The 907,740-nt window shown below is 68.6% G+C and carries 795 protein-coding genes, 13 tRNA genes, 2 other RNA genes, 31 pseudogenes and 3 riboswitches (2 of these 844 running past the window's edge); of the genes and pseudogenes, 465 read left to right on the top strand and 376 right to left on the bottom strand.

Annotation, left to right across the window (positions count from 1 at the left end; translation table 11 throughout):
* Positions 1-366, bottom strand: the start of a protein-coding gene (locus tag ACQ859_RS25810) for a TonB-dependent receptor plug domain-containing protein (RefSeq protein ID WP_431263357.1). Its footprint begins 2,019 nt before the window's first position; only the first 366 of its 2,385 coding nucleotides appear in the window; the start codon lies at positions 364-366; its stop codon lies beyond the left edge, outside the window.
* Between the two features lie 488 nt (positions 367-854).
* On the bottom strand, positions 855-1,904 hold the full coding sequence (locus ACQ859_RS25805; protein WP_431263356.1) for a LacI family DNA-binding transcriptional regulator: 1,050 nt from the start codon (positions 1,902-1,904) through the stop codon (positions 855-857).
* A 124-nt stretch (positions 1,905-2,028) separates the two neighbouring features.
* Between ACQ859_RS25805 and ACQ859_RS25800 the strand changes: the two genes are divergently transcribed.
* The 5 genes from ACQ859_RS25800 to ACQ859_RS25780 all read left to right on the top strand — a co-directional run bounded on the left by ACQ859_RS25800 (position 2,029) and on the right by ACQ859_RS25780 (position 5,333).
* A complete protein-coding gene (locus ACQ859_RS25800) occupies positions 2,029-2,775 on the top strand; it encodes a sulfite exporter TauE/SafE family protein (protein ID WP_431263355.1) in 747 nt (248 codons plus the stop codon).
* A 48-nt stretch (positions 2,776-2,823) separates the two neighbouring features.
* A complete protein-coding gene (locus ACQ859_RS25795) occupies positions 2,824-3,216 on the top strand; it encodes a response regulator (protein ID WP_431263354.1) in 393 nt (130 codons plus the stop codon).
* A gap of 72 nt (positions 3,217-3,288) precedes the next feature.
* Entirely contained in the window at positions 3,289-3,810 is a 522-nt protein-coding gene (locus ACQ859_RS25790) for a hypothetical protein (RefSeq protein WP_431263353.1), read from the top strand.
* A 79-nt stretch (positions 3,811-3,889) separates the two neighbouring features.
* Positions 3,890-4,651, top strand: coding sequence for a YoaK family protein (locus ACQ859_RS25785; RefSeq protein ID WP_431263352.1), 762 nt, complete (start codon positions 3,890-3,892; stop codon positions 4,649-4,651).
* 52 nt (positions 4,652-4,703) lie between these two features.
* A complete protein-coding gene (locus ACQ859_RS25780; protein WP_431263351.1) occupies positions 4,704-5,333 on the top strand; it encodes a hypothetical protein in 630 nt (209 codons plus the stop codon).
* A 20-nt stretch (positions 5,334-5,353) separates the two neighbouring features.
* Here ACQ859_RS25780 and ACQ859_RS25775 read toward each other — a convergent pair whose 3' ends face one another.
* Genes ACQ859_RS25775 through ACQ859_RS25765 form a run of 3 tightly spaced genes read right to left on the bottom strand, consistent with a single transcriptional unit; the run spans position 5,354 to position 6,872 of the window.
* Complete coding sequence (locus tag ACQ859_RS25775) at positions 5,354-5,476, bottom strand: hypothetical protein (protein WP_431263350.1); 123 nt, start codon at positions 5,474-5,476, stop codon at positions 5,354-5,356.
* Complete coding sequence (locus ACQ859_RS25770; RefSeq protein WP_431263349.1) at positions 5,477-6,172, bottom strand: class I SAM-dependent methyltransferase; 696 nt, start codon at positions 6,170-6,172, stop codon at positions 5,477-5,479.
* A gap of 52 nt (positions 6,173-6,224) precedes the next feature.
* Positions 6,225-6,872 (bottom strand): DUF4124 domain-containing protein, encoded by a 648-nt coding sequence (locus tag ACQ859_RS25765; RefSeq protein ID WP_431263348.1) that lies wholly within the window; start codon positions 6,870-6,872, stop codon positions 6,225-6,227.
* 297 nt (positions 6,873-7,169) lie between these two features.
* Here ACQ859_RS25765 and ACQ859_RS25760 point away from each other — a divergent pair, with 297 nt between their 5' ends.
* Positions 7,170-8,111, top strand: a complete 942-nt coding sequence (locus ACQ859_RS25760) for an alpha/beta fold hydrolase (RefSeq protein WP_431263347.1) — start codon at positions 7,170-7,172, stop codon at positions 8,109-8,111.
* Between the two features lie 30 nt (positions 8,112-8,141).
* Here the strand turns inward: ACQ859_RS25760 and ACQ859_RS25755 are convergent, their stop codons facing one another.
* The 3 genes and pseudogenes from ACQ859_RS25755 to ACQ859_RS25745 all read right to left on the bottom strand — a co-directional run.
* The gene (locus tag ACQ859_RS25755; RefSeq protein ID WP_431263346.1) at positions 8,142-8,603 is read right to left on the bottom strand and encodes a hypothetical protein; all 462 of its coding nucleotides are present in this window, start codon (positions 8,601-8,603) and stop codon (positions 8,142-8,144) included.
* 585 nt (positions 8,604-9,188) lie between these two features.
* Entirely contained in the window at positions 9,189-10,349 is a 1,161-nt protein-coding gene (locus ACQ859_RS25750) for an IS30 family transposase (protein ID WP_431261628.1), read from the bottom strand.
* 124 nt (positions 10,350-10,473) lie between these two features.
* Positions 10,474-11,469, bottom strand: a pseudogene (locus tag ACQ859_RS25745) (type I restriction-modification system subunit M); the annotation flags it as partial.
* 104 nt (positions 11,470-11,573) lie between these two features.
* On the opposite strand from ACQ859_RS25745, the pseudogene istA reads away from it, so the two are divergent.
* Both istA and istB read left to right on the top strand, forming a co-directional pair.
* A pseudogene (istA, locus tag ACQ859_RS25740) lies at positions 11,574-13,105 on the top strand (IS21 family transposase).
* Positions 13,098-13,886, top strand: a complete 789-nt coding sequence (gene istB, locus ACQ859_RS25735; protein ID WP_431263345.1) for an IS21-like element helper ATPase IstB — start codon at positions 13,098-13,100, stop codon at positions 13,884-13,886. The pseudogene istA and the gene istB overlap by 8 nt, the downstream one beginning before the upstream one ends.
* A 67-nt stretch (positions 13,887-13,953) precedes the next feature.
* Here istB and ACQ859_RS25730 read toward each other — a convergent pair whose 3' ends face one another.
* From ACQ859_RS25730 to ACQ859_RS25710, 5 genes are all read right to left on the bottom strand, one after another.
* A complete protein-coding gene (locus tag ACQ859_RS25730) occupies positions 13,954-14,202 on the bottom strand; it encodes a hypothetical protein (RefSeq protein WP_431263344.1) in 249 nt (82 codons plus the stop codon).
* Between the two features lie 96 nt (positions 14,203-14,298).
* Positions 14,299-14,374: transfer RNA gene (locus ACQ859_RS25725), tRNA-Asn, on the bottom strand.
* A gap of 103 nt (positions 14,375-14,477) precedes the next feature.
* Positions 14,478-14,553 (bottom strand) — tRNA-Asn (locus ACQ859_RS25720).
* Positions 14,554-14,589: 36 nt separating this feature from the next.
* On the bottom strand, positions 14,590-15,168 hold the full coding sequence (locus ACQ859_RS25715) for a TonB-dependent receptor domain-containing protein (RefSeq protein ID WP_431266656.1): 579 nt from the start codon (positions 15,166-15,168) through the stop codon (positions 14,590-14,592).
* Positions 15,165-16,799, bottom strand: a complete 1,635-nt coding sequence (locus tag ACQ859_RS25710) for a TonB-dependent siderophore receptor (RefSeq protein ID WP_431263343.1) — start codon at positions 16,797-16,799, stop codon at positions 15,165-15,167. The genes ACQ859_RS25715 and ACQ859_RS25710 overlap by 4 nt, the downstream gene beginning before the upstream one ends.
* Positions 16,800-16,879: 80 nt before the next feature.
* Positions 16,880-16,988, bottom strand: a riboswitch (TPP riboswitch).
* A 215-nt stretch (positions 16,989-17,203) separates the two neighbouring features.
* On the opposite strand from ACQ859_RS25710, the gene ACQ859_RS25705 reads away from it, so the two are divergent.
* From ACQ859_RS25705 to ACQ859_RS25695, 3 genes are all read left to right on the top strand, one after another.
* Complete coding sequence (locus ACQ859_RS25705) at positions 17,204-17,455, top strand: hypothetical protein (protein WP_431263342.1); 252 nt, start codon at positions 17,204-17,206, stop codon at positions 17,453-17,455.
* A gap of 255 nt (positions 17,456-17,710) precedes the next feature.
* Positions 17,711-18,040: a DUF4148 domain-containing protein gene (locus ACQ859_RS25700; protein WP_431263341.1), complete on the top strand. Its 330-nt coding sequence runs from the start codon at positions 17,711-17,713 to the stop codon at positions 18,038-18,040.
* Between the two features lie 205 nt (positions 18,041-18,245).
* Complete coding sequence (locus ACQ859_RS25695) at positions 18,246-18,497, top strand: hypothetical protein (protein WP_431263340.1); 252 nt, start codon at positions 18,246-18,248, stop codon at positions 18,495-18,497.
* A 116-nt stretch (positions 18,498-18,613) separates the two neighbouring features.
* On the opposite strand, the gene ACQ859_RS25690 is transcribed toward ACQ859_RS25695, so the two are convergent.
* The 3 genes from ACQ859_RS25690 to ACQ859_RS25680 all read right to left on the bottom strand — a co-directional run bounded on the left by ACQ859_RS25690 (position 18,614) and on the right by ACQ859_RS25680 (position 20,121).
* On the bottom strand, positions 18,614-19,015 hold the full coding sequence (locus ACQ859_RS25690) for a HEAT repeat domain-containing protein (protein ID WP_431263339.1): 402 nt from the start codon (positions 19,013-19,015) through the stop codon (positions 18,614-18,616).
* Positions 19,016-19,114: 99 nt separating this feature from the next.
* Positions 19,115-19,441 (bottom strand): hypothetical protein, encoded by a 327-nt coding sequence (locus ACQ859_RS25685; RefSeq protein ID WP_431263338.1) that lies wholly within the window; start codon positions 19,439-19,441, stop codon positions 19,115-19,117.
* 92 nt (positions 19,442-19,533) lie between these two features.
* Positions 19,534-20,121, bottom strand: a complete 588-nt coding sequence (locus ACQ859_RS25680) for a hypothetical protein (protein ID WP_431263337.1) — start codon at positions 20,119-20,121, stop codon at positions 19,534-19,536.
* Positions 20,122-20,294: 173 nt separating this feature from the next.
* On the opposite strand from ACQ859_RS25680, the gene ACQ859_RS25675 reads away from it, so the two are divergent.
* The 8 genes and pseudogenes from ACQ859_RS25675 to ACQ859_RS25640 all read left to right on the top strand — a co-directional run bounded on the left by ACQ859_RS25675 (position 20,295) and on the right by ACQ859_RS25640 (position 28,970).
* Positions 20,295-20,627, top strand: a complete 333-nt coding sequence (locus tag ACQ859_RS25675) for a DUF4148 domain-containing protein (RefSeq protein WP_431263336.1) — start codon at positions 20,295-20,297, stop codon at positions 20,625-20,627.
* A gap of 206 nt (positions 20,628-20,833) precedes the next feature.
* Positions 20,834-21,085, top strand: a complete 252-nt coding sequence (locus ACQ859_RS25670) for a hypothetical protein (RefSeq protein ID WP_431263335.1) — start codon at positions 20,834-20,836, stop codon at positions 21,083-21,085.
* A 200-nt stretch (positions 21,086-21,285) separates the two neighbouring features.
* Positions 21,286-21,534: pseudogene (locus ACQ859_RS25665) on the top strand (winged helix-turn-helix domain-containing protein); the annotation flags it as partial.
* Positions 21,468-24,236, top strand: a complete 2,769-nt coding sequence (locus ACQ859_RS25660; protein WP_431263334.1) for an ATP-binding protein — start codon at positions 21,468-21,470, stop codon at positions 24,234-24,236. The pseudogene ACQ859_RS25665 and the gene ACQ859_RS25660, both read left to right, overlap by 67 nt.
* Positions 24,237-24,362: 126 nt before the next feature.
* Positions 24,363-25,802, top strand: coding sequence for an efflux transporter outer membrane subunit (locus ACQ859_RS25655; protein WP_431263333.1), 1,440 nt, complete (start codon positions 24,363-24,365; stop codon positions 25,800-25,802).
* A 126-nt stretch (positions 25,803-25,928) separates the two neighbouring features.
* Complete coding sequence (locus ACQ859_RS25650; RefSeq protein ID WP_431263332.1) at positions 25,929-27,122, top strand: HlyD family efflux transporter periplasmic adaptor subunit; 1,194 nt, start codon at positions 25,929-25,931, stop codon at positions 27,120-27,122.
* Between the two features lie 70 nt (positions 27,123-27,192).
* Positions 27,193-28,718, top strand: a pseudogene (locus ACQ859_RS25645) (DHA2 family efflux MFS transporter permease subunit).
* A 15-nt stretch (positions 28,719-28,733) separates the two neighbouring features.
* Positions 28,734-28,970, top strand: coding sequence for a hypothetical protein (locus ACQ859_RS25640; protein ID WP_431263331.1), 237 nt, complete (start codon positions 28,734-28,736; stop codon positions 28,968-28,970).
* Between the two features lie 95 nt (positions 28,971-29,065).
* On the opposite strand, the gene ACQ859_RS25635 is transcribed toward ACQ859_RS25640, so the two are convergent.
* Together ACQ859_RS25635 and ACQ859_RS25630 are read right to left on the bottom strand one after the other, a co-directional pair.
* Positions 29,066-29,359: a barstar family protein gene (locus tag ACQ859_RS25635; RefSeq protein ID WP_431263330.1), complete on the bottom strand. Its 294-nt coding sequence runs from the start codon at positions 29,357-29,359 to the stop codon at positions 29,066-29,068.
* 26 nt (positions 29,360-29,385) lie between these two features.
* Positions 29,386-29,925, bottom strand: coding sequence for a DUF2199 domain-containing protein (locus ACQ859_RS25630; RefSeq protein ID WP_431263329.1), 540 nt, complete (start codon positions 29,923-29,925; stop codon positions 29,386-29,388).
* Positions 29,926-30,206: 281 nt separating this feature from the next.
* Between ACQ859_RS25630 and ACQ859_RS25625 the strand changes: the two genes are divergently transcribed.
* From ACQ859_RS25625 to ACQ859_RS25615, 3 genes are all read left to right on the top strand, one after another.
* The gene (locus tag ACQ859_RS25625; RefSeq protein WP_431263328.1) at positions 30,207-31,370 is read left to right on the top strand and encodes a PspA/IM30 family protein; all 1,164 of its coding nucleotides are present in this window, start codon (positions 30,207-30,209) and stop codon (positions 31,368-31,370) included.
* Positions 31,367-31,993, top strand: coding sequence for a YqiJ family protein (locus tag ACQ859_RS25620; protein ID WP_431263327.1), 627 nt, complete (start codon positions 31,367-31,369; stop codon positions 31,991-31,993). The genes ACQ859_RS25625 and ACQ859_RS25620 overlap by 4 nt, the downstream gene beginning before the upstream one ends.
* A gap of 104 nt (positions 31,994-32,097) precedes the next feature.
* Entirely contained in the window at positions 32,098-33,840 is a 1,743-nt protein-coding gene (locus ACQ859_RS25615; protein WP_431263326.1) for a flotillin family protein, read from the top strand.
* A gap of 115 nt (positions 33,841-33,955) precedes the next feature.
* Here ACQ859_RS25615 and ACQ859_RS25610 read toward each other — a convergent pair whose 3' ends face one another.
* The 10 genes and pseudogenes from ACQ859_RS25610 to ACQ859_RS25565 form a co-directional block, all read right to left on the bottom strand.
* Positions 33,956-35,047 (bottom strand): NAD(P)/FAD-dependent oxidoreductase, encoded by a 1,092-nt coding sequence (locus tag ACQ859_RS25610; protein ID WP_431263325.1) that lies wholly within the window; start codon positions 35,045-35,047, stop codon positions 33,956-33,958.
* Positions 35,048-35,113: 66 nt separating this feature from the next.
* A complete protein-coding gene (gene fdxA / locus ACQ859_RS25605; protein ID WP_416757927.1) occupies positions 35,114-35,437 on the bottom strand; it encodes a ferredoxin FdxA in 324 nt (107 codons plus the stop codon).
* Positions 35,434-36,384 (bottom strand): uroporphyrinogen-III C-methyltransferase, encoded by a 951-nt coding sequence (gene cobA, locus ACQ859_RS25600; protein WP_431263324.1) that lies wholly within the window; start codon positions 36,382-36,384, stop codon positions 35,434-35,436. Before cobA ends, fdxA begins: the two co-directional genes overlap by 4 nt.
* Positions 36,385-36,429: 45 nt before the next feature.
* Complete coding sequence (locus tag ACQ859_RS25595; RefSeq protein WP_431263323.1) at positions 36,430-37,788, bottom strand: sulfate adenylyltransferase subunit 1; 1,359 nt, start codon at positions 37,786-37,788, stop codon at positions 36,430-36,432.
* On the bottom strand, positions 37,788-38,747 hold the full coding sequence (gene cysD / locus ACQ859_RS25590) for a sulfate adenylyltransferase subunit CysD (protein WP_431099745.1): 960 nt from the start codon (positions 38,745-38,747) through the stop codon (positions 37,788-37,790). Before cysD ends, ACQ859_RS25595 begins: the two co-directional genes overlap by 1 nt.
* Positions 38,744-39,649, bottom strand: coding sequence for a phosphoadenylyl-sulfate reductase (locus ACQ859_RS25585; RefSeq protein WP_431263322.1), 906 nt, complete (start codon positions 39,647-39,649; stop codon positions 38,744-38,746). The genes cysD and ACQ859_RS25585 overlap by 4 nt, the downstream gene beginning before the upstream one ends.
* Before the next feature lie 2 nt (positions 39,650-39,651).
* Positions 39,652-40,191, bottom strand: coding sequence for a DUF934 domain-containing protein (locus tag ACQ859_RS25580; RefSeq protein WP_431263321.1), 540 nt, complete (start codon positions 40,189-40,191; stop codon positions 39,652-39,654).
* Entirely contained in the window at positions 40,188-41,876 is a 1,689-nt protein-coding gene (locus ACQ859_RS25575; RefSeq protein ID WP_431263320.1) for a nitrite/sulfite reductase, read from the bottom strand. The genes ACQ859_RS25580 and ACQ859_RS25575 overlap by 4 nt, the downstream gene beginning before the upstream one ends.
* Before the next feature lie 322 nt (positions 41,877-42,198).
* Entirely contained in the window at positions 42,199-43,212 is a 1,014-nt protein-coding gene (gene ybiB / locus ACQ859_RS25570) for a DNA-binding protein YbiB (protein ID WP_431266655.1), read from the bottom strand.
* Between the two features lie 12 nt (positions 43,213-43,224).
* A pseudogene (locus tag ACQ859_RS25565) lies at positions 43,225-44,235 on the bottom strand (ornithine cyclodeaminase); the annotation flags it as partial.
* Between the two features lie 181 nt (positions 44,236-44,416).
* On the opposite strand from ACQ859_RS25565, the gene ACQ859_RS25560 reads away from it, so the two are divergent.
* Positions 44,417-44,842, top strand: coding sequence for an Lrp/AsnC family transcriptional regulator (locus ACQ859_RS25560; protein WP_431261078.1), 426 nt, complete (start codon positions 44,417-44,419; stop codon positions 44,840-44,842).
* A gap of 47 nt (positions 44,843-44,889) precedes the next feature.
* On the opposite strand, the gene ACQ859_RS25555 is transcribed toward ACQ859_RS25560, so the two are convergent.
* Positions 44,890-45,723, bottom strand: a complete 834-nt coding sequence (locus tag ACQ859_RS25555) for a hypothetical protein (protein WP_431263319.1) — start codon at positions 45,721-45,723, stop codon at positions 44,890-44,892.
* Positions 45,724-45,797: 74 nt separating this feature from the next.
* On the opposite strand from ACQ859_RS25555, the gene pncB reads away from it, so the two are divergent.
* Positions 45,798-47,012, top strand: a complete 1,215-nt coding sequence (gene pncB, locus ACQ859_RS25550; RefSeq protein ID WP_431263318.1) for a nicotinate phosphoribosyltransferase — start codon at positions 45,798-45,800, stop codon at positions 47,010-47,012.
* Between the two features lie 40 nt (positions 47,013-47,052).
* Here pncB and ACQ859_RS25545 read toward each other — a convergent pair whose 3' ends face one another.
* Positions 47,053-49,434, bottom strand: a complete 2,382-nt coding sequence (locus tag ACQ859_RS25545; protein ID WP_431263317.1) for a penicillin acylase family protein — start codon at positions 49,432-49,434, stop codon at positions 47,053-47,055.
* A gap of 184 nt (positions 49,435-49,618) precedes the next feature.
* Here ACQ859_RS25545 and ACQ859_RS25540 point away from each other — a divergent pair, with 184 nt between their 5' ends.
* Positions 49,619-50,572: a patatin-like phospholipase family protein gene (locus ACQ859_RS25540; RefSeq protein WP_431266654.1), complete on the top strand. Its 954-nt coding sequence runs from the start codon at positions 49,619-49,621 to the stop codon at positions 50,570-50,572.
* 59 nt (positions 50,573-50,631) lie between these two features.
* Here the strand turns inward: ACQ859_RS25540 and ACQ859_RS25535 are convergent, their stop codons facing one another.
* Both ACQ859_RS25535 and ACQ859_RS25530 read right to left on the bottom strand, forming a co-directional pair.
* A complete protein-coding gene (locus tag ACQ859_RS25535) occupies positions 50,632-51,201 on the bottom strand; it encodes a YdeI/OmpD-associated family protein (RefSeq protein ID WP_431263316.1) in 570 nt (189 codons plus the stop codon).
* Positions 51,202-51,282: 81 nt separating this feature from the next.
* Positions 51,283-52,821 carry a methyl-accepting chemotaxis protein gene (locus ACQ859_RS25530; RefSeq protein WP_431263315.1) on the bottom strand — a complete coding sequence of 513 codons (1,539 nt, stop codon included), beginning with the start codon at positions 52,819-52,821 and terminating at the stop codon, positions 51,283-51,285.
* A 180-nt stretch (positions 52,822-53,001) separates the two neighbouring features.
* On the opposite strand from ACQ859_RS25530, the gene ACQ859_RS25525 reads away from it, so the two are divergent.
* Positions 53,002-53,730 (top strand): TetR/AcrR family transcriptional regulator, encoded by a 729-nt coding sequence (locus tag ACQ859_RS25525; protein ID WP_431263314.1) that lies wholly within the window; start codon positions 53,002-53,004, stop codon positions 53,728-53,730.
* A 191-nt stretch (positions 53,731-53,921) separates the two neighbouring features.
* Here ACQ859_RS25525 and ACQ859_RS25520 read toward each other — a convergent pair whose 3' ends face one another.
* Positions 53,922-54,479 (bottom strand): phasin family protein, encoded by a 558-nt coding sequence (locus ACQ859_RS25520; RefSeq protein ID WP_431263313.1) that lies wholly within the window; start codon positions 54,477-54,479, stop codon positions 53,922-53,924.
* A 219-nt stretch (positions 54,480-54,698) separates the two neighbouring features.
* Here ACQ859_RS25520 and ACQ859_RS25515 point away from each other — a divergent pair, with 219 nt between their 5' ends.
* The 6 genes from ACQ859_RS25515 to ACQ859_RS25490 all read left to right on the top strand — a co-directional run bounded on the left by ACQ859_RS25515 (position 54,699) and on the right by ACQ859_RS25490 (position 60,618).
* Entirely contained in the window at positions 54,699-55,637 is a 939-nt protein-coding gene (locus tag ACQ859_RS25515) for a histone deacetylase family protein (RefSeq protein WP_431263312.1), read from the top strand.
* 97 nt (positions 55,638-55,734) lie between these two features.
* Positions 55,735-56,205 (top strand): acyl-CoA thioesterase, encoded by a 471-nt coding sequence (locus ACQ859_RS25510; protein WP_431263311.1) that lies wholly within the window; start codon positions 55,735-55,737, stop codon positions 56,203-56,205.
* Positions 56,202-56,921, top strand: coding sequence for a nitroreductase (locus ACQ859_RS25505; RefSeq protein WP_431263310.1), 720 nt, complete (start codon positions 56,202-56,204; stop codon positions 56,919-56,921). Before ACQ859_RS25510 ends, ACQ859_RS25505 begins: the two co-directional genes overlap by 4 nt.
* 109 nt (positions 56,922-57,030) lie before the next feature.
* Positions 57,031-58,014, top strand: a complete 984-nt coding sequence (locus ACQ859_RS25500) for a 2-hydroxyacid dehydrogenase (RefSeq protein WP_431263309.1) — start codon at positions 57,031-57,033, stop codon at positions 58,012-58,014.
* 13 nt (positions 58,015-58,027) lie between these two features.
* Complete coding sequence (locus ACQ859_RS25495; RefSeq protein WP_431263308.1) at positions 58,028-59,422, top strand: DNA recombination protein RmuC; 1,395 nt, start codon at positions 58,028-58,030, stop codon at positions 59,420-59,422.
* Positions 59,419-60,618 (top strand): MFS transporter, encoded by a 1,200-nt coding sequence (locus ACQ859_RS25490; RefSeq protein WP_431263307.1) that lies wholly within the window; start codon positions 59,419-59,421, stop codon positions 60,616-60,618. Before ACQ859_RS25495 ends, ACQ859_RS25490 begins: the two co-directional genes overlap by 4 nt.
* Before the next feature lie 40 nt (positions 60,619-60,658).
* Here the strand turns inward: ACQ859_RS25490 and ACQ859_RS25485 are convergent, their stop codons facing one another.
* Positions 60,659-61,627 carry a hypothetical protein gene (locus ACQ859_RS25485; protein ID WP_431263306.1) on the bottom strand — a complete coding sequence of 323 codons (969 nt, stop codon included), beginning with the start codon at positions 61,625-61,627 and terminating at the stop codon, positions 60,659-60,661.
* A gap of 434 nt (positions 61,628-62,061) precedes the next feature.
* Between ACQ859_RS25485 and ACQ859_RS25480 the strand changes: the two genes are divergently transcribed.
* From ACQ859_RS25480 to ACQ859_RS25470, 3 genes are read left to right on the top strand one after another with little or no spacing between them, the layout of a single operon-like run.
* Positions 62,062-65,106, top strand: coding sequence for a CHAT domain-containing protein (locus ACQ859_RS25480; RefSeq protein WP_431263305.1), 3,045 nt, complete (start codon positions 62,062-62,064; stop codon positions 65,104-65,106).
* 34 nt (positions 65,107-65,140) lie between these two features.
* Positions 65,141-65,827, top strand: a complete 687-nt coding sequence (locus tag ACQ859_RS25475) for a FecR family protein (protein ID WP_431263304.1) — start codon at positions 65,141-65,143, stop codon at positions 65,825-65,827.
* Positions 65,827-68,979, top strand: a complete 3,153-nt coding sequence (locus tag ACQ859_RS25470) for an EAL domain-containing protein (protein ID WP_431263303.1) — start codon at positions 65,827-65,829, stop codon at positions 68,977-68,979. The genes ACQ859_RS25475 and ACQ859_RS25470 overlap by 1 nt, the downstream gene beginning before the upstream one ends.
* A gap of 3 nt (positions 68,980-68,982) precedes the next feature.
* Here the strand turns inward: ACQ859_RS25470 and ACQ859_RS25465 are convergent, their stop codons facing one another.
* From ACQ859_RS25465 to ACQ859_RS25435, 7 genes are all read right to left on the bottom strand, one after another.
* A complete protein-coding gene (locus tag ACQ859_RS25465) occupies positions 68,983-71,058 on the bottom strand; it encodes a M3 family metallopeptidase (RefSeq protein WP_431263302.1) in 2,076 nt (691 codons plus the stop codon).
* 139 nt (positions 71,059-71,197) lie between these two features.
* Positions 71,198-73,318: a methyl-accepting chemotaxis protein gene (locus ACQ859_RS25460; RefSeq protein WP_431263301.1), complete on the bottom strand. Its 2,121-nt coding sequence runs from the start codon at positions 73,316-73,318 to the stop codon at positions 71,198-71,200.
* A 160-nt stretch (positions 73,319-73,478) separates the two neighbouring features.
* Positions 73,479-74,024 carry a chemotaxis protein CheW gene (locus ACQ859_RS25455; protein WP_088403372.1) on the bottom strand — a complete coding sequence of 182 codons (546 nt, stop codon included), beginning with the start codon at positions 74,022-74,024 and terminating at the stop codon, positions 73,479-73,481.
* 21 nt (positions 74,025-74,045) lie between these two features.
* Positions 74,046-75,947 (bottom strand): methyl-accepting chemotaxis protein, encoded by a 1,902-nt coding sequence (locus ACQ859_RS25450; RefSeq protein ID WP_431263300.1) that lies wholly within the window; start codon positions 75,945-75,947, stop codon positions 74,046-74,048.
* Between the two features lie 71 nt (positions 75,948-76,018).
* Complete coding sequence (locus ACQ859_RS25445; RefSeq protein ID WP_431263299.1) at positions 76,019-78,154, bottom strand: chemotaxis protein CheA; 2,136 nt, start codon at positions 78,152-78,154, stop codon at positions 76,019-76,021.
* A 19-nt stretch (positions 78,155-78,173) separates the two neighbouring features.
* The gene (locus ACQ859_RS25440; protein ID WP_067068294.1) at positions 78,174-78,536 is read right to left on the bottom strand and encodes a response regulator; all 363 of its coding nucleotides are present in this window, start codon (positions 78,534-78,536) and stop codon (positions 78,174-78,176) included.
* Between the two features lie 121 nt (positions 78,537-78,657).
* Positions 78,658-79,116: a hypothetical protein gene (locus tag ACQ859_RS25435; protein ID WP_067276237.1), complete on the bottom strand. Its 459-nt coding sequence runs from the start codon at positions 79,114-79,116 to the stop codon at positions 78,658-78,660.
* Between the two features lie 283 nt (positions 79,117-79,399).
* Here ACQ859_RS25435 and ACQ859_RS25430 point away from each other — a divergent pair, with 283 nt between their 5' ends.
* From ACQ859_RS25430 to ACQ859_RS25405, 6 genes are all read left to right on the top strand, one after another.
* Complete coding sequence (locus tag ACQ859_RS25430; protein WP_431263298.1) at positions 79,400-80,560, top strand: histidine kinase; 1,161 nt, start codon at positions 79,400-79,402, stop codon at positions 80,558-80,560.
* Positions 80,557-81,204: a response regulator gene (locus ACQ859_RS25425; protein ID WP_088403375.1), complete on the top strand. Its 648-nt coding sequence runs from the start codon at positions 80,557-80,559 to the stop codon at positions 81,202-81,204. The genes ACQ859_RS25430 and ACQ859_RS25425 overlap by 4 nt, the downstream gene beginning before the upstream one ends.
* A gap of 301 nt (positions 81,205-81,505) precedes the next feature.
* The gene (locus ACQ859_RS25420; protein ID WP_431263297.1) at positions 81,506-82,723 is read left to right on the top strand and encodes an efflux RND transporter periplasmic adaptor subunit; all 1,218 of its coding nucleotides are present in this window, start codon (positions 81,506-81,508) and stop codon (positions 82,721-82,723) included.
* Between the two features lie 64 nt (positions 82,724-82,787).
* The gene (locus tag ACQ859_RS25415) at positions 82,788-83,483 is read left to right on the top strand and encodes an ABC transporter ATP-binding protein (protein ID WP_431263296.1); all 696 of its coding nucleotides are present in this window, start codon (positions 82,788-82,790) and stop codon (positions 83,481-83,483) included.
* A 40-nt stretch (positions 83,484-83,523) separates the two neighbouring features.
* Complete coding sequence (locus ACQ859_RS25410; protein WP_431263295.1) at positions 83,524-84,693, top strand: ABC transporter permease; 1,170 nt, start codon at positions 83,524-83,526, stop codon at positions 84,691-84,693.
* A 2-nt stretch (positions 84,694-84,695) separates the two neighbouring features.
* Positions 84,696-86,012: an ABC transporter permease gene (locus ACQ859_RS25405; protein WP_431263294.1), complete on the top strand. Its 1,317-nt coding sequence runs from the start codon at positions 84,696-84,698 to the stop codon at positions 86,010-86,012.
* Positions 86,013-86,066: 54 nt separating this feature from the next.
* Here ACQ859_RS25405 and fliR read toward each other — a convergent pair whose 3' ends face one another.
* The 13 genes from fliR to fliF form a co-directional block, all read right to left on the bottom strand.
* Positions 86,067-86,831 carry a flagellar biosynthetic protein FliR gene (gene fliR, locus ACQ859_RS25400; protein WP_431263293.1) on the bottom strand — a complete coding sequence of 255 codons (765 nt, stop codon included), beginning with the start codon at positions 86,829-86,831 and terminating at the stop codon, positions 86,067-86,069.
* A gap of 49 nt (positions 86,832-86,880) precedes the next feature.
* Complete coding sequence (gene fliQ, locus ACQ859_RS25395) at positions 86,881-87,150, bottom strand: flagellar biosynthesis protein FliQ (protein ID WP_088403381.1); 270 nt, start codon at positions 87,148-87,150, stop codon at positions 86,881-86,883.
* 35 nt (positions 87,151-87,185) lie between these two features.
* On the bottom strand, positions 87,186-87,998 hold the full coding sequence (fliP, locus tag ACQ859_RS25390; protein ID WP_431263292.1) for a flagellar type III secretion system pore protein FliP: 813 nt from the start codon (positions 87,996-87,998) through the stop codon (positions 87,186-87,188).
* A gap of 13 nt (positions 87,999-88,011) precedes the next feature.
* Entirely contained in the window at positions 88,012-88,377 is a 366-nt protein-coding gene (locus ACQ859_RS25385; RefSeq protein WP_431263291.1) for a FliO/MopB family protein, read from the bottom strand.
* A gap of 65 nt (positions 88,378-88,442) precedes the next feature.
* The gene (fliN, locus tag ACQ859_RS25380) at positions 88,443-88,883 is read right to left on the bottom strand and encodes a flagellar motor switch protein FliN (protein ID WP_088403384.1); all 441 of its coding nucleotides are present in this window, start codon (positions 88,881-88,883) and stop codon (positions 88,443-88,445) included.
* Positions 88,876-89,877, bottom strand: a complete 1,002-nt coding sequence (gene fliM / locus ACQ859_RS25375; protein ID WP_067276207.1) for a flagellar motor switch protein FliM — start codon at positions 89,875-89,877, stop codon at positions 88,876-88,878. The genes fliN and fliM overlap by 8 nt, the downstream gene beginning before the upstream one ends.
* Positions 89,878-89,902: 25 nt before the next feature.
* Entirely contained in the window at positions 89,903-90,484 is a 582-nt protein-coding gene (locus ACQ859_RS25370) for a flagellar basal body-associated FliL family protein (RefSeq protein ID WP_088403385.1), read from the bottom strand.
* 136 nt (positions 90,485-90,620) lie between these two features.
* Positions 90,621-91,646 carry a flagellar hook-length control protein FliK gene (locus ACQ859_RS25365; RefSeq protein WP_431263290.1) on the bottom strand — a complete coding sequence of 342 codons (1,026 nt, stop codon included), beginning with the start codon at positions 91,644-91,646 and terminating at the stop codon, positions 90,621-90,623.
* Between the two features lie 488 nt (positions 91,647-92,134).
* Positions 92,135-92,605 carry a flagellar export protein FliJ gene (gene fliJ, locus ACQ859_RS25360; protein ID WP_431263289.1) on the bottom strand — a complete coding sequence of 157 codons (471 nt, stop codon included), beginning with the start codon at positions 92,603-92,605 and terminating at the stop codon, positions 92,135-92,137.
* Positions 92,606-92,639: 34 nt separating this feature from the next.
* Positions 92,640-94,064 (bottom strand): flagellar protein export ATPase FliI, encoded by a 1,425-nt coding sequence (gene fliI / locus ACQ859_RS25355; protein ID WP_431051036.1) that lies wholly within the window; start codon positions 94,062-94,064, stop codon positions 92,640-92,642.
* Entirely contained in the window at positions 94,061-94,924 is an 864-nt protein-coding gene (locus ACQ859_RS25350; RefSeq protein WP_431263288.1) for a FliH/SctL family protein, read from the bottom strand. Before ACQ859_RS25350 ends, fliI begins: the two co-directional genes overlap by 4 nt.
* A gap of 39 nt (positions 94,925-94,963) precedes the next feature.
* The gene (gene fliG / locus ACQ859_RS25345; RefSeq protein ID WP_088403390.1) at positions 94,964-95,959 is read right to left on the bottom strand and encodes a flagellar motor switch protein FliG; all 996 of its coding nucleotides are present in this window, start codon (positions 95,957-95,959) and stop codon (positions 94,964-94,966) included.
* 47 nt (positions 95,960-96,006) lie between these two features.
* Complete coding sequence (gene fliF / locus ACQ859_RS25340; protein WP_431263287.1) at positions 96,007-97,740, bottom strand: flagellar basal-body MS-ring/collar protein FliF; 1,734 nt, start codon at positions 97,738-97,740, stop codon at positions 96,007-96,009.
* Between the two features lie 238 nt (positions 97,741-97,978).
* On the opposite strand from fliF, the gene fliE reads away from it, so the two are divergent.
* Positions 97,979-98,224 carry a flagellar hook-basal body complex protein FliE gene (fliE, locus tag ACQ859_RS25335; RefSeq protein WP_431263286.1) on the top strand — a complete coding sequence of 82 codons (246 nt, stop codon included), beginning with the start codon at positions 97,979-97,981 and terminating at the stop codon, positions 98,222-98,224.
* A 105-nt stretch (positions 98,225-98,329) separates the two neighbouring features.
* Here fliE and ACQ859_RS25330 read toward each other — a convergent pair whose 3' ends face one another.
* The 7 genes from ACQ859_RS25330 to ACQ859_RS25300 form a co-directional block, all read right to left on the bottom strand.
* Positions 98,330-99,010: a flagellar brake protein gene (locus tag ACQ859_RS25330; protein ID WP_431263285.1), complete on the bottom strand. Its 681-nt coding sequence runs from the start codon at positions 99,008-99,010 to the stop codon at positions 98,330-98,332.
* A 232-nt stretch (positions 99,011-99,242) separates the two neighbouring features.
* On the bottom strand, positions 99,243-99,542 hold the full coding sequence (locus tag ACQ859_RS25325) for a flagellar protein FliT (RefSeq protein WP_067282807.1): 300 nt from the start codon (positions 99,540-99,542) through the stop codon (positions 99,243-99,245).
* A 108-nt stretch (positions 99,543-99,650) separates the two neighbouring features.
* Positions 99,651-100,085 carry a flagellar export chaperone FliS gene (fliS, locus tag ACQ859_RS25320; RefSeq protein ID WP_431263284.1) on the bottom strand — a complete coding sequence of 145 codons (435 nt, stop codon included), beginning with the start codon at positions 100,083-100,085 and terminating at the stop codon, positions 99,651-99,653.
* A gap of 211 nt (positions 100,086-100,296) precedes the next feature.
* Complete coding sequence (gene fliD, locus ACQ859_RS25315) at positions 100,297-101,766, bottom strand: flagellar filament capping protein FliD (RefSeq protein ID WP_431263283.1); 1,470 nt, start codon at positions 101,764-101,766, stop codon at positions 100,297-100,299.
* Between the two features lie 163 nt (positions 101,767-101,929).
* Positions 101,930-102,799: a flagellin gene (locus ACQ859_RS25310; RefSeq protein ID WP_431263282.1), complete on the bottom strand. Its 870-nt coding sequence runs from the start codon at positions 102,797-102,799 to the stop codon at positions 101,930-101,932.
* A gap of 326 nt (positions 102,800-103,125) precedes the next feature.
* Positions 103,126-103,971: a flagellin gene (locus ACQ859_RS25305; protein WP_431261118.1), complete on the bottom strand. Its 846-nt coding sequence runs from the start codon at positions 103,969-103,971 to the stop codon at positions 103,126-103,128.
* A gap of 499 nt (positions 103,972-104,470) precedes the next feature.
* Positions 104,471-105,310, bottom strand: a complete 840-nt coding sequence (locus ACQ859_RS25300; RefSeq protein ID WP_421033184.1) for a flagellin — start codon at positions 105,308-105,310, stop codon at positions 104,471-104,473.
* A 707-nt stretch (positions 105,311-106,017) separates the two neighbouring features.
* Between ACQ859_RS25300 and ACQ859_RS25295 the strand changes: the two genes are divergently transcribed.
* The 24 genes and pseudogenes from ACQ859_RS25295 to ACQ859_RS25180 all read left to right on the top strand — a co-directional run bounded on the left by ACQ859_RS25295 (position 106,018) and on the right by ACQ859_RS25180 (position 128,766).
* Positions 106,018-106,467 (top strand): tetratricopeptide repeat protein, encoded by a 450-nt coding sequence (locus ACQ859_RS25295; protein WP_431266653.1) that lies wholly within the window; start codon positions 106,018-106,020, stop codon positions 106,465-106,467.
* 249 nt (positions 106,468-106,716) lie between these two features.
* Positions 106,717-107,043 carry a flagellar transcriptional regulator FlhD gene (gene flhD / locus ACQ859_RS25290; RefSeq protein WP_431263281.1) on the top strand — a complete coding sequence of 109 codons (327 nt, stop codon included), beginning with the start codon at positions 106,717-106,719 and terminating at the stop codon, positions 107,041-107,043.
* A 76-nt stretch (positions 107,044-107,119) separates the two neighbouring features.
* Entirely contained in the window at positions 107,120-107,656 is a 537-nt protein-coding gene (gene flhC / locus ACQ859_RS25285) for a flagellar transcriptional regulator FlhC (RefSeq protein WP_088403400.1), read from the top strand.
* Positions 107,657-107,684: 28 nt separating this feature from the next.
* Entirely contained in the window at positions 107,685-108,725 is a 1,041-nt protein-coding gene (locus ACQ859_RS25280; protein WP_431263280.1) for a glycosyltransferase, read from the top strand.
* A 189-nt stretch (positions 108,726-108,914) separates the two neighbouring features.
* Entirely contained in the window at positions 108,915-109,238 is a 324-nt protein-coding gene (flhD, locus tag ACQ859_RS25275; protein ID WP_088403402.1) for a flagellar transcriptional regulator FlhD, read from the top strand.
* A 66-nt stretch (positions 109,239-109,304) separates the two neighbouring features.
* A pseudogene (flhC, locus tag ACQ859_RS25270) lies at positions 109,305-109,840 on the top strand (flagellar transcriptional regulator FlhC).
* Between the two features lie 10 nt (positions 109,841-109,850).
* Positions 109,851-110,609: a class I SAM-dependent methyltransferase gene (locus ACQ859_RS25265; RefSeq protein ID WP_431263279.1), complete on the top strand. Its 759-nt coding sequence runs from the start codon at positions 109,851-109,853 to the stop codon at positions 110,607-110,609.
* Between the two features lie 12 nt (positions 110,610-110,621).
* Positions 110,622-111,479, top strand: a complete 858-nt coding sequence (motA, locus tag ACQ859_RS25260; RefSeq protein ID WP_088403404.1) for a flagellar motor stator protein MotA — start codon at positions 110,622-110,624, stop codon at positions 111,477-111,479.
* A 15-nt stretch (positions 111,480-111,494) separates the two neighbouring features.
* Complete coding sequence (gene motB, locus ACQ859_RS25255; RefSeq protein ID WP_431263278.1) at positions 111,495-112,442, top strand: flagellar motor protein MotB; 948 nt, start codon at positions 111,495-111,497, stop codon at positions 112,440-112,442.
* 45 nt (positions 112,443-112,487) lie between these two features.
* Positions 112,488-112,880, top strand: a complete 393-nt coding sequence (gene cheY / locus ACQ859_RS25250; protein WP_067276146.1) for a chemotaxis response regulator CheY — start codon at positions 112,488-112,490, stop codon at positions 112,878-112,880.
* Positions 112,881-112,896: 16 nt separating this feature from the next.
* Positions 112,897-113,535 carry a protein phosphatase CheZ gene (locus ACQ859_RS25245; protein ID WP_082938636.1) on the top strand — a complete coding sequence of 213 codons (639 nt, stop codon included), beginning with the start codon at positions 112,897-112,899 and terminating at the stop codon, positions 113,533-113,535.
* A 166-nt stretch (positions 113,536-113,701) separates the two neighbouring features.
* Entirely contained in the window at positions 113,702-114,283 is a 582-nt protein-coding gene (locus ACQ859_RS25240; RefSeq protein WP_431263277.1) for an EscU/YscU/HrcU family type III secretion system export apparatus switch protein, read from the top strand.
* Complete coding sequence (locus ACQ859_RS25235) at positions 114,283-114,897, top strand: EscU/YscU/HrcU family type III secretion system export apparatus switch protein (protein WP_431263276.1); 615 nt, start codon at positions 114,283-114,285, stop codon at positions 114,895-114,897. Before ACQ859_RS25240 ends, ACQ859_RS25235 begins: the two co-directional genes overlap by 1 nt.
* 159 nt (positions 114,898-115,056) lie before the next feature.
* Positions 115,057-117,158 (top strand): annotated as a pseudogene (flhA, locus tag ACQ859_RS25230) (flagellar biosynthesis protein FlhA).
* Positions 117,155-118,861 carry a flagellar biosynthesis protein FlhF gene (gene flhF / locus ACQ859_RS25225; protein ID WP_431263275.1) on the top strand — a complete coding sequence of 569 codons (1,707 nt, stop codon included), beginning with the start codon at positions 117,155-117,157 and terminating at the stop codon, positions 118,859-118,861. The pseudogene flhA and the gene flhF overlap by 4 nt, the downstream one beginning before the upstream one ends.
* A gap of 319 nt (positions 118,862-119,180) precedes the next feature.
* On the top strand, positions 119,181-120,002 hold the full coding sequence (locus tag ACQ859_RS25220; RefSeq protein WP_431263274.1) for a MinD/ParA family ATP-binding protein: 822 nt from the start codon (positions 119,181-119,183) through the stop codon (positions 120,000-120,002).
* A 21-nt stretch (positions 120,003-120,023) separates the two neighbouring features.
* Positions 120,024-120,737: an RNA polymerase sigma factor FliA gene (locus tag ACQ859_RS25215; protein ID WP_431263273.1), complete on the top strand. Its 714-nt coding sequence runs from the start codon at positions 120,024-120,026 to the stop codon at positions 120,735-120,737.
* A gap of 253 nt (positions 120,738-120,990) precedes the next feature.
* Positions 120,991-122,172 (top strand): methyl-accepting chemotaxis protein, encoded by a 1,182-nt coding sequence (locus ACQ859_RS25210; protein ID WP_431263272.1) that lies wholly within the window; start codon positions 120,991-120,993, stop codon positions 122,170-122,172.
* Positions 122,173-122,189: 17 nt separating this feature from the next.
* A complete protein-coding gene (locus ACQ859_RS25205) occupies positions 122,190-123,644 on the top strand; it encodes a PIN-like domain-containing protein (protein WP_431263271.1) in 1,455 nt (484 codons plus the stop codon).
* 312 nt (positions 123,645-123,956) lie between these two features.
* Positions 123,957-124,430, top strand: a complete 474-nt coding sequence (locus tag ACQ859_RS25200) for a hypothetical protein (protein ID WP_431263270.1) — start codon at positions 123,957-123,959, stop codon at positions 124,428-124,430.
* Between the two features lie 214 nt (positions 124,431-124,644).
* A complete protein-coding gene (locus ACQ859_RS25195; protein WP_431263269.1) occupies positions 124,645-125,109 on the top strand; it encodes a hypothetical protein in 465 nt (154 codons plus the stop codon).
* On the top strand, positions 125,106-125,330 hold the full coding sequence (locus ACQ859_RS25190) for a hypothetical protein (RefSeq protein ID WP_431263268.1): 225 nt from the start codon (positions 125,106-125,108) through the stop codon (positions 125,328-125,330). The genes ACQ859_RS25195 and ACQ859_RS25190 overlap by 4 nt, the downstream gene beginning before the upstream one ends.
* A gap of 1,309 nt (positions 125,331-126,639) precedes the next feature.
* Complete coding sequence (locus tag ACQ859_RS25185) at positions 126,640-128,235, top strand: chitinase (protein WP_431263267.1); 1,596 nt, start codon at positions 126,640-126,642, stop codon at positions 128,233-128,235.
* A gap of 132 nt (positions 128,236-128,367) precedes the next feature.
* On the top strand, positions 128,368-128,766 hold the full coding sequence (locus ACQ859_RS25180) for a hypothetical protein (protein ID WP_431263266.1): 399 nt from the start codon (positions 128,368-128,370) through the stop codon (positions 128,764-128,766).
* A 12-nt stretch (positions 128,767-128,778) separates the two neighbouring features.
* Here the strand turns inward: ACQ859_RS25180 and ACQ859_RS25175 are convergent, their stop codons facing one another.
* Genes ACQ859_RS25175 through ACQ859_RS25165 form a run of 3 tightly spaced genes read right to left on the bottom strand, consistent with a single transcriptional unit; the run spans position 128,779 to position 131,265 of the window.
* Positions 128,779-129,285, bottom strand: a complete 507-nt coding sequence (locus tag ACQ859_RS25175) for a nuclear transport factor 2 family protein (RefSeq protein WP_431263265.1) — start codon at positions 129,283-129,285, stop codon at positions 128,779-128,781.
* 18 nt (positions 129,286-129,303) lie between these two features.
* Positions 129,304-129,606, bottom strand: coding sequence for a hypothetical protein (locus ACQ859_RS25170; protein ID WP_431263264.1), 303 nt, complete (start codon positions 129,604-129,606; stop codon positions 129,304-129,306).
* A gap of 30 nt (positions 129,607-129,636) precedes the next feature.
* Positions 129,637-131,265 carry a HEAT repeat domain-containing protein gene (locus tag ACQ859_RS25165; RefSeq protein WP_431263263.1) on the bottom strand — a complete coding sequence of 543 codons (1,629 nt, stop codon included), beginning with the start codon at positions 131,263-131,265 and terminating at the stop codon, positions 129,637-129,639.
* 35 nt (positions 131,266-131,300) lie between these two features.
* Between ACQ859_RS25165 and ACQ859_RS25160 the strand changes: the two genes are divergently transcribed.
* Positions 131,301-131,903: a TlpA family protein disulfide reductase gene (locus ACQ859_RS25160; RefSeq protein ID WP_431263262.1), complete on the top strand. Its 603-nt coding sequence runs from the start codon at positions 131,301-131,303 to the stop codon at positions 131,901-131,903.
* Between the two features lie 18 nt (positions 131,904-131,921).
* Entirely contained in the window at positions 131,922-132,245 is a 324-nt protein-coding gene (locus ACQ859_RS25155; protein ID WP_431263261.1) for a hypothetical protein, read from the top strand.
* A 174-nt stretch (positions 132,246-132,419) separates the two neighbouring features.
* On the opposite strand, the gene ACQ859_RS25150 is transcribed toward ACQ859_RS25155, so the two are convergent.
* Entirely contained in the window at positions 132,420-132,908 is a 489-nt protein-coding gene (locus tag ACQ859_RS25150) for a hypothetical protein (protein ID WP_431263260.1), read from the bottom strand.
* Between the two features lie 82 nt (positions 132,909-132,990).
* On the opposite strand from ACQ859_RS25150, the gene ACQ859_RS25145 reads away from it, so the two are divergent.
* Positions 132,991-133,428 (top strand): hypothetical protein, encoded by a 438-nt coding sequence (locus ACQ859_RS25145; protein ID WP_431263259.1) that lies wholly within the window; start codon positions 132,991-132,993, stop codon positions 133,426-133,428.
* A gap of 126 nt (positions 133,429-133,554) precedes the next feature.
* Complete coding sequence (locus tag ACQ859_RS25140) at positions 133,555-134,058, top strand: hypothetical protein (RefSeq protein WP_431263258.1); 504 nt, start codon at positions 133,555-133,557, stop codon at positions 134,056-134,058.
* A gap of 99 nt (positions 134,059-134,157) precedes the next feature.
* On the opposite strand, the gene ACQ859_RS25135 is transcribed toward ACQ859_RS25140, so the two are convergent.
* Genes ACQ859_RS25135 through ACQ859_RS25120 form a run of 4 tightly spaced genes read right to left on the bottom strand, consistent with a single transcriptional unit; the run spans position 134,158 to position 137,671 of the window.
* A complete protein-coding gene (locus ACQ859_RS25135) occupies positions 134,158-134,508 on the bottom strand; it encodes a hypothetical protein (RefSeq protein WP_431263257.1) in 351 nt (116 codons plus the stop codon).
* A gap of 52 nt (positions 134,509-134,560) precedes the next feature.
* Positions 134,561-135,229: a 3-keto-disaccharide hydrolase gene (locus ACQ859_RS25130; protein WP_431263256.1), complete on the bottom strand. Its 669-nt coding sequence runs from the start codon at positions 135,227-135,229 to the stop codon at positions 134,561-134,563.
* Positions 135,229-135,855, bottom strand: coding sequence for a gluconate 2-dehydrogenase subunit 3 family protein (locus ACQ859_RS25125; protein WP_431263255.1), 627 nt, complete (start codon positions 135,853-135,855; stop codon positions 135,229-135,231). The genes ACQ859_RS25130 and ACQ859_RS25125 overlap by 1 nt, the downstream gene beginning before the upstream one ends.
* 1 nt (position 135,856) lies before the next feature.
* Positions 135,857-137,671, bottom strand: a complete 1,815-nt coding sequence (locus tag ACQ859_RS25120) for a GMC family oxidoreductase (protein ID WP_431263254.1) — start codon at positions 137,669-137,671, stop codon at positions 135,857-135,859.
* A 377-nt stretch (positions 137,672-138,048) separates the two neighbouring features.
* Here ACQ859_RS25120 and ACQ859_RS25115 point away from each other — a divergent pair, with 377 nt between their 5' ends.
* Positions 138,049-138,306 carry a hypothetical protein gene (locus ACQ859_RS25115; RefSeq protein ID WP_431263253.1) on the top strand — a complete coding sequence of 86 codons (258 nt, stop codon included), beginning with the start codon at positions 138,049-138,051 and terminating at the stop codon, positions 138,304-138,306.
* A 24-nt stretch (positions 138,307-138,330) separates the two neighbouring features.
* Here the strand turns inward: ACQ859_RS25115 and ACQ859_RS25110 are convergent, their stop codons facing one another.
* On the bottom strand, positions 138,331-139,122 hold the full coding sequence (locus ACQ859_RS25110) for a hypothetical protein (protein ID WP_431263252.1): 792 nt from the start codon (positions 139,120-139,122) through the stop codon (positions 138,331-138,333).
* Positions 139,123-139,279: 157 nt separating this feature from the next.
* On the opposite strand from ACQ859_RS25110, the gene ACQ859_RS25105 reads away from it, so the two are divergent.
* Positions 139,280-141,421 carry an acyl-CoA dehydrogenase gene (locus ACQ859_RS25105; protein ID WP_431263251.1) on the top strand — a complete coding sequence of 714 codons (2,142 nt, stop codon included), beginning with the start codon at positions 139,280-139,282 and terminating at the stop codon, positions 141,419-141,421.
* 18 nt (positions 141,422-141,439) lie between these two features.
* On the opposite strand, the gene ACQ859_RS25100 is transcribed toward ACQ859_RS25105, so the two are convergent.
* Complete coding sequence (locus ACQ859_RS25100) at positions 141,440-141,949, bottom strand: OmpH family outer membrane protein (protein WP_431263250.1); 510 nt, start codon at positions 141,947-141,949, stop codon at positions 141,440-141,442.
* A gap of 123 nt (positions 141,950-142,072) precedes the next feature.
* Positions 142,073-143,524, bottom strand: a complete 1,452-nt coding sequence (locus tag ACQ859_RS25095; protein WP_431263249.1) for a SulP family inorganic anion transporter — start codon at positions 143,522-143,524, stop codon at positions 142,073-142,075.
* A gap of 365 nt (positions 143,525-143,889) precedes the next feature.
* On the opposite strand from ACQ859_RS25095, the gene ACQ859_RS25090 reads away from it, so the two are divergent.
* The 4 genes from ACQ859_RS25090 to ACQ859_RS25075 all read left to right on the top strand — a co-directional run bounded on the left by ACQ859_RS25090 (position 143,890) and on the right by ACQ859_RS25075 (position 146,905).
* Positions 143,890-145,191 carry a DUF445 domain-containing protein gene (locus tag ACQ859_RS25090; protein WP_431263248.1) on the top strand — a complete coding sequence of 434 codons (1,302 nt, stop codon included), beginning with the start codon at positions 143,890-143,892 and terminating at the stop codon, positions 145,189-145,191.
* A gap of 145 nt (positions 145,192-145,336) precedes the next feature.
* The gene (locus tag ACQ859_RS25085) at positions 145,337-145,906 is read left to right on the top strand and encodes a nucleotidyltransferase domain-containing protein (RefSeq protein ID WP_431263247.1); all 570 of its coding nucleotides are present in this window, start codon (positions 145,337-145,339) and stop codon (positions 145,904-145,906) included.
* Positions 145,896-146,330 (top strand): hypothetical protein, encoded by a 435-nt coding sequence (locus tag ACQ859_RS25080; RefSeq protein ID WP_431263246.1) that lies wholly within the window; start codon positions 145,896-145,898, stop codon positions 146,328-146,330. Before ACQ859_RS25085 ends, ACQ859_RS25080 begins: the two co-directional genes overlap by 11 nt.
* Positions 146,331-146,389: 59 nt before the next feature.
* The gene (locus tag ACQ859_RS25075; RefSeq protein WP_431263245.1) at positions 146,390-146,905 is read left to right on the top strand and encodes a DUF1697 domain-containing protein; all 516 of its coding nucleotides are present in this window, start codon (positions 146,390-146,392) and stop codon (positions 146,903-146,905) included.
* A 66-nt stretch (positions 146,906-146,971) separates the two neighbouring features.
* Here ACQ859_RS25075 and ACQ859_RS25070 read toward each other — a convergent pair whose 3' ends face one another.
* The 4 genes and pseudogenes from ACQ859_RS25070 to ACQ859_RS25055 all read right to left on the bottom strand — a co-directional run bounded on the left by ACQ859_RS25070 (position 146,972) and on the right by ACQ859_RS25055 (position 152,303).
* Complete coding sequence (locus ACQ859_RS25070) at positions 146,972-147,562, bottom strand: hypothetical protein (protein WP_431263244.1); 591 nt, start codon at positions 147,560-147,562, stop codon at positions 146,972-146,974.
* Positions 147,563-147,689: 127 nt separating this feature from the next.
* Positions 147,690-149,606: a diguanylate cyclase domain-containing protein gene (locus ACQ859_RS25065; RefSeq protein ID WP_431266652.1), complete on the bottom strand. Its 1,917-nt coding sequence runs from the start codon at positions 149,604-149,606 to the stop codon at positions 147,690-147,692.
* 229 nt (positions 149,607-149,835) lie between these two features.
* Positions 149,836-151,923, bottom strand: a pseudogene (locus ACQ859_RS25060) (putative bifunctional diguanylate cyclase/phosphodiesterase); the annotation flags it as partial.
* Positions 151,920-152,303, bottom strand: coding sequence for an Hpt domain-containing protein (locus ACQ859_RS25055; RefSeq protein WP_431263243.1), 384 nt, complete (start codon positions 152,301-152,303; stop codon positions 151,920-151,922). The gene ACQ859_RS25055 and the pseudogene ACQ859_RS25060, both read right to left, overlap by 4 nt.
* A gap of 254 nt (positions 152,304-152,557) precedes the next feature.
* Here ACQ859_RS25055 and ACQ859_RS25050 point away from each other — a divergent pair, with 254 nt between their 5' ends.
* Positions 152,558-154,255, top strand: coding sequence for a sensor histidine kinase (locus ACQ859_RS25050; protein WP_431263242.1), 1,698 nt, complete (start codon positions 152,558-152,560; stop codon positions 154,253-154,255).
* Between the two features lie 73 nt (positions 154,256-154,328).
* On the opposite strand, the gene ACQ859_RS25045 is transcribed toward ACQ859_RS25050, so the two are convergent.
* Positions 154,329-154,955 (bottom strand): response regulator, encoded by a 627-nt coding sequence (locus ACQ859_RS25045; RefSeq protein ID WP_431261161.1) that lies wholly within the window; start codon positions 154,953-154,955, stop codon positions 154,329-154,331.
* 299 nt (positions 154,956-155,254) lie between these two features.
* On the opposite strand from ACQ859_RS25045, the gene ACQ859_RS25040 reads away from it, so the two are divergent.
* Together ACQ859_RS25040 and ACQ859_RS25035 are read left to right on the top strand one after the other, a co-directional pair.
* Positions 155,255-155,932, top strand: coding sequence for a response regulator (locus ACQ859_RS25040; RefSeq protein ID WP_431263241.1), 678 nt, complete (start codon positions 155,255-155,257; stop codon positions 155,930-155,932).
* A complete protein-coding gene (locus ACQ859_RS25035; RefSeq protein ID WP_431263240.1) occupies positions 155,929-157,290 on the top strand; it encodes a sensor histidine kinase in 1,362 nt (453 codons plus the stop codon). The genes ACQ859_RS25040 and ACQ859_RS25035 overlap by 4 nt, the downstream gene beginning before the upstream one ends.
* Positions 157,291-157,357: 67 nt before the next feature.
* Here ACQ859_RS25035 and ACQ859_RS25030 read toward each other — a convergent pair whose 3' ends face one another.
* From ACQ859_RS25030 to flgB, 14 genes and pseudogenes are all read right to left on the bottom strand, one after another.
* Positions 157,358-158,131, bottom strand: a complete 774-nt coding sequence (locus tag ACQ859_RS25030; protein WP_431263239.1) for a hypothetical protein — start codon at positions 158,129-158,131, stop codon at positions 157,358-157,360.
* A gap of 197 nt (positions 158,132-158,328) precedes the next feature.
* The gene (locus ACQ859_RS25025; RefSeq protein WP_431263238.1) at positions 158,329-160,854 is read right to left on the bottom strand and encodes a sensor histidine kinase; all 2,526 of its coding nucleotides are present in this window, start codon (positions 160,852-160,854) and stop codon (positions 158,329-158,331) included.
* A gap of 214 nt (positions 160,855-161,068) precedes the next feature.
* Positions 161,069-162,214, bottom strand: a complete 1,146-nt coding sequence (locus ACQ859_RS25020) for an EAL and HDOD domain-containing protein (protein ID WP_431263237.1) — start codon at positions 162,212-162,214, stop codon at positions 161,069-161,071.
* Between the two features lie 13 nt (positions 162,215-162,227).
* Positions 162,228-163,475: a flagellar hook-associated protein FlgL gene (gene flgL / locus ACQ859_RS25015; protein ID WP_431263236.1), complete on the bottom strand. Its 1,248-nt coding sequence runs from the start codon at positions 163,473-163,475 to the stop codon at positions 162,228-162,230.
* Between the two features lie 36 nt (positions 163,476-163,511).
* Positions 163,512-165,488, bottom strand: a complete 1,977-nt coding sequence (gene flgK, locus ACQ859_RS25010; protein ID WP_431263235.1) for a flagellar hook-associated protein FlgK — start codon at positions 165,486-165,488, stop codon at positions 163,512-163,514.
* A gap of 62 nt (positions 165,489-165,550) precedes the next feature.
* Positions 165,551-166,438: a flagellar assembly peptidoglycan hydrolase FlgJ gene (flgJ, locus tag ACQ859_RS25005; RefSeq protein ID WP_431263234.1), complete on the bottom strand. Its 888-nt coding sequence runs from the start codon at positions 166,436-166,438 to the stop codon at positions 165,551-165,553.
* Position 166,439: 1 nt separating this feature from the next.
* Positions 166,440-167,512, bottom strand: a pseudogene (locus ACQ859_RS25000) (flagellar basal body P-ring protein FlgI).
* A 117-nt stretch (positions 167,513-167,629) separates the two neighbouring features.
* A complete protein-coding gene (locus tag ACQ859_RS24995) occupies positions 167,630-168,346 on the bottom strand; it encodes a flagellar basal body L-ring protein FlgH (RefSeq protein WP_431263233.1) in 717 nt (238 codons plus the stop codon).
* 94 nt (positions 168,347-168,440) lie between these two features.
* The gene (gene flgG, locus ACQ859_RS24990; protein ID WP_088403440.1) at positions 168,441-169,223 is read right to left on the bottom strand and encodes a flagellar basal-body rod protein FlgG; all 783 of its coding nucleotides are present in this window, start codon (positions 169,221-169,223) and stop codon (positions 168,441-168,443) included.
* 59 nt (positions 169,224-169,282) lie between these two features.
* Positions 169,283-170,011, bottom strand: a complete 729-nt coding sequence (gene flgF / locus ACQ859_RS24985; RefSeq protein ID WP_431263232.1) for a flagellar basal-body rod protein FlgF — start codon at positions 170,009-170,011, stop codon at positions 169,283-169,285.
* A 58-nt stretch (positions 170,012-170,069) separates the two neighbouring features.
* Positions 170,070-171,473: a flagellar hook protein FlgE gene (flgE, locus tag ACQ859_RS24980; protein ID WP_431263231.1), complete on the bottom strand. Its 1,404-nt coding sequence runs from the start codon at positions 171,471-171,473 to the stop codon at positions 170,070-170,072.
* Between the two features lie 75 nt (positions 171,474-171,548).
* Positions 171,549-172,208 (bottom strand): flagellar hook assembly protein FlgD, encoded by a 660-nt coding sequence (locus ACQ859_RS24975; RefSeq protein WP_431263230.1) that lies wholly within the window; start codon positions 172,206-172,208, stop codon positions 171,549-171,551.
* A gap of 39 nt (positions 172,209-172,247) precedes the next feature.
* The gene (gene flgC / locus ACQ859_RS24970; protein ID WP_297526474.1) at positions 172,248-172,664 is read right to left on the bottom strand and encodes a flagellar basal body rod protein FlgC; all 417 of its coding nucleotides are present in this window, start codon (positions 172,662-172,664) and stop codon (positions 172,248-172,250) included.
* A gap of 26 nt (positions 172,665-172,690) precedes the next feature.
* Positions 172,691-173,080 (bottom strand): flagellar basal body rod protein FlgB, encoded by a 390-nt coding sequence (gene flgB, locus ACQ859_RS24965; protein ID WP_431263229.1) that lies wholly within the window; start codon positions 173,078-173,080, stop codon positions 172,691-172,693.
* A gap of 149 nt (positions 173,081-173,229) precedes the next feature.
* On the opposite strand from flgB, the gene flgA reads away from it, so the two are divergent.
* The 3 genes from flgA (at position 173,230) to ACQ859_RS24950 (ending at position 174,923) form a co-directional block, all read left to right on the top strand.
* Entirely contained in the window at positions 173,230-174,054 is an 825-nt protein-coding gene (gene flgA, locus ACQ859_RS24960; protein ID WP_431261173.1) for a flagellar basal body P-ring formation chaperone FlgA, read from the top strand.
* Between the two features lie 120 nt (positions 174,055-174,174).
* Positions 174,175-174,498, top strand: coding sequence for a flagellar biosynthesis anti-sigma factor FlgM (flgM, locus tag ACQ859_RS24955; protein ID WP_431261174.1), 324 nt, complete (start codon positions 174,175-174,177; stop codon positions 174,496-174,498).
* A 35-nt stretch (positions 174,499-174,533) separates the two neighbouring features.
* A complete protein-coding gene (locus tag ACQ859_RS24950) occupies positions 174,534-174,923 on the top strand; it encodes a hypothetical protein (RefSeq protein WP_431261175.1) in 390 nt (129 codons plus the stop codon).
* Positions 174,924-175,132: 209 nt separating this feature from the next.
* Here the strand turns inward: ACQ859_RS24950 and ACQ859_RS24945 are convergent, their stop codons facing one another.
* The 3 genes from ACQ859_RS24945 to ACQ859_RS24935 are packed head-to-tail and all read right to left on the bottom strand — an operon-like array spanning position 175,133 to position 178,168.
* Positions 175,133-175,573, bottom strand: coding sequence for a DUF1841 family protein (locus ACQ859_RS24945; protein ID WP_331614954.1), 441 nt, complete (start codon positions 175,571-175,573; stop codon positions 175,133-175,135).
* A gap of 25 nt (positions 175,574-175,598) precedes the next feature.
* Entirely contained in the window at positions 175,599-177,548 is a 1,950-nt protein-coding gene (gene kefC, locus ACQ859_RS24940; protein WP_431263228.1) for a glutathione-regulated potassium-efflux system protein KefC, read from the bottom strand.
* The gene (locus ACQ859_RS24935) at positions 177,548-178,168 is read right to left on the bottom strand and encodes an NAD(P)H-dependent oxidoreductase (RefSeq protein ID WP_431263227.1); all 621 of its coding nucleotides are present in this window, start codon (positions 178,166-178,168) and stop codon (positions 177,548-177,550) included. Before ACQ859_RS24935 ends, kefC begins: the two co-directional genes overlap by 1 nt.
* Positions 178,169-178,229: 61 nt before the next feature.
* Between ACQ859_RS24935 and ACQ859_RS24930 the strand changes: the two genes are divergently transcribed.
* The 3 genes from ACQ859_RS24930 (at position 178,230) to ACQ859_RS24920 (ending at position 180,455) form a co-directional block, all read left to right on the top strand.
* The gene (locus ACQ859_RS24930) at positions 178,230-178,880 is read left to right on the top strand and encodes a ParA family protein (RefSeq protein ID WP_431263226.1); all 651 of its coding nucleotides are present in this window, start codon (positions 178,230-178,232) and stop codon (positions 178,878-178,880) included.
* Positions 178,881-178,943: 63 nt separating this feature from the next.
* Complete coding sequence (locus ACQ859_RS24925) at positions 178,944-179,396, top strand: MaoC family dehydratase (protein ID WP_431263225.1); 453 nt, start codon at positions 178,944-178,946, stop codon at positions 179,394-179,396.
* A gap of 318 nt (positions 179,397-179,714) precedes the next feature.
* Entirely contained in the window at positions 179,715-180,455 is a 741-nt protein-coding gene (locus ACQ859_RS24920) for a response regulator (protein WP_431261183.1), read from the top strand.
* A 127-nt stretch (positions 180,456-180,582) separates the two neighbouring features.
* On the opposite strand, the gene ACQ859_RS24915 is transcribed toward ACQ859_RS24920, so the two are convergent.
* The 4 genes from ACQ859_RS24915 to ACQ859_RS24900 all read right to left on the bottom strand — a co-directional run bounded on the left by ACQ859_RS24915 (position 180,583) and on the right by ACQ859_RS24900 (position 184,930).
* On the bottom strand, positions 180,583-181,425 hold the full coding sequence (locus tag ACQ859_RS24915; RefSeq protein ID WP_431266651.1) for a segregation and condensation protein A: 843 nt from the start codon (positions 181,423-181,425) through the stop codon (positions 180,583-180,585).
* 83 nt (positions 181,426-181,508) lie between these two features.
* Positions 181,509-181,712, bottom strand: coding sequence for a DUF3460 family protein (locus ACQ859_RS24910; protein WP_331614960.1), 204 nt, complete (start codon positions 181,710-181,712; stop codon positions 181,509-181,511).
* A 125-nt stretch (positions 181,713-181,837) separates the two neighbouring features.
* A complete protein-coding gene (gene metG, locus ACQ859_RS24905; protein ID WP_431263224.1) occupies positions 181,838-183,883 on the bottom strand; it encodes a methionine--tRNA ligase in 2,046 nt (681 codons plus the stop codon).
* Positions 183,884-183,937: 54 nt separating this feature from the next.
* The gene (locus ACQ859_RS24900; protein WP_431263223.1) at positions 183,938-184,930 is read right to left on the bottom strand and encodes a bile acid:sodium symporter family protein; all 993 of its coding nucleotides are present in this window, start codon (positions 184,928-184,930) and stop codon (positions 183,938-183,940) included.
* Positions 184,931-185,867: 937 nt separating this feature from the next.
* Here ACQ859_RS24900 and ACQ859_RS24895 point away from each other — a divergent pair.
* From ACQ859_RS24895 to minE, 4 genes and pseudogenes are all read left to right on the top strand, one after another.
* A pseudogene (locus ACQ859_RS24895) lies at positions 185,868-186,026 on the top strand (hypothetical protein); the annotation flags it as partial.
* A gap of 206 nt (positions 186,027-186,232) precedes the next feature.
* Positions 186,233-186,814, top strand: coding sequence for a septum site-determining protein MinC (minC, locus tag ACQ859_RS24890; RefSeq protein ID WP_431263222.1), 582 nt, complete (start codon positions 186,233-186,235; stop codon positions 186,812-186,814).
* 49 nt (positions 186,815-186,863) lie between these two features.
* Positions 186,864-187,676, top strand: coding sequence for a septum site-determining protein MinD (minD, locus tag ACQ859_RS24885; RefSeq protein WP_431263221.1), 813 nt, complete (start codon positions 186,864-186,866; stop codon positions 187,674-187,676).
* Positions 187,677-187,693: 17 nt separating this feature from the next.
* Complete coding sequence (gene minE / locus ACQ859_RS24880; protein ID WP_088403459.1) at positions 187,694-187,957, top strand: cell division topological specificity factor MinE; 264 nt, start codon at positions 187,694-187,696, stop codon at positions 187,955-187,957.
* A gap of 166 nt (positions 187,958-188,123) precedes the next feature.
* On the opposite strand, the pseudogene ACQ859_RS24875 reads toward minE, so the two are convergent.
* Both ACQ859_RS24875 and ACQ859_RS24870 read right to left on the bottom strand, forming a co-directional pair.
* A pseudogene (locus tag ACQ859_RS24875) lies at positions 188,124-188,678 on the bottom strand (methyl-accepting chemotaxis protein); the annotation flags it as partial.
* Between the two features lie 41 nt (positions 188,679-188,719).
* Positions 188,720-189,043, bottom strand: coding sequence for a hypothetical protein (locus ACQ859_RS24870; RefSeq protein ID WP_431263220.1), 324 nt, complete (start codon positions 189,041-189,043; stop codon positions 188,720-188,722).
* A gap of 278 nt (positions 189,044-189,321) precedes the next feature.
* Here ACQ859_RS24870 and ACQ859_RS24865 point away from each other — a divergent pair, with 278 nt between their 5' ends.
* The 18 genes from ACQ859_RS24865 (at position 189,322) to ACQ859_RS24780 (ending at position 210,331) form a co-directional block, all read left to right on the top strand.
* A complete protein-coding gene (locus tag ACQ859_RS24865) occupies positions 189,322-190,992 on the top strand; it encodes a 3-(methylthio)propionyl-CoA ligase (RefSeq protein ID WP_431263219.1) in 1,671 nt (556 codons plus the stop codon).
* Positions 190,993-191,086: 94 nt separating this feature from the next.
* Positions 191,087-192,355 (top strand): branched-chain amino acid ABC transporter substrate-binding protein, encoded by a 1,269-nt coding sequence (locus tag ACQ859_RS24860; protein ID WP_431263218.1) that lies wholly within the window; start codon positions 191,087-191,089, stop codon positions 192,353-192,355.
* Positions 192,356-192,506: 151 nt separating this feature from the next.
* Positions 192,507-193,451 (top strand): branched-chain amino acid ABC transporter permease, encoded by a 945-nt coding sequence (locus ACQ859_RS24855; protein ID WP_431266650.1) that lies wholly within the window; start codon positions 192,507-192,509, stop codon positions 193,449-193,451.
* 3 nt (positions 193,452-193,454) lie between these two features.
* Positions 193,455-194,861, top strand: a complete 1,407-nt coding sequence (locus ACQ859_RS24850) for a branched-chain amino acid ABC transporter permease (RefSeq protein ID WP_431263217.1) — start codon at positions 193,455-193,457, stop codon at positions 194,859-194,861.
* Entirely contained in the window at positions 194,858-195,649 is a 792-nt protein-coding gene (locus ACQ859_RS24845; protein ID WP_421035957.1) for an ABC transporter ATP-binding protein, read from the top strand. The genes ACQ859_RS24850 and ACQ859_RS24845 overlap by 4 nt, the downstream gene beginning before the upstream one ends.
* Positions 195,650-195,681: 32 nt before the next feature.
* A complete protein-coding gene (locus tag ACQ859_RS24840) occupies positions 195,682-196,428 on the top strand; it encodes an ABC transporter ATP-binding protein (RefSeq protein WP_431266649.1) in 747 nt (248 codons plus the stop codon).
* A gap of 233 nt (positions 196,429-196,661) precedes the next feature.
* The gene (locus tag ACQ859_RS24835; RefSeq protein WP_431263216.1) at positions 196,662-197,222 is read left to right on the top strand and encodes a hypothetical protein; all 561 of its coding nucleotides are present in this window, start codon (positions 196,662-196,664) and stop codon (positions 197,220-197,222) included.
* A gap of 221 nt (positions 197,223-197,443) precedes the next feature.
* Positions 197,444-199,540 (top strand): 3-hydroxyacyl-CoA dehydrogenase NAD-binding domain-containing protein, encoded by a 2,097-nt coding sequence (locus ACQ859_RS24830; RefSeq protein WP_431263215.1) that lies wholly within the window; start codon positions 197,444-197,446, stop codon positions 199,538-199,540.
* 28 nt (positions 199,541-199,568) lie between these two features.
* Positions 199,569-200,744 (top strand): acetyl-CoA C-acyltransferase, encoded by a 1,176-nt coding sequence (locus ACQ859_RS24825; RefSeq protein ID WP_431263214.1) that lies wholly within the window; start codon positions 199,569-199,571, stop codon positions 200,742-200,744.
* A 62-nt stretch (positions 200,745-200,806) separates the two neighbouring features.
* Positions 200,807-201,637 carry a hypothetical protein gene (locus tag ACQ859_RS24820; RefSeq protein WP_431263213.1) on the top strand — a complete coding sequence of 277 codons (831 nt, stop codon included), beginning with the start codon at positions 200,807-200,809 and terminating at the stop codon, positions 201,635-201,637.
* Positions 201,638-201,679: 42 nt separating this feature from the next.
* Positions 201,680-203,500 (top strand): acyl-CoA dehydrogenase, encoded by a 1,821-nt coding sequence (locus ACQ859_RS24815; protein ID WP_431263212.1) that lies wholly within the window; start codon positions 201,680-201,682, stop codon positions 203,498-203,500.
* A gap of 20 nt (positions 203,501-203,520) precedes the next feature.
* Positions 203,521-204,312: an SDR family oxidoreductase gene (locus ACQ859_RS24810; RefSeq protein ID WP_431263211.1), complete on the top strand. Its 792-nt coding sequence runs from the start codon at positions 203,521-203,523 to the stop codon at positions 204,310-204,312.
* 24 nt (positions 204,313-204,336) lie between these two features.
* Positions 204,337-204,789, top strand: a complete 453-nt coding sequence (locus tag ACQ859_RS24805; RefSeq protein WP_431263210.1) for a PaaI family thioesterase — start codon at positions 204,337-204,339, stop codon at positions 204,787-204,789.
* A gap of 230 nt (positions 204,790-205,019) precedes the next feature.
* Complete coding sequence (locus ACQ859_RS24800; RefSeq protein WP_431263209.1) at positions 205,020-206,039, top strand: NADP-dependent oxidoreductase; 1,020 nt, start codon at positions 205,020-205,022, stop codon at positions 206,037-206,039.
* Positions 206,039-206,512 (top strand): GNAT family N-acetyltransferase, encoded by a 474-nt coding sequence (locus ACQ859_RS24795; RefSeq protein ID WP_431263208.1) that lies wholly within the window; start codon positions 206,039-206,041, stop codon positions 206,510-206,512. Before ACQ859_RS24800 ends, ACQ859_RS24795 begins: the two co-directional genes overlap by 1 nt.
* Positions 206,509-207,495 (top strand): glutathione S-transferase family protein, encoded by a 987-nt coding sequence (locus ACQ859_RS24790; RefSeq protein WP_431263207.1) that lies wholly within the window; start codon positions 206,509-206,511, stop codon positions 207,493-207,495. The genes ACQ859_RS24795 and ACQ859_RS24790 overlap by 4 nt, the downstream gene beginning before the upstream one ends.
* Positions 207,496-207,573: 78 nt before the next feature.
* Positions 207,574-208,479 (top strand): SDR family oxidoreductase, encoded by a 906-nt coding sequence (locus tag ACQ859_RS24785; protein WP_431263206.1) that lies wholly within the window; start codon positions 207,574-207,576, stop codon positions 208,477-208,479.
* Positions 208,480-208,666: 187 nt separating this feature from the next.
* Positions 208,667-210,331, top strand: coding sequence for an ATP-binding protein (locus tag ACQ859_RS24780; protein WP_431263205.1), 1,665 nt, complete (start codon positions 208,667-208,669; stop codon positions 210,329-210,331).
* A 76-nt stretch (positions 210,332-210,407) separates the two neighbouring features.
* On the opposite strand, the gene kduD is transcribed toward ACQ859_RS24780, so the two are convergent.
* From kduD to ACQ859_RS24765, 3 genes are all read right to left on the bottom strand, one after another.
* A complete protein-coding gene (kduD, locus tag ACQ859_RS24775; protein WP_431263204.1) occupies positions 210,408-211,109 on the bottom strand; it encodes a 2-dehydro-3-deoxy-D-gluconate 5-dehydrogenase KduD in 702 nt (233 codons plus the stop codon).
* Between the two features lie 79 nt (positions 211,110-211,188).
* Positions 211,189-213,696, bottom strand: a complete 2,508-nt coding sequence (locus ACQ859_RS24770) for a TonB-dependent receptor (protein WP_431263203.1) — start codon at positions 213,694-213,696, stop codon at positions 211,189-211,191.
* Between the two features lie 38 nt (positions 213,697-213,734).
* Positions 213,735-215,561, bottom strand: a complete 1,827-nt coding sequence (locus ACQ859_RS24765; protein WP_431263202.1) for a hypothetical protein — start codon at positions 215,559-215,561, stop codon at positions 213,735-213,737.
* Between the two features lie 64 nt (positions 215,562-215,625).
* Between ACQ859_RS24765 and ACQ859_RS24760 the strand changes: the two genes are divergently transcribed.
* Positions 215,626-216,621, top strand: coding sequence for a LacI family DNA-binding transcriptional regulator (locus ACQ859_RS24760; protein WP_431263201.1), 996 nt, complete (start codon positions 215,626-215,628; stop codon positions 216,619-216,621).
* Between the two features lie 26 nt (positions 216,622-216,647).
* Here the strand turns inward: ACQ859_RS24760 and ACQ859_RS24755 are convergent, their stop codons facing one another.
* Together ACQ859_RS24755 and ACQ859_RS24750 are read right to left on the bottom strand one after the other, a co-directional pair.
* Positions 216,648-216,932: a substrate-binding domain-containing protein gene (locus ACQ859_RS24755; protein ID WP_431266648.1), complete on the bottom strand. Its 285-nt coding sequence runs from the start codon at positions 216,930-216,932 to the stop codon at positions 216,648-216,650.
* On the bottom strand, positions 216,911-217,648 hold the full coding sequence (locus ACQ859_RS24750) for a LacI family DNA-binding transcriptional regulator (protein WP_431263200.1): 738 nt from the start codon (positions 217,646-217,648) through the stop codon (positions 216,911-216,913). The genes ACQ859_RS24755 and ACQ859_RS24750 overlap by 22 nt, the downstream gene beginning before the upstream one ends.
* 194 nt (positions 217,649-217,842) lie before the next feature.
* On the opposite strand from ACQ859_RS24750, the gene ACQ859_RS24745 reads away from it, so the two are divergent.
* The 6 genes from ACQ859_RS24745 (at position 217,843) to ACQ859_RS24720 (ending at position 224,519) form a co-directional block, all read left to right on the top strand.
* On the top strand, positions 217,843-219,153 hold the full coding sequence (locus tag ACQ859_RS24745; RefSeq protein WP_431263199.1) for an ABC transporter substrate-binding protein: 1,311 nt from the start codon (positions 217,843-217,845) through the stop codon (positions 219,151-219,153).
* Positions 219,150-220,019 carry a carbohydrate ABC transporter permease gene (locus ACQ859_RS24740; RefSeq protein WP_431263198.1) on the top strand — a complete coding sequence of 290 codons (870 nt, stop codon included), beginning with the start codon at positions 219,150-219,152 and terminating at the stop codon, positions 220,017-220,019. The genes ACQ859_RS24745 and ACQ859_RS24740 overlap by 4 nt, the downstream gene beginning before the upstream one ends.
* A gap of 8 nt (positions 220,020-220,027) precedes the next feature.
* Complete coding sequence (locus ACQ859_RS24735; protein WP_431263197.1) at positions 220,028-220,873, top strand: carbohydrate ABC transporter permease; 846 nt, start codon at positions 220,028-220,030, stop codon at positions 220,871-220,873.
* A gap of 5 nt (positions 220,874-220,878) precedes the next feature.
* Positions 220,879-221,907, top strand: a complete 1,029-nt coding sequence (locus tag ACQ859_RS24730) for an ABC transporter ATP-binding protein (RefSeq protein ID WP_431263196.1) — start codon at positions 220,879-220,881, stop codon at positions 221,905-221,907.
* Complete coding sequence (locus ACQ859_RS24725) at positions 221,904-223,187, top strand: alginate lyase family protein (RefSeq protein ID WP_431263195.1); 1,284 nt, start codon at positions 221,904-221,906, stop codon at positions 223,185-223,187. The genes ACQ859_RS24730 and ACQ859_RS24725 overlap by 4 nt, the downstream gene beginning before the upstream one ends.
* A 69-nt stretch (positions 223,188-223,256) precedes the next feature.
* Entirely contained in the window at positions 223,257-224,519 is a 1,263-nt protein-coding gene (locus tag ACQ859_RS24720) for an NAD(P)/FAD-dependent oxidoreductase (RefSeq protein ID WP_431263194.1), read from the top strand.
* Between the two features lie 78 nt (positions 224,520-224,597).
* Here ACQ859_RS24720 and ACQ859_RS24715 read toward each other — a convergent pair whose 3' ends face one another.
* Both ACQ859_RS24715 and ACQ859_RS24710 read right to left on the bottom strand, forming a co-directional pair.
* Positions 224,598-225,260, bottom strand: a complete 663-nt coding sequence (locus tag ACQ859_RS24715; RefSeq protein WP_431263193.1) for an NADPH-dependent F420 reductase — start codon at positions 225,258-225,260, stop codon at positions 224,598-224,600.
* The gene (locus ACQ859_RS24710; protein WP_431263192.1) at positions 225,257-226,117 is read right to left on the bottom strand and encodes an inositol monophosphatase family protein; all 861 of its coding nucleotides are present in this window, start codon (positions 226,115-226,117) and stop codon (positions 225,257-225,259) included. The genes ACQ859_RS24715 and ACQ859_RS24710 overlap by 4 nt, the downstream gene beginning before the upstream one ends.
* Before the next feature lie 90 nt (positions 226,118-226,207).
* On the opposite strand from ACQ859_RS24710, the gene ACQ859_RS24705 reads away from it, so the two are divergent.
* A complete protein-coding gene (locus ACQ859_RS24705) occupies positions 226,208-227,119 on the top strand; it encodes a LysR family transcriptional regulator (RefSeq protein WP_431263191.1) in 912 nt (303 codons plus the stop codon).
* A 30-nt stretch (positions 227,120-227,149) separates the two neighbouring features.
* Here the strand turns inward: ACQ859_RS24705 and ACQ859_RS24700 are convergent, their stop codons facing one another.
* On the bottom strand, positions 227,150-227,368 hold the full coding sequence (locus tag ACQ859_RS24700; RefSeq protein WP_431263190.1) for a tautomerase family protein: 219 nt from the start codon (positions 227,366-227,368) through the stop codon (positions 227,150-227,152).
* A gap of 263 nt (positions 227,369-227,631) precedes the next feature.
* Between ACQ859_RS24700 and ACQ859_RS24695 the strand changes: the two genes are divergently transcribed.
* From ACQ859_RS24695 to ACQ859_RS24685, 3 genes are all read left to right on the top strand, one after another.
* The gene (locus ACQ859_RS24695) at positions 227,632-228,207 is read left to right on the top strand and encodes a hypothetical protein (RefSeq protein WP_431263189.1); all 576 of its coding nucleotides are present in this window, start codon (positions 227,632-227,634) and stop codon (positions 228,205-228,207) included.
* Positions 228,208-228,380: 173 nt separating this feature from the next.
* Positions 228,381-228,701 (top strand): hypothetical protein, encoded by a 321-nt coding sequence (locus tag ACQ859_RS24690; RefSeq protein WP_431263188.1) that lies wholly within the window; start codon positions 228,381-228,383, stop codon positions 228,699-228,701.
* 161 nt (positions 228,702-228,862) lie between these two features.
* On the top strand, positions 228,863-229,045 hold the full coding sequence (locus ACQ859_RS24685) for a CsbD family protein (RefSeq protein WP_067275857.1): 183 nt from the start codon (positions 228,863-228,865) through the stop codon (positions 229,043-229,045).
* Between the two features lie 78 nt (positions 229,046-229,123).
* Here ACQ859_RS24685 and ACQ859_RS24680 read toward each other — a convergent pair whose 3' ends face one another.
* Both ACQ859_RS24680 and ACQ859_RS24675 read right to left on the bottom strand, forming a co-directional pair.
* Entirely contained in the window at positions 229,124-229,276 is a 153-nt protein-coding gene (locus tag ACQ859_RS24680) for a hypothetical protein (RefSeq protein ID WP_421035939.1), read from the bottom strand.
* 67 nt (positions 229,277-229,343) lie between these two features.
* Positions 229,344-230,723 carry an alpha/beta hydrolase family protein gene (locus tag ACQ859_RS24675; protein WP_431263187.1) on the bottom strand — a complete coding sequence of 460 codons (1,380 nt, stop codon included), beginning with the start codon at positions 230,721-230,723 and terminating at the stop codon, positions 229,344-229,346.
* Between the two features lie 338 nt (positions 230,724-231,061).
* Between ACQ859_RS24675 and ACQ859_RS24670 the strand changes: the two genes are divergently transcribed.
* Positions 231,062-232,606 (top strand): methyl-accepting chemotaxis protein, encoded by a 1,545-nt coding sequence (locus ACQ859_RS24670; RefSeq protein ID WP_431263186.1) that lies wholly within the window; start codon positions 231,062-231,064, stop codon positions 232,604-232,606.
* On the opposite strand, the gene ACQ859_RS24665 is transcribed toward ACQ859_RS24670, so the two are convergent.
* The gene (locus ACQ859_RS24665; protein WP_431263185.1) at positions 232,593-233,918 is read right to left on the bottom strand and encodes an MBL fold metallo-hydrolase; all 1,326 of its coding nucleotides are present in this window, start codon (positions 233,916-233,918) and stop codon (positions 232,593-232,595) included. The genes ACQ859_RS24670 and ACQ859_RS24665 overlap by 14 nt on opposite strands.
* Positions 233,919-233,931: 13 nt before the next feature.
* A complete protein-coding gene (locus ACQ859_RS24660; protein ID WP_431263184.1) occupies positions 233,932-236,367 on the bottom strand; it encodes a TonB-dependent receptor domain-containing protein in 2,436 nt (811 codons plus the stop codon).
* Between the two features lie 245 nt (positions 236,368-236,612).
* On the opposite strand from ACQ859_RS24660, the gene ACQ859_RS24655 reads away from it, so the two are divergent.
* The 3 genes from ACQ859_RS24655 to ACQ859_RS24645 all read left to right on the top strand — a co-directional run bounded on the left by ACQ859_RS24655 (position 236,613) and on the right by ACQ859_RS24645 (position 238,748).
* Positions 236,613-237,200, top strand: coding sequence for an RNA polymerase sigma factor (locus ACQ859_RS24655; RefSeq protein ID WP_431263183.1), 588 nt, complete (start codon positions 236,613-236,615; stop codon positions 237,198-237,200).
* A 2-nt stretch (positions 237,201-237,202) separates the two neighbouring features.
* Positions 237,203-238,234, top strand: coding sequence for a FecR family protein (locus ACQ859_RS24650; RefSeq protein ID WP_431263182.1), 1,032 nt, complete (start codon positions 237,203-237,205; stop codon positions 238,232-238,234).
* A 79-nt stretch (positions 238,235-238,313) separates the two neighbouring features.
* Positions 238,314-238,748, top strand: a complete 435-nt coding sequence (locus ACQ859_RS24645) for a hypothetical protein (protein ID WP_431263181.1) — start codon at positions 238,314-238,316, stop codon at positions 238,746-238,748.
* A 21-nt stretch (positions 238,749-238,769) separates the two neighbouring features.
* Here the strand turns inward: ACQ859_RS24645 and ACQ859_RS24640 are convergent, their stop codons facing one another.
* Together ACQ859_RS24640 and ACQ859_RS24635 are read right to left on the bottom strand one after the other, a co-directional pair.
* A complete protein-coding gene (locus tag ACQ859_RS24640) occupies positions 238,770-239,015 on the bottom strand; it encodes a helix-turn-helix domain-containing protein (protein ID WP_431263180.1) in 246 nt (81 codons plus the stop codon).
* A gap of 60 nt (positions 239,016-239,075) precedes the next feature.
* Positions 239,076-240,668 (bottom strand): PLP-dependent aminotransferase family protein, encoded by a 1,593-nt coding sequence (locus ACQ859_RS24635; protein WP_431263179.1) that lies wholly within the window; start codon positions 240,666-240,668, stop codon positions 239,076-239,078.
* Positions 240,669-240,722: 54 nt separating this feature from the next.
* On the opposite strand from ACQ859_RS24635, the gene ACQ859_RS24630 reads away from it, so the two are divergent.
* Positions 240,723-242,501 (top strand): M24 family metallopeptidase, encoded by a 1,779-nt coding sequence (locus ACQ859_RS24630; protein ID WP_431263178.1) that lies wholly within the window; start codon positions 240,723-240,725, stop codon positions 242,499-242,501.
* Here ACQ859_RS24630 and ACQ859_RS24625 read toward each other — a convergent pair.
* The 4 genes from ACQ859_RS24625 to ACQ859_RS24610 all read right to left on the bottom strand — a co-directional run bounded on the left by ACQ859_RS24625 (position 242,398) and on the right by ACQ859_RS24610 (position 250,231).
* A complete protein-coding gene (locus tag ACQ859_RS24625; RefSeq protein WP_431266647.1) occupies positions 242,398-243,861 on the bottom strand; it encodes a M81 family metallopeptidase in 1,464 nt (487 codons plus the stop codon). The genes ACQ859_RS24630 and ACQ859_RS24625 overlap by 104 nt on opposite strands.
* Before the next feature lie 51 nt (positions 243,862-243,912).
* Positions 243,913-245,943 (bottom strand): serine hydrolase, encoded by a 2,031-nt coding sequence (locus tag ACQ859_RS24620; RefSeq protein ID WP_431263177.1) that lies wholly within the window; start codon positions 245,941-245,943, stop codon positions 243,913-243,915.
* Positions 245,944-246,012: 69 nt separating this feature from the next.
* Positions 246,013-248,040, bottom strand: coding sequence for a serine hydrolase domain-containing protein (locus ACQ859_RS24615; protein ID WP_431263176.1), 2,028 nt, complete (start codon positions 248,038-248,040; stop codon positions 246,013-246,015).
* 10 nt (positions 248,041-248,050) lie between these two features.
* A complete protein-coding gene (locus ACQ859_RS24610; RefSeq protein WP_431263175.1) occupies positions 248,051-250,231 on the bottom strand; it encodes a TonB-dependent receptor in 2,181 nt (726 codons plus the stop codon).
* Positions 250,232-250,536: 305 nt separating this feature from the next.
* Here ACQ859_RS24610 and ACQ859_RS24605 point away from each other — a divergent pair, with 305 nt between their 5' ends.
* The gene (locus ACQ859_RS24605) at positions 250,537-251,268 is read left to right on the top strand and encodes a helix-turn-helix domain-containing protein (protein ID WP_431263174.1); all 732 of its coding nucleotides are present in this window, start codon (positions 250,537-250,539) and stop codon (positions 251,266-251,268) included.
* 7 nt (positions 251,269-251,275) lie between these two features.
* Here the strand turns inward: ACQ859_RS24605 and ACQ859_RS24600 are convergent, their stop codons facing one another.
* Positions 251,276-252,715, bottom strand: a complete 1,440-nt coding sequence (locus ACQ859_RS24600; RefSeq protein WP_431263173.1) for a peptide MFS transporter — start codon at positions 252,713-252,715, stop codon at positions 251,276-251,278.
* 113 nt (positions 252,716-252,828) lie between these two features.
* Between ACQ859_RS24600 and ACQ859_RS24595 the strand changes: the two genes are divergently transcribed.
* Positions 252,829-254,994: an FAD-dependent oxidoreductase gene (locus tag ACQ859_RS24595; RefSeq protein ID WP_431263172.1), complete on the top strand. Its 2,166-nt coding sequence runs from the start codon at positions 252,829-252,831 to the stop codon at positions 254,992-254,994.
* A gap of 45 nt (positions 254,995-255,039) precedes the next feature.
* Here ACQ859_RS24595 and ACQ859_RS24590 read toward each other — a convergent pair whose 3' ends face one another.
* Both ACQ859_RS24590 and ACQ859_RS24585 read right to left on the bottom strand, forming a co-directional pair.
* Positions 255,040-255,534 (bottom strand): DUF1579 domain-containing protein, encoded by a 495-nt coding sequence (locus tag ACQ859_RS24590; RefSeq protein WP_431263171.1) that lies wholly within the window; start codon positions 255,532-255,534, stop codon positions 255,040-255,042.
* A 112-nt stretch (positions 255,535-255,646) separates the two neighbouring features.
* Entirely contained in the window at positions 255,647-256,570 is a 924-nt protein-coding gene (locus ACQ859_RS24585) for a M14 family metallopeptidase (protein ID WP_431263170.1), read from the bottom strand.
* 135 nt (positions 256,571-256,705) lie between these two features.
* Between ACQ859_RS24585 and ACQ859_RS24580 the strand changes: the two genes are divergently transcribed.
* From ACQ859_RS24580 to ACQ859_RS24560, 5 genes are all read left to right on the top strand, one after another.
* Complete coding sequence (locus tag ACQ859_RS24580) at positions 256,706-257,287, top strand: DUF6891 domain-containing protein (RefSeq protein WP_431263169.1); 582 nt, start codon at positions 256,706-256,708, stop codon at positions 257,285-257,287.
* Positions 257,288-257,343: 56 nt separating this feature from the next.
* Positions 257,344-258,333 (top strand): aldo/keto reductase, encoded by a 990-nt coding sequence (locus ACQ859_RS24575; protein ID WP_431263168.1) that lies wholly within the window; start codon positions 257,344-257,346, stop codon positions 258,331-258,333.
* A 99-nt stretch (positions 258,334-258,432) separates the two neighbouring features.
* Positions 258,433-259,575, top strand: coding sequence for a hybrid sensor histidine kinase/response regulator (locus tag ACQ859_RS24570; RefSeq protein ID WP_431263167.1), 1,143 nt, complete (start codon positions 258,433-258,435; stop codon positions 259,573-259,575).
* A 228-nt stretch (positions 259,576-259,803) separates the two neighbouring features.
* Positions 259,804-260,001, top strand: coding sequence for a hypothetical protein (locus ACQ859_RS24565; RefSeq protein ID WP_431263166.1), 198 nt, complete (start codon positions 259,804-259,806; stop codon positions 259,999-260,001).
* 19 nt (positions 260,002-260,020) lie between these two features.
* Entirely contained in the window at positions 260,021-260,254 is a 234-nt protein-coding gene (locus ACQ859_RS24560; RefSeq protein ID WP_431263165.1) for a hypothetical protein, read from the top strand.
* A gap of 64 nt (positions 260,255-260,318) precedes the next feature.
* Here ACQ859_RS24560 and ACQ859_RS24555 read toward each other — a convergent pair whose 3' ends face one another.
* The 3 genes from ACQ859_RS24555 to ACQ859_RS24545 all read right to left on the bottom strand — a co-directional run bounded on the left by ACQ859_RS24555 (position 260,319) and on the right by ACQ859_RS24545 (position 262,494).
* Positions 260,319-260,531: a cold-shock protein gene (locus ACQ859_RS24555; RefSeq protein ID WP_331615178.1), complete on the bottom strand. Its 213-nt coding sequence runs from the start codon at positions 260,529-260,531 to the stop codon at positions 260,319-260,321.
* 225 nt (positions 260,532-260,756) lie between these two features.
* On the bottom strand, positions 260,757-261,743 hold the full coding sequence (locus ACQ859_RS24550; protein WP_431263164.1) for an MBL fold metallo-hydrolase: 987 nt from the start codon (positions 261,741-261,743) through the stop codon (positions 260,757-260,759).
* Between the two features lie 52 nt (positions 261,744-261,795).
* Complete coding sequence (locus ACQ859_RS24545; RefSeq protein WP_431263163.1) at positions 261,796-262,494, bottom strand: glutathione S-transferase family protein; 699 nt, start codon at positions 262,492-262,494, stop codon at positions 261,796-261,798.
* A gap of 104 nt (positions 262,495-262,598) precedes the next feature.
* Here ACQ859_RS24545 and ACQ859_RS24540 point away from each other — a divergent pair, with 104 nt between their 5' ends.
* On the top strand, positions 262,599-263,501 hold the full coding sequence (locus ACQ859_RS24540) for a LysR family transcriptional regulator (protein WP_431263162.1): 903 nt from the start codon (positions 262,599-262,601) through the stop codon (positions 263,499-263,501).
* Here the strand turns inward: ACQ859_RS24540 and ACQ859_RS24535 are convergent.
* Together ACQ859_RS24535 and ACQ859_RS24530 are read right to left on the bottom strand one after the other, a co-directional pair.
* Complete coding sequence (locus ACQ859_RS24535; protein ID WP_431263161.1) at positions 263,476-265,062, bottom strand: M20/M25/M40 family metallo-hydrolase; 1,587 nt, start codon at positions 265,060-265,062, stop codon at positions 263,476-263,478. The genes ACQ859_RS24540 and ACQ859_RS24535 overlap by 26 nt on opposite strands.
* Positions 265,063-265,178: 116 nt before the next feature.
* Positions 265,179-267,011 (bottom strand): M4 family metallopeptidase, encoded by a 1,833-nt coding sequence (locus ACQ859_RS24530; RefSeq protein ID WP_431263160.1) that lies wholly within the window; start codon positions 267,009-267,011, stop codon positions 265,179-265,181.
* 418 nt (positions 267,012-267,429) lie between these two features.
* On the opposite strand from ACQ859_RS24530, the gene ACQ859_RS24525 reads away from it, so the two are divergent.
* The 14 genes from ACQ859_RS24525 to ACQ859_RS24460 all read left to right on the top strand — a co-directional run bounded on the left by ACQ859_RS24525 (position 267,430) and on the right by ACQ859_RS24460 (position 283,368).
* Positions 267,430-269,124 (top strand): acyl-CoA dehydrogenase family protein, encoded by a 1,695-nt coding sequence (locus ACQ859_RS24525; protein WP_431266646.1) that lies wholly within the window; start codon positions 267,430-267,432, stop codon positions 269,122-269,124.
* Between the two features lie 167 nt (positions 269,125-269,291).
* Positions 269,292-271,631 (top strand): Tex family protein, encoded by a 2,340-nt coding sequence (locus ACQ859_RS24520; RefSeq protein ID WP_431263159.1) that lies wholly within the window; start codon positions 269,292-269,294, stop codon positions 271,629-271,631.
* A gap of 302 nt (positions 271,632-271,933) precedes the next feature.
* Complete coding sequence (locus tag ACQ859_RS24515) at positions 271,934-272,308, top strand: TonB-dependent receptor plug domain-containing protein (RefSeq protein ID WP_431263158.1); 375 nt, start codon at positions 271,934-271,936, stop codon at positions 272,306-272,308.
* A gap of 14 nt (positions 272,309-272,322) precedes the next feature.
* Entirely contained in the window at positions 272,323-274,041 is a 1,719-nt protein-coding gene (locus tag ACQ859_RS24510) for a TonB-dependent receptor plug domain-containing protein (RefSeq protein WP_431263157.1), read from the top strand.
* A gap of 76 nt (positions 274,042-274,117) precedes the next feature.
* Entirely contained in the window at positions 274,118-275,200 is a 1,083-nt protein-coding gene (locus ACQ859_RS24505; RefSeq protein ID WP_431263156.1) for a phospholipase, read from the top strand.
* Between the two features lie 203 nt (positions 275,201-275,403).
* The gene (thrS, locus tag ACQ859_RS24500; RefSeq protein ID WP_431263155.1) at positions 275,404-277,329 is read left to right on the top strand and encodes a threonine--tRNA ligase; all 1,926 of its coding nucleotides are present in this window, start codon (positions 275,404-275,406) and stop codon (positions 277,327-277,329) included.
* Between the two features lie 69 nt (positions 277,330-277,398).
* Entirely contained in the window at positions 277,399-277,944 is a 546-nt protein-coding gene (gene infC / locus ACQ859_RS24495) for a translation initiation factor IF-3 (protein WP_082938615.1), read from the top strand.
* A gap of 153 nt (positions 277,945-278,097) precedes the next feature.
* On the top strand, positions 278,098-278,301 hold the full coding sequence (gene rpmI, locus ACQ859_RS24490; RefSeq protein WP_088403518.1) for a 50S ribosomal protein L35: 204 nt from the start codon (positions 278,098-278,100) through the stop codon (positions 278,299-278,301).
* 26 nt (positions 278,302-278,327) lie between these two features.
* Positions 278,328-278,684 (top strand): 50S ribosomal protein L20, encoded by a 357-nt coding sequence (rplT, locus tag ACQ859_RS24485; RefSeq protein WP_067275752.1) that lies wholly within the window; start codon positions 278,328-278,330, stop codon positions 278,682-278,684.
* 196 nt (positions 278,685-278,880) lie between these two features.
* Positions 278,881-279,918: a phenylalanine--tRNA ligase subunit alpha gene (gene pheS, locus ACQ859_RS24480; RefSeq protein WP_431263154.1), complete on the top strand. Its 1,038-nt coding sequence runs from the start codon at positions 278,881-278,883 to the stop codon at positions 279,916-279,918.
* Positions 279,919-279,957: 39 nt separating this feature from the next.
* Complete coding sequence (gene pheT, locus ACQ859_RS24475) at positions 279,958-282,372, top strand: phenylalanine--tRNA ligase subunit beta (protein ID WP_431263153.1); 2,415 nt, start codon at positions 279,958-279,960, stop codon at positions 282,370-282,372.
* A gap of 17 nt (positions 282,373-282,389) precedes the next feature.
* Entirely contained in the window at positions 282,390-282,755 is a 366-nt protein-coding gene (locus ACQ859_RS24470) for an integration host factor subunit alpha (protein WP_431263152.1), read from the top strand.
* Positions 282,756-282,795: 40 nt separating this feature from the next.
* Positions 282,796-283,257, top strand: a complete 462-nt coding sequence (locus ACQ859_RS24465) for a MerR family transcriptional regulator (RefSeq protein ID WP_431261244.1) — start codon at positions 282,796-282,798, stop codon at positions 283,255-283,257.
* A gap of 34 nt (positions 283,258-283,291) precedes the next feature.
* Positions 283,292-283,368 (top strand) — tRNA-Pro (locus ACQ859_RS24460).
* 109 nt (positions 283,369-283,477) lie between these two features.
* Here ACQ859_RS24460 and ACQ859_RS24455 read toward each other — a convergent pair.
* Both ACQ859_RS24455 and ACQ859_RS24450 read right to left on the bottom strand, forming a co-directional pair.
* Complete coding sequence (locus ACQ859_RS24455) at positions 283,478-284,665, bottom strand: choice-of-anchor tandem repeat GloVer-containing protein (protein ID WP_431263151.1); 1,188 nt, start codon at positions 284,663-284,665, stop codon at positions 283,478-283,480.
* A gap of 148 nt (positions 284,666-284,813) precedes the next feature.
* Positions 284,814-286,037, bottom strand: a complete 1,224-nt coding sequence (locus ACQ859_RS24450) for an acyltransferase family protein (RefSeq protein WP_431263150.1) — start codon at positions 286,035-286,037, stop codon at positions 284,814-284,816.
* A 135-nt stretch (positions 286,038-286,172) separates the two neighbouring features.
* Here ACQ859_RS24450 and ACQ859_RS24445 point away from each other — a divergent pair, with 135 nt between their 5' ends.
* From ACQ859_RS24445 to ACQ859_RS24425, 5 genes are all read left to right on the top strand, one after another.
* Positions 286,173-287,099 carry a LytTR family DNA-binding domain-containing protein gene (locus ACQ859_RS24445; protein ID WP_431263149.1) on the top strand — a complete coding sequence of 309 codons (927 nt, stop codon included), beginning with the start codon at positions 286,173-286,175 and terminating at the stop codon, positions 287,097-287,099.
* 63 nt (positions 287,100-287,162) lie between these two features.
* Positions 287,163-288,320 (top strand): ABC transporter permease, encoded by a 1,158-nt coding sequence (locus ACQ859_RS24440; RefSeq protein WP_431263148.1) that lies wholly within the window; start codon positions 287,163-287,165, stop codon positions 288,318-288,320.
* Positions 288,317-289,183: an ABC transporter ATP-binding protein gene (locus ACQ859_RS24435; RefSeq protein WP_431263147.1), complete on the top strand. Its 867-nt coding sequence runs from the start codon at positions 288,317-288,319 to the stop codon at positions 289,181-289,183. Before ACQ859_RS24440 ends, ACQ859_RS24435 begins: the two co-directional genes overlap by 4 nt.
* 65 nt (positions 289,184-289,248) lie before the next feature.
* On the top strand, positions 289,249-290,211 hold the full coding sequence (locus tag ACQ859_RS24430; protein WP_431263146.1) for an MlaD family protein: 963 nt from the start codon (positions 289,249-289,251) through the stop codon (positions 290,209-290,211).
* Complete coding sequence (locus ACQ859_RS24425; protein WP_431263145.1) at positions 290,208-290,837, top strand: ABC-type transport auxiliary lipoprotein family protein; 630 nt, start codon at positions 290,208-290,210, stop codon at positions 290,835-290,837. The genes ACQ859_RS24430 and ACQ859_RS24425 overlap by 4 nt, the downstream gene beginning before the upstream one ends.
* A gap of 12 nt (positions 290,838-290,849) precedes the next feature.
* Here the strand turns inward: ACQ859_RS24425 and ACQ859_RS24420 are convergent, their stop codons facing one another.
* The 5 genes from ACQ859_RS24420 to ACQ859_RS24400 form a co-directional block, all read right to left on the bottom strand.
* Positions 290,850-291,347 (bottom strand): J domain-containing protein, encoded by a 498-nt coding sequence (locus tag ACQ859_RS24420; protein ID WP_431263144.1) that lies wholly within the window; start codon positions 291,345-291,347, stop codon positions 290,850-290,852.
* The gene (locus tag ACQ859_RS24415; protein WP_431263143.1) at positions 291,344-291,706 is read right to left on the bottom strand and encodes a hypothetical protein; all 363 of its coding nucleotides are present in this window, start codon (positions 291,704-291,706) and stop codon (positions 291,344-291,346) included. Before ACQ859_RS24415 ends, ACQ859_RS24420 begins: the two co-directional genes overlap by 4 nt.
* Before the next feature lie 180 nt (positions 291,707-291,886).
* Complete coding sequence (locus ACQ859_RS24410) at positions 291,887-294,094, bottom strand: sodium-translocating pyrophosphatase (RefSeq protein WP_431263142.1); 2,208 nt, start codon at positions 294,092-294,094, stop codon at positions 291,887-291,889.
* Positions 294,095-294,489: 395 nt separating this feature from the next.
* Positions 294,490-295,707: a citrate synthase family protein gene (locus tag ACQ859_RS24405; RefSeq protein WP_431263141.1), complete on the bottom strand. Its 1,218-nt coding sequence runs from the start codon at positions 295,705-295,707 to the stop codon at positions 294,490-294,492.
* Positions 295,692-295,925 (bottom strand): hypothetical protein, encoded by a 234-nt coding sequence (locus ACQ859_RS24400; protein WP_431263140.1) that lies wholly within the window; start codon positions 295,923-295,925, stop codon positions 295,692-295,694. The genes ACQ859_RS24405 and ACQ859_RS24400 overlap by 16 nt, the downstream gene beginning before the upstream one ends.
* 22 nt (positions 295,926-295,947) lie before the next feature.
* Here ACQ859_RS24400 and ACQ859_RS24395 point away from each other — a divergent pair, with 22 nt between their 5' ends.
* The 4 genes from ACQ859_RS24395 to ACQ859_RS24380 all read left to right on the top strand — a co-directional run bounded on the left by ACQ859_RS24395 (position 295,948) and on the right by ACQ859_RS24380 (position 300,105).
* Complete coding sequence (locus ACQ859_RS24395) at positions 295,948-296,937, top strand: Bug family tripartite tricarboxylate transporter substrate binding protein (protein ID WP_431263139.1); 990 nt, start codon at positions 295,948-295,950, stop codon at positions 296,935-296,937.
* 34 nt (positions 296,938-296,971) lie between these two features.
* Complete coding sequence (locus ACQ859_RS24390) at positions 296,972-297,925, top strand: 2-hydroxyacid dehydrogenase (protein WP_431263138.1); 954 nt, start codon at positions 296,972-296,974, stop codon at positions 297,923-297,925.
* Between the two features lie 158 nt (positions 297,926-298,083).
* On the top strand, positions 298,084-298,632 hold the full coding sequence (ppa, locus tag ACQ859_RS24385) for an inorganic diphosphatase (protein WP_067275699.1): 549 nt from the start codon (positions 298,084-298,086) through the stop codon (positions 298,630-298,632).
* Positions 298,633-298,860: 228 nt separating this feature from the next.
* Positions 298,861-300,105 carry a glycosyltransferase gene (locus ACQ859_RS24380; protein ID WP_431263137.1) on the top strand — a complete coding sequence of 415 codons (1,245 nt, stop codon included), beginning with the start codon at positions 298,861-298,863 and terminating at the stop codon, positions 300,103-300,105.
* A gap of 78 nt (positions 300,106-300,183) precedes the next feature.
* On the opposite strand, the gene ACQ859_RS24375 is transcribed toward ACQ859_RS24380, so the two are convergent.
* On the bottom strand, positions 300,184-301,398 hold the full coding sequence (locus ACQ859_RS24375) for a GNAT family N-acetyltransferase (protein ID WP_431263136.1): 1,215 nt from the start codon (positions 301,396-301,398) through the stop codon (positions 300,184-300,186).
* 58 nt (positions 301,399-301,456) lie between these two features.
* On the opposite strand from ACQ859_RS24375, the gene ACQ859_RS24370 reads away from it, so the two are divergent.
* Positions 301,457-303,562, top strand: coding sequence for an NAD(+) synthase (locus ACQ859_RS24370; protein WP_431263135.1), 2,106 nt, complete (start codon positions 301,457-301,459; stop codon positions 303,560-303,562).
* 153 nt (positions 303,563-303,715) lie between these two features.
* Positions 303,716-304,054 carry a P-II family nitrogen regulator gene (locus ACQ859_RS24365; RefSeq protein ID WP_067275693.1) on the top strand — a complete coding sequence of 113 codons (339 nt, stop codon included), beginning with the start codon at positions 303,716-303,718 and terminating at the stop codon, positions 304,052-304,054.
* Between the two features lie 84 nt (positions 304,055-304,138).
* Here ACQ859_RS24365 and ACQ859_RS24360 read toward each other — a convergent pair whose 3' ends face one another.
* The 5 genes from ACQ859_RS24360 to ACQ859_RS24340 all read right to left on the bottom strand — a co-directional run bounded on the left by ACQ859_RS24360 (position 304,139) and on the right by ACQ859_RS24340 (position 307,052).
* On the bottom strand, positions 304,139-304,516 hold the full coding sequence (locus tag ACQ859_RS24360) for a diacylglycerol kinase (RefSeq protein WP_088403538.1): 378 nt from the start codon (positions 304,514-304,516) through the stop codon (positions 304,139-304,141).
* A gap of 27 nt (positions 304,517-304,543) precedes the next feature.
* Entirely contained in the window at positions 304,544-305,095 is a 552-nt protein-coding gene (locus ACQ859_RS24355; RefSeq protein WP_431263134.1) for an RDD family protein, read from the bottom strand.
* Between the two features lie 9 nt (positions 305,096-305,104).
* Positions 305,105-305,881 carry a DUF3106 domain-containing protein gene (locus ACQ859_RS24350; protein WP_431263133.1) on the bottom strand — a complete coding sequence of 259 codons (777 nt, stop codon included), beginning with the start codon at positions 305,879-305,881 and terminating at the stop codon, positions 305,105-305,107.
* Positions 305,882-305,970: 89 nt separating this feature from the next.
* A complete protein-coding gene (locus ACQ859_RS24345) occupies positions 305,971-306,489 on the bottom strand; it encodes a DUF3619 family protein (RefSeq protein WP_431263132.1) in 519 nt (172 codons plus the stop codon).
* Positions 306,486-307,052 (bottom strand): RNA polymerase sigma factor, encoded by a 567-nt coding sequence (locus tag ACQ859_RS24340; protein WP_067275679.1) that lies wholly within the window; start codon positions 307,050-307,052, stop codon positions 306,486-306,488. Before ACQ859_RS24340 ends, ACQ859_RS24345 begins: the two co-directional genes overlap by 4 nt.
* Positions 307,053-307,343: 291 nt before the next feature.
* On the opposite strand from ACQ859_RS24340, the gene ACQ859_RS24335 reads away from it, so the two are divergent.
* The 7 genes from ACQ859_RS24335 (at position 307,344) to pbpG (ending at position 316,565) form a co-directional block, all read left to right on the top strand.
* A complete protein-coding gene (locus ACQ859_RS24335) occupies positions 307,344-309,140 on the top strand; it encodes an acetolactate synthase 3 catalytic subunit (protein WP_431263131.1) in 1,797 nt (598 codons plus the stop codon).
* A 176-nt stretch (positions 309,141-309,316) separates the two neighbouring features.
* Entirely contained in the window at positions 309,317-309,808 is a 492-nt protein-coding gene (gene ilvN, locus ACQ859_RS24330) for an acetolactate synthase small subunit (protein ID WP_431261263.1), read from the top strand.
* A 66-nt stretch (positions 309,809-309,874) separates the two neighbouring features.
* Positions 309,875-310,891: a ketol-acid reductoisomerase gene (ilvC, locus tag ACQ859_RS24325; RefSeq protein ID WP_331614336.1), complete on the top strand. Its 1,017-nt coding sequence runs from the start codon at positions 309,875-309,877 to the stop codon at positions 310,889-310,891.
* Positions 310,892-310,983: 92 nt separating this feature from the next.
* Positions 310,984-311,832: a CDP-diacylglycerol--serine O-phosphatidyltransferase gene (gene pssA / locus ACQ859_RS24320; protein WP_431263130.1), complete on the top strand. Its 849-nt coding sequence runs from the start codon at positions 310,984-310,986 to the stop codon at positions 311,830-311,832.
* Positions 311,833-312,087: 255 nt separating this feature from the next.
* Positions 312,088-313,773, top strand: a complete 1,686-nt coding sequence (gene leuA, locus ACQ859_RS24315) for a 2-isopropylmalate synthase (protein WP_431263129.1) — start codon at positions 312,088-312,090, stop codon at positions 313,771-313,773.
* Between the two features lie 31 nt (positions 313,774-313,804).
* Positions 313,805-315,346 (top strand): 2-isopropylmalate synthase, encoded by a 1,542-nt coding sequence (locus ACQ859_RS24310; protein WP_431263128.1) that lies wholly within the window; start codon positions 313,805-313,807, stop codon positions 315,344-315,346.
* A gap of 184 nt (positions 315,347-315,530) precedes the next feature.
* Positions 315,531-316,565 (top strand): D-alanyl-D-alanine endopeptidase, encoded by a 1,035-nt coding sequence (gene pbpG / locus ACQ859_RS24305; protein WP_431266645.1) that lies wholly within the window; start codon positions 315,531-315,533, stop codon positions 316,563-316,565.
* Positions 316,566-316,664: 99 nt separating this feature from the next.
* Here the strand turns inward: pbpG and ACQ859_RS24300 are convergent, their stop codons facing one another.
* The 5 genes and pseudogenes from ACQ859_RS24300 to hpnC form a co-directional block, all read right to left on the bottom strand.
* Positions 316,665-317,432: an IclR family transcriptional regulator gene (locus tag ACQ859_RS24300; protein ID WP_431263127.1), complete on the bottom strand. Its 768-nt coding sequence runs from the start codon at positions 317,430-317,432 to the stop codon at positions 316,665-316,667.
* 120 nt (positions 317,433-317,552) lie between these two features.
* Complete coding sequence (locus tag ACQ859_RS24295) at positions 317,553-318,593, bottom strand: hydroxysqualene dehydroxylase (RefSeq protein WP_431263126.1); 1,041 nt, start codon at positions 318,591-318,593, stop codon at positions 317,553-317,555.
* 5 nt (positions 318,594-318,598) lie between these two features.
* Positions 318,599-318,826 (bottom strand): annotated as a pseudogene (locus ACQ859_RS24290) (NAD(P)-binding protein); the annotation flags it as partial.
* 10 nt (positions 318,827-318,836) lie between these two features.
* Positions 318,837-319,748, bottom strand: a complete 912-nt coding sequence (hpnD, locus tag ACQ859_RS24285) for a presqualene diphosphate synthase HpnD (protein WP_431263125.1) — start codon at positions 319,746-319,748, stop codon at positions 318,837-318,839.
* Positions 319,745-320,616: pseudogene (gene hpnC / locus ACQ859_RS24280) on the bottom strand (squalene synthase HpnC). The gene hpnD and the pseudogene hpnC overlap by 4 nt, the downstream one beginning before the upstream one ends.
* 215 nt (positions 320,617-320,831) lie before the next feature.
* Here hpnC and ACQ859_RS24275 point away from each other — a divergent pair.
* The 13 genes and pseudogenes from ACQ859_RS24275 (at position 320,832) to ACQ859_RS24215 (ending at position 333,982) form a co-directional block, all read left to right on the top strand.
* The gene (locus ACQ859_RS24275; protein ID WP_431263124.1) at positions 320,832-322,055 is read left to right on the top strand and encodes an efflux RND transporter periplasmic adaptor subunit; all 1,224 of its coding nucleotides are present in this window, start codon (positions 320,832-320,834) and stop codon (positions 322,053-322,055) included.
* A gap of 17 nt (positions 322,056-322,072) precedes the next feature.
* Positions 322,073-325,212 (top strand): annotated as a pseudogene (locus ACQ859_RS24270) (efflux RND transporter permease subunit).
* A 196-nt stretch (positions 325,213-325,408) separates the two neighbouring features.
* Positions 325,409-325,495: transfer RNA gene (locus tag ACQ859_RS24265), tRNA-Leu, on the top strand.
* Between the two features lie 26 nt (positions 325,496-325,521).
* Complete coding sequence (gene tig, locus ACQ859_RS24260; RefSeq protein WP_431263123.1) at positions 325,522-326,832, top strand: trigger factor; 1,311 nt, start codon at positions 325,522-325,524, stop codon at positions 326,830-326,832.
* Positions 326,833-327,052: 220 nt separating this feature from the next.
* Complete coding sequence (gene clpP, locus ACQ859_RS24255) at positions 327,053-327,658, top strand: ATP-dependent Clp endopeptidase proteolytic subunit ClpP (RefSeq protein WP_431263122.1); 606 nt, start codon at positions 327,053-327,055, stop codon at positions 327,656-327,658.
* Positions 327,659-327,947: 289 nt separating this feature from the next.
* A pseudogene (clpX, locus tag ACQ859_RS24250) lies at positions 327,948-329,215 on the top strand (ATP-dependent Clp protease ATP-binding subunit ClpX).
* 130 nt (positions 329,216-329,345) lie between these two features.
* Positions 329,346-331,775 (top strand): endopeptidase La, encoded by a 2,430-nt coding sequence (gene lon, locus ACQ859_RS24245; RefSeq protein ID WP_431263121.1) that lies wholly within the window; start codon positions 329,346-329,348, stop codon positions 331,773-331,775.
* Between the two features lie 243 nt (positions 331,776-332,018).
* Positions 332,019-332,094 (top strand) — tRNA-Gly (locus tag ACQ859_RS24240).
* 90 nt (positions 332,095-332,184) lie between these two features.
* Positions 332,185-332,258 (top strand) — tRNA-Cys (locus ACQ859_RS24235).
* 13 nt (positions 332,259-332,271) lie between these two features.
* Positions 332,272-332,347 (top strand) — tRNA-Gly (locus tag ACQ859_RS24230).
* 51 nt (positions 332,348-332,398) lie between these two features.
* Positions 332,399-332,474: transfer RNA gene (locus tag ACQ859_RS24225), tRNA-Gly, on the top strand.
* A gap of 99 nt (positions 332,475-332,573) precedes the next feature.
* A tRNA-Leu gene (locus ACQ859_RS24220) sits at positions 332,574-332,661 on the top strand.
* Positions 332,662-332,689: 28 nt separating this feature from the next.
* Positions 332,690-333,982 (top strand): MFS transporter, encoded by a 1,293-nt coding sequence (locus ACQ859_RS24215; protein ID WP_431263120.1) that lies wholly within the window; start codon positions 332,690-332,692, stop codon positions 333,980-333,982.
* Between the two features lie 44 nt (positions 333,983-334,026).
* On the opposite strand, the gene murI is transcribed toward ACQ859_RS24215, so the two are convergent.
* The gene (gene murI / locus ACQ859_RS24210; RefSeq protein ID WP_431266644.1) at positions 334,027-334,803 is read right to left on the bottom strand and encodes a glutamate racemase; all 777 of its coding nucleotides are present in this window, start codon (positions 334,801-334,803) and stop codon (positions 334,027-334,029) included.
* A 370-nt stretch (positions 334,804-335,173) separates the two neighbouring features.
* Here murI and ACQ859_RS24205 point away from each other — a divergent pair, with 370 nt between their 5' ends.
* From ACQ859_RS24205 to ACQ859_RS24175, 7 genes and pseudogenes are all read left to right on the top strand, one after another.
* A complete protein-coding gene (locus ACQ859_RS24205; protein ID WP_431263119.1) occupies positions 335,174-335,929 on the top strand; it encodes an electron transfer flavoprotein subunit beta/FixA family protein in 756 nt (251 codons plus the stop codon).
* A gap of 28 nt (positions 335,930-335,957) precedes the next feature.
* Positions 335,958-336,887, top strand: coding sequence for an electron transfer flavoprotein subunit alpha/FixB family protein (locus ACQ859_RS24200; protein ID WP_088403558.1), 930 nt, complete (start codon positions 335,958-335,960; stop codon positions 336,885-336,887).
* A gap of 99 nt (positions 336,888-336,986) precedes the next feature.
* Positions 336,987-338,780: an acyl-CoA dehydrogenase gene (locus ACQ859_RS24195; protein WP_431263118.1), complete on the top strand. Its 1,794-nt coding sequence runs from the start codon at positions 336,987-336,989 to the stop codon at positions 338,778-338,780.
* 88 nt (positions 338,781-338,868) lie between these two features.
* Positions 338,869-339,822 carry an NAD(P)H-dependent flavin oxidoreductase gene (locus ACQ859_RS24190; RefSeq protein ID WP_088403560.1) on the top strand — a complete coding sequence of 318 codons (954 nt, stop codon included), beginning with the start codon at positions 338,869-338,871 and terminating at the stop codon, positions 339,820-339,822.
* Positions 339,823-340,212: 390 nt separating this feature from the next.
* On the top strand, positions 340,213-341,754 hold the full coding sequence (locus ACQ859_RS24185) for a methyl-accepting chemotaxis protein (RefSeq protein ID WP_431263117.1): 1,542 nt from the start codon (positions 340,213-340,215) through the stop codon (positions 341,752-341,754).
* Positions 341,755-342,029: 275 nt separating this feature from the next.
* Positions 342,030-343,379: pseudogene (locus tag ACQ859_RS24180) on the top strand (thiamine pyrophosphate-dependent enzyme); the annotation flags it as partial.
* A 236-nt stretch (positions 343,380-343,615) separates the two neighbouring features.
* Positions 343,616-344,767 (top strand): hypothetical protein, encoded by a 1,152-nt coding sequence (locus tag ACQ859_RS24175; protein WP_431263116.1) that lies wholly within the window; start codon positions 343,616-343,618, stop codon positions 344,765-344,767.
* Here the strand turns inward: ACQ859_RS24175 and ACQ859_RS24170 are convergent.
* From ACQ859_RS24170 to ACQ859_RS24160, 3 genes are all read right to left on the bottom strand, one after another.
* Positions 344,760-346,376: an ABC transporter substrate-binding protein gene (locus ACQ859_RS24170; protein ID WP_431263115.1), complete on the bottom strand. Its 1,617-nt coding sequence runs from the start codon at positions 346,374-346,376 to the stop codon at positions 344,760-344,762. The genes ACQ859_RS24175 and ACQ859_RS24170 overlap by 8 nt on opposite strands.
* 177 nt (positions 346,377-346,553) lie before the next feature.
* Positions 346,554-348,161: an ABC transporter substrate-binding protein gene (locus ACQ859_RS24165; RefSeq protein WP_431263114.1), complete on the bottom strand. Its 1,608-nt coding sequence runs from the start codon at positions 348,159-348,161 to the stop codon at positions 346,554-346,556.
* 70 nt (positions 348,162-348,231) lie between these two features.
* Complete coding sequence (locus ACQ859_RS24160) at positions 348,232-348,660, bottom strand: hypothetical protein (protein ID WP_431263113.1); 429 nt, start codon at positions 348,658-348,660, stop codon at positions 348,232-348,234.
* Positions 348,661-348,755: 95 nt separating this feature from the next.
* Between ACQ859_RS24160 and ACQ859_RS24155 the strand changes: the two genes are divergently transcribed.
* Positions 348,756-349,883, top strand: a complete 1,128-nt coding sequence (locus ACQ859_RS24155) for a branched-chain amino acid ABC transporter substrate-binding protein (protein WP_431263112.1) — start codon at positions 348,756-348,758, stop codon at positions 349,881-349,883.
* 180 nt (positions 349,884-350,063) lie between these two features.
* Here ACQ859_RS24155 and ACQ859_RS24150 read toward each other — a convergent pair whose 3' ends face one another.
* Complete coding sequence (locus tag ACQ859_RS24150) at positions 350,064-350,906, bottom strand: isopenicillin N synthase family dioxygenase (RefSeq protein WP_431263111.1); 843 nt, start codon at positions 350,904-350,906, stop codon at positions 350,064-350,066.
* Between the two features lie 364 nt (positions 350,907-351,270).
* Between ACQ859_RS24150 and ACQ859_RS24145 the strand changes: the two genes are divergently transcribed.
* The 5 genes from ACQ859_RS24145 to ACQ859_RS24125 all read left to right on the top strand — a co-directional run bounded on the left by ACQ859_RS24145 (position 351,271) and on the right by ACQ859_RS24125 (position 359,115).
* Positions 351,271-354,123, top strand: coding sequence for a 2-oxoglutarate dehydrogenase E1 component (locus ACQ859_RS24145; RefSeq protein WP_431263110.1), 2,853 nt, complete (start codon positions 351,271-351,273; stop codon positions 354,121-354,123).
* 115 nt (positions 354,124-354,238) lie between these two features.
* A complete protein-coding gene (gene odhB, locus ACQ859_RS24140) occupies positions 354,239-355,504 on the top strand; it encodes a 2-oxoglutarate dehydrogenase complex dihydrolipoyllysine-residue succinyltransferase (protein ID WP_431263109.1) in 1,266 nt (421 codons plus the stop codon).
* A 154-nt stretch (positions 355,505-355,658) separates the two neighbouring features.
* A complete protein-coding gene (gene lpdA, locus ACQ859_RS24135; protein ID WP_331616804.1) occupies positions 355,659-357,086 on the top strand; it encodes a dihydrolipoyl dehydrogenase in 1,428 nt (475 codons plus the stop codon).
* Between the two features lie 111 nt (positions 357,087-357,197).
* Positions 357,198-358,298, top strand: coding sequence for a cell division protein ZapE (gene zapE, locus ACQ859_RS24130; protein WP_431263108.1), 1,101 nt, complete (start codon positions 357,198-357,200; stop codon positions 358,296-358,298).
* A gap of 148 nt (positions 358,299-358,446) precedes the next feature.
* Positions 358,447-359,115 carry a hypothetical protein gene (locus ACQ859_RS24125; protein ID WP_431263107.1) on the top strand — a complete coding sequence of 223 codons (669 nt, stop codon included), beginning with the start codon at positions 358,447-358,449 and terminating at the stop codon, positions 359,113-359,115.
* Between the two features lie 121 nt (positions 359,116-359,236).
* Here the strand turns inward: ACQ859_RS24125 and ACQ859_RS24120 are convergent, their stop codons facing one another.
* Positions 359,237-360,004, bottom strand: a complete 768-nt coding sequence (locus tag ACQ859_RS24120) for a PP2C family protein-serine/threonine phosphatase (RefSeq protein WP_431263106.1) — start codon at positions 360,002-360,004, stop codon at positions 359,237-359,239.
* Positions 360,005-360,143: 139 nt separating this feature from the next.
* Between ACQ859_RS24120 and ACQ859_RS24115 the strand changes: the two genes are divergently transcribed.
* Genes ACQ859_RS24115 through ACQ859_RS24105 form a run of 3 tightly spaced genes read left to right on the top strand, consistent with a single transcriptional unit; the run spans position 360,144 to position 362,468 of the window.
* Positions 360,144-360,272 (top strand): hypothetical protein, encoded by a 129-nt coding sequence (locus ACQ859_RS24115; protein WP_431263105.1) that lies wholly within the window; start codon positions 360,144-360,146, stop codon positions 360,270-360,272.
* Complete coding sequence (locus ACQ859_RS24110; protein WP_431263104.1) at positions 360,269-360,361, top strand: DUF465 domain-containing protein; 93 nt, start codon at positions 360,269-360,271, stop codon at positions 360,359-360,361. Before ACQ859_RS24115 ends, ACQ859_RS24110 begins: the two co-directional genes overlap by 4 nt.
* Positions 360,348-362,468, top strand: coding sequence for an ATP-dependent DNA helicase (locus ACQ859_RS24105; RefSeq protein WP_431263103.1), 2,121 nt, complete (start codon positions 360,348-360,350; stop codon positions 362,466-362,468). The genes ACQ859_RS24110 and ACQ859_RS24105 overlap by 14 nt, the downstream gene beginning before the upstream one ends.
* 146 nt (positions 362,469-362,614) lie before the next feature.
* Here ACQ859_RS24105 and ACQ859_RS24100 read toward each other — a convergent pair whose 3' ends face one another.
* Positions 362,615-363,397, bottom strand: coding sequence for an outer membrane protein assembly factor BamD (locus tag ACQ859_RS24100; RefSeq protein WP_431266643.1), 783 nt, complete (start codon positions 363,395-363,397; stop codon positions 362,615-362,617).
* A gap of 142 nt (positions 363,398-363,539) precedes the next feature.
* On the opposite strand from ACQ859_RS24100, the gene ACQ859_RS24095 reads away from it, so the two are divergent.
* The 20 genes from ACQ859_RS24095 to ACQ859_RS24000 all read left to right on the top strand — a co-directional run bounded on the left by ACQ859_RS24095 (position 363,540) and on the right by ACQ859_RS24000 (position 385,182).
* Positions 363,540-364,622, top strand: coding sequence for an RluA family pseudouridine synthase (locus ACQ859_RS24095; RefSeq protein WP_431263102.1), 1,083 nt, complete (start codon positions 363,540-363,542; stop codon positions 364,620-364,622).
* A 331-nt stretch (positions 364,623-364,953) separates the two neighbouring features.
* Positions 364,954-365,829, top strand: a complete 876-nt coding sequence (gene scpB, locus ACQ859_RS24090) for an SMC-Scp complex subunit ScpB (RefSeq protein WP_431263101.1) — start codon at positions 364,954-364,956, stop codon at positions 365,827-365,829.
* A gap of 50 nt (positions 365,830-365,879) precedes the next feature.
* Complete coding sequence (locus ACQ859_RS24085) at positions 365,880-368,030, top strand: pseudouridine synthase (RefSeq protein ID WP_431263100.1); 2,151 nt, start codon at positions 365,880-365,882, stop codon at positions 368,028-368,030.
* Between the two features lie 190 nt (positions 368,031-368,220).
* On the top strand, positions 368,221-368,646 hold the full coding sequence (gene ndk / locus ACQ859_RS24080; protein ID WP_067275554.1) for a nucleoside-diphosphate kinase: 426 nt from the start codon (positions 368,221-368,223) through the stop codon (positions 368,644-368,646).
* Positions 368,647-368,706: 60 nt separating this feature from the next.
* On the top strand, positions 368,707-369,888 hold the full coding sequence (gene rlmN, locus ACQ859_RS24075; protein ID WP_431266642.1) for a 23S rRNA (adenine(2503)-C(2))-methyltransferase RlmN: 1,182 nt from the start codon (positions 368,707-368,709) through the stop codon (positions 369,886-369,888).
* Positions 369,885-370,709, top strand: a complete 825-nt coding sequence (pilW, locus tag ACQ859_RS24070) for a type IV pilus biogenesis/stability protein PilW (protein WP_431263099.1) — start codon at positions 369,885-369,887, stop codon at positions 370,707-370,709. Before rlmN ends, pilW begins: the two co-directional genes overlap by 4 nt.
* Positions 370,710-370,719: 10 nt before the next feature.
* Positions 370,720-371,772: a RodZ domain-containing protein gene (locus ACQ859_RS24065; RefSeq protein ID WP_431263098.1), complete on the top strand. Its 1,053-nt coding sequence runs from the start codon at positions 370,720-370,722 to the stop codon at positions 371,770-371,772.
* 74 nt (positions 371,773-371,846) lie between these two features.
* A complete protein-coding gene (ispG, locus tag ACQ859_RS24060) occupies positions 371,847-373,148 on the top strand; it encodes a flavodoxin-dependent (E)-4-hydroxy-3-methylbut-2-enyl-diphosphate synthase (RefSeq protein WP_431263097.1) in 1,302 nt (433 codons plus the stop codon).
* Positions 373,145-374,452, top strand: a complete 1,308-nt coding sequence (gene hisS / locus ACQ859_RS24055; RefSeq protein WP_431263096.1) for a histidine--tRNA ligase — start codon at positions 373,145-373,147, stop codon at positions 374,450-374,452. The genes ispG and hisS overlap by 4 nt, the downstream gene beginning before the upstream one ends.
* Positions 374,453-374,490: 38 nt before the next feature.
* On the top strand, positions 374,491-375,165 hold the full coding sequence (locus ACQ859_RS24050; RefSeq protein WP_431263095.1) for a YfgM family protein: 675 nt from the start codon (positions 374,491-374,493) through the stop codon (positions 375,163-375,165).
* Positions 375,162-376,307, top strand: a complete 1,146-nt coding sequence (gene bamB, locus ACQ859_RS24045; RefSeq protein WP_431263094.1) for an outer membrane protein assembly factor BamB — start codon at positions 375,162-375,164, stop codon at positions 376,305-376,307. The genes ACQ859_RS24050 and bamB overlap by 4 nt, the downstream gene beginning before the upstream one ends.
* Position 376,308: 1 nt before the next feature.
* Positions 376,309-377,655: a ribosome biogenesis GTPase Der gene (gene der, locus ACQ859_RS24040; protein WP_431263093.1), complete on the top strand. Its 1,347-nt coding sequence runs from the start codon at positions 376,309-376,311 to the stop codon at positions 377,653-377,655.
* 79 nt (positions 377,656-377,734) lie between these two features.
* Positions 377,735-377,977 (top strand): RNA chaperone Hfq, encoded by a 243-nt coding sequence (gene hfq, locus ACQ859_RS24035; protein ID WP_067275532.1) that lies wholly within the window; start codon positions 377,735-377,737, stop codon positions 377,975-377,977.
* Between the two features lie 65 nt (positions 377,978-378,042).
* Positions 378,043-379,329: a GTPase HflX gene (gene hflX / locus ACQ859_RS24030; protein ID WP_431263092.1), complete on the top strand. Its 1,287-nt coding sequence runs from the start codon at positions 378,043-378,045 to the stop codon at positions 379,327-379,329.
* A gap of 53 nt (positions 379,330-379,382) precedes the next feature.
* Positions 379,383-380,660: an FtsH protease activity modulator HflK gene (gene hflK, locus ACQ859_RS24025; protein WP_431263091.1), complete on the top strand. Its 1,278-nt coding sequence runs from the start codon at positions 379,383-379,385 to the stop codon at positions 380,658-380,660.
* 19 nt (positions 380,661-380,679) lie between these two features.
* Entirely contained in the window at positions 380,680-381,579 is a 900-nt protein-coding gene (gene hflC / locus ACQ859_RS24020; RefSeq protein WP_431263090.1) for a protease modulator HflC, read from the top strand.
* Positions 381,580-381,668: 89 nt separating this feature from the next.
* Entirely contained in the window at positions 381,669-381,854 is a 186-nt protein-coding gene (locus ACQ859_RS24015) for a DUF2065 domain-containing protein (protein ID WP_431261303.1), read from the top strand.
* A 180-nt stretch (positions 381,855-382,034) separates the two neighbouring features.
* The gene (locus ACQ859_RS24010; RefSeq protein ID WP_431263089.1) at positions 382,035-383,198 is read left to right on the top strand and encodes an ATP phosphoribosyltransferase regulatory subunit; all 1,164 of its coding nucleotides are present in this window, start codon (positions 382,035-382,037) and stop codon (positions 383,196-383,198) included.
* A gap of 52 nt (positions 383,199-383,250) precedes the next feature.
* A complete protein-coding gene (locus tag ACQ859_RS24005) occupies positions 383,251-384,588 on the top strand; it encodes an adenylosuccinate synthase (protein WP_431266641.1) in 1,338 nt (445 codons plus the stop codon).
* 72 nt (positions 384,589-384,660) lie between these two features.
* Complete coding sequence (locus tag ACQ859_RS24000) at positions 384,661-385,182, top strand: phosphoribosyltransferase (RefSeq protein WP_067275520.1); 522 nt, start codon at positions 384,661-384,663, stop codon at positions 385,180-385,182.
* A 206-nt stretch (positions 385,183-385,388) separates the two neighbouring features.
* Here the strand turns inward: ACQ859_RS24000 and ACQ859_RS23995 are convergent.
* Positions 385,389-385,473 (bottom strand) — tRNA-Leu (locus ACQ859_RS23995).
* A 171-nt stretch (positions 385,474-385,644) separates the two neighbouring features.
* On the opposite strand from ACQ859_RS23995, the gene rnr reads away from it, so the two are divergent.
* Positions 385,645-388,074, top strand: a complete 2,430-nt coding sequence (rnr, locus tag ACQ859_RS23990; RefSeq protein ID WP_431263088.1) for a ribonuclease R — start codon at positions 385,645-385,647, stop codon at positions 388,072-388,074.
* Between the two features lie 104 nt (positions 388,075-388,178).
* Here the strand turns inward: rnr and ACQ859_RS23985 are convergent, their stop codons facing one another.
* Genes ACQ859_RS23985 through ACQ859_RS23975 form a run of 3 tightly spaced genes read right to left on the bottom strand, consistent with a single transcriptional unit; the run spans position 388,179 to position 392,357 of the window.
* Positions 388,179-389,726, bottom strand: coding sequence for an NAD(P)H-hydrate dehydratase (locus ACQ859_RS23985; protein WP_431263087.1), 1,548 nt, complete (start codon positions 389,724-389,726; stop codon positions 388,179-388,181).
* A gap of 41 nt (positions 389,727-389,767) precedes the next feature.
* A complete protein-coding gene (locus ACQ859_RS23980) occupies positions 389,768-390,973 on the bottom strand; it encodes an FAD-dependent oxidoreductase (RefSeq protein WP_431263086.1) in 1,206 nt (401 codons plus the stop codon).
* Between the two features lies 1 nt (position 390,974).
* On the bottom strand, positions 390,975-392,357 hold the full coding sequence (locus ACQ859_RS23975) for an amidase (RefSeq protein ID WP_431263085.1): 1,383 nt from the start codon (positions 392,355-392,357) through the stop codon (positions 390,975-390,977).
* 199 nt (positions 392,358-392,556) lie between these two features.
* Here ACQ859_RS23975 and rpsB point away from each other — a divergent pair, with 199 nt between their 5' ends.
* The 16 genes from rpsB (at position 392,557) to ACQ859_RS23895 (ending at position 407,751) form a co-directional block, all read left to right on the top strand.
* Complete coding sequence (gene rpsB / locus ACQ859_RS23970; RefSeq protein ID WP_331614126.1) at positions 392,557-393,303, top strand: 30S ribosomal protein S2; 747 nt, start codon at positions 392,557-392,559, stop codon at positions 393,301-393,303.
* Between the two features lie 130 nt (positions 393,304-393,433).
* Positions 393,434-394,330 carry a translation elongation factor Ts gene (gene tsf, locus ACQ859_RS23965; RefSeq protein WP_088403596.1) on the top strand — a complete coding sequence of 299 codons (897 nt, stop codon included), beginning with the start codon at positions 393,434-393,436 and terminating at the stop codon, positions 394,328-394,330.
* 107 nt (positions 394,331-394,437) lie between these two features.
* Positions 394,438-395,148, top strand: coding sequence for a UMP kinase (pyrH, locus tag ACQ859_RS23960; RefSeq protein WP_431263084.1), 711 nt, complete (start codon positions 394,438-394,440; stop codon positions 395,146-395,148).
* Positions 395,149-395,198: 50 nt separating this feature from the next.
* Positions 395,199-395,759, top strand: a complete 561-nt coding sequence (gene frr, locus ACQ859_RS23955; protein ID WP_421037958.1) for a ribosome recycling factor — start codon at positions 395,199-395,201, stop codon at positions 395,757-395,759.
* A 13-nt stretch (positions 395,760-395,772) separates the two neighbouring features.
* Positions 395,773-396,504, top strand: a complete 732-nt coding sequence (uppS, locus tag ACQ859_RS23950) for a polyprenyl diphosphate synthase (protein WP_431263083.1) — start codon at positions 395,773-395,775, stop codon at positions 396,502-396,504.
* Position 396,505: 1 nt separating this feature from the next.
* The gene (locus ACQ859_RS23945; RefSeq protein ID WP_431263082.1) at positions 396,506-397,339 is read left to right on the top strand and encodes a phosphatidate cytidylyltransferase; all 834 of its coding nucleotides are present in this window, start codon (positions 396,506-396,508) and stop codon (positions 397,337-397,339) included.
* 30 nt (positions 397,340-397,369) lie between these two features.
* The gene (gene ispC, locus ACQ859_RS23940; protein WP_431263081.1) at positions 397,370-398,578 is read left to right on the top strand and encodes a 1-deoxy-D-xylulose-5-phosphate reductoisomerase; all 1,209 of its coding nucleotides are present in this window, start codon (positions 397,370-397,372) and stop codon (positions 398,576-398,578) included.
* A gap of 54 nt (positions 398,579-398,632) precedes the next feature.
* Positions 398,633-400,003: an RIP metalloprotease RseP gene (rseP, locus tag ACQ859_RS23935; RefSeq protein WP_431263080.1), complete on the top strand. Its 1,371-nt coding sequence runs from the start codon at positions 398,633-398,635 to the stop codon at positions 400,001-400,003.
* A gap of 33 nt (positions 400,004-400,036) precedes the next feature.
* Positions 400,037-402,316, top strand: coding sequence for an outer membrane protein assembly factor BamA (gene bamA / locus ACQ859_RS23930; RefSeq protein ID WP_431266640.1), 2,280 nt, complete (start codon positions 400,037-400,039; stop codon positions 402,314-402,316).
* Positions 402,316-402,825 carry an OmpH family outer membrane protein gene (locus tag ACQ859_RS23925; protein ID WP_431263079.1) on the top strand — a complete coding sequence of 170 codons (510 nt, stop codon included), beginning with the start codon at positions 402,316-402,318 and terminating at the stop codon, positions 402,823-402,825. The genes bamA and ACQ859_RS23925 overlap by 1 nt, the downstream gene beginning before the upstream one ends.
* An 8-nt stretch (positions 402,826-402,833) precedes the next feature.
* Positions 402,834-403,910, top strand: coding sequence for a UDP-3-O-(3-hydroxymyristoyl)glucosamine N-acyltransferase (gene lpxD, locus ACQ859_RS23920; protein WP_431263078.1), 1,077 nt, complete (start codon positions 402,834-402,836; stop codon positions 403,908-403,910).
* Entirely contained in the window at positions 403,907-404,365 is a 459-nt protein-coding gene (gene fabZ / locus ACQ859_RS23915) for a 3-hydroxyacyl-ACP dehydratase FabZ (RefSeq protein ID WP_431051460.1), read from the top strand. The genes lpxD and fabZ overlap by 4 nt, the downstream gene beginning before the upstream one ends.
* A 44-nt stretch (positions 404,366-404,409) precedes the next feature.
* On the top strand, positions 404,410-405,201 hold the full coding sequence (lpxA, locus tag ACQ859_RS23910) for an acyl-ACP--UDP-N-acetylglucosamine O-acyltransferase (protein ID WP_431263077.1): 792 nt from the start codon (positions 404,410-404,412) through the stop codon (positions 405,199-405,201).
* A gap of 18 nt (positions 405,202-405,219) precedes the next feature.
* On the top strand, positions 405,220-406,365 hold the full coding sequence (gene lpxB / locus ACQ859_RS23905; protein WP_431263076.1) for a lipid-A-disaccharide synthase: 1,146 nt from the start codon (positions 405,220-405,222) through the stop codon (positions 406,363-406,365).
* A complete protein-coding gene (gene rnhB, locus ACQ859_RS23900; protein WP_431263075.1) occupies positions 406,337-406,981 on the top strand; it encodes a ribonuclease HII in 645 nt (214 codons plus the stop codon). The genes lpxB and rnhB overlap by 29 nt, the downstream gene beginning before the upstream one ends.
* Positions 406,978-407,751, top strand: coding sequence for a TrmH family RNA methyltransferase (locus ACQ859_RS23895; protein ID WP_431263074.1), 774 nt, complete (start codon positions 406,978-406,980; stop codon positions 407,749-407,751). The genes rnhB and ACQ859_RS23895 overlap by 4 nt, the downstream gene beginning before the upstream one ends.
* Before the next feature lie 45 nt (positions 407,752-407,796).
* Here ACQ859_RS23895 and ACQ859_RS23890 read toward each other — a convergent pair whose 3' ends face one another.
* Together ACQ859_RS23890 and ppsR are read right to left on the bottom strand one after the other, a co-directional pair.
* On the bottom strand, positions 407,797-408,687 hold the full coding sequence (locus tag ACQ859_RS23890; RefSeq protein WP_431263073.1) for an EamA family transporter: 891 nt from the start codon (positions 408,685-408,687) through the stop codon (positions 407,797-407,799).
* Between the two features lie 14 nt (positions 408,688-408,701).
* A complete protein-coding gene (gene ppsR, locus ACQ859_RS23885; RefSeq protein WP_431263072.1) occupies positions 408,702-409,523 on the bottom strand; it encodes a posphoenolpyruvate synthetase regulatory kinase/phosphorylase PpsR in 822 nt (273 codons plus the stop codon).
* 355 nt (positions 409,524-409,878) lie between these two features.
* Here ppsR and ppsA point away from each other — a divergent pair, with 355 nt between their 5' ends.
* Entirely contained in the window at positions 409,879-412,290 is a 2,412-nt protein-coding gene (gene ppsA / locus ACQ859_RS23880) for a phosphoenolpyruvate synthase (RefSeq protein ID WP_431263071.1), read from the top strand.
* 245 nt (positions 412,291-412,535) lie between these two features.
* Positions 412,536-414,611: a sodium:solute symporter family protein gene (locus ACQ859_RS23875; RefSeq protein WP_431263070.1), complete on the top strand. Its 2,076-nt coding sequence runs from the start codon at positions 412,536-412,538 to the stop codon at positions 414,609-414,611.
* A 97-nt stretch (positions 414,612-414,708) separates the two neighbouring features.
* On the opposite strand, the gene ACQ859_RS23870 is transcribed toward ACQ859_RS23875, so the two are convergent.
* A complete protein-coding gene (locus ACQ859_RS23870) occupies positions 414,709-415,137 on the bottom strand; it encodes a hypothetical protein (RefSeq protein WP_431263069.1) in 429 nt (142 codons plus the stop codon).
* Positions 415,138-415,178: 41 nt separating this feature from the next.
* Between ACQ859_RS23870 and ACQ859_RS23865 the strand changes: the two genes are divergently transcribed.
* From ACQ859_RS23865 to dnaB, 6 genes are all read left to right on the top strand, one after another.
* Positions 415,179-415,571: a hypothetical protein gene (locus tag ACQ859_RS23865; RefSeq protein ID WP_431263068.1), complete on the top strand. Its 393-nt coding sequence runs from the start codon at positions 415,179-415,181 to the stop codon at positions 415,569-415,571.
* Between the two features lie 160 nt (positions 415,572-415,731).
* Positions 415,732-416,094, top strand: coding sequence for a 30S ribosomal protein S6 (gene rpsF / locus ACQ859_RS23860; RefSeq protein WP_067275442.1), 363 nt, complete (start codon positions 415,732-415,734; stop codon positions 416,092-416,094).
* A gap of 68 nt (positions 416,095-416,162) precedes the next feature.
* Positions 416,163-416,447 carry a primosomal replication protein N gene (priB, locus tag ACQ859_RS23855; protein WP_067275440.1) on the top strand — a complete coding sequence of 95 codons (285 nt, stop codon included), beginning with the start codon at positions 416,163-416,165 and terminating at the stop codon, positions 416,445-416,447.
* 57 nt (positions 416,448-416,504) lie between these two features.
* Positions 416,505-416,795: a 30S ribosomal protein S18 gene (rpsR, locus tag ACQ859_RS23850; protein WP_088403615.1), complete on the top strand. Its 291-nt coding sequence runs from the start codon at positions 416,505-416,507 to the stop codon at positions 416,793-416,795.
* Between the two features lie 12 nt (positions 416,796-416,807).
* Positions 416,808-417,260, top strand: coding sequence for a 50S ribosomal protein L9 (gene rplI, locus ACQ859_RS23845; RefSeq protein ID WP_431256175.1), 453 nt, complete (start codon positions 416,808-416,810; stop codon positions 417,258-417,260).
* A gap of 196 nt (positions 417,261-417,456) precedes the next feature.
* Positions 417,457-418,878 carry a replicative DNA helicase gene (dnaB, locus tag ACQ859_RS23840; RefSeq protein ID WP_431263067.1) on the top strand — a complete coding sequence of 474 codons (1,422 nt, stop codon included), beginning with the start codon at positions 417,457-417,459 and terminating at the stop codon, positions 418,876-418,878.
* Positions 418,879-418,884: 6 nt separating this feature from the next.
* Here the strand turns inward: dnaB and ACQ859_RS23835 are convergent, their stop codons facing one another.
* A complete protein-coding gene (locus ACQ859_RS23835; RefSeq protein ID WP_431263066.1) occupies positions 418,885-419,640 on the bottom strand; it encodes an SDR family NAD(P)-dependent oxidoreductase in 756 nt (251 codons plus the stop codon).
* Between the two features lie 85 nt (positions 419,641-419,725).
* Complete coding sequence (locus ACQ859_RS23830; RefSeq protein WP_431263065.1) at positions 419,726-420,562, bottom strand: type 1 glutamine amidotransferase domain-containing protein; 837 nt, start codon at positions 420,560-420,562, stop codon at positions 419,726-419,728.
* A gap of 248 nt (positions 420,563-420,810) precedes the next feature.
* Here ACQ859_RS23830 and ACQ859_RS23825 point away from each other — a divergent pair, with 248 nt between their 5' ends.
* Positions 420,811-421,701 (top strand): AraC family transcriptional regulator N-terminal domain-containing protein, encoded by an 891-nt coding sequence (locus ACQ859_RS23825; RefSeq protein ID WP_431263064.1) that lies wholly within the window; start codon positions 420,811-420,813, stop codon positions 421,699-421,701.
* Between the two features lie 4 nt (positions 421,702-421,705).
* On the opposite strand, the gene ACQ859_RS23820 is transcribed toward ACQ859_RS23825, so the two are convergent.
* From ACQ859_RS23820 to ACQ859_RS23795, 6 genes and pseudogenes are all read right to left on the bottom strand, one after another.
* Positions 421,706-422,329: a DUF3299 domain-containing protein gene (locus ACQ859_RS23820; protein ID WP_431263063.1), complete on the bottom strand. Its 624-nt coding sequence runs from the start codon at positions 422,327-422,329 to the stop codon at positions 421,706-421,708.
* Positions 422,326-423,012 carry a DUF3299 domain-containing protein gene (locus ACQ859_RS23815; RefSeq protein WP_431263062.1) on the bottom strand — a complete coding sequence of 229 codons (687 nt, stop codon included), beginning with the start codon at positions 423,010-423,012 and terminating at the stop codon, positions 422,326-422,328. Before ACQ859_RS23815 ends, ACQ859_RS23820 begins: the two co-directional genes overlap by 4 nt.
* A gap of 1 nt (position 423,013) precedes the next feature.
* Positions 423,014-424,371 (bottom strand): annotated as a pseudogene (locus tag ACQ859_RS23810) (ABC transporter permease).
* On the bottom strand, positions 424,368-425,087 hold the full coding sequence (locus tag ACQ859_RS23805; RefSeq protein ID WP_431263061.1) for an ABC transporter ATP-binding protein: 720 nt from the start codon (positions 425,085-425,087) through the stop codon (positions 424,368-424,370). The pseudogene ACQ859_RS23810 and the gene ACQ859_RS23805 overlap by 4 nt, the downstream one beginning before the upstream one ends.
* 2 nt (positions 425,088-425,089) lie before the next feature.
* A complete protein-coding gene (locus tag ACQ859_RS23800; protein ID WP_431263060.1) occupies positions 425,090-425,641 on the bottom strand; it encodes a DUF2796 domain-containing protein in 552 nt (183 codons plus the stop codon).
* A 1-nt stretch (position 425,642) separates the two neighbouring features.
* A complete protein-coding gene (locus ACQ859_RS23795; RefSeq protein WP_431263059.1) occupies positions 425,643-426,851 on the bottom strand; it encodes a GTP-binding protein in 1,209 nt (402 codons plus the stop codon).
* A 141-nt stretch (positions 426,852-426,992) separates the two neighbouring features.
* On the opposite strand from ACQ859_RS23795, the gene ACQ859_RS23790 reads away from it, so the two are divergent.
* The 5 genes from ACQ859_RS23790 to ACQ859_RS23770 all read left to right on the top strand — a co-directional run bounded on the left by ACQ859_RS23790 (position 426,993) and on the right by ACQ859_RS23770 (position 430,510).
* A complete protein-coding gene (locus tag ACQ859_RS23790; RefSeq protein WP_431263058.1) occupies positions 426,993-427,403 on the top strand; it encodes a Fur family transcriptional regulator in 411 nt (136 codons plus the stop codon).
* Between the two features lie 332 nt (positions 427,404-427,735).
* A complete protein-coding gene (locus tag ACQ859_RS23785; RefSeq protein WP_431263057.1) occupies positions 427,736-428,257 on the top strand; it encodes a hypothetical protein in 522 nt (173 codons plus the stop codon).
* 49 nt (positions 428,258-428,306) lie between these two features.
* Entirely contained in the window at positions 428,307-429,137 is an 831-nt protein-coding gene (locus ACQ859_RS23780; RefSeq protein WP_431263056.1) for a cytochrome b/b6 domain-containing protein, read from the top strand.
* A complete protein-coding gene (locus ACQ859_RS23775; RefSeq protein WP_431263055.1) occupies positions 429,134-429,907 on the top strand; it encodes a molybdopterin-binding protein in 774 nt (257 codons plus the stop codon). Before ACQ859_RS23780 ends, ACQ859_RS23775 begins: the two co-directional genes overlap by 4 nt.
* Positions 429,908-429,931: 24 nt before the next feature.
* Positions 429,932-430,510 carry a DUF308 domain-containing protein gene (locus tag ACQ859_RS23770; RefSeq protein ID WP_431263054.1) on the top strand — a complete coding sequence of 193 codons (579 nt, stop codon included), beginning with the start codon at positions 429,932-429,934 and terminating at the stop codon, positions 430,508-430,510.
* A gap of 18 nt (positions 430,511-430,528) precedes the next feature.
* Here ACQ859_RS23770 and ACQ859_RS23765 read toward each other — a convergent pair whose 3' ends face one another.
* Entirely contained in the window at positions 430,529-434,338 is a 3,810-nt protein-coding gene (locus ACQ859_RS23765; protein ID WP_431263053.1) for a hypothetical protein, read from the bottom strand.
* 204 nt (positions 434,339-434,542) lie between these two features.
* Between ACQ859_RS23765 and ACQ859_RS23760 the strand changes: the two genes are divergently transcribed.
* The gene (locus tag ACQ859_RS23760; protein ID WP_431263052.1) at positions 434,543-434,815 is read left to right on the top strand and encodes a hypothetical protein; all 273 of its coding nucleotides are present in this window, start codon (positions 434,543-434,545) and stop codon (positions 434,813-434,815) included.
* Between the two features lie 103 nt (positions 434,816-434,918).
* Here ACQ859_RS23760 and ACQ859_RS23755 read toward each other — a convergent pair whose 3' ends face one another.
* The gene (locus ACQ859_RS23755; RefSeq protein ID WP_431256188.1) at positions 434,919-435,827 is read right to left on the bottom strand and encodes a class II glutamine amidotransferase; all 909 of its coding nucleotides are present in this window, start codon (positions 435,825-435,827) and stop codon (positions 434,919-434,921) included.
* A 172-nt stretch (positions 435,828-435,999) separates the two neighbouring features.
* On the opposite strand from ACQ859_RS23755, the gene ACQ859_RS23750 reads away from it, so the two are divergent.
* From ACQ859_RS23750 to ACQ859_RS23735, 4 genes are read left to right on the top strand one after another with little or no spacing between them, the layout of a single operon-like run.
* Complete coding sequence (locus tag ACQ859_RS23750; RefSeq protein WP_431263051.1) at positions 436,000-436,479, top strand: DUF305 domain-containing protein; 480 nt, start codon at positions 436,000-436,002, stop codon at positions 436,477-436,479.
* Between the two features lie 8 nt (positions 436,480-436,487).
* The gene (locus ACQ859_RS23745; protein WP_431263050.1) at positions 436,488-437,981 is read left to right on the top strand and encodes a YncE family protein; all 1,494 of its coding nucleotides are present in this window, start codon (positions 436,488-436,490) and stop codon (positions 437,979-437,981) included.
* The gene (locus ACQ859_RS23740) at positions 437,978-438,550 is read left to right on the top strand and encodes an RNA polymerase sigma factor (RefSeq protein ID WP_431263049.1); all 573 of its coding nucleotides are present in this window, start codon (positions 437,978-437,980) and stop codon (positions 438,548-438,550) included. Before ACQ859_RS23745 ends, ACQ859_RS23740 begins: the two co-directional genes overlap by 4 nt.
* Positions 438,550-439,350 carry an anti-sigma factor family protein gene (locus tag ACQ859_RS23735; protein WP_431263048.1) on the top strand — a complete coding sequence of 267 codons (801 nt, stop codon included), beginning with the start codon at positions 438,550-438,552 and terminating at the stop codon, positions 439,348-439,350. The genes ACQ859_RS23740 and ACQ859_RS23735 overlap by 1 nt, the downstream gene beginning before the upstream one ends.
* 58 nt (positions 439,351-439,408) lie before the next feature.
* On the opposite strand, the gene ACQ859_RS23730 is transcribed toward ACQ859_RS23735, so the two are convergent.
* Positions 439,409-440,320: a LysR family transcriptional regulator gene (locus tag ACQ859_RS23730; RefSeq protein ID WP_431263047.1), complete on the bottom strand. Its 912-nt coding sequence runs from the start codon at positions 440,318-440,320 to the stop codon at positions 439,409-439,411.
* A 136-nt stretch (positions 440,321-440,456) separates the two neighbouring features.
* On the opposite strand from ACQ859_RS23730, the gene ACQ859_RS23725 reads away from it, so the two are divergent.
* The gene (locus ACQ859_RS23725) at positions 440,457-441,170 is read left to right on the top strand and encodes a type 1 glutamine amidotransferase domain-containing protein (protein ID WP_431263046.1); all 714 of its coding nucleotides are present in this window, start codon (positions 440,457-440,459) and stop codon (positions 441,168-441,170) included.
* A 10-nt stretch (positions 441,171-441,180) separates the two neighbouring features.
* On the opposite strand, the gene ACQ859_RS23720 is transcribed toward ACQ859_RS23725, so the two are convergent.
* Both ACQ859_RS23720 and ACQ859_RS23715 read right to left on the bottom strand, forming a co-directional pair.
* Positions 441,181-442,878: a UDP-N-acetylglucosamine-peptide N-acetylglucosaminyltransferase gene (locus tag ACQ859_RS23720; protein WP_431263045.1), complete on the bottom strand. Its 1,698-nt coding sequence runs from the start codon at positions 442,876-442,878 to the stop codon at positions 441,181-441,183.
* 19 nt (positions 442,879-442,897) lie between these two features.
* Positions 442,898-443,827, bottom strand: coding sequence for a LysR family transcriptional regulator (locus ACQ859_RS23715; RefSeq protein WP_431263044.1), 930 nt, complete (start codon positions 443,825-443,827; stop codon positions 442,898-442,900).
* Positions 443,828-444,017: 190 nt separating this feature from the next.
* Here ACQ859_RS23715 and ACQ859_RS23710 point away from each other — a divergent pair, with 190 nt between their 5' ends.
* The 5 genes from ACQ859_RS23710 to ACQ859_RS23690 all read left to right on the top strand — a co-directional run bounded on the left by ACQ859_RS23710 (position 444,018) and on the right by ACQ859_RS23690 (position 448,860).
* Positions 444,018-445,343 carry an amidohydrolase family protein gene (locus tag ACQ859_RS23710; protein ID WP_431263043.1) on the top strand — a complete coding sequence of 442 codons (1,326 nt, stop codon included), beginning with the start codon at positions 444,018-444,020 and terminating at the stop codon, positions 445,341-445,343.
* Positions 445,344-445,368: 25 nt separating this feature from the next.
* On the top strand, positions 445,369-446,547 hold the full coding sequence (locus ACQ859_RS23705; RefSeq protein ID WP_431263042.1) for an arabinose transporter: 1,179 nt from the start codon (positions 445,369-445,371) through the stop codon (positions 446,545-446,547).
* Positions 446,548-446,605: 58 nt separating this feature from the next.
* Entirely contained in the window at positions 446,606-447,724 is a 1,119-nt protein-coding gene (locus tag ACQ859_RS23700; RefSeq protein ID WP_431263041.1) for a PA0069 family radical SAM protein, read from the top strand.
* A 197-nt stretch (positions 447,725-447,921) separates the two neighbouring features.
* The gene (locus ACQ859_RS23695) at positions 447,922-448,419 is read left to right on the top strand and encodes a hypothetical protein (RefSeq protein WP_431263040.1); all 498 of its coding nucleotides are present in this window, start codon (positions 447,922-447,924) and stop codon (positions 448,417-448,419) included.
* Between the two features lie 18 nt (positions 448,420-448,437).
* Complete coding sequence (locus ACQ859_RS23690) at positions 448,438-448,860, top strand: hypothetical protein (protein ID WP_431263039.1); 423 nt, start codon at positions 448,438-448,440, stop codon at positions 448,858-448,860.
* Here the strand turns inward: ACQ859_RS23690 and ACQ859_RS23685 are convergent, their stop codons facing one another.
* The 8 genes from ACQ859_RS23685 to ACQ859_RS23650 form a co-directional block, all read right to left on the bottom strand.
* Positions 448,861-450,561 carry a phosphoethanolamine transferase gene (locus ACQ859_RS23685; protein ID WP_431263038.1) on the bottom strand — a complete coding sequence of 567 codons (1,701 nt, stop codon included), beginning with the start codon at positions 450,559-450,561 and terminating at the stop codon, positions 448,861-448,863.
* A gap of 107 nt (positions 450,562-450,668) precedes the next feature.
* Entirely contained in the window at positions 450,669-452,312 is a 1,644-nt protein-coding gene (locus ACQ859_RS23680; protein WP_431263037.1) for a response regulator, read from the bottom strand.
* A 176-nt stretch (positions 452,313-452,488) separates the two neighbouring features.
* Positions 452,489-453,637, bottom strand: coding sequence for a molecular chaperone DnaJ (gene dnaJ, locus ACQ859_RS23675; RefSeq protein WP_431263036.1), 1,149 nt, complete (start codon positions 453,635-453,637; stop codon positions 452,489-452,491).
* A gap of 128 nt (positions 453,638-453,765) precedes the next feature.
* A complete protein-coding gene (gene dnaK, locus ACQ859_RS23670; RefSeq protein WP_431263035.1) occupies positions 453,766-455,745 on the bottom strand; it encodes a molecular chaperone DnaK in 1,980 nt (659 codons plus the stop codon).
* 172 nt (positions 455,746-455,917) lie between these two features.
* Positions 455,918-456,460, bottom strand: coding sequence for a nucleotide exchange factor GrpE (gene grpE / locus ACQ859_RS23665; RefSeq protein WP_431263034.1), 543 nt, complete (start codon positions 456,458-456,460; stop codon positions 455,918-455,920).
* Positions 456,461-456,741: 281 nt separating this feature from the next.
* A complete protein-coding gene (locus ACQ859_RS23660) occupies positions 456,742-457,185 on the bottom strand; it encodes an RNA-binding S4 domain-containing protein (protein WP_431263033.1) in 444 nt (147 codons plus the stop codon).
* 27 nt (positions 457,186-457,212) lie between these two features.
* Positions 457,213-458,652, bottom strand: coding sequence for a sensor histidine kinase (locus tag ACQ859_RS23655; protein ID WP_431266639.1), 1,440 nt, complete (start codon positions 458,650-458,652; stop codon positions 457,213-457,215).
* A 36-nt stretch (positions 458,653-458,688) separates the two neighbouring features.
* Positions 458,689-459,381, bottom strand: a complete 693-nt coding sequence (locus ACQ859_RS23650) for a response regulator transcription factor (RefSeq protein ID WP_431263032.1) — start codon at positions 459,379-459,381, stop codon at positions 458,689-458,691.
* A gap of 157 nt (positions 459,382-459,538) precedes the next feature.
* Between ACQ859_RS23650 and ACQ859_RS23645 the strand changes: the two genes are divergently transcribed.
* The 3 genes from ACQ859_RS23645 to ACQ859_RS23635 are packed head-to-tail and all read left to right on the top strand — an operon-like array spanning position 459,539 to position 462,665.
* Positions 459,539-460,507: a Bug family tripartite tricarboxylate transporter substrate binding protein gene (locus ACQ859_RS23645; protein WP_431263031.1), complete on the top strand. Its 969-nt coding sequence runs from the start codon at positions 459,539-459,541 to the stop codon at positions 460,505-460,507.
* Positions 460,508-460,522: 15 nt separating this feature from the next.
* Complete coding sequence (locus tag ACQ859_RS23640) at positions 460,523-461,125, top strand: tripartite tricarboxylate transporter TctB family protein (RefSeq protein ID WP_431263030.1); 603 nt, start codon at positions 460,523-460,525, stop codon at positions 461,123-461,125.
* A gap of 19 nt (positions 461,126-461,144) precedes the next feature.
* The gene (locus tag ACQ859_RS23635) at positions 461,145-462,665 is read left to right on the top strand and encodes a tripartite tricarboxylate transporter permease (RefSeq protein ID WP_431256210.1); all 1,521 of its coding nucleotides are present in this window, start codon (positions 461,145-461,147) and stop codon (positions 462,663-462,665) included.
* Between the two features lie 127 nt (positions 462,666-462,792).
* Here ACQ859_RS23635 and hemH read toward each other — a convergent pair whose 3' ends face one another.
* From hemH to argA, 8 genes are all read right to left on the bottom strand, one after another.
* Positions 462,793-463,893: a ferrochelatase gene (gene hemH, locus ACQ859_RS23630; RefSeq protein WP_431263029.1), complete on the bottom strand. Its 1,101-nt coding sequence runs from the start codon at positions 463,891-463,893 to the stop codon at positions 462,793-462,795.
* A gap of 59 nt (positions 463,894-463,952) precedes the next feature.
* The gene (locus tag ACQ859_RS23625; protein ID WP_431256212.1) at positions 463,953-464,891 is read right to left on the bottom strand and encodes an adenylate/guanylate cyclase domain-containing protein; all 939 of its coding nucleotides are present in this window, start codon (positions 464,889-464,891) and stop codon (positions 463,953-463,955) included.
* 265 nt (positions 464,892-465,156) lie between these two features.
* Positions 465,157-467,397: an RNA polymerase sigma factor RpoD gene (rpoD, locus tag ACQ859_RS23620; protein WP_431263028.1), complete on the bottom strand. Its 2,241-nt coding sequence runs from the start codon at positions 467,395-467,397 to the stop codon at positions 465,157-465,159.
* Positions 467,398-467,785: 388 nt separating this feature from the next.
* Positions 467,786-469,855 carry a DNA primase gene (gene dnaG, locus ACQ859_RS23615; RefSeq protein WP_431263027.1) on the bottom strand — a complete coding sequence of 690 codons (2,070 nt, stop codon included), beginning with the start codon at positions 469,853-469,855 and terminating at the stop codon, positions 467,786-467,788.
* Between the two features lie 9 nt (positions 469,856-469,864).
* The gene (locus tag ACQ859_RS23610) at positions 469,865-472,438 is read right to left on the bottom strand and encodes a putative bifunctional diguanylate cyclase/phosphodiesterase (protein WP_431263026.1); all 2,574 of its coding nucleotides are present in this window, start codon (positions 472,436-472,438) and stop codon (positions 469,865-469,867) included.
* Positions 472,439-472,763: 325 nt separating this feature from the next.
* Positions 472,764-473,066: an H-NS family nucleoid-associated regulatory protein gene (locus ACQ859_RS23605; protein ID WP_067275254.1), complete on the bottom strand. Its 303-nt coding sequence runs from the start codon at positions 473,064-473,066 to the stop codon at positions 472,764-472,766.
* A gap of 209 nt (positions 473,067-473,275) precedes the next feature.
* A complete protein-coding gene (locus ACQ859_RS23600; RefSeq protein ID WP_088403658.1) occupies positions 473,276-473,548 on the bottom strand; it encodes an oxidative damage protection protein in 273 nt (90 codons plus the stop codon).
* A 102-nt stretch (positions 473,549-473,650) separates the two neighbouring features.
* Positions 473,651-474,991 carry an amino-acid N-acetyltransferase gene (gene argA / locus ACQ859_RS23595; RefSeq protein WP_431266638.1) on the bottom strand — a complete coding sequence of 447 codons (1,341 nt, stop codon included), beginning with the start codon at positions 474,989-474,991 and terminating at the stop codon, positions 473,651-473,653.
* 109 nt (positions 474,992-475,100) lie between these two features.
* On the opposite strand from argA, the gene ACQ859_RS23590 reads away from it, so the two are divergent.
* The 5 genes from ACQ859_RS23590 (at position 475,101) to ACQ859_RS23570 (ending at position 484,023) form a co-directional block, all read left to right on the top strand.
* Complete coding sequence (locus ACQ859_RS23590; protein WP_431263025.1) at positions 475,101-475,514, top strand: VOC family protein; 414 nt, start codon at positions 475,101-475,103, stop codon at positions 475,512-475,514.
* 237 nt (positions 475,515-475,751) lie between these two features.
* Positions 475,752-479,570: an ATP-dependent RNA helicase HrpA gene (gene hrpA, locus ACQ859_RS23585; RefSeq protein ID WP_431263024.1), complete on the top strand. Its 3,819-nt coding sequence runs from the start codon at positions 475,752-475,754 to the stop codon at positions 479,568-479,570.
* Positions 479,571-479,711: 141 nt separating this feature from the next.
* Positions 479,712-481,619, top strand: coding sequence for a serine/threonine protein kinase (locus ACQ859_RS23580; RefSeq protein WP_431263023.1), 1,908 nt, complete (start codon positions 479,712-479,714; stop codon positions 481,617-481,619).
* Complete coding sequence (locus tag ACQ859_RS23575) at positions 481,616-483,586, top strand: protein kinase domain-containing protein (RefSeq protein WP_431263022.1); 1,971 nt, start codon at positions 481,616-481,618, stop codon at positions 483,584-483,586. The genes ACQ859_RS23580 and ACQ859_RS23575 overlap by 4 nt, the downstream gene beginning before the upstream one ends.
* Positions 483,547-484,023 (top strand): GAF domain-containing protein, encoded by a 477-nt coding sequence (locus ACQ859_RS23570; RefSeq protein WP_431263021.1) that lies wholly within the window; start codon positions 483,547-483,549, stop codon positions 484,021-484,023. The genes ACQ859_RS23575 and ACQ859_RS23570 overlap by 40 nt, the downstream gene beginning before the upstream one ends.
* Positions 484,024-484,101: 78 nt before the next feature.
* On the opposite strand, the gene ACQ859_RS23565 is transcribed toward ACQ859_RS23570, so the two are convergent.
* Together ACQ859_RS23565 and ACQ859_RS23560 are read right to left on the bottom strand one after the other, a co-directional pair.
* Positions 484,102-484,347, bottom strand: coding sequence for a hypothetical protein (locus ACQ859_RS23565; RefSeq protein ID WP_431263020.1), 246 nt, complete (start codon positions 484,345-484,347; stop codon positions 484,102-484,104).
* A 172-nt stretch (positions 484,348-484,519) separates the two neighbouring features.
* A complete protein-coding gene (locus ACQ859_RS23560) occupies positions 484,520-485,122 on the bottom strand; it encodes a 2-hydroxychromene-2-carboxylate isomerase (protein WP_431263019.1) in 603 nt (200 codons plus the stop codon).
* Positions 485,123-485,333: 211 nt separating this feature from the next.
* A riboswitch (cyclic di-GMP riboswitch) is annotated at positions 485,334-485,435 on the top strand.
* 86 nt (positions 485,436-485,521) lie between these two features.
* Between ACQ859_RS23560 and ACQ859_RS23555 the strand changes: the two genes are divergently transcribed.
* From ACQ859_RS23555 to ACQ859_RS23470, 18 genes and pseudogenes are all read left to right on the top strand, one after another.
* Positions 485,522-487,348, top strand: a complete 1,827-nt coding sequence (locus tag ACQ859_RS23555; RefSeq protein WP_431263018.1) for a ShlB/FhaC/HecB family hemolysin secretion/activation protein — start codon at positions 485,522-485,524, stop codon at positions 487,346-487,348.
* 99 nt (positions 487,349-487,447) lie between these two features.
* The gene (locus tag ACQ859_RS23550) at positions 487,448-488,818 is read left to right on the top strand and encodes a filamentous hemagglutinin N-terminal domain-containing protein (RefSeq protein WP_431263017.1); all 1,371 of its coding nucleotides are present in this window, start codon (positions 487,448-487,450) and stop codon (positions 488,816-488,818) included.
* Positions 488,763-495,311, top strand: a pseudogene (locus ACQ859_RS23545) (hypothetical protein); the annotation flags it as partial. The gene ACQ859_RS23550 and the pseudogene ACQ859_RS23545, both read left to right, overlap by 56 nt.
* Before the next feature lie 217 nt (positions 495,312-495,528).
* Positions 495,529-495,657, top strand: a pseudogene (locus ACQ859_RS23540) (hypothetical protein); the annotation flags it as partial.
* Between the two features lie 24 nt (positions 495,658-495,681).
* Positions 495,682-498,603 carry a hypothetical protein gene (locus tag ACQ859_RS23535; RefSeq protein ID WP_431266637.1) on the top strand — a complete coding sequence of 974 codons (2,922 nt, stop codon included), beginning with the start codon at positions 495,682-495,684 and terminating at the stop codon, positions 498,601-498,603.
* On the top strand, positions 498,600-502,349 hold the full coding sequence (locus ACQ859_RS23530) for a hemagglutinin repeat-containing protein (protein WP_431263016.1): 3,750 nt from the start codon (positions 498,600-498,602) through the stop codon (positions 502,347-502,349). Before ACQ859_RS23535 ends, ACQ859_RS23530 begins: the two co-directional genes overlap by 4 nt.
* Complete coding sequence (locus ACQ859_RS23525; RefSeq protein WP_431263015.1) at positions 502,349-502,795, top strand: hypothetical protein; 447 nt, start codon at positions 502,349-502,351, stop codon at positions 502,793-502,795. Before ACQ859_RS23530 ends, ACQ859_RS23525 begins: the two co-directional genes overlap by 1 nt.
* A 2,334-nt stretch (positions 502,796-505,129) precedes the next feature.
* Complete coding sequence (locus tag ACQ859_RS23520; protein WP_431263014.1) at positions 505,130-505,561, top strand: hypothetical protein; 432 nt, start codon at positions 505,130-505,132, stop codon at positions 505,559-505,561.
* A gap of 21 nt (positions 505,562-505,582) precedes the next feature.
* Positions 505,583-505,972, top strand: coding sequence for a hypothetical protein (locus ACQ859_RS23515; protein ID WP_431263013.1), 390 nt, complete (start codon positions 505,583-505,585; stop codon positions 505,970-505,972).
* Positions 505,973-506,236: 264 nt separating this feature from the next.
* Positions 506,237-506,683 carry a hypothetical protein gene (locus ACQ859_RS23510; protein WP_431263012.1) on the top strand — a complete coding sequence of 149 codons (447 nt, stop codon included), beginning with the start codon at positions 506,237-506,239 and terminating at the stop codon, positions 506,681-506,683.
* A gap of 61 nt (positions 506,684-506,744) precedes the next feature.
* A complete protein-coding gene (locus ACQ859_RS23505; RefSeq protein WP_431263011.1) occupies positions 506,745-507,170 on the top strand; it encodes an Imm6 family immunity protein in 426 nt (141 codons plus the stop codon).
* Positions 507,167-507,619 carry a hypothetical protein gene (locus ACQ859_RS23500; protein ID WP_431263010.1) on the top strand — a complete coding sequence of 151 codons (453 nt, stop codon included), beginning with the start codon at positions 507,167-507,169 and terminating at the stop codon, positions 507,617-507,619. The genes ACQ859_RS23505 and ACQ859_RS23500 overlap by 4 nt, the downstream gene beginning before the upstream one ends.
* 64 nt (positions 507,620-507,683) lie before the next feature.
* The gene (locus ACQ859_RS23495) at positions 507,684-508,067 is read left to right on the top strand and encodes a DUF596 domain-containing protein (RefSeq protein WP_431263009.1); all 384 of its coding nucleotides are present in this window, start codon (positions 507,684-507,686) and stop codon (positions 508,065-508,067) included.
* Positions 508,064-508,681 (top strand): hypothetical protein, encoded by a 618-nt coding sequence (locus ACQ859_RS23490; RefSeq protein WP_431263008.1) that lies wholly within the window; start codon positions 508,064-508,066, stop codon positions 508,679-508,681. The genes ACQ859_RS23495 and ACQ859_RS23490 overlap by 4 nt, the downstream gene beginning before the upstream one ends.
* Complete coding sequence (locus ACQ859_RS23485; RefSeq protein WP_431263007.1) at positions 508,672-508,959, top strand: hypothetical protein; 288 nt, start codon at positions 508,672-508,674, stop codon at positions 508,957-508,959. The genes ACQ859_RS23490 and ACQ859_RS23485 overlap by 10 nt, the downstream gene beginning before the upstream one ends.
* 47 nt (positions 508,960-509,006) lie before the next feature.
* On the top strand, positions 509,007-509,285 hold the full coding sequence (locus tag ACQ859_RS23480; RefSeq protein ID WP_431263006.1) for a hypothetical protein: 279 nt from the start codon (positions 509,007-509,009) through the stop codon (positions 509,283-509,285).
* Positions 509,286-509,409: 124 nt separating this feature from the next.
* Entirely contained in the window at positions 509,410-509,946 is a 537-nt protein-coding gene (locus tag ACQ859_RS23475) for a hypothetical protein (RefSeq protein ID WP_431263005.1), read from the top strand.
* A 36-nt stretch (positions 509,947-509,982) separates the two neighbouring features.
* Positions 509,983-510,660, top strand: coding sequence for a glutathione S-transferase family protein (locus ACQ859_RS23470; RefSeq protein WP_431263004.1), 678 nt, complete (start codon positions 509,983-509,985; stop codon positions 510,658-510,660).
* 6 nt (positions 510,661-510,666) lie between these two features.
* Here ACQ859_RS23470 and ACQ859_RS23465 read toward each other — a convergent pair whose 3' ends face one another.
* The 4 genes from ACQ859_RS23465 to ACQ859_RS23450 all read right to left on the bottom strand — a co-directional run bounded on the left by ACQ859_RS23465 (position 510,667) and on the right by ACQ859_RS23450 (position 513,568).
* A complete protein-coding gene (locus ACQ859_RS23465; RefSeq protein WP_431263003.1) occupies positions 510,667-510,879 on the bottom strand; it encodes a hypothetical protein in 213 nt (70 codons plus the stop codon).
* A gap of 92 nt (positions 510,880-510,971) precedes the next feature.
* Positions 510,972-511,184, bottom strand: a complete 213-nt coding sequence (locus ACQ859_RS23460; RefSeq protein WP_431263002.1) for a DUF4287 domain-containing protein — start codon at positions 511,182-511,184, stop codon at positions 510,972-510,974.
* Between the two features lie 95 nt (positions 511,185-511,279).
* Complete coding sequence (locus ACQ859_RS23455; protein ID WP_431263001.1) at positions 511,280-512,596, bottom strand: Nramp family divalent metal transporter; 1,317 nt, start codon at positions 512,594-512,596, stop codon at positions 511,280-511,282.
* A 54-nt stretch (positions 512,597-512,650) separates the two neighbouring features.
* A complete protein-coding gene (locus ACQ859_RS23450) occupies positions 512,651-513,568 on the bottom strand; it encodes a hypothetical protein (protein WP_431263000.1) in 918 nt (305 codons plus the stop codon).
* Positions 513,569-513,683: 115 nt separating this feature from the next.
* Here ACQ859_RS23450 and ACQ859_RS23445 point away from each other — a divergent pair, with 115 nt between their 5' ends.
* Positions 513,684-514,448 (top strand): AAA domain-containing protein, encoded by a 765-nt coding sequence (locus ACQ859_RS23445; protein ID WP_431262999.1) that lies wholly within the window; start codon positions 513,684-513,686, stop codon positions 514,446-514,448.
* Here ACQ859_RS23445 and ACQ859_RS23440 read toward each other — a convergent pair.
* Positions 514,426-514,719 (bottom strand): hypothetical protein, encoded by a 294-nt coding sequence (locus tag ACQ859_RS23440; protein ID WP_431262998.1) that lies wholly within the window; start codon positions 514,717-514,719, stop codon positions 514,426-514,428. The genes ACQ859_RS23445 and ACQ859_RS23440 overlap by 23 nt on opposite strands.
* A gap of 89 nt (positions 514,720-514,808) precedes the next feature.
* On the opposite strand from ACQ859_RS23440, the gene ACQ859_RS23435 reads away from it, so the two are divergent.
* A complete protein-coding gene (locus ACQ859_RS23435) occupies positions 514,809-515,633 on the top strand; it encodes an AAA domain-containing protein (RefSeq protein WP_431262997.1) in 825 nt (274 codons plus the stop codon).
* Between the two features lie 31 nt (positions 515,634-515,664).
* Positions 515,665-516,690, top strand: a complete 1,026-nt coding sequence (locus ACQ859_RS23430; protein WP_431262996.1) for a DUF4253 domain-containing protein — start codon at positions 515,665-515,667, stop codon at positions 516,688-516,690.
* Between the two features lie 82 nt (positions 516,691-516,772).
* Here the strand turns inward: ACQ859_RS23430 and rpoZ are convergent, their stop codons facing one another.
* The gene (gene rpoZ, locus ACQ859_RS23425; RefSeq protein WP_058936171.1) at positions 516,773-516,976 is read right to left on the bottom strand and encodes a DNA-directed RNA polymerase subunit omega; all 204 of its coding nucleotides are present in this window, start codon (positions 516,974-516,976) and stop codon (positions 516,773-516,775) included.
* Positions 516,977-516,998: 22 nt separating this feature from the next.
* Positions 516,999-517,634: a guanylate kinase gene (gmk, locus tag ACQ859_RS23420; protein ID WP_431262995.1), complete on the bottom strand. Its 636-nt coding sequence runs from the start codon at positions 517,632-517,634 to the stop codon at positions 516,999-517,001.
* A gap of 89 nt (positions 517,635-517,723) precedes the next feature.
* Between gmk and ACQ859_RS23415 the strand changes: the two genes are divergently transcribed.
* The 3 genes from ACQ859_RS23415 to ACQ859_RS23405 all read left to right on the top strand — a co-directional run bounded on the left by ACQ859_RS23415 (position 517,724) and on the right by ACQ859_RS23405 (position 519,825).
* Positions 517,724-518,392 (top strand): DUF7146 domain-containing protein, encoded by a 669-nt coding sequence (locus tag ACQ859_RS23415; protein ID WP_431262994.1) that lies wholly within the window; start codon positions 517,724-517,726, stop codon positions 518,390-518,392.
* A complete protein-coding gene (locus tag ACQ859_RS23410; RefSeq protein WP_431262993.1) occupies positions 518,389-518,958 on the top strand; it encodes a 3'-5' exoribonuclease domain-containing protein in 570 nt (189 codons plus the stop codon). Before ACQ859_RS23415 ends, ACQ859_RS23410 begins: the two co-directional genes overlap by 4 nt.
* Before the next feature lie 78 nt (positions 518,959-519,036).
* Complete coding sequence (locus ACQ859_RS23405; protein ID WP_431262992.1) at positions 519,037-519,825, top strand: radical SAM protein; 789 nt, start codon at positions 519,037-519,039, stop codon at positions 519,823-519,825.
* Between the two features lie 26 nt (positions 519,826-519,851).
* Here ACQ859_RS23405 and ACQ859_RS23400 read toward each other — a convergent pair whose 3' ends face one another.
* Positions 519,852-520,769 carry a YicC/YloC family endoribonuclease gene (locus ACQ859_RS23400; protein ID WP_431262991.1) on the bottom strand — a complete coding sequence of 306 codons (918 nt, stop codon included), beginning with the start codon at positions 520,767-520,769 and terminating at the stop codon, positions 519,852-519,854.
* A gap of 31 nt (positions 520,770-520,800) precedes the next feature.
* On the opposite strand from ACQ859_RS23400, the gene ACQ859_RS23395 reads away from it, so the two are divergent.
* Genes ACQ859_RS23395 through hemW form a run of 5 tightly spaced genes read left to right on the top strand, consistent with a single transcriptional unit; the run spans position 520,801 to position 525,279 of the window.
* Positions 520,801-521,769, top strand: a complete 969-nt coding sequence (locus ACQ859_RS23395; protein WP_058936168.1) for a serine/threonine protein kinase — start codon at positions 520,801-520,803, stop codon at positions 521,767-521,769.
* The gene (locus tag ACQ859_RS23390) at positions 521,766-522,665 is read left to right on the top strand and encodes a PP2C family protein-serine/threonine phosphatase (RefSeq protein WP_067275106.1); all 900 of its coding nucleotides are present in this window, start codon (positions 521,766-521,768) and stop codon (positions 522,663-522,665) included. Before ACQ859_RS23395 ends, ACQ859_RS23390 begins: the two co-directional genes overlap by 4 nt.
* A 20-nt stretch (positions 522,666-522,685) precedes the next feature.
* Positions 522,686-523,420 (top strand): ribonuclease PH, encoded by a 735-nt coding sequence (rph, locus tag ACQ859_RS23385; RefSeq protein ID WP_331614045.1) that lies wholly within the window; start codon positions 522,686-522,688, stop codon positions 523,418-523,420.
* A 58-nt stretch (positions 523,421-523,478) separates the two neighbouring features.
* Positions 523,479-524,084, top strand: a complete 606-nt coding sequence (rdgB, locus tag ACQ859_RS23380; protein ID WP_431262990.1) for an RdgB/HAM1 family non-canonical purine NTP pyrophosphatase — start codon at positions 523,479-523,481, stop codon at positions 524,082-524,084.
* Positions 524,085-524,094: 10 nt separating this feature from the next.
* Positions 524,095-525,279 (top strand): radical SAM family heme chaperone HemW, encoded by a 1,185-nt coding sequence (gene hemW, locus ACQ859_RS23375; protein WP_431266636.1) that lies wholly within the window; start codon positions 524,095-524,097, stop codon positions 525,277-525,279.
* Positions 525,280-525,306: 27 nt separating this feature from the next.
* Here hemW and ACQ859_RS23370 read toward each other — a convergent pair whose 3' ends face one another.
* Positions 525,307-526,269 carry a LysR substrate-binding domain-containing protein gene (locus tag ACQ859_RS23370; RefSeq protein ID WP_431262989.1) on the bottom strand — a complete coding sequence of 321 codons (963 nt, stop codon included), beginning with the start codon at positions 526,267-526,269 and terminating at the stop codon, positions 525,307-525,309.
* Positions 526,270-526,422: 153 nt separating this feature from the next.
* On the opposite strand from ACQ859_RS23370, the gene ACQ859_RS23365 reads away from it, so the two are divergent.
* Both ACQ859_RS23365 and ACQ859_RS23360 read left to right on the top strand, forming a co-directional pair.
* Positions 526,423-526,812, top strand: coding sequence for a hypothetical protein (locus ACQ859_RS23365; RefSeq protein WP_431262988.1), 390 nt, complete (start codon positions 526,423-526,425; stop codon positions 526,810-526,812).
* Positions 526,809-527,249, top strand: coding sequence for a nuclear transport factor 2 family protein (locus ACQ859_RS23360; RefSeq protein WP_431262987.1), 441 nt, complete (start codon positions 526,809-526,811; stop codon positions 527,247-527,249). The genes ACQ859_RS23365 and ACQ859_RS23360 overlap by 4 nt, the downstream gene beginning before the upstream one ends.
* 36 nt (positions 527,250-527,285) lie before the next feature.
* Here ACQ859_RS23360 and ACQ859_RS23355 read toward each other — a convergent pair whose 3' ends face one another.
* The 3 genes from ACQ859_RS23355 to ACQ859_RS23345 form a co-directional block, all read right to left on the bottom strand.
* Entirely contained in the window at positions 527,286-528,401 is a 1,116-nt protein-coding gene (locus tag ACQ859_RS23355; protein ID WP_431262986.1) for a protein-glutamate methylesterase/protein-glutamine glutaminase, read from the bottom strand.
* A gap of 86 nt (positions 528,402-528,487) precedes the next feature.
* Entirely contained in the window at positions 528,488-529,159 is a 672-nt protein-coding gene (gene cheD, locus ACQ859_RS23350; protein ID WP_088403685.1) for a chemoreceptor glutamine deamidase CheD, read from the bottom strand.
* Positions 529,160-529,217: 58 nt separating this feature from the next.
* The gene (locus tag ACQ859_RS23345) at positions 529,218-530,087 is read right to left on the bottom strand and encodes a CheR family methyltransferase (RefSeq protein ID WP_431262985.1); all 870 of its coding nucleotides are present in this window, start codon (positions 530,085-530,087) and stop codon (positions 529,218-529,220) included.
* A gap of 185 nt (positions 530,088-530,272) precedes the next feature.
* On the opposite strand from ACQ859_RS23345, the gene ACQ859_RS23340 reads away from it, so the two are divergent.
* The 4 genes from ACQ859_RS23340 to ACQ859_RS23325 all read left to right on the top strand — a co-directional run bounded on the left by ACQ859_RS23340 (position 530,273) and on the right by ACQ859_RS23325 (position 532,850).
* Positions 530,273-530,992 carry a GGDEF domain-containing protein gene (locus ACQ859_RS23340; RefSeq protein WP_431256261.1) on the top strand — a complete coding sequence of 240 codons (720 nt, stop codon included), beginning with the start codon at positions 530,273-530,275 and terminating at the stop codon, positions 530,990-530,992.
* A complete protein-coding gene (locus ACQ859_RS23335) occupies positions 530,989-531,801 on the top strand; it encodes a MinD/ParA family protein (RefSeq protein ID WP_431262984.1) in 813 nt (270 codons plus the stop codon). The genes ACQ859_RS23340 and ACQ859_RS23335 overlap by 4 nt, the downstream gene beginning before the upstream one ends.
* 66 nt (positions 531,802-531,867) lie before the next feature.
* Positions 531,868-532,314 (top strand): group II truncated hemoglobin, encoded by a 447-nt coding sequence (locus ACQ859_RS23330; RefSeq protein ID WP_431262983.1) that lies wholly within the window; start codon positions 531,868-531,870, stop codon positions 532,312-532,314.
* A 152-nt stretch (positions 532,315-532,466) separates the two neighbouring features.
* Positions 532,467-532,850, top strand: a complete 384-nt coding sequence (locus tag ACQ859_RS23325; protein WP_431262982.1) for a hypothetical protein — start codon at positions 532,467-532,469, stop codon at positions 532,848-532,850.
* Between the two features lie 119 nt (positions 532,851-532,969).
* Here ACQ859_RS23325 and ACQ859_RS23320 read toward each other — a convergent pair whose 3' ends face one another.
* From ACQ859_RS23320 to radC, 3 genes are all read right to left on the bottom strand, one after another.
* Positions 532,970-533,608 (bottom strand): hypothetical protein, encoded by a 639-nt coding sequence (locus ACQ859_RS23320; protein ID WP_431262981.1) that lies wholly within the window; start codon positions 533,606-533,608, stop codon positions 532,970-532,972.
* Positions 533,609-533,803: 195 nt separating this feature from the next.
* Positions 533,804-534,442: a Smr/MutS family protein gene (locus tag ACQ859_RS23315; protein WP_431262980.1), complete on the bottom strand. Its 639-nt coding sequence runs from the start codon at positions 534,440-534,442 to the stop codon at positions 533,804-533,806.
* Positions 534,439-535,161, bottom strand: a complete 723-nt coding sequence (radC, locus tag ACQ859_RS23310; protein ID WP_431262979.1) for a RadC family protein — start codon at positions 535,159-535,161, stop codon at positions 534,439-534,441. The genes ACQ859_RS23315 and radC overlap by 4 nt, the downstream gene beginning before the upstream one ends.
* 73 nt (positions 535,162-535,234) lie before the next feature.
* Here radC and ACQ859_RS23305 point away from each other — a divergent pair, with 73 nt between their 5' ends.
* The 4 genes from ACQ859_RS23305 to ACQ859_RS23290 all read left to right on the top strand — a co-directional run bounded on the left by ACQ859_RS23305 (position 535,235) and on the right by ACQ859_RS23290 (position 538,304).
* The gene (locus tag ACQ859_RS23305) at positions 535,235-535,681 is read left to right on the top strand and encodes an FKBP-type peptidyl-prolyl cis-trans isomerase (protein WP_067275053.1); all 447 of its coding nucleotides are present in this window, start codon (positions 535,235-535,237) and stop codon (positions 535,679-535,681) included.
* Positions 535,681-536,661, top strand: coding sequence for a 4-hydroxy-3-methylbut-2-enyl diphosphate reductase (gene ispH / locus ACQ859_RS23300; protein ID WP_088403698.1), 981 nt, complete (start codon positions 535,681-535,683; stop codon positions 536,659-536,661). Before ACQ859_RS23305 ends, ispH begins: the two co-directional genes overlap by 1 nt.
* A 142-nt stretch (positions 536,662-536,803) precedes the next feature.
* Positions 536,804-538,099 (top strand): serine--tRNA ligase, encoded by a 1,296-nt coding sequence (gene serS / locus ACQ859_RS23295; RefSeq protein ID WP_431262978.1) that lies wholly within the window; start codon positions 536,804-536,806, stop codon positions 538,097-538,099.
* A gap of 118 nt (positions 538,100-538,217) precedes the next feature.
* Positions 538,218-538,304 (top strand) — tRNA-Ser (locus ACQ859_RS23290).
* 147 nt (positions 538,305-538,451) lie between these two features.
* On the opposite strand, the gene ACQ859_RS23285 is transcribed toward ACQ859_RS23290, so the two are convergent.
* Entirely contained in the window at positions 538,452-538,865 is a 414-nt protein-coding gene (locus tag ACQ859_RS23285; RefSeq protein ID WP_431256267.1) for a response regulator, read from the bottom strand.
* A 320-nt stretch (positions 538,866-539,185) separates the two neighbouring features.
* Between ACQ859_RS23285 and ACQ859_RS23280 the strand changes: the two genes are divergently transcribed.
* A complete protein-coding gene (locus tag ACQ859_RS23280; RefSeq protein ID WP_431262977.1) occupies positions 539,186-539,878 on the top strand; it encodes a substrate-binding periplasmic protein in 693 nt (230 codons plus the stop codon).
* A 55-nt stretch (positions 539,879-539,933) separates the two neighbouring features.
* Here ACQ859_RS23280 and ACQ859_RS23275 read toward each other — a convergent pair whose 3' ends face one another.
* Entirely contained in the window at positions 539,934-540,746 is an 813-nt protein-coding gene (locus tag ACQ859_RS23275; protein WP_431262976.1) for an AraC family transcriptional regulator, read from the bottom strand.
* 87 nt (positions 540,747-540,833) lie between these two features.
* Here ACQ859_RS23275 and ACQ859_RS23270 point away from each other — a divergent pair, with 87 nt between their 5' ends.
* The 4 genes from ACQ859_RS23270 to ACQ859_RS23255 all read left to right on the top strand — a co-directional run bounded on the left by ACQ859_RS23270 (position 540,834) and on the right by ACQ859_RS23255 (position 544,029).
* Positions 540,834-541,085 carry a hypothetical protein gene (locus ACQ859_RS23270; protein ID WP_431262975.1) on the top strand — a complete coding sequence of 84 codons (252 nt, stop codon included), beginning with the start codon at positions 540,834-540,836 and terminating at the stop codon, positions 541,083-541,085.
* A 62-nt stretch (positions 541,086-541,147) separates the two neighbouring features.
* Positions 541,148-542,536 (top strand): FAD-containing oxidoreductase, encoded by a 1,389-nt coding sequence (locus ACQ859_RS23265; RefSeq protein WP_431266635.1) that lies wholly within the window; start codon positions 541,148-541,150, stop codon positions 542,534-542,536.
* A 142-nt stretch (positions 542,537-542,678) separates the two neighbouring features.
* Positions 542,679-543,443: a hypothetical protein gene (locus ACQ859_RS23260; RefSeq protein WP_431262974.1), complete on the top strand. Its 765-nt coding sequence runs from the start codon at positions 542,679-542,681 to the stop codon at positions 543,441-543,443.
* Positions 543,444-543,606: 163 nt separating this feature from the next.
* Entirely contained in the window at positions 543,607-544,029 is a 423-nt protein-coding gene (locus ACQ859_RS23255) for a hypothetical protein (protein WP_431262973.1), read from the top strand.
* Between the two features lie 102 nt (positions 544,030-544,131).
* On the opposite strand, the gene ACQ859_RS23250 is transcribed toward ACQ859_RS23255, so the two are convergent.
* The 4 genes and pseudogenes from ACQ859_RS23250 to ACQ859_RS23235 form a co-directional block, all read right to left on the bottom strand.
* Complete coding sequence (locus ACQ859_RS23250; RefSeq protein WP_431262972.1) at positions 544,132-545,046, bottom strand: DMT family transporter; 915 nt, start codon at positions 545,044-545,046, stop codon at positions 544,132-544,134.
* Between the two features lie 226 nt (positions 545,047-545,272).
* Positions 545,273-546,610, bottom strand: a pseudogene (locus tag ACQ859_RS23245) (efflux transporter outer membrane subunit); the annotation flags it as partial.
* Positions 546,611-546,752: 142 nt separating this feature from the next.
* Complete coding sequence (locus tag ACQ859_RS23240; protein ID WP_431262971.1) at positions 546,753-548,408, bottom strand: DHA2 family efflux MFS transporter permease subunit; 1,656 nt, start codon at positions 548,406-548,408, stop codon at positions 546,753-546,755.
* Complete coding sequence (locus ACQ859_RS23235; RefSeq protein ID WP_431262970.1) at positions 548,405-549,472, bottom strand: HlyD family secretion protein; 1,068 nt, start codon at positions 549,470-549,472, stop codon at positions 548,405-548,407. Before ACQ859_RS23235 ends, ACQ859_RS23240 begins: the two co-directional genes overlap by 4 nt.
* Positions 549,473-549,814: 342 nt before the next feature.
* On the opposite strand from ACQ859_RS23235, the gene ACQ859_RS23230 reads away from it, so the two are divergent.
* The gene (locus ACQ859_RS23230; protein WP_431262969.1) at positions 549,815-550,318 is read left to right on the top strand and encodes a winged helix-turn-helix transcriptional regulator; all 504 of its coding nucleotides are present in this window, start codon (positions 549,815-549,817) and stop codon (positions 550,316-550,318) included.
* A gap of 19 nt (positions 550,319-550,337) precedes the next feature.
* On the opposite strand, the gene ACQ859_RS23225 is transcribed toward ACQ859_RS23230, so the two are convergent.
* The 7 genes from ACQ859_RS23225 to ffs form a co-directional block, all read right to left on the bottom strand.
* Entirely contained in the window at positions 550,338-550,967 is a 630-nt protein-coding gene (locus ACQ859_RS23225) for a LysE family translocator (RefSeq protein WP_431262968.1), read from the bottom strand.
* A 117-nt stretch (positions 550,968-551,084) separates the two neighbouring features.
* On the bottom strand, positions 551,085-551,891 hold the full coding sequence (locus ACQ859_RS23220; RefSeq protein WP_431262967.1) for an AraC family transcriptional regulator: 807 nt from the start codon (positions 551,889-551,891) through the stop codon (positions 551,085-551,087).
* A 50-nt stretch (positions 551,892-551,941) separates the two neighbouring features.
* Positions 551,942-552,619 carry a hypothetical protein gene (locus tag ACQ859_RS23215; RefSeq protein WP_431262966.1) on the bottom strand — a complete coding sequence of 226 codons (678 nt, stop codon included), beginning with the start codon at positions 552,617-552,619 and terminating at the stop codon, positions 551,942-551,944.
* A 46-nt stretch (positions 552,620-552,665) separates the two neighbouring features.
* Positions 552,666-553,115, bottom strand: coding sequence for a DUF1810 domain-containing protein (locus ACQ859_RS23210; protein WP_431262965.1), 450 nt, complete (start codon positions 553,113-553,115; stop codon positions 552,666-552,668).
* A gap of 44 nt (positions 553,116-553,159) precedes the next feature.
* On the bottom strand, positions 553,160-553,453 hold the full coding sequence (locus ACQ859_RS23205) for a YHYH domain-containing protein (RefSeq protein ID WP_431266634.1): 294 nt from the start codon (positions 553,451-553,453) through the stop codon (positions 553,160-553,162).
* A gap of 179 nt (positions 553,454-553,632) precedes the next feature.
* Entirely contained in the window at positions 553,633-554,409 is a 777-nt protein-coding gene (locus tag ACQ859_RS23200) for a suppressor of fused domain protein (RefSeq protein ID WP_431262964.1), read from the bottom strand.
* Between the two features lie 207 nt (positions 554,410-554,616).
* Positions 554,617-554,714, bottom strand: an RNA gene (gene ffs, locus ACQ859_RS23195) — signal recognition particle sRNA small type.
* Between the two features lie 292 nt (positions 554,715-555,006).
* Between ffs and ACQ859_RS23190 the strand changes: the two genes are divergently transcribed.
* Complete coding sequence (locus tag ACQ859_RS23190) at positions 555,007-555,435, top strand: hypothetical protein (RefSeq protein WP_431262963.1); 429 nt, start codon at positions 555,007-555,009, stop codon at positions 555,433-555,435.
* 36 nt (positions 555,436-555,471) lie between these two features.
* Here the strand turns inward: ACQ859_RS23190 and ACQ859_RS23185 are convergent, their stop codons facing one another.
* The gene (locus ACQ859_RS23185) at positions 555,472-556,257 is read right to left on the bottom strand and encodes a methyltransferase domain-containing protein (RefSeq protein ID WP_431262962.1); all 786 of its coding nucleotides are present in this window, start codon (positions 556,255-556,257) and stop codon (positions 555,472-555,474) included.
* 57 nt (positions 556,258-556,314) lie between these two features.
* A complete protein-coding gene (locus ACQ859_RS23180; RefSeq protein ID WP_431262961.1) occupies positions 556,315-556,692 on the bottom strand; it encodes a SirB2 family protein in 378 nt (125 codons plus the stop codon).
* Positions 556,693-556,836: 144 nt separating this feature from the next.
* On the opposite strand from ACQ859_RS23180, the gene ACQ859_RS23175 reads away from it, so the two are divergent.
* Genes ACQ859_RS23175 through ACQ859_RS23165 form a run of 3 tightly spaced genes read left to right on the top strand, consistent with a single transcriptional unit; the run spans position 556,837 to position 557,796 of the window.
* Entirely contained in the window at positions 556,837-557,253 is a 417-nt protein-coding gene (locus ACQ859_RS23175) for a hypothetical protein (protein WP_431262960.1), read from the top strand.
* Complete coding sequence (locus tag ACQ859_RS23170; RefSeq protein ID WP_431262959.1) at positions 557,244-557,417, top strand: hypothetical protein; 174 nt, start codon at positions 557,244-557,246, stop codon at positions 557,415-557,417. The genes ACQ859_RS23175 and ACQ859_RS23170 overlap by 10 nt, the downstream gene beginning before the upstream one ends.
* 10 nt (positions 557,418-557,427) lie before the next feature.
* Entirely contained in the window at positions 557,428-557,796 is a 369-nt protein-coding gene (locus tag ACQ859_RS23165) for a hypothetical protein (protein ID WP_431262958.1), read from the top strand.
* 84 nt (positions 557,797-557,880) lie between these two features.
* On the opposite strand, the gene ACQ859_RS23160 is transcribed toward ACQ859_RS23165, so the two are convergent.
* Positions 557,881-559,005 carry an AIR synthase-related protein gene (locus ACQ859_RS23160; protein WP_431262957.1) on the bottom strand — a complete coding sequence of 375 codons (1,125 nt, stop codon included), beginning with the start codon at positions 559,003-559,005 and terminating at the stop codon, positions 557,881-557,883.
* Positions 559,006-559,124: 119 nt separating this feature from the next.
* Between ACQ859_RS23160 and dnaX the strand changes: the two genes are divergently transcribed.
* The 4 genes from dnaX to ACQ859_RS23140 all read left to right on the top strand — a co-directional run bounded on the left by dnaX (position 559,125) and on the right by ACQ859_RS23140 (position 562,936).
* Entirely contained in the window at positions 559,125-561,365 is a 2,241-nt protein-coding gene (gene dnaX, locus ACQ859_RS23155) for a DNA polymerase III subunit gamma/tau (protein ID WP_431262956.1), read from the top strand.
* A 166-nt stretch (positions 561,366-561,531) separates the two neighbouring features.
* Complete coding sequence (locus ACQ859_RS23150) at positions 561,532-561,858, top strand: YbaB/EbfC family nucleoid-associated protein (protein WP_431051755.1); 327 nt, start codon at positions 561,532-561,534, stop codon at positions 561,856-561,858.
* A gap of 34 nt (positions 561,859-561,892) precedes the next feature.
* Complete coding sequence (gene recR, locus ACQ859_RS23145) at positions 561,893-562,480, top strand: recombination mediator RecR (protein WP_431262955.1); 588 nt, start codon at positions 561,893-561,895, stop codon at positions 562,478-562,480.
* Positions 562,481-562,546: 66 nt separating this feature from the next.
* A complete protein-coding gene (locus ACQ859_RS23140) occupies positions 562,547-562,936 on the top strand; it encodes an MAPEG family protein (RefSeq protein WP_431262954.1) in 390 nt (129 codons plus the stop codon).
* 131 nt (positions 562,937-563,067) lie between these two features.
* Here the strand turns inward: ACQ859_RS23140 and ACQ859_RS23135 are convergent, their stop codons facing one another.
* Positions 563,068-564,687 carry a transglycosylase SLT domain-containing protein gene (locus ACQ859_RS23135; protein ID WP_431262953.1) on the bottom strand — a complete coding sequence of 540 codons (1,620 nt, stop codon included), beginning with the start codon at positions 564,685-564,687 and terminating at the stop codon, positions 563,068-563,070.
* Between the two features lie 144 nt (positions 564,688-564,831).
* Positions 564,832-565,617, bottom strand: coding sequence for a hydroxyacylglutathione hydrolase (gene gloB, locus ACQ859_RS23130; RefSeq protein ID WP_431262952.1), 786 nt, complete (start codon positions 565,615-565,617; stop codon positions 564,832-564,834).
* Positions 565,618-565,643: 26 nt separating this feature from the next.
* Here gloB and ACQ859_RS23125 point away from each other — a divergent pair, with 26 nt between their 5' ends.
* Positions 565,644-566,594, top strand: a complete 951-nt coding sequence (locus ACQ859_RS23125) for a class I SAM-dependent methyltransferase (RefSeq protein ID WP_431262951.1) — start codon at positions 565,644-565,646, stop codon at positions 566,592-566,594.
* Between the two features lie 31 nt (positions 566,595-566,625).
* On the top strand, positions 566,626-567,108 hold the full coding sequence (rnhA, locus tag ACQ859_RS23120; RefSeq protein ID WP_431262950.1) for a ribonuclease HI: 483 nt from the start codon (positions 566,626-566,628) through the stop codon (positions 567,106-567,108).
* A gap of 18 nt (positions 567,109-567,126) precedes the next feature.
* On the opposite strand, the gene ACQ859_RS23115 is transcribed toward rnhA, so the two are convergent.
* Positions 567,127-567,969, bottom strand: a complete 843-nt coding sequence (locus tag ACQ859_RS23115) for a nucleotidyl transferase AbiEii/AbiGii toxin family protein (protein ID WP_431262949.1) — start codon at positions 567,967-567,969, stop codon at positions 567,127-567,129.
* A complete protein-coding gene (locus ACQ859_RS23110) occupies positions 567,966-568,592 on the bottom strand; it encodes a type IV toxin-antitoxin system AbiEi family antitoxin domain-containing protein (protein ID WP_431262948.1) in 627 nt (208 codons plus the stop codon). Before ACQ859_RS23110 ends, ACQ859_RS23115 begins: the two co-directional genes overlap by 4 nt.
* A gap of 285 nt (positions 568,593-568,877) precedes the next feature.
* Here ACQ859_RS23110 and ACQ859_RS23105 point away from each other — a divergent pair, with 285 nt between their 5' ends.
* The 5 genes from ACQ859_RS23105 to ACQ859_RS23085 all read left to right on the top strand — a co-directional run bounded on the left by ACQ859_RS23105 (position 568,878) and on the right by ACQ859_RS23085 (position 571,263).
* Positions 568,878-569,399: a deoxycytidylate deaminase gene (locus ACQ859_RS23105; RefSeq protein WP_431262947.1), complete on the top strand. Its 522-nt coding sequence runs from the start codon at positions 568,878-568,880 to the stop codon at positions 569,397-569,399.
* Between the two features lie 99 nt (positions 569,400-569,498).
* Positions 569,499-569,825, top strand: coding sequence for a hypothetical protein (locus tag ACQ859_RS23100; protein ID WP_431262946.1), 327 nt, complete (start codon positions 569,499-569,501; stop codon positions 569,823-569,825).
* 116 nt (positions 569,826-569,941) lie between these two features.
* The gene (locus ACQ859_RS23095; RefSeq protein ID WP_431262945.1) at positions 569,942-570,133 is read left to right on the top strand and encodes a hypothetical protein; all 192 of its coding nucleotides are present in this window, start codon (positions 569,942-569,944) and stop codon (positions 570,131-570,133) included.
* 145 nt (positions 570,134-570,278) lie between these two features.
* Positions 570,279-571,022, top strand: a complete 744-nt coding sequence (locus ACQ859_RS23090) for a tetratricopeptide repeat protein (RefSeq protein ID WP_431262944.1) — start codon at positions 570,279-570,281, stop codon at positions 571,020-571,022.
* Between the two features lie 16 nt (positions 571,023-571,038).
* Positions 571,039-571,263 (top strand): hypothetical protein, encoded by a 225-nt coding sequence (locus tag ACQ859_RS23085; RefSeq protein ID WP_431262943.1) that lies wholly within the window; start codon positions 571,039-571,041, stop codon positions 571,261-571,263.
* A gap of 104 nt (positions 571,264-571,367) precedes the next feature.
* On the opposite strand, the gene ACQ859_RS23080 is transcribed toward ACQ859_RS23085, so the two are convergent.
* On the bottom strand, positions 571,368-571,781 hold the full coding sequence (locus ACQ859_RS23080; RefSeq protein ID WP_431262942.1) for a hypothetical protein: 414 nt from the start codon (positions 571,779-571,781) through the stop codon (positions 571,368-571,370).
* A gap of 49 nt (positions 571,782-571,830) precedes the next feature.
* On the opposite strand from ACQ859_RS23080, the gene ACQ859_RS23075 reads away from it, so the two are divergent.
* Positions 571,831-572,256: an ankyrin repeat domain-containing protein gene (locus tag ACQ859_RS23075; RefSeq protein WP_431262941.1), complete on the top strand. Its 426-nt coding sequence runs from the start codon at positions 571,831-571,833 to the stop codon at positions 572,254-572,256.
* Positions 572,253-572,504 (top strand): hypothetical protein, encoded by a 252-nt coding sequence (locus ACQ859_RS23070; protein ID WP_431262940.1) that lies wholly within the window; start codon positions 572,253-572,255, stop codon positions 572,502-572,504. Before ACQ859_RS23075 ends, ACQ859_RS23070 begins: the two co-directional genes overlap by 4 nt.
* Positions 572,505-572,520: 16 nt before the next feature.
* Here ACQ859_RS23070 and ACQ859_RS23065 read toward each other — a convergent pair whose 3' ends face one another.
* The 8 genes from ACQ859_RS23065 to ACQ859_RS23030 form a co-directional block, all read right to left on the bottom strand.
* The gene (locus ACQ859_RS23065) at positions 572,521-573,426 is read right to left on the bottom strand and encodes a 2OG-Fe(II) oxygenase (RefSeq protein ID WP_431262939.1); all 906 of its coding nucleotides are present in this window, start codon (positions 573,424-573,426) and stop codon (positions 572,521-572,523) included.
* 13 nt (positions 573,427-573,439) lie between these two features.
* Positions 573,440-574,099, bottom strand: a complete 660-nt coding sequence (locus ACQ859_RS23060; protein ID WP_431262938.1) for a hypothetical protein — start codon at positions 574,097-574,099, stop codon at positions 573,440-573,442.
* A 101-nt stretch (positions 574,100-574,200) separates the two neighbouring features.
* Positions 574,201-575,622, bottom strand: coding sequence for a cytochrome-c peroxidase (locus ACQ859_RS23055; RefSeq protein ID WP_431262937.1), 1,422 nt, complete (start codon positions 575,620-575,622; stop codon positions 574,201-574,203).
* Between the two features lie 96 nt (positions 575,623-575,718).
* Positions 575,719-578,010: an alkaline phosphatase family protein gene (locus ACQ859_RS23050; RefSeq protein WP_431262936.1), complete on the bottom strand. Its 2,292-nt coding sequence runs from the start codon at positions 578,008-578,010 to the stop codon at positions 575,719-575,721.
* 276 nt (positions 578,011-578,286) lie between these two features.
* Positions 578,287-579,177 (bottom strand): maltose ABC transporter permease MalG, encoded by an 891-nt coding sequence (malG, locus tag ACQ859_RS23045; RefSeq protein WP_431262935.1) that lies wholly within the window; start codon positions 579,175-579,177, stop codon positions 578,287-578,289.
* A 31-nt stretch (positions 579,178-579,208) separates the two neighbouring features.
* Positions 579,209-580,897 carry a maltose ABC transporter permease MalF gene (gene malF, locus ACQ859_RS23040; RefSeq protein ID WP_431262934.1) on the bottom strand — a complete coding sequence of 563 codons (1,689 nt, stop codon included), beginning with the start codon at positions 580,895-580,897 and terminating at the stop codon, positions 579,209-579,211.
* Positions 580,894-582,081, bottom strand: a complete 1,188-nt coding sequence (malE, locus tag ACQ859_RS23035) for a maltose/maltodextrin ABC transporter substrate-binding protein MalE (RefSeq protein ID WP_431262933.1) — start codon at positions 582,079-582,081, stop codon at positions 580,894-580,896. The genes malF and malE overlap by 4 nt, the downstream gene beginning before the upstream one ends.
* Before the next feature lie 62 nt (positions 582,082-582,143).
* Positions 582,144-583,244 carry an ABC transporter ATP-binding protein gene (locus tag ACQ859_RS23030; RefSeq protein WP_431262932.1) on the bottom strand — a complete coding sequence of 367 codons (1,101 nt, stop codon included), beginning with the start codon at positions 583,242-583,244 and terminating at the stop codon, positions 582,144-582,146.
* A gap of 173 nt (positions 583,245-583,417) precedes the next feature.
* On the opposite strand from ACQ859_RS23030, the gene glgX reads away from it, so the two are divergent.
* The 3 genes from glgX to ACQ859_RS23015 all read left to right on the top strand — a co-directional run bounded on the left by glgX (position 583,418) and on the right by ACQ859_RS23015 (position 588,489).
* A complete protein-coding gene (gene glgX / locus ACQ859_RS23025) occupies positions 583,418-585,577 on the top strand; it encodes a glycogen debranching protein GlgX (protein ID WP_431262931.1) in 2,160 nt (719 codons plus the stop codon).
* A 29-nt stretch (positions 585,578-585,606) separates the two neighbouring features.
* Positions 585,607-587,130 carry a 4-alpha-glucanotransferase gene (gene malQ / locus ACQ859_RS23020; protein ID WP_431262930.1) on the top strand — a complete coding sequence of 508 codons (1,524 nt, stop codon included), beginning with the start codon at positions 585,607-585,609 and terminating at the stop codon, positions 587,128-587,130.
* A 156-nt stretch (positions 587,131-587,286) separates the two neighbouring features.
* Complete coding sequence (locus ACQ859_RS23015) at positions 587,287-588,489, top strand: cation:proton antiporter (RefSeq protein ID WP_431262929.1); 1,203 nt, start codon at positions 587,287-587,289, stop codon at positions 588,487-588,489.
* A 48-nt stretch (positions 588,490-588,537) separates the two neighbouring features.
* Here ACQ859_RS23015 and ACQ859_RS23010 read toward each other — a convergent pair whose 3' ends face one another.
* The 8 genes and pseudogenes from ACQ859_RS23010 to aat all read right to left on the bottom strand — a co-directional run bounded on the left by ACQ859_RS23010 (position 588,538) and on the right by aat (position 602,654).
* Positions 588,538-589,014 carry a hypothetical protein gene (locus ACQ859_RS23010; RefSeq protein ID WP_431262928.1) on the bottom strand — a complete coding sequence of 159 codons (477 nt, stop codon included), beginning with the start codon at positions 589,012-589,014 and terminating at the stop codon, positions 588,538-588,540.
* A gap of 185 nt (positions 589,015-589,199) precedes the next feature.
* Positions 589,200-590,009: an autotransporter outer membrane beta-barrel domain-containing protein gene (locus tag ACQ859_RS23005; RefSeq protein ID WP_431262927.1), complete on the bottom strand. Its 810-nt coding sequence runs from the start codon at positions 590,007-590,009 to the stop codon at positions 589,200-589,202.
* Positions 590,010-590,917: 908 nt separating this feature from the next.
* Positions 590,918-592,630, bottom strand: a pseudogene (locus ACQ859_RS23000) (autotransporter-associated beta strand repeat-containing protein); the annotation flags it as partial.
* A gap of 26 nt (positions 592,631-592,656) precedes the next feature.
* Positions 592,657-595,533 (bottom strand): autotransporter-associated beta strand repeat-containing protein, encoded by a 2,877-nt coding sequence (locus ACQ859_RS22995; protein ID WP_431262926.1) that lies wholly within the window; start codon positions 595,531-595,533, stop codon positions 592,657-592,659.
* A 219-nt stretch (positions 595,534-595,752) separates the two neighbouring features.
* Positions 595,753-597,795: a glycosyl hydrolase family 18 protein gene (locus ACQ859_RS22990; protein ID WP_431262925.1), complete on the bottom strand. Its 2,043-nt coding sequence runs from the start codon at positions 597,793-597,795 to the stop codon at positions 595,753-595,755.
* A gap of 57 nt (positions 597,796-597,852) precedes the next feature.
* A complete protein-coding gene (locus ACQ859_RS22985) occupies positions 597,853-600,474 on the bottom strand; it encodes a chitinase C-terminal domain-containing protein (RefSeq protein ID WP_431262924.1) in 2,622 nt (873 codons plus the stop codon).
* 664 nt (positions 600,475-601,138) lie between these two features.
* Positions 601,139-601,864 carry an arginyltransferase gene (locus ACQ859_RS22980; RefSeq protein WP_431262923.1) on the bottom strand — a complete coding sequence of 242 codons (726 nt, stop codon included), beginning with the start codon at positions 601,862-601,864 and terminating at the stop codon, positions 601,139-601,141.
* Positions 601,865-601,883: 19 nt separating this feature from the next.
* Positions 601,884-602,654, bottom strand: a complete 771-nt coding sequence (gene aat / locus ACQ859_RS22975; protein WP_431266633.1) for a leucyl/phenylalanyl-tRNA--protein transferase — start codon at positions 602,652-602,654, stop codon at positions 601,884-601,886.
* Positions 602,655-602,712: 58 nt separating this feature from the next.
* Here aat and ACQ859_RS22970 point away from each other — a divergent pair, with 58 nt between their 5' ends.
* The 4 genes from ACQ859_RS22970 (at position 602,713) to ACQ859_RS22955 (ending at position 605,750) form a co-directional block, all read left to right on the top strand.
* Positions 602,713-603,066, top strand: a complete 354-nt coding sequence (locus ACQ859_RS22970) for an ArsC family reductase (protein ID WP_431262922.1) — start codon at positions 602,713-602,715, stop codon at positions 603,064-603,066.
* A gap of 13 nt (positions 603,067-603,079) precedes the next feature.
* Positions 603,080-603,775: a riboflavin synthase subunit alpha gene (locus ACQ859_RS22965; protein ID WP_431262921.1), complete on the top strand. Its 696-nt coding sequence runs from the start codon at positions 603,080-603,082 to the stop codon at positions 603,773-603,775.
* A gap of 496 nt (positions 603,776-604,271) precedes the next feature.
* Positions 604,272-604,658 (top strand): hypothetical protein, encoded by a 387-nt coding sequence (locus ACQ859_RS22960; RefSeq protein ID WP_431256323.1) that lies wholly within the window; start codon positions 604,272-604,274, stop codon positions 604,656-604,658.
* A 141-nt stretch (positions 604,659-604,799) separates the two neighbouring features.
* Entirely contained in the window at positions 604,800-605,750 is a 951-nt protein-coding gene (locus ACQ859_RS22955) for a CsgG/HfaB family protein (protein WP_431262920.1), read from the top strand.
* Positions 605,751-605,939: 189 nt separating this feature from the next.
* On the opposite strand, the gene ACQ859_RS22950 is transcribed toward ACQ859_RS22955, so the two are convergent.
* Together ACQ859_RS22950 and acnA are read right to left on the bottom strand one after the other, a co-directional pair.
* Complete coding sequence (locus ACQ859_RS22950; protein ID WP_431262919.1) at positions 605,940-606,362, bottom strand: YciI family protein; 423 nt, start codon at positions 606,360-606,362, stop codon at positions 605,940-605,942.
* A 173-nt stretch (positions 606,363-606,535) separates the two neighbouring features.
* Entirely contained in the window at positions 606,536-609,262 is a 2,727-nt protein-coding gene (gene acnA / locus ACQ859_RS22945) for an aconitate hydratase AcnA (protein WP_431262918.1), read from the bottom strand.
* A 375-nt stretch (positions 609,263-609,637) separates the two neighbouring features.
* Here acnA and ACQ859_RS22940 point away from each other — a divergent pair, with 375 nt between their 5' ends.
* Both ACQ859_RS22940 and ACQ859_RS22935 read left to right on the top strand, forming a co-directional pair.
* Positions 609,638-610,981: a class I SAM-dependent methyltransferase gene (locus ACQ859_RS22940; protein ID WP_431262917.1), complete on the top strand. Its 1,344-nt coding sequence runs from the start codon at positions 609,638-609,640 to the stop codon at positions 610,979-610,981.
* 134 nt (positions 610,982-611,115) lie between these two features.
* Entirely contained in the window at positions 611,116-611,661 is a 546-nt protein-coding gene (locus ACQ859_RS22935) for a PAS domain-containing protein (RefSeq protein WP_431262916.1), read from the top strand.
* Between the two features lie 93 nt (positions 611,662-611,754).
* Here ACQ859_RS22935 and garD read toward each other — a convergent pair whose 3' ends face one another.
* The 4 genes from garD to kdgD form a co-directional block, all read right to left on the bottom strand.
* Positions 611,755-613,323, bottom strand: coding sequence for a galactarate dehydratase (gene garD, locus ACQ859_RS22930; RefSeq protein WP_431262915.1), 1,569 nt, complete (start codon positions 613,321-613,323; stop codon positions 611,755-611,757).
* A gap of 79 nt (positions 613,324-613,402) precedes the next feature.
* The gene (locus ACQ859_RS22925; protein ID WP_431262914.1) at positions 613,403-614,758 is read right to left on the bottom strand and encodes an MFS transporter; all 1,356 of its coding nucleotides are present in this window, start codon (positions 614,756-614,758) and stop codon (positions 613,403-613,405) included.
* Positions 614,759-614,855: 97 nt separating this feature from the next.
* Positions 614,856-616,295, bottom strand: coding sequence for an aldehyde dehydrogenase family protein (locus ACQ859_RS22920; RefSeq protein ID WP_431262913.1), 1,440 nt, complete (start codon positions 616,293-616,295; stop codon positions 614,856-614,858).
* Between the two features lie 108 nt (positions 616,296-616,403).
* Positions 616,404-617,318: a 5-dehydro-4-deoxyglucarate dehydratase gene (gene kdgD, locus ACQ859_RS22915; RefSeq protein ID WP_431262912.1), complete on the bottom strand. Its 915-nt coding sequence runs from the start codon at positions 617,316-617,318 to the stop codon at positions 616,404-616,406.
* A 388-nt stretch (positions 617,319-617,706) separates the two neighbouring features.
* Between kdgD and ACQ859_RS22910 the strand changes: the two genes are divergently transcribed.
* Entirely contained in the window at positions 617,707-617,937 is a 231-nt protein-coding gene (locus ACQ859_RS22910) for a hypothetical protein (protein WP_377153175.1), read from the top strand.
* Positions 617,938-617,941: 4 nt separating this feature from the next.
* Entirely contained in the window at positions 617,942-619,288 is a 1,347-nt protein-coding gene (locus tag ACQ859_RS22905; RefSeq protein ID WP_431262911.1) for a DUF6895 family protein, read from the top strand.
* A gap of 244 nt (positions 619,289-619,532) precedes the next feature.
* Here ACQ859_RS22905 and ACQ859_RS22900 read toward each other — a convergent pair whose 3' ends face one another.
* On the bottom strand, positions 619,533-621,170 hold the full coding sequence (locus tag ACQ859_RS22900) for a DUF4832 domain-containing protein (RefSeq protein WP_431262910.1): 1,638 nt from the start codon (positions 621,168-621,170) through the stop codon (positions 619,533-619,535).
* Between the two features lie 148 nt (positions 621,171-621,318).
* Positions 621,319-621,789, bottom strand: coding sequence for a nuclear transport factor 2 family protein (locus ACQ859_RS22895; RefSeq protein WP_431262909.1), 471 nt, complete (start codon positions 621,787-621,789; stop codon positions 621,319-621,321).
* A gap of 239 nt (positions 621,790-622,028) precedes the next feature.
* Between ACQ859_RS22895 and ACQ859_RS22890 the strand changes: the two genes are divergently transcribed.
* Positions 622,029-622,967, top strand: coding sequence for a LysR substrate-binding domain-containing protein (locus tag ACQ859_RS22890; protein ID WP_431262908.1), 939 nt, complete (start codon positions 622,029-622,031; stop codon positions 622,965-622,967).
* Here the strand turns inward: ACQ859_RS22890 and ACQ859_RS22885 are convergent.
* The gene (locus ACQ859_RS22885; RefSeq protein ID WP_431262907.1) at positions 622,945-625,242 is read right to left on the bottom strand and encodes a TonB-dependent receptor; all 2,298 of its coding nucleotides are present in this window, start codon (positions 625,240-625,242) and stop codon (positions 622,945-622,947) included. The genes ACQ859_RS22890 and ACQ859_RS22885 overlap by 23 nt on opposite strands.
* Before the next feature lie 72 nt (positions 625,243-625,314).
* Positions 625,315-626,853: a choline-sulfatase gene (gene betC / locus ACQ859_RS22880; protein ID WP_431266632.1), complete on the bottom strand. Its 1,539-nt coding sequence runs from the start codon at positions 626,851-626,853 to the stop codon at positions 625,315-625,317.
* 361 nt (positions 626,854-627,214) lie between these two features.
* Between betC and ACQ859_RS22875 the strand changes: the two genes are divergently transcribed.
* The 6 genes from ACQ859_RS22875 (at position 627,215) to upp (ending at position 632,355) form a co-directional block, all read left to right on the top strand.
* On the top strand, positions 627,215-628,237 hold the full coding sequence (locus ACQ859_RS22875; protein WP_431262906.1) for an ABC transporter substrate-binding protein: 1,023 nt from the start codon (positions 627,215-627,217) through the stop codon (positions 628,235-628,237).
* 17 nt (positions 628,238-628,254) lie between these two features.
* Positions 628,255-629,055 carry a taurine ABC transporter ATP-binding protein gene (locus ACQ859_RS22870; protein WP_431262905.1) on the top strand — a complete coding sequence of 267 codons (801 nt, stop codon included), beginning with the start codon at positions 628,255-628,257 and terminating at the stop codon, positions 629,053-629,055.
* The gene (locus tag ACQ859_RS22865; RefSeq protein WP_431262904.1) at positions 629,030-629,902 is read left to right on the top strand and encodes an ABC transporter permease subunit; all 873 of its coding nucleotides are present in this window, start codon (positions 629,030-629,032) and stop codon (positions 629,900-629,902) included. The genes ACQ859_RS22870 and ACQ859_RS22865 overlap by 26 nt, the downstream gene beginning before the upstream one ends.
* A gap of 140 nt (positions 629,903-630,042) precedes the next feature.
* The gene (locus ACQ859_RS22860; RefSeq protein ID WP_431262903.1) at positions 630,043-630,828 is read left to right on the top strand and encodes a DUF1624 domain-containing protein; all 786 of its coding nucleotides are present in this window, start codon (positions 630,043-630,045) and stop codon (positions 630,826-630,828) included.
* A 46-nt stretch (positions 630,829-630,874) separates the two neighbouring features.
* Positions 630,875-631,630: a 23S rRNA (guanosine(2251)-2'-O)-methyltransferase RlmB gene (gene rlmB / locus ACQ859_RS22855; protein ID WP_431262902.1), complete on the top strand. Its 756-nt coding sequence runs from the start codon at positions 630,875-630,877 to the stop codon at positions 631,628-631,630.
* Between the two features lie 92 nt (positions 631,631-631,722).
* On the top strand, positions 631,723-632,355 hold the full coding sequence (gene upp / locus ACQ859_RS22850; protein ID WP_431262901.1) for a uracil phosphoribosyltransferase: 633 nt from the start codon (positions 631,723-631,725) through the stop codon (positions 632,353-632,355).
* Positions 632,356-632,408: 53 nt separating this feature from the next.
* Here upp and ACQ859_RS22845 read toward each other — a convergent pair whose 3' ends face one another.
* Genes ACQ859_RS22845 through ACQ859_RS22835 form a run of 3 tightly spaced genes read right to left on the bottom strand, consistent with a single transcriptional unit; the run spans position 632,409 to position 634,671 of the window.
* Entirely contained in the window at positions 632,409-632,963 is a 555-nt protein-coding gene (locus tag ACQ859_RS22845) for a chromate transporter (protein WP_431266631.1), read from the bottom strand.
* 53 nt (positions 632,964-633,016) lie between these two features.
* A complete protein-coding gene (locus ACQ859_RS22840) occupies positions 633,017-633,667 on the bottom strand; it encodes a chromate transporter (RefSeq protein ID WP_431262900.1) in 651 nt (216 codons plus the stop codon).
* Entirely contained in the window at positions 633,664-634,671 is a 1,008-nt protein-coding gene (locus tag ACQ859_RS22835; protein WP_431262899.1) for a D-2-hydroxyacid dehydrogenase family protein, read from the bottom strand. The genes ACQ859_RS22840 and ACQ859_RS22835 overlap by 4 nt, the downstream gene beginning before the upstream one ends.
* A gap of 133 nt (positions 634,672-634,804) precedes the next feature.
* Here ACQ859_RS22835 and ACQ859_RS22830 point away from each other — a divergent pair, with 133 nt between their 5' ends.
* Positions 634,805-635,311: a DUF1993 domain-containing protein gene (locus ACQ859_RS22830; RefSeq protein WP_431262898.1), complete on the top strand. Its 507-nt coding sequence runs from the start codon at positions 634,805-634,807 to the stop codon at positions 635,309-635,311.
* 152 nt (positions 635,312-635,463) lie between these two features.
* Here ACQ859_RS22830 and ACQ859_RS22825 read toward each other — a convergent pair whose 3' ends face one another.
* Positions 635,464-635,985, bottom strand: coding sequence for a hypothetical protein (locus ACQ859_RS22825; RefSeq protein WP_431262897.1), 522 nt, complete (start codon positions 635,983-635,985; stop codon positions 635,464-635,466).
* A gap of 438 nt (positions 635,986-636,423) precedes the next feature.
* Here ACQ859_RS22825 and ACQ859_RS22820 point away from each other — a divergent pair, with 438 nt between their 5' ends.
* The 5 genes from ACQ859_RS22820 (at position 636,424) to ACQ859_RS22800 (ending at position 644,645) form a co-directional block, all read left to right on the top strand.
* Positions 636,424-638,280 (top strand): tetratricopeptide repeat protein, encoded by a 1,857-nt coding sequence (locus tag ACQ859_RS22820; protein WP_431262896.1) that lies wholly within the window; start codon positions 636,424-636,426, stop codon positions 638,278-638,280.
* Between the two features lie 19 nt (positions 638,281-638,299).
* Complete coding sequence (locus ACQ859_RS22815; protein ID WP_431262895.1) at positions 638,300-640,687, top strand: type I secretion system permease/ATPase; 2,388 nt, start codon at positions 638,300-638,302, stop codon at positions 640,685-640,687.
* Positions 640,688-640,720: 33 nt separating this feature from the next.
* Positions 640,721-641,929: an HlyD family type I secretion periplasmic adaptor subunit gene (locus tag ACQ859_RS22810; RefSeq protein ID WP_431262894.1), complete on the top strand. Its 1,209-nt coding sequence runs from the start codon at positions 640,721-640,723 to the stop codon at positions 641,927-641,929.
* 165 nt (positions 641,930-642,094) lie between these two features.
* Positions 642,095-643,513 carry a TolC family protein gene (locus ACQ859_RS22805; protein WP_431262893.1) on the top strand — a complete coding sequence of 473 codons (1,419 nt, stop codon included), beginning with the start codon at positions 642,095-642,097 and terminating at the stop codon, positions 643,511-643,513.
* Positions 643,514-643,772: 259 nt separating this feature from the next.
* The gene (locus tag ACQ859_RS22800) at positions 643,773-644,645 is read left to right on the top strand and encodes a PEP-CTERM sorting domain-containing protein (RefSeq protein ID WP_431262892.1); all 873 of its coding nucleotides are present in this window, start codon (positions 643,773-643,775) and stop codon (positions 644,643-644,645) included.
* A 95-nt stretch (positions 644,646-644,740) separates the two neighbouring features.
* On the opposite strand, the gene ACQ859_RS22795 is transcribed toward ACQ859_RS22800, so the two are convergent.
* Complete coding sequence (locus ACQ859_RS22795; protein WP_431262891.1) at positions 644,741-645,805, bottom strand: ThiF family adenylyltransferase; 1,065 nt, start codon at positions 645,803-645,805, stop codon at positions 644,741-644,743.
* Positions 645,806-645,977: 172 nt separating this feature from the next.
* On the opposite strand from ACQ859_RS22795, the gene ACQ859_RS22790 reads away from it, so the two are divergent.
* The 17 genes from ACQ859_RS22790 to ACQ859_RS22710 all read left to right on the top strand — a co-directional run bounded on the left by ACQ859_RS22790 (position 645,978) and on the right by ACQ859_RS22710 (position 666,318).
* Positions 645,978-646,616 (top strand): XrtA/PEP-CTERM system exopolysaccharide export protein, encoded by a 639-nt coding sequence (locus ACQ859_RS22790; protein ID WP_431262890.1) that lies wholly within the window; start codon positions 645,978-645,980, stop codon positions 646,614-646,616.
* Between the two features lie 159 nt (positions 646,617-646,775).
* Positions 646,776-648,368 (top strand): XrtA system polysaccharide chain length determinant, encoded by a 1,593-nt coding sequence (locus ACQ859_RS22785; RefSeq protein ID WP_431262889.1) that lies wholly within the window; start codon positions 646,776-646,778, stop codon positions 648,366-648,368.
* Between the two features lie 12 nt (positions 648,369-648,380).
* Positions 648,381-649,382 (top strand): XrtA-associated tyrosine autokinase, encoded by a 1,002-nt coding sequence (locus ACQ859_RS22780; RefSeq protein ID WP_431262888.1) that lies wholly within the window; start codon positions 648,381-648,383, stop codon positions 649,380-649,382.
* Positions 649,383-649,428: 46 nt separating this feature from the next.
* On the top strand, positions 649,429-650,862 hold the full coding sequence (locus ACQ859_RS22775; RefSeq protein WP_431262887.1) for a TIGR03016 family PEP-CTERM system-associated outer membrane protein: 1,434 nt from the start codon (positions 649,429-649,431) through the stop codon (positions 650,860-650,862).
* The gene (locus tag ACQ859_RS22770; RefSeq protein ID WP_431262886.1) at positions 650,850-651,002 is read left to right on the top strand and encodes a hypothetical protein; all 153 of its coding nucleotides are present in this window, start codon (positions 650,850-650,852) and stop codon (positions 651,000-651,002) included. Before ACQ859_RS22775 ends, ACQ859_RS22770 begins: the two co-directional genes overlap by 13 nt.
* A 12-nt stretch (positions 651,003-651,014) precedes the next feature.
* Positions 651,015-652,106 (top strand): XrtA/PEP-CTERM system-associated ATPase, encoded by a 1,092-nt coding sequence (locus tag ACQ859_RS22765; protein WP_431262885.1) that lies wholly within the window; start codon positions 651,015-651,017, stop codon positions 652,104-652,106.
* On the top strand, positions 652,103-652,975 hold the full coding sequence (locus tag ACQ859_RS22760; RefSeq protein ID WP_431262884.1) for an XrtA system polysaccharide deacetylase: 873 nt from the start codon (positions 652,103-652,105) through the stop codon (positions 652,973-652,975). Before ACQ859_RS22765 ends, ACQ859_RS22760 begins: the two co-directional genes overlap by 4 nt.
* The gene (locus tag ACQ859_RS22755; protein WP_431262883.1) at positions 652,972-654,030 is read left to right on the top strand and encodes a FemAB family XrtA/PEP-CTERM system-associated protein; all 1,059 of its coding nucleotides are present in this window, start codon (positions 652,972-652,974) and stop codon (positions 654,028-654,030) included. Before ACQ859_RS22760 ends, ACQ859_RS22755 begins: the two co-directional genes overlap by 4 nt.
* Before the next feature lie 10 nt (positions 654,031-654,040).
* Complete coding sequence (locus ACQ859_RS22750) at positions 654,041-655,312, top strand: TIGR03087 family PEP-CTERM/XrtA system glycosyltransferase (protein ID WP_431262882.1); 1,272 nt, start codon at positions 654,041-654,043, stop codon at positions 655,310-655,312.
* A complete protein-coding gene (gene xrtA, locus ACQ859_RS22745) occupies positions 655,309-656,952 on the top strand; it encodes an exosortase A (protein ID WP_431262881.1) in 1,644 nt (547 codons plus the stop codon). Before ACQ859_RS22750 ends, xrtA begins: the two co-directional genes overlap by 4 nt.
* On the top strand, positions 656,949-658,142 hold the full coding sequence (locus tag ACQ859_RS22740; RefSeq protein ID WP_431262880.1) for a TIGR03088 family PEP-CTERM/XrtA system glycosyltransferase: 1,194 nt from the start codon (positions 656,949-656,951) through the stop codon (positions 658,140-658,142). The genes xrtA and ACQ859_RS22740 overlap by 4 nt, the downstream gene beginning before the upstream one ends.
* A 14-nt stretch (positions 658,143-658,156) precedes the next feature.
* On the top strand, positions 658,157-660,073 hold the full coding sequence (locus tag ACQ859_RS22735; protein WP_431262879.1) for an XrtA/PEP-CTERM system amidotransferase: 1,917 nt from the start codon (positions 658,157-658,159) through the stop codon (positions 660,071-660,073).
* Positions 660,070-661,350 carry a glycosyltransferase family 4 protein gene (locus ACQ859_RS22730; protein ID WP_431262878.1) on the top strand — a complete coding sequence of 427 codons (1,281 nt, stop codon included), beginning with the start codon at positions 660,070-660,072 and terminating at the stop codon, positions 661,348-661,350. The genes ACQ859_RS22735 and ACQ859_RS22730 overlap by 4 nt, the downstream gene beginning before the upstream one ends.
* A 6-nt stretch (positions 661,351-661,356) precedes the next feature.
* Positions 661,357-662,559 (top strand): glycosyltransferase family 4 protein, encoded by a 1,203-nt coding sequence (locus ACQ859_RS22725; protein WP_431266630.1) that lies wholly within the window; start codon positions 661,357-661,359, stop codon positions 662,557-662,559.
* Positions 662,552-663,868, top strand: coding sequence for a putative O-glycosylation ligase, exosortase A system-associated (locus ACQ859_RS22720; RefSeq protein ID WP_431262877.1), 1,317 nt, complete (start codon positions 662,552-662,554; stop codon positions 663,866-663,868). Before ACQ859_RS22725 ends, ACQ859_RS22720 begins: the two co-directional genes overlap by 8 nt.
* The gene (locus ACQ859_RS22715; protein ID WP_431262876.1) at positions 663,868-664,830 is read left to right on the top strand and encodes a polysaccharide deacetylase family protein; all 963 of its coding nucleotides are present in this window, start codon (positions 663,868-663,870) and stop codon (positions 664,828-664,830) included. The genes ACQ859_RS22720 and ACQ859_RS22715 overlap by 1 nt, the downstream gene beginning before the upstream one ends.
* 222 nt (positions 664,831-665,052) lie before the next feature.
* Positions 665,053-666,318 (top strand): ATP-binding protein, encoded by a 1,266-nt coding sequence (locus ACQ859_RS22710; RefSeq protein ID WP_431262875.1) that lies wholly within the window; start codon positions 665,053-665,055, stop codon positions 666,316-666,318.
* A 61-nt stretch (positions 666,319-666,379) separates the two neighbouring features.
* On the opposite strand, the gene ACQ859_RS22705 is transcribed toward ACQ859_RS22710, so the two are convergent.
* Positions 666,380-668,044 (bottom strand): asparagine synthetase B family protein, encoded by a 1,665-nt coding sequence (locus ACQ859_RS22705; RefSeq protein WP_431262874.1) that lies wholly within the window; start codon positions 668,042-668,044, stop codon positions 666,380-666,382.
* Positions 668,045-668,267: 223 nt separating this feature from the next.
* Here ACQ859_RS22705 and ACQ859_RS22700 point away from each other — a divergent pair, with 223 nt between their 5' ends.
* Entirely contained in the window at positions 668,268-669,359 is a 1,092-nt protein-coding gene (locus tag ACQ859_RS22700) for a hypothetical protein (protein WP_431262873.1), read from the top strand.
* A gap of 17 nt (positions 669,360-669,376) precedes the next feature.
* A complete protein-coding gene (locus ACQ859_RS22695) occupies positions 669,377-670,555 on the top strand; it encodes a glycosyltransferase WbsX family protein (RefSeq protein ID WP_431262872.1) in 1,179 nt (392 codons plus the stop codon).
* A 130-nt stretch (positions 670,556-670,685) separates the two neighbouring features.
* Here the strand turns inward: ACQ859_RS22695 and ACQ859_RS22690 are convergent, their stop codons facing one another.
* From ACQ859_RS22690 to ACQ859_RS22650, 9 genes are read right to left on the bottom strand one after another with little or no spacing between them, the layout of a single operon-like run.
* Positions 670,686-672,029: a 3-deoxy-D-manno-octulosonic acid transferase gene (locus ACQ859_RS22690; RefSeq protein ID WP_431262871.1), complete on the bottom strand. Its 1,344-nt coding sequence runs from the start codon at positions 672,027-672,029 to the stop codon at positions 670,686-670,688.
* Positions 672,022-673,476 (bottom strand): lipopolysaccharide biosynthesis protein, encoded by a 1,455-nt coding sequence (locus ACQ859_RS22685; protein ID WP_431262870.1) that lies wholly within the window; start codon positions 673,474-673,476, stop codon positions 672,022-672,024. The genes ACQ859_RS22690 and ACQ859_RS22685 overlap by 8 nt, the downstream gene beginning before the upstream one ends.
* Positions 673,473-674,597: a GNAT family N-acetyltransferase gene (locus ACQ859_RS22680; RefSeq protein ID WP_431262869.1), complete on the bottom strand. Its 1,125-nt coding sequence runs from the start codon at positions 674,595-674,597 to the stop codon at positions 673,473-673,475. Before ACQ859_RS22680 ends, ACQ859_RS22685 begins: the two co-directional genes overlap by 4 nt.
* The gene (locus ACQ859_RS22675) at positions 674,594-675,922 is read right to left on the bottom strand and encodes a glycosyltransferase (RefSeq protein WP_431262868.1); all 1,329 of its coding nucleotides are present in this window, start codon (positions 675,920-675,922) and stop codon (positions 674,594-674,596) included. The genes ACQ859_RS22680 and ACQ859_RS22675 overlap by 4 nt, the downstream gene beginning before the upstream one ends.
* 10 nt (positions 675,923-675,932) lie before the next feature.
* Positions 675,933-677,153, bottom strand: coding sequence for a DegT/DnrJ/EryC1/StrS family aminotransferase (locus ACQ859_RS22670; protein ID WP_431262867.1), 1,221 nt, complete (start codon positions 677,151-677,153; stop codon positions 675,933-675,935).
* A 16-nt stretch (positions 677,154-677,169) separates the two neighbouring features.
* Positions 677,170-677,982, bottom strand: a complete 813-nt coding sequence (locus ACQ859_RS22665; protein ID WP_431262866.1) for a hypothetical protein — start codon at positions 677,980-677,982, stop codon at positions 677,170-677,172.
* A gap of 40 nt (positions 677,983-678,022) precedes the next feature.
* Entirely contained in the window at positions 678,023-678,907 is an 885-nt protein-coding gene (locus ACQ859_RS22660) for a hydrolase 1, exosortase A system-associated (protein WP_431262865.1), read from the bottom strand.
* Positions 678,904-679,824 carry a hydrolase 2, exosortase A system-associated gene (locus tag ACQ859_RS22655; protein WP_431262864.1) on the bottom strand — a complete coding sequence of 307 codons (921 nt, stop codon included), beginning with the start codon at positions 679,822-679,824 and terminating at the stop codon, positions 678,904-678,906. The genes ACQ859_RS22660 and ACQ859_RS22655 overlap by 4 nt, the downstream gene beginning before the upstream one ends.
* A gap of 27 nt (positions 679,825-679,851) precedes the next feature.
* Positions 679,852-680,103: an acyl carrier protein gene (locus tag ACQ859_RS22650; RefSeq protein WP_431256399.1), complete on the bottom strand. Its 252-nt coding sequence runs from the start codon at positions 680,101-680,103 to the stop codon at positions 679,852-679,854.
* 118 nt (positions 680,104-680,221) lie between these two features.
* Here ACQ859_RS22650 and ACQ859_RS22645 point away from each other — a divergent pair, with 118 nt between their 5' ends.
* From ACQ859_RS22645 to ACQ859_RS22625, 5 genes are all read left to right on the top strand, one after another.
* Positions 680,222-681,826 (top strand): acyl-CoA ligase (AMP-forming), exosortase A system-associated, encoded by a 1,605-nt coding sequence (locus ACQ859_RS22645; protein WP_431262863.1) that lies wholly within the window; start codon positions 680,222-680,224, stop codon positions 681,824-681,826.
* 132 nt (positions 681,827-681,958) lie between these two features.
* The gene (locus tag ACQ859_RS22640) at positions 681,959-683,164 is read left to right on the top strand and encodes a pyridoxal-dependent decarboxylase, exosortase A system-associated (protein ID WP_431266629.1); all 1,206 of its coding nucleotides are present in this window, start codon (positions 681,959-681,961) and stop codon (positions 683,162-683,164) included.
* Positions 683,161-684,195: an acyltransferase family protein gene (locus ACQ859_RS22635; protein ID WP_431262862.1), complete on the top strand. Its 1,035-nt coding sequence runs from the start codon at positions 683,161-683,163 to the stop codon at positions 684,193-684,195. Before ACQ859_RS22640 ends, ACQ859_RS22635 begins: the two co-directional genes overlap by 4 nt.
* Positions 684,196-684,306: 111 nt before the next feature.
* A complete protein-coding gene (locus tag ACQ859_RS22630) occupies positions 684,307-685,194 on the top strand; it encodes a sialate O-acetylesterase (protein ID WP_431262861.1) in 888 nt (295 codons plus the stop codon).
* A gap of 224 nt (positions 685,195-685,418) precedes the next feature.
* Positions 685,419-687,263, top strand: a complete 1,845-nt coding sequence (locus ACQ859_RS22625) for an aspartyl protease family protein (protein ID WP_431262860.1) — start codon at positions 685,419-685,421, stop codon at positions 687,261-687,263.
* 207 nt (positions 687,264-687,470) lie between these two features.
* Here ACQ859_RS22625 and ACQ859_RS22620 read toward each other — a convergent pair whose 3' ends face one another.
* The 3 genes from ACQ859_RS22620 to ACQ859_RS22610 all read right to left on the bottom strand — a co-directional run bounded on the left by ACQ859_RS22620 (position 687,471) and on the right by ACQ859_RS22610 (position 697,341).
* Positions 687,471-688,049: a nucleotidyltransferase family protein gene (locus tag ACQ859_RS22620; RefSeq protein ID WP_431262859.1), complete on the bottom strand. Its 579-nt coding sequence runs from the start codon at positions 688,047-688,049 to the stop codon at positions 687,471-687,473.
* A 178-nt stretch (positions 688,050-688,227) separates the two neighbouring features.
* Entirely contained in the window at positions 688,228-696,984 is an 8,757-nt protein-coding gene (locus ACQ859_RS22615; RefSeq protein WP_431262858.1) for a GH36-type glycosyl hydrolase domain-containing protein, read from the bottom strand.
* A gap of 117 nt (positions 696,985-697,101) precedes the next feature.
* A complete protein-coding gene (locus ACQ859_RS22610; protein WP_431262857.1) occupies positions 697,102-697,341 on the bottom strand; it encodes a hypothetical protein in 240 nt (79 codons plus the stop codon).
* Positions 697,342-697,822: 481 nt separating this feature from the next.
* On the opposite strand from ACQ859_RS22610, the gene ACQ859_RS22605 reads away from it, so the two are divergent.
* The 4 genes from ACQ859_RS22605 (at position 697,823) to ACQ859_RS22590 (ending at position 701,574) form a co-directional block, all read left to right on the top strand.
* A complete protein-coding gene (locus ACQ859_RS22605) occupies positions 697,823-698,425 on the top strand; it encodes a hypothetical protein (protein WP_431262856.1) in 603 nt (200 codons plus the stop codon).
* Between the two features lie 138 nt (positions 698,426-698,563).
* Positions 698,564-699,307, top strand: coding sequence for a hypothetical protein (locus ACQ859_RS22600; protein WP_431262855.1), 744 nt, complete (start codon positions 698,564-698,566; stop codon positions 699,305-699,307).
* Positions 699,308-699,330: 23 nt separating this feature from the next.
* Positions 699,331-700,398: a hypothetical protein gene (locus tag ACQ859_RS22595; RefSeq protein ID WP_431262854.1), complete on the top strand. Its 1,068-nt coding sequence runs from the start codon at positions 699,331-699,333 to the stop codon at positions 700,396-700,398.
* 90 nt (positions 700,399-700,488) lie between these two features.
* Positions 700,489-701,574, top strand: a complete 1,086-nt coding sequence (locus ACQ859_RS22590; protein ID WP_431262853.1) for a MauE/DoxX family redox-associated membrane protein — start codon at positions 700,489-700,491, stop codon at positions 701,572-701,574.
* Positions 701,575-701,654: 80 nt separating this feature from the next.
* On the opposite strand, the pseudogene sodC reads toward ACQ859_RS22590, so the two are convergent.
* Both sodC and ACQ859_RS22580 read right to left on the bottom strand, forming a co-directional pair.
* Positions 701,655-702,180, bottom strand: a pseudogene (sodC, locus tag ACQ859_RS22585) (superoxide dismutase [Cu-Zn] SodC).
* 65 nt (positions 702,181-702,245) lie between these two features.
* On the bottom strand, positions 702,246-702,872 hold the full coding sequence (locus tag ACQ859_RS22580; protein WP_431262852.1) for a LysE family translocator: 627 nt from the start codon (positions 702,870-702,872) through the stop codon (positions 702,246-702,248).
* Between the two features lie 292 nt (positions 702,873-703,164).
* On the opposite strand from ACQ859_RS22580, the gene ACQ859_RS22575 reads away from it, so the two are divergent.
* The gene (locus tag ACQ859_RS22575) at positions 703,165-704,994 is read left to right on the top strand and encodes a hypothetical protein (RefSeq protein ID WP_431262851.1); all 1,830 of its coding nucleotides are present in this window, start codon (positions 703,165-703,167) and stop codon (positions 704,992-704,994) included.
* Between the two features lie 70 nt (positions 704,995-705,064).
* Here ACQ859_RS22575 and ACQ859_RS22570 read toward each other — a convergent pair.
* From ACQ859_RS22570 to ACQ859_RS22560, 3 genes are all read right to left on the bottom strand, one after another.
* Positions 705,065-705,155 (bottom strand) — tRNA-Ser (locus ACQ859_RS22570).
* A 119-nt stretch (positions 705,156-705,274) separates the two neighbouring features.
* Positions 705,275-706,201: an SPFH domain-containing protein gene (locus ACQ859_RS22565; protein WP_067274606.1), complete on the bottom strand. Its 927-nt coding sequence runs from the start codon at positions 706,199-706,201 to the stop codon at positions 705,275-705,277.
* A 52-nt stretch (positions 706,202-706,253) separates the two neighbouring features.
* Positions 706,254-706,685 carry an NfeD family protein gene (locus ACQ859_RS22560; RefSeq protein WP_431262850.1) on the bottom strand — a complete coding sequence of 144 codons (432 nt, stop codon included), beginning with the start codon at positions 706,683-706,685 and terminating at the stop codon, positions 706,254-706,256.
* Between the two features lie 278 nt (positions 706,686-706,963).
* On the opposite strand from ACQ859_RS22560, the gene ACQ859_RS22555 reads away from it, so the two are divergent.
* The gene (locus ACQ859_RS22555) at positions 706,964-709,243 is read left to right on the top strand and encodes an Orn/Lys/Arg decarboxylase N-terminal domain-containing protein (RefSeq protein WP_431262849.1); all 2,280 of its coding nucleotides are present in this window, start codon (positions 706,964-706,966) and stop codon (positions 709,241-709,243) included.
* Between the two features lie 163 nt (positions 709,244-709,406).
* Here ACQ859_RS22555 and fabI read toward each other — a convergent pair whose 3' ends face one another.
* The gene (fabI, locus tag ACQ859_RS22550) at positions 709,407-710,189 is read right to left on the bottom strand and encodes an enoyl-ACP reductase FabI (protein WP_431262848.1); all 783 of its coding nucleotides are present in this window, start codon (positions 710,187-710,189) and stop codon (positions 709,407-709,409) included.
* A gap of 209 nt (positions 710,190-710,398) precedes the next feature.
* Between fabI and rimP the strand changes: the two genes are divergently transcribed.
* The 6 genes from rimP to typA all read left to right on the top strand — a co-directional run bounded on the left by rimP (position 710,399) and on the right by typA (position 718,977).
* On the top strand, positions 710,399-711,091 hold the full coding sequence (gene rimP, locus ACQ859_RS22545; RefSeq protein WP_431262847.1) for a ribosome maturation factor RimP: 693 nt from the start codon (positions 710,399-710,401) through the stop codon (positions 711,089-711,091).
* Positions 711,088-712,566, top strand: coding sequence for a transcription termination factor NusA (nusA, locus tag ACQ859_RS22540; RefSeq protein WP_431262846.1), 1,479 nt, complete (start codon positions 711,088-711,090; stop codon positions 712,564-712,566). Before rimP ends, nusA begins: the two co-directional genes overlap by 4 nt.
* 81 nt (positions 712,567-712,647) lie before the next feature.
* The gene (infB, locus tag ACQ859_RS22535) at positions 712,648-715,605 is read left to right on the top strand and encodes a translation initiation factor IF-2 (RefSeq protein WP_431262845.1); all 2,958 of its coding nucleotides are present in this window, start codon (positions 712,648-712,650) and stop codon (positions 715,603-715,605) included.
* 75 nt (positions 715,606-715,680) lie between these two features.
* A complete protein-coding gene (gene rbfA, locus ACQ859_RS22530; RefSeq protein ID WP_331616714.1) occupies positions 715,681-716,061 on the top strand; it encodes a 30S ribosome-binding factor RbfA in 381 nt (126 codons plus the stop codon).
* Positions 716,062-716,166: 105 nt separating this feature from the next.
* The gene (truB, locus tag ACQ859_RS22525) at positions 716,167-717,069 is read left to right on the top strand and encodes a tRNA pseudouridine(55) synthase TruB (RefSeq protein WP_431266628.1); all 903 of its coding nucleotides are present in this window, start codon (positions 716,167-716,169) and stop codon (positions 717,067-717,069) included.
* A gap of 84 nt (positions 717,070-717,153) precedes the next feature.
* A complete protein-coding gene (gene typA / locus ACQ859_RS22520) occupies positions 717,154-718,977 on the top strand; it encodes a translational GTPase TypA (protein ID WP_431052016.1) in 1,824 nt (607 codons plus the stop codon).
* 254 nt (positions 718,978-719,231) lie between these two features.
* Here the strand turns inward: typA and xdp1 are convergent, their stop codons facing one another.
* The 3 genes from xdp1 to ACQ859_RS22505 all read right to left on the bottom strand — a co-directional run bounded on the left by xdp1 (position 719,232) and on the right by ACQ859_RS22505 (position 723,694).
* Positions 719,232-720,035, bottom strand: a complete 804-nt coding sequence (gene xdp1, locus ACQ859_RS22515; protein ID WP_431262844.1) for an exosortase-dependent surface protein XDP1 — start codon at positions 720,033-720,035, stop codon at positions 719,232-719,234.
* Between the two features lie 220 nt (positions 720,036-720,255).
* On the bottom strand, positions 720,256-723,078 hold the full coding sequence (gene prsT / locus ACQ859_RS22510; RefSeq protein WP_431262843.1) for an XrtA/PEP-CTERM system TPR-repeat protein PrsT: 2,823 nt from the start codon (positions 723,076-723,078) through the stop codon (positions 720,256-720,258).
* A gap of 121 nt (positions 723,079-723,199) precedes the next feature.
* Positions 723,200-723,694 (bottom strand): YajQ family cyclic di-GMP-binding protein, encoded by a 495-nt coding sequence (locus ACQ859_RS22505; protein WP_297528740.1) that lies wholly within the window; start codon positions 723,692-723,694, stop codon positions 723,200-723,202.
* Between the two features lie 136 nt (positions 723,695-723,830).
* Here ACQ859_RS22505 and murB point away from each other — a divergent pair.
* Positions 723,831-724,856: pseudogene (gene murB / locus ACQ859_RS22500) on the top strand (UDP-N-acetylmuramate dehydrogenase); the annotation flags it as partial.
* On the opposite strand, the gene ACQ859_RS22495 reads toward murB, so the two are convergent.
* The 5 genes from ACQ859_RS22495 to ACQ859_RS22475 all read right to left on the bottom strand — a co-directional run bounded on the left by ACQ859_RS22495 (position 724,857) and on the right by ACQ859_RS22475 (position 730,242).
* Positions 724,857-725,189, bottom strand: coding sequence for a hypothetical protein (locus ACQ859_RS22495; protein ID WP_431256422.1), 333 nt, complete (start codon positions 725,187-725,189; stop codon positions 724,857-724,859).
* 129 nt (positions 725,190-725,318) lie between these two features.
* Complete coding sequence (locus ACQ859_RS22490) at positions 725,319-726,158, bottom strand: hypothetical protein (RefSeq protein ID WP_431262842.1); 840 nt, start codon at positions 726,156-726,158, stop codon at positions 725,319-725,321.
* A complete protein-coding gene (locus ACQ859_RS22485; protein ID WP_431262841.1) occupies positions 726,155-727,612 on the bottom strand; it encodes an AAA family ATPase in 1,458 nt (485 codons plus the stop codon). The genes ACQ859_RS22490 and ACQ859_RS22485 overlap by 4 nt, the downstream gene beginning before the upstream one ends.
* Positions 727,613-727,750: 138 nt before the next feature.
* Positions 727,751-729,706, bottom strand: coding sequence for an ATP-binding protein (locus ACQ859_RS22480; protein WP_431262840.1), 1,956 nt, complete (start codon positions 729,704-729,706; stop codon positions 727,751-727,753).
* A 2-nt stretch (positions 729,707-729,708) separates the two neighbouring features.
* The gene (locus ACQ859_RS22475; protein ID WP_431262839.1) at positions 729,709-730,242 is read right to left on the bottom strand and encodes a hypothetical protein; all 534 of its coding nucleotides are present in this window, start codon (positions 730,240-730,242) and stop codon (positions 729,709-729,711) included.
* 295 nt (positions 730,243-730,537) lie between these two features.
* Here ACQ859_RS22475 and ACQ859_RS22470 point away from each other — a divergent pair, with 295 nt between their 5' ends.
* Positions 730,538-732,211, top strand: coding sequence for a long-chain fatty acid--CoA ligase (locus ACQ859_RS22470; protein WP_431262838.1), 1,674 nt, complete (start codon positions 730,538-730,540; stop codon positions 732,209-732,211).
* A 168-nt stretch (positions 732,212-732,379) separates the two neighbouring features.
* Here the strand turns inward: ACQ859_RS22470 and ACQ859_RS22465 are convergent, their stop codons facing one another.
* From ACQ859_RS22465 to ACQ859_RS22455, 3 genes are read right to left on the bottom strand one after another with little or no spacing between them, the layout of a single operon-like run.
* Positions 732,380-733,228 (bottom strand): DUF924 family protein, encoded by an 849-nt coding sequence (locus tag ACQ859_RS22465; RefSeq protein WP_431262837.1) that lies wholly within the window; start codon positions 733,226-733,228, stop codon positions 732,380-732,382.
* The gene (locus ACQ859_RS22460) at positions 733,225-735,363 is read right to left on the bottom strand and encodes a prolyl oligopeptidase family serine peptidase (RefSeq protein WP_431262836.1); all 2,139 of its coding nucleotides are present in this window, start codon (positions 735,361-735,363) and stop codon (positions 733,225-733,227) included. Before ACQ859_RS22460 ends, ACQ859_RS22465 begins: the two co-directional genes overlap by 4 nt.
* Positions 735,364-735,418: 55 nt before the next feature.
* Entirely contained in the window at positions 735,419-735,979 is a 561-nt protein-coding gene (locus ACQ859_RS22455) for a YaeQ family protein (RefSeq protein WP_431262835.1), read from the bottom strand.
* Positions 735,980-736,187: 208 nt separating this feature from the next.
* Between ACQ859_RS22455 and ACQ859_RS22450 the strand changes: the two genes are divergently transcribed.
* The 5 genes from ACQ859_RS22450 to ACQ859_RS22430 all read left to right on the top strand — a co-directional run bounded on the left by ACQ859_RS22450 (position 736,188) and on the right by ACQ859_RS22430 (position 740,769).
* Positions 736,188-736,856 carry a hypothetical protein gene (locus ACQ859_RS22450; RefSeq protein WP_431262834.1) on the top strand — a complete coding sequence of 223 codons (669 nt, stop codon included), beginning with the start codon at positions 736,188-736,190 and terminating at the stop codon, positions 736,854-736,856.
* A 19-nt stretch (positions 736,857-736,875) separates the two neighbouring features.
* Positions 736,876-738,939, top strand: coding sequence for a M3 family metallopeptidase (locus ACQ859_RS22445; protein ID WP_431262833.1), 2,064 nt, complete (start codon positions 736,876-736,878; stop codon positions 738,937-738,939).
* 203 nt (positions 738,940-739,142) lie between these two features.
* The gene (locus ACQ859_RS22440; RefSeq protein WP_431262832.1) at positions 739,143-739,418 is read left to right on the top strand and encodes a hypothetical protein; all 276 of its coding nucleotides are present in this window, start codon (positions 739,143-739,145) and stop codon (positions 739,416-739,418) included.
* A 151-nt stretch (positions 739,419-739,569) separates the two neighbouring features.
* The gene (locus ACQ859_RS22435) at positions 739,570-740,400 is read left to right on the top strand and encodes an SDR family oxidoreductase (RefSeq protein ID WP_431262831.1); all 831 of its coding nucleotides are present in this window, start codon (positions 739,570-739,572) and stop codon (positions 740,398-740,400) included.
* A 60-nt stretch (positions 740,401-740,460) separates the two neighbouring features.
* The gene (locus ACQ859_RS22430; protein ID WP_431262830.1) at positions 740,461-740,769 is read left to right on the top strand and encodes a hypothetical protein; all 309 of its coding nucleotides are present in this window, start codon (positions 740,461-740,463) and stop codon (positions 740,767-740,769) included.
* Between the two features lie 253 nt (positions 740,770-741,022).
* Here the strand turns inward: ACQ859_RS22430 and rsgA are convergent, their stop codons facing one another.
* Positions 741,023-741,928 carry a ribosome small subunit-dependent GTPase A gene (gene rsgA / locus ACQ859_RS22425; RefSeq protein WP_431262829.1) on the bottom strand — a complete coding sequence of 302 codons (906 nt, stop codon included), beginning with the start codon at positions 741,926-741,928 and terminating at the stop codon, positions 741,023-741,025.
* Positions 741,925-743,292: a M48 family metallopeptidase gene (locus tag ACQ859_RS22420; RefSeq protein ID WP_431262828.1), complete on the bottom strand. Its 1,368-nt coding sequence runs from the start codon at positions 743,290-743,292 to the stop codon at positions 741,925-741,927. Before ACQ859_RS22420 ends, rsgA begins: the two co-directional genes overlap by 4 nt.
* A gap of 61 nt (positions 743,293-743,353) precedes the next feature.
* On the opposite strand from ACQ859_RS22420, the gene orn reads away from it, so the two are divergent.
* The 13 genes and pseudogenes from orn (at position 743,354) to ACQ859_RS22355 (ending at position 758,815) form a co-directional block, all read left to right on the top strand.
* On the top strand, positions 743,354-743,956 hold the full coding sequence (gene orn / locus ACQ859_RS22415; protein ID WP_431262827.1) for an oligoribonuclease: 603 nt from the start codon (positions 743,354-743,356) through the stop codon (positions 743,954-743,956).
* Positions 743,957-744,041: 85 nt separating this feature from the next.
* Positions 744,042-746,051 (top strand): chorismate-binding protein, encoded by a 2,010-nt coding sequence (locus tag ACQ859_RS22410; RefSeq protein ID WP_431262826.1) that lies wholly within the window; start codon positions 744,042-744,044, stop codon positions 746,049-746,051.
* The gene (locus ACQ859_RS22405) at positions 745,993-748,368 is read left to right on the top strand and encodes a hypothetical protein (RefSeq protein ID WP_431262825.1); all 2,376 of its coding nucleotides are present in this window, start codon (positions 745,993-745,995) and stop codon (positions 748,366-748,368) included. Before ACQ859_RS22410 ends, ACQ859_RS22405 begins: the two co-directional genes overlap by 59 nt.
* 499 nt (positions 748,369-748,867) lie before the next feature.
* Positions 748,868-750,826: a DEAD/DEAH box helicase gene (locus ACQ859_RS22400; RefSeq protein ID WP_431262824.1), complete on the top strand. Its 1,959-nt coding sequence runs from the start codon at positions 748,868-748,870 to the stop codon at positions 750,824-750,826.
* 34 nt (positions 750,827-750,860) lie between these two features.
* Positions 750,861-751,571 (top strand): DUF1294 domain-containing protein, encoded by a 711-nt coding sequence (locus ACQ859_RS22395; RefSeq protein WP_431262823.1) that lies wholly within the window; start codon positions 750,861-750,863, stop codon positions 751,569-751,571.
* Complete coding sequence (locus ACQ859_RS22390; protein WP_431262822.1) at positions 751,571-752,089, top strand: GNAT family N-acetyltransferase; 519 nt, start codon at positions 751,571-751,573, stop codon at positions 752,087-752,089. Before ACQ859_RS22395 ends, ACQ859_RS22390 begins: the two co-directional genes overlap by 1 nt.
* A gap of 44 nt (positions 752,090-752,133) precedes the next feature.
* Positions 752,134-753,714 carry a hypothetical protein gene (locus tag ACQ859_RS22385; protein ID WP_431262821.1) on the top strand — a complete coding sequence of 527 codons (1,581 nt, stop codon included), beginning with the start codon at positions 752,134-752,136 and terminating at the stop codon, positions 753,712-753,714.
* Positions 753,711-754,424 (top strand): hypothetical protein, encoded by a 714-nt coding sequence (locus ACQ859_RS22380; RefSeq protein ID WP_431052065.1) that lies wholly within the window; start codon positions 753,711-753,713, stop codon positions 754,422-754,424. The genes ACQ859_RS22385 and ACQ859_RS22380 overlap by 4 nt, the downstream gene beginning before the upstream one ends.
* The gene (locus tag ACQ859_RS22375) at positions 754,424-757,243 is read left to right on the top strand and encodes an ATP-binding protein (protein ID WP_431262820.1); all 2,820 of its coding nucleotides are present in this window, start codon (positions 754,424-754,426) and stop codon (positions 757,241-757,243) included. The genes ACQ859_RS22380 and ACQ859_RS22375 overlap by 1 nt, the downstream gene beginning before the upstream one ends.
* A 232-nt stretch (positions 757,244-757,475) precedes the next feature.
* Positions 757,476-757,799: pseudogene (locus ACQ859_RS22370) on the top strand (type II toxin-antitoxin system RelE/ParE family toxin); the annotation flags it as partial.
* Complete coding sequence (locus ACQ859_RS22365) at positions 757,792-758,124, top strand: helix-turn-helix domain-containing protein (RefSeq protein ID WP_431262819.1); 333 nt, start codon at positions 757,792-757,794, stop codon at positions 758,122-758,124. The pseudogene ACQ859_RS22370 and the gene ACQ859_RS22365, both read left to right, overlap by 8 nt.
* A 9-nt stretch (positions 758,125-758,133) precedes the next feature.
* The gene (locus ACQ859_RS22360; protein ID WP_431262818.1) at positions 758,134-758,508 is read left to right on the top strand and encodes a type II toxin-antitoxin system RelE/ParE family toxin; all 375 of its coding nucleotides are present in this window, start codon (positions 758,134-758,136) and stop codon (positions 758,506-758,508) included.
* Between the two features lie 25 nt (positions 758,509-758,533).
* Positions 758,534-758,815 carry a helix-turn-helix domain-containing protein gene (locus ACQ859_RS22355; protein WP_431262817.1) on the top strand — a complete coding sequence of 94 codons (282 nt, stop codon included), beginning with the start codon at positions 758,534-758,536 and terminating at the stop codon, positions 758,813-758,815.
* A gap of 72 nt (positions 758,816-758,887) precedes the next feature.
* Here ACQ859_RS22355 and ACQ859_RS22350 read toward each other — a convergent pair whose 3' ends face one another.
* The 8 genes from ACQ859_RS22350 to ACQ859_RS22315 form a co-directional block, all read right to left on the bottom strand.
* Entirely contained in the window at positions 758,888-759,658 is a 771-nt protein-coding gene (locus ACQ859_RS22350; RefSeq protein WP_431262816.1) for an ABC transporter ATP-binding protein, read from the bottom strand.
* On the bottom strand, positions 759,658-760,794 hold the full coding sequence (locus tag ACQ859_RS22345) for a succinylglutamate desuccinylase (protein WP_431262815.1): 1,137 nt from the start codon (positions 760,792-760,794) through the stop codon (positions 759,658-759,660). Before ACQ859_RS22345 ends, ACQ859_RS22350 begins: the two co-directional genes overlap by 1 nt.
* 57 nt (positions 760,795-760,851) lie before the next feature.
* The gene (locus ACQ859_RS22340) at positions 760,852-761,538 is read right to left on the bottom strand and encodes an ABC transporter permease (RefSeq protein ID WP_431262814.1); all 687 of its coding nucleotides are present in this window, start codon (positions 761,536-761,538) and stop codon (positions 760,852-760,854) included.
* A gap of 12 nt (positions 761,539-761,550) precedes the next feature.
* The gene (locus ACQ859_RS22335) at positions 761,551-762,243 is read right to left on the bottom strand and encodes an ABC transporter permease (protein WP_431262813.1); all 693 of its coding nucleotides are present in this window, start codon (positions 762,241-762,243) and stop codon (positions 761,551-761,553) included.
* Positions 762,244-762,334: 91 nt separating this feature from the next.
* Positions 762,335-763,051, bottom strand: a complete 717-nt coding sequence (locus ACQ859_RS22330; protein WP_431262812.1) for a transporter substrate-binding domain-containing protein — start codon at positions 763,049-763,051, stop codon at positions 762,335-762,337.
* 228 nt (positions 763,052-763,279) lie between these two features.
* Entirely contained in the window at positions 763,280-764,254 is a 975-nt protein-coding gene (locus ACQ859_RS22325; protein ID WP_431262811.1) for an alpha/beta fold hydrolase, read from the bottom strand.
* An 8-nt stretch (positions 764,255-764,262) separates the two neighbouring features.
* Positions 764,263-765,069: a sulfurtransferase gene (locus ACQ859_RS22320; RefSeq protein ID WP_431262810.1), complete on the bottom strand. Its 807-nt coding sequence runs from the start codon at positions 765,067-765,069 to the stop codon at positions 764,263-764,265.
* A 38-nt stretch (positions 765,070-765,107) separates the two neighbouring features.
* On the bottom strand, positions 765,108-766,190 hold the full coding sequence (locus tag ACQ859_RS22315; RefSeq protein ID WP_431262809.1) for a peptidylprolyl isomerase: 1,083 nt from the start codon (positions 766,188-766,190) through the stop codon (positions 765,108-765,110).
* Between the two features lie 59 nt (positions 766,191-766,249).
* On the opposite strand from ACQ859_RS22315, the gene dnaE reads away from it, so the two are divergent.
* From dnaE to ACQ859_RS22295, 4 genes are all read left to right on the top strand, one after another.
* Positions 766,250-769,813, top strand: a complete 3,564-nt coding sequence (gene dnaE, locus ACQ859_RS22310) for a DNA polymerase III subunit alpha (RefSeq protein WP_431262808.1) — start codon at positions 766,250-766,252, stop codon at positions 769,811-769,813.
* Between the two features lie 104 nt (positions 769,814-769,917).
* Positions 769,918-770,220: a hypothetical protein gene (locus ACQ859_RS22305; protein ID WP_431262807.1), complete on the top strand. Its 303-nt coding sequence runs from the start codon at positions 769,918-769,920 to the stop codon at positions 770,218-770,220.
* Positions 770,217-771,551 carry a type II toxin-antitoxin system HipA family toxin gene (locus ACQ859_RS22300; RefSeq protein ID WP_431262806.1) on the top strand — a complete coding sequence of 445 codons (1,335 nt, stop codon included), beginning with the start codon at positions 770,217-770,219 and terminating at the stop codon, positions 771,549-771,551. The genes ACQ859_RS22305 and ACQ859_RS22300 overlap by 4 nt, the downstream gene beginning before the upstream one ends.
* 9 nt (positions 771,552-771,560) lie before the next feature.
* The gene (locus ACQ859_RS22295; protein ID WP_431262805.1) at positions 771,561-772,871 is read left to right on the top strand and encodes a patatin-like phospholipase family protein; all 1,311 of its coding nucleotides are present in this window, start codon (positions 771,561-771,563) and stop codon (positions 772,869-772,871) included.
* 17 nt (positions 772,872-772,888) lie between these two features.
* On the opposite strand, the gene ACQ859_RS22290 is transcribed toward ACQ859_RS22295, so the two are convergent.
* The 6 genes from ACQ859_RS22290 to glf all read right to left on the bottom strand — a co-directional run bounded on the left by ACQ859_RS22290 (position 772,889) and on the right by glf (position 780,049).
* Complete coding sequence (locus ACQ859_RS22290) at positions 772,889-774,229, bottom strand: sensor histidine kinase (protein ID WP_431262804.1); 1,341 nt, start codon at positions 774,227-774,229, stop codon at positions 772,889-772,891.
* A 38-nt stretch (positions 774,230-774,267) separates the two neighbouring features.
* Positions 774,268-775,002, bottom strand: a complete 735-nt coding sequence (locus ACQ859_RS22285; protein WP_431262803.1) for a response regulator — start codon at positions 775,000-775,002, stop codon at positions 774,268-774,270.
* Between the two features lie 91 nt (positions 775,003-775,093).
* Positions 775,094-775,993, bottom strand: coding sequence for an intradiol ring-cleavage dioxygenase (locus tag ACQ859_RS22280; protein WP_431262802.1), 900 nt, complete (start codon positions 775,991-775,993; stop codon positions 775,094-775,096).
* Positions 775,994-776,082: 89 nt separating this feature from the next.
* Positions 776,083-777,981 (bottom strand): ATP-binding cassette domain-containing protein, encoded by a 1,899-nt coding sequence (locus ACQ859_RS22275; protein ID WP_431262801.1) that lies wholly within the window; start codon positions 777,979-777,981, stop codon positions 776,083-776,085.
* An 84-nt stretch (positions 777,982-778,065) separates the two neighbouring features.
* Entirely contained in the window at positions 778,066-778,938 is an 873-nt protein-coding gene (locus ACQ859_RS22270) for a hypothetical protein (protein ID WP_431262800.1), read from the bottom strand.
* A gap of 7 nt (positions 778,939-778,945) precedes the next feature.
* Positions 778,946-780,049: a UDP-galactopyranose mutase gene (gene glf / locus ACQ859_RS22265; protein WP_431262799.1), complete on the bottom strand. Its 1,104-nt coding sequence runs from the start codon at positions 780,047-780,049 to the stop codon at positions 778,946-778,948.
* A 189-nt stretch (positions 780,050-780,238) separates the two neighbouring features.
* Here glf and ACQ859_RS22260 point away from each other — a divergent pair, with 189 nt between their 5' ends.
* Positions 780,239-781,372: a glycosyltransferase gene (locus ACQ859_RS22260; RefSeq protein WP_431262798.1), complete on the top strand. Its 1,134-nt coding sequence runs from the start codon at positions 780,239-780,241 to the stop codon at positions 781,370-781,372.
* Between the two features lie 40 nt (positions 781,373-781,412).
* On the opposite strand, the gene ACQ859_RS22255 is transcribed toward ACQ859_RS22260, so the two are convergent.
* The 12 genes and pseudogenes from ACQ859_RS22255 to gyrA form a co-directional block, all read right to left on the bottom strand.
* Entirely contained in the window at positions 781,413-782,483 is a 1,071-nt protein-coding gene (locus ACQ859_RS22255; RefSeq protein WP_431262797.1) for a glycosyltransferase family 2 protein, read from the bottom strand.
* 10 nt (positions 782,484-782,493) lie between these two features.
* Positions 782,494-783,207: a glycosyltransferase gene (locus tag ACQ859_RS22250; RefSeq protein WP_431266627.1), complete on the bottom strand. Its 714-nt coding sequence runs from the start codon at positions 783,205-783,207 to the stop codon at positions 782,494-782,496.
* 108 nt (positions 783,208-783,315) lie between these two features.
* Positions 783,316-784,471: pseudogene (lapB, locus tag ACQ859_RS22245) on the bottom strand (lipopolysaccharide assembly protein LapB).
* Positions 784,461-784,760, bottom strand: a complete 300-nt coding sequence (locus tag ACQ859_RS22240; protein ID WP_088403851.1) for a LapA family protein — start codon at positions 784,758-784,760, stop codon at positions 784,461-784,463. Before ACQ859_RS22240 ends, lapB begins: the two are co-directional and overlap by 11 nt.
* Before the next feature lie 199 nt (positions 784,761-784,959).
* Positions 784,960-785,274 (bottom strand): integration host factor subunit beta, encoded by a 315-nt coding sequence (locus ACQ859_RS22235; RefSeq protein ID WP_431262796.1) that lies wholly within the window; start codon positions 785,272-785,274, stop codon positions 784,960-784,962.
* Positions 785,275-785,448: 174 nt separating this feature from the next.
* On the bottom strand, positions 785,449-787,134 hold the full coding sequence (gene rpsA / locus ACQ859_RS22230; RefSeq protein WP_431261431.1) for a 30S ribosomal protein S1: 1,686 nt from the start codon (positions 787,132-787,134) through the stop codon (positions 785,449-785,451).
* A gap of 209 nt (positions 787,135-787,343) precedes the next feature.
* On the bottom strand, positions 787,344-789,365 hold the full coding sequence (locus ACQ859_RS22225; RefSeq protein WP_431262795.1) for a bifunctional 3-phosphoshikimate 1-carboxyvinyltransferase/cytidylate kinase: 2,022 nt from the start codon (positions 789,363-789,365) through the stop codon (positions 787,344-787,346).
* Between the two features lie 73 nt (positions 789,366-789,438).
* Positions 789,439-790,332 (bottom strand): prephenate dehydrogenase, encoded by an 894-nt coding sequence (locus tag ACQ859_RS22220; protein WP_431262794.1) that lies wholly within the window; start codon positions 790,330-790,332, stop codon positions 789,439-789,441.
* 33 nt (positions 790,333-790,365) lie between these two features.
* A pseudogene (gene pheA, locus ACQ859_RS22215) lies at positions 790,366-791,464 on the bottom strand (prephenate dehydratase).
* A 43-nt stretch (positions 791,465-791,507) separates the two neighbouring features.
* Positions 791,508-792,634: pseudogene (gene serC / locus ACQ859_RS22210) on the bottom strand (3-phosphoserine/phosphohydroxythreonine transaminase).
* A 150-nt stretch (positions 792,635-792,784) separates the two neighbouring features.
* On the bottom strand, positions 792,785-793,408 hold the full coding sequence (locus tag ACQ859_RS22205) for a DUF2059 domain-containing protein (RefSeq protein WP_431262793.1): 624 nt from the start codon (positions 793,406-793,408) through the stop codon (positions 792,785-792,787).
* A gap of 5 nt (positions 793,409-793,413) precedes the next feature.
* Positions 793,414-796,101 carry a DNA gyrase subunit A gene (gene gyrA, locus ACQ859_RS22200; RefSeq protein WP_431262792.1) on the bottom strand — a complete coding sequence of 896 codons (2,688 nt, stop codon included), beginning with the start codon at positions 796,099-796,101 and terminating at the stop codon, positions 793,414-793,416.
* A 259-nt stretch (positions 796,102-796,360) separates the two neighbouring features.
* Between gyrA and ompA the strand changes: the two genes are divergently transcribed.
* From ompA to ACQ859_RS22160, 8 genes are all read left to right on the top strand, one after another.
* Entirely contained in the window at positions 796,361-797,011 is a 651-nt protein-coding gene (gene ompA / locus ACQ859_RS22195; RefSeq protein WP_431256469.1) for an outer membrane protein OmpA, read from the top strand.
* A gap of 175 nt (positions 797,012-797,186) precedes the next feature.
* A complete protein-coding gene (gene ubiG / locus ACQ859_RS22190) occupies positions 797,187-797,888 on the top strand; it encodes a bifunctional 2-polyprenyl-6-hydroxyphenol methylase/3-demethylubiquinol 3-O-methyltransferase UbiG (protein WP_431256470.1) in 702 nt (233 codons plus the stop codon).
* Positions 797,885-798,592, top strand: a complete 708-nt coding sequence (gph, locus tag ACQ859_RS22185; RefSeq protein ID WP_431262791.1) for a phosphoglycolate phosphatase — start codon at positions 797,885-797,887, stop codon at positions 798,590-798,592. The genes ubiG and gph overlap by 4 nt, the downstream gene beginning before the upstream one ends.
* 87 nt (positions 798,593-798,679) lie before the next feature.
* Positions 798,680-799,053, top strand: a transfer-messenger RNA (tmRNA) gene (ssrA, locus tag ACQ859_RS22180).
* Between the two features lie 70 nt (positions 799,054-799,123).
* Positions 799,124-799,606, top strand: coding sequence for a hypothetical protein (locus ACQ859_RS22175; RefSeq protein ID WP_431262790.1), 483 nt, complete (start codon positions 799,124-799,126; stop codon positions 799,604-799,606).
* Between the two features lie 3 nt (positions 799,607-799,609).
* Entirely contained in the window at positions 799,610-800,683 is a 1,074-nt protein-coding gene (locus ACQ859_RS22170) for a hypothetical protein (protein WP_431262789.1), read from the top strand.
* Between the two features lie 155 nt (positions 800,684-800,838).
* Positions 800,839-801,723 carry a PIG-L deacetylase family protein gene (locus tag ACQ859_RS22165; protein ID WP_431262788.1) on the top strand — a complete coding sequence of 295 codons (885 nt, stop codon included), beginning with the start codon at positions 800,839-800,841 and terminating at the stop codon, positions 801,721-801,723.
* Between the two features lie 90 nt (positions 801,724-801,813).
* Positions 801,814-802,224: a hypothetical protein gene (locus ACQ859_RS22160; RefSeq protein ID WP_431262787.1), complete on the top strand. Its 411-nt coding sequence runs from the start codon at positions 801,814-801,816 to the stop codon at positions 802,222-802,224.
* A gap of 9 nt (positions 802,225-802,233) precedes the next feature.
* Here ACQ859_RS22160 and ACQ859_RS22155 read toward each other — a convergent pair whose 3' ends face one another.
* Positions 802,234-804,774 carry an excinuclease ABC subunit A gene (locus ACQ859_RS22155; RefSeq protein WP_431266626.1) on the bottom strand — a complete coding sequence of 847 codons (2,541 nt, stop codon included), beginning with the start codon at positions 804,772-804,774 and terminating at the stop codon, positions 802,234-802,236.
* Between the two features lie 204 nt (positions 804,775-804,978).
* Between ACQ859_RS22155 and ACQ859_RS22150 the strand changes: the two genes are divergently transcribed.
* From ACQ859_RS22150 to ACQ859_RS22135, 4 genes are all read left to right on the top strand, one after another.
* The gene (locus tag ACQ859_RS22150; protein WP_431262786.1) at positions 804,979-806,085 is read left to right on the top strand and encodes a catalase family protein; all 1,107 of its coding nucleotides are present in this window, start codon (positions 804,979-804,981) and stop codon (positions 806,083-806,085) included.
* A gap of 89 nt (positions 806,086-806,174) precedes the next feature.
* Complete coding sequence (locus tag ACQ859_RS22145) at positions 806,175-806,396, top strand: pyridoxamine 5'-phosphate oxidase family protein (protein ID WP_431262785.1); 222 nt, start codon at positions 806,175-806,177, stop codon at positions 806,394-806,396.
* A complete protein-coding gene (locus tag ACQ859_RS22140) occupies positions 806,345-806,689 on the top strand; it encodes a pyridoxamine 5'-phosphate oxidase family protein (protein ID WP_431262784.1) in 345 nt (114 codons plus the stop codon). Before ACQ859_RS22145 ends, ACQ859_RS22140 begins: the two co-directional genes overlap by 52 nt.
* Positions 806,690-806,767: 78 nt before the next feature.
* Positions 806,768-807,088, top strand: coding sequence for a plasmid stabilization protein (locus tag ACQ859_RS22135; protein ID WP_431262783.1), 321 nt, complete (start codon positions 806,768-806,770; stop codon positions 807,086-807,088).
* 113 nt (positions 807,089-807,201) lie between these two features.
* Here the strand turns inward: ACQ859_RS22135 and ACQ859_RS22130 are convergent, their stop codons facing one another.
* The 3 genes from ACQ859_RS22130 to ACQ859_RS22120 all read right to left on the bottom strand — a co-directional run bounded on the left by ACQ859_RS22130 (position 807,202) and on the right by ACQ859_RS22120 (position 808,575).
* On the bottom strand, positions 807,202-807,453 hold the full coding sequence (locus tag ACQ859_RS22130) for a hypothetical protein (RefSeq protein WP_431262782.1): 252 nt from the start codon (positions 807,451-807,453) through the stop codon (positions 807,202-807,204).
* A 227-nt stretch (positions 807,454-807,680) separates the two neighbouring features.
* Positions 807,681-808,013, bottom strand: a complete 333-nt coding sequence (locus ACQ859_RS22125) for a DUF4148 domain-containing protein (RefSeq protein WP_431262781.1) — start codon at positions 808,011-808,013, stop codon at positions 807,681-807,683.
* 307 nt (positions 808,014-808,320) lie between these two features.
* Positions 808,321-808,575, bottom strand: coding sequence for a hypothetical protein (locus ACQ859_RS22120; RefSeq protein ID WP_431262780.1), 255 nt, complete (start codon positions 808,573-808,575; stop codon positions 808,321-808,323).
* Positions 808,576-808,814: 239 nt separating this feature from the next.
* Between ACQ859_RS22120 and ACQ859_RS22115 the strand changes: the two genes are divergently transcribed.
* The gene (locus ACQ859_RS22115) at positions 808,815-809,504 is read left to right on the top strand and encodes a tetratricopeptide repeat protein (RefSeq protein ID WP_431262779.1); all 690 of its coding nucleotides are present in this window, start codon (positions 808,815-808,817) and stop codon (positions 809,502-809,504) included.
* A 125-nt stretch (positions 809,505-809,629) separates the two neighbouring features.
* Here ACQ859_RS22115 and ACQ859_RS22110 read toward each other — a convergent pair whose 3' ends face one another.
* The 3 genes from ACQ859_RS22110 to ACQ859_RS22100 all read right to left on the bottom strand — a co-directional run bounded on the left by ACQ859_RS22110 (position 809,630) and on the right by ACQ859_RS22100 (position 811,375).
* Positions 809,630-809,878, bottom strand: a complete 249-nt coding sequence (locus tag ACQ859_RS22110) for a hypothetical protein (protein WP_431262778.1) — start codon at positions 809,876-809,878, stop codon at positions 809,630-809,632.
* A 280-nt stretch (positions 809,879-810,158) separates the two neighbouring features.
* Positions 810,159-810,536, bottom strand: coding sequence for a VOC family protein (locus ACQ859_RS22105; RefSeq protein ID WP_431262777.1), 378 nt, complete (start codon positions 810,534-810,536; stop codon positions 810,159-810,161).
* Positions 810,537-810,562: 26 nt separating this feature from the next.
* Positions 810,563-811,375, bottom strand: a complete 813-nt coding sequence (locus ACQ859_RS22100) for an AraC family transcriptional regulator (RefSeq protein WP_431262776.1) — start codon at positions 811,373-811,375, stop codon at positions 810,563-810,565.
* Between the two features lie 139 nt (positions 811,376-811,514).
* Between ACQ859_RS22100 and ACQ859_RS22095 the strand changes: the two genes are divergently transcribed.
* Positions 811,515-812,738, top strand: a complete 1,224-nt coding sequence (locus tag ACQ859_RS22095; protein WP_431262775.1) for an MFS transporter — start codon at positions 811,515-811,517, stop codon at positions 812,736-812,738.
* A 61-nt stretch (positions 812,739-812,799) separates the two neighbouring features.
* Here ACQ859_RS22095 and ACQ859_RS22090 read toward each other — a convergent pair whose 3' ends face one another.
* The gene (locus ACQ859_RS22090; RefSeq protein WP_431262774.1) at positions 812,800-813,795 is read right to left on the bottom strand and encodes a Bug family tripartite tricarboxylate transporter substrate binding protein; all 996 of its coding nucleotides are present in this window, start codon (positions 813,793-813,795) and stop codon (positions 812,800-812,802) included.
* Between the two features lie 50 nt (positions 813,796-813,845).
* On the bottom strand, positions 813,846-814,988 hold the full coding sequence (locus ACQ859_RS22085; RefSeq protein WP_431262773.1) for an L-talarate/galactarate dehydratase: 1,143 nt from the start codon (positions 814,986-814,988) through the stop codon (positions 813,846-813,848).
* Positions 814,989-815,190: 202 nt separating this feature from the next.
* Between ACQ859_RS22085 and ACQ859_RS22080 the strand changes: the two genes are divergently transcribed.
* From ACQ859_RS22080 to ACQ859_RS22050, 7 genes and pseudogenes are all read left to right on the top strand, one after another.
* Positions 815,191-816,201 carry a LacI family DNA-binding transcriptional regulator gene (locus ACQ859_RS22080; RefSeq protein ID WP_431262772.1) on the top strand — a complete coding sequence of 337 codons (1,011 nt, stop codon included), beginning with the start codon at positions 815,191-815,193 and terminating at the stop codon, positions 816,199-816,201.
* A gap of 207 nt (positions 816,202-816,408) precedes the next feature.
* Positions 816,409-818,610: a TonB-dependent receptor gene (locus ACQ859_RS22075; RefSeq protein ID WP_431262771.1), complete on the top strand. Its 2,202-nt coding sequence runs from the start codon at positions 816,409-816,411 to the stop codon at positions 818,608-818,610.
* Positions 818,611-818,657: 47 nt separating this feature from the next.
* Positions 818,658-819,422: a DUF4198 domain-containing protein gene (locus ACQ859_RS22070; RefSeq protein WP_431262770.1), complete on the top strand. Its 765-nt coding sequence runs from the start codon at positions 818,658-818,660 to the stop codon at positions 819,420-819,422.
* A gap of 19 nt (positions 819,423-819,441) precedes the next feature.
* Positions 819,442-819,789 carry a DUF3649 domain-containing protein gene (locus tag ACQ859_RS22065; RefSeq protein WP_431262769.1) on the top strand — a complete coding sequence of 116 codons (348 nt, stop codon included), beginning with the start codon at positions 819,442-819,444 and terminating at the stop codon, positions 819,787-819,789.
* Positions 819,786-821,536: pseudogene (locus ACQ859_RS22060) on the top strand (PepSY-associated TM helix domain-containing protein). The gene ACQ859_RS22065 and the pseudogene ACQ859_RS22060 overlap by 4 nt, the downstream one beginning before the upstream one ends.
* A complete protein-coding gene (locus ACQ859_RS22055) occupies positions 821,533-821,826 on the top strand; it encodes a DUF3325 domain-containing protein (RefSeq protein ID WP_431262768.1) in 294 nt (97 codons plus the stop codon). Before ACQ859_RS22060 ends, ACQ859_RS22055 begins: the two are co-directional and overlap by 4 nt.
* A 182-nt stretch (positions 821,827-822,008) precedes the next feature.
* Positions 822,009-822,386 carry a response regulator gene (locus tag ACQ859_RS22050; RefSeq protein ID WP_067274360.1) on the top strand — a complete coding sequence of 126 codons (378 nt, stop codon included), beginning with the start codon at positions 822,009-822,011 and terminating at the stop codon, positions 822,384-822,386.
* Between the two features lie 30 nt (positions 822,387-822,416).
* Here ACQ859_RS22050 and ACQ859_RS22045 read toward each other — a convergent pair whose 3' ends face one another.
* The 13 genes and pseudogenes from ACQ859_RS22045 to ACQ859_RS21985 all read right to left on the bottom strand — a co-directional run bounded on the left by ACQ859_RS22045 (position 822,417) and on the right by ACQ859_RS21985 (position 833,673).
* A complete protein-coding gene (locus ACQ859_RS22045; protein ID WP_431262767.1) occupies positions 822,417-823,844 on the bottom strand; it encodes a PepSY-associated TM helix domain-containing protein in 1,428 nt (475 codons plus the stop codon).
* 33 nt (positions 823,845-823,877) lie between these two features.
* Positions 823,878-824,366, bottom strand: coding sequence for a copper chaperone PCu(A)C (locus ACQ859_RS22040; RefSeq protein WP_431262766.1), 489 nt, complete (start codon positions 824,364-824,366; stop codon positions 823,878-823,880).
* A gap of 61 nt (positions 824,367-824,427) precedes the next feature.
* The gene (locus ACQ859_RS22035) at positions 824,428-825,066 is read right to left on the bottom strand and encodes an SCO family protein (RefSeq protein ID WP_431262765.1); all 639 of its coding nucleotides are present in this window, start codon (positions 825,064-825,066) and stop codon (positions 824,428-824,430) included.
* A 149-nt stretch (positions 825,067-825,215) separates the two neighbouring features.
* The gene (locus tag ACQ859_RS22030) at positions 825,216-825,569 is read right to left on the bottom strand and encodes a DUF2946 domain-containing protein (protein WP_431262764.1); all 354 of its coding nucleotides are present in this window, start codon (positions 825,567-825,569) and stop codon (positions 825,216-825,218) included.
* A 65-nt stretch (positions 825,570-825,634) separates the two neighbouring features.
* Positions 825,635-826,354 (bottom strand): hypothetical protein, encoded by a 720-nt coding sequence (locus ACQ859_RS22025; RefSeq protein ID WP_431262763.1) that lies wholly within the window; start codon positions 826,352-826,354, stop codon positions 825,635-825,637.
* A 5-nt stretch (positions 826,355-826,359) separates the two neighbouring features.
* Entirely contained in the window at positions 826,360-827,097 is a 738-nt protein-coding gene (locus tag ACQ859_RS22020) for a hypothetical protein (protein WP_431262762.1), read from the bottom strand.
* A gap of 143 nt (positions 827,098-827,240) precedes the next feature.
* Positions 827,241-827,684: a cyanase gene (gene cynS, locus ACQ859_RS22015; protein WP_431262761.1), complete on the bottom strand. Its 444-nt coding sequence runs from the start codon at positions 827,682-827,684 to the stop codon at positions 827,241-827,243.
* Positions 827,681-828,505: an ABC transporter ATP-binding protein gene (locus tag ACQ859_RS22010; RefSeq protein ID WP_431262760.1), complete on the bottom strand. Its 825-nt coding sequence runs from the start codon at positions 828,503-828,505 to the stop codon at positions 827,681-827,683. The genes cynS and ACQ859_RS22010 overlap by 4 nt, the downstream gene beginning before the upstream one ends.
* Before the next feature lie 4 nt (positions 828,506-828,509).
* Positions 828,510-829,408 (bottom strand): annotated as a pseudogene (ntrB, locus tag ACQ859_RS22005) (nitrate ABC transporter permease).
* 13 nt (positions 829,409-829,421) lie between these two features.
* Positions 829,422-830,834, bottom strand: coding sequence for a CmpA/NrtA family ABC transporter substrate-binding protein (locus tag ACQ859_RS22000; RefSeq protein ID WP_431262759.1), 1,413 nt, complete (start codon positions 830,832-830,834; stop codon positions 829,422-829,424).
* 285 nt (positions 830,835-831,119) lie between these two features.
* A pseudogene (locus ACQ859_RS21995) lies at positions 831,120-831,776 on the bottom strand (response regulator); the annotation flags it as partial.
* Positions 831,773-833,029 carry a PAS domain-containing sensor histidine kinase gene (locus ACQ859_RS21990; RefSeq protein ID WP_431262758.1) on the bottom strand — a complete coding sequence of 419 codons (1,257 nt, stop codon included), beginning with the start codon at positions 833,027-833,029 and terminating at the stop codon, positions 831,773-831,775. The pseudogene ACQ859_RS21995 and the gene ACQ859_RS21990, both read right to left, overlap by 4 nt.
* 92 nt (positions 833,030-833,121) lie before the next feature.
* Positions 833,122-833,673: a carboxymuconolactone decarboxylase family protein gene (locus tag ACQ859_RS21985; protein WP_431052204.1), complete on the bottom strand. Its 552-nt coding sequence runs from the start codon at positions 833,671-833,673 to the stop codon at positions 833,122-833,124.
* A gap of 253 nt (positions 833,674-833,926) precedes the next feature.
* Between ACQ859_RS21985 and ACQ859_RS21980 the strand changes: the two genes are divergently transcribed.
* The 3 genes from ACQ859_RS21980 to ACQ859_RS21970 are packed head-to-tail and all read left to right on the top strand — an operon-like array spanning position 833,927 to position 835,561.
* Positions 833,927-834,802, top strand: coding sequence for a cupin domain-containing protein (locus tag ACQ859_RS21980; RefSeq protein ID WP_431266625.1), 876 nt, complete (start codon positions 833,927-833,929; stop codon positions 834,800-834,802).
* 19 nt (positions 834,803-834,821) lie between these two features.
* Positions 834,822-835,214: a hypothetical protein gene (locus ACQ859_RS21975; protein ID WP_431262757.1), complete on the top strand. Its 393-nt coding sequence runs from the start codon at positions 834,822-834,824 to the stop codon at positions 835,212-835,214.
* Complete coding sequence (locus ACQ859_RS21970) at positions 835,214-835,561, top strand: DUF2024 family protein (protein ID WP_431262756.1); 348 nt, start codon at positions 835,214-835,216, stop codon at positions 835,559-835,561. Before ACQ859_RS21975 ends, ACQ859_RS21970 begins: the two co-directional genes overlap by 1 nt.
* Positions 835,562-835,618: 57 nt before the next feature.
* Here the strand turns inward: ACQ859_RS21970 and ACQ859_RS21965 are convergent, their stop codons facing one another.
* The gene (locus tag ACQ859_RS21965; protein WP_431262755.1) at positions 835,619-837,031 is read right to left on the bottom strand and encodes a PLP-dependent aminotransferase family protein; all 1,413 of its coding nucleotides are present in this window, start codon (positions 837,029-837,031) and stop codon (positions 835,619-835,621) included.
* Positions 837,032-837,249: 218 nt separating this feature from the next.
* On the opposite strand from ACQ859_RS21965, the gene ACQ859_RS21960 reads away from it, so the two are divergent.
* On the top strand, positions 837,250-837,486 hold the full coding sequence (locus tag ACQ859_RS21960; RefSeq protein WP_431262754.1) for a hypothetical protein: 237 nt from the start codon (positions 837,250-837,252) through the stop codon (positions 837,484-837,486).
* A 70-nt stretch (positions 837,487-837,556) separates the two neighbouring features.
* Here ACQ859_RS21960 and ACQ859_RS21955 read toward each other — a convergent pair whose 3' ends face one another.
* Positions 837,557-838,066: an RrF2 family transcriptional regulator gene (locus tag ACQ859_RS21955; RefSeq protein ID WP_431262753.1), complete on the bottom strand. Its 510-nt coding sequence runs from the start codon at positions 838,064-838,066 to the stop codon at positions 837,557-837,559.
* Positions 838,067-838,133: 67 nt separating this feature from the next.
* Between ACQ859_RS21955 and ACQ859_RS21950 the strand changes: the two genes are divergently transcribed.
* Both ACQ859_RS21950 and ACQ859_RS21945 read left to right on the top strand, forming a co-directional pair.
* Entirely contained in the window at positions 838,134-839,111 is a 978-nt protein-coding gene (locus tag ACQ859_RS21950) for an alpha/beta fold hydrolase (protein ID WP_431262752.1), read from the top strand.
* Between the two features lie 146 nt (positions 839,112-839,257).
* Positions 839,258-839,824 (top strand): hypothetical protein, encoded by a 567-nt coding sequence (locus ACQ859_RS21945; protein WP_431262751.1) that lies wholly within the window; start codon positions 839,258-839,260, stop codon positions 839,822-839,824.
* A 65-nt stretch (positions 839,825-839,889) separates the two neighbouring features.
* Here the strand turns inward: ACQ859_RS21945 and ACQ859_RS21940 are convergent, their stop codons facing one another.
* Entirely contained in the window at positions 839,890-840,354 is a 465-nt protein-coding gene (locus tag ACQ859_RS21940) for a hypothetical protein (protein WP_431262750.1), read from the bottom strand.
* A 146-nt stretch (positions 840,355-840,500) separates the two neighbouring features.
* On the opposite strand from ACQ859_RS21940, the gene ACQ859_RS21935 reads away from it, so the two are divergent.
* Positions 840,501-841,397 carry a DUF3667 domain-containing protein gene (locus ACQ859_RS21935; protein ID WP_431262749.1) on the top strand — a complete coding sequence of 299 codons (897 nt, stop codon included), beginning with the start codon at positions 840,501-840,503 and terminating at the stop codon, positions 841,395-841,397.
* Between the two features lie 78 nt (positions 841,398-841,475).
* Here ACQ859_RS21935 and ACQ859_RS21930 read toward each other — a convergent pair whose 3' ends face one another.
* The 5 genes from ACQ859_RS21930 to ACQ859_RS21910 all read right to left on the bottom strand — a co-directional run bounded on the left by ACQ859_RS21930 (position 841,476) and on the right by ACQ859_RS21910 (position 847,855).
* Complete coding sequence (locus tag ACQ859_RS21930; protein WP_431262748.1) at positions 841,476-843,701, bottom strand: hybrid sensor histidine kinase/response regulator; 2,226 nt, start codon at positions 843,699-843,701, stop codon at positions 841,476-841,478.
* A gap of 189 nt (positions 843,702-843,890) precedes the next feature.
* Positions 843,891-844,520 (bottom strand): CHRD domain-containing protein, encoded by a 630-nt coding sequence (locus ACQ859_RS21925; RefSeq protein ID WP_431262747.1) that lies wholly within the window; start codon positions 844,518-844,520, stop codon positions 843,891-843,893.
* A gap of 245 nt (positions 844,521-844,765) precedes the next feature.
* Positions 844,766-845,872, bottom strand: coding sequence for a Glu/Leu/Phe/Val family dehydrogenase (locus ACQ859_RS21920; protein WP_431262746.1), 1,107 nt, complete (start codon positions 845,870-845,872; stop codon positions 844,766-844,768).
* Between the two features lie 116 nt (positions 845,873-845,988).
* Entirely contained in the window at positions 845,989-846,735 is a 747-nt protein-coding gene (locus ACQ859_RS21915; protein ID WP_431262745.1) for a 2OG-Fe dioxygenase family protein, read from the bottom strand.
* Between the two features lie 82 nt (positions 846,736-846,817).
* On the bottom strand, positions 846,818-847,855 hold the full coding sequence (locus tag ACQ859_RS21910; RefSeq protein WP_431262744.1) for a CDP-6-deoxy-delta-3,4-glucoseen reductase: 1,038 nt from the start codon (positions 847,853-847,855) through the stop codon (positions 846,818-846,820).
* 56 nt (positions 847,856-847,911) lie between these two features.
* On the opposite strand from ACQ859_RS21910, the gene ACQ859_RS21905 reads away from it, so the two are divergent.
* Positions 847,912-848,835: an NAD-dependent epimerase/dehydratase family protein gene (locus ACQ859_RS21905; protein ID WP_431262743.1), complete on the top strand. Its 924-nt coding sequence runs from the start codon at positions 847,912-847,914 to the stop codon at positions 848,833-848,835.
* A gap of 74 nt (positions 848,836-848,909) precedes the next feature.
* Here the strand turns inward: ACQ859_RS21905 and ACQ859_RS21900 are convergent, their stop codons facing one another.
* From ACQ859_RS21900 to ACQ859_RS21870, 7 genes are all read right to left on the bottom strand, one after another.
* Positions 848,910-849,497: a rhomboid family intramembrane serine protease gene (locus ACQ859_RS21900; protein ID WP_431262742.1), complete on the bottom strand. Its 588-nt coding sequence runs from the start codon at positions 849,495-849,497 to the stop codon at positions 848,910-848,912.
* A 147-nt stretch (positions 849,498-849,644) separates the two neighbouring features.
* Positions 849,645-851,393 (bottom strand): hypothetical protein, encoded by a 1,749-nt coding sequence (locus ACQ859_RS21895; RefSeq protein WP_431262741.1) that lies wholly within the window; start codon positions 851,391-851,393, stop codon positions 849,645-849,647.
* A 126-nt stretch (positions 851,394-851,519) separates the two neighbouring features.
* Positions 851,520-853,628: a C2 family cysteine protease gene (locus ACQ859_RS21890; protein ID WP_431262740.1), complete on the bottom strand. Its 2,109-nt coding sequence runs from the start codon at positions 853,626-853,628 to the stop codon at positions 851,520-851,522.
* A gap of 107 nt (positions 853,629-853,735) precedes the next feature.
* A complete protein-coding gene (locus tag ACQ859_RS21885) occupies positions 853,736-855,079 on the bottom strand; it encodes an HlyD family type I secretion periplasmic adaptor subunit (protein ID WP_431262739.1) in 1,344 nt (447 codons plus the stop codon).
* Positions 855,076-857,244, bottom strand: a complete 2,169-nt coding sequence (locus tag ACQ859_RS21880; protein ID WP_431262738.1) for a type I secretion system permease/ATPase — start codon at positions 857,242-857,244, stop codon at positions 855,076-855,078. The genes ACQ859_RS21885 and ACQ859_RS21880 overlap by 4 nt, the downstream gene beginning before the upstream one ends.
* A gap of 88 nt (positions 857,245-857,332) precedes the next feature.
* Entirely contained in the window at positions 857,333-858,712 is a 1,380-nt protein-coding gene (locus ACQ859_RS21875; protein WP_431262737.1) for a TolC family protein, read from the bottom strand.
* Positions 858,713-859,241: 529 nt separating this feature from the next.
* Positions 859,242-859,326 (bottom strand) — tRNA-Leu (locus ACQ859_RS21870).
* A gap of 143 nt (positions 859,327-859,469) precedes the next feature.
* Between ACQ859_RS21870 and cysM the strand changes: the two genes are divergently transcribed.
* The 3 genes from cysM (at position 859,470) to ACQ859_RS21855 (ending at position 861,301) form a co-directional block, all read left to right on the top strand.
* The gene (gene cysM, locus ACQ859_RS21865) at positions 859,470-860,399 is read left to right on the top strand and encodes a cysteine synthase CysM (protein ID WP_431262736.1); all 930 of its coding nucleotides are present in this window, start codon (positions 859,470-859,472) and stop codon (positions 860,397-860,399) included.
* A 66-nt stretch (positions 860,400-860,465) separates the two neighbouring features.
* Complete coding sequence (locus ACQ859_RS21860) at positions 860,466-860,993, top strand: NUDIX domain-containing protein (protein WP_431262735.1); 528 nt, start codon at positions 860,466-860,468, stop codon at positions 860,991-860,993.
* Positions 860,994-861,073: 80 nt separating this feature from the next.
* Entirely contained in the window at positions 861,074-861,301 is a 228-nt protein-coding gene (locus ACQ859_RS21855) for a sulfurtransferase TusA family protein (protein ID WP_431262734.1), read from the top strand.
* 103 nt (positions 861,302-861,404) lie between these two features.
* Here ACQ859_RS21855 and galU read toward each other — a convergent pair whose 3' ends face one another.
* The gene (gene galU, locus ACQ859_RS21850) at positions 861,405-862,274 is read right to left on the bottom strand and encodes a UTP--glucose-1-phosphate uridylyltransferase GalU (protein WP_067274262.1); all 870 of its coding nucleotides are present in this window, start codon (positions 862,272-862,274) and stop codon (positions 861,405-861,407) included.
* An 84-nt stretch (positions 862,275-862,358) separates the two neighbouring features.
* On the opposite strand from galU, the gene ACQ859_RS21845 reads away from it, so the two are divergent.
* A complete protein-coding gene (locus ACQ859_RS21845; protein WP_431262733.1) occupies positions 862,359-863,333 on the top strand; it encodes an NAD(P)-dependent oxidoreductase in 975 nt (324 codons plus the stop codon).
* On the opposite strand, the gene ACQ859_RS21840 is transcribed toward ACQ859_RS21845, so the two are convergent.
* Positions 863,275-866,133 carry a valine--tRNA ligase gene (locus ACQ859_RS21840; protein WP_431262732.1) on the bottom strand — a complete coding sequence of 953 codons (2,859 nt, stop codon included), beginning with the start codon at positions 866,131-866,133 and terminating at the stop codon, positions 863,275-863,277. The two genes, ACQ859_RS21845 and ACQ859_RS21840, sit on opposite strands and share 59 nt — an antisense overlap.
* Positions 866,134-866,807: 674 nt before the next feature.
* On the opposite strand from ACQ859_RS21840, the gene ACQ859_RS21835 reads away from it, so the two are divergent.
* The 8 genes from ACQ859_RS21835 to ACQ859_RS21800 all read left to right on the top strand — a co-directional run bounded on the left by ACQ859_RS21835 (position 866,808) and on the right by ACQ859_RS21800 (position 873,492).
* Positions 866,808-867,260 carry a hypothetical protein gene (locus ACQ859_RS21835; RefSeq protein ID WP_431262731.1) on the top strand — a complete coding sequence of 151 codons (453 nt, stop codon included), beginning with the start codon at positions 866,808-866,810 and terminating at the stop codon, positions 867,258-867,260.
* Positions 867,260-867,583 (top strand): 4Fe-4S binding protein, encoded by a 324-nt coding sequence (locus ACQ859_RS21830; protein WP_431262730.1) that lies wholly within the window; start codon positions 867,260-867,262, stop codon positions 867,581-867,583. Before ACQ859_RS21835 ends, ACQ859_RS21830 begins: the two co-directional genes overlap by 1 nt.
* Positions 867,561-868,268 (top strand): response regulator transcription factor, encoded by a 708-nt coding sequence (locus tag ACQ859_RS21825; RefSeq protein WP_431262729.1) that lies wholly within the window; start codon positions 867,561-867,563, stop codon positions 868,266-868,268. Before ACQ859_RS21830 ends, ACQ859_RS21825 begins: the two co-directional genes overlap by 23 nt.
* Positions 868,265-869,431: a HAMP domain-containing sensor histidine kinase gene (locus tag ACQ859_RS21820; protein WP_431262728.1), complete on the top strand. Its 1,167-nt coding sequence runs from the start codon at positions 868,265-868,267 to the stop codon at positions 869,429-869,431. The genes ACQ859_RS21825 and ACQ859_RS21820 overlap by 4 nt, the downstream gene beginning before the upstream one ends.
* Before the next feature lie 245 nt (positions 869,432-869,676).
* Positions 869,677-870,321 carry a hypothetical protein gene (locus ACQ859_RS21815; protein ID WP_431262727.1) on the top strand — a complete coding sequence of 215 codons (645 nt, stop codon included), beginning with the start codon at positions 869,677-869,679 and terminating at the stop codon, positions 870,319-870,321.
* Positions 870,322-870,442: 121 nt separating this feature from the next.
* Positions 870,443-871,126, top strand: coding sequence for a response regulator transcription factor (locus ACQ859_RS21810; protein ID WP_431262726.1), 684 nt, complete (start codon positions 870,443-870,445; stop codon positions 871,124-871,126).
* Complete coding sequence (locus ACQ859_RS21805; RefSeq protein WP_431262725.1) at positions 871,110-872,618, top strand: sensor histidine kinase; 1,509 nt, start codon at positions 871,110-871,112, stop codon at positions 872,616-872,618. The genes ACQ859_RS21810 and ACQ859_RS21805 overlap by 17 nt, the downstream gene beginning before the upstream one ends.
* A gap of 67 nt (positions 872,619-872,685) precedes the next feature.
* Entirely contained in the window at positions 872,686-873,492 is an 807-nt protein-coding gene (locus tag ACQ859_RS21800) for an N-acyl homoserine lactonase family protein (protein WP_431262724.1), read from the top strand.
* Between the two features lie 19 nt (positions 873,493-873,511).
* On the opposite strand, the gene ACQ859_RS21795 is transcribed toward ACQ859_RS21800, so the two are convergent.
* The 4 genes from ACQ859_RS21795 to ACQ859_RS21780 all read right to left on the bottom strand — a co-directional run bounded on the left by ACQ859_RS21795 (position 873,512) and on the right by ACQ859_RS21780 (position 878,390).
* Complete coding sequence (locus ACQ859_RS21795) at positions 873,512-874,336, bottom strand: helix-turn-helix domain-containing protein (protein WP_431262723.1); 825 nt, start codon at positions 874,334-874,336, stop codon at positions 873,512-873,514.
* A gap of 32 nt (positions 874,337-874,368) precedes the next feature.
* Entirely contained in the window at positions 874,369-875,124 is a 756-nt protein-coding gene (locus tag ACQ859_RS21790; RefSeq protein ID WP_431262722.1) for a hypothetical protein, read from the bottom strand.
* 17 nt (positions 875,125-875,141) lie between these two features.
* Complete coding sequence (locus ACQ859_RS21785) at positions 875,142-876,005, bottom strand: alpha/beta hydrolase family protein (protein ID WP_431262721.1); 864 nt, start codon at positions 876,003-876,005, stop codon at positions 875,142-875,144.
* 180 nt (positions 876,006-876,185) lie between these two features.
* Entirely contained in the window at positions 876,186-878,390 is a 2,205-nt protein-coding gene (locus ACQ859_RS21780) for an OsmC domain/YcaO domain-containing protein (RefSeq protein WP_431262720.1), read from the bottom strand.
* A gap of 87 nt (positions 878,391-878,477) precedes the next feature.
* Between ACQ859_RS21780 and ACQ859_RS21775 the strand changes: the two genes are divergently transcribed.
* The 3 genes from ACQ859_RS21775 (at position 878,478) to ACQ859_RS21765 (ending at position 880,009) form a co-directional block, all read left to right on the top strand.
* On the top strand, positions 878,478-878,930 hold the full coding sequence (locus tag ACQ859_RS21775) for a helix-turn-helix transcriptional regulator (RefSeq protein WP_431262719.1): 453 nt from the start codon (positions 878,478-878,480) through the stop codon (positions 878,928-878,930).
* A gap of 102 nt (positions 878,931-879,032) precedes the next feature.
* Positions 879,033-879,446, top strand: a complete 414-nt coding sequence (locus ACQ859_RS21770) for a VOC family protein (protein WP_431262718.1) — start codon at positions 879,033-879,035, stop codon at positions 879,444-879,446.
* A 185-nt stretch (positions 879,447-879,631) separates the two neighbouring features.
* Entirely contained in the window at positions 879,632-880,009 is a 378-nt protein-coding gene (locus ACQ859_RS21765; RefSeq protein WP_431266624.1) for a DUF1801 domain-containing protein, read from the top strand.
* 61 nt (positions 880,010-880,070) lie between these two features.
* On the opposite strand, the gene ACQ859_RS21760 is transcribed toward ACQ859_RS21765, so the two are convergent.
* The 3 genes from ACQ859_RS21760 to ACQ859_RS21750 all read right to left on the bottom strand — a co-directional run bounded on the left by ACQ859_RS21760 (position 880,071) and on the right by ACQ859_RS21750 (position 881,864).
* Positions 880,071-880,490: a VOC family protein gene (locus ACQ859_RS21760; protein WP_431262717.1), complete on the bottom strand. Its 420-nt coding sequence runs from the start codon at positions 880,488-880,490 to the stop codon at positions 880,071-880,073.
* Between the two features lie 222 nt (positions 880,491-880,712).
* Positions 880,713-881,315, bottom strand: a complete 603-nt coding sequence (locus ACQ859_RS21755; RefSeq protein WP_431262716.1) for an alpha-ketoglutarate-dependent dioxygenase AlkB — start codon at positions 881,313-881,315, stop codon at positions 880,713-880,715.
* An 18-nt stretch (positions 881,316-881,333) separates the two neighbouring features.
* Positions 881,334-881,864, bottom strand: a complete 531-nt coding sequence (locus tag ACQ859_RS21750; RefSeq protein WP_431262715.1) for a gamma carbonic anhydrase family protein — start codon at positions 881,862-881,864, stop codon at positions 881,334-881,336.
* Between the two features lie 175 nt (positions 881,865-882,039).
* On the opposite strand from ACQ859_RS21750, the pseudogene ACQ859_RS21745 reads away from it, so the two are divergent.
* The 5 genes and pseudogenes from ACQ859_RS21745 to ACQ859_RS21725 all read left to right on the top strand — a co-directional run.
* A pseudogene (locus ACQ859_RS21745) lies at positions 882,040-882,360 on the top strand (hypothetical protein); the annotation flags it as partial.
* Positions 882,361-882,477: 117 nt separating this feature from the next.
* Positions 882,478-883,482, top strand: coding sequence for a threo-3-hydroxy-L-aspartate ammonia-lyase (locus ACQ859_RS21740; RefSeq protein ID WP_431262714.1), 1,005 nt, complete (start codon positions 882,478-882,480; stop codon positions 883,480-883,482).
* A gap of 190 nt (positions 883,483-883,672) precedes the next feature.
* The gene (locus ACQ859_RS21735) at positions 883,673-884,632 is read left to right on the top strand and encodes a M15 family metallopeptidase (RefSeq protein ID WP_431262713.1); all 960 of its coding nucleotides are present in this window, start codon (positions 883,673-883,675) and stop codon (positions 884,630-884,632) included.
* A 109-nt stretch (positions 884,633-884,741) separates the two neighbouring features.
* Complete coding sequence (locus ACQ859_RS21730; protein WP_431256560.1) at positions 884,742-885,209, top strand: hypothetical protein; 468 nt, start codon at positions 884,742-884,744, stop codon at positions 885,207-885,209.
* Positions 885,210-885,284: 75 nt separating this feature from the next.
* A complete protein-coding gene (locus tag ACQ859_RS21725; protein ID WP_431262712.1) occupies positions 885,285-885,908 on the top strand; it encodes a phosphohydrolase in 624 nt (207 codons plus the stop codon).
* Between the two features lie 72 nt (positions 885,909-885,980).
* Here the strand turns inward: ACQ859_RS21725 and ACQ859_RS21720 are convergent, their stop codons facing one another.
* Positions 885,981-886,628, bottom strand: coding sequence for a TetR/AcrR family transcriptional regulator (locus ACQ859_RS21720; protein WP_431262711.1), 648 nt, complete (start codon positions 886,626-886,628; stop codon positions 885,981-885,983).
* A 130-nt stretch (positions 886,629-886,758) separates the two neighbouring features.
* Between ACQ859_RS21720 and ACQ859_RS21715 the strand changes: the two genes are divergently transcribed.
* Genes ACQ859_RS21715 through ACQ859_RS21705 form a run of 3 tightly spaced genes read left to right on the top strand, consistent with a single transcriptional unit; the run spans position 886,759 to position 890,334 of the window.
* Entirely contained in the window at positions 886,759-887,841 is a 1,083-nt protein-coding gene (locus ACQ859_RS21715) for a dipeptidase (protein ID WP_431262710.1), read from the top strand.
* Positions 887,838-889,919, top strand: coding sequence for an amidohydrolase family protein (locus ACQ859_RS21710; RefSeq protein ID WP_431262709.1), 2,082 nt, complete (start codon positions 887,838-887,840; stop codon positions 889,917-889,919). The genes ACQ859_RS21715 and ACQ859_RS21710 overlap by 4 nt, the downstream gene beginning before the upstream one ends.
* Before the next feature lie 10 nt (positions 889,920-889,929).
* Positions 889,930-890,334, top strand: a complete 405-nt coding sequence (locus ACQ859_RS21705; protein WP_431262708.1) for a RidA family protein — start codon at positions 889,930-889,932, stop codon at positions 890,332-890,334.
* Between the two features lie 76 nt (positions 890,335-890,410).
* Here the strand turns inward: ACQ859_RS21705 and ACQ859_RS21700 are convergent, their stop codons facing one another.
* Both ACQ859_RS21700 and ACQ859_RS21695 read right to left on the bottom strand, forming a co-directional pair.
* On the bottom strand, positions 890,411-892,315 hold the full coding sequence (locus ACQ859_RS21700; RefSeq protein WP_431262707.1) for a TonB-dependent receptor domain-containing protein: 1,905 nt from the start codon (positions 892,313-892,315) through the stop codon (positions 890,411-890,413).
* Positions 892,316-892,398: 83 nt separating this feature from the next.
* A riboswitch (cobalamin riboswitch) is annotated at positions 892,399-892,637 on the bottom strand.
* 146 nt (positions 892,638-892,783) lie between these two features.
* Positions 892,784-893,761 (bottom strand): GMP reductase, encoded by a 978-nt coding sequence (locus ACQ859_RS21695; protein ID WP_431262706.1) that lies wholly within the window; start codon positions 893,759-893,761, stop codon positions 892,784-892,786.
* A gap of 243 nt (positions 893,762-894,004) precedes the next feature.
* On the opposite strand from ACQ859_RS21695, the gene ACQ859_RS21690 reads away from it, so the two are divergent.
* Both ACQ859_RS21690 and ACQ859_RS21685 read left to right on the top strand, forming a co-directional pair.
* Positions 894,005-895,126, top strand: coding sequence for a beta-ketoacyl-ACP synthase III (locus ACQ859_RS21690; protein WP_431262705.1), 1,122 nt, complete (start codon positions 894,005-894,007; stop codon positions 895,124-895,126).
* Between the two features lie 82 nt (positions 895,127-895,208).
* Positions 895,209-895,571, top strand: coding sequence for a hypothetical protein (locus ACQ859_RS21685; RefSeq protein ID WP_431262704.1), 363 nt, complete (start codon positions 895,209-895,211; stop codon positions 895,569-895,571).
* Positions 895,572-895,761: 190 nt separating this feature from the next.
* Here ACQ859_RS21685 and ACQ859_RS21680 read toward each other — a convergent pair whose 3' ends face one another.
* The 12 genes from ACQ859_RS21680 to ACQ859_RS21625 form a co-directional block, all read right to left on the bottom strand.
* Positions 895,762-896,316 carry a hypothetical protein gene (locus ACQ859_RS21680; RefSeq protein ID WP_431262703.1) on the bottom strand — a complete coding sequence of 185 codons (555 nt, stop codon included), beginning with the start codon at positions 896,314-896,316 and terminating at the stop codon, positions 895,762-895,764.
* Between the two features lie 234 nt (positions 896,317-896,550).
* Positions 896,551-896,850: a hypothetical protein gene (locus tag ACQ859_RS21675; protein WP_431262702.1), complete on the bottom strand. Its 300-nt coding sequence runs from the start codon at positions 896,848-896,850 to the stop codon at positions 896,551-896,553.
* Between the two features lie 31 nt (positions 896,851-896,881).
* A complete protein-coding gene (locus ACQ859_RS21670) occupies positions 896,882-897,520 on the bottom strand; it encodes a glutathione S-transferase family protein (protein WP_431262701.1) in 639 nt (212 codons plus the stop codon).
* A gap of 20 nt (positions 897,521-897,540) precedes the next feature.
* On the bottom strand, positions 897,541-897,861 hold the full coding sequence (locus ACQ859_RS21665; protein WP_431262700.1) for a helix-turn-helix transcriptional regulator: 321 nt from the start codon (positions 897,859-897,861) through the stop codon (positions 897,541-897,543).
* A 50-nt stretch (positions 897,862-897,911) separates the two neighbouring features.
* Positions 897,912-898,412 carry a hypothetical protein gene (locus ACQ859_RS21660; RefSeq protein ID WP_431262699.1) on the bottom strand — a complete coding sequence of 167 codons (501 nt, stop codon included), beginning with the start codon at positions 898,410-898,412 and terminating at the stop codon, positions 897,912-897,914.
* A gap of 88 nt (positions 898,413-898,500) precedes the next feature.
* On the bottom strand, positions 898,501-899,067 hold the full coding sequence (locus ACQ859_RS21655) for an SMI1/KNR4 family protein (RefSeq protein WP_431262698.1): 567 nt from the start codon (positions 899,065-899,067) through the stop codon (positions 898,501-898,503).
* Positions 899,068-899,149: 82 nt separating this feature from the next.
* Positions 899,150-899,698, bottom strand: coding sequence for a ribonuclease T2 family protein (locus ACQ859_RS21650; RefSeq protein WP_431262697.1), 549 nt, complete (start codon positions 899,696-899,698; stop codon positions 899,150-899,152).
* On the bottom strand, positions 899,674-900,177 hold the full coding sequence (locus ACQ859_RS21645; RefSeq protein WP_431262696.1) for a hypothetical protein: 504 nt from the start codon (positions 900,175-900,177) through the stop codon (positions 899,674-899,676). Before ACQ859_RS21645 ends, ACQ859_RS21650 begins: the two co-directional genes overlap by 25 nt.
* Before the next feature lie 94 nt (positions 900,178-900,271).
* Positions 900,272-901,072 carry a transporter gene (locus ACQ859_RS21640; protein WP_431262695.1) on the bottom strand — a complete coding sequence of 267 codons (801 nt, stop codon included), beginning with the start codon at positions 901,070-901,072 and terminating at the stop codon, positions 900,272-900,274.
* A gap of 12 nt (positions 901,073-901,084) precedes the next feature.
* Complete coding sequence (locus tag ACQ859_RS21635) at positions 901,085-903,556, bottom strand: penicillin-binding protein 1A (RefSeq protein WP_431262694.1); 2,472 nt, start codon at positions 903,554-903,556, stop codon at positions 901,085-901,087.
* A gap of 135 nt (positions 903,557-903,691) precedes the next feature.
* Complete coding sequence (locus ACQ859_RS21630; protein WP_431262693.1) at positions 903,692-904,060, bottom strand: lysostaphin resistance A-like protein; 369 nt, start codon at positions 904,058-904,060, stop codon at positions 903,692-903,694.
* Complete coding sequence (locus ACQ859_RS21625) at positions 904,057-904,569, bottom strand: hypothetical protein (protein WP_431262692.1); 513 nt, start codon at positions 904,567-904,569, stop codon at positions 904,057-904,059. Before ACQ859_RS21625 ends, ACQ859_RS21630 begins: the two co-directional genes overlap by 4 nt.
* Positions 904,570-904,696: 127 nt before the next feature.
* Here ACQ859_RS21625 and sbcB point away from each other — a divergent pair, with 127 nt between their 5' ends.
* On the top strand, positions 904,697-906,154 hold the full coding sequence (sbcB, locus tag ACQ859_RS21620; RefSeq protein WP_431262691.1) for an exodeoxyribonuclease I: 1,458 nt from the start codon (positions 904,697-904,699) through the stop codon (positions 906,152-906,154).
* Positions 906,155-906,255: 101 nt separating this feature from the next.
* Complete coding sequence (locus tag ACQ859_RS21615) at positions 906,256-907,185, top strand: GGDEF domain-containing protein (RefSeq protein WP_431262690.1); 930 nt, start codon at positions 906,256-906,258, stop codon at positions 907,183-907,185.
* A 139-nt stretch (positions 907,186-907,324) separates the two neighbouring features.
* Here ACQ859_RS21615 and ACQ859_RS21610 read toward each other — a convergent pair whose 3' ends face one another.
* A protein-coding gene (locus tag ACQ859_RS21610) for a TonB-dependent receptor (protein WP_431262689.1) crosses the window boundary here: on the bottom strand, positions 907,325-907,740 show its final stretch. The gene runs 1,858 nt beyond the window's last position; the window shows 416 of its 2,274 coding nt (coding positions 1,859-2,274); its start codon lies off the right edge, out of view — the gene reads right to left on this strand; it ends in the stop codon at positions 907,325-907,327.

Genomic DNA, 907,740 nt, shown 5'->3' with positions numbered 1-907,740 from the left:
GCCGCGGCCAGGGCGGCCGCCGGTGGTGACGCCGGGCAGGCGCTTGAGCACCTCGCCGATGGTCGAGTCGCCATAACGCTCGATCTCCTCGCGGCCGATGATGATCTTCGACGCGGTGGAGGCGCGGCGCTGGTCGTCGTCGCGCGAGGTGCCCTGGATCTCGACGCGGTCGAGCTGGGTGGGGTTGTCGGCTTCCTTGTTGGACGGCGGCGCTGCGGGGCGCGAGCGCTCAGGTGTCGGTGTGGGCGCCTTCGCGGGCGCCGTGGCGGGGGCGGGCGGCGTGGTCTGGGACCAGGCGGAGGCGCTCAGGCCCAGCAGGAGGGCGAAGGAGAGCGGATGCAGGGCTGGTCGGCGGGTGCTTGTCATCGGAAGGCAATGGCAGGAGCAAGCGCGGCCCGATCTGGCGATGGCTGGGACGGAAGCGCGAAACAGGTTTTTGGGGGAGCCGCGGACGATGGCGAGGGCGATGCGTCGTGGATCGGTCGCGGAGTGGACGAAAGGATCGCACGCTGTACGTTTCGCAACGGAGGCGAGCGCGGACTTTCAAAGTTCTTTACCCAAGGTGATGGGCGGGCGCGACGCAGGGCCGGGGAAACCCGGGGTTGGCTCCCTGCGCCTGGGGGGTTGCGGGGGACAGGTGGGGCTGGCCGGCCTCCCTGGCCGAGCTCGGAGCCCCAATGAAAGAAGCCACCTCTCGGGTGGCTTCGTTTCGGAAAAGGGTATCCGTGACGCTGGTGACGGGTTCCAGCTTTCTGCCCAGTAGTGCAGCCGGTTGTTGTCTCGGATGCCTTGCATTCTGCCGAGGATTTGTGACGGGCAGTTGACGAAAAGCAAGGCGAGAGCGGGTCAGTTCATCAGCGGGCGCCCGCCGCCGGAGGCTGCAGGCGCCGGGTCGACTCCCGCACGATCAGCTGCGGCATCGGCGGCTGGATCGCCGAGCCGCCCGTCCGCAGCAGATCCAGCATCGCCGAGGCCGCGCGGCGGCCGAGCTCGGCGATGTGGACGTCGACGGTGGTGCGCGGCGGGCTCGCATGCGCGGTGTTCAGGAGATCGTCGTAGCCGACCAGCGAGACGTCCTCCGGCACGCGGAAGCCTCGGCTGTGGAGCACGCGCGCCGCGCCTGCCGCCATCTGGTCGTTGGCGGCGAAGACCGCCGTGAACTGCAGGCCGAGATCGAGCATCCGCGTCATCGCCGCGGCGCCGCCGATCTCGCAATAGTTGCCGCCGCCGATCAGGGCCTCGTCGACGGCGAGGCCCGCTTCTGCGAACGCCGCGCGGTAGCCGCGCTCGCGCTCGGACGAGTCCGCATGTGCGGGATCGCCGCTGATGAAGGCAATGCGTGTGTGTCCGCGCTCGATCAGGTGCCGCGTCGCCACGCGCGCGCCTTCGAGGTCGTCCGTCTTCAATGCATGAAGCCCGTCCGCCTGCAGCGCGCGACCGGTCACGACGACGGGCAGTTCGCGCGCGAGCGCCGCGAGGAACGCATCGCTCAGTCCGCCGGTCAGCACGATGATCCCGTCCACGCGCCGTGACCGCAGCGAGGCGATGCAGCGCTGCTCCTCTTCCGGCTGCCAGTGGCCGCTCGCCACGACCAGGCCGTAACCCGCGGGCGTCAGCACTTCCTCGATGCCGCGCAGCATCAGCGCGTAGAACGGACTCTCGAAGTACTGCGCCAGCAGCCCGACGTTGAAGGTCCGGCCGTCGGCCAGTGCGCGGGCGATGGTGTTGGGCACGAACCCCAGTTCGTCGATCGCGCGACGGACGCGCTCGGCCTTGTCCGAACTCACCTGCGCGGCGCCGCTGAGCACGCGCGAAACGGTGCTCGGCGAGACGCCGCTGGCGGTGGCCACCATGCCCAGCGTGACCTCGCTGGACGTCGACAGGAGGGGCTTCTTTCTCTTCATGGGAAAGCGCTTTCAAGAACCTCGCGATCCTACTCCCGCAGGTGTCTCATCCGCGCGTCTCCTGGGCGTCCCGTGGGCGTCCCGCGTGCCTCCCGTGCGCGCTTCCGATGGAAGAATGCGCCGCATGGACTCTCTAGGCATCGTGATCGTGGGCGCCGTCTGCGCCGGCTTCGTCCAGGGCCTGTCGGGCTTCGGATTCGGGCTGACCGCCATGTCCTTCTGGGCCTGGACGCTGGACCCGCGCCTGGCGGCCGCGCTGGCGGTCTTCGGCTCGCTCACCGGCCAGATCATCGCGGCGGTGACGGTGCGCCGCGGTTTCGACTGGCGGCGGCTGGCGCCGTTCCTGGTCGGCGGACTCGTCGGCGTGCCGATCGGCACGGCGCTGCTGCCGCTGCTCGACCTCCAGATGTTCAAGGCCATCCTCGGCGGGCTGCTCGTGGTCTGGTGTCCGGCGATGCTGATGGCGGCCCGGCTGCCGCGTGTCCGGTTCGGAGGGCGCGTGGCGGACGGCGTGGTCGGCGCCGTCGGCGGGGTGATGGGCGGTCTCGGCGGATTCACCGGAACGGTGCCCACGCTCTGGTGCACGCTGCGCGGGCTCCCCAAGGACGAGCAGCGCTCGATCATCCAGAACTTCAACCTCTCGGCGCTGGCCGTGACGATGGCGGTCTACCTGTCCACCGGGGTGGTGACGCGCGACATGCTGCCGCTGTTCGGCGTCGTCGCGCCGGCGATGCTGGTGCCGACGCTGCTCGGCGGTCGGCTGTACCACGGCCTCTCCGACCAGCGCTTCCGCCAGATCGTGCTGGGCCTGCTGACGGGATCGGGCGTCGCGCTGCTGTCGTCCTCGCTGCCCGCGCTGCTGTCCCGCTGAGCGGGTCCGCCGATTGCTACCCCCGCCCAAACTGTCATCCTTACGCCCATGTCGGAACGCCTAAAGGTCCTGGTCGCCGATGACCAGCCGGATTCGCTGGATCTCCTGCGCGAGCTGCTCACGGTCTACAACTTCGAGTTGCGGGTCGCGCGCAACGGGCTGGAGGCGATCGGCATCGGGCTGAAGTGGGAGCCCGACCTCCTGATCACCGACATCGACATGCCCGACGCCGACGGCCGGCACCTGGCGAAGCGGCTGAAGCTCAGCCTGCCGGCGCTGATTGCGATCGCGGTCAGCGGCACGCCCTTGAACACGGACTTCGAGTCGGCCGAGGACCTGATCTTCGACGACTACTTCGTCAAGCCGATCGACTTCAAGCGCATGCATGCGACGCTGACGAAGTACGGCGCGAAGGTGGACGGGCAGCCGGCGATGCCCTGACGGTCGGCCCCGTGACGCGCGATAGACTCCCCGCGCGAAGAATCCATCAGAACGTCTCCAGGGAGGAACCACATGCGAATCGCCACTGCGCTGTTGTGTGCGCTCGTCGTCACGCTGACCGGCTGCGCCGCCAGTTTCGACAGGCATACCGAGAAGCTCGAGAAAGTTACGTCGGACGAGTACGTGAGATTCGACGAGGATGTCGAGTACGTGGAGCAGCGTGGAGCCTTCGGTGGCGTCGCCTGGCGGGAAGGCCTGGCCAAGGGGATCTACCGTCTCGAGGCCCGTAATGAGAAGGGGTCGTTCTATCGAGGGCCCGGCGCGTGCGTCCGGCAATACGTGCAGAACACCGCCATGGGGCCATTCGAGGGCGGCATTTGGGTGCCGCGTGACCGGATCAACGACCGGCCGATGATCTATTACTACTTCAACTACAACGCCGGCACGGCGGGCGCTGCGGGCGGGGCACTGCTCATCGGGATACTCGAGGCCGGCAAGGGCTCGCTGTCGTTCATGCCGACTTCGAAGCCGGGGACGTTCCTCGATAAGGTGCAGGTGACCAACCTTCCGCTGGAACCACAGGCTTTGCGCTGAGGCGGACTGAGTCCTTCAGACGTCAAGCCTGACGCGGCCCGTATCATCGTCCGCACTGTCACCGACCTCGGGAGACGCCGTGAGGCGACTGCTGCACCTGACGAGCCGCCATCGCGCGCCGTCGACGAACCAGGCGCTGGGGCTGCTGCTCGCGTTCAACGCGGGCGCGGTGAACGCGGGCGGGTTCTTGATCTTGCAGCGCTACACCTCCCACATGACCGGCTTCGCCTCGCAGCTGGCCGACGGCGCGGTGATGGGGCAGGGGACGCTGGTGCTGAACGCGCTGGGGGCGATCCTGGCCTTTCTGGCCGGCGCGGCGGTGTGCGCGGTGCTGGTGAACTGGGCGAGGCAGCACGGCCTGCGCAGCGTCTACGCGCTGCCGCTGATGCTGGAGGCGGCGCTGCTGTTCCCCTTCGGCCTGATGGGTGCGATCACGCTGACCTGGCACACGCCGTTCGCGGTGCCGCTGACGGTGCTGCTGCTGGCCTTCATCATGGGGCTGCAGAACGCGGTGGGGTCCAAGACCTCGGGCGGGAGCATCCGCACCACCCACATGACGGGGAACATCACCGACCTCGGGATGGAGCTCGGGAAGATGCTCTATTGGAACCGGCAGCCGTCGGCGAAGCGCGCCGCGGTGCGCCACGACCGGCGGCGGGCGATGCGCGCGGGCGGGCTGCTGGCGGCCTTCGTGCTGGGCGGCGTGGCGGGCGCGCTGGGGTTCCAGCACCTCGGGTTCGTGTGCGTGGTGCCGCTCGCCGCGGTGCTGTTCGTGCTGGCCTTGCCGCCGGTGACGAAGGATTGGGGCCGATGGCGGGGGCTGCTCACGCGAGGGCGCTGAGCGGGCGGCGACGTCCCGGACGGACGCACAATCGGGCGCATTGGAGCCCCGCATGCAAGACCACCTCGACGTCGACCTCGACCCTCAGAAGATCAACGCTTTCTGGGCCTGGCTGGCATCGCGCCAGTCGGACCTGAACGCCATGGAAACGCCGGACAACCCGTTCTGGGACGAGTTGCTCGAGCACCTTCAGGCGTTGAATGAAGGCCTGTGGTTCGAGGTCTCGGCGCCCGGCGAGGGCGAGCGGGAACTGGTGATCACCGCGCAAGGCGAGTGGGAGCTGTTCCCGCTGGTCGAGGCCATGGTGTCGGTGGCGCCGGAGCTGCCGGGATGGATCCCGGTGGCGCTGAAGCCGCCGATGGGCTTCGACTTCGGCATCCGCTATCAAGGCCTGGAACTGGCCGCCGACGGCATCTGGTTCGAGCCGCTGGTCGATCCCGACGCGCCGGAGGTGCTGGGTCTTCGGATCGCCGTTCAAGGCTTCAACGAGGACCAGGAAAACGAGTTCGCCAACGGCCTGCTGATCATGCTGGACACGGCGCTCGGCGAGAAGTCGGCCGCGACGGAGGTCGACCTGGTGGAAGTCTGCGAAGTGCCCGCGGACCCCGATGACGAGGGCTTCCTGCCGTTCACGGAACTGGGCAGCTATCTGGCCTGGCGGAAGAGCCGGCTGACGCATTGAAGCGGGCCGGAAGGCGCTCCTCAGTCTTCCGCCTCGTCCTCCGTGCCCTCGATCTTGGCCAGCGAGGCCAGGATCACTTCGTCCCAGCTGTAGCGGGCGCCGCTCTCCTCGAGCAGGAAACGCCCGACGTGCTGCGGCCGCATTCACGCCTTTCGCGCGACCCATCCCCTGAACGTCAGTGCCGCATAGAAAAGCTCGACCTGGGTGAATCCAGCCGCCTGCAACAGGGCGACTTCCTGCTCCGGCGACAGCAGCGGCAGGCGCTCGCCGATGGCGATCGCGCTGGCGCGTGCCTGGGCGATCGGTACGCCAGTTTGTGCGTTGTAGTCGGCATACCGCATGAGCCAGGTGCTCCGCTCCTCCGGTGAGGCCGGCAGGCTGTGGTGGGCGACGACCAGCGGCGCGCCAGGCGTGAGGCGGCGTGCCATGGCCTTCAGCGTCGCCAGTCGTTCGTCTTCGGACAGGAAGTGCAGCGTCAACAGGCAGGTGGCGCCATCGAACCGATCTTCTGGCGCGCTGTCGATGTAGCCGTGATGCAGCGTGGTCCGTTGCAGGTGCTTGCCCAGGCTCGATCGCGCGAGGTCCAGCATCTGCTCGGACGGATCGACACCGAGGAAAGTCCATGAAGGGTGGGTCTCGGCAAGGGCCTTGAGTTCCATGCCACCGCCGGCGCCCAGCACAAGGATGTGGGCATCGACAGGCGCGCGCTCGGCCAGCAGTACCCCCGTCATCGCATGCAGCGATGCCAGGCCGGGAACGAGCCGCGAGGTGCGCTCAGCGTAGCTGGCCACGGCAGCGGAATCGGTGAAGGGGAATTCATGCAACTGATGATGTTGCATGAGATGAAAGGCGTCAAGGCCGGCGTTTCGGCGGCGGACCAGAGAATGCCCTTCAGCGATCGCGCCCCGGTTGTTGCTGGCTCTGCCGGCGCTGGGCGTTGCGCTCGTCAATCTCGCGCTGGCGCTGCGCATTGCGTTCCTCGACTTCGCGCTGCCGTGCGATGCGATCACCTTCGCTGGCATTGGCGGCGCTGTGCATCGCCTCCGCGCGACGGCGAGCGTCGGCGCCGCCGGTCAGGCTGCTCTGCGCATCCACCGCCTGTTTGCTCACGTTCCAGTCGGAAGCGTTGTAGTTGCCCTGGCCCTTCTGGCATTGGCGCGCACGACGGATCTCGTCCTGGACGAAACGCTTGGCGTCCGCGCTCAGCGAGATGGAGTTGGCCTTGGTCTCCATCGCGGTGATGTCGCGATCGGAGGGGCAGGTGTTGCTGGGCGCGGCCGGCGCCGGGGCGGGCGCGGCGCCTGCCTGCTGCTCGGCCGCCGCGGCCCGGGAGCGCTCGGCAGCGGCTCTGTCCGCCGAGGTGTCGATCACGTTGCTCTGCAAGGACTGCGGCTTCATCTGCTCGCCCTTGGCCGTGCAGGGCTGGTCCGAGTAGTGGGTCTTGCCGTCCGTCGTGCATTTCCAGACCTGGGCCTGGACGCTGGTCGTGACGACCGCGCCGAGCAGCAGTCCGACGGCGAATGGAATGATCTGCTTCATTGGAGTTCTCCCTGGATCTTGCTGAACGCGCCGGCCTCACGCCGTGTTGACAGCCGGCATGCAACGGGACGCAACGGCGCGCGCGGGTCGGGCACGCCCTCGGGGCGGCGTCGCCGCATCGGACGATACAGTGCGCCCATGCTGAAACGCTCATGGTCCCCTGTCCTGGCACCCCTCGCATTTTTCGTCGCTGCCTGTCTCGCGTTCGGTCCCGCGACGACTTCCGCGCAACCCGACCCCGGGACGCTCAGTCCTGCCTGCGCGAGTGCCGGCGCATCGGTCCAGGAGATTGGCTATGTGCCCATCGGCGGCATTCCCCAGTGGCTCACGATCCGCGGAGACGATTGCGCCAATCCGGTGGTGCTGATCGTGCACGGCGGCCCGGGCAATCCCAACACGCCGTTTGCCGATCGACTCTTCGGCGCCTGGTCCAGGACGGTCACCGTGGTCCAGTGGGACCAGCGAGGAGCGGGCAAGACCTTCGCCGCCACCCGGCCGGCCGAGGGCGAGGCGCTCACGATGGCGCAACTGAGCCAGGACGGCGTCGAGGTCGCGCGGTACGCCGCGCAGCGGCTGGGCAAGCGCAAGGTCATCCTGATGGGCGGATCGTGGGGCTCGGCGCTGGCGGTTCACATGGCGATGGCGGCGCCCGAACTGTTCCAGGCGTACGTCGGTACGGCGCAGCTGGTGGACTATTACGCCGACACGGCGGCCAGCTATGCCAGCACCATCGCCTTGGCGAAGGCCGCAGACGATGCGGACAGCGTCGGCAAGCTCCAGAAGATCGGACCGCCGCCGTGGAAGGATCCCCGCGCCTTCGGTGTCCTGCGACGCGTGACGCGCAAGTACGAGGCCCAGGGCAGCGACGCCGCGCCGAAGGGCTGGTTCACCTTTGGACCGGGGTACGACACGCCCGACTACGAGGCCGCCTACGAGGCCGGCGAGGACTACTCGTTCCTGAACTTCGTCGGACTGGCCGGCGACGGCATGGGGCCCCGCATCGACCTGCGCAAGCTCGGCGTCCGTTTCGCCATGCCGGTCTACCTGCTGCAGGGCGAGCAGGATCTGGTGACGCCGCCGCAGATCAGCCGCGCCTATTTCGACGAGATCGTCGCGCCGAAGAAGGTGTTCATCCCACTGGCCCGCACCGGACACGATCCGAACCGGACGATGGTCGACGCGCAATACGAAGTGCTGCAGCGTGTGAGGGCGGAAGCGACAGAGGGTGGCAGCCGCTGACCCTGACGGGCGTCCGCCTTGGCGTCATGCTCAGGACGATCCTGGCGAGACGCTGATCAACGCCATCCAGGGCATGGACCTGCCGAGGGCAAAGAGGTCGTTATGCCGTTTGGCCGACTTCAGCGATCCCTCGCTGTGCGTGCGCGGCGCCTGGTTGGCGCTGATGACCGCGGCTGAGAACTCCTCGAAGGCGGCGTCCCAGGCGTCGGTGCGTTGCGGATGCTGACGGTAGATCGCCTCATGCGCGCGTTCCCAGAACGCCGTGCACGCGGATCCAAAGGGCGTGTTCTTCGCGAAGCGTTTGGGGATTCTCGCGAGGCCGTCGGCGGCGAACGCCAGGGCCCATGACGCCGATTGATCGACGGCGTCGGGATGCTTCAGAAGAATCTCCAGCGCCGTCTCCAGAAGGTTCAGCCGCTTGTGGACGTAGATCTGATCAGGCACGTAGGCTGCTTCGATGTCGTCGAACGCCTTCAGGATCGATCGCGCCACGTCGATCTGCTGCTGCGGCGATGAGGCCTCACGCAAGAGGCGGTCGAATCGATCGGCGAGCGCCCAGAGTTGCTGCTCGACCTGCGGTGTGGGCTGTTTTCTGTCGTCCATCGTGCGGCTGTCCCGAGATGACGGCGATTCTCTTCATCGGCGGGCGCCGGGAAGGTGACGAAGGTCAGCAGACGCCGACGGTGCCGCAAAGAAAAAGCCCCAATCGCTTGCGCGAATGGGGCTTCAATTTTGGCTCCTCGACCTGGGCTCGAACCAGGGACCTACGGATTAACAGTCCAGGGCTGCCGAGGACACGAGCTTCCGTAAGTCCAAGATCTGTAAGGCTACCTTTGCCGCTGTATCTGTGCCCAATGGCGAAGCCGAGCCAAAGCCGAGACCGCCATAGATGCAGCAGCTTCAGTCATGGGAATTCTTCAATGCGATCAACGGGTTAGCCACCTATGAGGCGAGCGGAAACCGGCAATGGCTTCGGTCGGCCTTCTCGTCGGGCCGCCATGGGAGCTGTGATGCCGGCTATGCAGCGGAAGCGGACATCGCTATTGGCGACTCGACGGACTGCTCCCGGCGGCGGATTCAACCGGTCATCGCAACACATTCGCTGAATCGCTCAGCGGGCGTTTGGAAGCCGAGCGTCTTGCGCGGTCTCTCGTTCAGTTGTCTGGCGATCGCGTTGAGCTGGTGTTGTGAGTAGCCCGAGATGTCGATGCCCTTGGGCAGGTACTGCCTGAGCAGCCCATTGGTGTTCTCGTTGCTGCCCCGCTGCCAGGGGCTTTGCGGGTCACAGAAGTAGACCTGGATGTCGGTGGCCATGGTGAACCGCTTGTGCCCGTGCATCTCAGTCCCCCGGTCCCAGGTGAGAGATTTGTAGAGCTCCTGCGGCAGCTTGCGGGCATGCTTGATGAGCGCATTGACGACCGTCTGCGAGTCTTTGCCGTCCAGTTTCACCAGCATCACATATCGTGTCTGACGCTCAACCAGCGTCGCGATCTGGCTGTTGCCGCTGCCGAAGACCAAGTCCCCTTCCCAATGACCAGGTACGGCCCGGTCCTCGGCTGAGGCTGGCCGCTCGCTGATCGACACCGCGTCGACGATCTGGCCATGGATGACCGTCTTCTGCGTGTAAGAGCGAGAGCGGCGCATGCCGCGCGTGCGCCGTAGGTGCTCCAGCAGCTCTTTCTTCAAGGCGCCGCGCGCTTGAATGAACAGGCTGCGATAGATCGTCTCGTGTGACACGTGAAGGCTCTGGTCGTTCGGATAAGTATGCTTGAGCCAGCCAGCAATTTGCTCTGGCGACCACAGCATCCGAAGCAGGTCCGCCACGATGCCCGCCAGCGCTCGGTTCTTGGCTAACTTGCAGAGCTTCGGGCGTAGGGCGCGCGCCCAGGTGGCCTGGTCTGCCGAGGTTGCCCGATAGTCCTCCTGGCCGCCGTTGCGATGAATCTCACGGCTGATGGTCGACGGCGCTCTCCCGAGGCTGGCGGCAATTGAACGCATCGACTGGCCGACCGTCAGCGCACGCGAGATTTCTTCTCGTTCTGCGAGCGTCAGCGCGGTGGCACCGCGGCGACGCTCGGGCGGTCGAATGCCACCCGTCTTCGACAGGATGTTGTGGATCGACGTGTGCGGCCGATCAAACAGCTTGCCGATCTCATGGAGCGTCCATCCGTCCTTCCAGCGCTCCCACATCAATGCCTTTTGAGCGGCGGTGTAGTACGTCCGTGTCCGGTACTTCATCTGCAACACTCCTGCTGCCTGAGCAGTGGTTAGTGTGTTGCGTCGACCGGTTGAATCCGCCGCCAGGAGCGGACGGTGACGACCAGCTGCTTTCTGGAAGCTCAATTCGTCATCAGCACGAGGCCTACGGCAACAGCTTCAACCCCAGCTCTTTCAAGAAGCGGTTGTGCGTGTCCTTCGCAGCCGCTATCGCCTTCTCGAGATCCAGCAGCGCCCGGTGCGTGTCATCCAGATCGATTTCCGCCTCACCCACCGCCGTGCTGATGTAGCGCGAGATGTTCAGGTTGAAATCGTTCTTCTCGATTTCGGCCATGTCTACCCGGCGTGAGTAGCGCGCCTCTTCCTCACGGAACTGGTAGGTCTTGATGATCTTGGCGATGTGCGCAGGGTTCAGCTGGTTCTGGCGCTTGACCTTGTCGAAGTTCTCAGGACCACTCGCGTTGATGAACAGCACGTCGTCCGGCTTCTTGCACTTCTTCAGCACCAGGATGCAGACCGGAATGCCCGTGGAATAGAACAGGTTAGACGGCAGACCGATGACGGTATCAATGTGCCCGTCCTTCAGCAGCTTGGTGCGAATGCGCTCCTCTGCCCCGCCCCGGAACAGCACCCCGTGCGGCAGGATGATGGCCATCACCCCTTCGTCCTTCAGGAAGTGAAAGCCGTGCAGCAGAAAGGCTAAGTCCGCCGCCGATTTGGGCGCCAGGCCGTGGTTCTTGAATCGCACGTCGTCGGCCATTGCCTCGCCCGGCTCCCAACGCAGGCTGAAGGGCGGGTTGGCCACGACGGCGTCGAACTTCGGCTGCTTGGCCGGGTTCAGCTCGCGCAGCTTGTCCCACTCGTTGGCCAGGGTGTCGCCATGGAAGATCTCAAACTCGGTGTCCTTCACCCCGTGCAGCAGCATGTTCATGCGCGCCAGGTTGTAGGTGGTCACGTTCTTTTCCTGGCCGTAGATCTTGCCAATCGTGCCCCCCGCCTTTTGCATGCGGCGGCGCACGTTCATCAACAGCGAGCCCGAGCCACAGGCAAAGTCCATCACGCTGTCCAGCCGTGGCTTCACCCCCGTCTTGGGCTCCTGGCTGTCCAGCGTGACGATGGCCGACAGTACGTCTGACACCTTGTTGATTGCCGCCGAATCCTGACCCACCGACCGCACTGATTTCCGTTCAAACCTGACCCACGTATGAACCCTAGCCTGCCGCAACTTGCGGCAGGAGCATTGGAGTGATTGACGTGGCGACACTAAGTGTCATCAGGCGATGGGCCCTGCGTGAGCAGTTGTCCATCCGAGAGATAGCCCGACGCACCGGCCTGTCTCGCAACACCATCCGGAAGTACCTGCGCAGCGACGACAAGGAGCCGTCGTACGCCAAGCGCGAGAGCCGCAGCCGGCTCGATCCGTTCGCGGAGAAGCTGGCCCAGTGGCTCAAGACCGAGTCCGGCAAGAACCGCAAGCAGCGGCGCACCTTGAAGCAGATGCACGCCGAGCTCATGGAGCTCGGCTACGACGGCTCCTACAACCGCGTGGCCGCCTTCGCGCGGGACTGGGCGCTCAAGCGCCAGGAGGCCCAGAAGACGACCGGCCGCGGCACCTTCGTACCGCTGGTCTTCGAGCCCGGCGAGGCCTTCCAGTTCGACTGGAGCGAGGACTGGGCCGTGCTCGGCGGCGAGCGCACCAAGCTGCAGGTGGCGCACTTCAAGCTCAGCCACAGCCGGGCCTTCTACATCCGGGCCTACCTGCTGCAGACCCACGAGATGCTGTTCGACGCTCACAACCACGCCTTCCGCGTGTTTGGCGGTGTGCCCAAGCGCGGCATCTACGACAACATGAAGACCGCCGTGGACAAGGTCCTGAGCGGCAAGGCGCGCGACGTCAATGCGCGCTTCGCCGCGATGGTCAGCCACTACCTCTTCGAGGTCGAGTTCTGCAACCCGGCCTCGGGCTGGGAGAAGGGCCAAATTGAGAAGAACGTGCGCGACGCCCGGCACCGGCTCTGGCAACCCGTGCCCGCCTTCCCGTCGCTGGACGCGCTCAACGCCTGGCTGGAGGAGCGCTGCAAGGCGCTGTGGACCGAGATCTCGCATGGCAAGCTGCCCGGTACCGTGCATGACGTCTGGCAGGACGAGCGACCGCTGCTGATGCAGCTGCCGCGCCCTTCGACGGCTTCATCGAGCACACCAAGCGCGTCTCGCCGACTTGCTTGGTCACCTTCGAGCGCACCCGGTACAGCGTGCCGGCGTCGTACGCCAACCGGCCGGTGAGCCTGCGCGTGTACGCAGACCGGCTCGTCGTCGCGGCCGAGGGCAACATCATCTGCGAGCACCAGCGGTTCATCGACCGCCGGCACGACACGCTCGGCAAGACGATCTTCGACTGGCGTCACTACCTGGCGGTGCTGCAGCGCAAGCCCGGCGCGTTGCGCAACGGCGCGCCGTTTGTCGAGCTGCCGAAGGCCTTCAAACGGTTGCAGGCGGAACTGCTCAAGAAGCCTGGCGGTGACCGGGAGATGGTCGACGTCCTGGCGCTGGTCCTGCACCACGAGGAGCAGGCGGTGCTGGCGGCTGTCGAGCTGGCTCTGGAGGTCGGCGTGCCGACCAAGATGTACGTGCTCAACGTGCTGCACCGGCTGGTGGACGGGAAGGCCGCGCCACCGCCCGTGGACGCCCCGCACGCGCTGCGCTTGACCAACGAGCCGCAGGCCAACGTGAACCGCTATGACGCCTTGCGCGAAGAAAGGAAGGTCCGCAATGCGTGACTCAGCAACCAACGGGCTCATGACCGCACTGCGGGAGCTCAAGATGTTTGGCATGGCGCAGGCCGTGGGAGACCTGGCCGAGCAAGGCGCGCCGGCGTTTGAAGCCGCGCAGCCCTTCCTGGCTCAGTTGCTCAAGGCCGAGTCCGCCGAGCGGGAGGTGCGTGCCGTCGCGTACCAGCTCAAGCAGGCCAAGTTCCCGGTTTACCGAGATCTGGCGGGCTTCGAGTTTGCGCACAGCGAGGTGAACGAGGCGCTGGTGAAGCAGTTGCACCGCGGTGAGTTCATGGACCGGGCCGAGAACGTCGTGCTGGTCGGCGGGCCAGGAACGGGCAAGACCCACCTGGCCACGGCCATCGGCGTGCAGGCCTTGGAGCATCACCGGCGACGGGTGCGCTTCTTCTCCACGGTGGAGCTCGTGAACCTGCTGGAGCAGGAGAAGCTGAACAACAAGACCGGCCAGATGGCGCACCGGCTGGCTCACATGGACCTGGTGATCCTCGACGAGCTCGGTTACCTGCCGTTTAGCTCCTCCGGCGGGGCGCTGCTCTTCCACCTGCTGAGCAAGCTCTACGAGCGCACCAGCGTCGTCATCACGACGAACCTGAGCTTCAGTGAATGGGCCAGCGTCTTCGGCGACGCCAAGATGACCACCGCCCTGCTGGACCGCCTCACCCACCACTGCCATATCCTTGAAACCGGCAACGAGAGCTACCGGTTCAAGAACAGCTCTGCACAACCCACCCCCAAGGAGTCCAAGACCAAGAAGTTACCCACAGCCTGAGCCTCAAAGGCTTGAACAAGGGTGGGTCAAGATTGGATGGAAACGGTGGGTCAGGATCGCGCGGGAATCAACACACAGCGCCCTCAATGCCACTCAGGTGATCGACCAGCGCTCGGGCGGTGAGCGATTCAGCGTTCCTTCTTTCGAGGTCAGTAGCTAGTCTACTTTGGCGTTGAACCTGCCAGGCTATTCCGATGGACCCGGCGGCGATCGCTGCGATCGAGCCGATGGCCTGAACCCACCCAGACCACTCAGCCTTGGTCATGCACATCGCCCAGTGGTCAATCGCCAGCAGGCAGAACTGCGGATCAGCCATCGCTCCCTTTCTTGTTTGGCGTGAAGTATGACGATCATCAAGCCGACGGCCAAAGAAAAAGCCCCCGACACCTTGCGATGTTGGGGGCTTCAATTTTGGCTCCTCGACCTGGGCTCGAACCAGGGACCTACGGATTAACAGTCCGGCGCTCTACCGACTGAGCTATCGAGGAAAAGTCTGCTCAGATCCAATCGATCTGAATTCTTGGGCCAGCATCTTCGGTAGGACACTGGCTGAAAAAGAACGAAGGTCCGAAGACCTTCGTTATCTGATCTTGGCTCCCCGACCTGGGCTCGAACCAGGGACCTACGGATTAACAGTCCGGCGCTCTACCGACTGAGCTATCGGGGATCAGAGCCTAAGAGTATACACAGAAAAATCAGAGCTTCACAAGACCCACTCCACCGACGCACGCCACGTGCGATTGGCGAGCGGATACAGGTACACGTGCCCGTACTGGTAGGGCGACTCGTGCCACGCCCGACGGTCCGTCACGTTGTCCACGCCGACGCGCCAGATCAGCAGCTGCCGTCCGATGTTCTGCTCGTAGCGCGCGCCCAGGTCCAGGCGCGTCCAGCTGGGGATCGCCACCGAGTTGTCCGGCACCACCATCCGCTTGCCTTCGTAGACGACCCCGGCCTGCAGCTCCAGGCCGGGAAGGCCGGCACCCTGCCGCGCCTGCAGCTTCAGCACCGTCTCCGGCACGTTCGTCGGCTTCAGGCCGTTGAGCGTCGCGTCCTCGCTGCCGTCGCGACGCGCATGCAGCTTCATCGCGCTCGCCATCAGGCCGCCGCCCGACCACTTCAGATCGGCCTGCGCTTCCACGCCGCGATGGTTCTGCTTGCCGTCGATGCGGCTCTCGAGCATGTTCTGCCCGTCCACGACGACCGGCACGTCGTTCGTCGCCGGCTTGCTGATGTCGAAGTAATTGATCGACCAGTCCACCGTGCGGCTGCCCGACTTCAGACCGATCTCCCATTGCTTGCTGCGGATCGCCGCCAGCGGCCGGCCGGCATTCGCGTAGATCGGCAGGTTGGGGGCGACCGCGGATTCGACGCCTTCCCCCAGCTCGCATACGCCAGCAGTTGCGGGTCGATCGCGTAGCTCACGCCCAGCCACGGCGTCGTGACCGACTGGCGATAGCTCGTCGCTTCGTTGCTCTCGCCGTCAGGCACGTTGACCTTGAACGAGTCGCGGTCCAGCCGCGTGTGGCGCACGCCCAGCCAGCCTTGCCACTGGGCGCTGAACTGCATTGCGTCGCGGAAGTAGAACTCCGTGCTGTGTTCGGTGCGGTCGGTGTTGGTCGCCCCCAGCGTCGGGTCGGCCACCGTCGGCAAGGTGCCCCAGATGTTGCCGGTGCCCGCCCAGTTGTAGGCCTGGCCCTGCAGCCGGCTCTTGTAGCGCGAGAACAGCACGCCCGTCGACACCTGATGCTCGATGCCCAGCAGGCTCAGCTTGCCCTGCGCCGACAGATCGAGCGCATCGCTGTTGCGATGCTCGTTGTCGCTGCGGAAGTCGTACTGGTCGAAGGTACCGTCGGGGCAGTAGGTGCTCGGGTAGTACGTGCCGTCGCCGGCCGTGCAACCGAACGGATAAGCGAGGCGGTCATCGGTCACCAGGCGCTGGATCGCCGCGTGCGCCTGCAGCTTCCAGTCGGCGTTCAGCTGATGCTGCACGCGCAGCGAGGCGGTGCGGCCTTCGAAGACCACCGGCTGGCTCCACGACTGGTTGTTCAGGTTGATGCGCGGATCGATGGCCTTCGCGTCGGGCAGCTTGTCGCCGAGCAGGCTGAAGCCGGGCTGGCTCGGCTGCGCGTGGCGGCTGATCTCGACCTCCGCCTCGACCAGCGTGTCGCGCGTGACGCGCCAGTCGCCGGCGACGGCCATCAGCCAGCGGCTGCCTTCGGCGTCTCGCAGTTCAGGGCGCAGCTTGGCGGCCTCGAGGTTGACCCGCAGGCCGAAGGCCTTGTCGTTGCCGTGACCGTCGCTGAAGCGGTGGCTCCAGTCCATCGCGGACTCGACGGTGCCGCGGCCGCTGACGCCCAGGCGCACGCTGGTGAGCTCCACCGTCGGGCGTTTCACGACGAGGTTGACCAGGCCGCCCGGGGCGCTGGTGCCGGCCTGGATGCCGGTCGTGCCCTTGATGACTTCGAGGCTGCTCTTGTTGGCGAGCGACAGGATGGTCTCGGCGTTGATCGGCAGGCCGTCGCGGCGGAAGTTGAAGCGGTTGTCGAGGTCGTAGCCGCGGATCTTCAGATAGGAGACGTAGCCCGCCGAGTTGTACGAGTCGCCCACGCTCGCGTCGAGCAGCGTCAGCCCGGCGAGGCTGAGCAGGCCGCGATCGGTGAGTTGTTCCGCGCTGACGATGCTCGTCTGGATCGGGAGCTTCGCGGCCGGCGTGTCGCCGAAGCCGCCGACCATGACGGACGCTTCGGACGCGCCCTTGACGACGACGCTGGGCAGGGCAGGGGAGGTCGCCTGCGTGTTGGCATTCGCCGCGGTCGATTGCGCGGCGGCATGGACCGAGACGCCGCCGGCGATCAGCGCGATCGCGAGCCGGTGCAGCGGGAAGGAATTCAGAGCGGACGAAGTTGCCATCGATGTGCCGAAGCCAGAAATGCGATGGCAGGTCGGCAAACCGGGCACGCCGATGAGAAGGCGGCGTGCGGGACACGAGGCGTGTCGAAGGCATGCTTCCCTGCGCGAGGATTACCTCAATCAGGTTCAAAGGGACTTTCTCAGCCGCGCCGTCGATGGATCGATGGCGCAGCACCCCTAGCGAAACTCGCCGGGCGGGCCGGCGAGTTGGGGGTGATTCTAGTCGAGCATCGGTGGCGGCAGCTCCGGCCAGGCCTGCGGCGCGCCGATGGCCGTTCCCGTTTGTCCGCTGCACATGCAGTTCACGCCGTCGCCGCGCAGCTTCGTCTCCTGAGGCTCGCAAGCGGCCGGGTCGATGACGACACTGACTCCATCGACACAGCCAACGCCTTCAGGAGATCGACATGAACGCCACCCGCCTCAGCTTCACTTCCGCCACCAGCACCACCGTCAAGGCTGTCGCCTTCGGTGCCGTCGCGGCGCTGGCGCTGGGCCTCGGGATCGCTCATGCACAAGGTCAGCGCGAGGTGCGTGCCTCGATCGTTACGCTGGATCCGGTGGTGATCACCGTGAAGCGCGCGCAACTGCCGACCGTCTACATCACCGGCCGCCGCAGCGCCGACGCTGCCGACACGCAAGTCGCCCTCGCCGAGTGAACGCCTCAGGTCGCGCTGTTTCGGTGGAGCGATCCACGGACTGACGCCCTCGGTTCGCTCCCACGCAAGACGCCCGGCAATGCCGGGCGTCTTGCTTTGTGCTGAGCGCGGGCGATTGTTGCGGCGATCACAACGGCCCATTGCGACGCAGGCCGTTTATCCAAACAAGGCCCGCACCTAACCTTCAGTCATCGGCAAACGAAGCCGGCCAAGACCCCAGACACCTGATCCAACGCTCTCTCAAAGGACACCATCATGACCGCCAAGACCCTGATCGCTACCGCCCTGATCGCCCTGTCCGCCGTCGCCGTGCCGGCCTTCGCGCAGAGCTACAGCCACCTGGACCCGATCACGCAAGGCCAGAAGAGCCGCGCCGAAGTGCTGGCCGACCTGGAGATCTACCGCGAGTCCGGCCTGGCCGCCGTCGACCGCACGGAGGACAGCTCGCTGGAACTGAACCAGCGCGTCAAGGCAGAAGCGCGCTACGCGGAACTGAAGGCCTCGCCGAAGTACGCGGCGCTGGTGCAGCGCTTCGCCGCCAAGGAAGGCAAGGGCGCCGTCACCGAAGGCGTGTCCGCCCGCTGAGCCCCGATCCAGCCCCCGCAGCGCCGCCCGGACGCAGGCCCTTGCGGCGTTTCTCATTGAAGGCGCCTGAAGGCGCTTTCCGTTTGTCCGCCGCTGATGCAGTTCACGCCGCCGCGGCGCAGCTTCGTCTCCTGACGCTCGCAAGCTAGCGGGTCCATGACGACACTGACTCCATCGACACAGCAAACCGCCTCAGGAGAACGACATGACCACCAGCCGCTTCCACATCGCTTCCGCCACTGAAACCACCGTCAAGGCCGTCCTCTTCGGCGCCGTGACCGCGGTGGTGCTGGGCCTGGGCATCGCACACGCCGAAGGTCAGCGCGAGATGCGCGCCTCGATCGTGACGCTGGATCCGGTGGTCATCACCGTCAAGCGCGAGCAGCTGCCGACTGTCTACATCACCGGTCGTCGCGACACGTCGGCCGACGCCGTCCAGATCGCTTCGGCCCAGTAAGCCCTGACGGTTGCGCTGTATCGATGGAGCGAGCCTCCGGCTGACACCGCCTCTGCTGCTCCCAGAAAACGCCCGGCCCGTGCCGGGCGTTTTGCTTTCTGAAGACCGAAGCTCGCCTACTCGGGCTGGAGAAGCGCCAGCAGGGCTTCAAGGGCTTCTGCGTGGTGCTCTTGAGTGAGGTGCTCGGCGGGATGTAGCGCTAGCTGCGCGCGTATGCGTTCCAGCGATTCGGGGGCACGGGTGCAGTCCTCAAGAATTGTAAAAGCCCCCATGGAGACTTCAAAGTTCCCCGTGAGGGCAAGCGACACCAGCGACTCCAGATGCTCCGACTGATCGAAGGCCGACAGCGCATAGACCAGCGTGCCGCGATGGTTGGCGTTTTCCGGCCGGTTGATGGCGTTCCACAGGGCGGCGACCGCGCGCTCGTCGCCGCGGTTCATCAGTTCGAGCGCTGCCGCATGGCGAATGCCGGGGTCCGAGCTTTCAACGTCCTGGAGCAAGGCCTCGATGGATTTCACGGGCATCACTTAGTGACGCCGCTCGCAGGTGTCAGCGCGCGCATGGCCGCGAGTTCCTCGTCGGAGAGAGCGTCCCAAGGGTGCTGATCGTCGTCCAGGTCAGATGCCATGGTGAAGATTGTCGACGAGAAGGGTAGACGCCCAGATCGGCACCACGCCCCAGCACCAGCGATTCGCCGGCCACCGGCCCCTGCAAAGACGCCGCATGCAACACCAGGCCGCGAAGCTTGCATCGAAGAGCCATGCGAGCGCTGCCACGGGTATCGCCTGCACCGCCCAGATGAACGCAGCACCGCCATTGGCGCCGGGCACGTCCGCCAGCTCAGGTTCGATCCAGCAGCAGTTGGCAGACAGCAGGATGAAGAACCCCGCCGATGCCAGGTTGACGGCAATCAAGGTCGTCGTGGGCGCGCTTTCGGGGCTCATTCAGGCTCTCAATACGTGGAGCCAGCACTGTCGCGCGGGTCGGTGAGGAGAGTGCGAGGTCCGCTGCCCAGCGTCAAGGGGCTGTCCGCGCCTCAGGCGGAAATCCGCAGATTGACGGTGCATGGTGCTTGCAGGTACTCGCGCACCATGTCCCTGAGCGGCGCCCGACTTTCCAGTTCATCGAGCGTGTATGCCCGCAATGAAAGATGGGCGCGATCGGGCCGGTACATGTTCCATGCGACGTGAAGCGCGAAAGCGTGATCGTCCTCCCCGGTCCTGCCTTCGAAAGCGACGCCGTCGGAGCTGCTGAATGCCAGTCCGTACCCCGCGCGATGAAGCGGCTTCGCACGGATTTTCTCGAACGCGGATGCTTCCGAAGTCTCATCGTCCGGCTCTTCGTCGCCAGGCTCATCGGGGAACAGTTCCTCGATCGTCTTGCCCGGTGGCGCCGTTTCGCCCACCTCCATGAACCGCACCTCGACTTGCTGACCCGGCTGCAGCGTCAGGCTGCCGATCCAGATCAGGAAGGTCGACTGTTCCAACGTGGTGCCGTGCAGGTCCACGCTCGCGAATGCCTCGTCGCTTCGCGCTCCCTGCACGTGGGCCGACAGGACGCTCAGGCCTTCGGTATTGGCTGTGGCGATCGGTTCGCCATCCACAAGGATGCTGATTGCGGGCATGTCGTGAGGTAGGGGAGAGCGGGTCTTGGATCGGATTGTTGCTTCCCTTGCATCCGTCCATTGCTTCCCTCCGTATTTATGGAGAGCGGGCCGGCTTCTATTGTTCAGTCAACGGCAGACGAAGCCGGCCTCGATACCAGACACCCCCTTCTACCGCTCTCAAAGGAACCGCCATGACCACCACCAAGACCCTGATCGCCTCCGCCCTGATCGCCCTGTCGGCCGCCGCCTCGCCGGTCTTCGCGCAGAGCTACAGCCACCTCGACCCGATCACGCAAGGCCAGAAGACCCGTGCCGAAGTCCTGGCCGATCTGCAGATCTACCGCGAGTCCGGTCTGGCCGCCGTCGACCGCACCGAAGACTTCGCGCTGAACGCCACGCAGCGCGCCAAGGCCGAGGCTCGCTACGCCGAGCTGAAGTCTTCGCCGAAGTACGCCGAGCTGGTCCAGCGCTTCGCCGCCAAGGAAGGCAAGGGCGCCGTCACCGAAGGCGTGTCCGCCCGCTGAGCCCCGATCCAGCGCCCCGCAGCGCCGCCCGGACGTAGGTCCCGGCGGCGCTTTTTATTGGAAGAGCCCGATGGCGCTTTCCGTTTGTCCGCCGCTGATGCAGTTCACGCCGCCGCGGCGCAGCTTCGTCTCCTGACGCTCGCAAGCGGTCGGGTCGATGACGACACTGACTCCATCGACACAGCCAACCGACTCAGGAGAACGACATGAACGCCACCCGCCTCGACATCACTTCCGCCACCAACACCACCGTCAAGGCCGTTCTCTTCGGCGCCGTGGCCGCCGTGGTGCTGGGCCTGGGCATCGCCCACGCCGAAGGCCAGCGCGAGATGCGCGCCTCGATCGTCACGCTGGAGCCGGTGGTCATCACCGCCAAGCGCGAACAGCTGCCGACGGTGTACATCACCGGTCGCCGCGACACCTCGGCTGACGCCGTCCAGATCGCTTCGGCCCAATAAGCCCTGACGGTTGCGCTGTATCGATGGAGCGCGTCTCCGGCTGACACCGTCCCCGACGCTCCGACCGAACGCCCGGCCTCTGCCGGGCGTTCCGCTTTCCGGCCCCGGCCACCACCGTGGCTGGACCGGTGACGCCTCCCCGCCGTGCGGGCCGCGCCGGTCCTGCAGCCGACCTGGGGCCGGCCGATAATTCCGCCGCCATGGACGATTCCCGAGTTCCCCTGTCATTGCGCTTCGGCCCCTTCGCCTTCGACGAGGCGGATGCGCGGTTGCTGGCCGACGGGCGGGTGGTCGCGCTGGCGCCCAAGGCCTTCGGCGTGCTCGCGGCGCTGCTGCGCAACGCCGGCCAGTTGGTGACCAAGGACGCGCTGCTCGATACGGTGTGGGGCCATCGGCATGTCAGCGAATCGGTCCTCAAGACCACCATCAGCGAGCTGCGCGCCGCCCTCGGCGACGACGCGAAGCGCCCCCGCTGGGTCGAGACCGCGTCGCGTCGCGGCTACCGGTTCATCGGCGTGATCGAAGGCCGGGGCGTCGAGACGGACCTGACGACGGCCCCGACCTCCGGGCCCGCTGCTTCCTCCACGTCTGCCTCGATCCCGCCTTCGGCCGGAGCCTCGACCTCGGCATCCTCCGCCCTCATCGGCCGCGACGGGGGCTCTTCCGCCTTCACGAGGCCTGGACACGCGCCTCGGGCGGGCAGCGCCAGCTGTTCTGTGTCGCCGGCGAGGCCGGCATCGGCAAGACCGCGATGGTCGACGCCTTCGTCACCTCGCTCGGCGACGTCGCCGCCGCGCACGGCCAGTGCATCGAGCAGGTCGGCGAGGGTGAGCCCTACCTGCCGGTGCTGGACGCGCTCGCGGGCCTGGCCCGCCAGGACGCGGCGCTGGTCCCGCTGCTGCGCCGCGTCGCGCCGACCTGGCTGCTGCAGCTGCCCTGGCTGATCGAGCAGGAAGAGCAGGAGCGCCTGCGGGCCGGCCTCGCGAGCTCGACCCAGGACCGCATGCTGCGCGAGTTCTCCGAGCTGGTGGAGCAGCTCACTGCCGCGCGTCCGCTGCTGCTGGTCACCGAAGACCTGCACTGGTGCGACGAGGCCACCGTCCGGCTGATCGACCACGTCGCGCGCCGCCGTCCGCCGGCGCGGTTGATGTGGATCGCCACCTACCGGACGCCGGAGCTCGTCGCCAACGACCATCCGCTCAACGGCCTGCGCCACGACCTGCGCGCCCGCCGCCTCTGCGAAGAGCTGCTGCTGGAGCCGTTCAGCGAGGCGGAACTCGCCGCCTATCTCGCCCGCCATCGGCCCGGCCTCGTGGCCGACGAGGCGCATGTGCGCCGCCTGCACCGGCGGACCGACGGCCTGCCGCTGTTCGTCGCCCATGCGATCGACGAGCTCACCGTCTCGCCCGGGCCGGCGGCCGCGCCCGACGAGTGGGCCGTGCCGGACTCGCTGGCCGGCGTCATCGAGCGCCAGCGCGCCCGGCTCGCGCCCGGCGCGGTCGCGCTGCTGGAGGCCGCCGCCGTCTGCGGCGTCGAGTTCGAGTGCTCCATCGTCGCCGGCATGCTGGAGCGCGACGCGGCGGAGGTCGCCGCGCAGTGCGACGAACTCGCCCGCCGCCAGGCCTGGCTCGCGCCGTCCGCGCTGGAAACACGGCCCGACGGCACGCTCGAGGCGCGCTTCGCGTTCCGCCACGCGCTGTATCGCCAGGCGCTCTACCAGCGCATCGCGCCATCCGTGCGCGTCGGACTGCACCGGCGCGCCGCGGCCGCCCTCGGCCAGGGACACGCCGATCGGATCGAGACCGTCGCCGCCGTGCTCGCGCTGCATCACGAACGCGGCCTGGAGGCGCTCGCCGCGATGGGCGCCTACGCCGCCGCGGGCGAGCGGGCCCTCGGACGCTTCGCGCCGCGCGAGGCGCTGCTGCTCGCGACCCGGGGGCTGGCGCTGCTCGACCGCTGCCCCGATGGTGAGCCGCGCCGGGTGGCAGAACTGGCGCTGCAGCAGTTGCGCGGCGCCTCGCTCGCCCAGTCGACCGGCGTGACCACGCCGGAGGGCCGTGACGCCTACCACCGCTGCGCGGCGCTGTGCGAACTGCTTCCGCCGACCAGGCCTCGTGCCTGGGTCATGACGGGCCTGGTCTGGATGTTCATTGCCAGCGGCGAGTATCTGCAAGCCGAGGCGATCGCGTTGCGGCTGCGCGCGGCGGCGGATGCCTTCGACGACGACCTGCTGCGCGCCGCGGGCGCCGTGTCGCTGGCCGTCACGCTGCTGCAGCGCGGCCGGCTCGCCGAGGTGCTGCCGCTGGTGAAGGAAGGCCGGCGGCTGACCGAGGCGCTCGGGCACCCACGCCTGCCGCCGATGGTGCTGCACGATCCGTCCGCGCTGGCGCTCGGCATCGGTGCCGTCGTCCATGCCTGCCTCGGCGAAGGCGAGATCGCCGGACAGTGGGCCGAAGCCGCCGTCGCGCACGCCACGAAGGTCGGCCTGCCGGTGATGCGGGGCTTCACCGCGCGTTGCGCCAGCATCGTCGACGTCCGCTTCGACCGGGCCGAGGCCGTGCTCGCCCGCACGCTGCGCATGCGCGAACTGGTACGGGAACACCAGCTGGGGCAGGGCGAGGGGCCGAGCCTGGCGATGCTGGGATGGGCGCGCGCCTGTACCGGCGATGCCGCCACGGGCTTGCGCGAGGTCGAGGCCGGCTGCGCCACCCACGCGGCGACGGGCGCCTGGTTCGAGGCTTCGGGGCTGCGGCGGATGGCCGTCGAGGCGGCGCTCGCGGCGGGGGATCTGGCCGCGGCGCGGCGCCATCTGACGGATGGCTTCGAGATGGCCGAACGCCTGGGCGAGACGCTCCATCTGCCGGACCTGTGGGTGTCGGCGGCCGCGCTGGCCGCGCGCGAGGGCGACGCCGCCGCGGCGCGAGCGGCCGCCGAGACCTCGGCGTGCCTCGCCCGGGAGCAGGGCGCCCTCACGGCGGAACTCGTCGCCCGGCTGGCGCTGTGCGAGCAGCCCGGCGCAACGGAGGCGGACCTCGACGCCCTGCGGGCGCTGCGCGCGCGATGGCATGACAGGACGCCGTGGCCCACGCTCGCGCGCGCCGACGCGCGGCTCGCAGCGGAGGCCCAGGCTCCCCGGCTCGCCCGCACCTGAGGTGGCCTGACCGTTTCCGGACCATTCCCCGACCGTTCCCGAACGACTTCCCCGACCGTCGTCCCTACGCTTCAGTCCATGGTCGATGCGCCTTCGCGCCGACCGCGACGACCTGGAGAAAAGACGATGTCCCCGACCTTTCGACGCCTCGCTGGCCCCGCGCTGGCCTCGGCCGTGGCGCTCGCGCTGAGCGCCTGCGCCGCCTTGCCCGACGTGTCGCCGCTGGCTACCCCGCGCCCGGTCGACGCCTACGCCACGACCCGCTCGCTCGACGCCGCCCGGGCCGACTGGCCGGCCGAGACCTGGTGGCGCGCCTACGGCGACGCGCAGCTCGACCAGCTCATCGACGAGGCCCTGGCCGGTTCGCCGTCGATCGCGACGGCCCAGGCCCGTCTGGCGCGCGCGGAGTCCGTCGTCCAGACCTCGCGCGCCGCGACGCGTCCGCAATTGCGCGGCAATGCATCGATCTCGGAGCAGAAGCAGAGCTATGACTACCTGACCCCGCGTGCCGCCGTGCCGGAGGGCTGGAAGGACTACGGCCGCGCGACGCTGGACTTCTCCTGGGACCTCGATTTCTGGGGCCGCAACCGCGCCGCGCTGGCCGCGGCGCTGTCCGACGCGGAGGCGGCCAAGGCGGACGCGGCCCAGGCGCGCCTGATGCTCGCCGCCTCGATGGCTTCCGGTTATGCCGAGTTCGCCCGGCTATGGGCGCTGCAGGACACCGCCGAGGCCGCGTTGACCGTGCGCGAGAAGACGGTCGCGCTGTTCCGCATGCGCCGCGAGAACGGCCTGGAGACGCTGGGCAGCGTCCGGCAGGTCGAGGCCCGCCGCGCGATGGCCGAGGCCGACCTGCTGTCGGCGCGCGAGCAGCTGGTGCTGCAGCGGCATCGCCTCGCGGCGCTCGCGGGCGCGGGTCCCGATCGCGGACTGACGCTCGAGCGTCCCCGGCTGGACGTCGAGCGCGACTTCGGTCTGCCGGAGCAACTGCCCGCCCAACTGCTGGGCCGCCGTCCCGACATCGTCGCCGCGCGCCTGCGCGTCGAGGCCGCGCTGGGTCGGGTCGACTCGGCCAAGGCGGCCTTCTATCCGGACGTCAACCTCACCGCCTTCGCCGGCATGCAGTCGCTGGGCCTGTCCAAGCTCACCGACAGTGGCGCCTTCATCGGCAGCATCGGCCCGGCGATCTCGCTGCCGATCTTCGACGGCGGCCGGCTGCGCGGCCAGTTCCGCGGCGCCCGCGCCGACGCCGATGCCGCCGTCGCGAGCTACGACCAGGCGGTCGTGCAGGCGTTGCAGGAAGTGGCCGACATTGCCGCCAGCACGCGGTCGCTCGGCGGCGAGATCGCCAGCACCGATGCCGGCGTCGACGCCGCGCGCGAGGCCTGGGAGATCCAGCAGCGCCGTTACACCGGCGGCCTGTCCACCTACCTCGAGGTGCTCAACGCCGAGGACGCGTGGCTGTCCAACCGCCGCGCCCAGACCGACCTGCGTTCGCGTGCGTTCACGCTCGACGTGTCGTTGAAGCGCTCCCTGGGCGGCGGCTACGCGCCGACGCCCAAGTCCTGAATCCGAAGCCGCGTACTAGTCGGCCGCCCTGATCCGGCTTGAGCCTGCCCGAGCCCGAGCCCGAACCAGAGCCCGAGCTCAGTTCCCCGACAAGAAGCCCGAGAGAGAGAGAAAGCGAGTTCCATCATGTCCGAAGCCGTCCACGAATCCCCGTCGCATCCCGCCTCCCAGTCGCAGCATCTGCACGCCGTCGATGCGCCGGTCCACGCACCCGCCGCGGCGCCCGCGCGGCCGGAAGCCCGCAAGAAGCTGTTCACCCTGCTCGCGCTGACCGTCGTCGCGGGCGCGGTCGGCGTCTTCGCCTACGAGCACTTCATCGCCTCGCACTACGTCAGCACCGACAACGCCTACACCGCGGCCGAGACCGCGCAGGTCACGCCCTTCGTCGGCGGCATCGTGCGCGAGGTGCGCGTCGCCGACACGCAGGCCGTGAAGCGCGGCGACGTGCTGGTCGTGCTCGACGAGACCGATGCGCGGCTCGCGCTGGAACAGGCCGAGGCCGAACTCGGCCGCGCGCAACGCCGGGTGCGCGGCTATGTCGCCAACGACGCCAGCCTGGCCGCGCAGATCGTCGCGCGCGATGCCGACCGTGTCCGCGCCGAAGCGCAACTCGCGTCCGCCGCCGCGGACCTCGAACGTGCCCGCGTCGACCTGCAGCGCCGCGAGGCGCTGGCCGATACCGGCTCGGTCTCGGCTGACGAGATCACCCGCGCCCGCAACGCGTTCCAGACCGCCAGCGCCGCGCTCGCGGCCGCGAAGGCCGCCTCCGCGCAGAGCACCGCCAACCGCGTCGCCGCGGCCGGCCAGCGCGAGGCGAATGCCACGCTGATCGCCGGCGTCGACGAAGAGGCCAATCCCGAGGTCGCGCTCGCCCGCGCGCGCCGCGACCAGGCGCGCGTCAACCTGGAGCGCATGGTCGTGCGCGCGCCGGTGGACGGCGTCGTCGCGCGGCGGGCGGTGCAGCTCGGACAGCAGGTCGCCGCCGGCTCGCCGCTGCTGAGCATCGTGCCGACCGGTCAGGTGCACGTCGATGCCAACTTCAAGGAAGGCCAGCTCGACAAGGTCCGCATCGGCCAGCCGGTCGAGATCGAGTCCGACCTCTACGGCAGCCGGGTGGTCTATCACGGCACGGTGCAGGGGCTGTCGGGCGGCACCGGCTCTGCCTTCGCCGCGATCCCGGCGCAGAACGCGACCGGCAACTGGATCAAGGTCGTGCAGCGCGTGCCGGTGCGCATCGCGCTGGACCCGCGCGAGCTCGCCGAGCGTCCGCTGCAGGTCGGCCTGTCGATGACCGCCACCGTCGACACGCGCGCCCAGTGAGCGCCGGACCAGGAGCCGCCCCATGACTGCCGCCCACTCCGCCGCACCCTCCGCCGCACTCTCCGCCGTCATGCCGACCGGCGACCGCCCGCTGGAGGGCGGGCAGTTGTGGCTCGCCGCCATCGTCCTGGCCGCCGCGAACTTCATCGCGGTGCTGGACATGACGATCGCCAACGTCTCCGTGCCCGACATCGCCGGCAGCCTGGGCATCAGCTCGAGCCAGGGCACCTGGGTGATCACCTCCTATGCCGTCGCCGAGGCCTGCATCGTGCCGCTCACCGGCTGGATCGCCGGCCGCTTCGGCGCGGTGCGGGTGTTCTCGACCGCGATGGTGCTCTTCGGCCTGTGCTCGGCGCTGTGCGGGCTTTCGCCCACGCTGGGCCTGCTGGTCACCGGCCGAGTGCTGCAGGGCCTGTCGGGCGGCTCGCTGATGCCGCTGTCGCAGACGTTGCTGCTGCGCGTGTTCCCTAAGGAGAAGGCCGGCAGCGCGATGGCGCTGTGGGCGATGACGACGCTGGTCGCGCCCATCCTGGGCCCGATCCTGGGCGGCTGGCTGTGCGACGCGTTCTCCTGGCCGCTGATCTTCTTCATCAACGTGCCGATCGCGCTGGCCGTCGCTCCGGTCGCGGCGCGCCTGCTGCGCCGCTACGAGACGCCGCTCGAGCGCAAGCCGATCGACCGCGTCGGGCTGCTGCTGCTGATCGTCTTCGTCGGCGCGCTGCAGCTGATGCTGGACCTGGGCAAGGAGCACGACTGGTTCGAGTCCCGCCTGATCATCGCGCTCGCGGTGGTCGCCGCGGTCGGCTTCGCCGCCTTCCTGATCTGGGAGCTGACCGAACCGTATCCGATCGTCGACCTGCGGGTGTTCCACCACCGCGGCTTCGCGGTGGGCGTGCTCACGATCGCGCTGGGCTTCGGCGCGATGTTCGGCGCCAACGTGCTGACGCCGCTGTGGCTGCAGAGTTTCATGGGCTACACCTCGACCTGGGCGGGTCTGGCGACCGCCTGGTCCGGCGTGCTGGCGGTGGCCGCGGCGCCGATCGCCGGCAAGCTCGCGGGCAAGGTGGATCCGCGGCCGCTGGTGTTCTTCGGGCTGGCCTGGCTGGGCGGCGTGATGATGCTGCGCACGGTCGGCACCACGCAGATGGGCTATTGGCAGATCGCCATCCCGCTGCTGCTGATGGGCGTGGGCATGCCCTTCTTCTTCGTGCCGCTCACGGCGCTCTCGCTGGGCAGCGTCGAGCCGCACGAGACCGCCTCGGCCGCCGGCCTGCAGAACTTCATCCGCACGCTGGCCGGCGCGGTGGCGACCTCGCTGGTCACGACGAGCTGGGAGAACCGAACGACGGCGATCCATGCGGACATGGTCGGGACGCTGGACCGCTCGGGGAGGTGGCGCGCTCATTGACGGGCCTGGGGCTGGCGCCGGATGCGCGCAACGCGATGCTGGACAGCCTGCTCACCGGCCAGAGCGTGATGCTCGCGACCAACCAGATCCTGTGGATCGTGGCGGCCCTGTTCATGGTGTCCGCCTTCGCCATCTGGCTCGCGCCCAAGCCGACGCGCAAGGTGGAGATGAGCGAGGCCGGCCACTGAGTGGCGGAGGGCGGCATGAGCCTGACCAGCGACGCCTTGCATCCAGCCCGCCGGATCTACGTTCTCAAGCTGGACCGGCAGGCCGACCCGGCGCTCGGCATGGTGAGCGGCCGGGTCGAGAACCTCGCCACCGGGCGGGTGTTCGATTTCGACGATGCGGCGTCGTTGATGGCGGGACTGGCGCGGGAGTTGGACGAGGCGGGAGATCCCGCGACAGCTCCCTCGGCCCCAGGGGGCGCGCCCGCGCGTTGAAAACGGCTCGGGGAACCCGGCCCGTGTCCGGAGATCGCAGGGACCGCGGGCTGCGTCCTTTGCCCATCAGTCTCGCGCCGACGACACCGGGAGAGTCAAACGCTGAACGACAGCACCAGGATCGGCGGCTCGCCGTTCTCGATGCGTCGCCAGTTGACGAAAGCCGAGCACTCCACGAGAGCCAGGTATTGCTCAGGGCAAGCGGCCTTGAAGATGTCCGCTGCATCGAGCGCGAGGCAGACCAGTTCGCCGGGCGCCACCTGTACCTCGCTCATCGTGACGTCGAGGGACGTCATGCAATCGATCCAGGCATTCAGGTTCCGGCCGAAGAAGTCGGGGAAGCCGAATGCCTCTGCGAAGACGTCGAAGAAGGACGGCCAGTCGACCATCCTTGTGCCGTCGACATGGATCGTCCTCATCGCTCGCGTCGACGGCTGATGCCGTGCATGGCCCGTTCCGCCAGTTCCTGCGCGCGCTGGATCGAGATGCCGTCCCGTTGATCGATGACCAGGGAATCGGTCTCCTCCTCCGCGCTGTGCAGCACGACCTTGGGGCGATCCCCATCCAGCTGCAGGTTCACGTCCGCCGGTCGATTCTCGTCGTAGGGATAGAGACTGATCCGGTTGGCGACCCAGCCGAAGAACCCTTCGCCTTCGACGGGCGCGTCGAGGGTCCCGCGATAGCGGTCGAAGCTCTTCTCGCTCACCGAGACCCAGACGCCCCACAGGAAAGGATCCTCCACACCGTGGATCGGCACTTCCAGGACCGCGCGGATGAACCGGTCCACGCCTTCCTCACGGGTGATGACGCACAAGTCTTCATCGATCGATCCCATGCGGGCCTTGTCTTCCGCGGACAGCGAGGCGTAGGCATCGGGGGCGCGGAAGGCGAAGGACGGCGAGCCCTCATGGATTTCGTCGCAGGAGCGGCACTTGAACGCGAAGATGGCAGCCATGGTGGTGGGGGGAGTTCCGGAGCGGGCGAAAGTATCTCTCGACGAGGTCGGTGGAAGCGCGACGCCGGGCTCTCCCACCAATGGGGGAGGGTGATTGACTGCCGCCCCCTCGCCCGGTCCACTCCGCTCTCGCAGCGGCAAGAGGGCTTCGGAAAAATCTGTGGGGTCGCCAGGAAATGTGATTGAACCCAACCGTTGACGAGTGAATTCAGATGAATACACTGGACTCGTCCCAACGCTTTCCAGCCCCCGACATGACCCCGAGCAGTTCGCCCCCCACCATGGAGCCCCTGTCGGCCCGCGTCCCGAGCGACCTCTACTTCTGGCTGTCGCAGCTGCAGGTCGAAGGCGCGGCCACCAACAGCGACAAGCTCCGCGTGCTGCTCGGCCAGCTCAAGCGGCAGCACGACGGCGCCTTCGACTACGTGACCGCCCATGCCTGGACCCGCGACCTGACGTCGCGGCTCCGTGAGTCGCTGGTCCGGGTCGAGAACGACTCCGGCCAGCATTCCGAAGTCGTCAGCCTGCTGCTCGACCACTTCGTGGGCGCGCTCGCGCTGGCCATCAGCCAGGCGCCCGCCGACGCCGACGAGGCCCGCAAGTTCGAGGAGGCGCTGGTGCGCCGCGCCACCGCGCTGAGCGAAACACTGCTCAGACAGGGCACGCCGCTCACCGCCTCCGCCTACGACCCGCAGGTCGTGCGCCGTCACCTGGGCAGCACGCTGGCACTCGCCCACCCCTGCAATCCGCTCCGCTCTCGAAAGGCAACTGAGATGACCGACTCCCTGAAGACCCGCGTCGGCCGCGTGATCGCCGGCGGCGTCCATGCCCTCCTCGATCGCCTCGAGGACCAGGCCCCCGAAGCCACGATGGAGCAGTCGATTCGCGAGGCCGATGCCGTCATCGACGACGTGCGCCACGAGTTGGGCACCGTCTCCGCCAACCGGCACCTGTCCCAGCGCCAGCATGCCAACCTCAACCAGCTGCACGCGTCGCTGTCGTCGCAGATCGACGAGGCGATGACCGCCGGCCGCGAAGACCTCGCCCGCGCCGCGGTGGCCCGGCAGCTCGACATCGAGGCGCAGTTGCCCGTGCTGGAGACCACGCTCGCCGAGCACGCCCGCCAGGAAAACGAGCTGACCGGCTTCGTCGCCGCCTTGCTGGCGAAGAAGCGCGAGATGCAGGACGCGCTCGCCGAGTTCCGCAGGAGCCGTGCCGCCGCTGCCGCCACCGTGGCGGCGCCTGCGGGTGCCGCCAGCGCGGCCCATCGCATCGGCAAGGTCACCGACGCCTTCGACCGTGTCTACGAACGCCAGACCGGCCTGGCCGGCACCGCGCGCCAGAACAGCCTGCAGCAGGCCGCCCAGCTCAAGGAGCTGGACGACCTCGTCCGTGACAACAAGATCGCCGAGCGCATGGCGCAACTGAAGGCCACGAAGTCATGAGCCTGTTCACCGCGCCGCAGAACCTGCCGTTCGGCATCGGGTTCGCGTTGATCGTCGGTGTCGCGCTGGTCGAAGGCGCGGGCATGCTGATCTCGTTCAGCCCGAGCAACCTGATCGACGACTGGCTGCCCGACGTCCATGGCGACTCCGGCCTCGACCGCGTGCTCGGCTGGCTGCATCTGGGCAAGGTGCCGGCGCTCGTGCTGCTGCTGCTGTTCCTGACCGGCTACACGGTCTTCGGCTACAGCCTGCAGGTCGTGATGAACGGGCTCTTCGGCGGCTACCTGCCGGCCGTGGCGGCCGGCATCGCTGCCGTGCCCGCCGGACTGGCCACCGTCCGCGGCCTGGGCGCGCTGGTCGCGCACATCATCCCGCAGGACGAGACCAGCGCCATCAGCGAGCAGAGCCTCGTCGGCCGGGTCGGTGTCGTCGTGACCGGGGCCGCCCGCCGCGGCCTTGCCGCGCAGGCCCGGGTCAAGGACGTGCACGGCCGTTCGCACTACCTGATGGTCGAGCCCGACGTCGACGACGAGGTCTTCGAGGAAGGCGTGCAGGTGCTCATCGTCAGCAAGGTCGGCGCCTTCTACCGCTGCATCCACAACCCGCATCCGACGCTGATGTAGACCGCCGCCCGCCACAACGAACGCCCGGCGCGTTCGTCCGTTCCAGAACGCCGGATCCACCGGCCCATCCGAATTTCAAGTTTCATCGAGGGAGCAAACAGTCCATGGACAACCTGATCGAGCTGCTGGTCATCTCCGGCATCGCCCTGCTGGCGCTGCTCACGATCGGCATCATCTTCGCGCGTCTCTACAAGCGCTCGACGAAGGAAACCGCCTTCGTCCGTACGGGGCTCGGCGGCCAGAAAGTGATCATGGACGGCGGCGCGATCGTGCTGCCGGTCTTCCACGAGCGCGTGCTGGTCAACATGAACACGCTCAAGCTCGAGGTCGTGCGCCGCGAGCGCGAGAGCCTGATCACCCGTGACCGCATGCGCGTCGACGTGACCGCCGCCTTCTTCGTCCGCGTCAAGCAGACGGAGGAGGCCGTGAGCATCGCCGCCCAGACGCTGGGCGCCCGCACGCTGAGCCCGAACGAGCTCAAGGCGCTGGTCGAGGACAAGTTCGTCGACTCGCTGCGGGCGACCGCCGCGACGATGTCCATCCAGGAGCTGCAGGACAAGCGCCGCGACTTCGTGCAGGCCGTGCAGAACGCCGTCGCCGAAGACCTGGAGAAGAACGGCCTGGAGCTGGAGTCGGTCTCGCTGACCAGCCTGGACCAGACGGACAAGCAGTTCTTCAACCCGAACAACGCCTTCGATGCGGAGGGCCTGACGCGGCTGACCGAGCAGACCGAGGCGCGCCGCAAGCAGCGCAACGACGTCGAGCAGGACACCGAGGTGCAGGTCCGGACCAAGAACCTGGATGCCACGCGCCAGAAGCTGACGATCGACAAGGACCAGGAGTTCGCGAGCCTGGCGCAGCACCGCGAGATCGAGATCACCCGCGCCGAGCAGGTCGCGTTGATCGCGTCGCAGCAGGCCGAGCGCACCCGCCAGGCCGAAGCCGCCAAGATCGAGGCCGAACGTCAGGTGAGCCAGAAGCGCATCGAGGCCGATCGCGAGATCAAGGCGGCCGAGATCGAGAAGAACCTGGCCATCCAGACACGCGAGATCGAGCTCGAGCGCAAGACCGAGATGCAGCGCGCCGAGCAGCGCAAGCAGGTCGAGATGGCGCGTCAGGACACGCAGATCGCGATCGCGACGAAGTCGCGCGAGCAGTCCGACGCGGACGCGGCCGCGAACCTGGCGCGCTCCGAGGCGGTGAAGGCCGAGGAACTCGTGAACACGGCGCGTCAGGTCGCGGTGGCGGAGCGGGAGAAGAGCATCCAGCTGATCGAGGCCTCGAAGGATGCCGAGCAGCTGGCCATCGCGGTCCGGGTGTCGGCCTCGGCCGAGAAGGCGGCCGCGCTGGACCGCGCCGAGGCGCTGACCATCGAAGCAACGGCCAAGCAGGCGGCGGCGCTGGCGGAGGCCGAAGGCCGCCGCGCGATCAACGAGGCGCTGAACACGCTGTCCGCCGCCCAGATCGACCTGCAGGTCCGCACGATGCTGCTGCAGCAGCTGCCCCACATCCTGGAGCAGGCCGTGCGTCCGATGGAGAAGATCGACTCGATCCGCATCTTCCAGGTCAACGGCATGCCGGGCGCGGGCGGCGACGGCACGGGTGCGGCCAATGGCCAGGGCGGCCACGGCGCGGCCGGCGGCGCGACCTTCCCCGAACAGGTGATGAACTCGGCGCTGCAGTACCAGATCGCCAAGCCCATCGTCGACGCGGTGATGAAGGACGCGGGACTGTCCAACGAAGGCATCACCGGCGTGGCGCAGACGCTGGCCGGGATGCTGTCGCCGGGCCACGGCGCGGCGCTGCCGCACGCCGCCAAGCCGGCGATCGAAGGCCCGCACGCCTGATCGAGCGCGGCGCGCCTTCCCGGCGCGCCCGCGCACTGTCGAGCAACAAAAAAAGCCCGCTGGCATCGCCAAGCGGGCTTTTTCCGTTGGGACCTGCGGTCCCGCGAGCCGGGTCTCAGTCGAAGTTCGGCGTCTCGACGCCCAGCACCTTGTGCAGCTTCGGGCTGGTGGTCGTGTACTGCAGGTGGACGCGCTTTTCCGGGTTGATGATCGGCATCGCGCCGAAGGCCGCCAGCGCGGCTTCGTGGAAGCCCGACAGGATCAGCTTCTTCTTGCCCGGGTAGGTGTTGATGTCACCGACCGCGAAGATGCCCGGCACGTTGGTCTGGAACTTCTCGGTGTCGACCTGGATCTGCTTCTTCTCCAGCGACAGGCCCCACTCGGCGATCGGCCCCAGCTTCGGCGACAGGCCGAAGAACACCAGCACCTGATCCGCCGGCACCACGCGTGTGACGCCGTCGCCGCCGGTGATCTTCAGGCCCTTCAGCGAATCCTCGCCCTCGTCCAGGTCGGCGACCTGGCCGACGATGAATTGCATCTCGTAGGCGTCGCACAGCTCGCGCATCTTGGCCACCGAGGCCGGCGCGGCACGGAAGCCGTCGCGGCGGTGCACCAGGATCACGCTCTCCGCCTTGTGCGGGTTGCCGTCGGCGTTGCCGCCGCAGAAGTTCAGCGCCCAGTCCAGCGCCGAGTCGCCGCCGCCGATGATCACCAGGTTCTTGCCGGCGAACTGCGACGGGTTGCGGACCCGGTAATGGACCTGCGAGCCCTCGTACTTGTCGATGCCCTCGACCTTCAGCGTGCGCGGCTGGAACGAACCCACGCCGCCCGCGATGAAGATGGTCTTGGTCAGGAACTGCGTGCCCTTGCTCGTCGCGACGAAGAATCGACCGTCTTCCTGCTTCTCGACCGTCGTGACTTCCTGGCCCAGATGGAAGGTCGCGCCGAAGGGCTCGATCTGCTTCATCAGGTTGTCGGTCAGCTCCTTGCCCGTCACCACCGGCAGCGCCGGGATGTCGTAGATCGGCTTGTCCGGGTACAGCTCGATGCATTGACCGCCGGGATAGGCCAGCGAGTCGATGATGTGGGCCTTGATCTCGAGCAGGCCCAGTTCGAACACCTGGAACAGGCCCACCGGGCCCGCGCCGACGATGACGGCGTCGGTTTCGATCACGCCCGCGTGCGGGGCGGAGGTCGATTCAGTCACTTGCGTTTCCATTCTTGTAGGGGGCGGCCGCCGTCAGGGTCCGGCGCCGCGGGATGAGGGGATCGGTCAGCGGACCAGCTGATCGATCTTGCCCGTCTTGTCCTTCCACTCCTCGGCGTCCGGGAGGGCGGCCTTGCGCTTGGTGATGCTGGGCCACTTCTTCGCCAGGTCGGCATTCAGCTTGATCATGATCTGCTGATCGCCGGGCACGTCTTCCTCCGGCATGATCGCGTTCACCGGGCACTCCGGGATGCAGACCGCGCAGTCGATGCACTCATCGGGGTCGATGGTCAGGAAGTTCGGACCTTCGCGGAAGCAGTCGACGGGACAGACATCGACGCAGTCGGTGTATTTGCAGCGAATGCAGGCTTCGGTGACGACGTGGGTCATAGCGGCTCTTCTAGTGACGGAGACCGGCGTGCGGCCCCTCTGAAATCAGCGATCCCCTGGCGGTCCGTGGACGGTGGGCTCGGTCGCGCTGACGGAAAACGGGAGATTTTAAACGTTCGGGCTTTGGGGCAGGGATTCCAGCCCCTGCGGCTCAAGGTCTTGCCGTGAGGACGGCGTCGCGTAATCGCCCAAATCCGGTCCGGCATCCCCCGCGTCCCGGCGGTGGCGCCGGTGGTCGAGGGTGTCGGAGCTCCCGCCAGCGGGGCCGCGCCCGCGCCGACGATCACCACCGTTGGCCGCCCCTTGTGCAGCATCGAGGCCGCGCCCAGCGACGCCACGTCGTGCTCGCTGGACAGCGCATCGGCGCAGCCGGCACGCGACACGACGCTCACCGGGGTTCCGGCGTCCCAGCCCGCGGCGAGCAGCCGGCGGGCGAGGGCGGCCAGTTGCTGGCCCGCCATGTAGAACACCTCGGTGTCGGCGGACTTGCCGGCCTGGAGGTCGCCCTCGCGCGTCATCGCGGTCGTCAGCGCGACGCTGCGGCCCGCGCCACGCCGCGTGAGGGGGCGCCCGGTCTGCGCGGCGGCCGCGATCGCGGCGGTCACGCCCGGAACGATCTCGTAGGGGATGTCCGCCTCGGCCAGCGCCAGCAGTTCTTCCTCGAGGCGGCCGAAGACGTTGGCGTCGCCGCCCTTGAGGCGCACGACGACCTCGTGCGCCTTCGCCTCACGCACCAGCGCAGCGTTGATCGCCGTCTGCTTCGTGGAATGGCAGAAGCCGCGCTTGCCGACATCGAGCCACTTCGCCTGCGGCGCGAGCTCGCGCAGCGCCGGGTCGGTCAGCGCGTCGAACAGCACGACGTCCGCCAGGGCGAGCGCCCGCGCGCCTCGCAGCGTGATCAGGTCGGCGGCGCCGGGTCCGGCGCTGACGAAGAGGACACGTCCCATGGCGATGGCTCCTGGCGGTCGTTCGGTTGGACGGGAGGCGAGAGATCAGCGGACCAGCAGCGCGCCGCTGGTGCGGTTGCTGGTGGGATCCACGACGATCAGCGCGCCGCCGACGCGGTTGTCCGCGTACGGCTGCAGCGGCAGCTCGGCCTGCAGCTCGATGGTGACGTGGCCGATCTCGTTGACCGACAGCTCGTGGGCCTCGGTCTCGGCCAGCGTCTGGATGTCCAGCCGGTGATCGATCGCGGCGATGCGGGCCTGGACCCAGCGGTTGCCGTGGCGCACCCAGTACTTGCGGCCGAGCACGGCCGGCTCGGTGTCGATCCACGCCAGCGTGGCTTCGAAGGTGCGGCGGGGCGTGGCCGTGCCCGGCGCGACGATCCAGTCACCGCGCGAGACGTCGACCTGGCGGTCCAGCAGCAGCCCGGCGGATTCGCCGGCGACCGAGGTCGCCACCGGTTCACCGGCGCGGCGCAGCTCGCCGACGATGGCGGTCTGGCCGCTCGGCAGGATCTGCACTTCGTCGCCGACCTGCACCTGGCCCTGTGCGATCCGGCCCCACAGCACGCGCGGGTTGTTGCCGGTGCCGTCGCCGTCCTTGGCCACGTACTGCACCGGCAGCGCCAGCGGCGCCTCGACCGTTTCCTGCACGGTCGGCAGCGACTCCAGCACCTGCAGCAGCGACGGGCCGTCGTACCAGTCGGCTTCCAGCGGCTGCGTCACGTTGTCGCCGCGCAGCGCGGAGACGGGCACGACCGCGGTCACGCGGATGCCAGCCGCCGAGGCGAACTTCTCCAGCGCCAGCGAGACCTTACGGAAAGCGTCGCCCGGATTCGCGGCGGCGTCGATCTTGTTGATCGCGAAGACGATGCTGGGCACGCGCAGCAGGTGCGCGAGCAGGCTGTGACGGCGCGTCTGCGCCAGCAGCGGGACGTCATCGACCGACAGGTCCAGCTTGGTCACGTCGACCAGCACGACGGCGGCATCGCTGCCGGCGGCGGCGGTGACCATGTTCCGCGTGTACTGCTCATGGCCCGGCGCGTCGGCAATGATGAACTTGCGCTGCTTGGTCGCGAAGTAGCGGTAGGCGACGTCGATCGTGATGCCCTGTTCGCGTTCGGCTTCGAGGCCGTCGGTCAGCAGGCTCAGGTCGATCGGCTGGCCGGCGGCGCGCTTGGCCAGCGTGTCGAGCTGGTCGGCGAGGATCGCGCGGCTGTCGAAGAGCAGACGCCCGATCAGCGTGCTCTTGCCGTCGTCGACGCTGCCGGCGGTCAGGAAGCGCAGCGCGCGGTGCGTCGTGTCGAGGTCGGATTGATGGATCTTGGTCACGGCGGGGGAGGGGCTCACGGGGCTCGGGGCGCTCGCATTGCTCGCGTCGTTCGGTGCGTTCAGGACGGCGGACATCAGAAGTAGCCCTCCTTCTTCCGACGTTCCATCGAAGCGTCGGATGTGCGGTCGTCCATGCGCGTGGCGCCACGCTCGGAAACGGTGACCGTCAGCGTCTCGGCGACGATGTCCGCGGCGTTGGCGGCCGGGCTTTCCACCGGGCAGGTGCAGGTCATGTCGCCGACGGTGCGGAAGCGCACCTGCGCGGTCTCGACGGTCTCGCCGGCTTCCGGCGGGGTCACGTCGGTCAGCGGCACCAGCAGGCCCTTGCGGCGGATCACCTGGCGGTCGTGCGCGAAGTACAGCGACGGCAGCGGGATGTTCTCGCGGGCGATGTAGAGCCACACGTCCAGCTCGGTCCAGTTGCTGATCGGGAACGCGCGGAAGTGCTCGCCCGGACGGATGCGGGTGTTGAAGAGGTTCCACAGCTCCGGCCGCTGTTCCTTCGGCTGCCATTGGCCGAAGCTGTCGCGGTGGCTGAAGATGCGCTCCTTCGCACGCGCCTTCTCCTCGTCGCGGCGGGCGCCGCCGATCAGCACATCGAATCGATGCTCCTCGATGGTCTCCAGCAGCGTCACCGTCTGGTGGCCGTTGCGCGATTCCAGCGGATGCGCCAGGCGGATCGTGCCCTTCTTGATGGAGTCTTCCAGATGGCCGACGACCAGGCGCTCGCCCATCTCCTCGACGCGGCGGTCGCGGAACTCGATCACCTCGGGGAAGTTGTGGCCGGTGTCGACGTGGACCAGCGGGAAGGGCAGCTTGCCGGCGAACTCGTTGCCGGCGATGCGGCGCTTGAAGGCCTTCTCGGCCAGGCGCAGGACCACGCACGAGTCCTTTCCGCCCGAGAACAGCAGGGCGGGGCGCTCGAAGGCCGCGGCGACCTCGCGCAGGATGAAGATGGCCTCCTCTTCGAGGTGGTCCAGGTGGCGGTGGTCCGCCAGCGGCAGCAGTTGTTCGAGGTTCACGGGGGCGTTCATGCCGGGGCTCCGGAGGTCACGTTCGACGTCGGGGGGGACGCTTCGGGTTCAGATTCGGTGGATGCGCTGTCGGGCTCGGTGTGGGTGGCGTGCAGCCCGCATTCCTTCGCGCTGTCTTCCCACCACCAGCGGCCGGCGCGGAAGTCCTCGCCGACGGCGATCGCGCGGGTGCAGGGCGCGCAGCCGATGCTGGGCATGAACTGGTCATGCAGCGGGTTGTAGGGAACGACGTGCTGCTGCACGTAGTGCCAGACGTCGGCCCAGCTCCACTCGGCCAGCGGGTTGACCTTGGTGCGGCCCTGGCCGTCGTCCTCGCGGAACGGGACCTCGGCGCGGTTGGCGCTCTGCTCGCGGCGCAGGCCGGTGATCCAGGCCGTGCGGCCGGCCAGCATGCGCGACAGCGGTTCGAGCTTGCGCACGCCGCAGCAGGCCTTGCGCAGCTCGACGCTGCGGTACATCGGCTCTTCGCCGTTGGCGCGGACGAAGTGGACGACCTGCTCGTTCACCGGCGCGAAGATGTCCACCTCGATGCCGTAGCGGTCGTGGATGCGCGGGATCAGCGCCAGCGTCTCCGCGTGCAGCTTGCCGGTGTCCAGCGTCGCCAGTGCGATCGGCAGGCCGTGGCGCGCAATGAGGTCGGTGATGACCATGTCTTCGACGCCCAGCGAGGTCGACTGCAGCGCGCCGGGACCGAAGTCGGCGGCGGCCTGCTTCAGGACCTCGACGGTGCGCGCGACGCGCTCGTCGAAGCCGGCGGTCTTGCGGGCGTAGAGGCCGATGGCCGAACCGACACCGGCATCCGCGCCCGGCAATGCGGACACACCCGCCGATGCGCTTCCGGATGCGCCATCCGACGCGCCGCCGATCGGCGCGAAGTCCAGCGAAGACACCTCGCCGCTCATGCTCAGGCCTCGGACTTCTGCCCCGGTCGGGCGAACAGCGGGCGCGTCTCGTTGACGTCCGCCTGGTAGTGGCCGGGGAAGAAGCTCAATGCGCGCTCGGCGGCTTCCTGGTTCTGGTCGCCGCGCATCTGCACGGCGTCGACGCCGCAGCGCTGCAGCAGCGGCAGCATGTCGACGAGGACTTCGCCGGTCGCGCGCACTTCGCCGGCGAAACGCAGCCGCGAGCGCAGCACGTGCGCCTGGCTGTAGGCGCGGCCGTCGACCCACTTCGGGAACTGCAGCACGATCAGCGCCAGACGCGGCAGATCGGCCTTCAGGTCGAGCACGTCGATGTCGTTGGGCAGGATCACGCCGGTGGCCAGGCCTTCGGGCCAGGTGTCGCGCACGGCGTGCCACTGCTCCAGCGTCAGCAGCTTGTGGTCGGCGGCGGCGGGATGCGGTTGCGGGCCGTCCTCGCCGGCGCAGGTGTGCCAGGGGTCTTGGGCCTTGGAGACGAACTTCATGGTGCGGGGGCGTTCCATGTCCGGGGTGCTCGGGGTCATTGCTTGGCGGTCGTGCGGCGGATCTCGTTGGTCGCCTGCTTGAAGGCGTCCAGGCCGATGCGGCGGACCGTCTGGAGGAATCGTTCGCCGGCCTCGCGCTCGCGGCGGTAGGTCGCGATCACGGCCTCGACCGCATCGGCGGCCTCGTCGGCGGCGAAGGACGGGCCGATCACCTTGCCCGGCACCGCGGCGCCCGACAGCGTCGAGCCGTCCGAGCCGCCCAGGGTGATCTGGTACCACTCGCTCCCGTCCTTGTCGACGCCGAGCACGCCGATGTGGCCGCTGTGGTGGTGGCCGCAGCTGTTGATGCAGCCGCTGATGTGCAGGTCGATGTCGCCGATGTCCCAGAGCTCGTCCAGGTCCTGGAAGCGGTCGGTGATCTCGGACGCCACGGGGATCGAGCGGGCGTTGGCCAGCGCGCAGAAGTCGCCGCCGGGGCAGACGATCATGTCGGTCAGCAGGCCGATGTTGGGCGTGGCGAAGCCGTGCTCCTTCGCGGCTTCGAAGAGCGCGGGCAGGTCGCTCTCGCGCACCCAGGGCAGCAGCAGGTTCTGGTCGTGCGACACGCGCAGTTCACCGTGGCTGTAGGCGTCGGAGAGCGCGGCGGCCGCGTCCATCTGCGCGTCGGTGATGTCGCCCGGCGGCAGGCCGACGCGCTTGAGCGACAGCGTCACCGAGCGGTAGCCGCTGACGCGGTGCGCGTGGACGTTGCGTTCCAGCCAGCGGCGGTAGGCCGGCGAGGCGCCTTCGAAGATGTCCACACCCGGCACCGGGGTCACGCCTTGCGGCTCGACGAAGCTCGCGGCGACGCGGGCCAGTTCCGCCTCGGGGATGAGCTGCTCGTGGCTGCCGGCGTCGTCGTTCAGGATGGACTGGTACTCGGCGTTGACCGCGTCGAAGTAGGCCTGGCCTTCGGCCTTGACCAGGATCTTGATGCGCGCCTTGTACATGTTGTCGCGGCGCCCGAAACGGTTGTACGTGCGCACGATCGCTTCGAGGTACAGCACGATGTTCTGCCACGGCACGAAGGGGCTGATCTCCTGGCCGATGATCGGCGTGCGGCCCATGCCGCCGCCGACGAAGACCTGGAAACCGATCTCGCCGGCGTCGTTCCTGCGCAGTTGCAGGCCGATGTCGTGCCAGGCGATCGCGGCGCGGTCTTCCTTCGCGCCGGAGATCGCGATCTTGAACTTGCGCGGCAGGAAGGCGAATTCGGGATGCAGCGTCGACCACTGGCGCAGCACTTCGGCGTAGGGGCGCGGGTCGATCAGCTCGTCCGCCGCCACGCCGGCGGTGACGTCGCTGGTGATGTTGCGGATGCAGTTGCCGCTGGTCTGGATGCCGTGCATGTCGACATCGGCCAGCAGGTCCATCACGTCCGCCGACTGCGTCAGCGGGATCCAGTTGAACTGCAGGTTCTGGCGCGTGGTGAAGTGGCCGTAGCCGCGGTCGTGCTCGCGGGCGATGCGCGCCAGCTGGCGCAGCTGGCGGCTGTCGAGCACGCCGTAGGGCACGGCGACGCGCAGCATCGGCGCATGGCGCTGGATGTACCAGCCGTTCTGCAGGCGCAGCGCGCGGAAGTCGTCGTCGGGGAGCTGACCGGCCAGATGGCGTTCGAGCTGGTCGCGGTACTGGGCCGCGCGGGCGTGGACGAACTGGCGGTCGAAATCGGTATAGGCGTACATGGCGTCGGCTGGACCCGGCCGGGTTTCTCAGGGGGCCCGCCGCGCGTCAGAGACACCGCGGCTGGCCCAGGGCTGGCCGGGAGTCTGCACTCTATGAACGCTTTATATATATGAGAACTACAAAATCGTAGATTGCTTATGGCCAGATAAGCATATGAAGATTCCTGCAAAGGCCGTTGGCCCTCACCCCCACCCTCTCCCGCGGTGCGGGAGAGGGAGTGTTCGGGACACCAGTACGCTGCTATTGGCGCCCTGACTCCCCCTCTCCCGCAGGGGCGGGAGAGGGCGGGGTGAGGGAGGGTTTGGCGGCCGCAGGCCGCGCTCAGGCCGTTGCCAGGCGGCGTAACGCCGAAATCTGATCGGCGATCCGCGGCGGCAGCGGCTCGGCGCCGGCCAGGATCGCGCGGATGAAGTCGGCGTTGGCCGCCGGCTCACAGGCGGGCGACAGCGGCCAGTCCAGGTCCTCGTTGCTTGCCGGGTTGAGATCCAGGCCTTGCCCGTTCGCGAAGCCTTGCAGGTGGGCCTTGCGCCGGAGGTGGAGGTAAGCCTCGCCTTCGCTGGCGCGCATGAGGAGCGCACGGCCATCGTCGGCGCTGAGCTGGGGCAGCGCCTCGCCCATGCTGTCGACGTATTCCGGATGGGTCACCGCAACCACACGCACGCTGCGACTCGGCAGCGGGTCCAGCAGCTTCGCGACGCTGTGGCTGCTGTTGCGCAGTCCCATGCGGGGGCGCAGCGCCATCATCGCGTCCAGTCCGGGATGGATGACTTCAGTCGGCAGGATGGCGAGGCGGTCCGAAGCCAGGCGCTGGCCGGCGTCGTCCACGTTCCGGGCGACGGGGAGTTCCAACGCGTCGAACAGCTCGAACGGGCTGATGCGGCTGTCGAAGTCATGGCGGCCGTGGATCAGCACCGGAATGCCTTCGCGAGCCAGCAGCATCGCCACCAGCGGCATCAGGTTGGCCTGCTTGCGCGCGCCGTTGAAGGTCGGCAGCACGACGGTCCGGGGACCGGTGGGCGCCGCCACGCGGGCGGCTCCCTCTTGCATCGCCTCGACGAACCCGAGCAGTTCATCGAGGCTCTCCCCTTGATGCGCATCGCGATCAGGATGGCGCCGCGCTCCAGGTCGGGCACGGTGCCGGCGAGCAGCGCGGCGAAGAGGCCACGCGCCTGCTCGCGCGTCAGGTCGCGGGCGCCGCGAGCGCCTCGGCCGATTTCCTTGAGGAGGGGGCGTAGTCCATGCGTCCTTCCGTTGAGGGACGCAGTTTAAGAGGGCGGCCCGGAGGCCCGCCGGGATGCCCGCAGCCGTGTCGCCCTCGGATTCGGATTCGGCCACGGGCGTCAGGTCCAGTTCGCCGAACAGGTCCTTCGGATCGTCCATCGCCGGCACCAGGGCCAGTTCGCGGCCCAGGCCGAGCGCTGCGGCGCGGTCGCCGAGCCAGCGCAGCGTCGCGAAATCCTCCAGCGCGAAACCGACGGAGTCGAACACGGTGACCTCTTCCGCGCTGCGCCGGCCGGCGGCCTCGCCGCGCAGCACGCGCCAGAACTCGGTGACCGGGAAGTCCGCCGGCATCTGCTGCACGTCGCCCTCGATGCGCGACTGCGGCTCGTATTCGACAAACACATGGGCGCGCGCCAGCACGTCGTGGTGCAGTTCCGTCTTGCCCGGGCAGTCGCCGCCGACGCCGTTGATGTGCATGCCGGGCTCGATCATGTCGGGCGTCACGATGGTCGCGTTGCGCTTGTCGGCGGTGACCGTCGTGACGATGTCGGCGCCGCGCGCCGCTTCGGCGGCGTCGCGGCAGCGGACCAGGGTCAGGCCCTCGACGCGCGACAGGTGGCGCACCAGCTTGTCGGTCGCGGCCGGATCGACGTCGAAGAGACGGATCTCGGCGATGCCCAGCAGATGATGGAAGGCCAGGGCCTGGAACTCGCTCTGCGCGCCGTTGCCGATCAAGGCCATCTTGCGCGAGCCGGGACGTGCCAGGTGTTGCGCGACCAGCGCGGAGGTGGCCGCGGTGCGCAGCGCCGTGCTGAGGGTCAGCTCCGACAGCAGCCGCGGCGTGCCGGTGTCGACGTCGGCGAGCACGCCGAAAGCCATCACGGTGGGCAGGCCCACGAGGTGGTTTTTGGGGTGGCCGTTGACGTACTTGAAGCTGTAGAGCGAGGCGTCCGAGATCGGCATCAGCTCGATCACGCCGTCGTCCGAGTGGTTGGCGACGCGGGCGCTCTTGTCGAAGGCGCTCCATCGGACGTAGTCCTCGGCGATGTAGCGGGCGAGGGTCTGGAAGCTCTGGGCGATGCCGTCGTGCCGGACGACGCGGGCGACATCGGGCGTGAGGAGGAGGCGGGTCGTCATCGGCGGACTCTTGGAAGTGGGAATGTCTCCATTCTTCGGATCGGCGTGTCAGCAGGAAGCCAGAGAACTGATCAATAATCGAAGCGTCTTGCGCATTTCGTCAGGGAACTCTGACGTTTTGACGTGAAGTTCGGGTTAACCCTGGGCGATCCGCGCGCAATGCGGCCACCGGTGCACCAACATGGACACACTCGACCATCAACTCATCGCGCTGCTCCGGCAGGACGCCCGCGCGAGCATCGCGACGCTGGCGCACAAGCTGAAGGTGTCGCGCGGGACGGTGACCAACCGGCTCACCCGGCTGGAGGACAGCGGGCAGATCGTCGGCTACACGGTCAAGCTGCGGGCCGATGTGGCGCAGCCGCACATCACGGCCTGGATGAGCATCGCGGTCGAGGGCAACCGCACGCGCGAGGTCGTCGGCATCCTGCTCGGCGAGCCCGGCGTGGCGGGGCTGTTCGACACCAACGGGCGTTGGGACCTGCTCGCCGAACTGCGGGCGGACAACCTCAACGAACTGGCCGAGATCCTGGAGCGCGTGCGCCTGATCAAGGGCATCGGCGCGACCGAGACCAGCATCCACCTGCAGACCTACAAGCTGGCGTGAGCCCGTGCCGGCCCTCGGGCACATGAGCGTCGCGGCGGCGAGGCGCCTCAGCGTTTCGGGGCGGATGACGGCACGTCGTCGTCGTCCGGCTCGGGCGCATCCGGTTCGAGCTGGAAGCGGCCGTCGCGCAGCTCCATGCGCGTGCGCTGCACCACCGCGCGCAGCGCGTTGCAGGCGTCCTCGTTGAAGCGCAGCACGATCTCGACGCGCGGGCCGCGGCCGGGGCTCAGGACGCTGACGCCGGAGGTCTGCGGCGACGCGGTCGCGCCGCAGGCCAGCGGCCCGGGCTTCTCGTCGAAGCCGAGTTCCGCGCCCAGCTGCATCTCGCCGTCGCGCTCCAGCACCAGCCGTTCGGTGCGGCTTTCGCGACCCCGGTCGATGTCGTAGCGGCGGCTGCGCAGGATCCAGCGCTCGTCGGCGATCTGCAGCAGCTGCAGGTCCTCGTCACCGGATCCCGGCGTGCCCGGCATCAGCAGCAGCCCCTTGGCGCGCAGCTTCCAGCGGCCCGCCTCGTCCGCGGCGAGCACGGCGGCGCCCAGCGCCGGCACGCAGGCCGCGCAGCGGAACTGGTCGCGCGGGCCGGGCGTGAGCTGGTAGACCAGCATCAGCTTGTCGACGTTCGATTCGACGTAACGCCCGCGGAAGACCTCGCGGATCTCCGCGCGCAGCGTCGGCGAACGACCGCCGAAGAAGGCGGCCGCGCGCTCGTGGCGCCAGGTGTTGCCCCCGTAAACCATCTTCATCGCCGTGGCGGCGTCGGGCGGCTTCTCGATCGCGACGGGGACCTGCGCCTGCGCTGCCGCGGCCAGCAGCAGCGACGCCGCGACGCCCAGGCGGCGAAGGAGGTCGAGGCAACGGCGGTGGGCGAGGGGCTCGTGCACGAAGGGCGGGCTCGGTGTGTGGCGAAGCCGCGATCATCGCCGAGCCGGGCGGCCCCCGGGTACAGTCCCCCGCCATGAGCCGTCCCGACGCCCCGCCTCCGGTGATCCGCAGCCTGCTGGAGACCGATCTCTACAAGTTCACCATGTGGCAGGCGATGCTGCATCGCTACCCGCAGGCGCAGGCCGAGTACCGCTTCGCGTGCCGCAACACGCCGCAGTACCCGCTGGCGGAGCTGGTCGCGGACCTGGAGCGCGAGATCGACCATCTCTGCGCGCTGACCTTCCGCGCCGATGAGCTCGAGTACCTCAGCGGCCTGCGCTTCATGAAGCCAGACTTCATCGACCTGCTGCGCATCTTCCGTTTCCAGCGCGCGTTCATCACGGTGCGGGCGGACGGCGAGAAGCTCGAGATCGTCGTGCGCGGCCCGCAGGTGCACGTGATGGCCTTCGAGATCTTCGTGCTGGCGATGGTCAACGAGCTGTACTTCCGCCGCTTCGATCCAGGTGCCGCGATCGAGGAGGGCCGCCGTCGCCTCGCGCAGAAGATCGACCTGATCCGGACCTTCACGCGGGACGAGGCGCCGCGCCGGCATCCGTTCCAGTTCTTCGACTTCGGCCTGCGCCGCCGCTTCTCCGGCGCGTGGCATGAGGAAGTGCTGCGCACGCTGCGCGACGAACTGCCGGAGACCTTCCGCGGCACGTCCAACGTGCTGCTGGCCAAGGAGCTCGGCCTGGTGCCGATCGGCACGATGGCGCACGAGTACCTGCAGGCCTACCAGGCCACCGGCGTGCGGCTGCGCGACCACCAGAAGGCCGCGCTCGAGGACTGGGTGCAGGAGTACCGCGGCGACCTCGGCATCGCGCTGACCGACGTGATCGGCATGGACGCGTTCCTGGCCGATTTCGACCTCTACTTCGCCAAGCTCTTCGACGGCCTGCGCCACGATTCGGGCGATCCGGTCGAGTGGGGCGAGAAGGCGCTCGCCCACTACGATCACCTGCGCATCGACGCCAACACCAAGCGGCTGGTGTTCTCCGATGCGCTCGACATGCCGAAGGCGCTGGCGCTGTACCGCCACTTCGCGGACCGCGTCCAGCTGGGCTTCGGCATCGGCACCAAGCTCAGCAACGACGTGGGCCTGCCGACGCTGAACATCGTCATCAAGCTCACCCACGTCAACGGCCAGCCGGTGGCCAAGCTCTCGGACAGCCCCGGCAAGACGATGTGCGAGGACCAGACCTTCCTGGCCTACCTGAGGCAGGTGTTCAAGGTGCCGGCACCGGCGTGATCGCCGGCCCGCCTCGCGAGGCGGGCTCGGGCCGGGAGACTCAGTCCCGATGCGCCGTGATGCGGTGGATCACCGGCCCCGCCAGCAACGGCGTCGGCTTGCCCTCGACCCAGTCCTGATGCCCCGCGCCGTAGAACGGCGACATCGGGTGGCCGCTCTGGCCGCCCGGCATCGACAGCCAGCCCTGCTCCTCGCGGCCCGGTGAGACCACCATCCGCTCGGACTGGCCGAACGCGGGTCCGGCGACATGGGGCAGGTTGCTGTCGCCGCTCTGCGGCACCGACGGCATGTCCAGCCAGCGCGACAGCGCCGGGATCGCCTTGGCCAGCGGGTGCTGGATGCGGCTCGCGTTCTGCGCGCCCCAGGTCGCACCACCGAGGTTGCCGTCCGGCGCGATCTCGCGCGCGGCGCCGTCGAGCTGCGCCAGCAGCAGCGCGTCCCAGCTCGTGAACGCTGCCGGCAGCAGATGCGGCGGACGCTCGTCCACGGCGCGCGCGGCGCTGTACTCGAACTGGTTGCGCCAGCGCATGCGGCGCTGCGGATCGAGCTGCCGGTCGCCGAGCGACGGCAGCGTCCACGCGTCCCACAGCGTGTCCAGCACGCGCAGCCGCGCCTGGCGGACCAGGCGGTAGGCGGCGGAGTCCGCGTCGGCGCGCCCGTTCCAGTTCTCCAGCAGCTGCACGAAGGCCTTGTGCGTCGGGTTCGCACCGGCGTCGGTGCGCGCCACCGCCAGCAGTCGGGCCGCCCAGGTCTTCATGAAGCGCGCGTCGTCGTCCTGGTGGATGGCGCCGATCGAGGCCTCGTCGTGCTTGTCGGTGGCCGACAGCCGGTCGCGGATCTGCTGCGCGCGGGCGCCCAGGTCGAAGCCGCCGTCGCCGAGCAGTTCGCCCGGCGCGCCGTCGAGCTGGCGGTTGTTGGCGGTCCACAGCTGGCCCTGCGCCGGCGACAACACCTGCGGCGCGCGGTCGGGATCGAGCCAGTCACGCCGCATCGCCGACGGCGCGACGAACCGGCCGTACACGTCGGGCAGCCCCGGCTGCGCCCACAGGCGGCCGGCGACGGTCCAGCCGATCTGGCCGTTGCGGTCGGCGGCGAGGAGGTTCTGGTGCGGCATGCCGGCGCGCTGGGCCAGGGCCAGCGCGTCGTTGACATGGCGCACCTGCAGCATGCGGTCGAGTTCGAGGTTGTAGGCCGCCCCCTGGTGCGCGATCCAGTGCAGCGCGAAACGGCGCCCGCCGTCGACGGTCACGATCGGTGCGTCGCCGATCTCGTTCACCGTCATCGTCACCGCCGGGCCGCCGTGGACCTCCAGCGTTTCGGTGCGCGTCGAGACCTTCGCATCGGGCGGGACATCGACCCAGTCGAACCACTGCCCGTAGGCATTGGTGAATCCCCAGGCGACCGAACCGTTGGATCCCACCACCATCGCCGGCAGGCCCGGCAGCGTCACGCCGGCCGCGCGCAGGGCGCCGGCGCCGGTGCCGATCTGGAACTGCGCGCGGTACCAGATGGACGGCACGCCGAGCCCCAGGTGCATGTCGTCGGCCAGGATGGCGCCGCCATGCGTCGATCGCGTGCCCGCGACCGCCCAGTTGTTGCTGCCCAGGACCGGGGCCTCGTCGTCCGCGCGCGCGCTGGCCGGCGTGCGGGCGGGCCCGCTGTCTGGCGTGGCGGGTGCGGCCGGGGCTTGGGGCCGGCTGACGTCGAGCTGCGCCGGCGTCGGCATCGGCGGCGGCGGCAGCTGGCTGCCGTCGAGCGCCGCATCCCAGCGGCCGCCGCGCGGGCTGAGCCAGTCGAACAGCGCGTCGCCGGCGCGCTCGCGCAGCACGGCGCGGTCGAATCCCGCCTCGAAGCTGCCGGACTGCAGCATGAAGTACATCTCCGAGATCACCAGCAGCGAGTCGACCGGCGTCCAGTCCTGCGGCTTGGCACGCAGGGCCAGGTATTGCCAGGGACGCATCGGCAGCGCCTGGAGACCGGCGTTGACGCCGTCCGCGTAGGCCAGCAGCAGCAGGCGGTCCTCGCCCGAGAGCCCTTCGAAGCGTTCGGTCAGCCGCGCGCGCAGGCGGTGGACGCGGCGCGTGCGGTCGCGCTCCAGCGCCTTGGCGCCGAACAGCGCCGACAGCTCGCCGGCCGCCGAGCGGCGCGTCAGGTCCATCTCGAAAAAGCGTTCCTGCGCGTGGGCGAAGCCCAGGCCGCGGGCGACGTCGAGTCGCGTGCGGCCCTCGACGACCAGCGTGCCGCGCGCATCGCGGCCCAGGCTCACCGGCGCGCTCAGGCCGGGGATCTCGGCATCGCCGTCCAGCTGCGGCAGGCTCGCGCGCACGCAGGCCCAGGCCGCGATCGCCAGCGCGATCACCAGGAACGGCAGCCCCACCAGGCCCCGCACCGTCCAGCGCCGCAGCGCGCTCTTTCCACTCATGTGCTCTCCTGATCCGGGACGCGATCGCCGGGTCGATCTCCGCATCGATCGTCCGATCGACAGCGGTCCCCGATTTCCGGGCCGCGATTGTGCGTGCGCGCTGCAACGGGATTGCTACAGAGCTTCCCTAGAATCCCGCGCCATGCCCCGAGACGATCGCGACCATACCAAGCCTGACACCGCCATGCCGGCGTCTTCCTCTTCCTTCGCCGCCCGCCGCCGCTGGCTGACCGCCGCCGGCGCGCTGGGCCTGAGCGTGTTGGGCGGCTGCTCGACCCTCATGCCGGCATCGGCGCCGCCGCCGGTCGTGACCACGCCCGACCCCGAGCTGCCGACGCCCGTCACGCCCAAGCCGATCCCCAAGCCGCCGCGCCTGGGCCTGGCCCTGGGTGGCGGCGCGGCACGCGGCTTCGCGCACATCGGCGTGATCCAGGTGCTGGAGGAGAACGGCATCAAGGTCGACCTCGTCTGCGGCACCTCGGCCGGCAGCCTGGTCGGCGCGCTGTATGCGGCGGGCCGGACCGGGAAGGAACTGCAGACGGTCGCCGAGGCGATGGACGAGGGCGCCATCACCGACTGGACCTTCCCGATGCGCGGCCTGATTCGCGGCGAGGCGCTGGCGCGCTACGTCCGCCAGATGACGGGCGGACGCGGGCTGGAGCAGCTGCCGCTGCCGCTGGGCATCGTCGCGACGGACCTGGGCGACGGGTCGCCGATCCTGTTCCGGCAGGGCGACGTGGGCACCGCGGTGCGCGCTTCGAGCGCGGTCCCGGCGGTGTTCCAGCCGGTCAAGATCGGCAACCGCGAGTACGTCGACGGCGGCCTGGTCGCTCCGGTGCCGGTGCGCTTCGCCAAGCAGATGGGCGCCGAGCTGGTGATCGCCGTCGACATCGGCGAACCGCCGGATCCCAAGATCCCCGGCGATGCGATGCGCATGCTGCTGCAGACCTTCTCGATCATGGGCAAGTCGATCAACCAGTACGAGCTGCAGGGCGCGGACGTCGTGCTGCGGCCCAAGCTGGACGGCTTCAGCGGCTCGGACTTCACGACGCGCCGCCGCGCCATCGCGCTGGGACGCGAGGTGGCGACGGCGATGCTGCCGGAGATCCGGAAGAAGATCGCGGCGAAGACCCGCTGACCCGCTGACCCGCTGACGGGGCGCGGGCCGGCCGCGCCTTCCGCGTCGGCGCGCCCGGCTCAGAGCCGCTCGCCGCGCGCGCTCGCCTCGATCAGCTTGTCCAGGCGCGCGAGCTGCGTCTCGGGCTTCTTGGCGCTGAGGATGTGCCAGATGCTGGTGCGGCGGTAGCCGTCCGGCTGTGCCTGGAAGAACGCCCAGGCCTGGGCGTCGCGCATGAAGATCACCTCGTGCGACGGCGAGAGTTCGACGAGTTCCTTGGGCTGCTCGAACGCGTAGACGCGCGAGCGCTCTTCCTGCCGCCGTTCGAAGGCCGCCAGGCCGGCGGGCTTCATCCGGCCTTCCTGGATCAGCGCCTCGGCGCGGCCGATGTTGACGGCGCTCCAGATCGACACCGCCTTGCGCGGCGTGAAGCGGATCTTGTAGCGCTTGTCGTCGATGCGGGTGCGCACGCCGTCGATCCAGCCGTGGCACAGGGCCTCGTCGACGGACTCGGGCCAGGCGAGGCTGGGCTCGCCGGTGGCGCGCTTGTGGAAGCCGACCAGGACCTCGGTGGCCGTGGCGGCATGCTCGTCGAGCCAGGCGCGGAATGCCTCGGCGCTGGCGAAGAAGATCGGGGTGCGGGTGGCCATGAGGCCGCAGTATGCCCGGCGCTTTCTTGCGCCCGCTCCCGCTTGCGGGCGAGGGCGGGGAGGGGCCCGCGGCGTCTGCGGTCAGCTCACCTTGAACACCGACACCACCTCCGACAGCCGCTGCGCCTGCTCCCGCAGCGAGCCCGAGGCGGCGCTCGATTCCTCGACCAGCGCCGCGTTCTGCTGCGTCATCTGATCCAGGTTGGCGACGGCCTGGTTGACCTGCGAGATGCCGTCGCGCTGCTCGGTGGCGGCGGCGGCGATCTCGCCCATCAGGTCGGTCACGCGACGCACGCCGTGGACGATCTCGTCCATCGTGCGGCCCGCCTCGGCGACGTCCGACGAGCCGGCCTCGACCGTCTCCACCGAGCGGTTGATCAGCGTCTTGATCTCCTTGGCTGCCTCGGCGCTGCGCTGGGCCAGCGAGCGGACTTCGCTCGCCACGACCGCGAAGCCCCGACCCTGTTCGCCGGCCCGCGCCGCTTCCACCGCGGCGTTCAGCGCGAGGATGTTGGTCTGGAACGCGATGCCGTCGATGGTGCCGATGATGTCGGCGATGCGGGTCGAGGACGCGCTGATCTCCTGCATGCGGGCCACCACCTGTCCGACGACCTTGCCGCCGCGCGCGGCTGTCTCGGCGGCGCTGCCGGCCAGCTGGTTGGCCTGGCGGGCGGTGTCGGCGGACTGGCCGACCGCGCTGGTCAGCTGCTCCATGCTGGACGCGGTCTCCTCGAGGTTGGCCGCGGTCTGCTCGGTCCGCGCCGACAGGTCCTGGTTGCCCACCGCGATCTGCGACGAGGCGCTCGACACCGACTCGACCCCGTTGCGCACCTGCGCCACCACGGTCTGCAGCTGGCCGACCATGCGCATCAGCGCGGTCTGCAGCTGCGCGACCTCGTCGCGGCCCTGCACGTGCAGGCTGCGGGTGAGGTCGCCCGCCGCCACCGCCTCGGCGATCGCGACCGAGGCCGCCAGCGGCCGCGTGATCTTGCGGGTGATCACGAAGCCCAGCACCGCGCCGATGACGACGGCCAGCAGCGTCATGCCGACGATCATCCAGCGGCTGCGGTCATAGATCTGGTCGCCCAGCGTGTCGGCCGCGGCGGCGCCGACGGTGTTGATCTCGACCAACTCGTCCACCGCCTTGCCCAGTGCCTCGTACGTCGGCAGGCTGTCGACGGCGACCAGGCGCTTGCCGGCCTCGTCGTCGCCCCGGACGGCGGCTTCGACGAGCTTGATGCTGCTCGCTTCGTACGTCGCCCACAGATCGCGGATCTGGCGCAGCTTCTCGCCCTCCGCAGGTGAGGAGACCATCGGCTCATAGGCCTTGATCCGTTGCTCGATGCCCTGGCGGCCTTGCGCCAGCTTTTCGGCATAGCTGGCGCGCGCATTGCCCTCGGTCAGCAGCAGCCGGTACTCGCGGGTGCGCAGCCGCGCGACCTCCTGGTTGATCGATTGCGCCGCGCGGGAGGAGGGCAGCCAGTTCGACGCCATGTCGGTGGCGGTGTCGTTGACGCGACCCAGCTGGAACAGCGCCAGCACGCCCAGCAGGGCGGTGATCAGGAGAACGCAGAAAAAGGCCAAGCTGAGCTTGGCGCCCACGGAGAGGCGGTCGAGCATGGGGAGCGCTTTGCAGGTGAAGAAACCCGCAGGAGAGGCGCGGGCATGCCGTTTGCACCTATTTTCGTACTTGTACGGAACTGGTAATCATGCATCTCATCGAGGGTTCGTGACTATTTAACGTGGGCCCCGGTATGAGATAACGTACACCGACAATAACCTTTTGATGTAGGGAACGCCGTGCGAAACACCGATCAGGACTCCGACCGCGAACGGCCCCGGCTGCGGCGCGGTCCGGCCGAAATGGCCGCGCTCAAGCGCGAGATGCTGGAGCGCGCACGCAAGATCTACCGCGACGAAGGCGTGGAGGCGCTCAGCATGCGCCGGCTGGCGCAGGAACTCGGCATCTCGACGATGGCGATCTACAGCTACTTCGAGAGCAAGAAGGCGCTGCTGGACGGCCTGTGGATCGAGGTGTTCGAGTCGCTGGTCGACGAACTGCTGGACGCGTCCAAGGACCAGCGCGGGCCGCGCAAGGTGCTGGAGGCGCATACGCGCTGCCTGCTCGACTTCTGGGAGCGGCATCCGGAGCAGTTCCGCATGATCTACATGTCGCTGACGCAGACCGGCACGCTGGACGAGATCGGCCAGTCTCAGCAGCCGGTCTACAACCGGCTGCTCGGCTTGATGCGGGAGCGGGTCGCCGCCTGTGCGCCGGCCGGTTTCGAGCCCGGAGAGACGGCGATCCGGTCGATGTGCGACCAGATGTCGGTGCGGACCATGGGCTTCATGATGATGACCATCGGGCTGCCCCGGTACCCGCTCTACGACCGCGAGGCCTTGCGCGAGTTCACCGTGCAGGGCGTGCTGCGCGACGTGGCGGACCAGTACGCGCAGTTTGCGGCCGGGACGCGTCCCGCGACTGCGGACATCGTGTCATCCGACGCGTCACCGACGTCGGCGGACTGAATCGCCGGACGGCGATGCCCGGCGCCCGGGCATCCGTGCGGTTGCCGGAGCACCGCGCCGGTGCCGGCGCTTCGGAAATGGGGCGACCGTACAGGCGAAAAAAGCCCAGCATGCGCTGGGCTTTGAAGGGCACTTGGGAAGCTTGACTTCCTTGGGTACCGAGGAGACAACCGATACGGCAACTCGTTCGCTCAGGCCGCGGCGCGCTTGGCGCTGCGGGCGGCGGTCTGGGTCGCCTTCACCGCCGTGCTGGTCACGGCGTTGAAATTGGATTCCGCGATGTCGGTGGCTTGCTTGGCGGCCTTGTGCAGGCTTTCGTAAGCGTTGTTGGCCGCGGCCACCGCCGACTTCACCAAAGCAACAGCATTTTCCGTGCCAGCCGGAGCGTTCTTGGTCGCGTTGTCGACGACGGCGCCGAACTTGACCTGCGCGTCGGCGACTTGCGACTCGGCCAGCTTGACGAATTCCGACGAGGTCGAGGTGGCGATGTCGTACAGGTGGCGGCTGTAGGCGACGGCCTTTTCAGCCGACGGTTGCAGCAGCGCGGTCTGCAGGGCCCACAGTTCCTGCGGATCCTTGACCGTGATGGCTTGCTGGGCGGTTTCGGCGGCTTCGCCGAGCGCGGTCTTGGCGACTTGCAGGTTCAGCTCGACGAGCTTTTCATAGCCTTCGAAGGCCTTGGCGGTCAGGCCGAACCACGAGGCTTGCAGGTTCTTCTGTTGGTCGAGCACTTGGTCAGCAGTCAGCATGCGAAATCTCCTTGAGGAATGAGGTCAGCCGGGGACAACGCGGCGGGCTGAGCGCCGTCGCCACACGTTTGTTGCGGTGCAGCATGGAATCAGTATAGGACTGCCGCCGATGATTGCAAGCACTTTTTGTGCAATGCAGCAAAGTCCGGGCGAAGCCGCCCGGCACGGCCCTGGAGGCCCGCCGCTGCGGGGTTGCGGGCGCTCTGCTAGGGTCGGACCATGCTCGCCTTCCATTACGACCATTTGACGTTGGCGCTTCCGCCGGGCCACCGTTTTCCGCAGTCCAAGTACCAGATGCTGCGTGAGCGGGTGGAGCGGGCGCCGGGCGTGATGCGGCCCCAGGTGGCCGAAGCGGCCGGTCCCGAAGCGTTGGCACTGGTCCACACCCCGGACTACATCGACGCCGTCCTGCACGGCACGCTCGGCGCGGCCGAGCAGCGCGAGATCGGTTTCCCGTGGGCGCCGGGCCTGCCGCGGCGCTCCCTGTGCTCGGTCGGGGCGACCATCGCCGCCGCGCGGGCCGCCCTGGAAGAGGGCGTCGCCGCCAGCCTGGCGGGCGGCACGCACCATGCGTATGCGGACAAGGGCAGCGGCTTCTGCGTCTTCAACGATGTCGCGGTCGCGGCGCGGCTGATGCAGGCCGAATGGCACCGGCGACATCCGGAGCGCCCGGGGTTGCGCGTGCTGGTCGTCGACCTGGACGTCCATCAGGGCAACGGCACGGCGAGCATCTTCCGCGACGACGACAGCGTGTTCACGCTCTCGATCCATGGGGAGAAGAACTTCCCGTTCCGCAAGGAGGCGAGCGACCTGGACGTCGGCCTGCCCGACGCCTGCGGCGACGCGGTCTACCTCGACGCGCTGGAGGCGGCGCTCGCCGAGGTCTGGCGGCGGATGGCGGATCGTCCGCCCGGGCTGGTCTTCTACCTGGCCGGCGCCGACCCGCATGAAGGGGATCGGCTCGGGCGGCTGAAGCTCAGCGCCGAGGGCCTGCTGCGCCGCGACCGGATCGTGCTGGAGGCGCTGCTCGAGCGCCGCATCCCGGTCGCGCTCAGCATGGCCGGCGGGTACGGCGAGGACCTGAACGTGACGGTCGATGTGCAGATGCGGACGCTGGACGCCGCCGCGCAGACCTGGGCGCGCTGGCGGAACGGCTGACGGTGCGGACGGCCGGCGTTGCGTGACGCCGGCCGTCCGCTGCCGCCAGTAGCCCACGCGACACCTGACCCCTCGCCGCGGTGGAAGAATCGGCGCCATGACCGCCGACCCTTCCGCCTCGACCGTCGAGACACGCCCGGCCCCCGAGCCGCGCGAGGCCTTTGCCCGCTTCCTTCCGGTGCCGACGCGCTGGATGGACAACGACCTCTACGGCCACCTGAACAACGTCGTCTACTACAGCCTGTTCGACACGGCGGTGAACCGCTACCTGATCGAGCAGGGCGCGCTGGACCTCCACCACGGCGAGGTCATCGGCCTGGTCATCGAGACGCACTGCAACTTCTTCGCGTCGCTGGCCTTCCCGCAGCAGGTCGAGGCCGGCCTGCGCGTCGCGAAGCGCGGCCGGTCCAGCGTCCGCTACGAGATCGGCCTGTTCGCCGAGGGCGAGCCGCTGTGCGCGGCACGCGGCCATTTCGTCCATGTGTATGTCGATCGCGCGTCGCGGCGCCCGGTGGCGCAATTGCCCGAGTCCTACGTGAAAGCGCTCAGCGCGCTGGAGATGCCATGACCTTCCCCGATCCCTTCGTCACGCCGACGCCCGAGCAGTCCGCCGCGGTCGACGCCGCGATCGTCACGCGGCATTCGATGCGCGCCTTCCTGCCGACGCCGGTGCCGCGCGCACTGATCGAGGAACTGCTGGCCGTCGCCGCCCGCGCGCCGTCGGGCACGAACACGCAGCCCTGGCAGGTCCACGTGCTGACCGGCGCCGCGAAGGACCGGCTGGTCGCCCGCATCCAGTCGGCCTACGACGATCCCGAGGAACTGGCCACGCACGGCGAGGAGTACGCCTACTACCCGCGCGAATGGGTCTCGCCCTACATCGACCGCCGCCGCAAGGTCGGCTGGGACCTGTACGGGCTGCTGGGCATCACCAAGGGCGACAAGCTGCGCATGCACGAGCAGCACGGCCGCAACTACCGCTTCTTCGACGCGCCGGTGGGCCTGATGTTCACCATCGACCGCGTGATGCAGCAGGGCAGCTGGCTGGACTACGGCATGTTCCTGCAGAACCTGATGGTCGCCGCCCGCGGCCGCGGACTGCACACCTGCCCGCAGGCCGCGTTCACGCAGTTCCATCGCGTGATCGCGGAGGAACTCGGTCTCACGCCCCAACAGCAGCTGGTCTGCGGCATGTCGCTGGGCTACGCGGATCCGGACGCGGTCGAGAACACGCTGGTCACCGAGCGCGACGCGGTCGCGTCCTTCACCCGATTTTTGGAGTGACACGCCGGGGCTGATCCGCGGCAGCCGTGGGCGATCCATGGGCGATTTGCGAGCGGGCCACTGGAGCGGCCGGCCTACAGTCGGTGCTTCCCTGCAAGGAGATGCGCCCATGAGCAAGCCCAGCGTCCTGGTGGCCCGCAAGACCTTCGACGACATCGTCGACCGGCTGCGTCCGCACTTCGAAGTCGAGACCAACGACAGCGACACCGGCTGGTCGCAGGACGAGCTGATCCGCCGCCTGCAGGGCAAGGCTGGCGCGTACATCGCCGGCGGCGACAAGATCGACGCCAGGCTGCTCGACGCCTGTCCCGACCTGAAGGCCATCTGCACGATGGCCGTCGGCTACAACAACATCGACGTGCCGGCCTGCACCTCGCGCGGTGTTGTGGTGACGAACGCGCCGGATGTGCTGACCGAGACCACCGCCGACTTCGGCTTCGCGCTGATGATGGCCACCGCGCGCCGCATCACCGAGAGCGAACACTTCCTGCGCCGCGGCGAATGGAAGCAGTGGTCGGTGACGATGTTCGCCGGCGCCGACATCCACGGCGCGACGCTGGGCGTGCTCGGCATGGGCCGCATCGGCGCGGCGATCGCCAGGCGCGGCCACCTCGGCTTCGGCATGCCGGTGATCTATCACAACCGCTCGAAGCTGCCGGCCGACCAGGAAGGCCCGCTGGGCGCGCAATGGGTGGAGAAGGACGAGCTGCTGCGGCGCGCCGACCACCTGGTCATCGTCGTGCCGTACAGCGCGTCCTCGCACCACCTGATCGGCCAGCGCGAGCTGCGCCTGATGAAGAAGACCGCGACGCTGACCAACATCGCGCGCGGCGGGGTCGTCGACGACGCGGCGCTGGCCGCGGAGCTGCGGGCCGGCACCATCGCCGCCGCGGGCCTGGACGTGTTCGAGGGCGAACCGACGGTGCACCCGGATCTGCTCGCCTGCACGAACGTCGTGCTGACGCCCCACATCGCCAGCGCCACGATCGCGACGCGTCGTGCGATGAGCGATCTGGCGGTCGACAACCTGATCGCCGCGCTGACCGGCGGCATTCCCCCGACGGCGCTGAATCCCGAGGTGCTCGAGCGCTGAGAGAATCGGACGCATGTCCCTTCCCGACCTGCTGCAGCTGAGCCTCTCCGGGCTGATCCTGATCCTTCTCGTCGTGGTGCTGTTCACCCGGCGACGGTCTTCGGACGGCGACACGGCGACGGCGCTGGCGCCGCTGATGCAGCAGTCGGGCGAACGCCTCGAGCGCCTGGAGCGCGCGCTGCGCGACGAACTCAGCCGCGGCAACGCCGGGCTCCGTCAGGAGACGCTGGCGACGCTGACGCAGTTCCAGCAGGCGCTGGCCCAGCAGGCGGCGCGTGCGCGCGAGGCGCAGGACGCCGCCGCGTCGCGCATGACGACGGCGATGACCGAGCAGCTGCAGGCGCTCGGTCAGCGCAACGAGGCCGGCCTGGCCGAGACGCGCCGCACCGTCGAGGCGCGCCTGGAGGCCATCCAGCAGGACAACGAGAAGAAGCTCGAGCAGATGCGGGCGACCGTCGACGAGAAGCTGCACGCCACGCTGGAACAGCGCCTGGGCGAGAGCTTCAAGCAGGTCGCCGAGCGGCTGGAGCAGGTCTACCGCGGCCTGGGAGAGATGCAGACGCTGGCGCGTGACGTCGGCTCGCTGAACCGCGTGCTGACCAACGTCAAGACGCGCGGCATCTTCGGCGAGGTGCAACTGGCCGCGCTGCTGGAGCAGGTCTTCACGCCGGAGCAGTTCGCCTCGAACGTCGAGACGGTCCCGGGCACCGGCGCGCGTGTCGAGTTCGCCTTGAAGCTGCCCGGCCAGCGCGACGATGGCCAGCCGATCTGGCTGCCGATCGACGCCAAGTTCCCGCGCGAGGACTACGAGCGCCTGCTCGATGCCCAGGAGCGGGCCGACGCGCCGGCGGCGGAACAGGCCGGCCGCGCGATCGAGACGCGGCTGCGGCTGGAGGCAAAATCCATCCGCGAGAAATACCTCGGCCCGCCGCACACCACCGACTTCGCGCTGCTGTTCGTGCCCACCGAGGGTCTGTACGCCGAGGCGCTGCGCCGTCCCGGCCTGAGCGAGGCGCTGCAGCGCGAGCACAAGGTGATGCTGGTCGGCCCGACGACGTTGCTCGCGACGCTGTCCAGCCTGCAGATGGGCTTCCGCACGCTGGCGCTGGAGAAACGCTCCGCGGAGGTCTGGGACGTGCTGCGCGCGGTCAAGACCGAGTTCGGCAAGTTCGGCGACGTGCTCGCCAAGACGAAGAAGAAGCTCGACGAGGCCAGCAATAACATCGAACTCGCCGAGCGGCGCACGCGCGTCATGACGCGGGAGCTGAAGTCCGTCGAGGCGCTGCCCGAGGACCAGGCCGCGCGTGTGCTGAAGCTCGGGGCCGGTGCCGCGAACGCTGCCGGGGGCGGCGCGGGAGCCGGTGCCGACGGCGAGGTGGACCTCGAGGACGAAGGCGCCGCGGGATGAACGGCGACGCACCAGCGGCGAAGGGCTACACCGGTCTGAGTGCCGGCTTCGTGGCCGTCATCGCGTCGTTGGTCGCGGTGCACGCCTGCATGGCGACGACGCGCGTCGCCGCCACGCTGTGGGTGCTGCACCAGGGCTACGGCGGCGGCTTCGTCGGCGTGCTGCTCAGCCTGTTCGCCGTCGCGCCGCTGGGGCTGTCCCTGTGGGCCGGGCGGCTGGCCGACCGTCACGGTTTCCATCGCCCGGTGGGCATCGGCGTCGCGATGGCCTTCGCCGGCGCGGTGCTGGCGCTGTGCGCGCAGGTCCTGGGGTGGGTCTGGCTGCTCGCGCTGGGCTGCCTGCTGTGCGGCGGTGCGGTCGCGATCGCGGCGGTGGCGATCCAGCGCGAGGCGGGCCTGATGGCGCACGACGCGTCGCAGCTCAAGCGCGTGTTCAGCTGGGTGGCGCTCGGTCCGGCGCTGTCCAACGCGTTCGCGCCGGTCATCACCGGCATCGTCATCGACACGGCGGGATTCACCGCCGCGCTGGTGCTGTCGACGCTGCTGCCGCTCGCGGCCTGGGCGATCGCGCGGCGTGTGCCGCGCCACGTCCCCGCGCCCGCCGCCACCGGCGTCAAGCCGCGTCCCGCCTGGGACCTGTTGAAGGACCGCGGCCTGCGCAACCTGCTGATCGTCAACGTCGCGATGTCCTCGTGCTGGGACGCCCACAGCTTCGTGGTGCCCGTCGTGGGCCATGCGAAGGGCCTGTCGGCCTCGAGCATCGGCCTGGTGCTGGGCAGCTTCGCCGCGGCGGCGACGCTGGTCCGTCTGGCCATCGTCCGCTGGGCCCATCGCATCGACGACGTCAAGGCGCTGCGCGCCGCGATGGCGATCGCGACCGTCACGCTGCTGGTCTATGCCTGGCTGCCGGGCACGCTCGGCCTGATGCTCGGCTCGGCGGTGCTGGGACTGGCGCTGGGCGCGGTGCAACCGATGGTGCTCGCGACGATGCATCAGGTCACGCCGCCGGACCGCCACGGCCAGGCGCTCGGACTGCGGATGCTGGCCGCCAACGGCGCGACCGTCGCGATGCCGCTGGGCTTCGGCGTGCTGGCCGCCGCGAGCGTCGCGGCCGCGCCTTTGTGGCTGATGGCGTCGATCCTGGTCGGCGCGCAATGGGCGGCCCGTCAGATCGAATCGCCGGCGCGCGCGCCCTGATTCGCCGGTCGCGTCACGGACCTCGGTCGCCTCGTCCGACTCATTCGCCGGGGGCGATGGCGACCTGCCGGCGCGCTTCCTTGTGCTTCATGGCGACGTACTCCTCGAGCGACTGCTCGTGGAGTTGGCGCGCATAACGCTCGGTGGCCGCGAACCAGTCGCGCAGCCGCCGGTCGAGCCGCTGGTCGGCGGGCGTCGGCAGCGTGTCGAGGTAGGACTCGATCGCCAGGAAGTAGCGCATCGTGTTGCGCTCGGCGATGCCCTGGATGCCGCCCACGTAGCGCGGCCGGCCGTCGTCGTCGCGCCCGACCACGGTGAAGCCGACCTTGTCGCGGCCCGAGGTGGACAGGTAGGCGCTGGTCGCGACGCGCGCGGCGAAGTTGTTCACGTAGGCGTAGCGCAGCCGCACGAACGAGCGCTTCGCATCGATCGGCACCGCCTCCAGCGTCAGGCGGTAGTTGCTGGTGCCCATCGGTCCCTTGTTCGCGCTCATCTCGACGAGCAGGTACTGCGGCTGTGCCGCCAGGACCTGGAAGCGGAAGTCGAGGGCGTAGGCGTCCTCGATGGGCTGGTCGAACTTGCGGCCGACGGCCATGTGCAGCGTCGCGCCCGGCGCCTGATCGTCCTCGACAGCGCAGCGCTTGACGTTGGCCGGCAGCGTCAGCAGGTCGCACCAGGCGTCGGCATCGCGCAGCGCGCCGGACAGCGTCCCGAACGGATGGTCGACGACCGCATGCATCTCGCCGGTGGGGTGTTCGGTGTCATCCGCCGAGCTCAGCACGATGGGCTTCTGGAACGGGCTCTTCGACAGTTGCGGCGCGAGCTGGTCGTACTGCGCGCGCAGCCCGGCACCTTGCTGTGCCGACACCTCGGTGGCAATCAGGAGCAGGCCCAGCAGGACCGCGGCGTGCGCGACCCAGAACATCACGCCGTGATGCGGCGACGGGGGCTTCGAGTGCCGGAACATCCGTCCGAACGACGGGTGGGGACAGTGCGGGAAGGAACGCATGGCGAACTCCATCGCGGGCCAGAGAGCCGTTGATTCACCTTAAGAGATGCGAGCGGGGTGGTCTGTCGGACAAGGCCGCGTCGCCCCGTGCGGATGCGCTGTCGGCGGTCGTCCGCGGAGATCGGCGCCGGTTGGCGGGCCGTCGACGAGACCTTCGGCAACGCCGTCGCGGTGTCGGGTCGGGCCCCGCGTTCAACACCGCACTCGCGGTGTTGGGCGCCCGCGGACCTTCGCCTAGGATGGCCGTCAGCCCGGCGCAGGCCGGGCAGGAGCCGCACAAGATGTTGGGAACGCGCCGGACACCGACGCGGCGTCGATGCGCGCCGGACTGTCAGGGGATGAGGAGGTTCCGCGTCGTCAGGTCGTGGTCCGCCGGCGCGCGGGCTTTTGCGCTCGTGATCCTCGTGGGGGGCGCGTCGTCGGTGGGACCGGCGATGGCCCAGGAAGACCCCGCCGGCGCCTCCGCCGCCGAGGAAGTGGACCCGCAGGAGCCGCAGGGCGCGTTGAGCGTCGACGAGGCCCGCCGCCTGCTCGCCGAGCCGCTGTCCGACGCACCGGACGCGCGTTACGCGCAGCTTCAACGTCAGTGGCCGGCCGCGCGACGGATCGAGGACCGCGCCCGCCAGATCGAGATCGCCAAGGCGTTGATGACGCTGGGCCGCGGCCGGCCCGATGGCGAGGGCTGGATCCGGCTCTACCTGATCGCCGAGTACACCTGGGGCAGCTCCGGCGCCGCGCTGGCGGCGTGCGAGCCGCTGCTGGCCGACAGGCAGCTCAGCCCTGCCGCGCGCGCGGGCGTCGCGCTGCGCCAGACTTACTTCCTGGCCAACGGCGGTCAGGATCGCCTCGTGATGCTGCGGGCCTGGAGCCGGGCCGACGCGCTGGCGGCCGAGGCGCTCAAGCTGCAGCCCGGACTGCCGTTGACGATCGACCGGCTGCAGGTGCGCTCCGAGGTCGAGCGCCTGACCGGCGATGGCGCGGCGGCGGTCGCCACCTTGCGTCAGGCGGTCGCCCGCTCACGGGAACTGCTGCGTTCCGGCAACGGGCCAGGTGTCGCCGCGGACACGCTGCGGCAGTGGCAGGGTTGGCTGGACGGCTCGCAGGGGATGCTGGTCTACGCGTTGGTCGCGCAGGGGCGCACGCGCGAGGCCGCCGACATCGCGCAGGACAACCTGGCGCTGTGGCGGGCGGGGCAGCTCGAGGAAGGCCCCGGCGCGCGCTGGCACTACCGCGCCGCGACGGCGCTCAACGCGTCGCAGCAGCACGAGGAGGCGCTGGCCGCCGCACGGCAGTCCGAGGCGATGCTCGCGAAGGCGAACGCCTCGGCGGCGAGCCAGACGCGCTGGCTCGCCCGTCAGGAGATCGTGCGGGCGTTGCTCGGCCTCAAGCGCTGGACCGAGGCCGATCAGGCCTATCGCCAGTTCCTCGACGAGCTCGGTGCCGACGGCGTGGCGCGCAGCCGCGCGCAGGACAACCGGTTGAGCGCGCTGCTCGCGGCCAAGGCCGGGCGGCTGGATGAGGCCCTGGAGATCGCCGAGCGCACGCTGCGCTATCGCACGCGGATCTACGGGCCGGACCATCCGCAGACGCGCGAGAGCGCCGGCGTGCGCGCCGTCGTGCGGCTGCTGCGCGGGGACACGGGCGGCGCGATGGGCGACTACGAGCAGCTCTTCGCCGCGACGCTGGACCGCAGCGACGGCTGGGTGGACCTGGACGCGCGCGGCTTCCGCGGTTTCGTGCTCGGGCTGGCCTTCGACGAGTTCCTCGCGCATGCGGCCCGGCGCGCGGTGACGGGCGAGGCGCTGCCTCCGGCGGTCGTCGATCGCGCGCTGCAGATCGCCGACCGGCGCAAGCTCGGCAGCACGCAGCGCGCGCTGGCCGACAGCACGGCGCGGATGCTGGCGGCGACGCCGGAACTGCGCGGTCTGATCGATCGGGAGCAGACCTTGCGCAAGGCCGCGTCGGGGCAGTATGCGCAGGTGGCCGCGCTGATCGCGGACGAGGACAGGCTGCGCAAGGAAGTGTCGGGGGAAGCCTTCAAGGCCCTGCCGAAGGAGCAGCGCAAGCCGCGCGAGGACGCGCTGAAGGCGCTGCGCCAGCAGCTGCAGGCCCAGCAAGGGGTGGCCGCCAGCGCGCGCGAGACGCTCGCGGTGCAACGGCAGCAACTGGCCGCGGCCTATCCCGCCTATGCCGATCTGATCACGCCGGCGACGCCGGGTGCCGTCGCGCTCAGTGGCAGGCTGCGGGCCGGCGAGGGACTGCTGATCGTGCATGCGCTCGATGAACAGACGCTGGTCTGGCTGCTGCGCGCCGACGCGACACCGCAGTTCCGCGCGGTGCCCGAAGGCGCGGTCGCGCTGGCCCGACGGGTGAAGGCGCTGCGTCAGCGGCTCGACCTCAGCGCGATGCCGGCGGGGCGCGAGGTTCCGCTTGCACAGGCGCTGCCGGAGCTGCACGCGCTGTATCGCGATCTGCTCGCGCCGCTGAACCGGCAGGGCCTGAACACGCTGATCGTTGCGGGCGACGGGCCGCTGGCCGGGCTGCCGCTGGCAGCCCTCGTGACTGAAGCGCCCGCCGCCGGCCGTCCCGTGGCCTGGTTGCTGCGCCAGCAGGCGGTGGTGCAGCTGCCGTCGGGCGCCTCGCTGCAGGCCCTGCGCCGTGCCGGTCCGCCGGCGGCGGCGCCCCAGGCATTGCTCGGATTCGGGGATCCGGTGTTTGATCGGAGCGCGGGCGCGGCCACCACCATCCCGACTTCGACTTCGACTTCGACTTCGACTTCGACTTCGACCCAGGCCCAGGCGCCGAAGTCGAGCGCCCGCTCGCTGCACCTGCTCGCGCCGATGCCCACGCGTGCGGCCAGCCGCTACGACGCGCAACTCGGCTTCCGTTATGCCGACATCCCGCCGCTGCCGGAGACGCGCGCGGAGCTGCTGTCGATCGCACGTGCGCTCGGCGCCGATCCAGCCGCCGATCTGCGACTGGGCACTGCGGCGACACGCAGCGCCGTGCTGGCGACGCCGCTGGCGGACCGTCGCGTGCTCGCCTTCGCGACCCACGGACTGATGCCGGGCGAACTGCCCGGCATCTCCAAGCCGGCGCTGGCGCTGGCGGCCGAGGCCGACGACGCCGCCTCGCCCTTGCTGGAACTTGACGACGTGCTGACCCTGCGCCTGAACGCGCAGTGGGTGCTGCTCTCCGCCTGCAACACGGCGGCCGGCGAGCAGGGCGGCGCGGCGATGTCAGGCCTGGTGCGCGGCTTCTTCTTCGCCGGCGCGCGCTCGGTGCTGGCGACGCATTGGGCGGTGGAGTCCGCGTCCGCCGCGGCGTTGAGCGGCGCCGCGCTGCAGCCGGCCGACACGCGCGCCGGCGGCCTGCGTCGGGCGCAGCTGCAACTCGCCGACGGCCAGGAGGGGCAGGGCCGCTGGACGCATCCTTACTACTGGGCGGCCTACGCGCTGTTCGGGGACCCGGCGCAGTGATGATGTCGACCGCCGCACCTGGGATGAGCACACCATGACGACAACGATGAAACATGCGATGAGGGACGCCGCGCTGATCGCGGCGATGACGATGGTCTCGCTGGCTGCGCGGGCGCAGGCCTGCGAGGTCGCCGCGCTGGCGGGCGACGCGACACGCGTCGTCGCGGGCCAGGCGCAGCCCTTGAGGCTCGGCGACAGGGTGGGCGAGGGCGCCCAGCTGCGCACCGGCGACAACGGCCGCGTGCGGCTGCGCTGCCCCGACGGATCCAGCCTGGTCGTCGGCGATCGCAGCCAACTCACCTTGACCCGGCTGAACCTCGGCATCGACGCCGGCACGGGCGTCATGCCCGGTTATGCGGAGGGCGCCCGTGACGTGTCCCTGCTGCTGGAGCGCGGCCTGCTGGGCCAGAAGGTCACGCCGTCGGGCTCGGGCAAGTGGGAAGTGCGCACGCCGTCGGCGGTGACGGCGGTGCGCGGCACCGAGTTCCTCGTGGAGGTCGGCGACAACGAGCAGACCTCGGTGCACGTGCAGTCCGGCCAGGTGGCCGTGCTGCCGGGGCCGCGCGCCGCCGGACGGACCCGCGGACTGGGCGCGCAACTGCCGGTCGTCGTCGACCGCGCCGGCTGCACGGACTGCGAGGTGTCGCAGGGCTGCAGCGCCGCGACGCAATGGCCGGCGGACCGGGTCCGCGCGGCGCTGGACCGCTTGTCGGGGGTCTGATGAGGGTCCCGTCGCGCTGGACCTGGGCTCAACTGATCGTCGCGCTGCTGGTGACGGCGGCGGTGGGGATGCTATGGCTCTCGCGCTTCCAGGCCGGGCCGCTGGCTCGCCTGGACGGTGTGGTGCAGGACGCGCAGGCGCAATGGCGCGGCCGGCTCGCGCCGGGCACGACCTATCCGATCACGCTGGTGCGTTTCGACGACGCCAGTGCCGCGCGGTTCGGCGGCATGGCACCGGGGCGTCCGCTGCTCGCCGAGGTAATCACGCGACTGCAGGCCGCGAAGCCGCGCCTGATCGCCGTCGACATGCTGCTGCTCGACGCGAAGCCGGACAGCGACGCGGCACTGGCGGCCGCGATGCGCGGCGGCGTGCCGGTGCTGTTGCCGCTCGCGTTGCCGCCTGCAGCCAACGTCAGCGGCAACGGCAACGACGCGGCGGCTGCAGCTGCAGCAGCGCGCGCCGCCTCCGCGCCCGCCGGAAACGCCTCGCCCGTCCTGCTGTCGCAGGCCTTCATGCGTGCCGAAGGGGCGCCGCGCAGCGCGCTGCTGCCCGAGCGTGCCGACGCACCGCCGGAGCCGCTCCTGTCGGCGGCGAAGTCGCTCGGCCACGTCCAGGCGGAGCGCGAGATGGACGGCGCGCTGCGTCACGACCTGCCGGCGTTGCCGCTGGGCGGCGAGGTCTATCCGTCGCTGGCCGTGCGCATCGCCGGCGACGCGATGCGCCAGCCGTGGTCCGAGGCCACGCTGCGCTGGAGCCGCGACATCCGCTGGGGCACGCTGCACGTGCCGCTGGATCTGCTGTCGAGGCAGGGCGTCAACTATTACGGCCCGGCCGGTACCTTCCCATCGGTGTCGATGGCGGACCTCGTCGACGGCAAGGTCCCCGAAGACCTGCTGCGCCACCGCATCGTCATCCTCGGCGTGTCGGCGCTCGGCGCCGGCGACCACTTCCCGAGTCCCTTCGACGCCGGCCTGCCCGGCATGGAGCGGCTCGCGACCGTCGTCGACAACCTCCTGACCGGACGCACGCTGACGCGGCCGCCGTGGGCACCGCTCGCGGAGTCGGGCGCGCTGCTGGTGCTGCCGCTGCTGTGCGCGCTGCTGCTCGCGCGAGGATCGCTCTGGCGCGGTCTGCCCGTCGTGGCCTTGCTGGTCGGTGGCGGCGTCTACGGCGCGCAGTGGGCCTTCGAGGAGGCGCACCTCGTGCTGTCGCTGGCCTACCCGCTGCTGGCGGTGGCGGCGGCAAGCCTGGCCGCGCTGACGCTGCGCGCGCTGGCCGACCAGTCACGCCGGCGAGAGGCGTTGCGGCGGCTGACGGTGAGCGAGGAACGCTATGCACTGGCCGCGCAGGGCGCCAACGACGGTCTGTGGGATTGGGACATCCCGTCGGACCGGCTCGATGTCTCGGCGCGCTGGCTGGCGCTGATGGGCGACGCGCGGGCGCCCGACGAGGCCCCTGCCGGCGCGAAGCGCGCCTTCTGGCGCCGCGGCAGGCGGGGCGCGTCTGCGGACGCCGCGCGAGGCATCGGACGTTTCACGCGCCCGCTCGACGAGCCGGCGGCGGGACTCTTCCGTGCCGATCTCGACGCGCATCTGCAAGGCCGCAGTTTCCAGTTCCACCATGTGCTCCGTTTCACGCAGGGCGGTCAGACGCGGGCGCTGCTGGCGCGCGGCGTGGCGGTGCGACAGGGTGGCAAGCCGGTGCGCATGGCCGGCTCGCTGACCGACATCAGCGAGAACGAACGGCTGCAGGCGCAGGTGGCGCACGAGGCGATGCACGACCGGCTCACCGGACTCCCGAATCGCGCGCTGTTCGTCGAACTGGTCGCCCAGCGCCTGGCGAATCCGACGCCCGGCGTGCCGGTCGCCGTGGTGCTGGTGGGCCTGGACGATTTCCGCGCTTTCAACGAGCGTCACGGTCTGCTGGCCGGCGACGCGGTGCTGGTCGAGAGCGCGCGACGCCTGGCCGGGGGAACGGGCCGGACATCGCGGGCCGGGCGCGTCGTCGCGCGGCTGGGGGCGGACCAGTTCGGCGTGCTCTTCGAGGCCCGCATCGAAGCCGGCGCGCTCGTCGATCGCGTGCCCGAATGGGCCCTGGCGCGCATCGAGGAGCCATTCCTGGTCGATGCCGCCGACCACGTGGCGGCAGCGGAGGCGGACGCGGTCCCGGCCGCGCCGTCGACGACCGCGCGCACCGGGGCGCATCGCCTCACCGCCTGCGCCGGCTGGGCCTACACGGGACAAGGCAACTTTAGCCCCGACGACCTGATGTCCGCCGCGGAGAGCGCGCTGGCCCGCGCCAAGGCCGCCGGCGCCGGCCACGCGAAGCTGTTCGATCCGGCGCAGCAACTGGTCGAGCAGTCGCGGCGCTGGGTGAAGGAGAACATCGCGCGCGGCCTGGCGGCCGGGGAGTTCCAGCTCCACTACCAGCCTTTCGTGAGGTTGTCGGACCGCGCGCTGCTCGGCTTCGAGGCGTTGATCCGCTGGCAGCATCCGAGCCGGGGCCTGGTCATGCCGGGCGACTTCATCCCCGTGGCGGAGGAGAGCGGCCAGATCGTCGAGATCGGCCGCTGGACGTTGATCGAGGCGGCGCTGCAGCTGCGCCGCTGGCGCGAGATCGGCTTCAAGGGCGAGATCGCGGTGAACGTGTCGGGCGTGCAGCTGGCGCGGGACGACGAGCTGCTCAACGACGCGCGCGAGACGCTCAAGGCGTTGGGCGACGTGCCGGCCTCGCAGCTCAAGCTCGAGGTCACCGAGAGCATGGCGATGGCCAATCCGCAGCGCAGCGCCGAAGTGCTGCAGGAACTGGCGCGGATGGGCTTCAAGCTGTCGATCGACGATTTCGGGACGGGTTACTCGTCCCTCGCCTACCTGCACCGTTTCCCGTTCGACACGCTCAAGATCGACCGCAGCTTCGTGATGCGGCTGGGCGCCGGTCGCGAGTCGCGCGAGATCGTGCGCACCATCGTCGGCCTCGCCGACGCGCTCGGCAAGCAGACCCTGGCCGAGGGCGTCGAGGAGGAGGCACAGGCCGCGCTGCTGGAGACGCTCGGCGTGCAGGTCGCGCAGGGCTGGCTGTTCGCCAAGGCCCTGCCGCCCGAGGAGGCGAAGCGGCTCATCCAGACGGTGCCGTGGAGGAAGCCGCCGGCCTAGGCCTCAGGCCATGCCCTGGTGCCTCAGCAGCGCGTCGATCTGCGGTTCGCGGCCGCGGAAGGCCTTGAAGTTGTCCATCGCGTCGCGGACGCTGCCCATGGACAGGATCTCGTCGAGGTAGCGGCGGCCCGTCGCCGGGTTGAACACGCCTTCCTCCTCGAAGGCGCTCCAGCAGTCGGCGGACAGGACTTCCGCCCACTTGTAGCTGTAGTAACCCGCCGCGTATCCGCCGGCGAAGATGTGCGAGAAGCTGTGCTGGAAACGGTTGAACGCCGGCGCCGGCAGGACCGACACCTCCGCCCGCACCTCGTCCAGCAGTTCCTGCACGCGCGTCTCCGCGCCGGGCTCCGCATGCAGCCGCATGTCGAAGAGCGCGAACTCGATCTGGCGCAGCGTCTGCAGTCCGGCCTGGAAGTTCTTCGCCGCCAGCATCTTGTCGAACAGCGCGCGCGGCAGCGGTTCGCCGGTGTCCACGTGCGCGGACAGCTGCTGGATCACTTCCCATTCCCAGCAGAAGTTCTCCATGAACTGGCTCGGCAGCTCGACGGCATCCCATTCGACGCCCGAGATGCCGGACACGCCCAGCTCCGCCACGCGCGTCAGCAGGTGGTGCAGGCCGTGGCCGCATTCGTGGAAGAGGGTGGTGACGTCGTCGTGCGTCAGCAGCGCCGGCTTGCCGTCCGCGCCCTGCGGGAAGTTGCACACCAGGTGCGCGACGGGGATCTGTTCCGCGCCGCTGGCGCTCAAGTCCGGGCGGGCCCAGCGGCTGCGGACCTCGTCCATCCACGCGCCCGGCCGCTTGCCGTTGCGCGCGTACAGGTCCAGGTAGACCTGTCCGATCAGCCGGCCATCGCGGCGCAACTCGCAGAACTGCACCGAGTCGTGCCACACCGACGCCGTCGCCGGGATCAGTTGCACGCCGAACAGCCGGTCGACGATGCGGAACAGCCCCTCCAGCACGCGAGGCAGGGTCAGGTATTGCCGCACCTCCTGGTCGGAGAAGGCGTACCGGGCTTCCTTCAGCTTCTCGGACACGAAGGGCGTGTCCCAGGCCTGCAGGTCTTCCATGCGCAGCGCCGCCTTGGCGAAGTCGCGCAGTTCGTCGAGGTCGCGTTGCGCATACGGACGGGCGCGGCCCGCCAGGTCACGCAGGAACTCCAGCACCTGCGCGGGCGAGGTGGCCATCTTCGGCACCAGCGAGGCCTCGGCGAAGTTGGCGAAGCCCAGCAGACGGGCTTCTTCCTGGCGCAGCATCAGCAGTTCCTGCATCAGCGGGCCGTTGTCCCAGTCCGGCTTGTCGCCGAGTTCGCTGGCGCGCGTCACGTAGGCGCGGTACAGCCGCTCGCGCAGCGCGCGGTCCTCGGCGTACTGCATCACCGGCATGTAGACGGGGAAGTGCAGCGTGAGCTTGTGCGTGTCGGGATCGGTGTTGCCGTCCTTTTCGGCCGCGGCGCGCGCGTTGGCGATCACGTCCGGCGGCACGCCCTTCAACTCGGAGGCCTTCGCGAGATAGCTCCAGCCGTCGGTCGCGTCCATCACGTGTTCCGAGAAGGCCTGGCCGAGCTCGGCGCCGCGCTCCTGGATCTTCGCGAAGCGCTCCTTGGCTTCGCCCTGGAGCTCGGCGCCGGACAGGACGAAATCGCGGATGGCGTGCTTCAGCAACTGGGCGCGCTCGGGCGTCAGACCGGGCAGGGCGGCGATCGCCTTGTACTTGGCGTAGAGCGCCTCGTTGGCGCCGAGCGCCGTGTAGAACTCGGTGACTGCCGGCAGCATCGCGTTGTAGGCCTCGCGCAGCGCCGGCGTGTTGGCGACCGCGTTCAGGTGGCCGACGGCGCCCCAGGCCGTGCCCAGACGCTCCGAGGCGACGTTCAAGGTGCGGGACAGGAATTCGTAGTCGGCGGGGGCGTCGGACGCCGTCACCTGGTCGAGCGCCTTCTGGGCTTCGGCCAGCAGCTCGGCGATGGCGGGCTGGATGTGCGACGGGTCGATCGCGGCGAAATCGGGCAGCGGCGCGGTCGAGAGCAGCGGGTTCGCGGCGGAGGATGCGGCGGCTGGCGCGGCGGCGGTGGAATCGGTCATGCAGGCCTCGTGAGTCTGACGAAATGCCGGGACAGTGTCTCAGCCTTTCGCGCGCGGATGCGCGGGAGGTTTCTATCGTGAGGGCGGCGTCCCGGCTATCAAGCCGGGTCCGCCGCTCACGAGACCTGCATTCTCTGCCTCAGAACGTCTCCCAGTCGCCGTCGTCGGCCGCCGGCGCGGGCCGGGGCGGCGGCGGGGCGGACGTCGTCGGCGCGGGGCGGGGGGCGGTCTTCGCGGCGGGCGCCGGCGACTTCGGGCGGTTGGCCGCGGCGCCGTTCGAGGCGGTAGTCGCGGCTTGCGCGGCCTTGGGGGCGGATGAGGGCTTGTGCACCGCGGCCGACGTGGCGGGGGCCAGCGAGGCCTTCGCCGTGCCCGCCGGAGCAGCGTTCGCGGGCGGCCGCGCCGACGACGTCGGGGCCGGTTTTGCGCTGCGGACGACCGCCGGCGGCATGCCGTCCGCGCCCAGGCGGAAGACCGACACGACCTCGGTCAGACGGTGCGCCTGGTCCTTGAGGCTTTCGGCCGCGGCCGCCGATTCCTCGACCAGCGCCGCGTTCTGCTGCGTCATCCGGTCCAGTTGAACGACCGCATCGTTGACCTGCGCGATGCCGCTGCTCTGCTCGGTCGACGCCGCGGTGATCTCGCCGATGATGTCGGTCACGCGCTGCACGCTGCCCACGATGTCGCTCATCGACGCGCCCGCCGCCTGCACCAGCCGGGAACCGGCCTCGACGCTGGTCACGCTCGCGCCGATCAACGTCTTGATCTCCTTGGCCGCCTCGGCGCTGCGCTGCGCCAGCGAGCGCACTTCGCTCGCGACGACCGCGAAGCCCCGGCCCTGCTCGCCGGCACGGGCCGCCTCGACGGCGGCATTCAGCGCCAGGATGTTGGTCTGGAACGCGATGCCGTCGATCGTGCCGATGATGTCGTTGATCTTCCGGGAGCTGGCGGTGATCTCGTCCATCGTCGAGACCACCTGGCCGACCACCTCGCCGCCGCGCGCGGCCGCGCTGGAGGCGCTCGACGCCAGCTGGTTGGCCGTCTGCGCCGCGTCGGCGGTCTGGCGCACCGTCGCCGTCAATTCCTCCATCGAGGACGCGGCCTGCTGCAGGTTGGACGCCGTTTCCTCAGTGCGCTGCGACAGGTCCTGCGAGCCGATCGCGATCTCGCTGGATGCCGTCGTGATCGAGTTGCTGGCCGCGCGCACGTCCAGCAGGATGCGCTGGATCTTCTCGGCGAACAGGTTGAACGATGCCGCGATCCGGCCGACCTCGTCGCGGCCGCCGGCGGGCAGGCGCTGCGTCAGATCGCCGTCGCCGGCGCTGATGTCGTCGAGCGCGGCGCGCACGCGGTCCACGCCGCTGAGCATCGCGCTGATCGTGCCCGTCATCGCGAGTGCCGCGACCGCCATCATGACCAAGGCCGTGATCACCGCGGTGCGCAGCAGCGCGCTCAGCGAGGCCAGCGCCTCGTCCTTCTTCGCGGCGACGAAGAGCTGCCAGTCGGTGTCCGCGATCGGCGTGCCGCTGACCAGGAAGGCGTCGCCGCCCACGCTCGCTTCCACCCAGCCCGCGGCCGGATCGAGCGCCGTGGCCAGCGCCTGTGGCGTCAGCTGTTCGGAGATGGCGGTGGCGTCCTTCAATGCCAGCTTGGCGTCGGGGTGCGCGACGATCTTGCCGTCCTTGGACATCAGGAACGCGAAGCCGCCCGGCGTCGGCTTGATCGCCTGGACCGTGGCGACGACATCGTCCAGGAACACATCCGTCGCGATGACGGCCTTGGTGCCGCCGCCGCTCTTGTCCGCCGCGGCGAAGGTCACCACCAGCCGGCCCTTGGAAGCGTCCATGTAGGGCGCGGTCAGCACGGTGCCCGACGCGGAGGCCGCGCCGGTGTACCAGGGGCGCGCCGTGGGGTCGTAGTCGGCCGGCAGGTTCTGCGGCGTGTTGAAGACGATCTTCTTGTCGGCGAAGCCGACGTAGGCGGCCTCGAGCCGCCCCGATTTGGCGGCCTGCTGCAGCAGCGGCACCGGATCGGCCGCCGCGATGGCCGGCTGCAACGCCGCGACGATGTCGCGCTGCGAGCGGACCCACTGGCGGATCGCGTCGGAACGCGCCGCGGCCAGTTCATCGAGGGATTCGGAGACCTGCTGGCGGGTATGGCCCCGCACGGTCACGTAGTTGGCGACGGTGATCGCCAGCAGCGTCAGGGCGACGATGCCGACGCCCAGCGCGATCAGCCGGGTCTTGATCGAGTCGAACATGAACGGGCTCCTTGGCTGTTGCCTATTGCCTGTCTGCCGACGCCGGGCTTTCCGCTCTCAGGCGTCGCCTCCACGATCCACTCTCTGTGCGTCGTGCGCGGCCATGGCACGCGCACCGACCAAGAAAACGCCCGGGCGTGCCGGGCGTCTTGTCGTTCGGTCAGGCGACCGTCATCGCATCCATCAGTCCCATGTCCGCGCTGGACATCAGGCCCTCGATGTCGATCAGGATCAGCATGCGCTCGGCGACGGCGCCGATGCCCATGATGAAGCTGGTGTTGACGGTGCTGGCGCTGAGTTCCGGGGCCGGACGGATCACGTCGCGGTTCAGTTCCAGCACGTCGGACACCGAGTCCACCACCGCGCCGACGACGCGGTTCTTGACGTTCAGCACGATCACGACGGTGAAGCTGTTGTACTCGGCCGTCGCGCAGCCCAGCTTCAGACGCAGGTCGACGATCGGGACGATCACGCCGCGCAGATTCACGACGCCCTTGATGAAGTCGGGCGCGTTGGCGATGCGGGTCGGCTGCTCGTAGGAACGGATCTCCTGGACCTTCAGGATGTCGATGCCGTATTCCTCCTGACCCAGGCGGAAGGTCAGGTACTCGCCGCTGGCGGGCGCGGCATTCGCGGCGCCGTGCGGGACCAGCGCGCTGGAGTTCGCTTGCACGACTTGCGTGCCGGTTTGTTGGACGATTTCCATGTGTTGACCTCGTGCGGCTGATTAGAAGGTTTCCCAGTCGCCGTCATCGGCGGTGGTGGCCGGGACGACCGGCTTGGGAGTGAGCGGTGCGGGCGCGGCCTTGGGCGAGACCGCGGGCTTGACGACGGCCGGCTTGGCCGCCGTCGTGGCGGTGGACTTGATGGTGGCCGAGGAGGCCGCCTTTGCCGGCGTGGCCTTGAACGCGGCCTTCACGGCGGCAGGCTTGGCCGGCGCGGCCTTGCTCTCGAACTTCGCGGCAGGCTTGACCGGCGCCATCGCCGTCGTGGCGCCGTGCGTTGCCGGCGTCGCGGTGTCGGACTTGGCCGTGAATGCCGTCGCCGACAGCGCCGGCGCATGGCCCGACACGCGGAAGCGGTCGACCACGCCGCCCAGGCGTTCGGCCTGGTCCTTCAGGCTTTCCGCGGCGGCGGCGGACTGCTCGACCAGCGCGGCGTTCTGCTGCGTCATCTGGTCCAGGTTGCTCACGCCCTGGTTGACCTGGCTGATGCCGTCGCTCTGCTCGCTGGACGCGGCGGTGATCTCGCCGATGATGTCCGTCACGCGCTGCACGCTGGAGACGATGTCGCTCATCGTGCTGCCGGCTTCCTGCACCAGGCGCGAGCCGGTCTCGACGCGTTCGACGCTGGCGCCGATCAGGGTCTTGATCTCGCGGGCGGCCTCGGCACTGCGCTGTGCCAGCGAACGGACCTCGCCGGCCACGACCGCGAAGCCGCGGCCCTGTTCGCCGGCGCGCGCCGCTTCCACGGCCGCGTTCAGCGCCAGGATGTTGGTCTGGAAGGCAATGCCGTCGATCGTGCCGATGATGTCGCTGATGCGCTTGGAGCTGGCGTTGATCTCGTCCATCGTCGAGACCACCTGGCTCACCACCTCGCCGCCCTTGGCCGCCGCGCCGGAGGCGGAGGAGGCCAACTGGTTGGCGGTGCGCGCCGAGTCGGCGGTCTGCTTGACGGTGCCGGTCAGCTGGACCAGCGAGGACGCGGCTTCCTGCAGGTTGGATGCGGTCTGTTCGGTGCGGCTGGACAGGTCCTGGTTGCCGGTGGCGATCTCGACCGAGGCGGTACGGATCGAATCGGCGGCCGTGCGCAGCTGGCCGACCATCGACTGCAGCGCTTCCTGCATGTGGTGCAACGAACGCATCAGCTTGGACGCCTCGTCGACGCCTTCGACCGGCTTCATCGTGCGCGACAGGTCGCCTTCGGCGATCGCGGCGGCGAGGGCCTCGGCGTCGGCCAGCGGCGCGCAGATGGTCTGCATGTTCAGCAGCGTCAGCGGCACCACGACGATGGCTGCGAACACCAGCACCAGGCCGAAGGTCCACAGCACGCCGCCCTGGGTGCTTTCCATGCCCTTGCGCATCGCTTCCGATTGCGCTTCGAGTCGCGTGCTCAGTTCGTCGAGCTGCTTCTCGGCTTCGACCACCTGATCCTTGGCCGGTTGCAGCAGCCGGTCGGCGACCGCGGCGTGATCGTAGGCGCCAGCCTCCAGCTGTGTCACGACGTTCGTGGACTTCGCGGCGTAGGTTTCCAGCGCGGTCTGCAGCTTCTTGATCGCGTCCTGGTCGTCGGCACCGCTGAGCTTGGCGAGTTCGGTCAACTGCTCCGAAGCCTTCTTGCGGGCGGCGTCCCACTTGGCGTGGCGATCCTTCACCACGTCCGGCTTCTCGTAGTTGATGATCATGTCCTTCTCATGGACACGGAGCTTGCCCATCGTGCCCGTGAGATCGCCGAGCAGATTGCCGCGCGCGGTCGATTTCTCGAGGAACTCCTGCGTCTGGCCGCGCATCGACTGCATGCCGAACAGGCCGACGCTGCCGACCACCATCAGCAGCGCCAGCACGATGCCGATCGCGCCGATCATGCGGGTCCGGATGCTGAATTGACGCATCAACGCGCTGAAATTCATGTCTACCTCTTATGCGTTGGGCGCCGGCCTGCCGGCCGACGTCCGCCCTGATTCAAAAACGCCCGGGGATCTCAATGACGCGAGCGGCGCACCAGGCTGCCTACGTCCAGGATCAGCGCCACACGACCGTCGCCCATGATGGTCGCGCCCGAGACGTCCGTCACCTTGCGGTAGTTCGCCTCCAGGTTCTTGACCACGACCTGCTGCTGGCCGAGCAGCTCGTCCACCAGCATCGCGACGCGGCCGCCCTCGGCCTCGACGACGACCATGATCGAGCTGACATGCTCGAAATCGAAGCGGGGCACGTTGAACACCTGTTCGAGTTCGACGACCGGCATGTACTCGTCGCGCACCTCGACCACGCGGCCGGAGCCGCCGACGGTCTTGATGGTGTCGGACTGGACCTGGAAGGACTCGACCACCGACGACAGCGGGAGGATGTAGACCTCTTCGCCGACGCCCACGCTCATGCCATCCATGATGGCCAGCGTCAGCGGCAGGCGGACCGAGACCTTCATGCCGTAGCCCTCGGCGGAGTCGATCTCCACCGTGCCGCCCAGCGAGGTGATGTTCTTCTTCACCACGTCCATGCCGACGCCGCGGCCGGAGACGTCGGTGACCTGGTCCGCGGTCGAGAAGCCCGGTGCGAAGATCAGCCCCCAGACTTCCTGGTCGGTCATCGTGTCCGGCGCGTCGATGCCCTTTTCGCGGGCCTTCTTGATCAGCTTCTCGCGGTTCAGGCCGCGGCCGTCGTCGCGCACCTCGATGACGATGGAGCCGCCCTGGTGGGAGGCGACCAGCGTGATCGTGCCCTGTTCGGGCTTGCCCTTGGCGGCGCGGTCGGCGGGAGACTCGATGCCGTGGTCGCAGCTGTTGCGCACCAGGTGGGTCAGCGGGTCGGTGATCTTCTCGACCAGGCCCTTGTCCAGCTCGGTGGCTTCACCCTGCGTGACCAGCTCGACCTTCTTGCCGAGCTTGGCCGCCAGGTCGCGCAGCATGCGCGGGAAGCGGTTGAACACGACCGACATCGGGATCATGCGGATCGACATGACCGATTCCTGGAGGTCGCGCGTGTTCCGCTCCAGGTCGGCCAGGCCGGACGCCAGCTGCTGGTACAGACCGGGGTCCAGGTTGCGGCTGTTCTGCGCCAGCATCGCCTGCGTGATGACGAGCTCGCCGACCAGGTTGATCAGCTGGTCGACCTTCTCGACGGACACGCGCAGCGTGGACTGGTCCGGGCTCGCGCCGCCGGCACGCGGAGCGACCTCGGTGCGCGCGGGCGCGGCAGGCTTGGCGGCCGGCACGGGCACGCTGGCCTTGGGGGCCTCGGCCTTGACTTCGGCGGCGGTCGCTTCGGGAATGCCGGGCGCGTCGTCGAAGAAGCCGTAGCCAGGGTCCTCGTCCTTCTTGGTTTCCACCGGCGCGCCGGGGGCGCCCTCATGGAAGCCGAAGCCTTCGCTCAGCGGCAGCAGCTTGACCTGCTCGCGCGAGACGTGGAAGGTGAACAGGTCCAGCAGGTCGTTGTCGGTACTGCTGGTCAGCACCTTGAAGCGGCGCATGCCGTCGGCGGAGATGCCGCCGTCCAGCGGCTCGATCGTGCCGAGGTCGGTGATTTCCTTGAACAGCTCGACCAGGTTGTCCGCCTGCGCGGCGTCGGTCAGCGGACCGACCAGCAGCTCGAGCTGACGGACGTTGGACTTCAGCGGCGCCGGTGCCGGGGCCGCGGGGGCCGGTGCGGGCGCGGCAGAGGCCGACGGCGCCGGCGCCCGGGTGCCGTCCAGCGTGCCGCCTTCCACCAGCGTGCGGATGCTGCTCAGCAGGGCGGAGGTGTCCACCGCGTCGGCGCCCGAGCCCTGATGCCGGGCCAACTGCGCCTTCAGCGCGTCGCCGGACTGCAGCAGCACGTCCACCATCGGCGAGGTCGGCGCCAGTTCGTGGCGACGCAGCTTGTCCAGCAGCGTTTCCATCTGGTGCGTCAGTTCGGCCACGTCGTTGAAGCCGAACGTCGCCGCGCCGCCCTTGATCGAGTGGGCACAACGGAAGATGGCATTCATCTGCTCGTCGTCCGGGTTCTCGATGTCCAGGTTCAGCAGCAGCTGTTCCATGTTGTCGAGGTTCTCCCCGGCTTCCTCGAAGAAGACCTGGTAGAACTGGCTCAGGTCGATGCCTGCGCCCAGGTTTGCGCCCTCGGAGGTCATATCTCCCATGAATCTCTCCAGCTAGCCTTCAGCGGATCACCTTGCCGATCACTTCGATCAGCTTGGCCGGGTCGAAAGGCTTCACCAGCCATCCGGTGGCGCCGGCCGCGCGGCCCGCCTGCTTCATCTGATCGCTGGACTCGGTGGTCAGGATCAGGATCGGCGTGGTCTTGAACTTGGGGTTGTCGCGCAGCTTCTTGGTGAGGCTGATGCCGTCCATCCGGGGCATGTTCTGGTCGGTCAGCACCAGGTCGAAATCGCGTTGCGACGACTTCTCCCAGGCATCTTGCCCGTCCACCGCCTCCACGACGTTGAAACCCGCATTCTTGAGGGTGAACGAGACCATCTGGCGCATGGAGGCCGAATCGTCTACGGCGAGGATCGAGGGCATTTTGAGTTCTCCGGATGACAAGCGGTTTTCGGGTGGACCTGAAGATTCTTGAGGACCTTGAGGGCGGTCTGGTGACGGTGCCCGGTGATTTCGTGACCTAACGGACGGATCGGGTGAACATTCAGAACAGTTCCACCGAACCGGCGTCCATCTCGTCCTGCGTGACGGGATTGGGACGCAGCGGGGCGGTCTCGACGACGGCCATGCCGTCCTCGTCGTCCCCGAAGGTGTCCCGGGCGAGCTGGTCCGAGCAGTTGCGCAGGCGCTGGCTGGTATGCGCGATCAACTGCGTGGACATGTCCTGGAACTGCAGCGCGGTGATCGCCCCGGCCAGATGCAGCATCAACTGCTGCAGCGCGTCCTGGTCCTTCGCTTCCGGCAGACGCTCGCGCATCTGGTCCACCAGGCTCGACGCGCCGAAGAAATGCGTCGACAACGCTTCGCAGGCGTCGTCGAGCAGGCGCTGCAGGCGCTCGAGATCGTTGTTGACCGTCATCAGATGGTCCTGCAGCTCGGCAGCGGCGAGCAGCGGCATCAGTCCTGTGCCTTCCGGCTCGACCGACGTCTCATCGATTTGCATCTTGGCTCCACTTAGGGGTGTCCTGGTGCGTCTTCATGTCTGCCCAACTCAAACATGCGCCCGGACTTGTCGGCTGGCAAGAATCTTCGGCTTTTGCCACGCATCTGTCGACGGGACTAACCGTGCAAAGTCATCCCAATAGCTCAGATCGGTAGTTCATCGACGGAACCGTGACAAATCTCGATAAGGGTAAACCCAAGACTCTACGGTTTCCAGATGAATAAAGCGTGGGGGTTCCCTGCATAGATGAGGGATGCGCGACAAACTTGGCATACTCCCGGCCATGCCGACTCTCCCCCTGGCCGAGCGCTCTCTGCGCCTGCTTCATATCGAGGATTCCGACCTGGATCACCAACTGATCCTGGCCCAGTTGCAACGGGCCGGATTGCGATTCGAGATCACGCGGCTGGACACGCTGCCCGATATCGAGGCAGCCCTCGACCGGCCCTGGGATGCGGTGATTTCCGATTACAACCTGCCGGGGTTTTCGGGCCTGGTCGTGCTGGACATGATCAAGCAGCGGCAACTGGTGCTCCCGTTCGTGCTGGTATCGGGTGAGATCGGCGAAGACACGGCGGTCGCGGCGATGCGCACCGGGGCGTCGGACTATCTGCTCAAGAACAATCTGGCGCGGCTCGCGCCGGCCCTGCTGCATGCGATCGAGTCCTTCGAGGCCCAGCTCGCCCGGCAGGAGGCCGACCGCGAACTGCTCAAGTCCAAGCAGCAGCTGCACGAGCTGGCGGGACATCTGCAGACCAGCGTCGAGATGGAGCGGGCGGCGATCGCCCGCGAGATCCATGACGACGTGGGCGGCTCGCTGACGGCGCTGAAGTTCGACCTGGCCTGGATCGCGCGGCACAGCAAGGACGAGGACGTGCAGCAGCGCGTGCAATCGGCGCTGGAGACGGTGACCAGCGCCATCGAATCGAGCCAGCGCATCATGCACAACCTGCGTCCGGCAATCCTGGAACAGGGATTGCTGGCAGCAGTGCAGTGGCTGGCCGCGCGCTTCGAGCGCCGGACCGGCATCGCGACCGCGGTGCGGCACGTCGGCGAGCAGTTCCAGCTGCCGGCGGGTGTCCCGCTCGTGGCCTACCGCTGCGCGCAGGAGGCGCTGACCAATGTGTCCAAACATGCCGGGGCGACCAAGGTCGACGTGGAGTTGAGCATGGAGGGCGGCGTGCTGACGCTGGAGATCAAGGACAACGGTCACGGCGTCGCGCCGGGCGACCTCAGCAAGGCGCGCAGCTTCGGCATCCGTGGCCTGCGCGAGCGCGCGGCGACGGTGGGCGGCTGGGTCGACCTGAGCAGCGGACTGCAGGGCACGGCGCTGATCCTGTCGGTGCCGCTGCGGGGCGTGTTCGGTGAGTTCGAGTTCGATGACGACGGCGAGCCGATCCCGGCCGGCGGCGGCCATGATCCCTCCTCGTGGGGCGCCCTATGATCAAAGTCATCCTCTGCGACGACCACGCGCTGATCCGCCGCGGGATCCGCGACACGCTGTCCGATGCGCCCGACATCGAGGTCGTCGGCGAGGCCGGCGACTACGGCGAGCTGCGCAGCCTCATGCGCACGCTGCCGGTCGACAAGCAGTGCGACGTGCTGGTGCTGGACATCAACATGCCGGGCCGCAGCGGTCTGGACGTGCTGCATGTGCTCAAGGACGAGGGCACGACGACGCGGGTGCTGATCGTGTCGATGTATCCGGAAGACCAGTACGCGATCCGCGCGCTGCGCGCCGGCGCCTTCGGCTACGTGAACAAGGGCGGCGATCCGCAACTGCTGGTGCAGGCGGTGCGCACGGTGGCGCAGGGCCGCAAGTACGTGACGCCGGAGATCGCGCAGATGCTGGTCGAGAGCCTGACCGCGCCGGCGCCGGAGCAGGCGCACCAGAAGCTGTCCGACCGCGAACTGCAGACGCTGGTGATGATCGCGTCCGGCAAGCGCCTGTCGGACATCGCCGAGGAGCTGATGCTCAGCCCGAAGACGGTGAGCGTGTACCGGGCTCGTGTCCTGGAGAAGCTGGCGCTGTCCAACAACTCCGAACTGACCGTCTACGCCATCCGCAACGGGCTGGTCGAGAGCTGATCGAAGGGGCCCGAACGCCCGTCCCCGACGTTCCGATCGCGTGAAGTCAGCGAGCGGAGCTGGGGCCGGAATGGGGCTTGGGGTCCCTGGAGGGGCGCCCCATGCCCCGTGGAGCGCCCGCGCTTGGCCTCCCGAAGGCCTCCGAAGACCTGTCGAAAACCGCCCCTGCCGTTCGTCGTCCTCGGGGGACATTCACGCCAGCCAGCCGCCATTCATCGCAAGTCCGCCTTGACGAGGAGGGGGCGCCTCGGAGAATGCGCCCCGTACTGACACACAGGGGGCCGTCATCGATACCGCACTGTTGAAAGAGCTGCGCATCCAGGGGAGCGAGCGCGAGGACCACGGCGGAGGACCGCCGAGGTGGGTCTGGGGCCTGCTGGCGGCGTTGGTCGTGCTGGCGCTGCTGGCCGCGGGCGGCTGGTGGTGGTGGCGCCAGTCGCAGGTGCCGGAGGTCGAGACGGCCTCGGCGCAGGCGCGCGGCGGCGCGGGCGGCAATGCCGTGCTGCAGGCCACCGGCTACGTGACGGCACGTCGCGCCGCGACGGTGTCGACGCAGATCACCGGCACGCTGACCGAGGTGTTGTTCGAGGAGGGCGACAAGATCCAGAAGGGTCAGGTCTTGGCCCGCCTGGAGGACCATGCCTTGCGCGCCGCGCTGGACATGGCCCGGGCCAATGTGAAGAGCGCGCAGGCCAACATCGAGGCGACGCGTGCGCAGTGGCTGCAGGCGCAGTCGGACCTGAAGCGCCAGGATGAACTGGCGCTCAGCGGCATGACGACGAAGCAGTCCGCCGAGCAGGCCCGGACCGCTGTGAACGCGTACGCGGCACAGTTGGAAGCGCGTCGGCGCGAGGCTGATGCCGCCACGGCCCAGGCAGCGCAGGCGCAGGTCAATTTCGACTACACGGTCGTGAAGGCGCCGTTCTCGGGCGTGATCACCGCGAAGGCGGCGCAGGTCGGCGAGATCGTGTCGCCGCTCTCTGCCGGCGGCGGTTTCACGCGGACCGGTGTGGGCACGATCGTCGACATGGACTCGCTGGAGGTGGATGTCGACGTCAACGAGGCCTACATCGGCCAGGTCAAGGCCGACATGCCGGCGCAGGCGGTGCTGGATGCCTATCCCGACTGGCGCATCCCGGCGCATGTGATCGCGGTCGTGCCCTCGGCCGACCGCGGCAAGGCGACCGTGAAAGTGCGGGTCGCGCTCGAGCAGAAGGACCAGCGCGTCGTGCCCGACATGGGCGTGCGCGTGTCCTTCCTCGCCGCCAAGGAGAGCGCCCAGACCGCGCCGCCGCCCGGCGTGCTGGTGCCGAAATCGGCCGTCGTGCCGCGCGACGGCGCCGACGTCGTGTTCGTCGTGAACGGCCAGACCGTCGCCCAGCGCAAGGTGCGCCAGGGCACGCCGGTCGGCGAGCAGGCGGTGGTGCTCGACGGCGTGAAGGCCGGCGACACCGTCGTCCTCAATCCGCCCGACGCCTTGCGCGACGGCGGCGAGATCAAGCCGGCGGCCGGCAAGTGAAGCCGACAGCGCGGGGACGCGAGGTCCCCGCCGGAAGTCCAGGAAACCGAAGCGAGGAGTCATCGTGAGCAATCTGATCGAGATCCGTGACCTGTCCAAGGTCTACACCCGCGGCAAGCAGAAGGTGGAAGTGCTGCACCACATCGACCTGGATGTGCGCGAGGGTGAGTTCCTCGCCCTGATGGGGCCCTCCGGCTCCGGCAAGACGACGCTGCTGAACCTCATCGGCGGACTGGACCAGCCCAGCGGCGGCAGCATCGCCATCGGCGGCGAGCGCATCGACCAGCTCAGCTCCGCGGCGCTGGCGAAGTGGCGCGCGGCCCGGGTGGGCTTCGTGTTCCAGTTCTACAACCTGATGCCGACGCTCTCGGCGCAGCGCAACGTGGAGCTGCCGCTGCTGCTGACCAAGCTGTCCGCGGCCGAGCGCAGGAAGCGCGCCGCGATCGCGCTGCAACTGGTGGGCCTGTCGGACCGCGCCAGCCACAAGCCGACGGAGCTCTCCGGCGGTCAGCAGCAGCGGGTGTCGATCGCGCGGGCGATCGTCTCCGACCCGACCCTGCTGGTCTGCGACGAACCCACCGGCGACCTGGATCGTCAATCGGCCGAGGACGTGCTGGCGCTGCTCCAGGCGCTGAACCGCGACCATGGCAAGACCATCGTGATGGTCACGCACGATCCGAAGGCCGCCGAGCGCGCCCGCCAGACGCTGCACCTGGACAAGGGCACGCTGGTCGAGCAGACCGTCTCCGCGACCGCCTGACGCTGCAGCGTCCGGGTCAAGTCCCAAGAAAGGGCTCGCCATGAAATACCTTCACCTCATCTGGGCGGCGCTGTTCCGGCGCAAGCTCCGGACGGTGCTGACGCTGGTGTCCATCATCACCGCGTTCCTGCTGTTCGGGCTGCTGGACGCGGTCCGCACCTCCTTCGACCAGGCCGGCCAGTCCGCCAATGGCGCGTCGCGGCTGCAGACCGGCTCGCGCCTGTCCTTCATCCAGACGCTCCCGATGGCGCTGACGCAGCGCATCCAGGCCGTCGACGGCGCCAAGACCGTGACCTTCGCGAACTGGTTCGGCGGGGCCTATCAGGATCCGCACAACCAGGTCGTGAGCTTCGCGGTCGCGCCGAACTACCTGGACGCGTATCCCGAGATGGTGGTGAGCGCGCAGGCGCGCCAGGCCTTCGCATCGACGCGCATCGGGGTGCTGGTCGGCGAGCGGCTGGCCAAGCGTTTCAATTGGAAGGTCGGGGACAAGATCCCCCTGCAGTCGACCATCTTCCCTGACCGCAACGGCAGCAAGAACTGGCAGTTCGAGATCGTCGGCCTGATCGGTTCCGCGGACAAGAAGGCCGGCGGCTGGTACGACCAGCTGTTCCTGCTGAACTGGAAGTACTTCGACGACACGACGCCCTACAACCAGGGCCAGGTCGGCTGGTACGTGACACGCGTCGCCGACGCCAACCAGGCGGACCGCGTGGCCAAGGCGATCGACGCGATCTCCGCCAACTCCGACCATGAGACCCGCACGCAGACCGAGCAGGCGGCGATGGCCTCCTGGATGAAGCAGATCGCGGACATCGGACTGATCGTCAGTTCGATCATGGGCGCGGTGTTCTTCACGCTGCTGCTGCTGTCGGGCAACACGATGATGCAGGCGGTGCGCGAGCGCACCAGCGAGATCGCGGTGCTGAAGACGATCGGATTCTCCGGGCACAGCGTGCTGGCGATGGTGCTGGCGGAGTCGGTGCTGCTGCTGGTGATCGGCGGCGTGATCGGGCTGGGTTTGGCGAGCGTGATCGGCCCCGTCGTCAGCGCCGGCAGCGGCGGCGCGCTGAATCTGCCGGCGGCCGGCCTGCGCAGCTGGACGATGGGAGTCGGCTTCATGGTGCTCTTCGGCGTGATCGTCGGCGCATTGCCGGCGCTGAACGCGATGCGGCTCAACATCACCGACGCGCTGGCGGGGAGGGCGTGATCATGAAATTCCTGAAGAACCTGGGACTGGTCGTGCTGCTGGCGCTCGTGCTGGTGGGCTGGGTGATGCTGCCGTGGTTCGGCGCCGTCGGGGTGGCGGTCCTGCTGGCGCTGTGGATGCTGCTGACGCGGCGCGGCGCGCAGGCGCGCTCGGTGACCGGTGTCGGCGTGAGCACGCTGTCGCAGCGGATCGGCTCGTCGGCCGTGATCGTCGTGGGCATCGCGGGCGTCGTCGGCGTGCTGGTGGCGCTGCTCGCGATGGCCGAGGGCTACGCGGAGACGCTGCGCAAGTCCGGCAGCGAGGACACCGCCATCGTCCTGCGCGGCGGCTCGGCGGCGGAGGTGGCCTCCGTGATGACCCGCGACGACATCGTGCAGATCGCGCAGGCGCCGGGCGTGGCGAAGAGCGCCAAGGGCGAACCGCTGGCCTCGGCGGAGACCGTGGTCGCGGCCAACCTGCCTGTGAAGGGCACGAAGACCGATGAAGAGGGCAGCGTCCAGGTGCGCGGCGTGGGCGATGAAGCCTTCGCGGTGCGTCCGCAGGTCAAGATCGTCGCGGGCCGGAAGTTCCAGCCGGGGCTGAAGGAGATGATCGTCGGCCAAGGCGCCGCGCGTCAGTTCGAAGGCCTGGAACCCGGCAAGCAGATCCGCCTGGGCAGCCAGATGTGGACGGTGACGGGCGTGTTCGCGTCCGGCGATTCGATGGACTCGGAGTTGTGGGCCGATGCGCCCGTGGTCGCCGAGACCTACCGTCGCGGCGCAAGCCGGAACTCGGTGACGGTGAAGCTGACCGATGCGAAGGCCTTCAAGGACTTCAAGGCCGCCCTCGACGGCAATCCGCAGCTGAAGGTCGACACGTCGACGACGCTCGCGTTCTTCTCGAAGCAATCCGAGCAGATGACCAAGATCCTGCGGATCATCGGCATCGTGGTCGGGACGATCATGGCAATCGGCGCGATCTTCGGCGCGCTGAACACCATGTTCGCGGCGGTGGCGACGCGGGCGCGCGAGATCGCGACCTTGCGGGCGATCGGCTTCCCCGGACTGCCGGTGGTGGTGGCGGTGATGCTGGAGACGATGCTGCTGGCCGCGCTCGGGGGCGTCATCGGCGGTGCGGTGGCCTACCTGCTGTTCAACGGCCATGCGGCGTCGACGATGAGCGCCGGCGCCGTGGGCAAGCTGAGCTTCGAGTTGCGCGTTTCGGGACAACTGCTGTGGGAGGGCCTGAAGTGGGCCTTGGCCATCGGCTTCATCGGTGGCCTGTTCCCCGCGGTGCGGGCGGCGAGCCTGCCGGTCACGACCGCGCTGCGCGAGCTCTGACGCAGTAAACCGGCCGGCGCTGGGAAGCATCGGCCGATGTGGATGCCGCAGCGGTCAGTTGAACGCCGCCAGCATCCGTTCCAGCGCGATCATGAACGGTTGATGCATCAGCGGCAGTGTCGCGACCAGCCCCACCAGGCCGATGCTGACGGTCAGCGGGAAACCGACCGAGAACACGTTCAGCTGCGGCGCCACGCGCGAGATGATGCCGAGCACGAGGTTCACGAACATCAGCATCGTGATCAGCGGCAGCGCGATCCACAGCCCCATGCGGAAGATCTCCGCGCCCCACACCTGGGGCTGCGCGATGCGCAGGAATCGGAACGGCTCCTCGCCGACCGGGAAGGCCTGGAAGCTCTCGACCAGCGAGTTGATCAGCATCAGGTGCCCGTTGATCGCGACGAACAGGAAAGCCACCATCGAGCCGAGGAAACGCGACGTCGACGTGCCCTGCGAACCGGTCGACGGATCGAAGAAGCCGGCGAAGTTCAGCCCCATCTGAAGACCGATCAGCTCACCGGCGAACTCGAGCGCGGCGAACACTACCCGCACCGCGAAACCCATCGCCAGCCCGATCAGCAACTGCTGCCCCGTCACGGCGAGCAGCTGCGGCAGCGAGTCGAGCGGGATCACCGGCATCGCCGGCAGCGACGGTTGCGCGGCGACCGCAATGAACAGCGCCAAGCCGATGCGCACGCGCGCGGGCACCTGACGCTGACTGAACACCGGCATCCCGGCGAACAGGGCCAGCGTGCGGATGAACGGCCAGAGGATCGGATTGATCCAGGCGAGCAACTGCGCTTCGCTGAAGGAAATCATCGGGATCGGAGACCGTCGGATCGAACAGGGCCGCGCGTTGGCGCCCGCCTCAGCCCAGCGCCTGCGGAATGCTCTGCAGCGTGCGTTGGATGTACTCGACCAGCGTCGTGATCATCCAGGGGCCGGCGACCGCCAGCACCAGCACCGCGGCGACGATCTTGGGCACGAACGACAGCGTCGATTCGTTGATCTGCGTCGCGGCCTGGAACACCGACACCAGCACGCCGACGGCCAGCACCGTCAGCAGGATCGGCGCCGCGACCATCAGCAGCACGTACAGGCCCTGCTGACCGACCGAGAAGACCTGTTGTGCATCCATGACTTGTCCTTGGTATCGGTGCGGATGTCGCGCCGCTACTGCGCGAACGACGCCGCCAGCGAGCCCAGCAGCAGGTTCCAGCCGTCCGCCAGCACGAACAGCATCAGCTTGAACGGCAACGACACCAGCACCGGCGACAGCATCATCATCCCCAGGCTCATCAGCACGCTGGAGACGATCATGTCGATCACCAGGAACGGGATGAAGATGAGGAACGCGATCTGGAACGCGGATTTCAGTTCGCTGGTGACGAAGGCGGGCACCAGCACACGGAAGGGCACATTCTCCGGTGCGACGTTGGGTTCGAGCTTGGCGAGCTTGGCGAACAGCGCGACGTCCGACTGGCGCGTCTGCTTGAGCATGAAGGCGCGCATCGGCACCTGCGCACGGTCGAGCGCGACCTCGAAGCCGATCTGTCCGGCCTGATAGGGCTGGTAAGCGTCGGCGTAGACGCGGTCCAGCGTCGGGCTCATCACGAAGAAGGTCAGGAACAGCGACAGGCCGACGATCACCTGGTTCGGCGGCGCCGCCTGGGTGCCCAGCGCCTGGCGCAGCAGCGACAGCACGATCACGATCCGGGTGAAGCCGGTCATCATCAGCAGCACCGCCGGCAGGAAGCCCAGCGCGGTGAAGAACAGCAGGGTCTGGATCGGCACCGAGTAGCTGTTGCCCCCCGCACCCTGGCCGATGATCAGCGGCACGCTGGCGGGTGCGCCGCCTTGCTGGGCCCAGGCCGCAGCACCGAAGCCGCCGAGCGCGAGCACGCCCGCGATGCCCAGAGCGCGCCGCGACAGCCGCCAGCGGCGGGGCTCATGCGGAGTGGGGGCGTTCGAGGTCGAAGCGGTCATGCGCCGTTCCCGATCAGACCGAGGTAGTGGACCCGGGGCCATCGGCGTGCCTGCCGCCCAGGCTGCGCTTGAGCATCGAGGAGAACGACGGTTGCGCCGCCTGCAGGGCTGCGCCGGCGTCGGCCTGCGGCGGCATCACGTGCAGCGTGCGGATCTGCTGGCCAGTGATGCCGAGAACCAGCCATTGACGGTCCTCGTCCTGGCCGACCTCGACGATCACGATGCGCTGGCTCGGCGCGATCACCAGCTGCGCGACGGTGCGCAGCTGTCCGCCCATCGCGCTCCCGCCCAAGGGCGTGCGCTTGAGGAGCCACAACACGACTGGAATCAAGGCCAGGATGGCCAGGAACCAGAGCAGGGGGACGAGGCTGTTGTTCATGGCTTTGAATTATGCGTCCCTGAAACGCATCAGCCCCACCGGGGTGGGGCTGATCAGGGGTCAGGTTATGCCTTGCTCAGGCGCCGCATCCGTTCGGACGGGGTCACGATGTCGGTGAGGCGGATACCGAACTTGTCGTTCACGACCACGACTTCGCCCTGGGCGATCAGGTAGCCGTTGACCAGCACGTCCATCGGCTCGCCGGCCAGCGCGTCCAGTTCGACGACGGAGCCCTGCGCCAGTTGCAGGATGTTCTTGATCGGGATGCGCGTGCGGCCGAGTTCAACCGTGAGCTGGACGGGGATGTCCAGGATCATGTTGATGTCGCTGCCGGGCAGGTTGCCCGGCGTCGGCGAGAAGTTGGTGAAGGCCGCCGGCGCGACCTGCTCGGTCACCTGCTGCACTTCGGCCGCGACCTCGCTGCCGCCGCCGCCGGCTTCCGCCAGCGCCGCCGCCCATTCGGCGGCCATCGCGTCCTGTTCGTCCATCGGGGTGTTGTCAGCCATTGCGGGCTCCCAGCCAGCCGGCATCCGGGCCGGTCAGCATCTTTTCAATCTTGATCGAATACTTGCCGTTCGAGGTGCCGTAATGGCAGTCGAACACCGGCACGCCGTCCACCTTGGCCTGGATGATCTGCTCCAGGTCCAGCTCGATGAAGTCGCCCGGCTTGAAGGCCAGCAGTTGCTCCACGGTCGCGGGGGCCTTGGCCAGCTCCGCCACCAGTTCGACCTCGGCCGACTGGATCTGGTGCTTGAGCAGGTTGACCCAGCGGCGGTCGGGTTCGCTCGAATCGCCCTGCGTGGTGCTGTACAGCACGTCGCGGATCGGCTCCAGCGTCGAATACGGGATGCAGAAATACACCGTGCCGCTGGTCTCGCCAATCTCCAGCGTGAACGAGGTCGACACGATGATCTCGCTCGGCGTGGCGATGTTGGCGAACTGCGGCTGCATCTCCGAGCGCTGGTACTCCAGCTCCAGCGGATAGATGCCCTTCCACGCCTTGGTGTACTCCTGAATGATCACCTCGACCAGACGCAGGATCACGCGCTGCTCGGTGGCGGAGAAGTCCCGGCCCTCGATGCGGGTGTGGAACTTGCCGATGCCGCCGAACAGCGAGTCGATCACCGCGAACACCAGCGTCGGGTCGCAGACGATCAGGCCGCTGCCGCGCAGCGGCTTCACCGACACGATGTTGAAGTTGGTCGGGACGACGATCTCGCGCAGGAAGGCGCTGTACTTCTGCACCTTGATGCCGCCGATGGCGACTTCCGGGCTCTTGCGGATGAAGTTGAACAGCCCGATGCGGATGTTGCGCGCGAAGCGTTCGTTGATGATCTCCATCGTGGGCATGCGCCCACGGACGATCCGTTCCTGGCTGGCGAGGTTGTACTCGCGGATGCCGCCGGTCTGGACCTCTTCGGCCTCGAGCTTCTGGCTCTCGCCGGTGATGCCCTGCAGCAGGGCATCGACTTCGTCTTGCGACAGGATTTGCTGATTCATCGCGCGCTCCTTGCTGTGCGGCTCGTCACTGCACGATGAAGGTGGAGAACAGGACCTGCGTCACCGGGCTCTCGACCTGGCGCTTCTTCTTTTTCTTCTTCTTCGGCGCGGCGTCCGAGTCCTCATCCTCGTCGTCGAGCTCGATGCCCATCGGACGCACGGCCTCTCGGCGGATTTCCTTGGCCAGCTGTTCCTTGCCTTCGGCGCTCAGCAGTTCGGCCGAGGTCTTGTGCGACAGCACCAGCAGCACGTTGTTGCGGATCGCCGGCATGTAGGCCTTGAGCTGGTCGGCGAAATGCGCGTCGGCGACTTCCAGCGTGATGCCGACCTGCGCGAAGCGGTCGACCTCCTTGTCGGCCAGGTTCACCGTGAACGGGTCCAGCGGGACGAAGGTCGGGGGCGTGCCCGGCTTGGCGTGGGCGGCCGCCGCGGGCTTCTCCTCGGCGGCGGCGCCTTCCTCGTCATCGGCATGCGACTTCTTCTTCATCATCAGCAACGCGGCGACGCCCACCAGCACCACCACCAGGACGATGGCGACGATGATGATCAGCTTCTTCTTGCCGCCACCCTTGACGGCGGCGTCGTTGCCTGCGGCGGCTGTGGCCATGGGCGCTCCGGTGATGAAATGAGGGACGTTGGCGGGGAACCGGATCTGGTGACCCGGCAATGTCTCCCATTGTGAAGCGCCGCCACGGCGCTCAACGCGCGAAAAGGCGGCGGATTCCGGTCAGACTCGGGGATCTTCAGGCGTACAGGTCGACCAGCCCGCGCGGTGCAGAGCGGCGCTCCGACCGGCCGCTGGCGGCGATCGCGCCGTCGTCGTCCGAGCCCTGGCCGCGTCCACCCCGGCGGCCGTTGCCGTTGCCGTTGGACGTGCCGTCGGCGGAACCGTCGCCACGATTCTGGCCGCCGCTGGACTGCGACTGGGCGAACACCCCGCCGCCGCTCAGGGTCAAGCCCTGCGCCTGCAGGGCGGCCGCCAGATCCGGCAGGCTGCGTTCCAGCACCTCGCGGGTCGCGGCGTGCTGGGCATGGAAGTTCACCTGCGCCTGCTGGCCGTCGAGCTGGATGTTGATCGACACCGGACCCATCTCGGTCGGATTGAGCTGAAGTTGGGCTTCGTGCACGCCGTCCTGGATCAGGAGGCTGACGCTGGCGGAGAGTTCCGGCGCGAAGTCGGGGCTGTCCAGCGGATGGCTGAGCGGAACGCTGGGTGCCTGGGTCGCAGACGTCGCGTCGGCGCCGGAGGTGCCGGACGCCGAACCGGTTTGCTGCGCTGCGGCCAGCAGTGCCTCGAAACTCGGCTGCGGGCCCTTGGCGGAGTCGCCCATGGCGATCTCGTGCGCGCCGCTGGAGGCGGCTTGCAGCGCGTCGGTCTGGGCGGTCTTGTCCGCGCCTTCGGTCGCGCCGGCAGTGCCTGCGGCGGCCTGGCTCAGTTCTCGCTGAAGCTGCTGGCGCTCGCGCAGGACGTCGCCGGTGGTCGCTTGCTTGCCGTGAGCCTGTGCGCCGCCGGGCAGGGCGTCGGTGCCCGCCTCGTCGCCCTCGGCCGTACCGGCGCGTGCCTGGGTCTTGGTTTCCACGGGCGCGTCGCCGCGCAGCATCGCCAGGATCTGCTCGGCAGCGGTCGCACCGGTGTCCTTCGCGTCCTTGGCGGCCTTTTTGTCCTTGCCCTCGTCGTCCTTGGCCACGACGCGCTCGGCGTCCTTGCCGCTGGCGGCATCGGCCCGGGCGGCATCCGCCGGATCGGTGGCCTCGGCCGCGTCAGCCACGTCCGTGGCTTCTCCGGCAGTGGCCGGATCCGACTTCGTGGAACGGGCCGGGGTCTTGGCGTCTTCGGCCTTGCTGGCGCTGTTGCGGGCGGCGGCATTGCGCGCGGCGAGCTTGTTCTCGTCCTTCGCGGCGGTGTTCTCGGGTGAGCGTGTGGGCGGCGACGCGGGCTTGGCGGCTGCGCCGACTCCTGGCGCTGCGCCTGCTGCTGGGCTTCCAGCTGCCGGGACTGCTGCTGCGACTGCATCTGCTGGCTCGCCAACTGCTGCGATTGCAGCTTCGCCATGGCGGTCTTGGCCGATTGCGCCGACTGGTCCTGCAACTGCTGGTTGCTCTGGTTCAGCAAACGGGAGAAGTCCGTCGACGCGCCGTCCTTGCGGCCGGTGTAGGCGGGGTTGTTCGCACCGAGGCCGCCGAGGGCGCCCGGCATCGGATTCGTGTTCTGGATCTGCGTCATGGCGAGGAAGGTTCCGGGTGGACCGGGCCGCGATCAGGCGACCAGCCGGGACATCGGGTTGCCGCCGCGCGAAGCAGCGCGGGCGGCTTGTTCATCGGTGGCGCGCTGTTCCTGGCGCAGCTGGGTACGCAGCGTCTCGGCGCGGCGGCGCTCGATCAGCTTGCGCACCGAGGCGACGCGCAGTTCGCGCTCCCGGACCAGGTCGCGGGCGGCGGACAGGCGCTGGTCGGCGTAGTCGGCGATGCCGCCCTGCTGACCGATGGCCTGGTCCAGACGCTGGCCGAAGTTCTGATAGCAGCCCAGCAGTTGCACGGTCGTCCGCTGGGCGAATTCCTGCGACCAGCGGGTGCGGTAGTCCGTGCGGTACTGCGACAACTGGTCATGCTGGTTGCGCGCCGCGTTCGCACGCGACTGCGCGTCCTGCAGATGACGCAGCGCTTCATCGCGCTCGGCCTCCGCGCGTTCGAGGAGAACGGTCAGGGCCTGCAGATTGGAACTACTCATGTCGATGACCTCGCTTTACGGATGTCGGCAGCTATCACGCAAAGTTAAGTGTGGCGGTCAACTGATTGAGGCAATCGTTCAAAGAAGCGGGGGAATGCATGTCTTGTTGGAGCAATCGGTCCATGTCGCCATGCAGGCGAACCGCCATGTCCAACTCGGGGTCGTGGCCGGGCTGATAGGCGCCCAACTGGATCAGGTCACGCGCCTTGTTGTACTTCGCGAGGAGCTGCCGGAAACGGCGCGCCAGTTCGACGTGGCGCTTGTCGGCCACGCTGGTCATGACGCGCGAGATGGACCGTTCCACGTCGATCGCCGGGTAGTGCCCACTCTCCGCCAACTCGCGGCTGAGCACGATGTGGCCGTCGAGGATGCCTCGGGCGGCGTCCGCAATCGGATCCTGCTGGTCGTCGCCTTCGGACAGCACGGTGTAGAAGGCGGTGATCGATCCTTCGCCGGCCAGGCCGTTGCCGCTGCGTTCCACCAATTGCGGAAGCTTCGCGAAGCAGGAAGGCGGATAGCCTTTGGTCGCCGGTGGTTCGCCGATCGCGAGGGCGATCTCGCGCTGCGCCATCGCGTAACGGGTGAGCGAATCCATCAGCAGCAGCACATGCTGGCCGCGGTCGCGGAAGTGCTCGGCGATCGCGGTGGCGTAGGTGGCGCCCTGCATGCGCAGCAGCGGCGGCGCGTCGGCCGGCGCGGCCACGACGACGCTGCGGCGCAGGCCTTCCTCGCCGAGGATGTCCTCGATGAATTCCTTCACTTCGCGGCCGCGTTCGCCGATCAGGCCGACGACGATGACGTCCGCCTGCGTGTAGCGGGCCATCATGCCCAGCAGCACCGACTTGCCGACGCCGGTTCCGGCGAACAGGCCCAGGCGCTGGCCTCGGCCGACGGTCAGCAGCGAATTGATGGCGCGCACGCCGGTGTCCAGCGGACGGCGGACCGGGTCGCGGTCCATCGCGTTGATCGGGCGGCGGACCATGGGTTCGTCGCGGATGTCGGCCAGCGGGCCGCGGCGGTCGATCGGATGGCCCTGCGGATCGACGACGCGACCCAGCAGGCCGTCGCCCATGGGCAGGTGAAGGCCGCGGTCCTCGTCGCGGCGCCAGGGGTGGCGTTCTTCGCCCAGCGCGGGACCGTGCAGCGCGGCGGGGCGGGGCAGCACCATCGCGCCGCTGGCCAGGCCCTGGATCTCGTCGGTCGGCATCAGGTAGGCGCGGTCGCCGGAGAATCCGACGACCTCGGCTGTGACCGGACGCTGCCCGCGACGCGGCGAGGCGGCGGTCGAAGGCATGTGGATCTCGCAGACCGACCCGACCGGCACCTTCACGCCGGTGGCTTCCAGCACCAGACCGGCGACGCGCACCAGCTTGCCCTGCGGCTCGATCGGCGGCGCATTGCCGGCGAAGGCCTGCAGGTCGTCGAAGTACTGGCGCCAGCGGTCGGTGCGGGCGCTCATGGTTCGCGGTCCTCGGACGCGCCTTGATTGGCGCCGTGCGGCAGGCCGCCGTACTGGCTGGGTGTGGGATCGAGGCGGAAGTCCAGCCGGGCATCCCGCTGTTCATCGGCGGCGCTGCGGCGGTTTTCCCAGACCGAGGTCTGACCGAGCGCGCCGACCGCCGACTGCCAGCGGGCCGGCAGCGAGGCGTCGACGCTGCAGATGTCGGCATCGACCTTGACGCCGCCCCGGGCGATCGAGGGATCGGGGATGACCTGCGCCTCGCGGGCGCGCAGTTCCTGGCCGGCGCCGTCCAGCACCAGCGGCAGGTCGTCGGGGTGCACGCGCACGCGGACGTGGCGGGCGTTGATCAGCAGGGCCTCGACGGCATCGTGCGCCACCTTGGCCACGAGTTCCGGCGCTGTCTCCAGTTCGTTGCGGACGACCTGACGGGCCAGTTCGACGGCGGTGCGCGCCAGCGCGTCGGCCATGTCCTGTTCCATCGCGGACAGGTCCTGGTCGAAGCTGGCGACCAGTTGCCCCACCTGGGCGCTGATCTGCTTGGCGAAGCTCTGCTTGAAGGCGTCCAGCGCGGCCATGCCATCGCGGTAGCCGTCCTGGTAACCGGCCTGTCGCGCCTGCTGCACCAGTTCTTCGACGCTGGGACCCGGCGGAGGCGGCGGAGGCGGTGGTTCGACCGGGGCGGGCGCGGTGACCGCGGGACGGCGCGGGGCGGCGCCGCCATCGAGCGCGCCCGGATTCCACGCGGCGAAGCCCGACAGCTCCTCGCGCGGAATGATGCGGCCATAGGTGCTGCCGCGCTGCTGATCGCCATCGGCGCGCGGCGGGGGTGGCACTTGGCGGGGAGGGCGGGTGACCATCGTGGCGGGTGTCCGTCGGCGGAAGAGGCGACCAGCGTATTACAGGAACTGGTCGTCGCCGCCGCCGGCGAGCACGATCTGGCCTTCGTCGACGAGGCGACGCACGACCTTGAGGATTTCCTTCTGCTCGGCCTCGACCTCGGACAGGCGCACCGGACCGCGCGAATCCAGGTCCTCGCGCAGCGTCTCGGCGGCGCGGGAGGACATGTTGCGGAAGATCTTCTCGCGCAGTTCCGGGCCGGCGCCCTTGAGCGCGACGATGAGCGATTCGGACTGCACTTCCTTGAGGATGGCCTGGATGCCGCGGTCGTCGATCTTGTCCACGTCGTCGAACGTGAACATGTTGTCCATGATCTTCTGCGCCAGGTCGGAGTCGGCTTCGCGGATGTAGTCCAGCACCGAGGCCTCGACGCTGGTGCCCATCATGTTGATGATCTCGGCCGCGGTCTTGACGCCGCCGAGGTTGGACTTCTTCATGCGCTCGCCGCCGGCCAGGATCTGGCCCATGACCTCGTTGAGGTCCTTCAGCGCCATCGGCTGGATGCCGTCCAGCGTGGCGATGCGGATCAGCACTTCATTGCGCTGGCGCTCGGTGAAGACGCGCAGCACCGAGCTGCTCTGGTCGAAGTCCAGGTGGGACAGGATGGCGGCGACGATCTGCGGGTGCTCGTTGCGCAGCAGTTCCGCGACCGAGCCCGGGTCCATCCACTTCAGCGATTCGATCGAGGAGACATCCGAGCCCTGCAGGATCCGGTCCAGCAGCAGGTTGGCCTTGTCCTCGCCCAGCGCCTTGCGCAGCACCGAGCGGACGTACTCGTCGGTGTCGCTGACGAGCGTGCTCTGGGTCTCGGCGACCAGGTCGAACTTGTCGAGCACGCGCTCGACGCGCTCGCGCGGCACGACCTTCATCTTGGCGATGGTCTCGCCCAGCTTCTGCACTTCCTTGGGCGCGAGGTGCTTGAAGACCTCGGAGGCTTCCTCCTCGCCCAGCGACATCAGCAGGATGGCTGCGTCTTCTACGCCTTTGTCGTCCATGGTGGTGTCTCGCTATCGATCCGGGTGGGCGTGCTTGTCGTCGGGGTTCAGCGGCGGCCGCCGGCGGGCGCGGCCGTTTCCAGCTCCTCGCCGTTGACCCAGGCGCGCATGATGTTGGCCACGGCGATCGGGTTCTCCTTGGCCAGCAGGCGGGCGCGTTCGAGCTTGTCGTTCGAGATCGGCGCTTCCAGGGCCGGCAGACCGCCAGGACCGCGCGGGCCGCCGAGTGCCAGCTGTTCGTCCTCGACCACGCTGAGCGCGTTGTTGCTGGCAGTGTCGTCCTTCTGTTCGGCCGGCGGCGGGAAAGCCGCCTTGAGAGCAGGGCGAACCAGTCCGAACACGGCGATCAGCGCGACCAGCACCAGGGCGGCGGGCACGGCGAAGTCGCGGGCGACATCGCGCAGCCACGGTTGCTGCCACAGCGGCACGTCGGCGTTCTCGATCTTGTCGGAGACGAACGGGGTGCTGATGACCTTGATCGAATCGCCGCGCTCCTGCGAGAAGCCCAGCGCTTCCTTGACCAGCGAGTCCAGCTTCTGGATCTCGGCGTCGGACAGGGGCTGGCTGGACGTCTTGCCGTTCTTGTCGGTGACGGTCTTCTGGTTGACGACGACGGCGGCGTTCAGGCGACGGATCTGGCCGATCGCATTGCGGGTGACGCGCACGGTGCGGTCGAGCTCGAATTGCGTGTCGTTGTTGCGGCGCAGGTTCTGCGTGCCGCCGGACTGGCCGGCCGGTTGCAGCTGCTGGGCCTGGCCGTTGATCGGCGCGGCGGCCTGCGGCGGGACCTGGTTGCTGGTCGCGCCGGGCACGCCGGTGGGCACGCCGGCGGAACCGCCGGATTGTTCTTCCGAGGTCAGGCGACGCACGCTGCTCTGCGTGTTCGGACCCTGGTTGGGCTTGTATTCCTCGGCGGTGGATTCGACCTGGCTGAAGTCGACGTCGGCGGTGACCGTCGAGCGCAGGTTGTCACGGCCGACGACCGGCTCCAGCAGTTCGGCCACCCGCTTGTTCAGGTTGGCTTCGATCTGCTGCTTGTACTGCAGCTGCTGGCTGTCCAGGCCGATGGCGTTGCCGTCCGGGTTCTGGGAGAGCAGGGCACCGGTGCTGTCGAGCACGCTGACAGCCTTGGGGTTCAGCTCCGGCACCGACGAGGACACCAGGTGGACGATGCCGGCGATCTGGGCGCGGTCCAGCGTGCGGCCACCGCGCAGCGTCAGCATGACGGAGGCGCTGGGCTTCTGCTGTTCGCGGAAGAAGCCGTTCTGTTGCGGCATGGCCAGATGGACGCGCGCATCGGCGACGTCGGCCATGGCGGTGATGGTGCGGGTCAGTTCGCCTTCCAGCGCGCGCTGGAAGTTCAGCCGCTCGTTGAAGGCGGTCTGGCCGATGGACTGCTTGTCCATCAGCTCGAAGCCGACGACGCCGCCCTTGGGCAGTCCGGCCGACGCCAGCTTCATGCGCAGGTCGTAGACCTGGTTGGCGGGGACCATGATGACGCCGCCCGGGTCGTTGCGGTAGGGCACGTTCATCTGCGACAGCTGCGCGATGACGGCGCCGCCGTCCTTGTCGGACAGGCCGGAGAACAGCGGCCGGTAGTCCGGCTTGGCCGTCATCATCGACATCGCCACGATGACCGCCAGGAGCGCGGCCACGCCGCCGCCCAGCATCATCTTGCTCTTCGTGGGCATCGCCGCCAGGCGGGCGGGCAGGCCGACCGGTTTGGCGGTCTGCTGCACCTCGGGGAGTCCGGCGGCGGGGCTGCTCAGGGCGTTGTCCATGGGGTGGTCGGTGGTCGGCTGGTGTCGAACGGAGTGCCCAGGCGGACGCCTCGACACAGGACTGGATTATTTCGATGCAGGCCCTCAAGAATGGTGGGAACAGGCCGAAGAAGGCCCCCCAGTTCGGAGCTATGGACGGCAGGCGGATCCGTACGATGCGTTCCGTGGACCTGAAACTCAAACCCTTCGACTTCGCCAACGCGGTGGCACGCGCCGGCCTGACCCCCAAGGTCAGCCGGTGGCCAAGGCCGCGTCGGGCGGTGCGAGCTTCGCGGATGCGATGAGCTCGGCGTTGAAGTCCGTGAGCACGCAGCAGAACGAGGCCTCGCGGCTGCAGCGGGAAGTCCAGCTGGACAATCCGACCGTCAGCCTGGAAGAGACCATGGTGGCCATGCAGAAGGCGCAGATCGGCTTCCAGGCGACGCTGCAGGTGCGCAACCGGCTGGTGTCCGCTTACTCGGAAATCATGAACATGCAGGTCTGAACAAGGCCGCGGCGTGCGCGACGGGCGTCGATCTCCATAGAGGATCCGCATTGCGAACGAAAAAGCCGCCTATCGGGCGGCTTTGTTCATTCTGAGATCCGTGGATCAGATGCTGCGTCGCATCAACCGCTCCCGCTTCTGCGCCTGGTCGATGAAGATCTGCAGCGCGCGGGCTGCCGTGGGCGCCAGCGAGACGAAGGCGCAGCCGGCATGGTGGGGCGCCCCTTGATCGCTCTCCGACATGTGCTGGATTCTCAGCAGCGTCGTGAAGCTGACTTCGCGTTCCAGTTCCAGCGTCCCGCTGATCTCTTCGCCCGCCTGCGGGACCGGGACCACGTCCGCCGGCCACTGCAGCGCGACGCCGCCAGCGCTCACGTTCATGACCCGGATGCGCGGCAGGGCTGGATCAGCCAGTTTCAGCGCCGGGTAGAGCTGCCCGGCCGAGGCCACCCGGTAGGCCTGACGCCGCTGGAAGCGGTACAGGCGCAGCGGGACTGGAGAACGCAGCACTTCCGCACCGTCGCCGCGGATGGCTACCAGCCCCGAGACGTCGAACTGCAGCTTGATCTTGTCCAGGAAGGCCGTCGCCACCAGTTCGTCGCTGGCCAGCACCGGCGCGAGGGTGTCGCCGACCTGCGGCGCTTCCATCGTCAGCATGCCGTGCGGCGTGTCCAGCGCTCGCAGCACCGTGTGGATGGCTTCGCCATCCGGGGTCGACAGCTGGATGCGCGCCTGCGACTGCAGCAGCTCGCGCAGCCAGTTCATGATTTCACCGGGCGCGTCCATCCGGAAATCGGTGTCCGCGGCGTCGGGGGGCTAGGGGATAGCTTCAGGTCGCTCAAGGCCAGCATCCGGCAGGATTCGTTGGGAAAATTCTCTCGCATCCCCAAGGCAAACGCCGCGCCAACCCCATCCGTTCAAGGGGCCGGTCGCGGCGCTGTCGTGAGTCCCGAGCCCGGTCGCGTGACCGATGTCTCGGATCGCCCAGGCGGTCGGAGGAAGCCGATCCGCCGGCTGATCAGTGGACCGTCTTGGACTTGCCCTTCATCAGCTGGTCCAGGTCTTCCAGCCACGGCTCGGCCAGGTGGCGGATTTCCGCGTCGTTGACCAGGATGCGCTGCATGATGCGCGTCTTCAGCTGCGCCTCGTCCGGGCCCAGGTTCTGGCTGGAGGCCGCATGCTTGAGCTGCGAGATCAGCAGCACGCAGGCGCCTTCGAGCTTCACCACTTCGTCCCAGTTGCCCGAGCGGGCGGCGCTCAGCATGTCGGCGCTGGCTTGTTCGATGGCTTCGTAGTAGCTCAACAGTTGGGTGCTCATGAGGCGGTCCGGGGTCGGGGCGGCGTGGGCGGCGGAGGTCTGGGGCTTGGCGGTGTACTTGGACATGGAACTTCTCAAGTCGTCAGGCTGAAGGGCGGGGTCCGGGGCTCAGGCCGCGGCGCGTTGGTCGGCGGTGGCCGGGGCGATGGAGGCCCAGGCTTCCTTGATCGGTTGCAGCAGCTTCACGCATTCCTCGATCGCGGCGTCGTCGCTGCGCAGGTTGGCGTAGGTCAGCCGGGTGCAGATGTAGGCATACAGGTCGCGCAGGTCCAGGGCCAGTTCGCCCGATTCCAGGTTGAGGGCCGCCTTCAGGCCTTCGTCCAGGATGCGGACCGCGCGGCTCAGGCTGCGGTTCTTCACTTCGACATTGCCGGAGCGGATCGCGCCGATGGCTTGCGTCATCGAATCGAAGGCGCCGTCCAGCAGCAGGCTCACGAGGCGATGCGGCGAGGCCGTCATCACGTCCGTTTCCACGCCGACGCGGTTGTACATGCTGCTGGCGCGCTGACCGTGGGAGGCGAAGGGGGAGGAGTTGCCGTACATGATTGATTGCTGCGGTGTGCTGAAGTGCTTGAATCAGTTTTCGGCCCCCGCCGGTCCAACTTGAGCCTCCCCGTGTCGAATTTGTCGCGAAATTCTGCCTGTGTGAAGAAAAGGAAAAGCCTCCGTGAGGAGGCTTGTCGGTGCTCTTTTCGAAGCGCCGGAGAAGGGCGGTGACGACGGCCCTGTTCCGTCCTCGACCGCGGCCGTCGCGTCAGCTGCTGCTGAGCATGCTGGTGATCTTGCTGACGTAGCTCTGCATGTCGTTGAGCTTGGCCATCTGCGTGTCCAGCGCCGTGTATTGCGCGCGCAGGCGTTTCTCGTAGGCGTCGGCGCGGTCGTTGAGCTCGTCGACGCGCTTGCCGTTGGCCGTCACGCGCGATTGCAGGCCGGTCGTCCGGGTCGTGATCGAGCCGTCGAAGCCGGTGACCTGGTCCGCGAAGCCGCGCCAGCGCGTGGCCATGCCGTTGTTGTTCGCATCGCTGCTGTCCACCCCCATGAACAGGTTCTTCAGGTCGCCCATGCTGCCCAGTGCGCTGGTCAGCTTGGTGTCGTTGACCTTCATCGTGCCGTCGGCGTTGATGTCGATGCCGATGTCCGACAGCCGGCCGAACTGGCCGCCGAGGGTGCTGCCCGACGCGGTGATGTTGCGCAGCTGGCTCTGCAGGCCGACCGCGGTGCTGTCGCCCTGGAGCGCGCCGGCGGTCTTGTTGGTGTCGTCGTACTTGGTGTCGTTGCGCATCAGCGTCATCAGGCTGTTGTACGACGTGACGAAGTCGGTGATCGCCTTCTTGACGCTGTCCTTGTCCTGGCCGACGGTGATGGTCGACTGCGCGGGAATGATCGTCTTGCCCGTGGCGTCCGCGGGATCCTTGGTGCCGCCCTTGAGCAGGTTGATCGTCAGGCCGTCGACGGCGCCTTCGATGTTGTTGGAGGCGGAACTGATCGCCAGGCCGTTGACCGTGAGGTTGGCGTTCATGGCCGCGGTGTTCTGCGTCATCGACTTGATCGAGGACGTCGGGTCGTAGGCCAGCGCGGACAGGCCGTTGGCGTCGGACCCGTTGCCGTCGTCGTCGGCCGTGGTGATGCGGAAGCCGTTCGCCTCGCCGGTGTCCTTGGACCGGATCACCAGACGCTGACCGTTGGCATCGGTCACGACCGAGGCGAGCACCCCCGCGCCGGAACCGTTGATCTTGTCGCGGATGCTGGACAGCGTGTCGGTCGCCGAGATGGAGACGCTCACCGGCGACGAACCGTTCTTGCCGGTGAAGGTCTTGTCGTCCGAGCTCCACTGACCCAGCTCGATGGTCATCGACCCCGAGCCGATCGTCGCGTTCGTCGCGAAGGCCTTGCTCGACAGCGATTGCGGCGACGCGAGGTTGGTCACGCTGAGCGCGTAGGAGCCCGCGCCCGAGCCGGCGCCGGCGATGACCGTGGCCATCGAGGTGTCGGAGGACGTGGCGGTCAGCGCCGCCCAGGTGCTCGGATTGGCCAGCTTGGCGGCCGCGTCGCGCATCGTGCTGAAAGCGCTCTTGATCTTCCCGTATTCGGAGATCTGCGTCTTGATCGTGTCGGTGCGCGTCTGGAGATCCGTGATCGGCTGCTTCTCGAGCGAGACCAGCTTCGTGACGATGCTCTCGACGTCCAGGCCGCTGCCCAGACCGGCGGAAGTAATGGATGCCATCGTTCTTGCTCCCTGTGACCCTGACCACCGTGGCCCGGCTCCCTCGTGGAAGTCCCAAGCGCGACAGGGCCCCGCGTGTGTTGCGTGAGGCCCTGTCCTGCTTATCGGCGCCCGTGGCACCGACTTTAGGACGGTGACCCGGGGGATTGATTGCGTTTTTCTATCAGCCCTTGAGCAGCGACAGCACCTGCTGCGGCAGCTGGTTCGCTTGCGCGACCATCGCGTTGCCCGCCTGCTGCAGGATCTGCGCGCGGCTCAGGTTGGACGTTTCGACCGCGAAGTCGGCGTCCATGATCCGGCTGCGGGCGGCGGTCTGGTTCTCGAACGCCACCTGCAGGTTGGAGATCACGGCGTCGAAGCGGTTCTGCGTCGCACCCAGCGTCGCGCGCTGGCTGTTGACGGTGTCCAGCGCCGCGTCGATGTTGGCGACGACCTCGGCGATCTTGGCCGGGTCGGCATCACGGTTGATGCTGCCCCGGTCGGTGCCGTTGGCATCGGTCCCGGCGACCCTGACGATCGACTCATCGGCGGACATGTTCGGCGTGGTGACCGAGATCTCGTCGTTGGATGTCGTGTTCGGACCGACCTGGAAGACCTGGGGGAGGGCGGCATCGGCGCCGAGGATGTATTTCCCGTTGAAGGTCGTCCCCGCGGTGACGCGCTGGATTTCCTTGGCGAGCTCGCCGAATTCCTTGTCCAGCGAATCCTTGTCGCTGTCCGCGTTGGTCGCGTTGCGGGCCTGGATGGCCAGTTCACGCATCCGCTGCAGCGAATCGGCGACCTTGCCCAGCGCGCCTTCCGCGGTCTGCGACAGCGAGATGCCGTCGTTGGCATTGCGCATCGCCACCGTCATGCCGCGTGCTTGCGAGTTCATGCGTTCGGCGATCGCCAGGCCGGCGGCGTCGTCCTTCGCGGAGTTCACCCGCAGGCCCGACGACAGGCGCTGCATCGAGGTCGCCAGCGACGACTGCGACGAGTTCAGATTGCGTTGCGCGTTCAGCGAGGCAATGTTGGTGTTGATGGTCTGTGGCATTGATGCACTCCTGCGGAGATCCTGTCCTGGCTGCGATCCCGGTTAGGTGGGTCGGTTCCCGACCGCACCTGCGGATCCTCGCTGCGCCATCGCAGTCATTGTTTGGATCTGCCGGTTGGACCGGTGGTCGAGCGGTGCTACCTGCTCGATGGTTCCCATTGTGCGAAACGTGCTTCAACGCCGATTGGCCGATTAGCGGGCGGAAAACCGGCCATTAACAACCAATAAAAGAAGGCCCCGCATCGTTCCCGGAGGGGCGATGCGGAGCCTTTGGAGGCCCGGCCGCGAAGGCCGGTGCTTGAGGAGTCGACCGTTGGAAGAGGGGATCAGCCGCCGCGCAGCAGCGACAGCACCTGCTGCGGGAGCTGGTTGGCCTGCGCCACCATCGTGTTGCCGGCCTGCTGCAGGATCTGCGCGCGGCTCAGGTTGGCGGTTTCCGCGGCGAAGTCGGCATCCATGATGCGGCTGCGGGCGGCGGTCTGGTTTTCCACCGAGACCGACAGGTTGGAGATGATCGCGTCGAAGCGGTTCTGCGAGGCGCCCAGGATGGCGCGCTGGCCGCTGACCGTGGTGATGGCCGCGTCGATGTTGTCGATGACGGTCTTGAGCGAGTCGGGCGTCGAGGCGTTGTCGATCACGCCACCGGTCACGTTGGTGATCGACGTGTCGTTGGTCATGTTGTTGGTGATCACGTCGACCGAGTCGTTCGCGCTGGTGTTGGCGCCGATCTGGAAGGTCTGCGTGCCGGCGTCGTCGCCCAGGATGGACTTGCCGTTGAAGGTCGTGCCACCGATGACGCGGCCGATTTCCTGACCCAGCTGCGCGTATTCCTTGCCGATCGAATCCAGGTCGGACGTGGTGTTGGTTGCGTTGCGGGCCTGCACCGCCAGTTCACGCATGCGCTGCAGGGAATCGCCCACCTTGGACAGCGCGCCTTCGGCGGTCTGCGCCAGGGAGATGCCGTCGTTGGCGTTGCGCATCGCGACGTTCATGCCGCGGACCTGGGCGTTCATGCGCTCGGCGATCGCCAGGCCGGCCGCGTCATCCTTGGCGGAGTTGACGCGCAGACCCGAAGACAGGCGCTGCATCGACACCGACAGCGACGACTGCGAAGACGACAGGTTGCGCTGGGCGTTGAGCGATTGCAGGTTGGTGTTGATGATCTGAGCCATGATTCATTCCTTCAAGTTTCAAAGACCTCTGGCGGTCTCGGCGGACGGTTGATTAATCGTCCGACTGAGCCGGACCACGTGGCCCTTGCTGTTGAATTGCGGACCCGTTGATGCAGTTATCGGGACGCGTGGGAATGGACTTGAGGCCTTCTTGAAAAGAAAGCGTGCAACGCCCCGTGGCGGGCGTGAAGAAGTGGCGGGGAGCCACTGTGGACGGGCGCTTGCGGCCCGCCGGTGTCGGAAGCCCGCCGTGCCGGCTTCTAGGCCGGCGCGGAGGACGTCTGGTACCAAGCCTTCGGGCGGCCTGGCGCGGGCTCTCCACGGGGCATGGGGTCTCGCATCCGCGAACCCCAAGCCCCATTCCGGCCCCACCCTCGCTCGTTGACTTCTCTTTCACCACCACCGCAGGTCGATGGGGAAAGAGAAGGGGACCGAGTCCCCTTCGAGGGTCCTGGCACCCGCGGACGTCTGGACGTCTGCGGGTGGCCTCTTCCTTCTATTAGCGCAGCAGGGCCAGCACTTGCTGGGGAGCCTGGTTGGCCTGGGCGATCATCGCGTTGCCGGCCTGTTGCAGGATCTGCGCGCGGCTCAGGTTGGCGGTTTCCGAAGCGAAGTCGGCGTCCATGATCCGGCTGCGGGCAGCGGTCTGGTTCTCGACCGAGATCTGCAGGTTCGACACGATCGCGTCGAAGCGGTTCTGCGAGGCACCCAGCTTGGAGCGCTCGGTCGACACCGAGGTGATCGCCTTGTCGATGTTGTCGATGATCGTCTTCAGGTCGTCGGTCGACGAGCCGTTGGTGATCGCGCCGCCGGTGACGTCCGTGATCGCGGCCTGGCCGGTCATGTCGGTCGTGACGACGTCCACCGAGTCGTTCGTGGTCGTGTTGGCGCCGATCTGGAAGGTCTGCGTGCCTGCGTCGCCGGCCAGGATGGCGCGGCCGTTGAAGGTCGTGCCGCCCAGGACGCGGGTGATTTCCGAGCCCAGCTGGCTGTATTCCTGACCGATCGAGTCCAGGTCGGACGTCGTGTTGGTCGCGTTGCGGGCCTGCACCGCCAGTTCACGCATACGCTGCAGCGAGTCACCCACCTTGGACAGCGCGCCTTCAGCCGTCTGCGACAGCGAGATGCCGTCGTTCGCATTGCGCTGGGCGACGTTCATGCCGCGGACTTGCGAGTTCATGCGGTCCGCGATCGCCAGGCCGGCGGCATCGTCCTTGGCGGAGTTCACACGCAGGCCCGACGACAGGCGCTGCATCGAGATCGCCAGCGACGATTGGCTGGTCGAGGTGTTGCGCTGAGCGTTTTGCGACAGCAGGTTGGTGTTGATGATCTGGGCCATGATTGCTCCTAACAGCTATACGTAAATACCGGCAAAAGCGCCGAACCACACATGAGCGCCTGAGTCCTCCGATCCTCCGACCCGCCGTGAGGCGAACCGGCCGAGGATCTCGGATGCTCCTGCTGAACCGCCCGGGCCATTTCCCGGTTCGGTCCCAGTCCGACGCTAGTCAACCGTTGCCGTCCCACCCCTCATCGGAAGCCAAGAACGTCAGGCCTTCTAACCGGACCACGTGCCGCCTGCCTGCTTCGACCTGCTAGCAAGACTGCTTGTCTTTGCTGGCCTGTCGCTGCGTTCAGCAGCCCCGTTGAGTTGGTTATCGGGACCCTCGACATAGAACTTGAGGGCAATTTGTCAAGACTTGTGATCTGTTGATAAGCAGGTCTTGCAACGTGTTGTTTGTCGTTTGACGTCGACCCGGACTTGTGGCCGGGCGTCGGCCTGGCGACGGACATGGGGGTATCTACGGCCTGAATGGCTCGGGATTGAGGGGGAATGCCGGTGCTTTTCGTGTGCTCGATCACGGGGGTGCCACCCTACAGTGCTTCCTGGCGATGCCGACAAGCGGAATCGCCGCATTCGCCGCATTCGCCACCTTCGCCGGGATCGGTCTCGGCTTCGAGACCGGACTCGATCGACGAGTCCCAACGACCATGGAGAGATCTATGCCACTGCAAGCGCAAACCGAGGCACGGTCCGCCGTGTCGATGATCGACGCGTCGATCGATGAACAATTTCACGGAACGGTCCGGCCGGGATCCAGCGAGGCTCGTCTCCTGCTGGCCCAGGCGCGCAACGCCGCCTATGCGCAAGCCGCGCAAGGTCGCATCGGAGACGGTGTCGAGCTGCTCTACAACGCGCTGGAAATGGCGCCGATGAGCGTCGACCTGCTGTCCGATGTCGGCGCGCTGATGCTGGCCGCGGGCCAACTGAGCGATGCCGCGCTGTATGCGCATCGCGCGGTCGAGTTGTCGCCGCAACACGCGCCTTCCCTCTACACCCTCGGCTTCGCGCTGTCGGGCCTGGGAGAGGTGAAGGCGGCGATCGAGGTGTTGACCACCCTCAATCAAGGCCAGGCGCTCGAGATGCTGCGTCGCGATTCGCCGGAATTGATGGCGATCGTCGACTCCGAATTGCTACGCCTGCAAGCCGCCTGATCGGTCGACGATCCGTCGACCCGGAGACCGCCTGACAGGCTGTCTCCCTGAAAAACCGCCGCCGAGCCCGCAACCACGGGCCTCGTCCGGCGGTTTTCTCATGGGGGCCTGTCAACGTGTAGGAATCAGGCTGACAAGGCGGTCGTCCCGCTCCCTAGCCTGTATCTGGCGTCCACCTGATGTTGCGTGAACGAGTGTTTCTTCAGAATTCATTCCATCGCAGCAACGCAACCCACCAGGAGCCACCCGATGAACAGCGACCAGATCCTTGCCGAGATCCGCGAAGCCAACCTGTCGTACCTGATGCTGGCGCAGAGCCTGATCCGTACCGACCGCGAACAGGCGCTGTACCGCCTGGGCATCTCGGAAGAGACCGCGACGCTGTTGAACACGCTGAGCCCGGCGCAGATGCTGAAGATGGCCTCCGGCAACACGCTGCTGTGCCGCTTCCGCATGGACGACGACCTGGTGTGGGGCCTGCTGACCTCGCACGGCAAGCCGGCCGCGAACGACAGCGTGTCGCGCCTGCACGCTTCCATCCTGATGGCCGGTCGCCATCAGGAAGCTGCGGCCTGATCCAGTCGATCCAGGCAACTGCCCCCAGGCAGAGAAATTGCCGCCCGAGAACATCCGAAAGACACCGGAGCACCCCATGCGCACCAAGTCCATCCTGACCGAAGCCAAGCAGATCGATCGCGCCGTGACGCTGATCAAGCTGGGTGCGCGCCTGCAAGTGCTGGAATCGGAAACTGACCTGAGCTACGAGCGTTTGCTGCGCCTGTACAAGGAAGTCTCGGGCAAGAGCCCCAGCAAGGGCCAGCTGCCGTTCTCGACGGACTGGTTCATGACCTGGCAGCCCAACATCCACGCCAGCCTGTTCCTCAACATCCACGAGTACCTGAACAAGGTCGCCGAGATGGACGAGATCGACGTCGTCATCAAGGCCTACCAGCTGTACCAGGAACAGACCGCGGCCCAGAACCTGGAGCAGCTGCTGTCGGTGACCCGCGCGTGGCGCCTGGTGAAGTTCGTGGACAACGGCATGCTGACGATGACCAAGTGCAGCAAGTGCGGTGGCCACTTCGTGACCCATCCGCACGAGGTCGCCAAGCATTACGTCTGCGGCCTGTGCAACCCGCCGGCCCGCGCCGGCAAGGGCAAGGCCGCCGGCGGCATCCAGATGCACTGAGCGCATCGATCCCGGACCACGCATTCGAATGTCCACCCGCTGGCGCAACTGCCTGGTCGTCATCGCCCGCAATGAGGCGGCGACGATCTCCAGGCTGTTGACCAGCGTTCGTCCGTTCGTGGACGACATGTTGGTGATGGATACCGGTTCCACCGACGGCACCGTTCAGTTGGCAGAAGCCGCTGGCGCTCGGGTTGTCCATTTCCCCTGGATCGATGACTTCGCCGCTGCGCGCAACGCCGCGCTCGACGCGGCCGGCGTTGACTGGCACATCGTGCTCGATGCCGATGAATGGCTGATCGGGGAGGGCAGTGGCGTCGCGCTCACGGCGTTGCGCACCACATCGCCCGACTTCGTGGGCACGATTGCGCTGCAGGACCACTTCGACGGCGGCACCGCGCAGTCGCGCCTAAGCCGCGTGCTGCCGGGACATGTTCGATACGCCGGCCGTATCCACGAACAGCCGCTGCACGACTTGTCCGTTCGCGCGCTCAACATCCAGGTCGGCCACGACGGCTACTTGCCGGAGCGGCTTCACGTGAAGCAGGGGCGCAACGAGCAATTGCTGCGCGCCGCCATAGATGACGATCCGACCAATCCGTATCTCTGGTACCAGCTCGGCAAGGACTTTTCGGTCTATGACCGCTTCGCCGATGCCGAAGCAGCGTTCGCGAACGCCTGCGATCGCTTGAGTTCGTTGCCCTTGCCTCCTGCATGGTGGAACGACCTTGTCGCCAGAAGGCTCTTCGGGCTGAAGTCGCTCAAGCGTCATGCCGATGGCATGGTCTTTGCCGAAACGCAATTGCAAAGATGTGCGGACTCGCCGGACTTCTTCTTTGCGCTTGGCGATCTGCTGCTGGACTGGGCTGCGGATCAGCCGCAGCAGGCCGATGCCTTGGTCCCAATGATCGAGGACGCCTGGCGTCGCTGCCTGGAGATCGGCGAACGGCCGGACCAACCGGGCGCCATCGAGGGACGCGGCAGTCGCCTGGCCGCTTACAACCTGGCGCTGATCCTCGAGGCGACGGGTCGCCCAGAGGAGGCGAGGGCACTGCGCGAGGCGCGGTGATCCTCAAAAAGCAGCGCCGGGATGGCGCTGATCTGGCATCTTGTAGGAATTAGGCTGACAAGCGCGTCGGCGCGCTCCCTAACCTGGAGATGGAAGCGACCTGATGTTGCTTGCGTGTCGGGATCTCTACAGTTCGTCTCACGCTGAAACGAAACGACATCAGCACCCAACACCCCCAGGAGCCGAACGATGAACGCCGACCAAATCCTCGCCGAGATCCGCGAAGCCAACCTGTCGTACCTGATGCTGGCTCAGAGCCTGATCCGTGCCGATCGCGAGCAGGCGCTGTATCGTCTGGGCATCTCGGAAGAAACCGCGACGCTGCTGACCACGCTGAGCGCCGCCCAGATGCTGAAGATGGCCTCCGGCAACACGCTGCTGTGCCGCTTCCGCATGGACGACGACCTGGTGTGGGGCCTGCTGACCTCGCATGGCAAGCCGGCCGCCAACGAAAGCGTGTCCCGCCTGCATGCCTCCATCCTGATGGCCGGCCGCCATCAGGAAGCCGCCTGAGTTTTATCGACGCCCCTCGCGTCAACTGAAGCTGAATCCAAGCTGAACTGAGCCGGAGACACCGACATGCGCACCAAGTCCATCCTGACCGAAGCCAAGCAGATCGATCGCGCCGTGACGCTGATCCACCTGGGCGCCCGTCTGCAGGTGCTGGAGTCGGAAACCGACCTGAGCTACGAGCGTCTGCTGCGCCTCTACAAGGAAGTCTCGGGCAAGAGCCCCAGCAAGGGCCAACTGCCGTTCTCGACGGACTGGTTCATGACCTGGCAGCCCAATATCCACGCCAGCCTGTTCCTCAACATTCACGAGTACCTGAACAAGGTCGCCGAGATGGACGAGATCGACGTTGTCATCAAGGCCTACCAGCTGTACCAGGAACAGACCGCGGCCCAGAACCTGGAGCAGCTGCTGTCGGTGACCCGCGCGTGGCGTCTGGTGAAGTTCGTGGACAACGGCATGCTGACGATGACCAAGTGCAGCAAGTGTGGCGGCCACTTCGTGACCCACCCGCACGAGGTCGCCAAGCATTACGTCTGCGGCCTGTGCAACCCCCGGCGCGCGCCGGCAAGGGCAAGGCGGCCGGCGGCATCCAGATGCATTGAGGGCGCCGTCATGGCTGCCCGACTTCCCCGCGCCGCTTCAGGAGACGCACCCTCCGCGCTGCGCTGGCCGACGCTGGCACTGCTGAGCTGGGGCGCCTGTTTCATCGTCTGGCGCCTCTTCGGCCCGGACTGGCCGGCGGCGATCGTCGCTTCGGGCCTCGGCCTGATCCTCGCGGGACTCCATCGCCAGACCTGGCGCCGGATGATCGTCGCGGCGGGCTTCCCCATGGCCTTGCTCTTCACCGGCACCGACCTGCCGGCCTGGATCTGGCTGATCCCGCTGGCCGTGCTGGTGCTGGCCTACCCCCGCCACGGCTGGAGCGACGCGCCGCTGTTCCCGACGCCCCACGACGCGCTGCGCGCGCTCCCCGAGCGTGTGAAGCTGCACGAAGGCGCCCGCGTACTCGACGCCGGCTGCGGTCTAGGCGATGGATTGGTGGCCCTTCGCCGCGCTTATCCGAGCGTGCGCTTCGCGGGCATTGAATACAGTGGCTTCCTGTGGCTGCTGGCCCGCCTGCGCTGCCCCTGGGCCGACATCGCCCGGGGCGACCTGTGGGCTCAGTCGTGGCGCGAGACGGACCTGGTCTACCTGTTCCAGCGGCCCGAGTCGATGCCGCGCGCGCTGGACAAGGCGCGCAGCGAGATGCGGCCGGGCAACTGGCTGGTCAGCCTGGACTTTCCGCTGCCGGGACAACCCGTCTTTGCGCAACTGGACACCGGCACCCGGCATCAGCTGTATGTCTACCGGGTGCGCGAACTCAAGGCCTGAGGAACCCATTTCATGTTTGTCATCATCGGTTGGCTGCTGGCCCTGGCCTGCATCTTCGGCGTGTTCATCGCGCACGGAGGCAACATCAGCGTGGTGCTGCACGCACTGCCGTTCGAGATGACCACCATCTTCGGCGCGGCGATCGGCGGCATGCTCGCCACGAACCCGCCCAAGGTCATGAAGGCCACCATGAAGGGCCTGGGCGACTGCTTCAAGGGCAGCAAGTACACGAAGGCGCGCTACATGGAGTTGCTGGCGCTGCTGTACGACATCCTGCAGAAGGCGCGCAAGGAAGGCCTGATGTCCATCGAAAAGGACGTCGAGGATCCGCACAGCTCGCCGCTGTTCCAGAAATACCCGACGGTGGGTAACGACCACCACGTCACCGAGTTCATCACCGACTATCTTCGGATGATGGTCTCCGGCAACCTGAACGCGCACGAGATCGAGTCCCTGATGGACGCCGAGATCGACACCCACCACCACGAGGCCTTCCTCGCCGTGATCGCGCTGCAGCGGCTGGCGGGCGGCCTCCCGGCCTTCGGCATCGTGGCCGCGGTGCTGGGCGTGGTGAACACCATGGGCTCGGTCGGTCAGCCGCCGGCGGTGCTGGGCGGGATGATCGGTTCGGCGCTGGTCGGTACCTTCCTGGGGATTCTGCTGGCCTACGCCTTCGCCGAGCCGCTGGCCGGCGCGCTGGAAGCCAAGGTCGACGAGGCCGGCAAGGAACTCCAGTGCATCAAGACCACGCTGCTGGCCTCGATGCAGGGCTACGCGCCGCAGGTGGCGATCGAATTCGGCCGCAAGGTGCTGTACTCGACGGAACGCCCGACCTTCGCCGAGCTCGAAGGCCACGTGAAGAAGAAGTGAACGGAGTGAATCACCATGGCCGGTGACGCCAAGAAGCTCCAGCCCATCATCATCAAGCGCGTCAAGAAGGGCGGCCATGCCGCCCACGGCGGCGCGTGGAAGATCGCGTACGCCGACTTCGTGACGGCGATGATGGCCTTCTTCCTGCTGATGTGGCTGCTCGGCTCGACGACCGAAGGCGACAAGAAGGGCATCGCGGACTATTTCGCCTCGCCGCTGAAGGTGGCGATGTTCGGCGGATCGGGGTCGGGCGACGCCTCGCACATCATCAAGGGCGGCGGTCAGGACCTGACGCGCCAGACCGGCCAGGTCAAGGCCGGCGACGTCGAATCCCCTCGGAAAACCATCAACCTGAAGGCCCTCAAGGAAGAGCAGCGCCGGGCGGAACGCGTCCGTCTGCAGCAGTTGAAGGACAAGGTCGAGAAAATCATCGCCGAGAACCCCAAAATTGCGGCATTAGGTGGACAAATCCGACTCGATATGACACGCGAGGGCTTGCGGATTCAAATCGTGGACGAGAATAATCGTCCGATGTTTGACAGCGGCAGCGCGGTGGTGAAACCGTATATGCGCGAGTTGCTGCAGGAACTCGGCAACGTGTTGACCGAGGTGCCCAACCGGCTCACGCTGGAGGGTCATACGGATGCACAGCCGTTTTCTGCGGGCGAGCGTGGATACAGCAACTGGGAACTGTCGGCGGACCGGGCCAATGCCTCGCGGCGCGAGCTGGTGGCGGGCGGTTTGCCGGATGCCCGGGTCCTTCGCGTGCAGGGGTTGGCGTCGAGCAAGTTGCTCGACACGAAAGACCCCAAGGCCCAAGTCAATCGCCGCATCAGCATCATCGTGATGAATCGCGATGCCGAAGATGCGGTGCTGAAGAACCTGCCCGATGAGGACGAGGACGCTTCAGACCCCGCGGCCAGCGCGCCGCAGGCCTCAAGTTCCGCGCCCGCGAGCCGATAACGTTCCGAATCGAACAAAGCCCTCCAGTCCCCTCAGAGGAACGCCATGAGCACTGACATGAAATTCTTGATCGTCGACGACTTCTCGACCATGCGCCGGATCGTGCGCGGTCTGCTGAAGGAGATCGGCTACAACAACGCCGAAGAGGCGGAAGATGGCGTCGAGGCCCTGAGCATGCTGAAACAGGCGAAATACGATTTCGTCGTCAGCGACATCAACATGCCCAACATGAACGGCTTCGAGCTGCTCAAGGCCATCAAGGAAGATGCCACGCTGAAGCACCTGCCGGTGCTGATGGTGACGGCGGAAGCCCGCAAGGAAGACATCGTCCTGGCCGCGCAAAGCGGTGCGGCGGGCTACATCGTGAAGCCATTCACGAAGGCCACGCTGGAGGAAAAGGTCCTGAAGATCATGCAGAAGCTGGCCGCTGCGGCCTGACGCTGGGAGTCCCACCATGCAGATGGAAGAGCTGGCCAAACTGACCTCGCAATCCAACGAGCCCTTGACGGTCTCGCCCGAGGTGTTCCAACAGATCGGCACGATCACCCGCGTGCTGCACGACACGATGCAGCAGCTGGGCGTCATGCCCAAGCTGCAGGTCGCGACCGACGGGCTGCCCGACGCGCGCAGCCGCCTGACCTACATCGCCAACAAGACCGCCGACGCCGCCAACAAGGTGTTGAACTCGGTCGACCAGGCCAAGGCCGAGCACGCCAAGATCACCGAGGCCGCCAACGCGATGGCCCAGGCGATCACCGCGGACCCGGTCCGTGCGGTGGCCTCGGGCGCGGTGCTGAACTTCGTCAAGGAGGTCGAGTCCTCGACGTCGAAGATCGACACCCACCTGACCGACATCATGCTGTCGCAGGACTTCCATGACCTGACCGGCCAGGTGGTCGCCAAGGTCGTGACCCTGGCCAACGACCTGGAAGACTCGCTGGTCAAGCTGCTGGTCTCGGTGGTTCCTCCGGAACAGCGCGAGAAGGTGGATCCGAGCATCCTGCAAGGTCCGGTCGTGAATCCGGAAGGCCGCGCCGACGTGGTCGCCAACCAGTCCGAAGTGGACGATCTGCTGGCCTCGCTGGGCTTCTGATCTCCCGAAGCCGGCATCGCCGCAACGAAGCCCGCGCCCCGGCGCGGGTTTCTGCTTTCTGGGCCTGTGTCCTGAAGTCCGGCTGATTTCCGTCCCTTATCCGGCTAAAGCGAAACCCCCTCCGGCCGAACAATGGCGGGGCCACGGCATAGGGCCGTGACCACCCATGGCCGATCAAGACGCACAAGACCGCAACTTACCCGCCTCGCAGAAGAAGATCGAAAGATCTCGCAAGGAGGGTCAACTGCCGCGCTCCCGGGACCTGCCGCATTTCGCGGTGATGGCCACGGGCGGCGCCTTGTTCGCGAGCTCGACGCCGTACGCCGTCGAGACGCTGCAGCGCATGCTGGAAGGCGCGCTGCGTTTCGATGCCGAACAGCTGCGCACCGCCGGCATGATGACCGAGCGCCTGTCGACGCTTACCTGGCAGGGTTTCATGCTGGGCCTGCCGGCGCTGATCATCCTGGCGATGGCCGCGATCGTGGCGCACATCGCGTCGGGCGGCTGGAACTTCACGATGAAGCCGCTGGCGCCGAAGTTCTCCAACCTGAATCCCATCACCGGCATCGGCAAGCTGTTCCAGATGCAGAACCTGACCACGGCGCTGAAGGCCGTGCTGCTGTCGCTGGTGCTGGGCGTCGTCGGCGCGATGGCGCTGAAGGACCGCATCGCCGGTTTCATCGGGATCATGTCGGTGCCGCTGCCGTCGGCGCTGGCCTTCGCGGGCAAGCAGCTGATGGGGGGCTGATGCTGCTGGGTCTGTGCCTGGCGCTGTTCGCCGTCATCGACGTGCCGCTGCAGCGCTTCCAGTACCTCAAGCGCCTGAAGATGTCCCGCGAGGAAGCCAAGAACGAGCTCAAGGAAGCCGAAGGCAACCTCGAGATGAAGCACAAGATGCGCGCCAAGGCCCGGGAGCTGGTGAAGCGCCGGATGCTGCAGGCGGTGCCGAAGGCGGACCTGGTCGTGATGAACCCGACCCACTATGCGGTCGCGATCGCCTACGACGAGACCAAGTTCGGCGCGCCGCGCGTGGTGGCCAAGGGCCTGGACCTGCTGGCGTTCAAGATCCGCGACATCGCCAAGGAAAACAAGGTCCCCGTGCTGCAGGCGCCGGCGCTGGCCCGTGCCCTGTACGCCCACGCCGAGCTGGACCGGGAGATCCCCGGTGCGCTCTTCGGCGCCGTGGCGCAGGTGCTGGCGTACGTGTACCAGCTGAAGGCCGCGCTGAAGGGGCAGGGCGCCTCGCCGCAGGCCGTGCCGAACCCGCCGGTGCCGGACGAGCTCGACCCGCACAAGAAGCCGGGCTGGACGCCGCCGGAAGAAGAGCTGGACGACCAGTTCCCCGAGGGCAACCCCGCCTGACGGTCCGACCTCGCCCGAAGGGGCGAGGCCCGATTTCGGGGGAGATTCCCCCTTTATCCGGCTAAAGGAAACGAGGCTCCCGCCGAACAATGGCGGGGCTCGACGGCAGTGTCGGGCACGTGATCTCCCCCGGCACCCAACAGGTTGAAGGCAGCACCGATGAACGAGCTGATGGCCCGTTTGCAGAACCTCCTCGGACCCCGCGCCGCCATCGTGCAGGCGCTCGGGGCGCCGATCGCCATCATGATCATCCTGTCGATGATGGTGCTGCCGCTGCCGGCCTTCGCGCTCGACCTGTTCTTCACCTTCAACATCGCCATGTCCATCATGGTGATGCTGGTGGCCTCGCAGATGATCCGGCCGCTGGACTTCGCGGCCTTCCCGACCGTCCTGCTGATCACGACGCTGCTGCGCCTGTCGCTGAACGTCGCCTCCACCCGCGTGGTGCTGCTGGAAGGCCATACCGGCGCCGGCGCCGCGGGCAAGGTCATCGAATCCTTCGGCCACTTCCTGATCGGCGGCAACTTCGCCGTCGGCCTGATCGTGTTCGCGATCCTGGTGGTCATCAACTTCATCGTGGTCACCAAGGGTGCCGAGCGGATCGCCGAAGTCGGCGCGCGCTTCACCCTGGACGCCATGCCCGGCAAGCAGATGGCGATCGACGCCGACCTGTCCGCCGGCCTGATCGACGAGAAGGAAGCCAAGCGCCGCCGCGCCGAACTGGGCGACGAAGCGGACTTCTTCGGCTCCATGGACGGTGCCTCGAAGTTCGTCCGCGGCGACGCGATCGCCGGCATCCTGATCCTCTTCATCAACATCGTCGGCGGCTTCGTCATCGGCGTGGTCCAGCACGGGCTGTCCGCCGGCCAGGCCGCCGACAGCTACATCCTGCTGGCCGTCGGCGACGCGCTGGTGGCGCAGATCCCGGCGCTGCTGATCTCCGTCTCCTCCGCCCTGGTCGTGTCGCGCGTCGGCAAGGACAAGGACGTCGGCCAGATGATCGGCTCGCAGGTGTTCGGCTCGATCAAGGCCGTCGCCATCACCGCGGGCGTGGTGTTCATCCTGGGCCTGATCCCGGGCATGCCGCACCTGGTGTTCATGATCATCGCCGGCGCCCTGGGCTACCTGGCGTACTGGCTGCGCACCAAGGAACAGGCCACCAAGGCCGCCGAGGCCCGCAGCAAGACCGCCGCCCCGTGCCGGGCGCGCCGAACCCGGATGCCGAAGCTTCCTGGGACGACGTCGTCGCCGTGGACACGCTGGGTCTGGAAGTCGGCTACCGCCTGATCACGCTGGTCGACAAGACCCGCGAAGGCGACCTGCTGAGCCGCATCAAGGGCGTACGCCGCAAGTTTGCGCAGGACATCGGTTTCCTGCCCCCGTCGGTGCACATCCGGGACAACCTGGAACTGCGCCCCAGCCAGTACCGCGTGACGCTGCGCGGCGCGGTGATCGGCGAGGCGGAGGCCTACCCGGGCATGTGGCTCGCCATCAACCCCGGTCACGCGACGCAGAAGCTGATCGGGACGCCGACAACGGACCCCGCCTTCGGACTCCCGGCGGTCTGGGTCGAGGAGCGGCAACGGGATATGGCGCAAATGGCGGGCTTTACGGTCGTTGATTGCGCGACCGTGGTGGCCACTCATCTTTCACACTTGCTGCAAGTTCACGCGGCCCGGTTGTTGGGTCGAGTGGAAACCCAGCAGCTGGTGGATCACCTCACCAAGCAAGCGCCCCAACTCATCGAAGACGTGATTCCCAAGATGGTCAATGTCGCCGCCCTGCAACGAGTCCTCCAGTTCCTGCTGGAAGAGGGCGTGCATATCCGCGACATGCGTTCCATCGTGGAAAGCCTGGCCGAAAACGCCACGCAGACGACCGATCCCGCCGAGCTGGCCCGTCGCATCCGCATCCACATCGCTCCGGCGATCGTGCAGCAGATCTACGGACCGGCCAAGGAGCTCGACGTCATCGCCCTCGATCCCGAGCTGGAACGTCTGGTCTCGCAGGCCCTGCACTCGCCTCACGGCGCGGCGCTGGATCCCGGTGTGGCCGACACGCTTGCAAGAAGTGCCGCGCAGACCGCGCAATCCCAAGAGGATCGCGGTTTGCCCGCCTGCCTGCTGGTGCCCGACCTGATTCGCGCTCCCCTGGCCCGACTGCTCAAGCGCGCTGCGCCGCGGCTGAAGGTGCTGGGACACAGCGAGATTCCTGAAACGCACACGATCCGCATCGGCTCCATCATCGGAGGCACGGCATGAACGTCAAACGCTTTACCGCCCGCAATTCCCGCGAAGCCATGGCCCTGGTCCGCCAGGCCTTCGGCGACGAAGCGGTCGTGCTATCGAACAAGCCCTGCCCCGAAGGGGTGGAGGTGCTGGCGATGGCGCCGGAAGGCATGTCGCAGATCGAGCGCGTCGCCGCTTCGACGCCGCGTGCCGCCGCCGCAGCGCCGCGCGCCGCCGCGCCGCGCCAGCCGGCTGCCCAGCCGCAGCGCCAGCAGCAACGGGAAGAAGTGCAACCGCGTCAGGCGCTCAAGCAGCGCCTGGCCGCGTCGCCGGCCCCGCAGCGCGCCGAACCCGCCTTCGGCGGCTCGGTGGGCGAGGACGTCAACGCGATGGCGATGAGCACGCTGTCCTTCCAGGACTATGTCCGGGAACGCATGCTCAAGCGCCGTTCGGCCGAGATGAACGGCCTGCCCGATCCGATGATGGACGAGCCGGCGCCGGCCTTCTCGCAATCGCAGATGAATGAATCGGTCGCCTCGATGGCCGCGCAGCGCGACCAGCGCGCGCGTTCCGCGATGCAGACCCTGGGCGCCCGTCGCGTCGACGAGCGTGCCTACGAACCCGCGCCGGCTCCCGCGCCGCGCGTCGTGCCGCCGGTGCTGCGCGACGAGATCCGCGTGCAGCAGCAGGCCATGCAGGACCTGGGCGGCATCGGCCACGGCTTCGGCGGCATGGGCAACCATCCGCTGAACGACATGCCGGCGTCCTCGCGTCGCGAGCAGGAGATGATGACCGAGCTCCGCGCGATGAAGGGCATGATCGAAGAGCGCTTCGGCGCGCTGGCCTTCATGGAGAAGCTCCAGCGCCAGCCGGCGCAGGCGCGCCTGACGCAGAAGCTGCTGGACTCCGGTTTCTCGCCGGCCCTGGTGCGCAAGCTGGTCGAAGGCCTGCCGGCGCAGACGACCGAGGAAGCCGATTCCCAGGCGTGGGCCGCCAACGTGCTGTCGCGCAACGTGCAGACCGCCGAGCAGCAACCGGCCCTGGAAGATCAGGGCGGCGTGTTCGCGATGATCGGCTCGACCGGCGTCGGCAAGACGACGACGACGGCCAAGATCGCCGCGGCCTTCGCGACCAAGTACGGCGCGAGCCAGCTCGGCCTGATCACGCTGGACGCCTACCGGATCGGTGCTCACGAGCAGCTGCGCGCCTACGGCCGCATCCTCGGCGTGCCGGTGCACACGGCGCATGACCGCGCGTCGCTGGAAGACCTGCTGGACCTGCTGTCGTCCAAGAAGATGGTGCTGATCGACACGGCCGGCACGGCCCAGCGCGACAGCCGGACCGCCGAGCTGCTGGACATGCTGGCGCACAAGAGCATCAAGCGCATCCTGGTCGTCAACGCCGCCCAGCAGGGCGAGACGATCGAGGACGTGGTCGGCGCCTGGCGCGGCGCGGAAGCGCAAGGCGTCATCCTGTCGAAGCTGGACGAAGCGGTGAAACTGGCCCCGGCGCTGGACACCGTGATCCGCCACAAGCTGCGCGTCCTCGGCGTGACCAACGGCCAGCGCGTGCCGGAAGACTGGCATCGCCTGTCGTCGCAAGCGCTGGTGCAGCGCGCGCTGCGCAGCCACGGCCAGTCGGCCTGGCGCGTCGACGCCTCCGACGTCAACCTGATCTTCACCGCCGGCACGATGGCGGGAGGCGCAGGCGCCGCATCGCCGATGGGCATGAATTGATCAAGCGCTGACCGCTCGATCGGAGGGGGTTTCCCGGGGACGGGAGTTGCCAAAGCCGGTCACAAGTTCTAGAAAGGGGGAAGGGCTCGGGCTCTTCCCCCTTTTTCCATTGGAGCGGGGGACGACCCGAAGTCGTTGTGTGAGAGGTCCACGAGGTGAGGGTGACGGGAGAGAAAAGCGGGGTGTTTCCCCCTTTCAATTCCCGGTCAGAGGGTGGCCCCGGGAGCGAAACTTCCGGTAACGGCTCCAGCATTGGCCGGTTCCTCTCGAGGGGGACAGGGCGCTGGGGCGGAACACGCAAGAGACACAGAGCAGCCCAATGCGCGACTTCAGCAATGCTCCGAAAGACCAGGCCGACGGCCTGCGCCGACTGTTCGCCACGGCGCGCGTGCGCGTGGTGCCGGTGGTGAGCAACCCGCATGTCGTCGGCAGCGGCGCGCTGCTGGAAGGCATGTGCGCGGCGTTCGGGGAACTCGGCCTGCACACGCTGGTCGTGGACGCGGGCGAGCACGCCTCGGCGGCGTCGGAACTCGCGGCGGTGGACCTCGCGGCCTGCGTGGAACCGCTGTCGGCGAAGGTCTCCTTCCTGGCCGCGCGCGGACTGCCGATGCGCTACGTCAATGCCAACGGCTCGGCCGCCCAATTCCTGGAAGCAGTGACCGACGCGGCGCCGTACGCCGACGTCGTCCTGCTGCACGCCAGCGCCGCGGAACTCAGCCGCGTGCTGGTCTCGCGCGAAGTGCGTCCGGTGCTGCTGGCCGACACCGACGTGCAGAGCGTGACCTACGCCTACGCCGGCATGAAGTGGCTGACGCAGCGCGCGGGCCTGATGGTCTACAGCCTGCTGCTGGCCTGCAACCCGCAGCTGCGCCTGGCCGAACGGATCGCCCAGCAGCTCTCGAGCTGCGGCGACGGCTTCCTCGGCGCAGTGCTGCGCGAGTGGGCCTGCCTGGATCCCCGCCAGCCGGTGACGGCGCCGCTGACGCACGAGATGCGTCACATGGCGCGCGAACTGCTGCTGGCCTCGGTGCCCGGAGCGGCGCTCGACAGCGCCGCCGACGCGATGCCGCTGCGCCCGCGGCCGATGTGGCAGCCCAAGGCTGGCCGCGCCCCGCAAGGCGTGACCCTCGCTGCGCACTGACGCCGGATTGGAGACGAGACGATGTACACCGCCAAGGGTCAACTCGACAACAACTCGCTGATCCGCCAGTACAGCCCGCTGGTGCGCCGTCTGGCGCATCAGATGATCGCGAAACTGCCGGCCAACGTCGAACTGGACGACCTGATCCAGGTCGGCCTGATCGGCCTGACGGACGCGCTGTCGCGCTTCGACACGGCGCAGGGCGTGCAGTTCGAGACCTTCGCGACGCAGCGCATCCGCGGCGCGATGCTCGATGAGCTGCGCGGCAGCGACTGGATGAGCCGCGGCAACCGCCGCCAGCAGCGCTCGATCGAGAGCGCGGTGCACAAGCTCGAACAGAAGCTCGGCCGCCCGCCGCAGGAGTCCGAGATCGCCGCCGAGATGGGCATCTCGCTGACCGAGTACCAGGAGATGCTGGGCAAGGTGCGCGGGACGCAGCTGGTCTATCTGGAGGACATCTCCGGAGGCGAGGACAACGACGACTACCTGGACCGGCACGTCGGGGACAACTCGGCGGATCCGATGTCGATGCTGGGCGACCACCGCATGCGCGAGGCGCTGGTGGAGGCGATCAAGAACCTGCCGGAGCGCGAGGCCTACGTCATGTCCATGTACTACGAACATGACATGAACCTGAAAGAGATCGCCGCGGTGCTGAAGGTGACCGAATCGCGGGTGTGCCAGCTGCACAGTCAAGCGATTGCCCGATTGCGCGTCAAGCTGCGCGACTGGTAAAACGAGCCGCATAGGCGGCCGCAATCCTTGTGGTCCATAAACCATGAGGGGAGCGTCCGATGTGGGACTCATGGCGCAGGCGCGCCGGGAAGGATGCGCCTGACGCGTCGGTGGGGGAGCCGAGGTTGGCTTTCGTGAGCCGGCGCTGCAAGGCAACACCACCAAGGTCGTTCGGGAGCTCTCGAGCGGCGTCTCCAAACTGGGCCGCGACGCGGCCGAAGTCCGCGGACTGCTGGAGGACACGCAGAAGGTCGTGACCTCGCAGGCGCAGGCGATGCAGGCGCTGGGCTCCGAGCTCGAGCAGGTCCGGCATGCGCAGGACGGCATCAACCAATCCACGAACCAGACCCGCGAAGCCGTCGAGCGCGCGCGCACGGCGCTGTCCGGCGTGGGCGACGAAGTGGGCGGAATCGTGTCCACCTTGCGTCAGGTGTCGGACGCGGCGTCCGAGATCACGAAGATCGCGTTGCAGACGCGGCTGGTGGCGTTCAACGCGTCGGTGGAGGCCAAGCGCGCCGGCGAGGCGGGCCGCGGCTTCGGCGTGGTGGCGGATGCGGTGAAGGACCTCGCGGCGCAAGTCGAGGCGTCCTCGAAGGCCATCATGGGCACGGTGGGGACGCTGGATGCGCGGATCGAGACCTTCAGCCGGGAGCTGAGGGCGGACGGCTCGGGAGGAGCCGGTCAGAGCAAGATCCTGCAGGCGTTCGCGGATGTGGAGATCGACGTCGACCTCATCGCGAAGTCGGCGCAGGAAAGCCAGGCGACGACGCAGCAACTGGCGGAGCGCTCGGGAGAGCTCGGGGTGGAGATCCAGCAGGCGATGCGCAAGCTGGAGTCGGCGTTCGCGTGCAGCGACCGTTTCCTGCGGCTGTCGGAGCAGATGATCGAGCAGATCGCGTCGAGCGGCGTCGAGGTCGAGGACTCCCCGTACATCCAGGCGGTGCAGGGGGCGGCGGCGGAGATTGCCGGCTTGCTCGAACGCGCGGTGAAGGAGAAGCGGATCGACGTCTCGGCGCTCTTCGACGAGCAGTACCAGGCGATCGCGGGGACCGACCCGCAGCAGTTCACGACGAGATTCACGCAGATCGCGGATCAGCTGTTCCCGGAGGTCCAGGAGCGGATGCTGAAGCTCTCGGACAAGGTGGTGTTCTGCATCGCGGTGGACCGCAACGGGTACGTGGCAACGCATAACAAGCGGTACTGCCAGCCCCAGCGCGCGGGCGACACGGCCTGGAATACAGCCAACAGCCGCTATCGGCGGATCTTCAACGACCGGACAGGGCTGGCGTCAGCCCGGAATCAACGACCGTTCCTCCTGCAAACCTACCGCCGGGATATGGGCGGCGGGAACTTCGTGCTGCTCAAGGAGGCTTCGGCACCCGTCACCGTTGCTGGGAGGCATTGGGGTGGGGTGAGGTTGGCGTTTGGGTTCTAAATACCTACAAAATCACTATGCGCGAAAAATTCAGTGCTTTCTATGCACCTAGCGCCGATCAATATAAACGTCTGTGGGCCGAAGCGGTAATCGTTCTTGATGCCAACGTGCTTTTAAATGTGTATCGGCTTCCGGAAGTTGCTAGAAATGAATTCTTGGGGATTCTTGAAAGGCTAAAAAGTCGCGTGTGGATTCCATATCACGCGGCCTTAGAATTCCAGAGAAACAGAATCGGCGTCATCGCCGCGCAGCGCAAGTTGACCGAGGGCGCCTTGACTGCAGTGCAGAGCGTGATCGGAGACTTGAAGGTGAAGCTTTCCACCCTCGAGATCGAAAAACGGGGTCTTGGAATCGACGTTGGCCCAATTTTGAATGATCTTGAAAAATCCCATAAGAAGCTGGCGGAAGCCGTGGGGAAGATTCACTTGGCTCAATTGGATGTGACGTCAATCGATCCGCTTCGCACACAACTGGATGGAATAATCGGCCAACATGTCGGTGATGGCCCAAAAGACCAAAAGGACTTGGATGAAATCTTGTCCGATGCCGAAAATCGGTTCACGTTGGCAATTCCACCTGGGTTTTCTGATGGCAAGAAAGAAAAGGGCGGAGTTGCGCTGACTTACGTTAATGGTGGAGTTCGATATGAGGCAAAATTTGGGGATCTGATCTTCTGGAAGCAATTACTTGCGTATGCAACGAAGTCCTCGCTTCGGACTGTGTTGCTTGTTACCGACGATCAAAAAGAAGATTGGTGGTGGCGAGAGCAAGGAAAAACAATGGGGCCGCATCCAGAGCTGGTGGGCGAGATATCAAGAACTGCGGGTGTTGAACTCTTTTGGATGTATACCTCAGCAAGTTTTCTTGAGCACGCGAAAGAATATTTCGAGCCGAAAATATCCGATCGAGCGGTCAAAGAGATTCAGTCTGTTGCGGCGCCTGCAGAAGGAGTTATCCCAACGGAAGTTTGGCGTCGGGTTCTTCGCCGGGACGTAGGTGGTGAGGCAGAAGAGCCGCGTGTGTCCAACAAGAACCTCGCAAGGGTTTTTGCGATATGGTTCTCTGAGAGTTACTCAGGAACGCGTGTTTCGTACAATCGTTCCAACAGGGTGAGGGTCACTTGGCCGACTGGAGAGGAGCAAACCTTCCTAGTCGTTGCCGTGGAGAGTGATAGTATCGGAGAGATTAAGAATAATATCGATTTGGCTGTTCGAGTGGCGTATCCTTTATTAAACGACTTGCCCTCTTCTTTCGGAATAGCCGTCCTCGTGCGGGACGCAGTGGGAGAGATCGAGGAAAATGCAGCTAATAAGGTTGGATTGGGAGAGTTGGGAAACTATGCGCGCAAGCGGTATAAAGCGCGCACTGTTACGGTAATGGATGAATGGTTGGGGACACTGACCCCTCGATTCTGGCTGCAAATGGGGGACGAAGGCTCCATGGGTAGTGCGACGTTCTTGGCTTCGCCGTGATGTCGCGGATTGAGGGTTGATACATGGTTGAGTCGTTGAGACTACTTGATGAAGTAGTTGCGACTGAATTTATTACCGACTTTTGTAATTGCTGAATTGGAGCTATTGGCTAATGATGTCAACAGGTGCTCAAAACACCTCTCATCTGACGGTCGCATGTGCGGCCTCTCTAGTTTCCCGATTTGCGGGCGAGATGGACCTATCCGCGAGGACGGTCGCACGTTGGATGAGCGTGTTTTGACATCTCGCCCACCCTCCGCATTCAACAGGTCAGGTGGTCGTCCCTCAACTTCCGTTTAGTTAAGGACTTCCATGCTTACTACCAGCTTCATCTTCAACGTCGCCGACAGCAATTCCCGTCTCTCTGAATCTCTCGCCCTCGAACATATCGAGTTGGATCCTGGTCCCGCCGCGCGCGAGGTCCCGTTCCTCGATCGTCAGCCCCTTGTGATGAATTCCGACCGCACGTTGGAACAGCTCAATGTCGCCGCCGGTAATCCCTATCACTATGGGATGGCGGAAGACGGCGGCTTTTACAAGCATCCGCTCGTGTTCGATCAGAACATCACCGTCCGCACCGCTATCGCCAGCTTGCGCGACCGCCTCACGCAAGCGACTTCGTTTCTCCAGGAAGTCGACGTTTCGATGAGCAGTCGCGAGCGCGGTAATCCCCGTCATATTGCCGTCGGACTCCTTCACGACGCCGCCAGCTTTTTCGCTGTGATCGAGATCGCTGCCATCGAAGAGCATGGCCGCCAAGTGAGGAACTCCATCGAGGCGGGCTGACGGTGTCGGTGCTTAGACCGCGTCCTTACCTCCAGACCGCCAAAAGAAAACGAGTGCCCACGCGGGAGCGTGTGGCACTCGTTTTGCATTGGTGATGCGCGCCGGACGAAGCTTCAGCCTTGCAACCGAGCGTGAACAGCGCGACCTTGGTCACTTCCCAACTCGACCCCTTCGTTCTTACCGTGCCGGATCGTGGAAAACATGTGAGGCAAGCGTGACCGACACCGTATTGAAGGACGTCTATATCTCGAAGGGGCAAGTGGATCGGTACTTCGAAGGACGTGTGCCAGTGCACTTGTGGCGGGCGCTGAACGCTCGCCGTGGCGGCGCGCTATTCGATTTCGTTGAGCAGCCCACCACCTTGTCCAATGGTCGCTTGAGGCCGCCCGACATCACGATCGTAGATCGCAAGGGCACCAAGTGGGTCTCGGTTCGAAGCGCGCCCCGCGGCATCAGTACCTTCGACAAGCCTGGCGTGCCCCCCGGCAAGGATTGGTCGTACTATCGAATCGGCGCTGGCACCGTGCTTCCCCATGGTCTGGCTATCGTGCGCGACGCTCTCAACGAGCATTACGGCGCGACCCACTACACCATTGCTCCCGCATTCGATATGCCGTTGGAGCAGTTCAAGCACCTTCTCCTTGAGTTGGCGAAGAATGCGATAAAGGAAGCCGCATGATCACTATTCCCAACGCTTTTGCGCCCATGCTGCTGCAAGCTGTGCGCGACGCAGCCCTTTATCACGAAGGGCTGCTTCGCAGCGAGACGATTCGCGATCACGAGCGCGCTGACTACGAGGAATATCACCTTCACCTGACGCAGTTTCTTTCCTACCTAAAGGAGCAATACCTAGAGGTTGAGAAGGAAGCAGGCGTGCCGTTGAGCGATCTTCACGTGTAAAGCTCGCGACGTAATCTGTCGATGAAAACGAGTGCCCGCGCGGGAGCGTGTGGCACTCGTTTTTCCTTGCTGCGTGCGCTAGATGGCACGCTGGTATCGCGACGGTTGCGTACGTCGTGTGGCATGCCTTGCAGCAGTAGAAGCAGCCGTTGATCCGATCGTTTGGCCACTGCCTTTTAGCGGCGGCTACAGCCCCCGAACACGAAGAATGTTCACCGAGATCGATCTGGTTCTGCGGAAGCGGCATGTACGCGCAACCTGCCGTTAGGTTGTGAACCTCGTAGTCCCCATTAGCCTGCACATTCTTGTTGATGATGAACTGAGCCATGTTCATTCCTCCTTGATGGTCGCTGGATCATTGGTGGCTGTCATCTAGCGCGGCAGCGGCGTGAACGCTATCAACACTGTCGTATTCCAGCCTCCTCAAGCCTTGCGATGACTGGCAACCCCGTTTCGGCTAACCGATGCGTTGGGCTGCATGTTCGAAAGCCGGATGGCCTTCGAAATACTTCGCGGAAGTGAACCGCCTTTCGGCGATATGTTGAATCGCGCGCCAGAAGTCCTTTGGCGACAACGACTTGGCTTGCAGCGCCAAATTCCATAAGTTGAATCGGCGTTTTCGGTATGTTGAAAGTTCGCCTATGAGGTGGGCAGGGCGCCGACCTCGGATCGGATGAGCGTGCTCGCCGTCTTGATGGAGTCCAAGTTTGAGCGTCTTCGCGGAACGACTTCATGGAGGCTCGCCATACCCTCAGTCCGTGTCTCGAAGCATCCACCACACACGAAATCCGTCTTCCATCTCAAGTGAAGGACCGACGTGGAGGCGATGTGGGATCCGAAGGCGCCGCATCCGGACGTGGCTGAGCTCTTGAAGAAGAGGGCGGTCAAGAGGGCGTCGATTCTGAGTCGAGAGGTCGCAGCCGTGGCTGCCTCAGAGCAGGTGAATTCCGAAGGCAAGGACTGACCCCCGCTTGCCTCTCGCCCGCTCGTCAGGGCGTCCCGCCGGATGTGCCTGAGCTCGTCGAGTTCGGGCGCGCGCTGCCAATGTGTGACCAGCCCCTTCCCATTCCCCACGCCCGCGCGCCTCCCCAAACGCTTTGTCACCATGACTCCGGGTTTACCCGCTGCGCCGGACTGAGCATATTTCGGAAAGTGGTACTCAAGCGGTGACAAGAAATCTGAACTTGGAAGATACCAATTCAGATCCACCGCCCATGCGATCCGCCGACTGGCCCGACCACACCTGGCCTCCGGCGGCTTTGGTGCGGGCTCGGGACCCGCTTCGGTCTTACCCCTTGGAACCACTGCCATGACCGTCACCGTCCGACGTCCGTCCAAATCCACCTCGGCCCCGCTGCGACTGCTCGTCGCCCTCGGCGCCGCCGCCTTCACGCTGCATGCGGTCGCGCAGACCGCCGCGGCCTGGAAGCCCGACACCTACTACACCGCCGGCACCGTCGTCAGCTACAACGGCCAGCTCTACCGCGCCACCGTCAACCAGACCGACTACGCCAGCACCGGCTGGAACCCGACCAACGCGTCGTTGTGGACGCTGGTCGGCCCCGCGAGCGGCCCGGCGCCTTCGCCCGCGCCGTCGCCGGCCCCCACGCCGAGCCCGTCGCCCAGTCCCGCTCCGGCGCCCACCCCGGCACCGTCTCCGGCCCCCGCGCCGCAGGGCGCCTGGAACGCCGCCACCCCCTACTCGGGCGGCGCGATCGTGAGCTACCAGGGCGTGATCTACCGCGCCAACTGGTGGACGCAAGGCGACAACCCCGCCTCGCAGAGCGGCCCCGTCGGCACCGGCAAGCCGTGGACGGTCTACGGCGGCACGACGCCGCCCGCCCCGTCGCCGGCCCCGACGCCCACGCCCGCCCCCTCGCCGGGACCCGCTCCCGCGCCTGGCCCCGCGCCCACGCCGGCCCCGTCGCCCGGCCCGGCGCCCGCGCCCGGCAAGCACCAGCTGATCGGCTACTGGCATAACTTCACCAACCCGGCCGGCCCGACCTTCCCGATCAGCGAGGTCTCCGCCGACTACGACGTGATCGTCGTCGCCTTCGCGGATGACGCGGGCAACGGCAGCATCGCCTTCAACCTCGACCCGAGCGCCGGCGGCGAGTCCCGCTTCATCGCGGACGTGGCGGCCGCGCGGGCCAAGGGCAAGAAGGTCGTGCTGTCCTTCGGCGGCCAGAACGGCACCGTGACGCTCAACAACGCGACGCAGGTGACCAACTTCGTCAACAGCGTCGAGGCCATCATGCGGCGCTACGGCTTCGACGGCATCGACATCGACCTGGAGAGCGGTGCCGGCGTGACCTCGGGCGCGCCGGTGCAGACCAACCTGGTCACCGCGGTGAAGCAGCTGAAGCAGCGCATCGGCAGCGGCTTCTACCTGTCGATGGCGCCAGAGCATCCGTACGTCCAGGGCGGCTTCGTCGCGTTCAGCGGCATCTGGGGCGCCTACCTGCCGATCATCGACGGCCTGCGCGACGAGCTGAACGTGCTCCACGTCCAGTACTACAACAACGGCGCCGTCTACACGCCGTATGCAACGCAGGGCCTGGCCGAGGGCAGCGCCGACATGCTCGTGGCCACCAGCCGCATGCTGATCGAGGGCTTCACGACCAACAACGGCACCGGGTCGTACGTGTTCCGCGGTCTGCGTCCGGACCAGGTCGCGTTCGGCCTGCCGTCGGGCCCGTCGTCGGCCAACAGCGGCCTGGCGAGCACCGCCACCATCACGGCGGCGCTGAACTGCCTGACGCGACTGCAGCAATGCGGCGCGATCAAGCCGGTGCAGGCCTATCCGACGTTCCGGGGCGTGATGACGTGGTCGATCAACTGGGATCGCCATGACGGGAAGACGTTCTCGACCGACGTGAGGAAGTCGCTCAACACGCTGCCCTGATCGCGACTGACCGGGTGCGCCGCGTGATGTTCACGCGACCCACCCGGTCCGGCCGCGCCCGCCAGATCGCTCGGCAGGGCCAGGACTTGCCCGCTATCCGCATCGGCGCGGGGATGGCAGGATGCGGCCGCCATGACAGACACCAATCCCTACGCGCCGCCGGGCGCCATCGTCACCGATACGGCCGCTCAAGCGTCATCGAACGCATCAAGACGTCAGCGCGTGAAGACAGGCCGGCGGCTGCTCGTCGCCTCCATCGTCGGATTCATTGCCTGCGCGGTGATGCGCCGGACCGGACCGGGCGGCCTCGCGTTGCTGGTCGGCGCTGCGACCATGGCCGCGGCCATCACGGGCATCGTGAAGGTCTGTCGGGCCCTCGAGCTCGGATTCGCCCTGACGGCGCTTGCCGTCGTCGGGCTCTTCGTCCCGTTCGCCAACATCGCCGTCTACGGCGTGCTGATCACGCGAGCGACGCAGGAACTCCGCTCGCCGCGCAGCAGGACGCCCTGGTATCAAGTGGACGAGTCCTGAATCCGCAGGGCTTCAACGCCCGCCGATCAACGCGCCCGCCTCCTGCTCCTTGATGGGCCGGTGGTCATAGCTGAACACCTTCCCGATCTGCCAGGTCGTGCCGTCGAAGCGCCAGAGAATGGTGTAGCGACCTTGCTGAATGCAGTCCGGCTTGTCCGCCAGGGCAAAGCAGTGTTGGCCCATCTGGAGGGCTCCGATCTTTGCCATCGGATAGACCTCCATCGTCCCCGGAATGACGCGTCGCTGGACCTTCCCGCAGATGTTCTTCCTGACCGCCTGGATGAACTGCTCGCGATTCAGGATGCGGCCGTTGAGATCGTGGAAGAACTCGACGTCCGGCGCGTAGAGCTCCTCCAGCGTCTGCGTATCGCAGCTGTTGAACGCGTCGAAATGCTTCTGGTCCAGCCCGGCGATGAGCGCCGGCAACGCCGCATCCGGAATGCTTGGATGAACGGTCTGCGCAGGTGCCTCGCCACAGAACGCGATGGCAAGGGCGAGTGCGCGGATCAGTCTGGTCATGGTGAGTCTCCGGTGCAATCAGAACCCGAGCTGCGAGAGTACATGTCGGAGTTCGAATTGGTTGTAGCCCGGCGAGGCGATCGCTCCCTCGGGCGACAGCGCCGACAACTCGAAGCCGTCCTCGACGTCCTCGTAGTACAGGACCTTGCCCTGCAGATGAGCGATGACGAACACCGACTCCGTCGCATCGCCTCGTGGAATCGGCACCTGGTAGAAGGGCACTCGATGATTTGAGAAAGCCTCTGCCTGCGCAGGCGTGCATTGCCGCAGTTCGGCCTGAACCAGGTCCGCCAGTTCCTCGGCGCTAATCGGTGTCCACATGTCGAGTCGCTCCTCCTGCATCGGTCTTGCTCACTGCGGCGATCCGCGAATCACGATGAGCGCCTGTGCGGCCTCGTCGGCCACTTCATAGTCCTCGTCATCGACGAGTGCCTCCAGGACGCCGGCGGCGGCCATCGCCATCGGCCCCAGTTCACCGAGCGCCTTGATCGCGGCCTGACGCGGCGCCGACTGATCACCGCGGCGCAGCATCGCGATCAGGGACGACACCGCTTCGGCGTCCGCGGCAATGCGGACCATCGCGATCGCGCAGCAGCTGGCGCGCGGCTCGGCGCCCGCGCGCATCCCCGGGCGCAGGTCGTCCATCGCCGCTACCGCTGCAGGACCCATCTCGCCGAGCGCATAGGCGGCCCAGACGCCGTGAGGCGCCGAGGTGTCATTGAGCAGCGCGCGCAGCGGCTCGATCGCCGCCGCGCCGATGGCGGCCAGGGCGCGGGCCGACGCGGACCGCACGATGGGGCTCGGATGGCTCAGCGCCTGCATCAGCGGCGGCATCACCATCGGATCGGACGACGCCATCGCCCGCAACGCGTCCGCGGCGGCCCATTGGAGGTCCCAGTTCTCCTCGCCCAGCGCCTTGATCACGTCGGGAATCAGCGGCGAGGCAGCCGGTCCGATCTCGCAGATCAGGTCGCAGATGCTCTCGCCGTCCTCGTCGAACACGCGTCGCATCGCGGGGATGAGCGCCTCGGCCTGCCGCTCGATGCGCCACAGGGCCTGCCCGGCCGGACGCACGAGGTCATCGTTCATCAAGGCCTCGCGCAGGGCAGGAACGGCTGCTGCAGGCCGGGGGCGCATCTCCCCGAGGACCTCGCACGAGCGCGACGCCTCCTGCCCGGGCTCCGCGAGTCGCGCGATCAGCGCCGGCACCGCGGCGGACAGATCGACCGACGGCGCGAGTTCCTTGAGGGTCGACAGGGCCTCGAGGCGCACCTCGCTCGCGTCGTCCCGCCGCAGGATGTCGACCAGGACATCCGCCCAGGCCTGCGACTCGAGGCCCACCCATTCGGCCGCATACAGCGCCCATCGGCGGACGTTGGGCGTCGGCCGGTCCAGCGCCGCCAGCACCAGCGATCGATGGGACGAGAGCGCGGCGGCACCGGCCGACTTGCCGATGTTGCCCAGGGCATGAAGCGCGGCGCCGGCGTCGGCGGGCGATTCCTTGCCGGCCATGTCGGCGAGGAGCGCCACCGTCCGGTCACTCGTGTCGTGCATCAGGCCCAGGGCCCACGCGGCGCGTTGGCGCACGGCGTCCTCGGTGTCGGCGAGCAGCGACCGGAGGCGGGAGGATGCCGCGTGGCAGGCGTCCTCCCCGATGTCGCCCAGCGCGTGTGCGGCCCGTTCCCGGACGAAAGGACGCGGGTGGGCGAGGCACTCCACCAGCGGACCGATGCTGTCCGGTGCGCAGTAGCGGAGCGCCCACTTGGCGTTCTCGCCGATCTCAGTGTCGGGATCCAGCAAGCCGTCGATCAAGGCCGGTACGGCTGCCGAGGCCTTCTCCTGGACCTTGTAGGCGAGTTCATACAGCTGCTCGAAGACGTCCCGCCGGGTGCCGAGGTCGACGCTGGCGGCCTTGGCGATCAGGCCGGCGAGGATCCCCGGCAGCTCGGCGTCATCGGGCGGTGGCTCGTTGTAATTCATGGCCGGGATTCTGCCGCCGAAGATGTCGGCCTCTGATGGCTGCGAACCCATGTGCGCTCCGCCGTACAGTTGGCGGCATGATGAAAAGACATATCGCCGCGATTGCCGCTGTCATGTTCATTGTCGGCGCGACTATCCTCGCGTCCGCCGCCGAGTCGCGGCCGACATACAAGCCGCTCCCGAATTTCGGACTCGTCGCGGGCGCCCCGTTCCCGCTCGACGGGCTCATCGACGCCGACGGCAAGGCCATTGCCGGCAAGCGTCTGCTCGGCAAGCGCGTGCTGATCAACTTCTACACGAAGCACTGCGCGCCCTGCATCCGGGAGGTGCCCAAGCTCAATGACATCAGCAGACGCCGCGGCGACATCAACGTGTTGGCCATCACTGCGGATTCGGTGGCCGAGGCCGCCGGGTATGTGAAGCAGTACGGACTGCGATGGCCCGTGGCCGCGAACGCGGGACCTCTGCTTTTCAAGCAGCTGGATGTCCAGGCGTTTCCGTCCTTCGCGCTGCTCGACGAGACAGGGCGATTGATCGCGACGGTCCAGGCGAATCAATTGGGCGGCGAGGATGGCAACGCCACGGTGGAAGGCATCGAGGCATGGCTCGAGGCGCAGCGGGCATCGGCGACGAACTGAGCGGATACCAATACCGCCATGTCGCGCAATCAAGTCATCGTCCAATTCCCGCTTACTGGCCAGTGGGACCTCGAAACGCTGTTGGAGATCGAGCAAGCGCTTGTCGGGGTTTTCGCGCAGCGCCACCCCTTTGCCGTGGTGGACGGTCACGACATCGGGCAGGAGCGTTTCAACATCTACATCATTCCCAAGGGCTCCTGGAGACCCGCCATCGACAGGGTGCACGCGCTACTGACGCATCGTCGCGCGCTGGACGCGGCAAAGATCGTCAAGCAGCTCAAGGGGAGCGGGAAGTTCGTGGTGGTCTGGCCGGAGCAGTTTTCCGGCGCGTTCGAGATCTAAAGTGGAACCATTTGGCCGATCGCTTCTCGCTCACTGGACGCAGCTGGACGAAATATCGCATGGCTGAAATCACGCGGGCACTGCAGATACGAAACACCCGAGAAGGTCACCAGGGGCGTCGCGTACGCAGACTGGGGCGGCTCGCTGCCATGAGGGCCGTTTCCAGTCGGCCTCTCAGCCGTTCCGAGGCTCCCATCTGACGGGTTGAACGTACGGCACGACTCCGGTCCCGTCATTGACGGATAAGACCTTGTTTCCCAGACATTCAAGCAGAGCGACCAGGCAGCCGGTCCCACCGAAAGGGTAGCTCTGAGGCTCGAACGTCAGGTAGAAGCTGTCTCGTTCCGTGCGTACGCCTGTGATGTCGAACTCGGCGTCCGCTATGGCCTCCACCATCGAGGCGAAGTCCCAGCCGGGACTGGGCATGGTTGGGGAATGACGTTGCGGCAGGGGCGTGGAGAACCAGAATTCGTTCCACTCGTGCCATTCTTCTGGAGTGAGTACTCGAAAGAACGCACGATCCGCGTCGCTCAGTTCCAGGGCCATGGATGCCTCGTCGAGCACGCCGTTTCGCTTGAGCATCGCCACGTGGTTCATGACGTCGATGGCGCGCTCTGCTCGCGCATCGTCCAGCGGATCGAATTCGACAAAACATCCTTCCATCAAGCGTCCTTGAAGTCCTGGGGCCGTGAACTCTAGCTTCCATGTTTAGACTGGTGGGCATTGACCACGCACATCGCCGCATATGGTGCTCTCCGACGTTCTGTTGCATCCCAGCGAATACGATGACGCCGCCGTCATGGCGCCGTGGACGCCGCTTCTGGGCGACGAGTTCGAGTTGTTGCACACAACGATCTTCGGGAGCCTCTTTCTCGTTGATCGGCTTGGCCGGGTGTTCTTGCTGGATAGCTGGTCGGGCCAGTTGCTGGGCGTGAGCGTTGATTTCGAGAGCTACAAGGCGAGCGTCGCTGGAGCCCCGGAGTTCTTCCGTTCATGGTTCATGACCGACCTCGCGGAACTGCTGGCAGCCAACGGCGTGAACCGCATGGCCGGTCAGGTATATGCACCGCTGGTGTCGCCGGCGTTGGGCGGCAGCTTGGAAGTCAGGAATTTCTCGCTGGCGCCTGCGCGCGCGTATGTGGCGACCAGCGCTGCCGAAGTCCTGGCGCTGCCGCGTCGCTAGGTCGTCTCGTGAGCAGCCATTCTCCGGTGGTGAATTCGGCAGCGAGGACGGCCCCGCCACGGTGGAAGGCATCGAGGCGAGGCTAGAGGCGCAGCGCACAACGAAGACAAACTGAGCGCACCGTTCGTGATGACATCCATCGTTTCTCGCCCGCTCGTCTTGCTCGGCTTGCTCGCCATGCAAGGCTGCACGCAGCCAATCGTTCGATCCCAAGACCGTGTTCCTGCGAGTCCGATGACGGCCGATTCGGCCCTTGCGTGCGGTGTGCTGCGTCATGACGACGTCAGCAGAATCGCCGGCGCGAAGGTCTTGTCCTCAGCCCCGTCATCGTCTGGCAACGGATGGTGCCGATTCAATCTGGAGAATGGCGAATGGTTCAGCCTGAGCCTGATGCGATGGCCTGACACCAGGATGTATACGAGCGCCGTCTGCGACGACTACCAGAATGGTCCGACCTGGGGAGCCAAGATCTACCATCCGTCCTGCTCGGCGCAAGCGGGGCCGTTGCTGGCCAACGTCCAGTCATCGCAGTACTTCGGCATGTCGAAGGACAAGATGAAGCTGCTGCTGGATGCCGCGGTGGCGCAACTCGCGCAAAGCGCCGGTTCCAAGGTCCTCGGCAAACAATAGGAAAAGGCGCGTGTGCGGAGCGACTGATCCGCTGGAATAAGGCAACCCGCTTTTCTGTCGGAGCTGGGGACCGCAGCCAATGACCGCGCCACCGCCATGCTAGGTGGCACTGGCCTGTTGACCACATACGGGGCAAAGGATGCGCTTGGCATAGCTGACGAGGGTGAACCCGCAGCAACTGCCTTCTTCGCTTGGGCCACTACCCTCCGTGACGAACTCGCCGAGAGTTTGCGGTCTCGCGAGGACAAGAAGTTCCCAGGGTGACGGCGTTCCAGACGTCTCATTGAATCGATGAGCCTCGGCAAGCACGAGTTTGGCCTCCTGCCATTCAGGGCGAGCGACCTCAGCCTTGCGCAGTTCCAGCGACAACGCGACAACCTCCACCAGCCGGTGCTGAGGGAGCGACACCAGAAGGTCGACAAGCTCGCGATCTGTGAGCGGGTTCGTCATGCCGGATCGAGATGAAGCCTCGCGGCTTGGTTGAAGCGTGCCTCCACCAAGCTCAAGGCAGCACCTTCACCTTGATGTTCCTGAAATGCGCCTCGCTCTCCGGGTCATGCCCCTGCAGCGCGAACGTGCCGCTGGCGATGTAGCGCTTCTCCAGGCCCTTCTTGCGGACGATCGGCGACTCCTCGGTGTAGTCGGCCGTCTTCTCGCTGTTGACGAAGGTCGTCACGTGCTTGCCTTCGACGCGCACCGTCAGCGTGAACCACTGGTGGTCCGGCGACACGACCTTCATGTAGTCCTGGACACCCCACAGTCCGCCGGTGCGGCTGGGGTCGCTGTGCGAGTTGTTGACCTGCACCTCATAGCCCAGCTCGGGCCAGCCGACCTCCTGCCACTTCGTGTGGAAGTAGACCCCGGAGTTGGCCTTGGGGAAGGTCATCACGTCGACCTTCAGCTCGAAGTTCCTGAAGTCGTGCTGCTGCACCGGCCCCGTGTAGAACAGGTGCGAGCGCGGGCCGCGGACGACGATGGCGCCGTCCTTCACGCTGAAGGTGCCGGGCTGGTCGCTGGCGCGCCAGTGGTCGAGGCTCTTGCCGTCGAACAGCAGTTGCCAGCCGGCGGTGGTCTCTTCGGCGGTGAGGGTGTTGGGCATGTCGGCGGCGTGGGCAGTGGCGGACAGGGCGAGGGCGGCCGAGGCCGCGGCGACAACAGGGGCAAGGCGCATCAGGCGACTCCAACGATCTGCAGGACCTTGAGGGGCGGGCCGTCGAAGGTGACGGAGGGGATGTTGCCGACGAAGCCGACGTCCTTCATGCCGTCGGGCGTCGTGTAGAAACCGCCGGCGGTCAGGTCGCGGAAGCGCTTGAAGAAGCGCGCGGCGGTGGCGAACTCGGGCTTGGCGGACTCGGTCCAGCAGATGTCGTCGGCGATCTGCGATTGCTGTGCGACGTCGAGCTGGTCGAATCGCCTGCCGCCGAATCGCTTCGCGCTCTCGGCCTCCAGCCAGGCGAGGCCGTCCACGATGACGGGCTTGTCCTTGGCCTGGTTGGGGTAGGGCGCGCTGATCCATTCATCGATGAAGCGGTGCACCTGCAGCTGCGCGGCGCTGGGCGACTGGTCGTCGGCTGGGATGATCAGGCCGCACAGCGCCTGCGCGGTGCGGTTCTGCGCGGCGTTGAAGGTCAGCGGCCACAGCTCGCCGCTCTTGTAGCTCTTCGTCAGCAACGGGTCGGTGCCGTAGCCCTTGGGCTTGCCGCCCTTCTTTCCGGCGGGCGTCGCACCGGCCGACACGTCGACGCTGAGCGCCGCGGCGGCGGCCAGCATCCATTGCAGGGTCGTTCTGCGGTCCATGTCAGAGCTCCTTCTTGCGGAAGCGGTCGACGATGTGGTCGGCCTGGCGCCAGGCCAGCGCCATGATGGTCAGCGTCGGGTTCTTGTCGGCATTGGAGGCGAAGGGCGCCCCGTCGGACAGGAACAGGTTGGGCACGTCCCAGGTCTGGCCCCAGCGGTTGGTGACGGAGGTCCGGGCGTCGGCGCCCATGATGGCGCCGCCGACCTCGTGGATGATGTAGCCGCCCGGGGCGATGGCCTTGCGGCCGTCCAGTTCCGGCCCGCCGTCCAGCACCTTGCCGCCCATGGCTTCGACGATCGCCGCGAAGGTCTTCTGCATGTGCGCGGCCTGGCGGGACTCGTGCTCGGACCACTGCCAGTGGAAGCGCAGCACGGGAATGCCGAAGCGGTCCTTGGTCGTCGGGTCGATCTCGCAGAACGACTGCTCGTTGGGGATCATCTCGCCGCGGCCGGCGAAGTAGACGAAGGAACCGAAGGTGCGGCGCACGTCCTGCTTGAACTTCGCGCCGTAGCTGCCCTTCGTCAGCCACTCCAGGCCCGCGCCGGTGCCGCTGCCGGGCATGCGGCGGCCGGTGCCCAGCTCGATGTGATAACCGCGGGCGAAGCCCAGGCCCTTCGTCGCCCAGTCCTTGCCCTGCTGGCCGTACAGCCACCAGGGCGCGTACATGTGGGAGCCGCCGGCGCCGTCCTCGTTGTGCGGCGGCAGGTTCTCCAGCAGCGGCACCTGGCCGGACAGGTCGCTGCCGACGGTGTCCATCACGTACTTGCCGACCTTGCCGCTGCTGTTGGCCAGGCCCTGCGGGTAGGCGCTGGTCCTGCTGTTCAGCAGGATGCGCGCCGACTCGCAGGCGCTGGCGGAGAGCACCACCGCACGCGCCTTGGCCTCGATGTGCTTGCCGGTCTTGCGGTCGACGAAGCGCACGCCGCTGGCCTTGCCGTCCTTCGTCGTGACCTCGTAGACCATCGCGTCGCACAGCACGTCGAGATGGCCGCTGGCGAGCGCCGGCGGCAGATGCACCGCGGGGCTCTGGTAGGTCGCGCCGATGGAGCAGCCGCGCGAGCACGGCGTGGCCCAGAAGCAGGCGGCGCGCTCGCGCATGGACTGCGCGACCAGCGCCTGCGCGCGCGGGTTGCCGGGATGCAGCAGCGCGGGGATGCGGGCGTCGTCGAGCTTGGCGGTCAGCACCGCGCGGTGGATGGGCACCACCGGGATACCCAGCTTGCCGGCGCGCTGCGCGACCAGGCGTTCCCCCACGCGGGCGGCGGGCGCGGGCAGCAGGCAGCCCTCGGGCGAGTCGGGCGTGTTCTCCAGGCCCTCGTTGGTGCCGTAGATGCCCACCAGCATCTCGACCTTGTCGTAGTAGGGCGCCAGCTCCGCATAGTCGATCGGCCAGTCGAAGCCCAGGCCGTCGCGGGTGTGCGGCTTGAAGTCGTAGGGCCCGTTGCGCAGCGAGATGCGGCCCCAGTGGTTGGTGCGGCCGCCCAGCATGCGGGCGCGCCACCACTCGAAGCGCTGTTCCTCGTTGTCGGAGGCCTGCGTGTAGGGCTCGCCCGGCACCTGCCAGCCGCCGTCCACGGTCGCGTCGTAGAAGCCGAAGGCCTTGTCCGGCGTGCCGGCGCCGCGCAGCGGCGCGTCGTGCGAGGCCTGGAACATCGGCGTCTCGGTGCGGAAGTCGTAGTACCGGCCGGCCTCCAGCATCAGCACCTTCACGCCTTCCAGCGCGAGTGTGTAGGCCGTCTGGCCGCCGCCGGCGCCCGAGCCGACGACGATGACGTCGTAGTCGCGCGCCATGGTGCGCGTCGTTACAAAACCCATGCGCCCTCCTTGGGGAAGTCGGCGCAGTTTGCCACCGCGGGCGAGGACCTTCCGGGGAGTCGGAGGACGGCCCGGCAGCGGCGTGCGATTACGATTCCCGTCGAGGCCGGAGATGCCGGAAGCCCCGATTGCAAGGACTGACCCTTTCGCGCAGAGGATGGCGACACCTCCCCAAGCTTCCGAAGGGCCGGTGTGTGAGGCGGGAGTCGAGCAACGTGGCTATGCTTGCCCGGTGTTTTGGAAGGTCAGCCGTGGCTGCAGAGTCATTTCCAGAGTTCAGCGCAAGCGGCGCTTCCACAGACAGCGACAACGCCCCGTCACGCGGGCGCGGCGGGACCCGTGGGATCTGGCTCCCTCTGCTGGCCGCACTGCCGTGGTTGCTGATGGCCGTCGCCGGCCTGCTGTGGGTACTGACCTCGCAGCGAGGCGTGCCGCACGCGCAGGGCGTTGTGATGGCGCAGCCGATCCAGGTCGCCGCGGCCTTGGTCCTGGCGGCCCTGATGGCGGGCGCGCTGAACATCCTGGTGGGAACGCTCTCGCTGCTGTGGAAGCCGACGTCCGCTGGCGCGCTGGTCCTGGCTTCGGGGGTGATCGTCGACGCGGGCATGTGGATCCTGTGGCACGCCCCAGCCTGATGTGTCGGCTGCCCTGATCCGGCGTCAGAGGATCTGCGCTTTCCAGAGCTGCACCATCTCCTCGGGCCAGAACGCTTCGGGCAGGATCATGACGGCCGGCGTCGACGGGTGGGTGAGCAGCGGCAGCAGGCCGTGCAGGAGGACGCCCGTGGGCAGGTGCCGGCGGAAGACGACGATGGTCGAGTCCCGCAGCGGCCGGTGCGAGAACACGCCGTCGGCGACCGTTCCCATCTGCCGGGTCCGCTCGTCGGTGACGCGGCGTGCCATCTCCTTCAGCGCCGGATCGGTGGGCTCGGTGTTCTTGAACGAGTAGTAGGTCTGGGCGATGCGGTGCATCTCCAGCGGGTGGTCATCGAAGTAGGGGTCGTCCGAATGCACGATGCCCGCGGCGCTGTCGACGTCGCCCGGCGAGAACAGGATCCGGTTGGCCTGGACCAGCCCGGCCCAGACGATGCGCCCCTTCGTCAGCAGCAGTTCCTGCTGCACCAGCACCTGATGGAGCGCGTCGGAGGACTGCATCCACGGCGGCGAGGTGCCCTTGAGCGCCTCCAGCGCGACTGCGTCCATGCGCTGGACGAGCGCGGCGTGCTGGGCGCGGGTCTCGTCGAGGAGCCGTCCGCGGTCCACCTGCGGCGGACCCGGCTCGACGAGCGGATCCATCGGCGCGGCGGCGGCCGCGCCGTCGTCCGCGTCCGGCGCGCTGCCGGCGGCGGCGTTGGACGAGAGGCCGAACAGTGCGCCGATGCGCTGCAGCCAGCCGCGTCGGCGCGTGGTGTCGGACCCGGTGCCGTCGTCGTGGGATTGCCTGGTTGTCATGGTCGTTGCCGTCTGGTCGTCGTCGATCCGGGATTGTCGGATGGGCCGTCGCCGCGTTCGGAGGATGCGGCGTGAAAGGTGTCATGGCCTGGCGTCCTACGCGCACCTGCGTCGCAGGCCGACGCCGCCGGCAGGCGCGCGGACCTAGGCTCATCCCATGGGATTTCATCGACTCCTCGGGCGTCTGGCGATGACGCCGTTCTCCAAGGCCCTGCCCGCGATGGGCGACACCGAACGGGCGGCCCTCGAGGCCGGCACGGTCGGTTTCGAGGGCCAGCTCTTCGCCGGCCGGCCCGACTTCGACGCGCTGATCGCGCAGGGCCCGAACCGCCTCACCGACGAGGAGCGCCGCTTCCTCGACCACGAGGTGACCACGCTCATCGGCATGCTCGACGACCATGCCATCGACCAGGCCGGCGACCTGCCGCCCGAGGTCTGGCAGTACCTGCGCGAGCACCGCTTCTTCGGGATGATCATCCCGAAGGAACATGGCGGCCTGGGCTTCGGCCACTACGCGCATGCCGAGGTGGTGACCCGCATCGCGACCGTCAACACCGCCTGCGCGGTGACGGTGATGGTGCCCAACTCGCTGGGCCCGGCCGAACTGCTGCTGCGCTACGGTACGCCGGCCCAGCAACAGCATTACCTGCCGCGCCTGGCCGACGGCCGCGAGCTGCCGTGCTTCGGGCTCACCTCGCCGTACGCCGGGTCGGACGCCGCGTCCATCCCCGACCGCGGCGTGCTCACCGAACGCGTCATCGACGGGAAGACGGTGCGCGGCTTCAGCGTGCGCTTCGACAAGCGCTACATCACCCTCGCGCCTGTGGCGAGCGTGGTGGGCCTGGCCTTCCAGGCGGTCGACCCGTCGCGCCCCGAGGGCCAGCAGGCGCTCGGCATCACCTGCGCGCTGCTGCCGGTGCCCACGCCGGGCATGGAGATCGGCCACCGCCATCGTCCGATGGACTCGGCCTTCATGAACGGACCGATCCGCGGCGAGGACGTCTTCGTGCCGATGGACTGGGTGATCGGCGGCGAGGAGCGCGTCGGCCAGGGCTGGCGCATGCTGATGGAATGCCTGGCCGCCGGCCGCGCCATCTCGCTGCCGGCGCTGGGCGCGGCGATGCAGCAGACCGCCCTGTTCGTCGTCAACGGCTACGGCCAGGTGCGCGAGCAGTTCGGCCTGCCCATCGGACGTTTCCACGCGATCGCGGGCATCACCGCGCAGATGGCCGCGCGGCTCTACGCCAGCGACGCCGCGCGCCGCTACACCGCCGCGGCGCTCGACGCCGGCGAGCAGCCCAGCGTCGCCAGCGCGATCCTCAAGGTGCAGCTCACCGAGGCCGGCCGCCGCGCGGTCAACGACGGCATGGACGTGCTCGGGGGCAAGGGGATCATCTCCGGACCCCGCAACCTGCTGGGCGTGGCCTACCGCCACGCGCCCATCGCCATCACGGTGGAAGGCGCCAACCTGCTGTCGCGAGCGCTGATCATCTTCGGCCAGGGGGCGACCCGCTGCCATCCCTTCGTACTGGAGGAAATGCAGGCCGTGCAGGCGCAGGACCCGGAGCGGCTGGGACGCGCACTCGCCGGGCATGTGGGCCATGTGATGCGCAACCTCTGGCGCAGTCTTGCGGGGGCGCCGCTGCGCGGGAATCCCCCGGACGACCTGCGGGCGGAAGCCAAGCTCATCGCGTCGCTGTCGGCCCGTTACGCGCTCACGGCCGACCTTGCCATGGGACTGCTGGGCGGCAAGCTCAAGCGCATGGAGCTGCTCTCGGCACGCCTGGGCGACGTGCTCGCCGCGCTTTACCTCGCAGCCGCCTGCGTGTGGCGCTATCAGGTCGAGAACGACCCGGCGATGCGGCCGGTGGCGCGCGCGGCGATCCGCCTGCAGCTGCACGAGGCCGCGACGCTGCTGCGTGATCTCTACGCCAACCTGCCGTCGGGCTTCCTGCGCGCGATGGCGCCGATGCTGCTGCACGGCACCAGCCATCTCGCCCCGCTGCGCGACCGCGAGGCCATCGCGCTGGCCGATGCGCTGCGCACGCAGCCGGCGCTGGTGAGCCGCCTGTGTCCCGACGTCTCGCGCCCGAAGCTCGGCGGATTGCTCGACCTGATGAACGCGCTCGACGCGGCGCGCGCATTGGGTGACGAGGTGCCGGAGCTCAACAAGGCGCTGCGCCGTTCAGGCTCGCTGGAGGAGGTCGCGCGCGGCTCACGCGATCCCGCCGCGGCGCTGACCTACCTGCGGGCGGCGGAACAGGTGATCCGCGTCGACGAGGACCGGCCGGAACCCTGAACGCGGCGCGCCTCGCGATCAGCGCTGCGCGTTCACCGCGTCGATGACGAGCGCCGAGAGGTCGGTGCTCTCCTTGGCGAAGGCCACGTGCTCCACGAAGATCAGGTCGATCTTGCGCTCCTGCGCGACGGCCTTGATCGCGCGCTCCACGCGCTCCTTCAAGGTCGCGTATTCCTGGGCCTTGCGGTACTCGAGATCGCCGTCGAATTCCCGCTTCGCGCGGTCCAGCGCGCGCCCCTGGTCCGCGACGTCCCTGCCGCGGCGGACGCGGTCCAGTTCGGACAGCGTGGGGGCGTCCTTCTCCAGTTGCGCGGTGGCGGCGTTCCAGCTGCTCTCGAGATCCTGGAGATTCTTCTGGCGCCTGCTGAACTCTTCCTGCAGCTGGACCTGGGCCGCCTTGCCGGGCGCGCTGTCGTTGATGACCTTCTGCACGTCGACGTACCCGACCTTGAGCTGCTGGGCCTGGACGCCGCACACGCTCCCCCACAGGAGCACGGCGCCGGCAAGCGACCGTCCGAGTCTGTTCATCATCATCTCCCTGCGTCGACCGGTACCGGGAACCGGCGTCCTGGCATGCGGCGTGCAGGGTAGCGGATGGCGCGTTAAGAAGCCATGGGGCGCAGGATGGCGACGGTCCGCGGCGGCCGTCGGCTACTCGATCCCCAGGTCCAGCTTAGAGATCAGCGCGCGGCTGTGCGCATTCATGCCGACGACCTCCACCGTGCTGCCGTGCCGGCGCAAGCGCTGGCAGACCTTGTCCAGCGCGTTCACCGCGGTGATGTCCCACAAGTGCGCGCCGCCCAGATCGATGCGGACGGGCTTGCCCTCGATGTCGCGCACGTCGAAGGCATCGACCAGCAGGTCGGCGGAGGCGAAGAACACCTGGCCGTTGACGCGATAGGTCAGCACCTCGTCGCCGGACTTCGTCACGTCCAGCAGGCGCGCGACCTTGGCGGTGAAGAACACGCCGCTGAGCAGCACGCCCACCGCGACGCCGGCAGCCAGGTTGTCCGTCGACACGGTCACCGCGACGGTGGCGACCATCACCGCGCTGGACAGCTTCGGATGCTTCAGCAGCGCGCGGGCCGATCCCCAGTCGAAGGTCGACGCGGAGACCATCACCATGATGGCCACCAGCGCCGCCACCGGTACCTGCGACACCCACGGCTTGAGCAGCACCATCAGCACGAGCAGGAAGGCGCCGGCGAACAGCGTCGAGAGCCGCCCTCGGCCGCCGTAGCGGACGTTGCTGACGGTCTGGCCGATCATGCCGCAGCCGGCGATGCCACCGAAGAGGCCGGCCCCGATGTTGGCCGCGCCGAGGCCGGCGCACTCGCGGTTCTTCGAGCTCGGCGTGTCGGTGAGGTCGTCGACGACGCTGGCCGTCATCATCGACTCCAGCAGGCCCACCATGGCGATCGCGAGGGCGGGGAGCGCGATCAGCCGCAGGGTCTCGAGCGAGAACGGCACCTGCGGCCATCCGAAACTCGGCAGGCCGTCCGGCAGGTGGCCGAGGTCCGCGACCGTCTTCAGCGGCAGCTGGAGCCAGTTCGCCGCGAGCGTGAGCACCACGATGCAGATCAGCGGGGAAGGGACGGCGGTGGTCAGCCGGGGCAGCCCGTAGATGATCACGAGACCGGCGCCGACCATGGCCCAGGTGGCCGCGTTCGCGCCGATCAGGTGGGGCATCTGGGCCGAGAAGATCAGGATGGCCAGGGCGTTGACGAAGCCTGTCCGCACCGAGCCGGAGACATAGCGCATCAGCACGCCGAGCCGGAGCCAGCCGAACAGGATCTGCACCACACCCGCCAGGAGACCGGCGGCGAAGAGGTACTGCACGCCGTGGGTGTGGACCAGCGGGGCGGCGACGAGCGCGACGGAGCCCGCCGCGGCGGACACCATGGCGGGCCGCCCGCCGGTGAAGGCGATGACGAGGCTGATGACGAAGGATGCGAACAGGCCGACCGCGGGATCGACGCCGGCGACGAACGAGAAGGCGATGACCTCGGGGATCAGGGCGAAGGTCGCGACCGCGCCGGCCATGAGCTCGCGCGGAATGCTGGGCGCCCACTCGGCGCGGAAGGGGTGGGGATGTCGGGACATGGCGGTATGGATCCCGCGTGCGGGATCTGGAACAAGCGTGGACCTCCGAGGTCGAAGCGGCGACGCTTCGAACCCGGGACTGCGGGGGCAGGGCTTGCTACGGCGGCGTCAGGCGCGAGCAACCGGATTGGCGGCTCTGGGAGATCCGGGCGGCGCGATGGCGGGTGAAGCTGCGCAGGCGCGCGACATCCGGGCAGCTCCCCTCGAGGGAGCTGGGGCGGCGACGCGGGACGCAAGAAAACATCGTCGGATTCTAGAGGTCGGAGGGCGCGCGGAGGGGCGCCCCGCTCCGGCGTGGAAGCCGACGTGCGCTTTGATAGAGTTCCCCGAGCTCGTTCAGGCACCGAATCTGCCGCCCTTCGCCGATGCCCTTGACCCGCCCGCCAGAAACTTCCGATCCCCGTGCCGCCGACCTGCGCCGCATGAAGCGGGTGGCGCTGGGTTGCCTGCTGGCGTCGCTCGCCGGCCTGATCGTCAGCCTCGTCATGGGCGCCCAGGGCTTGTGGGCCTGGCTCAAGGCCTTCTGCGAGGCCGCCGCCATCGGCGGCCTGGCCGACTGGTTCGCCGTCGTCGCGCTGTTCCGCCATCCGCTGGGTCTGCCGATCCCGCACACCGCGCTCATCCCGCAGGGCAAGCACCGCATCGCCGACAGCCTCGCCGAGTTCGTCCGCGACAACTTCCTCCATCCCGAGGTCCTGCTCGAGAAGCTGCAGGTCCTCAACCCCGCCGAGCGCCTCGGCCAGTGGCTGCGCGAGCCGGTCAACCTCGCGCAGGTGACCGGCTCCGTCCGCACGATGGCCGTCGAGGCGCTCTCGCTGCTCAACGAGCAGGCCGTGCGCCGCGCCATCGGCGAGTTCCTCGTCGCCCGCGCGCTGTCCTGGAACGCCACCGGCACGGCCGCGTCCGTGCTGGACGTGCTGACCAAGTCGGGCCGCCATCAGGACGTGCTCGACGGCGCGCTGTCCAAGCTGCGCGACTACCTGGCCACGCCGGAGGTGAGGGCGCTCGTCGCCGCGCGGCTGGTGAAGTTCGCGAGCACCCAGTGGCCGAAGGCGATCAAGCTGGTCGACACCATCGCCAACGTCGACAAGATGGCCGACAGCTTGTCCGACAAGCTCGCGCTGCAGCTGGTCGAGGAGGTGCAGACCGCGCTCTCTCAGCCCGACCACTCGGTGCGCCGGCAGTTCGATGCCTGGATCCTCGAATTCATCGAGCGCCTGCGCCAGGACCCCGAGTTCGCGCGCGAGGTCAACGCGATGAAGGACCGCGTCGTGCAGAGCGACGACGTGCGCGCCTACCTCGACGGCGTGTGGACGGAGGTCCGCGCGACCCTCGAGCAGGACCTGCGCCGCGAGGACTCGGTGCTGATGCGGCATCTGGACCAGTCGCTGGCGGCGCTCGGCGACCGGCTGAGCCGCGATCCCTCGCTCGTGCAGGCGATCAACGAGCACGTGCTGTCCGCCGCGGGCCGCATGGTCGGCAGCATGCGCGAAGGCATCACGCGCCACATCGCGTCGACGGTCAAGGCCTGGGACGACCGCAGCCTCGTGCGGCAGATCGAGCTCAGCGTCGGGCGCGACCTCCAGTTCATCCGCCTGAACGGAACGCTGGTGGGCGGGGTCATCGGCCTGCTGCTCTACGCGGTGACGATCCTGGCGCAGCGCTGAAGGACGCCACATGTTTGGCGTCGGCTGTGGCCGAATCGGCAACAGATGTTGCTCAATAGGCATCATTCGTTGTTGATCACGCATCGCTTGTGGCCTAATCGGCAACATCGGTTGCCACGGGTTTTCAGCTGTGAACACGTCATTGATGAACGAATTGGTCGGCGGCGCGGCGCGTTACCGCGCGCTTCGTTGTCTCTATGAGCAGTCCGAACGCGAGTTCGGCACGCGTGAATTGGCCGCCGCCGCGGAGATCGACCCGAGCAACGCCTCGCGTTGGCTTCGTCGATGGGCCGAGGTTGGTTTGGTCGATCGCAAGGCTGTTCGGGGCCTGCCTGTCTTCCAGGCCTCCTCCGATCCGGCGCTTGCGCCGTTGCGCGCGCTGGTGATGCAGGACAGCGAGCTTGTCCGCGTGATGCGCGACCATCTCGCGACGATCAAAGGCCAGGTGGAGGTCGCTGCCTTGTTCGGGTCAGCGGCACGCGCAGACATGCATTCCGACAGCGATATTGATCTTCTCGTGTTAACCCCCGATCTCTCGCGCCTTCAAGCTCAGGCTCACTTCAAACCAGCCGGGCGCGCGTTGAAACGGGCGGTCAATGTGCTGGTCTACACGCCCGAGGATTGGCGCCAAGCACGCGACGATCGCAACCCCTTTGTGCTCGACATCCTCGGTCATCCGACCATCGAGCTCAAAGGATCGCTGCATGCTCCGTAAGCCAGAGGATTTCTACAAGGAAGGCAGCAAGGTCTTCCGCAAGGCACCGTTCAACGTCAGTTCCATCAAGGGCTGGATCACGATCTCCGAGGGCAAGGTGGCCGACTCGCTCCGTGCGGAGAACTCCAACACGACGCGGCTCGGCGCCGCTTACGACGCGATCCTCAACCTGAGTTTTGCGTTGCTGTGCTCGAAGGGATGGCGCTGCACCTCCGCGGACGGTCATCATGTCCAGGCGCTGGAAGCGGCCTGCGCCTATGCCGAGCTGTCCGCAAGCGTCTTCGACCAACTCGATGCGATCCGTGATCTGAGGAACGATCAATACCAAGGCGTCCCCGCGACATCCCAGGATGTCGATGAGGCGCTCGCGCTGATGGCGCGTGTCATCCCGGCGCTGTTGTCACTCCTTCCCGCGCGGACGTAGCAGTGGCGCCTCGCGGCCCCGTAGACTCCGGCGATCCTCAGCTCATCCCGGACCTCGCCATGCCCCGTTACGTCGCCTTCCTCCGCGGTGTCAGTCCGATGAACGCCCGGATGCCGGACCTGATCCGTGCGTTCGAGGCCGCCGGCTTCACGCGGGTGAAGACGGTGATCTCCAGTGGCAACGTCGTCTTCGACCATCCCGGCGCGCCGGTCGACGAGCTCGAGCGCGTCGCCGAGCAGGCGATGACCGATACGCTGGGCAAGACCTTCGGGACCACGGTGCGGCCGGTCGAGCACCTTGCAAGAATCGTCGACGCCGACCACCACGCCGCGTTCCATCCGCCGGCCGCGGCCAAGCAGCTGATCACCTTCCTCAAGAGACCGCACGAGGGTCAGGTCGTGCTGCCGTTCGAAAGCGAGGGCGCCGCCATCTGCAAGCTCGAGGGCGTCGAGGTCTACAGCCACTACCTGCCCAACGAGACGGGCCCGCTGTTCATGACCATGCTGGAGAAGACCTTCGGCAAGCAGATCACGACGCGCACCGTGGACACGGTGCGCAAGTGCATCAAGGCCTGAAGCCGAGCCCAGTCAGCGCGCGGCGAAAGCTGGTGGCGGCGCGCGACGGCGGCGCTCGACGAGGGTTCACGACAGCACGTTGTAGAGCCGCAGGATCCACCACTGCTGCACGGCCAGCGCGACCAGCACCAGCGCCCACTGGACGCGCCGGCTGGTGACCAGCGCGGCGACGCCGCAGAGCACGATCGCGCCCGCGGTCTTCACGCCGTAGGCGGTGCCCAGGTCCTGCAGGTGCGCCGTGCCCTTGAGCGCGCTGTCCGCGACGTCCAGCAGCAGCGTGAACGCCAGGATGCCGAAGAACCAGCGCCGCCGCGACTGGAAGTAGTCGCGGTAGCCGGCGTACTCGGCGATGTCGTCGGGGAAGAGGATCGCGCACAGCAGGTACAGCACCGCGCTGTAGCCGACCACGAAGACGAACTGCAGGAAGTGCCACGGCCCCACGCGGCTCAGCGCGAACTCCCACCACCAGAAGTGGATGAGCGTCACCATCATGTAGAGCGCCCACAGCAGGTGGACGCCGTCGACCTTCAGCCGGCCCGGGTGCTGCACGAACTTCGCCAGCCCCGACAGCAGCCGCGCGATCGACAGGCTGACCACCATGCTCAGCACCATCCGGATGTGGATGAACTGGGTCGGATCGATCGCGGCGTGGTCCATCGGTCGGGCTCCTCAAGGGGCGCCGCCTCGCGGTGCGATCGACGGCGAACGGCTGAAGCACAACGGCGGGCCTCAGGCCCGCCGTGTCAACGGTTCCGGGCGTCCCACCCCGGACGCATCATGCGCCTCAGGCGACGCACGCCCGGTTCTTGCCGGTGCGCTTGGCCTCGTAGAGCGCCTCGTCGGCGCGGTCCAGCGCCTGCTCCATCGTCTCGCCCGAGCGGAACAGCGTCACGCCCGCCGAGAAGGTGACGAACACGTCGCGCCCCTCGTGCATGAACAGGCTGGCCGACAGCGAACGCTGCAGCCGCAGCAGCACCGCCTGCGCCTCCTCGAGCGGCGCCTCGGGCAGGATCAGCACGAACTCCTCGCCGCCCCAGCGGCCGACCTTGTCGCCGGGACGCAGCAGCCCCGACACCCGCGACGCCAGCGCCTTCAGCGCCTCGTCGCCGGCCGCGTGGCCGAGGTTGTCGTTGAGCTTCTTGAAGTTGTCGATGTCCAGCAGCGCCAGCGCCAGCGGCTTGGGGTCGCGCTCGAGCTTGGCGCGTTCGGTCTCGAAGGTCGCGATCAGGCCGCGCCGGTTGGCCACCTGCGTCAGCTGGTCGGTCTGGACCTCGCTGGACAGCCGGCGCAATTCGCCTTCCAGCTCCTCGACGCGTCCGGCGAGCTGCGTCGCGCGGTCGTGCTCGTCGCGCAGCCGCCCCTGCGTGTTCTGCACCAGCGACTGCACGCTGCGGCTTTCCTCGACCATCTCGCGCACCACGCCCGCCAGGCTCTCCAGCGAGTCCGCCTGCTCGATCACGGTGGCGTACTTGCCGACGCTGTCGCTGAAGCGGTCGGTGTGCTGGCCGAGCTCGCCGAGCTCCTGCAGCATCCGGTTGATCAGGCCCTTGAGCGCGTCGCGGGCCCGGCCGCGCTCCTCGCGCAGGCTGTGCTGGCGCTCGCGCGTGCTGTGCAGCAGCTCGCTGACCGAGCGCACGCTGCGCGCCGTCAGCCCCTGCGCCAGCGTCTGGCTCATCGCCTCGCACTGGCCCTGCGCCCAGGAGTCGTCCTCGGCCAGGTCGGTGAGGCTGCCGGTCAGCTCGCCGCAGAGCTTGCCCAGCTCGGTGAACGCGTGGTTGCGGTGGTCCAGCCAGCGCCGCGCGCGGATGCACAGCGCATCCATCTGCGCCGCGCGCTCGGGCGTCGCGCCGTCGCGGACGAGTTCCGCGTGAGCCACGCCCAGTTCGTCGATCAGTTCCTGCGCGCGCGCGTCGTCCGAGCGCAGCGCGTGCCGCACGGTGCCGTTCAGGTGCGTGCCGACCTCGGGCCAGGAGAGCAGGCCGGGGCCGGCGGGCTCCGCGGCCGCATCGGCAGCGGTGGCCGGGCCGCCCATCAGCGTGTCCAGCGAGCCGTAGCGGCCGCCTTCGGCATTGGGCGCCGCCGCCGCGCCGGCCTCGGCGGGCGGCTGGGCGATCTCCTCGTCGGTGAAGAACTGCGTCGGCGTGCCGGAGCGCTCGTCGTCCTCATCGTCCTCGTCCTGCGCGGCCGCCGCGCCGCGCGCGGCACCGGTGCCGACGGTCGACGGCAGTTCATCCAGCGGTGCCGGCTGCGTCTCGACGCGCGAATCGCCGACGTCGCTGTCCCAGCTCGCCACCAGCTGCTTCAAGCGCAGGGTCAGTCGTTGCGGGTCGCTGCGGTTGCTCTGCAGCACGCGCAGCACGCCGTCCTTCTTGCGCGCCAGCGTCCATTGCCGGCCGCCGCGTTCCAGGCCGCGCATCATCCGTTCGATCAGCTGCGCCAACTGCTCCGCCTGGGCGCCGGGGCCGTGCGTCTGCTGCAGCGCCTCCAGCGCGCGCTGGAGCTCGTCCCACTTGCCGTCGCGCACCTGCATCGCGAAGCCCTGCCGCTGCTGCGGATCGGGCACCGCCAGGCCGAGCAGCCGGGCGACGGAGCCCTGCGCGCGCTCGGGCAGCTGCGTGCCCGCGCCGCCGCGGGCGGGCTCGCCGGACTCCTGCGCGTAGGCGCGGGCGTAGTTCTCGGGGGTGGGTTCCAGCTTGTCCAGCGCCAGCCGGCGCAGGGCCGCTTTTGCCAGGAGAGCGGGGGCTGCTGCGGCATCGGTCGGGACTCGGTGAATGCGGGGGAGGGCGCTGACGCTCGCGGCCGGGACCGGGCTCAGCGTGTCGGAAGGTCTTCGCCGGCGTCGGACGTCGGCAGGATCCAGGGGCCTTGCGCGGCAGCACGGTCTGCGCGAGCCAGCGCTCCAGGTCGTCCGGCGGCAGCGGCTTGCTGAACAGGAAGCCCTGCATCAGGCTGCAGTCCAGCCGTCTCAGGACTTCCATCTGCCGCAGCGTCTCGACGCCTTCGGCGATGACCTGCAGGCCCAGCGAGCGGGCCAGCGCGATGATCGCGGTGACCACCGCCGAGCTCTGCGGCGTGATGCCCAGGTCGCGCACGAAGCTGCGGTCGATCTTCACTTCGGAGATCGGCAGCGTCGTCAGGTAGGCCAGCGACGAGTAGCCGGTGCCGAAGTCGTCGATCGAGATCTCGACGCCGACCTCGTTGAGCCGGTGCAGCGACGGGATCACGCTCTGCAGGTCCTTCATCAGGCCGGTCTCGGTGATCTCGAGCTGGATCGCGCGGTGCGGCACGCCCCACTGGCTGACGAACTGGTGGATGTGCTCGACCAGGTCCGAACGCTCGAACAGCCGGTTCGGCAGGTTCACCGCGATCGACTCGCTGAAGCCGAAATTCAGCTGCCAGACCTTGGCCTGGCGCGCGGCCTCGCGCAGCGCCCATTCGGACAGCGGCACGATCAGGCCGGTTTCCTCGGCCAGCGGGATGAACTCGCCCGGCGGCACCAGCGTGTTGCCGCGGCGCCAGCGCATCAGCGCCTCGGCGCCGACCATGCGGGCGGTGCGGACGTCGATCTTGGGCTGGTAGTGCAGCACCAGCTCGTCGCGCTCGATCGCCTTGTGCAGCGCCGATTCGAGCTCGAGCTTCTCGCGCCCGCGGCCCGCCAGCATCGGCGAATACAGCGCCGACGCGTTGCGGCCCTGGTTCTTGACCGCGTACATCGCCACGTCGGCGTTGCGCAGCAGGTCGGCCATCGTCAGGCCGTCGCGCGGGTAGAGCGAGATGCCCACCGACGCGGTCACGAAGCATTCCTGGCCGGCGATGAAGATCGGCTCGCGCAGCGCTTCCAGCACGCGTTCGGCGACGCGTTCGGCATCGCTCTCGTCGCCGACCTCGGGCAGCAGCGCGACGAACTCGTCGCCGCCCAGGCGGCCCACGGCCTCCAGCGTGCGGTGCGAGCGCGTGCCCACCGACTCCAGCATCCCTTCCATCACCTGGTCGCTGTGGCGCACGCAAGAGCGCAGGCGGCGGCCGACTTCCATCAGCAGGTCGTCGCCGGCGGCGTGGCCCAGGGTGTCGTTGATCACCTTGAAGCGGTCCAGGTCGATCAGCAGCAGGCCGACCTCGTGGCCCATGCGGCGGCCGGCCTCGATCGCGCGCTCGGCGCGCCACATCAGCTGGCGACGGTTGGGCAGCCCGGTCAGCGCGTCGAAGTTGGCCAGCTCGCGGATGCGGTCCTCGGCCATGCGGCGGTCGGTCACGTCCTGGATGACGCCGGTGTAGCCGCAGGCGTTGCCGTGCTCGTTGAACTCGGGCTCGGCCTCGATGTGGATGACGCGCTTGCGGCCGTCCAGCAGCGTGAACGGCAGGTCGGTCACCAGCACCGAGTTGTGGGCGACGACGTCGCGCAGCAGGCGCATGAAGAGCAGGCGCTCCTCGCGCGGCACCATGCGCATCACGCCGATGAAGTCCAGCGGATCGATCGGCCCGCGGCCGAAGACGCGCAGCGCCTCGTTGGCCAGCTTGAAGCCGTGGCCGGTCTGCCACTCGAAGCTGCCCATGCGGGCCAGGTCTTGCGCGCGGGCCAGCTTGGACTTGCTGCGCTCGAGTTCCTGGCGCGTGCGCGAGCTGCGCAGCATGTAGCGCAGCCGGCCGGCCAGCAGCCGCCACTGGGTGGACTTGACGAAGAAGTCGGTCGCGCCGGCCTGGTAGGCGCGGTTGATCGAGGCCTCGTCGTCGAGGCCGGTCAGCATCAGGATCGGGGCGTTCTCGAAACCCGGCATGGCGCGCAGCCGCTCGCAGGTCTCGAAGCCGTCGAGCTCCGGCATCAGCGCGTCCAGCACGATGAGTTCCGGCGTCCATTGCGTCACCAGCTGCAGCGCCTGCAGCCCGCCGCTCAGCGCGGTGACCTCGAAGCCGTGCTCCTGCAGCGCGGCCTCGCTCAGCATCAGGTTGACCGGGTCGTCGTCCACCAGCAGGACGCGCGGCCGTTCGATCAGTTCACCTTCCTTCACGACGCGGCTCATCGTGCGGGTCGCACCAGTTGCTGCATGGCGAGACGGGCGGCGGCGATGTCGTCCTGCACGGTCCCGATCAGGTCGGCCAGGCCGTCCTCGCGGCCGGCGCGGGCCAGGCCCTCGATCTCGGCGCAGCGCTGCGACAGCGCCGTGGCGCCCAGGCTGGCCGCGGCCGACTTCAAGGTATGCGCCACGTGGCGCAGCGCGTTCAGGTCGCGCGGCGCGTCGCGGCCCGCCGCGAGCACCTGCTCCTGCTGGTCCAGCGATTTCAGGAAGGCGGCCACGACACGCTCCAGCAGATGGTTCACACCCTCCGGGTCCAGCTCGCGCAGACGGGCGAGGGCCTGGTCGTCCAGCACGGCGGGTTCGGGCTGCGTCCGGGAGGGCATGGTCGTGGCGTAGTCTGGTGACATCTTCTGATCATGGCGCCGCGGGTGGTTCCACGCGGAGTTGCAGACCATTGTCGTTCACCGCAAGGATGCGAGCGTGCGAAAAAGCAGTCAATTCTGGTGTTCTTGGAGACGCCGCTCGGGGTAAGTCCTGGGGTGGGTGTCGCATCCATGCCGCCTGAGGCGAAGCGCAGGGTCTCCCCACCCGTGTTCGAGGTCCGGGGGCCAGCAGTTGCCTGCCTACAATGGTCCGCATGAACAGGTTGGGGGAAGCCGCCGCGCGCCGTCGGCCATGGAAGGGAGCCGCGCTGGCCTTGGGGCTGGCGGTCGTGGTCCTGCTCCTGCTGCTGGCGCTCAACCTCGAGCCCAGCGGACCCGGCCTGGTGCTGACCGCCGTGATGGCGGGCGCCGCGCTGATGATCTTCGTGGCCGCGCTGACCTGGCACCTGGCGGTGCGGCTGGCGCGGGCGCAGTTCGGCGAGCTGCTGCGCGAGAGCCGCCAGCAGGCGCAATCGCTGACGCAGCTGCAGCCGGACTGGCTCTGGCAGACCGACGCCCAGCACCACCTGATCCGCTGGCAGGCGCCCCAGGGCGCGCCCGCGTCGAGCTGGGCCGGCACGGCGATGAACGGCGCGGTGACGCAACGGTTGTGGGAGCGCTTCCAGCCGGTGTCCGACGCGAACGGGGTGTCGGCGGAGGCGCCGGTTCCGGACCTGCGCGGGCAGGTCGAGCCCGGGCAGAGCTTCGACCGCCTGCGCGTGGTCGACGGCCAGGGCCGGCGCTGGGAGTTGCGCGGGCAGGCGACGACGGACGCGGCGGGCCGCTTCGCCGGGTACCTCGGCGCGGCGCGCGTGCTCGACGAGACGCCGGCGACGGACGCCACGGCGCTGGCGGATGCCGCCCCTGCCGCCACCGACTGGCTGCAGGCGCTGCCCGGCCCGGCCTGGTTGCTGAGCAATGGCGCCGGCCAGGGGACGGCCGCCGGAGCAGTCGGCAGCACGGGCGCCGCCACGCGCCTGATCGATTTCAACGATGCCGCCGCGCAGATGATGGGCGGCTCGGAAGCGCGGGGCCAGCTCTGGCGCGCCTGCGAGGAGCGCCTGCCCGAGGAGCTCCGCCAGGCCCTGGCGCAGCCCGACCTTCAGTCCGGCAGCGCCTGCGGCGCCTGGTGGCTGTGCCTGACGGCGCTGCCGCACGGCGGCGCCACGCTGCTGAGCCTGTGGCCGCAGGGCGCAGTCGAGACGGTGCCGGCCGCGCTGGCCATGCAGGCGGCGGAACAGGCACGGGCGGACCAGGCCTCGTTCAGCTACACCGTGTCGCACGACCTGCGCGCGCCGCTGCGCGTGGTCGAAGGCTTCACCCGCATCCTCAAGGAAGACTACGGCCGGCTGCTGGACCGCGCCGGCAACGACCACCTGGATCGGGTGCTCGGCGCGTCGGCGCGGATGCACAGCATGATCGACTCGCTGCTGGCGTTGTCCCACCTGTCGTCGCAGGCGCTGCGGCACGAGACGGTCGACCTGTCGCTGCTGGCCTCGCAGGTCGTCGACGAGCTCCGCCGCGGCGCGCCGACCCGGGCGGTCGATGCCCAGGTGCAGTCGGGCCTGCGCGTGCAGGGCGATCCGACGCTGCTGCGCATGGTGCTGGAGAACCTGCTCGGCAACGCGTGGAAGTACAGCGGCAAGCGTGACCACGCCGAGATCCGCTTCGAGTCCGAGCAGCGCCAGGGCGAACGCGTGTTCGTCGTCACCGACAACGGCGCGGGCTTCGACATGCGTTTCGCGGACCGCCTCTTCGGCGTGTTCCAGCGGCTGCACAGCGCGAGCGATTTCCAGGGCACCGGCGTGGGACTGGCCTCGGCGCGGCGCATCGTGCGCCGGCACGGTGGCGACATCTGGGCCGAGTCCGAAGTCGGGCAGGGCGCCCGCTTCTACTTCACGCTGCCGAACTGAAGCCGGATGGCCGGCGCTGTTGTCGGCGTGCCTGCCGGCATCGTGTCCGCGGCGGCGGGGACCGCCGGCGGGATCAGCTGCCGAGCGCCAGCTGTTCGACGGCCTCGACGATGCGCCGGGCCTGCTCCCCGGTCTCGATCGACTGCTCCGCGGCCATGCGCTCCAGACGCGACAGCGCCTGCGCGCGGGTCAGCGAATAGCGGTGCATCAGCACGCCCAGGGCCATCGCCTCGACGACTTCGAGCGACGAGGTCGAATCGACGGCCGGCGCGGGCGGCGCCGCGACGGTGCGGGCGGGCCGGTTGGCGAAGGCGGCCTCGACGGCGGGGACGATCTGGTGGATGTCCAGCGGCTTGACCAGGTAGGCGAGCGCGCCCAGTTCCTTGACCTTGGCCACGGTGGCCTCGTCGGCGAAGGCCGACAGGAACATGAAGGGCAGCTGCAGGTAGTCGCGCAGGTAGCCGGCGACGTCGAAGCCGGTCATGCCTTCCATGCGGATGTCGAGCAGCGCCAGATCGGGCCGGTGCTGGCGGGCGATGAGGATCGCGTCGTCGCCGTTGTCGGCGTCGAGCACCTCGTACCCGGCCTGCGCGAGGCCGTGCGTCAGGGTGGCGAGCACCAGCCGGTCGTCGTCCACGACCAGGATGCGGCCCTTGCCGCTCGCGCCCACGTCCTTGCTCACGCCATCCAAGCTGCTCACGCTGCTCCCGAATCCAAGGCCATCAAGGCCATCAAGGCCATCAAGGCCATCAAGACCATCCAGGCCACCTCGACCACCAAGGCCAACCCCAATCGATGGGGGACCCAGGATTGTCACCGAAATGCCGAGGCCGGGTCTGCCGGGGCCGGACCCCGGTTTCGGGTGGTCACAAGTGACCCCGTGGGGCGCGAGGAAGAAGGATTGTCCGAACATTAACTCCCTGCACCACGGCGGGGCGATCCCTCGGATCGCGGCCGGAGGCCTAGCATGACGGCCCCTTCACGCCGGTGCGAGCGTTCATGCGAGTCTTGCTTGTCGAGGATGACCTCCCCCTGTCCCAGGCCCTGCGCACCGCGCTGGAGCGCCATGGTCTGGTCATCGACGCCGTCCATTCCCTCGCGACGGCGGACAGCGCCCTGCGCCTGGGCGTGCACGACGCCTTGCTGCTGGACCGGGCGTTGCCCGATGGCGACGGGGTCGACTTCATCGCCGCCGCGAGGGCGATCACGCCGGGGCTGCCCATCATCCTGCTGACCGCGCGCGGGGAAGTGCTCGACCGGGTCGAGGGACTGAACGTCGGCGCGGACGACTATGTCGTCAAGCCGGTGGCCGTCGACGAACTGCTGGCCCGGCTGCGCGCCGTCGCGCGACGTCCGGCGACGCCGGCCTTGACCCAGGCCACGATCGGGCGGCTGAGCTTCGACTTCAACACGCAGGAAGTGCGCGTGGCGGGCGGCGAGCCGCTCCGGCTGCAGCGTCGCCAGCTGCTGATCCTGGAGGCGCTCATCTACCGCCAGGGGCGCACCGTGCGCCGCGAGGCGCTGCGTGAAGCCGTCTACGGCATCGACGATGACATCCAGTCCAACGCCCTGGACGCGCACATCTCCAAGATGCGCAAGGCGTTGGAGGAAGCCCGGGCCGACGTGGAGATCGCCGTGGTGCGCGGCGTGGGCTACCTGCTGCGGGCGCTGGGATGAAAAGGCTGTTCCGCAAGGGCCCATCCCTGACGATCCGGCTGCTGGTCTCGCTGGCCATCACGCAGTGTCTGGCGATGGTGCTGGGTGCGACGGGGCTGGTCTTCCTGATCACCGACAGGACCGCCGGCTTCGTGAACAAGATGATCGCCGACGATCTGGCCGCATCGATCGCCGTCGGCGCCGAGGGGCCGGTGGTCACCGACCGCGCCAAGGTCGCGGCCCTCGTCGCCGAGAACCCCAAGCTGTGGTGGATCGTCCGGGACGATGCGGGACGGAGCCTGTCCCATGGTGCGCCGCCGCCCGAGCTGGGGAGCCTGGTGACGGCGATGCGGGCCTTCGACCCCGCGGAGCTGACGGCCGGTCCCGCGCGGCCCGAGCTGTCGATGCGCGTCGAGACCCTCGACATCGGCGGCAGGCGCGTGCTGCTGATGGCCGGCGGCGGCGCGCCCGCGACGTTCCAGCGCACGACGGGGCTGCTCGCGCTGTTCTTCACCTCGTGGTTCGCGCTGCCCTTGATCGCGCTGTCCGCCGTCGCGATCCCCTGGTCCATCTGGCGGGCCACGCGGGGGCTGCACGAGGTCGTGCGCCAGGCGGCGTCGCTGGAACTCACCGATCACACGGCGCATCTGGCCGAGGACACCGTGCCGCGCGAGATCCGGCCGCTGATCCGCGCGTTCAACGAGGCGCTCGACCGGATCAAGGTCGAGCATCAGGCGCGAGGGCGTTTCCTGCGCGACGCCGCGCATGAGATCCGCATCCCGATCGCCGTGCTGATGGCCCGGGTGGAAGGCATGCCGCCGCATCCGATCAAGACGACGCTGCTGACCGACCTGAGCCGTCTGACGACGCTGGCGGAGCAGTTGCTGGACCTGCAGCGCCTGCGCGGAGAGACGCCGGACACGACCGCGGTGGACCTGTGCGAGGTGGCGCGCGAGGTGGTGTCCGACATGGCGCCGCTGGCGCTGACGCGTGGCAATGACCTGGTGCTGGAAGCGCCCGGGCGCGCCGTCTGCGTGAAAGGCCAGGCCGCGTCCCTGACGAGGGCGCTGACCAACCTGGTCCAGAACGCCCTCGTTCACGGCGGCAGCCCGGGCACCGTCGTCGTGACCGTCCGCAGCGACGGGCGTCACGGCTTCATGGAGGTGTCCGACGAGGGCGACGGGGTGGCCGCCGCGGAGCGCGGAGAGATCTTCCGCCCCTTCGTCCGCGGCGACGCCAGCGCCCCGGGCCACGGGCTGGGCCTGCATCTGGTGGAGGAGATCGTCACCTGGCACGGCGGGCGCGTCGTGGTGGGCCAGAGCCCGGCCGGTGGGGCGTCCTTCGTGGTCCAGCTGGAGCTGCAGGCCGGGGCCGCATGACCTGCCCCACATAGCCTGCCCCACATGACCTGCCCCATACGGCCCGGTCCCGCAGGACCCGGGTCGCTCAGAACCTCAGCTTCACGGCGATCGACGTGCCCGAGATCCGCAGGTTAAGGAAAGTGCCGACGTCGTCGCGGTGCTTCATCTTGAAGTCGCTGAAGTTGTACGCCGCGGTCACGCCCACGTTCTGGAGCGGGAACCACTCGGCGCCGATGGCGGCATTCAGGATGCTGTCCCGACGGCCCCCCGTGTTCCTCCAGGCGCCCGAGGCGTCGGCGAAGAGGCGGGCGTCCGGCCCGAACGCATAGCGCAGACCTACTTCCCCGAACGGTGCCAGCTTTCCCTGGCTGCCCTGGACGTCCAGCGAGGTGCCGCTGCCGTCCTGCGCATTGAACGTGGCGCGCGTCCGCGTGCTCGCCTTGTAGTAGCTCGCGCCGGCGCCGACGCCCATGGCCACGTCACCCGATCCGAACCACCAGCGGTAGGACGCCTTGCCGAATTCCAGCTTCGAGCTCAGCGCGCCATCGGCGTCGAAGCCGGTGAACCGGTCCGAACGACCATAGCGGTAGTAGTCGAAGGACAGCCCCTGCCGTTCGAACAGTCGGAGGTCGAGCTGGAGGCGCGGCAGATTGACACTGTTGCCGGAGAAGGACGAGATGCTCGCCTTGCCATCGGACGATGCACCGCGTGCGCTGAGCGTGGGGCGCATGTGATAGACCCCCGCGGCCAGGCTGATGCGGTCGACGGCGTTGAACTCCTGGGCGTGCGCGGGGCCTGTCAATGCGGGAGCGAGTGCGAGTGCGGGGGCGATTACGGGGGCGAGGGCGTGGGCGAGCATCCCTGCGGATCGTGGGAATCGATCGGTTCGCTTCATCGTGTGTCCGAGGCAGTGGAAAAGCCGCGCAGGCTATCGACGCGACATTGCGTCAACGTTGCCTCGCGCGGGATGCCCCCGGCCCGGGGTTCGACATCGATCCGGATGCGGCGCAGGCAATGTTGGGACAACCTGCGCGCCGTAGATTGGCAGGCCCCGCGCTAGAGCGCTTCCAGCAATTGCACCCCGGGCGGCCAGAGGCTGAGTTCGCAGACGACCTGATCGTCTTCCTGCGTGAGCCCGAGCAGCGCGCTGCGGCGCGGCAGCAGCGCGCGCACCAGGCCCAGGCCCGACACGCCGCCGCGCACCTGCGCGAGGTCGAAGCCCGCCGGCAACTGCCCCTGGTTGATGATGCGCAGCACCACCTGCTCGGGGTCGAAGCGCAGTTCGCAGCGCACCGGCGTCTCGCCGCCGTGCTTCACCGCATTGGTGAACAGCTCGTTGAGTGTCAGCGCGATCGGGATCGCCTCGGCTTCCGGCAGGCCCCAGCGGTGCGACTGCTCGGCCATCGTGCCGTCGATGTCGACCAGGATCTCGCGCCCGAACATGCGCTGCACCGAACCCATGACCGCCTCGACCACCTTGCGCAGCCGCAGCGGCCCCGACATGCCCACCTGCAGCCCGTAGACCTGCGCGATCGCCTGGACCTGGCCGACGGCCTCGTTGATCACCGTGCGCACCTCCGGCCGTCGCGCCGCGATCTGCTGCAACAGCCCGGCCACGCCCTGGAGGTTGTTCTTGATGCGGTGGTGGACCTCGCGCACCAGCAGCTCGCGCTGCGCGATCGCCGCTTCCAGCCGCGCGGCTTCCTGCGCGCGCTGCTGCGTGACGTCGGTGGCGACGAGCAGCAGCTGTTCCGGCTCCAGTTCGCCGCTGGCGTCGTTGACGCCCGCCAGATGCAGCAGCCGGGCGTCCCAGATCCGCGCCTGTCCTCTCACCGTCAGCCGGTACTCGCGCTGCAGCACCTCGCTGCTCTGCAGCGCGAACTCCATGTCCGAGCGGATCGTCTCCGCCTCGTCGCCGCTGCCGAAGAGCGCCTCCAGGCTCGCGCCGAGAAGCTCTTCCTCCGGCCGGCCGGCCAGCGCCGCGGCGGCCTGGTTGATCTGCCGGACCTGCAGCGTGCGCGCGTCGTGCAGGCTGATGGCGATGGGGGCGGCCTCGATGATCCGGTGCAGCGAGGCCTGCGCCTGCTGGCTCTGCGCCTCGGCCTGGCGGCGGCGTTCGATGTCGAGCAGCGCATAGGTCAGCTGGCGCGAGCTGTCCGGCCCCACCGTCGCCACCGCGTTGCCCACGACCCAGAACTCCCGTCCGTCGCGGGCGACGACGCGGCATTCGAAGGTCTCGGCCTGGCCCTCGGGCAGGTCGTCCAGGTAATGCGTCTGGCGGAACGGGTGGTCCGGCGACTCGGTCGCGACACTGCTGATGGGCTGACCGGCGAATTCAGGCAGGTCCCCGCCGAACATCCGTCGCGCCGAGCGGTTCATCCATTCGATGCCCTGCCGGCCCACCGTCACGATGCCGACCAGCACCGAATCGAGCACCGCGCGTTCACGCTCGGTCTGCAGGTTCAGCGAATGCTGCAGCAGCTCGTTGCGCTCCTGCGCCTGATGGTGGTCGGTGATGTCGACGGTCAGCACCGAGGTCGTCTTCTGGCCCGAGGCCAGCTGGCCGATCTCGACCCGCGTCATCAGCCAGCGCAGGCCATGCTCGGGATGGCGGACCGCGTAACGCGCGACCGTCGACGTCGCCTGCTTCAGCGCCTGCTGGAGCTTCTCGTATTCGGCGCGAGACTCGGGCTCGACCATGTCGCGGTTGACGCCTTGCAGCGCCGGCGCGGGGCGCATGCCGTCGTCGCCGGGGATGGGCGGAGGTGCCGGCACGCCGGTGCCCGGTCGAGACCAGCCGGCTTCCGCCTGGAAGGTCGCCAGCCCCACGCCGGCCGTGTCCATCAGCGTCTGCAACTGCTGCTGCGCGAGTTCCAGGTCCTGCTCCGCGCTGCGGTCCTCCAGCATCACCAGCGTGCGCGGCCGGGACCACGGGCCGCTCAGCCGGCGCGCGCGCACGCGGATCCAGCGCCGGCGGTCGCCCGGCGGGGCGAGCAGCGCGTTGCGGTGCGTTTCCTGGCCCGACTCGGGCGCCTTCGCATGCAGCAGGTCGCGCCACTCGGGCGGCAACTCGTGCAGGCTGATGGGCATCTGCGGGCTCAGCCGCCGGCACAGCGCCGCGAACGCGCCGTTGAAGCGCAGCAGCAGGCCCTGGTCGTCGTGCATCAGCGCAGGCAGCGGACTGAGGTCGAGCCACTGGTCGATCTCCGACTGCATCCGGTCCGCGCGTTCCCGGGCAGCGAGTTCGGTGCTGTGGTCCTGCAGCAGGGCCAGGCCCAGCCCACCCTCCAGCGGATGCACCCAGGCCTGCAGCAGGTGGTCGCGGCCCTGGTCGTCGACCAGGCGCAACTCCTGCGCCTTGCCGCTGGGCAGCAGGCGCTCACCTTTGAGCGAGATCCCGCCCATCAGCCCCTGCAGCCGCGCATTGGTCAGCAAGACCTGGCCCTTGGCGTCCAGCACGAAAGCCGGCCAGGGGCCTTCCCACAATCCAGCCAGCAGGTCGGCCAGCGCCAGTCCACGCGCCGTCAGCAGCGCGCGCAAGGCGTCGAGGTCAGGGGAGGCGAGCGGGAGTTGGGCGGACACGCGCCGAGTTTATGCCGGGTGAGGGCGCCGACCTGCGACGGTCGGTGCGTTGGCCGCCAGGTCGCAGGGCCTTGGCCGCAAGGGCCAAAACCCCGCGACCTGCCGTCCCCCATCGCCGTCCTACTTCTGCGGTTCTGCTACCGAGGACTGCAATGGAAAAAGGCCTCGCGGCGGTGCCGCGAGGCCTCTCGTTGCTGTGGGCCGAAGGCCCGCATCACTCGAGTTGCGCGGCCTTGTTCAGCGCGCGCAGGACGGCGCCGTTCACTTCGTCCGGGCCCAGCATCAGCGTGTCGAGCGCGGCACGGACGTCGAAGACCGATTCGTTCTCGATGGCCTGCACCAGGTCCAGGTAACCCTTGTACGGGCCGGTCTGGTCGACCAGCGCCTGGCGCACGCGTTCGGGCACCGGGATGGACTGCAGCAGCTTTTCGAAGGGCTGCTTCAGCATGTGGTCCAGCAGCGAGAACAGGCCGCAGATGAACATCTCGTCGCGGACTTCGGAGTCCGTCATGCTCTTGGCCAGCTCTTCCATCACCAGGCCGCGGCGCAGCGCGCCGAACATGACCGGGCGCATCGCGTGGTCCTTGCTGGCCGTGGCCAGCAGCAGCGCCAGCCAGCGGCGCAGGCGGGCGTAACCCAGCAGCATGATGGCGTGACGGAAGGAGGACACCTCGACCGACAGGCCGAAGGCCGCGGAATTCATGTAACGCAGCAGCTTGAAGGCCAGGCTGGGGTCGCGCTTGAGCGTCTGCTCCAGGCGCTCGACGTCCTCGCCCTGGTCGACGCGCGACATCAGTTCGACGATGACCTGCAGGTCTGCCTGCGCGTCGTTGCGGGCCGCCGGGGCGGCGGGCGCCTCGAACTCGCCGTGCACGGTCCAGCCCAGCACGCCGGCCGCGCCGGCATCCAGCGCCTGCTTGAAGTCGCCGCCGTTGCGGGCGCCGGAGACCAGCACCGACTTGCCGGCGGGCAGCGGGCCGCCGCTGAGCTCCTGCAGGTCCAGCACGATCTGCTTGAAGCCGGCCGCGTCGGAGCGGCCCTTCAGCAGCGCGCCGCGCGCCTGCGCCTGGGCGGCGAGGTCCGCGTCGGACAGCAGGAAGGCGGGGACTTCGATCTTGAAGTTGCCCGGCAGCGCGGCGGCGAGCAAGCCCTTGAGCAGGCCTTCATGCGCCACGTTCAGCAGCACGGGTTTGGTCGGGAAGGCCTCGGCGAGCGCGGCCAGCAGCTCGCCGGCGTCGGGCGTGCCCTCGGGGCGAAGCGCGAACACCGTGACGCGGGTGGCCTCGATGTCGAGGGACTTGGAAACCAGGGGCGCGTACCCCAGGGCCACTTGGCCCAGCACGGCGTGTGTCGAGTTCATGCAGATCGGCGCATCAGGTGTTGATGTACTGGAACAGCGACATGCGCTGCACCATCGAGTAGGTCTTCAGCGCCGCATCGTAGCCCGTCTGCTGATTCTGGAAGTCGGAAATGCCCTGGGTCATGTCCAGATCCTCTGCGGCAGATTGCTCAGCCTTGTTGTAAACCTTGAGCGTCTGCAGGCGGGACTCCGAACCGTCGAGGTTGTTCATCTGCTCGCCCACCTGGCTGCGCACGTTGGCGAGGTTGCCCATCACCGCGTCCAGGTCGCGCAGGTTCATCAGGTTGTTCTGCGTGATCTCGGGGCCGGTGCGGCCGCTGACCTTGAGGGATTCGATGGTGCGGTCCAGGACTTCGAAGAGCTTGAGGTCGGCCGTCGACGGCTTGACGCTGAAGGTGTCGCCGTCGGACGGCGCGCCGGCGAGCGTCATCGCCATGCCGTCGAACTTGACGGTCTGTCCTGCGGCGTAGTTGTCGCTGGCGACCGGCACGTGGCCCTGGGACTCGTTGAAGACGGTGTAGGTCTGGGAGGGGGCCGTGCCGCTGACGACGATGCTGTAGCTGTCGCCCGTGATCAGCGCCGGGTCGGTGACGCGGCCGGAGTCGATGTAGCCGGTCGAGGCCTTGCCGGTCAGGGCGTTGGGCGCGGGACCGGTCTCGAAGGTGCCGTTGCCGCTGCGCGCCTGCTCCCAGGCCTGGCGGCCGTCGACGCTGAGCGGGTAGTTCTCGAGGTTGCCGGTCGTAACGCTGCCCGAGACGCCCTCGAAGCCGACGCCGCCGCCGGTGCGGTTGCCCGACGCGTCGCGCTGCACCGGGTTGTCGAGGAAGGGCGTGCCGGAGGTGCCCTGGCCGGAGAACAGGTAGCCGCCCGCGCCGTCGGTGCGGTTGGCGATGGACAGCAGCTGGTCGCGCAGGCCCTGGACCTTGTTGGCCAGGCCCTGGCGTTCCGGATCGCTGTAGCTGGCGTTGCCGGCGGCGACCAGCGCCTCGCGGATCTGCTGCATCAGTTCGTTGGCGTCGCCCAGCGCGCTTTCGGCCAGCGTCATGCTGTTGCGGCTGGCGTCCAGCGCGCGCTGGCTGGCGTCGACCTGTCCGATCGAGGTGCGCGCGCGCTCGGCGCGGGCCGCGCCGGTCGGGTCGTCGCTGGCCTTCTCGACGCGCTTGCCGCTGGTCAGGCGCTGCTGCGCTTCCTGCATCTCCTGCTGGCGGCGCTGCAAGGTCGCGATGCTGGAGTCGAACATGTTGTTGGTCGAGAGTCGCATGGCTGCGTCCTTCAGGGTTCAGTCGATCGGGCCGCGTCAGCGGCCGACCACGCTCAGCAATTGATCGAACAGGCTCTGCGCGGCCTGCAGCATCTTGGCGGCCGCCTGGTAGCCCTGCTGGAACTGCATCAGCTTGGCGGCCTCCTCGTCGAGGTTGACGCCGGCCTGGCTGGAGCGGGTCTGCTCGGTGTCCGAGGCCACGGTCGTGGAGACCTGCGCCAGGTAGTCCGCGCCCTGCACGCGCGAGCCGATGTCGGCCATCGCGGCGGCGTAGGCCTCGTTGACGGTCTGGCCGCGCGACAAGGTGCCGTCGACCTGCAGCTGCTTGCCCAGGAAGGGCTCCTTCTGCATCGCGAGGAAGGCCTTGGCGTTGCCGTTGTTGGTGGACACCACCTGGTCCGACACCTGCATGGCGATCTTGTCGCCCTCGCGCGGCACGCCGTTGATGCTCAGCTCGAAGCCGAGGTCCACGCCGTTGGCCGGGTCGTTGCCGATCTTGCCGCCGGCCTTCCAGGTGCCGCTGACCTGCGTGTTGTCCGACAGCGTGATCGTGTAGTTGATGCTGTTGTCGGCGTTGACGGTGCCGAATTCGACGGTCGCGGGCTGCTTGCTCTTGTCGAACTTGTCGTTGATCGCGTAGAGCGTGTCGACGGTCGCCGTGCCCTTGTTGTTGACGTTGGTCGTGCCGATGATCGGCGACGCCGCCGCCAGGCCCGCCGGATCGTCCAGCGCGCGCTTGAAGCTGCCGGCCGCGTTGGCCACCGGTTCCAGCAGGAAGCTGTCGCCCTGCTGCATGGTGCCGGTCGTCGACAGGCTGATGCCGTAGGCCGCCTTGATCTGGTCGTTGTTCATGATCGTCGGCTGGCCGCCCGGGCGCACCGCGATCTGGTAGCTGTCGGGCGTGCCGGTCGGATCGGGCGTGACCGTGAAGGACAGCGCCGGGACCAGCGAACCGTCGGTGACGGTCGCGCTGAGCTTGGCGTCGCCGCGGTTGGTGGCCGCCGGCAGCACGGTCGGATTGGCGATCGTGAACAGCGGACCGCCGGCCTGCGCCTTCAGGTCGATGCCGAGCTTCTGCTGCTCGTTCACGCGCGTCGAGATCGCGGTCGCCATCTGGCCGAGCAGGTTGCGGGCGTCCTGCAGGTGGGTGTTCTGGTAGCGCAGCATCGCCGTCAGCGTGCCGCCGGTCAGCGTGCTGTCGTCCAGCGCGCGGGTGCCGCTGGTATCGGTGATGGAGAGCTGCGCGCGCGCGCCGTCGTACGGATCGGGCGTGACCGAGAGCTGCTGCGCCTGGCCGCCGAGCACCAGCACCTGGCCGCCGCCGATGAAGACGCCGGTCGTGCCGTCGCGGGCGTTGGGGACGGTGCTGACCTGCACGTACTGGCTGAGCTGCGAGATCAGCTGGTCGCGCTTGTCGAGCAGGTCGTTCGGGGTGTGGCTGGTGCCGGCCGAGCGGGCGATCTGGTCGTTGGCCGCGGCGATCTGCTTGGCGAGTTCGTTGACCTGCTTGACGTCGGCGTTCATGTCGCTGACGACGCCCGACTGCAGGTCGGCGAGCTGCTGGCCGGCGCTCTGGAAGCGCGCGGCCAGCGCCTGGGCCTTGCCCAGCACGACCTGGCGCGCCGACGGATCGTTCGGACGGCTGGCCACGTCGACCAGCGCGTTCAGGAAGTCGTTGGCGGACTGGCCGATGCTGTCGTCGCCGGTGGGGAAGAGCTTCTCCAGCTGCGCCAGCTGGGACTGCATGGTCGTGTCGGCGAAGGCCTGCGACTTGGCGGCCGCGGCCTCGCGGGTCAGGAACTCGTTGTGCGAGCGGGTCACCGTCTGCACGTTGACGCCCTTGCCGAAGTAGCCCGCGCCGGTGAACTGGCCCTCGGGCGTGGTCAGCACCACTTCCTGGCGGGAGTAGCCCTGCGTGTTCGCGTTGGCGATGTTCTGGCCGATCGTCTGCAGCGCCGCCTGGTTGGCGAACATGGCGCGCATGCCGAGCGAGAGCAGCGGAGAGGTACTCATGTCGGTGTCCTCGGTCTTCCCTGGGCGTTCTAGGCGTTCAGGACGTGCTCAGCGGCGCGCGATCAGGCCAGCGCGCGCTGCACGCGCATCGTGGTGTTGATCGTGCGCGCGAGCTTGGTCGCGTACTCGGGGTCGGTGGCGTAGCCGGCCTTCTGCAGGCCCTTGGCGAAGCCCTCGGCGCTGCCGGTGTTGGCCTTGGCGACGACGTCGCGGTAGCGGTCGTTGTTGCCGATCAGCTTGGCGTAGTCCTTGAAGGCCTCTTCATGGCTGGCGTACGCGCGGAACTTGGCCGTCACCTTGACGGCCTTGCCGTCGATGTATTCGGTGGTCTGCACCTCGGCGACCTTGCCGGTCCAGTTGGCGCCGGCCTTGATGCCGAAGATGTTGTTGCTGCTGGTGCCGTCCTTGTTCAGGATCTCGCGCTTGCCCCAGCCGGACTCGTGCGCGGCCTGCGCGATCATGAAGCTCGCCGGGATGCCGGTCGCCGCCTGCGCCGACTTGGCGGCGGCGTCGTGCTTGAGGATGAACTCCTGCACGTGCGGCTGCACGTTCTTGACGGCCAGCGCCGGCAGTTGCGGGACCTTGGTCGCGTCCTTGGCCGTCGGCAGTTCGCCGTCCTTGACGCCCAGCTGGCGCTGCAGGTGGCGCTCGATGGCCTGCGACAGGCCGCCGGGCAGGCCGGTCATCTTCGCGGCGTACTGCTGGTCCAGCATCTCGCCGCCCATCTGGGTCGCCGAGTTCTCCATCATCCCGCTGTTCATCGTGGCCTGGCGCATGCTCTTCATCACTTCCTGCATGAAGAGGGCCTCGAACTGGCGCGCGGTCTCCTTGACGGCGGCCTTGGGGTCGCGCGACGCGGTGCCCTTGAGCTGCTCGACGGAACGCGTGTCCGACGACAGGCCGTTCACGCCCATGCCGAGCGCATTGCTGAGGGGAGTGGAGAGGGCCATGTCAGATCACCTCGAGTTCGGCGTTCAGCGCGCCGGCGCTCTTCATCGCCTGGAGGATCGCCAGCAGGTCCTGCGGCGTGGCGCCCAGCGTGTTGAGCGCCTTGACGACGTCGTTCAGGCGCGCGCCGGCCGGCAGCTGGATCAGCGAGCCGGGGTCCTGCTTGATCGAGATGTCGGTCTTCTGCGTGACCGTGGTCTGGCCGCCAGAGAGCGCGTTGGGCTGGCTGACCTGCGGCGTGCTGGAGATGGTCACCGCCAGGTTGCCGTGCGCGACCGCGCAGGGCTGCAGCGTGACGGCCTGGTTCATGACGACCGAGCCGGTGCGGGCGTTGATGACGATGCGGGCGGCCGGGGTCTCCTGGTCGAAGCTCAGGTTCTCCATGTCGGCCAGGAAGGCGACGCGGGCGTCCGGCGCCAGCGGGGCGCGGACCTTCACGACGCGGCCGTCCAGCGCCATCGCGGTGCCTTCGCCCTTGGACTTGTTGATGGCCTTGGCGACGGCGCGCGCGGTGCCGAAGTCGGAGGCGTTCAGGTCCAGCTGCAGCCACTCGTTCTGCTGCAGCGGCGTGGGCACGCTGCGCTCAACCAGCGCGCCGCCGGGGATGCGGCCGGCGCTCAGGTGGTTGATCTGGACCTTGGAACCGCCCGCGGACGCGCCGGCGCCGCCGACGATCATGTTGCCCTGGGCGATGGCGTAGACCTGGCCGTCGGCGCCGCGCAGCGGCGTGGCGATCAGCGTGCCGCCGCGCAGGCTTTTGGCGTTGCCCATGGACGAGACGACGACGTCCAGCGGCTGGCCGGGTTGCGCGAACGGGGGAGGGAGGTGGTGATCATGACCGCCGCGACGTTGCGCGGCTGCATGGTCACGCCGGGCGGGAGCAGCACGCCGAACTGCTGCAGCATCGCCGTCATGCTCTGGCCCGTGAACGGGGCCTGCGTGGTCTGGTCGCCGGTGCCGTCCAGGCCCACCACCAGGCCGTAGCCGGTCAAGGGGTTGGAACGGACGCCCTGCACCGCGGCGACTTCCTTGATGCGCGTCGCCTCGGCCGGCGTCGCGATCGCGAGCAGGGCCATCAGCGCGAGCAGGCCGGAGGCCAGCAGGCGAGGGGAGCGGGAGAAGAAGCGGGGGAGGGTGTTGGGGTACATCTCGGTCACACGGTTGCAGACTCGTGTGACCGATTGTGGGGAAACTTAAACGGGCGAAAGGTTCAAGAAGAAGCGGGATAGCCAGCCAATTCCGTGCGCGTCGGCGACGGCGCCGCGACCGCGCTGCTCGACCCGGACGTTGGCGATCGCCGTGGAGGCGACGATGTTCCCCTGGCGGATCGACTGCGGGTCGACCTGGCCGTAGAAGCGCAGCACGTCCACGTTGGCGTTGACGCCGACCTGCTTCTCGCCCGAGATCAGCAGGTGGCCGTTGGGCAGCACGCCGGTGACGACCGCGGTGATGGTGCCGGAGAAGTCGTTGGTGTTCTCGTTCGTGCCCTTGCCGGTGCTCTTGCTCGACGAGGAACCGGCCACGTCGGCGCGGCCGGCGCCGAAGGAGTTCGCGGCGATGCCCGGGATGGCGGTCACGCCGGCGGCCAGGGCGCCGCTCTTGTCCAGTTCGCTGGTCGACTTCTGGGTCGCGCTGACCTTCTCGGTGATCGTCACGGTGACGATGTCGCCGACCAGGCGGGCGCGGTGATCCTCGAACAGCGGCCGGTAGTTCGCGTTCTGGTAGATCGCGCCGTTGTTGGCGGAAGCCGGGATGGGCTCGGGCATCTTCACGACCGGCGCGGGCTGCATGTCCACGCGCGGCTGCGGGTACATGGTCGAGCACGCGGTCAGCGCGAGGGCGGCCGGCACGACGGCCAGCAGGACGACGGCACGGGGAAGGGCGCGGGGCAGGGACGGGAACGAAGGCATGACAACTCCTAGGATCGCGGACAGGTACGAAGGCCCCCGCATCGTCGCGCGGGCGTTCAGCGCCCGATCGGTCGAAAAGCGGGGCGAGCGCCCGTCAGAGCTGCGAGAGCTTCTGGAGCATCTGGTCCGTGGTCGTGATCGCCTTCGAATTCATTTCGTAGGCGCGCTGCGTCTGGATCATCTGCACCAGTTCCTCGACGACGTTGACGTTCGAGGTTTCGACGAAGCCCTGCTGCACCGTGCCCAGGCTGTTCTGGCCCGGGGCGCCGGTCTGCGGCGTGCCGGAGGCGACGGTCTCGGCGTACAGGTTGCCGCCCAGCGATTCCAGCCCCGGCGGGTTGATGAAGTTCGCCAGCTGGAGCTGGCCCAGCGTCGTCGGCGTGGCGCTGGCGGCGGTGGTGACGCTCACCGTGCCGTCGGCGCCGATGGTCAGGGTCTTCGCGTCGGCCGGGACGATGATCCCCGGCAGCACCGTGTTGCCGTTGTTGGTGACGACCTGGCCGTTGGCGTCCAGCTGGAAGCTGCCGTCGCGGGTGTAGGCGGTGGTGCCGTCGGGCATCTGGACCTGGAAGAAGCCGTTGCCCTTGACGGCCACGTCCAGGTAGTTGGACGTCTGCGTCAGGCTGCCCTGCGAGTGGCTGCGCGAGGTCGCGACCGCGCGCGAGCCCAGGCCGACCTGCATGCCGGTGGGCAGCGTGGTCTGCTCGGTGTTGTTGGCACCCGGCTGGCGCAGCGTCTGGTACATCAGGTCTTCGAAGACCGCGTGCGACTTCTTGAAGCCGTTGGTCGAGACGTTGGCGAGGTTGTGGGAAATCACGTCCAGCTGGGTCTGCTGGGTTTCCATGCCGGTCTTGGCGGTCCAGAGCGAGCGAAGCATCGAAGTCTCCTAATCCTGTGGCGAATGCGGTTCCGTACTGCGAACTGTCGGCAGGCGGATCAGCTGTCGGACAGCAGCTTGGAGGCTGCCTGGCCGTGGGTCTGGGCGATCGAGAGCAACTTCATCTGCTGCTCGAACTGGCGGGCGGCGGCGATCATGCCGACCATGGTCTCGACCGGGCTCACGTTGGAGCCCTCGAGGGCGCCCGACTGCAGCCGGGCGGCGGGATCGGCGGGCAGCGGGTCGCCGCCGTCCGCGATGAACAGGCCGTCGTCGCGGCGGGTGAAGCGGCCGTCCTCGGTCACCAGCTTGATGCGGCCGATGTTCACGGGACGCTGGCCGTCGGCCTTCGCCACGACGGTGCCGTCGTCGCCGATCGAGATCGTCGAGTTGGGCGGCACGGTGATCGGACCGCCGTCGCCCAGCACCTGCAGGCCGTTGCGCATGCGCAGCACGCCCTCCTGGTCGACGTCCATCGAGCCGGCGCGGGTGTAGGCCTCGGTGCCGTCCAGCGCCTGCACGGCCATCCAGGACTTGCCCTTCATGGCGACGTCCAGGTTGCGGTCGGTCGTGGTGATCGGGCCGGCGGTGAGGTCGTGGCCGGTGGTCGTCTCCAGCGCGAAGGCGCGGGTGGAGGCGCCGTCGCCGCGGATCGGCACTGCGCGGAACGCCTGCAGCTCGGCCCGGAAGCCGTTGCTGTTGGCGTTGGCGAGGTTGTTGGAAAGCACGTCCTGGCGCGACATCGCCGCCTGGGCGCCGCTCATCGACAGGTAGATCATGCGGTCCATCGGTACTCCTCAGCGATCGGCAGTCAGGGGGCTCGGAACGTCGGCGGCTGCGCGGGGCTCAGCGCAGGTTGACCAGCGTCTGCAGGACCTGGTCCTGCGTCTTGATGGTCTGCGAGTTGGCCTGGTAGACGCGCTGCGCGGTCATCATGTTCACCAGCTCGGAGGTCAGGTCGACGTTGGATTCCTCCAGCGCGCCGGGGGTCAGCACGCCCAGGTTGCCGTCGCCGGGCACGCCGACGACCGGATCGCCCGACGCGTTGGTGCGCGCCCAGACGTTGCCGCCCAGCGGCTGCAGGCCTTGCGGGTTGCGGAAGTTCGCCAGCTCGACCTGGCCGGCCGGCTTGGATTCGCCGTTCGAATAGCGGGCGGTGACGATGCCGTTGTCTTCCAGCTTGATGCCGACCAGCTGACCCGGCGCGTAGCCGTTCTGGTTCAGGTCGGTCACGGCGAAGTTGGAGCCGTTCTCGGTCGCCGAACGCAGGTCGAACTTGATGCCCTGCACCGACGGGTCGGACGGATCGGCCGGCGGCGCCGGGATCGGCAGCGTCGGGGCGCCCTGCGAGTTCGTGCCGGCGGGGATCTTCAGGTTCAGGAATTCGCTCGGGCCGGGCGAGACCGGCTTGCCGCCGGTGGGCAGGAAGGTCATCTGCGTGAACGGCGTCAGCGGGTTGCCCTTGGCGGTGCCGTCGTCGGTCTCGATCGGGTTGCCCTGCGAGTCGAACTGCACGGCGCTGCCGTTGGCCGTCAGGTAGACGTTCCAGACGGTGTTGCCGTTGGCGTCGTCGTTGTTGGCGCGCTGGAAGTACATGGTCAGCGCGGTCGGCTGGCCCTTGGCGTCGTACACCGTCATCGACGTCGCGTTGTTGTACGAGGTCGGGTCGTTCAGCGTGATGCCGGTCTTGTCGATCTTGGCCGAGTTCGGGTCGGCGGGGTCGGTCAGGTCGTAGGCGGCGGTCGGGCCGGCGCGGGAGTCCAGGTTGAACTCCATCTTGATGTCGCTGGTGACCTTGGGGTCGATGCCGCCGGTGGGCAGCTTCAGGCCCTGCGCCAGGCCCGGCTGGATCACGCCGTTGGCGTCGGCGGGGTAGCCCATCAGCTTGAGCTGGTCGTTGTTGACGATGTTGCCGTCCTTGTCGACCTTGAACTGGCCGTTGCGGGTGTACACCGTCGGGCTCTTGCCGTCGGAGACCTGGAAGAAGCCCGCGCCGTTGATCGCCAGGTCCATCGGGTTCTCGGTGATCGAGATGTTGCCCTGCGTGAACTGCTGGGCCACCGTCTGGATCTGCACGCCGATGCCCACGTCGTTGGAGCCGGCGCCGTTGAGCGAGGCGGCATACATGTCGGCGAACTCGGCCCGCGACGACTTGGCGCCGTAGGTCTGGGAGTTGGCGATGTTGTTGCCGATGACTTCCAGGTTCTTGCTGGAAGCGTTCAGTCCGGAGAGGCCTTGTTGGAAGCTCATGGTCGTGTCCTTGGGCGATTCAGGCGGGAATCTGCGGGGTAAAGCTGGGGGCTGGGCTGGGCGGAAGTGCTGGGATCAGCCCAGCGACCGGACCTTGTCGTAATCGACCAGGCCGGAATTCTTGAGTTCGAGCTGCAGCGTGGCGCCGCTCGTGTTCACCGCGCGCACCGTGTCGCGGGTGAGGGTGGTCGCGGTGACCGGGGCGCTGGCGTTGGTCGCCGTGACGCGGAAGCTCAGGTTGGTGGTCTCGGTGGCCTTGGACGCATCCCAGGTGTAGGACTGCATGCCGGCCTTCATCTTGCCGAGGTCCTGCGTGGAGATCACCTCGCCGGCACCGTTGAGGATCTCCAGCTTGACGGCGTCGGCGGCGCCGCCGAGGTCGAAGCTCATCGTGGATTTCCCGTCGGCGACGCTGATCTTGTTGCCGGGGACGGTGACGTCGCGGCCGACCAGGCTGACGCTCTGCAGCGCCTGCATCTGGCCGAACTGGCTGCCCAGCGCCTGGATGCTGCTGTTGAGCGTGCTGACGCCGGTGACGGTCTGGATCTGCGCCATCTGCGTGGTGACCGCGGCGTTGTCCATCGGGTTCATCGGGTCCTGGTTCTGCAGCTGCGCGACCAGCAGTTTCAGGAAACGGTCGGAGGTTTCCTGCGCGCTCGTGCCGGTCGCGCTCGCGGCGCCCGTGTTCGAGGTGGCGCCGGTCTTCGTGTTCGTGTTCAGGGCGGTGAAGTCCATGATGGGCGTTCCGGTCGGTTATTCAGGAAGGTCGGGCGATCAGCCCTGGCCCATCTGCAGGGTCTTGAGCAGCAGCGACTTGGCGGTGCCCATGACCTCGAGGTTGTTCTGGTACGAGCGGGAGGCGGAGATCATGTTGACCATCTCCTCGACGCTGTTCACGTTGCTGTACGTCACGTAGCCGTCGGCGTCGGCCAGCTGGTGGCTGGGGTCGTGGATGCGGCGGCCGGGGGTCTGGTTCTCCTGGACGCCCACCACCTGCACGCCGACGTCGGTCTGGTCCATGCCGTTCTGGGCCAGCACGCTCTGGAACACGACCTGGCGTGCCTTGTACGCCTGGCCGTCCGGGCCGGCGACGGTGTCCGCGTTGGCCATGTTGCTGGCGACCGCGTTCAGGCGCTGGCTCTGCGCGCTGACCGCGCTGCCGCTGATGTGGAAGATGCTGAACATCGACATGACGGGCTCCTTCTTCTAGCGCGCGATCAGGAGGCGTTCGGCGACTTCATCGCGTCCAGCATCGTGCGGATCGAGCCGTTCAGGAATCGCAGCGAAGCCTCGTACTTCACCGTGTTGTCGGCGAAGCTGGCGCGCTCGCGGTCCATGTCGACGGTGTTGCTGTCCATGCTGGTCATCGCGCTCAGGCTGCTCTGCAGCGCGTTCTGGGTGCGCTGCGTCAGGGTCTGGTTGGACTCCGAAGGGTTGGCCGCCGGGGAGGTCGCCATGCGCAATGCCTTGGCGAAGTCCATGTCCTTGGACTGGTAGCCCGGGGTGTCGGCGTTGGCGATGTTGCTGGCCAGCAGACGCTGACGCTCCGCCCGCAGGGTCAGCGCCTGGGACTGGAAGCTCATCGCGTCGGTCAGTTTGTTCAGCATCACGTTTCTCCTTCGGACGACCTGTCACCCGTTTCTGTCACGTTCGAGCATTGTGTTCAGCAGGTCCGAAAACATGAGCGCGATAAGACGGGTGATCTCGGCGCATTTCGAAGCCACCGGCGAGCCCCGGATCCGTACAGTTCCGACCCATGCCGCAAAGCTGCCACTCCACCCATGCCCGCCACGCGCAGGCGCTGCCCGCCCTGCTGGCGGGGGCGCTGATGTCCGTGTGGCTGATGTTCGGGCTGGTGGACGAGGCCGACGCGCAGACCGCGGCGCCGGTGCAGGTCGCCGTGGCGCCCAACATTTCCGTTAGCGAACCCGGCGGCTCGGGCCTGAACGCGCTGGACGCGACGCTGGAAGACCGTCTGCAGACGCTGGCGATGGCCGGCGCCCGCCAGGTGGCACCGAATCAGGCCCGCGTGGAGATCGAGATCGGCAAGCTGGACCCGCGCCTGCGCCTGGCGCCCTGCGCGCAGATCCAGCCCTACCTCCCGCCCGGCACCAAGATGTGGGGCCGCAGCCGGCTGGGACTGCGCTGCGTGGCCGGCGTGACCAAGTGGAATGTGACGCTGCCGCTGACGATCAAGGTCTACGGCCAGGCGTTCGTGGCCGCCGCCGACCTGCCGACGGGCACGATCCTGACTCAAGAACACTTCCGGCTGGCCGAAGTAGATATTGCGGGCGAGGCCGGCGCCATCTATACCCAAGCGGATGGCTGGCTCGGACGTCACCTCGCCAAACCGGTCGCGGCCGGTCAGGCCCTGCGGTCCGTCGACCTCAAGCTGCGCCAGTGGGTGCAGCCGGGCGACCGGGTGCAGGTGATGGCGACCGGCGACGGGTATGCGATCGCCGGCGAAGGCCAGGCGATGGGCGTCGGGCTGGAAGGCCAGGATGTCCGGGTACGTTTCGACAATGGCCGCATGGCCACCGGGCGTACGATCGGTGAACGACGGGTGGAGGTGGTACTGTGATGGCCTTCACCGAGAGATCTGTCTATTTTGTGAAGCCCGGCCCTCAAGTTCCGTCCAGGCAGGTCGATAAACCCGCTAATGGAAGGGATCCGGAAGTTCTCGGGCCCATGGAGAAACGCCATGAAGATCGGTAACAACGCTGACATCAACGCCTACTCGAAAGTCGGCGGCACCGCTGCCGGCGCGACCGAGGGCGGAGCCAAGACCGCCAAGGGCGGCGCCGCGGCCCCCTCGAACGAGGGGTCCAAGGTCGAACTGTCGAGCACGGCGAGCAGCCTGATCTCGGGCACCGGCCCGGACGACGGCAGCTTCGACGCGGAGAAGGTCGCCCGCATCGCCAGCGCGATCGAGAAGGGCGAGTTCAAGATCAACGCCGACGCGATCGCCGACAAGCTGATCGCCAACGCGTCCGAGATGCTGGGCCGCACCCAGCAGTCGCACTGAAGCGCCCCACGACCCCAGCTTTTCCGGTGACGCCCATGACCGCCACGCCTCTGACCACGACCGCCGTCGACCTGGAGCAACCGCTCCAGGACGTCGAAAGCTGCCTGAACCTGCTGGGCGACGCGCTGCATCGACGCGACTCGCAGGCGATCGAGCTGCACGCGGCGTCGTTGCATGCGGCGCTGGCCCGGGCGATCGAGCAGTTCAGCGCGGCTGCCCGGACAGGAACCGTGCCGCAAGGCCTGCGCACCCGCCTGATGCAGGCCGGCGGCCGCGTTGCCGCCCAGCGCGAGTCGCTGGCCCGCGCGACCGCGGCGCTGGACCGCGCCATCGACGTGCTGATGCCCGGCGAGCCGAGCGGCCTGTACGGCGCTTCCGGCAAGAACGAGCGCAAGTCGGGTCTGGGTGGAGCGATCCAGGCCTGAGCCTCGGTTTCCCTCTCCAATGAAGAAGGCCACGCAGTGCGTGGCCTTTTGCTTTGCGGAGAGCCCCCGGGCGGAGGTCGGCGCGTCGGCCGCCAGTGCAGGGGCCTTGCCGGCGAGCGGCAAAACCCCCAGCACAGCCGTCCCCAACCACTGTCTCACTCCCTCGGTTTTGCTACCGAGGACCTCGGGAGAGGTCCGGTGCGTGGAGGTCAGGTCGGCGTACGGGTCGCCTTGCGGCGCAGGCAATCCAGATAGACGTGGCCGTCCGGCGGCAGCCCGCTGCGCTGAGAGGTCCAGATCATCTCGCCCAGGCACTCCATGGCCTCGTGGTGGGCTTCATGGAGCGACTGGCGGCGGGCCGCCAGCAGGTCCAGCGCCTGACGCACGCCGGTCGGCTGATCGATCTGGTGCTGCTCCATCAGGCTCAGGTGCATGGACAGGTGCAGGAACGGATTCGTGCGGCCGTCCTCGACCGTGTAGACCGCCGCGAGCGCGGCGTCCTCGTCGGCGAGTTCGTCGTGGTACTCCGGGTGCTGCTCGATCCAGTCCGAGGCGATCGCCTCCATCGGCGTCAGCGGCAGCTTGTCGCGGTACTTGCGGAAGGTCTGGCAGAAGAAGCGCCGGACCTCGAGTTGGGAAGGGGCAAACATAAGCGTCGGATTGTCGCCGTCCTCGTCAGGCCTTGTCAGGCTGGGGATGCTCGGCGGTCGCCGGCGCCGCGCCGGGCGCCAGATGCGGTTCCTGCCACGGGTTGCGGACCTTGCCTTCCGCCAGCGCCTTGCGTTCGGCCGCCAGGCGCTCCTCCAGCTGCTCGCGGCCGCGCTTGGACATCGCGATCAGCGTGTCCAGGTCGCCGCGGTGCGGGCGCAGTTCCTCGGTCTGCTCGACGGTGTGCCGCCGGAAGCGCCACGCCATCTGCCGCGCCGCGTGCGGCTCCCAGCCCAGTTGCTGCAGCACGCTGCGCGCGCTCATCAGCGCGGAGTCCAGCGTCTCGCGTTCGATCAGTTCGACGCCCAGCTCGCGCAGCGCGTAGTAGTGCTGGACGTTGCGCGCCCGCGCGACGATCGTCAGGTGCGGGAAGTGCTGCCGCGCGATCTCGGCGATCTTGACGCTGTGGTTGAAGTCGTCGACCGCCAGCACCAGCACCTGCGCATGCTGCGCGCCGGCGGTGCGCAGCAGTTCCAGCCGCGTCGCGTCGCCCCAGAACACCCGCCAGCCGAAGCGCCGCAGCGATTCGACGGTGTCGGCATCGTGGTCCAGCACCGTCGCCGGAATGCCGTTGGCGAAGAGCATCCGCCCGATGATCTGCCCGTAGCGCCCGAAGCCCGCGATGATCACGGTCGATTCCTGCTGTTCGGTGAGTTCATGCGGGGACTTGCGCTCGATCTGGCCGGCGCGCCGCTGCGCCCAGGCCAGCAGCGCCGGCGTCAGTGCCAGCGACAGCGCGACCGCCGCCACCAGGACCGAGCGCTGCGAGGCGTCGAGCAGCGTCGCCTGCTCGGCGAGCTGGAAGACGACGAAGCCGAATTCGCCGCCCTGCGCCAGCAGGATGACGAAGACCGCGCGCTCCGGCCGGGGAAGACCCATTGCCCGGCCCAGCACCGCCAGCACCAGGCCCTTGCACAGCCACAGCGCGGCCAGCAGGCCGAGTACGGCGAGCGGCTTGTGCCAGAGCACCGTCAGGTCCAGGCCCATGCCCACGGCGATGAAGAACATGCCGAGCAGCAGCCCCTTGAACGGCTCCAGGTCGGCCTCGAGCGCGCGGCGGTACTCGCTCTCGGCGAGCAGCACGCCGGCCGCGAACGCGCCCAGCGCCATCGAGAGCCCGACCTTCTGCATCAGCATCGCCGCCGCCAGCACCAGCAGCAGCGAGGCGGCGGTGAAGATCTCCGGCGTGCCGCTGCGCGCGATCCAGCGCAGCAGCGGACGCAGCAGCAGCCGGCCGCCGAGCACGATCAGCACCAGCGCGCCGAGCGCCAGCCAGATCCGGTATCCGGAGTGTCCCGCCGCGGGCCGGCCCTGGCTCGCGAGGATGGGCACGAGCGCCAGCACCGGGATCGCGGCGATGTCCTGCAGCAGCGCCACGCTGATGACGCTCTGGCCGGCGCGCGTGTTGCCGAGGTTCTTCTCGCTGAGCGTGGCCAGCGCCACGGCCGTCGACGACATCGCCAGGCCCAGCGCCGCGATGACGGCGGCATGCCAGTCGGCATCGAGGAAGAAGGACGGGATCAGCAGCAGCGCCGCGCAGCCCAGCATCTGCCCCGAGCCCCAGCCGAAGATGGGCCGGCGCATCGCCCACAGCCGCTTGGGCTCGAGCTCCAGGCCGACCAGGAACATCATCAGCACGACGCCGAATTCGCCGACCTCCAGCACCGTCGCCGGCTGGCTGATCAGCCCCAGCACCTGCGGCCCGAGCAGCACGCCCGCCACCAGGTAACCCAGGATCGAGCCCAGCTTCAGCCCGCGCGCCAGCGGCACCGCGAGCACCGCGGCGGCCAGCAGGACGAGCGGGGTCAGCAGCCAGTTGCCATGCGCGCCGTGCGCGGCGGCTTCGGTCGCCGTCACCGCGGCGGAGGCGGCGGCCATCGCGGCGGACGCGGCGTTCATCGGAGTGGAGACATCCATCAGACCGGCGCTCCTTCCTCGCGCACCGGGCGCTCGTCGTCGGGCACGGTCTCCTGCGCGGGATCGGGCTGGTGCTCGCACCACTCGGGCAGGACGCGCAGCCCCTCGACGAAGGCCTGCGCATGGGCCTGGACCTGCTCGGCCGGCGCCTTCTGCGCGCCGTGCAGGATCAGCGGCGGCAGGAAACGCATGCCGCACAGCGCGGCCGTCTGCGCATAGGGCAGCAGGAAGTCGCCGACCGGATGGCGGTTGTAGCCCTCGGCGCTGTAGGAGTGTTCGCTGCCGCCGGCGGAGGTCACCAGCCACAGGTCCTTGCCGTGCAGCGCGTGGCCGGTCTGGCCGTAGGCGAAGCCGACGCTGAGCACTTCGTCCACCCACAGCTTCATCAGCGCGGGCATGCCGTACCAGTGCATCGGATGCAGCCAGACCAGCATCTCGGCGTCGCGCAGCGCCTCCTGCTCGGCGTGGGTGTCGATCGAGTAGTCCGGATACAGCGCGTAGAGGTCGCGCACGCGGACGTTGGGCAGGCCGTGGGCGGCGGACAGCATCGCCCGCGTGACGCGGGAATGGGCCAGGTCCGGATGCGCGGCCAGGATGAGGATGGAGGAGGGGGCGCTCATGGCGGCCGATTTTGCGGCATCGCATAACATCCGACGCACCTCATCGAGGAGAGGAGAGGCCATGCCGGTGATCCTGGTCGCCAACCCCAAGGGCGGGGTCGGCAAGAGCACGCTCGCGAGCAACGTCGCGGGATTCCTGGCCCATAGCGGGCATGCGGTGATGCTGGGCGACATCGACCGCCAGCAATCCTCGGCGCGCTGGCTCGCGCAGCGGCCCGCGGCGCTGCCGGCGATCCGTGGGTGGGAGCTGGCCTCGACCGAGCAGCTGCGCACCCCGAAGGGCGTGTCGCACGCGGTGCTCGACACCCCCGCCGGCCTGCACGGCAAGAAGCTGGCGCAGGCGCTCAAGGTGGCGGACCGCGTGGTCGTGCCGCTGCAGCCCAGCCTCTTTGACATCCAGGCGACATACGACTTCGTGCGCGAGCTGCAAGATGCGGCCCAGGATCGCGGCAAGTCGGGCGGACTCGACATCGGCCTGGTGGCGATGCGGGTGCGCGAAGGCACGCTGTCGCAGCAGCAGCTCCACCAGTTCATCGAGCAGCTCGGGCTGCCGCTGCTGGCCGAACTGCGCGACACCCAGAACTACGTGCAGCTCGCCGCGCGCGGGCTGACGCTCTGGGACATCGCCCCGGGCCGCGTGGCCCGCGATCTGGAACAGTGGCAACGACTCTGCGCCTGGCTGGACCGGCCGGGGAAGGCGGGCAAGGACTGACCCCTTGCCGCGCGCTCCCGGGACCTGCCGGCGCTGACGACCTCAGAACGACAGGAGACCGGGATGCGGATGTTCGAGAAGCTGGAAGACCTGACGCCCCTGGTGGGCCAGGAGATCGGCGTGTCCGAGTGGATCGCGGCGGACCAGCCGCGGATCCAGGCCTTCGCCGACGCGACCGAGGACCAGCAGTGGATCCACACCGACCCGGCACGCGCCGCGGAAGGTCCCTTCGGCACGACCATCGCGCATGGTTTCCTGACGCTCAGCCTGCTGCCACGCTTCTACGAGACCGCCTTCCGGGTGCGGGAGGTCCGCATGGGGATCAACTACGGGCTGGACCGGGTGCGGTTCCCGGCGCCGGTGCCCGTCGGCAGCCGGCTGCGCGGGCGCTTCGTGCTGAAGCGCCTGGAACCGGTCGAGGGTGGGGTGCAGATGATGGTCGAGGTGACCGTCGAGCGGGAGGCCGGCGGGAAGCCGGTCTGCATCGCCGAATCGCTGACGCGGCAGTACCGCTGAGCCACATCCGCCAGATGGTGGAAGACGTCGGACAGGGGTGGGCGGCAAGCGCCCGCCGGTGGCGTTTCCATCATTTCCGAAGCCTCATTGAACCGCCGACACACTCGACGGACAGCCCTCACACGTCGATACCATGATGTGCGAATACAAAATTCTCAGTTTGCCAATAGAACTTTCTACTGTTTCTGATGCCACCGTAAGGGGGAGTGCCTGCCCGGAAGCGCCCGCCTATGATCTCGGCTTCGTTCGAAAGTTATTCGGTATGGCCGGTGGGGAGGCTCCCCTCGTCGCAGTCCGACCATCCAAGGAGAGACGCCCGTGAGGGTTTTGCTGATCGACGACCACCCGCTGATCCTGGCCGCGCTGCAGACCGTGATTCAAGGTCTGGGAGAAGACGTGCAGGTGCTGGGCGCCGACAGCGCGGCTCAGGCGCGAGACACGCTGAAGTCGCGCCAGGACTTCGACCTGGTGCTGTTGGATCTGAATCTGGGCGATGCCAGCGGGTTCGACGTGCTGGAGGAATTCCGCGCGCAATACCCGTCGCTGCCGGTGGTGGTGATCTCCGCTTCCGACCGCGCCAGCGACGTGATCCGCGCGATCGACCAGGGCGCGATGGGATTCATCCCCAAACGCACCGGCAACGACGTGCTGGCCCAGGCGCTGAAACTGGTGATGTCGGGCGGGATCTACGTGCCGCCGATGTCGCTGGGCTCCGATGTGGCGCCGGAGCCGGAGCCGGTGGCCGTCGCCGAGGCAGCCCCTGGCAACGCCAAGCTGAACCAGGTCCAGGCGCTCGCCAGTCAGGCCGGCTACCAGACCACGGCCGGGCTTGAAAGCCTGCAGCTGACGCCGCGCCAGACCGATGTGCTGGCGCTGTTGCTCCAAGGCAAGCCGAACAAGATCATTGCGCGCGAACTCGGCGTCTCGGTCGAGACGATCAAGGATCACGTCGCGGCAGTGCTGAAGGCGCTGGGCGTCAGTTCGCGCACGCAGGCGGTGCTGGCGGTGGGACAGATGGTCCAGCGGCAGCCGAACGCCGCCTTCACCACATTCCGCTGACCACATTCCGCTGACCACCTTCCGCTGAGACCACGTTCTGCAGAGGCTGGCGCCCACCCGCGCAGCCCTCGCCGAAACGACAACGCCGGGCTTGCCCCGGCGTTTTTCATGGCGGCGGCGGGCGGTCTCAGCTCGGCGCGTAGGCCAGGCGCACGTAGATCGGCGCGAAGGCTTCCGCCTGGGTGATCTCGACGAGGCGCTCCCGCGCCAGCTCGAGCATCGCGATGAAGGACACGACCAGCACCTGGGAGCCCTTGTCCAGCTCGAACAGGTCTTCGAACTCCACGAAGCGCGCGCCTTGCAGCCGGCGCAGCAGGTGCGACATGTACTCGCGCACCGACAGCTGTTCCCGCGAGATCTTGTGATGCTGGTTGAGCTTGGCGCGCCGCATCAGGTCCGCCCAGGCCGAGCGCAGGTCGTCGACGTGGACGTCCGGCAGCCGCGGCGCGAGCGACTGCTCGATGTGGATCTGCGCCCGCAGGAAGTCGCGGCCCAGCACCGGCATCTGGTCGAGCCGCATTGCCGCCTGCTTCATCTGCTCGTATTCGAGCAGCCGGCGGACCAGCTCCGCGCGGGGATCCTCGGGCTCGCCGCCGTCGTCCGTCTTCTTGGGCGGCAGCAGCATCCGCGACTTGATCTCGATCAACATCGCGGCCATCAGCAGGTACTCGCTGGCCAGTTCCAGGTTGTGCTTGCGCAGCTGCTCGACGTAGCTGAGGTACTGTCGCGTCACCTCGGCCAGCGGGATGTCGAGGATGTTGAAGTTCTGCTTGCGGATCAGGTACAGCAGCAGGTCCAGCGGCCCCTGGAAGGCCTCCAGGAACACCTCCAGCGCATCCGGCGGGATGTAGAGGTCCTGCGGCATGGCGAACAGCGGTTCGCCGTACAGCCGGGCCACGGCGACATGGTCGACCGCGTCGGGCGTGGAAGCGTCGCCGCCCTGATCCGCCGGAGGATCCGGCAGCGTCAGGGCGGTGTCGCGATGGTCGTCAGCGTTGCTCACGCAGGAAACGACAGGCGGGCGGCGAGGTCGGCAGGACCGGCGGCGTCAGGTCACTCGGACTTGGTCTGGTAGACGTAGGCCTGCTGCGACACGCGGGCGTCGTTGTAGCCGGCCTGGGCCTGGCGGTCCTGCTCGCGGTCCCACAGCAGGGCGCGACCGGCGCGTTGCTCGGCTTCCAGCGTCGGCTTCTTGGCCTTCAGTTCGTTGATGAACTGCGTGGCTTCGGATTCGTATTTCTTCCAGAACAGCGGCATGGCGACTTCTCGTGTGTGAGCGGTGAATCTTAAAGTATTGACCAAGCGGAGTCCGAGGCGCCGGCTCCGCCGGGCCTTCGGGCTCGCCCCTTGAGGGGGCCGGCGTCAGCCGGTAGGGGGTGGGCTTATCGAACACGCATGCCGGGTTGAGCGCCGGGGAAGGGCTCGAGCACGAAGATGCCGGGATTCGCCTTTTCATCCGCGTGGCTGGCGGCCAGCACCATGCCCTCGGACACGCCGAACTTCATCTTGCGCGGCGCCAGGTTGGCGACCATCACCGTGAGCTTGCCTTCGAGCTGCTCCGGCTGATACGCGCTGCGGATGCCGCTGAACACGTTGCGCAGGCGGCCCTCGCCGACGTCCAGCGTCAGGCGCAGCAGCTTGTCCGAACCGTCGACCAGCTCGGCCTTCACGATCCTGGCGATGCGCAGGTCGACCTTGGCGAAGTCGTCAATCTTGATCTCGGGCGCGAGCTCCTCGCCGCCGGGCACGACCTTGGGCGGCGCGGGCGGCTCGAACAGCGCTTCCAGCAGCTTCGGATCGACGCGCTGCATCAGGTGCTCGTAGCCGCCGATCTTGTGCGCGCCCAGCGCGCGGTCGGCGTCGACGAAGGTCATGGGCGCGACCTGCAGGAAGGCCTCGACCTTCGCCACCAGCGCCGGCAGCACCGGCTTCAGGTAGATCGACAGCAGGCGGAAGGCCTCGATGCAGACGGTGCAGACGTCCTGCAGCACCTGGTCCTTGCCTTCGAGCTTGGCGAGGTCCCAGGGCTTGTTCTGGTCCACGTATTCATTCACGCGATCGGCCAGCAGCATGATCTCGCGCAGCGCCTTGCCGAACTCGCGGGTCTCGTACAGCTCGACGATGGTGCCCTTGTGCGCGCGCAGGCCGTCCAGCAGCGCGCGGCCCTCGACGCCGACGTCGGCCGACAGCTGCCCGCCGAAGCGCTTGGACAGGAAGCCCGCCGCGCGGCTGGCGATGTTGATGTACTTGCCGACCAGGTCCGAGTTGACGCGGGCGACGAAGTCCTCGGGGTTGAAGTCGACGTCCTCGACCTTGCTGTTGAGCTTGGCGGCCAGGTAGTAGCGCAGCCACTCCGGGTTCATGCCCAGCGACAGGTACTTCAGCGGATCCAGGCCGGTGCCGCGGCTCTTGGACATCTTCTCGCCGCCGTTGACGGTCAGGAAGCCGTGCACGAACACGTGGTTGGGTGTCTTGCGGCCGCTGAAGTGCAGCATCGCCGGCCAGAACAGCGTGTGGAAGTAGGTGATGTCCTTGCCGATGAAGTGGATCTGCTCGGTGGACTCGTCCTTCACGAACGCGTCGAAGTCGCGGCCCGTCTTGCCGAAGTAGTTCTTCAGCGAGGCCAGGTAGCCGATCGGCGCGTCCAGCCAGACGTAGAAGTACTTGCCCGGCGCGTCGGGGATCTCGATGCCGAAGTAGGGCGCGTCGCGGCTGATGTCCCAGTCGCCCAGGCCGCCGTTGCCGTCCTCGTCCTTGGTGAACCACTCCTTGATCTTGTTGAGCACCTCCGGCTGCAGGCGGCCGGGCGCCTGCGTCCACTGCTCCAGGAACTCGACGCAGCGCGGGTCGGACAGCTTGAAGAAGTAGTGCTCCGAGCTCTTCATCACCGGCGTCGCGCCGGTCAGCACCGAGAACGGGTTCTTCAGCTCGGTCGGCGTGTAGACCGCGCCGCACACCTCGCAGGAATCACCGTACTGGTCCTTCGCGCCGCACTTCGGGCACTCGCCCTTGATGAAGCGGTCGGGCAGGAACATCGACTTCTGCGGGTCGAAGAACTGCTCGATGGTCTTCACCGAGATCAGCTCGTTGGCGCGCAGCGAGCGGTAGATCTCCTTGGACAGCTCGTGGTTCTCCTGGCCGTCGGTGGAGTGCCAGTTGTCGAAGCTGATGTGGAAGCCGTCCAGGTACTGCTTGCGGCCCGAGGCGATGTCGGCGACGAACTGCTGCGGGCTTTTCCCGGCCTTCTCGGCCGCGATCATGATCGGCGCGCCGTGCGCGTCGTCGGCGCAGACGAAGTGCACCTCGCTGCCCTGCATCCGCTGGAAACGCACCCAGATGTCGGCCTGGGTGTACTCCATGATGTGGCCAATGTGGAAATTCGCATTGGCGTACGGGAGGGCGGTGGTGACGAAGAGCTTGCGGGTCATGGCGCTTTTCAGGGCTGCGGGGGCCCCCGGGGGACTCCCGGGGAACCGACCATTTTAGGCGCCGGAAACAGGAGTCGGGCGCGCCGCGTAACGCTGGGCGAGCCACGAGCACAGGATCAGCTGCAGCTGGTGGTAGAACATGATCGGCAGGACGATCACGCCGACCGCCGGATGGGCGCCGAACAGCAGCTTGGCCATCGGCACGCCGGAGGCCAGCGTCTTCTTGGAGCCGCAGAACACGGCGGCGATCTCGTCCTCGACCGACAGCCCCATCGCGCGCGACGCCAGCCGGCTCAGCACGATCACCGCGGCCAGGAACAGCGCCGCGCCCAGGGCGGCCTTGACCAGCAGCTCCGCGCCGTGGTCGCGCCACAGGCCCGAGGCCACCGAGTCGCTGAAGGCCGACAGCACCAGCAGGATGATCACCCAGCGGTCGATCAGCGTGATCCGCGACTTGTAGCGCGTGTAGAAGCCCAGCAGCAGCGGGCGCAGCAGCTGGCCGGCGACGAGCGGCAGCAGCAGCAGCTGGGTCAGTTTCCAGACCGCCTCGCCGAAGGGCAGGGTGGCGCCGCTGGTGCCCGCCATCAGCGCGACCAGCAGCGGCGTCAGCACGATGCCCAGCAGGCTGGAGACGCTGGCGTTGAAGATCGCGGCCGGCACGTTGCCCTTGGCCAGCACCGTCATCGCGACGGACGACGAGATCGTCGACGGCAGCGCGCAGAGGTAGGCGAAGCCCAGGGCCAGGTCTTGCGGCAGCCAGCGGCCGAACAGGGCGCTGAAGCCCCACCACAGCAGCGGGAACAGCGCATAGGTGCTGAGCTGCACCAGCACGTGGACCTTCCACTTGAGGGCGCCGTCGCGCAGCGCCGCCGCCGACAGGCCCAGCCCGGTCAGGAAGAACACCAGGGCCACGCCCCAGTTGCTGACGACCTCCAGCCGCAGCAGGCCGCCGCTGCGGCCCAGTTCGGGCCAGAAGCTGGCCAGCGCCACCGCGCCGACGAGCGCCAGCAGAAACCATTCCTTGCGGAACCAGGACCGGATGCCCATCGCCAACCTTTCGCCAGCGCGGGGCCGGCACGTCACAACCATCGGGAGAAACAGGGACAAGGCCGGCACTCTAGCGGGCCCGGGACTTGCCCACCTGTCATTGGCCTTGCCGCCCGCCGATTTCGCCGCCTGCCGGAACGCTGGCCGCCCGGGATGTCGGATTCGTGACGCGGCCTGGTGCATTCGTGACGGCCCTCGCACAGTCGGGCGGGCCGGCGGTCGGCAGATTCGGCCGGACTTGTAACGGAAAACCGGCTTGTCGCACGGCCCAGACACCCTCCGGCATCCCGCCGAAGAGGTAGTCGACCTCGTCCTGCGGTTCAAGGAGTCACGCTAAATGCTTGATTTCAAAGACCCTGGAAAGCTATCCACCGAGACTGTGGATAACTGTGTGGGAAACCTGCCGGGGATTGCTCTAAACCCTTGATCGACGGTCCCCCGAGGTTCCGTGCCTCATTTCCGGGCAAGCGAAATCGCGCTATATGAATCAATGGGTTAGCGATGTCCCTGGAGAGCGGACCGCGGCGCTGCGGCGGCTGCGTTCGCGGGACCGGTGGAGCGGCTGAATGGGGATAAGTCAAGCCCCGCATCCTCGATTTTTGGGTTGACAACCCGCCGATGACGCCGGAAGAGGCGACCTGACGGTAGCGCTGTCTTCCCTCCGAACGGCGGATCTATCCCCCGCCCCTGTGGACAAGCATGTGTGTCATTTGGCGATGACGCTTGCAAGTGCTTGTCACGAGCCGTATTCCGATGGTTTGCTCGGAAATGAGGCAGTCGTCCTGCGGTTCATGACGACCCACGGACCGGACATGACAGGTCGGCGACGGTGGGCCGGCGTGCGGTCGGGGCCGCACGGGCTGGGCAGGCCCCTAAAGAGAGGCCCTCGCGCACCGCTAAAATCCGCGACTTTGCAAACGCATTCCTCATTTCTTACATGACGCAGGCAGTGGCGGGCAATTCATCGGGGCGGTCGGCCGCTGGCAAGTCCCCGGAACTTTTTGAACTGAAGAGCGCCTCGCTGAGCCTGCTCGCCCTCGTCCTGAAGACGGCCGATCCGGCCGCGCTCGACGCGGAACTCCAGGCCAAGCTGGGCGAAACGCCCGACGCGTTCCACCACGATCCGCTGCTGCTCGACCTGAGCCAGCTGCCGGTCGCGTCGGTGGAGGGGGCCGTGGAGACGGCGGAACCGGGCGCCGCGGTGGCGCCGTCGACCGACGGCCAGGGGCAGTTGAGCCTCGAGGCCGAGACGCCGGCCGTCGCCGTTGCCGAAGCCGTCGAGGCCACCGAGCCCGCCCCCGCGTGGACATCGCCGCCCTGCTGCCGCTGCTGCGCCGTCACCGGCTGCAGCCGGTGGGCGTGGTCGGCGCCAACGCCGCGGAACTGGCGCAGGCCGCTGAACTGGGGCTGGCCGAGGCGCCCGACCTGCCGGTGCGCGCCGAGCGCGAGCCGCGTGAACCGCGTGAACCCCGCGTCGAGAAGGTCGTGCAACAGGTCATCAAGGAAGTCATCGTCGAGCGTCCGGTGGAAGTGCCGGTGCCGACCGAGGTCAAGACCGTCTACGTCGACAAGCCGCTGCGCTCCGGCCAGCAGGTCTACGCCAAGGGCGCCGACCTGGTCGTGCTGGCGGCGGTGAACCACGGCGCCGAGGTGATCGCCGACGGCAGCATCCACGTCTACGCGCCGCTGCGCGGCAAGGCGATCGCCGGCGCGCGCGGCAACACGGACGCGCGCATCTTCGCGCAGCAGCTCGAGGCCGAACTGATCGCCATCGCCGGCATCTACCGCACCAGCGAGAACCCGCTGCCCGACAACGTCCGGGGCAAGGCCGCGCAGGTCCGCCTCGACGGCGAAAAGCTGCTGATGGAGCCGCTGGGTGCCTGAGCCCGCGGATCCCTCCCAACCAGACACTCTGAAAAAAGGACCTAGCCCCATGACCAAGATCGTTGTGGTGACTTCCGGCAAAGGCGGCGTGGGCAAGACCACCACCAGTGCCAGCTTTGCCACCGGCCTCGCGATGCGCGGCTACAAGACCGCCGTCATCGACTTCGACGTCGGCCTGCGCAACCTCGACCTGATCATGGGCTGCGAGCGCCGCGTCGTGTACGACCTGATCAACGTCATCAACGACGAGATCAAGCTGAGCCAGGCGCTGATCAAGGACAAGCAGCTGGACAAGCTCTTCATCCTGGCGGCCTCGCAGACGCGCGACAAGGACGCGCTGAAGCAGGAAGGCGTCGAGCGCGTGCTGGACGAGCTCAAGGCGATGGAGTTCGACTTCATCGTCTGCGACTCGCCGGCCGGCATCGAGACCGGCGCGCTGATGGCCATGCACTACGCCGACGAGGCGCTGGTGGTGACCAACCCCGAGGTCTCCTCGGTGCGCGACAGCGACCGCATCCTGGGCATGCTCAACAGCAAGACCAAACGCGCGATCGAAGGCAAGGAGCCCGTCAAGGAGCACCTGCTGATCACGCGCTACAACCCCAACCGGGTCGAGGGTGGGCAGATGCTCTCGCTCGAGGACATCCACGAGATCCTGCGCACGCCGCTGATCGGTGTGATCCCGGAAAGCGAAGTGGTGCTGCAGGCGTCCAACCAGGGCCTGCCGGCGCTCCACATGAAGGGAACGGATGTTGCCGAGGCCTACGCCGACGTCATCGCCCGTTTCCTGGGCGAGGACAAGCCGATGCGTTTCGTCGAGGCCGTCAAGCCGGGCTTCTTCAAGCGTCTGTTCAGCCGCTGACACCCAAGGGAGAGACCATGGGATTCATGTCCTTCTTCCTGGGCGAAAAGAAAAGCACCGCCAGCGTCGCCAAGGAGCGCCTGCAGCTGATCCTCGCCCATGAACGCAACGGTCGCGGCGCGAGCCCCGACTACCTGCCGCAACTGCAGCGCGAGCTGCTCGCGGTCATCTCGAAGTACGTCTCCATCAACCCGGACGACATCAAGGTCCACATGGAGCGCCAGGACGACCTCGAAGTCCTGGAGGTCAAGATCGAGCTGCCGGAAGGCCGCAAGCTCTGACCCCACGCCGCCGACCCCGCAGCCGGAGCGACCGCCCAACTGCTGGGGTCGGTGCGTTGGTCGCCAGTGCAGGGGCCTTGCCGGCAAGCGGCAAAACCCCCAGCACAGCCGTCCCCCACCACGGTCTCACTGCCCCGGTTTTGCCACCGAGGACTTCGGGTGATCACAGTCTGAAGACGGCGACGGCCTGGTTCAGTTGCGCGGCCTGGTGCTTCAGGCTCTCGGCCGCCGCGGCGGCCTCCTCGACGAGCGCGGCGTTCTGCTGCGTGACCTGGTCCAGCTGCGTGATGGCGTCGCCGACCTGGCCGATGCCCTGGCTCTGCTCGACGCTGGCGTGGCTGATCTCCGCGATCAGGTCGGAGACCCGCTTCACCTGTTCGACGATCTGGCCCATGGTCTCGCCGGCCGAGCCCGCGAGGCGCGTGCCGGCCTCGACCTTGGCGCCGCTGTCGACGATCAGCGTCTTGATCTCCTTGGCCGCCGCCGCGCTGCGTTGCGCCAGCGCGCGCACCTCGCTGGCGACGACCGCGAAGCCCCGTCCCTGCTCGCCGGCGCGCGCCGCTTCGACGGCCGCATTCAGCGCGAGGATGTTGGTCTGGAAAGCGATGCCGTCGATCGTGCCGATGATGTCGGTGATGCGGCGCGAGCTCTCGTCGATCTGCCGCATCACCGCCACGACCTGCTGCACCGCCTGGCCACCTTCGGCCGCGACGGCCTCGGCGACCTTCACCGCCTGCGCCATCGGCGTCACGATCGCGCGGCTCAGCAGCCACGCGGTGAACAGTCCCACCGCCGCGATGACGAGCGCACCCAACCCCGCCTGCCAGCGCAGCGCCGCGCGCGCGTCGGCCGCCGTCTGGCGCGCCTCCTGCGCGTGGCCCTCCTGGCCACCGCCGTCTGCGTCATGCCCTGCCACTGGAAGGACTTGCGGATGATGTCCTGCGCCTCGTTGATGGCCGTGCCGGACTCGCTGGTGATGCGATCGCTGCGCCACAACGTAAAGGTGCCCACCACGAGCATCGCCACGATCAACAGCACGATCGCGCCGTTGAGCTTGCTGGTCAGGGGAAGGTCGTTGAGCCGCATCGTCGTCTCCTGGAGGTTCTGGTTTTTCGATGAGAGGGCCTGGACGCACTGAATCTGAGCACCGCCGCGTGCCGCTGCCAAGAGAGCTTGCGCCCGCCGCGGTCCCGTGTAATCCCCTATGCCTGAAACGCCGCCGCGTCACTAGGGTGACGCGAGGCGCCCGGGGCGGTCGATAGACTGACTCGAACAGCCGACATCAAGGCGCCCGTGCGCTGCCGGATCGCGTCCTTCGCGACACGGCAGCCGAGAGGCTCCGGCAACAGAATCCAGGAGACGACATGGCACTGATGGGCCAGATGATGGCTATGCCCTTGCTGATCTCATCGTTGATCCAGCATGCGGCGCGCCATTCCGGGGATACCGAGATCGTCAGCAAGCGGGTCGAGGGCGACCTGCATCGCACCACCTGGGGCGCGGTCGAGTTCCGCGCCCGGCAGCTCGCGCAGGCCTTCGCGCGGCTCGGGCTGAAAGCCGGCGAGCGCGTCGGCACGCTGGCCTGGAACGGCCACCGCCACCTGGAGATCTACTACGGCACCTCGGGCTCCGGCCTGGTCTGCCACACGATCAATCCGCGCCTGTTCCCCGAGCAGATCGCCTGGATCGCCGGCGACGCCGATGACCGCGCGCTGTGCTTCGACCTGACCTTCCTGCCGCTGGTCGAGAAGATCGCGCCGCAGCTCGGCCAGGTGCGTCACTTCATCCTGATGACGGACCGCGCCCACATGCCGGCCGAGTCCTCGATCCCCAACCTGCGCTGCTACGAGCAGCTCGTCGACGCGGAGGACGGGCACTACGTCTGGCCCGAGTTCGACGAGAACACCGCGTCCAGCATCTGCTACACGAGCGGCACGACCGGCCATCCGAAGGGCGCCGTGTACAGCCATCGCAGTTCGGTGCTGCATGCCTACGGCGCGGCGTTGCCGGACGCGATGGCGTCCTCGCGCCGCGACGTGATCCTGCCGGTGGTGCCGATGTTCCACGTCAACGCGTGGGGCCTGCCCTACAGCACCGCGCTGGTCGGCTGCAAGCTGGTGCTGCCTGGACCGCACCTGGACGGCAAGTCGCTCTACGAGCTGTTCGAAACCGAGAAGGTCACCTTCAGCGCCGGCGTGCCCACCGTGTGGCTGGGACTGCTGAACTACGTCGGCGCCAACGGCCTGAAGTTCTCGACCTTCAAGCGCACGGTGATCGGCGGCTCCGCCTGCCCGCCGGCGATGCTGCGCACGCTGATGGACGATTACGGCGTCGACGTGATCCATGCCTGGGGCATGACGGAGATGTCGCCGCTGGGCACGCTGTCTCGGCTCAGCAGCCGCCAGCTGGAACTGCCCAAGGAGCAGCAGCGCCACCTTCTCGAGAAGCAGGGCAAGGCGATCTACGGCGTGGACATGGCCGTCGTCGACGACGGCGGCCAGGCGCTGCCGTGGGACGGCAAGAGCTCGGGCAACCTGGTCGTGCGCGGCCCGTGGGTCATCGACAGCTACTTCGGCCACGACGGCTCGCCGCTGATCCGCGTCACCGGTGAGGACGGCCGCGACGCCGGCCTGTGGTTCCCGACCGGCGACGTCGCCGCGATCGACGCCGACGGCTTCATGCAGATCACCGACCGCAGCAAGGACGTGATCAAGTCCGGCGGCGAATGGATCAGCTCCATCGACGTCGAGAACATCGCGATGGCGCATCCCGCGATCCATGAAGCCGCCGTCATCGCCGTCGCGCATCCGAAGTGGGACGAACGCCCGCTGCTGGTCGTCGTGCGCAAGCCCACCGACGCCGGCGCGGCGCTGACCCGCGAGGCGGTGATCGGTTTCTACGAGGGCAAGATCGCCAAGTGGCAGGTGCCCGACGACGTCGTGTTCGTCGACGAGATCCCGCACACCGCCACCGGCAAGATGCTCAAGCTCAAGTTGCGCGAGCAGTTCAAGGGCCACAAGCTGCCGGGCTGCTGAGCCCCCGCCTTCCCGCGACCCCGCGCGTCATCGGGATCTCTGCGATTTCCTTGCTGTTCAGCGTCCTACATCAACAACATCTCCGGAGACAGACATGAACCAGATCCGCAAGTCCTCGACCGCCGTCACGCCCCGCCGCACGGTGCTCGCCGCCGTCGCCCTGAGCGCGCTGTCCGCCGCCTCCGGCGCCTATGCGCAGAAGGGCGAGACGGTGAAGATCGCCTGGATCGATCCGCTGTCGGGCCTGATGGCGCCGGTGGGGCAGAACCAGGTGAAGTCCTTCCAGTTCTTCGCCGAGAAGTTCAACGCGACGAACCCGGCCGGCGTGAAGTTCGAGATCATCCCGATCGACAACAAGCTCAGCCCGGCCGAATCGCTCAACGCGCTGAAGTCGGCCATCGACCAGGGCGTGCGCTACGTGACGCAGGGCAACGGCTCGGGCGCGGCGCTGGCGATCATCGACGCCGTCAACAAGCACAACGAGCGCAATCCCGGCAAGGAGGTCGTGTACCTCAACCACTCGGCCGTGGACCCGGACCTGACCAACAGCAAGTGCAGCTACTGGCACTTCCGCTTCGACGCCGACACGTCGATGAAGATGGAGGCGATCACCACCTTCCTGAAGGACCAGCCCGACGTCAAGAAGGTCTACCTGCTCAACCAGAACTACGCGCACGGCCACCAGGTCGCGAAGTACGCCAAGGAAGGGCTGGCCAAGAAGCGGCCCGACGTCCAGATCGTCGGCGAGGACCTGCACCCGCTGGCCCAGGTGCGCGACTTCGCGCCCTACGTGGCCAAGATCAAGGCCGCCGGCGCGGACACCGTGATCACCGGCAACTGGGGCTCGGACCTGGCGCTGCTGGTGAAGGCCGCCTCCGAGGCCGGCTACAACGGCAAGTTCTACACCTACTACGCCGGCGTCACCGGCACGCCGACGGCCATGGGCGCGGCCGGCGCGGGACGCGTCTACCAGGCGGCCTACAACTACAACAACATGGGCGGCCAGATGGACACCTGGGCCAACGAGTTCAAGGCCAAGTTCAACGACGACTTCTACACCGGCAGCGTCATCCACATCTACTCGGCGCTGGGCGCGGCGATGGCCAAGGCCAAGAGCACCGACCCGGTGAAGGTGGCCGCGGCGCTGGAAGGCCTGAAGTTCAAGTCCTTCAACGGCGACGTCGAGATCCGCAAGGGCGACCACCAGCTGCAGCAGCCGATCTACATCTCGCGCTGGGAGAAGGTCGACGCCAAGCATCCGTACAACGTCGAGAACACCGGCTTCAACTTCGCGCCGGTGAAGACCTATGACGCGTATGTGAGCTCGACGCCGACGTCTTGCCAGATGAAGCGCCCGAGCTGACGCACGTCCGCGCACCGCGAGCCGGTCCGTCGGACCGCTCGCGGCGGCGCCGCGCGATGCGGCGCCCTTGAGAGGATGTTGAGAGGATGAACTCTTGGAACAGATCCTGATCAACCTGCTGAACGGCCTGTCCTCCGGACTGCTGCTGTTCATGCTCAGCTCCGGCCTGACGCTGATCTTCAGCATGATGGGCGTGCTGAACTTCGCGCATGCGAGCTTCTACATGCTGGGCGCGTACGTCGCGTACTCCATCGCCGGGTGGGTCGGGTTCTGGCCCGCGCTGTTCCTCGCGCCGCTGGTGGTGGGCGGCCTCGGGGCCGTGTTCGAGCGGGGCGCGCTGCGGCGCGTCCACAAGTTCGGCCACGTCCCGGAGCTGCTGATCACCTTCGGCCTGTCGTATGTGGTGCTGGAACTGGTCCAGCTCGTCTGGGGCCGCACGGCGGTCCCGTTCCCGCCGCCGCCCTCGCTGCAGGGCGCGGCCTTCACGCTGATCCACGCGCCCGGCCAGGCCTTGCAGATGGCCTGGGGCGATGCGCCGGCCGCCGTGTGCACGGTGGCGAGCTGCTCCAAGTTCCCGCTGACGCGCGCCTTCATGATGCTGGTCGCGCTGTTCATGCTGCTGTCGCTGTGGCTGCTGCTGACGCGCACCCGCATCGGTCTCGTCATCCAGGCCGCGCTGACGCATCCGGAGATGGTCGAGTCGCTGGGCCACAACGTGCCGCGCGTGTTCATGCTGGTGTTCGGCAGCGGCTGCGCGCTTGCGGCGCTGGCCGGCGTCATCGGCGGCGTCACCTTCGTCACGGAGCCGTCGATGGCGGTGCTGGTCGGCTCCATCATCTTCGTGGTGGTCGTCATCGGCGGCATCGGCTCGCTCGCCGGCGCCTTCGTCGCCTCCATCGTCATCGGGCTGCTGCAGACCCTGCCGCTGACCGTCGACGCGTCCCTGGCGCAGGTCTTCAAGCTCGGCCCCGACACCTTCGGCTATCCGCTGCTCAAGCTCTCGCTGGCGCAGGTCGCGCCCATCCTGCCCTACCTGCTGATGGTGCTCATCCTGATCTTCCGGCCCAAGGGCCTGCTCGGCACGCGGGAGGGCTGATCGATGTCCGTCGTCATGTCTTCCTCCTCCACGCCCGTCGCTTCCGCCGGTGCTGCGTCGGGTCCGCCCGCCGCCGGTCCGGCACACGGCGGCGCGCATCGCGTCCATGCCCGGGCCAGACGCGGCGAGACCTATCACTTCAAGCCGCACAACGTCGGCCGCTGGCTGATCTGGGGCTTCTACGCGCTGGCGCTGATCGTGGCGCCGCTGATGTGGACCAGCAGCCTGGCGCAGACGATGCTCTCGCAGATGGGCATCGCCATCATCGCGTGCCTGTCCTACAACCTGCTGCTGGGGCAGGGCGGCATGCTGAGCTTCGGCCACGCCGTCTACACCGGCCTGGGCGCCTACCTGGCGATCCACACGCTCAACGTCGTCGGCGCGGGCCAGCTCGCGCTGCCGGTCGGGCTGGTGCCCGTCGTCGGCGGCCTCGCGGGCCTGTTCTTCGCGGCGCTGTTCGGCTACGTGTCGACGAAGAAGTCCGGCACGCCCTTCGCGATGATCACGCTGGGCCTGGGCGAGCTGATCTGGTCGATGTCGCTGATGCTGCCGGAGTTCTTCGGCGGAGAGGGCGGCGTCTCCTCCAACCGCGTCGTCGGCAAGGCGGTCTGGGGCATCAGCTTCGGGCCGCAGATCCAGGTGTACTACCTGATCGCGATCTATGCCTTCGTCTGCACGGCGCTGCTGTTCGCGTTCACGCGCACGCCGCTGGGCCGCATGCTCAACGCGGTGCGCGACAACCCCGAACGCGTCGAGTTCATCGGCTACGACACGCAGTGGGTGCGTTTCCTGGCGTTCCTGATCGCGGGCTTCTTCGCCGGCGTGTCGGGCGGGCTGTCGGCGCTGAACTTCGAGATCGTCAACGCCGAGGTCGTCGGCGCGGCGCGCTCGGGCGCCTACCTGCTGTTCACCTTCCTCGGCGGCGCGACCTTCTTCTTCGGCCCCATCATCGGCGCCGTGCTGATGGTCGTGGCCACCGTGCTGCTGTCGGAACTGACCAAGGCCTGGCTGCTCTACCTCGGCCTGATCTTCCTGTTCATGGTGATGTACGCGCCGGGCGGCATCGCCTCGCTGATCATGATGAACCTGAGGCTGGCGGCCTTCGGCAAGCTGCGGTCGCTGTGGCCGTCGTATCTCGGCCTGGCCGGCGCGGCGCTGACCATGCTGGTCGGCGGCTCGGCGATGGTGGAGATGCTCTACCACCTGCAGCTCAACGAGGCGCTCGGCCCGAAGATGACCTACCTGGGCGTGGCGCTCGATGCGAAGAGCGTCGAGTCCTGGTTCGGCGCCGGCTTCGTGCTGCTGACCGGGCTGGGCCTGTTCGAGCTGGTGCGCCGCGAGTTCCGCGCCGAGTGGGACCGGGCCCAGGAAGAGATCGAGAAAGAGATCAAGCGGAGGGAGAGCCTGTGAGCGCGCACCACGCCCCGTATGCCCTGGAACTGAAGTCGGTCCGCAAGAGCTTCGGCAAGAGCGAGATCATCCGCGGCGCGGAGCTGGCGGTGAAGCCCGGCGAGCGCGTCGCGATCATCGGCCCGAACGGCGCCGGCAAGTCCACGCTGTTCAACCTGATCAGCGGCCGCTTCGCGCCCACCAGCGGCGAGATCCGGCTCTTCGGCGAGCGCATCGACCAGCTGCCGCCCTACCAGATCAACCGCCGCGGGCTGTCGCGCAGCTTCCAGGTCTCCAACCTGTTCACGCGGCTGTCGGTGTTCGAGAACATCCGCTGCGCGCTGCTCTGGTCCATGGGCCACAAGTACGCGTTCTGGAAGTTCCTCGCCGGCATGGACGACGTCAACGACCGCGTCGAGGAACTGCTGGAGATGCTGCACCTCGACAAGAAGCGCGACGTGCCGGCGGTGAACCTGACCTATGCCGAGGCGCGCGTGCTGGAGATCGGCATCACCATCGCCGGCGGCGCGCAGGTGATCCTGCTGGACGAGCCGACGGCGGGCATGAGCAAGAGCGAGACCAAGCGCTTCATCCAGCTGATCCGCCAGGTCACCGAGGGCCGCACCCTGCTGACGGTGGAACACGACATGGGCGTGGTCTTCGGCCTGGCCGACAAGATCGCGGTGCTGGTCTACGGCGAGGTGATCGCCTTCGACACGCCCGACGCGGTGCGCGCGAATCCGCGCGTGCAGGAGGCCTACCTCGGCTCGGTGCTGGCCGAATCGCAGACCGCGGGAGCCCACGCATGACCGTCGCGATGAACGACACCAACATCGGCGCGATGCGCGCCGCCTCGTCGGGGTCCGCGGCCGTGGCGGGCTCGCGCGCGCTGCAGCTCGACAACGTCCACGCCTTCTACGGCAAGAGCCACGTGCTGCACGGCGTGACGATGGAGGTCCGCCCGGGCGAGATCGTCAGCCTGCTGGGCCGCAACGGCTCGGGCCGCTCGACGACGGTGAAGACCATCATGGGCCAGGTCGACGGCACCGGCTCGATCGCGTGGGGCGGCGAGGCGCTGCTGGGCCGCAAGGCCTACGAGATCGCGCATCGCGGCATCGGCTACGTGCCGGAGAACCGGGACATCTTCCCCAAGCTCACCGTGCACCAGAACCTGATGCTCGGAGAGAAGGGCGGCCGCAAGGGCGCCAAGCCGCGCTGGGCCTTCGACGACATGTACGCGATGTTCCCGCGCCTGAAGGAGCGCCAGCACACCGAGGCCGGCGTGCTGTCCGGCGGCGAGCAGCAGATGCTGACGCTGTGCCGCACGCTGATGGGCGATCCCGACCTGATCATGATCGACGAGCCGACCGAAGGCCTGGCGCCCAAGATCGTCGAGCTGGTCGCGGAGTACCTCAAGGAGCTCAAGCGGCGCGGCGTGTCGGTGCTGCTGGTCGAGCAGAAGCTGGCGATCGCGCTGGAGATCTCCGAGCGCTGCTATGTGATGGGCCACGGACGCATCGTCTTCGAAGGCACGCCCGCCGACCTGCGTGCCAACGCCTACGTGCGCAAGGAGTGGCTGGAAGTCTGAACGGCGACCGCCGTTCCCGTCCTTTGCTCCGCCCCTCGAACGGCTTCTTGCTCCGCCTTTCGCACCGTCCTGTCGCCGCCGTGACGCGGCGGCGCCTCCCGACATCCCCACCCCCCACGTTCGTGGTCCCCCGCACGCGTTGTATCGTCCCCTGATCGGGGTGGCTCGCCGCTCCCCTTCGCGCGGCCCCGGCACTACATTGGCCGGCAGGCAACAAGAACAGGGAGCCCCCCATGAATTCGGTGCAGCCATGGATGGTGGCCGTCGGGACGCTGGCCGGATTGGCGGTCGGTGGCGCCGCCATGAGCGCGTGGTGGTGGCCCAAGCTCAAGCGCGCGCGCCGGCTGATCGACCGGATCGAGTCCTCGCGCCTGCTGCTCAACGAACAGACCACGCAGGCGCGCCGCCAGATCGAGCGCATGCAGATGGAACACGGCGAGCTGCGTCTCACCGTCGAGCGGCTGCGCCGCAAGCTGGCGGCCGCCGCGCCGCATGAGTCGGGCTACGGCAGCACCGACTCCCTGCTGCCGCTGGATTCCGTCTCGCCGGTGAGCGCGCCCACGCCGCTGCCGGCCTTCCGCCCGATGGAGAAGCCGCGTGGCGCCTCGCCTGCGGCCCCGGCTCCGGCCCCCGCACCGACGATCGCGAGCATCGACGCCGCGCTCGCGCGCAACGACCGCGCCCACGGACGCGTCGACGGCGGCTTCGCCCGCACCGAGATCCAGGACGAGGATCCGAACGACGATCCCCACTCGCGCGGCTTCCTGCCGACGCAGCTGGACAAGCCGTTCTGAGCCCGGCCCGGTCAGGCGTTCCTGACCGGCCCACCTGAGGTCCTCGCCCCCCCGCGCGTCGCGTCGCGATGCCCCCCGCACTTCCCCCGTAGCGCCCTGTCACAGCAGAGACAAGCGGCGCGGCTCGGCGCTGCCTAGAATCGAACGATCGTTCTTTTCGCCGCCGGTCCCTCGGAGACACTCGGCCGCGGCGAGACTCTTCAGCATCGGAAGGAAGAAGCATGGGTGCCAGCTACGAAGTCCGCGGTCAGGTCGCGGTGATCACGCTCAACAATCCGCCGGTCAACGGCCTGGGCTATGCCACGCGCCTGGCCGTCGCCGAGGGCGTCGAGAAGGCGGAGAGCGATCCCGCCATCAAGGCCCTCGTGATCACCGGCGCCGGCAAGGCGTTCTCCGGCGGCGCCGACATCCGCGAGTTCGGCTCGCCCAAGGCGCTCGCCGAACCCAACCTGGGGTCGCTGATCACCCGCGTCGAGTCCTGCACCAAGCCGGTCGTCGCCGCGATCCACAGCGTCGCCATGGGCGGCGGCCTGGAGCTGGCGCTGGGCTGCCACTACCGCGTCACCGCGCCGGGCGCCAAGATCGCGCTGCCCGAAGTGAAGCTGGGCCTGCTGCCCGGCGCCGGCGGCACGCAGCGCTTGCCGCGCGCGCTGGGCGTGGAGCCCGCGCTCAACATGATCGTCAGCGGCGAGCCGGTCGCCAGCGAGCAACTCGCGCAGGTCCCCGGCCAGGTGCTGTTCCAGAAGGTCATCGACGGCGACCTGATCGACGGCGCCGTCCAGTTCGCGATGGGCATCGCCGACAAGCGCCCGCTGCCGCGCGTGCGCGACATCAAGGCCCTGCATCCCGAAGCCCAGGCCTACTTCCAGTTCGCGCGCAACACCGTCGGCGCGATGTCCAAGAATTTCCCCGCGCCGCTGCAGTGCGTGGAGACCGTCGCCAACGCGGTGTCCATGAAGTTCGAGGACGGCATGCGCGCCGAGCGCGACGCCTTCCAGCAGCTGATGCTGACGCCCGAGTCCGCGGCGCTGCGCCATGCCTTCTTCGCCGAGCGCGATGCCGCCAAGATCCCCGACGTGCCCGCGGACACGCCGCTGCGCAAGGTCGAGCAGGTCGCCATCATCGGCGCCGGCACGATGGGCGGCGGCATCGCGATGAACTTCCTCAACGCCGGCATCCCGGTGACGATCCTCGAGATGAAGCAGGAGGCGCTGGACCGCGGCGTCGCCACCATCCGCAAGAACTACGAGGCGCAGGTCAGGAAGGGCAAGCTCAAGGAAGACCGCTACGCCCAGCGCATGAGCCTGCTGGGCACCACGCTGAGCTATGCCGAGATCGGCAATGCGGACCTGGTCATCGAGGCCGTGTTCGAGGACATCGACGTCAAGGAAAAGGTCTTCAAGCAGCTCGACGCGGTGATGAAGCCCGGCGCGATCCTGGCCAGCAACACCTCGACGCTGGACGTCGACAAGATCGCCGCCTTCACCAAGCGCCCGCAGGACGTCATCGGCACCCACTTCTTCAGCCCGGCCAACGTGATGAAGCTGCTGGAGGTCGTGCGCGGCGCGGCCACCGCCAAGGACGTGCTCGCCACGGTGATGGCGCTGGGCAAGAAGATCCGCAAGACCTGCGTCGTCTCCGGCGTCTGCGACGGCTTCATCGGCAACCGCATGATCGAGCAGTACAGCCGCCAGGCCGGCTTCCTGCTGGAGGAGGGCTGCACGCCGCAGCAGGTGGACAAGGCGCTCGAGCGCTTCGGCTTCGCGATGGGCCCGTTCCGCATGGGCGATCTGGCCGGCAACGACGTGGGCTGGTACATCCGCAAGCGCCGCTACCTGGAGAAGCCGGACCTGCGCTACTCCAAGACCGCCGACCTGCTGTGCGAGATGGGCCGCTTCGGCCAGAAGACCGGCGCCGGCTGGTACGACTACCTGCCGGGCAAGCGCGACGCGATCCCGTCGAAGACCGTGCTGGAGATGATCGACATGCACCGCTCGGCGCTGGGCATCACGCCGCGCCGGATCAGCGACGAGGAGATCGTGCAGCGCCTGGTCTTCGCCCTGGTCAACGAGGGCGCCAGGATCCTGGAGGAGGGCATCGCCCTGCGCGCCTCCGACATCGACATGGTCTACCTGACCGGCTACGGCTTCCCGCTGCACCGCGGCGGCCCGATGTGCTACGCCGACACGGTCGGCCTCTACAACGTGGTGCAGGCGATGAAGCGCTTCGCCAAGAACCCGCTGGACGACGGGAAGTTCTGGGAGCCCGCGCCGCTGCTGCAGCGCCTGGCCGACCAGGGCAAGGGCTTCAACGGCTGATCCCCGCGCACCGCATCAGGAGAAAAGAATGAGCAAGGCATTGATCGTTTCCACGGCCCGCACCCCGCTCGCGAAGAGCTGGAAGGGCTCGTTCAACATGACCCACGGCGCGACGCTGGGCGGCCACGTGGTGCGCGCGGCGCTGGAGCGCGCCGGCATCGAGGGCGGCGAGGTCGAGGACGTCCTCATGGGCTGCGCCACGCCCGAAGGCGCGACCGGAAGCAACATCGCGCGCCAGATCGCGCTGCGCGCCGGGCTGCCGGTGAGCGTCGCGGGGCAGACCATCAACCGGTTCTGCTCCAGCGGCCTGCAGACCATCGCCACGGCCGCGCAGCGCATCATCGCGGGCGAGGCGGAGGTGTTCGTCGCGGGCGGCGTGGAGAGCATCTCCTGCGTCCAGAACGAGGCCAACCGCCACATGATCCACGAGAGCTGGCTGTCGGCGCACAAGCCCGAGATCTACTGGTCCATGCTGCAGACGGCCGAGAACGTCGCGCAGCGCTACAAGATCCCGAAGGAGCGCATGGACCGCTACGGCGCGGCCAGCCAGCAGCGCGCCTGCGCCGCGCAGGCCGAAGGCCTGTTCAACGCCGAGATCGTGCCCATCACCGTGATGGCCGGCGTGGCCGACAAGGTGCGCGGCATGATGACCCGCGAGGTCACCGTGAGCGTCGACGAAGGCCTGCGCGTGGGCACCACCTACGAGAGCATCAAGGACATCCGCACGGCGACGCCCGGCGGCGTGGTCACCGCCGGCAACGCCAGCCAGTTCAGCGACGGCGCCGGCGCCTGCGCGATCGTCAGCGAGTTCTACGCCGAGAAGAAGGGCCTCAAGCCGCTGGGCCGCTTCCTCGGCTTCGCCGTGGCCGGCTGCGAGCCCGACGAGATGGGCATCGGCCCGGTCTTCGCCGTGCCCAAGGTGCTCAAGCGCCTGGGCCTGAAGGTCTCGGACATCGACCTGTGGGAGCTGAACGAGGCCTTCGCCGTGCAGGTGCTGTACTGCGCGGACAAGCTCGGCATCCCGATGGACAAGTTGAACGTCAACGGCGGCGCGATCGCGCTCGGCCATCCGTATGGCGTGTCGGGCCAGCGCCTGACCGGCCATGCGCTGATCGAGGGCAAGCGCCGCGGCGCCAAGCGCGTCTGCGTCACGATGTGCATCGGCGGCGGCATGGGCGCCGCCGGCGTGTTCGAGATCCTGTGAGCCGGCGCAGGTCGAAGGTCGCCGCGTCGCGGGCGGCGGCTGATGCATTGCCGGTGCCTGCGGTGTTCAGGGCGTCCGCGGCGGCTGCCGCGATGGGCGTGCTGTTCGCGCTGGCCGCGGCGCCCGCCGGTGCCGCGGGTCGCAAGGAGCCGCCGAGCGAGGTCGAGGAGCAGGCGGTCGCCGGCATCCATGACGCGCTGCGCGCCAGCGACTGCGCGCTGGTGGCCAGCCGGCTCAACGACGGGCTCAAGCGCAAGTACCCCTCGGTCTATCTGCTGGCCGGGACCCTGTACGAGCAGGGCCTCTGCCTGAAGCGGGACTGGGACCGCGCCGCGCGCCTGTTCGAGCAGGCCAACGACGCGGGCGAGCCGCAAGGCCGGCAGCGGATGATCGCGGGCTTGGCCGAGGGCGGCCGGGACCGCGCGGCGGCGATGTACTGGGCCCTCGAGGATCCGTCGGGACTGCCCGAGGAATGCCAGGCCGGCCGCGATCTGCGCAACGAGCCCGAGGCCTACGTCGCGCAGCTGCGCCGCTGGCCCGCGGGCCGCCTCGACGCCTGCGTGTACCTCGTGGGCGTCGTGAACGCGATCGCCGGAGAGATCGAGTATCCCAGCGTCGGCACCGCCTACGCGGTCTACGGCCGCTACCGGATGGACTTCAATCCGGCGACGGCCACCGTCGAGTGGGAGGAGCTGGAACTGCGCCTGGGCACCATGACGGGCGCGATGAGCGGCGACGACGTGCGCGACCGCGACAGCGTCCGCGTCAAGCAGACGCTGCGCGCCGCGCTCCAGGAGACCAGCCACCGTGCGCTGAAGCGTTTCGCCAAGCCGGCGAGCGTGCCGGCGGGGTGGCGCCTCCAACGCGATTTCGCGTTCAACCTCCACGGCTGAGCGCGCCACGCGCCAGGCCTTGACGCCATCCAGGAGGGCGCGATGCGCCAGACCCTCGACTTCCTGCTCTACGACTGGCTGAAGGTGCAGGACCTCGGCCGGCGCGAGCGCTTCTCGGAGCACGCGCGGGAGACCTTCGACGCGGTGCTCGACACCTGCGAGAAGATCGCCCGCGAGAAGTTCGCGCCGTTCAACCGCCTGGCCGACACCGAGGAGCCGCGCTTCGACGGCGAGCGGGTGCATCTGCCGAAGGCGACGCACGAGGCGCTCGCCGCCTACGTCGGCTCCGGCATGCTGGCCGCCGCGCAGGACTACGCGCACGGCGGCATGCAGCTGCCCTGCGTCGTCGAGATGGCCGCCAACTGCTTCTTCAGCAAGGCCAGCGTGTCCCTGGGCGGCTACGCGATGCTGACCAACGGCAACGCCAACCTGCTGATGGCGCACGGCACGGACACGCAGCGCGAGGTCTTCGCGATGAACGAGCTGTCCGGGCGCTGGTTCGGCACGATGTGCCTGTCGGAGCCGCAGGCCGGGTCGTCGCTGTCCGACGTCGCCACGCGCGCGGATGCCGATGGCGCGGACTTCGAGGCCGATCCGCTCGGCCCGCGCTACCGGCTCACCGGGAACAAGATGTGGATCTCCGGCGGCGAGCACGAGATCACCGAGAACATCGTCCACCTCGTGCTGGCGAAGATCCCCGGCCCCGACGGCAAACCGCTGCCGGGCACCAAGGGCATCTCGCTGTTCATCGTGCCCAAGCACCTGGTGGACACGGACGGACAGCTCACCGGCGAGCGCAACGACGTGGCGCTCGCGGGCCTGAACCACAAGCTCGGTTACCGCGGCACGACCAACTGCCTGCTCAACTTCGGCGAAGGGCGTCAGACGCCGCGCGGGAAGAAGGGCGCGATCGGCTACCTCGTCGGCAAGCCCGGCGACGGCCTGCGGCAGATGTTCCACATGATGAACGAGGCCCGCATCGGCGTCGGCCTCGGCGCCGTGATGCTGGGCTACGCCGGCTACGAGGCCAGCCTGGAGTACGCGCGGCAACGTCCCCAAGGTCGACCGGTCACGACCGCCGGCGTCAAGGATGCGGCGCGGCCTCAGGCGCTGATCATCGAGCACGCCGACGTCAAGCGCATGCTGCTGGCGCAGAAGAGCTACGTCGAGGGCGGACTCGCCCTGGAGCTGTTCTGCGCGCGGCTCGTCGACGAGCAGCACACGGGGTCGGAAGACGAGGTGGCCGCCGCCAAGCGGTTGCTGGAGGTGCTCATCCCCATCGCCAAGAGCTGGCCCAGCGAGTGGTGCCTGGAGGCGAACTCGCTGGCGATCCAGGTGCTGGGCGGCTACGGCTACACGCGCGATTTCCCGGTCGAGCAGTACTGGCGCGACAACCGCCTGAACATGATCCACGAGGGCACGCACGGCATCCAGGCGTTGGACCTGCTGGGCCGCAAGGTCGTGATGGACGGCGGTCAGGCGCTGATGGCGCTGGCCGCGCGCATCAGCGACACCGCGCAGCGCGCCGGTCAGGTGCCAGGTCTTGCCGAAGCGGCCAACGAGCTCGGCGCGGCGCTGGCCGCCGTCGGCGGCGCCACGAAGAAGGCCTGGTCCACCGGCGAGCCGGAAGCGGCGCTCGCCAACGCGACGCCCTACCTGCAGGCCTTCGGGCACACGGTGCTGGCGTGGATCTGGCTGGACGTGGCGCTCGCGCTCGACGGCCGGGACGATGACTTCGCCCATGGCAAGCGCGCCGCGCAGCGCTACTTCTTCGCCTACGAGCTGCCGAAGATCCACGCCTGGCTGGGCGTGGTCGCGCGGCGCGAGGCGCTCACGCGCGAGATGCGCGACGCGTGGTTCTGAACAACATCAAGGAGACGACGATGAGCAGCAAGGTGCAAGACCTCTTCGACCTGACCGGCCAGGTGGCGCTGGTGACCGGCGGATCGCGCGGCCTCGGGCTGCAGATCGCCGAGGCGCTGGGCGAGGCCGGCGCGACGCTGATGCTGAGCTCGCGCAAGGCGGCCGACCTGGAGGAGGCCGTGGCGCATCTGAAGGCGCGCGGCATCGAGGCGCAGTTCGTGGCCGCCGACGCGTCTGACGAGACGCAGGCGCGCGGCATCGTCGAGCAGACGCTCGCGAAGCTCGGCAAGATCGACATCCTCGTCAACAACGCCGGCGCGACCTGGGGCGCGCCCGCCGAAGACCATCCGGTCGAGGCCTGGGACAAGGTGATGGACCTCAACATCCGCAGCCTGTTCGTGATGAGTCAGGAAGTCGCGAAGCGCAGCATGATCCCGCGCAAGTCGGGCCGCATCATCAACGTCGCCTCGATCGCCGGCCTGGGCGGCAACAGCGGCATGATGAAGACCATCGCCTACAACACCAGCAAGGGCGCGGCGGTGAACTTCACCCGCGCGCTGGCCGGCGAATGGGGCGTGCACGGCATCACCGTCAACGCGCTGGCGCCCGGCTTCTTCCCCAGCAAGATGACCAAGGGCCTGATGGCCGCGATCGGCGAGGAGAAGCTCGCCGAGCACGCCCCGCTCAAGCGCATCGGCGATGATGAGGACCTCAAGGGCGCCGCCCTGCTGTTCGCGAGCCGCGCCGGGAAACACATCACCGGGCAGATCCTCGCGGTCGACGGTGGCGTGTCTGCAGTCCACGGCAGCTGATCCCGCCGCACTCCTTTCCGTCCCATGTCCGAGCCGCTGAAGTTCCCCGTCCACATCCCCTTCGTCCAGCAACTGGGCTTCGAGCTGACCCGCATCGACGACGGCGAGGCCGAGTTGCGGGTCGACATCCGCGAGCTGCACCTGAACTCGTGGGAAGTGGCGCACGGCGGCGTGCTGATGACGCTGCTGGACGTGGCGATGGCGCATGCGGCGCGCAGCGCGCACCGCGACCAGCCGGACTTCGGTCCCGGCGTGGTCACGGTGGAGATGAAGACCAGCTTCATGCGCCCCGGCGAGGGCGCCTTGCGCGCGGTCGGCCGGCTGCTGCACCGCTCGACGACGATGGCCTTCTGCGACGGCTCGGTCTATGGCGAGGACGGCAAGCTCTGCGCCCATGCGACCGGCACCTTCAAGTACCTGAAGGCGCTGCCCGGGAAGGGCCGCAGCCTCAAGACGCTGCAGCGCAGCGAGGACTGAGCGCGCGGACGACGCTGAAGGCGAAGGCGTTGAAGGCGCTGGGCGCCTGAAGCGTCGATGGCCCCAGGAAAAGCACGCTCGTTCTTTTCTGTCGCGCGAGGGACGCGACGGGCATGGTCCGCGTGGTTCAATCGTCGGCATTCCGTCACGGATCGAGGGGCGCCCGCGCCGCGCGATCCCGTTCCACGCGCCATGTCCTGACGTGGCCGACATCGACCGAGGAGCCTTCCATGAGCCCAGTGAACCGCCAGATCCATCTGGCTTCCCGCCCGACCGGTGAGCCCGGTACCGACAACTTCAAGCTGGTCGAGCAGGCGATCCCTGACCTGACCGACGGACAGGTGCTGGTCCGCAACCACTACCTGAGCCTGGACCCCTACATGCGCGGCCGCATGAACGACAGCAAGAGCTACGCCGCGCCGCAGCCGCTGGATGCCGTGATGATCGGCGGCACCGTGGGCGAGGTGGTCGCGTCGAAGAACGCGCACTTCTCCGTCGGCGACAAGGTCGTCGGCATGGGCGGCTGGCAGGAGTACCAGCTCGTCGACGCGAACCAGCGCGGCGTGCTGCAGAAGGTCGACACGACGCATGTGCCGCTCTCCGCGTATCTCGGCGCGGTCGGCATGCCGGGCGTGACGGCCTGGTACGGCCTGGTGAAGATCATCGATCCGAAGCCCGGCCAGACGGTCGTGGTCAGCGCCGCCAGCGGCGCCGTGGGCGGCGCGGTGGGCCAACTGGCCAAGGTGCGCGGCGCGCGCGCCGTGGGCATCGCCGGCGGCGCCGACAAGTGCCGCTACGTCGTCGAGGAACTCGGCTTCGACGCCTGCATCGACTACAAGCAGCACGGCGACCTGAAGTCGCTCAGCGGCGCGCTGAAGGCCGCCTGCCCGGACGGCATCGACGGCCACTTCGAGAACGTCGGCGGCATGATCCTCGACGCGGTGATGCTGCGCTCGAACGCGTTCAGCCGCATCGCCATGTGCGGGATGATCGCCGGCTACAACGGCGAGCCGATCCCGCTGACGCTGCCGCAGCTGATCCTCACGAACCGGATGAAGATCGAGGGCTTCATCGTCTCCGAGCACATGGAGGTGTGGCCCGAGGCGCTGAAGGAACTGGGCACGCTGGTCGCTACGGCCAAGCTGAAGTTCCGCGAGAGCGTCGCGCAAGGCCTGGAGAACGCGCCCGAGGCCTTCCTCGGCCTGCTCAAGGGCCGCAACTTCGGCAAGCAGCTGGTGAAGCTGGTCTGATGGCCGGCCCGCGCTGGATCAGCCAGCCTTTCGACGAACTCGGTGTCCGAGGCCTCTACCGCGCGCTGCGTCTGCGCGCCGAGGTCTTCGTCATCGAGCAGCGCTGCATCTACCTGGATCCCGACGGGCTCGACGAGCACGCCTGGCATCTGCAGGGCATGGGGCAGGGCGCCGATGGCGGCGAGGCCCTCTTCGCCTACGCGCGGCTGCTGCCGCCCTCGATCGGCGACGGCGCGGCCCGCATCGGCCGCGTGATCACGGCGCCGACGGCCCGCGGCGGCGGCCTGGGCCGCGCGCTGATGAGCCAGGCGCTGCGCGAGTGCGAGAAGCTCTGGCCGGGGCAGCCGATCGAACTCGGCGCACAGGCCCATCTGCGCGAGTTCTACGGCAGCTTCGGCTTCCTGCCGATCTCGGACGTCTACGACGAGGATGGCATCCCCCACATCGACATGCGCAAGGAGGCGACGCCATGAGCGGACCCACCCCCGAGTCCTCGTCTTCTTCCTCCTCCGCTTCGGCCGGTCTGCCGTCGGCCGACGACCTCGTCCTGCACCACTACAGCAGCTCGCCCTTCGCCGAGAAGGCGCGGCTGATGCTCGGTCTCAAGGGTCTGGCCTGGCACTCGGTGACGGTGCCGATGGTGCTGCCCAAGCCCGACGTCGTGGCGCTGACCGGCGGCTACCGCCGCACGCCGTTCCTGCAGCTCGGAGCCGACATCTACTGCGACACCGCGCTGATCGCCGAGGTGCTCGAAGGCCGGCGTCCGACGCCCGGCCTGTTCCCCGCGGCCGTCGCCGGCCACGCGCGCACGCTGGCGCAGTGGGCCGACACCGACCTGTTCTGGACGGCGCTGCCCTACGCGATGCAGCCGGCGGGCGCGACCGCGCTGTTCGCCGGCGCGCCGCCGGACATGCTGAAGATCTTCGTCGCCGACCGCAAGGCGATGAGCGAGGGCATGCCGCAGGTGCGCGGCGTCGACGCCGGCGCGGCGCTGACGCAGTACCTCGACTGGCTGTCGGCCATGCTGTCCGACGGCCGGCCGTGGCTGCTCGGCGACCAGACCAGCATCGCCGACCTCAGCGTCTACCACCCGCTGTGGTTCGTGACCCGGACCGGGCCGCTGGCCGAGATCTTCCAGCCGCACGAGGCGCTGCGGGCCTGGATGGCACGTGTCGCCGCGATCGGGCACGGCGAACGCGCGGGCAAGCTCGACGGCGCCGGGGCGATCGCGCTGGCGAAGGCGTCGACGCCGCGACCCGCGCTGGTCGAGGAGGGGCTCGGCTTCGCCGCCGGCGACGCCGTGACCGTCACGCCGTACGACTACGCGCGCGACGCGGTCGCCGGGGAACTCGTGGGACTCACCTGCCGCACCGTGACGGTGGCGCGCGAGGACGACCGCGCCGGCCGCGTGCACGTGCACTTCCCGCGCATCCGCTACACGCTGAAGGCGGCGTAGTCCGTCCGGCCCGCCGACGACACGACGGGCCCACCGGACATCGAAGAACAAGACATCGACGATCAAGGAGACAGGCGCATGAAGGACTATCAAGGCAAGACGGCGGTCATCACCGGTGCGGGCTCGGGCTTCGGGCTCGAGGTGGCGCGCATCGCCGCTGCGCGCGGCATGAACCTGGTGCTGTGCGACGTGCAGCAGGACGCGCTCGACAAGGCGGCCGCGGAATTCGCCGCGCACCCGGTGCTGGCGCGCCGCGTCGACGTGTCCAAGGCCGACCAGATGGAGGCGCTGGCCGCTGCGGTGCTCGAGCGCTTCGGCGCGCCGAACGTCGTGTTCAACAACGCCGGCGTGGGCTCGGGCGGACTGATCTGGGAGAACTCGCTCGCCGACTGGGACTGGGTGCTGGGCGTCAACCTGATGGGCGTGGTGCACGGCGTGCGGCTGTTCACGCCGATGATGCTGGAGGCTGCCGGCAAGGATCCGGCGTGGCAGGGCCACATCGTCAACACCGCCTCGATGGCCGGCATGCTGAACCCGCCCAACATGGGCGTCTACAACGTGTCCAAGCACGCGGTGGTGTCGCTGAGCGAGACGCTGTACCAGGACCTGGCGCTGGTGACGGAGCAGGTGCGCGCGTCGGTGCTGTGCCCGTTCTTCGTCCCGACCGGCATCACGCAGAGCCACCGCAACCGGCCCGGGGAACTCGGTGCCGGCAAGCCGACCAAGAGCCAGCTGATCTCGCAGGCGATGACCGACAAGGCGGTCAGCTCCGGCAAGCTGACCGCGGCGGATGTCGCGCGCCTGGTGTTCGAGGCGATGGACGAGGACCGCTTCTACATCTTCAGCCACCCGCAGGCGCTCAAGGGCGTGCAGACGCGGCTGGAGGACGTGATGCAGCTGCGCAACCCGACCGATCCGTTCGAGGACAAGCCGGAGATCGGCCAGAAGCTGAAGGAATCGCTGCGGGCCTCGCTGCGCGGCTGACCCCGGGCGGGACGCTCCCGGACGGCGCACGGGCGTGCGTCGTCGGCACCTGACACTTCTGACAGGGACCACCCTGGATGCGGGAGAGCCCTTCCCCTCCAAAGGGGGTGTGGGCTCACAATGGTCCCGTGGTCCCGTTCGAACTCCCCGAATCTTCCGCATCCTGCCGCGGCTGCTGCCGATCCTGGTGGTGGCCCTGGCGGCGTGGCTCGCCTTGGCGGGACAGGGACATGCGGACCCGCGGGACTGGCTGACGGCCGAGGAACGCGCCTGGGTGGCGCAGCATCCGGTGCTGCGGGTCGGCGGCTCGGCCAGCTACGGCCCGTTCACCTACGTCGACGAGGAAGGCCGTCTCACCGGCCTGTCGATGGACTACACGCGGCGCCTGACGGAGCTCACCGGGCTGCACTTCGAATTCCAGCCGCCGCGGCCCTTCGCCGACAACCTGGACGCGCTGGCTGCCGGCACGCTCGACGTGCAGATGTCCTTGCGCGAGACGCCGGACCGCGCGCAGCGCTTCGGCTTCACGCGGCCCTACATCACGGTGCCGGCGGTGCTGCTGCGCCGCGCCGGCGCGGGCGACGATCCGCTGCGGCCGGGCGAGGCGGTGGCGGTGGCGCGGGGCTACGCGGTGACGGAGTTCCTGCGCGACCGCTACGCGACCAACCCGCTGCAGGTCGAGATCGACGACCGCACCGTGCTGCGCCGGCTGGCCGGCGGCGAGGTCGGCGCGGCGGTGATGGACCTGGCCGGCGCGACCTACCTGATGCGGCGCGACGGCATCGGCAACCTGCGCGTGGTGGACGACATCGGCTTCGCGTACGGCCTGGGCATCGGCTACCGCCGCGACTGGCCGATGCTGGGCCGCATCCTGGACAAGGCGCTGACGCGCATCGGCGACAGCGAGCGCCAGGCCATCGCCGACCGCTGGATCACGCAGGACACGGCGGCGATGCGCTGGCAGCGGCGGACCTTGTGGGGCGTGGGCATCGCCCTGGCGCTGGTGGCCGCGGGGCTCGGGGTGACGCTGCTCTGGAACCGCGCCTTGCAGCGCCAGGTGCGCCTGCGCGGCGAGCTGCTGCAGCGCGAGCTCGTCGAGCGCATGCGGCTGCAGGACGTGGACCGGGCGCGCGAGCTGGCCGAGGTCACCAGCAAGACCAAGAGCGAGTTCCTGTCCCAGGCCAGCCACGAGCTGCGCACGCCGCTGAATGCGGTGCTGGGCTTCGGCCAACTGCTCGCCCACGATCCGAAGCGTCCGCTGGACGAGGTGCAGCAATCGCGGCTCCGGCACATCGACGAGGCGGCCAAGCACCTGCTGGTGCTGATCGAGGACATGATGACGCTGTCGCGCGTCGAGTCGAACACCTTGACCGTGCAGTCGCTGCCGCTGCAGGCGGGGCCGCTGCTGCGCCGGGTGGTGGAGCTCGCGCAGCCGGCGGCCGAGGCGGCCGGCGTCGACCTGCAGGTCGGCATGACGCCCGAGGAGGACAGCACCCTGCCGCTGGTGCAGGCCGATCCCATCCGGCTGGAGCAGGTGCTGCACAACCTCATCTCCAACGCCATCAAGTACAACCGGCGCGGCGGCTGGGTGAAGGTCCGCGCCTGCGCGGAGCCGCGCGGCTTCCGCATCGAGGTGGCCGACAACGGCATCGGGCTGAGCCCCGAGCAGCGCTCCCAGCTGTTCCAGCCGTTCAACCGGCTGGGGCGTGTGGAGCAGCCGGGGCACGGCATCGGGCTCGTCATCTGCAAGCAGCTGATGGAGCGCATGGGCGGCCGCATCCTCGTCGACAGCGAGAGCGGGCAGGGGTCCCGGTTCACGCTGGAGCTGCCCGCCGTGCCGGCCGCGGCCTAGCCGGCAGCACGCGCGCGCCGCGCAGGGCGCTCGCCCCTTGCCCCTTGCCCCCTTAACGCCCTTGGCGCCAGGTCCGCTAGCGCGCCAGCCAGCCGCCATCCACCGCCAGCGTGTGCCCATGCACGTATCGCGCGGCGTCCGAGGCCAGGAACACGATCGCTCCCGTCAGGTCCTGCGGATCTCCCCAGCGTCCCGCCGGGATGCGCGCCAGGATGGCCTCGTTGCGTTGGGCGTCCTCGCGCAGCGCCGCGGTGTTGCTGGTGCTCATGTAGCCTGGCGCGATCGCGTTGACGTTGATGCCGAGCGGCGCCCATTCGTTGGCCAGCGCGCGGGTCAGCCCGAGCACGCCGCTCTTGCTGGCCGTGTACGACGGGACGCGGACGCCGCCCTGGAAGGACAGCATGGACGCGACATTGACGATCCGCCCGCCCGATCCCTGCGTCACGAAGCGCTGCGCCGCCGCCTGCGACAGCCGGAAGACGGCGCCGAGGTTGACCGCCATCACCTCGTCCCAGTCGGCCTCGCTGAAGTCGATCGCCGCCTGGCGCCGGATGATGCCGGCGTTGTTGACCAGCACGTCGATGCGTCCGTTCACCGCGGCTGCGGCGGCATCGATGAGACCGGCCGCGTCGCTGCGGTCCGACAGGTCGGCGCCGAGGTCCGCGTTCAGGTCCACGTAGCGCCGGCCGAAGGCGCTCACTGCCGCCGCCAGGTCGCCGGGATCGGAGCGGTTGATGCCGACGATGTCGGCCCCGGCCTGGGCCAGGCCCAGCGCCATCGCGCGGCCCAGGCCCGTGTTGCAGCCGGTGACGACGGCCGTGCGGCCGGCGAGGTCGAAGAGGGGAGGGTGCTCATGGTCAGAACTTCACGTCCAGGCGGAGTGCCGTGTAGCGGAAGGCGTCGCGCGCCGGGGTCCACGTGGTGTGGGGCTGGGAAGGGCCGCTGTTGGTGGGATTCACGCGCCAGGTGCCCAGGCCGCTGAAGCCGGTGTTGGCGTAGTGGCGGTCGAACAGGTTGTTGATGAAGAACCCGAGCTGGTAGCGCCCGCCCTTGGCCTTCAGGCCGAAGCCGACGTTGACCACGGTCACCGCCGGCGACATCAGCGACGGATCCTGGTTGATGTTGGTCTGCACCTCGCCGCGGTGGCGCAGGTTGCCGCTGAAGAACAGGTTGAACGGGGCGTCGGTCAACGCGAGGTCGTAGCGCCCCGACAGCCCCAGCTTCCATCGCGGCGCGTTGGGCATCACGCCCCCGGCCAGGTCCTGGGTGTTCTGTCCGCCGTAGACGGGGTTGTTGCGGACGCACTCGGGGTTGAAGCCGCCGTTGGCCGTGCCGCCCACGTTGTAGCAGGGCGCGTTGGGCCAGTCGGAGACCGTCGCGCGGGTGTAGGCCACGTCGGCGTTGACGATGAAGTCGGGCGTGACCAGCGCCGCCACGTCCATCTCCAGGCCGCGCGTCTGGACCCCGCCGATGCTGCTCAGGCGGGTCACGTAGGTCGAGGTGCCCGGCAGGTAGCCGCCCGAGTTCTGCTGGTAGTCCTTGAACCGCGTGTCGAAGGCCGCGAGGTTGACCGTCAGCCGGTTGGCGAAGAAGTTCCCCTTCATCCCCAGCTCCCAGTGCCGGGCCGACTCCGACGGCACCGGCTGCTGCGCGGCGGTCTGCGCGGTCAGCCCGCTGGTGATGTCGTAGGCCTTGCCCTTGTAGCCGGTCGAGGTCATCACGTAGGCCATCACGCCCGGCGTGAACTGGTGCTGCAGGCTGAGCTTGCCGGTCGTCGAGTCCTCCTTGTTGTGGCGGCTCGAGTAGGACGCCGTCGGCGTGAAGTCAGCCGGCGGCGGATTGCCCAGGGTCAGGCCGTAACCCGAGACCTGGTGGTTCTGGCGCAGGCCCGCCACCAGCGTCGTGCCGGGCCGGAACTCCCAGGACGCCTGGCCGTAGATCGCGGTGTTGCGGTTGGAGGTGTCGCCGAAGTACGCGATCGGGGTGGACAGCGCGATGCCGTCGAAGCCGCGCACGAAGCTGCGGTCGATCTCCGTGCTGGCCCACCAGAGTCCGGCCACGTAGCGCAGGTTGCCGGTGTCCGACGAGGTCAGGCGCAACTCCTGCGTCTTGGAGTCGATCACGTAGGTGCCGGACTGCACGTAGCCTGCGTCGCGGCCGACGGTGGACTTGCCCGCGGCGATCGGGAAGTACAGCAGCGTGTGGACGTCGGTGAAGTCCTGGTCGCGGTAGTCGTTGGCCGTGTAGCGCTGCGTCGACGTGATCGAGGTCAGCGTCATGCCGTTGGGTGCGGCGTAGTTGATCCGCAGCGAAGCGCCCTTGGTCTCCGACTCGATGCCGGTCGGCGAGTCCATGCGCACGTCGCGGTTGGCCGGTCCGGGCGTGATGCCGGCCAGCAGCAGCGAGGCGGGCAACGCCGCGACGCCGCTCAGGTAGCCGCTCTGCAGGTTCCCGAAGCTGGTCAGCGCATAGGTGCAGCAGTCGTTGCGGGTCTTGTTGTAGGTCGGCGTGAACTCGACGTCGATCTCGTCCGTCGGATGCCACGCCAGCTTCATCATCAGGGTGCGGTCCCGGCTGCCGTTGACCTTCTTCCCGGTGGCGAGGTTGTTGAGGTTGCCGTCGAACTCGCTGCCGGCTGCCGCGATGCGCAGGCCGAGCCGGGGCGCGATCTCGCCGCCCATCGAGACCCGCAGCCGCTTCTCCCCGTCGTCGGTGATGAAGGCGCTCGCGTCGCCGCGCAGCGCGCCGCCGATCGGCTTGGTCGTGATCAGCATCGCGCCGGCGATGGCGCTCTTGCCGAACAGCGTGCTCTGTGGACCCTTCAGCACCTCGACCCGCTGCACGTCGGCCAGGTCGCGGAAGGCCATGAACTGCGCGCTCATGGGGACGTCGTCGATGATGACCGACACGTCGGACTCGACGCCGATGCCGATCGACGAGGTGCCGATGCCGCGCATGTTCAGGCCGTTGTTGGCCGGCGTGGAGCCGTAGGTGACCGTCAGCGCGGGCGTCAGCTCGATGACGTCCTCCAGCGAGCGGACGTTGCTGCGCTCCAGCCGCTCGCTGGTGAAGACCGAGATCGCCAGCGGCACGCTCTCCAGCCGCTCGACGCGCTTGCTGGCGGTGACCTCGACGCGCTCCAGCTGCGGTCGCTCCGCAGGCGGATCGTCCTTGGGTCTGGCGTCCTCCTTGGGCTTGGCCGCCTGCGGCGCCTCAGCCTTGGTATCCGCCTGGGCCTTGGCGGCTGCTTCCGCCGTCTGTGCCGCCTGCGGCGATGGCTGGGCCTGCTGCGCCTGCGCCGACTGCGCGGCCAGGGTCAGCAGTGCGACGGCGATCGGCGTCCTTCCGGGTACGAACCTCTTCATTGCCTGTCTCCATTTTTTTTGGTGCCTGTCGGCTCTGGCTACCGGTAGCTCAGCGTCCACCGGACTTGAAGCGGGGCGACCTTCTGCGAGGTCGTTCCTGAAAACTGCAGATGCGTGCGCGAGGGCCCGCTGGTCAGTCCTTCCAGACCGCGAGGAGGCGGCGCCTGGATCTCGAGGACGTCGTAGCCCTGCGCCTCGAAGCGGGCGATGCCGCCTTCGTTGAAATCGACGCCGAAGCCGCCGGCGCGCGCGCCCGACGAGAAGCAGGCGAACGCCAGACTCAGCGACGCGATCTCCAGCGACGGATCGGGATGCAGCACGTCGAGGCGGCTGATGCGTCCGGGGCCGAAGCGGTACTCGGTCGTCAGCGTCACGCGCGTGTCGAGCACGGGCCCGCGCTCGCCCGTCCGGTTCAGTCCGGGCTGGCGGTAGCTGATCACCTGCTCGTCGCCCTCGTGCCAGGTCTTGATCTCCTGGATGAAGGACGTCGGGAGCAGCACGCTGCCGTCGGCCAGCACGAGGCGCGGCAGCAGCTGCGGATGGTCCGCGCCGCTCTCGGGCAGTCCTTCGATGAGGCGCGGCGAGAACGGGATCGGGTAGTACGGCGCGTTGTCGTGCTGGCCCTCGCCGCCGTTGATCAGGGGCAGCGTGAAGACCCGTCCGCGGTCGCGTCGCGTGACCAGCGCGCGCTCGTAGAGCCCGCGCGCGAACCAGTTGAGCTGGAAGGCCGGCTGGCGCCGCGTGAGCCAGTCGCCGAGGTCGTCCGGCGGCAGGTCGTCAGCCTGGCCGGCCTCGGCCCACAGCTCGGTGGTGGAGAGCAACTGGTGGATCAGGGAGAAGTTCTCCCCCAGCATGCGATGCGTGCCGCGGTAGCCGTCGGTGCGGCGGCCGTCCCGCCACAGGTTGACCGAGTTCATGCCGCGGTCGACCCAGAAGTCCACGTACTTGGCCGCCGCCCGCACGCAGAAGGCGTAGGCGTAGCGCCGCTCCTCGTCGTCGAGCACGCCCAGGCGCGCCGCGGTGGCCAGGATCTCGACGATGCCGGTGTCGCCGTAGGGACCGATGCTGCGCCCGAATCCGAAGCCGTCGCCGTCCGCGCTCGCGCACTGCAGCGCGAGTTGCGCGGACTGGGCCAGCAGGGTCGTGAGCCTCGGCGTGACCGGCAGCTCGGTCTCGATGAAGCGCTCGCAGAACTCGGCCGCGAGCAGGATGCTGTAGCGGTCGAAGCGGCCTTCGCCCTCGGTCTCGTCGGAGAAGCCGAACTCGCCCGAATAGCGTTCGTAGTGGTCCAGCGTCTTCGCCAGCAGCGCGTCGCCGGCGCTGGCGTCCTCCCATCCCATCAGCATGCGCAGCCGCGCGATGCCGAAGGCGACGCCGTAGTAGTTGGTCGGCAGGGCCATGAGCCGCAGCGAGTCGGCCTCGACGAAATGACGCCAGTCCAGCGTGACCTTCAGGCGCGCGAGGCATTCGGGCTCGACCGCGGCTTCCAGCAGGCCCGCCTTGCGCAACCGGTTCAGCCCCATCAGCGCGTAGTAGATGCCCCAGCTTTCGATCGGCAGCGTGCCGATGAGCGTCATCAGCCGCCGCGTGCCGCTCAGGTAGCCGGCGAAGGGCGCGGCGTCGCGCGGCGTCAGCGTCAGCAGGTGCGCCAGGCCGATGGCGATCTTGCCGGGCAGGAAGACGTCGCCCTGGCCGAACACCGGCGCGCCGTTGAAGCGCGCATCGAGGCCGTCGGCGGCTAGCAGCGCGAAGTAGTCGGCCAGCTGGGGCAGGACCTCGGCCCGGATCAGCGCGTTCAGCGACCGCCCCTGATGGGACGTGGCATGAGGCGTGGCATGAGAGGTGTGGCGATCAGTGCGCATCATGGCTCCGCTCCGCGTGGTCCTGTACGAGAATCCGCATCCATCGCCTGCCGCTCATAGACCTCCCATGCCTCCGATCAAATCCCCCGCCACCCTGCGCGACGTCGCCGAGCTGGCCGGGGTATCGACGGCGGCGGTCTCCAAGTACGTCAACGGCAAGCAGCGCTTCACGGCGGCCGTCGAGCGGCGCATCGCCGAGGCCATCGACCAGGTGGGCTACCGCTCCAACCTGGCGGCGCGCAGCATGGTCACGGGGCGCTCCGGCGCCATCGCGGCGCTGGTCTACGGCGTGGAGAACCCGTACACCGCCGCCGTCATCAAGGGCGCGAGCCGCGCGGCCACGGCGCTCGGCTACGACCTGCTCTTCGTCGACCTGCTGCAGAGCGAATCGCCCGACCGCGAGCTGGCCCGCGTGACCGGCATGCAGGTGGACGGCATCGTGCTGGCCGCCGCGCTGCCCGCCGAGGCGCGTCAGCTGCTGTCCAGCTACGGCCGGCCCTTCGTCGACCTGAACCGCGCGAGCGAGCCCTCGCAGGCGCCCGGCGGCGAGGAGCAGGCCGCGGCCATGCTGGGCCGCTACCTGCTGAGCCTGGGCCACCGCGACATTGCCTACATCGCCTGCGAGGCTCAGCCCGGCAACGCCGAGCGGTTGCTGGGCATGCAGCGCGCGCTGCAGGCGGCGGGCGTCGCGCTGACGGTGCACCTGGTGACCAGCCCGACGGCCGAGGAGGGCGCCCGGGTGGCTTCCAGCCTGCTGCTCGGCCAGAAGCGGCCGCAGGCGATCGCCACCTGCAACGACCTCATCGCCATGGGCCTGATGTCGGAGGCCCGGCACCTGGGGCTGTCCGTGCCGGAGGATGTGTCGGTCGCCGGCATCGAGAACATGCCCTTCGGCCGCTTCCTGAGTCCGCCGCTGACCAGCGTCGACCTGCATGCCGACGCGCTCGGCGAGTGGGCCATGCGCGATTTGATCGCCACCATCGCCGGCGAGGACGCGCCCGTGCGCGGGCATGACCTGACCCCGCGACTGGTCGTGCGGGGCTCGACGCGAGCCGCCGACTGACGCACCCCATGGCCTCTGCCGCGGGCTCATGACGCCCGCCGCGCGGTGGATTCGCGCACGACCAGTCGCGGCGCGAGCACCTCGTCGAAAGGGCGTTCCAGGTCGTTGTGGATCAACTGCAGCAGGCGCTGCATCGCCAGCTCGCCCATGCGCTCGCTGTTCATCGCGACCGAGGTCAGCGTCGGGCTGGTGTAGCGGCCGTAGGCGATGTCGTCGAAGCTGGCGATGGACAGGTCGCGCGGGATGCTGACGCCCAGGGCCCGGGCCTCGTTCATCAGGCCGAGCGCGATCAGGTCGTTGTAGGTGACGATCGCGTCGGGACGCGCGCCGCCGTGCAGCAGCCGGGACGCGGCCGATTCGCCGGCCTCGGGGAGGGCGCATCGACGTCCAGCATGTCCAGCGTGCGGCCGGCCTCGGCCAGCGCTTCACGCAGGCCGCGGATGCGTTCCGCGTTCCAGCGTGAGTTCGGGAACCCCACGTAGGTCACGCGCCGGTGCTGCAGCGACATCAGGTGGCGGCCGATCATCAGCCCCGCCTGATAGCCATCGGCGCCGACGCTGTGCACGCCGGCGTGGCCGTAGCGGCCGAAGAAGACGACTGGCTTGCCCAGCGCGTTCAGCCACTCGATGGATTCGTCCGCCAGGCGTGAGCTGACCACCAGGCCGTCCACCCGCCGCGACAGCGTCTCGACGAGGTGGCGCTCCGGCGCCTGGCTTTCCGACGTGTCGACGAAGGCCAGGCTGTAGTCGCCGGCCTGCGCGGCGCGGCTCGCGCCCTTGACGATGCCGGTGAAGTGCGGGTTGCCGAGGTCCAGCACCACCAGTCCGACCGCGCCGCTGCGCCCGGTCGCGATCGAGCGGGCCATGTGGTTGGTGCGGTAGCCCAGATGCTCGATGGCGGCCTGGATGCTGGCCTCGACGGCGGGCGAGAAACGTCCGCTGCCGCTGCAGTACTTCGACACGGTGGCCGTGGAGACGTTCGCCGCAGCGGCGACGTCGCGAAGGGTGGGGAGTCGTTTGTTAATCATTTTGGTCAAGCGTTTAACTTCAATGATAGTGAGCGCGGCAGGAAATGGAAGGCCCTTTGTTGGCCTTTGTTGCCAGGGTTTTCGCTAGATGCGTCGACGTTTACAGCGGGCCTTGTCCTCATCACAATGAGTGCATGGTTAACCGCTATACCTCTTTCAGGAAATCGTCGGCGCTCCCGCAGGGGATGCGGGGGGTGAGGCCGTTGACGGCGCTGACGGCGCTGCTGGCCGTGCCGTTGCTGCTCCTGACGCTGGCAGGTCCGGCTCAGTCCGCGCCCGCCGACGAACCCTTGAGGGTGTGGACGCGCTCCTCCAAGGACGGCCGCAAGACCTACGACGCGATCGCCGCGGCCTTCACGAAGCAGACCGGCATCCGGGTCGAGTACTTCAATGCGATGACCGATTTCGAGCCGCGCCTGGCGCGCGCTGCGGTCGGCGGTCGCATGCCCGACGTCATCGTCAACGAGATCGGGGCCGCGGGTCAGCTGGTCAACATGGGCGTGGCCGCCGAGATCGACCGCACCCGCATCGCGGGCGGCGACCGGTTGCTGGACAGCGCGTGGCGCGCGGCGACGCTGCCCGACGGCAAGACCTACGGCGTGCCGGTGTCGGTGCAGACCCATGTGCTTTTCATCCGGCGCGACTGGCGCGAGAAGCTGGGCCTGCCGGTGCCGCGCACCTGGGACGAACTGGCCGCGCTGTCGCGCGCCTTCACCGAGCGCGACCCCGACGGCAACGGCCGCCGCGACACCTTCGGCCTGGCCGTCGCCGGCACCGCCGCGCGCGGTTATGCGGCCGCCTCGCTGAGCTCCTTCCTCTTCCAGGCCGGCGGCGAGTTCCAGCGCCGAGGCGCGGACGGTCGCGCCCGCGGCGCGCTGGACGAGCCGGCCGCGATCGCGACGCTGACCTTCTTCCGCCGCCTCGTCTGCGAGGACCGCAGCGTCCAGCCCAACGCCATCAACGCCGCGACGCAGGACACCAACAAGGCCTTCAGCTCGGGCCAGGCGGGCCTCTACCTGTCGGGGCCGTATCACATCGCGCTGTTCGACAAGGAGCCGGGCCGCGCCCGCTACGAGGTCGTGCCCCTGCCGGCCGGACCCACCGGGCAGCGCGCGAGCATGGCCGGCGGCGAGCTGGCCTACATCACCACGCGCGGCCGGCATCCCGATGAGGCGCGTCGCTTCGTCGAGTTCCTGATCTCGCCGCAGGGGCAGACGTTGGGCATGCAGGCGGCCGATGGCGGGTTGCCCGTCGTCCGGCTGCCGGTGGACCACGACCTGGACGCCGGCGCCGTCCACGGCGATGCGCGCTGGGCGATGGTGGCGGACGAGTACCGGCAGCACGGCCACCCGATGCCGCAGGCGCGCAACTGGTCCCGGCTGCAGCAGCTCGCGGCGGACGGCTTCAACGCCATCCTCGCGCACTGCAGCCAGGACATTCCCGGCGAGCTGCGCGCGCTCAACCAGCGCTTCAACGCCGAGCTCGCCCGTCAGGAGGCGCAATGAGTCCCGGTCGCTTGCGTTCGGGCTGGGCGCCCTGGCTCTTCCTCGCGCCGGCGCTGCTCGTCTTCACGTGGTTCAAGTTCATCCCCATGGTCAAGGGCCTGGTGATGAGCGTCCACAAGGTCAACTTCGGCGGCGCGGACACCTACGTCGGCTGGCACAACTTCGAGCGCGTCCTCGGCGACGCCGCGCTGCGCGACGCGGCCGGCCGCACGCTGCTCTACGTCGTCGTCACCGTGCTGCTGTCGGCCTCCATCGCGCTGCTGCTGGCGCAGGCGCTGCAGGGGACGGCACGGCACATGCGCTTCATCCGCACGGCGATGTTCCTGCCGGCGGTCACCAGCGCGGCCGTCGCCGCCGAGGTGTGGCGCATCCTCTATGCGCCGACGCCGGACGGCGTCGTCAACACCGTGATCGGGCTGGCCGGCGTGGGCCCGCAGGGCTTCTGGGCCGATCCGTCCCAGGCGCTGGCGGCCCTGGTCGGCATGCATGTCTGGAAGCACGTGCCCTACGACACCGTGATCTTCGTGGCCGGTCTGGCCGGCATCAACAGCGAGCTCTACGACGCCGCGGCGGTCGACGGCGCCAATGCCTGGCAGCGCTTCACCAGCGTGACGCTGCCCGGCCTAGCGCCCGCCGTCACGGTGATCTGCACGCTGGGCTTCATCCGCGGCTTCCGCGTCTTCACCGAGGTCTACGCGACCACCGGCGGCGGCCCGGCGGGCAGCACCGAAGTCGTCATGACGCAGATCTACAAGCAGGGCTTCCAGGAGCTGGACTACGGCTTCGCCGCCGCGGCCTCCACGCTGCTGTTCCTCGTCACCGCGGCGCTCACCGCCGTCTACCTCGCCTGGCGCCGCCGCCGATGAGCTCGTCCATGTCCCCGTTCTCCAGATCCCCGCTCGCCGCGCCGCTGCGCGTGCTGTTCTACGGCCTGGTGCTGGTCGTGTTCGCCGGCCCCTTCTGGGCCTTCCTGATGACGGCGCTCTCCGGCGTCACCATCGCGCCGGGCCGGCTGCTGTGGTGGCCGGAGCAGCCGACCTGGGAGAACTTCCGCTACGCCTGGGTGGAGGCCAAGGTCTGGCGCTACCTGCTGAACTCGATGATCGTCGTGCTGGTGGGCACGGTGCTGCAGCTCGCGGTCAGCGCGCTGGCCGCCTATGCGCTGGCGCGCAAGCGCTTCCGCGGCCTGGCCCTGGTCAGCTTCCTGATCCTGTCGACCATGATGCTGCCGGACGAGGTCATCGCGATCCCGTTGTTCCTCGTGCTGGGTCAGTTGCCGCTGGTGGGCGTCAGTCTGCATGACACCCACCTCGGGATGATCCTGCCGGTGGTCGGCTGGGGCTTCTCCATCTTCATGCTCAGCGAGTTCATGCGCGCCATCCCGATCGACCTCGAGGAGGCCGCGCGCGTCGACGGCGCCAGCGACTGGCAGATCTTCCGGCACGTCGTCCTGCCGCTGTGCCGGCCGGCGCTGGGCAGCGCGGCGGTCTTCGGCTTCATCATGATCTGGGACCAGTACCTGCTGCCGCTGCTCGTGACCAACGACGAGTCGCTCTACACGCTGCCGGTGGCGCTGGCCACCGTGCGCGCGGACGAGACGATGAAACCCGCCGTGTTCATCGCGATCAGCGTGATCGCCATGCTGCCCAGCATCCTCGTCTATCTGGGTCTGCAGAAATCCTTCAACCGCGGCCTGCTGGCCGGTGCCGTGAAAGGCTAGTGAGCGTGGCCACCATCGAACTCAAAGGCGTGGGCAAGCGTTTCGCCCATGTCGACGTCATCAAGGATGTCTCGCTGTCCATCGCGGACGGGGAGTTCTGCGTGCTCGTGGGGCCCAGCGGCTCCGGGAAGTCGACGCTGCTGCGCACGATCGCGGGGCTGGAGGAGGCGACCAGCGGCCAGCTCTTCATCGGCGGGCGCGACGTGACGCGCGAGCCGCCCAAGGCGCGCGACATCGCGATGGTCTTCCAGAGCTACGCGCTCTATCCGCAGATGACGGTGCGGGAGAACATGGGCTTCGGCCTCAAGCTGATGAAGCGGCCGGCCGAGGAGATCCGCCGCCGCGTCGACGAGGTCGCCCGCATGCTGAGCCTGGAACCGCTGATGGAGCGCCGGCCGGCCGCGCTCTCCGGCGGCCAGCGGCAGCGCGTGGCCATGGGCCGCGCGATGGTGCGGGAGCCGGCGGCCTTCCTGTTCGACGAGCCGCTGTCCAACCTCGACGCGGCGCTGCGCAGCGCGGTGCGACAGGAGATCCGTGCGCTGCATGCGCGCCTGCGCACGACCTCGGTGTACGTGACCCACGACCAGGTCGAGGCCATGACCATGGGCGACACCATCGTCGTGCTGCGCGACGGCCGCGTCGAGCAGAGCGGCAGTCCCACCGAGCTCTACGACCGTCCGGCGAACCGGTTCGTCGCCGGTTTCATCGGGTCTCCGGCGATGAACTTCTGTCCCTTGCCGGGCGAGCTGGGCACCGCGCTGGACACGACGCGCCTGCAGCTCGGCGTGCGGCCGGAGCATCTGCAGCTGGGCCGCGTTCCCGATGCGGCGGTCGCCTTCGACTGCCGGGTCGAGTCCATCGAGTTCATGGGCGCGCAGTCGCAGCTCAACCTGCAGAGCGCCGCCGGCCCGCTGGTCGTCAACGTGCCCGACCGGCCGGACCTCCGCAACGGCAGCACCGTCAGCGTCTCGGCCCTGCGCAGGCATCTGCATTTCTTCGATGCGCAGAGCGGCCTGCGGCAGGAGGCGGTATGAGCGTGCGGCGCCGTGACGTGGTGCTGGGCCTGCCACTGGGATTGCGGATGGGAGTGTTCGTGGGCGTTCCGCTTGGCCTGTCGACGAACCGTGCTCAGGCGACGTCGGCGGACCCGCCGTCGGTGACGCTGGTGACCTTGGACCACGGCGCCCTCGACGAGACGCGCCGTCGTCTGCGCGCGGGGGACGACAGTCTGGCCGCAGCCCATGCGGCGCTGCGGACCCGGGCCGCCAAGGCGCTGAAGACGCCGCTGCGCAGCGTCGCCGACAAGACGATGCTGCCGCCGTCGGGCTCGCGCAACGACTACCTGAGCATGGGGCCCTACTGGTGGCCCAACCCCGCGACGCCGGACGGACTGCCGTACATCCGCCGCGACGGCCAGCGCAATCCGAAGGTCGCCGGGGACGCGCTGGACTCCGACCGCATGGTCGCGTTCTGCCGCGATGTCTTCGACCTCACGCTCGCGCATCATCTCGGCGCGCCGGACGATCATGCGGAGAAAGCGGCCGAGGCGCTGCGCCACTGGTTCCTCGCGCCCCGCACGCGGATGCGGCCCCACCTGCGCTACGGGCAGGCGATCCCCGGCGTCGTCGAGGGCAGGGCGGAAGGCCTCATCGACACCCGCCATCTCTGGATGGTCATCGACGCCGCCCTGTTGCTGAACGCGCGCGGCGTCTTGTCCGATGCCGATCTCGCCGCGTTGCGCCAGTGGTTCGTCGAATTCACGCAGTGGATGCAGACCAGCCCGATCGCCCGCGACGAGGATGCCGCGGACAATAACCACGGCATGTTCTTCGACGCGCAGCTGGTGAACTACCTGCGCTTCACCGGCGAAGCGGCGAAGGCGAAGGAGCGCTTGGCGACCGTGGCGGCGCGGCGCTTCAAGCCGCAGATCGAGGACGATGGCCGCATGCCGCTCGAACTCGCGCGCACGCGGCCCTTCCACTACAGCGCGTTCAATCTGGAAGCTGCCACGCGCCTGGCGCGCTACGGGCAGGGCAGCGAGGTGGACCTCTGGCGCGAGCCGCGTCTGCTGCGCGCCATCGCGCTCCTGCAGAGCGCGGCGCTCTCGCCGGAGCGCTGGCGCCACGCCACGAGCACGGAACCGGCGATCGAGCCCGCCAAGCTGGCGCCGATCCTGCTGCTGACGCGTTTCTCCACGGGCGTGGATCAGCCACTGCTGACCGCTACCGTCCCGGCGCGCAGGGAGGCGGTCGACTGGCTGCTGTGGAGCGTGCCGCCGGGCACCCCGGACGAGGCTCGTCCATCGCAGGGGTGAGCGTCGGCGTCGAGGCGCCCCGGGCCGCCTCTGGCACACTGCGCGGCCTTGCGCGGTACCCTCCATCCCATGCCTACCTCCGAATCCTCCCGCCACGTCGTCGTCATCGGCGGCGGCCCCGCCGGCCTCATGGCCGCCGAGCGTCTCGCCCATGCCGGGCTCTCCGTCGACCTCTACGATGCCATGGCCTCGGTCGGCCGCAAGTTCCTCCTCGCGGGCAAGGGCGGCCTCAACCTGACGCACTCGGAGTCGCGTCCCGATTTCGACTCGCGCTACTTCGAGCGCCAGGCCGCGGTCGGTACCTGGCTCGACCGCTTCGACGGCGAAGCGCTGCGCGCCTGGGCCCAGGGCCTCGGCGTCGAGACCTTCGTCGGCACGTCCGGGCGCGTCTTCCCCAAGGACCTCAAGGCCGCGCCGATGCTGCGGGCCTGGCTGTCCCGCCTGCGCACGCAGGGCGTGCGTTTCCACATGCGCCATCGCTGGCTCGGCTGGGACGCGGACGGCGCGCTGCGTTTCAGCTCCCCCGAGGGCGAGACGACCGTGAGCGCGGACGCCGTCGTGCTCGCGCTGGGCGGCGCCTCGTGGCCGCAACTGGGCTCGGACGGCGCCTGGGCGCCGCTGCTCGCCGACGTCGGCGCGACCGTGTCGCCGCTGCGGGCCGCCAATTGCGGCTTCGATCTCGGGACCACCCGCGACGGCGCGGCGCCTGGCTGGTCGCCGTTCTTCGCCGACAAGTTCGCCGGACAGCCGCTCAAGCCGGTGGCGCTGAGCGCCGAAGGCGTCGACGGCCGGCAGTTCTCGCGCCAGGGCGAATTCGTCGTGACCGCGACCGGCATCGAAGGCTCGCTGGTCTACGCCGCTTCCGCGCTGCTGCGCGAGAAGATCGAGCGCGACGGCGAGGCGCTGGTCCACCTGGACCTGCTGCCGGGCCGCGACGCGGCCTGGGTGCTGGAGCAGGTGGCCCATCCGCGCGGCTCGCGCTCGCTGTCCTCGCACTTGAAGAGCCGCCTGAACATCGAAGGCCTGAAGGCCGGCCTGCTGCACGAGGTGCTCACGAAGGACGAGTACGCCGACACGGCGACGCTGGCCCGCACGTTGAAAGCACTGCCGCTGCGCCTGCGCGCCGCGCGGCCTGTGGCAGAAGCCATCAGCACCGCGGGCGGCGTGACGATCGAGTCGCTGGACGAGCGTCTGATGCTGACGGCGCGTCCCGGTGTGTTCGTCGCCGGCGAGATGCTGGACTGGGAGGCGCCGACGGGCGGTTATCTGCTGACGGCGTCCCTGGCCAGCGGCCTGGTCGCCGGGGACGGCGCGGCGGCCTACCTGGGCTGAATCGGGCGCGTGAGCCGCATTTGACGAAATGCGGCTCAAATAATGAGCCGCAAATGCCGGCGCAGATTCGTGCCGAGATCAGGCGCCAGCCGTCGACGCGACCGTCAACGCGAACGGCTTGAACCCCTTGGCCGCCACGATGTGCGGTGCCATCAGGATCATGGCCTCGGTGGCGCGCGCGCTGGCGATGCCGCTGAGGTCGAGGATCCACTCGTCCGGCCAGCCCAGCGAGGCCAGCAGCGCCCGCACCTGCGCCTTGGCGGCGGGATCCTCCGCGCTGAGGAAGGCCTGCGCCGGCGTGGCCAGGCTGCGCGGCGCGGTCATGACGCTGAAGAACATCGTGTTCAGCGCCTTCACCACGCGGGTCTCCGGCAGCGCCGCCTGGAGGCGCTGGGCCAGGCTGCCGTCCGGATACAGCAGGTCGCCCGGCGCGCCGTTGGGCTGACGCACGGTGGCGTTGGAGACGTCCACCAGCACCTTGTCCCGCAACGGGACGCGCAGGCTGGTGAGCAGGTCCAGCGCAGTGTGGCCCGGCGTCGCATGGAAGACGACCGGCGAAGCCGCGGCGGCCTCGGCCAGCGTGGCGTGGCGGACCGGCGGTCCCTGCCAGGCCAGGGCGCCCGTGGACGGCGTGCGATGCCCGACGGTCACGGCGTGACCCCGTTCGGCGAAGGCGCGCGCCAGGTTGGCGCCGACACGTCCGGCGCCGAGGATGCTGACGGGTGGCAGGTCGGTGCTCATGCCAGGGCTCCCAGGACGGTCAGCGCCTCGCGCCGGATGCCCGGCGCGCAGGCGAGGAAGTCCTTGCTGGCGAACGTCCAGGGCCGGCCCTGCAGGTCGGTCACCGAGCCGCCGGCCTCGGACACCAGCAGCGCGCCGGCCGCGAGGCCGGACCGCACATCGCTGTGCTGCCAGAAGGCGTCCGTCTGCCCACCGGCGACCTGTCCGAGCTGGAAGGTGGCCGGCACCGTCATCCGCACCACCAGCGCGGCGTTCAGCATCGCCGTCACCGACGCGCCGATCCGTTGGTAGGTCTGCGCGGATTCTCCGGGCTTGGCCTGACCGGTGGTCACGATGGCCGCCTTCAGTTCGGTCTTGGTCGACGGTCGCAAGGGGTCGCCGTTGACCGCCGCGAGGCCGCTGCCGCGCACCGCCGTGTAGAGCCGGTCGGCCACGGGCTCGTACACGGCCGTGAGTTGCGGTGCGCCGTCGCGCACGAGCGTCGCGCTGATGCCCCATTCGGACAGGCCGTGCACATGGTTCACGTTGCCCTCCACGGCGTCGAAGATCCACCAGTCCCCGTGGGGAAGTTCGCCGCCTTCGAGTTCGTCGTCCACCCAGCCCGCCGCCGGAACGGCGCGTTCCAGCAGCCGGCGGGCGATGGTGAGCGACGCGTCGTCGTTGGCGTGGATGGCGTGGATCAAGCGCTCGAGGTCGTCGGGCGTCCGGGTCCGTTCGCTGAATGTCGCCAGCAGATGCCGGCCGGTGAGCCGGACGGCCGCGACGGCGGCGGCCAGCACGGCGCCGTCCTGCGGAGCGGCGGCGGCGATGTCGGCGAGCCGCTCGGCGGCGCGGAGGTCAGTGTCGAAGGAGGTCATGGGGTAGGCCAGGGGGTGTCGATGGGATCGATTGTTGGCAGCCGGCCGATTAACATCAAATCAATTGATCTAACCGGTGAGTTAACCATCATGCAACTGGACATGAACCTGCTCGTGGCGCTGGATGCGCTGCTGGACGAAGGCAGCGTGGGCGGCGCGGCGGCGCGCATGCATGTGAGTTCGCCGGCGATGAGCCGCACGCTGGACCGGATCCGCCACATGACCGGCGACGCGATCCTGGTGCGCAACGGCCGCGCCATGACGCCCACGCCCTATGCGCTGTCCATCCAGACGGATGTGCATGACGTGGTGCTGCGGGCACGGACGGTGCTGGCGCGGCAGAGCCGGTTCGACATCGCCGAGGTGGCGCGGACCTTCACGATCCAGTGCCACGATGCGCTGGCCGCGGCCCTCGGTCCGCCGCTGCTGGCCGCGCTGCGCAAGGACGCGCCGCTGGCGGTGCTGCGCATGCCGGCGGAGGGCGCGTCCGACGCGCAGGAACTGCGGCAGGGGCAGGTCGACCTGCAGATCGGCGCGGCCATCCCGACGCAGGCGGAGCTGCTGCACGAGGTCCTCGGCGAGGACCGGCCGATGGTGGTGATGCGCGCCCGTCATCCGCTGGCGGGCCGCAAGCTGACCTTGCGCGACTACGCGCAGGCGGACCACGTCACGGTCTCGCGACGCGGCCGGTTGCGCGACGCGGTGGACGATGCGCTGGCCGCCCAAGGGCTGGCGCGGCGCGTGGTGGCCGCCGCTCCCACGGCTGCAACGGCATTGGTGTGGGTCGCTGGCGCCGATCTGTTGACGCTGGTGCCCGAACGGATCGGCGTGGGCGCCGCGCGGGCACTGAAGCTCAAGGTGGTGCCGATGCCGCTGCGCACGCCGGCATTGCCCGTCGTGGCCACCTGGCATCGGCGCCATGAGGGCGACCAGGCCCATGCCTGGCTGCGCGGGCAGGTCCGCCGCCTCGTGGCGATGCTGCTCGCGCCAGGCGACGCCTGAACGACGTCCTGATGACGCCTACGCCTACGCCTACGCCTGCTTCGGCTTGAGCCCCATCTTCTCGAGCGTCAGCGTCTCGTCGGCGCGGCCCCAGCCGCCGTCGGCGACCTCGTCGACCAGGACCATCGTGTAGGGACGCGCCGCTTCGCCGAAGTACTCGACGAACATGGCCGTGACGCGGTGGATGATTTCCTCCTTGCGGGCGGCGTCGGCGACGCCTTCGGGAAGCTTGATGTTGGCGAAGGGCATGCGGGCCTCGTTCAGATGAAGTGATGACGGGGTGGATTCTTCGCAATCGACGCGGGTCGACAAAGGGGCGCCCGCCGGCTTCACATGCCAACGGACGTCAACAATGCGATCCGACCGCGAAATCCGAGGCCCCCACCGGGAACGCCGGCCAAGGGGCGGCCAGGAGCGCTTCCCGGGGAGGGCGCCCCGAGAATCCGGGACGCCGTGCGCCCCCTGGTGCCCGGTCATGCGGTTGACACGAAGCTCGGCGACCCTGCGTCGCGATGCGCTCAGCGACCGGATCCCTCGCCCGCACCTTCGCCGGCTGGCTCCGCCGGGCGCGAGGCGTGCTGCTGTTGCTGCTGTGCGCCGCGGTCCCGCTGTACGGCGCCGCGGGCGCGCGGCTGACGACGCTCGGCCCGGCGCATCACCACCGCACCGCGACCGATCATGAGCACGAGGGACGATCGCTGGCGCAGGCCTGGCGAGATCTGGTCCATCAAGGGCTGCAGGCGCTCGCGGGTCAGGAGGCCTCGCAGGTCCTCGACACCGCGCGGGCACGGCAGCAGCAGGTCCAGGCGCAGTTCCAACGTGGCGCGAAGCCGGCGCACGTCCATGCCCATGGCCTCTTCGAACGGCACCATCACCTGGCCGACGATCCCACCGTCGTGCTGGACGACCACGACGGGCTGTCCTTGAGCGATGCGGCGGCGCTGGGTGGCTATGTCCTGCCCATGGCGAACGTGGACATGCCGCGGGTTCCCCTGCCCGCGAGTGCGAACGGCGATTGGCCGATGACCGGGCCGCCGTCCTGGCGGAGCGTCGGTGCCACGCCGCTGGAGCGACCGCCCCGGCATTGAACGGCCTTCACGGCGCGCAAACGTCCCTGCTCCGGCGCGGACGTCGCGCGTTCCGCCGTTCCGCATCGTCCGGGCGCCGTCGCCGCGCCCGCCCGATGAGGTCACGCCGCCGTCGCCCGCAGGACGACGCGGCGCCATCGGTTGTCGCTGAAGCGGCAGCAGGATCCTTCGTCATGGAAACTCTTGGAACCCTCTTTGTGGGCGCCTTCGCGGGCGTTCGCGACATCGACGCGGCGACGCCGTCGTCGACCTGGCAAGGCGCCGTCGACCGCGCCGTGCGTCTGTGCGGCAGCCAGGCCGCGTTGGCCCGCCACCTGAAAGTCCCCCGCCAGCACGTCAGCGAGGCCCGCACCGGCGGCCGCACGATCCCGACGGACCGGTTGCCGGCGCTCGGCGAACTGGTCCACATGACGCCCGCCGAGCTGTGGACCTTGCAGGAGATCGCCAACATGCCGCGGCGCAACCCGTTCGCGCGGGAGTGCGACGGGCTGTAGACGCGCTGTGGACAGCCTGCAGACGGCGCGTTAACGGCCTGTAGGACCACACCGACGGCAGGACGCGCCGCCCGCCGTCACGCCGCAGCCGGGGCCGAGCCTAGGATCAAGTCCGTGCCATCGCACCCTGCGAGATACGCAGTAACTTTCTGGAGTAGACGATGAACAAGGACCAAGTGAAGGGCGCCGTCAAGGACGCAGCAGGCAAGGTGCAGCAGAAGACCGGTGAGGTCATCGGCAGCACCGAACAGCAGGCCAAGGGCCTGGCCAAGCAGGTCGACGGCAAGGCCCAGAAGGCCTACGGCGACGTGAAGGAAGCGGCCAAGGACGCAGGCAAGCACTGACCCCTGCGCCAATGACAACGCCGGCGGGACTCGCGTCCCGCCGGCGTTTTTCATGTTCCGGATCGGACGGTTCCCGGATCAGGCCGGCTTGTTCTTCAGCTTGCCCTTGGGCATCACGGCCGTCATCGGCGCGACGGGCCGGGTGGAGACGGAGGACGACTCCTTGGGCGTGCTGGTGTCCTTCTTCGGCTTCTTGTTGGCCTTGTCGTTGCGTTGCTCGCCTTTTGCCATGGCTCGGTTTCCTTCAGGTGGTTCAGGGTCGTGATGGCGGCACTCTACTACTGCCGACGCCCTCCAGTCACTTCGCCAGTGGCAACGCCACGACGGCCTTCCCGTAACGACCGTCGGCGGCCTCGACACGGCCGTCCCGGATGAAGTCCCGCATCATCGCGAAGTAGCCTTCGGCGTAACGCGTCGAGACGCGCCGGCCGTCCGGCGCGGTCTCGAACTCGGTCATCCCGTGATCGGCCCCGGGATAGATCGCCAGCGTGTAGCGCTTGCCCGCGGCGATCAGCGACCGGACATCGGCTGCGGCGCCGGCGCTCGGCGCCACGCGGTCGTCCGCGCCGAGCACCCACAGCTGCGGCGTGCGTGAGGCACGCAGCGTCGGCATCGGGTCGTAGCGGAAGGACACGTCGAACTTGTAGGTCGTGTTCAGTCCCTCGACGATCTGCGTCTTGTCGAGCGGCAGCACCAGATGCAGGAAGTTGCCGCGCACGTCCTTGAACCACGGCTGCGACCTGTATGCCGAGCGCAAGGCGTCGAACGCCTCGTAGCCTTCCTTGCCGCGCGTTTCGATGACCTTCTGGCCGGCGCGCGTCAGCGCGAGCGCCTTCTCGGTGTCCTGCGCGGAATACCGGTTGGCGCGCATCTCGAGCGCGACGCTCTGCAAGTCCTGTTCGAGCATGGAGACCGTCAACCCGAAGCTCACGATCGCGAAGTCCAACGGCGCGCGGTCGGCCGCCAGCGGCGCGACCCAGCCGCCCTGGCTGCCGCCCTGATAACCGACGCGACCGGCGCGCGGTCCCGCCAGGCGGCGCGCCTCCCGCATGGCCTGGACCGCGTCGTCGGCCAGCCGGCTGATGTCCTGCGTGTACGCGCCGCCGGAGGCGCCGGTCCCCCGCTTGTCGAAGACGAAGGCGCCGATACCTTCCGCCGGAAGCATGCGCTGAAGCGCGTTGCCGTCAAGCGCGGAGTCCGTCTCGGAGCCGTGCAGGAGCACGACGACGGGCACCGGTCCCTGGCCGCGCGGCATCACGAGACGACCGGCCAGCGGGACGCCGCCGGCATCGAACCGGGTCTCGGTGACATCGAAGGCGAGGCGCTTGCCGCGCTGTGCGCCGAAGGTGATCTCGCCGGTGGCGCAGTCGGTCGATGACAAGGTGTCCTTCGTCGGCTGGTCGGACCAACCGAAGGTGCTGGTCCACACCCCGTGGGATGACGGACGCAACCGGCCTGTCTCGCCGTTGAAGGCCGTCCACCGCAAGGTATCGCCTCGGGCTGGCGCCAGGTCCAGGGTCTGGCCGTCCTCCAATCGGTAGGCCCCGACCAGACAGGCGGTCGCCGCCGGGACGGCCGCAGTCGGCGGGGCCGTCTGCACGGGCTCGGCCACGGTCGCGGCAGCGGCAGGCGTCGCCGCCAGTGCCGCCCAAAGCGGCAGCAGGACCAGTGATGTCATTCTTCTCCCTCGAGGCTCGGTCATCGGAGCCCGGAGTCTCGGTGCCGGCCTGGCTCAAGGCGACGGCCAGACGACGCCCTGTCGGCGTACCAGGACGAACTGCAATCCCCGCCGACGAGCGGCGTCGCCGGTCCGGCTGTCATCGAGCCGTCACCGACGGTTCCATCGATCCGCGCGTAACGGACCGGCTTTCGTCAAGCTGTTCACGCCCCCGCATCGCTCGCATCCGCATCCGCACTGTTCGCGGATGAAACAAGCGCATAGGCTCGCGCACCAAACCGGTGGGGCCTTCCCCAGCCCGCCGGCCGCATCACTCCCCTGTCCTGGATGAGGTCCTCATGACTCTGAACAACCTGCGCGTCGGAACCCGGCTTGGTGCCGGCTTTGCCCTCATCCTGCTGCTGCTGGCGCTGATGCTGGTGCTCAGCGTGCAGCGACTGAGCAGTGCCTCGGTTGCCGTCCAGGGCATGATGGCCTCGCCACTGGCCAAGGAGCGGCTGCTGGAAGAACAGCTCCGCAACGTCGTCGCCGGCGTCACCCGCGGCAAGGCGATCGCGAAGAATGCGGACGGCACGCTGGAGGCGATCTTCCGCGACGAGGCGAAGGCCTCGACCGCGCGCGGCAATGAGATCGTCAAGGCCCTGGCGGACCTGCCGACCGCCGACAGCGAGAAGCCGCTGCTGGAGAAGTTCAACACCGCGCGCAAGGCCTACCTCGACGCGCGGGACCGCATGATGACGGCCAAGCGCGCCGACAAGGCCGACGAGGCCAACCGCATCTACGACAGCGAGTTCAGCGTCGTCGCGCCGGCCTACGTGGCCGCGTTGACGGCCGTGCTGGACTACCAGCGCAAGGTCATCGACGAGATGAACCAGACCATCGCCGCCGACACGGCACGGGCGCAGTTCGAGCTGGAGGTGCTGGGCGTCATCGCGATCGCGCTGGGCATCACGCTGGCCGTGATGCTGACGCGATCGATCACCCGCCCGATGGCGCAGGCCGTGGAGCTGGTCGACGCGGTCGCGCAGGGCGATCTGTCCCGGCGCCTGCAGGTCGAGGGGCGCGACGAGATCGCGTACCTGATCGGCTCGCTGGGCAAGATGAGCCACGGCCTTACCGACCTCGTGCGCCAGGTGCGCCAGGCGTCGGAAGGCATCCAGACCGCCAGCGACGAGATGGCCGTGGGCAACATGGACCTGAGCGCGCGCACAGAGCAGCAGGCCAGCTCGCTGGAGGAGACCGCGTCCTCGATGGAGCAGCTGAGCGCCGCCGTGCGGCACAACGCCGACAGCGCGCACCAGGCCAACCAGCTGGCGCAGAACGCGTCCGACGTGGCGATCCAGGGCGGCGAGGTGGTCGGCCGCGTCGTCGAGACGATGAAGGGCATCAACGACTCGTCGCGTCAGATCGGCGACATCATCGGCGTCATCGACGGCATCGCCTTCCAGACCAACATCCTGGCGTTGAACGCGGCCGTCGAGGCGGCGCGCGCGGGCGAGCAGGGCCGCGGCTTCGCCGTGGTGGCGTCGGAAGTGCGCTCGCTGGCCGGGCGTTCCGCCGAGGCGGCCAAGGAGATCAAGCGCCTGATCACCGCCAGCGTCGAGCGCGTCGAGCACGGCACGAAGATGGTGGACCGGGCCGGCGAGACGATGACCGAGGTTGTCGGCAGCATCCGCCGCGTCAACGACATCATCGGTGAGATCAGTTCCGCCAGCAGCGAGCAGTCCAGCGGCGTCGCCCAGGTCGGCGAGGCCGTCACCCACATCGACCAGGCCACGCAGCAGAACGCGGCACTGGTCGAGCAGATGGCCGCGGCCGCGAGCGGCCTGAAGTCCCAGGCCGAGCAGCTCGTCAAGGTCGTGGCGACCTTCAAGCTGGCTTGATCGCTCCGCTGCGGATTGGCGCGGACTCGTAGATCACCCGATCCGCTTCGTCGGCGTTGTCCGTCACCAGCATCCTGAAGCGCTCGCCGCCGGCCTCCACGCGCACGATCACATGGCCGCGCGTGCTGCGCAGCTTCTGCATCAGCCGGCGGTGCATCAGCGCGTTCTCGTGCATCACCTCGGTGGCGAAGACCTCGCGCGGTCCGGCGTAGAGGCGCTCGTTGAACATGTGCTCGAGCTGCTGCAGGCTGGGGTGCGAGATGTGCCAGGTCGGGATGACCCAGGCGCTCGGGCGCAAGGTCCGTGCGACGTCGGCGCTGACACCGTCGTACAAGCCGTGATGGTCCGCCGTGGCGACGTCCACCGGTCCCGCCGCGCGCGCGGCGGCGCCGAGGATGTCCCGCCACGGCAGGTCGCCGTTGAAGGTGTCGCTGGTCAGGTCCGCGCCGGTGAAGTAGCGAAACGGCCCTGACTCGATGCGCACCGCCGCGCAGCACATGTTCTCGCTGGGGCGGTCGCGATCGGCCAGCGTGGCGGGATCGGGGAAGGTCGCTCGCCGCTCGTCGCCGCGACCGGTCCAGACCTCGCCGTTGACCGCGATGTTGCGCACGGCGAAACGTCCGAAGCGTTCATCGACGGGACGATGGCCTCGCGGCAGGAACTGCCGATCGGTGCCCGCCTCGAAGCGCTGTACCGCGCCGCCGCCGGCCTGGCGCGCGGTCACGTATGCACGGTAGTTCGCCGCGAACGGCGCCCGCTCGATGCCGGCGCCCGGATACCGGTAGTCCGGAAAGCCGCGATCGACGAGCGTGCCGATGTCGAGCCGCTCGGCGACGTCCATGACGCCGGTCAGGCGGTAGTTGCCGTGCCGGGACTGCGGCAGCCCCGGCGCGACATCGCCGAGGTGATCGGGATGCAGATGGCTGACGAGCAGGTAGTCCAGGCCGCGCGCGCCGGTCGGCGCCAGGTGCCGTTGCGCGTAACGCGCGATCCACTCGCCGGCGCGACGCTGCGGGCCCGGTCGCGTGGCGACGCTCACGTCGGTGGCGTTGGCCGAGGCGCCCGCGTCGATCAGCAGGCTCGTGCCGTCGGGCAGGATCACCAGCGTCGCGCTGCCGCGGCCGATGGCGAGGTGGTGGATGTCGAGCTGGCCCGGTTGCCAGGGAGCGAGCGTAGGGCCAGCAGAAGTGGAGCCAGCAGAAGTGGGGACGGAAGAGGTGGGGACGGCAGAAGTGGGAACGGCGGCGCAGCCCGAGAGCCCGAGCAGACCCATGGCGCCGACGAGGCGCCGGCGTTGTTCGTTGACGTTCATGAGGACCTCCGACTCAGAAGCGGAACGCCGCGGTGACGCCGAAGGTGCGCGGATCACCGAGGTACTCCGCGCGCACGACCTGCGTGGATCGCGTCAGGATGTAGGCGCGGTTGGTCGCGTTCTTCACCCACGCCACGACGCGCCAGCGCCGGTCCGCGGCTTCGAAGCCCGCGTTGAAGTTCAACAGCCCGTAGCCCGGGATCTGGAGGTTGGGATCGTTGGCCGCGCCGGTGTTGTAGTCGGACTGCCAGCCGTAGTTGACCGCGCCGACGGCGAAGCCGTCGCGCACGGGAATGCGCCAGTCCGCGGCGACGGAGGCCTTGTTCTTCGGCGACGAGGCGAGCGGGTTGCCCGTGTAGTTGATGTTGCCGATCTCGAAGCGGTCGTAGCTGCCGTCGAGGTAGCCGTAGGTCGCCGACAGGCCCAGCCACTTCACCGGCTTCCACGCCACTTCCATCTCGGCGCCGCGCACGGTGGCGCGACTCGCGTTGATGATGCTCAGGATGCCGGTCACCGTGTTGTTCACGAACTCCTGCTTGTCGCGGTAGGCCATGTCGAACACGGAGAGGTTCACGCGCAGCCGGTTGTCCAGCCACTGGGACTTGAGACCGACTTCGCGGTTGGTGACCGTCTCCGGATTGAAGGGCGTGGCCAGCGCGGCCAGCGAGCTCGCGTCCGTGTTGAAACCGCCGGCGGTGAAGCCGCGTGTGACGCTGGCGTAGAGCAGCATCTGCCGCGACGGCTGCCAGTTCAGCGCGACGCGCGGGGTCCACTCGCTCCACGAGGCGCGCAGGTCGTGCGCGGAGAAACCCGCCGTCGGACGCACGAGGTCCGCGCGGTCGAGGGACGCCGTCTTGTGGTCGTAGGTGTAGCGCGCGCCGGCCGTCAGGTCCACGGTCGAGGTCCAGTGCCAGGTACCGTCGGCGAAGACCGAGGCGCTGCGCGTGCGCACCTGCTGGTCCGCGAGCGTCGACGCGGTGAGCGCGCCGGTCCTCGCGGCGAAGGACTGTTGACCGAGGCGGCGTGAGCCGTCCTCGTCGAGGAAGAACACGCCGGCCTGCAGATGGCCCGCGTCCCAGCGCGGGCTGGCATAGCGCAGCTCCTGCGACCAGGTGCCGACGCGCTCCGCATCGCGGGTGACGGCTTGCGCGCCGGTCGTGAGCAGGGCGTAGTTGGCGCCGACGCCCGAGTAGTCTTCGCGCGACTTCGAATGGCGGAAGGCGGTGATGGACGTGATCTCGCCCCAGGGGCGCGTCCATTCGAGCTTGGCGGAAGTGCCCCACAGCGTGCGGTCGAAGCCTTGCGGGACGCCGACTTCGGACGTGCGCCGGTCGCCGTCGTCGCCGAGCGTCACGGACGACAGCGTGCGTCCGCCGCTGCTGTCCTCGCCGTAGTCCACGCTGACGAGCGCGTCGACGTCGGCGCCGAGGGCGGCGCGCCACTGACCGCGGACGTTGCGGCTCTGAAGGTCGTCCTGATCGCGCCCGGTGAGCCGGTCGCGGCCCGTGCCGTCGCGATCACGCGTCGCGACGGACAGCTTGATCGCCTGGTCGTCGCCGACCGGCAGGTTGGCCAGCGCGTCCACGTTGACCGCGCCGAAGTTGCCGAGCGTCAGTTGCGTCTTGGCGCTGCGCTCGTTGAAGACGGGCTTGCGCGTGTTCATGACGATCGCGCCGCCGGTGACGTTGCGGCCGAACAGCGTGCCCTGCGGGCCCTTGAGGACGGTGAGGCTTTCCAGGTCGAAGAGCTCGAAGCTGGCCGCGCCGTTGCGGGGCACGAAGACGTCGTCGACGACGACCGCCACCGGCTTGCTCACGCCCATCTGCGAGAAGGTGTTGTTGGCGCCGCGGATCGCGATGGTCGGATTGGAGACGCTGAACGCGGAGACGAGCAGACCCGGCGTCAGTCGCGACACGTCCTGCAGGCTGGAGACGCGGTAGGTGTCCAGCGTCGCGCCGGAGAAGCTGGTCAGCGCGATGGGCACGCTCTGCGCGGCCTCCGGCCGACGCTGCGCGGTGACGGTCACGGTGTCGAGGGCGCTGATCGCGTCGTCGGCGCGCGCGGAGCCGGCGTCTCCTGCGCTCGCGAGGGTCGCGGCGGCGGTGGCAGTCCCGTTCCCGGCGTCGGCACCGGGACGAAAGATGACCAGCGCGCGCGTGCCGTCGCGCTTGAAGGTCAGCGTGGATCCGTCGAGCAGCTCGCGCAAGGCCTCGTCTTCCGCGCGACGACCGCGCACGCCCTTGGTGGCGAGCCCCTGCACGTCATCGGCCTTGTAGAAGATCTGGGCGCCGGTCTCGCGGGCGAAGCGGTCGATGGCGGGCTTGAGGTCGCCGGCGGGGATGTCGAAGTCGAACGCGCGCGTCTGGGCCAGGGCCTGGACCTGGGCGCCGGCGGCGCACAGGACCGCGACGGCCAGCACGGCGGGGCGGAAGGGGAAGGGACTGAACATGACGGGATCCTTGGCGGAAGGGGAGGGAGGTCTCCCTTCCTTAGACGCGCCGGCTGCGGAGATCCGGCATACATTTTCCGGACTATTTTTCTGCGGCCGCCGTACCGGATCCGCGCCCGCCGTTCGTCCTAGTAGAGGGGGTGATTGGATGAATGACGAACGGATGACGGAATGATGAAGATCACGATGAACGCTGCGATCTGCGGCGATGTCGAACGCGAGGGCGGGATGTGTCGCTCGATGAGTTGAAACGCTGGTTCGTGGAGGAGGTGCTTCCCCACGAGCCGCAGCTGATGCGCTTCCTGCGCAGGAACTGGCGCGACGTCGACGAGATCGACGATCTCCGGCAGGAGGTCTACGCGCGCGTGTTCGACGCCGCGGCGCAGCGGCGGCCCGATTCGGCGCCGGCCTTCGTGCTGTCGGTGGCGCGACATCTGCTGATCGACCGGGCGCGTCGCACGCAGGTCGTCTCCATCGAGGCCTACGCGGACATGGAGGCCGTGATGCCGACGGCCGATGAACTCAGCCCGGAGCGGCACCTCGCGGGACGCAGCGAGCTGCGCTTGCTCGAGGCGGCGCTCGCGGCCCTGCCGCCGCGCTGCGGCGAGGTGGTGCGGCTGCGCAAGGTGGAGGGCCTCTCGCAGCGCGAGGTGGCGGAGCGCATGGGCATCACCGAGGACACGGTCGAGCGGCAGGTGTCCAAGGGCATCCGGGCGCTGGCGCAGGCGATGGGCCGCGACGACCGCGGCGCAAGGACGCAGACGCGCGACCGGCGCGCGCAGGACGATCACGAGGCGGCGCAGGGCCAGGACCTGCCGACGCGGAAGCATTGACGATGAACAGCAATTACAGGACCCCTGCGGAGGGCGAAGCCACCGGAGCCAGGGCAGTGGACGCGATGGCGGCGGACTGGCTTGCCGCGCGCGACGGCGAGGGATGGAACCCGGACCGCCAACGCGCGCTCGACGACTGGCTGGCGCAGTCGACGACGCATCTGGTCGCTTTCCTGCGCCTGGAGTCCGCGTGGACGCGCGCGGATCGACTGCAGGCCTTGCAGGGGTCGCAAGGCTCGCAGGGCGTGGAATATGAGTCCGACGTCCCGGTACCGTCCCGCACGTTCGCGCGACCGGCATTCTGGACTCGCCGCGTGACACGTTGGGGCGCGGGCGCGACGGCCGCGTTGGGCCTCGCGTTGAGCATCGGCCTGAGCGAGCCTGGCGGCGTGTGGCCGTGGCGCGCGGGCGAGTCGCATGTCACCGCGGTCGGTGAACGCGCGGTGGTGGCGCTGACCGACGGCTCGTCGCTGACCTTGAACACCGACACGCGGCTGCGCACCGAGGTCGACGCGCGCGAGCGCCGCGTGTGGCTGGACAGCGGCGAGGCCTACTTCGACATCGCTCACGACGCGCGGCGGCCGTTCGTGATCCATGCCGGTGCGCAGCGGGTGACGGTGATCGGCACGCGGTTCTCGCTGCGGCGCGACGGCGATCGGCTGCGCGTGCGGGTCGTCGAAGGGCGCGTGCAGGTGGACGGCCAGTCCGGTGCCTCGGCGGTGCTGGCGGCGGCCGACGTGGGCGAGGCGACGCGGGCCTCTCTCAAGCTCGCACATGAAACGCCGCAGGCGGTGGCCGGCGGATTGGCGTGGATGCAGGGCCAGCTGCAGCTGGACGGCATGACGCTCGCGCAGGCGGCGGCGGAATTCAACCGCTACAACCGGCGGACCTTGCGCATCGAGAACGAGCGCGCGGCGCAGACCCGCATCGACGGCACCTTCGACGTGAACAACGTCGACGGCTTCGCGCGCCTGCTGCGCGCGGGGTTCGGGCTCAAGGTCGAGGAGCGCGGGGACGAGATCGTGATCCGGTGATCCGGTGATCATCTGCCGTGGCGGCTATCCTCGGCGATCCGATCATCTGTCGTGCCTGCGGGACGGGCACTCGCGCTCCATGAAGATTCCGGATCATCGCGACGCAGCGCTTCTGGGCTCCTACGCCGATCGGGATGAATATCAGGTCGGTAGCATCCTGGTCTGGGTGCGCTTTCATGCGCAGGAGACCAGGGCGGCTTGTACAGACTTTGCCCTTCAGCAGTTGCCAGAAGTGCTGGCGGCCCTTCCCGACGCGATCGCAATGGCACGCGCCTTTGCGCGCGAACAGGAACCGGAGTTCTGGCGCCAGCATGAGGAAGCGGGCACGGCCGGCGAGTTGCTTTCCGTGTGGGGCCTCTGGATCGATCCCGTCCGGGGACTTACGACCTATGGTGTGCAGGAGAACCTCGACTTCGAAGTCCCTCAGGACAGCGTCCTTCCGGCGCTGCCCGTGGACTGGTACGTGGCGATCGAGCGAGACAAGGCAGGCGCCCTGATGGTCAAGCGCAGCTGACGCCAAGAGGACGAGGAGGGCTCAGCCCGGCAGTCCTGGCCTGATCCCGTAGAGCGCCAGCATGCCGAACACATGCCCGATCGCGACGCCGGGCTCGCCGGACTCGATCCGGGCGATGGTCTGGACATGCACGCCCAGGCGCGTGCCCGCCGCGCCCTGACTCTCGCCGGCGGCCGTGCGCGCGGCCTTCGCCGCGGCGCCCAGCGCCTTGATCGCCTCGAGGGCGCCGTCGTCGATGTCCACGGAGATGCGTTTGCCTTGTGCCATGGGACGGCATTCTCGCCGGACGGCGAGTCGATCGGTGCGCGGTCGCGACCTCGACGCTGCCTAACGACCGGTCCGTCGCGCCGAGGTGATCGCGGCCTGGAGCTTGGGCAGCGCCTCGGCGAGGGACTCATCGCCCAGCGCGCTGTCGCCCAGCAGGACGCCTGGCGCTGTCTGCACACGCCGGCAGCAGTCGGCCACGAGTTCAAGTCGCAACCCGCGCGCCGTCGACTCCTTCACTAGGGCGTCGGCGGGCACGTCCTCCGGCAGCCACCAGGTGAAGTGGAACCCGCCGTGTTCACCGCTGGTCCGCAGCGGCGCCGGCGCGACCGCCTGGCGCAGCGTTTCCAGCACGCGTTCCCGCCGCCGCGCATACACGGCGCGCGTGCGCCGGATGTGGCGCGCCAGTCCACCGTCGGCGATGAACGCGGCAAGCGCGCGTTGCTCGATCAGACCGACCGACGGCCCCATCGCGCGACAGGCCGCGGCGAAGGCGGGCACCAGCGCCCGCGGCACCACGGCGTAGCCGATGCGCAGGTCGGCGAACATCGTCTTGTTGAAGCTGCCGCAGTGGATGACGCGGTCGTCCTTGTCCAGGCTCTTGAGCGCGGGCAGCGGCGCGCTGCGGTAGTTGAACTCGCTGTCGTAGTCGTCCTCCAGCAGCCACACCGAGCGCTCCCGCGCCCAGCTCAGCAGCTCCAGGCGGCGCGAGACGGGCATGGTCACCCCCGTCGGTGACTGGTGCGCCGGCGTGACGTGGGCGAGCCGCACACCGGCGTGCCGGCGCGCCCGCGCGACCGAGAAGCCTGCGTCGTCGATCGCCACGGCGGCCAGGCGTCGCGCGAAGGGCGCGAAGATGTCGGCGGCGAGCGAGTACCCCGGGTCCTCGATCAGCACCTTGTCCGTCGCGCGCAGCAGCACGCGCGCCGCGAGGTTCAGGCCTTGGCGGATGCCCGCGACAACGATGACCTGGGCCGGATCGCAGGACATTCCCCGTGCGGCGCCGAGGTACCGCGCGACCTCTGTCCGGAGTTCCCACGCGCCGAAGGCATCGTCCTCGGCGCTTGCCTGCAGCTGCGTGCCGCGAGCCGCCGCCTGCAGATGGCTGCGCCACTCGGCGAGCGGGAACAACGCCGCGTCGGCCACCCGCGCGACGAAGGTCGCATCGTGGCGGGTCGGACGCGCGGTGGCGGAGCGAGGCACCCCTGACGACATCGACAGAGGCATCGGTGCAGACATCGGCGTCGACGATGACATCGGCATCGGCATCGGCATCGGCATCGGCATCGGCACCGGGGTCGGCATCGCCTTCGCCGCTCGCGCCGATCGCTCGGGGCTCAGGAACTGGTCGGGCAGCGTGGCGCTCACGTAGGTTCCGGAGCCGACCACGCCGGCCACGTAACCCTCCGCGCGCAATTGATCGAAGGCGACCTCGACCGTCGAGCGCGCCACCGACAGCCGCTGCGCGAGCGCGCGCGACGACGGCACGCGCATGCACGCCTTGAGCGTCCCCTGCAGGATGGCCTCCCGCAGCAGGCGATACACCCACGCCTGACGCGTCTCGCCATCGACAAGGGGCAGGGCGGGCAGGTCGAAAGGCGCGCTGGCGGCCGTCGAGCCGCGCGGCAATCCGCCGCGTGGAAGTGGCTTGCTCAAAAGGTTGGAAGTGGCTGTTCCGGGGAGGCCACAGTGTAGGCAGGATCGCTCTCCATGCAAGTCCTCGACGCCTCCTCCGACACGTTCACCCTCATGCCCCATGGTGTGCGCGTGCCCATGGCCGCTCATCCGAGCGTGCTCGATGCCGCGCTGGCGGCCGGGCTTTCGGTGCCGTTCTCCTGCCAGCGGGGCGCGTGCGGATCCTGCGCTGCGGACTGCGTCTCAGGCGATGTCGAACACGCCTCGACCGCTTCGGCGACCGCGATCGATCCCGGCCCGGGGCGCGTGCTGATGTGCCAGGTGCGCGCGCGCGGGGAGGTTGTCCTGCAGGTCCCGGACTGGATCCCTCAAGCGCCGCCGCAGCGACTCGAGATGCGCGTGCTCGCGCGCCGACCGTTGAGTCCGGATGTCGTGGAACTCGTGCTCGATCCAGGCCGCGAAGTGGAGACACACGCAGGTCAGCACCTGCGCATCCGGCTGCCCGACGGCGACCACCGCTGCTTCTCCATCGCCAACCGTCGCGAGGATCCGCGCGATCCCCTCGAGCTGCAGATCCGTCGCGTGCCGGGCGGCCGCTTCTCCGACGCGCTGCTGGGCGGGTTGATGCCCGGAGCGGTGCTGGACGCCGAGGCGCCGTTCGGCGCGCCCGCGATGCCCGCACCGGACACTCCGCTGGTGCTGCTGGCCACCGGCACGGGCTACGCCGGCGTGCGGGCGTTGCTGCAGGCGGCGCTGGCCGATCCCGCGACGCCTGCCGTCACCTTGTACTGGGGCGGACGCCATGCGGCCGACCACTACGCCGGTGATGAGCTGGACGCCTGGGCGGCGGCCGATGGCCGGCTGCGCTGGCAGGCGGTGTCGCCGGAAGCGACGAAGGGCCACGCGGGGGAGGACGGCGCCCTGCAACGCCATGTGCAGGACCATGCGCTGGCGGATGGGCACGACTGGTCGAGCGTGCGCGTGCACGCCTGCGGTCATCCGGGGATGCTGCGTGATGCGCGTCTGGCGTTGCAGGCCGCCGGGTTGCCCGCCGCACGCTGGCATGCCGACGCGTTCGTTCCCAGTGGTCGGGACGATGCGCCGCACGACTGGGAACGCAGCGGGCCGCAGTTCGACCTCGCCGGCATCGTGGCGGCGCGTGAGCGTTCGATCGTCGCCGTGCAGGACATCGCCGCCTTGCTGCGACCGGGCATGTCCGGGGAGGAGGCGCGTCTCCTGGCCGATGAGCGGCTGCGCGCGATGGGCTCGCAGCGCAACTGGCATCCGACGATCGTGCGCTTCGGCGAGGACACGACCTGCACCTCGCGCGAGCCGGGCGATCCCTCGCGACGCCTGCGCGTGGACGACATCGTCTTCATCGACATCGGCCCGGTGTGGGACGGCTACGAAGGCGACTACGGCGACACCTTCGTCTTCGGCGCCGACGAGGCGCATCGGCGTTGCGCCGAGGCCGCGCGCGCGGTGTTCGCGGAAGCCCGCGCGGCGTGGGTGGCCGGCGCGAGCGGCGTGGACCTCTACGCGCTGGCGGAGACGGCGGCGCAACGCCACGGCTGCACGCTGGTCCGCGAGATGGCCGGGCACCGCGTGTCCGACTTCCCACACGCGCTCTACGGCCGGCACAAGCTGGCGCAGGCCGGCTTCGCGCCGGGGAGGGCCTCTGGGTGCTGGAGATCCAGGTCCGCGATCAGGTGCGGCCGATCGGCGCCTTCTTCGAGGACGTGCTCATGCGTCAACCGAACCCGTGCGGATCCGCCACCCTCGGCCAGTAGTCCAGCGACCTCAACCGATACGGCGTGCTCGCGAAGTCGCAGTTCATCGCGCCGGGCGTGGTGACGTAGAGCACCGCCTTGGCGATGGGCGCGAATTCCGCGTGGAAGTGCTGCGTCGACTTCACCACGATCAGCGCCTTGTTCTCCAGCGTCAGGCCCAGGCCGGTGAACGCGTCCGTGCCGTAGGTCTGCGTGCGGATCGAGCAGAGCACGATGTGCACGCCGTTCGCCGCCTCGACCCGCACGCAGGTGCCGAGCCGCTCGCGCGTGCCGAGCGCCGATTGCGTGTGATCCTCGACCACCGCGCGCACCACCACGCGCAGGTCCAGCGGATCGCCCGAGGCCGGTCCGCACTTGCCGCCGATGCGCAGGTCCAGCTCCGCGCCCACGCCCGCGTCGCGGCAGATGTGCACCGCGCCGAGATCCCACAGCGCGCCCACGACCACGTTGCCGATGCCGCGCTGCACGATGCGGCGCAGGAGGAAGGTGCTGTCGCACGGCGCGCCGCCGCCGGGGTTGTCGGCGATGTCGGCCAGCACGACCGGACCTTCGCCCAGCGCCAGCGCGCGGTCGAGCGCGCCGTCGACATCGATCAGCTCCGGTGCGATCGCGTCGCGCAACTCCCAGAACTCGCGGCCCAACTGCTCAGCGAGTGAGCGCGCGAGCGCGGGGGCGTTGTCGGTCACGACCCAGAGCTTCGCGCCCGCTTCGGGCACGTCGCCCCACGGGAAGCCGTGGCCGAGCGACACGGAGAGCACGCCCGGCGCGCGTTCCAGCGCCTGCATGCGCGCGACGAAGGACCGCATCGGCTCGCGCGTCGTGTGCCAGAGGCCGACCATCTTGCAATCGAAGGTCGACGTCACCGGCCGCACGCGACCCGCCGCCGTGTCGACGAGGATCCGGTAGAGCTCGCGCCCGCGCGGCTCCGCGTCGATGTGCGGGTACTCCTTGAACGCCACGATCGCATCCGCCGAGCGCTGCATCAGCGCCGTGAGATGGCAGTGCAGGTCGAGTTCCAGTCCGATGGCGACGCCCGGTCCGACGATCTCGCGGATGTGCGCCGCGAGATCGCCTTCGCAGTCGTCGTAGCCCTCGGCGGCCATCGCGCCGTGCAGCAGCAACTGCACCGCATCGACCGGCATCGCCGCGCGCAGGTCGGCGAGGATCTCGTCGCGCAAGGCCTCGTAGACATGCCGCACCGTGCGGCCCGACGGCTGCGCGATGGCGCACAGGCTCTCGGCGACCTCGTGACCGTCCGCCTCGATCAGCTCGCGCAGGAAGCGCATGAACGCGCCCGTGCCCTCGGGATCGCGGCGGCTCGCGTCGCCGTGGAAGATCCCGTATTCCTCGAAGCCGCCCAGCCCCGTCGGCGCCGGCGCGAAGGTGTTGGTCTCGGTGGCGACGTGGGCGATGAAGAACTTCATGGACCGCCCGGTGCTGGCGGCGCTCGTGCCGTTGGTGATGCTCATGAACGCTCAATAGTTGAGGTTGAAGGCCATCAACTGGCCGACCACGCCGATCCAGACGATGCCTGCGAGCGCGAGCGCGACCAGCACACCCCAGACGCGCGTCAGGCGCGTCGCGTCGACGCGGCACAGCTTCCAGGCGACCCACACGCCGACGAGCGCCGCCGCGACCGCGAACACGCCACTCAGCTGCATCAGGCCGAACAGCCAGTCGTTGCCGCCGTTGTAGAGCGCCAGATCGGTGCTGAGCACCGGCATGATCAGGACCAGCCAGGCGGTCACCCAGACGAGGTCGATGACGACGGCGATGCGCTGCCAGCGGCGCAGGCGGTGCAGCGCCGCAGACGCGCCGCTGGTGGCCCGATCCGCCCGGCGCAGCAGCGCGCCCACCGGCCAGGCGACGAGCGCGCCAGCGAGCACCAGCAGCGACAGGCCGAGGATGCTCAGCGTCAACGGCGCGGAGCGCAGGAAGGGCGCTTCCTGCAGCACGGAGACGGGGTTCTCGCTGTCGATCACCGTCTTCACGCCGTCGACGTCGGCCAGGGCGAGTTCCTGCAGCCCACCCTGCTTGCGCCACAGCTGCGGTGCGACTTCGCGGAAGGTCGCCATCTCGCCGGTCGGCCCCGAGGGCGCCAGGATCGTGCCGTCAGGATTGGCGGCGATCACCGTCTGGTTCATCAGGTAGAGCGCGCTGAGGAAGCCGTGCTCGACGCGGCGCGAGGTCTGGTAACGGCCCGCGATCAGCTGCGCATCCTTGGTCGCCGACGCCAGCGCCGGCGCATCGACGACCGGCTTGCCGGGGAAGTAGCGGTCGAGGAAACCTTCCATCAGCGCCTTGCGCGCGAGGTAGACCGCCGAGTCCTTCCCCCGGCTGTTGAAGGACACGAAGATGCCGACGCCTTCGTCCGGCAGCAGGCTCAGGTCGGAATGGAACACGATGGTGTCGCCACCGTGGCCCAGCAGCGTGCGGCCGTTGCGGAACTCGCGGAAGAAGCCGTGCGCCATCACGTTGAAGCCGGGCCGCGCCGGCGCGGACGGGCTGTGCATCAGCGCGGTGGTGGCGGGGCTCAGGATCTCGACGCCGTTGAACTTGCCCTGCTGCAGATGCGCGAGCATGAAGCGCGCCATGTCCGCGGCCGTCGCGCTGCCGCTGCCCGCGGGCGCGGTGACGACCAGCTCGAACGGGGAGGGCGCCGGATCGCTCGCCTGCCGGTAGCCCTTGGCGATGAAGGGCTCGAACTTCGCCGGCAACGGCTGCGCCGTCGTCGAGTGCAGCATGCCCAGCGGCTGGAAGATGTGGCGGTCGACGTAGGTGTCGAAGGGCTCGCCGGAGACGCGCTGCACGATGTAGCCGGCCAGCGCGACGCCGTAGTTGGAGTAGCCCGGCGCCTGGCCCGGCGCGAACAGCATCGGGCGCGGGTGCTGCTTGAGGTAGTCCTCGTTGGAAGGCGCGAGCTTCGGGTCGTAGGCGAGCAGGTCCTTCAGGCCCTCCTCGAAGCCGGCCGTGTGGTTCATCAGATGCCGCAGCGTGACCGGTTTGCCGAAGGTCTGCGGGATCTTGAAGTCGAGGTAGTCGTTGACGTCGCGATCCAGATTCAGCTTGCCCGCCTGGACCTGCTGCATCACCGCCGTCCAGGTGAACAGCTTGGACGTCGAGCCCGGCCGAACCATCGAGGTCTCGGCGCTCATCGGCACCTTGGCCTTGACGTCGGCGTAGCCGTAGCCCTTCTGGAACAGGACCTGCCCGTCCTTCACGACGGACACGACCGCGCCGGCGATGTCACCGGCCTCGAGCGAGTAGGCGACGCGGCCGTCCAGCCAGGCCTCGAGGTCGGCGGCGGTCAGCGCGACGGCGGCGCGAGGCGCCGAGGCGGAGGGCGCCGGCGGCTCCGGCGTGGCGGCGACCTTGGGCGCGAGCGGCTTCTCCGGCGGGATCGCCGCAGGCTGCCCGCTGGGCTGCGAATGGGACAGCGACGCCGCGGACAACGCCAGCGCCAAGGTCACGAAGCCGGCGAGTCCGGCCCTCTTCATCGGGTTCATCGAGCATCCTTCAAGCGAAACAGGCGCGCCTTGTGGGCGCGCCTCGACTCCATCCCGGGAGCCTCGGGTTCAGAAGTTCTGGTTGAAGCTCATCAGGTGGTGCGCCCCGCCGATCACGATGAGCACTGCAAAGGCCAGCACCCAGATCACGGCCAGCGCCTTCGCCGCCTTGCCGACGGCCGTGCCGCCCTTGAAGGCGAGCCGCGCCTGCCACAGCGCCACGAGCAGTCCGCCGATGAACGCGACCAGGGTCAGGACTTGCGCGAGCGGCAGGACGACGCTCAGATCGCCGTCGCCTTCGAGGCGCGTGAACACCAGCGTCCACAGCGCGACCGCGAGCAGTACCAGCACGCTGGCCACGCGGACCGCCAGCAACGACCGGCCCGGCGCCGCGACGCCATGCTTGCGACGCAGCACGGCGGCGACCGGCCACAGCAGCGTCGTGAGCAGCATCGTCACCAGCGAGAGCCCGGCCAGCAGCAGCGCCAGACCGCTCGACAGCGCCGGCACCGGCTCGAAGACGAAGGCGAAGACGTAGGGCTCCAGGCCCCATCGCACGACGCGGCCGTTCTCGACGACGGCCTGCAGGCGGCGCTTGCCGTGTTCCTCTTCCCACAGATAGGGCTTCACCTCGTGGAACACGCTGCGCGAGCCGGCCAGTTCCAGCGCGACGCGGCCGTCGTCCAGCGCCTGCACCTTCAACGGGCTGAGCAGTGGCAGGAGCGAGAAGAAGGTCGAGTCCTCGCGGCGCGTGCTCTGGTACGAACCGGCGAGCTGCTGCGCATGCTGTTTCGCGGTGGCGTCGTCGACCTGACGCGGCGTCGCGGGGCGGGTGTCCGGCAGGTAGCGGTCGGCGAAGGACTCCAGCACCGTGTCCCGCAGCCACTTGCCCTGGCCGTCCTTGCCCGGCGAGTTGACCGAGATGTACAGCCCGATGCCGTCGTCGACGAACAGCAGCAGGTCGGTATGGAAGAGGATGGTGTCGCCGCCGTGGCCGACGACGCGATGGCCGTTGATGTCGTGCTGGTAGAAGCCCAGCCCGATGCCGAGCAGCTCCGACATCGGCTTCGTCAGCTGGCCATGCATCTGCTTCACGGTCTCCGGCTTGAGGATGCGCGATTCACCCAGCTGCCCCTGCTGCAGGAAGGCCTGCATGAAGCGGCCCATGTCCGCGCCCGTCGCCGACAGGCTGCCGGCCGGTGCCAGGCTGACGATCTCGAAGCCCTTGCCGGGCTCGCCCTGCTTCTCGTAACCCTGCGACATCAGCGGTGCCAGCGCCGGCGGCAGCGGCTGGCGGAAGCTCGCGTGGCGCATGCCCAGCGGCGCGAAGATCTTCTGCTCGACGTAGTCGTCGAAGGGCAGGCCGCTGACGCGCTGCACGATGTAGCCGGCCAGCGCCGTCGCGTAGTTCGAATAACCCGGCCGCGCGCCCGGCTCGTAGAGCGCGGGCGGGATGTAGTCCTTCAGCACCTTCCCCAGGTCGGGCGACTTGGACGTGTAGGTGATCAGGTCGCGCGCCGTCTCCTCGAAGCCCGTCGTGTGCGTGAGCACGTGGCGCAGCGTCATCGGCTTGCCGTTGAACGGCGGGATCTTGAAGTCGAGGTACTGGTTGAGGTCGGCGTCCAGGTTGAGCTTGCCCTGCTCGACCAGCTGCATCACCGCCGTCCAGGTGAACAGCTTGGACACCGAGCCCGGACGGAAGAGGGTGCGCTCCGCATCGACGGGCACGCGCCGGTCCCAGTCGGCGTAGCCGTAGCCCTTCTGGATCAGCGGCTGGCCGTCCTTCACGATCACGACGACGGCGCCGGGCACCTGCGCCATCTTCAGCGCGGCGGGCATCAGGCCGTCGAGCCAGGCTTGTGTGTCGGCCAATGTCATCGGCTGGGCGGCGGCCTTCGCCGCCGGGGCCGGCGCGGCCGCCATTGCGGAGGATGCCGCCGAGGCGGGCGCCGTCGCGGAGAGCGGTGCGATCGGCACAGACTTGGGGCCGGTGGCCGGCGTCTGGGCCGATGCGATCGGCGTCGCCGCGCCGAACGTCGTCAACGCGACGAGCGCGGCCAGCATCAGGGCGCCGAAGCGCGGGGTCAGTGGCTTCATGAGGCGTCGTTCAGAAGTTGTAGTTGACCGAGGCGCCGATCGTGCGCGGCTGCGCCGGCGTCGCGCGCAGCGGGCCGCCGAAGGCGGTGAGCGCGGTGTCGGCGCCGAGGATCGCGCGCTTGTCGGTCAGGTTGCGGACGAAGGCCGACAGCTGCCACGCGCCGAAGTCCATGCCCCACTGCGCATCGACCAGCGTGTAGGCCGGCATCACGAAGTTGGGGATGGAGGTGGTGTCGCTGTCGTAGCCCGCGTTGCGCTTGCCGACGTGCCGCACCTGCAGGCTGGCGTAGGACGGCTTGCCGGCCAGCGCGAAGTTGTAGCGCGCGCCGAGCGACACGGACAGCTTCGCCGAGTTCGGAAGCCTCGCGCCGGAAGGGCCGAGGGCCGGCGCGTCTTCCTTGAGCTTGCCGTCGGTCCAGGCCAGGCTTCCCTCCAGGCGCCAGTCGTCGTTGATCGCGTAACGCGACGCCAGCTCCAGCCCCTTGACCTCGGCCTTGCCGGCGTTGCCCATCACCGTCGTCGCGCCGAAGGCGAGCGGCTGCTGCAGCTTGCTCCAGCGGATGTCGAAGAGCGCGACCTCCAGCGACAGGCGCCGGTCCAGCAGGTCGGCCTTGTAGCCGGCCTCGTAGCTCCAGAGCGTGTCGGCCTCGAAGGAGGTCGGCGCGCCGGGGATGACCTGGCCGTTCTCGTCGATCGCCTGCGGGTTGGGGCCGCCGGGACGGTAGCCGCTGGCGGCGCGGACGTACACGCTGCTCTGCTTGTCGAGCGAATAGCGACCCGTCAGCAGGTAGGTGTTCGACCGGTCCTTGGACGTGGCCGGCTCCGGGAAGTCCGGGGTGTCGTTGGTGAAGGTCTCGTACGCCTGCTTGTTGCGCGCCACGCGGGCGCCCAGCGTGAAGGAGAGCGCCGAGGTCGGATTCCAGGTCACGTCGCCGTAGACGGCGTTCTCCTCGTAGCTCGCGGGCTGGCCCACGCGCACCAGCTCCATGTCGGCGTCCGCGCCGGTGGGCAGTCCCCACAGGCGCTGGTTGTAGTTGTTGCGTTCCTTGTTGTGATACAGGCCGACCAGCCATTCGACGGTGCCGCGCGCCGACGTCAGGCGCAGTTCCTGCGTTTCCTTGCGCAGCTTGGTGCGGTTGTCCAGTTGAACGAAGTCGAAGGCGCCGCCGCCGAGGATCTCGGTGGCGTCCAGCAGCGTGTCGCCGTTGAAGCGCTGGCTCGACACGATGGCGTTCAGGCGCGCCCAGCCGAAGTCGTAGTCGACGTCCGCCGACAGCAGCCGCGTGCGGATGCTGTAGGGCTCGGAGATCGACAGGTCGTGGGTCAGGTCGCCGTGGATCGGCTTGCCGGTCGCGACGTCGTACTGGACCACGCCGGTGCCGTCGCGCTCGATCTTCTGGTCGACCGCAGAAAGGCGGACCTTCATCTTCGACATCGGCTCCAGCAGCAGCGAGACCCGTCCGCCGCGCGTGTCGCCGTCGTTGACGTGCTTGCCCGGCGCTAGGCCGGAGGCCTTGATGTAGCCGCCGTCGTGGTCGTTGAAGGCGGCCACGCGCAGCGCGGCGACGCCGGCGCTCAGCGGCACGTTCACCACCGCGTTCTCCGTGTGTCCGAGCGCGCCGCCCTTGATGCCGCGCAGGCCGAAGCCGACCTTGCCGGAGAACTCCAGCGTGTCGGGTTCGTTGGTGACGTACTTGAGCAGGCCGCCCATCGCGCCCGCGCCGTAGAGCGTGCCCTGCGGGCCGCGCAGCAGCTCGATGTGATGCAGGTCCAGCAGCGACATGTCGAGCGCCGCCACCGCCGCGCCGCCGAAGGCGGTGCTGGAGCCGTAGGCCACTTCGTCGACATAGGTGCCGACCGTCGCCGTGCCCGCGCTGCCCACGTTGATGCCGCGGATGCTGACCTGGCCGCGGCCGGGGCCGCCGTCGCTGCTGACGTCCACGCCGGGCAGGCTGCCCACGTAGTCCACCAGCGAGCCCGCGCCGGATCGCTCCAGGCCTTCGGTGCTGATGGTCTCGACGCGCAGCGGCACGTCCCGCAGCGGCTCGCGGCGGCGCGTCGCGGTGACGGTCACGACCTCCAGCTTCTCTGCCTTGGCCGCGGTGCGGTCGCCGTCCTTCTCGACGACGCCGGCGGACGACGCCGCAGCCGCCGATGCAGGGGCGCCGCGGGCGCGGCCGCCTGACTCCATGCCGACGTGGCGTGCAGCGCCGCGAGGCAGGGCAGCAGCAGCGGCGCGAAGGCGAATCGACGCGTGGGCCGCATGGACCGTGACGATCGTGCAGTAGGCGCTGGTCGGCGGGAACGGGGGAGGCGTTCATTCGGTGGACTCCTGGCGAGGCGGGCGAAGTTGAACCACAAGTTTCCAATTTGGAAAAAGCTTTCACATTGGTGGAAACCTTAGCTGCTATGACGCGAAGCTTCAACTCAGGGTGATCGCGGTGGTCCGCCGGGGCCGCCTTGCTAAGATCGCTTCACTGTTTGCTTCCCTCGACCATGGCCATCGATTCGAACCTTCCTGGTGACCACATCCGCAGCGTGCGACGCCGTCTGGGCCTGACGCTCAGCGACGTGAGCGGGCGGACCGGCCTGGCGGTGTCGACGCTTTCCAAACTGGAAAAGGGCAACATGTCCCTGTCCTACGACAAGCTGATGCTGCTGAGCAAGGGCCTGGGCGTGGACATGGCGGAGCTGCTGGCCGACGTGCCCGGCTCGCGCGCCGCGCCGGGCGGCGGCGGACGCCGCATCGTCGAGCGCGCCGGGGAAGGGCAGCAGGTCGTGACCGAGAGCTACCAGCAGCTCTACCTCGCGACGGAGCTGTTGAACAAGCGCGTCACGCCGCTGATCGCCGAGGTCAATGCGCGCACGCTCGAGGAGTTCAAGGCGGAGTTCGGCGACCTCATCCGCCATCCCGGCGAGGAGTTCGCGTATGTGCTGGAGGGCGAGATCGCCTTCCACTGCGAGCTGTATGCGCCGGTGGTGCTGAAGACCGGCGACTCGATCTACTTCGACAGCGAGATGGGGCACGCCTACCTGAAGGCGTCCGACGAGCGCTGCCGCGTGCTCGCGACCTGCGCGCCGCGCAGCAGCGGCACGCCGGACGGGTTCAGCCAGCATTTCATCGATGTGTCCAAGCGTCTGCAGGAGCCGGCACCGGCGCCCGCACCGACCACCTCGGGCAAGGGCACGAAGGCCGCAGCCACGAAGTCGCGCGGCTCAAAGCGCTGAGCCCTTCTTACTCCCTCTCCCGCTTGCGGGAGAGGGCAGGGGTGAGGGCCAGCGGCCGCGGCAGTGATCCATCCTCCAGCTTCCTGAGCATCGGCGTGAGCGCCAATAGCGCGATCGCCGAAGCCGCAGCGAGCGCTGCGAGCAGCACGAAGAACCCTGCGGGCCCGAGCCACTCCCAGGCGCGTCCCACGACCCCCGACAACAGGTTGCCCGCAAACGCCGCGAGGAACCACGCCGCGATGACCGTCGCGCCCATGCCTGACGGCGCGAGTCGCGCGAACAGGCCCAGCCCGACCGGCAGGATGTAGAGCTCGCCGATCGTGTAGACCGCGAAGAACACCACCAGCCACAGCCCGCTGACCGGCTTGCCATCGGACATCGCGGCCATCGCCGCCAGCAGCAGGTAGGCCGCGGCGACGCCGGCCGCGCCGATCGCCATCTTCCGTGCCGGCGCGGGTTCACGGCCCTTCACGGCGGCGCGCCGCCAGGCGCGGATCAGCAGCGGCGTGAAGAGGAAGACGAACAGCGGATTGAGCGACTGCACCCAGGTCACCGGGATCGCGAAGCCGAACGCATGCAGGTCGACGCTCGTGTCCGCCCACAACGCCAGCGTGTTGCCGCTGTGCGCGTAGGCGCTGCGGAACACCATCACCGACAGGGCCACCAGCAGCAGCGGCACGACGATCGCGGCGGCGCCGGGTTTGCGTCTCGCAGCTCCGGCGGATGCGTCCGCGGATCCTGCCGATCCCGCTGATCCCGCCGCGTCGGGACTGGCGGCGTTGGCCGCCCGTGTGGACACGTCGCGCGGCCGGTCCTGCGGCAGATGCCGGCCGCCGAGCAGATAGATCGCCAGACCCACGCACATGCCGACGCCCGCGGCGCCGAAGCCCCAGTGCCATCCGTAGACCTCGCCCAGCGTGCCGCAGGCCAGCGGCGCGAGCAGGCCGCCGAGGTTCACGCCGACGTAGTAGACGTTGTAGGCGCCGCCGCGGCGCGGATCGTCCTCGGCATACAGGTCGCCGACCTGGCTCGGCAGGTTGGGCAGGAACAGGCCGTTGCCCAGCGCGATGAGCACGAGGCTCGGATAGAACAGCGCCTCCCAGCTGAGCGCGAAGTGCCCGACCGCCATCAGGCTGCCGCCGATCACGATGGCGAGACGCCGTCCCAGCCAGCGGTCCGCGAGGTACCCGCCGGCGATCGGCGTCAGGAAGACGCCACCCGTGTACAGCCCGTAGATCAGCGAGGCGTCGGCCTGCGTGAAGTGCAGCTGCTTGGTCATGTAATAGACCAGCAGCGCGCTCATCCCGTAGAAGGAGAAGCGCTCCCACATCTCGGTCAGGAACAGCACGGTGAGCCCGCGCGGCTGGCCGAACCAGGTGGCGCGGGGGCCCGTCGTGGCGGCGGCGGTGTCGAGGACAGTGCTGGGCGTGGTCATGGTGGCGCTCATCGTCGCGGTCCCTCCGGCGGAAGTTCTGCGGGTCTTCCCGCGACAAACAAGGTTGTGCATAGAGTTGTCCGGATGGTAGAGTTATTTTCCAAATTGGAAAGTAGCTAAAAACCATGAGTGAGACGACCGCCCGCAGCGTGGATTGCCTGGTGATCGGGGCTGGCATCGCCGGGGCGTCGATCGCGGCGAACCTCGCGCCGCACATGACGGTGGCCGTGCTCGAAGCGGAGGCGCACGCCGGGTATCACACCACCGGCCGCTCCGCGGCGCTGTATTCGGCGCTCTACGGGAATGCGCCGGTCCGTGCGCTGACGCGGGCGAGCCGGCCGTTCTTCGACCGGCCGACGGCCGGCTTCGCCGAGGTGCCGCTGCTGCGCGCGCGGGACACGCTCTACCTGATCGGCACCGGTCAGCAGGCGATCGCCGACCGTTTCGCCACGGACGAGGACGTGCGGACGCACACGAGGCGCCTGGATGCGGACGAAGTGATCCGGCGCCTCGCGATCCTGCAGCGCGACTTGATCGAGGGCGCCTTGCTCGACGACACCTCGGCGGACATCGATGTCGACGCGCTGCATCAAGGCTTCCTGAGGCAGGCGCGGGCGGGCGGGGTGCGGCTGCACCTCGGCGCGCCGCTGCGTGAGCTGGCGCGAGAGAAGAAGGGCTGGCTCGCCCGCACCGACAGCTTCAGCGTGCGCGCACCGCTGGTGGTCAACGCCGCCGGCGCCTGGGCGGATGCGGTGGCGCAACTGGCCGGCGTCGCGCCGCTGTCGCTGCAGCCGCTGCGGCGGACCGCCGCGCTGATCGACGTGCCGACAGGCGTCGCCGCCGCCGAAGCGGCGGACTGGCCGGCGGTCATCGCCATCGACGAGAGCCACTACTTCAAGCCCGATGCCGGGCTGCTGCTGATCTCCCCGGCGGACGAGACGCCGAGCCCGCCCTGCGACGCGCAGCCCGAGGAACTGGACGTGGCCATCGCCGTCGACCGCTTCGAGACGCTCAGCGGGCAGCGCGTGGCGCGCGTGCGGCACCGCTGGGCGGGGCTGCGCGTGTTCAGCCCCGACCGCACGCCGGTGGTGGGCATGGATCCGACGGTGCCCGGCTTCTTCTGGTGCGCGGGGCAGGGCGGCTACGGCATCCAGACTGCGCCCGCACTGGGCCGCGCCGCCGCGGCGCTCGCGCTCGGCGAGGACCTGCCCGCTGACATCGCCGCCGCCGGCGTCCACGCCCGAGACCTTTCCCCCGGCGTTTCCGCAACGCCTGACCCTCCTCGTCCAGTGCCTGACCTCATGCCCCGCTTTCAACTGTCCACCCACCTCGAGCAGCTCGTGCTGCGCGAACCCTTCGTCATCTCCGGCTACCGCTTCACCGAGATGCCTGCGATGCGCATCGTCCTGCGGGACGGACCCGACGAGGGGCGCGGCGAGGCCGCCGGCGTCTACTACCTGAACGACCGTCCGGCGGACATGCCGGCGCAGATCGAGGCGGTGCGCGACGCGATCGAAGGCGGCATCGGCCGCGAGGCGCTGCGACGTCTGATGCCCCCAGGCGGCGCGCGCAACGCGGTCGACTGCGCGCTGTGGGAGCTCGAAGCCCGGCGTGCCGGCAGGGCCGTCTGGCAACTGGCCGGACTCACCGAGCCGCGTCCGCTGACCACGACGATCACGCTGGGCGCCGATGAACCGGGCGCGATGGCGACGAGGGCGCTCGCGCTGCGCGACATGCGGGCGCTCAAGCTGAAGCTCACCGGCGACACGGATGCCGACATCGCCCGGGTGCGCGCGGTGCGCGGCGCGCGGCCGGACGTGTGGCTCAGTGTCGACGCCAACCAGGGTTTCACGCCGACCACGATCGAGGCGCTGCTGCCGGTGCTGGTCGCCTGCGATGTCAGCCTCGTCGAGCAGCCTTTCGCGCGTGGCCGCGAGGCCGACATGGCGCTCGTCGATTTCTCGATGCCGACCGCGGCGGACGAAAGCTGCCTGACGCTCGACGAGCTCGAGGCGCTGCCGGGGCGCTTCGACGTGCTCAACATCAAGCTCGACAAGTGCGGCGGGCTGACCGAGGCGCTGCTGATGGCGCACCGCGCGCGGGTGCTCAAGCTCGGCGTGATGGTCGGCAACATGGGCGGCACCAGCCTGGCGATGGCGCCGGCGATGCTGGTCGGCCAGCTGTGCGACATCGTCGACCTCGACGGGCCGACGATCCTGGTGCAGGACGTCGTGCCGGGCGTGCGCTACGGCGAGGGGAAGGTGGACTGCCCGGTGGCGGTGTGGGGCTAGACGGCCTGCGCGCGGGAGCGCGGCGGCCCGGAGGCGTCGGGCGTCTCAGGTCGCGTCCGCCACCCGCGTGAACCGCATCACCCAGTTGGTCTCCCACGTGGTCCCGCCGTCGGCGGAGAACGCCTGCTCCCAGCGCGGCTCTTCCAGGTTGCGCTTGTCCCAGGTGAAGCGGACCTTGATGTCTCGTCCATCCAGCACGTCGTCGGCGAAGAACAGCCCGATCGGACCGTCGAAACGGCCCTTCACCGGCACGTCCAGCGCATGCGGCGCACGGCCGTCCAGCCACCAGATCGCCCACAGCCCGCTCGCCGGATCGAAGGAGCGCAGCGCCACCGCGCGATAGCGGCCGTCGGGCAGGTCCAGCGTGTTGTCCTCGATGTTGCCGAGGCCGCCGAGGATGGGCCGCGTGGTGCAGCGGCCTTCGAACGTGGTCCAGTCCTCGCAGCCGCTCAGGCGCCGGTTGAGCCGGCGGTGATGGATGGCGTAGGTGCCGAATTCGAAGTCGAAGTCATCGGCGCCAGGATGTGCGGGCGTGTGCATGGGAGGCCTCGGGTCTGGTGATCGACCGGCCAAGTTTCTGCGCAGGCTCGTCCAGTTCTGGCAGCAGACCAGGCGCCGCGCGGCGCCTGGTGACGGCGCGAGCGGCCAGCCGTCAGGGCTGGTGCGTGAGGGCGAAGTCCAGCGCCGCGCGCACGGCCACGACCTGCGCCTCGATGCACTCCTCCGGATTCGTGCGCGGACTGTCGGGATACACCTCGGTGGTCGTCGTGAACGGCGCCCGCGTCACGCAGGCGCACAAGCCCGAGTTGCGCACGGGGAACTCGATGACACCACGTGCGCTCAAGGGCGCGCCGATGATGTGGCCGTCCGCGTCCGGCGGCGCGATGTGGGTGACCTTTTCCACCGCCTGGATGATGGCTTCCTGGAAGTCGAGTCGGGTCGTCTCGCTGTCGCCGACCAGGTAGAAGCCGTCGGGCACTTCCTCGGCTTCCAGCGGCTTGCCGTCGCGCGCCGCCAGGGCCAGACGGAACTCCGTGATGTCGGTGTCCGTCGTTTCGTGCAGGTCGATGTGCAGCAGGAACTGGCCCGCGTAGGGCGCCAGCAGTTCGATCAGCGCGGACGACTCCGCGGCCTCGCGGCGCGCGCCGAAGTTCCGGTTGGGATCGACCGCGTGGTAGTTCCAGCGGCAGATGCGTTCGTAGGCCCACGGGCTCACGCAGGGCACGACGATCACGTTCACGCGATCGCTGAAGGCTTCGGCGTGTTCCTCGGCGAAGCGCAGCGCGCCCAGCACGCCGCTGGTCTCGTACCCGTGCACGCCGCCGGTGACCAGCGCCACCGGGCGCGACGCGTCCCACGCGCGGCTCTTCAGCGCGAGCAGCGGATAGGCATCGGCGCCGTACGTCAGTTGGCCGTAGCGCACGATCTCGAAGCGGCCGGCCAGGGCCTCGACGCGCGTGACGACGTCGTCCTGGTAACGCCGCGACACGACCTGACGCTCGCGCCAGGCGATGCGTTCCGCGTCGCCCCACGGGACGCCGGGTGTGCCGATCGGATAGAAGTGCGTGGCGGTCATGCGTGCTCCGGATCAGGGATTCGTTGTCACCGAAGGCAGAGGTGACATGGGATCGCCAGTGTCTCCGATTCACGACCTTCGTCTATGCTGCCCTGCCGGAAGCGCAATGGTGCGCGCCGCCATCGGGAGCGATGCATGGAATTGGATCCGGACGTGCTGTACAGCATCGACGTCGACGTTCGGGGCGGCTTCGCCGATCGCCCGGACATCATCGCGGACACCCTGGAGCGGATGCAGGGGGATGAACTCATCGAGGACGGCCAGGAAGAGGCGGCCGAAGCCGCGATCGAGGCTGCGGTCGATGCGGCGCTCCATGCGCGCAGCCTGGACCAGGCGAGCTGGCCGGCGGTGACCGACTGCGATCGGCTGGATGCCGTGTTCGATGCGCTGACCGCCGAGGGAGTGATCGCGCTCCAGAACGCCGGCTATACGCAGAGCGACGGCTGGGGCGACATCGTCGAGGCGCGCGCGGAGGCGGACGATCCCGGCGCCTTCCACGGGTACTGCTTCTTCCATGGGCAAGACCTGGAACGTGCCGTGCACGGGCAGGGTCTGTTCCTCGCCTTCGGCTCCATCGACGGCGACGATGACACGGAAGGCGTCAAGGTGGGCGAACGGGTCGTTGAGCTGTTGAAGGGCGCGGGCTTCCGCGTGGAATGGGGCGGGACCTTCAAGACCCGGATCTTCATCCCCGACTTCGATTGGAAGCGCCGCTAGCGGCGCGGCGCAGTGCGCCCTCGACTTTGGAACGGATTCAACCAGGAGCTGCAGGCATGAAGTACACCAAGCTGGGCAACACGGGACTCGACGTCTCGCGGCTGTGCCTGGGATGCATGACCTTCGGGGCGGCGGACGTCGGCAACCACAGCTGGACGCTGGACCTCGACGCCTCCCGCCTGATCTTCCGCCGGGCGGTCGAGCGCGGGATCACCTTCTTCGACACCGCCAACAGCTACTCCGGAGGCACGTCGGAGCAGATGGTGGGCGTGCTGCTCAAGGAGATGACGCGGCGTGAGGAGGTCGTGCTCGCGACCAAGATGTATTTCCCGTATGAGACGCCGGAAGGCGTCAAGCATCGCCGCGGCCTGTCGCGCAAGCAGGTGCTCGCCGAGATCGACGCGAGCCTGGCGCGCCTGGGCACCGACTACGTCGACCTGCTGCAGATCCACCGCTGGGACGCCGACACGCCGATCGAGGAAACCATGTGCGCGTTGAACGACGTGGTCCGCTCGGGGCGGGCGCGGTACCTCGGGGCTTCGTCGATGTATGCGTGGCAGTTCGCGAAGGCGCAGGAGGTCGCGCGCCGCAACGGCTGGACGCCCTTCGTGAGCATGCAGAACCACCTCAACCTGCTGTACCGCGAGGAGGAGCGCGAGATGATCCCGCTGTGCGCGGACCAGGGCGTGGGGCTGATCCCGTGGAGCCCCATGGCGCGGGGCCGTCTGACCCGGCCGGCGGACGAAGCCACGCAGCGGCTGCAGACCGACGACGTCGGCAAGCGGCTCTACGACAAGTCGGGCGACCAGGACCGGCCGGCCATCCAGGCGGTGCAGGACCTCGCGGCCAAGCGCGGCGCGAAGATGGCGCAGGTCGCGCTGGCCTGGGTGCTCGCGAAGCCGCAGGTGACGGCCCCCATCATCGGCGCCTCGAAGATCGAACAGCTGGACGACGCCGTGGGCGCGCTGGAGGTGGTGCTCGATGACGCCGAGATGGCCGCGCTGGAGGCGCCCTACGTGACGCACGCGATCAGCGGACACGAGTAACTCCGGGCCGCGCAGCGGCAGGGTTGCGCTACGCTTCGCGTTCGGACCACGGCGCCCTCATCGGTGGCGGCGCGAGGGAGTCCTTCAAGGAAAACAGGGATGGAAGCCGCACATCAGGCGCAGGGGAGGCGCACGATCCTGCTCGTCGACGACGAGGCAGCGCACCGCTACGCGCTCCGGCGCCGCCTCGAGCTCGCCGGCTTCGCGGTCGTCGAGGCGGCGGACGGCGCGGAAGCGCTGCGGCAGGCCGTGGTCGATGTCGGCGATGCGGGCATCGACGCGATCATCCTCGACGTCATGCTCCCCGACATCGACGGCTTCGAGGTCTGCCGCCAGCTGCGCGCGTCGAAGTCGGCCGCGTCCGTCCCCATCATCCATGTCTCCGGCATCCATGTCGCGGACCGGGACCTGGTCCACGGGCTCGAGAGCGGCGCGGACGCCTACCTCACGCGGCCGGTCGACGAGGACGTGCTGATCGCCAACCTGCATGCGCTGCTGCGGCGGCGCGACGTGCTGCGGGCGCTCTCCGACGAACTCGACCAGAAGCGCCTCGACGAGGAGCGCGCGCGGGATCTGTTCCTCGCGATCCTCGGACACGACCTGCGCAATCCGCTGGACGCGATCTCGATGAGCAGCCAGCTGCTGGCCAAGGGGCCGCTCACGGCCGACATGACGCAGAAGATGGCGTCCCGCATCACGGCGGCGTCGCGGCGCATGACGCACATGCTCGACGACATCCAGGACTACGCCCGCAGCCGGCTCGGCGCCGACCTGATCCTGCGCCGCACGCCGCAGCGCCTCGGCGCGCTGGCATCCGCGGCGATCGACGAGGCGCGGGGCGCCTATCCGGGTCTCGTCATCGAGCTGATGCAGGAGTCGCCCGATGACGGCTGGTGGGACGGCGACCGGTTGTCTCGCGTCATCGCCAATCTCCTGCGCAACGCGGTCGAGCACGGGGCCGAGGGGCGGCCGATCGTCGTGCGCGCGGGCGGTCGTGCGGACTCGCGGCAGTTGTCGGTGCGCAATGAAGGCCGTCCGATTCCGGACGACGTGCGGGGCCGGCTCTTCGAGCCGATGGTCCATCGGACCACGGACGCGCCCGCCGCCAGCAACATGGGACTGGGGCTCTTCGTGTGCCGAACGATCGTGGAAGCGCACGGTGGACGCATCGCCGTCGAGACCGGTGCGTCGGGCACCGAATTCCGGATCGAGCTGCCCGCCGGTCCGTCGGCAGGCCCTTGAGGCCCTTGATGCCCTTGAGGCCGCTGAGGCCGCTGAGGCCCGAGGGCCCGGAAGGCCCATCAAGCCTGGGAGGCGGCTGAGCTACTATCGGCGCATAGACCGTGAGGTTGTCATCCCGAAGTCCTTGCTTCGTTCGAGGCTCTCGAACGCGCCGCAAGTCCTCGCCTTGATCGCTTGGCGCTTCTGTTCGCGCCGCATGTCGTGGCGCGAAACGCGAGGAGTAGGGCAATGGCAACATCGCAGGACCTGGACGTGCTCCGGGAGTCTTTGCGCACCTGCGTGGACGCACTCCACCGGCGTCGCGCGAGCGAGATCCCTGAACCGCTGATCGACCGGCTCGTCAGCCAGCGCTGGCTCGAATGGCGAGGCGGTGCCTTGTGCCTCACCGAGGACGGCCAACGCATCTACTGGCAGGAACTGGCGTGACCGCCGCGCAGGGGGCGTCATGCTGATCCGGACGCGGCTGTCCAACATCGGCGGACTGCGGATCGATTCGTTTGATCTGGTGTTTGTCACGGCACCCGCGACGGACGTCGGGGCGGTGATCTTTCAGCGGCCGGGGCTGCCGACGCGGAGGGTGCTCCACGTGGAGGGCGTCGCCGATGATCGCGAGGCGGCTGCGCAGGCGATCAGGAGAGAGCTCGACCCGTCGCTGCTCAGCGACGGGTGGAAGCTGTGAGCCTCCGGTGAGTCCTGAGGCGCGCCTCGGGAGAGGCTCGCCGGCGGGCTCACTCAGTCTGCGTTCAGATGACGCGGATGCTGGAAGCTTGCGGACCCTTCGGGCCGTCCTTGGTCTCGAACTCGACCTTGGCGCCTTCGGCCAGGGTGCGGAAGCCGCCCGAGCTCTGGATTTCGCTGTGGTGGGCGAACAGGTCCTTGGAGCCGTCGGTCGGGGTGATGAAGCCGAAGCCCTTGTCGTCGCTGAACCACTTCACGGTGCCGGTCTTGGTCGTCATGTTGTTTCCTTTGGAATGAATGACAGGAAAAACCCGGCGCACGGATGCGTGCCGGGACAGAGACACTCAAGAGCTTGCAGCGGGGGGTGTTGCTGAAGCAGTCCGCTCGCACGAGGGGCCCGGGGAGGGCCGGCGGCGGCTGCAGAGAAGACCTCAGAAGAAAGGTCTTGTGCGAATCTATCCGGCTAATGTAGCACGGATGAGCCCCTCCCGGGGCCCTCCTCCTTACTTCGTTTCGTAGTGGTCGTTGACGTAGGGCATCGGGATCCAGCGATAGCCCTTGCCGTCGGCCTGCAGGTGTCCCACGCCGGGGAAGGCGACGTGGTCCCCGGCGACCCAGTAGCGGCCCTTGATCGCCTCGGCGAACGCCTGCTTGCGCGTCGCCGCGGCGGCTTTCGGGTCGACGTCGAAGGCGACGGTCACGTCCGGCCGGGGCAGCTGCACATCGGCCACGTGGAGCAGGTCGCCCCAGAAGACCAGCTTCTCGCCCTGGCTCTCCAGCACGTAGAAGCTGTGGCCCGGCGTGTGTCCCGGCGCGGGCAGCGAGCGGATGCCCGGGAAGAGCGTGGCCTCGCCATGGAAGGTCTTCACCCGTCCCGCGTCGACATAGGGCTGGACCTTGGCCGCGGCCTGGTCGAAGTAGACCTTCAGCGCCTCCGGCGCCCGGTCGCGCTGGCCGGCGCCCAGCCAGTAGTCGAGCTCCTTGCGCTCGAGATGGAGCGTCGCGTTCGGGAACACCAGGCGCGAACCGTCCATCAGTCCGCCGGTGTGGTCCGTGTGGATGTGCGTGATGAGGATGTCGGTGATCTGCTCCGGCGCGTAGCCGGCAGCCTTCAGGCTCGCGCCGATCTTGTTGAGCTTGGGACCGTAGAGCTCGCCGGTGCCCGCGTCCACCATCACCAGCCGATCGCCGGCCTTGATCAGGAAGGCGTTGATCGAGGCCTCGACCTCGGTGCCCTGGTAGGTCTGGGCGAGGCGCGAGGCGACCTCGTCCGCGCTGATGCCCTTCAGCACCTGCTGGGCGGGGATGGGCAGCGTGCCGTCCGACAGCGCGATCACTTCGAACGCGCCGATCTTGAAGTGCTGGTAGCCCGCCTGGAGGTGGCTGAGCTTGGGCGCCGCCGCAGCGCCCTCCGCGTGGACTGCGGGTGCCACGGTGGCGAAGGCGGCGGCGATGGCCAGGGTCAGGGTGAGGAATGAACGATTGATCATGGTCTGGTGGAGGTCGAGGTCGACATCGGAATGGGAGGTGGTGGCGGGGCGGTCAGGCGGCGGCGGTGGGCAGCCCGTGCGTGAACAGGCTGGCGCGCGTCTGTGCGTCGGTGTCCTGCTTGAAGTCGAAGCGGGCGGCCAGCGCGGCGACGCGTTGCGCGGCGGGACGCTCGTTGATCTCGTTGAACAGCCGCGCGACGTTGGGATAGCGCACCCAGGCATCGGCCCCGAGCAGGTACTGCAACCCGCGGCACCAGCCCCACAGCGCCATGTCGACGATCGAGTACGCGTCGCCGAGCAGGTAGCGGCGGGTGGCGAGATGGGCCTCCACGATCGCCCAGTGGCGGTCTGCCTCGAAGCGGTAGCGATGCGCGCCGTAGGCCTCGCCGGCGGGGGCGTAATGGGTGAAATGGATGGCTTGGCCGGTGAACGGCCCGACGCCGGAGGCGATGAACATCAGCCACGACAGCAGCTGCGCCTGACCGGCGTCGGAGGGGTCGCCGTTGAAGCGTCCCGCCTTGCGGGCGAGGTGGAGCAGGATCGCCGAGCTATCAAAGATGGCGATACCATCGTCGACGATCGCCGGGACCTTGCCGTTCGGGTTGATGGCGCGGAAGGCCTCGCCGTGCTGCTCGCCCTTGGCGATGTCGATGGGACGAATCTGGTAGGCAAGGCCGCTTTCCTCCAGGAATAATGCGACCTTCGACGGGTTCGGTGTCGGGTGGTAGTAGAAATCGATGCTGGACGACATGGGCGCTCCGGGGTGGTGCTGGCTTCTGAGGGATCGAAGCGTAGGACCGGAGCGCCGACGGGTGTGAGTCGTCAGATTCGATGGGAGGTATCGGAATAATGGATATGAGACGTTCGGATCTGCACCTGCTGATCTCGCTGGACACGCTGCTCGACGAGCTCAACGTCACGCGCGCCGCGCAGCGCATGCACATCAGCCAGCCCACGTTGTCGGGGCATCTGGCCAAGCTGCGCGAGCTGTTCCAGGACCCGTTGCTGGTGCCCTCGGAGACGGGTCGCGGCATGGTCGCGACGGAACGTGCCCTGGCGTTGCGCCCGGCGCTCGCGCAGGCGCTCTCGCAATTGCGCGAGGCGGTGGCGCAGCCGCACGACTTCGATCCGGCGACGTCGGCGCGGACCTTCACCGTCGCGGCCAACGACAGCGTGTTCACGATCCTGGCGCTCGACGTGATGGCCGAGGTGATGCGCCATGGCAATCCGGAACTGAAGATGGCCGTCGTGCCGCCCTACGACGTCGGCATCGTCGAGCGCATGGCGCGCGGCGAGGTGGACCTCTATCTCGGCGACATCGACAAGATGCCGGAAACGCTGAAGGCGCGGTTCCTGATGAGCGCCGACTTCGCGCTGGCCCAGCGGCGCGATCACCCGCGCGGCAACCGGCCGCCGAAGCTCGATGAATACTGCGATCTCGCCCATGTCATCGTGTCATCGAGGGGCGAGTTCTCGTCCTCCGTCGACGACGTGCTGGCCCGGCTGGGCCGGCACCGCCGCGTCACCGCGGCGGTGCCCAGCTACAACCAGGTCGCGCTGGTGCTGTCGCAGACGGACCTGGTGACGACCCTGCCGCGCCAGCTGCTGCAGCGCTACGAGTCCTTCGTCGACCTGCTCGAACTCCCGTTCGAGCTGGCGCCGTTCCGTCTCGCGATGGCGTGGCATCCCCGCTCGCAGAACGACGCCGCCGGACGCTGGCTGCGGGACCGCTTCACTGCGGCCGGTACGTCACCTTGAGCTGGTAGCTGCCGGCCGAGTAGGCGTAGACCAGCACGTACACATCGCCGTTGGCGGTCATCGTGACGCTGCAGCCCTCGGTGGCGGTCGAGCCGTCCGACTTGCAGGTGTAGGTGGACGTCGTCGGCACGGCGCTCTTGCGGACATAGAGGTCCATGTCCCCGGTGCCCGTCGTGCTCGCCGCGAGGCTGCCGCCCGACTTGACCTTGAACGGGCCGAAGCTCTTGCTCTGGCCGCGCGTCAGGCTGCCGCTGAAGTTCTCCGTCTTGTCGGCCGGCGGCGGCGTGCCCGGACCATCGCTGCCCAGCTCCACCGCGTATGCCGCGGCCATGCGCGCGAACTTCAGCGCGTGGTCCGCCTGGCTGCCCATGTTGGCGTAGGTGTCGTTGGCCGTGTGGATGTTGGGGTTGTCCGCGCTGAAGCTCGACTCGAAGGGCATGCTCGCGAAGAAGCCCTTGGCGTTCCAGGACGCGTGGTCCGAGCAGGCGTAGCCGCAACGGTCCGTCCCCACGCGCAAGGTCGGCAGGTAGGTCGAGATCACGTTCGTCAGGAAGGTGTTCTGCGCGCTGTCGGTGTAGTCGGTGAAGATGTAGATGTCGTTGGCGGCGCCCTTGTAGTTGGTCATGTCGAGCTGCAGCACGCCCACCACGTTGGTGTTGGCCGCGGCGAAGCTGTTGGCGATCTCCTGCGAGCCGCGCAGGCCGACTTCCTCGGCCGCATAGGCCATCAGCTTGATCGTGCGGCGCGGCTTGTAGTTCGCCTGCACCAGCGCGCGCAGCACCTCGGTCAGGCTGGCGACGCCGGAAGCGTCGTCGTCGGCGCCCGGCGCGCGCATCGTCTCGCCCGAACCGCCGGACTGGTTGATCGAGTCCAGGTGCGCGCCCATCACGATCACTTCGCTGCCGTTGTCGCTGCCCTGGATCGTCGCGATCACCGACTTCTGCGCCCATCCCGCGTGGGTGAACTGCTCGACGGTGATGTCGCTGCGGCCGCCGCCCAGCGTCGTCCACTTCTGCTTGAGCCAGTTCGACGCCGCGACGCCGCTGCTGCTCGTGTAGTAGCGGTTGATGTTGGCCGACAGGTCGACGATGGTCTGCCCGATGTTGCTGGCCTGCATCTGCGACAGGATCGGCGTGACGACGGCCTGCTGGTCGATCACGTAGCTGGGCCGCGTCGCGACCAGCGCGGCGGCGAGCTGCTGCGAGGCGGCCGGCGTGCTGTGACGCTTCAGCGCGGCCAGGCCGGCCTCCTGGCTCGGGTGGTACATGTAGCCGCCGCAGCGGCGCAGCTCCTCGTGGATCGAGTGGCTGAGCGAGGCGAGCGCGTCCTCGTCGACTTCGACCAGATGGATGCCTTCGTTTCTGGCCGCGAAGGACGACGCCGACGCATCCTGCGCGGCATCGGCCTTGACGCTGGCCACGGCGCGCGCGGCCGGGCGGTGCTTCTGCAACTGGGCCAGCGCGGCGTCGCCGAGGCTGATCCAGACCTTGTCGCCCGCGTACGCGGGGGTGAGCGCGGACAGGCCGACGCACACCGCGGTGATGGTGAGGAATGAACGCATGGGGTGTTGTCTCCGGAATCGTTCCAGGAATGGCGAAGCCGGCGCGCCGCGCAGGGCAGCGCGCCGGCATCCTCGGCGCCGCGCGGGGCGGCGCGTCGGGCTCGATCAGGCGGGGATCAGTAGGTCCCGACCAGCGTGGTGCTGGTCACCGTCGAGTACGCGCTCAGCAGCACGTAGTACACGCCGGCCGTCGGCGCCGAGAAGCTGATCGTCTCGGCGTTGGTCGACCCGATCGAGCGCTTGTCGTAGCTCGTCGTCGTCGGCGCGGAGCCGCGCTTGACGTAGAGGTCGCCGTCGCCGGAACCGCCGGACAGCTTGATCGTCAGCGTGGTGCGGCCCGCCGGAACGGTGATGCTGTACAGCTTGGTCGCGCCCTTGGCCAGCGAGATGCCGGTCACCGGGACGCCGCTGGTCAGCACCGTCGTGGTCGGCGGCGGCGTGGTGCCGGAGCAGCTCACGCCGACGCTGGCGAAGGCGGCGGTCACGTCGGCCTTGGCATAGCCGCGGTTGGTCGCGGCCGTTTCCACGCCGCAGGCGCCCTGGTTGAAGGTGCTGTTGGCGGTCCAGTACAGGCGGTTGGCGTCGACCATCACCTCGAAGGCCTTGCGCGTGTTCCAGCCCGGCTTGGTCGCCAGCAGGTAGAAGGCCTTGTTGTAGACGCCGCTCGAGTAGTGCACGTCCATGCCGCTGCGGTAGTCGGCCGCATTGCCGATGGAGCTGCCGTCGCGGGTCGGATCGTCGAAGTAGCGCAGCGCGCCCGAGCCCTTGAAGATCTGCGCGCCCACCAGCCAGTCGTTGCTGCCGTTGTTGCGGTAGTACTCGGCGGCCTCGCCGGCCATGTCGGAGAAGGCCTCGTTCATGCCGCCCGACTGGCCGGAGTAGGTCAGGCCGGAGTTCTGCTCGGTGAAGCCGTGGCTCACCTCATGCGCCGACACGTCCAGCGAGACCAGCGGATAGAAGGTGGTGCGGCCGTCGCCGAAGCTCATCGCCGTGCCGTCCCAGAACGCGTTCTCATAGTTGCTGCCGTAGTGCACGCGCATGTAGAGCGTGCCGGTCAGCGGGCGGATGTTGAACCAGTCCCCGTACATCTTGAAGATGATCTCGCCGAAGTAGTGCGCGTCGTTCAGCGGCGAGTAGGCGCCGTTGATCTGCTTGTACTCGTTGCGCGAGCAGGTGAACTGGAAGGGCGTGTTGCTGGCGCCGGTGCTGCCGTTGAGGTTGACGGTGACGACGTTGCCGGAGTTCATCTGGCAGGTGTCGGTCACCTTCAGGGCCGGGTAGTCGGTGCCGTACTCGTAGCGGCCGGTCTTGGCGTTGCCGCCGGGGCCGGTGGCGTCCTTGTGGGCCAGGCCTTCCCAGCGCTCCAGCACGGCGCCGGTGGTGGCGTCGATCATGAAGTGCGGGCGGCTCGGCTGCTTCGCGTCGTGGCGCACGAAGGACACCAGGTAGAACAGCTGCGCCTTGTTGTTCTGGTTCAGCCGGACGTAGAGCTTGACCTGCTCGTTCTCGGTGATCGCGGCATTGATGGCGCCCTTGGCCTGCGCGAGCGCGCCTTGCGACGTCAGGCTGGCCTGCGCGCTGGGCAGGTCCTGCTGGATGTTGGCCAGCATGCTGCCGGAGAAGCGCGAGGCGCCCGCGTCGCTGCTTTCGACCACCCCTTCGCCCCACACCGGGACGCCCTGGTAGTACTGCTGGTGACGGGTGACGACCTTGCCGCCGGCGTAGGCCTGGCTGCGCACGGCCTGCAGGTCGCTGGCCCCGAGGCCGAGCGCCGTGGCGGCGGACTGGGGTGCGGCGCTCGAGGCGCGCATCTGCGTGTTCACCGGGGACGCGTCGTCGAGCAGGACGCGGTCCGCGGCGATCGCCTGGCAGGCGGCGGTGGCCGCGGCGGCGAACAAGGTGGCGCGCAGGACGCGCTGGATGGATGCCTGTGTGGAAACCTTAGACATAAGCCTCTTTCTTTCGTGATGGATCGATCAGATCTCCCGAAGAAACGGCCGTGCGCGCTCAGGTAGGAACGGGACGGCCCCCTCTGTGCGCGACCCAGTGGTGGAGTCGTGTCAGATGTTCTTGGAGGTGCGTGCGGCTGGCGCCGCGTCCCGAGGTGTCGCCGGGTGCCTCGGAGGACCCGAGGTCGGTTGTGGTGGTCCGGACGACTGGGCGAATGTAGGGGCATCGCGGGCCGGTTCGGACTGTCAGGCCTTACAGCCGGTGTAACCCTTGCAACCAGTTTTTCGGGCACGGCCATGGCTGGCGTGCGCGCGATAGGCGACGATCCGGATTGCCGCGCCCCCGATCCAGAGGACATGCTGGAAACGGGTGACGTATCGGCAGACGCACACCATGACGACGATGGAGACGAACCCCATGCATACCGCCGCCGATGTCGATCCGGACCGTGCCGACCCGGCCGCCGGGTGGCACACCCACGAGGTTGCGAACCAGGTCGACGAGCTCATCGGCTACTCGCTGCTCGCGACCGATCCGGCGCTGAAGGAGGCGCTCGCGCGTGCCGGCGCCGAGGCCTTCGTGCCGGGTCTGGACGAGTACGCGACCGAGTTGGGGCGTCCCGAGACCTCCGCGATCGCCGAGCGCATCAACCGCGTCACGCCGACGCTGGACAGCTTCGACAAGCGCGGCCGCCGCATCGATCGCGTCGAGTTCGACGCCGGCTGGCACGAGCTGCTCGCGATGTACCGGCGCGCCGACCTGGTGGCGATGCCGTTCCGCGACGAGCGCCCCGGCCGCTGGGCGGCCTGGGCCGCCGGCTTCTATCTTCACGGGCAGGTCGAGGCCGGCACGCTGTGTCCCGCGACGATGACGCAGGCGAGCATCCCGGTGCTGCGCCGCGAGCCGCCGCTGTGGGAGGCCTTGCGCGATCAGCTCTTCAGCACCGGGTACGACGGGCGGGACCTGCCCCTCGCGCAGAAGCGCTCGATCTGGATCGGCATGGGCATGACCGAGAAGCAGGGCGGGTCCGACGTGCGCGCCAACACGACACGCGCCGAGCCGGTCGGCCCGGGCGGCCGCGGCGGCGAGTACCGGCTCACGGGACACAAGTGGTTCTTCTCCGCGCCGATGTGCGACGCGCACCTGGTCGTCGCCAAGACGCCCGACGGCTCGCCGGGCTGCTTCTTCGTGCCGCGCTGGCGGCCCGACGGGACGAAGAACGCCGTCCACGTGCAGCGCCTCAAGGACAAGGTCGGCAACCGCAGCAACAGCAGTTCCGAGGTCGAGTTCCAGGACGCCTACGGCGTGCTGATGGGCGAGGAGGGCCGCGGCATCCCGACCATCATCGAGATGGCCACCTACACGCGGCTGAACTGCGTCGTCGGCAGCGCGGCGATGTTGCGGCAGGCGCTGGTGCAGGCCTTGCACTACGCGCGGCATCGCCGCGCCTTCGGCAAGCGGCTCGCGGAGCAGCCGCTGATGCGCGCGGTGCTCGCCGACCTCGCGCTGGAGAGCGAGGCCGCGATGCAACTGAGCCTGCGTCTGGCGCACGCCTTCGAGCATCAGGAAGATCCGGGCGAGCGTACCTGGATGCGGCTGGTCACGCCGGCCGCGAAGTTCTGGGTCTGCAAGCGCGCGGTCGAACTCACCGGCGAGGCGATGGAAGTCCTCGGCGGCAACGGCTACATCGACGACGGCATCATGGGCCGGCTGTATCGAGAGGCACCGGTGAATTCGATCTGGGAAGGCTCGGGCAACGTGATGTGCCTGGATGTGATGCGCGCCGTGGCGCGCGATCCGCAAGCCTTCCTGGCGTTGCTCGACGAGATCGAGGCGGACGTCGGCGACGACCGCGTGCTGCGCGACGAACTCGAGGCGTTGCGCGGATTGCTGGCAACGCCGCCGGATCAGCTGGAAGCGCTCGGCCGACGCTTTGCGTCGCGGCTGGTGCTGCTCGCGCAGGCGGCGCTCCTGCGCCGGCACTCGCCCGCGTTCGTCGCCGATGCGTTCATCGCCAGCCGCTTCGATCCGCAATGGGGCCCGATCACCGGAGCGCTCGATACGCGCCCCCTCGATGTCGATGCGCTCCTGCTGCGGGCCTTCCCCGCGTGAAACCGAGCCCGTCGGCAGGCGCCGGTATCCCCCCTCGCTCCTACGACTCGCAGGCTCCCCAAGTCGCTCGGGGGACACCGGCGCCTGCCGACCCGCCAGCGCCGTTGTCCCAGTGCCCTAAACTTGTCCGCTTTCGTTGCTCTCTGGGCCGTAGGCCCGTCGCTGTTTTGGACAAGATCCTGCTTCAGATTGCCGCCGAACTGAAGGTTCGCCCGGCTCAGGTCAACGCGGCCGTGGAACTGCTCGACGGCGGGGCCACCGTCCCGTTCATCGCCCGCTACCGCAAGGAGGCCACCGACGGCCTCGATGACATCCAGCTGCGCGAACTCGAGGCCCGCCTGAGCTATCTGCGCGAGCTCGAGGACCGCCGAGAGGCCGTGCTCAAGAGCATCGAGGAACAAGGCAAGCTCACGCCCGAACTCGCCGCCGCCATCGCCGCCGCGCCGACCAAGCAGGAGCTGGAAGACCTCTACCTGCCGTACAAGCAGAAGCGCCGCACCAAGGGCCTCATCGCCCGCGAAGCCGGCCTGGAACCGCTCGCCGACAAGCTGTTCGCCGATCCGTCGCTCGACCCGATGAGCGAAGCCGGCGCCTTCCTCAACCCCGACGCCGGCTTCGCCGACGCCTTCGCGGTGCTGGACGGCGTGCGGGACCTGCTCTCCGAACGCTGGGCCGAGGACGCCCTGCTGATCGGCAAGCTGCGCGAATGGCTGTGGGAGGAGGGCCTCTTCAAGTCCAAGCTGATGGACGGCAAGGACGAGAACAACCCCGACATCTCCAAGTTCCGCGACTACTTCGACTACGCCGAGCCGATCCGCACCGTGCCGTCGCACCGCGCGCTGGCCGTCTTCCGCGGTCGCACGCAGGAGTTCCTCGACGCCAAGCTGGCGCTCGACGAAGAGGTCGTCCTCGGCCAGCCGTCGCTCGCCGAAGGCCGCATCGCGCGCCATCTCGGCTGGAGCCACGGCAAGCGCGCCGGCGACGAACTGATCCGCAAGACCGTCGCCTGGACCTGGAAGGTCAAGCTTTCGCTGAGCCTGGAGCGCGATCTCTTCGGCCGCCTGCGTGAAGAGGCCGAGAAGGTCGCCACCAAGGTGTTCGCCGAGAACCTGCGCGACCTGCTGCTGGCCGCGCCGGCCGGCAAGCGCGTCGTCATGGGCCTGGACCCCGGCATCCGCACCGGCGTGAAGGTGGCGGTCGTCAGCGACACCGGCCGCGTGCTGGACACCTCCACCGTCTACCCGCATGAGCCCAAGCGCGACTGGGAAGGCTCGATCCACGTGCTGGGGCGCCTGTGCGCCACGCACGGCGTCAACCTGATCGCCATCGGCAACGGCACTGCCTCGCGCGAGACCGACAAGCTCGCCGCCGACCTGATCAAGCGCATCCAGTCGATGGCGCCGGACACCGTCATCGAAAAGGTCGTCGTCAGCGAAGCCGGCGCCTCGGTGTACTCGGCGTCGGAATTCGCCTCCAAGGAACTGCCCGACCTGGACGTGTCGCTGCGCGGTGCCGTGTCCATCGCGCGTCGCCTGCAGGATCCGCTGGCGGAGCTGGTGAAGATCGATCCGAAGTCGATCGGCGTCGGCCAGTACCAGCACGACGTCAACCAGAGCGAGCTCGCGCGCACGCTGGACACCATCGTCGAGGATTGCGTGAACTCGGTCGGCGTCGACCTGAACACCGCCTCCGCGCCGCTGCTCTCGCGCGTGTCGGGCCTGTCGGCCAGCGTCGCCAATTCGATCGTGCGTTGGCGCGACGCCAACGGCGCGTTCCGCAATCGCCAGCAGCTGCTGGACGTCACCGGCCTCGGTCCGAAGACCTTCGAGCAGGCGGCGGGTTTCCTGCGCATCCGCGACGGCGACAACCCGCTGGACGTCAGCGGCGTGCACCCGGAAACCTATCCCGTCATCGAGCGCATCCTGGCGCAGGTCCAGCGTCCGATCGCCGACGTCATGGGCAAGTCCGACGTGATCCGCGCGCTGAAGCCGGAAGCCTTCGCCGATGAGCGTTTCGGCGCGATCACGGTCAAGGACATCTTCGGCGAGCTGGAGAAGCCGGGTCGCGATCCGCGTCCGGACTTCAAGGTCGCGCGCTTCAACGACGGCGTCGAGGACCTCAAGGACCTGAAGGAGGGCATGGTGCTGGAAGGCACGGTGTCCAACGTCGCGCAGTTCGGCGCCTTCGTCGACCTGGGCGTGCACCAGGACGGCCTGGTCCACGTCAGCCAGCTGGCCAACAAGTTCGTCAACGATGCGCGCGAGGTCGTCAAGACCGGCGACATCGTCAAGGTGAAGGTGCTGGAGGTCGACCTGGCCCGCAAGCGCATCTCGCTGACGATGAAGCTGGACGCGCAGGCGCCGCGCGGCGGTTCGAAGCCGGACAACAGCTTCCGTCCGGCCGGCCGCAACGAGCGCCCGGGCGGTGCTCGCCCGTCCGGCGCGCGGGACGCCCAGCCGACTGGCGGCAACGCGATGGCGGCCGCGTTCGCAAAGCTCAAGCGCTGAGCGCGAACGGGGCGATCAGCGCCCCGGTGGTCCGTGATCGGCGCCGTCTGCGGCGCCGATCCGCGTTTGATCCCCCATTTTTCGCGGCTGGTCGCACCTGAGGTGTCGGAGCGCGCGGTGTACGGCTACGCTGCGCGCCGTTTACCGTCAAAGACAAAAGTCGACAGACCTCACACGGTGTCGACACCAAATCCTCGGGAGCCCGTTTTGAAGACCCACGCCATCGCCAGGGCCTGCGCCCTTGTCTGCCTGTCCGCGCTCGCGCCCGCGGCCCCCGTCCTCGCGCAGGACGCGCCCCTGGATTGGGGAACGAGCCGACGTCGGGCAAGCGGCTGGATCGCGTGGAGATCACCGGCCGCAACACCGATTCCGAGCTGCGCCGCCGCTCGCCGGTCGCCAAGCAGATCTACGGCCGCGATGAGCTCGACAAGTACGGCGACACGAGCGTCGCCGACGTGCTCAAGCGCCTGCCCGGCGTCAACGTGTCCGACGGCGCGCCGCGCATGCGCGGCCTGGGCTCCGGCTACACGCTGATCCTGATCAACGGCGATCCCGCGCCCCCGGCTTCAAGCTGGACCAGCTGGATCCCGCGCAGGTCGAGCGCATCGAGCTCACCAAGGGCCCGAGCGCCGACCAGAGCGCCCAGGCCGTCGCCGGTGCGATCAACATCATCCTGAAGGAAGCGCCGAAGGTGTCGCAGCGCGACCTGCGCGTCGGCGCCGGCTACAACATCAACCATCCGGTGCCGTCGGGCACCTTCACCTACGGCGAGCGCTTCGGGCCGGTGTCGGTGTCGGTGCCGATCTCCGCGTTCCAGTGGCTGCAGGAGATGACCTCCAAGATCGAGCGCAACGGCACCGCGCCGGATGGCCAGCCGGTGGTCGCATCGCAGCACGGGAAGATGCGCAACTGGGGCCACGGCTTCAACTCGGCGCCGCGCGCGAACTGGAAGGTCAGTGACGACGAGACGGTCTCGCTGGTCGGCTTCGCGCAGAAGGGGTTCTGGAACAACTCGGTCCGGCTCACGCCAGACGCTGCCTACAGCAACGCCACGCGTCTGGACGACGACGCCGACAACCAGGGCACGTGGCAGATGCTCCGCGCCAACCTGACGTGGAACAACCGGTTCAGCGAGACCCAGAAGTGGGAGCTGAAGGCCGGCGTCCAGGACGCCAAGAACCACATCGAGAACCATACGCTGACGCAGCGGCCGGTCGACGCGCTGCTCGACAGCCGCGACCGCAGCCTGACCCAGGCCGGCAAGTACAGCCACATCCTCGGCGACGAGCACACGCTGACCGTCGGCTGGGACTTCGAGTTCCGCCAGCGCGACGAGATCCGCAACACCCTTGTCGGCGGCCAGGCGCAGGACCCGAGGCTCAACGGCGAGAACTTCGGCGCCCGGATCCGTCGTCAGGCCTTCTTCGTCCAGGACGAGTGGGAGATCAATCCGCAATGGTCGACCTACTTCGGCCTGCGTCACGAGCGCATCGTCACCACCAGCCGTGGCATCGACGTCGACGAACGCAACAGCTCCAGCGTGCTGTCGCCGCTGTGGCACCTGACCTACAAGCTGGATCCGAAGGGGCGCGACATGATCCGCGCCAGCATCACCCGCAGCTACAAGGCGCCGGAACTGACCCAGATGCTGGGCCGCTACACGCCGAGCAGCAAGTTCCCCGATCCCCGCACCGGCGAGCAGAACGAGGAGATCAGTCCGGACCGCATCGGCAATCCGGCGCTGAAACCGGAGCTGGCCACCGGCTTCGATTTGGCGTACGAGAAATATCTGTCCGGCGGCAGTCTCTTCAGCGTGGGCCTGTTCCACCGCAACATCAGCCAGCTGATCCGCAACGTCGTGACGCTCGATCCTGCCAATCCGCCGTTCTGGACGGCGCCGCGCTACGTGAACCGGCCGATGAATTTCTCCAGCGCGACCACCAGCGGCATCGAGCTGGAACTCAAGGGGCGGGCCGGGGAGCTGTTCCCGTCGCTGTTCGATCCCAAGCTGCCGTTGAACCTGCGCAGCTCCGTGAGTGTCTATCGCTCGCGGGTGAAGGCCGTGGACGGTCCGGACAACCGGCTCGACCAGCAACAGCCCTGGACGGCCAACCTGGGGCTGGACTACCGGTTCAGTACCGTGCCGATGACCGCCGGCGCCAACCTGAACTACACGCCGGTCTACACGGTGCGCCAGACCGACACCCAGAGCGCCGAGTACTCGCGCAACCGCGGCCTGGATGTCTTCGCCCAGTGGATGGTCAGTCCGAAGACCTCGGTGCGTTTCTCGGCCAATAATCTGTTCCCGCTCGACTCGCGGGCCGAGACCACGTTCGCCAGCGGCGACTTCTACGCCTCCGGCCGTGGCATGAAGCCCTGGTTCCAGCTGAACCTGGAAATGAAGCTCTGATTCCCCCGGTCGGAATCGGCTTCGGCTGAGGGGCTGCCGCGTCGGGCGCCTCCGTTTTGAAAGGACGATCCGCCCGATGCAGGCCTTGCAGATCCTCGCCGGACCCCGTGCGCGCCAGCGGCTGCGCGACCATGGCCTGCGCGCCGCCGACGTGCGCGTCGTGCCCGGCGCCGCCGGCGGCCCGAAGGGGCTGGTGCTCAGCGCGCTCGACGCGCATCTCTTCGGCGAGTTCCTGCCGTCGGGCGGCCAGGAGGTCCATCTGCTCGGTGCCTCCATCGGCGCCTGGCGCATGGCCACCGCCTGTCTGACCCGCGACGCCGCGCAGGCGAACGCGGAGTTCGGGCGCCTCGCCCACGATTACGCCCACCAGGATTACGAGTCCGCGCCCGGCAAGCGGCCGACCGCCGCGACGGTCTCGCGCGCGTTCGCCGGAAAGCTCGGCGAGATTTTCGGCGGCCGCGAGGCCGAGGTGCTGTCGCATCCGCAGTTCCGCCTGCATGTGTTCACCTCGCGCGGCAAGCATGTGCTCGGGCGGGAAGGGCGCCTGCGCACGCCGCTCGGTTACCTCGGCGCGTTCGCGGCCAACGCGATGTCGCGGCGCGCGATGGGCGCCTGGCTCGAACGGGTCGTCTTCTCCGACAAGCGCTCGCCGCTGCCGATGCCGCTGGCCGACTACCGCAGCCGGCAGGTCGCGCTCGATGCAGGGAACCTCAAGCCCAGCATCCTGGCGAGCTGCTCCATCCCGTTCTGGCTGCAGGCCGTGCACGACATCGAAGGCGCCCCCGCCGGCGCCTACTGGGACGGCGGCATCACCGACTACCACCTGCACCTGAACTACGCCGCGATGGTCGGCGACGGCATCGCGCTGTATCCGCACTTCCAGGCCAGCGTCGTGCCGGGCTGGCTGGACAAGGCGCTCAAGCACCGGCACCGGACCAGCGCCTTCCTCGACAACGTCGTGCTGCTCACGCCCAACCCCGAGTGGGTGAAGACGCTGCCCAACGGCAAGCTGCCCGATCGCAACGACTTCCAGCGTTACCTGAACGACGTCCCCGGCCGCGCCCGCGACTGGCTGCGCGCGGTCCGCGAGGGCGAGCGTCTGAGGGACGAGTTCCGCGAGGCCTGCGCCCGTCCCACCCTCGACATCCAGGCGCTCTGAGCTACACTGGATGTCTCATTTTCTTTTTCCAACAAGGACCGGGAAAGGCGACATGGTTATGACACCGCGGACTACCACCTCCACTGCGAAGGTTTGAGCGACCGCGGCTCGTCACGTCTTTCATCAGCTGTCCGGAAAAAGTCAGCACCCCAGAAAAAGCGCGGCACGTGGTCGCGCTTTTTTGTTTTCTGGAGTTCCCCCTCATGTCCAACATCTCCATCCAACTGCCCGACGGCTCCAAGCGCGAGTTCCCGCAACCGGTGACCGTCGCCGAAGTCGCGGCCTCCATCGGCACGGGCCTGGCGAAGGCGGCGCTGGCCGGCCGCGTCGGCTCGGGCGATGACGCCAAGGTCGTCGACACCAGCTTCCTCATCGACAAGGACACGCAGCTGGCCATCGTCACGGACAAGGATCCGGACGGGCTGGACGTCATCCGTCACTCGACGGCCCACTTGCTGGCCTACGCGGTCAAGGAACTGTTCCCCGACGCGCAGGTCACGATCGGCCCGGTCATCGAGAACGGCTTCTATTACGACTTCTCGTACAAGCGCCCGTTCACGCCCGACGACCTGGCGGCGATCGAGGCCAAGATGGGCGAGCTCGCGAAGAAGGACGAGAAGGTCACGCGTTCGGTGTTGCCGCGCGATGAGGCCGTCGAGTACTTCAAGGGCATCGGCGAGGCCTACAAGGCCGAGATCATCGCCAGCATCCCGGCGGACCAGGATGTCTCGCTGTACGCCGAGGGCGGCTTCACCGACCTGTGCCGCGGCCCGCACGTGCCGTCCACGGGCAAGCTGAAGTTCTTCAAGCTGATGAAGGTGGCCGGCGCCTACTGGCGCGGCGACCATCGCAACGAGCAGCTGCAGCGCATCTACGGCACGGCCTGGGCGACCAAGGACGACCTGGCGAACTACCTGCGCATGCTGGAGGAAGCGGAGAAGCGCGACCACCGCAAGCTGGGCAAGGACCTGGAGCTGTTCCACATCGACGAGCACGCGCCGGGCGTCGTGTTCTGGCATCCCAAGGGCTGGACGATCTGGCAGGAGGTCGAGCAGTACATGCGCCGCGTGTACCGCGACAACGGCTACCAGGAAGTGAAGGGCCCGCAGCTGCTGGACAAGACGCTGTGGGAGGCCACGGGCCACTGGGACAAGTACCGCGACAACATGTTCACGACGGAATCGGAGAAGCGCGACTACGCGCTCAAGCCGATGAACTGTCCCGGCCACATCCTGATCTTCAAGCACGGCATCAAGAGCTACCGCGACCTGCCGCTGCGCTTCGGCGAGTTCGGCCAGTGCCATCGCAACGAGCCGACCGGCGGCCTGCACGGGATCATGCGCGTGCGCGGCTTCACGCAGGACGACGGCCACATCTTCTGCACGGAAGACCAGATCCTGGCCGAGTGCGTGGCGTACACCGCCCTGTTGCAGAAGGTCTACAAGGACTTCGGCTTCGACAACATCATCTACAAGGTCGCGACGCGCCCCGACGCGCGCATCGGTTCGGACGAGGTCTGGGACAAGGCCGAGTTCGCGCTGATGGAGTCGCTGCGCGCCTCCGGCGTGGAGTTCATCATCGCCCCGGGCGACGGCGCCTTCTACGGTCCGAAGATCGAATACACGCTCAAGGACGCGATCGGCCGCCAATGGCAGTGCGGCACGATGCAGGTCGATTTCTCGATGCCCGCGCGCCTGGGCGCCGAGTACGTCGCCGAGGACGGCGAGCGCCACACCCCCGTGATGCTGCACCGCGCGATCGTCGGCAGCCTGGAGCGTTTCATCGGCATCCTGATCGAGCAGCACGCCGGCGCGCTGCCCGTCTGGCTGGCTCCGACGCAGGTCGTTGTCGCCAATATCACCGACGCCCAATCGGACTACGTTTCCAGCATTGTGAAATCGCTGCAAAAACAAGGGGTTAGGGTTCAGGCAGATTTGCGCAACGAGAAAATCACGTATAAAATCCGCGAGCATTCACTGCAAAAGGTGCCGTTCATCCTCGTCGTCGGCGACAAGGAAAAGGCGAACGGCGCAGTCGCAGTGCGCGCCCGAGGCAACCAGGATCTGGGCGTGATGTCGCTGGAGGACTTCGTTTCGAAGCTCTCGACCGCCATCGCGGACAAGGCCTGAGTCGGGCGCTTTTTGCGTTGTACTGATCATTAACGGACCCTTGCCAAGGCCCGCCTAAAGGTAACCACCATCGCTACTTTTGCTGACCGTCGTGCGATTCCGGAGCGCAAGCACCGCCTGAATCGCGAAATCATCGCTTCTGAAGTCCGTCTCAATGGCCCCGAGAACGAGCCGATCGGCATCGTCTCGATCCAGGAAGCGCTCCGGATGGCCGGTGACCTGGACGTCGATCTGGTCGAAATTGCCGCCACTGCAGTCCCGCCGGTCTGCCGGTTGATGGACTACGGCAAGTTCAAGTACCAGGAGCAGAAGCGCGCCGCGGAAGCCAAGTCCAAGCAGAAGGTCATCGAGGTCAAGGAAGTCAAGTTCCGTCCGGGCACGGACGAAGGCGACTACCAGATCAAGATGCGCAACCTGCGCCGCTTCATCGCGGAGGACGGCGACAAGGGCAAGGTCACGCTGCGCTACCGCGGCCGCGAGATCACCCACCAGGACATCGGCATGCGCATGCTGGAACGCATCCGCGACGAGCTGTCCGACGTGGCGGTGGTCGAGCACATGCCCAAGCTCGAAGGCCGTCAGATGATCATGGTGCTGGCGCCGAAGAAGCGCTGAGCATCTGAGACAATCCCGGCGGGGCCGATGAGGCCCCGTCTCAGTTTCAGCCCGTCGATCTGGTCGTCGGCGGGCTTATTAGTCTCCTGCAGGCCGGTCAAGTACCGCGGTCACCCGCGGTCGCCTGGAGGGACGCCCATAGAAGGAGCAGTCATGCCCAAGATGAAGACCAAGAGCAGCGCGAAAAAGCGTTTTCGCGTTCGTCCGGGTGGCACCGTCAAGCGCGGTCAGGCGTTCAAGCGCCACATCCTGACCAAGAAGACCACGAAGAACAAGCGCCAGCTTCGCGGCGCCACGACCGTGCATGAGACCAACATGGGCCACATCGCTTCGATGCTGCCCTTCGCTGGTCTGTAATCCAGCAGTAGACAAGGAGATACAACATGCCTCGCGTCAAACGTGGTGTAACCGCCCGTGCTCGTCACAAGAAGGTCCTGGCTCTGGCCAAGGGCTTCCGTGGTCGTCGCAAGAACGTCTTCCGCATCGCCAAGCAGGCGGTGATGAAGGCGGGCCAGTACGCCTACCGTGACCGCCGTGCCAAGAAGCGCGTGTTCCGCCAGCTGTGGATTGCCCGTATCAACGCGGCAAGCCGTGGCCTGGGTCTGAGCTACAGCAAGTTTGTGGCCGGTCTGAAGAAGGCCGAGATCGACATCGACCGCAAGGTCCTGGCCGACCTCGCCGTCAACGACCCTGCTGGTTTCGCCAGCATCTTCGCCAAGGTGAAGGCCGCTCTGGCTTGATAGCCATGGTCCGCCCGCCGGTGCTCGCCGGCGGGCGGACTGGCCGCTCCGGTCCTGCCGGGGCTGCCTTTTTCAAAGGCCGACACCCCGGTGTTCGGCCTTTTTTCATTCCGGCGCGGTGGTGCGATGTTCGCCATTCCACCGCCGCGCCATCCGACTTCCGCCAACGCCGCCGACGCCCCGTCGACGCCCCGCGATGAACGACCTCGATCAATTGCTGCATCAGGCGACCGGCGACTTCGCCGCCGCCACGACTCCCGCCGACCTGGAGAACGCCAAGGCGCGTTTCCTGGGCAAGACCGGCCAGGTCACCGAGCTGATGAAGGGCATGGCCAGCCTGCCCGTCGAGGAGAAGAAGACCCGCGGCGCGCAGATCAACCAGCTCAAGCAGGGCATCGAGGCGGCGCTGACCGCGCGCCGCCAGGCCCTGGCGGACGCGGAACTCGAGCTGCAGCTCAAGGCCGAGGCGTTGGACGTCACGCTGCCCGGCCGCCAGCGCGGCACCGGCGGCCTGCACCCGATCACGCGCGCGATGGAGCGCATCGAGGCGATCTTCGGCTCCATGGGCTTCGACGTCGCCGACGGCCCCGAGATCGAGAACGACTGGTTCAACTTCACCGCGCTGAACACGCCGGAAGACCATCCGGCGCGCTCGATGCATGACACCTTCTACATCGAAGGGGGTCATGTCTTGCGCACGCACACCAGCCCGATGCAGATTCGCTACGCGGTGCAGCACGTCAAGAAGCATCGCGCGCTGATCGACGCCGGCCAGCCGATGCCCGAGATCCGCGTGATCGCGCCGGGCCGCACCTACCGCGTGGACAGCGATGCGACACATTCGCCGATGTTCCACCAGGTCGAAGGGCTGTGGGTCGGCGAGAACATCAGCTTCAAGGACCTGAAGTCCGTCTACGTGAACTTCATGCAGCAGTTCTTCGAGACGACGGACATGGACATCCGTTTCCGGCCGAGCTACTTCCCGTTCACCGAGCCCAGCGCCGAGATCGACATGATGTTCGGCTCCGGTCCGCTGAAGGGCCGCTGGCTGGAAGTCTCCGGCTCCGGCCAGGTGCATCCGCAGGTGATCCGCAACATGGGCCTGGATCCCGAGCGCTACATCGGCTTCGCCTTCGGCTCGGGCATCGACCGCCTGGCCATGCTGCGCTACGGCGTCAGCGACCTGCGTCTGTTCTTCGACGGCGACCTGCGATTCCTGTCGCAGTTCAAGTAAATCGTGCCCCCGGTCGCCTAGAGAGCAAGAGAGAACCCCATGCAATTCCCTGAGTCCTGGCTGCGGGCCTTCTGCAACCCCGCGCTGAACACCCAAGAACTGGCCGAGCTGCTGACCATGTCCGGCCTGGAAGTGGAAGAACTGCGCCCGGTGGCGCCGCCGTTCCACGGCATCGTCGTGGCCGAGATCGTCGAGGCCGCACAACATCCGGACGCCGATCGCCTGCGCGTCTGCAAGGTCAATGCCGGTGGTCCGGAGCTGTTGCAGATCGTCTGCGGCGCGCCGAATGCGCGCGTCGGCATCCGCGTGCCGCTGGCCACGATCGGCGCCGAACTGCCGCCGGGCGAGGACGGCAAGCCGTTCAAGATCGGCAAGGGCAAGCTGCGCGGCGTCGAGAGCTTCGGCATGCTGTGCTCGGCCCGCGAGCTGAAGCTGGCGGAAGACCACGGCGGTCTGCTGGAGCTGGCCGCCGACGCGACCATCGGTGAGGACATCCGCAAGCACCTGAACCTGGACGACACGCTGTTCACGCTGAAGCTGACGCCGAACCTGGCGCATGCGCTGAGCGTCTACGGCGTCGCGCGTGAAGTGTCCGCGCTGACCGGCGCGCCGCTGATGGCGCCCGAGATCAAGCCGGCCGCCGTCGCCACCGACGCGAAGCTGCCGGTGCGCGTCGAAGCCGCGGACCTGTGCGGCCGTTTCTCCGGCCGCGTGATCCGCAACGTCGACACGACCGCGAAGACGCCGCAGTGGATGATCGACCGCCTGGCCCGCTGCGGCCAGCGCTCGGTGTCGCCGCTGGTGGACATCTCGAACTACGTGATGTTCGAACTGGGCCGTCCGTCCCACATCTTCGACCTCGACAAGATCCACGGCGAGCTGATCGTCCGCTGGGGCAAGCCGGGTGAGCAGCTCAAGCTGCTGAACGGCAACACGATCGACGTCGACGCGAGCGTCGGCGTGATCGCCGATCGCGAGCAGGTCGAGTCGCTGGCCGGCATCATGGGCGGCGACGCCACCGCCGTGTCCGACGACACGAAGAACATCTACGTCGAAGCCGCGTTCTGGTGGCCGAAGGCGGTGATGGGCCGATCGCGCCGCTTCAACTTCTCGACTGACGCGGGCCACCGCTTCGAGCGCGGTGTCGATCCGGCCGGCACCGTCGACCACATCGAGCGCATCACGCAGCTGATCCAGTCGATCTGCGGCGGCGACGCCGGACCGATGGACGACCAGACGACGCAACTGCCCGAGCGCAAGCCGGTCGCGCTGCGCGTGGAGCGCGCCGCCAAGGTCATCGGCATGCCGGTGACGCAGGCGGACTGTGAAGGCGTGTTCAAGCGTCTGGGCCTCGAATTCACGTCGACCCCTGGCGTGATCACGGTGACACCGCCGACCTTCCGCTTCGACATCCAGATTGAGGAAGACCTGATCGAGGAAGTCATCCGCGTGCTGGGTTATCCGAAGCTGCCGTCGACGCCGCCGCTGGCGCCGGTGGTCGGCAAGGTGGGCTCGGAATCGCGCCGCGCGACGCACGCGCTGCGTCACACGATGGCCGGCCTGGGGTACTTCGAGACGATCAACTTCAGCTTCGTCGAAGCGCGCTGGGAGCAGGAGCTCGCCGGCAACGCCAATCCGATCCAGCTGCTGAACCCGATCGCCGCGCCGCTGGCGGTGATGCGCACCTCGCTGATGGGCTCGCTGGTCCAGGCGCTGCGCAACAACCTGGCGCGCAAGTCGCCGCGCGTGCGCGTGTTCGAGATCGGCCGCGTGTTCCTGCGCGACGCGTCAGTGCAGGAAAGCGACACGACCATCGCCGGCATCGCGCAGCCGATGCGCTTGTCCGGCCTCGCCTGGGGCTCCGCGGACCAGCAGCAATGGGCGCAGAAGGACCGCGCCGTCGACTTCTTCGACGTGAAGGGCGACCTCGAGGCGCTGTTCGCGCCGCGCGTGCTGAGCTTCGAAGCCGCCGGGCATCCCGCACTGCATCCGGGCCGCAGCGCCCGCGTGCTGCTGGACGGCCAGGCCATCGGCGTGATCGGCGAGCTGCATCCCAAGTGGCGCCAAGGCTACGAACTGCCGAGTGCGCCGGTCCTGTTCGAGCTGTCGCTGGACGCCGTGCTGGCGCGCACGCTGCCGCAGGGTCAGGGCGTGCCTCGTCTGCAGGCGGTGCAACGCGATCTGGCGCTGATCGTCAATGAGCAGGTCACCTATGACTCCCTCATCCGGGCGATCGAATCCAGCGGCGAAGCCCTGGTACGCTCTGCGCGTTTGTTCGACGTCTTCAAACCGGCGCAGCCGACGGCGGAACTGAAGGCTGGCGAACGCAGCCTGGCCGTGCGCCTGTCGCTGCTCGATGACGAGAACACGCTGACCGACGAGCGCATCGAACAGGCGGTGGCGAAGGTGGTGGCGCAGCTGGGCGACAGTCTCGGCGCGCGCCTGCGAGGCTGAGGGAGGGGAGGACACCCATGAGTGATGACGATCTGAAGGAGCAGTCGCGCGTGCTGCTCGGCAGCCTGGAGACGCCCACGCTGACCAAGGCCGAGCTGGCGGAACTGCTGTTCGACAAGCTCGGCCTGAACAAGCGCGAGTCCAAGGACATGGTCGAGGCCTTCTTCGACATCATTCACCAGAGCCTCTCCAGCGGCCGCGAAGTGAAGCTCTCGGGCTTCGGCAACTTCAACATCCGGCGCAAGGCGCCGAGACCCGGCCGCAACCCGCGCACCGGCGAAGCGATCCCGATCAAGGCCCGCAACGTCGTGACGTTTCATGCCAGTCACAAATTGAAAGAAGCCGTCCAGGGCGACGCGCCTTCGGTTGGTGACTTCGAGTAGAGTCTGACCCTTCCCGCCGCTGCCGGAGCCGCTGATTCCCATGGACGTCCAGCTTCCCGCCATCCCTGCCAAGCGCTACTTCACCATCGGTGAGGTCAGCGAGCTGTGCGGCGTGAAGCCCTACGTGCTCCGCTATTGGGAACAGGAGTTCACGCAGCTCAAGCCGATGAAGCGGCGGGGCAACCGGCGCTATTACCAGCACCATGAAGTGCTGCTGATCCGCCGCATCCGCGATCTGCTCTACGACCAGGGCTTCACGATCAGCGGTGCACGCAATCAACTGATCGACGTCAGCCACACCGGCGCGAGTGCCCAGGAATTCCGCGCCGAAGCGTTGGCGGCGGCGCAGCTCGATGCCTATCGTGACCATCGCGAAGCGTCGCGGGCGTTGGCGGCGGACGTCGCGGACAGCGCGGCGCATACCACCGTGTCGCTCGAGAAGCTCACGCTGGAACAGGTCAGGGACGAGTTGCTGGCGATTCGAGAGAGTTTGCTTGCATAGCGCGTCAAAATACGTATAGAATCTTAGGCTTAGTCGGGGCGTAGCGCAGCCTGGTAGCGCACTTGCATGGGGTGCAAGGGGTCGCGAGTTCGAATCCCGCCGCCCCGACCATTTATAAGAAGAATCAGGAAGCCCGGTATCGCAAGATGCCGGGCTTTTTGCTTTCTGGCCGATGCTCGGCGCGTCGCCCGCGAAGGGGCGACGCCAGGCTCCGGACGCCTTACGGATTCGCGGTCAGGAACTGGATCTTGAAGATCGTCCCGTAGTGGCCGGACCAGGTGGATTCACCGTCCGTGGTGACGCTCCACAGGTTGCCGTCCGCGCCGACCGTCAGGCCCGCCTTGGGCCAGCTCGCATCCCCGAAGACGAACTGGTGGATGGTCGACAGGCTGTTGTTGGACGACCGGAACTGGTACAGGCGGCCGGCGTCCGATCCCCACGAGTTGGCGTAGAACACGCCGATGAACCGTTCGTTCAGCGCGGACCAGGGCGACGGGCTGCTCTGCATCGCGGTCCGCACGGTCACGGCGCCGGTCAGCGTGCTGGAGAAGATGGTGCCGGCGCCGTTGCCGCCGGCGTAGCTCGTGCCGTACAGCAGACCGTCGCGGGCCTGGATCAGGCGTGACGGGAAGCGCGGATCGGGGGTGTTGGCGGCGCCGAAGCTGTACAGGCGGCTGAAGCCGTTGTTCGCGGGGTCGATGCTGAACAGCGTGCCGCCGTTCGAGTCACCGCCGTTGTAGGCCGTGCCATACAGCTTGCCGTCGCTGGCCTGGATCACGCCGGTCATCGGTCCGGTGCCCTCCGAGCCGCAGAACGAGTGCGTGGTGGAGACGCTGCCCGGGTTGGACAGGCTGAACTGGAACACGGTGCCCACGCCGCAGGCGCCACCGTTGGTGGCGGTGCCGTAGACGTTGCCGTTGCTGGCGAGCAGCAGCGGACCGGAAGGGTTGGCCCCCTCGGTGCCGGTGCCGAAGTGGTACAGCACCTGGTAGCCGGACACGGTGCTCCACTTGTAGAGCACGCCCTTGCCGTTGGCGCCGCCGAACTGCGTGACGCCGTAGTACCCGGAGCCGGTGACGAGCACCGGTCCGTTGGGCCGGCCGCCTTGTGTGTCGCCGTTGGTGCCGAAGCTGCGCAAGGTGTTGACGAGGCCGTCGGTGCGGACGGTGTAGAGCGCACCGCCGCCGCCGGTGCCGCCGTTGGCCGTCACGCCGACGAGCAGTCCTGTCGAGCTGTCCAGCGTCAGGTCCCACATGGGCCAGCTGCCCGGGGACGTCGCCGAGGTGTCGGTCGGGGCCGGGAAGGAATACACCGGCACGAAAGTGCCGCCTGCATGCGCGGACAGCGACAGTGCCGCCGTGGCGACGAGTGCGGCCGCCTTCAGCAGCGTGAGTGACTTCGATTTCATTTTTGCGGATCTCCCTGTTGATGAATGGTGGAGACGGCGCTCGGATGGCGTGACGCCGTCTCACCGTGTTCGACTATTGGGCAGTGGCGGTGTCGGGAGAATCCCTCCGAGGGGTGGGCCCGCAAGACCTGACCCCGTCATTCGATCGTCATGTGCGATTGGCGATCCATCGTGGGCGAGCAGCCAGCCCCATCCAGGGTCGCAGCGCGTCGACACGCATCGCGAGTAGCGCGGCGATCACGCAGGCGAGGGCGGTGAACGCGACCAGCGCCGTCGCCTCGAGAGCCAACGGCCAGTGCAGCGGCACCAGCAGATGCCCCGCGATCACCGTGACCGTCTGGTGGACCAGATAGAACGGGAACACGGCCAGCGTCAGCCAGCGCAGCAGCAGCGAATCGCGATCAGCCAGCCACTGCCGGCCGAAGCCCAGCGCCGCCACGATCGGCAGCCATTGCTTGCCGGCGTTGAGCGCACGCAGCGCCATCAGCAGCCACGCCGGGAAGTCATCGCCGTGGGCGAGGCGCCACCCGTCCGTGAGTCCCTGCGAGAGCAGCTGCACCACGACGAAACCGACGAGCGCGATCCAGCGCAGGCACCGGGCGGCTTCCCAGGCGCCATGACGATCGTCGCGGCTGCCGTAGAGCGCGAAGCCGAGCAGGAACACCGCGAAGTACACGCCGTGCTGGTACCAGTCATGGACGAGGTCGTGGGTAGCGGGGAAGCGATCCAGCAGATGCTGTCGCAGCAGCGCGAACACGAGCCACGGCACCCACAGCAGTCGCCCGCCGCGCACGATGCCGTGCCAGCCGGGATGCGCGAACAGGGTGCGCACCGCGCGAAGCCGCAGCGCCAGCAGCACGACCACGGTGTAGGCCCACAGGTAGGGCAGGAACCAGAGGTGATTCCAGGTCGGCAGCTTCAGGCAGTCGTCGCCGCGGCAGAAGCCGTGATACGCCCGGAAGTAGAGCGTCAGGAAGTCGCCGTAGCTGCCGGCGTAGTGGAGCTTCTCGACCACTTCCAGATAGGCCTGCGGCGGCACGACGACGGTCATGCCGAACAGCAGCGGCAACAGCAGCCGCTTGCTGCGGGTGACGATCAACCCCTCGGTGCCGTTGGCGCGTCCTGTCATCAGCGCGGTCGCTGCGCCGGAGATGAGAAACAGCAGCGACATGCGCCACGGGTTCAACCAGAGCATCCAGGCCTCGAGCGCGGGGACGAGGCGCGGCGACTTCACGTGCCAGTCCCAGCTCACGTAGAACATGCCCGAGTGGTAGAGGATCAGCAGGCCGAAGGCGATGACCCGGAGCCAGTCGAGCTCGGTCAGGCGGGAGGCCGAAGGCGCGCCACGCGCGGGGAGGGTGGAGGTGTTCATGGGGTGCAGCTTCGTCTCCGCCGGGTCCTGCGCGCCATGTATGTGACGAGCCGCCCCCGCCCGGTGATGAGCCGCCCCGTCCCAGGGGTGGCTCGCGCGGGGCCGACGCCTCGCCCGCGCCTACACTGCGCCGCCATGACCGAGGACAAGTGGCTGGGGATCTATCTGACGCGGCGGCGGTGGGTCGAGCGCGCGCTCTGGAGCGCGCTGCTGCTCGGTTCCGCGCTCGGCAACACGATCACGACGAACCTGGACCTCCGCCGCGCCGGACTGCGGTTCGACACCTGGGAGCCGGCCGTCTGGGAGTTCTCCAGCGCGGTCGTCTGGATGGCGCTGATCCCGTGGATCGTCCGCGCGGCGGATACCAGGCCCCTGCGCTGGGGCCTGCTGAGGCGGCATCTGCCCTGGCACCTGCTGTTCGCGCTCCTCACCAGCCTGGCGCACGTGCTGGGCATGGTGGCGCTGCGCAAGTTGGCTTACGCGACGCAGGGCGCCGTCTACGACTTCGGCAACTGGCCGCTGGAGCTGTTGTATGAAGCGCAGAAGGACGTCCGCAGCTACGCCTTCATCCTGCTGATCGTCGGGGCTTACCGGCTCTTCGTATGGCGCTGGCAGGGCGAGGCGAGCCTGCTCGCGGAACCGCCGGAGCCTGCCCCCGCGCCGGTTCCGGCTGCTGCTGCTCCGCCAGAGCCCTCGCCCGGGCCCTCGCCCGCGCCGCCCGCGGGCACCCCGGCGTTGCCGGAGCGTCTGCTCGTGAAGAAACTCGGCAAGGAGTTCCTGCTCCCGATGGACGAGATCGAGTGGGTGCAGGCCTGCGGCAACTACGTCAACCTGCGGCGCCAGCAGCACGACTACCCGCTGCGCAGCAGCCTGGGCGCGTTCGAGCAACGCCTGGACCCGGCCGTGTTCGTGCGCGTGCACCGCGGCTACCTGGTGCGGCTGAGCCTGATCGACGCCATCGAGCCGACCGAGGCCGGCGACGCCCACCTGCGCCTGCGCGACGGCAGCCGCGTGCCCTGCAGCCGCACCTATCTGGAGCGCCTGCGACAGCGTCTTGTCTGACTGGGCGAACTCCTGTCCGCCGGGTTCACCGGAGCGCCCTTGCGCGGCTATGCTCTGACCCCAATGGATGCCCCTCTGGAAACCCACGACGTCGCCGATCCGTCACCGCGCCTGCTGCGCGAGTCCGGCGACGGCGGGCGCGTCCAGGTGCGCCTGGAGGGTGACTGGACGCTGCTGGCGCTGCGCGAGCGCGTCGAGGCGCTGCGCGGCGAACTCGGTGGATTGCCGACCGCCAACGTGTCCTGGGACCTGAGCGCGGTGCGCCGGCTCGACCCGACCGGCGCCTTGCTGCTGTGGCAGGCCTGGGGTCGCCGCCAGCCGGAGCAGCTGCGCTGGCCGCCGGCTCCGCTGGCGGACATGTTCCAGGCGCTGTTCGCACGGCTGGGCAGCAAGCAGGGCAAGCCAGCGAGGCCGCCGCGTGCGCAGAACGTCCGCCAGTTCGGCCAGGGCCTGCTCAACCTCGCCAGTCATCTGCTCGACGCGACGGCGCTGCTCGGCCAGGTCACGCGCGACCTGGGGACGCTGGCCCGGCATCCCAACCTGATCGCGTGGAAGGACATCTCCGCCCACATCTACCGCAGCGGCGCGCAGGCGCTGGGCATCACGGCGCTGGTCGGCGTGCTGGTCGGCATCACGCTGTCCTACCTGACCGCCAAGCAGCTGCAGAGCTACGGCGCCGACATCTACGTCATCAACATCCTCGGCATCAGCGTCTGGCGCGAACTGGGACCGCTGCTGGCCGCGATCCTGGTGGCGGGCCGCAGCGGCTCGGCGATGACGGCGCAGCTCGGCGTGATGCGGGTGACGCAGGAACTGGACGCGCTGTCGGTGATGGGGATCTCCCACACGATCCGGCTGGTGGTGCCCAAGATGGTGGCCCTGGCACTCTCGTTGCCCCTGGTCATGACGTGGACCAGCAGCATGGTGCTGCTCGGCGGCATGATCGCCGCGCGGGCCACCCTGGGCCTGGACTACGTGCAGTTCCTGCAAGGGCTCCCGGCCGCCGTGCCGGTGGCCAACCTCTGGCTGGGACTGGCCAAATCGGCGGTGTTCGGGCTCATGATCGCGTTCGTGGCCTGCCATTTCGGGCTGCGGATCAAGCCGAACAGCGAAAGCCTCGGGACCGGCACCACCGATTCGGTGGTGAGCGCGATCACCGTGGTCATCATCGTGGACGCGATCTTCGCGGTGATGTTCTCCGACGTGGGGTTGAAAGCATGAGCGGATGTACCGAACCGACCTCGGCCGACGCCGTCGAGGAACTGAACGTCCAGCCGGGCGATCCGGTGATCGAGGTGCGCCACGTCGGCACCGTGCTCGGCGGCGTGCGCATCCACAAGGACCTGAGCCTGGAGGTCACCGCCGGCGAGGTGCTGGGCATCATCGGCGGCTCCGGCAGCGGCAAGACGACGCTGCTGCGGCTGATGCTGGGCCTGGAGCGGCCCAGCGAGGGCGAGGTGCTGGTCTTCGGCCACAAGCTCGGCAAGTGCGAGGCGACCGACCTGGCGCAGGTGAGGCACCGCTGGGGCGTGCTGTTCCAGCAGGGCGCGCTGTTCTCGGCGCTGTCGGTGTTCGACAACGTCGCGCTCCCGTTGCGCGAACTCAAGAGCCTGCCCAAGGACCTGATCGCCGAGCTGGTCATGACCAAGCTGCAGCAGGTCGGCCTCAAGCCGGAGGACGGCATCAAGATGCCGGCGGAGCTCTCCGGCGGCATGATCAAGCGGGTGTCGCTGGCGCGCTCGCTGATCATGGATCCGCAGCTGCTGTTCCTGGACGAGCCGACGGCCGGGCTCGACCCGGCGAGCTCGAAGAACTTCGTGCAGCTGATCGAGAGCCTGCGGCGCGAGATGGCGCTGACGGTGGTGATGGTCACGCATGACGTGGACACGCTGTTCGCGATCGCCGACCGCGTGGCGGTGCTGGCGGACCAGCACCTGATCGCGCACGGGCCGCTGGAGCTGGTGGTGAAGCAGAAGCATCCGTTCATCCGCAACTTCTTCCTCGGCCACGCGGACCGCTGCGCCGCGGACAACCTGCGCAGCTACCGCGACGCGCTGCAGCACCGCGACGAGATGCCCGCCTGAACGGGGCGACCGGCGGCGGACCGTACTGACGACAACGAACAAGCACAAAGGACTCGGGCGAGCACATGGAAAACAAGGCACATGCATTGGCCACGGGCCTGTTCGTGCTGCTGCTCGGGGCGGCGCTGGTGGCGGTCATCCTGTGGTTCCGCGACGACCGCGGCGACACGCAGACCTTCACCGTGGTCACGAGCTCGGGCGTGCCGGGACTGAACGTCAAGGCGCCGGTGAAGCTGCGCGGCGTGCAGGTCGGCAAGGTCGACACCATCCGTTTCGACCCGGCGCAACCGAAGCAGATCCTCGTGGAGATCGAGGTCGACGCGGACGCGCCGATCGCACCGGGGACGCTGGCCAAGCTCGGCTACCAGGGCATCACGGGGCTGTCGTTCATCGACCTGTACGACGGGCAGGATCCGGCGGACCCGAAGCGGAGCGTGCTGGAGACGCGGCGCATCGCGCTCGCGCCGGGCTTCCTCGACCAGCTGCAGGACGCGGGACCGAAGCTCGCGGCCGGCGCGCTCGCGACGATGGATCGCATCCAGAAGGTGCTCAGCGACAGCAACCAGCAGCAGGTGAGCCAGACGCTGGCGCAACTGAACGAAGCCTCCGCCGGCCTCAACGAGCTGGTCAAGGAATTGCGCCCGACGGCCAAGGCGCTGCCCGGGCTGGTGAAGAACACCGACGGCCTCGTGGTCGCCGGGCGGAACACGCTGGGCAACATCGACACGCTCGCGAAGCAGGGCGGCGAACTCGCCGACGAATACAAGGGCAAGGCCGGCGCGATCGATCAACTGGGCGACGCGGCCGTGCAGATGCAGCGCACGCTGCGGCGCGTGGAGCTGTCGTTGGTCGGTTCGGCGGACAAGCCGCGTCAACGCGCGGTGCTGGACGATCTGTCTGCGGCGGCGCGCGCCCTGGAGCGTGCCGCGCAGAACATCGGTGACCAGCCGCAGAGCCTGATCCTCGGCCCGACGCCCGGCGCGCCCGGCCCCGGTGAAACGGGCTTCGAGGCGGGAGCGAAGAAATGAACGACCCCATTGAACTTCCAAGGACTGGTGGTGTGCGCCGCGTGCTGCTGCTCGGCGGACTGGCACTCGCGGCGACGCTGAGCGCCTGCGGCAGCCGGCCGCCGGCGCCGACACAGATGGACCTGGGCCCCGCGCCCGCGTGGCCGCAGCAGGCGACGCTGGCCAAGCGCGTCGAACTCCAGGCGGTCACCGCGCCCGAGACATTGCAGGGCACGGCAATCGCGTATCGCCTTGCCGATTCCGATCCTTACGCACGGCGCGCGTATCGCGACTCGCGCTGGGCCGCGCCGCTGCCGGTGCTCGTCGCTTCGCGGATGCGCCAGCAGATCGCCCGTGCGCCGGTCGCCGCCAGCGCCGACCCGCAGGTGGTCATCGGCGTGACGCTGGAGCTCGAGGAGAGCCTCCAGAACTTCTCCAGCGCCTCGCGCAGCGAGGTGCAGGTACGGGTGATGGCGACCGCCGAGGACGGCACGCAACGCGCGTTCGATCGGTCGGAGCCTGCGGGTGCGAGCGCCGAAGGCGCCGTCAAGGCGACCGCGGCGGCGGTGGATGCGCTGGGTCCTGAGATCGCGGCTTGGGCGGCGACCTTGTCGCCGCGAGTGCCTCAAGGGCGCGGGCGCCGGTGAAGCGAAGCGGCGTCAGTGCGACGCCGCGATCCCGCCGCCCAGGCGCTGCTGGCGCTGGCGCAGGAAGGCCTCGGCCATGCTGGACTCGGGCTGCAGGCGCTGTCCGATATAGAGCTCCTGGCGGCGCTCGGTGATCTGGGCGCGCAGGCGGTTGGCCATGATCCCCAGCGGATCGAGACCGCGCTTCTCGGCGCGTTCGATCGATTCGCCCAGCTCATGCATCGTGTGGCTCTTCAGCAGCGCGAGGTGGGCCTGGACGACGCGCAGCCGTCCTTGCACCGAGCGCTCGGCGCTACGCAGCCATTCCATGACCGCATCGGCGTCGCCGCCACGGACCTTCACCAGGCTCTCGCCGGCGGCCAGCAGCAAGGCCTCCAGGCGATCCCGGTCGCAGGCCTCGTAAGCCTCGTTGACCTCCGCCATCTTGCGCTCGCGGTGCACGCGCTCGACATCGTCCGGCGCGAGGTCCGGATGCAGCCGTTTCGCGGCACGGCGGTAGAGGGTCTTCAAGGGGGCGGACCGACCTGCACCAGGCCGCCTTCGGGCTCGGCGGGGAGCGGCGCACCGGCGGGCAGCACCGGCAGATGCGGCATCGCCGTGGCCCGGGGCGAATCAGGCGCGCGGGCATCGAGCCCGTTGCGGGCCAGCGCGTCGTGCAGGTAGCGCATCGCGCAGTAGAGCTGCGATTCGAGCGCGTCCAGCTCCATGTACAGCGGCCCCAGCGCGGCGACGTAGCGGTCGACGAAACGCTGCATGCGCTGGCGGCAGTCTGCGTACTCGGTTTCCTGCGACGCCAGGTAGCGCTGGAGCTCGGCCAACTGCTCGCGGCGGCGTTCGAATTCGCGCGGCGTGATGGCCTGGCTGAGCATGTTGAGCGGAATCCCTGGATGTTCTGATATTGACTGCCGATTCTGCCGTGTGCGCATGACCCTTCAAAGCGCAAACAGCCCCTCGCGGGGCTGTTTTTCTCAGCGTTTTCACCGAGGGCCGGGCGAGCGTCGCCCAGTCGGCGTGATCGCTGCCTCCCGGTCAGGACATTTCAACGCGGTTCAGGGGGCGGACGCCGCGCTGGCCGCCTCCGTCGGGCCGCTGGCCACTGCATCCGGTACGCCGATGGGCGCGGAGGCCGGCACGGACGCCTCGGGCGCCGGCGCGGTCAAGGCCGGCGGCGTGTGCGCTCCGGCCGCGGGTCCGCTGATGCCGGCCGCCGGCAGCAGCGGCACGATCAGCAGCGCGACGATGTTGATGATCTTGATCAGCGGGTTGACTGCGGGACCCGCCGTGTCCTTGTACGGATCGCCGACGGTGTCGCCGGTGACGGCGGCCTTGTGGGCCTCCGAGCCCTTGCCGCCGTGGTGGCCGTCCTCGATGTACTTCTTGGCGTTGTCCCAGGCGCCGCCGCCCGTGCACATCGAGATGGCGACGAACAGCCCGGTGACGATGGTGCCCATCAGCAGTCCGCCCAGCGCGGCCGGTCCGAGCACCAGGCCCACGACGATGGGCACGATCACCGGCAGCAGCGACGGCACGATCATCTCCTTGATCGCCGCGGCGGTGAGCATGTCCACGGCGCGGCCGTACTCGGGCTTCGCGGTGCCTTCCATGATCCCCTTGATCTCGCGGAACTGGCGCCGGACTTCCTCGACGACCGAGCCTGCCGCGCGCCCCACCGCCTCCATGGTCATCGCGCCGAAGAGGTAGGGGATCAGCCCGCCGATGAACAGCCCGACGATCACCATGTGGTTGCTCAGGTCGAAGCTGACCGTCAGGCCCTGCTGTTCGAGCGCGTGGGTGTAGTCGGCGAAGAGCACCAGCGCCGCCAGGCCCGCGGAACCGATCGCATAACCCTTGGTCACCGCCTTGGTGGTGTTGCCGACGGCGTCCAGCGGATCGGTGACGTCGCGGACGCTGGCGGGCAGGTCGGCCATCTCGGCGATGCCGCCGGCGTTGTCGGTGATCGGGCCGTAGGCGTCGAGCGCCACCACGATGCCCGCCATGCTGAGCATGGCCGTGGCCGCGATCGCAATGCCGTAGAGACCGGCCAGCTTGAAGGCCACCAGGATCGCGACGCAGACGAACAGCACCGGCCACGCGGTGGAGCGCATGGACACGCCCAGTCCCGCGATGATGTTGGTGCCGTGGCCGGTGGTCGACGCCTGTGCCACGTGCTGCACCGGCTTGTAGTTGGTGCCGGTGTAGTACTCGGTGATCCACACCATCGCCGCGGTCAGCAGCAGGCCGACCAGGCAGGACAGGAAGAGGGCGTTCCCGCCGATCGTCTGCCCGCCGGGCAGCGTCAGGTCCTGCGGGAACAGCGCCCGGGTGATGAACCAGAACGCGATGGCCGACAGCACGCCCGCGACGATCAGGCCCTTGTAGAGCGCCGGCATCACGTTCTTCATGCCCGGGCTGGCCTTGACGAAGCTGCAGCCGATGATGGACGCGATGATCGACGCCCCGCCCAGCACCAGCGGGTACACGATCGCGGCGATGGACATGCCGCCGAAGGTCAGCGCGGCCAGCGCCATCGTCGCGATCAGCGTGACCGCGTAGGTCTCGAAGAGGTCGGCCGCCATGCCGGCGCAGTCGCCGACGTTGTCGCCGACGTTGTCCGCGATCACCGCCGGGTTGCGCGGGTCGTCCTCGGGGATGCCGGCCTCGACCTTGCCGACGAGGTCGGCGCCGACGTCGGCACCCTTGGTGAAGATGCCGCCGCCCAGCCGCGCGAAGATCGAGATCAGCGACGAGCCGAAGGCCAGCCCCAGCAGCGGCTTCAGCGTCTGGCTGTCCGCGCGGGTGCCGCTGTCGCTGACCCACATGAAGAACAGGCCGACACCGAGCAGGCCCAGCCCCACCACCAGCATGCCGGTGATCGCGCCGCCCTTGAAGGCGACGTTGAGCGCAGGGCCGATGCCCTGCGTCGCCGCCTGCGCGGTGCGCACGTTGGCGCGCACCGAGACGTTCATGCCGATGAAGCCGCAGGCGCCGGACAGCACCGCGCCGATGAAGAAGCCGATGGCCGACTTCCAGTCCAGCGCGACGCCGATCAGCAGCCCCAGCACGACGCCAACGATCGCGATGGTCCGGTACTGCCGCGCCAGGTAGGCCGCGGCACCTTGCTGGATCGCGCCGGCGATCTCCTGCATGCGGGGGTTGCCGGGGTCCTGGCTCAGGATCCAGCTGCGTTGGATAAAGCCGTAAAGCACCGCCGCCAGCCCGCAGGCCAGCGCGAAGTACAGCGCCAAACTCGTCGACATAAGGTTGTCTCCTCTCGCTGATTCTTTGATCCGTGAGACGGTTCCATCCAGCGGGCGCCGGGCCTGCGCGCACGCAACAGCAACAGTCCGTCGATCGATGCTAAGCCCGTGAATAGGGCATGGCATGAGCGTTTACCAGCGGATTCACGGGCTTTGCAAGGCGGGTGTCAGGCTTTGCAGGGGCGAGCGCCAGCACCGGGGCAAGGACTGGCACCGGGCACGGCGCGTGCTCCGGGACGTAGGCTTTACAGGGGCGTCGGGGGCGCCCGAAGCCGGCAGAGCCGGTGCCCCTCGCCGCTCACAGTCTTCGCTTCGCTCAGGGTTCGCTTTGAGGGGCACCGGCTCTGCCGGCTTCTCCGGACCAGGTCCGTTGTCGAGACTGTCTGGCGTTGCGTTCAGCGTTTGCGGTGGGACTTGCGCGGATCAGGCGATCGGGCGGCGCTCGGGCCGATGTAGCGGCCGCGCGGACGGATCACCGAATCGATCGTGAGCTGCTCCATCGCGTGCGCCAGCAGACCCACGCTGCGCGCGATCGCGAAGATCGCGAATCCGGCGTCCTGCGGGAGCTTGTAACGCGCGACGAGCGCGGCCAGCGCCACGTCCATCGACGGCGGCAGGCCGGTCAGCGCGACCACGCGGTCGATGAGGCGCGAGATCGCGGCGGGAGGCTTGAAGTCCGCCATCAGCGAGGCGGCACGTGGATCGCCGTCGGGATAGATGTGATGGCCGAAGCCGGGCAGCGGCATCGCCGATGCCAGGTAGCGGTCGACGACGGCATCGGCACCCTCGCGCTCGACCTCGTCGAACAGCGCGCGCACGCGTCCCGAGGCGTCGCCGTGCAGCGGACCGGAGAAGGTCGTCAGTCCCGCGAGCAGGCACGCCGGCAATGACGCCCCGGTGGACGCGGTGATGCGCGCGGAGAACGCCGAACTGGTGATCTCATGATCGGCCGCGAGCACCAGCGTCTTGCGCAGCAGCGCTGACACCGCGCGCGGCTGGGCCCAGCCCCTGGCGAGTCGCTCGTGCAGCGGCAGCGTCTCCTCGTCCGAGGCGCCGAAGGCGACGGCCAGGCGGCCGACCAGCGCCGACGCTTCCTCGATCAGCACGCGGGGCACGCGGCCACGCGTCGAGTGCCCGGTGGCGGTCAGCGCCGCCAGCTCGGCGAATGCGCGGGCGCGGCCGGTGGGCAGCATCGACACGACCTCGAGTGCCGCGCGCGACGGCGAACCCGATGCGACCGCGGGGCGCGGGAACACGGGCGGCGTCTCGACGTTCCACAGCAGCCGCGCCGCATCCTCCAAGGTCGCGTCCGCGGCCAGCTCGACGACATCGACGCCGCGGTAGAAGGGGCGTCCGCCCGAGAACGTCGCGATCGCCGTGGGGATGCTGGGTTCCGCGCCGAACAGCGTGGTCGCCGCCAACGTCTCGCGCGTGCGCCCCGTCTCCTTTCGGCGCACCAGCGCCTTCACGTCCTCGGCGCGGTACAGGCTGCGCCGCGAATCCTGCGGATCGGGCTCCACGCCGATGCGGCCGCGGCTCACGTAGGCGTAGATCGTCTGCGCACGCACGCCGAGCGTGTCGCGTGCTTCGTCCAAGGTCATCCAGACGGCCATCGGCTTGTCGTTTCGTGTCGGTGAGCCGTCAATGTATTCGTCAACATGCCACCTGTCCATGTGTCCCGAATGTCATCGATGTTGCCTTCTGGATCAAGAGGAAGGGCTTCAGATTGATATTGATCATCAATATTGACCATGCCCGTCGCCGCTGCCAGCATGAGTCCACGCGACATCGACGGGCGCCGATCAGAAGCCTCCGCGATGCCGGCCCTCATGCCCATCCTTGGAGACAACCGCATGAACCGCATCCATCAACGCCGGTGCACCCGACGCCGTGCCGTGTCCGTCCTTGCCGGCGCCGCGTTCCTGATCCCCTTAGGCGCCGCCGCGCAAGGCGAGGCCTTTCCGTCCAAGGCGATCACCCTCGTGGTCGGCTCCAGCCCCGGCAGCACCACCGACGGTCTGGCGCGCGCCATCGGCGCGGAGATCACCGCCGCGACCAAGGTGCCGGTGATCGTCGAGAACAAGGCGGGCGCCAGCGGCGGCATCGCCGCGCAGGCGGTGGCCCGCGCCGCGGCCGACGGCTACACGCTGTTCATCACGACCAACACGACGCAGGCCGCCAATCCTCATCTGTTCCGCAAGCTCGCCTACGACCCGGTGAAGGACTTCGCGCCGGTGGGCGCGCTGGTCAAGGGCTATCTGCTGCTGGTGACGAACCCGCGCATCCCGGCGCGCAACGTGACCGAGCTCAGCGCAATCGCGAAGAAGCAGCCGCTGACCTTCGGCGCCGGCAGCTCGTCGGCGCGCGTGGCGGCGGAGCTGTTCCAGCAGATGACGCAGACGCAGTTGACCTATGTCCCGTACAAGGCCAATCCGCAGGCGATGGTCGATCTGGTCGGCGGTCAGGTCGATCTGATGATCGTGGACCTGACCACCAGCCTGCCGCAGGTGAAGGCGGGCAAGTTGAAGGCGCTGGGCGTCAGCAGTCCGAAGCGTTCACCGCTGGTGCCGGACCTGCCGACGATCGCCGAGGCCGGCCTGCCCGGCTACGAGATCAGCTACTGGAACGCGGTCTACGCGCCCGCGGGCACGCCAGCGCCCGTCGTCGAGCGCATCAATGCGCTGATGCAGAAGGCGATGGCCGCGGAGCCGGTCAAGCGCTTCGTCGAGCAGAACGGGATGGAGCCGTTCACGTCGACGCCGGCCGAACTCGCCAGCTTCCAGGCCGCCGAATACAAGCGCTGGGGCGCCGTCATCAAGACGGCTGGCATCCAGCCCGAATGACACCTTCCCGATCCTTCCTGAAGTAGAGAGCGCCATGAAGCCGAACATCCTCCAACTCAATCCCATCCTGGTGCCCGCGATCAATGCGGAGCTGGATGCGCTGTACACGATGCATCGCCTGTTCGAGCAGGCCGATCCGGACGCCTACCTCGCGACGCACGGCGCCTCGATACGCGGCGTGATCACCGGCGGGCACACCGGCATCTCGCGGTCGATGATGGAGCGGCTACCGGCGATCGAGGTCGTCGCGGTGAACGGCGTCGGCACGGATGCGGTGGACATCGAGTACGCCCGCTCGCGCCGGCTGCCGGTGACCGGCACCTTCGGCGCGCTGACCGAGGATGTCGCCGACATGGCGCTGGCGCTGCTGCTGGCGACCGCGCGCAACGTCGCTTCGGTGGACCGCTTCGTGCGCGGTGGCCTGTGGCCCAAGTTCCCGCAGCCGAACGCGATCCCGCTGGCGCGCCGCGTGAGCGGGATGCGCGTGGGCATCGTGGGTCTGGGGCGTGTCGGCCGCGCGGTCGCGGAACGCGTCGCCGCCTTCGGCTGCCCGGTGCGCTACACCGATCTGAAGGAGATTCCCGGCGTGCCGTGGGCGTTCGAGGCGGACCTCGTGCAACTGGCCCGCGACAGCGATGCGCTGATCGTCTGTGCCGCCGCCGACAAGGCGCGCGACCTGATCGACGCGCCGGTGCTCGAGGCGATCGGGCCGCGCGGCTTCCTGATCAACGTCGCGCGCGGCCGGCTGGTGAAGGAGTCCGATCTCGTGAAGGCATTGCAGGAGCGGCGCATCGCGGGCGCGGGGCTGGACGTCTTCGCCGACGAACCCAACGTGCCGCCGGCCTTGCTGGATCTGGACAACGTCGTGCTGCAGGCGCATCGCGCCAGCGCGACCGAGGAGACCCGCGCCGCGATGGGCCGGATGGTGCTGGAGAGTCTGGCGCAGGCATTGGCCGGCGAGCGGCCGGTGCACAGCCTGACGACCTGATCCTGGCGGCAGGACGTCGAACGGCGATGGCGGGCGTCCGGCGTAACGACGAGATCCCGCGATGGAAGGGGGCGTCAGGCCCGGTTCAGGCGACCCTCTAGAATCGCGGCTTCTCCGGATCGCTCCGGAATCCCTCGCATTCACCGCTGTCCACCACCATGAGCCTGCACAAAGTCACCCCCGGCGCGAAGGCGCCCGAGCAGTTCAACGTCGTCATCGAGATCCCGATGAACGCCGACCCGATCAAGTACGAGGTCGACAAGGAAAGCGGCGCGCTGTTCGTCGACCGCTTCATGACGACGGCGATGCACTACCCGTGCAACTACGGCTACGTGCCGCAGACGCTGGCCGACGACGGCGATCCGGTCGACGTGCTGGTGATCACGCCGTTCCCGCTGACCCCGGGCGTGGTGGTGACCTGCCGCGCCATCGGCGTGCTGCAGATGGACGACGAAGCCGGCGGCGACGCCAAGCTGCTGGCCGTGCCGACCACCAAGATCCTGCCGATCTACGAGCACTGGACCAAGCCCGAGGACATCAACCAGATGCGCCTGAAGGCGATCCAGCATTTCTTCGAGCACTACAAGGACCTCGAAGCCGGCAAGTGGGTGAAGGTCAAGGGCTGGGAAGGCCCGGAAGCCGCCAAGAAGGAAATCACCGACGGCATGGCCAACTACGCCAAGGCCGAGCAGGCCGCGAAGGCCTGATCATCAGGCCGGGACCCCGGCCTGAACGGGCCTGAAGTAGGCTCGCCGCCGGACGAAAAGCGCCCCTTGGGGCGCCTTTTTCGTTTCTGACCGCAAGAATGTCCGCTTGGCAAACACAATGCCATGACGGTGCGTTACAACTGAGATGTCCCCGCTTTGGGGATTGACGTTGTGTACTGGTGCGTGCGGCACCAAAATGGCGGCCTCACCACACGGAAGTCTCGTCACGTGAAAGTCGCCTACCTGCTCAATCACTATCCCAAGGTCAGCCACACCTTCATCCGCCGGGAGATCCTGGCGCTGGAGCAGCAGGGCGTGCCCGTGATGCGGCTGGCGGTCCGGGGCTGGGACGATGCCGCGCCGGACCCCACCGATCAGGACGAGAAGTCCCGCACCCATTACCTGCTGCGCGGTGGCGTCGGTCCGCTGCTGAAGGCGATGGCGCGCCAGGCGCTGAGCTCGCCGGCGAAGTTCCTGTCCGCGCTGGCCCTGACGGTCAAGCTCGGCCGTCGCGCCGACCGGCCGCTGCCCGTGCACTTCATTTACCTGGCGGAGGCCTGCCTGGCCGTGCCGCTGTTGCGCGCCGAAGGCGTGAACCACGTGCACGCGCACTTCGGGACCAATGCGACCGAGGTGGCCGCGTTGATCGAGGCGCTGGGCGGTCCAGGCTACAGCTTCACCTGCCACGGCTCCGAGGAGTTCGACCGGCCCGAGATGCTGCATCTGGGCGAGAAGATCCGCCGCTCGCGTTTCGTCGTGGCGATCTCGTCGTTCTGCCGCAGCCAGATCTACCGCTGGGTGGACCACTCGCACTGGTCCAAGGTGCCGATCGTGCCTTGCGGTGTCGAGCCCGCGTTCCATGAAACGGCCGCCGCGCCCGCGAGCGGACGTCGACTGCTGGCCGTCGGCCGGCTGTGCGAACAGAAGGGTCACCTGTTGATGCTGGAAGCGGCCGCGCTGGTGGCGGCCAAGGGCATCGACTTCGAACTGGTGCTCGCCGGCGACGGCGAACTGCGTGAGCCGGTCGAGGCGCGCATCGACGCGCTGCGTCTGCGCGACCGCGTGCGCATCACCGGCTGGATCAGCAGCGACCAGGTCCGCGAGGAGATGCTCGCGTCGCGGGCGCTGGTGGTGTCGAGCTTCGCGGAAGGCCTGCCGGTGGTGGTGATGGAGTCGATGGCCTTGAGCCGTCCGGTCATCAGCACCGCGATCGCGGCGATCCCGGAACTGGTCCGCCCCGAGAACGGCTGGCTGGTGCCGGCTGGTGATCCTCAACCGCTGGCGCAGGCCATGATCGACTGCCTGCAGCTCGACGATGCCGAACTCCAGCGCATGGGCGAAGCGGCGCGCGTGCGCGTGCTGGCGCGGCACGACATCGACGACGCGGCGACGAAGCTGGCCAAGCTCTTCCGCGAGCATGCCGGCGAGGCGGTGCGCACGCAGCCTCGCCTGGTGACGTCGACGACCGGTTGAGCCATCGGGCCTCCGCGCCCGATTCGTTCGCCGACGAGCGCGTCCTGCGCCGAATGCCCGACAAGCCCGACAAGCCCGTCAAGCGACGGGCTTGTCGCTTTTGAACGGCTGATGCTGTTCCAGTTCGTCGATGTACTCGTTCATCGCCTCGCCCTCCTGGGTCAGGAAGTCGGCGACGGCCTCGCGGAATTGCGGATGCGCGAGCCAGTGCGCCGAGTGCGTGGCGACCGGCATCAGCCCTCGGGCCATCTTGTGTTCCCCCTGCGCGCCGCCTTCGAAGCGGCGCCAGCTGTTCTCCAGGCACCAGGTCAGCGGCTGGTAATAGCACGCATCGAAATGCAGGTTGGGGATGTAGCGCGTCGAGCCCCAGTAGCGCCCGTAGGCCGCGCGCTGCGATTCGTCGATCGCCACCAGTGACGCGGCCACGCGTTCGCCCGCGGCATCCCGCGCCACGAACATCAGCCAGTGCTCAGCCATGTCCGCTGCCATCCGCGCGAAGAAGTCGCGCGTCAGGTACGGCTTGTTGCGATGCGCCAGGTAGGTCAGCGTGTAGCACTCGTAGAAGAAGTCCCAGTCCTCGGCGGTGATCGCCGCGCCACGCAGCGGCTCGAAGCGGATGCCGGCCTCGACGACCTTGCGCTGCTCCTGCTGGATCTTCTTGCGCTTCTCGCGCTGCAGCGTCGCGAGGTAGTCGGCGAACCTGCGCGGCACGCCGTCGCCGGTCCAGTGGAACTGCACCTGCTGCCGTGCGAGCCAGTCGTCGCCGGTGAGCGCGCGCTGGTCCTGGTCGTCGCCGAACAGCACGTGGACCGAGGAGAGCTCCGAGCGCGCCGTCAGCGCCCGCAACGCCTTCACCAGCCATTCGCGCGCGGCGTCGTCCCTCGCCAGCAGGCGGCTGCCGGGCACCGGCGTGAACGGCACGGCGACCAGCAGCTTGGGGTAGTACGCCAGCCCGTGCCGCTGGTAGGCATCGGCCCAGGCCCAGTCGAACACGTATTCGCCGTAGGAATGTCCTTTGAGGTAGGCCGGGCAGGCGGCGATCAGTTGGTCGCCGTCCCACACGCTGAGGAACTGCGCCTGCCAGCCTTTCTTCGGAACGGCCGAGCCCGACGCGTGCATCGCCGTCAGGTACTCGAGCTTCATGAACGGGGACGGCAGCGGCGAAGCGGCGAGCAGCGCGTTCCATTGATCGCGGGGCAGCGCGGCGGGATCGTCGTCGACGCGGATCAGCGGCTGGGCGACGTCGTGTTCAAGCGCGTCGGCGGAGGGGGAAGGCGAGGGCGGGGCAGTCATGCGCGGCAAATCTTAGGCGCAAGCTCAAACCCTTCGCTTTGATGGCAGGATGCTCCCCATGCAAGCGACGACGACTTCCTCCCTGAGTGGCTCTGCGACCTCCGGTCCGGCCGGCGTGTCCTTCGACAACCTCTACGCCCACGACTTCGCCCGCATCGCCGTCGGCATCCCGCTGTGCCGCGTGGCCGATCCGGCCTTCAACGGCGAGCAGACCGCGCAGCTGCTGCGCGAGGCCGCCGCGGACGGCGCCGCAGTCGCGGCGTTCCCCGAGCTCGGCCTGGCCGCGTACACGAGCGACGACCTCTTCCATCAGCGCCCGCTGCTGGACGGCTGCGAGGCGGCGCTGGCGCACCTGCTGACGGTGTCGCGGGACCTGCCTACCGTCGCGATCGTCGGTCTACCGCTGCGCATCGAGCACCGGCTGTTCAATTGCGCCGTCGTGTTCCAGCGCGGCCGGCTGCTTGCGGTCCTGCCCAAGACCTACCTGCCCAACTACGGCGAGTTCTACGAGGCCCGCCAGTTCAACGCCGCCGACGAGGCGATCTCCGAGGAGATCACGCTGCTGGGCCAGCGCGTGGCCTTCGGCACGCGGCTCGTGATCGCGGCGATCGACCAGCCGCTGCTCCGGCTGCACGTCGAGATCTGCGAAGACGTGTGGACGCCCATCCCGCCGTCGTCCTACGCCGCGCTGGCCGGCGCGACCGTGCTCGTGAACCTGTCGGCGTCCAACATCACGGTCGGCAAGTCGGGCTACCGCCATCAGCTCGTCGGCCAGCAGTCGGCGCGCTGCCTGGCAGCCTATGTCTACACCTCCGCCGGCGCCGGCGAGTCCAGCACCGACCTGGCCTGGGACGGTCAGGCGCTGGTCTACGAGAATGGCAGCTTCCTCGCGGAGAGCGAGCGATTCCAGCGCCGCTCGCAGCTCGTGTCGGCCGACGTGGACCTCGAGCGCCTGTCGCGCGAGCGGATGCGGCAGACGAGCTTCGGCGATTCGGTGCGGCATCACGCACCGTTGCTGAAGACCTTCCGCACGGTCGAGTTCGAACTGGGCGTCGATCGCGCCCAGGCGCTGCCGCTGCGGCGCCGAATCGAGCGCTTCCCGTACGTGCCCTCGGACCGCCAGCGCCGCGATGAACGCTGCAACGAGGTCTTCCAGATCCAGGTGCAGGCGCTGGTGCAGCGGCTGGTGTCCAGCGGTATCCACAAGCTGGTGCTGGGCATCTCGGGCGGGCTGGACTCGACGCATGCGCTGCTGGTCGCCGCGCGGGCGATGGACCAGATGGGATGGCCGCGGACGAACATCCTCGGCGTCACGATGCCAGGTTTTGCCACGGGCACCCGCACGCGCGACCAGGCCTTGCGCCTGATGCGTGAGATCGGCTGCGAGGCCCGCGAGATCGACATCCGCCCGAGCTGCGAGCAGATGCTCAAGGACCTCGGGCATCCGTATGCCGCGGGCGAGCCCGTCTACGACGTGACCTTCGAGAACGTCCAGGCCGGCGAGCGCACCAGCCACCTGTTCCGTCTGGCCAACCACACCGGCGCGCTGGTGCTCGGCACGGGCGACCTGAGCGAGCTCGCGCTCGGCTGGTGCACCTACGGCGTCGGCGACCACATGTCGCACTACAACGTGAATGCATCGGTGCCCAAGACGCTGATCCAGTACCTGGTGCGCTGGGTCGCGGAGACGGCGCAGCTCGGTCACGCGGGGCAGGAGGTGCTGTTCGACATCCTGAACACGGAGATCAGTCCCGAGCTCGTGCCGCAGGACGCGCGCGTGGAAGGCTCGGGCCTTCAAAGCACCGAAGACAAGATCGGACGCTACGAGCTGCAGGACTTCAACCTCTTCTACACGATCCGCCATGGCTACTCGCCGGCCAAGATCGCGTTCCTCGCGCGCCACGCCTGGGGCGACAAGGCGCGCGGCGACTGGCCCGACGGCGAACACGTCCATCGCAACGAATACCCGCTCGCCGAGATCAAGCGCGTGCTGCGGATCTTCGTGAGCCGTTTCTTCCGCGGCAGCCAGTTCAAGCGCAGCTGCGTGCCCAACGGGCCGAAGGTGGGGAGCGGCGGATCGCTCTCGCCGCGCGGCGACTGGCGCGCGCCCAGCGATTCCGAGCCTGCCGTGTGGCTCGCCGAGCTCGACCGCATTCCGGATTGATCGGGCGGGCTGACACGATGCGCGGACTCGATGGAACGGGCCGCGATGGATCGGGCGATGACTCCCTTCACCGATGGCGGGCGTCCACTTGAAACGATCCGTGCTTAAATCACAGCCAGTCTTGCCCGCCAATCCCCCTTTCGGAGCCCCGTGATGAAACAGATCACCGCCATCATCAAACCGTTCAAGCTCGACGAAGTCCGCGAAGCCCTGGCCGAGGTCGGCGCCTCCGGCCTGACCGTCACGGAAGTGAAGGGCTTCGGCCGCCAGAAGGGCCACACCGAGCTGTATCGCGGCGCCGAGTACGTCGTCGACTTCCTGCCGAAGGTGAAGGTCGAGGTCGTCGTGAAGGACGACGAGGTGGAGCGCTCCATCGACGCCATCCTGAAGGCCGCCAAGACCGGCAAGATCGGCGACGGCAAGATCTTCGTCACCGCCGTGGAGCAGGTCATCCGCATCCGTACCGGCGAACAGGACGAAGCCGCGGTCTGATCGCGCGGACCCGACGGGTCCAGAAACAAGGAAGGGCTGGCGCCGGTCGGCGTCCGCCCTTTGTCTTTCCGGCCCGCAGTCGCTTCAGCGCAGGTGCTGCCAGATGGCGGCCAACCAGATGCCGCCGGCCAGCACCAGCGACAGCAGCACGGCGGCGCTGGCGATGTCCTTGGCGCGCTTGCTGAGGTCGTGCAGCTCGAAGGACACGCGGTCGACGACCGCTTCGACCGCCGAGTTCAGCAGCTCGACGATCAGCACCAGGATCAGCGAGCCCGCGAGCAGCGCGACCTGCACCCAGTCCCGCCCGACCCAGAAGGCCAGCGGGATGCCGATGATCGTCAGCCAGGTCTCCTGGCGGAAGGCGCTTTCACCGCGGTAGGCGGCGCGCAGCCCGTCCCAGGAGTAGCCGGCGGCGTGCAGGATGCGATCCAGGCCGGTACGGCCCTTGTGGGGGTTGCTCATCGTCGGAATCGGCGGAAATCGGGGAATTCAGGAATCGGCCGGCAGCGCGGTCGCCTTTTTCGGGCGAGGCGGCGGCAGTTGCGTGACCAGGCGGGTGCCGCAGATCACGTCGTGCAGGAACTGCCGCTGCGGATGCAGCCGGGCCAGCAGCAGGTAGCCGGCGATGCCGGCGAACATCGTGCCGAAGATGGCGCCGGTGCTGTGGTCCAGACCGAGCGCATGCACGCTGGCCAGCGCCGGCAGGAACCAGAGCCAGGCGGCGAGGTAGCGCGCCGTGGCCCGGGCCTGCGTGAGCGGTCTGCCGTGGGTGTCGACGACGCGCAGGTGCCAGGCGCGCATGGCCACCGTCTGGCCGCCACGCGACCAGAACCAGATGAAATAGATGCCCAGCACCAGGAACAGGAAGGCCTGCAGGCCGTGCTGCCCGACCAGCGCGTTGCGCTGCTGGGTGAGGGTGGAGTACAGCCAGCCGGCGATGAAGACGACGCCGAACAGGACGACGCCTTCATAGATGAAGGCGGCGAGGCGGCGCATCAGGCCCGGCGGAGGGACGTCGCCGGCAACGGGTGCGGAGGTCATCCGGCCAGTTTAGCGGCTGGCCGGGGCGCGTCGGGGCAGCAGCGTGTCCGGGTCGAGCTTCGCGTCGTGTGGCGAGCGGATCGGCCGGCCGGGCGCCGCGCTGGCGCCGGGCAGCGGCGGTTCGGCGCGCTGGGTCATCAGCACCGTGGTCGCGCCGGGCAGGGCCTGGACGATCGTCGGACCGGTCGTGGCGGTGAGCGGGGTGCGCTGGATCGGCGCCTTTGCCCGCGTCGGGGCCGGGGCGGCGTCACGGCCGGCGGCAGACGCCTTCTCGGCGGCACGCTCCACCAGGCGTTGGCGCTTCTCCGGCGGGAGCGCCTGGTAGGCGTCCCACTTCTCGCGCATCTTCGTTTCCTGTTCGGGCAAACGGAGCTCGTTGGCGTGCTGGTAGCCGATGCGGGCGCGCTGGCGCTCCGACGGCGACATCCGCGTCCACTCGACCATGCGCTCGCGCAGGCGCTGCTGGTGTTCGGCTGGCAGCGTCGGATAACGGGCGGCGATTTCCAGCCACTTTCCCTTGCGGGCACCGTCGAGCTGGTCCCACTCCTTGGACAGAGGCGCCAGGGCTTCCTTCTGCGACGCGCTCAGCGACGCCCAGTTCTGGCTGCTGATCAAGGTGCCGGACGGGGTGGTCGGTGCGACGGATCTCGCCTGCGCCGAGGCGCGCGGCGCGGTGGTCTTCACACCGCCATCGACCGGCGCGGACGCGGCGGCATCCTGGGCCGAGGCTGTCGTGGCGCCGGACGCGAACGCGCCACAGGCGACGGCCAGACTCAGGCGACGCACCCAGCGGCGCGCGGCGGAAAGATCAGGGAAAACGCCGGGATGGCCCGCCGCGAGCGGGGGAAGTCGGAAGGAGCTGGCCACGCACCGCCTCACTGCGACGATTTGGCTTCGTCGGACTTCTCGCCGTCGGCGGCGCCGTTCGGGTTGTTGGGGTCGGTCTGGTTCTCGTTCAGGTACTCGCGGAAGCCCGGATCGCTGTACGCCGCAGGGGGCAGCGGCTTGGAGAGCATCTCGGTGTCGAGTTCGGCCGCGCTGCGGATCTGCTCGTACCACTGGCTGTGCTGGATGAGCAGCAGGCCGCCCAGCAGCAGCGCCAGCGGCAGCAGCGTCGCGGCCTTTCTCCAGCGCGGGGTCTTGTCGCCGCCGCCCAGGGCCAGGGTGCCGCCGCCCATCTGGCGGGCGTCGGAGGCGGTCTGGGCGGGCGCCGCGGCGCGCGCGGCGATGGCCTTGGCGAGCGCCTGCTCACGCGCGAAGCGCAGCCGTTCCTGGATGTCGCCGGACAGGGTCTCGCTCTGCTCGGTCAGTCCCGCGGCCACCCGAAGGCCGAAACGGGTCACGCGCGCGTCCGCCTCCAGCGGCAGCGGCGTTCCTGGCGTGTTCTTCTTCATAGCGAGATTCCCTTGGCTTTCAGCGTTTTGGCCAGCGCATGCACGGCGCGGGAGCAGTGTGTCTTCACGCTGCCCTCCGAGCAACCCATGACCGCTGCCGTTTCGGCGACGTCGAGTTCCTCCCAGTAACGCAGCAGGAAGGCTTCCCGTTGACGTGCTGGCAAAGCTGCAACTTCCTGTTCGATGGCGGCCAGGACCTGAACGCGCGACACCTCGTCCGCGGCCGACAGCGCCCCCATGGATCCTTCCCGCGTCTCCAGCGATTCCAGCAGGTCGAAGTCGTCGCCGGGATCGGCGCCCTCGAAGTCCGACAGGTTGCTGAACAGCGCGTTGCGCACCTTCTGCCGCCGGAACCAGTCCATGGTCGCGTTCGACAGGATGCGCTGGAACAGCAGCGGCAGCTCCGCCGCCGGACGGTCGAAGTACTTCTCGGCCAACCGGATCATGGCGTCCTGGACGATGTCCAGCGCGGCGTCCTCGTCTCGAACCATGTAGACCGTGCGCTTGAAGGCGCGTCGATCGGCGGTCTTGAGAAAGTCGTTGAGTTCTTTGTCTGTGGCCAAGGGCTGGCGCCGTCGAAGGGCGGATCTAGGGCGGATCTAGTCGGATCTGGAGCGGTCGATCGGGCAAAACGGCGCGGATTATCGCATCAGCGCTACAGACCGCCATCGATTCCGGACGTCTGCGGGTTTGCGTGCATAATCAAAGGCTCGCACACCGCATTTTCTGTCTCAAGTAGGCCGCCCAACCGGGGCGCCCCTGTTTTTGACGCGACGTTTCAAGTCCGCTTCACAAGAGCGAGAGGAGAGACACCGATGGTTTTTCGTCAGAGAAAAAACTCAGAGGTTCGACATATGGACATGTCTGCCGCGGACATCAAACGTGCAGCGATCACGGAAGCTCGCTCACAACCGCACCCCCATTCCGTCAGTTCCGGTCAGGAACTGAATGGCTCCGAAATCCTGGTTCAGAGTCTTCAGGCCGAAGGCGTGAAGTTCCTCTGGGGCTATCCAGGCGGCGCCGTCCTCTACATCTACGACGCGCTCTACAAGCAGGACGCCATCCAGCACGTGCTGGTCCGTCATGAGCAGGCCGCCGTGCACGCCGCCGACGGCTACGCCCGGGCGACCGGCGAAGTCGGCGTCGCGCTGGTGACCTCCGGTCCCGGCGTCACGAACGCGATCACCGGCATCGCGACGGCGTACATGGACTCGATCCCGATGGTGATCATCACCGGACAGGTCCCGACGCCCGCCATCGGCCTCGACGCCTTCCAGGAATGCGACACCGTCGGCATCACGCGCCCGATCGTCAAGCACAACTTCCTGGTCAAGGACGTGCGCGACCTCGCGACGACGCTGAAGAAGGCGTTCCACATCGCGCGCACCGGCCGCCCCGGTCCGGTCGTGGTGGACATCCCGAAGGACGTGTCGCTCAACCGCACCGCGTTCCACTACCCGGAGCGCGTCGAGATGCGCTCCTACAACCCGGTGAAGAAGGGCCACAGCGGTCAGATCCGCAAGGCGGTCCAGCTGCTGATGGGGGCCAAGCGGCCCTACATCTACACCGGCGGCGGCGTGATCCTGGGCGAGGCCACGGCGGAACTGCGCCAGCTGGTCGAGCTGCTGGGCTACCCCTGCACCAACACGCTGATGGGCCTGGGCGCGATGCCCGGCAGCGATCCGCGTTTCCTGGGCATGCTCGGCATGCATGGGACCTACGAAGCCAACATGACGATGCAGCACTGCGACGTGCTGCTGGCCGTCGGTGCGCGCTTCGACGACCGCGTGATCGGCAACCCGAAGCACTTCTCGTCGGTCGATCGCAAGATCATCCACGTCGACATCGACCCGTCGTCGATCTCCAAGCGCGTGCGAGTGGACATCCCGATCGTCGGCGACGTCAAGGACGTGCTGCAGGAACTGATCGCGCAGATCAAGGAAGCGCAGGCAAGACCTGACGCCGACGCGATCAACGCCTGGTGGAGCCAGATCAACGACTGGCGCAAACGCGACTGCCTGGCCTACAAGCAGTCCAGCGAGGTCATCAAGCCGCAGTACGTCCTCGAGACGCTGTGGAACCTGACCCGCGACCGCGACGCCTACTTCACCTCGGACGTCGGCCAGCACCAGATGTGGGCGGCCCAGTTCCTGCGCTTCAACGAGCCGCGTCGCTGGATCAATTCCGGCGGCCTGGGCACGATGGGCGTGGGCCTGCCGTACGCGATGGGCATCAAGCTGGCGAAGCCGGAGTCGGACGTGTTCTGCATCACCGGCGAAGGCAGCATCCAGATGAACATCCAGGAGCTGTCCACCTGCCAGCAGTACAAGACGCCTGTGAAGGTGGTCTCGCTGAACAACCGCTACCTGGGCATGGTGCGGCAGTGGCAGGAGCTGGACTACGGCAAGCGCTACTCGCACAGCTACATGGATGCGCTTCCCGACTTCGTCAAGCTGGCCGAGGCCTACGGGCACGTCGGCCTGCTGGTGGAGAAGCCCTCGGACGTGGAACCCGCGCTGCGGGAGGCGATGCGCTTGAAGGACCGCACCGTCTTCATCGACGTGCGCACCGACCCGACCGAGAACGTCTGGCCGATGGTGCAGGCGGGCAAGGGCATCTCCGAGATGCTGCTGGGGTCCGAGGACCTCTGAGACCGTCGACGGCCCGAAGCCGTCCGGCGTGACGCGCGTTACCGCGCGCGTCGCGACCGGCGGTGGACGGCCCGAAGCGCTCGGGGCGAACCGGCCTGATTCCTTAGATCGAAGAGCGTGGCCAAGGGCCGACCGGTTACCGCCGGCGGTCTGAAGAGCGCGAAGGACGAGATTCCATGAAACACATCATTGCTTTGCTCATCGAGAACGAGCCGGGGGCGCTGTCGCGCGTCGTCGCGCTGTTCTCCGCCCGGGGCTACAACATCGAGAGCCTGACCGTGGCGCCGACCGAAGACCCGTCGCTGTCCCGGATGACGATCGTGACCAGCGGCAGCGACGACGTGATCGAGCAGATCACCAAGCACCTGAACCGGCTGATCGAGGTCGTCAAGGTCGTCGACCTGACCGAGGGCCGCTACATCGAGCGCGAACTCATGCTGATCAAGGTGCGCGCCGTCGGCAAGGAGCGCGAGGAGCTCAAGCGCACCGCCGACATCTTCCGCGGCCACGTCATCGACGTCACCGAGAAGACCTACACGATCGAGCTGACCGGTGATGCCGGCAAGCTCGACGCCTTCATCGACGCGATCGACCGCAGCGCGATCCTCGAGACGGTGCGCACCGGCACCAGCGGCATCGGCCGTGGCGAGCGCATCCTGCGCGTCTGAGCTCCGCGACCACTGAACATCCTTCCCCGAACAACCCCCTGACCTGTTTTCCCCGGAGAGACCACCATGAACGTGTATTACGACAAGGACGCCGACCTCAGCCTGATCAAGGGCAAGAACGTCACCATCATCGGCTATGGCTCACAAGGCCATGCCCATGCCCAGAACCTGAACGAGAGCGGCGTGAAGGTCACCGTGGGTCTGCGCCGCGCGGGCGCGTCCTGGGCCAAGGCGGAAGGCGCCGGCCTGAAGGTCGCCGAGATCGCCGACGCGGTGAAGGCCGCCGACGTGGTCATGATCCTGCTGCCCGACGAGCAGATCGCCGACGTGTACAAGAAGGAAGTCGAGCCCAACATCAAGCAGGGCGCGTCGCTGGCTTTCGCCCACGGCTTCAACGTCCACTACGGCCAGGTGCAGCCGCGCGAGGACCTGGACGTGTGGATGGTCGCCCCGAAGGCCCCGGGCCACACGGTGCGCAACACCTACAAGCAGGGCGGCGGCGTGCCCCACCTGATCGCCGTCTACGCCGACAAGACCGGCAAGGCGCGTGACCTGGCCCTGAGCTACGCGGCCGCGAACGGCGGCGGCAAGGCCGGCATCATCCAGACCTCGTTCCGCGAAGAGACCGAGACCGACCTGTTCGGCGAGCAGGCCGTGCTGTGCGGCGGCGCCGTCGAGCTGATCAAGGCGGGCTTCGAGACGCTGACCGAAGCCGGTTACGCGCCCGAAATGGCCTACTTCGAGTGCCTGCACGAGCTCAAGCTGATCGTCGACCTGATCTATGAAGGCGGCATCGCCAACATGAACTACTCGATCTCCAACAACGCGGAGTACGGCGAGTACGTGACCGGCCCGCGCGTGGTGACCGCCGCGACCAAGGACGCGATGCGCCAGTGCTTGAAGGACATCCAGACCGGCGAGTACGCCAAGTCCTTCATCCTGGAGAACAAGGCCGGCGCCCCGACGCTGATCAGCCGCCGCCGCCTGACCGCCGAGCACCCGATCGAGCAGGTCGGCGAACAGCTGCGCGCGATGATGCCGTGGATCAAGGCCAACAAGCTGGTCGACAAGTCCAAGAACTGATCCACGCAGATCGCGTCAGATCAATCCAGAAGGCCGCGCGGGTCGCACCGCGCGGCCTTTTCCATTGATGCAGTGAGTTATCCTCGCGCCCCATGAATTCGACCGAAAACAAGAGCGTGGACCTGCTCGACGAGGACGAGGCGGATGCCCTCGACGCCCCGCAGCGCCCGCGCCACAAGGGCATCTACCTGCTGCCCAACCTCTTCACGCTGGCAGCGCTGTTCAGCGGCTTCTACGCGATCGTGATGGGCATCGGTGGCCGCTTCGAGCAGTCCGTCTACGGCATCTTCGCGGCGATGGTGCTCGACAGCCTGGACGGTCGCGTCGCGCGCATGACCAACACGCAGAGCACCTTCGGCGAGCAGATGGACTCGCTGTCCGACATGGTCTCCTTCGGCGCCGCGCCGGCGCTGATCATGTATTCCTGGGCACTGCAGGGACTGGGCAAGTGGGGCTGGTTCGCGGCCTTCGTCTACATCGCCGGTGCCGCGCTTCGCCTGGCGCGGTTCAACACGAACATCGGGGTCGTGGACCGGCGCTTCTTCCAAGGTGTGCCCAGCCCGGCTGCGGCGGCGCTGGTGATGAGCCTGATCTGGGCGCTCGACAGCGCCGGCTACAAGGACATCCACCGCGATCCCGCGCTCGCGTGGCTGGCCTTCGGCTTCACGCTGTACGCGGGCCTGACGATGGTGACCAACGCGCCGTTCTACAGCTTCAAGGACATCACCTTCAAGCGCTCGGTGCCCTTCATCGTCCTGGTCGTGATCATGCTGGCCATCGCGGCCATCAACATCGATCCGCCGCGGGTACTGTTCGGCGTCTTCTGCGCGTACGGCATCTCGGGCTACATCGTCTACGCCGTCCGGCGCGCCAAGGGCAAGCCGGCCAGCGTGATCGCAATGTCGACCGACGAGCCCGATGAAGCGGGCCTTCACCGATAGCGAATGCTCGGGGCACGGTCATTCGCCTACGGGCGTTGACGTTGCCCGCGCCGCACCCCTATATTCAACAGCTATGACGTCCCCGGCCCGAATTGCGCTGCTACTACTAGGTGACCTTCGGGTTCGCTAGATCGCGCACGTCCGTCCATCCAGACGCTCATCCCAGATCAACGGCCCGAATGCAACTCGCAACGGGCCGTTCCTGTTTCTGGAGAGTCTGCGAGTTGCGCCCCCTGAACCCACAGGAACGCTCTCATGCTCAAGCAACCGCAGACCAAGTACCGCGCCTTTGCCCCCATCGCCCTTCCGGACCGCCGCTGGCCCGACGTGCAGATCACGAAGGCGCCGCTGTGGCTGAGCACCGACCTGCGTGACGGCAACCAGGCCCTGATCGAGCCGATGGACCCGGAGCGCAAGCTGCGCATGTTCCAGATGCTGGTGAAGATCGGCTTCAAGGAGATCGAGGTCGGTTTCCCGTCGGCGTCGCAGACCGATTTCGACTTCGTGCGACTGCTGATCGAAGAGGGCCACATCCCCGACGACGTGACGATCCAGGTCTTGACGCAGGCGCGTCAGCCGTTGATCGAGCGCACCTTCGAGTCGCTGGTCGGCGCCAAGCGGGCGGTCGTCCACCTGTACAACGCGGTCGCGCCGGTGATGCGCCGCGTCGTGCTCGGCATGAGCGAGGACGAGATCGTCGACCTGGCCGTCACCCACACGCAGATGATCCGTGAGTTCGCCGAGAAGCAGCCGGAGACGGACTTCCGCTTCGAGTACTCGCCGGAGATGTTCTCCAGCGCCGAGTTGAGTTTCTCCAAGCGCGTCGTCGACGCGGTGACCGAAGCCTGGGGCGCGACCCCGGAGCGCAAGATCATCATCAACCTGCCGTCGACGGTCGAGCACTCCACGCCCAACCTGTTCGCCGACATGATCGAGTGGATGGGCCGCAACCTCGCACAACGCGACTGCATCGTGCTGTCGGTGCACCCGCACAACGACCGCGGTACCGGCACGGCCGCCGCCGAACTGTCGATCATGGCCGGCGCCGACCGCCTCGAAGGCTGCCTCTTCGGCAATGGCGAGCGCACCGGCAACCTGGACCTGGTGAACGTCGCGCTCAACCTGTACACGCAGGGCGTGCATCCGGAGCTGGACTTCTCCGACATCGACGAGATCCGCCGCTGTGTGGAGCACTGCAACCAGTTGCCGGTGCATCCGCGCCACCCGTACGTCGGCGAGCTGGTCTACACCTCCTTCTCGGGGTCGCACCAGGATGCGATCAAGAAGGCCTTCGCCGCGCGCAAGGAAGGCGACATCTGGGAGATCCCCTACCTGCCGGTCGACCCGAAGGATCTGGGACGCAGCTACGAGGCGGTGATCCGCGTGAACAGCCAGTCGGGCAAGGGCGGCATCTCGTATCTGCTCGAGGCTGAATATGGCATCGAACTGCCGCGTCGCCTGCAGATCGAGTTCAGCCAGATCGTCCAGGGCGTGATGGACACGAACGGCAAGGAGCTGGGCGCGGCCGACCTGTGGCGGATCTTCGACCGCGAGTACGGCGTGAAGCAGGCGCCGTCGCTGCATCCGCAGATCGACACCGCCGAGGACGGCCAGACCCGCGTCCAGGCGCAGGCCGACCTGTGCGTGCGCATGGTCAAGATCGACGGCCAGGGCAAGGGACCGATCGACGCGTTCGTCGAGGGCCTGAACAAGCTGCTGAAGACACAGGTGCGGGTGCTGGACTACCACGAGCACGCGATGGGCAGCGGCGCCGACGCGCAGGCGGTGGCCTATCTGGAACTGCGGGTGGGCGAGGCGACGCTGTTCGGCGTCGGCATGGACGGCAACATCGCGTCGGCGTCGCTGAAGGCGATCGTCTCCGGCCTGCGTCGTGCGTCGCAGCGCGGCGTGCTGAAGCTGGCCGACCGCATCGCCGCCTAAACTCACCCTGCCACCGCAAGGAAGCCCCGACATGTCCGACCACCTGATCATCTTCGACACCACCCTGCGCGACGGTGAACAATCGCCCGGCGCGTCCATGACCAAGGACGAGAAGCTGCGCATCGCGCGGCAGCTGGAGCGGTTGAAGGTGGATGTGATCGAGGCCGGCTTCGCGGCGGCGAGCCAGGGCGATTTCGAAGCGGTCAAGGCGATCGCCGACGTGATCCGCGACAGCACCATCTGCTCGCTGGCCCGCGCGAACGACCGCGACATCGCCCGTGCCGCCGAGGCGCTCAAGGGCGCGGCGCGCGCCCGCATCCACACCTTCATCGCGACCAGCGAACTCCACATGGAGAAGAAGCTGCGCATGACCCGCGATCAGGTGCTGGAGCAGGCGACCCAGGCCGTGCGTTTCGCCCGCAACCTGACCGACGACATCGAGTTCTCGCCCGAGGACGGTTATCGCTCCGACCCGGAGTTCCTCGCCCGTGTCGTCGAGGCGGTGATCCGCGAGGGCGCGCGCACGATCAACATCCCCGACACCGTCGGCTACGCGATCCCGGAGCTCTACGGCCAGTTCATCAAGACGCTGCGCGAGCGCGTGCCGAACTCCGACCAGGCGATCTGGAGCGTCCACTGCCACAACGACCTCGGCATGGCAGTGGCGAACTCGCTCGCCGGCGTGAAGATCGGGGGCGCCCGCCAGGTCGAATGCACGATCAACGGCCTGGGCGAGCGCGCCGGCAACTGCTCGCTGGAAGAGGTCGTGATGGCGGTGAAGACGCGCCGCGACTACTTCGGGCTGGACGTGCGGGTGGACCCGTCGCAGATCGTTCCGGCGTCGAAGCTGGTCTCGCAGACCACCGGTTTCGTGATCCAGCCGAACAAGGCGGTGGTGGGCGCCAACGCCTTCGCGCACGCCTCCGGCATCCACCAGGACGGCGTGCTGAAGGCGCGCGACACCTACGAGATCATGCGGGCCGAGGACGTCGGCTGGAGCGCCAACAAGATCGTCCTGGGCAAGCTGTCGGGTCGCAACGCATTCAAGCAGCGGTTGCAGGAACTGGGCGTGGTGCTGGAGTCGGAGGCCGAGATCAACGCCGCCTTCGTCCGTTTCAAGGACCTGGCCGACCGCAAGTCCGAGATCTTCGACGAGGACATCATCGCGCTGGTGATGGACGAATCGGTCACCCAGGTCCAGGAGCATTTCCGGCTGGTCGCGCTGGCGCAGCGCTCGGAAACCGGCGAACGGCCCCAGGCGCAGGTGGTCTTCGCCGAAGGCGAGACCGAACATCGCACCGAAAGCGACGGCAACGGTCCGGTCGACGCGGTGCTCAAGGCGATCGAGAGCAAGGTCCAAAGTGGGGCGGAAATGCTGCTGTATTCGGTCAGTGCGATCACCAGCGGCAGCACAGAATCGCAAGGCGAAGTCACGGTGCGCCTGCAACATGCGGGGCGCGTGGTGAACGGCGTGGGGGCAGATCCCGATATCGTGGTCGCTTCCGCCAAAGCATATTTGAGCGCTCTGAACAAGTTGCAGAGCAAGACGGAGCGGGTCGCCGCCCAAGGTTGACAGGACAGCGCACGCGGCGCCCATGGCCGCGTCGGATGGCACGGATTCAGGTACTTTAAGAGCCTGCGTTAAGTCATTGATCTTGCCGGTCTTTCAGCGATCCCCTAAACTCGCGCCCACTGACCTGGGGACTGGATTGAAGACCATTGCGACATTGCTGTCTGGTGCCGCGCTCAGCGGCGTCATGTTGCTGACGGGCTTGACCGCCAGTCTCGCGCCGATCCAATCGGCGCAGGCGGCCACCTCGTCGTCCTCCAAAGCCAAGGTGAAGAGCGTGCGGCAGGCCAAGCCGGCCCCGCGCTCGCCACGCAAGGTGGCTGCCCGCGCGGCGGCCCCGGTCCGGGAAGTCGTCCCGTCCAAACCGTCCTTCGGGACGATGTACGGCCTGCACGACACCGAAGATCCCCTCGACCTGAAATCCAGCGTTGCCTACGTCGTCGACCAGGACACCAACGAGGTCCTGTTCTCGAAGAATCCGTCGGCGGTGCTGCCGATCGCGTCCATCACCAAGCTGATGACCGCGCTGCTCGTCGTGGAGGCGAACCAGTCGCTGGACGACAAGATCGAGATCACCGACGACGACAAGGACACCGAGAAGTTCACCGGTTCCCGCCTGGCCGTCGGCACGACGCTGACGCGTGGCGAACTGCTGCACCTGGCGCTGATGTCCTCGGAGAACCGGGCGGCGCATGCGCTGGGTCGCAACTACCCGGGCGGCCTGGAAACCTTCGTCGCGGCGATGAACGCCAAGGCCCACATGCTGGGCATGATGGACACGCACTACGTCGAGCCGACCGGGCTGTCGAGCCGCAACCAGTCCAGCGCCGCCGACCTGGCCAAGCTGGTCAAGGTGGCTCATTCGTTCCCGTTGATGCGCGAGTTGTCGACCTCATCCGAATACACCGTGGCGCTGGGTCGCAAGCAGGTCCGCTTCGGCACGACCAACGGCCTGGTCCGCAAGGGTGATTGGGACATCGGTCTGCAGAAGACCGGCTTCATCAACGAGGCCGGCCAGTGCCTCGTGATGCAGGCGCAGCTCGCCGGCCGCAAGCTGATCATGGTGTTCCTGGATTCGGCCGGCAAGTACTCGCGCATCGGCGACGCCGAGCGGGTCCGCAAGTGGCTGACCGGCGCCGCGTCGCCACTCGCGGCCGTCGCGACCCCGGCCGCGACCACGGTCAGCGCAACCGCCCTGACACCGGTGATCTCGGCCAAGTAAGCGTCGGGGAATACGGGAATGAAAAAGCGGGCCTTGCGCCCGCTTCGTCGTTCCTGGCCCGTGTTTCCGATCCAGGTTCCCGGAGGGAGCCGACGGTGCTCAGCCTCGGAAGCCCAGCGACGCCGAAATCCGCGTTGCCGTTTCCTTGAGTCGAGGCAGCCAGCCTTCTTCCAGCCGGTCTGCAGGCGCCGAGATCGACAGCCCCGCCACCAGCTTGCCCTGGTCGTCGTAGATCCCGGCGGCCATGCAGCGCACGCCCAGCTCGAGTTCCTCGTCATCGCGGGCGACGCCGCGCTGGCGGACCAGCGCCATCTCGCGCTCGAGCAGGCTGATCTCGGTCAGGCTGTTGCGCGTGTGACCGGACAGACCGGTGCGCGTCGCATACGCGCGCACGCGCTGGGGATCGTCGCTGGCCAGGAAGAGCTTGCCGACCGACGTCAGGTGCAGCGGCGCCCGGCCGCCGACGGCGCGCACGACCTGCATGCCGCTGCGCTCGGAGTAGGTGCGCTCGATGTAGACGATCTCGTCGCCCTGCCGGACCGACAGGTTGACCGGTTGATGGGTCAGCTTGTGGAGCTCGCGCATCGGGCCGATCGCCGCCTCGCGCACGTCCAGGCGGGCCTTCACCAGATTGCCCAGTTCCAGCAGGCGCATGCCTAGCCGATAGCTGCCGGCTTCGGGCCGGTCCACGTAACGCCCCAGCGCGAGGTCGTTCAGGATGCGGTGGGCGGTCGACGGATGCAGGCCGGTGGTTTCGCTGATGAGCTTCAGGGACACCGGATCCTGGTGCTGGGCCAGGACGTCCAGCAGCGCGAATGTGCGCTCGAGGACCTGGATGGCGGGGGTCTGCAGCTCCTTGGACTTCATGGCGGACGATTGTGAAGGATTTCTCACGGGTTTTGCATGGCGAAACCGAGAGAGGCATCTAGTGGAAGCAAACCGTCGTTTTCGCCCGTCAGCGGTGCGTGGAACGGCCGGAGGTGAGCGTCAGCCGTACATTCCGCCGAGGGGCTGCCGCATTGCGGAACGGGCAGCGGCCAACCCGCTGCGTACGGCACCTTCCAGCGTGGCCGGGTAGGGGCCGGCGAGGTAGTCGCCGGCGGCCCAGATCCCTGGCACGACCAGCGCATCCGGACGGAGCAGGTTCGGCGTGCAGGCGAAGGTCGCGCGCTTTTCGCTGAGCACGCGGACGATGCGCGGCGGCGTCGCCCATTGGAAGTGCTGCTGAGCCTGTGCCAGTGCCGCGGCGCCGGTGATGTCGAGTCCTCGGGCCACCCAAGGCGCGGCACCGCTGACGACCAGGCTGAAAAGTCCTTCCTGCTGCCCGAGCTGTCCCAGGTCGAAGGCGAACTGCGCCGGCGCTGTCGACGATTCGCGCAGCGCCACCATCGGCGCCGGCAACGCCGAGCCGGTGCTCTCCAGGTAGACGGTGACGATCGGCTGGAACTCGAACGCGCCGGCGGCGGCGCTCCAGTGCGGCGCCAGTGCGCTCGTGAGGCGCGAGGCTTCGACGGAACTGCAGGCCACGATGACGGCGTCGAAGGGGTCGCCGTCGACGGTCCAGCGCCGGCCTGCCGCTTCGAGCTGCTGGACGCGCCGGGTGCGGATCTCGGTGCCGCGCGCATGCAGCCAGGCGCGCGCCGACGCTGGCAGCAAGGCGCTCAACCCGCGGCGCGGCAGCAGCAGATCGGCGCTGCCCGGGCCGCTGAACAGCGCGTCCTTGAGTACCCGAAGGAACACCTGGGCGCTGGCTTGACCCGCCGGCGTGTTGAGCGCGGCGACGCACAACGGGTCGATCAGGTCGTCGCGCACCGCGCGCGGCAGACTGGCGCAAAGCTCGGCGACTGTCAGTGCCGGGTCGCAGCGGAAGCCGCGCATCGTCCACAGGCTGCTCGTCATCAGGAAGCGCAGCCGGTCCCGCTTCGACCATGCGGCGCAACCCAGCACGCCGCGCAGGAAGGCGAGGGTGGGCGGCCCCGGCGGAAGTCGAAGCGTCTCCCGGTCGGGATAACGCAGCCGCAGCGGCATGCGGAGCAGGTCGGCATCGGGGTCGCCCCCACGCGCCTCATCAATGCCAGCGTCTCCGTGTAGGCGCCGATCAGGATGTGCTGGCCGTTGTCGAGCACCGGCTCGGCGCCCTCGAGGCTGCGCGCCCGTCCTCCGAGGGTCGGCGCCATCTCGAATAGCGTGACCGCGGCGCCCAGCGACGCTGCCTCCACGGCTGCGGCGAGTCCCGCCCAGCCGCCGCCGATGACGGCCACCCGCGTCACGTCAGCGCCCGCGCCAGTTCGTCTTCATCGCGATCCACAGCTTGCGCAGCGGCGTCAACGCGATGCGCTGGTGCAGGACCTGGAAGTTCTCCGCCTCGATTTCGCGCAGCAGCGTGCGGTAGATGTTGGCCATCATGAGCCCGGGCTTCTGCGCCTTGCGGTCGGTGTCGGACAGCAGGGCGATGGCCTCGTTGTAGAGCGCATGCGCGCGGTCCGCCTGGAACTTCATCAGCGCGGTGAAGCGGTCGCTGTAGCCCCAGGGCGCGTCGCGCTTGAGGATCTCGTGCGCCTTCACGTCGAACTGCTGCAGTTCGCTGACCGGCAGGTAGATGCGGCCGCGCCGCGCATCGTCACCGACGTCGCGGATGATGTTGGTGAGCTGCATCGCCTGGCCCAGCTTGTGGGCGTAGGCGATGGTGCGCGGATCGGTGCGTCCGAAGATGCCCGAGGCCACCTCGCCCACGACGCCCGCCACCAGGTGGCAGTAGCGCTGCAGGCCGGGGTAGTCGAGGTAGCGCGTCTGCTCCAGGTCCATCTGGCAGCCGTCGATGACGGCCATCAGGTGCTCGACGCGGATGTCGTAGTCCTTGACGTGCGGCATCAGCGCCTTCATCGCCGGATGCGACGGCTGGCCGTTGAAGGCGCTCATCGCTTCCTTGCGCCACCAGGCCAGCTTGGTCGCGGCGACGCCGGGATCGGACACCTCGTCGACGACGTCGTCCACCTCGCGGCAGAACGCATAGAAGGCGGTGATCGCCGCGCGGCGCGGCGGCGGCAGGAAGAGGAAGGCGTAATAGAAGCTCGAGCCGCTCGCGGCGGCTTTCTGCTGGACGTACTGCTCGGGCGTGGAAACGCCGGCGGCAGTCGTCTTCTCGGAGGCCTTTTCGGCAGTCTTGTCAGTGTTGGTGCTCATCGCGCCGTCCCTTCGCGGCGTGGGTTCATACGGTCCGCCGGCATCGTCACGGCGCGCCACAGCAGCAGCGGCGCGTCGGACGCGACGATCGTCGGCCGTCGCAGCAGGGCATCGAAACGGTTCGATGCCAGCTTGTCGAGGATGCGGAGGCCGCCTTGTACCACCAAGCGCAGCTCCCAACCGGCCCGGCCCGGAATCCGTCGGGCGAGCGGCGCGCCCTCGGCCATCAGGTCGCGCGCCCAGCCGCAGAGTTCCGCGATCAGCGCCCGGGCGGCCGGACTGTCCCGCAGGGCGAGCAGGTCCTGTCCCTCGACGCCGTGACGTCGGCGGTCTTCCAGGGGGCATAGATCCGGCCGCGCGGGCCGTCGACGGTGAAGTCCTGCCAGAAGTTGATCAACTGCAGCGCCGAGCAGATCGCGTCCGAGCGACGCAGCGACTCGGCGTCGTCGATGCCGTACAGGTGCAGCAGCAGGCGTCCGACCGGGTTGGCCGAGCGGCGGCAGTAATCCAGCAGCTCAAGGCGGGTGGCGTAGTCGGTCTTCACGAGGTCCTGCTCGAAGGCATCGAGGAGATCCTCCAGCAAGGGCAGCGGCAGCCGGTCGTCGACCAGGACACGTCCCAGCGGGGTGAACACGCGCGCCGCCCAACGCGGCGAGGGCGCTTGGCCGGCCGCGACCGCGCGCAGGTCCCGGCGATAGTCGGCCAGGTCGCTCAGGCGCACGGCGGGCGCGGCGTCGCCTTCGTCGGCCAGGTCATCGGCCGTGCGCGCGAACCGGTAGATCGCCATGATCGCGGGACGCAGCGCCGGCGGGCTCAGCCAGGAAGCGACAGGAAAGTTTTCGTAGTGCTCTATGCTCACGGGCGGCATTCTCCGCTGAGCGAGCGATGCCGTTTGCGTCAACCTGACGTCCCCCACCACCCGCGGTTCTGCGGCGGACGTCAATCTCCGCAAACCACGAGCAGTACCCCAGCGGACCGTACGCCGTCGGTTTGACACGTTCGGACACGCTGAATACATTACTGACCGGTCAGTCAGTTACTCCGATGCCCAAGGTCGGGCGTCGTGGCTTTGTCGAGGTGTTCATGCCCCAACGGTCTCTTGTGTCCTTGCTCGCCGGCGCTTCCGGCACCGTGTCCGAACCGGCCCATGCCGGATCCTGGGGACGTGCCCTGAAGTGGCTGGCGGCGACCGCCGCCGTGGCCGTGCTGGCTGCCTGCGGCAAGCAGGAACCGCCGCCCGAGCCGGAGCGCTATGTGCGCACCTTGGTGCTGACGCCGCAATCGGCAGGGCTGCAACGCGAATTCGCCGCCGAGGTGCGCGCCCGTGTCGAGTCGCGGTTGTCGTTCCGCGTCGCGGGCAAGATCCTGGAACGCAAGGTGGACCTCGGGTCGGTGGTCAAGCCGGGGCAGGTGCTGGCGCGGATCGACAGCTCGGATCTGGTGCTCGCCCAGGAAGCCGCCAAGTCCACCGTGCTGGCCGCCCGTGTCAATCGCGACCAGCTCGGCGCCGACTACCGGCGCTACATCGACCTGCACCGCCAGGGCTTCATCAGTGCCGCCGAACTCGATCGCCGCGACGCCGCCTTCAAGGCCGCGCAGGCGCAATTCGAGTCGGCCCGCGCCCAGTCCGACGTGCAACGCAACCAGGCGCAGTACTCGAGCCTGATCGCCGACGCGGCAGGGGTCGTGACCGGCATCGACGCGGAGCCCGGCATGGTCGTGGCGGCCGGCACGCCGGTCGTGCGCGTGGCCAACGACGGTCCGCGGGACATCGTGTTCTCGGTCTCCGAAGACCAGGTCGCGCTGGTGCGCGCCGCCGCGGCGCGTCCGGACGGCCTGAAGGTCCGCCTCTGGACCGACGCCAAGTCCGAGGCGCAGCCGATCAAGCTGCGCGAACTGGCCGCCGCCGCCGACCCGGTGACCCGCACCTTCCTCGTGAAGGCCGAATTGAATGACCCCAGCGTCCACCTCGGCCAGACCGCGACCGTCGTCCTCACCGGCGTGCCGTCGGACAACGCGATCAAGCTGCCGCTGAGCGCGGTGATGGAATCGCAGGGCAAGAGCGCCGTGCTGCTGCTCGACCCGAAGACGATGGCGGTGAGCCCGCGGTCGGTGACCGTCGTCGGCGCCGAGGGCAACGAACTGGTCGTGCAAGGCCTGTCACCCGGCATGGAGGTCGTGGCCGCTGGCGGGCACGTGTTGACGCCCGGGCAGAAGGTCCGGCGCTTCGTCCCGCCAGGCACGCCGACCGAGGGCGCAGCGCCCGCGCCCGCGCCCGCGCCCGCCTCGGCGACCGCTTCGCGCTGAGCCTCGGGAGCCCCTGAATGAGCAATCCGAGCCGCGCCGGTTTCAACCTCTCGCGCTGGGCGCTGGAGCATGCCCCGCTGACGCGCTACCTGATGGTGGTGCTGATGGTGCTGGGTTTCGCCGCCTACTTCCAGCTGGGCCAGGACGAGGACCCCCGTTCACCTTCCGCGCGATGGTCGTGCAGGCCTACTGGCCGGGCGCGACGCCGCAGCAGATGGCCGAGCAGGTCACCGACAAGATCGAGCGCACCCTGCAGGAGGTGCCGCACGCCGACAAGATCCGCAGCTACACCAAGCCGGGGGAGTCGCTCACCATCTTCCAGGTGAAGGACAACACCGCGCCGGGCGAGGTGCCGCAGCTCTGGTACACGGTCCGCAAGAAGATCGGCGACCTGCGCGCCACGCTGCCGCAAGGCGTGCTGGGGCCGTTCTTCAACGATGAGTTCGGAGACGTCTATGGCTCGATCTTCGCGCTGTCGTCCGACGGCGGCTTCTCCATCGAGGAGCTGCGCCAGCAGGCCGAAGCCGTGCGCTCCGAACTCCTGCGCGTGCAGGACGTGGCCAAGGTCGACCTGTTCGGCGTCCAGGCCGAGAAGCTGTTCATCGAGATCTCGCAGAAGCGGCTCGCCGAACTGGGCCTGGACTTCAACCAGGTCGTGTCGCAGCTCAACGCGCAGAACGCGGTCGAAAGCGCCGGCACGATGGATGCGGGCAGCGCCAACGTGCAGATCCGCATCGAAGGTCAGCTCAACTCCGTGCAGGCGCTGAGCGACTTCCCGATCCGCGGCACCAACACGCAGACCGGCGTGGCCAGCAGCATCCGCCTGGGCGACATCGCCAAGGTGCGCCGCGGCTACGTCGATCCGGCCACGACGATGGTCCGCTTCAACGGCAAGCAGGTCGTCGCGCTGGGCGTGTCGATGGGCAAGGGCGGCGACATCATCGCGCTGGGCAAGGCGCTGCAGACCAGCGTCAAGCGCCTGCAGCAGCAACTGCCCGCGGGCATCTCGCTGCAGCAGATCCAGGACCAGCCCACCGCCGTGAAGAGCTCGGTCGGCGAATTCGTGCATGTGCTGATCGAGGCCGTCGTCGTCGTGCTCGGCGTGAGCTTCATCGCGCTGGGTCTGCACACCAAGCCGCTGCGCATCGACGTGTGGCCGGGGCTGGTGGTCGGCATCACGATCCCGCTGGTGCTGGCGATCACCTTCGTCGTGATGCTCTACGCCGGCGTGGGACTGCACAAGATCTCGCTCGGGTCGCTGATCATCGCGCTCGGCCTGCTGGTGGACGACGCCATCATTGCCGTCGAGATGATGGTGCGCAAGCTCGAAGAGGGCTACGACAAGATGCACGCGGCGACGTATGCCTACGACGCCACCGCCAAGCCGATGCTGACCGGCACGCTGATCACCGCGGTGGGTTTCCTGCCGATCGGCCTGGCGAAGTCCACCGTCGGCGAGTACACGTACGCCATCTTCGCGGTGACCGCGGCGGCGCTGGTGATCTCCTGGCTGGTGTCGGTCTACTTCGTGCCGTATCTGGGCGCGCTGCTGCTCAAAACCCGCGCCGGCCATGAAGGCGAGGCGCACGAGGTCTTCGACACGCCGTTCTACAACCGCTTCCGCCGCTGGGTCGCGTGGTGCGTGTTCAACCGCTGGAAGACGATCGGTCTGACGATCCTGGTGTTCGTGCTCGGCCTGGCCGGCATGGGCAAGGTGCAGCAGCAGTTCTTCCCGGACTCGAGCCGGCCGGAGATCCTGGTCGACCTGTGGCTGCCCGAGGGCGCGACGATCGAGGAGAGCAACGTCATCGCCAAGCGCTTCGAGGCCCGCATGGCCAAGGAGCCGCTGGTGGGCAGCATCGCCACCTGGGTGGGCTCGGGCGTGCCGCGCTTCTACCTGCCGCTGGACCAGATCCTGCCGAACACCAACGTCAGCCAGGCCATCATCCAGCCGAAGACGCCGGCCGACCGCGAAACGCTGCGCCACAAGCTGCCGCAGATCCTCGCGCAGGAGTTCTCCGAGGTGCGCGGCCGCGTGAAGCTGCTGCCCAACGGACCGCCCGTGCCGTATCCGGTGCAGTTCCGCATCGCCGGCGACGATCCCGCGCAATTGCGGATCTATGCGGACCGCGCCAAGGAGCAGATGCGCGCGAATCCCAACATGGTCGGCGTCAACGACAACTGGAACGAGGCCATCAAGGTCCTGCGCCTGCAGGTCGACCAGGACAAGGCGCGCGCGCTGGGCGTGACCAGCCAGAGCATCGCGCAGGCGGCGCGCATCCTCGTGACCGGGACGACGGTGGCGCAGTACCGCGAGGCCGACCGGCTGATCGACATCGTGCTGCGCCAGCCGGTGCAGGAGCGCGACACGCTCTCCGAACTGGCGAACGCCTATGTGCCGACGGCCTCGGGCCGCTCGGTGCCGCTGACGCAGATCGCCAAGCCCCAGTTCACCTGGGAGCCCGGCGTGATGCACCGCGAGAGCCGCCAGTTCGCGATCACCGTCCAGGGCGACGTCATCGAGGGCCTGCAGGGCGCGACGGTGACGAACCAGCTCTGGCCCGCGCTCGACGCGATGCAGAAGGAGATGCCGCCCGGCTATTCGATCTCGATCGCCGGCGCGGTGGAAGAGAGCAGCAAGGGCACCGGCTCGATCGCGGCCGGCGTGCCGATCATGCTGTTCATCACTTTCACGCTGCTGATGCTGCAGCTGCACAGCTTCTCGCGCGCCATGCTGGCCTTCCTGACCGGCTTCCTCGGCATCGCCGGCGTGTCCGCGGCGCTGCTGCTGCTGAACCGGCCGTTCGGCTTCGTCGCGCTGCTGGGCGTCATCGCGCTGATGGGCATGATCCAGCGGAACTCCGTCATCCTGATCGATCAGATCGAACAGGACCGCAGCCGCGGCGTGCCGCCGGCACAGGCGATCGTCGAATCCGCCGTGCGCCGTCTGCGCCCGATCGCGCTGACCGCCGCGGCCGCCGTGCTGGCGATGGTGCCGCTGTCGCGCAGCGTGTTCTGGGGCCCGATGGCGGTCGCCATCATGGGCGGCCTGATCGTGGCCACCGTGCTGACGCTGCTGGCCTTGCCGGCGATGTACGCCGCCTGGTTCCGGGTCGAGCGCGACAAGGACGCCGGCATCGCGCCAACGACGCATTGATCGCGCACGGACCCCGCAGGGTTTCCCCGCCCGGGACGGGCGGGGGTGCGTCGGAAAGCGTCGATTCCTTGATTACAATCGCCGGTTTTCCGGATCGCGGAGGGCGGGGGCCTGGGCTCCTCCTTCGCATCATGAATTACCAAGGGGCCGTTGCGCAGGACTGCATGCAGCGATCGCGACGACCTCAGTTCACCCGGCGCGGGTGGCGAAATTGGTAGACGCACCAGGTTTAGGTCCTGACGCCTTCACGGGCGTGCCGGTTCGAGTCCGGCCCCGCGCACCACACTCTCAACTGATTCCGAGTCCACTATGGCTGTCACCGTCGAAACTCTCGAAAAGCTCGAACGCCGCATCACGCTCACGCTGGCGGCCACTGACATCAACTCCGAAGTCCAGTCGCGCCTGAAGAAGCTGGCCCGCACGGTCAAGGCCGACGGCTTCCGCCCCGGCAAGGTGCCGATGTCCTTCGTGGAACAGCGCTACGGCGCCCAGGTCCAGTACGAAGTCGTCAACGACAAGCTGGGCGAGGCCTTCAGCGTCGCCGCCAACGAGGCCAAGCTGCGCGTCGCCGGCATGCCCAGCATCGCCCAGAAGGACGATGCCGCCGAGGGCCAGCTGGCCTTCGACGCGACCTTCGAGGTCTATCCGGAAGTGAAGATCGCCGACCTGGCCGAAGCCGAGGTCGAGCGCGTCGCCGCTGAAGTCACCGAAGAAGCCATCGACAAGACCGTCGAGATCCTGCGCAAGCAGCGCCGTTCGTTCGCCCAGCGCGGCGCGGCGGACGTGGCCGCCGACGGCGACCGCGTCAGCATCGACTTCGAAGGCAAGATCGACGGCGAACCCTTCGCCGGCGGCAAGGCCGACGGCTTCCAGTTCCTGCTGGGCGAAGGCCAGATGCTCGAAGCCTTCGAGAAGGCGGTCCGCGGCATGAAGGCCGGCGAGTCGAAGACCTTCCCGCTCGCGTTCCCGGCCGACTATCACGGCAAGGACGTCGCCGGCAAGGAAGCCGACTTCCTGGTCACGGTCAAGAAGATCGAGGCCCAGCACCTGCCCGACGTGAACGAATCGTTCGCCAAGGCCCTGGGCATCAAGGAAGGCACGGTCGAGGCCCTGCGCGCCGACATCAAGAAGAACCTCGAGCGCGAAGTGAAGTTCCGCGTGCTGGCCAAGAACAAGGGCGCCGCGATGGACGCACTGGTCGGCAAGGCCGAACTGGACGTGCCCAAGTCGCTGATCGCCGGCGAAGCCGAGCGCATGGTGGCCAACGCCCGCGAAGACCTGAAGAAGCGCGGCATCAAGGACGCCGACAAGGCCCCGATCCCCGCCGAGCTGTTCAACGACCAGGCCGAGAAGCGCGTGCGCCTGGGCCTGGTGGTCGCCGAGCTGGTCCGTTCGCAGAACCTGCAGGCCAAGCCCGAGCAGCTGCAGGCTCACATCGAAGAGATCTCGCAGAGCTACGAGAAGCCGGCGGAAGTCGTGCGCTGGTACCTGTCGGACCGCGAGCGCATGGCCGAGGTCGAAGCCGTCGTGATCGAGAACAACGTCACCGACTTCATCCTGGGCAAGGCCAAGATCAGCGACAAGCAGCTGCCGTTCGACGAGCTGATGGCCACGGCCTGATCGTCGGCACGCAGTCCTGGCGCAGGGTTTTTCGGCGGTGCTCTTGATTCGCCGCAGACCCACCGCCAAGTAAGGCGCCAGGCCGCGAGGCCGGCGCCTTTTTCTTTCCCCGGCGCTACCGTCGTGAGCGTGCCCTCGCTGGAGGGACCCTCGCACGGTCAGGGGATGGAGCGCACGACATAATGGTTTGTCGTGATCTCGAACCACATCAGAGGATTTCATGAGCGCGCTTGAAACCAGCAACCTGGGCATGGTGCCCATCGTCATCGAACAGTCGGGCCGCGGCGAGCGCGCCTACGACATCTACAGCCGCCTGCTGCGCGAGCGCATCGTCTTCCTGGTCGGGCCGGTGAACGATGCCGTCGCCAACCTGGTCGTCGCGCAGCTGCTGTTCCTGGAGAGCGAGAACCCCGAGAAGGAGATCTCGCTGTACATCAACTCGCCGGGCGGCAGCGTCTCGGCCGGCATGTCGATCTACGACACGATGCAGTTCATCAAGCCGTCGGTGTCGACGCTGTGCATGGGCATGGCGGCGTCGATGGGGGCGTTCCTGCTTGCGGCCGGCGAGAAGGGCAAGCGCTTCGCGCTGCCGAACTCCAAGATCATGATCCACCAGCCGCTCGGTGGCGCCCAGGGCCAGGCCACGGATATCGAGATCCACGCCCGCGAGATCCTCAAGACCCGTGAGCAGCTGAACCGCATCCTGGCCGATCGCACCGGGCAGAGCCTGGAGAAGATCCAGGCGGACACCGAGCGCGACTACTTCATGTCGGCGGCCGAGTCCGCGACCTACGGCCTGATCGACAAGGTCATCGAGAAGCGCTGATCGCACTCCCGGTCTTGTGTTCATGGCGGCGCCCCTCACGGGCGCCGCTTGTCTTCTCCGGCCGCGGGTGTCACGCCTGCGCCGGAGAAGCCGCAAGATCGACAAGTCTTGTGACTGAGCGGATCGAACTGCCGGCGCCACCTGTCAACTGACCAGCCGTTGACCTGACCAACTGACCACTCTTAGGGGCTTTTATCCCCCCAAGGGTGGTGCCGGCAATTGAACTATCATCAATGCAGGCACTTGCCTGTATTCCCCGCACCCCTTCAGCAGCCCCAGCAGCACTCCCATGGCCGAGAAAAAAGGCAACTCCAGCGAAAAAGTCTTGTATTGCTCCTTCTGCGGCAAGAGCCAGCATGAGGTCAAGAAGCTGATCGCGGGTCCGTCGGTGTTCATCTGCGACGAGTGCATCGAGCTGTGCAACGACATCATCCGCGACGAGGTCCCTGCCGAGGCGGCGACCGGCGGACGTGCCAGCAAGTCGGACCTGCCCGTTCCCAGCGAGATCAAGACGACGCTCGACCAGTACGTGATCGGCCAGGACGTGGCCAAGCGCACCCTGTCCGTCGCGGTCTACAACCATTACAAGCGGCTGCGCCACGCGGCCGACACCAAGGATGGCGTCGAGCTGTCCAAGAGCAACATCCTGCTGATCGGACCGACCGGGTCGGGCAAGACGCTGCTCGCGCAGACGCTGGCGCGCGTCCTGAACGTCCCGTTCGTGATCGCCGATGCGACGACGCTGACCGAAGCCGGCTATGTCGGCGAGGACGTCGAGAACATCATTCAGAAGCTGCTCCAGAACTGCAATTACGACGTCGAACGCGCGCAGCGCGGCATCGTCTACATCGACGAGATCGACAAGATCAGCCGCAAGGCGGACAACCCCTCGATCACGCGCGACGTGTCGGGCGAGGGCGTCCAGCAGGCGCTGCTGAAGCTGGTCGAAGGCACGATGGCGTCGGTCCCCCGCAGGGCGGCCGCAAGCATCCGAACCAGGACTTCCTGCAGATCGACACGACCAACATCCTGTTCATCTGCGGCGGTGCCTTCGACGGCCTGGAGAAGCTGATCCAGAACCGCTCCGAACGCTCGGGCATCGGCTTCAGCGCCGACGTCAAGAGCAAGAGCGACAAGAAGGTCGGCGAGCTGTTCCGCGAAGTCGAGCCCGGCGACCTGATCAAGTTCGGCCTGATCCCGGAACTGGTCGGCCGTCTGCCGGTGATCGCCACGCTCGGCGAACTGACCGAGGACGCTCTGGTGCAGATCCTGACCGAGCCGCGCAACGCGCTGGTCAAGCAGTATCAGCAGCTGTTCTCGATGGACGGCGTCGAACTGGAAGTTCGCCCCTCCGCGCTGAGCGCTGTCGCGCGCAAGGCGCTGGCCCGCAAGACGGGGGCCCGCGGCCTGCGCTCGATCGTCGAGCACGCGCTGATCGACACCATGTTCGAGCTGCCGTCGCTGGAGAGCGTCGCCAAGGTCGTGCTGGACGAACACAACATCGACGAGGACACCAAGCCGTTGCTGGTCTATCGCGAAACCAAGGCCAGCGCCTGAGGTCGCGAGGACACCCCGGGCGATTCGCTTGCCATCACTTCACGTGGAAAGCAATCGCTCAAAGGCTATTGAACGGCACCTTGTAATTGGTAGCTCGGGCCCTAGATGGGCTTGAGAAAGAGAGGTTTTCATGTCCGGTCATCCGATCCTCCCCGCGGAACCCATCACGCTGCCGCTGCTCCCGCTGCGCGACGTGGTCGTGTTCCCGCACATGGTGATCCCGCTCTTCGTGGGTCGTCCCAAGTCCATCAAGGCCTTGGAAGCGGCGATGGAAGCAGGGCGCCAGATCATGCTGGTCGCGCAGAAGGCGGCCGGCAAGGACGAACCCAAGCCCGACGACATGTTCGAGATGGGTTGCGTCTCCAGCATCCTGCAGATGCTGAAGCTGCCCGACGGCACGGTGAAGGTGCTGGTCGAGGGCCTGCAACGTGCGACGACACGCAAGATCGAGGACGGTGAAGAGCACTTCACCGCCGAGGTCATGCCCATTCCGCCGGAAGCCGACGATCAGCCCGAGGTCGAAGCCCTGCGTCGCGCCGTGACGCAGCAGTTCGACCAGTACGTCAAGCTGAACAAGAAGATCCCGCCGGAGATCCTGACGTCCATCGCCGGCATCGACGATGCCGGCCGCCTGGCCGACACGATCGCCGCGCACCTGCCGCTCAAGCTCGACGCGAAGCAGTCGGTGCTGGACCTGTCGGAAGTGGGCAAGCGGCTGGAGAAGCTGCTGGACCTTCTCGAGCACGAGGTCGACATCCTCCAGGTGGAAAAGCGCATCCGCGGCCGCGTCAAGCGCCAGATGGAGAAGTCCCAGCGCGAGTACTACCTGAACGAGCAGGTCAAGGCCATCCAGAAGGAGCTGGGCGACGGCGAAGAAGGCGCCGACATGGAGGAGCTGGAGAAGAAGATCCAGGCTGCTCGCATGCCGAAGGAAGCGCGCAAGAAGGCCGAGTCCGAACTCAAGAAGCTCAAGCTGATGTCGCCGATGTCCGCGGAAGCGACCGTCGTGCGGAACTACATCGACACGCTGGTCAACCTGCCGTGGGCGAAGAAGACCAAGATCAAGCACGACCTGGCCAACGCCGAGGCGGTGCTGAACGAGGACCACTACGGCCTCGACAAGGTCAAGGAACGCATCCTCGAGTACCTCGCGGTGCAGCAGCGCGTCGACAAGGTCAAGGCGCCCATCCTGTGCCTGGTCGGACCTCCGGGCGTGGGCAAGACCTCGCTGGGGCAGTCGGTGGCGCGCGCCACGGGCCGCAAGTTCGTCCGCATGGCGCTGGGCGGCGTGCGTGACGAGGCCGAGATCCGCGGTCACCGCCGCACCTACATCGGCTCCATGCCGGGCAAGGTGATCCAGAGCCTGAGCAAGGTCGGCACGCGCAATCCGCTGTTCCTGCTCGACGAGATCGACAAGCTGGGCATGGACTTCCGCGGCGACCCGTCGTCGGCGCTGCTGGAGGTGCTGGATCCCGAGCAGAACCACACCTTCGCCGACCATTACATCGAGGTCGACTACGACCTGAGCGACGTGATGTTCGTGGCGACGTCGAACTCGCTGAACATTCCGCCGGCGCTGCTGGACCGGATGGAGGTCATCCGTCTGTCGGGTTACACCGAGGACGAGAAGGTCAACATCGCCCAGCGCTACCTGCTGCCGAAGCAACGCGGCAACAACGGCGTGAAGGACGAGGAGCTCGAGGTCACGGAAGACGCGATCCGCGGCGTGATCCGCTACTACACCCGGGAAGCCGGTGTGCGGTCGCTGGAGCGCGAGATCTCCAAGATCTGCCGCAAGGTCGTCAAGGGTCTGCAGCTCAAGGCGTACACCGGCAAGGTGGTCGTCAACGAGGACAACCTCAACGAATTCCTGGGCGTTCGCAAGTACGACTTCGGCCGTGCGGAGAAGAAGAACCAGGTCGGTCAGGTTGTCGGTCTGGCGTGGACGGAAGTGGGCGGCGATCTGCTGACCATCGAAGCCACCGCGATGCCGGGCAAGGGCACCATCATCCGCACCGGCTCGCTGGGCGACGTGATGAAGGAGTCGGTCGAGGCGGCGCGCACAGTGGTGCGTTCGCGGGCTCGACGCCTGGGCATCAAGGACGAGCTCTTCGAGAAGCGCGACATCCACGTGCATGTGCCTGACGGCGCGACGCCCAAGGATGGTCCGAGCGCGGGTATCGCGATGACGACGGCCTTCGTGTCGGCGCTGACCGGGATCCCGGTGCGGGCCGATGTGGCGATGACCGGCGAGATCACGCTGCGCGGCGAGGTCACGGCGATCGGCGGCCTGAAGGAGAAGCTCCTGGCGGCGCATCGCGGCGGCATCAAGACGGTCATGATCCCGGAAGAGAACGTCAAGGACCTGCAGGACATTCCGGAGAACGTGAAGAACCAGCTCGAGATCGTGCCGGTCCGCTGGATCGATCGCGTGCTGGAAGTGGCCCTGGAGACCTACCCGCAGGCGCTGCCTGAGGAAGAGGTCGTGGCTGCGACGACGACGCCGGCCGAGAAGGTCGCGGAGCCGAAGCCGGATGCCGGTGACTCGCTGAAGCACTGATCGCGATCCGTTCGCGGATCCCCATCACAACGGCGCCCTCGGGCGCCGTTGTTCATTTCAGCGTGATGAGCGATCGCGGATGAAGCGATGTGTTTGGGCGATCTTCATAAAGAAGTCGCCGAACTCTTGCGAGAGGGTCAAAAACCGTTCTATACTCTCGGCTTCAGCGCAAACGGTGCAGCAGCAACAAAGCAATTCGCAAGGATTGCACGGCAGTTGAGGCAGGCAGTGTGTTGAAGACCTGCGGGAATAGCTCAGTTGGTAGAGCGCAACCTTGCCAAGGTTGAGGTCGCGAGTTCGAGCCTCGTTTCCCGCTCCAGGTTTAAAGAAATGGAAGCCCCGGCTTCCATTTTTTATCGAAGTCGGACAACCAAATCCGGCTTCTACAGAATCCCGTCCAGGGTTCTGGGGCGCGATAGCAAAGCGGTTATGCCCCGGATTGCAAATCCGGTCAGTCCGGTTCGACTCCGGATCGCGCCTCCAAAGAATGGACATTGCGGGAATAGCTCAGTTGGTAGAGCGCAACCTTGCCAAGGTTGAGGTCGCGAGTTCGAGCCTCGTTTCCCGCTCCAAACGACACCAAAGGTCGGTTGGGGTGATTCATCACTCCGCTGTCCTGCGATGCGGGAATAGCTCAGTTGGTAGAGCGCAACCTTGCCAAGGTTGAGGTCGCGAGTTCGAGCCTCGTTTCCCGCTCCAAACTCTCAAAAGGGAAGCCCATGCGGCTTCCCTTTTTCTTTGTCGGTCGCCGTGATAATGCGCGCTCACTCCGACATGGAATCGATGCGGAGTCGTCGCGCCTCGATGGTGAAATTGGTAGACACAGCGGACTTAAAATCCGCCGCCCTCAACCGGCGTACGGGTTCGAGTCCCGTTCGAGGCACCACGCGACCGGCTTCCAGAGACCGCAGCGCATGGGCATGTTTGTGCAGGAACTGTTGAACCCGGGCGTTCGCAAGCGCGAAGTCTTCGGCTGGTCGATGTACGACTTCGCCAACTCGGGCTACACCACCGTCGTCCTGACCGCCGTCTACAACGCGTACTTCGTCGGCGTCATCGCCAAGGGCCAGCCGTCGGCGACGCTGCTCTGGACCGTGCTGATCGCCGTGTCCAGCTTCCTGGTGATGGTGACCATGCCGGGCCTGGGCGCCTGGGCCGATGCCCACGGGGCGAAGAAGAAGCTGCTCGGCATCTGCACGCTCGGCTGTGTGCTGTCGACCGCCGCGCTGGCGGTGTTCGGCGCCGAGCAGCTGTGGTGGGCGGCCGCGGCGGTGGTGCTCTCCAACGTGTTCTTCTCGTACGGAGAATCGCTGATCGCGGCCTTCCTGCCGGAGCTCGCGCGGCGCGATGCGCTCGGGCGGGTGTCGGGCTGGGGATGGGCCTTCGGCTACCTGGGCGGGATGCTCGCGCTCGGCCTGTGCCTGGGCTACGTGCTGAGCGCGCAGGCGCGCGGCGAGTCCGCCGATCACTTCGTTCCCGTCACGATGCTGATCACCGCCGGCCTGTACCTGCTCGCCGCGCTGCCGACCTTCCTGCTGCTGCGCGAGCGCGCGGATCCCTGCGCCACGCGCCGTGTCGCGCGCATGGGGTCAGGTCTTTCCCAGCTGTGGACCTCCTGGCAGCGGGCGCGCGCCTACCCCGACTTCCTGCGCCTGCTGGCCTGCGGGACCAGCTATCAGGCCGGCATCGCCGTCGTCATCGCGCTCGCAGCGGTCTACGCCGAACAGGCGCTCGGGTTCTCGCAGGCGCAGACGATGACCTTGGTGTTCCTCGTGAACATCGCCTCCGCCGTCGGCGCCTTCCTGTTCGGCTATTACGAGGACCGCATCGGCCACCAGCCCGCGCTCGCGATGACGCTCGTCGGATGGATGGTCATGACGTTGCTGGCCTTCCTGGCGACGAGCGCGTGGCTGTTCTGGATCGCCGCGGTGATCGCGGGGCTGTGCATGGGCTCCAGCCAGTCCTGCGGTCGCGCGCTGGCGGGCGCACTCGCGCCTCACGACCGCCTGGCGGAGTTCTTCGGCCTGTGGACCTTCGCCACGCGCCTCGCCGCCATCATCGGACCGCTGACCTACGGCGCAGTCACGGTGCTGACGGCGGGCAACCACCGGCTCGCGATCCTCGCGACCGGTGTCTTCTTCGTTCTGGGCTACTGGCTGCTGAGACGCGTCGACATGACGCGAGGTCTCGCGCGAGCGTTGATCTGAGTTCGCGTCGGGCGCGATCGGACACCGATCGCACCGCGTGATGCTCAGGTCGTGATGCGTGTCGCCGTCACGTCGCGCCAGCCGAGCGCCTCACGCGCCAGATGCTGCAGCGGCTCGGGATCGCCGGTGCTTTCGAGCGCGATCGCTGCGGGCCCCGAGGCGTCGAGGCCTAGCCCGTCCCACACGCGTTTGGCCTGACGCGCGACGGCGTCCTCGATATTGAGCAACCGCACGCCATCACCGAGTGCCGCCTGGATGCGTGCCTGCACCAACGGATAGTGGGTGCAGCCCAGCAGCACGGTGTCGACGCCACGCAGACGCAAGGGCTCGCAGAAGCGCTCGATCAGATCACCGAGCTCGGCACTGCGCAGATCGCCTTTTTCGATGAGCGTCACCAGGCCGGGACAGGGTTGACTCACCAACTCGACGTCACTGGCATGGGCCGCAACGAGCTGCTCGAAGCGACGGCTCGCGATCGTCGCCGTCGTGGCCATCACGCCGATGCGGCCGTTGCGCGTCGCGGCCACGGCCGGCTTCACGCCCGGCTCGATGCCGACGACCGGCCAGTCCGGCCAGCGCTCTCGCATCGCCTGCACCGCATGCGCCGTGGCCGTGTTGCAGGCCACCACCGCCATGCGCGCGCCGACCTCCCGCAGATGTTCCGCCACACGCAGGGTGCGCTCGACGATGTATTCGCTGCTCCGATCGCCGTAGGGGGCATGCGCGGTGTCCGCCACGTAGTGCAGCGGCACCTGCGGCAGTTGCTCGCGCAATGCCTTCAGCACCGTCAGTCCACCGACTCCGGAGTCGAAGACCCCGATCCGAGGGACGCGCTGCGCATTCGGGCTCGGGGTGGGGGAGGTGGCGGGAGCGCTCGACAGGGCGTCTGCGGGAGAGGAAGTGGTCGGCACGGCACTCGAAAGGGGTCGTCGCCGGGGGAGTCGGCGTGTCGGGAGCGCAGTCTAGAGGAATCCCTCACTCCTGCCGTGAACCACTTGGCAGCGGCGAAGCTATGGCTAGAATAGAACGATCGTTCGTTTTATTTTCGAGCCAGCGCCGAGGAGACGCTCGCGGTTTTCCGGGATGTCCGGGACGGGAGCAGGGGTGCATGACGGCTGGGAGACACGGGAGCGCCCCGGGGCTCCCATAGAATCTGATTAACGTTAACGTCAATCCGCTTGGAGTGCTTCGATGAAGGTATTGGTCCCCGTCAAACGAGTCGTCGATTACAACGTCAAGGTGCGCGTCAAGAGTGACGGGACCGGCGTGGACATCGCCAACGTGAAGATGTCCATGAACCCGTTCGACGAGATCGCCGTCGAGGAAGCCGTCCGCCTGAAGGAAAAGGGCGTGGTCACCGAGGTGATCGCCGTGTCCTGCGGCGTCACGCAGTGCCAGGAAACGCTGCGCACCGCGATGGCCATCGGCGCCGACCGCGCGATCCTGGTCGAGACCGCCGCCGACCTCGAGCTGCAGCCGCTGGCCGTGGCCAAGCTGCTGAAGGCGCTGGTCGACAAGGAACAGCCGCAGCTGGTGATCCTGGGCAAGCAGGCCATCGACGACGATTGCAACCAGACCGGCCAGATGCTGGCCGCGCTGACCGGCCTGCCGCAAGGCACGTTCGCGTCGAAGGTGGACGTCGCCGACGGCAAGGTCAACGTGACGCGTGAAGTCGACGGCGGCCTGGAGACGGTCAGCCTGACGCTGCCCGCGGTCGTGACGACCGACCTGCGCCTGAACGAGCCGCGTTACGTGACGCTGCCCAACATCATGAAGGCGAAGAAGAAGCAGCTCGACGTGGTCAAGCCCGCCGACCTGGGCGTGGACGTGTCGCCGCGCATCAAGACGCTGTCGGTGGCCGAGCCGCCCAAGCGCAGCGCCGGCATCAAGGTGCCGGACGTCGCGACCCTCGTGACGAAGCTGAAGACCGAGGCCAAGGTCATCTGAACCGCAGAACAAGATCCGGAGATAAGACATGACCATCCTCGTCATCGCTGAACACGACAACGCCTCGCTCAAGGGCGCCACGCACCACGTCGTCACCGCCGCTGCCGCCATCGGCGGCGACGTGCATGTGCTGGTCGTCGGCTCGAACGCCGGCGCTGCCGCGCAGGCCGCCGCGAAGATCTCGGGCGTCGCCAAGGTCCTGCACGCCGACGGCGCGCAGTTTGCCGACGGCCTGGCCGAGAACGTCGCCGCCCAGGTGATCGCCATCGCCAAGGACTACTCGCACCTGCTGTTCCCGGCGACCGCCGCCGGCAAGAACGTCGCGCCGCGCGTCGCCGCGCTGCTGGACGTCGGCCAGGTGAGCGACATCACCAAGGTCGTCAGCCCCGACACCTTCGAACGTCCGATCTACGCCGGCAACGCGATCGCGACCGTGCAGTCGACCGACGCCGTCAAGGTGATCACCGTGCGCACGACCGGTTTCGACTCTGCCGCCGAAGGCGGCAGTGCTGCCGTGGAATCGCTGTCCGGCGTCGCCGACAGCGGCAAGAGCAGCTTCGTCGGCCGTGAGGTCACGAAGAGCGATCGCCCCGAACTGACCGCCGCCAAGATCATCGTGTCGGGCGGCCGCGCGCTGGGCAGCAGCGACAAGTTCAACGAAGTGCTGACCCCGCTGGCCGACAAGCTGAACGCCGCGCTGGGCGCTTCGCGCGCTGCGGTAGACGCGGGCTACGCGCCCAACGACTGGCAGGTCGGACAGACCGGCAAGATCGTCGCGCCGCAGCTGTACATCGCCGCCGGCATCTCCGGCGCGATCCAGCATCTGGCCGGGATGAAGGATTCCAAGGTGATCGTCGCGATCAACAAGGATCCGGAAGCGCCGATCTTCTCCGTCGCCGACTACGGCCTCGAAGCCGACCTGTTCGTGGCAGTGCCCGAACTCGTGAAGGCCCTCTGATCGATCGCTGAGAAACGCGACGGCGAAGACCGTCGCAGACAAGACCAAGGGCGCCCGCCGACGACGCGCGGCGCCCTTTTTCATCCGGAGACAACCCCCATGACCTACCGCGCCCCGATCAAGGACATGCTGTTCGACATGCAGGCCCTGGCCGGCCTGCAGACGCTGGCCGAGCAGATCCCCGCGTTCGCCGACCACGGCCTGGACACCGCGCAGGCGGTGCTCGAGGAATCGGCCAAGCTGAACGAGGACGTGATCGCGCCGCTGAACGTCGAAGGTGACAGGAATCCCTCGTACTGGAAGAGCGGCGAAGTCTTCGCGACGCCGGGCTTCAAGGCGGCGTTCAAGCAGTACGCCGAGGGCGGCTGGCAGGGGCTGCAGCATCCGGAGGCTTACGGGGGTCAGGCCTTGCCCAAGACTATCGGCGCGGCTTGCGGCGAGATCGTGCAGGCGGCCAACGTCAGCTTCGCGCTGTGCCCGCTGCTGACCGACGGCGCGATCGAGGCGCTGCTGGTCGCGGGCTCCGAGGAGCAGAAGCAGACCTTCATCCCCAAGCTGATCTCCGGCGAGTGGACCGGCACCATGAACCTGACCGAGCCGCAGGCCGGTTCGGATCTGGCGATGGTGCGCACGCGCGCGGAGCCGCAGGGCGACGGCACCTACAAGGTCTTCGGCACGAAGATCTTCATCACCTGGGGCGAGCACGACATGGCGGACAACATCGTCCACCTCGTCCTTGCACGCGTGCCGGGCGCGCCCGAAGGCGTGAAGGGCATCAGCCTGTTCCTGGTGTCCAAGTTCCTGGTGAATGCCGACGGCTCGCTGGGCGCGCGCAACGACGCGCACTGCGTGTCGATCGAGCACAAGCTCGGCATCAAGGCGAGTCCGACGGCGGTGCTCCAGTTCGGCGATCACGGCGGCGCCGTCGGCACGCTGATCGGCGAGGAGAACCGCGGCCTCGAGTACATGTTCATCATGATGAACGCGGCCCGCTTCGGCGTCGGCGTGCAGGGCATCGCGGTGGCGGACCGCGCGTACCAGAAGGCGGTCGAATACGCGAAGGACCGCGTGCAGTCGCGTCCGGTCGACGGCTCCTCGAAGGACGCCGCGGCGATCATCCACCACCCCGACGTGCGCCGCATGCTGATGACGCAGCGGGCGCTGGTCGAAGGCTGCCGCGCGATGGCGATCGACGCCGCCGCGGCCTACGACATGGCCCACCACCACGAGGACGCCGAGACCCGCCAGCAGGCGCAGGCCTTCTACGAGTTCATGGTGCCGCTGATCAAGGGCTACAGCACCGAGATGAGCCTGGAGGTCACCTCGTTGGGCGTGCAGGTGCACGGCGGCATGGGCTTCATCGAGGAGACCGGCGCGGCGCAGTACTACCGCGACGCGCGCATCCTGCCGATCTACGAAGGCACGACGGCGATCCAGGCCAACGACCTGGTCGGCCGCAAGACGGTGCGCGACGGCGGCGCCTTCGCGCGCGGCGTGGCGGCGCAGGTCGAGGAGACCGAAGGCGCGCTGGCCGCGAACGGCAGCGCCGATGCGCTGGCGGTGCGCACGCAACTGGCGGCCGCACGCGCGGCCTTCGTCGAGGTCGTCGACTTCATCGCGGCCAACGGCAAGGCCAAGCCGAATGCGGCCTTCGCGGGATCGGTGCCTTACCTGATGGTGGGCGGCAACCTGATGGCGGGCTGGCAGCTGGCGCGCTCGCTGCTCGCCGCGCAGGAACTGAAGACGGCCGGCGAAGACGTCGCGTTCATGGACGCCAAGATCGTCACCGCGCGCTTCTACGCCGAGCACATCCTGCCCCGCTGCGCCGCGCAGCGCGACGCGATCGTCAACGGCGCGGACAGCGTGATGGCCCTGCCCATCGACGCGTTCTGATCCCGACGCAACTCGACGCATCCAGATTCATCGAATCATCGAATCATCGAATCATCGAATCATCGAATCATCGAAGAGGAGACACGAGGTGGCACTTCCCCCGCTGTTCAACAAGCTGCGCCTGCCGGTCATCGGCTCGCCGCTGTTCATCATCAGCAACCCCAAGCTGGTGATCGCGCAATGCAAGGCCGGCATCGTCGGCTCGATGCCGTCGCTGAACGCCCGTCCGGCCGAGCTGCTCGACGACTGGCTCGCCGAGATCACCGAGACGCTGGCCGCGCATGACCGCGCCCATCCGGAGTCGCCGGCCGCGCCGTTCGCGATCAACCAGATCGTGCACAAGAGCAACGACCGGCTCGACCACGACATGGCCCTGTGCGCCAAGTACAAGGTGCCCATCGTGATCACCTCGCTGGGTGCGCGCGAGGACGTCAACGCCGCCGTGCACGGCTGGGGCGGCATCGTGCTGCACGACATCATCAACAACAAGTTCGCGAAGAAGGCGATCGAGAAGGGCGCCGACGGCCTGATCGCTGTCGCGGCGGGCGCGGGCGGCCATGCCGGCGTGAAGAGCCCCTTCGCGCTGATCCAGGAGATCCGCGAGTGGTTCGACGGCCCGCTGGCGCTGTCGGGGTCCATGGCCAGCGGCGACGCGATCCTCGCGGCGCGGGCGATGGGCGCGGACCTCGCGTACATCGGCTCGGCCTTCATCGCGACCGAGGAAGCGCGTGCCTCCGACGACTACAAGCAGATGATCGTCGAGAGCAACAGCGACGACATCGTCTACAGCAACCTGTTCACCGGCGTGCACGGCAACTACCTGAAGGGCTCCATCGTCAAGGCGGGCCTGGATCCGGAGAACCTGCCCGAGAGCGATCCGACGAAGATGAACTTCGGCGGCACCGGCGCGAAGGCCTGGAAGGATGTCTGGGGCAGCGGCCAGGGCATCGGCGCGATCCGCGAGGTGCTGCCCGCCGGTGAGCTGGTGGCGCGCTTCGGGCGCGAGTACCAGGCGGCGCGTGAGCGCCTCGCGCTGGCCTGACGCCCCATCGCCTCCCGCTTCACCCCTCGACGCCCCGCCTAGCGGGGCGTTGTCGTTTCCGCCTCTTCCTGTTCGCCGCTTCCCTTTTCCATTTCACATCTCCCCCGCCGTACTCCGTCCGGTTGTGAGTCCGTTCACGCTTTGGCGGGGAATACCCCCTCGAAAAGGGGTGGACAAGCGCTGCATAGCGCCCGTTTCGCGCGACTGCCGTCTTCGGTGGGTTGCCAATCGACCGCGCGTGATACCGGTATCGCCGTTTGACTGTTGAAAATTTCACGGCCAACGGATTTCACAACGTGATTGCTACTTTCGCATTGCTGAACTCGATAGACCTGAAATGTAAGCGGTGGTTTCATGAGCGGACATTTCGTCGTCAGGGAGAGCAAACAAATGAAATTGGCCGACGTCCGGATCGGATCACGTCTTGCCGCGGCATTCGCGGTCGTCTTCGTGCTGCTGCTGGTCATCCTCGGGGTGGGGATCCGCGTGATCGACGGGGTCAACGCGACGATGGGGCGGGTGGTCGAGGACCGCTACGCGCTGATCGCGTTGACCACGCAGGTCAAGAGCGTGGGGGACCGCGGCGCGATCACCATCGGCCGCCTGCTGCTGGCGGGAACGCCCGAGGCGACCAAGAAGTACATGGACGAGTACGCCGGCATCCGCCAGGCCAACTCGGAGAACCTCGCCCGGCTCGAGAAGATGCTGGCCGACGACGAGAGCAAGCAGCTCTTCGCCGAGCAGTCGGCGGCGCGCAAGGACTACGGCGCGCTGGTGCGCAAGATCTTCGACCTGCTGGCCGCGGGCGACCGCGACGGCGCGATGGCGGTCTACCAGGACCAGATGGCCGGCCCGCAGGCGCGCTACTACGCGCTGATCGACAAGATGGTCGACTTCCAGGCCGCCCGCATGGCCGCGGACGTGGCCGAGGCCAACGAGCGCTCGCAGGGCGCCAAGCTCGACATGATCGTCGCGTCGGCGCTGGCGCTGCTGATGGGCGTGGCGACCGCGTTCTTCATCACGCGCTCGATCACGCGGCCGATCGAAGGCGCCATCGAGCTGGCCGAGCGTGTCGCGGCCGGCGACCTGACCTACCGCATCCGCGCCAGCGGCAAGGACGAGGTGGCGCGGCTGATGTCCGCGCTGCAGAACATGGTCGAGAACCTGCACCGCATCGTGACCGAGGTCCGCACCGGCGCGGACACCATCGCCAACGCGGCGCAGGAGGTCGCGCAGGGCAACGAGGACCTGGCGGCGCGCACCGAGCAGCAGGCCGCGGCGCTCGAGGAAACCGCCTCGGCGATGGAACAGCTGACGGCGTCGGTGCGCATGAGCGCCGACAACGCCGGCGAGGCCGACCGCTCCGCGTCCTCCGCGTCCGGCATCGCCACGCAGGGCGGCGAGGTCGTGGGTCAGGTCGTGCAGACGATGAACTCGATCTCCGCGGCCTCGCGCCGCATCGTCGAGATCATCGGCGTCATCGACGGCATCGCGTTCCAGACCAACATCCTCGCGCTCAACGCGGCGGTCGAGGCGGCGCGCGCCGGCGAGCAGGGCCGCGGCTTCGCGGTGGTCGCGTCGGAAGTGCGCAGCCTGGCGCAGCGCAGCGCGACGGCGGCCAAGGAGATCAAGCGGCTCATCGACGATTCGGTGTCGCAGGTCGAGGCTGGCGGCCGCATGGTCGAGCAGGCCGGTCAGACCATGCAGCAGGTCGTGGGCAGCATCCGGCACGTGAGCCACATCGTGACCGAGATCAGCGCCTCCAGCCGCGAGCAGAGCGCGGGCATCGAGCAGGTCAACGCGGCGGTCGTGCAGATGGACGACTCGACGCAGAAGAACGCCTCGATGGTCGAGCAGAGCACTGCCGCGGCGCGCGCGCTGCAGGAGCAGGCGCATCAGCTCAACGACGCGGTCCGCGCTTTCGCGCTGTGAGGCCGCGATGCGGTCGCGACGCCTGAGGGCGTCGTGATCGCGTCTTGAATCCGCGAGCGGCGGTGGAACCGTCGCTCAGGTTGGAGGGGACTGGAGACGGGACCGGCCACAGAGCCGGAGGTCACGCAGCCCGGGAGGATCCGACCGCCGAGCGATCGCCGGCCTGCGAAGGCCGCGAGGGCTCGGCACAGGTGCCGCAGAGCGCCGGGGTCGCCCGAGAGGCGTGACGAGCAGGGCTCATCCGAGCCGCGTCAGTCAACGTCAAGGGAGTCGACATGTCCGTGAACACCTCGTTCGGGCGCCACGCCTGGGCGCTCCGCTGCCGTTTCGATCGCGACACCGATCCGTCGGACGCGAGTGCATCGCCGGCCGCTTCACCCTCTTCTTCACCGCGCCTGAAGCCCGGCATCGCCGCGCTGATCGAGGCGTTCCGTCAACACGGGCATCGCCACGCGCAACTCGATCCGCTGCGTGAGGCCCCTCGCGCCTCAACCGCGACGAATCGCCTGGGCGTCGGCGAAGACGTCGACGCCTTCAGTCTCCTTCGCTTCGGTCTTGCCGCCGGGGACGCGGTGGCCGAGGACGGCGCCACGATCCTCGGCGTCGCCGAGGCGGTGGCGCTGCATCGGCGATTGGGCGCGCTGTACTGCGGGTCCTTGACGCTCGACCTGAGCGCGGTGCGCGACGGATCCCGTCGCGCCTGGTGGAACGCCCGCTTCGAGTCGGACGACGAGCCGCTGTCCGCCGACGCAGCACGGGCGCTGCTGCGCCGGCTCGCGCGCGTCGAGGGCTGGGAGCGGCATCTGGCGAAGCGCTTTCCGCACGGCAAACGCTTCTCGCTGGAGGGCAACGAGGCGTTGCTGCCGCTGCTCGACACCCTGATCGAGGCTGGCGCGGCGCAGGGCGTCGACCAGGTGATGATGGGCATGCCGCACCGCGGCCGCGTGAATGTGCTGGCCAACCTGATGGGCCATCCCGTCGACGCCTTGATCGACTACTTCGAGCCCGCGCCCGCGCATCCGGAGCGGCAGCGCGACCTCGTCTACCACCTCGGCGGGACGTCGCGCGTGCAGACCGCGCACGGGGCGGTGCGCCTGCGCCTGGCGAGCAACCCGTCGCATCTGCAGAGCGTCTATCCGGTGGTCGTCGGCATGGCGCGCGCGGCGCGGTCCGCGGCGGGCGAGCGGCCGGAGCGGTGCATGGCCGTGATGATGCACGGCGACGCCGCCTTCGCGGGGCAGGGCGTGGTGATGGAGACCTTGGCGCTCGGCCTGAAGCCGGGTTATGAGGTGGGCGGCGTGATCCACGTCGTCATCAACAACCAGCTGGGCTTCACCGAGCCGAATCCGATGGACGCGATCTCGGCGCGCTACTGCACGGATGCGACGCGCGGCGTGGACGCGCCCGTGTTGCGCGTGCATGCCGACGATCCGGAGGCGGTGCTGCGCGCCGCGCGGCTGGCGGTCGACTACCGCGTGCGCTTCGGCACCGACGTCGTGATCGATCTGGTCGGCTACCGTCGCCAGGGCCATTCGGAACACGACGTGCCGCAGCTCACCAGCCCGGCGCTGTACCGGCGCATGCCGGCGAAGGCGGGCGTGACCGCGCTGTATGCGCAACGCCTGACGGTGGCGCAGCGTCTTCGCGATGACGAGATTGCGGCCATCGCCGCGGAGGTCGATGCCTTCGATCCGGCGCGGCCGCTCGACAGCGCTGCGCCGATCGCCGACGACGCGATGCCGATGCCCGAGAAGCGCGCGCCCATCGGCGATCTGCACGATGTCCTGGAAGCGCTGGCGCAACTGCCGGGGGCTTCGAACCGCACCCGCTGCTGCGCGACCAGGCGAGCCGGTGGCGCGGGATGGCCGACGACGCGCGTCGTCCCGCCGACTGGTGCACCGCGGAGACGCTCGCCTGGGCGCAGGTCCTGCGCGCGGGCGTGGGCGTGCGGATTTCCGGCCTCGACGTGCAGCGCGGCACCTTCCTGCATCGACACGCGGTGTGGCATCACCAGGGACGGGAGGTCGATGCGGGTGGCCCGCCGATCGCAAGCGCGGACGGGCAGCGCGATGACCGTCGAATCGGCGCGCCCTCGACGTGGACGCCGCTCTCGCGCTTCGCCTCCGACGGCGCTCGGCTGGAGGTCGTCAACTCGCTGCTGGCCGAAGAAGCGGTGCTCGGATTCGAGTACGGGCACAGCGTGCAGACGCGCGACGTGATGACCGTGTGGGAGGCGCAGTTCGGCGACTTCGTCAACGGCGCGCAGGTCTACCTCGACCAGTACCTCAGCTCTGGCGAGGAGAAGTGGGGCGACACCTCCGCGCTGACCGTGCTGCTGCCGCATGGCTACGAGGGCGTGGGGCCGGAGCACTCGAACGGTTTCCTCGCGCGCATCCTGCAGCTGTGCGGCGCGGACAACCTGCGCGTGGCGATGCCGTCGACGTCGGGCCAGTACGCGGCGCTGCTGCAGCGCCAGGCGCTCGACCCGGTGCGCAAGCCGCTGATCGTGATGACGCCCAAGGCGGTGCTGCTGGCGGAGCCGCGCAGCCATACGCCGGTCGGCGTGCTCGCGGCCAGCGGCTTCGCGCCGGTGCTGGACGACGACACCGTCGACGACGCGCAGGCCCGCCTGGTGACGCGCGTCGTGCTGAGCAGCGGCAAGGTGCACTACGACCTGCTGAGCGCGAGGCAGGCGATGGCGGGCTCTCTCGCCGATCCGATGGTGGATGTGACGGCGCTGGTGCGCATCGAGCAGCTCTACCCGTTCCCGCACGAGGCACTGGCGGCGGTACTTCAACGCTACCCCCTTGTCGAGGAGATCGTGTGGACGCAGGAAGAGACGCGCAACCAGGGGCCGTGGCACTTCGTCCGCGATGAGCTCGACGGGCTCCTGCCCGCCGGAGCCCGTCTGCGCGAGGTCTCCCGCGCCGTGACCGCAGCCGGCGCCACGGCCTCACCGGTGATCCATCGATGGCAGCAGGCGGAGCTGGTCCGCCGGGCCTTCCTCACTTGATCGTCGTGAACCGCGCCTCCGGCCGGTCGTCCGAGCGGTGCGGCGTCGTGACGCTCTTCTTCATCGCCCACGGGCGCACCTGGTGGTGCAGCGGGATGAAGAAGACCTCGTCGCGGATGCGAACCAGGCCCTCCTTCAGGAGCGCGTTGCGCTTGGCCACGTCGCCTTCGACCTTCGCGGCGTCGATGATCTGGTCCAGCTTCGCGTCGCTCAGCCGGAAGTAGTTGCCGCTGCCGTCCGCGCCGCCCGCGCGCGTGCGCGCCAGCGACTGCATCGTGTACAGCGCGTCATACGTCGGCACGCCCCAGCCGTACAGGAACAGCGGGTACTCGAAGGCCTGCAGCTTCGGGCTGAAGGTGCTGAAGGACTCGGTCTGCAGCCGCGCCTTGATGCCGACCTTGCTCCACATCGACACCACCGCGAGGCAGATCTCCTCGTCGTTGACGTAGCGGTTGTTGGGGCAGTTCATCGGCACGTCGAAGCCGTTCGGGTAACCGGCCTCGGCGAGCAGCTTCTTCGCGCGTTCGGCGTCGACCTTGGCCGGCACGTCGATGTCCGGCGCGTTGCCGTTCACGCCGGGTGCGACCATGATGCCGGCCGGCACCGACAGGCCGCGCATCGTCGCGCGCTTGATCGCCTCGCGGTCGATGGCCAGCGACAGCGCCTCGCGCACGCGCTTGTCCTTGAACGGGTTCTTGCCCGTCACGCTGCTGCCCTTGAGCTGCTCGCTGCCCTGGTCCATGCCGATGAAGATGGTGCGCGTTTCGCTGCCCTCGGCGACGCTGAGCTTCGGATCGGCCTTGAGCCGGCCGACGTCCTGCGTCGGGATGTCGGACAGCAGGTCCACGTCGCCCGACAGCAGCGCCGCGACGCGCGTCGGATCCGACTTGATCGGGGTGTAGATGACCTCGTCGACATTGGTCGCGTTCTTCGCGTCCCACCACTCCTTGTTCTGGACCATGGTGATGCGCTGGTCCGGCTGCCAGCCGGTGATCCGGTAGGGCCCGGTGCCGTTGGCATTGCGCGTGGCGAAGGTCTCTTCCTTGGCCTTGAAGTCCGGCAGGTTGGTCGCCTTGTTCTTGTCCGCCCAGGTCTTGCTCATGATGCGGAAGTCGACGAACTGACGCAGCAGGATCGGATTGGGCGCGGCCAGGATCACGTCGACGGTGTGGCTGTCGACCTTCTTGATGTCGGTGACACCGGCCACGAACGGGTGCATCGTGCCCACCGGCTGCTTGATCCGGTGGAAGGAGAACACCACGTCGTCCGCGGTGAACGGCGAGCCGTCGTGGAACTTCACGCCCTTGCGCAGCTCGAAACGGACCTGCGTCGGGCTGACCTGCGTCCACTTGGTGGCCAGCGAGGGCTCGACCTGGTACTGGCGGTCGTAGCGCGTCAGGCCTTCATAGGCGTGCTGCGCGATCGCATTCGTGGTGCTGTGGTTCTGCGAGTGCGGATCCAGCGTCAGCACGTCGTTCTGCGCGGCCCAGCGCAGCGGGGCGGCGTGGGCGGTCCCGACCAGCGCCGCGAGGGCGGCGACGCACAGGGCGGTCAGAGCGGTGCGAGCGGTACGGGCGGATCGGATCGATCCGGAGTGATTCCTCGACATGAGCGGTAGCTCCCTTGGCAACGTCGTTAAGCAAACGTGAAGTCGCCTGGATGCTAGCCGCCGGGACCCCCGGCGGGAGGCCGCTCCGCCCTGGGGATTGCCCCAAGGGCGGACCGGAAAATTCAGCCGCCGAGGAAGGACATCCGGGTTCCGCGCATCAAACGGTCAAGGGTCCGGTCACTTGATCGTCGTGAAGCGCGCTTCCGGCCGGTCGTTGGAGCGGTGCAGCGTCTGCACGTTGGCGCGCATCGCCCAGGGGCGCACCTGGTGGTGCAGCGGGATGAACAGGTACTGGTCGCGCGTGCGCACCAGCGCGTCGCGCAGGATCGCGTCGCGCTTGGCGGTGTCGATCTCGCTCTTGGCGGCATCGATCAGCTTGTCCAGGGCCGGGTCGCTGACCTTGGAGAAGTTGAAGCTGCCATCCGCGCCGCCGCTGCGCGTGCGCGCCAGCGCCTGCAGCGAGTAGAGCGCATCGCGCGTGGACACGCCCCAGCCCAGCATGTAGAGCGGCGCCTCGAAGCGCTGGAACAGCTGGCTGTGCTGAGACATCGGCTGCGCGGTCAGCCGCGCGGTGATGCCGATCTTGCTCCACATCGACACGACGGCCAGGCAGATCTTCTCGTCGTTGACGTAGCGGTTGTTCGGGCAGTTCAGCGGGATTTCGAAGCCGTTCGGGTACCCGGCGTCGGCGAGCAGCTTCTTGGCGCGGACGAGGTCGGGCTTGGCGGGCTTGTCCAGCGCGGCGTCGTAGCCGTTGACGCCCGGCGGGATCATCAGCGAAGCCGGCACCGACATGCCGCGCATGATGCTGCGCTTGATCGCCTCGCGGTCGATCGCGATGGACAGCGCCTCGCGCACGCGCAGGTCCTTGAACGGGTTCTTGCCCTTCACCGAGGCGCCGCGCAGCTCGTCGCTGCCCAGGTCCATCGCGAAGAAGATGGTGCGGGTCTCCGGGCCTTCGATCGACTTGAGCTTCGCGTCGGCCTTCACCGCGGTGACGTCCTGCGTCGGCACTTCCGTCAGCAGGTCCACGTCGCCCGAGGTGAGCGCGGCGACGCGCGTCGGGTCCGACTTGATCGGGATATAGCTGACCTCGGTGATGTTGCCCTTGTTCTTGTCCCACCAGCCCTTGTTGATCGTCATCGAGATCTTCTGGTCGGGCTGCCAGGAGGTGATCTCGTACGGGCCGGTGCCGTCGGTATGGCGGCTGGCGTAGTTCTCGTCCTTGGCCTTGTAGTCGGCCATCTGGCTCGCCTTGTTCTTCTCTGCCCAGACCTTGCTCATGATCCGGAAGTCGACCAGGTTGCGCAGCAGGATGGGTTGCGGCGAGTCGAGGATCAGGTCGACGGTGAAGTCGTCGATCTTCTTGATCTCCTTGATGCCGGTGACGTAGATCTGCATCGTGCCTTGCGGCTGGCGGACGCGGTCGAAGCTGAAGATCACGTCGTCGGCGGTGAACGGCGAACCGTCGTGGAACTTCACGCCCTTGCGCAGCTCGAAGCGCACCTGCGTCGGGCTGATCTGCGTCCACTTCGTGGCCAGGCAGGGCTCGATCTCCCACTGCTCGTTGTAGCGGGTCAGGCCCTCGTAGGCGTGCTGCAGGATGGCGCTGGTGGTGGTGTGATCCTGCGAGTGCGGATCCAGCGTCAGCACGTCGTTCTGCGCGGCCCAGCGCAGCGGTACCGCCGACGCGCCGGGCGCGACGGCCGCCGCGCCGAGCGCGATCGACAGGGACAGCGCCGTGCGGGCGCGGACGAATCGGGAAGCTCTGTGGAAGCGGGACATGGGCGGACTCCGATGAAGCCTGGTCAGGCGATGCTCGGCCCATGCTATGCCCGGCGGGGGCAGGCGTTGCTTAGCGCTTCTCCGGAGATGACGGCGATGAAGCGCCTGAAATCGGCGAGGCCGGCGCGGTCGTCGGCTCGATGTCCGCGTCGCAGCCGATGCCCGCAGCGATCATGCGGCGCGCGTAGCGGCGGATCAGGCGATTGAGGATTCCCTCCGCCTTGAACGTTCGCAACCCAACATAGCGCGTGGGATGCACCAGCATGCCGCATCGGTACTGCCGGTCGTCCTCGGACCACTGCAGCGCGCGGCACGCACCTTCGCGCTTCAGGCTCACGAGCATGCCGAGTGGACAGGGCTCGGCAAGGCAGCAGACGCCGCAACCGTTGCACGGCGCGCCGACGGCGGGTTTGGGTGGCGCTTCCGGCTGGATCCAGATGACGCTGCCTGATCGGGAGGACATGCCCCACTGTAGACGGGCACGCGTCGCCTCTTTCACGGTCGTCCTTCCTCGCCGCGCCGCAGCCGCTTCCCGGCGTCATTACGTAGACTCGTGCTCTCCCTTACCGGGGAAGACCTTACCGAGGAAGACAAATGAAGAAGTTCTCTCTGAAACTGCTGGTGCTGGCCGCCGGCTTCGCCGCCCTGGGCGCCCACGCGCAGGAGCGCATCCGCATCGGCTTCATGAGCCCGGTGACCGGCCCGCAGGCCGGTTACGGCATCGACAACCGCGATGGCGCGGCGCTCGCCATCAAGGAGCTGAACGCCAAGGGCGTGAAGGTCGGCGGCAAGCCGGTGGTGTTCGAGCTCGACGTCAACGACGACGTGGCCGACCCGCGCCAGGGCGTGCAGGTGGCGCAGGCGCTGGTCGACAAGAAGATCAAGTTCGTGCTCGGGCCCTACAACTCGGGCGTGACCATGCCGGCCTCGCGGGTGTTCTCGGATGGCGGCGTGATCGTGCTGACGGTGGCGTCCAACCCGCGCATCACGCAGCAGCCCAACCAGTCCAACCTGTTCCGCATCGGCGCGACCGACAACCAGCTCGGCGCGAAGATGGCCGTGTACGCGGCGCAGGACCTGAAGGTGAAGACGGTCGCCGTCATCGACGACCGCACCGCCTACGGCCAGGGCGTCGCGCAGGAGTTCACCGCGCAGGCGACCAAGCTCGGCATCAAGGTCGTGTCCAAGGAGTTCACCAATGACAAGGCCACGGACTTCAGCAGCATCCTGACCGCGGTGAAGGCCGCCAAGCCCGACGCCGTCTTCTACGGTGGCTACTCGGCGCAGGGCGGCCCGATGCTGCGCCAGATGCGGGGCCTCGGCATCGCCGTGCCGCTGCTGGGCGGCGACGGCATCTGCTCGTCGGAGACCGCGACGCTGTCGCAGATCGCGAACGACCTGAACGCGTACTGCACGCAGGGCGGCGCGCTGATCGACCGCAGCGCCAAGGGCAAGCAGTTCCTGGACAGGTACAAGGCCGAGTTCAAGCGCGATCCGCTGACCTACGCGGCGTCCTTCTACGACGGCGCCTACCTGCTGGCCGGCGCCATCGAGGCGACGCAGTCCACCGATCCGAAGAAGGTCGGCGAGCATCTGGCGAAGTCGACCTATGCGGGCGTCGCCGGCGAATATGCCTACGACGACAAGCACGACCTGAAGTCGTCCGCCGTCACGGTGTTCACGCTCAAGGGCAAGGACGTCGTGCCGCTGAAGAGCCTCTGAATACCTGAAGACCGAGCCAGAGCCGGCAGCACCGGTGCCCCTCTGCGCTCACAGTCTTCGCTTCGCTCAGGGTTCGCTTCGAGGGGCACCGGCGCCGCCGGCTCCCGGGTGAGACCGCCCCGAAATGCAAAAGGCCCGTTCCCGGGAGGGAAGGGGCCTTGCTTCTTGTGGGGCCTGGTGTCAGGTCTTGACGCCCAGCTCCCGCAGCCGCTCTTCCAGGTACTCGTGCGCGGTGTAGCGATCCGACAGGACCACGTCCTCGCGCGGGTGCAGGAACAGCGGCAGCGACACGCGGCTCTTCTTCGCGCCTTCACCGGTCGGGTTGACCACGCGGTGCTGCGTCGACGGGTAGTAGCCCTGCGACGCTTCCTGCAGCATGTCGCCGATGTTGATGATCAGCATGCCGAAGTCGCCCGGCACATCCACCCACTCGCCGTCCTTGCCCTGCACCTGCAGCCCGGGCTCATTGGCCGCCGGCAGGATGGTCAGCAGGTTGATGTCACCGTGCGCCGCCGCCCGCAGCGAACCCGCCGGCTCGTTGCCGGTCAGCGGCGGATACCGCAGCACGCGCAGTAGCGTCAGCCGGCTGTCCTTGATCATGTTGGACAGCGGCTCGCGATAGTTCTTCGCGATGTCGGCCGGGGTGTGCTTCTCCACCCACGACAGCAGCTCCGCCGCCAGGTCGTTGGCGATGCCGTAGTAGCGCATCGCGTCGTCCTTCAACGACGCCGGCATCCTTCCCCACGGGTAGAAGTGGAAGTACTCCTTGATGTCCTTCTGCGTGTGGCCCTTGGCGGTCTCCGAGATCTCGGTGGAGAAATAGCCGTCCTGCGTCTCCTTGGAGAACGCCAGCTCGTGCTTCTCGGTCCCGTTGAAGTAGCCGAGCCAGTCGGCGTAGATCTTCTCGACCAGTTCCTGGGGCAGGGGGTGGTTCACCAGGACGCCGAAGCCTGTCTCGTGCAGGGAGCGGGTGAATTGCTCGGCCGCATCCGCGGCGCGGTAGTCGACGACTCGAACTTGCATGTGGGATCTCCTGTGTCCCGGGCAGTCCGCCATTCAATCTCGGGGCGGTACGCCAACCCGCAGTCTACTGCTTGGAGTTGTCGCCTCGCAAACGTTTGTGAGTCGATTCTGGGGGTGAGGCCGATGTGACGATCTGTTCGCTTGATCCCCGTCATGGACAGGGCGCACAAGATGTGGGCGAACCAGCAACAGCACGGGTTCCAGCGTGGTGCTACAGTCCTGCGCTTGTGACTTCAGGTCCTTCCCGTACCCCTTTTCTGGCAACAGCAAAGGCGGGTCGCAATCCGCCAACCGGTCAAGCCGTGTCGCGGAAGGTTCATAACCAGCCGATAGCTCCGGAAGCCGGGGCAGAGGTGAGCGAAAGATGATGCAGCAATACAGCTCGAACTCCTACCTGTTCGGGGGCAATGCTCCCTACGTCGAGGAGATGTACGAGCAGTACCTCGACAACCCGGGCGCCGTGCCCGACAACTGGCGTGCCTACTTCGACGCGCTGCAGCACGTCCCCGCGGTGGACGGCAGCGACAAGCGGGATGTGCCTCACGCCCCCGTCGTCGAATCCTTCGCGCAACGCGCCAAGGCCAACGCGCTCAACAACAAGGTGTCCTCCGCCGAGCTCGAAGTGGCCGGCAAGCAGGTGCACGTCCAGTCGCTGATCGCCGCGTACCGCACGCTGGGCTCGCGCTGGGCCGACCTGGACCCCTTGAAGCGCACCGAACGCGCCAAGATCGCGGAACTGGAACCCTCGTCCTACGGCCTCACCGAAGCCGACATGGACCGCACCTTCAGCGCGACCAACACCTATTTCACCAAGGCCGAGCGCATGACCCTGCGCGAGATCGTGCAGGCCTTGCGTGACACCTACTGCGGCTCCGTCGGCGCCGAGTTCATGCATGTCACCGAGCCGACCGAGAAGCGCTGGTGGCAGGAGCGCCTGGAGGCGATCCGCAGCAAGCCGACCTACACGGCCGAGAAGAAGCAGCAGATCCTGGAGCGCCTGACGGCCGCCGAAGGCCTGGAGCGCTACCTGCACACGAAGTACGTCGGCCAGAAGCGTTTCTCGCTGGAAGGCGGCGAAAGCTTCATCGTCTCGATGGACGAACTGGTGAAGTGCGCCGGCGTGCGCGGCGTCCAGGAGATCGTGATCGGCATGGCCCACCGCGGCCGCCTGAACGTGCTGGTCAACACCCTGGGCAAGATGCCCAAGGACCTGTTCGCCGAGTTCGACCACACCGCCCCTGAAGACCTGCCCTCGGGCGACGTGAAGTACCACCAGGGCTTCTCCAGCGACGTGACCACCCCCGGCGGCCCCGTCCACCTGAGCCTGGCCTTCAACCCGTCGCACCTGGAGATCGTGAACCCGGTCGTCGAGGGCTCGGTCAAGGCGCGCATGGACCGTCGCGGCGACAAGACCGGCGAGCAGGTGCTGCCCGTGCTGGTGCACGGCGACGCGGCCTTCGCCGGCCAGGGCGTCGTGATGGAGACGCTGGCGCTGGCGCAGACGCGCGGCTACTACACCGGCGGCACCGTCCACATCGTCATCAACAACCAGATCGGCTTCACCACCAGCGACCCGCGCGACACGCGCTCGACGCTGTACTGCTCCGACGTCGTCAAGATGATCGAGGCCCCGGTGCTGCACGTGAACGGCGACGATCCGGAAGCGGTCGTGCTGTGCACGCAGCTGGCGCTGGAGTACCGCCAGCAGTTCAAGAAGGACGTCGTCGTCGACATCGTCTGCTTCCGCAAGCTGGGCCACAACGAGCAGGACACGCCCGCGCTGACGCAGCCGCTGATGTACAAGACCATCGCCAAGCACCCCGGCACCCGCCGCCTGTACGGCGACAAGCTGGTGGCCCAGGGCGTGCTGGACGCCGAAGGTCCGGACGGCATGGTCAAGGCCTTCCGCGCCGCGATGGACGAAGGCCGTCACACCGTCGACCCGGTGCTGACCAACTTCAAGAGCAAGTACGCGACCGACTGGACCCCGTTCCTCGGCAAGAAGTGGACCGACAGCTGCGACACCGCGCTGCCGGTGGCTGAATGGAAGCGCCTGGCCGAGAAGGTCACGACGCTGCCGGGCGGCTTCAAGGCCCACACGCTGGTGGAGAAGGTCATCGCCGACCGCGCCGCCATGGGTCGCGGCGACGTCAACGTCGACTGGGGCATGGGCGAGCACATGGCCTTCGCCTCGCTGGTGGCGTCGGGTTACCCGATCCGCCTGTCCGGCGAAGACTGCGGCCGCGGCACGTTCACGCACCGCCACGCGGTGCTGCACGACCAGAACCGCGAACGCTTCGACGAAGGCATCTACATCCCGCTGCAGAACGTCGCGGAAGGCCAGGCCCCGTTCGTCGTGATCGACTCGATCCTGTCGGAAGAGGCGGTGCTGGGCTTCGAGTACGGCTACGCCGCCGCCGACCCGCACACGCTGACCATCTGGGAAGCGCAGTTCGGCGACTTCGTGAACGGTGCGCAGGTCGTGATCGACCAGTTCATCGCCTCGGGCGAAGTGAAGTGGGGCCGTTCCAACGGCCTGACGATGATGCTGCCGCACGGCTACGAGGGCCAGGGCCCGGAGCACAGCTCGGCCCGCCTGGAGCGCTTCATGCAGCTGGCCGCCGACAACAACATGCAGATCGTCCAGCCGACGAGCGCGTCGCAGATCTTCCATCTGCTGCGTCGCCAGATGCTGCGCATGTTCCGCAAGCCGCTGGTCATCCTGACGCCCAAGTCGCTGCTGCGCGCCAAGGACGCCACCTCGCCGGTCAGCGAATTCACCAAGGGTGAGTTCCGCACCGTCATCGGCGAGACGAGCACCGAGATCGACGCGAGCAAGGTCAAGCGCGTGATCGCCTGCTCCGGCAAGGTGGCCTACGACCTGATCAAGGCCCGCGGCGACAAGAAGGACGTCGCGATCATCCGCGTCGAACAGCTCTACCCGTTCCCGCACAAGGCGTTCGCGGCCGAGCTGAAGAAGTACCCCAACCTGGCCGAGATCGTGTGGTGCCAGGACGAGCCGCAGAACCAGGGCGCCTGGTTCTTCGTGCAGCACTACATCCACGAGAACATGGCCGACGGCCAGAAGCTCGGCTACGCGGGCCGTCCCGCCTCGGCCTCGCCGGCCGTCGGCTACGCCCACCTGCACCAGGAACAGCAGAAGGCGCTGCTGGAGCAGGCCTTCGGGAAACTGAAGGGTTTCGTGCTGACCAAGTGAGTCATTGCGGACGCCGCGCGCCGCAATGACACCGGCGCCGGGGACGGGCACACGCTCCCCGGCGACCGGCAGGCGCAAGGCTCCGGTTTACTGAAAAACCGAGAGAAAAAACATCATGGCAATCGTTGAAGTCAAAGTCCCCCAGCTGTCCGAATCGGTCGCCGAAGCGACCCTGCTCACGTGGAAGAAGAAGCCCGGCGACGCCGTGGCCATCGATGAGATCCTGATCGAGATCGAGACCGACAAGGTCGTGCTCGAAGTGCCGGCCCCGTCCGCCGGCGTGCTGTCCGAGCTGGTCGTCGCCGACGGCGGCACCGTCACCTCGGACCAGGTCATCGCCAAGATCGACTCCGAAGGCAAGGCCGGCGCCGCCGCCCCGGCCGCCGCTGCTCCGGCTCCCGCCGCCGCAGCGCCCGCACCGGCTGCTGCCGCCGCCTCGTCGGACAGCAAGGCCGGCGTCGCGATGCCCGCCGCCGCGAAGATCATGGCCGACAACAACCTGGCCGCCGGCTCCGTCCCGGGCACCGGCAAGGATGGCCGCGTGACCAAGGGCGACGTGCTGGGCGCGATCGAAGGCGGCGCCAAGCCGGCCACGATCCCGGCTCCGGTGCAGGCCCCGGCCGCTCCGGCTAAGGCGCCGCTGCAGGCTGTCGCCGCCCCCGTGTCCGCCAACCTGGGCGACCGTCCGGAACAGCGCGTGCCGATGAGCCGCCTGCGCGCCCGCATCGCCGAGCGCCTGCTGCAGTCGCAATCGACCAATGCCATCCTGACCACGTTCAACGAAGTGAACATGGCCCCGGTGATGGAGCTGCGCAAGAAGTTCCAGGACAGCTTCACCAAGGAACACGGCACGAAGCTGGGCTTCATGAGCTTCTTCGTGAAGGCCGCCGTGCACGCGCTGAAGAAGTACCCGGTGCTGAACGCCTCGGTCGACGGCAACGACATCGTCTACCACGGCTACTTCGACATCGGCATCGCCGTCGGCTCGCCGCGTGGCCTGGTCGTGCCCATCCTGCGCAATGCGGACCAGATGAGCTTCGCCGACATCGAGAAGAAGATCGCCGAGTTCGGCAAGAAGGCCCAGGAAGGCAAGCTCGGCATCGAAGAGATGACCGGCGGCACCTTCTCGATCTCCAACGGCGGCACCTTCGGCTCGATGCTGTCGACGCCGATCATCAACCCGCCGCAGTCGGCCATCCTGGGCGTGCACGCGACCAAGGACCGCGCCGTCGTCGAGAACGGCCAGATCGTGATCCGTCCGATCAACTACCTGGCGATGTCCTACGACCACCGCATCATCGACGGCCGTGAAGCCGTGCTGGGCCTGGTCGCCATGAAGGACGCGCTCGAAGATCCGGCCCGCCTCCTCTTCGACATCTAAGTCGGAGCTACTGCGCGGCGCCAGGGCGTCGTTGCGGGGCCCGCCTCGCCATCCTCACGTAGCGCTGCTACGTTCCGGTGGCTCGGCACCCGCGCCTAGCCCTGACGCCGCTCGCTACGCTCCGACAGAGCGTTGAATGAGATTGGAGAATTTGATGAGCAAGCAATTCGACGTCGTCGTCATCGGCGGCGGCCCCGGCGGCTACATCGCGGCGATCCGCGCGGCGCAGCTGGGCTTCAACACGGCCTGCATCGACGAGTGGAAGAACGACAAGGGCGGTCCCGCCCTCGGCGGCACCTGCACCAACGTCGGCTGCATCCCGTCCAAGGCCCTGCTGCAGTCCAGCGAGCACTTCGAGCACGCCGGCCACGGCTTCGCCGACCACGGCATCTCGATGAACGACCTGAAGATCGACATCGCCAAGATGGTCGGTCGCAAGGACGCCGTCGTGAAGCAGAACAACGACGGCGTGCAGTACCTGTTCAAGAAGAACAAGGTCACCTTCTTCCACGGCCGCGGCTCGTTCGTGGCGGCGAAGGACGGCGCGTATGAGCTGAAGGTCGCCGGCGCCGCCGAGGAGACCATCACGGCCAAGCACGTGATCGTCGCCACTGGCTCCAACGCCCGCCAGCTGCCGGGAGCCCCGTTCGACGAGACCAACATCCTGTCGAACGATGGCGCGCTGCGCATCCCCGCCGTGCCGAAGAAGCTGGGCGTGATCGGCTCCGGCGTCATCGGCCTGGAAATGGGCTCGGTGTGGCGCCGCCTGGGTTCGGAAGTGACGATCCTGGAAGCGCTGCCCGCCTTCCTGGGCGCCGCCGACGAGTCCGTCGCCAAGGAAGCCGCCAAGGTCTTCAAGAAGCAGGGCCTGAACATCGAGCTGGGCGTGAAGATCACGGCCGTCGAGAACGGCAAGGACGGCGTCTCCGTGAAGTACACGGACGCCAAGGGCGGCGAGCAGACGCTGGCGGTGGACAAGCTGATCGTCTCGATCGGCCGGACCGCCAACACCATCGGGCTGAACCCCGAAGCCGTCGGCCTGAAGCTCGATGAGCGCGGCGCCGTGATCGTCGACGACGAGTGCAAGACCAACCTGCCCGGCGTCTGGGCCATCGGCGACGTCGTGCGCGGCCCGATGCTGGCGCACAAGGCCGAGGAAGAAGGCGTTGCCGTGGCCGAGCGCATCGCCGGCCAGCACGGTCACGTCAACTTCAACACCATCCCGTGGGTGATCTACACCAGCCCCGAGATCGCGTGGGTCGGCAAGACCGAGCAGCAGCTGAAGGCGGACGGCGTGGCCTACAAGGCGGGCCAGTTCCCGTTCCTGGCCAACGGCCGCGCCCGCGCGCTGGGCGACACGACCGGCTTCGTCAAGTTCCTGGCCGATGCCAAGACCGACGAGATCCTGGGCGTGCACATCATCGGCCCGATGGCCTCGGAGCTGATCGCCGAGTCCGTGGTCGCGATGGAGTTCAAGGCCTCGGCCGAGGACATCGCCCGCATCTGCCACGCGCACCCGTCGCTGAGCGAAGCGACCAAGGAAGCGGCCCTGGCCATCGACAAGCGCACGCTGAACTTCTGAGCTCCGGCTCGAAGCGCATCGGATGCGTGAACAAGGGGCGGCGACGAGTCGCCCTTTTTCTTGTCCTTTCCCGTTCCCGTGTTGAGATGAACGTCGCCGCCTGATCATCGTATGACCACCGTCACCGAGCTCTATCACCAGACCCTCGCCGAGCGCGGCTACACCGCCGACGCGGCGCAGCTGCGCGCCGTCGCCTCGCTGCAGCGCTGCCAGGACGAATGGGCCGACTACAAGGCGCGGCGCTCCAATGCGGTGACCAAGTTCCTGGTGCGGCCGCCGCTGCCGCGCGGCGTGTACATGTTCGGCGGTGTCGGTCGCGGCAAGAGCTTCCTGATGGACTGCTTCTTCCAGGCCGTGCCGCTGACGCGCAAGACCCGGCTCCACTTCCACGAGTTCATGCGCGAGGTGCACCGCGAGCTGCAGGAGCTCAAGGGCATCCAGGATCCGCTGGACGAGCTCGGCAAGCGCATCGCGCGGCGCTTCCGCCTGATCTGCTTCGACGAGTTCCACGTCGCCGACGTCACCGACGCGATGATCCTGTACCGGCTGCTGGACGCGCTGTTCAAGAACCGCGTGTCGATCGTGACGACGTCCAACTTCCATCCGGACGGGCTCTACCCGAACGGGCTGCACCGCGACCGCATCCTGCCCGCGATCGAGTTGCTGAAGCAGAACCTGGAAGTCATCAACGTCGACAACGGCACCGACTACCGGCAGCGCTCGCTGGAGCATGTCGAGCTGTATCACACGCCGCTGAACGCGGAGACTGAAACGGCGCTGACGACGGCGTTCGAGTCGCTCGCCGAGGCGCGCGACGAAGACCCGGTGCTGCACATCGAGCACCGCGAGATCCGCTCGCGCCGCCGCGCCGGCGGCGTGGTGTGGTTCGACTTCTCGGAACTCTGCGGCGGACCGCGCTCGCAGAACGACTATCTCGAGCTGGCGACCCAGTTCCACACCATCATCCTGTCCAACGTGCCGGCGATGCCGCCGCGTCTGGCCAGCGAGGCGCGCCGCTTCACGCTGCTCGTCGACGTGCTCTACGACCGGCGCGTGAAGCTGATCATCTCTGCCGCCGTGCCGGCGGAGCAGCTGTACACCGAAGGCCCGCTGGCGCACGAGTTCCCGCGCACCGTCTCGCGGCTGCAGGAAATGCAGTCGAAGGAGTATCTGGAGCTGGAGCGCCGCGACGTCGACACGCGATTGACCTGAGGTCGACCCCAGGCCCGGCCTTGACGGCCCCGAGGCCGCTCCCCTCCGTTGGCGGCTGCTGTCATCCGCCCCCTCCGATTGGGGTGTAGGGAAGTCACGGGCCGGCGTGTCACCGGAACCGGTGTCGCCGGATGCGATGATCGTGGCCATGACTTTCCGCCCCGTCCTTGTTCTTCTGCCGATGGCGCTGTCGGGCGCTGCCGTCTCCACGGCCGTCTGCGCGGCGGAGATGACCCGCGCCGAGATCGGTGCCGCCCGTGCCCGCATCGAGCAGGCTTACCAGACCAAGGTGCGCGAGTGCAACCAGCGTTTCGTCGTGACCGGCTGCCTGGAAGAAGCCCGCGATGAACGCATCCGCGAACTGCGTCCGCTGGATCACGCCGAACACCAGGTGAACGCCGAGGAGCGCCTGCGGCGCAGCACCGCCGCACGTGAGCGCGTCCAGCAGAACGAGCGTGAGGCCGCGAAGGATGAGGCGCGGCGCAAGACCGAGTCGGTGCGCGAAGCCGCACAACCCGCCTCAGCGCCGGTAGTGCCGGGCGCGCGCACGCCGCGAGCCAATCCCGAATTGCATCAGCGCCGCGAGGCGAGGCTGGACGCCGAGGCGAAGGCCGAGGCCGCCAAACGCCGAGAGGCGGCCGCTGAACGCCAGCGGAAGGCGCAGGACCGCCAGAAAAAGGCCGGCGAACAGCAGCTGCGTTCGGCGGAGAAAGCCGCTTCCGCCGCCTCCGCGCCGGTCGGCAAGAACACCAAGCCGCCCGCGGCCCATCTGCCGACGCCGTCGGCGTCGGACATCCGCGCGTTGCCGAAACCGTGAGGCCGCGAAGCGCGCCGTGACGCGCAACGATCACCGCTGGGCAGGCCGTTGTGCCGCTCAAAGAAGAACGCCGGTCTCGAGACCGGCGTTTTGCATGGGGCGGGGAGAGGAGGGGAGTCGCTTACTCGAGCGGATCGACCCGCACGATCGCCAGCGACAGGTTGTCGCCAGTGCCCTTGGCGCGCTGGCGCGCCTTGTTGACCAGCAGCTCGGCGCCGTCGCGCGGCGGCAGGCTGTGCATCACGGTGCCGAGCTCGGCCGGCGAGAAGTAGTGCCACAGGCCGTCGCTGCAGCACATCAGCGTGTCGCCGTGCTCGAGGTGCTCGATGAAGGATTCGACCGGTGTCGGCTCCTGCACCGTGCCCAGGCAGGCGGTCAGCAGGTTCGACTGCGGATGGACCAGCGCCTCGTCCTCGGTGATCTGGCCCTCGTCGACCAGCCGCTGGACGTAGGACTGGTCCAGCGAGCGCGTCACCATGTTGGGACCGCGGAAGTGGTAGATCCGCGAGTCGCCGGTGTGGATCCAGTAGCAGCGCCGATCGGATGTCAGCAGGTACGCCGCGAGCGTGCTGTGAGGTTCCTCCTCGGCCGAGATCGCCGTCAGGCGGATCATCAGGTGGGCCTCGGACACGATCTGGCGCAGCAGGTCGGATTCGTCCTCCTCGCCGGGCACGAAGCGCTCGAAGAGCTGCTGGGCGGTGAGGATGACCTGGTCGGCGGCCTTGCGGCCCCCGCTCTTGCCGCCCATGCCGTCGGCGACGATGCCGAGCACGCAGCCGCTCTGTCGGGGATGCGCGATGACCTGGACCTGATCCTGCTGGTACAGACGATCGCCGCGATGGATGCCGGTGGCGGCGCTGAGGCGATAGCCTGGGATGTTGCGACTCATCCCAAAACTATAATCGTCCGGCTCGGCTTCCCGGTCGAGTGGTTCCCCGTTTATGGATGAACAACTTCACTCTCCAGCGCGCCGTCTGATTGAACTTCGCATCGCCCATGCGGAGTTGGACGGCCGTATCGACGCGTTGATGGGCGCCTCGCCTGTCGACGCCGGCGCGCATGCCGATCCGGGACCGACGCTGTCGGCGATCACCGCGATCACGGCCCTGACGACGATGGCCGGTAGTGAACCGGCCGCGCCCCCGTCGACGAATTGACGCTGCGCCGGCTCAAGAAGCAGCGCCTGGCACTGCGCGACGAGATCGCGCGGCTCGAGCGCGCCAGCGATCCCGATGAGCCTGCCTGACCCTCACGATCCTGCCATCGACGCCTCGACGGACGACGCCACCGACGATCTGATGGCGGATGCCCCGTGGGGCGCGGACGAGGCGTCGCCAGGGCTGGCGGCCTCGCGCGCCCGCTCGGCGGCCGCGGCGCTGCGTCCCGGGGAGCTGGAACAGTCGGTGATCGCCGCCTTCGACACGGGCGGGCCGCTGTCACGACATGGCCCCGGCTACGCCCCGCGCGAACCTCAGCAGCGCATGGCGCTGGCCGTTGCGCAGGCGATCGCCGGGCGCGGAACGCTGGTCGTCGAGGCCGGCACCGGCGTCGGCAAGACCTTCGCCTATCTGGTGCCGGCGCTGCTCAGCGGCGGCCGGACGCTGATCAGCACCGCGACGAAAAGCCTGCAGGACCAGCTCTTCATGCGCGACCTGCCGCGGCTGTTGGACACCTTCGCGCTGCCGCTGCGCGCCGCGTTGCTGAAGGGGCGGGGGAGTTACCTCTGCTTGCACCGGCTGCAGCAGGCGCGCCACAGTGCGGAGCTGCCCGACCGGCGCGCCGTCGCGCAGCTCGCGCGCATCGAGCGCTGGGCGCTGACGACACACACCGGCGATTTCGCCGAGATCGATGGCATGGACGAGCGCTCGCCGGTGATCCCGATCGTGAGCTCGACGCGCGACAACTGCCTGGGCACCGACTGCCCGTCCTATCGCGACTGCCACGTCGTGAAGGCGCGGCGCGAGGCGATGGAGGCGGACCTCGTCGTCGTGAACCACCATCTGTTCTTCGCCGACCTGGTGCTGCGCGACAGCGGTGTCGCGGAGCTGCTGCCCAGCGTCGAGGTCGCGATCTTCGACGAGGCGCACCAGCTGCCCGATGCGGGCCTGAACTTCCTCGGCCGCCTGCTGGGCAGTGCGCAGCTCTTCGACTTCGGGCGTGACATGCTGGCGCAAGGGCTGGCGCATGCACGCGGGCTGCAGGAGTGGCAGGCGATCGCCGGCGGCGTCGAACGCGCGGCACGCGCGCTGCGCCTGGCCTGCGCCGGCGGACGCGAGCTGCGCGGCGTGCTCAAGCTGCGCTGGAACGAATGTTCGGGCCGCGCCGATTTCGAGGAAGCGCTGATGCAGGTCACGCAGGCGATCGAGCTCAGCGTGGACGCCCTGGCGACGGTGATGGAGGTCGGCCCCGACCTAGTGCGCCTGCACGAGCGCGCCGTCGAGCTCTACAAGACGGCGCAGCTGTTCGCGCGCCCGCCGGATCCGGGTGCGGTGCGGTGGGTCGATGTCGGGACCCATCAGGTCCGGTTGATGGAGTCGCCGCTGGACATCCGCGACGCGATGCAGGAGGCGCTCGCCAGCACGCCCAAGGCCTGGGTGTTCACGTCGGCGACGCTGGGCGAGGACGAGGCGCTCACCTGGTTCACCGAACCCGCCGGGCTCGGCCAGGCGCGCACGCTGCGCGTCGGCAGCCCGTTCGATTACGCGTCGCACGCGCGGCTCTACGTGCCCAAACATTTTCCGAAACCCTCGGAACCGGACCACGGTGAATCGGTCGGCTGGCTCGGCGCGCGTCTGGCGGCGCGGCTCGGTGGGCGCACCTTCATCCTGACGACGACGCTGCGCCAGTTGCAGACGGTCGCCGATGTGCTGCGCCAGCGCTTCGAGGAGGGCGGCCATCGCATCGAGGTGCTGGTGCAGGGCACGATGCCGAAGCGGCAGCTGCTGCAGCAGTTTGTCGATCAGCCGGCGTCGGTGCTGGTCGGTTCGGCGAGCTTCTGGGAGGGTATCGACGTGCCCGGCGACGCGCTGCAATGCGTGCTGATCGACAAGCTGCCGTTCCCGCCGCCCAACGATCCGCTGGTGGAGGCCCGCGTCGCGCGGCTGGAGTCCGAAGGGCGCAACCCCTTCATGGAGTACTTCGTGGCCGAGGCCGCGATCGCGCTGAAGCAGGGCGCTGGCCGGCTGATCCGCACCGAGACCGATCGGGGCCTGCTGGTCGTCTGCGACCCGCGCCTGGCGGGCTCGCACTACGGCAAGCGCCTGCGCGAGGCGCTGCCCCCGATGACGCAGGTGCCGGACGAAACCACGGCGCAGGCGTGGCTTGCCGAGCTGAAGGCGTTGCACGACGCCTGAACGAAAAAGCCCGCACAAAGGCGGGCTGAATCTCTTCCAATTGCGCTGGGATCTGGTGGGCGGACGCTTGCCAGACTAGGCGCGAGGGGCCGCCGCATAGCAGCGCTATGCAAGGTCCCGAGCAACGACGTATGGCGAGCTTCCGCTCACCAGATCTGCCACCAGGCGCGGTCCTTGGGCTTGGCCTTGCCGGTCGTCAGATAGGAACTGTCCGGGAAACTGGCCTGCAGCACGCGACGCGAGTCGTCGCGCAGCTGTTCCAGGCCGAGCTTGTCGTAGCTCTGCACCATCAGGAACAGCGCCTCTTCCAGCGCCGGGGCGTTCTGGAATTCCATCAACGCGGCCTGGCCCCGGTTCGCCGACGCCAGGTAGGCGCCGCGGTTGTAGTAGTAGCGCGCCACATGCACCTCGTAGGCCGCGAGGCTGTTGGTGATGTAGTCGACGCGGATGCGGGCGTCCTCGGAGTACTTCGACTCCGGGAACTGCTCGACCAGCTGCTTGAAGGCCTGCATCGAGTCGCGCGCGGCCTGCTGGTCGCGTTCGCTGATGTCCTGGCGGGCGATGCGGCCGAACAGGCCGAGGTCGTCGTTGAAGTTGACCAGGCCCTTCATGTACAGCGCGTAGTCCAGCGCCGGGCTCGACGGGTTGAGCTTGATGAAGCGGTCCAGCACCGTCACGGCCTGCACGCGCTCGCCGCTCTTGTAGTTCGCCCAGGCCAGGTCCAGCTGCGCCTGCTGGCCCAGGGTCGTGCCCGCGGCGCGGCCCTCGATGCGTTCCAGCGTCTTGATCGCCCGGTCGTAGGAGCCGGAGAGCATGTCCTCCTTGGCCTCTGCGTACAATTTCTCCAGGTTGGCCTGGGAATTCGGGTCTTCCTTGGGGGCCGAGGAACAGGCCGCCAGCCCCAGCACGGCAGCCGCCGCGGCGGTCATCGCCACGCAGCGCCACGCGGCGCGCCAGGAGCCGGACGCTTCAGAGGAATCCGCGGTCCGGCGGCGCAACACCCGAGTCTCGATCATGGTCCACAGGGCGCGCGCCACGGCGGCCCTCATCTGAAATTGGAGCGGCGATTATATGGTTCAGGTCGGTCACGACCCGGCGGCGCGGGACGGGCTTTACCCGGGTGAGAAACCGGGTGAGAAATCGGACGGCCCGCAGACGCACGCAGACCTCCCCGAAGGCGTCGAGGACGCCCAGGACGTCGGGGTCGACGCCCCCGAGCGCCGCAGCGCCGAGGCCGGCCGCGACGAGCTCGCGCTGCGCCTGGACAAATGGCTGGTGCAACTCGCGCCGGAGTTCTCCCGCAGCCACCTGCAGGGGCTGATCGATCGCGGATGCGTCACGCTCGACGGGCAACTCGTCACCCACGCCTCGCGCAAGCCCCGGCTCGGGCAGACGCTGGTCGTCGAGCTGGTCCCCACCGAGGAGGCGCTCGCCTTCCGCGCGGAGCCGCTCGCGCTCGACATCGTTTTCGAGGACGAACACCTGCTCGCGGTGAACAAGCCGGCCGGGCTGGTCGTCCATCCCGCCGCCGGCAACTGGTCCGGCACCTTGATGAACGGGTTGCTGGCCCATCACGCCAAGGCGGCGACGCTGCCGCGCGCGGGCATCGTGCACCGGCTGGACAAGGACACCTCGGGGCTGATGGTCGTCGGCAAGACGCTGCAGGCGGTCACTGCCCTGGTGCGCATGATCGCGGCGCGCGAGGTCCATCGCGAGTACCTCGCGCTGGTGCACGGCCGCACGCCCGACGAGTGGATCGTCGACGCGCCCATCGGCCGCGATCCGCAGTCGCGCACGCGGATGGCCGTGGTCGGCGGCGGCAAGCCGGCGCGCACCGACTTCTTCAAGCTGGCCGAAGGCGAGTGGCAGGACGCGCGCGGCTTGAGCCGGACCGTGTCGTCGCTGCACTGTGTCCTCCACTCGGGCCGCACGCACCAGATCCGCGTGCACGCCGCGCACCGCGGGCACGCCCTGGTGTCGGACGCCCTGTACGGCGGGGCCGGGGCGCTGGGCGTGCCGCGCCAGGCGCTGCATGCGGCGCGGCTCGGTTTCGCGCACCCGGTCACCGGTGAGGCGATGCGTTTCGAAGCCGCCCTGCCGGGCGACCTGGCGTCGGGTTGGCGCGTCGCGGGTTTGCCCGATCCGGCGTTCTGAGAGGAGTCCGCGCGCTCGCGCTACAATGCGTCCCATCACTTGCGCTGAAACCCACGTGAAGAACGTGCGCAAGGCGGCGACGGGCTGGCAGTTGACCCCGTTCGCAGCGCAGGCCGCGCACCGACGCGGCGCCCACGGACCGGCCGGATCCACCCACTGAGCGGCGGTCGTTGGAGCAAAGAGCTCCCAAGCAAGCAGATCGAACCCGTCCGGCGCGGCCCGTTGCCGCTGTCGGCGCCCAAGATGGCGACACACACCGATTTGACCGGTCCCGAGGCCGGCGTCATGAATTGAGCCCATGCTGAACGCATGCTGATCCGATGCTGATCCGATGAATACGCAGGAGGCCAAGCGGGTCCTCGAAACGGCGCTGCTCTGTGCGCAGGCGCCGCTGACGCTGCGTGACATGCGTTCGCTGTTCGCGGAGGAGCTCAACGGCGACAGCGTGCGGTCGCTGCTCGACGAGCTGTTGCGCGAATGGGAGGGGCGGGGCGTCGAACTGGTGGCCTTGTCCTCCGGCTGGCGTTTCCAGAGCCGGCCCGAGATGCGCGAGCACCTCGACCGGCTGCATCCGGAGAAGCCGCCGAAGTATTCCCGGGCGGTGCTGGAGACGCTGGCGATCATCGCCTACCGTCAACCGGTGACCCGGGGCGACATCGAGGACATCCGCGGCGTGGTGGTGGCGACCCCCATCATCAAGCAGCTCGAGGACCGCGACTGGATCGAGGTCATCGGGCACCGCGAGGCGCCCGGCCGGCCGGCGCTGTATGCGACGACGAAGCATTTCCTGGACGACCTGGGGCTGCATTCGCTGGAACAGCTGCCGGCCCTGATCCAGGGCGGCGACCCGACGCCGATCGCCGGGGCGCTGCAGGCCTCGCTGCTCGAGGAGCCGCCCGGCGATGTGGTGGTCGAGATCGAGCCGCCGGAACCGGAGGTCCAGCCGGACGATCCGGTGGTGGCGGCCGAAACGGTAGAAGCCGCTGAAACGGTCGACAGCGTCGACACGGCGGAAGCGGCCGAGGCGGCGGACATCGCGGAGGCGGCAGAGGCTCCCGACGCTGCAGAGGCCGCTGAGCCTGCTGAAACGAACCCGGCGGTGCCCGACTCTTCGGACACCGCCGCTGAAGACGAATCCAAGCCGGCCGCCACACGCGATCCGGGTGAAGAACCACAGGCTGGGGCCGTCAACCCCGAGCCCACTTGAGCGCCCCGGGAAGGGGCCGTGTCCACCGCTGACAAGGTGCAAGCCGACACATGAATTCCAACGATATCGACGATTCCAAGCCCGAGACGCTGACGACCGACCCGGCCGACGCGCCCGCGAAACCCAAGCGCACCCGCAAGGCTGCCGCAGCCCCGGCGGAGGCGACCGGACCGGTCACCGCGCCGACGGCCGAGGAGACGCCCAAGCCGCGCGCACGTCGCAAGACGGCGGCCGCCGCCGAGGCGCCGGCTGACGCACCGGTCGAGGCGCCTGCCGCCGAGGCGGAGGCGCCCAAGCCCAAGCGACGCACGACGAAGAAGGTCGTCGAGGCTGCCGAAGCCGCCGCCGAGGCGGATGCCGCGCCGGTGCAGGCCGAGCGCGCGACGATCCACGTGCCGGTCGCGGCCGTCGAGGTCTCGCCCGCGCCGGTGTCGCCGGTGGCCGAGGCGGTCGGTGAGCTGGTCTCCCCCGAGTCGCGCGAAGCGGCTCCGGTGATCGGTGAAGGCGCCGAGGGGGTTGACGGTGACGCGAACGGCGAACGCGAAGGCCGCGGACGCAATCGCCGCCGCCGTGGTCGCGACCGTGACCGCGAGCCGGGCGACGGTCAGCCGGCCCAGGCGCAACGCCAGGGGCCGGATGCCGGCGAGGGCGCCGACGCGGCGCCGTCGCAGGCCGACAGCGCCCAGCTCCAGGCCGAGGCGCAGGCGCGCTTCGACGCGCTGGTGTCGGGCGCCTTCGATGCCGACGTCGAGGAGGACGGCAGCGCGTCCGGCGAAGTCGCCGATGTCGAGGCCTCGTCCGACGACGGCTCCGATGCCGCCGACCAGCCCGCCAAGCGCGTGCTCGCGCCCGATGCCGACGCGCCCAAGCTGCAGAAGGTGCTGGCGCAGGCCGGCGTCGGCTCGCGCCGTGACATCGAGGACATGATCGCCAAGGGCCAGATCACGGTGAACGACGAGGTCGCCCACGTCGGCCAGCGCATCTCCTACGGCGACCGCGTCGCCGTGGCCGGCAAGCCGATCAAGGTCCGCATCGCGCCGGTCGCGCCGCGGATCCTGGCGTACCACAAGCCGGTCGGCGAGGTCGTGACCTTCAACGATCCCGAAGGCCGTCCCACCGTCTTCCGCGGCCTGCCGCGCCTGCCGCAGGGCAAGTGGCAGTCGGTCGGTCGCCTGGACCTGAACACCGAAGGCCTGCTGCTGTTCACCAACTCCGGCGAGCTGGCCAACCTGCTGATGCATCCGCGCTTCGGCGTCGAGCGCGAGTACGCGGTCCGCGTCCTGGGCTCGCTGAGCAAGGAGCAGAAGGAGAAGCTGCTGGCCGGCGTCGACGTCGACGGTCAGCAGGCGAGCTTCAAGAGCATCGAGGACGGCGGCGGCGAAGGCGTGAACCGCTGGTACCGCGTCGTGATCACCGAAGGCCGCAACCGCGAAGTCCGCAAGCTGTTCGAGACCGTCGGCCTGGCGGTCAGCCGCCTGATCCGCATCCGCTACGGCACCGTCGTGCTGCCGCGCGGCCTGCGCCGCGGCGTGTACATCGAGCTCGGCGACGCCGACGTGCGCGTCATCCGCCAGCTGGCCGGCAACGAGCCGCGCCCGCCGCGCCAGAACGATCGCAACGACCGGGGTGACAAGCGTCGCCGCGGCAACAGCGACGGTCCGCGTCCGAGCCGGCCTGAGCCGCGCAACGAGCAACGCAGCGAGCACCGCGGCGATCGTGGCGAGCAGCGTGGCAACCGCAACGATCAGCGCGGTGACCGTGGCGATCAGCGCAACGATCCGCGCGGCGACCGCCAGGACCGCCCGCAGCGCAACAACGAGCAGCGTGCCCAGCAGAATCAGCAGCGTCCGCAGCAACAGCAGCAGGAGCGCGAGCGCGATCGCCGGCCCCGCGACGAGGACGATGACGACTTCATCCCGAAGCACATCAACCCGTTGGAGCAGACCTTCGACCGCCGCTTCGCGACCGGCAGCAAGCGCATCCCGCAGGGCTTCGGCAAGGGCGGCAGCGATTCCGGCCACAACCCGCACCAGGGCAACAAGCGCGGTCCGGGTGGCGAACACCAGCCGGACCCGATGAAGACCTCGATGGGCTACATCGGCGCCGATGCCTTCATCAATCGCGGCAACAACCGGGGTGGCGGTCGCCGTGGCGGTGGCGGTGGTGGGGGCGGTGGCGGCGGAGGCCGCGGCCGCCGCTGATCAGGTTTGAGCGTCCCGCTCCCGCCTCCCGGCGGAGCGGGGCATCACGGACCGCAAGGGGGCCGGGTTCCATCCCGGCTTTTTGCCTTCCGGTGACAGGCCGTTGATAACGGGATGTCACTTGGGGGGCTTGACTTCACGCATTACAATCCCGGGCTTTGCCAAGCCCAAGATTTTCAAGGAAAAAGACATGGCCATCGAACGCACCCTCTCCATCATCAAGCCCGATGCCGTGGCCAAGAACGTCATCGGCCAGATCTACAGCCGCTTCGAAGGCGCCGGCCTGAAGGTCATCGCGTCCAAGCAGAAGCAGCTGTCGCGCGCCGAAGCCGAAGCGTTCTACGCCGTGCACAAGGCCCGCCCGTTCTTCAACGACCTGGTGACCTTCATGATCTCCGGCCCGGTGCAGATCCAGGTGCTGGAAGGCGAAGGCGCCATCCTGAAGAACCGTGACCTGATGGGCGCGACCGATCCGAAGAAGGCCGAGAAGGGCACCATCCGCGCCGACTTCGCCGACAGCATCGACGCGAACGCCGTGCACGGTTCGGACGCCGCCGAGACGGCCGCCGTGGAAGTGGCCTTCTTCTTCTCCGGCCTGGAAATCAACGCCCGCTGAACCGGGCAAGGCCTCTGACCTCCGGGCCATGAGGCCCTGAGTGGAAACGAGGAACGCATGATGGACACGGTCAACCTGCTCGGATTCGATCTGCAAGGCCTGGCCGCGTACTGCGAGCAGCTGGGGGAGAAGCGCTTCCGCGCGACCCAGCTGTTCCGCTGGATCCATCAGAAGGGCGCGTCGGACTTCGCCCAGATGTCCGACCTGGCCAAGTCGCTGCGCGACAAGCTGGCCGGGCGCGCCCACATCACCGCACTGCCGGTGATCTCCGAACATGTCTCGGCCGACGGCACCATCAAGTGGTTGTTCGATGTCGGCCAGGGCAACGCCGTCGAGGCGGTCTACATCCCCGAGGACGACCGGGCCACGCTGTGCATCTCCAGCCAGGCCGGTTGCGCCGTGGGCTGCCGCTTCTGCTCGACCGGCCATCAAGGCTTCAGCCGCAACCTCGAGACCTGGGAGATCGTCGCCCAGCTCTGGTACGCCGAGCACTCGCTGCGGCAGCGTCTGGGCAAGGACGAGCGCATCATCTCCAACGTCGTGATGATGGGCATGGGCGAGCCGCTGCAGAACTACGGCGCGCTGATCCCCGCGCTGAAGATGATGCTGGACGACCACGGCTACGGCCTGTCGCGCCGTCGCGTGACGGTGTCGACCTCGGGCGTGGTCCCGATGATCGACCGCCTGCGCGACGACGCGCCGGTGGCGCTGGCCGTCTCGCTGCACGCGCCCAGCGACCCGCTGCGCGACCAGCTGGTGCCGCTCAACCGCAAGTACCCGATCGCGGAACTGCTGGCCAGCTGCAACGCCTACCTGGACAAGGCGCCCCGCGACTTCATCACCTTCGAGTACTGCATGCTGCAGGAGGTGAACGATTCGCCGGAGCAGGCCCGCGAGCTCATCGCGCTGCTCAAGGGCAAGGTGCCCTGCAAGATCAATCTGATCCCGTTCAATCCGTTCCCCGCGTCGGGCCTGAAGCGCAGCACCAACGAGCGCGTGAAGGCCTTCGCCGACCTGCTGATCCAGGCCGGCATCGTGACGACCGTGCGCAAGACGCGCGGCGACGACATCGACGCCGCCTGCGGCCAGCTGGCCGGCGAGGTGCAGGACCGGACCCGGGTTCACCTGCGCATGGTGCGCGCGCCCGTGGTGGTACAGCGCGGCGCGGCATCGGGTGCCAGACCGGGCGATGCGCCCGCATCGCCTTCGACTCCCGTCACTCCCACAGGCCCACGTCCATGACCTTTTCGTCGCCCGGCTCCCTCTTTCCGCGTCGTTCCGCCCGGACCCTGTCCGTCGTGCTGCTGATCGCCGCGGCCCTGGCCGGGTGTGCGGGCGGCGGCGCGCAGCAGCAACAGCAGCCGCGCACGGAGAGCGACAAGACCGACAACGACCGCCGCGCGCAGGTGCGGCTCGAGCTGGCCAGCGGCTATTTCGCCCGCGGTCAGTACGAGACGGCGCTGGACGAGGTCAAGCTCGCCATGGCCGCCAAGCCGGACCTGCCCGAGGCGATCAACCTGCGCAACCTGATCTACGCCGCCATGGGCGAATACGGTCTGGCCGAGGACGGCTTCAAGCAGCTGATCGCCCGCGATCGCAACAACGGCGACACGCTGCACAACTACGGCTGGTTCCTGTGCCAGCGCCAGCGTTACGCCGAGGCCTACCAGCAGTTCGACGCGGCCGTGGCGCTGCCGACCTACCGCACGCCGTCGCGCACGCTGCTGGCCTGGGGGGCCTGCGAAGCGCGCGAAGGCCGTCTGGTGCCGGCGCAGGCCCACCTGACCAAGGCCTTCGAGGCCGAGCCCGGCAACCCGACGATCGCGATGAACCTGGGCGAGGTGCTGTACCGCCAGGGTGAATACGAACGGGCGCGTTTCTATGCGCGCCGCGTCAACAGCAACGTGGAACAGGCGAATGCCGCCAGCCTCTGGCTGGAGCTGCGCATCGAGCGCCGCCTGGGGAACACGTCCAACATGGACGATCTCGGTCAGCAATTGCGGCGCAAGTATCCGCAGGCGGCCGAGACGCAAGCATTGAACAACGGTCGATTCGATGAATGAGGGACATCGCATGACTCCGACGGCCACCGACGAGGCGTCGCTCGCAGCCGATTTCGCTGCCTCCATGTCCGCGCCCAGCTCGGCCGGCGCCGTGCTGCGCCGCGCGCGCGAGGCCAGGGGACTGCATATCGCCGCGCTCGCCGCGACGTTGAAGGTGCCGCAGTCGAAGCTGGAGGCTTTGGAGGCCGACCGCTACCAGGACCTGCCCGATGCGACCTTCGCCCGGGCGCTGGCGCGCTCGGTGTGCCGCGTCATGAAGCTCGACGCCGCGCAGGTGCTGATCCTGCTGCCGACCAGCGGCGCCGAGGCCTCGCTGGATCGCGTGACGCCGGGCCTGAACCAGCCGTTCCGCGCGCGGTCGGTGAGTCAGGATCCTGCGCTGTCGACGGCCTTGCTCAAGCGCCCGGCGGTGCTGGGGGTCGGGGTGCTGCTGATCGCCGCGGTGGCGGTCTACGCGATCCCGTCGAGCTGGATCGAACAGCTCACGCAACGCTTCAGGCAGGGCGAGTCGTCCGCCGCGACGGCGCCCGGTCCGGGCAACGTGTTCGGCACGTCGCCCGCCACCACGGACACGCCGCCGACGACCGTCGAGGCGCCGGTGGTGAGCACCTCCGACCCGGCGCCGCAGACGAGCGTCGTCGCAGCGCCGCAGACGTCGCCCACCACGCCGGCGGTGCCGACGCCACAGGCGACGGCGTCGCCCGTCCCGTCGGGCAACGCCCCGGCCGCGACGACAGCCGCCACGCCGTCCACGACCGCGCCGCCGAATGCCGTGCCTGCCGCGCAGCCCGGTCAGCCGGTCCAGGCCGGCGCGCCCGCGCCCGGCACTTCGCCGCTGAAGGTCCGCGCCAGCGCGGAGTCCTGGGTGGAGGTCGTCGATGCCAAGGGCCAGGTGCTGCTGTCGAGACTGCTGCGTCCCGGTGATCTGGTCGACGTCAACGGTGTCGCGCCGCTGAAGCTGCGCGTGGGCAACGTCTCCGGCACGGAACTGGTGTTCCGCGGCCAGGCCGTGGACCTCGCCGCCCGGTCGCGCGACAACGTCGCCCGACTCGAACTGAACTGACCGGATCAAGCTCTGACGACCCCGACCCTCCGGGCGCCGCACCAGCCGTATTTCCCTCGCAAGAGCGCCGCATCATGGACAAGCCTGCAACTCCCGATTCCGCCGACCTCGACCTGTCCGACCTGATCGTCGCCGCCGCGCCGTCCGCGCGCCGTTCGCGCCAGGCGCAGGTCCGATGGGGCAGCCGCGTGGTCACGATCGGCGGGGATGCGCCGGTGCGCGTGCAGTCGATGACCAACACCGACACCGTCGACGTCATCGAGACGGCGATCCAGATCAAGGAGCTGGCGCAGGCCGGCTCGGAACTGGTCCGCATCACCGTCAACAACGCCGAGGCCGCCGATGCCGTCCCGCACATCCGCGAGCAGCTCGACCGCATGGGTGTCGACGTCCCGCTGGTCGGCGACTTCCACTACAACGGCCACCGGCTGCTGACCGAGCATCCGGCCATGGCCCAGGCGCTGTCGAAGTACCGGATCAATCCGGGCAACGTCGGCAAGGGCGACAAGAAGGACCGCCAGTTCGCCCAGATGATCGAGGCGGCGATGCAGTACGACAAGGTCGTGCGCATCGGCGTCAACTGGGGCAGCCTGGACCAGGAACTGCTCGCCCAGATGATGGACGACAACGCGAAGCGCGCGTCGCCCTGGGACGGCAAGCAGGTCATGTACCAGGCGCTGATCCAGTCGGCGCTGTCGTCGGCCTCGTACGCCCGCGAGCTGGGCATGAACCCGGACAACATCATCATCAGCTGCAAGGTCAGCGGCGTGCAGGACTTGATCTCGGTCTACCGCGCGCTGAGCAAGCGCTGCGACTATGCGCTGCACCTGGGCCTGACCGAGGCCGGCATGGGCACCAAGGGCACGGTGGCCTCGGCCGCGGCGCTGTCGGTGCTGCTGCAGGAAGGCATCGGCGACACGATCCGCGTCTCGCTGACGCCGCAGCCCGGCGAGTCGCGCACGCAGGAAGTGGTGGTCGCGCTGGAGATCCTGCAGTCGCTGGGCCTGCGCGCGTTCAACCCGAGCGTCACCGCCTGCCCCGGCTGCGGCCGCACGACCAGCACGACCTTCCAGGAACTGGCCAAGCAGATCGACGATTTCCTGCGCGCGCAGATGCCGGTCTGGCGCGAGAAGTACCCCGGCGTCGAGACCATGAAGGTCGCGGTGATGGGCTGCATCGTCAACGGCCCCGGCGAGAGCAAGCATGCCGACATCGGCATCAGCCTGCCGGGCAACGGCGAGGCGCCGGCGGCGCCCGTCTTCATCGACGGCGAGAAGGCGCTGACCCTGCGCGGCGACAACATCGCCGGCGAGTTCCACGCCCTGGTCGAGACCTACATTGAAAAGCGCTTCGGCGCGAGCACCACCACCGCATGAGCAAGAACATCCAGGCCGTCAAGGGGATGAACGACATCCTCCCGGCCAGCGTCGACCGCAAGGACAAGCTGCCGAGCAGCCAGCTGTGGAGCTGGTTCGAGACCACGCTGCGCGGCGTGCTGCAGCGCTACGGCTACCAGTACATGCTGACCCCCATCGTCGAGCCGACCGCGCTGTTCGTGCGCGGCCTGGGCGAGGTGACCGACATCGTCGAGAAGGAGATGTACTCCTTCACCGACAGCATGAACGGCGACAAGCTGACGCTGCGCCCGGAAGCCACCGCCGGCATCGTCCGCGCGATGGTCGAGCACAACGCGCTGTACAACGGCCCGCTGCGCCTGTGGACGATGGGCCCGATGTTCCGCCACGAGCGCCCGCAGAAGGGCCGCTACCGCCAGTTCAACCAGCTGGACGTCGAGGCGCTGGGCTTCGCCGGCCCGGACGTGGACGCCGAGATCATCCTGATGGTCCGCCGCCTGTGGCAGGAACTGGGTCTGGTGGTCGGCGAGCATGTGCGCCTCGAGCTGAACTCGCTGGGTCAGCCCGACGAGCGCGCCGCGCACCGTGCCGCGCTGATCGCCCACTTCGAGGCCCACGCCGACAAGCTCGACGAGGACGGCAAGCGCCGCCTGCACACCAATCCGCTGCGCATCCTGGATACGAAGAATCCGGCCATGCAGGCGGTCGTCGAGGCGGCGCCGCACCTGATGGATTTCCTCGGCGAGGAAAGCCTGGCGCACTTCAATGCCGTGCGCGCGATCCTGGATGCGGCTGGCGTCGAGTACCGCGTCAACACGCGCCTGGTGCGCGGCATGGACTACTACAACCTGACCGTCTTCGAATGGGTGACCGACCAGCTCGGTTCCCAGGGGACGGTCTGCGGCGGCGGCCGTTACGACGGCCTGTTCGAGCAGCTCGGCGGCAAGCCGACGCCGGCGGTGGGTTTCGGCCTGGGCATCGAGCGCCTGCTGCTGCTGATCGATGAACTCGGTCTGCCGGTCCCGTCCTCGGCCCCGGATGTCTACGCGATCCTGCCGGATGCGGCCGCGCTGCCCCAGGCCATGCCCGTCCTGGAGGCGCTGCGCGCCGAAGGCGTCGCGGTGCAGATGCATGCCGGCGGCGGTTCGTTCAAGTCGCAGTTCAAGAAGGCCGACGCCTCGGGCGCCGGCTTCGCCCTGGTGTTCGGCGCCGACGAACTCGCGCGCGGCGAAGTCGCCGTCAAGCCGCTGCGCGGCGGCGGTGAACAAGTGACACGCCCGCTTAACACGGTCGCCGCATGGGCGGCCGACCTGCGCACCGCATAATCGCGACCTCGAATTTCAACCCGGACCCTCACTCGAACATGGCGGCTCATCTCGATCTCGAAGAACAGGAACAGCTGGAGCAGCTCAAGGCGTTCTGGAAGCGCTGGGGCAATCCGATCACCTGGCTGCTGACGCTGGCGCTGGTGGCCTATGCCGGCTGGACCGGCTGGAACTACTGGCAGCGGACCGAAGCGGCCAAGGCCGCCGCGATGTTCGGCGAGCTGCAGCGCTCGGCGCAGGCCGGCGACCTGGGCAAGAGCGTGGCCGTCTTCGGCAATCTGAAGCAGGACTATGCCGGCACCGGCTACGCCGCGCAGGCCGCGCTGATCACGGCCAAGCTGCAGCTGGACAAGGAAAAGCTCGACGACGCCCGCGCCACGCTGACCTGGGCCGCCGCCAGCGCCAAGGGCGATGCCTACCGCGATCTGGCGCGCCTGCGCCTGGCCGCGCTGCAGATGGATGCCAAGCAGTTCGACGAAGCCAGCAAGACGCTGGATGCCGTCAAGAGCGCGGACTTCGCGGCGCTGGTGGCCGATCGCCGCGGTGATCTGGCACTGCTGCAGAACAAGCCCGACGTCGCCAAGACCGAGTTCAAGAAGGCGTACGACGGCCTGGACAAGCAGCTCGACTATCGCCGCCTGCTCGAAGTGAAGCTGGCCAGCCTGGGCGTGGCCGTCGGCGGCGACGAGCCCGCCGCGGGAGCGCCCCAATGAACGCCGGCCTGACCCTCGGTCGACTGGCGCGCGCGCTGCTGCTGGGCGGCGTCGCGGCGACGCTGGGCGCCTGCTCGCTGTTCAGCAGTTCCACCGCGCCCAAGCCGGCGGCGCTGGAGAACATCACGCCGTCGCTCCAGGCTCGCGTGGCCTGGGAGGCGCGCGTGGACAGCGTGAAGTTCCCGCTGACGATCACGGCGGTCAATGACCGCTTCGTGCTCGGCGGCTCGGACGGCGTCATCAGCGCGATCTCGGCGACCGACGGCACCACGCTGTGGCGCGCCGACATCGGCAAGGGCCTGACGGCCGGCGTCGGCAGCGACGGCCGCTTCGCCGCGGCGGTGACCCGCGACAACGAGCTGGTCGTCACCGAGGGCGACAAGATCCTGTGGCGCAAGACGATGACGACGCCGGTCGTGACCTCGCCGTTCGTCGCCGGCGAGCGCGTGTTCGTGCTGACGCTGGACCGCGCGGTGCTGGCCTTCGACGCGGCCGACGGCCGCCGCCTGTGGGAACTGCGCCGTCCGGGCGAGCCGCTGACGCTGCAGCAGGCCGGCGTGATGGGCGCCTACCAGAACACGCTGCTGGTCGGACAGGGCTCGCGCCTGGCGGGCATCGATCCCACCCGCGGCCTGCTGATGTGGGAGGCGACCGTCGCCAACCCGCGCGGCACCAACGAAGTCGAGCGCCTGGCCGACCTGGTCGGCCCGCTGGCCCGGGACAACGACGTCTTCTGCGCCCGTGCCTTCCAGTCGGCCGTCGCCTGCGTCAACGGCGAGCGCGGCAACACGATCTGGACCCGCAACAACGCCGGCATGCGCGGTGTCGGCGCCGACTCGGCGATCGTCGTCGGCGGCGACGCCTCCGACCGGCTGACCGCGTGGGGCACCCGCACCGGCGATGTCGTCTGGACCGCCGACCAGTTCCAGAACCGCAAGCTCAGCGCGCCGCTGGTGACCGACAAGTCGGTCATCGTCGGCGACAGCGAGGGCTACGTGCATTTCCTGTCCAAGGACAAGGGTCTGACCGTGCAGCGCCTGCAGACCGACAGCTCCGGCATTGCCGCAGCGCCGGTGCAGCTCGGCGGCACGGTGCTGATCGCCACTCGCAGCGGACGCCTGTTCGCGCTGCGCCAAGACTGATATGAAACCTGTGATCGCCCTGGTGGGCCGCCCCAACGTGGGCAAGTCCACGCTGTTCAACCGGATGACGAAGAGCCGCGACGCCATCGTCGCGGACTTCGCCGGCCTCACGCGCGACCGCCACTACGGCGACGGTCGTCTGGGCGAGCGCGAGTTCATCGTCATCGACACCGGCGGCTTCGAGCCGGACAGCACCACCGGCATCGTCAAGGAGATGGCCAAGCAGACCCGCCAGGCCGTGGCCGAGGCGGATGCCGTCATCTTCGTGCTGGACGTCCGCACCGGCCTGGCCGGGCAGGACATGGACATCGGCCGCTACCTGCGCCAGTGCAACAAGCGTGTCTTCGTCGCCGTCAACAAGGCCGAAGGCATGAGCGACAGCCCGCTGCTGGCCGAGTTCCATGAGCTCGGCATGGGCGAGCCGCATCCGGTCTCCGCCGCGCACGGGCAGGGCATCCGTTCGCTGCTCGAGGCGGTGCTGGACAGCTTCGAGGCGCCGGTCGAGGACGAGGAACTCACGGAGGGCGCCGGTCCCGACGATGAACGCGCGATCCGCCTGGCGGTGGCCGGCCGCCCCAACGTCGGCAAGAGCACGCTGATCAACACCTGGCTGGGCGAGGAGCGGCTGGTCGCCTTCGACATGCCCGGCACGACGCGCGACGCCATCAGCGTCGACTTCGAGCACAACGGCCAGAAGTTCAAGCTGATCGACACTGCGGGCCTGCGTCGCAAGGGCAAGGTCTTCGAGGCGATCGAGAAGTTCTCGGTGGTCAAGACGCTGCAGGCGATCGCGGACGCCAACGTCGTGCTGCTGCTGATCGACGCGACGCAGGGCGTCACCGACCAGGACGCGCACATCGCCGGCTACGCGCTGGACAGCGGCCGGGCCGTCGTCATCGCGATCAACAAGTGGGATGCGATCGACAGCTACCAGCGCGAGACCATCGAGCGCCAGATCCAGACGCGCCTCGGGTTCCTGCGTTTCGCGGCCATCCTGAAGATCTCCGCGCTGAAGCGCCAGGGCCTGGGCCCGCTGTGGAAGGCCCTGGCGGATGCCTATTCGTCGGCCTACCGCAAGATGACGACGCCGGTGCTGACGCGCCTCATCATGGAGGCGGTCCAGCACCAGCAGCCGCAGCGCGCGGGCATCTCGCGTCCGAAGCTGCGCTACGCCCACCAGGGCGGGATGAACCCGCCGATCGTCGTCATCCACGGCAACGCGCTGGAAGGCGTCAGCGACGTCTACAAGCGTTATCTGGAAGGGCGCATCCGCGACCACTACAAGCTGGTGGGCACGCCGATGAAGATCGAGCTGCGTTCCTCGAAGAACCCCTTCGCCGATACCTGAAGACAGCGCGGTCCGGGGAAACCCGGGGCTGTGATAAGGTGTGGCATTCCAACACCTCACTTCCAACACGGAGAATATCGTGAGCAACAAAGGACAACTCTTGCAAGACCCTTTCCTGAACCTGCTGCGCAAGGAGCATGTTCCTGTGAGCATCTACCTCGTGAACGGCATCAAGTTGCAAGGCCATATCGAGTCCTTTGACCAGTACGTGGTGCTGCTGCGCAATACGGTGACGCAGATGGTCTACAAGCACGCCATCTCGACGGTGGTCCCGGGCCGTGCGGTGAACTTCCACACCGGCGAGAGCAACGACGCCAGCTGAAGCTGATTGACCACACAAGACCCCACCCATTCGACGCCGCCCCCGAGGCGGCGCGCGCCATTCTGGTGGGGGTCGATCTGGGCCGCGGCGAGGCCTTCGACCCCACCCTCGACGAACTCGCGCTGCTGGCCGAATCGGCCGGTGACACCCCGGTCGCCCGGGTCTTCGCCAAGCGCAAGGCGCCCGACGCGGCGCTGTTCATCGGCTCCGGCAAGGCCGACGAGATCAAGCTGATGGTGCAGGCGCTCGGCGCCCACACCGTGCTGTTCGACCAGGCCATCTCCCCCGCCCAGCAACGCAACCTGGAACGCCACCTCGGCGTGCCCGTGGCCGACCGCACCGCGCTGATCCTGGAGATCTTCGCGGCCCGCGCCCAGAGCTTCGAGGGCAAGCTGCAGGTGGAACTCGCGCGGCTGCAGTACCTCTCCACGCGCCTGGTGCGCCGCTGGAGCCATCTGGAGCGTCAGAGCGGCGGCATCGGCATGCGCGGCGGCCCCGGCGAGCGCCAGATCGAGCTGGACCGCCGGATGATCGACGACCGCATCAAGTCGATCAAGGAGCGCCTCAAGAAGGTCCAGAAGCAGCGTGCCACGCAGCGCCGCGCCCGCGCGCGCAACGGCGTGTTCCGCGTCTCGCTGGTGGGCTACACCAACGCCGGCAAGAGCACGCTGTTCAATGCGCTGACCAAGGCGAAGGCCTACGCCGCCAACCAGCTCTTCGCCACGCTCGACACGACCACCCGTTCGCTCTACCTCGAAGAGGCGGGCACCAGCGTCTCGCTGTCCGACACGGTGGGCTTCATCCGCGACCTGCCGCACAAGCTGGTGGAGGCGTTCAAGGCGACGTTGCAGGAGGCGGCCGACGCCGACCTGCTGCTGCACGTGGTCGACGCCGCCAGTCCGGTGCTGGCCGAGCAGATGGAGGAGGTGGAGCGGGTGCTCGCCGAGATCGGCGCGCAGCACATCCCGCAGATCCTCGTCTACAACAAGCTCGACCTGCTCGAGGACAACCAGCGTCCGCGCCAGCTGCAGGACTGGCTGACGCGCGTCGGCGGCGAGCACGGCGGCCAACGTCTGCCGCGGATCTTCGTCAGTGCGGTGAAGGGCGAGGGCCTCGATGAGCTGCGCAGCATGATCGCGTCGCTGATGCAGGCCGCGCCGGTGCCCGAATACGCGGGACAGGACCTGGAGTCCGCGAGCGAGGGTGGCATGGCGGATGCCGGCGAACCCGAAGCGGCGGAGGGCGCCGATGTCGACGGCGCCGATGACGCCGACGATGGCGACTTGAACCCTCAAGACCTGCCCCAAGATCGGTCGGACCCGCAGGATCATCCGCAGGGACGCACAGGCTGAGGCCGTCCGCCGATGCCCGATACTTGCAACAAGACTTCCTCATCAGGATGCGTATGAATCAAGACGATCGCATGTCCGTCGCCGGTGGCGGACGTGACCCGCGGGGTGGAGCCGGCAGCCTGCGCCGCCGGCTGGGGCTCTGGATGAGCAATGGCCGCAATGAAGGCCCGCCCGACCTGGACGAGCTGTGGCGCGATTTCAATCGCAAGCTGTCGCGCCTGTTCGGCGGCCGCGGCGGCAATGACGGCAACGGCCCGTCGGGCAACGGCGGCGGCAGCCAGCCGCCCGACATGCGCGGCGCCGGCATCGGCGTGGCGCTGGTGATCGGCGTGGTGCTGCTCGGCTGGCTGGCCAGCGGCGTGTTCATCGTCCAGGAAGGCCAGCGCGGCGTGATCACCTCGTTCGGCAAGTACAGCCGCACGGTGGACGCCGGCATCCAGTACCGCCTGCCGTATCCGTTCCAGGCGCACGAGGTCGTCTCGTTCACGCAGCTGCAGACGGTGGAGATCGGCCGCAACTCGGTCGGACAGGCCACGGGCCTGCGCGACTCGTCGATGCTGACGCAGGACGAGAACATCATCGACGTCCGCTTCACCGTGCAGTACCGGTTGAAGGATGCGCGCGACTACCTGTTCGAGAACTTCAATACCGACGAGGCCGTCAGCCAGGCGTCCGAATCCGCCGTGCGCGAGATCGTCGGCCGCAGCAACACCGACGCGGTGCTCTACGAGCAGCGCGACGCGATCGCCAACGACCTGGTGAAGTCGATCCAGACGCAGCTCGACCGGCTCAAGACCGGCATCGAGGTGGTCAACGTCAACCTCAGCAGCGTGCAGCCGCCCGAGCAGGTGCAGGCCGCCTTCGACGACGCGTTCCGCGCGACCGCCGACCGCGAGCGCCTGAAGAACGAGGGCGAGGCCTACGCCAACGACGTGATCCCGCGCGCCCAGGGTCAGGCAGCCCGTCTGCGCGAGGATGCCGAGGCCTACCGCGCCCGCGTCGTCTCGTTCGCCGACGGTGACGCGCAGCGTTTCAAGTCGGTGCTGGCCGAGTACCAGAAGGCGCCGGCGGTCACGCGCGACCGCCTCTACATCGACACGATGCAGCAGGTCTATTCGCGGGTCACCAAGGTGATGGTGGACGCCAAGAGCGGTTCCAACCTGCTGTACCTGCCGCTGGACAAGCTCATGCAGCAGACCTCGGGCACGGTCACGACGACGACGCCGACGCCGGTGCTGCCCACCGAGACGACACCGACCGGTCCGTCGTCCCTGAGTACCGATCCGCGGTCGCGCGACGCCATGCGCAGTCGCGATCGCGACGGCCGTTGATCGAGGGGAGCCCACAACAATGAATCGCATCGTCTCCGTCGTCGTCGGTCTGCTGATCCTCTTCATGATCGCCAGCTCGACGCTGTTCGTCGTCGACCAGCGCCAGTTCGCGGTCGTCTATTCGCTGGGTGAGATCAAGGAAGTGATCACCGAGCCCGGCCTGAAGTTCAAGCTGCCCCCGCCGCTGCAGAACGTGGTCTTCCTGGACCGCAGAGTGCAGACGCTGGACGCGGCCGACCCGCGCCCGATCTTCACCGCCGAGAAGAAGAGCCTGGTCATCGACTGGCTGGTGAAGTGGCGCATCGTCGATTCGCGCCAGTACATCCGCAACAGCGGCACGCAGCTGCGCAGCCTGGAAACGCGCCTCAGCCCGATCGTGCAGAACGCGCTGAACGAGGAAGTCACCAAGCGCACCGTGCGAGCGGTCCTGGCCACCGAGCGCGAGAAGGTCATGCAGGACGTGCGCAAGCGTCTCGAGGAAGAAGCCAAGCAGTTCGGCATCGAGATCGTCGACGTGCGCGTCAAGCGCGTGGACTTCGCGGCCAACATCACCGAGGCGGTCTACAACCGGATGAAGTCGGAACGCGCCCGCGTCGCCAACGAGCTGCGCTCCACCGGTGCGGCCGAGGGCGAGAAGATCAAGGCCGACGCCGACAAGCAGCGCGAAGTCATCACCGCAGAGGCTTACCGCGACGCGCAGAAGATCATGGGTGAGGGCGACGCCAAGGCGTCGGTCCTGTACTCGGAAGCCTTCGGCCGCGACCCGCAGTTCGCCCAGTTCTACCGCTCGCTGGATGCCTACCAGCGCTCGTTCAAGAACAAGGGCGACGTGATGGTGCTCGATCCGGGCAGCCCGTTCTTCAACGCGATGCGCAACGGCGGCCCTGGCGCCCCGGCGGGTCCGGCACCGAAGAAGTGAACCCGGGACGGGCCGGGCGACGCGGCCTCCGCGTCCACTGGCCCGCGTCATCAGGCTGACCGGCGGCAGCCGGGGAGGGCGGCCTCATCATGGGTGGCGACAAGTGGCTGGCAGCGCTGGCGCTGCTGCTGATCATGGAAGGGCTGATGCCCTTCCTGAACCCCGGCGCCTGGCGTCAGCTCTTCGCGAAGCTGTTGGCGATGAGCGACGGCCAGTTGCGATTCCTCGGTCTCGCGAGTCTGGTCTGCGGCGGCGTGCTGTTGATGTTGCTCTGAGCGCCGCGGCGCCGTGCGAGGCGCTGGGCCGCACGAGGGCAGGATGGGCTGAGCAGCCTGTCACGAAGCCTCGCTGAATCGTTGGCGAACCCGCGCCGGACCCCTTCCTGAGGGGCTCGGCGGTCGAGCGGCGTCCCGACCCCGGTACAATGCCGTTTTTAACCCCCTCCCTGAACGTCCATGGCCTCTGCTTGGCTGCTGCCCGAGCACATTGCTGACGTCCTCCCCTCCCAGGCTCGCCGCATCGAAGAACTTCGACGCGAATTGCTGGACATGGCGCGGACCTACGGTTGCGAGCTGGTGATGCCTCCGATGTTGGAGCATCTCGACTCGCTGCTTTCCGGCACCGGTCAGGCGCTGGATCTCAAGACCTTCAAGCTCGTCGACCAGCTTTCCGGGCGCAGCCTCGGCCTGCGTGCGGACACGACGCCCCAGGTCGCGCGCATCGATGCCCACCTGCTGAACCGCGCCGGCGTGACCCGCCTGTGCTACTGCGGTCCGGTGCTGCACACGCGCGCCGAGGGGTTGACCGCGACGCGGGAGCCGCTGCAGTTCGGTGTCGAGATCTACGGTCATGCCGGACTCGAAGCCGATCTGGAAGCGCAGGAACTCGCCATCGACGCGATGCAGCGTGCCGGTGTGCGGCGTCTGGTGCTGGACCTGGGCGACGCGCGCCTGGTGCGCGGCGTGCTCGGCGATCACGCGCTGGGCGAGGACCGCCTGAATGCGCTGGTGGCCGCGATGGCCGCCAAGGACGCGGCCGGCGTGGCCGCCTTCTCGAACGAATTGCCGGATGACGTCGTCGCCGCGCTGCAGACCCTGCTGCGCCTGTACGGCGGCGTCGAGGTGCTGGCCGACGCGCGCAAGGCGCTGCCGGTCAACGCGCTGGTCACGGCCGCGCTGGACGACCTCGAGTGGCTGATCCGCCACCTGGGCGCGGCGTATCCCGACGTGCGCATCGGCGTCGACCTCGCGGACCTGCCGGGCTTCGGTTACTACAGCGGCGTGCGCTTCGCGCTGTACGCGGAGGGCGGCAGCGATGCGGTCCTGCGCGGCGGCCGCTACGACGAGGTCGGCGCGGTCTTCGGCCGGCGGCGTCCCGCCGTCGGTTTCAGCCTGGACCTGAAGACGCTGGTGGGCCTGATCCCCGCCACGTCGCTGCGGGCCGCGGTGCGCGCCCCGTGGGGCGAGGATCCCGACCTGCGCGCGGCGGTCCGCCGTCTGCGGGAGCAGGGCGAGACCGTGGTCTGCGTCCTGCCGGGCCACGAGCAAGAGAACGACGAATTCGAATGTGACCGCGAGCTGGTGCAGTCCGGCGGTCAGTGGGTGCTGCGATCGCTGTGAGCGACGCGATTCGCCCCTCCACCCTCAACCTCCAAATCATCGGATGAACGACATGCAAAGCAGTGAGATCGCGCGCGGGCGCAATGTGGTGGTCGTCGGCACCCAATGGGGCGACGAAGGCAAGGGCAAGGTCGTCGACTGGCTGACGCCCCACGCGCAAGGCGTGGTGCGTTTCCAGGGCGGCCACAACGCCGGCCACACGCTGGTCATCAAGGGTGTGAAGACGGCGCTGCAGCTGATCCCGTCGGGCATCATGCGCGACGGCGTCGCCTGCTACATCGGCAACGGCGTGGTGCTGGACCCGACCCATCTGCTGTCGGAGATCGAGCGACTGGAGAAGGCCGGCGTCGAGGTGCGTTCGCGCCTGTACATCAGCGAGTCCTGCCCGCTGATCATGCCCTTCCACGTCGAGGTCGACCGCGCCCGCGAAGCGCTGCGCGAAAGCAGCGGCAGCGGCAAGATCGGCACGACCGGCAAGGGCATCGGCCCGGCCTATGAGGACAAGGTCGCCCGCCGCGCGCTGCGCGTGCAGGACCTGAAGCACCCGGACCGCTTCGCGAAGAAGCTCAAGGAACTGATCGACCTGCACAACGCCGCGCTGACCGGTTACCTGAATTCGAAGGCGCTGGAGTTCCAGCCGATCTTCGACCACGCGATGTCGCTGGCCGACCAGATCAAGCCGATGATGGCCGACGTCGGCTACATGCTGCACAAGGCACATCAGGCGGGTCAGAACATCCTGTTCGAAGGCGCGCAAGGCACGCTGCTGGACATCGACCACGGCACCTACCCGTACGTGACCTCGAGCAACTGCGTGGCCGGCAACGCCGCCGCGGGCGCCGGCGTAGGGCCGCAGATGCTGCATTACATGCTGGGCATCACGAAGGCCTACGCGACGCGCGTGGGCTCGGGTCCGTTCCCGACGGAGCTGGACTGGGAAACCCCGGGCACCGTGGGTCACCACCTGTCGACGGTCGGCCAGGAGCGCGGCACGGTGACCGGTCGCGCCCGCCGCTGCGGCTGGATCGATGCCGCCGCGCTGAAGCGCTCGATCATCATCAACGGCATCTCCGGTCTGTGCCTGACCAAGCTGGATGTGCTGGACGGCTTGGCCGAGATCAACATCTGCGTGGGCTACGAGCTCGATGGCAAGCAGATCGACATCCTGCCGCTGGACGCGGACGAGATCGTCGCCTGCAAGCCGGTCTACGAAGTCTTCCCCGGCTGGACCGAATCGACCTTCGGCATCACCGAGTGGGACAAGCTGCCGGCCAATGCGCGTTCCTATCTGAAGCGCGTGGAAGAGGTGATCGGCGCGCCGATCGCCATGGTGTCCACCGGTCCGGACCGCGATCACACCATCCTGCTGCAGCATCCGTTCCAGGGTTGAGCGACCGCTCGCGCCCTGTCGTTTCCCGTCTTATCCAGACCTGACCCCATCCATCGCTGAGGAGCCTCCCCCATGTTGACCGACGACGGCAAACATCTGTACGTGTCGTGGGATGAATACCACCTGTTGATCGAACGCCTCGCGCTGAAGGTGCATGCCTCCGGCTGGGAGTTCGACCAGATCCTGTGCCTGGCCCGCGGCGGGATGCGTCCCGGCGACGTGCTGTCGCGGGTGTTCGACAAGCCGCTGGGCATCATGTCGACCAGCTCGTACCGCGCGGAAGCGGGCACGATCCAGGGTCGTCTGGACATCGCCAAGTACATCACCATGCCCAAGGGCGAGCTGGCCGGTCGCGTGCTGCTGGTGGATGATTTGGCGGATTCGGGCGTGACCTTGAAGGCGGTGGTGGAGCGGCTGCGCGGCATGCCGTCGATCAGCGAGCTGCGTTCGGCCGTGATCTGGACGAAGAGTGTGTCGGAATACACCCCGGACTACTACGTCGAGATGCTGGAAACCAGCCCGTGGATCCATCAGCCGTTCGAAGACTACGACGCGCTGCGACCGGATGCGCTGGCGAAGAAGTTCGCGATCTGATGAGGAAAGGGCTGACGACTGTCAGCCCTTTTTATTTGCGCGCGCGGGAAGCTCGCTGCCTCCGCAGGAGAGGACTCGGTCACGCAAGCGCGACCCCGGTTGGGACCGCAGGTCCCAACCATTCGAGTCCTCCCGTGATGTCCCCCGGACATCACTTCCTGGGCGTCAGAATGAGAAAAGCCGGCTCATGGCCGGCTTTTCGAATATGGTGCCCAGGAGAGGACTCGAACCTCCACGGAGTTACCCGCTAGTACCTGAAACTAGTGCGTCTACCAATTCCGCCACCTGGGCAAGGTCAGAAGCCTGCTTCTCGCGAAACCCAGCTCAAGTCACTTCTTGAAGTATTCTTGAGCCTCGGTTTCTCGAAACACAGAAATGCTTCTGCGTTTCAGGAAAGACAAGGATTCTACTATCAAAAACTTCAAGAATGCAAGCCCCCAGAGCGCTCAATCCGCTCAGCTGATGGGGGAGATCGAAGGCACGGTGCAGGGTCACCGCGACGGGCACGGTTTCCTGATGCCCGACGATGGTCAACCGGACGTTTATCTGTCCTCGCAGGAGATGCACGCCGTCATGCACGGCGACCGCCTGCGGGTGCGCATCGTGCGCCACGACAAGCGCAACCGTCCCGAAGGCCGCGTGCTCGAGATCCTCGAACGCCGCAAGAAGCCGATCATCGGCCGCCTGCTGCTCGAGTCCGGCATCTGGCTCGTCGCCCCTGAAGACAAGCGCTACGGCCAGGACATCCTGGTCCCGAAGAACGCGATCGCCAACGCGACCGCGGGGCAGATCGTGGCCGTCGAGCTGACCGAGCCGCCGTCGCTGTATTCGCAGCCCGTCGGCCGCGTGACCGAGGTGCTGGGCGAGATCGACGACCCCGGCATGGAGATCGAGATCGCCGTGCGCAAGTACGAGGTCCCGCATGCCTTCAGCGCCGACACGCTGGCGCAGGCCTCGAAGCTGCCCGACAAGGTCCGCGCGGTCGACATGAAGCACCGCATCGACCTGCGCGACGTCGCGCTGGTGACGATCGACGGCGAGGACGCCCGCGACTTCGACGACGCCGTCTACTGCGAGCCGCACAAGCAGGGGCGGGGCAAGACCGCGTTCCAGGGCTGGCGGCTGCTGGTCGCGATCGCCGACGTCAGCCACTACGTGAAGCCCGGCGAGGCGCTCGATCGCGACGCCTACGAGCGCGCGACCTCGGTCTACTTCCCCAGACGCGTCATCCCGATGCTGCCGGAGAAGCTGTCCAACGGCCTGTGCTCGCTGAACCCCGAGCAGGACCGCCTGTCCATGGTCTGCGACATGCTGGTCAGCGAGTCTGGCGAGGTGCACGCCTACCAGTTCTATCCGGCGGTCATCAATTCGCATGCGCGCTTCACCTACACCGAGGTGGCGGCGATCCTCGGCAACACGCATGGTCCGGAGGCGCACAAGCGCAAGACGCTGGTGCCGCACCTGCTGCACCTGCACGAGGTCTACCGCGCGCTGCTGTCCCAACGCGCGAAGCGCGGTGCGATCGACTTCGAGACCACCGAGACCCAGATCGTCTGCGACGACAACGGCCGCATCGAGAAGATCGTGCCGCGCACCCGCAACGAGGCGCACCGCCTGATCGAGGAGGCGATGCTCGCCGCCAACGTCTGCGCGGCGGACTTCATCGCGGGCGGCAAGCATGCGTCGCTGTACCGCGTCCACGAAGGCCCGACGCCCGAGAAGCGCACCACGCTGCAGGCCTACTTGCGCGCACTGGGCATCGGCATGGGCATCAGCGACGATCCGTCCCCGGGCGAATACCAGGCGATCGCTCAGGCGACCAAGGACCGCCCCGACGCGCAGCAGATCCACACGATGCTGCTGCGCTCGATGCAGCAGGCGATCTACACGCCGGCCAACGAGGGTCACTTCGGCCTCGCGTACCAGGCCTACACGCACTTCACCAGCCCGATCCGGCGTTATCCGGACCTGCTGGTGCACCGCGTGATCAAGGCGCTGCTCGCGACGAAGAAGTACGCGCTCGACGCGCACAAGATGACGGCCGCGAACCCGATGCCCAAGCGGCCGGGCAAGCCGGCGTCGAAGGCGCCGAGCCCGGCGTCCGCGTCGACCGAGGCGGAACGCTGGGAAGTCGTCGGCGCGCATTGCAGCGCCAACGAGCGCCGCGCCGACGAGGCCTCGCGCGACGTCGAGGCCTGGCTGAAGTGCCGCTTCATGCGCGATCACCTGGGCGAGGAATTCGCCGGCACGGTGAGCGCGGTGACGAGCTTCGGCCTGTTCGTGCAACTGGACGCGCTGTATGTCGAAGGCCTGATCCACATCACCGAACTGGGCGGCGAGTACTTCCGTTTCGACGAGGTCCGCCAGGAGTTGCGCGGCGAGCGCACCGGCATCCGCTACGCCACCGGCGCGCGCGTGCAGGTGCAGGTGAGCCGTGTCGACCTGGACGGTCGCAAGATCGATTTCCGGATGGTGCGGGACGGGGACGAGCAGCGCCTGCTGCGCGGTGCCCATCGCGACAAGTTCGGCGATCGCCGTGGCGGCGACGGCAAGGGGCCGGCGAGGAAGCAGGACAAGCGGGCCGAGCAGCGCGCGCGTCGCGAAGCCGCCGCGGCGCCTGCCGCGACGGTCGAGCCGATGCCGCAGCCGCAGCCCGATCCGCCGACGGCGGTCGACGCGCTCGAACGCATCGAACAGGCCGACCGCGTGCTGAAGGCCGAGCGCCGCAAGTCGGAGCGCGCGACGAAGGGGCTTCCACGCATCCGGTCAAGGCGGTCAAGCGCACGGCGCGCAGCGCGGCGAAGTCCGTCGCGGCGAAGGGCAGCGGCGCGCCCGCGGCCAAGACGACGCGGCGCAAGCGCGGCGCGTGAGCGGCGCATGAGTGTGGCCTGACGGGCCTCGATCGCCCTGTCGATCGAGGCTCCGACGGGGCTCGTTGAAGGAGGGTCTGGTCATGCCAGGCCCTTCGTGTTTCTGGCGAATGCGCTTGCCGGCGTTCAGGCGGAAGGGGCGTGCAGCGCGGCCATCGCGTCGATCAAGTCTGCGGCGAGCAGCGGTCCGGCATGGCCCTCGGCGGCCGCGCCGTGCCAGGCTGCGGCCGTGCAGGCGAGGTCGTGCGGCGCGATGCCTGGCGATTGCGCCCAGAGTCCACCGATCCAGCCGGCGAGCACATCGCCGGTGCCCGCGGTCGCCAGCGCCGATGAACCGGTGCTGTTGACCGACAGTCGCCGCTCCGGTGTGGCCACGACACTGCCGGAGCCCTTGAGCACGACGGTGGCCGAGAAGCGCCTCGCCAGCTGCGTCGCGGCGTCGAGGCGATCGGCCTGCACGTCCGCCGCGGAGGGCAGGCCCAGGAGTCGGGCGGCTTCCAGCGGATGCGGCGTGAGGATCGTGGGCCAGCCGTGCGCGGCGCGGCGGCGCAGCGCGTGCTGCAGTGTCTCGTCGGCGGCCACCAGGTTCAAGGCGTCGGCATCGAGCACGACGCGTGTCGCGCCGTGCAGCACGGTGGACAGCGCCGGCGCGATCGCCGTGCCGCCGCCGCATCCGCACACCGCGACGATGTCCCGCCAGGTGTCCGGCGACGCGCTCCAGCGCGTTGCATCCCAATGCATCAGCTCCGGCCGGGCCGGCCAGGGTTGGCCGTCGTCGTCAGGCAGCGCCGCATACACGCGACCCGAGCCGGCGGCCAGGGCGGAGGTCGCGGCCAGCCACGCGGCGCCGCGCATCGTCGGTGCGCCGCCCAGGACGACGACGTCGCCGTTGCGGCCCTTGTGGCTCGATGCGGAGCGGGCGGATGCACGCTGCCACTGCGCGATTCGTCCGGCGCCGAAGAGCAGGGCGGGGTGGTTGATGCCATCGCTGAGTTCGCTGTCATCGCCGAGGTCGTCGACCGAGGTGCCGAGATCATCGAACCAGACGCGTCCTGCGAGCGCCCGGCCTTCTCCGGTGAACAGCCCGGTCTTCAGCGTCAGGAAGGTCAAGGTGTGATGGGCGCGGACGACGTCGGCGCCCAGCGCCCGGCCGGTGCGCACGTCCAGGCCGCTGGGGACGTCGACGGCCAGCACCGTGGCGCCGGCGTCGCGTCGCAGGTCGATGGCCTGCATGGCCGAAGCGAACGCGCCTTCGGGGGCGCGGCTGGCGCCGAGGCCGAGCAGGGCGTCGATGACGAGGTCGGTCGAGCGAGGCAACGGCTGTGCATCGGCATGCAGGCGCAGGCCGGCTCGCCGGGCGGCGCCGAGCGCGTGCGCGGCATCGCTGCCCGGCTGGGGGCCGGCGCCGATCAGGAGCACGTCCACCGTCCATCCGCGGGCCGCCAGGTGGCGGGCCGCGATGAGGCCGTCCCCGCCATTGTTGCCGGGGCCGGCGAACACGGTGGCATGCCGGCCGAATGGCTGCAGCGCCAGGGCGAGGCGGGCGACCGACAGTCCGGCGCGCTCGATCAGCGTGTGCGGCGGATGCTGAGACAGTGCGGCCGACTCGATGCGACGGCTCGACGGCGCGTCATGCAGGGGGCGATCGTGGAACGTGGGCAGGACCGGCAGCATGCCGCCGACTCTATCCCGGTCTCAGCTTTCCTGGTCTCGGTTCACTTGAGCCGTCCCGGCTCCAGCAGCGCGGCGTCGATGCCGGGATCCTTCTTCGCGAGCCGCGCCGCGAGCAGTTGCGCGGCGGCGCCGGCCATGGTCCAGCCGTGCTCGCCATGGCCGATGTTCAGCCACACGCCGGGCAGGCCGGATTCGCCGATCAGCGGCAGCTCGTCAGGCAGCAGCAGGCGCGAGGTCTTCCAGCGCTGCTGACCGCCGGCCAGCAGCGCGCCCGGGAACCAGTCATGCGCCGCCTGGTGCAGCGTTCCCATCGACTGGCCGTCCGGCTGTGCCGACGCGCCGCCGAGTTCGTTCGCGCCGCCGACGCGCACGCGCTGGCCGAGACGCGTCAGGCTCACGCCCAGGCTCATGTCGATGACGGTCGCACGGGGCCCCAGGTCCGGATGCGCCTCCAGCATGCGCAGCGGCGCGGTCAGCGTGTGCGTGTGGACCGTGCCCCAAGGCAGTTTCAGGCCTTGTGCGGCGAGCAGCGGCGCGGCGCCCTTGCCGGCGCAGACGAGCACCGCGTCTACGCGCAGGGGCTCGCGTGCCGCCACATGGACGGCCGGCTGGCTGCCCGGCTCGATGCGCAGGACGTCGGTGTTGAAGTTCCACTGGACGCCGAGCCGCTGGGCCTCCAGCTTCAGCGCCTGGCTGAACTGGCGCGCATTGGCCGCTTCGTCCTGCGACAGCACGATGCCGCCATGCAGGCCGGTTTCGCCGTTGAGCCCGGGCTCCTGTGCGCGGCAACCGTCGGCGTCGAGCTCGCGATGCGGCACCTGCCGCTCCTGCAGCCGGGCCAGCAGCGGCGCCGCGGCCTTGTAGTCCTTGGCGGTCCGCCACAGCAGCAGCACGCCGGCTTCGCGTTCGACCTCCATCTTCAGCTCGCGCCGCCACACCGCCATCACGGCCTGCCCTCGCAACGCGAGCGCATGCAGCGATTCCGGCAGGGCCTGCATGCCGCGTGTCCGGCCGGCGCGCCAGTGCGCGAACTTCCAGCCGAGCTGGCCGGGCTTGCCGCGCCAGGTCAGCGGCGTGTCCGGCCGTGCGGCCATCAGGCCCGGCGCGATCAGCCCCGGCGGCGCGAAGCTCGCGCCGGTGGCGACGCTGGTGTCGCGTTCGAAGACATGGACCTCGTGGCCCTGCAGAGCGAGTTCGTAGGCGCTGGTCACGCCGGCCAGGCCGGCGCCGATGATGGCGACCCGCATCTCAGCGGATCCCCGTGGCTGGGGCCGCCGGCGCCGCCAGCGCTGCCAGCGCTGCCTCGACGCGCGACGCCGCGCCAAGCACCGCACGATCGTGCATCGCGGGTGCCCACAGCATCAGGCCGACCGGCAGCTCGCCGGGGTGCTCGCTCGGGATCGAGATCGCGCAGCCGTCGAGCAGGTTCACGACGGCGGTGTTGCGCAGCAGGCGCGCGTTGGTGGCGAAAAACAGGTCGTCGCTGGACAGCAAGGGGGCGATCTCCGGGGCTTGGAGGGGAACGGTGGGGCTGAGGAAGACGTCGATGCCGGACATCTCCGCCGTCATGTCGTCGATCCAGCGCCGGCGGGCATCGAGCAGCGCCTGGTAGGTCGCGGCACGGATGGCTTCGCCGCGGCGGATGCGCATCGCGACGCGCGGGTCGTAATGGTCGCCGCGTTCGGCGAGGCGCGCATGGTGCCATGCCCAGGCCTCGGCGGCGGTGATGCCGCCCTGCGTTTGCAGTTCCGCCACACGGGGCAGGGCGGGCAGCGCGCGTTCCTCGATGCGGGCGCCGGCGGCGCGCAGGGTGGCAAGTGCGCGCTCGAACGCGGCGGCCACGGCGGGCTCGAGTTCGTCCTGCATGAAGGTCGGCGTGATCGCGAAGCGCCATGCCGACAAGGGGCGTTCGTCCAGTTCGACAGGAGCGCCGCTCAGCACCGCGTGCAACAGCGCCGCGTCCCGCACCGAGCGCGTGATCGCGCCAGCGGTGTCCAGCGAGGGCGACAGCGGCACGCAGCCCTCGAGCGGCACCAGCCGCGCCGTGCTCTTGAAGCCGACCAGTCCCTGCAGCGCGGCTGGGATGCGCAGCGAGCCACCGGTGTCAGAACCGAGCGCCGCCCATGCGGCGCCGGTCGCGACGCTGACCGCGCCGCCGGAGGTCGATCCGCCGGGAATGCGTGCCAGGCCGTCGATGGCAGGTGTCACCGGATTCCGGGGCGTGCCGTGATGAGGATTGATGCCGACGCCGGAGAACGCGAACTCGCTGAGGTTGGTATGGCCGATCAGCGCGGCGCCCGCGGCGCGCAACCGGGAGACGGCGGGGGCGTCGCTCGTGGCGGCAGGCGCATCGTCCATCGCGGCGGAGGCGGCGGTCGTCGGGTGTCCGGCGACGTCGAACAGGTCCTTGACGGACACCGCCAGCCCGCCGAGCGCCGGACGGGGCTCGCCGCGTGCGGCCGCGGCATCCGAAGCCTCGGCGGCCGCACGGGCGGACTCGTCGAAGCGGCGCAGGAACACGTGCTCGCAGGCGGCGTCGTCGGCGCGCGCCAGGCTTTCAGACAGCAGGGTGCGCGCCGATTGCCGGCCCAGGCGCAGAGAGGCGAGCGCCTCGGTCAGGTCGATCGGCATGCAAAAACGGGTTATACTCGTTGGGTTTTTCCCGGATAAGCCAGCCGTTGGGGCCGGAGTCCGGTGGAGAACGCGGTCGATGAACGGTTCAAGCTGTCCATCCATCGCAAATTCGCGAGTCCGGCTAATCGAGGTGTTGCAACGTCTTTCAGACGTCGCAATTCGTGCCGGATTCTAGAACCAACCTTCGGAGTTACTTATGTCCGTCACGATGCGTGAGATGCTGGAAGCCGGCGTCCATTTCGGTCACCAAACCCGCTTCTGGAATCCCAAGATGGCCCCGTATATCTACGGCCATCGCAACAAGATCCACATCATCAACCTCGAGAAGACGCTGCCCGCGTTCGAGGAAGCCCTGAAGTTCGTGCGCCAGCTGTCCGCCAAGCGCGGCACGATCCTGATGGTCGGCACCAAGCGCCAGGCCCGCGACATCGTCGCCGCCGAAGCTGAGCGCGCCGGCGTCCCGAGCGTCAACCAGCGTTGGCTGGGCGGCACGCTGACCAACTTCAAGACGGTCAAGACCTCGCTGAAGCGCCTGAAGGACATGCAGGCCCAGATCGACGCCGGCACCCAGCCCGCGATCAAGAAGGAAGCCCTGATGTTCGCCCGCGACATCAACAAGCTCGAGAAGAACATCGGCGGCATCCAGGACATGGCCGCGCTGCCGGACGCCCTGTTCGTCATCGACGTCGGCTACCACAAGATCGCCATCCTGGAAGCCAAGAAGCTGGGCATCCCGGTCATCGGCGTCGTGGACACCAACCACTCGCCGGTCGGCATCGACTACGTCATCCCGGGCAACGACGACTCGGCCAAGGCTGTCGCCCTGTACGCCAAGGCTGTCGCCGACGCCGTGCTGGAAGGCCGCGCCAACTCGTCGAACGAAGTCGTCACGGCCGTCGCCGCTGAAGGCGACGAATTCGTCGAAGTGAACGAAGGCGCCTGATCCAGGCCCTGACCCTCGACGGGTTCTGACAAGGGGGCTGATTCAGCCCCCTTCGTCCAAGTAAAGTCCAAGCAGATTCAGATTTTCAGCGGTGCCGGAGCGTTCCGGGCCGCGATACACGGAGATTGAAATGGCAGCAATTACCGCAAGCATGGTCGCCGAGCTGCGCGCCCGCACCGACTCCCCGATGATGGAGTGCAAGAAGGCGCTGACCGAAGCCGACGGCGACATGACCCGCGCCGAAGAGATCCTGCGCGTCAAGCTGGGCAGCAAGGCCGGCAAGGCCGCCTCGCGCGTCACCGCCGAAGGCGTCGTCGCCGCGGCCGTGAAGGGCAGCGCCGGCGCGCTGATCGAAGTCAACTGCGAAACCGACTTCGTCTCCAAGAACGACGCCTTCCTGGCCTTCGTGAACGCGCTGGCCGGCCTGATCGTCGACAGCAACCCCGCCGACATCGCCGCCCTGTCCGCCCTGCCGCTGTCGCAGGAAGGCTTCGGCCCGACGGTCGAGGACGTGCGCGCCGGCCTGATCGGCAAGATCGGCGAGAACATGACGATCCGCCGCTTCAAGCGCTATGAAGGCGCCAAGCTGGCCTCGTACCTGCACGGCACCCGCATCGGCGTGATGGTCGAGTTCGACGGCGACGAAGTCGCCGCCAAGGACGTCGCCATGCACGTCGCCGCGATGAAGCCGGCCGCGCTGTCGTCCGCCGAAGTCCCGGCCGAGCTGGTCGAGAAGGAACGCAAGATCGCCGCCGAGAAGGCCGCCGAGTCCGGCAAGCCGGCCGAGATCGTCGCCAAGATGGTCGAAGGCTCGGTGCAGAAGTTCCTGAAGGAAGTCTCGCTGCAGGACCAGGTCTTCGTGAAGGCCGCCGACGGCAAGCAGACCGTCGCCCAGATGCTCAAGGACAAGGCCACGACGGTGAAGTCGTTCACCCTGTACGTGGTGGGCGAAGGCATCGAGAAGAAGGTCGACGACTTCGCTGCCGAAGTGGCTGCCCAGGTGGCGGCTGCAAGCAAGCAGCAATAAGCGTCACGACTCAAAAAGGGCGCCTCTGGCGCCCTTTACACTTGTGCGCTTGCGCATGCAGGCGCACGCACGACACTCCCTCCATCGGCTGTACTGACGAGGTAACAATGCCCGCCCACAAACGCATCCTGCTCAAGCTTTCCGGTGAAGCCCTGATGGGCGACGACTCCTACGGCATCAACCGCGCAACGATCGTGCGCATGGTCCAAGAGATCCAGGAAGTGACGAAGCTCGGCGTCGAGGTCGCGGTCGTCATCGGCGGCGGCAACATCTTCCGCGGCGTGGCGGGCGGCGCGGTCGGCATGGACCGCGCGACGGCCGACTACATGGGCATGCTGGCCACGGTGATGAACTCGCTGGCCCTGGCCGACACGATGCGCCAGGAAGGCATGACCGCGCGCGTCATGTCGGCCATCGCGATCGAGCAGGTCGTCGAGCCCTACGTGCGTCCCAAGGCGCTGCAGTACCTGGAAGAGGGCAAGGTCGTCGTCTTCGCCGCCGGCACCGGCAACCCCTTCTTCACGACCGACACGGCCGCCGCGCTGCGCGGTGCCGAGATCGGCGCCGAGATCGTGCTGAAGGCGACCAAGGTCGACGGCGTCTACAGCGCCGACCCGAAGAAGGACCCGACGGCCACGCGCTACTCGCGCATCAGCTTCGACGAGGCCATCGGCAAGAACCTGCAGGTGCTGGACGCGACCGCGTTCGCGCTGTGCCGCGACCAGAAGCTGCCGATCAAGGTGTTCTCGATCTTCAAGCCGGGCGCGCTGAAGCGCGTCGTGATGGGCGAGGACGAGGGCACGCTGGTGCACGTCTGAACGGGCTGGCGCGTTAGAGAGCACGCCGCCCCCTGATCGAGGAAAAGAACATGAGCATCGCCGACATCAAGAAGAACGTCGAAGCCAAGATGGCCAAGTCCGTCGAGGCGTTCAAGAACGAGCTGCAGAAGATCCGCACCGGCCGCGCCCATCCGGGCCTGCTGGACCAGGTGCACGTGGACTACTACGGCTCGATGGTCCCCATCTCCCAGGTGGCCAACGTCACGCTGCTGGACGCCCGCACGGTCAGCGTGCAGCCCTGGGAAAAGGGCATGAGCCAGAAGATCGAGAAGGCCATCCGCGAGTCGGACCTCGGCCTGAACCCGTCGTCCATGGGCGACCTGATCCGCGTGCCGATGCCGCCGCTGTCGGAAGAGCGCCGCCGCGACCTGGTCAAGGTCTCCAAGGGGGCTGCCGAGGATGCCAAGGTCGCCGTGCGCAACCTGCGCCGCGACGCCAACGAGCAGGCGAAGAAGATGGCCAAGGACAAGGTCATCACCGAGGACGACGAGCGCCGCAGCCAGGACGAAGTCCAGAAGCTGACCGACCGCGTCGTGTCCGACATCGACAAGCTGCTCTCGGCCAAGGAAGCCGAGATCATGGCCGTCTGATCGTCGCATCCTCGTGAGCGCCGACAGCAAGGCGGGAGTGCCCCGCCATGTGGCCATCGTCATGGATGGCAACGGTCGTTGGGCGAAGAAGCGTTTCCTCCCGCGCTTCTTCGGCCACAAGCAGGGCGTCGACGCCCTGGTGCGGGTGGTCCAGGCCTGCATCGATCGCGAGATCGAGTACCTCACCGTCTTCGCCTTCTCCAGCGAGAACTGGAAACGTCCCAGCGACGAGGTGTCCGGCCTGATGGGCCTGGTGCTGGCGGCGGTGTCGCGCTACCTGGCCCGCATGGGCGCGATGGGCGTGCGCATCCGCATCGTCGGCGACCGCGAGGCGGTCTCCGACAAGCTGCGCGCCGCCTGGGCCGAGGCCGAAGGCTCCACCGCCCACAATTCCAAGCTGACGCTGAACGTCGCCTTCAACTACGGCGGCCGCTGGGACATCGTCCAGGCCTGCCGCAAGGCGATGGAGGCGGGCGTGCCGCCTGCCGAACTGACCGAGGCCCGGCTGTCCGAGTTCATGGCGATGAGCTATGCGCCGGATCCGGATCTCTTCATCCGCACCGGCGGCGAGCTGCGCATCAGCAACTTCATGCTGTGGCAGACCGCGTACACCGAGTTCGTGTTCTCCGACTGCCTGTGGCCCGAGTTCGGCGAGGCGCAACTGGACGAGGCGATCGCCGCGTTCCGGTCGCGCGACCGCCGCTTCGGCGGGGTCAACGTTCCGGGCGTCGCCCAGGAGGCTTGAAATGCTGCTTCAGCGCGTGATCACGGCCCTGGTGCTGTTGGCGATCCTGCTGCCGGCGCTGTTCGCGGCCGACCCGATCTGGTTCGGGCTGCTGACGCTGGTGATGATCGCGGCGGCTGGGTGGGAGTGGTCGCGCCTCAACGGCAAGCCCGGTGCACCGGCGCTCGCGTTCGGCGCGCTGCTCGCCGCCACCTGCGCGGCGACCTTCTATGCGGTCGGCTTCGACGTGCCGTCGTGGTGCTGGTGGCTGGCCGGCGGCATCTGGGTGCTCGGCGGCGTGCGCGCGCTCGCGGCTGGCGTCGCCGGATGGCCGAAGCTGTCGCCTGTGTTGAGACTCGTGCTCGGCGCGGTGCTGCTGTGGGCCGCGTGGCTCGCACTGATCGTCGCGCGCCAGCGCGGCATCAATTTCCTGCTGTCGGCGATGTGCCTGGTCTGGATGGCCGACATCGCCGCGTACTTCTCCGGCAAGGCCTTCGGCAAGCGCAAGCTCGCGCCGGCGATCAGCCCGGGCAAGAGCTGGGAAGGCGCCATCGGCGGCCTCGTCGGCGTGATCGTGCTGGGCTTCGTCTGGGTCCATGTGATCGACGTGCGCGTGCCCGTCGACTCGCCCTCGATGTACACCGTGCTGGTGAAGCGCATCGGCATCGTGTCGGTGCTGGCGCTGGTTTTCCTGTCGGCGATGAGCGTCGTCGGCGATCTCTTCGAATCCCTGGTCAAGCGGGCCGCCGACGCCAAGGACAGCAGCCAGCTGCTGCCGGGCCACGGCGGCGTCCTGGACCGTGTCGACGCGCTGCTGCCGGTGCTCCCGCTGGCGCTGGCGCTGACTTCCCTCTGATCCCTCCGGATCTCCGCGAGACTTCCTGCGATGACCGATCACCTCCACCGCCCGCAGCAGGTCTGCGTGCTGGGTTCCACCGGATCCATCGGCACCAGCACGCTGGACGTGATCGCGCGCCACCCGGACCGCTATCGCGTCTTCGCCCTGTCGGCGATGAGCCGCGTCGACGAGCTCGCCGCGCAGTGCGTGCAGTTCCAGCCGCGCTTCGCCGTGCTGCCCGACGCCGCGCTCGCGGGGCAGCTGCGCGCGAGGCTGCGCGAGGCGGGTTCCCGCACCGAGGTGCTCGACGGCATGGCCGCGCTGAGCGACGTCGCCGCGCATCCCGACGTGGATGCGGTGATGGCCGCGATCGTCGGTGCCGCCGGCCTGCCGCCGGCGATGGCCGCGGCGCGCGCGGGCAAGCGCCTGCTGCTGGCGAACAAGGAAGCCATCGTGCTCGGCGGCGCGCTGTTCATGCGCGCGGTGGCGGAGGGCGGCGCGACCTTGCTGCCTGTGGACTCGGAGCACTCGGCGATCTTCCAGTGCCTGCCCGAGGACCGCTCGACCTGGTCGCAGCGTATCGACCACATCGTGCTGACCGCGTCCGGCGGTCCGTTCCGCCAGCGTGATCCGGCCTCGCTGGCCGAGGTCACGCCCGAGCAGGCCTGCGCCCACCCGAACTGGGTGATGGGCCGCAAGATCTCGGTCGACTCGGCGACGATGATGAACAAGGCGCTCGAGGTCATCGAGGCGCGCTGGCTTTTCGACCTGAAGCCCGAGCAGATCAAGGTGCTGATCCATCCGCAGAGCATCATGCACTCGATGGTGGTCTGCCGCGACCACTCGGTGCTGGCCCAGCTCGGCACGCCCGACATGCGCGTGCCGATCGCCTATGCGCTGGCGTTCCCCGAGCGCATCGTCTCGGGCGCCGGTGTCCTGGACCTGCTGAAGACGGCCAGCCTCGCCTTCGAGGAGGCCGACCCGCACCGCTTCCCCGGCCTGCACCTGTCATGGCAGGCGCTGCGCGCCGCCGAGGGCAGCACCGCGGTGCTGAACGCCGCCAACGAGGAGGCGGTCGCCGCCTTCCTCGATCGCCGGCTGCGCTTCGATCACATCTGCCGTGTCAACCGCGAGGTGCTCGAATCCGTGAATCCCGAGGCCGGCGAGGTCGACAGCGTCGAGGGCCTGCTGGCGCTCGACGGCCGCGCCCGCCGGCAGGCGCGACAGCAGATCGCGGCGCTTGCCGCGGCGGCCTGATCCTCCGGTCGACGACCGCCGCTCCGCCCAGACATCGATCCAGGACGCCCCGCGATGCTTTCCCAGGTCCTCTATTTCCTCGTCACGCTGGGCATCCTCATCGTCATCCACGAGTGGGGCCACTACCGCGTGGCCCGCGCCTGCGGCGTCAAGGTGCTGCGCTTCTCGGTGGGTTTCGGCCGCGTGCTGCTGCGCCGGCGCCGGTCGCCCGACAGCACCGAGTTCACGCTCAGCGCGATCCCGCTGGGCGGCTACGTCCGCATGCTCGACGAGAGCGACGGCCCGGTGGCGCCCGACCAGCAATCGCAGGCCTTCAACCGCAAGACGCTGTGGCAGCGCGCGGCGATCGTCGCGGCGGGGCCCGCGGCCAACCTGATCCTGGCGGTGCTGCTGTTCGCGGTCGTCGGCTGGATCGGCCGGGAAGAGCCGAAGGCGCTGCTCGGTTCCCCGACGTCCGGCGGCCTGGCTGAACGCGCCGGCCTGCGCGCCGGCGACTGGGTGCAGGCGTGGTCCCACGACGGCCAGGACTGGGAAGACATCCGGTCGATGCCGGACTTCGGCTGGCAGCTGGCGCAGTCCGTCGCGGACCGGCAGCCGCTGCTGATCAGCGTCAGCGACGCGGCCGGCCATGGCCGTCGCACGGTGCGCCTGGAGACGGACACGCTGGAGACCCGCGACTTCGACGAGAAGACGATGGGCCGGATCGGGCTGGGCGGCGTGTTCGTCGAGCCGGTGCTGGGCCGCATGGTCGATGGCGAGCCCGCGCAGGCCGCGGGCCTGCTGCCCGGCGATCGCGTGCTGCGCGTCAACGACGAGCCGGTGCCGGACGTGGCCTGGTTCATCCAGCGCGTGCGCCGCGCCGTCGTCGACGGACAGCCAGAGCCCCTGCGCGTGCTGGTGCGTCGCGACGGACAGTCACTGGAACGCGTGGTCACGCCCCGCGTCGAGGTCAACGGCGAACAGCGCGTGGCCCGCATCGGCGCGGGTTTCGATGCCCGCCCGGCCACGGTCATGGTGCACTACGGCCCCGTCGAATCGGTGCGGCAAGGCCTGACCCGAACCTGGGAATTGAGCGCGCTGACGGTGAAGACACTGGGCCGGATGTTGGTCGGTGAAGCTTCGGTAAAGAACCTCAGCGGACCCCTCACGATCGCCAAGGCGGCGGACCAGTCGGCCAGCCTCGGATTGACCGCGTTCCTGAGCTTCCTCGCCGCCGTCAGCGTGAGCCTCGGGGTGCTGAACCTGCTGCCGCTGCCGATGCTCGATGGCGGACACCTGATGTATTATCTTTTCGAGGGTTTGAGCGGCCGCCCTGTCTCTGAGTGGTGGCACAAGCAGCTGCAACGCGCAGGCATTGCCGTCGTGCTGCTGATGATGAGCCTGGCCCTTTTCAACGATCTGACCCGCACGCTGGGTCTGCACTGAAGCTTCCGCATGCCCCGATTCCTGCCCGACGCCTTGCGCCCCCACGTGATCCAACTGGCGGTGCTGGCCACCGCGCTGCAAGCCGGTTCCGCCTGGGCCGCCGAACCCTTCGTACTCAAGGACATCCGCGTCGAGGGCCTGCAGCGGACCGACCCGGGGACGGTGTTCGCGGCGCTGCCGTTCCGCATCGGCGACACCTACAACGACGAGAAGGGCGCCGCCGCGTTGCGCGCGCTGTTCGCGACGGGCCTGTTCAAGGACGTCCGCATCAACCTCGACACCGATGCCGTCGTCATCGTGATCGAGGAGCGTCCGATCATTGCCAACGTCGGTTTCGTCGGCCTCAAGGAGTTCGACACCGAGGCGCTGACCAAGTCGCTGAAGGACGTCGGCATCGGCGAAGGCAAGCCCTTCGACAAGGCGCTGGCCGACCGCGCCGAGCAGGAACTGAAGCGTCAATACCTGACCCGCTCGCTGTACGGCGCCGAGGTCACCACGACCATCACCCCGATCGAGCGCAATCGCGTCAACGTGAGCTTCTCGGTGACGGAAGGCGAGCCGGCCAAGATCGCCGAGATCCGCATCCTGGGCAACAAGGTCTTCAGCGAGAGCACGCTGACGGGGCTGCTGGAGCAGACCACCTCCGGCTGGCTGACCTGGTACACGAAGACCGACCGCTACTCGCGCGCCAAGCTGAACGCGGACCTGGAAACGATCCGCTCGTACTACCTGAACCGCGGCTACCTCGAGTTCAACGTCGAGTCCACGCAGGTCACGATCTCGCCGGACAAGCAGAGCATCAGCATCGCGATCACGATCAGCGAGGGCCAGCCCTACACCGTCAATGGGATCAAGCTCGAAGGCGACTTCATGGGTCGCGACGAGGAGTTCAAGCGCCTGATCGCGCTCAAGCCCGGCCAGCCGTACAACGGCGAGGCGGTGGCGCAGACGACACGCAATTTCCAGGACCTCTACGGCACCTTCGGCTACGCCTTCGCGCGGGTCGAGAGCCGTCCGGAGATCGATCGCGCCACCGGCCAGGTGACGGTGACGCTGGTCGGCGAACCGCAGCGCCGCGTCTACGTGCGCCGAGTGCTGGTCTCGGGCAACACCCGCACGCGGGACGAAGTGATCCGCCGCGAGTTCCGCCAGTTCGAATCGTCGTGGTACGACGGCGCCCGCATCAAGGCCTCGCGCGACCGCGTCGAGCGCCTGGGCTACTTCAAGGACGTCACGATCGACACGACCGAAGTCCCGGGCTCGCCCGACCAGGTCGACGTCACGCTGACGGTGACCGAGCGTCCGACCGGCAACATCCAGATCGGCGCCGGCTACTCCAGCGCGAGCAAGCTGTCGCTGTCGGGCTCGATCTCGCAGGAGAACGTGTTCGGCTCCGGCAACTACCTGGGCATCCAGGTGAACACCGCCAGCACCGGCCGCTCGCTGGGCGTGACGACGGTGGACCCGTACTTCACCGTCGACGGCGTGTCCCGTGCGATCGACGTGTTCTACCGGACCGTCAAGCCGATCAACAACCTCGGCGAGGAATACGAGTTCGCCTCGTACGGCGGTTCGGTCAAGTTCGGCGTGCCGTTCTCCGAGGACGACACGGTGTTCTTCGGCATCGGCTACGAAACGACGCGCATCACGACGCGCACCGGCCTGCCCAACAGCTACTGGCTGTTCCGCGAGCAGTTCGGCTCGTCGGCGATGTCGATCCCGCTGACGATCGGCTGGAAGAAGGACAACCGCGACTCCGTGATCACGCCGACCGCCGGCGCGATGAAGCGCGTGAACCTGGAACTGAGCCCGGTCGGCGATTCGCGCTACACGATCGCCAACCTGCAGTACCAGGAGTTCTTCCCGCTGGGCCGCAAGTTCTCGCTGATGGTCAATGGCGAGTTCGCCTACGGCAAGGGGCTGAGCGGCCGGCCGTATCCGATCTTCAAGAACTTCTACGGCGGCGGCCTGGGGTCGGTGCGGGTGTTCGAGCCCGGCACGCTGGGCCCGGTCGACGTGACCGGTTCGTACACCGGCGGCAACCGCAAGTTCAACCTGAACACCGAGTTCTACGTGCCGGTGCCGGGTTCGGGCAACGACAAGAGCTTCCGTCTGTTCGCGTTCCTGGACGCGGGCAACGTGTGGGGCCAGGACGAGAAGCTCACGTTCGGTGACGTGCGAGCCTCGGCCGGCGCGGGCATCAGCTGGCTGTCGCCGATGGGCCCGCTGCGGCTCAGCTACGGCTCGCCGATCCGCAAGAAGCCCACGGATAGAATCGAGCGATTCCAATTCCAGATCGGGACTGCATTCTGATGAAGAGCAAGCTGTCGCAGATCGTCGCCACCGTCCTCCTGACGGGTGCGGCGGCCCTGGGCGCGCAAGCCCAGGAAGTCAAGATCGGCTACGTCAACAGCGAGCGGATTCTGCGCGAGACCAACCTGGCCAAGGCGGCGGAGACGAAGCTGCAGGCCGAGTTCAGCCGGCGCGAGAAGGCGCTGGTCGACCTGGAAACCAAGCTGCGCGGCGCGGCCGAGAAGCTCGACAAGGACAGCCCGGCGCTGAGCGAGGCCGAGCGTGGCCGCCGTCAGCGCGAGCTGATCGAGCAGGACCGCGACCTGCAGCGCAAGCGCCGCGAGTTCAACGAGGATGTCGCCCAGCGCAAGAACGAGGAACTCTCCGCCGTGATCGAGAAGGCCAACAAGGTCATCAAGCAGATCTTCGAGCAGGAGAAGTACGATCTCATCGTTCAGGACGCGATTCATGCCAGCCCCCGCGTGGACATCACGAAGAAGGTGATCGACGCGCTCAACGGTCAGAAGTGACACCCGACGTGACCACGAAGCAGGTTCTGGTCTCCGATCTGATCGCCGCCTTGGGCGGCGATCTTGTTGGTGCGTCCGAGACGGCGATCCGCGCGATCGCGCCGCTGGAAGATGCCGGCGCGGACGCGATCTCCTTCCTCTCGAATCCGAAATACGAGGCGCAGCTGGCGACGACGCAGGCCGCCTGCGTGATCGTCTCGCCCAAGCTGGCGGAGGCCGCCGCGGCCCGCCAGGGTGCCGGCACGACCGCGTGCTGCATCGTGGCGCCGGATCCCTACCTCTACTTCGCGCGGCTGACCCAGTGGTGGGCCGCGAACATGCGCAAGCCGCGCGCCACGCCGGCCATCCATCCGACCGCGACGGTCGCGGCGGATGCGGTGATCGGCCAGGGCGTCGAGGTCGGCCCGCATGCGGTGATCGAATCCGGCGCGGTGCTGGGCGACGGCGTGCGCATCGGCGCGCACACCATCGTCGAGCAGGACGCCCGCATCGGCGCGCACACGCGGCTGGCGCCGCACGTGGTGTTCGGCCATGACTGCGTGATCGGCGAGCGCTCGATGCTGCACAGCGGCGTCGTGATCGGCGCGGACGGCTTCGGCTTCGCGCCGACCAAGCGTTCCGACGGCGCTCCCGGCGTCGAGTGGGTCAAGATCGAGCAGCTCGGCGCGGTGCGCATCGGCGACGGCGTCGAGATCGGCGCCAACACCTGCGTGGACCGCGGCGCGCTGGGCGACACGGTGATCGCCGACGGCGTCATCATCGACAACCTGGTCCAGATCGCGCACAACGTGAAGATCGGCAAGGGCACGGCGATCGCCGGCGCGACGGCGATCGCCGGCAGCGCCGAGATCGGCGCCAACTGCATCGTGGCCGGCGCGGCGCGCATCAACGGCCACATCCGCATCACCGACGGCGTGCAGATCGGCCCGACGGCCAACATCAGCAACAGCATCGACAAGCCCGGCGCCTACGCCGGCATGTGGCCCTTCGAGGACGCCGCATCGTGGCAGAAGAACGCCGCCGCCCTGCGCGGGCTCTATGAGCTGCGCCAGCGCGTGCGTGCCCTGGAAAAGAAGACGACATGACTGAGACGACCCGCATCGACATCCACGGCATCCTCGAGAAGCTGCCGCACCGCTACCCCATCCTGCTGGTGGACCGTGTCCTGGAAGTGGAGAAGGGCGTGCGCATCCGCGCGATCAAGAACGTCAGCATCAACGAGCCCTTCTTCCAGGGCCACTTCCCGCACCGTCCGGTGATGCCGGGCGTGCTGATCCTGGAAGCGCTGGCCCAGGCCGCGACGCTGCTGGCGGTCGAGAGCTACGACTTCACGCTGGACGAGAACCACGTCGTGTACTTCGCCGGCATCGACGGCGCGCGCTTCAAGCGTCCGGTCGAACCGGGCGACCAGCTGATCCTCGAGGTCACGCTGGACCGCGCCAAGGCCGGCATCTACAAGTTCGGCGCCAAGGCGCTGGTCGGCACCGACGTCGTGGCCGAGGCCGGCCTGATGTGCACGATGCGCAAGCTCGACTGCTGAACCCCCAGACGCTCCCGCTGAACAGCCGCTGAATCCGCACGCCCATGGCCCAGATCCATCCCACCGCGATCGTCGACCCCAAGGCCCAGTTGGACGACACCGTCCAGGTCGGCCCGTACGCGGTGATCGGCCCCGAGGTGCGCATCGGCGCGGGCACCCGCGTCGGTCCGCACACCGTGATCGAAGGCAAGACCACGATCGGTCGTGACAACGCCATCTTCCAGTTCGCGTCGATCGGCGCGATGCCGCAGGACATGAGCCATGGCGGCGAGGTGACGGAACTCGTCATCGGCGACCGCAACACGATCCGCGAGTTCTGCACCTTCAACACCGGCACCTTCAAGGAGCAGGGCGTCACGCGCGTCGGCTCCGACAACTGGATCATGGCCTACGTGCACCTGGCGCATGACGTGATCGTCGGCGACCACTGCGTGCTGGCCAACAACGCGACGCTGGCCGGCCACGTGCATGTCGGCGACTGGGCGACGATCGGCGGCCTGACCGGCGTCCATCAGTTCGTGCATGTCGGCGCGCACGCGATGATCGGTTTCCAGGGCCATGTGGCGCAGGACGTCGCGCCCTACATGACGGTCGACGGCAACCCGCTGGGTGTGCGCGCGGTCAACCTGACCGGCCTGCGCCGCCGCGGTTTCAGCAACGACCGCATCGGCGTGATCCGTCAGCTGCACAAGCTGCTGTTCCGCGACGGGACGACGCTGGAGCAGTCCGTCGCCAACATCGAAGCGCTCAAGCACGGCCAGGACGCGGAGTCGATCCGCGACATCCAGCTCATACTGGACTTCCTGGCGGGCGCCAAGCGCGGCCTTGTCCGCTGATCGGCCCGGACGACCGACATGAGTTCCACGGATCCTCGACTGGGCCTGGTGGCCGGCGAGGCCTCCGGAGATCTGCTCGCCAGCCTGCTGCTGCAGGGCCTGAAGGCGCGCTGGCCTGAGCTGAGTTCCGCCGGCATCGGCGGCCCGAAGATGCAGTCGCAGGGCTTCGACGCCTGGTGGCCCAGCCACAAGCTGTCGATCTTCGGCTACTGGGACGCGATCAAGAACATCCGCGAGCTGCTGGCGATCCGGCGCCAGCTCGGCGACCGCCTGATCGCCGAGCGGCCGTCGGTCTTCGTCGGCGTCGACGCGCCCGACTTCAACTTCGGCCTCGAGCAGCGCCTGCGCGAAGCCGGCATCAAGACCGTCCACTTCGTCTGCCCGTCGATCTGGGCGTGGCGTGCGGAGCGCGTGCAGACCATCAAGCGCAGCGCGGACCACGTGCTGTGCCTGTTCCCTTTCGAGCCCGCGATCCTGGAGAAGGCCGGCATCCCGTCGACCTATGTCGGCCACCCGCTGGCGGACCAGATCCCGTTCGAGCCGCCGCGCGAGGAAGCGCGACGCGACCTGGGCTTCGGGGAAGCCGACACGATCGTCGCCATCCTGCCCGGCAGCCGCCGCAGCGAGCTGGACTACATCGGCCCGCCGCTGCTGGACGCGGCCCGGCGCATGCACCAGGCGCGTCCGGCGCTGCGCTTCGTCATCCCGATCGCCCCGGGACTGCGTCCGATGGTCGAGGCGCTGATGGCGCAGCATGGCCAGGGCCTGCCGATGACGCTGGTCGACGGCCGCGCGCAGGACGCGCTGGCCGCCTGCGACCTGACGCTGGTCGCCAGCGGCACCGCGACGCTGGAGGCGGCGCTGCTGAAGCGGCCGATGGTGATCGCCTACAAGCTGCACTGGTTCAACGCGTGGCGGATGAAGGGCAAGGCGCTGCTGCCCTGGGTTGGGCTGCCGAACGTGCTCGCGCGCGAGACGCTGGTGCCCGAGTGCCTGCAGGACGAGTGCACCGGCGAGCGCATCGCCCGCGAAGGCCTGGCCTGGCTGGACGACGCGCCGCGTCGGGAGCGGCTGCGCGAGCGTTTCCTGGAGATCCACCAACAGCTGCGCTGCAACACCGCGCAAAGGGCCGGCGATGCGATCGCGAAAATCCTCGGCGCCTGAGCTCCCGACGCAACTGGGCCTCGAATGGGTCCGCGAGGGCCTGCTGTGCGGCGTGGACGAAGCGGGCCGCGGACCACTCGCCGGACCGGTGGTCGCGGCGGCGGTGATCCTCGACGACCAGCATCCGATCAAGGGGCTGAACGATTCGAAGGTGCTCAGCGAGAAGAAGCGCGAGCAGCTCTTCGACGAGATCCGCGCCAAGGCGCTGTGCTTCTGCATCGCGGAAGCGACGGTCGAGGAGATCGACCGCATCAACATCCTGCAGGCGACGATGCTGGCCATGCGCCGCGCGGTCGAGGGCCTGCGGCTCAAGCCTGCGCACGTGCAGGTCGACGGCAACCGATTGCCGGTGCTGCGCATCCCCGCCGAGGCCATCGTCAAGGGCGATGCGCTGGTGCCGGCGATCTCGGCGGCGTCCATCCTGGCCAAGGTGCACCGCGATCGCTTCTGCCTGCAGATGCACGAGCAGCATCCCGAATACGGTTTCGACAGCCACAAGGGCTACGGCACCAAGGAGCACCTGGACGCGCTGCGCGTGCACGGCGCGACCGTGTGGCACCGGCAGAGCTTCGCGCCGGTGCGCACGCTGGAACTTCCTGAAGCACGCATCGCATGAGCTGGCAGTCCATCACCGCGCGAGACAACCCGAACCTGCAGCGCCTGCGCAAGCTGGCGCAGGACGGCGGCGCCTATCGCAAGCTGGGCGGCGTCTGGCTGGAGGGCGATCACCTCGCGCGAGCGGCGGTGCAACGCGGCGTCAAGCCGTCGCTGGCGCTGATCACGGACGTGGCCGCGGCGGACGAGGCGCTGCACGCGCTCGCGGACGTCGCGCCCAAGGTGCTGGTCGTCTCGCCGGAACTCTTCAAGACCGTGTCGGGGCTGGAGTCGCCGGCGCAGATCGGATTCGAGCTGCCGTTGCCGACGCAGCCACGCATCGATGCGAAGGCCGATTCCGTCGTGCTGGATCGGCTGCAGGATGCGGGCAACGTCGGCACGATCCTGCGCAGCGCCGGGGCGCTGGGCTTCCGTCAGGTGCTGGCGTTGAAGGGCACCGCGGCGCTGTGGTCGCCGAAGGTGCTGCGCGCCGGCATGGGCGCGCACTTCGGGCTGAACCTGGTGGAAGGACTGAGCGTCGAGGACCTCGACGCGCTGAAGGTTCCGCTGCTGGCGACGAGCTCGCACGCTGATGCATTGCTGCACGAAGCCGATCTTCCGAACCCCTGCGCCTGGGTCATGGGCCACGAAGGTCAGGGCGTCGCCGAGGCGCTGATGCAGCGTTGCGCGTTGCGCGTCGGCATCCCGCAGCCCGGCGGGGAAGAGTCGCTCAACGTTGCCAGCGCGGCCTCGATCTGCCTGTACGAAAGCGCGCGTCGCAGGCTGGGCTGACGGCACGCCGCTCGCAATGGGCGGGAGGCGGCCCGGTCGAGGCGGTCAGTGCGCCATCGCGAGCGCCGCCACGCCCAGCGCGATGAACCCCGCGCCCGCGATGCGCCATCCGCGCTCGCCTTCACCGAGCAACTGCCCGCCGATCAGCGCGGCGAACAGCATCGACAGTTCCCGTGCCGGCGCGACGCGCGACAGCGGCGCGAGCTTCATCGCATAGAGCACCAGGATATAGGCGGACGGCGCCCCGACGGCCACCACCAGCGCATGCTTCCATTGCCGGCGCAGCGCGGGCAGGAAACCGGCGCGATCGCGCAGCACGGCGGGAAGGCTCACCGGCACGCGCAGCAGGTTGCAGAGGTAGTCGTAGAGGATCGGCGACAGCGCCAGCACCTTCACCGCATAGCCGTCGATGACGCTGTAGGCCGCGATCGTCGCGCCGGTGAGCGCGCCCCAGGCGATGCCCAGCTGGCGCTTGCGATGCAGCGCCGGATCGCGGGTCGCGCCCTTGGCGAAGAACGTCGGCCCTGCCGCCATCAGCAGGATCCCGCCGACCACGCCCGCGAGTCCGAGTCCGCCGCCCAGCCCGAGGTGCTCGCCCAGCAGCACCACCGCCACCAGCGACGACAGCAGCGGCCCGCTGCCGCGCGCGACGGGATAGACGACGATCATGTCCGCCGCGCGGTAACCGGCGAGCAGGGCGTTGAAATAGGCGAGGTGCACGACCGCGCTGGCGATCACGGCGGTCCACGCCTGCCAGCCCCATCCGGGCAGGTCGTCGAACCCGACGACGACGACCACCGGCAGCCACAGCAGCGTGACGCCGACGGCCGTCATGCAGGCGAAGTGATGATTGCCCTGCGCCTTCTTGGCGGCGAAGTTCCACAGCGCGTGGATCAGCGCGGCCGCGACGACCAGGGCGAGCGCGCTCGCTGGCATCGGTCGCGAGGGGCTCAGTACATGAGGCGGTCGGGACGGATGTCGCGGAGGATCGTCGTGGCGATCTCCTCGATCGACTTGTGCGTCGACGACAGCCAGTTGATGCCGGCCTTCTTCATCATCGTCTCGGCCTCGCGGACCTCGTAATGGCAGTTCATCAGGTCGGCGTACTTGCTGCCCGGACGGCGCTCGTTGCGGACCTGCGCCAGGCGCTCCGGATCGATCGTCAGGCCGAAGCACTTCTTCTTGTGGGGGATCAGCAGCGAGGGCAGGTGGCCGCGATCGAAGTCCTCGGGGATCAGCGGGTAGTTCGCGGCCTTGATGCCGTGCTGCATCGCCAGGTAGAGCGAGGTCGGCGTCTTGCCGCAACGGCTGACCCCGACCAGGATCACGTCGGCCGAATCGAGGTTGCGCGCCGACTGCCCGTCGTCATGGGCCAGCGAGAAATTGATCGCCTCGATCCGGTCGTGGTACTCCTGGCTCTTGGCGACGTCGGAGAAGCGGCCGACGCGGTGGCTGGACTTGATCCGGAACTCGTCCTCCAGCGGCGCGATGAAGGTGCCGAACATGTCCATCACGAGGCCTTGACACTCCTGGCGCACCACGTTGAGCACCTCGCGGTTCACCAGCGTCGCGAACACGATGGGCCGCACGCCTTCGCGCGCGCCGGTCTCGTTGATCTCCTGGACCAGCTGGTGGGCCTTCTCGCCGCTGTCGATGAACGGGCGGCGCACGTGGCGGGCCTTCACCGGGAACTGCGCCAGGATGGAGTTACCGAAGGTTTCGGCGGTGATGCCGGTGCCATCCGAAACGAAGAAGACGGTGTGCTGGGTCATGGGGGCCTTTGAATCGTGCCGGAACCGGACCGCGAGGGGGTCCGGGCGCCTTCGCCGGTCCGGGCATGCCGCATGCCGAAGCGGGAAGTTCGGCCGTTGTTCCGCCTCGGCCCGGCCCCGAACGGGGGCTTACATCATAGATCGGCGACCCACTAGAATCGTCCGCAACTTGCCCCTGCCCATCGCATGAACGCCGCATGACCGTCGCCATGACCGTCACATCACGACGCCCACAAGAATCGACAACACCTGTCGTGCGCCGCGTCATGCCTGTCTCCCTCGAAGCCGCCGATGCGATCGGCCTGCTCGGGAGTGCGCGGGGAGCCCCGGTTTCTCAACATCACGGAGTTTTCCCATGTCTGATGCACGCTTCGAGGCGACCGCCCTGGTCGTACCCTTCGAGAAACTGAGGATGACCGACGTCGAGTCGGTGGGCGGCAAGAACGCCTCGCTCGGCGAAATGATCTCGCAGCTGGCCGAAACCGGCGTGCGCGTGCCCGGCGGCTTCGCCACCACGGCGCACGCCTTCCGTGAGTTCCTCAAGCATGAAGGCCTGGATGCCCGCATCCAGAAGCGCCTGGCCGACCTCAACACCGACGATGTGCGCGCGCTGGCCGCGGCCGGCGCCGAGATCCGCGGCTGGCTGGAGGCGCAGCCGTTCCCCGCCGACCTCGAGGCGGCGATCCGCGAGTCCTTCGCGGGCCTGACCGCCGACAACCCGGACGCCTCCTTCGCCGTGCGCTCGTCCGCGACCGCGGAAGACCTGCCCGACGCCTCCTTCGCCGGCCAGCAGGAGACCTTCCTGAACGTCGTCGGCATCGAGGACGTGCTGCACAAGATGAAGGAAGTCTTCGCGTCGCTCTACAACGACCGCGCGATCAGCTACCGCGTCCACAAGGGCTTCGCGCACAGCGACGTGGCCCTGTCGGCCGGCGTGCAGCGCATGGTGCGCTCCGACCTCGGCGCGGCCGGCGTCATGTTCACCATCGACACCGAGTCCGGCTTCAAGGACGTCGTCTTCATCACCTCCAGCTACGGCCTGGGCGAGACGGTGGTGCAGGGCGCCGTCAACCCCGACGAGTTCTACGTCCACAAGCCGGCGCTGCAGCGCGGCAAGTTCGCGCTGATCCGTCGCAACCTGGGTTCCAAGCTGATCCAGATGACCTTCTCCACCCCCGAGGAGAAGGCCGCCAGCGGCAAGCTGGTCAAGACCGTCGACGTCGAGGTCGAGCAGCGCAACCGCTACTCGCTGACGGACGAGGACGTCGTGCAGCTCGCCAAGTACGCGGTGATCATCGAGCAGCACTATGGCCGCCCGATGGACATCGAGTGGGGCAAGGACGGCAACGACGGTCAGCTCTACATCCTGCAGGCGCGTCCGGAGACGGTGAAGAGCCAGGCCGAGGGCCAGGTCGAGCAGCGCTTCAAGCTCAAGGGTTCCGGCACCGTGCTGGCGGAGGGCCGCGCGATCGGCCAGAAGATCGGCACGGGCCCGGTGCGCCTGGTCGACAGCGTGGCCGAGATGGAACGCGTGCAGCCCGGCGACGTGCTGGTCACCGACATGACCGACCCGAACTGGGAGCCGGTCATGAAGCGCGCCAGCGCCATCGTGACCAACCGCGGCGGCCGCACCTGCCACGCGGCCATCATCGCGCGTGAACTCGGCATCCCGGCCGTGGTCGGCTGCGGCGACGCCACCGACAAGCTCAAGGACGGCCAGCTGGTGACGGTGGTCTGCTCCGAAGGCGACACCGGCTTCATCTACGACGGCCTGCTCGAGACCGAGGTCAGCGAAGTCCACCGCGGCGAGATGCCTTACAGCCCGGTGAAGATCATGATGAACGTCGGCAATCCGCAGCTGGCCTTCAACTTCTCGCAGATGCCCAACAGCGGCGTCGGCCTGGCGCGGCTCGAGTTCATCATCAACAACAACATCGGCGTCCACCCGAAGGCGATCCTGGACTATCCGAACATCGACAACGACCTGAAGAAGGCGGTCGAGTCGGTGGCCCGCGGCCACGCCTCGCCGCGCGCCTTCTACGTCGACAAGCTGGCCGAGGGCATCGCCACCATCGCCGCAGCCTTCTGGCCGCAGCCGGTCATCGTGCGTCTGTCCGACTTCAAGAGCAACGAGTACCGCAAGCTCATCGGCGGTTCGCGCTACGAGCCGGACGAAGAGAACCCGATGCTGGGCTTCCGCGGCGCGTCGCGCTACATCTCGGGCGAGTTCCAGGACGCGTTCGCGATGGAATGCGAGGCGCTCAAGCGGGTGCGCAACGACATGGGCCTGACCAACGTCGAGATCATGGTGCCCTTCGTGCGGACCGTGAAGCAGGCGGAGAAGGTCGTCGCGATGCTGGCCGAGCGTGGCCTCAAGCGTGCGGCCAACGGCGGCCAGGACGGTCTGCGCGTCATCATGATGTGCGAGGTTCCGAGCAACGCCATCCTGGCCGAGCAGTTCCTGGAGCATTTCGACGGCATGTCGATCGGTTCCAACGACCTGACGCAGCTGACGCTGGGTCTGGACCGCGACTCGGGTCTGGAGCTGCTGTCGGGCGACTTCGACGAACGTGATCCGGCGGTCAAGGCGATGATCTCGCGCGCCATTGCGGCGTGCCGCGCCACGGGCAAGTACATCGGCATCTGCGGCCAGGGCCCCAGCGATCATCCGGACTTTGCCGAATGGCTGGCTGCCGAGGGCATCGCCTCGCTGTCGCTGAACCCGGACTCGGTCATCGAGACCTGGCAGCGTCTCGCGAAGCGCTGAGCCCTTCGCACCGCCCCACACCAACGGCCCTTCGGGGCCGTTTTCCATTGCAATCCACGGTCGCAAACCCGTGAAAGGACGGCAGTGGTTGGGGACGGCATGGCGTGGGGTTTCGGAGCTTGCCTCCGGGGCCCCACGCCATGGCGGCCAACGCCCTGGCTTCCGCAGGCAGGCGCTTCCGGAAAGCGCCGTGGGGGAAGTTGTGGATGCACCCGCACCGCAAAGCCGGCGATGATGCGCCCCCTATGTCGCTTCCCCCGCCAGACGCCGCTTTCCGTCGCCGGCTCCACCGCATCTACGGTGCCTACACGATCGGCTTCGTGCTGCTGGTCGGTGTGCTGGGTGTCCTGGAGCGGATGGGCATGCCCAAGCAGTGGCTGGGCTTCTCGTTCCTGCTGCTGACGGTGCTGATCTACGCCGGCATCGGTGTCTTCAGCCGCACCACGGATCCGGTCGAGTACTACGTGGCCGGCCGCCGCGTCCCGGCGTTCTACAACGGCATGGCTGCCGGCGCCGACTGGATGAGCGCGGCGAGTTTCCTCGGCATGGCGGGCAGCCTGTACCTGGCGGGGTACGGCGGCTTGGCGTTCGTGCTCGGATGGACGGGCGGGTTCTGTCTGGTGGCGCTGTTGCTGGCGCCGTACCTGCGCCGCTTCGGCGGCTTCACGGTCCCTGACTTCCTCGGCGCGCGATTCGAAAGCCGCGGCTTGCGCGTGATGGGAGCGGCGGCCGCGGTGCTGGTGTCCTTCATCTACCTCGTCGCGCAGATCTACGCCATCGGCCTGATCACGACGCGGCTGACGGGGCTGACCTTCGAGATCGGCCTGTTCGTCGGGCTCGGCGGCGTGCTGGTGTGTTCCTTCCTCGGCGGCATGCGGGCCGTGACGTGGACCCAGGTGGCGCAGTACATCATCATGATCGTGGCCTACGTGGTGCCGGTGATGTGGCTGTCGACGCAGCAGACGGGCTCGCCGCTGCCGCAGTTCACCGCGGGGACCGAGATCCGGGAGATCGCCGACCGTGAACAGCAGTTGCTGCGCGATCCGAAGGAACTGCAGGTGCGCGGGCTGTACGAGCAGCGCGCGAAGGACTTCGAGCACCTGATCGCCGGACTGCCGCACTCGCTCGACGAGGAGCGCCAGCGCGTCTCGCAGGTCATCGCCCAGTTGAAGTTCGAGGAGGCGCCGCTCGCGCAGATCCAGGCGGCGGAGAAGGTCCGTGCCGCGCTGCCCCGCACGGAGGCGGAGGCGCGCGACCTGTGGCAGCGCGCCGTCCTCGCCAATCGGCAGCGTGCCGAGCCGCTCGCCGGCATGCCGCTGCATGCGCAGCCCTTCGCCGGCGATCCCGAGGGCACGCCGGCCGAGCAGGAGGCCTACACGCTGGCACGCCGCAACTTCCTGGCGCTGGTGCTGGTGCTGATGGTCGGCACCGCGGGCCTGCCGCACATCCTGACCCGCTACTACACGGTGCCGACGGTCGCGGAGGCGCGCACCTCGGTCGCGTGGACGCTGTTCTTCATCGCGCTGCTCTACCTGTTCGCGCCGGCGCTGGCGGTGATGCTCAAGCACGAGGTGCTGCATCACCTGGTCGGCTCGCCAATCGCCGAGCTGCCGGGCTGGATGAAGCAGTGGATGCGCGTCGATCCCGGCCTGCTGAACATCCAGGACATCAACCAGGACGGCATCCTGCAGCTCGGCGAGCTGCGGCTGGGTGGCGACATCGTCATGCTGATGACGCCCGAGCTCGCCGGGCTGCCGTACGTGCTCTCGGCGATGGTGGCGGCGGGCGCGCTGGCGGCGGCGCTGTCGACGGCGGACGGGCTGTTGCTGACGATCTCCAGCGCGCTCTCCCACGACGTCTACTACCGCGTCCTGAACCCGCGCGCCTCGATGACGCAGCGGGTGACCATCTCCAAGGCGCTGCTGCTGGCGACCGCGCTGACCGCCGCCGCCGTGGCCGCGCAGAAGCCGGCGGACATCCTGCTGCTGGTGTCGTCGGCGTTTTCGCTGTCGGGCTCGACGCTGGTGCCGGTGCTGGTCGCGGGCATCTTCTGGAAGCGCGTCAACAAGCAGGGGGCCGCCGCCGGCATGCTCGCCGGGCTGGGCATGACGCTGTACTACATGGTGAACGCGCATGCCGGCCTGCGCCAGGCGCTGGGCATCGGCGGCGAGCCGCAACTGTGGTGGGGCATCCAGCCGATGGCGGCCGCGCTGTACGGCATCCCGGCGGGGGTGGTGGCATTGGTCGTGGTCAGCCTGCTGACTCCGGCGCCATCTCCCGGGGCGAGGGCGCTGCAGGCGAGAATCACCGGGTCCCGATGAACGACCGCGGGAGTGACGGCCGGCCACTTCCGCGACGTATTGATCGACGGTCGGCCACAACTCGCGCTCCGCTGGAAGAGCGCGTATTCCAGATGATTCAGGGAGGAATCCAATGAAGCCCTTGTTGTCGACGCGCATGGCGCGTCGTGCCCTTCTTGCGGCCGGCCTGTCCGGCGCCGTCGCGATGGTCGCCCCGGCGGCCGCGCAGACGCAGGAACCCCGCCGCATCGCACTCGTGTCCGCCCTCGGGGATTCGATCACCGTCGTCCAGAGCGAGCCGACCACCGGCACCCATCTCAAGAACCGCCGCATCGAGGACACCTTCCCCGTGCCGGCCGGTGTCTTCGACGTGTACGCGCTGGGTCAACTGCAGCAAGGCCTGTCCGGCACCGGCAACGCGCAGCTCCTGGCGTTGAAGCTGCAATCCGCGTCGGTGCTCGGCGATCCGGACAAGCTGATCGACGACGGCCGCTGGCGAGGCAACGACGTGCTGAATCAGGGCCTCAAGGAGTTGAAGGCGACCCACGTGGTGCTGCTGCGCCGCTGCGCGCGCCGGCGCGGGTGCAGATGTCCCAGAACACGATGGGCCAGGGGCAGCTCAAGGGCCTGGGCTTCTACCTGGACCGTCACACCGTCGTGCGCATGGACAACGAGGCCGTGGCTGCCCGGCGCGGCTTCCTCGCGCCTTACGTCTATGCGGAGCTGGACGTGATCGACATCGCCGCCGGCAGCGTGGTCGCGACCGCCCCGATCCGGTCCTCGGTGGCGATGACCTCCGACAACCCGGACGGCGCCGGCGATGCGTGGGACGTGCTCACCACGGCGCAGAAGGTCGAGACGCTGCGGCAGTCGATCCGCGACGGTCTGGTCGAGCAGCTCCCGAAGGTGGCGGGCGCGTTCGGCGCGAAGCCGGCCGCCACCGACGCAGGACTCGAGGCGGGCACCCGCGTGCGCCCTTGAGCGTCGACTGGACGACCAGCCGCTTTGTCGGCTAGAATCCGCGATTCCCCTTGCCGGGCCCACGAGTAGACGCTGGGGTCCGGCTTTCAGGCCAAGGGCCGGTTCCTGACACCTGTCAGGCCACCGTGCCGGCGGTCGTCGAAATCCATAAGGAGTTCGTATGCGTCATTACGAAATCGTTCTGCTGATCCATCCGGATCAAAGCGAACAAGTTCCGGCGATGCTGGAGCGCTACAAGGGCCTGGTCACCAACGGTGGTGGCAAGGTTCATCGCGTGGAAGACTGGGGCCGTCGTCAGCTGGCCTATCAGATCCAGAAACTGGCCAAGGCGCACTACCTGTGCCTGAACATCGAGTGCAGCAAGGAAATCCTGGCTGAAATCGAGACCGGTTTCCGCTTCAACGACGCCGTGCTGCGTCACCTGACCGTCGTCAAGGACAAGGCCGAGACGAACCCGTCGGTGATGATGAAGGCCGTCGAGCGCGAAGAAGCCCGCAAGGCCCCGCAAGAAGCGTCCGCCTGAGCTGACAAGCGCGGCCACTGACGTTCCCGAATTTTTGACCCGCTGACTCGCCGATCCTTCCCGCTCGCATGAACCGACTGGTGCTGCAGGCGCAGATCCTCGAGATCGCGGCGATCCGATACACCCCCGCCGGGCTGCCGGCCCTGGACCTGATGCTCAAGCACGAGTCCATGGTCGATGAAGCCGGCTCCACGCGCAAGGTCGCGATGGAGATCAAGGCGGTGGCGATCGGTGAAGTCGTGAAGCGGGTCCAGGCGCTGGGCCTGACGGAGAAGACGGTGTTCACCGGATTTCTCTCGGCACAGCGGCAGGGGCGGGGCACGGTGTTTCACATCACCGGCTTCGCGGACTGAACGGGACGGACAGGTCGCGCAGATCGTTTAAATCTGGATAGATAGCAGGAGTTCACTATGCCCCCGCCACGTGGTAAAGGTCGGTTCTCTAAGGACCGCAAGCCCAAGCGCAATCAACAATCGCTGCTGTTCCGCCGCAAGCGTTTCTGCCGCTTCACCGTCGCCGGTGTCGAGCAGATCGACTACAAGGACGTCGACGTCCTGCGCGACTTCATCGGTGAAAACGGCAAGATCGTGCCCGCCCGCCTGACCGGCACGCGCGCCTTCTTCCAGCGTCAGCTGTCGGTGTGCATCAAGCGCGCCCGCTTCCTGGCCCTGCTGCCGTACAGCGACCAGCACAAGGTCTAAGGAGTCCACCCCATGCAAGTCATCCTGCTGGAAAAAGTGGCCAACCTGGGTAACCTGGGCGATGTCGTCAAGGTCAAGGACGGTTACGCACGCAACTTCCTGATCCCGACCCGCCAGGCGCGCCGCGCCACGGAATCGGCCATCAAGGAATTCGAAGCCAAGCGCGCCGAACTCGAGAAGGTCGCCGCCGAGAAGCTGGCCGCCGCACAAGCCCTGGGCGAGAAGATCAACGGCAACACCGTGACGATCTCGCAGAAGGCTGGCGTCGACGGCCGTCTGTTCGGTTCCGTGACCAACGCCGACATCGCTGAAGCGCTGACCAAGGCCGGCACGGCCATCGTCAAGTCGCAAGTGCGTCTGCCCAATGGTCCGCTGAAGACCGTCGGCGAATTCCCGATCCACGTTGCTCCGCACACCGACGTGGTGGTGGAAGTGACCGTGAAGGTCGTCGCCGAGATCGAGTAATTGCTCGAACTGCCGGAGGGGCGCTTCGCGTGCCCTCCGGACATGCCCTGACCCCGCCAGGCCCTCGGGCCTGACATGATCAAGGCAGAACAAGAAAGCCGACAGCTGCAAAGCCGTCGGCTTTCTGCTTTTCCGGGGTTGAGTTATCCCGCTCGCTCCACAAGCTATCCATCGTTCATCCACAGGCTTGTCCACAATGTCCGCGATCTTCACCACGCCCGGGTCCGCTGCCAGTGACAGTGAAATCGCGCGACTGCGCGTGCCTCCGCACTCGGTGGAAGCCGAGCACAGCGTCCTCGGCGGCTTGCTGATCGACAACACCGCCTGGGACAAGGCGGCGGACACGCTCAGCGACGCCGACTTCTATCGCTACGAACACAAGCAGATCTATGCCTCGATCGGCAAGTTGATCAACGGCGGCAAGCCGGCGGACGTGGTGACGGTGTTCGAAGAGCTGTCGTCGCTCGGCAAGGCCGAGGAGTGCGGCGGCCTGAAGTACCTGAACCAGCTGGCGCAGGGCGTGCCCAGCGCGGCGAATCTGCGCCGCTACGCGGAGATCGTTCGCGAGCGCGCGATCCTGCGCAGGCTGGTCGCGACCTCGGACGAGATCGCGACCGCGGCGCTGAATCCCGCCGGCCGCGCGGTCAACGAGATCCTGGACGAAGCCGAAGGCAAGATCTTCCGCATCAACGAGGAAGGCTCGCGCGGCGGCACCGGTTTCCAGAGCATGGACCGGCTGATGGTCGAGCTGATGGACCGCGTCAACGAGCTGGCGGAGCAGGGCGCCGAGGACGTCACCGGCGTGCGCACCGGCTTCTTCGACCTGGACCGCATGACGGCGGGCCTGCAGCGGGGCGACCTGATCGTCCTGGCGGCGCGTCCGTCGATGGGCAAGACCGCGTTCGCGATCAACATCGGCGAGGCCGTGGCGATCAACGAAGGCCTGCCGGTCATCATCTACTCGATGGAAATGGGTGCGGCGCAGCTGGCCTTGCGGATGGTCGGCTCGATCGGCCGCATCGACCAGAGCAACCTGCGCACCGGCCGGCTGAAGGACGACGAATGGGGCCGTCTGGCCGAGGCCGTCGACAAGCTCGGCAACGCGCCGATCTACATCGACGAGAGCCCGGGCCTGTCGCCCAGCGAGGTGCGTTCCAGAGCGCGGCGCCAGGCGCGCATCTCGGGCCAGATCGGCCTGATCATCATCGACTACCTGCAGCTGATGAGCGGCAACGGCGGCGGCAGCGAGGAGAACCGCGCGACGGTGGTCGGCGAGATCTCGCGGGGCCTGAAGGCCCTGGCCAAGGAGCTGCGCTGCCCGGTGATCGCGCTGTCGCAGCTGAACCGTTCGGTGGAGACGCGGCCGGACAAGCGGCCGATGATGTCCGACCTGCGCGAGTCGGGCGCCATCGAGCAGGATGCGGACATCATCATGTTCATCTACCGCGACGAGTACTACACCAAGGACGAGTGCAAGGAGCCGGGTGTCGCCGAGATCATCATCGCCAAGCAGCGTAACGGCCCGGTAGGCACGGTGAAGCTGGCCTTCGTGAGACAGAACACCAAGTTCGAGAACCTGGCGCCGGGCTACGTGAGCCCGGGTGGCGACGAGTACTGATCGCCCTCAGATCACCTGTCCGCCGGACACCTCGATCCGCTGCGCGTTGACCCAGCGGTGGTCGGCGGTGAGCAGGCTGGCGATCATCGGACCGATGTCGTCGGGGACGCCGACGCGTCCCAGGGCCGTCATCCCCGCGAACTGCTGGTTCAGATCGGGCATGTCGCGCACCGCGCCGCCGAGGAAGTCGGTTTCGATGGCGCCTGGGGCCACCGTGTTGACGGCGATGCCGCGGCTACCCAGTTCCTTGGCCAGGCACACCGACAGGACCTCCACCGCGCCCTTGGCCGTCGAATACGCCGAGAAGCCGGGGAAGGTCACGCGCGTCAGGCCGGACGAGAGGTTCACGATGCGGCCGCCGTCGGCGATCAACGGCAACAGCGCCTGCGTCAGGAAAAAGACGCCCTTCACGTGGACGTTGAACAGGGCGTCGAAGTCCGCCACGGTGGTCTCGGCGAACGAGGCCATCGCCCCGTGGCCGGCGTTGTTGACGAGGTGGTCGAAGGTGTGGCGCCCCCAGGTGTCTCGCAAGGCGGCACGGACCCGCTCGGCGAAGCCGGCAAACGTGCTGACGTCGCCGACGTCCAGCGGGAGCGCCACGGCCTGGCGACCCAGCGCCTGGATCTCCTGGACGACGCGTTGCGCCTCGTCAGCGCCGCTGCGGTAGGTGAGGATCACGTCGCCGCCGTTGCGCGCGATGCTGAGGGCGGTGTTGCGGCCCAGGCCGCGGCTGGCACCGGTCACGAGAGCGATGGAAGTCATGTCAGTCTCCGAGAGGATGAGGGAAGGGGGCGATGGCGGAAAGCCGTCCGGGCTCTCCGGGGAAAACGGGTGAGGGACGCGCGGATCAGCGCAGCGCTTCGATGACGGCGTCGGCCAGCGGCGCGGAGGAGGCCGGGTTCTGGCCGGTCAGCAGGTTGCCGTCCTTGACCACGTAGGCGCCCCAGTTCGGACCCTTCTCGTACTTTGCGCCGGCCTTGCGCAGCGTCGCGGCGAGCAGCCAGGGCGCGTTGTCCGCGGTGCCGAACTCACGCTCCTCCTCGTCGCTGAACGAGGTCATGCGGCGGCCGGCGAAAGGCCAGCGTCCCTGTGCGTCCTTGGCTGCGAGCAGCGCGGCCTGTCCGTGGCACACCGGCGCGATGATCTTCGCGGTGCGATCGGCCTCGACCAGCAGCCTTCCCATGTCGGCGTCCTTGTACAGGTCCTCGACCGGGCCGTGTCCGCCGGGGATGACGACCGCGTCATAGCGGCTCGCGCCGACGTCCTTCAACGCCAGCGGATGAGCGACGCGCGCAGCGTTGTCGGCCAGGTAGTGCTTGAAGTGCTTCACGGGCTCCTCGCCGACCAGTGTCGCGTCGAGGCTTCGCTGGTCGATCGTCGGCGCGACGCCACCGGGGGTGGCGATGTCGACTTGATAGCCCTCCTTGCGGAACTTCTCGTCCATCACGACGAACTCTTCGGCCCAGACGCCACTGTCGTACTTCGAGCCGTCGGCACGGGTCCATTTGTCGGCGGCGGAGAGCACGATCAGCACATGGCGCTGGGTGGTCGCAGCCGGCTTCGCCGGTGTGGCGCCGTGGGCCTGGACAAAGGCGCCGGACATCGCCGTGAGCGCGACGGCCGCCGCCAGGGCGAGTTGTGAAAAGCCTCGACGGCTGATTTGGAAGGTGCTGGTCTTGGGCATGGCAGTGTCTCGTGGTGAGGGTGAGAAGTCGGTTCCGGCAAAGCGCTGGAACGGGATCCAATGTGCTTGCCGACCTCCTCGCGCAGTTGCCAGTTCCCCGTCCATTTCTTGCCTGATCCCGGGTGACCGCCGGCTCGCCGGGCGGTGGCGGCAGCGCGCCGTGGCACGGCTTGCTCGAAGATCGGCGTTTCTTGCGTGATCCTCCGCGCCCGGTTGCGGACGAGGGACGTGATCGTTACCGTGCAGGCATGTCCACGTCGCTGCTCCACGTCGTCCGGCGCTACGCCGATTTCTATGCCGATGCGCAAGGCGTCGCCGCGACGCCGCTGCCCGGGTTCACCGCCCTGCGCGCCACCAGTCCGAGCGAGTTGCTGTACGCGATCTCCCGGCCCCTGGTCGCCCTCGTGGTGCAGGGCACCAAGCGCGTGATGATGGGCGCGCGGACCTTCGACTTCGGCGCCGGAGATTCGTTGCTGATCACCGCCGACGTGCCCACCATCAGCCAGATCACCGGCGCGACCCTGGCCGAGCCGTACTACTCGCTCGTGCTGGACCTGGACCCGTCGCTGATCCAGGAACTGGCGCTCGAGATGAGCGTGGCCGAGGGCGATCGCGGCACGCCCGTCCGCGTCGATCCGACGGACCCGGAGGTGACCGCCACCGCGTTGCGGATGCTGGAGTTGCTGGATCGTCCGACGGCCGTGCCGGTGCTCAAGCGGCAGCTGGTGCGCGAGATGCACTACTGGCTCATGGCGGGACGCCATGGTCCGGCGATCCGGAATCTGGGCGTGGCGGACAGTCGTTCCCGACAGGTGTCGAAAGCCGTGGCGCTCATCCGGTCGGAGTTCGCCAGGCCCCTGCGCATCGAGCGCCTCGCCGAGGCCGCGGCGATGAGCCCGTCCACCCTGCACGAGCACTTCAAGGCGGTGACCTCGCTGTCGCCGCTGCAGTTCCAGAAGCAGCTGCGTCTGATCGAGGCGCGCCGGATGATGCTCTCCGAGAACGCGGCCGCCTGCGATGCCGCCTATGCGGTGGGGTATGAAAGCGTGCCGCAGTTCACCCGCGAGTACGGCCGCATGTTCGGCGCGTCTCCCGTGCGTGACGTGAAAGGGACGAAGGCGAAGATCCGGGCGGTCTGAGGGCTCAGCGCTCCACGCGCACCGACTCCGGCACGAGGCGGTAGCCGCTGGTCGCGAGCGCCGAGCTGAGGGCGTGGACCTGCAGCGTGCCGGTGACCGTCACGATGGACATCGCGCGCACGCCCTCGATCTTCGAGGGCGTCTTCACGTAGACGATCTGGTTCGGCGGCGGTGGCGGGCTGTGGATGCAGGCGCCAAACGACGGCACCATGAGGAACTCGTCGGTACCGCCCCATCCCACGCCCACCGGCACCGCGTAGCCGCGCAGCCGCACGCGGCGGCCGTCGAGTTCCGGCCGCACCGGCGCGTTGTCGAAGGCGTCCCGCAGGTCCTTCATCATCTGGCGCGCGAGGGGATCGTTGTCATCGAGCTGGGCGATGTCGGCCCCGCCGGCTTGTCCGCCTTGACCGGCCCGTGGCCGCGGATCCCATCCCGGCGGCATCAGCTCCGTCCACGCGATGGCCTTCACGTCGGCCGGCGGATCGGTCGCGAGCGGCGCGGAAGCGATCGCCTGGGACGGGTCGGTCCGGTTCAGCACGATGCCCGCGGGGATCCCGATCGCGACGACGGCGGCCAGCGCGAGCAGCACCCACGGCATCCGCCGGGACCGCATGACGGACGCGATCAACGCGGCTTGTTCCGGTAGGGCTCGACGACCGCGGCGTCGAGGCGATACCCGCTGACACCCATGTCGCTGGGCTGCCGGTCCAGCCGCATGACGCCGCTGGCCCACACCGTGTCCATCGATCGCAGCTGCTTCGCCGGCTGCGCGAGCTTCACCAGGATGATCTGGTTCGCCGGCGGAGGCGGCATGTGGATGCAGGCGCCGAAGTAGGGCACGAGCAGGAACTCGCGCACGCCGTCGCGATCGGTCTGCAGCGGCACGACGTAGCCGGGCAGGCGCACCGGCGTGTCCTGCAGCGCATCCACCAGCGGCGCGTTGTCCAGTTCATCGCGCAGGTCCGCCATCAGCGCCGCAGTGCGCGGGCTGTTGTCGCTCAGGCGCCCGATGCCGACATCGCGGAAGCGCTTCATCGGATCCCAGCCCGGGGGGACGAGCTGGATCCAGGTGAGGTCGCGGTACGCCGAGGCCGGCGCGCTGGCCGCCTGGGCGGCCGCCGGCGCGGAGGGCGTCGCCGGCGCGGCGCAGGCGGAGGAGGTCGGCAGCGCGATCGCGACCAGCAGGCCGAAGGACGCGAAGGCGGCGAGCGCGGCGCCGATCAAGCCACCGGTCACGCCGCCGTTCACGGCGCCGCCCGTGGCGCGCGCGGGCGCGGCGGCTGCAGCAGGAGGAAAGGGAAGGGATGTCATGTCAGACCTTCGGAGAGAGGCCGTCGCTGAGCGACAGCGCGTAGGCCCGCAATCCGGGCAGCAGGCTCGCCGCCCAGCCGAGTGCGGTGACGAGGCCGAGGAGCTGCCATTCGGACGCGGACGGCAGGCCCGCGCTGAGGCCGATGCCGAAGCGCAGCTGCACCCAGGGACCGAGTCCGGCGATCAGCAGCAGGCACAGCGTGGCGCCGAGCGCGACGCCGCAGACGGTGACCAGCATGCCCTCGACCGCCAGCAGGCTGAAGATGCGCGCCGGGTTGGCGCCGACGGCGCGCAGGATGGCGAGCTCGCGGCGGCGTTCGTTGAGGCCGGCGAGGATGACCGCGACCAGTCCGCACAGGCTCACCGCGGCGACCAGCGCGCTCATCAGCGTCAGGCTGCGTTCGCCGAGCGCGACCACGTCCCACAGCTCGTCCAGCGCGACGCCGGGCAGGATGGCCATCAGCGGCTCGCCGGTGAAGTCGTTGATGCGCCGCTGCGTCGAGAACACCGCCGTGCGCCGCTTCAGGCCCACCAGCGCGGCGGTCACCTGATGCGGTGTCAGGTCTTGCCCCGCCAAGGCGTCGAGGCTGACCGCCTGGCCGGGAATCGGCGCGCCGGCGACCCAGTCGAGGTGGATGGCCTCCATCGCCGCAAGGCTGATGTGCAGCGAGCGGTCCACCGGCGTGCCGGTGCGCCGCATCACGCCGATGACATGGAAGGGCTTGTCGGCGTGATCGTTGGCCGCGAGCGCGCCGTCACCGTGGCTGAGGACGACCTTGTCGCCGATGCGGTAGCCGAGCGAGGCCGCGACATCGGCGCCGAGCACCACGCCGAAGAGATCGGGCGGCAGTCCATTCGATCCATTCGAGCCGCTCGTCCCGCTCGTTCCGTTCGTTCCGTTCGTCCCGCTCGTTCCATGTGGCTCGACGGGTGCATCGTCGAAGGCTCGGCCTTCCGCCAGCGTCAGTGGCTGGGCGTCCCCGTATCGGAAGCGGCGGAAGTAGTCCCCGTCGTCGCGACGACCGGGAAGCCGCGGTGCGAGTCGCCGAGCGAGATCGGCACGACCCAGTCCACGCCGGGCAGCCTGGCGAGTGACTGCACGCTGGACCACTGGATGTTGTTGGTGGCGCCGCCGATGCGGAAGACCGAATACAGCAGCAGCTGGACCGAGCCCGTGCGGGCGCCGACGATCAGGTCGGTGCCGGAGACCGACTGCGCGAAGTTCTTGCGGACGTCGTCGCGCAGCCGCGCGATGCCGAGCAGCAGCAGCGTGGACAGCGCGATCGACAGCACCACGAGCGACAGCACGAAGCGGCGGTTCCAGGCGCTCTGCGCGGCGAGGCGGATGAGCGCTTTCATGCGACGGACTCCCCGGCGCGTTCCTCGATGCGCGCCGAGCCGCGCTGAAGCGCCAGCAGGTCCAGGCAGCGCGGGAAGCGCGCGGCGAGGCGCGTGTCGTGGCTGACGAAGAGCAGCGCACTGCCGGACTCGGCGCAGACCTCGCGCAGAATGGCCATGAAGGCGTCGCGATGGGCGTCGTCGAGCGCGGAGGTCGGCTCGTCGGCGATCACCAGGTCGGGATGTCCGATGAGCGCGCGGGCGGCGGCCACGCGCTGCTGCTGGCCGACGGACAACTCGCTCGCCCGGCGGGCGATCAGTTCGGACCCCAGGCCCATGCGCTGGAGCAATGCCTGCGCGCGTTCCCGCGGCTGGCCGGCCTGCGTCGCACGGCGGCGCGAGAACTCGCAGGTCAGCAGCACGTTGTCCAGCGCGGAACGGTAAGGCAACAGGTTGAACTGCTGGAAGATGAAGCCGACATGGTCGGCACGCAGCCGGTCGCGCTGCCGGCCGGAGCATTCCGCCAGCTCATGGCCGAGCAGCTTCAGCCGCCCCGCGCGCGGCGTGAGCACGCCTGCGATCAGCGACAGCAGCGTGCTCTTGCCCGAGCCGCTGGGACCGCGCAGGAACACGGCCTCGCCCGGCTCGACGCGCAGGGCGGCGATGTCCAGGCAGTCCCGCGTGGCGCGCGGCCAGCGGAACGTCAGGTCCCTGGCTTCCAGGACTGGCACGGCCATGGTCAACCGCCGAGCGACAGCGTCGCATCCGGGCGCTTGAGCACCTGGCGGGATTGCCCCTTCGGCGTCGCGACCTGCGCGTCGATGCGCTGGATGCGCGGGAAGAGCGCGAACAGCTGATGCGACAGCGTCGACAGGTCGGCCGCCGCGGCGCAACGGAAGCGATAGCTGACGTCGACGTCGAGGTGTTCCGACTTGCCCGGGGCGCTGTCGGTGGAGGATCCGGCGATCAGCGCGGACTCCAGCTGAGCCTCCTCGAACCGGCATTGGCCGCGCGCATCCGGCGTGAACAGCACCGCGCCGCCACGCAGCGTCGCGAGCATCCGGTCGACGGACTGGCGTTCCGCCGGCGTGCGTGGCTGGCGCTCAAAGCCGAGCACGCTGTCGAGCGGCGATTCCAGCTGGATCGCGAGCGTGTCGCCCTCGATCGCGACGTCCAGGTGCACGACGCCGTGCTCATGCTTGTCGCCATGCGCCTGCGCGGTGCCCCACATCATCAGGCCGGCTGCCAGCGCGGCGGCCGGGATGCGGCGGGAGGTCTTCTTCGTGATCATCTCAGTGGGTTCCTTCTTGAGGGGTGGCGATGTCCCACGCCGGCCAGGGATCGGCACCGGCGGGCGCGGTGGTCGAGGTCAGACAGGCGTCGAGCGCGCGGGTGAGGGCGTGGATGTCGAGGTCCTGACCGATGAGGACCAGCTCCTGGCCGCGCTCGCCCAGCGGCACGCTCCATCGCCCGACGGGATCGAGCTGATGGCCGCGGCCTGCGCCCGACAGGCAGGCGAGCCAGTCCAGCCGGCTCGCGAGCCAGACATAACCCTTGAAGCGCAGCAGCCCCGGCCAGGGCCGCGCGATCAGCGCATGCAGGCGCCCGGCGTCGAAAGGCCTCTCGGCGCGATAGACGAAGCTGGAGAGTCCGTAGGCATCGGCCTCGGAATGGTCGTGCCCCTCCAGGGCCTGGATCCATCGGGGCTGCGACTCGGCCTGTTCCATCTCGAAGAGGCCGGTGCCGAGCAGCTCGCCGATCGGCACGTCACCGTGGCGGGCGTCGATGATGCGCGCGCCCGGGTTGAGCGCCCGGATCACCGCGTGGACCTGCGCGAGCCGCGCCGCATCGACCAGGTCCGTCTTGCTCACGACGACGACGTTGGCGAACTCGATCTGCTCCACCAGCAGCTCGACGAGGCGGCGTCCGTCCTGCGGATCGACGCCGCTGTCGCGCTGCGCCAGGAAGTCCTCGCTCGCGTAGTCGTTCAGCAGGTTGAGCGCATCGACGACCGTGACCATCGTGTCGATGCGCGCGAGCTCGCGCAGCCCCTGGCCGTGTTCATCGACGAAATCGAAGGTCGCCGCGATCGGCATCGGTTCCGAGATGCCGGTGGACTCGATCAGCAGGTAGTCGAAGCGCCCCTCGCGGGCGAGCCGGCCGACCTCCTTCAGCAGGTCGTCGCGCAGCGTGCAGCAGATGCAGCCGTTGCTCATCTCGACCATCGCCTCGTCGGTGCGCGACAGGCCCACGCCGGCGCGCTCGGCGCCGTCGCGGACGAGGCCGGCATCGATGTTGAGCTCGCTCATGTCGTTGACGATCACCGCCACGCGCAGCGGACCGCGATGGCGCAGCACCTGGTTGAGCAGGGTCGTCTTGCCGGCGCCGAGGAAGCCCGACAGCACGGTGGCGGGCAGGCGGTGGGGAAGGGCGGCGGTATCGGCGAAGGCGGTATCGACGTCGGCGGCGTTGACGGTGTCGACAGCGGCGGCAATGGACATGGGCGTCTCCAGGGCGAAGGATTTCCGTCCGCCTGGCTTTGATGCTAATGCGAACGCATTCGCAATATAGCAGCATGACAGAATGCGCGAGCCCTCCCGACCTGCTTTCGCGGTGCCCTGATCGCCCGCGCCTTGACACCCATGGAACGTTCGACCCGACAGCGCAGTGCCATCCGGACCGTCATCGATGACGCGGGTCGTCCGCTCTCGCCGCAGGAGGTGCTGGATGCCGCGCAAGGCGAAGTGCCGGGGCTGTCGCTGGCGACGGTCTACCGCAACCTGAAGCAGCTGCTGGAGGCGGGCGAGATCCAGTCCGTCTCGCTGCCCGGGGACAGTCCCCGCTACGAATCGGCGCATCACGACCACCACCACCACTTCCAGTGCACCGAGTGCGGCCGCGTCTTCGACGTGCACGCCTGCCCGGGCGACATGGCGCAACTGGTGCCGGCCGGTTTCACCGTGGCGCGCCACGAACTGACGCTCTACGGGCGCTGCGCCGACTGCGCGACGCCGAAGCGGGCCGCACGCAAGCGCGCCGTCAGCGCGTCGTAGGCTTCAGCGCCTGAGCGCCTGAGCGCCTGAGCGCCTGAGCGCCTGAGCGCCTGAGCGCGCCGCACGCGTCCCCGTTCTCCTGAAGATCACATCGCCTGCCGTTTCAGGCCCGCCTAAGTTTCGGCGTTGAAATCAATCAACTAGTTGGTAGACTGCATCCATGCCGCCGCGTCACCCAGATGCGGCGGCAGTCCCTCAAGCCAATGCGACGGTCCCGTCGCCAGGAGTTCCCCGATGCGGTTTCAACGCCTTCAATCGCTGCTCGCCATCGCGCTCGTCGCGCTCGGCACGGCAGCCCCTCCCTCTCGTCCGCAGCCGACGCCGGCGTCCGCGTGCGCGGCACCGTGATCGCCCGCAGCGGTGATCAGCTCGACGTGAAGTCGCGCGAGGGCAGCGTGGTCACCATCAAGCTCAAGGAAGGCTGGATGGCCTCCGGCGTCGCGGCGGCCTCGATCGGCGACATCAAGCCGGGCGATTACGTCGGCATCGCCTCGCTGCCGAAGTCGCAGGGCGGCGACGGCGCGCTCGAAGTCGTCATCTTCCCGCCCGCGATGAAGGGCGCCGCCGAAGGCAGCTTCGGCTGGGACCTGAAGCCCAACAGCACGATGACCAACGCCACCGTCTCCAACGCGGTGAAGTCGGTCGAGGGCAGCACCGTGACGGTCACGTACCACGGCCAGGAAAAGAAGATCGCCATCCCCACCGGCACGCCGGTGGTGACGCTGACGCAGGCCACGGCCGATGACGTGAAGGCCGGCGCGGTCGTCTTCGTCGTCGCGGAGAAGGACGCCGACGGCAAGCTGTCGTCCGGCCGCCTGGTGGTCGGCAAGAACGGCGTGGTCCCGCCGATGTAAGACCGGACCGGCCGGCGGTCCGCCGGCCGGTGCTCTTGCAGGCCCTGCCATGGACACCTCGATCCCCGACCCCGCCGCCGCCGTCCGGCGCGACCCCGCGCTCGAACCGGACGCCGAACCCGTTCAGCGGCGCCTCGTGCCGCGGCACAGCGCCACGGTGCGTCTGACGCATTGGCTCAACGTGCTGTGCTTCCTGATGCTGTTGGCCAGCGGCCTTCAGATCCTCAACGCCCACCCGCGCTTCTATGTCGGCAAGGCGGGAGCCGACCACGATGTGGCCGTGCTGGAATTCCCCGCGATGCCTGGCTGGGCGACGCTGCCGTCGTATCACGACCTCGGCGCGGGACGGCGGATCCACTTCACCTTCGCGTGGCTGCTCGTGCTCAACGGCCTGGCCTACCTGGGCCACGGCGTCTGGCGCGCGCACTTCCGGCGCGACCTGCTGCCGGACGGCGGCGAGCTCGATCGCCGCCATCTCTGGCAGGAGATCAAGGACCACGCGCGGTTCCGTTTCCCGAAGGGCGAAGCGGCGCGCCGCTACAACGTGCTGCAGAAGCTCACCTACCTCGCCGTGATCTTCGGGCTGCTGCCGCTGATGCTCGCGACGGGCCTGGCCATGTCGCCCGGCGTCAACGCGGCGGCGCCGTGGCTGCCCGACGTGCTGGGCGGCCGGGCGACGGCGCGGACGCTGCACTTCCTGACGGCCTTCTCGCTGGTGGTCTTCGTCGTGGTGCACCTGGTCATGGTCGTGGCGTCGGGGACGTGGAACAACCTGCGGTCCATGGTCACCGGCCGCTACGCGATCGAGACCAGGCCGGAGCCCTGGCTGGAAACCAGACCTGAACCCGAGACGACGATCGAGCGGAGTGCGCAGCCATGAACGAGTTCTCGAGACGCCGGTTCCTCGGCGGCGCCATCGCCGGGGTGGGGGCTGTCGCGCTCTCCGGATGCGATCGCGTGATCCAGCAGGCGGGCGTCGATCAGGTGCTCAGGGGCACCGAGCGCCTGACGATGCAGGCGCAGCGCGCGATCCTCCAGCGCGAGCGCCTGGCCGCGGAATTCACCGAGGCGGACCTGTCGCCCGTCTTCCGGGCGAACGGCACGCGCATGCCGGACTCCGACGAGTATGCGCAGCTGCTGGCGGGGAAGTTCTCCGACTGGCGACTGCGCGTCGACGGTCTGGTGCAGCAGCCCTTGAGCCTCTCGCTGGCTGATCTGATGGGCCTGCCGTCGCGCACGCAGATCACGCGGCACGACTGCGTCGAAGGCTGGAGCGCGATCGCCAAGTGGCAGGGCGTGCAGCTCAGCCGGGTGTTGAGCGCGGCGGGCCTGGCGCCGGGTGCGCGCTACGTCGTCTTCCACTGCGCGGACGAACTCGAGCAGACGCTGGACGGCAGCGGCCGCTACTACGAAAGCATCGACCTCTTCGATGCCTGGCATCCGCAGACGCTGCTCGCGTATGCGATGAACAACCGGCCCTTGCCCGTCGAGCACGGCGCGCCGCTGCGGCTGCGCGTCGAGCGGCAGCTCGGCTACAAGCACGCGAAATACCTGATGCGACTGGAAGTGGTGTCAGGCTTCGACCGGCTCTGGGGCGGCAAGGGCGGCTACTGGGAAGACCGCGGCTACGAGTGGTACGCCGGCATCTGATCAACAACTGGAATTCACGTCATCATGTCCAAGCAATCGAACACCTCCGCCCTCCAGCAGGACCATTGGCTCAAACGCTACATGCTGGTCCGCGCACTGTTCTCCATCGTCTGGGTCGCCGCCGCGATCGTGATCGGCGGCCGGTCGTCAGCGATCGCTGCGGTGCTGCTGGTGCTCTATCCCGCCTGGGATGCCGCCGCCAACTGGGTGGACGCCAACGCCAGCGGCGGTCTGCAGGCCAACCGCACGCAGCGCATCAACGTGTGGGCGAGCGGCCTCACGACGCTCGCCGTGTGCCTCGCGCTGACCGCGGGCATGAACGCCGTCCTCGGCGTCTTCGGCGTCTGGGCCATCGCGTCGGGTCTGATGCAACTCGGCACGGCGCTGCGCCGTTGGAAGTCGCAAGGCGGGCAATGGGTGATGGTCTTGAGCGGCGCGCAGTCCGCGCTGGCCGGCGGCTTCTTCATCGCGCAGGCGCAGAAGGCCGACGTCCCCTCCATCGTGAACGTCGCGGGCTACGCGGGCGTCGGCGCGCTGTACTTCCTCATCTCCGGCATCTGGCTGACGGTGAGCCTGTCGCGCCGGGCGAAGGCCGCTGCCTGAGGCGGCGGCGGTCGCGATTCACGGCGGCGGATACTGCGCCGCCGTGCGCTGTCCCTCCACGCCGACGCTGCGCTGCAGGCGCACGCCGAAGTTCCATCCCAGCGTGCGCTGATCCTTGCCCTTCTCGCGCACGATCAGCATCAGCGGGCGCCACGTCGAGTCCTGCGCCATCGTGCGGTCCGCATTGGCGCGCGCCTCGGCGGCGCCTTGCGCGTCGCCGCGCAACTGCGCCAGACCTTCCAGCGCGCGGAAGGTGTCGATCCACGCCGACGCCTGCGGACGCATCGAGAAGTTGATGTTGTACTGGCAGAGGCTGTCCTTGGGCAGGCCCTTCAGCTTGCTCTCGAAGTCGCTCAGCAGCGCCTCCGCCTTGTCGCGGTTGGCGCGGGTGTTCTTCTCGCCGCTCGCGTCCGGCTCGAGCGTCTCCACGCATCGCGCGATCCAGTCGTCCCGGTTCTCGCCGACCTTCTGCAGCATCTGCGCCGGCGTGCTGAAGTGCCGGTCCAGGTCGGCGTCCTGCTTCCCGCCGATCGTGAACGGCGACACCGCGTTCTTCTCCAGGTTCCAGAACAGGTCGCGGTTGACGTCGAGCAGGCTGGGCATGCCGCCGCCGCTGATCGAGCCGTCCTTCCCGTCCTTGCCGAGCTTCACCTCCGACGGATTGGCCGGCGTCAGCGTGTTGACCTGGACGCCGACCGACAGCTTCTGCTGCGCCGTGTCGCCCTTGTCCGCCGTCACCTGGATGTGGCCGCCGTGCTCGGTGCGTGACTCGGCGATGCGCTCCGCCTTCAGCGCCGCCCCGGCGCTGACACCGACGCGGTAGGTGTTGCCGTCGCCGCCCGCCAGCTTGAGGTTGGCGCCGGCGCTGACCTTCGAGACGAAGCTGCGCGTCAGGCTCTGGCCGTGGATCTCGCCCAGGCTGACCTTGGGATGGCGATCCAGCACCGCCTCCAGGGGGCCCGAGTAGGGCGGGGCGCCCGTCGCATGCACCTGGTCCCAGCGCACCCAGCTGTCCAGCACGCCCAGCATCTCCTTGCGCAGTTCGTCGTCCTTGCCGCGCTGGCGGAACAGCCGCAGGATCGTGCCTTCGGTCTCCTGGTGCGTGCGGCTCATCTTCTCGGTGGCGCTGACCTGCGCCTTCACCACGCCGGGCAGGTCCGGTCCGACCGCCACGCCGACGGTCGCCTCCGGGCCGCTCGCGCGCGTGCTGCCGAGCGAGAGCTCCATGCCCAGGATCGGCATGAAGGCCTGGAAGAAGGCCTCCTCCTTGCGTGACCAGCCGGCCGAGACCACCGGCGACACGACCGGCGACGGCACGCTGTAGGGCAGGGACGGCAGGCCGCCGCCGACGACGCCGCCGCCGGACAGCTTGACCTTGTCGCGCAACTGCATCGACAAGAGGATGGGCTCGAAGTAGCGCACCACGTCTTCCTTGCTCTGGAAGCGCTTCTGGCGCGCCGCGTCGGCCGACGCATGCATGGCCGTGTTGTGCGTGAGCGCGCCCTGGCGTTCCGCGGGCGCGGCCTCGGCGAGCGTCAGCTTCACCTGGTCGATGACGGCGCGCAGCGCGTCCGGCGCCGACGCGCCGCTCTTCGCGAGTTCCTCGAACAGCGGCGGCAGCGCGTGCTCGCGGTTGGGCTTGTGCAGACGACCGGGCTTGTGCGCGCTCGCCGGGTTCTCCAGCGTGTAGACCGCCGCGCGCAGCTCGCCGGCCTCGCTGCCCTTGAACTGCCATTGCGCCGGATGGCCCAGGCGAGTGGCCCGCTCGGCCAGCGCCTGCGTCGCGGCGGCGAAGGCCCGCGCTTCAGGCGCGGGCATGCCGGCCGCGGCCAGGTCCCGCGCGAGGTCCGAGCGCGCCCAGTCGCCGAGCTCTCCCGCGGTCTTGCGAACGCCGCTGTCGGCCTGGCTGCGGTTCGTCGTCATGCCGAAGCTCTCGGCGATCGCCGTGGCGCGCTGGAGGCCCGCAGGCGTGAACGGCGTCTTGTGCCGGTGCGGCGTCACCGCGCGCTGCAACCACGAGGCCGAGGGCTCTTCCCGGGACAGCCACTCGCCGATCGCCTTGTTCATGCGATCGTCGTGGCGGGCGTAGGGCGAGCCGGCGGCGTTGGACACGCAGCCGTTGCGCACTGCGTGATACGCCGCGCGTTCGGCGCCGGTGAACGTCGGTGCCGAGGGCGTCGCGGGTGTCGCAGACGTTGTAGAGGTCGACGGCGTGGCGGCCGCCGCGGCCGCCGCGGCCGATGACGAGGGCGTGGTCGACGACGGCGCGGTGGCCGGCTCCGTCGGCGGCTGCCGCGCGACCCGCTTCGCGCCGGCCAGCCACTGGCGCACGGCGGCGTCCGGTTCCACGCGCTGGGCGGCGTCTGCCGACCAGAAGCTGCGCATCGCCTGCAGCGTCTCGCTGTCCGGCATGCTGCCTTGCGGATCGCCGAGCAGATGCACGACCTCCGCGCCGCGTGGCAGCACGCTGGCCTGGCGCAGCAGGTTGCGGACGTCCGATTCCGCCGCCGTGGGCTCACGGTCGGCGCCGTTGTCCGGCAGGTCTGCCACGCCTTGCATCCAGTCGCGCGTCGGGCGCGACTGCAGTGCTTCCAGCGCCTGCCGTGCGCGCGCGGCGTCGCCCTGGCAGACCACCGACAGCAGCTCGGAGGCGATCTCCATGACCCCGATCGACGGCAATGCGTCCGCCGACGGATTGGTGGGACGGCCATTCACCGCCTGCAGCAGGCGGGCGCCGAATCGTTCGCTCTCGACGTCGCCCGCGAAGCCGCGCGGTCGCGTCGCCTGGACCTGCAGGGCCCGCGCCTCGCGCGCGTCGAAGGTCGCCTTGGCGACGGCCGGGTCGGGCGGCGTGTCGACGCTGGCCGCCAGCGTGATCGAGGCCTGCAGCACCGCCGACACGCCGGCATCGGTGGCGTGCAGCCGCCCGCGTGCCGCGGCGGCGTCCGGCTTCAGCGTCGTGACCTGAGCCGCGGACGCCTCGACCGCCGACCGTGCCCGCGCCAACGCACCGGCCGTCGATTGCCGCGCCGTGTCCGCCTCCGCCAGCATCGTCTTCAGGCGCAACAGGCGGGGCAGCGCGTCGGGCGTCAAGGTGCCGGCGCCCGCCTGCGCCGCCGTCACCTGCGCCTGCGCGCGGTCCACTGCGGTCGCCAGGCTGGCGTGATGGCGCTCCGCCTCGTCATGCGTGATCTGCGCGGTCTGCTCGGTGCTCCTGGCCACCGCCAGACCGCGCTCCGCATCGCCGAGCTGTCGCACCTGGTCGATCGCCGTCGACCGCGCGCCGTACAGCGCGTCCTTGGTGTCGTCCAGCCGCTGCCGGACGAAACCGTCCTTGTCCACGAGTTGCTGCCGCGCCTGCACCTCCGCAGCCAGTGGCTGGAGACCGCCGGCCCCGGCCTGCGCCTGCTGCACGCGCGTGGCATCGGCCAGGCGCGCCTCGGCGGCCTGCACCGCCTGCTGCGCGCTGCGTTCCTGGATGGCAGCGCTGGCGGTGGCCTTCGCGATCGACGCCTTCTCCGCGGCGGTCGTGCCCGATGTCGGCGATGGGGTGGCCGAGGTCGCCGCCGAGGTCGAAGGCGATGCAGTCGACGATGCACTCGCCGTTGCCGTTGCCGTTGCCGTTGCCGCCACGGCCGCGCTCGCGGCCTGTGCCGCGGTCAACTGCAGCTTCGCCTGGTCGACCACGACTTCGGCGCTCAGGCGATGGGCCAGCGCCTGCGTGATCGCGTCGCCGGACGTCGGCGTGGTGGCGGCGTTCTCCGGTCGAGGCTTGCCGGCATGGGTGCTGGCCTTCTCGGTCAGCGGGCGAGGCTTCAGCCAGGGCACGACGGTGGTGGCGATCCGGTTGCCCGTCGAGCGGGTCGGCGCCTCCCAGGGGAGGGCGTGCGCGGCGGCAGCCGCTCGTTCAGCCCTTGCGCCTGGGCGGACAGGGCCGCGAGCTGACTGGTCTCGTCGGTCGGTACGGCGGCCTGCGGTGTGGGCAGCGATGCGCGTACCGGACGTTCCACGGTGCCGCCGACACCGGGCACGATGGCGTTGAAGGCCACTTCGCGACCGAAGATCGCGCGCTTCGCGCGTGCCGGCAGGCCCTGCAACGCACCGGACCTGGAGGGGACCTTGCCCGCGGCATTCGACGGGGCAGTCGTCGAGCGGGCGGGACCGCCTGGCCCGCCGGAGGCGCTCGGATTCGCCGCGACCGATCCGGTCGTGCCGGTCGATGTGCCGGCACTGCCTGAATCCGTGGGGACGACCGGTCCACCGGTCGTGAGCTTGGAAGAAACCATCGGGGGCGCCGCCTCCTGAGTGCGATCGGGATGTCCGCGAGGGGTTCTCTCCCCCGGGCCGAGTCACTCTAGAAGCGCGCCTGCCGGCGCCCAACGAATCGAATCGCGTTAGGACATGCGGCTCATACCGCGATGTCGCGCAGCAGCATCGGCCAGGCCGAGCTGCCCGCCCATCGCGGCTTCTGCCAGGGCCGGCCCACGGTCGCCGTGGCGATCGGGAACGCGCGGGTGGCGGGATTGAGATCGCGCCAGACCTCCTCGCCGTCGACGAACACGCGGCACTCGCCGGTGGCCAGCGGCTGCCAGGCCTCGTCGGCGGTGAGCGGATCGGTGGCGACGATGACGATGCGGTCGTCCGCGCCGTTCATCGCGCTCAGGTCCAGCGACATGTCGCAGTCGACCAGGCGCGCCATCGGGAACGGATGGCGACGCTGCAGCACCTGCAGCCGGCTGGAGCAGTGGGTGTACAGCGCGGCGCCGTTGGTCAGCAGGAAGTTGAAGTTGCCGTGGCGGGCGATCACCTCGCTGAGCTGCGCGACGTGGGGTGCGAGCTCGCGCCAGGACGGCGGCTGATCGTGGTCCTGAAGGCGGTCGGCAAAGCGCTTGCGCAGCTCCTGCAGCAGCCAGCAGAAGGCGCGTTCACTGTCGGTGCTGCCGACCGGGCGATAGGGGCCGTCGAGCACGGGCTGGAAGTCCTTCAGGTCGCCGTTGTTGGCGAACACCCAGGTCTGGCCCAGCCATTCGCGCTGGAACGGATGGCAGTTGGACAGGGTCACCCCGCCCTGCGTCGCACGCCGCAGGTGGGCGATCACGATGCGCGACTTGATGGGGTAGCGGCTCAGGAACTCCGCGAGCGGCGACTCGCTGGCCGGCTGGTCGTCATGGAAGACGCGGCATCCGGAGCGCTCGTAGAACGCCATGCCCCAGCCGTCGATGTGCTCCGCGGTGCGACCGCCGCGGGCAGCGAACCCGGTGAAGGAGAAGGTGATCGCTGCATCGCTGTTGCAGTTCATTCCCAGCAGTTGGCACATGGCCGCGACTATCGCGTGCGGGGATCGGACGGACAAATGCGGAACCCGCATGGGCTCATGCGGTTTCGGGGATGGGCGAATGTCGCCCGCGTCTTGGGAGCGTCTGGGAATAAGCGCCGCCGCCGGGTGTCTACAGCAGGGAAGGCCGTTGCCTTTCAACCTGGAGCCGGACATGACCTCAAACAGCACGCGGCCCGCAAGGCCGCGCTTGCGCAGACCGCTGCGGGTGTTGCCGTGGATCGCGACCACCACGATCGCTGCCGCCGCCGCCTGGGCGGGCGCCGCCACGTCGACCGACGCCTTCCACGCGGAGAACGCCGCGGCGATGGACCGCATGATGGCCGCGATGGAGATCACCCCCTCGGGCGACATCGACCGCGACTTCGCGGCCATGATGATTCCCCACCATCAGGGCGCCATCGACATGGCGCTGGCGGAGCTGCGCCACGGCTCCAACGAGCAGCTGCGACGCATCGCGCAGGAAATCATCATCGAGCAGCAGCAGGAGATCGCGGCGATGCAGCTCGCGGTCGGCGGCGCGCTGCCGCCCTCGACGCCCGCGCCCACGCAGGTCGGGCGCGCAGCCTCGGCACCGACGCCGACGCCGACGCCGACGCCGACGCCGGCTTCCGTCCATCATCATTCGCACTAGGACTCCTCATGCTGAAGCCTCTCCTGCAGTCATCGCTGCTGTTCCTCGCCGCCTGCGGCGGTGCCGCCCTGGCCGGCCAGGCACCCGGCCGCGCGGCGGACGCCGACATCCCCGTCAGCCACCGCGACCGGATCTACGCCGCCGAGCAGTTCTCCAACACGCTCTCCGTCACCGACCCCGTCGACCACCGCCTGCTCGGCGTCATCCGTCTGGGCGACCCGTCGCCGGGCAACTTCAGCCCGCTCTACCGCGGGCAGGTGCTGGTGCACGGCCTCGGCTTCTCGCCGGACCACCGCACGCTGGCGGTGGTGTCGATCGGCTCGAACTCGGTCACCTTCATCGACACGCGCACCAACGCGATCAAGCACACGACCTACGTCGGCCGCTCCCCGCATGAAGCCTTCTTCACGCCGGACGGCAAGGAAGTCTGGGTCACCGTCCGCGGCGAGAACTACGTGTCGGTGATCGACGCCGCGACCTTCCAGGAGAAGACCCGCATCGTCACCGCCGCCGGACCGGGCATGCAGATCTTCTCGCCGGACGGCAAGTACGGCTACGTGTGCTCGTCCTTCAATCCGGAGACGGCGGTGATCGAGGTCGCCAGCCACAAGATCGTCGCGACGGTGAAGCAGGACAGCCCGTTCTGCCCCAACATCGCCGCGACGCCCGACGGCCGCCAGGTGTGGTTCACGCTGAAGGACATCGGCCGCACGACCGTCTTCGACGCGCGTCCGCCGTTCGGCGTCATCACCTCCTTCGACACCGGTCCGATCACCAACCACGTGAACTTCGCGAAGACCGCCAAGGGCACCTTCGCCTACGTGACCGTGGGCGGGCTGAACCAGGTGAAGGTGTTCCGCACCGACGACTTCTCCGCCGTGACCACCATCCCGGTGGGCAGGCTGCCGCACGGCGTCTGGCCGTCGGGCGACGGCAGCCGGATCTACGTCGGGCTGGAGAACGCCGACGCGCTCGCGGTGATCGACACGGCGTCGAACACCGTCGTGGGCAACGTGCCCATCGGGCAGGCGCCGCAGGCCATCGCCTACGTGCCCGATGCCGTGCCCGAAGGCGACGGCCTGCAGGGCCTGCAGCCGCTCGGCGTGGCGGGGCAGGTGGCGTCGCTGACGCTGCGCGCGGTGGGTGAGTCCTCGGTCGGAAGCTCGGCCGGGTCCGCGGCAACGGCCGCGACAGGAGCGCCCACCAGCGTGGCGCTCTTCGATCAGGGCCTGCTGCAGGTGTTCCAGGCGTCGGTGACTGGGTTGAAGCCCAAGCAGCCGTACGTCGTGGCGTTGGCCGAACAGGCGGACGGCTCCGGTGCGCTGCAGCCGCTGGCCAACTTCATGACCAACCCGGCCGGTTCGGCGATCGTCAACGCCATTGGCCCGATCCGGCAGATCGTGCAGGCCGAGGCGCCAGCGACCCGGCGCTACCTGGTCGTCGCCCCCGTGGTCGACGGCAAGCCTGGCAGTCCCGTGCAGGTGCAGGCGGCCACGCGATGAGCCTAGGCGCTGGCATGGCGATGATCGAGGCGATCGAGCCGCTGATCCCGGCCCTGCGCCGCTATGCCAGCGCGATGCTGCGCGATCGCGACCTTGCGGACGATCTGGTCCAGGACTGCCTGGAGCGTGCGATCGGCCAGTGGGACTCGGTCCGGCAGAAGGAGAACACCCGCCAGTGGGTGTTCGCGATCGCGCACAACCTGATCGTCAACCGCCTGCGGCAGCAGGCCCGGCGCGGCGAGCACGTCGACATCGCGGACGTCGCCGAGTCCGCGCTGATGGTGCCGGCGTCGCAGGAGCATCGCGTGCAGGTCGGGGAGTTGATGACGGCGCTGGACGCACTGCCGCAGGACCAGCGCAGCGTGGTGCTGCTGGTGTCCGTCGAGGACCTGTCCTACGCGGAGGCGGCGAGGGCGCTCGACATCCCGATCGGCACGGTCATGTCGCGCCTGGCGCGAGGACGAGAGCGACTGCAGCGCGCGCTCGACGGCGAGGTGTCCGCAGTGGCGGCGTCGACAGCGGCAACGGTGAAGACGCCTGCGGACTCGCATTTGCGGAGGATGAAGTGATGACCCGACCCACGCCATCGGCGCCCATCGTCGAAGACGACCTCCATGCCTACGTCGACGGGTTGCTGGACGCCGAGCGACGCAAGGCGGTGCAGGACCATCTGGACCGCGATCCGGAGGCGGCTGCCGCGGTGACCCGGCTGATCGCGCAGCGGCAGCTGCTCCGATCGGCGTTCGCGCCCATCGTCGACGAGCCGGTGCCCGAGCGCCTGCAACTCCGGACGCTGCTCGCTCAGCGGCAGGCGCCGCCAGCGCGCCAGTGGCGTTGGGCCGCGGCGGTGCTGGTCGCGCTCGGCGCGGGCAGCGTCGGCGGCTGGCAGGTGCGCGACCAGTGGGATCCGGTGAACGGTGCCGCGAACGGCGGGGCGAACGGCATTGCGGCGCTCGCTGGCGAAGCACGCAGCAGCTACCTCGCCTATGTGTCCGACGCGCCGGAGGACCTCGACCGCGAGCGGTTGCTGCGCGTGGTCTCGGACAAGCTCCGGCGGCCGGTGGAGATCCCGGATCTCAGCGCGGCCGGGTACCGGTTCGCCGGCGGGCGTCTGGTCGCCACGGTCCACGGTCCCGCCGGCATGTTCTTCTACGACCGCGAGGACGGCACGCGGATGGCGGTGATGCTGCGACCGATGGCCGTCGAGAAGGAGGCGCCGATGATGGCGCAGACCGCGGGGCCCGTCGGCGGCTACAGCTGGGCCATGCGCGGTCTGGGCTACAGCGTCGTGGGCACCGAAAGCCCGACGACGCTGCACCCCGTCGCCGACGAGGTGCGTCGGCAGGCGCGCGAGAAGGCGTCGATCTGACCGGGACCTCGTCGGACCTCATCAGACTTCTGCGCGACGGTCGCAGCGTGCCGTGGGGTCAGGACGCGCGATCCATGGCGACGTCGACATCGCGCAGCAGCTCGCACAACGCGTCGAAGACCAGCCGCACCCGCGCGGTAGGCCGCTGGATCGGCCGATAGACGTAGATCAGCGACGGCGGCGGGTTGAAGTCGTCGAGCACGGCCACCAGACGGCCGGCGCGTATCAGCGGCAGGGCGAGGTGGCCGGGCAGTTGCCCGAACCCGGCGCCCGCCAGCACCGCCTCGCATTCGGCCTCCGGGTCGTCGGTGACCAGCGCCGGTTGCGGCGGGACCACCTGCTGCCCGTCCTTGAACATCCACGGCCAGGGGCGGCCAGTGTTGCGGTCGATCATCACGGTCATCGGCGCCGCGAGCAGCGCCTCGACGCTGTCGGGCGCGCCGACGCGCTCGATCAATGACGGTGCGCCGACGACGAACAGCCCCGCGCCGGACACCGGACGCGCGACGAAGCGGCTGTCCCGCAGCGGCCCGATGCGCACGCCGACGTCGATCTGCCCGTCGACCACGTCGGCGACGACCTCGGACAGGCGCAGGTCCAGCCGCAGCTCTGGATGCGCGGCCAGCAAAGGCGCCAGCGCGGGCGCGATCACGCGACGTCCGAGCGCGCTCGGCGCGGCGATGCGGACCAGGCCGACGATCCGCTCGTCGGTGGCGGAGGCGCCGGACTGGAAGACGCGATCGATGCCGGCGACGGCTTCGGCCGCGCTCGCCGCCAGCTGCTCGCCGAACTCGGTCAGGCGCACGCCGCGCGTGCTGCGGTGGAACAGCGGCTCGCCGAGTTCCTCCTCCAGCGCGCCGACGACCCGTGTGATCACCTGCGGCGACACGCCCGCCCGCGCGGCGGCGTCGCGGAAGTTGGCCGACTCCGCGGCGAGGCAGAAGAGGCGGAGGGATTCGAGGCGATTCATGAAGTCATCCGGGGCTGGCCGTCGCGGGCGTTCCTTTCAGCGGAAGACTGAAAGCGCGCCGCGTTCATTTACGGGTGGGGAGGCCGTCGACACACTGCCCGACGTCGACATTCTCACTTCCGATGAAAGACCTCCCATGATCAACGTGCTCATGATCCTCACCAGCGCCACCGTCTGGACCCAGAAGGACGGCAGCCAACGTCCCTCGGGCTTCTGGGCCGAAGAGTTCATCGCGCCGCACCAGCACTTCAGCAGCGCCGGCGCGCGCATCACGATCGCGACGCCGGGCGGACTGCCCGCCGTCGTCGACGCGCTGAGTCTCTCGCCCGAGGCGAACCACGGCGACACCGCCAAGGTCGAAGGCTTCGCGCGCTACCTCGAAGGATGTGCCCAGGCGCTGCGCGCGCCGATGCGCATCGAGGACGTCGCCGTCGCAGACTACGACGTCGTGTTCGTGCCCGGCGGCCACGGTCCGATGCAGGATCTCGCGGTGAATCCGTCCGTCGGCCGAGTGCTGACGACGGCGCTCGCGGCGCCGTTCAAGGTCGTTGCCGCGGTGTGCCACGGCCAGGCGGCTTTCCTGGCTGCGGGCGATGCGCAAGGATGGGCGTTCAAGGGCCGCCGCATGACGGCGTTCACCAACGACGAGGAGACGCAGGTCGGCCTGGCGGCGAATGCCCCGTGGTTGCTGGAGACCCGCCTGCGCGACGCCGGCGCGAACTTCGAGCAGGGCGGGGCATGGCAGCCGCACGTCGTCGTCGACGGCAACCTGGTGACCGGGCAGAACCCGTTCGCCGCCGGCGCGGTGGCGCAAGAGGCGATGGCGATGGCGTCGCGCATCTCGGCCTGAGGCCGAGTCCTCAGCCGCCGGCCGGCAAGGCCTCCGGCGGCTGACCCGCCACGGCGCGCGCCCACATGCGCTCGTAGAGCGCTTCCAGATCGCGGGCAAACGCCGGGGAATCGATCCACGCGGGGATCGCCGGTGTTGGCCGCTCCGCGGAACGGACTCGACCTGCGTCTTGGCCGGTCTTGCCGGTCTGGCCAATCTGCTGAACGAGCGCGACGACCCGATCGACGTACGCCTCGGGCGTGTCGCAGACCAGCGCCGGCAGGCCGGCCTGGACGAGCAGGCTCTCCGCCACGCGCGACGCGAAGCCGTCGCCGCGCAGCGTCACGACCGGCACGCCGGCTGCGAGCGCATCGCTGGTCGTCGTGTGCCCGTTGCAGGGCCAGGTGTCGAGCGCGACGTCCGCGGCGGCCAGCCGGTTCCAGTGATCGGCCATGCCCACCGGCGGCATGAAGACGAGCCGGTCCGGCGCGATGCCGCGCGATGCGGCCTCGTCGCGGAGCCGCGCGTCGGCCTGCTCGCCGCCGCTGAGCTGCCACAGCAGCGCCTGCGGCAGCCGATGCAGGATCGCCATCCACGCGTCGAAGACGCTGGGCGTGATCTTCGACACCACGTTCGCCGACAGCAGCACGATCGCCTCGTCCGGCAGGCCGAGTTCGGCGCGCGGTGTCGGTTCGATGCGGCGCGTCGCATCGCCGGGTTGATAGCAGCGCGGCAGCTGCGCGATGTGTTCCGAATAGAACGGCGCATCGCCGAGCGGCGTGACCACGTCGTCGCCGATGACGTAGTCGATGAAGTCCGCCCCGCAGGTGCCGGGGAAACCGAGCCACGCGACCTGCACCGGCGCCGGCCGGGCGGCGAGCGCGGTGAATCGGCTGCCGGCGGTGTGGCCCTTGAGGTCGACCGCGATGTCCACCCCTTCGGACCGCATGCGCGCGGCGATGCCGGCGGGATCGAGATCGCCGACGTCGATGCAGCGCTCGCAGGCCGCGCGGATGCGCTGCTGCAGCGCGGAGCCGTCGTCCGGTCCGTGCGAGAACAGCAGCACCTCGAAGCGTTCGCGATCGCGGCATTCGAGGACCTCCACCATCAGCGCGGCGGTCGCATGCGCATGGAAATCGGAAGACAGGTAGCCGATGCGCAGCGTCGGCTTGGCCACGGCCTTCACCGGCGGCAAGGGCGCGATGCCGCGGCTGAGGAAACGCGTGCTCAGGCGCGCCACCTTCAGCAGATCCGCTGCCGCATGCGGCACGGTGACCAGCGCGAAAGGGACGCCGAACTCGTCGCCGGCGTCGTCGGGCTTGGCCTGGATGACGGCGTGCAGGGCGCGCAGGTTCCCGTCGAAGTCCGACCATCGCGCGCATTGCTGGTCGCCATGCGCCTGGTAGGCCAGCGCCATCACGCTGTCCGGCCGCAGCGCGGCGACGGTGCGGAAGCACTCGGCCGCCTCGGCCTTCATCTGCAGCGACTGCAGCGCGAAGGCGAGCTGCAGGTAGGCGTCGACGTCGTCGATCTTCAGCGCGAGCGCCTGCATCAGCGGCCCGATCGCGTCCTGCACCCGTCCGCTGCGCCGCAGCGATTCGCCCAGGTAGCGTTGCAGCTCGTTCGAGGCGACCTGCGCGTGCGGTTCCAGCAGCGCGACGGCCTCGGCGTAGCGGCCGCAGCCCATCTCGTGGAGGGCGTTGCGCAGCAGGTCTTTCAGGGCATCCATGGGGGACGATTATGGAAGCTCAGGCCGCCGGGCCCGACGGCGCGCAGAGCTCGATGCAGAACGCCATGAACGCCTCCACCGAGGCCGGTGGCAGGCGCCGCGACGGGCGCACGATGTGCAGCGGGAAGGTCTCGCCGGGCCAGTCGGGGAACAGCTCGACCAGCGTGCCGTCCCCGATCAGATGCTCGACGCTCAGGGCCAGGACTTGCGCCACGCCGGCGCCCGCCACGCAGGCCTGCACCATCGCGTCGGCGTCGGTCATCGTCAGCGAGCCCGACGTGGCCACCGTCAGTTGCTCCTTCGCGCGCCCCTTGCCGCGCACGAAGATCCATTCGAACGGCTTGCCGCGCTGCGGGTCGATGTACTGGAGGCAGTCGTGCTTCGCCAGCTCCGGCGGCTTGCGCGGGCGTCCACGCCGGTCCAGGTAGGAGGGCGCCGCGACCGTCAGCACGCGGTTCTCCAGAAGCTGGCGCGAGGTCATCGTCGACGCCGGCTGCGGACCGAAGCGCACCGCCACGTCCACGCCCTCCGCGACCAGATCGCCGCTGCCCGGGAACTGCACCATCGTCAGCGTGAGGTCCGGATAGAGCGCCTGCAGGCGGGGCAGGGCGGGCGCGAGCACGTAGCGCGCGAACAGCGGGTTCAGGCTCACGCGCAGCGCGCCGCGCACGCTGACCGCCGCGCCGGAAACCAGGTTCGCCGCTTCCTCGATGCCTTCCAGGTGCGGCACGGCGTGCTCGTACAGCCGCGCGCCCTCGCCGGTGAGGTGCAGCGAGCGCGTCGTGCGGTCGAGCAGCCGCACACCCAGGCGTTCCTCCAGCCGCGACACCGCGCGGCTCACGCCGGAGGCCGACAGGCCCAGCACCTCGCCGGCCTTGCTGAAGCTGCCCGACTCCACCACCGCGGCCAGCACGCTCATGCCGGCCAGCAGACGTCCGTCGATGCTCATCGTGCCTTCCTCATCTTTGAATTTCAGCAAAGATCATTTGAGCGACTCTACCTTTATCAAAGGTCGTCCGGTTCGCATCATTCGGTCCGTTGCCTCAATCCCGAGTCGATGTCCCCCACGAATCGCCCGACGAATCGTCCAGCGATTCCTCCGCCGATTCCTCCACCGATTTCCTCCAACGGAGTTCCCCATGACCGATCGCGACATGCTCTTCAAGGCCGGCACCGTCATCACGATGGATCCCGCGCTGCCCAACCTGGCCGTCGGCGACGTGCTGGTGCGCGACGGGCGCATCGCCGCCGTCGGCGCGGACCTGCCCGCCGGCGACGCCGAGGTCGTCGACGCCGCCGGCAGCATCGTCATGCCCGGCCTGGTCGACGCGCACCACCACGCGTGGCTGGGCGTGATGCGCCGGCTGATGCCCGACGTCGACGACCTCTTCGCCTACATCGACGTGGTCGCGAGCAAGCTCGGCGCGCACTTCCGCCCGCAGGACATGTACACCAGCACGATGCTGACGGCGGCCGCGTCGCTGGACGCGGGCATCACGACGATCGTCGACGCCTGCCACAGCTCGCGCAGCCCCGAGCACACCGACGCGGCGCTGGCCGCGCTGGCCGCTTCCGGTATCCGGGCGTTGCACATGGTCGGTCCGGCCATGGACAAGGGCGCGTCCTCCGCGCATCTGCCGGGCGACCTGGCGCGTCTGGCGGCGCGCTGGAACGCGGGCGAGAGCCGCGTGCAGGTCGGCCTCTTCGGCCAGCTGAAGCTGGACTGGTGGGAGGTCGCGCGTGGTCTGGACATGCGCATCCTGACCGAGTTCATCGGCGATCTCGCGCAGCTCGGCCCCGAGTTCGCCACGCCCGGCGTGCTCGGCCCGCACAACCTCTTCAACCACTGCACGCGCGTGCCCGCGGCGACCTGGAAGCTGTTCGCCGACGCCGGCGTGAACATCACCGTGAATCCGCGCTCGGATGCGCTGTTCGGTTTCGACGACGAGACCTTCGCCTACCAGGTGGCCGTCGACCACGGCCTGGCGCCCGCGCTGGGCATCGACCTCGACACCGCCTTCGGCAGCGACCTGTTCGGCGAGATGCATGCGCTGTTCCACCAGCAGCGCGCGGCGATGCGCTATCGCCGCTTCCGCGGCGAGTCCGGGGTGCCCGCGCCGATCGGCGTCGCGGAGGTGCTGCGCGCCGCCACCGTCAACGGCGCGCGCGCCGCCGGCATCGAGCACCGTGCCGGCACGCTGACGCCGGGCAAGGCCGCCGACCTGATCATGGTGCGCACCCGCGGCGCGGCCGTGTTCCCGGTGACGAACGCGATCGCCACCATCGTGCAGGCGGTGGAGCGCGCCGACGTCGACACGGTCATGGTCGGCGGGCGCCTGCGCAAGCGCGGCGGCCGGCTGATCGACGTCGACCTCGCGAAGCTGGCGGCGGATGCGGCGTCCTCGCGCGACTTCCTGCTGGACGCCAGCGGGCACCGCGTCGACCTGTTCAAGACGGCCGCCTGATCGCTTCACGACCCTGGGAGTTCCCATGTCCGCCATCGCTTCATCCGCGCCCACCCCCGTGTTGACACGGCCTGCGCCCGGCGTCATCGCGGCGCTGTTCTGCGGCTACCTCGCCGTCGGCCTGCCGCTGCCGGTGCTGCCGCTGTTCATCCATGAGCGGCTCGGCTTCGATGCGCTGACGGTCGGGCTCGTCATCGGCCTGCAGTTCGTCGCCACCGTGCTGACACGCGGCTACGCCGGTCGCCTCGTCGACGGGCAGGGCGGACGGCGCTCGGCGCTGCAGGGTGCGATCGGCTGCGCCTTCGCAGGCCTGCTGTACCTCGTCGCCGCGCTGCCGGGGTGGTCGCCGACGGCCGCGCTGGCCATCGTCGTCGGCGGACGGCTGGTGGCCGGCTTCGGCGAGAGCCAGTTCGTCACCGGTTGCGTGTCGTGGTCCATCGCGTCGGTGGGACCGCAGCGCGCGGGCCTGTCGATGTCGTGGACCGGCATCGCGATGTTCGGCGCGCTCTCGATCGGCGCGCCGATGGGCATGGGGTTGTATCGCGGTCACGGCCTGCCTGCCGTGATGCTCGCGTGCATCGCCGCGCCGCTCGCTGCCTGGGCTGTCGCGCTGGCGGCGCCGTCCTATCGGATGGCCGGCGGCCCGCGCCTGCCGTTCCGGCGCGTGGTGGGGCAGATCTGGCGCCAGGGGCTGGGGCTGACGCTGCAGGGCGTCGGGCTCGCCGGGCTGACCGCGTTCGCGTCGCTGTACTTCGCGGCGCGCGGGTGGGCCCACGCCGGCATCGTGATGACCTGCTTCGGCGTCGGCTTCATCGCGGTGCGGCTGCTGCTCGGGCACCTGCCCGACAAGATCGGGGGACTGCGCGTGGCGCTGTGGTCGCTGGTCGTCGAGGCGATCGGGCAGGGCATGGTCTGGGGCGCGCCCCAGGAAGCCGTCGCGCTGGCCGGCGCCTTCGTGAGCGGCCTGGGCTGCGCGCTGATCTATCCGGCGCTCGGGGTCGAGGCGCTCAAGCGGGTGCCGCCCGCCAGCCGCGGCAGTGCGATCGGCGCGTTCGCGGCCTTCCTCGACATCGCGTACGGGCTGGCCGGGCCGGCGGCCGGCCTGGTGGCGGGGCGCTTCGGCTTCGCGGCGGTGTACCTGCTGGGCGCGCTGGCGGCGCTGCTGGGCGCGGTGCTCGTCGTCACCGGCAGGCAGGAGGGGTGAGCCCGGTGGATGCCGATGGACACTGGCATTCTTCGGCGATACTGTATAAATTGACAGTATGCCGCAAGACACCAAGATCGCTGCCCCGCCGCTGTACCTCCAGGCCGACGCGCTGAAGGGACGGGGCAGCGCCTGGGCGATGCCGCACCGCTTCGAATCGCGCGAGCGCGAGCAGTACGACGACGGCTGGGGCACGCTGGACCAGGAGGCGATCGAGGAGCATGTGGCCCCGAAGACCCAGATCATCGAGGAGCACGCGAAGAAGATCGTCAGCGGCAACCAGTCGCCCGACATCGGCTTCGACCTGTCGATCAATCCGTACCGCGGTTGCGAGCACGGCTGCATCTACTGCTTCGCACGGCCGACGCACAGCTACCTGAACCTGTCGCCGGGCCTGGACTTCGAGACCAAGATCATCGCGAAGGTCAATGCCGCCGAGCGGCTGCGCGAGACGCTGGCCTCGCCCGCGTACAAGCCCGCGCCCATGGTGCTGGGCACGGCGACCGACGCGTACCAGCCGATCGAGCGCAAGCTCGGGATCACGCGCGCCGTCGTGCAGGTGCTGACCGAGGCGCGCCATCCCTTCTCGGTGGTGACGAAATCCAGCGGCATCGAGCGCGACCTGGACCTGATCGTGCCGATGGCGCTCAAGCGGCAGGTGTCGGTCTACCTGTCGGTGACCTCGCTGGACCCGGCGCTGTCGCGCATCCTGGAGCCGCGCGCGGCGTCGCCGCAACGGCGGCTGCAGACGATCAGGGCGCTGGCGGAGGCGGGCGTGCCGGTGGGGGTGAGCGTGTCGCCGGTGATCCCGTTCCTGAACGAGCCGGAGCTGGAACGCATCCTCGAAGCCGCCGCGGAGGCGGGCGCGACGAAGGCCTTCAGCATCCCCTTGCGGCTGCCCTGGGAGGTGGCGCCGCTGTTCCACGACTGGCTGCGGTTGCACCAGCCGGACAAGGCGGCGCGCATCATGGCGAGGCTGCGCGACATGCGCGGCGGCAAGGACAACGATCCGCGCTTCGGCACCCGGTTCACCGGCGAGGGGATCTGGGCCGAGCTGCTGCAGCAGCGGCTGCGCAAGACCTCGCAGCGCCTGGGCCTGGGCCGCGAGCGGCACCAGTTCGACTTCAGCGAGTTCCGCCCGCCGTCGAAGGTGGTGGGGCAGCAGTCGTTGTTCTGAGCGGCGGCAAGACCTGGCCCCTCGTCAGTTGGGCTGGGCAGCCTCGCCGGCAATGACCTTCCTCAGTATGCGCAGGGGGAGTGACCTACCCGGATCAATGCCCCCCGATGAAACGCTCTTCGGAGGGAATGTCTTTCGATCGCATCACGCAGAGACTGGTTGGCATTGAGTCGAGGACTCGCAATGCAGGATATGTGATGACAGTGCAGATCAACTACGTGAATCCGTTCAGCTCGCCGGACGGACTGGTCACGGTCATGGTGCGTCCGGTCCCGACCCCGGAGCAGTTGTCCGAAGGGGATGCCGTGATCGAGCTTCTGAAGGGACCGTCGCTGATCTTTGGTTCTCCGCATCCGCGGAGCGCGACCGACGCGCGTTGCCGACGCTGCAGTTGGGAGACGCTGGATGACGCGTTTGATCAGTTGCAGCGGAGGCACCTCTCGGTGACGCATATCCGTCACCTGATGCATCTGGCCGCGCATTTCATGACGAGGCATGGACTTCGTCGCGGCGGCTCTGCCGTGTTGACGCGGTTCGATCACGACAAGGTCGTCAGCATCCAGTACGAGATGCCAATCCAGGTCACGCATGACGAAGCTCAGGCGTGGACGACGGCATTGTGGGGCGAGCTGTCCTACATCGACATGCTCCAGTCCGGCTTCCTCTTCTCTTTCATCGACGAACCTGCGGCATGAGCCGATTCGGAGGCGCAGATGGCCATTGGTAGCAAAGAGTTGTTTGTCTTCGCGCAGACCTTGAGTGGTGATGGATCGGAGGTGGCGACGCGCGACGCCATCAGCCGCGCGTACTACGCGGCCTTCCATCGGTGCCGAGCCTGGGAGCAATCACTCCCGGAACTCGGTAGCAACGAAGGGCCTGGGGGAGGATCGCATCAGGAGTTGATCAACCGCCTGAAGCATCCTTCAAGGAAATGCGGCGAGATCCTGCGGGACCGTTCGCGGGCCAACGGCACCCAACTGGAGGTCCAACGTGATCGACGCCAACTGGCGGATTACGATCTGGAGGAGGACGTGACGCCTGCGGTCATGCATGACCAACTGAGCCAGGTGCGGCAACTTCTCCGGCGTTGCGATGAACCGCTCCCGGCGACAGCTCCGCCCAAACCTCGGCCGTGATCACCCACGCCGGCAAGCGCCCACCCAATCCCAGTCCTTGCGATAGACCGAAGTCTCCACGCCGCTGAGGCTCAGCACCGTGTGATACAGCCCGTCGTGCGACATCGGCGTATCGCGCCGCTGCGTCAGGCACGCGCTGTCGAGCTTCTGCGATTGCCGCGTCTGCTCCGGCAGCCACAGGATCAGCGGCACATGCTTCTGCTGCTTGGGCGCCAACGCATAAGGCATGCCGTGCAGGAACAGGTTGTTCTCGCCCAGCGATTCGCCGTGGTCCGAGACGTAGAGCAGGCTGGGGTCGAAGCGCTGCTCCTGCGTCCCCAGCCAGTCGATCGCCTTCGCCAGCACATGGTCGGTGTAGGCGATCGTGTTGTCGTAGGCATTGCGGACCTGGTCCAGTTCGCACTGCTGCAGCGCGTTGCTGCGGCACTCGGGCCGGAAGGGCTTGCGGTCGTCCGGGGTGCGCAGGTAATAGGCGGGGCCGTGGCTGCCCATCTGGTGCAGCACCAGCACGACGCCGCGCGCGACGCGCTGCGGATCCAGCGCCGCGATGCGCGCGTCCAGGTCGTGCAGCATCACCTCGTCGAGGCACTCGCCGTCCGCGCGGCACAGCCCCGCGGGGATCGGGTGATCGGGGCGCGCGGGAGTGATGGCCTGGGCATTCGGCACGCGGTCGCAGATGCCCTTGCAGCCCGACTGGTTGTCCAGCCACAGCACCGCCAGGCCGGCGCGCTGCAGCACGTCCATCAGCGTCTGCTGGTTGCCGGGATGATCGACATACACCTCGCGGCCGAGCTGCGAGAACATGCACGGCAGCGAGGCCGCCGTCGACGTGCCGCAGGACGCGACCTCGCGGTAGCTCAGCACCGGCTTCGTCGACAGCTCCGGATTGGTCGGCTTGGCATAGCCGTTGAGCTGGAAGTTCTCGGAGCGCGCCGTTTCGCCGACCACCAGCAGCACCAGCGGCGGCCGTGCGCCCGCGGCACGCGGTGTGAGCTTCGCGTCGGCCGCGACGACCTCGAGCGGCCCCTTGGGCTTCTTCTGCTTCTGCGCGGCCAGCGAGGCGCTCGCCCAGATCGCGTTGATCGGGCTGACCATCTTGGTCAGCGCCTTGTTGTTGCGCAGCGTGGAGGCCAGGTCCGCCGTCCGCGTCGCCGCCAGTCCGACGCCCAGCGCCAGCGCCAAGGCCACGCTCGCGAGGTTCCATCCCAGCCGCTTGAACCAGCGCTTGTCCGTCAGGCGCTGCCGCCAGATCCAGACCAGCGGGATCAGCGCGATCACCGCGACGTGCGCGGCCAGGCCCCAACCGATCAGATCGCGGGTCTCCCGCACATCGGTCTGCAGCGCGTTGGTGATCATCGTGCTGTCGATGATCACGCCGTAGCTGCCGATGAAGTAGGCCAGCGGCGCCGTCATCAGGAGCATCAGCGTCAGCAGCGGCTTCACCGCGACACGCCAGGCCAGCAGGCTGAACACGGCGGCGAGCACCATGATCACGATGCCGGCGAAGACGATGACGAACAGCTTGCCCGACGCGCCGGCGTAGTCCGGCATGCCCCACATCCGCTGCCACAGCGGCCAGTTGCCGAGCACACCGATCCAAAGCGCGGTCAGCCACGTCAATGCCAGCGGAGAACGGGCGCGCACGGTGCCCGCGGCGGCGGCCTCGCGAGGGCGCGAGGTCGAGGAATCGGAGAACGGCATCTTGTTGTGTCAGGCCGGCAAAAAGAAACCGGCCCTTGTAGTTGTCGTACCTGAAGCTTCCCTGAAGCATCCCTGGGCGTTGCCGCAGCTTAGCCCGGGATGCGCGGTCATCCCCGCAAGGCCATGCCGCCGCCTCGGGCGGCCTTCAGCCCCTGGCCGCTGGCCTGCACATAGCGGCGTTGCAGTTCCTCGATCCTGGGCTCCAGCGCGCCGGGGTCGGTCATCCGCTCCCGGTAACGCTTGAGGACCAGCGCCGCCATGTCGATCAGCTTGGCATTGAGCGTGTGCGTGCCTTGTTCCACCAGCAGCTGCACGCCGGTCTGCGCGTCGCCTCGCATCGCATGCCGCATCGCCGTCTCGGAGATCGCGAACACCCGCGCATTCGCATCGCGCAGCAGTTGCGTGCTGGGTTCATGGCTCTCGGCCATGCTGATCAGCACCTCGGTCGCCGACTTCGAACTGCAGAAACGCAACCCGAGCTGGTTCATCAGCGTCTCCATCTCGCTGAGCTCGATGTCCTGCCGCGCCATGCGCACCCACAGCGCGACCAGCAGGCTCGCGGCCTCGAGGTCGAAGTCCGGGTCCGCGGCGCGCCGCGCGAACTGACGCGCCAGCGTCAGCGCGTCCGCCAGCTTGCGGTCCAGCAGGAGCCGCAGGCCCTGCATCAGCACGTCGAAGCCTTGCAGGCGCTGGTCGCGCGGCGCGCGTTCCATGGCCTGCATCAGCGCATCCATCGTGTACTTGAGGCCCTTGCTGTCCTTCGCGTCGAAACGCATCAGCGCGATCAGGGCCAGGCTGTGCGCATCGAACAGCTTGGACCGCAGGCCCTGCGCCACGCTGCGTTCGAGCATCTTGAGCGCCTCATCGCGCTGCCCCGCGTAGAAGGCCAGCGTGCCGCAATGCTGCTGGCGCAGGAGGCAGCCCGGTGTCAGCGTCGCGGCGGTGCGGTAGGTCGCGAGCGCGGCGTCGATCTCGCCTTGCTCCATCTGCACGCGGCCCATCAGGTCGTAGCTGTCGGCCTGGTCGGGCATGTCGCCGATCAGGGTCTCCAGCGTCCGGCGCGCGGCGCTCAGGTTGCCGCCGGCGACCTCGGTCCGCGCCACGCCCAGCCGCGCCCACGGCACGGTGCGCGCGGCGATGATGGCCTCGTACAGCTCGCGGGCCTCGGTGTGGCGTTCCAGGCGCAGCAGCAGTTCCGCGCCGATGCGCGCGGCGTACAGCCAGTAGGTCGCCTTCCGCTGGAAACGCGCCAGGCACAGGTCCGCCGCGTGGCCGAAATCCTTCGCGTCGATGGCCTCGAAGATGTCCTTGAGCTCCACCTTGCGATGCCGCGCGTTGGCCAGCCGGTCGGCCAGCGCCGTGGTCGTGTAGGGCTTGACGAGGTAGGCGTCCAGCGCCGCCTCCGCGGCCTCGGCGACCTTCGCGTAGGAGGCCTCGCCGGTGACCATGACGAAGACGGTGGAGTAGGGGAGCAGCTGCTCGCGCCGCAGCTCGTCCAGCAGGTCCTGCCCCGACATCTCGGAGCCGTCGAAGTAGTAGTCGCAGATGACGATGTCGTAGGGCTGCGTCTCCAGGATCACGCGGGCGTCCCGCACGCGCGTGGTCTGCCGCACGTGGCCGACGCCGAGTTCGCGCAACTGCGCCGTCATCAGGCTGCGCGAGTTCGCGTTGCTGTCGATGACCAGCGCTTGCGTCTTTCCGAGCGTGCCGGCGAGCGTCATGGCCGTGGCCCCGCCAAGGCGCGCGCCCATGTGAAAAAGCCCGCCTCCGAAGAGAGCGGGCCGGCAGCACCCCAACGAATTGTGCGAATGTCGTCAACCACCGACCGATTGTCGGTCTGGCGGCGACCGCCGGTCCCCCGGGTTTGCGTGGGTGGCCGGCGCGATTCGCGAGTCGTGACCGGGGTTTGCGTGTCGCTGTTGGCGATTTACTTGAAGAGGTCCTTGACCCGGTCGGTCCAGCTCTTCGCGTTGGGCGAGTGGCGCTCGCCGCCGTCCTTCAGGCTCTTGTCGAGTTCCTTCAGCAGCTTGCGCTGATGCTCGGTCAGCTTGACCGGCGTCTCGATGCTGATGTGGCAGTACAGGTCGCCCGGATAACTCGAGCGCACGCCCTTGATGCCCTTGCCGCGCAGGCGGAAGGTCTTGCCGTGCTGCGTGCCTTCGGGGAGCTCGATCTCGGCCTTGCCGCCCAGCGTCGGCACCTCGATCGTGCCGCCCAGCGCCGCCGTCGTGATCGACACCGGCATCGTGCAGTGCAGGTCGTCGCCGTCGCGCTCGAAGATGTCGTGCTGCTTGATGCGGATCTCGATGTAGAGATCGCCCGACGGACCGCCGTTCACGCCCGGCTCGCCGTTGCCGGCCGAGCGGATGCGCATGCCTTCGTTGATGCCGGCCGGGATCTTGACTTCCAGCGTCTTGGTCTTCTTGATCTTGCCGGCGCCGTTGCAGGTGGTGCAGGGCTCGGGAATGATCTTGCCGGTGCCGTGGCAGTGCGGGCAGGTCTGCTGGATGCTGAAGAAGCCCTGGCGCATGTGCACCGTGCCGCTGCCGCCGCAGGAGCCGCAGGTCTTGGCGCTGGTGCCGGGTTTTGCGCCGCTGCCCTTGCAGGTCTCGCAGCCTTCCCAGGACGGGATGCGGATCTGCGTTTCCTTGCCGCGCGCGGCTTCCTCCAGCGTGATCTCCATCGCGTAGCTCAGGTCGCTGCCGCGATAGACCTGCTGGCCGCCACCCTGGCGACGGCCGCCGCCGCCCTGCTGGCCGAACAGGTCGCCGAAGATGTCGCCGAAGGCCTCCGCGAAGCCGCCGAAACCTTCGCCGCCCTGGCCGCCCCGGAAGCCCTGGTTCGGATCCACGCCCGCGTGGCCGTACTGGTCGTAGGCGGCCCGCTTCTGGCCGTCCGAGAGCATCTCGTAGGCTTCCTTGGTTTCCTTGAACTTGTCCTCGGCTTCCTTGGCACCGTCGCCCTGATTGCGGTCAGGGTGGTACTTCATCGCGAGCTTGCGATAGGCCTTCTTGATGTCCTCTTCGCTGGCGTTCTTGGCGACGCCCAGGACTTCGTAATAGTCACGCTTTGCCATGGATCTTCCCGAGAGGACTAAGGGCCTCAAACCAGAGCGCCGCGCGAGGCTGGCGGCCCCGCGCGGCGGCTGTCAATCGACAGCATGAGCCGTTCGCGATGCCGACCCCGGGTCGGCATGCGCGGCGCTTACTTCGAGTCCTTGACTTCCTTGAACTCGGCGTCCACGACGTTGTCGTCGGCCGGCTTGGCCGAAGCCTGCGCACCGGCGGCTTCCGCGTGCTCGGCACCCGCGCCCGCGGCACCCGCCGCGCCCGCGCCGGCCGCCGCCTGGGCGGCCTGCGCCTCGGCGTAGACCTTCTCGCCCAGCTTCTGGCTGGCGGTCATCAGCGCTTCGGTCTTGGCGTCGATGTCGGCCTTGTCCTCGCCCTTGATGGCCTCTTCCAGGTCCTTGACCGCGGCTTCGATCTTTTCCTTCTCGCCGGCGTCCAGCTTGTCGCCGTGCTCGGTCAGCGACTTCTGCACCGAATGCACCAGACCGTCGGCCTGGTTCTTCGCCTGCACCAGCTCGACCTTCTTCTTGTCCTCGGCGGCGTTGGCCTCGGCGTCCTTCACCATCTTCTCGATCTCGGCCTCGGACAGGCCGGAGTTCGCCTTGATGGTGATCTTGTTTTCCTTGCCGGTGCCCTTGTCCTTGGCGCCGACGTGCAGGATGCCGTTGGCGTCGATGTCGAAGCTGACCTCGATCTGCGGCAGGCCGCGCGGCGCCGGCGGGATGCCTTCGAGGTTGAACTCGCCCAGGCTCTTGTTGGCCTGTGCCAGTTCACGCTCGCCCTGGTAGACCTTGATGGTCACGGCGGGCTGGCTGTCCTCGGCGGTCGAGAAGGTCTGCGCGAACTTGGTCGGGATGGTCGTGTTCTTCTTGATCATCTTCGTCATCACGCCGCCCAGGGTCTCGATGCCCAGGCTCAGCGGGGTGACGTCCAGCAGCAGCACGTCGGTGCGTTCGCCGCCCAGGACCTGGCCCTGGATCGCGGCGCCGACGGCCACGGCCTCATCGGGGTTCACGTCCTTGCGCGGGTCCTTGCCGAAGAACTCCTTGACCTTCTCCTGCACCTTGGGCATGCGCGACATGCCGCCGACCAGGATGACGTCGTCGATCTCGCCGACCGACACGCCCGCGTCCTTGATCGCGGTGCGGCAGGGGGCGATGGTGCGCTCGATCAGCTCGTCCACCAGCGACTCCAGCTTGGCGCGGGTCAGCTTGATGTTCAGGTGCTTCGGACCGGTGGCGTCGGCCGTGATGTACGGCAGGTTGACGTCGGTCTGCGACGAGTTGGACAGCTCGATCTTGGCCTTCTCGGCGGCTTCCTTCAGGCGCTGCAGGGCCAGCACGTCCTTGGTCAGGTCGACGCCCTGTTCCTTTTTGAACTCGCCGATGATGTAGTCGATGATGCGCTGGTCGAAATCCTCGCCGCCCAGGAAGGTGTCGCCGTTGGTGGACAGCACTTCGAACTGCTTCTCGCCGTCGACGTCCGCGATCTCGATGATGGAGATGTCGAAGGTGCCGCCGCCCAGGTCGAACACGGCGATCTTGCGGTCACCCGCGCCGTGCTTGTCCAGGCCGAAGGCCAGGGCCGCGGCGGTGGGCTCGTTGATGATGCGCTTGACGTCCAGGCCGGCGATGCGGCCGGCGTCCTTGGTCGCCTGACGCTGCGCGTCGTTGAAGTAGGCCGGCACCGTGATGACGGCTTCGGTCACTTCCTCGCCGAGGTAGTCCTCGGCCGTCTTCTTCATCTTGCGCAGGACTTCCGCGGAGACCTGCGGGGGCGCCAGCTTCTTGCCGCGCACTTCCACCCACGCGTCGCCGTTGTCGGCGGCGGCGATGGTGTAGGGCATCAGGTCGATGTCCTTCTGGACTTCCTTTTCCTGGAACTTGCGGCCGATCAGGCGCTTCACCGCGTACAGCGTGTTGCGCGGGTTGGTCACGGCCTGGCGCTTGGCCGAGGCGCCGACCAGCACTTCGCCGTCTTCCTGGTACGCAATGATCGACGGGGTGGTGCGGGCGCCTTCCGCGTTCTCGATGACGCGGGTGGTGTTGCCTTCCATGACCGCGACGCACGAGTTGGTCGTGCCCAGGTCGATGCCGATGATCTTCTTCTTAGCCATGTGGTGCTCCTGAATTTGAAAACTGGCGGAACGGTCAGCGGGGAGGCCCCTGAGGCTCAGCGGATGAGCGGCTGAAACAACGTTCCGGGATGCTTCTGATCTGTGGATAACTTGCCCGGGTTCAAGGCCCCGGATCTTTTTTCAGCGTGCTTTTTGAACCGGTACCGGCCGCTCACTTCGGGGCGGTCACGGTGACCAGCGCCGGGCGCAGCACCCGGTCGGCGATCAGGAAGCCCTTCTGCAGCACGGTCACGACCGTGTTCGGGTCCTGCTCGGCCGGGACCACCGAGATGGCCTGGTGCTGGTGGGGGTCGAACTTCGTGCCGGAGGCCGGGTTGATCTCCACCACCTTGTTGCGCTCCAGCGCCGACTGCAGCTGGCGCAGCGTCGCGTGCACGCCCTGCAGCACCTGGTCGACGCTGGCGTCGGGCAGGGCGATCGCGGCGGACAGGCTGTCCATCACCGGCAGCATGGCCTCGGCGAAGCCCTCGACGGCGAACTTGCGGGCCTTGGTCGTGTCGTCCTCGCCGCGGCGGCGGGTGTTCTCGACCTCGGCCTTGGCGCGCAGGTAGGCGTCGGACATCTCGGCCAGGCGGCGCTCGGTGTCGGCGAGCCGGGCCTCGAGCGTTTCGGGCACCGCGGCGGCGGCCGCGGCAGCAGCTTGCTGGGTCAGTTCGTCCAGCGTCGGATCAGGTTGTTGGTTGTCAGTCGTCATGGTTGGAATGCCCCAATACGGATGCCCGGCTCCTCTTCGGAAGCGCGGCCGGCCTCTGTGAGAACCAGCGTGCGTCGGGCGACCCGCCGCATCTGGGGCCCATGGCCGGAACTTCAAGAGGGTGATTTTCGCATCCGTGCGCGGGCAAACCCCGGGCCTGCTATCGGCGCCCGCGAAGCGCGGGCGTTTGGTGAGCCGCTGGGGGCGCTCGGTGGGTCATTCCGCGGCGTCCCCGGGCCGGGGACGCCTGCCGCTGGCGGGCCTGTCCGGGTCCGGCGGCGTCAATCCAGGCTGGCGGACCAGCGGTTCCAGTCCGCGAGGCGGCGCCGGTCCTGCTTCGTCGGGCGGCCCTGCTCGATGGCGTCGGCCGGCTCGGGCGCGAGGCGGCGCGCCTCGGCGGCACGCTCGCGGGCGGCGACGCTGTCGGGCGTCTCCTCGTACAGCGTCTGCGCCACCGGCGCGGGACCGCGCACGCCGCTGATGCCGGCCACCTTCACTTCGCGGTCGACCTGGCCCTGGCGCAGCTTGACCAGGTCGCCGACACGCACCTCGCGCGAGGCCTTCGCCGCCTGCCCGTTGATGGTGACGCGGCCCTTGCCGATCTCGTCGACGGCGATCGAGCGGGTCTTGAAGAAACGCGCCGCCCAGAGCCACTTGTCCAGGCGCACGCCGTCGGCTCCGGTGGCGCCGGCCGGCGGGGAAGGGGATCGGGAGGAGGAAGACATCGGGGGGCGGATTGTCCTATGCGGAATTCAGGGGGCGATCGGGTCGGACGATGGTGCCGCCGGCAGCCGGACCACGGCGTCCAGCCCGGCGATGACCCCATCCTGCTCGCGGTTGTCCAGCGACAGCGTGCCGCCCAGGGACCCCACGATCTCCCGGCAGATGGCAAGCCCGAGGCCCGAGCCTCCGCCGGCACCCGCCGCGAACGGCTGGCCGAGCTTGGGCCGGAGTGCCGCCGCAATGCCGGGGCCGCTGTCGGCGATGCGCAGTTCGACGCCGTGGCCCGTGCCCGTACCGGCGGCCCCGGCGTCGACGTCCCGCGCGCGCGCCGTCACGCGCAGCTCCAGCCGGCCGCCGCGCGGGCAATGCCGCAGCGCGTTGTGCAGCAGGTTGCGCACGAGCTCCCGCAGCGCCCATTCATGGCCGCGCACCGGCGCGGGCTCGGTGATCAGCTCGAAGTCGAGTTCCGCGTCGGCGATCAGCGGCGCGAGGTCGAGCGCCACCTCGCGCACCGTCTCCGCCAGGTCCAGCCGCGGCGGATCGCCCTGCTGGCGCAACTGCTCGACCTTGGCCAGCGCCAGCATCTGGTTGGCGAGCGCGGTGGCGCCGTCCACGGTGGCGCCGATCTCGTCGATCGCCTGCGTCAGCGGCAGGTCGCCGCGGCGCGCCGACTGCACCTGCGCCTTGAGCACCGCCAGCGGCGTGCGCAGCTGGTGCGAGGTGTCGCGCACGAAGCGCTTCTGATGCGCGAACAGGCCGGCCTGCCGATGCCAGGCCTCGTTGATCGCGACCACCAGCGGCGCGAGCTCCGCCGGCACGCCGGGCATCGGGATCGGACTGAGGTCGTCGTCCGCGCGCGCGCCGATCGAGCGGCTCAGCTCCCGCACCGGCCAGGTCGCGAAGAGCACCACGCCCCAGACCACGATCGCGATCACGGCCAGCAGCGCGGCCTGCCGCCACAGCGTCGAGATCAGCACCTGGCGGGCCAGCGTGCGCCGGATCTCCAGCGTCTCCGCGACCTGGATGGTCGCGACGCCCAGGCCGGCCTCGCCCGACACCGGCTGCTTGAGCACGGCGACGCGGACCTCTTCGCCCTGGTAGACGTCGTCGTAGAAATCGACCAGCGCGGCATACGCGCCGCGCGCGGGCAGCTTGCCGTGCCAGGCGGGCAGGTCGTCGAAGCCCGACACCCACTCGCCGCGGAAGCCGGTGACGCGATAGAACATGCGGCTGCGGTTGTCGGCTTCGAAGGCCTCGAGCGCCGCGTAGGGGACCTCGGAGACCAGGTGCGGATCCTCGCGCGTGCCGTGCACGTCGAGCTGCTCGCCGATGGTCTTCGCCGAGGCGAGCAGCGTGCGGTCGTAGGCCGTGTCGATGGCCCTGAGCGCGTCCTCGTAGAGCCGGTGCGCGTTGGCGGCGATCAGCAGGCCGACCGGCACCAGGATGCCCACCATCAGGCGGCTGCGCATCGAGGACAGCTTGATCACTCCGCGCACGCCGCCCACTCAGTCCGGCGCCTTGAGCAGGTAGCCCAGGCCGCGCAGCGTCACCAGCCGCGCGCCGTCCGCGGGCAGCCGCTTGCGCAGCCGGTAGGCCACGACCTCGACCGCGTCGGGCTGCACGTCGAGGTCGTCGGCGAAGACGATCTCCGTCAGCCGCTCCTTGGCGACCGCCTGGCCCGGCCGCGCCAGCAGCGCGCGCAGCAGCGCGGCCTCGCGCGGCGGCAGGTCCAGCGGCAGCCCGAGGTGGTAGATCGCGCCGCTGTCGGCGTCCACGCGCAGGCCGTGGAAGGACTCGTCCTCGTGCGCGCCCGCGCCGGCGGCCGAACCTGATGCGCCGCGGCTGCGCCGGGCGAGGGCGCGCACGCGGGCCTCGAGTTCATCGAGATCGAAAGGCTTGGGCAGGTAGTCGTCGGCGCCGATGTTCAGGCCCAGGATGCGGTCGCCGACGGTGCCTCGCGCGGTCAGGATGATCACCGGCGTCGTGAGCTGCTCGGCGCGCGCGGCCGACAGCAGTTCCAGCCCGTCGATGTCGGGCAGCGACAGGTCCAGCAGCACGACGTCCGGCGGCGACGCGCGCCAGCGCTCGAGCACCGCGCGGCCCTCGGTGAACCCGTGCACCTGGATGCCGCGGCGCTCGAACGACCGCGCCACCGTGGTCTGCAGCGCGGCGTTGTCCTCGACGAAAAACAGCCTCATGGCCGGCAGTGTCCGCCACGCGCGAAGCCGCCACCGCTCAGGGTCAACCCTGAGCTTCCCGACAGCCGAATGAAAGCCGCCGTGTGCAGGATTCACGCCTACAACACCGGGCGCTTGCTCAGCCCCGATGACGACATCTACAACAGGAGACACGAGCATGCGTCGAGACCAATTCCTGAAGTCCGCGGCCGCCTTCGCCGCGCTGGGCGCCGCCGGCGGCCTGCCGCTGAGCGCGCAGGCCGCGGCGGCCCTGAAGATCCTGGTGCCCGCCAATCCGGGCGGCGGCTGGGACATCACCGGCCGCGCGCTGGGCAAGGCCCTGCAGGACGCCGGCGCCGCGGGCGCGGTGACCTTCGAGAACAAGGGCGGCGCCGCCGGCGCCATCGGCCTGGCGCAGTTCGTCAACGCCGCCAAGGGCGACCCGAACGCGATGATGGTGATGGGCGCCGTGATGCTCGGCGGCCTGATCACCAGCAAGCAGCCCGTCACGCTGACGCAGGCCACGCCGATCGCGCGCCTGACCAGCGAGTACAACGTCTTCGTCCTGCCGGCCAACTCGCCGTTCAAGACGATGAAGGACGTGGTCGAGGCGCTGAAGAAGGACCCGGGCTCGGTGAAGTGGGGCGGCGGCTCGCGCGGCGCCACGGAGCACATCGCCGCGGCGATGCTGGCCCGTGAGGTCGGCGTCGACGCGACCAAGATCAACTACGTCGCCTTCCGGGGCGGCGGCGAGGCCGTGGCCGCGATCCTGGGCGGCAACGTCAGCATCGGCGGCAGCGGCTACAGCGAGTTCCAGCCCTACATCGAGAGCGGCAAGATGCGCCCGATCGCGATCACCGCGCCGCAGCGCATCAAGGGCCTGGACATCCCGACGATGAAGGAGCTCGGCTACAACGTCGAGATCGGCAACTGGCGCGGCGTGTACGGCGCGCCCGGCATCACGCCGGCGCAGCGTCAGGTGCTGATCGATCTGGTCGTGAAGGCGACGAAGTCCAAGGCCTGGACGGAAGCGCTGGAGAAGAACGGCTGGACGCCCGCCGTGATGACGGGCAAGGACTTCGAAGCCTTCGTCGACAACGAGTTCGCGTCCCTGCGCGCGATCATGCACAAGTCCGGCATGGTCTGACCCCGGGAGGCCGCCATGTCCGAATCTTCCGCGCCGGCCGTGGCCGGCCATCCGTCCGCGACCGCCCAACGGGTCGCGCCTGCTCCTCCAGGCATTCCGCCTGAATTCGACGACACCACGCCGGCGCCGCTGTACCAGACGCTGGTCGGCGCCGCGGCGATGGTCGTCGGCGGCGTGATGGCCTTCGGGGCCGCCGCGATCCCGTCCGACGCCGGCTACTCCGGCATCGGCCCGAATGCGCTGCCCTGGTTCGTCGCCGCGGTGCTGCTGATCTGCGGCGCCTGGCTGATCTGGGAATCGCGCAGCGGCGGCTTCCGCTCGATGGAGCCGCCGTCGGGCGCGCCCAAGGCGGACTGGCTGTCGGGCGCCTGGGTGGCCGCCGCCGTCATCGCCAACGCGTCGCTGATCACGACGATCGGTTTCGTCCTCGCCTGCACGCTGTGCTTCGTGCTGGCCGTGCGCGGCCTGCGTCGCGCCGAGGGCAAGTCCCACGGCGGCGTGCGCCAGATCGTCATCGACGCCGTCACCGGCCTGCTGATCGCGGCCCCGGTGTTCTGGCTGTTCAACAAGCTGCTCGCGCTCAACCTGCCCGCCATCACGGCCGGCGGCTGGCTGTAACCCTCACCGGAGTTCCGACATGCAAGACCTCTGGACCCACCTGATGGGCGGCTTCGCCACGGCCGCCTCCGGCGCCAACCTGATGTGGGCCTTCATCGGCTGCGCGCTCGGGACGGCGATCGGCGTGCTGCCCGGCCTCGGCCCGGCCGTGACCGTCGCGATGCTGCTGCCGATCACCGCGCAGGTCGACCCGACCGCGTCGATGATCTTCTTCGCCGGCATCTACTACGGCGCGATGTACGGCGGTTCGACCACCTCCATCCTGCTCAACACCCCGGGCGAGACCGGCACCATGGTGACCGCGCTCGAAGGCTTCAAGATGGCCCGCCACGGCCGCGCCGGCGCGGCGCTGGCCACGGCGGCGATCGGCTCGTTCTTCGCCGGAACCTTCGCCACCGTGCTGGTCACGCTGTTCGCGCCGGTGCTGGCGGACTTCGCCGTCACGCTCGGCCCGCCGGAATACTTCTGCCTGATGCTGATCGCCTTCACCACCGTCTCCGCGGTGCTGGGCCAGAGCACGCTGCGCGGCATGACGGCGCTGTTCATCGGCCTGGCCATGGGGCTGGTCGGCATGGACCAGATCACCGGCCAGATCCGCTACACCGGCGGCGTGCCCGAGTTCATGGACGGCATCGAGACGGTGCTGGTCGCGGTGGGCCTGTTCGCGGTCGGCGAGACGCTCTACGTGGCGCTCTATGAGGGCCGCAGCAACCTGACGATGAACACCATGGGCCGCGTGCACATGACGCGGCAGGAGTGGAAACGCTCGATCCCCGCGTGGATGCGCGGCACCGCGCTCGGTTTCCCGTTCGGCGTGATCCCCGCCGGCGGCACCGAGATCCCGACCTTCCTGAGCTACGCGACCGAGCGCAAGCTGTCCAAGCACAAGGAGGAGTTCGGCACCGTCGGCGCCATCGAGGGCGTGGCCGGACCGGAAGCGGCCAACAACGCGGCCGTGACCGGCACGCTGGTGCCGCTGCTGACGCTGGGCATCCCGACCTCGGTCACCGCGGCCATCCTGCTGTCGGCGCTGCAGAACTACGGCATCCAGGCCGGACCGCAGCTGTTCGAGACCTCGTCGACGCTGGTGTGGGCGCTGATCGCGTCGCTGTACATCGGCAACGTGATGCTGCTGGTGCTCAACCTGCCGATGGTGGGACTGTGGGTGAAGCTGCTGCGCATCCCGCGCGCGCCGCTGTACGCCGGCATCCTGATCTTCGCCACGGTCGGCGTCTACGGCATGCGCCAGAGCGCGTTCGACCTCTACGTGATGCTGGCCATCGGCCTGCTGGGCGTGGTGATGCGGCGCTTCGACTTCCCGACCGCGCCGGTGGTCGTCGGCATGATCCTGGGCCCGCTCGCCGAGGCGCACCTGCGCAACGGCGTCGCCATCGGCGGCGGGAGCTGGAGCGTGTTCCTGCAGCGCCCGCTGTCGGCCTCGCTGCTGGCGATCGTCGTGATCGTGCTGCTGCTGCCGCGGGTCATGAAGTGGATGGCCGCGCGCAAGGCGCGCCAGCAGGCGGCGGTCGCACTCGGCTGACGGCGACATTGACGGCAGCGGTGGCGGTCGCCTCCTGCGGCGACGCCATCCCCCAACGACAAGGGCCCCGGATGACGGGGCCCTTGGTCATGGTGCGGCGACGGCGCTCAGCGCGTTGCGCTGGCCGTCAGCGTGTCGCGCCCGCTATCGATGCCGCTTCGCGCTGACGGGCGAGGGCCGCGGCCTGCGCCTCGTCGGGCACGGCGGTCGTGGGCCAGCCCTGCAGGTGCTGCTCGGCGATCGCCGCCAGCGCGCGGATGTGGGCGGGGCGGTCGTTGAGGCAGGGGATGTAGCTGAAGCGCTGGCCGCCGCTGTGCAGGAAGGCCTCGCGCGCTTCCATGTCGATCTCTTCCAGCGTCTCGATGCAGTCCGACGAGAAGCCCGGGCAGATCAGGTCGACCGACTTCAGCCCGCGTCCGGCGAGCTCGCGCAACGTGGGCTCGGTGTAGGGCTCCAGCCAGCGCGCCTTGCCGAAGCGGCTCTGGAAGGTCACCTTGTACTGCGCGTCGGAGAGCCCCAGCGCCTCGGCCAGCAGCCGGCCGGTCTTCAGGCATTCGCAGTGGTACGGGTCGCCCAGCGCCAGCGTGCGCGCGGGCATGCCGTGGAAGCTCATCACCAGCAGCTCGCCGCGGCCTTCGGCCTTCCAGTAGGCACGCACGCTGTCGGCCAGCGCGGCGATGTAGCGCTTGTCGTCGTGGTAGCGGTTGACGAAGCGGAACTCCGGCACATGCCGGTGTTCCAGCGACCAGCGCGCCACGTCGTCGACGACGCTGGCGGTCGTCGCGCCCGAATACTGCGGATAGGCCGGCAGCACCAGCACGCGGGTGGCGCCCTCGGCGCGCAGCGCGTCGAGCTGCGACGCGATCGACGGGTTGCCGTAGCGCATCGCGTGCAGCACCTTGACGCGGTGGCCCTGTTCGCCGAGCTGGCCCTGCAGCAGCTTGGCCTGCTTCGTCGTCCAGACCATCAGCGGCGAGCCGTCCTTCATCCAGATGCTGGCGTACTTCTTCGCCGACTTCGCCGGACGCGTCCGCAGGATCACGCCGTGCAGGATCGGCCACCAGGCGGCCTTCGGGATCTCGATGACGCGCGGGTCGGACAGGAACTGCGCCAGGTAGCGGCGCGTGGCCTCGGGCGTGGGCGCGTCGGGCGTGCCCAGGTTGACCAGCAGCACGCCGATGGTCGGCGCGCGGCCGTGCACATGATCGGGTTCAGGACGGAAGCTCATCCGGCGGGGGCGACGAGTCGCGAAGAAGGAGGGAGGGGCCCTGGCCGCGATGCGGCGGCTCAGATCCCACGTCGCATCAGGGCCGACGAGGCGGCTTCGGCCAGGTGCAGCACCTCGAAGCGCACGGTCGGGGCCTGCGACTCCGATGCCGCGCCGCCCAGTCCGATGGCGCCGGCGCCGTGCAGCGTGCAGGAGCCGCGGCGCAGGCTCAGCGTCTGGCCGCCGGCGCCGAAGCGCACGAAGGTGCCGTTGTAGCTGAGATCGGTCAGGCTGAAGCTGCTGCCCTGCCAGTCGATGCGCGCGTGCGATCGGCTGACGCGGACGTCGGTGATGCAATAGGTGGCCTGCGTGCTGCGGCCCAGCACGATGGGCATCTGTTCGATCTCGAAGACGCGGTCCAGGTCCTGCCAGACCAGCCGGATGCCTTCCGGTCCGGCGCTGCGGACGATCTCGCCGAACTGCGTGGCGCCCGGATCGCCGGTGCCCTGGTCCAGCACGTAGATGTGGACCGGTTCGGCGCGTCCGCGCACGCTGATGTGGTCGAGGCTGCGGAAGCGCGCCTTCTGCGCGCCGGTCAGGCCGTTCACGACCTCGGCCGTCACGACGGTCTCGCCGTCGCCCGCGTGGTCGAGCAGCCGGGCCGCGACGTTGACCGCGTCGCCGAAGCAGTCGCCGTGGATCTCGACGACCTCGCCGCGCGCCAGCGCGATCTGCAGGTGGGTGTGGCGCAGCCGTTCGCTGCGGGCCGACGACTTGAGCAGCAGCTCCTGCATCCGCATCGCGGCCTTGATGCCGTCGCGCGGGTTGTCGAAGGCGGCCATCAGGCCGTCGCCCAGCGTCTTGATGATGTGACCGCGGTTCTCTTCGACCGCCTGGCCGGTCAGTGCGACCGTCTGCGTCACCAGCCCCGAGGCTTCCGCGTTCCCCAGCGTTTCGAACAGCGCCGTGCTGCCGCGCAAGTCGGCAAACAGGACGGTGCGCTCGCGGATCTGGGTCATCGGCCTGACAGGGGACAAGATGTGATGGAAGTCTCAGTGTAGCCGCGGCACCCCGGGCGTCACGTGGAGATAAGCCCTCGCCTTGGGGGCCTGTCGGCCCCTGTGCGACACCTCCCCCCAACAGGCGGGCGAATGCCGTAACAAGCCTTTCGGGCGTCGAGGTCCGAAGGCGGCGGCACCAAGAAAAACCGGCCCGCGTCCGAGGACGGGGCCGGTCTTCCGGCAAACCCGGTGCCCATCGCTGGGCCCCGGGTCACGGGCTGGATCAGAGGTTGTCCAGGTAGGTGCGCAGCTTGTCGCTGCGCGACGGATGCTTCAGCTTGCGGATCGCCTTGGCTTCGATCTGGCGGATGCGCTCGCGGGTGACGTCGAACTGCTTGCCGACTTCCTCCAGCGTGTGGTCCGTGCTCATCTCGATGCCGAAGCGCATGCGCAGCACCTTGGCTTCGCGCGGGGTCAGGCTGTCCAGGATGTCCTTCACCACCTCGCGCAGGCCGGCCTGCATCGCGGCCTCGATCGGCGCGGTGTTGTTGGTGTCCTCGATGAAGTCGCCCAGGTGGCTGTCGTCGTCGTCCCCGATCGGCGTTTCCATGGAGATCGGCTCCTTGGCGATCTTCATGATCTTGCGGATCTTGTCCTCCGGCATCTCCATCTTCTCGGCCAGCGTCGGCGCGTCCGGCTCGAAGCCGAACTCCTGCAGATGCTGACGCGAGATCCGGTTCATCTTGTTGATCGTCTCGATCATGTGAACCGGGATGCGGATGGTGCGGGCCTGGTCCGCGATCGAGCGGGTGATGGCCTGGCGGATCCACCACGTCGCGTAGGTCGAGAACTTGTAGCCGCGGCGGTACTCGAACTTGTCGACCGCCTTCATCAGGCCGATGTTGCCTTCCTGGATCAGGTCCAGGAACTGCAGGCCGCGGTTGGTGTACTTCTTGGCGATGGAGATGACCAGGCGCAGGTTGGCCTCGATCATTTCCTTCTTCGCGTCGCGCGAGGCCTTCTCGCCCTCGTTCATCCGCTTGTTGATGCCCTTGAGGTCGTCCAGCGGCACCACGGCCTTGCCCTGGATGTCGATCAGCTTCTGCTGCAGCTCCTGCACCGCGGGCAGGTTGCGCGACATGATGTTCGCGTACGGCTTGCCCGAGGCCACTTCCTTCTCCGCCCACTGCAGGTTCAGCACGTTGGGCGGGAAGGTCTTGATGAAGTGCTCCTGCGGCATGCCGCACTTGTCCACGACGATCTTGCGGATCTCGCGTTCGAAGCGGCGCACGTCGTCCACCTGCGAGCGCAGGATGTCGCACAGCTTCTCGATCGTCTTGACCGTGAAGCGGATCGTCATCAGCTCCTGGCTGATCGCGGACTGGGCCTTGTTGTAGTTGGCCGACTTGTAGCCGTCCTTCTCGAAGGCCTTGCGCATCTTGTCGAAGTTGATCGCGAGCGAGTCCAGCTTCACCAGCGCGGCGTTCTTCAGCTCCTCGAGCTTCTTGGTCAGCGCCTTGGAGCCGCCGGCGCCGTCGTCGTCGTCCTCTTCGTCGAACTCGTCGAAGTCTTCTTCCGCGACATAGTCGTCCGCCTCGTCATCGGAGACGAAGCCGTCCACCGACTCGGAGATCTGCATCTCGCCGGCGCGGATCTTGGCGGCGATCGCCAGGATCTCGGCGATGGTCGTCGGGGAGGCCGAGATGGCCAGCATCATGGCCTGCAGGCCGCCTTCGATGCGCTTGGCGATCTCGATCTCGCCCTCGCGGGTCAGCAGCTCGACGGTGCCCATCTCGCGCATGTACATGCGCACCGGGTCGGTCGTGCGGCCGAACTCGGAATCGACGGTCGACAGCGCGGCCTCGGCCGCCTCTTCCGCTTCCTCTTCGGTGGCGGTCGGCGAGGTCGAGCCCTGGATCAGCAGCGTGGCGGCGTCGGGCGCCTGCTCGTACACGGCGATGCCCATGTCGTTGAGCATCGACACGATCGCCTCGAGGATTTCCTCGTTGATCAGCTTCTCGGGCAAGTGGTCGTTGATTTCCTGATGCGTCAGGAAACCGCGCGTCTTGCCCATCTTGATGAGGGTCTTCAGCTCGTGGCGACGCTTGGCGACTTCCTCTTCGGTCAGCGCCGTCTCGTCCAGGCCGAACTCGCGCATCAGCGCGCGCTCCTTGGCGCGGCTGACCTTCATGCGCAGCGGCTTGGCCTTGGGCTTGTCCTCGCCGACTTCCTCGACTTCGGCCACCTCGGCGGTCTCGACCTCCGCATCGGCCTCGCCGTCGCCCTCGCCATCGGCGTCGACGTCGGTGAAGTCCTCTTCTTCCTCTTCCACCTTGGCCTTGGCGGCCGGCTTCTTCGACTCGGTCTCGGCCTTGGGCTTGCGGCCGCGCTTGGGCTTCGCGTCGTCAGCGGACGCGGCAGCGGTGGCGGCTTTGGCGGTCTTCGCGGCGGCCTTGGCGGCCGGCTTCTTGACTTCTTCGGTTTCTGCGGCGGCGGCCTTGGACGCGGTCTTTTTGGCGGTCATGCAGTTCCTCGGTGGCTCGGGGGCCAGTAGGTGAATGCGGGGAAATCGCAGTGGGTGCAGGCAATGCAAACAGCCACCTGTCCCGCCGGCGCCCGCAAACTCCCGACACTTGCGGGCTATGCGGCGCGAGCGAGCCAGGCGGCTCGAACTCAGGCCCTGGATGGCAGATCGGGGTGAGCCGTCCACCATTCAAGGCTTTGCGCGTGAAGGTTAGCGTGAACCTTTGTTGTTGCAGCCCAGGCGGTGTCAGTTGGCCACTTTGTGTATGAACCCAGGGTCAGTGGGGGGCCGGGGACCGGTTGGCGCTGCGGTCACTCTTGACGCGCGAAAACCATAGATTATCTGCGAATTTTCCCGTCCGGTCAAAAAGCGCAGCCCGACGGTCCGTTCAGGCGGCTTCCAGGTCGCGGATCTGCCGCAGCAACGCCTGGAAGCGGGTCATGTCCGGTTGCGGGCTGCGCGCGATGACATCGGCCTCCGCGCGCAGCTTGCCGACCCACAGCTTGCGCATCACCTCGCGGAACTCGGCCTCGACGTGGTCGTCGGACGGCGGTGCGGTCAGCGGACCGCCGCTGACGCGCTGGGCGAGGTCCATGAGGTCGGCCTCCTGCAAGGCGACCTGGAGCACCGCCCAGGGCGCGGGGCCGTTGTCGACCAGCGAGCGCTCCAGCCACGCGATCAGCTGGCCGTGTTCGCCGGGAAGTTCGTGGAGCAGCTGCAGGTCCTGTTCGCCGATCTGCTGCCAGAGCTCGCTGTGCAGCACCAGCATCCGGACCGCCAGGTTCATCGGCGCCGGCGGCAGCTCCAGCGGCATGCCGATGGTCGGATCCTGGTCGCGCTTGCGCCAGTCGCCCTTGCCGCTCCAGCTGCCTTTGCCCCCCTTGCCTTTGAACTCGCCCTTGGGCACCCACTTGCGTTCCGCCTGACCCTGGGTCTGCGGGGCGGGAGCGGCAGCGTAGGCGTCCGGGGGAAGGTGGAGGTCGTCCGCGCCGGCATGGGCCTCGTCGCCATAGGCCGAGGCAGGGATGTCGAAGTACGGCTCGTCGTGCGGGCCGTCGGAAGACGGGGAGACCGGTCTTGGCGCCGCCTTGGGCGGGGCGGCGGGCCGGTCCGCGCGCGGACGTGAGCCCGGTGCCGCCGGCGGTTGCGCGTTCGCCCACAGCCCCTGCAGTTCGGCGTCCGGCAGTTGCGCGCGGCGGGCGAGTTCGCCCAGCAGTTGCCGCTTCAGCAGCCCGTCCGGCAGCGCCGCCCACAGCGGCTTGGCGACGCTCAGCATCTTCGCGCGGCCTTCCGGCGTGCCGAGGTCGCAGCCGTCGGCGGCGGTTTCCATCAGCTGGCGCGACAGCGGCACCGCGCCTTCGACGCAGCGCTCGAAGGCCTCGGCGCCCAGTTCGCGCACATATGAGTCCGGGTCGTGCTCGGTCGGCAGGAACAGGAACTTGATCGTGCGCGTCTCGTTGGCGTGGGGCAGGGCGGCCTCGAGCGCGCGTCCGGCCGCGCGGCGTCCGGCGGCGTCGCCGTCGAAGCTGAACACGACCGATTCGGTGAAGCGGAACAGCTTCTGCACGTGCTCCGCCGTGCAGGCGGTGCCCAGCGTCGCGACCGCGTTGCCGAAGCCGTGCTGCGCCAGCGCGACCACGTCCATGTAGCCCTCGACGACCAGGGCATAGCCGCGGCGGCGCATCTGGGGGCGGGCCTCGTACAGGCCGTAGAGCTCGCGGCCCTTGTGGAAGACCGGCGTCTCCGGCGAGTTCAGGTACTTCGGCTCGCCCTTGTCCAGCACGCGGCCGCCGAAGCCGATGACCTCGCCCAGCACATTGCGGATGGGGAACATCACGCGGTCGCGGAAGCGGTCGTAGCGGCGCTGTTCGGCCTCGCTCTTGCCGGGGTCGTCCTGCAGGATGACCATGCCGGTCTCGACCAGCAGCGGATCGTCGTAGGACGGGAAGGCGTTGGCCAGCGAGCGCCAGCCGTCCGGCGCGTAGCCCAGTCCGAACTGCAGCGCAATCTGGCCGGTCAGGCCGCGGCCCTTGAGGTACTCGATCGCGCGCGGGTGGCCCTTGAGCTGCTGGCGGTAGTGCTGGCCGGCCTTGGCGAGGACCTCGGTCAAGGTGGCCTGGCGCTGCTTCTGGGCCTTCTCGCGCTCGCGGTCCTGCGGGCTGCGGTCGTCCTCGGGCACCTGCATGCCGGCCTGCTGGGCGAGGTCCTTGACGGCGTCGATGAAACCGATGCCCAGGTGTTCCATCAGGAAGCCGACGGCGTTGCCGTGCTGGCCGCAGCCGAAGCAGTGGTAAGTCTGGCGCGAGGGGCTGACCGTGAAGCTCGGCGACTTCTCGCCGTGGAACGGACACAGCCCCTTGTGGTTGATGCCGGCCTTCTTGAGGTCGACATGGCGGCCCACGATGTCGACGATGTCGACGCGGGCCAGGAGGTCCTGAATAAAGCCGGGTGGGATCACCCCGGGATTTTAAGTGATGGCCTGCGCGGACGCGTCCTGGGCCGGCGCGAGCGTCCGGGACGGCGAGGGCGGCGGCGAGCGCCGCAGCGCCCAGTCGAGCATCACCTGCGGCGGCAGCGGCTCGCACAGCCCGCTGCCCTGGCCGACGTGGCAGCCCAGGGCGATCAGCGCCTGCGCGTGCGCCGGGGATTCCACGCCTTCGGCCACCAGTTCGCACCCGAACTGCCCGGCCAGCGCGATCACGCCCTGCACCAGCGCATGGTCCTGCGGATCGACGAGCATGGTCTGCACGAACGAGCGGTCGATCTTGAGCTGGTCCAGCGGCAGCTGCTTGAGCACCGACAGCGTCGCGTAGCCGGTGCCGAAGTCGTCCATCGCCAGGCGCAGGCCGAGCCGCTTGCAATCGGTCAGCAGGCGGCGCGCGAGCGCGACGTCGTCGAGCGCGCTGGACTCCAGCAGTTCCAGCACGAGCCGATCCCGCGGCACGTCGGGATGACGCGCCAGCAGCGCCTCGAGCCGCGGCACGAAGGCCGGCGCCGCCAGGTGGCGCGGGCTGATGTTGACACTGAGCTCGAGGTCCAGTCCTTGGGCGCGCCAGAGGCGGGCCTGCTCCAGCGCCTGTTCCAGCACCCAGTGGCCGAGCTGCGCGGCCATGCCGCTGTGCTCGACGGTGGGGAGGAAGGTCGCGGGCGCGAGCAGCCCGCGCTGCGGATGGCGCCAGCGCAGCAGCGCCTCGGCACCCAGCAGGGCGCCGCTGACGAGGTCCAGCTTCGGCTGGTAGTAGAGGCAGAGTTCGCCGGCTTCCAGCGCCTGCTGCACGCGCAGCGCGGCCTGGGCCTGGGCCTCGCGGCTGCGGCGCTTCTCGACGTCGAAGAACTGGACGCCGTCGCGGCCGCTGCGCTTGACGCGGTACAGCGCGTGCGCGGCGTGGCGCATCAGCGTCTCGGCCTCGCCGCCGTCCTGCGGATAGAGCGTCGCGCCGACGCTGGCGCTCAGGCGCAGCGCGCCACCGACGGGCTCTTGCGCCTCGTGGTCGTCGGGGCCGGCGCCGCCCGCGGTGCCCACGCTGCCTGCCACGCCGTCGAGGCCGGTCCCGCGGCCGCCGCCGCCGCCTTGACCGTCTTCCGGATCGATGGGCCGGCGCAGCACCTGCACGAGCCGGTCGAGCGCCTGCTGGGCCTCTTCGGCGCTCTGCACCCGGAGCAGCAGCCCGAACTCGTCGCCGCCGAGGCGGGCGACCTCATCCGACCACTGCGGCGCCTGCCGCAGCGCCTGCGTCAGGCGCCTGGCGAGCTCCGTCATGGCCTGGTCCGCGCGGGCGACGCCATGGCGCCGGTTGAACGCGGCGAACCCATCCAGGTCCACGCGCGCGACGCACAGCATGAATCCTGGCCCGACCTGGCGGCTGGTCTGCAGCGCCCCCTGCAGCCGACGCAGGAACTCCTGCTCGTTGGGCAGTCCGGTGAGCAGGTCGAAGCGGCCGAGCCGCTCCAGCGCCTGCTGCCGCTGCAGTTCCTGGGTCAGGTCGCTGAGCGCCAGCACGCGGTAGCGCGGCGGGCCCTCGGGCTCGGGGATCGAGGACACGGTCAGCCGCAGCGTGCGCGCCTGGCCGCCGGCGGCGCGGACCTTGACCAGGCCCTGCCAGTGGCCGGCCGGATCGGCCAGTGCTTCGGCGATCGCCTCCGGATCGTGGCCGGCGCGACGCAGTTGCGCGTCCTCCATCGGCAGCGCGGGGTGGCCGAGCATCCGGTGGCGCAGCGCCTCGGCGGTGTCCGTCGGCGGGGCGTCGTTCTCGATCACCAGGCCCGCAGGCGGCTCCAGCAGCGTCGCCATCAGCGTCCAGTAGGCGGGGTTGGCGTCGAGCAGGCGGTGGTCGAGGTCGGTGATCGCCAGGCCTTCGTGCAGGTGCTGGAACAGCCCGCTGCTCATGCGCTGGCGTTCCTCGGCGGTGCGGCGCCACTGGATGTCCTGCAGGCTCGCCAGCACCTGGCGCGCGCGGCCGCGCGGATCGCGGCGCGCCACGCGCAGACGCAACTCGTGCCACACCCAGCCGCCGTCGTCGTCGGGCAGGCGCAGTGCGTGATGCAGCGTGTCGGGCTCCGGTGCCTGCTGGCCGTCCTCTCCCTCGATCCCGTTCGCATCACGCGCCGCCGTCGTGGCGCCCAGCAACGCGGGCAGGCGCTCCTCGAGCTTCATCCGGTCGACGGCGTGCACCTGGGCCAGCCAGGCGAGCGGATCGGCGGGGTCGAGCGGCCCCAGCCGCGATTGCCAGCCGGGCGACATCGCGACCGACTCGCCGGGGATCCACTGCGCCAGGGACAGGCCGGTGTCGTCGATCTTGGTGCGCCACTCGCGGCGCTCGTCGAGCGCGCGTTGCCGCAGCGTGCGGGCGTGCAGGACCGCGCCCAGTCCGAGCAGCGGGAGCAGCCACCAGGCCACCGTGCGCCAGGTTGGCCACAGCGCGCCGGCGACCAGCAGCAAGGCGGTGGCGCCGACCAGCAATGCGGCCGGCGCGGCCGCTGGCAGGCGGCGCGACGCAGCGGGCGGAGCCCAACCGGCAGGAGCGGACAACTCGGACTTCAAGATGGGGCGGCGTAGAAGGAAAAGAGCGGATCCGCGCGCGGCGCGGAGGGGACCGGGCGGCATGCTAGCCGTGCGCCGGAAGCGCCCGGTCAGCGCTATCCCTGCCGGAGGCGGCGCTCCCCCGGAATGAGGGTACCCGCAGGAGGTAGTGCCGCAGGTGGCACCGAAAGAGGGCGGCGGAACGCGGCGGGAGGGCGGCGGCGAGAAGGTGGCGAGAAAGGTGGCGGAAAAGAAAGGGCGGTGCCGAAAAAGCAGAAAGCCACCCGAAGGTGGCTTTCACGGTGCCAGGAGGCGTGGCAGGCGCCGGGCCTTCCGGCCGCTGGCGTCAGATGACGAAATCTTCCAGCTTGGCGCCGCCGGAAATGGCGGCCTTCAGCCATTTCGGTTGCAGGCCGCGGCCGCTCCAGGTTTCACCGGTGGCCTGGTTGCGATACTTCGCGGCCACCTTGGAGGACTTCGGCGTGCCGGTCTTGGCGGCGCGGGCGGTCAGGTCGGCGACCGTCAGGCCGTATTCCTGCATCAGCGACTTCACTTTGCCGATCGCGTCGGACCGTTCACGGTCCTGGGTTTCGGCGATTTGCGCTTCGAGGGCGGCCCGCTGGGCCAGGAGGTCTTTGAGCGATGCCATTTATGCAATTCCTCGCGTAGTTCAACGGCTCCCTCGAAAGGGAATGCCGCATTATAGGCAGGGAATCGAGTATCACCGCAAGGGGTAAATCCCCGGACCGGCGCCGAAACCGCATTTCCTCGCGGTTTTACCGGTTCAACTGTCAGGAAACGTGTCTTCGCCGGCGCGAATTGACGAGGGCCGTCACCGCGCGCACCGCGATGGGGAAATCACTCCGTCGGCGGGACATATCCGGCGGGTTGTTCCGCGCCGCCGCCGAAGAAGAACTGTTCCATCTGCCGCGCGAGGTATTGGCGGGCACGCTGGTCGGCCAGATTCAGGCGGTTTTCGTTGACCAGCATGGTCTGGTGCTTCATCCACGCGGCCCAGGCTTCCTTGGACACGTTCTCATAGATGCGCTTGCCGAGTTCCCCGGGATAGATGGGAAAGTCCATCCCCTCGGCTTCCTTTTTCAGATAAACGCATTGGACGGTGCGGGCCATAACAAACCTCGATGTTCAGAAAGAGACGGACGCTAGTCCGGCGTGGGGAGTGCAGCGGCCGGCCAACGCTGGCGGCCGCCATGGGATCGATCCCGACGGGGATCAGGCGAGTTTCTTGACGAGGACCTGCGAGCGCCGGTCCCAGTTGTATTTGCGCTTGCGTTCCTCGGGCAGCCAGGTCGGATCGACCGGCTGGAAGCCGCGCTTGATGAACCAGTGCATGGTGCGCGTGGTCAGCACGAAGACGCTGGTCAGGCCCATGGCCTTGGCGCGCTGCTCGATGCGCTTGAGGATGCGCTCGCCGTCGCCCTGGCCCTGCACGGCGCTGGACACGGTGAGGGCCGCCATCTCGGCGGTGCGCGCTTCCTGGTAGGGGTGCAGCGCGGCGCAGCCGAATATCACGCCGTCGTGCTCGATGACGGTATAGGTCTCGATGTCGCGTTCGATTTCGCTGCGTTCGCGTTTGACCAGCGTGCCGTCGCGCTCGAACGGTTCGATCAGCGCGATCAGGCTGCCGATATCGTCGTGGGTCGCCTCGCGCAGGCTTTCCAGTTTTTCATCGACCACCATCGTGCCGATGCCGTCGTGGGTATAGACCTCCTGCAGGATCGCGCCGTCGACGACGAAAGGCAGGATGTGCGAGCGTTCGACCCCCGATTCGCAGGCCTTCACGCAGTACTTCAGATAAAAACCGACGTCGGTCGGCTGCGTCGGCGGCGGGAGTTTGGCGATCAGCCGTTTCGCATCCGCCAGCGCCAGTTCCGTGTCGATCGCGCTTTCCGGATCTTCGGGGTTTTCGCGCACGCCCTCGACCTCGGTCATGAACAGCAGCTTGTCGGCCTGCAGCGCGATCGCGGTTTCCGTCGCGACGTCTTCCATCATCAGATTGAAGGCGTCGCCGGTGGGCGAGAAACCGAACGGCGACATCAGCACGATCGCGCCGATATCGATGGCGCGCTGGATCGCGGCGGCGTCGACGCGGCGCACGATGCCGGAATGCTTGAAATCGACGCCGTCGACGATGCCGACCGGCCGCGCGGTCAGGAAATTCCCCGACACGACGCGCACCGTGGAATTGGCCATCGGCGTGTTCGGCAGGCCTTGGGAAAACGCCGCCTCGATTTCGAAGCGCAATTGGCCGGCGGCTTCCTGGGCGCTGTCCAGCGCGATGCCGTCGGTGATGCGCATGCCGTGGCTGTATTGCGGCTGGTGGCCCTTGAGCGCGAGCTGCTCGTTGACCTGCGGGCGGAAACCGTGGACCAGCACGATCTTGATGCCCATGGCCTGCATGATGGCCAGATCCTGGACGAAGCCGTTGAGCTTGCCGGCGGCGATCATTTCCCCGGTCATGCCGACGACGAAGGTTTCTCCGCGGTACGCGTGGATATAAGGGGCCACCGCGCGAAACCACGGCACGAAGGTATGGGGGAAGACCAGGCTCATGGGCGCGGATTGTGCAACAGCCTGTCCCCGCAACGCGGCGGCAAGGTCACTTGCGGGACGCTGTGCGGCAGCGGAGCATGGCGCCTCCGCAACACCCCCGGAGCGAGACATGGAAGTCTTCAAGACGCATGGGGCCTTCAGCTGGTCGGAATTGATGACGACCGACCCGAAGAAGGCCACCGAGTTCTACGGCAAGCTGTTCGGCTGGAAGATCGAGGTGATGCCGATGCCGGGCGGTCCGCCGGACGCGCCGCCGTACCACCTGATCAAGGCCCGCGGCGCGGACGACGCCATCGGCGGCCTGATGGCCTGCCCCCAGCAGGGGATGCCGCCCGCCTGGGGGATCTACGTCACGGTGGACAACGTCGACGAGACGGTGGCCCAGGCCAAGGCGATGGGCGGCAAGGTCCTGATGGAGATCATGGAAGTGCCCACCGTCGGGCGGATGGCGACGCTGCAGGACCCCCAGGGGGCGGTGATCAACGTCATCACCTACGCCGAGATGCCGGACGAGAAGCAGTGACCGGCGGGTGACATCGACCTGACGTCCGGCCCCTCATCGCGGGGCGCGAGATAATCCGCGCCCCGTGAGTCAAGACACCAACGCCCCCGCCGCGCCGCCGCCGCGCCCTTCCGGTCCTCCCCGCCCGCCGCGTCCCCCGCGTCAGGCCGGGCCTCGCCGTCCCCCGCGCCCGCGACCCCCATCCCGCCGATCGAGTTCCCCGAGTCGCTGCCGGTCTCCGGCCGGCGCGAGGAGATCATGCGGGCGATGGCCGAGCACCAGGTGGTGATCGTCTGCGGCGAGACCGGTTCCGGCAAGACGACGCAGCTGCCCAAGATCGCGCTGGCCATGGGCCGGGGCCGCGGCAACGGCGGCGGCCTGATCGGCCACACGCAGCCGCGCCGGATCGCGGCGTCCAGCGTCGCCAAGCGCATCGCCGAGGAGCTCAAGTCGCCCCTGGGCGACGTCGTCGGCTACAAGGTCCGCTTCCAGGACCGGCTGCAGCCGGGCGCTTCGGTCAAGCTGATGACGGACGGCATCCTGCTGGCCGAGACCCAGACCGATCCGCTGCTCAGCGCCTACGACACGCTGATCATCGACGAGGCGCACGAGCGCAGCCTCAACATCGATTTCCTGCTCGGCTACCTGCGCGAGATCCTGCCGCGCCGCCCGGACCTGAAGGTCGTGGTGACCTCGGCGACGATCGATGCCGATCGCTTCGCGCAGCACTTCGCGTCGGCGAAGGGGCCGGCCCCGGTGCTGATGGTGTCTGGCCGCCTGTTCCCCGTCGAACAGCTCTACCGACCCTTCGAGGAATCGCGCGAGTACGACGTCAACGACGCGATCTGCGACGCCGTCGACGAACTCTGGCGCCAGGGCCGCGGCGACGTGCTGGTCTTCCTTCCCGGCGAACGCGAGATCCGCGAGGCCGCCGAGGCGCTGCGCAAGCACCATCCGCCCGGCGTCGAGGTGCTGCCGCTGTTCGCGCGGCTGTCCGAGCAGGAGCAGAACCGCGTCTTCCAGCCGCACGGCCAGCCGCGCATCGTGCTGGCGACCAACGTCGCCGAGACCTCGCTGACGGTGCCCGGCATCCGCTACGTGATCGACCCCGGCCTGGCGCGCGTCAAGCGCTACAGCTACCGCAACAAGGTCGAGCAGCTGCAGATCGAGAACATCAGCCAGGCCGCGGCCAACCAGCGCGCGGGCCGCTGCGGCCGCGTCAGCAACGGCACCTGCATCCGGCTCTACGACGAGAAGGACTACCTCTCGCGGCCGCGCTTCACCGATCCCGAGATCCTGCGCAGCTCGCTCGCGGGCGTGATCCTGCGGATGAAGTCGCTGCACCTGGGCCAGGTGGAAGAGTTCCCGTTCATCGAACCGCCGCCGCGCAAGGCGGTGGCCGACGGCTACCAGCTGCTCAACGAACTGGGCGCCGTCGACGAACGCAACGAGCTCACGCCGATGGGCCACGAGCTGTCCAAGCTGCCATTGGACCCGCGCGTCGGCCGGATGATCCTGGAGGCGCGCCAGCGCGACGCGCTGAGCGAGGTGTTGATCATCGCCAGCGCGCTGTCCGGCCAGGACGTGCGCGACCGCCCGATGGAGCAGCAACAGCAGGCCGATGAGAAGCACAAGAAGTTCGACGACGAGAAGTCGGAGTTCATGGGCTACCTGAAGCTGTGGAAGTGGCTCGGCGAGTCCCGCGGCGGGGAGGGCGAACACAAGCTCTCCAACCGCAAGCAGGAACAGCTGCTGCGCGACAACTTCGTCAACCCGCGCCGCGTGCGAGAGTGGCGCGACATCTACTCGCAGCTGCACACGGTGATCGCCGAGCACGGCTGGCGCCTGAACGGCGCGCCCGCCACCTACGAGCAGGTCCACCTGTCGATGCTGGCCGGCCTGCTGGGCAACATCGGCGTGAAGGCCGACGACGACGACTGGTACCTGGGCGCGCGCGGCATCAAGTTCTGGCGTCATCCGGGCGCGCACCTGAGCAAGAAGCCGGGCCGCTGGATCGTCGCGGCGGAGCTGGTCGACACCACGCGGCTGTTCGGCCGCGGCATCGCGGCGATCGAGCCGCAATGGCTGCCGGGCATCGCAGGCCACCTGATCAAGACCCAGCTGCTGGAGCCGCACTGGGAGAAGAAGGCCGCCGAGGTCGTCGCGCTGGAGCGCGCGACGCTCTACGGCATCGTGCTCTACAACAACAAGCGGGTGAACTTCGGCCGCGTCGATGCCGTCGCCGCGCGCGAGATCTTCATCCGCGAGGCGCTGGTCAACGGCGACTGGGAGACGCGGCTGCCGTTCCTGGCGCACAACCAGAAGCAGATCGCCAAGGTCGAGGAGCTCGAACACAAGTCGCGCCGGCAGGACGTGCTGGTCGACGACGAGCTGATCTACGCCTTCTACGACCAGCAGCTGCCGGCGGACGTGTACTCGGGCGCGACGCTGGAGAAGTGGTTCCGCGAGGCGAGCAAGGCCAACCCCAAGCTGCTGCAGCTCAGCCGTGACGAGCTGATGCGCCACGAGGCCGCCGGCGTCACGAGCAACGCGTTCCCGAAGACGATCCGCCTGGGCGGCGTCGATTGCACGGCGACCTACCTGCACCAGCCCGGCGACGCGCGCGACGGCGTCACGGTGACGGTGCCGATCTACGCGCTCAACCAGGTCAACGACGAGCGCGTCGACTGGCTCGTGCCGGGGATGCTCGAGGCCAAGGTGACGGCGCTGCTCAAGAGCCTGCACCAGAAGCCGCGCAACCGGCTGACGCCGCTGCCCGAGTTCGTCGCCGAGTTCGTCGAGCTGAACCCGTTCGCGCAGGGCGGCCTGGTCGACGTGCTGCTCAAGGCGGTGAAGGAGCGCTCGCAGGTCGCGGTGCAGCGCAACGACTTCAAGCTGGAGCAGTTGCCCGCGCACCTGTTCATGAACATCCGCGTCGTCGACGAGCATGGCCGCCAACTGGGCCAGGGGCGCAACCTGGCAACGCTGAAAGCGGAACTCGGTACGCAAGCGCGTTCCGCGTTCCAGGCATTGGCGACCTTGAAGCTGCAAGGCGCGGGCGACTCTCTCGCAGGGCAGGACTCGGCCGACTCCCTCTCCCGCTCGCGGGAGAGGGCAGGGGTGAGGGCTGCGGTCGCTGAAGGACGGCCGACGTCAACCGACAGCAATCCCTCACGCGGCATCAAGGCGACGATCGTGCCGCCGCCGAAGCCCGCGGTCGAAGCCACGAAGACCTACACCGCCTGGACCTTCGGCGAGCTCCCCGAGCTCATGGAGATCAAGCGCGGCCCGCAGACCCTGATCGGTTTCCCCGCGCTCATCGACAAGGGCCAGCACGTCGAGATCGAGGTCTTCGACGAGCCCGAGCTCGCCGCCGCGAAGCACCGTGCCGGGCTGCGCCGCCTCATCGCGCTGCAGCTGAAGGAGCCGCTGAAGTACCTCGAGAAGAACATCCCCGACCTGACGCAGATGTCGGTGTCCTACATGAGCCTGGGCACGGCCGAGGAACTGCGCGACCAGATCATCGCCGTCGCGCTGGAGCGCGCCTTCCTGGCCGATCCGCTGCCGGTGGACGAGTTCAGCTTCAAGGCCCGCCTCGAGGAGGGCCGCGCGCGGCTCAACCTGATCGCGCAGGAGGTGGCCCGCCTCGCGTTCAACGTGCTGATCGAATACCAGGGCGCGCTGCGCAAGCTCAAGGACGCCCGCACGGCGCCCAAGGAGGTGGTCGAGGACCTGCAGGCGCAGCTGCAGCGGCTGATGCCCAAGCGCTTCGTGTTGCAGACGCCATGGAGCCAGCTGCAGCACTACCCGCGCTACCTCAAGGCGATCACGCTGCGCCTGGACAAGCTGCGCGCCGACGCGGCGCGCGATGCCAAGCTGCTGTCGGAGCTGCGTCCGCTGGAGCAGCGCTGGTCGCGCCGGGTGGCCGACCTCAAGGGCACGACCGATGCGCGGGTGGAGGATTTCCGCTGGCAGCTGGAGGAATTGCGGGTGAGCCTTTTCGCACAGGAACTGAGGACACCGCAGCCGGTCAGCGTCAAGCGCCTGGAAAAGGTGTGGGCGCAGTTACAGAACTGAGCGGAGAATCCCCCTCAGTTCTTCAGGCGAGGACTCCGGGTTTTCGGTCCAATCCAAGCTACAAAAGGTCCGTGGCCCTGCACCGTCGGGTGCCGCACATCGCTCGTGTCTGACAACACCACAACATCCACCGCCGCCCCGATGAAGCGTTTCGGCCGCTTCGAGCTGCGCGCGCTGCTGCACAAGAGCCTGCGCTCGATGCTGTGGGTCGTCTTCGACCCGCAGAGCGGCCAGGAGATGTTCCTGATGATGCCGCGCGAGAAGCCCAACAGCGAGGCGGCGATGCTGCACTGGCTGAAGACGGTCGACGGCGCCTCCCGTATCCATCATCCGAACCTGGCCCATGTCATCGAGACGGGCCGTGTCGATCCCTGGCCCTACGTCGCCTACGACCGCGCGCTCGGCGAGACGCTGGAGGAACGCATCGCCCGCGGCGCGCCGCCCCTGCCGCTGGATGCCGCCGGCTGGGCCGCGCAGGCGCTCGAGGGCCTGGCCTTCGCGCACGAGGCCGGCCACGCGCATCGCGACATCCAGCTCGCCCACATCGTCGTCGACGGCGCCAACCACGTCCGCGTGCTCGGGCTGGAGGTCGCGCAGGAGGTCGTGCCGCCGAACGTCGACTTCAACACCACCACGCGCCGCGCCGTGCGCGAGGCGGCGGAGGAGGACGTCGTCTGCATCGGCCTTCTGCTGCATCGCCTGCTCAGCGGCAGGCCGGTGCTGGAGGAGAGCGACCTGCAGGTGGTGCTGCAGCGCATGCAGCCCCAGGGGCACGACCTGGTCCGCCTGGGCTGGGAGACGCCGTATGCGATCCCCGAGCCGCTGCGCGCCATCGTCAACCGCGCCAGCGACCGGCAGACCCGCCAGCGCTACCACCTGGCGCGCAGCTTCTGGCGCGCGCTGGACGGATGGCGCCTGTCGGCCGAGCAGGACGACGGCGGTCCGATCGCGCTGCTGAAGGACAAGATGCAGCGCTTCGGCCATCTGCCGAGCACGTCGACCCGGCTGGTGACGACGGTGTCGTCGTCGGCGATGGCGGGTCAGCATGGCAGCCAGCTGGCATCCATGGCGCTGAAGGACATGGCGCTGGCGCTGGAGCTGATCCGGCGCGTCAACAACGCGCTGCGCCAGCAGGGACCGACCAGCGGCGGCACGGTGCTCAACCTGCAGCGCGCGATCGCGATGCTGGGCCTGAACGGGCTCGAGGACGCGGCGCGGGCGCTCAAGCCCTGGCCCGGTCCGATGAACGAAGGCCAGGCGCAGTTCATGCAGAGCGTGATGCGCCGTGTGCACCGCGCCGGCCAGGTGGCGCAGGCGCTGCGCCCGGCCGGTTACGACGGCGAGGTCATCTACCTGATCTCGCTGATGCAGAACCTCGGGCGGTTGCTGGTGCAGTACCACTTCCCGGACGACGCGCAGCAGATCCGCCAGCTGCAGGTCGCGCCCGAGGCGACCGAGGACAACCCCAATCCGCGCGGCATGAACGAGCAGTCCGCCGCCTACGCGGTGCTGGGCTGCGACCTGGAGAGCCTGGGCCTGGCGGTGGCGAAGTACTGGGGCCTGGGCGACGAGCTGCAGCACATGATGCGCCGCCAGCCGCAGGAAGCGCCGGTGCGCCATGCCGACGGCGACACCGAGATGCTGCGGCTCACCTGCAGCCTGGCCAATGAGCTCGTGGATGCGCTGGCCCTGCCGGAGCGCAAGCGCCAGGCGGCGATCGAGCTCGCGACGCGGCGTTATGCGCGCGCGCTCGGGCTCGGCCTGCGCGAGATCTACGACGCGCTCGGTGCCAGCGGCGCGATCGCCGACGCCGGCGAGAGCGGCCTGGGCGCGATGAGCGACCCGGCCGTCGGCGCGGCCGCGACCGCGGCGCCGCGGTCCCGGCTGCGCGAGCGCGCCGAATCCGGCGTGCCGGCGCCTGCGGCGAACACGGCCACGAACACGGCTACGAACACGGCCATCAACAACACGAACAGCACCGCCCAGCCAGGGTCACCGACCGGCACACGCCCGTCCGGCGCACCCGAGCCCGGCAAGGACCGACCATGACCGCCATGCCGCCCGCCGTCGGGCGCTTCAAGCCGCTGCGCAGTCTTGGGCAGGGGGCCCAGGCATTGGTGTGGCTCGCCCACGATCCGCGGCTGGACCGCGAGGTCGCGCTGAAGGTGCTGACGCAGGCGGTCGACCGCGCGAGCGTCGACGCCTGGTTGCATGAAGCCCGGGCGGTCAGCCGGCTGACGCATCCCAACATCGTCCCGGTCTTCGAGGCCGACATCGAGGCCGGTCAGGCCTACATGGTCTTCGAGTACGTGCCCGGTGGCACGCTGACCGAGCGGCTGCGCCAGCGCGGCCGGCTGCCGGCGCGCGAGGCCGTCGCGATGATGCTGGGCATCCTCGACGGGCTGCATGCGGCGCACCAGGCGGGCGTCGTGCATCGCGATCTGAAGCCGTCCAACATCCTGATCGACTCGACGGGCCGGCCCAAGGTGATGGACTTCGGCATCGCGGGGCGCATCCAGTCGGGAGCGGCGGGGACCGCCGCCCGCCCGAACCGCATCGTCGGCACGCCCGGCTACATCTCGCCGGAGGCGGCCAAGGGCGATCCCGCGTCGCCGGTGATGGACGTCTTCGCGGCCGCCGTGATGCTCAGCGAGATGCTGTCCGGCCAGCGGCTCAACTACGACCCCGATCCCTGGCGCGCGGTGCGCCGCGCGATGGAGCAGACGCTGGATCCGCCGGCCGACCTCGGTCCCGACAGCGACGACGCGTTGCGCGCCGTGCTGCTGCGCGGCCTGTCGCGCGAGTCGTCGCAGCGCTGGGCCGATGCGAAAGCCTTCCACGACGCGCTGGCCGCGTGGCTGCATCCGGCCGCCAGCGAGACCACCGAAGGCGGCGAGGGCGGCAACGCGACGCTCGAGTTCCTGCTGCGCCGCATGCGGCATCGCAGCGACTTCCCGGCGATGGCCGACTCGGTGACGCGCATCCAGCGGATGACGCAGTCCGACAACGAAAGCCTGACCTCGCTCTCCAACGAGATCCTCAAGGACGTGGCGCTCACCAACAAGCTGCTGCGCCTGGTCAACACGGTGCAGTTCAGCCATGCGGGCGGCGGGCACATCAGCACGGTATCGCGCGCGGTGGCGCTGGTGGGCTTCGGCGGCATCCGCAACCTGGCGCTGTCGCTGGTGCTTCTGGAGCGCATGGAGAACAAGAACCACGCGCAGCGGCTGAAGGAGGAGTTCCTGCGCTCGCTGATGGCGGGCTCGCTGGCGCGCGAGCTGTGCCTGGTGCCGCGAGAGAACGAGGAGTCCTTCCTCGCCACGATGTTCCAGGGACTGGGCCGCCTGCTGGCCGAGTTCTACCTGCCCGAGGAGGCGCAGCAGGTGCGCCGCGTGGTGCGGCCCGAGCGCGGCATGGGCGAGCAGGCGGCGCCGCCGCTGAGCGAAGGCGCGGCTTCCGCGCAGGTGCTGGGGCTGAGCTACGAGAGTCTCGGCCTGGGCGTGGCGCGGCAGTGGGGGTTCCCGGACAGCCTGCAGCGCAGCATGCAGCGGCCCGACGGCGATGCGCCGGTGCGGCTGGTGGAGCACTCGACCGACCGCATGCGCTGGCTGGGCCGCGCGAGCAACGACGTCGCGGACGTCATCCTGAACAGTGATCCCGCCGAGGCGCATGCCAAGGTGCGCGCGATGGCGCAGCGCTACGCACGGGCGCTGGGCGTCGAGGCCAAGGCCTTCGAGGCGGCGGCCGACCAGGCGCGGCAGCGGCTCACGCAGCTCGCGCAGGCGATGGACATCAAGCTGGCGAAGAACTCGCCGGCGCAGCGCCTGCTGGCGCCGTTGACGCCGTCGGCGGAGGACACGCTCTCGCCGCACCAGCTGCAGGCGACGGTGGTCGAAGGCCACGCGCCGGCGGGCGCGATCTCCCCGACCAGGCGGCGGCGACGCTGGCCGCGGGCATCCAGGACATCACCAACGCGATGGTCGAGAGCTTCAAGCTCAACGAGATCCTGCGGATGATCCTGGAGACGATGTACCGCGGGCTGGGATTCCGGCGGGTGATCTTCTGCCTGCGCGACCCGAAGACCGAGACGCTCACCGGCCGCTTCGGCCTGGGCGACGGCGTGGAGGCGGTGGTGCCGCTGTTCCGCGTGCCGCTGCGGGTGATGCCCGGCCTGCCGGCGGACCTCTTCACGGCCATCTGCACCAAGGGCGTGGACACGCTGATCGCCGACGCCTCGCAGCCCAAGATCGCCGAGCGGCTGCCGCCGTGGTTCCTCAGCGGCGCCAAGGCGCACAGCTTCCTGATCCTGCCGATGGCGCTGCGTGGCGCGCCGTTCGCGATGATCTACGCGGACAAGGCGGAGCCGGGCAGCGTCGTGCTCGACGAGAAGCAGCTGTCGCTGCTGCGCACGCTGCGCAACCAGGCCGTGATGGCGTTCAAGCAGGCGAGCTGAGCGCCGGGGAGCGCCGGGAGCGCCCTCAACGAGGCCGGCTGGATGCCGGCTTCGTCGCTTGAGGGTGAACCTGCGTGCTCAACGCCTCGGGCCGTAATGCCCCGGGATCCATCGGCGTCCGCCGCCGCGGTTGTCCCAGTAGCCGTCGATCCAGATGGTGCCGGTGACGACCGGGCCACCGTCTGAATAACCGTAGCCGCCGCCGTCGACGTAGCCGCGGTCATAGCCGTGATAACGATGGGCGGGGACCACGACGCAGCCGGTCAATGTCGCGACCAGCGGAGCCGCGACCAGCGCGAGCAGCAGGGGACGAAGCGTTCGCATGTGGGACCTCCAGGAAGGGGACAACATGCGTCAACAACGCGGTCCTGGAGGTCGCCGATGACCGGTCGCGCCGGACATTACCCGGCCGACAAGGAGTAACGGCCGGTGAGCAGGGCCAGCGCGGCCCGGCGGGCCCGACCGTCCCGGCCGTCCCGGCCGGGCCGAGGCCCGATCAATACGGGCCGTTCGCCAGCCAGTGTTCGAGTTGCGGCAGGCGGTCGTTGCCCCAGAAGCGTTCGCCCTCGACGATGAAGAAGGGCGAGCCGAACACGCCGCGCGCTTCCGCGAGGTCGATCTCCGCCTTCAGCCGGGCGCGCGCGGCCGTGTCGTTGGCGATGGCCTGGAGCTGATCGGGTGAGACATGCTGCGTCGCGCAGAGGTCCTGGAGCACCTCGGCCTGGGCGATGTTGCGGTCGTCGACGAAGTAGGCCCTGTAGACGGCCTGCGCGAACTTGCGGCCCTGCTCGGGATCGCGGTCGTTGAACCAGTGGAACAGGCGCGCGGCCATCTCGGTGTGCAGACCCAGCGAGGTCGGCGTGTTGTAGGGCACCTTCATGAACGCGGCGAGCCGGGTGACGTCGCGGCGAACGTAGTCGCTGCGCATGACGCTGTTGGGCACGCGGATGCGCTCCAGCGACTGGAAGTTGGCGTCCAGCACGATCGCGTGCCAGTTGACCGTGCGGCCGTACTTGGCCGCGAGCTCGTCGATGCTCTGCGCGGCGATGTAGCCGTAGGGCGAGGCGAAGTCGAAATAGAAGTCGATCGGTGCGGGCATGCGGGCTCCTGTCAAGGCGCGCGGATTGTAGGAGGGTGCCCGGGACTGGCCCGTGACGCATCGGCCGGATGGGTGAAGCGGCTACCGCATCCGTCCATCGCCCGTCAACCACCCCCGGGGGCGATGTGTCAGCGTTGTTGCCTTCCGATACAGTCATTTACTTCAGATCCCCTTGATGGGGTGCATTCCGTGAGGGATGTCACCACTCAGGGGCTGATCAGGGCAAAACCGGCGCGAGCCGGCGACGCAAAGCCTCCGGTCTCGATGCCGACTTCCCCAGGAAGTCACGACGCGAGATAGCGGGGTTGCCGTACCGGTTCTCGTCCGGTTCGTGACGCATCGCCGCTTGCCTGGCCCGTCCTGGGTCAAAAAACAACGCCAGATCAACGGCAGGCAGGGATGCAAGAGAAGCATGAAAAGCGGACGCCCGCGCGGCGGCGTCCGACCGTCGGCGTGCCGGCGGCAACCACGATCGCGATCGCCGTCGCCGTCGCCGTGTGCGCCGCCTTGTGCGCGGGCATGGAAACCGCCTGGGGCCAGGCCTTGCCCCCGGGCACCGTCGACCCCGATGCGCAGCGCCAGCTCCAGCAGCAGCGCGAGGCGCAGCAACGCCAGTCGCTCGAGCGCGAGCCGGATGTGCGCCTGCGCGCCACTGCGCCGCAGGCGCGTCCCCGGCTGCGCGACGACGAATCGCCCTGTTTCCTGATCACCCGGATCGAGCTGCGCGGCGTCGAGGGCCAGCCCCGCATGGCGCGCCAGATCGGCGCGCTCGACGGTCCGCAGGGCGACGACGCGCCGATCGGTCGCTGCCTGGGCGCCGGCAGCATCGCCACGCTGGTCACGCGGCTGCAGGACGCGCTGATCGAGGAAGGCTTCATCACCACCCGCGTGCTCGCGGCGCCGCAGGATCTGTCGACCGGCCACCTCGTGCTCACCGTCGTGCCGGGACGCGTGCATGCGATCCGCCTGCGTGAAGGCACCTCGCCGCAGGTCCGGCTCGGCAACGCGCTGCCGGTGAAGCCCGGCGACGTGCTCAACCTGCGCGACATGGAGCAGGCGCTCGAGAACCTGCAGCGCGTCCCCGGCGCGCAGGCCGACATCCAGGTCGAGCCCGCGCAGGGCACCAGCGAGCCCGGCTACAGCGACCTCGCCGTCAGCTACCAGGGCGGCCGCCAGTGGCGCTGGCAGGTCTCGCTCGACGACAGCGGCAGCGAGGCCACCGGCCGCTATCCCCTGGCGCTGACCGCGTCGCTGGACCATGCGCTGACGCTGAACGACCTCTTCTACGCGACGCTCAACCGCGATGCCGACTGGCTCGCGCGCCGCGTCGACGCCCGCGATGGGCCGCACAAGGGCACCGGCGGCCACGTGCTGCACTACTCGCTGCCGTGGGGCCATTCGCTGGTCAGCGTCACGGTCAGCCGCAGCGGTTACCGCCAGGTCGTCATCGGCGCCAACCAGACCTACGTCTACCGCGGCGCCAGCAGCAATGGCGAGCTGAAGCTGACGCGCATGCTCTGGCGCGACGGCCAGTACAAGTTCAGCGGCTACGTGAAGCTGTTCGGACGTGGTTCGCGCAACTACATCGACGACACCGAGGTCGAGGTCCAGCGTCGTCGCACCGGCGGCTGGGAAGCCGGCATCAACCTGAAGCGCAATGCCGGCGGCATCGGCAGCGAGGCCGAACTCAGCCTGAAGCGCGGCACCGGCGCCTTCCACGCGCTGGAGGCGCCCGAAGAAGCGTTCGGGGAAGCCGAGTCCCGCGTGCGTCTGCTGCAGGGCAGCTACAGCCTCAACGGCGCGCTGGCGCTGGGCAGCCGCCAGCTGCAGCTGAGCACGTCGCTGCGCGGCCAGTTCGCGCTGAACCGGCTCACGCCGCAGGACCGCTTCTCGATCGGCGGCCGTTACACGGTGCGCGGCTTCGGCAGCGACGCGTCGCTGTCCGCCGACAACGGCCTGCTCTGGCGCAACGAGGCCGAGCTGCCGCTGTCCGCGGCGCAGCAGTCGCCGGCCGTGTCGATGTACCTCGGCGTGGACGCCGGCCTGGTCGGCGGCAACGGCGCCGAGCGTCTGGCCGGCCGCCACTTGACCGGCGCCGTCATCGGGTCCCGCGTGCGCACCCAGGGCTTCTCGCTCGAGGTGTTCGCCGGCGCACCGCTATGGCAGCCGTCGCGCTTCCCTGTCGCCCGCGTCGTCGCGGGCTTCAACCTGAGCTACTCCCTCTGATCCCCGGCGGCGGTCCTGCCCGTTCCGGGGACCGTCGCTTCGATCTTCCGCCGACTCTCCGTTGACCTTCCGTGTTGACTTTCTTCCGGTGATATCGCGATGAACCGTCTCCAGTACCGAATCGTCTTCAACAAGCAACGCGGCCAGCTGATGGCCGTGGCCGAGACCGCCCTGAGCCATGTCAAGGGCGGCAGTGCCGGGGAGAGCAGCGGACCGGCCGCGCGCGCGCCGGCCAGCGCCGAGACCGTTCCCGCGGCCCCGCGCGGCCCGCCGTCGCTGCTCGCGCTGGCGGCGGCCTTCGCGATGGGGGCGGTGATCACGCTCGCGCCGGAGGCGCTCGCGCAAGTCAAGGCCGATCCGAACGCGCCCAAGGGCCAGCAGCCCACCGTGGTCAACAGCGCCAACGGCACGGTGCAGGTCAACATCCAGACGCCGAGCGCCGCCGGTGTCTCGCGCAACACCTACAGCCAGTTCGACGTCGACAAGCGCGGCGTGATCCTGAACAACGCGCGTTCCGACGTGAGCACGCAGCTCGGCGGCTTCGTGCAGGGCAACCCGTGGCTGGCCAAGGGCAGCGCGCGCGTGATCCTCAACGAGGTCAACAGCAGCGCGCCCAGCCAGCTGAAGGGCTACGTCGAGGTGGCCGGCCAGCGCGCCGAGGTCGTCATCGCGAATCCCTCGGGCATCCAGGTCGACGGCGCCGGCTTCATCAATGCCAGCGCGGCCGTGCTGACCACCGGCACCGCGCGCTTCAACGCCGATGGCAGCATCGCCGGCTACGGCGTGCAGGGGGTTGATCCGCGTGGACGGGCAGGGCCTGGACGGGTCGTCGACCGACTACACGGCGCTGCTTGCGCGCGCCGTCGAGATCAACGCCGGGATCTGGGCCAAGGACGCCCGCATCCAGACCGGCACGCAGGTGATGACGGTGGACGGGACCGGCGTCGCGGGCGGCGAATCGCTGACGCCGACGGACGAGCGTCCGCGCTACGCGCTGGACAGCACCGCGCTGGGCGGCATCTACGCGCAGCGCATCACGCTGGTGGGCACCGAGGCGGGTCTCGGCGTGCGTCAGGCGGGCCAGGTCGTCGGCGGCCAGCTGACGCTGCGCGCGGACGGCTGGCTGGACAACACCGGCACCGTCTACGCGCAGGAGGCCGATGCCAACGGCACGCCCGCGTTGACGGTGCAGTCCAGCGCGGGCGTGCGCAACGCCGGCTGGCTGGCATCGCGCGGCTCGGCCGACATCCGCGCGCCGCAGCTGACCGGCGACGCCGGCAGCGTGACCGCGGCCGGCATGAGCTCGGACGGCGCTATCGTGGCCGGCGGTGGCGGCTTGTCGCTGACCGCCGCGCAGTCGGCGAAGCAGGGCGGCCAGCTGCTGGCCGCGGACAGGCTCGCGGTGCAGGCGCCGATGCTCGACCTGGGCGGCGCGCAGGCGCAGGCCGGCTCGATCGCGCTGAGCGGTGACGTCGTCGCGGCGCGCGACGCGCTGCTGGTCGCTGGCGGCGGCGTCGAGGTCAATGGCAACACGTCCGTGGACCTGACGCGCACGCAGGTGCAGGCGAGCACGATCGCCGCGACTGCGCCGACGCTGACTGCCGACGGCGCGCAGCTGTCGGCGACCGGCACGCTGAGCCTCAAGGCGGGCGGCACGCTCAGCACCCAGGCGGCGGGCCTCGCGGGCGGGACGCTCGCCATCGCGGCGCGCGACGCCGACCTGCGTCGGGCGGAATGGCTGCAGATCGGCACCGACGCCCTGTCGGTGCGGGTCGAAGGCACGATGACCGCCGACGGCGCGCGCATCGCAAGCAACGGCGCGTCGCTGTCCATCGCGGCGGACGCCTTCAGCGCGATCGGCGCGAGCCTGGAGCAGTACGGCGCCGGCGCGTTGAGCGTCGACGGCCGATCGCTGACGCTGACCGGCGCGACCTTGTGGTCTGCCGGCGCGCTGTCGGCGACCGCGACGCAGTTGATGCTCGATGGTGCCGATGCGCAGGCGCGCTCGATCGCGCTGAAGGCCGACGGCACGCTGAGCCAGCAACGCGCGACGCTGCGCACGACCGGCACCGCGACGCTGAGCGCGGACCGCATCGACAACCGCGACGCGCGCGTCGCCGCGGACGGCGGTCTGGCCATCCAGGCCGGTTCCGGATTGAACAACGACCGCGGCGAACTGCAGGCGGCCTCGGGCGGCATTGCGATCGCCGGCCAGGCCGACATCACCAACCTGGCCGGCCTGATCGCCGCGCGCGACGGCGTGTCGATGCAGGCGCGCTCGCTCGTGCAGGCGCAAGGCGCCGCGATCGGCGGCCAGGACGTGACGCTGGCCTTGCAGGCGGAACTCCGCCAGGACGCCACCTCGACCCTCTCGGCAAGCAACCGCCTCGGCATCGACGCGCAGTCGGTCACCGCTGAAGGACAGATCCGCGCGGGCGGGGCATTGACCGTGTCGGCGCGCGAGAGCGCGACGCTGGGGGGCTCCGTCTATGGCGCACAGGTCACCGCGTCCTCGGGCGACGACCTGAACGTCACCGGCCTGCTGGCGGCGCAGCGCGAACTGAACGTCACGGCGGCGCAGCGCCTGCAGACCGGCGCCGGATCGACCGTCGCGGCCGGGCTCGGCAGCGACGGCCGCATCGGCGGCCAAGGTGCGTTGGCGATGACGGCGGGGACGACGATGACGCTCCGCGGGCAGCTGCTGGCGGTCGACGCCACCCTGAACGCCGGCGGCCTCGACCTGGGCGGTGCGCAGATCCAGGCCGTCAACGCGCTGGGCCTGAAGAGCGCTGGCGAACTGATCACCGAGGGGGCGCAGTTGAGCGCGACCTCGTTGTCGCTGCAGGCGCAGGACTGGCGCCACGCTGGCGGCCAGCTCGCGCTGAGCGGCACCGGCGATCTGTCCGTCGCGTTGACCGGCCGCCTGGACAACCGCCAGGGCGTGATCCAGACGAATGCGAAGACGGTCTCGCTGACGGCGCAATCCGTCGACAACACCGCCGGCAAGATCGCTGGCAGCGGCGATGCACTGAGCGTGCGCACCCAGTCGCTCGCCAACGAGGGCGGCATGCTGACCACCTCGGGCGATCTGAACGTCGACGCGCAACAGATCGACAACCGCGGTGGCGAGTTGAGCGGACAGGCGGTCGACCTGACCAGCCAGCGGCTCGACAACACGGGCCACGGCCTGATCGCCGCCTTGCGCGGTCTGAACGTCCGTGCCGACACGTTGACGAACGAGGGCACGCTGCAGGCGCAGGGCGATGCGACGGTCACCAGCATCGGCGCGGTGACCAACAGCGGTCTGATCCGCGCGACCGGCGCAGCCTCGATCGAGGCAGACACGCTGGCGCACACCGGCACGATCGCGGCCGGCCAGGCGCTGACCGTGCGCAGCGGTGCGATCGACAGCAGCGGCACCTTCGCCGCGGGGCTGCGGGCCGACAACACGATCGGCGCCTCGGGCGATCTGACGCTGACGGCCGATCGCACCTTGAAGCACACCGGCACGACCCTGGCCGGCGGCCTGGCGCGTCTCGATGGCGACGAACTGCAGCTGCAAGGCAGCCAGACGCAGGCGACGACCATCGTCGCGCAGGCGCACGGGGGTGACCTGCGTCTCGATCGCGCGGCGATGGTCGCCGCCGACGCCCTGGACCTGCGCGCTGACGCGGCCCTCGTCACCGAGGCCGCGCAGGTGAGCGGCGGGACGGTGAACGTCTCCGCGGCCGACTGGCGCCATGCCGGCGGCGAGATCGGCCAGACGGGCGCGACGGGGCGCCTGACGGCCTCGGTGAGCGGCACGCTGGACAACGCCGGGGCGCGCATCGCCGGCAACGGCACGGCGCTGTCGCTGAGCGCGCAGCGCCTCGACAACGTCTCCGGCCAGGTGATCCATGCCGGCGGCGCGAGCGGGGACCTGCGCATCGATGCCACGACGCTCAACGGCGCCAACGGCACGATCGCCGGGGCCGGCGGGCTGACGCTCAACCTGGGCGGCCATGCCGACCTGAGCGGCGCGCAGGCTGTCACGCAGGCAGAACGTGTGACCCTCACCGCCGGCAGCCTGGACCTGCGTGGCGCGAAGCTCCTCGCGCAGAACGCGGCGCTGCTCACCGTCACGGGCGAGCTGGACAACACCAGCGGCCTGATCCAGTCGGGCGGCAGCGTCACCGCGGCGGCGGGTTCGCTGGTCAACCGCAACGGCCAGATCGGCGGCGTCGACGTGACGCTGTCCGGTGGCGCGTTGGACAACGCGGGCCTCGGCCTGGTCGCCGCACAGCGGCGGCTGTCCGTCGATGTCGGCAGTCTCGGTAACGCCGGCACGCTGCAGGCGGGCGGCGACCTCGACCTGCGCACGACGGGTCCGCTCGACAACAGCGGGATGGTCCGCGCCTCCGGCAACGCCCAGGTGCGCGCCGACGCGCTGACGCACACCGGCACGGTCTCGGCGCAGGGATCGCTGGTCGTGGAGGCGCGCGCCATCACCAGCAGCGGCGCCTTCGCCGCGGGTCTGCGGGACGACAACACCGTCGCCGGGACGGGCGATCTGACGCTGACGGCGACCGGCCAGCTGCGCCAGAGCGGCACGACGCTGGCCGGCGGTGCGATGACACTGAACGGCGCGGAACTGGCACTGCAGGGCGGTCGCTTCCAGGCGCAACGCGTGGCGCTGAACGCGCTGACCGGCGACCTGCGCCTGGACGGCGCGGCGCTGTCGGGCGGCGAGCGTCTGGTGCTCGCCACCGCGGGTGCGTTGGACACATCCTCGGCCGCGCTGAGCGCGGGCTCGGTGTCGATCACGGCGAACGACTGGCGGAACGTCGCCGGCGACCTGGCGCAGACGGCTTCGGACGGGACGCTGGTCGTCTCGGTCGCCGGCACGCTGGACAACCAGCGCGGCGCGATCGCGGGCAACGCCCGCGATCTGACGATCGGTGCCGGTGTGCTGGACAACCGCCAGGGATCGATCGTCCACGCGGGCGAGGGCACGCTGGCGATGACCGTGTCGCGCCTGGACGGCGCGGAGGGCGAGATCCTCGCGAAGGGCGCGCTGGCGCTGCGCGCCGGCGGCGCGCTGTCGCTCGACGACGCGACCACGCAGGCCCGTCGCATCGACCTGACGGCGGGCAGCCTCAGCCACCGTGACGGTCAGCTCGTCAGTCAGACCGGCGCGGTGCTGACCGTGAGCGGCGCGGTCGACAACACGCGCGGCGTGATCCAGACCGCGGAAGACCTGCGCATCGACGCGGCCTCGCTCGACAACACCGGCGGCCAGCTGGGTGGCCGTGCGGTGCGCCTGTCGATGACCGGGGCCTTGACCAACGGCGCGCAGGGCCTGATCGCCTCGACGCAGGCGCTGACCGTCGAGGCGGGACGGCTCGACAACGCGGGCAGCCTGCAGTCGCAGGCGGCGATGGACCTGACGGTCCACGGCGCATTCTCCAATGCCGGCACCGCCTACGCACGCGGCCCGCTGACGATCACGGCCGGTGGCGTGCTGGGCAACAGCGGCCTGCTGGCCGCGCAGGGCGCGCTGTCGGCGCAGGCGGACAGCATCGCGAGCAGCGGCGGTTTCATCGCCGGCCTGAATCCGGACAACACGCTGGGCACGCAGGGCGACCTGACGCTGCGCGCGACGGGCGCGCTGCAGCAGGGCGGCCAGACCCTGGCGGCGGGCGCGATGTCGCTGAGCGGCGCGGCGCTGCAACTGCAGGACGCCAGGCTCCAGGCGAAGAGCGTCGGCCTGACGGCGACGGCGGGTGACCTCCAGCTCAATCGCGCGACGCTGGCGGCCACCGGCGCGTTGACGCTGACCAGCACCGGCGTGCTCGACACCGGCGCGGCGACGGTCTCCGGCGACGGCATCGCCGTGACGGCGCAACGCTGGTCGAACGTCGACGGCACCGTGACGCAGACGGGGCAGATCGCCGCGTTCGGTGCGACGCTGCAAGGCGCGCTCGACAACACGCGCGGCGAGATCGCCGCCGCGGGCCGCACGCTGACGATCGCGGCCGGCGCGGTGGACAACGCGCAGGGACGGATCGTGCACGCGGGTGCTGACGGCATGCGGATCGACGCCATCTCGCTGACCGGCGTGGGCGGCGAGATCCTCGGCGCGCACGCGGTGACGCTGGCGGTGACCGGCGCGGCCGACCTGAGCCGGGCGAAGACGCAAGGCGCGCAAGTCTCGATCGAGGCTGCCAGCCTGCGCCACCAAGGCGGCGAACTGCAGAGCGCCGGTGATGCGCAGCTGCGCGTCACGGGTGCGCTCGACAACACGGGCGGTGCGATCGTCGCGGGCGGTGACCTGCGAGCGCAGGCCGGCGGGCTGGACAACACCGGCGGTCAGATCGGCGCTCGTGCCGTCGACCTGACGGTCGGCACGCTGACCAACGGCGCGCAGGGCCTGATCAATGCACAAGGGGCGTTGACGGTCGGCGCGAACCAGCTGAACAACGCGGGCGCGCTGCAGTCCGGCACGGACACGCGCCTGACGGTGACCGGTGGCATGGGCAACAGCGGCGCGGTCTACGCGCAGGGCAATGCGGTCCTGAACGTGGCCAACGCGCTGGCCAACACGGGCTCGATCGGCGCGCAGGCCGCGTTGACGATCGATGCCGCCACGCTGTCGGGCACCGGCTCGCTGGCGGCGGGACTGCGTGCGGACAACATGCTGGCCGCGCAGGGCGACCTCACGGTGCGCACGACGGGCACGCTGCAGTCCGGCGGCGCGATGCTGTCGGCAGGCCGCCTGACGGTCAGCGGCCGTGAGCTTCAGCTCCAGGACAGCCGCCTCCAGGCGGCGAACGCCTCGCTGACGGCCAGCGGCGGTCCGCTGCGGCTGGACCGCGCGGCGCTGGCGAGTGCCGGCGATCTGCTGCTGGCGGGGGCGGGGCTGCTGTCCACCGACGGCGCGACGCTGAGCGGCGCGAACGTCGGCCTGACGGCGAATGACTGGCGCAACGTGGGCGGCGCATTGACGCAGGTCGGCGCGACCGGACAACTGGTCGCGACCATGAGCGGCCAGATCACCAACACCGACGGCCGCATCCAGTCCAGCGGCTCGCTGCAGCGCCTGCAGGCGCAGGCGATCGACAACGTGCGCGGCGCACTGGTCCAGGCGGGCAGCGGTCCGCTGACGCTGTCGACCGGCACGCTGAACGGCGCCGGCGGCCAGATCCTGAGCAATGGCGCGCTGACAATCGGTGCGAGCGGCGCGGTCACGCTGACGAACGCGCAGACACAAGGGTCGGGCGTGACGGTCACGGGCAGCAGCCTCGACCATCGCGGCGGCAACCTGGTGAGCACCGGCGCGGCACAGGTGACGATCGATGGCGCCATCGACAACACCGGCGGCACGCTGGCCGGCGCGGGGGCGCTCGAGGTGCGCGCGGCCAGCCTCGCCAACGGCGGCAACGGCCTGCTGCAAAGCGATTCGACGCTGCAGGCCATGCTGGCTGGCACGCTGGACAACCAGGGCGGCCGGCTGCGCAGCGGCTCGACGATGACGCTGAATGCCGGCGCCGTCGACAACCGCGGCGGCGCGGTGGGCAGCGACGGCGCGCTGACCATCACCACCGGCGGGTCGCTGCTCAACGCCAGCGGCAGCCTGCTGGCGCAGCAGGGCGTGACGCTGAACGCGGCGGCGGTCGGCAACCAGCAAGGCCGCATCGCGAGCTTGCAAGGCGGCGTGACGGTGCGCGCGCAAGGTGCGATCGACAACACGCAGGGCGCAATCCAGGCGGCGCAGACGGTGGACCTGCTGTCGACCGCGCTGACCAACCGCCAGGGCGAAGTCTCCGGCGCGACGGTCGCCATCGACACGCGCGGCCAGACGCTGGACAACACCGGCGGACGCCTGCTCGCCGCGCAGTCGCTGACGGTGGACAGCGGCACGCTGGAGAACCGCGGCGGTCTGCTGCAGTCGCTCGGCGGGCTGTCGGTGCAGACGCACGGTGCGGCGCTGAACAACACGCGCGATGCGTCGATCGTGACGCCCACAGGACTCCAAGCGCAGGGCGCGATGACGATCGCCGCGGGAGCCCTGATCAACGAGAACGGCATCAGCGCGGGCAGCTCGTCGCAGGTGACGGTGAGCCAGCTGACGAACCGGGCGGAACTGTCCGCCTCGGCGCTGGGCCTGACGGTCGGGGGCACGCTGGACAACCAGGGGGCGCGTGATCGGCGGGCAGTCGCTGAACGCGTCCGCGCAGCAGGTGCTGAACCAGGGCGGGCTGATCTACGGCGGCAACACGCTGACGCTGAACGCGGGCGGCCGCATCGACAACACCGGCACGTCCGGCAGCGGCCAGGGCATCCAGGGCGGCCACGTGACAGTGCAGGCGCAGCAGCTCGACAACGTCGGCGGCCAGGTGCTGGCCAGCGGCAACCTCGGGCTGACGATCACGCAGGCGCTGAACAACACCAGTGGCGCGCTGGGGGCATCGGGCACGCAGTCGATCGGCGACGGCGCGCAGGCGTCGGCGCTGTCGCTCAACAACGCGGGCGGCCGCATCTGGTCGGGCGACGCGATGGGCCTGAACCTGCGCGAGCTCGCCGGCGGTGTCGGCGGACAGATCAGCAGCGGCGCGGGCATGACGGTGAAGCTGGCCGGCGACTTCAGCTACGGCGCCGGCAGCCAGTTCCAGGCGGCGGGCGACATGACGCTCAACGTCTCGGGCAACTTCGGCAACCAGGGCACGCTGCGCAGCGGCGGCGCGCTGTCGATCCAGGCGGCCAACATCGACAACGCCGCCAGCGGCGAGTTGAGCGGCGTGCAGACCTTCCTCACGGCGGCGGGGCAACTCACGAACCGCGGACTGATCGACGGCGACGGCGTGGCGTTGACGGCGGATCGCGTCGTCAACATCGGCACGGGCCGAATCTACGGCGGTGACATCGTCATCGACGGCGGACAGCTGATCAACGGCGCGGAGGGCGGCGCGTCCGCCGTGATCGCCGGTCGGCGCACGCTCGATGCGGCCATGACGCGTGACATCGCCAACACCGGCGGCGCGCTGATCTTCGCGGACGGCACGCTGACGATGTCGGGCGCGAGCCTGCTCAACGAGAACTCGATCATCGAGGCGAGCAACGCGCTGGGCCTGCAGATGACCGGGGCCATCGTCAACCGGACGGTGCTGTCGGGCGTGGCCACCGGCCAGGTCTCGGGCGCCGGGTCGGGCTCGGGCGGGACCGGTGGCACCGGCGGCGCAGGTGGCGGTACGGGCAGCGACAACCACGCCAATCAGCAGATGCGGATGATGTCCGCGAATGCCGTCATCGAGGACTCGCCGCGTGAAGACGGTGGCGGCGGAGGCGGTGGCGCGGATCCGGGAACGTCGCCGGGCAGTGCCCAGTTCCTGGAAACCAAGGCCTTCATCCGCAGCGGCGGCAACATGAGCCTGATCGGAGCGACGCTGACGAACAGCGGCGCGAACATCGAGGCGCGCGGCAACCTGCTGTTGCAGGCCGGCACGATCGACAACCTCAACCCCTACCTGGCGTGGACGACCAATCCGGGTGCAACGGGGGCTTACGCGCGAGTCACGTACAAGTCGACGCAGACCATGACGCAGCAGTTCTTCGTCAACGTGCCGTTGAACGGCAAGTCGGCGAATGACGCGGTGGCGGAGTGGTCACGCTCCCACCCCAACGACACCATCGTCGGCTACACCGTGGAGGGGACGGGCGCCCTGGCGACCGTCACCCAGTCGCTGGCGGCCAACATCATCGTCGGCGGGCAACTGACTGTGATCGGCGCGAACACGATCACCAACGACATGAGCCGCGTGATCGGTTATGACGGTGTCGCGATCAGTGGCGGCAAGGTCAACAACGTCGCGCATTCGGTGCAGGTGGTCAATGCGCAGGGCGTGAGCCAGACAGCGGTGCTGGCATTGCCGTCGCAGGCGCAGTCGTTCATCCCCGATGCGCAGGGCGCGGGCGGTCGCCAGCAGGCGGACGGGGTGAGCACGGGCGGCGGCGCCTCTTCGCAGACCTCGACCGGCGCGGGCCGCGCGACGGCGGGCGGCGGCAACGGCCTGAGCGGGCTGTTCAACCGCATCACGCAGCAGATCAACCAGGGCAACGCGGCGCAACCCGGTGCACAGGGCGGCGCGCAATGGCGCAGCGGCGGTCAGCTCGTCGCGCAGGCGGTCGATGCGGGCGGTGGCGCGGGTAGCGCGGGCGCTGCGCAGGTCGAGCTCCGCAACGCGAATGCCGCGATCGTCCGTTCGGTCGACGACGCACAGGCCAGCCAGCCCGGCACGCTGGTGCAGGGCGGCGGCCAGACCGGACGTTCGGCCGTGGCGCAGGCCCTGCGCGCGGCCGCCGCCGCGCAGGCGGACGGTTCGGCGCAGGCCGACGGCAAGGCGACGACGCAGATCGGCAAGGTCACGGCCGCGTCGGCTGCCGCCTCGCAGCGTCCGGGCTCGGCGCAAGGCGTGACGTTGCGCGGGTCCGGCGCGACCTTCAACGGCAAGCCGCTGGCATTGAGCGTGCGGGTCAACCTGACGGCGCCCTCCAACAGCCTGTTCAAGACGCACAAGGAGCCGACGTCGAAGTACCTGGTCGAGACCGACCCGCGCTTCGCCAACTACCGGAACTGGCTGTCCAGCGACTTCCTGCTGGAGGCGATGGCGCTGGACCCGGCGGTGACGCAGAAGCGTCTGGGCGACGGCTTCTACGAGCAGCGCCTGGTGCGTGAGCAGATCGGCCAGCTGACCGGCACGGGCTACCTGTCGGGCTACGCGGACGACGAGTCCCAGTACCGCGCGCTGCTGACCAACGGCGCGACCTTCGCCAAGGAGCACCAGCTGGTGCCGGGCGTGGCGCTGTCGGCCGAGCAGATGTCGCAGCTCACCAGCGACCTGGTGTGGCTGGTGGAGCAGACGGTGACACTGGCGGACGGCACGACGCAGCGCGTGCTGGTGCCGCAGGTGTACCTGGTGCCTCGAGAGGGCGACCTGCTGCCGAGCGGTTCGCTGATCGCGGGCGGCCGCGTGGAGATGGCGCTGAGCGGCGACTTCAACAACGGCGGCAGCGTGCGCGGCGGGGACGTGGCCATCACGGCGCAGAACATCGCCAACACGGGAGACATGCGCGGCACGACGCTGGCGCTGAGCGCGCGGGACGACCTGCGCAACATCGGCGGCGCGTTGGCGGCCACGGGCGACATGAGCCTGACGGCGGGTCGCGACATCGTGATGGAGACGACCACCGCGAGCGGGGGACCAAGCGCGGCAACGTGACGACGACGGCGACGGTGCTGGATCAGGTGGCCTCGCTGAGCGCGGGCGGCGTGATGGTGGTGCAGGCCGGACGCGACGTGACGATGCAGGCGGTGCAGATCACGCAGGGCGGGGCGGACGGCGCGGGCGCGGACGGCGGCGTGCTGATCCAGGCGGGCCGCGACCTGTCGCTGACGACGGTGCAGACCTCGAGCTCGCGCGACGAGATCAAGAACGCCAACAACTACAAGAAGGAGAGCCAGCGCCAGGACGTGGGCACGGCGCTGCAGGCGGAGGGCGAGATCCTGCTGAAGGCGGGGCAGGACCTGACGGCCACGGCGGCGCAGATCGCCAGCGCGCAGGGCGCGGTGACGCTGGATGCGAAGCGCGATGTGCAGCTGCTCGCGGGCGAGGCGAACTCGGTCGTCGAGGAGATGACGCAGAAGACCAAGAAGAGCCTGTTCAAGAAGAAGACGGTCACGACCTACAACAAGACCGACGAGACGACGGCGATCGGCACGACGGTGTCGGGCGACACGGTGAACATCGTGTCGGGCCGGGACATCACGCTGGCCGCGGCGCAGGCGGTGTCGGACAACGGCACGAAGCTGATCGCGGACCGCGACATCACCATCGACGGCGTGACGAACTCGGTGGACACCGAGCAGTTCAAGAAGACGGTGAAGTCGGGGCTGTTCAGCGGCGGCGGGATCGGGGTGACGATCGGCAAGCAGGCGCTGTCGCAGGCGACGAAGTCGACGCAGGAGACCAACCAGGGCTCGATGGTGGGCAGCGTCAACGGCGACGTGGACATCGTCGCGGGCGGCAAGTACAAGCAGACCGGCTCGGAGGTGCAGGCGCCGGGCGGCAACGTGACGATCCAGGCCAAGTCGATCGAGGTGCTGGAGGCGCGGAACCAGTCGGCGCAGGACAGCGAGACCAAGTTCAAGCAGAGCGGCGTGACGCTGGCGCTGAGCGTTCCCGGCATCAGCACCGCGATGGACGCGGGCAAGGCGGCGGAGCACGTCACGCAGACGCAGGATGACCGCATGAAGGCGCTGGCGGCGGCCACGGCGATCTCCAAGGCGATGCAGGCGGTCGATGAGATCAAGAAGCTCGCCGCTGCGGCGACGACTGCCAACGAGAACGCCGGCATCCGCCTCAGCCTGACGGTGGGCAGCTCGCAGAGCAAGAGCACGCAGCACAACGAGTCCGACCAGGCGGCGAGCAGCGCGATCTCGGCGGGCAAGAACCTCAGCCTGATCGCGACCGGTGGTGGTGCGGACTCGAACGTGACGGTGCGCGGCAGCGCGCTGACGGGCCAGGACGTGCTGATCAAGGCGGACAACGCGATCAACCTGCTGGCCGCGCAGAATTCGAGCGAGCAGCACAGCAAGGACAGCAGCACCAGCGCGTCGGTGGGCATCGGCGTCACGCTCGGCAAGCAGAACAGCCTGGGCTTCACGGCCTCGGCCAGCGTGTCCAAGGGCAACTCCGACGGCACGGACAACTACTTCACGACGACGCAGGTCACGGGCGGCAGCTCGGTGAAGCTGGTGTCCGGCGGCGACACGACGCTGCAAGGCGCGGTGGTGAGCGGTCCGAAGGTGGGCGTCGATGTCGGCGGCAACCTGAAGATCGAGAGCCTGCAGGACACGGCCAAGTTCGACAGCAAGAGCATGAGCGCCGGCGGCAGCGTGACCATCGGCTACGGCTCGAGCGCCAGCGGCAACTTCAGCCAGTCGAAGGTCACCGCAGACTTCGCGGCGGTCGGCGAGCAGGCGGGCATCCGCGCGGGGGACGGCGGCTTCCAGGTGAACGTGAAGGGCAACACCGACCTGAAGGGTGGTGCGATCACGAGCAGCCAGGCGGCGATCGATGCGGGCAACAACAGCCTGAGCACAGGCACGCTGACGACGAGCGACATCGAGAACCGCAGCCAGTTCAAGGCGAGCGCGGTGATGGTGAGCGCGGGCACGGGTGGCGGCATGGCCGGTGCGTTCAAGGACAGCGGCGATGACCGCAGCACGACGCGCAGCACGATCAGTGCGGGTGCGACGACGATCACCACTGGCGATGCGGCGAGCCAGGCCGCGCTGGAGAAGCTGGACCGCGGCGCGACCAACGATGCGACGGCGGGCAAGCTGGCGCAAGGCTGGAACGGGCAGGAGCTGGCACAGCAGGCGAAGCTCAACGCGCAGATCGTGGCGGAGTTCGGGGCGCAGGCGGCGAAGGAGATTGCCGGACAGCTGGACAAGAAGGCCAAGCAACTGCGGTCTGAAGGCAAGGTTGACGAGGCTAGGAAGTATGAAGAAGGCGGGGAGTACAGAGTTGCTGCCCATGCGGTGGTGGGCGCACTCACCGGTGATCTTGGCGGCGCGCTTGGCGCTGCCGCAAGCGCATCAGTTGCCGATCGCCTGAATGGCCTTCAAACCACGCTTGAGCAGAAGCTTGTCAACGCCGGGCTCGGCCCGGATGAAGACGGGAACAACGATTGGGCAAGTGGCCTTGCAAAGCTGGCGACCGGTGCATTGGCAACCGGGATCGGGGCTGCCGCAGGCGGAGGATTCAACGGGGCAGCAGCAGGTCTGAACCAGGACTTCAACAATCGGCAACTGCACCCCAACGAACGGATGCTGATTGCGGCGTTGGCGGAGAAGAAGGCCAAGGAGTTCTGTGGAAGCAATCCCACCTGCGACTCGAACGTCTATGCGGCCACACTCGCTGACGCCATGCAGCGGGTGGCAGAAGCGCGTGTCGATTCGGAAAAGGCGAGCGAAACCAAGGCCTACTTCGCTGAACTCTCCGCCATTGCGGCGAAGAACCCTTCAAGCGTCGCGGCGTTGGGAGGACTTGAGTCTTATAACGCGCTGCTGCAGGAAGCGAGGACGCTGCTCGATCCGTATGTTGGCAAGACCATTGTGGTGAATGGCAAGGCTCAAACACTGAGTGGATCCGTCCAGACTTACTTCCAGGCAACAGAGACTCAGCGGGACAACGCCTATGGCAACACGCTTGGTTTCAAGCCAACCGAGTCGGTCATTGCTGGAATGGCGTTGCGAGATGAAAAGCGTCAGGAGGGACTACAGGCACAACTGGGTGCGGCCGTTCCCGACACAATAATTGAGGAAACGTTGCTTGGCGGGGCCTTGGAAAAACGGGTCTCCAGTTCAGTTGGACGATTCTTGGGTGCGCTAGGAAAAACTCCCTTGAAGGTGGGGGGCGAGGTCGTCGACACCGAAATCTCTCTTGTAGTGAATAAGATCGGTGCGGCAGGAACGTCAGGAACAAATCCGCTGAAGGCGGATAGAATAAATAGGAATACATCTCGAGAGTTGCTTGATCAAGGGGCGGGAACTATTACTTGTGGTCAAAATTCCTGCGGCATGGTTCTCGATACTTTTGGGAAAAAGATTGATGTCGCTGATCTCATTGCAAAAATCCCGCCAAGACCGCAGGATGGAGGTATTACCGGTCAAGAAGTTGCGTCTCTGTTTAGGTCGCAGGGTATCGATGCTGTGCGAGTTATCCCTCGGGATATCGATGATCTGGCTCGGTTTACGAAAGATGGTACCCCTGTCATTGCTAGAATTGCACGCGGTGACGACTACTCGCACTTTGTGGTCGTCGACGGAGTTACTACTAGAAATGGCGTTAAAGTAGTTGCGATCCGAGATCCAGATGGCGGTGAAGCATATTTCAGTCCCATCACGACTTTTAAGAAATACTTTACAGGTGAGGTTGTCTTGCCTAAGAAGGGGAAATAATGAATTCGGCTAATTTAACGCTTGAGATGATTTTTCCTGATGACTTGCTTCATCAGTCATTCATCGGATTGCCAAATATCCCTTGCGTCTGCAGACTCGATGCGTCGGGCTTCGAGATTCGAATCATTGAGCCGTTGCCTTGCTTGACCGGGGTGCTGAAAGGGTGGGAGAGAAGTAAGTTGGAACTTCGCGCTCCAATGTCGACAGGCGGCGCGGTATCGTACAACTGCCATGGGCAGATAAGTATTGAACTGACCGCGCCAGGTGTGTTCAATGTAAAAGACTTTTCTTTGTTCATTCGTGCGTTTCCCGGATGGTTTCCAATCGTTCGGGCGGGGACGTGGGCTGAGCCGGTGTGCATGAATACTCCAGAAGAGCTACAGTTACTTGCAGAGATTGAAGCTGGCCTGATGGCCCGATCTGGAAAGAAAAAGCGAGGCCAGTAAACTGATTTTTTTGGAGGGGTATAGGGTAAGTAATGCCAAGCCATTCATTTATTGAATGAGGTGCGGCAGAGGCCAAAGTCAAGTCGGAAGACCGCGGTTGAACCAGCGCCGGATGCCGCGTCCTTGTTATTTTTTGATTTTCTGGAATAGGGAATCTTAAAGGCCGGCCGGTGGAGGCAGTGAAATCAAGATAAAATTTTTCCCAGGCAGGCTGAAGAATTTTCAAAATCGGACTGATGGAGGCTGGGATTTGCTTCGCTGATAGCTTGTATTACGACCCTGAAAGGCCTGTTGAAAAAGAAGATTGTCACGAAACACTCAACATCGTCAAAAGAATGAGGTGCTTTGGAGGCAAGCCGATGGACCATTCTGCATATATTGCCAAGGGCGTTGAGCACCCGTGAACCATCGGCGAACGCGATCACCCATCTGCGGAACGGAACTGGTTCAAGAGAGGGATGCCTCCGGAGCATTGCTTCATCTGCCGCCGCGCAAGCGCTTCTGGCGTGGTTCCAGCATCGCGATTTGCCGAAGATGCCAACGGGAAGAGCTACTCAAAGTTCTTTCCAAATGAGGCGCCAAAATGAGCATTGAAAAGCAAGTTGAACTGCTGAATGAACTTGTGCAGGTTATGCATAATTGTGCAGCCGAAGGATATGAGGAAATGACTTGCTTGTTTAGGATAAATAATCCCGATGGCTCTTGGTCGATAGATACTGAATTCTCTTTCGTTCGGAACGGTGAGGATGTTAGTGCGTTCCTGCGAGATCCCAAGAATCGCATGATTCTCAATGTTCGTGAACTGCACTAATTAATGAAAACCCAAACCGGCGGAAGTTGGAACGCGTTTGAACTGTCGGTTGGCCCTGGTGGAAAAGCCAAGACGAAATTTATATATTAAGCATGTGGGCGAGAAAGTGATTCGAGTCGGCACGCCGATCTGCCTTACGTGAAGCGGCCGGTGACCATACGCGACCATTTATGCCAAGCTGGCTTGGAGCGCAGGTTGCGAACTGAATATCGATACCCCGTGAATCCCCGGCGACTGATTTCCGGTGTGGCCTTGTTCTATTACGAAGATTTCTGGTTATTCATGCAGAGTTCCGACATCTGGATGCCGCTTGAAGGCGAATGGGCGGCGCGGTCCCCAGTGAGGGGGTGAAATAGCTGGAGGCCACGAAAAGTCTCCATTGATTTCGGTCGGCCAGCTGGAGAGGGGTATATGGCGAACACGCCAGCTAATCAGGCGAATGGCATTGTTTGGCGAATATCGGGGGGCGAAAGTGTTGTTGTTAATATTGATCGAGTGACAGGAAAGGCATATACATCATTCCCTGAAATAAAATTTGGGATAAAGATGCCAGATCCAAGAGGGGATAGGCCTTGAAGGCAATTTCACTTCGCCATGCTGAGTTAATAATGCTGCCATTCTCTGAAGAGGAGGCTGAGCATTATGGGTACGATCAGGAACTCTTTTCATTGAATCTCTCGGACACGGGGCAAGCGCAGATTGCTATAAGGAAATGGTTGCTCCCGCAAGTCGACAACTGGAGTGCAGAAGGACGCGAGTTGAGGCGAGAGGCCGCGAGGATTTGTATAAGTCAAGGTGTTGCATTCAGCGACTTTTGGCTTCCAGGAATCGATGATCGATGGAAGTGGACCGGCGACGTAGAAGAGCACTCCAGGAATCTCTCATTATTTCAACGGCAGGTATGGGAGAGCCTGTTTGGAGAATCGTATCTGGCATACTCTCTTGACCGTTATTTGCTTCGAATTGATAGAGGATTTGAACGATATCCTGATTCGCCTGCTCTTTGGACTCCCCCGGTGTATTCTGAATGGTCTTCAAATTTCAATGGTGATGGCAGATCTCCATAAATCGTGGAGATTGGCTTCTGGTGCGACTTTTCTCTGTCCCTGGTGACATTCCTTGGTTGCCAGGCATTACTGGCACTCCATGAAGTGGTTTCATGAAACCGCTCGGCTACCCCGCGATTGGGGAACGGACCGGAAATTTCAGAATTCATTGAGACCATCGTCAAGGTCGACGAATTGAGGGTTTGGAGTTGGGCCGCGATGGGCGCCCAGATGACCGGCGCGCAGGGTGCCTATCGTGTCGATGCCGACGGCGTTTGGCTGTACGTCGTTTTCGATGACATTGGGTCGGCCATCGCAGTCTGAGCGCCTGAACGCGTTGACCTGGGAGCGGGAGGGGCTTAAAGCGCCTGATCGATGTTTCAGGTCGATTCGGCAATCATGTGGGGGATTGAAGGGTGAATAATGGCGAACCAAATTAATCTTGATGGGGATCCTGTTAGATATCCACTGGTTTCCATGCCGTATCGCACCAGTAGATTTGGTCCTTTGTCAGTCTCGCTCCTTCGAATTTTGGCAGGGCCGGATGGCTACTTCACCCAAGGCAACATTCGTGACCATATGAATCGATTGTTGAATCTGAAGGTTCCATTTTGCGGGCCGGATGGTTACGAGGTGGGGCATTGGGATAGCAAGTTTTCGGTGCTAGATGATCCGGCGTTCGAGACTTTGGAGCGGGAGGCGCTTCGGATGGGTTCTCCCACCACAGGAAGCTTTTATGCTTGGCTCGATTCGCATGGGTGGGACTACGATCCAAGACTGGTGATTTATAACGGTGACGAGTTCCGGGCTATATTTCTGGATGCTTGCATTAATCTGTGCAAGGAGTGGCCGCACTTGGAGTCTGAATATTTGGAGGCTCTTGATGAGATGGGGCTCCTTCAGCGATAGGGGCACTCGATCGGAACGGACATGAACTTCGAATGCGAAAGCAAAGCGCCGATCTCGGAGCCCGAGGACATTCAGATTCGTCGCGCCATCGCGGGACTGAAGAGCTACGGCAAGTCGACGTTTGCCTCGATCACCGATGAACAGGGCAACTACGTGCAGGTCCTCGGCGGCGGGGTGACCTGCCTGTTGGAGTACTTCAATGCCGAGACCACAGTCCGGTTGCGTGGGGTGACGAATGTCGCCAATCCTGTGTTCCCCGATGGCACTGTCTTGGTGGTGCGCGGTCAGCATATTCCGATGCGGTCCGATGAATGGTTTCGCTTCGATCTGGTGGCCGATGTGTTTTGCGCCTTTCGCGCGCGGCGCGCGTTCCCGTTCGATGTTCAATGGCGTCCGGCACCGGGTTTTTAGGGCTGTGATGATGAAGAATTTCCATCTGTCCTGGACTGGCGGCAATGAGCCGTCGCCGACTTCGAACAAAGTTTGTAGACGTGTCCGCGCCGCATTGCTGACCGGTGGCGTTGTGACACTTGATTCCGACGATGATCTTGACCGCTCACGAAGTCTGCAAGTCAGAGTGGAGATCGGCCCAGCCTTCTCTCCTTATCTGAAGTTCCGGGGGAAATAGTGACCTTCACAGCCTGCGAGTTCTCGATTTGCTGTTCCGTTGTCGACTTGATCGTCGAAGTCAACGAGCAGCTACGTCCTGAGCCGGAACTCGCCGGGTTGCTTTCAGATGCGCGGATAGAACTCGATCTAGTCGCGCTCTGTAATTACTACCTTGACGAATTGCGCCTTGGCGGCGGGGATGTGCTCGTTTTTCGATCTTCGGCACACGCGGGCGAACTGATCGCCATCGACCTGTTCAGGGAGCCGCAGGATCAGTTGGATCTGATTTACATCGCTTATGTCTGTGATCCTTCCAGACGCTCGGTGGTCTCTTCCGGCTTGCTGCGATTCTTCCAAGGCTGCCGGACGCAGGTCTCGTACCAGATGTCGGTCCATCACGAGTTCGTCCGGAAGATGCTCGATGTGCGCTCCTACCCGCGGCTCCGCGAGAAGGGTTATCGGCAGAAGCTGCTGAACAACCCCGTGCTGTCCGACGGCAAACTGGTCGGTTGAAAGAGGAAGTTGCGTGGAAGTTCAATGCCCGCGACGGACCTGAAACGGATAGAGGTACGAGATGAACGCCTTGCCATGGCCGCAGCGGCCGGAAGCGTTGCTCTCGGCGGCGCGCATGGCCGCTGAGCGCCTGCGAGTCGTTCGTGAGGAGACAGGTGCCGTGTGCGGCGAGGGCCTCGACAAGTGCGAGCGGTGGCTGGCTGGCGAGACCGTGGAACCGGCAGAGCTGGCCTGGTACCTGGACGCTGACGAGGAGCAGAACCCTTGGTTGCGCGAATCGCTGTTCAAGGACGATCCGGAGACGCTCCGCGCGCTGGTGTTCGTCACGATGGTGATCGGCTATGTCGCTCACTTCGTGTACGTGCAGGTCGCGGGGCAGGTCCAGATGCCCGAATCGATCGCCGAAGCCGGTGAAGGAATAGTTCCCGATCTGGTGGCATACGGTGCACCGTTTGGACTGACGATGAATCTTTGTCGTGGCTCATGACCGGACCCCTTGAGTCCATGTTCGAGTGCTTTGACCAACTCTGTCCCGCATTCGAGTCCACCGACTACTGGGCTGATGACGTCTTGCATCGCGCAGCGGATGCGCTGGACGAGTTCGGTCCGGCGGACTGGAAGGCCCTGAGCGAAGCTTGGAACAAGCGCGACGTAGTCTGGCTCCAGGGATGTGCGGAGGCGATGTCGTCTTCGGAGTGTCCGAACCAGGTGGCGCCGCTGTTGCTCAACATGTTTGATCACGGGGATCCGTTGGTGAAACTGGCTTGCTTCGATGCGATCTACCACCTCGTTGAATCGCACCCGGCGGCGCTCGCCAGTCTCCGCCAGCCCATCCTCAGGCTTGCGGAGCGCGCGGTCGCGGTGCCTGGCGTCTCTCGCTTCGGCATCGAGAATCTTCGCGATCGCCTTGCAAATGCCGCGCAGAAACATGCATGAACAGGCCCGCGCCGTTCAGGACAGAAGTGTCAGGTGAAGCCTGTGGTCATGGAGGGACGGACACATGAAGCAAGAGAGATTCGAAGAGATTCGCGACAACTGTGAAGGGATGGAGTTGGATGCGGTCTGGGCCCATCTGGAAGAGGATGGCGGGTCCTACGAGGAGCGCAAGCGGCTGTTCTTCGAGGTGCTCAAACGGCTTGTGGAGGAAGGGGACATGAGGCTGATGGTGCTGTTCACCGACGAGCGATTGCCGGGCGACGTGGACCAGCAGGTAATGTCCATCATCAAGGCGATGCCCGAATCGGAGGAGACGTTGCAGCGTGGTCTCTGGTTCCTTGAACCACACTGCCCTGGCGGCTCGTCTTGGACGCCGCGTCTAGATGCTTCGCCGGCCGTCCGGGAGCGGAATCACGACGTGGGTCCTAGATCGAGGAACTCGATATGAAATTCACCGCGAACTATCACCCTCATTCGGCCGTGTTTGCTCAGATGAGCAAGGACGGCCTGCAGGAGTTTCATGAAGGGTTCCTGTCCAATGTTCCGTATTGTCTCGACGAGCTCTTCAGAAGGGTGTGGCAGTCCCCCGAGTTCTTGAGGTGGCAAGCCGACTTCAGTGCAGCCTCTCTCACCGGGCTCGTCCGATGGTTGAGGACGGCACTACGAATCGTCGACAGGGCAGGATGTGAGGGGCCTCTGCCGTTGGCCGGACAACAGCTTGAATCGTCAAGCGGGGTCGACTTCACCGATGAATCTCGCCAACTCATCGTTGCCGCTGGCATGTACTACGGCGAGGTGATGGTCAGACAGAGCGCGGGCGTTCGCTGGGAGCAGTCTTTGCGCAGTCGCAAAGATGCAGATTTCGGTCAGGCTGTGATTTCCGGAGATGTGGTCCGGCCGATCAATCCAGTTCGGGTGTTGACGTCGGTCGCCTTCGGACTGATGAACGGGACCGAGTCGGATGATGGGCTGCGCTGTGCATTCTCCTTTTGGCAAGAGAACATCGCTGGCTCGCGGGAGGCCATTGCTAAGGGAACGAAGGATGGCGACGAATGCCAATGAGCACCTTGTTGGTGTATGCCCGCGCCCTTGCGAATACCGCGCTGGTCTTCGAGTTCTCCGAGGACTCGCAGGTCGACCCCGATCTGGCCATCCAATCGCTCGAACAGATGGCGAGTGACCTCCAACGTCTGTCGCCGGACGATCAGCGCGCTCTGACGGAGGCCTTCAGAAACCTCTCCTCCGACTATGCGCATCCAGCTCACGCAGCGTTCGTCGCCGGGCTTGGTGGATCGCTGGGTCTGGCAGGCGGCGAGTGGGACTTGACGGATAGGGAGTGACAGTGGATCGAGCGAGATTCGAATACATCCGAGACAGCATTCAGGACATGGAACTCGATGCGCTTTGGGATTACGCGTTGGAAACCAGCGACGTATTCGAACAGCAGCGCGAGTTCTTCTTCCAGGTCCTTGAGCTGCTCCTTCGCGAAGGAGCCATCGACCTCATCGACATGCGGACCAAGGTTTCGATGCTGGGCGATGTGGACGAACAGCTCCGCGCCTACCTTGTTGCCTTTCCGAAGGATGCGCGAGAGATGGATGGCGGCATGTGGTTCTTTCGGGAGACCTGTCCAGGAGGTCCGCTTTGGCGGCCGGAGGCTCCCTGATATGCCCTCGCTAGCTCGTAGGCGTCCGCATGCAACGTTACGCTGGTGCTCGGCCAAAACCGTCCCTCCTACCTACTGCCGTCGACTGACGACCCTGCGCAGTACGCTGCGTTCGAGGGGGACGATGAGGACGAATTCGATGCCAGGCCTTGAGGGTTCCGCTGCTGAGGGGGGCCCGAAGGCAGAAATCTGGCACTGGCTCGACCACTGGCTGGGCGACCACCTGACCGTTGACCGCCTCACGCCGCACTTTCTTGTCACCGGGACCTCGTTGAGCCCAGCGGCGATTCGTCGAGTCGCTGTCGACTTCGTTCACGCCGGGCTGGTGTCCCGCATCCTGGATCTGCTTCCGGTGGGCATCCTGCATCAAGGCGGGGAGTTGGGCTTCGATGGTCCGCTGGACTATGTCCGGGAACTCGACGCGCACGACCCGTTCACCTTCGAGGCACTGTTCGATGGCAGGGCCGCCTGGGGCGGGCCTCAACTTGCACTGGGCGAGACGGGGAGGGCGCTCCTGATCGCATGCGGTCTTGAGTTCGGGGATACCCATGGTTCTGACGAGAAGGCGGTGCGGCGCAGAGGATTCCTGTTGGCGGCAGCGGAACGTCTGGAGGCGGTGGGTACCTCCACATCCTGGAAATTCCACGATGCGCCTGAGTGACAGCGCGTTCTCGCCGCGCCCGCATAGACTCCCCCGATGCTCACCGTCCACCACCTCAACAACTCCCGCTCGCAGCGGGTCCTGTGGCTGCTTGAAGAACTCGGGCTCCCGTACGAGATCAAGCACTACCAGCGCGACCCGAAGACGATGCTCGCGCCGCCCGAGCTGCGCGCGGTGCACCCGCTCGGCAAGTCGCCGGTGATCAGCGACGACGGCCTGGTGATCGCCGAATCCGGGGCGATCCTGGAGTACCTCGTCGATCGCTACGGTGAGGGCCGGTTCAAGCCCGCCGGCGGCACGCCCGACGCGCTGCGGTACCGCTACTGGATGCACTACGCCGAAGGCTCGGCCATGCCGCCGCTGCTGCTCAAGCTGGTCTTCGACCGCATCGAGCGCGCGCCCGTGCCGTTCTTCGTCAAACCGATCGCCAAGGGCATCGCCGCGAAGGCCAAGGCGACCTTCGTGCAGCCGCAGATCGACAACCACATGAACTACCTGGAAGGCGAACTCGGCAAGAGCCCGTGGTTCGCCGGGGCCGAGTTCAGCGCGGCGGACGTGCAGATGAGCTTCCCGCTCGAAGCCGCCGTGCAGCGCGGCGGCGCCACGGCGCGCCAGCCGCGCATCACCGAGTTCCTGAAGCGCATCCACGCGCGGCCCGCCTACCAGCGGGCGTTGGAACGCGGCGGTCCCTACGCGCTTGTGCCGTCCAAGTGACCGGAGCTACGCGGCAGTTGCTGCGTACTCGACGCTCAATGTGAAGCCGCACGCGGCGTCGAACATTCCTTCTTCCGCGAGCATCTCCAGCACCTCGCGCATGTTCGCCGGCACCTCAGCGGTACTGGCGCCTTGCGTGTAGGCGCTGCGGACGGCGGCCACGCTGCCGACGAGCATCTCGCTGTGCTCGTCACGTTCGATCAAGACGGTCAGGTTCATGCATAGCAGGATAGGCCGGCGCAAATCCTTCGGCTGCGCGTGGTGACGCGCGGAACCGACACGTCGCAGTCGAGGTTTCAGCGCGCCTGCCTTCAGCCCTGCTTCGCCAGGAACGCCGCCACCAACGCATTCGCATGCCCGTGGCCCATCGCGTGTTCCGTCTTCAGCAGCGCGACCAGTTCCATGTGCTTCATTGGCCCCACCGCCTTCAACACGCCCATCCAGTGAGCGATGGGCTGCCCGTACTTCTTCTCGATGGACGGGAAGTACGACGCGGGGCCTTTGACTTTCTCTTCGGTGGTCATGAATCGCTCCTTGATGGATGGTGATCATCGGGTCAGTGCGCTGACCTCATCCTCACGACGATCGGCCCGTGCCGTTTTCGACACGGTCTTCCCGGTCAACTGACCAGCGACCACAGCAAGGCCGCATTCGCCCCGGTCACCAGCACGAACAGCCCCCAGCTCAGCACCCGCACCACCGGCCCGTTGGCGAACTCGCCCATCACCGCGCGGTCGCCCGTCAGCCGGATCAGCGGCCACATCGCGAAGGGCAGTTGCAGGCTCAGCACCACCTGGCTCGCGACCAGCAGCTGCCCGACCGCCTTCTCGCCGAACCACAGCAGCCCGAGGAACGCCGGCACCAGCGCCAGGAAGCGCGTCGCCAGCCGACGCTGCCAGCACGGGATCTTCAAACGCAGGAAGCCCTCCATCAAGACCTGACCCGCGATCGTGCCGGTGAAGGTCGAGCTCTGGCCCGCCGCCAACAGCGCCACCCCGAACAGCACCGACGCGATCGATCCGCCCACCAGCGGATCCAGCAGGTGGTAGGCGTCCTGGATCTCGGTCACCTCGGTGTGCCCGTGCGCGTGGAAGGCCGTCGCGGCCAGGATCAGGATCGCGGCGTTCACCATCAAGGCCAGCGTCAGCGACACCAGCGTGTCGATGGTCGACAGCTTGATCGCATCGCGCTTGGCCGAGGGCGAACTTCCCACACGCCGCGTCTGAACGATCGACGAGTGCAGGTAGAGGTTGTGCGGCATCACCGTCGCGCCCAGGATGCCGATGGCCAGCAGCAGTGCCTTCGGGTCCTGCACCGCGACGCCGTTGGGCACGAAGCCTTTCGCCACCGCCGCCCAGTCCGGGCCGATCAGGAACAGCTGCACCGCGTAGCAGACGCCGATCGTCATCACCAGGCCGAGGATGATCGCCTCCACCTGCCGGAAGCCCCGGCCCTTCAGGCCGAGCACGATCACCGTGTCCAGCGCCGCGATGCCGACACCCGCCAGCAGCGACATGCCGAACAGCAGGTGCAGCGCCAGCGCCGTGCCCAGCACCTCGGCCACGTCGCAGGCGACGATCGCGAGTTCGGCCATCACCCACAGCGGCAGCCGCACCGCGGGCCGGTAGCGCTCGCGGCAGGCCTGCGCGAGGTCAAGACCCGACACCAGGCCGAGCCGCAGCGACAAGGTCTGCAGCAGCATCGCCGCCAGGCTGGACGCCAGCACCACCCACAGCAGCGCATGGCCGAAGCGCGAGCCGGCCTCGATGTCCGTGGCCCAGTTGCCCGGGTCCATGTAGCCGACCGAGACCAGCAGGCCCGGCCCCGCGACCCGCAGCAGCCGCTTCCACAGCGGTGCGCCCTCGCGGAGATCGATCGAGCCGTGGACCTCGGACGGGCAGAAGGGGGCGGTGGCGGTGGTGGGCAGGCCGAGCATGGACGGATTCTCTTCGGACTCGGCGACGGCGGCGTGGCAGGCCGCCAATGCCCGTCAATCGCGGCGCGAGCGGGAGGAGGGCGCGCGCGGGGAGGGCGCTGGCGTCGCGAACCAGCGGCGGCCGCCGTAGTCCAGCGTCAGCAGGCGGTCGCCGAGGACTTCCAGGCCCAGCACCACGGTCAGGCCGGCCGGCGGAATGAAGGAAGAGGCGCAATGCGCCGGGGTCAGGTCGTGCACGTGCGCCTCGCTGAGCCGGACCCGGACCTGGCCGGGCGCGACCTGGCAGCGCGCGGCGCCGTCCTCGCGCGGGGCGTCGAAGGCCGCCGGCTCGGCGCCGGACAGCTTCAAGGCGGTTTGCCAGTCCGCGACGTCGAGGAACACCGCGCCGAAGGAAGCCGCCCCGGTATCGACCAGCGCGCGTCGCCGGCCGAGGCCCTCGATGTCGATCTCGATGATCGGCAATGCGCCGGTGCTGCCTGGCGGGGTCAGGACCTCCATGGCGCCGCCGGAGGCCAGCGCTCCGGGCGTCAGTCCCGAAGACGGCAGCAAGCGCAGGCGCCCGCCCTTGAGATCGAGCTGCAGCGCCTGTCCGACGAAGAACCCGCTGCCGATGTCGCCGACGAGCCCGCACCTGCTGTCATCCTCATCCGTGCCCGAGGGCGGCGTGGATGCCGCGCGAGGACCGTCGCGAAGGAGCTGGTCGACCGCCGACTCGTACGCCGCGACGTCCCGCGCCTCGTTGCTGCGGGCGCGGACGCGGTAGTCGGCACCGGTGTCGAGCTGCAACCGGCATGTCCGGCCGTCGACGACGACCGGAACGACGAGGGCGGCGTGCGGCACGCGCTTGCCGCCGAGCGTCGCCTCGTACCAGTCGAAGGGCACCCAAGGTCCGGCGAGCGCCGGCATCGACGCCAGCCCCGTCAGGACGAGCGCCAGCGCCACCCACGCGGCCCGTTCTTTCGTTGTCGTCATGGCTCCCCGCCGATGCATTCGTCGTGGGCGCGATTATTGGGGCGCTGCGAGCCCGCCGCGGACCACCGCTATAGTCCCGCCTCCTTCGCATTCCCGCCTTGTCCTGTCGCGAACCATGCCTTTGGCCGACATCCGCGCGGCGATAGCCGCCGAGTTGGCCGCGACGCCCGAGTTCTACGATTTCCGCGTGCTCCGCAGCACGGCGGACGGCGCGCTCTGGCGCGTGACGCTCGAGCCCGACTACGTCTACGCCGAGGGCCAGCGGCCGGGGCAGGCGTCGGCCCACACGCTGCTCGACGAGCGGCTCGAAGGCGCGTCCGCCTGGTGGGGCGCGCCGACCAAGGGCAGCGCGAGCGTGCGCGCCGTGGTCGTCGAGGACGACCAGCTCGTGCTCCAGAACGCGAGCGCCCCGCCGCCGGGCGAGGGCCACCTCCTGCGCCTCTATCCGCCGCGTTTCCTCAATGCCGTCGCCGACGCGTGGCGCGACGACGCCTGGGCACGCCGCGCCGCCGACTGCTGGCCGGGGCTCTCGACGCCGAGACCCAGGGCCGATTCGCCCACGCTCGACGGCTCGCCGTTCCGCTGGCTGCGGCCGGCGCAGCGCGAGGCGCTGAAACTCGTCGGCTGTCACGACGCCTTCCTCTGGGGCCCGCCCGGCACCGGCAAGACGACGACGCTCGGCGTGCTGCTCGCCGAGTACCTCGACCGTCGCCCCGGCGCGCGCGTGCTGCTGCTGTCGACGACCAACCACGCCGTCGACCTCGCGACGCTCGCCGTCGACAAGGCGCTGCAGAAGGGGCGGCGCGAGCCCTCAGATCGGCGGTCCAGCGGCTCGGATCGCGCTTCGATGCCGAGGCCTACGCCGGACGGGGGCATCTGATCCCATCCTCGGGCCTCCCGTCGCCGCAGGTGCTGGCGCAATGCCGGCTCGCCACGATGACGACGACGCGCGCGGCCTTCACGCTGAAGACGCTGCGCGAGCTCTCCCCGATGGCGAAGCGCCGTTCGACCTCGTCGTCTTCGACGAAGCCAGCCAGGTGAGCCTGGTCCATGCGCTGGCGCTGATGCCGCTCGGTCGCGCGCGTCTCTTCGCCGGCGATCCGCAGCAGCTCTCGCCGGTGCTGCGCAGCGAGGACCGCCTCGCGCGGCACTGGCTGGGGCGCTCGCCCTTCGCGGCGATGCCGAAAGGCGGAGCGGGGGAGCGGGCGGGCAGGGCGCCGCGGCCGTCGCGGCCGTCGCGATGCTCGACGAGCAGTCCCGCATGGCCGCACCGATCGGCGCGCTGGTCAGCGACCTGTTCTACGACGGCGCGCTGCGCGTCGCGGCGGATGCGCTGGCGTCGGAGGACTGGCAGCGGGCGCGCGCCCGCGCGCTCGGCGACATCCCGGCAGACGTCCACGTGAAGGTGCACCGCATCACCCGCGAGGGCTTCTGGTCCGCGAAGGACCGCGGCCCGATCCGGCGTGAATCCGCCGATGCGATCGCGGCCCTCATCGCCCAGGCGCTCGCGAGCGGCGACTGGGCGCCGCACGAGTTCATCGTGCTGACGCCATTCCGCGCCCAGCGGGCGTTGATCCGCCAGCGGCTGGACGCCCTCGGCGTCGATGAGGGCGTGAAGGTCAGCACCGTGCACCGCGCGCAGGGCAGCGAAGCGCCGGTGGTGTTCTTCGACCCGGCCGACGGCACGCAGCCCTTCCTGAAGACGGAGGAGGCGCGCCGGCTGCTCAACGTCGCGCTGAGCCGCGCGCAGGCGAAGGTGGTGATCTGCCTCTCGTCGGCCGACCTGACCAACCAGGTGCTCGCGCCCATCGTCCATCGGATGCGTCTGGCCGGCGACCCGCGCGAGGCGGTGCCGTTGCTGACGCTGGCGATGGCGCCGGACTTCCCCTTCAACACGCGCGGCCTGCGGGTGGCGGCAGGCCGGCTCGTCGGGGAGGTCGACCGCATCGCGCCGGACGGCGCTCGTTTCTGGATCATCAACGAGAAGAGCGGCAACGAGGTCGTGATCGACGCCGGGTTCTGGCGCGACCGAGTGAGCGGCACGACCGGTACTAACGGCACGTGACAATACTCATCGGCAACACGCAGAGTGCCCGATGAGTCTCTTCAAGAAAATCTTCGACCGGTTTTCCACGTTGTCCCACGATCTCACGGCGGCTCCCGAGCATGCGGTGCTGATCCGCTTCCATTGCGGGCGCGCTGATCTCACTGCGCTGACCGCGTTGGAGGACGAGCTGACGCGCGCCGTGACCGGCGCGGGCGCCGGCCAGGTGGATGGGCATGAGGTTGCTGCGGGCGCTGGCGAGGCAACGATCCATGCCTACGGCAAGGACGCCAACGAGCTGTTCCGGTCGATCCGTCCCGTGCTGCTGGCGGCGAGCTGGCTGGACGAGGCGCGGGTCACCCTTCGCTACGGGCCCCCGGAGGACGGCATCGCAGAGAGCGAGGTCGTGGTCCGGCCGCAGAACTTCCCGTTCCCGATCGAGACGATGCCGGGCGACCGCGCGCTCGAGCGCTGGCACGCGCTGCATGCAAAAGGCGGCTGCACGCCGGTCATCCTTGGCGACCTGGAGGACCGTGAGCAGCTCTGGGAGGGATGGGACATCGACGCGTCGCCCATCGATGAACTGCTGGCCCACGCGGAAGAGATCGACGCGATGGCCTGGCTGCGCACGCGCGAAGAGACCGCGCGCCTGGCCGAGTTCTCCGGCGGGGTGTGGCCAACGGTCAAGCCGCCGGCTTCGCGGACGTTGCGCCTGCCTTTCTCCGGTACCGGCACGCCGCGCTCGGGGATCGGCGTGGCCCTCCTGCCGACGTCGAAGCATTGGGAAGCCGCGGCCTGGCTCAGGTTCGGCGGCTGGAACGACTGCCCGACGCCTCCAGAACACGTGGCCCTCTGGCGCTCATGGGCGGATCGTCATGGCGCCCGAGTGGCTGGCGTCACGGGCAGCGTCGTCGAGTTCGTCGTCGATCGGCCGCCTCGTACGGCGGACGACGCCCTGGCACTCGCTCGCGAACACTTCCTGTACTGCGAGGATCTGCTCATCCAAGGCCACGGCACGCTGGAAGGGCTGGCGGCCGCGCTGCTCGATGCGCCGGTCTGGTCCTTCTGGTGGGATTGACGGCGCCAGAAACGACAACGCCCCAGGGCGGGGCGTGTCTTGTGCGTTCCCGAGGACCTGCCGGTCCTCGTTCAGCCGGTGGTCAGACCGGCACGCGGCGCAGCATTTCCACGCCGACGTCGCCGTTGGCGACTTCGCGCAGCGCGGTCACGCCGGGCTTGTTCTTCGACTCCAGCTTCGGCGCGTGGCCTTGGCTCAGCATGCGGGCGCGGTAGGTCGCGGCGAGCACCAGCTGGAAGCGGTTCGGGATCTTGGTCAGGCAGTCTTCGACAGTGATGCGGGCCATGCTGGTTCCTGAGGGGTCGGGGTTATTCGGTAACGTCGGCGATGAGGTCGAGCGCGCGGAAGACGGTCGACCGGTTGCGGCGTTGGGTCGCGTATTTTAGCCGCTGCGCCTGGACAATCGACTTCAGGTCGAAAATTGCCGTCTCGAACACGGCATTGATGACCACGAAATCGAAGTGTTTCGCCTGCGCGACCTCTTCCCGCGCGGTCTTCATCCGCTTGGCGATCACATCGTTGGCCGTGTCGCCGCGACGGATGAGGCGCTGCTTCAGTTCCTCCCAGCTCGGCGGCAGGATGAAGATCAGCACCGCGTGGGGGAACAGCTGCTTGATCTGCAGCGCCCCCTGGTAGTCGATCTCCAGCACGACATCGTCGCCGTGCGCCAGCCGGGCCTCGATCGCTGCGCGCGAGGTGCCGTACAGGTTGTCGTGGACCTTCGCCCATTCGAAGAACTCGCCGCGGTCGATCATCCCGCGGAACTCGTCCACCGAGACGAACAGGTACTCGCGGCCATGCTGTTCCTGGCCGCGCGGGTCGCGCGAGGTGTGCGAGACGGAGACGCTCAGCTTGGCGTCCAGCTCCAGCAGCGCCTTCACGAGGCTGGATTTGCCGGCGCCGCTCGGCGCGGCGACGACGAAAAGATTGCCCGGATATTCCATCCCTAGATTTTAGGGGATGCCAGGCGCTGTCCGTTCGGCGAGGCTGGGAGTTGGCCGCCGCCAAGCCACCGCAGGAGGAAGATCGGCGCATGGTCCCCGCCGCCCGCGACCCCGTCCGCATGCCCCGCTCCGGCGAATCGCCCGATGAACGGTTTGCGCTGGCGCGGCCGCTCGTTGGAACGCCCGGGCAGGCCTACGTCGAGCGTCGCGGCATCCCGCTGGCTGTCGCGCATGCCGCGGGCTTGCGTTTCGATCCGGACTGGGCCGGGCGACCTGCCGTGCTCGTCGCCTTGCACGACCGTGGGGGCGCGTTGGTGTCGGTGCATGGCCGCTACCTCAGCACGCTGCGCGGCCAGGACAAGATGCTGACGATCGGACCGGGCGGCGGTGTCGTGGACATCGGGGACGGCGGGCACGGCGGGGTCAGCCGAGACTGCGGGCCGCTGATCCTCGTCGAAGGCGTGTTCGACGCGCTGTCGCTCGCGGTCTGCGGTTGCGGCGGCGTGGCGACGATCGGGCGCTGGGCACCGTGGCTGCCCGAGGTCTGCGCCGATCGCCTCGCGTGGCTGGGCTTCGACGCGAACCGGCCCGGCGAGCGCGAGGCGGCTGCCTATGCGCAGCGACTGGCGCGCGTGCGCCGGCTCCCGCCGCCGCCCCGCTGCAAGGACTGGAACACGGCGCTGTGCAAGCGCGGTCGCGTCGAGGTCGCACGCTGGCTTCGCGACCGGCTCGCGGCCGCCGATACTTCGGCCTCATGAACGAGAAAACCCGCACCGAGATCTACGTCAGCACCGACGTCGAGGTCGACGGCCCGATCCCCGGCCCGCATTCGATGCTGAGCTTCGGCTCGGCCGCGTACCTCGCGGACAAGACGCTGGTGGCGACCTTCTCCGCGAATCTGGAGACGCTGCCCGACGCCGCCGGTCATCCCGACACGATGGCCTGGTGGGCGCAGCAGCCGGACGCCTGGGCGGCCTCGCGCACCGACCTGCGATCGCCGCAGGCCGCGATGGCCGACTATGTCGCCTGGCTCGAAGGGTTGCCCGGACAGCCCGTGTTCGTCGGCTATCCGGCGTCCTTCGACTTCATGTTCGTCTACTGGTACCTGATCCGCTTCGCCGGGCGCAGCCCGTTCAGCTTCTCCGCGCTCGACGTGAAGACGATGGCCATGGTGATGCTGCGGCGCGACTACCGCCGCAGCACCAAGAGCGCGATGCCCAAGCGCTGGTTCGACGACCTGCCGCATTCCCACGTCGCGCTTGACGACGCGATCGAGCAGGGCGCACTCTTCTGCAACATGCTCGCGGAGAGCCGCCAGCGCTGAGAGGCGTCAGCGCGAGGGCGCTCCCGGCGACCTCGTGCATCAGCGGGAGCGGACGTCGCGGGCCAGGGAGACAAGCTCATGGATCCGCGACTGCCGGCAACGATGTGCTTCCGCGTGACACGCTACTGCAATGCGCGCTGCGGCTTCTGCCTGGCGCCGCCGGACGGCGTGCATCCGGACGTCGGACTGCTGAAGCAGCGGGTGGACTGGCTCGTCGCGCATGGCATGCGGACGGTTCACTTCTGCGGCGGGGAGCCGACGATCCATCCGGGACTCGCGGAGTTGCTGGTCCACGCGCGGGCCAGCGGATGCGCCACGCGACTCACGACCAACGGCATCGCGCTGCCGGACGGGCTGCTCGCCGCGCTGCGTGCGACCGGCACGGCCGTGAAGCTGAGCCTGCACGGCGATCAGTCGCATCACGATGCGATCGTCGGGCGACCGGCCTTCAATCTGGCGAGCGCGCACCTGCGCGAGATGCTGGCAGCGCGCGTGCCGACGACGGTGCAGACGACCCTCGTCGCGGGCGGCGAATGGGTGCTCGACTGGATGGTGGATCACTGCCTCGCGCTCGGCGTGAGGCGGCTGAGCCTGCTGCCGTTCATCCCGCGCGGGAGCGGCGTGAAGACTGAGGATCGCTACGGCTTGACCACCGCGCAACGCACGCAGTTGCGCGAGCGGGTACGGCGCAAGCGTCAGGTCTTGCTGGGGAAGCTCGATGTGAGATGGCTCGACTTCGCGTCGCAGGCGCTGCCCGTCGTCGAGGCTGACGGCCGGGTGGTGATGGAGCGGGCGAGCGAGGCGCTGGATACGGTCATCGCCGTGATTCCAGGGCCTGTCGTGATGAGAAAGCGAGTGGCCGCGTAACTGCCATTTTCATGACAGTTACCGGATCACTCGATGTTCTGCACCTGTTCCTTCATCTGCTCGATGGCGACCTTCATCTCGACCGAGATGTTGGTCAGCTCGATGGCCGCGGCTTTGGAGCCCAGCGTGTTGGCTTCGCGGTGCAGTTCCTGCATCAGGAAGTCCAGCCGCTTGCCAACCTCGCCGCCCTTCTTGAGCAGGCGGTCGATCTCGTCCAGGTGGGCGCGCAGCCGCGTGAGCTCCTCCGCGACGTCGATGCGCAGCGCGTAGGCCGCGGCCTCGTTGACGGCGCGCTCCTGCAGCGACTGCTCGGAGATCGTCTGCGCGGCGCCGGTCGCGCTCAGCGCCTCCTGCCAGCGTTCGAGGAAACGTTCCCGCTGGCGTTGCACCGCCGCCGGGATCAGCGGCTCCGCTTGTGTGGCGAGGTCCCGCAAAGTGGCGACGCGCTGCTTGAGCATCGTTACCAATTTCGCGCCTTCGCGTTCACGCGCTTCCAGGAATCCCTTGATGCATTGACGCGCCGCGTCGAGCACCGTCTCGTCGTTCGCCGAGGCGCCCGTGGCCCCGGTCTTGCACCAGTTGAGCGCTTCCTGGACGGTCAATCCCTGCGCTTTCGGCAGCCAGGATTGCACCTGCGATTCCAGCCGCGAAAGCCGGTTGAGCTGCTCTGGCTGCGGGTTCGGCCAGGAAGTGTCGGTGTCCTTGTGGGTGTTGATCCTCAGTTCGATCTTGCCTCGCTTGACGCTGGCGGAGACGAGCTCGCGCAGGGCCGCCTCGAGCGAGCGCAGCTCGTCGGGCATGCGGAAGCTCAGGTCGAGGAAGCGTCCGTTCACCGAGCGCGCCTCCACCGTGACCGCGGGTTGGGTGGCCGGGCTAGGGGTTTCGCCGGAGTTCGCGGGTTGTGCCGTGGCGCTGGCATAACCGGTCATGCTGTAAACTGGCATCAGCTATCGGTAGAACAATCGAACCGCGATTATGTCAAAGCCGAAACCGGCGCCCTTGCCCGCAGGCACGGTGGTGGGGGGCTATCAGATCATCAAGAAACTGGCTGCGGGTGGATTCGGCGTCGTTTATCTCGCCGAAGACCCCGACCATCACTTGGTGGCTCTGAAGGAATACCTCCCCTCGTCCCTTGCAGAACGATCTCCCGGAGAACTCACGCCTCGCGTGAAACCGGAGAAACAGCCCCTATACCGCCTGGGGTTGCGCAGCTTTTTTGAAGAAGGCCGTTCACTCGCGCAAATTTCGCATCCGAGCGTCGTCTCGGTGCTGAATTTCCTGCGGGAGAACGAGACCGTCTATATGGTCATGAATTACCTGCAAGGCGATACCTTGCAGGATTTCATCGTGACCGCGCGCGATTTGAAGCGTGACAAGGTGTTCCGCGAATCGACCATCCGGTCGCTCTTCGACGAAATCCTCAAGGGCCTGCGCATCGTGCACCAGCACAAGATGCTGCACCTGGACATCAAGCCGGCCAATATCTTCATCACCAACGACAACAAGGCGGTGCTGCTCGATTTCGGCGCGGCCCGCGAAGTGCTGTCCAAGGAAGGCAACTTCATCCGGCCGATGTACACGCCCGGCTTCGCCGCGCCCGAGATGTACAGACGCGACGGCTCGCTGGGCCCGTGGACCGACATCTACGCGATCGGCGCCTGCATCTACGCCTGCATGCAGGGCTATCCGCCCAACGACGCGCCGCAGCGCCTGGAGAAGGACCGCCTGGGGCTGTCGCTCTCGCGCCTGCGCAACGTGTATTCCGACAACCTGCTCGAAGTGACCGAGTGGTGCATGTCGCTCGATCCGCTGACCCGCCCGCAGAGCGTCTTCGCGCTGCAGAAGGAACTGTCGCGCGAGACCGAGCGCCGCTACACCAAGCTCAGCTTCAGCGAGCGCCTCAAGCTGCAGCTGGAGAACCTGAAGACCGGGGCCAAGGCGTGAAGTTCTCCGTCTACCAGGTGAGCCGCCGGGGCGGGCGCGAGAAGAACGAGGACCGCATGGGGTATTGCTATACCCGCGAGGCCGGTCTCTTCGCCCTCGCCGACGGCATGGGCGGCCATCCGGACGGCGAAGTCGCCGCCCATCTGGCGCTCCAGAACGTCGCGGCGCTGTTCCAGCGCGACGCGCAGCCGGTGATCAAGGAGCCTTCGCAGTTCCTGGAGACGGCGGTGCTGCTCGCGCACCAGCAGCTGCTGACCTACGCGCAGCAACGCGGCATGAACGACACGCCGCGCACGACCATCGTCGTCGGGCTGATGCAACAGGGTCAGATCTGGTGGGCGCACTGCGGCGACTCCCGCATGTACCTGCTGCGCGAGACCGAGCTGATCGCCCGCACCCGCGACCATTCCTACAGCGAGCTGCAGGAGGCGCTGGGCCGCCACGCGACCGGCGCCGAGCGCTTCAACCGCCATGTGCTGTTCACCTGCCTGGGCAGCCCCGGCAAGCCGATGATCGACGTGAACGGTCCGGTGCTGCTGCAGAACGGCGACCGCATGCTGCTGTGCTCGGACGGGCTGTGGAGCTCGGTGAGCGACGTGGACATCCTGCGTCACATGTCGGACAGCCGCTCGGTCGGCGACGCGGTGCCGGAGCTCGTCGAGCAGGCGCTGCGCCAGGCCGGCGCGCGCAGCGACAATGTGACGGCCCTGGCCGTGGAGTGGGAAGGCGAGGGCGACGCCCCGGATTCCATCTCCACGCAGGACCTCGACCAGGAAGGCTTCGCCTCCACGATCCACGGGGCGACCCAGGACGTGCAGCTCGACGAGGCCGAGATCGATTCCGCCGTGCGCGAGATCCAGGACGCGATCCGCAAGGCCGGCAAGAAGCCCCACTGAAGGCACCAAAGGATTTCCTCATGAGCAGCAGCGCCACCCGCCCGCAAGGGCGCGCGGCGGACGCCTTGCGTCCGGTCCGCATCACCCGTCATTACACGCGCCACGCCGAAGGGGCCGTGCTCATCGAGTTCGGCGACACCAAGGTGCTGTGCACCGCGTCGGTCGAAGAGAAGGTGCCGCCGCACAAGCGCGGCAGCGGCGAAGGCTGGGTCACCGCCGAATACGGCATGCTGCCCCGCGCCACGCACACCCGCAGCGACCGCGAGGCCGCGCGCGGCAAGCAGACCGGCCGCACGCAGGAGATCCAGCGCCTGATCGGCCGCGCGCTGCGCGCGGTGTTCGACCTGAGCAAGCTCGGCGAGCGCACCATCCAGATCGACTGCGACGTGCTGCAGGCCGACGGCGGCACGCGCACGGCGGCCATCACCGGCGCCTACGTGGCCGCTCACGATGCGGTGAGCTGGCTGATCGCGCAGGGCAAGATCGCCGCGTCGCCGCTGAAGGACGCGGTCGCCGCGATCTCCGTCGGCATCCTGGACGGCCAGGCGCTGCTGGACCTCGAGTACGTCGAGGACTCCGCCTGCGACACCGACATGAACGTGGTCATGACCGGTGCGGGACACTTCGTCGAGCTGCAGGGCACGGCCGAAGGCGTCGCGTTCACGCGCGCCGAGGTCGACGTGCTGCTGAACCTCGCCGAGAAGGGCATCCGCGAGCTGCTCGTCGCGCAGCGCGAGGCGCTCGGCCTGAAGTGAATTCCCCGGGGGCCAAGGTCGCGAAGGCCCCCGTTCTCTCCGTCGATTGGAGCAAGCGATGAAGTTGGTCCTGGCCTCCAACAATGCGAAGAAGCTGAAGGAACTGCAGGCGCTGTTCGAGCCGCTGGGCATCGAACTCGTGACGCAGGGCAGCCTCGGCATCCCGGAGGCGGAAGAGCCTTTCCACACCTTCGTCGAGAACGGCCTGACCAAGGCGCGTCATGCGGCGAAGGCCAGCGGCCTGCCGGCGCTGGCGGACGACTCGGGCCTCGCGGTCGACGCGCTCGGCGGCATGCCGGGCGTGCTGTCAGCGCGGTATGCGACGCTGTTCGGCCATGAGAAGAGTGACGCGGAGAACAACCGCGTGCTGCTTGAGAAGCTCGATGGCATCGAGGATCGACGCGCACGCTTCGTCTGCGCGCTGGTGGCGGTGCGTTCGGCCGACGACCCGGAACCGCTGATTGCGATGGGTCGCTGGCACGGCGAGATCCTGCACGTGCAGGAAGGCGAGGGCGGCTTCGGCTACGACCCGCTGATGTTCATTCCCGAACTCGGGAAGAGCGTCGCGGCGCTGGGCGCCGAGGCGAAGAACCGGTTGAGCCATCGCGCGCTCGCGTCGCAAGACCTGCTGCGCCAGATGCGCGAGAGCTGGCACCTTGGCTGACATCATCCGCATGATGCGGCCCGGCACGCTGACGCTGTCGGCGCTGCCGCCGCTGTCGCTGTACGTGCATCTGCCGTGGTGCATCCGCAAGTGCCCGTACTGCGATTTCAATTCTCATGAGTACCGCGACGGGCGCGAGCTCGACGTCGAGACCGCGCGCAAGTACCTCGCCGCGCTGCGCTCGGACCTGGAAGCGGCGCTGCCGCTGATCTGGGGACGCTCGGTCGTGTCGATCTTCATCGGCGGCGGCACGCCCAGCCTGTTCGCGCCGGAGCAGATCGCCGAGCTGATCTCCGACCTGCGCGCGCGGCTGCCGCTGGAGCCGGGCTGCGAGATCACGATGGAGGCCAATCCCGGCACCTTCGAGAAGGACCGCTTCGCCGGCTTCGCGCAGGCGGGCGTGACGCGCCTGTCCATCGGCGTCCAGAGCTTCGACGACGCGAAGCTGCACGCGCTCGGCCGCATCCACAGCGGCACGCAGGCGCGGGCGGCGATCGAGGAAGCTGCCCGCGCCTTCGGCACCTTCAACATCGACCTGATGTACGCGCTGCCGGGGCAGACGCTGGCGGAACTCGACCAGGACCTGGACATCGCGCTGGCCTTCGATCCGCCGCATCTGTCGGTCTACCACCTGACGATCGAGCCCAACACGCGCTTCGCGAACGCGCCGCCGGAGCACCTGCCCGATCCCGATCTGGCCAGCGATATGCTGGACCTGATCACCGCCCGCACCGGCGCGAAGGGCATGTCGCGCTACGAGGTCTCGGCCTATGCGCGCGACGGCCATCGCTGCACGCACAACACCAACTACTGGCAGTTCGGCGACTACCTCGGCATCGGCGCCGGCGCGCACACGAAGCTCAGCTTCGCGCACCGGCTGCTGCGCCAGGTGCGCTGGCGCGATCCCGCGACCTTCATGCAGAAGGCGGCCGAGGGTCAGGCCGTGTCCAACGAGAACGAAGTTGCCCGCAACGAGCTCCCCTTCGAGTTCATGCTGAACGCGCTGCGTCTGCGCGAAGGCGTGACGATGCAGAGCTTCCTCGAACGCACCGGCCTGCCGCCGTCGGCGATCGCCAAGGCGATGGTGCAAGGGCGCGAGAAGGGCCTGCTCGATCCCGATCCGGCCGTGATCCGCGCGACGCCGCGCGGCTTCGACTTCCTCAGCGATCTGCAGGAACTGTTCCTGAGCGCATGACCTGGGTGTGGCTTGAGCGCGTGACGCTCAGGCCGTGACAGGCGTCGTCCCCGGCGTGACCTTGCCGGTCGCCAGGCAGGTCTTGGCGCCATCCAGCGCCGCCCGCGACTGCGCGGTCTCCTCGTGCAGCCACTCGATGAACGCGCACACGGCGGGCTCCTGGCGCGACTTCGGTCGGTAGACGATGTGATAGCGCTGCGGCTCCTTGAGCATCGCCTGCCGCGGCGCGACGCGCACGAGGCGGCCGTCGAGCAGCGCGTCCGCGGCGAGCAGCTCGCGCGTCAGGCCGACGCCCATGCCTTGCTCCGCCGCCTGCAGCAGGATGCCGAAGTCGTTGAAGATTGCGACGGGCACGACCTGGCGCCGCAGTCCGGCTTGCGAGAACCAGTCCTCCCATTGCGCCGCGTCGCCCAGCAGCGGCGCCTGCGCGAGCGCTTCCAGCGGCTCGCCGATCAACTGGTGCGCCAGCGCAGGCGACGCCACCGGCAGCATCGACAGGTCGAAGAGCGGCTCGCTGTCCAAGCCTGGCCACGGGCCGAGGCCCTGGCGCAGCGCGATGTCGAAGTTCTCGCGCTCCAGGTCGACCAGGCGGGGTGACGCCTCGATCTCGATCGTCACCTCCGGATGCCGCGCGTGCCAGCGGCCCAAGCGCGGCAGCAGCCAGCGCTGCGCGAAGGAGGGCAGCACCGTGACGCGCAGGCTGCGCTGCTCGATGCCGTGCGCCGCCGTCGCGGCGCGCAGGCCCTGGTCGAGTTCCTGGTAGGCGCGTTCCACGCCGCGCAGCAGTGCGCCCCCGGCCGCATTCAGCACGACCCGTCGGCCCTGTCGATCGAAGACGGGGAAGCCGAGCTGAAGCTCCAGCGCGCGGATCTGCTGGCTCACGGCGGAGTGCGTCAGGTTGAGCTCCTCGGACGCGGCGCGCAGGTTCTGGTGCAGCGCGGCGGCCCGGAAGGCGGCCAGGTACTGGAGCGGCAGCCGGGGGATGCGCATGGGGTGTTCGTCCTCGTTCAGGGTCCGGCGCGTCGTTCATTGGGTAGCCAGACTGCACAAGGAGGCAAGGATATAGCGTTTGTAGAGCGATTGCTGGGCATCTAGCATTACCAGCACTGATCCAGAACTCCCCCGATGAACGAAGGAACGACCATGAACGAGCCCGACATCACGTCCTGCCTCCGCGCCCGGGTGACCCCGCAGGTGCCGTGCTACGCCTACTCGCCGTGGGCGCGCTTTCCGGTGATCGGACCGGCGCTGACGGTGCTGATCGCGATCCTTTCCGCGTTGGCGCTGGTCTCCAACGCCAACGCGTTCAACGACGTCAACGCCGAGCTGCAGATCGCCGCCCGCGAGCAGCGTGTCGCGAAGGTCGAGGCGCAGCGGATCGCCCGCGAGCAGGCCGCGCGCCAGGCGACGCTGGTCGCCGCGGCCAACGATCGGCAGACCGCCGCGCCGGCGCGCGCGCTGCCGGTCGTCAACCGGACCAACGATCGCACCAACGAACGCGCCAACGAAGAGAAGAAGGGCCGCGCCCAATGAGCACGACGACGATTGCATCCACCTCGCCCGCCGACCTTGTCCAGGCGCAGCTCGACGCCTACAACGCGCATGACGTCGAGGCGCTGGTCGCCACCTATGCGGCCGACGCGCGCCAGTACGAGTATCCCGACCGGCTGATCGCGCAGGGCGCCGCGGCCTTGCGCGAGCGGATGGCCACGCGCTTCGAGGCGTCGCGCCCGCAGGCCCAGCTGCTGCACCGCATCGCGGTGGGCAACACGGTCATCGACCACGAGCGCATCGTCAACCAGACGCCGGACGGCCCCGTCGTGCGCGAGCTGATCGCGATCTACGAGGTGGACCCAACTCCGGCAGGCGGGGAGGGCGGCCATGGCGATGCCACCGAGGGCGGAAATGCAAACGGGCGCATCGTCAGCGCCCGTTTCGTGTTCGGCGAGGAAGTCCCCGCCGGCAAGTGAGGATCGACCGCGGGTCGACCGTGGATCAGCCGCTGATCACACGCGGTTCATCGACATGCCCGCCGTGCTGCGCAGGCGCTCGATCAAGCGCGTGGCGATCTGGTGCAGCGGCAGGACCTCGTCGGCGGCGCCGGCGTTGATCGCCTCGCGCGGCATGCCGAAGACGACGCAGGTCGCCTCGTCCTGCACGAGGTTGTAGGAGCCCGCGTCCTTCATCGTCTTCATCGCCTTGGCGCCGTCCGCGCCCATGCCGGTGAGCATGATGCCCAGCGCGTTCTGGCCCACCACGCGCGCGGCGGAGTTGAACAGCACTTCCACCGACGGCTTGTGGCGGTTCACCGCCTCGCCGTCCTGCACGCGGGCGATGTAGTTGGCGCCGGAGCGCTCCACGCTGAAGTGCATGCCGCCCGGCGCGATGTAGCCGTGGCCGGGCAGGATCCGCTCGCCGTCCTGCGCTTCCTTCACGCGGATCTTGCACAGGCCGTCCAGCCGCGCCGCGTAGCTGCGGGTGAAGCCCGCCGGCATGTGCTGCGTGATGCAGACCGCCGGGCAGTCGGCGGGCAGGTTGATCAGCACGTCCTTGGTGGCCTCGGTGCCGCCGGTCGACGCACCGATGAAGATGATCTTCTCGGTCGACAGCCGGCCCAGGCTCGCGATCGGCGAGGCGGGCTTGATCGGCGGCGTCGCGCCGCCGGCCGGCGCGGGCGCGCCCGGTGCGGCGGCGGGACCCGGGGCGTGCAGGCGCCGGATCTGCGCCTTCGCCGCGATGCGGATCTTGTCCGTGATGTCCTGCGCCAGCGCGCGGATGCCGTCGGCCACACCGATCTTGGGCTTGGCCACGAAGTCCACCGCGCCCAGCTCCAGCGCCTTGAGCGTGACCTCGGCGCCGCGCTCGGTCAGCGTCGACACCATCACGACGGGCATCGGCCGCAGGCGCATCAGGCGCTGCAGGAAGTCGAGGCCGTCCATCTTCGGCATCTCGACGTCGAGCGTGATCACGTCGGGGTTGAGGTTGCGGATCATCTCCCGCGCGACCAGCGGGTCGCTGGCGGCCCCGACGCATTGCATGTCGGGCTGGCGGTTGATGATCTCGGTCAGGATGCTCCGCACCAGCGCGGAATCGTCGACGACGACGACGGTGGTCTTGGCCATGTCTTCTTGCTCCTCGGTACTGCCGGGCCGGCGGCGTCCTTGCTGCCGCGGTGCCGCCCCGATGTGGTCTCAGTGATGCGTCGGTGTCAGAACAGGTCGATCGACCCGCCGGTGCTCGCCACCGGTTGCGCCTGCTGCGCCGCGGTCCTGTCCTGCTGCACCAGCGCGTCGGTGTTGGTCGGCGCCAGGCGCTTGACCATCGCCTTGCCGCTCTTGGGCAGGAAACACACCTTGCGCGGGTACACGTCCATGACGTCCTTGGACACAATGGGGATGCGTTCCAGCTTCAGGAAGTCGATGACGAAGTTGGTGTTGCGCTCGCCGACGTTGATCGTGTTCATGCCGGCGATCACTGCGCCGCCGCCGAAGATCTTCGCTTCCATGCGGCTCTTGGAGGCGCCGCGCTTCATCATCTCGTTGATCAGCAGTTCCATCGCGAACGAGCCGTAGCGGCCCGAGTCGCCCTGGCCCTCGGGCAGCATGAAGTGGTTCATGCCGCCGATCTGCGCGTGGCGGTCCCACAGGCAGGCCGCGATGCACGAGCCCAGCGTGGTCATGACCAGGATGTCGTCGTTGTCGACGAAGTACTCGCCGGGCAGGACCTTGACCGCGGCGTTCTTGAAGTGCGCTTCGTAGAAGAAGAACGACGCCTCGCCGTTCTTGCGCGTCACCGACTTGAGCTGGGCCACGCGGGCCGCGCCGGCGCTGGCCAGCGCCGCGCTTTGCTGCATCGCGGAGGAGGCTGAGGGCAGGGTCATGGGGGTGTCGCTGAATGAAGGTTCTTCGGATCGTCGCGCGGCGGATCGTTCGTGGCGATCAGCCGACGCGCTCGTAGATCGTCTTGCCGCGCAGGCGGAAGAGATCGCGGGAATCGGTGAAGTTCTCGGAATGGCCGACGAACAGCAGCCCGCCCGGACGCATCACCTTGTGGATGCGCTCCAGCACCTTGCGCTGCGTCGGGGCGTCGAAATAGATCATCACGTTGCGGCAGAACACGACGTGGAAGGGATCGCCCAGCGACCACGTGGTGTGCATCAGGTTCAACGGCCGGAAGTCGATCATCTTGGCCAGCTCGGGGCGCACGCGGATGCGGCCCTCGTTGGCGCCGGTGCCGCGCAGGAAGAACTGCTTGAGCCGCTGCGGCGACAGGCCGCGGGATTCGGCCGCGTAGACGCCCTTGCGCGCGGTGTTGAGCACGTTGGTGTCGATGTCGCTGGAGACGATCTGCACGCCGCTGCTGGCGCCCAGCGATTCCTGGCAGGTCATGGCGATGGAGTAGGGCTCCTCGCCGGTCGACGCCGCGCAGCACCAGATGCGGATCGGCTTGCCGGTCAGCGTCTTGAGGTCGTCGGTGAGCGACAGGAAGTGGTGGTCCTCGCGGAAGAACGAGGTCAGGTTGGTGGTCAGGCAGTTGACGAACTCCTGCCACTCCTGGTCGCCCTGCGGGCCCGTGACGCCCTCCAGCCACTGGAGGTAGTCGGCGAAGCTCTTGTAGCCGGTGTCGCGCAGCCGGCGGGACAGCCGGCTGTAGACCATCGCATGCTTGCCGTCGTGCAGCGAGATGCCAGCATGCTGGTAGATCAGCTGGCGGACGCGTTCGAAGTCGGCCTTGCTGAAGCTGAACTCATGATCGATCGCCTCCACCTGAGACGAGGCCACGAGCGGGACCGGTTGACCTGGGCGCATGGGGCTGTTTGGTTTTATTCGAAGATGAGATGCCGTAGCACCGGGTGATCGCCATTGTCGACAATAACTAGTTTGAATGTGTTTGGTCCATTTGATGTGTGAAAGAGGTGGGGGGAACCCCTCTTTTCTGCGCGCTCATTTGGGGGGAAGCCGCTAGACTGCCCTCGAAATTGCCTGATTCGATCTTGGACGCTCCGCAAAGTCTCATTGCAGCCCACAAGCTGCGCCTGGACCTGGCCCTGCAGCTGCTGCAGCAGGCCGGTGCGATGCTGCCCGACGCGGAGCCGTATTCGGAGCCGTGGCTGCAGGGCATCCTCGACGCCTTGTGCGATCTCTCCAGCAAGGACGCGTTGACCGGACTGGTCAACCGCCGCAGCTTCGAGATGGCGCTGGCGCGCGAGGTCGATCGCGTGGCGCGGTCCGGGGAACCGGCGCTGCTGCTGATGCTGGACATCGACCACTTCAAGGCGGTCAACGACCAGCACGGCCACGCGGCCGGCGACCTGGTGATCCGTGCGGTCGCGCAGGCGATCGCGCAGACGGTGCGGCCGATGGACACGGTGGCGCGGATCGGCGGCGAGGAATTCGCCATCATCCTGCCCAACTGCCCGACCTCGTTCGGGGTGACGGTCGCGGAGCGCATCCGGCAACGGGTGCAGGGACTGGCCGTCAGCGCCGGCGGCGGACAGCCGCCGCTGACCTGCACGATCAGCATCGGCGGGGCGTTCGCGCCCCAGTGGGTGCGGTCATCGACACTGATCTGGACGGAACGGGCGGATCGTCAGCTGTACCGTGCCAAGGCCGAAGGCCGCAACCGCGCCTGCCTCGAGAGCCATGTGGACTCGCTGGTCAGCGCCGAGGAAAAGGGCATGTTGTTCGCCGTAACGCAACAGGATAGTGAATGAGCAATACAACAGCTCCTGCTGCACCCAATGCCCGCGGAGGCGCTCGCACCTTGGCCGTCACGAGCGGCAAGGGCGGCGTGGGCAAGACTTTTGTCACCGCCAATCTGGCGGCGGCCCTGGCCGCGCGCGGCGAGCGTGTGCTGGTGCTGGATGCCGACCTCGGCCTGGCCAACCTGGACGTGGTGCTGAACCTGCATCCCAAGCTCACGCTGCACGATGTCTTCACCGAACGCTGCACGCTGGACCAGGCCATCCTGCCCGCGCCGGGCGGCTTCCACGTCCTGCTGGCGGGCTCGGGCATGGTCGAGTACTCGCGGCTGACGCCCGACGTGCGCGACAAGCTGCTGCACATCCTCGAGGTGGTGCGGCCGCGCTTCGACTATGTGCTGCTGGACACCGGCGCCGGGATCTCGGACGTGGTGCTGTTCTCGGTGTCGATGGCGCATGACGTGCTCGTTGTCGCGACGCCGGAACCGACCTCGTTGACGGACGCGTACGCCACGATCAAGGTGCTCGCCACGCAGCAGGAACGCCGCCTGGTGCGCCTGGTCGTCAACCAGGCCAACCGGCCCGGCGAGGGCAAGCTGATCTGCGGCCAGCTGCAGCAGGTGCTGCAGCGCTTCGTCGGACCGACGCCGGGGCAGACCTTCAAGCTGGAACTGCTCGGCGAGGTCAAGAACGACCCGATGGTCCGGCAGGCCGTGCTCAAGCGGCAACTGCTGCTGGAGCACTACCCCGGCTGCGACGCGGCTCAGGGGATCCGCGGGCTCGCGTCCAAGGTGCTGGAATACTCCGCGGGTCACGCCTGACCCTCCGGGTCTTCCCGTTCCTGCATTCCGCTTCCTGGGTTCCGCGTCCCGCCTGCTGCTTTCCTGATGAACGATTCCACCGAGACCGGTGCGGCCGACGACACGGCCGGCACCGAAGGCACCCCGGCGGGTGCCGCTCCCGCCACCCCGTTCGAGTGGGTTGGCGGCGAGGATGCCGTGCGGCGTCTTGTCGACCGCTTCTACGACCTGATGGACCTGGAGCCGCGTTTCACGCAGCTGCGGGCGATCCATCCGACGACGCTGGACGGCTCGCGGGACAAGCTGTTCTGGTTCCTGTGCGGCTGGCTGGGTGGCCCGGACCACTTCGTCGAGCGCTTCGGTCATCCGCGCCTGCGCGCCCGCCACATGCCCTATCGCATCGGCATCGCCGAGCGCGACCAGTGGATGTCGGCCATGACGCAGGCGATGGCGGAATGCGAGCTGGACGTCGAGTTGCAGCGCCGCCTGGCGGCGTCCTTCGCCAACACGGCGGACTGGATGCGCAACGTCTGAATTGCGGGTGCCTGGTTACCTCCGGGCGACGACTGCAATGACTGAAAATGATGTAAACGGCGCTTCCAGCGTGCATATCTGACACGGGCGCCGGTCGCGTCGGGGCGCCGGTGAACACGGCCCGGCCGCCTTCGTCTACCGTTGCATCCATCATGTACACGCTGCTCCACGACGATGAGGTCGGCATCGAAGCCAATCCCGACCTGATGCATGTCCGGATCGACGACGGCCGCCTGTGGCTGTCCGACGATGCCCGGGAAGACATCGAGGTCTGCGCCGGCTACTGCCCGGACACGGACAGCCCCATCCAGATGCTGAACTTCCTGCGCGCGGCCTGCGTGCGGCTCCAGCACGTGGACATGGACGGCGAGGAGGCGGAGCACGCCTTCATGTCGTTCTGCGTGCTCAAGGGACTGGAGCATGCGATCGAGACCCACTGGCAGGGGCCGGAGTCGGTCGGCGAGTTCCGCCCGGAGCGGTTGCTGATGGCGTTCACGACGCCGGTCTCCCCTTACGGCAGCTTGATGCTGCATTGAGGACCGACCGAAGAGGGATCTTGGATCCCTCGGAAGAACGAAACGCCGGACGCAAATGCGTGCCGGCGTTTTTCATTGCGGCCCGAGATCGCCCGTGAGGGTGATCCGGAACGTCGGGGTCAGTCCATGCGGAAGGCGAAATCCTGCTGGAACCGGTGTTCACCCGGGCAGACGTAGCGCGACTTCAGCGTGCCTTCGATGGCGTTGGAGAACGCGCGGCGGGTGCGGACGTCCATCGAGCCGCCGAGGGCCTGGATCTGCACCGCAACGACGCGGCCGCCCTGCACGTCGGCCACGGCGCGGAACAGCGCTTCGCCGCTCCAGTTCACGGCGGGCATCTCCGGCGCCGCCATCTGAGTGCAGATGGCCCCAGGCTGCTGAAGGGCGGTCGTTGGCGGCGTCTTGGCGGGGGTCATGTCTTGCTTCTCCCCGGCCTCCGCCACTTGGAACGATTCGTTCTTCCGGCCATCGGAGATCCCCACCGTGGCGACGACCGGCTCCTTCGTCGGGGTGATCTCCACAGGCGGAATGGGCACCTCGATCACGCGCGGTGTCGGCATCGCTGGCGGAGGCACCGTCAAGCGCTCGACCGGCTTCGGCTGGTCGAGCGGCTCGGTGATCGTCTTCATCCGGATTGGCGGCGGCGCCTCGGTGGCGTGACGCTGGAAGCCCTTGACCAGGGCGCCCACCATCAGCAGGTGGACGAGGCCGACCAGGACCAGCCCGGTGGTGCGGGCGTTCGGAGCGTGCATGGACATGCGTGTTCCCTCCCCATCGAAACGATGGCTGCGTGGTTGCTGAGACTCAATTTGTTGAGAACGGTTCTCGACTACGCCGGCATGACCGCAGACTAGCGACGCGGGCACGGCGATGCAATCGCGTGTTCCGGAAAACAACGCGCGTCAGGGGAGGGGAAAGCCCGTGTGGGCGGGAGACGGGGAGGGCGGCGACGCTCAGCTGTTGAGCAGGACCATCAATGCGCCGCTGCCGCCATCGCTGGCGCGGGCCTGGACGAAGGCCAGGACTTCCTGCTTCTGGACGAGCCAGCGGCGCACGCGCGCCTTCAGCACGGGCTCGCGCCCCGGAGAGCCGTTGCCCTTGCCGTGGACCACGCGCACGCAGCGCAGGCCGCGCCGGGCACTGTCGTGGATGAAGGTGCCCAGCGCCTCGCGCGCCTGATCGCGGCGCAGGCCGTGCAGGTCGATCTGCGCCTGCAGCGCCCAATGGCCACGTCGCAGCTTGCGCACCGACTCCGCCGAGACCTCCGGTCTCCGGAAGGACAGCGTCTCGTCCGTCTCCAGCAGCGAGTCGACGTCGAAATCGTCCGACAGCGCCTGCTTCCAGGCCATCTGCTCGTCGAGCTCGCGCTGGCGCGGCTCCGGCTCGGGGCGGCCCGCGTTGAGGATCACGCGGTTGGTCACGGGCAGCGGCACGACCTTGCCGACGGTGCGCTCGAAGATGCGCGCTTCCTCGTCGCGCAGGCGCGCCAGCGCGGCCTCGCGCTCGCGGCGCTCTTCCTCCGCGCGCTGGCGGAGCTTCAGTTCTCGGTGCAGCGTCTGCAGGTCTTGCAGGCTGCGCAGTCGGTCGGTCACAGCAGGCCCAGGTCGGTCATCGATGCAGGCTGGCCCGCGCCGACGATGAAATGGTCCAGGACCTTCACGTCGATGAGCGCCAGCGACTCGATCATCGCGCGGGTCAGTTGAACGTCCTGCGGCGACGGATCGGTACGTCCCGAAGGGTGGTTGTGAACCAGGATCACCGCGGCGGCGTCCAGGGTCAGCGCGCGTTTCACCACCTCCCGGGGGTACGCAATGGTATGGGAAAGGGTGCCGTGGAACAGCGTCTCCAGGGCGATCAGCCGATGCTGGGTGTCCAGGAACATCACCGCGAAGCATTCGGCGCGCTTGTCGTCGTACTCCAGGCGCAGGTAGTCGCGGACCGCTTCGGCGGACTCGAAGACCGGCCCGTCGCCCAGCGTCTCCCGGAAGGCCCGGCGGGCGACCTCCAGCACCGCCAGCAGGGACGTGCGCTTCGCAGGCCCCAGCCCCTTCACCCCCTGGAGCGAGGCAATCGGTTCGCGCAGTAGGCCTCGGAAGCCGCCACAGCGGTCGAGCACGTCGCGCGCGAGGCTCAGGACAGGTCGCCCCGGCAGACCGGTGCGCAGAAGGATCGCCAGAAGCTCGGCGTCGGAGAGGGTGGAAGCGCCCTGCGCCAGCAGCTTCTCCCGCGGACGGGCCTCGGGCGGCAGCGCGGCGATGACCGACGGGACTGACGGCCTGGGCAGTGCGATCGGGGCGGGGAGAACGGTCATGTCGGGACTCGGAGGAAGGAAGGCGGCGCTACAGCCTAAAATCGCGCTTCGATTCCCAAAATCCCCCTGACTAGTGACCCTCGTTCAACCAGGATCCTTCCTGACCCTGCATTACCGGCTGAGCGGGCCGGACGGCCAGGACCTGATCAACACTTTCGCCGACAAGCTGCCGGCCACGCTGACGCTGGGCGCCGGCGAGCTGGCGCCTGCGATCGAGGCGCGCCTGGTCGGCCTGGCCGAGGGCACGCACACCCGCGTCGAGCTGGCGCCGGGCGAGGCCTTCGGCGAGCGCAACCCCGAGCTGCTGCAGCGCGTGAAACGCGCGCTGATGCGCCAGCTGGGCGATCCGGACGAGGAATACCACGTCGGCGACGTCGTGCAGTTCCCGACACCGGACGGCCAGGGTCAATACGCCGGCGTGGTGCGCGAGCTGGGGGAGGACTGGTTGCTGTTCGATTTCAACCACCCGTTGGCGGGACAGCCCGTCAGCTTCGAGGTGCAGCTGATCGGGGTGCTGTGATGACGGCGATGGACGTGAACATGAAGGACATCGTGCTGGCCGAGCCGCGCGGCTTCTGCGCCGGCGTGGACCGCGCGATCGAGATCGTCGAGCGCGCGCTGAAGAAGTTCGGCGCGCCGATCTACGTGCGCCACGAGATCGTGCACAACACCTATGTCGTCAACGACCTGAAGGCCAAGGGCGCGATCTTCATCGAGGACCTGGCCGACGTGCCGGCCGGCGCGACGCTGGTGTTCTCGGCCCACGGCGTCAGCCAGGCGGTGCGCAAGGAGGCGCAGGAGCGCGGCTTCCAGATCTTCGACGCGACCTGCCCGCTGGTGACCAAGGTCCACGTGGAAGTGGCCAAGCTGCACCGCGAGGGCTACGAATTCATCATGATCGGCCACAAGGGACACCCCGAGGTCGAGGGCACGATGGGCCAGCTCAGCGACGGGATCTACCTCGTCGAGGAGGCGTCGGACGTGCCGCATGTGCGGGTCAAGGATCCGAGCCGACTGGCGGTGGTCACGCAGACGACGCTGAGCGTCGACGACGCGGCCGAGATCCTGCGCGCGGTGAAGAAGCACTTCCCCGAGGTCCGCGAGCCGAAGAAGCAGGACATCTGCTACGCCACGCAGAACCGCCAGGACGCCGTGAAGGTGATGGCGCCGCAGGTGGACGTGGTGGTGGTGGTCGGCAGCCCGACCAGCTCCAACAGCAACCGCCTGCGCGAGCTGGCCGAGCGCCTGGGCACGCCGGCCTACATGGTCGACGCCGCCGAGGACGTGCAGGCCGAATGGCTGGACGGTCGCTCGAAGGTGGGCCTCACGGCGGGGGCCTCCGCGCCGGACGTGCTGGTGCAGGCCGTGATCTCGCGCCTGCGCGAGCTGGGCGCGACGACCGTGCGCACGCTGCCGGGCGTCGAGGAACACGTGCGCTTCCCGCTGCCGATGGGGCTGGGCGACAAGTCGATGGCCGAGGTCACCAGCGGGCGATCTTGATCGTCGCGGTGATCCTCTCCGGAGGGCCGCCGCTGAGTTCCGGATGAGCTCCCCGTCGAGCTCCCGCTGATCGACATTCCCCATGCATTGCCGACGCCCCCTTCAGAGGGCCGCCGTCGGCGCAGAACACGAAAGACACACCATGCTGGACATCACCCTGCTGCGCAAGGATCTGGACGCCGTCATCGAGCGCCTCCAACAGCGCAAGAACCCCCAACCGTTCCTGGACGTCGAGCGTTTCAAGACGCTGGAGACCGACCGCAAGCAGGTGCAGATCCGCACCGAGGAACTGCAGGCCAAGCGCAACCAGCTCTCCAAGCAGGTCGGCATGCTGAAGGGCAAGGGCGAAGACGCCAGCGCCGTGATGGCCGAGGTCGCCGGCATCGCCGACGAGCTGAAGGCCGGCGCCGAGAAGCTGGACGTGATCCAGGTCGAGCTCAACACGATGCTGATGAGCGTCCCCAACCTGCCCGACACCAGCGTGCCGGCCGGTGCGGACGAGACCGGCAACGTCGAGGTGCGCCGTTGGGGCCAGCCGCGCGAGTTCGACTTCGCGGTCAAGGACCACGTCGACCTCGGCGCGCCGCTGGGCCTGGATTTCGAACTCGGCGCCAAGCTGTCGGGTTCGCGTTTCGCCTTCCTGAAGGGCCCGGTCGCGCGCCTGCATCGCGCGCTCGCGCAGTTCATGCTCGACATGCAGACCCAGGACCACGGCTACACCGAGTGCTACACGCCCTACATCGTCAACCGCGAGATCCTCGAGGGCACCGGCCAGCTTCCGAAGTTCAAGGAAGACATGTTCTGGGTGCTGCGCGGCGGCGACGATGAACAGAACGAGCAGTACCTGATCTCGACCTCGGAGATCTCGCTGACGAACTCGGTGCGCGAAAGCGTCCTGACGGTCGACGAGCTGCCGGTCAAGCTGACGGCGCACAGCCCGTGCTTCCGCTCGGAGGCCGGTTCGGCGGGTCGCGACACGCGCGGCATGATCCGCCAGCACCAGTTCGACAAGGTCGAGATGGTCCGCATCGAGCAGCCCGAACACAGCATGGCCGCGCTCGAAGAGATGACCGCCCACGCCGAAGCCGTGCTGCAGAAGCTCGGCCTGCCGTACCGCACGGTGCTGCTCTGCGCGGGCGACATGGGCTTCGGCGCGGTCAAGACCTACGACCTGGAAGTCTGGCTGCCGGCGCAGAACACCTATCGCGAGATCAGCTCGTGCTCGAACATGGGCGCCTTCCAGGCTCGCCGCATGCAGGCGCGTTTCAAGACCGCGCAAGGCAAGAACGAGCTGGTGCACACGCTGAACGGTTCCGGCCTGGCGGTGGGTCGCACGCTGGTCGCGGTGCTGGAGAACTACCAGCAGGCCGACGGCAGCATCACGGTGCCGGAGGCGCTGCGTCCGTACCTGGGCGGCAAGGACGTGTTGAAGGCCTAAGTGGGCACCCCTCCGACGCGTCTTTCGCACAAACTCACGCGAGTTCTTGCCAAAGCCTCAAAAACCTCGCTATACTCTTAGGCTTAGTCGCTAACAACCACAGCGATCACCGAATTCCGGAGAGGTGGCAGAGTGGTTGAATGTACCTGACTCGAAATCAGGCGGACGGAAACGTCTCGGGGGTTCGAATCCCCCCTCTCCTCCAAAATAGCTTGTTCGATCAAGCACTTAGAAAACCCGCCTAGAGCGGGTTTTCTTTTTCCAGGCCTGCTTGGCTGCAGTTCCAGAACTCGCTTCCGAAACTCCCGCCGCGATCTAGGACTGGCTCCCCCTCACTTCAGCGAGGGTGTCTTCAACGCATATGCAGCGAACTCAAGCTCATCGGCTGGCTGGCCGCCAGTCGAGGCGCTTCGGCCAGCACGTTCAGGTCGGCGAGGAACTGCTCGAATTCGCGCCCCTTGTCGTAGAACGCGTTGGCGCCGTTGCGCACGCACAGCGGGCCGTAGACCTCCGCGTCGCGGTTGCTGAGGACCAGGATGGTCCCGCCGAATCCGGCCAGGCGCAGCTTGCGTAGCACCTCCAGTCCGGACCCGGAGGCCAGCGCGAGGTCCAGCACCACGACGTGAGGCCGCGTCAGCCCGACGGTGCACAGGGCCTCCGCCTCGGTGGCGGCAAGGCCGACGACCGAGAGGAAGGGCTGTTCCTTCAGGGCCGCCAACAGATGTTTGCGGACCAGCGGGGAGTCTTCGACGAGAACGACTTTCATGTATCAATTTTGCGCTTTTAGAATTGACAAAACCATGTGGGTAACCGAGCGGTTGCGGTACCACGTGACTTTCTCTGGACATCGTCGGCCACCAGCCCTCATCCGGGGGAGTCGCCGGGTCGAGCGTCCACGGCGCCTTGTGGCGCCCGGGAGCCGGGCGCACACTGGATCGAACCCGCACCGTGATGGCTCTCAACGAGGCAATGACTCCATCCGGCCCGTCCGACGATCGAGGCCCCCGCCGCCGCTCCATCGTGGGCGGCCTGGCACTCGCCTGGGGGACCTCCGCGTGGGGAGGCGCCCGACCCCGCCTCCTGCGCGTGCTGGCCGAGTCCTGGCCGCCTTACCTCGTGCCTGGCGCCGACGGCAGCATGCGCGGCCTCGACGCGGAACTGCTCCAGGTGATCGCTGCGCAGGCACGCTACGAGCTGAGGTGGATCAGCGGCTCGGCGCAATGGCGCAAACGGCGCTATCGCGAGCTGCTGAACGACCAGTTCGACGTGATCTTCTCGGCGACGCCGGTGCCCGGTCGCGAGCAGGCCGTCATGTACACCCGGACCTACCGGAATGAAGCCTTCATGGTCGCGGCGACCGATCCCCGCGATCCACGCCTCGTCGGACTCCAGGGCTTCGAACAGGTGCTGCAACGGCGCATCCCGTTGCTGCATGTGGACGCGCTCAGCCTTGGCACCGACTTCGAGGAGTGGCGGCCGCGTCTGGCCGAGGCGGGGCTGCTGCTGCCGTATCAGACGACGCGCCAGGGCGTCGACATGCTGCGGCTCGGCCGGGCGGCACTGATCCTGGGCGACGATCTGGACGTCCATGCCCAGGCGCGCGTATCGGGCGTGCGGCTGCTCCGGCAACCCTTCGGCCACAGCGTGCAGCCGGTCTGTCTGATGCTGAGCCGGCGCCGGCTCGACGATCGCGATCTCGCCCGCATCGACCAGGCGATCCAGGTGCTGGAGCAACGGGGCACCCTGGCCGCGATCCGGCGGCGCCACGGCGCGACCTGACCGGATCCTGCCCGACCCCGATCCCACGGCTCCCGCTCCGGCGGCCTCCGTGGTCTCAGACGTGACGGTCGTCGACGCCGTACTTTCCTGGCGTCACCCCGAAGGTCCGCTTGAACAGCGCGATGAAGGCGCTCACGTTGTCGTAGCCAAGCGCCAGTGCGATCGCCGTCACCGGCTTGCCCGCGGCGAGCAACTCCAGCCCGCGCAACAGCCGCACGCGCTGGCGCCATTCGGTGAAGCTGAAGCCGGTCTCCTCGGTGAAACGCCGCGTCAACGTGCGCGGGGCGATGCCGGCCCAGTCGGCCCACTCGTCGAGCCGGCGTTCATCGTCCGGCCGGGCCGTCAGCGCGCGGGCGATCCTCAGCAGCCGCTCGTCCGAAGGCATGGGCAGGCCCAGCGCCACCGGCGCCGCCGCCGCGATCTCATCGAGGATCACGCCGGCCACACGCGTCTGCGCGGCGTCGAGCGCAGTGGCAGCCTCCGGCCACTCCGCGGCTCGCGCGACCGCTTCGCGCAGCAGGCCGGACACCGCCACGATGCGCGGCTCCAAAGGCAGCGCTTCACTTCCCTCAGAGCTGACATAGACGCTCCAGCCTGCGAAAGGGCCATGCGAACGCAGGCCATGCGGGACGTCCGGAGGGATCCACAACGCATGCGTGGCGGGCACGACCCAGCGGGCGTCGCTCACGTCGACCGTGAGCAGGCCCTGCATGGCGCCGAGCATCTGACCGCTGGCATGCCGATGGCGACGCGTCGAGCGGCCGTCCGCGGAAGTCTGCTCGACCGCGCGCAGCAGCAGTGATTCCGCCTGGGCGGCGGTCTCGAAGGACTTCGAAGGTCGGAGCGTGGCAGCGCGTCGTGGCGTCATCGGACTATCTTATGTCCTCAATGCCGTACCCAGGCCATTTTGTGCTGTCTACGATCCGTCCATCCTTTCACCACCAGGAGCAGACGCATGAAGGCCCAAGACCTGTTGCCCGACGGGCAGAACCAGATCGAACGCAACGGCACCGTGATCCGCAAGGGCACCGTCGGCGCGTTCCTCGTCAATGCGAAGACGTGGGGCGATCCGGCCGCCGAGGCCGGGCGCCGCGCCGACGCGGAGCGCGACATCGTGGAGGCGCTGCCTGCGCTGCGCGAGCTCGGGCTGTTCGACGTCCTCGACGTCCGGGACGAACGGCTGCGTGCGTTGCTCGACGCACATTGACCTCTCGCCGGACGGTGGCAGACTCCGCGACGATCCCTTTCCAGGAGCGTCGCCGTGAGTGAATCCCCCAGTCCAACGACTCCTTCGATGCCATCGTCATCGGGGCCGGCCAGGCCGGCCCCGCGCTGGCCGAGCGCATGTCGCAGGCCGGTTGGCGCGTGGCCGTCATCGAGCGCTCGCGCGTCGGCGGCACCTGCGTCAACACCGGCTGCATCCCGACCAAGGCGATGGTCGCCAGCGCCCATGCCGCCTGGGTCGTCCGCGAGGCCGCGCGCTGGGGCGTGCGTGCGCCAGCGGAGGTCGGTGTCGACCTCCCCGCCGTCGTCGCGCGCAAGGCGCGCATCTCCGGCCAGTCACGCGAGAACGTCGAGAAGTGGCTGCGCGGCATGCCCAAGGTCGAGCTGATCATGGGCCACGCGCGCTTCGAGGATCCGCACACGGTCAGCGTCGACGGACGTCGTCTGCGCGCCGACCGCTTCTTCATCAACGTCGGCGGCCGCCCCGCGCAGCCGGGCGTCGACGGCCTGGACACGGTGCCCTGGCTGACCAACGCGTCGATCATGACGCTCGAGGAACTGCCACGACACCTCGTCGTTGTCGGCGGCAGCTACATCGGCCTGGAGTTCGCGCAGATGTTCCGGCGCTTCGGCTCCGAGGTGACCGTCGTGCAGCGCGGCCCCAGGCTCGTTCCGCGCGAGGATGCCGATGTCTCCGAGGCGCTGCGCGGCATCCTCGAACGCGAAGGCCTGACCATCCGCACCGGTGCCGAATGCGTGAAGCTGGCGCCGGTGGGGGAGGGTGTCGCCGTGCAGGTGAACTGCCAGACCGGCGAGCCCGAGGTCCGCGGCAGCCACGTGCTGATCGCCACGGGTCGCAAGCCCAACACCGACGACCTGGGCCTGGACCGTGCCGGCGTGCGCGTGGACGAGCGCGGCAACATCGTCGTCGACGACCAGCTGCGCAGCAGCGTGCCGCACATCTGGGCGCTCGGCGATTGCAATGGCCGTGGCGCGTTCACGCACACGTCGTGGAACGACTTCGAGGTCACCGCGGCCAACCTCTTCGACGGCGCTGATCGCGGCATCGGCGACCGCGTCGTGACCTACGCGCTGTACACCGATCCGCCGCTGGCGCGCATCGGCCAGGGCGAGCAGGAGGTGCGCGCGAGCGGCCGTCCCGCCTTGATCGGCACGCGGCCGATGACGCGCGTCGGCCGGGCCATCGAGAAGGGCGAGACCGAAGGCTTCATCAAGATCCTCGTCGACGCCGGGTCGAAGGCCATCCTCGGCGCGATGGTGCTGGGCGTCGACGGCGACGAGGCGGTGCAATCGCTGCTCGACGTCATCGCGTCGAAGCGGCCGTACACCGATGTCACCGCCGGCGGGGTGCGCATCCATCCGACGGTGAGCGAACTTCTGCCGACGGTGCTGCAGTCGCTGAAGCCCCTGTAGGGCTGCCGGCTCCAGCGGGTACGGGCCTTGCCATGCGGTGTTCACCGCATGGTGCGGTTTCAAGAGGCTCGCGATGGACCGCCCTGCACAACGACGCCCCGGCGCGACGCCGACGCTCTCTGCCGTGACGACAGGGAATCCCGTGCCCTCGCTGCACATCGTCGAGATCGTCGGCGCCGTACCGTCGGACGAAGCCCCCGATGAAGCGTGCCCGCTGGCCACGGCATCCGATCGGATCGGCGCGACGCGGCTGGTGGAGCGGCTCGTGGAGCGGCATGGCAAGGGCGGCAACGTCCGCTTCACCGTCGTCTGCCCCGCGGACGGACCGTACGCGGAACGCTTGCGCGATCTCGGCGCCGATACCGTCATCGTCGCGATGCCCGACGACCCGCCGTGGCACGCGATCCAGGTGCTCATCGGGCTCATCCGCAACAAGCAGGCGGCGGTGCTGCATGCGCACCTGCCGAATGCGCATCGCCTCGCGGGGCTGGCCGGAGGTATCACGCGTACGCCAGTGCTCGCCACGGTGCAGGGCGTGCAGCTCGACATGCCAGACCTGGAAGTGCATCGCCTGATCGCGAGCCAGCTCAGCGTCGTCACCGAGGCCAGCTACTTCCATGCGCTGGGACTGGGCCTCTCGCCGGACCGCATCAGCCTCGATCCCTTCGACGCGGCCTCCGATGACGAGGCGGCAACGCAAAGCCTTGATGCCATCGGGCAACGGCTGCGACAGCTCGCCGCGCCGGCGGAGTCACGGGGCGCCGCGCAAGCGCGTTCACTCGCTCAGCCGCTGGCGCAGGACATCATCGTGCCGCCCGCCAATGCGTCGACACCCCCGGTCGCGATCCTCGCCGTGCTCGATGAACTCGAGCCTTCGTCCGCTCGGGCCTCGGGATTCAAGGCCTGATCGGTCATTGCTCCACGCACCACGCGAGAACCGCGCGGGCATCGGGATTGCCAGTCTTTCCTTGCAAGGGTGCCGCGACGGTTCGTGATGCGACAGGACGCAATGCGAACCGCGCGGTGGCCCCCGGCAAGACCTTCAATCCACCGCTTCCAGGAGATCCACCATGAACCCCCGTTCCAAGATCACCACCGTGGCAATGGCGATTGCGCTGGCTTCCGGCGTCGGCTTCCTTCACGCCCAGGGCCAGGGCGGCAGCTCCGGCTCCGTCGGCGCGCGCGACCAGACCAATGATCCGCTGTCCAACAACAACGACCAGGGCAAGGCGCCGCCTGCGACGCCGGCCGCCAATCCGAGCACCGGCCAGCCCGCGACCACGAACGACTGGCAGAACAGCCAGCCGTCCACCGGCAGCGAGAACAACGGCAACAACACCTCGACCGATCAGCGCCAGGATCCCAACGTCCGCACGCAGACCGATCCGATGCCGATGAGCGCCCCGGCTGCCGGCACCTCCTCGACGGACTCGTCGACGATGAACACCGACACCACCGACAGCACGCTGCCGGCGCGTGCCGACCGCAACTGATTTCGCTGTCATCACTGAAGGCGGCCCGCGTGGCCGCCTTTTTCGTGGGCGCTCCTGTACGTGCGACGGCAGCGCGATTGCCGCGATCGTGTGAGGGCGCCTTCAGCGCGTCCTGCGCGCCAACCAGACGCCGATCGCGACCAGCGCCATGCCGGCCATCGCGAGGCCGGTCAGCGTCTCGCCGAACAGCGACCACGCGATCAGTGCGGTCGTCGGTGGCGTCAGGTAGAAGAGGCTGGCGACGTTGACCGCGCTGCCGCGGCGGATCAGCACGTTCAACAGGCTCACCGCGCCGAGCGACAGCACGAGCACCAGCCACGCCAGCGCGAAGACGAATTGGCCGGTCCACTGCACCTGCATCGTTTCGGTCATTGCGGCAATCGCTGCGGTGACGAGGAGGCTCGGCACGAACTGGATGATCGAGCCGGTGCGCAGGTCGAAGGAAGGACAGAATTTCTTCTGGTAGAGCGTGCCGGCGGTGATGCCGATCAGCGCGATGACGGCGGGCAGCAGCATCGTGATCAACGCGCCGCCGGGGACCGCCGCGATCTTCTGCGCGACGACGAGGCCCACGCCGAGGAAACCGACGCCAAGACCCAGCCACTGCATCGGGGCGATGCGTTCGCCGAGGAAGGCGCGAGCGCCGAGCGCCGTGACCAGCGGCTGCAGTCCGACGACCAGCGCGGTGATGCCGGCCGGCAGGCCGTGCGAGATCGCGGTGAACACGCCGCCCAGGTAGACGCCGTGTACCAGCAGGCCCGTCACCGCGATGTGCCCGCAGGCGGCCATCGAGCGCGGCCAGGGCGCGCGCAGTACCAGCACCACGGGCAGCATCAGCGCGATGACCGCGGCGTAGCGCCATGCGAGGAAGGTCAGCGGTTCCGCGTCCGGCAGCCCGAACTTCGCGCCGATGAAGCCGGTGCTCCAGACGGCGACGAAGAGCAGGGGCAGCAGGCCGCCCGCGCCGTGAGCAGGCGGGGCGGGAAGCTGGGGCGACGAGGCTGGCGGCGGGCTCATAGGGCCCCGATGCTAACGAGGCGCGCCCGCCGGTCGGGCGCCTAGCGCGCCAAGCCCCGTGTGGCGGCGGGCGACAGCAGCGCCGTCGTGGGCGAAGGGGGACGGGTCTCGTCGTCGGTGCTTGCTCGGCCGGGGTGGGCGTCGAGGCGGACGCCGGCGCATCCCAGCCACCGCCGAAGGCCCGGAACGCCGACACCGCCGCCCGCGCATGGTTCGCGTCCAGCTGTGCGAGCTGATCGCGCGCGGCGAGCAGCAGCCGGTCCTCCTGCAGCACTTCGATCAGGCTGGCCGCGCCACCCTTGTAGGCGTCCTCGGCGGCATCGCGCGCGACCTGATGGGCGCGGACCTCCTGCGCGAGGTCGCCGCGCTGCAGTTCCAGCTCGGACAGCGACACGACCGCGTTCTCGACGTCCTCGGTGGCGCGCAGCATGCGCTGGCGCACCTGCGCGAGCGCCTCGGCCCGCGCGCCGCGCGCCTGGGCGACTTCCGCGTCGACGCGGCCGAAGTCGAACAGCCGCCAGTGCAGGCCCAGCAGTGCCTGCGGCTGGAATGCCTCCGAGCTGAACAGCCCACCGTGCAGACTCGATGCGCCTAGCACGCCACCCAGCGTCAGGCGCGGGTAGTACTCGGCCGTCGCGATGCCGATGCGCGCCTGGCTCGCGTCGAGCTGGCGTTCGGCGGCGATGACGTCGGGGCGGCGGCGCATCAGCGTGGCGGGCGTGAGAGTGCCTGGCAACGACGGAACGCGATAGGTCGAGGTCTGCGAGGTCTGCACAGACTGCGCGGACGTCGACGACAGCGGAGTCGCGATCAGCTTCGCCGCATAGGTGCCGGCCTGCTCGCCCATCAGCACGTCGAGGCGGTGCTGCTGCTGCGCGAGCTCGGTCCGCAGCGGCGGCAGCGTGCCGCGCGCCTGCAGCTGCAGGGCCTGCGCCTCGGCGACTTCGCGCTGCGCGGCGAGCCCGCCCTTGAAGCGGTCCTGGATCAATTGCAGCAATTGCGACTGCGTGCGCAGGTGGGCCTCGGCGACTTCGATGCGGGCCTGGGCGCCGCGCACGCGGAAGTAGGCGTCGGCCGCTTCCGCGGCGACGGTCACGCGAGCGCCGAGGCGCGCGGCCTCGGCGGCCTGCCATTCGGCGACAGCGGCGGCTTCGCCCTGGCGGAGGCCGCCGGCCAGATCGGCTTCCCAGCTCGCACCCACCCCCAGCGTCAGCACTGTCTGGTTGCGGTCATAGCCGGGGAAGCCGTGCGCCAGCGAGCCCTCGGGGCTCTTCAGGGACTGGCGCTGGTTGAGCAGCTGTCCCTGGATCGAGCCTTGCGGCATCCGCAGCGCGCCGGCGCCTTGCGCCGCGGCGCGCGCCTGCTCGACGCGCGCCAGGGCGACGGCGAGGTCCAGGTTCTGATCGAGCGCGCGCTGAACGATCGCCGTCAACGCAGGATCGTTGAAGTCCTGCCACCAGGTGCCCAGCGTGGCGGGCGCGGCGCCGTCCTGGTGCTGCGCGATCAGGGACTGGCCGGCGAACTGCTCGTCGAGCGCGCGGGGGCGTTCGCCGGGTCCGGGCATCTGGGCGCAGGCGGCGAGGAAGGCGGCGAGCGCGAGCGGAGCGAGCCGCGTCAGCGGACGGAGGGAAGCGGACTGCAGGAGCGACATGGCGGGTCTCCCAGGGGTTCGAGGGTGGCGAAGGATTCGAAGGATTCGGATCGGATCAATGCGCATCGGCGGAGGGCGCTGCCGGCGGCGCGATCTTGCGCAACATCGGCACGAAGACCAGCGCGACGATGAAGCAGCCCATCACGATCAGGAAGGCGTCGGCGAAGGTCATCGTCAGCGCCTCGCGGTAGGTCAGCGACCAGAGCTGGCGCAGCGCGGCGGTGGCGGCGTCGCTCGACGGCATCGAGGCGGACAGCGAGGTTCCCACCGACGCCAACAGCTGGTTCATGGACTCGTTGCTGGTGTTGAGGTGCTCGGCCAGGCGCTGGAAGTGCAGGTTGGTGCGGTCGTTGAGGATGGTGGCGCAGGCCGCGATGCCGATGGCGCCGCCGAGGTTGCGCATCAGGTTGAACAGCCCCGAGGCCAGCTTCAGCCGCGCCGGCGGCAGCGCGCCGAGCGCCAGCGTCACCACCGGCGGCACGCAGAGCTGCTGGCCCATGCCGCGCAGCGCCTGCGGCAGCAGCAGCTGATGCGAACCCCAGTCATGCGTGATCGGCGCGAACTCCCACATCGAGATCGCGAAGAGCGAGAGCCCGGCGAAGAGGATCCAGCGCAGGTCGAAGCGGCTGGCGAGGAAGGCGTACAGCGGGATCGACAGCACCTGGAACACGCCGGTGGAGAACACGGCCAGGCCGATGTCGAGCGCGCTGTAGCCGCGCACGCGGCCGAGGAACAGCGGCGTCAGGTAGATGGTGGCGAAGATGCCGATGCCGGTGATGAACGAGAACAGGCTGCCCAGCGCGAAGTTGCGCTCCTTGAGCGCGCGCAGGTCGACGATGGGATGCGCGTGGGTCAGGCTGCGGGCGATGAAGGCGACGCCGGTCACGCCGGCGACCCAGGCGGTGGTGACGATGGTCGAGTCGCTGAACCAGTTCCAGCGCGGGCCTTCCTCCATCGTGTATTCCAGGCAGCCGAGGAACACCGCGAGCAGCACCATCGACAGGTAGTCGGCGCCCTTGAGCAGCGAGAGGTTGGGCCTGTCGACGCGGACCATCATCGGCACCACGACGGTGACGACCAGGCCGGGCAGCAGGTTGATGTAGAAGAGCCACTGCCAGGACAGCACATCGGTGATGTAGCCCCCGACGACCGGACCGAGCGTCGGCGCCAGCGACGCGATCGCGCCGATGGTGGAGGCGGCGATCACGCGCTGCTTGCCGCTGAAGTACATGAACGCGGTGGTGAAGACCATGGGGATCATGGAGCCGCCCATGAAGCCCTGCAGCGCGCGGAAGGCGATCATGCTCTGGATGTTCCAGGCCAGGCCGCACAGCAGGCTGGTCAGCGTGAAGCCCAGCGCCGAGACCGCGAACAGCCAGCGCGTGGACATCACGCTCGCGAGCCAGCCCGAGAGCGGGATCACGATGATCTCGGCGATCAGGTAGCTGGTCTGCACCCAGGTCGTGTCGTCGGCGCCGGCGGAGAGTCCGCCGCCGATGTCGCGCAGCGAGGCGGAGACGATCTGGATGTCCAGCAGCGCGATGAACATGCCCACGCACATGGTCGCGAAGGCCAGCACCTTGTCGCGCGTCGTCAGCTGGTCGATGGGGATGACGATGTCGGACCAGAAGGGCGGGCGCTGGCGCGGTGAGGCAGACGGGGGTGAGGACGGCGGCGGCCCGCCGTCCGCCGGGGCGAGGGCGGCGCTCATTGCAGGCTCGCCGTCTTGGCGGCGTCCTTGGCGGCGTCCTTGGCGGCGTCCTTGGTGCCGGCGCCCGCGTGATTCGTGTCGACCTCGACGACGACGGACAGGCCCGGACGCAGCCGGCCGAGGCGATCGTCGGCCGGATCGAGCTGGATGCGCACCGGCACGCGCTGGACGATCTTGGTGAAGTTGCCGGTGGCGTTCTCGGCGGGCAGCACGCTGAACTGCGCGCCGGTGGCGGGCGAGAGGCTGCCGAGCGTGCCGTGCAGCACGACGCCGGGCCAGGCATCGGCGCGGATGCTCACCGGCTGGCCGGTCGTCATGCGGGCGAGCTGATCTTCCTTGAAGTTCGCGTCCACCCACAGCCCTTGCGCCGGGACCACCGCCAGCAGCGGCGTGCCGACGCCGACGTAGGTGCCGAGTCGCGCCTTGCGGTTGCCGATGTAGCCGTCGCGCGGCGCGCGCAGCTCGGTGTAGCCGAGGTTGAGCTGGGCGATGTCGCGCTCCGCGCGCGCCTGGTCGAGGGCGGCCTGCGCCTGGCGCTTCTGCGTCGCGATCACGTCGAGCTGGCGCTCGGCGGCCTGCTGCTCGGCGCGGGCGCGGGCGGAGCCGGCCTGCGCGGTCTTGAAGCTCGCCTCGGCGCGCTGGCTGCTTTCGACCGACACGGCCGCGCGGCCGACGAGGTCCTTGTAGCGCGCGAAGTCGTCGCGGGCGCGCTGCTCCTCGGCGGAGGCGGCGTCGATGCCGGCGCGGGCCCTCGCGATCACGGCCTGCTGCAGCGCAGCGGCGGCGCCCAGGTTGGCGATGGCGGCGTCCTGCGCCTCGACGGCGGCGATGGTGCGTTGCAGGGCCGCCTGGTAGTCGCGGGCGTCGATGCGAGCCAGCAGGTCGCCGGCGTGGACGAACTGGTTGTCGGCGACCGGCAGTTCGGTGATGTAGCCGGTGACCTTCGCGCCGATCACCGTCACGTCGCCGCCGACGTAGGCGTCGTCGGTCTCCTCATGGAAGCGGCCGACCGTCCACCAGTGCACGCCGTACGCGCCGACCGCGAGCACGACGGCGGTCAGCACCGCCCATTTCAGCGAGGCGCGGCCGAGGGACCGTCGCGTCGGCGTGGCGACGGAAGCCGTCGGCGCGGCAGTGGTCGCGGTCGCTGCGACCGGGGGTGGCGGAAGGCGTGGAAGCGGTCATGGAAGGACTCCGGCATCGGGAACCCGCCGGGTGGCGGGCGATGGGGCGGACTATAGGAACGTCACTTTCATCATGGAAGTCACTGGGCGTGGAATGCACTGTTCCTGATTCGTCAACTAACTTTCATGATGAAAGTCAGTGAGAATCGCGGGACGGCCGTAGCGCCGTCGCGCCGATCGGGCGCGGCGGCGTCCGCCTCCGCACCGACCAGGAGATTCCCGATGCGCCGCACGAGCTTCGAAGACATGGCCTGCCCGCTCGCGAGGGCGACGGACATGCTGGGCGACAGCTGGAGCGTGCTGATCCTGCGCGAGGTGTTCTACGGGCACCACCGCTTCGACGAGTTCGTGACCGAGCTGGGCATCGCGTCCAACACGCTGACGCGGCGATTGGCGGAACTGGTGGAGCGGGAGCTGCTCGAGAAGCGGCGCTACAGCGACAAGCCGCCGCGCTACGAGTACGTGCTGACGCCCAAGGGCCGCGACCTGCGGCCGGTGATGCTGGCGCTGCTGACCTGGGGCAACGCGCATGCGCCGTTGAAGAACAAGCCGGTGCGCCTGATCGACACGGAGACCGGCGAGCCGGTGGAACTCAAGCTCATCGACGCCCGCACCGGCAAGGCGATCGGACCGCAGCACAAGGTGGAGCGCCGCTCGGGGCAGCCGAAGAAGGTGGAGCTGTTCGACTTCGACGGCATGACGCCGGCCGTGGGCGCGGCCGACTAGGACCATTTGTCCCCGAGTCTCAGCGCTGGACCAGCGCGAGCTTCATGCCCAGGCCCACGAACGCGGCCGCAAAGCCGCGTCGCATCCAGCGCAGCACGCGCGGTCGCGTGAGCACGCGATCCCGCATCGCGGCGGCGAAGACGCCGTAGATCGCGAACACCGCGAAGGTCATCGCCATGAAGACGAGGGAAAGCTCGACCATCAGCGGCGTCGGGTGGGGCTCGTCGCGGGCGATGAACTGCGGCAGGAAGGCGAGGAAGAAGATCGAGAGCTTCGGGTTGAGCAGGTTCACCAGGGCGGCGTGGGTGACGACCTCGCGGGCGGAGCGCGGCGGTCCGTCGGCTTCCACGGCAAGCGGGCCGCGCTCCTTCAGCGACATCCACGCCATGTAGAGCAGGTAGACGACGCCGACGTATTTCACCGCGTCGAAGGCGAGCGCGCTGGCGTGCAGCAGCGCGGCCAGGCCGGTGATGGCGGCGAGCATGTGCGGGACGATGCCGATCGTGCAGCCGAGGGCGGCCTGGAGCGAAGCGCGCGCGCCGCTCGACAGGCCGGCGGCGAGCGTTACCAGCGCACCGGTGCCCGGCGAGGCGACGACGATCAGCGAGGTGATCAGGAACTCGGGATTCGAGAGCGAAGAGAGGGGCACGACGGACCTCGGGCGGTGATGGCGGAGCGGCCATGGTCGAGGTACGCGGCGGGCGCGTCTTGGACGAAATTGCAGCCCGGCGCCGCGGGACGTGCAAGGGCGGCCGACCCGGCGGACTCAGCGGAGGGCGGCGGCGTAGGCGCCCGGCGCAATGCCGAAGCAGCGGACGAAGTGGCGCGTCAGATGGCTCTGGTCGAAGAAGCCGCTGGCGGCGGCGGTGTCCGCCAGCGAGGTGCCGCGCGCGATCAGGCGACGCGCGTGCTGCAGGCGGCGCTGCACGAGGTAGGCATGCGGAGGCAGGCCGGTGGCGCGCGTGAAGCCGCGCAGGAACTGGAAGCGGCTCAGGCCGGCGTCGCGGGCGAGGTCCGCGAGGCTGACCGGTGCGCTGAGGTCGTCGTCCAGTCGGGAGCGGGCGACCGCGATGCCGGCGGGGATCGCGGGCAGGGCGACGGCGCGCGGCTGGAGGAGTGACTGCAGCAGGAGCAGCAGGGCGCTGTCGACGCGGAGCGTGTCGGCGACCCCGGTCGGCGTGGCCGCCATCGCTTGGAAGACCGACTCGAAGCGACCGGCGATGCGGTCGTCGTGCAAGGTGGGGCGGTGGAACTCGACGTCGCCCACGGCGCGCCCCTCGGCGATGTCGGCGACGAGATCGCCGACGAGGTCCGGCGAGAGGTACAGCATGCGCCAGGCGCGGCCGTGATCGCCGAGCGGCAGGCCGTCGTGGACTTCGCCCGGGTTGACGGTGATGACGTCACCGGCGACGGACTGGACCATGCCGCGGCCGCTCGCGGTCTTCTGCGCGCCGCGGTCGATGCGGCCGACGCCGAATTCATCGTGGATGTGACGCGAGAAGGCCTTCGCGCTGTCGGCGCTGACGATGTCGACGCCGGCGAGCGGGCAGGGGAGGCGGGTGAAGGCGGGCATGGGCGGCGCGGGGGATGCTGCGACTCTAACAACCTCTACGCGCTACTCGCTCAGGGCCTGGCGTCGGCAGCCTCGTCGCCAGCGAGGCCATCGCAGCTGGTTTCCTGGATCGCGCAGATCCGGTTCACCCAGGCCCGGAACCGGCCCGGCGGCAGGCCGGACCGGGTGGAGGGATCGACCCTCAGCGCGTCGCGGGCGTCCGATGGGAAGCGCTGGTCGGAGAACTCCACTTGAGCCCACCGGCCCCTGCAGTCGGTGAGGCGTCCTGCGTCGATGAAGGCGTCGTTGTCGAAGGTGGCGTCGTCGTGGAACCGGAGCACGGCGGCCGATTTCGGGCTGGGCCGCGCGCGCCCGACGTCGGCCTGCGACTTGACGGTGAGCCTGCCGCCGTGGACCCAACCCTCACCGGTGAACATCGGGCGCGCGGGGCGCTCGGTGAGCGCCTCGTTGTCCTGGGCATTGCGGATCAGGAACCAGCCGTTGCGCGTGCCGATGACGTCGACCTCGACGCGGACGTGGATGGGGAATTCCGTCGACGGGTCGACGAAGGTCGGCGGCAGCTTGCCGAGGATGCTCGCGGTGGCGTTGGGGGCGGCGCGGACGTTGAGTCCGGCGGGATCGGTCTCGGCGACGAACGCACCGAACGCGCAGGCGCTGGCCGGTCGCTCGACGGGCGTTGTCGGGGCGCCATTCGCGAGGCTGGCGGCGCAGGCCGTGGCGAGCAGCAAGGCGGCGTTGCGCAGGAGGTGATGGAAGGTCATCGTGACGGAGACTCTAGCCCCTTGAAGACGCGCTCGCCGACGAGGCGAGCAGATCCAGCGTGCGTTGATCGCGCTGGCCGTCGAAGTAGCGATCCAGCGCTTCGATGAACACGGCCTCGTCGCCAGACGCCCTCGCGAACAGCGTCAGCGACGAGCGGAACTTCATCGCGTCCACGACGCCCAGGATCTGCTCGGCGGTCTTGTTGCGATGGGTGTTCATCAGCGCCACGCATTCGCGCAGACGGGGACCGAGGACGTCGTGATCGAGATAGGCGATCGCCTCGTCCAGCGACTCGATCCCGTAGAACTGCGCCGTGCTGCTCACGCCCAGCCCGCGGAGCTGAGGGAAGAAGTACCACATCCAGTGGCTGAGCTTGCGGCCGCGCTTCAGCTCGGAGAGGACGTCGGTCACCTGCGGTGCTTGAGCATCCAGGAAACGGTGAAGTGAGTAGGGAGCGGGCATGGACGGATCCTACTGGTGACACCACTGTCGGCCGCCGCGGCGTCTCAGCACCCGCCGTAGTTCTTCTTCCCACTCTTCGTCAACGTATAGGTTCCCCCGCGGGGGCCGGTATAGCAAACCGGGGCTGCGGAGGAGGTTCTCCCGACGGCTGAGGCACTGGTCGCAGGAGCGGCAGCTTCAGACGAGGTGGTGGTGGCCTGCTGCGTCGGCGCCTGCCGGGCGGGTGCGCGATGGCAGTGGTAATCGCCAGTCTTTCGGTTGGTATGGCAGCCGTCAGTGTTCAGGCCGCCGCCGTGAGCGATTGCGGATGCGGAAATGATGAGCGCTACCGATGCCACCAGCGCGCAAGGACGTCTATTCAATGGGCCCTCCCTGCCTCATTCGAGGTCTCATGTCGCTTGCATTCTGCAACTCTGGGTGGGGCGCTGGTCCCCTTGGCTGCGGGAGCGCGAAGCTGCAAGAGCGTCAGAAAGGAAAAACCGCCTACCGGCGGTTTTCACTTTGAACGAGTTGGCGTTCAACGCACGACGCCCTCGCGCCCTACGTTGCTGATTTGCCCGACACCGGCTTCGCGAAGCCTTTGAAGCAAGTGGTCTCGACCATTCTTCATGGACCATTGCATCTCGGCCGAGGTGATGGTGGTGATGACCAGAATCTCCATCTTCCCCGCTGGCAGCTGGGTGCCGACCGGCAGAGGAGGTAGCGCCTTCGACACCAGTATGTTCAGCGGCTCGGACGCACCGGCGTCGACCTGCTCGACGGTGAGGCCACCATATTTCTCGACCCTGTCGAGAAAGCCGACGTCATTCATCAATTCCGCATTGACCGCCCACTGCAACAAGTTGAGAGGCCAGTCGAGTCCCGCGGGAGCGACAACGATGATCTCGTAGCCATAACCGGCCGCTCCCGGCCGTTGGGGTGCGCGAGGCTTGGCTTCCAGCCTTCCTTCCGCTTTCGTGGTCCTGTTTCCTTCTGAACTGAGCTTGAAGTCGGTCATGCGAACGGAGGTTGGCATGTCGGGATTGGTGAATCCGAAGGTGGTGTAGACGGCCATGCCCGAGCCCATTTTCGGAGCTGGTATGGCGTACAGCCCACCACCGGGCCAGACACCACTCGTGTTCAGCATCTTCAGAATGTCGTTCGACAGCGGACCCACAGTGCCCTCGAAGTACTTCTGACGGGCGTCATACGTCTCTTGCCAAGACTGTTCCTGGGTCTTCTCCGCCGCGGCTGCGCCAACGCCGAATAGAGCCAGGACGGCGGAGGTCAGGGCCTTGAAACTGCCAGTTCGCACGTATTTCTCCTTTGGACGCCAGTTATTGGTTTATCCAGCACGTCGTGCCGCGCAAATCCATCTTAGCCAAGGCCATGTGATTCGCCGCGGCGCCTCGTCCAGTATGGAAATTCGTCCGACAGACTGGGCTCCGCGTGCGGGTCGGGTGGCAGGTCTTGCGCACCACAAACGAAAAAACCGCCTCCCGGCGGTTTTCACTTGAATGAGGTTGACGAGCCTTACCCTCGGCACTGGTCACAACGGTTAGGGCTGCTTGGTTCCCCATCTGACCCGGTTGGCCGCGCTTCCATGCGAGGAGGCCCGTCACCTCGCATTCTATCCGAGCTTTCGAGGGGCTCCGGCCGAGTGGCCTCAACCGCACTTCTTCCCGTGCCTCGCCGTGCGACCCGCGCGCGGACAACGCCACCCCGCGGTCGACGCAGACCGAGCGCCTGTGGTTAAATCCGTTCCGGACCTCGCGGGCGTCAGCCCTCCAGTGCCATCGCCGATTTACCAACTACTTGCGGGCGATCAACAAATGCGGCTAAAGCGTTGCGGCTCCGATTGCCCCCGGGCCGGCAAACGCCGGTGATCTCTGTGGGCTCTCGGAGTTTTTTCATGTCCGCTCGTCTGGCTCAGTTCGACTCGCTGCTGTCCCGCCGCCGCGCCGCTCGCACCACCACGACCACCACCTTGCCCGTCCAGGCCCCGCGCACGCTGCGCGACCCCTGGGGCGAGCCGGTCGCCGAGTTCTCCCGCTTCCCGTCCGACCTCGAACTGCTCAAGGCCGCCCACCGCCTCCAGTCCGACGACTGGATCGGCGCGCTCGCCGACGACGGCCAGTCCCATCGCCTGAACGCCGCCTGGCGCCTCGCGCTGCTGCGCGCCGACCGTCACGGTCGCGCCCGCGTCACGCGCGACGTCGGACCGCAGTGGCTCAGTTCGCCGCGGGTCGCGCGACCCGGCGAGCGTCCTGCCGCCTTGCGCCGCGAGCTCCACGCCGCGGCCGTCCAGCAACTCTGGCTGGCCGGCTGGAAGCTGGTCTGACAAGGCCCGCCTGCGTCGCGGCCGGCGCGGCCGTGCTCACGCCGTGACGAGCCGTTCCGCGAGCCAGGCCTCGGTGGCGTAAGGGAAGGCGATCGTCGGCTCGCGCAGTTCCGCGTAGCGGTCCTTCAGCGCGCGCAGCCGGTCCGCGACGAGCGCCTGTTCCGACTCCGGCAGCGCCGCGATGAAGCTCACCGACAGGATGCGGTCGAGCACGACCTGCTCGAACGATCCCACGTGGCTGTGCGGGAGCACCGTCCGCTGCAGCGGTCCGAAGAGCGTCTGTCCCTCGAAGGGCTGCTTCCACGTGCCCTTGTAGAAACGCGGCGCATCGCCCTCATAGGGGGTGACGATCTCCGTGATCTCGGCGACCCAGTCGCGCGACTCGTCGCGCACGTTCCAGATCAGACCCAGCCGGCCGCCCGGGCGCAGCACGCGGTGGATCTCGCGCAGCGCCTGTGCGTTCGCGAACCAGTGGAAGGCCTGCGCGCAGACGAGCACGTCGGCGTCGCCGTCGGTCAGCGGGATCGCTTCCGCCGTGCCCGCGAGCGCCCGCACGGCAGGCAGGCTTTCCGACAGCCGCGCGCGCATCGCGTCGACCGGCTCGACCGCCGTCACTGTCGCGCCGGTGCGCGCCAGCAGCTTGGTGAACTTGCCGGTGCCCGCGCCGAGGTCGACGACCCGCGCGCCCGCCCGCACGCCCAGCGCCTCGCCCAGCCAGCCGGCGAGAGCGTCGGGGTACTCGGGGCGACCGCGCTGGTAGTTGTCGGAGGCGCTGGTGTAGCCGCGCTGGGCGGCGTCGTGGATGGGCGTGTTCGAAGGCATCGGACGATCCTACGCCCGGTGCGGCGGGCGGGCGTCAAGGCCGCGTCGTCGACTTGATCAGAGCCCGAGCAAGACCTGGCGCGTCACCGAGACGGCCATCACGTACGCCAGCGCAATCAGCGCCAGCACGTAGCCGAGCACGCGGAACTCCCCGCGCCCGAAAGCCCAATGGCCCGTCGCGAAGTAGATCCCCAGCGCGATGAATTTTGCCGTCATCCAGGATTCGTAGCGCGGGTCGAGGTGCAGCGCCCCCCACAGGCTGAGGCCGGACACGACGATCAGCACGTGGCTGCTGAACACCAGCGTGCGCAGCCGCTCGTCCGTCACCCACGCGGCGCCGAACTGATGCGCCAGCCCGCGGACCAGGAACAGCCCGATGCTGCACCACGCCAGCAGCGCATGCATCTTGACCATCGGGCCGTAGAACCAGTCCATGACCGGGGAGCTTCGTCACCCGGCGGCGGGATGTCAACCTGGGGAACGCGAGGCGGGCAGGACGCCCGGCGATCCCCCGATTTCCCCCGAATCCGCTCAGAAGAGCGCCCCCTCCGCATCCCCCGCCGCCCACAAGTTTGAGTCATGGCAGAACGCGTTTCGATTTCGAGAATGAACGCATGGCATCGACGTGGGTCGGTGAAGGAAAGGCAAGCAGCGATGTTGCAGCAAGTTGAAATCACGGAAACGCCACAGATGACGGCGCTGGAGTCGCACGCCCCCGGTCGTGCGCGGCCGGTGTGGGTGCACAGCAAGTCCCAGGCGCCCTATCTCTTCCGCCCGTGGATGAACCCGTGCGTGCCCGGCGAGTGGCCCTACGACCTCCAGGCACTGCGTGGCACGCAAGACTACGAAGACATCATCGACTGGTTCGCTCGCAAGCATCCGCATCTGCAGCGCGAAGACTTCGATACCGTCGACCGCGAGCTCGTTCGATGCGCAGGGGGCGGGAGATCAGTGTCGAGGTGGGCAGGGATCCAGAGGAGTACAACTTGCACCTGATGTTCAGGTTCTTTGGCTACTCGCCGATCTCTGGCTATCCCTATGCAGAAGTTGAGGCATTCGAGGCCCTGCATACGACGGTGCCGGCAATCGACCGCCTATGGAGGGTGGTGCTGGTCAGCACTTGGCCCGGTCGTTTCGAAGATCGCCATCTGGTGAGGTGAGGGCGGCGCTATGACGGTATTCGATCCAGACGAAGTCCTCGCTGTCGCGCAGCACTTGTTGACGCGATGTGATGAAGCCAGCAACCGAAGTGCGGTATCACGAGCCTATTACGGTGTGTTCTTGAGGGCGCGCGACATGGCGAACATTTCCGATCGACATCCCAGGGTCCATCAATGGACCCAGGAGTACTACGAGGGCGAGGGGGAGAAAACGCTTGGTATGAACTTGCGGCTGCTGCGGGAGAGCAGGAACAATGTCGATTACTCGACAGATCGCCATGTGAGCCAAAAGGACATCGATGACGCGATGAAGCGCTCTCGCCAGATCCGGGCCCAGCTTCAGGTGATTGCTGGCCGCAAACAGTACCGTGGCGAGTGAAGGCGCCTTGACATGGCCACGGAGCGGGCTGAGAAACAACAAAGGGCGCCGCAGCGCCTTTTGTCCCTTCAGACCTGACCCCGCTCAGCGCAGCTGCAGATCGTCATCCCCGAAGCGGATGTCCAGCGGCTCGATCAGCAGCTGCTTCTCGCCGTCCTCGACCCGGCCCGCGTCCCACGCGTCGATGCCGCAGGCCTTGGCGATTTCCACCACCTTCGCCGCCTGGTCCGCCTTCACGAAGATCGCGAAACCGGCGCCCATGTTCAGCGTCGAATAGGCCTCGCGGTCGTCCTGCTGCGCGTGGTCCTGGATGAACTTCAGCACCGGCGTCACCGGCGGCACCGTGTGGATGCGGTAGGTGAACTTGCCCGGGTGACGCAGCAGCTTGCGCCAGCCGTGGCCCGTGATGTTGGCGCAGTAGTGCGGCGTGATGCCGGCCTTGTACAGCGCCTCGGTCACCGGCGAGTACAGCGCCGTCGGCGCCAGCAGCGCGTCGCCGTAGGTCAGTCCCGGTTGCACTTCGGTCAGGTAGCCCTTCGGCAGGCGTTCCGTCAGCTTGCGCGCCAGGCTCAGGCCGTTGGCGTGGATGCCCGACGAGGCCAGCAGCACGATCGCGTCGCCCGCGCCCAGCTTGTCGCCGACCGACAGGCGTTCCTTCGGATTGATCAGGCCGGTGCAGGACGCGGCCAGGTCGATGCGGCCGCCTTCGACGATGCCGGCCAGGGCCGGCGTCTCGCCGCCGCCCCAGGCGACCTGGCAGACGTCGCAGGCCTTCTTCCAGCCGGCCACCAGCGCCTGCGCGCGCTGCGCGTCGCCGAACCAGTCCGAGCCGCCCGCCGCCCAGTAGGCCTGCACCACCAGCGGGGTCGCACCGACGGTGATCAGGTCGTTCACCGCCATCGCGATCGTGTCCTGCGCGATGCCGTCGTAGTAGCTCTTGCCGGTCAGCGTGGCCATCTCGTCGGCCACCAGCGTCTTCGTTCCCAGGCACTCGACGATGGACGCGATGTAGAACGGACCCACGTCGACGACGTACGCCGACTCGCCGCGCGACGCCTTCACCTCGGTGAAGCCGTGGGCGCTCAGGTGGCCGGCGGTCGCGGCCGCGGCGCGCTGGGCGCTGATCTTCAGCGGGTCGATCAGGTCGTAGTTGACGCCGGCCTGTTCGTAGCTCAGCGTGCCGGAGGAGGGGTCGTGCGGGGTGCTCATGGGCGCGGATTATCCGTCAGCGCTGACGGACTCCCGGAAGGCCTCTCCTGACAAACCCGGACGCCGCCCGCCCGTCGCCGGTCCGGGAGCACGGAGCCGCCCCCGTAGAATGCCCCGCCATGAGTTACCAGGTCCTCGCACGCAAGTACCGCTCCCGCACGTTCGAGGAGCTGATGGGTCAGGAACACGTCGTCCAGGCCCTGGCCAACGCGCTGACGCAGCAGCGCCTGCACCACGCCTACCTGTTCACCGGCACACGGGGCGTCGGCAAGACCTCGGTGTCGCGCATTCTGGCCAAGTCGCTGAACTGCGTCGGCCCGGACGGCACCGGCGGCATCACCGCCCACCCCTGCAACGTCTGCGACGCCTGCCGCGACATCGACGCCGGCCGCTTCGTCGACTACGTCGAGCTGGACGCCGCCTCCAACCGCGGCGTGGAAGAAATCTCCCAGTTGCTGGACCAGGCCGTCTACAAGCCGGTCATCGGGCGCTTCAAGGTCTACATGATCGACGAAGTGCACATGCTCTCGAACACCGCCTTCAACGCGATGCTGAAGACGCTGGAGGAGCCGCCCGAGTACCTGAAGTTCGTGCTGGCGACCACCGATCCGCAGAAGGTGCCGGTGACGGTGCTGTCGCGCTGCCTCCAGTTCAACCTGCGCCCGATGGCGCCGCAGACGGTGCTGGAGCACCTGACGCGCGTGCTCTCCAACGAAAGCGTTCCGAACGAGCCCGGCGCGCTGCGCCTGCTGGCGCGCGCGGCCCGTGGCTCGATGCGCGACGCGCTGTCGCTGACCGACCAGGCGATCGCCTTCGGCTCCGGTGAGCTCAAGGAAGCCGGCGTGCGCCAGATGCTGGGCAGCGTCGACCGCGGCCATGTGCTGGGCATCCTGAACGCGCTGATCGCCGGCGATGGCGCCGCGCTGGTCGGTGCGTCGGATCGCTTGCGTGACATGGGCCTGTCGGCCGGCGGCACGCTCGAAGACCTGGCGGTCGCGTTGCAGCATCTGGCGGTCGCGCAGGCGGCGCCGGGTGCGCTCGATGCGGGCGACCCCGACCTCGCCGAACTGCTGCCGCTGGCCAGCCAGCTGCCGGCGGATGAGATCCAGCTGATGTACAGCATGGCGCTGCATGGCCGGCAGGAACTGCCGCTGGCGCCGGACGAGTACGCCGGCCTGACGATGGTCCTGCTGCGCATGATGGCGTTCCGCCCGAACGGGCAGGGCGCACGTCAGCCGTCGGCGCCTGACGGGGCGGCGCGTACCGCGCAGGCGCCCGCCGTGAGCGCCGCGCCGGTCGCGCGTCCGCAGCCTGCGCCGCAAGCAGCCGCCCCGGTCGTGGCAGCCCCCTCGCCCGCGCCTGCCGTGCCGCGTGTCGCCGAGGCGGCGCCGCCCGAACCCGAACCCGAGCCTGCGGAAGCGCCCGTAGCGGCGCCGGTGGTGGTGGCGCCAGCGGTGCCCGCCGACGCGTCGCCGGTGGCTTTCGAATCCACGCCGGAACCCGAGCCCGAACCCGAGCCCGAGCCAGCCCCGGTGCGAGCGTCGGTGCCCGTTCCATCGCCCATTCCCGCTCCAGCGCCGGCCCCCGTTTCAGCCGCCGAGCCGCCCCGTGCACCAGCGCCCGCGGAGGCCCCCGCGCCTCGCGCCCCCGCGCCGTCCGGCCCGCTGCGTGCCGCCCAGGCAGGGGCGCCCGCGACCCGCTTCAGCGAACGCCTGCGCCCGCGTGCCGGCCCACCGCCGGCCGTGAAGGTCGAGTCGGACGCCGAAGAGCCTGAAGACCTGTCCCCGCCGCATGACGACAACGGCCCGCCGCCATGGATGGACGTGCCGCCGCCGTCCGACGAGGAAGCGTCGGTCGGCATGTCCATGCCCGACATGGACGATCCGATGCCGTCGTCCGCCGAGTCCGGCGGTGGCAGTGGTGGCGGCATCTATGTCTCGACCGCCATCGAGGAGGTCGAACTGGTGCCGACCCCGCTGGGCGAACGCTGGTACGCCGTGGTGCCGCAACTGGGCCTGAACGCACTGGCGCGCGAACTGGCGTTGCAGGCCGAATGCCTGGAGATCGACGAGTCCGCCGAGCCCCAGCGCTGGCGCTTCCGCGTGGAGCGCGAATCGTTGCGCCAGCCCGGCCTGATGGAGAAGCTCCAGTCGGTGCTGGCGACCTTCACCGGCAAGTCGGTGCGGGTCGACATCGAGGCCGGCCGTGCCTCCGATTCGCCCGCGCTGCGCGACACGCAGGCGACGCGCGCCCGCCAGCGGCAGGCGGAGTCCATCATCCTGGAGGACCCGGAAGTCCAGCAGCTGCTCGCGCAGTTCAAGACGGCGCGGATCCTGCCGGGGTCGATCAAGCCGGTCTGAGGCGCCGAAGGTCCGACCGCGGACCGCCGGCCGCGGGACACCACGACGAGGCGCCAGCGCGGGCGCGCGCCGTGGGCGACAATCCCGCCCATCGCATCGACCTCCGGGTCATCTCCGGGTCGGCCCTCCGCCGCCCCATTGAATCTCTGAACAAGGAATCACGATCATGATGAAGGGTCAACTCGCAGGGCTGATGAAGCAGGCGCAGGCGATGCAGGACAACCTGAAGAAGGCGCAGGACGAGCTCGCCAACATCGAGGTGGAAGGCCAGTCCGGCGCCGGCCTGGTCAAGGTCACGATGACCTGCAAGCATGACGTCAAGCGCGTCGCCATCGACCCCAGCCTGCTGGCCGATGACAAGGACATGCTGGAGGACCTGGTCGCGGCCGCCTTCAACGACGCCGTGCGTCGGGCCGAGCAGGTCAGCTCGGAGAAGATGGGCAAGCTGACCGCCGGCATGCCCATGCCTCCCGGCATGAAGTTCCCGTTCTGATCGCCGTTCTGATCATCGATCGGATCGGACTGCGGTGACCGCGCTCGAACAACTGATCGAGGCCCTGCGGCGCCTGCCCGGCGTGGGCCAGAAGTCGGCCCAGCGCATGGCCTACCACCTGCTGCAGCACGACCGCGCCGGCATCGACGCGCTGGCCCGTGCGCTGCAGGACGCGGCGAGCAACGTGCGCCATTGCGAGCGTTGCCATACCTTCAGCGAAGCGCCCTTGTGCCCGATCTGCGCGGACCGGCACCGCGACGCGCGGCTGCTGTGCGTCGTCGAATCGCCGGCCGACCAGGCCGCGATGGAGCGCACCGCCTCCTACTTCGGCTACTACTTCGTGCTGCAGGGCCGCATCAGCCCGCTGGACGGCGTGTCGACGCGCGAGATCGGCGCCCATCAGTTGCTGGAGCGGGCCGCGGACGGGCAGGTGGAGGAGGTGATCCTGGCCACCAGCTTCACCGCCGAAGGCGAGGCGACCGCGCACGTGCTGGCCGAGGCCTTGCGCGCGCGGGGCCTGCGCAGCACGCGGCTGGCGCGGGGCGTGCCGGTGGGCAGCGAGCTGGAGTACGTCGACCTCGGCACCATCGCGCATGCGCTGGTGGACCGCCGGTCGACTTGAGCAGCGACTTGCTCCCCGACTGCCGGCCTCCGCCGACGGCCCTTTGACGAGAAGCGGGAGCCCGCCATGACCATCGCCAACTACTGTCTGATCGTCGCCTGCCTGATGCCGCTGCTCTGCGCGTGGATCGCCAAGTCGCGAGGCATGGGGAAGCGGCGTCGCGACGGGGGCTTCGACAACCATGATCCGCGGGCCTGGCTGAGCCGGCAGACCGGCTGGCAGGCGCGCGCCCACGCGGCGCAGCAGAACAGCTTCGAAGCGCTGCCGCTGTTCATCGCCGGCGTGCTGGCGGCGCAGCAGATGCAGCATGCACAGTCGCGCATCGACCTGTTGGCGATCGCCTTCGTCGTCACGCGCGTCGTCTACGTCGCGCTCTACATCGCCGATCAGCCGAACCTGCGCAGCCTGGCGTGGGCCGTCGGCACAGCGCTCTCCGTGGCGCTGTTTTTCGGCTGAAGCAGGGTTCCGTACTTCCACCGCCGCTGGCCCTCACCCTCGCCCTCTCCCGCAAGCGGGAGAGGGAGTCCGACTGGCGCCATGCTTACCCCTCTCCCGCTTGCGGGAGAGGGCAGGGGTGAGGGCTGCGGTCAGCGCAGGGCGGTCTTGGTGGCGACTGTGCGGGCGCCCTTGCCATCGCTCGCGGCGACCTTGGCGCTCCGCGTCTTCGCGCCGGCCTTCGCGGGCTTGTTGGCCGCGCTTGAAGCGACCCTGGTGACCTTCGCCGACTTCGTCGACTTGGCGGAAGGCTTCGACGGCGCGGACGGTTCCACCGCGGCAAGCTGCTGGCCTTCGCGCACATAGGCGACGACCTGCTGCCCCGGCTTGAAAGTCGCCTTGGTGCTGACCCGGTTCCACTGCGCCAGCTGCGTCGTGCCCAGGCGGTACCGGCGCGCGACGCTGGCCACCGTGTCGCCCTTGTTGGCCTTCAGCGTGACGCGGCGCATCGGCGGCACGTCGGGCGCGAAGCCGATGCTGGCGTTGTCCGCCAGATGCTCCGACACGTCGCGATCGCGTTCCGCGGTGCGCGGCACGAGCAGCGTCGAGCCCTTGGTCACCAGCATCCGCGCAGGGATGCGGTTGATCTCGCGCAGGCCGGTCTCGTTCATGCCGACCTGCTTGGCGGCGTCGGCGGGCTTCATCGTCCGGGGCACGACCCACGCGGTCCACGACGCCAGCGGGCCGCGGTGCTTCTCGAGGTTGGCGACGAAGGTGCTGGCGTTGTCATAGGGCAGCAGCAGCTGGCCGCTGCTGGCCGCCAGGATCACCGGCTTGTTCATCGACGGGTTGAACTGGCGGAAGGTCTCCTCGTCCAGCTCGGCCAGCTGCGCGGCGCGCGCGACGTCCATGTCGCGGTCGATGTTGACCGACAGGAAGTACGGATGGTTCGCCACCGCCGGCAGCTCGATGCCGAAGGCCTCGGGGCGCATCAGGATGTTCTTCACCGCCTGCAGCTTGGGCAGGTAGTAGCGCGTCTCGTCGGGCATGCGCAGGCTGTCGTAGTCGATCGGCAGGCCGGCCTTCTGGTTGCGCGCGACCGCCTTGCTGACGTTGCCCTGGCCCCAGTTGTAGGCGGCCAGCGCGAGCTGCCAGTCGCCGTCGAACATCTTGTTCAGGCGCTGCAGGTAGTCCAGCGCCGCCTTGGTCGAGGCCAGCACGTCGCGTCGGTCGTCACGGAAGATGTTCTGCTTGAGGTCGAAGTCGCGGCCCGTGGCGGGCATGAACTGCCACATGCCGACGGCCTTCGCGCTGGACTGCGCGTCGTTGCGGAAGGCGCTCTCCACGAAGGGCAGCAGCGCCAGCTCCATCGGCATGCCGCGCTTCTGGACTTCCTCGACCACGTGGTAGAGGTAGAGGCTGCCGCGGCCGGTCATGCGCGCGACGTAGTCGGGCCGGCTGCTGTACCAGTCCTCGGCCTTGCGCACCAGGTCGTTGTCGAGTTCGGGCATCGCCATGCCGGCGCGCATCCGCGCCCACAGGTCGACGTGCGTCTTCGGGGCGTCGAGGTCGACCTTCTCGCCGGGGTTCAGGTTGTCCTCGAGCAGGACGTCGAGCTTCTCTTCCGGTGCCGTGGCGGCGCGCGCCACCGGCGTGGCCGGCGAGGGCACGGCGGAGGCCGCGGCCTCGACCGCCTGCACCGTCTGCTGGGCGACGGCCTGGGCTTCCTGGTTGTCGGCCTGCGGCCGGTTCGTCGCGCAGGCGGCCAGCACCAGCGGCAGCAGCGCGGCGATCAGCGTCAGCGCGGGACGCTTGCCGGCAGCGGCGGAACGGGGGAGGTAGCATCCACGCCGGTCGCGGCGCGGGAAGAACGGGACGGCAGGCAGGTCGGGTTCTGGTGTCGGTGCATCGGAGGCTCAGCGAAATTCGTTCTTCCATTGACGCAGCCCGGCCAGGACCGAGACCGGCTGCGACGTGACGCTCGGATCGCGATGCTGGGCGGCCGCTCGGACGTCGGCGTGCTCGCAGCGCAGGAAGGGGTTGATCTGGAGCTCCACGGCGATGGTGGAGGGCAGGGTGGGCAGCGACTGCTCGCGCCGGGCCAGACACCAGGCCTCGTGGCGCGCGACCGCCTCGTTCTGGGGCTCGACTGTGCGAGCAAAACGCAGATTCGACAAGGTGTACTCGTGCGCACAGCAAACACGGGTTTCCCCGGGGAGCGCCGCGAGCTTGGACAAGGAGTCGTGCATCTGCGCCGGCGTGCCTTCGAAGAGCCGGCCGCAGCCCGCGGAGAACAGCGTGTCGCCGCAGAACAGGATCGGCGCGCCGCCGTCGCTCGGTTGCTTCAGCACGAAAGCGATGTGACCGGCGGTGTGGCCGGGGACGTCGAGCACGTCGAAGGTCTGGCCGAGCAGCTCGACGCGGTCGCCTTCGCTCAGGCCTTCGACGTCCACCGGCATGACTTCGCCAGCCGGCCCCCAGACCTTGGCACCCGGGGCCAGCAAGGGCAGCAATTCCCGCACCCCGCCGACATGATCGGCATGGTGGTGGGTCACTAGAATGCCTTGCAGGTCCAGTCCCAGCGAGCGCAACGCCTCCTTCACCGGCGCGGCGTCGCCCGGGTCGACCACGAGCGCCGACCGGCCGTCATGCAGCAGCCAGAGATAGTTGTCTGAGAAGGCGGGAACGGCGACCAGGTTCATGCAGGCAAGGGGATCAGGTCCCAGCGATGAAGACTCCGGGCCAGGACGACGACAGCGACGAGAAGCCGCCGATTGTAGAGGCGCACTTTCGGCCGGACACCGCCGCGGCGGAGTTCGCGCACTGGCTGCGCACGCCCGCCGGGCGATACCTGCTCGCCTGGGAGCAGCGCTTCATCGACGCCGCGGTGATCGACTGGTTCGGCTATCACGCGCTGCAGCTCGGCTTCCCGCAACTGCAGGGCCTGCGGACCAACCGCATGAGCAACCGCTGGCTGGCGCTGAACCACCGGCCGTTCGAGGACGGCGTCGCCGGCCCGCCGCGCCAGTCGCTGAGCGCGCACCCGCTGGAATACCAGCCCGAGCCGCAGGCCGAGCTGGCGCCGGGCCTGAACGGCGCGGGCCGTGCGGCGGTCTATTGCGAGTTCGACGCCTTGCCCTTCGAGGCCAACAGCCTGGACCTGGTGCTGCTGCCGCACACGCTGGAGCAGGCCGCCGATCCGCACCGCTGCCTGCGCGAGGTGGAGCGCGTGCTGCGTCCCGAGGGCCGCGTCGTGATCCTCGGGATGAACCCGGCCAGCCTGTGGGCGGTGAGGCAGAATCTGGCCCGCGTCAACGGCCGCATGCTGGGCCGTCCGCCGCGGCTCTACCTGCCGGAGGAGCGCGAGTACCTCGGCTACTGGCGCCTGCGCGACTGGTTGCGGCTGCTGTCGTTCGAGGTCGAACGCGCGCAGTTCGGCTGCTACCGGCCGCCATTGCTGAGCGATGCCTGGCTGGCGCGCTGGCAGTGGATCGAGAAGCCCGGCGGCAAGTGGTGGACGGTGCTGGGCGCGCTGTATGGCGTCATCGCCGTCAAGCGCGTGCACGGCATGCGGCTGATCGGCATGGCGCGCGGCAAGAAGCGCGCGGCCAAGACCGCGCCGGCGGTCGCGGCGGCCCACCACCATCATCATCATCGCGACGACGTCGAGGTCGACTGACCCCGCCTTTCCCGTTTCCTTCAGACTGCTCATGACCGATACCCCTGCTTCTCCTGCTCCCGCCGCGCCGAAGATCGCCAAGCCGCCCGTCGTCATCTACACGGACGGCGCCTGCAAGGGCAATCCGGGCCCGGGCGGCTGGGGCGCGTGGCTCAAGAGCGGCGACCACGAGAAGGAGCTGTTCGGCGGCGAGCGCAACACGACGAACAACCGCATGGAGCTGACGGCGGTGATCGAGGCGCTGACCTCGCTCAAGCGCAGCTGCAACATCGTGATCTACACGGACAGCGAGTACGTGCGCAAGGGCATGACCGAATGGATCTCGGGCTGGCAGCGCCGCGGCTGGAAGACGGCCGACGGCAAGCCGGTGAAGAACGCCGACCTGTGGCAGCGCCTGGACGCGCTGCGCAAGCTGCACACGGTGGACTGGCGCTGGGTCAAGGGCCACGCCGGCGATCCGGGGAACGAGCGCGCCGACGCGCTGGCGAACAAGGGTGTGACGGTCGCGAAGTGAGTCGCCGACGCGTCCGGCTCAGATCACTTCAAGTCGTCGCAGTGCGACGACCATTCGCTCCACAAGCACCGGAAGCTCCGCACCCGACAGGTTGTTCTTCTTGAGGAACGACTTCCACATGCTGATCCTGATCGGATGGGTTGAGAACTCATCGGTGAGACCTTCGGGAACCCCGTCGGGCAGCCCCGTCCCACGCTGGGCGAAAGTTGCTCCGATCGCGGTCCGCAACTCGTGCGGATCGATGAGGTCGTCGTGCAGCAGCACGTCGAGATCGAAGTAGTCCTTGAGCCGCGTGTTGTCGATGCCACGCGCCCAGATCGCATGCAGTTTCTCGGCGATTGCCGTTTCCTTCCGATAGGCCATCAGGCGCGGGGCCGGAAGATCCGGTAGCAGCGTCGGATAAACGACGGACTGGGGACCAGGCGACACGGCATCGCCATATCCGACGTCTATCTGGATGCTGAGTCGCGCCCGGTTGAGCTCGCCGGTCAGCGTCACCCGGACGACGTACTTCTCTTCGATGCCCAGGACGCGTCCGACCACGGATTCCGGATCGAAGCCGACCCCGTCGTCCACCTGGACGGCGCAGACAGTCTTGAACACCGCGACCAGGCGCTCGACATCGTTCGACGTCAACGCCACGAAATCTGCATCGCGGGTCGGGCGATTGCGATCCTGGTACCAGAGAGAGAAGAGCAGGGCGCCTTTCAACAGGAACTCGTTCGCATGCGGCGATGCGGAGAGACGGTAGAGGAACCGCTCAAGCCCGAAGCGGGTGATGAGGCGGGAGAAGTTGATGTCAGTGCGTTGGGCCAGATTGAGCAGCCGGTCGCGCACCGAGGCGGCGACGTTGCGGCTCATGCGATCAGGCTCTCCACATACGGACGCATCACGTTGTCGACGCGGTCGATCTTGGCGAACCGACGAAGGTCGCTCGACTTGAAGGATTGCTGAGCCCAGCCATCACGCAGCGCTTCGATGCTGACGTCCAGGCCGACCTTGTTCCGGAACTTGAAGCAATCGGCGACGGTCTTGGCCGGGCTGAAGATCGGCACGCGGACGCCGTCGATCTCATGCTCGATGACGCCTTCGGTCAGCGCGTCGCCCGACATCCGGATGATGCGCACCGCTGGCGACTGGATACGCGGTGAGGCCGCGCTGGACGGGAGCGCGATCCAGACCTCATAGGGCTCCTGTGTCCCGATCTCGTGGAAGCGCAGCGCGGAGAGGAGGCACACCACCGCGCGAGGCGCCCGCACACACACCTCGGCAAGCGAAATGTGTTCGGAGACATCTCGCTCGTTCGGAGCGTAGATGCCGTGGCTGATGCGCTGCAGAGAGCCCGCCCGCACCATCCTGCTCAGCACCATCGACGGAATCCCTTCCTCGACCACATCCCGCGCGCGCAGCAGCGACCGCTGCTGCGCAAGGGCGAGAACGGCCTGCTCGTGGGAAGGCGGAGGCGGGGGTGGACGGCGAGGCATCCCCGCGAGTGTGTTGGAAAAACTATGCATAAGTCTATAAGTACCTAGGAAATGCAACATTCCGAAGAGAACGTTGCGAACCCTGTGACCGTACTTGTCCACCGGTTCGTCGCCTATGACTCATTCCATGGGGATGCGCTGACGCCTTCCAGCAATTCAAGTGAATCGCCTGGCTGAAATGCCGTACCTCGAACGGTGGAGCACCTTCAGCGCGCTGTTGGTGGGGGCGCCCCGGGCGCTCCACTACACTTCTCCGCCTTCCTGGACCTCCGCGTTCCCCTCGTCATGGACAACCAACCGCTGATCGACTGGCATTCGATGTTCATGGGCGTGGCCCTGCTGGCCGGCGCTCGATCCAAGGACAGCCGCAAGCGCAACGGCGCCTGCATCGCGAGCCCGGACTACAAGATCGTCGGGGTGGGCTACAACGGCCTGCCGCGCGGCTGCGACGACAACGACCCCGCCTACTGGTCCGACGACGACGCCGATCCGGCCAACTCGCGCCACAGCTACATCGTCCACGCGGAAGTCAACGCGATCCTCAACTGCGTCGTGCTGCCGCTGACCGGCAGCACCATCTACACGACGCAGTACCCGTGCCCGCGCTGCGTGCAGTCCATCATCCAGGTCGGCATCCAGCGCGTGGTCTATCTGGAGAAGAAGGACCACCAGATCGGCCTGAACGCGGCCTCGGCCAAGATGCTGACCGACGCGCGGATCGATGTGCTGGCGCTCAACGAGCTCGACGTGCCGGCGGCGGTCTGGTGCACCGACCTGTCGGGCTTCATCGCCAAGCCGCGGACCTGAGGTCGCCTCGACGGGTGATCCGTCGAACTGGCCGGAAAACACCCCGCTTTTCCCGCTCAAGTTTTTTTCGGCTCGATTCATGATCCCTCCCACGCCGACATGAATCGTTCCGAGGCCGCCATGCACACCACCGCCATCCCGCCGCACCTGATGCCCGAAACCGCCCAGGCTCCCTGGGGACTGGTGCCGGATCTCGGCCTGACGGTGGCCGGCTCGGCCGGCATGGACGAGCTCTACGCGCTGCAGGACCTGATGGCCGGACAAGGCCTGACCCTGCAGCCGACCCGCATGCTGTACGACCGCCTCTACGCGCTGGAGCGCCTCAACACCGCGTATGCGCGCGGCGATTCGCAGCTGCAGGCGGCAGCGCAGGCGCTGTTCGACGCCTATCAGCGTCGCGGCGAATGGATCGGCCTGGTGCACTGAGCCGGCTTTCAGCCCCCGATTCCGAACCGAAGGCGCCCGCGAGGCGCCTTTGTCGTTTTCGGCATCGTGGGATTGGCGGTATGTCTAAGATGGTTCCGCCACTTCAGGAGGACCGCATGAACGCACCGCGCTCTCCCAGAGACTTCCCGCCCGGACTCTTCGGCGGGCTGGAGCATGACGACGAGGACCACCGCGTCGGCGAGACCGGCCAGAAGGGGCCGGAGGGTGATGGCGACGTCGATCGCGCGCATCACGAGCAGCAGGATCGCGACAGCCCCGACGGTCGTTCGCGACCACCCAAGCGCTGAATCGAGCGCTGAACGGAACGCCGAATCGACGGCTGAACGGAACGCTGACAGTTACTTTTCGCCGTCTTGGCGACTTCATCTCCCGCGTGCAGAATCCGCGATCGAAAAAAGCCGATACGGCGGTTGAACTCGGGAGGAAAAGGCGATGCCATTCGTCGGATTGGGTGTTCACGTTCTGCTGGCGCTGTTCTGCGCCGTTCACGTCGTGCGCAACGGCGGGCAGCTGTACTGGCTGGTCATCCTGTTCTCGTTCCCGCTGCTGGGCAGCCTGGTCTACCTGCTGGTGTTCGTGGTGCCGCACTCGCGGGTCGAGCGCAGCGCCAGGCGCGCGATGCGCGCGGCGGGTCGGGCGATGGATCCGGGCCGGGAACTGCGCGAAGCGCGCGACGCCTTCGACGAGACTCCGACCGCACAGAACCAGATGCGCCTGGCCACGGCGCTGCTGGAAGCGGGCGAGGCGGCGCAGGCCGCCGAGCGGTTCCAGGCTTGCCTGCAGGGTCCCTTCTTCAAGGATCTGGAGATCCGGCTTGGAGCCGCGCGCGCCTTCCTGGCGGCGGGTCAGGCTGCGCAGTCGCTGGAGCACCTGGCGGCCATTCGCGCCGAGAAGCCAGACTTCCGGGCCGAGGCTGTGTCGCTGCTGACGGCGCGGGCGCTTGCGGCGCTGGAGCGTCCCGTGGAGGCGCGGGCTGAATTCGAAACCGCATCGGAGCGCTTCGGCAGCGTCGAAGCCTGGGCGGAGTACGCGATCTGGGCGATGGGTCGCGGCGACGACGCGACGGCGCAACCGCTGCTGGCGAAGATCGACAAGGTCAGCGCGAAGTGGAATGCGCTGACGAAGCAGCTCAACGAGCCGGTGATGCGGCGCCTGCGGGTGGCGCGCAAGCCTTGACCCTGCCTCTAGCCGCATGGACTCGCTGCAGGATCAACTCGAACAGGCGATGCGTGATGCATCGCCGCTCGTTCACTTCCGCGATGCGATGGCACATCGTCTTGCGGAGGGCGCCAGCAGGAATCAACTCGTTGAGGAACTGGAAGACCTCCGTGCGACCGTGGACGACCAGCGCGAAGATCTGATCTTTGAGATCCTCGATTTCATCGTCGGATGGTGTCATCCGGACATGAGGCTTTGATGCGGTTCACAAGTGCTTCCAACGTCCGACTTTTCGAGCCCCTTCGCACCGCAGCAACGCCTCGATGGTTCGTGGCCGTCATGGTGCTCCCGCTTGCTTCCTGCTCAGACCCTCCAGCGCCTCAAAGATCCGCCTTTGAAGCCGGCGTCGTAGTGCTGGAGGCATCCCAATGTCAAGAGTCCGCTGCGACGCGTGGCGTGGTGCTGACGAAGCTGGACTCCGACCATGTGGTCGATATCGTGTCGCCAGGTCTTTGCGGTGCTGAGCTGGCAGCCCCCTACCTCATGCCCGCCATCGGCGGAAAGACCACGCTGATATTGAGAGAGCGGAGCAGCGCTGTGTTGAATTCCGGTTGCGAGTGCATGCGCTCGCTGAAGATCAAGATATCCGACAGACTCGAAGCGGGAGAAACCTTGTATGTGACGCAGAACGGCGAAGTTGTTGGGCACGTTGTCGTCGACTGACACTTTTTCTGCGCGCAGATCGATGTCGGCTTTCGCGCGCAGCTTGCCAAGCATTCGGGCGTTCTCGTTTGATCCGCCTGATGAATGGTCCACGGAATCAGACATGACGCTCGAAGAACTGCTCGACGACTATCGGACGCTTCCTGAATACCTTGGCCTGGATCTGAAAGGCATCGAGCAGGTCAGCCATTTCGGCGACAGACCCATCCATGTGGCCGCAACACGCGGCGCCATCGCGGAATTGTCGATCCTGGCCGCAGCCGGAGCGAACCTTGATGCTGCCGGCGAACACGGATACACCGCTTTGCATTGCGCGGTGGAGCAAGGCGCAATGGACGCCGTGCTCTGGCTACTGTCTCACGGAGCGGATCCGAGTCAACGCAACATGCACGAGGACAGCCCTCAAGAACTTGCGCGCTTGCTTGACGAGGACGACATCGCCAATGTTCTGGAGAACTTTGGTAAGGCAAGGGACGAAGGAGCGCGAAACGGTATCGGGCCGGCGGGGTGGACCAATTCCAAGCGATGAATGACCAACTGACGTATTTCCTTTCATCGCCGCAGGCGATGGGATATGCAGCGGGCTCCGTCGTGGCCGTGGTGTTGGCGTGTCTGATCGCCAGGCGGCTGGCGAAAGCCCCTGGCACGGCCCGTTCCAGGCGCTTGATGAGGCTGCTGATCGTCGCCCTGCTGCTGGTCGCTGTCTTCTGCTTGGTCGGGTCGTATGGATCGACGGTGTTCCAGTACTACGTCGAAAGCAGGAAGGCGTCGGTCTGAGCTGGTGCAAGCGGCTTCAGGCGCTGACGAACACCCGCTCCCGCATCCACTTCGTCGCCACCCATTTCTCGCCGCGTGTGACTACGCTACTGGCATGCAGCGAGGCGTGGTCCAGTTCGCCGTGTGAGTTGGCGTACTCGAAGTAGACGGCATTGCCGCGCTGCGGCGAGACCGCCCAGCCTGCCGCCGGGAACACCGTCTCGCCGCCGGCGGGCACGTCGTTCAGGTACGTGACCAGCGTGCTCACCCGCTGCCCGCTGCGCGCGATCGACGCCTGGTTGGCCGGGTTCGACGGCACCAGGAAGTCGTAGTGCGGCGCGCTGCCGGCGCCTTCGGGGTAGTGCAGGATCTGCAGCCCTTCGCCGTGCGAGACCGGCAGATTCATGATCTCCGCGATGCGACGATCAAGGCGTGCGATCAGCGGCGTTTCCGCCGGGCGGAAGAACATGCCGAGGCTGCTTCGCAAACCGCTCACGACGTCGCGACCGGTGCGCGGATCGACGAGTGTCGATGGACGCAGGCGGCCTCGCGCCAGGGCGATCACTTCCTCGCATTCATCGGTGCTGAAGACGTTGTTGAGCACCGCGAGCATCGGTCGCTCCGCGCGAGCGGCCACACGCACGACGCGATCGTCCGTCGCGATCGACGTGCCCGGACGGAAGCGCGGCGTCTCGTACCGATAGGGCGGAAGGCCGTGGAGGGCCGATGGCATCGGCTCGGTCGGCAGTTCGACCTGATCGATCGGCATCGCGCGCTCGCCGCGCCGCGCGCGCACGAACGCATCGACGATCGCCTGCGCGGCTTCGGCCGCGATGTCGCGCTCCTGCAGCGCGCCGCGCAGATCGCCCGGCGCCACGCCGTTGTCCAGATGCTGGCGGACCCAGTCCCCCAGCGCGGGCGGAAATCGAACGACGGTCGTCATCACGGTGGCCGCCTCAGAGCAGGTCGACGGCGACCCAGCCGGTCTCCGTCTTCTTGAACGTCTCCTGCAACTGCGCCGTGCCTGCGCCGTGGATCACCTGCGCGACGACAGGGAAGACCTTCTGCAGCTCGGCGTCGCCGGTCCACGGCGCGGCCTTCACCTGGTAGGTGTAGCTCACGACCGCGTGCCGGTCCTTGCCTTCGCCGCCCAGTTCCCAGTGCACCACCTTGTCCAGGCTGAGCTTGGCCGCGCAGAAGTCCCCGCGCGTCTCCTTGCCGCCGTCGGCCTTCGGCTGCTCGCGCGTCACGTAGAACTGTCTGCCGGTCTCGGTCAGCGCATAACGGCGGACCTTCATGTGATGCGAGACCTCGTTGTCGTCCTTGACGTCGACCTCGGCCACCGTCGAGCTCGCCAGGCCGAGCCGCTCCAGCACCGGCAGCTGCAGCGCGTTGCGCGCGCCGGCGTCGATCTCGCGCTGGGTCAGGTCGATCGGCCAGTCGCTCTTGGCCAGGCACAGGTCGCCGCGCTTGGCGAGGTAGTCCGTCATCCCCGGCACGAAGTGATCGGCGGTCGGCTCAGACGAGGCGGCAGTGGCGATCGGCTCCGCGGGCCGCGAGCAGGCCGCAAGCATCGACAGTGCGAGCGCGGCAATCGTGAAACCGGCGGCACGCATCAGACGATGAGGAACGCGATGAGAAGCGTCACGAGAAGCACGATGAATGGCGGAAACGGAGGTCATGCGGAGGATGGACATAGGGAATTCGGAAGTGCGGATCACGAGGTGCAGGCGCCTGCAGCGGGCGCTTTCGCCGGCTGGGTGTCCTTGTCGTTGAGCGTGTTCAGGAAGCAGATCAGGTCGGCGATGTCCTGCTCCGACATCGGCGGCTTGCTGTGCGCCGCGCGGCCGTCCAGTGGCATCTGCGTGTCGATGTTGCCGACGAACTGCTTCGGAAGATCATCGAACTTGCGCACCTTGCCGCCGACGTACTGCGTGGTGATCAGGCCGTAGGTCGGGAAGTCTGCGTCCGGCGTCGCCTTGGGCGTGCCGCCCTCGGTCGGATACCAGAGCTCGGGCATCGTGTCGCGCGTGTTGTAGAAGCGGATCGTCTGCTCCAGCGAATGGAAGATCCCGTTGTGGAAGAAGCTGCGTCGCGTGGCCACGTTGCGCAGCGTCGGGGACTTGAACATGCCGCAGAAGGTGTTGCCCTTCACCGGCGCGTGATCCGTGCGCTGCGGGCCGCACAGGCCGATGTCGACGTAGGACGCGTCCGCGTTGGCGGGGATCGCCGCGTTGCGCGGCACGCCGATGGCCTCGTAGGAGAAGTCCGTGAAGATCGCCGTGCTGCCGTTCAGGCCGGCGCCCTGGTAGTGGCACGACGCGCAGTTGCCGCCGTTCGGATCGGCGAAGACCTTCAGGCCGCGCGCCTCGGCCGCGGTGAGCATGCCGCCGATCTTGTTGCCGATGTAGAGGTCGAACTTGCTCGAGTACGGATGGAAGCTGACGTCCTCCAGCTGGAAGGCCTGTAGCGCCTTCCCGGCCGCGGCGAAGGCCTGGTCCGCGTTGTCGAAGATCGAGGCACCGAAGGCCTGCCGGAACTGCTCGGCGTAGGGGCCGGCCTGCAGCTTCTTCACCACGTCGGCGGCGCTGGCGTTGGCCATCTCGTTGGGGTCCAGCAGCGGCATGCCCGCCTGCTCGGCGAGCGTGGCCGCGCGGCCGTCCCAGGCGAAGCCGCCGCCGGGTCCCGGCACGCTGACGCCGTCGGGGTTGTCGAGCAGGTCCGCGTAGGGCGGCGTCGCGTCCTTGTAGCGCAGCGAGGGCACGGCCCGCAGGCCGGCGCTCTTCAACTCGGGACCGCCGAGCTGCACCGACAGGTCGTTGGACGGGCCGTAGGCGTTCTTCGGGTCGTGGCAGGTGGCGCAGGCCATGCGGCCGGAGCCCGACAGCGTCGCATCGAAGAACATCTTCTGACCGACCTGGGCGATGGGGCTCAACGGCGTGACCGGATTCAGCGCGGTGCCGGTGGCGCTTGATGTCGCGCCCGATGCAGCACTCGATGCGGCGCTCGAAGCTGCGATGTCGGCATCGGCCTCGTCGGACGGCCCGCACGCGGCGAGCAGGGTGCCGAGGCCGACGCACACACAGGCACCGAGGAAGGCGGCCGCCGAGGCGCGCACATGGAAGAGGACGTCACGCATGGAAGGCAGAAGGAGAGGCGGGAGGAAAGACCGCGGGAGAAATGAGAGGGCCGGCGGCGCTTGCGCGCCGCCGGCTTCAGACGCGGAGGACCGCGATTACTTCTTCAGCGCCCAGACGTTGGTCTGGACCGTGTCGGCGCCGATCTGCGCGGCCGTGTTCACGTCGGCCGACTGCTTCTGCGTGTAGTTGGCCGGGGCCTTCCATGCATGGTTGATGGCGCGCACCGAGTCGAAGTGGGTGTCGGCGCTGCCGGCGTACTCGGGCAGGTTGAGGATGTTGGCGGCGATGAACTTCTCGGTGTACTTCGAGCGGTTCATGTACGACGCGTCCACCGCCGGGTCGGCCAGCTGGAACATGTCCTGCAGCGTGCGCACGAACGAGAAGTGGCTGTAGGCGTCGCCGTCCGACACGCCCTTGGGCGCGCCGGCCTGGTTGGTCAGGATACCGAAGATGCTCTCGCCGTGGCCGCGGTTGCCCTTGGTGTAGTTGTTGACGCTGGCGTCCACCGTGACCGCGCCGGTCTTGGCGTCGACGACCACCGGCTTGGACACCGCGCTGTTGGACACGTTCCAGCCGCAGCAGGAGTTGAAGCCCGAGGTGGCGTTGCCTTCGTCGAACATCAGCACGATGGCGACGCGCTTGGCCGGGTTCTTCCACAGCGCCGAGGCCTGGATCTTCTTCACCAGCGCGTCGACGTAGTTGTCGCCGCGCGTGATGATGTTGGCCGCCGAGCTCTGCGCCACGTTGTTGGCGACGCTGCCGCAGTCGCTGGCCGTGGCGGTGGTGCCGTTGGCCAGCTTGCCGATGACGCTGATGCCGTGCATGTCGTCGCACTGGTCGGGGACCAGGAAGTTCAGCGTGCCGACCTTGCCGCTGGCCAGATCGGTGCCGAGCTGGTCGACGTCGTAGTTGGCCGGCACGGCGTAGGCGGTGCTGGCCTTCATGGTGGCGTCCCACTGGCCGCCGCCCATGGTGCGGTTGCTGTACTTGAACTCCGGCGCGCTGCGGACGTTCTGGTAGGCCATGCCCGGATGGTGCTTGGTCTTGTACAGGCCGGCGGGCATCGGCAGCGTCAGGCCGGCAGTGCCGACCGCGGCGGTGTTGCCGTTGATCGTGCCCGGCGCGTAGACGTTGTCGGCCGCGGTGACGGCGCCGTCGGCCACGGAGTCGGTGCGGAAGTCCTGGCCCGGGTTCATCGACTCGCTGTAGGTGCGCCAGGTCATGCCGGCGGCCGTGATCGCGTTGAACAGGTTGGGCTTGCCGACGATGTTGTGGTTGACCGCGGCGGTCTGCGTGCAGCTGGCCGCGAACGGCGAGCTCGCCAGACCCGGCTGGGTCTTGTCGGGCAGCGGCAGATCGGTGACCGCATTGGCGCCGGTGGCGTCGCAGTTCCACTGGCTGTCGTCGGTGATGCCGAAGTCGTCGGCGCCGCCCAGGGCCGTGTAGTTGGGCTCGGACGGATTGCCGGTGGCGTAGTAGCTGGTCAGCTGGTTGCCGGAGGCGAGCAGCGCGTTGATCTTGGGCGCCCACGGCGAGCCCTTGATCGACAGCGTGGCCTTGTTCTCCAGCATCACGATGAAGATGTGGTCGTAGCGCGGCACGCCTTCGAGTTCGAACGCGGCCTGCTGCGATTGCGCGAAGGTGATCTTGGCGCGGGCGTCGGTGCCGGTGGGCGCGGTGGCGACGCTCACGTTGGCGGCGCCGGCCAGGCGCGGATCGCCGCCGGGCGCGGCCAGCGCGTCGGGGTACAGGTCGCCGCGGTCGAGCTTGGTGATCGCGTAGGTGAAGCGGTTGTCCAGCGCCTTGGACTCTGCCAGCATGGCGGCCTGTTCGGCGCCGGTGACGGTGTTCACGTCGGCCAGCACGTTGGACAGCGGCACGCCGATGCGCGTGGCGACGGTCTGCTTCTCGGTCGCGTAGCTGCTGCCGTTGGCCTCGACGAGGCGCTGCACTTCCGACGACAGCGGGCTGATGACGACGTTGCCTGCCTGCTCCATGACCTGGTCCAGGGACGCGCGCAGCACGTCGCGGCTGGCGACCTTGGCGCCGGTGGACAGGGTGGCGTCGGTGCCGATGTCGGCGATCAGCGCGGCGTTGGCCGGCATCGTCAGCGAGAAGTGGCCCTTGGCGTCGGTGACGACCGGGGTCTCGGTGGTGTCGCAGACGCCGTTGCCGTTGGTGTCGACGCAGACCTTGGCGCCGACGTAGTAGGCGGGCGCGATGGTCGGGTCGGTGGCGCTGCCGGCGGTGAAGCTGGTGGCGGTGACGACGCCGTTGATCGTGACGCTCGGCGACTGGGTGTCGCTGTCGGAGCCGCAGGCCGCCAGGATGGCGGCGGCAACGAGGGTGAGCGAGACGTTCAGCGCGGTGGTTTTGCTGGGTCGCATGGGAGTCCTGGAGTGGTGGCGATTGCTGTGCTCGAAGGGCCCCGGAAGGGGACCGTTCGGAACGCCGCGCACTCTAGAAATCACGCATGACGGATCCGTGTCACTCGTCGTCAAGGCCGCGTGAGGGCCCTTGCGCCGCAAGGGTTGGCGTGTTTCGCAAAGTTACGTGAAGCGATGCGTGCTCACGAAATGGAATGAAGGTCGCACGGGGCTTGGCGAAGCCTCAACGGCTCACGACGCCCGGAATCTGCCGAAATCTGCGACGGCGCGATGCGCTCAGCCCTTCACCCCACCCGCCGTCAGCCCCGACACGATCCACTTCTGCGCCAGCAGGAACACCGCCGTGATCGGCAGTCCCGACAGCACGGCCGCGGCCGCGAAGTCGCCCCACAGGAAGCGCTGGTCGTGCAGGAAGTACTTCGACCCCACCGCCAGCGTGAGGTTGGACTCCTCGCGCAGCAGCACCGACGCGACCGGGTACTCGATGATGCAGCCGATGAAGGCCAGCACGAACACCACCATCAGGATGGGCACCGCCATCGGCAGCAGCACCAGCCGGAACGCCTGCCAGTGCGACGCGCCGTCGACCTTCGCGTTCTCCTCGATCTCCACGGGGATGGTCTCGAAGTAGCCCTTGATGGTCCAGATGTGCGTCGCCACGCCGCCCAGGTACGCGACGATCACGCCCGCGTGCGTCTCGATGCCCAGCCATGGCACGAAGGTGCCGATGGTCTCGAAGATCGCGTAGATCGCCACCAGCGCCAGCACTGCCGGGAACATCTGCAGCAGCAGCATGCTGTTGAGGATGCTCGTCTTGAACGGGAAACGCAGCCGCGCGAAACCGTAGGCCGCCGTCGTCGAGATCGCCACGATCAGCACTGCCGAGATCGTCGCCACCTTGATCGAGTTCCACAGCCAGGTCAGCACCGGGAAGGGTGGCTGCACCAGCGAGCCGTCCGCCGCCTGGTACGGAATGCCCAGTGCCAGCTGCCAGTGCTCCAGGCTGATGGTCGAGGGGATCAGGCTGCCCGTGGCGAAGTTGCCCGGTCGCAGCGAGATCGACACCACCGCCAGCAGCGGGAACAGCGTGACCGCCAGGAAGATCCACAGCATCACATGCGCCGCGACGACGCGCCAGCGCGCCTGTTTGCCTCGAACGATGGCCATGTCGTGTCCTTGTCCGTCGATGCCGGCCGCGTCAGCGGTTGGCGTTGCGCATGAGGCGCAGGTTGAGCAGCGACATGCCGGCGACCAGCACGAAGATCAGCGTGGAGATGGCCGCGGCCAGTCCGAAGTCCGTCCCCGAGTCGCGGAAGGCGATGCGGTACGTGTAGCTGACCAGGATGTCGGTCTGCCCCGCGGGGATCTTGGTGGACAGGTAGTCCGGCCGCCCGTCGGTCAGCAGCGCGATCAGCACGAAGTTGTTGAAGTTGAAGGCGAAGGCCGAGACCAGCAGCGGCGACAGCGGCTTGATGATCAGCGGCGCCGTGATCTTGAAGAAGTTGGTCAGCGGTCCCGCGCCCGCGAGCGCCGACGCCTCGTACAGGTCCGAGGGGATCGCCTTCAGCAGCCCCGTGCACAGGATCATCACGTACGGATAGCCCAGCCACACGTTGACGATCAGCAGCATCGTGCGCGCCAGCGACGGGTCCGCGAACCACGCCGGCCGCACGCCGAAGAGCGCGTCCAGGATCGCGTTGATCTCGCCGAAGTTCTGGTTGAACAGGCCCTTGAACACGAGGATCGAGATGAAGCCCGGCACCGCGTAGGGCAGGAACAGCAGCGTGCGGTAGGTCGTGCGGTAGCGCAGGTCTTCCCAGTTCAGCAGCACCGCCAGCATCATGCCGATGGCCGTCGCGAAGACCACCGTCAGCAGCGAGAACACCACCGTCCAGCCGAAGATCGACAGGAAGGGGCCGCGGAACTCCGCGTCGAACAGCATGCGCTGGTAGTTCTGCGCGCCGACCATGACCTTGTAGCCGGGCGCGAGGTGCGTGCCGGCCGCCGCGCCCTGGCCTTCGTAGTAGCCGGTGCTCGCGTCCGGGCGGAAGAGGGCGCCGTCGGCGACGCGCTTCAAGGCGCCGTCGGACTGTTCCTCGAAGTGCGGGCGGATCGGGCCGAACTCGCGCAGGCCGAGGTAGCGCAGCGTCGAGGCGTCGCCCGCGCCGCCGGTGGCGGCCGTGCCGCCGCTTTCGCCCGGCAGCCGCAAGCGCAGCTGCGCCAGCGCCTGGCGGTGCTCGACCAGCTCCTTCAGCGTGAGCGCGGTGCCCAGCGTCGCGTCCGCCGGTCCGGTCGCCTGCATCGCGACGTCGACCGGCTTCGTGCCCTGTCGCAGCGCCAGCGGCGGCGAGACGAACTGCGCCGTGCCGTTCGCCGGATCGCGCAGCACCACGCGGAAGTCGCCGCCGGCGCCGTGCACGCTGTAGTCGCGCACGGCCTCGAGCGCCGTGTCATGCTGGTCGAGCAGGAACTCGCGCACGCGCTCCTGGCTCAGCAGGTGGGCGGACGAATAGTTCGTGAAGCCGATCTGCGTCGTGTACGCGAGCGGGAACGCGATGAACAGCAGCATCCCGGCCACGCCCGGGAAGAGGTAGCGGTAGGCGAAACCGGCCTTGGACAGGTAGACCGCGAAGCCTGCGCCGAAGAGCAGCAGCACGCCGAGCGCCCAGCTCGTCAGCCCGGCCGCGTACAGCATGAAGACGAGGTACAGCGCCCCCAGGGCGATGACGGCCATCGTCGGCCAGTACAGCGCCTTGGCGAGACGGTCCATCGCTCCGGGCGGCTGGCGCGTATAGGGCTCGGACAGCGGCGAGCCGCGCAGCGCGGCGGCGAGGGATCCGGACAGGGCGCCGGACGGCGCCGGGGTCGATGCGGTCGTGGCGTTCATTGCTTCAGCAGCATCCGGCCCGACGCGCCGTCCAGCGCGTCCTTGGGGCTTTGCAGGCCGTTGGTGATGGCCTCGAGCGCCGCGTCCATCGCGGTCCAGAAGCGTCCCACCTCGGGGATGTTGGGAATGGCCTCGCCGGCGCGGGCGTTCTCCATGCTGGCGCGGATCAGCGGATTCACCGACAGCTGCTGGTAGAAGGCCTTGTTGGCCGGCACGCCGATGGGCACGTCGGCGTCGAGCACCTGCAGCGACGCGGGCCGCATCAGGTGGCGCTCGATGAACTCGCGCGCGAGGTCCTTGTTCTTCGACGGCGCCGAGATCATGCAGCCCAGCACCCCGACGAAAGGCTTGGACGGCTTGCCCGCCACCACCGCGGGAATCGGCGCGACGCCGATCTCGATGCCGGCCTTGCGCGCGTTCTCCCAGGCCCAGGGGCCGGAGATCATCATCGCGACCTCGCCGCGGGCGAAGCCCGATTCCATCTCGGAATAACGCGCGCCGCGCGGCATCACGCCTTCGGTGATCAGGCGCTCCAGCATCTTGCCCGCGGCCAGCGCGCCGTCGTTGTTGACGTCGACCCGGCGCGCGTCGAACTCGCCCTGCGCGTCACGCCCGAAGATCACGCCACCGGCGCCCGCGAACATCGGCCAGGTGAAGAAGCTCTTGTTGTAATCCCACAGGATCGCGTGCTTGCCGCGCTGGCGCAGGTCCTTGTCGACGGCGATCAGCGCGTCCCAGGTCGCCGGCGGCTTGGACACCAGCGCCTTGTTGTAGATCAGGCCGGTCGTCTCGATCGCGATCGGGTAGCCCCAGAGGCGGCCCTGGTAGCGGAAGGCCTGCCACGCGGCGGGCTCGACCTCGTCGTAGAGCGCCTTGCGCGGCTGCACCGGCGTCAGCAGCCCGGCCTTGGCCCATTCGCCGACACGGTCGTGCGGCCAGCAGAAGACGTCTGGCCCCTTGCCGGCACCGGCGGCCTGCGTGTACTTCTCGGGCGCGTCGACCGGATGCTCGACGACGACCTTCACGCCCGACTCGCGCTCGAACGCGTCGCCGACCTTCTGCAGCCCGTTGTAGGCCTTGTCGCCGTTGATCCAGACCAGCAGCTTCGGCGCTGTCTGCGCCGCGACCTTCTCGCAGCCGCCGAGCAGTGCGACAGCGGCCGCCGCGACGAGTGCGCCGCGCATCAGCGACGACCGCGTGCGTCGCCGTGAAGCAGGGCGGGGCAGGGGCGCTGTGAAAGGACGCGTCATGCCGCCGCTCCGAGCCGCTTGAATGCCAGGCCCTGGGCGTCGAACAGATAGCAGAGATCCGGCGGCAGATGCAGTTGCAGCGTGTCGCCGGCGCGCACGCGCGTCCTGCCGTCGAATTCGCAGGTCAGGGCGTCCTCGACGCCGGGGTAGGCGCAGTACGCATGCGTCACGCCGCCCAGCGATTCGACGAAGGTGACGGTGCTGGCGATCAGGTTGGCGTCGCCGCCGACCTCGAAGTGTTCCGGTCGCAGGCCCAGCGTGACCTTGTCGCCGGCCTTCGCACGCGAGGCGTCGACGCGCGTGCGGATCATGGCGCCATCGCCCAACCGCACGGTGGCATGGTCGGCGCCGGCCGTCACGATCTCGGCCTCGATGAAGTTCATCTTCGGGCTGCCGATGAAGCCGGCGACGAAGAGGTTGTCCGGATGCTCGTAGAGCTCCAGCGGCGTGCCGACCTGCTCGATCGTCCCGGCGCTCAGCACGACGATGCGGTCCGCCAGCGTCATCGCCTCGACCTGGTCGTGCGTGACGTAGACCATCGTCGTCTTGAGGTCCTCGTGCAGCTTCGCGAACTCGTAGCGCATGCGCACGCGCAGTGCGGCGTCGAGGTTGGACAGCGGCTCGTCGAAGAGGAAGACCTCGGGCTTGCGCACGATCGCGCGGCCGATCGCCACGCGCTGGCGCTGGCCGCCGGACAGGTCCTTGGGCTTGCGCTCCAGCAGGTGCTCGATGTGCAGGATGCGCGCGGCGTAGCGCACCGCGCGGTCGATCTCGTCCTTGGGCACCTTCGCCAGCTTCAACCCGAACGCCATGTTGTCGTACAGGTTCATGTGCGGGTAGAGCGCGTAGCTCTGGAACACCATCGCGATGCCGCGCTCGGCCGGCGGCACGTCGTTGACCAGCCGGCCGCCGATGCGCAGCTCGCCGCCGGTGATGTCCTCCAGGCCGGCGATCGTGCGCAGCAGCGTGGACTTGCCGCAGCCCGAGGGTCCGACGAAGACCATGAACTCACCGTCCCGGATCTCCAGGTCGATGCCATGCAGGATCTTGGTCTCGCCATAGGCCTTGGCCACGGCTTGCAGCTTCACGTCCGCCACGGGATGTCTCCTTGTTTGTAGAGAATATACATGCCTGATTGGCGATTCACAACGCGGCTACACCCGATGCATGGCGATCGAATCTCGTGAAATCAAAGACTTGCAATCAAATTCGGGATTACCCGATGTAGTGAAACTACATTCATTTGACGGCCTGAGAGATACTTCGGATCATGATGACCGTCTTCCCAGACTTGGCCCTGGCGGCCGGCCGGCATGAGCCGTTGGGTGCCTCCGTCCGCGACGGGGGCGTCAACTTCGCGGTGTTCTCGGCCCATGCGACGCGTGTCGAGCTGTGCCTCTATGACGAGGCCGGCAGCGTCGAGTTGATGCGGTATGCGCTGGACGGCCCGGTCGATGGCATCTGGAGCGGCTTCCTTCCCGGTGCGACGGCGGGCCAACTCTACGGCCTGCGCGCGCATGGCCCGCACGCGCCGCGCGAGGGCCACCGCTTCAACGCAGGCAAGCTGCTGCTCGATCCCTACGCCCGTGAGATCGTCGGCGAGTTCCGCAACCTGCCCGAGGACCACGGCTATCCCTTCGGTCATCCGGACGGCCCCTTCGCGCTGGACGCGCGCGACAACGGCCCGACCGCGCTGAAGGCGCGCGTCGCCGCGCCGCTCGCCGGCCCGGGACCGCGCGCCAGCGCGCCGCGGCATGCATCGCGCGACGTCGTGCTGTACGAGGTCCACGTGAAGGGCTTTTCGATGCGCCATCCCGGGATCCCGGAGGTGCTGCGCGGCAGCTACGCCGCGCTGGCGCATCCCGCCGCGATCGCGCATTTCAAGCGGCTCGGCGTGACCACGCTGTCGCTGCTGCCGGTGCAGTTCGCCGTCGACGAGCCGCATCTCTTCGGCACCGGCCTGCGCAACTACTGGGGCTACAACACGCTCGGCTTCTTCGCGCCCGATCCGAGGCTCGCCTCGGTCGCCGTGCGTCACGACCCGACCGCCGTCGCGGCCGAGTTCCGGGACATGGTCCAGGCGCTGCACGAGGCCGGGCTCGAGGTCGTGCTCGACGTCGTCTACAACCACACGCCCGAAGGCAACGAGTGGGGGCCGACGCTGTCGCTGCGGGGGCTCGACCAGAAGAGCTACTACCGCCTGCAGGCCGACGATCCCGCGCGGATGGAGAACCTCACCGCCTGCGGCAACACGGTCAACGTCGAGCATCCGCGCGTGACGCAGCTGGTGCTGGACTCGCTGCGGTTCTGGGTCGGCGAGATGGGGGTGGACGGCTTCCGCTTCGACCTCGCGCCGGTCCTGGGGCGCACCGGGCGCGGGCACGATCCCGGATCGCCGTTCTACACCGCGCTTCGGCAGGACCCGCTGCTGTCACAGGTGCACCTGATCGCCGAGCCCTGGGACATCGGGCCGGACGGCTATCAGCTCGGCCGCTTTCCGGGACGCTTCATGGAGTGGAACGACAAGTTCCGCGACACCGCGCGCGGCTTCTGGCTCGGCCACGGACCGGACGGCTCGGCCATCGGCCGTGACGACTTCGCGCGCCGCTTCGCGGCGTCGGGCGATGTGTTCCGCACCGGCGGCGCAGCCGGGACAACGGCACAGCGCTCGCCGCTGGCCTCGGTCAACTTCCTGGCAGTGCACGACGGCTTCACCCTCGCCGATCTCGTCAGCCACAGCCGCAAGCACAACGACGCCAACGGCGAGGACAACCGCGACGGTCGCGACAACGAGCTGTGCGGCAACTTCGGTATTGAAGGGCCGACCGACGATCCCGTCATCCGAGCTGCCCGCGAGCGCGCCCGGCGCGCGATGCTCGCGACGCTGCTGCTGTCGCAGGGCACGCCGATGCTCTATTCGGGCGACGAGTTCGGCAACGGGCAGGGCGGCAACAACAACGCGTACTGCCAGGACAACGAGATCGGCTGGCTCGACTGGCCGAACGCCGACGACGCACTGATCGCCTTCACCGCTGGACTCGCGCAGCTTCGCCGGGCGCATCCCTTGCTGCGGCATGCACGGTGGTTCGACGCGACGGACGAGGCGCTCGACGCCGCTGGCGCAGGAACGCCCGCGACGCTCCGCTGGTTCCATCCGGACGGCCGCGAACTGCGCGCACCGGACTGGCGCGACGGCGGTGTGCCGGCCTTGACCGCCGTGCTGTGCGACGACCACGAGCGCCTGCTGCTGATCGCCAACCCCGGCGCAGCGTCGCTGCGTTTCGCACTGCCTGCGGACGGTACGTGGCACCTGCTGCTCGACAGCAGCGGCGAGCTCGCCCCCGCGCCCTTGGGCGGGCGGGAGGTCGTCGCGCCGTCGCGTTCCCTGTTGCTGTGCGTGGCCTCCGCCGCCGCGCCTTCCTCCCCCTGATACTTCGATACCGACCCTCGAGCGACACCATGACGATCGACCTGAACAAGCGCCAATCCGGCGTGCTGCTGCACATCACCTCGCTGCCCGGCCCCCACGGTGCGGGCGACTTCGGCCCCGAGTCCTACCGCGTCGTCGACTGGCTGCAGTCGTCCGGCCAGTCGGTCTGGCAGTGGCTGCCGAGCACGCCGATCGGCCCCGGCGAGAGCCCCTATCAAGGCGTGTCGGCCTTCGCCGGCAATCCATGGCTGGTGGCGCTGGAGCCGTTGGTGGAAAAGGGCTGGCTCGCGCAGCCGGTGCTTCCCGAGGGCGGCTTCGACGCGAAGCGCGTCGACTACGCCCGGGTGCTGCCGTGGCGCGAGCAGCAGCTGCGCGCCGCCGCGGCGGGCTTCTTCACGAAAGGCGCGGCGACCGATCGCGCCGCGTATGAACTCTGGTGCGTGTCCCAGCGCGACTGGCTGCAGGACTACGCGCTGTTCATGGCGATCCGCTCGCGCCGCGACGGGCAGGGCTGGTGGGAATGGCCGCGCGACCTGTCCGCGCGCGAGCCGCGCGCGCTCGTGACCGCTCGCGAGCAGTATGCGGACGAGGTCGCCTTCTGGCAGTTCGTGCAATGGTGCTTCGACACGCAGGTCGGCGCGCTCAAGGCCTACGCGAACGAGCGCGGCGTCCACATCATGGGCGACCTGCCCATCTTCGTCGCGCACGACAGCGCCGACTGCTGGGCCCGTCCCGACCTGTACGAGTTCGATGAGCACTTCCAGCCCACCGTCGTCGCCGGCGTGCCGCCCGACGCAATGGCCGCGACCGGGCAGCGCTGGGGCAATCCCATGTACCGCTGGGACAAGATGGCCCACGAGCACTTCGCCTGGTGGACCGCGCGCGTGAAGCGCATGCTGAGTTCCGCCGACGTGTTCCGCATCGACCACTTCCGCGGTTTCGCGGCGTACTACGAGATTCCCGCCGACAGCCCCGACGCGACGCGCGGCGTCTGGAAGACCGGTCCGGGCAAGGCGCTGTTCGACGCGATCGCCAAGTCGCTGGGCACGCTGCCCATCGTGGCGGAGGACCTGGGCTTCATCACGCCCGACGTGCACGAGCTGCGCGACGCGCTCGCCTACCCCGGCATGAAGATCCTGCAGTTCGGATTCGGCGGCGACGGCTCGCACGAGTTCCTGCCCCACAACTGGCCGCGCGCCGCCGTCTGCTACACCGGCACGCACGACAACGACACCGTCCGCGGCTGGTGGAACCAGGCCAGCGCCCACGAGCGCGCCTTCGTCGCCGCCTACCTGGACTGCGGCGACGACGACCTCCACTGGGCCATGATCCGGGCCTGCGCCAATTCGGTGGCCAACGTCGCGGTGTATCCGCTGCAGGACGTGCTCGGCCTGGACAGTGCCCATCGCATGAACATTCCCGGCACCCTCGGCGGCAACTGGGAATGGCGCTTCACCTGGGACATGGTCGGCACCGAGCCGGGCCGCGTGCTCGGACGGATCGCCGCGACCAGCGGGAGAGCCCCTATTGCCGGCGCCGGACTGCCGGAGTGAAATCCTCTGAAACCGCTTTCATGATTGCCTAGGGAAAGCGAGGGCGGTGATTGTGGGGGCCATCCCCTCACAATCAGATTCCCGAGAGACAACGTTGTCAACGATCGGCCGGGCGTCATCGCGTACCGGCCGGCGGACAGCGCAGAGGAGCCGCCGATGAGCACCACCGAGATCTTCCTGATCGCCATGGCGATCATCTTCACCGTCCCCTACCTGGTGTGGCGGCTGGGCGGCACTGACTATGTCGCGCCACTGGTGGTGGTGCAGATCATCACCGGCATCCTGCTCGGCCCCGGCGTGCTCGGCCGGGCCTTTCCCGACTATTACCAGTTCGTCTTCAACCCCGCGGTCGTGCAGTCGCTCAACGGCGTGGCGTGGTGGGCGGTGATGCTGTTCGTGTGGATCGCCGGCATCGAGCTCGACCTCAAGAAGGCCTGGGCGCATCGCGTGGAGAGCGGCATCACGGCGGGGCTCGCGTTGGGCGTGCCGATGGCCTTCGGCGCGGCGGCCGCTGCCGTGCTGCTGGGCATGGGCTCGCAATGGATGGGGACGCAGGCGCACACCTGGCAGTTCATCGTCGGTGTCGGCATGGCCTGCGCGGTGACCGCGTTGCCCATCCTCATCCTGCTGATGGAGAAGCTCGAGATCCTGCGCCAGCCGATCGGCCAGCGCATCCTGCGCTACGCCAGCCTGGACGACATCCTGATCTGGGCCGTGCTGGCGGTGATCCTGATGGACTGGTCCCGTGTCGGCAAGCAGGTGCTGTTCCTGGTCGCCTTCGCGGTGGCGACGATCCTGTTCCGTCGCCTGATGCGCGCCATCCCTGCGCGTGACCGGTGGTACGTCGGACTGATCTGGCTGGCGATCATCGCGTTCGGCGCGGACTGGTGCGGCCTCCACTACATGGTCGGCGCCTTCCTGGCCGGCGTCGTGATGGATGCCGAGTGGTTCGACCAGCAGCAGATGGACGCGTTGCGCCACCACGTGCTGCTGGTGATCATGCCGGTCTTCTTCCTCAGCACCGGGCTGCGGACGAAGTGGGGACTGGAAGGCGGCGTTGTCTTCGCCGCGGCGGCCCTGCTGCTCGCGGCTTCCGTCAGCGGCAAGCTGCTGGGCACGCACCTGGCGGGGCGCATCCTGCGATGGGCGCCGGGCGAGGCGGGCATCATCGGATGGCTGCTGCAGACCAAGGCGCTGATCATGATCATCTTCGCCAACGTGCTGCTCGACAAACAGATCATCACCAGCGAAACCTTCACCGCGCTGCTGCTGATGGCGGTGGGGTCGACGATGCTGACGGTCCCGGTCGTCGCGCCGCGTCTGGCGCGGATCAAGGAACTGGTGTTCCGGGCCAGTTGACCGGGCGCCTCACGGGCGAGGGGGCCATCGACGGTCCGGTCCAGTCCGTTACCGGGCCAGCATCGCCGCGTGAGCCAAGGTCGGCATGTGCGTCAGCATCGATGTCGTCGGGACCATCGCGGCCTGGGCCGCCGCGCTGACGACCACGGCCGCCGTCGCCGACCAGGGCAGCCCGACGCGGGCCTCGGACAGCAGCCGGTCCGGCAGCTCCGTGGCGAGCGGGACGATGGCGAGGAACTCGTCCGCGCGGGCCAACTCGATCTCCTGCGCCGACATGCCCACGAACACATGCGCGAAGCCCTGCTCGATGGCATCGAGCGCCGCTTCCGTCGCGCGGCGCCAGCGCTTCACCGCGGCGACGTCGGCGCGGGACGCGGACTCCGGCACCGGCCAGCGAGGATCGCCACCGGTCACCGCCTGCGCCGCCTGGAACGCGTCGACCACGCCGGCCGGGCCGCCCAGCCGGGCGTCCAGCACCTGGCTCGCGATCATGCGCGCCAGTTCGTGCTGGTGGTACGGGACCATGATCCTCTCGAGAATGACTTCGTAACGTCGCATGACGGCTCCTTCGGGCGGGTGTTTCTGCAAATGGAGGAGTGAGAATACTGGATGGAAAACCAGTATTCAATCGCCATTCGAGGGACAACTGCCAGGCGCTGACAGCAGCGCCCACCGAGGCACGCGCGCATCGGTGGGCGCGACCGGACCGGTCAGAACTGCCAGAGCCCTTGCACGCGCCAGCCGGTGTCGTGACTCGCGCCGGTTTCTGCGTGCGACAGATGCACGGAGAGCGACAGGCGCGGACGCGGCATCACGGTCAGACCGAGATCGGCCAGAACACCGGTGCCGGCACCGGAGGCGGCACGGGTGCCGAAACTGTCCGTCCCGGACAGGCTGACCTGCCGGGACACCGTCGCGGCGCCATCGACATGCTGGACGGCGGCCGTGCCCTGCAGGCGCCAGCCGGCGCCCAGGCCGTACTGCGTGTCGGTGCGCCAGTGCAGGCCGGCCATGCCGAAGGAGCGCGCATCGTGCGCGCCTGCGCCGCTCAGGGCGGTGGCGTCGTCGCCGCGCTCCGTGAAGCCGCCGGTCCGGGTGACGAAACGACCCACCTGAAGGAAGGGCTCGATGTGACCGAAGGGGAGGTCACCAGGCAGGCCGACTTCGATGAAGGCTTCCGCATGGTGTGCGTGCTCGTCGGCGCTCAGCGATGCACGGTGGTTGCCGATCACGATGTCCCGTTCGGTGTGGATGCGCGATTGCGCATAGGACAGCGCGCCGCGCAGGCTGAAGACATGCCAATGGGTGGCGCCGTACAGCGAGAGCAGGGCGGATCGGACCGCCACACGGCCCTGGTCATCGGTGGCCAGCGACTGGCGATCGGCACCGACGGCCACGCCGAGGCGGAGGTCCCGGCCGCGCAGCAGGTCGATGCCGGCCAGCCCGCCCTGGCCGTCCCCCGGGTCGAACTCATCTGCTCGGCGGCCAGCGTGCTGCGCTGCTGGAAGACCGTGACCCAAAGGCCGCTTCCATCGTCGAGCTCGCCGCGCGGCATGAGCGCCTCGCGCAGGTGCCGTCCCAATGCCAGGCGCTGCTGGGCCGCGCCGAGCGAGGGCGCGTTGAGCGCGGTCGCCTGCGTGGCGCCGGCCAGTGCTTCCAGCGAAGGCGCGACGTCGTCGTTCGGCAGCTTCACGATGAGACCCGCGGCCGGCGCCTTGTCCTCACGCGGCGCCAGCGCCTCGCCGACCTGCTGCTGATTCGGCGTCTGGGCCAGTTCCCCGATCGAGGTCTGGTTGCGTTTCATCGTCACGATGACGTCCTGCGAACCGTACTCGAGCGTCGGTGTCAGGAAGGCCAGGTTGGTGTCCACCGCAGCAAAGCGCCCCGTCACCTGTCCCGCGCGCAGCAGGTCGAGGCGTGTTTCGGGAGCCCAATCGCCATGCGCCGCATCGACATGGAGCAGCGCGCCTTGCAAGCCCAGCCTGCCGCCGACCACCAGCGCCGGCTGGCGGCTGGCGGTGTCCGCGGCGGCGAGGACGCGGGCACCCGGATCCAGCTGGAGATCGCCCTGGATGCGCAGCGCCGCGCTGGCCGACTTCAGCTGCAAGGTCGACTCCTTGGACAGATGGGCGCTGCCCTCGATCGTGCCGTTGCCTTGCAAGCGGGCGCCAGCGGCGATGTCCACGTTGCCGTGCAGCAGCGCACTGCCGTCCCCCGCAGCACCGACGATCAGGCCGCCGGTGCGGACGCTGAGCAGGCCGAGGCTCTGCGAACCTTCCAGCGTCAGGTCGCCAGGACCGGACTTCACGAGTTGGCCGGTGCCGCTCAGACGGCTGTCCAGCAGGCTGTCGCGGGGGACGTCGAGCTCGAGCACGGCGTTGTTGACGATCGCGCCGGTGCCCAGCCGATCCAGGTCGGCGCGGATCGTGCCGGCCTCGATGCGCAGCGGGCCGCTGCTCGTGTTGGCGCCGCTCAGCGTCAGGACGCCATCGCCCTGCTTGATGACGGTGCCGCCGCCGGACATGTCGTTGAGCAGTTCGCCATCGACGGTCTGATTCACCACCAGGGTGGCGTCGTTGCGGATCGCGCCACTGCCCAGGCTGTCGCTGCGGCCCACCAGGACGCCGCCGGTGATCGTCGTGCCGCCGCGGTAGGTGTTGGCGCCCGTCAGCGTCTGCGTGCCCGTTCCGGTCTTCACCAGCGCGCCGCTGCCGGTGAGGGTTCCTGCGAAAGCGTGATCGCCGGCAAGGTCCAGCGTCAACGCTTGCGAACCCAGTTGGACGGTGCTGGAGGACAGCGCGCCGTCGAGCCCGCCAAGCCGTTGCGGTCGACCTGCGGCGGCGAGGTCCAGGCTGGTGCCCGCGCCGTCGAACGCGACCACGCTGCCCAGGGGCAGACTGCCGCCTGCCAGCGCCAAGGTCCCGGTGACGATGCGTGTACCGCCGGCGTAGCCGTTGTCCTGGCTGGACAGGCTGATCGTCCCTTGGCCGCCGGCGTCGATGGCGATCCCACCGGCTCCACCGATCGGGACCGACAGGTCGCGTGCGGCACCGGTCGCGCCGCCCGGCGCGGCGAGCATCAATTCGTGATCTGCCAGGACGGAAATCCCGAGCAGCCGGCTGGTCAGGTAGAGGCCGTCGCGGTTCGCGCCCGCTGACAGGCCATACCGCGTTGCCGTGGTGGCGACGCGTTGACCGTTCTGGACGATCTCGCCGTCGGTGCTTGCCCCGACGGTCTGGCCGTCGCCCCCCGTCAGACGGAGTCCGGCGGCATCGCCGACCAGTTGTCCGCCGGGTGCGGTACGGGCCAGCAACTGCGCGACGCCGTCGTCGCGCGCCAGCAGCGATCCCATCGACTCCGCCGTCTTCGCGCCGTGCAGATCCATGTCGACCTGGATCGTGCCCGTCCCTGACAGATCCAATGTCCGGTTGAGCTGCAGCGGGCGCAGCGTCGAGGCATCGTCCGTGGCGACCGGCGTGAATCGGATCGTCCCGCCGTTCAATCGGAGTCCACCGATCGAGCCGGTGTCGCCGTCCGCGATGAGCCGGCCGCCGGTGCTCAGCCGCAGCGTCGCGGCGGACAGCGACTCGCTTCCCGGCCCCGACAGGGCGAGGCTGGCGTTGGACAGGTCCAGGGTGCCGGTGAAGGCGAGGGCGGTCGCTGGCGGGGCGCTCATCGTCAGCAGGCGTTGCGTGCCGCCGAGGTCCACGGCCACGAGGCCGTCGCCGCCGATGTGGCGCAATGGCGTGTCGGCGGACAGTCCCAGGGCGATCTGGCCGAGGCCGCTGACGGTGACGGCGCCCGGACCCAGGTGCTGCTGGTCGCTGGCGACGATGCGTCCGTCGAGGACGGACAGGTCCCCGGTGTTGCCCAGCGCCTGACGCAGCGTCAGCTGGCCGGCGCCGGTCTTCTCGACGCGGCCCGAACCGCTGACGGTGTTGTCCAGCTCCGCATCGCTCGCCTGGCTGAAGCGGAGGAGGCCGTTGTCCACGATGTCGCCGCTGCCGAAGCTGCCGGCCGAACCGACCAGCGTGCCCGCCTCGATCCTCGTTCCGCCGGCATAGGTGTTGGCTGCGCTGAGCGTCAGTGCTCCCGCCCCTCGCTTGGTGACGGTACCGGCACCGGAGATGGCATTGGACAAGGTGGCGTCGGCGGCCTGCTCCAGGATCAGGGCCGCATCATTGCGGATCTGGCCGGTGCCGAAGCTCGTGGCCGACCCCCCAGGGTGCCCGCGGCGATTGTCGTGCCGCCAGCGTAGCTGTTGGCGCCGCTCATCGTGAGCGCTCCGGCACCGCGCTTGGTGAGGGCGCCGTTGCCTGCAACGGCGTTTGCAAGCGTGGCATCCGTGGCCTGGTCCACGATCAGCGTGGCGTCGTTGCGGATGGCGCCGGTGCCGAAACTCGCGCTCGAACCGATGAGCGTTCCGGCGGCGACGGTGGTGCCGCCAACGTAGGTGTTGGCGCTGCTCAGCGAAAGCGATCCGGTTCCCTGTTTGCTGACGCTGCCGGTGCCGTCGATGCGGTTGGACATCGCGGCATCCGTCGTCTGGTTGACGATCAGTGCGGCGTTGTCGTGGATGGCGCCGCTGCCGAAGCTCGCAGCTGATCCCCTCAAGGCGCCTTCGCTGATCGTCGTGTCGCCGACGTAGGTGTTGGCATCGCCCAAGGTCAGCATTCCGCTGCCTCGCTTGGTGAGTGTGCCGCTGCCGGAGACGATGTTGGACAGCATGGCGTCGGTGGCCTGATCCACGATCAGCGCCGCGTCATTGCGGAGGGCGCCGACCCCGAAGCTGCCCGCCGAACCGATCAGCGTCCCGGCGCTGATCGTCGTGCCGCCTCCATACGTGTTGGCACCGCTCATCGTGAGTGCGCCGGCGCCCTGCTTGGTGACGGTGCCGCTGCCTGCAATGGCGTGGGCCATCGTGCCGTCGGACGTCTGGTTCAGGACCAGCGCAGCGTTGTCGACGATGGTGCCGGAGCCGAAGCTGGTCGACGAACCCACCACGGTGCCGGCGCTGATGGTCGTGCCGCCGGCGTAGGTGTTGACGCCGCTCAGTGTCAGGGTGCCCGCGCCCTGTTTGGTCAGCGAGCCGCTGCCCGAGATGGCGTTGCCGAAGGTGGCGGAGGCCGTCTGGTTCAGGACCAGCGCGGCGTTGTCGATGATGTCACCGGAGCCGAAGCTGGTGGACGAGCCCGCCAGGGTTCCGGCGCTGATCGTCGTCCCTCCGGCGTAGGTGTTGGCGCCGCCGAGCGTCAGGGTGCCCGTGCCCTGCTTGGTCAAGGAACCGCTGCCGGAGATGGCGTTGGCCATCGTGCCGGCGGCAGCCTGGTTCATGACCAGCGCGGCGTTGTCGACGATCGCACCGGTGCCGAAGCTGCCGGACGAGCCGACGAGGCTGCCCGTGCTGATGGTCGTGCCGCCGGTGTAGGTGTTGGTGCCCGCCAATGTCAGCGAACCGGTTCCCTGCTTTGTCAACCTGCCGGTGCCCGAGACCGTGCCGGCGAAATTCTGGCTGGATGCATCACCCACGAGCAGCGCGCCCGATCCCGTCCTCAGGGAGGAGCCGGCGACACCACCGAGGTCGGCAATGGTGGCGGTGTGCGCGGAAGCCGACAGGTCCAGCGTCGCGCCGGCGTTGTTCAACTGGACGGCGCCGGCCGTCAGGGTGCCGCTGCCGCCGACGGCCAGGGTGCCGCCGTTGACCTGGAAGGTACCCCCGAGTTGGGCATTGCCGTTGAGCGTGAGTTGCCTGGCCCCGTCCTTGATCAAGGTGCCGGAGCCGGTCAGCGCCTGGGTGAGTGTGCCGTCGGCGCTCGGGTTGAGGCGCAGGGTGCCATCGTCGCGGATGGCGCCCGTGCCCAGCGAGACGAGCTGCGCCTGGACTTCTCCTGCCTGGATGTTGAGCCCGCCGCTGAAAGTGTTGGTGCCGGACAGGACGAGCGTCCCGGCACTGGCCTTCGTGAGGCTGCCGGCGCCCGTGATGGGGCCGCTGTAGCTGATCGGCTGCGTGGCAGTGCTGATGGTCGCCGAGCCGTCCAGCAGCAGCCAGTTGTTCATGGCGCCGATCGGGTTGTCCGCGGAAATCGTGGCCGTGGCCCCGTTTCCCACCCAGATGGCGCCGTCGATGACGGCGCCTGTCTGGATGCGCAGGGCATTGGTGCCGCCCGTCCAGTGGATCGCGGACCCGCGTTCGCCGGCGTCGGCGTTGGCGCCGCCGGCCCCGCCGTTGCCACCGCGGATGACGCCGGCATTGATGATCGTGAGGGACGCGCCCTCCACGCCATGCCCCCCGCCGCCGCCGCCGGTCGAACCCGATCCCGCGGCACCTGTGGCGCCGGCCCCGCCGGCCCCACCCACGATCAGCCCGAGGTTGGTCAGCGTGCCGCCGGCGGTCATGACGATGCCATCACCTCCGCCGCCAGCGCCACCCTTGCTGCAGCCGGTACAGCCCGGGCGACCGGCGTCGCCGTTGCCGCCCTGGCCGCCGGACAGCGTGACGCCGGCGTCGACGGTGATGTGGCGAGTGCCGTTCACGAATCCCCCGGCACCGCCGCCGCCCCCCGGCGTGCCGTGAAAGGGGTTGCCGCCCGCGTTCTGGCGAGCGGTGGCGCCGGAGACGCCGTTTCCGCCTTGCCGGGTCGTCGACAGGGTGAGATCCGCATTGATGGTTTGACCGACGTTCCCCCCGACCGCCGTGGTCCCGGAACCACCAGTGCCATTGCCACCGACGCCGTTGCTCGCGGCACGCCTCGTGGCGCCGGCGCGCGCTGCACCGCCTTGTCCACCACCATTGCCACCCTCGCCGCCTGTGGCGGTGTAGCCGCCACCACCGGTGCCGGGCTTGACGCCGTCCGTCGCCGAGGCACGGGCGGTGTCCACGGCGGCCAGGGACACGGCCAGGGCGGTGATCGCCAGCGCCACCTGCGTGACGTTGATCTCCACGGCGGGGCGGCGCTTGAATCGGCAGGTGGCGGCAGGCATGTCGGAACTCCAGAATGAACGAAGGGGCGCATCGTCGAAGCCGGAGCGATCGGTGGCGATCATTCATCGATGTCAAAAGTGCGCATCGATTCCCTAAGGCTTGCTATTCCGGGGAGTTCCATTGATGGATCTGTCGACACCTTCACGTGTGCGGTGACTTCCCAGGCTCGGCGGTGCCGGTGGCAGTCACGCGATGACAACGAAAAAGGCCTCGCGAACATCGCGAGGCCTTGAACGAGCCGGAATGCTTCCGGCTCGGTGGGGCGGGTGCGCCTGCCCCGGTTACTTCAGGCCGGCGCCCATCGCCTTGGACAGCGACGCCGTCGGATCGTCGCCCGAGAACTCCCAGAAGAACGCGCCGCCGAAGCCCTTGGACTTCACGTAGGCCATCTTGATGGCGATCGTGGCCGGCGTGTCGAAGCTCCAGAAGGTCGAGCCGTTGTAGATCCACTGCGCCTTGCTGACGTCGTCGACCCGGCTGGTGTAGCCCTGCAGGTTCTTCAGGACCTTGTAGTCCTCGTTGCCCGCCTCGTAGGTGCCCGGAGCGGGGGTGCCGCTCTGGTACAGGCCGTTGTTGACGTTGGGGACGTTGGTCCAGCCGCGGCCGTAGAAGCCGATGCCGACGTTCAGCTTCGAGGCCGGGACACCCTTGTCCAGGAAGGCCTGCATCGCGTCGTTGGTGTTGTACTTCTTCACGTCACCCGTCGACGGATCGTTGGCCGGCGCGTACAGCGCCGAGTGGAACCCGGTGATCGTGTCCCAACCGCCGTGGAAGTCGTACGTCATCACGTTGATGAAGTTCAGGTACGGATGGATCTTGTCCGGGTCGTACGACCGCACCTTGTCCACGCCGGCGCCCGAGGCGATCGACAGCAGCAGGCCCGGACGCACCGCGTCGAGCTGCTTGCGGAACTCGGCCAGCAGGCCGGTGAAGTTCTCGCGATCCTCGGCCGTGCCGCAGGCCAGGCCGCAGGCGTTCGGGTACTCCCAGTCGAGGTCGATGCCGTCGAACACGCCGGCCGCCGCGCCCGTGCCGCCCGCGCCGTCCGTCACCGGCACGTTGCCCTTGATGTAGGCGTCCACGCAGCTCTTGACGAAGTTCACCCGGTTCTCCGGACGCGCGGCGCTCGAGAAGCCGCGCGACCAGGTCCAGCCGCCCAGCGAGATCAGCACCTTGATCTTCGGGTACTTGGCCTTGAGCTTCTTCAGCTGGTTCCAGCTGCCGCGCAGCGGCTGGTCCCAGGTGTCGGCCACGCCGTCGACGCTCAGGTCGGCGCCGTAGGACTTGCCGTAGTCGGCGAAGGCGTCGCCGCCTTCACCGGTGGACTCGTTGCTCGGGATGATCTTGCCGACTTCGCAGACGTTGTTGCGGACGTTGCCGAACGCATAGTTGATGTGCGTCAGGTTGGCCGCCGAGCCGCTGGTGTCGATGTTCTTCACATGGTAGTTGCGGCCGTAGATGCCCCACTGCGCGAAGTAGCCCAGCAGCACCTTGTCGCCGGCGGTCTGCGTGTCGGTCTTGACCGTGATCGGCGCCGACGGCTGCGAGGTGCCGGCCTGGTTGAAGGCCGAGACCGTGAACGTGTAGTTCGTGTTGGCTGTCAGGTTGGTGACGCTGGCGCTGGTGGCCGCGCCCTGCGCGACCTGGGTCGAGCCTTGGTTGACGCGGTACTGCACCGTGCAGTTCGGGCCGGCGGCGACGGCGTTCCAGGCCAGGTTGACGCTGGTGGCGCTCTTGGACGGCGAGGTCAGGCCGGACGGCGTGGCCGGCGCCGAGGCGCAGGTGCCGTTGCTGGCCGTGCTGGTCAGCAGCGTGCTGCTCAGGCCGGAGACGTTGCCCGCCTTGTCCTTGGCGCGGACCTGGTAGCTGTAGGACGTGCCCGCCGACAGGCCGGAGTCCGTGTAGCTGGTGGCGGTGGGCGAGGCGATCAGCGAGCCGCCGCGCAGCAGCTCGTAGTTGTTGACGCCGCTGCCGGCGTCGGTCGAGGCGCCCCAGCTCAGCGAGATGCTGCTGCTGGTGCTGCCGCTGGCGGTGAGGCCCGAAGGCACGGTGGGCGGCGTGGTGTCGGTGCCGCCGCCGGTGCAGGCGCCCAGCGACTTCCACACGTCCCACTGGCCGGAGTGGGTGGAGGGCGCTTCGTTCTGCGTCCACCACTTGGCCTGGTAGGCGATGTTGCCCTGCTTGGCGAAGCTGTTGGAGGTGCCGGTGTAGGTGGCGGACGCCGACCACTCGGGCACGTTGGTGCAGTCGTAGGCGTGCGCGGTGCCCGCGGCCATTGCTGCTGCCAGGGCGATTCCGCCGAGGCGGACCATCTGTCTCTTCATGTCGAACTCCTGTGGGTCAAAGGGTGGTGGTGGGGAGGTTCTTGGTGGCCGCGCGCATCAGCGCGCCGCGGAGGTCTTGGCCGCCGGGGCGGCGGCGGCAGCGGGTACGGCGCCGCGGCGCGCTTCCTGCGCCAGCGCGTAGCTGCGGCCGTTCACGGTGACGGTCCAGTTGCTGGGCATCGTCGACGGCAGGAAGTAGTTGATCGTCAGCGTCACGCTGGCGCCGGGGGCCAGGCTTTGCCACGAGGGCAGCTTGAAGCTGGCGCGATGGAAGTCGTTCTTCAGCCCGCCGACGTTGTTGCCCGCGGCGTTCGAGCCGTTGCTGATCACCGTCAGCCCGAAGCCGCTCTGGTCCGTCACGGTCGACGGGATCGCGGTGGGGACGTCGAACTGGAACTCCGTGCCGCCCGGCAGCGTCGTCGTGCTGTTGTTGGTCAGCGTGAGCTTGGGCGTGATCGGGTAGTTGCTGTCGCCCAGCGCGAAGCCGCCCAGTGCGTAGCCGATGTCCAGCGTCTCCGCCGGCAGCGACGCCGAGGTGAGGCGGTTGCCGTAGGCCGGCGCGGTCTTCAGCTTGTTGTAGAGCGTGTTCGTCAGCGTGTTGCCGATGAAGTACTCGTTGCGGGCCGTGTCGAAGGCGTAGTCGCCGGCGAACTCCCAGAACATCACGCCGCCGATGCCGCGATCGGCCACGTACTGCGCCTTCACGCCCAGCGACTGGTCGTCCTCGGTGCTGATGAAGACCTTCTTCTGCGCGTTCCACAGCCACGGCGAGACCAGCGTCGCGTCGTAATTGCGGACGTAGGTGCCGGTCAGTTGATCAGCCGGGTTGGTCGCCGGATTCAGGCCGTAGGCGGCGAGGTAGCTGCCCGCGCGGCCCGAGGCGAGGTTCATCGCGTGCCACATCGGGTTGGAGCCCGCGGGGACTTCCTTGCTGGAGACGTCGAGGTCGTGCCAGAGGTTGTCGATGCCGACCGCGCCGTTGCCGCACTTCTGCACGGTGCCGCCGCCGGTGCCGGCGGGACACTTGCTCTGGTCGGGCAGCGCGGCCTGGCCCCACAGGCCGTTGGTGCCGCCCGTCACGCCCTGCCAGCCGCGGGTGTAGTACGGCACGCCGATGTTGATGCGGCCCGCCGGCATCGCGCCGCGGAAGTAGTGGTACGCCCAGTCGGTGTTGAGGTAGCCGATGCGCGCGTACTGCGTGGCGGTGTAGTAGCTCCATGCGGTGAGCTCGGCGTCCTTGCCGTCGTCGTACAGCGCCGCGTTCGGGCCGACGAACTGGTTCCACGCCCCGTGCAGGTCGTAGCTCATGATGTTCACGTAGTCCAGGTACTGGGTGACCTGGAAGGCTTCCATCCCGCGCAGCAGGTAGGCGGAGGAGGGCGCCGCGATCGTGAGCAGGTAGTGGCGGGCGTCGGCCTGGCTGGCCGTGTCCAGCTTCGCGCGCAGGGCGCGCATCAGCACGACGTAGTTCTTCATCAGCGCGCCGCGGCGGGCGTTGCTGATGGCGAAGTCCACCGGGTTGCCGGCGTTGTTCATGCTGGTCGGGTACTCGTAGTCGATGTCGACGCCGTCGAACCCGTACTGCCGCAGGAAGGCCACCGCCGAATCGGCGAACGCGTTGATGCCGGCCGTGTTGGTCGAGCCGTCCGCGTTCGTCGTCATCGTGTAGAAGCCGCCCGTCTCGGCCCAGCCGCCGACCGAGATCAGCGTCTTGACGTTGGGGTACTGCTTCTTGAACTTGTTGAGCAGGTTGAAGTGGCCCTTGTAGGCGTAGGCCGGGTCCATCTCCGCGCCCGCGATGCCGGGCCAGGTCAGGCCGGTGGCGGGATTGGCCGCGTCGGCGGTGTTGCCGACCGAGAGCTTGTTGGCCGCGTCCACATGCGCGAACGCGTAGTTGATGTGCGTGACCTGACCCCATGGGATCTGGTGCGCGAGGAAGGCGGGCTGGCCGGTCTTGCCGGTGCGCCAGCTGGTGAAGTAGCCGATGATGCGGCGCGGCTTGTCGGCGCCCATCTTCTCGCGGCCCTGGTCGTCGTAGACCTTGCAGTAGGCGGGCGCGGTGCCGGCGGTGGTCGTCAGGCCTTCAGGGCGGCAGCGCTCGTCGCCGGTGACCTGGCCCCGCACGGTGATGCGCAGCGCGGCGGTGTCGGTCGTCGCGCCCTTGTCGTCGGTGGCGCGGGCGGTGATGTCGGCGACGCCGGCGCGTGCGGTCCAGCTCACGCTGAAGGGGGCGGTGGTGTCCTCGGCGACCAGCGCGCCGTTGACATAGAAGCCGACCTTGGCGACGGTGCCGTCGCTGTCCGCGGCGGTCGCGGCCAGCGTCACCGTGTCGCCCGCGGTGGGCGAGGTGCCCGCGGTCGGCGAACTCAGCGCGACGGTCGGCGGCTTGTTCGTGCCGCCGCCACCGCCGCCGCCACCGCCGTCGCAGGCGCCCAGCACCTTCCACACGTCCCACTGCCCGGCGTTCGTCGCCGGCGGGTTGTTCTGCGTCCACCACTTCGCCTGGTAGGCGGTATTGGTCTGCTTGACGATCGCGTTGCCGCCGTACGCCGTCGCGGCGTTCCAGTCGGCGACGCCGGTGCAGTCGTAGGCCATCGCCGAGCTGCCGGCGAAGGCCAGCACCATCGGCATCAGCCACGGCAGCATCGGGTGGGGTCGGGCGCAGGGACGTTGTCTCATCGGGGGGCTCCTGACGTGGGGTCGGTGTTGTCGTTGTCTGCGGAAACTTCGGGATGAGCGCCGCCGCGCCGGGCGACTGCGGACGCAGTGCGGCGGGAACGCTCAAGGCTCGGGAAGAAAAAGCGCCGGTCGGTTCAGCCGGCGAAGGCGGCGGCCGCTCGGGCCCGGCCGCCGGAGACCTGGGTCATGCCGGCCACTCGGGCGCGGCGGGACGGATCAGCGGTGCCGCGGCCGGGACGAATCCGGCGGCGGCGCGGTCGGCGGTACGGAGAAAGGCGCGTGCGGACATGGCAGTCACTCCTTGCTGGTCGACGTGCGGTCCGCGGGCTGCTCCCCGGCGGACGGCGTGCGGTTTGCAACCGCGGCGTCTAGGAGACCAATACCGCTGCTGATCTCATAGTGGTATGCAATGTAGATACCACTGGCGACCGAATCATTCAGGTTAACCCTTGGAGGCGGGGTAACGTGTCGTAATGATGTCGTCGATGACGTGTATGGGCGTCAATTGATGCAAATGGAAGGGAAAACCGGTACGACCGGTGAGCGGTTGCGTAAAAACCAGTGTGGGACCAATTCTTGCCGTGCGCGGTCTCCCGACCGGGCGTCAATGACGGGACACGGGAAGAAGACGTGAAGGGTCGTGAGGGGGCCGGCGGGCTGGAGATCAGCGCTCGACGCGTGACCATTGCCCGTCGCGCAGCAGCTCGTGCGGCAGGAAGCGGGCCTTGTAGGCCATCTTGTCGCTCTGCGCGATCCAGTAGCCGAGGTAGAGATTCGGGAGGCTCAGGTCGCGGGTCTGGCGCAGTTGCCACAGCACGTTGTAGGTGCCGTAGCTGACATTGGCCTCGGGCTCGTAGAAGGTGTAGACCGCCGACAGTCCGTCGCCCAGGATGTCCAGGATGGAAACCATCTTCAGCGCGCCGTCGGGTTCGCGGAACTCCACCAGCCGCGAGTTGACCCGGCTCTGCAGCAGGAACTGGGTGTACTGGTCGACGCTGTCGTGGTCCATGCCGCCGCCGCTGTGGCGACCGGCCTGGTAGCGCAGGTAGAGCTGGTAGTGCTCGTCGCTGTAGCCCAGCCGCATGACGCGCGCCTGCAGCGCCTGGTGCTGCGTCCAGGCGCGGCGCTGGCTGCGGTTGGGATGGAAGTCCGCCACCGGGATGCGCATCGGCACGCAGGCCTTGCAGCCGTCGCAGTAGGGACGGTACGTGAACATGCCGCTGCGCCGGAAGCCGGCGGCGACCAGGCTCGAATACGCGTCGGCGTGGATCAGATGGCTGGGCGTGGCGACCTGCGAGCGCGCCTGGCGGTCGCTCAGGTAGCTGCAGGGGTAGGGCGCAGTCGCGTAGAACTGCAGCTCGGCCAGCGGGAGTTCCTTGGGGTGCGTCACGGGCTCAGGGCTCGGTGGCTCAGGGCGGGTCGTTCAGGGAGTCGTTCGGAGCGTCGCTCAGGCCCAGGTGGGCCCACAGGCGCGGATGATAGGTCCAATCCCCGGGCGACGGCAGGCCGGTGTGCGCGGCGAGATGCGCTTCGAACACCTCGCGGTCGACCGGCGCCGCGCCCAGCGAGGCCAGGTGCGAGGTCTGCTGCTGGCAGTCGATCCAGGGGATGTCGAACTCGCGGCACAGGCAGATCAACGCGGCCAGGGCGATCTTGGACGCGTCGGTCCTGCGCATGAACATCGACTCGCCGAAGAACATCCGGCCGAGGTTGACGCCGTACAGCCCGCCGGCGAGTTCGCCGTCCATCCAGGTCTCGACCGAGTGCACCGTGCCTTCGCTCGCGAGCCGCAGGTAGGCCTGCTGCATCTCCGGCACGATCCAGGTGCCGTCCTGGCCGTCGCGCGAGGTGCTGGCGCAGGCCTTGAGCACGGTCTCGGCGGCGTGGTCGACACGGATCTCGCAGCCCGGTGTGCGGATGAACTTCGCCACCGTCTTGCGCAGCGAGCGCGACAGCTTGAAGTCCGCCGTCTGGAGCACCATGCGCGGGTCCGTCGTCCACCAGAGGATGGGCTGGCCCTCGCCGTACCAGGGGAAGATCCCCCGGGCGTACGCCGCCCGAAGGCGTGCCGGTCTCAGGTCGCCGCCGGCGGCGAGCAGCCCCGGAGCGTCGCTGCGCGGCCCCAGCGCGTGGCGGGTCGGCGGGAAGTCCAGAGAGTCATCGTCGAGCCAGGGGATCATCCGCTTCATGGTAGCGTGCCGCCTTCCTTCCACGCCCGCCGGCGACCCCCTCGTTCCCATGATCACCCTCTACGGCATCCCCAACTGCGACACCGTCAAGCGCGCCCGCGCCTGGCTCGACGGACAGGGCCTCGCGTACCAGTTCCACGACTACAAGAAGCAGGGCGTGCCCGCGGCGAAGCTGCCGCAGTGGATGGCCGAACTCGGCTGGGACAAGGTGCTGAACCGCGCGGGCACGACCTGGCGCAAGCTGGACGACGGCGCCAAGGCCGGCGTCACCGACGCCGCCAGCGCCGCGGCGCTGATGGTCGAGCAACCCAGCGTGATCAAGCGCCCGGTCGTCGAGTGGGACGACGGCCGCCTGAGCCTGGGTTTCTCGCCCGAGCTGTTCGCTTCCCACGCCCAACGCTGACCGGAGGCCCGCCATGTTCACCGGCATCGTCCAAGGCATCGCGCAGGTCGCGGCCATCACCGACAAGGAAGGCCTGCGCAGCTTCACGCTCGCCTTCCCACAGGGCTTCTGCGAGGAACTCGAGATCGGCGCGTCCGTCGCCTGCGACGGCGTCTGCCTGACGGTCACCGCCCTGAAGGGCGACCACGAGGCGGACTTCGACGTGATGCTCCAGAGCCTGAACCTCACGGCGCTGGGACAGCTCGGCGTCGGCGGCCGGCTCAACGTCGAGCGCGCCGCGAAGGAGGGCGCCGAGATCGGCGGCCATCCGCTGTCGGGTCACGTCGACTTCATGGCGCGGGTCGAATCCATCCGGCGCCCGGCCAACAACCACGTGATCCGCATCGCCGTCCCGGCGCCGTGGATGCGCTACATCTTCGCCAAGGGCTACATCGCCGTGAACGGCGCCAGCCTGACGGTGGCCGAGGCCGGCCGCCACGCCGACGGCTCGGGCTGGTTCGAGGTCTGGCTGATCCCCGAGACGCTGCGCATGACCACCTTCGCCGACAAGGGCGAAGGCGCGCCGCTGCACATCGAGATCGAGCGCCAGACGCAGGTGATGGTGGACACCGTCCGCGATGCGGTGGCCGAGAAGATCGGTGCGTTGATGCCGGCGCTGAAGCTGTTCGCGCAGGAACGGGGTCTGGACCTGGACCTCGGCGCGGACTGAGCCTACAGGACCCGATCCGCGAAGCCGGATCCGCGAGGCTGGACGGGCCGGGAGGTCCGCGTCCGGCCCTCGGGGCATAGCCGATGACCCCGGATTTGCCATCCCTACAACACCAGATGACCTAAGTCATCGCCGCGCCGGGCGTGGCCCGCGCGCGGAGTCACTTCCGGCACCCCGGAAGGCGCCTCGGATCGCGGCTCGCGACCGCGCGCCGCGCGTGCCGCCCCGATGGCATCGGCCATCGCGCTGTTCTCCCGCAACCCGCGCCGATCCTCGCGATCCGGGGGGCGGGTGTTGCCGTTCGGCGTCCGTTAGCGCGAAATCGTGCGGCCTGTGGAACAGGCAGGGGGCCGACGGGCGTCGATGCGGGTTCCCCCGTCCCGGTTCCGGGGAATCCACCACGATGGGGGCCTCGCTTTTTCAAAAGTGGGGCCTAACAATCCGCGACATTCCTTTGAAATCGTTTGATTTCGGTACACAGGCAAGGGGAAAACGAATGATGGCCAGAGGCCTGATGGTCGCCGGACTGCTCGCCGCGTCGCTCGCGGCGGTCGCCCAGGTGCCCTACTTGTTCAGCTACAACCCGGGTCCGTCCCGCGGCACGAAATGGGTGGCCAAGGCCTCCGACGGCGACGCCGAAGGCGCGGCCTCGGTGGTCTCGTCCTCGCCGCGTCCGGTGTGGGCGCGGGTCTGCTACACCATCGGCCCCTCGGACTCCACCGTGTCCGTCTACGCACAGACCCGCAACGAAGAGGCGCGTGCGTTCGAGATCGCCTGGGGCGGGTGCAGCGACGTGTTCGGCACCAGCATCTGGATCGGCAATCCGCACGGCCAGCCGGTCGGCGGGTATTACGGCGTCGCGCCGGCCACCCCCATCGACTGACCGTCGCAGCCGAGCTGCACTTGATTTCCCTGGCTCCGTCCGGTCGGGTCCGGCCGGAGCGCTTCCCTCGTCGCCCGCGTCCTTGTAGTCGCTCGTTGTGAGACGTCGTTCGAGACGTCCTTAGAAAACCTGGAGGATTCCATGCTTGCCACTTCCCGCCTCGTTTCTCCGTCCAGCCTCGTGCTGAAGTCCGCCCTGGTGCTGTCCCCGCTGCTGCTGGCCGGCTGCCTGGCCACCGCGCCGACGATGGGCGAGAACAAGGGCACCGTCTCCGGCGCCGCCGGCGGCGCGACGGCCGAGAACAAGAACAGCCAGCTCGAGCATTGCGACGAGACGCTGGGCACGCTGACCATCTTCGAGGACAACAACGCCCCGTGGTGGTCGCAGCTGCGCGAGCGCCAGCTGGGATCGACGGTGCCGGTGCTGCGCCTGATGGTGCAGCAGTCCAACTGCTTCGTGATCGTCGAGCGCGGCAAGGCCTTCGCCAACATGGAGCGCGAGCGCGCGCTGATGCAGTCGGGTGAAACGCGTGCCGGCAGCAACTTCGGCCAGGGCCAGATGGTCGCCGCCGACTACACGATGAGCCCCGAGATCCAGTTCTCCGGCAAGACCGGCGGCGGCGGCGGCGGCATCGGGACCGGCGCGATCGGCCTGCTGACGGCGGTGGCGGCCAACATCAACCAGAACGAGGCCGCCACGACGCTGCTGCTGGTGGACAACCGCTCCGGCGTCCAGATCTCGGCTGCGGAAGGCACGGCCAAGAACTTCGACTTCGGCTTCGGCGGCGCCAGCTTCTTCGGCAACGCCGCCGTGGCCGGCGGCGCGTACGGCAAGACGCCGGCCGGCAAGGTGATCGTCACGGCGTTCGCGGACTCGTACAACCAGATGGTCAAGGCCCTGCGCAACTACAAGGCGCAGCAGGTCAAGGGTGGTCTGGGTGCCGGTGGCCGACTGGGCGTGTCGGGCGGTTCGACCGCGGCATCCAAGGAAGTCGATCAGGCCGCGGCACCCGCGAAGGCGGCACCGAAGGCGGCCGCCAAGCCGGCGGCGAAGAAGCCCGCGACCACGACGACGCCGCCGGCGACGAAGTGATCGTGCGGTGAGGAGGGACGGGTGGTCGGGAGACCGCCCAACTGCGCTTCGCCAAGCGCGGGCTCTCCACGCAGCAGGGGGCATCCCTCCGGGAACCCCCAGCAGCATTCCGGCCCCACTCACAGCGGCTGACGTCCTCAAGCTTGAGGGCGTGGCGTGCGGGGTGGGGCTTTTGCTTTGGCGTTCGCTTTACTGCTTCTCGATCTGCGTGCGCAGGCGCTCTTCCTGCTCGCGCAGTTCAGGCGTGAAAGCCTCGCCGAAGTCCTCGGACTCGAAGATCTGACGGATCTCGATGTCGGAGTCCGTCACCTGCGGGTTGGGGCACTTCTTGACCCACTCGATCGCCTCCTGCAGCGACGCGCACTGCCAGATCCAGAAGCCGGCGATCAGTTCCTTCGTTTCGGCGAAGGGGCCGTCGATGACCTTGCGCTCCTTGCCGGAGAAACGCACCCGCGCCCCCTTGCTCGACGGCTGCAGGCCGTCGCCCGACAGCATGACGCCGGCCTTCACCAGTTCCTCGTTGTACGCGAACATCGCGGTGATCAGCTCCGTGCTGGGCATCTCGCCCGCTTCGCTGTGGCTGTCCGCCTTGACGATGACCATGAATCGCATGTCGGTCTCCTGATGCAGTCCTGAAAATGGAAGAGGGTGGACCCGCCATTCAACGAATGGCGCGTCTCACCCTCATGACGTTCGGCGGATCCCGCTTTCGACATCGTCGATATCGTCGACAGCGGCCCCGACGTTTTCTTCAGTGGCGGATCAGCAGGACTGGTGCGCCCCGATCACGCGGCCAGCAGCTGGCGCAGCACGTAAGGCAGGATGCCGCCGTGGCGGTAGTACTCGACCTCGATCGGTGTGTCGATGCGCAGGATCAGCGGGACGCGGCGCTCCGGCGCGACGCCGTCGGCCGCGCGGATCACCAGCGTCGCTTCGGATTGCGGCTTGATCTCGTTGCCGAGTTCGATGTCGATGACCTCGTCGCCCTTCAGGCCCAGCGATTCCCACGAGTCGCCCGCGCGGAACTGCAGCGGCAGCACGCCCATGCCGACCAGGTTGGAGCGGTGGATGCGCTCGAAGCTCTTGGCCACGACCGCGCCGATGCCCAGCAGCTGCGTGCCCTTGGCCGCCCAGTCGCGGCTGGAGCCGGTGCCGTACTCCTCGCCGGCGAAGATCACCGTCGGCGTGCCGGCGGCGATGTAGCGCATCGCGGCGTCGTAGATGAACAGCTTCTCGCCGCCCGGCTGGAACAGCGTCAGGCCGCCTTCCTCGCGCGCGCCGTCGGGCTTGGCCGGGATCATCAGGTTCTTGATCCGGACGTTGGCGAAGGTGCCGCGCATCATGACTTCATGGTTGCCGCGGCGCGAGCCGTAGCTGTTGAAGTCGGCCTTGAGCACGCCCTTGTCCTTGAGGTAGGCGCCGGCGGGCGACACCTCCTTGATCGCGCCGGCCGGCGAGATGTGGTCGGTGGTGATCGAGTCGCCGAACAGCGCCATGATCCGCGCGCCCTTGACGCCCGCTTCCTGGGCTTCGGGGATCTGGGTGAAGCGGTCGAAGAAGGGCGGCTGCGCGATGTAGGTGCTCTTGGGCCAGCCGTAGACCTGGCCGGTGCCGCCCTTGATCTTCTCCCAGAGCTTGCCGGGTTCGGCCTTGACCTTGCCGTAGTTGGCGCGGAACGCGTCGGGATTGAGCGCCAGCTTCAGCAACGCATGGATCTCGTCGCTGGTCGGCCAGATGTCGCCCAGGTACACCGGCTTGCCGCCCGTGCCAAGGCCGACAGGCTCGGTCATCAGGTCGCGCGTCACGTTGCCGGCGATCGCGTAGGCGACCACCAGCGGCGGGCTGGCCAGGAAGTTGGCCTTGATGTTGGGATGGATGCGCGCCTCGAAGTTGCGGTTGCCCGACAGCACCGCCGCGCAGACGAGGTCGTTGCCGGTGATCGCCTCGTTGATCTCGGGCGTGAGGTCGCCGGCGTTGCCGATGCAGGTCGTGCAACCGTAGGCGGCCACGGAGAAGCCCAGCTTCTCCAGGTAGGGCAGCAGGCCCGCGTTCTGCAGATACTCGGTGACGATGCGCGAGCCCGGCGCCAGCGAGGTCTTGATGTGCGGCTGGACCTTCAGGCCGGCCTCGACCGCCTTCTTGGCCAGCAGGCCGGCGGCGAGCATCACGCTCGGGTTGGAGGTGTTGGTGCAGGAGGTGATCGCGGCGATCAGCACGTCGCCGTTGAAGATCTCCAGGCCCTTCTGCGTCCCGCCGAGCGGGAAGGACTTCGGCAGCTTCTCGACGGGCTGGTTGAACCCGTTCTCCGCGACCGGCTTCGTGTACAGCGAGGCGAAGGTCTTGGCCAGGTCGGTGATGACGATGCGGTCCTGCGGGCGCTTCGGACCGGCCAGCGAGGGCACGACGGTGCCCAGGTCCAGCGACACCACCTGGCTGAAGCGGATGTCGCCCGCCTTGGGAACGCCGAACAGGCCCTGCGCGCGGAAGTAGGCCTCGAAGGCCTCGATCTCGTCCTGCGTGCGGCCGGTGCCCTGGAAGTAGTCGATGGTGCGCTCGTCGACCGGGAAGAAGCCCATCGTCGCGCCGTACTCGGGCGCCATGTTGCCGATGGTGGCGCGGTCGGGGACCGACAGCGAGGCGGTGCCTTCGCCGAAGAACTCGACGAACTTGCCCACGACCTTGGCCTTGCGCAGGATCTCGGTCACGGTCAGCACCAGGTCGGTCGCGGTGACGCCCTCGCGCAGGCGGCCGCTCAGCTCGAAACCGACGACGTCCGGCGTCAGGAAGTAGACCGGCTGGCCGAGCATGCCGGCCTCCGCCTCGATGCCGCCGACGCCCCAGCCCACGACGCCGACGCCGTTGATCATCGTCGTGTGGCTGTCGGTGCCGACCAGCGTGTCGGGGTAGTAGACGGGGTCCTTGCCGCCGGTCTTGTGCACGCCGCGGGCGAGGTACTCGAGGTTGACCTGGTGGACGATGCCGAAGCCGGGCGGGACGACGCCGAAGGTGTCGAAGGCCTGCATGCCCCACTTCATGAACTCGTAGCGCTCGCGGTTGCGCTCGAACTCGAGCTTCATGTTCAGGTCCAGCGCCTTCGGGCTGCCGAAGTGGTCGATCATGATCGAGTGGTCGACGACCAGGTCGACCGGCACCAGCGGCTCGATCGTCTTCGGGTCCTTGCCCTGCGCCTTGGCGACGTTGCGCATCGCGGCCAGGTCGGCCAGCAGCGGCACGCCGGTGAAGTCCTGCAGCACCACGCGCGCGACGACGAAGGGGATCTCCTCGTTGCGGGGCGCGTTGGGCTGCCAGTTGGCGAGCTGCTCGACATGCTCCTCGGTCACGCGCTTGCCGTCGCAGTTGCGCAGCACCGACTCGAGCACCAGCCGGATCGACACCGGCAGCTGGTTCACGTTGGGGAAGCGCTTGGCCAGCTCGGGCAGCGAGTGGTACTTGCCGCTCTTGCCGGAGGCGGTCTTGAAGCTGGCGACGGTGTTGGCGAATGCATGGGGCATGGCTGACTCCTTGGCTTTGGGGTCCTGGCGCGCTCCTGGCATTCGAGGAGGCGGGACGGTTTCTCTTCGGACGATGACGTAGCGGGTATCGGGGCTGATTGTGGCCTCGGGCGGCGGGCTTGTGATGACTCCTTCGGGCGAGCTTGTGCGAGGGCGCAACGTCCCCGCCATCCCCCCGCCATCCCCCCGCGTACCGTCTCCGGCGCTGCCCATGGGCCTGCGGATGGCGGCAATGTCCCCAGTCCGGGCGGGGCGTGGGGCATTGGCTAACATCGCCGCAGGACTTCTAGGCCGCCAGCACCCGGGCCGACAAGAACTGACCCCCGGGGGTGCTTCCGACCAACATTCTTTCGTAGCGTTTCGGACGAGGAATCCATGGATCAGGAACTGTTGTCCCCCGAGTCGGGCGCCGCCACCCGCGCGGCGGACGTGATCGCGGCGCCCCCCGGCGCGCCGCCTCCGCTGCCGCCCGCCGGACTCACGCTGCTGCAGCGGCTGTTCTCCGCCTATCCGGGCAGCATGGGACTGCGGCTCGGGCACTGGGTGACGCGGCTGGGCCGGATGGCCCACCAGCCGGCCGAGTTCACCCTGGTGCTCAACGACCCCACCGCGCTGCGGCGCCTGCTGCTCGGCCGTGACCCCCTGCGTTTCGCCGAGGCCTACTTCACCGGCCAGATCGACGTCGAGGGCGACTTCTTCGCCGCCCTGCAGCTCAAGGACCACCTGCCGGCGCTGACACTGTCCTGGAGCGACCGCTTGCGCCTGGCCGTGCGGCTGCTGGCGCCGGTGCCGCCCGCGACCGACGGGGACCTGCGCGCCGGCGGCGTGCGCCGCCACACGCGCGCGGAGAACAAGGCCGCCATCGCCTTCCATTACGACCTGTCCAACGACTTCTACGCGTTGTGGCTGGACCCGGCGATGGTCTATTCCTGCGCCTACTACGAGACCGACGACACCCCGCTCGCGCGTGCCCAGTGGGCCAAGCTGGACCACATCTGCCGCAAGCTGCGGCTGCAGCCGGGCGAGGAGCTGCTGGACATCGGCTGCGGCTGGGGGGCGCTGGTGATGCATGCGGCGCGTCATTACGGCGTGAAGGCCACCGGCATCACCCTGTCGGAGCGGCAGCTGGCGCTCGCCCGCGAGCGCCTCGCCGCGGCCGGTCTTCAAGGACAGGTGGAGGTCCGCCTGTGCGACTACCGCGACATGACGGGGCAGTTCGACAAGATCTCCAGCGTCGGCATGTTCGAGCATGTCGGCCTGAGGAACCTGCCGACGTATTTCGCCAGCGTGAACCGGCTCCTCAAGCCGGCGGGGCTGTTCCTGAACCACGGCATCACCCATGAGGAGGACGGCTGGGGGCAGGCGCTGTCGTCGAAGTTCATCAACCGCTACGTCTTCCCGGACGGCGAGCTGGACCGGGCGAGCAACGTGATGCGGGTGATGGAGCAGGCGCAGTTCGAGCTCCATGACGTCGAGGGCCTGCGCATGCATTACGCCAAGACGCTGCGCGCCTGGGTGGCGAAGCTGGAGGAGGGCCACGACCGGGCGCTCCAGTACGTGGACGAAGCGCACTACCGGATCTGGCGCCTGTACATGGCGGCCTCGGCACTGGAGTTCGAGACCGGTGAACTGGGCCTGTACCAGATCCTGGCCAGCAGGCGCGACGGCGGTCCGGCCCCGGTGCCGCTGACGCGGCGGTACATGTACGACGCCCGCTGAACGCATGCCCCAGGCCCCGTGGAGTGCCCGCGCCCGGCCGTCCGACGTCTTTCTCCAACTTTCCCCACCGCTTTACCCGCCCTCAGGGGGAACGCGCGTTGACCGGCGTCGGGTCGGCGCGCAAGATCCCCGCCATGGGGATCCGTCATGACGAAGTCAGGAACTGGCGGACGGCGGTCGAGCAGGGCGCCTTCGGCGTCTGGGACTTGAACCCGCTGCTGGAACTGGTGCATTACTCGCCGCGCTGGAAGGAACACCTGGGCTTTCCGCATCCGGAACAGCCCGACAGCACCGCGTTCTGGCGCTGCCGCGTCCATCCCGAGGACCTCGACGCGATGATGCTGACGCTGCGCGCGCACTTCGACGGCTTCACCGATACCTACGAGCAACGCTTCCGGCTGCGCAGCAACGGCTCGGGCTATCGCCACGTGCTCTCGCGAGGCCGCGTCGTGCAGCGCGACCACCGTGGCGATGTGCAGCGGATGCTGGGCACGATGGTGGACCTGACGGTGAGGCCGGCGACGCCGTACCAGGACCGGTTCATGGGCGGACACCATCCGATCGGCTCGCTGGGCTGCGTGCCGTTCCATGCGCTGCTGGAGGACGGCAACGAGGCGCTGCTCGATCAGGTGGCGGGGATCCTGGCGGCGTCGCTCAGGCAGGCGACGACCGCGCCCTGAGACGATCGGCCTCCCGGCCAGCACCGCAGCCTTCCTCCCCACCCTCGCCCGCAAGCGGGAGAGGGCGCAAGAAGGGGCGGGCGCGACAGCTCCTCAGGTCACCGGCGCCGGATTGAACAGCACCAGCGCGTTCGCGAGCTTGTGCTGCTCGGCCCAGGTCTTGCGGCCGGAGGCCACGTCCAGCATCAGCCGGAACATCTCCCAGCCCATCTCCTGGATGGACTTCTCGCCGTCGGCGATCTGGCCGGCGTTGATGTCCATCAGGTCGTGCCAGCGGCGCGCCAGGTCGCTGCGCGTCGCCACCTTGATCACCGGGCATTCCGCCAGGCCGTAGGGCGTGCCGCGGCCCGTCGTGAAGACGTGCAGGTTCATGCCCGCGGCGAGTTGCAGCGTGCCGCAGATGAAGTCGCTGGCCGGCGTGGCCGCGTAGATCAGCCCGCGCTGGTCGCGCGTCAGCTTGTTGCCCGGCGACAGCACGCCCGAGATCGCCGAGCTGCCGCTCTTCACGATCGAGCCCATCGCCTTCTCGACGATGTTGGACAGCCCGCCCTTCTTGTTGCCCGGCGTGGTGTTGGCGCTGCGGTCGACGCTGCCGCGCTCCAGGTACGCGTCGTACCAGGCCATCTCGCGCACCATCGCCTCGGCCACGTCGGTCGAGCTCGCGCGCGAGGTCAGCTGCGCGATGCCGTCGCGGACCTCGGTGTTCTCGCTGAACATCACCGTCGCGCCCGCGCGCACCAGCAGGTCGGCGCAGTAGCCCACCGTCGGATTCGCGGTCACGCCCGAGAACGCGTCGCTGCCACCGCATTGCACGCCGACCACCAGCTCCGAGGCCGGCACGGTCTCGCGACGGCGCTTGTTCAGGCGTTCCAGGTGGAAGGCCGCCTGCGTCATCACCGAATCGATCATCGACATGAAGCCGACGTGCTTGGCGTCCTGCAGGCAGACGACGTCGAGCGCTTCCGGCGCGACAGACTCGCCGCGTTGATCCGCGATCGGGATCACGCCCGGCGGCATCAGCCGCTCGGGCTGCAGCTTCTCGCAACCCAGGCTGACGACCATCACCTCGCCGCCGAAGTTGGGGTTGAGGCTGATGTTGCGCACCGTGCGGATCGGGATCACCGCGTCCGGCGCGTCGATCGCCACGCCGCAGCCGTAGGTGTGCGCCAGGCCGACGACGTCGTCGACGTTCGGGTACTTCGGCAGCAGCTCGCGCTTGATGCGGTCCACCGCGAACTCGACCACCCCCGCCACGCATTGCACCGTCTGCGTGATCGCCAGGATGTTGCGCGTGCCCACGGAGCCGTCCGCGTTGCGGTAGCCCTCGAAGGTGTAGCCCTCCAGCGGCTCCAGCGCGGGCGCCTTCACCGTGGCCATCGGCAGGCCTTCGAGCTCGCGCGCCGGCGGCATGCGCAGCAGGCGCTCGTGCACCCAGCTGCCGGCCGGGATGTCCTGCAGCGCGTAGCCGATCGGCACGTTGTAGCGCAGCACCGCCGTGTCGGCCGGCAGGTCGACCAGCGCGACCTTGTGGCCCTGCGGCACCTGGTTGCGCAGCACCAGCCCGGAGGGCAGCACCGTGCCCTCGGGCAGTCCGCCGTCGTTGGCGACGATGGCGACGTTGTCGGCCTCGTGCATCTGGATGGTCAGCGGGGAGGTGATCATGGTCGTGTCCTGGGTCGGTTCAACCTGGGGAAATGGGAGGAGCGAAGGCGCGGTCCGCCGCGCCTTCGCCTTCAGACGTTCAGACGGGCTTCAATTCGACGCGCTTGATCTCGCCGACGATGAGCAGGTAGCTCGCCACCGCGACCAGGGCGTGCGCGCCGACGAAGATCAGCGCGCCGTTGAACGACTTCGTCGTCTGCACGATGTAGCCGATCACGATGGGCGTCACGATGCCCGCGACGTTGCCGAAGGTGTTGAACAGCGCGCCCGACAGGCCGGCGATCTCCTTGGGCGAGGTGTCCGACACCACCGCCCAGCCCAGCGCGCCCAGGCCCTTGCCGAAGAAGGCCAGCGCCATGATGCCGACGACGACGGCCTCGATGCCGACGTAGTTGCACGCGATCATCGAGGTCGACAGCAGCATGCCGACCACGATCGGCACCTTGCGCGCGAAGGTCAGCGAATGGCCGCGGCGCAGCAGCCAGTCCGAGATCACGCCGCCCAGCACGCCGCCGGCGAAACCGCAGATCGCGGGCAGCGCCGCGACGATGCCGGCGTTGAGCAGCGACATGCCGCGTTCCTTGACCAGGTAGATCGGGAACCAGGTCAGGAAGAAATAGGTGAGCACGTTCACGCAGTACTGCGCGATGTAGACGCCCATCAGCATGCGGTTGCCCAGCAGCTGCTTGAGATAGCCGAGCTTGGGGCCGGCCGCCGCCTTCGCCTTGCCGTCGCTCGACAGCAGCGCGCCGCCGGACTCGATGTGCTCGCGTTCCGCGGCCGTGATCGTCGGATGATCGGCCGGGCTGTTGTGCATGGTGCGCATCCACACCACGCTCATCACGATGCCCAGCGCGCCCATGAAGTAGAAGACCTCGGACCAGCCGACCGCGTGCACGATCCAGGCCATGATGGGCGCGAACAGCACGGTGGCGAAGTACTGCGCGGAGTTGAAGATCGCCGACGCGGTGCCGCGTTCCTTCACCGGGAACCAGGCGGCGACCATGCGGCCGTTGGCGGGGAAGGAGGGCGCTTCGGCCAGGCCGACCATCAGGCGCATCAGGAACAGCGACGCCACCGCCAGCGGCAGGCCGAAGAGCATGGCATCCATGCCCATGTGATGCACGCTGCCCTGCAGCATGGTGAACAGCGACCAGAGCAGGATGCTCCAGGCGTAGACCTGCTTGGCGCCGAACTTGTCGAGCAGCCAGCCGCCGGGCAGCTGGCCCAGCACGTAGGACCAGCTGAAGGCCGAGAAGATGAAGCCCATCTGGATCGAGTCGATGCCCAGTTCCTTGGACAGGACGGGGCCGGCGACGCCGACGGTGGCGCGATCCGCGTAGTTCAGGACGGTCACGGCGAAGATCATCGCCAGCACGCCGAAGCGCGCGCGGCCGATGCCTGCCGCGGCCGAGGAAGAGAGGGATAACTGCATGTTGTCTCCGGATCGTATCGAGGGCCGGTCTGCGCCGGCTTCCTTGTCGGAATAGCCCGGGGTCGGGCTTGGAATCAGCTGGGGATCCAGCCTGTCGTCAGGCCTGCGTGTAAGCCGTCTTCACCGTCGTGTAGAACTCGGCGGCGTAGCGGCCCTGCTCGCGCGGGCCGTAGCTCGACGACTTGCGGCCGCCGAACGGCACGTGATAGTCCACGCCCGCGGTCGGCAGGTTGACCATCACCATCCCGGCCTGCGCGTGGCGCTTGAAGTGCGTCGCGTGCTTCAGCGAGGTGGTCGCGATGCCGGTGGCCAGGCCGAACGGCGTGTCGTTGGCCAGGTGCAGCGCCTCGTCGTAGTTCTTGGCCTTGATCACGCTCACGACCGGGCCGAAGACTTCTTCGCGGTTGATGCGCATGGCCGCCGCGGTCTCGGTGAAGAGCGCCGGCGTCAGGTAGAAGCCGGGCGCGCCCGCGCTGCTGCTGGCCACGGCCTCGCCGCCGGCGGCGAGCGTCGCGCCCTCGGTCTTGGCGATGGCGATGTACTCCAGGTCCTGCGCGAGCTGGCGCTCGTCGACGACCGGACCGATGTCGGTGCCGGCCTTGCGGGCGTCGTCGACCTTCAGCGTCTTCATGCGCTCGACCATCGCGGCCACGAAGCGGTCGTGGATGCCTTCGGTGACGATCAGGCGCGAGGACGCGGTGCAGCGCTGGCCGGTCGAGAAGAAGCCGCTGTTGATCGCGGCCGCGACGGCGACGTCCAGGTCCGCGTCGTCCAGCACGACGAACGGGTTCTTGCCGCCCATCTCCAGCTGGAACTTGGCGCCGCGCGCCACGCAGGCCGCGGCGACGCGCTGGCCGGTGGCCACGCTGCCGGTGAAGCTGATGGCGTCGACGCCGGCGTTCTCCAGCAGCTCGGCGCCGACCTCGGAGCCGCGGCCCATGACGAGGTTGAAGACGCCGTCGGGCAGGCCCGCGCGCTTGAGGATGTCGGCCAGGGCCCAGGCCGAGCCCGGCACCAGGTCGGCGGGCTTGAGCACCACGCTGTTGCCGAAGGCCAGGGCCGGGGCGATCTTCCATGCGGGGATCGCGATCGGGAAGTTCCACGGCGTGATCAGGCCGACGACGCCGATGGGCTCGCGGGTGACCTCGACGCCGACGCCGGGGCGCACGGACGGCACGACCTCGCCGCCGACGCGCAGCGCCTCGCCGGCGAAGAACTTGAAGATGTTGCCGGCGCGGGCGACTTCGCCGATCGCTTCGGGCAGCGTCTTGCCTTCCTCGCGGGCGAGGAGGTCGCCGAGCTCGGCGCGGCGCGCGAGGATCTCAGCCCCGGCGGCGTCGAGCACGTCGAAGCGCTGCTGCGGCGTGGCCAGGCTCCACTTGCCGAAGGCGTTGCGCGCGGCGGCGATCGCGGCGCGGGTCTGCGTCACGTCGGCCTGGGCGTATTCGCCGACCACGTCGCGCGTGTCGCTCGGGTTGATGTTGCGGGAAGCGCGGGGGCCGTCGACCCACTCGCCGTTGATGAGGTTCTTGAACATGGCGGACTGCTCTCTGTCTTGGACTGCGCTTCGCTCGTCGCCACCGGGGGACGCGGCGAGGGAAGGGGAACGCGCGCCGCCGTGACGACCGGCGCGCGTCGTGGGTCGTTACTGCGGACCCAGCTTGGAGATCAGCGCGCCCAGTTCGTCGACTTCGGCGGGCTTGAGGTCGGACAGCGGCGGGCGCACCGGACCGGCGGTGTGGCCGATGAGGGTGGCGCCGGCCTTGACGATGGAGACCGCGTAGCCGTGGCCCTTGTTGCGCAGGGCGATGTAGGGCAGGAAGAACTCCTTGATCAGGCGGTCCGTCGTCGCGGTGTCGCTGGCGGCGTGGGCGTTGTAGAAATCGATGGCGGTCTTCGGGATGAAGTTGAAGACGGCCGACGAATACACCGGGCAGCCCATGGCGCGGTAGGCGCCGGCGAAGACTTCGGCGGTGGGCAGGCCGCCCAGGTAGCTGAAGCGGTCGCCGAGGGTCTGGCGGATGGAGACGAAGGATTCGATGTCGCCGAAGCCGTCCTTGAAGCCGATCAGGTTGGGGCAGGTGTCGGCCAGCTTGAGCAGCGATTCGGGCGTCAGGCGGCAGGCGCCGCGGTTGTAGACGATGACGCCGAACTTGACACTGCGGCACACGGCCTGCACGTGGGCGACCAGGCCTTCCTGCGACGCTTCGGTCAGGTAGTGGGGCAGCAGCAGGATGCCCTGGGCGCCCAGGCGCTCGGCTTCCTGCGCGTACTGGATCGCGACCTTGGTCGGGCCGCCGGCGCCGGCGATGATGGGCATGCGGCCCTTGCAGGTCTCGACGGCGACGCGGATGACGTCGCTGTATTCCTTGGGCTCGAGCGAGAAGAACTCGCCGGTGCCGCCGGCGGCGAACAGGGCGGTGGCGCCGTAGGGCATCAGCCATTCGAGGCGCTCGGCGTAGGGCTTGGGCGCGAAGTTCAGCTGGGCGTCGAAGTCGGTCAGCGGGAACGACAGCAGGCCGTGGGAAATCGTCTCTTTGAGGGCTTGGGGCGAGGTCATGAGGGGCTTGTCTCCGTGGCTACAACAGCGCTGGACCCGTCATCGCATCGGGATTGGTACCGGTACCAGCGTGAGCGGATGGTAGCGAGCAGGACATCACGGTTCAAGAGGGATGTCGTACAACTGCGGGTAATCACCTAACCGTTCTTCGCGCAGCGTCCCCCAATGGAGGGCGCTCATTCGCGGGCGCCCATTGGAGGGACCACTTCAGAGGGGGAGAGCTAGGGGTAGTGGGTCGCGGGAGCGGCATCTACAACCGGTAGGCGATCGAGGGGAAGCAGTCCGCTTTGTTCCCGATGCGCCGGGGCCGTCTGAAAGGCCTCGTCGCGGCATGAGCCACGCAGTCATCAGGCCTTACAGCCCTATCAGCTTTACCAAGGAGTCAGCCATGAGAACCGAAGCGAGAACCGCTTTCCAGCAGCAGGTCATCGAAGCGCTCGTCGAGAGCAAGGCCATCAACATCGACGCGGTGAGCGCGACCTTCGCCAAGTTCGGCGAACGCGCCCTGCTGCAGGGCGAGCCGCTGGTCACCATCATCAATCGCCACGCCATCTGGAACTGCGGCTGGCCGGGACCGGAGCTGGACATCCTGCGCAACGTCCCCCAACTGCGCGAGTGACGAGATGAACGCGGTTGTCTCGATGCTTCCGGTCCGGCCGATGGTGGGCAGGCGGTCGGTCGCGACCCGGCGTCGGGACGACCTGCTGGGCCGTGTGCACCTCGCGGTGCGCCTGGCCCGGAGAACCTTGAAGGCGGCCGCGGCCGCGGAGGAGGAGGCGCCGGTTGAAGGCGGCGCGGACCGGCCCGCCGCGCTCGTGCTCGGCAAGGTCGTGGGCGAGGCCGCGATGCTGCTGCGCACGACGGCGCCGCTGCGCGGGGAGGACGAGACGCTCGATGTCGAGGCCCGGCTGCTCGCCGTTCAACTCGTGGCGCAGGCGCGTGGGGCGAGGGTACGCGAACGCCTGTGCAACGACGCGGGCCGCGCGCTGGAGCATGCGTCGGCGCATCTGTTCCTCGGCGACGCCGGATATCCGGACGAGGCGTTCGAACGGCTGCTCGACGACATCCTCGACGGCGAGGACGCCTGCGGCCCGGAACGCCTGCCGAATCACCAGCTCGAATGCGCCTGGCTCGACCAGATCCGGCGCGGTCGCGTCGACGTCGAACCGATCGATGAGGAGCTGCTGGTCGCGACGTGCATCGGGTGGCCGCTCGATGTTCTGGGCTGCTCGACGCTGGACCTCTACATGTTCACGCACGTGGTGATGTACGCGTCGGACATGGGGCGGCGCCCGGTGCCTCTGCCGCGGCCGGTCGAGGACATCCTCGCCGAAGCGGAAGCGGGTCTGGCCGCGGCGCTCGATGCGGACAACTTCGATCTGGCGGCGGAGCTGCTATGGACGTGGCCGATGCTGCGCCAGCCGTGGAGCGTGGCGTCGGTTTTCGCGTTCGACGTGCTGGCGCGGGCCCAGGACCAGCAGGCGTTCCTGCCGGGCCCGGACTACGCGCGTTGGGCTGCGCGGTCCGGACATGGCCTGGCACACGAGGAGGTGGTGATGCGCACGTCGTATCACGCCAATCTCGTCATGGGCATGCTGTGCGCTGTCGCGCTGCAGTCGGGCATGGAACTGCCTCAGGAACTGCTGCTCGCGGCACCGTCGCGGCAGATGCGCCATCGCTCCGGCGGAGACCTGCTCGACAGCTTGCCGGCGAGAGCGCTCGTGCCTCGCTGGCAGCGGGACTTCGTGGCGCTCGGGGAACGCCAGCGCGGGGCGTTGTCGTCCCTGTGCTTCAGCGTCTGGTTCCGCCGGGCGGCCTCGGCCAACGACATCCCGCGACTGCGCGAAGCCCTGGCCGCGACGCTGGAGCATGACGATTGCGACGGGCCGTCGGCGCATCAGGCCCTGCGGCGCCTTCAGCGCATCACGGCCATCGGTCGCCTGCAGGCGGAGGCGATGGCCTCGCGCTGATCGCCGGCCGTCCTCTCGGCGCCTACGCCGGCCCTCACCCCGCCCTCTCCCGCAAGCGGGAGAGGGAGTCCGACAGGCTCCGCTCGCAGCGCCGGCTCCTCTTTCTCCCTCTCCCGCCTGCGGGGGAGCAACCGTGTCAAGCACTTGCAGCGGAGGACCTGCTGCTCCCTCTCCCGCTTGCGGGAGAGGGCGGGGGTGAGGGCCAGCGGACTAGGCAGTCAACGATAGCGCTCGTGCAGCCAAATCACTTCACGTCGACGACGGTCCCGAGCGAGAAGGCCCCCAGCGTCGCATCCCAGCGTTGTCCCGACGCGGCGTTGTCGGCATTGGCCCAGCGGATCGCGAATCGCGCGTCGGTGGCCAGGCGCGCGTCGCCGTCGGGCAACGCCACGCTGACCTGGTAACGACCGGCCGGCAGATCGGCCGGCACGGACGCGGCGAGCGTCGCCGCCTGGTCAACGCCGCCCGGCAGCCACGTGCGCGGATCCGCGCCGGAGGCGTCGATGCGGCGCACCTCACCGCTCGTCGCGTTCTTGAGCACCAGCTGCACGCCGCGCGGATTGAACACGCGCGCCCAACCGTCATTACGCAGATCCAGACGAACACTCAAGGCCTGACCTCGCGCCACCGACACCGCGTGCGACACCTTCACCAGGGCCAGCCGATAGCCCATCTTCCGGCGCACCTCGGCCATGCAGCCGCCTTGCACCCACTTGTCGTGGAAGGCGGTGCGGTAGTACTCGTCGTTGAGGTAGGTCAGGTTGTAGCGGGCGCCCTCGCCGAGGATGTCCGCGCATTGGCTGCGCGGTACGGCGCCGGCTTCGTCGGCCGGGTTGCAGGTCTCGCCGCCGAACGGAGCGAGGTCGCCCAGCCGGTCGACGTAGTCGCGCTGCTTGGTCGCGGTGGCCGTGTTGTCGTCGTAGGTGCCGACGTCCGTCTTGCTGGCGAGGAAGCAGTCGTTGTGCACCCCGACGCGCAGGCTGCCGGTCAGCACCGCGCTCAGGGTCGGCAGCGTCGGCGTGCCGTCCATCACGTAGGGCGGATAACGCAGTTGGATGAAGCGGCTCGCCGGCAGCGCGGCGAGCAGCGCATCGCGGATCTGGTTGCGGCTGGCCGCCGCGGTCAGGTTGTTGGAGGAGGTGTGCCACTCGCCCCACGCGCCGATGAAGCCCGCCTGCATGAACGCGATGACATCGGCGTTGCGCTGCAGGACCGGCTTGAACTGCGTGATGTGTGCGAGCACGCGTGACAGCGGCGCGTCCTTGGCGTTCTGGTAGTCGACCTCGGACTCCGGATAGTTGTAGACGACGCGGATCACCAGCTTCACGCCGGCGGCGCGTGCGTGATCGAGCGCCGTCTCGACCTGCGCGAGCAATGCCGGGGTCAGGTCTGAACCGCGATAGGCCGACAGGTCCAGCTTGGAGAACAGCAGGCGATATCCGGCCTTGTAGGCGTCATCGGCGTCGGCGCGGGTGAAGGTGTCGAGGTTGGCCCAGGTCCAGCGGTAGAAGCCGCGCTCGGGGTTGGGGAGCTCGGCGTCGGTCGCGGTGAAGGTGGCGACAGTCTGGGGATCGTCGGTGCCAGCGGGCGGCACCGGCGTCGGTACCGGCGTGGTCGTCGGTGTTTCCGGCGTCGGCGGGACGGTCGGTGTCGTGGGCGTCGAAGGCGTGGTCGGCGTCGTCGGTGTGGACGGCGTTTCCGGTGTTGTCGGCGTCGTTGGCGAGCTGGCGCCGGTCGGCGGCGGGGTGGTGGCCACCGGCGGCGGCGAGGCCTCGCTCGATCCCGAACCGCCGCCACAGGCCGTGAGGACGGCCATCGAGAACACCGCGGCGATCGGGCTCATGCCCAGGAACGGACGGCGGAGGAGGCGGGGCTTCTGCATGGATTCGGCTCATTGGCTGGTTTGTTGCCAATGTATTTCTGCAGAAGCCAGGAACGCCGATACCGAGCGCAACAGAGTGCTTCGCGGGCGGTGTTTGGAAAAAGTCTTTCGCGACGCGGCGCGTCGAAAGCGCCGTCGCCGCCGGCGATCAGAACATCGTGTTCCTGTTCGCCGCCTTCTCGGGCACGTCCTGCGAGACATCCCAGTGCTCGACGATCTTCCCGTCCGCGACGCGGAAGATGTCCACCACGGCCTGGCCGCGATCGTTCGGGTCGACCTTGAAGTGGACGTGCAGGTAGACCAGATCCCCGGACGTGGCGCTGCGCACGATGCGAGACGTCGACTTCGGGTGCTCCTTGAAGAAGCCGCTGAAGTAAGAGACGAACGGCGCCTTGCCGTCCGGGACGTCGGGGTTGTGCTGGCGGTAGCTGTCGGCGACCACGCGCGCCGACGCGATGTCGTGCTTGTTGAAGAAGCGGTCGTAGAAGTCGAGCACCAGGGCGCGGTTGGTCTCCTCCTGGGAGAGCTCGCGCGCTGGCGGCGGTGCGGCGTGCGACGCGCCGGCGAGCAGCAGGGCGCCGGCGAGGAAGAGGGAAAGGGTGCGGGATTGTTGGTGCATCGTCAGGTCCGTGGTGGGAGGGGGTACTCGAAACAAGGCTGGCTGAGTCGCTTGAGGCTGGCTGGGCGTGCGGCGATGCTATCTGCTCGGCATGACCCGGCGATGCCCGCCTCGCCATCCTTCGGAACGAGGGCGCCTCGAGGCCATATGCATATCCGCGGAACTCATTTGGACGCGCCTTCGGCGGGTGTTAGCTTCCGGCCGTTTCCTGCATTGGGGAACCCGACCCGGAGCCCTCGATGTCCACCAAGGCCTTGCCGCAGCAGTTGCCCGCGCTGCAGTCGCTGATCCATTTCGAATCCGCCGCGAGGCACCTCAACTTCACGTCGGCGGCCGAGGAACTCGGCGCGACGCAGCCTGCCGTCAGCCTGCGCATCCGCAAGCTGGAGGACGAACTGGGGCTGCCGCTGTTCGACCGGCTGCATCGCGGTGTGCGCCTGACCCACGAAGGCGAACGCCTCCTCGAGACGGTGCAGCAGACGCTGGAGGCCTTGCGCCTGGTCACCGCCGACATGCGGACGCAGCAGTCGCGCCGCACCTTGACGCTGTCCACGGACTTCGGATTCGCCAAGCTGTGGCTGCTGCCGCGCATGGTCGCGCTGCGCCAGGCCATTCCGGAGTTGCAGCTGCGCGTCCTGACCTCGCAGAGCGAGCCCGATGCCCGTGTCGGCGTGCCCGACCTCAGCGTCATCTTCGGCGAATGCCCCGACGCCGGCTCGCATCGCCTGCTCTTCGCCGAGTCCGTGGTGCCGGTGTGCAGTCCGGCGCTGTTGCGCCACGGCCTGCCCACGCCGCGCGAGCTGGCGGCCATGCCGCTGCTCCAGCTGGAGCAGCACGGCCCGACGGCGCGTTGGATGAGCTGGGCCGACTGGTTCCGCGGTCGCGGCCAACGCGCGCCCGCGGCGTCGGACGCGATCACCTTCAACGACTACTCCCTCGTCGTCCAGGCCGCGGTCTCCGGCCTGGGCGTGGCGCTCGGCTGGGCGCCGCTGGTCGACGACCTGCTCGCCAGCGGCGAACTCGTGCAGGCCGACGCGCAACCGCTGCAGACCTCGCGCGGCTACTTCCTGTCGACCCTGCGGCCGTGGCAGTCGCACGGGCTGCAGGGACGGTTCTGCGACTGGCTGGTCGCCGAGTGCGCGCGCACCACGGCGCTCAGAAATCTCCCGCCACGGTGATCGCCGCGGTGCGCGGCGCGGCCAGCAGCAGCGTCTGCGCCGTCCCGTTCGGATCGCTCGTGACGAAGCCGTTCGTGCCGATGGCGGCGACGCTGTCCTTGTCAAACAGGTTGCTCACGCTCACCTGCACGCGCCATGACTTCACGAAGCCGCCGCCCGGACGCTTCACCCCGGCGCTGAGATCCCAGCGCGTCGCGCCCGACACGCTGTTGTCGTTGAGGTAGGTGTAGTAGCGCCGGCTCGCGTAGTGCGCGCCGAGCTGGCCGAACCACTGGCCGTCGTCGTAACGCAGGCTGGTGTTGGCGAGCCAGCGCGGCGCGTCCACCACCTGCTTGCCGGCCGTGGCGACGAGGACGCCGTTGTCGACGAAGTCGTCCCGGTACTTGGCGTCGTTGAAGCTCAGCGTGTTCCACCAGCGCAGGTGGCGCAGCGGCGACCAGGACAGGCCGGCTTCCACGCCGTGGGTCTTCACGCGGCCGACGTTGGCCAGCACCGACGGATTGCCTTCGATGGCGGCGCCTTGCTGGATCGCGAGCAGGCGATGCTTGAAGTCGACCTGGTACGCGGTGATGGAGGCTTCGAGCGCCGACGCCCCGAGGTCGCGATACCGCCAGCCGCCTTCGACCGTGGTGGAGCGCTCGGGTCGCAGTTGGCCCCGCGTGGCCTGGAAGCCGGCGTCGGTCGAGGCGAACGGGGAATCCTCCATCGCCGCGGCCTTGTAGGCGCGCAGGTTGCGCGAGGCCGAGGCGAACAGTTCCTGCGCCGGGGCTAGCTTCCAGTTCACCCCCAGCTGCGGCAGGAAACGCCCGCGGGCATCGATGCTGCCGGTCTTCTCCGGGCCCGAACGCGTGTGGACGCTGTCGGAGCTGACCAGCGACTTGACGCCGACGTCGGCGCGCAGTTGCGAGGACAGGCGGATCGAATCGGCCACGTGGAACTGCAGGGTCCGCGTGTCGAAGCGGTAGTCCCAGCGCGTGGATGTCGGGTCCCTTGGCGCGTCGTACGGCGAGATCGGACCGGCCGCCTGGGAGTAGAAGCGCATCGCCTGGTCGAACCGGTTGTCCTCCAGCCAGAAGCCGGCCCGCAGGTCGTGCGCGCCGGTGCTCACCTCCAGCGTGGACAGCACGCCGGAACGACGGATGCCGTACTCCACCGTGCGCAGCGAGACGGGCACCGCGTCGGAGGACGGGGCGTAGGGCGTGAACCACAGGCTCGGGCCTTCGTCGCGGTGGTGGTAGACCGTCGTCTTCAGCCCGACCTGATCCGTGATGCCCCAGTCCAGCGTCGCGCCGGTGAGCACGTCCCGGCGTTGGCCCGACCCCGCGTAGTACGCGTCGTCGATCGAGGTCTCGCCGCGCGACCACTGGCCCCGGGCGGAGTGCAGCGCCGCGTTCCAGTCCGCGTAGTAGTTGTCCCAGCGGGTCCCCAGCCGGCCGATCATCTCCTTGGACAGGTCCTGGTAGTCGACCTCCTGGCGGCGCGAGTAGTTGAGGAAGGCGCTGAGCTTCACGTCGCCGAGCGTGCTCACCAGCTTGCTGTTGAACTGCTGCTGGCGCTGCTGCCCCTGGCCCTTCCACTTGTCCGAACGCTGGTCGACGACGCTGACCGCGAGGCGCGTGTCGCCGGCGAATGATCCCGATTCAAGCCGCACGAAGGTCCGCCGCAGCGCATCCTCGCCGACCGTCGTCTCGGCGTGGGCGCCGCGGTGCGGAGACGGATCGAGCGAGCGGAATTCGATCGTGCCGCCCAGGTTGCCGCTGGACGCCGTCTGCAACGAGCCCGCGCCCTGCGACACCCGCACGTCGCCGATGTTCTCCGAGGCGATGGCGCGGCTGATGTGCAGGCCGTTGTGGTTGCGGTAGCTCATGTCGCCCAGCGGCACGTCGTCGAGCGTGTAGCCCAGCTGGTTCTGGCCGAAGCCGCGGATGGTGAGCTTGGTCGACCATTCGTAGGCGCCGAAGGCGTCGGCCGACTGGAAGTTCACGCCGGGCAACTTGTTCAGCACTGCCAGCGGGCTGCTGCCGGGGAGGGCCTCGCTCAGGTCGCTCGGACGCAGCGAATTGACCTGGCGCGACTGGCCGTTGCCGAAGACCGTCACCGCGTCGATCGTGGATGCGGGGCCGGCGGCGGCGGTCGATGTGGACGTGGCCCCGGCGGTGCGCGTGGAGGCGGACGCGGCTGGGGCCGGCGCGCTGACGTCCTGCTGTGCCATGGCGGACCACGGCAATGCGGCAAGGACCAGGCAGACGGGCGTGCGCTTGAAGGAACGGATCATGGCGTATGGCTGAGGGCGTCTCGGGACGCGAAGCGGGAAGGGAGGGGAGGACGTGGTGTCAGGGGCGAGGTGTCAAGGGCGTGCGGCGGTGACGGCCGGGGGCGCGGGGAACCGCGCCATCGCCTCGATCTGGTCGAGCGTGAGGTGGCTGCGCACGTATTGCCGGCTCGCATCGACGCGCGGCTGGAAGTCCCAGGCGGGACGCCGTCCATGACCGTCGGCCTCGAAGACGAGGCGCCGTTGACGCTGGCTGCGCCGCACCTGGTCGTCGAGCGCCGGCAGGTCCCAGCGACGCGCGGCCTCCTCGCGGAGCGCGCGGACTTCTTCCGCATGCGCGGGGTCGTCGGCCAGGTTGTGCAGCTCCTGTGGATCGGCGACCAGGTCGTAGAGCTGGTCGGGATCGGCCGGCGAGTGGATGAACTTGCGGCTGCCGCGGCGGATCATGACGATGGGCGCCAGCGCGATCTCGCCGAGGTACTCCGCGAACGCCTCGTCATGGCCGCCGGTGCGCAGCAGGTGCGGCAGCAGCGAGCGGCCGTGGATGTCCGGTGTCTGCGGGCGTTCCGTGCCTTCCGCGTTCCCTGCGCCGTCCTGGGCCAGGTCGAGCAGCGTGGGCAGCAGGTCGACGAGCGACACGCTCTGGGCGACACGGCCCGGCCGGAAGCGGCGCGGCGCATGCACGATCAGCGGGACCCGCGCGCTCGGCTCGAAGAACGACATCTTGTACCAGAGGCCTCGTTCACCGAGCATGTCGCCGTGATCGCTGATCACGACGACGATCGTGTCGTCACGCTGGCCGGTCGCCTCCAGCGTGTCCAGCAGCTTGCCGAACTGGTCGTCGACGTACGAGATGGCGCCGTAGTAGCCGCGACGCGCGTCGCGCACCTGAGCCTCGCTCGCCGGCTGGACATCGGCCAGGCTGGCGCGCCGCAGCCGCGCCGTGTGCGGATCGTCCCGCACGTCGGCGGCCCGCAGCCGCGGCAGGTCGATGTCCTCGTCGCGATGCCGACTCCACCACGGGTCGGCGATGGCGTAGGGGTCGTGCGGATGCGTCAGCGACACCGTCATGAAGAACGGTCGTCCATCCGGCTGTCGCGCGATGTCGAACAGCCGCCGCTGCGCGGTGAACACGACCTCGTCGTCGAAGTCCAGCTGGTTGCTTCGCACGCAGCGGCCGGCCTGCAGCACTGAGTCCATGTTGTGGTACCAGGGCAGGCGCTCGCCGGGGCGGCTCCAGTCCGGCGTCCAGCCGAAGTCGGCGGGATAGATGTCGGTGGTCAGCCGCTCCTCGTAGCCGTGAAGCTGGTCCGCGCCGGTGAAGTGCATCTTTCCCGCGAGGATGCTCAGGTAGCCCCTGCGGCGCAGGTGATGCGCGAGGGTCGGCACGTCGGAGGGCAGCTCGCTCGCGTTGTCGAACGCGCCGAAGGTGGAAGGCAGCCGGCCCGTCAGCAGGCCGTGGCGCGCGGGCGCGCACAGCGGACTGGCGCAGTAGGCCGAATCGAACACCACGCCTTCTTCCGCGAGCCGCTGCAGGCGCGGCGCCCGCACGACGCGATTGCCGTAGGCGGGGAGGGCGCCGGGCGTGAGCTGGTCGGCGATGAGCAGCAGGATGTTGGGCGCGGTCCTGGAGGCGTTCTGAGACGCGTCGAACGGCGCGTTGTGCGGCGCTTTGTGCGGCGCCTGGAGCGGGGCGAATGGAGGCACGAGTTGGGGCACGGAACAGGCGATCGAATGGGACGAACGATTGTCTGCACGGGCTCTCCGTACCGTGAAGGCGTTGTCCGCTGATGCATCGATCAGCGCCCCTTATGCCAGGCCGTTTTCTCCTCTGACGGCGACACGATTCAGCGATGTCGCATGAGCTTAGTCGGAATGCGGCTAAGCCCGCCGACCCGGCGCTGGCTAGCATGGAAAGAGCAAAGCCCCCGCCTGCATGGCGTGTGCTCCGTCTGACCCACAAGGCCTCCGCCCCATGACATTCCTGAACGCCATCACCCGCCGTACCGCGGTCCTCATCGCTGCCGCGCTGCTGCTGCCGGCCGGTCACGCGATCGCGGCCGACACCAAGGTCGTCGTCGGCTACCAGACCGATGCGCTGCCGTCCTCGGTGGCGATCGCGAACGGCGAGTTCGCACGGGCGACCGGCGTGCAGATCGACTTCCGCCGGTTCGATTCGGGCGCCGATGTGTTCGCCGCGATCGCCTCCGGCGACGTGCAGGTCGGCTACGTCGGCTCCAGCCCGTACGCCGCGGCGGTCTCGCGCGGCCTCGACGTCAAGGCGTTCTACCTCGCCTCGATCTCGGGCATCGACGAGGCGCTGGTCGTGCGCAACGGCTCGGGCATCAACACCGTGGCCGACCTCAAGGGCAAGCGGCTGGCCGCCGCGCCGGTCTCGACCGACCACTACCAGCTGCTGGCGCTGATCAAGAGCCAGGGGCTCACCGAGAAGGACGTTCAGGTCTTCGCGATCCCGCAACCCGAGATCGTGGCGGGCTTCAACCGCGGCGACCTCGACGGCGGCTTCGTGTGGGATCCGGCGCTGACGGAGCTGAAGAAGAACGGCAAGGTGCTCGTGACATCGAAGGACGTCGCCGACAAGGGCGCGCCGACCTTCTCGGCCTGGGTCGCGTCCGCATCGTTCGCCGCGTCGAATCCCGCCTTCCTGAAGGCTTTCGCGGCCACGGCGGACAAGTACACGGGCTCGTTCCTGAAGGACCCGGCGGCCTGGGGCCCGGACAGCGAGCACGCGCGCGCGCTGGCGAAGCTGCTCGGCGGCACGCCCGCCACGCAGGCGGCGGCATTGCGCAACCTGTCGCTGCTGCCGGCGCGGACGCAGGCCACCGAGGCGTGGCTGGCCGGCGGCGAGAAGTCCGGCGTGGCCCGCATCCTGAAGGAGACGGCGGTGTTCCTGCAGTCGCAGCGCAAGATCCCGCGCGTGCTGCCCAGCTACGCGCCGTTCGTCACGCCAGCCGTCGTGGCCGGTCTGGCGCCGTGAGTTCCGGAGGGGCCGCCATGCTTCGCGTCGACCAGGCCAGCGTGTGGTTCGAGGGCCGGGATGGCCAGCCCATCCACGCCCTCGACCGCGTCTCGCTGGACATCCCCGAGGCCGGCTTCGTTGTCGCGCTCGGCACCTCGGGCTGCGGCAAGTCGACGCTGCTCAACGCGATGGCCGGCTTCCTGCCGCTGTCCGAAGGGCACATCACGCTCAACGGCCGGCCCGTGGATCGTCCCGGCGCCGACCGCGGCGTGGTGTTCCAGAAGGACACGCTGCTGCCCTGGGCGAGCGTCGTCGACAACGTGGCGCTGGGCCTGAAGTTCGCCGGTGTCGGTCGATCGGCGCGTCACGATCGGGCGCTGGCGCTGTTGCGCCTGGTGGGGTTGCAGGACTTCGCCCAGGCCGCGCCGCACGAGCTGTCGGGCGGCATGCGGCAGCGTGTGGGCCTGGCGCGCGCGCTGGCGACCGATCCGGACCTGCTGCTGATGGACGAGCCCTTCGGCGCACTGGACAGCATGACGCGCGAGCAGATGCAGGAACTGCTGGTGGACGTCTGGGCGCGCACGCGCAAGCAGGTCTTCTTCATCACGCACTCGATCGAGGAGGCCCTGTTCCTGGGCACCACGCTGATCGTGATGTCGCCGCGCCCGGGCCGCATCGTGGCGCGCTACGAGCTCGACTTCGTCCACCAGTTCGCGCGGGATCGCGACGCCCGTGCCGTGAAGACGCAGCCGCGGTTCGCCGCGCTGCGCGAGGAGATCCGCGCGATCGTCCATCGCAGCGATCTGCGCCATGAGCGCGCGGAGGCCGCGGCATGAGCGCGGTCGTTCCCGAGATCTCGCCTCGCACCGCGCCCCGGCCGGGCCGCGCCTCGTCAAGTTGCGCGGCTTCGGCATCGGCGAGCGGTCGACGGTCCCCATCAGTCTCGGCACCGGCGCCGCGATCCTGCTCGCGTGGTACGGGGTGACGCGTGCCGGATGGGTCGAGCCGCTGTTCCTGCCGCCGCCGGGCGAAGTGCTGGAGGCCGCGCGCAGCATCGTCGCGGAGGGCTACGCCAACGCGTCGCTGTGGGCGCATGTGTCGGCCAGCCTGGGCCGCATCCTTGCCGCCGCGATCCTCGCGATCGTGCTGGGCATTCCTGCGGGCCTGGCCATGGGCATGAACCGCTGGGCCAAGGGCATCCTGGACGCCCCGATCGAGTTCTACTGGCCCCTGCCGCCGCTGGCCTACCTGCCGCTGATGATCATCTGGCTGGGCATCGGCGAGACCTCGAAGATCGCGCTGCTGACGCTGGCGATGTTCGCGCCGGTCGTGATGTCGGCGCAGGCGGGCGTCCGCTCCCTGTCGCAGGAGCGCGTGAACGCGGCCTTGTCGCTGGGTGCGACGCGCTGGCAGCTCTTCAAGGACATCGTGCTGCCGTCCGCGCTGCCCGAGATCCTGACCGGCATCCGCATCGCGCTCGGCGTCGGCTGGGGCACCTTGATGGCGGCCGAGCTGATCGCCGCCACGCGCGGGATCGGATTCATGGTGATGTCGGCCTCGCACTTCCTGTCGACGGATGCCGTGTTCTTCGGCATCGGCGTGATCGCGCTCTGCGCCTTCGCGTTCTCGGCGGCCATGCGGGCGGTGGAGCGCCGGCTGGTGCCGTGGAAGGGGCGGCAGTAGCGGAGGGACCGTCGGCACCGGGGGCTGGCCCGTCGCTGGGGCCTCGGACCCACCTGAATGCGGGGGTCGGGCGGGCTGATGAGCGATGGCCGGCCGCGTGTCATCGCGTCGCGCGGCGGCTTATGTAGACTGCATCCCCGATGAATCCGCCGGCCCGCTTTCCGATCGCAACGCCTGACCCCGGCCTCGACGCCGCGTCTCGCGACTTCCCGCCGACTCCCCGCTACGACCGGCTCGACGCGTTGCGCGGTGTGGCGATGGTCTGGATGACCGTCTTCCATTTCTGCTTCGACCTGAGCTACTTCAAGATCGTCGTGCAGGACTTCTACCGGGATCCGTTCTGGACCTGGCAGCGCAGCGGCATCGTCAGCCTGTTCCTGCTGTGTGCGGGGATGGGGCAGGCGGTCGCGCTGGCCCAGGGCCAGACGGCCGACCGCTTCTGGCGCCGCTGGGGTCAGGTCATGGCCTGCGCGCTGCTGGTCTCGATCGGCTCGTGGTTCATGTTCCCGCGCTCCTTCATCAGCTTCGGCGTGCTGCACGGCATGGCGCTGATGCTCATCCTGGTGCGCTTCGGCTTCTCGAGACTGCCCACGGCCGCGCTGTGGCTGCTGGGCGCGGTCGCGATCGCGCTGCCGTTCTTCGTCGCGCATCCCTTCTTCGACACCCGGACCACCAACTGGCTCGGCCTGGTCACGCGCAAGCCGCTGACCGAGGACTATGTGCCGATCCTGCCGTGGCTGGGTCCGATGCTGTGGGGCTGCGCGCTGATGCGCATCGAGGCCGTGCGGCAGTGGATGCAGCGACCGCTGCTGCCGGCGGTCCGTCCGCTGTCGGTGATGGGGCGGTGGTCGCTGTCGTACTACATGGTCCACCAGCCGGTGATGATCGGCGCGTTGACGGGGGCGCGGACGTTGGGTCTGCTGTGAGGGGCCCGGCGGTCAGGGCCGGCAAGGGTGCGCGACAATCGCGTCCATGAGCTCCTCTCCCGCCAAGACCCAGATCCTGTTCGGCTTCCATGCCGTCACCGTCCGCCTGAAGACCGCGCCGGCCTCGGTGCAGGAAATCCTCTTCGACGCCACCCGCAAGGACCAGCGCATGCGCGGCTTCCTCGAGAAGGCCGAGGCGGCGGGGGCGAAGCTCGTCGAGAGCGACGACGACCGGCTGAAGGCGCTGTGCGGCACGCACCGCCACCAGGGCGTGGTGGCGCGGGTCAAGGCGGTGGCGCAGTCGCATTCGCTGGACGAGGTGCTGGAGCAGGTCGAGGGCCCGCCGCTGGTGCTGGTGCTGGACGGTGTCACCGACCCGCACAACCTCGGCGCGTGCCTGCGCGTGGCCGACGGTGCCGGCGCCCACGCGGTGGTCGCGCCCAAGGACCATGCGGTCGGACTCAACGCGACGGTGGCGAAGGTCGCCAGCGGCGCCGCGGAGACCGTGCCCTACCTGATGGTCACCAACCTGGCGCGATCGCTCAATGAGCTCAAGGAGCGCGACATCTGGGTGATCGGCACCTCGGACCAGGCGGAGAAGACCTTGTACGACCTGGACCTGACGGGACCGGTGGCGCTGGTGCTGGGCGCGGAGGGTGACGGCATGCGCCAGCTGACCGCGAAGACCTGCGACGAACTGGTCCGCATCCCGATGCACGGCGCGGTGGAAAGCCTGAACGTGTCGGTCGCCGCCGGCGTGTGCCTGTACGAGGCGCTGCGCCAGCGCCAGAAGAAGGCCTGAGCAGGCTTGAACAGCGACGCGAGATAATCGCGACCATTCCGGCGCCCACGAGGCGCCGTTCCAACATCCGCAGCCTCATCCCCGGTATCGCCATGTCAGTCATCGAAGTCACGCATCCCCTCGTCAAGCACAAGATCGGCCTGATGCGGGAGGGCGACATGTCCACCAAGAAGTTCCGCGAGCTGACCGGCGAGGTCGCGCGGCTGCTGGCCTACGAGGCGACGGCGGACTTCCCGCTCGAGAAGACGACGATCGAGGGCTGGTGCGGCCAGGTCGAGATCGACCAGATCGCGGGCCGCAAGGTCACGGTGGTGCCGATCCTGCGCGCGGGTCTGGGCATGCTGGACGGCGTGCTGGACATGATGCCCAACGCCAAGGTGAGCGTGGTCGGCCTGGCGCGTGACCACGAGACGCTGCAGCCGGTGAACTACTTCGAGAAGTTCGTCGGCAAGCTGGACGAACGCACCGCGCTGATCGTCGATCCGATGCTGGCGACGGCGGGTTCGATGATCGCGACGGTGGACCTGCTCAAGCAGCGCGGCTGCAAGGACATCCGCGCGCTGGTGCTGGTTGCGGCGCCGGAAGGCGTGGCGGCGCTGAACAAGGCGCATCCGGACATCCGCTGCTGGACCGCGGCGATCGACTCGCACCTCAACGAGAACGGCTACATCATTCCGGGCCTGGGCGACGCCGGGGACAAGATCTTCGGGACGAAGGACGTCTGAGGGCGCGTTTGAGCGCCCATCAGCCGTAGGTGCCGCACACAAGCCGTCGGTCCCTACACCACCCCCAGCGCCCCCAGCACACCCCCGGCCAGGACCATCCACACGATCCCGATCTTGGTCCGCATCGTGAGGACCACGGTCACGACGATCATCGTGAGCGTCGCCCAGCGGTGGGAGGGATCGACGAGGTAGGGCGCGGCCAGCAGCCAGCCGGTCGCGATCATCAGGCCCAGCGTGAGCGGCGCCATGCCGACCGTGAACGCGCGGACGCCCAGGTGCTCGCGGTTGTTGCGCGCCCATCGCGTCGCCGCCACGACCAGCGTCGTCGACGGCAGCAGGATGCCGGCCATCGCCGCCGCAGCGCCCAGCAGCCCCGACACGTTGAAGCCGAGCACCGCGACGAACAGGATGTTCGGGCCCGGCGCGGCCTGCGCCAGCGCGATCGAGCTGGTGAAGCTCTGGTCCGTCAGCCAGTGGCGTTCGTCGACCAGGTAGCGGTGCATGTCCGGCGCCGTCGTGATCGCGCCGCCGATCGACAGCAGCGACAGCATCAGGAAGTGCAGCATCAGCGCGCCGAGCTCGGGCCAGCTCAGCGTGCCGACAAGCATCTGGCTCCAGCCGGCATGGAGGCCGGCCTGCACGCCGGGATTCGCAACCGGGTTCATGGGCGCATCTCCGCGCGGCTGCGCTTGAGCGCGATCAGCGCCAGCGTCATGCCCAGACCGCCTACGCTCAGCACGATCCAGAACAGCGGCAGCTTCAGCCAGACGGTCGCGCAGAACACCAGCGCCGCGAGCGCCAACCCGGGCGCCAGGCCGATCGGGTTCTTCTTCAGCGAGGGCAGCAGCTTGAAGCCCGTGGCGAGGATCAGTCCCGCCGACACGGCGCCCATGCCTCGCAGCGCGCCGGTCATCCGTGGCGACGCGAGCCAGGTGGTCGACAGCGCGGCCAGGATCAGGACGATCACGGCGGGGAACAGCATCATCCCGGCCAGTGCGACCAGCGCGCCGCGCAGTCCGAAGAAGCGGTCGCCGATCATCAGCGAGATGTTCACGATGTTCGGCCCGGGCAGCACCTGCGCGACGGCGAGCGTCTCGACGAACTCCTCGCGCGTCATCCAGTTCAGGCGCTCGACCAGCTCCCGCTGCGCCACGGCCAGCACGCCGCCGAAGCCTTGCAGCGCCAGCCAGGTGAAGGCCCAGAAGAGGTGGGACAGGGACTCGGGTTGCGAGAGCGAGGGTGGGAGCGGCGCGGCGTCCGTCGCGGCGCCTTCAGGGGAGGAGGGCGATCCGGAGGACGGCCCTGCGCTCACCGGTGCCCCTTCAGGACGTCCGGGTTGACGATGTTGCTCGGCTTGCCGGCCATGTAGTTCAGGACGTTGTCGAACGCCGCGTCGAAGTACATCTGGTAGCTGTCCTGCTCCACGTAGCCGATGTGCGGCGTGCACACGGCGTTCTCGAGGCGCAGCAGCGGGTGGCCCTGCAGGATCGGCTCGGACTCGAACACGTCCACCGCCGCCATGCCGGGGCGGCCGCGGTTCAGGCCGGACACCAGCGCCCCGTCGGCGACCAGTTCCGCGCGCGAGGTGTTCACGAACAGCGAGGTCGGCTTCATCCGCGCCAGGTCCTCGGCGCTCACGATGCCGGTCGTCTCGTCCGACAGCCGCAGGTGCAGCGTCAGCACGTCGGCCTGCTCGAAGAAGGCCTCGCGGGTGTCCGCGGCCTGGTGACCGTCGGCCTGTGCGCGCAGCCGCGAGGCCTCGCTGCCCCAGACGAGCACCTGCATGCCGAAGGCTTTGCCGTAGCCGGCGATCAGCTGGCCGATCTTCCCGTAGCCCCAGATGCCCAGCGTCTTGCCGCGCAGCACCATGCCGAGGCCGAAGTTGGGCGGCATCGAGCCGGACTTCAGGCCCGACTGCTGCCACACGCCGTGCTTGAGCGTCGAGATGTACTGCGGCAGCCGCCGCATCGCGGCCATGATCAGCGCCCAGGTCAGCTCCGCGGGGGCGATCGGCGAACCGCCGCCTTCGGCCACGGCGATGCCGAGCCGGGTGCAGGCGTCGACGTCGATGTGTTTGCCGACGCGGCCGGTCTGCGAGATCAGCTTCAGCTTGGGCAGCTTTTCCAGCAGTTGGCGGGGGAAGTGGGTGCGTTCGCGGATCGTCACCAGCACTTCCGCGTCCCGCAGCCGGACCGACAGCTGTCCGATGCCCTTGACGGTGTTGGTGAAGACCTTGGCGTTCAGCGCGTCCAGCTTGACGGCGCAAGGGAGCTTGCGCACGGCGTCCTGGTAGTCGTCGAGGATGATGATGTTCATAGGCGTGCGGGCACCGATCCTACTCGCCTGGATCGGTCACCCCAAGGCCATTGGGCGAGCGTCGTGCAACAGATCGGAACAGGCACTAGCATCCGGCCCGCATCGCATCCCCCATCCAGACAAGGAGACTCCCATGGACATGTACGCCGCCACCGTGCCGGTGTTCGACCGCATGCTGAGCAACATGCAGACCTGGATCCGCACCGCGCGCGATCACGCCCTCGCCAAGGGCTTCGACGAATCCGTCTACCTGACGCTGCGCCTGGCGCCGGACATGCTGCCGCTGCCGCGCCAGGTCCAGATCGCCAGCGACGCCGCCAAGAGCGGCACCGCGCGTCTGGCCAGCATCGAGGTGCCGAGCTGGCCCGACAGCGAGGCCTCGATGGAAGAGCTGATCCAGCGCATCCAGAAGACCCGCGACTTCATCAAGACGGTGACGCCCGAGCAGATCAACGGCTCCGAGACCCGTGCGGTCAGCGTGCCGCGTCGCGACAAGGAACCGCTGAAGTTCGAGGGTCAGGACTTCGCCCGGTTCTACAACCTGCCCAACTTCTTCTTCCACGCCACCACGCTGTACGCGCTGCTGCGCAACGCCGGCGTGCCGCTGGGCAAGATGGATTTCCTGGGTCAGCCCAAGTAAATCGATCCCCCATCCCCCGATCCCTGGAAGTCCTCGGTCGCAGAACCGTGGAAGGACGACACGGGTCTGGGGCGGCATGGCTTGGGGTTCAGGCGCTTGCCGCCTGCGGCCCCATGCCATGGCGACCAACGCCCGGCCCGCCGAAGTAGGCGTCAGCCCAGCAACCGGCGCAACAGGCTCTTGCCCTGTTCCAGTTGCCGGTTGAGCGCGATCAGGCGGGTCTCGGCTTCCGCCTGGTCGAAGCTCCGGGCCACTTCCGTATAGATCGCCGTCCGCAGGTGCCACAGGTCCTGCGGATGCCGCGCATGGACGATGTGGCGGAGCAGGGCGGCCACGCGCTCCTGCGCGTCGGGATCGGCCTCGTCGGCCAGGTCGATGACGCTGGCGCGGAAGGCCGTGCGCAGCTTGGCCATCGCCCGCGCGCTGGCCTGCGGCCGGCGGCCTTCGCCGGGCCACAGCCGCATCAGGCTCTGGAAGATGGAGTCCCCGTTGCGCCGCCGCGTCGGCGCATCGTTCATCGCCGCGCCGCCGGCACCGCCGAGGCGGCCGGCCGGCTCCACCCAGGACTGGGTGTCCACCGCGCGCGTCTCGAAATCGTCCGGTTCCACGGCTTCCACCGCTTCCGCCGCTTCGACGATCTCGTCCCATCGGGACAGACTCGGAATCGCTTTCATGGGTTGCGTTCTTCTTGTCCTGGTTGATGAACGCGCGTCCCTCGACGTCCCTTTGCGGGCTTGCTCTATCGCGCGGCGTCCGGGCTCTTGGAGGCCTGGATCGCGAGACGATTGTGGAAGTCGGACCTGTAACAGGAAGCTCGGATAAGGCCGTGACGGCGGCCTCAAATCGTGCTCAAGTTCTCACTCCGGCGGCCGATAACGGGCTGAATGGGCGGGTCGCCGGTGTCCGCGATGCGCCCAGGGCAGGGATCCCAGGCAGGGAAATAGACGGTCCGCACCGTCCATTTGCCGGGATGCCTTGCGGGAACGCACGGACACAATCCCGTACAGGCGGCCAGAGGGCCGGGCCGGCGCGTCCGGCCCTGCCCGCCGGACCGCTCCACCGCGCCCCGAAAGCCCGATCACATGGACATCGCCCGCCCCAGCATGCCGAACTTGAGCGTTCCCGCCCCGCTGGCCCAGGAATGGGAGCAGTTGCTGACCCGTGCCCGCGAGGGCTCGCTCCCGCTGCCGGAGCTGATGGATCGCGGCAATTTCTTCCAGGGTCAGAACCTCGGCGATGCCGCTGCGCATCTGTATGAGACGTGGCTCACCCATGAGGGGCAGCCGCCCGCGGCGCGCCTGGTGGCGCTCTACAACTGGGGCACCGTGCTGGGCAACATCCAGCAGCACGACCGTGCCGAGCAGGTCTATCGCCAGGCGCTGGCGATCAGCCCGACCTTCGCCCAGGCCCGGTTGAACCTCGGTCACCAGCTGGAGCATCTGGGGCGCGTCGACGAGGCCCTCGCTGCCTGGCGCGAGGTGTACGAAGGCGCGGCTCCGATGGAGGCGCTCGGCGCCGACCAGACCGGCCTGCGCACCCATGCCTTCAACAACGCGGCCCGGCTGCTCGAGTTGCAGCGCCGGTACGACGAGTCCGAAGCGCTGATGGTGCGCAGCCTGACGCTCAATCCGGAACAGACGGACGTGATGCAGCATTACGTGCACATCCGTCAGAAGCAGTGCAAGTGGCCGGTTTACGAGGCGTTCGGCGAAGTAACGCACAACAAGCTGCTGATTGCGACCTCTTTGCTGGCGACGCTGAGCGCCACCGACGACCCTGCGCTGCAGATGGGCGCCGCCCAGCGCTTCGTCCACGAGAAGGTGACGAAGCAGAAGGACGCGCTCTGGCGTCATCCGGTTTCCGTGGCCGCCCGCCAGCAGGGCGGCAAGATCAAGATCGGCTACCTCTCCGGCGACCTCTGCATGCATGCCGTCGGCCTGCTGACCGCCGAGCTGTACGAACTGCACGATCGCGAGAAGTTCGAGATTCATGCCTTCGATTGGAGCCGCGAAGACGGCACTTCGCTGCGCAAGCGCATCCTGATGTCGATGGACAAGGTCTGGCGCCTGAACGCGATGGACGACGCCACGGCCGCCAAGTTGATCGCGCAGGCCGGCATCGACGTGCTGGTCGACCTCCAGGGCCTGACCAGCGGCGCGCGTCCCAACATCCTGGCGCATCGCCCCGCACCGGTGCAGGTCAGCTACCTCGGTCTGCCGGCAACCTCGCTGTTGCCTGGTGTGGACTGGATCCTGGCGGATCGCTTCACGATGCCGCCCGAATACCTGCCGTACTGCAGCGAAAAGCCCATCTACCTGCCGCATTGCTATCAGGTCAGCGACCGCAAGCGCGAGATTGGTGCCGATCCCACCCGCGCTCAGTACGAACTGCCCGAGGACGCCTTCGTCTTCTGCTCGTTCAACAACAACCACAAGATGAACGCCGAGGTGTTCGGCGCCTGGATGCGCATCCTGCAGGGCGTGCCGAACTCGGCGCTGTGGCTGCTGGCGGACAACGAGTGGGCCAAGGCCAACCTCCGCCGCGAAGCCGAAGCCGCCGGCGTCGACGCCTCGCGCCTGATCTTCGCCCCGCGCGTGGCGCCGCCGGACTACCTGGCGCGCTTCCAGCTGCCGGATCTGGTGCTGGACACCTTCCCGTACAACGCCGGCACCACCGCCAGCGACTGCCTCTGGATGGGCACTCCCATCCTGACCCGTTCCGGCCGCAGCTACATCTCCCGCATGTGCGGCAGCCTGCTGACGGCGGTCGGCCTGCCGGACTTGATCACCTTCTCGGTCGAGGAATACGTCCAGCGCGCGATCCAGATCGGCCTCAATCCGGGCCGGGCGAAGTCCTACAAGCGCTACCTGCGAGACGAAGGGCGCAACAGCGCACTTTTCGACATGCCGAGCATCGTTCGTGACATCGAGCGCGAATTCGAGCAATTGGCACTCGCACATAGAAGCTGAAATTGACAAGATTTGATCAATGAACCGGCCGCACGACCCCTTCTTCGACGGTGACCAGCGCGCCCGCGGCCCCGGCCTGCGCCTGGCCGCGGAAGACGGTCAGCGCGCGCCCGGCATCCCGGACGCGCCGCATGACCCGCTGGCGGACCTGGCGCAGCAGCCAGCGGTCGATCCGCTGCTGCAATGCCTGTCCTGGCTGACGCAGCACCACGGCCGCGCCCGCTCGGTCGAATCGCTGCGCGCCGGCGCGCCGGTGGAAGGCGCGCTCAGCCCCGACCAGGCCATCCGCCTGATGCGCGAAGCCGGCTACAACGCCGGCCTGCTGCGCAAGGGCATCGAGGAGATCAACCAGCTGCTGCTGCCCGCGGTGCTGCTGCTCAACGGCGGCGACGCCTGCGTGCTGGTGCGCCGCCTGGACGACGACGGCTCGGGTGCCGTCCGCTACGAGGTCGTCTTCCCCGGTCCCGAGGCCGCCAGCTGCGTCGCCCCGGCCTCCGAGCTGGACCAGGAGTACAGCGGCTTCATCCTGGCGATCGCGCCGCAGGAGGTCTCGCAGGCCAAGCCGATCAGCGGCGCGAAGGACGACACGCCGCTGCTGCAGGCCGACTCGCACTGGCTGTTCGGCACGCTCCGGCGCTTCATCCCGTACTACCGCTCGGCGATGCTCGCCGCGCTGCTGAGCAACGTGCTCATGATGGTGTCCGGCCTGGTGACCTCGGTCATCTATGACAAGGTCATCCCGCACCAGGCCTTCGTCACGCTGTGGACGCTGGCGGTCGGCGCCGGCCTGGCGCTGATCTTCGACCTCTTCGCGCGCCAGCTGCGCGCGCATCTGATCGACCTCGCCGGTCGCAAGACCGACCTGATCGTCGGCGCCAAGCTGTTCCGCCAGACGCTGGGCGTTCGGATGGAACACCGGCCGGCGTCGGCCGGCTCGTACGCGCATTACCTGGCCCAGGTCGAAGTCGTGCGCGACTTCTTCACCTCGGCCACGATGTCGGTGCTGACGGACCTGCCGTTCGTGATCCTCTTCGTCGCGATGACCTTCATCATCGGCGGCCCGCTGGGCTGGGTGCTGATGGTGGCGATCCCGCTGATGCTGCTGATGAGCTTCGGCATCCAGGGTTACCTGCGCCGCGCGATGCGCACCAACATGACCGAGGCGGCCGACCTGCACGGCACCCTGGTGGAGGCGCTCGAAGGCCTCGAGGACCTCAAGACCACCGGCGCCGAGGGCCGCTTCCTGCGCCGCTACGAGCACAGCACCGCCATCGTCGCCGAGTCCGCGCTCAAGGCCCGCACGATGGCCAGCTGGAGCATGAACATCTCGATGACCATGCAGCAGGCCATCAACCTCGTGATGCTGGTCTGGGGCGTCTACCTGATCAACGAAAGCATCATCAGCGCCGGCGCGCTGATCGGCGCGGTGATGTTCGCCGGCCGCGCCACCGTGCCGCTGAACAGCCTGGTGAGCCTGGCCACCCGCTACCAGGGCGCCCGCGCGGCGATGCTGTCACTGAACTCGGTGATGAGCGCGCCGGTGGAGCGCGACTCCGCCCGCAACTACGTGCCGCTGAACCAGATCACCGGCCGCATCGGCCTGAACGACATCGGCTTCTCCTACCCGGCGCAGGGCGACGCGCAGTCGCCCAAGGTGCTGCGCAACGTCACGATGCGCGTGCAGCCGGGCGAGCGGCTCGCGATCCTGGGCCGCATCGGCAGCGGCAAGTCGACCGTGCTGCGCATGCTGGCCGGCCTGTACCAGCCGACCGAAGGCCATGTGGAGATCGACGGCATCGACCTGCGTCAGGTCGACCCGGCCGAGTTCCGCAGCAAGGTCGGTTTCGTGTCGCAGGAGCCGCGCCTGTTCCACGGCACGCTGCGCGACAACGTCCTGATGGGCCGTCACGTCGATGCGCAGCGGCTGGTCGAGGTCGCCAAGCTCACGGGCCTGGACCGTGTCGTGTCCGGTCATCCGATGGGCTGGGACCTGCCGGTCGGCGAGATGGGCTCGCTGCTGTCGGGCGGCCAGCGCCAGCTGGTGGCGCTCGCGCGCAGCCTGGTCACCAAGCCGCAGATCCTGCTGATGGACGAGCCGACCAGCTCGATGGACGCGCAGTCCGAGATCGCCTTCCTCCGTCAGCTGCGCGACGCCGCCGGCGATTGCACGCTGATCATGGTCACGCACCGTCCGGCGGTGCTGGAACTGGTGTCGCGCATCGTCGTCGTCGATACCGGCCGCCTCGTCATGGACGGTCCGCGCGACCAGGTCCTGGCCGCGCTCTCCGGGGCCCGCCCACCCGGCCAGCCGCAGCAGCAGCAACCGCAACCGGGCCAGCCGCCGCAAGGCGCGCCCGTCCATGTCCATCCGGCCGCGCAGGCGGTGAACCGCGCCGCGTCCGTGTGACGCCCGTCCGCCGCCCGCTCTGAAGTCATCCCCATGTCGCAGTCCCGCACCCTCAGCCGCGAAGAAGGCCTGTTCGTCGGCAGCGTCCAGTCGGCGCTGATCGACGAGCCGCTGCCGCGCGCCGTCTGGGCGCTCTACCTGATGGCGGCCGTGCTGCTGGTGGGCCTGGCCTGGTCGTCGATCGCGACCGTCGACGAGGTCACCCGCAGCGACGCGCGCATCGTGCCCGACGGCAAGGAGCAGGTCATCGCCAGCCTGGAGTCCGGCACGCTGGGCAAGCTGCTGGTCCATGAAGGCGAGGAAGTCGAGGCCGGCGAGGCGCTGGCCGAGCTGGACCCGACCCGCGCCGAAGCCGCCGAGAACGAAAGCCAGGCCAAGCGCCTGGGCCTGATGGCGCAGGTCGCGCGCCTGCGCGCCGAGGCGCTGGGCGTGCCGCTCAAGTTCCCCGACGAGGTCAGGGGCGTGCAGCGCCTGGTCGACAGCGAATCCGAGGTCTTCGACACCCGCCGCCGGGTGCTCGAGGAGGCCACCGCCAGCATCAACCGCAGCATCGGGCTGCTTGCCACCGAGCAGAAGATGGCGCAGGACATGGCGTCCAAGGGCCTGATGTCCAACGTCGAGGTGATGCGCGTCACGCGCCAGGTCAACGAGCTGCAGCAGCAGCGCAACGAGCGCATCAGCCGTTTCCGCCAGGATTCCAGCTCCGAACTGTCGAAGGCGCAGACCGACCTCGCGCAGCTGGACGAGCAGCTCGTCGTGCGTCGCGACGCGGTCACGCGCTCGGTGCTGAAGTCGCCGGTCAAGGGCCTGGTCAAGAACATCAAGATGAACACGGTGGGCGGCGTGATCACGTCCGGCACGCCGATCATGGAGATCGTCCCGATCGGCCCGCGCATCCTGATCGAGGCCCGCATCAAGCCCAAGGACATCGGCTACATCCAGGTCGGACAGACGGCCATCGTCAAGCTCAACGGCTACGACTTCAACGTCAACGGCGGCCTGCACGGCAAGATCGAGTACGTCAGCCCCGACGCGCTCGGCGAGACCGAGAAGAACAACGAAGGCACCTACTACCGCGTGCTGATCACGGCCGAGCGCAACACGCTGCGCGCCAAGGGCGAGCCGCTGCCGGTGATTCCCGGCATGACGGCGATGGTGGACATCCGCACCGGGGAACGCTCCGTGCTGAGCTATCTGCTGCGCCCGATGCTGAAGTCGAAGGAAGCGCTCCGGGAACGCTGAGCCGAGCGCGCTCCTGCTTCCGCCCGCCTCGCGCGGGCGGTTTCATTTGTAAGCCCCGTCTGAAGGTCACGAACAGGCCGGTTGCGCGCCGCTTATCGGCGCTTCGCTTTCCCGCCGGAATGGTCCAGTAGAGCCCATGGGAAATTGCTTGCAGTACGCGCGACCATGACCGAATCCACCCGGCGCCGGTGCCACCGGCGCGCCTCCATCTTCTCCTTGCGACTGGGCGCTGGCGCGTCCGTCGTCCTGACGGCGCTGGGCGCCTTCAGCGCGCCCGCATGGGCGCAGGATCCCCCGCCCAGCCGCTGCTCCGACGAGCGCACGCTGCCAGCCGCGCAACTGTCCGCCAAGGATGCGGCGCTGCTGGACGTCGCCGACTCGGACCCGCGCGCGCAGCTGCAGGAACTGGTCAACCGGTCGCTCAACCGCAGCAAGGCGCTGGGTGCGACCCGGCTGCTCACGCAGGCGGCCGAGGCCGACTTCGAGGAAGCCAAGGCGCAGCGCCTGCCGACGGTGACGATGGGGATCACGGCCGGGCATACCGGCACGGTGGTGCCGGGCAACGGCTCGCTCGACAATTCCAGCGGTCTGCAAGGTCGCGGCTCGCTGAGCGTGACCGCGCCGATCTACGACTCCGGCCGCATCACCAAGCTCACCGAGTGGCGCTCCCAACTGCTCGAGGCCGCGCGTTACGGTCAGTCGAGCGCCGAGGAGCAGGTGGCGCTGCAGACCGTGTCGCTGGCGCTGGACCGCGGCCGTTATCAACTGCAGGCCCAGGTCTACAGCCAGTACGTGCGCAAGATGTCGTGCCTGGTCGAGGCGCTGGAAATCATCACCAAGGCCGACCGCGGTCGCGCCAGCGAGCTGGTGCAGGCGCAGAAGAGCCTGCAGCAGGCCGACCTGTCGTACGAGCAGACGACCTCCGCGCTGCGCCAGACCGAGGTGCGCCTGAAGCGCTTCGTCGGCGATGAACTGCCGCGCGGCGCAGCGATGAGCTCGGTGCTGGCACGTCTGCCCGACCTCAACGAGATGCTGGCCGACGTCATGGTCTCGCCCGACGTTTCGGCCGCCGCGGCTCAGGCCCAGGCGCAGCGCAGCTATGCGGAATCGGTGCGCGCCGGGCAGCAGCCCAGCGTGAGCCTGCTGGTGAGCGGCAATTCGACGATCGGCCAGGCGCGGCAGACCGACTGGATCGGCGGCGTCACGGTGAACATCCCGATCGTGCAGCCGGGGGCGGACTCGGCGCTGACCTCGGCGCGGCGGCGTGCGCAGGCGGCATCGCTGCAGCGCGACGAGACGATCGACGCCAAGCGCTATCGCGTGCAGGAGATGTACGAGGCAGCGTCCTCGTCGCTCGACCGCTCGCGCCGGCTGGTCGACATCCTGCGCAGCAGCGAACGCGTCCGCGGCTTCACGCTGCAGCAGTGGCAGCAGCTCGGCAAGCGCTCGCTGTTCGATGTCATGGCCGCCGAGGGCGACTACTACTCCAACCGCATCGCCCACGTGAATGCGCTCTACGACGCCCAGCAGGTGGTCGCGATCATCTGGTCGCAGGGGCGGGGGGTCGTGACGCCGCTGCGCTGACGGCCCACGCGCGGCCGGACCGTTTCCGGAACCCGGGCCGTTGCCCATCGACCCGCCCGTTCCGCGAGGAACCGGCGGGTTTTCCCTTGTGGAGCGTGCGCCACCGCACTGTCGAGAAAGCTTACAGAGCCCCGTGAGGATTGCACGGGTGGATGAAAAAGTCTTTGTGAATCAATGTCTTGCGGTGCTGGCACGCTTGCTGCTTATTCACTGCTAGGCGACCGGAGAGGCCGCTTCCCTCACACAGGAGAGATTGATCATGATGAATAAGTTCAAGCTGATCTGGGGTGGCGCACTGCTGGCTGTTGCTGGTCTGGCCCACGCCGATCCGTTCTATCTGGACATCGGCCAGAATTTCGACCCGGCTGGCGGCGGCAAGCAGTGCCCCACCTGCACGTCGAGCAAGGACCAGTTCACGCTGCGTTATGACTCGCAGACCATCGTGACCGACGTCGGTGCGCAGAACAACGGCATCACCGCCGGCGACACCACCGTCACCAAGGGCGGCCTGGCCGTCGGTGACTGGACCACCAACCTGATCACCAGCCTGATCCCGAAGCAGGTCTTCGGCAACAACAGCGACAACGGCTTCGGCAGCCAGTACCTGATCAGCTTCGGTTTCACCGATCTGCATGGCGTGGTGACCGGCAACGTCGGCGCCTCGCCGATGATCGCCTACGGCCCGACGGTCATCTCGATGTACCTGACGTTCGACGGCGTCACCAGCATCAACTTCATGAACATCAAGGTCACCGGCGGTCAATCCGACGGCCTGGGCACCGTGCTGTTCGGTAGCGCCGACTTCACGAACGTCAACCTGGCCGCGGCTGGCATCTACGCCAACCTGTTCCACTCGACGAACTTCGCCTGCAACGGCAAGACCGGCTTCTATGACATCTGGGCAGGTTGCGGCGAAGCCGGCAGCAAGGAAACGCAGATCAGCTTCGTGTCGCACTTCGACAGCGATGTGACCGAAACGGACGTCGTGGCCAACGGCAACGGCACCTACACCATCACGTCGAACCACGACGGCAGCGCGACCTTCGCCGTGCCGGAACCGGCTTCGCTGGCTCTGGTCGGTCTGAGCCTGATCGGCCTGGCCGGCGTGCGCCGCCGCAAGAACGCCGCCTGATCGGCCCATGTTCCCAGCCGGTGGAAGCCGGCTGGAACAAAAAATGCCCGCCAATCGGCGGGCATTTTCTTTGGCGCGTCAGGACTTCGGGTGCGTCAGGCCTTGGGCTTCTTCGGCAACAGCAGGCCGCGCACGTACTTGAACATCAGGCGCGACATCGGGTGCCTGCCGCCGCCCGGCCGCCAGGTCTTGACCATCTGGTTGCGGAAGGCGTCGAAGTGCAGGCCGCGCGGCGCGACGCGGGTCTCGCCGCGCTTGAGCATCAGCTTGATGCCGTTGGCGCAGGCCACGCCGGCCGCCAGTTCGATGCCGATGCAGGTCGACGGGACCTTCCGCTCGAACAGGTTGACCGTTTCGCGGTTCAACAGGTAATGCCGCTGGATCATCGCGGGCGACACGCCGCAGATGAACTTGACGATCTGTTCGCGAAAGCGCTGCTGGGGATCGCGCTCGGCCTCGGCGCTCAGGCCGCCCTCGAAATCGAAGTAGTCCTCGAAGCTCATCCCCTCCGGGTCGAAGGCCAGGAAGGCCGTGCCCATGCCCATCGGTGCGGCGGTCACCGCCGGAATCCCCAGCTCGCGGCAGCGCGCGAACACCTTGCGGCGCAGATTCAGCGCGAAGATATCCAGGCTGTCCATATAAAGATGGGCCCCCTGCAGGAACTCGTCGATATTGTGGTCGTGAATGCCGCCGGGAATCAGGTGCAGGCGCGCCTCGGGATTGATGTCGGCCAGCGTCTCGGCCACCGCGTCCAGTTTGTCGCGGCCCACCGTCGACGCAAACGCGCCGGCCTGGCGATTCATGTTCGGCCAGTCGAAGTGATCCAGGTCGGAAATCCGGAAACCGCCCACGCCCAGCCGCGCCAGCGTGATGGCGTGCGTGCCGCCCACGCCGCCCAGCCCGCCGATGGAGACGGTGCTGTGGCGCAGCTGCTCCTGTTCCGCTTCGGTCACCCAGCCGATATTGCGGGAGAAGGCGTCGTGGTACCGGAAGGGGCCCAGGTCCGGGCGGGGCGTCGGGGCCGCGGGATTCCCAGGGGTCGCGGCGGTCGCGGCGGTCGCAGGATTCGACATGGGCAGTCCTCCTTCTTTGTAACGGAAGATGAGTGTATGACGTGCCCCGCGCGGCGCGCCATCACCGGTCGATGCGCCGTTGTCCAAGGGGTTTCCCGAGATGCCGCGAAGCAACTGCGCGGCGGCGCCGAAACTGCTCCAATCGGCGTTTCACGGGTAGCACGAAATTCCGTCACGTCCGACCGGGTGTGCCCTCGGTCCAGGGGTTCCCCGGGGGCGGCGCTGAGGTGCAATCCGGTCAGTTTCCAGAGGGGTGGACATGGTGAAGAACACTGGATCGAAGATCGCTTCCGTCAAGGCGGCCTACGCTGCACTGCTGGCCGCCGCCGCGGCGCTCGCCGGCTGCTCGACCACCGGCAACCTGCCGCCCGCGCCGGTCGCCGCTTCGCAGGCGGACTACAGCTACGTCGTCGGTGCCGGCGACCAGCTCAACATCATCGTGTGGCGCAATCCGGAGCTGTCGCTGACGGTGCCGGTCCGTCCCGACGGCAAGATCGCCGCGCCGCTGATCGACGAGCTGCAGGTGCAGGGCAAGAACTCCGTCGAGGTCGCGCGCGACATCGAGAAGCAGCTCGGCAAGTACGTCCGCGATCCGGTGGTGACCGTGATCGTCACCAGCTTCGTCGGCCCGTACAGCGAGCAGATCCGCGTCGTCGGCGAAGCCGCCAAGCCGATGTTCCTGCCGTACAAGCAGAAGATGACGCTGCTGGACGTGATGATCGCGGTGGGCGGCCTGACCGACTTCGCGGCCGGCAACTCGGCCTCCATCCTGCGCACCGCCGAGGGCAACAAGCAGTACTCGGTGCGCCTCAAGGACCTGATCCGTCGCGGCGACGTGTCCGCCAACGTCGAGATGCGCCCCGGCGACATCCTGATCATTCCGCAGAGCTTCTTCTGAACGTCGCCCGGACGGCCGCGCGCGCGGACCTCCGGGTCGGCCGCGGTGTCCGGAGGGTGAGCCGGGGACCGTGTCCCCCGTTCCCGAATTTCCCGCAGTACCGGCCCGCTCCGAACCGGGCCCCGCCGGCGCTTCCGCCGGTGCAACCGAGATCGCCGCATGGATTCCCTCATCGCGCAACTGATGGCCGTCTTCAAGCGGATGTGGCGCTACCGCTGGCCGGGCCTGATCGCGTCGTGGCTGGCCGCCATTGCCGCGGCCGTCGTCGTGTTCGTCGTGCCCGACCGCTACGAGGCGAGCGCGCGCGTCTACGTCGACACCCAGTCCATCCTGAAGCCGCTGATGTCGGGCATGGCCGTGCTCTCCAACACCGAGCAGCAGGTCAACATGCTCAGCCGCACGCTGATCAGCCGGCCCAACGTCGAGAAGCTGGTGCGCATGGCCGACCTGGACCTGAAGGCCACCAGCAAGTCCGACCAGGAGGCGCTGATCGACCGCGTCACCCGCAACCTGTCGATCCAGACCGCCGGCAACTCGGCCAACAACCTGTACCTGCTGTCCTACCGCGACTCGTCGCCGGAGATCTCGAAGAAGGTGGTGGCCTCGCTGCTGTCGATCTTCATGGAGTCCAGCCTGGGCGCCAGCCGCAAGGACAGCACCACCGCCGCGACCTTCCTGAACGAGCAGATCAAGACCTACGAGACCAAGCTGGAGGAAGCCGAGGCGCGCCGCAAGGAGTTCCGCCTGCGCAACCTGCAGCTGACGCAGGCCGACGGCAAGGACGCCGCCGCGCGTCTGGCCGAGACCAGCAACCAGCTCGAGGCTGCCCGGCTGCAGCTGCGCGAGGCCGTCAACGCCCGCGACGCCGCGCGTCAGCAGATCGAGGCCGAGCGCAAGCGCGCCCAGCCCGGCACCAGCCTGCAGAGCCTGATGCAGGAGAGCGCCCAGAAGTTCGCCACGCCCGAGCTGGACAACCGCATCGTCGAGCTCAAGCGCAACCTGGACCAGATGCAGCAGCGCTACACGGACGCGCATCCGGACATCGTCAACGTCAAGCGCCAGATCCGCGACCTGGAAGAGCAGCGCCGCAAGGAGGTCGCCGACCTGCAGAAGGCCGCGCTGGCCAATCCGGCGCCGACCGGCGGCGCCAATGACAGCCTGGCCAACCAGGAGCTGGCCCGCATCCTGGCGGCCAAGGAAGTCGAGGTCGCGCAGATCCGCGCCCGCGTCGACGAGTACAGCGCGCGCTACGGCTCCGCGCAGGGCGCGATCAAGCTGGCGCCGCAGCTCGAGGCCGAATTCGCGCAGCTGAACCGCGACTACGACATCATCAAGAAGAACTACCAGGAGATGGTCGAGCGTCGCGAGTCGGCCTCGCTGTCGACCGACCTGGACAACACGTCCGGCGTGGCCGACTTCCGCATCATCGACCCGCCGCGCGCGTCGCCCAAGCCGGTGTCGCCGAACCGGCTGATGCTGCTGGCCGCCGGCCTGGTGGTGGCGGCGCTGGCCGGTCTGGTCACGGCCTTCGCCGCGAGCCAGATCCGCCCGGTCTTCCACGACCTCAATGAACTGCGCCATCGCCTGGAGCTGCCGATCCTGGGCGCCGTCTCGCGCCAGGAAACGCGCGAGGACCGGCGCCGCCAGAAGGTGGACCTGCTGCGCTTCGGCGTCGCCTCGGGCAGCCTGGTCAGCCTGTACGCGGTCGGCCTGATCGGCATGGCCATCTGGATCAGCCGCCAGGCCGGGTGAGGGAGCTTCCACATGACGAGCCTGATCGAACAAGCCGCCGCGCGGCTGGAACAACTGAAGCAGGCCGGCGTCGACGTCGGCCCGGCGACGCCCGTCGCGCCGGTGGCGGCCTCCGCCGCCCCGGCGGCGATGCCGCCCGCGACGCCGTCCGCCGCGCCGGTGGCGGCGCCGGCGGTGATCCGCGCCCCCGGGGACGTCCACTCCAAACGGGTCGACCTGGACCTCGATGCGCTCGCAGCGCAGGGCTTCCTGACACCCAACGCCCCGCGCACGGTGATGGCGGACCAGTACCGCAACATCAAGCGCCCGCTGATCCGCAACGCGATGAACAAGGGCGCCTCGTCGCTCAATCACGCCAACCTGATCATGGTGACCAGCGCGCTGCCCGGCGAGGGCAAGAGCTTCACCTCGCTGAACCTGGCCATGTCGATCGCGGCCGAGTTCGACAGCACCGTGATGCTGGTCGACGCCGACGTCGCCCGCCCGTCGATGCTGCGCATGCTGGGCCTGCCACCCGGCCCCGGCCTGCTGGACGTGCTGGAGAAGGAGGCTGACATGGCCAGCGTCCTGCTCAAGACCAACGTCGACAAGCTGACGCTGCTGCCCAGCGGCCGCCCGCATGCGCGCGCCACCGAACTGCTGGCCAGCGACGCGATGACCGCGCTGCTGGACGACATGGCCAAGCGGTATCCGGACCGGATCATCATCTTCGACAGCCCGCCGCTGCTGCTGACCACCGAGTCGCGGGTGCTGGCCACGCACATGGGCCAGATCGTGATCGTCGTGCAGGCCGAGCGCACGCCGCAGAGCGCGGTGCAGCAGGCGGTCGCCGCGATCGAGCACTGCCCGTTGAAGATGCTGCTGCTCAACCAGGCCAGCAACAAGCGCAGCAGCGGCTACGGCTACGGTTACGGCTATGGCTACGGGTATGGCTACGGGTACGGCAACGCGGACGGGCAGGGCCACGCGCCGGAGGCTGCATCCCACCCGGCCGCCGGACCGGACCGGGCCTGACACGATGACGCGGGCCAACGACCTCCGCCGCCGGCCGCGGTCCCCGATGTTCCCGGCCCGCCCGGTCCCGCCGGTCCGTGCGGCCTGCCTCGCCGCGCTGGGCCTCGCCGTGGCCCTGGCGCACGCGCCGGCCTCCGCCCAGGACGACGGCACCAGCGCCGCGGGCTCGCGCAAGGGCCTCGCCTTCACGCCGCGGGTCAGCGTGTCCGAGACCTGGACCGACAACCTCGCGCTGTCGCCCGACAACTCGCGCGACCGGGCCTTCATCACCACGGTGTCGCCGGGCCTCACGATCTCCAGCAACACCGGCGCCATCCGCGGCAGCTTCGACTACTCGCTGGACGGCATCGTCTACACGAAGAGCGACCGCGACGCGCGGCTCCAGAACCAGCTCAGCACCCGCGTCACCGCGGAGCTGGTGCAATCGGCGCTGTTCGTCGACGTGACCGGCAACATCAGCCAGCAGTCGATCTCGGCCTTCGGCCAGCAGTCCCCGGACGGCAAGCTGGACAGCCCCAATCGCACGGAGACCCGCACGCTGCAGGTCTCGCCCTACTGGCGCGGCCGGCTGGGCAGCTTTGCCAGCTTCGAACTGCGGGCGATGGGCCAGATGCGCGATTCCAGCGAGGGTGGCACCGGCGCGGCCAGCGGCAGCGGCAACAGCAAGGAAGGCGCGCTGTCGCTGAACCTCTTCGGCCCCGCCGGCCGTGAGCTCAACTGGGGCCTGAACACGTCCACGACGCGCATGCACTTCGAGCAGACCGGCATCGACTACCGCACCACCAGCGTGATCGGGTCGCTGAACTGGGTGCCCGATGTCGACTGGAGCGTCGGCCTCACCGGCGGTCGCGAACGCAGCGACTACTTCGGCCCCGAGACGACCTCCGTCTACGGCGCCAACCTGCGCTGGTCGCCGGGCCCGCGGACCAAGCTCGCCGGCGACTGGCAGCACCACAGCTACGGCGACAGCCACAACCTGACCTTCGAGCACCGCATGGCGCAGTTCTCGGTGCGGGCCAACAGCAGCCAGAGCGTCAGCACCGGCGAGACGCCGACGCAGGCGACCAACTACCAGCTGCTGGACCTGCAGTTCGGCAGCCTGGAGCCCGACCCGGTCAAGCGCGACGCCTTCGTGCGGGGGCTGCTGGCCTCGATGGGCCTGGACCCCAACTCGTTCAGCGGCGCCGGTTTCCTGAGCAACACCGCCTCGCTGCAGCGTCGCAGCGACCTGTCGCTGATCTGGACCGGGCCGCGCGTGACGGTCACGCTCAGCGGCAACGACAACAACAGCCGGCGTCTCGTCAACTCGCCGCTCGGCGTGGGCTCCGGCGACCTGGCGTTGACGGACCGCGTGCGGCAGCGCGGCGCGACCGTGTCGGTGGGCTATCGGCTGACGCCGCTGGCCAATGCCAACATGAGCTACTCGCGGCAGAATTCCCGGGGGATGGCGGCGTCGGCGGCAACGACATGCGGACGCTGACGGCCAACGCCACCTACCGGCTGGGCCCGCGCACCGATGCGGCCTTCGGCCTGCGCCAGACCAAGTTCGACGACACCAGCCTGTTCGCCACCAGCTATCAGGAACACGCGATCTACGCATCGCTGACCCAGCGCTTTTAAGCAGTCACCGACATGTACGAGGCCTTCTACGGGCTGGCCAGCAAGCCGTTCCAGCTCAGTCCCGATCCCAGCTTCTACTTCGGCAGCAAGCAGCACCGCCGCGCCAAGGCCTACCTCGACTACGGCGTGCTGCGCAGCGACGGCTTCATCGTCATCACCGGCGAGATCGGCGCCGGCAAGACGACGCTGGTGCGCGGGCTGCTGGACAGCCTGAACCGCAGCAACGTCGTCATCGGCAACATCGTCACCACGCAGCTGGACGCCGAGGACACGCTGCGCCTGGTCGGCGCCGCCTTCGGCGTGCGGGTCAAGGACCTGCCCAAGAGCGAAGTGCTGATGGCGCTGGAAGCCTTCTTCGTCAGCGAGGCCAGCCGCGGCAAGCGCTGCCTGCTGATCGTCGACGAGGCGCAGAATCTGACCGCCCGCGCGGTCGAGGAACTGCGCATGCTGTCCAACTTCCAGTTCGGCAACCAGTCGCTGGTGCAGACCTTCCTGGTCGGGCAGCCGGAGTTCCGCGGCATCCTGCAGCGGCCCGAGATGGAGCAGTTCCGCCAGCGCATCGCGGCGAGCTGCCACATCGGTCCGCTCGACGAAGAGGACACGCAGCGCTACATCGAGCACCGCCTCAAGTGCGCGGGCGCCGCCGACAGGCCGAGCTTCGACGCCGACGCCTTCACCGCGCTGCACCGCGCCAGCCACGGCATCCCGCGCCGCATCAACACCTTGTGCGACCGGCTGCTGCTGCTGGGCTTCATGCACGAGAACCCGCACCTGACGGCGGCCGACGTGGAGGAGGTCGTCCAGGACCTGTCCAACGAGTCGGCGTCCGCCCCGGCGCCGGCGGTGCACGGGTCCGAGATCAACGGTCATGCGTCCGAAGGCGATCTCGCGGTCGATCTGGACCTGACGCGGCTGCGCTCGCGCGTCGCGCAGGGCGGAGGACTGGACGGGGAACTCGGCGCCCTGGCCGACGGCCTGGCCGGCCTGAGCCTGGACGGCCAGGACGCCCGCCTGCAGCGCATCGAGGACAGCCTGATGCGCCTGGAACGGATCAACCAGCAGACGCTGGCGCTGCTGCAGAAACTCGTGGGAGCGATGCGATGAACACGACCAGCCGCCCGGCCATCCGCAACGCGATGAGCATCGACGTCGAGGACTACTTCCAGGTGTCCGCCTTCGCGCCCTACATCGCCCGCGGCGACTGGGACGCCCGTGAGTGCCGCGTCGAGCGCAACATCGCGCGCATCCTGGACCTGCTCGATGCGAAGCAGGTGAAGGCGACCTTCTTCACGCTGGGCTGGATCGCGCAGCGTTATCCGCAGATCGTGCGCGAGATCGTCGCGCGCGGTCACGAGCTGGCCAGCCACGGCTTCGGCCACGAGCGCGCCAGCGACCTGGACCGCGCCTCGTTCCTGAAGGACGTGGGCGACGCCAAGGCGCTGCTCGAGGACCTGGGCGGCGTCGAGGTCAAGGGCTATCGCGCGCCCAGCTTCTCGATCGGCAAGGACAACCTCTGGGCCTTCGACGTGCTGGCCGAGTGCGGCTACCGCTACAGCTCCAGCGTCTACCCGATCCAGCACGACCACTACGGCATGCCCGATTCGCCGCGCTTCGCCTACGAGGTCCGTCCGGGCCTGATCGAGGTGCCGGTGACCACGCTGCGCTGGCGCGGCAAGAACTATCCGAGCAGCGGCGGCGGCTGGTTCCGCCTGCTGCCCTACGGCGTGTCGCGCTGGATGATCGAGCGCTTCAACCGCATCGAGGGCCGCAGTGCGGTCTTCTACTTCCATCCGTGGGAGATCGACCCGGAGCAGCCGCGCATCCCCGGCATCGACGCGAAGACGCGCTTCCGCCATTACGTGAACATCGGCCGCACCGAGTCGCGCATCGAGCAACTGCTCGGCGACTTCGCCTGGGCGCGCATGGACGAGATCTTCCTCGCGCCGACGGGCGCCGAGCGGTTGGCGGCATGAGCGCCACGTCGACGGGCGCGATCCAGGTCAAGCACCTCGCGCTGAAGGATGCCGACGGCGCGAAGCGCTGGGACGCGTTCGTGCAAGGCTGCCCGACGGCCACCTTCTTCCACCTGGCGGCCTGGCAGCGGATCATCCGAAAGCAGTTCGGCCATACCGGCTACTTCCTGTACGCCGAGCGCGACGGTGTCATCGAGGGCGTGCTGCCGCTGGCCGAGAACAAGAGCCGGCTCTTCGGCCATGCGCTGGTGGGGCTGCCGTTCGCGGTCTACGGCGGCGTCGCCGCGACCAGCGACGACGCGGCCCGCGCGCTCGAGGACGAGGCGCAGTCGATCGCGCGCCGGCTCGGCGTCGAGCATCTGGAGCTGCGCAACGTCGAGCGCCGCCACCTCGACTGGCCGCACCAGGACCTCTACGTGACCTTCCGCAAGGAGATCCTCGAGGAGGAAGAGGCCAACATGCTGGCCATCCCGCGCAAGCAGCGCGCGATGGTGCGCAAGGGCATCAAGAACGAGCTGAAGGCGGAGATCGATCGCGACGTGTCGCGCTTCTTCGCGCTCTACGCGGACAACGTCCACCGCCACGGCACGCCCGCGATGCCCAGGCGCTACTTCCAGGCATTGCTGGACGAGTTCGGCGACGCGGCGGAGGTGCTCATCGTCAGCAGCCCGCAGGGCGAGCCGCTGTCGGGCGTGCTCAGCTTCTACTTCCGCGACGAGGTGCTGCCGTACTACGCCGGCGACGCCGTCGCCGCGCGCGACCTGGCCGCCAACGACTTCAAGTACTGGGAGCTGATGCGACGCGCCTGCGCCCGCGGCCTGAAGGTCTTCGACTACGGCCGCAGCAAGCAGGGCACGGGCAGCTATTCGTTCAAGAAGAACTGGGGCTTCGAGCCCACGCCGCTGAACTACGAGTACTGCCTCTACAAGCGCGAGGCCGTGCCGCAGAACAACCCCAGCAACGCCAAGTACCAGCTCATGATCAAGGCCTGGCGCAAGCTGCCGATCGGCGTCGCCAACTGGCTCGGTCCGCACATCGTGCGCAGCTTGGGCTGAGGACGACGCGATGGCCAACATCCTCTACCTGGTCCACCGGCTGCCGTACCCGCCCAACAAGGGCGACAAGCTGCGTTCGTACCACCTGCTCAAGCACCTGACCGCGCATCACAAGGTCTGGCTGGGCACTTTCGTCGACGACGCCGAGGACTGGGCCCACGTGCCCGCGCTGCAGGCGCAGTGCGAGCAGCTCTTCGCCGCCGACCTGAATCCGCTGCTGGCGCGTGTGGCCAGCCTGCGCGGCCTGGCGACGGGCGAGGCGCTGAGCCTGCCGTATTACCGCCACCGCGCGATGCGCGACTGGATCGCGCGGATCGCGAAGGAGCAGCGCTTCGACGCCATCGTCGTGTTCTCGTCGACGATGGCGCAATATGCCGAGCAACTGCGCGCCGTCGCCGGCCCGGTGCCGATGCTGATCGATTTCGTCGACGTGGATTCGGCCAAGTGGACCGACTACGCCAAGGCCAACCGCTGGCCGATGTCGTGGCTGTACCGCCGCGAAGGCCGCGAGCTGCTGGCCTACGAGCGCCGCGTCGCGGAGCAGGCGCGCTGCTCGTTCTTCGTCACCGAGGGCGAGAAGGCGCTGTTCCAGCGCCTGTCGTCCACCGGCGCGCCGGTCGAGGCGCTGGGCAACGGCGTCGACAGCGGCTACTTCGCCCCGCTGCCGCAGCAGGCCAATCCCTTCGCGGAAGACGAGCTGCCGCTGGTCTTCACCGGCGCGATGGACTACTGGCCCAACGTCGACGCGGTGCAGTGGTTCGCCGCCGAGGTGCTGCCGCAACTGCGCCAGCGCTGGCCGACCTTGCGCTTCACCATCGTCGGTCGCGCGCCGACGCCCGCGGTGCTCGCGCTGGCGGGTGACGCGGTGCGCGTCACCGGCACGGTGCCCGACGTCCGGCCCTATCTGCAGCATGCGGCGGCCGTCGTCGCGCCGCTGCGGCTGGCGCGCGGCGTGCAGAACAAGATCCTCGAGGCCATGGCCGTGGGCCGCCCGGTGGTGGCGGCGCGCAGCTGCGTCGAGGCGCTGGGCGCCGACGGCGTGCTCGCCGGCCAGGACCTGCTGTCGGCCGACAGCGCCGCCGACTACCTGGAACTGGTCCACGCGCTGCTGAGCGCGCCGACCCGCGCCCAGGCGATCGGCCAGCAGGCCCGCGAACGCGTGCTGCGCCAGTTCAGCTGGCAGGCCCACCTCGCCAAGCTGGACGGCTATCTGCCGCAGGGCAACGGGCAGAGAAACACGCCGGGAAATCTGCCCGGCAACGTGCAGGGACAGCCGGCATGAGCGCCACGACGCCCTCCGCGCTCCAGCAGCGCGGCATCCCCGACGCCTGGCGTCGCCCGCTGGCGGTGCTGTTGCTGCTCGTCGTCGCGCTGCTGCTGCTGTACCGGCAGACGGCGTGGGGCATGGTCACCATCTGGTGGCGCTCCGGCACCTTCACGCACGCCTTCCTGGTGCCGCCGATCGTGCTGTGGCTCGCCTGGCGGCGCCGCGGCATGGTCGCGCCGCTGACGCCGCGAGCCGTGCCGTGGCTGGCGCTGCCGATCGCGGCACTCGGCGCGGTCTGGCTGTTCGCCGACTTCGCCGCGATCAACGCGGTCACGCAATTCACGCTGGTGGCGATGCTGGTGCTGCTGGTGCCGGCGGTGCTGGGCTGGCGCGTCACGCGCGAGATGGCCTTCCCGCTGGGCTTCCTGTTCTTCTGCGTGCCGGTCGGGGAGTTCCTGCTGCCGCAGCTGATGGACTGGACCGCGAAGTTCACCGTCGTCGCGCTGCGGCTCAGCGGCCTGCCGGTCTATCAGGAAGGCCTGCAGTTCATCATCCCGAGCGGCCAGTGGTCCGTCGTCGAGGCCTGTTCCGGCGTGCGTTACCTGATCGCCTCGGCGATGGTGGGCACGCTGTACGCCTACCTCAGCTACCACTCGAACCGCCGCCGTCTGGGCTTCATCGCCTTCGCGCTGGCGCTGCCGCTGGTGGCGAACTGGGCGCGCGCCTACCTGATCGTGATGATCGGCCACCTGTCGGGCAACACGCTGGCCGTCGGCGTCGACCACCTGATCTACGGCTGGCTGTTCTTCGGCATCGTGATGCTGGCGATGTTCCTGATCGGCGCGCGCTGGGCCCAGCCGGAACTGCCGCTGGTGCCGCCGCCGCGCGATCCGGCGGCCTCGACGTCCGCCACGGGCGCGGGCTGGGTGGCTGCCGTCGCCGTGCTGCTCGCCATCGCGTTGCCGATCACGGCCGGCGTGCTGCTGCGACAGGGGCACGCGGCACCGATCTCCTCGCTGCCGGCGGTGCCGGTGGAGCCGGGCTGGTCGGACCAGACCGTGCCGTCGGACGCCTGGGTGCCGGACTTCGAAGGCGCCAATGCCTCGCTGCACCAGGAATTCACCGGACCGGACCAGGTCGGCGCGGCGAAGCCGCGGGTCGGCCTGCATCTGCAGTATTTCCGCGACCAGGACTACGAACGCAAGCTGGTCAGTTCCAGCAATGCCGTCGTGGCCGCCGAGGACAAGCACTGGGCCGTCACCGGGCGGGGCCAGACGGCATTCGTGCCGGTCACCGGCGGCTCGGTGACGCCGGTCCCGGTGCTGACCACGCAGGTGCGCGCCTCGTCGCTGGACGCGGTGACCGCGCCGCGCATGCTGGTGTGGCACGTGTACTGGATCAACGGCCGGCCGATGACGAGTGCCTGGCAGGCGCGCGTGCGCGGCGCGCTGGAGCGGCTCCAGGGTCGCGGCGACGACGCGGCGCTGGTCCTCGTCTACACCGAGGCCGACGAGCTGGCGCCGCAACGGTTGCAGCTGTTCCTGCGCCAGCACTGGGGCGCGATCGATGCCGAGCTCCGCGGCGTGCGTGATGCCGGCGGAAGCGCCGCGCCGGCCGCCCCTTCGGCACCGCCGTCGGCGGGAGGTCGGGGATGAGCGCCGGCCTGAGCGTCCAGCGCGCGGCGGCCGCCGCCGACGAGCGGCCGCTGGTGCTGCACGTGATGTACCGCTTCGACACGGGCGGTCTCGAGAACGGCGTGGTGAACCTGATCAACCACATGCCGGCGGACCGCTACCGGCATGCGATCGTCGCGCTGACCGAGGTCACCGACTTCCGCAAGCGGCTGCAGCGCGACGACGTCGAGTGCTTCGCCCTGAACAAGCCGCCGGGGCAGGGCTTCTGGCTCTATCCCCAGCTCTACAGGCTGTTCCGTGCGCTCAAGCCGGCGATCGTGCACAGCCGCAACCTGGCCGCGCTGGAAGTCCAGCTGCCGGCCTGGGCCGCGCGCGTGCCGGTGCGCATCCATGGCGAGCATGGCCGCGACGTCGGCGACCTCGACGGCCGCAACCGCGCCTACCAGCGCGTGCGCCGCTTCTACAAGCCCTTCGTCTCGCACTACATCGCGCTCTCCCGCGACCTCGGCGACTACCTGACCGGTCCGGTCGGCGTGCCGCCGGCGCGCGTGAGCCAGTTCGTCAACGGCGTCGACACCTCGCGCTTCCAGCGTCAGCAGGTCGAGGCCATCCCGGGCGGCCCCTTCGATCCCGCCGCGCACTGGCTGATCGGCACCGTCGGCCGCATGGCGCCGGTGAAGGACCAGCTGATGCTGACGCGCGCCTTCATCGCGTTGATCGGCCAGGCGCCAGACCTGCGCCCGCGCGCCCGCCTCGTGCTGATCGGCGACGGTCCGCTGCGGGCGCAGTGCCAGGCGCTGCTCGACGAAGCCGATCTGGGCGGTCTTGCCTGGCTGCCGGGCGAACGCACCGACGTGCCCGCCGTGATGCGCGGACTGCATGTCTTCGCGCTGCCCTCGCTGGCGGAGGGCATCTCCAACACCATCCTCGAGGCGATGGCCAGCGGGCTGCCGGTGGTCGCGACCGAGGTCGGCGGCAACGCGGACCTGGTGACGCGCGACGTCAGCGGGCTGCTGGTGCCGGCGGCGGATCCCGAGGCGATGGCCGCCGCGCTGCTGCGCCTGGCGCGCGATCCGGCGCTGGCCGCCGCGATGGGCGAGGCCGGCCGGGCGCGGGTGGAGCAGGATTTCAGCATGCGGGCCATGGTCGCTCGGTACCAGGGCCTGTATGACACGCTGCGCGGCCACAATGCCGGCAGCCACAAGAACTGACGGGGAAATCGACCATGTGCGGAATCAGCGGACTCTTCGATACCCGGGGGCGGCGCGACTTCGACGGCGCGCTGATGCATCGCATCAACGACTCGCTGCACCACCGCGGGCCCGATGAGGGCTCGATCCATCTGCAGCCGGGGCTGGCCTTCGGCCACCGCCGGCTGTCCATCATCGACATCGCGACCGGCCAGCAGCCGCTGTTCAACGCGGACCATTCGGTGGGCATCGTCTTCAACGGCGAGATCTACAACTACCGCGAGCTGACCGCGGAGCTGACCGCGCTGGGTTACCAGTTCCAGACCAAGAGCGACACCGAGGCCATCGTGCACGCCTGGTCCGCCTGGGGCGAGGACTGCGTGCAGAAGCTGCGCGGCATGTTCGCCTTCGTGGTCTGGGACAAGGCGCGCGACCAGCTCTTCATGGCGCGTGACCGCCTCGGCGTGAAGCCGATGTTCTACGCGCTGCTGGACGACGGCACGCTGGTCTTCGGCTCCGAGCTGAAGGCGCTGCTCGCGCATCCGGCCATGAAGCGCGACATCGTCCCGCAGGCGGTGGAGGAGTACTTCGCGCTGGGTTATGTCGCCGAGCCGCGCACCATCTTCCGTCAGGCGCTGAAGCTGCCGCCAGGCCACACGCTGGTCATCAAGCGTGGCGAGCCGCTGGGCCAGCCGCGCCGCTACTGGGACGTCAACTTCACGACCGACAACAAGATCGACGAAGTCCAGGCGCAGGAAGAACTGACCCGCCGCCTGCGCGAGGCGGTCAAGCTGCGGCTGATCTCCGAAGTGCCGCTGGGCGCCTTCCTGTCGGGCGGCGTGGACTCGAGCGCGGTCGTCGCGATGATGGCCGGCGAGACCAACGGGCCGGTGAAGACCTGCTCGATCGGCTTCGACGACCCGCAGTACAACGAATCCGAATTCGCGCAGATGGTGGCCGACCGCTACCAGACCGAGCACCACGTCGAGACCGTCCAGAGCGACGACTTCGACCTGATCGACACGCTGGCGCGTCTTTACGACGAACCCTATGCCGACAGCTCCGCGATCCCGACCTACCGCGTCTGCCAGCTCGCGCGCAAGCACGTGACGGTGGCGCTGTCGGGCGACGGCGGCGACGAGAGCTTCGGCGGCTACCGCCGCTACAAGCTGCACATGATGGAGGAGCGCATGCGCGCCAGCCTGCCGCTGGGGCTGCGCAAGCCGCTGTTCGGCACGCTGGGCCGGCTCTATCCGAAGGCGGACTGGGCGCCGCGCGTGTTCCGCGCGAAGACCACCTTCCAGGCGCTGGCCCGCAACTCGGTGGAGGCCTACTTCCACACCATGTCCGTGATCCGCGACAACGAGCGCATGCCGCTGTACAGCGCGCGCTTCAAGTCGGAACTCGGCGGCTACAACGCGCGCGACCTGTTCCTGCGGCACGCGGAGCGCGCCAACACCGACGATCCGCTGGCGCTGATCCAGTACATCGACACGCACACCTACCTGGTCGGCGACATCAACACCAAGGTCGACCGCGCGTCGATGGCGCACTCGCTGGAGGTGCGCGAGCCGCTGATGGACCACCCGCTGGTCGAATGGCTGGCGACGCTGCCGTCGCATCTGAAGCTGCGCGGCGGCGAGGGCAAGTACCTGTTCAAGAAGACGCTCGAACCGCATCTGCCCAACGACGTGCTGTACCGGCCCAAGATGGGCTTCGCCGTGCCGCTGTCCCGCTGGTTCCGCGGCCCGCTGCGCCAACGCGTGAGGAACTCGCTGCTGGGCGGCCCGCTGGCCGACTCGGGCATGTTCGATCTCAAGACCGTCGGCCAGATGGTCGAGCAGCACGAGAACGGCAGCCGCGATCACAGCACGCCGCTGTGGACGCTGCTGATGTACGACGCGTTCCTGCGCAACGTGATGGGCGCGACGTCGATGCGAGAGGCCGCGTGAAGATCCTTTATCACCATCGCACCGCATCCAAGGACGGCCAGGCGGTCCACATCGAGGAGATGATCGGCTCGCTGCGCGCGCTCGGCCACGAGGTGCGCGTGGTCGCGCCCGGCGGCGAGTCGGCGCCCGAGGACAAGGCCAAGATGGGCGACGACACCGGCTGGGTGCACCGCCTGCGCGCGAAGCTGCCCAAGTTCGTCTACGAGCTGCTGGAGCTGGCCTACTCGCTGGTGGCCTACCGGCGCCTGGCGGCGGCGGCCCGGGACTTCCAGCCCGACCTGATCTACGAGCGCTACAACCTCTTCCTGCTGAGCGGGCTGATGCTCAAGCGGCGCCTGGGCCTGCCGCTGCTGCTGGAGGTGAACGCGCCGCTGGTCGACGAGCGCGCGAAGTTCGGCGGCCTTGCGTTGCCGCGCGTGGCGCGCTGGGCCGAGGACACCGTCTGGCGCGGTGCCGACGCGGTGCTGCCGGTGACCCAGGTGCTGGGCACGATGGTGAGCGCGCGCGGCGTGCCGCAGGACCGGCTGGTCGTGATCCCCAACGGCATCAACGAGGAACACTTCGACGCGGCGCCGTCGCCCGATGACGCCAAGCGCACGCTCGGCTGGGAGGGCGCGCTGGTGCTGGGCTTCACCGGCTTCGTGCGCGACTGGCACGGCATGGACCGCGTGATCCGCTGGATGGCGACGGACGCGGCGCCCGCGAATGCGCGGCTGCTGCTGGTCGGCGACGGCCCGGCGCGGGCCGATCTGGAGACGCTGGCCGGCGAGCTGAAGCTCGGCGAGCGGGTGCGCTTCACCGGCGTGGTCTCGCGCGACGCGGTGCCGGCCTATGTGGCCGCCTTCGACATCGCGCTGCAGCCGGCGGTGGTCGCGTACGCGTCGCCGCTGAAGCTCTTCGAATACCTGGCGCTGGGCAAGGCCATCGTCGCGCCGAACCAGCCCAACATCGAGGAAGTCCTGGACGACGACCTCAACGCGCTGCTCTTCGATCCGGCGCAGCCCGGCGCGCTGGAAGTGCTGCTGGCGCGCCTGGCGTCCGACGCGGCCCTGCGCCGCCGCCTGGGCGACGGCGCGCGCGCCACGATCGGCCGGATGCAGCTGACCTGGCACGGCAACGCCGCGCGCGTGGTCGCGCTGGGCCGGGCCTTGAAGAGCGGGCAGGGCGCCCGCGAGGCGCAGCAGGCCGCCCATGCGGCCGTCGCGCCGGGCGCCGGCGCGCCCGCGGTCGACGGCGCGCCGGCGGTGCCGTCCCGCGCCGGGGACGCGAAGGCCTGAGCCATGCTGAAGCTGTTGACCTTCTCGACGCTGTACCCGAGCGCGGTGATGCCCAGCCACGGCATCTTCGTGGAGACCCGGCTGCGCCACCTGATCGCCTCGGGTCAGGCCGAGTCGCGCGTCATCGCGCCGGTGCCGTGGTTTCCGCTCCAGGGCGAGCGTTTCGGCGAGTACGGCAAGTTCGCCGCGACGCCGGCGCATGAATCGCGTCACGGCCTGGACATCACGCATCCGCGCTTCGTGCGGCTGCCCAAGGTCGGCATGAGCAGCGCGCCGTACACGCTGGCCTGGACCTTCCTGCGCGCCGCGCGGCGACTGCAGGCGAGCGGCTACGACTTCGACCTGATCGACGCGCACTACTTCTATCCGGACGGCGTCGCCGCGGTGATGGTGGCGAAGGCGCTGGACAAGCCGGTGGTGATCACCGCGCGCGGCACCGACATCAACCTGATCCCCCAGCACGCCTTCCCGCGCAAGCTGATCCTGCGTGCGGCCGACCAGGCCGACGCGATGATCACCGTCTGCGAGGCGCTCAAGGACGAGCTGGTGGCGCTGGGCGCGGACCCCGCGAAGGTCACCGCGCTGCGCAACGGCGTGGACCTGACGCTCTTCCATCCGGCGGGTCGCGACGAGGCCCGCGCCGCGTCGGGCCTCCCCGCGGGTCGCTTCACGCTCGCCTCGGTCGGTCACCTGATCGAGCGCAAGGGCCATGAACTGGTCATCGGCGCGCTGGCCGAGCTGCCCGATGTCGACCTGCTGATCGCCGGCACCGGCCCGGAGGAGGGCGCCCTGCGCCGCCTGGCCGAGTCGCTGGGCGTGACGTCGCGGGTGCGTTTCCTGGGGGCGCTGCCGCAGGCGCGGCTGCGCGAGGTCTATGCCGGCGTCGACGCGCTGGTGCTCGCGTCGAGCCGGGAAGGCTGGGCCAACGTGCTGCTCGAGGCGATGGCCTGCGGCACGCCGGTGGCGGCGTCCCATGTGTGGGGCACCCCCGAGGTCGTGGCCAGCCCCGAGGCCGGCGAGCTGATGCCCGCGCGCACCGCGGCCGGCGTGGCCGAGGCGGTGCGCCGCCTGCGCGCGTCGCCCCGCGACCGCGCGGCGACGCGGCGCTATGCCGAGCGCTTCAGCTGGGATGCGACCACGCAGGGCCAGCTCGACCTGTTCCACCGCATCCTGGCCGCGCGTCGGTCGCCGGAGCTGCGCCATGCGTGACCTGCTGATGCTGGGCCTGTTCCTGGCCCTGATCTACAAGACCTTCAAGGACCCCATGTGGGGCGTGCTGGGCTGGGTCTGGATGGGGGTGATGAACCCGCACCGGCTGGCCTACGGTTTCGCGCACGACGCGCCGTGGTCGATGGTGATCGCGCTGGCGCTGTTCGCGAGCCTGATGTTCCACCGCGACAAGCTGGTGAAGTTCCCCGTCAACGCGGTGACCGTCCTGCTGGCGATCTGGATCCTGTGGATCGGCGTGTCGCCGCTGCTGTTCTCGTTCTATCCGGACAAGGAGATGAACTTCTGGTCGCGGGCGTTCAAGGTGCTGCTGATGGTGCTGGTGTCGCTGCTGGTCGTGAAGCGGCGGCGCGACCTGGACTGGCTGGTGCTGGTGCTGGTGATCTCGATCGGCTACTACGGCATCAAGGGCGGCGTGTTCACGGTGCTGTCGGGCGGCTCGGCGCGGGTGTGGGGGCCGGAGGGCTCGTTCATCGAGGACAACAACTCGCTGGCGCTGGCCACCATCATGACGGTGCCGCTGATCCGCTACCTGCAGCTGCAGGCGACCAAGCCCTGGCAGCGCCACCTGGCGACGGTGTCCATGCTGCTGTGCATGGCCTCGGCGGTGGGCTCGCAGTCGCGCGGCGCCTTCCTGGCGATCGTGACGATGTCCTTCTTCATGTGGCTGAAGAGCCGCAACAAGCTGCCCCTGGCGCTGGTCGTGCTGGTGGCGCTGCCGCTGATCTTCGTCTTCATGCCGGACAGCTGGACCAACCGGATGGAGACCATCAAGACCTACGACCAGGATTCGTCGGCGATGGGGCGCATCAACGCGTGGCAGATGGCCTGGCGCCTGGCGCTGGACCTGTTCCCGTTCGGCGGCGGCTTCACGGTCGCGGGACCGGCGGTGTTCGCCAAGTACGCGCCGGATCCGTCGGTGCCGCTGACGGCGCACAGCATCTACTTCCAGGCGCTGGGGGAGCACGGCTTCTTCGGCCTGGCGATCTTCGTCGGCATCTTCGCGGCGACCTGGCGGCTGGCGGGCGCGACCATCCGGGCGGCCAAGGACATGCCGGACCTGCAGTGGGCGCGGGACCTGTCGGCGATGTGCCAGGTCGGGCTGATCGGCTACGCGACCGGCGGGGCCTTCCTGAGTCTCGTCTACTTCGACCTGCCGTACTACCTGGTGCTGATCGTGGTGGTGGTGAACCGTGTCGTCGCCGCGGAGGTGGCGGGGCGCAAGCAGGCCGCCGTCGCGGCGGGGCAGGCGCCGCGCGACGTGCATTCGCCGTACTGGGGAGGCACCTGATGCTGGCGTCGCTGAGCCTGCTGGGCTGGCCGCGCGGCGAGCCCGCGCTGAGCATCCTGATCTACCACCGCGTGCTGTCCGAACCCGACGCGATGCGGCCGGGCGAGATCGACGCCGCGCGTTTCGAGGCACAGGTGGCCTTCCTGGCCCGGCACTTCACGCTGATGACGGTGACGGACGCGGCGCTCGCGCTGCGCGAGGGCCGTCTGCCGCCACGCGCGGCGTGCATCACCTTCGACGACGGCTACGCGGACAACTGGACGGTGGCGCATCCGATCCTCGCGCGACATGGCGCGCGCGCGACCGTGTTCATCGCGACCGGCTACCTGAACGGCGGCCGCATGTTCAGCGACACGGTGGTCGAGTTCGTGCGACGCGTGCCGGGGCCGGTGCTGGACCTGTCGGCGGTGGACATGGGCGTGCATCCGGTCGCGACGGCCGAGGACCGGCTGAAGGCCGTGTCCGCGCTGCAGGTGCAGCTGAAGTACCTGGCGCCGGACGAGCGCGACGCGCAGCTGGCGCGCATGCTGGCGGCGCGGCCGGTCGGGCCGATGCCGGACGACCTGATGCTCACCGACACGCAGCTGAAGCAGCTGGCCGACGCGGGCCACGAGATCGGCGGCCACACGGTGGACCACACGGTACTGACGACCCTGTCGCCCGACGGCGCCCGCGAGCAGGTGCAGGCAGGGCGAGACCACCTCGCGGCGCTGCTGGGCCGGCCGGTGCGCAGCTTCGCGTATCCGAACGGCCGGCCGGTGCGCGACTACGACGCGGGCCACGCGGCGATGCTGCGGGAACTCGGCTTCGAGGCGGCGGTCAGTACCGCGCCCGGCGTGGCGCTGCCGGGCGCCGACCTGTTCCAGTTGCCGCGCTACACGCCGTGGGGCAACTCCACCGCGATGTTTGCGGCGCGGATGATGCGCAACGCGCGCATGGGTGGCCCCGCGGCGGTCGTCTGAACACGCCCGGCGCCATCGAGTGCCGCCGCAGCTCGCGGCTGTGATTTGCCGCGTGCCGAACGCAAAGTTCCAGGTATGGAACTTCAGTTGTCGGCCGACAAACACCCCCAAAAGATTCCCGCCGGTTCGTGGGCGCGGCGCAACGACTGACCCCGTTTCGTCGCCTCCGCTGAAATTCGACGGGTTCGAACGGGCCAAGAATTTGTGGTCTGGAGGTGATCCATGCTGCAACTGATCCATCGTGTTCTCGACCGCTTTCGCGGTGCCGCCCGTCCCGATACCCGTTTCGGAGTTCTGCCAGATCCGGCGATCTTTCGTCGTCCGGAACTCGCCAGCCGGATGGCGTCCGAGTTGATGTCCTACCACCATGCGTCCGGGCTGTTCCTGACCGCCCCTCGCCGCACCGGAAAGTCGACGTTCATCCGTCATGACCTGAAGCCGGCGCTCGAGCAGGCGTACGGCGCGCTGGTCCTTTACGCGGATCTCTGGGGGAGGCGCAACGAAGATCCGGGAGCAGTGATTGTTGAACTGATCAATCAGGCCGTGCTATCTCACGAGAGTCGTGCGCGGCGCGCGTTCGGTCGCGTCAGCCTCTCGCGTTTCAGGGCGCCAGGGGTCGAATGGGAACTCAAGAAGGAGCGAGGCGAGCGCGAGCCTTCGTTGTGCGAATCGCTGGAACGCTTGTCCGATCGTGCCGGGCAAACCGTGGTGCTGGTGGTCGACGAGGTTCAGCAGACGCAAGCGACCAGTCTGGGCCGCGATGTGCTGTACATGCTCAAGTCGGCCCGCGACGAGTTGAATGGTCGCAGGAAACTCAAGTTCCGCTTCGTCGCAACGGGCTCTCACAATGAGAAGATCCAATGTCTGGTCAGTGACAAGCATCAGGCGTTCTACATGGCGCCCCTGGAGGTGTTGCCGACGCTGTGGGAGGAGAACTACTTCCTGTGGGCCCGCAGCCTTCACGGTCCCCGTTTCACGCCCTCGCTCTCCGCGATGGCGCGGGCTTTCGAGATCTGCCTGCGCCGGCCCGAACCTTTTCATCAGGCCTGTTGCGGGGCCGCGGCGATGGCGCACCTCAGCAGGGAGATGCAGGAGCAAATGCTGCTGTGCCTGGCTCGCGAGCAGATCGAGGCTGAGAAGTGCAAGCTCTACATCCGGCTTCGGCCGTTGAAGCTGCTGGACCAGGCATTGCTTCGATTGTTGGCGGAGGACGGCTTGGAGTTCGGTCCTTATTTCCCCGCTGCGAGGCAGCGTTTGATGGCGATGCTGTCGGTGGTCCCGGACCACTGCGTGCCCGAGATTTCTGAGACGAGCATCGACATGGCGCTGCAGCGGCTTTGCCAGGCGAAGCTGGTGTGGCGCGGTGATGGCCCCTATGCGCTGGAAGAGAGTCAGTTCGCGCAATGGCTTCTGGAGCGAGATCCCGTCATCGTCGCGCCGACGCCGACGAGCCTGCTGCCCCGTGCGCAGGCAGCCGAAGTCGCGTAGCCTGCCGCTGAATTCATGCCGCCGCTGATTCGCAACTTCGGGCGGCTCGGATCGACGAGACTCAGACCCGGTAGTTCGGCCGCCGTCCGCGCAGCCACTGCTCCAGCATCATCAGGATCCACACCATCTCGCCGTAGTACCCGGGGTGTTCCGGCAGCCGCTCCTTGAGCAGGCTCCGGATGAATTCGGGGCGAACGATGCCGCGTGTGGACAGGCTGCCCAACGAATCCTCGGCGAGTGCACGCAGGTTGGCGTCGCGCGTCGCCCAGACGCCGAAGGGCAGGCCGAAGCCCTGCTTCTTCTTGACGATGATCTCGTCGGGCAGGAAGCCGCGCAGCGCCTCCTTGAAGAACCAGCGCAGCTGCAGTCCCTTGAGCTTGTAGTCCGCCGGCAGGCGTTCGGAGAAGGCCAGCAGCTCGTCGTCCAGCATCGGGAACCCGACCGAGGTCCCCGCGAGCCGCGTCGTGCCGACGACCTTGGGCAGGTCGGTGTCGGCCAGCGTGTAGCGCCAGTCGAAGGCCAGCATGCGGTCGACCAGCTTGCCGGTCTTGAGCCCGTTCCACACCTGGCGCTGCTGCTTCTGCGGACCCAGCGGATCCACGCGCCGCAGGAAGTCCGTCTCCAGCACGTCGCCCATGCCCAGCCGCGTCAGCAGGTTGTAGCTCTGCAGCCGGTCCGGCATCGGCACGCGCGCCTGGTCGATGTAGCTCGCGCCCTTCTTCAGCAGCGGCAGCTTGCCGATCGGCGAGCCGAACACCGGCTGCAGCACGAGGTCCCGCAGCGGCCCCGGCACGTTGCCATACCAGGAGAACACCGTCTGCTTCGCATACCGCGTGTTGCCGCCGAAGAGCTCGTCCCCGCCGTCGCCGGCCAGCAGGTGCCGCACGCCGTTGTCGTAGGCGCGGCGGGCGCAGTAGTAGGCCGGCAGCGCCGAGCTGTTGCCGAAGGGCTGGTCGTAATGCGTCGCGACCTTCGCGATCCCGTCGACCAGGTCCTTGGGCGTCACGTAGTACTCGTGGTGCCGGCAGCCGAAGTGCTTGGCCGCGATGCGCGCGAAGGCCATCTCGTCGTAGCCCTCGGCCTCGAAGCCGATCGAGTAGGTGTCCGGCGCCCGTCCCGCGACGCGGCTCAGCATGCCCGCGACCGTCGAGCTGTCCGTGCCGCCGCTCAGGAAGCAGGCGGCGTCCGGCGCGTGCATCGCCCGCTGCACCGAGCGCTGCAGGATCTCCTTGAACTCGACCTTCAGGTCTTCCAGCTTCGGCGCCGGGTCGGCCCGGAAGGTCGGTGTCCAGTACGGCGTCACGCGCAGCTCGCCGCGCTCGAAGATCGCCACATGCCCCGGCGGCAGCCGGAAGATGTTGCGGAACACCGTCCGCGGCGACGGGATCACGTGGAAGTAGAGGTAGTCGAACAGCGCCTGCGGATCGAGGTCGACGTCGTCGCCGGCCAGGTCGTCGGCGCGGGTCGCGAACTGCAGCTCGTGGCCGACGATGCGGTAGCACAGCGGCTCGATGCCGAAGCGGTCCGTCGCCAGCAGCGTGCGCCCGCCGGGCTGACGCCACGCCACCGAGAAGCGCCCGCCGACCTGCGCCAGCGCCGGTGCCGGATCGCTCGCCGACAGCAGCGTCTGCCATGCGGCGTCGCGTTGCGCGGCCGGGGCGTCGGTCGGGAGACTCGGCAGGACCGGCTGGCCCGTGGAAAGGAAAGTGGCGGTGCTCGTCGTCATCGTTGTGTACGGACCGGCGATGCGGCCAAGAGGCAGGAAAAGGGGGAGGTTCGCGGTGAGGAACGCCCCCGCCGGATTCTGGCGTGGAATTGAGTCGCGACGCCTGTCCCCGACCCCACCCACTTGGAGGGCCGTCCTCCGGGGAGGCTTCCGACCATGCCGCACAATCGCGGCCTGCCCGCTGTCGGAGGCGGACCCTGGAGCCGGTTTGCAGATTCACTGGATGCCTCACGCACTGAACCCGGCCTACGCCGGCGTGCGCCTGCGCTGCCTGATGCCGAGCCGCGAACTGCGCCGCTCGGGCCTGTCGTCGCGTGTGCTGGATCCGGCGTCGGATGCGCAGCCGCTGCCCCGCGACGGCGTGCTGGTGGTCCAGGCGAAATGGCTGCTCGACGCGGGCTCGCCCGACGCGCTGCGCGGCCGTGCCCGGCGCCTGGCCGAGGCCCGCGCGCACGGCGTCCGGCTGGTGCTGGACAGCTTCGACAACTACTTCCTCAACGAGTCCGGCGATCCCGCGCGGGCCGCGCTGCTGAGCGCCTACCGCGAGGCGCTCCCGCTGTTCGCGCTGTTCACCGTGTCCTCGCCGGGCCTGAAGCCGCTGCTGGAGGCGGAACTGCCACCCGACCTGCGCGCCGCCGCGCCGGTTCGCGTCGTCGGCGATCCGGTCGAGACGCCCGCCGCCGCGCGTGACTTCGAATCCTGGCCGCATCGCATGCACCCTGGCCGCTGGGGCGGCCACTGGCGCGCCTGGCGCGAAATGCGCGAGCACCGCGCGCAGCGCCGGGTCGCCCGGCAGCTGGTGTGGTTCGGCAATCACGGCAGCGCCTACGCGACCGGCGGCATGGCCGAACTCGAGCCGCTGATCCCGCTGCTGGAGGAGGCCGCGCGATGGCAGCCGCTGCGGCTGACCGTCATCAGCAACTCCGAGCAGCGCTACCGCGAGCTGCTCGGCCGCGCCGCCTTCCCGCACCGCTACCGGCCCTGGGACCGGCTGCACTTCCTGTCGCTGCTCGGCGAGCAGGACCTGGTGCTGCTGCCCACCCGCATGACCGCGTTCACGATGGCCAAGAGCAACAACCGCATGCTGCTGGCCCTGGCCCAGGGCGTGCCGGTGATGGCCGACCCCTTGCCCGACTACCAGCCCTGGCGCGCGCATTGCGCGCTGGACGACTGGGGCCGGCTGGCCGAGCACATCGCCGATCCGGCGCCGCTGGCCGCCCGCGCGCGCGCCGCGATGCCGGCCATCGAGCGCGACTACTCCACGCGCGCCATCGCCGCCCAATGGCGCGAGGCGCTGCAAGCCCCCGTCCCTTGATTGTCCCGATGAACCGCATGACGCCCGATTCCCTCGCCACGCCGGACGGCGCCCCTGCGGACGGACACGCGCCCGCATCGTCGACGCCGGCTTCCTCCGCGGAGCACCCGCTCGCGATCGCCATCGTGCTGCCGCAGTTCCATCCCTTCCGTCAGAACGACGAGTGGTGGGGCAAGGGCTTCACCGAGTGGCGCAACGTCGCCAAGGCCAAGCCGCTGTTCGACGGCCACTACCAGCCGCGCCTGCCGGGCGAGCTGGGCTTCTACGACCTGCGGCTCCCCGAGGCGCGCGCCGCGCAGGCCGAGCTGGCGCGCGAGCACGGCATCGGCGGCTTCTGCTACTACCACTACTGGTTCACCGGCGAGCGCCTGATGGAGCGCCCGATCGAGGAGATCCGCGCCAGCGGCGAACCCGACTTCCCGTACTGCCTGGCCTGGGCCAACGAGAACTGGACCCGCGCCTGGAACGGCAAGGACCGGGAGATGCTGATCGAGCAGCGCTACTCGGACGAGGACGACGAGGCCCACATCCGCACGCTGCTGCCTCACTTCCGTGATCCGCGCTACATCCGCATCGACGGCAAGCCGCTGTTCATCGTCTACAAGGTCGATCACCTCCCCGATCCGCAACGCACGCTGGCGACCTGGCGCCGCATCGCGCGCGAGGAGGGCGTCGGCGAGCTGACGCTGGCGCAGTTCGAGTGGAGCGGCACCGGGTCCGGCGCCGATCCGCGCGCGGTCGGACTGGACCTGTCGATCGAGTTCGCGCCGGACTGGCGGCGCCTGGGCGGCAAGCACTTCACCGGCTGGAAGTCCAGGCTCGCGATGAAGCTGGGGTTCCTGCCCAAGGCCTACGGCCAGCACAACTTCTTCGACTACGACCGCATGGTCGACGGCGTGCTGGCCAAGCCGGCGCCGGACTATCCGTTCCTGCGCTGCGTCAGCCCCGGCTTCGACAACAGCGCGCGACGCTCCTCGGGCGGCGCGACCATCCTGATGAACAACACGCCGCAGCGCTACAAGCGCTGGCTCGAGGCGGCGCTCGCGTGGACGCGCAAGCATCAGCCGCCGCAGCGGCAGGTCGTGTTCATCAACGCGTGGAATGAGTGGGCCGAAGGCAACCACCTCGAGCCCGACGCGGTCCACGGCCGCACGCTGCTGGAAGCGACGCGCGACGCCTTGAATCACAAGGGCTGACCCCAAGGCCAAGGCCCGACATGCTCGGTCGTTCAGGGCCGGCAAGGCGCGAGGTTTCGGCGCTTGACGCCGGGGCCTTGCGCCTTGGCGGCCAAGCGCGCCGACGTTGGCAGTCGAAGGGCCGGGCTGGTCAGCGCCCGATCCGTGCCGCGCACGCCGCCTGATGCCGCGCCACCGAGCCCCGCATCGACGCCAGTGCCTCTTCCGTGCGCCGCAGGTCATCCGCGATGCGCGGCGCGCGTGCGACCGCGGCCAGCCAGTAGTCGCTCATCGAGACCTCGTCGTCGCACTCGTGCAGCACGCCGCGATCGCGCAGCAGCCGGTAGACTGGATACGACGGATAGGTCGTGTCCCAGCCGCCGCGGATGGTGAGCGGCTTGTTCAGCCCCAGCGGTTCCAGCACGTTGTGGTCCACGCCCACATGCGCGACGGTCGCCGCCGCATAGAAGTCGCGCAGCTCGCCGACGGTGTCCAGCACCAGGCACTGCACCTCGCCTGCGAGCGGCGCGTCCTCGATCTGCGAACGCCTTGTGACCCGCAGGCCCGCCTCGCCGAGCTGCGCCAGCAGCGCGCCCATGCGCTCGAGGTTCTCCGGATGGCGCGGTGCCAGGATCAGCAGCGCGTCCGAATGCGTGCGGCGCAGGCGCTCGAACGCGCCCAGCACCTGCTGCTGTTCCTGCAGCTCGGTGACGCAGCCGCCGACCACGATGGGCCGGGCCGATGCGAGCAGGTGGCCGAGCAGGCGTGGACTGCGCGTGGCCTGTTCCACGCCCCAGTCGGCGCGCCGCATCGCGTCGAACTTCATGTTGCCCGTCACCTGCAGCCGCTCGCGCGGCGCGCCGCGCGCCTCGAGCTGCCGCGCGGTCTCGGCGTCCTGCACGCACAGCACGTCGAAGGCCTGGAGGAAGTCGCGCGCCAGCAACCGTCGCTCGATCTGGTCGAGCCGGGCCGGCGGGTCGTAGTGGTACAGCCAGCCGTTGAGCATCAGCGTCGCCGCGTTGTGGCGGCGCGCCTCGCGCAGGAAGGCGTAGGAGAAGCGGCAGGGCGCCTCCGACGGCAGGCAGGGGATCTCCGCCACCGCCAGCATGGCCGGCGGCAGCAGGCGCGCGAGCCGGCTTGCGTCGGCGCTGTGGCCGCGGCTGGTGCAGACCACCGCCTGCGGCAGCCGCGCGAGGTAGGCGTCGCGGTAGTGCGGATGCTCGGTGATCAGCACCGGTCGCAGGTCGGGCCGCTGCGCGATCAGCCATTCGATCATCGGCGCGACCGCGTTGAGTTCGCCGATCGTGGTCACGTAGAACCACAGCGCCGGGCCCGAGGCGTCGGCCGGCGTCAGCGAGAACGCGCCCAGCGTGTTGTTGCCGCGCAGGTCGCTGAGGCGCTCCAGCGCGCGGAACATCGCCCAGCGCAAGGTCTCGCCGGGGCGGACCGGCGCGGGCGTGGCGGGCGCGGCCAGGGACGGTGTCAGCTCAGGCATGGCGGCTCCGCAGATGGGTCAGGGCGCGGCGGACCTCGGTCATCGCCGGATGCCGCAGCAGCGCGGCGCTGGCCAGCCACGCGCCGGCGCCGGCGACCGTGCACAGGGCGATGCGGGGGATCAGCGGCAGGCTCAATTCGTAGGCGATGAATTGCGCCAGCCCGAGGCCGGCGCAGCAGCCCAGCGTCAGCTGCACGCTGACCCAGCTGGGCGCGAACAGCTCGCGCGGCGTGGCCTTCAGCACTTCGGTCAGGTGGCGCGTGTACATCGCGACCTGCACCAGGTTGCCGATGACGAACACCGCCGCCACCGCGTACAGGTTCCAGAAGGCGGCCAGGCCGACGCAGGCCAGATGGGTCGGTCCGTACCAGAGCGCCACCGACAGCCGCCGCCGGATCTGGCCGGTGGCGGCCAGCGCGTTGGGCGCGAGCATCGTCAGCGCGTAGGGCAGGCCCGCCAGCGCGAGCAGGGTGGCCAGCGGCGCGGCGGCGTGCCACTGCGCGCCGAACAGCAGCGCGATGATGTCGCCCGACATCAGCGCCACGCCGGCCATGAAGGGCCACGCAATGCCGGTGAAGATGGCGGTGCCCTTCGCATACGGACCGACCAGGCTGTGCCCGGCGCGATGGTCCGCCGCGAGCGCGGGCGTCGCGACGCGCAGGATGGCCGAGCTCACCGTCTGGCCGAGCAGGTCGATCAGCCCCGTGGCGCGGCTGAACAGTCCCAGCGAGGTGAAGCCGAAGACCTTGCCGATGATCAGCTCATGGCCGTTGCGGGAGCCCGATTCCACCAGCCGCGAGCCGGTGAACATCGCGCCGAAGCGCAACTGGCGGCCCGCGCCGCGCAGGCGCGGCATCAGCAGCGCATCGCGCGGCCGCAGCCAGACGAGGATCGCCACCTGCACCGCGATGCCGGCGACCGGTCCCCAGGCCAGGCTCATCGCGCCATGGCCGCTCCAGGCCAGCGCGATGCTGGTCGCCGAGTTGGCGGCGTTCGCGCAGACCTGCACGATGAAGACCTTGTGGAAGGCCATCTCGCGGTTGAGCAGCGCGAAGGACGGCGACGCCAGCGGCAGCATCACGAAGTTGAGGCTGAGCACCAGCAGCAGGTCCGCCAGCAGCGGCTCGTGGTACCAGTCGGCCAGCAGGAAGCGGCCGCCGAGGATCACCAGCGCGATGCTCCAGGCCATCATCAGCGTGATGGTGAAGGCGCTGCGCAGCTTCTCTCGATCGAGCTCGCGCTCCTGGATGATGTACTCGCTGACGCCGAAGTCCCGCAGGATGGACGCCAGGTTGGTGACCACCGCGCACAGCGAATAGACGCCCACCTGCGTCGGCGTCAGCAGCCGGGCCAGGATCATCGTGGTCGGCACGGTGATCAGCAGGCTCAGGTAGCGCTCGGCGAAGGACCAGGCCAGCGCGCCGCGCACGGACGGGCTCTTGCTCATGCCGGGGCTTCTTCCGTCTTGGGGGCCGCATCCCCGGACGGCGTCGCGTCATCGCCGCGCAGCAGGCGCTTGAGCGCCGGCACCCAGCCCCAGCGGTACAGCGTGGCGTGATAGACCGGCCGCGCGTCCGCGGTCCAGCGGGTGTGCCATTCCATGACCTTGCCGTAGAACTCGATGCGGCGGATCGGACCGCCGGCCGCCGCCGCGTCGAACAGCTGCTGGAACTGCAGCTGGCGCATCAGCGTCGACGGCGACACGGCCTTGTGCGCCTCGTCGTAGGCGGTCTTCAGGATCACGATCTTGCCGCCGGACTCGATGCACAGGTCCATCGCGACGACGGCGTCGTCGAACCAGTACTGGTACAGCCGGACCCGGCCGGCGCGCGCGAAGCCTTCCAGCATCGCGCGATAGAACTCGTACTGCGGATGACCCGGCGCGATCGCCGTGCCCTCGGAGCCCTTCCAGCCGCTGGCCTCGAGGCGTCCGTACTGCGTCAGCGCGGGAGCGACGTCCTCGGGCCGCGTCAGGCATTCCAGCCGCGTGACGGTGCCGGCGGTGTCCAGCTTCTTCTGCTGCTTCTTCAGGTTGGTGCGCAGGTTCTTGCCGCGCGCTTCCCAGTAGGTCTCGAAGTCGCCGGTCAGGTCGACCCAGGCGGTGTCGATGTAGTCCTGGCCGCGCCAGCGCGTGCCGTCGGCGGGGCGCGGGTGGAACAGGCTGTCGATCTGCGTCAGGCCCAGCGCGAGGGCGGGCAGCGGCAGCGCGCGCAGCAGGCCGTCGGCCAGCGGTTCGAGCGCCTCGCCGGCCGGGCTCAACCAGGCGCCCAGCGGCAGCTGCGACGGCTGGAAGGTGGCCCATTGGGCGGTGCCGGCGGGCGTCACGATCGCGGCGGCGCGAGGCGCCTTCGGATCGCCGAGCAGCGCGAGCCGCTCGCGGCCCGTGCCGAAGACGCCCAGCAGCGGCGCGAGGAAAGCGCTCTCCAGGAAGGGCAGGCCGGCGACACGCGCCTGCAGCGCGTCCCACGCGGCGGCATGCGGCGCGAAGGCGGCCGCATCGGGCAGTGCGATCAGGGACCAGCGCAGCGCGCTGGCGGGAGGCGGGGAAGTCGGGGTCGTCGGGGTCATGGTCGCGCCTCGGCGGTAGGCATCTGGGGGGCGCAGGCCTCGTCGAGCACGCGGGCGAGTTCGCCGGTGCGGGACTCGCGCGAGGCCGCGGCGATGGCCGGCGGCGCGGGCAGCGCGGCACGGCCGTGGAACAGGTCGTCGAGGAAGCGGTCGAGCACGGCGGCGACGCCGGGACCGTCTTCCAGCGCCGCGTTGTGCGGCAGGCCGGCGCGGCGCATCAGCTGCGCGGTGTCGCCGGCCGGATCGGCCAGCGTCAGCACGGGCCGGCGCGCGCGCAGGTATTCATAGGCCTTGGCGGGGATCTGGTCGTTGCAGTCGTTCGACTGCAGCAGCAGCAGGCCGTCCGCGCGCAGCATCTCGGCCAGGGCCTCGGCATAGGGAACCGGCGGCGCGATCTCGACCAGATCGGCCACGCCCAGGCGCGACGCGAGCGCGCGGACGAAGTCGTCATGCGCCGTCGCGCGCAGCCGCAGCCGCAGCCGCGAGGCATCGATGCGGCCCTCGGCCTTCGCGGCGGCGAGCGCCTCGAACAGCCGCACCGGGCTGCGCCAGTCCGGATAGATGACGCCGCTGTGCAGCAGCACGCGCGGGCCGGTGCTGCGCGCCACGGTGGTGTCGCCAGCATCGGAGGCGTCGGCGGCCGCGCGTGCGCGTCCTGCGCAGCCTGCAACGGCCAAGGTCTGCTCTGCCTGCCGGAACGCGTCCTCGCTGTAGCCGTTCTCGATCACGCGGATCCGGTCGGCGGCGGCGGGGAAGCGTTTCGCGTAGAGGCGGGCGGCGCCGGGCGTCGTGAAGGTGAAGCGCGCGGCGCGCGCGAAGACCTGGCGCTCCACCGCCGCGAAGCTGCGCCACAGCACCGGATCGGCGGGGTAGCCGTCGTGGGCCATCGGGTCGCGGAAGTCGGCCACCCAGGGCAGGCCGCTGAGCCTGGAGAGCCAATAGCCGACGAGGTGAGCCGTCGGGATCGGATAGGTGCTCCAGATCGCGTCGGGGCGCGTCTCGCGGATCAGCTTCAGGCCGGCCGGGACGGCGCCGAGCAGCCAGCTGTGCCAGCGGTCCGGGCGCGCGAGGAAGCCGGGATAGCGGCCCGCGATCGACAGGTGCCGCGCGGCGTCCAGCGCGAAGGCACGACGCACGACCAGGTCCGCCGGGATCTCCTCGACCAGGTCCGTACCGGTCTGCGCATGCACGCGGGGATGCGCGGTCAGCACGCTCGGCGTCCAGCCCGAGGCGGGCAGCTGCTGCGCGAAGCGCAGCGCGCGCTGCACGCCGCTGGTCCCCGCCATCGGCGGGAACTGGAAGGAGACCATGAGCACGCGCCGCATCGCCGGGCCTTCAGCGCGCGGGCGCGGCGGCGGGGGTGATGAACAGGCGCTCGACCTGCTCGACGATGCGGCGCAGGTCCGCCTCGGTGAGGTCCTGGTGGCAGGCGAGCTGCAGCACGTGGTGCGACCACGACTTGCCGGTATCGCCGGGCAGCGCCGGCACGCCGGGCCACAGGCGGTCCCAGCGCGACACCGGCACGCCGAGCTTGCGCATCTCGGCGTAGCCCGGATCGGGCGTGCGCACCCACAGCGGGAAGACATAGGGCGCACAGTCCGCCGGCAGCGTCGGCAGCAGCGGACGCACGCCGTCGCGCCGGGAGAATGCTTCGGTGAAGAAGGCGTAGTGATGCCGGCGTGCGTCGACGATGCGACGGCGCGGCACGCGCCGCGAGATCCAGCCGCTGGCCTGCGTCAGCGCGCGGTGCGACAGCGGCAGGTCGATCAACGCCATGTTGGCATCGATCTCCTCGGCCTCGTCGAGCTCGCCGTGGCGGCTCGGCTTGGCCTGCGCGCCGGCGGCCGGGCCCTTCACCAGACGGCGCAGGGCGCTCTTGAGCGTGAACGCACCGCGGATCAGCCGGTTCAGGCCGGTCAGGCGGTCGTGCGTGGCGCCCATGTGCAGGATGTCGGCGCCCGCCTTGACCTGCTCGATGCGCGAGGCCGGCGTCAGGGCCGGCATCGTCAGCCCGGGACGGTTGAGCGCGAGGATGCCGCCTTCGGGTGTCGGGAAGAACTTGGTCAGGCTGGCGATGGCGACGTCGCCCCACGCGCCGATCGGCCGCGAGCCGGCGCGTCCGAACATCGCGTGCGCGCAATCCTCGATCAGCGCGATGCCGCGGGCGTCGCACCAGGCCCGCACCGCTTCCATCGGCTGCGGCAGCCCGAAGTAGTGCGGCACCAGCAGCGCCTTCGTCGCGGCCGGCACGTGGGCCGAGAGCCAGTCCAGGCGCGGCGCGCCGTGCTCGTCGATCGGATAGAAGGCCGCGTCCGCACCGAGCGTCTTCACCGGCGAGACCATCGTCGGGCAGTGGTAGGTCGGCAGCAGCACCAGGTCGCCGGGACCGACGTGCAGGCATTCCAGCGCGAGCAGGATCGCGGCGCGGCCGCTGGTGGTCGGCAGGTGGCGCGGATGGTCGAGCAGGCTGTGCTGGTCGACGTGCGCGGCGCCCGCGAAGGTGCGCCAGCCGATGACCGGCAGCCTCGGCGCGGACAGGATGGGCGGCGGGGTCAAGTCGACGGCCTCCCGGTCAGCGGCCGGACGTGGCCGACGCGGTCGATGCCGCCTGCGCCGAACCGGCGGGCGGGGTGGCCGGCGGGGAGGCGGGCGCGGACTCGGGCGCCGACGCGGCGTCCCCCGGCAGGCGGACGTCGGCGGGCCAGCGGTTGATCGCCATCAGGCGCTGGCGCAGGATCGGGTGCGTCATGCCGGCGCCGTAGGCGCGGCGCGCGGCGTCGACGGCCAGGTCGACCTCGTTGAGGTCCATCGCGACCATGCCGACGTTGTAGACCGAGAACGGGTTGTCGCCGGCCGCGGCCAGCTTGTTGGCGGCCTCCAGCTGCTCCTTGGCGGCGGCGGCCTTGCCCTTGCCGTTCAGGAACCCGGCATAGATCAGTCGCACGATGATGTCGTCCGACTTCCAGGTCAGCGCGCGCTTGAAATAGCAGTCGACGGTGAACAGCGCCTCGGGCGGCTGGTCGCGCTTGGTGCGCTCGCCGTAGAGCATCATCGAGACCAGCGCGCGGTGGTGGTTCGGGAAGGCGCGCAGCGTGTAGTCGATGTCGCTGCCGATGCTGCCGCGCTTGCACTTGACCAGCGCCTCGCAGGTGTCGATGAAGTGGGCCCCCTCCACCATCTGCAGCGGCGACATCTGCTTGGTCACCGGATCGATCTCCGGCATGTCCTTGTACTGGCGGTAGTCGAACGGGCCGTAGTTGTTGGCCAGTCCGCCGCAGCCGATCCCCTGCGCGACGGCGGCATGGGCGGCGACGGCGCCAGCCAGGGCCAGCACCAGGGGGCGCCAGGAGGCGCGAAGGGCGCGGTGGGAAGCGGGGAGGGACATGGCGGGGCTCCGGTGAGGCCGGGGAGGGCCGGGCGGGCGATCAGGCGACGGCCGGCACGCCGCGCACGAACTCGGCGGTCAGCCGTTCGACGTGGGCGCGCCAGGCGGCGGTCGAGAAGGTGTGGTCCGCGTCGGGCAGGTCTTCGCGGCGCAGGCCGGGACGGTTCAGCAGGCCCTGCCAGGCGGGGCCGCCGTCGCGGCAGCGGTCCTGAAACTCGCGGGCGCAGACATCGTCGCCCGACAGGATCAGCAGCACCGGGCCGCCGAAGGCGCGCAGGCCGTCGGCCATCTGCTCGGTGTAGTGGCGGGTGTCCGCGGCGGGCGCCGGCGCGCGGCTCTGTGCCAGCTTGCCCAGCAGCTCGCGCACGGCGCCCAGGCCCACGCGGCCGCTCAGCAGCTTGCGCCAGAAGGCCGGCTGGCGCAGCCGGTCGAGGTAGTAGTGCTTGACCTGCGCGCGGGCCAGGCTGGTCGCGGTGCGGACCCAGGGGTTGGCCAGGCACAGGCCGGCCACGCGCGGGTCGCGGCGGCGATGCACGTACAGCAGCGCGGCGGAAGCGGCGTCGCACAGACCCCAGAGGACCACGCGCTTCAGCGATGGATGTTCGCGCTGCCAGGCGTCGATCGCGGCGGCGATGTCGGCGTCGACCTGCTCGAAGTCGCGCTGGTCCCCCTGCGCGTCGCCCATGCCGCGGTAGTCCAGGCGCAGGCAGGGCACGCCGGCGCCGGCCAGCGCGCGGCCCAGCAGCGTGAACTGGCGGTGGCTGCCCACGCGGTATTGCGGGCCGCCGACGATCAGCAGCACGCCGGTATCGGAGGCGGCGAGGACCGGTTCGCTCAACAGGCCGACCAGCGTCTGGCCGTCGCAGTCGGCACGCAGCACGCTGTCGCGATGCGCGGGCTTGAGCGGCGTGATCAGCGTGTTCATGCGGCCTCCGCCTCGACCGGCCGGGTCGCGAAGTCCGCATCGGCGGTGAGCGCGGCGAGGCTGGCCTCGATCAGGCGCGGGGCTTCCTCGATCTCGATGGCGGCCCAGAACGACGGACCCTGGCAGACGGCGGCGCGCACCGCCGCGCCTTGCGCAGTCCAGGCGTCGACGGCCATCGTCGCGGCGGGGGTGAGCGTCGCGTCCTCGCGCGTCGACAGCTCCAGCCAGGCGATGCGGCGCACGCGCGCCGACGGCTTCAGCTGGGCGGACTCGAGGCCTTCGGCCAGCGCGGGCGCAAGCAGGTAACCGGCGATCTCGACCGGTTCGCCGCGGGCGAGCTGGTCGCGCATCGCCTGCACGGCGCCTTTCGCCTGGCCGCCGATCAGGTCGGCGGCGACGCGCAGGCGCATGAACTGTTGAAGCTGGAGCTTGCCGGCGGTCAACGGCTGCCAGAGCAGCAGGTTCAATGGCCGGTCGGTCAACGCCTCGAAAGCCGCCGGCGCCAGCAACGCGCCGGCGCGCAGGCCCCACAGCCACAGCGGCGGCTTCATGCCGTCGGTGCCGGGCAGGGCACGGGCATCGAGCCAGTCGAGCGCCAGGCGCACGTCGTCTTGCCAGAGGCCCCAGGCGGCGTCGCCGAAGTCGCCGCTGCTGTCGCCGCAGCCGAGCAGGTCGATCGTCAGGACCTCGAAGCCCGCGGCGGCGAACGCGCGCGCGGCGAGGGCGGTCATGCGGCGGGACTTGTTCATCTCCTCCGCGAACGGCGGCAGGAGCAGGATCTGGCCGCGCGGCGCCGTTTCCCCGGTCGCGGCAGCGGCGGGCGGGTAGTGGACGCACAGCCGCTGGCCGCCGGCGCCGTCATCCAGGAAGAACGGCACGGGGGCCGTGGCTGGCGTGGACGGCGTGGAGGCGGCCATGGCGAAGGGGCGCGGCGGTCGCGCCCGTCAGGCGGCGAGCTTGCCGTTCACGAAGTCCAGCAGCGCGCCGACGGTGGCGAAGGTGGCGCCGTCGATCTCGTCGTCGTCGACGACGATGCCGAACTGTTCCTCGAGCGCGGTGATCAGGCTGACGACCGCCATGGAGTCGAGCTCCGGGATCGCGCCCAGCAGCGCGGTGTCGACGGTGAAGGCCTTGGCGCGGCCCTCCAGGCTGAGGACGTCGTCGAGGATGGCGAGCAGGTGTTGTTGGGTGTTCATGGTCGGGGCGGATCTTAACTGGGGCCCCCTCTGGGAACCCCTGAGGCGCCCCCTCATCCCAAGGGGATCTTCCCGGCATCGTGAGGGATTGCCAGGGGGCCGCGTGAGATACTTTTTCATGACCGCCGCCATCGACAGCCACCTGCTTCCGCACCTGATCCGGCACAGCGCCGAACGCGATCCGGCGGCCCCGGCGCTGCGCGACGGCGCCCGGTCGCTGACGTATGCGGAACTGGCCACGCAGGTCGAGGCGCTGGCCCACGGCCTGCTCTCGCTGGGCCTGGCACGGGCAGAGCGCGTGGGCATCTACCTGGACAAGCGGCTGGAGACGGTGGTCGCCAGTTTCGCCGCGCCTGCGGCGGGCGGCGTGTTCGTGCCGGTCAACCCGATCCTGAAGCCCGAGCAGGTCGGCTTCATCGTGCGCGACTGCGACGTGCGCGTGCTGATCACTTCGCGGGACCGCTTCGCGTCGCTGCAGCCGGTGCTGGCGCAGTGCCCGTCGGTGCGGCACGTCGTGGTGGTGGATCCTGCGCCGGATGCAGTCCCGGACGGCTGGGTCCGCTACAGCGACCTGCTGGACGCGCCGGCGCAGCCGGCGCACCGCGTCATCGACACCGACATGGTGGCGATCCTCTACACCTCCGGCTCCACCGGCCGGCCCAAGGGCGTGGTGCTGTCGCACCGCAACATGGTGGCCGGCGCGAAGAGCGTCGCCAGCTACCTCGGCAACCGTCCCGAGGATCGCCTGCTCGCGGCGCTGCCGCTGTCCTTCGATGCCGGCTTCAGCCAGCTGACGACGGCCTTCCACGCGGGCGCGTCGGTGTCGCTGTTGAACTACCTGATGCCGCGCGACGTGCTCAAGGCGCTGGAGCGCGACCGCATCACCGGCCTGACGGCGGTGCCGCCGCTGTACATCCAGCTCGCGCAGCTGGAATGGCCGGCGCCGATCGACGCGCAGCTGCGCTACTTCGCCAACACCGGCGGCCGCATGCCGCGCGAGACGCTGAACCTGCTGCGCCAGCGCGTGCCGTCGGCGAAGCCCTTCCTGATGTACGGCCTGACGGAGGCCTTCCGCTCGACCTACCTGCCGCCGGAAGAGGTCGACCGCCGGCCCGACTCGATCGGCAAGGCGATCCCGAACGCCGAGATCCTGGTGCTGCGCGAAGACGGCACGCCCTGCGCGCCGGACGAGCCCGGCGAGCTGGTGCACCGCGGCGCGCTGGTCGGCCTGGGCTACTGGAACGACGCCGAGAAGACGGCCGAGCGCTACAAGCTGCTGCCGTCCGGCGCGGCCGGCCGGGAGTCCGGTCTGCAGCTGCCCGAGTACGCGGTCTTCTCCGGCGACAACGTGCGCCAGGACGCCGAGGGCTTCCTGTACTTCATCGGCCGGCGCGACGAGATGATCAAGACCTCCGGCTATCGCGTCAGCCCGACCGAGGTCGAGGAGATCCTGTACGCGACACAGCTGGTGGGCGAATGCGTGGCCTTCGGCGTGGACCACGCGACGCTGGGTCAGACGATCCAGGTGATCGCGACGCCGCCGGCCGGTGCCGACGCGCTCGACGGCGCCGCGCTGCTGGCGCAGTGCAAGGCCCGCATGCCGGCGTACATGATCCCCGCCGGGATCGAGGCGACGGCCGGCCCGCTGCCGCGCAACCCCAACGGCAAGATCGATCGCAAGCTGCTGAGCACCGAATGGGTGGCGAAGCAGGAAGCGCAGTGAACCCGCCGAACACACGCCGAACACACGCTGAATACCCGCTGAAACCCTGCTGAAGAACCGGTGACGAATCCCGTGAGCAACGACGACAAGACCTCCGCCGCGCCCGTCAAGGCCGCGCCGCAACATGCGCCCATGGACCAGTTCACCGCGCGCGACGGCGTGCTGCAGATCGGCGGCCAGTCGCTGGCGCGGCTCGCGGACCGCGTCGGCCGCACGCCGTTCTACGCCTACGACCGCGCGCTGCTGACGCGCCGTGTCGAGGAACTCCGCGCCGCGATGCCCGCGAAGCTCGAGCTGCACTTCGCGATGAAGGCCAACCCGATGCCGGTGCTGGTGGCGCACCTGGCGACGCTGGTGGACGGCATCGACGTCGCCTCGGCCGGCGAGCTGCAGGTCGCGCTCGATGCCGGCGCCGATCCGCGCGAGATCAGCTTCGCCGGTCCCGGCAAGAGCGCGCTGGAACTGAAGCAGGCGCTGGCCGCCGGCATCCTGATCAACATCGAATCCTTCCGCGAGGTCGAGCTGCTGCGCACGCTGTGCGCGGAGACCGGCTACGCGGCACGCGTCGCGGTGCGCGTCAATCCGGACTTCGAGCTGAAGTCCTCGGGCATGAAGATGGGCGGCGGTCCCAAGCAGTTCGGCGTCGATGCCGAGCAGGTGCCGGCGCTGCTCGCGCGCATCGGCGAGGCGGGTCTCGGTTTCGAGGGCTTCCACCTCTTCGCCGGTTCGCAGAACCTGAAGCCCGAGGCCATCGTCGAGGCGCAGCTCAAGAGCTTCGAGCTCGCGCTGCGGCTGGCGAAGGACGCACCGGCGCCGGTGAAGGTGCTGAACCTCGGCGGCGGCTTCGGCATTCCGTATTTCCCGGGCGAGCAGCGCCTGGACCTGACCAGCATCGGCGCCAACCTGGCCGCGCTGATCGAGCGCGCCGCGGTCGAGCTGCCGCAGGCGAAGCTGGTGGTCGAGCTCGGCCGCTACCTGGTCGGCGAGGCCGGCGTCTACGTGTGCCGCGTCGTCGACCGCAAGGTCTCCCGGGGTCAGGTCTTTCTCGTCACCGACGGCGGCCTGCATCACCACCTGGCGGCCTCCGGCAACTTCGGCCAGGTGATCCGCAAGAACTATCCGGTCGCCATCGGCAACCGCATCGGCGGCGAGCCCGAGGCGGGCGTGTCCGTGGTCGGACCGCTGTGCACGCCGCTGGACCTGCTGGGCGAGCGCATGACGCTGTCGCACGCCGAGCCGGGCGACCTGGTCGTCGTCTTCCAGTCCGGTGCCTACGGCATCACGGCCAGCCCGCAGGGCTTCCTGAGCCATCCGGGCGCGGCGGAGGTCCTGGTGTGAGTTCCGCTCCGCGTCTGGCGCAGCTCGATGCCCTGCGCGGCATCGCGGCGCTGGCGGTGGTGCTGTTCCACTACACGACGCGCTACGACCAGCTCTTCGGCCACGCGCAGCCGCCGGCGGTCTCGTTCCCGTACGGGTACCTGGGCGTGAACCTGTTCTTCATGATCAGCGGCTTCGTCATCTTCATGACGCTGGAGCGCACCGCGCGGCCGATGGACTTCGTGGTCTCGCGCTTCAGCCGGCTCTACCCGGCGTACTGGGGCGCGATCGTGCTGACCTTCGCGCTGACCCATGCGATCGGGCTGCCCGGCAAGACCGTCGGCTGGGACGTGCTGCTGGTCAACGTGACGATGGTGCAGGGCTTCTTCGGCGTGGCGCATGTCGACGGCGTGTACTGGACACTGGAAGTCGAACTGCTGTTCTACGCCTGGGCCTTGCTGAGCTTCCGCGTCGGCGGCGCGGCGGGACTGCGGCACTTCCTGTTCGCGTGCCTGGCGCTGCGGCTGGTCTACGCGGCGGCGAAGACCTTCTGGGGCGTCGACCTGCCGTGGGTCGGGCAGCGCTGGCTGCTGCTGCCCTACCTCTGCTGGTTCGCGCTCGGCGTGACGGTCTACCGCCTGAGTCGCCGGGACGCGGGTTCCGCCTGGGACTGGGCGCTGGCGGCGGCGGCGATGCTCGTGATCGGCGTGGTCGAGGACTGGGGCCTCGCGGCGCTGGCGGCGGCGTTCTACGCGGTGCTGTTCGGCGCGGCGCGCGGACGCTGGACCTGGCTGGAGCATCCGGTGCTGCTGTGGCTGGGGGCGATCTCGTACACGCTGTACCTGCTGCACGAGAACATCGGCTGGGCGGTGTTGCGCCGGCTGGAGTCCTGGGGTGTCGAGGTGCACCTCGCCATCGCGCTGACGATGGCGCTGTCGGCGGTGCTGGCGTATGGCCTCACCACCCTCGTGGAGCAGCCGGGGATGCGCTGGATCCGCGACCGCTATCGTGCGCGGCGGCAGGCGTCGTCACCGGCACCCGCCGGCGGCTGAGGCGGACGGCGACACCGAGCGCGAAACGCGAAACGCGAAGCGGGGCATGCGGCGTGTCGTTGCCGGGGCGGAGACAATGCGCGCTTCCCCTTGCAGTCGATGACGCCCCTGATGACCGAAGAACGGAAGAATTCCCTGATCCCGCTGGCGATCGGCGCGGTGGCGCTGCTGTCCTGCGGCGGCATGATCGCCGCGGGCGTGGCGATGCTGCGCAACGGCAAGCCCTCGACGCCTGCGGACGACCTCGCGCAGCGGATCACCACCATCCACGACATGCCGGTGACGGCGCCCGACTGCGGCACGGTGTTCAAGAACGAACAGCCCGTCGTGATCGTGGTGATGGGTCAGTCCAACGCGGCGAACCATGCCGACCCGATCCCGCCGGCGGCCGCGCCGGTGCCGCCGATGCCGGTGCTGCATCTGGGCGGTTGCGGTCTGGCGAGCGCGCCGGTACCAGGTGCCACCGGCACTGGCGGCAGCCTCTGGCCCGCAGTGAACCAGGCACTCGGCGGGCGCTGGCAAGGCCATCCGATCGTGTGGGCGGTCGTGGCCGTGGACCGGAGCTCGATCGCCGAATGGACCGGGCCAAATACCCCGCTGCGCAGCTACTGGCAGACGCAGATGGACCGCATCAAGGGCACGCGCTGGCCGGTGGCGGCAGTGCTGTGGCAGCAGGGCGAGGCCGACGCGCGCGATCGCACGGCGATGGCCGACTACCGCGATGCGCTGGCGGCGCTGCGCGCCGGCGTGGCCGCGCGGGGCGTCGACGCGCCATGGTGGATCGCGCGCTCGACCTACTGCCCGCCGCATGACGGCGGCCAGGTGCGCGAGGCCGTGCGGGAGCTGCTCGCCATTCCCGACAGCGGCTTCCGCGCGGGTCCGGACACCGACGCGATCGGCGCACCGCTGCGCAACGGCTGCCACTTCACGGTGGACGGCGCGGCGCGCGCGGCGACGTTGTGGGCGCAGGTGCTGAAGCCGGCGGCGACGGGCCGATAGACCGGTCTCGTCGCGACGGCGTTCCGACGCCGTTTCGACGGTGTCGCAGGGGCGTCGCGACCTCGTCGAGACGACGTTGAGCCTCCCCTCGCGCCTGTGGCGCGGATGCGGCGCGCCCGTCCATTCCCCCTTTGTAGGAGCGTGTCCGGACGTCGAGACAGGTATCGTCGCCGGTCGCGACGGGCGGAGATCCGCCCCGTGATGCCGAGTCCAGGGAGGGACGATTGAACGCACGCCGACTTGCGCCGCTGCTGGCGATGATCCTGATGGCCACGGGGGCGGCCGCCGAGGAGACCCCGGACAAGGCGCCGGAGAAGGTCCTGGACAAGAACCGCTGCGTCATCGAGGCGATGACCATCCCGGTGCGGCTCGTGGAATCGCGACCGGTCGCGACCCTCCAGCTCAACGGGGTGGCGGTGCCGATGCTGGTCGACAGCGGGGCCTTCTACAGCTTCCTGAGCGCGTCGACGGCGCAGCAGCTGGCGCTGCCGTTGCGCCGGCCGCCGGGCAACCTGAAGGTCTACGGCGTCACGGGGCCGGTGGAAGGCCTGCGGGTCACGACGGTCCAGCGCGTGGCGCTGGAGGGGGCGACGCTGGAGCATGTCGAGTTCATCGTCGGCGGCAGTGAACTCGGCGCCGGGATCATGGGCGTGCTGGGCCGCAATTTCCTGTCGATCGCGGACACGGAATACGACCTGGCGCACGGTGTGGTGCGGCTGGTGTCGCCGCAGGGCGAGTGCAAGGACCGGTCGCTGGCCTACTGGGCGGGGGACGCGCCGGTGATCGAGGCGCCCCTGCTGCGCTACGGCCGCAACGACCGCGCCGTCCGCGTCGAGGTGCAGGTCAACGGTCGCAAGCTGGAGGCGCTCATGGACACCGGGGCGCCCCAGACGTCGTTGACCTTGAGCGCCGCGCGCAAGGCGGGCATCGCGGAGGCGGACATGACGCCGGGCGGTCGTTCGGGCGGGGCGGGCGCCGATCTCGCGCAGTACTGGGTCGCCAACGTCGAGCGCTTCGAGCTGGGTGGCGAGAAGGTCCGCGACAACCGGATGAAGGTCTCCGACGTCAGCGGGCGCGATCAGGACATGCTGCTGGGCCTGGACTATTTCCTGGCGCACCGGGTGTACGTGTCCCGCCTGCAGGGCAAGGTCTACGCGACCTGGAACGGCGGCAAGGTCTTCGCGCCGAGCCGGCCGGCCAGCGCGGTCTACAACGCGAGCTACGCGGCCAAGGCCGAGGAGATCGCGGCCGACGACGCCGACGGCCTCGCGCGGCGGGGCAATGCGTCGCTGGTGGCGGGGGATGCGGCGCGCGCGCTGGAGGACCTGGATCGCGCGATCCGGCTGGCGCCGACGGTGGCGGGCTACTTCGACTCGCGGGCCCGCGTGCAGATCGCGCTGAAGCGGCCGAAGGCGGCCCTGGCGGACCTGGACGAGGCCTTGCGCCTGGATCCGGCGCTGGCCGAGGCGCGCCTGCGCCGCGTGTCCCTGCGCTTCGCGGCCAAGGACACCGACGGCGCCGCGGCGGATCTGGGCGAACTGGACGCCACGCTGCCGCCCGCGTCCAACCTCCGGGCGACGATGGCCACGACCTACGCGCGCCGCGGCCAGGTGCCGGAGGCGTTGCGCCAGTTCGAGCTCTGGATCGGCAGTCATCCCAAGGACCTCCGCCTGGCGGCGATGCTGGGGGAGCGCTGCTGGATGCGGACGCGGCTGAACCTGGAGGCGGAGAAGGCGGTCGACGATTGCAAGGCGGCGATCGACCGGGACGAGGACGAGCCGGCATACCACTGGCAACTGGGCTGGGCCTGGCTGCGGCAGGGCGACGCGACTCGGGCGCGCAAGGCCTTCGACCAGGCGATCACGAGGAAGCCGTCGGCATGGGCGCACTACGGGCGTGCGGTGGCGCTGTTCAAGCTCAACGAGACGGACAAGGCGCGCCAGGAGCTGGAGGCCGCGCGCAAGCTGACACCGGCGATCGATGAGAGCGTGAAGAAGGCGGGGTTCGATGCGTTGGTCGTGGCACCGGCGGGATCGACATCGGCGCCTGCCTCAGCCGCCTCCCTTTGATGGACGTGGCGAGGCGGCGGAGTCCGATGTCGAGGGTGACCATCGATGGATCGAATTCGATGCTTTGCGGCGAGAAAGCATGGAATTCAATACGCCTGAAGCGCATGCTGGAAGTCCTCGCCCAGCAGTTCGACATGCCGGTCCGCGATCCGCGATCCGCGATCCGCGGTCCTCGGGGCTGATGCCCGCGCGCGGCGAGGGGCCCGCCTAGTCCGGCGTCTGGATCGTCAGCCACGGCCAGCGTCGCTGGTACGACGCGGCCTTGCGTTCGAAGAGCTGGCGATGCGGCACCAGCGGATTCATCGCGAGCAGGCCTTGGTACAGGCCTTCCAGACCGTACGGCGCGTAGACCTCGCCTGGCCGCACGCCGACGCAGGTCGAGGGTACGAGGAAGCGCTCGATGCCCGCGCGTGAACTGTGCAGTGGCTCGTAGGGCTCTCCGAAGTCCTCTTCGTACCAGAGGTGAACGCGCGCCTGGTTGGCGGCCTCGACCGTGATGCCCAGGTCGCCCAGCACCCCGTCCGCGCGGGCCTGGACGCGCCGCTCGGCCTCGGCGCTCAGGTCGTCCGGGTCGAAGTAGAAGAGGTCGTAGTCCTTGATGTCCGCCGTCGGCGGCTTGCCGTCCCGCAGATTCCAGACGGTCTGGAACAGGCAGCCCGCGACCAGCCAGCCGTCGGGCAACGCGAGCGCGTCCCAGCGGTCCAGGATCGCGCGGTTGTTGGGGTTCTTCAGCAGGTCCGCGACGAAGCGGTCCTGGAGGTTCGGCGACAGGGGTGCGTAGGACATCGTGCCATTCTGGCCGTGCCGCCCGAGACACGCCGGTCAGTGGAATCCCTCTCTGGCGGACGCCCTCGCTGCTGGCCCGTCCCCGCCTGCCCCTCTCTGATGGACTCCCTCTCCCGCTTGCGGGAGAGGGAAGGGGTGAGGGCCAGCAGCGGCGTAAAAGCTCCAACCCTCCCGCGCCTCACCGTCCTGTCGTGCGAAGCGCGTCCGCCTCCGGTAGCCGCACCATCTCCGGCACGCTGACGACCACCAGCGCCTGATCGGGCGACAGCGACGACAGCTCGATCGACTCGCCCGCGTTCTCGCGCCGCGCGCCGGGCTCGCGGGTCTGCGCGGCACGACAGGCCGTCTCGTTGGCGCAGATGATCACGCGCAGCCAGCGGTCCTGGTGCCGGATGCGGACCTCGGCCTGGTCCCAGTGCACCGGCAGGCAGGCCGTGACGCGCAGCCGGCCCTGCTCGACGACGACGCCGCAGATCGACTCCAGCGATGCCCGCAGCAGCCAACCCGCCGAGCCGCTGTACCAGCTCCATCCGCCGCGCCCGACCCAGGGCGCGTGCGAGTAGATGTCGCCGGCCATCACGTAGGGCTCGATCGCATAGGTCGGACCGAGTCGCGGATCGGCCCAGCGGTGCGCCGGGCTCAGGCCGGTGTAGACCTGCCACATCGTGTCGCGCTGCCCCAGCCGCGCCAGCGCCATCAGCGACCAGACCGCCGCGTGGTTGTACTGGCCGCCGTTCTCGCGCACGCCCGGCGCATAGGACTGGATGTAGCCCGCGCTCGGTTGTGCCATCGCCAGCGGCGGGTGCAGCAGACGCGCCAGCTTGGCGACCGGGTCGAGCAGGTGCGCGCAGGCACTCGCCATCGCCTGCCGCGCGTGCGCCGGATCAGCCGCCGAGGTCAGCACGGCCCAGCTCTGCGCGATCAGGTCGATCTTGCACTCCGCGTTCTCCGATGAACCCAGCGGCGAGCCGTCATCGAAGAAGCCCCGCCGGTACCACTGGCCGTCCCAGCCGGGACCATCCAGCGCCGCGATCCAGCCGTCCCGCGCCGCCTTCCAGCGCTGCACGCGCTCGTGCTCGCCGCGCGCCGTCGCGACCGGCGCGAAGTCCTCGATCACCTGCGCCAGGAACCACGCCATCCACACCGATTCGCCCTTGCCCTCGTGACCGACGCGGTTCATGCCGTCGTTCCAGTCACCGGTGCCGAACAGCGGCAGGCCATGCGGCCCGCTGTCCAGGCTGCGGTCGATCGCGCGGGCCGCGTGCTCATAGACCGAGGCCATCGGGCCGTCGGTCCGCGGACTCTCGTAGATGTCCTCGGCGCCCTCGGGCACCTGCTGCCCGTTGAGGAAGGGCACCGCATCCTCGAGCAGCGTCAGGTCGCCGGTCCGCACGAGGTAATGCGCGAGCGCATACGGCAGCCACAGGCGGTCGTCCGAGAAATGCGTCCGCACGCCGGCGCCGCCCGGTTCGTGCCACCAGTGCTGCACGTCGCCCTCAGGGAACTGCCGTGCCGCGCTCCGGCGGATCTGGTCGGCCAGCAGCTGCGGCGCGACGTCCGTCAAGGCCATCGCATCCTGCAACTGGTCGCGGTAGCCGAAGGCACCGCCCGCCTGGTAGAAGCCGGCGCGCGCCCACATGCGGCAGACCAGCGTCTGGTACGGCAGCCAGTGGTTGGTCAGCGCGTCGAAGCGCGGATCCGGCGTCGACACCTGCAGCCCGCCCAGCAGCTCCGGCCACTGCCGCCGCTGGCGGTCCAGCCGCGTCGCCGGATCGACCTTCCACGCCGATTCCATCAGCGCATGCGCGGCGTCCGGCGACGGCGCGTGGCCGAGCAGGACGGTCAGTTCCGCCGGCTGCGCGCCGTCGAGCTCGATGCGCGCGCTCAGCGCCGCGCAGGCATCGAGACCGCTGCCGCAGCGGCGGCTCAGCGCCTCGGGCAGCACCATGCGGCCGGCGCTGTCGAAGAACTCCCGGCGGTCGCAGGTCCAGTCCTGCTGGTCGAGACGCACGCGCACCGGGCCCGCATCGCCGCCGGATGTACCGCCCGCGCTGCTCACGTCGCTCGCACCACGAGCACCAGGAGCACCGCTGCCGTCGCCCCGTTGCCGCGGGCGGATGCACAGGGCCGCCGTCGCGTCGCCGAAGCCGCCGAGGTGATCCAGCTGCGTCGCCTGCAGGGCGAGCGCGCGTTCCGGCTGCGGCAGGCCCGCGCCGAGTTCGCCGACCGTCAGCCAGTCGTTGTGCGTCGTCACCGACAGGCGCTCGCTGCGCGCACTGCCGAGCTGCCACTCGGCCAGCGCGACCAGCCGCAGGCGGCGGCGTGACCTGGCCGCGGAGTCGATGCGCACCTGCACCTGCTTCACCGAGGCGTCGCGGTCCACGCACCAGCAGAGGTCGACCTGGAGATCGCCCAGCCGCTGCCGGCTGCGCGAATAACCGATGCCGTGCTCGATCGACAGCGGCGCGTCGCGGCGCAACTGCCGGCCCAGCGGCCAGACGCGGCCGTTGTCCAGGTCATGCAGCAGCAGCCACTCGCCGGGCGGGTCGATCAGCGGATCGTTGGACCACGGCGTCACCTGATGCATCCGGCTGTTGCCGGCCCAGGTGTAGCCCGCGGCGATCTCGGTGACCTGGCAGCCGAAGTCGCGGTTCGCCAGCACGTTGACCCAGGGCTTGGACGGGTGCCGGTCCGGCGAGACCTCGAAGGAGAAACCGCCGTGGTCCGGATCGAAGCGGCCTTCCGGCGGACGCGGCGTCGCCTCCGGCAGGGGACGCTCGGCCAGCGCATGGGCCACCGGCAGCCGTTGGGACTCGTTCGTCGGCGCCGTGTCCTCGATCCAGCGCTCGAGCTGCTGCGACAGCGGTCGTCCGTCCGCCTGCAGCCGCAGCCGCGTCAGCGTCTGCAGCGTGAAGCGCTCGTCGGGTTGCAGGTCGCCGTCGCGCAGCACATGCAGCGCCGAGCACAGGTGCCCCGGCCGGCCTTGCGCCTGGCCTTGCAAACGCGATTGCAAGGCTTGGAGAGCCTGCTGCACCGGCGCGTTGTACGAGGACGGTTCCTCGTTCAGCACGACGAGGTCGATGCCGACCGCATGCGTGGTCCACATGCGCAGCGCCTTCTTGAGCGCGCGGATCAGGTCGATGCCTTCCTCGCCAGTGACGGTGACCATGAGGAGGGGCCGGTCGCCGGAGATGCCGAAGCGGTACAGCGCGCGGCGATCGCAGCGGCCGCGCGGCTCGCGGACCGGCGCCGGCTCGCGCACCGCCTGGCCGGTGACCAGCGTGTTGAGCTGCAGCAGCGCGCCCCAGGTCGCGGTGTCGAACTGCAGTTCGCGCAGCCGGATGCCGCCCATCGTGTGCGACATCGAGGCGGAACGCTCCACGTGCGCCGACTGCCGGTACTTGTCGACCAGCGCGCGCAGCAGGTCGCCGTCGCGCGAGGCCGCCGTGCAGAAGGTCAGCCGCACCGTCGCGCCCGGCGCGAGGTCCAGCCCGACCCGCAGGCCGGCGATCGGATCCAGCCCGGTGTCGAGCAGCCGGCCCGGTTCGCCGGCGGCGGTCACGTCGGCCTCGTCGTCGACGAACTCGGGCCGCGCGTCGCCGACCGGCCGCGTCGTGCTGCCGTAGCGGCCCAGCCAGCGACCGCGATCGGCGATGGGCAGCACCTCGCGAAGCGTGTAGCCGTCAGACCGGCATTCCGCCGTGTCGCCGTCGCGTCGCGGCCCCTTGCCGCAGGCCGCGCCGCCGTCGACACCGGCCAGGAAGAACACCGCCCGCATCGCGGCCTCGTCGAACAGCCGCGGCCGGCGTCGCAGGTGCAGTGCGTGTTCCGCCTCGTCCCAGCGGGCCTGGATGAACAGGTTGGAGAAGGCCGGGTGGGCCTCGTCGCCCCGTTGCGGCGCGAGCGTGGCCTCGAAGGACGAGACCAGGTCCAGCGCCAGCGGCCTGGTGCCGCGGTTCGTGAGCTCGACCTGACGCAGTTCGCAATCGTCCTCGGGGCTCACCCACACCGTGGTGCAGCTGTGCAGGTCGGGCCAGGCGGCCTCGAAGAGCACGCGCTCCGCCTGCATGCGCGCTTCGTAGCGCGCGCGCGGATCGGGCGCCGGACGGGCGGTGTTGCTGAACCAGTCGTCCTCGCCCGCCCGGCGCAGCATCGTGAAGCTGCCGTGCTGGTCGCGCAGCAGGTCGTCGCGCCAGCGCGTCACCGCGACGCCGTCCCAGTTGCTGTAGCCGCCACCGTGGCTGCGCAGCACCACCGAGTAGCGGCCGTTGGTCAGCATGTGCGTCAGCGGCAGGGTCTCCGCCAGCGGATCGCTTTCGCGCACCATCCGCGCCTTGCGGACCTGGCGCGAGCGCGGCATCGGATCCGTGGTCTCCGTGGACAGCGGGGCCACCTCGCGCGGCGCGCGTTCGTGCAGCAGCGTGGCCACGGCCTTCACATGCGGATCGCTCATCAGCCAGCGGCGCGGCGCGTCGTCGGCCAGCAGGTTGGTCAGTGCGACGAAGCCCATCGCCTGGTGGTGGGCCATGTAGGTCTGCACCAGCGTGAACCCTGCGCCGGCGGTCTGCCGCTGCGGCGTGTAGTCGACCGCCTCGATGAAGCCGAACGCGCCGCGCGCGCCCAGGCGCTCGAAGTCCTGCAGGTTGGCCACGACCCGCACCGGCGCGACGATCGCGGCCATCACGGCCGCATAGGGCGCCAGCACGCGTTCGTCGACGGCCAGCCGCGCCAGCGCCAGCGTCTGCACGCCCTGCGGTCCGTACTGGTAGGCGAGGGTGTGGTCCTGCCCGGCGATGGCCGATTCGGAGATGCCCCACGGCGTGCCCTTGCTGCCCGCCTCGAAGCGCTGCTCCGCGACCGCCGTGCGGATCGCGCGGCCCAGCGCGCTGTTGGCCGGCTCGCGCAGGACCAGCGAGGGCATCAGGTACTCGAACATCGAGCCCGTCCAGGACTTCAGTCCCAGCGAATCGCCAGCGACGGTACCGGCCCCGTCGCGCGAGAAGAACGGCCGTCCCAGCGAGCGCCAGTGCTCGGGCGGCAGGTCGCCCTTGGCGATCGCGATCAGGCTGGTGAGCCGCGCCTCGCTGGCCAGCAGGTCGTAGTGGTTGTCGTCGAGCTGCTGCGCGTCGCCGCGCCAGCCGATGCGCAGCAGGCGGCGCTCGGGGTCGTACAGCGGGCGGTAGTCGGCCTCCAGGCCGAGTTTGCGCGCGCGACGGGCGAGCTCGCGCAGGTGCTGTCGCGCCTCGGCGAAACCGGCACCATGGTCGCGCCAGAAGGATTCCAGCTGGGCGATCAGGTCGCGCAGCAGCCAGTGCGCCGCCGTCGCTTCGTAGGACTCCGCGGTGGCGAGGCCGTCGAGCTCCGCGCGCGCCGCCGCGACCTGCGCGCGCAGCACGGCCTGTTGTTCCTCGGCGTCGGCGCCAGCGTTCTCGGGGGTGATCAACGCGGCCACCAGCGAGGCGCCCGCGCTCAGCACGCCGTCGTTGGCCAGCGGCGGCTGCATCACGCGCAGCCGGTGCAGTGTCTTCGCCAGCGCATCCCGCGGTGCGGCGGCAAGCTGCTCCGGGGTCATCTCCGCCGCCAGTTCGCAGGCACGGGCCACCGTCAGCAGATGGGCCGAGCAGTTGCCGCTGTCGACCGCCGAGACGTATCCCGGCGCGAGCACGACCAGCGACTCGGTGTCGTACCAGTTGTAGAAGTGGCCGTGCCAGCGCGGCAGGCGCTCCAGCGTGTCCAGCGTCGCCGACAGCCGCTCCGTCATCGACACGACGCCGATGAAGCCCATCTCCCGCGCGCAGGCGATGGTCAGCAGGTACAGGCCGATGTTGGTCGGCGAGGTGCGGTGCGCCACCAGCAGATGCGGCGTCAGCTGCACGTTGTCCGGCGGCAGGTGGTTGTCGGCGGCGCCGACGTGGGTATCGTAGAAGCGCCAGGTGTCGCGTGCGAGCTGCCAGAGGTAGGCGCGGCCTTGCGGATCGAGCTCCGCCTCGCGCTGCAGCAGCGGCGCCCGCGGCGCGCTGGTCCACCAGATCCACAGCGGGGAGAGCGCCCAGACGATGAGCAGCAGGACCGTCGCCGTGCCGTCGACTGGTGCGCCGGACAGCGCCGCCGCTGCCAGCACGCCGCCGAGCACCGCGGCCGCGATCGGCACGCGCAGGTGCTGACGGACGAGCGCCGGCAGCTCGCGCTTGGCCGCGGCCTGGGCGGCGGCGGCGGTCGTCCATTCGAGCAGTCGCCGGCCCGACACGGTCTGGCGCCACAGGGCGCGGCCGATCGCGTCGAGGTACAGCAGCGACAGGTGCAGCAGCAGCGCGACGTGCCACGCCGCCAGGCCCAGCGCACGGCGCAGGTCGAGCGCGGTCTCGCGGTAGAAGTGCCGTCGCGCCAGGCCGTCGCGGCTGGGCACCAGCCCGGCCAGCGCGCCCACCAGCGGTCCGATCGCGAAGGCGGCGGCGACGACCGCCAGCGTCAGGCCGAAGGGCAGCACCCCGGTGCCCAGGACCAGCAGCATCAGGCCGAGCGACATCGGCGCGACCAGCGAGCGGCGCAGGTTGTCGATCAGCTTCCAGCGGTTGATCGGCGGGATGCCGTAACGGCCGGCGCGGGCGATGAAGGGCAGCAGTTGCCAGTCGCCGCGCGTCCAGCGATGCAGCCGCGCATGCGAGACGTCCGCATGCATCGGCGAGTCCTCGACCAGCGTGATGTCGGAGACGCCGGCGCAGCGCGCGATGCTGCCTTCCAGCAGGTCGTGGCTCAACACCTGACCCTCGGGCAGGCGCGCGTCGAGCACCGCATGGCAGGCGCGCACGTCCAGCAGGCCCTTGCCGGTGAAGCTGCCTTCGCCGAACAGGTCCTGGAAGATCTCCGAGCTCACGGCGCTGTACGGGTCGATGCCGAACTGGCCGACGAACAGGCGGTGGTACGGCGTGCTCTCCTTGTCGTCCGGCATGGGCGCGAGCACGCGCGGCTGCAGGATGGCGTAGCCCTCGACGACGCGACGGCTCGCGGCGTCGACGCGCGGCCGGTTCATCGGATGCGCCGCGGTGCCGACGAGCGCCCGCAGGCGGCCCGGCGGCATGTCGGTGTCCGCGTCCAGCGTGATCAGGTGGCGCACGCCGGGCGCGGGCCGCGACAGGGGGCCGAAATCGACGAAGGGCGAGGTCCCGGCCGAGGTCGCGAGCGTGCGCAGCAGCAGCTCGATCTTGCCGCGCTTGCGCTCCCAGCCGATCCAGCGGCGCTCGGTCGACGACCATTCGCGCTGGCGATGCAGCAGCAGGAAGCGCGGCTGGCCGTCGGCCAGCGGACCGTGGCGCTCGTTGAGCGCCGAGATCGCGTCCGCGGCGGTGACGACGATCATCGTGTCGCCGGGCTGGTGTTCCTCGTAGGCATCGGCATGGTCGCTGAGCAGCGCGAACTGGACGAGGCGCTCGGGATTGGCGAGGTGGTGCTGTTCCAGCTGCGCGATCAAGGGCGCGATGGCGTCCTCGTTGGGCAGCAGCACCGGCATCACGACGAGGGTGCGCTCCGCGTCGGGCAGGCCGGCGGAGAAGTCCAGCCGCGGCAGGCGCGCGGGGCGCGCGAGCTCGCTGATCCAGCGGTTCGTCAGGGCCACGACGGCCTCGCTGATCGGACCGGCGGCCAGCACCGCGGCGGTCCACAGCAGCCAGGTGGCCGCGCCGGGGCGGGCCTGGCTCATCAGCCAGTACAGGCCGAGCAGCCCCAGCAGCGCGAGGCCGCCGAGGTAGGCCACCGCCGCCCAGCGTTGACCGGGCGCGGTGTCGTGCGGCGGCCAGCGGCGCTCGCGCAGGCCCAGCGCCGCGAGCAGCGTCGGCCGGCCGGCGCCACGCCACCAGTAGACCGGTGCGCTGCGGCGGTCGGGCTCGCCGCCCTCCGGCGGGCCGGCGCGCTGAGTCAGTTCCAGCAGCTGGCGGGCGATGTCGAGTTCGCTCTTCTCACACTTGCGCGCGAGTGCCTCGATCTCGTGCAGCGTCATGTCCTGCGTGTCCGCGGCCTCGGCGGCGAACACCGGCGACCGGCCCAGCGTCTGCATCACCGGGCTGACGGTCTGGATCAGACGGCGCCAGTCGGTCTGATCGATGCGACGCAACGCGGTGATCGCGTTGCGGATGCTTTGCAGGTCGCGGATCGATTCGTCCTGCTGGCGTCCCAGCGCCTGCGCCGGCACGTGCAGCCGCGTGCTGAGCCAGGCGGCCAGCTCGCCCCGCAGCGGTTGCGGCAGTTCCTCGAGGCGGTGGTCGAGCTGCAGCCAGAAAGCCTCGACGACACCGCGTTCCTTCATGCGCGGCTCCAGCCGCGTGATGGTGTCGATGCCGGTCTCGGTGGGCCGGCCGTCGTACCAGTGGTGGACGACGTCACGTGCAGCCTGCAGCGTCGCGAAGCGCTCGGCCAGGCGGCGCAGGTTCTCGACCAGCACGACACGCAGCGTCGTCGGCAGCGCCCAGAGCTCGGCCAGCGACAGCGCGCGCTCCTCCTGGTAGGCGCGCAGATAGGCGGCCAGCAGCTCGGTGTCGAAGCCGCCGTCGGTGTGCGCGACCCAGGCCCACGCGACGCCGTAGATGCGCGGCAGGCCGGCCAGCGGCTCGTCACGCAGGCGCGGCAGCAGCCGGAAGAAACCACGAGGCAGGCCGCGACGGACCTGGTGCATCTGCTCGTCGATCAGCGCGGCGTTGTCCAGCAGCCATTTGCCGGCGGCGCCGAGGTGGCGGAAGTCGCGATGGCGCTTCTCGATCAGTCGCCGCGTCTGCTGCAGCATCGCGACGTTGTCGTCGAGCCGCGGAAAGAACTGGCCGGCGCCGGCCGTTCCCTGGACCGCCTGCGCCTGCGCGAGGCTGCGCCCATGTTGTTCGAAGCGCGCCTGGCCGAACAGGACGGCCCGGACCGGGGGCTCGATCGTGCCGAGCGACGGATCGAGCAACGCAAGTTCTTCCGCAATTTCAGGGGCGCTGCAGCCCCTGGATCCGGAGAGCGTTCCGACGAAGCCCCCGGCTCGGTCACGGGGGTCGGGTTGGGTCGTTCGCGCTCCGGACTTCGGTCATAGCCAGTGGGCAAACAGGCCGAGGGTGACGGCGCTGAGCGCAGCGGTGGTGGCCAGCCGTGGCAGCACGAGGCCACGCGCACGTTCAGCGAACAACGCGACGCCGAACCATCGCCCTCGGGCCTTCGCGCACTGGAGCAGGTGGCGCTGAAGCGCCTGGTCGTACAGGTGCGGGACGGCGGTGCCGACCGCACCGACCTGGACGATCGGGCTGAGCGGGCCGACTGGGCTGTTCATGGTGGGAACCTCTCTGCAAGTGGATGAAGCGGTCTGAAACCGGACGTATCAACTCGGCAAGCACCATGCCTGCGCAAGCAATCGGTCCGGCCGCCGCCGATGGCCATCCAAATACCCATGCCACGGCATGAATTCGAGCGCGATGTCAACCGCGCGGGAAGACCCTTCGTGTCCCTGTCTTGTCCCTGCCGGTGACGCCGGATGTCCCTTGACTGTCACCGAGGCCGTGCTCGCGCCTGTCCCCTCCGCCAGCTTGTCCGACAGTCGCCGGAGCCTGCGGTTCAGAGGGAGGACACCGCGGGTCTCAGAGGAGAGGCGACGCCGCGCAAGCCCGATGGACAGGGGCTTGCGCGGCAGGCTGCCTCGAATGAGGGGGCTGTCCCCGCTTAAGAGATAGGGGTGCGCGGGCCGCCCACCGACTCCTAGACTTCGCAGCAATCGCATCGCAACAGGGGCGCCATCGGCGCACAGGAGGGTGATCATGCTCGCGACAGCCTGGTTCCAGAGAAGCCGACACAATGGTGCCCGACTCTTCGCAAGAGGGGTCCTCCTGGCAGCCGCTGCGGCGGGCCTGCTCGGCCTGTCCGCGGCGCCCGCCGCCGCCGCGCCGATCACGCTCACCACGACCCAGACCTCGGTCGTGCTGGACGCCGGGGACAGCGTCGTCATCACCGGCCAGATCACCAACATCAGCGGCGGCCCGCTGCTGACCACCGACTTCTTTCTCTCGCTCAGCGGCTATCCGTTCCCGTTCGTGGACGTGACGCCGCTGCTGGGTGATCCCGAAGTGGTGATCCCCGACCGCACGATCAGCCCGGTGCTCGACCTGCTGATGATCGCGACGCTGCCGGACATCCTCGCGGATCTGAACTTCGACCTCTCCATCCTGCTGTCGGACATCAACGGCAACTTCGCCGAGGAGGTGCTGGTGGGGGTGACGGTGCGCGCCGCGGCGGCGAGCGGCGTGCCGGAGCCCGGCACGCTCGCCCTGGCGCTGGTCGCGCTGGTGCCGCTGGTCGCGCGACGTGTCCATCGCCGGGCCGACCCAGCCGGTCCGTCCCCGGCGCTGCTCGCGGGCACCTGAGCACGGACGGCCGGCGGATCACGCCGCCGGCCGCGTTCCTCTCCCGTCACCCGCAGCGACCGGCCTTCGGGCATCCACGGACGCGCCCGGCACGACGGGTCCACTTCGACTCTCTTCGAGACATCACAAGGGGCAGGCATGGCCACAGTCGTCTCCGCGCGCGTGACCCTCGGCGCGCCATTCATCCAGCGCTTCGCCGGTCAGGTGAGGTTGAACATCCCGTTGATGAACATCGGTGAATCGGCGCTCCAGGGCGTGCAGATCACCAGCATCACCTACGGCAGCGCGACGCGGCAGAGCCCGCCCAACGCGCCCATCGTGCTGGGCACGCTCGGGGCCTCGTCGTCGACGACCTTCGCCGGTCGTTTCTCCGACGCGGGGCTGACCGACAACGCCAACCTGCTGCTGACGGTGCGCGGGTCCTACGTCGTCGCCGGCGTGGCCTACGGCCTGACGGTCAGCCGCTATGTGCGGGTGCCGGCGGCGGGGAGCTTCCCGGCCGATGAGCTGCGCGCCTCGCTCGCGGTCACGACCACGCCCAATTACTGGAGCTATGCGCTGACCAACAACGAGCCGGCGGGCAGCGGCCAGCACATCGCGACGCTGTCGCTGTCGGTGAACGCGCCGGTGACGGTGACGGGCACGCCGGCGGGCTGGGAGGCGGACACCGACGGCATGACCTACGTGACCTGGGTCGCCTCGGACCTGGTCCCGCCGTATCCCAACCACGTGGCGCCCGGAGCGACCTTGTCCGGCTTCCAGCTGATGAGCCCGCGCACGAGCTCCGAATCGACCGGCGCGAGCCTGGTCGCCTGGGACCACGCGGCCGACGACGCCGGCAAGGTGTCCGCCGACTACACGCTGACGCCGTCGCGCGCCTGAGCCGCCACGGCAAGGAGTGATCCATGACAGAACGCACCTTCGGTTTCGGGCAACGCGTCGCCGCGCTTCTGCGGCGCGGCATGGGCGGGTTCTCCGCCAGCGACTCGCCCGCCTTGCGATCGGATGACGCCATCGATCTGCAGGGACACCTGGCGGACAACGCCTTCGACAACTTCACCCGCTCGCTGGGCAGCCAGGGCTCGCGCCGCGACGTGCTGAAGGTGTCGGTGCTCGGCATGTTCTCGACGCTGGCCGGCGGCCTGCTGCCGCGGACGGCGCAGGCGGCGGCGGACTGCCTGTGCGGACGTCAGCTCTACGACCCGGCGCTGCAGTGCTGCCTGCCCAGCGGCGCGATCGCCAACAAGCATCCGGTGGCGGACCTCGCGGCCTGCCCGAACAAGGTCGCACACCCCGGCTACAGCTGCACGCCCAACGGCTGCGGCGCGGCGGGCGGCACGCAGTTCCCGTCGCAATACGGCGCGGCCAGCTTCCTCGGCTGCTGCAACGGCCATGACTGCTGCTATGGCGAGTGCAACCAGGCCAAGGCCGGTTGCGACAACACCTTCTACAGCTGCATGACCGGCTCCTGCGACGCGGCCTATCCCGTCAACATGGTGCAGGTCGGACCGATCTCGGTGGACAGCAACAAGATCAAGCGCGGCGCCTGCAAGGCGGCGGCGGGGGCGTATTACCAGGCGGTCAACAACGCGGGCGGCGACGCCTTCACCGCCGCGCAGCAGGCCGGTTGCGATTGCTGCGGCACGCAGCCTTGCCCGACCTGCCCCGGCGGTACGTGCGGTGCGCTGCCGAGTTGCCAGGACCCCGGTTGCGTCTGCTTCCAGACCATCGAGGGCCGCGGCTTCTGCCATCTGCCGCAGTCGTGCGCGGGATTGCCGACCTGCTCGTCGTCGGCGGGTTGCCCGTCCGGATGGGCCTGCGTCAGCGTGACCTGCTGCGGCTCGACGCCGATCTGCATCCGACCCTGCTTCGTGGTCGGGTCGAGTCTGGCGGGCCGCTCGGCCTCGGTGCCCAGCTTCGGCATGACGACGGCCGGTCCGGCGCAGGGATCGAGCGAAATGCGGGCGAAATAACCGCAAGGCCTTGTCACGTCGCCCGGCCATTCGGCCGGGCGCAACCATTGGTGGCGACACCGCACATCGGAACGGGAAGGGAGACGCATCGTGGACATCCTGATCGTGTTGGGAGGCTGGTTCCTGGCGGGCGTGTTCGCGCTCGCGGCGTGGTCCAAGCTGGCGGAGCCGGACGCGACCGCGCAGGCGCTGCGCAGCTTCGGCGTGCCGGCGGCGCCGGCGCGCGCTGGCGCCTGGCTGCTGCCGCTGCTCGAATTCGCAGTGGCGCTGCTGGTGGTGCTGCCGTGGGCGCCGGCGCTCGGCATCGCGCTGGCGGCCGGCCTGCTGGCGGTGTTCGCCGCGGCGATGGCGGTGCAGCTGGCGCAGGGCAACAAGCCCTCATGCAACTGCTTCGGGCAGACGCGCTCGCAACCGATCTCGTGGGCCAGCGTGGCCCGCAACGGTCTGCTGGTCGCGCTCGCGGCGTGGCTGCTCTCGGGCGCGCTCGCGGCCGAAGGTGCGGCATCGTTGACCGGTACCCTGGTCTCCAGTGGACGGGGTCAGGTCTTGCTGTCGACCGTGCTGGTGCTGGCGGTGGGGTTGCTGGGCTGGTTGGTGCTGCATCTGGCCCGTCAACAGGGGCGCCTGCTGCTGAAGATCGATCACCTGGAACTGCGGCTGCAGTCGCTGGGCATCGAGCCCGCGGGCGGCGTGCCCAGCCTGGAGACGCTGGTGTCCAACCAGGTGCTGCATGTGGGGCAGGCGGCGCCGGCCTTCGCCGCGCCGACCGTGGCGGGCAACACGCGCACGCTGGCGGAGTACGTCGCGCAGTCGGGCTCGCAGCTGCTGGTCTTCGTCGGACCGCAGTGCGCGCCGTGCCACGAGGTGATGAAGGAGATGGCGTCCTGGCGCCGTCAGGACGGCGAACCGGTGCACTGGCTCACCATCAGCAGCGGCAGCGCCGAGTCGAACCGCACGACCTTCAACAACCTCGCGCCGGATCGCGTGGTGCTGCAGTCGGGGCAGGACATCAACCAGCTCTTCGGCGTGATCGCCACGCCGAGCGCGCTGTGGGTGGGCGCCGACGGCCGCATCCTGAGCACGGTGGCGGTGGGGCGCGACGCGATCCGCGCGTTGTACGACGCGCCGGTGCTGGCGCATGGTGAAGGTCACGCGCTGCCCTTGGCTTCCGCGTGATCGGCAGACCCCGGCGGGTGCCGGGGTCGTGCTGACGGATCATCAGGATCCGTCGATTCAAGGATCAGTGGATCCGAGGATCACTGGATCACGCCGCAGGCGATGCGCGCGCCGCCACCGCCCAGAGGGGCAGGGTGGTCGGCGTGGTTGTCGCCGCCCGCGTGGACCATCAGCGCATGGCCCTTCACGTCGGCCAGCTTCAGGCGCGGCGCGAGCACGGGTTGCATCGCTTCACCTTCCCCGTTGACGAACATCGGCGGCAGGTCACCCAGGTGGCCGTCGCCCCAGGGTTCGCCGTGCTTGCCCGACTTCTTCGGATCGAAGTGGCCACCGGCCGCTTCGGCGGGGAGGGCTTGCCGTCCTTGTCGGCGGCGGCGCAGGACGGGTTCGCGTGCACGTGGAATCCGTGCAGTCCCGGCGGCAGGCCGGTGAGCTTGGGCGTGAACACGAGGCCGTATTTCGTGTCCTCCATCGTGACGGTGCCGACCGGGCCGCCTTCCCCTGCGGGGTGGCGACCTTCAAGGTCACGGTGGCTTCGGCGGCGAGCGCGGCGGTCACGGGCAGGCAGGCCACCAGCGCGGCGGCCAGCAACGGGCGAAGGGTCATGCGAGTCTCCTGACTTGGGGGTGGGAACGGATGGCAATCCGTGTGCCCCCGTCGGAGCGACCTCGTCAGCGCGACACGATCAGGCGCAGCCCCAGGGCGACGAACACGGCGCCGGCGATGCGGTCCAGCCACAAGCCCGCGCGCGGCTTGCGCTGCAGCCATTGGCCGATCGCGCCGGCGAAGTAGCCCAGCAGGCCGAACAGCACGGCCGCCTGCAGGGTGAAGGTCAGGCCGAGCAGGGCGGTCTGCGCGGCGACGTGTCCCTGTGCCGGCACGACGAACTGCGGCAGGAAGGACAGGAAGAACAGCACGACCTTCGGATTGATCGCGTTGGCGAAGACGCCCTTGAAGAACAGGCGCGACAGCGAGTCCTCGACCTGCGACGCGTCGCCGACCGTCGCGCCGCCGCGGCTGCGCAGTGCCTTGATGCCGAGCCAGATCAGGTACAGCCCGCCGCAGACCTTGAGCGCGGTGAAGGCGACCGGCGAGGCTGCGATCAGCGCGCTCACGCCGATGGCGGCCAGCACCGTGTGGCTCAGACAGCCCAGCGCGCATCCGAGTCCGAACGCCATGCCGTGTCGACGACCCTTGGACACGCCCATGCCGAGCACCATCAGGTTGTCGGGACCCGGCGACGCCGTGATCAGCGTGGCGGCGAAAAGGAAGCCGAAGAATTGTTCGAAGGTCAGCATGGCGCGAATGATAGGTCCGGGAGCCAAAAACGCGCCGCCGCTACACTCGCGCCCGATCGTTATGAGAGCGTTAATAAAACGTCAACGCATGGTGTTGGCGATCTGGGAGAGCGCATGTTCGGGATGAGTTGGCGCGGCGCGTGCGTGGCCGCTGCATGGATGGTGATGACGGGTTGCGGCGGCGGTGGTGGTGGCGGGGAGGGTGGCAACCCCCGCCCGATGCGGGGGACAGGCGCCTGGCGGCGCGTCGCCGACCTCCCTCATGCCGGCGGCGCCGGTTCCCGGGGAGACGTTGATCGTCGACGCCGCGGTGCTGCGTCCGCTGATCGTCGATGCCGCCTGGCATTACCGCGGCATCGAGACGCAGGCGAACGCCGCTTCGCCGATCCTCTACGACACCACGACACAGCATCTGGCGAACGGCACGGGCAAGGTGTTCGAGACCGCCACCAATGCCGGCAACCGTGGCGCGGATCAGGTCACGTTGCGGGTCGAGTCGGGCACGGTGACGGCGGACGAAGGACTGGACCTCGCGCCCGGCTTGCGCGTCCTGATCCAGCGGACGGAACTGAAGTCGCCCGTCCGTGCCGGCGAGCAGTACAACATCCACGACCGGCGCATCGAGGACGTCGGCATCGACGTCGACGGGGACCGGCGCAACGATGCGATGGACGTGGCCGTCTATGCGCGCGTGGTGGGTTGGGACACCGTGGCACTGCCATCGCTGCCCAGCGTGCGGGCACTGCGCGTCGACACGACGCTGCTCACGCGCGTGCGCGGCACCGTGACCAACCTCTGGTCCGACGTGACGCGCATCGAGACCAAGGCCTGGTTTGCCGAAGGGCTGGGCATGGTCCAGTTGCAATCCGACGTGCCCGCCATGAATGGCAAGGGAGCGACGCGGACCGTGGAGACCCTGCTTGGATTCGATGGCGGGAGCATCGGACTCGGCGCGAGCGCGGCCATCGACCTGCGTGTGCCGCTGACCAGCGCGACCTTCCCCGGCGGCTGGATCTCGGCATCCGACCTGGTCGCCGCGATCCCGATGGACGACCAGGCCCTGCTTTTCGAGAGCCGCCTCGGCGGCGAACTCGCCGTCTACCGCATGAATGCGCGAGGGAGCATCACCGGCGTCCATCATCACCTCGGCCAGAACGCGCAGCCCAGGATGGCGCGGTATGCGCGCGTGGGCAGCGAGGTGCTTGTCGTGAGCGACGAGCATCCGGCGTTGCGCCGGTTCGATGCCAACGGGCAGTTGATCGGAACGGTGGACACCTTGCCGCTGTCACGGCCGGGGCGGTCCGATGCCATGTTGCTGCAGGCGGTGGCATACGGCCAGTCGTTGGGTCTGTTGTGGTCTCGCAAGTCCGCCGACGGCAGCCGGGTGGAACTGGTGATGGGACGCTTCGCGTCGGACGGCACGCCGGCAGGAACCGAGGTGGTGATCTTCACCGGCGCCGACGTGCATGCGGACGCGCGCGCGAGCGCGCTGGGCGCCTCCGGTGGACGGATGGTGGCGACCTGGGCGGGACGGCAGACCTTCGGCAACGCGGTCGACATCGGGGTGGCCGCGTGGGCGCCGGACAGCGGGGAACTCAAGCAGCTCGTGCTGGCGAACGCGGTCCTGAATTCATCGCAGGTGGCGCCGACCGTGGTGTCGCTGCAGGAGGGGGTGGCCTTGCTGTGGGGCCGCGCGCTCGCCAACGGCGACCCGCTCCCCGACGCCGCCGGCGTGCGGCTGGATGCGCAGTTCAATCCGGTGCGCGGCGCGGCGGGGATCGACGAGGAGATCCTTCGCGGTCTGCCCGGTTCGCCGATCAACGGCAGAGCGCCCGCATTCCAGACGCAAGGGCAACGGATCGTCGGCTGGGTGAATCGTGTCGAGCCGATCTGGCCGGACCTGCCCAGCGACCCGTATCGGATGGACTTCACGCGCGTCAGCTGGTGGGAGGTCGGGCCGGGTGCGCTGAGCGGCGCGCAGGTGAAATCGATCCGCGTGGGCAGGGGCGGCGAGGGCGCCAACGCCGCGCCGGTGCTGCTGACACTTGGGGATCGACTGCTGATGCTCGGTGGCAACCAGGCTGTCAACGTGCGCACCCTCTGGCTGCCCACGGGCCGCTGAAACGCCGCCCGGAAGCAGTCCCGAAAAGAAAACGGGCCCTGATTGCTCAGGGCCCGTCGTTCATGCGTCTTGGCGGAGAGAGAGGGATTCGAACCCTCGGTAGGCTATTAACCTACACACGCTTTCCAGGCGTGCGACTTAAACCGCTCATCCATCTCTCCGAAGCCCGCCATCATAGCGCAGTTTTTCCACCCCGAATGAAACTTGCGGGGCGAGTGGCGCGCCGCCTTGCCAGAGGGCCCGGCGGAGGCCCGGCGGAGGCGGCAGGGCGGTCGAAGGCTCAGCGGCCCGGCTGGATCACCTTGTCGCTCTTGATCAGCGCCATCGCCGTGCCGATCAGGCCGGAGACCTCGCTCATGTTGGCCGGCACGATCATCGTGTTGTTCTTCTGGGCCAGTTGCGAGAAGGCCTCGACCGCCTTCTCCGCGACCTTCAGCTGCACCGCGTCGCTGCCGCCCGGTTGCTGGATCGCCGCGGCGACCTTGCGGATCGCCTCGGCGCTCGCCTCCGCCACCGACAGGATGGCCGCGGCCTCGCCCTGCGCCTTGTTGATCTCGGCCTGCTTCTCGCCCTCGGAGCGGGCGATCGCCGCCTCGCGCTCGCCGGTCGCGATGTTGATCTGCTCCTGGCGGCGGCCTTCGGAGGCGGCGATCAGCGCGCGCTTCTCGCGCTCCGCGGTGATCTGCGCCTGCATCGAGCGCAGGATCTCCGCCGGCGGCGTCAGGTCCTTGATCTCGTAACGCAGCACCTTCACGCCCCAGTTCAGCGCGGCTTCGTCGAGCGCCTGCACGACCGAGCTGTTGATCACGTCGCGTTCCTCGAAGGTCCGGTCGAGCTCCATGCGGCCGATCACCGAGCGCAGCGTCGTCTGCGCCAGCTGCGTGATCGCGATGATGTAGTTGCTCGAGCCGTAGCTGGCACGCATCGCGTCCGTCACCTGGAAGTACAGGATGCCGTCCACCGTCAGCTGGGTGTTGTCGCGCGTGATGCAGACCTGGCTGGGGACGTCCAGCGGGATCTCCTTGAGCGAATGCTTGTAGGCCAGCCGGTCCACGAAGGGCACCAGGATGTTCAGGCCGGGCGTCAGCGTGCCGTGGTACTTGCCCAGGCGTTCCACGACCCAGGCGTTCTGCTGGGGGACCACCTTCACCGACTGGATGACGAAGACGATGGCGACGATCAAGATGACCAGGGCGATGATTTCCATGAGCGGGACTCTCCTCCGGGGAATGAAACTGAAACGGGTGGGGCGGGGCGGATCAGGCTGGCTCGACCAGCAGGCAACTGCCCTCGACCGCACGGATGACGTGGCGCCCGATCGCTGGCGCGCCGTTGCCGACGAAGCGCGCCTGCCAGGCGGCGCCGCGATAACGGACCTCGGCGGTGCCGTCGGCGCGCCAGTGCGCGACGTCCAGGCTCTGGCCGATGTCGAGGTTCACGTTGGGGTTCTCCGCGGCGGGCAGTCTCGGGTGGCGGCGCAGGCGCAGATGCCACCAGGTCACCGCGCCGCCGCCGATCGCCGCGGCGATCACCAGCTGCGCCCAGAACGGTCCGCCGAGGTGGGCCGTCAACGCCGCGGCCGCCGCGCCCAGCGCCAGCATCAAGAGATAGAACGTCGTGCCGGTCGCGAGCTCCGCCGCCACCAGTACGCCGCAGATCACCCACCACCAGGTGGCGAGACTCCAGTCCATCGATTCCTCCTAGCTGACTGCCGGCCGATCCGTGATTCGCCCGGTCCTTCGAGTCGGGTCAGTGTACGCCCGGGGTCGGTGCTTGCCCGGTCGCTCCGAAGGAGGTGGGATCCCCGCTTTTCCGGGCCATTGGGGCCCCATCCACGGGTCATTGACAGGAGATCCCCGGCATGGCCGTTCTGTTTCTGCGACAACGCCCGATCAACACTTGCGTGACACGGCTGTAGCCCTACACTTCGCGCCTTTCTTGTTTGACCTGCCCCGATCCGGAGGCCTTCATGACGCCGCGTTTCCGCTTTCCCATCGTCATCATCGACGAGGACTATCGCTCCGAGAACACCTCGGGTTTGGGCATCCGCGCGCTCGCGGAGGCCATACAGAAAGAGGGCTTCGAAGTCCTGGGCGTCACGAGCTACGGCGACCTGAGCCAGTTCGCCCAGCAGCAGAGCCGCGCCAGCGCCTTCATCCTGTCGATCGACGATGAGGAGTTCTCCGGCAACGGCGACGGCGCGGAGCTGGATCCGGCGGTGCTGAACCTGCGCAAGTTCATCCAGGAGATCCGCTTCAAGAATGCGGACATCCCCATCTACGTCTACGGGGAGACGCGGACCTCGCAGCATCTGCCCAACGACGTGCTGCGCGAGCTGCACGGCTTCATCCACATGTTCGAGGACACGCCCGAGTTCGTGGCGCGTCACATCATCCGCGAGTCGAGGAGCTACCTCGACGGCCTGGCGCCGCCGTTCTTCAAGGCGCTGATGGCCTATGCGCAGGACGGATCCTACTCCTGGCACTGCCCGGGGCATTCCGGTGGCGTGGCCTTCCTGAAGAGCCCGGTCGGCCAGATGTTCCACCAGTTCTTCGGCGAGAACATGCTGCGTGCCGACGTCTGCAACGCGGTCGAGGAACTCGGCCAGTTGCTGGACCACACCGGCCCGGTCGCCGAGAGCGAGAAGAACGCGGCTCGCATCTTCAATGCGGACCACTGCTTCTTCGTCACCAACGGCACCTCGACGTCCAACAAGATGGTCTGGCACCACACGGTGGCGCCGGGCGACATCGTGGTCGTGGACCGCAACTGCCACAAGTCCATCCTGCACAGCATCATCATGACCGGCGCGGTGCCGGTCTTCATGACGCCCACGCGCAACCACTACGGCATCATCGGTCCGATCCCGGAGAGCGAGTTCTCGCCCGACACGATCCGCAAGAAGATCGCCAAGAACCCGCTGCTCAAGGGCGTGGACGCGAAGAAGGCCAAGCCGCGGATCATGACGCTGACGCAAAGCACCTACGACGGCGTGCTCTACAACACCGAGACCATCAAGTCCAAGCTGGACGGCTGGATCGACACGCTGCACTTCGACGAGGCGTGGCTGCCGCACGCGGCCTTCCACAACTTCTACGGCTCGTACCACGCGATGGGCAAGCACCGTCCGCGTCCGAAGACCGCGATGGTCTACGCCACGCAGTCGACCCACAAGCTGCTGGCCGGCATCTCGCAGGCCTCGCAGGTGCTGGTGCAGGACTCGCAGAACGTCAAGCTGGACAAGCACCTGTTCAACGAGGCGTACCTGATGCACACCTCGACCAGCCCGCAGTACTCGATCATCGCCAGTTGCGACGTCGCGGCCGCGATGATGGAACCTCCGGGCGGCACCGCGCTGGTGGAGGAGTCCATCAGCGAAGCGCTGGACTTCCGCCGCGCGATGCGCAAGGTCGAGAAGGACTACGGCAAGGACTGGTGGTTCAAGGTCTGGGGTCCGGACAAGCTGGCGACCGACGGCATCGGCAAGGCCGCCGACTGGATGCTCAAGGCCAACGAGAAGTGGCACGGCTTCGGCCCGATCGAGGCCGGCTTCAACATGCTGGATCCGATCAAGTCCACGGTCATCACGCCGGGGCTGGACATGAGCGGCAAGTTCGCCAAGACCGGCATTCCGGCCAGCATCGTCACCAAGTTCCTGGCGGAGCACGGGGTGGTGGTGGAGAAGACGGGGCTGTACTCGTTCTTCATCATGTTCACCATCGGCATCACCAAGGGCCGCTGGAACACGCTGCTGACCGCGCTGCAGCAGTTCAAGGACGACTACGACCGCAACGCGCCGATCTGGCGCATCCTGCCGGACTTCGTCGCGGCCTTCCCGCGCTACGAGCGCATGGGCCTGCGCGACTTGAGCCAGAGCGTGCACGAGGCCTATGCCTCGGGCGACATCGCGCGCCTGACGACCGAGGTCTATCTGTCGGAGCTGGAGCCGGCGATGAAGCCGTCGGATGCGTACGCGCACATCGCGCATCGCAAGACGGAGCGCGTCGAGATCGACAAGCTGGAAGGCCGCGTCACCACCGCGCTGCTGACGCCGTATCCCCCGGGCATCCCGCTGCTGATCCCGGGCGAGCGCTTCAACAAGCGCATCGTCGACTACCTGAAGTTCACCAGGGACTTCAACGCCAAGTTCCCGGGTTTCGCCACCGACGTCCACGGCCTCGTGGCGGAGAAGGGTGACGACGGCATCACGCGTTACTACGTGGACTGCGTGATCGACACGAAGAAATAATCCCAGTCCACAAACGCAAACAGACCCCGAGGGGTCTGTTTTCGCTCGTGAACCTCGGTTGGAGCCGGCGGAAGCCGGGCCGGGGTCGACGATTTGTGGAGCCTGCGAGACGTATGAGGAGACCCCGGCCCGGCTTTCGCCGGCGACCGGAGTCAGCCGGCTGTCACTCCGTCCCGGCCATCGCCCCGTGGCTGAAGCCGCCGTCGACGTAGACGATTTCGGAGCTGATGCCGCCCGCCAGGTCCGACAGCAGGAAGGCGGCCGTGTTGCCGACGTCCTCGATCGTGACGTTGCGCTTGATGGCGGCGCTGTCGGCGAACTGCTTGAGCAGCTTGCCGAAGTCCTTGATGCCGGAGGCGGCCAGCGTCTTGATCGGCCCGGCGGAGATGCCGTTCACCCGGATGCCCTTGCCGCCCAGGCCATAGGCGAGGTAGCGCACGCTGGCTTCCAGCGAGGCCTTGGCCAGGCCCATGGTGTTGTAGTTGGGAACGAAGCGGTCCGCCCCCAGATACGACAGGGTCAGCAGCGCCGAGCCGGCGCGCAGGCGTGGCTGGGCGGCCTTGGCCATGGCCGGGAAGCTGTAGGCGGAGATGTCGTGCGCGATGCGGAAGTTCTCGCGCGTCATGCCGTCCAGGAATTCGCCGGCGATCGCTTCGCGCGGCGCGAAACCGATCGAATGGACGAAACCGTCGAATTCCGGCCAGTGCTGGCCGAGGTCCGTGAACAGGCGTTCGATCTGGGCGTCGTCGCTCACGTCGCAGTCGAACACCAGTTTGGAGTCGAATTCGGCGGCGAATTCGGTGATGCGATCCTTGAAGCGCTCGCCCTGGTAGCTGAACGCCAGTTCAGCGCCTTCGCGGTGGCAGGCCTTGGCGATGCCGTAGGCGATCGAGCGGTTGGACAGCACGCCCGTGATCAGCAGTCGCTTGCCAGCGAGAAATCCCATGTCTGCTCCTGGTATTCATAGATTCGAGGGAGGCCGGGATTCTCGCACGTCAGGCTGTGACAGATGACGCAGCCTTGTCGGCACGCTGTTTGCATAGTACACTTCTAGCTTCGCTGAAAAAGTGAACGGTGGGCGGATTCATCCAGCCCATTTTTTTGGCTGTTCCTAATCTGTCCCAAGCGCCTGTTGCAGGGCCAATACTTTCGCCGATGAATTTGAGCTGGCAAGCCGTTGTTGAGAAAACCGTGACCGGACTCGGTTACGAGGTGGTGGGCTGCGAACGCAGCGCCGGGGGCTTGCTGCGCGTGTTCATCGACAAGCCGCTGGTGAACGGCCAGGAACCGGAGACGCCGGTCAACGTCGAGGATTGTGAGCGCGTCACGCGCCAGTTGCGCTATGTGATGGAAGTCGAGGAAGTCGACTACACGCGCCTGGAAGTGTCGACCCCCGGCCTCGATCGTCCGCTGAACAATGCCGGCGACTACGCCCGGTTCAACGGTCACGAAGTGGAAATCACATTGCGCGAGGCTTTCCAGGGTCGCAAGAAGTACCGGGGTGTCCTGGTCGCGGCCGAAGGCGTGGCGCAGGACGACTGGAACGCGCTGGCGCAGAACACCGCCTGGCGCGTGATCTTCATGGACGGCAAGACCGAGCAGGTGCTGGACTTCGCGCTCGACGAAGTGCGCTCGGCCAAGCTGGTGCCGGAGATCGTTTTCAAGGGTCGCGCGTCGAAGTCGACGGGCGGCGCTGCCGCGGATGACGCGGCGAAAAAGAACACGGGCTTGGCGCCCGGATCGGAATCGGCTGACGGAGCGGCTGCGAAGCCCAAGGCGTCGAAGAAGAAGAGCAATGCCAAGTCCCGGCAGACGGATGACAAGGTTGACGGAGGTCTCGATCAATGAACCGCGAACTGTTGATGCTGGTGGACGCCATCTCGCGCGAGAAGAGCGTGGAGCGCGATGTGGTGTTCGGCGCCGTTGAGGCGGCCCTGGCTTCGGCCACCAAGAAGTTGTATGGCGGCGAGGTCGATATCCGCGTGGCCATCGATCGCGACACCGGCGAGTACGAGACCTTCCGCCGCTGGCACGTCGTGCCCAACGAGGCCGGCCTGCAGAATGCCGACTCCGAGATCCTGCTGTTCGAAGCGCAGGAGCAGATCGCCGACATCGAGGTCGACGACCACATCGAGGAAGGCGTCGAGTCCGTGCCGATCGGCCGGATCGGTGCCCAGGCGGCCAAGCAGGTCATCCTGCAGAAGATCCGCGACGCCGAGCGCGAGCAGCTGCTGAACGACTTCATGTCGCGCGGCGAGAAGATCTTCGTCGGCACGGTCAAGCGCCTGGACAAGGGCGACATCATTGCCGAGTCGGGCCGCGTCGAGGGTCGCCTCAAGCGCAACGAGATGATCCCGAAGGAGAACCTGCGCACCGGCGACCGCGTCCGCGCGGTGATCCTGGGCATCGACCCGACGCAGCGCGGTCCGCAGATCATGCTGTCGCGCTCCTCCGGCGAGTTCATGAAGGAACTCTTCGCGCAGGAAGTGCCGGAGATCGAGCAGGGCCTGCTCGAGATCAAGAACGCCGCCCGCGATGCCGGCAGCCGCGCCAAGATCGCCGTCGTCTCGTACGACAAGCGCGTCGACCCGATCGGCACCTGCGTCGGCGTGCGCGGTTCCCGCGTCAACGGCGTGACCAACGAGCTGGCCGGCGAACGCGTGGACATCGTGCTGTGGTCGGAAGATCCGGCGCAGTTCGTGATCGGCGCGCTGGCCCCGGCGAACGTGCAGTCGATCGTCGTGGACGAGGAGCGCCACGCGATGGACGTGGTCGTCGACGAGGAGAACCTCGCGATCGCGATCGGCCGCGGCGGCCAGAACGTGCGCCTGGCGTCTGAGCTGACGGGCTGGAAGATCAACATCATGACCGCCGAGGAATCCCAGGCCAAGCAGGCCGAGGAATCCGACGGGGTGCGCAAGCTGTTCGTCGAGAAGCTGGACGTCGATGAGGAAGTCGCCGACATCCTGATCGCCGAAGGGTTTGCCTCGCTGGAAGAAGTCGCCTACGTCCCGATGCAGGAAATGCTCGAGATCGAGTCCTTCGACGAAGAGACCGTGAACGAGCTGCGTACTCGCGCCAAGGACGCCCTGCTGACGATGGAAATCGCCCGCGAGGAAAAGGTCGAGGAGGTCTCCCAGGACCTGCGCGACCTGGACGGCGTCACCCCCGAGCTGATCGCCAAGCTGGCGGCCGGCGATATCCATACCCGTGACGACCTGGCAGACCTGGCCGTTGACGAATTGGTCGAGATTTCGTCCCTGGACGAGGCAGCGGCACGCGCTTTGATCATGAAGGCGCGCGAGCACTGGTTCAACGCATAACGCCCGAGCAGACACCGCTCTGAAGCGATTTCAAGCGAAACCAGACCGCTCCGCCCCACACAAGATTTAAGGATTTCAACAATGGCCGTGACCACCGTCGCCCAGCTGGCCGCAGAGCTCAACAGGCCTGCGACCACGTTGCTGGAGCAGCTCCAAGCTGCGGGCGTCAAGAAGGCGTCCGCCGAGGACACCTTGAACGAAAGCGACAAGGAACGTCTGCTGGATCACCTGCGCACCGCGCACGGGACCGCCGGCGGCGCCGAGCGCAAGAAGATCACGCTGACCCGCAAGTCCACCAGCGAGATCAAGCAGGCCGATGCGTCGGGCAAGGCCCGCACGATCCAGGTCGAGGTGCGCAAGAAGCGCGTCTTCGTCAAGCGCGAGGACGGTGTCGATGACGCCACCGCCGCCGCCGCCGAGGAAGCCGAACTGAAGCGCCGCGAGGAAGAAGCCCAGGCGCAAGCCGAGGCCCTGCGTCAGCAGGAAGAGGAACTCGCCCGCAAGGTGCGTGAGCGTGAAGACGCCGAGCGCGCCGCCCGCGAAGCGGAAGAGAAGCGTCGCGAGGAAGAGCGCGCCGCGCGTGAAGCGGCAGAAGCCGCCGCCGCCGAAGCCGCGGCCAAGGCCGCCGCCGAGGCGGAAGCACGCAAGATCGCCGACGCCGCCAAGTCCAAGGCCGAGAAGGCCGCGGACAAGGCGGCCGAGAAGGCTGCGGCCGCTGCTGCGCCTGCGCCGGCCCCGGTGGCCGCCGCTCCGGCTCCGGCCCCGGTCGAGCCCGCCAAGCCCGTGCTGCGCGTGGTGAAGGCCGCGGACGTCGCCGCCGACGAGAAGGCTCGCCAGGGCGAGCTGGAGCGTCGCCGCAAGGCCGCCGAAGCCGAGGCCGCCGCCATCCGCGCGATGATGAACGCGCCCAAGAAGGTGCTGGTCGCGAAGAAGGAAGAACCCAAGCCCGAGGCCACGCCGGCCGCCGGCATCAAGGGCACCATCCACAAGAAGCCGGGCGGCGCTCCGGGTGCCGCTGGCACGACCGCAGCCGCCGGTGCGAAGCCGGGCGACAAGAAGTCGGTCAAGTCCGAGAAGCTGTCCTCCAGCTGGGCCGATGACGCCAAGAAGCGTGGCGTCGCCGGCAAGCCGGGTGGCGGCCGTACCGACGGTCCGGCACGTCCGGGCGGCGGCACGAGCTGGCGCGCGCCCGGCCGTGGCGGTGCCGGTGGCCGCCGTGGCGGTCGCGACGATCGCGGCGCCTCGCAGTCCAATTTCCAGGCTCCGAACGAGCCGGTGGCCCAGGAAGTGCACGTTCCCGAAACCATCTCGGTCGCCGATCTGGCGCACAAGATGTCGGTGAAGGCCTCCGAGGTCATCAAGCAGCTGATGAAGCTGGGTCAGATGGTCACCATCAACCAGCAGCTGGACCAAGAGACGGCCATGATCCTGGTCGAGGAAATGGGCCACAAGGCGTTCGCCGCCAAGCTGGACGATCCGGACGCGTTCCTGGAAGAAGAGGGCGCCGCCGCCGAAGGCCAGCACGAGCTGCTGCCCCGCGCGCCGGTCGTCACCGTCATGGGTCACGTCGACCACGGCAAGACCTCGCTGCTGGACAGCATCCGCCGCGCCCGCGTGGCGGCAGGCGAAGCCGGCGGCATCACGCAGCACATCGGCGCTTATCACGTCGATACGCCGCGCGGCATGATCACCTTCCTCGACACCCCGGGTCACGAGGCCTTCACGGCCATGCGTGCCCGCGGCGCCCAGGCGACGGACATCGTCATCCTGGTCGTGGCTGCCGATGACGGCGTGATGCCGCAGACCAAGGAAGCGATCCACCACGCCAAGGCAGCCGGCGTGCCGATCGTGGTCGCGATGAACAAGATCGACAAGCCGGACGCCAACGCCGAGCGCGTGAAGAGCGAGCTGGTCGCCGAGCAGGTCGTGCCGGAAGAGTTCGGCGGCGAATCGCCGTTCGTCCCGGTGTCGGCCAAGACCGGCCAGGGCATCGACGATCTGCTGGAACAGGTCCTGCTGCAGGCCGAAGTGCTGGAACTCAAGGCCGCGAAGGATTCGATGGCCAAGGGTCTGGTCATCGAAGCCAAGCTGGACAAGGGCCGCGGCCCGGTCGCGACGGTGCTGGTGCAGTCCGGTACCCTCAAGCGCGGCGACGTGGTGCTGGCCGGCTCGACCTACGGTCGTGTCCGCGCCATGCTGGACGAAGATGGCAAGAACGCCACCGAAGCCGGCCCGTCGATCCCGGTCGAGATCCAGGGTCTGACGGAAGTGCCGCGCGCCGGTGACGAGTTCATGGTGCTGAGCGACGAACGCCGCGCCCGTGAAATCGCGACCTTCCGCGCCGGCAAGTACCGCGACGTCAAGCTGGCCCGCCAGCAGGCGTCCAAGCTGGAGAACATGTTCGCGGAAATGACCGCCGGCGACGTGCAGACGCTGCCGCTGATCATCAAGGCCGACGTGCAAGGCTCGCAGGAAGCCCTGGCTTCCTCGCTGCTCAAGCTGTCGACCGACGAGGTCAAGGTCCAGATCGTGCACGCCGCGGTGGGCGCGATCAGCGAGTCCGACATCAACCTCGCGATCGCCTCCAAGGCTGTCGTGATCGGCTTCAACGTGCGTGCCGATGCCGGCGCGCGCAAGGTGGCCGAGCACAACGACGTCGACCTGCGCTACTACAACATCATCTACGACGCTGTGGATGAGGTGAAGGCGGCGATGGCTGGCATGCTGGCTCCGGAGCAGCGCGAAGAGATCATCGGTACCGCCGAGATCCGCACCGTGTTCGTGGCGACCAAGATCGGCACCATCGCCGGTTCGATGATCACCAGCGGTCACGTGACGCGCAACGCGCGCTTCCGCCTGCTGCGCGACAACGTCGTGGTCTACACCGGCGAGATCGAGTCGCTCAAGCGCCTGAAGGACGACGTCAAGGAAGTCCGCGAAGGCTTCGAGTGCGGTATCAAGCTGAAGAACTACAGCGATATCAAGGAAGGCGACCAGCTGGAAGTCTTCGAAATCAAGGAAGTGGCGCGCACGCTGTAAACCAGCCTGCCGCAGCTTCATGCCCGGCGGTTCGCACCGCCGGGCTTTGTTGTTTGAGAGAGTGAGGAAAGAGCCATGCGTCACAAGCGATCTATCCCCAACCGCGGTCTGCGCGTGGCGGACCAGATCCAGCGCGACCTGGCCGAGCTGATCCGGGACCTCAAGGACCCGCGCGTCGGCATGGTGACGATCAATGCGGTGGAGGTCACGCCCGACTACGCGCACGCGAAGGTCTACTTCTCGCTGCTGGTCGGCGATCCGGAAGCGACCGGCGCGGCGCTGAACGAGGCGGCGGGATTCCTGCGCAACGGGCTGTTCAAGCGGCTGCAGATCCACACCGTGCCCAGCCTGCATTTCCATTTCGACCGCACGATCGAACGCGCCGCCGAGATGAGCGCGCTGATCAACAAAGCGAACCTGTCCCGAGCCAAGGACGACGAGACCACCGAGGACTGAGGTCCTCCGAGCCAGAAAGACGGCGTCCCGAGAGGGCCGCCGCGTAGTGATGAGCGCAGTAGCCCCCGCCCCAAGATCGTGAAGCGCGCCGTGCACGGCGTGTTGATGCTGGACAAGCCCCTCGGCCTGACCAGCAACGACGCATTGCAGAAGGTCAAGCGCCTGCTGCGCGCCGAGAAGGCCGGCCACACCGGCACGCTGGATCCGCTGGCGACCGGGTTGCTGCCGCTGACCTTCGGCGCGGCGACCAAGTTCAGCCAGGTCTCGCTGGAGGCCGACAAGGGCTACCGCGCGACGCTGCGCCTGGGCATCACGACCACGACCGGCGACGGCGAGGGCGAGATCCTCGAGCAGCGCGACGCGATCGCGAAGTCGCTGGACCTGGACGCGATCCGCGCGGCCTGCGAGGGCTTCCGCGGCGCGATCTCGCAGCTGCCGCCGATGTACTCGGCACTGAAGCACCAGGGCCGCGCGCTGTACGAACTGGCCCGCGAAGGCGTGACCGTCGAGCGCCAGCCGCGCAATGTGACGATTCATGCGCTCGACATCGTCGACTGGCAGCCTTCGGAGCTGCTGCTCGTGATCGACGTGCGCTGCACCAAGGGCACCTACATCCGCACGCTGGGCGAGGACATCGGCGCGAAACTGGGCTGTGGTGCTCACCTGGCCGGCCTGCGCCGGACGGCGAGCGGTCCGGTGTCGATCGAACGGGCGGTGACGCTTGAACAGATCGAGGCGTTGGACGAAGAGGCCCGCCTGTCGCTGCTGACCGCGCCAGACAGCCTGCTGGGCGAATGGCCCGAGGTCGAGCTGAGCAACGACGAGGCCGGCCGCTTCCTGTCCGGCATGCGCCGGCGCGTGACGCTGACCGACATGCCGCAGGTGCGTGTCTACGGCCAGGCACCGCGCGCCTTCCTGGGCAGCGCCCACGTGGCCGGCGGCGAGCTGATCGCCGATCGTCTGCTGAGCCCGACCGAAATCGCTTCCATGCTGATGCAGGCCGCCTGAGCCCGCATCGCCAACAAGATCCGAGACATCCCGAGTTCCCGACTTCCTCCGAATCCAGAGAAAGCCCCTAGCGAAAGCCGCCCCATGAGCAAGCAAATCCGCAACATCGCCATCATCGCCCACGTCGACCATGGCAAGACCACCATGGTGGACCAGCTCCTTCGCCAGAGCGGCACCTTCGCCGAGCACGAGAAGGTCGTCGACACCGTGATGGACAACAACGCCATCGAACGCGAGCGCGGCATCACCATCCTGGCCAAGAACTGCGCGGTCAGCTGGGAAGGCACGCACATCAACATCGTCGACACCCCGGGACACGCGGACTTCGGCGGTGAAGTGGAGCGCGCGCTGTCGATGGTCGACGGCGTGGTGCTGCTGATCGACGCGCAGGAAGGCCCGATGCCGCAGACGCGCTTCGTGACCAAGAAGGCGCTGGCGCTGGGCCTCAAGCCCATCGTCGTCGTGAACAAGGTCGACAAGCCGGGCGCCAAGCCGGACGCCGTCATCAACGCCGCCTTCGACCTGTTCGACAAGCTGGGCGCCACCGACGAGCAGCTGGACTTCCCGGTCGTGTACGCCTCGGGCATCAACGGCTGGTCGTCGCTGGAAGAAGGCGCGCCGGGCGAGAAGTGGGGCGAGGACATGTCCGCCCTGTTCAACACCGTGCTCAAGCACGTGCCGTCGCAGAAGGGTGATCCGGACGCGCCGCTGCAGCTGCAGATCTCCGCGCTGGACTTCTCGACCTTCGTCGGCCGCATCGGCGTGGGCCGCATCAGCCAGGGCACGCTGAAGCCCTCGCAGGACGTGCTGGTCATGGAAGGTCCGGACGGCAAGTCCGTCAAGGGCCGCATCAACCAGGTGCTGACCTTCCAGGGTCTGGACCGCGTGCAGGCCACCGAAGCCGGCCCCGGCGACATCGTGCTGATCAACGGCATCGAGGAGATCGGCATCGGCGTGACCGTCACCAGCCCGAGCAGCCCGGCCCCGCTGCCGATGCTCAAGGTCGACGAGCCGACGCTGACGATGAACTTCTGCGTCAACACCTCGCCGCTGGCCGGCCGTGAAGGCAAGTTCGTCACCAGCCGCCAGATCTGGGACCGCCTGCAGAAGGAACTGCAAGCCAACGTCGCGCTGCGCGTGAGCGAGACCGACGAAGACGGCATCTTCGAAGTGATGGGCCGCGGCGAACTGCACCTGACCATCCTGCTGGAAAACATGCGCCGTGAAGGCTACGAGCTGGCCGTGTCGAAGCCGCGCGTGGTGTTCCAGACCATCAACGGCGAGAAGTGCGAGCCGATCGAGCTGGTCACCGCCGACGTGGAAGAAACCCACCAGGGCGGCGTCATGCAAGCCCTGGGCGAGCGCAAGGGCGAGCTGGTGAACATGGAACCGGACGGCCGCGGCCGCGTCCGCCTCGAGTACCGCATCCCGGCCCGCGGCCTGATCGGCTTCTCGAACGAGTTCCTGAACCTGACGCGCGGCTCCGGCCTGATCTCCAACATCTTCGACGGCTACGAACCCCACAAGGGCGATATCGCCGGCCGCAAGAACGGCGTGCTGATCTCCATGGACGCCGGTGAAATCTTCACCTACGCCCTGGGCAAGCTGGACGATCGCGGCCGCATGTTCGTGAAGCCGAACGACCCGGTCTACGAAGGCATGATCGTCGGCATCCACAACCGCGACAACGACCTGATCGTCAACGCGACCCGCACCAAGCAGCTGACCAACTTCCGCGTCAGCGGCAAGGAAGACGCCATCAAGGTGACGCCGCCGATCGACCTGACGCTGGAATACGGCGTCGAGTTCATCGAGGACGACGAGCTGGTCGAGATCACGCCGAAGTCGGTGCGGCTGCGCAAGCGCCACCTGTCGGAAAACGAGCGCAAGCGCGCGCTGCGGAGCTGATCGGGAAACGCCTGGACTGCGAAGTCCGGGCGTTGGTCGCCGAGGCATGAGGCCCCAGCGGCAAGCGCTGAAACCTCACGCCTCACCGCCCCCAACCCGTACCGTCCTTCCAAGGTTTTGCGACCGAGGACCTCGTGAAATGAAAACGCCCGATGCATCGATGCATCGGGCGTTTTCTTTTGGGGGTCGGGGTCGGGTTGTGCTCGGGCAAAAGAAAGGCGACCCGTGGGTCGCCTTTCGCGGAGCAGGGATGCTCAGCGTTGGGATTGCTTGCGGCGACGCACGCCGATCAGGCCGAGCAGGGCGACCGAGGCCAGGGCCAGGGAGGCCGGCTCCGGCACGTTGCCGTTGTTGGTGCCGCCGCCCGGGGCCTTGTTGCCCGAGACGGAGAACAGCTTGACGAAGTCGTAGCCGGCGTAACTGCTGCCGATACCGCGCGTCAGGCCGGTGGTCGAGCCGTCGGCACCCGTCGGGCTGCCGCCCAGTTGGGAGTTGTAGGCGGTGATGATCCACCAGCTCGAGGTCAGGCTGGTGTTCAGGTTGACCGTAGAGTTGGCGTTGTTGCCGACGTCGGCGTAGCTGTTGACCAGCGACCAGCCGTTGGCCGACTTCAGCGACGCGGCAGTCTTGCCGGTGATCGTCGAGGCAGCGTCCACGCCGCTGGTATTGCCGGTATAGGCCAGGACGGTGATGTCGCTGTCGTACTGCCACCAGCCGAGCTTGACCTGGGTCAGGTTCACGGCGGAGTCGAACTTCAGCAGGATCAGGTCCTGGTAGCCGTAGGTGTCCAGCGCATGGTTGGGCGACTGCGCGTCGCCGCTCGGCGCCGTGACGCCGAAACCGCTGCCGCCGTAGTACGCCAGCGTGCTCTGCGCGAAGCCGTTGGTGCTGGAGTAGGCGCCGCCGGAGGTATTGATCGCCGCCGAGTAGGCCGAGTAGCTGACGTTCGGGGCCGCGTCGCCGGTCTCGCTGCAATTGGAGGCGCAGCTGCTGGCCGTCCAGGTGGAAAGCGCATGCGCGCTGAACGGCAGCAGCGACGCGAGCGCCACGGCAGCCATTCCGATCAGTCGTTGTTGAACTCTTTGCATGGTTTCCCCTCGGTGCCCCGACGTGATCGGAGTTGTCAGATTCGTTGGACCTTCAGTTAGCAAGGCCTGGGCCAAGGTCCTGAATGTCTTGCGGCACAAGCACTTGTCGTTGAATGTGTCCGCCTCTGGAACAGGACTGTAAGTTCTTCCGACAGGCGCTGGAACCCCTCACCAGAGGGGCTTTCGGCGGTCAACGCAGCGTCTGGCTCAAGGCCTGCGCGTCCTTGTGACTTTCGAACGCCGTGCTGCGCAGCGCGGCGTCCAGTTCCTCCCGTGCCTCGGTCTTGCGCCCGGCCTTGGCCAGCGCGGCGGCGAGGTGATAGCGGATGTCCGGACTATTGGGCTCGCGCAGGCGCGCGTCGCGCAGCAGCTGCAGCGCGCGGTCGCCGTTGCCGGCCAGGTGGTAGGCCCAGCCGGCCGTGTCGATGACGGACGGGTTGCGCGGGTCCAGCGCCAGGGCCTTCTCGGCCATCGTCGCCGCAGCCGCCGCCTCGCCCTGGCGGATCATCGTGTTCGCGAGGTTGTTCAGCGCCTCGACGTCGTTGGGGCGGAGCTTGAGCGCCGCGTCGTAGCTGCGGCGGGCCGCCGGGAATGCCCCGGCGCGCGCCTGGGCGTCGCCCAGCGCCTTCCAGGCCGCGAGGTCGGCCGGATGCGTCTTCAGCCAACGTTCCGCCAGATCCTGGGCGGCCTTGCCGGCTGCATCCTGCCGGCTCAGGGCCCGCATCAGCGCCAGCAGGCTGCCGCTGGTGGGCTGGACCTCATGGGCCTTGCGCAGCGCCTCCAGCGCCTGGGCGGGCTGCTTGCGCGCCTGGGCAACGTCCGCCAGCAGCGAGTAGCCCAGCGCCGCCTGAGGCCGGAGCTGGACGACCTGCCTGGCCTGCTTCTCGGCCAGCGCCAGGTTGCCCTGCTGCATCGCGACGGTCGAGGACAGGGCCAGGGCGCCGACATGCTGGGGGGCGGCCTGCAGCGCCTTGTCCAGGCTGTAGGCGGCGCCGGCGAGGTCGCGCGCGTCCAGCTGGAGGCCGGCGATCTGCGCCAGCGGATCCGCACCGAATCCCGAGCGCCGCGCCGCGTTGGTCAAGGTCGCCGTGGCGCCCTTGACGTCGCGGTTCGCGAGTTGCGCGCGGGCGTAGGTGATCAGCGTCTGCGGATCGTCCGGTGCCTTGCCGAGCAGCTTGCGGGCCGCTTCGAGCGCCGGCGCCGGCTGTTCCTGTTTCAGCAGCCAGGCGACCAGCGCCTGGTCGGCCCGCGTGTTGCGCGAGGTGCTCACGTCGGTGGCCTTGGACAGCCAGCGCTGCACCTCGGCCGTCTGGCCGCGGGCTTCGCTCAGCAGCGCCATCTCGTAGAGCGCGTCGGCGTTCTTCTCGTCGGTTTTCAGCAGCGCGGCGAGGCGCGCCTGGGCCGCATCGAACTGGCGTTCGGTGATGTCCACCCGCGCCAGCCCGAGTTGCGCCTCGACCAGGCTGGGGTCGAGCTGGCTGGCCTTCTGGTAGGCCTCGCGCGCGCCGGCCGCGTTGTTGGCCGCACGGCGCGCCACGCCGAGCTGGATCCAGGCGGTCGGGTTGTTGGGGTCCTGCTTGACCAGCTTGTCCGCGATGCCGACGGCCTTGGCCGTCTGACCGCCGCGCAGGTAGAGCGAGACCAGCGCCATGCCTGCGTAGACCTGGCGCGGATCGCGCTGGAAGGCCTTCTCCAGCTCGCCGACCGCGTCGCCGGACTGGCCGCCGCGCAGCAGCGACAGGCCGAGCGCGGTGCGGAATTCCGGCGCATCCCGGGACTTCAGCGCTTCCTGCATCAGGGTGGCGGCGCGCGCGTGGCGACCTTGCGCCATCTGCAGCGTGGCCATCATCACCAGCGCCTGGCCATCGCCGGGGAAAGCCTTGAGGTAGGACTCCAGCACCTCGCCGGCGCGATCGAGGTTGGGCTCCGCCACGTAGACCTGCGCCAGCAGCTTGGACAGCGGGCTGTTCGGGGTCTGGCGCTGGGCGTACTCGAGGTAGGGCTTGGCCTTCTCCATCTCGCCCAGCCCGTAGTGGGCCAGGCCGTTGAGCATCAGCGCCTGGGGGCGGAAGCGGATGAACTCGATCGGCACCGGATCCAGTTCGGCGGTGACGGCCTTCAGCGCGGCCTTGGCCGCGGCGGCGTCATTGCGGCGCTCGGCGAGCACCGCGCTGAGGTAGAGGGCGCGGGGCTCGCTGGGGGCCAGCTTCAAGGCGGACTGGACCTGCGCCAGCGCGTCGGCGTCGCGGTTCAGGTCGATCAGCAGGCCGCCGCGCGCCAGCTGCGCCTCGAGGTGGCGAGGATCGGCCGCGATCGCGCGCTCGTAGCCCTTGAGCGCCTCGTCGAGCTTGCCCTGCACGTGGGGCACGGTGGCGCGCTGGTAGAGCGCCTCGCCGTTGCCCGGCGCCAGGCGCAGCGCCTGCTCGGCGGCGGCGGTGGCCTGGTCGAACTGGCGCGCGCGCAGGCGCAGCGGCACCTCGGCCAGCCAGGTGTCGGCGTTGTCGGGCGGGATGGCGCGCGCCAGGTCGATCTGGGCCTGCGCCCGCGACGGATCGCCGAGGTCCGAGGCCGCCGCCGCGCGCACCAGCAGCAGCGGCTTGCGGATGTTGTCGGGCAGGCCGTCGGGCACCAGCGCCGGCTGCTTGAACACCTCGGCCTGCTTGCCCTGCGCGACCAGCGCCTGCGCCAGCGGCACGGCGACTTCGGCGCGGTTGATGCCCTGCGACAGCGCCTCGTTGAATTCGATCTCGGCGGCGGCGGCCTCGCTGCGCATCAGCAGCGCCTTGCCCAGCAGCACGTGAACCGTGAGCATGCGGGCATCCTGCTGCAGCGCGTTCTTGAGCTGGATGACGGCGCCGTCGATGTCCTGGCGCTCGAAGCGCTTGAGCGCGTCCTCGTAGTAGCGCGCGGCCTTGACGCTGTCCGCCTGCGCGGTCGAGGCGCCCATCGCCAGCAGCGCCAGCAATGCCGCAGCGGCGGGACGTCGCCAGCCGGTCCTGCGAAGAGTGCTCATCTCGTCCCCCGGGGATGTTGTTCTGTGGCGCGGCGGATGCCGTCGCGGCGCGCAGGCGGGCAGGGCGCCCGCGTGGCGGGGCGTGGACCGGCGCCGCAGGGACGCCCGTCCGCGCCGAGGATCACTTGCGGTAGTTGTCGAAGCTCAGCGGCAGGTCGGGCAGCGCCTTGCGCAGCGCGGCCTGAGCGCCTTGCAGGTCGTCCAGCGACTTGCCGGTGATGCGCACGATGTCGCCTTCGATCTGGGCCTGCACCTTGAGCTTGCTTTCCTTGATCGCGGCGACGACCTTCTTGGCCTCGGGCGCTTCCAGGCCGTTCTTGATCTTGTAGACCTGCTTGACGCGGTCGCCGCCGAGCTTCTCGATCTTGTCCTGCTTGTCGACGAAGCCGAGCACGACGCCCTGCTTGGTCAGCTTCGAATAGAGCACGGCCTCGATCTGCTCGAGCTGGAACTCGGCGTCGCCCGTGGCGTGGACTTCCTTCTCCTTGTCCTTCCATTCGATGGCGGCGCTGGTGCCCTTGAAGTCGAAGCGGGTCGCGATTTCCTTGGCGCTGGCGTCCACGCTGTTGCGGACCTTCACCATGTCGGGTTCGAGGACGGTGTCAAAGCTGGGCATGTGTACGGCTCTTTCAGAGGGGCGGGCGACGGCCGATTGTCGGGCGCCGGTCACCGGAGGGATCTTCGGGGATATGGGCGAGAATTCTAGCCATGCAGTCTCCCGCCATCCCCCCTCGACCGAGCGACGCGAGGGCGTCGTGATCGAGCACGACGTCAACCTCAAGCCGTACAACACCTTCGGCCTGCCCGCGACGGCGCGCCGGCTGGTGCGCATCCGCGAGGAACTGGATGTCCGCCGCGTCGTCGACCATCCGGAACTGGGCCGCGCGCCGAAGTTCGTCCTGGGTGGCGGGTCGAACCTCGTCCTGACGAAGGACGTCGATGCGGTCGTGCTGAAGATGGAGATCCAGGGCCTGAGCGTCGAGGAGCGCGACGACTGCTGGATCGTGGAGGCCGGCGCCGGCGTGCCGTGGCACGACGTGGTGGCGTTCTCGCTGGCGCAGGGCGTGCCCGGGCTGGAGAACATGGCGCTGATCCCCGGCACCGTCGGGGCGGCGCCGGTGCAGAACATCGGCGCGTACGGCATCGAGCTGAAGGACCGGCTGGAGAACGTGGACGTCGTCGACCTGACGACCGGCCGCCGCGTCACGCTGCCCGCGGAGGTCTGCCGCTTCGGCTATCGCGACAGCGTGTTCAAGCAGGGCGGGTACGGTGGCCTGGCGGGCAAGAGCGTGATCACCAAGGTACGGCTGCGCTGCCCGAAGCCGTGGCAGCCGCAACTGGGCTACCTGGACCTGGAGCGCAAGATGGCCGAGACCGGCATCGCCGCGCCCGACGCGCGCCAGGTGTTCGAGTGGGTCTGCGAGATCCGCCGCGCCAAGCTGCCGGACCCGGCGCGGATCGGGAACGCGGGCAGCTTCTTCAAGAACCCGGTGGTCAGCGCGGAGCAGTGCCGCGACATCATCGCGCGCGACCCGCACATCGTGCATTACCCGATGGCCGACGGCAGCTTCAAGCTGGCCGCGGGCTGGCTGATCGATGCCTGCGGGTGGAAGGGCAAGAGCGTCGGTGGCGCGGCCGTCTACGAGAAGCAGGCGCTGGTGCTGGTGAACCGCGGCGAGGCCCGTGGCGCCGAGGTCGTCACGCTGGCGCGCGCGATCCAGGAAAGCGTCTACGGCCGCTTCGGCATCCGGTTGGAACCGGAGCCGGTGGTCGTCTGATCAGATCCAGTGGAAGCCTTTGGCCATGACGGCGACGAGGCTGAGCGCGACGGTGATGAGCGCGCCGAACAGCAACCGGAAATCGTGGGTGCGGATCGCCGTGATCTCGGCGCGCATTTCCTTTCGGAACTCGCGGAACTCGCTCTTCAACTCGCTGAACTCGTTCTTCAATCCATGCACGTTGGTCTCCAGGACCGCCACCCTGACGGCAAGGCTCCGATCGTGGGTTGATGCCGACGCGCGGTCAATGGCTTCGACAGGTGGGGATGGCTGATGTATCGACGTCATGCGAGGCTCTCCGGCAACGCCTGGCCCCATGAACTCATTCGACATGAGACTGCTCATTTGGCGGCGTCAGATAGGACGAAAGGAATGCGTCCACTGTCGGATGAATCGGCGCTGACCGCCAGTCGGAACGCCGCCCTCCGAAGAGGGGTTGAAGGGGGCTGACCTTTGGGGGGATCAGGGGAGCAAGCCCCAGGCGCGCAGGAAGTGCCGCGTCATGGCCGCGAACGGCTGGTCGCCGTCGGCGCGGCGGCGGATGCCGGCGAGGACCTTCGCCGCGTTCGGCGACGCCGGGTCCATCTCCTGGAACGCGAGCGCCACCGTGCGCAGCAGGTCGTAGTGATTCCAACGCAGGCGCAACAGCTCCGTGCGGTTGAGGCCGAGCACTTCCTCTGCCGCTTTCGCGGCCGCCTTGGCTTTCGCCGAGCGTCCACGCGGGAGGAGCCAGACTTCGTGCGTCTCCTCGATCGCGTTCCAGGACAGCAGCTTCTCGGGATCGACGAGGTAGGGATCGGGCAGGTGCGGCTGCTCGCCGGCGAAGAAACGCTTCAGCGACGCGTCCGTCGCACTCGCGGGATCGAGGCAGAAGGTCGCCGCGAGCGCCGCCGCCTTCGCCGCGTCGGCCGGCGGCGTGGCAGGCATGCGCGGCGGCTTCAAGCGCGTGCCGGTGACCGGGAAGGCGTTGCCCTTGTAGACCTGGTTGCAGACCTGGCAGCTGAAGGTGTAGTTGTCGACGCAGTACGCGAGCCACCAGTACAGGTCCTTGGGACGGAAATGCTCGACGTCGCCATGCGCGACGACGGCCGTGTCGGCCTCGCAGTACGCGCATTTGCCGGCCGAGTCGAGCTTCAACGCGGTCTTGGCGGTCGACCAGATCTGGCGCGCCTTGGGCTTGAAGTCGACCGTGCCGCCGTCCTCATAGAAGTAGCCCTCGAGCTTGAGCAGCCGCTGCTGCAGCTTTGCGCCGGTGAACGCGCCCAGGGTCGCGGCGTCCCGGCCGCGTCGCAGGCGGATCACTTCGAACGCTCCACCCGCTTCACCGCCGCCCTCAGCTTCTCCGGCGACAGCGCTGGAGTCGGCGCGGCCTTCGTTGTGGGCGTCTTCTTCGCGACCGGCGCCTTCACGACCGACGTCTTCTTGGTCGCCGGCTTCGTGGGCGCAGGCTTCGCCACCGACTTCGCCGCCTGCTTCGCGATCGTCGCCTTGAGTTCCTTCAGCAGCGCGGTCTGCTGCCGCGCGTAATCGGGCACGGCGTCCCACTCGGGCGCGACGCGCAGGACCTCGGCACTGCGCTGCAGCTGCGTGCGTTCGCGCGAGGTCAGCGCCTTGCCTTGCGTCTTCGTCTTCGTGTGCAGCTTGCGCGCGGTGTTGCGCGCGGCTTCCACCGCGACCGAGTCCATCGACTCGAGCCCGAACATCGGACTCATCAGCAACTGGTGCAGCATCATGAGCCGCGGCTCGCCGATGAAGGGCACCAGCGTCGGCCGCTGCTTCGGACCGTCGCGGCGGATGACGAAGAGCTCGCCTTCGCCGCTCTGCTGCGCGGTCAATGCGGAGTGCGTCGTCGCGATGAACTGGAAGTGCGGCAGCAACGCCGACAGGAAGTCCACCAGCTGCCGCCGCCAGACGGGATGCAGGTGCAGGTCGAGTTCGTCGATCAGCAGCACGCCGCGCGTGGCCAGCGGATCCTTGCGATCGGGGAAGGCCTCGGTGATCCGGAAGAGCAGGTCGCCGCACCAGGCCGCCATGTTCTGGTAGCCATCGGACAACTGGTTCAGCGGCACTTCGCCATCGACCGTCTTGAACATCAGCTGGCCGGACGCCTTGTCGATGCGCGAGAAATTCATGCCCCGCATCAACTGGTTGAGCGCCGAGCGGATCGGCGCCAAGGCCGCGTCGCCGCGCCGGTAGTCGAGGTCCATGGCCCAGCGCTGCAGGGACACCAGCGGCGCGTCCGGCGAGAACATCGACGCCAGCGCGCGCGCCCGCGACGAACGCGCCGAGTCGTCCAGCGGGCCGCTCGCGCGCTTGCCGCTGTCGGGCGGGCGGCGCGAGACCCCGTAGCCCAGCACGAAGTAGTTGCGGTCGGCATGGCGGATCGCCGCGTCCAGTGCCTCCAGCGTCTGCGCGTTGCGTTCGAAGATCTCCCGCAGACCGTCGCCGCGATGCAGCTCCAGCGCGATCTCGCGCGGTTCGCCCTTCGCGGTCACGAGCGTGCCGGCGATCCGGCATTGCCGCATGCCGTTGCGGATCCACGTGTCCGTGTCGCCGAGCAGTTCCGGCAAGGCCTCGCTGCCTGCCAGCAGCAGGCCGATCGCGCGCAGCACGGTGCTCTTGCCGCAGCCGTTCTCGCCGAGCAGCAGGGTCCAGCGCCGGTTCGTGCCGGCCGGCGCGTCCGGGCCGGCGCCGAAGTCGATCGCCAGCGACGACATCGAACGCACGTTGGTGAGTGCGATCCGGGACAGGTACATGGGCAGGACTCTCCGGGAGGGAGAGGCACTATAGACCGCGCGTGCCCCGGCGAAGGCAGGCCGAGGCGTGCTGCGTCAGCCCGCCTCGGCCCGTCTGACGCCATCGAGGACGCTCGGTCTCAGCCGCTTCAGCTCGCTTCAGCTCGCTTCAGGCCGCTTCAGGCCGCGCGGGCGAGGGGCCAGCGCCTGCAGGCACGCGCGCAGCGTCTCCAGCTCGACCGGCTTGGCGAGGAAGGCGCTGATGCCCGCCGCGTCGGCCTTCTGGCGCGACTCCTCGAACGCGTCCGCCGAGAACGCGATGATCGGCAGCCGTCCGCGCGGCGCCGGCATCTCGCGCATCAGCCGCGTCGCCTCGAAACCGTCCATCTGCGGCGTGTGCAGGTCCATCAGCACGATGTCGAAGGGCTGCTGCCGAAGCGCGTGCAGCGCCTGCAGGCCGTTCTCGCACAGCGTCGGGACATGGCCGAGCCGCTCCAGCATCGCCTCGATGACGATGCGGTTGGTCGGGTTGTCCTCGCTCACCAGCACGCGCAGCCCGGTCACGGGCGCTGCTGCTGCATCAGCGTTCGCCGCGTGGGGGCCGTGCGAGGCGTCCGCGATGCCCGACAGGCCAGGCAGCCCTGGCACCAGACGTCCCGGCGTCAGGTCCGCGCCCGGGCGCAGCGGCAGCGCGAGCGTGAAGCGCGCGCCCTGGCCGATTGCGCTCTGCACGTGGATGTCGCCGCCCATCGCGCGGGCCAACCGGCGCGAGATCTCCAACCCCAGTCCCGCGCCGCCGTGACGCCGCGAAGTGCTGGCGTCGCCCTGGCTGAAGCGCTGGAACAGCCGTGCCTGCGTCTCCGCGTCGATGCCGGGGCCGGTGTCGCTGACCTCGACCATCAGCAGGTCCTCGCCCAGCGCGCCGACGCCGCGCCGCATCTGGCAGCCGACGTGACCGCGGTCGCAGAACTTCAGCGCATTGCTGAGGAGGTTCAGCAGGATCTGTCTCAGCCGCGTCGGATCGGCCTGCACCCATCCGGGCACGTCGTCGTCGACGCCGAAGTGCAGCGACAGCCCCTTGGCCGCGGCCTGCGGCCGGCTCAGCGCCTCGAGTTCCTTCATCAGTGCGCCCGGCTGCAGCGGCTCCGGCGCGATCGACAGCCCGCCGGCCTCCATGCGCGTCACGTCCAGGATGTCGCCCAGCACCGCCAGCAGATGGCGCGCGCAGTCGTTGGCCGCCTTCAGCTGTTCCTGCTGCGCGGTCGTCAGCGGGGCCTCGCGGATCAGGCCCAGCATGCCGAGCAGCCCCTGCAGCGGCGTGCGCAGCTCGTGGCTCATGTTGGCCAGGAAGACCGTCTTGGCGCGGTTGGCCGCGTCGGCCTCGCGCTGCGCGTCGATGAGCCGCGCGGCCAGCGCCTTCTGCTTGTCGCCGTAGCGCTCCAGGCCGCGGAACTGGCGATAGATGACGGCGGCGAACAGCAGGGCCATGGCTGACAGCGCCGCCGTCAGCCCCAGGCTGATGCGGCTCTGGTTGCGCACGATCTCGTTGCGCTGGGTCACGTCCTCCGCGACATGATGGGTCGAGGTCAGCGACAGGTCGCGGATCGGATCGGCCAGCGGGTCGAGCCGGTCGATGATCTCGGCGATCCGCTCCGGATGCTCGCGGATCAGCGCGCCGTTGAGCGGCAGTGCATCGGCCCAGCGCACGAAGTCCTGCGTGCGCGCCAGCGTGCGCTGGTAGTCGGGATGGTGCGCCAGCACGAGGGCGGCGTGCTCGCTCTCCACCAGGTTCAAGCGGCTGACGAAGATCTCGTAGCGCTGGGCGACCTGGTCGGGATCGACGGCCACGCTCGGGCCAGCGGCCTGTTCGAGCGACAGGCGCAGCTTCAGGTACTCGGTCTCGAACTGGAACAGGCTCCAGACGAGGTAATCGTCCTGGTAGCGGCGCGTGCCGTTGAGTGCCTCGTACTGGCGCGCCTGCAGCCAGGCGACGCACGCCAGCGCCAGCACCAGCAGCAGACCCATGGCGGAGACGGCGATGCGCCAGCGGCGCTGCTTGGCGCTGACCTTCGTGTCGACCTTGGCGCTGTCGGCGCGGGCGGCGTCGCGCGTCATGGTCAGCGCAGCTCCAGGTGGGTGAGCTGCCACGCCGAGCGTCCGTAGAAGATGCTGTTGCGCAGCTCGGGCGCGCGGTCGAACGGATAGATCAGGAACAGCGGGCCCTTGTCGCGCACGGCCATCGGCTTGTCGTCGATCAGCCGCGCGACGATGACGTCGTAACGCGCGCTGTCGTCGACGGGGATGTTCACGCGGTAATCGTTGAGCGCACGCGCCTCGATCGTGCGACCCTGCGCGCCGGCGGCGGCGAGCACGTCGCGCAGCAGCGGGCCGGTGAACTTGCGCGGGCCCGGGTACCAGGGGGTCTGCGTGCTGAAGCTCACCTGCGGCAGCTTCTCGAGCATGGCCATGTCGAAGGCCGCACGGCCGTCGCGGTTCGCGTTGCGCAACGCACCGCCGACGGTCAGGACGACCGGGCCGGCGGGCAGGTCCAGCGCCTGCTCGGCGGGCACGGCCCGCGCCGTCGAGGCGGCGGTGAAGCCCAGGACACAGGTCAACAGCCCCAGCAGGGCGGAACGGCGCGCGATCAGCATGAACGGAGCACGGCCCCGCCGCACATCGACGCAGCCGGATCGGGAGCGGATGCCGTACGGGGCATTGGTGAAAGCCCGCATGCTACGCGTGGCACCCAGGGGGAGCATCCTCGGGACCACCCCTATGACGGGGACCAGTCTGCTTTACGCCACACCACGGCCGCCGCCGTGTCGCGGGATGTGGCTGTCGCTGCGGTGACAAGAGGGGGCGTGAGGCCGATTGAAGATCGGTCCAAACAAAGACAGGAGACAGATCGATGACGCGCGTGGTCACCCCCGTCCCGAGAACGCCGATGTGCAGTACAGCCATTGGCCGGCCCGGCTGCCTCGGCGGCTGGCGATTCCGCGGACCTCGCTGTGGTTCAACCTGGAGGTCGCCGCGAACCGGTATCCGGACAAGGCCGCGACGCAGTTCCTCGGCGCGACGCTCAGCTTCCGCGAGATGCGCCGCCAGGCCGAGGCGCTCGCCGGCTGGCTGCGTGCGCAGGGCGTGGGCAAGGGGGACCGCGTCGCGCTGTTCCTGCAGAACTGCCCGCAGTACCTGATCGCGTTCTATGCGATCAACCGCGCCGACGCGGTCGTGGTGCCCGTCAATCCGATGAACCGGGAGGACGAGTTCGGCCATTACCTGACCGATCCCGAGACCAAGGTCGTGATCTGCAGCGGCGAGCTCTCCGGCATCGTCGCGAGGGCGGCGGAGAAGCTGCCCGCGTCGCAGCGCCCGCGCGCGGTGCTGGTGACGCAGTACTGGCAGATGCTGCCGCCCGCCGGTCCCGATCCGGCCTGCGATGCCCCCGAGGCGATGCGCCATTGGCTGACCGCCGTGCACGAGCTGCCACCGGGGGCGACCGACTGGCGCGAGGCGATCGGCGCCGGTCTGGTGCCGGGGCCGCACACGGCGGGACCGGACGACCTGGCGATGCTGCCCTACACGTCCGGGACCACCGGGCTGCCCAAGGGCTGCGTGCACACGAACGCGACCCTGATGTCCAACAGCTGCGGCGGTTGCCAGTGGGGCTACGCGAGCGCGGAATCGGTCGGGCTGGCGGTGGTGCCGATGTTCCACATCACCGGCACGCTCTACGGCGTGCTGGGTCCGGTGTTCATCGGCATGACGCTGGTGATCATGCCGCGCTGGGACCGCGAGCTCTGCGGACGCCTCATCTCGCGCTACCAGGTCACGCACTGGACCTGCATCCCGACGATGATCATCGACCTCTTCGCAAGCCCGAACTACAAGTCCTTCGACCTGCGCAGCCTGCGCTACCTGAGCGGCGGCGGCGCGGCCATGCCCAAGGCGGTGGCGGAGCGGCTGCAGGCCGAGTTCGGCCTGACCTTCGCCGAAGGCTACGGCCTGACCGAGACCGCCGCGCCCAGCCACGGCAATCCGCCCGAGCGCGCGAAGCTGCAGTGCCTGGGCATCCCGATCTTCGGCGTCGATTCACGCGTCGTGGATCCGACCACGCTGGAGGAAATGCCGGTCGGCGAGGTGGGCGAGATCATCACCCACGGCCCGATGGTGTTCCAGGGCTACTGGCGGCAGCCGGAGGCGACCGACGCGGCCTTCGTCGAGCTCGACGGCAAGCGCTTCTTCCGCACCGGGGACCTCGGTCGCATGGACGAGGAAGGCTACTTCTTCATCACCGACCGGCTCAAGCGGATGATCAACGCGAGCGGCTACAAGGTCTGGCCGTCGGAGGTGGAGATGCTGCTGTACCGCCACCCGGCCGTGCAGGAGGCCTGCATCATCGCGGTCAAGGACGCGTACCGCGGCGAGACAGTGAAGGCGGTCGTCGTGCTGCGCGCCGAGGCCAGGGGCCAGACCACCGACAAGGACATCATCGACTGGGCCCATGAACACATGGCGGCCTACAAGGCGCCGCGCATCGTGGAGTTCGTCGACGCGCTGCCCAAGTCGGGGTCGGGCAAGGTCATGTGGCGGTTGCTGCAGGAGAAGGAAACGACGTAGAGCACTTCGCCGACCACCCTCGGGCAGGGCCGGGGCAGGCGACTCCCGTCGTGCCTCGGGCGCTCAACTCCCTTCGCTCGCCTTCGGCTCGCTTCGGTCAGACAGAACGCGCCTGGTCAGTCTTGACGGCACGACTTCGTCGCCTGCCCCGGCCCTGCCCGAGGGCAGTCAGAACCGCGAACCGGGCTGCTTCAGGAACGCCAACTCCTCTGGCGTGCTGTCGCGGCCAAGAATTTCGTTGCGGTGGGGGAAACGCCCAAAACGCTCGATGACGTCGCGATGCTTGTGCGCGTAGTCGAGCGCATCCTTCAATCGCGGATCTTCGGCAGCCAGCGCCTCGAAGGTCGCCACGCTGCGGTCCTGCATCGCCAGGTCCTCGGCGTGCTCCAGCGGCATCGCGACGAACCAGCGCTCCAGCACGCCGAGGTCCTGCGCGCGCGGCAACAACGCCAGCGACGCCTCCAGGGCGAGCGCGTCGCCGGCGAAGGACGCCGGCGTGTCGCGGTGCACGTTGCGTGTGAACTGGTCCAGCACCAGGATCCGCGCCAGCGCGCCCCAGGCCGTGGAATCCCACTCGCGCAGTCCGCCCTGCAGGGCCTGGTCGATGACCGGCCCGAAGCGCTCGCGCAGTGCCGCGTCGAAGGCGGCGTCCTTCTTGAACCACTTCATCTGCACCTGGCCGTCCTGCGCGCCGCCGGGCAGGCCGAACCATTCGTTGAGCACGCGCTGCGCCGGCGCCGGCGTCAGCAGCCGCTGCCAGCGCGGATGACGCAGCAGCCAGTGCCGCACGTAGCTGCAGCCGGGCACCAGCTGCAGCGGGAACTCCGCCAGCCAACGTGCGGCGGCCTCCACCAGCGCGGCGGCGAGGCCTTGCCCCGTCAACTGCGCCGGCACACCGGTGTGCGTGATGATCAGCTGTTCGCCGTGCCGTTCATAGTCGAGCCGGCATTGCAGTCCGGGTTGCGGCTGCGCAAGGAAGCATCGGGCGTCAGGATGATGCTGGATGACGAAATTCAAGATGCGTCTCCACGAGAGGCCTCCCTGCCGAGCTGTCGCCACAAGTAGGCGAACTCGAGGGCTTGCAACAGCGCCCGCTGCTGGTTGTCCGCAGCGCCGCCGTGGCCGCCCTCGATGTTTTCGTAATAGAAGCAGGCCTGCCCCAACGCAAGCATGCGAGCCGCCATTTTCCTCGCGTGGCCGGGATGCACGCGGTCGTCGCGCGTCGAGGTGGCGAAGAGCGCCCTCGGATACGTGACGCCGGCCTTGAGCTGCTGGTATGGGCTGTACGCGGCGATGTGCGCCCAGTCGTCGGGCTCGTCCGGATCGCCGTACTCGGCCATCCACGAGGCGCCCGCCAGCAGCAGGTGATACCGCTTCATGTCCAGCAGCGGCACCTGGCACACGACCGCGCCGAAGAGCTCCGGCCGCTGCACCATGCAGGCGCCGACCAGCAGCCCGCCGTTGCTGCCCCCCATGATCCCCAGCCGTCCAGGCCGGGTCAGGCCGTGGGCGATCAGATCCTCGGCCACGGCGATGAAGTCGTCGAAGCTGCGCTGCTTGTGCTCGAGCGTCGCCGCCTGGTGCCAGCGCGGGCCGTATTCGCCGCCGCCGCGGATGTTGGCGACGACCAGCTGTCCGCCGCGTGCCAGCCACGCGCGGCCGTTGCCGCCGGAGTACCACGGCTGCAGGGAGACCTCGAAGCCGCCGTAGCCGTAGAGCAGCGTGGGCGTTTCGCGCTGGGCCTGCGCGTCGCGGCCGCGTCTGCCGATGACGAAGTAGGGCACGGTCTCGCCGTCGGCGCTGGTGGCGAAGCGCTGCTCGACCGTCATGCCATGGGCATCGAACTGCGCGCCGCGCTGCTTCAGCGTCTCGCGCGTGTCGACGCCGGCCTGCGCCAGGCACACGACGTCCGGGGTCAGGAAATCGCAGTAGTGCAGCAGGTAGCGGTCGCCGAGCGTGTCCTCGGGCAGTTCCGGGTCATGCAGGCTCTGCACGCTCAGCGTGCCGGGGAAGGGCGCCTTGACCTGGCGCAGCGTCGGCGGCCGGTGCGACAGGTCCCATTCCTCGAGCCGGCTCGCGACGTGCTCGCTGACGTTGATCAGCAGATGGTGGCGCGTCAGCGTGTAGTCCTCGAGCGAGCGTCCCGCCGTCGGCGAGAACATCACCCGGATGTGCTTGTCGTGGCGCTCGTTCTTCCAGAAGGCGGCCTCCTCCATCAGCAGCAGCGAGCCCGACGGATAGGTCGGTCCGTGCGGGATGGCCCAGTCGGTGCGCGGACGCAGCAGCATCCACGGCCCTTCCAGGTGGACGCTCATGTCGCTGGGCAGGTCGATGGGGACGAAGGCGCCGTCCTTCCAGAGGAAGCGCGACTCGTTGTAGAAGTCCAGCGCGCGGCTGAACACGACGCGCTCGAAGCCCGGCGTGCGGTCCACCGAGGCAGAGACGGAGACGTCGGCCTTCTCGCCTTCGAAGATCACCGGCGCCGCGTCCAGCGGCGTGCCGCGCGCCCAGCGGCGGACCTGCCGCGGATAGCCCGATTCGGTGAGCGAGTCCGGCCCGAAGTCGCTGCCGACCAGCAGCGTGTCGGCGTCCAGCCACTCGACGTCGCTCTTGGCCTCGGGCACGAAGAAGCCGCCGTCGGCCGGGGCGATGAATCGCAGGGTCTGCAGGTCGAATTCGCGCAGCTCGTGCGCGTCGGCGCCGCCGTCGGACAGCGACACCAGGCAGCGCCGGTACTCCGGCGCCAGCGAGGTCGCGCCGTGGAAGACCCAGCTGCGGCCCTCGTCGCGGCCCAGCGCGTCCAGGTCCAGCACCAGGCGCCAGGGCGGCTCGGCGAGCTGGTATTCCTCCAGCGTGCAGCGCCGCCACAGCCCGCGCGGATGGGTCTCGTCCTGCCAGAGGTTGTAGAACCAGTCGCCGCGCCGCGCGACATGCGGGATGCGGTCGCGGGCGTTGAGGATCTGCAGCAGTTCCTCGCGCACCGGCTCGAACTCGGGTTCGGCCTTCAAGACGGCGAGGGTGCCCTCGTTGCGCTCGCGCACCCACTGCAGCGCGCGTTCGCCCTCGTCGCCCTCGAGCGCCTCGAGCCACAGGAACGGATCGTCTTCGGCGGCGGTCGAGTCGGTGGTCGCGGAAGGCACGGATTGAGGCACTGCGGTCTCCTGATTCTCAAGGGCGGGCAAACCCGCCCCTACCTTAACCCAGGAGTTACTCCTCGCGGTCCTTCAGCAACTGCGGCGTGATCTCCACCGCGCCCTTGTCGGTGCTGACGTACGCCGTCCCGTCCTGGATGCTGACCTGCCACTGCATGCCGCGTTCGGCCAGCGCGGCCAGCGCCTGGGCCTGTTCCGCCGGGATCTGCCACACCGCCAGCTTGGGCGTGCGCTGCAGCTTGTTCTGGATGCCGGCCCACCAGACCGGCGTGCTGGACGCGTACCCGATGACGGTGACGCGGTCCGCTCTGCCGTGCGCCTGGCGCAGGCGGCGTTCATCGGGCTGGCCCAGCTCGATCCAGTGGACCACCTGGCCGGTCAGGTCGAGCTGCCACAGCGGCGGCTCGTCGACGTCGGACAGGCCCTTGCTGAATTCCAGCTTGCCGTGCAGGTCGTCGGCGGGCACGTTCAGCGCGTAGGCCAGGATGCGCAGCATCATCCGCTCGTCGGTCTCCGACGGATGGCGGGCGACGGTCAGGGAGTGCTCGCCGTAGACATGGCGGTCCATGTCGGAGAGTTGCAGCTGGGCTTTGTGGATGGTGGCCTTGAGCGCCATGGTGGGGTGCCGCCTGGAGGGCGTCGTGTTCGGGGTGGTCGGGGGTGGACGGCCCGCCGTGCGGGCTGCACGCGGACCGGAAACGATCTGAAGCGGCGCATTATCCGGGTCGTGGCATCATGCCGACCCGCAGAGCGGACCGGTCGCGAGCCGGACGGTCCGTACCGACGAGACAGCGCCCATCCGGCGCAATGACTTGAGAGACGACATGAACACTCTTCGCACCTCCCTCGCCGTCGCGGCACTGCTGGCCTGCGGTCTGGCCTCCGCCCAGACCAGCGCGCCGGCCAAGCCCGCCGCCAAGCCTGCCACGTCGACGCCCGCCGCCGCCCCCGTCACCAAGGGCGGCAAGGGCAAGCTGATGACGCGCGACGAGCTGCGCACCTGCATGGCCGCCAACCAGAAGAACGAAGAGACCGCCGCCGAGCTCGACAAGCAGAAGGCCGTGGTCCTGAAGGAGCGCGATGACCTGAAGGCGTCCAAGGCGGAATCCGACAAGTTCGAGGCCGACATGCAGGCACAGGGCACGGCCCTGAAGGCCGAGATCGACGGCGTGAAGGCCTTCGGCGCCGAGATCGAAGCCGGCGCCTCCAAGATGGAGAAGGCCGAGCTCAAGGCCAAGCAGGAGGAATACCAGGCCCGCGCCAATGCCCTGCAACCGAAGATCGACGCCTTCAACAAGGCGCGCAACGACCGCGTCGAGGTCAACAAGGCCTTCAACGTCCGCGTGGACGCGCACCAGAAGGTGGCCGACGACTTCAACGAGGCCGTCGAGGACCTGAACGACAAGCGCAACGACTGGAAGTTCAAGTGCGCCAGCCGCTCGTACGACGAGGCCGACGAGATCGCGATCAAGAAGGAACAGAACAAGAAGTGACGAGGAAGGGGCAGACCCGATGAGCACCCAGAAGCTGTCCAACCCGCTGCTGTCCGCCTGGACCGGCGCCTACGGGCTGCCCCCGTTCGACGCGATCCGCGCCGAACACGTCGAACCCGCCTTCGACGCCGCGCTCGCCGCGCATCGCGCCGAGCTCGATGCGATCACCGCGAATCCGGCCGCGCCGGACTTCGACAACACGCTGGCCGCGCTCGATCGCGCCGGCCGCGCGCTGACGGCGCTGGAGCATCTGTTCTCCACGCTGAGCGCCTCGGCCAGCTCGCCCGAGCTGCAGGCCGTGCAGCGCCGCATGGCCGCGCCGCTGGCGGCGCACACCAACGCGATCTACCTGAACGCTGCGCTGTTCGAGCGCGTCGAGCGGCTGCATGAGCAGCGAGCGTCGCTGGGCCTGCCGCCCGAGTCGCTGCGGCTGCTCGAGCGCGTGCACCTGGACTTCGTCCGCGCCGGCGCCCGGCTGCAGGGCGAGGCCCGCGCGCGCTACGCCGCCAACATGGAGCGTCAGGCCGAGCTCAACACCCGCTTCGCGCAGAACGTGCTCGCGGACGAAAGCAGCTACCAGCTCGTGCTGCGTGGCGAGGCGGAACTGGCCGGCCTGCCGGACTTCGTCCGCGCCGCCGCGCGCCAGGCCGCGCTGGACCGGGGACAGGCGGAGGAGGGCGTGCACGTCGTGACGCTGTCGCGCTCGCTGATCGTGCCCTTCCTGACCTTCAGCGAACGCCGCGACCTGCGCGAGCAGGCGTGGCGGGCATGGGTCGGCCGCGGCGAGATCGCCGGCGAGACCGACAACCGCGACCTGGTGCGCGAGCTCCTCGCCTTGCGTCATGAGCAGGCTGCGCTGCACGGCCATCGCAGCTTCGCCGACTACGCGCTGGCCGACACGATGGCCGGTCGCCAGTCGGCGGTGCAGGGCCTGCTGGACCAGGTCTGGGAGCCGGCCAAGACCGCAGCCGCGCGTGAGCGCGCGATGCTCGACGAGGTGCGCACCCAGCTCGGCCACGACCTGACGATCGAGGCCTGGGACTGGCGCTGGTACGCGGAGAAGGTCCGCCAGCAGCGCTTCCAGCTCGACGAGGCCGAGGTCAAGCCCTACTTCCCGCTGGAGGCGATGGTGCAGGCGATGTTCGACTGCGCCTCGCGCCTCTACGGTCTGCGTTTCGTCGCGCAGCCGCAGGTCGCCGGCTACCACCCGGACGTGAAGGTCTACGAGGTGCAGCGCCCGGACGGCTCGCTGCGCGGGATCTTCGTCCAGGACAACTTCGCGCGTCCGACCAAGCGCAGCGGCGCCTGGATGAACGCGCTGCGCTGGCAGGCGCGCAACGGCATCGACGCGCTGCCGATCATCCTGAACAACAACAACTTCGCGAAGGGCGCGCCGGGTGAACCCACGCTGCTGTCCTTCGACGACGTGCGCACGCTGTTCCACGAGTTCGGCCATGGCCTGCACGGGCTGCTCTCGGACGTCGAGTTCGAGCGCCTGTCCGGCACCCAGGTGCTGCGCGACTTCGTCGAACTGCCGTCACAGCTGATGGAGCACTGGATGGCCGAGCCGGCCGTGCTCAAGCGGCACGCGCGTCACTACAAGACCGGCGAGCCGCTGCCCGATGCGCTGCTCGACCGCCTCAAGGCGGCCGCGACCTTCAACCAGGGCTACGAGACGGTGCGCTACTGCGCGTCGGCGCTGGTGGACCTGGCACTGCACGCGCAGGAGCAGGCCGACGTGCCGGATCCGGTCGCGTTCGAACGCGAGACGCTGGAGCGCCTGGGCCTGCCGCCGGCGATCGGGTTGAACCACCGGCTGACGCATTTCCAGCATCTGTTCTCGGGCAGCTATTACGCGTCGGGCTACTACGTCTACCTGTGGGCGGAGGTGCTCGACTGCGACGCCTTCGAGGCCTTCGTCGAAGCCGGCGATCCGTTCGATGCGAAGACGGCGCAATCGCTGCTGGCCAACATCCTGTCGGTCGGCAACAGCCGGGAGCCGGGCGCGACCTACCGGGCCTTCCGCGGCCGCGATGCGAGCGTGGTGCCGATGCTGAAGGGGCGAGGGCTCATCCCCGCCTGAACGTCGTCGCTCCGTCCGACGAGGGGCCCCGCAAGGCCCCTAGTTCTTGGGGTAAACCCTGTCGAGGGATGTCATTCATCGCGTCCAGCCGCAGTTCATCGCCGGCTGGCACGGGTTGGTCGCAGCCGGCTTCCGTTCGGGGTTAACCCTTGGAATCATCCGTCCCGTGCCGCAAGAACAACCCGCGGCCCCCGGAGAACGAGATGAACACCATTCGCTGCTACGACCGATTCACGAACGTCAAGCGCGTCGCCGCGCTGATCGGTGTCGCGACCGGCATCGCCGCCGGCCTGCTGCTGGCGCTGCCCAGCCGGGCCGAAGCGCCGCAGCGCCTGCCCACGGTGGTCATCAACGGCAAGTCGACCCAGACGCTGGCGGCGTTGCGCGCCGCCGGCGATGTGCAGACGCTGCCGACCGTCGTCGTCTCCGCCCGCCGCGCGGATCGTCCGCTGGACGGCGAACAGGTGGCCGCGCGATGAGCGAGCACGACGCCCTCTCCGGCATCCGGTTGTCCTGGCCGGCCCCGCTCCAAGGTCTGATGCAGCAAGGCTTGGCGGCGGCGGGCGCAGAGCGCGCCACCGCTTCAGCCTCGCGTCAGCCGATTTCCACCGTGCTCCCTATGATGGGGGGATGGACTCTGCCCACGCCGCCCTCGATCCCGTCGCTGCCGACGTGACCCCCTCGCCCGAGGTCGTCCCGCTCGCGGCGGCGACGCCCTCCAAGCTCCGGTTCGCCGCCGTGACCGGTGCCGGCTCCGGCATCGGCCGCGCCGCCGCGCAGGCGCTGATGCAGGCCGGCTGGCAGGTCGCGCTGCTCGGCCGCCGGGACGAGATGCTGCGTGAGACGGCCGCCTTCGCGCCCGAACGCGCGCTGGTGCTGCCCACCGACGTCGCCGACGAGGCGCAGGTCGCCGCCGCCTTCGACGCGATCGAGCGCCGCTGGGGCCGGCTCGATTTCCTCTTCAACAACGCCGGTCGCGGCGCGCCCGCGTCGGACATCGACGAGCTCAGCATCGAGACCTGGCGCGCCGTCGTGGACATCAACCTGACCGGCAGCTTCCTGTGCGCCCGCGCGGCGTTCGGACTGATGAAGCGGCAGACGCCGCGCGGCGGGCGCATCGTCAACAACGGCTCGATCTCGGCGCATGCGCCGCGGCCCGGTTCGATCGCCTACACCTCGACCAAGCACGCCATCACCGGCCTGACCAAGACGCTGGCGCTGGACGGCCGCAAGCACGACATCGCCGCCGGCCAGCTCGACATCGGCAACGCCGAGACCGACCTGACCGAACGCTTCGTGCACGGCGTACCGCAGGCGCACGGCGGCACGATGGTCGAACCCCGGATGGACGTGGCGCACGCCGCCAGCGCGCTGCTCTACATGGCGGAATTGCCGCTGTCGGCCAACGTGCCTTTCCTGACGGTCATGGCGACCAAGATGCCCTACATTGGACGAGGCTGAACCCCGGGGTTGATCGCCCGTGCCCTTGAAACCGCGCGATCGCCCCGATCTGAAGGACCGATGAACGCTCTCTCCACGCTTCTCTCGATCGCTGCCCGCCTGGTGCTGGCGGTGGCCTCCATCGTGCTGTTCCTGGTCGTGCTGGCGGCTGGGCTGGTGATCTTCGGCGTCGTGCTGCTGTGGAGTTTGATCCGCGGCCGCAAGCCGACGCTGCACACGGCCACCTTCCGCCGCGCGGCGGAGTTCCGCTCGCAGGCGTTCCGGCCTGGCGGGATGAACGGCATGAACGGCAGCCGTGTGCCGCAAGGTGAAGTGATCGACGCTGAGGTGCGCGAAGTCCCCAACGCCGATCCGCGCCTGGAACGCTGACTGCGTGAGGCCGCTGGCCCTCACCCCTCCCTCTCCCGCAAGCGGGCGAGGGCGACCGACCGAGCGGTGTTCTCGCTCGTTTTTCGACTTGCGGGAAGGCCGGCAATACGCTCACTCCCTCTCCCTCTCCCTCTCCCTCTCCCTCTCCCGCTTGCGGGAGCGCAACCGTGTCAAACGAATGCAACGGTAGACATTGCTCCCTCTCCCGCGTGCGGGAGAGGGCAGGGGTGAGGGCCAGTGGCCGTCGCACCGCTCAGTACTTCGGCGGGGCGCTGAGCTCGTCCCAGAGCTCGTCGTAGATGCGGTAGCGCGACGGGCTGATCTTGCCCGCCTCGACGGCGACCAGCACCGCGCAGCCGGGCTCGTGCCGGTGGCTGCAGTTGTGGAAGCGGCACTCGCCCAGATACGGCTGGAAATCGGGCATGTAGCTCGCCAGTTCCGGCGCGGCGATCTGCCGCAGGCCGAATTCCTGGAAGCCCGGCGAGTCGATCAACGCATCCTGGCGCTCCGCGTCCATCCAGTACCACTGCGTCGTGGTCGTGGTGTGGCGCCCTGAGTTCAAGGCCACCGAGATCTCGCCCACCTGCGCCTTCGCATCCGGCACCAGCAGGTTGATCAGGGTGCTCTTGCCGGTGCCGCTGGGGCCCAGCACCAGCGTGGCCTGTCCATGCAGCATCGGGCGCAGCGTGTCGCTCGCTTCGTCCGGACGGCCCTTGAAGCTCAGCTCCAGCACGTTCTGGCCCATCGCCTTGTACGGCGCGAGGCGCTCGCGCGCCGCGTCCGCGCCGGGCAGGTCGGTCTTGTTCAGCACGATGTCGGCGGTGATGCCGGCGCTGCGCGCCGCGATCAGCGCGCGCGTGAGCTGCGACTCCGAGAACTGTGGATCCACCGCCACCAGGATCAGCAGCCGGTCCAGGTTGGCGGCGAAGCTCTTGGTCTTCCACTCGTCCTGGCGGAACAGCAGGTTGCGGCGCGGCTCGACCTTCTCGATCACGCCCTCGTGATCGCTGCTGCGCAGCCAGCGCACGCGGTCGCCGACGACGCAATCGCTCTTCTTGCCGCGGGTCAGGCAGTGGATGCGCTGGCCGTCGCTGTCCTCGATGACGTAGTGGCGGCCGTGTCCCCGCACCACCAGACCGGTCTGGATGTCCTTGCTCATGCCGCGTGTCCCGCGGTCGGAGGCACCGCCCGCGCGGGCGACGCCGTCACCAGCGACGCGATCGCCGCCAGCCGCTCGCTGGCCGGCGGATGCGAATAGTAGAAGCGCGCGTACACCGGGTCCGGCGTCAGCGTGCCGGCGTTGTCCTCATGCAGCTTCAACAGCGCGCTGGACAGGTCGTCGCCGCTGGCCTGCGCGCAGGCGTAGGCGTCGGCCTCGAACTCGTGCCGGCGCGACCACAGCGAGGTCAGCGGCGTCAGGAAGAAGGTGAGCGGCGGCAGCGCCAGCATGATCAGCAGCAGGGCCAGCGCGTCGTTGGGGGCGTCCAGGCTGGGACGCACGCCCAGGCCGAGGTAGAAGCCCGCCTGCGCGCTGAGCCAGCCCAGCAGCGCGAAGCCCGCCAGGCTGAGCGCGAACATCAGCACCATGCGCTGCAGCACATGGCGGCGCTTGAAGTGACCCAGCTCGTGCGCGAGCACGGCCTCGACCTCGGGCGGATCCAGGCGTTCCAGCAGCGTGTCGAAGAAGACCACGCGCTTGGCCGCGCCCAGGCCGGTGAAGTAGGCGTTGCCGTGCGCCGAGCGCCGGCTGCCGTCCATCACGAACAGGCCCTTGGCCGCGAAGCCGCAACGCTGCATCAGCGTCTGGACGCGCTCGCGCAGCACGGTGTCCTCCAGCGGCTTGAACTTGTTGAACAGCGGGGCGATGACGGTGGGATAGATCACCAGCATCAGCAGGGTGAAGCCCATCCACGCGCCCCAGGCCCACAGCCACCAGAGGCCGCCGGCCTGGGCCATCAGCCACAGGATCAGCGCCGCGATCGGCAGGCCCAGCAGCGCGCCGACCGCCATCCCCTTGACGCCGTCGACGATGAACAGCTTCAGCGTCGTCCGGTTGAAGCCGAAGCGCTCCTCGAGCCGGAAGATGTTGTAGATCGACCAGGGCAGGTCCAGCACGCCGGACAGCACCGAGAACGCGGTCAGCAGCCCGAGCTGGTAGCCCATGTCGCCGAGCACCGGACGCCACGACAACGCCCACTGGTTGAGCAGGTCCAGCCCGCCCAGCAGCGTCCAGCCGATCAGCAGCGCGGTGTCCCAGGCCAGGTGCAGCGTGCCGAAGCGGCCGCGGGCGACGGTGTAGTCCGCTGCCTTCTGGTGCGCCGACAGCGGCACCGTGCCGACGAAGGCGGTCGGCACCGCGCCGCGATGCCGCGCCACATGCCGCATCTGGCGCGAGGACAGCCACAGCTTGACCAGGAAGGACAGCATGACGGCGGCGACGAAGGCCGCGGTCAGCACCAGCGGGGAATGGCTCAGCGCCGAAGGCGCCGGAGCGGCGGCGAGCGCCGCGGGAGAGATCTGCATGGACGAGAGTGTAGAGGGCCCCGACTCGGCGACAATCGCGCCCAACCTGAAGGACAACCCCATGACCACCGACACCACCGCCGCCTCCGCCGCTGGCGCCGGCGCCAATCCCGTGCTGCCGCTGAACGACCAGAACCTGATCTGGATCGACCTCGAGATGACCGGCCTGTATCCGGACAAGGACCGCATCATCGAGATCGCCGTCGTCGTCACCGACGCCCAGCTGACGGTGCGCGTCGAAGGCCCGGTCTTCGCGGTCCACCAGTCCGACGCGATGCTCGACGGCATGGATGCCTGGAACAAGGGCACGCACGGCAAGAGCGGCCTGATCGACCGCGTCAAGGCCTCGACCATCAGTGAGGCCGATGCCGAACAGCAAGTCATCGATTTCCTGAAGGCCTACATCCCGGCGGGCAAGTCGCCGATGTGCGGCAACTCGATCTGCCAGGACCGCCGCTTCCTGGCCAACTACATGCCCAAGCTGGAAGACTTCTTCCACTACCGCAACCTGGACGTGTCGACGCTCAAGGAGCTGGCGCGCCGCTGGAAGCCTGCCGCGATGGAAGGCTTCAAGAAGGCCCAGAAGCACACCGCGATGGCCGACATCCACGAATCCATCGACGAACTGCTGCATTACCGCGAGCATTTCCTGAAGCTGGACTGAGTCTGGCTTCCGGCCCTCCGCCGCCCCGACCGTCGCCCCCTCCCGCTGTTGACGAGGAACGCGCCCCCGCGCGACTGAGACACCGATGGACACCCCGCGCCGCCCGCAGGACCTGTGGGCGGTTTTCGATTTCCCGCGCCATCCGCTGGCGCGCGAGGACGGAGAACGCCTGCGTGGCGCCTTCTTCGCCCCGCCGGCGGAGCGCCTGATCGCGCGCGATCCCGACCGCCTGCGCGCCGTGCTGCGCCTGGCGCATGCGGCGGCGCGCTCGGGCGCGTGGGTGCTGGGCGGCCTGCGATACGAGGCGGCGGGCGCGCTCGATGCGGTGCTGCGCACGCGCCCGGCGGGCGAGGCGCCGCTGGCGGAGTTCCACGTCTGGAATGAGGCTCCCGAAGCCTGGCCGGAGGACCTCGCCGCGCAGGGCGCGGCCTGCGCGCATCCGATGACGGCGTGGGCCGACACGCAGACCGAGCCCGACGAGCAGGCACAGGTCGAGCGCATCCGCGCGTACATCCGCGACGGCGATTGCTATCAGGTCAACCTCACGACCCGGCTGAGCGCCGAGGCGCTGGCCGGCTTCGACGAGGTCGCCCACTTCTTCGCGCTGCACGCGTCGCAGCCGGGCGGGTTCTCGATGTTCCTGCGGACCGGGCATCGACGCGGGGACAACGGCGACAGCAACGAGGGCGATGGCGGCGACGACCGCGGCGCCGTGGCCAGCGTCTCGCCGGAACTGTTCTTCGACTGGCGCCCGCTGCCCGAGACGCCGCAGGCCAGCCATACCTGGCTGCTGTCGGCGCAACCGATGAAGGGCACCGCGCCGCGCGGCCGCGACCGCGCTGGTGACGAGGCCGCGCAAGCCTACCTGCGCACCAGCGCCAAGGAGCGCGCCGAGAACCTCATGATCGTGGACCTGCTGCGCAACGACCTGTCGCGCGTCGCGGTGCCGGGCTCGGTGCGCGTGCCCAGGCTCTTCGAGCTGCACGCGCTGCCGACGGTCTGGCAGATGACGTCGACGATAGGCGCGGTCACGCGCGCGGGCCTCGCGCTGGACGACATCATGACCGCGCTGTTTCCCTGCGGCTCCATCACCGGCGCGCCGAAGAAGCGCGCGATGGAGATCATCGACGAGCTCGAGCCCGGTCCGCGCGGCTGGTACTGCGGGGCACTCGGGCTGCTGCAGCCGGGCGGGGCGGTGACCTTCAACGTACCGATCCGGACCGTGGAGCAGACCGTCGAACGGACCGTCGAGCGAACGGTGGATCGGACGGTTGATCGGGCAGGGCGCGCGCTGCGCTGCGGCGTCGGCAGCGGCATCACGCTGGACTCCCGTCCGGGCGACGAGATCGACGAGTGGCGCGCGAAGGCGCGGTTCCTGACGCGGGCCCAGGCGCCCATCGAGGCGCTGGAGACGATGCGGCTCGAGGACGGCGAGTTCGCCCGCGTCGGCCGGCACCTCGCGCGGATGCAGCGCACGGCGCGGCAATTCGGCCTGGCGTGGTCGGCGGACGCGGCGAAGACCTGCCTCGTCGACATCGCGCGGCGTCATCCGCGCGGCGCGTGGCGGGTCCGACTGACGCTCCTGCGCGACGGCACTTTCAATCATGCGGTGCAGGCCTTGCCCGCATCGCCGACGCCCGAACCGCTGATGGTGGCATTGGCGCGGACCCCGATCGATACGCGGGGACCGTCGGCGGAATTCATCCAGCACAAGACGACGCGGCGCGAGGTGTACCAGGCTTTCCTGGATGCCAAGCCGGCGGACTGTTTCGACGTGCTGCTGTTCAACCGGGACGGCGAGCTCACCGAAGGCTGCCTGACCAACCTCGCGCTGCAACGGGCGCCGGACGGGCCGTGGCTGACGCCGCGCGCCGAAGCCGGCCTGCTGCCCGGCACGCTGCGCGAGGAACTGCTGGAACAGGGCCGGCTGCGCGAGGCGCGGCTGACCCTGGACGATCTGCGGCGGGCGCATGCGCTCGCCATCTTCAACGGTGTCCGCGGCTGGCGTGAAGTGCAGCTGCGGCACGAGGACTCCCATGACGACGACTTCCCAACGACGCCGCCCGGCGGCGCGCAAGACCCGAGCGGTCGATGAGGCGGCCGTGTCGGCCGCGGCCGATGCCGTGGACGCGGTGATCGAACCCGCGGCCGATACCGTGGTCGATATCGCACCGGATGCCGCACCCGATGCGGTGGCCGATGCTGCACCCGTCCAAACGGATGTGGCACCGAAGCCCGCACGCAAGCGGACCGCCCGCGCAAAGGCGCCGGCAGCCCAAATTGTCGAGGTGCCAGACGAAATCGAAGCGCCTGAAGCGCCTGAAGCGCCGATCGTTGCTGTGGTGCCTGCGACCGAAGCGGTGGCCGAAGTCGATGCGCCGGCGCCGGCATCGAAGCGGCCGGCACGCAAGCGCGGTGCCGCGCCCAAGGCCGCGACGGTCGAGGAGACCGTCGTGGCCGAAGAGGCCCCCGTCCTCGCTGAGATTGCCGCGTCTGCGACCGAGGTCGTGACGGTCGGCGACGACGCCATCGCCGAGTCGGCCCCTGCCCGCAAGGGGCGGCGCAAGCCCAGGCCCGAGCCGGTCGTGGAGGAAGCGCCGCCGGAGCCGCCGCGCTTCACGCTCGGCGCGCGCGAGGACGACGGCGTGTTCGGCGATTACGAGCTGCGCGATGGCGAGACCGGCGGCACCTTCCACCTTCGCCTGCTGGGCCGCAACACCTGGCGCTGCGACTGCGCGGGTTATCGGGAGCAGGGCGCGTGCGAGCACGGCAGCCAGCTGCTGTCGCTGTTCGATGAAGGTCAGCAGGCGGCGCTCGACGCCGGCTGGCCGGCGCGCGAGGCGGAGGTCTGGCTGGTGCCGGGCGACGAGCGCGAACTGCAATGGGTCTGCGGTCGCGAGGTGCCCCGGCACTTGCGTGAGCAGGCGGGACTGGATGATCAACAGCGCCGCCGCGCCGAGGGCGGCCACGCCTGGCTGCAGCAGGTGCTGAGCGACGCCCGCGCGCTGGGCGTCGTGCTGCGCGTCGATGCGCCGGTGTGGCCGCAACTGGCCTGCGGGCGCGATGCGCAGGCGCGCGTCCAGCGCCTGGAGACGCTGATGGCGGACGGTGCCGCGATGCGCGCGCTGCTGCGCGACGAACTGCCCATCCACGCCTGGGAGTCCGCGTTGTTTGCCGTCTGCGCCGGCCGCGCGCTGATCTCCGACGACCTCGGGCTGGGCCAGCGGGGCGCGGCGATCGCCGCGATCCAGCTGTGGGCGACGCTCTTCGGCGTGAAGCCCGCCGTGGTCATCGCGCCGGAGTCCGCGCACGCGGCCTGGCAGCGCGACCTGACGCGCTGGCTGGGCGACGACGCGAAGTCGGTGGCCGTGGCCGCCACGCCGCCCGCGAAGCCCCAGGCCGCGCTGCTGATCGTCGATGGCATCGAATTGATGGACGCGGATCGCCTGGCCGCACTGCGTGCGCTGCCGGCCGCCCAGTTGCTGCTGATCGCGCACCAGGAGCCGCTCGCGGACGCGCGCCTGGGCGACTGGGTCGACTGGCTCGACGACATGCGCCGGGGCCCGTTGTCCGACCTGCGGGTGCTGCCGGACGACGCCGGCAAGAAGGTCAAGCGTGACGCGCTGGAGCCCGTGCTGCTGTCGCGCCGCAAGCGCGAGCTGGAGGATCGTCTGCCCGCTGCGCTGCTGTCGCCGATGTGGCTGGATGGCGCGGGATCGACTGGCGCCAGCCTGCCGGCCGCGCCGCTGAAGCAGCTCCGCCACCTGGTCGAGCGCTGGACCGCGCTGCGTTTCCTGTCGAGTGCCGAGCAGCAGCAGTTGCTGGAGGCGCTCACGCTGCTGCCGCCGGCCTCGCGCCAGGCGCTGGCTGCCAAGGCGGAGGCGGTGCTCGCATTGCGCCGCGAATGGATCCAGGTCGCGGCCGTTCCGGCTGCCGCGCGCCTGCTGATCTGCGCTCGTTCGGAGACGCTGCTCGACAGCCTGTCGATGTCGCCCCAGTTGCGCCGCCTGCCGCCGCAGCGGCTGCGTGCCGGCGATACGACCGAGGCGCGCGACGCGGCGCTCTCGGCCTGGCGCGGCGCTGAAGCCGGCGTGCTGCTGGCCAGCGACGACGCGCTCGGCAGTCTGGAGGAGGGCGCGCTCGCTGGCGACCGCGTCGCGATCGTCCATGCCGATCTGCCGTGGCAGCCCGCCGTGCTGTCGCACCGCGTGGAGGTGGCGTGCGGTGACGACGCCTGCGGCGTGCCGTCAGCCTTGTTGCTGATCGAAGACTCCCTGGATGCCGCCGTGCTGCGCGCGCAGCGTGACGGCCTGGCCTTCCCCGACTGGCTGGACGCCGCGCCCGCCTGGCTGGAGGGGCATCAGCTCGACGCGCTGATGGCCGTCCTGCCGAAGCTGCTGGAAGGGCTCTGACGTCCCGCGCCGGGGTTCTGGCCCCGGCCCCCCGGAACGGGAGGGCTGCCCGCAACGATGTGCTAGGTGAAAACCCCGAACGCTGTTATAGTCGTGGGCTTCACCGCTTCTGGCGGTGCTTCGTACGTCTCCTCTGACCTCTTGCAGACCGCTGCGCCGGGCATCCGAATGGACTCCCACGCAGGCTCCGGCGCTCCGCCGAAGCTGTTTCCCGCCACGGGGAGCGCGCACTGCATGCCCTCGGGTTCGGTCGGCGGCGATGCCGTCGCTTTGACTGTTCCCCGGCGCCTCACCAGGCCCTTCATGCCGACCACGGCGGTTGCTCTGCAATCGCGCCGCGCATGTGCCTTTCCTTCCTGGTGATCGACGCGAGCTTTCTCCCAGCGACATCACGGTTCTGCCGCGATCACATCGATCTTGCGCGGCGACCAGGCGCTCCGGCGCGGACTCCGTTTCGACGGCGTCGGCCCGGCTGCGTCCCTTTGGATTGCAAAGACACATGAGTTTCGACCACGACATGAACGCCGACGCCAAGACCCTGGACCAGAACAACACGACGAACGAGACGCTGGACGGCGAGCTCGACCAGGCGATCGAAGCCGGCGAACTCGGCGCCGACGCCGAGACCACCGGCACGCCGTTCTCGGCCCTGGGCCTGCACGACGCGCTGCTGCGCGCCGTCAAGGACTCCGGCTACGAGAACACCACCGAAGTGCAGGCGCAGGCGATCCCGCCGGCGCTCGACGGCAAGGACCTGATGGTCTCGTCGCGCACCGGTTCGGGCAAGACCGCCTCCTTCATCCTGCCCGCGCTGCAGCAGGTGCTGAACGCCCGCGCCGAACGCGCCGCCACCAACAACAAGACCCGCACCGTCGGCCCGCGCGTGCTGGTGCTGGCCCCCACCCGTGAACTGGCGATGCAGGTCGCCAAGTCCGCGATGACCTACGGCCGCCACATCCAGGGCCTGCGCGTGGCCACCGTGCTGGGCGGCATGCCCTACGCGCAGCAGCTGCGCGCGCTGAGCGGCCCGCTGGACGTCCTGATCGCCACCCCGGGCCGCCTGCTGGACCACATCAACAGCGGCCGCTGCAAGCTCGACAACGTGACGATGTTCGTCCTCGACGAAGCCGACCGCATGCTGGACATGGGCTTCATCGACGACATCAACTTCGTCGCCGAGCAGATCCCGGCCGAGCGCCAGACGCTGATGTACAGCGCGACCTTCGCCGGCAACACCGGCCGCCTGGCTTCGCAGCTGATGAAGGACCCGCAGCGCATCGACGTCTCGGGCCACACCGAGACGCACGCCAACATCGAGCAGCGCCTGCACTGGGCTGACAACGGCCAGCACAAGCGCAAGCTGCTCGAGCACATCCTGGGCCTGCGCGACGTCGACCAGGCGGTCGTCTTCACCAGCACCCAGCAGGACACCGAGTGGCTGGCCGAACAGCTGGAAGCCATCGGCCACCGCGTCGCCGCGCTGCACGGCGGCATGCCGCAGGGCAAGCGCACCCGCACGCTGATGGCCCTGCGCCGTCGCGACCTGCGCGTGCTGGTCGCCACCGACGTGGCCGCCCGCGGCATCGACGTGCCGACGATCTCGCACGTCATCAACTTCGGCCTGCCGATGAAGGCCGAGGACTACGTCCACCGCATCGGCCGCACCGGCCGTGCCGGCCGCTCCGGCCTGGCGGTGACGCTGGCCGAGCGCGGCGACATCTCGATGATCAAGCGCATCCAGCAGTTCACGACGCAGGCGATCCCCGTGTCGCGCATCGAAGGCCTGGAGCCGCGCAACGAAGAGCCGAAGATCTACCCGTCGCGTCCGGGCTTCGACCGCGGCGATCGCGGTGGTGACCGTGGCGGCTACGGTGGCAACCGCGGTGGCTATGGCGGCAACCGTGGCGGCTTCGGCGGCAACCGTCCGCAAGGCGGCTACCGTGGCAACGACAACCGCTTCGACAACAGCGCCCGCTTCGAGCGTCCGGAAGGCCAGAACCGTCCGCCGTTCGGCGAGCGCCGTGAAGGCGGTCAGGGTGGTTTCGGCGGCGGCCAGCGCTTCGAGCACCGCAACGAGCGCCCGCAAGGCGATCGTCCGTTCGGCGACCGCCCGCAAGGTGATCGCCCGCGTTTCGGTGACCGTCCGCAAGGCGGTTTCGGCGGCGCGCCGCGCAGCTACGGCGATCGTCCGCAGCGCGACTTCGGCGGCCCGCGTGAAGGTGGCAACGGCGGTGGCTTCGACCAGCGTCGTCCGGATCCGCGTTTCGACCGTTCGGCCGACAACAACGACCGCTACGCACCGCGCGCCGAGCGTCCGGCCTTCAACAAGGGTGACGACAACCGCTTCGAAGGCCGCCCGGCCAAGCCGGCGTTCAGCAAGGGTCCGCGTCCGCAAGGTGGCGACGACCGCGGCGACCGCGGTGGTTTCGTGCCGCGCAAGGGCCCGCGCAAGTTCTGAGCCTCGCGGCTCGGTGGCTGAGGGACGCTGAAGGATGCGCGTCGAGGGTCGGATCGTCCAGTGGGATGACGCGAAAGGCTACGGCTTCATCGCGCCGTCCGACGGCGGGCCGAAACGCTTCGCGCACATCAGCGCCTTCGGCCCGCGCGCCCGCCGACCCTTCGTCGGCGAACGCGTCGACTACGAGCCCGGAACCGATGCGCAGGGCAAGGCCCGCGCGCTGAAGGTCCGGAGCCTCGAACCCAAGCCGGCGCCCGCCGGCCCGGCCAGGCCCGCGCCGTCCCGGCGCGGCGCTTCCGCTTCCCCCGCTTCTGCTTCTTCCTCCCCCAAGACGTCGGCCGACACCGGCGCCTCGCTGTGGCTGGTGCCGGGCTTTGCCTCGCTGGTGCTGCTGACGCACCTGGCGTGGCCACTGCCGCGCGGCCTGTGGGGCGTCTACGTCGCGATGAGTTTCGCGACCTTCATCGTCTACGCGCTGGACAAGCGCGCGGCGCGGTTGGGCCAATGGCGCGTCAAGGAATCGACACTGCATGCGCTCGCGCTGCTGTGCGGCTGGCCCGGCGCGTTGCTGGCACAGCACTTGCTGCGGCACAAGAGCGCCAAGCCGACCTTCCGGCGGGTGTTCTGGTTGAGCGTCGCGCTCAACATCCTGGCCTTCGTCTGTCTTTTTACGCCGCTGCTGACGCCGTTCTTCTCGGGACTCTCCGACCACTGGAACGCGCGATCGGCCGGCTCATCCGTCTGATGCTGCAGTTGAAAGTGATTGGCACCGAGGACGTCCCGCACGTGCTCGCGTTGCAGGCCCAGTGCTACGGGCCCGAGTTCCTGGAAAGCGCCGAGGCCTTCGTGGCCAAGCTGAACGCGGCGCGCCATCTCCACTGTTCCTACCTGGCCATCGAGGCCGGCGAGCCGCTGGCCTACGTCGTCAGCCTGCCGGTCGACGACGGGCAGTTGCCGGCGCTCGACGCCCTGTCGATCACGCCGGCGCGCGCACCTCGCACGCTGTACTTGCATGACCTCGCGGTGTCGCCGGCGGGGCGTGCGAAGCGCCTGGGCCACAAGCTGGTGCAGCAGGTGGTGCATCGCGCCCAGGACATGGGCCTCGCACAGGTCGCGCTGGTGGCTGTGCAGGGCTCGCGCGCCTACTGGGAACGCCACGGCTTCTCCGACGCCGAAGCGCCGCTGAGCGCCGCGCTCATCGGGAAACTCGCCAGCTTCGGCACCGGGGCAACCCTGATGCGCAGGTCCCTGACACCCGTGTGACGGCGGGCCGGGAAGGGCGCTCCGAGGGGCGATAATCCGGCGCTATGACAGTGACCCCGGGAGGCGTGGACGACGTGCTGCGCGACGATCTCCCCGAACCCTCTTTCGAAGACCATTTCCGCGAAGGTCAGCTCCCGCAGGACTCGCTCCTGTGGTGGCAGCTGGAACGCAACGAGGCCCTGCTGGGCGCGCAGCGCGCGCTGTTCCACGGCCCGGCCACGCTGGTGCGGCTGCGCGTGTGGGTGTTCATCGAGCTGATGAGCCTGCCGCAGTCGCGGCTCTCGCGCGACGACCTGAACCGCCACTTCCACGTGCTGCGCGACGAGGCGCTGGAGCTCGTGCTCAAGCGCCTGCGCGACGCGCAGCTGCTGGCCTGGGACGCGTCCAACCAGCAGTACGGCGTGACGCCGCTGGCGCAGCAGCTGATGGCCATGGTCTCGCCGCTGACGCAGGGGCAGGTCGCGGACGAGGACGGCGACCTCGCCGGCCTGCTGGCCAACGTGGCCGGCGCGCAGCAGCTCGGCACGCTGGAGCCCGCGCAGCTGCAGCATCTGCTGGCGCAGCTCTCGCGGCTCTACAACGAGTTCGCCGACGCGATCGCGTCCGGCTCCGAATTCCATCTGCGCCGCGCGCGCATGCGTTTCGAGCGCGCGCTCAAGCTGGTCGAACGCGCCAGCGAGGCGCTGTCCGCGATCATCCGCCAGGCGGAGGACGACGGGAACGCGCGCCTGGAGCGGCTCGCGCGCGAGCTCGGCCTGGCGCAGGCGCGGCTGCTCGCGATGGCGAGCCAGTTCAACCGCGCGCTGCAGCAGGCCGACCGCCAGCGCGTCACGCTGGGCTCCACCGGCATCACGACGACCGACGTGCGGCGCTGGCTGCAGGAAGTCCCGTTCCTGGAGAACCTCGCGCTGGGCGCGCTGTCGCGGCCGGTGCATCCGGTCTTCGTCGCGCAGCACGAGCTGCTGGACGGCTGCGAGGCCGAGTTCGAACGCGACCGCCCGGTCCCGCCGACGCCCGAGCCCCTGCCCAGCGGCCTGGCCGCGCCGGAAGGCGAGCTCGCCGTGATGAGCCTGCCGCCCGAGATGAACCAGCTGCAGGCGCTGCTGGGCCTGTGGACCGGCGACAGCGTGCAGACCAACGACCTGCGTCCGGCCGTGCTGGGCGGCAGCTACGCGCGCGCCGCGTACCGCGCGCAGCTGCTGCCGCTGCTCGGCGACGTGCAGGCGCAGCATCTGGCCGGCGCGACCGGCGACATGGCGCGCCAGCCGTGGCGCGTGCGCTGGTCCGCGCAGCAGGGCGAGATCGACGACGAGTACGTCCGCTGGATGAGCCAGGGCGTGCTGCATTCGACCGAGGTCGAGCCGCCGGTCGAGCCCGAGCCCGAACCCAAGTGGCGCCCGCCCGAGCCGCCGGCGCCCAAGCGCGGTCGTCGCAAGGCCGCCGCCGCAATCGCTGATGCATCCGCCGATGCGCCTGCGCAAGCCCTGACCCCCGACGCCGCGGCCGATGCCGCCGTGGCGACTCCTGATATCCCCGCATCGATCGCCGACGCGACGCCGTCTCCGGACGCGCCGAACGCCGCGGACATCGACGCCGACACGCCTCCCCAGGCTTCCCAGGCATGAGCACTCAACTCGACGACGCCGCCCAACTGGCGGCTCAACTGCTGGCGCGCCGCTGGCTGCCGCGCAACCAGCCGCTGGTGCGGCGCGCGCTGATCGACCAGGAGCTCTGGCGTGCCGTCAACGAGCGCGTGGCCGCCGTCGGCCTGCGCGTCGTGGACAACGTCTACGCCGACCACATCACGCTGGCGATGCTGCGTCCGGCCGAGGTCGCCGTGTTCGGCGAGACCGGCCTGGCCTCCAACAACAACCTCGACCTGCCGCGCGACGGCGTCGCGCTGCTGGTGGTCGTGTGGTCGCTGATCGTGCTGCCCAAGCGCCAGCGCCAGCTCGCGCGCGCCGAGGAGGCCGCCGAAGGGCAGGGCGAGATGTTCTCCAAGGACAAGCCGCTGCCCAGCGCCGCGAGCAGCGCGCCCACGCTGTCCTACCGCAGCCTGCTGGCCGACTTCGGCAACCAGCTGGGCAAGAAGATGCGGCTGGACTCCAACCTCAAGCTGCTCGAGCGCCAGGGCTTCATCACCCGCAAGGGCGAGGACATCTGCGAAGGCCCGCTGCTGGACCTGCTGCTCGATTACGACACGCTGGCGCCGCGCATCCTGGACGGCGCGCTGGCCGACGTGCTCGCGCGCAGCACCGACGGCGAAGCCGGTCCGATGCTCACCGCCATCCTGGCCGCCCGCCACAACGAAGAATCCGATCTGAGCGACGCCTGATGTTTCACCTGCAATCCCTGGAACTGCTGCACTGGGACTACTGCCGCCGCGTCTCGATGCCGCTGGACGGCAACATCATCACCATCGCCGGGCCCAACGGCTCGGGCAAGACGACGCTGCTCGACGCGATGCGCACGCTGCTGGGGCTGGAGTGCTCCGGCGGCCGGACCTACAAGACCTACGCCCGGCACGCCAACGCCGAGCACGCGTGGCTGCGCGCGCTGGTGGACAACCGCCCGCGCAACCGCCAGAACAGCAGCCGGCCGTTCGCCAGCTCGCTGCTGTATTCGGACCAGGTGACGCTGGCCTGCCGCATCTCGCGCCAGGGCGGCGACTGGGTGCGCCGCTACACGCTGGTCGACGGCGTGCAGGAGATCGAGGAGCTCGACACCAAGGCCGACAAGGACTGGCTCGGCATCGAAGCCTGGAAGAAGCGCCTGGAGGCCGCCGGCCTGACGCGCGCGATCGGTCGCGTGCTCGCGCTGGAGCAGGGCCAGACGGACCGCCTCTGCGAGCTGTCGTCCAAGGAGCTGCTGCGCCTGGTGTTCGAGGTGTTCGGCGACCAGGAAGTGCTGGACCGCTACGAGCTGGCGCGCAATCACCAGCAGCAGTTGCTGAAGGAAGTCGACCAGTCGACGCATGAGCTGTCGCACGCGCAGGCGCAGCTGTCGGACCTGGCCAACCGCGTCAACAGCTACCAGCAGTACCAGCTGCGGCTGAAGGAGCGCGAGCGGCTCGCGACCGAGGTCGTGCCCGTGCTGCAGTGGAGCGAGCAGCGCCAGCGCACTGCGCAGCAACTGCGCGAGCTGCATCGCCAGCGGCTCTTCGCCCGCTCCGACGAGCGCGGCATCAGCGACAAGCGCGCGCATCTGCTGGCGTTGTTCAAGGCGCAGGAGGCGGCCAAGGACAAGCTGTCCGACCTGGAGACGCAGCGCAAGGAAGCGCGCCAGGCCTTCGAGGCCGCGCGCGACGGCGAGCGCCCGATGGAGCAGCTCGCCAAGCGCGAGGAGGACCTGAAGGCGCTCGCCGCCGTCGAGACCGACGGCGCCGCGCTGACCGCGAAGCTGGAGGAGCTCGGCACGCGCCAGCACCAGCTGCGCGAGAGCTTCACGCGCCAGAACGATCAGCAACGCAAGGCGCAGGCGGCGATGGACGAGCTGACCGGACAGCGGCTGCCGCCGCCGCCGGTCGAGGTCACGCGCTTCCGCAAGGCGCTGGACGAGGCCGGCATCGCGCACCATGTGCTGGCCGACGCGATCGACATCGCCGACGACCAGTGGCGCGCCGCGGCCGAAGGTTTCCTGCGGCCGTCGCGCTGGGTCGTGGTCCTCGCGCATTCGAGCGATGAAGGCCAGGCCTACCGCCTCGCCTCGCGCGAGCGCTACCGGCACTACGTCGTTGCCGACGGCGAGTTCGCGCCGACGGTGTGCCCGAAGGACAGCCTGATGTCCGTGCTCAGGTTCAACGCGAAGGCGCCGGGCTGGTTGCTGCGTCAGCTGGCGTCGATCCGGTGCGTCGCCGACACCGACAAGGGCGCGCAGTCCGGCGGCGAGTGGATCACGCCGGAGGCCTACTACCGTGACGGCCGCGGCGGTCGCAGCCTGTGGGTCGAGCCGCGCGAATACCAGTTCGGCGATTCCGCGCTGGACACGCGCCGGGCCTCGCTGGACAAGGAACTGACGCGCTACGACCTGGAGCTGTCCAAGCTCGCCAAGGAGCAGCTCGAGATCGAGCGCCAGCTGAAGGACGCGCAGCGCGCGGCGCAAGGCCATAAGGCGGCGCAGGAACTGGTGGAGCGCTCCGAGGAATTCGCCGAGGCGCGCGCCCGCCTGCCGGGCCTGCGACAGTCGCGGATCGAGGCGGCGACGCGCATGGGCGCGCTCGACCAGGAGCACGACCGCACGGTCGCCGCGTCGACGCGCACCGAGCGCGACTACGAAGGCGCACAGGCCAGCCTGAAGGCGAGCGAGGACAACGTCTCGCGCTCCGAGCGCGACTGGGCGACGCGTCGCGCCGACCTGATCGCGACGGCGAAGGCCTCGCACGAGGCCCGCGCGAAGTTCCCCGCGATCTGGCTGCATCCGATGCGGCTGAACGCGCTGCGCGACGAATTCGAGAACGCCAAGCAGGCGGAGATCGCCTCGCGCCATGTGCAGCAGGAGCTGGACACCGGCGTGTGGGAGACCGACGTCGCCGTGCAGGAGCGCCATGCGCGCATGCAGATGGCGGTGCTGGAGCAGACCACGCAGCTCGACGACCGCCGCGCGAGCAACGAGATGGCGCGCATCGCCGCGTTCAACGCGCGCGAGCGCTACATCGACGTGTTGCGGGCGACCGTGCGGCGCTACAAGAAGAATGTGCAGGAGCTGGGCGAGCTGGCCGGCGTGCACGCACAGGCCGAGCTGCCGCACCTGGACAACGACGACACGGTGCTGGCGCAGGCCGGGCTGCACGTGAAGTTCAACTTCGACGGCAAGGGCGAAGTCGGCATGAACGACGGCGAGGCCTCGGGCGGGCAGCAGGTGCTCAAGAGCCTGATCCTGCTGGTGGGGCTGATGAAGGACGACGACGCGCCCGGCGGCTTCGTCTTCATCGACGAGCCCTTCGCCCACTTGGACGTGCGCAACATCCAGCTGGTCGGTCACTTCCTGAAGAGCACGCGGGCGCAGTACCTGCTGACGACGCCGATCACGCACAACGTCGAGGTCTTCGAGCCCTCGGAGATCACGCTGGTCACCAGCAAGAAGCCCCGCGGCGAGCGCTGGGCGCCGCCGATCGCGGTGCTGGCGCGGCGGCCGGAGAAGTCGATCTACGACTGATCCTCGATGGCCGTCGGCCACGCTCGACCCCTGAAAGCCGCGCTGATGCGCGGCTTTTCTCTTGCGGAACGTGGTGGTGGCGATCCCCCATCGGAGGGGCGACTTCAGAGTGAGACGCGATCGGGCAAGGACTGGCACTCAGGGCGCGTGTGATCGCAATGCGAGGACCGACGCATGATGAATGCCGTCTATCTGATCGAAGGCTTTCAACGTTGGATGCGCAAGCAGGCGCTGGAAAGACGGCGACCTGTGCCGCGCTGTGGTCGAAATGGAACGCGGGCTCATCGATGCAAACCTCGGTAGTGGACTCGTGAAGAAGCGGATTGGACGATCCGGTGCAGGCAAACGCGAGGGCTATCGCGTGATGGTCGCCCGACGGGGCGACGGGCCGTGGTTCTTCATCGAGGGCTATGCCAAGAACGAGCGGGAGAACGTCGAGATCGATTCGCTCAGGATCATTCGACGTCACGCAAAGTCGGTGATGACGATGTCTGCCAGGGAGCGAGATGCTGCGGTGAAGCAGGGAACTTTGAAGGAGGTGACGTGTGATGCGTAAACGAAAGTCGGCGTTGGTGGAACGGCTGCTTGACGAGGGACGTCAGTGGCATCGGGCGGGGTGGATCAGCGACGAAGACCGTCGCGGATACGAGATCGACGGCATGCAGATGCCCGATCCGTTGCTCCCTCACGAGGTGCGGGCCATCCGAGAGCGGGAGAGTCTTGAGCTGCCGCATTTCGCGCTGCTGATCGCGACGACGCCACGGCGGCTGCGACGTTGGGAGCAAGGCTTCGGCCGTCCCCATGGGCCGGCACTGCGCCTGCTGCATCTCGTCCGCGATCGCGGGCTCCACGCCATCTTCCTGCCGGCGGAGCTTCAATGAGCCCTGCGAATGCCGTCTATCTGGTCGGGGGCTTCCAGCGCTGGATGCGCAAGCGGGCGCTGGAAAGACAGTGACTTGTGTCGGGCCGTGGCCGAGATGTCACTGGGTCTGATCGACGCCAGTCTCGGCAGTGGGCTCTTGAAGAAGCGGATTGCCCGGCACGGTGCTGGAAAGAGCGGCGGGTACCGCGTGCTGGTCGCCTATCGCGGCGGCGGCCCGTGGTTCTTCATCGAGGGATATGCGAAGGGCGCATTGTCAGATGTGCCTCCCAAGCGGCTCAGGGCTGTCCGCGACTTGGCGGGCATGCTGCTCGACATGACGGACGATCAACTGTCCGACGACTTGCGCGTTGGACTTCTCAAAGAGGTGAGGTGTGATGCGTAAACGGAAGAGCCAAGCCATCGTGCTCATGCAGCAGATGGTGCGTCGATGGCACGCGAAGGGCGCGGTGAATGATGAGCGAGCGCGTCATTTCGAGTGGGTCAGCATGCAGCCGCCGGAGCCGCTTCTGCCCCAGGAGGTTTGGGCGATTCGCGAGAGCGAAGACCTCGAGATCGATACGTTCGCAGACATGCTCAACACCTCTCCCCGTCAGTTGCGGCGCTGGGAGCAGGGACTCAGCAAACCGCAGGGGACGGTCTTGCGACTCTTGCGAATCATGCATGAACGCGGCCTCCGGGCCGTCTTCTGATCGCCAATGGCAACGGCCCGGGCATGCCCGGGCCTGTCGCATGAATCCGCGCAGATGCGCGCGGCGGGCAGGCTACTTGAGCCCGCCGCTCAGGAACGCCTTCAGACGCTCGCTCTGCGGCTTGGCCAGCACCTCGCGCGGATTGCCTTGCTCTTCCACGCGACCCTGGTGCAGGAACATCGTGTGCGACGACACCTCGCGCGCAAAACCCATCTCGTGGGTCACGACGATCATCGTGCGGCCTTCCGCCGCCAGGTCGCGCATCACCTTCAGCACTTCGCCGACCAGCTCCGGATCCAGCGCCGAGGTCGGTTCGTCGAAGAGCATCACCTCCGGCTCCACCGCCAGCGCGCGGGCGATCGCCACGCGCTGCGCCTCGCCGCCCGACAGTTGCGCCGGATAGACGTCCTTGCGGTGCGACACGCCGACACGCGCCAGCAGCGCCTCGGCCTTCTCGATGGCCTGCGCACGGGACTGCTTGAGCACGTGGATGGGGGCCTCGATGACGTTCTCCAGCACCGTGCGGTGGCCCCACAGGTTGAAGTTCTGGAACACCATCGCCAGCCGTGCGCGCCAGCGCTGCAGCTGCGCCGCGTCGGCGGACTTCAGGCTGCCGTCGCGGTCGCGGACGAGCTTGAGCTCTTCGGTGCCCAGCTTCAGCGTGCCCTCGAAAGGCTGCTCCAGCAGGTTCAGGCAGCGCAGGAAGGTGCTCTTGCCCGAGCCGCTCGATCCGATCAGCGTGATCACGTCGCCCGGCTTCGCGGCCAGGGACACGCCCTTGAGCACTTCGCGCTCGCCGTAGCGTTTGTGGAGGTTGTCGACAACAAGACTGGCCGCGGACATCAACGGGCTCCCAATAGTTTTCCGGTGCGGGTCGCTTCGCGGCCCGCGACTTTCGCGACCCGCGCCCCGGCCGTGACCAGGCGCAGCGTGTCGCGTGCAAACAGCAGCCCGTCGGTGGGGCTCTTCAGGTCGGTCACCGATCCGCTGATCGGATCGATGACCTGGGCGATCACGTCGCCTTCGCGGACCGTCTCGCCGACCTCGCGCAGGAAGGTCAGCACGCCGCCGACCGGCGAGGGAACCGGGATCGATCCCGCCAGCGGGCGCGCGTCGCCGACCGGTGCCGGCACTGGCGGCGTCGCGCCGTCCGGTGCGTCGGAGGCGATCACGCCGCGGTGCATCAGGAAATCCACGATCGCCTGCGCATCCTTGGCCGCCAGGTCGTGGTGCACGTCCTGCTGGCCGCGCAGCTCGACCGTCACCGACAGGCAGGCCTGCGGGATCGGGAACCGGTCGCCGAAGTGCTTCGCCCACTTCCACCAGACCTGCGAGCAGGCCTCGTCGAAGGGGTTGTCGCCCGAGTCCGTCGCCAGCAGCGTCACGCCGGCGCCGAGGAAGGCGGCCAGCGGCTCGCATTGCGGCCAGCACGGCGTCTCGGTGTACAGGTGCATCACCGCCTGGGCGTCGCAGTGCAGGTCCAGCACCACGTCCGCGTCGCAGGCCAGCAGCATCAGCGTCTTGCGCAGCGCCTTGAGCTCGGTGTCGGCCGGCGAGGCCTGGACCTCGGTCTTCAGCGCGGCGCGCAGCACCGCGACGTTGCGTGCCGGGTCGTCGCCCAGCCGAGGTTCGGCGTGGCGCGCGGCGGCCTCGATGTGTTCCGGGTAGTGGCGGTTGAAGTTCTCGCCTGACAGGCCTTCGAAACGGCCCAGGTGCGATTGCAGCCACCACTGCGAGAGTCCGATCGGATTGGCCATCGGCACCAGGATCACCTCGCCGCGCAGGCGGCCGGCGGCCTCCAGCGTATCGAGGTGGCGGCGCAGGTGCCAGGCGGTGAGCATGCCCGGCAGTTCGTCGGCGTGCAGCGAGGCCTGGATGTAGACCTTCTGGCCCTGGCCGGGCTGGCCGTAGTGCAGCGAGACGAGCTCGCGCTGCGTGCCCGGCGTGGGACTCGGGAGCGGGTGTTGTCGGAGTTGCATGGGAATGTCCGGTTCGGCGCCGCGCGGGCGCGGCGGCAGGGGAGCTTCAGCGGGACGTCAGCGTGGCATGAGCGGCTTCAGCCAGCGCTTCTCCGCCTGATGGAAGAGGCCGACCAGCACCAGCGTCATCGCGAAGTAGAAGATCGCGGCGGTGATGAAGGCCTCGAACGGGATGTAGTAGGTGGCGTTGATGTCGCGGGCGATGCCGGTGATGTCCATGATGGTCACGACGCTGGCCAGCGCCGTGCCGTGCAGCATGAAGATGACCTCGTTGCTGTAGGCCGGCAGCGCGCGGCGCAGCGCATGCGGCAGCACGATGCGGCGCAGCATGACCCAGCGGCTCATGCCGAGCGACTTCGCGGCCTCGACCTCGCCGTGCGGCAGCGAACGGATCGAGCCGGCGACGATCTCCGTCGTGTACGCGCCGGTGTTGAGCACGAAGGTCAGGCAGGCGCAGAACCAGGCCGAGCTGAACAGCGGCCACAGCGCGCTCTGCTGCATCCATTCGAACTGGCCCAGCCCGTAGTAGATGAGGAAGAGCTGCACCAGCATCGGCGTGCCGCGGAACACGTAGGTGTAGGCCCACACCGTGCGCGACAGCCACTTGATGGGCAGCGTGCGCAGCACGCCGAGCGGGATGGCCAGGGCCAGGCCGATCAGCAGCGACACGATCAGCAGCTCGAAGGTGACGACCGCGCCCTCGAGGTAGCGCGGGAAGTTCTCGACGATGGCGTCCAGGTTCATGGGAACTCGTGATTACAGCGAATGGCGACGCACGCCGATGGACAGGCGCTTCTGCAGCTGGTCGAAGACCAGCTCGGACACAGAGGTGAAGAGCAGGTAGATCAGCGCCACGGCCAGGTAGAAGACGAAGGGCTCGCGGGTGCCGGCGGCGGCCTGCGAGCCGCGCATCATCAGGTCGTGCAGCCCGATGACCGACACGATGGCGGTGCTCTTGATCAGCACCAGCCAGTTGTTGGACAGCCCTGGCAGCGCATGCCGGAACATCTGCGGGAAGGTGATGCGCCACGCGACCTGCGCGGGGCTCATGCCGAAGGCCAGGCCCGCCTCGCGCTGTCCCGGCGGCACGGCCAGGAAGGCGCCGCGGAAGGCCTCGGTCAGATAGGCGCCGAAGATGAACGCGATCGTCGCCACGCCGGCGACGAAGGGGTTGATGTCGATGTACTCGTCGTGTCCGAGCGACGCCGCGATCGCGTTCACCGCGACCTGTCCGCCGAAGAAGATCAGCAGCATCAGCACCAGGTCGGGCACGCCGCGGATCAGCGTCGTGTAGAGCGTCGCGAGGCCCTTGGCGACGCGGAATTTCGACAGCTTGGCCATCGCGCCGATCAGCCCCAGCGCCATGGCCAGCGCCATCGAGCTGAGGGCCACGCCCAGGGTCAGGACAGCGCCCTCGAGCAGGCTGGGCAGATAACCGTGCAGGAACATTCGACGGACCTTGTTCGTTCAGAAGGAAAGGGCCCGGCGGTGCCGGGCCCGATGCGCCGGGAGACGCCGGCCAGGCGTTCCCGGGCGAGGATCACTTGCCCGTCTTGCCCGAGATGTCGTACTCGAAGTACTTGTCGTTGAGCTTCTTGAAGGTGCCGTTGGCCTTCACCGCCGCGATGGCGTCGTTGAACTTCTTGCCCAGCGTCTTCTCGTCGGCCTTGCGCATGCCGACGCCGCTGCCGACGCCGAAGTACTTGACGTCGTCGTAGCTCGGGCCCACGAAGGCGTAGCCCTTGCCGGCCGGCGTCTTCAGGAAGCCCATGTCGGCGGCCACCAGGTCCGCCAGCGTCAGGTCCACGCGGCCCGACTTCAGGTCCAGGAAGGCCTGGTCCTGCGTCGCGTAGCGGACGATCTCGCTCTGCTTGAAGGTCTCGGCGGCGAACTTCTCATGGATGGTCGCGCGCTGCACGCCGATCTTCTTGCCCTTCAGGCCGGCGGGCGAGAAGTCGAACTTCGCGTCGGCCTTGGCGGTGAAGCGGGCCGGTGTGTTGTAGTACGGATTGGAGAAGGCGATGACCTTCTTGCGCTCGTCGGTGATCGACACCGACGCGATGATCGCGTCCACCTTGCGCGCCTGCAGCGCGGGGATCAGGCCGTCGAAGTCCTGCTGCACCAGCGTGCACTCGGCCTTGAGCTCGGCGCACAGCGCCAGGGCCAGGTCGATCTCGAAGCCCTTGAGCTTGCCGTCCGCGCCGACTTCGGAGAACGGGGGTAGGCGCCCTCGACGCCGATGCGGATCTTCTTCCATTCAGGGGCCTGGGCGTGCGCGGTGCCGGCGGTGGCCAGCAGGGCGCAGGCCGCCAGGGCGGCGCGGGCGATCAGTTGTCGTCGTTGCATGAAGGCTCCTTGTGATTGAGCAGGAAATCGTGAAATGGACATCCGGTTCCGACCTCCGGGCGGTTCGAGCCCGTCTCGGAGGGAGGTCGCCCGGACTGGGGGGATTGTTGCAATGCCGCACGTGTGGCGGCCATCAGGGTTAAGGAGAGTGCAAAAACGTGTGAACCGCCTGGACGGTGGACGCGGGGTCCTCCTCCTGGGGGACATGCCCTAATTCGGGGAAGACCTGCACGGTGCTGTGTGCGATGCCTTGATGGAAGCGTTCAGCCGCGGCGGGCGGGATCAGGCGGTCCCTGCCGCCCCACAGGATCAGCGTCGGGGCCTGGATGCGCGCCAGCAGATCGTCGTGCCGGCCGGGTTCGCGCTGTGCCAGCCGCTGCACCATGGCCGCGCGGTTGCCCTCGCGCAGCGCCAGCTCGAAGTGCCGGTCCACCAGGGCGGCGGTGACCTTGGACGGATCCCCGTACAGCTCACGCAGGTTGCGGTCCACGATGGGTCTTGGGAGGAAGATACCGGCCAGCCACTGCAGCGCGCGTGAATTCGGAATGCGGGCCGGATCGGGCATCAGGTCGCTGGGGACGTCGAGGCCGTCGGCATCGACGAGCACGAGGGCCGCGACCTGTTCCGGATGCCGCGCCGCGTACTGCCAGGCCAGTTCCCCGCCCATGGAACTGCCGCCGAGGACCATGCGGTCGATCTGCAACTGTCGGAAGAACGACAACAGGAACGAGTCATAGGCGTCATTGCCGTAGTCGCCTAGAGGGGAGGGGCCGGTGAGACCGAAACCCGGCAGGTCGAGCGTGATCACGCGGCGCGTCGCGCTGAGCGACTTCACCCAGCCCTCCCAGGTGTGCAGGCTCGCGCCGGCGCCGTGCAGCAGCACGATGGGCGTGACATCGGTCTTCGGGCCCTCGTCGCGGAAGTGGACGAACTGGGTCTGTCCGCCGGACAGCGGCAGTTCCAGGAAGTCCGATGGCGGCGGCCCCCAGCGGGCGACCAGGCTCTCCAGCGGCCGGTCTGGTGCGCGGAAGGCCATCGCGAGCAGGGCCGTCGCCAGCACGGCCAGGCCCAGCAGCTTCATCAGCCGGGCGCCGAGGGTGGGACGCTCGGTCATGCGCTCGATCATTCGATGACGGAATCGGGCGACGGGGCCAGTCCGGGATCGACGGCGCGGCGCTCGTCGAAGACGAAGCAGTCGCCGTGGTAGTGCGCGTTGCCGACTTCCTCGAAGTACTTCAGGATGCCGCCCTCGAGCTGGTAGACCTTCGCGTCGAGGCCGTGGCGGGCGGCCTCCTGGTCGAGGTAGAGCGCCGCCTTCTCGCAACGGATGCCGCCGGTGCAGTAGCTGACGACGGTCTTGCCGGCGAGCTCGTCCCGGTGCGCCTGGAAGGAGTCGGGGAACTCGCTGAACTTCGTGATGCGCCAGTCGATCGCGTCGTCGAAGGCGCCGACGTCGACCTCGAAGCCGTTGCGCGTGTCGAGCGTGACGACCGGGCGCCCCTCGTCGTCGTGGCCCTGATCGAGCCAGCGCTTCAAGGTCCCGGCCGGCAGCGCGGGCGCGCGCGGCGCCTGGTCCGGGCGGATCGTCGGATGGTTCATCCGGATGATCTCCGGCTTCACCTTCACCAGCAGCTTGCGGAACGGGACCTCGTCGCTCCAGCTCTCCTTGGGGGCCAGCGCGGCGAAGCGCCGGTCCTCGCGCAAGGCGTCCACCCAGGCGTTCACCGCGTCCGGCGCGCCGGCGAGGAACAGGTTGATGCCTTCCTCCGCGATCAGGACCGTGCCCTTCAGGCCCAGCGCCTGCGCCTGCGCGTGCAACCGGGCCCTCAGCACCTCCGGCGCGTCGATGGCGACGAAATGGTAGCAGGAGATGTTGAGGATGCTCTTCCCAGGGCTGGGAGCGGAATCGGGCGGGACAGCAGTGTTCATGCTGATGGGCAGCAAAACACGCGATTGTAGGCGGCCGTTCAACGCCGGGTTTCGGGAGACTTCGGCTCGTTGAGCTTGACGTCCGGCGCGGGCGCCGGCTTGACGCGCACCGGCACGGCGGCGCTGCACAGGTCCGTGTAGCCCGGGCTGTGGACGAACCAGCCGCCACGGTGGCGGCGCGCGTTCAGCAGTTCGTTCCAGGTCGGTGTGTCGGTGCGCAGCACCTGCAGCGCGGGACGCTGCTCGGCCGGCAGCGCGGAGGCCAGCGAGACGCGGTCGATGCCGAGCCGCTGCTCGGGCTTGTCGTAGAAGCCCATCGCCGCGCCGCCGCGCGGCAGCGCGGACAGGAACTCCATGCCCTTCAGCACGCGGCCGACCACGGTGATGTTGAGGTCCAGCCCGCGCGGCGCATGGCCGATGACGGCGTACAGCTCCGCGCCTGTGCTGGAGTCCTTCGCGTTGCCGCGACCGGCGCCGACGGTGCCGTAGCAATGCGCCAGCCAGGCCTGGCCGGTCTTCGGGTCGGCGGCGGCCGGGAAGCCGTCCACCTGGCCGGCTCGCGGCGCCCAGCCCTCGACATCCGGCAGCACCGTCATCGGCACGCCCTTGAGGGGGATCGAGAACTCCGCCGGAAGATGGGACTTCGCCCCGTCGGGGAAGGGCTTGCCCTTGCCCTTGAGGCCGGTGTCCTCGTCGTCCGCATTGGGGTCGCCCCATTGGGTGACGAAATTGTCCTGGACGCGGACGATCGCCAGGCCGTCGTAATAACCGCCGCGGGCCAGCGCGCGGATGTTGTCGACGTGCGCCGGCGCGAAGCGCGGCGCCAGCTCGATGAAGACCTGACCCTGCGGCAGCGTCATCACCAGCAGGTTGTCCGGATCGACGTCGCGCCAGACGGCGGCCGGCGCGGTGGCGAGGATGTCGGCGCTGCTGCGCGGCGGCGGGGCAGGCTTCTTGGCCGCCGCCGCCGCCGCCGCCGTCGCCGGTGCCGCGGCGGACCTGGCGGCCTTCGCCCTCTCCGCGGGCTCGGCCCCGTGGGACTGCAGCGGCGCGCACAGCGCCAGGGCGGCCAGCAGGGGGAGGAGGGGCAGGGCCTTCATCGTCGTCTTGTCCATCGTCATCCGGGCGCTCCGCGAGAGTGTTCGATGGGGGGCGAGCATAGCCTTCTTACAATCGCCCGATGGCTTTCGTTCACCTCCGCTCCCACACCGAGTTCTCCGTCGTCGACGGCACCCTGCGCATCGACGACGCCGCCGCGGCGGCCGCCAAGGACGGCCAGGTCGCCCTGGGCCTGACCGACCTCGCGAACATGTTCGGCGGGGTGAAGTTCTACAACGCCTGCCGCAAGAAGGGCGTGAAGCCGATCCTGGGCGTGGAGGCCTGGCTGGAGCCGGAAGCCGTCGACCGTCCGCCGTCGCGCGTGTTGCTGCTGGTGCAGGACATCCAGGGCTACCTGAACCTGAGCGAGCTGCTGTCGCGCGCCTGGATCCAGAACGTGCAGCGCAACCAGGCGCTGCTGAAGCTGGAGTGGATGCAGGAGCTCAACGCCGGCCTGATCTGCCTGGGCGGCATGCAGTTCGGCCCGGTCGGCCAGGCGCTGATCGCCGGCGACGAGGCGCGCGCGCTGGACGTGGCCCAGCGACTCGCCGCGATCTATCCGAACCGCTTCTACATCGAACTGCAGCGCGCCGGCCTGCCGGGCCAGGAGGCGCTGCTGCGCCAGCTGGTGCCGCTGGCTGCGAAGGCGAAGCTGCCGGTGGTGGCGACGCATCCGATCCAGTTCCTGGAGGAGGACGACTTCGAGGCCCACGAGGCGCGCGTCTGCGTCGCCGATGGCGAGACGCTGGCCAATCCGAAGCGGGTCAAGCGTTTCCTGCCCAGCCAGCATTTCAAGAGCCAGGCCGAGATGGAGGCGCTGTTCGCCGACATCCCGAGCGCGATCGCCAACACGGTGGAGATCGCCAGGCGCTGCAGCCTGACGCTGGTGCTGGGCAAGCCGCAACTGCCCAACTTCCCGACCCCGATCCAGGCCGACGGCACGCCGATGCCGATGGAGCAGTACTTCCGCATGCTCTCGCACGAGGGCCTGGAGGACCGGCTGCAGCTGCTGTACCCCGATCCCGCGAAGCGCGAGGCGGTGCGCCAGCGCTACGTGGACCGGCTGGAGTTCGAGCTCGAGACCATCATCAAGATGGGCTTCCCCGGCTACTTCCTCATCGTGGGCGACTTCATCCGCTGGGCGAAGAACAACGGCTGCCCGGTGGGCCCGGGACGGGGCTCGGGCGCGGGCTCGCTGGTCGCCTACGTACTGCTGATCACCGACCTGGACCCGCTGCAGTACAACCTGCTGTTCGAGCGCTTCCTGAACCCGGAACGGGTCTCGATGCCCGACTTCGACATCGACTTCTGCCAGGGCAACCGCGACCGCGTCATCGAGTACGTCAAGGACAAGTACGGCCGCCCGGCGGTGAGCCAGATCGCGACCTTCGGCACGATGGCGGCCAAGGGCGCGCTGCGCGACATCGGCCGCGTGCTGGGCATGGGCTTCGGCCACGTGGACTCGATCGCCAAGCTGGTGCCGGCGCCCCCGGGCAAGACGGTGACGCTGGCCAAGTTGCCGCCGGGCTTCGATCCGGACAAGGCCAAGATGGTCTACGCGCGCCACGAGTCGCCCGAGATCGAGGAACGCGAGGCGCAGGACGAGGAAGTCGCCGGCCTGCTGGAGATGGCGGCGCGCGTCGAGGGCACGGTGCGCTCGATCGGCATGCATGCCGGCGGCGTGCTGATCGCGCCGGGCAAGATCACCGACTTCTGTCCGCAGTACCAGCAGCCGGGCTCGACCTCCGCGGTCAGCCAGTACGACAAGGACGACGTCGAGGCCATCGGCCTGGTGAAGTTCGACTTCCTGGGGCTGGCGACGCTGACCATCCTCGAGCTGGCCAAGGACTTCATCGTCGGCCGGTATCCGGAGCAGAAGGACTTCGCCTTCGAGACCATCCCGCTGGACGACAAACGGACCTACAAGCTGTTCTCCGACGGCCTGACGGAGTCGGTGTTCCAGTTCGAATCGAGCGGCATGCAGCGCATGCTGAAGGACGCCAAGCCGTCCCGCCTGGAAGACCTGATCGCGCTGAACGCGCTGTACCGGCCGGGCCCGATGGACCTGATCCCGAGCTTCGTCGCGCGCAAGCACGGCAAGGAGGTCGTCGAGTACCCGCATCCGCTGGTGGAGCCGGTGCTGTCCGAGACCTACGGGATCATGGTCTACCAGGAGCAGGTGATGCAGACCGCCCAGGTGCTGGGCGGCTACTCGCTCGGCGGCGCGGACATGCTGCGCCGCGCCATGGGCAAGAAGAAGGCCGAAGAGATGGCCATGCACCGCGACCTGTTCCGCAAGGGCGCGGCCGAAAAGGGCATCGATCAGAACAAGGCCGACGAGGTCTTCGACCTGATGGAGAAGTTCGCGGGCTACGGCTTCAACAAGTCGCACGCGGCCGCGTACTCGCTGCTGGCGTATCACACCGGCTGGCTGAAGGTGCATTTCACGGCGGAGTTCTTCGCCGCGAACATGACCATCGAATCGGACGACACCGACAAGCTCAAGGTGTTGATGAACGATGCCAAGCTGTTCGGCATCGAGTTCGAGCCGCCCAACATCAACCTGGGCGTCGGCCGGTTCGAGCCGATGGCCGCGGACGAGGGCACGTCGAGGACCGTGGCCAAGGAAGGCAAGGCCGGCACCACGCCGCGGGCACGCAAGATCAACTACAGCCTGGGCGCCATCAAGGGCACGGGCGCGGGCGCGATCGAGGCGATCGTGCGTGCCCGCACCGAGGGCGGGCCGTTCACCAGCTTCTTCGACTTCTGCGCGCGCGTCGACCGCAAGGCGGTGAACAAGCGCGTGGTGGAGGCGCTGATCAAGGCCGGTGCGTTCGATGCGCTGCATGCGAGCCGCGCGCGGCTGCTGGCCAGCGTCGCGCTGGGCTACACCTATGCCGACAACCTGGCGCAGAACGTCAACCAGGGCGGCCTGTTCGACTTCGATGGCGGGCACGGCTCGTCGACGGCGGAGCCGGACTTCGTCGAGGTGCCGGACTGGGGCATCAAGGAGCGGCTGAGCCTGGAGAAGACAGCGATCGGCTTCTACCTGTCGGGCCACCTGTTCGACCAGGCGGAGACGGAGCTGCGCCGGATGGTCAAGCGCCGCATCGTCGACCTGCAGGACAGCCGCGAGCCGACGACGGTGGCGGGCATCGTGTCGGACATGCGGGTGATCAACGGATCGCGCGGCCGGGTGGCGATCTTCAAGATCGACGACAAGACCCATGCGATCGAGGCGGTGGCCAACGAGGAGATGCTGAACGCCAACAAGGAGCTGCTGGCGGAGGACGAGCTGATCATCGCGGTGGGCAAGGTGCAGAACGACCGCTTCTCGGGCGGGCTGCGGATGAATGTGCAGCAGGTGTTCAGCCTGGCGGCGGCGCGGGCGCGCTTCGGGCGCTACCTGCGCACGGCGCCCAACCTGCCGGCATCGGCGGTGCTGGAACTGGTGAAGAGCTGGCCGGCCAAGCGCGTGGAGACGGAGCAGGGCGTGCTCAGCCAGGGGCTGGAGCTGCGCATCCCGATCAAGCGCAACGGCGCGATCGCGGAACTGGGCCTGGGCGGCGCGGGCAAGTTCTGGCCCAGCGACGAGGCGCTGGAGCAGCTCAAGCCGGCGGAGATCGTGTACGACTCGGGCGGTTGAAGTGGCGCGCTGAAGCGCTCTTCAAGAATGGATCAAAAGCTTAAAATGTTGCTATAGAAAGATTTTTGGGCTAAAACTCTTGCTGTATGAAGAGTTTAAAGACCTTGCCGTTCGTCGTGGAAGATTCGCTGGCCGATCTGGGCGAGCGGATTTCGCTCGCCAGACGAGCCCGTCGCATCACGCAACCGGACCTGGCGGCCAAGGCGGGCATCAGTCTCAGCACGATGCTGGCCGTTGAGAAGGGCACCCCCACGGTCCAGATCGGCTCCGTGCTCATGGTCCTGTGGGCCCTGGGGCTGGAAGGCACGTTCGACACTCTGTCGAACCTGGGCTCCGACAAGGAATTGACCGAGTTGATGGCGGACTCCATTCCTTTCACGGTACAGCCCAAGAGGAGATCCCGATGACCGCCGTTTCCAAGCCCGTCTGGGTGTGGCTGCCCGATCGGCCGGAGCCGACGGAGTGCGGTCTGTTCACCCTGGAGGGCTCGATCGGCCAGTTTGAATATCGGCGGTCCTATGTCGCCGACCACGACCTCGCGCTGGACCCGGTTCATCTGCCCGTTGGCAGCCGGTCGAGGACGATCAGGGAACAGAAGCAGGACGGCCTGTTCGGCGTGATCCGCGATGCAAAGCCGGAGGGCTATGGGCTGGATCTGCTGGCGCAGGTGCGCAAGGTCGGCATCGACGATCACATGGCCGTGCTGGAAGAGGCTGAAGGAGACGCCGTCGGAGCGCTTGCGGTCTGCGACGACGTGTCGCGCAAACAAGGCTTCCATTGCCCGCGGTCGGAGGACCTTCTGGCGATCCTCGCTGGCGTTCCCGATACCAGGCCGGCCAGCGACGCCGTGCGTGAGGTCCAGGGGCTCGCCGGCACCAGCGCCGGCGGGGAACGCCCCAAGCTCACCGTTCTTCATGACGGTCAGCAATGGCTTGCAAAGCTGCAGGATCGAGGCGATCGCCCGCACTCGCCGTTGCGCGAGTTCGTGGCGATGAAGGTAGCGGCGGCCCTTGGCGTCAACACTGCGGAAGTGCAGTTCCGACGTGTCGAGGAGCGCGAGGTGATCCTGGTCCGCCGATTCGATCGCGAGGTGCTTCCGGATGGCGGTGTGACGCGCAGCTTGTACGCCAGCGCGCACACGGTGCTGGGCCTGGACAAGCAGATGCGCGGAAGCCGGGAACGATCCTATGTCGCCTTGGCGCACGAGCTTCAACGTTGGGGTGGGCGCGGGGATTCCGAAGGTGGACGCGTCGTCGAGGCGCGCCGGGAACTCTTCCGGCGGATCGTGCTGAATGCCGTCCTGGGCAACGGCGACGACCATCCACGCAACACCGGCTTCCTCTTCGACGGGAAGTCCTGGTCGCTGTCGCCGGCCTTCGACATCGCACCCTATGGCATTGCTTTCGCGGGCAATCAATCCATGGACATTTCCAGGTCGAAAACTCACGCCGCATCGAGTGCAGCGTTCAATCTGATCGATGCCTGCGAGGACTACGGCTATCTTGAAGAGGAGGCGCGCGACTACGTCGCTCATGCTCGACGAGAAGCGCCGGTCCTATGGGCGAAGCAGGTGGTCGCCGCGGGGTACGAAGAGCAGGATCTCCCCTTCAATCACCCGATTGGCTGGACGCCGAACGACCTGCAGAGCCTGGCGGCCAACGCACCCGGAAGCGTTGAAATCGCCATCCCCCATTTGACGGGTGCTCGGGGGACACCACATCGGGGGTGTCAGGCGTAAGCTGGACCCATGCAGGATGCCAAGCCCCGGACCGGCCTGATCCTTACCGGAGGAGGCGCACGCGCGGCCTACCAGGTCGGCGTGCTGGCCGCCATCGCCCAGTTGCGCCGCGACGCCTGCACCACCGGCGACAACCCCTTCCAGGTGATCTCCGGCACCTCCGCCGGCGCCATCAACGCCGCCACGCTCGCCTGCCAGGCCGACGATTTCTGCTCCGCCGTCGACGGCCTGATGTACATCTGGCAGAACATCCACGTCGACCAGGTCTACGCCGCCGATTCCTTCGGCGTGATCCGCTCCGGCGCGAAGTGGCTCAGCATGCTGTCGCTCGGCTGGGCGCTGAACCGCTGGCGCCGCACCCGCCCGCGCAGCCTGCTCAACAACACCCCGCTGCGCGGCCTGCTGAGCCAGTGGATCGACTTCGACCGCCTCGACGAGATGCTCGCCAAGGGCCACATCGACGCGCTCGCGGTGACCGGCTCCAGCTACACCTCGGGCCATCACGTCACCTTCTATCAGACGCATCAGCAGCGCGATCCCTGGGTACGCACGCAGCGCATCGCCACGCGCATCCCGAAGCTCTCGATCGAGCACCTGGTCGCCTCGTCGGCGATCCCGTTCATCTTCCCGGCCGAGCCGCTGGAACTCGGCGGCGAGGTCGAATGGTTCGGCGACGGCTCGATGCGCCAGACCGCGCCGATCTCCCCGGCGGTGCACCTCGGCGCGGAGAAGGTCCTCGTCATCGGCGCGGGCCGCATGCACGAGGCCGGCGGGGAGGGCCAGCACGGGCCGGCGCCGACCGGTCATCCCAGCCTCGCGCAGATCGCCGGGCACGCGCTGTCCAACATCTTCCTGGACGCGCTGGCCGTCGACATCGAACGCCTCAAGCGCATCAACAGCACGCTGGCGCTGCTGCCGGAAGAGGCGCTGCGCAACACGCCGCTCAAACCGATCGAGGCCCTGGTGATCGCACCCAGCCGGCCGCTGGACAGCCTCGCCGCCGAGCACCAGGGCGCGCTGCCGCCGCCGATCCGCGCGCTGCTGCGCAGCGTCGGCGTGTCGGGCGAGGGCGCGACCGCCAGTGGCTCGGCGCTGGTCAGCTACCTCCTGTTCGAGCCCGAATACACCAACGAGCTGATCACGCTGGGCATGTCGGACACGCTCGCCCGCCGCGTCGAGATCCAGAAGTTCTTCGACTGGCCGGCGCAGGCGCCGCAGGTCGATCCCGCCGCGATGCGCAAGCGCGCCGGCGGCTTCGCGCTGCAGGTGCCGCCGAATCCCCCGGGGCCTCCCCGGCTGGTGGCGTCGTCGGGGCGCTGAACGCGTTCAGGCGGGCATCAGCCGGAGTTCCGCCATGAGCCCCCTTCCGGGCGGTTCGACAGCACCAGCGTGCCCCGCTGCCGCAACGTCAGCTCCCGCGCGATGTAGAGACCCAGTCCGGCACCGCCGGTGTGGCGGTTGCGCGAGTCCTCCAGCCGGTAGAACGGCTCGAAGACGGCGTCGAGCTTGTCCGGCGGAATACCGGGCCCCGGATCGCTCACGCGCAGCCAGACGCCGTCGGCGTCGTGTCCGACCCGGACCTCGGCGCTGCCGCCGTAGCGGATCGCGTTGCCGATCAGGTTGCCCAGCACGCGGCGCAGCGCCATCGGCTGGCCTTTGGCGAGCACGGGCTCGCCGTCCTCCACATAGCCCACCGGCATCGACTGCTCGATCAGGTCGTCGGTCAATGCCTGCGCCAGCGCGCCGAGGTCGACGTCGACGAGCGGCTCGATCGCGCCCGGGCCATCGCCGCGGAACAGCTCCATGACCGCGTCCACCAGGGCGTTCATCTCGCGGATGTCCTCGACGGAGCGCTGGCGCTGGATCTCCTCGATGTCCAGCGTCTCCAGCCGCATGCGCAGGCGCGTCAGCGGCGTGCGCAGATCGTGCGAGATCGCCGCCACCATCAGCCCGCGCTCGTTGAACTGCCGTCGCAGCTGGCGGGCCATGGCGTTGAAGACCTGCGCGCTCTCGCGGACCTCCAGCGTGCCGCGCTGCTCATCGAGCAGCGGCAGCCGGTCCTGCTTGTGCAGCGACTGGCCGAGCGCCTGCGACGCCCGCACCAGGTCGCGCATCGGGCGCGACAGCCAACGCGAGGCGATCCAGGCCGCCAGGCCGGTGACGAGCAGCCGGATGCCGTAGTCGAGCGTCAGCTCCCAGGCGGTCAACGCGCGGAACGGGCCGCGCCATGGCGGCTGAGCACCTGGCGCGTGCGAGCCTGGCGTCTGTCCTGGCACCTGTCCAGGCATTTGTCCTGGCGTCGACGAGGGCGGTGGAAAGCCGCGGAAGTCCTCGCGCGACGGCATCGGGACGTCGCCCGGGAGCGACGGGCCATCGCGCAACTCGGCGTCGGCGCCCATGCCTTGGGGGTCTGGGCCGGGGCCACCCTGCGGCTGGAATTGCGGCTGGAATTGAGGCTGGAATTGAGGCCCGCGCACGAGTCCCGGCATCGGCGGCAGCGAGGGCGCACCGTGCATGCGCATGACGTAGGCGTCGCCGCGCGACCAGGTCACGACGCCGATGGCCAGCGCCTGCGCGACCACCAGCGTGACCCACAGCAGGAGGAAGATCCGCCGCGCGAGCGTGTCGCCGAAGGCGCGCGCGACGCCGGCGCGGATCGAGGTGGCCAGGTGCTTCATGCGATGACGCAGGGGGTGGCGCAGGGGAGGACGAACGCTCAAGCCTGCACCTGGGCGTCGAAGAGATAGCCCTCGCCGCGCATCGTGCGGATCAGCCGCGGCTCCTTGGGCGAATCGCCGAGCTTCTGCCGCAGCCGCGAGATCGTCAGGTCCACGCTGCGATCGTTGACCTCGACGCCGGGCGCGCGCGTCAGTTCGATCAACTGCTCGCGGCTCAGCACACGGCCCGGGCGTTCGACCAGTGCGCTCAGCATGCGGAACTCGGCGCTCGACAGGGGCACCACGACCTGCTGGGGCGACATCAGCTGGCGCAGCAGCCGGTCGAAGGTCCAGCCCTCGAAACGGAACTCCCGGCGCGTCTGCGTCTCCTGCTCGCCGCGGCGCGCGCGACGCCGGATCGCATGGATGCGGGCCACCAGCTCGCGGGGCTCGAAGGGCTTGGACAGGTAGTCGTCGGCGCCCATCTCCAGGCCGAGCACGCGGCTGATCGGGTCGCCATGCGCCGTCAGCATGATCACCGGCACCGACGGGTGATGCTGCTGGATCCACTGGCACAGCGTCAGGCCGTTCTCGTCGGGCAGCATCAGGTCCAGGATGACGACGTCGAACACCTGCGTCGCCATCAGCCGGCGCATGTCGCGGCCGTCGCCGGCGGTGCTCACCGCCACGCTGAACTTCTGCAGATATTCGTCGAGCGACCGGCGGATCTCCGCATCGTCGTCGACCACCAGACACCGCGTCATGCGCACCTCCACCGGCGGAACGGGCGGCATGCCAGCCCCTGCCTCGGACGATACACCGGGGTTCGAGCCGTCGGCGCGAGGGGCGGGAAGGTAGCGCGGCATGAGCGGCGGGTCCGGCGGGTCAGGCGGAGATGCCCACCGTCAGCGTGGCGGCATATCCGCTCGTGACGTCGCCGGTGAGCGTGGCCAGCTGCGTCGAATAGCCGTCGCTGAAGACGTTGTCCGACGCGAAGCTGATGCGGTTGAAATTCGTCAGGCTGCTGCTGTAGCCGGACGCGGTGCTGTAGACCGTCGTGCAGACGGCGGTCGGGAAGGCGATCTGCGAGGTCTTGATCTTGTTGGCGTACGAGGTCGCGGCACCGGCGTTGCGGTAGACCTCGAAGTGCATGTGGGGCATGCGGCCGTCGTAGCAGCCCGGGAAGATCGTCGTGAAGGTGACCGTGCCGTCGCTGCCGGTGCTCTGCACGCCGCGCAGGTAGTTCTCGTTGACGACGCTGGCGCTGTAGAGGGAGTAGCGGCCCTCGCGGTCGCAGTGCCACAGGTAGATCGCGTAGCCCGACAGGTCGGCGCAACTGCTGTTCGCGTTCACCAGCTTCAGCGTGAGGGTCAGCGGCACGCCGCCGGCGGTGCCGCTCGCGGTCCCGATGCTGGTGCGGATGTCGCTGCGCACGATGCCGCTCAAGGCCAGCACGTTGGCGATCCCGCTGCCGTTGCTGTTGGAGCCGTCGCCGGGGTAGGGGCCGGCGGTCTCCTCGGGGATCACCGAGCAGCTGCCGGTGGAGCCCGTCGATCCCGTTCCGGTGCCGGTGCCTGTTCCCGTGCCGCTCCCCGTGCCCGTGGTGCTCGTGCCGGCATCGGCGCCGCCACCGCCGCAGCCCAGCAGCGTCAGGCCGCCCAGTCCGGCGATGCCGGCCAGCAGGCCCAGCGCTCGGCGGCGCTGCTGCAGCACGCCGAGGTCGTGCGCGAGGCCTTGATCATGGTCATGGCCGGATTCTTCTGCGTCGTGGCGGTGTGGCTGCATGGCGGAACTCCTGAAGGGATGCTCCGCATTGGATAGCGCCGCCTTGTCGGCGGCTTATCGTCTTTGTGTCAGGGCTGACAAGCAGGCGCTCAGTGCTGCACCTTCACCATGCCGGCGTAGACACCGCCCTGGGCCACGAGTTCGTCGTGATCGCCGGATTCGACGACCTGGCCGTCGGCCATGACCTGGATGCAGTCCGCGCGGCGGATCGTCGACAGGCGGTGCGCAATGACGATCAGCGTCTTGCGACCCTGCCATTGCTCCAGCGCCTGCTGCACGGCACGCTCGCTCTCGGTGTCCAGCGCCGAGGTCGCCTCGTCGAAGATCCACACCGGCGCGTCCTTGTACAGCGCGCGCGCGATCGCCAGCCGCTGGCGCTGGCCGCCGGACAGCTTGCTGCCGTTGGCCCCGACCGTCGTGTCCAGCCCCTCGGGCAGTCCCTGCGCGAAGTCCCACAAGGCCGCGGCGCGCAGCGCCTGCTCGAGCTTGGCGTCGTCGCGTTCCTGTCCGTAGGCGATGTTGTCCGCGACCGAGGCATCGAACAGCACGATGTCCTGCGACACGACCGCGAACTGGCGCCGCAGGTTGGCCTTGGTCAGTTCGTCGATGGCGACGCCGTCCAGCAGGATGCGGCCGCTGTCCGGGCGCTCGAAGCCCAGCAGCAGGTTGACCACCGAGCTCTTGCCCGCGCCCGAGCTGCCCACCAGCGCCGTTGTCTTGCCGGCCGGGATGTGCAGGTTCAGCGCGGCGAGCGCGTCGCGGTTCGCGCCGGGGTAGCGCAGGGTGACCTGCTGCAGCGCGATGTCGCCGCGCACGTCGGTGAGCTCGCGCGTGCCGGTGTCGGGCTCGGCCGGCGTGTCCAGCAGGCCGATGCAGCCGCGCGCGACCACCAGCGCGTTGGTGATGGGCTGCATCACGTCGCTCAGGTGCCGCAGTCGCGAGCTCATGAACAGCAGCGCCGCGACGAACGAGGCGAACTCACCCACGCCGGTGCCGTTCACCCGCGACTGGTACAGCGCCAGGCTGACGATGATCGAGATCCCAACGCTGGCCATCAGCTGGGACAGCGGCTGCGCCATCGCGTTGGAGGCCGCCGTCTTGAGCATGCTGCGCTGCACCTCCCGGGCGCGCTCGGCGAAGCGGCGCGTCTCGTAGCCGGCCGCGTCGAAGCTGCGCACGACGCGCCAGGCGCGGGTGACATCCTCGATCACCGAGACCAGGCGCAGTTGCGCGTCGTAGGCCCACGTGCCCATGCGCCGCACCCGCTTGTTGACCTTGCGCACGACGAAGGCCAGTCCGGGCACCGTGATCAGCGACAGCAGCGTCAGCTTCCAGTTCAGCACGAACAGGTAGCCCATCAGCGCCAGCGCCGGCAGGCCGTCGCGCAGGATCGTCACCAGCGAGCCGGCGATCAGCGTCACGACATGCTGCGGGTCGTTGACGACCTTGGTCACCGCCGTGGCGGGCTGCAGGCTCGTGTAGACCCGCGCGTCGGCGCGCAGCAGGACCTGCAGCAGCGCCGTGCGGATGTCCATCACCGTGCGCGAGATCGTCCAGTTCAGCATGTACTGGCCGCAGAAGGTGAACAGGCCGCGGATGGCGAACAGCCCGATCAACACGATCGGCACCATCCAGATCGGGAAGCTGTAGTCCAGGTTGATCGAGGCCATCGACGGCGCGGCGGCCGAAGCCGCCGGCGTGACTGCCGCGGCCGATGTTGCCGGCGCGACCGCCGCCGCCGACACGGCCGATGCCGCCGGCGCGGTACCGGGCAGTCCGATCACCGACGTGGTGGCCGGCTTGGCGTTGAAACCCTCGCCGAGCGCATAACCCAGCAGTTTCGGGATCAGCGGTTCGGTCGCCGCCACCAGCACGAAGGAGATCACCGACAGCAGCAGCCCCCAGCGATGCGGCTTCATGAAACGCCACAGGCGGCTCGCGGTCGGGGCGAGCGAATCGTTGTCTTTGGCGGAGGTTGGGTCGGTCATGGCGCAGGTCGGCGCCGGACGCGATGCGCCGGCCCCGGCCAGGGGATCGATGGGAAGAACCGGCGATTGTGCCGGAGTCGCGGATCAACTCGATTCATCGAGCCAGCCGGCGACGACGCGCGCGACGCGGCGTTTCCAGCGGATCCACTTGCCGGGCGTCTCGCGCTGCACGAAGGTGCGGTGATACCAAGGGCTCGTCCGCAGTCCGGGGGCCTCGCTGGCGATCAGATCCATGCTGGCCTGGCGCAGGATCTGGCGCTCCTGCCACGCGGTGCGGCCGCTCCTGTAGACCTTCTCCCCGCTGGTCACCGGGCGGCGGTGGCTGGCCATCACCGCGTCCAGCAGCGCCGTGCGTGTCTGACCGCGCAGCTGCTGCAGCGTGGGGATCAGGAAGCGGTCCAGCCCCCAGGACGAGATGTTGTCCTGGTAATGCGCCCGCGCCGCCATGAAGAGGTCGCCGCGATAGAAGGGCATCATGACCTCGACCCAGTCATGCTCGCGGTAGATGCGGTTGGGCTGGTGCCGCATCCACTGATGCGAGTACGGGCTGTCGTGGCTCAGCGACGGCGAGAAGACGTCGAGGCGCTCGGTCCGTCCCAGGTGCAGCGCGGTGTTGATCTGGCTGACGGAGAGCAGGATGTCGTCGTCGATCAGGCTGACGTATTCGGGCCATGGACCGGTCGACGCGTCCTCGGCCGTGGCAGCGAGGTGGTCGGACAGGTGCCTGTAGATCTCGCCTTTGCATTCGGTCTTCGCCGCGAGCACGGTCGCCGGCTGGCCACGCAGCGTGCGAGCGCCGGCCGCCTGGCGGCCGGTGTAGTCGAACAGGACCCAATCGAACTCAGGGGCGGCGTCCAGGTGCACCAGGCTCAGCGGCGGGCTGGTGCCGTCCCAGGACACCAGCACGACGGGTCGCCGGATCGCGGGAGGCGTCCGGTCTTCGGAGTAAACGCTCATCCCGCCATTATGTTGGCGGCGTCTCCAGCAATTCCTGCGCCGTCTTCAGCGCGGCCGCGACGATCTGGTCCATGTTGTAGTAGCGGTACTGCGCCAGGCGTCCGACGAAGGTCACGCCCTCGGCCTGCTCGCCCATCTCGGCGTACTTCTTGAAGAGCGCCTCGTTCTCGGGCCGCGGCACCGGGTAGTACGGATCGCCTTCGGCCTGCGGGTACTCGCGCACGATGGACGTGCCGGCATGCGTCTCGCCGGTCAGGTGCTTGAACTCGGTGATCCGGGTGTACTCGTGGTCGTTCGGGTAGTTGACCGTGCCGACCGGCTGGACCTGCGCGGTTTCAGGCAGGTGCTCGTGGTCGAAGCGCAGGCTGCGGTAGGGCAGGGCGCCGTGGCAGTGGTCGAAGTAGGCGTCGATCGGGCCGGTGTAGATGACGTGCGCGCCGGGGAAATCGCCGCGCACCTCCTGGAAGTCCACGCCGGTGCGCACCGTGATGTTCGGATGGTCCAGCAGGCGCTGGAACATCGCCGTGTAGCCGTCCGCCGGCATGAACTGGAAGGTGTCGCCGAAGTAGCGGTCGTCGTCGTTGCTGCGTGTCGGGATGCGCGCGGCCACGCCGGCCGACAGCTGCGACAGGTCCAGCCCCCACTGCTTCTTCGTGTAGCCGCGGAAGAACTTGTCGCACAGGTCGCGGCCGACGCTGTTCAGCACCACGTCCTCGCTGGTCTGGATCGGATCGCGGGGCTCGCGCACCGTCTCGAGGTAGCCCTGCACCTCGTCCTCGGTCAGCGACAGCCCGTAGAGCGTGTTGATCGTGGTGCGGTTGATGGGGATGGGCACCAGTTGCTCGCCGACCTTGGCCAGCACGCGATGCTCGTAGAAGCGCCAGGTGGTGAAGCGCGAGAGGTACTCGAAGACCTTCTTCGAGTTGGTGTGGAAGATGTGCGGTCCATACGGATGGATCAGCACGCCGTGGGCGTCGCGCTCGTCGTAGGCGTTGCCGCCGATGTGCGGCCGCTTGTCGATCAGGACCACGGTCTTGCCGGCGTCGGCCAGTTCGCGGGCGCAGGCGGAGCCGGCATAACCGGCGCCGACGATCAGGTAGTCAGTCTTCATGGTGCGGGCCCGCCCGGGCCGTCTCCTGTCCTTGTTGCCCGCGATTGTGATCGCCGGCGTTCCGCGGGATCCCCCGGAACAACCCAGATTTACCGGGCCTTCTCGGGAGCGCCGCGCCGTGTACGAACCGTATCCGGCGAGCGGCCGTACCGCGCCGGTAACCGAACGTGCCCCGCATACACTGCCGCGATGTCTGAGATTTCCCCGAGCGCTTCGCCGGCGTCTGCGCGCCGTCGCGTGCTGCACTTCGTGACCGGCGGCTTCTCCGGCGCCACGCAGGTGGCGGTCGACCTGTGCCTGGCACAGCTGAAAAGCGAGCGCATCGCCCCCATCCTGGTCCTGCGCCGCAAGATGCGCACCGAGAACGCCACCAAGCTGGCCCGCATCCAGGCGCTGCGCGAGCAGGGCCTGCCGGTCTATGTGGTGCCCGGCTGGGCGCATCTGGCGACGATCTGGGCGCTGCGCCGCCTCTGCGGGCAGTTGCGCCCCGACGTGATGATGGCGCACGGTTTCCCGGAACACCTGCTCGGCCGTCGCGCCGGGCGCCTGGCCGGCGTGCCGGTGCTGGTGCAGGTGGAGCACAACTCGCGCGAGCGCTACACGCGCTGCAAGCGCGCGCAGGCGCGCCGGTTGAGCGAGGTCAGCGCGCGGCTGGTCGGCGTGTCCGAGGGTGTTCGCAGACGGCTCGTCGACCTGGGCATGCCCGAGGAGAAGACGACGGCGATCCCGAACGGGATCCGGCTGGAGCGCTTCGCCGCCGCTGACGACCGTCCGGCCGCGGGGCGGGAGCCGGGCATCGTGATGTCGGCGCGCTTCGCGCGGCAGAAGGATCCCCAGACGCTGATCCGCGCGCTGGCGCTGCTGCGCGAGCGCGGGCTGCGGCCGGTGCTGCACCTGGCCGGCGGCGGCAAGGAGGCCTACCGGCGCGCCACCGAAGGCCTGACCCGCCAGCTGGGCCTGGACGGGCAGGTGCGTTTCCTGGGCCATCACGGCGACATCCCGGGCCTGCTGATGAGTCAGCAGATTTTCGTCCTGTCCACGCATTGGGAAGGGATGCCCCTGGCGCTGCTGGAGGCGATGGCGGCGGGATGCGCCTGCGTGGCGTCGCTGGTGCCCGGCGTCGAGGGCGTGATCGAGGATGGCCGCACCGGGTTGATGGTGCCGGAGGCCGACCCGGCAGCGCTGGCGCAGGCCCTGGAACGGCTGCTGCGCGATCCGGCGCTGGTGGGCCGGCTGGGCGAAGCGGCGCGCGCCCGCGCGATCGAGGAGCACGGCGTCGACCTCATGATGCGGCGCTACGAGGACATGCTGATGGCGCTGTGACGCCCCGACGCCCCGACGGCGGGGCGCCCGTCGGCGGCCCTCAGGCCGCGGCGGCGCGGTGCTGGTCTTCGGCCCGGCGCAGCCAGTAGCGCAGGCGCATCGCGCGGACGTACCAGCCCCGGCGCTTGTAGGCACGATCGAGCTCGCGCAGCGGGATCGGCGACGCTTCCTCGAAGGCCTGCCTGAACATCGCCACCATGCCGGCGCAGCCGTCGGGCAGCGCCTTGTCGACCATGCGCGAGGCGCCGATGAAGTTGCGCGCCGCGAAGTGCGCCCAGGCGAAGCGCGCGGCATCGTCCAGCGGCGCGCCTGCGGCCGCGTCGCGCAGGTTCGCGAGCGCATGGGCCAGGTGTTCCGCCTTGGTCGTGTTGGGCGTGCTCAGGATCGAACCGGCCCGTTGGCGATAGGCCACCCAGACTTCCGGCTCGTACCATGCGCTCTCGGCGAGCAGCGCGAGCAGGGGCGTGGTCGCCATGTCCTCGAAATACCGGCCGACCGGGAAGCGCACCTGCTCGCCCCAGACGCTGCGTCGCGCGATCTTGGACCAGCTGTGCATCTGGCCTGCCTCGAACAGGCCTTGCATCAGCCGCGACGGATCGCGCATCAGCTGGCGTTCCGGACCCGCGAAGGTGTGCCGGTGCAGTTCGCCGCGCAGCCGGTGCTTGAGCTTCATGCGCTCGCGCAGCATGAAGAAGTCGCACAGCACCAGCGCCGGGGCGTGGCCCTGGATCACCTGGCGCAATCTCGGGATCGCGCCCGGCATCAGGTAGTCGTCGGAGTCGAGGAACCAGACGTACTCGCCGCGCGCGGCCTGCAGCATCGTGTTGCGCGCGCCGGAGAGCCCCTGGTTCTGCGCGTGGAACAGGCCCTGCACCGTCACCGGACCGCCGGCGTGCTCGGCGACCAGCGTGCGCACGAGTTCGTCGGAGCCGTCGGTGGAGCAGTCGTCCACCATCAGCACCTCGACGCCGGCATCCGCCTGCGCGAGGACCGAGTCCAGGCATTCGCGCAGGTAGGCCTTGACGTTGTGCACGGGGATCAGGACCGACAGCCAGAAGGCGTCCGCGCTGGGCGGCGGTACCTGAAGATGGGGCGCAAGGGAGGCGCTCATCGTACTTCGCTCACTCGTGCCAGTGGTCCGCGATCCAGGCCGCGGGCTTGGGCCGGCGCCAGTTGCCGTTGCTGCGGCCGGCCAGCGCGTCGGGCGGGTTCATCACGCCGTGGAAGATCAGGATCCGCGCGCCGTCGGGGATGAAGGGCGCCTGGAAGTAGTTCATCGGCCAGCGCGGGATGCTGTGGTACTTGAAGCTCGCGCACCAGCGGTCGTCCCAGTATTTCAGCAGGCCCTTGCGGTGCATCTCGTCGGACAGGTAGGCCTGCTCGTTGCGGAACTGCTGGCGGATCGCGTCGAACTCGCGCCGGAACTTGACCAGCACCTCGGGATGCGCGCCCAGCGTGAAGCGGTAGACCGAGGAGTTGCCGGTGATGCGCCAGGGGCGCTTCCAGTCGTGGATGATGAGGAACTCGCCGGGTTCCTCGAAGAAGGGCGTGATGTCGTCGACGATCACGACGTCGAGGTCCAGGAACAGGGCCGTGCCGCGCAGGCCGTACTTCTGCACCAGGTCGTCGCTGAAGGTCGTCAGCTTGGTCCAGCCGCGTTCCGGGCTGCCGGGCGGCAGGTCCAGCGGCGGGATCGGCAGGCACTCGACCTCGGCCCGCACGCCCTCGCCGCGATCGGTCAGGCAGACGAAGCGGAAGTCGCCGCGCAGATGCCGGCGCACCATCGCATAGAGGCGGTTGACGTATTCGGGACCGTACTTCGTGCCCCACTTCATGCAGAGGATGACGCGGCCGGTGGACGCGGGGTCAGTCGTTGCCGGCGTGCCGGTCGTCGTGGCGGCAGCCGGGCCTGGGGCGGCGCTCATCGGAGTGTTCATCGGCGGTCAGAGCTCTTCGACGTGGCGGGGCGGGTAGCTGTCCCAGCTGAGGCAGCCCGGGCATTGCCAGAAGTAGTGTTGCGACTCGAAGCCGCAGGCGGCGCAGCGATAGCGCTGCAGCGGCCGCACGGCGCGCTGCAGCGCGGTGCCGACCAGTTGGGCCTCGTCCTCGTTGAGCGGCTGCTGGCGCGCCTGGCTCTGCTGCAGCAGCTGCGTCGCGGCCGACAGGGCCGGCTCGACGCGCAGGTGCTCGGTCAGACGGCGGCGCTGCGCGTCGGGCGCGGGCTCCAGCTGCGCGATGGCCTGCAGCAGGGCCATGCTCGGATGCCGGCGGTACTGGGCTTCGATCAGCGCCAGTGCCTGAGGCGCGGTGCCGGTGGCCTGCGCGGCCTGCGCGTAATCGCGCGCGACGAGGTTGAACGCGTCGGGATTGGTCCGCAGCAGATCGCCGTAGAGGCCCATCGCGCCGGCCTGGTCGCCTTGTCGCGCCAGCATCTGGCCGAGCAGCACGTAGGCCCGCGCCGATTGCGGCGCGCGCGCGCGCCTGGTCCAGCCAGCGCCGCGCCTGCGGCTCGTCCTGGCGGGCTTGCGCCTCGAGCGCCAGTTCGCACCAGTAGTTGGCGATGCGGCTGGCGAAGCTGCCGGTGCCGGTTGCCTCGAGTTGCTCGGAGACCTCCGCCGCCTTGGCCCATTCGCGCGAACGCTCGTACAGCGACAGCAGCGCCAGCGCGGCGTCGTGGTCGAAGGCCGTGCCCTTGAGCGCCTCGTAGGCGGACTCGGCGCGGTCGAACAGCCCGGCCTTGAAGAAGTCCTGCGCCAGCGCGTACTGCGCGCGGTCGCGCTCGGACTTCGGCAGGTCTCCGCGCGACAGCAGGTGCTGATGCACGCGCACGGCGCGCTCGTACTCGCCGCGGCGACGGAACAGGTTGCCGAGCGCGAAGTGCAGCTCGGAGGTGTCGGGATCGGCCTGCACCGCTTCGATGAAGGCGTCGATGGCCTTGTCCTGCTGCTCGTTGAGCAGCAGGTTCAAGCCCTTGAAGTAGGCGCGCGGTGCGTCGCGCTGTTCGCGCTTCCATTGGCGCGCGTCCAGCTTGGAGGCCAGCCAGCCCAGGCCGAAGACCAGGGGCACGCCGATCAGCAGCCAGCTGAGATCAAATTCCATCGGGGATCTTGGGGTCGTTGGCGGTCACGGTCGCCGAGGAAGGCGGGAGGTCGTCCGCCGGAGGGAGCGATCGCGCGGCGGCGCGCTTGTGGCGCCACCAGGCCGGGACCATCGCCAGCACGCCGAAGGCGCAACCCAACCCGAAGGTCAGCAGCACCACGATCACCAGCGGAGAGCGCCAGGACTGGCCGAAGAACCAGTGCACGACGACCTCCTGGCTGTTGTTCAGCGCGAAGGCGAAAAGACAGAAGAACAGGAATGCTCTGAAGAGCCAGACCAGGATTCGCATGGGGGGCAATTCTAGGCGCGTGCGGAGTACGCCATGACGGATGGCAGGGCGTGTTAACCCCTGAATACATTCGGCAACCGACGGGCCCGATGCCTTGACGGAAGGGACCGGATGCGTGGTCGACGCCGACGGCGCGGACGCGGATGGACGAAAAAAGCGCCGCGGATCGCGACGCCTTCTGTCTGGATGTGCGGCCCGTTCAGGCGGCCTGTTGATCGTCGTCCGTGACGGGCAGGTGCGCGTCCACGGCTTCGCGCAGGGCCTTGCCCGGCTTGAAGTGGGGCACCAGCTTCTCGGGGATCAGCACCTGCTCGCCGCTGCGCGGATTGCGGCCCATGCGGGGCGGGCGGCGGTTGATCGAGAAGCTCCCGAAACCGCGGATCTCGATGCGGTGGCCCCGGGCCAGCGCGTCGGACATCGCGTCCAGGATGGTCTTGACCGCGAACTCGGTGTCTCGTTGCGTGAGCTGGCCGAAGCGCTCGGACAAGTGGGCCACCAGGTCGGATCGGGTCATGGTCGTCGGCATCTGAAGAAAAACAGGCTCGCTGCGGAGCGAGCCTGTCGAAGCGCTGGTGCGTCGAATTGGCGTCTGGGAAGGCAGGCTAACTCAGCCCGCCTCCGGCCAGAACAAGGGATTCTCTTGAGACCGGGTGTGACGCTCGCGCGCCACGCCCGGCGGTCAGGAGAATCAGCCGTTGTTCTGGTTGTCCAGCTTGGCGCGCAGCAGGGCGCCCAGGCTGGTCGTGCCGGCGTTTTCACGCTCGTTCGACTGCGACAGACGCTGCATGGCTTGCTGCTCGTCGGCGTTGTCCTTGGCCTTGATCGACAGCTGGATGCTGCGCGACTTGCGGTCGACGTTGACGATCACGGCGGAGACTTCGTCGCCTTCCTTCAGCACGTTGCGGGCGTCTTCCACGCGGTCGCGGCCGATTTCCGAAGCGCGCAGGTAGCCGGTGACTTCCTCGCCCAGGTCGATCTCGGCGCCACGGGCGTCGACGGTCTTGACCTTGCCGGTCACGATCATGCCGCGGTCGTTGACCGAGACGAAGGTCGTGAACGGATCGCCGTCCAGCTGCTTGATGCCCAGCGAGATGCGCTCGCGCTCGACGTCCACGGCCAGAACGATGGCGTCGACTTCCTGGCCCTTCTTGTAGTTGCGGACGGCGGTTTCACCCGGCTCGTTCCACGACAGGTCGGACAGGTGCACCAGGCCGTCGATGCCCTGGGCCAGGCCCACGAACACGCCGAAGTCGGTGATCGACTTGATCGGGCCCTTGACGCGGTCGCCGCGCTTGACGTTCTCGGCGAACTCTTCCCACGGGTTGGCGCGGCACTGCTTCATGCCCAGCGAGATGCGACGCTTGTCTTCGTCGATCTCCAGGACCATGACTTCCACTTCGTCGCCCAGCGAGACGACCTTGGAAGGCGCGACGTTCTTGTTGGTCCAGTCCATTTCGGAGACGTGCACCAGGCCTTCGATGCCGGGTTCGATCTCGACGAACGCGCCGTAGTCGGCGATGTTGGTGACCTTGCCGAACAGGCGGGTGTTGGCCGGGTAGCGGCGCGACACGCCGAACCACGGGTCGTCGCCCAGCTGCTTCAGGCCCAGCGAGACGCGGTTCTTCTCGGCGTCGAACTTCAGGACCTTGGCGGTCAGTTCCTGACCGACCGTCACCACTTCGCTCGGGTGACGGACACGGCGCCAGGCCATGTCGGTGATGTGCAGCAGGCCGTCGATGCCGCCCAGGTCCACGAACGCACCGTATTCGGTGATGTTCTTGACCACGCCGTTGACGATGGCGCCTTCGGTCAGCGTTTCCAGCAGCTTGGCGCGCTCTTCACCCATCGAAGCCTCGACCACCGCGCGACGCGACAGCACAACGTTGTTGCGCTTGCGGTCCAGCTTGATGACCTTGAACTCCATGGTCTTGCCCTCGAACGGGCTCATGTCCTTCACCGGGCGGGTGTCGAGCAGCGAACCGGGCAGGAAGGCGCGGATGCCGTTGACCAGGACGGTCAGGCCGCCCTTGACCTTGCCGGAGACGGTGCCGGTCACGAAATCGCCCGATTCCAGGGCGGTTTCCAGCGACAGCCACGAGGCCAGGCGCTTGGCCTTGTCGCGCGACAGGATGGTGTCGCCGTAGCCGTTCTCGATGGCGTCGATGGCCACCGAGATGAAATCACCGACTTGGACTTCGACTTCGCCCTGGTCGTTCTTGAACTCGTCGACGGGCACGTAGGCTTCGGACTTCAGGCCGGCGTTGACGACCACGAAGTTGTGCTCGATGCGGACGACTTCAGCCGAGATGACCTCGCCGGCGCGCATGTTCGACTTCTGCAGCGATTCCTCGAACAGGGCGGCGAAAGATTCCATTTGGGACATGTGAGATTTCCTTGCCAGGCACAGAGCGTCCGGCGGCCAAAGCGCTGAAGAGCGATTCAGGCAGCCTGATCCGAGAGGTGCGCGGGCATGTGTTGCAAGCGGACTTGCGGGTTAGGTTGTAGAACGCATCACCCCCAGTGGACTGACGTCCGGAGGGAGGGGTGACGCTCCTGTCTTGCGTGAGATCCCGACCGCGAGGGTCAGGCCTTGAACGGACGCTGTTCGCTCCACCAGCTCAGCACCAGGTCACGGGATTCCCCGATGGTCTGCTGCGAGTTGTCCAGCTCGATCGCATCCGCGGCGGCCTGGAGCGGCGACGCGCTGCGACCTTTGTCGCGTGCGTCCCGCGCTTCCAGATCAGCGCGCAAGCCTTCAATATTAGCCGAAATGCCCTTGGAAATCAATTGCTTGTACCGCCGCTCAGCCCGTGTGGCAGCGCTGGCGGTGAGGAAGACCTTCAGCGGCGCGGCGGGGAAGATCGCCGTCCCCATGTCGCGGCCATCGGCCACCAGGCCGGGCAGCCGGCGGAAGTCCAGCTGCAGCTGATGCAGCGCGCGGCGCACCGCCGGATGGGCGCCGACCTGCGAGGCCATCAGGCCGGTCGCTTCCTGGCGCAGGTCGCCGGAGACGTCCTCGTCGTCGAGCATCACGCGGCCGGACTCGAACTTCAGGTCCAGGGTCGGCACCACGGCGGCCACCGCTTCACCGTCACTCAGGTCGATGCCCTTGCGCGAGGCGGCCAGGCCGGTCACGCGGTACAGCGCGCCCGAGTCCAGCACGTCGTAGCCCAGCGCCTGGGCGACCTCGTCCGTCAGCGTGCCCTTGCCGGAGGCGGTCGGACCGTCGATCGTGATGACGGGGATGTCCTCGACATCCGCCTGGACGACGTCGAACAGCGTCTCGAAGTAGTCCGGGAAGGTCTTGGCGACGCATTGCGGATCGAGGATGCGCACCGGCACGGCGGGGCCTTGCCGGTCGTCCTGCAGGCCGTTGAACGCGGCCAGCGAGAAGCACATCGCCACGCGGTGGTCGTCGTAGGTGTGGATGGCGGCCGGCTTCCAGGCCTTCAGCGGATGGACGCGCAGCCAGTCGGGGCCTTCCTCGACCTGTGCGCCGAGCTTGCCGAGTTCCGCCGCCATCGCGGCGATGCGGTCGGTTTCCTTCACGCGCCAGGAGGCGATGTTGCGCAGCGTCGTCGGGCCGTCGGCGTAGAGCGCCATCACGGCCAGCGTCATCGCGGCGTCGGGGATGTGGTTGCAGTCGAGGTCCAGCGCCTTCAGCGGCCAGGCGCCGCGGCGGACCTCGAGCCAGTTCGGACCGATCTCGACGCGCGCGCCCATCGCCTGGGCCGCCTCGACGAAGCGGACGTCGCCCTGCACGGAGGTCGATCCGACGCCTTCGATGCGCACCGGCGCGTCGGTGGCCGCGATCGCGCCGAGCGCGACGAAGTAGGACGCCGACGACGCGTCGCCCTCGACGTGCACCTCGCCCGGCGACCGGTAGCGGCTGCCGGCGGGGATCACGAAGCGCTGCCAGTCGTCGTCGCGACGGACGTTGACGCCGAAGCGTGCCAGCAGTTCCAGCGTGATGTGGACATAGGGCTTGGAGATCAGCTCGCCGGTGACCTCGATGACGACGTCGTTCGTGGCCACCAGGGGCAGCGCCAGCAGCAGGGCGGTGAGGAACTGGCTGGACACGTCGCCGCGCACGCGCACCGGAGCGTCGAGCGTCAGCGAAGCCGGGCCGTTCAGGCGCAGCGGCGGGTAGCCTTCCTGGCCGAGGCAGTCGATCGGGCAGCCCAGCGCGCGCAGCGCATCGACCAGGTCGCCGATCGGGCGCTCATGCATGCGGGGCACGCCGGAGAGTTCGAAGCGGCCGCCTTGCGTCGCGGCCAGCAGCGCCAGTGCCGCCGTCAGCGGGCGCATGGCGGTGCCGGCGTTGCCGAGGAAGAGCTTGGCCTCCTTCGTGCCGAGCCGGCCGCCGATGCCGGTGACCGACAGCACGCCGTCGGCGCCGGTCTCGAGCCGGCAGCCGAGCTCGCGCAGCGCGGCGAGCATGACCTTGGTGTCGTCCGAATCCAGCAGGTCGTGGACGCGGGTGACGCCGTCGGACAGGCCGGCCAGCAGCAGCACGCGGTTGGAGATGCTCTTGGAGCCGGGCAGCGCAACGGTGCCGGCGGCGCCGCGCAGCGGCGGCAGGTCCAGGAAGGGGATCTTGTACATGGCGCGCTCCGGGCACGCGCGAGGTGCCGGCGGGGAAGGGGGAAGGAAAGGACCGGAAGGGGGCGGTCCGAGGTTATTTGGACTTCGACGAGGACGACGGGGCGGGGGCGCCGAGTTGCCACTGCGCGCGGCCCTCGGACGCCTGGCGGATCATCGCCTCCAGCGCGTGGGGGTCGCCCTCGCGGATGGCCTGCTCCATCTGGTCGAGCACCTCGCGGAAGCGCTGCGACTGCGTCAGCAGGTCCTGCTTGTTGGCCATCAGGATGTCGCGCCAGATGGTGGGATCGCTGGCGGCGATGCGGGTGAAGTCGCGGAAGCCCGAGCCGGCCAGGCTCAGGAAATCGCGGCCCGACGGCTGCTTCGCCACCGAGCTGAAGTAGGCGTAGGCCAGCAGATGCGGCAGGTGGCTGACCGCGGCGAAGGCCTCGTCGTGGTGATGCGGCGCCATCTTGAGCACCTGGCAACCCAGCGCCGACCAGAGATCGGTCGCCTTCTGCACCATCTCCGGCTTGGTCTGTTCCAGCGGCGTCAGGATGACCTGGCGGCCCTGGTACAGCGCGGCATCCGCGTGCTGCACGCCGGCGCTCTCCTTGCCGGCGATCGGGTGCGCGGGCACGAAGCTCGAGAACTGCTTGCCGAGCGCGCGCTTGGCCGCGTCGACGACGTCGCTCTTGGTCGAGCCCACGTCCATCAGCAGCACGTCGGCGCGCACCAGGTGGCGGATGGCCTTGAGGGTCGACTCGGTGGCGGCGACCGGCACGGCCACCAGCACGATGTCCGAGCCGGACACGGCCAGCAGCGCCGATTCCGCGGCGATGTCGATCACGCCCATGCGACGGGCGGTCTCGGTCGTCGACGGGCTCTTGCTGTAGCCCACCACCCGGCGCACGAGGCCGGCTTTCTTCATGGCCAGCGCAAACGATCCGCCCATCAGGCCGCAACCGATCACGCCGAGTTGGTTGTACATCGCGAGAAACCTCTTTCGCTCAGGATGTCGGCGTCAGGACTTCAGCGGGTAGGCGCCGATGACCTTGTAGAACGCGCACAGCTCCCGCAATTCCGCCAGCGCGGCCGCGACGTGCGGCTGCGACGGGTGGCCGTCCAGGTCGATGTAGAAGTAGTACTCCCACTGACCGGTGCGGGCCGGGCGCGATTCCAGGCGTGTCATCGACACGCCATGCCTCTTCAAAGGAACCAGCAGATCATGCATCGCGCCGGGGCGGTTCGCCACGGAGACGATGAGGCTGGTGCAGTCCCGCCCCGTGGCCGGGGGTGGCCATGGTCTGCGGCAGGCAGATCACGGCAAAACGGGTCCGGTTGTACGCCTCGTCCTGCACCGCGTGCGCGGTGATGTGCAGGCCGAAGAGCGTCGCCGCGCGTTCGCTGGCGATGGCGGCGTAGGCCGGGTTCTGCGCGGCCAGCCGGGCGCCTTCGGCGTTGCTGGAGACGGCGCGGCGCTCGGCGTTGGGCAGGTGCTTGGACAGCCAGTTCTGGCACTGCGCCAGCGCCTGCGGGTGGGCCAGCACGGCCTCGACGCCCTCGAGCGTGTTCTCCTTGCGCAGCAGGTTGTGGCGGATCAGCAGGCTGACCTCGCCGACGACATGCGTGGGCGTGTGCAGGAACAGGTCGAGCGAACGCGTCACCACGCCCTCGGTCATGTTCTCGACGCCGACCACGCCGTACTGCGCGCTGCCGGAGGCGGTCGCGTGGAAGACCTCGTCGAAGCTGTTGCAGTAGATGAGATCGGCGGCACCGCCGAAGTACTCGATCGCGGCCTGCTCGCAGAAGGTGCCGAACGGGCCCAGCACGGCGACGCGCTGCGGCGATTCGAGCGCCAGGCAGGCGGACATGATCTCGCGCCAGATCGCGGCGACGTGGTCGCCCTTCAGCGGGCCGGGGTTGGCGCCCTTGATCTTGGCGATGACCTGCGCGACGCGGTCGGGCCGGAAGAAGGGCGTGCCGTCGCGGCGCTTGATCTCGCCGACCTGCTCGGCGACGTGGGCGCGCTGGTTCAGCAGCGTCAGCAGCTGCGTGTCGAGCGCGTCGATCTGGTCGCGCAGCGCGAGCAGCTCGGGGTCGGCGACCGGCGCGGGCGGCATCGGGGTGCCGGCCGGATCGATCGGCTCAGGAGAGGTCGGCGTGTCAGCCATGTCGGGTCTCGAAGTCGTGGAGGTGGCTCACCAGGGCTTGTACGCCCTCCAGCGGCATCGCGTTGTAGATCGATGCCCGCATGCCGCCCACCGACTTGTGGCCTTTGAGTTGCAGCAGTCCGCGTTCCCTGGCACCGGCCAGGAAGGCGTCGTTCAGACGCTCGTCGCGGAGGAAGAACGGGACGTTCATCCGCGAGCGGCAATGCGCCGCCACGCGGTTTTCATAGAGGGACGAGCCGTCCAGCGCCTGATAGAGCAGGGCGGCCTTGTCGATGTTGCGCTGCTCGATCGCCGCGAGGCCGGTCCTGCCGGCGTACTCGAAACGCTTGAGCCACTGGAAGACCAGGCCGGCCACGTAGATGCCGAAGGTCGGCGGCGTGTTGTACATCGACTGCGCCTCGGCCACGATCTTGTAGTCGAAGGCGGACGGGCAGATCGGGAGCGCATGGCCCAGCAGGTCCTCGCGGACGATGACCAGCGTCAGGCCGGCCGGGCCGATGTTCTTCTGCGCGCCGGCGAAGGCGATGCCGACCTTGGACCAGTCGACCGCGCGCGAGGCCACGTGCGACGAGAAGTCGATCGCCAGCGGTGCATCGATGCCCAGCGCCTTCAGGTCGGGCAGGGTCTGGAACTCGACGCCGTCGATCGTCTCATTGCTGCAGACGTGCACGTAGGCGGCGTCCTTGCGCAGTTGCCAGGTCGACGGATCGGGGATGTCGAGGTAGCGGCCATCGGCGCCTGCCTGCTCACCCGCGTTGGCGGCGATGCGCACGTCGGCATAGCGCTGGGCTTCGCCCGCGCTCTTCTTCGACCATGAGCCGGTGACGACCACGTCGACGGCGCCGCCGCGCGACAGGTTCAACGGGAGGATGGCGTTCTCGCCCAGTCCACCGCCCTGCATGAACAGGATGCGGAAGTTCGCCGGCACCTGCAGCAGGTCGCGCAGGTCGGCCTCGGCGGCTTCATAGATCGAGATGAATTCGCGGCCGCGATGGCTCATCTCCATGACGCTCATGCCGGAGCCGTGCCAGTCGAGCATCTCCTCCGCGACCAGGCTCAGGACCTCGGGGGGAGGGCGGCGGGACCGGCGGAGAAGTTGAACGGGCGGACAGCTTGCATGGAGGTGCGGAGGCGGGGCGCGAATGGAAGGGGCGACGACAGCGTGATGAGGGCGCGGTCAACACGCGATGAGGTCGCGGTGAACGCGCGCCGCAGCGCGACAGGGCGGAACGGCGGGGACGAGGAGCCCCCGCCGGACCGCCGGGGGACTTACTTCTTCGGCGTCGGCGCGGTCGCCGGCTTGTTGGTGTTCAGCTTCGGTGCCGAGGCGGAACCCGACGGCGCCGGGCCGGCTTCCAGGCCGAGCTGCTTGGCGATGTTCTGCTGCAGCGCGGTGAACTTCTCGTCGAGCTGCTTGCCGTTGTCGTCGATCAGCTTCTTCGTGTAGAGGCTCTGCAGTTCCTGCGAGGACTCGGCGAACTTCTTGCTCACCGGCGACTCGAGCCAGGCCAGCAGCTGCTTGAGCTCGTCCTCGGTGAACTTCTCGTCCAGCGCCACGCCCATCGTCGACGGGGCCAGCTTCGTGCCCTTGTCGACCAGCGGCTTGGCGTTGTCCTCGAGGAACTTGCGCAGGTCGGCGTCGATCTGCTTGGCGGTGGCCTCGCGCTTGGCTTCCGGCACGTTGCGCAGCGCCGGGGCGGCCTTGGCGGCCAGCTCGTTGACCGGGCGGCTCAGCACGCCCATGGTCAGCGCCTCGATCGCGGGCTGCTGGATCTTCAGGATCTTCGCGATGACATCCTTCTTGGACTGCGGGCTGTCAGCCTTCTGCGCGAAGACGACGGGGCTCGCCAGCAGCGAGGCGGCGATGGCGCCGGCTTGGATGGACTTCAGCAACAAGGTCATTCCTTCACGTCGGGGGTGGAGTCACCGGCGGCGCCCGTGGCGTCTCCGGCATCGGAACCGTCGGCGCCGGTGGCGTCCGCATCGGTCGATTCTGTCGATTCATTCGCGTCGTTCTCGACGATGCGCTGCAGGCCCGAGAGCTTCGCGCCCTCGTCCAGCGAGATCAGCGTCACGCCCTGCGTGGCGCGACCCAGTTCGCGGATCTCGGCAACCCGCGTGCGCACCAGCACGCCGGTGTCCGTGATCAGCATGATCTCGTCCTCGGGGCGGACCAGCGTCGCGGCCACGACCTTGCCGTTGCGCTCGCTCTGCTGGATGGCGATCATGCCCTTCGTGCCGCGGCCGTGACGCGTGTATTCCGCGATGTTGGTGCGCTTGCCATACCCGTTCTCGGTGGCGGTCAGCACGCTCTGGGTCTCGTCCTCGGCCACCAGCATCGCGATCAGGCGCTGGTCGGGCTCGAGCATCATGCCGCGCACGCCGCGGGCCTGGCGGCCCATCGGGCGGACGTCGTCCTCGTCGAAGCGCACCGCCTTGCCGCCGTCGGAGAACAGCATCACGTCATGCTGGCCGTCGGTCAGCGCGGCGCCGATCAGGTAGTCGCCCTCGTCCAGGTCGACGGAGATGATGCCGGCCTTGCGCGGGTTGCTGAAGTCCTTCAGCGAGGTCTTCTTGACCGTGCCCAGCGCGGTGGCGAAGAAGATGAAGTGGTCTTCCGGGAAGGTGCGGAACTCGCCGGTCAGCGGCAGGATGACGTTGATCTTCTCTTCCGGCTGGAGCGGGAACATGTTGACGATCGGCTTGCCGCGCGCATTGCGCGAGCCTTGCGGCACTTCCCAGACCTTGAGCCAGTACACGCGGCCGCGGTTGCTGAAGCACAGCATCCAGTCGTGCGTGTTGGCGATGAAGAGCTGGTCGATCCAGTCGTCGTCCTTGGTGGCGGTGGCCTGCTTGCCGCGGCCGCCGCGGCGCTGCGCGCGGTACTCGCTGAGCGCCTGGCTCTTGATGTAGCCGGTGTGCGAGAGCGTCACCACCATGTCGGTCGGCGTGATCAGGTCCTCGGTGCCGAGTTCCTGGGCGTTGTGCTCGATCACGCTGCGGCGCGCGCCCAGCTTGGTCTGGCCGAATTCCTGGCGGACCGAGGTCAGTTCGTCGCCGATGATGGTCGTCACGCGGGCCGGCGTGGCCAGGATGTCGAGCAGGTCGGCGATCTGGGCCATCACGTCGCGGTACTCGCCGACGATCTTGTCCTGCTCCAGCCCGGTCAGGCGTTGCAGGCGCATCTGCAGGATCTCGCCGGCCTGGTCGTCGGACAGCTTGTACAGGCCGTCGTCCTGCATGCCGTACTGCGCGGGCAGGCCTTCCGGACGGTAGGCGTTGCGGCCGCCGGCGGCTTCGGTCTCGGCGCGCGACAGCATCTCGCGCACCAGCGACGAATCCCACGCGCGGGCCATCAGCTCGGCCTTGGCGACCGGCGGGCTGGGGCTGCGCTTGATGATCTCGATGAAGTCGTCGATGTTGGCCAGCGCGACGGCCAGGCCTTCCAGCACGTGGCCGCGCTCGCGGGCCTTGCGCAGCTCGAAGACGGTTCGGCGGGTGACGACCTCGCGGCGGTGCTCCAGGAAGACCGTGATCAGGTCCTTCAGGTTGCACAGCTTGGGCTGACCGTCGATCAGCGCCACCATGTTCATGCCGAAGCTGTCCTGCAGCTGCGTCTGCTTGTACAGGTTGTTCAGGACGACTTCCGGGACCTCGCCGCGCTTGAGCTCGATCACCACGCGCATGCCGTCCTTGTCGGACTCGTCCTGGATGTGGCTGATGCCCTCGATCTTCTTTTCCTGGACCAGCTCGGCGATGCGCTCGAGCAGGGTCTTCTTGTTCACCTGGTAGGGGATCTCGTCGACGATGATCGCCTGGCGCTGGCCGCGGTCGATGTCCTCGAAATGGACCTTCGCGCGCATCACGACCTTGCCGCGGCCGGTGCGGTAGCCCTCGCGCACGCCGCTCAGGCCGTAGATGATCCCGGAGGTCGGGAAGTCCGGCGCCGGGATGATCTCCATCAGCTCGTCGATCGAGCAGTCCGGATTCTTCAGCGCGTGCAGGCAGGCGTCGACCGACTCGTTCAGGTTGTGCGGCGGGATATTCGTCGCCATGCCGACCGCAATACCGGACGAACCGTTGATCAGCAGATTCGGCAGGCGGGCCGGCAATACCAGCGGTTCTTTCTCGCTGCCATCGTAGTTCGGACCGTAATCGACGGTTTCCTTGTCGATATCGGCCAGCATTTCATGGGCGATTTTCGACAGCCGGATTTCGGTGTATCGCATGGCCGCGGCGTTGTCGCCGTCGATCGATCCGAAATTGCCCTGGCCGTCCACCAGCATGTGGCGCAGCGAGAAGTCCTGCGCCAGCCGCACGATGGTGTCGTACACGGCGCTGTCGCCGTGCGGGTGGTATTTACCGATGACGTCGCCGACGATACGGGCCGACTTCTTGTAAGGCCGGTTCCAGTCGTTGTTCAGCTCGTGCATCGCGAACAGCACGCGCCGGTGCACCGGCTTGAGGCCGTCGCGGGCGTCTGGGAGCGCGCGGCCGACGATCACGCTCATCGCGTAATCGAGGTAGGAGCGGCGCATCTCCTCCTCGAGGCTGATCGGCAGGGTTTCCTTGGCGAACTGGGTCATGCGCGTGGGGCGCGCAGGGAAGTGCGCGGCCTCTGGAGAGAACGGAAGACGGTGATTCTAATTGCGCGCGCTTGTCGTGCTTCTGCAACAGCTTCATGAACGGAAGTCGCCACTGCCGTGAGAATGCAGACGTCCTGTTGCCCTATGGCACAATCGGTTCGTCCCTAGGAGAAACCCTTGGTCAGGGAGGCTCCTGTGGTTTTAGTTCCGACATTGGACGTTTCGCAGGGCAACTGCGGCTTTCCTTGAGAGGAGAATCATGAAGAAATTGAACCGCGTGGCAGCGCTCTTCGCTGTCGCCGCCGTCGCCACCTCGGGTGCTATGGCCCAAACCGTGGACAACTGGCGCGCTACGGATGGCACCGTTTGGAAGAACGGTACGAACGAGCTGTGCTGGCGCGATGCTTTCTGGACGCCGGCCACGGCTGCCAAGGACTGCGACGGCGCGCTGAAGCCGGTGGTCGCTCAGGCTCCGGCCGCTGCGCCCGCTCCGGCTCCGGCCGCAGCACCGTCGGCTCCGGCCGTCGTGCCGGTGCCGGTGGCACCGACCAGCGAAAAGGTCACGTACGCCGCTGACGCCTTCTTCGACTTCGACAAGTCGACCCTGAAGCCGGAAGCCAAGGCCAAGCTGGATGACCTGGTCTCCAAGACCGGTGGCATCAACCTGGAAGTGATCATTGCTGTCGGCCACACCGACGGCATCGGCACGGACGCCTACAACCAGAAGCTGTCGGTTCAGCGCGCTGAATCGGTCAAGCAGTACCTGGTGTCCAAGGGTCTGGAAAAGAACCGCGTCTACACCGAAGGCAAGGGCAAGAAGCAGCCCATCGCCGACAACAAGACCGCGGAAGGCCGCGCCAAGAACCGCCGCGTCGAAATCGAAGTGGTCGGTACCCGCGCCGTCAAGTAAGCGACGATGCAACGGCGACTTCGGTCGCCGTTCGATGAACCCCGCCAGCTGTCAAGCTCGCGGGGTTTTTTCATGGGCGTGTCACGGGCGTGTCGTGGCCGCCAGGGTGCATGGCATCGGCAATCTCTGGCGATGTCGGGTGTGGGCGCGGTGGCGCTCGGCTACCATTGCGCCCATGGCGAATGTCGATGCAAAAGAGCTCGAAAAGTTCAGCGAGCTGGCTCACCGCTGGTGGGATACCGAAAGTGAATTCAAGCCCCTGCACCAGATCAATCCGTTGAGATTGAACTGGATCGACGGGCATTGCGGTCTGCAAGGCAAGACGGCGCTGGACGTCGGTTGCGGCGGCGGCATCCTGACCGATGCGATGGCGCGCAAGGGTGCGAACGTGCTGGGCATCGACCTGGCGACGAAGTCGCTCCGCGTCGCCGAGTTGCACGCGATGGAGGCGGGCACGGAGAACGTCGCGTACCAGGAGATCGCTGTCGAGGATCTGGCCGCGCAGCGACCCGCGTCCTTCGATGTGGTGACCTGCATGGAGATGCTGGAGCATGTCCCGGATCCCGCCTCCGTGGTGAACGCGCTGGGGCAGTTGGTGAAGCCGGGAGGATGGGTCTTCCTGTCGACCTTGAATCGCAACGCCAAGTCCTTCCTCTTCGCGATCGTGGGCGCCGAATACGTCCTGCGCATGCTGCCTGCGGGCACGCATGAATACGCCCGGTTCATCCGTCCGTCCGAGTTGGCGCAGATGTGCCGCGACGCCGGACTGGAAGTGCAGGGCGCCAAAGGGCTGACGTTCAATCCGATCACGCAGCGATACGCGCTGAATGCGGACACCGACGTGAACTACCTGCTGGCCTGCCGCCGTCCCGCATGAGCACGGTGATCCTGAACTCGCCCGCTGCGGCACCGGTGCGCACGGCCATCCGGACGGTGCTGTTCGACCTGGACGGCACGCTCGTGGACAGCGCGCCTGATCTGGCGGGTGCGACGAACGAGATGCTGGTCGCGCGTGGCCTGCCCGAAGTTCCGTTCGAACGTCTGCGACCGATGGTCGGCATGGGCGCGCGCGGAATGATGGGGGTGGCATTCGGCGTGTCCCCGATGGAGATGTCGTTCCCCGCGCTGCGCGACGAATTCTTCGATCGTTATGAGCAGCGGCTGCTGCGTGCGACCTTCCCGTTCGAGGGGGTGGCGGCGATGCTGGCGTCGCTGGTGGCCGATGGCTTGAGCTGGGGCATCGTGACCAACAAGTCCGAGCGCTTCGCGTTGCCGCTGACGCGCGGTCTGGGCTGGGATGCACAAGCGGCTGCGGTCGTCGGTGGCGACACCACACCGCACAGCAAGCCGCATCCGGCGCCGCTGCTGGAAGCGGCGCGACGCGCCGGCGTTTCGCCGCACGAGTGCCTCTACGTCGGCGACGACGCACGCGACATCGTCGCAGGCCGTGCGGCGGGCATGCCGACGGTGGCGGTGCGCTGGGGCTACCTCGGCGATGGCGAGCCCATCGAGGCCTGGGGGGCGGACGTGGTGGTGGACACGCCGTCGCAGCTGATCGAATGGCTGCGGACGTCGCGCTGAATCACACGCCTGTCGAACTTCAGAAAGAGTCGTGAGATCGGGCTCTTGAAGTCTGTGTGACAGGCATAATGTGAGACTTCTCTCTCTGGGGCCGACCTGGTTTCGACGTGGGTACGGAGTTGGAGTAGGGCATGCCGAGGGCCAGGCACCTCGTAAATCCATCTGGAACAAACCAACTGCGAACGATCAAACGTACGCTCTCGCGGCTTAAACCCCGCGGACCTCTCACCGGTTGGCCGATGGGCCGGGTGACGGGACGCAAGTCCTGACACAGAGAGGTTATACACATTGGCTGGCTGTTATCCGGGCACCTTGGATGATGGCGAGATTTAGGGTGCTGGCCCGTCCGGTAGCGTGCTCCTGCGCGACCGGGTAGGTGAGAACCAAATCAGAGAGCTAAGCATGTAGAACTGCCCGATGAAGGCTTGCGGACGCGGGTTCAATTCCCGCCGGCTCCACCATCTTCCTGAAAGGGCCCGGACGTTTCGTTCGGGCCCTTTTTCTTTGTTTGGTCGGACGAAGGTCTTTCACATGACTCTCTTGCCGCTCTATCCGCGCCGCCTGTCCACCCGCGCCGCGCTCTGCGCCGTGCTCGGCCTCGCTGCCTGCGGCACGCCACCCGTGCCCTACGTCGTACCCAAAGAAGCGCCGGTGGCCCAGATCCGCACGGCGCTTGAGCTTCCTAGCTCCCACGCCAGCGTCACGATCCGGGTCGGCACGGACCCGTCGAGCCCCTTCCATCCGTTCTTCACGGGATACGGTTATCAGGATCCGACGCCCTATCGCGATCTGGCGGCCAGCCAATACTTCGCCGTGTACTACAGCGAATCGCTCCCTGCAGGCGAGCGATGCGAGATCAGGACCGCCTTCGTGCTCGAGCCGGGGAAGCGGTACACGCTCCGCGGCGGCGCGCATTTCGAGCCGTCCTTCCTGGGAAGGCAGATCCGCAGTTGCCGGCTTCGCCTGCAAGATGACGGCACCGGCCAAGAGGTGCCGATGCTGAAGCGAGAGTGAGCGATGGGACGTCAGGTCGATGACGGCGCGGCGCGTCCAGAAGGGCAAGGGCGGGGATGGCAACGGCGCGTGCGCCTGACCGCCTTGCTCCTTGCCGGCTCCTGCACAGCGTGGGTGGCGTGTGCTTCGGCGTCGCCGGAAGCGGCGGAGCAGGTCATTGTGGAACCCGCGCCAGCGCCGGGCGTGCGCCCATTGACCGCCGACGAGGAGAGTGTCGTGCTGCGCATGGCGCGCGGCCCTTCGGTCTTTGCCACGGTCTGGGCCGAGGGTGCGGCGCTGCTGCCTCAAGCCTCGGAAACGCTTCAACGGTCAGCGCTCCTGGCCCGCTGCACGACGCTGCGGCCGCCCGCGTTTTCCCTTCTCAATGCCGTGCATCGCCAAGCCGTCGAACGCGTCGCCGCGGGACAGCAGGCGGAACGCGCACGTATCCTCGGCCCGGTGGCCAGCCTGTCGCGGCACCGTGCCTGGCTGATCAGCTTCGCCATCTTGCCCACCCAGGAGCGCGCCGCGCTGCTTCATGATGTCGACGGTCCCCACGGCGCTCAGGTGCTGCAGGCCTTCTCGGATCAGCGCGTCTTCTTCGACCTCTTCGGCATGGTCGACGCGCCCAGCGGCGAACCGCAACCCGCGGCGCCGGTGTGGCTCAAGGCCTATTTCCAGGCGTCAGGGCGTGCGCCTGTGCTTCGCCGGGCCATCCAGGAGGGATTGCCGGAGATTCTTCCCGCCTTCGACCGCATCGAGGGCTTCGATCGACTCACCCCTGCCGACGCGTCTTGGCTCAAGCCGGTGGCGGCGACGCTGTCGGAGGGCGGGCGACCGATCCTCGATGCCTTGCTGGCCGCCTATCCGCCGGAAGTGAGGGCCGCGATCGAACGTCTGACCGCACTCGAACAAGAGGCGAGGGACTTCGACTCGGCGATGACGCTGTCGGCATTCCCGCTGCCGCGCGACCCGGCCAGGCAGGCCATGGATCGGATCTACCCGACGCCTGGTGAGCCGATGGAGCTCCAGTTCGGCAACGGCATGCTCCTTCCCGCCCGCGCGGAGTTGCCGAAGCTCTGCCCGCCGTCGCCTTGAGATGGAGTTCGTGGCGGAACTGCAGCGCCGTCTCCCTGTCGGACACAAACCGTTTCACGACCCTGGCAGCCCCTTTGCCACGGTTCCTTCGCCAGCCCTTGGCGACCGCGCGCCGGTTGCCGGGGATACCGAAACCAGGAAGGAACCGCCACGCCATGGACGCACTGATGCTTCGCCGCCCGTTCCGCAACGTGAACGAGGGCATGTCCGCGGGTCTCGCGACCGGCGAATCGCCGTTGCGATCCCCGTCCGACCGTCGACTCGACGGCGACGGCACGCCCGAATGGGCCTGGCGCCAATGGCAGCCGCTGTGGGGCGCGTCGCTGACCTCCCTCGATGAACTGGTGCCGGAAGGCCGTCGCGCCGTCGTCGTCGCGCCGCATCCCGACGACGAGGTGCTCGGCTGCGGCGGCCTGCTGTCGCTGCTGGTGACGCGGCATCGGGCCGGACTGCCGCCCGACCGCGCGCTCGCGCCGCCCGTCGAGCTGGTGGCCGTCACCGACGGCGAAGCCAGCCATCCCGGATCCGAGCGATGGACGCCGGCACGGCTCGCCGTGCAGCGCCGTCATGAGCGCGCCTCCGGGCTTCGGCGTCTGGGGCTGCATGTGCCCGTGCATTCGCTTTGCGTCCCCGACGGCCACGTCGCCGAACACGAGGACGATCTGGTGCTCGAGCTGTGCCGGCGCCTGCGGCCGGACGACGTGGTCCTCACCTCCTGGCGCTTCGACGGTCATCCCGACCATGAGGCGACCGGCCGCGCCTGCGCGCGCGCCGCGCTGCTGACCGGCGCCTCGCTGGTGGAGCTGCCGATCTGGGCGTGGCACTGGGCGCGCCCCGGTGACGCCTCGGTGCCGTGGCACCTGATGCGGCGTCTGCCGCTCAGCGCCCGGGCGCTGCAGGACAAGCGCACCGCGCTGGCGGCGCATCGCAGCCAACTGCTCCCCGACGGCGAGCATCCGCCCGCGCTGTCCGCCGAGTCGGTGAACCGCCTGCTGCGACCGTTCGAATTCGTGCTGCTGCCCGACCTCACCCATCAGTGACGTCGCCGGCGCGCGTTGACGCGGCGCAGCATGACAAGCCCGAGGACGGGGGCGTAGCATCGAGTCTCCTCGGACTCATGCCTCCCCGTCATGTCCGTCTGGCAATTCGATCTGGCCTTCGCGCAAGGCGGCACCGCGGCGTCGTGGCTGCCGTCTTCGCGCTCGGACGTCATGCACTACCTCGCGAGCCGCGTCGGGCCGAGCACGCCGATGCTCGAAGGCTGGCGCTATTTCGGCAACGAGGCCGGCAACTGCATCGACATGGTCTCGGACCCCGATGGCCGCTATGAATTGCACGCGCGGCTGGACGCCTGCGCCGGCGAAACCGACCAGTTCATCGAGGTCGTCTGCGACGTCGCCCACGCGCTCGGCTGCGAGTTCTTCAGCGAGGAACTGTCGGCCCTGGTGCGTCCCAGTTCACGGGCCTTGAAGGAAGCGCTGCAGCGTTCGAGTGCGTGGCAGTTCGCACTCGATCCAGAAGGCTTCCAGCCCAGTCGCTGATCCCGACGATCAGCGTCGCTCCGCGTCGTCGAGCGCCGCCTTCAGGTGCGGTGCCGTGCGTGATTCCGCGTGCGTCGCGACCTCGTCCGGCGTTCCCGCCGCCACCAGGCGACCACCGGCACCGCCCGCGCCGGGCCCGAGATCGATGACCCAGTCCGCGGCGGCGACGACGCGCATCTCGTGCTCAACGACGACGACCGTGTGGCCAGCCTCGACGAGGTCGCGCAGCTGCACCATCAGCTTGTCGACATCGGACGGATGGAGGCCGGTGGTGGGCTCGTCCAGCACGTAGAGCGTGTGGCCGCGCTGCGTGCGCTGCAGCTCGGTGACGAGCTTGATGCGCTGTGCCTCGCCGCCGGACAACTCGGTCGCCGGCTGGCCGAGCCGCAGGTAACCCAGGCCGATGCCCTTCAGCAGACCGAGCGGTCGCGCGAGCGCCGGCTCCTCCGCGAAGAAGTCGAACGCGGTATCGACCGTCATGCCGAGCACGTCCGCGATGCTGCGGTCCCGATACCGGACCTTCAATGTCGCCTCGTTGTAGCGGGCGCCGTGGCAGGCGGGGCAGGGCGCGAACACGCTGGGCATGAACAGCAGCTCCACGCTGACGAAGCCTTCGCCCTCGCAGGTCTCGCAGCGACCCTTGGCGACGTTGAAGGAGAAGCGGCCCGCGTCGAACTTGCGGGCGCGCGCGGCCGGCGTTGCGGCGAAGAGCTTGCGGACGTGGTCGAACAGGCCCGTGTAGGTCGCCAGGTTGGAACGCGGCGTGCGGCCGATCGGCTTCTGGTCGACCTGCACCAGGCGCCGGATCGTCTCGGCGCCGCTCGCGATCCGCCCGCCGGTCGCGGCCTGGACGTCGGCGCCGGCCTCGGGGTCCTCGTCGTCTTCTGCAGCGGCGGGCTCATGCCCCAGATGCGCGCCGACCAGGTCCACCAGCGCGCGGCTCACCAGCGACGACTTGCCGGAACCGGACACGCCGGTCACCGCGGTGAACACGCCGAGCGGGAACGCCGCGTCCACGTCGACGAGGTTGTTCTGCGTGATGCCTTCGAGCCGCAGCCAGTCCTCGGGTGTGCGGCGCGCCGGGCGGCCCCGTGCATCGTCGGCATCGGCCGTGACGCCGGGGAAAAGGTAGGCGGCGGTGCGCGACTCCGCGACATCGCGCAGGCCCTCCGGCGGGCCGCTGTAGAGCACGCGTCCGCCGAGTTCGCCGGCGGCGGGGCCGACGTCGACGATCCAGTCGGCGGCGCGCATCAGCGTGAGGTCATGCTCGACGACATAGATCGAGTTGCCCGCAGCCTTCAATGCGCGCAACGAGGCAAGCAGCGATTCCCCGTCCGCCGGATGCAGGCCCGCGGAAGGCTCGTCGAGCACGTAGATGACGCCGAAGAGGTTGGAGCAGATCTGCGTCGCCAGCCGCAACCGCTGCAGCTCCCCCGGCGACACGGACGGCGTGGCGCGTTCCAGCGACAGATGGCCGAGTCCCAGCGTCAGCAGCGGGCGCAGGCGCATCAGCACGTCGTCGACCAGGCGCCGCGCCGCAAGGCGCTTTTCTTCGCTCAGCCCGTCGGTGGCGGCGTCACCGAGATGGTCCGCCAGCTGCGCCAGCGGGAACTGCGACAGCGCGCCGATGTCGAGCCCGCCGAAGGTCACCGACAACGCCTCGCGCTTGAGCCGCTTGCCGTCGCAGACCGGGCAGGCGCCGCCGATCAGGTAACGCGACACGCGGCGCTTCATCAGCGCGCTCTGCGTGGTCGCGAAGGTGTGCATCACGTAGCGCTTCGCGCTGCTGAAGGTGCCCTGGTAGCTGGGCTCCATCTTGCGGCGCAGCGCGTCCTTGGTCTCGGCGGGCGTGAAGCCGGCGTACACCGGCACCGTGGGCTGCTCGTCGGTGAACAGGATCCAGTCGCGCGTCTTGCGCGGCAGCTCGCGCCAGGGTTTGTCGACGTCGATGCCGAGCGTGACCAGGATGTCGCGCAGGTTCTGCCCGTGCCAGGCCGGCGGCCAGGCGGCGACGGCGCGGTCGCGGATGGTGAGCGTGTCGTCGGGGACCATCGAGGCCTCGGTGACCTCGTACACGCGGCCCAGCCCGTGGCAATGCGGGCACGCACCCTGCGGCGTGTTGGGCGAGAAGTCCTCGGCGTACAGCATCGGCTGCTTCGCCGGATAACGCCCGGCGCGCGAGTACAGCATCCGCAGCAGCGACGACAGTCCGGTCACGCTGCCCACGGACGATCGCGCGCTGGGCGTGCCGCGCTGCTGCTGCAGCGCGACGGCGGGCGGCAGGCCGTCGATCGAATCGACCGCGGGCACGCCGACCTGATCGATGAGCCGACGCGCGTACGGCGCGACCGATTCGAAGTAGCGCCGCTGCGCCTCTGCATAGATCGTGCCGAAGGCGAGCGAGGACTTGCCCGATCCCGACACGCCGCTGAATACCACGAGCGCGTCGCGCGGCACGTCGACATCGACGTTCTTGAGGTTGTGCTCGCGCGCGCCGCGCACCTGGACGAAGGCGGCGCGGCCGGGGCGTTCTCCGATGGCATCGCCGATCGGCGCGGGCGATGGGGAGGGCTGCGGACCAGGGGAGGGCGTTTGGCCAAGGCGGGACCTCGATTGATCGGCGCGACGTGCACCGGGACGGCGGGGCCGAAGTATCGGTCGATGGCACCGTCCAGCAAGGCGGGTGCCCACGGACCCTGGATCGCGACGGGCATGGCTGTTGCCTTTGCAAGGTTCCACTTCAGAGCCGTCGTCATGAACCTTTCTACCGATGTGATGCCCGTGCGTTTCGAGCCTGCGCTCGAACGCGAGGAACCCAGCGAAGCGACGACCATCGACGAGCTGGTGAAGACCTTCGTCGGCATGGCCCGGACCGTGGCCGACACGGAAGGCCATGCCTTCCGCGCCGTGCATGCGAAGGGCCAGGGGCTGCTGCGCGGGGAGCTCACCGTGTTCGGCGGGTTGCCGGAGATCTTCGCGCAGGGCCTGTTCGCCCGACCCGGTGTGTACGCCGCGCTGATGCGCCTGTCGGCGCCGCCGGCGGAGCAGCTGACCGATGAGGTGTCGACGCCGCGCGCCGTGGCCATCAAGGTGCTCGGGGTTCCCGGGGATCGCCTGCCGGAGGCCTTGGGTCCGGACGCGCAGGACTTCCTGATGGTCAACGGGCCGGCGTTCTCCCGACCCGATCCCCGCGGCTTCCTGAAGGACGTGAAGATGCTGGCCGCCACGACTGAGAAGTCGCCGCGCGGCAAGGAAGTGCTGTCCGCGGTGCTGCGCGGCGCTGAGCACGCGCTCGAGGCGATCGGCGGGGAGAGTGCCAAGCTCAAGTCGCTCGGCGGTCACCCCAAGGTGCATCCACTGGGGGAGACCTACTTCTCTCAGACGCCCTACCTCTTCGGACCCTACGTCGCGAAGTTCTCGCTGCAACCGCTGTCGCCCGCGCTGACCGCGCTGGACGGCGCGGCGCTGGAGACCGAGGGCGACGACGCGCAACGCGAGGCCGTCGCGCAGTTCTTCGCCGCTCAGGCCGAGCCGGTGGACTGGGCGTTGCGCGTGCAGCTCTGCGTCAACACCGACGAGATGCCCATCGAGGACGCGTCAGTCAAATGGGACGAGGACATGAGCCCCTGGGTGCAGGTGGCGACGCTCTCGCTGGCGTCGCAGCAAAGCTGGCAGGGCGAGGCAACACAGGCCGAAGAGGACGCACTGGCCTTCAGTCCCTGGAACGGGCTCGCCGCGCATCGCCCGCTGGGCGGTGTGAACCGTGCGCGCAAGATCGTGATGGCGGCCTCGCGCGAGTTCCGCTCGACGTTCAACCGGTGCCCGATCCACGACCCGGTGCGGGTCGGCGGCGCGGCCTGATCGCATGAGCGGGGCGGGGCTGTCGGGGCAGGCCGGGAGCGGGGCTTGCTGTTGAAGAGGCAAACCTTCCCCTCTTTCAAGGAGCACCCATGACCGACAAGCCCCTCTCCGACACCGAGCGCCGCGAGAAGCTCTGGGACCTCATCAAGGACGTCAAGGTCGGACTGTTCACGACCCACCATGCGAACGGGCATCTGCACTCGCGCCCGATGACGTTGCAGAACAAGGACCTCGACGAGGGGAGTCGCTGTGGTTCTTCATGTCCCGCAGCGGCGAGCCGTACAGCGACATCGTGTCGTCGTCGCAGGTGAACGTCGGCTTCGCCGATCGCAGCGAGGACACCTATGTCTCGGTCTCCGGCGTCGCGGAGCTCAACGAGGACCGCGCCAAGCGCCAGGAGCTCTGGAACAAGGCGGCGGAGGCCTGGTTCACCAAGGGCGTCGACGACCCCGACCTCGCGGTGGTGCGCGTGCGCATCAGCCACGCCAGCTACTGGGACGTGAAGGCCTCCAAGCTGACACAGCTCTACGCGATGGCCAAGGCGGCGGTGACCGGCAAGCCGCCCACCGGCCTCGCCGAGACCGGCGAAGTACGCATGAAGTGAGGCGGTGACGGGATCGGCGGATCCGCATCGGATCCGTCGACGCCGTCGATCACCGATCGCCCCTTACCGGAGTACCCCATGCCCAGAGGCGACAAGTCGTCCTACACGGACAAGCAGAAGCGGCAGGCCGAGCACATCGAGAGCGGCTACGAGGAGCGTGGCGTTCCCAAGGCCGAGGCGGAGAAGCGCGCCTGGGCCACGGTCAACAAGGAGACCGGCGGGGGCAAGAAGTCCGGCTCCGGACGCGGCCAGCCGGAGAACCACGAGCCGTCCCGCAAGGGCGGACACCTGGGCGGCCAGGCTGCGGCCAGCCGCACGGCGGCGGAGCGCTCCGCCTCCGCGAAGAAGGCCGCCGCGACGCGCAAGCGCAATGCGGCGGCACGCGCTGGTCATCATTGAGAGTCGGTCCCCTCAAAGCAGGACGCCCGGCATGAGCCGGGCGTCCTGCGTGGGAGTTCACCGGGGTCGTTAGTCCTTGGACCGCTCCACCGAAGCAGCGCTGCCGGAGGCGTTCACTCGGCCGAGGCCACTTGCGCGTCGACCGCATCGGCGTTGCGACGGCCTGTGACGTAGACGGTCGGCAGTTGCTCGCGCTTCACGGTGATGACCACCGGGTCCAGCGTCACGATCGAGGTGCGCATCTCGCGTTGACCTTGTGCATGAGCGATCCCGAGGCCCAGGGCCAGCGCCGCGATGGCACCGAAGGCGACAGCCTTGACGGTGGTGTTGGTGGCGGAAGTCATGCTGAGGCGGGTGGCGTTCATGTCGATCTCCTGAAGGCGTTGGCTGTGTCGATGAAGTCAGTGTCGTCATCGGGGCCGAGCCTTTCGAGCGCCGAGCGACGAAGCTGCGCGGTGACGGCGTGAGGTGCATGGACGGCTGACAAGCCGTGGCGCGTCGATCGCCGTTTCCGCCCTCTACAAGTGAGAACGCCGACAGGACGCTGTCCTCTCGGCGTTCAATGCGTCGGGCTTGGCAGCCCGAGCGATGCTCAGCGGGCTGCGACGCCTTCAGTTGCGGCGCCCTTGTTGGCTTCCTTGGCGGCGTAGCGCTGCACCAGGGCAGCGTACGTCGGCGAAGCCTTCATCTCTGCATAGCGGGCTTGCGCCTTGGCGCGTTGGCCGGCGTTCAAGCTGAAGTCTTCCGTGCGGTCAACGGCGGCCAGGCCGGACTCGCGATAGATCTCCAGGTCGGCCAGCACCTCGGCGCGGGTCTTCTGGCTCTGCGTGATCGGGTCGAGGTGGCTGTAGCTCTGAGCGAAGGCCGGCACGGCGGCGGCGGACAGGGCGATCAAGGCGGTGGCGATCAGGGTCTTGGCGGTCATGATGATGTCCTTTGAGAGAGCGTTGGATCGGGGTGTCTGGGGTCTGGGACCGGCTTCGTTTGCCGATGACTGAAGGTTAGGACCACCTCCCTTTCTGATAAATGACTGGCACGCGAATGGGCCGTTGTGAAGCTCGCAACAATCGATCGCTTGCCATGTGCCGTGGCCTTCGGACCTTCTTCACTTGTCGACGTTCCAATGTGCAGGCGCAAGCAAGACGCCCGGCGTCAGCCGGGCGTCTTGAAGGAGCAAACCGAAGGGCGTCAGTCCGTGGATCGCTCCATCGAAACAGCGTGACCTGAAGCGTTCACTCGGCCGAGGCGACTTGTGTGTCGGCCGCGTCGGCGCTGCGGCGGCCGGTGATGTAGACGGTCGGCAGCTGCGCGCGCTTCACGGTGATGATTACCGGGTCCAGCGTCACGATCGAGGCGCGCATCTCGCGTTGGCCTTGTGCATGAGCGATGCCCAGTCCGAGCGCCAGCGCCGCGATCGCACCGAAGGCGACAGCCTTGACGGTGGTGCTGGTGGCGGAAGTGATGGCGAGGCGGTGGGCGGCGTTCATGTCGATCTCCTGAAGGCGTTGGCTGTGTCGATGGAGTAAGTGTCGTCATCGAGGTCCCGCCTTTCGAGTGCTCAGCGACGAACCTTCAGCGCGGCGGCGTGAACGGCACGAACGACGGATGAACCGTTGAGCCCACAAGGCAGAACGCCGACAGGACCGAGGTCCTGTCGGCGCTTGTGGACAGATGCGGCAACAATCGGGGGACGCACCAGACTCAATCACTCTGCATTGCCTTCCTCATGCTTCGATTGCCTATCGCCATTGCCTTCATGCTTGCCGTGATGCTTGCTGCCAGCGCGCACGCGCAGCAGAAACCGACTGTCGACCTGCGCTCGTTGGAGAGGCGTGCCATTGACGGTGACATGCAGTCTCAGTTCGATCTGGGGCGAGCCTACGATGAGGGAAAGATCGTCCAGCGGAATGGCATCGAGGCGCTTCGCTGGTTTCGATTGGCTGCCCAGCATGGCGATGATCGGTATCAGCTGTGGCTGGGCATGGTCCTGTCACGTGAAGGGCTCAATGCGGAGGCGCGCGAATGGTTTTCCCGTTCGGCTGAACAAGGCAATTGGGCGGCCGGCACCAATCTCGGGCGATTGCTTGCGCAAGGACTCGGTGGCGCGGTGGACAAGGAAGGGGCTGCGACGGTCTACGAGAAGGCCGCCGACGATGGAGGAGCCTCCGCAGCCAGGAATCTTGTCCAGATGTTGGTGAGCGGAGAACTCGGACCCCAGTCGGATGAAAGGCTCTGCTACTGGGCGGGACGTAGCGTCAAGCAACTCGGTCCCCGTTACGCTGATGCCGATGAAAGTCTGCGACGTTGGCTGGCCGACGCCGAGTCTCGTCTGAGCGCGGAACAGGTCGCGATCTGTCGAGACAAAGTGGCTGCTTTCAAGGTGGCCGACTCGACCGCCGGCCGGCGCGCCAAATAGGGTGGAGAGGATGCCGGGACGTCGTGCAAGCAAGACGCCCGGCATGAGCCGGGCGTCTTGAAGGGAGCAAACCGAAGGTCGTCAGTCCGTGTATCGCTCCACCGAAACAGCGCAACCTGCGACGTTCACTCAGCCGAAGTGTCTTGATCGACAGTCGTGCTGCGACGGCCAGTCACATAGACCGTGGGCAGTTGCTCGCGCTTCACGCTGATCACCACCGGATCCAGCGTGACGATCGAGGCACGCATTTCGCGCTGGCCTTGTGCATGAGCGATCCCGAGGCCCAGGGCCAGCGCCGCGATCGCACCGAAGGCGACAGCCTTGACGGTGGTGTTGGTGGCGGAAGTGATGGCGAGGCGGTGAGCGGTGTTCATGTCGATCTCCTGAAGGCGTTGGCTGTGTCGATGGAGTCAGTGTCGTCATCGAGGCCCCGCCTTTCGAGTGCTCAGCGACGAACCTTCAGCGCGACGGCGTGAACTGCATGCGCGGCGGATGAACCGTCGGGCGTGGCGCCCCAACAAGGTCCAGTGTCGACAGGACCGAAGTCCCGCCGAGGCTGGGCGGCTGGGCGGCTGGGCGCATCGGAGGCGCAATGCAAAGCGCCCGGCAAGGGCCGGGCGCTGGGACTGAAAGCGGGTGTCGGGCGGAGCGACGTCAGGCGGCGCCCTTGAAGACGGCCTCGATGCGGTGCCCGTCGGGATCGATGAGGAAGGCGGCGTAGTAGGTGGCGCCGTAGTCCGGGCGCAGCCCCGGGGCGCCGTTGTCGGTGCCCGCGATCGCCAGTGCGTCCGCGTGGAAGGCATCGACGGCCGCGCGGCTGGGCGCCGCGAAGGCCAGATGGAAGCCCGGCCCCGGCGCAACCACCGGCGAGCGCAGCTTCAGGCAGAACAGGTCCTTGTCGTCCTCCAGACCGTAGCCGATGGCCTCGTCGTCCTCGAAGACGCGGCGCAAGCCCAGCGCCCCCATCGCGGCATCGTAGAAACGGCCGCTGACCTCCAGCGACGTCGCGGGGAACGAGATGTGATGAAGCATGATGATCCTTTATGGAGGGCGCGAGTCTAGAGGCGTCGGCTTCCTGTGTCCTCGATCGCGTCCCCGCCTCGGAACCCCGACGGCGGCACGCCGAAATGCCGCCTGAACATCGCCGCGAACGCGCTCTGGCTCGAATATCCGCAGTCGAAGGCGATGTCGACCACCCGCGCGCCTTCCGCGATGCGCCGCAGCGCGAAGAGCAGCCGGGCCTGCTCGCGCCATTGCGCGAAGCTCATGCCGGTCTCCTTCTGAAAAAGGCGGTGGATCGTCTTCGCCGCGACGCCGAGCCGTTCCGCCCAAACCTGTGCCGTCGCCGCGTCCGACGGTTTCTCCGCCAGCGCTTCGCAGACCGCCTTCAACCTCGAGTCCTCGGGCATCGGCAGATGCAGCGGCAAGGTCGCCGCGCGCCGGAGTTCGTGGATCAGCAGCCCCATCAGCGTGCCGTCCCGCCCGCGCTCCGCGTAGTCGACGGGGACCCGCACCGCCTCCACCATCAATTCGCGCAGCAGCGGCGACACGTTGAGCACGCAGGTCCGCTCCGGCAGGTCGCCCAGGCGCTCCGCATCGATGTAGGCCGTGCGCATCCGCACCGCGCCGGACATCCGCACGCTGTGCCGCACGCCCGCCACGAGCCACAGCGCCCGGTTCGGCGGCACCACCCAGAAGCCCGCCGCCGAATCGACCAGCATCACGCCGTCGATCGCGTACAGCAGTTGCGCCCGGGGATGGCTGTGCCAGCCGGTGACCGCGCCGGACGGGTAGTCCACCTCCATCGCGACCGTCGGCCGGGCCGTGTCGTGGAAGTCCTCGAACTTCCGGTGTGCGCTGTTCGCCGTCATGTCCCAAAGTCTACAAGTGGTGTCGCATTGGAGGGAGACGGACGGGGCTGGAGTCCCTAGGCTTCAAGCTTCCCGAACCTTCGACCGCACGGCTGTACCGCAGACCACCGATTCCGCGTCCCTCGCACGTTCCGACGCGGTGCTGCCCGCCGCCACCCCGGCGGTGACCGGCGCACCCGCCACGCCCCATGCCCATGGCTTCCTGCTGCCGATCGTCGGCGCAGCCGCCTTCGCGCACCTGCTCAACGACCTGATCCAGGCCGTCCTGCCGTCCATCTATCCGATGCTGAAGGCCAACTACGCGCTGAGCTTCGGCCAGATCGGCTGGATCGCGCTGGTCTACCAGATCACCGCCTCGCTGCTGCAGCCCTGGGTCGGCCTCTACACCGACAAGCATCCCAAGCCCTACCTGCTGCCCATGGGCATGGTCGCCACGCTGGTCGGCGTCGGGCTGCTGGCGTTCTCGACCTCGTACGAGATGCTGCTCGTCGCCGCGGGCGTCGTCGGCATCGGCTCGGCGACCTTCCATCCGGAAGCCTCGCGCGTCGCGCGCATGGCTTCGGGCGGCCGCTTCGGCACCGCGCAGTCCTGCTTCCAGGTCGGCGGCAACGCGGGCTCGGCCGTCGGGCCGCTGCTCACCGCCGCCATCGTCATCCCCCACGGCCAGTCGGCCATCGCGTGGTTCATGCTGGTCGCGGCGCTCGCGATCTTCGTGCTGTCGCGCATCACCGACTGGACGCTGCGGCACGGTCAGGCGAAGGTCAACAGCCTGGCCCGCGGCGCGGTCGGCGGCCTCGGCCGTCGCGAGGTGATCCGCGCCATCGTCGTGATCGCGATCCTGATGTTCGCGAAGTTCGTCTACATCGCGTCGTTCACGAACTACTTCACCTTCTACCTGATCCAGCGCTTCGGCCTCAGCGTCCAGCAGAGCCAGGTCTACCTGTTCATCTTCCTGGCCGCCATCGCCGCGGGCACCTTCGCCGGCGGCCCGGTCGGCGACCGCATCGGCCGCAAGGCGGTGATCTGGGTGTCCTTCCTCGGCGTCGCGCCTTTCGCGCTGGCGCTGCCGCATGTCGGCCTGACGCTCACCGCCGTGCTCGCGGTCGCGATCGGGCTGGTGATGTCGTCGGCCTTCGCGGCGCTGGTCGTCTATGCGCAGGAGGCCGTGCCGGGCCGCGTGGGCATGGTGTCGGGCGTGATGTTCGGACTGATGTTCGGCATCGGCGGCATCGGCGCCGCCGGCCTGGGCCATCTGGCCGACGTGCACGGCATCGTCTGGGTCTACACCCTCACGTCTTTCCTGCCGCTGCTGGGCCTGGCGACCGCCTTCCTGCCCGACACGCGCAAGCCGCGCGCGGCCTGAAGGTCCGCCCGCCGGCCGGACCTGTGCCAGGCGCAGGGTCCGGCCATCCTGTCTTCCTGCATCAATCGATGCTGATCTTCCCCTGCTCGATCACCTGCTTCCAGCGCGCGAACTCGGCGGCCTGGAACGCGGTGAACTGCTCCGGCGTGTTGCCCACGATCTCGAAGCCGAGCTCCAGCAGCTTGGGCTTGACCGCCGGATCGTTCAGGCTCTCGACGACGGCGTTGCGCACCTTGGTCTTGATGTCCGCCGGCAACCCCTTGGGCGCGGCGACTGCCTGCCAGGAGTAGACCGTCACGCCCTTGTGGCCGAGCTCCTCCATCGTGGGCACGTCCGGCAGCAGCGGTGAGCGTTTGGCGCTCGTGATGGCCAGCGCACGCATCTTGCCGGCCTTGATGTGGGGCAGGGCGGTGTTGATGTTCATGAAGGTCGTGTCGACCTGACCCCCGAGCAGGTCGGTGATCGCCGGCGCGCCGCCCTTGTAGGGCACGTGGGTGGCGGTGGTGCCGGTCTCCTGCCAGAACAGCGCCGCGGTGAGGTGGTCCGAGGTGCCGGGACCCGCGGAGGCGAAGGTCATCTTCCCGGGGTTGGCCTTCATGAACGCGATCACCTCGGCCAGCGTCTTGAAGCGCGAGCCCGCCGGCACCGCCAGGACGTTGGGCGCCTGCACGGCGATGGTGATGTAGTCGAAGTCCTTGAGCGGGTCGTAGCCCGCGGTCTTCGTCAGGTGCGGTCCGATGACGAAGGGGCCGAGCGAGGACACGAACAGCGTGTAGCCGTCCGGCGCCGCGCGCTTGGCCGCCGCCGCGCCGATCATGCCGCCGGCGCCGGCCTTGTTGTCGACGATAAAGGTGCCGCCCAGCTTCTCCTGCAGCTTCACGCCGAGCGTGCGCGCGACCATGTCCGTGGAACCGCCGGGCGGGAAGGGGACGAGCAGCGTGACCGGGCGCGCGGGCCAGGTCTGCGCAAGCGCAGTGTTCATTGACAAGGCGCTCAGCAGGGCGAGCGCGACGCCCGCTTTCAAGCCGCGGGTGAGGGTGCGAAGGGATCGGATCATCGTTGTCTCCTGGTGTCGTTGTGTAGGCGATGGATCGGGATCAATCACGGTCAAGGTCGCTTGCCGACCTCCGTCTGTTCGCGCGTCCAGGCGCGCGCCTGCTCGCTGAGGCTGAGTCCCAGTCCCGGGCGATTCGGCACGAGCATCCGGCCGCCGGCGATCTCCAGGCGTTCGTTGAACAGAGGCTCGAGCCAGTCGAAGTGCTCGACCCAGGGCTCGGTGGGGTAGGTCGCCGCGAGGTGCACGTGCAGCTCCATCGCGAAGTGCGGCGCGATCATCAGACCGGCCTGTTCCGCCTGCGCGGCGATCTTCAGATACGGCGTGATGCCGCCGACCCGCGGCGCGTCCGGCATCAGATAGTCGGCGGCGCGGTGGCGGATCAGGTCGCCGTGCTCCATCGCGCTGGTCAGCATCTCGCCGGTGGCGATCGGCGTGTCGAAGGCGGCGGCGAGCGCCGCGTGGCCCTCGTGGTCGTAGGCGTCGAGCGGCTCCTCGATCCAGACGAGCCGCAGCGGTTCGAAGGTGCGGCACATGCGTTGCGCGGTCGGCCGGTCCCACTGCTGGTTGGCGTCGACCATCAGCGCCACGTTGTCGCCGAGATGCCGCCGCACCGCGTCGACGCGCTTCAGGTCGAGCGCGCCGTCCGGCTGTCCGACCTTCAGCTTGATGCCGCCGATGCCGCGCTCGATCGACGCCGACGCGTTGACCAGCAACTGCTCCAGCGGCGTGTGCAGGAAGCCGCCCGAGGTGTTGTAGCAGGCCACCGAGTCGCGATACGCGCCCAGCAGCTTGGCCAGCGGCAGGCGCGCGCGACGCGCCTTCAGGTCGTAGAGCGCGACGTCGAAGGCCCCGATCGCCTGCGTGGACAGCCCGCTGCGCCCGACCGACGCGCCGGCCCAGCAGAGCTTGTTCCAGAGCTTGGCGATGTCGCTCGGATCCTCGCCGAGGAGCGCGGGCGCGATCTCCTTCGCATGGGCGAACTGGCCCGGCCCGCCGGCGCGCTTCGAATAGCTGAACCCCAGCCCTTCATGGCCGTCGCGCGTGACCACCTCGACGAAGAGCAGGGCGATCTCGGTCATCGGCTTCTGCCGGCCGGTCAGCACCTTGGCGTCGCTGATCGGCGTGGCCAGCGGGAGGTAACACGACGAGAGCCGGAGCCACTCGATGCGGTCGTTGGAGCTGATGTCTGACATGACTGTTAACGTTAACATTCAGGTGGATGAAAAGGCGCTGAACGGATTGGCAGGCTATGCCCGGGGCTGTTCAGCGCCGCGATGATTGATGGTAACGGTAACATCGCCAGGTTTGCAAGATTCCATCGGCAAAGCTCGGACAATCGCCGCCGATCCCTCTTTCCGCCCTCCTTCCGCCCCTCTTTCCGACCCGCCCTCATCGATGCCGCCTGTCCGCCCCGGCGCTGGAGCCGTGACCCTGCATGACGTCGCCGCCGCGGCGGGCGTGTCGCTGATGACCGCCTCCCGCGCGCTGCGCACGCCGGAGGTGGTCTCCGCCGCCACCCGCGAGAAGGTGATGCAGGCGGTCGCCCAGACCGGCTACATCCCCAACCTGCTGGCGGGCGGCCTGAAGTCGCGGCGCAGCATGACGGTGGCGGCGCTGGTGCCGGTGATCTCGGTGCCGCAGTTCCTGCCGACGATCCAGGTCTTGACCGAGCAGCTGGACCGCGCCGGGTACCAGGTCTTGCTCGGCCAGACCGGCTACGACCACGCCCGCGAGGAGGCGCTGCTGAACACCATGATCGGCCGGCGCGTCGACGGCATCGTGGTGGCGGGCCTGCTGCAGCACGGCGACACGGCGCGCCGCCTGGCGCGGCTGGGCGTGCCGGTGGTGGAGACCTGGGACATGACCGAGCGGCCGCTCGACACGGTCGTCGGCTTCTCGCACGTGCAGGTGGGCGCCGCGGTGGCGGGCCACTTCATGGCGCGAGGATGGACCCGCGTGGGCCTGGCCACCGGCAGCGACCAGCGCGCCGGGCAGCGGCGCGCCGGCTTCCTGTCGGTGATCGGCAAGGAGGTGCCCACCGCCGTCACCGAGGTGCCGGCGGGTGTGCCGCACGGACGCCGGGCGCTGTCGGCGCTGCTGGACCAGGCGCCAGACCTGCGCGCGGTGTTCTGCAGCTCCGACGGCATGGCCGAAGGCGTGCTGACCGAAGCCCTCGCGCGCGGCCTGCGCGTGCCCGAGGACCTCGCGGTGATCGGCTTCGGCGGCGCGGAATTCTCGGCCTCGCTGCATCCATCGCTGTCGACGGTCCACATCGACGGCGCCGAGATCGGCCGCCGCGCCGCCGACGTGCTGATCGCGCGAGGCCAGGGCGGGGACTCCGGTCCCGCCATCGTCGACGTCGGCTTCCAGCTGGTGCTGCGGGGCTCGACGGGCGACGCGGCATAGCGACCCGACGACCCGGGCACCCGGCGATGTCGAGGCGCCGACGCCGCCTTTCCCAGACAGCCTCCTGATCGTCCACGGCAAGCGCCACGCTTGACCGAAGGGGTGGTACCGCTGCCATCTTCTCCATCAATCGCACGGGCATTCACGGCCCTTGCATGTGGCGACTCTATGATGAGAAGAGTTCTCATTTGCAATAATACGCCTCTCATGTCCGTCCGCTCTGACTCGTCCCTCCTGCTGACGCCCCTGTCGTCGGCCTTGAAATCGTTGCTGGGCGCCAGCCTGGCCGTCGGCGCGGCCAGCGTGATGGCCCAGGCCGCCGATGCGCCGGCCGCCCCGGCGCATGCCGCCTCGGCCGCCGCGAACACCGCCCTGGGCAAGGTCACCGTGCAGGGCAAGGCCGAACGCCAGAAGGCCGGTCTGGGCTCGCGCGGCGGCGTGGGCATCCTGGGCTCGCAGGACGCGATGGACATCCCGTTCAGCACGCTGAACTACACCGAGCAGCTGATGCGCGACCAGCAGTCGCGCACGCTCGCCGACGTGCTGCAGAACGACGCCTCGGTGCGCGTGATGACCGCCGCCCAGGGCTTCGGCGAGGACTTCCAGATCCGTGGCTTCGCCGTGCCCAGCGGCGACGTCGGCTTCAACGGCCTGTACGGCCTGTCCTCGGGCAACCGCATGCCGGCGGAGATCATGGAGCGCGTCGAGGTCCTGAAGGGCCCGGCCGCGATGGTCAACGGCATGCCGCCCGGCGGGAGCGTGGGCGGCAGCATCAACGTGATCCCCAAGCGCGCCGGCGACCAGAACCTGACCCGCCTGACGACCAGCTTCGCCAGCGGCGAGCAGCTCGGCGTGGCGATCGACGTGGGCCGCCGCTTCGGCGAGAAGAAGGAGTGGGGCATCCGCGTCAACGGCAGCTACCGCGACGGCGAGGCCAGCATCGACGACGGCAACGCGCGCCAGCGCTTCGCCTCGGCCGCGCTGGACTTCCGCGGCACGCAGCTGCGCTGGACGACGGACGTGTTCAAGCAGCACGAGAACATCCGCGGCTTCCGGTCGCAGACCGCCTTCCGCGCCGGCATCACGCAGTTGCCCAAGGTGCCTGATCCGCGCAGCAACATCTACGGCAACGCGCAACTGGCGCTGGACGATGAGATGCTCGCCACCCGCCTGGAGTACGACGTCAACGATCGGGTGACCGTCTGGGCCGGCGCCGGCTGGCGCGACAGCTGGTCGATGCAGGACTTCCCGACGGCACCTGCGGCTTTCCGACCGAACACGCAGGGCGAGTTCCGCGTGTTCGGCGCCTGGTACGACGCCTACTTCAATACGACCAGCGTGGACGCGGGCGCCCGCGCGCGCTTCGAGACCGCCGGCATCGGCCACACGATCTCGATCGGCGCGAGCCGCCTGGCCCAGGAGACGGGCAGCTTCTACAAGGCCAACGACGCGGCGACGGCGGTGCCGTCCAGCCTCTACAACCCGGTGCAGATGCCGGCGGTGACCGGTGCGCGCCTGGCCCCGACCAGGACTTCCGAAACTACGCTGTCGGGCATCGCCATCGCCGACACCCTGTCGTTCATGAACGAGCGGCTGCTCGTGACGGTGGGCCTGCGCGACCAGACGGCCAAGGTGGTGACCTTCCCCGTCTCGGCGACCAATGGCTACGACAAGAACGCGCTGGGGCGCCTGGGCGGTGTGGTGTTCAAGGCGACCGAGGACCTCTCGTTCTATGCGAACTACGCCGAAGGGCTGACGCGCGGCGCCATCGCGCCCACCAACGGCACCGTGTCGAATCCCGGTGAGGTCTTCGCGCCGTACCAGTCCGAACAGGTCGAGGCGGGTGTGAAGATGGACTGGGGCCGCTTCGTCACCTCCGCCAACGTCTACGAGATCAAGAAACCGAACTCCATCAACGTGCCGACGCCCGGCAATGCACTGCCCCGTTTCGCCTTCGACGGCGAGCAGCGCAATCGCGGCGTGGAGGTGTCCGCGCAGGGGGAGATCGTCCGCAGCGTCCGCTGGCTGGCCAGCGCGTCCTTCACCGATGCGAAGCAGGCCCGGACCAACGGTGGCCTGACCGACGGCAAGGACGCCACCGGCGTGGCGGACAAGACGGCGAGCGTCGGTGCCGACTGGGACGTGCCGTACCTGCCGGGCCTGGGCATCAACGGCCGCGTGATCTACACGTCCTCGGGCTGGCTGGACAACGCCAACACGCTGGCGGTGCCCGCGTGGACGCGCGCCGACATCGGCGCCCGCTACACGACGAAGATCGCCGGCGTGCCGACCGTCCTGCGCGCCAACATCGACAACGTCTTCGACCGCCACTACTGGCTGCTCAGCGGCACGTACGCGACGGTGGCCACGGGCCGCACGGTCGTGCTGTCGGCGTCGTTCGACTTCTGATCCATCGCTGTCATCCCGTTCATTCTTCGAGTCCTTCAGGAGACCTCATGAACAAGCGCTTCCGTCCGTCCCTGCCTTTGTCCTCACGCCTCGCCGTCCTGCCGTTGCTGCTGGCCGCCGCAGGCGCCGCGCAGGCGCACCAGATCTGGATCGAGCAACCCGCCGGCGCCGACGAGCGCGCGGTCGTCCGTTTCGGCGAATTCGGCGAGAACCTGCGCGAGGCCTCGCCGGGGCTGCTGGACAAGTTCGGCCAGGTGCGCGCGATCCGCCTGGACGGCAAGGGCGAGCAGCCGGTCGACGCGGTCAAGGGCAAGGACGGCTACGCGCTGCCGTTCCGCGCCGAAGCCGGCGAGTCGCTGCTGGCCGAGGACGCCGCCTATCCGCTCTACAGCTTCAAGCAGGGCGAGAAGCAGGTGACGAACTGGTACCGCCCGGCCGCGCGCCTGGTGACCGGCAGCGCCGCGCTGGCGCCCAAGCTGACGCTGGACGTGGTGCCGGCGGGCCAGCCGGGCCAGTTCAAGGTCTTCTTCCGCGGCCAGCCGCTGGCCAAGGCCAAGGTGTCGCTGGTGACGCAGTCGGGTTGGGCCAAGGAAGCCCATTCGGACGAGCAGGGCCTGGTGCGCTTCGACCTGCCGTGGAAGGGCCAGTACGTGGCCGAGGTCGCGCACACCGACAAGACCGCGGGCGAGCGCCAGGGTCCCAAGGGCGCCGAGAAGTACGACGGCGTGAACTACGTGACCTCGCTGACCGTGCTGAAGTCCGACGGCGTCGAGCCGATCGCGGCCGGCCCGGCCGCCGCGCCGAACAAGTGATCACTGGAGGAGCGCCGCGATGAACGCCGTCAGCGCCCCGTCGGGCCGCACGTCGAGGGCCGCGTCCGCGGCGTCCCGCGTCCTGGGCGTGCTGCCCCTGATCTCGCGCATCGTCGCGGCGGTCGGCGGCGGCTACGCGCTGGCGGCGCTGTTCAGCGTCGCCGTGCTCGCGCTGCCGGCGAGCACCATCCAGGCCGTCATCGGCGGCATGCTCGGCAGCTTCGCCGTCTACACCGGCGCGGTGATCTGGGTCTTCGCGGTGCGCAGCGCCACGCGGGCCTGGGTCGGACTGATCGTCGCCGCGCTGCTCCTCCTGCCTCTGGCCTGGTCCGTCTGGACCGCCGCCGCACCTGTCGCCTCGCCATGACTGCAGAAGTTCCTGCCGACGCTCGCGTCGACGACGTCGACGTCGCCCCCACCGCCACCGGCAAGACCGGGCCCCAGCCGCGCGGCATCCGGCAGACGATGTCGGACCTGCACATCTGGACCGGCCTGCTGCTGGGCTGGTTCCTGTTCGCGATGTTCCTCACCGGGACGGTCTCCTACTTCAAGGAGGAGCTGTCGCAGTGGATGCGGCCCGAGATCGCGCACCAGGCCGTGATGCCCGAGCCGGCCGTCGTCGCCGGCCGCATCGCCAAGGAGCTCGAGACGCTCGCGCCGGGCACCGCGCAGTGGAGCCTGCGCCTGACCGACGATCGCCACAGCGTGGCGAACGCCTTCTGGCGCGTCCCGTCGAAGGACGGCGGCCGGCGCGCGTTCAAGGACGCCAACTTCGATCCGCAGACGGGGAGAAGGTCAGCGCGCGCGAGACGCTGGGCGGCGAGTTCTTCTACCGCTTCCACTTCCAGTTCCACTACATGCCGGTGGTCTGGGGCCGCTGGCTCGCGGGCCTGGCGGCGATGTTCATGCTGGTGGCGATCGTCAGCGGCGTGATCACGCACAAGAAGATCTTCACCGACTTCTTCACCTTCCGCGGGGGCAAGGGCCAGCGCTCGTGGCTGGACGCGCACAACGCGCTGTCGGTCTTCGGGCTGCCCTTCCACCTGATGATCACGTACACCGGCCTGGTGACGCTGATGACGCTGTACATGCCGTGGGGCGAGCAGGCCGGCATCAACTCGCCGGCGATGAAGAAGCAGCTGACCTCGGAGATGAACGCCTTCCTGCAGCCGGCCAAGCCGTCGGGCGAGGCGGCGCCGCTGGCGTCGATCGAGGCGATGGTGCGCGAGGCCGAACGCCGCTGGGGACCGGGCGGCGTGGCCCGCGTCACCGCGGTGAATCCGGGCGACGCCGTGGCGCGCGTGGCGATCACGCGCGGCGAGGGCGGCCGGGTCTCGATGAGCCCGCAGTACCTGCTGTTCGATGGCGTCTCCGGGCGGCTGGTCGAGGAGAAGAACGGCGTCGGCGCGGCCGCCGAGACGCGCGGCGTGATGTACGGGCTGCACCTGGGACGCTTCGGCGACGGCGCGACGCGCTGGCTGTACTTCCTCGTGAGTCTCGCGGGCACGGCGATGGTCGGCAGCGGGCTGGTGATGTGGACCGTCAAGCGCCGCCAGAAGCTGCCCAATCCGGACCGGCCGTATTTCGGCTTCCGCGTGGTGGAGCGGCTGAACATCGCCGCCATCGCGGGTCTGCCGCTGGCGATGAGCGGCATGCTGTGGGCCAACCGGTTGCTGCCGATGGGCCTGGAGAAGCGCGCCGAGTGGGAAGTCCACGTGGTCTTTATCGTGTGGGCGGTGACGCTGCTGCATGCGCTGGTCCGGCCGGCGAAGCGGGCCTGGATCGAGCTGCTGTGGCTGGGCGCTGCGTCGCTGGCGCTGCTCCCGGTGGGCAACGCGCTCACGACGGACCGGCCGCTGTGGCACAGCCTCGCGAAGGGCGACTGGATCTTCGCGGGCGTCGAGCTGATGTTCTGGGCGTTCGCGGCACTGCTGGCCTCCCTGGCGATCCGCACCGCGCGTCATGTGCCCAAGGGCAGGCCGGTCAAGCCGGCCAGGCGCGAGGCCCCGGCCGCACCCGAGCGTTCGCCGGCCAAGGTGTCACGCATGCCGCCTCCGCCGCCGTCGGGCGAAGCCGGGATGGCGCTGCGTGCCGGCGGGGAGGGCGCGCGATGATGCACCTCCTGAGCCTGTCGATCTGCCTGGCCGCGTTCGCGGCGCTGGCGATGGGGACGGACCGCGCGCAATCGGATGTCCTCGGCCGCGAGCTGCCCGCGGCGACGACGCGGGCGCTGCGCACGGCCGGATGGGCGTTGCTGCTGGCGAGCCTGGCGCTTGTCGTGAGCCTGCAGGGCTGGAGCCTGGGACTGGTCAGCTACAGCGGTCACACCAGCTTCTCGGCGGGCGCCGTGTTCGTCGCCTTGATCGTGCACCAGCGGCGCAAGGATCAGCGGCGCGGGCGGTGAGCGGTCCGTTGCCGCCAGGGCAAACGCGCCATGGCTCTTCCGGGGTGTGGGGGAATCCCATCCGCCTGTAGTCCTTCGCCTGACCCGCTGTCGGCCAGCGTCCCCACCCCGGCTGGGGGCCGGCCAGCCTCGAAAAGCTGTCGCCCGTGACTCATCATTGAGTCATTCCAGGGAGACAAAAAATGAAGGTTGCACTGATCGAGGACAACGCGCTGCTGCGACGCCTGATGGTCTCGCGCCTGCAGTCCGAAGCGTCCATCACCGTGGTGGGACAGGCCTCCAGCGAGAACGCCGCGATCAGCACGATCGCGCTGAGCGCGCCGGACGTGGTGCTGGTGGACCTGAGCATCGACGGCGGCTCCGGCCTGGGCGTGATCGAGCGCCTGCGCGCCGCCCGCTTCCGCGGCCGCATCCTGGTGCTGAGCTCGGAAGACCGCTCGGCGTACGAGGCCCGCGTGCTGTCCTGCGGCGCGGACGGCTTCTACGACAAGGCCTGCGACTTCGAACGGCTCGTCGGCGAGCTCTGCACGCTGTCCAACAGCGCGTGGATGGCGGACTGAGTCCGGACGGCGTCGCGGTGGCGGCACCTGCTAGAGGCCGAAGCGCTCATGCCATCGCCGGGGCACCAGGGCATCGAGGACAAGGGCCGCGAGCATGGAGGCACCGAGCAGTGGATACAGCGTCCCCAGCGCGGCGGCCACGACGATCGCGCCGATGGCCGCGCGATCGCCCGCCCGACGCGGCGGCGCCGCGAACCGGCCGCGCGGGCGACGTTTCCACCACATCACGACGGCGGAGACGGCCAGACCCACGATGGACAGGCAGCCGGCGAGCATCACGAGCTGGTTCAACCCGCCGAATTGCCGACCCGTGTGGAGCTGGATGCCCCACTCGACCGCTCGGCCGACCACCCCATAGTCCCGATAGCCGACGTCGGCGAGCACCTGGCCCGTGTACCGGTCCAGATGGACCACGCGCTGTTGCGTGACATCGTCCGGCATGGACATCGCCGTGAAGACGCCTGTCGGCCCGATGGGCAGGCTCACGGGCGTGCCCGGCGGCAAGCCCTGGGCCGCAAGGAGGCGAAGCGCCTGGTTCAGGCCGAACGGCATGACCTCCGGTGCCGGGCTGGGCGCAGATGACTCGTCGCGGCCCGTCTTCGTGTGTGCGGCGTGATCGGGGGAGGGTGCCGCGGTGTCATGGCCGGCGTGCGCCATCGATTCCGGCAAGGGCGCCTGGATGAGCGTCCAGGGCGTGTCGCCCAGGCTGGACAACGGCGGCGTCGACGCGGGCTTGCCCCAGAGATGCTTCGGCAACCCCACGCCCCAGTCGTTGGTCAGTTGTCCGAACTGCTTGCCCCAGAAGGCGGACCAGGGCATCCCGGTGACGGCGAGAAACAGGATCGCCACGGCCGCCGCCGCGCCGGTCACCGCATGCAGGTCGCGCCACCAGAGGCGCTGCGACGTGCGCCCGCGCAGGGTGTAGACCCCACCCGATCGACCGCGCGGCCACCAGAGAAAGACCCCCGACACCACGAGCACGATGGCCCAGCCGGCGACGATCTCGACCGCGTGGTTGGCCACCGGTCCGGCGATGACGAGCGAGTGCAGCCGCTTGATCACCTCCATCAGCTTGCGGTCGTCCCGCTGCTGCCCCAGCACGCGTCCGTCCGCCGGATCCAGGTAGACGGTGACGACACCCCCGTAGGTGCGCACGCCCACCTCGGCGCTTCGGCCCGAGACGGCCGGCGGGATGAAGCGCACCGCGGAGCCGGGCTGCGCGGCCAGAGCGCGCTGCACCAGCGACTCGCCGTCCAGCCCGGGGCCCGACGTAGGCGGGACGAAGCGCCACCCGGCGTCCAAGCGCCACTCGATCGCGTCCTTGTAGAGGTAGAGGGCGCCGGTGACGGCCATCAGCACAAGGATCGGCAGACAGAGCAGGCCGGCGTAGAAATGCCATCGCCAGACGCGTCGGTAGAGCGACGAATCCGGCAGGGCGGAAGCGGACGAGGTCGACATCAGGGCTCCGAGGGGTGTGCAGTCAGGAGGGCCTCAATGCGCGTGGTCGCCGTGACTGCCCTGCTTGTCGTCCTTCGCCGGCATCGCCGCATTGAGCGCACGCACCGGCACCTTCACATCGACGGTCTGGCGGGCACCGCCGCGGTCCTCGAAGGTCAGCGTCAGCGGCACCTGATCGCCGGCCTTCACCTGCGCGGGCAGGTCCAAGAACATCAGGTGATAGCCGCCGGGCTTGAGCTCGACCGTCTTGCCGGCCGGCAGCTCGATCGCGGGGATCTGGCGCATGCGCATCACGTTGTCCTGCATCGCCATCTCATGGACCTCGGCCTTGGGCGTCAGCGGCGTGGTCACGCCGACCAGGCGCGTGTCCTTGGCCGCCGTCAGCTTCATGAACGCGCCGGTCGCCTTCTGCTGCGGGACGGTGGCGCGCACCCAGGCGTCGTCGATCTTCACCTGGGCATGGGCGATGGAGGCGAGCAGCGCGCCCGCGACGAGCAGCAGCGTGTGGATCTTGAAGGTCATGTCGATTCTCCGGAAAGAAATGAATGGAAGTTGAGAAGGTGCGCGGCCGGCCTGCGGCGCGTCAGGTGTCGAGCAGCTGGCGCACGTCCTCGGCGACGTCGGTGGCGCTCATCTCGTGCTTGATGGCCAGGCGCGCCTTGCCCTGGCGGTCGAAGACCGTGCTCAAGGTCGAGTGGTCCATCGTGTAGCTGCTGCCGGTGGGCACCTTGCCGTAATAGACCTTGAACTCCTTGGCGACGGCGGCGGTGCCCTCGAGATCGCTGTAGAGCCCGAGAAAGCTCGGGTGGAACGCGGCGGTGTAGGCCGCGAGCACCGGCGCGGTGTCGCGCTCGGGGTCGATGGTGACGAAGAGGACCTGGAAGTCCTTCGCCGCCTCGCCCAGCATCTGATGCACGGCCGCGGCGCGTGCGAGCGCGGTCGGGCAGACGTCGGGACACTGCGTGAAGCCGAAGAACATCATCACCACCTTGCCGCGGAAGTCGGCCAGACGATGCGGACGGCCGTCCGAGCCCTGGAGCGCGAAGTCGCGCGCATAACTCACCAGCGTGAGATCGATGCCGTGGAAGGTCGGGGAGGGCTTGCAGGCCGCGAGCGGCAGCAGGCAGGCGGCGAACGTCAGGGCCCGACGACGCGCGTCGGGGGCGGCGACGGCGTCGCCATGGAGCGGGCGCGCCGGGTGCGCGAGGGAAGGGTGTCGCATGATCGAAAAGGCGTGGGCCGACCCTGGCGCGTGAGCGCGCCAACGTCCGCAGACACGCACGCATGAGCGCGTGCGAGGACGGACAGGTCAGTCGAAGGAAGCTTCGCGTCCGGAACGGCGCGAAGTGCGCATCTGCCGCGAGGCGGCGATCAGGCGACGGCGGGAGGTCCGCGCGCGAGCGAGGGCGCCCAGGCGAAGAGCGGGCGCGGCGCGGTGAAGAACAGACGCGGACGCTCGAACTTCAAGGCGTCGGGCGGCGTCCATTGCACGGTGGCGGGCGGCAGGTCCGGCGCGCCGTGGTGGATGGCGCAGTACGGGCAGTCCATCGACGTCTTCATCGACGTCGAGCCCTCGCGCTCCTGATCGACCGTGCCGGTGGCATCGATCATCACGAGCCTGGCGCCGGTCGCGGAACAGATCTCCGCGAAGGTGGCGCCCTGGTGGACCAGCATGGCATGCGACAGCGACGGCAGGAGCGCCGCGAGCAGGATCGTGAAACTCACGAGCCATGCCCAGCGCCTGATCGATGTCCGCGTCGCCTGCATGCGGGGGATTCTATGCGGCTAGCTCAACGCGTCGTGAACCGGTAGACGTTGTCGGTCTCGACGAAGGTGGCGGTCACGGTCTGCTGCAAGGGGACGAACGCACCGCCCTTCAATGCGAAGGCCTCGAATGTCACGCCCTCCGGCGCCGGTGCGCTCTTCGGCCACCGGTAGCTCGCCCGGTAGAAGCCGACGCCATGGGCGACGTCCTTGTCGATGCGGGTCAGTCCCAGGCAGCTCGCGAACAGGCTGGGGAGCTCGAACCGCTTCGCGGCAGCACCGTAGGGCTGCGTGATCAGCGTGACCCGCACGTGGCGGACGGCCGTGCCGCTGGCACTGCCCGGCACCCCTTCGATGCACACCGCCTCGTCATTGGCATACACCGTGGCCGATCGTCCCAGCGCGGGCGCCAGGCCTTCGCCGTCGAACCGCTGCGCGCGGGAGGCCGGCAGGCGGCGGCCATCGATCGCCGCGTCCGGACCGGTGAGCGACAGCACGCGGGCCTTGCCCTGCGCGGTCCATTTCCAGAAATCCCCCGCGGGTTCTCCCAACCCGCCGGCGCTGCGCTTGCGTGCATCGCCCGCGGTGAACAGCGGATCCGGCAGCGTGGCGTAGAACGCCTCGTAGCCGTCGAAGATCTGCGGAGCCTCTCCCGCATCGGCGCGGGCGCCGGCTGCGAGGCCGGCGAGCGCCACGGCCACGCAGGCGTGGATCTGCTTCTTCTGAAGGTGCTGCCAGATCGTCATTCGTCTCACCGATAAGCCTTCCCGCCCGTGGCGGTGACGTAGTCCTGCGGATGCGTCCAGAAAATCGTGGAACCGTGCGCCGCCGTCGAGACCCAGATGGCGGTATAGCGGCCGCGCTCTTTGGTGTTGACCAGCACGCCCTTCTTCATCGCCGTCCACCAGGTGACGACTTCCTCGTTGGTCGTTTCCTTCACGCCGAAGATGTTGTGCGCCGGCGCGCCGAAGCGGAAGCCGTCCTTCACCTTCGGGTGGTTCTTGTAGTTGGTCTTGAAGTCCTTGCCGTCCCACCAGTACCCGCCGTTGGCCGGATCGGTGCCGCGTTGCGCGAGCGCATTCTCCGCGGCCTGCCGGGCGATCTTCATGCCGGCGTCGGCCTCGATGGCCGCTTCGGAGGCCGTCATGAACTGACCGTAGCGCACGTTCCCGTCCTTCACCGCGTAGGTGTAGTTGGGATCGGCGATCAGCAGCTGGTCGACGGTCTTGCCGCCCCAGGCCCGGCAGCGGTTCGCGACGGCCCACGCGATGCCGCCGATCTCGTCGGCGTCATTGGCGGTGGAAGCCTCGCCGTAGGCGATGGCGGCCAGCTTGCGTGCCTGCGCGTCCAGCGGCTTGGCGCGGGTCTGCGCCTCGTTCGTGACGCACACGGACCCGGGCGGCAGCGAGCGCTGCAGGCACATCGTGCCCTTGTCGATCTGGGGAGTATTGGTGTCGAGACCAAGAGGTCCAGGGGGCAGGGCGGGCACGGCGACGGGATCCAGCTGGGAGGTCCCCAGCTTAAGCCGGGGCCGGCCGTGCCTGCGAGTGACTTTGGTCCGGTGGGCTCTCGGTGGGCTGTTGGTGGGCGCTCAATGGCGCTCATTGGCGCTCTTTGGCGGTCATCGGGCGGTCAGTAGGTCTTGTACGGCAGGAACTTCCCGCTCATCACGATGCTGACACGGTCGCCCTTCGGATCGGGCTCGCGCTGCAGGTCCATGCGGAAGTCGATGGCGCTCATGATGCCGTCGCCGAACTCCTCGTGGATCAGTTCCTTGAACGTGGTCCCGTAGACGCTGATCAGCTCGTAGAAGCGGTAGATCAGCGGATCGGTCGGTACCGAGGTCGGCAGACTGCCCTTGTAAGGCACGACCTTGAGCCACTGGGTCTCCGCCTCGGTGAGGTCGAAGATCCCCGCCAGCGTCGCGGCCTGCGCGTCGTCGAAGGTCATCTGGCCGAGGCAGCCGGCCGTGACCCACTCCTTGCTCAGGCCGACCTGCTCGGCCACGTCGGACCACTTCAGGCCCTTGGCCACCTTGGTGGCGATGATCTTTTCGGTGACGTCGAGTCGGCTCATGGGATGCTCCTTGCAGGGGTGACGAGATGGCTGCGCTCCACCAGGAAGTCCATCAGGTGGTTGCGCATGGGGTGGTACTGGGGATCGTGATGCAGCGTGGCGCGCTGGCGCGAGCGGGGCATCGTGTTCACGACGATCTCGGCGACCCGCGCATTCGGGCCGTTCGACATCAGCATCACGCGGTCGGCGAGCAGGAGGGCTTCGTCGACGTCGTGCGTGATCATGAAGACCGTCTGCCGCGTGGCGGCGCAGATCTTGAGCAGCTCGTCCTGGATGGTGCCGCGCGTGAGCGCGTCCAGCGCGCCGAAGGGCTCGTCGAGCAGCAGCATCCGCGGCTCGATCGCGAAGGCGCGGGCGATGCCGACGCGCTGCTTCATGCCGCCAGAGAGCTGGCTCGGCTTCTTGTCGAGCGCGGGCGTCAGACTGACCAGGGCGACGTACTTGCGGACCTGCTCGTCGACCTTTGCCTTCGGCCAGTCCGGCCACTTGCTGCGCACTGCGAAGGCGATGTTCTGCCGCACCGTCAGCCAAGGCATCAGCGCATGGCCCTGGAAGACGACGCCGCGGTCAAGACCCGGCCCCACGACCTCGCGGCCGTCGACGATGACGTGGCCGTCGCTCGCCCGTTCCAGGCCGGCGAGGGTGTTCAGGATCGTCGTCTTGCCGCAGCCGCTGTGGCCGACGATGCAGACGAACTCGCCCTCGCGCAGCGTGAAGTTCACGTCCTCGAAGATGGTCGTGTCGCCGTAGCGCTTGGCGAGCCCTTCGACGCGGACCAGCACGGGCGCCGCATCGACCGCCGCCGCGGCGCCGTGTTCCATCGGATCAATCCGCATAGGTCACCGCCTTCTGCGCGCGGGCGAAGAGCCCGTCCAGCGCCATGCCCACGAGCCCGATCACGAGGATCGCGAAGACCACGTTGGGCAGGCTGAGGTTGTTCCACTCGTTCCAGACGAAGTAGCCGATGCCGGTGCCGCCGACCAGCATCTCCGCCGCGACGATCACCAGCCAGGCGATGCCCATGCTGATGCGCATGCCGGTGAGGATGGTGGGCGCGGCCGCCGGCAGGATGACCTCGAGGGCGCGGCGCAGCGGGCGGACTTCCAGCGTTCGGGCGACGTTGAGCCATTCCTTGCGCACGCCGGCGACGCCGAAGGCCGTGTTGATCAGCATCGGCCAGACGCTGCAGATGAAGATCACGAAGATGCCGCTCGCCGCCGAGTCCTTGATCGTGTAGAGCGCCAGCGGCATCCAGGCCAGCGGCGAGATCGGCTTGAGCACCTGGATGAAGGGATCGAGCGCGCGGTGGATCAGCGGGCTCATGCCGATCGCGAAGCCCAGCGGGATCGCGACGAGCGCGGCCAGCAGGTAACCCACCGCCACGCGTCCCAGCGAATATGCCAGCTGCAGGCCGATGCCCTTGTCGTTGGGGCCCCTGTCGTAGAACGGATCGGACAGGTGATGGACGACCGTCGCGCCCATCTGCGCGAGCGTCGGGAAGCCGCTCTTGGTCGCGACGGGCGTGGCGCTTGCGCCCGCCTCGGCGGGCACGGGCTTGCCCATGAGCTTGGCGTATTCGATCTGCTCGGGCGTCATCGCCGGTGCCGCGGCGGAGGCCGCGGACGAGGCAGCCCCGTGGTCATCGTCGCCAGGTGCCAGATGCCCAGCAGCAGCCCGAACAGCAGCAACGAGAGCAGGGCGGCGCGCGCGTTCAGCGAAGTCATCGACGATCTCCGCTCAAACGCGTTTGATCGCGAAGCCGGCCACGTAGGCATCGGGCTGCGCGGGATCGAAGGTCTTGCCCATGACGCTGAACTTCGGATACGCGCCGTCCGGCACGGCCTGATCGAGCGCCTTCATCTGCTTCTTCGCATCGGTGAGCAGGAAGACCTTCTCCGCGATCTGCCTGTAGTTCACGTCGCCCTTGAGGTAGCCCCAGCGCTTCATCTGCGTGAGCATCCACACGGCCATGCTCTGCCAGGGGATGGGGTCGAAGTCGGCGCGGTCCGGAACGACGCGCACGTTGCCCAGGCCGTCGGCGAACTTGCCGGTGAGCACCTGCGCGATCACCGTCTCCGGCTGGTTGAGATAGGCCTGGGGCGCGATGACCTTGGCGATCAGCTCGCGATTGCGGGCCTCGCGCGCCATCGCGGCTGAGGTCAGCACGGCGCGGTACAGCGCGGCGAAGGTGTTGGGATTCTTCTGGATGAACTCGGTGCTGGTGCCGAAGGCGCAGCAGGGATGGCCGTTCCACAGCTCCTTGGACAGGATGTGGATGAAGCCGACCTCCTCGAACACGGCGCGCTGGTTGAACGGATCCGGACCGAGGAAGCCATCGATGTTGCCGGCGCGCAGGTTGGCCACCATCTCAGGCGGCGGCACGACGCGGATCTGGATGTCGCGGTCGGGATCGAGACCCGCTTCCGCCACGTAGTAGCGCAGCAGGAAGTTGTGCATCGAGTACTCGAAGGGCACCGCAAACTTGAAGCCCTTCCACGACTTCGGATCGCGCTTGTCCTTGTGCTTCGTCGCCAGCGTGATCGCCTGGCCGTTGGTGTTCTGGATCGTCGCCACGTTCATCGGCGTGGCCGTCGCGCCCAGGCCGAGGCTGATCGCCAGCGGCATCGGGCTGAGGAAGTGCGTGGCGTCGTACTCCTTGTTGATCATCTTGTCGCGGATGAGCGCCCAGCCGGCCGTCTTCACGACCTCGACGTTCAGCCCCTGCTTGGCGTAGAAGCCCAGCGGGTGCGCCATGATCAGCGGTGTCGCGCAGGTGATGGGGATGAACCCGATCTTGAGATCCTTCTTCTCCAGCGCACCGCGCTCCTGCGCCATCGCCTGCAGCGGCGCGATCGGCAGCACGCTGCTGATCGCGGCCATCGCACCGCCGCGACCGACGGCGCGCAGGAAACGGCGCCGCAGCGCGTCCTGCGGGAACAGCGCCTTCACCAGCGCGGCTTCGACGAACTGGTTGGACTCGGCTTCAATGTCCGCCGTGTCCATCGCGTCGGCGCGCGTGCGCAGCGTCGCGGCCGCCCGGTCAGGGTCCAGCTCTCGGGCATGTTCAGCCTCGCTGCCGTGCCGCCCGCACGCGCAGCGCATCAGCAGCGGTCGATCAGCGTCGTAAGGGTCGTGGCGGAGGTCGCTCATCGCTGCTTTCCAGGTCGGTGGACGGAGGACTCCACTCTAGGAAAACGCGACAGATCGCGGCATCGTGCGCGGCGTGGTTCTGCTGTAGGGCGAGCACTACAAACGTCGCTGCCGATGTCGTTTCACCGGAGCCGTTCCACCGGGGCCGTTCCACCGATGGCGACTCCGGTCAGCCAGGCGCGGGCTCTCCACGGGGCATGGGGCACCCCTCCAGGGACCCCAAGCCCCATTCCGGCCCCACGGAGACCCGCTGACGTCGCCTCGTCCGGGACGGAGGTCAGGGGAGAGGAGTTCGCGCCTCACGGCGAAAAGCGTCAGTTCCACGTCGTTGCGCACACCGGTCTTCTCGAGGATGCGGGCGCGGTAGGTCGACACCGTGTTGGAGGAAAGGACGAGCTGTTCGGCGATCTCGCCGACGCTGCGTCCGGCGACCAGCATCTGGAAGACCTGGTGCTCGCGATGCGAGAGCACCTCGTGCAACGGGATGCCATCGTCCGCGGCGAAGCCGTCGCCGATGGCGGCGGCCAGATGCTCGGCGACGCTGGGCGTGATGAAGCGGCGTCCGCGCGCGACGGTGCGCACGGCATCGATCATCTGCTCGCTGTCAGCGCTCTTGTTGAGATAACCCGCCGCGCCCAGCTTGAGGCTGCGCACCGCGTATTGCCGGTCCGGATAGGTGGAGAGCATCAGCACCGGGAGCTTCGGGAACTCGCTCCGGAGCGCCTTGAGGATGTCGAGCCCGTCGCGCTGCGGCATCGCGATGTCCAGCAGCACGACGTCCGGCCCAGCGCCCGTCACCACGCCCGTACGGACCTGCTGGATCGCCTCGGGACCGTTGGCCGCCTCGCCCATCACGCGCAGGTCGCTGGCCTCGGCGAGGATCTGCTTGATGCCCTCGCGGACGATGCGGTGGTCGTCGCAGATCAGCACGCGGATCGTCATGACGGGGTTCCTTCGCGCGGGGCGTCGTCTGGCGGCGCAGCGACCGGTGATCCGTCTTGCCGTGGTCCGCTGTCAAGCGGCATGACCAGCCGCACCGTCGTGCCGCGCCCAGGCGCGCTGGCAATGCCGAGCCGGCCGCCGAACTGCGCCGCACGCTCGCGCATGCCGAGCACGCCGTAGCTGCGCGCGTCGTTGAGCGCCTCGTCGGGCGCGCCGATGCCATCGTCGCTGACCTGCAGGTAGAGCACCGGATGCGGCGGCGCATCGACGTCGATGCGGATGTCGACGCGCGACGCCTTCGCGTGGCGCGCGACGTTGGACAGCACCTCCTGGAAGATGCGGAACACCGCGATCGCCAGCCCGCCTTCGGGAGAGACGACGTCCGCCGCGACGAAGATGCGGAAGCGCACCTCGCGCTCGTCGCTGCCGGCGAGCTGGAACTCCTGCGCCTGCCATTCCAGCGCGGCCCAGAGGCCCTGGTGGTCGAGGATGCTCGGGCGCAGGTCCGTGATGATGCGGCCGACGGCATCCACGGCGGTGTCGACGAGGCCGCCCATGCGATGGCACTTCGCCACCATGGCGTCGCGCTGTGCGCTGTCGCCGACGCGGCGTTCCAGCCAGTGGACGTCCATCTTCAACGCGACCAGCAGTGAGCCGAGTTCATCGTGGATCTCGCGCGCGATGCGCTTGCGTTCGGTCTCGCGCACGGCCTCGAGGTGATGTGCGAGCTCGCGCAGCTGCGAGGTCCGCTCGGCCACGCGACGTTCGAGCTGGTCGTGACTGGCGCGCAGTTGCTCCTCGGCGAGCTTGCGCTTGGAGATGTCGACGAAGGTGACCACGGCGCCCTGGACCTCCCCGTGCTCGAAGAGCGGGTAGCTGGAGTACTCGGCGGGGAAGGCGCTGCCGTCGGCGCGCCAGAGGACCTCGTCGTCGATGCGGCAGGGATCGCCGCGACGGAAGGCGTTGAAGATCGGGCAATCGCACTCGCGGTAGTCGCTGCCGTCACCATGCGAGTGGTGGATCAGCGCATGCATGTTTCGTCCGAGCACCTCGTCGGTGCGCCAGCCCAGCGTGTCGCAGGCGGCGCGATTCACGAAGGTGCATCGCCCGGCCATGTCGATGCCGAAGATGCCCTCGCCGGTGCTCGCCAGCAGCAGCGCGAGACGGCGCGCGGCCTCGTCGGGCGAGGCCAGATCGTCGACGGCTTCGGAAGACGCGGCGGCGGGGGCGGGCAGGGCGGTCGGCGGGAACATGCCCGCGAGCGTGCAAGGGATGTGCCATGCCGGCGCGTTGCTGCCGCGACCGACCGGTCGGCGATGGGCGCGAGCCGGTCGGTGCCGCGCGCTCAGGCGCGGCGCAACTTCACCGACGGGAAGTCGACCGGCACGGCGAAGGCGACGTTCACGTAGTTGGTGAAGAGGTTGAGCGCGACGTGCGCGAGGATCTCGACGATGGCGCCGTCGTCGAAGCCGACATCGCGCAGCGATTGCACGTCGGCGTCGTTGACCTGCGCACGGTCGTTGACGACCTTCAGCGCGAAGCGCAGCGCGGCGGCGGTCTTCGGGTCGGCGGACTCGCCCATCTGCGCGGCGGCCATCTCGTCGGACGTGGCGCCGGCCTTGCGACCCAGCGCGGTGTGCGCGGCCAGGCAGTACTCGCAGGCGTTGCGATCGGCGATGGCGACGGCGATCTGCTCGCCGAGCTTCGCGGGGATCACGCCGCCGCCGAGGGCGCCGAAGCTGCCCCACAGACTCTTGATGGCGGCCGGCGAATTGGCCACGGCGCGGAACATCGCCGGCGTGGCGCCGAAGGCGGCCTGGATCTGGTCGAGCGCGACCTTGGCGTCGCCTTGGGCTTGCTTGGGATCGACAAGGGCGACGCGGGAAGTGGTGGACATGATGTTTCCTTTCAGGGTGGATGTCGGTGGATGTCGATGACGTCCTTGGAGGCGTCAGGCAGTGGCGTGGTGTTCGTCTGCTGCTGGACGTCAGTGTGGTCCCGGTGGTAGTACCATTGGCCGCGTTTCGTCCATCAAACGCATCCAAGCGTCCATGACAGGCACGTCCAGATCCTCAGCCGCAGCTTCGGCCGCGGTGACCGCCGCATCGAAGACAGCGAAGGCATCGGCAGCGTCAGGATCGTCTGCATCGCTGCCGCCGATCGACCGTCTGTCTTCGCTGCTGGAGCACTTCCGCGTTCGCGCGCGGCTGTTCCACGTCGGCCCGTTGTGCGGGGTGAATCCCTTCGATCCGGTGCCGGGGCGAGGCTTCCTGCATGTGATGAAGCGCGGCGAGATGGAGTTGCGTCACCCGGCCAGCGCCGGCCTGCCGCGCAAGCTGCGCGTGGACGAACCCTCGCTGCTTTTCTATCCGCGCCCGGTCGCGCACGAGTTCCGCAATCCGCCGCGCGAAGGCTCCGACTTCACCTGCGCGGAGCTGGAGTTCGACGGCGGTCCGCTCAACCCGCTGGTGCGCGCGTTGCCGCCGCTGGTGCTGCTCCCGCTGGCGCGTGTGGAGGGACTGGAGATGTCGCTGCAATTGCTGTTCTCGGAGACCGAGCGATTGCGCTGCGGTCAACGCGTGCTGGCGGACCGGCTGTTCGAGGTCGTGCTGATCCAGCTGCTGCGCTGGCTCATCGACCATCCGGCGGAGGCGGGTGTGCAACCGGGGCTGGTGACGGGCCTGTCGGACCCGCGCGTCGCGCTCGCGCTCGCGGCCGTCCACGAGGCGCCAGGCGAGGCGTGGTCGCTGGAGCGCATGGCCGTACGCGCAGGCATGTCGCGCAGCGCGTTCGCGGCGCGCTTCCGCGAGCTGGTGGGTCAGGCGCCGGCGGCGTACCTCGCCGACTGGCGCTTGAGTCTTGCGCAGGAACAGCTGCGGCTGGGCCGCTCGATCAAGCAGATCGCCGATCAGCTCGGCTACGCGAATGCGTCCGCGCTGTCGCGTGTCTTCACGCAGCGGGTGGGGCGGTCGCCGAGGGAGTGGCGGCAAGGGTTGGCCGAGGACTCTGCCACCCTGACGGAATGACAGTGGGGAGGCGTAGACCGTGTCCAGACAACAGAACGTCCAGCAACAGAATGCGCTTGCGGAATCTAGGATCCGCAGCAGCGCGAATCATTGGCGGATGGAACCGTGGCCGCCGGCATTGCTGCAGGTGGCGAAAGCCCGCGGCGTGGACTGCGATCGGGCGATCGTGATCCGATTGGAGATCGACTTCGCCGGCATGCCTCGGTTGTTCGGTCAACTGCTCACTTCGGAGGCCCGTTTCATCTACTTCGAGATGGAGACGGATGCCCGGCACATCGTCGTCCAGGGCGATGTGGAATGGAACGACGTAACGGACGAGCAGAACCTGTCGTCGCACAACAGGGGAACCGGCGCTGGCCTCGGCGCTATCGCGCTGAGGGTGCTGGAGGAGTTGAACGCCCGGACGATCTGATGCGGGTGCTGGACGTTCAGTGGCATCCGCCGCACCGCGGTCTTCCACACTGGGCCATCGACCACTTCCCCGATGTGAACCCCATGAAGATCGCCGTATTCGACACCTACGTCACCCGCCCCGACGGCCGCCTGATGCACTTCGACATCCTCGTTCCGGACGCGTCCCGCGCGCAGGAACAGGTGCTGGCTTTCGGCCGCAAGTACCTCGCCGCGAGGGGCTTGCCTGCGCATCAGTTGTCGGCCGAAGAGTGCCGCTTCTGCCACATGGAAATCGCGCCGGAGCCTGTCGTCGAGGAGATCGACCGGGAGGGCTTCGCGATCATCGAGTTGGCCAACTGCGAGTGAGGTCGCGAGCGCTGAGGTCAGGCGGTGCCTGACGGGCATTCCTGGCAGGCGAGATCTCTAGCGCACGAGCGCCTTGGCGATCTGCCCCAAGGTCTTCAGCGCCCCCTCGACCTGTGAGTTGTCGGGATGCCCGAAATTGAGCCTCAGGTGGTGCGTGAAGCGGTGATCGGCCGAGAACAGATGCCCCGGCGCAATGCTGATGTCATGGGACAGGGCGACCCGGTGCAGTTCCAGCGCGTCGATCTGGGAAGGCAACTCGACCCAGACGCAATAGCCGCCCTCCGGTTGGGTGACGCGGGTGCCTGGAGGAAAGCACTTGGCGATGGTCCTCAGCACGGCCTGACGGTTCGTGACGAGCGCTTGCCGGAGCTGCCGCAGGTGCCGGTCGTAGCCGCCCCGCCGGAGGTACTCGCTCAGGCCCTCCTGCATCGGCACAGGGGTGGCCAATGACGTCATGAGCTTGCGACGGCTGATGTCCCGGGCGAACCGGCCCGCGGCTGCCCAGCCGACGCGGAATCCCGGCGCCAGCGACTTCGAGAACGAGCTGCAGTGCAGCACCAGCCCGGTCTTGTCCCAGCCCTTGGCGGGCCGTGGGCGTGAACCGAAATACAGCTCGCCGTAGACGTCATCCTCGATGAGCGGGATCTCGCGCTCGGCGAGCAGCGCGACCAGTGCCGCCTTGGCGGCATCGGGCATCAGGCTGCCCAACGGGTTCTGGAAGTTCGGCATCAGCCAGCACGCCTTGACCGGATGGCGTTCCACGATGGCCGCCAGCGCGGCCACGTCGACGCCGGTGCGCGCATGGGTGGCCACTTCGACCGCCTTGAGCCCGCGTCGCTCCAGCGCCTGCAAGGCGCCATAGAAGGTCGGCGACTCGATGGCGACGAGATCTCCCGGCTTCGTGACCGCCTCCAGGCACAGGTTCAAGGCCTCCATCGCGCCGTTGGTCACGACGATCTCGTCCGCGTCGACCTTGCACCCGGCACCCAGGTAGCGCAGGCCGATCTGGCGACGCAGTTCGGCGCTGCCCGGCGACAGGTCCTCGACCGTGCGCCACGGATCCAGCCCGCGCGTGGCCTTGCCAAGCGACAGCGCCAGCTTGTCCAGCGGGAACAGGGCCGGGCTCGGAAACGCCGAGCCCAGCGGCACGACGGCCCGGTTGCGCGACAGCTCGAGCACCTGGAACACCAGATCGGACACCTCGACGCTGCGCTCTTCGGCCAGCGGGTCCGACGCGTGGGGCTCCGGGTGCTGCGGGATGGCCGCCTGGCTGACGAAGTAGCCGGATCGCGGCCTCGCCTCGATCAGGCCACGGGCCTCCAGCAGGTAGTAGGCCTCGAAGACCGTCGAGGGGCTGACACCGCGGTCCTTGCTCGCTTCGCGGACCGAGGGCAGGCGGTCGCCGGGGCGCAGCTGCCCCGCGGCAATGGACGCCGCCAGATCATCGGCCAGGAGTTCGTAGCGCTTCATGGGGTGGGGTGCTGATATGGCCCGTGCGTGGAACGATCGCACTGTATTGGCAACAGCGGTTCCCCAGTGAATATCCTCGCGGACACCCATCTGATCCGGTGTTTTTCAAAGAATCTGGATCTGTATTTTTCCGGACATCGGGAGCACAGTGATGGCTCGTCTGGTGGTCCTCTCCTCGCGATGGAGGGCGTCAGGCAATTACCTGGAAACGTCGAATCATGGAATGGGTCCCCACTGTCTTCATCGTGTTCAAGGCCAGCGTGCTGTGCATTGGCATGTTCTACGCCATCAAGTGGCACTACGACCGGGCGAAGAAGGAGAAGGGGGCGGAGAAGCAGCGCGCGGTGCTTCGCACGAGCGCCATCGTGGCCGTTGTCTTCTTGCTGTTGGTCGTCGGCCTCGTGGTCCTGACCTTCAGCCTCGGCACGAAGCTCGGTCTGGATCTGACGTTCTGATGAGGGAATGCCGCCGGGAGTCGTCGACTTGCCAGCTGAGATGCGGCAACGCGCCTGACATGGCGCGGGATCACGCCATTCGGCGTTTCGCCTTGCCCGACGCCACTCCCGTCCTGTTGTCCTGATCCGACCCACGGGCTGGCGTGCGGGGACGCGCCGCGGGCTTCCTGGCAACGATCTCCCGTGCGAGGTCGGCCAGCGTCCGCGCGCCCAGCCGCTCCAGCAGCGCGCGTTCGGCGTCCTGAAGGGCGTCGCCCAGCAACCCGTTCACCGCCGCCTCCACAGGACAGCTCGGGTTGTCCTGGGCGGGGCCGATCGCGAAGGTCGATGCATGGGCAATGGCGTCGTAGACGTCGCGTGCCGTGACGTGTTCGAGCGCGCGCGCCAGCACCCATCCGCCACCGCGTCCGCTCGTGGAACCCACCAGGCCCGCCGCGCGCAGGGAGGCCATCGTCCGTCGCACCACCACGGCGTTGGTGTGCAACATCTGGGCGAGCGTCGCCGAGGTGGTGGTGCCGCCGTGCAGATGCATGTGGATCAGCACATGCAGCAGGCGGGCGAGGCGGGTGTCCTGGGCCATGGGTCCTTTTGTGCAACTTGAAGAGTTACGATATTCTCCGGGTTCGACACTATCGCTCATTGCCGCCATGACCGCCGCTCGTGAATACACCCTGGAAGTGAACCGCATCCGTCTGCATCTGAGGGAGCAGGGCGAGGGCCCGCTGGTCCTGCTCTGCCATGGTTTCCCGGAAACCTCGCTGGTGTGGCGGCATCAGCTCCAGGCGCTCGCGGAGGCCGGCTTTCGCGCGGTGGCGCCGGACCTGCGTGGGTATGGCGGCAGCGATTCGCCGCCGGACGTCGGCGCGTTCACGACGCTCGACGTGCTGGGGGACCTGATCGCGCTCCTCGACGTGCTCGGCGAGCGTGAGGCCGTCATCGTCGGCGGGGACTGGGGCGCGACCGTCGCCTGGCAGGCGGCGCAATTGCGGCCGGACCGGTTCCGCGCCGTGGTCGCGCTCGGCGTGCCGCTGATGGGGCGCGCGCCGATGCTGCCGAGCCTGCTGTTCCCCAGGACGGAGACGGCGCTCTTCTACACGCACTACTTCTCCGAGCCCGGTGTGGCCGAGCGGGAGTTCGAGCGCGACGTCGGCAAGACGCTTCGTCGGATCTATTTCGCCGCTTCTGGAGAGGCCGGGCCTCGGGAGGATGCGCGCACGCCGAATCCTTTTGGCATGGTGAGCCGCGACGACGGCCTGCTGGCCGCACTGCCTGACCCTGACCAGCTGCCCGCGTGGCTGGCGGCTGCCGATCTGGCGGCGATGGTGGCGAGTTTCGAGCGCAGCGGTTTCCGGGGCGGCCTCAACTACTACCGCAACCTCGACCGGAACTGGGCGCTCCAGGCGGCGTTCGACGGACTGAAGGTCGAGGTCCCGGCGCTCCATCTGATCGGCGAACGGGACGCGGGTCGGGTCATGCCCGGCATGGATCGGATCATCGAGGCCATGCCGGCATTGGCCCCCCGGTTGACGGCCTCGCAGGTGATCGCAGGTGCGGGTCATTGGCTGCAGCAGGAGGCACCGGAGGCCGTCAACGCAGCGCTGCTCGGCTTTCTGCGCGGGCTGTAGCTCAGGGGAATCGTGGGGCGAGGGGAGGGACGTACACTGACGGTCCGTTGTTGGAAGGCCGGTGGCATGTCGGCCTTCCCGGAGCGGGCAACCTTAATGGCAGGCGATGGGACTCGAAACTCCATTCACCAAGTTAAGGCGTTTCCATGAAGAAGATCATGTCGCTGTTTCAGCGCAATCACGAAGGCAACCGCAAGGTCCGCGACGAAGTCACTCCCGGCGCCCAATGGGTGCTCGACGGTGAAGGCCAGGCCACCCGCAAGTGGGACGGTCTGGCCGTGATGGTCAAGGACGGCGCGGTATTCAGACGGTACGACGCCAAGACCGGTCGTACGCCGCCTGCGGGGTTCATCCCGGCCCAGCCGGACCCGGATCCGGTGAGCGGCCATTGGCCGGGCTGGGTGCCCGCCGAGGGGCCGGACTCGCGCTACATCCACGAGGCGGTGGAAAAGGCCGCCGTGCGGTACCCGCAGGGCATTCCGGACGGCACCTACGAGGTCTGCGGACCGCGCATCGGCACCCGCCACGGCGCGAATCCGGAGAACCTCGATGAGCACCTGCTCATTCCGCACGGCGAGGATGTGCTGGCGGACGCTCCGCGGACCTTTGCCGGTCTGCAGGCGTACCTGCGGGACAAGCCGATGGAAGGCATCGTGTGGCATCACGACGATGGCCGCAGGGTGAAGATCAAGAAGGCCGATTTCCCGTTCTGATGCACGTTGTCAAGGAGGAGCCGAGGCTCCTCCTTTTTATGCGCGGCACCGATCCCCGGGCGATCTCAGCGCTTCGCCTTGCCCTTCTCGATGTCCATCTTGCTGTCCGGATCCAGCGTGCGGACCAGGTAGCGCGTGCGGGCATCGAAGGCGCCGCGGGCGATGACGACGCCGGGATTCTCCGCGTGATAGACCGCCGCCTCGAGGATCACCGGATCCTTCGACGGCGCGATCAGCCAGCCGCCCGGCTCGACCTTGGGCAGCGGCGAGCACGACAACGGTCCAGTGTGTTCCGCGATGCCTTTCTCGGGATACCAGATCACGCACTGGCCCTTCTTGAGCGGCAGCAGCGGCGCCGGGATGCGGTTCTTGGCCGTGACGTTGAAGTAGGAGTTGTCCTGTCCGGGCGCGGCACGGCCCAGGTCCCGCTCGGGGTCGGAGGCCTTGCCGACGGATTGGGCCGAGGCGCCCAGACCGACCAGCAGGGCGGCAGCGCCGGCGAGGGCGACGGCAAGGGGGCGAAGGGACATGACGAACTCCTGTTGTGATGGCGGCCTCCTCCTGAGGCCTTCGCCGACAACAGGCAACCGGCATGCCAGCGCCGCGGTGCCCGGGGAACCCGACCCGGCCTGCAGGCGCGCGCGACCTATCATCGTGCCCGCCCGACCGGCAGGGAGTGAACAGCCGGCGTGCCCACGACGACTTCGGAGCCGCCTGCAATGACGCCTCTTTCCTCGGTCCGTCCCTCGGACCCCCCTCGGTCCCCGGCGCCGCGACCTGCCACAACTGCGACCTGGCGCTGCAGCCCGGCGGGCACTTCTGTCCCCACTGCGGCCAGGAGGCCACGCTGCACGCGGCCTCGATGCGCGAGTTCATCCATGAATTCGTCGGCCATTACGTCGCGCTCGAAGGGCCGCTGTGGCGGACCTTGTGGGCGATGCTGTTCCTGCCGGGCCGTCTGACGCGCGAGTACTTCCTCGGCCGGCGCCGCCGCTACGTCCAGCCGCTGCGCCTCTATCTGAGCCTCAGCTTCGTGTTCTTCATCGCGGTGCATCTGCTGCCGGGCGATCACGGGCTCAAGGTCACGCGCGACGAGCAGGCCGTCGCGCAGGCGCGCCAGGGCAGCTGCTCAAGCCCTGGCAGCCACTGCTCCGCCTGGCAACGTCGTCTCGACGGCGTCGGCGAGCGTCTGGCCAGCAGCTCCGCCGTGCAGGTGCAGAAGCGTCTGGACAAGCTCGCGCCGTACGCGATGCTGCTGATGCAGCCGGTCTTCGCCGGCCTGCTGGCGCTGATGTTCCTGCGGCGACGGATGAAGTACGCCGAGCACTTCGTCTTCGCGCTGCACCTGCATGCCTGCTGGTTCGCCGCCTACCTGCTGGCGCTGGTCCTGCCGGCCGCGGCGACGGGCATCGTCGCGCTGGTCCTGCTGCATGGCGTCATCGCGCTGCGGACCGTCTACGGCACGACCTGGTGGGGAGGGATCTGGCGGGGCGGGGTGCTCGCGGGGCTCTACCTGCCGCTGCTGCTGGTGGGCATGATCGCGCTGGTGTTCGCTTCAGCAATTCCTGGTTGACCACGCCTGCGTGGGGGCAGATTGACTGCCGAGTCCGCTGGCCCTCACCCCGCCCTCTCCCGCAAGCGGGAGAGGGAGTCAACCCGGGACGGTCGGGTTCCCGGCGGCCAGCAGCTCCTCCATCACGTGCTCCAGCTCGTTGAACTCCACCGGCTTGACCAGGTGGGCGTCGAAGCCCGCGGCGGCCGTGGCTTCGCGGTCGGAGCGCTGACCCCAGCCGGTGATCGCGATCAGCGCGAGCGGCTCGGCGCCCGGTGTCGCTCTCAGCTGCCGCGCGACATCGGTCCCCGAGAGCCCGGGCAGGCCGATGTCCAGCAGGACCACGCGTGGCTGCATGCGCTCGAAGACCGCCAGCGCCTCCTCGCCGCTGTAGGCGACGGTCGCGCGATACCCGACGCCGCGCAGGACTTCCGCGAGCGTGTTGGCGGCGTCGACGTTGTCGTCGACGACCAGGACCAGGGTCTGGCCGCGGGTCTGCGTCGCCGTCGGACGCGCACCGTCGCCGGACACGCCGGGCCCGTTGCCGAGAACGGCGAGCCCGGCCGCCACCAGCGGCAGGCTGACCGTGAACCGGCTGCCGTGTCCGATGCCTTCGCTCGCCACGGCGATCGTGCCGTCGTGCAGCTGCACCAGCTGCTTTGACACGGCCAGGCCGATGCCGAGTCCGGACGGTGCCGGACCGCGCGCATCGATCCGCGTGAACAGCTCGAAGACCCGCGACTGCATCGCCGGCGCGATGCCGACACCCCGGTCCGTCACCGTGATCTGCGCCCGACCCGACACCACCGCGACATGCACGTCCACCTCGCCCGGCTCGGGGCTGTACTTGGCCGCGTTGTCCAGCAGGTTGCCCAGCACCTGCTGCAGCCGCGTCGGATCGCCGTCGACCGGCACCGGCGTCGACGGCAGCGACAGCGTGACGCGATGCTTCATTTCGACGTACAGCGGCTCGATCGCTTCCAGCGCCTGCTTCACCACCGTGCGCAGGTCGATGACCTGGCGCTTGAGCTCCACCACGTTGCGCGTGATGCGGCTCATGTCCAGCAGGTCGTCCAGCAGCCGCGCCATGTGCGCCGACTGCCGCGCGATGATGTCCGTGGCCTGCGCGCGGGTGTCGTCGGATGAGGACTGCCGCAGCATCGCGACCGCGTAGCGGATCGGCGCCATCGGGTTGCGCAGCTCATGCGCGAGCGTCGCGAGGAAGGAGTCCTTGCGCTCGCTCTCGCGGCGCAGTTCCTCCTGCGCCGCCGACAGCTCGGTGACATCGACGGTCGCGCCGATCACCCGCTGCACCTGCCCGTCGTGCGCTGTGATCGGCCGCAGCGAGGTCAGCAGCTGGTAGGTCCTGCCGCCGTGCGACGTGCGCTGCGCCAGGTTCATCGCCTGGCCCGTGACCACCGCCTCGCGGACGATGCCGGCGAACTCCGGTTCGCCGACCAGGCTGCCGACCTCCGCGCCGATCAAGGCCTCGCGCGTGAACCCCATCGGCGTGTTGAAGGCCCAGGTGTAGCGGCCCTGGACGTCGCATTCCCAGGCCATCACCTTGCCGCTCTGCAGCGCGAGGTGGAAACGCTCCTCGGCCGCCTGACTCGCGCGCAGCGCCTCCTGCTGGGTGGTGACGTCGACCGCGACGCCGTAGGCATGGACCGCGCGGCCCTTCGCATCCAGGCTCACGTAGCCGTCGAACTGCGTCCAGACGACCTCGCCGTTGTCCGCGCGCGTGATCGGGCAGGCCAGGCTGAAACGCCCGCCGCTCTGCGTGGCGTAGCGGTAGCGGTCGCGGAAGCGCGTGGCGTCCTCGGGGGACATGCCGGCCAGCATGTCGTCGATCGACTTCCAGTGCTGACCGAACAGCTGCTTGGCGCCGCCGCCGGTGGTGGCGAAGCCGGTGACCGCATCCCAGTCCCAGGTGATCATGCGTCCCGCGGCCAGTGCGAGGTTGAGCCGCCGGCGGCTGTTGCGCTCCTTCTGCATCAGGCGACCGGCCCACGCCGACACCGACGCGACCAGCGAGCCCGTCAGCAGGAACAGCACCACCATCGCCGCGTCCGCCACCGAGTTGACCGGGAGCAGTTGCCCCACCGGTTCGACCCAGAAGTAGAGGATCGCGAGACTGGCCGCCACCAGGAAGGTCAGCGCCGGGGTCATGCCGCAGATCAGACCCACCACCACCAGCGACGGGAAGTAGGGCAGCAGCGGCTCGCGGCTGTTGAGCGCCGGCTGGAGGTACAGGTTGAGCCAGGTCGCGGCGACGAAGACGAGTACCGCCGCAGGCCAACGCAACCAGAACCTCTCGATCACCATGACCCCGCTCCTCCCCAATGCTCCCGCGGCCGTTCCGGATCGGAGGCCCGATCTGTTGTGCAGGCTCCCCGTGGACGGCGGAGCCTGGAGCATACCGAGGCAGGGAAGGGTTGGACCGCTGCGCGTGTCCCCGACGTGTGTCGGGCGATGACAGGGCGGTGCTGCCGGCCGGGCGGCGGTCGAGGGAGGTCAGCCCTGACGGGAGCGCCGCCGCGCCAGGCCGCCGATCGCCAGCACGCCCGCGATCATCAGCGCGTAGCTCGACGGCTCGGGCACCGCGCTCGCGGTCAGGAAGCCGCGGATCTCGCCGCCGGGGGCGAAGGTCGAGTGCACGTTCAGATACGCATTCCCGCCAGCCAGCCCCGTCGACAGGGCCGCGAAGGCGCCCGCGATCGAGCCGCCGTTGGCGGTGACGAAGGCCGCGTTCCAGCTGCTCGCCTGTGTCAGGTCGAAGGTCTGGTCGTAGCTGCCCGAGCTCACGCCGAGCGGGAAGTTCGGGAAGGTCGGCGTCGTCGTCGCCACGCCGGCGTTGCCGGCGCCCGCCGCCGCCGTGCAGCAATGGATGTGCGAGGCCGTCGTGATGCCGGTCAGCCCGGCGAAGGTGACTTGCACGCGCATCGTGAAGTCGTCGTCGTTGAAGGTCACCGTCGCCAGGCCGGTGCCGGCGGAGGCGTTCGGCGGGAACTCCGCCCCGCCGCTCAGCGACGCGGTGTACACGATGTCGTGCGCGAGGGCGGGCAGGGCGAAGCTCGTGGCTGCGAATGCCGCGAATGCCGCGGCGGCCAGCGGGAGGGACTTCAATGGCTTCATGGACGTCATGGAGGACTCCTGGGTTCGGCTCCGCAACGGGCTGCGCGGAACTCAGGCGGCGGTATACGTCGATGGCATCGGGTGTGCGCGCCTCCGGCAGCACGCCGTGGGGGATGAAGTCCCTGGCAGGGACGGGAGGCAACCGGATCGAGGAATTCCGGCACAGGGCCCGTTGTAACGGGGTGTGGACGTGAAAACGGCGCCGTGAAGGCGCCGTGGTCATCGGAGAGCGGGACTCTCGTTCAGGTCCGGCTTCAGGCCGGCTTGACCAGCAGCGAACGCGCCCAGGCGTCCGCCTCGCGGGCCGGGGTCTGGCCGCTCACCTGGATGCGGTCCAGCAGCTCGGCGACACGGCCGCGGATCTGGCCGACCTCGGCCATCACGGCATTCTCTTCGCCTTCGTTGCGGAACTCGCGCGCGACGCTGATGATGCCGCCGGCGTTCACCAGGTAGTCCGGCAGGTAGGTGATGCCACGGGCCTGCAGCGCGTCGCCGTCGGCGGCGGTGGCCAGCTGGTTGTTGGCGGCGCCGGCGATCAGCGCGGCCTGCAGCAGCGGGATGGACTGCGCGTTCAGCGTCGCGCCCAGCGCGCAAGGCGCAACGACGTCGACGTCGGCCGACAGGATCTCGTTGATGCCGACGGCCTTGGCGCCCAGCTCGGTCTGCGCGCGTGCGACCTTCTCGGCGTTGACGTCGGCGACGACCAGCTTGGCGCCGGCGCGGTGCAGGTATTCAGCCAGGTGCCAGCCGACCGCGCCCAGGCCCTGCAGCGCGACGCGCACGCCCTCGAGCGACTCGCGGCGCAGCACGCGCTTGACGCCTTCGTCGATGGACACGAACACGCCGTAGGCGGTCTTGGGGCTGGGGTCGCCGCCGAACGCGCCTTCGCGCGGGATGCCCGACACGTACTGCGTCTGGGCCATCATGCCCTTCATGTCCGCGGTCGTGGTGCCGACGTCCTCGGCGGTGATGTAGGCGCCCTGCAGCGACTGCACTGCCCGGCCGAAGGCTGCGAACAGCGCGGCGCGGTCGAAGTCGCCCTGCGGCTTGATGATCACGGCCTTGCCGCCGCCGAAGGGCAGGTTGGCCAGCGCGTTCTTCAGGCTCATGCCCTGCGACAGGCGCAGCGCGTCGTTCAGCGCGGCCAGCTCGTTGTCGTAGCTCCAGAAGCGGCAGCCGCCGAAGGCCGGGCCGCGCGCGGTGCTGTGCACCGCCAGGATCGCCTTGAGGCCGGTCACCGGATCGGCGGCCAGCAGCACGCGTTCGTGCGGAGCCTGGTCGGGCAGACCGAAGAGCGAGGAGGGGATGGCGTCGGTCGAGCCGGCGGCGAGCGCGCGGGCGAGGTCGGTGATGGCGTTCATGGGAACCTGCACTTGTGATGCGTGAAGAAGACCGGACCGTGGCGATCCGGCAGGGCCCGCCACGCTTGTGGCGCGCGGGTCCCGGAGTTTAGCGTTTCGCGCCTGAGGTCCGGCGCTCAGCGCCCCATGAAGGCGTCCGCGCGCAGCGTCACGACCAGCGTGTCGCGATGGCCGGCATGCGCGGGATCGAGGGGCTGGATCGGCGTGGTCTCGTGGATGACGCGCTCGTCGTCGAGCAGCAGCAGCGTCCACGGCTCCATCATCGTGAAGCGCTGGCCGCGCGGGCCGTCGGCCTCGAAGACGCGCGATTCGCCGCCCTTGATGCCGTGGCGCGCCAGCATGAACACCGCCACCAGGTCCACGCCGTCGCGGTGCGCGCCCTCGGGCGTCGGGCGGCCGATGCCGCCCGCGGTGTCGATGCGGAACTGGTGCGCCTCGACGAACCACGGACGTGCGCCCTTGAGCCGGTCCGCCACCGAGGCCAGCCCCAGCAGCAGCCGGGGCCAGATCGGCAGGTCGACCGCGGCGGGGGCCATCGGCTCGAACCAGCGTTCGATGCCGCCATGCAGCGCGTTGTAGTCCACCGGTTGCCAGTGCGCACGGTGCGGCGCCAGCCGTACCGACGGGTCGGCCTGCGAGTCCACGACGAAGCTCGCATGCCGCCGGAAGCGGTAGCGGCCGCCGTCGCGCAGGTAGGCGTCGGGGGGCAGGTCGTTCCAGTGGGTCTGCAGCCCGCGCAGGTCACCCGCCTGGCAGTGCAGCCAGTGCGTCAGGCTCTCGGGCGCGATGACGGTGTGGCCGAGGTCCTGCAGTTGCTGCTCGAACTGCGCGGCGCTGGAATAGGGCGGCGGGAAATGCTTCATGGCCGAAAGTATGGAACGGCGCGCCCGGGATGGCACATGTCACGCCAACAACGCGGGCTTCGCGGTGCGTTGAGCGTTCCGTTCAGCCGGTGTGCTTGTCGGCTTCGGAGGTGAACGCGTCGGCGTAGAACTCCTCGGCGGGCAGGCCGCAGGTGGCGACGAAGTCGCGCTGCGCCGACTCCACCATCACCGGCGCGCCGCAGGCATAGACCTGGTGCTTCGAGAGATCGGGCAGGTCCGCCATCAGGACCTGGTGGACGAAGCCGGTGCGGCCGGTCCAGCCGTCCTCGGCCTTGGGCTCGGACAGCACCGGCACGTAGCTGAACGAGGGCATCGCGGCCGCGGTCGCCTCGGCCCAGTCGTGCAGGTAGAGGTCGGCCTTGGAGCGGCAGCCCCAGTACAGCGTCACCGGGCGGGTGATGCCCTCGTCCTGGATGCGTTCCAGGATCGCCTTGATCGGCGCGAAGCCCGTGCCGGAGGCGAGCAGCACGATCGGCTTGTCGCTGTCCTCGCGCAGGAAGAAGCTGCCGAACGGGCCTTCCATGCGCAGGATGTCCTTCTCCTTCAGCGCGCCGAAGACGTGGTCGGTGAACTTGCCGCCCGGCATGTGGCGGATGTGCAGCTCGATCGCCGGCGGCGTGCCCAGGCGGCTCGGTGCGTTGGCCATCGAGTAGCTGCGCCGCGCGCCGTCGCGCAGGATGAACTCGACGTACTGGCCGGCGCGGTACTGCAGGTTCTGGTTGGCCGGCAGCTGCAGCCTGATCACGGCGACGTCGCCGGCCGGCTTCTCGACCGTGATCACGCGGCTGGGCAGCTTGAGCACCGGGTACTCGCCGGCACCGGGCACGGTGCGGGCCTCGACGGTGCAGTCCGTCTGCGGCTTCGCGCAGCAGGTGAGGATGAAGCCGGCCGCTTCGTCCTCGGGCGGCAGCGCCTTGGTCTGATGCTCGCCGTGCACGACCTGACCCTCCATCAGCTTGCTCTTGCACGAACCGCAGGCGCCGTCCTTGCAGCCGTAAGGCAGGCCGATGCCCTGGCGGATGGCGGCGGCCAGCACGGTTTCGTCGTCGTCGACGGTGAAGTTGCGGCCGGCGGGCAGGACGGTGACCTGGAAGCTCATGGTGGGGAGGTGACTAAACTAACCCGCCATTTTGCCCCAGCCCCGCCTCGATCCCCATGCCCGGTGCCAATCCTGCTTCGCCTTCCCTCCACCGCCGTGGCCGTCGCGGCCGTCTGCTGATCGTCGGTTGCGGCGATGTCGGCATGCGCGTGCTGCGGCAACTGGCCGGGCGGTGGACGGTGTTCGCCCTGACCAGCAGCGCGGCGCGGGTCGAAGAATTGCGGGGCGCGGGCGCGATCCCGCTGATCGGCAACCTGGACGACGCCGCGTCGCTGGGCCGGCTGGCCGGGCTCGCGGACCGCGTGCTGCATCTGGCACCGCCGGCCACGCAGGGCCGAACCGATGAGCGCACGCGGCGCCTGCTGCAGGCGCTGTCGCGCTCCGCGGCGCCGGCCCACCTGGTCTATGCGAGCACCAGCGGCGTCTACGGCGATTGCGGCGGCGCGCGCATCGACGAGACGCGCGCGGTGAACCCCTCCAACGACCGCGCCTGGCGCCGGGTCGACGCCGAGGACCAGTTGCGCCAGTGGGGCCGCGTGACGGGCGCGCCGGTGACGATCCTGCGCGTGCCCGGCATCTATGCGTTCGACCGCGACGGCGGACATCCGCGCGAGCGGCTCGGCAAGGGCCTGCCGGTGCTGGCCCGCGAGGACGATGTCTACACGAACCACATCCAGGCCGATGACCTGGCCCGCGCCTGCCTGCTGGCGCTGATGCGCGGCCCGGCGCAGCGGATCCTGCACGCGAGCGACGACAGCGAGCTGCTGATGGGCGACTACTTCGAGCTGGCCGCGACCCTGTGCGGCCTGCCGCCGCCGGCGCGCGTCACGCGGGCCGAGGCACCCGGCGTGTTCTCGCCGATGCAGATGAGTTTCATGAACGAGTCGCGCCGGATGGACAACCGGCGCCTCAAGCGCGAACTGCGCCTGCGGCTGCGCTACCCGACGCCGCGCGAAGGGCTGCTCGCCGTCGAGGGCTGAAGCGGAGCGCGGAAGGGCCTGGGCCTCATGGCCTCAGGGCCCGAAGGCGCTGAAGCTCAGAGAGGCGGGACGACTCAGCGCCGGCGGCTGCCGCGCCAGTAGTTGATCATCAGCCAGGCGCCGAGCATGCCGCCGAGGTGGGCGAAGTGCGCGATGCCGCTGCCGCCGCTGATGCCCAGGAACAGCTCGATCGCGCCGAAGATGGCGACGAAGTACTTGGCCTTCATCGGGATCGGCGGGAACAGCGGCATGATGACCCGGTCGGGGAACAGCAGGCCGTACGACAGCAGCAGCCCGAACAGCGCGCCGGACGCGCCGACGGTGGGCGCGAACGAGCCCATGAGCAGCGTGAACACCAGCTGCGCCACCGCGGCGGTCAGCGCGCTGGCCACCAGCAGCTGCGCATAGCGCTTGCCGCCCCAGATCGTCTCGAGCTCCGAGCCGAACATCCAGAGCCCGAACATGTTGAAGAACAGGTGGGCGAAGCTGCCGTGCAGGAAGGCGTAGCTGATCGGCTGCCAGAACTCGAATCTGCCGGAGTTCAGCGGCCAGAGCGCCATCAGGACGTTCATCGCGCCGAAGGGCGCATAGACGAACGGGAGACAGAACAGGCCCACGCAGATCAGCATGAAGGCCTTGGTCACCGGAGGAATGAAGGGCATGAGTCGGGCGTCTTCAGAAGGCGCCGCGAGCGGCGCGTTGGGAAGGCGCAATGGACCTGGGATCAAGCCAATGCGTCCGGACGAGTGTAGCCGTGCCGTGCGCGGGCCCCGGATCGGCCCGCGCACGGCGTCGCATCGGCTTTTGCGTCAGTGCGCCTTGACCAGCGTGAAGGCCGCGTGCCCACGCTGCTCCGCGTGCGCCCCCGTCGTCACCGCCATGGGCACGGTGAAGCTCGCCATGGCCTGGACCAGGGACGCGGCGCTGCTCGTCGGCGTGCCGGCCGCCACCGCCTGCGCCGGCGCCAGATAGCCGGCATGTTGCGCATCGGCAAGCTTCAGTGCCAGGTCGTGATGCGCCGCGTCGAGACCCTGGAGCGCGCCCTTGCTCATCTGGTTGACCCCGCTGGCCGGGATGGCAGCGAAGGACTGTGCGGGCAGGGCGTTGAGCTGATCAGCGGACATCCATCCCCAGGAGATGGAGACGGCCTTCACCTGCGACGCGGTCATGCCGGAGAAGGCGCTCGCCGACAACCAGTCCGGATGGTCCATCGCCGCGATCTGCTGCGGTGTCATGGCGGCGATGGTCGAGGCGGACAAGCCCTTCTCGGCGGCCGACCCCTCGATGTCCTTGAGGGCCTGGGCCGGCAGCGCGGCGATGGCCTGGGGGGACATCGCGTTGATCTGATCGGCTGACATCCAGTACCAGGTGATGGAGACGGCGGACACCTGCGCCGGGGTCATGCCGGAGAAGGCGCTCGCCGGCAACCAGTCCGGATGGTCCATGGCGGCGATCTGCTGTGGCGTCATGGCGGCGATGGTCGAGGCCGACAGGCCCGTTTCAGCGGCCGACCACTCGATGTCCTTGACGCCCTGGGCCGGCAGCGCGGCGATCGCCTGCGGCGTCATCGCGTTGATCTGCGCGGCCGACATCGCGCCCCAGGAACCGCTGATCGCGGGGACCTGCGCCGCGGTCAGCGCGCCGAAAGCGGCGACCGACAGTTGCTCCGGATGCGGGATCGCCGCGATCTGCTGCGGGCTGAGCGCGGCCACGGTGGCGGCGCTCAGGCCCTGGATCGCCGCGGCGGGGAGCTTCTGCAGATCCGCAGGCGACACGGCGGCCAGGGCTTGCGGCGACAGCGCATTGACGTCCGACGCGGTGATCGTGCTCCAGTCCACCGCGGGCTTGACGGGCTTCGGGTCAAGGATCGCCGCATGTGCGGCGTCGGCGAGCTTCAGGGCCAGGTCGTGATGGGCCTTGTCCAGACCCTGGAGCGCCTCCTTCGACATCTGGTTGATGCCTGCGGCAGCGATGGCGCCGAAGGCCTCCGGCGTCATGGCGTTGAGTTGATCGGCCGACATCTGTCCCCAGGAGGCGGTGATGGCGGAGACCTGTGCCGCGGTCAGCGCGCCGAAGGCGGCGGCGGACAGCTGCTCGGGATGCGGCAGCGCGGCGATCTGTTGCGGACTCAGCGCGGCCACGGTGGCGGCGTTCAGACCCTGGACCGTGGACGCGGGGAGCTTCTGCAGGTCGGCCGGGGCGATGGCGGCCAGCGCCTGCGTGGACAGGGCATTCATGCCTGCGGCGGTGACCTGGGTCCAATCCGTCACCGCGGCGGGCGCGGTCTTGATGTACCCCGCGTGCGTGGCGTCGGCGGACCGCAGGGCGATGTCACGGTGGATCGCGTCGAGCCCCTGGAGCGAGGCCTGGGTCATCTGGTTGATGCCGGCTGCGGGGATCGCCGCGAACGCCTCGGGCGACAGGGCGTTGAGTTGGGCGGCCGACATCCAGTACCACGATACCGAGATGGACGGCACCTGTGCCGCTGTCAGTCCACCGAAGGCGGCGACGGACAGCTTGTCGGGATGCGCGAATGCGGCGACCTGCTGCGGTGTCATGGCATGGATCGTCGACGCGGCGAGGCCGTTGAAGGCGGCCGAGGACAGGCCCTGGATGGCCGCGATCGGCAGCGCGGCGATCGTCTGCGGTGACAGGGCGTTGACCCAGTCGGCCGACAGATAGCTTCAGACCTGTTTCAGCGACGGGATCTGGGCGGCGGTCAGGCCGCTCGCTCCGGCCGGGCTCAGCCAGTCGGGGTGCGCGATCGCGGCGATCTGCTGCGGGGTCATGGCGCCGATGGCGGCGGCGCCCAGCCCCTGGAGGACGGCCTGGGGCAGGGTGCCGATGCTCGCCGCCGGGATGGCGGCGATCGCCGCGGCCGACAGTCCGTTGTACCAGTCGGCGCTGAGCGCCTTCGTCTGCGCGGTGAGCAGTCCGGCGACCGCGGACGCGGACAACTGGTCAAGATGAGGCAGCGCCAGCAGCTGTTGCGAGCTCATGATCTGCAGGGTTGCCGCGCTCAGACCATTGACCGTCGAGCCGCACAGTTGCTTTAACGCCGCCGGAGGGATGGCCGCGATCATGGCCGCCGACTGGCTGTTGATCCAGTCCGCGCTCACCGTGGACCAGTCGGTGGCAGCGAAGTGCGCCGTCGCGCTGCCGTATTCGGTCGGCGACTCCATCACGACGAATTCCCCGCTGCCGCTGATGGCGTCCAGTTCCTCCGGCGAGAGCTCGAAGACGTAGTTCGACCCCCAGGGATTCCTGAAGATGTACTTGTGATTGACGTCGTCGATGCCGGTGATCGCGAAGGCGTGTCCGCTCACCATCTGCGTCGAGCCGTCCGCACCCTTGGAAGCCTTGCCGTAGGACGCGTAGGTGACGATGCCCGACCCGTCCTCGAGCGCCGCCTTGACCGCATCCCATCCCGACGCGCCGGACGAGAAGCTGTTGCTGGTGCCGCCGGTCAGGGTCCTCATGGCCCAGGCCGAGACGCCGCCGTCGAGCTGCCCCATGTCGTTCTTCCAGTTCGTGTAGCCGTCTGCCTGCAGCAGGCCGCTGGCGCTGGCTTCCACGAACGCGTCTTCGATCAGCCGGGCCCATCCGCCCGCGGCGGTGCTTGCGCCGTAGTTGGCGACCTTGCCATCGACCGTGACGAAGACCGGCTTGTCCGCGCTGCCGTCGTAGAACTTGACGGCATAGGTGCCGTTGCCGTTCGAACTGATCAGGCCGTTGAGCCGTTCCGGCGCGGTGGCGGCCAGGGCCTCCAGCGAGGAGATCAGCCAGCAGTCGCCGATCTGGCCCTGCGCCACGCCGACGGCGGCCTGCTGGACGGAGCCGTTGAACAGCGGACTGTCGGTCACATCGGCGTACCCATTGGCGGTCGGGTTGTTGGTACCCAGGAACCACTTGCAGACAGCCTGGTTGAAGGCGTCCGCGCTCATGTTCACCTGCACGCCCATGCTGCCCATCAGGGACGACACGTAGGTTTGATTGCCCGCGGCGCCCTGGGCCGAGGCGAGCGTGTTGTTGAAGGCATCGAACTGGGCGGCGCTCAGACCGTCGGAGCCGATGTTCGAACACATCAGCTGAAGCTTGGCCAGCACGCTGTCGTAGTTGACCGAAGCGTCCTTGGAGGCCATGTCGATGTAACCGGCGTGGATTTCATCCGCGCTCTTGAGCGCGATGGCGCGGCGGGTGGCATCCAGCCCTTGCAGCGCGGCCAGCGACATCTGGTTGATGCCTGCGGCGGGGATCGCGGCAAAGGCCTCGGGCGACAGCGCGTTGAGCCAGCGTGCGCTGGTGGAATCCCAATCGGTGGTGGTCTGCAGCTGATCCGGACGCAGTTTGGCGACCGCGGACAGGGGAATCCAGTCGTTGTCCGCGATGGCGGCGAACTGGGCGGCGGTCATGGCCTGGAAGTCGGCGTCCGGCAGGCCGCGGATGACCGCGGCGCCGAGCGATCCGATCCCCGCGGCGGGCACGGCGGAGAACGCACTGGTCGACAGGCCGTTCATCCAGGCCGGCGACATCTTGCTCCACGCCGTCGGCGCGATCGCCGACACCTGCTGCGCGGTGAGCCCGCCGACCGCGGCGGGCGCCAGCCATTCCGGATGTTTCAAAGCGGTGATCTGTGCCGCGGTCATCGCGGCGACCTGGCTGCTGGTGAGGTATTGGTAGTGGGTCTGGTCGAGCGACGCGAGGGATGCCGTCGGAATCTGTTGGATCTGTTCTGCGGTCAGCGCGCTGAATGCGGCTTGGCTCAAGGCGTTGGGCTTGGTGAGGTCGGTCATGGTGGATGGCAAGGGTGGGTGAGAGGCGTTCCGATCGGAACGAACCGGGGATGTGGCTCAGGGATCCGGCCACGCGGATGGGGCGGGGTGAAGATCGGCCGCGGCGCTCAGCGCTCCCGCAGGCTTTCGCTCCGGTGCTGGATCAGCGGCGACAGCAGGTAGTCGATGACGCGGCGCGTGCCGGTGCGGATGTCCACCGTCCCCGACATCCCCGGGCCGATCGGCAGGTGCCGGCCCTCGACGTCGAGGGTGGTCTCCTGGAGACTCACCGTGACGGCGTAGATCGGCCCGCGTTTCTCGTCCTGCACCGCGTCACGCGAGACATGCGTGACGCGTCCGCGCAGCGTGCCGTAGCGGGTGTAGTCGAAGGCATCGACCTTCACGGCGACCTCCTGGCCTTCGCGCACGAAGCCGACGTCGCGGTTCTCGATGAACGCCTCGAACTGCAGGTGGCTGTTCAGGGGCACGACCTGCATCAGCGGCTGCGCGGCCGGGATCGCCGCGCCGACGGTGTGCGCCGTCAGTTGCTGGACGGTGCCGTCGACCGGTGAACGCAGCTGCAGCAGCGACTGGCGAGCGGCGGCCTTGATCACGTCCTGCTGCGACGCCTGCGTGACGCGGGTGGCCTCGGCCAGGCGGTCGTCCGCCTGCTTGCGGGTGGTGGCCGTCAGTTCGCGCAATTGGCTGCGGGCCTGGGAGAGCTGACCTTCCAGTTCGATGCGGGTCATCTTTCTCTGCAGGAAAGCGTCCTGTGCCACATCCTTCGTCCGGGCCAGTTCCGCGTATTCCCGTTCGCGGTCGATCGCGATCGGCAGCGCGCCCGTGAATCGCGCGATGTCCGTCGTCAGGTGATCACGGCGGGCGGCGTAGTCGTTCCAGGCACTGGACAGGTATTGCTCCGCCGCCTGCCGTCGTTCCACGGACAACTCGTGCAGCGACGGCAGTCGCGGCGCGCGGCCCGCATTCAGCGCCTCGATCAGCGCGGTCTGGACGGCCACCTGTACTGCAGCGGCCTGGCGTTCGCCTTCGGCCTTGTCCAGTTCGCTGTCGACCTCGCGGTTGTCCAGCTCGATCAGCAGCTGCCCGGCCCGCACCTGCTGGTTCTCAGTGACGTGCAACGCGCGCACGCTGGCGACCTGCGTGGAAGAGATCGTCTTGGTCTCGCCGTTGACGGCGACCTTCCCCTGGCCGACGGTCACGATGTCGACCTGGCTGAAGAAGGACCACGCCAGCGCCGACACGACGATCAGCATCAGGATGCGGGCCACCCATCGGCCGGCCGGCGACACCGGGCTGGCCTGCAGCGCGAGCGCGGCGGGCAGGAACTCGGCTTCACGCGCCGTCCGGCGCGGGGTCTTGTCGGCGGTCTCGTGGCGCCAGGATTCGCGGATGACGGTGGCGTAGCGGCCGATCAGGTCGGCGGCGGCCCCGAGTCGATGGAGCGTGCTCATGCGGTCACCTCACGGGCGCCGTGCTGCAGCGCATTCAGATGGGTGTAGATGCCCTGCGGGTCGGCCAGCAGCTCCTGGTGAGTGCCGAACTCGGCGATCTCGCCGCGCTCCATGACCACGATGCGGTCGGCGTCCCGGACCGCCGAGAGACGGTGGGCGATGATCAGGACGGTGCGGCCTTCGCAGATGGCGCGCATGTTGTCCTGGATGATCTTCTCGGACTCGTAGTCCAGCGCGCTGGTCGCCTCGTCGAAGATCAGCACGCGCGGGTTGCCGATAAGCGCGCGGGCGATCGCGATGCGTTGACGCTGGCCGCCGGATAGGCCGGTGCCGTGCTCGCCGACCATCGTGTCGTAGCCGTCGGACAGCCCGCAGATGAAGTCGTGGGCGCCCGCCAGCTTGGCGGCGCGGATGACCGCCTCGATGGGCAGCGTGGGATCGATCAGGGCGATGTTCTCGCGGATCGACCGGTTGAACAGCACGTTGTCCTGCAGCACGACGCCGACCTGGCGTCGCAGCGAGGCGGTGTCGACGACGGAGATGTCCTGGCCGTCGATCAGCACGCGGCCGCGGTTGGGCACGTACAGCCGTTGGACCAGCCGGGTCAGCGTGCTCTTGCCCGATCCCGACCGGCCGACGATGCCGATCACCTGGCCCGGCTCGACCTTGAGGCTGACGCCGCGCAGCACGTCCGCCGCGTCGGGTTTGTAGCGGAACGCGACGCTGTCGAACTCGATGGCGCCCTGCAGCCGTGGGAGCCGGGTCTTCGCGCCGGCGATCTCCGGCTGTGCGTTCAGCACGTCGCCCAGGCGGGCCACCGAGATGCCGATCTGCTGGAAGTCGTTCCAGAGCTGGGCCAGCCGCAGGATCGGGCTGGAGACCTGGCCGGCGAGCATGTTGAAGGCGACCAGCTCGCCCACACTCAGCTTGCGGTCGATGACCAGCATCGCGCCGGCCCACATGATGGCCGCGCTGACCAGCTTGCTGATCAAGGTCACACCGCTGCTGGCGATCGTGGCGACGTTGTTGACGGACTGTCCCGCCGTGACGTAGCCGGCCAGCTGCTGTTCCCACTTCTGGATCCAGCGCGGTTCCACGGCCATGGCCTTCACCGTGTCGATGCCGCTGATGGTCTCGACCAGGAACGACTGGTTCTCCGAACCCTTGTTGAACTTGACGTCCAGCCGCGCACGCATCACCGGCGTCACGGCCACGGACAGGATCAGGTACAGCGGGATCGACAGCGCGACGATCAGCGTCAGGGTCGGGCTGTACCACAGCATCACGCCGAAGAAGACCACCGAGAACAGCAGGTCCAGCACCAGCGTCAGCGCGTTGCCGGTGAGGAAGGACCGGATGTTCTCCAGTTCACGGATGCGAGCCACCGAGTCGCCGACCCGGCGGGCCTGGAAGTAGGCCAGCGGCAGCGCGACCAGATGGCGGAAGAGTCGCGCGCCCAGTTCGACGTCGAGCTTGTTGCTGGTGTGCGAGAAGACCCAGGACCGGATGCCGGTGAGCACCACTTCGAAGACGGTGGCGGCGATCAGTCCGACCGCGACCACGTCCAGCGTGCGCATGGCGTGGTTGACCAGGACCTTGTCCATGACCACCTGGAAGAACATCGGCGTGACCAGGCCGATGAGCTGGATCACCAGCGAGATCGCCAGAATCTCCGTCAGGATGCGGCGGTAGCGGACGATGGCCGGGATGAACCAGGTGAAGTCGAACTTCGCCATGTCGCCCGCGAAGCTCGCCTTGCTGGCGAAATAGATCAGCGTGCCGGTCCAGCGGGCGAGGAAGTCCTCGACCGACAGGACCCTCGGCGCCTGGCCGGGATACTGGATCAGCAACTGCGGCGGCTGCCCCTCCTGCTGGCGGTACTGCGCCACGACCAGGTAGTCGCCGGTGCGCTTGTCCTTGGCGATCGCCGGCAGCGGCGCCTGCTGCAGGCGTTCCGGGGCCTGGCGCACGGCCTTGGCCTTCAGACCCAGCGACTGGGCGGCCAGGAGCAGCGTCTGGCGGTTGAACGGGTCATTCCCGAATCGATGGCGCAACTGGGCCTCGTCGGCCGCGACACCGTGCAGCGACGCGATCGCCAGCAGGCAATGGAGTCCGGTATCGGGCTTGGGTACGTCGGGGGCGATGTCCGTGATCGTCGTGTCCATGATGGGCTCGGAGCAACCGGTCGCGGGACCGGTCGGAAGTGAAAAGGGGTGGGCTGACCGTTCGTCGGTCGTGCGGTGCGCGTCGGAGTCAGCGCAACCGGAGGGGTTTCGCCTCGCTATCGCCTTGCCATTGACCGATATCAGCCAACAATTTCAGACGCGCCGCATGCCACAGCGATTCACATTGCGCCTGGGATTCCAGGGCGTCGGCGAGCGCGTTTTGAGCGTTGATCAACTCGAGGATGTCGCCGACGCCGCGTTGATAACGGTTTCCCGCCGACTCCAGGGCCGCCGAGGCGGTGTCGAGCAGTTGCTTCGAGGAATCCATCGACGCCCGTGAGGAATGGACATCCGAGACCGTTTTGACAAGTTCACTCAATACCTGCTGCTCGGCATCGATGACCTGGGCCTCGGAGACCTCTGCCTGGGCACGAGCGCGCTGGACTTGGTATTTATTTGAATACCCGTCGAATATCGGAATATTCACGGTGAATCCGGCCGAGATCGTGCTGGAGCGTCCGCTGGACGGGGCCTGATTCGATGATCCGTTCCGCTGATGGGACAGGCTGACATCGACGGTGGGCCGGCCCTGGGACAGGGTGGCGGACACCTTGCGAGCGTCGGCATCTCGTTGCGCCCGGGCGGCCAGGATGGCCGGGTGATGCATGCGGGCGTCGTCCATCAGCGCGGCCAGGTCGGGCATCGGCGTGCTGTCGTCGGATGAGACTCGAACCGGCAGGGTCAGCGCCGTGCCGACCGGTGTGCCGATCACGTAGCCGAGCGATGAGAAGGCCTTGTCGACATCTGCCTGGGCGCGTTGACGGGACAGTCGAGCGCGGGCCAGGGCGGTCTCCGCCTGCAGCGTGTCATTGCGGCCGGCGACGCCTCGTTCCTCGCGCCGTTCCGCCGCCGCCAAGGTGCGGGCCGCCTGGCGGGCGGCCTGTTGGCGGGCTTCCAGTGTGGCTCGCGCCTGGAGGGCCGCGTAGTAGGCCTGGACCGTCTCGGCCACTGTCTTCCGCACGGCGTCGTCACGACTGGCGACCGCCGCTTCCAACAGTCTGTCGGCCGTGGATTGGTTGGCTGCGCGCTCACCGAAGTCGAACAAGCGCCAGTTCACGCCGACGGATCCGCCAAGCCCTCGCATCCGGCTGGTCGGATCCGTCGCGCCCGGGGTCCGGGTGATGCTGTTCTGCGCCAGGAGGCTGGCGTTGACGGCCGGCAACGACGCGGCATGGGCGATGCCGACCTCGGCAGTCCGTGCCTGGAGGGTTTGCCAGGCCGTCGATGTCTTGACGTTGCGGCAGAGCGCGGCGTCGACGGCGGCGGTCAGCGTCAGTGGCGCGGACGCGTCGTCCGGGAGATCGCATCCGGGAAGGTCCGCACCCCTGGCGGGGTGGACGAGCAGGAGCCAGGCGATCGTGGTGATGCCGGTCGAGCGTCGCCAGTGCCGGATGAATCGTGCGTCCATGTCTCAGTTCCTCCGCGCCGTGGCGCGAATGTGTCGGACATCGGAGGACGTCCGGATTGCTGGAACGGTTGAACGCTGCGTCCGCGGCGATCAACCATGGGACGCATTAGATTCATGTCAGGGCACCAGATAAATAGGTTGGACGAGTTCGCTCGGGGAAACGTTGAACGCTCGTGGAAATTCTCCGGATTTGATTTCCGTGAGCGACTGATCGGCTGATTTGCCAGTGTTTGCTATTGTTGGGTGGGGAGCCGATGTCGGCATTTGTGGTCCACGCACGCGCTTCAGTAGGCGTATCCCGGCGTGGGCTAGTCATGATTAACTCGCGACCGGCCTAGATTGACTGGTGACATAGTTAGTTTGAGCTAGCAAGTATCCTCAGATATTCCGCCTGCAGAGGACGAAAACGGGGCCGAGCGACAGTCGCGGCCGCGGTAGACCTGATGGGAGGAGGGGGAAGCGCGGAACGAGGCGCGGAACAGAAGCGGAATGATGAAGATCAGTTGCCAAGACCTGACCACTTGAAGAGTGGTGCCCGGAGCCGGACTCGAACCGGCACACCTTGCGGCGGGGGATTTTGAGTCCCCTGCGTCTACCGATTTCGCCATCCGGGCGGCACGGTCTTGCTGATCGCGAGGTCACTGGGCGTGACCCGCCTTGCAGCTCCGAAGCGTTGCCGCGGAGGCAACGGAGAGCCGCGAAATGAGAAAGCCATTATGCCACGCAAGACCTGGCCTCCGCTGAGAGAATCGCGGGCATGAGTGATGCAAGCGCCTTCGATCCCACGAACTATCCGACGCTGGAAGATGTCATCGGCAACACGCCGCTGGTACGGCTGCAACGGGTGCTCGGTCCCGAGCTCGCCGCGCGCGGCAACGTGTTGCTGGCCAAGCTGGAAGGGAACAACCCGGCGGGATCGGTGAAGGACCGTCCGGCCATCAGCATGATCCGGCGTGCCGAGGAGCGCGGCGAGATCAAGCCCGGCGACACGCTGATCGAGGCGACGTCCGGCAACACGGGCATCGCGCTGGCGATGGCGGCTGCGATCCGCGGTTACCGCATGGTGCTGATCATGCCGGAGGACCTGTCGATCGAACGTGCCCAGACGATGAAGGCTTTCGGTGCCGAGCTGATCCTGACGCCGCGTTCTGGCGGCATGGAGTACGCCCGCGATCTGGCCGAGCAGATGCAGCGGGATGGCAAGGGCCGGGTGCTGGACCAGTTTGCCAACAGCGACAACCCACGGATCCATTACGAGACCACCGGGCCGGAGATCTGGCGCGACACCGGCGGACGGATCACGCACTTCGTCAGCGCCATGGGGACGACCGGCACGATCACCGGCGTCTCGCGCTTCCTGAAAGAGAAGAACTCTGATGTGCGCATCGTCGGCGCGCAGCCGGCCGAAGGCTCACGCATCCCCGGCATCCGCAAGTGGCCCGCGGCCTACCTGCCCAAGATCTACCGTCCGGAGACCGTCGACGAACTGGTGCTGGTCGGCCAGTCCGACGCCGAGGACATGGCCCGCCGCCTGGCGCGCGAGGAAGGCCTGTTCGGCGGCATCTCCGCCGCTGGCGCGTGCTGGGTCGCGATGCAGATCGCGCGTCAGGTCTCGAACGCGACGATCGTGTTCGTGGTGTGTGATCGCGGCGACCGTTATCTCTCGACGGGTGTGTTCCCGGCCTGACGCCGCGCTCCCGATCGGGGATGATGGCCGCTCCACGACACGCAGGCGCTCCAGCGCCCACGCCGCATGACCTTCCGCTTCTGCCCGCAATGCGCCAGTGAACTGGCATGGATCGAGCTGCCGGAAGACGGCGGCCCCAAGTCCCGGCTGCGTTGCCCGAACTGCGACTTCACCTACTGGAACAATCCCACGCCGGTGCTGGCTGCCGTCGTCGAGTGCGTCGACCGTGAGGGTCAGGTCTTGCTCGCGCGCAACGCGGCCTGGCCGGGCCCGTTCTTCGGCCTGATCACCGGCTTCATGGAAGCCGGCGAATCACCGGAAGAGGGCATCCGGCGCGAGGTGCTGGAAGAAACCTCGCTGGAGGCGCTGGGCGCGACGCTGATCGGCGTCTACGACTTCCAGAAGAAGAATCAGGTCCTCATTGCTTATCACGTGCCCGCGCGCGGCGAGGTCACGCTGTCGCCGGAGCTGGTCGAGTACACCTTGACCCCGCCGGAGCAGCTTGAGTGCTGGCCCGCCGGCACCGGGCAGGCCCTGGCCGACTGGCTGCGCGGACGAGGCATCGACCCGAAGTGGATGGCGCCTCGCACCTGAACCGGTTGAATGTCGCTGACCGGCCGGCTGACTAGAATCCCGCTTCATCGGCCCCGGTCATCGGCGGCAAGGACGACCTCATGGACATTGACAAGGAACTCGACACCCGCGGCCTGAACTGCCCGCTGCCCATCCTCAAGGCCAAGAAGGCCCTGGCGGAGATGGAAAGCGGCCAGCTGTTGAAGGTCGTCGCGACGGATCCCGGCTCGACGCGCGACTTCCAGGCCTTCGCGCGGCAAACCGGCAACGAGCTGGTCGAGCAGACCACGGCCGGCGACGAATTCATCCACGTGCTCAAGCGACGCTGAATCGAAGACACGCCCTGAAATGAAGAAGGCCACGCTCAGCGTGGCCTTTTCGCTTCATGACGGCGCAGTGACGGGAAGTCCTGCCGTCAGAAGTTCAGCGCGGTCAGATTTCCAGCGCCTTGAGGTACTCGCGGAAGCTGGCGCCCAGTTCCGGGTGCGCCAGGGCCAGTTCGACGTTGGCCTGCAGGAAACCTTCCTTGCTGCCGCAGTCGTAGCGCTTGCCTTCGTAGCGGAAGGCGAAGACCTTCTCACGGCGCATCAGCGCGGCGATGCCGTCGGTCAGCTGGATTTCGCCACCGACACCGCGGGGCTGCGTGGCGATCTCGCGGAACACGCCCGGCGTCAGGATGTAGCGGCCGGCCACGCCCAGGCGCGACGGGGCGTCCTCGGGAGCAGGCTTCTCGACCATGTGAGTGAGATCCATCAGGCGGTCGCTGATCGGCGCGCCGGCCACGATGCCATAGCGCTTGGTGTGCTCGGCCGGCACTTCCTGGACGGCCAGGATGGACGCCTGCCATTCGGAGAACTGGTCCACCATCTGCTTGAGCACCGGCGGCTTGCCGACCATCAGGTCGTCGGCCAGCAGCACCGCGAAGGGCTCGTTGACGACCACGCATTGGGCGCACAGCACCGCGTGGCCCAGGCCGAGGGCCTTGGGCTGTCGGATGTAGATGCACTCCATGTCGTCCGGCTTGATGGAATGCACCATCGCCAGCAGTTCCTTCTTGCCGGCTGCTTCGAGTTCGGTCTCGAGTTCGAAGGCGGTGTCGAAATGATCCGGGATGGCACGCTTGTTACGGCCGTTCACGAAGATCATCTGACGGATGCCCGCCGCGTAGGCTTCTTCCACCGCGTACTGGATCAGCGGCTTGTCGACCACGGGCAGCATCTCCTTCGGCTGCGCCTTGGTGGCGGGCAGAAAGCGTGTGCCGAGTCCAGCAACCGGGAAGATTGCCTTGTTGATGAGGGCCATTTACGTACACTCCGACGGTAATTGCGCCGGCATTCTTGCACGGCACAGCTGAAAGAAAATCAAACAAACCTCTCCAAACCACTCATGGCAGTGCTAGTCCTGGAACCGCTGGAGGCTGACGTCCTGGAATGGCTGGCGGAGCGCCATGTCATCCAGGCCGCACCCGATCTGGCGGAGGCGCCGCACGCCTTGAGAGAGCATGTTGCGCAGGCCCAGGCAATTTTCTTGCCCGCCTCGATCGCGCTCGATGCGGAAATGATCCGCCGCGCACCTCGCCTGCGTGCCGTGGGCCGCATCGGTGCCGGTGCGGAGAACATCGATCTCGAAGCCTGCCGCGCCGCCAACATCGAGGTGGTGCGCGCGCCGACCGCAGCGGCGTCGGCGGAAGCCGAGTTCGTCATCGGCGCGCTGCTGGCGCTGATGCGTCGCGTGCCGGTGCAGGGGGCGGACGGCAACTGGGTCGGAAGAGAACTCGGCTGCGCGACCGTCGGCCTGGTCGGCCTCACGCCGTCGGCGCGCCAGTTGGCGACGCTGCTGCCGGCCTTTGGTGCGCGCGTGATCGGTTATGACCCGAGCCTGCACCATGCCGACCCGCTCTGGGGCCAGTGGGGCATCGAGCCTTACGGTCTGCGCGAACTGATGCAGGCTGCCGACGCGGTGAGCGTGCAGCTGGCCTACTTCCCGCGTTATCGCGGCCTGATCGGGGAGCGGGTGCTGAACTTCTGCAAGCCGTCCCAGGTTCTGGTGTCGACCTCGCACTCGGCGCTGTTCGATGAACAGGCGCTGGCCGACGCGCTGCAAGGCGGTCGGCTGCTCGCCGCGTGGCTCGACCTGATGGAGCCGGGCCTGATGGAGACCGGGCGTCCGTTGCACGGCGTGCCCGGATTGCAGGTCACGCCGCGGATCGCGGCGACGACGCGCGAGTCAAGGATGCGCGCCGCGTGGAGCGTGGCGCGGCGGATCTCCGAGATCCTGGCCACGCCCGCCGTTCAGCCTGAGTTCAGGCCGACCCACCCAGGCGCGCTGCCTGATCTTTTAGCCGAGCCACGGTGGCGCTGAAGTCGGCGATGCGCTGACGTTCCTGCTCCACGACGGCCGCCGGTGCGCGCGCCACGAAGCCTTCGTTGTCCAGCTTGGCCTTGGCCTTGGTGACCTCGCCCTCCAGCCGCGCGACCTCCTTGGCGATGCGGGCGCGCTCGGCCTCGACGTCGATCTCCACCTTCAGCGCCAGGCGCGCCGCGCCGTGCACCAGCACCGGCGACATCGCGCTCTGCGCGTTGAACGCGGCCTCGTCCTCGATCAGCTCGACGCTCAGCAACTTGGCGAGCACCTTCAGCGCGGGCGCGGCTTCGCGCAGGAAGGACAGGTCGCCACCGGCCAGCAGCGGCACGCGGTCGGACGGGCTCAGGCCCATCTCGCCGCGCAGGCTGCGGCAGGTGCCGACCACGGACTTCAGTTGCTCGACCCAGGCGACGGCCTGCGGATCGATGCGTTCCGGCTGGGCGACCGGGTACGCCGCCGTCACGAGGTAGTCGGTCGCCTTGCGGCCCGCGATCGGGGCGACGGTCTGCCAGAGTTCCTCGGTGATGAACGGCGCGATCGGGTGCAGCAGGCGCAGGATGGTTTCCAGCACGCGGATCAGCGTGCGGCGCGTGGCGCGTTGCGCGGCCTCGTTGCCCTCCGCCTGCGCGGTCTGCAGCTGGACCTTGGCCAGCTCCAGGTACCAGTCGCAGTACTCGTCCCACACGAACGAATAGATCGCGTTGGCCACCTGGTCCAGGCGGTAGTCCGCGAAGCCCTGAGCCACGGCCTGCTCGACCTTCTGCAGTTCGCTGACGATCCAGCGGTCGGCCTGCGAGAACTGCAGGTAGCCGTGGGCGCTGCCGCCGGGGGCGCATTGTTCCTTGGTGTGCTCCACCAGGCCGCAGTCCTGGCCTTGCGTGTTCATCAGCACGAAGCGCGTGGCGTTCCACAGCTTGTTGCAGAAGTTCCGGTAGCCCTCGCAGCGCTTGCTGTCGAAGTTGACGCTGCGGCCCAGCGTCGCCATCGCGGCGAAGGTGAAGCGCAGCGCGTCGGCGCCGTAGCCGGGGATGCCTTCGGGGAATTCCTTCTCCGTGGCCTTGCGGACCTTGGGCGCGGTCTCGGGCTTGCGCAGGCCCTGCGTGCGCTTGTCCAGCAGCGGGGCCAGCTCGATGCCGTCGATCAGGTCGACCGGATCGAGCACGTTGCCCTCGGACTTGCTCATCTTCTTGCCCTGCGCGTCCAGCACCAGGCCGTGGATGTACACGTGCTTGAAGGGCACCTGGCCGGTGAAGTGCGTCGTCATCATGATCATCCGGGCGACCCAGAAGAAGATGATGTCGTAGCCGGTCACCAGCACGGACGACGGCAGGAAGAGGTCCTGTTCGAGCGTCTTGGCCGGCCAGCCCAGCGTCGAGAAGGGCACCAGCGCCGAGGAGTACCAGGTGTCCAGCACGTCCTCGTCGCGCTTGAGCGTGCCGGTGTAGCCGGCCGCGGCGGCCTTGGCCTGGGCTTCGGCCTCGTCATGGGCGACGAAGATCTCGCCGTTGCTGCCGTACCAGGCGGGAATCTGGTGGCCCCACCAGAGCTGGCGCGAGATGCACCAGTCCTGGATGTTGTTCATCCACTGGTTGTAGGTGTTGACCCAGTTCTCCGGGACGAACTTCACCTCGCCGCTGGCGACGACGTCGATCGCCTTCTGCGCGATGGACTTGCCGTCCTTGCCCGGCTTGCTGGTGGCGACGAACCACTGGTCGGTCAGCATCGGCTCGATGATCTGGCCGGTGCGGGTGCAGCGCGGCACCATCAGCTTGTGCTTCTTGACCTCGACCAGCAGGCCCTGGTCCTCGAGCGCCTTGACGATCAGCTTGCGCGCGGCGAAGCGGTCCAGGCCGCGGTACTCGGCCGGGATCTCGTCCATCGTGTCGACGACGGTCGCGTCCAGCGTGAAGATCGTCAGCATCGGCAGCTTGTGGCGCTGGCCGACCTGGTAGTCGTTGGTGTCGTGCGCCGGCGTGACCTTGACGACGCCGGTGCCGAACTCCTTGTCGACGTAGTCGTCGGCGATCACGGGCACCAGGCGGCCGGTGATGGGCAGCTTCACCTGCTTGCCGATCAGGTGCCGGTAGCGCTCGTCCTCGGGATGGACCATGACGGCGGTGTCGCCCAGCATGGTCTCGGGACGCGTGGTCGCGACGACCAGCGATTCCTCGCCCTCGGCCATCGGATAGCGGATGTGCCACAGCGAGCCGTCCTCCTCCTCGCTCTCGACCTCGAGGTCGGAGACGGCGGACTTCAGGATCGGGTCCCAGCTCACCAGGCGCTTGCCGCGGTAGATCAGGCCTTCGTCGAAGAGCTTGACGAAGGTGTCGACGACGACGGGCGAGAGCTTCTCGTCCATCGTGAAGTACTCGTGGCCCCAGGACACCGAGTCGCCCATGCGGCGCATCTGCTGGGTGATGGTCGAGCCGGACTGCTGCTTCCACTCCCAGACGCGGGTGACGAAGTTCTTGCGGCCCAGGTCGTGGCGGCTCTGGCCCTGGCCCTGCAGCTGGCGCTCCACGACGATCTGCGTGGCGATGCCGGCGTGGTCGGTGCCGGGGACCCACAGCGTGTTGTGGCCGCGCATGCGGTGGTAGCGCGTCAACGAGTCCATGATGGTCTGGTTGAACGCGTGGCCCATGTGCAGCGTGCCCGTCACGTTCGGCGGGGGCAGCTGGATGCTGAACGACGGCTTGGCCGGATCGAGCGTCGGCTCGTAAAGGCCCTTGGACTCCCACAGCGGGCCCCAGTGGGCTTCAAGAGAGGCGGGTTCGAAGGACTTGGCGAGTTCGGTCATGGGGCGAGCCGCCGTGAAGCGGTGTCATCTGGGCGAGGGACAAGGTGAGCCGGCGATTGTAGGGCGGCGGGACCCCGCGACGCCCGCGGCGGGCGGCCTGAGACGGGGGACACCCCAGAGGGGGAAACGCTTCCCACCGTGGAGGGCGATGTCGAATCCCGACTCCCTGACGCGTCGTGTCAGCAGGGACGCGGTTTGCTCCGCGTTTTCTCTGCGTTTCGCCCGGTTCCCCCTTGGAGGCATTCCCTCGGCCGGGCGACGGCGATACAAAACGAAAAACAGCGATACCGCGGTGAGATGCCCTGGCGAGGGGGCATGGGAATCATGGCGACATGGATTCACCGCCCGGACACCCGGGCTTTACCGAGGAATTGCAACATGCATCTGTTTCGACGCTGGAGCCACCACCATGACCGTCAGCACGCTCACTTCGACCACGCTGGTCGTTTCGGTCCTTTCGGCCCTGTGTGTGACGATGGCTACTACGGCCCGGTGCCCGTCACCGGACCCTGGTACCGCTTCGGCGGTTTCGGTGGCTTCCCTGGGGGTGGGGCGGTCTTGGAGACCGTGGATACGGCCGCCATGGCGGACATGGACGCGGACACGGTCGCCACGGCCACCACGGTCGCCATGGTCACCACGGCGGTCATGGGTGGGACGGCCTCGGCGGGGGCGTGGGACCCGATGCCCACCACGCCGGCCGCGGCGAGAGGCTGCAAGCCCGGGCCCGCGCCTTTCTGGACCTGAGCGACAGCCAGTCCGAACTGCTGGCGCGGCTGGTCGACCAGCTCGCCACGGCCAGGCGCGCGGTGAAGGCGCTGGCGCGCGGCCCCGAGGTCGCGCGGCTCTTCGAGAGCGAGAACTTCCGCCGCGAGGAGGCGCAGGACCTCTTCGACGGCCAGATCGAGGCGCTGCGGGCGACCGGTCCGGCGCTGGTGGCCGCCTTCGGCGACTTCTTCGACGCGCTGGACTTCGACCAGCAGCAGATGCTGCGTTTCATGTTGCGCCGCTTGCGCCGTCGGGCGGGCCGTGACGGTGATGCGCGCGGCGGGCGAGACGGACGTGATCGCGGACACGGCCGTGATGGTCGTGATGGCCGCGACGGTTCCGGCGAGCGGAGCCTCTGATGGACCGCCGCGACTGCCGGCAGCCCCCGGGGCTGCTGCGGCCGGTCATCGACCGCAACCGCTGCGAGGGCAAGGGCGATTGCGTCGAGGTCTGCCCGTACGGTGTCTTCTCGGTCGGCACGCTGCCGGCGGACCGGCGCAAGGAGCTGAACCTGTTCGGCAAGCTGCGCGGCTACGCGCACGGCTGGCAGCAGGCCTTCACGCCGAACGCCGACGTGTGCCGCGCCTGCGGCCATTGCGTCAAGGCCTGTCCCGAACGGGCGATCACGCTGGTCCGGCACAGCCACAATGGACGTCACGATGCATCGATTGCTGCTGATTGACGACGACGAGGCGCTGGCCGCGCCGCTGGCGAGCTACCTGGCGCGCTTCGATTTCGACCTGAGCGCCGTGACGCGGCCCAGCGCCGCGCTCGCGCGCCTGGCCGGGGAACGCTTCGACGCGCTGATCCTGGACGGCATGCTGCCGGAGATGGACGGCTTCGCGTTCTGCAAGCGCGTGCGCGGCGGCACGGAGCCCTGGCGCGAGATCCCGATCCTGATGCTGACCGCGCGCGGCGACCTGACCGACCGCGTGGTCGGCCTGGAGCTGGGGGCCGACGACTACCTGGCCAAGCCCTTCGAGCCGCGCGAGCTCGCGGCGCGGCTGCAGACCATCCTGCGCCGCACGCGGCTGGCGCCGGCCGCCTCCGTGCCGGCGACGCTGCTGCGCTTCGCGGGCCTGGACATCGACACGGCCCGCCGTGTCGTGACGGTGGCGGCGGGACCGGTCGAGCTCACCAGCACCGAGTACGAGCTGCTCCTGATGCTGGCCCGCGAGCCGGGGCGGGTGTTCTCGCGCGACGAGATCCTGAACCGGCTGCGCGGCCAGGAAGCCGACCTCTACACCCGGGCGGTGGACATCCTGGTGAGCCGGATGCGCCGCAAGCTCGAACCGCTGGAGGCGCTCAAGACGCTGCGCAATGCGGGCTACTGCTTCGCGCTGCCAGCAGCGGAGGAGGGCGCATGACCGGTCCGCGCCACCCCTACGACCACTGGAACGATCCGCGCCAGCGCCACGCGCACCGCGAGGAATGGCGGCGCCGCGCGCGGCAGATGCGGCGCATGCACAAGCTGGAGAAGATGCGCCGCTGGGCGGAGATGGAGGCCGGCGGCATCCCGTTCCCGCGCGAGCGCGGCTGGCGCTGGCACATGCGGGCGCGCAACCGCTGGCACCAGCGCTGGCACCGGCATCACGCGCAGTTCAAGCATTCGCTGGGCGCGCGGCTGATCGCGATCTTCGTCGTGCTGGCCTGCGCCGGCATCGGCATCCTGTGGGCCTCGATGCAGGTCGAGTACGGCCTGCTGTGGGCCGTGCCGCTGCTGTTGCTGGTGACAGGTCTTGCCTACGGCGGCATCCGCCACCTGGTGGGACCGCTGCGCGAGCTGGCGGCCGGTGCGGAAGCCTTCGGGCGGGGCGATCTCGAGCATCGCGTCCCGATCTACCACCGCGACGAGATCGGCGACCTCGCGCACCGCTTCAACCAGATGGCCGAGGACATCCAGGCGATGCTCGACGGCAAGCGGGCGCTGCTGCTGGCGATCAGCCACGAGTTGAGAAGCCCGCTGACGCGGGCGCGGCTGCACGCGGAGCTGGTCGACGAGGGCGCGTCGAAGGAGGCGCTGCTGGACGAGCTCGCGCAGATGCGGGAGCTGATCTCGGCGCTGCTGGAGAGCGAGCGCTTGGGCAGCGGGCACCGGGCGCTGCACGTCGCCGACTGCGACCTCGGCGCGCTGGCGCGCGAGCAGGACCAGCCGGGCGTGGCGCTGCGCATCGAGCGCGACCTGCCGGTGCTCAAGCTCGACCGCATGCGGGTGCAGCTGCTGCTGCGCAACCTGGTGCACAACGCGCTGCGACACAACGATCCGGAGGCCGGACCCGTGATGGTGTCCGTCGAGCGCGATGGCCAGGGCGTCAGGCTCACCGTGCGGGACCACGGGTCCGGCGTGTCACCGGACGTGCTCTCGCAGCTCGGCCAGCCGTTCTTCCGGCCGGACGAGGCGCGGGCCCGCAGCGAGGGCGGCGTGGGTCTGGGCCTGTCGCTGTGCCGGCTCGTCGCCGAGGCGCACGGCAGTCGCCTGGAGCTTCGCAACGCACAGCCGGGGTTCGAGGCGGCGGTGAGATTCCCCTGAGACGCGGTTCACCCACTCATGCGAGTGGGACCTGAGGAGTCGCCTACCGGGACAAGTCAGTCCTGCTACGAGAAGCCGTGTGGCGCCGATACCGACGATTTCATTGAATCGATTTCATTGATCTTTTCGTGCCCGGTCTTGAGGACGGCACGAGGAAGATGACTCTCCCGCGTCGTCTGGCGCGGTCCAGATCATCCCGACGAAGGTGATGTTGATGAATTGATCCGATCTGAATGGAGTTGTCCATGACCTCGATGTCCTTCTCTCAAGCCGGTGCGTCCGGCCCCCTTGCCGCCGCGCGCTTCAGCGGTGCGTCCGCCTTTTCAGACAGCCTCGATGACGAGCTCGACGACGATCCCGGCGCCGACCTTGTCGCGCAGGCCCTGGACGCGAGCGGCGGCAACGGCGCCCCGCCGGCGCCACCGCCCCCGTTCGGCGCGGAGGGGGCGGCCGCCGCGCCTGCCCCGCGGCCCGCGAAGACCCTGTTCATGCAGCGCCGCCTGCTGGAGCTCCGGCCGCTGCTGCGCCTGAACGGCCAGGAGTTCGAAGCCTTCCTCTACCAGTCGCGCATGTACCCGTCGCTGAGCCGCTTCGCGCCGGGGAGCGTCGAGTACTGCGTGCCGCGGCGCGACATCACGGTCGGCCTGGCGATGAAGACGCTGCGCGAGCGCATCGAACATGCCGCCGTCATCGCGGAGCTGGTCTGCCGTCTCAAGCGCGATGACGAGGAGGAGGGCGCGCTGTGCAACGACGACGAGGCGGTCATCGCCTCCGCGGCGATCCGCGACGACCTGCGCGAGGCGCTGGGCATGCTCGGCGTCTACGAGCAGGCCATCCGCGACGGCGTGCCGGTGGTGCAGTACCACGAGCCGGTGCCGGAGGCGGCGTGAGGGACGGCGCAGCGCAGACGTCAGAGGGGCGGGCGCTGTCCGTCGCGGCCCGGTAAGCCGCGGGTAAGTCGGGGGAACGGAGGATGCGCCTTTAACATCCGCATTTCCGCCCTCGCTGCCCATGAATCGAATCGCCCTGGTCGAGGATCACGTCCGGCTGGCCGACCTGATCCGTCAGGCCCTGCAGGCCGCCGGCATTCCGACCGATGTCTTCCACGCGCTGGAGCCTGCCTGGGTCGCGCATCGCGACGTCGGGTATGCCGCGCTGGTCATCGACCGTGGCCTGCCGGACGGCGACGGCTTGACGCTGGTCAAGCGCCTGCGCGCGGCGCACCAGGGCACGCCCTGTCTGATGCTCACGGCGCGGGACGCCCTGCACGACCGCATCGACGGGCTCGAGTCCGGTGCCGACGACTACCTGGCCAAACCCTTCCCGATGGAGGAGCTCGTGGCGCGCGTGCGGGCGCTGATGCGCCGGTCGGTCGCGGTGCGGCCACCGCGGGCGGTCTTCGGCGACATCGAGGTCGTGATCGAGGAGGCGCTGCTGGTGCGCGGCGAGGTCTCGGTGGCGCTGGCCCCGGCGGAGCTGCAGATCGCGATCGCGCTGGTGCAGCAGCAGGGACGCACGGTCCGGCGCGCGGCGCTGGAGGCGGCGGCCTGGGGGCTGTCCGAGGCGGTGACGCCCAACGCGCTCGACGTGGCACTGCATCGGCTGCGCAAGAAGCTGGGCTCGCTCGGGTCGGAACTGCGCATCGTCAATCTCAGGAACCATGGGTATGCGCTTCAAGATGCGGTGGCCGAATAGCCTGCGCAACCGCGTGCTGGCGGTGCTGGCGGCCAGCATGCTGCTGAGCGCGGTGCTGGTCGGATTCGCCTCCATGGTGCTGTGGGAGCCGTTCACGCGCTGGGTGCTGCGCGACCAGATCGAGGACAACGGCGAGTCCATCGCGCGCCATCTGCGCTTCGATGCGCAGGGCTGGCCGGTCGGCATCGAGGAGAAGGCGATCGAGCCCTGGCTGTTCGACAGTCTGCGCCACGAGGTCATGCTGCGCGTGGCGGACAAGGAGGGCTACGTCGCCTACTCGTCGGACGGCATCAAGACGACGATCGCGCCGGACGGCAAGGAATTCGAGCCGCGCCGGCAGTCCTTCGTCTTCAACCGCAAGGGCATCGCGATGCACGGCGCGACCGTACCGTTCGACCACGCCGGCCGCCGCTGGTACGTGCAGTTCGCCGTCACCGATCGCATGGTGCTGCAGATGCGGGAGTCCATCGGCTTCGACGTCTTCCGGCAAGGCGTGATCGCGTTGGGCGCGACCTTCGTGCTGATCTTCCTGATCACGATCAACGTGGCGCTGCGTCAGGCCTTGTTGCCGGTGCGCGCGGCGTCCAGCGCCGCGCGCCGCATCGCGCCGCGGACACTGGCCGAGCGCCTGCCTGCTGCGGACCAGCCGCGCGAACTGCGGCCGCTGGTCGAGGCCTTCAACGCGGCGCTGGACCGGCTGCAAGGCGGATTCAAGACGCAGCAGGAGTTCCTGTCGAATGCCGCACACGAACTGAAGACGCCGCTGGCGCTGATCCGCGCGCAGGTGGAGCTGGCCGAGGCCGGCGCCTGGCGGGATCAGGTGCTGGACGACGTCGACCGCGTCGCGCGCCAGGTGCAGCAGTTGCTCCTGCTGGCGGAAGCCAGCGAGCAGCGCAACTACCGCGTCGAGGCGATCGATCCAACGCCGGCGTTGCGCGAGGTCTTCGACTTCATGGAACGCGTGGCCGCGCGGCATGACGTGACCCTGGGCCTGCACCTGAGCCCGTCGTTGCGTTTCTGGCGTGCGGACCGGGGCGCACTGTTCACGCTGCTGAAGAACCTGCTGGAGAACGCGATCCAGCACAGTCCGCCGGACAGCGTCGTCACGCTGGAGGCACGGCCGGACGGCTTCTCGGTCTCGGATCAGGGCAAGGGCGTGGCCGAGCAGGACCTGCCGCGCATCTTCGAGCGCTTCTGGCGCGGCACGGACCGGCGTGAGCAGGGGGCGGGACTGGGACTGGCGATCTGCACCGAGATCGCGTCGGCGCACGGCTGGCGATTGAGCGCGCAGCGGCGGTCGCCGGCACCGGGCCTCGAGGTGCGGTGCGACATGACCGAGGCGGCGAGTGTCGGCCCCGATCGCGGCGAGCCGCCGGCGTCGCGCGTGCGCGGTCATGAGCCGTCCGCGACCGCGGCCAACAGACCGTCGCGTCCCTCCGGCGCTGGCGTTCAGGCAGGCTACTCCCGGGCCTTGTCGCGCGCACTGTTCTGACCGGTGGCGACGCCGGGCTCACAGCAGGCTGCTTCCTGGCTATCATCCCCGCGATCAAGGAGACGACATGAAGACACGCTTCTGGATGGCGCTCGCGGCGGGCGCGCTCTTGTCCCTGACGTCCCTGTCGGCGGCGGCCCAGGAGGTCACATTGACGCGGCTCGATTGCGGCAACGGGACCAACGACCCGCGGCGCTTCAGCGACACCTTCGCCTACACCGAGACGTCCAAGCCCTTCACCTTCAGCTGCTACGTCATCCGGCACGGCGCGGACGTGATGGTGTGGGACACCGGCTACCTGCCGGGCTCCGCGCCCAACGCGACCAACAAGCCGCTGGGCGACCTGCTCAAGCAGATCAAGGTCGATCCCGCGGACGTGAAGTTCGTCGGCATCAGCCACTTCCACGCCGACCACACCGGCCAGGTGAGCCTGTTCAAGAACGCAACGCTGCTGATCGGCAAGGCCGACTGGGACGCCATCAACGCGACGCCGCCGATGGCCGGCGCGAACGCGAAGGGCTTCACCGAGTGGATCGCCGAGAAGCGCAAGGTCGAGCCGCTCAGCGCCGACAAGGACGTCTTCGGCGACGGCACCGTGATGGTCCTGCGCGCGCCGGGGCACACGCCGGGCCACAGCATCCTGCTGGTCCGCCTCAAGGAAATGGGGCCGGTGATCCTCAGCGGGGACTCGGTCCACTTCCACGAGAACTACGAGCACGACGGCGTGCCGGGCTTCAACGACGACCGGGCGCAGACGCTGGCCTCGATCCAGCGCGTCAAGCAGATCGAGAAGAACCTGAAGGCCACGGTCATCATCCAGCACGACCCGCGCGACATCGGCAAGCTGCCGGCGTTCCCGGCCGCGGCGAAGTAGCCGCGGTCAGGCGCCGGAATCATCCGCCGCCCACGCCCATCAGGCTGACCCGCTGCCGCCAGGCGTGGTCCACGTGACCCTCCGGCGCGCTGCGGAGCTGCCCGAAGTAGCGCGAGGGGCACTCGCCGTAGCAGCGCACCCACACCTTCGCCAGATGGGCGGAGTCGGTGAATCCGGACGCCTGCGCAATCGCGGTCAAGGCCCGGCCGCTGCCGAAGAACATGGCCGCGCGCTGGATCTTCACCGCCAGCGCGTACTGCCGCGCCGTGATGCCCAGCGATCTCAGGAAGCCGCGCGAGGCCTGCGCGGCGGACAGTCCCACCGGCGCGCCCAGCGCCGCCAGGTCCTGCGCCGGATCCAGCCGCAGCCCGGCCATCATCTGCAGCACGCGCGGATCCAGCGGCTGATGCGGTGAGACGCTGTCGGCCACGCTGCCCACGAGCATCTGCACCGAGGCCTGCAGCCGCCGCCCGCTCAGCCCGTGGTGGGCGAAGGCGGACGCGCAGTCCAGCAGACCGGCGAAGTGCTGCTCGTCCAGCACGCGCACCGGCGTGGGGTCCGCGGAGCGGCTGAACGTGTTGTAGCGCGGGTGCGTTGGCTCGAGGTCGATCAAGACGGCGGGTTGTCCGCCGGAGTCGATGGCGCGCGTCGAGAACGGACGCACCGCCACCAGACGGCCTGACCAGTGCTGGCCGTCGACGCTGACGCTCAGCGGCTGCGGCGTCAGCGCGCAGGCCAGCGTGACCGAGTGGCGCCGCACGCGCGAGCGAACGGCGCCGCTCGCGTAGATGAAGCTGTCCCCCAACAGGCCCAAACGCGGGCCGACGAAGTTGCCAGACGTCATGAGGACATGCTGCGACCGGCAGCGCCATCGCGTCAAGGTGGGACCGCGCCGCGCTCCTGGTCATAACGGAGCTGCGCGCGCATGGCCTTCTCCTCCATGCTGCGCGCGGTGGACGTGTCCTCTCGCATGAGCTCGAGGATGCGCCGTGCGACGGCGTCGTCCTGCGCGAACATCTCCCGGGCCGCTTCCGCGCCGAAGTGGGCCGCTCGCAGCGCCTGCATCGTCTGCAGTTGCACCAGTCCTTCCTCGGGCACCAGCGGCGCCTGGCCCGGCGGGAACGCCGCCGCCTGCGCGGCCTGGTAGGCCTCGAACTGCGCCACCAGTTCGCGCGCTCGCGCCGCGGCCGGCGCCGGCAGGCCGGCCAGTTCGGCGTCCATGCGCGCGGCCAGCGCATCGCCTTCGTTGAGCGCCAGCAGCGCCTCGGCGCGCAACCGCATCGGCTGGTCGATGACAAGCCGCCCCTTGGCGTCGGCTTGGAAGACACGTCGGGATGGCTCGGCAAGACCTGGCCCCGGCGCCGATGCCGATGCCGACATCGTCGCGTGCGGACTGACGCCGGCGTTTCCGTCGAGCGCCGCTGGTGCAGTCGCGGTCGGAGCGGCGACCGGCGCGGATGCCCCGGCTGCCTCGGCCGTCCGGGACCACGGGAAAGCCGTCTTCGGATCTTCGCCGGCCGCCGGCGCGTGAGCCCCGGCGGCCAGCCAGACGAGGAGCGCCACGGCGCCCAGGCCGGCGGCAAGGGCGAGCGCGATGCGCCGGCCCCGGTGACGATCGGACGAGTGCGACATGGTGTCCTCCGTCGGGCTCAGTACGGGCAGTTCTGGTTGTAGCGGTCGAAGACCAGCGCGGTGGCGTAGGCCGTGTGCGCCGCTCCGCACAGGAACGGCGAGTAGCGCGTGTCCGCATCCACGAATCGCTTCATCCAGGTCACGCCGTAACGCCCGATCGGCGTGTTGGTGCTGTTGGGCGTGAAGTGGGTGGCGCCGTTCAGTTCCGCATAGGCCTTGAAGGTCGAGGCGGGCAGGCTCGCATAGAAGGGGCGCGCATGCGCGGCGACCGAGGCCACCGTGTCGCCGTCGGCGCCGACGATGAGCGTGGGCACGCGCACCTGGGTGAAGCTGGTGCTGAGGTTCCACGGCGTCAGCGGCAGCGCGGCCTTGAGCGTCGGGTTGTCCTCCGCGGCGATCAGCGCGCCGCCGCCGCCCATCGAATGGCCGGCCACGGCCAGCCGCGTGCTGTCCACGCGGGCGCGCACCGTGCTGCTGGCGCTGTTGACCACGTGGTTCAGCGCCGCCATCAGTTGTGTGGCGCGACTGGCGGGCTGGTCCAGTGTCGTGTTGGTGTTGATCGTGATCACCACCAGTCCGTGCGTGGCCAGCCGGCGGCCCAGCCAGGCGACGCTGGACTGGGTGGCGGTGAAGCCGGGACTGATGGCCACGACCCCGTAGCGGCCGGCGGTGGTGGGGTAGTAGATGGTGCCGCCGCCGAAGCCGCGCGCCAGCGTGACGTTGCTGGTCGAGACCGCGAACGATCCCGCGGTGGCGTTGAGGCTGGCGGACGTGGGATCCGGGCCGATCTGCGCCGAGGCGTGGCCCGCGGCGAAGGTGGCGAAGGCGACGCACAGGGCGGCGGCCCGCAGGGCGGTCCGCAGCGAAGCTCTCTGAGTCATGGTGTCTCCCTTGATGAGGCGCCCGTGCCGCGAGATGCGACAGGGCGGCCCCAGTCTAGGAAGCGCACCGGCGGAGTGCCTTGTACGCATCCGGGGGAGGAACCCCTAGGATCGCTCAGGGAAAACCCGAAACTGATGCCCGGGGCGGATGCCCGGGATGGACCGCGTGTGTCAGCCCGCCTAGCCCTTGCGGGCCGCCGCGGCGGCCCGCGCCACGTGCAGCTTGCGGTAGCTGTCGATCAGGCGGTGATGCCGGTCGAGGCCTTCCAGCTTCATGCTGGTCGGCGTCAGGCCGTAGAAGCGCACGCTGCCGTCCGCGGACCCGAGCACGGCGTCCATGCGCTCGTTGCCGAACATGCGGCGGAAGTTGACGACGTAATCGTCCAGGTCCAGCTCGTCGTCCAGCAGCACTTCCAGCACCACGTTCACGGCTTGATAGAACAGGCCGCGATCGACCGTGTTCTCGTTGTACTGGAGGAAGGCGCCGACCAGTTCCTGCGCTTCTTCCAGTTGCCCCAACGCGAGATGGATCAGCAGCTTCAGTTCCTGGAGGGTCAACTGGCCCCAGACCGTGTTCTCGTCGAAGTCGATGCCGATCAGCGTGGCGATGTCGGTGTAGTCGTCGAGCTCGCTGTCTTCGAGTCGCTCCAGCAGCGCCTCCAACTGGTCATCGTCGAGCCGGTGCAGATTGAGCACGTCCGCGCGGAACGCCAGGGCCTGGTTGGTGTTGTCCCAGATCAGGTCCTCGACCGGATAGATCTCCGAGTAGTCCGGCACCAGGATGCGGCAGGCCGTCGCGCCCAGCTGGTCGTACACCGCCATGTAGGACTCCTTGCCCATGTCCTCGAGGATGCCGAACAGCGTGGCGGCTTCCTCGGCATTCGAGTCGGCGCCCTGGCCGGAGAAGTCCCATTCGACGAACGCGTGGTCGGCCTTGGCGCTGAAGAAGCGCCACGACACGATGCCGCTGGAATCGATGAAATGCTCGACGAAGTTGTTGGGCTCGGTGACCGCGTTGCTGGCGAAGGTGGGCCGGGGCAGGTCGTTCAGGCCTTCGAAGCTGCGGCCCTGCAGCAGTTCCGTCAGGCTGCGCTCCAGCGCGACCTGCAGGCTGGGATGGGCTCCGAAGGAGGCGAACACGCCGCCGGTCTTCGGGTTCATCAGCGTCACGCACATGACCGGGTAGACGCCGCCCAGCGACGCGTCCTTCACCAGCACCGGGAAGCCTTGCTCCTCCAGGCTGCGGATGCCGGCGACGATGCCGGGGTACTTGTCGAGCACGGCCTGCGGCACGTCGGGGAGGGCGATCTCGCCTTCCAGGATCTCGCGCTTGACGGCGCGTTCGAAGATCTCGGACAGGCATTGCACCTGCGCTTCGGCCAGCGTATTGCCGGCGCTCATGCCGTTGCTGACGTACAGGTTCTCGACGAGGTTGGACGGGAAATAGACCACCTCGCCGTCGGACCGCCGCACGTACGGCAGCGCGCAGATGCCGCGCGCCACATTGCCGGAGTTGGTGTCGATCAGGTGCGACGCGCGCAACTCGCCGTCGGGGTCGTACCAGGCCAGGCAGCGCTCGTCGAGCAGGCCCTCAGGGAGCGCATCGTCCGGGCCGGGTTTGAACCAGCGCTCGTCGGGGTAGTGCACGAAGTCGGCGTTGGCGATGTCCTCGCCCCAGAACACGCCGGCGTAGAAGTGGTTGTTGTTCAGGCGCTCGATGTATTCGCCCAGGGCCGACGCCAGGGCGCTCTCCTTGGTGGCGCCCTTGCCGTTGGTGAAGCACATCGGCGAATGCGCGTCGCGGATGTGCAGCGACCACACGTTGGGCACCAGGTTGCGCCAGGAGGCGATCTCGATCTTGATGCCCAGGTTCGCCAGGATCGCCGTCATGTTGGCGATGGTCTGCTCCAGCGGCAGGTCCTTGCCCGGGATGTAGGTCGCCGCCGTCGCATCCGGATTCAGCGTCAGCAGGGCCTGCGCGTCGGCGTCGAGGTTCTCGACCTCCTCGATGATGAACTCCGGCCCGGCCTGCACGACCTTCTTCACCGTGCAGCGGTCGATGGAACGCAGGATACCCAGGCGGTCCTTCTCGGAGATGTCCGCGGGCAGCTCGACCTGGATCTTGAAGATCTGCTGGTAGCGGTTCTCGGGGTCGACGATGTTGTTCTGCGAGAGGCGGATGTTCTCGGTCGGGATGTCGCGGGTGACGCAGTACAGCTTGACGAAGTAGGCCGCGCACAAGGCCGAGGAAGCCAGGAAATAGTCGAACGGACCCGGCGCCGAGCCGTCGCCCTTGTAGCGGATGGGCTGGTCGGCGATGACCGTGAAATCATCGAACTTGGCTTCCAGGCGAAGCTTGTCGAGAAAGTTGACCTTGATTTCCATGCGGGGACTCGTGTGCGGGTTATCCAGCATTATCGCGGGCGGCATCCGGGACCCTGGAGAGGCGGGACCGGCGGATAGGATGTCCGGATGAGTTCCCCCGAGACCTCCGGCAGCCTCGACACGCGGCTGCGCGACCTCGCGCGCCTGCGGCGCGTGCGCGACCGCATCGATCGCGAGTACGCCCAGCCACTGGACGTGGAGGCGCTCGCGCTGGGCATCGGCATGTCGGCGGGGCATCTGAGCCGGCAGTTCCGGCTCGCTTACGGCGAGTCCGTCTACGCCTACCTGATGACGCGCCGCATCGAGCGCGCGATGGCGCTGCTGCGTCGCGGCGACCTCAGCGTCACCGAGGTCTGCTTCGAAGTCGGGTGCTCGTCGCTGGGCACCTTCAGCACGCGTTTCGCCGAGCTGGTCGGCATGCCGCCCAGCGTCTACCGCCGCGACTCGGCGGCCGAGGCCGAAGGCCTGCCGTCCTGCGTCGCCAGGCAGGTGACGCGTCCGATCAGGAATCGAGAAGCGCCGGAGAAAACGTCCCCCTAGACTGCGTTCCAAGGGTCCGGACTTCGGCGGCGACGGCCGCCAACCCCGCTGGCATCAGCCTTCTGGAAACGCTCATCTGGGATCACCCCACTGGAGACAAGCATGGACATCACCATCCACTCGACCTTCCTGCCGCACGTCGACGCCGAGGAATCGCTGGCCTTCTACCGAGACGGGCTGGACTTCGAGATCCGCAAGGATGTCGCCTTCGGCGGCAACCGCTGGATCACGATCGGGCCGAAGGGCAGGCCGGACACCTCGATCGTCCTGTTCCCGCCCAACGCCACGCCTGGCCTCACCGATGAGGAGAAGCGCACCATCGCGGAGATGATGGCCAAGGGCACCTACGCGATGCTGCTGCTCGGCGCGAAGGACCTGGACGAGACCTTCCAGCGCCTGCAGTCGCGGGACGCGGAGATCGTGCAGGAGCCCACCGACCAGCCCTACGGCGTGCGTGACTTCGGTGTGCGCGACCCGGCGGGGAACATGATCCGTATCCAGCAGCTCAAGAACTGACCCCGGAGACCCGCATGCCCAGCACCACCGATCCGAAGAAGAAGCCCTTGACCGGCGCCGCGAAGACCTCCGCCAAGCACGCCGCGACGTACGTGGCGAAGAAGGCGGTCAAGCCGGCCGTCAAGAGCACCTTCAGAAGCGCCGCGCCGAGCGACGACAACGTCCCCGGCGTGAATGCCTCCAAGATGATCGATGCCCGCATCGAGGAGCTCGGCGACTGGCGCGGCGAGATGCTCGCGCGGCTGCGCAAGCTCATGAAGCAGGCGGTGCCGGGTGTCGAGGAGACGTGGAAGTGGCGCGGCACGCCGGTGTTCGAGCGCAACGGCCAGATCTGCACCGGCGAGACCTACAAGGACGTCGTGAAGATGACCTTCGCGAAGGGCGCGAAGCTGGCGGATCCGGGCCAGCTCTTCAACTCGAGCCTGGACGGCAACGCGCGCCGCGCGATCGACATCCGCAAGGGCGAGAAGATCGACGAGACCGCGTTGAAGGCGCTGTTCCAGGCGGCTGCGGCGCTGAACGACGCGGCCGCGAAGCCGAAGAAGGCCAAGCCGGCGGCCTGAGTCCGCCTGGCCCGGCTCTTCTGCCTCCCGCTTTCAGCTTTCAGCTTCCAGTCGTCGGGCTTCAGCCCTGCTGGCTCGCGAAGGTCCTGCGGTACTCCGGTGCCGCGTCCTCGCGGGTGTTGACTTCGAGCATCAGCTGTCCCGGCATCCAGCAGAAGAAACGCGAGCCTCGTGCGTGCGAGATGAGCTCGGTCTCCATCGGCACGCCCGCGCCGGCCATGTCGGCGTGGATGCGCTGGAGGTCGGCTATCGTCGACACCTCGACGCCGATGTGGAAGTTGCCGGGCCAGGTGATGTCGCGATCACGGGCGTCCTCGATGACGATGTCGAGGGCGTCCTTCTTCACGACACGGCTGCGGCCCATCGCGAGCACGGCGAAGCCGAGGAAATGCTCGAAGAACGCGGCAGTGGCGGGGACGTCGTGGGAGGGAAAGCTCAGATGGTTGAGCGTGGAACGAACCGTCGTGGAATGCGTGGTCATGGTATGCCTGTGCGCAAGCCGGCAAGACGCGAAGGGCGTCGGAATGCCAGTGGGGTTGCGCGTTGGCTGACGTAAACGCTTACGGCTCGGTGCGGTCATGATGACTGCGGAGCGGTCGCCATCGTAGTGGCGCGGTGCGAGCGTGGTCAAGCGCGCCGAGAAGACCGCAAATCTCGACGTGCGATCAGCGGATGATCGACCTCATCGAGCGGGCGGCCGCCGTCATCGGTGCCGCCGCGCAGTGCGGAACGTGATCGACCAGCGCAGCCGTTCCACCGGCGCGACGCTGTGCTGCCACGCCCAACGCGCCGGACCTCGCAGCGCGTAGATCGACCGCGGTTCGACGCTCACCTTGATGACGTGGCCGCGCTTGGGCGCATCGGGCGCATCGGGCGGATAAGGGCGGAAGTGCAGCGTTGCCGCCGCGCCGAGCGACACGCCGAAGACCTCCTCGAAATCGGGCACGTCCCGATGCCAACCCAGCGGCGTGCCGGGCGTGTACTCGGCCACCAGCGCGTGCACGAGCGCCTCCGGTGCAACACCTGCCCACTCCGCGACGCGGCGTCGCAGCGGCTGCAGTTCCTCGATGAGCGCCTGTGTCGGGCGCAGACGGTTGGCGTCGTAGTCGAAGCTGCCGCCATAACTGACGACGCGGCGCCGCGCGGTGTATTCCTTGTACTGCGCCGCCTCCAGCGGCAGCGAGCGGATCAGCGCGATCAACGCGCCTTCCTCGTCCGACGTCAGGAAGCCCGAGCGATACGTCATGCCTTCGGGCAGCGCGTCGGCGGGCGGGTCGAGATCGTCGAAGAGACTGGACTGGTCCATGAGAAGCCGCTTTACCGCTCAGCCTCGCAGGTAGTTGTCCTTCACCCGGATGTAATGCTCGGCGGAGTACTTCAGGTAGGCGATCTCGTCGGCGGTGAGTTCGCGCACGGGCATCGCGGGCCGGCCGATGTACAGGTGGCCGCTCTTGAGCACCTTGCCCGGCGACACCAGGCTGCCGGCACCCAGCATGACGCGGTCCTCGATGACGACGTCGTCCATCACGATGCTACCCATGCCGATGAGGCATTCGTTGCCGATGCGGCAGCCGTGCAGGATGACGGAATGGCCGACCGTCACGTGGTCGCCGATGATCAGCGGCGAGCCGTCCGGCTTCTTCGGGTTCTTGTGCGAGACATGCCCCATCGTCAGGTCCTGCACGTTGGTGCCGGCGCCGATCACAATCCGGTTCACGTCGCCCCGCAGCACGGTGTTGCACCAGACCGAGCTGTCGGGACCGAGGGTGACGTCGCCGATCACCTGGGCGGAGTCATGGACGAAGACGCGCTCGGCGAGCACCGGGGCGGTATCGAGGTAAGGGGACAGCGGCATGGCGGGCGAGGGCGGGCAGCGGAAGAAGAGTGGCATTGTCGCGGCGTCGAAGAAGACCGTCGCGAAGCCTGCTGCCAAAGCGGGGGGCAAAGCGGCTCCCAAAGCGGCTTCCAAACGCGCGACGAAGTCCGCTGCGAAATCAGCCGCGAAGCCCGCCGTCAAGGCGCCGCGCGAAAAGCGTCATCACCACTATGTCTACGTCGTCGAGCTCGCCGACCAGGTCTGGAACGAGCCGCGCTTCCGCAAGTCGAATCCGGACTACCGCCTCGGCATGCCCTTCGTCTACGTCGGCATGACGGGGCTCGACCCCGACCTGCGCTTCGACAAGCACAAGGCCGGCATCCAGTCCAACCGCTTCGTCTTCGACTACGGCCTGCGCCTGCTGCCGCAGCTGTACGAGGTCTACAACCCGATGCCCTACGAGGCCGCGCGGGAGATGGAGGTCGAACTCGCCATCGGCCTGCGCGAGGCGGGCTATGGGGTCTGGCAGGCCTGAACCGCGTGCTCAACAGCGGGCTGAACCGCGGACTGAAGGCGGGCTGAATGGCGCGCCCGGCACTGTTCCGATACAGCCTTGCGGCATGATGGCGCCGCCCTTCGTTCAGGAGCAGAGATGAGCGCCACGTCCCACCCCGCCGCCACGCCCGTGGCCCTTCCGACCTACGCCGACGTCGAGGCCGCCGCCCGCCGCATCGAAGGCCATGCACATCGCACGCCGGTGCTGACCTCGCGCACCGTCGACGAGCTGTTCGGCGCGCAGGTGTTCTTCAAGTGCGAGAACTTCCAGCGCATGGGCGCCTTCAAGTTCCGCGGCGGGTTCAACGCGCTGTCGCGCTTCACGCCGGAACAGCGCCGCTTCGGCGTGGTCGCGTTCTCGTCGGGCAACCACGCGCAGGCGATCGCGCTGTCGGCGCGCATCCTGAGCATGCCCGCCACCATCGTCATGCCGCAGGACGCGCCTGCGGCCAAGATCGCCGCGACGCGCGGCTACGGCGGTCAGGTCGTGCTCTACGACCGCTACACCGAGGACCGCCAGCAGATCGGCCGCGACCTGGCCGAGAAGCACGGCCTGACCCTGATCCCGCCGTTCGACCATCCCGACGTGCTGACGGGGCAGGGCACCGCCGCGAAGGAGCTGTTCGACGAGGTCGGCCCGCTCGATGCCGTCTTCGCGCCGCTGGGCGGCGGCGGGCTGCTGTCGGGCACGGCGCTGTCGACCCGTGCGCTGTCGCCCAAGGCCAGGCTGTACGGCGTCGAGCCGGAGGCCGGCAACGACGGCCAGCAATCGTTCCGCAGCGGCACGATCGTCACCATCGACACGCCCCGCACGATCGCCGACGGCGCGCAGACGCCGCACCTCGGCGACATCACCTTCGCGCTGATCCGCCAGCACGTGGACGACGTCCTGACCGCGACGGACGCGGAGCTCGTCGACGCCATGGGCTTCTTCGCGTCGCGGATGAAGATGCTGGTCGAGCCGACCGGCTGCCTGGGCTTCGCCGCCGCGAAGGCGATGAAGGATCAACTGAAGGGCCAGCGCGTCGGCATCGTGATCAGCGGCGGCAACGTCGACATGGCGCGCTTCTGCGAGCTGGTCGGCGCCGTGGCGACGGCCTGAGCGGGCGACCCGGGCGACCCGGGCGGACGTCACGAGCGGCCATCCGGCGCCTTCCGGGCGTTCTGCGTTACCGCCCGTCACAGCTGCGAGGGACGCGACGCCGTGGAGGTGACCTTGGTCAATGTCGCCGTCGGAAGCCGATGCCCAGAATGCAACCGCCATCCGATTTCGACAGCAAGGGGATCCTCGCGTGCAAGCTCATCTCATCGATTCCGTCGGCGCCGCCGGCAAGAACCGCAAGGCCGACGTCGAATCCGTACAGCGTCTGCTGACGGCCCGCCAGCTCTATCGCGGGCGCGTCGACGGCCTGTGCGGCCCGCTGACGGTCGACGGCATCCTGCGCTTCCAGCGCGGGTTCATGAGCAAGCCCGACGGGCGCGTCGATCCCAACGGCAGCACGCTGAAGCGCCTGAGCGCGGCCGCCCCGGCCACCGGAGCGCACGCCGCGTCGCCGGCCGCCCGCGTGGCCCCGGCCGCGGTCTCCCGCCCGGCGGCCGCCTCGCGTCCCGCCGCCACGCACACGGCCGCCCCGGCCACCAGCGCCGGCAGCACCTCCGCGGCGACGCCCCAGAACGTCGCGGCCAGCGGTGATTCCGGCAGCGCCCGCGCCCTGCTGACCACGCTGGTGCCGCGTCCCGACGCGCACACGATGAACCCTGGCCTGGTGGCCGTGTCCTCGTCCTACATGGTCCAGGCGCTCGGCCAGCCGCGTCACTCGTACTCGCAGGACTGCCAGCCGCTGACCAACGAGAAGCTGAAGAAGCACATCGTGTCGAAGTCGGTCGGCCCCTTCCGGGCGACCGGCCTGGACCTGGCCGTCGACAGCCTGGCTGCGGTGATGGAAGACATCCGCAAGGAACAGCCCGCCGTCTACGCGGCGCTCGGCACCGCCGGCATGCTCTGCTGCCGCAACATCCGTGGCTCGACGACCGGCATCTCCAACCACTCGTGGGGCACGGCGATCGACCTGACGCTCAACGGCGTGCTGGACCGCCGCGGCGACAGCAAGGTGCAGGTCGGCCTGACCCTGATCGCGCCGATCTTCAACCGCCACGGCTGGTACTGGGGCGCCGCGTTCCGCACCGAGGACGCGATGCACTTCGAGGCCAGCCGCTCGCTGGTCGCCCAGTGGGCGCCGCGCCTGACCTGAGCGGCCGCGGGCTCCGGCCCTCTGGGGTGCCGCTCGTCGCGACACCCGTTGTTTCAATCTCCGCGACGCGCGCCCACCGGTGCGCGTCGCCGCATGGATACTCGTTGCCATGAAGCTCCGCCTGATCTCCGCCTTCCGCCTGCTGGCCCTGTCGGGCCTGGTGATGACCGCCGCCTGCCAGCCCACGCTGGCCGCCTGCAACGTGGCCACGCTGCCCGACGGCTGGGCCGCGGGATCGGCGCGCTGGGACGGCGCCTGCGCCGCCGACAAGGCCGACGGCCTGGGCGTGCTCAAGGAGCAGCAGGGTGCCGCCGTGAAGCGCATCTTCCTCGGCCGCGTGGCCAAGGGGGAACTGGCGCTGGGCGTCGTCGACATCCCCGACCAGGGCTACATGGCCGGCCGCTTCGAGCAGGGCAAGCTCGTGCCGAGCGAAGACCGTCAGGTGTTCATCCAGGCCTTCGACGAAGCGGCGAAGGCGGCGACCTCGGTCGCCGACCGCTTCGAGAAGGCCGGCAACGCCGCCTCGGCGAAGTTCTACCGCGCCAAGGCCAAGGCCCTGCGCGAGCAGATGGACTGAACGCCGGACGCGCGACCGCCGTTGCGGCCGTCCCTGCTGACAGCGGGTGCCGCGGCGCTCGCTACAGTCGATCGCATGACCGACAGCCCCCGCGCCTGGATCCGCCTGCCCTCCGGGGCGGCGCTCGATCTGATCAACCCGTCCCCCGACGCCTGGACCGACGAGGACCTCGCGCTGCGCCTGGCGCGCACCTACCGCTGGGGCGGTGAATCCGTCTGGCCCTGGCCGCTGTCCGTCGCGCAGCATTCGCTGCTGGTGCTCGCGCTGCGCCGGCAGTGGGCGGAAGAGGGCGGCGAACCGCTGTCGCCGGCGCTTCAACGCGCCGAACTCCTGCACGACGCGGAGGAAGGCTTCCTCGGTTTCGACTGCATCTCGCCGCTCAAGCGCGTGCTGGGCGAGCCGTTCCGCGTCGTCGGCGACCGGCTGATGGCGGCGATCGCCGTCCGGTATCAGCTGCCCCCGTGGACGCCGGAGACGCACGCGACGCACAAGCGCGCCGACAGCACCGCCGCCGCGACCGAAGCCGTGCACTGCACGGGCTGGTCCGAGCGCGAGGTGCGCGAGGTGCTGGGCATCACGCATCCGGTGCTGGCGGCGGACCCGCTGCACGCGGTGTTTGGCGGCACGCCGTGGGAACCTTGGCCGTCGGACGTCGCGGCGGGACGATTCCTGGAAGCACTGCGCCAGCTCGAGACCTGACCCCGAGGCCTCACGAGGCGCGCTGCGCCGAATGACGCGGCGCAGCCGCCGGTGAGGCGGCTGTGGCGGCCGTCAGATCTGCCGCGCGATCGACCGCCAGGCGGCCTCGGCCAATATCGCCCCGCGATCCGCCGGGCTTGCCAGCCGGCGTCCCGCCAGCCACGAGCGGCTGTACCACTCCGCCGCGCCCAGCACGAGCGCCGGGATCAGTTCCTCCGGCAGCGGCATCACGCGACCGTACTTCACGTCGCGCGCGAAACACGCATCGATCGGTCCATAACGGGCCGCCATCCGCGCACGGAGGTCGTCCCCGAACGGCCCGCCCGCGACGACTTCGCGGGCGATGAAGTAGAAGCGCGCCAGGTCCGCATGCTCGGTGATCCACTCGACATACGCGGTGATCAAGGCGTCGACCACCGCATGGCTGTCTTCCAGTCCGCCGATGCGCGCCGCGATCGCGCGGCTCTGGTCGTCGACCGCCGCGAACAGCAGCGCTGCGACCACGCCTTCCTTGTTCTTGAAGTGGTGGTAGATCGTGCCCACACTCTGGCCGCTGGCCGCGCGCAGGTCGTCGATCGTCGTGGCCTCGATGCCTCGGGCGTTGAACGCCGACAGCGCCTGCGCCAGGATCAGCCGCTTGGTCTCGGCGCGGTCGTCCGGGTAGGCGGCCTTCAGTACCTGCTCGGTCCTCGCGACGGCCTTGGCGGTCTTCGTTGGCATGATTAGAATAATCTTCTAGTGTTTTCCGCGGATCTCGTCGGCCGCGCCTGTCGGTCGATCCCGACCGGGGATCGGGAGACCGCGGGGCGAGCCGCGATCATCCCTCAAAGCACCTGGTGCCCACGCGCGCATGAAGCCTCCGTTGCTGCCCGTCCTGAACGCCCTCGGTGTCCTGGACAACCCGAACCGGCAATTGGCGCCGCATTCGCAGCCGGTTCCCGGCGATCGTCTGGCGATGGCCTATGCCAGCAGCGCGCAGGACGTCGACAGGCGCTCGCTGGATGACGCGCTGGCGTCCGGGCTCTACGCGGTCAACGTCACGCTGGGCCATGTGGCCGGCAGCGACGATCCGCGTGCCGCCACGGAGCGCGACATCGCCGGTTGGGACGCCTTCATCGACACGCAGCCGCAGCTGCTGAAGGTGCGCGCGGGCAAGGACCTGGCCGCCGCGCGCCGGGAAGGCCGCATCGGCGTGATCTACGGCTTCCAGAACACGGCGATGCTGGGCACCGAGGTGGCCGCCGTGGACCACTTCGCGGACCTCGGCGTGCGCGTGATCCAGCTGACCTACAACGGCCGCAACGCGGTCGGCTGCGGCGCGACGGTGCCGGACGACGACGGCCTGAGCGCCTTCGGCGCGGAGGTCGTCGAGCGCCTGCAGCAGCGGCGCGTGCTGGTCGACCTGAGCCACAGCAGCGAGCGCACCTGCCTGGACACGCTGCGTCTGGCCGGACGTCCCGTCGCGATCACGCACACCGGCTGCCGCGCGATCGCCGATCATCCGCGCAACAAGAGCGACGCCGAGCTGCGGCTGCTCGCCGAGCGGGGCGGCGTGGTCGGCCTCTACTTCATGCCCTACCTGCGCCTGGGCGGCCAGCCGCATGCGGAAGATCTCATCGCCCATCTGGAGCACGCGATCGACATCTGCGGCGAGGATCATGTGGGGCTGGGGACCGATGGCGGCAGCACGCACTACGACGACATGGCCGCGTACCGCCGGCACCTCGAGGACGAGATCGCGCTCCGTCGCCGCCTGGGCATCGGCGCGCCGGGCGAGACGGCGGACGTGGGACTGTTCCTGCCCGACCTGTGCGGGCCGGATCAGTACCAGCAGCTGGCGCGGCTGCTGTCGGCGCGGGGACACCGCGCGGCGCGCATCGAGAAGATCCTGGACGGCAACTTCCGCCGGCTGATGACGGAGACCTGGCAATGAAGACGATGAATCGAATCACGCTGCTGGCCGCCCTGTGCGCCGTGCTGTGGGCACCGGCCGCCCGCGCGCACGACGATCACGAGCGCCAGTGGGCGCCGACCGCCGCCGACGCCCAGGCGGCACAGGCCGCGTTGCCCGCGCCGCAGGTGCTGCCGGGCGCGAAGGCGCTGCTGTCGCAGGTCCAGATCCACGGCATGACCGTGGGCCGCCAGGCGCTGAGCCGGCAGGGTGACGAGGTGCTGGTCGACTACGCGTTCAGCGAGCGCGGCCGCGGCGATCAGCTCCGTGCGCGCTGGACGCTCGACGCGCGCGGCCTGCCGCTGCGCTACGAGGCCGAAGGCAACGACTACTGGAAGGTGCCGCTCACCGAGCGCTTCGACCGCGCGGACGGCAAGGCGTCCTGGAAGAACCGGGTGGAGCAGGGCGGTGTCGCGTGGCCGGAGGCGGGCGCCTTCTACCTGCCCGCCAACGCGCCGCCGGAGTTCACCGGCGTGCTCGCCCGCGCGCTGCTGAAGGCGCCGGGGCAACGCCTGGCCCTGCTGCCTGCGGGTGAAGCGACGCTGACGAAAGGCCCGACGATCGCGGCGGGCGGGCGTCGACTGACGCTGCACCTGATCTCCGGCATCGACTTCACGCCGGTGGCCGTGTGGCTGGACGAGCGTCAGCAGACCGCCGCCGTGATCGACGACTGGTTCGAGGTCCTGGAGTCGCGTGACCTGCCGGCGCTGGCGCGCCTGTCCGCGGCGCAGCGCGAGGCGGACAAGCGCTGGTCCGCCGAGCTGGCGAAGCGGATGACGCAGGTGCCGCAGGGCGACCTGCTCATCCGCCACGCCCGGTTGTTCGAGCCGCGCGATCTGGTGGCGCGCGAGGACATGCGGGTGCTGGTGCGCGGCGGCTTCATCGTGCGCGTCGAGCCGGACGATGATGCGCCGGCGCCGGCCGGCACCGAGGTCATCGACGCCGCGGGTCGATTCCTGATGCCGGGCCTGTGGGATGTGCACCAGCATTTTTCCGGCACGGACGGCGTCTTCGACCTGATCGCCGGCGTGACCAGCGCGCGCGACATGGCCAACGACAACCTGCCGCTGATCGAGCGCGTGAAGCGCTTCGACGCGGGCACCGAACTCGGGCCGCGCGTGGTGAAGGCGGGCATCGTCGAAGGCGTGGGCCCGCTGGCCGGCCCGACCGACGTGCGCGTCGAGACGGTCGAGCAGGCGCGCAAGGCGGTCGACTGGTACGCGGACCGCGGCTACGAGCAGATCAAGATCTATTCGTCCTTCAAGCCGGAGCTGGTGCGCCCGATCGCCGACATGGCGCATGCGCGCGGGCTGCGCGTCAGCGGTCACGTGCCGGCGTTCATGCGGGCGGGGCAGTTCATCGATGCCGGCGCGGACGAGATCCAGCACCTGAACTTCATCGTGCTGAATTTCTTCCCCGAGGTCGCCGACACGCGCGGCAAGGACCGCTACACGGTGATGGCGGAGAAGCTGCTGCAACTGGACCTCGACAGCGCGCCGGTGACGGGCTTCATCGCGGAGCTGCGGCGCCGGCACACGGTGCTCGACCCGACGGTGGCGATCCTGGAAGGCCTGTACTCGGGCGCGCCGGGCGAGCCGCCGGCGGCGTTGAAGGGCATGGTCGAGCGCTTCCCGCCGATCGTGCGGCGGCGCTTGCTGTCCGGCGCGGTGGCGGTGCCGCCGGGCAAGGAGGAAGCGTACCGGCAGGCGCTCCCGCGGCTGCTGCAGCTGATCAAACGGCTGCACGATGGCGGCGTCACGCTGATGCCCGGCACGGACGCCTTCGCGGGCTACACGCTGCACCGCGAGCTGGAGCTCTACGTGCGCGCCGGCATCCCCAACGCCGAGGTGCTGCGCCTGGCGACGCTGACGCCGGCGCAGGTGTTGGGTGTGGCCGGCCAGCGCGGAGAGATCGCGGCGGGCAAGCAGGCCGACATGGTGCTGCTGGACGGCGATCCGCTGAAGGACATCGCCGCGCTGCGGCAGGTGGTGAAGACGATCAAGGCGGGGCGGGTGTTCGATCCGGCGCAGCTGGAAGCGGCGATGGGGATGGCGAAATGAGGGGCATGCAATGACCGCGAACCACAACACGATCCACCGCTTCAACAGCGGCCTCGTCCTTCCCGCCAGCGTGCCGTTCCCCGAGGGCACGGCCTTCGGGCCGTTCGTGTTCCTGTCGGGTCAGTTGGGGAACAAGCCCGGCACGCTGGAGCTCGTCGAGGGCGGCCTCCGCGCCGAAGCGCTGCAGACGCTGCGCAACATCGAGACCGCGCTGGATGCGCAGGGCCTCGGCGTCGAGCACCTGATGCGCTGCACGGTGATGCTCGCCGACATGGCGGAGTGGGGCGTCTTCAACGAGGTCTACCGCGCGTTCTTCGGTGACCGGCCGCTGCCGGCCCGCAGCGCGTTCGGCTGCAACGGACTCGCGCTGGGCGCGCGAGTCGAGGTGGAATGCACCGCCGTGCGTCCGGGCTGAGATCGATCGTCGGGGACGTCGGGGAATCGTCTCAGCCGGACGCGGGCGGCCGCGATGGCCGCCCGGCAGCTGAAGGTCAGAAGCCCTTCATGTCGTACCGCACCCCGATCCAGGCCTGACGGCCCAGGCCCTGGTACGAGTACACCGGCTCCACGTCGCGATCGGCGGCGTTGAGGACCTTGGCCTCCAGGCGCCATTGCGGCAGGAAGCGCCAGGTCGCGCGCAGATCCAGCAGCGCGTAGCCGCCCAGGTTGCCTGCCGCGTCCGGGCGCTTGCCGATGTCGGTCACCGACGCGCCGGCGCTCCACACGCCGGTGTCGTAATCGACGGAGACGCTTTCCTGATGCGCCGCGCGACGGATGAGGCGCGCACCGGTCTCGTCGTTCTTCGCGTCGAGGAAGTCGACGTTCGCGGCGAAGTTCCAGTTGCCCAGGCGATGCGCGCCGGTCAGCGTCGCGCCCTTCAGCGTGGCGTGGCCGATGTTGCCGGCGCAGCCGAAATAGCCCGCCGGGCAATCCGTGCCGTTGGGATCGGGGTTGTAGACGATCAGGTCCCGCACCTTGTTGCGGTACACCGTCGCCGAGGCGCTGGTCGCGCCGGAACGCCAGTTCACGCCCAGCTCGATGCTGCGGCCGCGTTCGGGTTGGATGTTGTCACGACCGTAGAACGGGTAGTACAGGTCGTTGAAGGTCGGCCCGCGGAAGCTGGTGCCGGCGAGGGCGCGCACCTTGAGGGCCTCCGTGAGGGCGTAGCTGGCGCCCAGCGAGCCGGTCGTGAAGCCGCCGTAGGCGGAGCTCTCGTCGCGGCGCAGGTTGCCCTGCAGCGACGTCGCGCCGAACTGGCCCGTGTAGCCCGCGATGTAGGCGTCGTTGTGGCGCTTGAGCGTGTCGGTGACGACGCCGTCGGCCTTCTCCGACAGGCGCTCGTAGGCGAGCAGCAGTTGCTGGTCCGGCGCCAGGCGCAGGGCGTTCTGCCAGGTGGCCTGATCGCGGGTCGTCTTGAACGGCAGCGGGTCGGGGGCGCCGGCGCGCGAATCGTCGATGCCGTGCGTCACCTGGACGGTGGTGGTCCAGATCGGCGACAGCGTGCCGCGGTAGTCGGCGCTGACGACGCGCGTCGTCAGCCGGTTGCGGAAGTCCGGCGTCGGATCGGACAGGTAGTCCGGCGGGCCGCCGAAGTTGGCGCTGTCGTACTGCGCGTTGAGCTTGTTCTGCGAGGCGCTGATGCCGATGCGATGGCCGTCCGCGGGCGTGAAGCCCAGTCGCGCCGTGGCCGCCGTGCGGCGGAAGCCGTCGCGGTCCGGGTTGTAGTAGCCGCTGCGGTCGTTGGGACGGATCGAGGACACGCCGTCGCTGGTCTCGCGGCCGATGCTCGCCGCGTAATCGAAGCCGGCCTGCGCGCCGCTCAGCGCGAAGTCGGCCTTGCGCGAGTCGTACTCGCCGACCGCGACGCCGCTGGTGATGTTGAGCGGGCCTTGGCCGCGCTTCGTGAAGATCTGGATCACGCCGCCGACGGCGTCCGAGCCGTAGAGGCCCGAGGCCGGTCCGCGCAGCACTTCGATGCGCTCGATCTGGTCGAGGCTCAAGGCCTCGAAGGCCGCCTGGCCCAGCGTCGCGGAGCCGATGCGCAGGCCGTCGATCATGACGACGGTGCTGTTGGTGTTGGTGCCGCGCAGCAGGTAGCCGGCCGTCTGCCCGGGACCGCCGTTCTGCAGGATCTGCAGGCCGGCGTAGCGGCGCAGGACCTCCTCGACGCTGGCGGCGCCGCTGTCGCGCAAGGTGTCGCGGTCGATCAGGACGATGTCGGCGACGCTCTTGCTCAGGGCCTGCGGCTCGCGCGTGCCGATGACGACGACGGGATCGAGCGAGGACTGCGCGAAGGCGCTCGTCGCAAGGATGGACAGGGCGGGCAGGGCGACCAGCGCGGTCGCGGAAGCACGGGCGACGGCGCGCAGCGTGGCGCGGGGAGAAGAGGCTTGCATGTCGGAACGTCGGAAAGCAGCGGCAGACGGCCGCTTCCCCGCGGCCGCATGCGGAATGGACGCGCCATCCTCCTGGAAGGACGGCGACGATCCGCCTGTTGGCCGGTATCCGGGCTGTCGGAAGAATGAACCCGTGTTGCCTTCCCGGACGATCGTCCAGTGGTGTTCAGACACGAGCCGCGCGCCTTCAACATTCAGAAGAAGCACGCCTTCCGCTTACCGTTGCGGGGGCAGCTCAGGTTGGGACCGCAGTCCCTCCTGATTCCCGTTGAACTGCGCCGGCGGAAGGCCGGGCGCGAGCACCAACGGGCGGGATCATAACGGGAGGCCCCTCGACTTCATGTCGCCTGGCGCGGGCTCTCCACGGTGCATGGGGCCTCCCTCCGGGAACCCCAAGCACCATTCCGGCCCCAGCAGCACCCGCTGCCCACGGGCCTTGGGCATGCGGGTGGACTGCGGGCGTGGACCTTACATGAACAGGTGTTCGCCGGCGTTCTCGCCGCCGAGGACCACGTAGTTCACCTTGCGCAGATCGCCGAGGGCGCGGCCGCCGGCGTAGGAGATGGAGCTCTGCAGGTCCTCCTCCATCTCGCGCAGCGTGTCGGCCAGATGGCCCTTCACCGGTTCGAGGATGCGCTTGCCTTCGACGTGCTTGTATTCGCCCTTGTTGAAGTCGGACGCGGAGCCGTAGTACTCCTTGTAGCGCTTGCCGTCGACCTCGACGGTATGGCCGGGCGACTCCTCATGGCCCGCGAAGAGCGAGCCGATCATCACCATCGCGGCACCGAAGCGCACGCTCTTGGCGATGTCGCCGTGATGGCGGATGCCGCCGTCGGCAATGATGGGCTTGGTCGCGACACGGGCGCACCACTTGAGCGCCGAGAGCTGCCAGCCGCCGGTGCCGAAACCGGTCTTCAGTCGCGTGATGCAGACCTTGCCCGGGCCGATGCCGACCTTGGTCGCGTCGGCGCCCCAGTTCTCCAGGTCGATGACGCCTTCGGGCGTGCCGACGTTGCCGGCGATGACGAAGGTGTCGGGCAGCTTGTGCTTGATGTGGGCGATCATGCGCTGCACGGCGTCGGCATGACCGTGGGCGATGTCGATGGTGATGTAGTCGGCGCCGAGGCCTTCCGCGGCGAGGCGGTCGATGAGGGCGTAGTCCGCCTCCTTGACGCCGGCGCTGAGGGAGACCAGCAGGCCCTTGTCGCGCATCGTGCGGGCGAAGGCGACGCCGTCGAGGTCGAATCGGTGCATCACGTAGAAGTAGCCGTTGGCGGCCAGCCATTCGGTGATGGACTCGTCGACGACCGTCTTCATGTTCGCGGGCACCGCCGGCAGCTTGAAGCGGCGGGGGCCGAACTCGACGGAGGTGTCGCACTCGCTGCGGCTGTTCACGCGGCACTTGCGCGGCAGCAGCAGGATGTTGTCGTAGTCGAAGATTTCCATGGTCCAAAGTCGCAAAGTCGGGCTGCGTTGAGGCAGTGCACGCCCTGGGCTGCGAGCGCTTGACTTGAGACCCGGCCAAAAAAACCGGGTCCCAAAATTTGGGCCCGGTGACCCATTCTACGCGTGCTGCGGCGCGTCGTCGCCGCGCTGCGGTGCAGCATGCATCGTTCGGGGGCTTTTGGGCGCAGTTCGCTAAACTTCGCGCCTTGGCCCGTGAACGGGCGACATCAGAAGACAAGCCACATGCATTCCGTCGTCATCAGCGGCACCGGTCTCTACCAGCCTCCGCACGTCATCACCAACGCCGAGCTGGTGGACTCGTTCAACCGCTACGTGGACCTGCAGAACGCCGAGCATGCCGAAGCCATCGCCGCCGGCACGCGCGAGGCGCTGGTGCACTCGAACGTCGAGTTCATCGAGAAGGCCTCGGGCATCAAGCAGCGCTACGTGATCGAGAAGGAAGGCGTGCTGGACCCGACGCGCATGTACCCGCGCTTCGAGGAACGCGCCGACGACCAGCTGTCGCTGATGGCGGAGATCGCGGTCGACGCGGCGCGCAAGGCGCTGGAGGCGGCGGGCAAGAAGCCGGAGGACGTGGACGCGGTGTTCTGCTCGGCGGCGAACATGCAGCGCGCGTATCCGGCGATGGCGGTGGAGATCCAGCAGGGGCTGGGCGCGGGCGGTTACGGCTTCGACATGAACGTGGCGTGCTCGTCCGCGACCTTCGCGCTGGAGCAGGCGTACAACGCGGTGCGCTCGGGCGCGTCGAAGTGCGTGCTGATCGTGAATCCGGAGATCACGTCCGCGCATCTGGAATGGAAGGACCGCGACTGCCACTTCATCTTCGGCGACGTGTGCACGGCGATCGTCGTCGAGCGCGCCGATCTGGCGACCGCGCCGGAGCAGTGGGAGATCCTGGGCACCAAGCTGGCGACGCAGTTCTCCAACAACATCCGGAACAACTTCGGCTTCATGAACAAGGCCGAGGACAGCGATCCCGACGCGCGGGACAAGACCTTCCGCCAGGAGGGCCGCAAGGTCTTCAAGGAAGTGGTGCCCATCGCCGCGGCGCACATCGAGAACCACCTGGCCGCGCTGCACATCCAGCCGAACGACGTGAGCCGCTACTGGCTGCATCAGGCCAACCTGGGCATGAACCAGCTGGTGATCAAGAAGCTGGTCGGCGGCGAAGCCGGCGCGGAGATCGCGCCGCTGATCCTGGACACGTATGCGAACACGGCCTCGGCCGGCTCGGTGATCGCGTTCCACGAGCACCGCGCCAACCTCAAGCAGGGCGACCTGGGGGTGATCTGCTCGTTCGGCGCGGGGTACTCGGTGGGGAGCGTGATCGTCAAGAAGCGCTGAGCGCCACGCCGGCCCGTGGGCCGGCCCGGGCGACTCCCGAGGAACGGGAGCGCTCAGGAACGATTTTCAACAGGGAGGGAATATGTCCATTGCCGTCGAATCCGCCAGCCCCGCGTCGCGCGCTTGGCGCGGCCCGCATCCGAGTGCCCGTGTCGCGGGGACGCACAAGATCGTCGGGGTGATCTATCTGGTCTTTGCCGTGATGTTCACGCTGGCGCTGATGTTCGGGCGCCAAGGCGCGCTGGAGGTCGGCATGGTCGTGGCGGCCGTGGCGTTCTTCGTCTTCGCGGCGATCCATCTCGGACTGTCGCGCGGTGCGACGCGCAACTTGAAGTGGGTGCGCGGGGTCAGCATCGTCGCGGCATTGCCGCTGCTGTTAGCCTTCCCGATCGGCACCTTCCTGGGTGTCGTGATCATCATCAATTCGGCCAAGAGCTGGGATTGAGCGAACGGTGCGTCGCACTTCGCCGAAGGACGACTGCCGCGACATCCGGGATCGGGCGCTGTCCTACGGGCTGATGGTCGTCGTGCTCGCTGTGAGCGCGCTGGTCCCGGATGCACGACGTGGCAGAGCGAGCGGCAGAAAATCGAACGCCAGCGGTGAACGCGCGGCGGGATCGCCACGGGATGGGGCGTCAGTCGGCTTCCTGCCACCGGTGGGCCGCGACGGCCGCGAGCGATTCCTTCATCTCCTTCTCCTGACCGAAGGCATGTAGCAGCATGAGGCGCGTGGGCGTGTAGATGCCGACCTGAAGGAGGGTTCCAGGAACACCGGGCCTCAGTTGGACGGTGCAGGAGACGTAGACGACGGCCTTGTCGCTGCTGCGCTTGATCAACGGCTTGGCAACGCGTTCGACATTGCCCTCGCAATCGTTCCAGTCCGCAATCGTCGCGAACTGGGACGGACCGCGGTGCGGGTCATCGAGCAACGAGTAGCCCTCTTGCCGCGCGCGGGGTGTCGCCTTGTTCGACATGTAGGAGGAGAAGCTGCGGGACGGCCCCTCCAGCTTGGCGAAGACCGGCCTCGTCGTCTTGTTCGACCAGCCGTCCGGCAGTCTGAGCATCAACGGACCGATTCGCCACTGCGGGCTGCCATCGACGGCCACTTCGGACCGGACGGTGAGCTGATCCGCGACCATCGGCAGTTCCTGCGCGCCAGCAGGTCGCACCAGTGCTGCGGCGAGCAGCAAGGTGGCCGCGAGCCAGCGATGGGCAATGTCCTTCGTGGAAGCAACGCGCGAAGCGGGCGTGCGAGCGGACATGGGCGGTCCTCCTGACCGATGGAATCGTTGGTCTTGTGTGTGGGATCGGCTGACGACGCAAGCGCTAGTCGATTGATGCGCTGCTATCGCCTCGCTGCACGGTACCTGGACCTGAAGGCCGCTCACCGGGCAAACCACGGAACGGCTAACCGCTCCATGTCGTCAAGCGGCAAAGATTGCCGCTTGAATCAATCGTACGCAGGCTGCGGCGATTGCGACGAGCAGGAGGACAACGGGTAGGCCAAGGAGGGTGAGGAAACCGCTCGACCGATTGGCGAAGAACCGCGATCCAAGAACGGCATTGCCAAGCCACTCGACAAGCAGCGAGACCGGCAGGCCGAGCCCCGCGAGCACGGCCCAACCGAGCACGGAATGTGGCACCGCCGGAAAGTACAGATACAGCAATCCGCACAGCAGGACTGCTGCGAGGCCGATCCATGAGACTGCTTCTCGAAGGGTCATCGGGTAACTTTATCAAGACTCATGGCGCTGATCAGGTCAGCAGCGGCGCCAGGTCCGGATCGCCCTTCGTCATGGCCCGCTGGTAAGCGGGCCTTTGACCGATGCGCTGGAGATAGGCCCGGACGTTCGGATACGGCGCCAGGTCGACCGGCAGGAACAGCCGCATCGTCGTGAGCGAGAAGACGCTCATGATGTCCGCTGCCGTGAACTCGTCGCCCGCGAAGTAGGGCGCCTGACCGAGTCGCTCCTCGACGAGCGCCAGCACCTTGTCGAGCCGCTCCTGCGTCGCCGCCAAGACAGGATGATCAGCGGGCAACGCGCGTCCCAGCGTCATCCGCCGCAGCATCACCGGCTGCAGATTGCCGTTGGCGAAGTGGAACCAGTACAGGAACGGCGCGAAGTCCGGGTGTTCGGGACTGGGCTTGAGACGGCCGCCGCCGTGTTTCGCGATGAGGTATTCGACGATCGCGGCCGACTCCGCCAGCAGCAGGTCGCCGTCCTCGATCAGCGGCGCTGCACCCAGCGGATGCCTGGCCTTCAGTTCAGGCGGCGACAGCCGGGTCACGGCATCGCGGGTATAGCGCTCGAGCTCGTAGGGAATGCCGAGCTCTTCGCAAAGCCACAGGATGCGTTCCGACTGGGAATGGCCGAGGTGATGGATGGTGATCATGTGGGGTCGATGAGGAAGAATCAGTTCGTGCGCTCGTGGCCACGGACGACGGTGGGCGCGAAGCCGAAGCGTTCGCGGAACCGGATGGCGAAGCGGGACGGGGATTCGTAGCCGACGGCGTTCGCGATCCGGGAGACGGGTTGGGTGGTCGCCTGCAGCAAGGTCAGCGCGGAAGCCATGCGGGCGTCGACGATCAGCGCGCTCATCGACTCGCCCTCGGCGGCGAGCCGACGTCGCAGCGTCGCTTCGGACATCGCTAGCGCCTGCGCCACGCGCGCGGCGGTCCAGTCGTGATCGAGTCGTCCCGCGATCAGCGCGCGGATCTGGACGGAGACGGTCATCTCGATCGGTGCAGACCGAAGCACGAGGCCATCCTCCAGCAACCAGTGCATCACCTCCAGCACACGCTGGCGTGCGACCGCGTTGGGCAGTGCGGGATCGGGGGCAGGGCTTGCCGGCCACGCTGGAAGGCATCGGCCAGACCTGTCCGTACCCGCGCCAGCAACCGCACCGGCGCCAACGGTGCATCGACGGACGCGATTCGTGCCGCCGTCTCACGATAGAAGGCGTCGTCCAGCAACGCGTTGTCGAACACCAGCCAACGCGCTTCGTAGTGCTCGCCCTCGGCGACGTCGTTGGTGAAATCGACGGTCTGCTGCCCGCTCAACAGCAACGCCTGCCCGGGTCGGGCCCTGACACCTGAACCGCGGGCCGGCTTGACGGTCTTGAGGCCGCGGTCGACGAGGATCAGCGCGGATTGGTCGACGCGCATGCGCAGGATCCGCAGTCCACGCCCTTGCAATACATGGGCCGAGACGCCGATGCCGGGTCGGCCGTGGATCTCCCGGGCCAGCGCGGACCCGTCGGGGGCCTGGATGGTGCTCGGCTTCAATTCGAATCCTCGTGAAGGGATGAATTGATCCTAGCGGTGCACCGCGTGAACGGCGGTGCGGGAACGGTCAGGTTTGGTGCCGATCCGATCAGAGCTCCGAATGGAGCTGCTCCCCATCCCACGTGGCGCCGGCGAGGGAGGCGACGACGAGTTCCACGAAGCGATCGAAGTCCTCGGCGATGAGGCGCTTCTCGTCTTCATCGCGACCGAACTTGATGACCTGGCCGACACGACCCTTCTCGTCCGGATCGAAGTCCAGTCCGTAGTGGTTGCCGCCCCAGTCCTTCGTCAGGGGAATCCACGACCGATGGGTGTAGAGCGGCTTGATGTATCCCGGCGGCTCGGAGGTCATGAACTGGGCGCTGTCGGCGTTCATGTCGGACTCGTCGATTTCTCGCCAGTTGGACCACTCGTTGCGGATGCCGTCGACCGACAGCAGATGTTCGCCGCCGACCAACCCGTGGTTGCCATCCTGACCGTCATGAACGGCGAGGAAGGCTTTCAGGCTGTCAGGGAGCGTCACGCCGAGGTGCCGCTCCAGCTCGGCGATCCGTTCCGGCTGAGCACCTGGTTGCAGGGCCATCTCGGTCAGGCAGCCGAGGGTGGACAGCGCGTCCTCGATGCGTTGCCACTGCGTCGTCATTGAATGCTTCATGGCTCGGAATCCATTTGTCTAAGTAGGCCCGCGATCACCGTCGCGGGGTCGTTGCAGTCATGGGTGTCGATGTGCCCAGGGCTCACCGCCCGCTCGCCTCGATCCGGATCTCATCCCGGCGGCAGGTCCCGCCGCCACTGCCGCTCGGCTGATCGCCCATCAGCTGCTTCAGCGAGCCGCCGGCCTTGTAATCGCGCGGCAGCTTCACCTGGATCTCGGTGAGGTACTGCCCCGAGCACATCAGCTTCACGCTGTCGCGGTAGGCGTCGCTGCCGGTCTCCGCCTGCAGCTTCTCGTAGAAGGTCTTGCGCGAGATCGTGCCGCCGATGTTCTGCCGGATGTACTGGCCCACGCCGGAATCGTTGAACTGCTTCACCAGATCGACCGCGCGGCGGAAGTAGGCGTCCGGATTCAGCGTCGTCTGGCAGGTGCCGTGCTTGCGCCACTCGTGCTCGCCGAAGCCCTTCTCGTAGAGGAAGTTCGGCATCCACGGGCCGATGTAGGCGACCGTCTCCTTCGACAAGGTCATCGGCGCGTTGCCGCAGTCGCCGTAGCTGATCCCGCATTGCTGCCGGTTGGGCCACAGTCCGTGCAGCGTCAGGTTGGTCACCTTGAGCTTGCCGTCCTCCATCGCCTCGCACTCGGGCTTGCCGCGCCGCCCCCCGCCGTCCATTCGCAGAAGCCCGGCTGCCACGACATCGCCAGCACGAAGCTGTCGTATTGGTCTGGCGTCTTGCACATGGCTTGACCGCTGTTCGCCGCTGAATTCCCAGCGGCGTTGTCGGTCGACGGTCCACGGGCGCCGATCGGTGTCGCGGGGGCCGGGGCGCCGCCGCCCGCCGCCGCGCCGCAGTCGTTCTGCACCCAGCGCTCCGGCGGTCGCGCGCCGGGCACCTGCACCCGCGTCCAGCCCGCGTTGTGCGATTCCAGGATCGTGTAGCCCGTACCCGGCGACAGCTTGGCGCCGTCCGGGTTCGTGCTCTTCCTGAAGGACTGGAAGGCCTCGCAGGCGCGCGAAGCGGTGAAGGTGCCGCTCGCGGGATCGGCCCAGGCCGAGGGCAGGGCGCTGATGACCAGCGACAGGGCGGCGATTCGGAGGGCGAGGCGCATGGAAGTCAGGCGATGCTGTCAGGACAGCCGGCTTTGTACGTCATCTGGGCGCCGCCGGGAATGAGCCCGTGGCGAACGTCCGGCGATCGGACGATCAGAAGCCGATCGACACCCCGACGCCCAGCACCCAGTCCGCCGTCTGCTTCGTCAAGCCGCGGTTGATCGAGGCGTCGAGCTGCAGCCGGCGGTCGACCAGCCAGGTCACGCCCGTGCCTGCCGAGATGCTCCGCCCGCCGTTGCGGTTGGAGGCGAGCTGGTCGCCCGCGACCTCGACGTAGCCCTTCCAGGACTCCGCGATCGGCCAGCCCAGCGACGCGCCGAGGATGCCGCCGACGAAATGCTTGCCGTCGTCGCGGCTGTCGCGGTACAGCCCGCCGATCAGGCCGGCCGACCAGTCACGCGGCAGGTCCCACTCGGCCGTCAGCCGCAGCGACGGACGCAAGCCCTGACCCCGGAACGCCGACGAGCCGCTGTCCATGTCCACGTTCAGCAGCCAGGCCAGGCCCGGCGTGTGGCGCTCGCCGTCGCCGTCCTGCAGGTGCCACTTCACGCCGAGCGCCGTGTCGGCCCAGCCGCTGGCCTTGACCGTGCCGCCGCCGTCCGACGCCCGCAGGCGCTGGTAGCCGTCGGTCTCGACGCGGAACTCCCAGTCCTCGGCGAAGCCGAAGCGGAGCAGCGTCGGCGTCGACCACAGCCGGCTGCGCACGCCGTCGCTCTTGTCGCGCTGATAGCCGATGCCCGTCTCCAGCAGCGCGCGGCCCTTGCCGACCGTGCTGCTCGATTCGACGATGCCCGGCTGGTCCGGCTCGATGGCCTCCTTGGCTTCGTCCGCCGCCCGGGCGGAACCGACCATCGCCGTCAGCAGCGCCGCAGCGATCACCAGCGTCTTCGTCATGGGAAGTCCTCCTTACTGACCGCCGCTGCGTTCGCCGCCCATCCACCAGGAGGGCGGCACGCCGGAGGCGCCCGTCGCGGGCCCCGAGGCCGCCCCCGATGCCGGGTCCGGCGGCGGTAGCGGCGGCGGCATCGGTCCGATCGTCTTGAGCCCCGCGTCGCCCGCGTACTCGCTGAAGACCCAGTCCGGACCGAATGGACCTTCCTCCTGCACCAGGCCGCCGTCCTTGGGCGGCTCGATCTCGGAAGGCTTGATGTCCTTCAGCGCGACCTGCATGTAGTCGATCCACGCCGGCAGCGCGATGCCGCCGCCGGACTCGCCCGCGCCCAGGCTGCGCGGCTGGTCGTAGCCGATCCACACCACCGTCGCCACGCGCCGCTGGAAGCCCGCGAACCAGGCGTCCACCGCGTCGTTGGTCGTGCCGGTCTTGCCGTAGAGGTCGTAGCGCTTGAGCGACGCGCTGGCCTTGTAGGCCGTGCCGCGGATCGCCACCTCGCGCAGCAGCGAGCCGGTGATGAACGCATTGCGCTCGCTGATCGCGCGGCGGTCGTCGGAGAGCTTCTCCGGCTCCGCCTGGAACAGCACCTGGTTCTGCGAGTCCACGATCTTCGTCACCAGCAGCGGCTTGAGCAGGTAGCCGCCGTTGGCGAACACCGAATACGCGCTCGCCATCTGCAGCGGCGTCACCGAGCCCGAACCCAGCGCCAGCGTCAGGTTCTCCGGCTGCTTGTCGACGTCGATGCCGAACTTGCCGGCCCAGGTGCGGCCGCGCGCCGGCGTGAGCTGCTCCAGCACGCGGATCGTGACCATGTTCTTGGACTTGGCCAGCGCCTGGCGCAGCGTCATCGGACCGTCGAAGTTGCCGTCGGAGTTGCGCGGGTTCCAGTCGCCGACCGAAATCGGCGCGTCGTCGACCAGCGTCGCCGGTCCCGCGCCGAGTTCCATCGCGCCCGAGTAGATGAACGGCTTGAAGCTGGAGCCCGGCTGCCGCCACGCCTGCGTCGCGTGGTTGAACTGGTTGCGGTTGAAGTCGAAACCGCCCACCAGCGCCAGGATCTTGCCGGTGTCGGGCTCGACCGACACCAGCGCGCCTTCGGCCTCCGGCGACTGCGTCACCGCCCACGCCCCCTTGGGGAACGCCTTGGTCGGCGCGCCGCGCAGCACGCGAATGATGGCGCCGCGCTGGATGCGCAGGTCGGCCTTGGCCTTGGGCGACAGCGCCGATTGCACCGAGCGCAGGCCTTCGCCCGTGATCTCGATGTCGTCGCCGTCGGACAGGCTCGCCTGGATCTTGTTGTTCGCGACCTGCGTGACCACCGCCGTGCGCAGGTCGTCGTTGTCCGGATGTTCGTTGAACACCTGCGCGATCGCGGCGTCCTGCTCCTGGGCGTCCATGCCGTCGGGCAGGTCCACGTCGCCTTCCGGACCGCGCCAGGCCTTGCGGCGCTCGTAGTCCATCAGCGTGCGGCGCAGCGCCTTGTACGCGGCGACCTGGTCGTCCATGCGCAGCGTCGTCGTCACGCGCAGGCCGCGGTTGTAGGCGTCCTCGCCGTACTGGGCGTGCACCACCTGGCGCACCATCTCCGTCGCGTACTGGCCGTAGGGCAGCCGCTGGTCCTGCACGGTGCGCAGCTTCAGCGGCTCTTCCTTGGCCTGCTTCGCCTGCTCCGGCGTGATCATGCCGACGTCCACCATGCGCATCAGCACCGTCGCCTGGCGGCGCTGCGCCAGCTTCAGGTTGGTGATCGGATTGGCGCGGTACGGACTCTGCGGCAGGCCGGCCAGCATCGCCGTCTCCGCGATCGACAGGTCCTTCAGCGACTTGCCGAAATAGGCCTGCGCCGCCGCCTCGAAACCGTAGGCCCGCTGACCCAGATAGATCTGGTTCATGTAGACCTCCAGGATCTTGTCCTTGGAGAGCTGGCTCTCGATCTTGAACGCCAGCAGGATCTCGACGATCTTGCGGGTGTAGAGCTTCTTCTTCGTCAGGTAGAGGTCGCGCGCGAGTTGCTGCGTGATCGTCGACGCGCCCTGGCTGCGCGAGGACGAGAACAGGTTGACCCAGAACGCCCGCATCATCCCGGGCACGTAGACGCCCTGGTGGTCGTAGAAGTTGGTGTCCTCGACCGCCAGCAGCGCCAGCTGCATCTGCTTGGGGATCTTGTCCAGCGGCAGGTAGCTGCGGCGCTCGGTGCCGTACTCGGCGAGCAGCTGGCCGTCCTCCGAGTAGACGCGCAGCGGCTGCTTGGGGTTGTAGTCGGTCAGGCGGTCCAGGTCGGGCAGGCCCGGCCAGATGACGGCCGCCACGCCGCCGAGCAGCAGGACGACGGCCAGCAGGCCCGCGCCCGACCAGACGGCGATGCGCTTCCAGGTGGGCAGCTGGCGCAACGCGTCCCGGAGCGGGGCGGTGCGGCGCCAGAGCGACAGGAAGAAGCCGGCCAGGGCCTGGGCGACGTTGCGGGCGAATTGGGCAATCTGCTGCATGCGGGGCGCACGAGTTCAGGTCGGCGGATTATCGTCAGACAACCGGGGCTGTCCCGGTCTCGGTGCGCACGGCAACAATCCGTACACACAAGACACACTGCCGACCCACGATGGAGGGAATCGGCCGGTAGGGCATCAACCGTGCCCGAGGTTCAGCGTCAGGAAGACCAGCGCGTTGAGCGTGAAGTGCAGCCCGATGGCGACCTCGATGCGGCGCGACAGCGTGTAGGCCAGGCCGTAGCCCAGGCCGGCCAGCATGGCGAGGGCCACGTAACCGGTGCCGCCCGCCGCATGGGCCAGACCGAACAGCACGGCCGCCAGCAGCACCGGCAGCCAGCCGTTCATGGTGCGCAGGTCGGTGCCGAGCCGGCGGGCGAGCAGGCCCTGGATGACGCCGCGGAACGCGACCTCCTCGGCGACGCAGGTGAGGAAGAGGTTGGCCGCCAGATACAGGCCGGCGTTGTCCGGCCAGCGCAGCGCCGGCCGGCCGATGCCGCCGATCACGGCGAACAGCCAGGGCAGGACGAGCGTCGCGGCGACGGTCGCGGCGAGGGCGGGCCACAGGGCGAAGCCCGGCAGGCCGGGGAGGGCGACGAGGCAGGACCTTCCGACCGTCTGCGCTGCTGCGACGCCAGTACCGCCAGCATCAGCATGCCGGCGACACCCTTGTCGAAGTTCAGGTACTTGAGCGTCGGCGGGCGGGCGTCGGAGGTCGTGGCCAGGTAGGTCGGGTTCAGGAACCCCGGCAGCAGGTGCAGCGCCAGCGCGAAGCCGATCACCAGCATCAGCAGCATCAGCACCGACTCGCGGCGCGGGCGGTGGCGGGCCTCGATCGCCATCCAGGCCAGGGCGGCCAACGCGGCCACCGGCACCATCGCGACGATCGTGAGCTGTCCGTGGACCAGCCCGGCCGTCACCGCCATGATCAGCAGGGAGAGCCAGGGCCAGGGGGCGCGGACCGGCAGCAGCGTCGCGGCGATCGACAGGCACAGGAGCAGGTGGCTGAGCGGCATCGGAGTCAGGGGGCTGGGTCGGGGGAGCGGGAGGCCATCGCGCCGCAGTATCCGCGAAGCGGCGCCCCCTCCGACGCCAGGTACCGCTGCCCGGGACCGCCGCGCCGCTGAGGTATCGTCCCGCCCCATGCACGAGATGACTTTCTACTGGCACGACTACGAGACCTTCGGACGCGTGCCGCGCCGCGACCGGCCGGCGCAGTTCGCCGGCATCCGCACCGATGCGGACCTGAACGAGATCGGCGATCCGCTGATGGTGTACTGCCAGCCGCCCACCGACTCCCTGCCCGATCCGGAGTCCTGCCTGCTGACCGGCATCCTGCCGCAGACCTGCGCCGAGCAGGGGCTGGCCGAGCACCGCTTCGCCGCCGACATCCACGCCGAGCTGTCGCGCCCCGGCACCGTCGGCCTGGGCTACAACACCATCCGCTTCGACGACGAGGTGACGCGTTTCCTGTTCTGGCGCAACCTGATCGATCCCTACGGACGCGAGTGGCAGAACGACTGCGGCCGCTGGGACCTGCTGGACGTCGTGCGCTGCGCCTACGCGCTGCGCCCGGAAGGCATCGAGTGGCCCAAGCACGAGGACGGCCGGCCCTCCTTCAAGCTGGAGCACCTGACCGCCGCCAACGGCCTGGCCCACGAGGCGGCGCACGATGCGCTGTCCGACGTGCGCGCGACGATCGCGCTGGCCCGGCTGATCAAGGAGAAGCAGCCCCGCCTGTGGGACTTCTGCCTGAAGCTGCGCCGCAAGGACGCCGTCTGGGCCGAGATCGGCATGAACCGGCCCTTCCTCCATGTCTCGGGCATGTACGGCACGGACCGCGGCTGCATCGCGCTGGTCTGGCCGCTGGCGCCGCATCCGACCAACAAAAACGAGCTGATCGTCTGGGACCTGGGCAGCGACCCGGCCGAACTGCTGGCGCTGGACGCCGAGACGATCCGGCTGCGGATGTACACCAAGCAGGAGCTGCTGCCCGAGGGCGTGACGCGGCTGCCGATCAAGACCATCCACGTCAACAAGTCGCCGATCGTGATCTCGTCGATGAAGATCCTGTCGCCCGAGATGGCGGCCCGCTGGGGCCTGGACCTCGCGCAGGGGCAGGCGCATGCGCAGACGCTGGCGGCCCGCGGCGGGGAGCTCTCGCGGCTGTGGTCGCAGGTCTTCCAGCGCCCGGCGGGCGAGGGCGGCGTCGATGTCGACGAGGACCTGTACGGCGGTTTCGTCTCGAACGACGACCGCCGCGCGCTGGAGCGCCTGCGCGGGCTGTCGCCCGAGGCGCTGGCCGACCGCGTCGCGCAGGGCAAGGTCGCCTTCGAGGACGCCCGGCTGGAGGAGATCCTGTTCCGCTACCGCGCGCGCAACTTCCCGGACAGCCTGACGGCCGACGAGCAGACCCGCTGGGAGCACCACCGGGCCACCCGGCTGCACCGGGGCGAGGGCGGAGCGCAGACGCTGGAAGCCTTCTTCGAACGCATCGATACCCTGGCCCAGACAGCCGAGGAATCGGAGGACGAGCGCGCCAGTGACATCTTGTCCGCCCTGTACGAATGGGCCGAGCAGATCGCCCCGCCGCCCCCCTGAAAGCGTGTCCAGCGGCTGACGAGGCCCGGGAACCGGGTCCTTTCCGGGCTTTCCAGGGCGAGCAAAAACCGGTACACCTTCGGGATACGCCAGGAGACGACATGCAATCCCAACACGACGCCGCCGATCCGACCGCCGCCCGCATGCGGGCGATGCTGGTGCGGGCGCCGCTGGCCGTGGCCTTCGTGGCCGCCGGCAAGTTCGAGGTGGTCAGCGAGCACTTCAACCACCTGTTCGGCCACGGCGACGAGACCGACCTGACCGGCACCGACCAACGGGCCTCGGTCGTGTCGGACTCGGCCCACCAGGCGCTGCAGGCCCGGATGGGCTCCGCCTTCGGCGCGGGACGGCCGCTGGACGAGGAGGTGGAGTTCGTCCGCCGCGACGGTTCGCGCTTCTGGGGCCGGTTGCAGGCGACGCCGGTGCACTGGGAGCAGCCGGCCGGCGAATCGATGTGGATCCTCGAGGACGTCACCGCCGCCCGCCAGCAGCGGTTGCAACCGACCTGGTCGGCCAAGCACGACGACATCACCGAACTCGCCAACCGCCGCGAGATCGAACGCCGGCTGGCCGAGCACGTCGGCAGCCGCCGGCATGAGCCGGTGTCGGTGCTGTTCGTCGACATCGACAAGTTCAGCGAGATCCAGCAGGGCATGGGGGCGGAGGTCGCCGACCACTTCCTGTACGGGCTCGGCCAGATGCTGATCACCAAGGTGCGGGCGTCCGACACCGTGGCGCGGCTGGAGGACGACCACTTCGTCGTGCTGCTGCCGGACTGCGACCAGCATTACGCGCAGATCGTGGCGGAGAAGATCCGCTCGTCCATCGCCGGTTACCGGCTGCGCTGGGGCCTGCACCGCGCGCGCGTGAAGGCCAGCCTGGGGGTGGTGCAGCTGCAGACCTCGCTGGATACCGTGGATGCGGTGCTCGGCGCCGGACAACTGGCCTGCACGGAAGCCAAGGCCGCCGGCGGAGACTCGGTCCGCGTGTTCATCTCGAGCGGGAGCTACGAGGAACTGGCCGGGGCGTGAGGCCCCCGACTGCGCAGCGCCAGGCGCGGCCCATCACAGGGCATGAGGGCTCCCTCCAGGACCCTCAAGCCCTGTTCCGGGCCCACCAGCACCGAGGCCCTCGTGAGAGGGCTCGTGGTGACCGGGAGAACGGTCGGGCTCAGTACTCGAACGACGCGTTCACGCTGACCGTGCGCGGCGAACCGAGCACCAGGTAGCCGCTGTTCGGGAAACCGCCCGACGACGCCCAGTAGTTGCGGTCCGCGACGTTGTCGACGCGGGCGCGCAAGGTGACCAGGTGACCGCGGACATCCATCGCGTAACGCGCGCCGACGTCCACACGGCCCCAGCCCGGCACGCTCAGCGTGTTCGTGGCGTTGGCGTAGACGCTGCCCGTGGCGATCACGCGCGCATCCAGCGACAGTCCCTGCACACCCGGCACGTTCCATTCAGTGCCCAGGTTCAGCATCGTGCGCGGCACGCCGATGACGCGCTTGCCCTCGGTGGTGGCGACGCCGGTGCTCTTCTGCTCGGCGTCCAGCCAGGTCAGCCCACCCAGCAGCTTCAGGCCGGCCA

The organism is Roseateles chitinivorans, from assembly GCF_050632235.1.
Lineage (GTDB): Bacteria > Pseudomonadota > Gammaproteobacteria > Burkholderiales > Burkholderiaceae_C > Roseateles > Roseateles chitinivorans_A.
Note: the sequence above shows the minus strand (reverse complement) of the source record. Positions and strands in the feature narration are given on the sequence as shown.

Coding starts and splice junctions, on each gene's coding strand:
- ACQ859_RS23325 (WP_431262982.1), top strand. CDS start 532,467: ATGTACACGCTGCTCCACGACGATGAGGTCGGCATCGAAGCCAATCCC.
- ACQ859_RS25295 (WP_431266653.1), top strand. CDS start 106,018: ATGATCGACGCGTCGATCGATGAACAATTTCACGGAACGGTCCGGCCG.
- ACQ859_RS23635 (WP_431256210.1), top strand. CDS start 461,145: ATGCAAGACCTCTGGACCCACCTGATGGGCGGCTTCGCCACGGCCGCC.
- ACQ859_RS23410 (WP_431262993.1), top strand. CDS start 518,389: ATGAACGAGAAAACCCGCACCGAGATCTACGTCAGCACCGACGTCGAG.
- ACQ859_RS23660 (WP_431263033.1), bottom strand. CDS start 457,185: ATGTCTTCCTCCTCCCGATCCCCTTCCCCGCCGGCCGGCGCCACCGGA.
- kdgD (WP_431262912.1), bottom strand. CDS start 617,318: ATGACCTCGCCCCAAGCCCTCAAAGAGACGATTTCCCACGGCCTGCTG.
- ACQ859_RS22710 (WP_431262875.1), top strand. CDS start 665,053: ATGCTGCAACTGATCCATCGTGTTCTCGACCGCTTTCGCGGTGCCGCC.
- ACQ859_RS23190 (WP_431262963.1), top strand. CDS start 555,007: ATGTCCGCTCGTCTGGCTCAGTTCGACTCGCTGCTGTCCCGCCGCCGC.
- ACQ859_RS22690 (WP_431262871.1), bottom strand. CDS start 672,029: ATGCCTGAGCTGACACCGTCCCTGGCCGCGCCCGCCACGCCCGCGCCG.
- ACQ859_RS25580 (WP_431263321.1), bottom strand. CDS start 40,191: ATGACCCCGAGCACCCCGGACATGGAACGCCCCCGCACCATGAAGTTC.
- ACQ859_RS21665 (WP_431262700.1), bottom strand. CDS start 897,861: ATGACCGTCTCCGTCCAGATCCGCGCGCTGATCGCGGGACGACTCGAT.
- ACQ859_RS25445 (WP_431263299.1), bottom strand. CDS start 78,154: ATGGGAGATATGACCTCCGAGGGCGCAAACCTGGGCGCAGGCATCGAC.
- ACQ859_RS23430 (WP_431262996.1), top strand. CDS start 515,665: ATGAGTCTCTTCAAGAAAATCTTCGACCGGTTTTCCACGTTGTCCCAC.
- ACQ859_RS21720 (WP_431262711.1), bottom strand. CDS start 886,628: ATGCCAACGAAGACCGCCAAGGCCGTCGCGAGGACCGAGCAGGTACTG.
- ACQ859_RS23565 (WP_431263020.1), bottom strand. CDS start 484,347: ATGCGAACGCTTCGTCCCCTGCTGCTCGCGCTGGTCGCGGCTCCGCTG.
- fliR (WP_431263293.1), bottom strand. CDS start 86,831: ATGATTTCCTTCAGCGAAGCGCAGTTGCTCGCCTGGATCAATCCGATC.
- ACQ859_RS25385 (WP_431263291.1), bottom strand. CDS start 88,377: ATGAACAACAGCCTCGTCCCCCTGCTCTGGTTCCTGGCCATCCTGGCC.
- ACQ859_RS24555 (WP_331615178.1), bottom strand. CDS start 260,531: ATGACGACCAAGACCGGCACCGTGAAGTGGTTCAGCGACGACAAGGGC.
- ACQ859_RS23795 (WP_431263059.1), bottom strand. CDS start 426,851: ATGTCCATTGCCGCCGCTGTCGACACCGTCAACGCCGCCGACGTCGAT.
- ACQ859_RS25325 (WP_067282807.1), bottom strand. CDS start 99,542: ATGAGCACCCAACTGTTGAGCTACTACGAAGCCATCGAACAAGCCAGC.
- ACQ859_RS24695 (WP_431263189.1), top strand. CDS start 227,632: ATGCGCTCAGCGACCGGATCCCTCGCCCGCACCTTCGCCGGCTGGCTC.
- ACQ859_RS24065 (WP_431263098.1), top strand. CDS start 370,720: ATGACTCCGACGGCCACCGACGAGGCGTCGCTCGCAGCCGATTTCGCT.
- pncB (WP_431263318.1), top strand. CDS start 45,798: ATGAGCCGTCCCGACGCCCCGCCTCCGGTGATCCGCAGCCTGCTGGAG.
- der (WP_431263093.1), top strand. CDS start 376,309: ATGAAACCTGTGATCGCCCTGGTGGGCCGCCCCAACGTGGGCAAGTCC.
- ACQ859_RS21990 (WP_431262758.1), bottom strand. CDS start 833,029: ATGTTCCCGCCGACCGCCCTGCCCGCCCCCGCCGCCGCGTCTTCCGAA.
- ACQ859_RS24685 (WP_067275857.1), top strand. CDS start 228,863: ATGAACAAGGACCAAGTGAAGGGCGCCGTCAAGGACGCAGCAGGCAAG.
- ACQ859_RS21710 (WP_431262709.1), top strand. CDS start 887,838: ATGAAGACGATGAATCGAATCACGCTGCTGGCCGCCCTGTGCGCCGTG.
- ACQ859_RS25450 (WP_431263300.1), bottom strand. CDS start 75,947: ATGAATTTCAGCGCGTTGATGCGTCAATTCAGCATCCGGACCCGCATG.
- ACQ859_RS21900 (WP_431262742.1), bottom strand. CDS start 849,497: ATGCCCTTCATTCCTCCGGTGACCAAGGCCTTCATGCTGATCTGCGTG.
- ACQ859_RS22055 (WP_431262768.1), top strand. CDS start 821,533: ATGATGCACCTCCTGAGCCTGTCGATCTGCCTGGCCGCGTTCGCGGCG.
- ACQ859_RS24935 (WP_431263227.1), bottom strand. CDS start 178,168: ATGAGCGCCCCCTCCTCCATCCTCATCCTGGCCGCGCATCCGGACCTG.
- ACQ859_RS24355 (WP_431263134.1), bottom strand. CDS start 305,095: ATGACCTCCGCACCCGTTGCCGGCGACGTCCCTCCGCCGGGCCTGATG.
- ACQ859_RS23520 (WP_431263014.1), top strand. CDS start 505,130: ATGCCGTATCGCACCAGTAGATTTGGTCCTTTGTCAGTCTCGCTCCTT.
- ACQ859_RS24580 (WP_431263169.1), top strand. CDS start 256,706: ATGGAATTGGATCCGGACGTGCTGTACAGCATCGACGTCGACGTTCGG.
- ACQ859_RS25435 (WP_067276237.1), bottom strand. CDS start 79,116: ATGCAAATCGATGAGACGTCGGTCGAGCCGGAAGGCACAGGACTGATG.
- ACQ859_RS23355 (WP_431262986.1), bottom strand. CDS start 528,401: ATGGCCAAGACCACCGTCGTCGTCGTCGACGATTCCGCGCTGGTGCGG.
- ACQ859_RS22175 (WP_431262790.1), top strand. CDS start 799,124: ATGACTCTCTTGCCGCTCTATCCGCGCCGCCTGTCCACCCGCGCCGCG.
- ACQ859_RS22970 (WP_431262922.1), top strand. CDS start 602,713: ATGATCACCCTCTACGGCATCCCCAACTGCGACACCGTCAAGCGCGCC.
- ACQ859_RS24095 (WP_431263102.1), top strand. CDS start 363,540: ATGGTTCAGGTCGGTCACGACCCGGCGGCGCGGGACGGGCTTTACCCG.
- lpxB (WP_431263076.1), top strand. CDS start 405,220: ATGAGTTCCACGGATCCTCGACTGGGCCTGGTGGCCGGCGAGGCCTCC.
- ACQ859_RS22650 (WP_431256399.1), bottom strand. CDS start 680,103: ATGAACACCCAACAACACCTGCTCGCCATCCTCGACGACGTCCTCAGC.
- fliD (WP_431263283.1), bottom strand. CDS start 101,766: ATGGCATCCATTACTTCCGCCGGTCTGGGCAGCGGCCTGGACGTCGAG.
- flgF (WP_431263232.1), bottom strand. CDS start 170,011: ATGGACCGCATGATCTACCTGTCGATGAGCGGCGCCCAGGCGGCGATG.
- ACQ859_RS24690 (WP_431263188.1), top strand. CDS start 228,381: ATGGAAACTCTTGGAACCCTCTTTGTGGGCGCCTTCGCGGGCGTTCGC.
- ACQ859_RS24405 (WP_431263141.1), bottom strand. CDS start 295,707: ATGGCCGTCTGGATGACCTTGGACGAAGCACGCGACACGCTCGGCGTG.
- ACQ859_RS24120 (WP_431263106.1), bottom strand. CDS start 360,004: ATGAGTCGCAACATCCCAGGCTATCGCCTCAGCGCCGCCACCGGCATC.
- ACQ859_RS25100 (WP_431263250.1), bottom strand. CDS start 141,949: ATGAACAGACTCGGACGGTCGCTTGCCGGCGCCGTGCTCCTGTGGGGG.
- ACQ859_RS25430 (WP_431263298.1), top strand. CDS start 79,400: ATGCCGACTCTCCCCCTGGCCGAGCGCTCTCTGCGCCTGCTTCATATC.
- ACQ859_RS25370 (WP_088403385.1), bottom strand. CDS start 90,484: ATGGCCACAGCCGCCGCAGGCAACGACGCCGCCGTCAAGGGTGGCGGC.
- ACQ859_RS25200 (WP_431263270.1), top strand. CDS start 123,957: ATGCTTACTACCAGCTTCATCTTCAACGTCGCCGACAGCAATTCCCGT.
- ACQ859_RS25650 (WP_431263332.1), top strand. CDS start 25,929: ATGTCCGAAGCCGTCCACGAATCCCCGTCGCATCCCGCCTCCCAGTCG.
- ACQ859_RS24725 (WP_431263195.1), top strand. CDS start 221,904: ATGAGCGTGCGGCGCCGTGACGTGGTGCTGGGCCTGCCACTGGGATTG.
- fliJ (WP_431263289.1), bottom strand. CDS start 92,605: ATGAGTAGTTCCAATCTGCAGGCCCTGACCGTTCTCCTCGAACGCGCG.
- priB (WP_067275440.1), top strand. CDS start 416,163: ATGAACCGACTGGTGCTGCAGGCGCAGATCCTCGAGATCGCGGCGATC.
- ACQ859_RS23395 (WP_058936168.1), top strand. CDS start 520,801: ATGTCAAAGCCGAAACCGGCGCCCTTGCCCGCAGGCACGGTGGTGGGG.
- ACQ859_RS25185 (WP_431263267.1), top strand. CDS start 126,640: ATGACCGTCACCGTCCGACGTCCGTCCAAATCCACCTCGGCCCCGCTG.
- ACQ859_RS25310 (WP_431263282.1), bottom strand. CDS start 102,799: ATGCCACAGACCATCAACACCAACATTGCCTCGCTGAACGCGCAACGC.
- ACQ859_RS24995 (WP_431263233.1), bottom strand. CDS start 168,346: ATGCCTTCGTTCCCGTCCCTGCCCCGCGCCCTTCCCCGTGCCGTCGTC.
- ACQ859_RS23710 (WP_431263043.1), top strand. CDS start 444,018: ATGACCGATCGCGACATGCTCTTCAAGGCCGGCACCGTCATCACGATG.
- ACQ859_RS22985 (WP_431262924.1), bottom strand. CDS start 600,474: ATGAGACAACGTCCCTGCGCCCGACCCCACCCGATGCTGCCGTGGCTG.
- ACQ859_RS23685 (WP_431263038.1), bottom strand. CDS start 450,561: ATGCCGTTCTCCGATTCCTCGACCTCGCGCCCTCGCGAGGCCGCCGCC.
- ACQ859_RS23250 (WP_431262972.1), bottom strand. CDS start 545,046: ATGAGCCCGCCGCCAGCCTCGTCGCCCCAGCTTCCCGCCCCGCCTGCT.
- ACQ859_RS25300 (WP_421033184.1), bottom strand. CDS start 105,310: ATGGCCCAGATCATCAACACCAACCTGCTGTCGCAAAACGCTCAGCGC.
- rph (WP_331614045.1), top strand. CDS start 522,686: ATGAGCAGCAGCGCCACCCGCCCGCAAGGGCGCGCGGCGGACGCCTTG.
- ACQ859_RS23700 (WP_431263041.1), top strand. CDS start 446,606: ATGCCGCAAGACACCAAGATCGCTGCCCCGCCGCTGTACCTCCAGGCC.
- ACQ859_RS22150 (WP_431262786.1), top strand. CDS start 804,979: ATGAACCTTTCTACCGATGTGATGCCCGTGCGTTTCGAGCCTGCGCTC.
- ACQ859_RS21810 (WP_431262726.1), top strand. CDS start 870,443: ATGAATCGAATCGCCCTGGTCGAGGATCACGTCCGGCTGGCCGACCTG.
- ACQ859_RS22640 (WP_431266629.1), top strand. CDS start 681,959: ATGGACCAGTTCACCGCGCGCGACGGCGTGCTGCAGATCGGCGGCCAG.
- metG (WP_431263224.1), bottom strand. CDS start 183,883: ATGACCCGCAAGCTCTTCGTCACCACCGCCCTCCCGTACGCCAATGCG.
- ACQ859_RS25780 (WP_431263351.1), top strand. CDS start 4,704: ATGCAAGACCACCTCGACGTCGACCTCGACCCTCAGAAGATCAACGCT.
- ACQ859_RS23075 (WP_431262941.1), top strand. CDS start 571,831: ATGACGCTCGAAGAACTGCTCGACGACTATCGGACGCTTCCTGAATAC.
- ACQ859_RS21960 (WP_431262754.1), top strand. CDS start 837,250: ATGGAATGGGTCCCCACTGTCTTCATCGTGTTCAAGGCCAGCGTGCTG.
- ACQ859_RS25670 (WP_431263335.1), top strand. CDS start 20,834: ATGAACGCCACCCGCCTCGACATCACTTCCGCCACCAACACCACCGTC.
- ACQ859_RS21715 (WP_431262710.1), top strand. CDS start 886,759: ATGAAGCCTCCGTTGCTGCCCGTCCTGAACGCCCTCGGTGTCCTGGAC.
- ACQ859_RS23715 (WP_431263044.1), bottom strand. CDS start 443,827: ATGAGCATCGACGGACGTCTGCTGGCCGGCATGAGCGTGCTGGCCGCG.
- ACQ859_RS22235 (WP_431262796.1), bottom strand. CDS start 785,274: ATGACCCGATCCGACCTGGTGGCCCACTTGTCCGAGCGCTTCGGCCAG.
- ACQ859_RS22035 (WP_431262765.1), bottom strand. CDS start 825,066: ATGCGACACCCTTCCCTCGCGCACCCGGCGCGCCCGCTCCATGGCGAC.
- ACQ859_RS23580 (WP_431263023.1), top strand. CDS start 479,712: ATGAAGCGTTTCGGCCGCTTCGAGCTGCGCGCGCTGCTGCACAAGAGC.
- ACQ859_RS23415 (WP_431262994.1), top strand. CDS start 517,724: ATGGTCCCCGCCGCCCGCGACCCCGTCCGCATGCCCCGCTCCGGCGAA.
- ACQ859_RS24865 (WP_431263219.1), top strand. CDS start 189,322: ATGGCACTGATGGGCCAGATGATGGCTATGCCCTTGCTGATCTCATCG.
- ACQ859_RS24815 (WP_431263212.1), top strand. CDS start 201,680: ATGCGCCAGACCCTCGACTTCCTGCTCTACGACTGGCTGAAGGTGCAG.
- ACQ859_RS24805 (WP_431263210.1), top strand. CDS start 204,337: ATGTCCGAGCCGCTGAAGTTCCCCGTCCACATCCCCTTCGTCCAGCAA.
- ACQ859_RS25085 (WP_431263247.1), top strand. CDS start 145,337: ATGAACGAATTGGTCGGCGGCGCGGCGCGTTACCGCGCGCTTCGTTGT.
- ACQ859_RS24310 (WP_431263128.1), top strand. CDS start 313,805: ATGTCCGACCACCTGATCATCTTCGACACCACCCTGCGCGACGGTGAA.
- dnaK (WP_431263035.1), bottom strand. CDS start 455,745: ATGGCTAAGAAGAAGATCATCGGCATCGACCTGGGCACGACCAACTCG.
- ACQ859_RS24430 (WP_431263146.1), top strand. CDS start 289,249: ATGGAAAACAAGGCACATGCATTGGCCACGGGCCTGTTCGTGCTGCTG.
- ACQ859_RS21725 (WP_431262712.1), top strand. CDS start 885,285: ATGACCGACAGCCCCCGCGCCTGGATCCGCCTGCCCTCCGGGGCGGCG.
- ACQ859_RS25455 (WP_088403372.1), bottom strand. CDS start 74,024: ATGGAAATCGTCCAACAAACCGGCACGCAAGTCGTGCAAGCGAACTCC.
- ACQ859_RS22925 (WP_431262914.1), bottom strand. CDS start 614,758: ATGCAGTTATCCCTCTCTTCCTCGGCCGCGGCAGGCATCGGCCGCGCG.
- ACQ859_RS22995 (WP_431262926.1), bottom strand. CDS start 595,533: ATGATCGCCACCGATCGCTCCGGCTTCGACGATGCGCCCCTTCGTTCA.
- ACQ859_RS25595 (WP_431263323.1), bottom strand. CDS start 37,788: ATGTCCGCCGTCCTGAACGCACCGAACGACGCGAGCAATGCGAGCGCC.
- ACQ859_RS24345 (WP_431263132.1), bottom strand. CDS start 306,489: ATGAAGAAGAACACGCCAGGAACGCCGCTGCCGCTGGAGGCGGACGCG.
- ACQ859_RS24610 (WP_431263175.1), bottom strand. CDS start 250,231: ATGGAGTCAGGCGGCCGCGCCCGCGGCGCCCCTGCATCGGCGGCTGCG.
- ACQ859_RS23150 (WP_431051755.1), top strand. CDS start 561,532: ATGATGAAGGGTCAACTCGCAGGGCTGATGAAGCAGGCGCAGGCGATG.
- ACQ859_RS23275 (WP_431262976.1), bottom strand. CDS start 540,746: ATGACGCCACGACGCGCTGCCACGCTCCGACCTTCGAAGTCCTTCGAG.
- rseP (WP_431263080.1), top strand. CDS start 398,633: ATGCTTTCCCAGGTCCTCTATTTCCTCGTCACGCTGGGCATCCTCATC.
- pbpG (WP_431266645.1), top strand. CDS start 315,531: ATGTTGCTGACGGGCTTGACCGCCAGTCTCGCGCCGATCCAATCGGCG.
- ACQ859_RS24105 (WP_431263103.1), top strand. CDS start 360,348: ATGAGCCTGCCTGACCCTCACGATCCTGCCATCGACGCCTCGACGGAC.
- ACQ859_RS23485 (WP_431263007.1), top strand. CDS start 508,672: ATGCCAATGAGCACCTTGTTGGTGTATGCCCGCGCCCTTGCGAATACC.
- kefC (WP_431263228.1), bottom strand. CDS start 177,548: ATGGATGTCTCCACTCCGATGAACGCCGCGTCCGCCGCGATGGCCGCC.
- ACQ859_RS24165 (WP_431263114.1), bottom strand. CDS start 348,161: ATGTCCCGCTTCCACAGAGCTTCCCGATTCGTCCGCGCCCGCACGGCG.
- ACQ859_RS22765 (WP_431262885.1), top strand. CDS start 651,015: ATGTACGAGGCCTTCTACGGGCTGGCCAGCAAGCCGTTCCAGCTCAGT.
- tig (WP_431263123.1), top strand. CDS start 325,522: ATGGCTGTCACCGTCGAAACTCTCGAAAAGCTCGAACGCCGCATCACG.
- ACQ859_RS23805 (WP_431263061.1), bottom strand. CDS start 425,087: ATGGCCGTGCCAGTCCTGGAAGCCAGGGACCTGACGTTCCGCTGGCCG.
- ACQ859_RS24215 (WP_431263120.1), top strand. CDS start 332,690: ATGGGCATGTTTGTGCAGGAACTGTTGAACCCGGGCGTTCGCAAGCGC.
- ACQ859_RS22875 (WP_431262906.1), top strand. CDS start 627,215: ATGACATTCCTGAACGCCATCACCCGCCGTACCGCGGTCCTCATCGCT.
- ACQ859_RS25655 (WP_431263333.1), top strand. CDS start 24,363: ATGTCCCCGACCTTTCGACGCCTCGCTGGCCCCGCGCTGGCCTCGGCC.
- ACQ859_RS21705 (WP_431262708.1), top strand. CDS start 889,930: ATGACCGCGAACCACAACACGATCCACCGCTTCAACAGCGGCCTCGTC.
- ACQ859_RS25535 (WP_431263316.1), bottom strand. CDS start 51,201: ATGGCCACCCGCACCCCGATCTTCTTCGCCAGCGCCGAGGCATTCCGC.
- ACQ859_RS22940 (WP_431262917.1), top strand. CDS start 609,638: ATGGATCAGGAACTGTTGTCCCCCGAGTCGGGCGCCGCCACCCGCGCG.
- ACQ859_RS22800 (WP_431262892.1), top strand. CDS start 643,773: ATGATGAATAAGTTCAAGCTGATCTGGGGTGGCGCACTGCTGGCTGTT.
- ACQ859_RS22360 (WP_431262818.1), top strand. CDS start 758,134: ATGCCGTCTATCTGGTCGGGGGCTTCCAGCGCTGGATGCGCAAGCGGG.
- ACQ859_RS25730 (WP_431263344.1), bottom strand. CDS start 14,202: ATGGCTGATCCGCAGTTCTGCCTGCTGGCGATTGACCACTGGGCGATG.
- ACQ859_RS24205 (WP_431263119.1), top strand. CDS start 335,174: ATGAAGGTATTGGTCCCCGTCAAACGAGTCGTCGATTACAACGTCAAG.
- ACQ859_RS22170 (WP_431262789.1), top strand. CDS start 799,610: ATGGGACGTCAGGTCGATGACGGCGCGGCGCGTCCAGAAGGGCAAGGG.
- ACQ859_RS25050 (WP_431263242.1), top strand. CDS start 152,558: ATGAACAGGTTGGGGGAAGCCGCCGCGCGCCGTCGGCCATGGAAGGGA.
- orn (WP_431262827.1), top strand. CDS start 743,354: ATGACCACCGACACCACCGCCGCCTCCGCCGCTGGCGCCGGCGCCAAT.
- ACQ859_RS24860 (WP_431263218.1), top strand. CDS start 191,087: ATGAACCAGATCCGCAAGTCCTCGACCGCCGTCACGCCCCGCCGCACG.
- fliQ (WP_088403381.1), bottom strand. CDS start 87,150: ATGGATGCACAACAGGTCTTCTCGGTCGGTCAGCAGGGCCTGTACGTG.
- argA (WP_431266638.1), bottom strand. CDS start 474,991: ATGAGCCTGGTCTTCCCCCATACCTTCGTGCCGTGGTTTCGCGCGGTG.
- ACQ859_RS22775 (WP_431262887.1), top strand. CDS start 649,429: ATGTTCCCGGCCCGCCCGGTCCCGCCGGTCCGTGCGGCCTGCCTCGCC.
- ACQ859_RS22350 (WP_431262816.1), bottom strand. CDS start 759,658: ATGTCCGCGGCCAGTCTTGTTGTCGACAACCTCCACAAACGCTACGGC.
- ACQ859_RS23570 (WP_431263021.1), top strand. CDS start 483,547: ATGGTCGAGAGCTTCAAGCTCAACGAGATCCTGCGGATGATCCTGGAG.
- ACQ859_RS25040 (WP_431263241.1), top strand. CDS start 155,255: ATGCGAGTCTTGCTTGTCGAGGATGACCTCCCCCTGTCCCAGGCCCTG.
- ACQ859_RS22895 (WP_431262909.1), bottom strand. CDS start 621,789: ATGCACCAACAATCCCGCACCCTTTCCCTCTTCCTCGCCGGCGCCCTG.
- ACQ859_RS23445 (WP_431262999.1), top strand. CDS start 513,684: ATGCCTTTGGCCGACATCCGCGCGGCGATAGCCGCCGAGTTGGCCGCG.
- ACQ859_RS24015 (WP_431261303.1), top strand. CDS start 381,669: ATGGGTGGCGACAAGTGGCTGGCAGCGCTGGCGCTGCTGCTGATCATG.
- ACQ859_RS23480 (WP_431263006.1), top strand. CDS start 509,007: ATGGAACTCGATGCGCTTTGGGATTACGCGTTGGAAACCAGCGACGTA.
- ACQ859_RS23865 (WP_431263068.1), top strand. CDS start 415,179: ATGTCCCAGAACACGATGGGCCAGGGGCAGCTCAAGGGCCTGGGCTTC.
- ACQ859_RS23490 (WP_431263008.1), top strand. CDS start 508,064: ATGAAATTCACCGCGAACTATCACCCTCATTCGGCCGTGTTTGCTCAG.
- ompA (WP_431256469.1), top strand. CDS start 796,361: ATGAAGAAATTGAACCGCGTGGCAGCGCTCTTCGCTGTCGCCGCCGTC.
- malG (WP_431262935.1), bottom strand. CDS start 579,177: ATGGCCATCGTTCGAGGCAAACAGGCGCGCTGGCGCGTCGTCGCGGCG.
- ACQ859_RS22770 (WP_431262886.1), top strand. CDS start 650,850: ATGCGGACGCTGACGGCCAACGCCACCTACCGGCTGGGCCCGCGCACC.
- ACQ859_RS25705 (WP_431263342.1), top strand. CDS start 17,204: ATGAACGCCACCCGCCTCAGCTTCACTTCCGCCACCAGCACCACCGTC.
- frr (WP_421037958.1), top strand. CDS start 395,199: ATGAGCATCGCCGACATCAAGAAGAACGTCGAAGCCAAGATGGCCAAG.
- ACQ859_RS24650 (WP_431263182.1), top strand. CDS start 237,203: ATGAACAGCAATTACAGGACCCCTGCGGAGGGCGAAGCCACCGGAGCC.
- ACQ859_RS23825 (WP_431263064.1), top strand. CDS start 420,811: ATGTCCACGTCGCTGCTCCACGTCGTCCGGCGCTACGCCGATTTCTAT.
- ACQ859_RS23790 (WP_431263058.1), top strand. CDS start 426,993: ATGGAACGTTCGACCCGACAGCGCAGTGCCATCCGGACCGTCATCGAT.
- dnaE (WP_431262808.1), top strand. CDS start 766,250: ATGGCTTTCGTTCACCTCCGCTCCCACACCGAGTTCTCCGTCGTCGAC.
- ACQ859_RS22070 (WP_431262770.1), top strand. CDS start 818,658: ATGAACAAGCGCTTCCGTCCGTCCCTGCCTTTGTCCTCACGCCTCGCC.
- ACQ859_RS24465 (WP_431261244.1), top strand. CDS start 282,796: ATGGACGTCCAGCTTCCCGCCATCCCTGCCAAGCGCTACTTCACCATC.
- ACQ859_RS22905 (WP_431262911.1), top strand. CDS start 617,942: ATGAACGCGGTTGTCTCGATGCTTCCGGTCCGGCCGATGGTGGGCAGG.
- ACQ859_RS24625 (WP_431266647.1), bottom strand. CDS start 243,861: ATGAAGTTCTTCATCGCCCACGTCGCCACCGAGACCAACACCTTCGCG.
- ACQ859_RS24175 (WP_431263116.1), top strand. CDS start 343,616: ATGGCCGACGACGCGCGTCGTCCCGCCGACTGGTGCACCGCGGAGACG.
- ACQ859_RS22815 (WP_431262895.1), top strand. CDS start 638,300: ATGAACCGGCCGCACGACCCCTTCTTCGACGGTGACCAGCGCGCCCGC.
- tsf (WP_088403596.1), top strand. CDS start 393,434: ATGGCAGCAATTACCGCAAGCATGGTCGCCGAGCTGCGCGCCCGCACC.
- ACQ859_RS25265 (WP_431263279.1), top strand. CDS start 109,851: ATGGCTGCCCGACTTCCCCGCGCCGCTTCAGGAGACGCACCCTCCGCG.
- fliF (WP_431263287.1), bottom strand. CDS start 97,740: ATGGACAACGCCCTGAGCAGCCCCGCCGCCGGACTCCCCGAGGTGCAG.
- ACQ859_RS24155 (WP_431263112.1), top strand. CDS start 348,756: ATGAAGAAGTTCTCTCTGAAACTGCTGGTGCTGGCCGCCGGCTTCGCC.
- ACQ859_RS21930 (WP_431262748.1), bottom strand. CDS start 843,701: ATGGTGATCGAGAGGTTCTGGTTGCGTTGGCCTGCGGCGGTACTCGTC.
- ACQ859_RS23140 (WP_431262954.1), top strand. CDS start 562,547: ATGACCATCGCCAACTACTGTCTGATCGTCGCCTGCCTGATGCCGCTG.
- ACQ859_RS22610 (WP_431262857.1), bottom strand. CDS start 697,341: ATGAACAGCCCAGTCGGCCCGCTCAGCCCGATCGTCCAGGTCGGTGCG.
- ACQ859_RS24810 (WP_431263211.1), top strand. CDS start 203,521: ATGAGCAGCAAGGTGCAAGACCTCTTCGACCTGACCGGCCAGGTGGCG.
- scpB (WP_431263101.1), top strand. CDS start 364,954: ATGAATACGCAGGAGGCCAAGCGGGTCCTCGAAACGGCGCTGCTCTGT.
- ACQ859_RS21650 (WP_431262697.1), bottom strand. CDS start 899,698: ATGGAGGACGGCAAGCTCAAGGTGACCAACCTGACGCTGCACGGACTG.
- ACQ859_RS24760 (WP_431263201.1), top strand. CDS start 215,626: ATGCCTCCGATCAAATCCCCCGCCACCCTGCGCGACGTCGCCGAGCTG.
- ACQ859_RS21885 (WP_431262739.1), bottom strand. CDS start 855,079: ATGAGCACGCTCCATCGACTCGGGGCCGCCGCCGACCTGATCGGCCGC.
- ACQ859_RS22780 (WP_431262888.1), top strand. CDS start 648,381: ATGACGAGCCTGATCGAACAAGCCGCCGCGCGGCTGGAACAACTGAAG.
- ACQ859_RS23515 (WP_431263013.1), top strand. CDS start 505,583: ATGAACTTCGAATGCGAAAGCAAAGCGCCGATCTCGGAGCCCGAGGAC.
- rpsA (WP_431261431.1), bottom strand. CDS start 787,134: ATGGAATCTTTCGCCGCCCTGTTCGAGGAATCGCTGCAGAAGTCGAAC.
- clpP (WP_431263122.1), top strand. CDS start 327,053: ATGAGCGCGCTTGAAACCAGCAACCTGGGCATGGTGCCCATCGTCATC.
- radC (WP_431262979.1), bottom strand. CDS start 535,161: ATGACCGTTCTCCCCGCCCCGATCGCACTGCCCAGGCCGTCAGTCCCG.
- ACQ859_RS23985 (WP_431263087.1), bottom strand. CDS start 389,726: ATGCTGCCGGTCCTGCCCACGTTCCACGATCGCCCCCTGCATGACGCG.
- motB (WP_431263278.1), top strand. CDS start 111,495: ATGGCCGGTGACGCCAAGAAGCTCCAGCCCATCATCATCAAGCGCGTC.
- ACQ859_RS24710 (WP_431263192.1), bottom strand. CDS start 226,117: ATGACCTCCTTCGACACTGACCTCCGCGCCGCCGAGCGGCTCGCCGAC.
- ACQ859_RS22935 (WP_431262916.1), top strand. CDS start 611,116: ATGGGGATCCGTCATGACGAAGTCAGGAACTGGCGGACGGCGGTCGAG.
- ACQ859_RS21785 (WP_431262721.1), bottom strand. CDS start 876,005: ATGACTCAGAGAGCTTCGCTGCGGACCGCCCTGCGGGCCGCCGCCCTG.
- rpoZ (WP_058936171.1), bottom strand. CDS start 516,976: ATGGCCCGCATCACTGTCGAAGACTGCCTGACCAAGATCCCGAACCGC.
- ACQ859_RS21780 (WP_431262720.1), bottom strand. CDS start 878,390: ATGGAAATCAAGGTCAACTTTCTCGACAAGCTTCGCCTGGAAGCCAAG.
- leuA (WP_431263129.1), top strand. CDS start 312,088: ATGCTCAAGCAACCGCAGACCAAGTACCGCGCCTTTGCCCCCATCGCC.
- ACQ859_RS25615 (WP_431263326.1), top strand. CDS start 32,098: ATGGACAACCTGATCGAGCTGCTGGTCATCTCCGGCATCGCCCTGCTG.
- ACQ859_RS24700 (WP_431263190.1), bottom strand. CDS start 227,368: ATGCCCTTCGCCAACATCAAGCTTCCCGAAGGCGTCGCCGACGCCGCC.
- ACQ859_RS23090 (WP_431262944.1), top strand. CDS start 570,279: ATGCCATTCGTCGGATTGGGTGTTCACGTTCTGCTGGCGCTGTTCTGC.
- truB (WP_431266628.1), top strand. CDS start 716,167: ATGCTGGACAAGCCCCTCGGCCTGACCAGCAACGACGCATTGCAGAAG.
- rnhB (WP_431263075.1), top strand. CDS start 406,337: ATGCGATCGCGAAAATCCTCGGCGCCTGAGCTCCCGACGCAACTGGGC.
- ACQ859_RS22755 (WP_431262883.1), top strand. CDS start 652,972: ATGAGCGCCACGTCGACGGGCGCGATCCAGGTCAAGCACCTCGCGCTG.
- lpxA (WP_431263077.1), top strand. CDS start 404,410: ATGGCCCAGATCCATCCCACCGCGATCGTCGACCCCAAGGCCCAGTTG.
- ACQ859_RS24945 (WP_331614954.1), bottom strand. CDS start 175,573: ATGTTTGCCCCTTCCCAACTCGAGGTCCGGCGCTTCTTCTGCCAGACC.
- ACQ859_RS22420 (WP_431262828.1), bottom strand. CDS start 743,292: ATGCAGATCTCTCCCGCGGCGCTCGCCGCCGCTCCGGCGCCTTCGGCG.
- ACQ859_RS25800 (WP_431263355.1), top strand. CDS start 2,029: ATGGACTCTCTAGGCATCGTGATCGTGGGCGCCGTCTGCGCCGGCTTC.
- ACQ859_RS22960 (WP_431256323.1), top strand. CDS start 604,272: ATGATGGCCAGAGGCCTGATGGTCGCCGGACTGCTCGCCGCGTCGCTC.
- ACQ859_RS23405 (WP_431262992.1), top strand. CDS start 519,037: ATGGATCCGCGACTGCCGGCAACGATGTGCTTCCGCGTGACACGCTAC.
- cysM (WP_431262736.1), top strand. CDS start 859,470: ATGAGTGATGCAAGCGCCTTCGATCCCACGAACTATCCGACGCTGGAA.
- ispC (WP_431263081.1), top strand. CDS start 397,370: ATGACCGATCACCTCCACCGCCCGCAGCAGGTCTGCGTGCTGGGTTCC.
- istB (WP_431263345.1), top strand. CDS start 13,098: ATGCGTGACTCAGCAACCAACGGGCTCATGACCGCACTGCGGGAGCTC.
- ACQ859_RS25480 (WP_431263305.1), top strand. CDS start 62,062: ATGGCCCAGGAAGACCCCGCCGGCGCCTCCGCCGCCGAGGAAGTGGAC.
- malE (WP_431262933.1), bottom strand. CDS start 582,081: ATGCGCGGCGCACTCGTCGCGGCGGCCGCTGTCGCACTGCTCGGCGGC.
- ACQ859_RS21970 (WP_431262756.1), top strand. CDS start 835,214: ATGCGGGTGCTGGACGTTCAGTGGCATCCGCCGCACCGCGGTCTTCCA.
- ubiG (WP_431256470.1), top strand. CDS start 797,187: ATGGCGAATGTCGATGCAAAAGAGCTCGAAAAGTTCAGCGAGCTGGCT.
- ACQ859_RS21845 (WP_431262733.1), top strand. CDS start 862,359: ATGGCAGTGCTAGTCCTGGAACCGCTGGAGGCTGACGTCCTGGAATGG.
- ACQ859_RS25500 (WP_431263309.1), top strand. CDS start 57,031: ATGAGCAAGCCCAGCGTCCTGGTGGCCCGCAAGACCTTCGACGACATC.
- ACQ859_RS22090 (WP_431262774.1), bottom strand. CDS start 813,795: ATGATCCGATCCCTTCGCACCCTCACCCGCGGCTTGAAAGCGGGCGTC.
- ACQ859_RS24455 (WP_431263151.1), bottom strand. CDS start 284,665: ATGAAATCGAAGTCACTCACGCTGCTGAAGGCGGCCGCACTCGTCGCC.
- ACQ859_RS23925 (WP_431263079.1), top strand. CDS start 402,316: ATGAAGAGCAAGCTGTCGCAGATCGTCGCCACCGTCCTCCTGACGGGT.
- minE (WP_088403459.1), top strand. CDS start 187,694: ATGGGATTCATGTCCTTCTTCCTGGGCGAAAAGAAAAGCACCGCCAGC.
- ACQ859_RS24000 (WP_067275520.1), top strand. CDS start 384,661: ATGTTGACCGACGACGGCAAACATCTGTACGTGTCGTGGGATGAATAC.
- rdgB (WP_431262990.1), top strand. CDS start 523,479: ATGAAGTTGGTCCTGGCCTCCAACAATGCGAAGAAGCTGAAGGAACTG.
- ACQ859_RS24150 (WP_431263111.1), bottom strand. CDS start 350,906: ATGCAAGTTCGAGTCGTCGACTACCGCGCCGCGGATGCGGCCGAGCAA.
- ACQ859_RS22750 (WP_431262882.1), top strand. CDS start 654,041: ATGGCCAACATCCTCTACCTGGTCCACCGGCTGCCGTACCCGCCCAAC.
- ACQ859_RS25585 (WP_431263322.1), bottom strand. CDS start 39,649: ATGAGCGGCGAGGTGTCTTCGCTGGACTTCGCGCCGATCGGCGGCGCG.
- ACQ859_RS25215 (WP_431263273.1), top strand. CDS start 120,024: ATGTACACCGCCAAGGGTCAACTCGACAACAACTCGCTGATCCGCCAG.
- ACQ859_RS23370 (WP_431262989.1), bottom strand. CDS start 526,269: ATGCGCATCCCCCGGCTGCCGCTCCAGTACCTGGCCGCCTTCCGGGCC.
- ACQ859_RS23945 (WP_431263082.1), top strand. CDS start 396,506: ATGCTGCTTCAGCGCGTGATCACGGCCCTGGTGCTGTTGGCGATCCTG.
- ACQ859_RS24830 (WP_431263215.1), top strand. CDS start 197,444: ATGGGTGCCAGCTACGAAGTCCGCGGTCAGGTCGCGGTGATCACGCTC.
- ACQ859_RS22660 (WP_431262865.1), bottom strand. CDS start 678,907: ATGAACACGCTGATCACGCCGCTCAAGCCCGCGCATCGCGACAGCGTG.
- ACQ859_RS25125 (WP_431263255.1), bottom strand. CDS start 135,855: ATGGACCGCAGAACGACCCTGCAATGGATGCTGGCCGCCGCCGCGGCG.
- ACQ859_RS23180 (WP_431262961.1), bottom strand. CDS start 556,692: ATGGACTGGTTCTACGGCCCGATGGTCAAGATGCATGCGCTGCTGGCG.
- ACQ859_RS22280 (WP_431262802.1), bottom strand. CDS start 775,993: ATGCAGCCACACCGCCACGACGCAGAAGAATCCGGCCATGACCATGAT.
- ACQ859_RS23085 (WP_431262943.1), top strand. CDS start 571,039: ATGGACTCGCTGCAGGATCAACTCGAACAGGCGATGCGTGATGCATCG.
- ACQ859_RS23050 (WP_431262936.1), bottom strand. CDS start 578,010: ATGCGACCCAGCAAAACCACCGCGCTGAACGTCTCGCTCACCCTCGTT.
- rimP (WP_431262847.1), top strand. CDS start 710,399: ATGAATTTGAGCTGGCAAGCCGTTGTTGAGAAAACCGTGACCGGACTC.
- ACQ859_RS24300 (WP_431263127.1), bottom strand. CDS start 317,432: ATGAAGTCCAAGGAGCTGCAGACCCCCGCCATCCAGGTCCTCGAGCGC.
- ACQ859_RS21890 (WP_431262740.1), bottom strand. CDS start 853,628: ATGACCGACCTCACCAAGCCCAACGCCTTGAGCCAAGCCGCATTCAGC.
- ACQ859_RS22605 (WP_431262856.1), top strand. CDS start 697,823: ATGCTCGCGACAGCCTGGTTCCAGAGAAGCCGACACAATGGTGCCCGA.
- ppsA (WP_431263071.1), top strand. CDS start 409,879: ATGTCTGATGCACGCTTCGAGGCGACCGCCCTGGTCGTACCCTTCGAG.
- ACQ859_RS23175 (WP_431262960.1), top strand. CDS start 556,837: ATGGCAGAACGCGTTTCGATTTCGAGAATGAACGCATGGCATCGACGT.
- ACQ859_RS24365 (WP_067275693.1), top strand. CDS start 303,716: ATGAAACAGATCACCGCCATCATCAAACCGTTCAAGCTCGACGAAGTC.
- ACQ859_RS21915 (WP_431262745.1), bottom strand. CDS start 846,735: ATGAAGCATTTCCCGCCGCCCTATTCCAGCGCCGCGCAGTTCGAGCAG.
- ACQ859_RS23640 (WP_431263030.1), top strand. CDS start 460,523: ATGTCCGAATCTTCCGCGCCGGCCGTGGCCGGCCATCCGTCCGCGACC.
- ACQ859_RS23655 (WP_431266639.1), bottom strand. CDS start 458,652: ATGCGCAGCCGCCTGATGGTGGGCATCCTGGTGCCGGTCGGCCTGCTG.
- ACQ859_RS24615 (WP_431263176.1), bottom strand. CDS start 248,040: ATGAAGCCACTGACCCCGCGCTTCGGCGCCCTGATGCTGGCCGCGCTC.
- ACQ859_RS25190 (WP_431263268.1), top strand. CDS start 125,106: ATGATCACTATTCCCAACGCTTTTGCGCCCATGCTGCTGCAAGCTGTG.
- ACQ859_RS23760 (WP_431263052.1), top strand. CDS start 434,543: ATGGCGTTGAAGGCCACTTCGCGACCGAAGATCGCGCGCTTCGCGCGT.
- ACQ859_RS22345 (WP_431262815.1), bottom strand. CDS start 760,794: ATGCAACTCCGACAACACCCGCTCCCGAGTCCCACGCCGGGCACGCAG.
- ACQ859_RS21840 (WP_431262732.1), bottom strand. CDS start 866,133: ATGACCGAACTCGCCAAGTCCTTCGAACCCGCCTCTCTTGAAGCCCAC.
- ACQ859_RS24750 (WP_431263200.1), bottom strand. CDS start 217,648: ATGATTAACAAACGACTCCCCACCCTTCGCGACGTCGCCGCTGCGGCG.
- ACQ859_RS25205 (WP_431263271.1), top strand. CDS start 122,190: ATGCGCGAAAAATTCAGTGCTTTCTATGCACCTAGCGCCGATCAATAT.
- flgE (WP_431263231.1), bottom strand. CDS start 171,473: ATGAGCTTCCAACAAGGCCTCTCCGGACTGAACGCTTCCAGCAAGAAC.
- ACQ859_RS23555 (WP_431263018.1), top strand. CDS start 485,522: ATGCAAGAGAAGCATGAAAAGCGGACGCCCGCGCGGCGGCGTCCGACC.
- ACQ859_RS23735 (WP_431263048.1), top strand. CDS start 438,550: ATGACCCGACCCACGCCATCGGCGCCCATCGTCGAAGACGACCTCCAT.
- zapE (WP_431263108.1), top strand. CDS start 357,198: ATGACCACCGTCACCGAGCTCTATCACCAGACCCTCGCCGAGCGCGGC.
- ACQ859_RS25120 (WP_431263254.1), bottom strand. CDS start 137,671: ATGGGTTTTGTAACGACGCGCACCATGGCGCGCGACTACGACGTCATC.
- ACQ859_RS21755 (WP_431262716.1), bottom strand. CDS start 881,315: ATGGACCAGTCCAGTCTCTTCGACGATCTCGACCCGCCCGCCGACGCG.
- ACQ859_RS22760 (WP_431262884.1), top strand. CDS start 652,103: ATGAACACGACCAGCCGCCCGGCCATCCGCAACGCGATGAGCATCGAC.
- ACQ859_RS23065 (WP_431262939.1), bottom strand. CDS start 573,426: ATGACGACCGTCGTTCGATTTCCGCCCGCGCTGGGGGACTGGGTCCGC.
- ACQ859_RS22040 (WP_431262766.1), bottom strand. CDS start 824,366: ATGACCTTCAAGATCCACACGCTGCTGCTCGTCGCGGGCGCGCTGCTC.
- pilW (WP_431263099.1), top strand. CDS start 369,885: ATGACCTTTTCGTCGCCCGGCTCCCTCTTTCCGCGTCGTTCCGCCCGG.
- ACQ859_RS21815 (WP_431262727.1), top strand. CDS start 869,677: ATGACCTCGATGTCCTTCTCTCAAGCCGGTGCGTCCGGCCCCCTTGCC.
- ACQ859_RS23080 (WP_431262942.1), bottom strand. CDS start 571,781: ATGCTTGGCAAGCTGCGCGCGAAAGCCGACATCGATCTGCGCGCAGAA.
- ACQ859_RS21730 (WP_431256560.1), top strand. CDS start 884,742: ATGAAGCTCCGCCTGATCTCCGCCTTCCGCCTGCTGGCCCTGTCGGGC.
- ACQ859_RS22705 (WP_431262874.1), bottom strand. CDS start 668,044: ATGACGACGAGCACCGCCACTTTCCTTTCCACGGGCCAGCCGGTCCTG.
- ACQ859_RS24930 (WP_431263226.1), top strand. CDS start 178,230: ATGCCGGTGATCCTGGTCGCCAACCCCAAGGGCGGGGTCGGCAAGAGC.
- ACQ859_RS23240 (WP_431262971.1), bottom strand. CDS start 548,408: ATGAGCGCCGCCCTCGCCCCGGCGGACGGCGGGCCGCCGCCGTCCTCA.
- ACQ859_RS22250 (WP_431266627.1), bottom strand. CDS start 783,207: ATGAAGTGGGGCACGAAGTACGGTCCCGAATACGTCAACCGCCTCTAT.
- ACQ859_RS25795 (WP_431263354.1), top strand. CDS start 2,824: ATGTCGGAACGCCTAAAGGTCCTGGTCGCCGATGACCAGCCGGATTCG.
- ACQ859_RS25470 (WP_431263303.1), top strand. CDS start 65,827: ATGAGGGTCCCGTCGCGCTGGACCTGGGCTCAACTGATCGTCGCGCTG.
- flgJ (WP_431263234.1), bottom strand. CDS start 166,438: ATGGCCCTCTCCACTCCCCTCAGCAATGCGCTCGGCATGGGCGTGAAC.
- ACQ859_RS23460 (WP_431263002.1), bottom strand. CDS start 511,184: ATGACCACCGAAGAGAAAGTCAAAGGCCCCGCGTCGTACTTCCCGTCC.
- ACQ859_RS25750 (WP_431261628.1), bottom strand. CDS start 10,349: ATGAAGTACCGGACACGGACGTACTACACCGCCGCTCAAAAGGCATTG.
- ACQ859_RS21700 (WP_431262707.1), bottom strand. CDS start 892,315: ATGCAAGCCTCTTCTCCCCGCGCCACGCTGCGCGCCGTCGCCCGTGCT.
- ACQ859_RS23455 (WP_431263001.1), bottom strand. CDS start 512,596: ATGCTCGGCCTGCCCACCACCGCCACCGCCCCCTTCTGCCCGTCCGAG.
- fliN (WP_088403384.1), bottom strand. CDS start 88,883: ATGGCTGACAACACCCCGATGGACGAACAGGACGCGATGGCCGCCGAA.
- ACQ859_RS22385 (WP_431262821.1), top strand. CDS start 752,134: ATGACAGTGACCCCGGGAGGCGTGGACGACGTGCTGCGCGACGATCTC.
- pheS (WP_431263154.1), top strand. CDS start 278,881: ATGAACGACCTCGATCAATTGCTGCATCAGGCGACCGGCGACTTCGCC.
- ACQ859_RS24115 (WP_431263105.1), top strand. CDS start 360,144: ATGGGCGCCTCGCCTGTCGACGCCGGCGCGCATGCCGATCCGGGACCG.
- ACQ859_RS24470 (WP_431263152.1), top strand. CDS start 282,390: ATGAGTGATGACGATCTGAAGGAGCAGTCGCGCGTGCTGCTCGGCAGC.
- ACQ859_RS22440 (WP_431262832.1), top strand. CDS start 739,143: ATGAACACCATTCGCTGCTACGACCGATTCACGAACGTCAAGCGCGTC.
- ACQ859_RS24530 (WP_431263160.1), bottom strand. CDS start 267,011: ATGTCTAAGGTTTCCACACAGGCATCCATCCAGCGCGTCCTGCGCGCC.
- ACQ859_RS23650 (WP_431263032.1), bottom strand. CDS start 459,381: ATGAGGCTGTTTTTCGTCGAGGACAACGCCGCGCTGCAGACCACGGTG.
- ACQ859_RS22400 (WP_431262824.1), top strand. CDS start 748,868: ATGAGTTTCGACCACGACATGAACGCCGACGCCAAGACCCTGGACCAG.
- ACQ859_RS24770 (WP_431263203.1), bottom strand. CDS start 213,696: ATGAAGAGGTTCGTACCCGGAAGGACGCCGATCGCCGTCGCACTGCTG.
- ACQ859_RS23055 (WP_431262937.1), bottom strand. CDS start 575,622: ATGCGTGACGTCCTCTTCCATGTGCGCGCCTCGGCGGCCGCCTTCCTC.
- ACQ859_RS23815 (WP_431263062.1), bottom strand. CDS start 423,012: ATGACATCCCTTCCCTTTCCTCCTGCTGCAGCCGCCGCGCCCGCGCGC.
- flgG (WP_088403440.1), bottom strand. CDS start 169,223: ATGCTTCGCTCGCTCTGGACCGCCAAGACCGGCATGGAAACCCAGCAG.
- ACQ859_RS23730 (WP_431263047.1), bottom strand. CDS start 440,320: ATGAATCGCCTCGAATCCCTCCGCCTCTTCTGCCTCGCCGCGGAGTCG.
- ACQ859_RS25305 (WP_431261118.1), bottom strand. CDS start 103,971: ATGGCTCAGATCATCAACACCAACCTGCAATCGCTCAACGCCCAGCGC.
- ACQ859_RS24450 (WP_431263150.1), bottom strand. CDS start 286,037: ATGAACACCTCCACCCTCCCCGCGCGTGGCGCGCCTTCGGCCTCCCGC.
- ACQ859_RS24590 (WP_431263171.1), bottom strand. CDS start 255,534: ATGCACACGCCCGCACATCCTGGCGCCGATGACTTCGACTTCGAATTC.
- ACQ859_RS23115 (WP_431262949.1), bottom strand. CDS start 567,969: ATGAGCCGCAACGTCGCCGCCTCGGTGCGCGACCGGCTGCTCAATCTG.
- ACQ859_RS22860 (WP_431262903.1), top strand. CDS start 630,043: ATGAATCCGCCGGCCCGCTTTCCGATCGCAACGCCTGACCCCGGCCTC.
- ACQ859_RS22680 (WP_431262869.1), bottom strand. CDS start 674,597: ATGACCCCGACGACCCCGACTTCCCCGCCTCCCGCCAGCGCGCTGCGC.
- ACQ859_RS22495 (WP_431256422.1), bottom strand. CDS start 725,189: ATGTCGAATGAGTTCATGGGGCCAGGCGTTGCCGGAGAGCCTCGCATG.
- ACQ859_RS22330 (WP_431262812.1), bottom strand. CDS start 763,051: ATGGAAGAAGATCCGCATCGGCGTCGAGGGCGCCTACCCCCGTTCTCC.
- ACQ859_RS22125 (WP_431262781.1), bottom strand. CDS start 808,013: ATGACCGCCAAGACCCTGATCGCCACCGCCTTGATCGCCCTGTCCGCC.
- ACQ859_RS23505 (WP_431263011.1), top strand. CDS start 506,745: ATGAACGCCTTGCCATGGCCGCAGCGGCCGGAAGCGTTGCTCTCGGCG.
- ACQ859_RS23105 (WP_431262947.1), top strand. CDS start 568,878: ATGGACAACCAACCGCTGATCGACTGGCATTCGATGTTCATGGGCGTG.
- ACQ859_RS21645 (WP_431262696.1), bottom strand. CDS start 900,177: ATGCGCCTCGCCCTCCGAATCGCCGCCCTGTCGCTGGTCATCAGCGCC.
- fliG (WP_088403390.1), bottom strand. CDS start 95,959: ATGGACGACAAAGGCGTAGAAGACGCAGCCATCCTGCTGATGTCGCTG.
- ACQ859_RS23975 (WP_431263085.1), bottom strand. CDS start 392,357: ATGCCGATCGACCTGACCGAGGCGCTCGCCTCTCTGCGCCTGGGCCGG.
- ACQ859_RS21795 (WP_431262723.1), bottom strand. CDS start 874,336: ATGACGTCTGGCAACTTCGTCGGCCCGCGTTTGGGCCTGTTGGGGGAC.
- ACQ859_RS22810 (WP_431262894.1), top strand. CDS start 640,721: ATGTCGCAGTCCCGCACCCTCAGCCGCGAAGAAGGCCTGTTCGTCGGC.
- thrS (WP_431263155.1), top strand. CDS start 275,404: ATGTCCAACATCTCCATCCAACTGCCCGACGGCTCCAAGCGCGAGTTC.
- ACQ859_RS24795 (WP_431263208.1), top strand. CDS start 206,039: ATGGCCGGCCCGCGCTGGATCAGCCAGCCTTTCGACGAACTCGGTGTC.
- ACQ859_RS24145 (WP_431263110.1), top strand. CDS start 351,271: ATGATGCAGCAATACAGCTCGAACTCCTACCTGTTCGGGGGCAATGCT.
- hrpA (WP_431263024.1), top strand. CDS start 475,752: ATGCGGGCGATGGCCGAGCACCAGGTGGTGATCGTCTGCGGCGAGACC.
- ACQ859_RS21750 (WP_431262715.1), bottom strand. CDS start 881,864: ATGCCGCTGTCCCCTTACCTCGATACCGCCCCGGTGCTCGCCGAGCGC.
- ACQ859_RS22325 (WP_431262811.1), bottom strand. CDS start 764,254: ATGACCGAGCGTCCCACCCTCGGCGCCCGGCTGATGAAGCTGCTGGGC.
- ACQ859_RS25235 (WP_431263276.1), top strand. CDS start 114,283: ATGCTGCTGGGTCTGTGCCTGGCGCTGTTCGCCGTCATCGACGTGCCG.
- ACQ859_RS25150 (WP_431263260.1), bottom strand. CDS start 132,908: ATGGAAGGATGTTTTGTCGAATTCGATCCGCTGGACGATGCGCGAGCA.
- ACQ859_RS22320 (WP_431262810.1), bottom strand. CDS start 765,069: ATGAACACTGCTGTCCCGCCCGATTCCGCTCCCAGCCCTGGGAAGAGC.
- ACQ859_RS22685 (WP_431262870.1), bottom strand. CDS start 673,476: ATGAGCAAGAGCCCGTCCGTGCGCGGCGCGCTGGCCTGGTCCTTCGCC.
- ACQ859_RS21655 (WP_431262698.1), bottom strand. CDS start 899,067: ATGAAGCATTCAATGACGACGCAGTGGCAACGCATCGAGGACGCGCTG.
- ACQ859_RS22475 (WP_431262839.1), bottom strand. CDS start 730,242: ATGCTGATCGCGCGCCGTTCCGCCCTGCTGGGGCTGTTGACCTGTGTC.
- ACQ859_RS25035 (WP_431263240.1), top strand. CDS start 155,929: ATGAAAAGGCTGTTCCGCAAGGGCCCATCCCTGACGATCCGGCTGCTG.
- ACQ859_RS25245 (WP_082938636.1), top strand. CDS start 112,897: ATGCAGATGGAAGAGCTGGCCAAACTGACCTCGCAATCCAACGAGCCC.
- rlmB (WP_431262902.1), top strand. CDS start 630,875: ATGAGCTCCTCTCCCGCCAAGACCCAGATCCTGTTCGGCTTCCATGCC.
- ACQ859_RS21955 (WP_431262753.1), bottom strand. CDS start 838,066: ATGGCCCAGGACACCCGCCTCGCCCGCCTGCTGCATGTGCTGATCCAC.
- ACQ859_RS24765 (WP_431263202.1), bottom strand. CDS start 215,561: ATGATGCGCACTGATCGCCACACCTCTCATGCCACGCCTCATGCCACG.
- ACQ859_RS22375 (WP_431262820.1), top strand. CDS start 754,424: ATGTTTCACCTGCAATCCCTGGAACTGCTGCACTGGGACTACTGCCGC.
- ACQ859_RS24565 (WP_431263166.1), top strand. CDS start 259,804: ATGGCAACATCGCAGGACCTGGACGTGCTCCGGGAGTCTTTGCGCACC.
- grpE (WP_431263034.1), bottom strand. CDS start 456,460: ATGACGACTGACAACCAACAACCTGATCCGACGCTGGACGAACTGACC.
- ACQ859_RS21625 (WP_431262692.1), bottom strand. CDS start 904,569: ATGCCGCTCAGCCACCTGCTCCTGTGCCTGTCGATCGCCGCGACGCTG.
- ACQ859_RS23770 (WP_431263054.1), top strand. CDS start 429,932: ATGTCCAAGCAATCGAACACCTCCGCCCTCCAGCAGGACCATTGGCTC.
- ACQ859_RS22275 (WP_431262801.1), bottom strand. CDS start 777,981: ATGACCGACCCAACCTCCGCCAAAGACAACGATTCGCTCGCCCCGACC.
- ACQ859_RS22910 (WP_377153175.1), top strand. CDS start 617,707: ATGAGAACCGAAGCGAGAACCGCTTTCCAGCAGCAGGTCATCGAAGCG.
- ACQ859_RS25440 (WP_067068294.1), bottom strand. CDS start 78,536: ATGCCCTCGATCCTCGCCGTAGACGATTCGGCCTCCATGCGCCAGATG.
- ACQ859_RS24870 (WP_431263220.1), bottom strand. CDS start 189,043: ATGCGGCTCAACGACCTTCCCCTGACCAGCAAGCTCAACGGCGCGATC.
- fdxA (WP_416757927.1), bottom strand. CDS start 35,437: ATGACCCACGTCGTCACCGAAGCCTGCATTCGCTGCAAATACACCGAC.
- ACQ859_RS25770 (WP_431263349.1), bottom strand. CDS start 6,172: ATGCAACATCATCAGTTGCATGAATTCCCCTTCACCGATTCCGCTGCC.
- ACQ859_RS23095 (WP_431262945.1), top strand. CDS start 569,942: ATGAACGCACCGCGCTCTCCCAGAGACTTCCCGCCCGGACTCTTCGGC.
- ACQ859_RS21855 (WP_431262734.1), top strand. CDS start 861,074: ATGGACATTGACAAGGAACTCGACACCCGCGGCCTGAACTGCCCGCTG.
- ACQ859_RS25105 (WP_431263251.1), top strand. CDS start 139,280: ATGGGATTTCATCGACTCCTCGGGCGTCTGGCGATGACGCCGTTCTCC.
- ACQ859_RS24370 (WP_431263135.1), top strand. CDS start 301,457: ATGCAAGCGACGACGACTTCCTCCCTGAGTGGCTCTGCGACCTCCGGT.
- ACQ859_RS21875 (WP_431262737.1), bottom strand. CDS start 858,712: ATGGACGCACGATTCATCCGGCACTGGCGACGCTCGACCGGCATCACC.
- ACQ859_RS24900 (WP_431263223.1), bottom strand. CDS start 184,930: ATGGGCATCCGGTCCTGGTTCCGCAAGGAATGGTTTCTGCTGGCGCTC.
- rlmN (WP_431266642.1), top strand. CDS start 368,707: ATGGACACGGTCAACCTGCTCGGATTCGATCTGCAAGGCCTGGCCGCG.
- flhD (WP_431263281.1), top strand. CDS start 106,717: ATGAACAGCGACCAGATCCTTGCCGAGATCCGCGAAGCCAACCTGTCG.
- ACQ859_RS21765 (WP_431266624.1), top strand. CDS start 879,632: ATGATCGATGCCCGCATCGAGGAGCTCGGCGACTGGCGCGGCGAGATG.
- ACQ859_RS25700 (WP_431263341.1), top strand. CDS start 17,711: ATGACCGCCAAGACCCTGATCGCTACCGCCCTGATCGCCCTGTCCGCC.
- ACQ859_RS23680 (WP_431263037.1), bottom strand. CDS start 452,312: ATGGGCGCGCGCCTTGGCGGGGCCACGGCCATGACGCTCGCCGGCACG.
- ACQ859_RS25165 (WP_431263263.1), bottom strand. CDS start 131,265: ATGAATTACAACGAGCCACCGCCCGATGACGCCGAGCTGCCGGGGATC.
- ACQ859_RS21950 (WP_431262752.1), top strand. CDS start 838,134: ATGACCGCCGCTCGTGAATACACCCTGGAAGTGAACCGCATCCGTCTG.
- malF (WP_431262934.1), bottom strand. CDS start 580,897: ATGAACGCCACGACCGCATCGACCCCGGCGCCGTCCGGCGCCCTGTCC.
- ACQ859_RS22405 (WP_431262825.1), top strand. CDS start 745,993: ATGACGACGACTTCCCAACGACGCCGCCCGGCGGCGCGCAAGACCCGA.
- ACQ859_RS25505 (WP_431263310.1), top strand. CDS start 56,202: ATGACCTTCCCCGATCCCTTCGTCACGCCGACGCCCGAGCAGTCCGCC.
- ACQ859_RS23070 (WP_431262940.1), top strand. CDS start 572,253: ATGAATGACCAACTGACGTATTTCCTTTCATCGCCGCAGGCGATGGGA.
- pyrH (WP_431263084.1), top strand. CDS start 394,438: ATGCCCGCCCACAAACGCATCCTGCTCAAGCTTTCCGGTGAAGCCCTG.
- ACQ859_RS25465 (WP_431263302.1), bottom strand. CDS start 71,058: ATGACCGATTCCACCGCCGCCGCGCCAGCCGCCGCATCCTCCGCCGCG.
- ACQ859_RS24910 (WP_331614960.1), bottom strand. CDS start 181,712: ATGCCGCTGTTCTGGAAGAAATACGAATCCGAAGCCACGCAGTTCATC.
- ACQ859_RS22115 (WP_431262779.1), top strand. CDS start 808,815: ATGCTTCGATTGCCTATCGCCATTGCCTTCATGCTTGCCGTGATGCTT.
- ACQ859_RS25090 (WP_431263248.1), top strand. CDS start 143,890: ATGCCCTTGACCCGCCCGCCAGAAACTTCCGATCCCCGTGCCGCCGAC.
- ACQ859_RS21635 (WP_431262694.1), bottom strand. CDS start 903,556: ATGCAGCAGATTGCCCAATTCGCCCGCAACGTCGCCCAGGCCCTGGCC.
- ACQ859_RS22955 (WP_431262920.1), top strand. CDS start 604,800: ATGCTTGCCACTTCCCGCCTCGTTTCTCCGTCCAGCCTCGTGCTGAAG.
- ACQ859_RS23745 (WP_431263050.1), top strand. CDS start 436,488: ATGCTGAAGCCTCTCCTGCAGTCATCGCTGCTGTTCCTCGCCGCCTGC.
- ACQ859_RS22790 (WP_431262890.1), top strand. CDS start 645,978: ATGGTGAAGAACACTGGATCGAAGATCGCTTCCGTCAAGGCGGCCTAC.
- ACQ859_RS24540 (WP_431263162.1), top strand. CDS start 262,599: ATGAGACGTTCGGATCTGCACCTGCTGATCTCGCTGGACACGCTGCTC.
- ACQ859_RS25575 (WP_431263320.1), bottom strand. CDS start 41,876: ATGTACGCCTATACCGATTTCGACCGCCAGTTCGTCCACGCCCGCGCG.
- ACQ859_RS24665 (WP_431263185.1), bottom strand. CDS start 233,918: ATGAACGTCAACGAACAACGCCGGCGCCTCGTCGGCGCCATGGGTCTG.
- ACQ859_RS21925 (WP_431262747.1), bottom strand. CDS start 844,520: ATGACGTCCATGAAGCCATTGAAGTCCCTCCCGCTGGCCGCCGCGGCA.
- ACQ859_RS22785 (WP_431262889.1), top strand. CDS start 646,776: ATGGATTCCCTCATCGCGCAACTGATGGCCGTCTTCAAGCGGATGTGG.
- ACQ859_RS22720 (WP_431262877.1), top strand. CDS start 662,552: ATGCGTGACCTGCTGATGCTGGGCCTGTTCCTGGCCCTGATCTACAAG.
- ACQ859_RS23435 (WP_431262997.1), top strand. CDS start 514,809: ATGCTCGACGAGCAGTCCCGCATGGCCGCACCGATCGGCGCGCTGGTC.
- ACQ859_RS22885 (WP_431262907.1), bottom strand. CDS start 625,242: ATGATCCGTTCCTTCAAGCGCACGCCCGTCTGCCTGGTCCTTGCCGCA.
- ACQ859_RS25130 (WP_431263256.1), bottom strand. CDS start 135,229: ATGCGCCTTGCCCCTGTTGTCGCCGCGGCCTCGGCCGCCCTCGCCCTG.
- dnaB (WP_431263067.1), top strand. CDS start 417,457: ATGTCCGCGATCTTCACCACGCCCGGGTCCGCTGCCAGTGACAGTGAA.
- ACQ859_RS22560 (WP_431262850.1), bottom strand. CDS start 706,685: ATGGACTGGAGTCTCGCCACCTGGTGGTGGGTGATCTGCGGCGTACTG.
- ACQ859_RS25170 (WP_431263264.1), bottom strand. CDS start 129,606: ATGTGGACACCGATTAGCGCCGAGGAACTGGCGGACCTGGTTCAGGCC.
- ACQ859_RS22865 (WP_431262904.1), top strand. CDS start 629,030: ATGAGCGCGCGGAGGCCGCGGCATGAGCGCGGTCGTTCCCGAGATCTC.
- ACQ859_RS23495 (WP_431263009.1), top strand. CDS start 507,684: ATGAAGCAAGAGAGATTCGAAGAGATTCGCGACAACTGTGAAGGGATG.
- ACQ859_RS25135 (WP_431263257.1), bottom strand. CDS start 134,508: ATGACGAACCCGCTCACAGATCGCGAGCTTGTCGACCTTCTGGTGTCG.
- ACQ859_RS22260 (WP_431262798.1), top strand. CDS start 780,239: ATGTCTGAGATTTCCCCGAGCGCTTCGCCGGCGTCTGCGCGCCGTCGC.
- sbcB (WP_431262691.1), top strand. CDS start 904,697: ATGCACGAGATGACTTTCTACTGGCACGACTACGAGACCTTCGGACGC.
- ACQ859_RS22620 (WP_431262859.1), bottom strand. CDS start 688,049: ATGTCCTACGCACCCCTGTCGCCGAACCTCCAGGACCGCTTCGTCGCG.
- glf (WP_431262799.1), bottom strand. CDS start 780,049: ATGAAGACTGACTACCTGATCGTCGGCGCCGGTTATGCCGGCTCCGCC.
- ACQ859_RS24360 (WP_088403538.1), bottom strand. CDS start 304,516: ATGAGCAACCCCCACAAGGGCCGTACCGGCCTGGATCGCATCCTGCAC.
- flgL (WP_431263236.1), bottom strand. CDS start 163,475: ATGCGACTCTCGACCAACAACATGTTCGACTCCAGCATCGCGACCTTG.
- ACQ859_RS23600 (WP_088403658.1), bottom strand. CDS start 473,548: ATGGCCCGCACCGTCCAATGCGTTTATCTGAAAAAGGAAGCCGAGGGG.
- ACQ859_RS22920 (WP_431262913.1), bottom strand. CDS start 616,295: ATGTTCAAGAACCTCATCAACGGCGAGTGGGTCGACGGCCCCCGCGCT.
- ACQ859_RS23690 (WP_431263039.1), top strand. CDS start 448,438: ATGGCCATTGGTAGCAAAGAGTTGTTTGTCTTCGCGCAGACCTTGAGT.
- ACQ859_RS22380 (WP_431052065.1), top strand. CDS start 753,711: ATGAGCACTCAACTCGACGACGCCGCCCAACTGGCGGCTCAACTGCTG.
- ACQ859_RS24575 (WP_431263168.1), top strand. CDS start 257,344: ATGAAGTACACCAAGCTGGGCAACACGGGACTCGACGTCTCGCGGCTG.
- ACQ859_RS25075 (WP_431263245.1), top strand. CDS start 146,390: ATGCCCCGTTACGTCGCCTTCCTCCGCGGTGTCAGTCCGATGAACGCC.
- ACQ859_RS23015 (WP_431262929.1), top strand. CDS start 587,287: ATGAGCACCACCGAGATCTTCCTGATCGCCATGGCGATCATCTTCACC.
- ACQ859_RS22435 (WP_431262831.1), top strand. CDS start 739,570: ATGGACTCTGCCCACGCCGCCCTCGATCCCGTCGCTGCCGACGTGACC.
- ACQ859_RS21805 (WP_431262725.1), top strand. CDS start 871,110: ATGCGGTGGCCGAATAGCCTGCGCAACCGCGTGCTGGCGGTGCTGGCG.
- ACQ859_RS24855 (WP_431266650.1), top strand. CDS start 192,507: ATGCTCAGCTCCGGCCTGACGCTGATCTTCAGCATGATGGGCGTGCTG.
- ACQ859_RS25095 (WP_431263249.1), bottom strand. CDS start 143,524: ATGTCCCGACATCCCCACCCCTTCCGCGCCGAGTGGGCGCCCAGCATT.
- ACQ859_RS22825 (WP_431262897.1), bottom strand. CDS start 635,985: ATGAAAGCGATTCCGAGTCTGTCCCGATGGGACGAGATCGTCGAAGCG.
- ACQ859_RS22000 (WP_431262759.1), bottom strand. CDS start 830,834: ATGAGCGACCTCCGCCACGACCCTTACGACGCTGATCGACCGCTGCTG.
- ACQ859_RS25805 (WP_431263356.1), bottom strand. CDS start 1,904: ATGAAGAGAAAGAAGCCCCTCCTGTCGACGTCCAGCGAGGTCACGCTG.
- lon (WP_431263121.1), top strand. CDS start 329,346: ATGTCCGGTCATCCGATCCTCCCCGCGGAACCCATCACGCTGCCGCTG.
- fliM (WP_067276207.1), bottom strand. CDS start 89,877: ATGAATCAGCAAATCCTGTCGCAAGACGAAGTCGATGCCCTGCTGCAG.
- ACQ859_RS25625 (WP_431263328.1), top strand. CDS start 30,207: ATGGAGCCCCTGTCGGCCCGCGTCCCGAGCGACCTCTACTTCTGGCTG.
- ACQ859_RS21895 (WP_431262741.1), bottom strand. CDS start 851,393: ATGACACCGCAGCAGGTCGCCGCATTCGCGCATCCCGACAAGCTGTCC.
- ACQ859_RS25765 (WP_431263348.1), bottom strand. CDS start 6,872: ATGAAGCAGATCATTCCATTCGCCGTCGGACTGCTGCTCGGCGCGGTC.
- ACQ859_RS23625 (WP_431256212.1), bottom strand. CDS start 464,891: ATGACCCAGATCCGCGAGCGCACCGTCCTGTTTGCCGACTTGCGCGGC.
- ACQ859_RS22600 (WP_431262855.1), top strand. CDS start 698,564: ATGGCCACAGTCGTCTCCGCGCGCGTGACCCTCGGCGCGCCATTCATC.
- ACQ859_RS25030 (WP_431263239.1), bottom strand. CDS start 158,131: ATGCTCGCCCACGCCCTCGCCCCCGTAATCGCCCCCGCACTCGCACTC.
- ACQ859_RS24400 (WP_431263140.1), bottom strand. CDS start 295,925: ATGAGGGCCGGCATCGCGGAGGCTTCTGATCGGCGCCCGTCGATGTCG.
- rsgA (WP_431262829.1), bottom strand. CDS start 741,928: ATGAGCAAGGACATCCAGACCGGTCTGGTGGTGCGGGGACACGGCCGC.
- rbfA (WP_331616714.1), top strand. CDS start 715,681: ATGCGTCACAAGCGATCTATCCCCAACCGCGGTCTGCGCGTGGCGGAC.
- hisS (WP_431263096.1), top strand. CDS start 373,145: ATGAGCAAGAACATCCAGGCCGTCAAGGGGATGAACGACATCCTCCCG.
- ACQ859_RS24640 (WP_431263180.1), bottom strand. CDS start 239,015: ATGGCACAAGGCAAACGCATCTCCGTGGACATCGACGACGGCGCCCTC.
- ACQ859_RS21825 (WP_431262729.1), top strand. CDS start 867,561: ATGCATCGATTGCTGCTGATTGACGACGACGAGGCGCTGGCCGCGCCG.
- ACQ859_RS25515 (WP_431263312.1), top strand. CDS start 54,699: ATGCTCGCCTTCCATTACGACCATTTGACGTTGGCGCTTCCGCCGGGC.
- ACQ859_RS25510 (WP_431263311.1), top strand. CDS start 55,735: ATGACCGCCGACCCTTCCGCCTCGACCGTCGAGACACGCCCGGCCCCC.
- ACQ859_RS25155 (WP_431263261.1), top strand. CDS start 131,922: ATGTCGCGCAATCAAGTCATCGTCCAATTCCCGCTTACTGGCCAGTGG.
- glgX (WP_431262931.1), top strand. CDS start 583,418: ATGATGACCGTCTTCCCAGACTTGGCCCTGGCGGCCGGCCGGCATGAG.
- ACQ859_RS23450 (WP_431263000.1), bottom strand. CDS start 513,568: ATGACGACAACGAAAGAACGGGCCGCGTGGGTGGCGCTGGCGCTCGTC.
- ACQ859_RS22315 (WP_431262809.1), bottom strand. CDS start 766,190: ATGACGATGGACAAGACGACGATGAAGGCCCTGCCCCTCCTCCCCCTG.
- ACQ859_RS24850 (WP_431263217.1), top strand. CDS start 193,455: ATGTCCGTCGTCATGTCTTCCTCCTCCACGCCCGTCGCTTCCGCCGGT.
- kduD (WP_431263204.1), bottom strand. CDS start 211,109: ATGGCGCTGGGCCTGGCCCAGGCCGGGGCCGACATCGTCGGCATCAAC.
- ACQ859_RS25630 (WP_431263329.1), bottom strand. CDS start 29,925: ATGGCTGCCATCTTCGCGTTCAAGTGCCGCTCCTGCGACGAAATCCAT.
- rpsF (WP_067275442.1), top strand. CDS start 415,732: ATGCGTCATTACGAAATCGTTCTGCTGATCCATCCGGATCAAAGCGAA.
- dnaX (WP_431262956.1), top strand. CDS start 559,125: ATGAGTTACCAGGTCCTCGCACGCAAGTACCGCTCCCGCACGTTCGAG.
- rpmI (WP_088403518.1), top strand. CDS start 278,098: ATGCCCAAGATGAAGACCAAGAGCAGCGCGAAAAAGCGTTTTCGCGTT.
- hflC (WP_431263090.1), top strand. CDS start 380,680: ATGAATCGCATCGTCTCCGTCGTCGTCGGTCTGCTGATCCTCTTCATG.
- ACQ859_RS23895 (WP_431263074.1), top strand. CDS start 406,978: ATGAGCTGGCAGTCCATCACCGCGCGAGACAACCCGAACCTGCAGCGC.
- ACQ859_RS25680 (WP_431263337.1), bottom strand. CDS start 20,121: ATGCCCGCAATCAGCATCCTTGTGGATGGCGAACCGATCGCCACAGCC.
- ACQ859_RS24395 (WP_431263139.1), top strand. CDS start 295,948: ATGAACCGCATCCATCAACGCCGGTGCACCCGACGCCGTGCCGTGTCC.
- rnr (WP_431263088.1), top strand. CDS start 385,645: ATGGGGGAGATCGAAGGCACGGTGCAGGGTCACCGCGACGGGCACGGT.
- ACQ859_RS22270 (WP_431262800.1), bottom strand. CDS start 778,938: ATGAGCGTTTACTCCGAAGACCGGACGCCTCCCGCGATCCGGCGACCC.
- ACQ859_RS25280 (WP_431263280.1), top strand. CDS start 107,685: ATGTCCACCCGCTGGCGCAACTGCCTGGTCGTCATCGCCCGCAATGAG.
- infB (WP_431262845.1), top strand. CDS start 712,648: ATGGCCGTGACCACCGTCGCCCAGCTGGCCGCAGAGCTCAACAGGCCT.
- ACQ859_RS24560 (WP_431263165.1), top strand. CDS start 260,021: ATGCTGATCCGGACGCGGCTGTCCAACATCGGCGGACTGCGGATCGAT.
- ACQ859_RS21615 (WP_431262690.1), top strand. CDS start 906,256: ATGCAATCCCAACACGACGCCGCCGATCCGACCGCCGCCCGCATGCGG.
- ACQ859_RS22130 (WP_431262782.1), bottom strand. CDS start 807,453: ATGAACGCCACCCGCCTCAGCATGACTTCCGCCACCAACACCACCGTC.
- ACQ859_RS23750 (WP_431263051.1), top strand. CDS start 436,000: ATGACCTCAAACAGCACGCGGCCCGCAAGGCCGCGCTTGCGCAGACCG.
- ACQ859_RS23775 (WP_431263055.1), top strand. CDS start 429,134: ATGAACGAGTTCTCGAGACGCCGGTTCCTCGGCGGCGCCATCGCCGGG.
- ACQ859_RS22140 (WP_431262784.1), top strand. CDS start 806,345: ATGTCCCGCAGCGGCGAGCCGTACAGCGACATCGTGTCGTCGTCGCAG.
- ACQ859_RS25080 (WP_431263246.1), top strand. CDS start 145,896: ATGCTCCGTAAGCCAGAGGATTTCTACAAGGAAGGCAGCAAGGTCTTC.
- upp (WP_431262901.1), top strand. CDS start 631,723: ATGTCAGTCATCGAAGTCACGCATCCCCTCGTCAAGCACAAGATCGGC.
- ACQ859_RS22010 (WP_431262760.1), bottom strand. CDS start 828,505: ATGGAACACGGCGCCGCGGCGGCGGTCGATGCGGCGCCCGTGCTGGTC.
- ACQ859_RS24675 (WP_431263187.1), bottom strand. CDS start 230,723: ATGACATCACTGGTCCTGCTGCCGCTTTGGGCGGCACTGGCGGCGACG.
- ACQ859_RS22715 (WP_431262876.1), top strand. CDS start 663,868: ATGCTGGCGTCGCTGAGCCTGCTGGGCTGGCCGCGCGGCGAGCCCGCG.
- ACQ859_RS24585 (WP_431263170.1), bottom strand. CDS start 256,570: ATGACCGCCACGCACTTCTATCCGATCGGCACACCCGGCGTCCCGTGG.
- ACQ859_RS22870 (WP_431262905.1), top strand. CDS start 628,255: ATGCTTCGCGTCGACCAGGCCAGCGTGTGGTTCGAGGGCCGGGATGGC.
- ACQ859_RS23725 (WP_431263046.1), top strand. CDS start 440,457: ATGATCAACGTGCTCATGATCCTCACCAGCGCCACCGTCTGGACCCAG.
- malQ (WP_431262930.1), top strand. CDS start 585,607: ATGACGATCGACCTGAACAAGCGCCAATCCGGCGTGCTGCTGCACATC.
- ACQ859_RS23110 (WP_431262948.1), bottom strand. CDS start 568,592: ATGCCTCGCCGTCCACCCCCGCCTCCGCCTTCCCACGAGCAGGCCGTT.
- ACQ859_RS23060 (WP_431262938.1), bottom strand. CDS start 574,099: ATGCGTGCCGCCGGTTTCACGATTGCCGCGCTCGCACTGTCGATGCTT.
- ACQ859_RS21910 (WP_431262744.1), bottom strand. CDS start 847,855: ATGAGCTTCCAGGTCACCGTCCTGCCCGCCGGCCGCAACTTCACCGTC.
- cheY (WP_067276146.1), top strand. CDS start 112,488: ATGAGCACTGACATGAAATTCTTGATCGTCGACGACTTCTCGACCATG.
- ACQ859_RS24425 (WP_431263145.1), top strand. CDS start 290,208: ATGAACGACCCCATTGAACTTCCAAGGACTGGTGGTGTGCGCCGCGTG.
- ACQ859_RS22165 (WP_431262788.1), top strand. CDS start 800,839: ATGGACGCACTGATGCTTCGCCGCCCGTTCCGCAACGTGAACGAGGGC.
- ACQ859_RS24335 (WP_431263131.1), top strand. CDS start 307,344: ATGGACATGTCTGCCGCGGACATCAAACGTGCAGCGATCACGGAAGCT.
- gyrA (WP_431262792.1), bottom strand. CDS start 796,101: ATGACCCAGTTCGCCAAGGAAACCCTGCCGATCAGCCTCGAGGAGGAG.
- ACQ859_RS22300 (WP_431262806.1), top strand. CDS start 770,217: ATGACCGCCGTTTCCAAGCCCGTCTGGGTGTGGCTGCCCGATCGGCCG.
- ACQ859_RS23335 (WP_431262984.1), top strand. CDS start 530,989: ATGAGCAATACAACAGCTCCTGCTGCACCCAATGCCCGCGGAGGCGCT.
- flhC (WP_088403400.1), top strand. CDS start 107,120: ATGCGCACCAAGTCCATCCTGACCGAAGCCAAGCAGATCGATCGCGCC.
- flhD (WP_088403402.1), top strand. CDS start 108,915: ATGAACGCCGACCAAATCCTCGCCGAGATCCGCGAAGCCAACCTGTCG.
- ACQ859_RS22835 (WP_431262899.1), bottom strand. CDS start 634,671: ATGAACATCATCATCCTCGACGACTACCAGGACGCCGTGCGCAAGCTC.
- ACQ859_RS23830 (WP_431263065.1), bottom strand. CDS start 420,562: ATGCCCAAGACCAGCACCTTCCAAATCAGCCGTCGAGGCTTTTCACAA.
- ACQ859_RS22335 (WP_431262813.1), bottom strand. CDS start 762,243: ATGTTCCTGCACGGTTATCTGCCCAGCCTGCTCGAGGGCGCTGTCCTG.
- ACQ859_RS23185 (WP_431262962.1), bottom strand. CDS start 556,257: ATGCCTTCGAACACGCCCATCCACGACGCCGCCCAGCGCGGCTACACC.
- ACQ859_RS23550 (WP_431263017.1), top strand. CDS start 487,448: ATGAACCGTCTCCAGTACCGAATCGTCTTCAACAAGCAACGCGGCCAG.
- ACQ859_RS22225 (WP_431262795.1), bottom strand. CDS start 789,365: ATGTACAAGATCCCCTTCCTGGACCTGCCGCCGCTGCGCGGCGCCGCC.
- ACQ859_RS22220 (WP_431262794.1), bottom strand. CDS start 790,332: ATGTACAACCAACTCGGCGTGATCGGTTGCGGCCTGATGGGCGGATCG.
- ACQ859_RS22105 (WP_431262777.1), bottom strand. CDS start 810,536: ATGCTTCATCACATCTCGTTCCCCGCGACGTCGCTGGAGGTCAGCGGC.
- ACQ859_RS23890 (WP_431263073.1), bottom strand. CDS start 408,687: ATGCCAGCGAGCGCGCTCGCCCTGGTCGTCGCGGCCGCGCTGATCCAC.
- ACQ859_RS21740 (WP_431262714.1), top strand. CDS start 882,478: ATGAGCGCCACGTCCCACCCCGCCGCCACGCCCGTGGCCCTTCCGACC.
- pssA (WP_431263130.1), top strand. CDS start 310,984: ATGAATTCGACCGAAAACAAGAGCGTGGACCTGCTCGACGAGGACGAG.
- ACQ859_RS24085 (WP_431263100.1), top strand. CDS start 365,880: ATGAATTCCAACGATATCGACGATTCCAAGCCCGAGACGCTGACGACC.
- motA (WP_088403404.1), top strand. CDS start 110,622: ATGTTTGTCATCATCGGTTGGCTGCTGGCCCTGGCCTGCATCTTCGGC.
- ACQ859_RS24975 (WP_431263230.1), bottom strand. CDS start 172,208: ATGGACTTCACCGCCCTGAACACGAACACGAAGACCGGCGCCACCTCG.
- ACQ859_RS21880 (WP_431262738.1), bottom strand. CDS start 857,244: ATGGACACGACGATCACGGACATCGCCCCCGACGTACCCAAGCCCGAT.
- serS (WP_431262978.1), top strand. CDS start 536,804: ATGCTGGACATCACCCTGCTGCGCAAGGATCTGGACGCCGTCATCGAG.
- ACQ859_RS22410 (WP_431262826.1), top strand. CDS start 744,042: ATGGACACCCCGCGCCGCCCGCAGGACCTGTGGGCGGTTTTCGATTTC.
- ACQ859_RS25425 (WP_088403375.1), top strand. CDS start 80,557: ATGATCAAAGTCATCCTCTGCGACGACCACGCGCTGATCCGCCGCGGG.
- ispG (WP_431263097.1), top strand. CDS start 371,847: ATGGACAAGCCTGCAACTCCCGATTCCGCCGACCTCGACCTGTCCGAC.
- ACQ859_RS22595 (WP_431262854.1), top strand. CDS start 699,331: ATGACAGAACGCACCTTCGGTTTCGGGCAACGCGTCGCCGCGCTTCTG.
- ACQ859_RS24410 (WP_431263142.1), bottom strand. CDS start 294,094: ATGTCGACGAGTTTGGCGCTGTACTTCGCGCTGGCCTGCGGGCTGGCG.
- ACQ859_RS22965 (WP_431262921.1), top strand. CDS start 603,080: ATGTTCACCGGCATCGTCCAAGGCATCGCGCAGGTCGCGGCCATCACC.
- ACQ859_RS24050 (WP_431263095.1), top strand. CDS start 374,491: ATGGCGGCTCATCTCGATCTCGAAGAACAGGAACAGCTGGAGCAGCTC.
- ACQ859_RS23500 (WP_431263010.1), top strand. CDS start 507,167: ATGACCGGACCCCTTGAGTCCATGTTCGAGTGCTTTGACCAACTCTGT.
- cysD (WP_431099745.1), bottom strand. CDS start 38,747: ATGAACGCCCCCGTGAACCTCGAACAACTGCTGCCGCTGGCGGACCAC.
- gph (WP_431262791.1), top strand. CDS start 797,885: ATGAGCACGGTGATCCTGAACTCGCCCGCTGCGGCACCGGTGCGCACG.
- ACQ859_RS25775 (WP_431263350.1), bottom strand. CDS start 5,476: ATGCGGCCGCAGCACGTCGGGCGTTTCCTGCTCGAGGAGAGCGGCGCC.
- ACQ859_RS21920 (WP_431262746.1), bottom strand. CDS start 845,872: ATGAACGCCATCACCGACCTCGCCCGCGCGCTCGCCGCCGGCTCGACC.
- ACQ859_RS22395 (WP_431262823.1), top strand. CDS start 750,861: ATGCGCGTCGAGGGTCGGATCGTCCAGTGGGATGACGCGAAAGGCTAC.
- ACQ859_RS24375 (WP_431263136.1), bottom strand. CDS start 301,398: ATGACTGCCCCGCCCTCGCCTTCCCCCTCCGCCGACGCGCTTGAACAC.
- ACQ859_RS21670 (WP_431262701.1), bottom strand. CDS start 897,520: ATGATCACCATCCATCACCTCGGCCATTCCCAGTCGGAACGCATCCTG.
- ACQ859_RS24125 (WP_431263107.1), top strand. CDS start 358,447: ATGACTTTCCGCCCCGTCCTTGTTCTTCTGCCGATGGCGCTGTCGGGC.
- ACQ859_RS24275 (WP_431263124.1), top strand. CDS start 320,832: ATGCCCCAACGGTCTCTTGTGTCCTTGCTCGCCGGCGCTTCCGGCACC.
- fliI (WP_431051036.1), bottom strand. CDS start 94,064: ATGAGCGCCCGCACCGACCGCTGGCGCCAGTACTTCGACGACCTGCAG.
- dnaJ (WP_431263036.1), bottom strand. CDS start 453,637: ATGGCAAAGCGTGACTATTACGAAGTCCTGGGCGTCGCCAAGAACGCC.
- ACQ859_RS24680 (WP_421035939.1), bottom strand. CDS start 229,276: ATGGCAAAAGGCGAGCAACGCAACGACAAGGCCAACAAGAAGCCGAAG.
- ACQ859_RS22110 (WP_431262778.1), bottom strand. CDS start 809,878: ATGAACACCGCTCACCGCCTCGCCATCACTTCCGCCACCAACACCACC.
- ACQ859_RS21790 (WP_431262722.1), bottom strand. CDS start 875,124: ATGTCGCACTCGTCCGATCGTCACCGGGGCCGGCGCATCGCGCTCGCC.
- ilvN (WP_431261263.1), top strand. CDS start 309,317: ATGAAACACATCATTGCTTTGCTCATCGAGAACGAGCCGGGGGCGCTG.
- ACQ859_RS22050 (WP_067274360.1), top strand. CDS start 822,009: ATGAAGGTTGCACTGATCGAGGACAACGCGCTGCTGCGACGCCTGATG.
- ACQ859_RS23400 (WP_431262991.1), bottom strand. CDS start 520,769: ATGCCAGTTTACAGCATGACCGGTTATGCCAGCGCCACGGCACAACCC.
- ACQ859_RS24840 (WP_431266649.1), top strand. CDS start 195,682: ATGCGCGCCGCCTCGTCGGGGTCCGCGGCCGTGGCGGGCTCGCGCGCG.
- ACQ859_RS23330 (WP_431262983.1), top strand. CDS start 531,868: ATGAACGATTCCACCGAGACCGGTGCGGCCGACGACACGGCCGGCACC.
- ACQ859_RS24835 (WP_431263216.1), top strand. CDS start 196,662: ATGAATTCGGTGCAGCCATGGATGGTGGCCGTCGGGACGCTGGCCGGA.
- ACQ859_RS25070 (WP_431263244.1), bottom strand. CDS start 147,562: ATGGACCACGCCGCGATCGATCCGACCCAGTTCATCCACATCCGGATG.
- ACQ859_RS23210 (WP_431262965.1), bottom strand. CDS start 553,115: ATGCCCGCTCCCTACTCACTTCACCGTTTCCTGGATGCTCAAGCACCG.
- ACQ859_RS24925 (WP_431263225.1), top strand. CDS start 178,944: ATGCGGATGTTCGAGAAGCTGGAAGACCTGACGCCCCTGGTGGGCCAG.
- aat (WP_431266633.1), bottom strand. CDS start 602,654: ATGATCCCCTGGCTCGACGATGACTCTCTGGACTTCCCGCCGACCCGC.
- ACQ859_RS21860 (WP_431262735.1), top strand. CDS start 860,466: ATGACCTTCCGCTTCTGCCCGCAATGCGCCAGTGAACTGGCATGGATC.
- ACQ859_RS23525 (WP_431263015.1), top strand. CDS start 502,349: ATGAATTCGGCTAATTTAACGCTTGAGATGATTTTTCCTGATGACTTG.
- nusA (WP_431262846.1), top strand. CDS start 711,088: ATGAACCGCGAACTGTTGATGCTGGTGGACGCCATCTCGCGCGAGAAG.
- fabI (WP_431262848.1), bottom strand. CDS start 710,189: ATGGGATTTCTCGCTGGCAAGCGACTGCTGATCACGGGCGTGCTGTCC.
- garD (WP_431262915.1), bottom strand. CDS start 613,323: ATGATCACCTCCCCGCTGACCATCCAGATGCACGAGGCCGACAACGTC.
- ACQ859_RS23605 (WP_067275254.1), bottom strand. CDS start 473,066: ATGGCATCGCTCAAAGACCTCCTGGCCCAGCGGGCCGCCCTCGAAGCG.
- ACQ859_RS25220 (WP_431263274.1), top strand. CDS start 119,181: ATGCGCGACTTCAGCAATGCTCCGAAAGACCAGGCCGACGGCCTGCGC.
- ACQ859_RS21945 (WP_431262751.1), top strand. CDS start 839,258: ATGAAGAAGATCATGTCGCTGTTTCAGCGCAATCACGAAGGCAACCGC.
- ACQ859_RS22845 (WP_431266631.1), bottom strand. CDS start 632,963: ATGCTTGTCGGCACGCTGAGCTGGCCCGAGCTCGGCGCGCTGATGCTG.
- ACQ859_RS25020 (WP_431263237.1), bottom strand. CDS start 162,214: ATGAACTCGACACACGCCGTGCTGGGCCAAGTGGCCCTGGGGTACGCG.
- ACQ859_RS22890 (WP_431262908.1), top strand. CDS start 622,029: ATGTCCACCAAGGCCTTGCCGCAGCAGTTGCCCGCGCTGCAGTCGCTG.
- cheD (WP_088403685.1), bottom strand. CDS start 529,159: ATGACCCTGCCCTCAGCCTCCTCCGCGATGCAGCAAAGCGCGGCGCTG.
- ACQ859_RS22740 (WP_431262880.1), top strand. CDS start 656,949: ATGAGCGCCGGCCTGAGCGTCCAGCGCGCGGCGGCCGCCGCCGACGAG.
- ACQ859_RS25695 (WP_431263340.1), top strand. CDS start 18,246: ATGACCACCAGCCGCTTCCACATCGCTTCCGCCACTGAAACCACCGTC.
- ACQ859_RS23255 (WP_431262973.1), top strand. CDS start 543,607: ATGAACCCCCGTTCCAAGATCACCACCGTGGCAATGGCGATTGCGCTG.
- rnhA (WP_431262950.1), top strand. CDS start 566,626: ATGACCGATACCCCTGCTTCTCCTGCTCCCGCCGCGCCGAAGATCGCC.
- ACQ859_RS21905 (WP_431262743.1), top strand. CDS start 847,912: ATGCCCGGTGCCAATCCTGCTTCGCCTTCCCTCCACCGCCGTGGCCGT.
- ACQ859_RS25640 (WP_431263331.1), top strand. CDS start 28,734: ATGAGCCTGACCAGCGACGCCTTGCATCCAGCCCGCCGGATCTACGTT.
- ACQ859_RS21690 (WP_431262705.1), top strand. CDS start 894,005: ATGCATTCCGTCGTCATCAGCGGCACCGGTCTCTACCAGCCTCCGCAC.
- ACQ859_RS23590 (WP_431263025.1), top strand. CDS start 475,101: ATGGAAGTCTTCAAGACGCATGGGGCCTTCAGCTGGTCGGAATTGATG.
- ACQ859_RS22630 (WP_431262861.1), top strand. CDS start 684,307: ATGACCGAAGAACGGAAGAATTCCCTGATCCCGCTGGCGATCGGCGCG.
- flgC (WP_297526474.1), bottom strand. CDS start 172,664: ATGTCGATGTTCAGCATCTTCCACATCAGCGGCAGCGCGGTCAGCGCG.
- ACQ859_RS22645 (WP_431262863.1), top strand. CDS start 680,222: ATGACCGCCGCCATCGACAGCCACCTGCTTCCGCACCTGATCCGGCAC.
- rpoD (WP_431263028.1), bottom strand. CDS start 467,397: ATGACCGCCAAAAAGACCGCGTCCAAGGCCGCCGCCGCAGAAACCGAA.
- ACQ859_RS23705 (WP_431263042.1), top strand. CDS start 445,369: ATGTCCGCCATCGCTTCATCCGCGCCCACCCCCGTGTTGACACGGCCT.
- ACQ859_RS21775 (WP_431262719.1), top strand. CDS start 878,478: ATGAGTTCCCCCGAGACCTCCGGCAGCCTCGACACGCGGCTGCGCGAC.
- flhF (WP_431263275.1), top strand. CDS start 117,155: ATGAACGTCAAACGCTTTACCGCCCGCAATTCCCGCGAAGCCATGGCC.
- ACQ859_RS25475 (WP_431263304.1), top strand. CDS start 65,141: ATGACGACAACGATGAAACATGCGATGAGGGACGCCGCGCTGATCGCG.
- gloB (WP_431262952.1), bottom strand. CDS start 565,617: ATGAACCTGGTCGCCGTTCCCGCCTTCTCAGACAACTATCTCTGGCTG.
- hflK (WP_431263091.1), top strand. CDS start 379,383: ATGAATCAAGACGATCGCATGTCCGTCGCCGGTGGCGGACGTGACCCG.
- ACQ859_RS22805 (WP_431262893.1), top strand. CDS start 642,095: ATGACCGAATCCACCCGGCGCCGGTGCCACCGGCGCGCCTCCATCTTC.
- ACQ859_RS24415 (WP_431263143.1), bottom strand. CDS start 291,706: ATGCTCAGCCAGGCCATCACGCCGCGCGAATTCGAACGCCGCCGCGAG.
- ACQ859_RS23560 (WP_431263019.1), bottom strand. CDS start 485,122: ATGCCCGCACCGATCGACTTCTATTTCGACTTCGCCTCGCCCTACGGC.
- ACQ859_RS22065 (WP_431262769.1), top strand. CDS start 819,442: ATGAACGCCGTCAGCGCCCCGTCGGGCCGCACGTCGAGGGCCGCGTCC.
- ACQ859_RS22145 (WP_431262785.1), top strand. CDS start 806,175: ATGACCGACAAGCCCCTCTCCGACACCGAGCGCCGCGAGAAGCTCTGG.
- ACQ859_RS24100 (WP_431266643.1), bottom strand. CDS start 363,397: ATGACCGCCGCGGCGGCTGCCGTGCTGGGGCTGGCGGCCTGTTCCTCG.
- ACQ859_RS24185 (WP_431263117.1), top strand. CDS start 340,213: ATGAAATTGGCCGACGTCCGGATCGGATCACGTCTTGCCGCGGCATTC.
- ACQ859_RS22045 (WP_431262767.1), bottom strand. CDS start 823,844: ATGTCGACCTCGTCCGCTTCCGCCCTGCCGGATTCGTCGCTCTACCGA.
- ACQ859_RS22900 (WP_431262910.1), bottom strand. CDS start 621,170: ATGCAGAAGCCCCGCCTCCTCCGCCGTCCGTTCCTGGGCATGAGCCCG.
- ACQ859_RS24740 (WP_431263198.1), top strand. CDS start 219,150: ATGAGTCCCGGTCGCTTGCGTTCGGGCTGGGCGCCCTGGCTCTTCCTC.
- ACQ859_RS25620 (WP_431263327.1), top strand. CDS start 31,367: ATGAGCCTGTTCACCGCGCCGCAGAACCTGCCGTTCGGCATCGGGTTC.
- ACQ859_RS22480 (WP_431262840.1), bottom strand. CDS start 729,706: ATGACGCGCGACGCCGCCCGCGCCGACAGCGCCAAGGTCGACACGAAG.
- ACQ859_RS23575 (WP_431263022.1), top strand. CDS start 481,616: ATGACCGCCATGCCGCCCGCCGTCGGGCGCTTCAAGCCGCTGCGCAGT.
- ACQ859_RS22085 (WP_431262773.1), bottom strand. CDS start 814,988: ATGTCAGACATCAGCTCCAACGACCGCATCGAGTGGCTCCGGCTCTCG.
- ACQ859_RS22160 (WP_431262787.1), top strand. CDS start 801,814: ATGTCCGTCTGGCAATTCGATCTGGCCTTCGCGCAAGGCGGCACCGCG.
- ACQ859_RS22390 (WP_431262822.1), top strand. CDS start 751,571: ATGCTGCAGTTGAAAGTGATTGGCACCGAGGACGTCCCGCACGTGCTC.
- ACQ859_RS23320 (WP_431262981.1), bottom strand. CDS start 533,608: ATGTCCATGCACGCTCCGAACGCCCGCACCACCGGGCTGGTCCTGGTC.
- ACQ859_RS22290 (WP_431262804.1), bottom strand. CDS start 774,229: ATGAAGCACCTGGCCACCTCGATCCGCGCCGGCGTCGCGCGCGCCTTC.
- ACQ859_RS23645 (WP_431263031.1), top strand. CDS start 459,539: ATGCGTCGAGACCAATTCCTGAAGTCCGCGGCCGCCTTCGCCGCGCTG.
- ACQ859_RS24535 (WP_431263161.1), bottom strand. CDS start 265,062: ATGCGTTCATTCCTCACCATCACCGCGGTGTGCGTCGGCCTGTCCGCG.
- ACQ859_RS25350 (WP_431263288.1), bottom strand. CDS start 94,924: ATGGTCACCCGCCCTCCCCGCCAAGTGCCACCCCCGCCGCGCGCCGAT.
- ACQ859_RS23230 (WP_431262969.1), top strand. CDS start 549,815: ATGCGCCGCACGAGCTTCGAAGACATGGCCTGCCCGCTCGCGAGGGCG.
- ACQ859_RS25410 (WP_431263295.1), top strand. CDS start 83,524: ATGAAATACCTTCACCTCATCTGGGCGGCGCTGTTCCGGCGCAAGCTC.
- ACQ859_RS24295 (WP_431263126.1), bottom strand. CDS start 318,593: ATGCCGCTGCGGCTGCGTTATCCCGACCGGGAGACGCTTCGACTTCCG.
- ACQ859_RS22120 (WP_431262780.1), bottom strand. CDS start 808,575: ATGAACGCCGCCCACCGCCTCGCCATCACTTCCGCCACCAGCACCACC.
- ACQ859_RS24645 (WP_431263181.1), top strand. CDS start 238,314: ATGAAGATTCCGGATCATCGCGACGCAGCGCTTCTGGGCTCCTACGCC.
- ACQ859_RS21640 (WP_431262695.1), bottom strand. CDS start 901,072: ATGACGAAGACGCTGGTGATCGCTGCGGCGCTGCTGACGGCGATGGTC.
- ACQ859_RS24950 (WP_431261175.1), top strand. CDS start 174,534: ATGACCGCCACGCCTCTGACCACGACCGCCGTCGACCTGGAGCAACCG.
- ACQ859_RS25545 (WP_431263317.1), bottom strand. CDS start 49,434: ATGAGTGGAAAGAGCGCGCTGCGGCGCTGGACGGTGCGGGGCCTGGTG.
- ACQ859_RS25710 (WP_431263343.1), bottom strand. CDS start 16,799: ATGGCAACTTCGTCCGCTCTGAATTCCTTCCCGCTGCACCGGCTCGCG.
- ACQ859_RS22340 (WP_431262814.1), bottom strand. CDS start 761,538: ATGAACCTGGACGCCATCGTCGAGAACTTCCCGCGCTACCTCGAGGGC.
- ACQ859_RS24005 (WP_431266641.1), top strand. CDS start 383,251: ATGCAAAGCAGTGAGATCGCGCGCGGGCGCAATGTGGTGGTCGTCGGC.
- ACQ859_RS21675 (WP_431262702.1), bottom strand. CDS start 896,850: ATGACCCTTCGAGAAGCAGTCTCATGGATCGGCCTCGCAGCAGTCCTG.
- ACQ859_RS24445 (WP_431263149.1), top strand. CDS start 286,173: ATGACCGAGGACAAGTGGCTGGGGATCTATCTGACGCGGCGGCGGTGG.
- ACQ859_RS22240 (WP_088403851.1), bottom strand. CDS start 784,760: ATGCGAATCCTGGTCTGGCTCTTCAGAGCATTCCTGTTCTTCTGTCTT.
- ACQ859_RS25160 (WP_431263262.1), top strand. CDS start 131,301: ATGGCTGCGAACCCATGTGCGCTCCGCCGTACAGTTGGCGGCATGATG.
- ACQ859_RS24435 (WP_431263147.1), top strand. CDS start 288,317: ATGAGCGGATGTACCGAACCGACCTCGGCCGACGCCGTCGAGGAACTG.
- ACQ859_RS22080 (WP_431262772.1), top strand. CDS start 815,191: ATGCCGCCTGTCCGCCCCGGCGCTGGAGCCGTGACCCTGCATGACGTC.
- ACQ859_RS21685 (WP_431262704.1), top strand. CDS start 895,209: ATGTCCATTGCCGTCGAATCCGCCAGCCCCGCGTCGCGCGCTTGGCGC.
- ppa (WP_067275699.1), top strand. CDS start 298,084: ATGAGCCTGCACAAAGTCACCCCCGGCGCGAAGGCGCCCGAGCAGTTC.
- ACQ859_RS22565 (WP_067274606.1), bottom strand. CDS start 706,201: ATGGAAATCATCGCCCTGGTCATCTTGATCGTCGCCATCGTCTTCGTC.
- ACQ859_RS25485 (WP_431263306.1), bottom strand. CDS start 61,627: ATGCGTTCCTTCCCGCACTGTCCCCACCCGTCGTTCGGACGGATGTTC.
- ACQ859_RS22455 (WP_431262835.1), bottom strand. CDS start 735,979: ATGGCGCTCAAGGCCACCATCCACAAAGCCCAGCTGCAACTCTCCGAC.
- ilvC (WP_331614336.1), top strand. CDS start 309,875: ATGAACGTGTATTACGACAAGGACGCCGACCTCAGCCTGATCAAGGGC.
- ACQ859_RS25520 (WP_431263313.1), bottom strand. CDS start 54,479: ATGCTGACTGCTGACCAAGTGCTCGACCAACAGAAGAACCTGCAAGCC.
- ACQ859_RS25495 (WP_431263308.1), top strand. CDS start 58,028: ATGTCCCTTCCCGACCTGCTGCAGCTGAGCCTCTCCGGGCTGATCCTG.
- ACQ859_RS23220 (WP_431262967.1), bottom strand. CDS start 551,891: ATGCCCGCCTTCACCCGCCTCCCCTGCCCGCTCGCCGGCGTCGACATC.
- pheT (WP_431263153.1), top strand. CDS start 279,958: ATGCAATTCCCTGAGTCCTGGCTGCGGGCCTTCTGCAACCCCGCGCTG.
- ndk (WP_067275554.1), top strand. CDS start 368,221: ATGGCCATCGAACGCACCCTCTCCATCATCAAGCCCGATGCCGTGGCC.
- ACQ859_RS22950 (WP_431262919.1), bottom strand. CDS start 606,362: ATGCGATTCATGGTCATCGTCAAGGCGGACAGCCACAGCGAAGCGGGC.
- cobA (WP_431263324.1), bottom strand. CDS start 36,384: ATGGGACGTGTCCTCTTCGTCAGCGCCGGACCCGGCGCCGCCGACCTG.
- ACQ859_RS22355 (WP_431262817.1), top strand. CDS start 758,534: ATGCAGCAGATGGTGCGTCGATGGCACGCGAAGGGCGCGGTGAATGAT.
- ACQ859_RS23720 (WP_431263045.1), bottom strand. CDS start 442,878: ATGGATGCCCTGAAAGACCTGCTGCGCAACGCCCTCCACGAGATGGGC.
- ACQ859_RS24735 (WP_431263197.1), top strand. CDS start 220,028: ATGTCCCCGTTCTCCAGATCCCCGCTCGCCGCGCCGCTGCGCGTGCTG.
- fliS (WP_431263284.1), bottom strand. CDS start 100,085: ATGTACGGCAACTCCTCCCCCTTCGCCTCCCACGGTCAGCGCGCCAGC.
- rplT (WP_067275752.1), top strand. CDS start 278,328: ATGCCTCGCGTCAAACGTGGTGTAACCGCCCGTGCTCGTCACAAGAAG.
- ACQ859_RS23165 (WP_431262958.1), top strand. CDS start 557,428: ATGACGGTATTCGATCCAGACGAAGTCCTCGCTGTCGCGCAGCACTTG.
- fabZ (WP_431051460.1), top strand. CDS start 403,907: ATGACTGAGACGACCCGCATCGACATCCACGGCATCCTCGAGAAGCTG.
- flgB (WP_431263229.1), bottom strand. CDS start 173,080: ATGCTGAACAAACTGACCGACGCGATGAGCTTCCAGTCCCAGGCGCTG.
- ACQ859_RS23475 (WP_431263005.1), top strand. CDS start 509,410: ATGAGGACGAATTCGATGCCAGGCCTTGAGGGTTCCGCTGCTGAGGGG.
- ACQ859_RS23270 (WP_431262975.1), top strand. CDS start 540,834: ATGAAGGCCCAAGACCTGTTGCCCGACGGGCAGAACCAGATCGAACGC.
- rplI (WP_431256175.1), top strand. CDS start 416,808: ATGCAAGTCATCCTGCTGGAAAAAGTGGCCAACCTGGGTAACCTGGGC.
- ACQ859_RS25330 (WP_431263285.1), bottom strand. CDS start 99,010: ATGGACGCGCCCGGTGAAATCATGAACTGGCTGCGCGAGCTGCTGCAG.
- ACQ859_RS22665 (WP_431262866.1), bottom strand. CDS start 677,982: ATGTCCCTCCCCGCTTCCCACCGCGCCCTTCGCGCCTCCTGGCGCCCC.
- ACQ859_RS25055 (WP_431263243.1), bottom strand. CDS start 152,303: ATGCCCTCCCGGACGCAGCCCGAACCCGCCGTGCTGGACGACCAGGCC.
- ACQ859_RS24660 (WP_431263184.1), bottom strand. CDS start 236,367: ATGTTCAGTCCCTTCCCCTTCCGCCCCGCCGTGCTGGCCGTCGCGGTC.
- ACQ859_RS24390 (WP_431263138.1), top strand. CDS start 296,972: ATGAAGCCGAACATCCTCCAACTCAATCCCATCCTGGTGCCCGCGATC.
- ACQ859_RS25790 (WP_431263353.1), top strand. CDS start 3,289: ATGCGAATCGCCACTGCGCTGTTGTGTGCGCTCGTCGTCACGCTGACC.
- ACQ859_RS21830 (WP_431262730.1), top strand. CDS start 867,260: ATGGACCGCCGCGACTGCCGGCAGCCCCCGGGGCTGCTGCGGCCGGTC.
- ACQ859_RS24605 (WP_431263174.1), top strand. CDS start 250,537: ATGGCCATCGATTCGAACCTTCCTGGTGACCACATCCGCAGCGTGCGA.
- ACQ859_RS22135 (WP_431262783.1), top strand. CDS start 806,768: ATGCCCAGAGGCGACAAGTCGTCCTACACGGACAAGCAGAAGCGGCAG.
- lpdA (WP_331616804.1), top strand. CDS start 355,659: ATGAGCAAGCAATTCGACGTCGTCGTCATCGGCGGCGGCCCCGGCGGC.
- odhB (WP_431263109.1), top strand. CDS start 354,239: ATGGCAATCGTTGAAGTCAAAGTCCCCCAGCTGTCCGAATCGGTCGCC.
- ACQ859_RS22100 (WP_431262776.1), bottom strand. CDS start 811,375: ATGACGGCGAACAGCGCACACCGGAAGTTCGAGGACTTCCACGACACG.
- ACQ859_RS25110 (WP_431263252.1), bottom strand. CDS start 139,122: ATGACAACCAGGCAATCCCACGACGACGGCACCGGGTCCGACACCACG.
- ispH (WP_088403698.1), top strand. CDS start 535,681: ATGACGGCGATGGACGTGAACATGAAGGACATCGTGCTGGCCGAGCCG.
- ACQ859_RS24785 (WP_431263206.1), top strand. CDS start 207,574: ATGAAGGACTATCAAGGCAAGACGGCGGTCATCACCGGTGCGGGCTCG.
- ACQ859_RS22365 (WP_431262819.1), top strand. CDS start 757,792: ATGCGTAAACGAAAGTCGGCGTTGGTGGAACGGCTGCTTGACGAGGGA.
- ppsR (WP_431263072.1), bottom strand. CDS start 409,523: ATGACCCAGCACACCGTCTTCTTCGTTTCGGATGGCACCGGCATCACC.
- ACQ859_RS24630 (WP_431263178.1), top strand. CDS start 240,723: ATGCAAGTCCTCGACGCCTCCTCCGACACGTTCACCCTCATGCCCCAT.
- ACQ859_RS25560 (WP_431261078.1), top strand. CDS start 44,417: ATGGACACACTCGACCATCAACTCATCGCGCTGCTCCGGCAGGACGCC.
- ACQ859_RS23360 (WP_431262987.1), top strand. CDS start 526,809: ATGAGCACGACGACGATTGCATCCACCTCGCCCGCCGACCTTGTCCAG.
- ACQ859_RS22485 (WP_431262841.1), bottom strand. CDS start 727,612: ATGTACCTGTCCCGGATCGCACTCACCAACGTGCGTTCGATGTCGTCG.
- xdp1 (WP_431262844.1), bottom strand. CDS start 720,035: ATGGCTGCCGTGGCGCTCGCGTCGCTGCTGCCGTTCAGCGCGCATGCG.
- ACQ859_RS21985 (WP_431052204.1), bottom strand. CDS start 833,673: ATGTCCACCACTTCCCGCGTCGCCCTTGTCGATCCCAAGCAAGCCCAA.
- ACQ859_RS25180 (WP_431263266.1), top strand. CDS start 128,368: ATGACAGACACCAATCCCTACGCGCCGCCGGGCGCCATCGTCACCGAT.
- ACQ859_RS25540 (WP_431266654.1), top strand. CDS start 49,619: ATGCCGGCGTCTTCCTCTTCCTTCGCCGCCCGCCGCCGCTGGCTGACC.
- ACQ859_RS22655 (WP_431262864.1), bottom strand. CDS start 679,824: ATGGCCGCCTCCACGCCGTCCACGCCAGCCACGGCCCCCGTGCCGTTC.
- ACQ859_RS22285 (WP_431262803.1), bottom strand. CDS start 775,002: ATGCCGCCCGTTCCGCCGGTGGAGGTGCGCATGACGCGGTGTCTGGTG.
- ACQ859_RS22580 (WP_431262852.1), bottom strand. CDS start 702,872: ATGCTGACCTTCGAACAATTCTTCGGCTTCCTTTTCGCCGCCACGCTG.
- ACQ859_RS22505 (WP_297528740.1), bottom strand. CDS start 723,694: ATGCCCAGCTTTGACACCGTCCTCGAACCCGACATGGTGAAGGTCCGC.
- ACQ859_RS23010 (WP_431262928.1), bottom strand. CDS start 589,014: ATGGTCCCGTACCACCAGCACGAACTGGCGCGCATGATCGCGAGCCAG.
- fliP (WP_431263292.1), bottom strand. CDS start 87,998: ATGACCGCTTCGACCTCGAACGCCCCCACTCCGCATGAGCCCCGCCGC.
- hemH (WP_431263029.1), bottom strand. CDS start 463,893: ATGAGCTTCCGTCCTGAACCCGATCATGTGCACGGCCGCGCGCCGACC.
- hemW (WP_431266636.1), top strand. CDS start 524,095: ATGATGCGGCCCGGCACGCTGACGCTGTCGGCGCTGCCGCCGCTGTCG.
- ACQ859_RS23345 (WP_431262985.1), bottom strand. CDS start 530,087: ATGCGCCCAGGTCAACCGGTCCCGCTCGTGGCCTCGTCTCAGGTGGAG.
- cynS (WP_431262761.1), bottom strand. CDS start 827,684: ATGAGCCGACTCGACGTCACCGAAAAGATCATCGCCACCAAGGTGGCC.
- ACQ859_RS22075 (WP_431262771.1), top strand. CDS start 816,409: ATGTCCGTCCGCTCTGACTCGTCCCTCCTGCTGACGCCCCTGTCGTCG.
- flgK (WP_431263235.1), bottom strand. CDS start 165,488: ATGAGTACCTCTCCGCTGCTCTCGCTCGGCATGCGCGCCATGTTCGCC.
- ACQ859_RS23755 (WP_431256188.1), bottom strand. CDS start 435,827: ATGTGCCAACTGCTGGGAATGAACTGCAACAGCGATGCAGCGATCACC.
- ACQ859_RS25240 (WP_431263277.1), top strand. CDS start 113,702: ATGGCCGATCAAGACGCACAAGACCGCAACTTACCCGCCTCGCAGAAG.
- ACQ859_RS25530 (WP_431263315.1), bottom strand. CDS start 52,821: ATGCTCGACCGCCTCTCCGTGGGCGCCAAGCTCAGCTTGGCCTTTTTC.
- ACQ859_RS21940 (WP_431262750.1), bottom strand. CDS start 840,354: ATGTCCCTTCGCCCCCTTGCCGTCGCCCTCGCCGGCGCTGCCGCCCTG.
- ACQ859_RS23160 (WP_431262957.1), bottom strand. CDS start 559,005: ATGAGCACCCCGCACGACCCCTCCTCCGGCACGCTGAGCTACGAACAG.
- ACQ859_RS22295 (WP_431262805.1), top strand. CDS start 771,561: ATGCAGGATGCCAAGCCCCGGACCGGCCTGATCCTTACCGGAGGAGGC.
- ACQ859_RS24200 (WP_088403558.1), top strand. CDS start 335,958: ATGACCATCCTCGTCATCGCTGAACACGACAACGCCTCGCTCAAGGGC.
- ACQ859_RS24010 (WP_431263089.1), top strand. CDS start 382,035: ATGGCCTCTGCTTGGCTGCTGCCCGAGCACATTGCTGACGTCCTCCCC.
- ACQ859_RS24670 (WP_431263186.1), top strand. CDS start 231,062: ATGACTCTGAACAACCTGCGCGTCGGAACCCGGCTTGGTGCCGGCTTT.
- ACQ859_RS23695 (WP_431263040.1), top strand. CDS start 447,922: ATGACAGTGCAGATCAACTACGTGAATCCGTTCAGCTCGCCGGACGGA.
- ACQ859_RS25405 (WP_431263294.1), top strand. CDS start 84,696: ATGAAATTCCTGAAGAACCTGGGACTGGTCGTGCTGCTGGCGCTCGTG.
- hpnD (WP_431263125.1), bottom strand. CDS start 319,748: ATGAGCACCAACACTGACAAGACTGCCGAAAAGGCCTCCGAGAAGACG.
- ACQ859_RS24720 (WP_431263194.1), top strand. CDS start 223,257: ATGCCTACCTCCGAATCCTCCCGCCACGTCGTCGTCATCGGCGGCGGC.
- ACQ859_RS25490 (WP_431263307.1), top strand. CDS start 59,419: ATGAACGGCGACGCACCAGCGGCGAAGGGCTACACCGGTCTGAGTGCC.
- ACQ859_RS21760 (WP_431262717.1), bottom strand. CDS start 880,490: ATGACCACGCATTCCACGACGGTTCGTTCCACGCTCAACCATCTGAGC.
- ACQ859_RS22735 (WP_431262879.1), top strand. CDS start 658,157: ATGTGCGGAATCAGCGGACTCTTCGATACCCGGGGGCGGCGCGACTTC.
- ACQ859_RS24595 (WP_431263172.1), top strand. CDS start 252,829: ATGAGTGAGACGACCGCCCGCAGCGTGGATTGCCTGGTGATCGGGGCT.
- ACQ859_RS22450 (WP_431262834.1), top strand. CDS start 736,188: ATGAACACTCTTCGCACCTCCCTCGCCGTCGCGGCACTGCTGGCCTGC.
- ACQ859_RS24195 (WP_431263118.1), top strand. CDS start 336,987: ATGACCTACCGCGCCCCGATCAAGGACATGCTGTTCGACATGCAGGCC.
- galU (WP_067274262.1), bottom strand. CDS start 862,274: ATGGCCCTCATCAACAAGGCAATCTTCCCGGTTGCTGGACTCGGCACA.
- ACQ859_RS22430 (WP_431262830.1), top strand. CDS start 740,461: ATGAACGCTCTCTCCACGCTTCTCTCGATCGCTGCCCGCCTGGTGCTG.
- ACQ859_RS24525 (WP_431266646.1), top strand. CDS start 267,430: ATGCATACCGCCGCCGATGTCGATCCGGACCGTGCCGACCCGGCCGCC.
- rpsR (WP_088403615.1), top strand. CDS start 416,505: ATGCCCCCGCCACGTGGTAAAGGTCGGTTCTCTAAGGACCGCAAGCCC.
- ACQ859_RS25145 (WP_431263259.1), top strand. CDS start 132,991: ATGGTGCTCTCCGACGTTCTGTTGCATCCCAGCGAATACGATGACGCC.
- ACQ859_RS23100 (WP_431262946.1), top strand. CDS start 569,499: ATGAATCGTTCCGAGGCCGCCATGCACACCACCGCCATCCCGCCGCAC.
- ACQ859_RS22445 (WP_431262833.1), top strand. CDS start 736,876: ATGAGCACCCAGAAGCTGTCCAACCCGCTGCTGTCCGCCTGGACCGGC.
- ACQ859_RS24170 (WP_431263115.1), bottom strand. CDS start 346,376: ATGTCGAGGAATCACTCCGGATCGATCCGATCCGCCCGTACCGCTCGC.
- ACQ859_RS23365 (WP_431262988.1), top strand. CDS start 526,423: ATGAACGAGCCCGACATCACGTCCTGCCTCCGCGCCCGGGTGACCCCG.
- ACQ859_RS24505 (WP_431263156.1), top strand. CDS start 274,118: ATGCAGGCCTTGCAGATCCTCGCCGGACCCCGTGCGCGCCAGCGGCTG.
- ACQ859_RS24715 (WP_431263193.1), bottom strand. CDS start 225,260: ATGAGCACCGACCTGCCACCCGTCAGCATCCTCGGCGCCGGACGTGTC.
- ACQ859_RS25635 (WP_431263330.1), bottom strand. CDS start 29,359: ATGGTCGACTGGCCGTCCTTCTTCGACGTCTTCGCAGAGGCATTCGGC.
- ACQ859_RS25175 (WP_431263265.1), bottom strand. CDS start 129,285: ATGACCAGACTGATCCGCGCACTCGCCCTTGCCATCGCGTTCTGTGGC.
- xrtA (WP_431262881.1), top strand. CDS start 655,309: ATGAGCGCCACGACGCCCTCCGCGCTCCAGCAGCGCGGCATCCCCGAC.
- ACQ859_RS24825 (WP_431263214.1), top strand. CDS start 199,569: ATGAGCAAGGCATTGATCGTTTCCACGGCCCGCACCCCGCTCGCGAAG.
- ACQ859_RS24600 (WP_431263173.1), bottom strand. CDS start 252,715: ATGAGCGCCACCATGACCACGCCCAGCACTGTCCTCGACACCGCCGCC.
- flgA (WP_431261173.1), top strand. CDS start 173,230: ATGCCGCAAAGCTGCCACTCCACCCATGCCCGCCACGCGCAGGCGCTG.
- ACQ859_RS24440 (WP_431263148.1), top strand. CDS start 287,163: ATGGATGCCCCTCTGGAAACCCACGACGTCGCCGATCCGTCACCGCGC.
- ACQ859_RS21695 (WP_431262706.1), bottom strand. CDS start 893,761: ATGGAAATCTTCGACTACGACAACATCCTGCTGCTGCCGCGCAAGTGC.
- ACQ859_RS25675 (WP_431263336.1), top strand. CDS start 20,295: ATGACCACCACCAAGACCCTGATCGCCTCCGCCCTGATCGCCCTGTCG.
- ACQ859_RS22025 (WP_431262763.1), bottom strand. CDS start 826,354: ATGACGATCTGGCAGCACCTTCAGAAGAAGCAGATCCACGCCTGCGTG.
- acnA (WP_431262918.1), bottom strand. CDS start 609,262: ATGCCCCATGCATTCGCCAACACCGTCGCCAGCTTCAAGACCGCCTCC.
- ACQ859_RS22695 (WP_431262872.1), top strand. CDS start 669,377: ATGACGCCCGATTCCCTCGCCACGCCGGACGGCGCCCCTGCGGACGGA.
- ACQ859_RS22555 (WP_431262849.1), top strand. CDS start 706,964: ATGACGCCGCGTTTCCGCTTTCCCATCGTCATCATCGACGAGGACTAT.
- minD (WP_431263221.1), top strand. CDS start 186,864: ATGACCAAGATCGTTGTGGTGACTTCCGGCAAAGGCGGCGTGGGCAAG.
- rpsB (WP_331614126.1), top strand. CDS start 392,557: ATGTCCGTCACGATGCGTGAGATGCTGGAAGCCGGCGTCCATTTCGGT.
- ACQ859_RS23470 (WP_431263004.1), top strand. CDS start 509,983: ATGCTCACCGTCCACCACCTCAACAACTCCCGCTCGCAGCGGGTCCTG.
- ACQ859_RS24550 (WP_431263164.1), bottom strand. CDS start 261,743: ATGATCAATCGTTCATTCCTCACCCTGACCCTGGCCATCGCCGCCGCC.
- ACQ859_RS21965 (WP_431262755.1), bottom strand. CDS start 837,031: ATGAAGCGCTACGAACTCCTGGCCGATGATCTGGCGGCGTCCATTGCC.
- ACQ859_RS23285 (WP_431256267.1), bottom strand. CDS start 538,865: ATGAAAGTCGTTCTCGTCGAAGACTCCCCGCTGGTCCGCAAACATCTG.
- ACQ859_RS23780 (WP_431263056.1), top strand. CDS start 428,307: ATGGACACCTCGATCCCCGACCCCGCCGCCGCCGTCCGGCGCGACCCC.
- gmk (WP_431262995.1), bottom strand. CDS start 517,634: ATGGAATATCCGGGCAATCTTTTCGTCGTCGCCGCGCCGAGCGGCGCC.
- ACQ859_RS21770 (WP_431262718.1), top strand. CDS start 879,033: ATGGACATCACCATCCACTCGACCTTCCTGCCGCACGTCGACGCCGAG.
- ACQ859_RS23465 (WP_431263003.1), bottom strand. CDS start 510,879: ATGAACCTGACCGTCTTGATCGAACGTGACGAGCACAGCGAGATGCTC.
- typA (WP_431052016.1), top strand. CDS start 717,154: ATGAGCAAGCAAATCCGCAACATCGCCATCATCGCCCACGTCGACCAT.
- ACQ859_RS25460 (WP_431263301.1), bottom strand. CDS start 73,318: ATGTTCGACTCGATCAAGACCCGGCTGATCGCGCTGGGCGTCGGCATC.
- ACQ859_RS21800 (WP_431262724.1), top strand. CDS start 872,686: ATGAAGACACGCTTCTGGATGGCGCTCGCGGCGGGCGCGCTCTTGTCC.
- ACQ859_RS24620 (WP_431263177.1), bottom strand. CDS start 245,943: ATGAACCCGATGAAGAGGGCCGGACTCGCCGGCTTCGTGACCTTGGCG.
- ACQ859_RS22990 (WP_431262925.1), bottom strand. CDS start 597,795: ATGAAGAGACAGATGGTCCGCCTCGGCGGAATCGCCCTGGCAGCAGCA.
- ACQ859_RS24545 (WP_431263163.1), bottom strand. CDS start 262,494: ATGTCGTCCAGCATCGATTTCTACTACCACCCGACACCGAACCCGTCG.
- ACQ859_RS23800 (WP_431263060.1), bottom strand. CDS start 425,641: ATGATCACGAAGAAGACCTCCCGCCGCATCCCGGCCGCCGCGCTGGCA.
- ACQ859_RS24790 (WP_431263207.1), top strand. CDS start 206,509: ATGAGCGGACCCACCCCCGAGTCCTCGTCTTCTTCCTCCTCCGCTTCG.
- prsT (WP_431262843.1), bottom strand. CDS start 723,078: ATGAGCACTCTTCGCAGGACCGGCTGGCGACGTCCCGCCGCTGCGGCA.
- bamB (WP_431263094.1), top strand. CDS start 375,162: ATGAACGCCGGCCTGACCCTCGGTCGACTGGCGCGCGCGCTGCTGCTG.
- ACQ859_RS23740 (WP_431263049.1), top strand. CDS start 437,978: ATGAGCCTAGGCGCTGGCATGGCGATGATCGAGGCGATCGAGCCGCTG.
- flgM (WP_431261174.1), top strand. CDS start 174,175: ATGAAGATCGGTAACAACGCTGACATCAACGCCTACTCGAAAGTCGGC.
- ACQ859_RS24800 (WP_431263209.1), top strand. CDS start 205,020: ATGAGCCCAGTGAACCGCCAGATCCATCTGGCTTCCCGCCCGACCGGT.
- ACQ859_RS22255 (WP_431262797.1), bottom strand. CDS start 782,483: ATGAGCGCCTCCCTTGCGCCCCATCTTCAGGTACCGCCGCCCAGCGCG.
- ACQ859_RS22700 (WP_431262873.1), top strand. CDS start 668,268: ATGCCTCACGCACTGAACCCGGCCTACGCCGGCGTGCGCCTGCGCTGC.
- ACQ859_RS22675 (WP_431262868.1), bottom strand. CDS start 675,922: ATGCGGCGCGTGCTCATGGTCTCCTTCCAGTTCCCGCCGATGGCGGGG.
- ACQ859_RS21820 (WP_431262728.1), top strand. CDS start 868,265: ATGACCGGTCCGCGCCACCCCTACGACCACTGGAACGATCCGCGCCAG.
- ACQ859_RS23875 (WP_431263070.1), top strand. CDS start 412,536: ATGTCGCTTCCCCCGCCAGACGCCGCTTTCCGTCGCCGGCTCCACCGC.
- ACQ859_RS23125 (WP_431262951.1), top strand. CDS start 565,644: ATGAAGACTCCGGGCCAGGACGACGACAGCGACGAGAAGCCGCCGATT.
- ACQ859_RS25685 (WP_431263338.1), bottom strand. CDS start 19,441: ATGAGCCCCGAAAGCGCGCCCACGACGACCTTGATTGCCGTCAACCTG.
- ACQ859_RS24570 (WP_431263167.1), top strand. CDS start 258,433: ATGGAAGCCGCACATCAGGCGCAGGGGAGGCGCACGATCCTGCTCGTC.
- ACQ859_RS22830 (WP_431262898.1), top strand. CDS start 634,805: ATGGACATGTACGCCGCCACCGTGCCGGTGTTCGACCGCATGCTGAGC.
- ACQ859_RS23980 (WP_431263086.1), bottom strand. CDS start 390,973: ATGCGGGTCGCCATCATCGGCGCCGGCCTGGCCGGCGTGACCAGCGCC.
- ACQ859_RS23835 (WP_431263066.1), bottom strand. CDS start 419,640: ATGACTTCCATCGCTCTCGTGACCGGTGCCAGCCGCGGCCTGGGCCGC.
- ACQ859_RS24705 (WP_431263191.1), top strand. CDS start 226,208: ATGCAACTGGACATGAACCTGCTCGTGGCGCTGGATGCGCTGCTGGAC.